We start from the raw sequence: 922,746 nt of genomic DNA on the forward strand, positions 1-922,746 counted from the left end.
TCTCTAGTATGGGCGGAATACAAGGAAGTATGAAGTTTCCAGGTCTTGCAGCTTATAGCTCAAGTAAGGGGGCGGTAATCACATGGAGTGAATTACTAGCAGAAGAATATAAAGAACAGGGAGTAGCATTTAATGTACTTGCTTTAGGAGCTGTACAAACAGAAATGCTAGAAGAAGCATTCCCTGGATACCAAGCGCCGTTGACGGCAATACAAATGGCAGATTATCTATCTAATTTTGCGTTAACAGGAAATCAATTTTACAACGGTAAAGTGTTGCAAGTTTCTGCTAGTACGCCGTAAGTAGCAAGTAATTTTAAAAACGATTTATAGTTGACGTGGTAGAAGTCCTCAAGAAATATATCCCAGAAAGAGCGGCTGCTCCAGTTTTTGCATTAATAAAGGAACATGCTGTTTATCTCAAGATTGTAAATGAGCGGGTAACAAGGCACGGAGATTATAGAATACTGGCAGATGGACAGCACCAAATCACCGTAAACGTAAGTCTCAATCAATACAGGTTTTTAGTCACTTTAGTGCATGAAATAGCGCACTTAGTTGCTTTTAAAAAGTATGGGAGAGCGATAAAACCTCATGGTAAAGAATGGAAACATACGTTTCAATTCTTGATGTTACCCTTTATAAGGCCAGAAATCTTTCCAGCAGATTTATTACCTTATCTAGCAAGGCATTTTAAAAATCCTAAAGCGAGTAGTGATACAGATGCTCATCTTTCTGTAGCGCTAAAGAACTATGACCCACCTAGTGATAAAAATTATATATTTGAATTACCCATGGGATCTACATTCCAGATTTATAATGGGAAGATATTTAAAAAGGGTAAAAAACGTGTAAAACGTTATGAATGCATAGAGGTAAGTACAGGTAGAACATATCTATTTCAGCCTAACGCAGAGGTAGACATCATAGATTAGAAATTATGGAAAATACTAAGAATTATTACGCATTGTTAATGGCTGGAGGTGTAGGCTCTAGATTTTGGCCCGTGAGTACTCAGGCTTTTCCAAAACAGTTTCATGATATGCTTGGCACCGGGGAAACCTTGTTGCAAAAGACATTCAATCGTCTAGCTAAGATTGTTCCAGAAGATCAAATTCTCATACTTACAAATACAGATTATAATGATCTCGTAAAGGAGCAGCTCCCTAATATCAAACAAAAAAATATTGTTCTTGAGCCTGCAATGCGTAACACGGCACCTTGTATCCTTCTTTCTGCATTAAAGGTGGAAAAAGAAAATCCTGATGCTGTGATGGTCGTAGCTCCTAGTGATGCGTGGATAGAAGATGAAGATGCCTTTGTAGAAGATCTTCAGAAGGCTTTTGATGCAGCTCAACAAGAAGAAACTATAGTCACTTTAGGTATACAGCCTAGCTTTCCAAATACTGGTTACGGTTATATAAATTATGATAAAAGTGATAACGCTTTCGCGAAAGCGGTAAAACGTTTTACAGAAAAACCAGACTATCCTACTGCCAAAGAATTTGTAGCAAGTGGAGAATATCTCTGGAATGCTGGTATGTTTATATGGAGTGTAAAAACGGTCGTAAACAGTTTTAAGTCTTTTTTGCCGGATATGTACAGTTTACTCAATGAGGGTAATGCGGTGTATAATCTGCCAGAAGAGCAAGATTTTATAAATGAAGCGTACCCCAAAGCAGAGAATATAAGTATTGATTTTGGAGTGATGGAGAAGCATCAAAACGTAAAAGTGGTTCCGGCAACTTTTGACTGGAATGACCTAGGTACTTGGGGATCTCTTTATGATAAAATGGAAGGGACTTCTGGAAAAGATGCCGTTGTAAATGCGCGCATAATCGCAACAAATACCTCAGGAAACATCATTAGAACTGCTAGTAATAAAGTGGTAGTAGTAGACGGACTTAAAGATTATATAATCGTCGAAAAAGAAGATGTTCTCGTTATTGTGCCTAAAAGCAAGGAGCAAGACATCAAAGAAATACGCAATGAGGTGCAGTCTAAATTTGGTAATAACTTAGGATAGTGGAAAACAAAGATAATATAGGGGCAAATCCAGATTCAAAGCCCAGCGAACTCAATATTGATCCTAACGAGGATATGAGAGATGAGGCAAAGGGTCTCTGGGAAAGTATAAAAGAATTTTTAAGTGATCTTCTTGATATTAGAGAAGATACAGATAGATCTACCACGGTAGAGGCTATTCGTAAAGACATACCTTTTAAAGGTCATAATGCGTGGATTCTTATTTTTTCCATTTTTGTTGCGAGTATTGGACTCAATGTAAGTAGTACCGCTGTAGTAATAGGGGCCATGCTTATAAGTCCGCTTATGGGACCTATAGTTGGTATAGGGCTTTCTATAGCTATAAATGACGCTATCATGATGAAGCGATCATTTGTAAACCTTGCAGTGATGATAGTGCTAAGTGTGCTTACGGCCACCTTATATTTTAGTTTATCACCGGTTAAAGAAGTAACGCCAGAATTAATGGCGCGTACTTGGCCTACTATATTAGATGTGTTTATTGCAATTTTTGGTGGTCTTGCGCTTATTGTTGCTAAGACAAAATCAGGTACTATTGCTAGTGTGATATTTGGTGTTGCAATTGCTACCGCCTTAATGCCACCACTATGTACTGTAGGTTATGGTCTTTCTCAATCCATTATAGGCAACAGTGAGGGGCTTTATTGGGCGTTAGGAGCATTATATCTTTTCTCCATTAATGCTGTGTTTATAGCACTTGCTACATTTACCGTATCAAAACTTCTCAAGTTTCCGCTGGTAAAATATGCAAACCAAAAGACTCGAAAGCGTACTACGCGTATGGCAACTCTTATTGCTGTATTAGTTTTAGTGCCTAGTGTATGGACATTTTTAAGATTACTTAATCAGCAAATCTTTATAACCAGAGCAAAAGCTTTTGTTACCAATACAATCAAGTACGAGGGAGCAGAGATTGTAAAAGAAACCGATGATGCAGAGAAGAGACGTATAGATATTTACCTGATAGGAAAGCTAGTGCCGCAAAATCTCATTACCCAATGGGAGGATGAGTTTAAAAAGACCGAAGATTGTGAGAATTGTACCTTAGTCGTACATCAAGGTGCAGATCAAAGTGGCGAACTCGCAGCAAGATTAAGTACAGAGGTACGCTCTGGTATTCTTGAAGATCTATATGTAAAAAATCAAGAAGCAATGACTTCTAAGGATGAGCAAATTCGTCTTCTGGAGAATGAGGTGACCCAGCTTCGAGGTACAGCTTTACCATTTGCGTCTATGCGCAATGAGGCAAAGATTAATTATGATGGGCTTAAACGATTTGGTTATGCTACAGAGATTACTACAGACTTTTCTGGAGGTATTGATACCTTAACGGTAGTTCGAGTAGAATGGGCAGATAGCTTGTCTCAAAGCGTAAGAAATAAACAGCAGCAAAAACTAGGGCAATGGATAAAAGAGCGTTTTAGTCTTGATACCGTAGTCGTAAATGGTAATGTTTGGAGAAAGAAATAAAATTACTGTTCTTTAGTGTATAGGACAGTTTCTTAAATACCTAGGTATAATATTAAAGCGCTATAATTCTTTATAATGGCGCTTTCGCGAAAGCGTAACAATTAAGAGTTTTGTGCTTCTCTTACCATTTTAAATAGGTTTGAGGAGTACACAAAATTTGTAACGTCTCTATTGTCTGTTTTAAAGATTTCATCTTTCGTTCCTTCCCAGGCTAGGTGGCCTTTCTGAAGGTATACAATATGATCCCCTATTTCCATCACAGAGTTCATATCATGTGTATTAATGATGGTTGTAATATCCTGTTCTATGGTAATCTCTCTAATAAGATTGTCAATTACGGTAGCAGTATTTGGATCTAGTCCAGAGTTAGGCTCATCACAAAATAAATATTTTGGATTGTTTACAATAGATCTAGCGATAGCTACACGCTTTTGCATTCCTCCAGATATTTCTGAAGGTAACTTATGGTTTGCATTCTCTAGATTAACGCGGTTGATGACCACATTTGCTCGTTCTATGCGTTCCTTCTTTTTCATCTTTGTAAACATCTTGAGCGGGAAAGCGATGTTTTCTTCTACAGTCATAGAATCAAACAAGGCGCTGCCTTGAAAAACCATCCCTATCTGCTCTCTAAGATCACGTTGATGCTCATCATCAAGTTCTGAGTATGGATTGCCATCGTAGATTATTTGTCCGCTGTCGGGCTTAAATAGGCCTAACATCGTTTTTAAGAATACCGTTTTACCAGATCCAGAAGTACCTATAATAAGATTAGTCTTACCAGATTCAAACTTGGTTGAGAATCCTTTTAAAACTTCGTTGTCACCAAATGACTTTCGTATTTCTTTTACTTCAATCATCTAGCTTAGTAATAATTGGGTGGTTATAAAATTCACTAGTATAATCGCCACACTTGTCCATACGAACGAAGTTGTACTCGCTTTTCCTACTTCGAGAGCTCCACCTCGCATAAAATACCCATGATAAGCTGGGATAGTTGCTAGTAAAAAAGCAAATAAGAACGTCTTGAAAAACGCATAGAACAGTTGGAAAGGTATAAAGTCTTGTTGAAGTCCAGATAAAAAGTCATTACTAGGAGCAAACCCTCCATATACTGCGGCTGTATAAGCACCTATAATTCCTAAAAACATCCCTATTGCAATAAGGAATGGATAGATTAACATCGCAACAATTTTAGGAAATACTAAGTAATTAAGAGAGTTGATTCCCATAACTTCTAGTGCATCTATTTGCTCTGTAACACGCATGGTACCTATGCTTGAAGTTATAAATGATCCTACCTTACCAGCCATAATAACAGATACAAATGTAGGAGCAAATTCAAGTATAATAGACTGTCTTGCAGCAAACCCTATTAACGATTTTGGCAATAGCGGGTTGTTTAAGTTGAGTGCCGTTTGTATAGCAACAACAGCACCTACAAAGAAGGATATAAATGCAACAATACCTAATGACCCAATGATTAGATCATCAATTTCTTTAAAAATAAGATCACGAAGTACCTTGCCCTTTGTAGGTTTTACAAAGGTATTTTTTATCATTAAGAAATATTCACCTATAGAGTGTAGGTACGACATTGACGATGTTTAAGTGGCTAATGTAGGTATTAATACGATTGTTAAAATAGTATTTAAGATAGGTTTATGACTACTGCTGTTTTAGTAATTTCTTCATTTTGGCATGAATAGCAGTATTCTCATAGATTCCCATGAACTCAGAAGCGCCAGGTCCGTAAGCAAAAACTGGTACCATAGTAGCACTGTGTCCACCTGTAGAAAATGATGGTTCTATCGTGTTATAATCTCCCGCTTTTGATGCAAGTGTAAATCCACCCGTCTCATGATCTGCAGTTACAATAACGAGTGTGTTTCCATCTTTCTCGGCATAATCAAGCACTTGACCTATCACTGTATCAAAGTCAATTAGTTCGCTTATTAAGTACTCACTATCATTATTATGCCCGCCCCAGTCTACTTGAGAACCTTCTACCATTAAGAAAAAACCTTTCTTATTTTGAGAAAGTTTCTTGATGCCAAGTTTAGTAGCGTCATACAAGAAAGAACCACGACCATCTAAAAATTTAGGCATCCCACTGTCTGCTAGTAAGAAACCATAGTTCTTATCTTTTTTTAATGAAAGCATAGGATCGAGTCTGTCTAAGTACATTTCATAGCCCTTAGATTCAAGTGTTGCTACGAGATTATTTCCGTCTTCTCTATTTTCAAAATATTTACGTCCTCCACCAGCAAAAAAGTCAACGCCAGAGTTGATGATATCTTCGGCAATTTCTAACTCCATCTTTCTAAACTTTTGATGAGCATAAAAACTTGCAGGAGTTGCATGAGTGATGGTTGAAGTTGCTATAACACCTGTAGCAAAACCTCTTTTTTCTAGATCTTCAAGAATAGTTGGTGCAGCGATGGTGTCTGTATTAACTCCAATAGCTCCATTATATGTTTTGAAACCTGTAGAAAAAGCCGTAGCTCCACTAGCCGAGTCTGTAATCAAATCACTTGCCGAAGAAGTTTTAATGAGTCCTATCGTTTTAAAACGATCATAATTAGACGGCTGCGTATTATAATATTGACTAGCAGAAATCTGGCTCAAACCAGTACCATCTGCTATCATAAGTATAATGTTCTTAGGTTTTTTATTTTGTGCTGTACTGCTTACAGATGCACAAGATATGGTCATACCTATTACACATAGCGATAGATATTTTGATATAGACTGTATATTCATTGTAGTAAAGATTTAAGCAAAAGTAATTAATGTCTCAGTGACAATTTTAAAGATTAGGTTAAGAATTAGACACCAAGCTTAGATCTTATTCCTTTCCATCGTAAGTTTCTTATAAATGTGCCTTCTTGTGTACTTACAAGGTGATCTTTATTAGATCGCTTTGCGCGAAAATATCCGCGCAAATAATCCTTAGTTAAAAGCAAGTTTCCTTTGCGATTTGCTAACTTGATTGATGCTATCAAAGTAAGCCAAAAGCCGTATCTCATTCCATAGAATGCTTCTCCTTGTTTGAATTGTGCTGCTTTGTTGTAGGTATTGCCTGTTGGTTTTAGGTGTTTTACATGCAGGGTGTCGTTTGTGATAACCTGCCAGTTATAATATTTTGCAAGAAGCTCATCGATGGTGTCCCATCCCATTGCTGGTTTTAGACCACCTATTTCTTTAAAACATTCTTTTCTATACGCTTTAAGTGCGCCGCGTATGTGGTCTTTGTTAGTTAGGTTTTCAAGAACCCAATTTCCATCTTTTTCAACATAACAAAAACCTCCAGCCATTCCGATGCGAGGATTTTTTTCAAATTCATCAGCAATAGTCTCTAGGTAATTCACCGGAAAAATAAGATCTGCATCAAATTTGCAAAAGATATCATAGTCTTCATCAAGCGTGTTTATACCTTTTTGAACGGCTTGTATTACTTTACTGCCAGGTAGATGTATATCGCTGCTGGTTGTATTGAGAAGTTCTATGAAAGAGTGCGCTTTCGCGAAAGCGTAAATTATCTGCTCACTATCATCTGTACTTTGGTCATTGATCACAACTACCTTTTTAGGAAGCAATGTTTGTGCAACTAAGGAGTCTAGTGTTTGTTTTATAAACTCGGCCTCATTGTGACAAGGTATGACGATGTAGAAATTCATTATGATTTGCGTTCGGCATAAATCAAGTAATAGCGGGGAGTAACCATTCTTAGTAGTGGTCTAATTCCTAATTTCTTAACGGGATTTGTAAACTTCTCACGTCTCTTAATTTCCCAACCAGCTTTTTCAAAAAGCCAGTCAAATTGCCAATCTTCAAATTCATGGTAATGTCTGTCCCACATATCGGTCTTAGAACGATAGGCAGGGGAGAACCATAGTTTTAATGGGATGCTCGCTACAATTTTATCTGCCTTTATATCTTGCAGTACATTAAAAGGGGCGATTAGGTGTTCAAAAATCTCAAATGCAGTAATCACTGTTGCATCTGTTTGTTGCACAGCGCTTGTATCTATATCCAGATCTTCTCCCGATGTATTTTGTACAGTGTATCCTTCAAGTTCCATAAAATCTACAAACGGGTTACGTACACCAAGATCAAGAATATGCTCATTTGTATCAGGAATTACTTCCTTGAGAAAATTGATGGTGTGCTTATACCGTTTGTTTGGAAAAGTGTTTTCGTACACGTTTAATAAAGATTTACAGTTAGTAACACTCAAAAAGGAGCTTATTTGCTCGTTTAATTAATAGCGATATACCATAGCATTGATATTCATACCAGCACCTACACTCGCAAAAATAACAACATCACCTTTATTGATCTCGTGATTTTCTAGAGCTCCTTGACGTACTAAGTCAAATACTGTAGGAACCGTAGCAACAGAGCTGTTACCTAGTGTGTTGATGCTCATAGGCATAATATGCTCAGGCATTTCTAAGTCGTGAAGTTTGTAAAAACGACTTACAATTGCCTCATCCATCTTCTCGTTTGCTTGATGGATAAATATTTTCTTAACGTCTGCTATTGTACAGCCACTATTTTCAAGGCATGTTTTCATGGCTTGAGGTACTTGTGTGAGCGCAAAATTATAAATCTTACGACCGTACATTTTTATGTACTTAGTTTGCTGTTCTGCTTCGGTGTTATAAGAAGATCCGTTAAATAGGAAATAAGCTTCATCATAGGTGAATGTAGCTGTCTCAAAAGATAAGATTCCAGTGTTGCTATCATCTTGCTCAATAATCGATGCTCCGGCACCATCACTGTAAATCATGCTATCTCTATCGTGATCATCTACCACGCGAGAAAGCATTTCAGTACCAATTACAAGACATTTTTTTGCCATTCCTGCCTTGATATATGCTTGCGCTTGAATGACACCTTCAATCCACCCTGGACATCCAAAGAGAATATCATAAGCAACGCACTTAGGGTTTTGGATACGTAAGTTGTGTTTAATACGTGATGCAAGACTAGGTACAATATCGCTAAAGTTTGATCCTTTTTGCACATCACCATAATTGTGAGCACAGATAATGTAGTCTAGTGTTTCAGGGTCTACTCCTGAGTCTTTAATAGCTTTTAGGGCTGCTTGCGTTCCCATATCTGAGGATTGCATACCAGCAGGTGCATAGCGTCGTTCTGAAATACCAGTGATGGCTTTGAACTTTTCTATAATGATACCATTTTCAGATTTAATGGCAGAGCCATCCATATTCAAAAATTGATGTTTTTGAAAGTTGTCATTTTTTGTTACGACTTCTGGAATGTAGCTGCCTAAACCTGTTATCTTAATTGCCATATAGGGTATTTTGTAAGGAGGTAAAGTTAATGAAACAGAATGGGATTGCCCGATGTCATAACTGTTCCTATTTATTTTGTGAAATCCATAATAATTAGCTGTTTTTAGCTACTTATCAGCGAGAACTTTACCGTTATTAAATTAATCTTGATGTATGTATAAAATAGCAAAGGTCAAAATGCTAGATTTTGACCTTTACTTATGAGATCATCTCAATTTTGACGATGTTTTTATCAAAATAATAGATGTTTCAATTATTGTGCATTTATGCTTCCATGTATTCCTCAATAGGAGCACAAGTACATATTAAATTACGATCACCATAAGCGTCATCTACACGACGCACAGTAGGCCAGAATTTATTTTCTGCAACATAGCTTAACGGGTAAGCTGCTTTCTCTCTAGAGTATGAGAACTCCCAAGTGTCTGCAGTGACCATTGCTAGTGTATGCGGTGCATTTTTCATAATGTGGTTAGGCTCATCAGAACTTGCCGTGTCAATTTCCTTTCTAATAGAAAGCATAGCTTCACAAAAACGATCTAGTTCTTCTTTGCTTTCACTTTCTGTAGGTTCTATCATCATAGTTCCTGCTACTGGGAAAGAAACCGTAGGAGCGTGGAAACCATAATCCATAAGACGCTTTGCGATATCTGTTACTTCGATACCATGAGCCTTAAATGGACGACAATCTATAATCATCTCGTGTGCAGCACGACCGCGTTCTCCTACATATAAACATTGGTAAGCGCCGTCAAGACGCTCTTTGATGTAGTTTGCATTAAGAATAGCATACTCAGTAGAGTGACGTAATCCTGGCTCACCTAGCATAGTGATGTATGCGTAAGATATAAGACATGCAAGTGCAGATCCCCATGGAGCTGCGCTTATTGCAGTAATGGCTTGCTCACCACCTGTAGTAATTACTGGGTTAGTAGGTAAGAAAGGGACTAGTTGTTTTGCAACACATATAGGTCCTACTCCTGGGCCACCTCCTCCGTGAGGAATAGCAAACGTTTTGTGTAGGTTTAAGTGACATACATCTGCGCCAATTGCTCCTGGGTTTGTAAGGGCAACTTGTGCGTTCATGTTTGCACCATCCATATATACTTGACCACCGTGCTCATGTATAAGTGATGTGATTTCTTTTACAGCACTTTCATATACTCCATGCGTAGATGGGTATGTGATCATAAGTGCAGCAAGGTTGTCTTTGTGCTTCTCTGCTTTTTCACGTAAATCATCTACATCGATGTTTCCGTTTTCAAGTGCTTTTGTAACTACTACTTTCATACCGGCCATTACCGCACTTGCAGGATTGGTTCCGTGTGCAGATGATGGGATAAGGCAGATGTTTCTGTGGCTATCTCCACGAGATTCGTGGTATGCACGTATTACCATCAGTCCGGCATACTCTCCTTGAGCGCCAGAGTTAGGTTGTAATGATGTACCTGCAAAACCTGTAATCTCCGTAAGTTGATCTTCTAGTTTTTTAAGCATAGTCTGGTATCCTTCTGCCTGATCTAATGGTGCAAATGGGTGCATATTCCCCCATTGCGGATCAGAAAGTGGTAACATCTCAGACGCTGCATTAAGCTTCATTGTGCAAGAACCTAGAGATATCATTGAGTGATTTAATGATAAATCTTTACGCTCTAGTTTTTTGATGTAACGCATCAATTCTGTTTCAGAATGATAGCTATTAAATACTGGAAGTTGTAAGAATGAAGTCTCACGAGCTACACTTGCAGGAATCGCGTTTCCTTCGGCAATTTCAGATATAACGATAGTTTCTTTTGAGTACGCTTTCGCGAAAGCGGAAACTATATCATTTACATCTTGTAAGGTGGTAGCTTCATGTATAGAGATGGCTACAGTCTCTGCGTCTGGGTAATGGAAGTTGATTTCCATTTCTTGTGCTACGGCAGCAACTTTGGCAGCATCTGCTTTTATTTGTATAGTGTCAAAATAACTCTCGTTAGTTTGATACAACCCTAGTTGTTCAAGTGCATCTGCAACAGTAGCTGCAGTGTTGTGAACCTTATTTGCTATATTTTTTAATCCCTCTGGGCCGTGATATACACCGTACATTCCCGCCATAACAGCAAGTAATACCTGAGCAGTACAGATGTTTGAAGTTGCCTTATCACGTTTGATGTGTTGCTCACGCGTTTGAAGCGCCATACGCAGGGCACGCTTACCATCAGTATCTTTTGTTACTCCAATGATACGCCCTGGGATGCTTCTTTTATATTCTTCCTTAGTAGCAAAGTATGCTGCGTGAGGACCTCCGTATCCTAGTGGAATACCAAAGCGTTGTGTAGTACCTACTACCACGTCTACTCCAAATTCTCCTGGAGCGCGCAGTTTTACAAGGCTCAGTATATCTGCTGCTACAGCTACTTTAATATCTGCTGCATTTGCATTTGCTACAAAACCTGCATAGTCAAATACTTTTCCAGATACACCTGGATATTGTAAGATGGCTCCAAAGAACTCTTTAGAAAAATCAAATTCCTCATGATTCCCTATTACTAGTTCAACACCTATTGGCGTTGCACGGGTTTGTAATAAAGAAAGCGTTTGAGGTAAGATTTCTTCAGATACAAAGAATTTGTTTACCTCTGCCTTTTTCTGATCACGGCTACGTACAGAAAATAGCAATGCCATTGCTTCTGCAGCTGCGGTAGACTCGTCAAGTAAAGATGCATTTGCAAGCTCCATACCCGTAAGATCTGTGATCATGGTCTGGTAGTTAAGCAATGCTTCTAGACGTCCTTGAGCAATCTCTGCTTGGTAAGGAGTGTAAGCCGTGTACCATCCCGGATTTTCTAGAATATTACGCTGTATTACCGCTGGTGTAATCGCTTGGTTGTATCCTAGACCTATAAAAGATCTAAAAATTTTGTTTTTATTAGACAGTGCTGTGATATGTGCAGCAAACTCATGCTCGCTTAGCGCAGGGTCTAGCGTAAGGTTGTTCTCAAGTCTAATGTTATCAGGAATAGTCTCAAATATGAGTTGCTCGATAGTTTCAGCGCCTACGGTTTTAAGCATCTCAGGAAGATCACTTCTACGCGGGCCTATATGGCGTAATGCAAACGAATCTGTATTCATCGTATTGAATATTTTTAGGTGTCACAAAAATAAGGCAACGAAATCGATTTTTACGACTTATTTGCCTCATAGCGAGCTAATGTTTTCAACGGAAATGCAACCTTATTAACAGTTGTAGTATTTTTGTCTAATGCAGTTGTTTAAACGTGTTTTTGACTTTTATATAAACAGTAGTATCCACGTGAGCTTAGCCGTGGTTGCATTAGGGTGGGTGACTTGCTTGTCTTTAGACATAAACGTTAATTACGAGTTGCTCGCATTTTTATTTTTTAGCACAGTGACTGGCTATAATTTTGTTAAATATGCCGAAATAGCTGGTTTACACCATCGAAGCCTAGCAAAATCATTAAAATCAATACAAGTTTTTTCTGTTTTTTGCGGAATTGGGATGATTGTAACGGCATTTTGGCTCCCACTAGAAGTGTGGGTGGCTTGTGGTATTTTGGGGTTAATCACGCTACTGTATGCAGTTCCATTTTTTCTTCCAGCAACAAGCGCAGATAATAATAAAGGAAATTTAAGAAGCATCTCTGGTGTAAAAATTTACATCATAGGTCTTGTATGGGCAGGAGTGACGGTGTTATTACCAGTTTTAGAGCATGGCCTCTCCATGTACTGGGATGTTTGGGTGTTATTTACACAGCATTTTCTTTTTGTAATCGCTCTCATGATTCCATTTGAGATAAGAGATACGAGTTATGACCTCGCCTCTTTACGTACGCTTCCTCAAGTAGTAGGCATAAAAAAAGCCAAAATCATTGGTGTGATTTGGCTTTTCTTATTTTTAATTCTAGACTTCTTAAAGGACGACCTATCTATGCCGATGTTAACTACACACTTAATAATTGTAGCAGTGGTTGTGGTTTGTATAACGCTTTCGCGAAAGCGTACTTCAGCTAAGAGTTATTTTACATCCTTTTGGGTAGAGGGAATCCCGCTACTTTGGTTAAGTCTAGCGTTGTTATTTAATTATTTACTTGATTAAGTTGCTCTTGAAGGCGTTGCTTCATGAGTTCTTTATCAGACATAGAAACTGTTTCTACCGATGGATTTTTTATTGCTTTACTAAGCTTTCCATTACGAGAAGAATATTTTCTACAAGCTCTACAATAGATAAGGTGAAAACTTAATTTTATTTTATCTATTAATGAAGCCTCGTTATACTGGTTCTTGTCGCAGATGTGGTTAGCCTCTTGACATTCAGTTTTTAATTTCATTTTTTTACTTTTAATTATTCTAGATACTTATAGCCAATTTTTCTCCATACAGCTTGCCATAGCTGTACGGGCTCTGTGGATAATTACCCAAAAGTTAGACGGAGTAATATCAAATTCATTACAAATTGCTTCAGTATCAAAGTCGTCTATTGTTTTCATCTTAAAAATGCGAGCTTGCTTTTCTGGTAATTTACCTAAGCAATTAAAAATAGCCTCGCCTAGTTCCTCATTTTCTATGCTATCCTCTGCAGTTTTATCAAAGGGATCTGCAACGCGCTCTTCTAGCCAGTCGCCCTCGCTCTCGTCATCTTTATAGTTAATATGTACTTCTGCCTTTCCTTTCTTAGAGTTTGTCTTGCGGTAGTGATCAATGATTTTACGCTTTAAAATGGAAATGAGCCACGTGCGTTCTGTAGCTTCTCCTTTAAAGTTTTTCATTGACTTAAGACCTGCGAGAAAAGTCTCAGAAATTAAGTCTCTTGCCATGTCGCGATCATTCACGCGGGCGATGGTGTAATTAAATAGGTAGTCCGAGTACTGGTCTACCCATTTTGTGGGGTCTATTTGGTTAGTGGACATAAGTAATCTGTCGTATATTTTTTCAAAAATAACATAAAACTGATTAGCATATTGATTTTTAGAGCAATCAAGACCAGATACTTCATTTGTGAATAGCGGTAATTGCCACTTATCTATTTAGATAAAACTATTTTTTATAGAATGATTACGTACTTTCAAAAAGCGAGTAAGGTGTCTTTTTATGAATAAGTAGTCAAAAATTTCTCCTATGAAACCAAAGGGAACTTTATATGAAAGTACATCTGTCATTACTGTAGTTTTACCTACTTCTTTAAAGTAATGTTCATGTTTAAAGTTCTTGAAATTGCCTGTAATCATTTCGTCCACAAAATAACTGGGCGACTTAAGCTCAGTGATGAGACTCTGATGAGTAAGCCATAATCCTAAGTGTTTACCTCGCCAAGTAACAGTTTCCCCTTTATTTATAAGTCCAGATGTTATGCCATCTATTACCTTTTCTTGCGTTTGTGACGCAGATTTTTTGTGAAAATCAATATCACGTGATCTATCAAAGACATTCTTTGTAGAGGCATTTATTTTAGTTGTGAGGCGTATAGTGGTCATATTAATAAATCTTTTAAAGCCTTGTCTAGTTGGTCGTGCTTAAATGTAAAACCCTCTTCTAGTAATCGTTCTGGGATTACATTTCGGCTTTTAAGTAATAATTCGGTTTCTGTTCTTATAACAAAGGCGCCCACTTCCAGCACTGGTTTAGGAGAAGGGATGCCAAAAGGTATTTTAAGAGTATCACGCATCAATGACATAAGATGTGCATTTGTGGTGGGCTTAGGTGCCACTATATTAATTGGTCCTTTTATATGGGAATGATTGATTAGAAAGTCAAGACTTCGTAAAAAGTCTTCTTCATGAATCCAGCTAAATTTCTGCTTCCCAGCACCTTGTTTTCCTCCTAGTCCTAGTTGGGTGATTTTTTTTATGGGTTGCAAGGCTCCGCCATTTTTGCCAAGCACAATAGATGTGCGCAACGCAATCTTACGCGTTTGAGGCGTCATGCTTGAGAAGAATGCATCTTCCCATGCTTTTGCCACACTTACCGAAAACCCAGTACCTATTTCTCCATTGCTTTCGGTCCTTTTCCTATCTAGCGAGTGACGATATATAGTTGCTGTAGATGAATTGAGCCATACAGATGGAGGATTTTTGCATTGTGCAATTGCCTTACCTATAATGGTGGTAGTATCTACACGTGAGTTCATGATGAGGTATTTATTTTTATTCGTATAGCGACAGTCTACAGAGCGCCCAGCCATATTAATAACTACATCTGCATCTTCAAATTCTAGCTCCCAGCCAGAGAATGTTTTTGCATCCCAAAGAACCGTTCTCACGTTGTCATGTTGTGGTTTTTGCTTTCGCGAAAGCAAAACAATCTCACCAAAGCTATCCCCAAAATAATCAGTTAAGAGCGACCCTAAAAAGCCGCTCCCACCTGATATGATTAATTTTCTCATGATGATGTAATGTTAAGCTTGTTGAGGTTGAATAGCTCTAGATTTTCTACGACCTCTGAAAAATAGCAATAAGTTAAGGAATAGCATAGCTCCTAAGTAGATTGAAAAACCACCTATTTTACTACTTAAAATTTCAATGAGACTCTGGTAAGTTTCATCAAAGCGATAATCACTAATCTTTAAGATAAGTAACCCAAACCCAAGATTAAGGAGGTAGAATCCTACTTCAAAAAGCTTGTTTGTAGCATTTGCAATCTCTTCTTTTCCTTTAAAAATGTCAAGCATAAATGTTTTTCCATTCTTAAAAAGCGTGCGCGAGACAAAAAATGTCAACAATAGAATAACAGGTAAGTAAATAAAATAGCCGATGATAATTTTTGAAGTTTCCATAATTTAAAATTTAGATAGTGATTGTTTATTAAAAAGTAATTGTAAGCCTGCGATGTTTATATAATGAAGCGCTGCAAGAAGCATAATTATTTGTCCAGCATGAGAAGCAATGTTTGATATAATATCATGAGGAGTGGTGATTGCAGTCCAAGTAGAAATCATATACACGGAGTATCCAAGATTTACGAGGTAATAACCTACTAGCAATACTTTATTGATATATGTACATAATTCGAGATTGTCTGGCATCAAGCTTGCCACAAACACATTGCCATTGCGATAGCAGATTGTACCTACTCTTATGATAACTACACTCATTAGAAGTCCATAAATACTGTATGCGATGATGTTATAGTTCATGACGAGTAGATTTTAATTCATCATTGAGACTAAGTGCTCTTGAGATATAAAGAGAGTAAAATGCAAGGAGTCCAGCTGAAATTAAACTGACTACAAAAACGAAGTCTTTTGCATAAACAAACTCTTCACCAAAGTATAGAAAAGACAATGTAGCCATAACTAGTAACCCATAAAGAATAAGATGTTTTTTAAATAGGGTAGGTATCTTTTTCCAATAGCATATGTGTATTAAATAAAGAATGATCTGAGTAGCGCCTGTAGCCATCATAAATATCAATCCAAAATATGGTACGATAAAGAGAATCAAATTAATGATTACAATGACTTTGTTGATTTTGTAGATAGTTCTCATAATATTATACTTTCAGAAAATAATGAAACATTTAATTCAATAAAAAGCACATATTTCAGTGCTTGTTATGTTGAGTTTGAGAAGTATTACTTCATCAACTTTAATATGGTCTTAGTAATCCAGTTCTCTTTGTAATCTGTGATTTTTTCAAGCATACTATCGGCTCTGGAGACAAATTCATAGAGCTCGGCTGTTTTTGCTTTAAAGTGAGCGGCTTCATTGGTGTCTGTGTTTTCTAGGTTAGTCACTTCTTCTAAGACACGTAATGTAGGTTTGATTTCTCGCTTGCTGCGCTCCTTTGCAATCTTCCTTGCAAGCTCGTCTATATTGCCTTCGGCTACAAAGTATTCTCTTCGCTCGCCGGCTTTGTATTCTTTAAAAATAATACCCCAGTCTATTAATGATCGTAAATTCATACTTGCATTACCACGTGAGATATGAAGCTCACTCATGATATCTTCCATGCTAAGTGCTTCTGGTGACACCATTAATAACGCATGGATTTGCGCCATGGTTTTATTAATTCCCCATTGAGATCCTAGGGCTCCCCAGGTTTGTATAAACTTATTTTTTGCTTGACTAAATTCCATGAGCCAAATATACGGATGTTATTGTAGTTTCAATAATAAATGAAAGATTATTTTTAATCAAAGCAATATTCTTATCTGTATTTTTGATTTTATGAACGTATTAGTGATCTCTACAGTATGGGTTGAGCCTACATCTTCAGCAGCGGGGAGCAGGATGTTGCAGTTATTAGATATAATGCTAGCAAAGGGCTGGAAGATTACTTATGCCAGCACGGCGGGAGTTTCAGAAAATGCTTTTGATCTAGAAACGCTAGGCATCACAACACAAGAGATACATGTAAATGATGAATCTTTTAACGCTTTCGCGAAAGCGTACCAACCCAACATCGTCCTTTTTGACCGATTTATGGCCGAAGAGCAATTTGGATGGCGCATCGCAGAACAATGTCCAGAAGCTATAAAAATACTAGACACCGAAGATTTGCACTGTCTGAGAAAAGCACGGCAGCAGGCAGTAAAAGAGGATAGAGATTTCAGCGAACAAGATCTTATCTCTGATGTAGCCAAAAGGGAAATTGCCTCCATATATAGATGTGACCTTACATTAATGATCTCTCAGATAGAGATTGCATTGTTGCAAGACTTTTTTAAAGTACCTAGCTCACTTTTACATTACGTACCTTTTTTATTGCCAAAAGCACCAGCCGATTGTAAACCTTTTAATGAGCGGCAACATTTTATTGCGATAGGTAATTTTATACATCTCCCTAACTGGGATGCTACGCTAGCGCTTAAAAAGAATATTTGGCCACTTATTAAAAAAGAAATTCCCACAGCAGAGTTGCATATTTACGGTGCTTATCCATCTGAGAAAGTGATGCAACTACACAATAAGAAGGATGGATTTATTGTAAAAGGAAGAGCAGAAGATGCGCATGAAGTGATATTAAATGCACGTGTATTACTTGCTCCGCTACGTTTTGGGGCAGGTTTGAAAGGAAAGTTTATTGATGCAATGCAGTGTGGGACGCCATCTGTGACCACAACAATAGGGGCAGAGGGAATGCAACACGGCTTGCCGTGGAGTGGAGCAGTCACAGATGATGATGTTACTTTTGCAAGAGAGGCGATTACCTTATACAATAACGAGGTCTTATGGAAAAAAGCTCAGGATCAAGGAAAAGAAATCATTAATAAAAATTTTCAAAAAGAAGATTTTGAAGAAGATTTCATAGCGAGAACCAATGCCATTAAGGCTAATCTAAAAGCCAGCCGACTCAATAATTTTACAGGGCAAATGTTATTGCATCACTCGATGCGTAGTACAAAATTTATGTCTAAATGGATTGAGGAGAAAAATAAAAAGGAGCCCATATAATGAGCTCCTTTTGTAATCTGATTAATGTTTGACCTTAAATAAGTCCTGCACGTCGTAATAATGCTTCTGGTTTAGGTTCTTGCCCACGGAAACGTTTATACAATGTCATAGGGTCCTCTGTTCCTCCTTTTGAGAGTACGTGATCCTTAAACTTCGCAGCTACTTCTTTATTAAAAATACCTTCCTCTTTAAAGTATTCAAACGCATCTGCATCTAGTACTTCTGCCCATTTGTAGCTGTAATATCCCGAAGAATATCCACCTTGAAAGATGTGTGCAAATGCTGTACTCATACACGTCTCTGGAGTGTCAGGATATAAAGAAGTATCTCCAAAAGCTTTTGTTTCAAATACTTTTACATCCTTAATGTCACTCGGATCTTGACCATGCCATGACATGTCTAATAAGCCAAAGCTTAATTGGCGCAGGGTTCCCATTCCTTCTTGGAAGGTAGCGGCATCTTTTATTTTTTGAACTAAATCCATTGGGATTACTTCACCGGTCTCATAGTGCGTAGCAAAAAGCTCTAAAGCTTCTTTCTCATAACACCAGTTCTCTAGTACTTGACTTGGTAACTCAACAAAATCCCAGTATACAGAAGTTCCTGAGAGGCTAGGGTAAGTAGTATTTGCAAGCATACCGTGTAGCCCGTGTCCAAACTCGTGAAAGAGCGTAGTCACTTCGTTAAATGTGAGTAAAGATGGCTTGCTAGGTGTAGAAGGAGTGAAGTTACATACATTAGATATATGCGGGCGATCATTTACACCATTCTCAATTTTCTGTCCTTTAAAAGAAGTCATCCATGCACCACCACGTTTTCCTTTACGTGGGTGGAAATCTGCATAAAATAAAGATACGTAGTTTCCATCTGCATCTGTCACACGATAGGTTTTCACCTCTTTGTGATAAACGTCCACGTCATATACTTGTTCAAACTGCAGTCCAAACAGTCTTGTCGCAATTTCAAAAACTCCGTCAATTACATTTTCTAACTTGAAATAAGGTTTGAGTTGCTCGTCATCTAGGCTAAAGAGTTTTTTCTTAAGCTTCTCAGAATAATACGAACCATCCCACTTTTCTAAGCGATCAATGTTATCAAGTTCTTTTGCAAATTTTTCTAGTTGTTTAAATTCTTTCTGGGCAGCAGGTTTTGCTTTTTCTAGCAATTCGTTTAAAAAGCTTGTTACTTTTTCTGGCGTTTTTGCCATGCGTTCTTCTAGCACAAAATGTGCGTGTGTAGCATACCCAAGTAACTGTGCGCGCTCATGACGTAGATTTGCAATCTCCAGCGTGTTCTTTTGATTATCGTGCTCGTTGTTTTTAAATGCTCTACTCCCAAATGCAAGTGATAGCTCCTTACGTAGCTCACGATTATCTGCATACTTCATAAACGGAATGTAGCTAGGGTAATCAAGTGTTACTACCCATCCATCTTTTTCTCTAGAAGTAGCTTCGGCAGCAAATGCTTCTTTTGCACTATCAGGTATTCCTGCTAGATCTTTTTCATCGGTGATATGTAGCTCGTAGCTGTTTGTTTCGGCTAAAATGTTTTCGCCAAAACTCAGTTTTAATTGTGCTAGCGCAGTATCAATTTCGCGTAAGCGGGATTTTTTATCCTTTGGTAGGTTGGCTCCGTTGCGAGAGAAACTCTTGTATTTTTTATCGAGAAGTGTTTTTTCTTCTACGGTAAGGTCTAAACTGTCTTTTTGAGCGTATATATCTTGAATTCTAGCAAATAACTGCCCGTTAAGAGTAACGTCATTACTAAAAGCTGTGAGCAGTGGAGAAACTTCTTGTGCTATTTTCTGAATAGCTTCTGAGGTTTCGGCGCTATTTAAGTTAAAAAAGACGCTCGAAATACGATCTAGTTGCTGTCCTGCGTAGTCTAAGGCTGCGATGGTATTTGTAAAAGTAGCAGGCTCGTCGCTAGTAGCGATATCGTCTATTTCTTTACGACTTAAACGTATTGCTTCTTCAAAGGCTGGCTTAAAATGCTCGTCTTTAATTGTAGAAAAAGGAGCTTCATTAAAAGCTTGTAATAGCGGATTGTTTGTAAGCGACATGGACTTTTTATTTTGTAATTTTTTGAAAACATGTACTTTGTCGAAAAAAGCAGTCATGTTGTCGATAAATAGAATGAATTTTTTAAGTTTGTTTACGTAGAAAAAAACTAGAGTACTTTCACTTTAGTTTAAAACGATATTTCCCCCATCAATGTGTAGAAAAGGTTTGGTTAATATTTAGAATGGTTAATAAATACGTTATCATTTCCCAGTATACTGCATTGTTAGAGACCACCTTTTAGGTGGTCTTTTCTATTTAATGCTTTTTGCACCTTCTATAACCTTCTGCTTAAGCCCTTCCTTATAAGCTATTATTTTATCTTGTACTGCGCCATCTCTAGCCCCTAGAATCTGAGCAGCAAGAATACCTGCATTTTTTGCTCCATCTAGCGCCACAGTTGCAACAGGTACACCTCCTGGCATTTGTAATATGGAAAGGACAGAATCCCATCCATCTATAGAGTTACGAGATTTTACAGGAACACCTATTACTGGTAGTGGTGATAATGAAGCTACCATTCCAGGTAAGTGTGCAGCACCTCCAGCCCCAGCTATAATCACATTAATACCGCGAGTATGGGCATTTTTACCATAATCAAAAAGCTTCTCTGGTGTGCGGTGTGCGCTCACAATATCTACTTCTGTATCAATATTCATTTCTTTTAAGAAGTCTATAGCTTCTTGCATTACTGGCAGGTCGCTAGTGCTTCCCATTATGATTCCTACTTTCATAATATCTAATTTTTTATTGTGCAATTACACGTATGTTTTCTTTAACCTCTTGAGCTACTTGTCTTGCCTTTACAAGATTGTGATTTACAATGGTAACGTGTCCCATCTTACGGAAAGGTCTTGTTTCCTTCTTGCCATAAATGTGTGGTGTTACACCATCCATTGCCATAATTTGTTCTATGTTCTTATATTTTACTGCGCCTGTATGTCCCTCATCACCTACTAGATTTACCATTACAGATGCTACTTTACTATCTGTGTTTCCTAACGGTAAGTCTAAAATAGCTCTAAGATGTTGCTCAAACTGATTTGTAAAACTTCCCTCTATACTATAATGACCACTATTGTGTGGTCTAGGAGCCACTTCATTTACAAGAATCTCATCATCTTCTGTTTGAAACATCTCAACAGCAAGCAGACCTACATGGCCAAATGCTTTTGAAACCTGCTCTGCTATTGCGCGAGCTTTATTTGCAACATTCTCATCTATACGAGCGGGGCAAATTACATACTCCACTTGGTTTGCTTCTGGGTGAAATTCCATTTCTACCACAGGGTATGTCTTTACTTCGCCAGATACACTACGAGCTACAATTACTGCAAGCTCATTTTTAAATGGGATCATTTTTTCGGCGATGCATGGTACTTGAGGTAGGTGGTCTAAATCTTCGGCGGTTCTTACAACAGAGACTCCTTTTCCATCATATCCTCCCGTGCATGATTTCCAGATAAATGGAAACTCGATATCACTTGATGCTGTGTCTAAGTTTTCTTTTACCGCTTTCGCGAAAGCGTACTTTGTATATCCCGCTGTTGGAATATCATGTTGTGCATAAAAGTCTTTCTGTATCCCTTTGTCTTGTATGTTGCGCAACACAGATGGCTGCGGAAACACTTTCACCCCCTCTTTTTCTAGTGCTTCAAGGGCCTCTATATTTACACTTTCTATCTCAAAAGTAAGTACATCTACTTTTTTGCCAAAAGCGACTACCGTATCATAATCCATAAGACTTCCTTGCTCAAAATGATCACAAGCAATCTTGCTAGGAGCATCATCACTAGGGTCAAGCACATATGTCTGAATATCATACTTTCTAGTGTCATAAAGCATCATCTTACCGAGCTGGCCACCGCCTAAAATTCCAAGTTTAAACTGTGAAGAGAAGTAGTTTGTCATAATATTAAATCCCTTTTTAGGGGTTTTATGTGCAGACCTATGAGATCTAATTAAAAGTTATTTCTTTGATCAAACACAGCAGACTAACCACCGAAGCTCGATTTTTTATAGCATCTAATTACTGTTTTCAAAAGTACAAATTTCCTTAGGATGGAGTTTGAGAAGTGGTTGAAAAAAGTCCTTTTGAGATTTGGGTTTTGGGTTTAAGGCAATTGTCATTTCCTCTTGGTATCTTTGCCCTTTGTTATTATGAAAAATACCATCACACTACACGACCTCTCTTTTGAGAAATTTATTACAAAAACAAATGTGCAACATGCCGTAAACGGTGTGGCTGTGCGTCTTAATGAAGATTACAGAGGCAAGTGTCCAGTATTTCTTACGGTGCTTAACGGTGCATTTCTCTTTAGCTCAGAGCTTATTAAAAAGTTTGATCATGATTGTGAATTGAGCTTTATCAAGGTAGCGAGTTATGAAGGAACGCAACAAAGTGATGAAATTCATACCGTAATGGGAGCAGAGCCATCACTTAAAGGACGCGATGTGATTGTAGTAGAAGATATAGTAGACTCTGGGAATACTGTAGAGACGATAATAAAAATACTTAAAGACGAAGAGGTTGCTTCCTTTACGATAGCAACGCTACTTTATAAGCCAGACGCTTATAAAAAGCCTTATAAAATAGATTATATAGGGCTAGAAGTACCTAATGATTTTGTAGTAGGATATGGTCTAGACTATAATGGTCTGGGACGTAATCTTACATCCATTTATAAACTTAAAGAATCTACGATGACTAATCTGGTTTTATTTGGCCCTCCAGGTGCCGGTAAAGGAACACAAGCCGAAGTTTTAAAAGAAAAGTATAACCTAGTACATATAAGTACTGGTGATGTTTTTAGATATAATATCAAAAATGCTACAGAGCTAGGAACACTAGCAAAGTCATATATTGATAAAGGACAGCTTGTCCCAGATAGCGTAACTATAAAAATGCTCAACGCAGAGGTAGAGAAAAATGCTGATGCCAAAGGATTTATTTTTGATGGTTTTCCTCGTACAGAGGCTCAGGCAGAAGCGCTAGCAGTATTACTAGCAAGTAAGAATACTGGAGTTTCTGGTATGGTAGCGCTAGAGGTAGATGATGAAGTACTTGTGCAACGTTTACTAGAACGTGGTAAGACTTCTGGTCGTGCAGATGATGCAGATGAGGCTGTAATACGCAACCGCATAAAAGTGTATTATGCAGAGACTGCTATCTTAAAAGGATTTTATGAGAAGCAAGATAAGTACCATGGTGTTGACGGCGTAGGTACGGTGAGTGAGATTACAGATAGATTAAGTAAGGTGATTGACACCTTATAATAGTACTTGTGTACTTATATACAATTAAAGAAATAAAAGGCTAGCTGAAAGATGACTGAAGGAAATTTTGTAGACTATGTAAAGATTCACACCACCTCTGGAAATGGAGGTTCTGGTTCTGCGCATTTACACCGTGAGAAGTTTATTGAGAAGGGTGGTCCAGATGGAGGAGATGGAGGTCGTGGAGGCCACATTATTATAAGAGGAAATACTAACCTATGGACCCTTATACATTTAAAATTTAAAAAACACTTGCGTGCTGGTCACGGAGGAAACGGTGCAAAATCAAGATCTACAGGTCATGATGGAGTAGATGAATATATAGAAGTGCCACTAGGGACTACTATAAAAGACACAGAGACCGATCAGGTGATTTTTGAAATCACAGAAGATGGTCAAGAATTTATTGCCGCTCGAGGTGGTATGGGAGGTCGTGGTAACTGGCACTTTAAGACGAGTACAAACCAAACTCCTAGGCACTCACAGCCAGGTATAGATGGTTATGAAGTACACCTTACTTTAGAGCTTAAAGTACTTGCAGATGTAGGTCTCGTAGGATTTCCAAACGTAGGTAAATCTACTTTGCTAGCGGCAATTACAGCGGCAAAGCCTAAAATTGCCAACTATGAGTTTACTACACTTAAGCCTAACTTAGGTATTGTAGCTTATAGGGATTTTAGATCTTTTGTAATGGCAGATATTCCTGGAATTATAGAAGGAGCTGCTGAGGGTAGAGGATTAGGACATCGTTTCTTACGTCACATAGAACGTAACTCTACACTACTGTTTATGATTCCTGCAGATGCAGATAGTATTGCAGAGCAGTATGAAATACTTCTTAACGAGCTTCAAAAGTACAATCCAGAATTACTAGATAAAAGTAGACTCATTGCAATCACAAAAAGTGATATGCTCGATGAAGAACTAAAAGCAGAAGTCTCAGAAGAACTAGATAGAGAACTTCCAATACCGTACTTGTTTATTTCTTCTATTGCACAACAAGGTCTTGTAGAGCTTAAAGATGCATTGTGGAAAATGATGAATGAGTAGATTTTCGCTTTCGCGAAAGCGTGATAATTAGTCATTTAGTTATTTATTTATAAGTGGTTTCTTACGTCAATAATAGTTATTTAACTATTTTCGGCGGAAGAAACCATTTTTTATGAAACGACTATTACTCACCTTTTTACTTTCTTTTTTAACATTACCCTTAATTGCTCAATGTCCATCTAGTGGGTTTATACAACTACTTTCACAAGAAGATGTAGACTCTTTTCTTGTGGAATATCCTAATTGCACGGAGATTTTTCAAGAGTTACAAATAAATGGACTAGATATTACTAATCTAGCGGGATTACAAAACTTAACAGCTGTAGAAAGTCTTTCTATAATTAATAATGACAACTTAGAAAGCCTTGATGGGTTACAGAATTTAGAAAGTGTAGTAGGTACTCATTTTCGTATTTCTAACAATCCAGCTCTACAAAATTTAGATGGATTATCTGGTTTAACTACTGTAGATGGATTGTCTTTTGATATATCATTTAATGCATCTCTTAGTCAGATTGATGGCCTTGCAAATGCTTCAATCATCACCTCTGAATTTACAGTTGCTCATAATGCCGTTTTAGAAAATCTCAATGGACTTGTAGGTATCTCAGAAATAATAGATGCTCCGCTATTTAATATCGTGTATAATGCATCATTAATTTCAATTAGTGGGCTCAGTAATGCTCAGATTACAGGTGCTGGTCAATTCTCAATATCCCATAACAATTCATTAACAAGTCTACAAGGATTGGATGGTGCTTATGGGTTTATTGATATTCTTGAGGTAAGTAATAATAATGCTTTACAGAACATAAGTGCTCTTTCGGGAATAAGTGTAGCGGGTATGATTGTTATACTTGATAATCCCGTACTTACTTCCCTTGATGGTCTAGACGGAATCGAAAGTGGTTATAATAACTTTTTATCTTTTGATATTATTAATAACAATCAACTTGTAAATATAAGTGCGTTAAATGGAATTGATCAGAATTTGATATCTGATTTTTCATTATTTAATAACCAAAACTTGTCAGAGTGTAGTTCTTTTTGGCTGTGTAACTTAATAGGCAATACGACCAACGCATTTTTGGATATTTATAATAATGCTCCTGGCTGTAATAGTATAGAAGAAGTAGAAGAAAACTGTGTTGCCTGTCCTTCTGGGGATCTTATATTAAACTCTCAAGATGATGTAAACGCTATATCCATTAATTATCCTGATTGTTCAATAATCAGCGGACTAGTTATAGAAGGAAGTGATATTACAGACTTAACTCCATTATCTAATATTTCTGAGGTTCTTGGAAATATCATTATACAAAACAATACGGTTTTAGAAAATCTTCAGGGACTTGAAAATCTTGTATCATACTCTGGTGAAGAACTTATCATATCAAATAATCCAGAGTTGACATCAATAGAAGGATTAAGTAATCTTGTTAATGCAGCGTCTGATATAAATACGTTTGTGAAGGTTGAGAACAATTCATCTCTAAATTCATTAGAGGGATTGCAAAGTGTTGATTTTTCGTCTATAGGAGAAGTCTATATAGTAAATAATGATGCGTTAGAAAACTTAATAGGTTTAGAGCATGTCAGTTTTGTTTTTAGTTTGATACTATCAGATAATGAGAATTTAACTTCTTTATCTGGATTAGACAATTATAATGAAGGAATGGATCTCACACTCAATAACAATCCAAATCTTACAACTGTTAACTTGCCTAGTTTTGAAACTATTCATTATTTGACAATTTCAAACAATACTTTATTAGAAAACATAAGTGGTTTGTCTTCTTTGCAAAATGTATTTGTGGGTATTTCTATTGTCAATAACGATAGCTTAATCAATCTTGAAGGATTGAATGGAGTTGATTTGAGTTCGGGAATAGATGATTTAAATATTACAGACAACGATATATTAAGTACTTGTACGGCAGATTTTGTTTGCTCCTATATCGCAAATGGAAGTCAGGCTATTATTGCAAACAATGATGAGGGATGTAATTCGGTTGAAGAGGTCGATATGCTTTGTAGACCTTGTGACTTTCCAATAGTTTTAAGTAGTCAAGAAGAGGTTGATAATTTCCCTACGCTATATTTAAATTGCCCTAATGGGATACTTAACGGATTAACTATAGAAGGTAATGATATCGTTGATTTAACACCGCTTAATGTAATTACAAGTGTAGAAAATGGATTGGTTATTTCTGGAAATCCTTTGCTAGAAAATCTTAGTGGCTTGGAAGAACTTGTAAGTGTAGACTTATTTGAAATTAATCAAAATGAACAATTGACTTCACTTGCAACATTTTCATCTGAACTTATTGTTGAACATTTAAGTTTATATGGAAACGCATCTTTAACGAATCTTTTAGGGTTTGATAATATTCAACGTATTGATATTTTAGGGATAATTGCGGCTACAGGGTTAACCTCTTTAAATGGATTTCCAAATGCACAGTCATCCATATTAGAAATTGATATTTACGGTACGAGCCAGCTTAGTGATATTAATGCTTTGTCAAATATTAATTCAGCAGCAATTATAAGTATAATATCAAATGAGATGCTTATCAATTTAAACGGATTTGATGGTCTTACGATAGTAGAGTCGGGTGTAATTATTAGTGAGAATGAGGTGTTAGAAAGTCTTCAAGGATTAAATAATTTGACTTCAGGTACAGAACAAATTGTAATCACAGCAAATCCTCTACTTACAGATATAGCTGCTTTAGGTAGCATGATGACAACCTCTCTTAACACACTGCAAATTACGGATAACAACATATTAGAAATTTGCAGTAACCTAGCCATTTGTAATTATCTCAATAGTGGTGGAGTTGCGACAATTAACAATAACAGCGAGGGCTGTAATTCTATTGAGGAGATACAAGATGCTTGTGAAGTTTATTTCAATACGATTTCGGGTACTTTAGCTTTTGATTTTAACAATGATGGTTGTGATACTTCTGATTATGATGCGAGTAATATCATAATCAGCACAACTAATGGAATAGATACATACACCTCAATCACAGATAGAGATGGTTATTATGAATTAAATGTGCCTACAGGAGTTTATACTTCATCAGTGGTTCAGTCCTCACTGCCCGATGATTTTATAGGTTCACCTGATACAATTGAGACTATTTTTGAAAACTTGGGAGAGAATGAAGAAATTCTTTTCTGCCTTATCGCAGAAAATGAGAGAATTGATGTGAGTATTTCACTGTTACCATTACAAGATCCAAGACCAGGAGTAATAGCTTCCTATGTAATTCAATATGAAAACCTAGGTACACTACCCGTGAGCGGGAACATTATATATGAATTTGATAATGAAATTATGTTTTATCAAAATTCATCACTGTCTACTACATCAATTAACGAAAACAGCATAGAGTGGGAATACGCCAACCTTGCTCCATTTGAGAGTAGGACTTTTGTTGTTAGTTTTGAATTATTTATACCGCCTACAGTACAAGGTGGAGAAGAGCTCAGTTCAGTAGTTCAAATTACACCTCTTAATGAAGATGTTAATACTAGAAATAACATTATAGCACTTAAAGAGATTGTTGTAAATTCTTATGATCCTAATGATAAAGCGGTAGTTCAGGGATCAGAAATTTTAGAGGAACAAGTGGGGGATTATCTCGATTACCTCGTTCGTTTTCAAAATACTGGAACTGCAGATGCACTTGAGGTTGTAGTGACAGACACTCTTAGTGAAAATTTAGATTGGAGTTCTTTTAGGATTTTAGATGCAAGTCATGACTATAGAGTTGAGATTACTAATGGTAATGAAATTGCTTTCATATTTGAAGATATCAACCTGCCTCCTGAGGAGGTTGACGCACCAGGGAGTAATGGATATATAGCTTTTGAGATTAAAACTAATGATAATCTTATAATTGGTGATTCAGTAGAAAACACAGCAAATATTTATTTTGATTTCAATGAGCCTATCATTACAAATACTGTTGTCACAACTGTTGTGGAACCACTTTCGATACAAAAGTTCACAAATAAAACAATACAGGTAATTCCAAATCCAAGCTCTAATTATTTTAAAATTGAATCAGAACATTCCTTAGAGATTAAAAACATAGAACTTTTCTCACTATATGGGCAAGTTGTTTTAAAAACTACATCAAAAGATGTTGATATTTCTTCATTATCTACAGGTCTTTACCTTTTAAAAGTAAATACAGATCAAGGGATATTTACTAAGAGAATAATTAAGAACTAGTATAACAACAATCTGCATAATCCTTTGTTATCTTTATACAAAACAAAGGATATGCGGATTTTTTTATGTCTTATCGCCTCATTAATGCTCACTAGCTGCGGGACGATGTATGTAGATTATGATTACGATACTAAGAAAGATATTGCTGGTTATAAAAATTACGATTACGACTTCTCTGAGCCATCAGGCTTATCAGAGTTTGACGAGCGTAGATTCTTAAAATATACAGATAGTATATTGCAATCTCGAGGTTTTGTAAAAACGCAGGAAAATGATATTTTCATCAAAATAAAAGCAGACGAATTTGAGACTAACTCTAGAAACACCATAGGCGTAGGTCTTGGTGGAGGTGGGGGTAATGTGGGAGTTGGCGTAAGTGGTGGGATTCCTATAGGAGGAGCCGAAAGGCACTTACAGCTTGTCTTTACCATTTATGAAGCTCAAAATGCGCAAGCTACCTTATGGGAGGCGACGAGTGAGAGCAATGTAAAGGTAAAAGCGTCTCCTGAAAAAAAGGAAGCTCATTTTAAGAAGCTGGCCGAAAAAATTTTAAGTAAATATCCACCTCAGAAGTAAATCAGTTTTGGCATCATATTGGTATATATTTGATAAAAATTTGAAAATGATAAAATGGATTCTCTTATTGTGTTTTCCTGTTTTTGTGGTAGCACAAAATGATACCGCTTTCGCGAAAGCGGAAACTCTTTTTAAGAAAGAACAATATCAACAAGCAAAACCATTTTTCAAAACATACTTATCTACGCATCCCACTCATGCAAAAACTATCGAATACTTAGGCGACATCGAAGGCTACGCCGAAAATTGGAATGATGCAATATCATATTATGAGCAGCTTGTAGAGCAATATCCTAACAGCGCAAACTATCATTATAAATATGGTGGTGTGATGGGTATGAAAGCGCTAGCAGTAAATAAGCTGAGAGCGGCGACGATGATAGGCGATATCAAGGAAGCTTTTGAAACTGCAGCTACATTAGACCCAAAACATATAGAAGCCAGATGGGCGCTTATTGAGTTTTATATTCAGTTACCAAGTATCATAGGTGGAAGTGAAGATAAAGCCATGAAATATGCAGATCAGCTTGCAAGCATATCACCAGTAGATGGGTATCTAGCTCATGGATATATTGCAGAGTATAATGATCGCCCTAATGACGCAGAGGTAAATTACAGAAAGGCAGTTCAAGTAGGTGGTTCTGTAACTTGTTACCAGAAATTACAAGAACATTACGAAAAAAACAATAAGCCGGAAGAGGCACTAGCTACGGTAAAGGCTGCTCAAACTAAGCATGAAGAAGATAATAGATTGCATTATCAGTTTGGGAAAATCGCTGGTCAATACGGAATAGGCCTAGATCAAGGAATATCTTGTTTACATAAATACATTGATAATTATACAGCCAAAGACGGAGTGCCAAAAGACTGGGCTTACTTGCGTCTAGCGCAGATTTACAAGCATAAAGGAGATAAAATAAAAGCAGAGCAATGGATAGGTAAAGCACTAGCCAGTCGTTCTGACTTTAAAGAAGCGCTACTAGAACGCAAGGAAATCCAGCTGCTTTAAGAGCGTAAGGCTGGATTAATATCCATCACATTATCTTGGAGATAGCGATCTATAAACGCCTCTGTAAAATTTTCACTTCCTAATAATTTAGCCGATTGTAACTTGCTTTTAATAGGCAATTCTTGGTACTTCTTAAGATAGTCAAGTGACAAACTTTTAAAGCTGTAATGCCACGGCTCGTAATTAAAACCCTTACGATTTTGGTCATCTGTGTAGACTAAGTAAAAGCCGTAAGTATTTGCATTCTTATCCATCCATTCTTTAAACTTGCAGAAGGGCCCATTACCATGAAATTTAGATGGTACGAGTAGTCCTCCAGATACTTTTGGAGTGCCGTCTACAATATCTATATCTGTACCCCAGTGATGTCTTGAAGTTCCAGGGATGGTGGAGTATTCAATTATTTTTTCAATTGCCGCAGTAGGGTTGAGTCCGCTTTCGCGAAAGCTTTTGTATTTGCGTTCCCAGATTCTATTTTGGTGGTTATAGTCTCTATAGCTAGATACTACTTGGAATTTGATACCTTCCTTAAGCGCTGCACTTTTCATCTCTTCATAAGCAACTGCAGCTTCCGGTCGAAGTCTGTATGTTGAGGTCTTAGTAAGAAGCGGAGCACCTTTGCCAAGTAATTCATCTTCAGAAATACCTTGAAAAAATGACGTCGTTGCGTGAAGTGGGAGGGAAGCAGCAACGGCTCCTAGCAATGTTAATTTTGAAAATGTGCGTCTGTTCATAATAAATCTTTTTTCATTCTAACATGTGGGCCTACTTGCGGAATATCAAATTCTTCCCCTATCATTTTATAGCCTAGGTTTTTATAAAAGTCTAGAGCAACAGTACGAGCGTTAAACCATAAGATGTTGCGTTTTCTTTCCTTTAAGATTTCTTCACCCTTATTAAGTATTTGTGCGGCTATTCCTTTATTGCGATATTCTGGTAATACAGCCATTCCTCGTAAACGTGTTTGGACGCCTGTAAATTCCTCGTAAGTATCTCCCATAAAACTGGCTACACCAACAATTTTGTTATGGTGGTACATACCTAGGTGAAAAGTAGTAGCTTTTTCATCTGCCTCCATATATACATCTTCAAGGGGTCTTCCAGCTCGTAAAACAGGATGTCTTACTGGCCACGTATCTTGAGCGTCAATTTCCCGAAGTGAGTAATCTTCATTATCTAGACGATACAAGATTGAAGGATTATTGTCGTAATTAATCTTTTCTATTTCATTCATACTACACTTCTCTAAAACCTTGCGAGATTGTAGATTATCAACATGTGCGTGAGCAATTATAAATGGTAATTGTAGATTTAAAAAAGCGTAAGCTATACAACCTCTGGTACTTTCTGTAGCATATCCTTGTTTCCAGTATTGCTTATAAAACCGAAACCCTATATCTACTGCTCCTTTATCTTTATGTAGTTTAAGCCCACACCATCCTAAAAATGCGTTATCTTCTTTTCTAATGACAGCATATCTCGCCAAAGATTCTTTTGATGAATCTTTGGTTGTTTTAATAGTGCGCAACCCAATATATTCACTTATGAAATCCTGAGCTTCTTTTAGATTTTTGAACGCGCTATCTCCGGTGTATTTAATAACATCTGGATTGTTATTCATTTCATAAAGATGCCTAGCATCTTCATAGATAAATGCTCTTAAATATAAACGTTCTGTTTCCAGAATGGTAGTCATTACGCTAGAACGTCTTTAAATTCTGGGTTACGATCAAATTGAACCTCTGCAAAAGGACATAGCGGATTAATCTTAAGATTATTTTCTCTTGCAAATGCTACAGCGTGAGCCATAAGCTTTGAAGCAAAGCCTTGACCTTCCTGTGGGATTTTAGTCTCTGTGTGGTCTATGGTGATGATAGAGTTATCATCTTTAGAATAGGTTAATTCTGATATAATACCATTTTCACCTTTTATATAAAAGACACCTCTGTCTTCTCTTTCTTTATGCTGTATGGTCATCACTTTTTTATTTAAAAATATAAATAAAGAGTAAAGCAGCCTAACAAAGTTCGTTTTTGGGAAATATTTAGCGATTTATGTAAAATGCACCTGCTAGATCCTTTTGATCTTTAAGTTTGAGTACATAAAAGTAAGTTCCTACTGGCAGTTTGTCGTCTTGAGACACAGTTGCCCTTCCCTGTGAGGTTCCATCAAAAGAGTTGTCGTAGTTTTTCATCGAGAAAACTTCTACACCCCATCTGTTAAAAATGAATAGTTCATTGTCTGGACTGGTAGCTAATCCTTCTATGACAAAAGTTTCATTGATGCCATCACCATTAGGGGAGAAGAAGGTATAAACATTTATGGAGCTGCCTCCTCTCAAAACAGACCCGAGCGTAAGCGCAGAAAAACCATTTGGCTCAAAGATGTCAGATGTAATCTGACCATTAGTTTCATTTCCTGTAATCTGTGTATTTCCTAAGTCAACCCACCTATTTAGAACTTCAGAGTAACCCACGACTCTCAGAGACTCTATGCCATCTGCAAGTACCGGTACTTGTGTTTCTTCATCCCAAGTAAGTCTAGCTTGTACTGGCAGTGTGCCATTTAAATCCCAATATTCATTAGGGTCAATAATAGATAATGTGTTTTGAAAAGAATCCCTGTCAAAAGATCCAGAAAGAGTACTTGGAGTATTAGGATCTTCAAAGAAATATGCTGCCTGATACAAGTCACCAGCAGGATCTAGAGGAACTACTGTGAGTTGGCGTATTTTAAAATCATCACCTATAGGGAAGTCAAACTCTAGATTACCTTGATTTGTAACATAACCGTCCACATGGTTGTCATCACTTTCTCCTAAGTAAATTGCATCGTTAGTAAAATCAAGATTAATTCCTAAGTCTTCTCGTGGGGTTGTGATTCTCCCGTTTATAAAATCTAAAAAGTTTGTAACACCCACAGACACCTCAAAGTTGAGGTCTTCTGGAACATCTACCTCCATATTGAAGAAAATAGGCTTGTTGTTACCTAAAATAAATAGTTCTTCGTCTTGATTGTAAAAACCTGCTAGACCTAAATTATTATCAAAGTCTCCGTCATTCACAAGATCACCATGAAAGCCTATTGATCCACTTTGATGAATCTGAACATTGCCAAAATTATGTGCGGTCTCTTGCGCTTTCGCGAAAGCGAAACCACAACAAGCCATGATTATTATTAATATATTTTTCATTGTATTACAATTTCGTTATTGACGCGTTTGTGAATACTGCATTGAGGCTAGATCCTCCAGCATTAATCACATATTGAAAATTTATACGATTTCCCGCATTGAGTGCGTATGAGATAGTCCCAGAAGCTCCCCAATAATCTCTGCTGGGTAAGGTTACAAAACCTCTTGATAAATACCCTATGAGAGTTCCATTGCGTCGTGCTGCCAAAATATATTTAGTATTACCCGCAGGCATATTACTGCTTGACAATGAAGCAGATAATGTGTAAAGACCATCTTGAGCAACTTCAATCTCTCCAGTACCTATTACAGTAAATAAACCTCCTTCGTTTGCTTGTATGTGAGATGCATTAATAGGCATGTCAAAGTAAGTGTTATTAGCAGTGGAAAGTATTCCAGACCCTCCATTTCTATTGAGGATTATACTTCCTCTAGATGGTGTACTCATTGCTTGCCATGTAGTGCCATCATAAATTTTTGCAACCTTTTGGTCACTGTCATAAGCCATAACACCGGCTTCAGCGCCAGTCGTATTGTTTATTTCTGCTGTTGTGCCATCATTCAATTTCAATAGCAACTGGGGATTTAATGTTTGCGCTTTCGCGAAAGCAAAAAATAAAAAAAAGCAAGCTGTAATATATAGGGATATTTGTTTCATACTTTATTTATATGCCGTAAAAATGACTAGTAATGCTTCGTTGTTAACATCTCCTGGTTGTATATCGACCAGAGCATTTGCGCTGTTTACTGTAATTACACCATCTGTATAATTTACATTTAGTGTAAAGCCATCAGTTGTAAACGCTCCAAATGCGGCTTCTATTTTACCAAGGCTACTTCCATTCTGGTCACCATAGCGTATACCAATGCAATTGCTGCTACTCGCATAGCGAGAAATATCGTTTATAGAGTTACCGTGACCTCCAGAATACATAGCTTGTTGTACTAAAGAGCCATTTATATTGCGAGCAAAACCATTCATCGTTCCATAAGCATTGTCAATACCTCTATCATTGTTACCTACGCCATTATCTGTATCTATATTGAGACTTTCAATATTTGCATTTGCAACAAAAGTTACTTGTGATGGCTCAAATGGAATTCCAGTTACCGTTACTGTTCCTTCTGCTGAGATAATGAACGTTCCTGTATAAACAGTCGGTCCTAAATAAGCACCACCATTAGTGCCTACTTGAATTTGATTGTTTGTATCATCACTTACCACTTGAGCCGTAAAAGGAACACCATCCTCGTCTGTGTATGTGATTTCTCCTGTTGCTGCTGGATTTACAGCAGTAGTAGTATCATCTTGCTCAAATGTAGTCACAGTTTCTAAGTTCTGTACAAGTGCAGTGAGATCTAATTGTGTGGTTGCACCATCCTCGGCTATGTAGTCTATATTAGCATTATCAGCATTGAGAGCGATACTTGTAAGTGTTTCGGCACTCATTATATCTATAGTTACTGGTGCTCCGTCATTATTATCAAATGTGAATGTTCCATCCACATTTTCGGTTAGGGTTGCTTTGTTTACTATATCTAAAGTTCCATCTGGATTAGAAAGGCTAAAAGAGCCATCACCATTATCTATAAGAGCTACGGTGTCTATATAGGCCTTGTTTGCGGCGTCACCACTATTTACTGGAGTAGCAATATTGAGAACACTGTTATTGCTCATGTTTAGATCACCTACCATTGTATCGCCTTGAACCTCTACATAACGGGGGTCATAAAGTACTGCATTAAATGGGTTTGTTAATATCCACGTGGTAGAGTCATTATCATAAACATAAGTTTTTCCTACTTCGCTTGCTGGTGTAGCTGAGTTGTTTACAATATAAATATCTCCCTCTACTGCGCCTGATGGCACCTCATTTGCCGAAATTAATGCAGGATCAACCGTGTCTCCAGTATAAACACTTCCTATTGTAACAGCTACATTTCCAGATGCATCTGGGCTACTTCCATTTACGGTAGCTACACGAGTACCATAGACCCAATCAGTGCCATTCCAATAAATTTCATCATTGGTTGCCGTTCCATTTGATAACATCGGTAATGTAATCTTATCAGTAAGGTCGACTAGGTTACTAGGAGTCGCTGGAGTTGTAAGTGATAATTCTGTACCCGTTAATTGGATATCTTGTAATTCATTTTCTACATCTGCATCTGCATCTTGGATATTGATATCTACACTACCTCCATCTTCTAGAGCTACATTAACCAATTCTAAAGGTGTTGTTACTGTTGAAGAAATAACTTGATTATCTGTGCTAACGCTAGAAATGTCTATTGTTTGGTTTCCAGCCGAGTCGGTAATTGTCAATTCTGTACCATTAAAAGCAATACCAGTATTAGTCTCATTTAAAGGGTTTGCATCGGCATCCTCTATATTGATAGTTGTGTTTGTTCCATCAGATATTTGAATTTCAACTTCTTGGTTGGGTGTTACTACATCATTTGATAGATTTTGAAATTCATTTAAAGGATCAGCATCTGCATCCTGAATGTTAATTGTAGCGTTTGTGCCATCTGTGATATTAACACGTGCCTCTTCATTAGGTATGGTGACTGTTGTGCTCAAATCTTGAAATTCATTTGTAGCATCAGCATCAGCATCATTAATACTAAAAGAAGTTACAGTACTATTTTCTGAGGTATATGTGAAGCCATTATTACCATCGTCAATAAGTGTCGTTATTGTTTCGTCGGCTTGTGTTAGGATGGCTAGAAACCCAGTTGGGGTATATTCAAATATTCGATTTATATCTGTGTTGTAAACGAGCATACCTATTTCTAGATCAGCTATGTTAAAAGCATCAATTTCTGCTTGAGATGCCTTTTGGATGTTTACTAATAGGGCAGGGTCTGTGGTTTGCGCTTTCGCGAAAGCGTAACTACATAATAGAATAATAAATAAAAACTTTTTCATTGTGTTGTTTTAAAATCCAGGGATGGTAATTACAGTAAACATAAATTCTGAGTCAAAATCTGCTCTATCAGTTCCGCCATTATCATTGTCTCCAATATTAACAGTAAATCCATCAGCAGTTTGATTGTAATAGCTTGAATCTGGGTCGTCATTACCAGCACCGTTTCGATCTAGAACCGTTAATTGAATCACATAATTAGCACTTGGCAGCGGTGATGCGAATGTTATTCTATAATCCCCATTTGTATTTCCTCCACTAGTGTTATTTGTAGTAACCTTAACTGCTGTAGCGTTAAAAATAGCGCCTCCCCCAGCTGGGGCAACTTTACCTGTAGCGTATATAGTTGGTGCAACAGCTAAATATGCACCGCCGTCTGTTCCCACCGAAAGTGCGTTATCTGCATCTGCGCTTACAACCTGAGCCGTAAAAGGATTACCAGCTTCATCTGTATAAGTGATTTCTCCAGTTGCTGTAGCATCTGTAATAGTAGGAGTGTCGTTTTGTACAAAAGTGGTTACTGTTTCATTTATAGCAAAAGGATCTCCTTCTTCATTATTGTAAGTTCCAATCAGGTTTGTACTTGCAGCAGCATTTAAGTCTGTAACATCTGTTACTGTTTCTTCTGCAGATACATCAACAAATAATGCTCCGTCAGTTCCTGCAGTAATGTTGTTATCTGCGTCTGCTGATATTAGGTTCACATTTGCGTTGGTAGCATCTTCATTTGCGTAGGTAAGTTCACCTGCTGTGATAGCTAGTGCTGTTACTGTTTCATTGATATCTACCGGAGTTGCTGCTGGATCTTCATTAGTGTACGTAGCAATAGTATTCCCTGTTGCTGCTGTTGCTGTAACAGTAGTGACTGTTTCATTGATAGTAAAAGGATCTCCCTCTTCATTGTTGTAGGTTCCAATCAGGTTTGTACTTGCAGCAGCATTTAAGTCTGTTAAATCAGTTACTGTTTCCTGTGCAGAGACATCAACAAATAAAGCTCCGTCAGTTCCTGCAGTAATGTTGTTATCAGCATCTGCCGAGATTAGGTTTACATTTGCATTAGTTGCATCTTCATTTGCGTAGGTAAGTTCACCTGCTGCGATTGCTAATGCTGTTACTGTTTCATTGATATTTACTGGAGTTGCTGCTGGATCTTCATTAGTGTATGTTGCGATAGTATTTCCTGTTGCTGCTGTTGCTGTAACAGTAGTTACTGTTTCATTGATAGCAAAAGGATCACCTTCTTCATTGTTGTAAGTTCCAATCAGGTTTGTGCTTGCAGCAGCATTTAAGTCTGTTACATCCGTTACTGTTTCTTCTGCAGATACATCTACAAATAATGCTCCGTCAGTTCCTGCAGTAATATTGTTATCTGGGTCTGCTGATATTAGGTTCACATTTGCATTAGTTGCATCTTCATTTGCATAGGTAAGTTCCCCGGCTGCGATAGCTATTGCTGTTACTGTCTCATTGATAGTAAAAGGATCTCCTTCTTCGTTATTGTAAGTTCCAATCAGGTTTGTACTTGCAGCAGCATTTATGTCTGTAACATCCGTTACTGTTTCTTCTGCAGATACATCAACAAATAGTGCTCCGTCAGTTCCTGCAGTAATGTTGTTATCTGCATCTGCTGAGATTAGGTTCACATTTGCATTGGTAGCATCTTCATTTGCGTATGTAAGTTCCCCTGCTGCGATAGCTATTGCTGTTACTGTTTCATTGATAGCAAAAGGATCACCTTCTTCATTGTTATATGTTCCAATAAGGTTTGTACTTGCAGCAGCATTTATGTCTGTTACATCCGTTACTGTTTCTTCTGCAGATACATCAACAAATAGTGCTCCGTCAGTTCCAGCAGTAATGTTGTTATCTGCATCTGCTGAGATTAAGTTCACATTAGCATTGGTAGCATCTTCATTTGCGTATGTAAGTTCCCCGGCTGCGATAGCTATTGCTGTTACTGTTTCATTGATATCTACTGGAGTTGCTGCTGGATCTTCATTAGTGTAGGTAGCAATGGTATTCCCTGTTGCTGCTGTTGCTGTAACAGTAGTTACAGTTTCATTGATAGCGAAAGGATCTCCTTCTTCGTTATTGTAAGTTCCAATCAGGTTTGTACTTGCAGCAGCATTTAAGTCTGTAACATCTGTTACTGTTTCCTCTGCAGATACATCTACAAATAGTGCTCCGTCAGTTCCTGCAGTGACGTTGTTATCAGCATCTGCTGAGATTAGGTTCACATTTGCATTAGTTGCATCTTCATTTGCGTAGGTAAGTTCACCGGCTGCGATAGCTATTGCTGTTACTGTTTCATTGATAGCAAAAGGGTCTCCTTCTTCATTATTGTAAGTTCCAATGAGGTTCGTACTTGCAGCAGCGTTTAAGTCTGTTACATCTGTTACTGTTTCCTCTGCAGATACATCAACAAATAGTGCTCCGTCAGTTCCTGCAGTAATATTGTTATCTGCGTCTGCTGATATTAGGTTCACATTTGCATTAGTTGCATCTTCATTTGCATAGGTAAGTTCCCCGGCTGCGATAGCTATTGCTGTTACTGTTTCATTGATATCTACTGGAGTTGCTGCTGGATCTTCATTAGTGTATGTAGCAATGGTATTTCCTGTTGTTGCTGTTGCTGTAACAGTAGTGACTGTTTCATTTATAGCAAAAGGATCTCCCTCTTCATTGTTGTAGGTTCCAATCAAGTTTGTACTTGCAGCAGCATTTAAGTCTGTTACATCCGTTACTGTTTCTTCTGCAGATACATCAACAAATAGTGCTCCGTCAGATCCTGCAGTGACGTTGTTGTCAGCATCTGCCGAGATTAGGTTCACATTTGCGTTGGTAGCATCTTCATTTGCGTAGGTAAGTTCACCTGCTGCGATAGCTATTGCTGTTACAGTTTCATTGATAGCAAAAGGATCTCCTTCTTCATTGTTGTAAGTTCCAATCAGGTTTGTACTTGCAGCAGCATTTAAGTCTGTAACATCTGTTACTGTTTCTTCTGCAGATACATCTACAAATAATGCTCCGTCAGTTCCTGCAGTTATATTGTTATCTGCGTCTGCTGATATTAGGTTCACATTTGCATTAGTTGCATCTTCATTTGCATAGGTAAGTTCACCTGCTGCGATAGCTATTGCTGTTACTGTTTCATTGATAGCAAAAGGATCTCCCTCTTCATTGTTGTAGGTTCCAATAAGGTTTGTACTTGCAGCAGCATTTAAGTCTGTAACATCTGTTACTGTTTCTTCTGCAGATACATCAACAAATAGTGCTCCGTCAGTTCCTGCAGCAATGTTGTTATCTGCATCTGCTGAGATTAGATTCACATTAGCGTTGGTAGCATCTTCATTTGCATAGGTAAGCTCACCTGCTGCGATAGCTATTGCTGTTACTGTTTCATTGATAGCAAAAGGATCACCTTCTTCATTGTTGTAAGTTCCAATCAGGTTTGTACTTGCAGCAGCATTTATGTCTGTTACATCTGTTACTGTTTCTTCTGCAGATACATCAACAAATAATGCTCCGTCAGTTCCAGCAGTAATGTTGTTATCTGCGTCTGCTGATATTAGGTTCACATTTGCATTAGTTGCATCTTCATTTGCGTAGGTAAGTTCACCTGCTGCGATAGCTATTGCTGTTACTGTTTCATTGATAGTAAAAGGATCTCCTTCTTCGTTATTGTAAGTTCCAATCAGGTTTGTACTTGCAGCAGCATTTAAGTCTGTAACATCTGTTACTGTTTCTTCTGCAGATACATCTACAAATAATGCTCCGTCAGTTCCAGCAGTAATGTTGTTATCTGCATCTGCTGATATTAGGTTCACATTTGCGTTGGTAGCATCTTCATTTGCGTATGTAAGTTCCCCTGCTGCGATAGCTATTGCTGTTACTGTTTCATTGATATTAAAAGGATCTCCTTCTTCGTTATTGTAAGTTCCAATCAGGTTTGTACTTGCAGCAGCATTTAAGTCTGTAACATCTGTTACTGTTTCCTCTGCAGATACATCTACAAATAGTGCTCCGTCAGTTCCTGCAGTGACGTTGTTATCAGCATCTGCTGAGATTAGGTTCACATTTGCATTAGTTGCATCTTCATTTGCGTAGGTAAGTTCACCGGCTGCGATAGCTATTGCTGTTACTGTTTCATTGATAGCAAAAGGGTCTCCTTCTTCATTATTGTAAGTTCCAATCAGGTTTGTACTTGCAGCAGCATTTAAGTCTGTTACATCCGTTACTGTTTCCTCTGCAGATACATCTACAAATAATGCTCCGTCAGTTCCAGCAGTAATGTTGTTATCTGTATCTGTAGAAATCAGGTTTACGTTTGCATTAGTTGCATCTTCATTTGCATAGGTAAGTTCTCCTGCTGTGATAGCTATTGCTGTTACTGTTTCTTCTATGTTAGTTAGTGTTCCGTCAGCTTCTGTGATCGTCGCAATAATCTTTCCGTCGTTAATATCTGCAACAACTATCCCGTTTGTGTTTATGACGACATCAGAACCATCGTTGTTAGTAAATGTATACGTTCCGTTTCCATTGTCTGTAATATCGGACTTAGCTACAGTTTGTGGATCTCCATTTTCATCTGTATAAGTAATTAAGCCATCCATTGCATCGGCAAATGTTGTTACAGTTTCATTAATATCTGTTGCATTTCCTGCCGCGTCAGTAACCGTTGCAATTGTATTACCTGCTACGGTATTTGTGATATTAAAGCCGTTGGTATCAATTACTGTGGTTATTCCAGTTTCATCGGTATAACCATAAGTTCCATTGCCATTGTCAACTAGCGTTGATACAGAAGTATCTGCGATAGTAGTTGTGGTTCCACTTGCGTCAGTGAAGTCGTATGTTCCGTCACCGTTATCCACGAGCGCTACTGTTCCTGCTGCTGCGTTGATTTCATCAATGGCGTCTTGTACGTTTGTAGCTGTTAGTCCAGATGTTGTATTGTCATATGGATTTGCAGAAGCGTTTGTATCAATTACTTGCGTTGCTCCAGTTTCATCAGTGTATGTATATGTTCCATCTGCGTTGTCAACGAGTGTCGAGATAGATGTATCTGCGATAGTCGTTGTAGTTCCGCTTGCGTCTGTAAAGTCATAAGTTCCGTCACCGTTATCTACGAGCGCTACTGTTCCTGCTGCAGCGTTGATTTCATCAACAGCGTCTTGCACGTTTGTTGCTGCTAGTCCAGACGTTGTATTGTCATATGGATTTGCAGAAGCGTTTGTGTCGATTACTTGTGTTGCGCCAGTTTCATCTGTGTACGTATATGTTCCATCTGTGTTGTCAACTAGTGTTGAGATAGAAGTATCTGCGATGGTAGTTGTGGTTCCACTTGCGTCAGTGAAGTCGTAAGTTCCGTCACCGTTATCTACTAGGGCAACTGTTCCTGCTGCTGCGTTGATTTCATCAATGGCGTCTTGTACGTTTGTAGCTGTTAGTCCAGATGTTATATTGTCATATGGATTTGCAGAAGCTTTTGTATCAATTACTTGCGTTGCTCCAGTTTCATCAGTGTACGTATATGTTCCGTCTGCGTTATCAACTAGTGTTGAGATAGACGTATCTGCGATAGTCGTTGTAGTTCCGCTTGCGTCTGTGAAATCGTATGTTCCGTCGCCATTATCTACAAGAGCTACTGTTCCTGCTGCAGCGTTGATTTCATCAATAGCGTCTTGAACGTTCGTTGCTGCTAGCCCTGAAGTTGTATTATCATAAGGATTTGCAGAAGCATTTGTGTCAATTACTTGTGTAGCTCCCGTTTCATCTGTGTAGGTATATGTTCCGTCTGCGTTGTCTACGAGTGTTGAGATAGAAGTATCTGCGATGGTAGTTGTGGTTCCACTTGCGTCTGTGAAGTCGTATGTTCCGTCACCGTTATCTACGAGCGCTACTGTTCCTGCTGCTGCGTTGATTTCGTCAATGGCGTCTTGAACGTTTGTTGCTGCTAGTCCTGACGTTGTATTGTCATATGGATTTGCAGAAGCGTTTGTGTCAATTACTTGCGTAGCTCCGGTTTCATCAGTGTAGGTGTATGTTCCGTCTGCGTTGTCTACGAGTGTTGAGATAGAAGTATCTGCGATGGTAGTTGTAGTTCCACTTGCGTCTGTGAAGTCGTATGTTCCGTCACCGTTATCTACGAGCGCTACTGTTCCTGCTGCTGCGTTGATTTCGTCAATGGCGTCTTGAACGTTTGTTGCTGCTAGTCCTGACGTTGTATTGTCATATGGATTTGCAGAAGCGTTTGTGTCAATTACTTGTGTAGCTCCCGTTTCATCAGTGTACGTATATGTTCCGTCTGCGTTGTCTACGAGTGTTGAGATAGAAGTATCTGCGATGGTAGTTGTGGTTCCACTTGCGTCTGTAAAGTCATAAGTTCCGTCACCGTTATCTACGAGCGCTACTGTTCCTGCTGCTGCGTTGATTTCGTCAATGGCGTCTTGCACGTTTGTTGCTGCTAGTCCAGACGTTGTATTGTCATATGGATTTGCAGAAGCGTTTGTGTCGATTACTTGTGTTGCGCCAGTTTCATCTGTGTACGTATATGTTCCATCTGTGTTGTCAACTAGCGTTGATACAGAAGTATCTGCGATGGTAGTTGTGGTTCCACTTGCGTCAGTGAAGTCGTAAGTTCCGTCACCGTTATCTACTAGGGCAACTGTTCCTGCTGCTGCGTTGATTTCATCAATGGCGTCTTGTACGTTTGTAGCTGTTAGTCCAGATGTTGTATTGTCATATGGATTTGCAGAAGCGTTTGTATCAATTACTTGCGTTGCTCCAGTTTCATCAGTGTACGTATATGTTCCGTCTGCGTTATCAACTAGTGTTGAGATAGAAGTATCTGCGATGGTAGTTGTAGTTCCGCTAGCATCTGTGAAGTCGTATGTTCCATCACCATTATCTACAAGAGCTACTGTTCCTGCTGCAGCGTTGATTTCATCAATAGCGTCTTGAACGTTCGTTGCTGCTAGCCCTGAAGTTGTATTATCATAAGGATTTGCAGAAGCATTTGTGTCAATTACTTGCGTAGCTCCGGTTTCATCAGTGTAGGTGTATGTTCCGTCTGCGTTGTCTACGAGTGTTGAGATAGAAGTATCTGCGATGGTAGTTGTGGTTCCACTTGCGTCTGTGAAGTCGTATGTTCCGTCACCGTTATCTACGAGCGCTACTGTTCCTGCTGCTGCGTTGATTTCGTCGATTGCATCTTGAACGTTTGTTGCTGCTAGTCCTGACGTTGTATTGTCATATGGATTTGCAGAAGCGTTTGTGTCAATTACTTGTGTAGCTCCCGTTTCATCTGTATAGGTGTATGTTCCGTCTGCGTTGTCAACTAGTGCTGAGATAGAAGTATCTGCGATGGTAGTTGTAGTTCCGCTTGCGTCAGTGAAGTCGTAAGTTCCGTCACCGTTATCTATGAGCGCTACTGTCCCTGCTGCTGAGTTGATTTCGTCAATAGCGTCTTGCACGTTCATTGCTGTTAGTCCTGACGTTGTATTGTCATATGGATTTGCAGAAGCATTTGTGTCGATTACTTGCGTAGCTCCAGTTTCATCAGTGTACGTATATGTTCCGTCTGCATTGTCAACTAGTGTTGATACAGATGTATCAGCAATCGTAGTTTCATTACCAAATACGTCAGTAAAAGTATATGTTCCATCCCCATTGTCTACTAAAGTTACGTTTACAGCACTTAAAGCTCCTGTAATTTCATCAATAGCGTCCTGCACATTTGTTGCTGCTAGTCCAGAAGTTGTGTTGTCATAAGGATTTGCAGAGGCGTTTGTGTCGATTATTTGAGTCGCTCCAGTTTCATCAGTGTAAGTGTAAGTTCCATTTCCGTTGTCAACTAATGTCGAAATAGAAGTGTCTGTAATTGTTGTAGTAGTCCCGCTAGCATCTGTAAAGTCGTAAGTTCCATTTCCGTTATCAACGAGTGCAACGGTTCCTACTGCGGCATTGATTTCTTCTATTGCTTCTTGTACGGTATCTGAGGAAAGTCCGGTGCCATTATTTTCAAAAATATTCCCAGATGCAGTAGTGTCAATTATTTGCGTTGCCCCAGTTTCATCTGTATACGTGTATGTTCCGTCTCCATTATCAACTAAAGTAGAAATTGAAGTATCTGCAATGGTAGTTGTGGTTCCGCTTGGGTCTGTAAAATTATAAGTTCCATCACCGTTGTCTACAATTGTAACATTACCTATTGCTGTATTAACTTCATCTATAGCATCTTGTACGTTTGTCCCTACAAGTCCTGAATTTGAGTTGTCATATGGGTTAGAAGAAGCTTGAGTATTGATAATTTGAGAGTTTCCATTGGCATCTGTATAAGTGTATGTGCCATCGTTATTATCAACAATCATTGAAGCTATCTGGCATAAGCTCTGCCAGTTTGATCCTGTGTATTGGAAAAAGCAATTTTCATCAGTATTGAATACTAAACCTCCAGAAAGTGGTGTGATTGCATTCATTTGACTTGTGCTTACTCTAGTGGCAACTAACACCTTGTTGGTGCTCTCAAGTTCTAGTAGAGAAGAGCCATTAATTGTATTTGGATTGTCACCTATCTTTACCTGACCAAAGGCAGATATCGATAATAATAAAAAGCACGAAAGGATTAGTAATTTTTTCATTTAAGATGTAATTAAATAGGGTAATTTTATTCTAAATCAGTTGTCTTTATAGATGTTTTTAGGTCAACATGTTTATGTCAAGAGCATCGGACTACTTCTAAAATAAACTTTTTTTTTATGTTGAATAATTGGTGTTTACAAGCCCTGTTGGCAATCAGTTGGTTGTGGATTAAGTGTTGTTTAGTATCGACGAAAGGCACTTTTTTAAAAAATGTTAGCTAGTAAATATTTTTTGTATTTTTCTTGCAAGTATCAAAAAAAAAACTATTTTTGCCACGCTTTAATATCAAACATGACTTGATGTTAATACCATTTGAAGTTAAACTTCAATAAATGCGGGAGTAGCTCAGTTGGTAGAGCGTCAGCCTTCCAAGCTGAATGTCGCCAGTTCGAACCTGGTCTCCCGCTCCAATAGAAAAGGCTCTACATTAATGTAGAGCCTTTTTTTATGGATTTAAATCACTACGCTATGTATATACGAGATTTAAACGTATTAAGATCTGCAGGTTATAAGAGGATGTTTTCGCGAAAGCGTAATTCTTAGAAAGTGAGAAGTGTATTTGTGTCTATCTCGTAGGGAGTTTTGTTTTGTTCAAATACTCTAGCCGAAAGAGCTCCTTCTAAAGTGATTTTTTTTCCTTCTACTCGAATCCAGCTTCCTTCTCTTATACCTATTACGGGAACCGTATTATAAGCGTGGTATTCCTTTATTCTAGTTTCTCTAGTCTCTCCCATATGGGTAGAGTTTGTGTCTGGATCTAAATAATGCGGATTGATATTAAAAGGAACCATCCCTAGTGTCTTAAAGCTAGGTGGGTAACTTATAGGCATGTCATTTGTAGTTTGCATCGTAAGTCCACAAATATTACTCCCCGCACTAGTTCCTAAGTATGGAATGCCATTAAGTAATACCTCTCTAAGTGGTTGCATCACCGCATTTTTATAGAGCTGGTTTACTAAAACAAATGTATTCCCACCACCTGTAAAAATTCCTTGGGCAACCTTTATAACTTCTGCAGCGTCTTTATAAGTATGAATCCCTATTACCTTTTTATTGATTTTTGAGAATGCTTTCTGAGCAATGGCTGTATAATCGTCATGAGTTATGCCTCCTGGTCGTGCGTATGGGATAAATAATATCTCATCGACACCGGTATATAGTTTTTTAAGGGTAGGGAGTAAATATTCTAGATAAGCACTGCCATGAATAGTGGAGGTGCTTGCTATGATAAGGTTTTTAGACATTGTAAAGCTTTGGGTAAAAATACAAACTAGTGATCATGTGATTGCCAATTAACAAAATTTTAGAGCTGTATTGATTGTTTTTTGGGGTAGTTACAGTTTTCTTTGAAAGGACTAACTGATTGTAAATGAGATTCTTTTTGCTGGTAATGTTTATGTATGGCACCATTTTAAATGGTCAAGAATCTCGTGAAATTACGGGGAAGTTACTTAATATAAATGATGATGTAGGGCAAGTGACAGTAGCCAATATCACAACAAAAAAAGGAACCATCACTAGTGCTAAGGGCACATTCAATATTGAGGTACACAAAGGAGATACACTAATAATTAAAGCACTGCAGTTTAAAACAGAACAACTTACGGTAACTAATAAGATATATAATAGTGGGTTTATTGAAGTGTTTATGACTCCTGATGTGAGCGAACTACAAACAGTTCAATTATCAAATAATGGGCTATCAGGTAATATTAAGAAAGATGCAAAGGAAGTAAAACTTGTAGTTAGACCTAAGGCGCTTGGTGTTAAGAGAAAGCCCATTGCCGTCGAATATCGCAGATTGCATACAGCAACATCAAGACCGCCAGATCAAGTAGGTAGGCAAAATCTTAGGTTAGATGTTTCATTAGATGGAATTATCAATAAGCTTTCTGGAAAGACTAAACGTCTTAAAAGGGCGGTTGAGATTATGGAATATCAAAAAAGGGTTGATCAACTGAGAAACTATTATGCAGATGCTGTTTTTACTAGTTCGCTACAAATACCAGAAGAATACATTGATGATTTTACATTTTGGGTACTTAAAGATGAGGAGCAGTTAAAAGATGTTGATTTAGGGAATAAGCTCAGTACGCTGGAGTATTTACTATCTAAGCAAAAAGAATATAAGATCTTGCTCCTAGCACAAGGTGCGCAACTTAAAGGGAATTAATGAAAAGACTATTACTACTTATAATATCTACTGTTGCCTTTTCGGGATTAGGTCAAGAAGTAACAACCCTTACCGGTACTGTTCTTAACGATACGATAGGAGTAAGTCAACTCAATATTGTCAATCTTACGCTTAAAAGAGGCGCTACCACAAATGCAAATGGAGTTTTTGAAATTCCGGTAAGAGTGCATGACACGATTAATATTAGTGCTGTGCAATATGAGAGTAGACAGATTGTTGTGACTCCAGTAATATATGGTAGAGGCAAGATTTCCTTTTACTTAGAGCCCAAGGTGAATGAACTTGACGAGGTTGTTGTAAGCAATATAACCTTAACTGGTGATTTGTCTAAAGATTTAAATGCTGTTCCTTTGCAAGTTTTTATAGATCCAAGAGACTTAGGTATTCCAGCAAATGCTAGACCTACAATGACTGCCGAAGAACGCAGGTTTTATGGAGCAACAGGAGGTGCAGGCCCACTAGGGTCGCTTATAAATGCGATAACTGGTCGCACAAAAATGCTCAAAAAACAGCTCGAAATTTCAAAATTCAGAGCGTTGGTGGAGGGTAATAGAGATAACTTTAATGACAGTATGTACATCAAGTCACTCAATATTCCTGATGAGCTTATTTTAGATTTTGTTTATTATGTTTTTGAAGATGAGCGAGCAGAGGCAATAGCAAACGAAGGTAATACTTTGGGCTTGCTAGACTTTATGCTCACAAAATCTCCCGTATATTTGAAACTAAAAGCCGCCGAAAGCGTCTTACCTAAAAATGATGAGAACAATGAATAAATATCTATTACTAGCACTATTATTTATGAGTGCGCTTACCGCGGTAAGTCAGGATACGATTATGCTAGAAGGACAGGTTCTTAATGACACTATAGATAAGGCAAATCTTACCATTGTAAACCTCAACATGCGACGCGGTACTATTACCTCCAGTAATGGACAGTTTTCTATAGAAACTCGTCTTAATGATACTATTAATATAAGCGCTGTGCAATATGAGCCAAGACAACTTGTTGTAAATGAGACAATGTATAATCGAGGTAAGATTACCTTATATCTTATTCCAAAAATCACAGAGTTAGATCAGGTAAACATAAGCAATACAGACCTCACAGGAGATATTACTAAAGATATAGGGAGTACAACTTATGAGCGCACAATTACACCCACAGACCTAGGTATTCCAGAAAACACCGCGCCACCGCGCACGGTAGAAGAACGTCGTTACCATACTGCGATCTCTAGTGGAGCAGGGATACCTCTAGATGGACTCATAAACTCCATTACCGGAAGGTTAAAAATGCTTAAGAAGCATATTGAAGTTTCTCGTTTTGAAAAGTTAGTTCAAGAAAGCAGGTACACATTTTCAGATAGTATATATATGAATGAGCTTAATATTGAGAAAGAATATATAGAGGACTTCGTGTATTACACTTTTGAAGATCCAAAAGCTAAGGAACTTGTAGACGCAAATAATGCATTAGGTTTACTCGATTTCATGATAAAAAAATCTGCTGCATATAAAGCCTTGATGAAAAAAGATTAAGCTGTGGCATATTTGTTGACAACGAATAAGTACGCTTTCGCGAAAGCGTAACACATCCATTAATTCCACTATGAAAAAAATCATTCTACTTCTAGTTGTTGCACCTTTAATTATGGCAGCATCAATACATAAGTACTATCTAAGTGTTACAGACCTTAATTATAATGAGGAGGCACAATCCATACAGATAATCACTCGATTGTTTTATGATGATCTAGAAGCTGTAATTCAAGAACGTTATGACACCGATGTTGTTGTAGATGCGGCATCAGATCAAGAAGAGCTTGATAAGTATCTCGTAAAATACTTTCAAAAAAAGATGCTTATTACTGTAAACGGAGAGCAACGCGAGATGAATTTTGTGGGTAAAAAATATGAGGACGACTACGTAGTTTGTTATCTAGAAGTGCTTGATGTTACGGCAATAAATACGTTTGAAATTGAGAGCACATTACTTATGGATGTATTTCCAGATCAGAAAAATATGGTTCACACAACTATAGCTGGAAAAAAGAAAAGCTTTCTTCTTACTGCGGCAAATGCTAAAGGCTTGTTAAATTTTACCAAATAAAGCCTTAACCCCTTCATTGTTTGGCTATTTTTAAGCGATAAAACAAATTCAACAAACTTATGATTCGTTACACGTATATGCTGCTCGCGGCATTTTTACTTCTAGGGACAAGCGCTTTTGCTCAAGAAGAACAAACACAAGAGCGTCCTATGGGACACGAAAACACAAACAGGTTTAGACAACTTTACAATGAGATGTCTACTCCTAATGAGTATAGAACTGCTTCTGGTGCGCCTGGTCACGCGTACTACCAGAACACTGCAGACTATAAAATGTCTATTAACCTTAACGATGATACACAGATTATCCAAGGTTCTGAAACTATTACTTATACAAACAACTCACCAGACGATCTTGAGTACTTATGGGTACAACTTGATCAGAATGTGAGAGAAAAAGACTCTCCGGCAAAGGAGAAAAACGGTGAAGGAGTTGGAGCTGTATCTCAGCCAGGTTCTTTTGTTGGTTCTTTCATGAAAAGTGAACCTTTTGACGGAGGTTTTAAAATCCAAGAAGTAAAAGCAAATGGTCGTGATTTAAAGCACACTATTAACTGGACAATGATGCGTATTGATATGCCACAACCACTTAAGGCAGGAGATACTTATACGTTTTCAATCAAATGGAATTACTTAGTTCCTGAGCACACGGTAGATCGTGCTCGTTCTGGTTATGAAACTTATGCAGATGGTAACAAGGGTTATATTATCGCTCAGTTCTTTCCAAGAATGGCGGTTTATAATGATGTAGAAGGATGGCAGAACTACCAGTTCTGGGGTAATGGAGAATTTGCATTACCATTTGGTAATTACGAAGTAGATATTACAGTTCCTAAAGATCACTTACTTGATGGTACTGGTGAGATTACAAACTTAAAAGACGTTTACAGTAAAGAAGAAATGAAGCGCTGGGAGCAGGCAAAGAAGTCTTACGACAAGCCTGTAATTATCCGTACACAAGCAGAGGCAGAGAAGCTTGCTGCAGGAAATGTAAAAGCAACACAAACATGGAAGCTTAAAGCAGAGAATGTACGTGATTTTGCATTTACATCATCTCGTCGTTATATTATGGATGCACAGGCAGTAAAATTCTCAGAACGTGATGTGATGGCAATTTCTATCTACCCTCCAGAAGGAAACCCATTATGGGAAGAGTATTCTACTAAAGCGATTGTACAAACACTTGATACATACTCAAAATATACATTTAACTATCCTTACCCTAAAGCGATCTCAGTACACGCAAAAGGACAAGGAATGGAGTACCCTATGATTTGCTGGAACTATGGACGTCCTAACGAGGATGGAACATATAGTGACAGAACAAAATTCGGGATGATCTCTGTAATTATACACGAGGTAGGTCATAACTACTTCCCTATGATTGTAAACAGTGATGAACGCCAGTGGGGATGGATGGATGAAGGTCTAGATACCTTTATGCAATTTCTTACAGAGCAAGAATTTGGACAGAATTTCCCTAATGCAATCAAAGGAAATGATGCATACCCGTCTAGACGTGGAGCTCCGTCTAAAATTGTAGGATACATGAAAGGAGATCAACAATATATTGCACCTATCATGTCTAACCCAGAAAATGCGTTTAACCTTGGTGCGAATGCATATGGTAAGCCAGCAACGGCATTAAACATACTTCGTGAGACAGTAATGGGTCATGAGCTTTTTGACCATGCATTTAAAACATATGCTCAACGATGGATGTTTAAACACCCAAGCCCAGAAGATTTCTTCCGTACTATGGAAGATGCATCTGCAGTAGATCTTGATTGGTTCTGGAGAGGATGGTTTTATAGCACAGAAGCTGTAGATATAGGTCTTAAAGAAGTAAAGCAATACTATATTACAGATAATGTAACTGCAGCTGGTAAAGAATTACTTGCTCGTTACGGTGTTACAGATCCTAGCGCTATTGACGCAATCTACGTAGTAGATGAGGATAGCCCAGAGTTTACAGAAGATATGAGAGGTAGAGATATTTTAGAATCTTCATCTACACTTAAAGAGTATCTTATGGATAACTTTACTCCAGAAGAGCGTGCAAAAATCAATACACCTAAGTTCTTATACAAAGTTGTTTTTGAAAAGCCAGGAGGAATCCCAATGCCTATTATCGTAGAGTATGAGTATGCAGATGGTTCTAAGAAAAAAGTAACGTATCCAGCTCAAGTATGGAGAAAGAATGATGCAGAAGTAAGTAAAGCAATCGCATCAGATAAGGAGATCGTAAAGATTACCGTAGATCCAGATCTTGAAACAGCAGATATTGATACTGACAACAACAGCTGGCCAAAAGCTAAAAAGCTAGGTGAGTTTGATAAGTTCAAAAATCAAAATAAAGGATAATACTAGTTTCGCTTTCGCGAAAAAGTGAAAAACTGCTTCTCCATCGAGAAGCAGTTTTTTTTTACTATTATTTTATTAATGGGAAATAATGAAATTTGGATTACTTAAAACCAAGCGTATCACTTGCCGAAATTAATTGCTCTAACGCATTAATTTTGTTTTGTAATTTTTTAAGGAACATATGCTGCTCACGCTCACCTGCAGTATTTATAAATTTACTCTGTTGTAATTGCTCGGTAATGTAAGCATGTGCTTGATTACAAGTTTGACCGTCATAAGTTTGAAAATAACTTAGAAATGTAAAGGGAACGTAAAAGGCCTTTTTATAAGGAGTATTTATTAATACCGTACATAGCATATCTAGAATCAAATAATCTATCGTTATATAACTAATAGAATCACTGTATACTACGCTGCAAATTAGTTAATCACGTTTCAATTCAATAAGTATGATGTTTACATCAAGAAGCGATTTAGTATACATCTGTTGTAGTTGTTCTACATATTTCTGAGCAGTTTCAATAGTTCCAGATATTGTTGCTTTTCCACGCTTTCGCGAAAGCGTGCCTATTAAAAGTTAATATAGAGAAGGAAAATATGTAGTTGTTATTGAAGAGTAAAATCAATTTTTAAAAAGATCTTATGCATCCATTCCTTCAATTTTCTCTACAGTTTCTCTAAAGAGACCTAGTAAGAATTTCAATTTTCCAGCATCACCTGAAGCGCTGAATCTTTGGTTCTCAATTTTCACACCGTACCAATCATCTTTACTGTTTTCATTGAGAATCCATGGGATGGTGATCATAGCTAAAGAGGTGTTTGAAACGTCAATCTCTAGCTCCCATCCAGGGTTATCTAATGTTGTGATCTGGATAACTTCTCCTTGTTCCCAGTCGCCATCACAATTTCCTTTGAACCAATCTTGTATCCAGTCTATTATCTCCATGTTGTTTTTTATAAGTGGTTATTGTTGTTGAGCTGTGCGGCGATAAGGGTGAGTAAATAGGTTTCTCTCACGATAGACATTCCCTGTTTGCCACTAGTTGCTATCGTATGTTGGTTGTGAGCAATCGCCTCTTCAATGTCTATCCAAACAGCCTTCATTCCATTGCCTTTCTCGTAATCTTCCAGGCTTGAATCTCCTAGCGTTTCATTAATCTCACAAGTGTAGCAATATGAAATCATGTGCTGCACATCATAATCTGCTTTGTACCAAGGTCTATATTCTTCATAAATCCCGAAGGGTTTTATGTTTTGTATTCCCGTTGCACCAGTTTCTTCGTTGAGTTCTCTCATCATCCCAACAATCATATCTTCTCCTTCATCAAGACCTCCACCGGGGAGACTGTAATCCTCATATCGCTCAGTATACATGAGTAAGATGCGGTTACCTTGTGTGGTAATACTTCTCGTGCTCAACCGCTGTAAAATTTTTTTATTATCTAGCGTGGTGATATCAGGGTGAAAGTGAGTTTTTAAATGTCGCACAAAATGTAATTCAATGAACTTGCAAAAATAAGAACTGAATCCTACGCAAAGCGGCTTTTATGAAGTAAAATGACTTAGCGCTAGGGAGTTTGAAAGAAAAGATTACCGACCCCTAATTAATATTAAATAAAAAGAGAGGTTCACTTAATCACAAGTAGACCTCTCTTTTCTTACTGTAATAAGTTTGTACTATAATGCTGCTTTCTTGTAATATTTTTTACGCAACCAGAAGGAAACCCGCACCAGTAATATCAACGCCGGCACTTCTACTAGCGGACCAATAACGCCTGTAAATGCTTGTCCAGAATTAAGCCCAAACACTGCAATAGCTACTGCAATTGCTAGCTCAAAGTTGTTTCCTGCTGCTGTAAACGCTACAGCTGTTGTTTTGTCATAATCAGCTCCAGTAGCTTTGGTCACAAAGAAACCTATGATAAACATCAATGTAAAGTATATGAGCATTGGGATAGCAATAATTACCACGTCCATAGGTATTTGAACAATGAGCTCCCCTTTAAGTGAAAACATCACAATAATGGTAAAAAGCAATGCAATTAACGTCAATGGTGATATGGTTGGGATAAAAGTATTTGTATACCAATGCTCTCCTTTTAGTTTGACTAAGATAAGTCGGCTCAAGATACCTAGTAAAAAGGGCAGTCCTAAATAAATGGCTACGCTCTCTGCTATGGTTGCAATAGAGATGTCAATAATGGCACCTTCAAAACCAAAGTAGGGTGGAAGCACCGTTATAAACAACCAGGCATAAAAGCTATATGCAAACACTTGAAACACGCTGTTAAGCGCGACAAGCCCTGCGCCATACTCGCTACTCCCTTCTGCAAGATCATTCCAGACTAGTACCATGGCGATACATCTCGCCAGACCTATTAAAATAAGCCCGACCATATATTCAGGATAATCTCTCAGGAATGTAATCGCTAGTATAAACATCAACATTGGACCTACAATCCAGTTAAGTAATAGGGAAATAGAAAGAATCTTTGTGTTTTTAAACACCTTAGGTAAGAGTGCATAATTGACTTTGGCAAGCGGCGGATACATCATTAATATTAATCCTATCGCGATAGGGATGTTGGTTGTTCCGCTGTTAAATGAGTTTATGACATCTGGAAATGAAGGAATAAAATATCCTAAACCAACGCCTATAGCCATCGCTACAAAAATCCAAAGCGTAAGATTTCTATCTAAAAAATTTAATTTCTTTGGTGCCATGTTATGCTTTTATTTGAGAGAATACAAATAGTAATTCGGTTGCGATTTGTAGACTTCGTTCTTGATATTTTTGTGCTTGTTGCGGAGTATTATCAAACGCTTTTGGGTCATCATATGTAATAGGAAAACGTTTTTCTGCACCTGGCACAAAAGGACAGCCTTCATCTGCTTGAGAGCAGGTCATGATTGCTCCAAACATACTACTAGGGTTGAAAGCATGATCCATTGTTTTTGAAAATCCGATTACTGGCTGCTCATTGCTTCCATATTTGATGCTGTACACTGGGTTGTCAGATGGTGAGATAACAGCTATTTGAAAACCGGCACCCTCAAGTGTTTGTGCTGCCATCGGGAAGAGCACCGTTGCTTCCGTACCACCAGAATAGCAAGACACGTTTGATATATCAAAATAGCCTGCCATTGCCTGCGCCCATACTTGCGACAGGTGACTCCTACGTGAGTTGTGAGTACAAATAAAATTAAGTCTAATGGCTTCTTTGTTGGAAGCCTTAGACTGTATATAATCTGCTAGTGGTTGCAAGACTGCTTTACGCTCCTCAGATATCGAAGCAGTTGATAATCCTTCTATTGTTGTTACTATTTCTGGAAATAGTTCCGTTCTATTTATAGCCATGATGACAATGTTTATAAGAGATTTACTAGCAACATCCGCTACCTGGTTCACAAGAACTTCCTGCTGGTATATCAGCAAATTGTAGCTTGGTCTTTTCCTCAGGAATACCGCAGTTATCTTTTGCAAGGCAATCTGTTTGCTTACTTGTGAGTAAAAATGAAGTGCCATCAAAGTCAAGCCCAAATTTCCCTATCGTTTCTGCTTGGTACTCTACCTCAATCTCAAGATCTCCTATGTGTAACATCTTTTCAGAAAGTTGGATGATATCTAGTAACTTTCCTGGGTGAAGTCTGTGATCATAATCATCTGCATTCCAAAGTTGGAAATTTGCAACCTCTTCATAACGTACGGTACCTCCACAGTCAATAAAGTTTTTAGTGACTTTTCCCACTTCTGTAACGTGAAAGTGATTAGGAACTAAAGATCCATTTGGCAACTGGAAAGAAATTGTTTTTAACTCTTGTAAAGCTGTTTTAATTTGTGATAGTTTCATAATGCTATTTGTTTATTGCGATAATACGATTAATAAAAGTAATTTTTTTTAGCAGCACTCTCCGCTACTCTTAAGATCTTGGTCAAGAAAAGCTGTCATTACATTTTTCATGGCGGTCCAGTTTTCTTTATCTATACAGTAGCACACACTCGTACCTTCTACATTTCCTTTAATGAGACCTAAAAGTTTAAGTTCCTTTAAATGCTGTGAGATGGTAGGTTGCGCAAGTCCTATTTCGGCAACTAGGTCTCCACATACACAAGAATCTATTTTAAATAAATGCTGTAGTATTGATACTCTAGCTGGATGACCAAAAGCTTTGGCAAAAAGAGAAATCTCATTTTGCTCATCTGTAAACATTTCAGTTTTTGCTAATCCCATGATTGACTTATTTGTTGATTGCAATATTACGATTAATTAATGAGGTGATATTTAATTGTGTGTTAATTTTTAATTATCTCTTTGCGAACATCTCCATTTATCCAAGTATAGATAAATGTTGTTTAGCTTCTCTTTGCGCGGACATCTCCCTAAATCCCTCTTCAAAGAGGGACTTTTTATTTGTTTTGTGGGTTGCATTTTGCTCTTGACAGAGCAAGGGTTCTTTGTTTTTATTTATGGTAAGTTGTTATTGAGTTTCTCTTTGCGGACATCTCCCTAAATCCCTCTTCGAAGAGGGACTTTGTTTTTTTTCTTGTGTGGGTTGCTTTTTGCTCTTGACAGAGCAAGGGTTCTTTGTTTTTATTTGTGGTAAGTTGTTATTGAGCTTCTCATTGCGGACATCTCCCTACATCCCTCTTCAAAGAGGGACCTTTTATTTGTTTTGTGGGTTGCTTTTTGCTCTTGACAAAGCAAGGGTTCTTTGTTTTTATTTATGGTAAGTTGTTATTGAGTTTCTCTTTGCGGACATCTCCCTAAATCCCTCTTCGAAGAGGGACTTTTTATTTGTTTTCTTATGAGTAGTAATTTTAGAGTTTACGCTTTCGCGAAAGCGTGTTACTTCAATGCTAACATCGAATTTACCATAACGATATTTTAATCCAACGTATCTGATGGGTTGCAGGTGAAGGATAGATGTTAGTACTTTGAGCTTTATAAACGTTTTAAATGTCAAAAGATAATCTCTCGGTAAAAGCTAAAAAACCATGGCCTACTAAAAAGGCGATGGAGCAGGTGTATGATTTGAAGCTGTGGGGAGCTGGAGCTTCTTCGTTTTACTCTGGTGAAGGATCGCACCATCCTGAGATTGTTGTTCCATATGTGGAGGCAGTTACGGCATTTCTTAGCTCTTTCGAAGAACCTCTTGCAGTGTGTGATCTAGGTTGTGGAGATTTTAATATAGGTAGCAAGCTAGTTCCTTACGCGCAGAAATATACAGGTGTAGATATTGTCGCGGCGCTTATTGATCACAATAAAGCTACGTTTAAAAATGAGCAGCTTAGTTTTGAATGTATCGACATTGCTACAGATGCACTTCCTGAGGGCGATTGTGTGATTTTGAGACAGGTATTACAACATTTATCTAATCGTGAGATAGCGAGTGTTGTACAAAAGTTGGCTTCCTTTAAATATATAATTCTCACAGAACATCTGCCTAATGGTGATTTTACACCTAATCAAGATATTATTTCTGGTCAGGGGACTAGATTAAAAAAGAATAGCGGTGTCCAGCTGCTCATGTCGCCTTTTAATATGAAGGCTGTGAGAGAGCGAGAGCTGAGTGTTACGCTTCCAACTGATGGTAAAGGACGAATTGTAACTACACTTTATACGATGTACTAATCTTTAGTTCTAAAGGATTTTCCGCGTGGGGCGTTGTTTTTTTCAAGTACTGTAGGAGAATGTAAATAAGCAGCTGCCTTTGAGGAATCGGTTACTTTTGAGGCGGTGCGTTCTAGCATGCTTTCTTCAAAAGTGTTGAGTACATTTTGTCGTAATCCTCTTTCTTGCCAGTTTGAGCAAGGCTTGCAGCCTGCTGAGATTGCTCTGGCTAGCGCCAAGGCATCAAGAAGTGCTTGGTTTGCTCCTTGTCCTTTAAAAGGGCTCATGGGGTGTGCAGCGTCGCCTAGCAAGGTGATTGCTCCAGCATTTTGTAAAGTTTCAGGTTTTAATAGTGCCCTGTCGTAAGCAGGATAGCCAGAAATTAAGGCTTCTGGAGTCATCGCCATGATTTGTGGGATAGGGTCATGCCATTGTGTTCTCTTGATAGCCTCTTTTTTAAGTACTGCGGGACCTGCAGTATTTAACGCCATTGCTTCTTGCTCTGAGATGGGGAAGCTAAGCTGCCACATGATGGCATCTTTATCATAAGGCATCATATAGATGCGCTCGTGACCATTTGCCGTTTGAAAAACTGTTGCTTGATCTAGTAGGGTACTTTCAATATCTCCTAGCTTTACAAGTGAACAAATACCAAGAATCACTATACAATCTAGGTATTGCAATGGTGACGTTTTCTCATCTATAACGGTATTGCGCACTGCGCTGCGTATGCCGTCTGCGCCTACAATGAGATGGGCGTTTGTGGTTTTAATATTTCCATCTACTTGAAATTTTATTTCTAAAGTTCCATTTTGAGCACTGCTATGCTCCACATATTGATGTCCCCATTGTACGTGTGGCGAGTCGCCCAGTTGTTCTAGCAACGCATGTCGCAATGATTGCCTAGCTATGTGAATGTTTGTGCGCTTCGGGCTTGCATCATCTTCTTCTTCCATCCATTTTCTCATGCCCCATTCTCCTACGACGGTTCCTTCTGGAGTATGAACGAGATGCCTAGTGGATACAATTCCCTCATCTAACTGAGTGATTCCAAAACCTTCGATTGCCTTGCTCGCTTGTTGCAAGGTAAGGCCGTAGCCTTGCGACCGTGCGTCAAAACTCTTATCACGTTCATATAGTGTAAACGGAATCCCACGATGTAAGCAAGCCACCGCTAGCGCTACACCACCTATGCCAGCACCTATAATTGCCACATGAGGATAGTGCTCTGTATCTGGTGATGGTGGAGATGGTGCTGGGATGATACCGGAGCCGTTACATGCAATGCATTTGCTTTGGTGTCTTTTTGGTCGAGTAGGAGCGATGCCTTTTTTATCTGATTCCTCATAAGCCGCAACCGCTCGCTGGTAGGCTAATCGTACTTTCTTGCGAAGTCGCTGACTTTTGCTTCCCTGGCCATTACACGCAGTACAGGCGGTCCAACTTGGATTTGTAGGTGATGAGGTGTTCACTCGTTTGGGGTAGTTATTTCTGTGCTATTTACTGCTTTGTTTTTTTCTTGACAGTCGTAGCCTTTGTATTTGTTCTTTGTTGCATCATTAATTTTCCGCCAGGGGTAACACCAGCTTTATGCTCTAGGCCAGGTTTCTTTACCATTGCCCTGTTCTTATGTCTCAAGCGCTCAGAAACTCTTCTGTAATAGTCCTGCTTTTGTAGGTTTTCTTCTAGATTATTGATGTAGTTGTTTAAAACAAAATCTGGATTATCAACATGCTCACCTTGATTAGCAGTTACTCCATGAAATGTGGTTTCAAATTCTTGTTGAAATTGAGCAACCCTTGCCGTTATCAGCGCAGCTTCTAGTGCATTTATTTGCGTTATAAGCGGATTGTTTTCCGCATTAGGTAAGGGTTTACTACTTGGGTTTCTGTTAGAGATAATTTCAACTCCGGTAGATGGATTGCTATCTTCCGTACGCATTTGTCTTATAGATCCTTCGTCTAGTGCTGCTTGAGCTTCTGCTACGCCATTACCAAGTTTTAACTTATTTGTTGTGTTGCCCACTTCCACAACGGGTGGGAATTTTACGATTTCCTCGATATATACGCCTGGTGTCTTAAAGCCGCGCAAGTGCTTGATGTAGCCATTAAAAACATCATCCTTTGTAGCGAAACTAGATACATCTTGTGATAAGAAAGAATCTTGAAGTTGCATTGCCTCCATATCTTTGAGATCGTTCTCTAGTGCGTTGATTTTAGCAATAAGCGGATTGTTCTCAGGGTTAGCAATAGGCTCAATACTTGACGTTCTATGCGCTATCTTTTTTAAATATACCGTATTACTTTCAGGCTTAGGCTTAGCATCTTGCTTATTTTGAGTAAATCCAACTGCAGTAACCATGAGTGCGAGTACTAACGATATTTTCTTCATAGTAGTGATGTATAATGACCCAACTATCAACATTGAGATAGTTTCAGGGTAGGTTTGACACGTGTCTAGTGATCGACTTTGGGTTAAAAGTATGGAAAATTAAATCGTGAGACGTTGTGATGTGGGGAATCACGCTTTCGCGAAAGCGTACTCATTCCCCATAAGCTCTTATGAAATCGATATGTAATGGTAGAAAACAGTTGGTTATGCTGTCGCTGAAGAGTCCCTGTTTTTCTGGTAATACCACACGATGAGGATAATTGTAATCACCTGAAAAATGATAGAAAATATGGATCCTTCAAAACCGAAAAGGCCGCCGTTGAGTAGGTTGTTTTCTGTGATGCTAATTTTAATAAGGTGATAAGAATCAATACCACTTACATTGAAACCAAATAAGGTCTGAAAAAGGTTCCAGCTCAAATGCAGCGCAATAGGAAACCATAAATTCTTAGTGTACACATAAGAAATTCCTAGCAAAATACCGGCTAGGAATAAGTTGGCTAGTGCAAACATATCTACGTTAGGATTTCCTGCGTGAAGCAATGAAAATAGCAGCGCCGAAACAATAAGAGCGATGTATTTATTAAAAGAAATCATCAGGTTGCGCAGTACGTAACCACGCAGCAGCGCCTCTTCCAATATCGCAATATTCACAAACGTGAGGATAGCATACAGCAGCTGTGTAGCGTCCCAATGGAAGCCCTTAAATTGAATTTGGCTTAGTGATAACATGATAAAATAACCCAGCGCCATGATTGCCGCGCCTATAAGTAGACCAGCGATGATGTCTTTCTTTCTGTTTTTTAGCGCAAAACCTAACTCAATAAATGGTTTTCTATCCACAAATTTTATAAAAATCCATATCACCATAAACGTCCCAATGAGGGAAAATATGGAGCCTACGTATAACTGGAAAGGAGATTTTTGGGTAGGAATCTCATTATAATCTATACCAATAACATAGTAGCCTATAAGTTGAATGATGGCAACAATAAATATATAGGGAAGGATAATGGCAAGTACTCGTATCCAGCCTACGTGCTTATTTATGGGTGGTTGAGGTGTGGTGTTTTGGGGCATTTAGTTATTGATTGATGATGTTGTATTTTAGTTTTTCGAAGGCATTGCTTTATCTATTTTTCCTTCAAGTCGGATAGTCTCTGCTTGAATCAATGGTTTTAAATCGAAGCTCTTAACCTTATTGATATACTCTTTTGCCTCATTATAATTCTTATTAGAAAATTCAATATCAGCGAGATTTAATAGCACGATAGATTGGTTGTTTTCTGTTCTTAAACCATTTTCTAATGCTTGAGTTAAATAATGATGGCTTTTGTCTAACTCTTGCTTGTCCAGAGAAATAATTCCTTTGGTAAAATAATAAAACCCTTTGTGCTCTTTTGAAAGGCGATCTGGGTTTTTAACTTTAGAAATTAATGCTTCAGCTTTTTTTAAATCATTCTTTTTCATTTGCTGAAATGCCGCATACACTGTCCCATATTTGAAATACCCGTAAATAAAAAGACCACTTGCTAATAGCATCATTGACATATTTACAAAATCATCTTTATAGTAAAAATAAATGGCTGCCATTAAACATGTTGCCGTTAATATAATCCGAACTAGAGGTGTGAACATTAATTATAAATTTATACAAACATATTACTTGATTAGAGTTTATGAAAAAATCTCCATCTAAATATAACATAGCATTAGTGCTTTAGATGGAGATTCATTAATGAAAATAAAAGTGCCCAGGTATCTGATTTTAATTGATAGAGGGTATTCTTGAAAATAATTTTAAAGTTTAGATAAGATATCTGCCTTTTTATTATCAAACTCTTGTTGACTAATTAAGTCCTGCTCTAGGAGTTGTTTTAATTTTTTGAGATTGGCAATTGGGTCATCACTATTGTTGTCATTTTGATTATTATCTGCACTTGGAGAGTTTACTATGATTCCACCGCCAGCCTTCGCTCTTGAATTTTCTAATTCTCTTTGTCTTCTGTACTCATCCATTTCTTCTTCCCTCTCTTGCGCATAACGATAAAGTAAACGGGCTTGTGATTTAGGTAAATAATCTAAAGAGAGAATACCTCCACCTTTCAGCTTTTTTACAGTAAATGTTGCACCAAGAATTCCTTCTTTCATATGGCAATCTGAAATTTCTTTCCACAATAAATCTTGAAAATTCATTGAAAGACCAAACGATTTAGGACGACAGAAAATGATTCTTTTATTTGTTAGTGCAATTGAGTCTGGTGATAAATTTACAGCCGGTTTTTTTTGAACTGCAACATATTCTACCGTTTCATCTTTAGTTAATAATTCACTGATTCTACCTAAAACTTTTTCAACAGTTTTTGGGTCTTGAGATTCGTTTAAAAATTTTTTTAAGTCCATTTGTTTTAAGTGAATTTTAAACTCCATTTCATTTCATCTTACTCTGATTCAAGTCAAAACTGTATCGTAGTAGATTCAAATTGTTGAAGTTGTAAGTTTATAAGGAACTAAATTAATAGCTTGATTTTGATTTGTTTTACGGTCAACCTCATTCTGCCTAAATTTTATAGTTTGTTTCTTTCAACTTCTATTTCAGCGCAACAAAAAAGCTATCCTTTTATGGATAGCTTTTTTGTCTGTTGAGTTATATGTTTTATAATTAGCGAGCCTCCGACTCAGAGTAAATAGTTAGCTAACAGTAGTAAGTCCTTTTATCTTCTCTTAAAGATTAAACTCCTTTAACTACCAACTACCAACTACCAACTACCAACTACCTCGGCATAAACCTAGATGGATCCTCCTTTTCTTTACGGATACGTTCTTTTTCAAGGGCGCGTAGGCGTTCTTCTTCTGGTGTGATTTCTGGAACTGGTGCGGCAGCTTTTTTCTTTGTGCTTGTTTTGATGCTTTTAGGAGCTGTTTTAGTGACCTGAGTTGGGTCCTTAAGTGTCTTTGTGCTTTTTATGGTAGCAATCAAGGAGATTAATAATATGATAGCGAGCACTCCCCAAACAATCCCAATGAGTAGTTCAGAAATAGAGCTGCCTTTTTCCTTTTCTGCCGCGATGGCTTCATACGGATCTGCAGCGATGATGCTAGGGTCATCGCTTAGGTAGTAGATGTTGAGTTTGCTAGTATTAGGTACAGCGTTGAGCGTGATTTTACCAGTGTAAGACTTGCCATTGAGATTAAACCTATAGTCAAACTTATAAAGCTTGACCACACTTGCCACCGTGGACTCTGTATATTCATTTGATAAGCTTGCAGTGACAACGGTGTTCTCACTAATCATTTGTTCTAGTTCGCTTATTTTATACTCATCACCACCATTTATATAGTCTGAAACGCATGTTTTGGCTAGTACAATAAACAAAATCATAAATACGATTCTGTATAAAAAGGATTTTGATTTTTCAAACATGAGGTGGTGGGTTTGGGGTTGTGAAGTATAGGAGGGTTTGTTTTATAACTCTGTCCTTTATTGGCAACTGGCTTTATTTATCATTCATAAAATTCCCAATTGTTTCCCAGTTTTTGTCTTTAATTAGTTCATAACTGAAAGAACGTTTTAAATTTTCTTTTTCGATTTCTCTTTTTAGCCACTTATCTATTTTATTTTTGTCTCGAACGTATAGATATATATCCAAATGATTACTGTTAAACAAATGTCCAACATTATGAACTGGTGAAATTTTAGATAAATTTTCAACTAATTCATTTTCAAGTTGATTAGCAAGTTCACTTTCATCATCTAAAGGAAGACCGTTTGGATTGCATTTTTCAATATTCAATTCCATATTTATTATCAAACTCCAAGGATAGAAAGACTTTTCTTCATAGTCTTTATAACCTCTATTAAAAGCTCCAATTGCAAGACTTCCATCAGAATATTTAGCTTTTATAACTCCTAAATTTTCTACAGGATAAGTCACTTTAAAATCCTCTTTTTTTGAATCCTTGCAATTCCAGAATAAACCAAAAATTCCCATTATTAATATTATAATTCTACTTTTCATTTATTGTCTTTTTTTTAATTCACGCCAACGGCTTGTGTATGAAACGTAGCACTAAAAATAAGCTCTTAAAACAAGCCTTTGCTATCGTAAAATCAGGAAGACCTTATGATGAAAATCATAGATCAGGATCAGCCTAAAAGCATGTGCTGAGCTCAGTTGAAGTAGGCTTGTTTTTTAACTCAGTTCTTTGTTACCAGCTGGCTATTTTATATGTTTATATCTTTCTGAACGCATATTAAAAGCTTTTTCACTTCCTTCCATAACGTCACAAATTTCTTTTTTAATTGTCGGTTCTTCAACTGTTCCAGAATATAGAACTTCTAGATTCTTACTTTCAGAATCCATTGATAAAATATATTCAGCATCTCCATTTACTGGAATATTTGCATTATGGGTAACTACTATGATTTGCCTATTTTCTTTAGCTTGTTTTAAGCGGTCAACAATTAATTCATATACTAATCTATTGTCTAAATCATCTTCTGGTTGGTCTAATAAAAGAGGTGTATTACCTTGAGAAAGAATAAAAGTCAAAATCGCTGTTGTTTTTTGACCTGCTGATGCTGTAGATAATGGCTTAAATGTAGACGAACCCGAAGGTTTGTATTGTACATCAATTTCATCTTCGGGAATTAGTAACTCAATTTCATCAATTTGAGATTCGGACATTCCCTTGACTAAATTCACAAAGTACCCACTAACATTTGTTACAGTTTCCTCTTTTTTAATTTTTAAAAAGATTTCGCGAACATCTTTAATTTTATGCTCAACATTACCATTAAAGCAAATGTTAACCAATGAATCGATATCAGTTTCGAAACCAGTCCATCTTTGGGTAATAGCTCTAATTTTATTTACAAAATCAGTTTTATTTCTAAATTGTCTAATTGAAACTTTTACTTTATCATCTTGCATTAAGTCAGCTACAAAATTTCTTCTCAAGACAGTAATGTCTTTAGTCTTTTGTAAGAATTGATTTTGTAGATTTCCTCTTTCAGCTATTTCAGTGATTAGACTTAGTTCAATAGTTATTATTTTTTCTAGCTCTAATTCTTTTGCTTTTTTAGCTTCTGAAAGTTTTTCATAATTAGAAATGTCATCAATTCCTTGAGTTTCTAATTCAATTTTTTTAGCGTTGAAATCAAGATTGTTTTGGTCGAAATCTTTTTTCCAGTTTGTTAAAGGTAATGAGGTGTTAAAGTCGGTTCTTAATTTCTCAGCTTTTTGTTTTAAAGCCTCTATTTCACGCTTGACTTCTTCATAACCTTCAACAACACCTTTACTTAATGGCGAAATTTCGTCAGAATACTTTGTGTCAAATTCTGTAAAATCAATTTCATCTATCTTAAGAGTATTGGAAAGATTTTCGATTTCATCTTCATTGTTTTTTGCTTCTAGAATAAATTCATCAATAGTCTTTTTTTGACTTGTGAATTTATTTTTTGAAGTTAGTAATGAAGCTATACCACTTTGTTGTAATAATTTAATCCGAGCGTCTAAATCTGTTATTTCAGTTTGTAGTTTTCCTTTTCCTGAAATTTGTTGTCTTATTGTTCTTATAGAGGCTGATTTCTCTAAAAACTCTTTTTTGATTATTTCTCTCTCATTTACAAGAGATTCCATTCCAGATATAGATTTATCAATTCTCTCTCTTAATGAATTAGGTTCTTGAGCTATTTCATAAATCTGTTTTTGAGAATATTGCTCATATTTAAAAAAGTCAATAAATGATTCAGCTTCCTCCAAAATCCAATCATCTGTTTCTGAATCGTATTTCTGAATAATGATTGTTTGATTAACTGAATTAGATATATCGCTTGCTATTATTTTATAAATAATACTATTTCTTATAAACTCTATTTCAATTGAAGAGTCTTCCTTGATAACACCTTTTTGAGTTCTAGTATCAAAACTTTTATAAAAGTGATTGTGGTCTTGAAGAATTTCTGTTAAATCGGCTAAATCATTTGTACGATTAAACAAGCCTCGAATAAATCTCAAAATACTTGATTTTCCACTACCACGACCTCCAATAATCGTAGTTAATTGTGGGTTGAAATCTATTTTTAGTGGAATGTTGTCTTTTGTTATTGTTGAATTAGAAACCGTAATAGATTTAATCCACAAGTCTGGAAGATTATAAGGAGAATTAGGCGAATTAAAATCATTCTTAATTCTGAAATCAGGTAATAAAAAGGCTTGTCTCAAACCTTCAAGTGAAGGCGTGTCACCCATTTTAATCCAAGTAAACCTAGTTCCAATTCCATCTAAGCCGTGTTTAGAGTTTTTTGGTGCGTGTGGGTTGTCGGAGAAAGTTACAATAGCTTTTTTAGATTCTAAGGCGTATTTTATAGAAGTGTACCATTCTTTAATCGTTGAATCTTCGACTGAAGGTGTTGGATAATTATAATAATCGTTCAACTTTACTTTCAAATCTACATTACCTGTCGTTTGTAAAGAAGGGTCTAAAAAATCCTTATGAACTACTTGAACCGCATTTATCTCATATTCGGCATATAGTTTTTTTAAATTCCCAACACTTACAGAGCCAAGTCCGTTGTATTCGTCAATATGTGCAGGAATTACTAAAGCACCATCTTTTATCGCTAATTCGGATATTTCAAAAATGCTAGAAATGGTTGCCGCCTCTTGTTTCCCAAAATCTTCTGCTTTGATATTCGCTCTAACAAGAAAATCTCTTATGTCCGCAGTAGTTTTAGTTATGTCAAAAATTATAAGCAAATGAACCTTACTTGCATCACAAGTTATTTCAACCCCTGGAAAGATTGTCAATGAAGTGTCTTTCGCAGCTTCTTTTATTTCATCAATACTTGCTCCTGTATTATGGTCAGTAACAGCAACACAATTCAAACCCTGATCAATAGCTCTGTCAACCCATTGTTGAGCGGTTACAGTTTGGTCTTCAAAACACTTACTTGCAGTTGTGTGTAGATGTAAATCACATTTAAACCATCTACTCCCTTTATAATTTAATTCTGTCATTTAGTTTGTGTTTTTTGCTTGCTGGTAACTAGCATATAACAGCAAGTTTACTATTTATGGCCTGTAAGCCTTGTAAAACTGTATACTAGTTAGTTGTTTTAGTTTATAGGTTATATCTCGTTATTAGCTATATACAATCAACTGTGTAATCAACTACTCTACAGCTCACTAAAATACACCACTATAACCTATCTCCTTTACGCATTTCCTCATTATGGTCAATTTTTTACAAGTTATTTTTATTGATGCCTTGGAAAGTGTTGTAGTTGCTCACATTTTCGCGAAAGCGTACCACAAAAAAAATCGGCTACCCTGTGAAGGATAACCGATTTTATGTGATTAATCAGAGATTAGTATGTGATTTTAATTTGTTTTGGTGACATCATCATAGCGAAGTTCGATTATCTTTTTGAAGTAATATGCTCCCGCAATTAGGATTAATTTAAGTTTATGATATTTAAATCTTTATCCATAGCTCCAATAAATGTTTTAAAAACCGAATAATTATTTTCGTCTATGATATAGCTTGAACTATAACCAGATGCAAAAAATATCTTGTTATCATTGAGAACTAAATTAGGTGTTGCTTTACCATTGAATTTTATGGATTTAATTAAGTTAGCATTAAGATCATATTTGTGCATATAATCCTTTGAAGAAATTATAAAACCTTCATTTTCTAGAGCCAGTAGACTCTGGACGCTACTTTGCGTAGGCAAATCTGACTTAATTAACTCATTACCTTGAGCATCGATGAGTCTAAATTCATTGTGGCTGTATAAAACATAATTATTAGTTGCAATTTTGGCTATGTTAAAGGACGCATTGAGATTATCATTGTCAATGGCAGCGATTGATGTATTTTCATATGTTACGTGACTTACATACTCGTAGTCATTATTTAAAAAGATAATTAGAGGTCTATAGTTTTCAAAAGTATTGAAGTCTATCGGGTCTGTTATACCTCCAAAGGCTATAAATCCATCATCTGTCTTTTCAAGGTTTCCAATAAATCCTTGCTCTATTTCATTGTACGTTTTTCTTTCTAAAATGATCCCCATATTATCACGAATATCAATTGAAGGACTCTTATATAAAGAAAAATCTGGGTCATTTGAACTGAAGTTTCTATAAGCACCGTAATATAAATAGTTGTCATTATCTTCAAGAACACCGTATAGCACTCTATAAGTGTTATTTTGAGTGCTTTGTGGTTGTAAACTAGAATTTAGTTTTACCTCTTTTAATCCTAATATAGATTGTAAAGACCTTGTTGAGTAAAACAACTTTTCATCATTACTGAGAGTACTTACAAAAGCATGACCAGAGTTATAACTTTTATTAGCTATATATGACTTATTAAAAGTATTATCGCTAAAATCAATTTTTACATAGTTAAATCTACCTGAGCTAGCTGCAAAAATGTTCCAGAAATTTTCAATATAGTAAAATGAATTATCTGAAAAACCAAAATTTATAGGGAAGATGTTGTCACCTTCAAGTACCGGTGCATAGAGATAATTTTCTTCAATGTCATTAACTCTTACGATTTGAGTTGTAATTTTTATTGCACCACTACTTGATGTTACTTTTAATTTAACTGTGTAAACACCGGACTCTTGATATGATACCAATGGTGCATCGTCAGTACTTGTAGTTCCATTTCCGAAATCAAATTCAAAAGAGCTGGCTCCAACTGAACAGTTTGTGATTTGAAATTCTTCCCCCACCTCTAGGGTGTCATTTGAAACATCGAAACAAGCGATTAATTGTTCTTCAGGCTGCTCACTTTCATCATTACTACATGATAAAAAAAGTAAAAAAATGGAAGCTAATAAAGTGATTTTTTTCATTCTTTAAATATTATAATTACTGATTTGAATTTGTTGATGTGACGCTGCTTTTAAAGAGAACAGCATAAAGCGATGGCTAAAATATATATTCTATTTGTTTTATGATTACGTATTTCCTCATTATAGCTTCATTTCTATAAGTTATTTTTAATGATGCCTTGGGGAGTAAGGTGGTTGCCATATTTTCGCGAAAGCGTAGTGCAAAAAAAAATCGGCTATCTTGTAAAGGATAGCCGATTTTGTGAGATTATAATTAATAAGCTTTTTCTTTAATCTTTTATACCGTCAAAGAACCAATATTCATTGCGATTTACTAATTCTACAACAAAGTCCTTTGCATCTTCCGTAGAGCTACTGTCAACTAAAGAGGTTAAAACAAAGGCCTTATTTTTTTCTATCCTTACATTTTTCACCTCAATGCTGGTATCCTTAGATTCAGCCATAAGTTCAGCAAATTTCCTATGGGCTTTTCTATTGGAAATCAAGTTTATTTCGGGGAAGTATGAAAACATCAGAAACAATGAATGTGCGTCACTATAATCTTTTAAATATGGATCGTTAAAATATTTTAAGTCAGAAAATTTTCCGCTTGTAACTGATTCAAAAAGGTAGAGAACGACATCCTTTGGCGATTTTTGTAAAGGATAAACATATGCTTTATTGCTTTCTGCCGATGCTACATAGTTTTGTACGTTTTTTTGCATTGTAACAAAAACCTCTCTATTACTTTTTGCCTCAATAATATCTTTTTCATTTTGTACGGAATCATACCTATAACTATATCTTGAGTTACCACTAAGCGCATTTTCTAATGCATTAGATGTTTTAGCGTCAGCTTTAGATAGTATATCTTCTAGTTCCTTATTTCTTTGATCAATGCCGTCTTGTAAAAAGTACTTTTCTAATTGATCAGTGATATCAATTTTTTTACCTAGACTTTTTTGAATTGAACCGCTAGAATCTTTATTAGCATTTGAGTTGATATCGCTTTTACAGCTTAAGTTTAAGGCTAAAAGAATGAGTAATAGTTTTTTCATAATTTATTGACGATTTTAAATATTATAATTAGTGATTTGAGTTTACTGTTGCTATGGTGCTTTTAAAAAACAGCATAAAACGAGGGCTAAAATATATATTCTGTTTGTTTTATGATTACGTATTTCCTCATTACAGCCATATTTATACAAGTTATTTTTAATGATGCCTTGGGAAGTGTTGTGGTTGCTCACATTTTCGCGAAAGCGTACCACAAAAAAAATCGGCTACCCTGTGAAGGATAACCGATTTTCTATAATTGACTAGTGTAAGTGTTTAATGACTTACAGCTATATAAGAATTAATCTCTCTTACGATCATCTCTTCTAGGTGGACGACGGTCAGAGCTGCTGCGCTCTCTAGGAGCTGGAGCTACATAACCTTCTGGTTTCTCAAGTAATGCTTTACGAGAAACTTTTTCCTTACGAGTACGCTTGTCTATACCGAAGTATTTTACGTCAAGCTCGTCACCCATAGAAACTACGTCAGAAGCATTTTCTGTACGTTCCCAAGCAAGCTCAGATACGTGAAGAAGTACTTCGTTACCTGGAGCGTCAAGATATTCTACTACTGCACCAAAATCTAGCATCTTGATTACTTTCACCTTGTACGTATTACCTACGACTGGCTTAAATGTAATTGAGTCTATCTTTGCAAGTACGGCGTTGATACCTTCTTGACCTGTACCTAAGATTTCTACAATACCTTCTTCTGTTACTGGATCTTCGTTTATAACGATAGTAGTTCCAGTTGCTTTTTGAAGTTCTTGTATTACTTTTCCTCCTGGGCCTATTAATGCACCAATGAATTCATTAGGGATACGTACACCTACCATCTTAGGAGCGTAGTCTTTTACATCCTCACGTGGAGTTGCAATAGTCTCTACAATCTTATCAAGTATGTGTAAACGACCATCTCTAGCTTGCTGTAATGCAGCTACAAGAATCTCGTATGATAATCCTTTTACTTTAATGTCCATCTGGCAAGCAGTAATACCGTCTGCCGTACCTGTTACTTTAAAGTCCATATCTCCTAAGTGATCTTCATCTCCAAGGATATCAGAAAGTACTGCATACTTTCCAGAAGCACCGTCAGATATAAGTCCCATTGCGATACCAGAAACTGGCTTCGTCATCTGGATACCTGCATCCATCATTGCCATAGTACCTGCACATACTGTTGCCATAGATGAAGAACCGTTTGATTCTAACACCTCAGACACCACACGTACTGTATAAGGACAATCTGCTGGGATCATTCCTTTAAGACCACGTTGCGCAAGGTTACCGTGACCTACCTCACGACGTGAAGTACCACGTATAGGTCTTGCCTCACCTGTACAGAAAGGAGGGAAGTTATAGTGAAGGTAGAAGTTTTCTTCTCCTTCATATGATGGCATATCTATTTTATTTGCATCTCTAGAAGTACCTAGTGTTACTGTAGCAAGTGCCTGAGTTTCTCCACGTGTGAAGATTGCAGATCCGTGTACAGACGGTAAGTAATCTATCTCACTCCAGATAGGGCGTATCTCTGTAGTCTTACGACCATCAAGACGAAGTCCTTCGTTAAGTGTAAGATCACGTATTGCAGCCTTTTCGGCAGCACGGTAATACTTAGATACAAGTCCACCAAAGTCTTCAAGTTCTTCCTCAGAAAAAGTTGCTTTGATTTCTTCTTTAATTTCTTTAAAAGCAGCGCTACGCTCATGCTTTGCAGATCCGGCTTGTGCGATTGCATATACCTTATCATACGCCATGTCGTGTACCTTTTGCTTAAGGTCTGCATCTTCTCTTTCGGCTGGGTACTCGCGTACTTCTTTTTTACCAAAAGCTTCTGCAAGACGAAGCTGTGCAGCACACTGTACTTTAATGTGGTCGTGAGCAAATTTAATTGCGTCTGCCATTTCTTCTTCAGAAATTTCATCCATCTCACCTTCTACCATCATCACAGAGTCTGCCGAAGCTCCAATCATCATATCGATGTCAGACTCTTCTAGCTGTGCTCTTGTAGGGTTAATGATAAACTCACCGTTTACACGTCCTACTCTAGCCTCAGAGATAGCACACTCAAATGGGAAGTCAGATAATTGGATGGCAGCACTTGCTGCAAGACCTGCCATTGCATCTGGCATAACGTCGTCATCATGAGACATTAACTGAATCATCACCTGAGTTTCAGAGTGGTAATCTTTTGGGAATAATGGACGTAATACACGATCCACAAGACGCATTGTTAATACTTCACCGTCAGATGGACGAGCTTCTCTCTTAAAGAAACCACCTGGGTAACGACCTGCCGCTGCAAACTTCTCACGGTAATCTACCGTAAGTGGTAAGAAGTCAAGATCTTTTTGTTCGTAGTTTGATACTACAGTACAAAGCAACATACACTTTCCAGACTGTACTACTACAGATCCGTGTGCTTGCTTTGCAAGTTTTCCTGTTTCGATAGAGATTTCTCTTCCATCACCAAGGTCGATGACCTCTTTGTAAACCTTTGGAATCATAAAATTTGTTTTTCACCTCGATCTATGTCGAGATATTCTCACGTGCAAAGGATTATTGTAATCCCGCTTTCGCGAAAATTGTTAATGGTAGAACACCCTTCGTGGGTATTCCATGTGTCGTTGCGTTGTGTAGTTGATGTATCTGTAAAAAGATACGGGATGATTAAAGGGTAGTTACTTCCCAAAAATCGGACACCAATGAAAAACTAGCTGTGAAAGCTTTCTTTGTCGTTCTATACATAATTACTTGTGTATAAAAGGACTTGGAGTATTATATGCCTTTCGGCGAAAATCTGCTTTGTATCAAATGAAGCTTTTATAAACTTACCTTTTAATACTGAGTAGATAATGATCCGTTCTCGTTTAAGATAAGATAGTCATGTTGTGACTATCAAAACTAGAGGAGAACATCTGTAATGTTTTATGCTTTTGCAAGAGTTGTACTTTATAGCGATGTACTCTTACGTGGTTTTCCTACTAAAAGGAATAAAAAAGGAGCTCCGTTAGGAACTCCTTTTTTAAAATATTATTTACGGATACCAAGCTCCTTAATAATAGCTCTGTAACGTAATACGTCTTTCTTGATTAAGTAATCAAGTAATGAACGACGCTTACCTACTAGCATTACTAGTGAACGCTCTGTAACATAATCTTTACGATTTGTTTTCAGGTGGTTAGATAAGTGTGAGATACGTTGTGTAAAGATTGCGATTTGACCTTCAGCAGATCCTGTATCGTTCTTACCTTTACCGTGCTTTGCAAAAAGCTCTTGTTTTTGTTCTTTTGTTAAATACATTCCAGTATTGTTTTAAATGAAATTCATGTATATGATAGCGATTCTATCAGCGTGCAAAGATACATTATTCTTTGTATTAACAAACTGTTGGGGCTTAATTTGCAGTCAATTCTCTAAATAATAGCTTCTAGCGTTAGTTTTTCAATGAAATTACAAGGTTATGAGTTGTTTGTAAAACACAAAAATCACGTTAAATGGCATGAGTAATACCTGTTAACGTGATTTTGTTATTATTGAGTTTGTGAGTTGCTCTTTATAATTAGCTATTTGCTTTAACCAACTCTTTGTTCTTACTTAATGTAATTGCTAGGTTACCTAATAATACACCATAGATAACTTTAGAACTTACATCTGCAATAGTGTATACTAGTTGTCTAGCCATCACGCCATCTTCACTATATAAAAATCCGTCTACTCCAGTAAGGTATGGCATTAAGTAAGCTCCTGGATATAAAGTCCATGATATTAAAAATAAGATCCAGATATTAGAAAGTATTTTTTGTCCTGCAGGAGAAATGCCTTCTTTTCCTTCTTTGATTACTTTTTTCATTACCCATAAAATATGGAAGAAAAATGCAGATGAAATAGCTCCCCATACTAAAAAGGCAGTCAAGTTACTTACTTCATAAAACTGACCAATGTATCCAGTAATAATCATCATTGCCCCAGAAAACCAGAACTGATTGCGTACAGAGCTAAATTTTGAAGAAGTTAAGCTTACCACAAATAGAATTTGGAATAAAAGCATAGGTACATCGATGAGCCAGTTGAGATAACGATATCCATTATTAAATAAATCTCCACTTGGATCTAGAAAATATCTTCCTACTTCTTCATTATAGGTGAAACTTGATGTCCAGTTTTGCGCCTGCGCATATAAAAGTAAAAATGCCGAAACCATCACCACAGCTGATAATATGTTCGACATTTGGAATTTTTTATCTACATTTTTGATGGTAAGGATAAAGTAGAGTAGCCCTGCGAGCATTACTGCATATCCTAATGTGAGAATATGTGATGTAAATTGATAAGCAATCTCAGAGAAGCCTTCTGTCGCGCCTATAAAGTTTTCAAAATTTGCATTTCCTAGTTCTTGTGTCATAGCAATTTTTTTATGGTTTTCTTTTTTCCATAAAATTACGACTAACGATTACTTTGTTTAAGTTATTTAATATTTAATTAAACAAAATTAAGAAAACAATAAGAGTGCTAGGTGTATATGCGACTTATAAGGTGCTTTTAGGAGGAGGTGAGTTCTGTAAATAATCCCTCTAGGCTTACGTTTTTCTGATTGAGTTGTAAGATTTTAAGGTCGTTATCATGTGCAAAGTCAAAGACTTTTGCTCTCATATCATCTTGAGTACTAAAGGTAATTTCATATGTGAATCCTGTAGTATTTTTTACAGAAGCTACTTTGTCTAGCCTACTCAATACAACTTCTTCTACGCGGTAATCAAATTCGGCAATGACTATTTGCTGCTGTCCATCGCGTAGCTCTGTCATTTTCTTATCGGCTACTATAGTTCCTTTATTAATAATAATCACACGATCACAAATGGCTTCTACCTCTTGCATGATGTGCGTACTCATTAATATCGTTTTTTCCTTACCTATATCTTTAATGAGATTCCTAATGTCTAATAGCTGATTAGGATCTAGCCCTGTAGTAGGCTCATCAAGAATCAATACTTCTGGGTCATGTAGCAAAGCAGTAGCAAGACCTACACGCTGTCTGTAACCTTTTGATAGTTGGCTTATTTTTTTATGTGCCTCAGAGGTTAGTCCTGTGAGGTTGATAACTTCATCTATGCGTTCTTTTGATACCTTATAAACTCCTGCATTAAACGCTAGATATTCTCGCACATACATTTCCACATAAAGCGGATTGTGCTCTGGTAAGTATCCCACAGCGCGACGCACTTCTTGTACATTGCTTTTTGTGTCGTGGTGATGTACTGTTGCTGTTCCAGAAGTAGGGGAGAGGTAGGTGGTGAGTATTTTCATTAATGTACTCTTACCAGCACCGTTAGGACCTAGAAAGCCTACAATCTCACCCTTTTGTAAGGAAAAGGAAATGTGATCAAGCGCTTTCTGAGTGCCGTACATTTTTGTGATGTCTGTTACTACAATGGACATAGAGGAGTATTTAATACTGTAAATGTAAGAATTGATAACGGGAGGATACATTTAAAAGTGTGACGATCATCTAAGCTAAAGAGATTTTAAAATAGGAATACCTATCATATTCTCATTTTCACTAGTTAATAGATGTTTGATTGATAATTCCTCAAAATCTATGCTCAATAAAAAATATTTCATAAAAGGATGTAAATAAATTGGCTCATTAGATATTTTTTCTACTTTAGCAGTCAAATAAGTCAACATGTTATCAAACGTTTATTATTGGAACAATTTTTTCTATTTCTTCTTTTACGGGAAGAGATCAGGATTGATATTGTGCTAATTTAATAACACTCAATATTTCAATAAGTCCTGATAAATTTTTATCAGGGCTTTTTTTTTGCACAATTATGAAAATAGCAATACAAGGCGTACAAGGATCATTTCATCACAAGGTGGCTCAAGAATTTTTTGGGGCAGACGCTGCTGTGGTGGAGTGCATGTCTTTTCCTAGGCTAGTAGACGCACTGGTAGAAGGCGAAGTACAAGATGCTGTTATGGCTATAGAAAATAGTATCGCAGGAGCAATACTCCCTAATTATGCATTACTAGATAAACATGATTTACACATAGAAGGAGAGTTCTACCTTGACATCCAGCATCAGTTAATGGCGCTACCAGGTCAAGGCATAGAGGATATAAAAGAAGTGTGGTCACACCCTATGGCAATCTTACAATGTCGTGAGTTTTTTAGAAACTACCCAGACATAAAACTTGTAGAAGATACAGATACCGCAGGTGTAGCACGTGAGATACAAGAAAAGCAATTACAAGGAGTAGCAGCCATAGCCAGTACAGCCGCAGCAAGTATTTACAAACTAGAAATCATAAGAGCGTCCATACAGACCATCAATGAGAATGCAACCCGATTCTTTATCTTAAATAAGGATAAGAAACAAGTAGAAGGTGTTATTGATAAGGCATCTCTAAGATTTTCGGCAGACCATAAGCGTGGCAGTCTAGCGGCAATATTAAATGTGCTGAGTGATTGCAAGATGAATCTCACAAAAATTCAGTCCATGCCTATTATCGAGAAGCCGTGGAAGTATGCATTTTTTGTAGATGTCACTTTTGAAAAAATAGAAAGCTTTAATAAGGCAGTACAATTACTAGAGATCATGGCAAATGATTTTAAAGTACTAGGAGCCTACAAAAACAGAAAGCAATGATGCAACCAGCAAATAGGTTACAGGAAACCAAGGAATACTACTTTTCGCGAAAGCTTAAGGAAGTTCGCGCGCTCATTGCAGACGGTCATCCTGTGATTAATATGGGAATAGGAAGTCCAGATATGCCGGCGCCTCCGGCAGCCGTTGCAGCTATGCTCAAAGGATTACATGATAGTGTGGCTCACCAGTACCAGAGTTACACCGGTATTCCTGAGTTGCGAGGAGCTATGGCAGATTTCTATAAAAAACAATATGGAGTAATCGCAAATCCAGACACTGAGATATTGCCGCTCATGGGTTCTAAGGAAGGGATTATGCACATCTCGATGGCATTTTTAAATCCTGGTGATAAAGTCCTTTTTCCTAATCCTGGATACCCTAGTTATGCTGCGGTGACAAGACTTGTGGAGGCAGAGGCAATTACATACGATCTTAATGAGGAGAACGGATGGTTGCCAGACTTAAAAGCACTGGCGGCTCAAGATCTTTCGGGTGTAAAGTTAATGTGGGTAAATTATCCTCATATGCCTACTGGGACTAAGGTGCCAGATGGTTTTTTTGAAGAATTAATCGCTTTCGCGAAAGCGCAACACATATTAGTAATCAACGATAATCCATATAGTTTTGTACTTAATGACAATCCGCAATCACTGCTGGCAGTTCCAGGAGCGTCTGAAGTAGCCTTAGAGCTTAACAGTCTTAGTAAGACCTTCAACATGTCCGGATGGCGTGTGGGAATGGTACTAGGAAGCGCCGAAAATATAGGACACGTATTGCGTGTAAAATCTAACATGGATAGCGGTATGTTTTACGGCATACAGAAAGGAGCTGTAGCAGCCTTAGGCTTAGGAGATGACTGGTTTGAACATATCAATACCATTTATGGGCGCCGCCGTAAACTAGTTTATGAGCTTGCCGAAAGGTTAGGTTGTACATACGACAGAGATGCTGTAGGATTATTTGTCTGGGCAAAACTGCCAGAAGGAATCGATGCCGAAGCCTTTATAGATAACATCTTGCTCGAGAAATTCATTTTTATCACACCAGGAACCATTTTTGGAACGATGGGGAAAGGATACATCAGGTTTAGCCTTTGTGTAAAAGAAGAAGAAATTAAAGAAGCAATAAGTAGATTTTAAGATAATTAATAGCTGGATATGAGGTGTTTTTATCAGTAAAACATTGAATTTGAGCGATTAGAGAGTAATATTTAGATAATGAAAGACATTTACATCATAGGGTTGGGGCTTATAGGAGGATCATTTGCGCGAGATTTGCGCGAGCAAGAACCTGCGGCAACTATTTATGGTATAGATGCAAGTGAAGCTCACGTAGCCGAAGCACTGTCATTAGGTTTTGTAGATAAAAGCGCCGTACTAGAAGATATTAAAACAGCAGACCTCGTAGTGCTAGCAATCCCAGTAGATGTTGCTATTCATGTACTACCAGACGTTCTTAATCATATAGGAGACGATACGATTGTGGTAGATATGGGATCTACAAAGCAAGCCATTTGTGAAGTAGTGGCATTACACCCTAGACGTCGCAACTTTCTTGCATGTCACCCTATTGCAGGAACAGAATTTTCTGGGCCTAGTGCAGCGATTACAGGCTTATATAATGGGAAGACTAATATTATATGCGAGGTAGAGAAAACAGCTTTTAAGCTGCAAGAAAAAGTGCTCGACCTCTTTAAAAATATGGGGATGCGCATACGCTACATGGATCCTGTGTCTCATGATAAACATATTGCATACGTAAGTCACCTCTCACACATAAGCGCGTTTATGCTAGGTAAGACGGTGATACAAAAAGAGAAAAATGAGCGTGATATTTTTGACATGGCGGGCAGCGGATTTGCATCTACCGTACGTTTGGCAAAAAGTAACCCAGTAACATGGACCTCAATTTTTAAACAGAATAAAGAGAATGTCTTAGAGACGTTAACTGAATATATTGCAAATCTCAGCGATTTTAAAATGCTTTTAGAAAATGACGATTTTCAAGGAGTACATGATGAGATGGAAAACACGAACCACATTAAGGAAATATTAAACGGAATTAAATAGTTTTGCGCTTTCGCGAAAGCGTAAATATCAAAAGCCCGAAGCGGCACAAATTAAATGTTATGGAAAATAAGAAAGAACTTAGAAATTGGTTAGACGCTTTTGGCCTTGATCACCCTCTTGTAATTGCAGGACCTTGTAGTGCAGAGACGGAAGCGCAGGTGCTTAAAATCGCTCACCAACTTAAAGACACAGATGCTACAGTACTACGTGCAGGGATCTGGAAGCCAAGAACGCGTCCAGGAAACTTTGAAGGAGTAGGAGCACTTGGACTTAAATGGTTACAAAAAGCCAAAGAAGAAACAGGAATGCTTACTACGACAGAGGTTGCAAATGCAAATCACGTAGATCTAGCTCTTGAAGCAGATATCGATATCTTATGGATAGGTGCTCGTACAACAGTATCTCCATTTATCGTTCAAGAAATTGCAGAAGCTCTTAAAGGAACAGAAAAAACGGTACTTATTAAAAACCCAGTAAACCCAGATCTAGCCCTATGGTTAGGAGCGGTAGAGCGTTTTTATACTCAGGATATTAAAAACTTAGGAGTAATACACAGAGGTTTCTCTACGTATGAAAAGACACGTTACAGAAATAATCCAGAATGGCAGATAGCGATTGATCTTCAAAATAAATTTCCAGATCTTCCATTAATTCTTGATCCATCACACATTGCTGGACGTCGTGATATCATTCATGATTTATGTCAGACAGGATTAGATCTTAACTATGATGGTATTATGGTAGAAACACACTATGATCCAGATAATGCATGGAGTGATGCTGCACAGCAAATCACACCAGCAGCTTTAGTACAGATGATGGTTGATCTTAAAATAAGAAAAGAAGTAGGTACAGAGCTTGAGTATACAAACAAGCTTAATACACTACGCACGCAGATTGATGTAATAGATCACCAGCTTATTGAAAGCTTAGGGAAGCGCATGAAAATCTCTGATGGTATTGGAGAGCTTAAGGCAGATAATAATGTTTCTATCTTACAAACTAAGCGTTGGAATGAAATTCTAGGTAAGATGATTCTAGAAGGAGAGCAAAACAATCTTAGTGAAGAGTTTATACTACGTGTATTTAAAGCAGTACACCAAGAGTCTATAAACCACCAGAAGAAGGTGGCGAGGTCGTAAGATTTTAGATAGCTACTTATAAAGTAAAAGGCTCAACATGATGTTGAGCCTTTTTTGTTTGTTGGAAAGTGAATTGATTAATCTTTCTTAGTGTAAGCAAGTCTTCTAGATGCTTTTCTCATTAAGACATTTACTAGGTCCTCAGGAGAGCTACCTAATCCACCACGTACTTTTTTGTTGTAGTTCCATAAAAGTTGGCCATCTGCTCCATTATTTACGTTCATGTTTACAATAGCACTATTTGTAGAACCACCAAAGCCTATTAATAAAGAAAGTGCAACGCTTGCTCCTTCACTCATAGGTTTGTTGGTCTCATAATCTCCAGATATGATTGCATCTACTTCAAGAATTTTTGCAAGTTCGTCAGATGTATATTCATAAATATTGTCATAGTCAATACCTTCCTTTTTTAGTAAAGCATTTGTTCTAGAAGGTTGTTGGATTTCTAGTGTTGTAAGTTTCCCTCTCTTCTTTCTCTTTAGAAACCAAGAAAACATACCAGTTTGTAATCCCTCACCTTCGGCTTTTTCAAGACGGCTTAGTTGCTCATCTGTCATGTCTTTCATCTGCCTAGGTCTAAGTTTTACCTGGGTTTTAAAGGGTACGATTGCGATAATTTCATGCTCCTTAGCAATTTCATCAAACGCTGGGTTTTCGTACAGACTTGTTTGGGCTGCAAGAAATGGTGTCATCAGAATAAAGGCTGCAATAAAAAGAATTGATTTTTTCATTAATATAATTTTTGATTGATTTATAGAGCTAAAATATTAAAATCTTGCTGTAAATTCCTACAATTCTTAAAATTATGGCAAGTAGTTTTTCTAATATTTCTAGTGAGTAACTAAAAAGAAGGTATTTTTGTAACTGACACAAACATATGACAGGAACTGTTTATAAATCTACTGGAAGTTGGTACACCGTAAAAGCGGATGACGGCCAGTGGTTTGAATGTAGAATAAAAGGAAAATTCCGTATTCAAGGAATTAAGAGTACAAACCCAGTTTCGGTGGGTGATGTTGTAGACTTTGATCTTGACACCAAAAGTGATGTAGAGACAGGAGTAATTACAAAAATTCACGATAGAGATAACTACATTGTACGTAAGTCTGTAAACCTTTCTAAACAAACGCACATCATTGCTAGTAACGTAGACACAGTGTTCTTATTAGTAACGCTTAACAATCCGCCTACTTTTACGGCTTTTATAGATCGTTTCCTGGTAACTGCAGAGGCCTATCATATTAAAGCTGTATTGCTTTTTAATAAGATTGATACTTATAATGAAGAGGAGATTATGGAGATAAAATATCTTGCGGCAATGTATCGTGAGATAGGGTATGAGTGTGTAGGGATTTCGGCAATTACAGGTAAAAATATCGATACTGTAAAGGAGATGATGATGGGGAAGACGTGTATGTTTACAGGTCATTCTGGAGTAGGAAAATCTACGCTGGTAAATGCTATCGAACCTACCTTAGATCTCAAAACAAAGCAAATTAGCGTACAGCACAGTCAAGGGCAGCACACGACTACTTTTGCAGAGATGTTTGATTTACATTTTGATGCACGTATTATCGATACTCCTGGAATTAAAGGGTTCGGAATAGTAGATATGGAGCGGGAAGAAATAGGAGACTATTTTCCTGAGTTCTTTGCTTTAAAAAGTGAGTGCAAATTCAACAACTGTTTGCATCTTGAAGAACCTAAATGTGCTGTAAAAGAAGCGCTAGATAATGATGAGCTACACTGGTCGCGTTATAAAAGTTATACACAGATGCTAGAAGGAGATGACGAGCAACATTACAGAAAAGACCACTACCCAGAAGAACAATAATAATGAAGGCAGTAATTCAGCGAGTAACAGAAGCCTCTGTCACTATAGATGGAGTTGTAAAATCTGAGATTAACCAAGGGTTACTTGTATTGCTGGGTGTTACTCATGATGACACGAAAGAAGATATTGAGTGGCTCGCAAATAAAATAATTGGCCTACGAATTTTTAGTGATAATGATGGCGCAATGAATCTTTCTGTAGGTGATGTAGATGGAGACATTTTGGTGATTAGCCAGTTTACGTTATATGCGAGTACCAAGAAGGGCAACCGTCCTTCATTTTTAGAAGCAGCACGACCAGATACAGCCATTCCCATGTATGAGGAGTTTGTGAGTACGCTTTCGCGAAAGCGCAACAAACCCACCTATACAGGAGAATTTGGTGCAGATATGAAAGTTCAATTACTTAATGATGGGCCTGTTACAATTGTAATTGATACAAAAAATAAAATATAATCATTTATGAACATTTCAGACTCACAACAAGCAGTAGACGATTGGATAAAAGCTCACGGAGTGCGCTATTTTAATGAACTAACTAATATGGCTCAGCTTACTGAAGAGGTAGGAGAAGTGGCGCGCATTATCGCACGTCGCTATGGGGAGCAGAGTGAGAAAGAAAGTGATAAAGGCAAAGATCTAGGGGAGGAGCTTGCAGATGTAATGTTTGTAGTATTATGTCTTGCAAATCAGACTGGAGTTAATCTTCAAGAAGCGTTTGATAAAAAGCTTGATATAAAGACTAAACGTGATCACGATCGTCATCACAATAATGAGAAATTGAAGTAATAGCCTATGCTCTTAAAAGTACAACATACTGCAGCCAGCACCAGTGGTGAGATACAAATCACAGGGTCAAAAAGTGAGACTAACAGACTACTTATTTTACAAGCGCTCTTTGATGGTATTGTAGTAAAGAATATTTCAAATAGTGATGATGCTGCGGTGATGCAAAAGGCACTAGCGTCTATAGAAAGTGAGGTAGATATTTACCATGCGGGTACGGCAATGCGTTTTCTTACCGCTTATTTTTCTATACAAGAAGGTAGAGAGACGTTGCTCACTGGTAGCGAGCGTATGCAGCAACGCCCTATGGCAATATTGGTAGAAGCGTTGCAGCAGTTAGGTGCTCAGGTTTCTTATGTAAAAAATGATGGGTATCCGCCGCTTCATATTAAAGGAAGCAAACTCACAAAAAGTGAGGTTACGCTCAAGGCAAATGTGAGCAGCCAGTATATCTCTGCACTTATGATGATGGGAGCAGCGCTAGAAAATGGACTTACCATTCATCTCGATGGTAAAATTACTTCGGTGCCATATATAAACATGACGCTAGCACTATTACACCAGCTAGACATTGAGGCTACATTTGTAGGTCAGATTATAACTATCAAACCAGGTAGAACGACTAGTGAGCATAGAGAAATTACAGTAGAGTCAGACTGGAGTAGTGCATCATACTTTTATAGTATTATTGCGCTTTCGCGAAAGCGTACTTTAGACACTTCCATAACCATAAGTAGTTATAAGAAAGATAGCTTACAGGGAGATGCAGTATTGCAAGAAATTTACAAGCAGCTAGGTGTAGTTTCTGTTTTTAATGGAGATACACTTACCTTGTCACTAGCCAAAGATTTTGAACTTCCTGAAACAATCACTTTGGATCTTGCAAATGCGCCAGACATTGCGCAGACTATAGCAGTTACTTGTTTAGGACTAGGAGTAGGATGTCATCTCACGGGATTGCATACACTCAAAATAAAAGAAACAGACAGGCTAGAAGCACTACGAGAAGAGATTACAAAGCTAGGCGGTGGGATTATGGTAACAGATACAGACCTTACGTTACTGCCACAAGAAGCAGCGCTTAACGAGAATATTACGATTGCGACATATCATGATCATCGTATGGCAATGGCATTTGCGCCACTAGCGCTATCAGTTCCATTGTTGATAGATGATGCGGGTGTGGTGTCTAAGTCATATCCAGATTTTTGGAAAGATTTAGAAACTTTAGGCTTTGGTCAAGAGATAATTGGCTAAACACTTGACAACGCCTATCTCAAGATTGTATCTTTGCGATCTTGCAAATGAGCGGTTCATACTGCTTTTGTGAGCACAAAAACTAAAATAAAAACCCTTTATGAAGTTATCACATTTTAACTTTGATTTGCCAGATGAATTACTAGCAGATCGCCCAGCCGAAAATCGTGACGAGTCACGCCTTATGGTACTTAACCGCAAAGAGCAGACTATCGAGCACAAAATGTTTAAAGACATTATTGATTATTTTGAGCCGGAAGATGTGATGGTGCTTAATAATACTAAGGTTTTTCCAGCGCGTTTATACGGTAATAAAGAAAAAACTGGAGCACGTATCGAGGTATTCTTACTTAGAGAACTTAACTCAGAAACACGCCTATGGGATGTTCTTGTAGATCCAGCACGTAAAATACGTATAGGTAACAAGCTTTACTTTGGTGACGATGAGAGTCTAGTAGCAGAAGTAATTGATAACACAACATCAAGAGGACGTACACTTCGTTTCTTGTATGATGGGTCTTACGAGGAGTTTAGAAAAAAGCTAACGTCACTAGGAGAGACGCCATTGCCTAAATATATTAATAGAGAGGTAGAGCCAGAAGATGAAGATCGCTACCAGACTATTTATGCAACAGAAGAAGGAGCTGTAGCAGCACCTACTGCAGGTTTACACTTCTCAAAGCACTTATTAAAGCGTCTTGAGATAAAAGGAGTAGACTTTGCTGAGGTTACACTGCACGTAGGTCTAGGAACTTTCAGCGCAGTTGAGGTGGAAGATCTATCTAAGCATAAAATGGATAGTGAAGAGGCATATATACATAAGCCAGCAACAGAGATTATCAATAAAGCGCTAAAGGAAAAACGTCGTATTTGTGCCGTGGGTACAACCTCGATGAGAGTGATGGAAAGTGCTGTTTCTAGTAACCATACACTTAATGAGTTTGGTGGATGGACTAACAAATTTATCTTCCCTCCATACGATTTTAGTATCGCAAACTGTATGATTACAAACTTTCATACACCTAAGTCTACTTTATTAATGATGGTTTCTGCATTTGCAGGTCATGATTTTATGAAGAGAGCTTATGATGAAGCAGTAAAAGAGAAATACAAATTCTACTCTTACGGAGACGCAATGTTGATTATCTAATTTCAGCAGATATAATTATAAAAACCCAAACAGCAATGTTTGGGTTTTTTGTTTTAGGAGCATCACCTTTTGGTATTTGTGGTATCTAGTTTCCCGCTTTCATTACAATTCCTCGCGCCGGCTTCGCCAGGCAGCTGCGGGATTTTCATTACAATCGGGGCTAGGGAGTTAAGCTCGTTTGCGTATGCTAGTGTTCTTAATGCTCATCATTAAGTTGCTTCACAATGGCTGCAATTTTTTTGTTTTTTGAAGTTCGGTCTAAAACCTTAGGTGGAGCTTGTCGCACTTCGCAATTTATAATAGCACAGCGCTCGCAAGTAACTCCTACGTTACGAGTAGGGATATTTGGATCCTTAAGGAATTTTATTTTGCGCTCGAGTTGTTTGTTTATGAGGAGACCTATGCTTATGCTTCTAAACTTGTTTTCTTTAAAGGGATCTTTTGTAGCGGTGGATAGTACCAAGTATCGTACGCCTTCATTTTCATAATTAGAAATTTGCAAGTCAAACTTACTATTCTCGCTACTCTTAGATAGATCTTTAAGCACTTGTAGTGAAACCCACCTTCTGCAGTAGTGTTCATCACTCTCATTTGCTCGTGGAGCATGCTGGTGTGCTAGGTGTAGCTCCTTTGTGAGGTGAAATTTAGTGTCGTTAAGCTTGTGCGTAAACCGCAAGAAAAACAAATTCTTGATATTAAATTCTTTAGGTAAGATATTTGTAAGTCGCTGATAGAAAGACTCAGGCGATGCATTGAACTCATTTGTAATGTGCTCAAAAGTATTTTTTTGAAAAGTATGCTCCTTAAAAATATCTTTAATTTTCGTCGTCAGATTTTTACTAGGAATGATCAATGCTCCTGCAAAGTAAGAGGCATAAAAATTATTAAGCACTTGGTCAAAAGTTTCAAAAAGAATCCATGGGAAGGTGTATAGCCTTTCTGTAATTTCCAGATAATTATAGGCTATTTCTTTTGCGTAGATAAATGTGCGTTGTGACTCATCTACATCACTTGCAACTAGTAGGGAGCGTGACTTTGGGATAAAAACAGATCGTAGGTTATCTAAATCCTCGTGTTTATCTAGTTCATCATTTTTTATAGTGTAGTTATACTCTTCTATGAGAATTTCTTCTAATTCATTTGATGAGATACCTTGTCCTTGATTTATTTGATAAGACTTTACAAAGTCGAGCACTTTTTGCTCTATGTTGTCAAAGTAGTTGTTGTTTGCCTCTTGAAATGATCGCACAGAGGCTAGAAAGAAGCTTTCTCTGCTAAAGTTGTAGTGTTGCGCAATCTCTATAATCGTGCTTATAAAAGCATTCACCTTAGCTGGAGCATTAGATACAATATCTATCAGGTCACTTTCCTTAATCCCAAAAAGCTCAAGAGGTATTTCTTTAAGAATCTTTGATTTTAAAATTTCACCTATAGGAGCAAGATTTTTATCAAGTTTCAAAGAGACCATTTGATCGTATGGAATGTCCAATTTTTCCGAAAGTGTGACAATCTTATCTGGTTTTGGATATTTTTTACCATTTTCAATTTCATTTAAATATGATTTTGAAAGACCTGTAAGTTTTGATAGCCCAAAAAGTGATAAATTCTTGTCAGTCCTTATCTGGCGTAGCTTTAAGCCAAATATAAGTTTAATATCTTCTTCTTCCATATACACAAATATACCACTTTCTGCGAATAGTCTATTTTAGTGAAAAATAATATTTAGCGAACGTTCGCTTTTTTAATCAAAGTATTTTTTTTAACATTGTGCCATAGAATTTTTAAAAAGATAATTATGGCTCCTGAAATAAACCAACATGCACTAAGCTTTAGCAACCAAGTAAAAAGCTATTATTCAGAAATACTAACTGATGATGCATTAGACTTCATTAAGGCACTTCATGAAAATTTTAATGCCAAACGTTTAGAATTATTACGTGCTAGAGAGCAACAGCAGCTATTGTTTGATCAAGGTCATAAGCCTGTCTTTCCTTTAGAAACACAAGAAATAAGAGAAGGCGAGTGGACTGCGGGAGAGATTCCTCAAGACTTGCAAGATAGAAGGGTGGAAATCACGGGACCTACAGATCGTAAGATGGTTATTAACGCACTTAACTCTGGTGCAAAAACCTTTATGGCAGACCTAGAAGACAGTACTGCGCCTACATGGAGAAATGTGATGGAAGGTCAGATTAACTTGCGAGATGCTGTAAATAAAACGATATCATATCATCACCCTACTAAGGATAAAAAATATACACTCAATGATGCTGTTGCTACATTACTGGTAAGGCCAAGAGGGTGGCACCTTAATGAAAAACATGTTCTTGTTGACGGCGTAGAAGTGTCTGGGTCTTTGTTAGATTTCGGTTTGTATTTCTTTACAAACGTGCACCAATTGCTAGAAAATGGTACAGCACCCTATTTCTACCTAGCAAAGCTTGAGTATTACAAGGAAGCGAGACTATGGAATGAGGTTTTTAAATTTTCTCAAGACTATTTAAATATTCCTCTAGGAGCTATTAAATGTACCGTACTAATTGAGACGATAACGGCAAGCCATCAGTTGGATGAAATTATTTATGAGTTAAAAGATCATATCGTAGGTCTTAATTGCGGTCGCTGGGATTATATATTCTCGTATATCAAGAAGTTTAGAAATGATCCTGATTTCTTAGTTCCTAACAGGGATCAAGTTGGAATGACGGCACCTTTTATGGACGCATATTCTAAGTTGGTAATACAAAGATGTCACAAACGCGGAATCTTAGCAATAGGAGGTATGGCAGCCCAAGTGCCTATTAAAAATGATCCTTCGGCAAATCAAGCGGCTTTAGAAAAAGTAAGAAAAGATAAAGAACGCGAGGTAATAAATGGACACGATGGTACATGGGTTGCTCATCCAGCACTTGTTCAAATTGCGATGGATGAGTTTGATAAACATATGCCTACAGCAAATCAACTGCACATTACAAGAGATGATGTTGTGGTAACAGCAGATGATCTAGTTGCAATTCCTGCGGGCACGGTCACAGAAGCTGGAGTGCGAAAAAATATTAACGTTGGGATACTCTATCTCAACGCATGGTTAAGTGGTCAAGGTGCAGTAGCGCTATATCACTTAATGGAAGACGCGGCAACTGCCGAAATATCAAGAACACAAATCTGGCATTGGATAAAAAACAAAGCAGTGCTGGAAGATGGAAAAGCATTTACAAAAGAATACTTCAATGAACTTTTTGATGAAGAAGTTGAAAAAATCATTACTGAAGTGGGCTCTATTGAAATAAAAGAAACTCAGTTTGAGAATGCATTTAACCTCTTTAAAGAACTGGTCTTAGCAGAAGACTTTGAAGAGTTTTTAACCACGCCAGCTTATAAATTTCTTTAGATAAATATCCATAAGCTATTTCTCAAATAAGTATAACAAAACGATCACCGCCTTTTCAGGTACACATTAAATAAATCTTTAAAACTTAGTATTATGTCAGACTACAATTCGGCTCTTGAAGTTGTTAGATCACTTAAAGCAAAGCATGGAAACTCTTGGAGTGCCATAAGTCCAGAAAATACAGCTCGTATGGCTGTTCAAAATAGATTTAAAACGGGCCTTGACATTGCCACATATACTGCGAGTATTATGCGCAAGGATATGGAAGAATATGATGCAAATCCTATGAATTATACGCAGTCTCTAGGGTGCTGGCACGGTTTTGTGGCACAGCAAAAAATGATTGCAGTAAAGAAACATCATGGTACTACAAATAAAAAGTACTTATACCTTTCTGGATGGATGGTTGCCGCTTTACGTTCAGAGCTAGGTCCTTTGCCAGATCAATCTATGCATGAAAAGACTGCTGTGCCAAAATTAATTGAAGAAATTTATACTTTCTTACGTCAGGCAGATGCCGTAGAACTTAATGATTTGTTTCGTCGTCTTGATGCCGGTGAGGATGTGCAAGATCAAATTGATAATTATGAAACGCATATAGTTCCAATTATCGCAGATATAGACGCAGGTTTTGGAAATGAAGAGGCTACTTATTTACTAGCAAAGAAAATGATAGAAGCTGGAGCATGCGCACTGCAGATAGAAAATCAAGTATCTGATGCAAAGCAGTGTGGTCACCAGGATGGTAAGGTAACCGTTCCTCATGAGGATTTTATAGCAAAACTTAACGCACTACGCTATGCCTTTTTAGAGCTAGGCGTAGATGAAGGAATTATTGTGGCAAGAACAGATTCTGAGGGTGCAGGTCTTACTCAGAAGTTGCCTGTAAGCCAAGAGCCAGGAGATCTCGCTTCTCAATACCTCGCTTTTGTAGAGGCAGAAGAAGTAGATATTAATAGCGCAAATGAAGATGACGTACTTCTTAAAAGAGATGGAAAACTCGTGCGCCCAGTGCGATTACCTAATGGTCTTTACAAGTTTAAGAACGGATCAAACATAGATAGAGTGGTGCTGGATTGTATTACAAGTTTGCAAAACGGCGCAGACCTATTATGGATAGAAACCCCTACGCCTAATGTAAAGCAAATCGCTCATATGGTAAATAGAGTGAGAGCGGTAGAGCCTAGTGCAAAGCTGGTATATAATAACTCTCCTTCTTTTAACTGGACACTTAACTTTAGAAATCAAGCGTATGATGAGATGGTAGAGGAAGGTGAAAATATGACTGCATATGATCGTAATAATTTAATGGATGCAGCTTATGATCAGACGGAATTGTCTCATAGAGCAGATGAAAAAATTAAATCATTTCAAAGAGACGGAGCACTTGAAGCGGGAATCTTCCACCACCTCATTACATTGCCTACCTATCATACTACTGCACTTCATATGAATAATCTTACAGAAGGTTATTTTGGAGAGCAAGGTATGCTGGCTTATGTAAAAGATGTGCAAAGACAAGAGATACGCAATGGAGTTTCTTGTGTAAAACACCAGAGAATGGCGGGTTCTGATCTAGGAGATGATCACAAAACGTTTTATGCGGGAGATAAAGCTCTAAAGGCTGGAGGAGCAAATAATACTAGTAATCAATTTCAAGAGAAGAAAACGGTGTTAAATAATAAACCTGTTTTGACGGCGTAGCCTCAAACTCATTGTTAATTATTTAGAAGGCGGTGTTCTGTACGCCGCCTTTTTTGTTCAGCAATAATAATTTCGGTGATAATGGTGTCTAGGTTAGGGTTTTTTTATCCTTACATTTTACTAGATTGCTTTTCTGATATATACTTATAGTGGATGATGTTCATTGAGTTGCGCTTTCGCGAAAGCGTTATTAAAACAAACATTTCACAAGGAAATATGAAAAGGAAGGCAAAAAAATATCATTAAAAATCTTAGGAAAAATATGAAAAGTAGAAAATTACTGATGATCCCTGGTCCTATAGAATTTGAGCCAGATGTGTTGCAAGCGATGGCAGTTCCTACTGCGAGTCATGTTGCACCAAATTTTATAGAGGTTTTTGGGAATAGTCTAGATATGATGCGTGAAGTGTGGAATGCTCCAAATGGACAGCCTTTTGTAGTGGCAGGGAGTGGTACGCTTGCGATGGATATGGCAGCTGCAAATCTAATAGAAAAAGGAGATGCTGCACTAGTTGTTTCTTCTGGTTATTTTGGAGAACGTTTTAAAGATATACTGGAAACCTATGGTGCAGATACGACCATATTAACTGCGCCTATAGGCGAGGTTGTGTCTTTAACGGAGATAGAAGCGGCTTTTAAAACAAAAAAATATAAGGTAGTTACCTTCACGCATGTTGATACATCTACAGGTGTCATGGTGGCGCCAGAGCCTCTATGTAAACTTGCAAAGAAATATAATGTGCTTACTATACTTGATGGAGTATGCTCTGTAGCTGGTCAAGAAATCTTGCAAGATGCCTGGGGTGTAGATGTGGTCCTTACAGGATCTCAAAAGGCAATAGGTGTGCCGCCAGGATTAGCATTGCTAGTAGCATCGCAAAAAGCAATAGAAGAGTGGAAAAACCGAAAAATACCTGTTCAAAATTATTATGCATCATGGAATAACTGGTTGCCCATCATGACAGCATATGAGGAAAGACGTCCATCTTATTTTGGCACGCCACCTGTTAACTTAATTCTAGCACTTGAAAAAAGTCTGGAATTAATTTGTAGTGAAGGAATGGTCGCAAGAGTACATAGGCATGAAAGCCTTGCTAGTGCTTTTAGGGCTGCAATCCGCTCTTTGAATTTAGATATATTACCAAAAACAGAGGAGATTGCTGCGAGTACGCTTACTGCAGTGTACTATCCAAAAGGTATAGACGGAGCTGTTTTGAGGGCAAATATGACGCAAGATGATGTGATTGTGGCTGGAGGCTTGCTTTCAGAAATCAAAGCCGATTACTTTAGGGTAGGACATATGGGCTCTGTGTCGGCAAATGATTTGCTTTGTGTTCTAGGTGCATTAGAGCGCTCGCTATCTGCCTTAAATTATTCTTTTGAATCTGGGGTGAGCTTAAAGGTTTTTCAAGATAGTCTGGATTAAAAGCGCAATTATTTTATGAGTTTATAACGCTAGTTTCTCCCTAAGAAGTCTGGCGTTTTTATTTGAAATAGGTTTGTATGTGATTGTTTTGATAGTATTGAAAAGCTTTTAATAGCAAGCTTGTATTCAAACGTGAAAACCAAAAAACAACTACGTACCTTTGCGTTGTGAAAACAGATAAGAGAGACATACGTAAATTAAGTAAGGAAGAACTTAGAGATTTTTTTGTATCTCAAGGAGATAAACCCTTCCGCGGAAATCAGGTATATGAATGGCTGTGGCAAAAAGGCGCACACGATTTTATAGATATGACAAACTTGTCTAAGGATACTCGTATACTTCTAGATGAGAACTTCGTGATTAATCACATACGCGTAGATCAAATGCAGCGCAGTAGTGATGGTACCATAAAAAATGGTGTTGAACTACATGACGGGCTTATGGTCGAGTCTGTATTGATTCCAACAAAAAATAGAACGACTGCTTGTGTTTCATCACAAGTAGGCTGTAGTCTTAACTGTAAGTTTTGTGCTACCGCGCGTTTAAAGCGTATGCGTAATCTCAATCCAGATGAGATTGTAGATCAAGTTGTTGTGATAGATAGACAAAGTAGACTATATCACGATAAGCCGTTGTCTAACATTGTCTTTATGGGAATGGGAGAGCCTTTAATGAATTATAATAATGTCATTAAAGCAATAGACAAAATCACAGATCCAGAAGGGCTAGGGATGTCTCCTAAGCGTATTACCGTATCTACCTCTGGAGTGCCTAAGATTATTAAGAAAATGGCAGATGATGACGTAAAGTTTAATCTTGCGGTTTCATTACATTCTGCTCTTGATGATGTGCGTACAGAGATTATGCCTTTTAATGAGCAAATGACACTTGCAGATCTTAAAGAGGCGCTTATTTATTGGTATGAAAAAACAGGAAAACGTATTACATACGAATACGTAGTGTGGGATGGTATAAATGATCGCCACATTGATATTATGGCACTATTAGATTTCTGTAAAGCTGTACCTAGCAAAGTTAATATTATAGAGTATAACCCCATTGACGATGGTCAGTTCCAGCAAGCAAATCCTGAAGCAATAGACCGCTATGTGTCGGTTCTAGAAGCAAATGGTGTGACAGTGACCGTGCGTAGATCAAGAGGAAAGGATATTGATGCAGCCTGCGGACAACTAGCTAATAAGCAATAGGATGCAAAGTAGCTGTTACTTATCTTTACTATAATGAAAATAGTAGCACAGATTAAAGAACCCATCGCTTATGAAATGGAGCTTTTTGAAGAAAAGTTTTCACTTTCTATGCGCTCTAAGGTGGCGCTTCTCAATCGTATCACACATTATATTGTAAACCGTAAGGGCAAGCAAATGCGCCCTATGTTTGTCTTTCTTACCGCAAAGATGATGAACAATGGTGAGGTAAACGATCGCACCTATCGTGGAGCATCGGTTATAGAGTTAATTCATACTGCTAGTCTCGTACATGATGATGTAGTAGATGACAGTAACATACGCAGAGGTTTCTTTTCGCTTAATGCATTATGGAAAAATAAGATTGCAGTACTTGTTGGAGATTTTTTATTCTCAAAGGGACTATTACTTTCCATAGATAATGGCGATACAGATTTATTGCAGATTATATCTGTAGCTGTAAGAGAAATCTCAGAAGGCGAATTACTTCAGATAGAAAAAGCCCGCAAGCTAGATATTACAGAAGATTTATACTACGAGATTATCCGTCAGAAAACAGCAACATTAATTGCTGCATGTTGTGCTATGGGAGCTTGTGCAGTCCATGCTAAGGATAAAGAAGTAAAACGCATGCATAAGTTTGGAGAGCTTATAGGTATGGCTTTTCAAATTAAAGATGACTTGTTTGATTATGGTACTGCCAAAATAGGGAAACCTACAGGTATTGATATCAAAGAGCAAAAGATGACCTTGCCGCTTATATATGTGCTGAATACGGTTTCTAAAAAAGATAAAAATTGGCTTATTAATAGCATCAAGAATAAGAATACAGACAAGAAGCGTGTAAATGAAGTAATTGCTTTTGTAAGAGATAACGGCGGCCTAGAGTATGCTGTTACAAAGATGAAGGCATTACAGCAAGAAGCGTTAGAAATCTTAATGACGTATCCTAAGTCGGTCTACAGGGACTCTCTTGAGTTGATGGTCAACTATGTGATTGATAGGAAGAAGTAATTCAATAATAGTACACATAAAAAAAAGGCTAAACATTACGTTTAGCCTTTTTTGGTATTATATCAGATTTAAGCTCTTACTGCTCGATTCATAACTAAATCTAAGTAGAGATTTACTTTATTTTTTAATTCTTGACGCGGAGTGATAAAGTCTAAGAAACCGTGTTCTTGTAAGAATTCTGCAGTTTGGAAACCATCTGGTAATTCTTTTCCTGTTGTATCACGTACAATACGTGGTCCTGCAAAGCCTATAAGTGCTCCAGGCTCAGAGATGTTAATGTCCCCTAGCATTGCAAATGATGCTGTAGTACCTCCAGTAGTAGGGTCAGTACAAAGCGATACATAAGGTATCCCTGCATCTGCAAGTTGAGCAAGCTTAGCACTTGTTTTTGCTAGTTGCATAAGAGATAATGCCGCCTCCATCATACGAGCACCTCCAGACTTAGAGATAATCATAAATGGAATATTGTTTTTAAGAGAATAATCTGCAGCACGTGCAATTTTTTCACCTACAACACTTCCCATAGACCCACCTATAAAGCTGAAGTCCATACAAGCTATTACAATATCTGCACCCTTAGACTTACCTACGGCAGTTCTAATGGCATCTTTAAGTCCTGTTTTTTCTTGAGCAGCAGCGAGACGGTCTACATACTTCTTCTTATCCTCAAACTTAAGAGGATCCTTAGAAGTAAGTTTTGGGTCTAGCTCTTCAAATTTATTATCATCAAAGAGGATTTCAAAATATTCATTACTACCTATTCGTACGTGGTATCCATCCTCAGGTGAGATGTAGAAGTTCTTTTCTAGCTCTTCTGTATCTACTATTTTTCCAGTAGGTGATTTGTACCACAGCCCCTTAGGAGTATCTTTTTTGTCCTCTGTAGCAGTGTGTATTCCTTTTTCTTTACGTTTGAACCAAGCCATATTGTGTTTGAATTTGGTTAATGGTATTTATTCCGCTTTCGCGAAAATGTTATAACTATAAATAATTCCTTTCTACTATTAGAAAGTAAATCCTAGCATTGTTAGGACTTATTAATTACTAATGCAAGCCGTAAAAATACGGAAAACGGATTACATCAAATCAATTTTGATGTAATCCGTTTTTACAAATTTTATAATGTGTTGATACTATAGTGTATCGATATTATTTAAATCTTCAAAAGCCTTTTTAAGACGAGCTCCCATAGTTTGCTCTGCCTTACGTAACCATACGCGAGGATCATAGAACTTCTTGTTTGGAGAGTCATCACCAGTAGGGTTACCTATCTGTGTTTTAAGATACTCAGCATTTTCTCCAAAATAATCACGGATACCTTCTGCAGTAGACCATTGTAAATCTGTGTCAATGTTCATTTTGATAACTCCGTAAGAGATTCCCTCACGTATTTCCTCTACTGTAGATCCACTTCCTCCGTGAAATACGAAATCAATGTGGTTGTGTTCCTTACCATACTTCTCAGAGATGTGCTCTTGAGAATTTTTAAGAATCTTCGGAGTAAGCTTTACGTTTCCTGGCTTATAAACTCCGTGTACATTTCCAAAAGCTGCAGCAATCGTAAATTGATCACTTACTTTACTTAGTTCCTCATAAGCATAAGCAACTTCTTCTGGTTGTGTGTATAATTTTGAATCATCTACATCACTATTATCTACACCATCTTCTTCACCACCAGTGATACCTAATTCTATCTCAAGTGTCATTTCCATCTTAGCCATGCGCTCAAGATATCCTTTGCAAATCTCAATATTCTCTTCAAGTGGTTCTTCACTTAAGTCAATCATGTGAGAGCTAAAGAGTGAGTGACCATGTTCTTTATAGTAAGCCTCATTTGCATCAAGCATCCCGTCCATCCAAGGAAGTAATTTTTTTGCACAGTGATCTGTGTGTAAAATTACGGTTGCTCCATATGCTTTTGCAAGTTCGTGTACGTGCTTTGCTCCAGCTACAGCTCCTAGTACGGCTGCTTTTTGGTTGTCATTATTTAATCCTTTTCCAGCATTAAACTGTGCTCCACCATTTGAAAACTGGATAATTACAGGAGCATTAAGCGCCGCTGCAGTCTCTAGAACCGTGTTGATACTGTTAGACCCAATTACATTAACCGCAGGGAGGGCAAAGCCTTTCTCTTTTGCATAGTTAAAAATTGCTTGTACTTCGTGGCCTGTGGCTACACCTGGTTTTATAGAATGCGACATTGTTGTTGTTTAAAATTAGTGAAGTAAAAATAACAAATATTACTCGGAAAGTAGGCCAGATATGGAGGTTACTACGACAACGTTTTAGCTAGGTTACGCTTTCGCGAAAGCGTGGTCGTTAGCTATAGTGCTCTTAGAAAGTATCAGAGCCTAGGGTGAATTATAGTATAGCAGTAGATGATTCAGGCAAGATAATTTTGTAGCTAGTAATATTGAGATGAGTTTAAGACCTTAGCCTTTTTAGAGGGTGGTTCGTAAATAAGTGTATATTTAAGCGAGTAATCAAGAATTAATGTCATGAATACTATTCAGTATAATGCTTTCTTTAATTATTAAAATCACTTGTAAACAAACGAAATAAATTATTGATGTTCTGGAATAAAAAGAAAAAATTACCCATTACGACAGAAGATAAAGTTTGGGTTGACTCAGAATTAAATTGGTTGCGTACAGAATTTGGAGAAGAACATTTTATGGATATAATAACTGTAACTCCAACCACAGACTTTTATAATCGGAAGTTTAAAGGGACTGAAGAAGATGCTGAATTTATCCTTGCGAGAACAATGGAGCTTATGAATATTCTAGATGTTGAAATTAAACTTAATTTTTTCTCAGACCAACCCGTTGAAATGGATGACGGGACTATCTTGACCTCTCCAGCAGATATAAGTGGAGGCTGGAAAAGCGCAAGTGGAATATATGAGCAAACAGAAAATGAAACTGTAATTTCAATCGAAAGAGGGCAGTTGAAAAATCCTATTTCATTAATAGCAACGATTTCCCATGAATTGTCGCATCAGATTTTACTCGGTGAAAGTAGGATAGAAGAAAATGATGAATTCTTGACTGATTTTACTTCTATAGTTTATGGCTTTGGAATTTTTATTGGCAATTCTCGATTTCAATTTACCTCTGAAGGGTTTGGATGGCAATCTAGTAGTCAGGGCTATTTACCTGAACAGATAATTGCTTATGCCATGGCTTGGCTTTCTAAAGAGAGAAATGAAAATGCTGTTTATGATAAATATCTAAACAAATCACTGCATAAGTATTTCAACCAAAGTTTAGAATATTTGAAAGATTGATATGAATAATTAACTGCATAAATGAAATTAACCTCCTTCTTGTTCAGTGTCAAAAGTTGTGTTGATTTCAATTATTAGTGCTAATTTTTTTTCATCACATTTTCGCGAAAGCGAAAAAAAATAAACAATAGAAACTCTCAATAAAATTCTAGAGTAAACAATAGGAAGATGGAGGGACTACTAGAAAGGATAATTTATCCCCACGTTATAAACTGCATTTGAGAAGTTATACTCCTTAAACCAGCGATCACCTTCTGGGAGTGCTGGGTTGTAAGATTTAAAGCCTACATCAAAGCGAAGGGCAAAAAAGTCAAAATCCCACCTTAATCCAAAACCAGAGCCTACCGCAAGATCTTTCAAACTAGCGATATTATTAAAGCGTGATCTAGGGTCTTCTACATTATCAAACACATTCCAGATATTTCCAGCGTCTGTAAATAGCGCTCCTTCTATAGGACCTATTAAATCAAAACGGTACTCAAGGTTAAAGGCAAGTTTCATGTTTGCTTCATTAAACTCATTTGGGCTACCGCTACTTCCTGGACCTAGATCATAAGCTCTCCATGCTCTGTTATCATTAGAACCTCCACCAAAAAAACTACGTATAAAAGGGATGCTCGTAGAGTTTCCGTAAGGAATTGCAATACCGCCAAAAGCTCTTGCTGCAATGATGTTATTACCTCCTAAATCCCAGTGACGTGAGTATTCTATTTCTGTTTTTACGTACTGAGAATATACAACGCCAAAAAGGCTTTTGTTTCCATCCTCGTTTTTCTCTGTGTTTGCAATTCCTCCAGCAAGTGCTAGCGCATTACCAGCAAGTTCCACACGAGTTCTTAGTCGGCTAAAGGTTTCATCAAACAGATTTTCCCTATTGTCATAGGTATGAGAAATATTTAAGGATACAATAAGATTGTCTTCTGTAAGTCGCTCTTGGCGCTCTCCTATCGCTCGTATATCATCTATGTCATCTTGAGCAAGATTGTCTACTTGGCTGCGGTTTACGTCATTTATAAACTGCTCTGCTCCTGTGGGTATAGAAAGATTTCTATCGCCATTTTCATCGGTTATAAAATATCCAGGGTTGATATTTGCTTCATTGTTGCGTGCGATGGTATTGAGGTCTTCATAACTATTTCTATAAATATTAAAATAGTTGTCTGGGTTAAGATTACGCACATATTGAGCATTGATGAGGTCTACACTAAAGCTGCGTTTCCACGATGGACTCCAGTTGTAGGTAAGTCCTGCGGTTACCGTTTGCTTATCAAGACCTATGTTTTGTTGTACGCCTATACCAAGATTAAAGCGTGTGTTAGGCTGCCATTCGGCTGGAATGAGAGCGCTTGTGCTCAAAGGGAAAAATATACGAGGGAATGTGAGTCTTACGTCTGCACCTATTTCTGAAATGTTAAAGAAGCTATCATCAGGATTTGCAGCATCGTCTGACGCTCCTATGCTACCACGAGCAGATATTTCTAAGGTTTCGGCACCTCGAAAAATGTTACGAATTAATAAAGATCCAAATCCAGCGATCCCAAAATCTTGAATGTTTGAGGTAGACACGTCAAAGTCTGCTCTCAATTTATATTTTTCAAGAGGGGAGAGTCTTATGCTCGCTATAAGATCAGACCTTGTGCTATCTGCAGGGTCTTCCGTGTATTGAATACTTGGGTATTTAAAAGTGCCAAGCCTACTTAGTCTGCTTAAACTCTGGATGCGATCTCTATCCTTGTAAATGTCGCCTGGTTTAAGAGGGATGATGTCTGTGAGGGCCTTAGGTCTATAATTGATTTTGTCATAAGCATAGATCTTAAATCCGTCCTTTACTAAGGAGTCATTAAAAGGCTTATCTCGATTAGCATAACTGTAATCTGTAATAATATTTACTTCAGAAACATTGTGAACTTTGAACGGTACTTCAAAAATAGAATCGTTTATGTTTTCCGTAGGGTTATCTATAATGTACTCTAAGTTGGCTTTGTGATTTGTGTTTACGGTATCTCCAACGAGGCGTATGTATTCTGACTCAAAATGGTACAAGCCATTGTTTCTAAAGAGTTCTGTAAGGCGCTGTGTTTCGGCATTAATGTTTCCAGTCGCATAACGATCTCCAGCCTTAAGTAAGGAAGCACTTTTGTGAACATTATAGATAGAGTCTGCAACTGGTGAAGCTATGATAGGTGTAATACTATCTAGAAAATAGGCTTTACGTTTATTAACCTTATAGTCTACGCTGGCGCGCTGGTTGCTGTCTTTTTTAATTTCATAGTCTACAGTAGCATTAAAGTAGCCATTGTTTACGTAGTAAGAATTGAGACGTTGTGCAGATTTTTGAGTGATTGCATCTGTAACAATAGCGGGAGCTTCACCGGTTTTTTTAATCCCTGTGTTGATGCTCTTTTTGAAGTTACGGGCAGCTTCTACTTGCTTGCGAGAAAGTACGCGTTCCCAGAAGGTGAATTTATTTTCGCTCGCCGCTCTTTGTGCATCGAGTATAGAATCTATGTTAGGTCTCGCAAGATTATAAATATAAAGTCGCAGCGGAATCCCTAATCCAGGTAATGTGGTATTGGGTTTTTGGTAAAGAAAATTATAAAGCCGGCTCTCACTTACTTTCTTATCACCATCATAAATGGTGTTCTCTGTGAGCAAATGTCCATCATCTGGTACGCGCTTTGTTGCGTCACAACCTAATAGAAACACCGCCACTAGCAGAATTAGTGATATTTTTGTAAAAGTCGTTTTCAAAAGGGCGTTTTCATCATCTCAAAAGTACATCTTAATCGTGGTAAGCAAAAATACAATCAAACGAATAACGAGTTTAGGTCAAAAAAAGTACAGACAGCGTGAGCGCGTCTTTGTGGCTGAGGGAATTAAGGTGGTACATGAGCTGCTCCATTCGGACTTAGAGCTTGTAGAATTGTATGCAGAAGATGTTTCTGCTTTCGCGAAAGCGTTACAAAACAAAAATCAAGCGATAGTAGAAGAAGTAAGCACTGCAGATTTGAAGAAAATCACGTTCTTAAAAACTGCACAAAAAGCAGTGGCAACTTTTAGGATGCCAGAAGCTGCACAGCTAGATAAATCTGGGCTTACATTACTGCTGGATGATGTGCGTGATCCTGGCAATCTAGGTACTATTATACGTTTGTGCGATTGGTTTGGAATAAAACAACTAGTATGTTCTATTGGAACCGTAGATTGTTACAATCCTAAGGTGGTGCAAGCAACCATGGGCTCATTAACAAGAGTAGATGTTTTCTACACGAACCTAGAGGAATACCTTGAAAATGACAGCAGAAAAGTCTTCGGTACATTTATGGACGGCACAAATATTTATACCACAAGTTTGCCTGCAGAAGGGATTATCATCATGGGTAATGAAGCAAACGGGATATCTCAAGAAATAGAATCTTTAGTGTCAGATCGTATTGCCATACCGAGATTTGGCGAAGTACAAGCGACCGAAAGTCTCAATGTAGCTACGGCAACAGCAATCTGCCTGAGCGAATTTAAAAGAGGGTAAGTGCTACTGGAAAGTAAAGTTTAAAAATACTCCTCGTGTTTGCATTTTGTTGATATTACCTGTCCACGGGCTGTTAGGTCTGTTATCCCTCACAAGCTCGTCAGAGGTTGCAAATACTCCTTTAATACTTGGAATAAACTTAAAGTAGTAGAGGTAAAGTTCCACGCCTATAGCCATCTCATAAAAGAAAGGACTTGAAGTAGTACGGAACTGTCCAGCAAAGTTATCATCTGGGTTTTTCTCGTTACTAGATAAGTTAGTGACCGCAGCGACCCCAAATTGAACGTAAGGACGCACATTATTAAGTCTTCTAGTATTAAATTTAAGGGCAAGCGGGAGATAGATGTAAGTAGATGGTACTTCTCTTAGCAAGTCATTTTCGCTATCAAAACGAGGATCTGGTGCGTACAGTAAATTACGCTGTGTGTAAACGAGTCCAGGTTCTGTACGCAAACTTATAAACTCAGAAAGTCTAAGGTCACCTACGATACCTACATTGAATCCCACAGAACGTTCTACTTGAATATCTTCTTGATCTGTCTGGTAGTCAAAATTATAATCCATGGAGTTTACACCAAAGTAGTAACCCCAAGAGATTGGCTTTTTATCAAAATTTTGATCATTTTGTACTCGAGCTCTAGAGAGCCATTGACCATGAACCGTTGAGAAACTTAAAACAAGTGCTATTATAGCAATGTATGTACGCATAAAATTATTTTGTAGCAGTATAAATTGTTGCAACTCCAAAGGTTTGAGGTTTATGTTGCACGTCTTTAAACCCAGTTTTGCGCAAAATATTGTTTAGCTTCTCGCCAAAAGGAAATGCATTTGCGCTTTCACTTAGGTAGCCGTAAGCATTTTTATCTTTAGAAAAGAGTTTTCCCACGGTAGGTAAGATTACTTTAGAGTGGAAATTATATCCTTGTTTAAATGGTGTTTTTGTAGGTACAGATGTTTCTAAAATCACAAAGATGCCACCTGGTTTAAGTACACGTAAAATTTCGGCAAGGCCTTTTTCAAGTGTTTCAAAATTGCGCACCCCAAAAGCGACAGTAATAGCGTCAAAGCTGCTATCTTCAAAAGGCATATTCTCACTATCTGCCTGCATCATCTCGATGCGGCTATCTAGTTTTTTTGCAGCTATTTTTTTTCTTCCTACAGAGAGCATCCCTTCAGAAATATCAAGACCTACTAGTCTGCTAGCATTTGTACTAGCCATATTAATGATGAGGTCTCCAGTTCCTGTTGCAATATCAAGAATGGACGTTGGGTTTGTATCTGCAACTAGTTGCACCACTTTTTTGCGCCACTTTACATCGATACCAAAAGAGATGACACGATTAAGTCCATCATATTCTCCAGAGATATTATCAAACATCTGCTCGACCTGATCTTTTTTTGATTGCTCAGAAGACTTATAGGGTGTTACTTTCTTAGACATTGCCTTTTTTTTACAAAGATAAGGCTTTCGCCAAAATGTGATTAACCTCACCTAAGGTCATTTTGATTGTGCACATTGAACTATAATTATGACCTTTTAAAGGGATTATGATTGGCTTCTTGGGAAATGCATTCAAATTTTCGCGAAAGCGAACTAATAAATAAAAGTCCATCAAAGGATTAACGGCTGCATTTTTTTAATCGGCTATCAAAGTATTATCTTTGTAGGCATTTTTGAGCACACCCATTTATGAAAATAATCATTGCAGGAGCAGGAGAAGTAGGCTTTCACTTAGCCAAATTACTTTCTTACGAATCTCAAGATATTACGTTAATTGATACCGATAAAGAAAGTCTTTCTTATGCAGATACACATCTGGATATTAGGACTATAAAAGGTGATGCTACCTCCATAGCAATATTACAAGATTCCCGTGTAGATGGTGTAGATCTTCTTATTGCCGTAACTGCGAGTGAAACGACTAATATTACTGTTTGTGTGCTTGCAAAGCAGCTAGGTGCAAAACGTACGATAGCTCGTATTTCTAATACCGAGTTTATAAAACATAAGGACTTAGCTGGCTTTCAAAAATTTGGTATCGATGAGTTGATATCACCAGAAAGTCTTGCAGCTAGCGAGATTGAGTTATTACTCAATCAAAGTGGTTTTTCTGATAGTTTTGAGTTTGATAATGGAGCGCTTACTATGGTAGGTACTACCTTGTCCCGTACAGCATCTTTTGTAGGGAAGAGCGTAAAAGAAGCCGCAAAGATTTTTCCTAAACTACACTTTATGCCCATTGCTATACAACGCGTGGGAACCCAATATACGCTCATACCTCGTGGAGATACCATCTTTAAGGAAGGTGATCATATTTATTTTGTTACAGTAAAAGGTGGTGTAGAAGAAATTTACAAGCTTACAGGCAAAGTACGCCAGAATATCAAGAATGTGATGATATTGGGAGGTAGTCAAATAGGGTCTAAAACCGCCAAATATCTGTGTAGTGATAAGTTTAATGTAAAGCTTGTTGAGAAAAACCGAGACAAAGCTATAGATCTTGCAGATTTGCTTCCTAAAGCTCTTATTATAAATGGTGATGGTCGTAATGTAGAGTTGCTAGATGAGGAGAATATACATGATATGGATGCATTTATTTCTGTAACAGGAGATAGTGAGACTAATATTATGTCGTGTTTAGTTGCTAAGTCAAAAGGCGTGCAAAAAACTATCGCACTAGTAGAAAATATGGATTACTTCCAGCTCTCGCAGAGTATTGGGATTGATACCTTGATTAATAAAAAATTACTAGCTGCAAATAATATCTTTAGATACATCCGTAAAGGTGATGTAGTGGCTATGACTAAGCTCAACAATATGAATGCTGAGCTACTTGAGTTTATTGTGAAAAACTCATCTGAGGTGCAAGGCAAGCGTATAAAGGATATAGACTTTCCTCGATCTGCTACCATTGCAGGAGTCGTGCGTAATGACCAAGGTTTAATTGCTCTAGGAGATTTTAGAATTGAAGTAGGAGATCGAGTGGTAGTATGCTGTTTACCACGATCGATTAAGAAAGTAGAAGAAATGTTTATCTAGCCCCCATGCCTAAACTTAATTACAAGATTATATTTCATTTAATGGGTGTGCTGCTGTTATTTAACGGTGGCTTTATGCTTATAGCAGCGCTAGTGAGTTTTATCACAAAGGATGGTGTGATGCTAGAAGTATCTGCTGCTGCTTTGATTACAGCGCTTGTGGGAACTTTACTCATGTATATCACTAGAGGGCATGAAAAAGAATTAAAGAAACGTGAGGGATATATCATTGTGACTTTTGGGTGGTTATTTATGTCACTCAGCGGTATGTTGCCTTACCTATTTTCTGGATCTATACCAGGTATTACAAATGCTTTTTTTGAAACGATAAGTGGTTATACGACTACTGGAGCCACAATTTTAAGTGAGATAGAAACGGTGCCTAAAGGTATCTTGTTCTGGCGTTCTATGACGCACTGGATAGGAGGAATGGGTATTATAGTACTTGCGATAGCAATACTACCGTTGCTGGGAATAGGAGGGATGCAGTTATTTGCTGCCGAAGCTCCAGGTCCTAGTGCAGATAAGCTTCACCCAAGAATTACAGATACGGCAAAGCGTCTTTGGTTGATTTACGTGAGTTTTACCGTAATAGAAACCATCTTGCTAAAGCTAGCGGGTATGTCATTTTTTGACGCAATTAATCATGCGTTGAGTACCCTGTCTACAGGTGGTTTTTCTACTAAAAATGCAAGTGTTGCATACTGGAATGATAAGCCGCTTATTCAGTATATCATAATCTTCTTTATGCTTCTTGCGGGAACCAACTTTGTACTTAGTTACTTTGCTTTCAAGGGTAGAATTCAGAAGATATTGAGGGATGAGGAGTTTCGTCTATATATGGCATTTGTATTTGGATTTGGGATTATCGCTTCGCTAGTGATTTACTTTAATGTAGATCTAGGAGTTTCAAGTATAGATCATCCTATGGTGTGGGGTAAAGCAGAAGCATCTGTGCGTCACGCTTTATTTCAAGTGCTAGCAGTAATTACAACTACAGGTTTTATCACAGCAGATTATACGATGTGGACGCCATTTCTTACTGTAATCTTTTTTGGGTTAATGTTTCTGGGAGGTTCTGCAGGTTCTACTTCTGGAGGTATCAAGGTGGTGAGGCACTTACTTACCATACGAAATGCGCTCGTAGAGTTTAAAAGAACATTACACCCTAACGCAATATTACCTGTACGTTACAATACAAAATCTGTAGATAGGTCTATCATTTTTAATATACTCGCCTTCTTCATACTCTATATGCTATCGTGGATCATAGGAGCTAGCGTGCTAGCGTCAATGGGACTAGATTTTAGAACCGCATTAGGAGGCGCAGCCTCTGCGCTAGGAAACGTAGGTCCTGCCTTTGGAGGTCTAGGTCCAGTAGATAATTATGGATGGCTACCATTAGCAGGGAAATGGTGGATGGCATTTTTAATGCTCATAGGGCGTTTAGAGTTATTTACAGTACTTATTTTATTAACCCCATTTTTCTGGAGAAATAGATAATGTTAGATAAGTCATCATACGATCTCGTCATCATAGGAGCTGGTCCCATAGGTCTTGCTTGTGGAATCGCTGCGCAAAAAAAGGGACTCAATTATATCATAGTTGAAAAAGGAGTGCTGGTAAATTCTTTATATAATTTCCCTGAAAACATGACTTTTTTTAGCACCTCAGAACTTCTAGAAATAGGAGAGGTGCCTTTTGTGTCAGATCGTGATAAACCTACTCGCAAAGAATCACTAGAGTACTACCGTAGAGTCTTAGAAACGTATAAGCTCAATGTGAGCTTATATACTGCTGTAGAAAAAATGACTCCAAGAGACGACGGTTATGAAATCGTTACGGGCAAGGGCGATGTTTTTACAAAAGCAGTCATTGTTTCAACTGGTTTTTATGACATACCTAGAGAGCTCAATGTGCCAGGTGCAGAGCTGCCTAAAGTCAAGTATTTTTATGATAGTCCGCACCCATATGTAGATCAGCATGTTGTGGTGATAGGTGCTGCAAACTCCGCTTGCGATGTCGCACTAGAAACCTATTATAAAGGAGCCAAGGTGACTATGGTAGTACGTGGATCAGAAATAAATAGCCGAACAAAATATTGGATCAAACCTAATATTGAGAACCGAATTAAGGAAGGTTCCATAAACGCGCACTTTAACTCAGAGGTCGTTGATATCACTGAGAGTGAAGTAGCGATTAAGACTCCAGAAGGCTTAGTAACTATAGAAAATGATTTTGTGCTTGCAATGATAGGTTATAAGCCTAACTACAAGCTTTTCGAAAATTTAAATTTACCAATAGGAAGTGATGATTTTAAAACTCCTATATATAACGAAGAAACCTTAGAGACTCCACTTAAAAACGTCTTTATTGCCGGTGTAGCTGCGGGAGGTCTCAAGACAAGTAGATTTTTTATAGAAAATACCCGAGTACACGCAGAGATGATTATGGATCATTTAGTGACTGAGCTTTAGAACTACTTTTGCCGTTGTTTCTTTCTTAAGTTTTTTGAAAAAAAAGTAAACCAAATCGCGCTACTTCATCAAGTTTCAAATTAACTTCGCAATCGATATAGAATTTCCTATTTCTAAGCGACTCATGCGCTAGCTATAATTTAAAGAATATACACTCATGGCATTACGACAAATTACCAATACGATCTTGATGATACGCCCTATCCAGTTTAGAATGAACGAGGAAACGGCAGTAAATAATTATTTTCAGGAAGAGCTCAATCTCAAAAATGAAGAGATTAATAAAAAAGCGCAACAGGAGTTTGATGATTTTGTAGCGAAACTGAGATTTGTAGGAGTAAATGTTATTGTTGAAAATGATGACAAGGAGGGTAATACTCCAGATTCTGTATTCCCTAATAATTGGGTTTCTTTTCATGAAAACGGTGATGTTGCATTGTACCCAATGTTTGCCGAAAATAGAAGGAGGGAGCGCAGAGAAGAAGTACTTGTGCGTCTTGAGAAAGAAGGTTTTCAGATTAATAATGTCATAGACTACACAGAGGCAGAGGAGGAAGATTTTTTCTTAGAAGGTACTGGAAGTATTTTAATGGATCGCCAGAATGAGCGCGCATACTGCGCACTATCTGCAAGAGCAGATGAGCAGCTTTTTATAGAATTCTGTGAAGATTTTGAATATACGCCTATTGTTTTTACCGCAAATCAAACTGTAAACGGAGAACGTCTACCTATTTATCATACAAATGTGATGATGTGCCTTGCAGAAGAGTTTTGTGTAATCTGTCTTGATACTATTGATGATAAGAAGGAACGTAAAAATGTGTTGAAGCATTTAAAGGCGACTAACAAGGAGATCATAGCTATCACAGAAGATCAAATGCATCACTTTGCTGGGAACATGCTTCAAGTATTAGGGGCAGATGATAAGAAGTATCTTGTGATGAGTGCAGATGCACATCAAAGTCTTACTTCAGATCAGGTAAAGAAGATAGAAAGACACAGTAAAATATTAAGTAGTGACTTAGGTACTATTGAGACTTGTGGAGGTGGTAGTGCCCGTTGCATGATGGCAGAAGTTTTTCTACCTAAGAAATAGTAATATCTCATAGCTGCTTCATGAAGGCGGCTAGTTGTAAAATCTATGGTTTATCTTATTTTATGAATGAAGATTGTGTCGTTCATCTAAAGCATTGATGAATCATTGGTTTTTAAAAAATAAGACGTTATATTTATCATATAGGCGTTCTGGATATAAGTTTTGAAAGTAGCAATTTTAAAAATGTTTGTAGTTTTCATTTTTATAATTTAACTGCGCAAGCAGTACAGGTAATTTTTTTTAGTAGGATTTAAAAAGGAACCATATAATCTTTCAATCATACTTTTTCTAGTGCGCCTTTTTTATATGCTACTTAAATCTTTTAGTAGCTATATTTCTAATCATACCTCCAAAAATAAAGTAGTGAAAAGGCAGCATGCTATACCAGTATAGCCGGCCAAACAATCCTTTAGGTCTAAAGGTTGCTGTTTGATGCAATACGTCGTTTTCATCTATAGTAAACTCTAGCCAGGCTTCGCCAGGCACTCTCATTTCGGCAAAGAGTAGCAATCTAGGTTCTTCTTTACTTGCGAGTAGTACTCTCCAGAAGTCAAGTACGTCACCTGTATAAATCTTGTTAGTATGTGTTCTTCCGCGGCGCAAGCCTACTCCACCTGCAAGTTTGTCTATATACCCGCGTATTTTCCAGAGCCAGTCTGCATAATACCAGCCTCTATCACCACCTATTGCCCAGATATTTTCCAGAGCGAGTTCTCTGTCTTTGAGCCGTATAGTCTGCCTGTCCTTAAGGCATCCATATGTGGGTACTTGTATGTATTCTTCAAGATTGGTTTTAAGTCGGCCACTTACGAGGCTATCTTTCCACGAGCTGGCTACTTGGTTTTGTTCAATTTTGGCGAAAGCCAAATTAATAGCCTCCTCATAAGAAATAGGTGTTATTTGTAGTAAATCTTGCAGCCTAGTATCTTTTGAGACTACTTCTATTTTCATACTATCTACAAGATTGAGCGCGAGCTTATAAGATGTTGAGGTTATGAAATACAACCAGTAAGAGGATATTTTTGGACTCATAACTGGTACGGTCAGTATGTATAATTTCAAGCCGCGCACTTTTGCATATCGCTGCATCATGTCGCGATATGTGAGCACATCTGGACCGCCTATGTCAAACTGGTCGTTATACGTTTGCTCGTTACCTAGTACGCCTGTGAGGTATTGCATCACGTTGCGTATGGCTATGGGCTGGCATTTGGTTTGCACCCATTTTGGGGTAATCATCACCGGTAACTTCTCACATAAATCTCTTATGATTTCAAAAGAGGAGCTTCCTGAACCTACTATAATTCCTGCTCTTAATACGGTAAGCGCAGCTTTACCTTTGCGTAACGTGGTCTCTACATTTTGTCTCGATTTTAAGTGCTTACTGAGTGTTTTGTCATTTGCGATACCGCCTAGATAAATGACTTGCTTGCAATTTGTGGGAGCGATGTACTTATTAAAATTTATTGCCGAAAGTTCTTCTTTCTCGTCAAAATCTGATGTGCTTGAGCTCATAGAGTGGAGCAAGTAATAAGCCGCATCTATGTCTACAGGTATTTTTGAAATGTCTGGCTCATCTAGAAAGTCAATTTCTACAACGGTGATTTGCTCTCTTATTTTTTTTGATACAGAAAGTCTGGCTTCATTGCGCACCGCGCAAATAACCTCGTGTTTTGCTTCTAGTAACATGGAGAGTAGGCGCATCCCGATATAGCCATTTGCTCCTGTGAGTAAGATTTTCATAAGGTTTAAAGATCGTCTATGTTAGTAGGAGCTTGTGCAGCTTTTTCTTGAAGAATACGTTTGATAAAGTTGTGTACTTTTTTATCCTTTGCTTTTGCCTCTATCTTAATAAAATAGTTGTCACGATAGATGCTATACTCCTCGGCGCGTCCTTTATATAAGTTTAATTTCCAGTACGGAATTATGAGTGCATAACTGTCTAGCAATGCTCTAAAGCCTACGATAACTCCTCGTGGTCGCAACTCTATGTTACACTTGTTGCGATATTTATCTAGCGCAAGAAAATTTTGAATCTGTACACTTGATTCTGTGATCACTAGGTGGCCTATTCCTATGCCGCCTTGTTTGATGCGCTCGCGTAGTCCAAAGGCTTCACCCACCTCGGCGTCTATTTTGCGTTTTACATCTGGGTTGTTGTAAGATACATTTAATAGCATTTTTTCTTTTAAAGATACGAGTTTCGCTATGGATTCTGTGCGCTAACTTTCAATTTTCACATATCTTTGTGCTTCACGTACTACCCGTAAATAGGGGTGTTTTACGTTTTAAAAATGTTTCTATTACGCTTTCGCGAAAGCGTAACAAACCCAACCAGTACCAATCATTAAGAATCTATGTCTTTACAATCTACCATTGAAACTCACGTAAAAACGGCAGTAAGCCAACTATTCAACGCAACGCTTCCAGAAGTGGAATTTCAAGCAACGCGGAAAGAATTTGAAGGAGATATTACGGTGGTAGTCTTCCCGATGCTTAGAGTGGTAAAAGGAAACCCTGTGCAAATAGGCACACAAATAGGGGAATACCTTGTGGAGAATGTGGCAGAGATCACTGCATTTAATGTGGTTAAAGGTTTCTTGAACCTTGTAATTGCAGATAGCTTTTATATGTCTTCATTTGCAGATATACAAGCAGCCGAAAATTTTGGAAGAACACCAGAGTCTGGAAAGGCAGTAATGGTGGAGTACTCATCACCTAACACAAATAAGCCACTTCACTTAGGTCATGTGCGTAATGTATTACTGGGATACTCTGTGTCTGAAATTATTAAAGCTGCAGGATCAAAAGTGTATAAAACGCAGATCATTAATGATCGTGGGATTCATATTTGTAAATCTATGCTTGCTTGGGAGCGTTTTGGTAATGGCGAGACGCCAGAATCTACAGGTCTTAAAGGAGATAAGTTGGTCGGGAATTATTATGTGAAGTTTGACCAAGAATATAAAAAGCAAATAGCAGATTTAATTGCTGCTGGAAAAACTGAAGAAGAAGCAAAGAAGGAAGCGCCGCTTATTCTTGAAGCACAGGAAATGCTACGCAAGTGGGAAGCAGGAGATGCTGAGGTTGTTGCCTTGTGGAAAAAGATGAACAAGTGGGTATATAGCGGATTTGAAGTTACCTATAAAAATATAGGAGTAGATTTTGATAGCTATTACTATGAGAGTAACACATACTTACTTGGAAAAGATAATATAGAGGAAGGTCTTGCAAAAGGTGTTTTTGAGCAAGATCCAGATGGTTCTGTATGGTGTGACCTTACAGAAGATGGTCTAGATAGAAAAATTGTATTGCGTGCAGATGGTACTGCAGTATATATGACGCAAGATATTGGTACTGCAATACAGCGTGTAAAAGACCATCCAGATGTAGGTGGTATGATTTATACCGTAGGTAACGAGCAGGATTATCACTTCCAAGTATTGTTCTTGATTCTTAAAAAACTAGGATACGACTGGGCAGAGAACCTGTTCCATCTAAGTTATGGTATGGTAGATCTTCCTTCTGGAAAAATGAAATCTCGTGAGGGAACTGTAGTAGATGCAGATGATCTCATAAACGAAGTTGCACAAACAGCAGGTGAAATCTCTGAAGAATTAGGGAAACTAGAAGGCTACTCTGATGAAGAGAAAAAAGCTCTTTATAAGACGATAGGTCTTGGAGCTCTTAAGTACTACATATTAAAAGTAGATCCTAAGAAGCGTATTTTATTTGACCCTAAGGAGTCTGTAGATTTTCAAGGGAATACAGGTCCTTTTATACAGTATACTTACGTACGTGTCCAGGCAATCTTGCGCAAGGCTAAGGAAATGAATGTTCCTGTCGCAATTGCTCAGGAGAGAACATTGCATCCTAAAGAAAAAGAATTGCTTAAGATTATTCAAGAATATCCTGCAACCATACAGCTTGCTGCAGCACAGAAGAGTCCTGCAATCATAGCCAACTATACCTATGATTTGGTAAAAGAATATAACTCATTCTTCCAGCAAGTACAGATTCTAGGTACAGATAATATAGAGGATCAAAGTTTCCGTGTAGCGCTAAGTAAAGAAGTAGGGCAGGTCATAGAAAGTGCCTTTAGCTTACTTGGGATTGACGTTCCAGAGCGTATGTAGGAGGATAATGATATAAAAAAAAGCGAGACTGAAAGTCTCGCTTTTTTTATGCCTATCTATTACGGATGATTACCGCAACACAATCTTCTTCACAACCTCTCTACCTAATTCTTCATTGATCATTTTGAGAATTTTTTCCTTTCCATAAGAGAGTTCTTCTCTAAAGACAGAAGAGCTTAGGTTTACAAATAAGGTTTCTCTTTCAAAGCGTATTGAAGTGGTGTAGGTCTCAAAAGCAGGGTTGAGTGCAAACCATGCGCCTGTAACATCCACTTTATCCATTCCTTTGTTGAGTTTATTCTTTTCAACAAATTCTCCCAAGGCTTGACTTATAGATATAGGGTCTGTGTTTCTTTTTGCCATTAATCGAGTGCTAGGGGTGTGTATTTTCTGTAAGTATATATGAGTCCATCTTCATTGATTAAGACAAGCTCATCTGTAGTTGCTTTCTTTACGGTTTCTTGCCAGGTGTCCATCGGAGTAGCATATTCTAGTAGTAATAAATCATCCTTGTAAATTACATTGATGTTCTCGCTAGACTGAGACGTTGTAAATTCTCCTACTACGTTAGGTTGTACTTTTTTACGAACACCCTTTCCGTCTGCATTTACCTCAAAGAAGTCAATATTCTGACTCATACTGAACTCTTTTACTTGTCCGCTGGGGTTTTCAATAGAAGCTATTTCCCAATAACCGCTTATGTGGCTTAGTTTTTCCTCATTAGACTGTGTGCAGCCTAGAGTGATGGCTAGAATGAGTAGTAGGTATAAATTTTTCACGAAAGTGTACTAAAAGTTGAAATGCAAAATACGATAAAAAGAATGTCTTATTGAGCGCGTTCCAGATGAAAAAGCTCATAACTCTGATGAATATTTTTGACCACACTTTCCGTGCGTTCCGGATGGGTGTCACTTATGAATAGTTGGCCAAAATCATTGGTGTTTACTAGTTCAATGATATGTTGCACGCGGCTTTCATCTAGCTTGTCAAAAATATCATCAAGTAACAGTAGCGGCGTGGTGCCACTTTCTTGCTTTATAAAATCAAACTGTGCTAGTTTTAAGGCAATGAGATATGATTTTTGCTGACCTTGACTTCCAAACTTTTTTACGGGATGACCATTAATTTCAAATTGGAGATCATCTTTATGAATACCTACGCTTGTGTATTGCAAGGAGCGATCTTTTGCTAGCGCATTAGTAAGGGAATGCTTAAGAGGCATGTCGCTTAGTGTACTGCTGTAGGTAAGTGTCACATGCTCAGTGCCGCCACTTATCGCTTTGTAGCGCTCGTTAAATATAGGAGCAAAGCGTTCTAAAAACTGTTTGCGCTTTTCAAAAATAGGAGTTCCAAAGCCTTCAAGTTGCTCATTGTAAACGGCGAGTGTATCTGCGTTAAAGGTGCTGTTTGCTGCAAAATATTTGAGCAAGGCATTTCTTTGAGCAAGTATTTTAGAATATCCTAGAAGGTTTGAGAGGTAGCTTTTGTCACTTTGTGAGATTACGCCATCTATAAATTTACGACGGGTGTCGCTTCCTTCGGTAATAAGATCTCTATCTGCAGGAGAAATAATGACAAGTGGTAAAAAACCTATGTGATCTGCAAAACGCTCGTATACCTTAGCATTACGTTTTATAACTTTCTTACTTCCTTTTTTTGCACTTACAACAACTTTCTCTTCGCGATTGTCTTTGTCGTAAACTCCATTTACCACAAAGAAATCTGCATCGTGATTTATGTTCTGACTAGTAACGGGATTAAAGTAGCTTTTACCAAAGGATAAATGGTAGATCGCATCGAGTATATTAGTCTTCCCCACGCCGTTATTTCCGACGAAACAATTTATTTTTGCATCAAAGGTAAAGTCCTTGGACTCAAAATTCTTGTAGTTGATAAGGGAGAGAGATTTCAGAATCATAGGGTGGTGTAGGTGTGCAACGCTTTTGCAAAAGCTTAGTACATCTAGTAATAGTGCTTTATTAGTCTTCAAAATTAAGCATTAATTTCCCTTTCATAATTCAATAAATATTATATTTTTGCCCGACTAATAAACGACGAAATATGGCAACATATAATAAAAGAGGATATAAATCGAAAACGAAGCCTGAAAAGGAAGAAGTTGAAGAGTTTATAGATGATAGCGAAAGCACAACGGCAGAGGTCTTTGGATCACTAGATGAAGGAGCGAATAAAGCAGAGGAGTGGTTTGAAAAAAACCAAAAACCTGTGATAGGAGTTATCATAGCTATCCTTGTGATTGCTTTATTGTACCTAGCATACAGTAAATTTGTTGCAGAACCTGCAAGAGCAGAAGCAGCAAATGAGCTTGTAGTTGCTCAAGAAAGCTTTACAACAGCACTAGAAGCAACAAATACTTCTGTTAAAGATTCACTTTACATGGTGGCACTTAATGGAAAGAACGGTAAATATGGTCTTCTAGACGTGGCAGATAACTATGGAGGTACTCCTTCTGGTAACCTTGCTCACTATTATGCTGGAATGTCTTACCTTGAGATTAAAGATTATCAAAACGCAATCACTCACTTGCAAGATTTTTCTAGTGATGATAAAATGCTAGCGCCACTTGCAAAAGGAGCAATAGGTGATGCATTCATGCAACTAGGTCAAGCAGATGAGGCTCTTGATTATTATGAGAAAGCAGCAGGGATGAACGCAAATGACTTTACAACACCACGTTTCTTATTTAAAGCAGGTGTAGCAGCAATCGATCTAGGAAAGATGGATGCAGCAGTAAAGCATCTTACTCGTATCAAAGAGGAGTATGCAACATCTGAGTATGCAAGTCAAGTAGACTTATACTTAGGTCGCGCGCAAGCAGCAAAATAACATAGTCAAGCGCATTTAAAGCGCTTTGTACTATAACATAAATTACTATTATGGCAACAGCAGGTAACAACCTCTCGGCCTATGATAAAGCAACCATCCCAAACTCGAAAGACTTCAAGTTTGGGATTGTTGTTTCTGAGTGGAACGATGAGATCACAGAAGGACTCTTTAAGGGCGCATTTGATGCTTTAAAGGATTGTGGGGCGATTAACGACAATATTGTGCGCTGGAATGTTCCAGGAGCATTTGAGCTCATCTATGGAGCTAAGAAGATGACACAAGCATATGACATGCTAGATGCTATCATCGTTATCGGTACCGTGATTCAAGGTGAGACTAAGCATTTTGATTTTGTATGTGAAGGAGTAACTCAAGGGATTAAAGACCTGAACTTACAACAAGATATTCCTGTGATTTTCTGTGTGCTTACAGATAATAACATAGAGCAGTCCAGAGCCCGTAGTGGCGGTATACATGGCAATAAAGGAACAGAAGCAGCGATTGCAGCTATAAAAATGGCGCAATTGAGAAAAGATGCAAAGTTCTAAATTTTGTAGGGTTACGCTTTCGCGAAAGCGTAATAAACAAACAACAATCTATTATATCTCATAGTAGTTGTCGTGCTATTTGTGGTTCCTTTTGATATGATTGTTCTTAATTCTCTAGGGAGAATCAATGGAACGGTACGCTTTTTGGATACGAAATTGTATCTTTGAAACAATAGTATTATGGGAATTATAAAACGCACAAATAAGAAGTATAGTTACGAGCCGCGCTATTATAATAGCGATAAGGAAGGGAGCCCTTTTAAGATAGAAGGACGCTTTGATGAGCACCGTAAAACGCTCGACTACAACGGTGGACTAAAGAAAAAAATTACTACTGCGTGGGACGAGCTCCAAGAAAGTCGTAAAGGTGGATATAACCGTACAATCGCCATTATATTCATTCTCATGGTATTATTATTTCTTTGGATTATAGACTTCGACTTATCCATATTTACAAATCCGCTATAACCGTAAGTCCTAATGGCAGACATTATTAAACTCTTACCCGATCACGTAGCAAACCAGATCGCTGCGGGAGAAGTTGTGCAGCGCCCAGCCTCTGTGGTTAAGGAATTACTTGAGAATGCTATAGATGCAGGAGCATCTACCATTAAACTTATAGTAAAAGATGCTGGTAAAACCTTGATCCAGATTATAGATGACGGAAAAGGAATGAGTGATACCGATGCTCGCATGAGTTTTGAACGTCACGCTACATCTAAGATTACTACAGCAGATGATTTATTCAATTTAAATACAAAAGGTTTTCGTGGGGAAGCACTCGCATCTATTGCGGCAGTTGCTCACGTAGAACTTAAGACGCGTCCAGAAGGAGCAGAGGTAGGAACGCGCATAGAGATCGAAGGGAGTAAGATTAATGCACAAGAGGTTTGTGCTACGCCTAAGGGAACTTCGCTTTCTGTAAAAAATCTATTTTTTAATATCCCAGCGAGACGTAATTTTTTAAAATCTAATAGTGTTGAGCTACGTCATGTAATTGACGAGTTTCAACGCGTTTCACTTGCCCATCCAGATATTGCTTTTGCAATGTATCACAATGAAGGTGAGTTGTTTCAATTGCCTCAAGGGAATCTCAAGCAACGTATTGTTAATATTTTTGGAGGAAAAACTAATGAGAAATTAGTTCCTGTTCAAGAAGAGACAGACATTCTTACCATAAACGGATTTGTAGTAAAACCTGAGTTTTCTAAGAAGACACGAGGAGAGCAGTTTTTCTTTGTAAACGACCGCTTTATAAAAAGCGCATATCTCAATCATGCTGTAACGGCAGCTTTTGATGGTCTCTTGCCAGAAAGAGCTAGAGCGAGCTACTTTTTATACCTTAAGGTAGATCCAAGTACGATTGATATCAATATACATCCTACTAAGACGGAGATAAAGTTTGATGACGAGCATGCATTATATGCAATGCTGCGCAGTACTATCAAGCATAGTTTAGGGCAATTTAGTATTGCGCCGGTGCTTGATTTTAATCGCGATAGCGAACTTGATACTCCTTACGATTATAAAAACAAGGGTATTGTAACGCCTAAGATAGAAGTAGACCGAACATTTAATCCTTTTGAAAATGTAGCACCACCAAAACGTGGAGCGCAACGTCCAGAATTTGAGAAGCCTAGTGCTGCTGGGTGGGAGAATATGTATGAAGGGATGGAATCTCAAGCAACAGCCGTAAGTACAATGACTTTTGAAAAAGAGGTAAGTACTCCAGATATGTTTGAGAGCGGACTTAACGGTACGATGCAAAATATATCGACTTCACCTTCTAAAGATGAATCATCTACGTACCAACTTAATAATAAATACATAGTTAGTACCATCAAGAGTGGGATGGTGATTATAGATCAGCATAGAGCGCATCAGCGTGTCCTTTATGAAGAGTTCTTGCGTAACATCACGGTAAAGGAGTCTGTAAGTCAGCAACTGTTATTTCCATTAACATTGGCTTATAGTACTACAGAACTAGCACTTATTGAAGAACTCAAAGCTGGACTAGAAAACACAGGTTTTATCTTTGGAACTATAAGTGGAGATATTCTTGAAATAAATGGAATTCCTACATCTATCACAGAGAGCCAAGTGCCGGTGGTGATAGACCAGTTACTAAGTGATCTTGAGAATGAGGTGCCAGATAGTGGCTTTAGTCAAACGGACACACTGGCAAAGAGTATGGCAAAAAGTCTAGCTGTAAAAGGAGGAGTGTCTTTAGATAATATGTCAAGAGAGCATCTTGTAAATAGTCTTTTTGCTTGTAAAGAACCGAGTATTTCACCTACTAATCGCAAGACGTTTGTGACCATGACAAGTGAAGACTTAGAAAGAAAATTTAAGTAGGTATGGGAAGAATAACTGAAACAGTAAAAATACTACTGATAGTTAATGTGATTTTCTATCTAGGATCTTTGTTTATTATAAAGCCAGATCCAGCAATGCAATTATTTGCATTGTGGTTTGTTGAAAATCCTAGCTGGCAAGTATGGCAGCCACTCACGCATATGTTTATGCATGATATGGGAAGCCCTATGCACATACTTTTTAACATGTATGCACTTTGGATGTTTGGAAGCCCTATAGAAAATGCACTTGGACAAAAGCGATTTATATTCTTTTATTTTTCGGCAGGTCTTGGAGCAGCTCTGATACATACACTGGTCAACTATTATCATTTTAATAGCGCAAGTGATGCTATAATGGCTTTAGGTTTTAATGCAAGCCAGATAAAAGAGATGACTACTAGTTTGTCGTCTCTCAATGGATATGTAAATGCAGGGAAAATACCACTCGAATTAGGGCAGGAGTTATATAACTCATTCTATGTTCCCGCAGTAGGAGCTTCAGGTGCAATAATGGGGCTTTTGGTAGCGTTTGGGATGTTGTTTCCTAATGCTTCATTGGGGTTGTTATTTATTCCTGTTCCTATCAAGGCCAAATACTTTATACCTATCATTGTAGGGATAGATTTATTTTCTGGTGTAACAGGCTTCTCAATTTTTGGGGCAAACATTGCACATTGGGCTCACTTTGGTGGTGCTTTATTTGGATTTGTAATGATGTTTTACTGGAAGAAAAAAGGATTAGGTCAATATTGATATTTACATATGGCAAATACATCACTAGCATATAAATATAGTACCGCAAACATTGCAATCAAATTGATTGTGATTAATGTAGCTGTGTACTTGCTTTTTAATATCGTTCCATGGATATCTGGTTTAGGATCAGATTTCTTTAGTAGATACTTTGTATTGCCATCAGACTTTGTGAGATTCTTACAGCAGCCGTGGAGTATACTTACGTATGCTTTTTTACATGCTGGTTTTGGGCATTTGTTCTGGAATATGGTCTGGCTATATGTATTCTCAAGGTTTGTGTTAAACATCTTTTCTGAAAAGAAATTTATTGCAATTTACCTTCTGGGTGCTATCGCTGGAGGTACACTTTTTGCTTTGTTATACAACGTGCTTCCAGCGTTTAGAGGTACAGGTGTGTTGCTAGGCGCAAGTGCAGCTGTAAATGCCATTGTCGTTTTCATAGGGACATACACACCTAATGCAGAGATAAGAATATTTACATTTAATATCAAGCTCTGGTGGATTGCCGTGTTTGTAGTGCTTAGAGATTTATTAATGTTAGATTCTGGAAACGCTGGCGGATTAATATCTCACTTAGGTGGTGCGGCTTTTGGGTTTGTATATGCAAAGCAATTACTTAAAGGTAATGACATTGGATTGTGGTTTGAAAAAATCATGGATTCAGTGACGGGCTGGTTTACTAAAACACCTAAAAAAGAAAAGAAATCTCCACTTCGTACTGTACATAGAACAGCAAAGAATGCGGGATCTAAAACAAGAAGTACTGCAACTGGATCAAAATCTGAGCAGCAACAACGCATAGATGCTATTCTAGATAAGATTAGTAAAAGCGGTTACGATAGTCTGTCTAAGGCTGAGAAGGACTTTTTATTTAAAGCCGGTAAGGAATAAGAGATGAAAAAGCTCGAATTCTTCGGTAAGATTATCTTCTTTGTAAATAGCATATTTGCCGTACTCCTACTAGCTAGTTATTTATTACCATTTATACCTCCACATATCTTTCCAGCACTTTCTGTGCTTAGCCTTGTGCTTCCTGTATTGCTTATTATCAACTTTTTGTTCTTGATGTATTGGCTTTTCAGAGGGAGGAAGCAATTGTTATTATCTGCTATTATTCTAGCCTTAGGGATTACACATATTTTCTCTCTTGTACGTTTAGGTGGAGGTGAAGATATAGATGATGGAACCACATTAAAAGTACTTACCTATAATGTGCGACAGTTTAATATTCATGGTTGGTCTGATGAGGTGAAAGTAGGTGAACGCACCATACAGCTAATCTCAGATAAAAACCCTGATGTTGTTTCTTTTCAAGAATATTACCCAGGATTTAAGCCTGATGAGAAGGTTTATCCTTATGAGTACAAAGTGATGAAATCACCTAGTAAATCTTTTGGTCAGGTGATTTTTTCAAAATATCCAATTATCAATAGTGGTTCATTGGATTTTAAAAATACTGGTAATAATGGAATTTACGCAGATATAGCGACTGCTACTGATACAGTAAGAGTGTATAATATGCATTTTCAATCTTTCAGTTTATCTCCTAATCTAGCAAACTTACAAAAGGAGAACTCAAAAAAATTACTGGGTAGATTGGGTCAAGCTTTTGAGAAGCAAGAAACTCAGGTTGCTAAGTTTTTAAATAACGAAGCTACATCTCCCTATCCGGTTATCGTAACTGGCGATTTTAATAATAGCGCTACTTCTTATATGTATCGCAAGGTGAAAGGTAATAAGGTTGACGCTTTCGCGAAAGCGGGATCAGGAACGGGAGCAACCTTCTGGTTTGACATCATTCCTTTACGCATAGACTTCATCTTAGTAGACGAGTCGTTGCCAGTCACAAACTTTGAAACCTACGATGTAGATTTAAGCGATCACAAGCCTTCTATGGCGACTCTTATGCTAGCTCGTTAATTAGATTAACCTTTGCTAGATAATCTTGTGCGCTAGGGCCTAAATTGAATAGTAAGTCAAGAATGGTTAGGTTAGATAAATACCCGTGATTCTCGTTAAAGAGTTGGTGATATTCTGGTAAAGGATAGCTCGGTTCTTTTTTTGCTTGAACGAGATCTCTATAGTCTAATTGTTCAGGATTTTTAAAAAACTCTTCCGTAAGAATAGGTGTGATTTCTAACTGTAAACACTCCATAATAACAGCATGACAAGCGTTGTTAAAGTCTATAAGGCTATCATAAGTGGTATGATATAAATGCTCAAAATCGTCCTCATAATACTCAAAGTATGGCGAGGTTTGATATGCAATTTTAAGAGATCTCCAGTGATCACGCTGCCAGTGAAATTTATTCTCAATCTTTACATCATAATACTGCTGGCGCTCTGTTTTATCCTTGCGGTGAAGAATAGGAACAATGAGTGTTAACTCACCAGTAGATGTAGCAATCTTCATACGCGTGCGGTACGATTGCTTTTGGAAATTTCCTTTGGCTTCAATGTGAAGTTGTTCGGTTTGATAAATTACTGCGTATTGTATAATAGGAGCACAGTAGCCTACGGTAATAAGAGCTGGTTTCATAAATTACTTCTTAGCCTGTTTTTTCTTTCTAAAGAAAGACCATCCTATGTATAATAATAAGGCTCCTAAAAACCAGTAGCGATAACTTACTAAAGGTCCATTACCACCTACGGTTGTAAATACACGATCCCATCGTATTCCGTTAAAACCAGGAACGTTTGCGTCTTTACTAAACCATACAAACACAGGCTTACCTACCACGTGATTAAAAGGAACGTAACCCCACGCTCTTGCATCTTGAGAGTTGTGACGGTTGTCACCCATTAACCAGTAATAATTTTGCTCAAAAGTATACTCGGTAAGAGGCTCGCCGTTCATTAATATCTGATTACCATTAACTGTGATTTCACGTTCTCTACCCATTTCATAACCTTCATACACTTCAATGATGCGCTGGTAATAAGGAAGACTCTCTGTATTTATAGCTACTGTTGTACCTTCTTCTGGAATGTAAATAGGTCCAAAGTTATCTACACTAGAAGCTCGGCCTGGCATAGCTCCAAAGATCCCTGTGTTGTTTTCTTGAGCATCATATCGTGTGCGTTCAATACTTATGATATTGGCATTGTTTTTTAATTTTTCAATGGCTGCTTCACTCGCGTGTGCCATGTGCTCATAAGGTCCGTTTGGTCCTTCTGCTCCAGATAAATAAATATCAGAAATCTCATAACGACCATTTACCAGATCTGTAGGTACTACATAATTCCCATTTGCATCTGTAGCCCGTTTTACGAGTAGCTCTTTAGACACAATCTTATAGCTAAACTGTATACGAGCACGATCTGGAAGATCGTTTTGCTCTCCATTGATATATACATAGCCATCGCGTACTTCGAGAGAATCTCCAGCTATTCCTACAGCTCTCTTAACATAGTTAGACTTCTTGTCAATAGGTTTACGCACACTACCACGCATGTGCCCAGGTGTAATATCTGTAAGCGTATCAACTGGCCAACTAAATACAACAATATCATTACGTTTGATATCTTGAAAACCAGGAAGTCTAAAATATGGTAATTGTGGTCGTGTTAAGTAACTCTTGGTTTTTGTACCGTAAATGGTGTCATGTAGCATAGGTGTTGCTACGGTAGTGATAGGTGTTCTCGCTCCGTAATGAAACTTACTTACGAATAACCAATCGCCTACAAGTAATGTTTTCTCTAGTGATGAAGACGGGATTACAAATGGCTGCATGAAATATGTATGCACTAATGTGGCTGCTACTATTGCAAACAGTAAAGAACTTGTCCATTCTCCGCTAGACGATTTAGGATTAATATCTCTATCGTGTTTGTATGGAGCATCTGTGGCGTAATTGATGTAATATAAATACAATCCTCCTGTGAGCACCGTAAGCGCTGTATCTTTAAACGTGTTAAAGCCAAATGATCTAGCAGTTTCTACCCATACTACAGGTATCATAATAAGGTTTACGATAGGTACAAATAACAAAATGGTCCACCATTTAGGACGATTTATAATACCCATGAGTACTACTGCATTGTAAACTGGTACTGCTGCTTCCCATGCTTTACGACCAGCGCGTACGTAGAGTTTCCAAGTTCCAGCAAAGTGTACTGCTTGAACAATTAGAAAAAATATAAACCATTGTATAAGTGTCATCTATAATATTTTGAATCTGTAAGTTGGTCTTACGTTATTAGATATTGTTACAAGTTAAAGACCTAAAACGTCCCTCATAGTGAAAACTCCTTGTTTTCCTTGTAACCATTCTGCCGCAACTACGGCTCCTAAAGCAAATCCTTGTCTAGAGTGTGCTTCGTGGCTTAGGGTGATCGTGTCTATCTCACTCTTGTAGTTGATAATATGTGTGCCGGGTACAGTGCCTTCCCTTTCGGCAGAAATTGGGAGGTGATTTTCTTGTATGTTCTGTCCTTCATTGAGATCCCAAGCTGTATAATCTGATGCTTCAATAATACCTTCTGCAAGTGTGATAGCGGTGCCGCTAGGTGCGTCTAGTTTTTGAGTGTGGTGTATCTCGGTCATATCGACTTCATAGTCTTTATGAGGCGCCATGATAGCTGCGAGTTTTCTATTAAACTCAAAAAATAAATTAACGCCTACGCTAAAGTTTGAAGCATAAATGAATCCACCTTTGTTCTTAGTACAAAGAGCAATCATATCTTGATAGTTGTCCAGCCAACCTGTTGTTCCAGAAACAACGGGTACTCCTGCTTCAAAACATTTTGTAAGATGGTCTACAGCACTATCAGGGATGCTAAAATCAATGGCAACATCTGCATCTGCTAGTGTAAAGCTCTCAGGAGAGTTTACTCTTGCTACAATCTCGTGACCTCTATCTGTGGCAATGCTTTCGATGGTTTTACCCATTTTTCCATAGCCTAGGAGTGCTATTTTCATATACTAAAACTTGTAATTAAAAGAGAGTCCATAATTCATGGTCTGCCCTAAGTCGTCAAAGTAGAGTGCTGGACCAAAGGTCAAGTCATCATCTACATCATATTGCGATAAGTGAGCATCTACATTTGCCTCTATAATCTGGAGAATATAAACCCCAGCAGAGACTAGGATAAAAAGGTCTCTTCTCTTTCTAAATTGTTCTTGACCATTAAGAAGTGCATCATCAGAAAAGATTTCTGTGGTGGTGCCATCTTCATTTATTGTGGTAAACTCGTCTATGCGACCAGCAAGTCTTTCTTTAAAAGCTGTTCTAAAACGCTCTGACTGATTACCATTAAAGGATACACCATATATCGTAGAGCCTAGAGCTCCGTATACTAATGGAAGTTTCCAGTAATCTTTATTATAAATTTGACCTAGACCTGGAAGTACGGCACCATAAAATGCGGCTTTAGCCGGTCTCAATGGGTCGTAAGGTTCTTTGCTAGATGGGCCTTCTACCTTATCTGCATCTATGATAGCTTCTGCAGGAGCGTCTTGTTGCGCTTTCGCGAAAGCGTAAAAACACAATAAAAAAACCAGTAAGAGGTATTTGTTACTTTGCACTATTGATTAATTTCTGTAAGCGATTAAAGTCCTCTTCTGAAGAAAAGGGAATAGAAATTTTTCCGCGACCATTTTTTGCTACTTTGATATCAACTTTAGCTCCAAAATACTCGGCAAAGTCTTTAGTTCCTTTTTTAATGAACTTAGGAGTTTCTTCCTTTTGCTCTGTAGGGGTTTCAATAGTAGAGGTAGCATGATAATTCTTTACCAGTGCCTCAGTCTGTCTTACCGAAAGCTTTTCTTGTAAGATTTTTTCGTAAATATCCAGTTGGTCACTAGTATCATCTACATTGATGAGTGCACGACCATGTCCCATAGACAAAAAGCCATCACGCATTCCCGTTTGTACAATAGGATCAAGCTTTAATAAGCGTAAGTAATTTGTGATTGTAGATCTATTTTTACCCACGCGGTCACTCATTTGCTCCTGCGTTAGGTTAATCTCATCTATTAATCGCTGGTATGAAAGTGCGATTTCTATAGGATCAAGATCTTGTCTCTGTATATTTTCAACAAGAGCCATCGTAAGACTCTCATTATCATTTGCGATACGTATGTATGCAGGAATGGTTGCGTTGCCTATTAACTTTGAAGCTCTATAACGACGCTCTCCAGAAACCAGCTGGTACTTACCAAAACTCATCTTACGCACAGTAATAGGCTGTATAACGCCTAGTTCACGTATAGATGAGGCAAGCTCTCTTAAAGTTTCCTCATTAAAACTTGTACGAGGTTGAAAAGGATTGACATCTATATCACCTAGGTCTAGCTCAATGATATTACCTACAACCTTGTCTGCATTTTTATCTTCGGCGCTCTTAATGTCGTTTTCTGGATCTTTCAGTAGTGCCGAAAGTCCGCGACCTAGCGCTTGTTTTTTTGTTGCTTTAGCCATTCTAGCTATTATTTTTTGTAATAAGTTCTTGAGCTAGGCTCAAGTAATTAGTTGCTCCTTTACTTGCTGCATCGTAGTTTATAATGCTTTCACCATAACTAGGTGCCTCACTTAAACGTACATTACGCTGTATGATTGTCTCAAAAACCATCTCGCTAAAATGTTTTTGAACTTCCTCTACCACTTGATTAGATAATCGTAGTCTAGAATCAAACATTGTGAGTAAGAGACCTTCGATATCTAAATCTGGGTTATGAATTTTTTGAACACTTTTTATGGTGTTTAATAATTTTCCTAATCCTTCTAGCGCAAAGTACTCACATTGAATAGGGATAATTACAGAATCTGCCGCAGTAAGGGCATTAAGTGTAAGTAGGCCTAATGATGGTGCACAATCTATAAGAATATAGTCATATTGCTCTCTCAAATGCCCTATAGCTTTCTTCATCATGTACTCACGAGATTCCTTATCTACAAGTTCTATTTCTATAGCAACAAGGTCAATGTGTGCAGGTATGATATCAAGATTAGGGGAAGACGTTTTTATAATCGCTTCCTCTGCATTGTTAGTATGTTCTAGCAGTTGGTAAGTTCCTATCTCTACACCTTCTACATCAATGCCTAGCCCAGAGCTCGCATTAGCCTGAGGATCTGCATCAATAAGGAGTACTTTTTTCTCTAGCACACCTAGAGAGGCAGCGAGATTAACAGAAGTAGTGGTCTTGCCCACACCACCTTTTTGGTTTGCAATAGCAATTATTTTACCCATAAAATTTGAGGACGATTAGGAGGTAAAAATACAATTTAAAATGGGTTATTGAAATGGAATAGAAATGAAAAAGCCGAGAAGAATATTCTCGGCTCATCGATATTTTAAAAAGTAGTGGCTTACAGTGATAAAACCAGGACTACTATTTCTAGTAATTATGAAATAAAATCTCCAATTTTTATTTTGAGATAGCTTTTACTTCCTCTTCAGTAATCATTTCTTTTTGAGTGTTTCCCCAGTTGTTCATGATATAATTCATCACATCTGCCACTTCATCCTCATAAAGTTCTAGGTTTGCCATCACACCATCATAGGCAACGCCGTTTACAGTAATTGGACCTTGCTGTCCATACTTTACAGCTTTTATTGCCTCTTTATAGCGATCTTCTGTGAGCCAGTCTGAGCCAGCAAGCGGCGGGAATGTTCCAGCGACTCCTTCACCTTTTCCTAAGTGGCACTGTATGCAAAAGTCTAGATATACCTCTGCACCACGCTCGATAGACTGAGCAAGTGGGTCTTGGGAGGTATAAATTTCTTTTTCCGCTTTCGCGAAAAATAAAAAAACACTAACTCCTGCCGTACATAAACTTATAAGTAGCTTCATTATTTCTTAACTAGTTTAAGGATTCCTTTTCCCTCTACACCTACATAGATAGTGCCATTGTGATTAATCACATTGCGCACACGACCTACATCTTCAAGCAACTTCTCACGAGAAACTACCTTGTCGTTTTCTAAAATGGCAAGTTCTAGGTATTCAAACTTAAGTGAACCAATTAACAAGTTACCGTCAAGTTTTGCATCACCAGTGTTAGTTGCAAAAGTCATCCCAGAAGGAGCGATAGAAGGAACCCAGTAATACACTGGCTGCTCCATTCCCTCTTTTTTTGAAATTTCTGTAAACGTAGTTCCGCTGTAATTAATACCGTAAGAGATTACTGGCCACCCAAAGTTTTTGCCAGCCTCAGGGATATTAATCTCATCCCCACCACGTGGTCCGTGCTCGTGTATCCATATCTTACTTGTCTCAGGATGTACAGTCATTCCTTGCGGATTACGATGTCCGTAAGAGAAAACAGCCTCTTTTGCTCCGTCTTGACCTACAAAAGGATTATCTGTAGGGATACTTCCATCTGCATTCAGTCTATAAATCTTACCTCCATCACGAGTAATATCCTGCGGATTTTGATCTCTTTCACCACGATCTCCTATAGAAAAGTAGAGGTATCCATCCTTATCAAAACGCACACGACTGCCAAAGTGATGTCCCTTTCTCGTATTTGGGCTTCCTTTATATAATACCTTCTTTTCGGTAAGCGCGCCGTCTTTTAATTTTGCTCTCATAAGTGCTGTCATCGCACCATCTTCTTCGCCTTCTGGTGATGAGTACGTGATGTATATCCAGCCATTACTCGCATAATCTGGATGCAAACGTATGTCAAGTAAACCACCTTGATTACGCGTTACCACCTCTGGAGCTCCAGTAATCATTGTCTTTACACCATCCTTAAAGTGTATGAGTTCTCCACTTTTTTCAGTGATAAGCATAGACTCATCTGGCAATACTACCAGTCCCCAAGGGTTAGTAAGTTCTGGAACAATAACCTCATAGGTATAATCTAGGTTTGAGGTTAGTGTGACATCATTTTCTCTAGTTTCCTGCGCGCAAGCCACACTTGCAACAAGTAATAATAAGATATAAGTAAAACGACTTTTCATAGTATCAGATTTTAATGGCAAATTACAGAATTATCATCACACTCTATGATGTATTAACAATTTGAAAACACGTGTAAGAGCTTAGAATCTTATCTTTAATCTATGCAAGAGTAAGCTCGTTGTCAGTTATATCACTTTTGGTGATAAAGCCATTCGTTTTCTTGATAACTTGATTGTAAGGTTTGGCTTGTAAAACCTACTTTTGTAAGGAAGATATAAATAAGAATTGTGCGATTGTAAAAGTGTTTATTACGCTTTCGCGAAAGCTTAAAAATAATACAGTATGTCAGTAGAAAAAGTAAAATGCCTTATCATAGGTTCAGGACCAGCGGGATATACCGCAGCAATTTATGCAGCACGCGCAAATATGGCACCAGTGTTATACCAAGGGCAACAGCCAGGTGGCCAACTTACAACTACAAATGAAGTAGAGAATTTCCCTGGGTATGTAGATGGTGTTACTGGACCAGAAATGATGGTGCAGTTAATGAAACAAGCACAACGTTTTGATACGGACGTGCGTGACGGATGGGTGACTAAAGTAGATTTTTCTGGAGACGTGCATAAAGCGTGGATCAACGGAGAAAAGGAAATACATGCAGAATCAATCATCATCTCTACAGGAGCAAGTGCAAAATATTTAGGATTACCTTCTGAGCAGAAGTATCTTAAAATGGGTGGAGGTGTATCTGCCTGTGCTGTTTGTGATGGATTCTTTTATAGAGGTCAAGAAGTAGTAATCGTAGGTGCTGGAGATAGCGCTTGTGAGGAAGCACACTACCTTTCTAAATTATGTAAAAAAGTAACGATGCTAGTGCGTCGTGATGAGTTCCGTGCTTCTAAGATTATGGCTGCTCGTGTTAAGAAAACAGAGAATATTGAAATCCTTTTCAACACAGAAACTGTTGAGGTATTAGGTGACGATGTAGGAGTGACAGGAGCAAGAGTAAAAAATAATGTCACTGGTGAAGAGCATGATATTTCAGCAACAGGATTTTTTGTAGCGATAGGGCACAAGCCTAACACAGATATATTTAAAGAATATTTAAAGTTAGATGAGACTGGATATATTATCAATACACCAGGAACTTCTAAAACGAACGTACCAGGCGTATTTGTATCTGGAGATGCAGCAGATCACGTGTACCGCCAAGCTATCACCGCTGCCGGAACAGGATGTATGGCTGCCCTAGATGCAGAACGCTACTTAGCGTCAAAAGACGAGCTTCCACAAGACGAGCCAGGAGTAGGTTCTACATATGTGGATGAGGTTCCTGCTGCACGTCAGTAAAGGACATACCTTATATAGAATTTAAAAACGACAGCGAGAGCTGTCGTTTTTTTGTTTGTGATTCTTTGCGGACATCTCTCGTCTTGTGACTTTACCTCCTCTTTGCGGACATCTCCCTGACTCCCTCTTCAAAGAGGGACACTGTTGTGGTTTGATACTTTTTAATTTGCTTTGTAAAATTAAAAAGTATCGTGAGTATTCCCCTCTTTGAAGAGGGGTTAGGGGAGATGTTTTTTTAATCATTTCTCCAACCCCTTCTCCAGCGCTTTTTTAATTCCTTCTAAATTCTCTGTAAATTCCATCATTTGAGAGAGCACTTGTGCCATCTCGTTCTTGTCACCAAAACCTTTGAGTTTATTATTTTTTACAAAGGTTTCTTTCATTGTGTTCCAGCGAGTGGCTTGTGTTTCGTCTAGCGAATTGATGAGTTCACGATATTTCAACAAGTTTGCCTCTGCGCTTGAGGTGAGTGTTTGTGACTCGCTTTCATAGTGGGATAGGAGCAATGTCGCAAGCTCAGTGTCGTTCATTATAGGAACCACTTTTGCCACGAGCTTATTCATATCACGGTATGATCCTTGAAGTTTAAAAGAAGGTTCTGTGCGGTAGGCATCTTCTTGCGCAGCACTACGTATATACTCTGCATTTACTTTGAGCACAGTGTTTCTTATAGTAATTACCTTCTCCAGTACTTTTGTATAATCGGCCACTTCTTGTGCAGTGTGATTACCTTTAAGTTGGGTGTCTTGTGTCCCATTTTCAATACGATCTATGAGTGTATAGATATCATCAAAATGCGTACTGCTCAATTGCTGCAGTAGCGGATTTGCAGTAAGCGAATTCTCAATGAGACTCAGCTTAAACAGATGCTCTGTATCTCCTATAATATCTCCTAGGTTGTAAATATCTGCCCTGTTTGCCAGCATATCTGGAATACGGAATTTATCACCACTCTCCGTATATGGGTTACCTGCCATAATCACGCAGAATTTCTTACTGCGCAGATCATAAGTTTTGGACTTACCATTATACACACCTTCAATCTTACGTGTACCATCAGAAAGGCTAATGAATTTTTGTAAAAACTCTGGATTACAGTGTTGGATATCGTCTAGATATAGCATCACATTATTACCCATTTCAAAAGCTACGTTCAGCTTTTTAAGTTCTTCACGAGCGGCGCTGTTTGTTGCGCTATCTGGATCTACAGAAGTCACTTCGTGACCTATGGCAGGGCCATTAATTTTTACAAAAACGAGACCTAGACGGTTTGCTATATATTCCATCAGGGTAGTTTTACCATACCCAGGAGGCGAGATAAGTAGCAACATGCCCATACGGTCGGTACGTTTATTATCGCCTACAGTTCCAAGTTGCTTGGCAAGATTATCACCAAACAATGGAAAATATACTTGGTCAATTAGCTTGTTACGCACAAAGGATGTAAGCACTCTTGGTTTAAATTCGTCGAGTTTTAAATTCTCTTTCAGCGTTTCAGTAACCTCGTGTTTTGCTTTCTTAAATGTTTCAAAAGCGGGTACTTGTTCGGTTACAAATAAGTTAAGTCTCGCCGTAAAGTCATGATAATTAAAAGCAAAAACACCGTCAGTAATTGAGCTGTGATCACCACTCAAGCTAGCGATTTTCTCATGAGGAGAAGCGGCTTTTGTTTTTAAAACCGACTCATCTTCAAAGAGTAGTAAACACACCACTTCATCTACATAGCGCAGGTCTGTAACACTTTCTTGAGTACGTGCAAATGCCGTTACCCATTGTTTTACAAGTTGAACTTTCCCCTTAAAGTTAGGTAGTGATTCATAACTTTTCTTAAACTTAAGATCTGCTTGTTGTTGCTTTAACGCTTTCGCGAAAGCGTCTTTCAATCGCACAGCAACGCTACTACGCACAAAATCTGTGTCTTCTTGTAATTCGTCAAAAATGTACTTTGCTATCGTTTGACTCAAATCTGGTGAGAAAAGGGATTCCGCTTTCGCGAAAGCGTGTATCTCCTCACTTAAAGTCTCAACGATAAATTGGTATTCCTTTGCATCTGGAAAAAACTGTAACACCTCTCCCGAAGCCTTGATCGTTTGATCTAGCGTTTTTTTAGTGCTATCTTCAATGCTGTTCCAGAAATACTGAGCGTACGCCCTAATTTCTGGTGCGTAGGTGAGTAGCCCTAGCTCGTTGTGTTTGTGTACGAGTACCTTTAAAATTTTTGAGGCATCTACATCGTGTACGCCTTTTATATAACCCTCTGCATAGTCATTGCGACTTTCTTCTTGCACAATCGTAAGCAGCGTATCATCGCCAGCTTCTAGAAGTGATTTTTTGTCAAGTTTGTTGAATAATTTATAAGCCAAGTACGCACTGCGATACACCTCGCTAGTTTCTGAAACAAACTCCTGATTCCAAATATGGCGAGAAGCGAGAAGCGTTTCATTTGAAAGTTCTTGGTAAAAATCTGTTCCCGTAAGGTGGTAATTAAGCGCACCATCTTTGAGCACAATAGTGAGGTCAAGTGGTTGCTTGTTTACACCAAATTTATGCTTACCAAGTCGTATCACCGTATCTCCATCTTCATAGAGATCTAGTTTGTCTTTGAGTTTGCGCAATGCATCTTCACGGGCTGTTTTAAGTCCAGTCTCAATCTCTTCTGCCTTGCCAGTGTCTTCTTGCTCCTTAAGTTGCTGTACGATATCGCGCACCTTATTGATCATAAGATCTGCGGCAAAATATCCGTTTATTTCCGAAGCCGTTTTAAAGCTTTCGGCTTTTTTACGTACGCCTTTCAAGATACGTTCTGAGGCATTTTTTAATGCCATCGCTTTCTTGTTGCGTTTTTCTACAAGGGCATTTTTACGAGCTTCAAAAGCTCCGTACACTTCCTCGCGCTTTTCAATAATAAGCGTGATAAACTCATCCCAATCTGCAAACTTCCCTTCTAGCTCTTCTAGTTGGATTGAGATTTTAGTCTGGAACTCATCACACTTTTCTGGCGTGGTGGCAATATCTAGGTAGTTTATGATACTCTGATCAATTAACTTAAGCTGCGCAGCAAAATCTGCTTGCGCCTCTGCGCTTCCTAGTGATTTTTTCTTATTCTTAATCCCAGCCTTCAACTGATTGATAGTCGCAAAAATGAGCGAGATATCATCAATAATTTTAGTAGAGTGGGAGGTGTCTTCTATATCAAGATTAGATACGATATCGATAAGCAATTCAAGATCTGTCGCAATCTGATTTACTTCCTCTTCAAGCTTTTTGGCTTCGATCACTTTCTTGATCTTTTCCATTGCGCCTTTCTTCTCAGCTACCGCTTCATGATAAGGTTTTAAAGCTTTGTCGTCTAGTAAGAACTGTACACACTTTTCTGAGATCTTTTGGGTCTGTACCGCGATTTCTTCCTCTAACGTTTTCACGAAAGTAGGATCTACATAGCGTATGTCATTAAGCGAGATGGTCTCGCCACGCAACGAGCGTAACTGTGTGAGCAGCGCCACAAAATCATTAATAGATTTAAAAGAAGTACTTTTTATTTTACCAAAAATCTCATCAGCCTTTTTCTGAATCTCTTGCGTTTGCTTGGCAGCATTACGCTTAAGTTGGACCACTTTTTCAAATTCATCGATTGCTGCATTTGCAGCTCCGTTTATCTCAGTAAGTGGTATGTTAAGCTGTTGCGTTTCTGGCTCTGGAAGCCAGTAATAGGCGTCAAGAATATCTTTAGAAAACTTGGCTAGATCACTATATAGTCCATCGTAATTATCCTCCTTGTTGAGTAGTGTGACAAGGCCGTTAACCTCTGCCATCGCTTTTACGATATCTTTATTTCCTATTTTATACAGTAGCGTGTCCTCGTGTTGAGAGGGCATATAATCGCCCTTTAAAAATGGGGTTTGCCAGATCTGTATGACGTGATGCTTGGTTTGCTCATTTTCGGTTTTAAAATAGCTGAGTTCGCCATTTTTTAATACGGTAAATCCATTACAGATAATAGGAGTTTTGATTTCTTGAGTAATCACATTGTATGACATCAAGTTGTAAAGTCCTGCCTCTGGGGAGTAAAAAACATACAAGAAATCTTCTCCGTTAGGCGAACTGATTTTTTCTTGAAATTTTACGTTTGGGATTGCATTATCAAAGATGTTATACTCTCCCGTTTGTAAGTAGTACCCTGTCGGGAAAATGATACCTTGATCATCTGGAAGTAGTACACAAGTGTCTTTTACACTCTGTATTTTTTGAACTTGCTTGAGCTTGTGATTATAGACAAAATAACGAGCTTCCTCTTGAAAAGGTTTGATCTCAAGTGCCAGTAAATTGCCAAGGTCTGCATAACGGTATTGCCCGTCATCAAGTGTCTGGTCGATGTGCTCCACAGGTTCATCAAGGATTCCTTTTCCTTCTTCTGTGTTGTCCTCTATTTTAATGGTAAGATCACCACCTATGGTTTCTACAAAAACCTTGTCAAGTATAGAAACGTGTGCGTGCACACCATAACGATGCATATCGCGCGTAGCTTCTTGCCACTTAAAATCATGTTGTTTTGGAAACTTGTATTCGTGTTCACTACGATTATCTACGTATTTTAAGGTGTCATCGCTTATAAGCCACTTAAATGTTTTAATATCTGTAACACTATCACTTAGCTGAAACACCATGTAGAGGTAATTCCCGATGATGGCAAACTTTGAGAAAATAGTATTACGGTAGTACTTGTATAGATTTGCAAAATCAAGAAGAAAAATATCATCTTCTAGTAATGCTAGTGGTCTTGGCTCAAAACGATTGTCTTTAAACTCATAAGCACTAAAAACATCACTCAAGTGAATGTCTGTGCGCAATCCAAAATGCACATTATATCCAAAAAGGCATAGATTATTGAGAGAAACGATGTCACGAGCAATACAGTTATTTTCTGTATTGATACGATCATTTGCAATGAGCTTTGTCTCAAGAGAGCCAAAGACATCTTTACGTTCCTCATTCAGTTTTTGAAGGCGCTCTTGGAGATCGATTTTCTGCTTTTGCAGTCTACCTTGTATGATCTCATAAGTACCGCCGTCTAGTGACTGTGATGCTTTAGGTTGTGTATCTGGAGTTTCGTTTGCCATAGTTTCTGAATTTGGGCGCAATGCATTGCGCCCTTGCTACGCTGCCCTAGCAGCTTCGCACTTTCCTTTACCTTGATGTGCTGTCAAGACAGCAATGTCTTTCTGATAGTCTCTTTAGGAGAGTTCAGTGTTACTTTTTGTCCCATTTTTTGGGATTATCTTTTACATATTGACTGATATTGTCATATGCTCTGTCATTTGGGATGATTATATCGTGATATCCCCTAACCCATATACTTTTAGATAAGTCTACTGACCCTAATACCTGATGATCTGGTTCTGGGACTAAAGGCTCAATATCTCTAGTGTCAAGTGAATGGATGAATTGCTTAACTTGATTGGTAATTGCGGCTTTATAACCTCTGATTACTGTGCTCACAGAGTGATGTTTGATCTTATGTTTTCCTTGCACAGCGCCGCTTATTCTTTCTAGCTCTTTTTGTAAAAAATTAGGTTGTTCTATTTTTTCTTCAATATGAAAGACAAGATGAATATGATCGGGCATTATAATATACTCACCAAGAGAAATATTTGTACGCATCTCAATGGTTTTAAGCCATTCTCTTCTTGCGATTTCTCCGAAGGCATTCAATTTCATTTGACCATTACTTATTTTTCCAAAAAGTCGTAATCGATTTTTAGTGACGATAGTAATAAAGTACCTGCCTTTATTACTATAATCATAGCCTTTAAGGCGTCTAGATTGTCGATTATATCTTTTTGGAGTCATATAAGTTTAATGACAATGGGGCGCAAAGTATTGCGCCCCTGTCAATTTATCTCAACTTCTTATCAGATAACCCAAGTCCCTTTGCAAGGTTAGATAGGTTGCTGAATAAGGTTTGCTCATCATTATCTGAAGACTTAGATTTTAAATCCATCAAAAGATTTGCGATGGTCACATTCTTAAGATCCTCAGAAGAGATGCCGTACTTATCTGCAAATTCTTTTACTTTTTCAAGTAAGTTTCCTTTTACATCATCACTACCTAAAATGGCATCTTTTACCTCATGCACGGTGTCAGAATGCTTCACTAATCTGTCGTATCCTTTGGCCTTTGTAATTTGCCCGATAATCTGGTCAAAGAACATGGTCTCACCACCTACAATATCAATGTTTGCAGCTTTAAGAGCATCACCAATAACTTGTGCTTGAGCATCTGCAATATCTTTCTGGATATTGATTTCAGCAAGGTCAACTTGAAGTTCTTTATCAAGACGTAGTTTAAACTCCTCGTGGTCTTTACCTACACCGTCAAGTTTCTTCATTGCATTTGCCTTCTCTTCGATTCCCGCAGCATCTGCAAGAGCTTTCTCTTTGATTACATCTGCCTCTGCAAGTCCGTCTTGGCGTTTTGCTTCTGCTTTTGCTTGAATTCCGGCTGCTTCTGCAAGTGCCTTCTTCTCAATGATAGTCGCTTCTACAATACCTTGACGCTCGTTTGCATCTGCCTTAGCGTGCATTACTTGCGCCTCAGACATACCTACGGTTGCTTCTTCCTTAGCTTGTGCTTCGGCAAGAATCTTACGTGCATCTGCTTCTTTCTCACTTGCTTCTTTATGTGCAAGCGCTTCGATATTGATTTCTTCTGCTTTTTGCTTAGCAGCTTCTTTAGATGCCTCAGCAGCTTTGATAGTTTTAATCAAATCTTCTTGAGCAGCACTCTCCGCATTTGTGATGGTAACTTGTTTGTTACGATCTGCAGTTTTGAAAGCCTCAATATCTTTCATATTCTCCTGCTCTTCAACCACTCCTTTTTCAAGAACTACGCGGTCTCTTATCACATCTTGAATGTTCTTTTTCTCAACCTCTACTACTTTCTCTTTTTCAATCTGAGCGAGTGTAACTACGCGTTCTCTTTCGGTTGCTTCTAGTAAACGGTCTTTTTCTACACGTTCTGTTTCTACAGCCTCGGTACGTTGCTTGTTCTTTTCGGCAACGATAATCTGGCGTTGCATATTTTCTTCGGCAACTTTTACCTTTTCTTCGGTTGCGATACGAGCTGTTTCAGATTTGAGACGCTCTTCTTCTGCTACCTTTAAAGTTTCGGCACCTTCACGAGATTTTATGTTGGCAATCTCACGGAGTTGTTGTTCTTCTTTTTCTGCTAGTTGTTTGTCTAGTTCAAGGATTGCTTCACGAGCTTCTACATCTTGCTTGCGGATGGTTTTTTCCTCATCACGCTTAATCAAGTTAGATTGCACGTTTTGTGCAGCAGTAAGATCTGTGATTTTCTTAATACCTTCTGCATCAAGAATATTATCTGCTTTTAAATAAGAAACAGACGTTTGCTCAAGATAATCGATTGCACAATCTTCTAGTGTATAGCCATTAAGATCTGTACCGATGATATCTACAATCTCATCACGAAACTCACGACGGGATTCATACAACTGTATAAAGTCAAATTTCTTACCTACGGTTTTAAGCGCTTCAGAGAATTTTGCTTCAAAAAGATCCTCAAGTGTTTCTTGACGTGAAGCTCTTTCTACACCAATCGTTTGTGCCACTTTTTTGATGTACTCCACTTCGTTATTTACACGAACGAAAAATGCCACTTTAATATCTGCACGCATGTTATCCTTACAGATAAGACCTTCGGTAGCGAGACGTTCAATTTGGATCTTTTTTACCGAAACGTCCATTACTTCTACACGGTGGAATACTGGAACTACATAAAGTCCCTTGTCTGTTGCGACTTTTGTTCCGCCAAATCCAGTACGGACCAAGGCTTGACCTTGATGTACTTTTTTGTAAAACATCGCAATGATGAGAAAGTAAATAACAATGAGTGCCACAATTCCCACAACAAGGGCGATAGCAATAGATGGGAGGTTTTCCATAGAATGATGATTTTGGTTTTGATTGATTATTGTTGCGCAATGTTGCGCCTAAATTAATATTTACTGACTAAAAAGTAATTCTTATCTGCTGATTGTTTGATGATAAGCACGCTTTCGCGAAAGCGTAATTCTGACCCATCCAGTGATTTCACATAGATATTCATTGGATTACCATCTGCGAGTACTTCTGCATTTCCCATTTTGTCTTCAGAAATGGTAGATAAAAGTATAGCATTACGGCCTAAAAAATCTGTCGCTTTATCTCCATCCTTGTTAAGATGCTTAAAAAAGGACTTGAATGGAGTGGTTAAAATTTTAGTAAAAAATAGCGCAGGAATCATACATATAAACATTAATATGTATCCAAAGCTATTTGCATAACTTCCAGTGATGCTAGTGCTCACAAGCGTAGAAAGCCACCATAAAAATACCCATGCAGTAAAAGTGAACATAAACGGTAGGCCTACAAAATTGAAATAAATCAAGAATACTTGCCACCATTTAAGAGGCTTTCGGCGTTTGTTTACTACGTGAGTCTTGTCTACTTCTGCACTTGAGATATCTTCAAAATCCATGCTCCCAGGGTCAACAGTGTTGATATCTAGGTCAAGATCTGCATCAATATCTACGTCAATGTCGATATCCAAGTCATAATCAAAATCAATACCTGTTAATGAGGTAAGGACCCAATAGATTACAAGAAGAATAAGCAACACACTTAGTATGATGTTGACTTCAGAAAATATAAGATTTATAAAGTTATCCAATGGTTGGTGGTTTTAATGGTTCATAATCCAAAGTGCTAGTAACGCAATGCGGTGCGTCCTTATGCTTTGTCCTTGTCGAGACCTAGTTGTTCCTTAAGCTTTGCTAGTTCGTCATCTACTTTTTCTTTGCTAGTATCTGCCGCGGCATCAATCTCGTCATCTATGCTTTTATTTGCATTTGCAATATCGCCATAAGCATCTGCAAGTGCTTCTTCTTGAGCTACTTTTTCCTTCATACGTTCTAGCATACTTACGGTTCCAGTGCTATCAAGAGCAGCCATTTGCTTGTTTACATTCTTAGTGGCAGAGCTTACTTTCACTCTTGCTTTAAGTGTTTTAAGCTCATTCTCCCAGTTGCCTATATTATCTTTTATGGTCTGAATGGTTGATTGCAATTGCGCTACATTTCCTTCAAATTTTGTGGTGTCTTCACCAGCGCGATCTGCATGAGCTTGTGCTTCTTCCTTTTTGGCAAGCGCTTCTTTTGCTAGACGGTCTGCATCTGTAGCTTCCATAGATTCTGCATGCGCTTTTTTAAGAATGGCAATTGCTTTGCTTTCATAATCTTTTGCTTTTTCCTGGTGCTCATCTCGCTCGTTTTTAGAACGGATAGCCATTGCTTTTACTTGAGCCATTGCTTCTACACTTTTGGCAAGATCTTCTTTCATATCTCTTATGCCTTGCTCGGTCATTTTAATAGGATCTTCCATGTTGTCAATAGAAGCATTTGCTTCTGCCTGGCCTATTTTAAAAAGTCTTTTAAATATGTTCATAATGTTGTGTTTTAGTATTTTGAAAATTCAATAATGTGATCTGAGTATTCACTCATTAATAAACTGAGCGAGTTTAAGCTTCCTTCTAGTTCGTTTAAGTCTAGATTTTCTATTTGTAAGGTATCTCTAAATATTACTTTCTTCCCTGTCTCATCTAGTACAAATGCGCCATGAATGATATCGCGGTTTTTTTGTAGCAGACTTTTGAAAATCTTTTCAGACTGGTTATTTATGGTAAAAATAAACTGCTCTATGATTAAGATAGGAGGAGCAACGCCTAGAATGAGGTTTTTAATTCCTGAGTTTTCTTTTTGTACTACCATAATACCATCTTCTGTATTTTCTGTGGTAATATTAAAGTTAAGTTCCAGTAAAAAATCTCGTGTTATATTAAAATGGTTCTTCATAAAGAGTGTTGATGTTGTATTCCAATGCGTTGGAAGGTTAATAATACGAAAACTTGTCTCTGTAAATACCCAATTGTTTATAACTGGCTCAGGATGTAAATAATTAAAGTGGTCATAATGATTGATTTTTGATTGATGAATGTCTGATAATGCTATTACGCTTTCGCGAAAAAGCTAAATAAATTAGCGAAAGTGAATTCTTTTTGCTAAAATTGTTAGGTAAATATACAGATAAATTTATAATTTGCAAATAAAATTAGCAAAATATGTCATTTTTTGGAAAAAACATACGAAAGATTAGAACTGTCAAGACATTAAGTCAGCAGTCGTTTGCAGAGCTGTTTGACCTGAAAAGAGGGACGTTAGGGGCTTATGAGGAAGGTAGGAGTGAACCCAAAATAGATACTATTATTAAAATTGCTAATTATTTTAGCATACCTATCGATGACTTGCTCACAAAAGAGCTTACGGTAAATAGTTTGCTCAAATTCAAAGCAAATCTTACAACAGATCATGAGATCATCACAAAGCAAGCCTTTGCAAGTATTCCTTGCATAACGTCAAAAAATGCAAAAGAATATCTTCTCTATAATGATAAAGAAGCTTTTGTAAGTGATATGCAAGTATTACAGTTACCTATCAATCCTGAAAAGGAATTCAGAGCATTTACGGTAGATAATCTAGAGATGAGTAGTAATGACAAAGGGCTTTTTCCTAAGGATATTGTAATAGGGGAGATGATCCCAAAAGATGTCTACAAGAAGCTAAATAATGGTCATCTAGTACTCGCTGTATTTGAAGATCAGCTCGTATTGAGGCGATGCTATCTTTCTGGAAATACCATAACACTACGTGCAGATCATAAGAATATAGATGATCTTGAATTCCCTATCAAGGAAGTGAAAGAGCTGTGGCGCATACGCTATGTGTTTTACCACAGAGTGCCGGAACTTGCAGATGGACTTGAGGAAAAAATGGCAATGCTTCAAGCACAATTTTTACAGATAAAAGGCGAGTTATAAGCTCAGCTTGTATTTATAAAATAACAAAGGCTCGATGATATCGAGCCTTTGTTGTGTATTGATTTGATTGATGAGGTAGTACTTAATCCTTTGAGCGTATGATACCACCAGAATAACTTTCCTTTGGTTTATCTACGTTTGCTGGCTTTCCATAATAATTTATGACACCACCTGATGATGCATCTGCTCGAAGATCTTGTGATGCATATACATCCATCACTCCTCCAGAAGAAGCATCTGCAATAGCAGATACAGACTTGAGCTTGCTTATTCTTGCTACGCCGCCACTAGAAACAGATGCATCTACGCGATTTGCTGTTCCTGAGATGCGCACTACGCCACCGCTACTCACGTTGGTCTCTACGTCATTTACGGTAACCTCAACACGTAAAGTTCCTCCAGATGATGCGTCAAGATCTATTTCATCTCCAGTGAGCGCTTCTTTTGTAGTAAGACTAGCACCACTGTTTACACTCACTTCGGTTAGGTTTTCTGAGTAGGTTACAAAAACCTTTTTTGAGGTAGCGCTACCTATACTCTTATCACTATAGATTTTGAGCTTACCGTCATTTACATAAATATCGGCAGCGTTTACTATGTTTTCATCTGCTTCTAGTATCACAGAATTTGAGTTCCCTTTTTCTAGAAAAACTTCCCATCCGTCGCCAGCTGAGACTTCGTTGAAGTCTTCTGTGATATTTAAATCTTCTGTAACTACATTTCCATTACCTTGTAATTGACCTAAGTTGAGGTCAAACTGACAAGAAGTTACGAGTGTAGCGACGAGAATTCCGATGATAAATTTGATAAGTGTTGTCATGATGGTTGGTTTTAGATTGATGAAATATTGATTGTTTTGATTGATGATGTAAAGATGTAGATAAGTCCGCTTTCGCGAAAGCGTAACTTACTCAACTGTAGTTTTTAACGGATGAGTTGCAAATAGATGACTAGTGTAGGCTTATTACTCGCGTTATTATCCATTTCTTATCTGTTTTTTTAAATATGGTGATAAACTTACTAGGTTCAGAATAGCTGTCTTCCATAAGGTTATGAAAACTGTGCTTCCCTAAAGCTATGGCTCCAAAATCCTTGATCTCATGCACCTCAAAAGTATCTGGAGTAAGTATTCTTTCTACCTTGCCACATATATTTGCCTTCATAGAGGTCATATACTCTTCCTTGCTTGTAGCCAGTCCTCCTTTATCATGGTAGAACTCTAAATCTTCTGATATGAGTGATGCATGAGTCTCGAGGTCACACGTATTGTAGGACTCAAAAAGTGCAGCATCTGTAGCTAGAATCTCCTTGTAAAGGCCACTGTCTTTAGAAACCTGTGCTACTCCTAATAATGGGATTAATAGTAGGATCCAGAATAAGTTTTTAAGTGCATTCATAACTAGTTTATTTTTTGAATTTCGGGAATGATAAAGGTGTTGAGTAGTTCGGCTGTTTGATTGTGTGCTTCTATACCTTTAGTAAAAAGCGAACTTGTGAGAACTACAACAAGGTCTAGTTCGTCAAATACGGCAATTTTGTTTCCCCCATTACCTAGCATAAAATATCCAGTCTCTTTTTTGTCTTTTCCAAACTCTCCTATCCACCATAAGTATCCGTATTCATAATCTGGACTTCCCATAGCGGCTTTTGGTTCTTTAGACGCTTTCGCGAAAGCGGAACTAATAATTTGCTCTCCTTTCCAGTTACCGTTGTTGAGATAAAGTTGTCCAATCTTAATGAAATCTTTACTCTTAAGACCTAGGCCACCGCCAGTCATAGGGATTCCTGTAGGAGTAAGCTGCCAGTGATAATCTGTAATGCCCAGCTTTGAGAAAAGTGCAGTTTCTGCATATGTTTCTAAGGAACCTGAAATTGTATTAATCACATCTCCTAAGGCAACGGTTCCAGCAGTACAGTAGCTAAAATCTCGACCGTAAGGACTATCTTCTGGTTTATTTTCCCACTCTGGATACCCCTTGACAGGTAAATCCCAATAGAATTTTACCCAATCTTCAAGGAGGTACATTTTTTCTTCTTGACCACGAGAAATATCATTCCAATCATCACATTCAAGTATAGATGACATTGTAAGTAGGCTCTCGATGGTAATTTTTTCTTTACGAGGATCTGGGTTTTGAAGATTTTTTACCTGAGCGTATTTCCAGGCTGGTTCTTGTGTAGATGATAATTTACCATCATTAATAAGTGCTCCTATTAAGGTGCCAGTAATTGATTTTGTTGCAGATCTAGTATTATGTAAGGTAGCGGCTGTTGCATCATTATAGTAATTCTCAAAGATGATTTTTCCTTTATGGGCTATGACAACACTTGACATTTCTTTAAAATGTCCGCTAGTGATGAGACTGTCCATTTTATTTAAATCCTCTTGAGCAATACCAGATATAGCTGTAGAAATTGCAAAAAGCGTAGCATAAAAAGTTTTCATAATATAGATGGATTGTACGTTGCAGAAATCTCAACAGATTGAATGTTGAGATTTTGCAAGCGCACTGATTGGTTGATTGGTAGTGTTTATGTGGCTTTCACTAAAGCCAGAACTAATTATCGTCTCCTACTGTACTAGGAGCTTTGGAGGAGTAGGAGCTATATTAGGATCTTTGCTTTTTGGAGCATCGGGAGTATCTGGAGCATCAGGAGCTTGATTATTTGTCTCCCATGCTGGTGTATCTTCACCTTCTCTATAACTACGTTCTTCCCAAGCGTCATTATCATCAGACTGTTGCCAAGAATTATCATCATCATTGTCACGATCTTCTGGGCAAGTGCTGCACATAAGTTTGCCATTACCTACGGTAAGAAATTTTTCTTCATCACCATTATCTAGAATATCACGAGACTGTCTATCGTTTTTATGATAGGAGTAGGTGTTCTCATCAGCAATAAGCGTAGCTCCTTCTGGTAAGTAAACAATGATTTCTACACTAGGCCTTACGTGTCTATATTGAGCTTCTCTTTCTCCAGTAAAAAAACCATCGATGGCTAGTTCGTTATCAGATAGATCATAGTTGAGTATCATGGCTTCTGCTTGTTCCTTTGCAACGTCATAAGATGAGCCTTTTGTTCTCTTCACTGTTTGCACATATGCAAGACTGTCACGAGTAGATCGTACTATAAGACGTACATTTCTATACACAGCTACATCTTCTGTATTGCTATTAATAAGCTGTACATACTGAGAAGACCTCCCGAAAGGGATGTCAAAACGCTCGCTTCCTCTCATTTTGATACGTAGCGTATCGTTCTTTGTTATAGCGAGTGTCTCTGTAGTAGTCACTTTTGATGACTCAAGGTTAGAATATTGTATAGCCTGTTTTACAGAGAATACTCCTATGGTAATTGATGCGATAAGCCATAGCCCTAGTAAACTCAGTTTGGCACTTAAAGGCATTGATTTTACGTTAGAAGAAAGAATTTTTAATCCTAGGTAAAACAAGAAGAAAAATGGAATACCTACTGCAAATAATACGAGGAGTAACATAAGCCAGATAGGTAAACCTGTATCATTAGAAATCCACGGCATGTCTGCTAAGTTAGGAGTAAAAATATCTACCACTCCTCCAGTAAGTAATGTGATTAATAGTGAAATCACCACTGTAGCACCCGTGATTATTAATAGTACGCCCACAATTTTTGCAATGATTTTAAAGAAGAACATGATGATCTTTCCTAAAGTCCCAAAAACTCCCTGAGCACCATTTTTAACCTTATTACCGTACTTATCGTAATCTACATTCTTAACCGTGTCTGCAACATTTTCAAATCCTTCTTTTACTTTTTCTGTGATATTGTCAATGTTAACAGCCTTTCCCCGCATTGCGAGTTTATCTGCCGTAGATTGTGCTTCAGGTACAAATACCCATAACGCAAGATATATAAGAGCCGTTCCACCTAGTGTAAACCAAGTAAGAGCGATAAGTAATACCCATCCTACACGTACCCACAAAGGATCAAGTCCCATGTAATGCGCCATACCGCTAGATACACCACCTATGTAAGCATTATCTGTGTCTCTAAAAAATCTGCGATCTGAGATGCGCTTAGCTTGTTGCGTTTTATTTGAAGAGCGGCTAGATGATTTTTGAGAAGATGCTGTGTCTTCAAAAATATCGTCATCTACCATATAATCTTCTGGTTGTCCCATAATAGCGATAACCTCGTCAAGCTCCTTAGTGCTTATGACCTGGCGTTCGTCTTTAATGCGTTCAGAAAAAAGCTCTGAGATACGCGCTTCTATGTCTGCTATGATTTCGTCTTCCCCTTGTACGCCTTCAAAAGAACGTTTGATGGCAGCAAGATATCTCTGTAATTTACCGTAAGCATCCTCATCTACGTGAAAGAAAACCCCTGCTAAATTTATGTTTACTGTCTTATTCATTTTGTTGCGGTTTTAGTGGCGGTTACTACCGTTACTGCGGTCTGTAACTCATCCCAAGTGGTTGAGAGTTCTTTTAAAAATATTTTACCTGTTTCGGTAAGTCCGTAATATTTACGTGGCGGCCCGCTGGTAGATTCTTCCCAGCGATAATTGAGCAAGCCAGCATTTTTGAGTCGTGTAAGTAGTGGGTATATCGTTCCTTCCACCACCAGCAACTTAGCGTCTTTAAGTGTGCCTAAGATCTCTGCTACGTAGGCATCCTCGTCTTTTAATACAGAGAGGATACAATACTCTAGCACGCCCTTACGCATCTGCGCTTTGGTGTTTTCAATCTTCATAGATTTTCATTTTTAAATGCATTAAACTGTTCGTTTTTGTCCCAATAACTAACGGGAGATTGATTGATTGATGATTTTTCTTTTTTTACGCTTTCGCGAAAGCGTAACTCATATATTAAACTACCGTTTTATCCTCAATAGGTGATGAAGTCTCTTGAGTCTCTCCAGAATCTGAAACCGAAGCCGCAGAAATAAAGTTGATAGTAAGCGGAAACTGATATATTTCTCCTTGTGATGCCTTAACTGCTGCCGAAATCACCGAAATAATTTCTACTAGAAAAATTCCTAATGCAAGAATGGCAACCACTATTGCGGTAATAAGAAATCCTCCTAAGTCTGCAAAATCACTCGGGTCATTTATATAACCATTTGTGAGTAAACTCTCGCTTCCACTACCTGCACTTATTGCGAAATAAATAAAGAATGGAATGCTAATGACCACTAAGGCAATGAGGTATAAGAGGATACTTAGTTGAAAATTGATGGCATCCCTACCATGCTTATCTATAAATGCGGCATTCCTTTTTTGAGCGCTCCATAAAATGAGAGGTGCAATAAAATTCCCAAAAGGAAATAAGTATTTAGAGAATGTAGATAGGTGTATTAAAGTACCTATATTTTTTTGATGTGTTGTAATGCTAGTTTCCATAGTCTATTAATGTCTTATGCAAATATATGTCTAAAAAAAGGTACTTTGTTACGCATAGTACTAAAAATTAACTTTTATTTAAGGTTTTACAATTTGCTTATTTTAGGTGAAATAAATAACTAATGTCTTGTAATTAGAGTGGCGTTGCGTATTACAGCTTGTAAAATTGTTCTTTTGTCTAAAGATTTTAGTTTGCGACTTTTTAAAATTTAACAATTATTAATGCTTGTTAAATTTGCACTACTAAAGCTACTTAAGGCTTTTTACAATCAAATAGTCATGCAAACGAGACATATCTTAAGAAACCCCTTATTTATTTTTGGCCTATTATTATCTCAAATAATATGGTCTCAAGTAGGAGTTAATACTGCAAATCCTACTACCATGTTAGATGTAAATGGTGATTTGCGAGTACGCGATGCAGTAGCTAGTTCATCTACAGATGATGTTCCTTTAGTAATAGATAATGATGGTAATGTGAAGAAGCAACTTAGTAGTTTGCTAGGTAACTTTAGAGGGAGGCTGCTTACAGATTTTGATTCTCGTCTGTCGATCAATACACCAAATGCTAATGGTATATATAAGATTAATACAATGACAGAACTTATAGATGCGGGGGGAGATTTTGATATTGCTACTAGTAGTTTTACTGCACCTATTACTGGAATTTATGAAGTTACGATTACGTTAACCATTTCAGGTTATTCTACAGCTAGCACTAATTATGTAGCAGGTTTAATGGATGATACAGGATCTTGGATAATGAGATTTTCAATGCCTAGGGAAGAGGTGAATGGAACTGGAGCCGTGGGAAGTGCAAAGACATATACAGGTATTGCAGAGCTAACAGCAGGTAAGGTTTATGATTTTGGATTTGCATCAGGTGATTTTGTACTTCTTGCTAATCCTGTAGGGTCCACAGGTACGGGTATAGGGAGTTACTTAAAAATACAGTTAATAGACAATTAAAAATTTATATATTCTTTCTTAAAAGGTTCTCATTTGGGAACCTTTTTTATTGCCTATTTTTGCCTCAAATAAGATATTATGTCATTCCCCTTACCTGGTAAATTCAACACGTTCACAATGTTTAAGCTTCCATCTGCGTGGCTTACTGGAGTACGTGTAAAAAAACTTTCTCCTAATTCTTGTACAACTTCTGTAAAACACAGATGGATTAATCAAAATCCTTTTAATAGTATGTTTTGGGCAGTACAAGGTATGGCTGCAGAGCTCGCTACGGGAGCTTTAGTGATTGCTCACATACAAGAAAGCGGTCAGAAAATATCAATGCTTGTTGCAAACAATAATGCAAGCTTTACAAAAAAAGCTACAGGAAGAATTCAATTTGTATGTGATGATGGCCTAGCTATAAAAGAAGCTATAGCACAAGCGGTAGTTACAGGAGAAGGACAAACTTGCTGGATGAAAGCTATAGGGACAAACAAAGATGGTGTGCAGGTTTCTGAGTTTAACTTTGAGTGGACACTTTTAGTAAAGAAGCCTCGTAAATAATAAGTAACTTCGTTTTCAATAAGTTTTATCTTTAAGTCTATCTGTCTCATGCGCTTTATGCAGAGACTAAAATCTAATCCATGAACTTTATCCTTTTTGACGGAAACGTACGCAATCAGCTTTTACCATTCACGTACACAAAACCTGTTGCAGATTTGCGCGTTGGTATTATGACTATACGTGAGAAGTGGGAATTTGTGCTAGGTTCAACTACCTCAACAGTAACAGAAGAATATCTTTCAGATAAGTGGCCTATGATAGAGCTTGAAGAAAATGTGATGATTAATGCATCATATCTTCCTTCAGACAACTTAGCTGAGATTATTAAAAATTTGTCATCAAAGCAAGTGTTGTTTGATGGGGAGGAAATAATCGCGTTTTCAGTACAAGAAGGTCAAGAAGTGGATTTTATTACTTATGAGAGTATTGACTATACTGCTTCAGATATTTTAAGGATCGAGCATACCTGGGATATTTTCGCCAAAAATGGAGAAGCAATCACTAGAGATTTTGAGATGCTTACCGAGGATAGAGATTCTGAAGAGATACCAGCACACGTAATAGCGGTAAATAAAGAACAGATATTTATAGAGGAAGGAGCTACGGTTCATTACTCACATCTCAATGCTACAGATGGACCTATCTATATAGGTAAAGATGCAGAGATTATGGAGGGCGCACTCATACGTGGCCCTTTTGCAATCTGTGATCATGGAGCTGTAAAAATGGGAGCCAAAATTTATAGCGGCACAACTATAGGTCCTCATTGTAAAGTAGGCGGAGAGGTAAATAACTCCGTACTTATGGGCTATTCAAGTAAAGGTCATGATGGTTTCTTAGGAAATAGTGTATTAGGAGAATGGTGCAATATGGGTGCAGATTCTAATAACTCTAATTTAAAAAATAACTACGCTCCTGTAAAGTTATGGGATTATGAAACAGGTCGGTTTGCAAATACAGGACTTCAGTTCTGCGGTTTAATGATGGGAGACCATTCTAAGTGTGGTATTAATACCATGTTTAACACCGGAACAATGGTTGGTGTAGCGACAAACATCTTTGGAAGCGGATTTCCTCGCAATTTTGTTCCTTCTTTTTCTTGGGGAGGCGCTAGCGGCTTTGTAACACACAAAACCAATAAGGCTTACGAAACTGCAAAAATTGCCATGGCGCGTCGTGATCTAGAACTCACAGAACAAGATGAAGCAATCCTCAATCATGTTTTTGAAGAGACAAAACAGTATCGTAGAGAGTAAGCTTGTCAATATTTTCAATGGCTATAAGGATTAAAAGTGTTTGCAAGTATTGAATCCCAAGGAATTAAAGCGAGTAGCAAGATCAGTATTACAAACCCCAAAACGGTGAGGAAAATGATTTTAAACAAACGCACTTTGTTTTCATGACGTATTCTTGTTCTTATTTCCATTAACTGATCAAACGTTGCTTTTTTAGGGTCTACCCATTTCTCATTGGTACTTGAGACAAAAGATAGGTTTCCTATACTTCTCTTATTTTTAAGTAGATTTCTATTATTACGTATTACCTGATTTGCTGCAAGAGCTGCTCCACCGAATCCCATATCATTTTCATTTTGGTTACATAGATATGTAGCATAATAAAAGTAAATGTTACAGGGTAATGTTCTGTAGAACTACTGATAGCGGCAGTTAAAAGCTGTCTTGTCTCAGAAAACAACAGTAAATTTATAGGGCGAGGATTTTTACGCTTTCGCGAAAGCGTACTTAAAAAAAAACAAAATTAATCAGAGATTTTTAATTCCTGAGGAGTTTTAAGACATAGAAACTAGCAAAATACTAATTACTGCTAAGCCAATTCCGATCCAGTTTTTTGGTAGTAATTTTTCTTTAAAAAGTAGAATTCCAATAAAAGTACTGACCATCACAATGGCAACATTATTTACAGTAAACAAGGTCGAACTCTCAAAAGCCGAATCTCGAAGTGCCATCACAAGCATAACAATAGAGAAGTAATTAGGAATCCCGAGGCAAATCCCTGCAATCACATTTTTAAACTCAAATTTAAATGTGCCTTTGATGACTTGGTACATGATGACCAAAAAACCAATACAAGCAGCTGCTCCAAAAATAGTTGCGCCAAAGATGGGCACATCACTCTCATTTACATAAGCACCTTCTATAAATTTTATACTGGTGTCTATGGCTCCGCTGCCTAAAAACACAAGGATAGGGAGGATGAGGTTTTCTTTCTTTATAGCAATCCCATCTTTTGCTTTTATAGAAGCTAGATACACAGCTACAAGTGCCGTTAGAATTCCTATAATCTTTAATATACCTAGAGATTCTCTGTAATATAGTACGCCAAAAAGTATTGGGATAACCACACTCATTTTAGTAGCTACAGAAACTACAGAGAGTCCGCTGCGTTGTGTGGTCGCTGCCATTAAATTAAAGACAAGAATAAATAATACCCCAAGCCCAGCCGAAGCATAAAACCAAGGTTGCTCAGGAATTACAGTGATAGTTGTGGGTCCATCATATAGCAATAAACCACAAGAACAGGCAATCACATAATTTACAATGATTGCGTGTAGGGTGTTTACATTAAACTTTGCAAAAAGTTTAAATACTACAAAGATGAAACTAGATGCAGCAATACTAAGAAGTAAGTAAATCAAATGCTTGAATTTTTATAGTAGTGTAGGGTATTGTCTAAAATAGTGTCCGTTTTTTCTAAGAGAAAATACTGCGAAAGTTGAGGTGCTTTTGTACCTTCAGAAAAGCTAGTGTTGCCTTTAAAAGCACGCGCTTCATCCCAGTGATTTGCATCAATAAAATATTGTAATGTCTGCGCGCCACCTTCTATAATTACAGATTGGATTCCTTTATCATAAAGTGTCTCACTTATGAGTTGAGGATCTGTAGATGGGATAACGAGTGTCTCAGCTTCTTGGTTAAAGACAGCAAGGTTTTTATCTAGATTTCCTTTAGTATCAATAACAACACGTAATGGGTTTTTACCTTCCCAGTCTCGCGTGGTTAAGCTAGGATTGTCTTCAAGTACGGTTTTTCCGCCTACGAGAATTGCCATTTCCTCGCTTCGCCATTTATGAACGAGTTGTCGCGAGTAGGAATTTGTAATCCATACAGGCTCTTGAGCATCTCGTGTTTTTGGAGCTATAAAACCATCTGCGGTTTCTGCCCATTTTAAGATGATGTAAGGTCTCTTTTTCTCATGATAAGTAAAGAAACGCTTGTTGATTTCTTGGCATTCTTTTTCTTGAACACCTACGGTAACATCAACTCCAGCTTGTATTAGTCTCTTAATACCAGCGCCGGCTACTTTGGCAAAAGGATCTATGGTTCCTATTACAACCTTTTTAATTCCAGACGCAACTACCAGATCTGCACAGGGCGGTGTTTTTCCCCAGTGCGAGCAAGGCTCTAGAGATACATATAAGGTCGATTTTGCTATAAGTTCTGGGGTATTCGCTTTCGCGAAAGCGATACAATTCACCTCTGCATGACTACCACCATATGCACTTGTATAACCCTCGGCTATAATCTTGTTGTTATACACGAGCACTGCTCCTACAGATGGATTAGGCATCGCTGCCGGAAGTCCATTTTTTGCTAGCGCAATACAGCGATTTATATAGGTGTTATGTATCTTCACGGCACAAAAATAACCCTTTGTAAGTGATGGACAAACCAATCATTAGACCGATTAAAAAAGAAGACAATGCTCAAGTAGCTGCAGTTGTGAGAAAGGTACTTGTAGATCTAGGTGTTCCTAAGGTAGGTACCGCTTATGCAGATGCTGCTTTAGACACCATGTATGAGCATTATAGCAGACCCAAAGCCGAATACTTTGTGGTTGAAGATAACGGCAAGGTTATAGGTTGTGCAGGTGTTGCGCAGCTGGATAATTATGATGGCAATGTGTGCGAGTTACAGAAAATGTATTTTCTAGAAGAAGCGAGAGGCCGCGGCTTAGGATCGCAAATGATGGATGCTTGTCTTAATCAAGCCCGTGATTTTGGTTTTGAGCAATGCTACCTCGAGACCATGCCTTATATGGAGGCTGCACAAAAATTATACAAGCGCACAGGTTTTAGATATATAGACGGTCCTATGGGTGATACTGGGCATTTTTCTTGCCCTGTACATATGATAATTGATTTATGAATATAGATGAGTTTCGCATTTATTTTAGGGAACAGCTCGTGGGCATGTATGAGCCAGAAGAGATAGAGAATCTATGCTTTCTTACGCTAGAGCATATTCTTAAGATGAATAGGGTAGAGGTCTCGCTTTCGCGAAAAATGGATATCTCCACATCTACTCTTTCACAATTAAACGAGGTTACTAGCAGATTGTCTCTTAGCGAACCTATCCAATATATTATAGGGACGACAGAGTTCTACGGGATGGAATTTCAAGTAAATCCCGCTACCTTAATACCTAGACCAGAAACCGAAGAATTGGTTGATTGGATTATTACAGATAAAGTTGAGAGCCTTGTCAAGAGTGAGACGAAAGAAAAATTGAAGGTTCTTGACATAGGAACTGGTTCTGGATGTATCGCTATTTCGATAGCAAAAAATCTATCAAGCGCTCATGTTGAGGCGATTGATATTTCTCAAGAAGCACTTGCCACAGCATATCAAAATGCAAAAATGAATGAGGCAGATGTTACTTTTTACAATCAAGATGTACTAGCCGTAGAGGAGCTAGAGCACAAATACGATGTTATTGTGAGCAATCCTCCGTATGTGCGCATGCTAGAGAAAAAGGAGATGAGGGATAATGTGCTTAGTAATGAGCCAGATAGCGCGCTCTTTGTCTCAGATGATGACCCATTGATTTTTTATAGAAAAATAGGGGAGCTAGCTTTTGAAAGTCTTTCTGTAAATGGATTCTTATATTTTGAGATTAATGAATACCTAGGAAAAGAAATGATTGATCTCTTAAAGGGAATAGGCTTTAGTGATATCGAGCTTAAAAGAGATATGTTTGGAAAAGATAGAATGATTAAAGCGAGTCCCTAGAGATTGATATAACCAATAAATAAGGGAAGCAGTTTATGCTTGCTCAAAACTAAATAGCTATTATGAAATTAACATCATTATGCGTGTACTGCGGAAGTAGCGCTGGTACAGATCCAGAGATTGTAGAGCAAGCTCAAATACTAGGTAAGACATTGGCTGAGCGAGATATTACGCTAGTTTATGGAGCTGCCAAAATTGGTATTATGGGCGCCGTAGCTCAAGGGGCTCTCGATCACAACGGTAAGGTAGTAGGTGTGATTCCTGAATTTTTAAAAATAAAGGAGGTTGTGCATACAGGCCTTACAGAACTTATCGTAAACGAAACGATGCACGAGCGCAAGATGGAATTGCAGGAGCGTTCTGATGGGTTTATTACATTGCCAGGAGGCTTTGGAACTATGGAAGAGCTTTTTGAAGTGCTTACATGGAGCCAACTAGCATTGCACCAAAAACCGGTGGGTATGCTTAATGTAAATGGCTTTTATGATGATCTTTTAAGTGCGCTTAGAAATATGGTCGATAAAGGATTTTTAAAGCAAGAAAATTATGATATCCTTCTTGTAGATACTACAGTAGAAGGACTTCTTGATCAGATGGAGAATTTTAAGCCTATGGCAATGCCTAAGTGGTTAAAAGCTTCGCTAGAGTCTAAGAAGTAGTAGGGAATCTTCATTTTTAGAGTAGAAAATCACTTGTATAAACTGTTTGTAAGTGGTTAATTAAACCTCCGATATTCTCTGAATATCGGAGGTTTAATTTTTAATTTTGTTATTATGACAATAGAAGAGCAAATCCTCGCTTTACGCAACGAATTACAAACACATAATCATAACTATTATGTGCTAGATACACCAACGATATCAGATTTTGACTTTGATCAAAAGCTGAAGCAACTGGAAGCGCTAGAAGCGGCTCATCCGGAATTTGATGACCCTAACTCGCCTACGCATCGTGTAGGTGGAGCGGTGACTAAAAATTTTGAGACTATTGTGCATGAGCATAGAATGTACTCTCTTGATAACTCATACTCAAAGGAAGATCTTGAGGATTGGGAAGCTCGTGTAAAGAAAATGGTGGATGGAGAGGTAAACTATACCTGCGAACTCAAATATGACGGAGCCTCGATAAGTCTTACTTATGAAAATGGTGAATTGCTCAAAGCAGTTACTCGAGGAGATGGTTTGCAAGGAGATGATGTGACTACAAATATTAAAACGATAAAGTCGGTTCCTTTAAAGCTCAAGGGTGATTATCCTGAAAAATTTGATATACGTGGGGAAATTGTATTGCCTTGGGAAGGTTTTCATGCTATGAATGCAGAGCGTGAAGAGCTAGGTTTTGAGCTCTATCGCAATCCAAGAAACACAGCCAGCGGATCTTTAAAATTACAAGATAGTGCTGAGGTTGCTAGAAGACCTCTACAATGTTTACTATATAATATTACAGGAAATAATCTAGGTATTGCTACCCAAATGGATAGCCTGCAGAAAGCTCGTGATTGGGGTTTCCGCGTTCCTGATGCTGCAAAACTTGCTAAAAATATAGATGAGGTATTAGAATTTATTAATCACTGGGATGTGGCAAGACATGACTTGCCTTATGAGACAGATGGTGTTGTGGTAAAAGTTAATGGATTACAACAGCAAGAAGAGCTGGGCTATACGGCAAAGGCGCCAAGATGGGCAATGGCTTATAAGTTCAAAGCAGAACAAGTTTCTACACGCTTGCGCGAAATAACATACCAAGTAGGTCGCACAGGAGCCATCACACCAGTCGCAAACCTTGAACCTGTTGAACTTGCAGGAACCACTGTAAAACGAGCGAGTTTACATAATGCAGACCAAATAGAGCGACTAGATATACGAGAAGGTGATGAGGTGTTTGTAGAAAAAGGAGGAGAAATCATCCCAAAAATCATTGCAGTAGATCTTACAAAGCGCCCTGCAGATTCTGAACCTACCAAGTATATTACAGAATGCCCAGAATGTAATACTCCGCTAGTGCGTAAAGAAGGAGAGGCGCAACACTATTGCCCGAACGATATGGGCTGTCCTACTCAAATTATAGGCAGAATACAGCATTACATCTCTAGAAAGGCAATGGATATTGATGGTCTAGGAGGAGAAACCGTGGCACTCTTAGTAAACGAGGGGTTGATAGTAAATTATGCAGATTTATATGAACTCACAGTGGAGCAATTATTACCACTAGAGCGTATGGCTCAAAAAAGTGCCGAAAACCTAGTAAGCGGAGTGCAAGCTTCGGTACAGATTCCTTTTGAGAAAGTGTTGTTTGGTTTAGGGATAAGATATGTAGGTGAGACTGTAGCAAAGAAACTAGCTAAACACTACAAATCTATTGATGCGATTATTTCGGCAACAGAGGAAGAGCTGGTTGCTGTAGACGAAATAGGAAGTAAGATTGCAGAGAGTGTAGTAGCATTTTTCGCGAAAGCGGAACATATAGCACTTATACAACGTTTAAAATCTTACGGGGTGCAGCTAGAAATATCTGCCGAGAAACTTGCTAATCAATCTGACACGCTGGCGGGTAAAACATTTGTAGTTTCCGGTGTTTTTGAAATGCCTCGTAACGATTTAAAAAAATTAATAGAAGACAACGGCGGTAAAGTGTCTAGTTCTATTTCTAGTAAAACAACCTACGTTGTGGCTGGAGATAAGATGGGTCCAAGTAAGTTACAGAAGGCAGAAAGCCTAGGAGTGACTATTATTTCTGAGGAAGAATTCTTAGATTTAGTTGTTGGATAAAACTAATATAGAAAACGGAAGAGCATATAGAACAGCTGGTTTAATAACTGGTCTGATGATTATGCTTGTGATGGGATTTTGGGACATATCGCTATCATTTTATTTGTACCCTATATTTTCTCTGTGTTTGTTCTTATATGAATACAAGGCGACGAATAAATTCAATCTTTTATTTTTCTTGTTTTTACTAAGTACTAACATTACTGAAATCTTATTTCTGTTCGATTTTCAAACTTATGTAACCATAGCTTCCATTTTTTCTGGAGTTTCATCTATTTGCTTACTGCTTTTGCTCAAGCCTGTCCTTAAAAAAAGGTCAAAGGTCTTCTCAAAACATTATGTATTGGAGCTTATAATTGGTTTTTTGGGGTTTGGATTTGTGCTGGGGTATCTTATTTACTCTATAGCTCCTCTAGTTCCAGATTTAAGCATATTTATTATTTCTGTAATCATATTTATTATCACTATAGGGGTGTATTTTCTAACTCCTAGTTATAATAAGCATACCGGTAATATTTCTCTTTTTGCTATTGGCGGTGCATATATGGGAGAAATGGTCTTTGCTTTTATTTATAAATACATTTATAGTGAAATTGGTTTTCTTCTTGTGGGAGCAATTATGACCATTTATTTAAAAGTTGTGCTGGCAACTTTCTTGACAAAAATAGATACTATTGCAGATTATGATGGTCATGGTACCGATGTATAGGATCTTTACGCTTTCGCGAAATTTTCTCTAAAGAATTCTAATAACAGTAAGACTTTGAGAGGTCTCTAAAGAGCTTACTTTCTCGTCTTTTATATTTAGTGCGTTGAAATACTTATTTCAATTTATAAAAGGGATTTACTGTGTAACTGTCATAATAACTGTGTGTTAGTTTTTTTTTAAAGTGGAATTATTTAGCTTTGATACATCGATAAAGCATATTACATACACGGGCGCAACTATAGACTTGCAGCAATTTCGACCACGATTTTAATCGTAATAGTAACGATGGCTTTAAGTCTTGAAGCCTCCTTTTACCTATATCCAGTATTTGGTGTTTTAATGTTTTTATACGTTTATAAGGCAACTGGACAATTTCACTTTCCATTCTTAATCACGCTTATCTCTGGAATGATTGCGGAAATATTCTTTTTAATTGATTTTGATAAATACACCTATTTAGTGTCTATCGCAATGATTTTCTGTTTTTTATCAATGCTTTATGCGTTGAGAGAAGTCATGCACTTTGAAATCAAAAATTTTCCTAAACACTTGTATGTTGAGATTCTACTAGGTGTCTTTTCAGTGACCACTTTTATAAGTTTTTTGGCTTACAATATCCTGCCGGAGATAGCTGACCTTCCAGTCTTTTTAGTCTCTTTTGTGGCATTACTTGTTTTTATTTCCTTGTTATATGCAATCCCTTTATTTAACAAGCACCCATCAAATCTCTTGTTGACATTTGTGGCTACAGCAGTGCTGGTAGAGTCTGCTTTTGCATTTATTTACACTTATATACTTGATATTCATTTTTTCCTTCTAGTGACGCTCTTTTGTGCAGGAATAGCCAAAGTTATTTTTGCAATGTTCTTAACGCGCTTAGAAAGCACTAAGAAAATAGATGAAGAGTATATTTAATACGATTCATCTATTTCTTCAGTTTTGTTGTTTAAGAGAAAATGATGCTACGAGGTTTACACGTCTAGTACTAAACTTGATGATTTGAGGTTGTTAGTTTCATCAAGATAGAAATCTATTCTACCTAAATTAATACCTCCCCAACCTACTTGATTAACAAGCACAAACTTTTCATTTTTATTCTGAACGATTGTTGGTTTTTCTAAAAATGTATGAGTGTGACCGCCTATAATTAAGTCAATTCCAGCGGTTTTTGCAGCTAGTGTGAGGTCAGAAATTTTATCTTCGTTCTTGTAAGAATATCCAAGATGCGATAAACAAATTACAATATCACATTGCTCTTTGTTTCTAAGCGCATCTACGGTATCTATGGTTAGCTCTATAGGGTCGAGATAGGTAGTCTCTTTGAACATCGTTTTATTTACAAGTCCGGTGAGCTGAATTCCTACTCCAAAAACGCCTATGCGTACGCCATCTTTTACAAAAACTTTATATGGCTTTGTAAGGCCATCCATAATGGTGTTTGAGAAGTCATAGTTAGAAGAAAGCAGTTCAAATGACGCATTAGGCATTTGGGCAGCAAGACCACCTATTCCATTGTCAAAATCATGATTACCTATTGTTGCTGCATCATATCCCATCATAGACATAAGCTTAAACTCAAGTTCTCCACCGTAAAAGTTGAAGTATGGAGTGCCTTGAAAGATATCTCCAGCATCCAGAAGAAGTGTGTTTGGGTTTTCTTTGCGCACATTCTGAATAATGTTCATTCTACGAGCGGCTCCTCCTAGATTTGCATATTTAGGATCATTAGATGGAAAAGGCTCTACATGACTGTGCACGTCATTAGTATGAAGTATGGTGATGTGCTTTTTACTTGGTTTTAGGAGTGAATTACTATTCATTCCCATGGTTAACCCTCCTAACCCTATAAGGCTACTAGCAGCTGCAGTTTGTTTTATAAATTTTCTACGTATCATTTGCTATCTCTTGTAAATCTATTATCTCTCACTGGTGCTATGGTGTCATATTTTTTGAAGTAATCTATGAGCACATTTCTAATTTTATAATCTAAAGGGAGCACACTTACAGGGTTTTCAAAAAAGGTCATATTATCTCCGCCATTCATGAGGTAATCATTTGTAGCAATAAAGTAAGTGTTATTGTCAGCAACCTCTTCTCCTTGAACTAGGGCCTTTTTTATTTCGCCATCATTAGATAGTTGAATTTCCATTCCAGAAATAGGGTGAGCAGTTCCATTTTTTAAGTATTGAAACATAGCCTTCATTTGCTTGCCACTTAACTCAACAACAACTACTTCATTTTCAAAAGGCATTAACTCATATGCTGTTCTTGTAGTAATAGGCCCTTGGTTAAGCGCAGAGCGTATCCCTCCATAATTTAAGAGAACAGCATTAAAAGGATAACCTGCCCTTTTTTCAAACACAGGGTTTGTCATTTCATAAACAGCATCTGCCATCATATTTCCTACTGCCGTATTAAACTTGCCATCTTTTTTTGTGTAAGATGCGGGTGCTACAGCAAGCACACTATCCATTTCTGCTTGTATGGCATTTTTGTAAGGATCTATAAATGATACAATTTCGGCGTTTTCTCCTGTGTTATTATTTACAGTAATGAGTTCGCTTTTTATACGTTCTGGTGCGTAGTGGAGTTCTTTTTTACATGAGACTACTGTTGTATATATAACAATAGAACTAATGATAGTTATAAGCGTTGTTCTCTTCATTTTTGTGTCATAAGTAGCAGTATATTTTGGCTACATTTGTATGAAAGTAAAGTTACATGTTTTTAAACGGATTAAAAGCAAAATCTATTCATAAGCAAATAGACAAGCAACTACGCAAACGCGATTATAAGCCTAGTGGGGCAAAGCCGGTTGTTGTGGCATTATTACAAGACAGTACAAAGCCTTTTGATCCTGCATCTCTCAAGAAGATTCTTAAGATTTTAAGTCTTTCAGAAAAAGACTTGGTCGTGCTAGAGTATGTGAAAACGATGACTAAAGATCAAAAGGAGCTTCTATCACTTTTCTCTGAAAAGCAATTAGGGTGGAAAGGTGTTTTTAAAACAGCACCTCTTGAAGATTTTAAAAAACAGCGTTTTGATATTTTAATAAGTTATTACCACTCAGATGCACTCGCTCTTAGGGCTATGACGGCTATGTCTAATGCTGTATTAAAAATAGGAGTATCTCCAGAAATGGAATCTGTAAATGATCTTACCATTCATGTGAATGATGGGCAAGAGTCAGTTTTTATAAAAGAGTTTGAAAAGTATTTAAAGATTTTAAAAGTTATACATTAATGAAAGAGTTGAGAGGGACGGGTGTTGCACTTGTAACGCCATTCCACAAGGATTTATCTGTAGATTTTGACGGGCTTACACGTCTTATAGAGCATTGCATTGCTGGAGGTATTAACTATCTAGTAGCACTAGGTACCACTGCCGAAACGGCTACGCTTACTATTAAAGAGAAGCAACAGATTGTTGCTCATATTATAAAAGTTACAAATAAGCGTTTACCTATAGTGCTAGGTGTGGGTGGTAATAATACTGCTGCAATAGTAGAGGAGCTTACCACTGGTAACTTTGATGGAATTACAGCAATTCTCTCAGTTTCTCCAGCATATAATAAGCCTACTCAGGAGGGAATATATCAACACTTTGCAGCTATTTCTGCGGCGAGTCCTTTACCTATCATTTTATACAATGTGCCAGGTAGAACTTCTAGTAATATGTTGCCAGTAACTTCGGCAAGACTGGCTGGTGATTTTGAGAACATTGTAGCTATTAAAGAAGCTGTAAATGATATGGCCCAAGTATTACACTTGATACACAAGGTGCCAGAAGATTTTGTAGTACTTTCTGGAGATGATGCACTTGCATTGCCGTTAGTTTCGGCAGGAGGAAGTGGCGTTATTTCTGTAATAGGTCAAGGATTACCTTCCTATTTTTCTCAGATTATGAATGATGGTTTGAATAACGCTTTCGCGAAAGCGTACCAAAAACACTTACCACTGCTATCAATGATAGATTTAATCTTTGAAGAAGGAAACCCTGCAGGAATCAAATCATTACTGTCTCATCAAGGGATTTGCGAGCCTTACGTAAGATTGCCATTAATGGCAGCAAGTGATGTGTTACATGAAAAAATAGGTAACGCGCTTTCTGTTATTCAAAAAAGTTAAACGTATCATAACAAAATAATTAGCAGGGTCAAAGCGTTTATTTTTGAGCACTATTAATTAAGTTATGTTATGTAATTGATTTTACGTAGTTTTGCCTGCTGTTTCAGACCCTTATGAAGAATATATTTTTCCTATTAGTTTCCGTAGTGTTATTGAGCTCTTGTTCAACATATCAAGATGTTCTCAAGAACGATGATATTAAAGCAAAATATGAATTTGCAGATTCCTTGTATAGTCAAGGGAAATACAAGAAAGCGTTAAGGCTCTGGGAGCAGATTGTTCCTTTGTATAGAGGAAGACCTCAAGCAGAACGTGTTACTTATTTATATGCAAATACGTATTATGAACTAGGAGACTATTATAGTGGTGGTTATCAGTTTGAACGTTTTGTGAAGTCATTTCCTCAGAGTACAAAAAGAGAGGAAGCTGCATTTAAGAGTGCAGAGAGTTATTATAAGCGTTCGCCTAGATTTAACTTAGATCAAGGAGACACGTATATAGCACTAGAAAAGCTGCAAGGGTTTATCAACGAGTATCCAGATTCTGAACAGGTGGACGATGCTAATGCTAAAGTGCAAGAACTAAACACTAAGCTAGAGCGCAAATCTTATGAGATTGCAAAAGGATATAACAAAATAGGAGCTAGTAGAGGAACGTTTCCAAATGCGATAAGTGCATTTGATAATTTCTTGCTTGATAATCCAGGTTCTATTTACAGAGAAGATGCTTTATACTGGAAGTTTAACTCTGCTTACCAACTAGCAATGGGAAGTGTAAAACGTCGCCAAGCAGAGCGTCTTGAAGCTGCAAAAACAGCTTACAACGCACTAGAGAAATATTATCCTCAAGGTAAATATGCTGATGAGGCAGCAAAGGAACTTGCAGAGATTAATGAAGCACTGCAAGCAAATGATCTATTAAATTAAAGATGAATACTATGAATATCAAGGACATTGATGCACCTTTGAGTACCACGACTATTGATAAAAATCTTGTAGATGCACCTACAAATAATATCTATGAGGCGATATCTATCATCGCAAAACGTGCTACACAAATCAACACTGAAATCAAGAAGGAATTATCAGAAAAGTTGGATGAATTTGCAACATTTAATGATAGTCTTGAAGAGATCTTTGAGAACAAAGAACAAATAGAGGTTTCTAAATTTTACGAGCGTCTTCCTAAGGCTCATGCACTTGCAGTGCAAGAGTGGTTAGAAGATCGTATCTACCATAGAGACACTACAGTTACTGAAGAAGGAAAAAGTAACGAGTAGATAGATGTCAGTTTTAAGCGGTAAAAAAATACTTTTAGGAGTTACCGCTGGCATTGCAGCATACAAAAGCGCCAGTCTTGTGAGAGCATTCATAAAGGCTGGCGCTTCTGTGCAAGTAGTAATGACAGAGGCAGCAAAGGAATTTGTAACTCCACTTACATTGAGTACACTCTCACGTAATCCAGTACACTCTTCATTTACAATTGAAGGAGATGAGAATGCGGTATGGACTAATCATGTAGAGCTAGGCCTATGGGCAGATCTTATGGTGATAGCTCCTGCTACGGCAAATACACTCTCAAAAATGGCAAATGGCGCCTCAGATAATTTGCTTCTTGCAACCTATCTTAGTGCAAAATGTCCAGTGTATTTTGCTCCAGCAATGGATTTAGATATGTACATCCATCCTTCATCAGAAAATTCTTTTCAGAAATTACAGTCCTATGGAAATGTGATGATAGAAGCCATAAGTGGCGAGCTAGCATCTGGTCTTGTGGGAAAAGGGAGAATGGCAGAGCCAGAGGATATCGTTTCATTTATAGAGAAAGATGTTCTTGATAAACTTCCATTTAAAGGGAAGCGAGTGATGATTACAGCCGGACCTACTTATGAAGCTATAGATCCTGTGCGTTTTATAGGTAATCATAGTAGCGGTAGAATGGGAGTAGAGCTAGCTCTTAGAGCGGCAAGCCTGGGTGCTCAAGTAGATTTAATTTTAGGGCCTAGTGCAATAAAAGTTACTAATAGTGCAGTCACAGTACATAATGTGGTCTCTGGAGAGCAAATGTATGATGCGGCACACGCTATTTTTAAAGATGTGGATGTTGCTATAGCATCTGCAGCTGTGGCAGATTATAAGCCTGCTACTGTTGCTACAGAAAAGATAAAAAAGAATGATAGCTCAATGAGTATCGACCTAGTGAAAACTAAGGATATTCTAGCTTCTCTAGGTGAGATTAAAACACATCAATACCTTCTTGGGTTTGCATTAGAAACTCAAAATGAAATTGAAAATGCACGAAAGAAACTAAAGAAAAAGAATCTTGATGGGATTGTTTTAAATTCGCTTAATGATAAAGGTGCTGGTTTTCAGACCAAAACTAATAAAATTACGTTTATTGATAAAGAAGGTACCGCAACACCATATGAGTTAAAGTCAAAGGCTGCAGTATCTATTGATATATTTGATAAAATAGCATCCCAAGTACTATGAGAATCTTTACATTATTAATAGTCTTATTGTTTTCTTTTAATTCAATAGCTCAAGAGCTTAATGCTGTTGTTGTTATTAATGCAGAGCAAACTAACAAAGCAGATCTTCAGGTTTTTAAAACACTAGAGAGATCACTTACAGAGTTTGTTAATAATACAAAGTGGACAGATCGCAGATTCAAACAGCAAGAGCGCATAGATTGTTCTTTTAATATTATAATCACTCAGCAAGAGGGGAATAATTTTAGAGCAACTGTGCAAGTAGGAGCATCAAGACCTGTGTACGGATCTAATTATGATACAGCTACTTTTAATTTTAATGACAAGCAGTTTGATTTTGACTATACGGAGTTTCAACCTCTAATTTATAACCCTAATACGTTTGATTCTAACTTGGTTTCTGTGATGGCTTTTTATGCCTATACAGTTATTGGAATGGATGCAAATACGTTTAAACTCAATGATGGGGATAAGTATTTTCAAGAAGCAAAGCAAATTGTTACTACAGCACAACCTAATAATCAGACGGGATGGAATCCACAAGATGGTTCTCAATCTAGATACAGATTAAACGAAGATTTATTGTCTCCTAACTTTAGGGAGTTTGCTGGAATCATGTATAGCTACCACCGTACGGGTTTAGATTTTATGGTTGATGATAAAAAACGCAGTAAGCAAACCATATCAACCACTTTATCTCAGTTTCAATCTTTATATAAGAAAAGGCCTAATAATTTTTTAACTCGTGTGTTCTTTGATACCAAGGCAGAAGAGATTGCATCTATATTCTCATCTGGACCCTCGGTTAATATAACATCACTTGTAGAAGTACTTAATCAAGTAGCGCCAACTAAATCTAATTTTTGGAGGCAGATTAAGTTTTAAAATTATTTTATCTAAAATAATCAGTGTTCAAAATTCCCGTCTTGCGGGAATTTTTCATTAGCTTTAATCGACATTTGTAAACGTATTAAAGCACTAAGATTAATTAAATATTTATAACTATTGCTTACATCATTATCTATAAAAAATTATGCACTTATCCAGTCTGTTCAACTCAGATTTGATAAAGGTTTTACGGTGATTACTGGTGAGACAGGTGCAGGTAAGTCTATACTTCTAGGAGCACTTGGTCTTATTACTGGTAAGCGGGCAGATATGTCAAGCGCTGGAGATGCAACACAGAAGTGCATTGTAGAAGGTGTCTTCCATATAGAGGGATATCAACTGAATCCTTTTTTTAAAGAGCATGATCTTGATTATGAAAATGCGACAATCGTAAGAAGGGAGATTCTACCTTCTGGAAAAAGCAGGGCTTTTATAAATGACACTCCTGTAACACTAGCACAACTTACTATTTTAGGAGCAAGACTAGTAGACATACATAGCCAGAATAAAACTTTACAGGTAGTGGAAAATGATTTTCAATTTGAGATGATTGATACATTTTCAGACAATCTTAAATTACTTGGACAGTACAAAGAATCTTTTAAAGCTTGGAAACTCTTACAGAGCGAACTAAAAGAATTACTAGAAAGAAAAAAACAAGCACAGCTAGAATATGATTACCAATCCTTCCTTTTTACAGAGCTAGATGAAGCCTCTTTAAAAGAAGGAGAGTATGTAGCGTTAGAAGAAGAGCTTAATACGTTGAGTAATGCAGATGAGATTATGCAGCAGCTTGCTACTGCTGTTCAAAATATTTCTCTAGATGAAAGTGGTGCAATAGATCAACTCACAAATGCAAGAGCAGCATTATCAAGATTAAATAGCTACGGTACTCAGTATACAGCAATTTATGAGCAGCTTAATAGTGCGCTTTTAGAACTAGAAGATATAGGAGCATCATTGAGTGAAATGTCTGATGCGGTAGATGCAGATCCTCTTACGCTAGAGCGACTTAATAACAGAATGCAATTGTTACATTCTCTACTCAAGAAACATCAAGTGGCCACAGTAGAGGAACTTATCGATATTAGAAATAATCTTGATAATGATTTACAAGATATCGCAGGAGTTGATGATAAGATTCAAGCACTAGAAGATAAAATTAAAACGCAACATAACAAAGCAAGTACACTAGCAGCAAAGCTGCATAAGGAGCGCGCAACGGCAGCGCCGCATTTAAAGTCGCTTGTTGAGAAATTACTGATAGAGTTAGGGATGCCTAATGCACAATTTCAAGTGTCTCTAGCTACGCAAGAAGATCTTCATGCTTCAGGTAATGATGTGTTAGAGTTTTTATTCTCGGCAAATAAAGGAAGTGAGCTCAAACCATTAGGAAAAGGTGCTTCTGGAGGAGAGCTTTCAAGAGTTATGCTAGCGCTCAAGTCTGTACTAAGTAAGCACAAGCAATTGCCTACGCTTATTTTTGATGAAATAGATACTGGAGTAAGTGGTGATATTGCAGTAAAAATGGGGGGTATACTTAAAAAAATGGGTCGTACTATGCAGCTTATAAGCATCACACACTTACCGCAAATAGCAGGACAAGGAGCTTCTCATTTTAAAGTGTATAAGAAAGATACAGATGAGCGCACACAAACCTTTATCGAGCAGCTAGATGAAGATGCTCGTATTGTTGAGATAGCGGCAATGCTAGGTGGTAATCAGCAAAGTCAAGCAGCAATAGACCACGCAAAAAATTTACTTAATTAGGATTGTTTACATAGAAACCACGATATTTACACTCTTCTAGCAACAACAAGCTAGAGAGCAAAACAAAACACATCAAACCATTAATAATATTATGAGTTATAATTTACTTAAAGGAAAGCGCGGAATTATTTTTGGAGCATTGGATCCTAATTCAATTGCTTGGAAAACCGCAGAGCGTGTGCACGAAGAAGGAGGAACTTTTGTTCTTACAAATGCACCTATCGCTATGCGTATGGGACAGATTAATGACCTTGCCGAAAAGACAGGTTCAGAAATCATACCTGCAGACGCAACATCTTTAGAAGATCTTGAAAACCTTGTAACTAAGGCACAAGAAATTCTAGGTGGTAAATTAGACTTCGTTTTACACTCGATTGGGATGTCTATAAACGTACGTAAAGGTCGTGCTTACACAGACCAAAAGTATGACTGGACACAAAAAGGAACAGATGTTTCTGCAATGTCTTTCCATAAAGTGATGCAAACGCTTTATAAGCAAGACGCAATGAATGAGTGGGGAAGTATCGTTGCTCTTACCTACATGGCAGCACAGCGTGTTTTTCCAGATTATAATGACATGGCAGATAATAAGGCATACTTAGAGTCTATCGCACGTAGCTTTGGTTACTTCTACGGTAAAGAAAAGAACGTACGTGTAAATACAATCTCTCAATCTCCTACACCTACTACGGCTGGACAGGGAGTAAAAGGATTTGACGGCTTTATAGCATATGCAGAAAAGATGAGCCCGCTTGGTAACGCAACTGCTCAAGATTGTGCAGATTATACTATTACATTATTTTCAGACCTTACAAAGCGTGTAACTATGCAAAACCTTTATAACGATGGAGGTTTTAGCAATACAGGTGTAAGTAACGAGGTGATGGAAGCCTTCATGAAAGCAGAAGGGCACGAATAGATTTTATTTTTTACGCTTTCGCGAAAGCGTACTAAAAACACACTAAAACCATCGACACATCCTCGGTGGTTTTTTGTTGCTTACCCTTTGTGTAACCGTTAGCTTTGTCTTCTATGCAATTATCCTATTCTTTTATTGTACCCGTTTTTAATCGTCCTGATGAAATTGCCGAATTACTAGCAAGTTTTAACGCACAAGAATCTACAATTCCTTACGAGGTAGTAATTATTGAAGACGGATCAACAATCTCTTGCGAGGATGAAATTGCAGCATTTCCTAATTTAAACATCACATATTTACCAAAACCGAATTCTGGGCCAGGAAGCTCTCGCAACTATGGAATGCAACGGGCAAGCGGTAATTACTTTATAATTTTAGATTCTGATTGCATATTGCCACCATCATATGTGGGCGTTATGAATGAGCAATTACAGAAAAAATATGTAGACTGTTTTGGGGGTCCAGACGCAGCGCATCCTGATTTCTCTAATTTACAAAAGGCAATAAGTTACAGTATGACCTCTCTTTTTACCACAGGTGGAATAAGAGGTGGAGGAGAAGATACAGGTAAATTCCAGCCCAGAAGTTTTAATATGGGTCTCTCTAAAAAAGCATTTGAAGCAAGTGGTGGTTTTGGGAATATTCACCCAGGAGAAGATCCAGATTTGGTGCTGAGATTATGGGAACTTAATTTTCAAACAGCACTTATTCCACAGGCATTTGTATATCACAAACGCCGTATTTCTTGGAAGAAGTTTTATACACAAGTGAATAAATTTGGACTTGTGAGACCAATCTTAAACAAATGGCATCCTACAACGGCCAAAATAACATACTGGTTTCCTACACTCTTTATATTAGGGCTCATTGTGAGCTTAGGATTACTTTTTGTGGGCTATTATTTTGCAATAAGCTTTTACGCACTTTACACCGCTATTATATTTTTACATGCTTCTATTATTAATAAAAGTATCACTATTGGATTGCTTAGTCTAATAGCCACATTCATACAGTTTTATGGGTATGGTAAAGGCTTTATGGCCTCTGTGATACATATTAAATGGTTAGGCAAGGAGCCTCGTAAACACTATCCGCACCTTTTTTTTAGTACATTAGAGGGGTAAAACGATTTGTAATTTATGTCTAAGGGAATTAAGATTAATAGTGTAACTGCGCGAGAATTCTTTTTCTTTCTCTTGCTTACTACTATCGTTGCTACTCTTATCAAGCTCTCAAAAACGTACAGTACAGAATATGAAGTAGCATTAAGTGTTACAGATGTACCTCTAGATAGAACTATCCAGACTATAATACCGGAGCTCGTTAAAATACAAGCAGAGGGTTCTGGCTTCTCTTTGCTTACTAATGCGCTAGATGCGCCAGAGGTAGCTATTCCCTATGAGCAGTTACAGCGAGTTTCTAATAGGGAGTTTACGTTTGATACAAATGAAAACCAGCAGGTAATTAAAAGCGTTATTAATGGAGAGCTATCTATTATTGCGATGACACCTTCTCAAATTACTATAACAATAGACTCTGTTGCCTCAAAAAAGGTCCCTGTAATATCTAAGGCGAGCCTTCTCTATAAAAGTGGGTATGGAGGTCGAAATAAAATGACTATAGTACCCGATAGTGTTACCGTCGTGGGGCCTAGTTCTTTGTTATTAAATATAGAAGCCATACCTACAGAGCAAAAGGAAATTACAAATATCAATACAGATCTTTCAAACAACGTATTGCTGTCACTTGATGCGCTACCAGATGAGCTTAAGGTTTCTCATAAATCAATAACGCTCCATCAAGAAATCGCCAAGTTTACGGAGGGCAAGATTACTGTACCTGTAACCGTATTAAACGACCCAGGGAGGCGTGTAAAGATCTTGCCTAAAACTGCCGAAATTATTTATCTAGTCGAGCTTGAAGATTTTGAAAGTATAACACCATCAGATTTTTTAGTTACTTGTGATTATGCCACTGCAAATAATGCCGATGCATATTTAACGCTTACAATCGCAAGAGAACCTAAGGGAGTTAAGTCTGTAAGACTTATTAATAAGCAAGTTAAATTTATTGTAGTAAACTAAGAGTATGATTATTGTAGGTCTCACGGGTGGAATAGGAAGTGGTAAAACAACAATAGGTTCGTTTTTTAACGAACTAGGTGTTCCCATCTATATTGCAGACGTGGAGGCTAAGAAGCTCATGAATACAGATAAGGTTTTAATAAAGCAAATTTCATTTTTACTAGGCGATCAGTCTTATATAGACGGCAAGTTAAATAGAGCTTATATCGCAAACGAAGTCTTTAGTAGTCCTAAATTATTAAAAAGACTTAATAGCATAGTTCATCCAGCAGTAAAAGCCCACTTTTTAAAATGGTCATCAGAGCAAAACGCTCCTTACGTTATTAAAGAAGTAGCTATACTTTTTGAAAACGGTGGTCACCTTGATTGTGATTATACTATTCTAGTTACTGCTCCAAAAAGCGATAGAATTAAACGTGTAATGAAAAGGGATCGAGCGTCAGAAAAAGACGTAATTAAACGCATGAATTCGCAATGGACGGATAATCGTAAGACCGCAATGGCAGATGTACTCATAGAAAACGAGTTTTTGGAGTTGTCTAAAAACGCTGTAAGTCGCATTCACACTCATATTATGACACGTATAGGTAAGGGCTGGAAGTAGTAAAATAGCTGCTTGTTAACATTTGGTTAAACCGAATCGGCTTCAAATGTTAAAATCTTACTTTTGGATAGTGAATAAAAAACTGTTTTACTTATTAATCATTCTTATGAGTCTTTCACTCATAGGAATCATCTTTGTTCAAGGCTACTGGATAACAAGTAGTGTTGAGACAAAGCGAGAGCAATTTAGCTTTAATGCTAGACAAGCATTATCTGCTGTTGTCGATAAAATTGAAAACAGAGAGTTAGAAGATTACTACTACCCAGTGCAGAATATGGTAGATAGTATAGGAGTGCCAGATGATCTTACGTTTGACGAGTATTTTTATCTAAATGAAGATCTAGTAAATAATGAACTTATTCTTTATACAAGCGGTATTCTTCAAGAAGATTTTAAGATAACAGCACCTGGTTTTATAGGTGAAAAAGGTGATAGTATTGCCTTTAAACGTTATGCAAACAGAAAGTCTACTCAAATTATAAGAAAGAATAATGTAGAAGGTGGAGAAGAAACCACTTCAAACAGAATTCAAGAGTTCTCAAGGCTTATTGACTATGAGAAATTTAGATTTTCTGATATAGTGAGTGAGATAGCGACTAAGATTCCTATTCATAAGAGACTTACTGCAGAAGAAATAGAAAGACTCTTAACAATAGAGCTTGTAGAGAGAAATCTAGAAACAGATTTTGATTTTGGAGTGTATAGTAATGATTTACTTACTAAAGTAAGGTCTGATAATTTTAAATTTAGAAAATCTGCTCCAGGATATAGCGAGCCAATATTTCTTTATAATCAAGATCTAAGTGACTACTCATTATATGTACAGTTTCCAGGAGAAAAGAAATTTGTAATTTCTTCTATTTTAGGAATGGCTGGCTTATCTATAATATTTACACTCATTATTGTTATAGCATATTCTAGTGCATTACATCAACTTAATAAACAGCGTCAAATCTCTCAAATAAAGACAGATTTTATAAATAACATGACGCATGAGTTTAAAACGCCTATAGCAACTATAAACCTTGCACTAGATGCTTTAAAGAACTCAAAAATATCTACTAATCCTGAGAAGGTTAGTTATTATCAAGGACTCATAAGAGAAGAAAATAAAAGGATGCATGGTCAAGTAGAAAACGTGTTGCGTATTTCTAAACTTGAAAAGAACGAACTAGATATTCAAAAAGAGCGTTTAGATATGCACGAACTAGTAGAGGATGCTAGTAATCACGTTCTTTTAATAGTAGAAGACCGTGGAGGATATATAGACCTTCATCTAGATGCAGATCGTACTCCGGTACTTGCAAACGAGTCACATTTTACTAATGTCTTAGTAAATATTATGGATAACGCTGTAAAGTATACTCCAGAGGATAGAGCGCCAGAGATTGATGTGTATACAGAAAACACAAAAGACTCAATTATCATCAAGATTCAAGATAAGGGTGATGGTATGACTAAGGCAGTACAGAAAAAAGTATTTGACAAATTTTATCGTGAGCACACAGGAGACATACATAACGTAAAAGGCCACGGATTGGGACTTGCCTACGCAAAAAGAATCGTAGACGACCACCAAGGAGAAATCTCCGTTGAAAGTGAAAAAGGAATGGGAAGTACATTCATAATCAAAATACCACTAATATCATATTAATATGGAAACTGAAAACAAAAAGATTTTACTAGTAGAGGATGATCCGAACTTCGGAACAGTTCTTAAAGATTACCTTATGATGAATGACTACAATGTCACTCATGCAAAAAACGGTATGGAAGGATTTGAGAAATTCAAGAAAGACGATTATGATCTTTGTATCCTTGATGTGATGATGCCATATAAAGATGGTTTTACACTAGCCAAAGAAATAAGAGAGAAGAATGAAGATATTCCTATCATCTTTTTAACAGCAAAAGCTCTTAAAGAAGATGTACTTAAAGGATATAAAGTAGGAGCAGATGACTATCTAAATAAGCCATTTGATAGTGAAGTGCTACTTATGAAAATAAAGGCAATCATACAGCGTAAGTCTGTTGATTCTGTTGCAGATTCTAAGCAGTTCGAATTTAATGTTGGTAACTTCCACTTAAATTCAAAACTACGTTTCTTAACGTATAAAGAAGAGGAGCCTATAAAATTATCTCCTAAGGAAAATGAGTTATTACGTATGCTTGCACTTCATGAAAATGATTTGATGCCACGTGAGCTAGCTCTAACAAAAATCTGGAGAGATGATAATTACTTTACATCTAGAAGTATGGATGTATATATTGCAAAACTACGTAAGTACCTTAAAAAGGATGACCTTGTAGAGATTTTAAACATACACGGAGAAGGATTCCGTCTAGTTGTAAAGAAAGACGACTAATAGCCAATATCGGTATAAACGATATTAGTGTACCTATTAAAACGTGCCACTCTAAGAGTGGTGCGTTTTTTTATTTATAAACGATGCTATTTCCTCAAAAGGTGTCTGGTAGTCAAACCAATTGATAGTCTCATCACGGCGATACCAGGTCATTTGTCTTTTTGCAAAACGACGGGTATTTGTTTTTATATTTTCAATAGCTCGTTCTAGAGTAACTGTTCCATCAAAGTATTCAAAAAGCTCTCTGTAGCCTACAGTTATAAGTGCGTTGTTATGCTTTCGCGAAAGCAAACTTTCTACCTCTTCAACCAGACCATTTTTAATCATAAGATCTACACGTAAATTAATGCGGTCGTACATGATTTTACGGTCTGCTTGTAATCCTATTTTGATGGTTTCAAAGTTGCGCTTAGGTTTAGGTCTATTTCTATAAAATGAAAAAGGCTCATCTGCCGAAAGACATACTTCTAAAGCTCTTATAACGCGTTGTGTGTTCTGTATATCAACTTGCTCGTAATAGGTTGGGTCTTTTTCTAGTAGAAGTTCCTGTAGCGCTTCAATACCTTCGCTCTCGTGTAAATCTTTTAGCTTTGCTCGTACACCGTCTTTTACTGCTGGAAACTCATCTAATCCATTAATAACGGCATCCACGTACATGCCTGAGCCACCTACCATCACTAGTGTGTCATGTTTTTTATGTAATGCGGTAATTTTCTGGATAGCGTCTTTTTCAAAGTGACCCACACTGTAGTCTTGATCTACAGAGAGGTGTTGTATAAAATGATGCGGGGCTGCAGCAAGCTCCTCAGGTTCTGGAACGGCTGTGCCTATATACATCTCTTTAAAAAACTGTCTTGAGTCTGCAGAGAGAATCTCTGTTTTGAGATGCTGTGCAACTTTAATGGAAAGAGCAGTTTTACCTATTGCTGTAGGTCCTACGATGGGTATAAGATATTTACTCATGTGAGACGTTAAGCGTGTGTCCGCATTTATGACAAAATTCGGCATCATCACGATGTTTCTTTGCATTACAGTTTACGCATGCTTGCGTGTTCATATGCACATAATCTTCACCATCTATTGTGATTTTTTCTGAGCTCATGTCTTTTGCATATTCTGCACTTACAATACCTGTAGGTACTGCGATAATTCCATACCCTAGAATCATGATGACAGCGGCAATAAGTTGTCCAAGTGGAGTAACGGGTGCAATATCGCCAAAACCTACCGTAGTGAGCGTTACAATACACCAGTAAACACTTACAGGTATGCTTGAGAAACCACTTTCTTCACCCTCAACCATGTACATGATAGTACCAGCAATTATACAAAGAATGAGTACTGCAAATAAGAAAATACTAATCTTGGCTCTACTATCTCGTAGTGCTTTTGATAACTTGTTAGACTCACCTACGTATCTCGTAATTTTTAAAATTCTGAATACTCGTAAGAGGCGGAGTGCTCTTACAGTAAGTAATGCATTTGAGCCAATAAAGAAAAAGGCTAGATATTGTGGTATTGTAGAGAAGAAATCGATGAGACCATAAAAGCTGAAAATATATTTTGTAGGCTTTTTTATCGTTATAATTCTCGCAAAGTACTCTAGCGTAAAGAAGATGGTGATAATCCATTCTCCTACTTCAAATACATCATGATATTTTGCATCTATACTTTTTACACTCTCCAGCATTACTAGTGCAATACTAGCAAGTATGAGAATGAGAAGTACCACATCAAACAATTTTCCGGCAGGCGTGTCTGCCTCGTAAATAATATCGTGCAGTTTTCTGCGCCAAAATGATGTGCCCTCTTTTGTCAAAATATATAGTTGTTATACAGAAGCTTAAAAATAGTATTTTCTGTGCTAGTTAGTGATCTGGTCTAGCGGAATAATCTTAAGTCGCTTTCTACTACGACAATAACTCTGGATAATGTGTCTAGCATCTCTATTATCTTCCATAGGAGTTATAATAGATTTAAGTGTTTCTAGATCGTTGAGTTGAAAATCAGGTTTGTAATAACCTATTCCCATAAAAACACCATCTTCTATAAGTACTACAGAGCGTTCAATTGAGGTACGACCACGCTCCACGATTACCATACTCTTGTTTTTGTAGCTATGCTTGTCTAGAAAAGCTTGCACACGCTGGTTGTATGATTCTGGAGATTCCTCACCTATACAAGCGCCATTGCATTTTTTAATAGTATAATTAAAGCAGTTACCATTCTTTTCATTGTACAGTGTCTTATTCTGGCATAAATCATACGAGTCGATAATGCGCTCTAGATTAGCCTTTGCACTCATAGAGTTGCTATAAGTTGTTATAGATTCTTTGCGGCCATCTGCTCTTTCGGTCTTGAGGTGTATATAGCCTTCACTGTCTGTGTAGTGAGTGAGCTGTACTTTAAATTTAGTTCTGCGCAAGGCTCTATTAAACTTTGGCTTATTGCGTTTTATTTCTTCATTTTCCTTCAGAAGTGCAATGAGCTCAGTGCCTGTAGTCTGGTAGGTAACCGTTTCTACCTGATCTTGTATTTGCTTACTCTTACGATTATCATTAGTAAAATGTTGCGTAAGACGTTTTTTCATGTTTTTACTTTTGCCTATGTAAATGATGGTTCCATTCACATTATGCATAAAGTACACACCAGTCTCAGAAGGTACACTTCTTATGAGGTCCTTGAGTTTGGTATCCATATGCTTTTTTGGAAAAGAGCGTATGGCTTTAGTTATAATTGTCTTTTCTGGGTCTTTCTCTAGGAGTAACTTAAAAAGCTTTACCGTAGCAATAGCATCACCATCTGCTCTATGTCTGTTAGACATCGCGATTCCTAGTGCCTTCGTTAACTTGCCTAGGCTATAACTATCATGACCTGGTAGCAATTCTTGAGACAGCTCTACAGAGCAGAGCGTTGTTCTTTCAAAAGGATATCCGAGCCTGTCAAATTCTAGACTTAAAATGCGATAGTCAAACTGGGCATTATGAGCAACAATAATACATCCCTCGGTGATTTCAATAATACGCTTTGCTATCTCATGAAACTTTGGAGCATCTTTTAACATCCCGTTATTAATGCCAGTAAGTCCTACTACAAATGCTTGTATAGGGCGTTCAGGATTAACGAGAGTTATAAACTGATCAACAACTTCATGTCCGTCAAATTTATAAATGGCGATTTCTGTGATACCTTCTTCGTTGTACTTACCGCCAGTGGTTTCTATGTCTAGTATTGCGTAAATATGCTATTTTTTAAAATTCCAGTTTTTAGGGAATCACGTTGTTTTAAATGTAACTCAGAGTAATTAAAGTTATCTAGCACCAAAAATACTGCTTCCTACTCTAATCATGGTGCTCCCTTTGTCAATTGCGAGTTTATAATCACCACTCATTCCTGAGGATAGTATGGTGAGATTTGCGCTTTCGCGAAATCGTAAAAATAATCCTTCTAGCAACTCAAACTCTGCCGCAATTTGATCTTGGTTATCTGTAAAAGTTGCCATTCCCATCAGTCCTACCACATTTACATGGGGATAGTTTTCTAATGTGTTTTCTTCAAAAAGCTTCACGGCATCTTGAACATTCATGCCAAATTTTGAATCTTCACGAGCAATCTTAATCTGAATGAGAATATCAATCACTCGGTTGTTTGCCTCTGCCTGTTTGTTTACTTCTTTTATAAGTTTTAAACGATCTACAGCATGTATAAGGCTCACGTATGGAGCCATAAATTTAACTTTGTTTGTTTGAACGTGGCCTATCATATGCCACTCTATATCCTTGGGCATTTCTTCCCACTTGTCTGTCATTTCTTGAATCTTATTCTCCCCAAAAATGCGTTGCCCAGTTTCATAAGCCTCCATGAGGTCTGAAACAGGTTTAGTTTTTGAAACAGCTACAAGAGTAACATGTGAAGGAATGTTTTCGCGAAAGCGTAAGATATTTTCTGCTATACTCATTAAAATTCGTAAATGGTTACGCCACTGCGTAGTTTAGGTTCAATATACGTACTTTTTGGTGGCATTTTTAATCCAGCGTCTGCTATTTCTTTTAACTCATTTATAGTGACTGGTAGCATACCAAAGCTTACCGCATATTCCTTATTGTCTATACGGTCTGTTAAGCTTGTAATATCGCGCCTGCCATCTACATATACTATACGGTCATCATTTCTCAAGTCTATGATTCCTAAAATAGGTTTAAGTACAGTTTCATACAGTATGTGAGTATCTAGTCTGTCTAGTGGAGTATCAAAACTACGTAAGCTATGTCTCAAGTAAAGGCTGTAATACTCGCCATCCAGATACATATTGAAGTGATGTTTCTTTGATGGTTTATAGGGAGTGGTGCCGCGATTCTCAATTCTAAACTTGCTGTCTAGCGCTATTAAAAATGCTTCTTTACTCAGGCCGTTAAGGTCCTTTATGAGTCTATTAAACTCATAAATGAGTAACTCTGATTCAGGTATGAGGAAACTCATAAATGAATGGTAGGTCTCTTGATTTTTTGTGTGATTTTTAGAAAGTAGGGCAGAGGAAGAAGATCTATGGTGACCATCTGCAATGTAAAGGCTATCCATGCTGGCAAAAGCATGTTGCAGCTTTTCTATGGTCGCTGTGTCTGTTACTGGCCATAAGTGATGCGTATCACGATAGGTAGTTGTAAACTCATACTCGGCGCGATTGCTCATTACATTGTTGAGTATGCTCTTAATCTCATCAGAATTTTTATAGGTAAGTAATACAGCTTCTGCATTAAATCCCACCGTATCTAGATATTCTGTAAAAAGAGTCTCGCGATCTTCCAGCGTGTCTTCGTGCTTTTTTATAACGTCATTCTCATAGTCTTCTACAGAAGCGCTAGCTACAATACCACAAAAGGTATTCTTTTCTCTATCTACTATTCTATATACATAAAATGCAGGTTGCTCTTCCTTAACAAAGACACCATCATCTTTAAATTCTTGATAGCGATTGCGCACTAGTTCAAAACGTTGTTTCCCAGTGATTTCTTTTTGAAATTTATATCCAGGATTGATAATGTGTAAAAATGAGAACGGATTTTGTGCCATTCTGTGGTCGCGTCCTACTTGATCATAAAATTGGTAAGCGCGTGTAGCAACCAGCCCTACTTTGTCTCTAGTAGGTCTTACCGCACGGAATGGGAGAATTTTTGCCATGTTATATGTACTTAAGGCGCAAAACAATGCGCCTTTATTGAGCTTTGAGTAGTGTGGAGATTATGAAGCAAACATTGCTGCGACTTTCTCTGCCTTGCGACTTTCTTTATAATCGTAAAAACCTTCACTAGACTTCACTCCTAATTTTCCAGCTCTTACCATGTTTACTAAAAGCGGGCAAGGTGCATATTTTGGATTTTTAAATCCGTCGTGCATTACTTCAAGAATAGATAAACAAACATCTAGACCTATAAAATCTGCAAGTTGCAAAGGACCCATAGGGTGCGCCATTCCTAGTTTCATAACTGTGTCTATTTCATAAACACCAGCCACACCGTTGTATAATGTTTCTATAGCCTCATTAATCATAGGCATAAGGATGCGATTTGCTACAAATCCTGGGTAATCGTTAACCTCCACTGGTACTTTACCTAGCTTTTCAGAAAGTTCCATGATGGTCTTTGTAGTAAGGTCACTCGTATTATAACCTCTTATGATTTCTACAAGTTTCATGATAGGCACAGGGTTCATAAAGTGCATTCCTATTACTTGGTCTGGACGTTCTGTAACAGCCGCAATCTGAGTAATTGAAATAGAAGATGTGTTTGTAGCAAGTATGCATGAGTCACTTGTAGCGGCATCTAGAGATTCAAAAATCTTTAGTTTTAAATCTACATTTTCGGTAGCAGCTTCCACTACAAGCTCAGCATTCTTAACACCTTCTGCAAGGTTTGTGTACGTGGTGATGTTGTCAAGAGTTTGCTGCTTTTCTATAGCGGTAATACGCTCTTTGGCAACCATTCTATCTAGGTTTTTTGAGATAGTACTAATCCCACGGTCTAGTGAATCTTGAGAGATATCTACTAGTTGTACTTGGTAACCACTTTGAGCAAAAGTGTGTGCAATACCGTTACCCATTGTTCCTGCTCCTATAACTGCTATGTTTTTCATAAATGAAGTGCTTTGTGTGCTCCCTTGTAAAAGAGATTGTGTGTTTGAATATGTGTTTTCTAAAAATCTGCAATAATCATTTTTGCTACTCGTAAAGCTTCTGTTCCAGCCTTCAATGATACGATTGGGGTTGTGTTTTCTTTTATTGCTTTCGCGAAAGCGTCTAGCTCATCAAGTATTGCGTTATTGCTAGGTACATCTGGATTGTCAAAATAAATTTGCTTCTTGATTCCTTCTGCATTCTGAAGAATCATCGCAAAATCATCTGGAGATTCTGGAGCGTCTTTCATCTTTACAACCTCTACTTTTTTCTCAAGAAAATCTACCGAAATGTATGCGTCTTTCTGAAAGAAACGTGCTTTACGCATGTTTTTCATAGAGATACGACTCGCGGTAAGGTTTGCAACACATCCGTTTTCAAACTCAATACGGGCATTTGCAATATCTGGAGTTTCTGATATAACAGATACACCACTCGCATTGACACTTTTTACAGGACTATTTACAACACTTAGTATTGCATCAATGTCATGTATCATAAGGTCTAAAACCACAGGAACATCGGTTCCTCTTGGATTAAATTCTGCAAGTCTATGTGCCTCTATAAACATAGGGCTTTTAATGGAATCGCTCACAGACATAAATGCCGGATTGAAGCGTTCTACATGACCTACTTGACCTAGAACATTGTGTTCTTTTGCAAGCGTGAGTAGTTTTTCTGCCTCTTCAACTGTGTTTGTTATTGGTTTCTCAATAAAGAGGTGCTTTCCAGCTTTGATTACCTTTTCTGCACTTGCATAGTGAAAGGTGGTAGGAGTTACTACATCTACCATATCACAGGCGTTGATTAAATCTTCTTCGGTCTCAAAAGCAGTGTAACCAAATTCTTGAGAGATGGCATCTCTAACCTCTTTTGAGGTGTCGTAAAAACCTACAAGGTTGTAGTGTTCAGAAAGGTTAAGAAGTTTTAAGTGTATTTTTCCCAAGTGTCCAGCACCGAGTACGCCAGCTTTAAGCATAGTGTTTGATTTTTATACAAAAATAAGGTTTTAGATACTTTTTAATAGGATACAGCTTTCTACAAAGGAGATTTTTTTAGAATGGTTGTAAAATCTTACAGATAGGTATATTGATTTTCCAACTTTTCTTCTAATTTAGTAATCCATGAAAGACACTACTCGCCACCAAGGAAAACGCCGCCAACTTGTTCAAATATTGAGAGATAAGGGAATCACAAATGATCTTGTTCTCAATGCTATTGGGAAGATTCCGCGTCATTTTTTTATGGATAGTAGTTTTGAGCATCACGCGTATCAAGATAAAGCGTTTCCTATCGCTGCAGATCAAACCATCTCACAACCATATACAGTTGCTTTTCAAAGTGAATTAATGGAGATTAAGAAAGGACATCAGGTCCTCGAGATAGGAACGGGAAGCGGCTACCAAACCGCCGTGCTTTGTGAGCTAGGAGCAAAAGTATATTCTATAGAACGCCAGCAAGAATTATATAAGAAAACAAAGTTGTTTCTTACTAAGCTAGGTTATAGGCCTCGTTTTTTGAGTTTTGGCGATGGGTATAAAGGATTACCGTCTTATGCGCCTTTTGATAGTATTATAGTGACGGCTGGAGCTCCGTTTGTTCCAAAACCGCTACTCGCTCAACTTAAAATAGGAGGTAGGCTTATTATACCTGTAGGTGATGACCCACAAATCATGCAGCGCTACATACGAACCTCTGCCACTTCTTTTGAAAAAAAGGAATATGGAGAGTTTAGATTTGTACCGTTACTAGAGGATAAGAATTAGTGCATCTATCAACTAAGTGATTTTTACATAACATCACTAAAGAGTTATCTTTACAACTATGGAATTCTCTTCAAAACTTCTTGAAAATGCAGTCTATGAAATGTCTCAACTCCCAGGAGTAGGCAAACGTACTGCATTACGATTAGTATTACATTTATTACGCCAGCCAGATACACAGACACACCACCTTGCGGAGGCATTAAATACGATGCGCGATACTATTAAATTCTGTAAAAAGTGTCATAATATCTCAGATGTAGCATTGTGCGAGATATGCTCAAATCCTAATAGAGATGAAAGTATAGTTTGCGTGGTAGAAGACGTAAGGGATGTAATGGCGATAGAAAATACAAGTCAGTATCGTGGGTTATACCATGTGCTGGGAGGTAAAATCAGTCCGCTGGACGGTATAGGGCCTCAGGATTTAAATATTTTTTCACTTATAGATAGAGCAAAAAGCGGAGTGGTAAAAGAAGTGATTTTTGCACTAAGTTCTACTATGGAAGGAGATACTACAAACTTCTATATTTATAGACAGCTAGAAGCTTACGATATCGCAACCTCTACTATTGCTAGAGGTATTGCCGTAGGTGACGAGCTGGAGTATGCAGATGAGGTAACGCTAGGTAGAAGTATTTTACATCGCATACCATTTGAGAATTCTTTAAAGAATTAAATTAATATATTGTGCTTTGTTAAAAATGTAACACAATAGGCAGTATATATTAAGTGTTACCAGAAATAATAAACTCTTTTAAGCTTTTTGCAACTCTCCATAATCATTGTAAGTTATAATGTGATGCACTACCTAGAGTTATGTCTAGACAGTGTGCAAGATGCAATAGCTTTTACAGATGCAGAGATTATAGTGGTAGATAACGCTTCTATAGATGGCAGTGTACAAATGGTGAAGGATAAGTTTCCTACCGTAAAGATTGTTGCCAATAAGAAAAACGCTGGTTTTTCGTCTGCAAATAATCAAGGGGTTGCCTTAGCAAAGGGAACGCATATCTGTATTCTTAATCCGGATACAGTGGTTCCATCGAGTGTGTTTAGGAGTTTGCTAAAAATAACTACCCAAGAACAATATACCGGAGCACAAGGAGTACGTCTTGTAAATGGGAGAGGTGCTTATTTACCAGAAAGTAAGCGCAATGTTCCTACTCTCAGAGTTGCATTAAGTAAGATGATGGGTTATGGATCCTCTTATTATGCCACTCATATAGCGAGTGATGCTAGGGGTGAAGTAGCTATTCTAGTGGGTGCATTTATGTTTATGTCTCGTAATCTTTATGAGGAAGTGGGAGGATTTGATGAGCGCTATTTTATGTTCGGAGAAGATATAGACTTGTCTTACACCATTACAAAGGCCGGCTATAGCAATCACTATATAGGCGATGAGACGATATTGCATTTTAAAGGAGAGAGCACTGTAAGGGATGAGCACTATAGAAAGTGTTTTTATGGAGCAATGCAATTGTTTTATGAAAAGCATTTTAATAATAATGTATTCAAAGGTTTTCTTGTGAATACTGGTGTAAACTTGGCTAAGTTCAAAGCTGCATTTTTTAAAAAGTATTTACAGTCTCACCTGGTTGATAGCGAGAGTAACGTAAAAGAATATGTGCTGCTTACAGATAATACATTTTTGAGTGACGCTTTCGCGAAAGCGGTAACAAAACCTGTAACAGTTATCAGTGATATGTGTGTTCCTAAGGAATGGCAAGAGCTTGTTTTTGATGCGGAATATGTGGCGTATAGTGACATAATTAAGGAAATTATAACATATCGAGGTAGTGGTGCTACCTATAAAATCATTCCTAAAAATGGTACTTTTGCAATAGGCAGTAATAGTAGTCTAGGGAAGGGCGATGTAATTGAGTTTAATAGAGATTAATAATTTATAATCACTATTGGATTGATTTAATTACTATTTTTGCAAAAACGAGTATTAAAAACAGCTACATTTTACGAATATGGCAAGATTTGAATTAAAGCTACCAAAAATGGGAGAAAGTGTTGCAGAAGCAACGCTTACAACTTGGTTAAAAGAAGTAGGAGATACTATAGAGGCAGATGAGCCTGTACTAGAGATTGCTACAGATAAGGTAGATAGTGAAGTTCCTAGTGAAGTAGACGGTATTTTAATAGAAAAACTGTTTGAGGTAGATGATGTTGTAGAGGTAGGGCAGACTATTGCTATTATAGAAACCGAAGGTGAAGGGGGCGGAGACGCTACGCCAGCGCCAGCTCAAAAAGAAACTAAAGAAGAAGAGGTTGCAGTTGCTGCAGTCGCTCAAACTGTAACTGCTGCAAAAGACGCAGTAGCTACTCCTGTAAGTTCTGGAGACCGTTTTTACTCACCACTGGTGCGTAACATGGCTAAGGAAGAAGGTATTGATCAAGCAGAGCTTGATGCAATCGCAGGTACGGGTAAAGATGGTAGAGTGACTAAGGATGATATGGTAACATATCTTTCTACACGTGGTACAGCTCCGGCTAAGCCAGCTGCACAGAAACAAGCACCTGCTGCTAAGGCTGCTCCTGCAGTAAAAGCTACACCAGTAAGTGTAAATGGTGAAGATGAGATCATAGAGATGACACGTATGGGGAAACTCATATCGCATCACATGGTAGCATCTGTACAAACAAGTGCACACGTTCAATCATTTATTGAGGCAGATGTAACAAACATCTGGAACTGGAGAAAGAAACACAAAGATAGCTTCAAGGCAAAAGAAGGTCAGAATTTAACCTTTACTCCTATATTTATGGAGGCTGTTGCAAAAGCTATACGTGATTTCCCTATGATTAACATTGCCGTAGATGGTGATAAGATCATAAAACGTAAAAATATAAACCTAGGTATGGCAGCAGCTTTACCAGACGGTAACCTTATAGTACCTGTAATAAAAAATGCAGACCAGCTTAATCTTGTAGGGATGGCAAAGTCTGTTAATGATCTTGCGGGACGTGCTAGAGATGGAAAATTAAAACCAGATGATACTGCTGGAGGAACGTATACGGTAACAAATGTAGGGACCTTTGGATCTATCATGGGAACTCCTATTATCAATCAGCCGCAAGTTGCAATTCTTGCGCTAGGAGCAATACGCAAAGTACCAGCAGTGATAGAAACTCCAGACGGAGATTTTATCGGGATACGTATGAAAATGTACCTTTCACACTCTTATGACCATCGTGTGGTAAATGGAGCACTAGGCGGGCAGTTTGTAAAACGTGTTGCTGAGTATCTGGAAGGATTTGATGTAAATCGCGAAGTATAAGTAAAGCGATTAAAATTATATAAGCCAAAGGCGCAACGTGAGTTGCGCCTTTCTTGTTTTATAGGAGTTATTAATATCTGAGTTGTCGGGATCAGTTCTTTTTTAATCCTTTCCAGTTGTACTCACGTATGAAGTTTTTAATATCTACAATGCTCCAGTGCTTTCTTCCTTCAAACATTACTACTGGTAAATCTATAATCCCTCCTTTATAGCTTGAGTTTTTGAGATGATCAAACATAAAGTCATTCACCTTGTTGTTAGTGCTTACATCCAGCACACGGTATTTGTAATGATTTTTATTTAAAAAATCTGTGAGCAACTTACATTTCTCACAATCTGGCTCTGTAAATACGGTGAGTTCATCATCCTTTAGGGGTCTTATGTTTACAAACTCCTCTCTGTCTGCTCCTTTTCTGGTTGAGATGTCTTGCAATTCGTTCTCGTAAGTAAAAATCTTAGTGTAGGTGGGCTCCACTCCTTTGAGAGGGATAAGTGTAATCATGAGGACTTTTGAGTTAGGAGGAAGTTTTTTTATCACAGGCCTATCTGCGCTTCTTCTAAAGCCTTCACCTTGCACAATTAAAAAAGCCTCTTGCTCCTCGTCTGTATTGTTTTGAGCATAAAGTAGCCATCTTTTTGGTTGTTTATCTTCTATCAATTCTACAGCAGGCGTGTTGTTTTGTTGCGCTTTCGCGAAAAATTGAAACCCTGACACCAAGGCTATAAAAAGTAACAGTTGTAATCTATTCATCTGTTTTAGGAAGTTTTAAATTCTTAGTTAGTGAGTAATCCGATTCGAAAAATCGAATGTACGTTGGCTGAATTTTAGGCGATTTACTTCGAGGTGACTTCTTGAAGAATCGTGCCTTTGTATTATTAAAATCAATTGTAAATTGATCGTTTATATCATCTTTGGTGGTTGTAAAAAAAATGACTTTGCCCTCAAGTCTCCAGTTGCCGCGTGCCCACCAGTGCTCTTCTTCTTGACCTTTGAGTTGTCTAAAATTGTGATACTCAAATCTGCCATTTGGAGATAGGGTAAGTGACCTTGTGAATTTTGTACTAGTATTAAATTTTGATGATTCTGATGTGGTTTCAAATCCTTTACTATAAACTCCAGAGACATCATCTGTGGTAAATGCTGAGGTTTGTGCATTTCCCATTTTCGCGAAAGCGAAAATTAAAAAGGTCAACAGTAAAAATTTGTTTTTCATAACTATCTTAAAATCAAAAGACGGACCAAGATACAGAATCTACCATTTTTAATGAAAGAGGGAGTTAATTTTGTAGATTGAAACAAGTATTTTTGTGCCATGCAATTAAAAATTACAAGACCGATTTGCTTTTTTGACCTTGAGACTACTGGAATTAACGTAGCCAAAGATAGAATCGTAGAGATTTCTATTTTAAAGGTATTTCCAGATGGAAGGGAAGAAGAGTTTACAGAACGTATAAATCCTACAGTGCCTATTCCTGCGGTAACAACTGCGGTGCATGGAATAAGTGATGCAGATGTGGCAGACAAGCCTACATTTGCTGCTCGTGCAAAGGATGTTTATGACATTATAAAAGATGCAGATCTTGCGGGATTTAATTCTAATAGATTTGATATTCCATTACTAGTAGAAGAACTACTGCGCTCTGGGATTGATTTTGATATGAAAAATCGTAATGCCATTGATGTGCAAAACATTTTTCACAAGATGGAGCAACGCACACTTGTTGCAGCTTATAAATTTTATTGCGGTAAAGACCTTACTAATGCGCACAGCGCCTCTGCCGATACATGGGCAACCTATGAGGTTTTGAAGTCACAGCTTGACAGATATGATGAGCTAGAGAATGATATGAAATTCTTAGGTGACTTTAGTACGCGTAAAAAACAAGCAGATTTTGCTGGTTTCATAGGCTACGATAAGGATGATGTAGAGATTTTTACCTTCGGAAAACATAAAGGTAAAAAAGTAGAAGAGGTGCTAGATAATGAGCCAGGATATTTTGGTTGGATTCAAAATGCAGATTTCCCTCTTTACACTAAGAAAGTGCTTACGGCTATAAAACTGCGTAAACTTAACACTAAAGCATAGCTTATGAAACTTATATGTATAGGTCGTAATTATGCAAAGCATATTGCAGAGCTTGAGAATGAGCGTCCAGAACATCCAGTGGTGTTTTTAAAGCCAGATTCTTCTATTTTATTAAGTAAACATCCATTTGTGATACCGCCATTTTCTAATGATGTTCATCATGAGGTGGAAATTCTTGTAAAAATTAAGAAGATAGGGAAGTATATAGATCAGAAATATGCTAGTACCTATTATGATGAGATAGGTCTAGGTATTGACTTTACAGCTCGTGACTTACAAGCACAACTTAAAGAAAAAGGATTGCCATGGGAAAAAGCAAAGGGCTTTGACGGTGCTGCCGTAATAAGTTCAAAGTGGTTACCTGTGTCAGACTTTGACACTGTAGATGATATTTCTTTTCGCCTAGAGAATAATGACGTTACAGTTCAAGAAGGATCTACTAGTGAAATGCTATGGAAAATTGATGCTTTAATAAGTTATGTGTCTCAGTATTTTACACTTAAGATAGGAGATGTTATATTTACGGGAACGCCTGCGGGAGTTTCGCGAGTACAAGAAAATGATAAATTAAAAGGGTATATAGGAGAAACAGAGATGTTCTCTATAAACGTAAAATAAGACATGTTGAGACATTATAATCTAGAAAAAGTAAGAGAGATCGCTGGTGGTGATGAGGATTTTGTAGGCATTATCGTGGCAACATTCTTACAAGAAATTCCGCCAGATTTAGAGTCTATGCAAAGTGCTATTGCAAATAATAACCACAAGATGGCATATCAATTTGCACATAAAATGAAACCTAATCTCGATATGTTTGGTATTGACTTGTTAGGTCAAATTAAAGCGATGGAGAAGTGGAGTGATAGTAATAAGCCTACGTCTGCAATACAGTCTAAGCTAGATGATATAACCTCTACCTTAGGAACTGTGATTGCTGAGCTTCAAGAAGATTTTTAAATGAAAGCAGAAATTATAACGATAGGTGATGAGATTCTCATAGGCCAGATTGTAGATACTAATAGTGCTTACATATCATCTGCCCTCAATAAAATAGGAGTTTCTATATATCAGATTACTTCTATTCAAGATGATGAAAGTCATATACTAGAAGCCTTTGCAGCTGCACAATCTAGAGCAGATCTTGTGATTGTTACAGGCGGTCTAGGTCCTACTAAAGACGATATTACAAAGCATACCATATGTAAGTACTTTAATGATGAGCTAGTGTTCAATCAAGGTGTACTAGATCATGTAGCGCATCTCTTTAAGGAGTATATTAAAAAGCCAATGCTTGATGCAAATAAAACGCAAGCTATGGTGCCTAGTAAGGCAGAAGTGCTAGTAAACGAATTTGGTACTGCTCCAGGAATGTGGATTGAGAATGATAATACTATCTTTGTCTCTATGCCGGGTGTTCCTTATGAAATGAAGGGGCTTATGGAGAACGAAGTGCTGCCTCGTTTACAAAAGCAGTTTAAACTTCCTTATATACTACACAAAACGTTTTTAACTTACGGAATGGGTGAAAGTGCCATCGCCGAAAGGATAGAGCGCTTTGAGAATGAACTTCCTGCCGAAATTAAACTAGCTTATCTTCCTTCATTAGGTAGAGTACGTTTACGTTTATCTACTTCAGGTCTTTACAAAGAGGTGGTAGAGGTTGCTATGCAAGAACAAGCAGATAAGCTTTTACCTTTTATAGACGACATTTTTGTTGGGTATGAAAGCGATGGAGAATTTGAGCAAGTTGTAGCAGGCTTATTTGTTGAAAAAGGTAAAACACTTGCAATAGCAGAGAGTTGTACTGGAGGGCAAATGGTAGAGCGATTTACGGCACACAGCGGTGCTTCGCAATTTTTAAAGGGAAGTCTAGTCACTTATGCTACACAGTCTAAGGTTGATATTTTAGGCGTAGATCCAGAAGTAATTAAAGAGCATTCTGTCGTAAGTGCACAAGTGGCAGAGCAAATGGCTGTAAATGCTAGAAAACTTTATAAATCTGATATAGGTATTTCTACTACCGGTAACGCAGGGCCTTTAAAAGGAGATAGTGATGCAGAGGTGGGAACGGTTTATATAGGTATTGCTACAGAGAACGGTGTAACAGCGCATCATTTTATGATGGGTAATCATAGAGAGCGAGTAATAGGTAAGGCTGTAAATAAAGCCTTAGAGTTACTTAAAGAAGAATTACTCTCTAAGTAAAAATTATTTTAAGAGTACGCTTTCGCGAAAAAGTCCCATTTCAGTGCTTGCGCGAGACGAAATAAAGAGTAAAAGTAAAGAAAAGTGAAAATCACTTGAAGAAACAGGAAAAAAACTACGAATAAGTTTTGTTGTGAGATATAAAATTACGTATTTTTGCAGCCTGTTTTGAAATAACTATTTAAAGTTTTAGGAATGTCTAGAGTTTGTGAGCTTACAGGTAAGAAAGCGATGGTCGGAAATAATGTTTCCCACGCGATGAATAAGACGAAGCGTAAATTTAACGTGAATCTTATGAAAAAACGTTTTTACCTTCCAGCAGAAGATAAGTGGATCACGTTGAAAGTATCAACGTCTGCGTTAAAGAATATCAATAAGAAAGGAATCGATGCGGTTGTTAAAGAGGCACGCGCAAACGGGTTCTTAACTAAATAATCCCATAAAGAAACACCGAGATGGCAAAGAAAGGGAATAGAGTACAGGTAATCTTAGAGTGCACTGAGCACAAAGCGACTGGTCAACCAGGTACGTCAAGATATATCACGACTAAAAATAAAAAGAACACTCCTGATCGTATGGAGTTGAAGAAATTCAACAACGTATTGAAGAAGATGACTGTTCATAAAGAAATCAAATAAGTTATGGCAAAGAAATCAGTAGCATCTTTACAGACAGGATCAAAGCGTTTAACTAAAGCGATAAAAATGGTAAAGTCTCCAAAATCTGGAGCTTATACATTTGTGGAAGCAGTAATGGCTCCAGACCAAGTAAGCGATTTCTTAGCTAAGAAATAAGTTATACTATACAATATTTGAAAACCCGCTTCTTTATAGAAGCGGGTTTTTTGTTGTTCAAAATGTTTGATTAAGAAATACGCTTTGTTAATAATACGAGCTTGCTGTGGTTACCTAAGAGGCAAAGTATGGCTCTTTTTGTAGCATAAAAGCGTTATCTACGCGGTGAATGAATAGATTTACTTAATAAATAGTCTGTAAAAGCAAAAACCCTCTGTATAGAGGGTTCTGTGTTAACTTAAGATACTGTTGGACTATATTAAAGAAGCTTCCATTCTACGCGATCTCCTACCTCAATAACCCACTCTTCAGATAGGCCGCCATTAATTTTTAAAACTAATTGAGAAGGTACTTGTGATGGTAAGAATGTCTTATCATCCAAAGGTGTAGTGTTTTCAGAAAAACTTACAATCTCATTACTAGCATTGATGTGTATAAGGTCTAGAGGAAACCTAATATCTGTCATATAATATCCTCTTAACTCTTCTTGTGGGTATAGAAAAAGAACTCCTTGGTGCGACTTAAGTCTATCTCTATTCTTGAGATCTACTTCCTGCTCGTACGCTGTGTCTGCTACTTCTATATCTATAGTGCGTATTACTTGTCCAGAAGCTTTTATGAGTGTAAGCTCTCCCTCTTTATTAAAAGCTGGTTTTTCGATAGATATAATACTATCAGTATTTGTGTTTTCTTTACAACTCACTCCGGCAATTAGAAGTGAGAAAAGCGAAATATAAGCAGCGTTACGAAGCTTCATAAGATGTTTTTTTAGTAAATGATGTTATTACAAAGTATAGGCCTATTATTATAAAAGGTATACTCAATACCTGACCTGTGTTTAGATTAAAAATCCAATCTTCACGATTCTCTACCTGTTCACGTTTAAAGTTTTCTACTATAAAACGTACGCCCATTAGAAGTAATAAGAATAGGCCGAATAAGAACCCTGACTTCTTGCGAGCATCTGTCTTCCAATACAGAATAAATAAGATTAGGAATACAAATACATAGCCAAAAGCCTCCATGAGCTGTCCAGGATATCTAAAGGGAATGGTGCTTATAACGTCTGCAAATTGAGGGTCGCTTGTAAGTGCTTGGTACGCTTGTGCTGGATTTGGGATGTTAGTAAGCGATACCGCTCGGCGTTCAGAAATTTCGTCTTGAACAAATTGAATTCCTAAGTTGCTATCTGTAACTTTTCCTACCATTTCTGAGTTCAAAAAGTTACCTATACGCACAAACACAGCTCCAGACGCACAAGTAATCACTACGCGATCTAAGATCCATAAAACCGATTTATGCAATACCTTCTTATTGTACAGGTATAATCCAAAAATAGTAGCAATCGCTGCTCCGTGACTTGCAAGTCCTCTAAACCCAGTAAACTCAAATTCTGGAACAAACCTAAAAGGTAATAATACAGACAGCGGATCTTCCCAAAGTAATTCAGTTTGATAAAAGAATACGTGACCTAGTCGTGCTCCTAAAAGAATAGAGACTACGGCATAAATAAATAGACTGTCTAATTTTTCAATAGCAACTCCTTCACGGATGAACATCTTCTTCATCAGGTAAAAACCTAATGAGAATGCAACTACAAACATTAAACTATAAAAATGGATGGTAATAAAGCCTAGGTCAAGTCCTGATATTGGATTCCATGTAAATTTTAATGCAAGCATATATTGGGATTGTTAGCTACTCAGATCATTAGTTAGTGTTTCCACTGTAGATCGAGTGTGTTGTTTATTTTCAATAAGCAATTTAAAACCTTAATAGCAGATACTAAAAGTCTTTATGTATTATTTAATTCTTCTTTTTCGGGAACTGGGTCATATCCTTCACCGCCCCATGGGTGGCAAGAAAATATTCTTTTGATAGATAACCAGCCTCCAGTGATAAGTCCGTGTCTTTCTAGTGCCGTTTTTGTGTAACTTGAGCAAGTAGGGCTATAGCGACACGAGCTTGGCGTCCATGAAGAGATGAATTTTTGATAAAACCAGATGATTCCTAAAAATGGAGCAATGGTTATTTTCTTGATAGAAGCCATTAGTTTACCGAAAAGCTTGTGCCTTCTCGGCTATCCTTAAGCTGTATTCCTAGTTCAATAAGTTCGTCGCGTATTTTGTCACTTAAGGCAAAATCTTTGTTTTCTCTAGCTTCTTTGCGCAGCTTTATTAGTAGTTCAACGGTTCCATTGAGTTTTGAATCGTCCGCTTTCGCGAAAGCGTTATTATCCTCAAGTCCTAAAACGTCAAAAACAAAAGCTTCAAGAGTTTCTAGTAGAAGTTTTAAATCTTCGGCTGTGATTGTCGCCTTGCCATCTTTTATTAAATGGATTTGCTTGACAGCTTCAAAAAGTTGTGCGATGAGAATAGGTGTATTAAAATCATCATTCATGGCATTGTAGCAAGATTGCTTCCATGCTGTCACATCAAAGCTACTTTCCTTAGAAACCGTAAGGTTTTTTGCTACTTTGAGTGCTTCCATGAGTCTATGAAATCCTTTCTCACTAGCAAGTAAAGCGTCATTAGAAAAATCCATGATGCTACGATAGCTTGTTTGAAGTATAAAAAATCTCGCAACACTAGGAGCAAATCCTTTAGAAAGATGCTCGCTATCTCCAGAGAATATCTCCCCAGGATTAATACTGTTCCCGGTGCTTTTGGCCATTTTTTGTCCGTTGAGAGTGAGCATATTTGCGTGAAGCCAGTAGCGCACAGGTTCGGTACCTAGGGCTGCCTCATTTTGTGCAATCTCACATTCATGGTGAGGGAACTTTAAATCCATACCTCCACCGTGTATGTCAAACTGGTCTCCTAAGTATTTTGTGCTCATAGCAGTACATTCCAAGTGCCATCCTGGAAAGCCATCTCCCCAAGGACTAGGCCAGCGCATGATGTGCTGTGGTTCTGCTTTCTTCCAGAGTGCAAAGTCTTGAGGGTTCTCTTTTTCATCTTGCGCGTTAAGAGCTCTAGTATTTGCAATCATATCTTCTAGCTTGCGGCCAGAAAGTTTACCGTACTCATGGTCTTTATTAAACTTTACAACATCAAAATATACAGAGCCATTTTTTTCATAAGCATAACCATTATCTATGATTTTCTTAATGATTTCCATTTGCTCGATAATATGACCTGTAGCTGTAGGTTCAATACTAGGAGGTAAGAAGTTGAATTTATTGAGAATATCATGAAAGTCTAGTGTGTATTTCTGCACAACTTCCATAGGTTCGATTTTTTCTAATCTCGCCTTTTTTGCAATCTTATCTTCTCCTTGATCTGCATCATCTGTAAGGTGACCAGCATCTGTGATGTTACGCACATATCGCACTTTATATCCAAGGTGCTTGAGATATCTAAAAATCATATCAAAACTCATAAAAGTACGTACGTTACCTAAGTGTACGTTGCTATATACGGTAGGTCCACAAACGTACATGCCTACATATCCTTCAAGAAGGGGTTTAAAAAGTTCCTTTTTTCCCGAAAGGGAATTGTAAACTGTAAGTTCTTGATCTTGGTATAATGGCATTTTATGTGCTATTTATGTGTGTGTGACGAAGGTAAATATCTTAATTGTAAAACTCAAAAAGCGGTAACTAAAAAGAAACCGCTTTTTTATAAGTATTGATAAGCAAGTTGTAGCTTCTTAAAAATCTGTATCTAGCTTGATGTAATCTAAAAACTCTCTGCGTGTAGCAGCATCTTTAAATTTACCGCCAAACTCGCTAGTAACCGTACTACTTTCGATGTCTCTTATTCCTCTACTATTTACGCAAAGGTGTTTTGCATCTATAACGCAGGCTACATCTTCTGTTCCCATTGCGCGTTGTAATTCTTGCACAATCTGCATAGTAAGGCGCTCTTGTACTTGAGGACGCTTTGCATAATAATCTACAATGCGATTCATTTTACTAAGACCTACAACAGTTCCGTTAGAAATGTAAGCCACGTGTGCACGACCTACAATAGGTAGTAAGTGATGCTCACAGGTAGAGTACACTGTAATATTTTTTTCTACAAGCATCTCTCCATACTTGTAGTTATTATCAAAAACGGAAACCTTAGGTTTATTATCTGGATGTAAACCTGAGAAGATCTCGTTTACAAACATTTTTGCCACACGCTTAGGAGTGCCTTTAAGGCTATCATCAGTCATATCAAGACCTAGTGTTTGCATAATATGTGCAACATCTTCTTGAATGCTCGCCATTTTATCTGCGTTACTCATCTCAAAAGCATCATCACGCAATGGTGTAATAGCACTTGTAGCAACGTGATTATCGCCTATTTCTTCATTGAGAAGACTAGCGTCGTCTACTTGTATTCCTCTATCTAAATCTGTTTTCATAGTAATCTGCAATCCTTTTAATGGAATTTATTACGCTTTCGCGAAAGCATAATAAGCACCTTTTTAATCTTTGTCGTAATGATTTTTTAAGGCTTGCAAAGGTACATAATAAACTACATTATTTTATGCGGTTTAATGTGCTAAGTACTTGGTCACGGTAGCTACGGCTGATAGGAATTGCTTTATTATTAATATTAATATGCTCGTTTGTAAAACTTTCAATACTACTTATTGCAACCACATATGATCTGTGGGTTCTCAAAAATAGGGTAGCGGGTAGTTTTGCTAGAGTGGCAAGTAGTGTTTCTCTAGTGACGATAACGTCATTTGTGGTGTGTATCTTCAAGTAATCACCTATGCTCTCTATGTATAGTATATGGTCGAAATCTACTTTTATCATTTTACGGTCAGAACGAAAAAAGGTAAAGGTCTCTTGATTGGTCCTTTCAATTTTTGGACTTGCTTCCTTATAAAATTTCTGTAGAGCTTTCATTAATCGCTCAAGAGATATAGGTTTGAGTAGGTAATCTACCGCTTGTAAATCAAAGCCTTCTACGGCATATTCTCGATAAGCAGTAGTGAAAATAATTTTTGTAGTTCCTTGGATTGCCTTGGCAAACATAAGTCCGGTAACCTCTGGCATATTTATATCTAGAAAGACGAGATTAACATCATGCTTACTTAGAGCGCTGAAGCCTTCGGTTGCATTTTTGCAAACAGCAACTACATTTACTTGAGTTATTTTAGCAAGATGATTTTCTAAAATCTCACGAGCCATGGGCTCGTCATCTATAATAATTGCTTGATAAGTTTCCATTAGTTTATGTTGATAATTAGCTCAAGGTAATACCATCCTTTTGAAGTGTGGGTGTTAAGAGCATAAGCGTTTGGATATAAGGTTTCTAACCTTTTAATACTATTTTGCATTCCTAGTCCGTGATTTTCCTTTGGAGAGGAATCTTCTTTGATTGTATTTTTTATAGAAAAATGTAGCTGTATGTCACTGACTTCAAGAGATATTTCAATGTGTAATATACTGTCATGCGGACTGCCATGTTTAAACGCATTTTCAATAAACGCAATAAATAACATTGGCGGGACTTGTATATCGCTATCTATCTTTTTTGAGAATGAAACTTTTAATGTGTCTCTAAAGCGCACTTGTTCAAGTCCTATGTAAGATGATATGTAGAGCACCTCCTCAGAGATTGCGACAGTTTTTTTCTCAATTTGATTAAGAGTATAGTCGAGCAGATTAGACAATTTTAAAATTAAGTCAGGAGTATCTTTAGACTCCGTTAGTGCAGCTCCATAAATGGTGTTGAGTGTGTTAAATAGAAAATGAGGATGAATTTGCTCTTTTAAGTAATAAAGTTCTTTCTCTTTAAGGGTGAGTTGGCCTTCTAGAAGTTTCTTTTCTAAAACTGTATTGCGATTAATCGCCTTGTAGTTGTATCGCAGTACTTGTACAAGTGATACTAGTCCAGCAATTATATAAACAAGTATAAATACAAATAGAAAATTACGGGTGAGTAATGGCATTTGCTTCATATCATAATTAGATAAAAATATGAAGTTGATAAAAGTGATAATGATAATAAGAAATAGCGAACCAACTATGGTGTAGAGTAAGTAGGTGCTAAACAGTAGATATCGCTTTTCAAGCAAGAATCTTGGAATTAAATAGTAAGCAATAATATAAGTGACGGTAATCGTTATTGGCAAAAGACTCGTTGCAAAGTATAATACAAATTCTTCATTTGCTGCTGCATAGCTAAAAAAGTAAATGTAAAATAGCCATACGATTATCCACAGTATAATATGTAATGGTATAAGCGCAAGATTTTTAAGCTTGAATTCATGCATTTTCCAAAGATGAGAAAAATATAAGAACGATTTGATTTTTTGAGGTGAACGACGAGATTCATCATGGGAATAACATTTTCACCAAGCTAGTAACCACTTAAAAGGCTTATTAAGTTATAATGTGTGTTATAATGGAAGTTGGTCGAGTATATTAATGAGCGTTGTAATTCATTTATATGTTTGCCTCGTAAACGTTTACGAATAACTTGCCCAGCATGTTATGTTCAATCATTTAATATCAAATAGTATTTTTAACCATTAACACTACAAATTATGTCACAATTAATTGACCGCATGAATGAAGGAGGGCCATTATTTATGTACCCTATTCTAATAGTAATTCTTGCTATACTTGCCTTGCTTGTAATTTCTCTCATGGGAAAAAGAGCTAAGAGAGCAACTTCAGAAATTATAGGTCACCTTAGTTTATTTGCAATGATGTGGGGCTTTCTAGGTTCTACCTTGGGCTTAATTACAGCTTTTGATGCCATAGAAGGAAGCGGTAATATATCGCAACCCATGATGGCAGGCGGACTTAAAGTAGCATTGCTTTGTACGCTATTTGGTCTCTTTACCTTTGTGATTGGTAGGTTGTCTATGTTGGTGCTTACTGTAAAAGCACAACAAGAAGAGCGAACTAAAGTATAATTTAGAAAGTACCTGATATCCCGGCACGACCTAGACCTACATTAAAATTCCAAGTGATTTTATTCTTCTTAGTTCCGTCGGGATAGACGTTACTTTTGTTCATATAGTTATCTATAGAATCTACAATAACGATACTTAATGCTGCACTAAGTGCAACATCTGTAAGCCAGTGCGCTCCTCCCCAAAGTCTTTGCAGAGGTGCAATAGATCCTAAGGCGTACACGCCCACTTTTACCCACGTGTTATCAAATTGCTTTGCAATTGCATGCGCCATCGTAACGGATAATATAGTGTGCCCAGAAGGGAATGATCTAAAACCTGGCATACCACTATAAGGGTTAAATGCAAATTTACCTTCGCCGTTCTTAGGTCTACTTCTACCTACTGAGGCTTTGAGAAGAGTTTGTAAAAGCCCAGCCGTCACTGCAGATGATGTCATTAAAGCTCCTGCTCTGCGTACCTTTTGATTCTTAGTAAATAACCCAAATAAATAAGTTCCAGCCGTCAGTCCATAGATCACCTGCGGACTACCGCCTCGTTCTCCAGCCTCGTCTAGTACTCCTGGTAAGTCATCACTTCTTTTTGTGAAAAAACTGTTCACATCATCATCTACAAAATAGAGTAATGCGGTTCCTCCAGCAATCGTACCAGCTACAATCCAGTCATCTTTTTTCCATCGTAGTGGTCCCGTATATGCGTGACCTATACCTTTAAGCATTACTTTAGTGTCATACACTGCAAGTTTTAAAATACTCAAGGTGTCTTGAGTTTGAGAAGGAATAGGGGTTTGTGCTTTGCAAAAAATAGAAAGGAAACAAACGAGTATGATGGTAAAGGTCGTTTTCAAGAGGATGATAATTTAGTGTGTGAGATTGACTAGAAAACTCACGCTATGGTTGGTTTAATGGTAAACTAGGTAAATAGTTTTTTCTTGCGTAGCTCAAAGTTTTGACCTAAATATACTTTACGTACCATCTCATCTGCTGCAAGTTCTTCTGGTTCTCCATGTTTAAGGATACTTCCTTCAAACATTAAGTAAGTACGATCTGTAATGGCAAGTGTTTCTTGGACATTATGATCGGTAATAAGTATTCCTATATTTTTATCTTTAAGCTGTGCTACGATGCGCTGTATATCTTCTACTGCAACAGGATCCACACCTGCAAAAGGCTCATCCAGTAATATAAAAGAGGGAGAGGTCGCTAGTGCTCTTGCAATTTCTGTACGGCGTCGTTCACCTCCAGAAAGTAAATCACCACGACTTTTACGTATATGCCCTAAGCTAAATTCTTCTATGAGTTCCTCCATTTTATGAAGTTGCTCTTTCTTTGAAAGCTTTGTGAGTTGTAGTACACTTAATATATTATCCTCGATGCTTAGTTTTCTAAAAACAGAAGCCTCTTGCGCGAGGTAACCTATCCCATTCTGGGCGCGTTTGTACATCGGGTACTTTGTGATATCCTGCTGCTCCAGGTAGATATTTCCACCATTAGGCTTTACAAGACCTACTATCATATAGAAGGAAGTAGTTTTTCCAGCTCCGTTAGGGCCTAGTAATCCTACTATTTCTCCTTGATTTACCTCTACAGAAATTCCTTTAACCACCTGTCGGCCTTTATAGGATTTCATTAAATTTTCAGCGCGTAGTTTCATAATAGGTAAATATACAAATTGTTTAATCCTCTGTTCTAGTCTTATTATAACGTGTAAAAGTAAAAGCCATTATAAGACCAAAAAATAAACCTTGAAATAAATTACCAAACCAGCTTATCTCTTGTTTACTAAAATATTCAAAAGCATTGAGTACAAGACTGTGTGTAATGAAGACGGTTACAAAATTTTTTTTTAAAAATCTCATCATTACACACAGCTTACATTATTTACCTGCTTTTCTCTCGTCTAGTGCTTCCCAAAATTCATAAGCACGGCGCAGGTGAGGTATTACAATAGTACCACCCACTAGGGTTCCTATGCCTAATGTTTCCATTACTTCTTCTTTTGTCACGCCTTCATCGTGACAGCTTTCCAAGTGATATTTTATACAATCATCACATCTTAAAACGGTAGAGGCTACAAGACCTAAAAGCTCTTTAGTCTTTTTATTTAATGCGCCTTCAGAAAAGGCATTGGTATCTAGGTTAAAAATACGCTTGACGATTTTATTATTATCGGCAAGGATTTTATCGTTCATTGTAGAACGGTAACTATTAAAGTCGTCTATTATATTGCTCATAATTGCGGGGAGTAGTGGTTATTACGCTTTCGCGAAAGCGTTAAAAATGAATATTAGTTAAGTGATGTTATGCAAGTCCTTCCTTCTTGAGTCGGCGTTTTTCTCTTCTGATAACACCTCTAGAAATAAAAATACTTACTTCATATAATATAATGATAGGTACGGCAACGATTACTTGCGTTGAAATATCTGGAGGCGTTATAATTGCCGCCAAAATTAATACAATAACTAATGCATACTTGCGATTCTTTTTAAGGAATTCTGGGGTGACAAGCCCTATTTTAGTAAGGAAGTACATAATGATAGGTAGTTCAAATATTAATCCAGATGCTAGCACTGAAGCCCTTACAAGACCTATAAATGAGTCGATATCAAATTCATTTTGAACTGCATCAGATATCTTAAAAGTTGCTAGGAAATTAATAGATAGTGGTGCTACCACAAAGTATCCAAATGCTGCTCCTAGAAAGAATAGAAAAGAGGCAACTACAATAAAGCCTTTACTAGATTTACGCTCATTTTCATAGAGTCCTGGAGATATAAATTTCCAAAATTCATACAATATATATGGAAAACCTATTACAACTCCTGCCATGATAGAAGTCCATATAGCTGCGCTAAACTGACCAGCTACTTTTCTACTCTGGATGATAAAGTCCATATCGCCATCTGCAATACATCCTTTTTCTGCTCCAAAAAATTGAGAGATTTTACAGAGTATGTCATAAGAAACGAAGTCTGGATTTTGAGGTCCAAAAACAATTTCAAAAAGCGTTCCTTTAAATATAAAAGCAACTGTAGCTATGATAACTACAGCAAGCGTAGCTCTTATTAAGTGCCATCTTAATTCTTCCAAGTGATCAAGGAAGGACATCTCATCTGGATGTTTTTTTACTTTCTTTGCCATTATGCGATTCCTTCTTTTATAAGATCGTGTATGTGCACCACGCCAGCATAGTTTCCGTCTTTTTCAACTAGTAACTGGGTGATGTTATGTGCTTCTAAAATTTCTTTTGCATCAATCGCCATGGCATCATGACGTACTGTTTTTGGTGTAGCACTCATGATTGCAGCAGCGGTAAGACCGTCAAGTGAATCATTTTTTGAGAGCATGCGACGCAAGTCGCCATCTGTTATAATTCCTTGGATAACTCCGTTGAGCACAACGGCGGTTACACCAAGCATTTTATTAGTAATCTCAATGATTACCTCCTTGATACTTGCATCTGGAGTTACTTGTGGATTTTCGTGAGTCGAGCAAATATCATTAACGGTAAGGTATAGTCTCTTGCCTAGTGCACCACCAGGGTGGTATCGTGCAAAGTCACTTTCTGTAAATCCTCTCAAATCTAGCAAGGCAACTGCTACAGCATCACCTAGCACTAGCTGTACAGTTGTGCTTGTAGTAGGTGCGAGGTTGTTAGGGCATGCTTCCTCTTCTGTGTTGGCATGTAAAATATAGTCTGCTTCTTTACCTAAAAAAGAATCTCTATTTGCAGTAATTGCAATCAGCGTGTTCTCCGTCTTTTTAATAAGAGGCACTAGAACCTTGATTTCTGGAGTGTTTCCGCTTTTTGAGATGCAGATAACGATGTCGTCTATTAATATGCTTCCTAAATCTCCATGAATAGCATCTGCTGCATGCATAAATAAAGCAGGAGTTCCTGTGCTATTTAAGGTTGCAACGATTTTTTGAGCAATAATTGCGCTCTTGCCTATGCCAGTAATGACCACTCTGCCCTTAGATTTATAGATGGCTTGTACTGCTTGTGCAAATTCTTCGTCTATTAATGAACTGAGATTTGCAATCGCAGTTTGCTCAATATGAATGGTTTTCTGTGCGCTAGCAATGATTTGCTGGAAGTTGTTCAAAACTGGGTTTTGTTATGATTTGTTTAACGTGCGGAAATTACTATCTTTAGAAAACACAAAGGTATGTAAAAATGTATTTGAATACATATGGGGACAAGGCAAATAGACTTACACGAAGAACTTAAAAGATATTTTGGCTTTAGTCAGTTCAAGGGTCTGCAGGAAGAAGTTATAAGAAGCATCGTAGGTGGTAATCACAGTTTTGTGATTATGCCCACAGGAGGTGGAAAATCATTATGTTATCAGTTACCTGCACTTATTGCAGAGGGAACTGCTATTGTGGTATCACCACTTATAGCATTAATGAAAAACCAAGTAGATGCACTTAGAGGTATATCTCAAGAAGAGGGCATAGCTCATGTACTTAATAGCTCGCTTACTAAAGGAGAGATAAAAAAAGTAAAAGAAGATATTACTAATGGAGTAACAAAACTCTTATACGTGGCTCCCGAGTCACTTACTAAAGAAGAAAACGTCGAGTTTTTAAGAGGAGTTACTGTTTCTTTTTTAGCTATAGATGAAGCACACTGTATCTCAGAGTGGGGACATGATTTTAGACCAGAATACCGTAACCTACGTAAGATTATAGGTAGGATAGGTGATAATATCCCAATTATAGCGGTTACCGCTACTGCTACTCCAAAAGTGCAAGAGGATATTCTTAAAAACTTAGGGATTACAGATGCAAACACTTTTAAGGCGTCATTTAATAGACCTAATCTATATTACGAGGTGCGACCTAAAACGGCACAAGTAGATGCAGATATTATTCGTTTTGTGAAGCAAAATGAAGGTAAGAGTGGTATTATATATTGCCTCGCACGTAAGCGTGTAGAGGAGTTAGCACAAACATTGCAAGTAAACGGACTTAAAGCGGTGCCATATCATGCAGGACTCGATGCAAAAACACGAGTGAGGCATCAAGATATGTTCTTGATGGAAGATGTGGATGTGGTGGTTGCTACCATAGCTTTTGGGATGGGAATTGATAAGCCAGATGTAAGATTTGTTATACATCATGACATTCCTAAAAGTATAGAGAGCTACTATCAAGAAACTGGTAGAGCGGGAAGAGATGGAGGAGAAGGACATTGTCTTGCTTTTTATGCATATAAGGACATAGAGAAGCTTGAGAAATTCATGAGTGGCAAGCCCGTTGCCGAACAGGAAATAGGTCATGCCTTACTTCAAGAAGTAGTAGCTTTTGCAGAGACGAGTATGTCTAGACGTAAATTTATACTTCACTATTTTGGAGAGGAGTTTGATAACGCCACTGGAGAAGGAGGGATGCTTGATGATAACATGCGTAATCCTAAAAAGCAACACGAGGCAAAAGAGGAACTTGTAAAAGTGTTATCTGTAATACGAGATACTAACGAGATCTATAAAAGTAAAGAGATTGTTCTTACGTTAAGAGGAAAGGAAAATGCTATTATCAGTTCGCATAAAACTCATGAGCAGCCATTTTTCGGTATAGGTCATGATCAGAAAAAAGAATACTGGTTTGCCCTTATACGTCAGGCTCTAGTTGCAGGATATATAAAGAAGGACATTGAGACTTATGGCGTTGTAAAAATGACACCACAAGGTCTAGATTATATAGAGAACCCTGTCTCATTTATGATGACAGATGATCATGTATTTGATGCAAATACTGATAATGCAATAGTATCTGCTCAAAAAGCAGGAGCTGGAGCCGATAAGAAGCTCCTAGAAATGCTTAAAGACTTGCGTAAAAAAGTAGCAAAGAAACTTGATGTGCCACCATTTGTGGTTTTTCAAGATCCTTCACTAGAAGATATGTCTATTAAATACCCTGTAAGTGTTGAAGAGCTGGGTAACGTACATGGAGTAGGTGATGGTAAGGCAAAGAAATACGGAAAAGAATTTGTAGCGCTTATTGATAGATATGTTTCTGATAATGAAATTTTAAGACCAGATGATCTTGTTGTAAAAAGTACAGGAGCGAATAGTGGATTAAAATTATACATTATCCAAAACGTAGATCGCAAATTACCACTGGATGACCTCGCCTCTGCAAAAGGTAAGGATATGGCAGACTTCATTAAAGAGATGGAGGCGATCGTTTTTAGCGGTACGCGTCTTAATATAGATTACTGGATTAACGATATACTTGACGAGGATCAGCAAGAGGAATTGCATGATTATTTTATGGAGGCAGAGACAGATAAAATCGAAGTTGCCATGGAAGAATTTGATGGGGACTATGAAGATGAGGAGCTGCGTTTGTATAGAATTAAATTCATGAGCGAGGTGGCAAATTAAATTGTAATTATATGAGATGTATTTGGTTTTAAGTACGCTTTCGCGAAAGCGTGATTAATTAAAAATCATTCCTAAGACTATTTCCGATTCGTTTATTATAGCATGGTACATCTAGCATTTATTACCTTCACAATATGTTGAAACTAGTATACGATATACGGCATTATTTTGAGAAACATGGGTTTTATGTTTCCTCTAGACTCGCAGACCGCCTAGGAATGCGAGCAAAAAATGTCAGACTTTTTTTTATATATGTGTCATTTGCAACCCTAGGGGTAGGCTTTGCATTATATCTTACAGTGGCGTTTTGGCTTAAGTTAAAAGATCTTATTTATACAAAGCGTACTTCTGTTTTTGACTTATGAATTTGTTTTCCTTTTTTAAGAATAAAATTTATCTAGCTATAGTGCTCCTAGTAACGACCTTGCTTTTAGGAGTTTTTGGCTATCGTTTTATAGCAGACTACAATTGGGTAGATGCTGTATATATGACGGTAATTACAATAACTACCGTGGGTTTTGGAGAAGTGATACCACTCACACCCGAAGCAAAAATTTTTACAGTAATACTTATTTTATTAAGTGTTGTGATTGTGGGTTATGCTTTGACAGTAATCTCGGAGTATATAATAAGTAAGAGTTCTTATAAAGATTTAATACATAAAAAGGTGCAGCAAGAAATCGATAAAATGACAGATCACATCATTGTTTGTGGTTATGGACGTAATGGACAAGAGGCGGTGCAAAAGCTCATGGCTTATAACAAGCAATTTGTGGTCATTGAGATGGATTTGGACGTTATAGAGCGCTATGAAATGGATAAGAATATTCATTTTGTGTATGGTAACGCAAATGAAGATGAGATACTAGAGAAAGCTGGAATCACAAAGGCCTCGGCACTATTGTGTGCACTTCCTGAAGATGCAGACAACCTTTTTATAGTATTGAGTGCACGCCAACTTAATAGTAAGCTCAAGATTATAAGTCGCGCCACTGCCGAGACTTCACAAAAGAAACTCAAGCTTGCTGGAGCAGATAATGTGATAATGCCTGATAAAATAGGTGGTGATCACATGGCGTCACTTGTCGTAGTTCCTGATCTTATCGAATTTTTAGACAATTTATCTGTAGTAGGAGAGGAGGATAGTATTAATGTAGAGGAAATAAGCTTTGATCAAATTTGTGCAGACGGAAAAGAAGCAAGTATTAAGGAAATTGATTTGCGTTATAAGACTGGCTGTACGATTATAGGTTACAGATCACCATCTGGTAAGTATATTGTTAACCCAGAAGCAGATATGAGACTAGAGAGAGGGTCAAAATTAATAGTGATAGGGCGGCCTGAACAAATCAAAAGACTACACGAGACCTTTGGTATTTAAATATTGTTAAGGATTTTAAGATAGTTTCCTTTGAATAAGGGGCATTTTTTTGGATATTGCTAGCTGAATTTACAATAACTTAATATATCTATACTAATGAAGAAATACCTTTTATTCATTCTTTCTGTTTTTATTCCGCTTCTTTCATTTGCACAAGAAACTCAAGAAGTAGGAATTGACCAGAAAATTGACCAAGCATTTCAACCAATTTCAGATTTCTTTTCGGCAATTGTATTTTTTGAAGTTGCAGGAACACCTTTTGTTCTTATTTTATTAGTGGCGAGTGCCGCTTTTTTTACGATTTATTTTGGATTTCCAAACATCCGTTTCTTCTGGAGAGCAATCCAAACTGTACGTGGTAAATATGAAGATATTGAAAAGCATGGAGCTGCAGAGCTTTATGGTGAAGATGGTATTGCACAAGGGCAAGATTTATCTAATGTTGATATAGAAGAGCATATAGAAAATCTTGATGTAGATGATAATCTAGCTATTGATGGAGACATCGTAGACACAATTAGAGATGAAAGTTCTGCAGGAGAAGTTTCTCACTTTCAAGCACTAGCTACTGCAGTTTCTGGAACTGTAGGTAATGGTAATATTGCTGGTGTTGCACTTGCTATCGCATTAGGTGGTCCGGGAGCTACATTCTGGATGATAGTTTGTGGTCTTTTAGGAATGTCTACAAAATTTGTAGAGTGTACCTTAGGTGTTCAGTACAGAGATGTAGGTGAAGACGGGACTGTTTATGGAGGTCCTATGTATTATTTAACTAAAGGTTTAAAAGCAAAAGGATTTGCAACTTTAGGAAAGATTGCAGCTGTAGTATTTGCTGTTTTCTGTATTGGTGGTTCTTTTGGTGGTGGTAACGCAGCTCAATCTAATCAAGCAACGATCGTTCTTAAAGAAATGTTTAACATGACCGGTGCAGCCTCAGGATTTATTGTAGGTATTGTACTAGCAATAATTGTTGGTATTATTATCATAGGTGGTATTAAGCGTATCGCCCAGGTAACCGAGAAAGTAGTGCCATTTATGGCAATCATGTACGTTGTTGCATGTCTATACATTATACTAAGTAATTTTAGTCTTATTGATGATGCTGTAGCACTTATCGTAAAAGAAGCATTTAACCCTACAGCTATAGGAGTAGGAGGATTTATAGGAGTATTATTAGTTGGTTTCAAAAGAGCAGCATTTTCAAATGAAGCTGGAGCAGGATCTGCATCTATTGCACACTCTGCAGTACGTACTAAATACTCTGCAAGTGAAGGTCTAGTGGCATTACTAGAGCCATTTATCGACACAGTACTTATCTGTACGATGACAGCACTTGTGATTATTATTTTCAACTTTGGAGGAGCTTTCCAATACGGAGGTGATGGACTAGGAGCTGTAATGATAGGTGGAGAATCTTTTGAAGGGGCTGGTATTACTGCCAAGGCTTTTGCAGAATATATTCCTTATTCTGATGTATTCTTAACGATCGCAGTGGTACTCTTTGCAGTATCAACGATGATCTCATGGTCTTATTACGGACTACAATCTTGGAAATTCCTTTTCGGGCGTGGTAAGGTTGCAGATTTAGTGTACAAACTATTATTCTTAACTTTTGTAGTTGTAGGAGCATCTGCAAGTATGAACTCAATATGGGCATTCTCTGATGCAATGATTTTTGCAATGGTTTTCCCTAACATGGTAGGATTATTCTTCCTATTCCCTGTTGTTAAAAAGCAATTAACTAGATACCTTAACGCTATAAAGCTTAAGGAGCAGGCTATAGAGTAATAGTAAATAGTATGAAAAGTTTAAAATCCCATTTCATTTACGATAGGCGTAAAAGAAATGGGATTTTCTTTTTTATAGCAATAATCATTGCGTGTACTGCTGTGGTCATTTTTTATTCCCCAGAAGCCGATGTGCAAATATCTCAAGAAGAAGATCTAGAGGTTTTGGCGTTTCAGAAGGAGATAGACTCTCTTAAGTTGGTAGAGATTGAGAAACGTAAGCCTAAGATTTTTCCTTTCAACCCTACACTACTTACAGACTTCAACGGTTACAAACTTGGTATGACCACAGAGGAGATAGATAGAGTGTTACGCTTTCGCGAAAGCGGGAAATGGTTTGATTCCACCGCTCAGTTTCAAAAAGTGTCAGGCGTCTCAGATTCCCTGCTTACAGTGATGGAACCTTATTTTAAATGGCCGAAATGGATTGAAGAGCAAAAGAAATCTCCTAAAAAGAAATCTAGTTTTAAAAAGAAATGGAAAACTGCCGAAGAAAAAGGTGATCTCAATAGTGTCTCTTATGAAATGTTGATAGCTATTGATGGTGTAGATGAAGATATAGCGACCAGAATACTTAGACATCGTGATAAAACTGGAGGATATCTAGTAGATTTTCAGCTTTACAGTGTGTTTGGGGTTGATAAAAATGTGAAACGTGCAATTCTTAACGAATACACGGTAAAAGAAAAGCCAGTAGTTGCATTAGTAAATGTGAATACGGCAACCGCATCAGATTTATCTACCGTTCCTTTACTTAATTTTGATCTTGCCAAAGAGATAGTAGATTATCGAATTCTCAGAGAAGGTATCAAATCGATAGAAGAATTGAAAAATTTGGAGGGTATGACAGACTTTAAATATGATATAATAAGTTTATATTTACATATTGATTGAAATTGCTATAAATAACCATCACATTCTTAGTAATTATTCTAATTTTAGAGAATTACTTATTAGAATGAAATTCCCAATTATAAGAGTTGTAAAAGGCTTACAATTGGATTGAAAAAGAATTTTAAATATGACAAACATGTATTTTACGGAGGAGCATAATCTCTTTCGCGAAAGCTTAAGAGACTTTCTTAAGAAAGAAGTAGTGCCGCACATTGATAAGTGGGAGGAAACAGGACAGATAGAACGTTTTATCTGGAAGAAATTTGGTGACATGGGATTCTTTGGGATTAGTTATCCTGAGGCATATGGAGGAATGAATCTTGACTTCTTCTATACTGTTATCTTATTAGAGGAGCTACAGCGTATTAATAGTGGTGGATTTGCTGCTGCTATATGGGCACATGCTTATCTTGCAATGACACACCTTAATGTAGAGGGTGATGAAAGAATAAAATCTGAATATCTTACAGCGAGTATTGCAGGAGATAAAATAGGTTGTTTATGTATCACAGAACCTTTTGGTGGAAGTGATGTTGCAGGAATGAGAACTACGGCTGTTAAGGATGGTGATCATTATGTAATAAATGGTTCTAAGACCTTTATCACAAATGGCGTGTATTCAGATTATTTAATCGTTGCTGCTAAGACGGCTCCTGAGCTAGGAGGTAAAGGGATGAGCATTTTCCTATTAGATAGGGATATGCCTGGTATAAGCGCTACAAAGCTTGATAAGCTAGGGTGGAGAGCATCAGATACAGGAGAGATTGCATTTGACAATGTGAAAGTGCCAGTAGCAAATCTTATGGGTGAAGAGAATGCAGGGTTTGGGTACATCATGCAGCATTTTGCTTCAGAGCGTCTTATTATGGGTATAAATGCTCATGCGAGAGCAGAGTATGCTATTGAGTATGCGCTAGATTACATGAAAGAGAGAATGGCGTTTGGTGTTACTATTGATAAATTTCAAGCATTACGACACAAACTTGCAGAGCGCCAGGCAGAGGTAGAGATGTCAAAAGCTTTTAATTATACAGTTGCATATCGCCTTAATAAGGGAGAGTATGTTGTAAAAGAAGCGACGATGTCAAAACTCACTGCAACAAAAATTGCAGACGAAGTGATTTATGACTGTTTACAGATGCTAGGTGGTTATGGCTATATGGAAGAGTATCCGCTTGCACGTATGTTGCGTGACAGTAGGCTAGGACCTATAGGTGGTGGTACCTCAGAAATACTGCGTGAAATCATTGCAAAAATGGTTATCGATAAGAAGACTTACAAAGCAAAGTCAGAAGAAATTTCAAAAAATTAAAGGATAGGGTTGCGGGGTTACTTTTAAAACGTATATTTGCAGCCTGAAAACCGAATAAGAACTTAAAGAAAGGAGGTCCCACTATGTTAATTATACCAGTAAAAGACGGAGAAAATATAGATAGAGCGCTTAAACGTTTTAAGCGTAAATTTGATCGCACAAAAACTATGCGTAATCTTAGAGAGCGCAAGCAGTTTACAAAGCCTTCTGTAGTAAGAAGACGTGAGATTCAAAAAGCATCGTACATCCAAGGGATGAGGGATGCAGAGAATATCTAGCATTTATTAATCCGTTGTCATGCGAAGCATGATCTGGATTAACAGGGAGATTAAACCTCTCTCAATCATATAAAACCGTTGTGTTGTAAAGTTTATCTTTGCAGTGCAACGGTTTTTTATTTTAGACATTTGTTGCAAAGAGTGTTTGTAGTAATTCTAATAATCTATCTTATTTATGTCATTGACCTCTTTTCTTGATTATCTCAGTCTTGAGAAAAATTACAGCAAGCATACGGTTGTGGCTTATGAGAAAGATGTGGTTGAATTTTTGGCTTTCGCCAAAATAATTTTTGATGAAAATAATTTAGCAGACATTCATTACGCGCAAATCCGATCTTGGATTGTAAGTCTTGTAGATAACGACGTTTCTAACCGAACGGTCAATAGGAAGATATCTTCGTTAAAGGCTTACTATAAATTCTTACTTAAAATAGGTGAGATAGAAGCTTCGCCACTTGCGAAGCATAAATCACTAAAAACTCCGAAACGACTACAAATTCCATTTTCTGAAGTAGAGGTGGGAGCTGTCTTTGATAGGCTAAAAGAAGCTGATGATTTTGCAACGCTGAGAGACTTATTCATAGTGGAGCTTCTGTATGCAACTGGAATGAGACGTACTGAGCTAGTGGATCTGACTGTGGGGAGTATTGATGTGGTTCAAAAAACCATAAAAATTATAGGTAAACGTAATAAGGAGCGCATCGTTCCTTTGCTTTCTAGTGTGGTTGTTACCTATGATAGGTATATAGCTGTTAGGTCTTCTGTAGCTAGTAGTGGTGAAGATGCTCTCTTGGTGACTAATAAAGGTGCTAAAATTTATAGCACCCTTGTATACAGGATAATTAATCGTTACTTTAGTGAGACGTCAGATAAGTTAAAAACGAGTCCGCATATATTGAGACACTCGTTTGCAACGCATTTACTTAATCAGGGTGCAGATTTGAATATTGTAAAAGAGTTTTTGGGTCACGCAAGTCTTGCATCTACGCAAGTTTATACGCATAATAGTGTCCAGGCGCTCAAAGATGTTTATTCTAAAGCGCATCCTCGCAATAAAAAGTAATTATCTGAGTAATTAAAGGAAGCACCTATTGTAAGGTGTTTGAGTTTTGAACTAAAAATATATAATCTTATGAAAGTAACTGTAGAAGCGCCAAAATTTGATGCAGATGTAAAGCTCATTGAATTCATTGAAAAAAAAGTAGGAAAGCTTGAGCATTTTTATGATAAGATAATTCACGCAGATGTGTTCTTGAAATTAGAGCCTAATGTGAAGCCGGATAATAAAATTGTGGAGCTATTAATCAGTGTTCCAGGGGATGAGTTTATCGTAAAGAAAATGGCAAAGTCTTTTGAGGAGGCTACAGACACGTGTGTACAGTCTATGGAGAGGATGCTTTTAAAGAGGAAGGATAAAATTAGATCTTAATTTTTTTGATTTTTTTTCAAAAAAAAATTGGATAAGTATAAAAATTAGTTATCTTCGCAGTCCGTTAGAAATAGCGGACTTTTTTATGCCTCTTTAGAGAGGTCTATGTAAGTAAAAAGCCGATGTAGCTCAGCTGGCTAGAGCAGCTGATTTGTAATCAGCAGGTCGTGGGTTCGAGTCCCTCCATCGGCTCTTTTTTAACTGAAATAAAAAGGTTAAAAAGTTCTTTAAAATATTGTTTTATTATTCAAAATTAATACGTAGTTTTGCGCACTGAATTTTGATAATACAATGGGGAGATACTCAAGCGGCCAACGAGGACTGACTGTAACTCAGTTGTTTTTAACTTCGCAGGTTCGAATCCTGCTCTCCCCACACCTTTAATTTCATTATCACTTTTGTTAGTGAGATTATAAACGCGGGAGTAGCTCAGTTGGTAGAGCGTCAGCCTTCCAAGCTGAATGTCGCCAGTTCGAACCTGGTCTCCCGCTCTAAATGCCTTTGAGGTGTTGAGCTTTCGCGAAAGCGTAAAAAAAAATCCGCCGACGTAGCTCAGGGGTAGAGCGTTTCCTTGGTAAGGAAGAGGCCACGGGTTCAATTCCCGTCGTTGGCTCAAAAAGAAATAATAACAATGAGTGCTGGTCGCACTCACTTTTCGTGTTTAAATGAGAAGGTATTCGATCAATAGTAAACTAGTACACTAATAATAACTAAGATTAAATAATTACATTATGGCAAAGGAAACATACGATCGTTCGAAACCCCATTTAAATGTTGGAACTATCGGACACGTAGATCACGGTAAAACAACTTTAACAGCTGCGATTACAAAAGTATTGGCAGATGCGGGTTATTCAGAAGCTTCTGCTTTTGATCAAATTGATAATGCTCCTGAGGAAAAAGAAAGAGGTATAACAATAAACTCTTCACACGTTGAGTATGCTACGGAAAACCGTCACTACGCACACGTTGATTGTCCAGGTCACGCCGATTATGTAAAGAATATGGTAACTGGTGCTGCTCAAATGGACGGTGCTATACTTGTTGTTGCTGCTACAGATGGTCCAATGCCACAAACACGTGAGCACATCCTTCTTGGTCGTCAGGTAGGTATTCCTCGTATCGTTGTATTCATGAATAAAGTGGATATGGTTGATGATGAAGAATTACTTGAGCTTGTAGAGATGGAGATCAGAGATCTTCTTTCTTTCTACGAGTATGATGGAGATAACGGTCCTGTAATTGCTGGTTCTGCTCTTGGAGCGTTAAACGGTGAGCAAAAATGGGTTGATACAGTATTAGAGCTTATGGCTGCTGTTGATGCTTGGATCGAAGAGCCACTACGTGAGACTGAAAAGCCTTTCCTTATGCCAATAGAAGATGTATTCTCTATTACAGGTCGTGGAACTGTTGCTACAGGTCGTATCGAAACTGGTATTGCAAACACGGGAGATCCTGTTGAGATTATTGGTATGGGTGCAGAGAAACTTACATCTACTATTACTGGTATTGAAATGTTCCGTCAGATCCTTGATAGAGGTGAGGCTGGAGATAACGCTGGTATCCTTTTAAGAGGTATTGAGAAATCAATGATTTCTAGAGGAATGGTAATTGTTAAGCCAGGATCAGTAACACCACACGCTAAGTTTAAAGCTGAGGTTTATATCCTTAAGAAAGAAGAAGGTGGACGTCACACTCCATTCCACAATAACTACCGTCCACAGTTTTATGTGCGTACAACTGATGTAACTGGTAACATCATGCTTCCTGATGGAGTTGAGATGGTTATGCCTGGAGATAACTTAACTATTACTGTTGAGCTTATCCAGCCTATCGCACTTAGCTTAGGTCTTCGTTTTGCTGTCCGTGAAGGTGGTAGAACTGTAGGAGCTGGTCAGGTAACTGAGATATTAGATTAATTCTAGTCTATAGATAAAAAGTAAAGGTGTCTTGTTTTTGCAAGACGCCTTGACTTTTGTTAAGAGGGGTTCTGTTTAGCTTTCGCGAAAGTGTTGCTTGTTGAAATCCTAAGTTTATGAATAATAACGATAATTTCTTTTGAAATTTGAGATTCAAAACTTAAAGTATACGGGATTAGCTCAGTTGGTAGAGCACTGGTCTCCAAAACCAGGTGTCGTGAGTTCGAGTCTCTCATCCCGTGCAACTTAAATTAGCTTTAAGATTAATTTTTAGAGCTAATTTATATTTTGAAAACATTAGAACATCCTAGCGCTTGTTAGATGTTTGTTTAGAAAGAAATAACTATTATGGCTGGATTAATTAATTACGTTCAAGAATCATATAATGAGCTTAGAAACCACGTAACGTGGACGCCGCTTCCAGAAGCGCAACGTCTAATGGTAGTGGTTGCTGTGTTTTCTATAATTTTTTCATTGGCTATTTGGGGTGTTGATACCGTTTTTAGTAATGTGATTAAGTTATATTTTGATAAAGTAGTTGGAACAAATTAATTCAAGCAAGATGGCTAAGACAAGTAACACGAAGCAGTGGTATGTGGTAAGGGCCGTTAGTGGTCAAGAGAATAAAGTAAAGGCGTATATCGAGCAAGAAATTTCTCGTTTAAATCTTGAGGATAGTATTGAAGAGGTGTTAGTGCCTACTGAAAAAGTTATCCAAATCCGTAATGGTAAAAAGGTTAATAAAGAGCGTGTTTATTTTCCTGGATATATAATGGTTAAAGCTAATCTTGGTGGAGAAATTCCTCACATTATTAAGTCTATTAATGGTGTAATTGGTTTTCTTGGTGAGGTTAAAGGAGGAGATCCTGTTCCTTTACGTAAGTCTGAGGTTAATCGTATGTTAGGTAAGGTGGATGAACTTGCTGTAAAGCAAGACAGTATATCTATACCATTCACTATAGGTGAGACAATCAAGGTGATTGATGGTCCATTTAATGGATTTAACGGTACGGTTGAGAAAGTGAATGAAGAAAAGCGTAAGCTTGAAGTGATGGTGAAGATATTCGGAAGAAAGACTCCGTTAGAGCTTAGCTATATGCAAGTGGAAAAAGTATAAGAGATTAATTGTTACATTAATATATTTTAGATTTTGTTCTATGCTTCCACATTATGAACAGGTCTGTTTAAATTTTTAGAAATGGCAAAAGAAGTAAGTAAGGTTGTTAAGTTACAAGTACGTGGAGGGGCTGCAAATCCTTCTCCACCAGTAGGACCTGCTTTAGGTGCAGCCGGTGTAAACATCATGGAGTTCTGTAAGCAGTTTAATGCTAGAACTCAAGATAAAGCTGGTAAAGTGCTTCCTGTTGCGATAACTGTTTATAAGGATAAGTCTTTTGATTTTGTAATCAAGACTCCTCCAGCAGCAGTTCAATTATTGGAAGCAGCTAAAGTTAAAAGTGGTTCTGGTGAGCCTAACCGTAAGAAGGTTGCAAAAGTTACTTGGGATCAAGTACGTGCAATTGCAGAGGACAAGATGCCTGATTTAAATGCATTTACAATTGATAGTGCAATGAAGATGGTGGCTGGTACAGCTCGTTCAATGGGAATAACGGTTAAAGGTGGAGATGCTCCAGCTTAACAGCTTAAAACAAAATTAAAATGGCAAAATTAACAAAAAAGCAAAAAGAAAATCAGACTAAGATTGAAGCGGGTCAAACCTACAATCTTGCTGATGCTTCTGCTTTAATTAAAGAAGTAAGTAACGTAAACTTTGATCCTTCTGTAGATATTGCTGTGCGTCTTAATGTTGATCCTCGTAAAGCTAACCAGATGGTTCGTGGAGTGGTTACATTACCTCACGGTACTGGTAAGGATGTAAAAGTGCTTGCGCTTGTTACTCCAGACAAGGCTGCTGAGGCTCAAGAGGCTGGTGCAGATTACGTAGGATTAGACGAGTACCTTGAGAAAATCAAAGGTGGTTGGACAGACGTAGATGTAATTATTACTATGCCTAGTGTAATGGGTAAATTAGGGCCTTTAGGACGTGTTTTAGGACCACGTGGTTTAATGCCTAACCCTAAGACTGGTACAGTTACTATGGATATTGCAAAAGCAGTATCTGATGTAAAAGCAGGTAAGATTGACTTTAAAGTTGATAAGACTGGTATCATTCACGCTTCTGTAGGTAAAGCATCTTTTGATGCTGAGAAAATTGCAGGAAACGCAAGAGAATTAATAACAACATTAGTAAAGCTTAAACCTACTACGGCAAAAGGTGTTTACATAAAGAGTATTTTTATGTCAAGTACAATGAGCCCATCTGTAGAGGTAGATGCTAAGCGATTCGCTACTGACTAGTTCAAATTTTAAATTATGACAAGAGAAGAAAAATCAATAGTAATTAAAGATTTAACTGCGCAGTTAGGGGATAATGTACATATTTATCTTGCAGATATATCTGGTTTAGATGCAGGTACGACTTCTAATTTACGTCGTGCATGTTTTAAAGCAGGAGTTAGTCTAGCAGTAGTTAAAAACACATTGCTTTCAAAGGCAATGGAGGCATCAGACAAGGATTTTGCAGAACTTCCAAGTGTATTAAAAGGAAACACTGCAATCATGTTTGCTGAGACGGGTAATGCACCTGCTAAGGTAATTAAGGAATTTCGTAAGAAATCTGATAAGCCTTTATTAAAAGGAGCATTTATTGAAGAAGCTATTTATGTTGGAGATGACCAACTAGATAGTCTGGTAAATATCAAATCTAGAGAAGAACTTATTGGAGACATCGTTGGATTGCTTCAATCACCTGCTAAGAACGTTGTTAGCGCTCTTAAGTCAAGTGGAGGTAAACTCGCTGGTATTATCAAAACCCTTTCTGAAAAGGAAGGATAAGCAGTACGCACTATTATTTATTATATAACAATTACAATTTTCAAAAACGATAGAAAATGGCAGATTTAAAAGATTTCGCAGAACAATTAGTTAACCTTACAGTAAAAGAAGTAAACGAGTTAGCTACTATTTTAAAAGATGAATACGGTATCGAGCCTGCTGCTGCTGCAGTAGTAGCTGGACCAGCTGGAGCTGGAGCTGAAGCTGCTGAGGAAAAGTCAGAATTTGACGTGATCCTTAAAGCTGCTGGTGGTTCTAAACTTGCTGTAGTTAAACTTGTAAAAGAATTAACTGGAGCTGGACTTAAAGATGCAAAAGAGCTTGTAGATAATGCACCATCTCCTATCAAGGAAGGTGTTTCTAAAGACGAAGCTGAAGCACTTAAAGCTCAATTAGAAGAAGCTGGTGCAGAGGTTGAGCTTAAGTAAGCTTACCATAATAACTAGATAAAGGTTTAGGTTAATTGTACTTCTTCGGAAGTACGATTATACCTAAACCATTTGTCGTATAAGATGGTTACCTTTTTTTGTAACTCGATGTTTACTTGATTTTAATCGTACATAATAAATCATATTTAAACTTGCTAAGGGGCAAGTTTAGTTCTAATCAAATTCCGTTCGTTGATGATGCAAGATGCAAAACAAGGAGAAAGAATCAGTTTCTCATCGGTAAAGAATAGACCTGATTATCCAGACTTTTTGGATATTCAAGTAAAGTCTTTCCAAGATTTTTTCCAACTGGAAACAAAGTCTGATGAGAGAGGTGATGAGGGTCTTTATAATACTTTTCTCGAGAACTTCCCAATTACAGATACTCGTAACAACTTTGTACTCGAGTTTTTAGATTATTTCGTTGATCCACCAAGATACTCTATTCAAGAGTGTATTGAGCGTGGTCTTACATATAGTGTGCCTTTAAAAGCACGTCTAAAATTATACTGTACTGACGAAGAGCACGAGGATTTTGAAACTATTGTACAAGATGTATATCTAGGTACAATTCCATACATGACTCCTAGCGGAACATTTGTGATCAATGGCGCAGAGCGTGTTGTTGTTTCTCAACTACACCGTTCACCTGGAGTTTTCTTTGGACAATCGTTCCACGCAAATGGAACAAAATTATATTCTGCCCGAGTAATTCCTTTTAAAGGATCTTGGATAGAATTTGCGACAGATATTAATAGCGTTATGTACGCATATATCGATCGTAAAAAGAAATTACCTGTTACTACACTTTTCCGTGCAATCGGTTTTGAAAGAGATAAAGATATCCTTGAAATCTTTGACCTTGCAGAAGAAGTAAAAGTTTCTAAAACAGGATTAAAAAAATATTTAGGTCGTAAGCTTGCTGCACGTGTTCTTAACACATGGCATGAAGACTTCGTAGATGAAGATACTGGTGAAGTTGTTTCTATCGAGCGTAACGAGATTGTGCTTGACCGTGATACTGTATTAGAAAAAGAGCACGTAGAAGAAATTCTTGAAGCTGGAGCTAAGACCGTATTACTTCACAAAGAAGATAATCAGCAGGCAGATTATGCGATTATCCATAATACACTACAAAAGGATCCAACAAACTCTGAAAAAGAGGCTGTTGAACACATCTATAGACAACTACGTAATGCTGAACCGCCAGATGAGGAAACAGCACGTGGTATTATTGATAAATTATTCTTCTCAGACCAACGTTACAACTTAGGTGAAGTAGGTCGTTACAGAATGAACAAAAAATTAGGTCTGGATATTGAGATGGATAAGCAAGTGCTTACTAAGCTTGATATTATTACCATTATTAAGTATTTAATTGAGTTAATCAATGCAAAAGCAGAGATTGACGATATTGATCACTTATCAAACCGTCGTGTACGTACAGTTGGTGAGCAATTATCTGCACAATTCGGTGTAGGTCTTGCACGTATGGCTCGTACTATTCGTGAGCGTATGAACGTTCGTGATAATGAAGTTTTTACTCCTATTGACTTGATTAATGCAAAGACATTGTCCTCTGTTATTAATTCTTTCTTTGGAACAAACCAGTTATCACAATTTATGGATCAAACCAATCCTCTTGCAGAGATAACGCACAAGCGTCGTCTTTCTGCTCTTGGACCTGGAGGTCTATCTCGTGAGCGTGCTGGATTTGAGGTACGTGATGTTCACTATACTCACTACGGAAGACTATGTCCAATTGAAACACCAGAGGGACCAAACATTGGTCTTATTTCATCTCTTGCAGTATATGCAAAGGTGAATAACATGGGATTCATTGAGACTCCATATAGAAAAGTAGAAAACGGTAAAATCGATCTAAAATCTGAACCACTTTATTTAAGTGCAGAGGAGGAAGAAGGGATGCTAATTGCACAAGCAAACAACCCTATGGATGATAACGGGGCAATTACTGAAGAAAAAGTAATTGCACGTATGGAAGGAGATTTTCCTGTTGTAGATCCTGATACCGTACACTATGCAGATGTCTCTCCTAACCAGATTGCATCTATATCTGCATCTCTTATTCCATTCTTGGAGCATGATGATGCAAACCGTGCACTGATGGGATCAAACATGATGCGCCAGGCAGTACCACTTATTATGGCAGATGCGCCTATCGTGGGAACAGGTCTGGAACGTCAAGTAGCTACAGATTCTAGAGTACTTATTAACGCAGAAGGTGCGGGTACTGTTGAGTATGTAGATGCAAACATGATTACTATCAAGTATGATCGTACTGAAGATGAGCGTTTAGTTAGCTTTGACGAAGATTCTAAATCATATAACCTTATTAAGTTCCGTAAAACGAACCAAGGAACAAATATCAACTTGAAACCTATTGTAAAAGTAGGTGATAGAGTAGAAAAGGGTCAAGTATTATGTCAAGGGTATGCTACCGAGAAAGGGGAGCTTGCACTAGGACGTAACATGAAGGTTGCCTTCATGCCTTGGAAAGGATATAACTTTGAGGATGCAATCGTAATATCTGAAAAGGTAGTACGTGATGATATCTTTACTTCTATTCACATTGATGAGTATTCTCTTGATGTGCGTGATACTAAGTTAGGAAACGAAGAGCTTACTAATGATATCCCTAACGTTTCTGAGGAAGCTACTAAGGATCTTGATGAGCACGGAATGATCCGTATAGGAGCAGAGGTAAAACCTGGAGATATATTAATAGGTAAGATTACTCCAAAAGGAGAATCTGATCCTACTCCAGAAGAAAAACTTTTACGTGCAATCTTTGGAGACAAAGCTGGTGATGTAAAAGATGCTTCTCTTAAAGCTTCTCCTTCTTTACATGGTGTGGTTATCAATAAGAAATTGTTTGCAAGAGCAATTAAAGATAAGCGCAAGCGTGCAAAGGATAAAGAAGACATCGCTGTTCTTGAAAATGAGTATGACGATAAGTTTGACGATTTACAAGCTGTAGTAATTGAAAAATTATTTAAGCTAGTAAACGGTAAAACTGCTCAAGGTGTTATGAACGATCTAGGTGAAGAAGTTCTTCCTAAAGGAAAGAAGTTTACACTTAAGATGCTTAACTCTGTAGAAGATTACACGCACCTTACACAAGGTACTTGGACTACAGATGACAAGACTAACACGCTTATAGCAGATTTATTACACAACTATAAGATTAAAGAAAACGATCTACAAGGAAACTTACGTCGTGAGAAATTTACAATTTCTGTAGGAGATGAATTACCAGCTGGTATCATCAAACTTGCAAAAGTGTACATTGCTAAAAAACGTAAGCTTAAAGTAGGTGATAAAATGGCAGGACGTCACGGTAACAAAGGTATTGTTGCTCGTATCGTTCGTCAAGAGGATATGCCATTCCTTGAGGATGGAACTCCAGTAGATATCGTTCTTAACCCACTTGGTGTACCATCTCGTATGAACATCGGGCAGATTTATGAAACGGTACTAGGATGGGCTGGTCAAAAATTAGGAAGAACGTATGCGACGCCTATTTTTGATGGAGCTACACTAGATCAGATTAATGCACTTACTGATGAGGCAGGTATTCCACGTTTTGGACATACTTACTTATATGACGGAGGTACGGGAGATCGTTTTGATCAACCAGCAACAGTAGGAGTTATCTACATGCTTAAACTAGGACATATGGTAGATGATAAGATGCACGCGCGTTCTATCGGACCATACTCTCTTATTACGCAACAACCTCTTGGAGGTAAGGCGCAGTTTGGAGGTCAGCGTTTTGGTGAGATGGAGGTTTGGGCTCTTGAGGCATATGGAGCTTCGGCAACATTGCGTGAGATCTTAACTGTAAAATCTGATGACGTGATTGGTCGTGCTAAGACGTATGAAAGTATTGTAAAAGGAGAGCCTATGCCAGAGCCGGGACTTCCTGAATCTTTCAACGTATTAATGCATGAGCTTAAAGGACTGGGACTAGACATTCGTCTAGAGAATAAGTAAATGGTTTTTGGAAAGCGGAGTCTTTTGAGGTTCCGCTTTCGCGAAAGCGTAACAATAACCATTCACAACAATAATTAATTCGACATATACAGAATTATGGCAAGAAATAATGATAATGTACAACAGCCGAAGTTTAATGCTATCTCGATCGGTCTTGCGTCTCCAGAATCTATTCTAGGGGCATCAAGAGGAGAAGTTTTAAAGCCGGAAACAATAAACTACCGTACGCACAAGCCAGAGCGTGACGGGTTGTTCTGTGAGCGTATTTTTGGTCCTGTAAAGGACTATGAGTGTGCTTGTGGTAAATATAAAAGAATACGCTACAAAGGGATCGTGTGTGATCGTTGTGGTGTTGAAGTAACAGAAAAGAAAGTACGTCGTGATCGCGTGGGGCACATTAATCTTGTGGTTCCTGTTGCACACATTTGGTACTTTAGATCGTTACCTAACAAAATAGGTTACTTACTTGGTCTTCCATCTAAGAAATTAGATATGATCATTTACTACGAGCGTTATGTGGTTATACAACCAGGTATTGCAAAGAGTGAAGAAGGTGAGGAGCTTAACAAAATGGATTTCTTAACAGAAGAGGAGTATTTAAATATACTTGATAGTCTTCCTCAAGAAAACCTATATCTTGATGACGAGGATCCAAACAAATTTATCGCCAAAATGGGTGCTGAATGTTTGATCGACCTTCTTAAAAGAATTGATCTTGATGAGCTTTCTTATGAGTTACGTCACAAGGCAAATAACGAGACGTCTAAACAACGTAAAACGGAGGCGCTTAAACGTCTTCAAGTTGTAGAAGCACTTCGTGATTCAAATAAGAATCGTGAGAATCAACCTGAGTGGATGATTATGAAGGTTGTACCTGTAATTCCACCAGAATTACGTCCACTAGTACCACTAGATGGAGGTCGCTTTGCAACATCAGATTTAAATGATCTTTACCGTCGTGTAATCATACGTAACAACCGTCTTAAGAGATTGATGGAAATCAAGGCTCCTGAGGTAATTTTACGTAATGAGAAGCGTATGCTACAGGAATCTGTAGATTCACTTTTTGATAACACACGTAAGTCATCTGCAGTAAAAACAGATTCTAACAGACCATTAAAGTCTCTTTCTGATTCTTTAAAAGGTAAGCAAGGGCGTTTTCGTCAAAACTTACTTGGTAAGCGTGTGGATTATTCAGCACGTTCTGTAATTGTTGTTGGACCTGAGCTTAAATTGTTTGAATGTGGTATTCCTAAAGGAATGGCTGCCGAACTTTATAAGCCATTTGTAATCCGTAAGCTTATTGAGCGTGGGATTGTAAAGACAGTAAAATCTGCAAAGAAAATAATAGACAAAAAAGAGCCAGTAGTTTGGGATATTTTAGAGAATGTTCTTAAAGGACATCCTATCCTCCTTAACCGTGCTCCTACGCTTCACCGTCTAGGTATACAGGCTTTCCAGCCTAAACTTATTGAAGGTAAAGCAATACAGTTACACCCATTAGTATGTACAGCATTTAACGCCGATTTTGACGGTGACCAGATGGCAGTACACTTACCATTGGGACCTGAAGCGATACTTGAGGCGCAGCTATTAATGCTTGCTTCTCATAATATCTTAAACCCTGCAAACGGTGCTCCAGTAGCAGTACCTTCTCAGGATATGGTATTAGGTCTTTACTATATGACAAAGGCCAGAAAATCGACTTCAGAATTTCACGTAAAAGGAGAAGGAATCACTTTCTACTCTGCAGAAGAGGTTAACATTGCCTACAATGAAAAGCGTGTAGATATTAATGCTATTATTAAGATCCGTGCTAAGGATTTTAATGAAAATAAAGAGCTTGTTTATAAAGTAATGGAGACGACTGTAGGTCGTGTGCTATTTAATGAAGCTGTGCCAGAAGCTGCTGGATATATTAACGAAGTATTGACTAAGAAGTCTCTTCGTGATATTATCGGTGGTATTCTTAAAGTGACTAGTGTACCTGTAACAGCAGATTTCCTTGACCGTATCAAAACGATGGGTTATGGATTTGCATTCCGCGGTGGACTATCATTCTCTCTTGGAGATATTATTATCCCGAAGGAGAAGCAGGAAATGATTGATGATGCAAACGAGCAAGTGGAAGGTATTACTGGATCTTATAACATGGGTCTTATTACTAACACAGAGCGTTATAACCAAGTTATTGATGTATGGACATCAACAAACGCGACTCTTACGGAGCTTTCTATGAAGCGTATCCGTGAGGATCAACAAGGGTTTAACTCGGTGTATATGATGCTTGACTCTGGGGCACGTGGATCTAAGGAGCAGATTCGTCAGCTTACTGGTATGCGTGGTCTTATGGCAAAACCAAAAAAATCTAACGATGGAGGTGGTGCTATTATTGAAAACCCTATTCTCTCTAACTTTAAAGAAGGTCTTTCAATTCTTGAGTACTTTATCTCTACGCACGGTGCACGTAAAGGTCTTGCAGATACCGCCCTTAAAACGGCAGATGCAGGTTACTTAACACGTCGTCTAGTAGATGTGTCACAAGATGTTATTATTAATAGCACAGATTGCGGTACGTTAAGAGGTGTAGAAGTAGGGGCTCTTAAGAAAAACGAAGAAATCATTGAGAAACTAAGCGCACGTATCGTGGGACGTACATCATTAAATGATGTAATTAATCCACTTACAAACGAGGTAATCGTTGAGGCTGGTGTTGAGATTGATGATGACATAGCAGATCTTATAGGTGCTGCACCAATAGAAACTGTAGAGGTTCGTTCTGCGCTTACTTGTGAGGCTAAGAAAGGAATTTGTGTGAAATGTTACGGTCGTAACCTAGCAACCAATAAAACGGTGCAAATGGGTGAAGCTGTAGGAGTAGTAGCAGCACAATCTATTGGAGAACCAGGTACACAGCTTACACTTCGTACGTTCCACGTAGGAGGGGTAGCAGGAGGTGTGTCTGAGGATTCTAGTGTAACAGCTAAATTCCCTGGACTACTTGAGATCGAAGATCTTAAAACTGTAACTGGACAAGATAACGAAGGAAACGATGTTCAAATCGTAATCTCTCGTACATCTGAAGCAAAAGTATCTGATCCTAAAACGGGTATCACATTAAGTACAAATACAATTCCTTACGGTTCACAAATATTTGCCAGCTCTGGTGATAAAGTGAAAGCTGGAGATGTAATCTGTAAGTGGGATCCATTTAACGGTGTAGTTATTTCAGAATTTGCTGGAAAAATTAAGTTTGAGTCTATTGAGCAAGGTATTACATACCGCGTAGAAACAGATGAGCAAACAGGTTTCCAAGAAAAAGTAATATCTGAATCTAGAGATAAAAAGAAGATACCAACATTGATTATTGAGGATAGCAAAGGAAACGCGCTACGTTCTTACAACTTACCAGTAGGTGCTCACCTTATGATTGATGATGGAGATAAAATTAAAGAAGGTAAGATTCTTGTAAAAATACCTCGTAGGTCTGCAAAGGCTGGCGATATTACAGGGGGTCTTCCACGTGTAACTGAGTTGTTTGAAGCACGTAACCCATCTAACCCAGCAGTAGTATCTGAGATAGACGGTGTGGTTTCATTCGGTAAAATCAAACGTGGTAACCGTGAGATAATCGTAGAGTCTAAACTTGGAGAAATCAAGAAGTACTTAGTGAAGTTATCTAATCAGATTCTAGTTCAAGAAAATGATTATGTACGCGCAGGTATGCCACTTTCTGATGGATCTGTGACACCTAATGATATTCTTAATATCAAAGGGCCGTCTGCAGTACAGCAGTACCTAGTAAACGAAGTACAAGAAGTATATCGTCTACAAGGGGTGAAGATTAACGATAAGCACTTTGAAGTTGTTGTGCGCCAGATGATGCGTAAAGTACGTATACAAGATCCAGGAGATACTATCTTCCTAGAGAATCAATTGGTACACAAAGCAGACTTCATTGAAGAAAATGATGCAATGTACGGTATGAAAGTCGTAGAAGATGCAGGGGAATCTGAGAGCCTTAAACCAGGTCAACTCGTTTCACCACGTGAGCTTCGCGATGAGAACTCTTTACTTAGAAGAGAAGATAAGAATCAAGTTACAGCTCGCGATGTAAGTCCAGCTACAGCTTCTCCTATCCTTCAGGGTATTACAAGAGCATCGTTACAGACTAAGTCATTTATCTCTGCAGCATCATTCCAAGAGACAACAAAAGTATTGAACGAAGCTGCTGTAAGCGGTAAGATTGATTACTTAGAAGGTCTTAAAGAGAATGTTATTGTAGGTCATAAGATTCCAGCAGGAACGGGAATGCGTCGTTACGATAATATACTCGTAGGAAGCAAAGAAGATCTTGAGAATATGATGACTGAAAAGCAAGAAGTGAATTACAACTAGTATGTAGTTTGAGTTTTTTAATTTTTTAAGAAACAAAAGCTTTAATAATTTTAAAACCCGTTCAGCAATGCTGAACGGGTTTTTTATTTTAACATGACTAATCATTGCTTAGATTATGTTCGTTTTTTCGTGTCAAGAGAAATGCGCATTAGACCATTTATGCTTTCGCGAAAGCGTAATTATTTTTATAATTTATAGTTGCATTAGAACGATTTCTATGATTTTTCACATCGTAAATGGTGATGAGTATTTACCACTATTTGAAGTAATGCTACTATTTTAATGTGAAAATCCTGTTATCAAATCACTCAACGAAAAGTTGAGAAGATCTGCAAGAATTTCAATGTGTAATGAGCAATATGAAGGAATTATTTACTTTTTAATCTAGGCGCTACTAGACGTATCTAGTGCTTTCATTGTTAGTTTGACTTTTAGCCTTTTCATTTATATAATTGGACTAGAACGTGCTGTATTGAATAAAAGTTGAACACTTTTAAGTGAAAATAAGAATCATCATCTCATTTTTTTTCTGACATAAACGAAATGTTAATTTTAAATCGTAAATTTCTTAAACAAAACTTAATTTGAGATATTTAATATATCTTCGATCATTTTTTTAGTACTTTTTTTTAGATTTAACCCCTACTTTTTTGGAAGACACACAAAATAAGAAGCATATAATTGTTGCTGTTGGAGCCAGTGCTGGTGGCCTAGAGGCTCTTAATGCCTTTTTTAATAATGTAGTTGAAAATTACGATTACAGTTATATAATCATACAACATTTATCGCCAGACCACAAAAGCCTCATGGCAGAATTGCTGTCTAAAAAAACAAATGTTCCTATTATTGCGGTTACTAATGACTCTGAAATAAAGCGGAGTCATATCTATGTGATACCTCCTTCAATGAATCTTATTATTGAAAATGGGCACCTCATATTATTAGACAAACCAGTAGCCAAAACGCTCAATCTTCCTATAGATTTATTCATGAGTTCCCTTGCAGAAGCTTATGGAAAGGAAGCCGTAGGCGTTATATTGAGTGGTACAGGTAGTGATGGTACAAAAGGCGTGCAATCTATCAAAGAACATGGAGGAGTTGTACTTGTACAACAACCAGATGAGGCTAGCTTTGATGGGATGCCTACAAGCGCTATAAATAGTGGTGATGTAGACTATATTGTGCCAGCAGGAGAAATGATAGATGAAATACATCGCTATTTTAATAATGAGGATGCGTTTAATTTTAAGGACGATATTTCTACAGAAGATAATGAACGTTTGCGTTCCATTTTAAATATACTCCATACTAATACTAATATAAATTTCAATTACTATAAGCGTCCTACGATTCTGAGACGAACAGAAAGGCGTATGCAAAACCTTAAAATGGGTAGTTTTGATCAATATATAGCATATCTCAAAATTCATCCAGAAGAGGTTTCTGTGTTATATAAAGAGTTTTTAATAGGAGTCACAAAATTTTTTAGAGATACAAACGCGTGGAATTTACTAGAAGCGGAGACCATACCAGGTATTGTAAGAAATAAAAGGGATGGAGACACTATAAAAATTTGGGATGTGGCTTGCTCTACAGGAGAAGAGGCATATTCAATGGCGATGCTTTTTCAAGAAGAAATAGATCGTCAGGAAAAGGATATAAAGCTTAAAATATTTGCTACAGATATTTCTGAAGAGCACATAGCACTTGCATCTCAAGGAGTTTTTAGTAATACCATTGTTCAAAGCGTTTCTCCTAGTAAATTACAGAAGTACTTTATTAAAGATGGAGAAGAATATAAGGTTGCTAAAGATCTTAGAAAGAAAATTATTTTCTCTAATCATGATATTTTAAAAGACCCTCCATTTAAAAATATGGATATGGTCTCATGCCGTAATCTTTTGATTTACTTAAAGCCAGAGGTGCAAACAGCGGTATTGCATACATTACACTACGCATTAAAACTTAATGGATTTTTGTTTTTAGGTTCAAGTGAGTCTATAACGGCATTGCGTAACTCCTTTGAGACAATCAACGGGAAGCTTAAAATTTTTAAGAATATACATCCTTCGGAGAGATTGCATAGTGAGTTACTTACTTCAAATGCAGATAAGAGTAACTTCATGCTTTCGCGAAAGCAGAAAAAAACGGTAATTCACAAGAAAGAAACATTTACCAATGATATTAAAATGAGTATAAGCAATGTGCTTTTATCTCAATTTGATACTGCTAGTGTATATGTAGATGCAGACTTTAAAGTACTAGATGCTTTAGGTTCTTTTTCTAAGTATGCACAGTTACCAGAAAGCGGTTTTTCTTTAGACTTACTAAAGATGCTTCCTGATAATTTGAAAACGGCAGTAAACTCGGCTGCGAGAAAAGCAAAACGTTCAAAAAAAGATTTTATTTACAACGACGTGATTACCCCAAAAGCAGGTGCCGATACCGTTGTTAATGTAATGGTAAAGCCTGTTTTTCAAAATAACACGAGTGACTGTAACTATGTAGTCACCTTTATTGAAAAGGAATTGAATCCAGATGCAGCTGTAGCTCGTGGTACAATGAATCTTGCAGTAGCTCCAGACGAGCGTATTAAAGACCTTATAGACGAGATAGAAGAAACAAGAGGAGAGCTTAAAAAAGCGCTTGAAGATGCAGAGACTAGTAATGAAGAATTACAAACGCTCAATGAAGAGTTACTTGCCTCAAATGAAGAATTGCAGAGCACAAACGAGGAGTTGCAGAGTGTAAATGAAGAGTTGCATACTGTAAATGTGGAGCATATTGAAAAAATGGATGATCTCGCATTGCTTAATGCAGATATGGACAATATTCTTAATAGTACTCAGATAGCCACGATCTTTCTAGATAGGCAACTTACAATTAGAAAATTCACACCTTCCATACAAGAACATTTCAAGTTAATGAAGCAAGATGTAGGGAGACCCATAGATCACTTCTTAACCCAGTTAGGGACAGGGAGAAAATCGTCACTTAGAAGTAAGATTGAAACTGTGATGAGCACAGGTGAGGTAAATGAAACACAAATTGATAAAAAAGGTGGACGCTCTTATATACGACGTATTTCTCCTTTTTATACAGGGACTAATAAAATAGAAGGATCTGTAATCACCTTTGTAGACATTACTAAAACGGTTGATTCACAAAAGAAATTAAAAGAAAGCCAGCAGAAGTTTAAAGATTTTTATGAAAATGATCCTGTGATGCACGTTAGTGTAGATCCTTCTACAGGGCGTATTGTAGAATGTAATAAAATTTTCATCGAGACGCTTGGCTTAAATTCTCGTAGCGAAGTTGTAGGCAGGCGTATATTTGATTTCTACACAGACGATTCTAAGGCTAAAGGCCTTGGTCTCTTGGATGAGATTCAAAAAACTGGAGTGATAGAAGGTGAGCAAATGACCCTTATAGATACAGAAGGTAACGAGATTCCTATTATTCTTAATTCTGAGCTGGTGATTCCAGAAGAAGGTAACTCGTACTCGCGTTCTACCTTAATAAATATATCAGATCTGCAGCGTGCACAGCAGTTAATGTATGATAAGAATGAAGAGTTACAACGCATTAATACAGACCTAGAACAGTTTGTATCTATATGTTCACATGATTTACAAGAACCTTTGGGTACGATACGCTTTAGTAGTGATGTTATTCTAAAGAAATTTGGAGATGATCTGGACCCTAAGGCTGCCGAATACTTAGGTTACATCTATGGTGCAGCAGGTAGAATGGCAAACCAAATCAAAGGACTTCTTGAGCATAGCCGCATAGGGCAAGAGCTAGAGCGTACGGAAGTAAATGTTCAAGAACTTCTAGAGATTGTAAAGTATGATCTCGGCAAAAGACTGAGAGAGTGCGGAGGTAAAATACACCTTAGTAAAATGCCTACTATCCAGGCGTATAATACGGAATTGAGATTATTGTTCCAGAACTTAATAGGTAACTCACTCAAATATTCAAAGCCAGATATAAGTCCTATAGTGCGTATTTCATCTTTTGAAGATGAAGGGTACTGGACCTTTGTGATAAACGACAATGGTATAGGTATAGCCGAAGAGGATCTTGACCATGTTTTTAAAATTTTTGGTCGAGCATCCACCCAGCATAAATATGAAGGTACTGGTGTCGGTCTTGCACACTGTGAGAAAATTGTAAAACTTCACGATGGCTCAATATGGGTAGACTCTCAGTTAAATGTAGGTAGTACATTTTATTTCAAAATTAAAAAATAAGTGAATTATGGGGAGTCCATCTGCTTTATATCCCAAAAAGATTGACCTAACTAATTGTGATAAAGAACCTATACATCTCATAGGTCGTATACAATCTCATGCGATGCTTTTTGTGATAGATAGCTCATCTTTTGAGATATCACACATATCTGAAAATGTGATTTCTACGCTTTCGCGAAAGCGTGAAGAGTTTTATTCTAAGCGTCTTGAAGATGTGTTGGGACAAAATGGTACACTTATAGAAACATATATAAAAAGTGAAGATAAGACCTCTCTAGAAGTAACTATTGATGATAAACGTTATGTAGTAGTCACTCACCACAACAATCAATTAGTATATATAGAATTAGAGCCCATACAACAGCAAGAAAGTGCTCAATACATGCAACGCCAGTTATCTGAAATTATATCAGATTTAAGTGAGGCTGTTTCTGTCTCTGCAATGTGCGATAAAACAGCAAGACTCATTAAGGGTTTTACTGCATATGATCGTGTAATGATATACAAATTTGACGAAAACTGGAACGGTAAGATTATATCTGAGGCTCGTGAAGAGCACCTTGATAGCTGGATAGGCATGCATTACCCAGCGACAGATATACCACAGCAAGCACGTAAACTGTTTTTAAAACAAGGCGTGCGTATCATTGCAGATGTTGCATCACAGACGGTTCCCGTTTATGCAAAGCCTAGTGCAGAAGATGAGCCAGTAGATTTAGGTCTTTGTGAGTCTCGAGCATCGTCTCCTATACATATAGAGTATTTGGAGAATATGAAAGTAGGAGCAACACTCACGGCAGCAATCGTGAGTGATGGAGAATTATGGGGTTTAATAGCGTGTCATCATTATAGTCCTAAGTTTGTAAACTATTATCAAAGACAAACGGTTAAGTTTTTAACTCAGGTATTTTCTACGCAGCTTACATTAAGAGCGTCAAATGAAGTGCTCAGCCGTATTAACGCAACCTCTGCTATACGAGCTAGCCTTGTAGAGCAAATGAGTGATGGATGGGACGTGGCAAATGGTTTGACACAGAAGTCTACATCAATGCTCACTATTACAGAAGCTACGGGTGGAGCAGTGTTTTTAGAAAATAATGTGTCCACTGTAGGAGAGACTCCTAGTAATGAAGAAATTACAGCCTTAATAGACTGGATTTATAACACCCAGATGGGCGATATATATACCACTCAAAATATTGCAGAAGAGTATGATAAGGGGGCGGCTTTCGCCAATATAGGCTCGGGATTACTTTGTGTTTTTATCGCAAAAGGAGAAAAGGATTGTCTTCTCTGGTTTAAACCAGAACTTAAACAAGTTATATCCTGGGGAGGAAATCCAGAAAAAGCGATGGAAGAAAAGGCGCAAAATCTAAGCCCTAGGAAATCTTTTGAAAAATGGAATAAAGAGCAAGTAAATACATCGCTTCCTTGGAAAGATTATGAAATAGCTTCTGCTCAAGCACTCAAAACAAGTATTTCAAATATTATTATAAGTAGGTATCAAGAGGTAAAACTTCTTAATGATAAACTTAAAGAAGCTTATAAAGAGTTAGAATCTTTTAGCTACAGTGTTTCTCATGATTTGAGATCTCCTTTGCGTGGTATAGATGGTTTTGCACAAATAATTAAAGAAGATTACTTTGAAACGCTGGATGAATACGGGCAAAAAGCCATTCAAACAATTATCGACTCTACAAGCAAAATGAATACGCTTATAGATGATATCCTTGCATTTTCTGGAATAGGTAAAAACCAGATAGCTATGGGAGTCTTTTCTATGAAAGATCTAGTAGAAGAGGTAGTTGCGTTTTTGCAAGTAGATATGAAGTACAAAGACGCAAAATTTGTTATTGACCCAGAATTACCTGACGCCTTTGGAGATCGAGGTATGATTTTTCAATTGCTTAATAATCTTATAGGCAATGCTCTTAAGTATTCTCAAATGGTAGAAAAGCCTATTATAGAAGTAGGTTTTGATAGTAGTGAGTCTCCTTCGGTGTACTATGTAAAGGATAATGGCATAGGTTTCAACAATAAGTATAACGAAAAAATTTTTGGAGTGTTTAATAGACTTGTAAAGGACGAGTTTGAAGGTTCGGGTATAGGTCTTGCTATCTCTCAACGAGTATTAGAAAAGCATCAAGGTCGAATCTGGGCAGAAGGTAAGATTGATGATGGAGCCACATTTTATTTTCAACTTCCCACTAGATAATGAAGGGACTTATAGTATCTGTAGAAGATAATGCCACAGACAGTGCATTAATGAGTCGTGTTTTTGATAAAGAAATGCCCCTTGTTGAAGTTCGCTTTATAGATGATTCCTTAGAAGCTCTATCATGGTTTAAGGCTTATGATGATGTGAGTCGCATACCAGATCTTATATTGTTAGATATAAAAATGCCTAGATTAAATGGCTTAGACTTATTAAAGGAAATAAGAAAAATAGAGCTATTTAAATATGCACCTATCGTTATGATGAGTTCATCAGATCAAATAAGTGATAAGGATAAGGCTTATCTCAATGGAGCGAATAGCTACCTAGAAAAGCCTAAAAATTATGCCGAGCTAAAGGAGCGAATTCCTATTGTCGCCAAATATTGGTTAACATTAAATAAATAACTATGTCAACAGAAGTACATATACTACTTGTAGAAGATACAGACTCAGATGCTGCCCTTATTACAAGGCAAATTCACAAGTTAGATAAAGCATATAAAGTGCAGGTTGTTGATAATCTAGCAGATTTAGAGGTTGCAATAAAGACTTTTAATCCGCAAATGATAATTTCAGATTATAATTTGCCTACGTGTTCTGGGATGGAAGTGCTAGAAGTTGCTAGAAGTAAATCTCCTACTGCCACCTTCTTGTTTGTTACGGGCACTCTTCAAGATGAAGAACTAGCAGCAGAGACTATTTTAAATGGTGCAGATGGCTTTATTTTAAAAAGACACATGGGTGTACTTGCTTCTAAGCTGGCTCTACATATAGATAAAATCAAAAACAGACCTGTTATTGTGCAAAACACTAGAAATCGTATTAAGCAGAGCACAGATCTTGTAAATGATATAAAGGAGTATATGGAAGATATTAATAGAGAAAATATCTCTCATCAAGATCGAATAGCTAAAATAAGAGAGCATCTAGAAAAAATAAAAAACTCATTATAATATTACGGGAATATCCTCCTAAGAAGCAAAGGGGTTCTCGTGAGTATGATGAATAAAAACAAAAACGTAAATTAAAACTAGTATATCAACTTCGTTTATTCGATAAGAAACAAATTTCTAAAAAAAAGTTCTAAAACCCATTCAGATAAGCTGAATGGGTTTTTCAATACTTGAAAGTCAATTTTTTGTAGAAATATTAAGTTTTAATTAACGAATATCTAACACTGTGATGCGGATTTCCGCTTTTGCGAAAGCAAGGCAATTCTTATCTTTCCAGACTGCCTTATAAAGGTAGAATTAAGATTAAATCAATCAATTAGAGAGTATTACTCTCATTATAATACACGCCCACATGGCTGAAGATAAAAAGACTCAAAACAACCAAAAACAAATAAATATAGAACTAGATGAGGCTGTCGCTCAAGGCACGTACTCAAATCTGGCAATAATAAATCATTCTGTTTCAGAATTTGTAGTAGACTTCGTAAATATTATGCCTGGCACGCCTAAGAGTAAGGTGAAGAGCCGCATCATATTAACTCCACAACATGCTAAAAGGCTTGCTAAGGCACTTGCAGAAAATGTAAAACGTTTTGAAAATGCCCATGGTGTTATAAAGGATTATGAGAGACAACCTGTTCCATTAAATTTTGGACCTACAGGTCAGGCTTAATTTTATTTAATTGGTATGGTTTATGATGAACTAGTTAATTCTCTATTAACTAGGTTATAAGCGTGGTTAAATTTAACATATGAATAGTTTACTTATAAAAACATCCCTATGATTTTAGAAGCACTTAAGAATGGAACAACATCAATTCATGACGAAATAGAAAGGAATAACTTAACTAATTTTATCATGGATGGTTCAATTGATCAAGATCAATATGAAACATTATTACGTCATAATTTTAAAGTATATAAAGCCGTCGAAGATTTTATAAATGGTCGCTACGAAATGTTGCCACTAGGATTAAAGTCATTTGCAGGTTATGAAAAGACAAATGCGTTAGCTAAAGATATTACGGCTTTTTCAAGTATGCCGCTGCCTGAGCCTATGAGCATATCGGGAGCTAGAGATCAAGCAACCTTAGTGGGTAAGCTTTACGTTATTGAAGGATCTATGATAGGAGGAATAATGATGAGTAAGAAGCTTCAATCTTGCAGTAATCTCTCTCACATAGAGAGTCATCATTTCTTTAATGGAGACGTAAACGAAGGCTTATTGAGGTGGAATGAATTTAAAGAGGCTGTAGATTCTTTAGACTTCAGCTATGAAGAAATTAAAACTGCTGTAAAAAGTGCAAAAGCTACTTTTAAACTGTTTAAGAAAGCCTACAAGAAAGAGCTTATCTAGCATTCACATATAATTATGCTTTCTGGTTAAAGCTGGGTTAAATGCAGTATGCTTTATTTTTTATAGGAATATATTTCAGACCTTCATGATTCACAAACAGAAATATGAAATCATATAAACTTAAAATAGAGCAAGTAGACGACTTTGTACCAGAAATTGCAGATGCTTTTGGGGTCAATTACACAAACAACTTTGGGGAGTTTGCGATGCAAATTCCTACTCATTTAGGTAAAGGTTTTATAAAGGGTATTAATTTTCCTAACGGTATCGGTCTTCACATCATTAATGGTGATATGATAGACGATACCGAATTTTATTTTGAGAATAATGGGATGAATTCCCTGCGTTTCATTTATTGCATGAAAGGGGAGGTAGGTCATAAATTTTCTAGAGATTCTGAAGAAATGGCCATTAGAAGAGCAGAGCATCTTATTGCAGCGCCTAGATATAATGAAGATCAAGTCTATATTATAAAAAAAGAAAAGCCGGCAATTGTTTGCTATTTGGAAATCAACAAGGCGAAATTTCAAGAGCAGCTTTCTTACGACTTATCAAAGGTGGATGAAGTGTATTATCCATTATTTGCAGATGTTAATGCGCTCACCCAAGTGTGCTACAAAGGATATTACAGTTTGCAAATTTCAGATATCATAGATGATATCTTGACTAACGATGATCAAGGCCTGGTAAGAACAAATTATCTTGGCGCAAAGGCATTAGAGTGTACCTCATTAATGCTCAAGTTATTTAAAGAAGATTCCCTTGAAGGCAAGAGGCATCCTACACTCAGATTGGCAGATCTAGACAATATTGCAGCTGCTGTTCAATACATAGAAAATCATATATCTGAGCTTGTAACCATTCCAGAAATCGCTGAAGTGGTTGGCATCGAGACCTACAGATTGCAAGATGGATTTAAGCGCAATTATGGTATGACCGTAAATGATTATATCAAGGAGTTTAGGCTTAAGAGAGCTTTGACTATGCTTACCTCAGAAGATAAAAATGTATCTGAAGTAGTGTACGCACTTGGCTTATCCAGTAGAAGTTACTTTTCAAAAATATTCAAAGAGAAATATGGCATTAGCCCTTCTTCTCTGCGTAGAAATCCAGAAATCTAAAGTAGTTTTTCTAGTGATGAAGTTGTCCAAGCTTCAGGCTTTGCACTAAACTTAGTTTTCGTCTCTGCCCAGATACCTTTAAAAAGTTCTGAGTTACGATAATTCTGCAGTGCTTCATCAGAGACCCAATGGCTGTGAGTAAAGAAAATACAGGGATCATCTTCCCCACGTAGTAGCTCTAGATATAAACACCCATTAGACGCTCTAATTTTTTCTTTTACCTTCTCAAAATTAGCTAGAAAAGCTGGAATCTCGCTTTCGCGAAAGCGTAATTTTACAAGTCTTACAATCATTTGTCTATAAAATTAATCATCACAGTATCTCTATAGTTGAGGCCAAATAGACTAGCAGCACTTCCTACCGTACTTGGATTACTTTTGTAAATGGCAAGTTCCACATATCCACCAGAGTTAAAGACAGCTAGCTTTTTACCTTCTTCCTCACGTTTAGATTTATCAATAGTAAAGTTAATGGCATCACTGTACTGATTGTGTATTTTTGAAATGTCGGCTCCTCTTGCTTGAAGTCTGTAATCTCTACCTTTCCCTACCTCATCAAATAGCTTTTTTGTGATATTGCTTATCACATTTCCATAGTTGTCTATGTAAATGACATTTCCAGAAATTTGATTTCGTGAGGTGTTTATTACTGGTGAGATTCCCGTAAGTTGTCTTATGGTCTCTATGTTTTTACCGATAACTCCTAAGGTTCCACCACGTGCAATATGACAAGCGGTTTTTACAAAGACGTCAAGAACAGTAAAGTTAGTTTGTGTGCGGTCGTGAATGTTTATTTCTACTTTTTCCTCAGGTACAATATCCTTAGTGAGAAGAGAAATAATACCATTATTTGCACATATAAAATAATGTCCGTCTAGCTTTACAGCGATATGATTTGTCTCTGGAGTGAGCTCACTATCTACTCCTATAACATGTATAGTTCCTTTAGGGAAATTTTGATAAGCATTCTGAATAATGTATGCTGCCTCCATAAGATGAAAGGGAGATACATTATGTGAGATATCTACAATGCGCACTTCTTCTAACTCTGAATAAATAGCACCCTTTACAGCGCCTGCAAAAGGATCTTTCTCTCCAAAATCTGTAGTAAGAGTGATTATTTTCATCGAGTTATGAGTGTGTGCTTACTAGAAAGTATATAAATCTAATATAGTTATAAACTAAAAATGTTCATTATTTCTTAACCTAGAAAAGCGTGTGCCTTGCAAATGATGGTCAAAAAAGACGTATTTTAGTAGTAAACAAAGCTAAAATATTTTACGGACGTATCTCACATAATCTCTCTGCCTTTTGAACGAATTAATCTTAGAACTCTCAGAAATCAACCCGCGCGAATTTTTCGGTCAGCGTAACTCAAATATCGAACTTTTAAAACAGTATTATCCAAAGCTTAAAATTGTTGCCAGAGGTAACAAAATCAAAGCTTATGGTGATGAGGATCTCCTCGAAGAGTTTGATAGGCGTATGACGATGCTTATGGAGCATTTTGGAAAATACAATAAGCTCGACGAGAATTCCATAGAGCGTGTACTCACTAGTGTAAGTAAAGCAGATTATGAAACCCCAGTAGAAAGTGGTGACACACTAGTACATGGTGTAAGTGGTAAACTTATAAAGCCGCAAACTGCAAACCAGCGTAAACTAGTAGAGCTCGCAAAGAAGAATGACTTAACATTTGCCATAGGCCCAGCGGGTACTGGAAAAACATACATAGGAGTTGCTCTTGCCGTACAAGCTCTCAAAGAAAAGAGAGTGAAAAAAATTATTCTCACACGTCCAGCGGTTGAAGCGGGTGAAAACCTAGGTTTTTTGCCAGGTGATCTTAAGGAAAAGCTAGATCCATACATGCAGCCGCTATATGATGCGCTACGTGATATGATTCCTCATGAGAAACTAGAAACATTTATAGAGAAAGGAGTCATACAGATTGCTCCTATGGCATTTATGCGCGGTCGTACTTTAGATAATGCCTTTGTAATACTTGACGAAGCACAAAACACGACCCATGCTCAAATGAAAATGTTCCTTACCCGTATGGGGCGTAATGCAAAGTTTATGATTACCGGAGATCCAGGACAGATAGATTTACCTAGGAGAGTTACTAGTGGTCTTAAAGAAGCGCTGCTTATACTCAAAACCGTTGAAGGAGTTGGTATGGTTTACCTAGATGATAAAGATGTTGTACGCCATCCTCTCGTAAAGAAAATGATTGCAGCATATAGAGAGATAGAAAATAGAAATGATTAATTTTTATTAAGCAGAGTGCTTGATTAAGCATTTAGAATTTTACTTTTGACACTACTAACCACGTTAATGTTTATCTAGAGATAGCAGACGTAAAGACAACTTGAAGTGAATACCATTACAGATACAAATTTCAATTTTCCAGGACAGCAATCTATTTACAAAGGGAAGGTCCGCGAGGTCTATACTTTAGAAAATGATTTATTATTAATGGTGGCTACAGATAGGCTTAGTGCCTTTGATGTGGTAATGCCTAAAGGAATTCCTTTTAAGGGACAAATCTTAAATCAGATTGCGACAAAAATGATGCGCGATACAGAGGATATTGTACCTAACTGGCTTGTGGCTACTCCAGATCCTAATGTTGCGGTAGGAAAGCGATGTGAGCCTTTTAAGGTGGAGATGGTGATACGTGGATACATGTCTGGTCATGCTGCACGTGAGTATAAGGCCGGACGCAGAGTTCTTTGTGGTGTTGCAATGCCAGAAGGGATGAAAGAAAATGATGCATTTCCAGCGCCTATTATTACACCAGCGACTAAGGCAGAGATGGGTGACCACGATGAGGATATCTCAAGAGAGGATATCATAAAAAAGAACATCGTTTCAGAAGAGGATTACTTAGTGCTAGAAGATTACACACGCAAGCTTTTTCAAAGAGGAAGTGAGATAGCAGCATCTAGAGGACTCATATTGGTAGATACCAAGTATGAATTTGGAAAAACAGCAGATGGTGAGATTGTACTCATAGATGAGATACATACACCAGACTCTTCTCGTTACTTCTATGCAGAAGGTTATGAAGATCGCCAGGCCAATGGAGAGGCACAGAAACAACTTTCAAAAGAATTTGTAAGACAGTGGCTTATCTCAAATAACTTTCAAGGTTTAGAAGGTCAGACGGTTCCAGAGATGACAGATGAGTACATAGAGACCGTATCAGAAAGATATATCGAATTATATGAGAATATTACAGGTGACGCTTTCGCGAAAGCGGATACTTCAAATATTCAAGAGCGTATCGAGAAGAACGTGCTCGCATACCTTGCAAAATAACAGCATAGCATTCTAAAAACTAAAAGCCCTTTCGTTACGAAGGGGCTTTTTTTGTGGTACGCTTTCGCGAAAGCGTACTTATATCACTTACTAAAGTCTAATTCAAACTTTGAAATCATTTGTAGTAATACCTCTTCAGTTTCTGTAAAAAATGGTCTTGCACCTTGATGAGCATCTACCTTTTTAAACTCAGCGACGATAGATCCAGACTCGTAGGCATCTACTATTTGAGGATGCACATAGTACTTGCGACATACATTGCGTGTATTGCCTAGAGCTTCTGCAGCTGCATCAAAACCTTTGAGTACGTTAGATTTATTTTCTTTTTCGTCTTCTGTGTAGCCTAGATCATGCACGGTTTCAAAAAAAGTTTTTGTAGCTCCCCAAGTTCTAAAATCTTTCGCCGAAAATAAGTCTCCACTCAGCTCGTGTATATAATCATTTATCATCGTGCTATCTACGCGGTGCTTTTCACCAGCGGCGTCATAAAATTGAAATAACTCCCAGCCAGGTATTTCTTCGCAACGGTTAACAAGCTTTGCGAGTTTCTTATTGCGTAGGGTGATATTGTGCTTTTTACCTTTTTTGCCAACAAACTCAAAGCGGATTTTTTCCTTAGTAGTCGTCACGTGTCGTGTGCGCAAGGTAGAGAGACCGTAGGTTTTATTACGCTTTGCGTAGTAATCGTTACCTATACGTATGTGGGTTTCTTCCATAAGTCTAAGCACGAGTGCAAGCACCTTGCGTTTAGACATATCTGGAGTATCTAGGTCTTGGTCTATGCGCTCTCGTAACTTTGGTAGTGCATTTCCAAAATTTGCCAGTTTATAAAACTTAGTTTGGTTTCTAATTTTTGACCACAGGTCGTGATAGCGGTATACTTTCCTGTTTTTAGCATCTCGCCCTACCACTTGTAAATGTCCATTAGGAGGATACGCAATACGCACTTTCTCCCAGTTAGGCGGTATTACAAGATTATTGATGCGATCTAGCTCCTTCGCGTCCTCAAGAGGTTTATCATTAAAGTAATAATGAAAGTTTTTCTTCTTCTTTTTCCTTCTTATGTTGAGGTCTGCATCAGAGACGTAAATGAGATTTGCTGCGGCTGCAGTTTCCTCTGGGTTTCTCAGGATGTTTTCAATTTGGTTGGCGGTGAGTGTCATAACAGTAAATTTAGTTATGAAAACAAATGACTGTTCAAAAATATATGTGAACGTTTTGGTAAACTGCTCTTAATTTTTGTTACTTCACCATATAAATAAACCTTACATGCAATCACAACCATCATTTTACGATCAGGCTAATGAACTTATAGCAGATTTTTCTAGCGCTATGTGGGGAATCCCGCTCGTATGCTTACTTATAGGTGGCGGTCTGTTTTTGCTCATCTACTCTCGGTTTTTACCGTTTAGATATCTAGGTCATGCTGTTGCAGTACTGCGAGGGAAATATGATGGAGAAAACGACGAAGGAGAGATTACACACTTTCAAGCACTCACTACAGCGCTTAGTGCAACCGTAGGCATGGGTAACATCGCCGGTGTTGCTGTTGCAATTGCAATAGGTGGTCCAGGTGCTGTATTCTGGATGTGGATGAGCGCAATAGTAGGGATGGGAACTAAATTTTTTACAGGCTCTCTAGCGGTAATGTATCGTGGTAAGGATAGTGAAGGCAAATTACAAGGTGGACCTATGTACTTTATTACAGAAGGAATGGGGAAGGCATGGAAACCACTTGCCGTAATCTTTAGTATCGCAGGATTAGTTGGTGCATTGCCGGTTTTTAATGTAAACCAACTCACACAGGCGGTAAATGATATATTACTTGTACCTCAGGGTGTTGAGGTAGGTTTTACTTCGAATTTAATTATTGGTCTTGTGCTTGTCGCAATTACCTCGATTGTAATAATAGGAGGTTTAGATCGTATTTCTAAAACAGCTGCCAAACTTGTTCCAGCCATGGTGCTCATCTATTTTGTAGCAGTAATGGCGATTTTATTTGTAAATATTGACGTGGTTCCTAAGTACTTTAGTTTAATTTTTACAGACGCCTTTTCTGCCGATTTTTATACGGGAGATAAACTGCTAGGAGGCGTTGTAGGTGGTCTCATATTACTGGGTATTAAACGTGGAGCGTTCTCAAACGAGGCAGGAGTAGGTACAGCACCAATGGCCCATGGAGCTGCAAAAACAGCAGAACCTATACGTGAAGGACTCGTAGCAATGCTCGGTCCAGCAATCGATACCATCGTCGTGTGTACTCTTACGGCGCTTGCAATCTTAGTGACAGATGTATGGCAAACCAGTGATGCAAATGGAGTTACGCTTACGGCATCCGCTTTCGCGAAAGCGTTATCACCCGCAGGTAAATACATATTATTATTGTGCATCGCCGTGTTTAGTATCTCATCGCTTTTCTCTTATAGTTATTATGGAACCAAGTGTTTGAGTTTCCTTTTTGGAGCGCACAACAAGAAGTACTATAACATAGCATATATCGCAAGTATCTTGATAGGAGCGACTACATCACTTAGTATGATGATTAATCTCATAGACGGATTTTTTGCCATCATGGCAATACCAACAATGATTGCAACCTTGTATCTCGCACCAAGGGTGATGAAGGAAGCGAGAAGGTATTTTAAAGCTTTAAAAGGATAGAAATATTGATCGTTATTTTTTAAAGTTGGCCAACTGATGAACTAATACTGTAAGACATAAAAAAAGCTAGGTCATTTATTAAATTAAATGACCTAGCTTTTTCTATCTAATATCGTTCTGTTCAATTACACTTGGATCACCCCAAGATTAAAAGGCTTCTCGATAGGAGCGTGGTCTGCGGCTTCGATACCCATAGAGATCCATTTACGAGTATCTCGTGGGTCTATGATGCCGTCTGTCCAGATTCTTGACGCTGCGTAGTATGGTGATACTTGATCATCATAACGAGACTTAATGCGGTCAAAAAGTTCTTTTTCTACCTCTGGTGTAATTTCTTTTCCTTGCTTTTTGAGCGAAGCAGTTTCTATCTGTAGTAATACTTTTGCAGCACTATTACCAGACATTACTGCAAGCTCTGCACTAGGCCATGCTACAATAAGCCTTGGGTCATAAGCCTTACCACACATTGCATAGTTTCCTGCTCCGTAAGAATTTCCTATAATAATAGTAAACTTAGGCACAACCGAGTTTGAAACGGCATTTACCATTTTTGCTCCGTCTTTAATAATACCACCGTGCTCACTTTTACTACCTACCATAAAGCCAGTAACATCTTGTAAGAATACAAGCGGTATTTTTTTCTGGTTACAGTTGGCTATAAAGCGTGTAGCCTTATCTGCACTGTCGGAATAAATTACTCCGCCAAACTGCATTTCACCTTTTTTAGTTTTTACAAGCTTGCGCTGATTTGCAACTATTCCTACTGCCCATCCATTAATGCGAGCATATCCTGTAAGGATTGTTTGCCCGTATCCTTCCTTATACTCATCAAACTCTGAGTTATCTACTAGTCTATCAATAATGTCACGCATGTCATATTGATCTGCACGAGAAGCAGGTAATAGTCCGAAAAGTTCTTCTGGGTCTTTTGCAGGTTTTGCAGATTCTATGCGGTTATAACCAGCCTTTGTATAATCGCCTATCTTACTCATTATTTTCTTAATGGTATCTAGTGCGTCTTTATCGTCTTTAGATTTATAATCTGTAACGCCAGAGATTTCACAATGCGTAGTTGCTCCGCCTAAAGTCTCATTGTCTATAGACTCACCTATTGCAGCTTTTACAAGGTAACTTCCAGCTAGAAAAATACTTCCAGTTTTATCTACTATAAGAGCTTCGTCACTCATAATAGGTAAGTATGCACCACCGGCAACACAACTTCCCATTACAGCAGAAATCTGTGTAATACCCATACTGCTCATCACCGCATTATTACGGAAGATGCGTCCAAAGTGCTCCTTATCCGGGAAAATCTCATCCTGCATAGGGAGATAAACACCTGCACTATCTACTAGGTAGATAATAGGTAGTTTATTTTCCATAGCGATTTCTTGCGCTCTTAGGTTTTTCTTTCCTGTGATAGGAAACCAAGCGCCCGCTTTTACAGTAGCATCGTTTGCAACAATGAGACACTGCTTTCCAGATACGTGACCTATTTTTACAACAACACCCCCAGAAGGACAACCGCCATGTTCTTCATACATACCATCACCTGCAAAGGCAGCAATCTCGATACATTTATCTGGATTATCTACAAGGTAATTAATACGCTCGCGCGCCGTCATTTTACCTTTTGCTTTATGCTTATCTATTCTTTTCTGGCCGCCACCTAGTTTTACTTGCCCTAGGCGTGTGCGCATTTCTGAAAGAAGTAGCTTATTATGATCTTCGTTTTTATTGAATTTTAAATCCATAAAATGTGTGTGTGCTTGAATGTTTTTCTGTCTATAAAGGTAAGTATTGTAGCACAAGCTTGAAATGAGAATTGTAAAAATTACCAGCTACCCAAATTCCAATAAATAACCGATATTTGTAGCTTGCCTTATTACAAAAGATTTTCCCTAAAAATAAAACTATGGGTATGAATAAAAATACCGTTCTGGCTTGGGCCACATTTATAATGATTTTAGTAGGCTTAGGACTTATTGCTCTAGGCGTTTTTAGATATACCGATGTAGCCGGCTGGGGTTTTGCATCTGTAGGTATTGGATTTTTTGCCATTGCCTGGGTATTTAATGCCCTTAAGGGTCGCGTATAATGTGTAAGGATGCTTGAGGATTTTAAGCACCATATCGCACAAGATTTACCATTTCTTCTTGATAGTAAAATACTCGTCACTGTAAGTGGTGGGCTCGATAGTATGCTCTTATTATTGCTATGTCGTCAGGCAGGGCTTGATGTGAGCGTAGCACACTGCAACTTTAATTTAAGAGCTGCAGAGAGTGATGGTGATCAAGCTTTTGTGGCGAGCTACTGCAAGCTCCATAACATTCCTATTTATATAAAAAGTTTTGAGACTACCGCTTACGCGAAAACATCCAAGACATCAACCCAGATAGCAGCAAGAGAACTTCGTTATCAGTGGTTCAAAGAACTTTCGGTTGCCGAAGGTTTTGACTACATTCTTACAGCCCATCATCTAAATGACGATTTGGAGACATTTCTCATTAATTTAGGTCGTGGTACAGGTATAAAAGGACTTACAGGAATCCCTGTGGTAAATGGAGAGATTGTGCGCCCTTTGCTCAAATTTTCGCGAAAGCAACTAAAAAATTATGCTTTAAAAGAAGATTTGCAATGGCGAGAAGATAGCAGTAATGCAACAGATAATTATGTGCGTAACCATTTACGCCACCATGCGATACCAAATCTAGAAGAAGCTCAACCCAATATTCTCAAAGGGTTACAGCACACGCAGGAGCACTTAAAACAAAGTGAACGATTACTGAAAGTTTATACAGCGCAGTTACGACAACAGTTTATGACTGTTTCTAACAGTGATGAAGTCATAGATCTAGTTGAACTAGCAAGTCATCCAGAACCAGAAGCCGTGTTGTATCAATTGTTATCCCCTTATGGATTTACCGCTTGGGATGATATTTATAAGTTGCCACAAGCGCAATCTGGAAAAGAGGTTACGTCGAGTACGCATCGCTTATTAAAAGATAGAGATAACTTGATTATTTCTGTAATTAAAGAGGAAGCAACACGTTCTTATCAATGGCAGCAAGGAAAGGAACTTATTAAAGGAGATTTTGGAATACTGTCTGTAGGAGAAGGAGCTGTTGTGACTAGTTTGTCTAAACAAGAGATTGTAGTAGATGCAGCGCATCTTATCTATCCACTCACCATTAGAAAATGGCAAGATGGTGATTACTTTTATCCTTACGGGATGAAGGGAAAGAAGAAGTTGAGTAAGTATTTCAAAGATGAAAAGTTATCTTTGATAGCAAAAGAAAAGGTCTGGCTTTTATGCAGTGATAATGCTGTGATATGGGTGATAGGCCACAGAGCAGACGACCGTTTTAAAGTAGTTGACACTACACAAAAAACAATAAAATTTTCAATCGTATGACGCGTAAAGCATTCATTATAGCAACTTCTCTACTATTATTTATAGTAAGTGGAGTGGCCGCACAAGGATTTGGCATCACTCAAGTAACACTTGATCCCGTAGCCTGGGAAGGATCTGTAGAGAAAGTATCAGACACGGAGTATGTCTTGCATTACCAAGCCACTGTAGAAGATGGATGGTATATATATGCTCAAGAAACTCCAGCTGGAATTCCTTTTAACTTTGAGTTTTTGCAAAAGGATGCAGGTGTTACTCGTGAGAAATTTGCACGAGAGAGCGAGACCAAAACCGCTTATGATGAGATTTTTGAAGAAGATGTAATTAAATATGCAGGACAGCGCCCTAAGCTATCTATGCCTATTACGCTAACAGATGAGAATATTACCATTGTCAAGTCTGTTATAAACTATCAGGTATGTAAAGAAGTGTGCATTCCACAAGACTTTTATATTGCTCATAACCTCAAAACGGGTAAAGTCAAAGCTTTTACAGACTATAATGAGTTTGAAAATTATGGAGCAACGCCTGCACAAAAAGATAAAGGAGAAGAAGACGAAGAGGAAGGTGTGATAGATGATAATGGTCCTACTAACAAAGGTTTGTGGGCTACATTTTTTCTTTCTTTTCTAGGAGGTCTAGCAGCACTTTTTACACCCTGTGTGTTCCCTATGATCCCTATGACGGTGAGCTACTTTACAAAACAAAGTAAGTCTAGAGCTGCCGGTATACGTAATGCTATCATTTACGGTATATCTATCATTATTATATATGTAGTACTAGGGCTTACAGTAACTGGTATTTTTGGAGCTACAGCAATTGTTGAGGTCTCTACTAGTGTTACTTTTAATCTAGTGTTCTTTATATTACTAGTAGTATTTGCCGTTTCATTTTTCGGAGCCTTTGAGATTATGCTTCCTCAAAAATGGGCAAATAAGATAGACAGCAAAGCAGATCGTGGAGGATTTGCAGGAATATTTTTTATGGCGCTTGCACTAGCTATCGTTTCCTTTAGCTGTACGGGTCCTATAGTAGGCGTTGCACTAGTACAATCTATTACAGAAGGCGGTATTACCCCAGTTATTAGTATGCTTGGTTTCTCTACTGCGATAGCGCTGCCATTTGCATTATTTGCAATGTTTCCAGGGTGGTTAAATAGTTTGCCAAAATCTGGCGGATGGCTTAACACAGTAAAAGTAGTTTTAGGATTTTTAGAGCTTGGACTAGCACTTAAGTTTTTATCAAATGCAGATTTGGTAATTGATGGTCATTACCTAGAGCGCGAGGTGTTTTTAGTATTGCTTATTGCAATCATGGTTGGGCTAGCATTGTATTTATTTGGTAAAATTCAACTATCACATGACACAGAAGTAAAGAATATCTCTGTGGGCAGATTACTACTTGGAATAATGACTACTGCTTTCATTTTATACCTAATTCCTGGATTATGGGGTGCGCCACTCAAACTTATAAGTGGTTTCCCACCGCCTATGAATTATAGCGAGTCGCCTTATGGAATAGGAGGACAGTCTACACTCTCTAATAGTACGGCAGAGTTTCCAGAAAATGCAGAGATAGGACCGCACGGATTATTATCTTTTACAGATTATGAAGCAGGTATGGAGTATGCCCGTAAAGAGAGCAAACCTGTACTGCTAGATTTTACTGGAAAAGCTTGTGTAAACTGTCGTCGTATGGAAGAGCTAGTGTGGTCTAAACCGGGCGTGTTAAATATCTTAAAGAATGATGTTGTTTTGATATCTTTATACGGAGACTCTCAAGAAGAGCTTCCAGAAGCAGAGCAGGGAGTAAGCGCTTCAGGACGTCGCATTAAAACAGTAGGTAATAAGTGGAGTAACTTCCAGATAGAACGTTATAATCTTGTCGCAGCACCATATTATGTAATGCTGGATCATGATGAAAAACCATTAAACAAGCCTATTGCTTACACTCCTGATGCAAAAAAGTATGAAAACTGGCTTAAAACCGCCATCACAACCTTTAATAATCAATAAATGAATTACACCTTTAAACTACTTTGTATAGTATGCTTTTTTGCTTTCGCGAAAGCGTCATCTGCACAATCACGAGAAACTATCTTAGATACCACCTATCAAGTTTCTGAGCATTATAATAAACAAGAAGTGCGCATCAAAATGAGAGATGGAGTACACCTTCATACTACCATTTACTCGCCAAAGGATACCTCAAAATCGTATCCTATTTTAATGCAGCGCACGCCATATAGTTCTAAACCTTATGGAGAAGGGCAAATGCGTACGGCGATAGCTCCTAATGCTTATTTAATGCAGGAGGGTAATATTATCGTATATCAAGATGTGCGTGGTCGCTGGATGAGTGAAGGTAAGTATGATAACATGCGAGCATTTATTCCTAATAAAACAGGAACTCAAATAGATGAAGCGAGTGATACCTATGATACGATAGAATGGTTAGTAAATAACGTAGAGAATAATAACGGAAACGTAGGTACATGGGGAATTTCTTACCCTGGGTTCTATGCAACTTATTCTTTGTTGAGTGGTCACCCAGCTTTAAAAGCAGCATCTCCACAAGCATGTATAGGCGATTTCTTTTTTGATGATTTTCATCATAACGGAGCTTATTTGTTAAGCTACTGGAGAGCAACTGCAGTTTTTGGTTACCAGAAAGATGCTCCTACTACAGAGTCTTGGTATGATTTTCCAGAGTTAAATAGCGATGACCAGTTTGACTTTTTCTTAAAAACGGGACCTTTATCAAACTTGGATAAGTATTACGATGAGACTAATGAGTTCTGGACGCAATTAAAGGAACATCCTAACTACGATGAGTTTTGGAAATCAAGAGGAATTATCCAGCACTTAGAAAATATTGAGCCTGCAGTGATGGTTGTAGGCGGACTTTACGATGCCGAAGATTTATATGGACCTTGGGAAACTTATAAAAATATAGAGAAGCGTAGTAATAACTATAATACTGTTGTTTTTGGACCTTGGAGTCATGGAGACTGGGCTCGTAATAAGCCGAGACAAGCAGTGGGTAATGTATATTTTGGTGATAATATTTCAGATTATTTTCAAAGAGATATTGAGACAAAATTCTTTAATCACTTCTTAAAAGGCGGTGATAAAGACGGAGTAACAGGATTGCCAGAAGCACATGTGTTTGATTCAGGAAGTAAAGAGTGGAACTCTTTTGAGCAATGGCCTCCTAAAAAGGCAATGCCGGCTTCATTCTTCTTAGGGAAAGATAATGCACTTACTGGAAGCGCTTCTAGTAAATACGATGCTGAGAAGTTTGTGAGTGATCCATCAAATCCTGTTCCGTATGCAGAGGGTAAAAAGATGGTATTTACACCACGTAAATATATGTCTGATGACCAACGTTTTGCTGCGCAAAGAGAAGATGTATTGGTATATGAAACACCGGTACTTGATGATGATTTGACGCTAGTAGGAGATATCATGGCAAAACTTAATGTAGCCACTACAGGAACTTCTGCAGATTGGATTGTAAAAATCATAGATGTATATCCAGACGATGTTTCTAATACTCAAGAAACAGAAGAAGGAGTAGAGATGGCAGGCTATCACCAGATGGTACGTAGTGAGGTAATGCGCGGTCGTTTTAGAAAAAGCTTTGAACGTCCTCAGCCATTTGTTGCAGGAGAGAAAGATGAGGTTTTTGTTAAGCTACAAGACGTGCTTCATACATTTAAAAAGGGACACAAATTGCAAGTACAAATACAAAGCACTTGGTTTCCTCTTATAGATTTAAATCCGCAAACGTATGTGGATAATATCTTTGAGGCAAAAGAAGAAGATTTTACTAAGCAAACACATAGTGTGTTCCACTCTTCAAAGATTGAATTTAATATTCTTACCAAGTAAGAGTACTAATCACAATAATCAAAAAAGCCTGAGAAATTCATTTCTCAGGCTTTTTTGTATAAGAATAGTTGTAAAAAGAAAAACACCCCTGCAAAGCAGGGATGCCTTTCACCCCTAAATTCATGATAGCTAAATGAATAGCTCACAGTCCCCTAATCTCTTAGGTGCGCCAAATATAGCCTACATTTTCTAGTTAGCGATAACTTTTCTCGGTAAAAAGTTAATTTTTAATGATTTAAAAAGAAAAGCACCTCTGCGAGTGCAGAGATGCCTTTCACCCCTAAATAATGTCTACTATATTATGATATTCTTAATATGACTTGTTGTGTATAGTTTTTTTTATAATGGATTAAGAATCCCATTATTTATTGTAAAAGTAGGATGATTTTGCAAGATGCTGTAGGGGTGTTTGCCCCTAATACAGCTTATTAAAATTGTAGGTGTTGATTACCAGAGTAATACCTATATTTATGCAAACAATTGATTAGATGCTAACTAAGGTTTATGGAAGTGCTGTTTTTGGGGTAGATGCTACTACAATTACAATAGAGGTAAATGTAGATAAGGGAGTAGGCTACCACTTAGTAGGGCTACCGGATAATGCAATTAAGGAAAGCAGTTATCGTATTGCAGCAGCATTACAAAACAATGGTTATAAAATACCAGGGAAGAAACTTATTCTTAATATGTCTCCGGCAGACTTACGCAAAGAAGGATCTGCATATGATTTACCTCTTGCTACAGGCATACTTATCGCCACCGAACAAATTAAAGGAGATGAGGTAGAGAAGTATATCCTTATGGGAGAACTTTCTCTCGATGGAGGTCTACAGCCTATTAAGGGAGCTTTGCCTATTGCAATAAAAGCACGCGAAGAAGGGTATAAAGGCTTTATTTTACCAGCCCAAAATGCAAAAGAAGCAGCAATTGTAGATGGACTTGATGTGTATGGTGTAGAAAACATAAGTGAAGTAATTGCTTTTTTTGATAAAGGAACACCTCTTGAAGCTACCGTTATAGATACTAGAGCAGAGTTTTATAAAAACCTAGAGCATCCGGAGTTTGACTTTGCAGATGTAAAAGGTCAAGAATCTATTAAGCGCTGTATGGAAATTGCGGCAGCAGGAGGTCATAATATCATACTTATAGGGCCACCAGGATCTGGTAAAACCATGCTTAGTAAAAGATTACCTAGTATTTTACCTCCTATGTCCCTTAGAGAAGCGCTTGAAACCACTAAAATTCATTCTGTAGTAGGACGAGTTAAGGAGCATCAAGGTCTTATGTCTGAGCGACCTTTTAGAAGTCCGCATCATACTATAAGTGATGTGGCACTTGTGGGTGGTGGTGCTTACCCTCAACCTGGTGAGATATCTTTATCTCATAATGGTGTTTTATTCCTAGATGAATTGCCAGAATTTAAGCGTTCGGTATTAGAAGTGATGAGACAGCCACTCGAAGATAGAGAAGTTACTATATCCAGAGCGCGATTTACGGTTACTTATCCTTCTAGTTTTATGCTCGTAGCGAGTATGAATCCTAGTCCTGGAGGCTATTTTAATGATCCTAACGCTCCGGTTACGAGCAGTCCAGCAGAGATGCAGCGCTATTTAAGTAAAATATCAGGGCCACTTTTAGATCGTATTGATATTCATATAGAAGTGACTCCTGTTCCTTTTGAAAAGCTTAGTGATGAGACGAAGGCAGAGTCAAGTGTTGATATACGCAAACGTGTTACAGCAGCGAGAGAATTGCAGGTAGAACGCTTTCGCGAAAGCGTAAAAACCAACTATAACGCTCAGATGAATGTGAAGCAAATAAGAAAATATTGTGCACTTGACGAAGCTTCAAAAGAGTTATTAAAAATTGCGATGGAACGTTTAAATCTATCTGCCAGGGCTTATGATCGTATTTTGAAAGTGTCAAGAACCATAGCAGATCTTGAAGGTGCTGAGATCGTGACAGGTACTCATATATCTGAGGCAATACAATATAGAAGCTTAGATCGAGATGGTTGGTTAGGTTAATATTTTCATAATTAGCCAAATTATAAATTGCGTATATTTGCACTTTATCGATTAAATAGCGTATTTAATCGATAATATATTCAAAAATTGTATTTTGTGATAACAGTAAGAGTGTCCGTTTTTTTTTAATAATATCTTTGAATAACATGATAGCACCCCCTTACTATGATATCACAAAAAAAATCTCTAGACCAGACCGCTCAAGATGCAGTAAGCCTCAATAGTTTAAAGAAATTCTTGGAACAAGTTGAAGGATTTTTCTTTAGAATCCAGTTTGATAAGATTTCTAAAACATATTCGTTTCCTTTTATCACACAAAATGCAGAATCACTATACGGACTTACCCTAGAATACCTTCAAGACAATGCACATGTAATATCTGATTTGATATATGTAGATGATAGAAAATTAGTTCTAGACGCTATTTATGAATCTATGCAAACCTCTAATCCTTGGATTCAGCAATTTAGATTTCTTTTACCATCAGGGGCTCACGGATGGGTAAAAATACATGCAACACCAGAAAAGCTTTCTGAGAATGTAATAAGCTGGCATGGCTATGCAACAGATATAACTGAGATGAAAAATACTCAGTTAGAACTGCTCAAAGTTAAAGATCGATTTGAGTTTGCTCTCGAAGGATCAGAAATAGGAGTTTGGGATTGGGATATTGAAAATGACGAAGTTTACTATTCAGATAAGTCATTAGAATTCTTAGAGATTCCTAGAGACAGACTTTTGCTTAGTGATAGTACATGGACAGATAAAGTTCACCCAGATGACAAGCAAATGTACTTTGATGATATGAATGCATACTTTGAGGGGCGTACAAAATACTACTCTGGACAGCACCGTATATTTTCTTCAAGTGGTACTTATAAATGGATTCAAGATAAAGGCAAAGCTGTTGAGTGGGATGAGAAAGGAAAACCATCTCGCATGATAGGAACTCATGTTGATATTACTGCGATGAAGGAGTTTGAAGAAGGTGTTGTAAGTAAAAACAAACTTATAGAAAGCCATAATGGACGTCTCAAAAACTTTGCACTCATAGTATCACATAATTTGAGAACACATGCAGGAAATCTCAAAAGTATTCTGCAGCTTATAGATGATGCCGAGAGTCCAGAAGAGAAGAAAGAGCTAGCTCCTTATCTTAATGATATCTCAGATGGTTTAAGTGGTACCATTAGTAATCTTAATGATATAGCTTCTTCAAATAGAAACTTGTCAGACAAGCCTAAACTTATTCTCTTGAGAGAATATATAGATAAAACAATCAATACACTTCAAGCTCAAATAACTGAGAAGGATGTTATTGTGTTATGTGATATTCCTAATGATATCCAGATTACTTACAATGCTGCATATTTAGAAAGTATTTTGTTTAACCTAATATCAAATGCGGTTAAGTATAGTGATAATAATAGGCAGTCTATCGTTACTATTAATGCAGAGATGATATCCATAAACGATCTATTATTATCTGTAGAGGATAATGGATTAGGTCTTGATCTCAATGCAAATGGAGGTAAACTATTTGGGCTTTATAAAACATTTCACCGCAATGAAGATGCAAAAGGCTTAGGCTTATTTATGACCAAAAACCAGATAGAAGACATGGGTGATGAGATAAGTGTTTCTAGTGTAAAAGGCGAGGGGTCTATCTTTAGCGTACTTTTTAAAAATAAATTACCGTAGGTTATTATATCAGGTGTTCTCCGTACTTTGTGGTTATCATATAGATAATCATAATATATTGAGTGCAATAGATGAATAATAAATTCAAATTATCAGGTCCTGGTGTACTAGTAGCTGCCGCCTTTATAGGTCCGGGAACAGTCACTGTATGTACAATTACAGGAGCTACCTATGGATTTACACTCCTATGGGCTATGGTATTATCCATTATAGCTACCATAGTGTTACAAGAAATGGCAGCTCGCATAGGTCTTGTATCTGGTAAAGGGCTATCTGGCGTTATAAGAGATTCATTAACTAATAAAATTACACGAACTTTTGCAGTTATCTTAATGCTTAGCGCTATAGCGATAGGCAATGCAGCATATGAGGCAGGTAATATAAGCGGAGGAGTTCTAGGTATAGAAGCACTCGGGTTTTCGAGCTCATTAAGCTTGGGTACTTTGGATATTAATAGTTGGTCTTTAGTGCTAGGAATCCTCGCTAGCATCATCCTATTTATTGGAAATTATAAAGTGCTAGAGCGCATACTGGTCACACTTGTTATTATCATGAGTATAGCTTTTGTAACGACGGCATTTGTGACAAAGCCAGATATACTAGCTGTTTTAAAAGGTAGTTTTATTCCATCTTTTCCAGATGGTAGCTTACTCACCATAGTTGCACTGGTAGGTACTACGGTAGTTCCTTATAATTTATTTTTACATGCTTCATTAGTTAGTGAGAAGTGGCGTAATGAATCAGATTTACCAGCGGCACGTCGTGACACTATTGTTGCAGTAATTTTAGGAGGTTTGGTTAGTATGGCCATCATTATTTGTGCAGCAGCCATACAAGGAAGCGAGATAAAAAACGCAGCAGATCTTGCTCAGAGTTTAGAACCACTTTTTGGAGATTATGCGCGGTATTTTATTGGGCTAGGATTAGGAGCGGCAGGCCTAACCTCTGCTATCACAGCACCTCTTGCAGCAGCTTATGTTGTGCAAGGTTGTTTAGGTTGGGAACGAGATCTTAAATCTGTGAAGTTTAGAGCAGTCTGGCTTACTATACTTATACTTGGTATCATTTTTTCATCTATAGGGTACAGCCCTGTAGAGATTATTCAGTTTGCACAAGTAGCAAATGGTGTGTTATTACCCATAATTGCAGGTTATTTAATCTGGATAGTAAATAAACGCGAAGTACTAGGTAATTATGTAAACTCATCACTCCAAAATGGAATTTCAATCGTTATTTGGTTAATCGTTTTTGTACTAGGTGCGCGCACTATCTTAAAAGTATTTGGACTATTATGATGCATATAGATCTCAACAGCGATGTAGGTGAAGGTGTAGGGAACGAGGCTCAGTTAATGCCATATTTGAGCTCTTGTAACATCGCTTGCGGTGGTCATGCAGGAGATATTGCAACGATGCTGGAAGTTCTCGCTTTCGCGAAAATATCTAATGTGAAAATTGGTGCTCATCCTAGTTACCCAGATCGCAAGAATTTTGGTCGTGAGGCAATGACTATTTCTCATGAACTTTTAAAAGAGTCAATAACTTCTCAAATTAAACTTCTTATTAGTTTAGCAGCAAAAAGTGGACAATACGTACATCACGTAAAACCACATGGTGCGTTATATAACGAAGCTGCCAAAAATGAAGAAATAGCTCATCTCATTATAGATACCATACTTGAGATAGATGACCGTCTTGTACTATATGTACCTCATAATTCTGTAATCGCATCGCTAGCTGTTTCAAAACTAGCTATAAACATAGAAGGTTTTGCAGATAGAAATTATAATGATGATTACTCACTAGTATCTCGTAGTTTACCAGATGCGGTATTAACATCTCATAACGCAATCTTACCTCACGTATTACGAATGGTAAAGCAGCGCCAACTAAAAACAATAAACAATCTTACACTTCCTTTTGACGTAGATACACTTTGCGTTCACGGCGATACAGAAAATGCATTACAGATTGTAAAAGAAATTCACCAGGCTTTTGCTCAAGAGAATATTTTAATAAAGTGATGCGCCAGTATGATTTTCATATAAGTAGGTTAGGAGACTATTCTTTGTTAGTTCAAATAGATAGTGCTCCGTCTAAAGATCTTTTGAATTGGTTGCTCATTAAAAAAGCAGATTTGTCAAAACTGCTTAATGCTGAGGTAGTGCACACATATAATGAGTTGCTAGTTAAAGATTGTATTTCTGCAAATACGCGCATACAATCTTTAATTAATAAAGTATCAGCAGCGCTTAATGTTCTAGTGTCTAACGATGATTATAATAGCGTCCTACATCAAATCCCTGTTTGTTATAGTAGCAAGTATGCTCCAGATCTAGAGGAATATGCATCCCAAGTAAAATGCACAATACCTGAGATTATAGAGATTCATACGAGTAGAGAGTATCCTATCTACTTTTTAGGATTTCTTCCGGGTTTCCCATATTTAGAAAATCTCGATGCTAGATTACATCTTGATAGAAAATCTGTTCCATCGCAGTCAATACCAAAGGGAAGTGTTGCCATTGGAGGAACTCAAACTGGTATTTATCCTCAAGATAGTCCTGGTGGCTGGCATGTCATTGGGAGAACTCCTATTTCGCTATTTGACGCTACAAAAGCAAAACCCAGCCTATTTAAGGCAGGTGATGTGATTAAATTTTATGCCATTAATGAGGCTGATTTTGAGAAGATAGCAATGTCTAATAATTTATGAAACCTTCTATTTCCATACTGCACCCAGGATTTTATACAACTGTCCAAGATCATGGTAGAGCAGGCTACGCACATCTAGGAGTTCCACAAAGTGGTGCTATGGATAAACATGCTTTTATGATTGCAAATGCTATTCTCAATAATACACCTGACGCAGCAATGCTAGAGTGTACTTTATTGGGACCTACTATAGTATTCAATCATGATGTCTACTTTGTAATTACTGGTAGCAATGCAGGAGCTACGCTAGATGGGGCTCAGGTAATGGAAGGCATTCCTGTTTTGGCGAAAGCCAAACAAGTATTAAAAATGTCTAAAATAAGCGGAGGATCTAGAAGCTATCTCGCATTTGCAGGAGGACTAGATTCTCAAAATATATTGGGTAGTAAAAGCTGGTATTACCCACTCACACCACAAGGAAAGCTCACCGTAGGGATGGAGCTACCTTTAGGTATCTCGAGATATGGTGCGTCAAAAAATGCACATCTCAAGATGCAATCACAATCTGGGGTAATAAATTCATCTATAGCTACTATTAATGTGTATACGGGTCCTGAGTTTTCAAAGCTCACTTATAACCAGCAACAACAATTAAGTAATCATGTATTTACGGTTTCAAATCTATGGAACAGGATGGCAATACAACTTGTTGAGATATTACCAAACGCGCTAAAAAGTATATATACAAGTCCCGTTATACCAGGAACAGTGCAGCTCACACCTTCTGGAAAATTAATTATTTTAATGAATGACTGTCAGACTACAGGAGGTTATCCTCGAGTGTTACAAGTAGTTGACAGTGATCTTAATAAACTGGCGCAAATGCAGCAGGGTAGTCAGTTTTTATTGAACGTTACTTGATTTTCTATGTTCCATGACAATATCACTTAGTAATTGCACCACGTCTCCTGTGCCTAACATTTCGTCAAGTTTTAAAGCATCTTTTTTAATAGCATCGTGCTTCATCATTGTTGTCCACAGGTTGTTGATATAATCTGCGTAGTCTTGATCTTCATTCCAGTGAGTAAGTTCAAGGCGACGACTGCGGGCATAGATTTTTTGTAAATTCAGTTTGCAAAAAATTAGGGTTGATTGCATAATAATTGGTCTGGCTTCTTTTAAACGTTCGGTTTTTGTTGGTCTTCCCATAAGAATATTATTGTGGGGGGAAAATTGAACATACGTAAAAGTACTAGGGAAGTGATTATTTTAGTAGGGGTAAATGCCCTTATTTTATTGTTATAGGTAAAATACTACAACCAGTTCATAAACTTCTTGAGTACACCTATTTTCCCTTTGTAAGGAGCATAACGCATGGGTATATCTATCCATGTTCCACGACTTACAATTGCCTTTGCATGACTAAAGGTGTAAAAGGATTTCTTGCCATGATAGCTTCCTATTCCTGAGTGACCTACTCCTCCAAATGGTAACTTATCATTTACAAAATGAACAAGCGTATCATTCATAGCACCTCCGCCAAAAGAGAAGTTGTTATTAAACCATTTTTTAAAAGATCGCTTTTCAGAAAAAACGTAAGCGCTCAGTGGTTTCTCCATAGAATTTATAATTCTTGAGATGTCCTCTTTGTTTTCATAAGTAAGTACAGGAAGAATTGGGCCAAAAATTTCATCCTGCATTGCTTTGTCTTTTACAGTAACATTATCAAGCACCGTAGGGGCAATGTAAAGTGCATCCTTATCAGTATTTCCGCCTTTAAATACCGTGGCGTTTTCAAGCATGCTTGAAAGTCTATCAAAGTTTTTCTCACTAATGATTCTTGCAAAATCTGGAGATATTGCAGGATCTGCACCATAAGCATTTGTGATTTCCACATCTAGTGCGGTGAGCAACTTATCTTTTATAGAAGTATGCGCGAGGATATAATCTGGAGCGATACACGTCTGTCCAGCATTTACAAATTTACCCCACACAATTCGCTTTGCTGCTAGTTGTATTTTAGCAGATTGATCAACGATGCAAGGGCTTTTTCCTCCCAGCTCAAGAGTTACTGGAGTAAGATGCTCTGCAGCTGCTTTGTAAACTATTTTCCCCACGGGGACACTTCCTGTAAAGAAGATATAATCCCATCGTTGTGCCAGTAATTCTTGCGCAACCTCCTTAGCTCCTTGGACAACTGCTACGTGTCCTTTTTCAAAAACTTCGGCAATGATCTTAGCTAATAGTTCTGATGTTTTAGGAGTGAGTTCGCTAGGTTTTAATACAATGGTATTACCAGCTGCTATTGCGCCCACTATTGGTCCTACGGCAAGCTGGAAAGGGTAATTCCACGGGGAAATTACGAGCGTAGTGCCATAAGGTTCATATATAATTTTATCACTGGACGGGAAATTTAAAAGCGAGGAAGAAACCTTTTTTGGCATCTGCCATTTCCAGATTTCTTTAATGGCTTTATTGAGTTCCATCATGACAATACTCACTTCTGTAGCAACACTTTCAAAAGCTGGTTTTTTAAAATCGGCAGTGAGGGCATTGATAATCTCTTGCTCGTGGTTTTTTATGCTTTCGCGAAAGCGTACCAAACAATCTTTTCTAAAAGCAATACTCTTAGTTTGTCCAGTTGCAAAATAATCTCTTTGTGTCTCTAGTAGTTGAGGAATAGTCACGGCAGTGTGTTTTTACCAAAAATAGGGACTTATTAAGGGAGCCTTGGTGATTTTCTGAAAGATTTAATATAAAGTATTGCCTAAGGATATTGCTATTAACTTAAAAGGTGAAGTATTGAGTTCTTTTTAATTTGTTAAGTATGAATTATATAACGCTGTTTCTCTATTAAATAAGTCGGTACATTCTTGTAGAAGTATGTTTTTAATTTAATTAAGTATTTGTAATTCAGCGCTTTAAGTGTATATATGCTAAGTTGGTTATCGGCAGCTTTATTATTATAAACTCCCTAGTTGATATTAGAATAATAATTTTATCAATTCCAAACACACTATACTTTTGAAGGAACTTAATAAATACAGCAAAGCGGTCACTCAAGACCCTACGCAGCCAGCAGCTCAGGCTATGCTTCACGCAATAGGCCTCACAGACGAAGATTTTAAAAAACCACTTGTAGGTATTGCTAGCACGGGTTACGAAGGTAACCCCTGTAATATGCATTTAAATAAGCTAGCTGTCGATATTAAAAAGGGTGTACAGACATCTGATTTAGTAGGTTTGATTTACAATACAATAGGTGTAAGTGATGGTATATCGATGGGAACTCCCGGTATGCGATACTCTCTACCTTCTCGTGACATCATAGCCGACTCCATGGAGACGGTGGTGCAAGCAATGTCTTATGACGCGCTTATTACAGTTGTGGGATGTGATAAAAATATGCCTGGAGCTTTAATGGCACAGCTACGCTTAGATAGACCATCCATACTTGTTTATGGAGGAACTATCGCACCAGGCTGTCATGAAGATAAGAAGCTAGATGTGGTATCTGCTTTTGAAGCATGGGGAGAGAAAGTAGCAGGAGCCATAAGCGAGAAAGAATTTAAGACAGTAGTAAAAAAAGCGTGTCCAGGAGCTGGAGCATGTGGCGGTATGTATACTGCAAATACAATGGCTTCTGCTATAGAAGCCTTAGGAATGAGCTTGCCATATACTAGTTCAAACCCAGCAGTTTCTCCAAATAAAACAGCAGAATGCGCTAGAGTAGGAGCTGCTTTGAGAAACTTGATAGAAAAAGATATTAAGCCCTCAGATATTGTGACGCGTAAGTCATTAGAAAACGCAGTAAAATTAGTAACTGTTTTAGGCGGATCTACAAATGCAGTATTGCATTTTCTTGCAATCGCGAAAGCAGCACAAATCGATTTTAAATTAGAAGATTTTCAAAAAATAAGCGATACGACTCCTTTTCTAGCAGATTTAAAGCCTTCTGGAAAATACTTAATGGAAGACCTTCACAACGTAGGTGGTGTTCCTGGAGTGTTAAAATATATGCTCGATCAAGGGATGCTTCATGGAGACTGCATGACGGTAACAGGTAAAACTATTGCAGAAAACCTAGCAGAGGTAGATCATCTAAAAGCACATCAAGATGTAATTCATACCGTAGAGAATCCTATAAAAGCTACAGGGCACATCCGTATACTGTATGGAAATATAGCAAGCGAAGGTTCGGTTGCAAAGATCACTGGGAAGGAAGGATTACATTTTCGCGGAAGCGCACGTGTATTTAATGGTGAGTATGAGGCAAACGCAGGGATAGGTGCAGGTAAGGTGAAGAAAGGAGATGTTGTAGTAATACGATATGAAGGGCCGCAAGGTGGTCCAGGAATGCCAGAAATGCTGAAACCTACAGCAGCAATCATGGGCGCAGGACTTGGTAAAGACGTAGCACTTATTACAGATGGACGATTTTCTGGTGGAACACATGGTTTTGTAGTGGGACATATTACTCCAGAAGCACAGACAGGTGGTGGTATTGCGCTCATAAATGATGGAGACATCATTGTTATTGACGCAGAAAAGAACACTATAAATATGGAAATAAGTGAGGAAGAACTTGCAAGCCGTAAAGCAAACTGGATTGCTCCTCCACTTAAAGTACAAAGAGGATCGCTCTACAAATATGCAAGAATGGTTTCCTCTGCAAGTGAGGGCTGTGTTACTGATGAGTTTTAAGACAATAACAAGGAATTACCTGCGAGTTTTTCCTTTTGTATTGTACAAAGGACACTGAAAGAGTTTACAGCTTAAAGAAGATAATAAACAAGGGCACGTTTAAAAATAATGCCACATAAATACCTGTATATGGAGACAAAAACCATACATAATCCAGCAAAGACAACTACCACGATGAGCGGTAGCGAGGCATTAATTCACTGTTTACTGGCAGAGGGAGCAGATTTAATTTATGGATATCCCGGAGGGGCGATCATGCCATTCTACGATCAGTTGCATATACATCAAGATAAGATACATCACGTACTCACACGTCATGAGCAAGGTGCGACGCATGCTGCACAAGGGTTTGCTAGGGCAACTGGAAAAGTTGGAGTTGCTATTGCGACTTCAGGACCAGGAGCCACAAACCTAATAACAGGTATTGCAGATGCCCAGATAGATAGCACACCTATGGTTTGTATTACTGGGCAAGTAGGCTCACACCTATTAGGTAGTGATGCTTTTCAAGAGACAGATATTATAGGGATTTCTACACCTGTTACAAAGTGGAATCATCAAATTACAAGTGCTAAGGAAATACCAGAAGTACTGGCAAAAGCTTTTTATATAGCGCGTTCTGGAAGACCAGGACCTGTATTAATTGATATAACAAAGGATGCCCAGTTTGAAGAATTTGAATTTTCTTATGAAAAATGCGAACACATACGCAGTTATGTGCCCGTACCAGAAGTAAAGGAAGAACAATTACAAGCAGCTGCAGAGGCTATTAATAATGCAAAACAACCCATGATTGTATGGGGGCAAGGCGTTATTCTTGGTGAGGCAGAAGAGGCCTTTAAAGCCTTTGTAGAAAAATCTGGAATCCCAGCTGCGTGGACAATCCTTGGAGTATCTGCAATTCCTACAGACCATCCGCTTAATGTGGGTATGGTGGGGATGCATGGTAATTATGGGCCTAATGTACTTACTAACCAATGTGATGTATTAATTGCAATTGGGATGCGTTTTGATGATCGAGTGACGGGCAACCTTGAAAGCTATGCAAAGCAAGCTAAGGTGATCCATTTTGAAATAGATCCAGCAGAGGTTAATAAAAATGTAAAAGCAGACATACCAGTATTAGGTAATTCTAAAGATACGCTTGAACGAATATTGCCGCTGATAGAAAAGAAAGAACATACTACGTGGCATCAAAAATTTAAAGATCATTACAACATAGAATTTGATAAAGTAATAAAGAACGACATTCACCCTACAAAGGAAGGATTAACCATGGGGGAGGTAATCGAGCTTATCAATACTAAAACAAATGGTGAGACCATTATTGTAAGCGATGTGGGACAACACCAGATGATTGCTTGTCGTTATGCAAACTTCAAAAAATCTAAGAGTAACATCACCTCTGGAGGTCTAGGGACGATGGGCTTTGCCCTTCCTGCAGCAATAGGAGCAAAGATGGGAGCGCCAGATCGCGAAGTAGTAGCGATTATAGGTGATGGTGGTTACCAGATGACCATACAAGAGCTGGGTACTATTTTTCAAACCGGAGCTGCAGTAAAGATTGTAGTGCTTAATAATGAATTTTTAGGAATGGTGCGCCAGTGGCAGCAACTGTTTTTTGATAAGCGTTATGCTAGCACAGAAATGAAGAACCCCAACTTCTGTAAGATAGCAGAGGCTTACGATATTGAAGCTCAGAAAGTCACCGACAGAAGCACACTAGAAGATGCTATTACACGCATGATTGCTTCAAAGAATAGTTTCTTTCTAGAAGTAATGGTAGAAAAAGAGGACAATGTATTCCCTATGATTCCTACAGGAGCATCAGTATCAGATATACGCTTAGCATAAGAATATCATTGATTATATAGAACAGCCTAAAAGGTTTTGCTACAATAAAATAATTAGTACTTAAACTCAACATCTATGAGTGAGCAAATAACAACATATACGGTAACAATTTACAGTGAGAATAACATTGGGTTACTCAATCGCATCTCTGCTATATTTCAACGTCGTAAGATTAATATTGAGAGTCTCTCTGCCTCAGAAAGTGAGATAGATGATGTTTTTAAATTTACACTAGTGGTAAATATTACAGAACATCAAATGGAGAAAATCAAAGGTCAGATAGAACGCCAGGTTGAGGTTATCAAAGCTTTTTATCATACCGATGAGGAGACCATTTTTACAGAAAGTGCACTTTTTAAAATCAAATCTGAGTTGCTTTTTGAAGAGCCTCAAATTCAGAATATTATTAAAGATAGCCATGCGCGCATTGTCACTGTAAACAGAGACTTCTTTGTGCTAGAAAAGTCAGGCCGCAGGTCTGAGATTGATTTGGTACACCGCGAGTTAAAACCCTTTGGTATTATGCAGTTTACTCGTTCGGGTAGAATTGCAGTTACTAAGACAGAGATGCCTATCTCTTCATTATTACAACAAATAAGGAATGAGCAGGAGGCCGCTTTCGCGAAAGCGTAACACCTCAAATACAGAGTCTAAAAAACAATAACTAATCATTGTAAAGACGTATTTCTAACCACCGTCTTTACCGAAAATTAATTAGAATGAACTACTTCAACACATTGCCACTTAGAGATCAACTGGCACAACTAGGGAAATGCCGTTTTATGGATGCTAGCGAATTTCAAGATGGAATAGCAGCTATAGAAGGCAAGAAGATTGTGATTGTAGGTTGCGGTGCGCAAGGTCTTAATCAAGGGCTTAACATGCGTGATAGCGGTTGTGATATTTCATACGCATTACGTGAAGGTGCAATTACAGAAAAGCGTCAGTCTTTTAAGAATGCAACAGATAATGGATTTACAGTAGGGACGTATGAAGAACTTATTCCTACTGCAGATTTAGTGTTGAATCTTACACCAGATAAGCAGCATACCTCGGTAGTAAAAGCAGTAATGCCATTAATGAAGAAGGGAGCTACGCTTGCTTATTCTCACGGTTTTAATATTGTAGAAGAGGGAATGGAAATACGTGAGGATCTTACGGTAATCATGGTGGCACCTAAGTGTCCAGGGTCTGAGGTGAGAGAAGAATATAAAAGAGGTTTTGGAGTACCTACCTTAATTGCAGTACACCCTAATAATGATCCAGAAGGGAAGGGGCTAGCGCAGGCAAAAGCCTATGCAGCAGCGACAGGAGGACACAGAGCAGGTGTTCTAGAGTCTTCTTTTGTAGCAGAAGTAAAGTCTGATCTTATGGGTGAGCAAACCATACTTTGTGGAGTGCTACAAACGGGCTCAATCCTTTGTTTTGATAAAATGGTAGAGAAAGGGATTGATCCTGCATATGCTGGAAAATTAATCCAGTATGGCTGGGAAACCATCACAGAAGCTTTAAAACACGGAGGAATTACAACGATGATGGATCGTCTTAATAATCCGTCTAAGATTAAAGCTTTCCAACTAGCCGAGGAATTAAAAGAGATTATGCGTCCGCTATTTGAAAAGCATATGGATGATATTATTTCTGGTCACTTTTCAAAAACTATGATGGAAGACTGGGCTGCAGATGATAAGAATCTTCACAAATGGAGAGCTGCCACTGGAGAAACTGCTTTTGAAAAACAAGAAATCACTACCGAAGAGATTACGGAACAAGAATATTTTGATCATGGAGTACTCATGGTGGCCATGGTGAAAGCAGGAGTAGAGCTCGCTTTTGAAACCATGACCGCTGCAGGAATTATAGAAGAAAGTGCGTATTATGAGTCACTACATGAAACGCCACTTATCGCAAATACGATTGCTAGAAAGAAGCTTTTTGAGATGAATCGTATCATTTCTGATACGGCAGAGTACGGTTGCTATCTTTTTGATCATGCTTGTAAGCCTTTGTTAACTGACTTTATGAAGACTGTGGATACCAATATTATAGGTTCCGCTTTCGCGAAAGAAAATGATGTAGATAATCAAGAATTAATCGCTGTAAATGATGCAATACGCAATCATCCTGTTGAGGAAATAGGAGCTACACTACGAAGAGCTATGGTTGCAATGAAGAAAGTGAAAACAGCCTAAACAGAAGAGGTGCATCATTAATCTGTAAAAGGTTAGGGTGTAATAAATTTCAAAATAACAAGTATGGATACTATGTGTAAATGGCAGTAGCAACAACAATATTTATTCCCACGTTAAAGTCAATTACTGATGCAGCAAATAGGGTAAAGAAGGTTGCCATAAAAACACCATTTATGCGCAGCTTTACATACTCAACCAAGTTTGATGCAGAAGTTTTTTTGAAGCGTGAAGACTTACAGCAAGTTCGCAGTTACAAAATACGAGGCGCTTACAATAAGATAAGCACGCTTACAGATAAACAAAAAGAAGTAGGCATCGTATGTGCTAGTGCTGGTAATCATGCGCAGGGCGTAGCTTTATCATGCTCACGTTTAAGTATTCATGGTACTATATTTATGCCTTCTACTACACCTAATCAAAAGGTGGAGCAAGTAGAAATGTTTGGTGGAGAGTGGATTACTGTAGTGTTAGAAGGTGACACCTTTGATGATGCCTTTGCACGAGCGAGTGATGTGTGCACCACAGAAGGGAAAACGTTTGTACATCCCTTTGATGACGAAAAAATAATAGAGGGCCAGGCAACTGTAGGCTTAGAGATTTTAACGCAGTCTGAGCAGCCGCTAGATTATGTTTTTGTTCCAGTAGGTGGGGGAGGATTGATAGCTGGATTGTCTAGTGTTTTTCATCACCTATCACCTAAAACGAAGATTATAGGAGTAGAACCTGCAGGAGCTCCTGCGATGCTCACTTCGCTCTCTCAAAAGGAAAATACTACGCTAGATGAGATTGATAAATTTGTTGATGGTGCAGCAGTACAACGAGTAGGCGATCGCAACTTTGCAATTGTTCAGCAGTTTGTGGATAGGGTAGTTACCGTTTCTGAAGGTAAGATATGCCAAACCATTCTCGATTTATATAATAGAGATGCTATAGTAGCAGAGCCTGCAGGCGCAATGACACTCGCCGTATTAGATCAATTTGCTGAAGAAATAAAAGGTAAAAATATCGCTTGTATCGTAAGCGGAAGTAATAACGATATCACCCGTACCGCCGAAATTAAGGAGCGTGCTTTGTTACATCAAGGATTAAAGCATTATTTTATTGTGAAGTTTCCGCAGCGAGCGGGAGCTTTAAAAGAGTTTGTGGCTGAGATACTCGGACCTACAGATGATATCACCTATTTTGAATATTCAAAAAAGACGAGTAGGGAACAAGGTCCCGCAATTGTAGGTCTTGAAATAAAATCTTCAAAAGATTTACAGCCGCTTCTCGATAGAATGCGTGCGCGTAAATTTTATGGTGAGTATCTCAATGATAAACCAGAGTTATTTCAACTGCTTGTTTGAGTGTGATCACATTTTCGCGAAAGCGTATGAAATCATATAAAAGCAAAAAGCTCAAATTCATATCACGAATTTGAGCTTTTCTTATGTATGTCGAGCGGTTATGCTACTTGTGGTAAACTACGTGTTAACCACCCACTTTTACCTGCTGTTGCGATGGCGTAAGGAGTGATCCAGAACAAGCCAAAGGTATAGAGTAAACTGTATGAGTATGCATAAAATGACTCGGCGATATTGTATTTTTTACCATAAAATAGGGCAGGGAACGTTGATAATATCAAAATACTTACTAGCGTAGATGTTAAGAATAATACCGGGTGAGTCGCTATGAAAAATAACATAAAAGCGAGGAAAGGATAGGTCATGATAATCTCTAGTGACTGACTAATAAATAGTAATCGTGTACCTGCTTTTGATTCTTTTCTAAAGTCTGTAAACACATATTTTGCCATTGCAATATTCTCACGCACGTTGCTTCGTCCCCATCTAATGAACATTTTATAAAGTCCTTTATAGTTTTCCGGTACATTAGTATATGCGTAAGCATTTTTTTGGAATAGTACGTGCTTACCTTGGCTAAGAATCATATTAGTCATCGCACGATCCTCACCTATGTCTGATGGTTTTCCCATAAAGGTTTGATCAATCCATTCTTCTAGACATGCAAAAACAGCATCTCTTCTATAGGCAGCTAGTGCGCCAGGAGTACATAATACAGAGTTAAGGTTACTCTCTGCAGATCGTACAAACTCAAAACTTAATACAAAACTTACGTCAAGCATTTTTGGTAATAATGCTTTCTCATTATTTAATACTCTTATGTTGCCTGCTACGGCACCACAATCTTCATTATTGACAAATGGACTTACTAGATTACGAAGCGTGTCTGGAGTAACGATAGAATCACTGTCTACGGTGATAAAAACTTCACCAGTTCCTTCGTGAAAACCACGATATAATGCGTGACGTTTACCCATGTTTTTAGGTTGTTGGCATATAGAAACACGGTTTCCTAATTCTTTTTTAGCCACTTGCATCCAGTGCCATGTGTCATCTTGACTTCCATCATCTATAGATAGTAGTTGGATTTTTTCTACGGGATAATCACTAGCAGCAAGACTTTGCAGTGTTGCATATACTTGTTTTCCTTCATTATAAGCAGGTACAATCACAGTTACTGTAGGCAACTCTGCATCTGTAACAGACGCTACAGGTTTGTAACGGAAATAATTATAGAGAGTATATAAAAAGAAGGCACTTTTATAGGCTAGAAAAACTGATGCAACCGTCATGAATGCATAGCCAAACACGGTGCTTTTACGTTCAAAATCAAGTTGTGAAAAATCATAACGGAGCATGTATGCGATATATGCAGATATCACCAGCAGTAAGAAAGTTGTAATGAGGACAGTGGTTCCCCAAGGGTTTACGGCTATTTTTTTTGCAATTGAATGTTTCTTGGTAGCAGTAGATGCTAATTCTTCTGGAAGGTTGTTGTTAGTGTCCATATGTTTTGAATCAAGGTTCTATATCAAGTTGAGGTAGTTTTACGGACGTGGAAGTGATTTGGATTTTTGATGGGGTTACTTTAACAAGAAGTTAGTTTTCTTAACAGTTATGAATTGGTTTTATGTTAAAGAAAAAAGCCAACTCGCAGTAACGAGTTGGCTTTAGTTATAAGTTCGCTTTCGCGAAAGCGTAAGTAATTATTCAATAATTGTTGCGCCTTCAGGAATGTCGAAGAAGCTTTTTTCAACCTCTGGATTAAAGCGGATGTTGTCTATCGTAATATTAGTAATATGCTCTCCAGCTTCTTCATCTTTTGTTAACCAGTGCGTGTGGAAACCTGTAGGGAGTTCAATACCGTTTACGATTGTTGTTCCTTGAACTTCCATAAGTTTTTCTGGAGCAGCGCCGCCATTAGGAAAATATTTAGGGTATGACACGATGTAACGTACAACAGCTACCTTATGATCTTCTTTGCCTACATAAATAATGTAGTAATCATCTGGAGCGTCTCCAGTACCTTCACTAAAGGTAATTTTAACGACGTCATAATTTTTATTCTTAAACTTTTTATCCTCTAGTTTTTCAAGGTTAACTCCTTCACCGTCTAAGATAAAAGGTGAGCCTGCAAGGTAATATGGAGTAAGTGCCCAGAAGCGCATGTCAAAAGGAAATGCTGTTGAGTCTGTTACTTGTTTCCAAGCTTTTTCTCCATCCCATCCAAAACGCTGCGTCGTATCTTTTGGATTCCAGTGTACTGCTTTATTATTCCACGTGTCTAGTGTCTCATCTGTATAGCGACGAGTACTTCCATCTAATGGGACATAATCAAAACGAAAGGAAAGTGGTCCGTTTTCAAAAAATCGTTGCAGTCCACCATGAGCCTCCATAGATTGCCAAACAATCTTTCCAGCCTCAGTACTATTTAGTCTTTTTTCAGTTTTGGCCACACGCTCGGTGATCCACGAAGTTTCAACCTTTGCGAGGTTCTCATTTACAGTAGCTACTTCTGGTACAGGCGTATCAGTTGTGTTTTCTTGTTTGCAAGATGTAATCGTAAGCAGTGCACTGGCTGCTATAGTAAGAAATGTATATTTCATAATTATGGTAGGTTATTAATCATTTAAAGTCATGCAAAGCTGACCAAACTTACAGCGAAGTATGTTAGTATTTTCTTAAAATTTAAAGTGTTGTAGTACGCTTTCGCGAAAGCGTATAAAAAACAAAAACCTCCTTAATGAAGGAGGTTTTGTCAACGTTGCGATTTGGGGCAATGTTAGTGAATAATTAATTTTTGAGTATGTGTAGTTTGTAATTTCTGGACTTTAATGATGTAAGCACCTGTACTTACACCTTGTACTGGCAACTCTATTCTTGAAGTTTCACTATCTGGTGTCCACTGTTTAATAAGTTGTCCTAGCATGGTGAATAGCTGTACTGACTTAACGTCATAATCTACTCTTTTGTTAATTACAATATTATTAGACTGGCTGTTGAAGTAAACACTTAAGTTATCTGACTCCTCAGTTTCATTAAGTATTTCTACTTCTACCACTTCGACATCTTGATTATTTTGTTCTTGTTCATCAGTTTCTTCTGTGGTATCCTCCGTCTCGTCTTCAGCTTCTGCTGTTCTTTCAAAAACGATATAAAATCTTTCTAAATAGGTGCCAGCCTCTAGCGTTAAGGTAAATTTCTCATCTGTAGTGATATCTGTGTAGGTATCTAGTAAAGCGTCAAAAACATAAACAGTAGTGTTTTCTGTATTTATATTTTCAAGAGCATCCACGCCAATAGAGATTTCACCATCCATAGGTAAACCGATGCGTAAAGGAAACTGTCTGTCATTCTCAATAGCAGGCACTCCTAAAATTATGGCTTTCTCATCATCTAGCATCCACATCATATCTTCTTGTGGATGGTTATCTATAACGGCATCATAAGCTCTATCATATCCAAAAGTCGTATTCTCATCGATAGTTAATAGTAATTGTCTGTGATACGCACTAGGAGAGTCAAAGCCTATTCTAAATTTTTCTCTTAGGTCCTCATGTTGTACAATATCATCCTCTGCGTTAAGGGCACTTTCTGATTGTGTTGTTTCACCATTAAAGAAAAACGAACCAGAAGATGCTTCTTTTGCAAACACACGCTGTGTATTATTAAAATTAGTAGTTCCAGTAGCTGCTGCTCTCACAAAGAATCCTTGACCTACGGCTACAAATTGAGTAGGAGTTTTAGTACCTACACCACTAGTATTTTGAGCAGGGTGACTTACTGCCGGTGTACCTCCACTTAAAGTATAGAGTGCATATCCAGCTTCATAGTCTGCTAAGAAGTGATTACCTCCACCCCAGTGCTCCCAGAATGATAATGTCCCAGTCAAGTGTGGATTATCATTAATAAATTTATTTGCATCAAGAGCAGAAGGGAAAGGGTTACCCATCATGAAGTCATTACCTGCATTTATTAATTTGTCAATAGATACTGCATCTGTACCATTGTTAGGCTTACCTATAAATACATAGTTTTGAGGATCTGTGATTCCGCCACTACCTGGTCCTTTCATAGTGAAGCCGTCACCTGTTTCTAACGATCCATAAGGTCCTATTTGTTCATAAGCACTGTAGGTGTCTGCAGGGTTATTTCTATAGGTAAATAGCCAATAAGCACTCACCGTCTTAGGTGAAGTATTTGCTCCATTAAATCCAGTACTGAAATTTAATGATTGTGGATTGTTTTCATCTGTGCCATCATTCATGATAGAGGCAACAGTGTGTGCTTGGTTTATATCTGTTATGTTAATAGGTCCTACAGGTGATGACCAGATATTATATGAATAGGTATCTGAAGTTCCTTGTTGGTCTCTTTCTAACCTCCCTGCACTGGTAGCTGCTAAGTCACTATTTTCTGTCTGAATTAATTGTGACTCTCCTACGAGATCCATCACGCCGTCTAATTTTAAATAGTGAGACACTTCTATCTTACTATCATTTCCTATAGTTAACTCGGCAGTATTTACATCAAGTGCTAGAACCGTGTTATTTGATGCCGTAGAAACATTGTGAGCTGTTTGAACAATATTCCAATCAATGGTTTGCGTTCCATCAACTAGTGATGGTGCTCCTGGTAGTGCTTGTGTAGCCCCATTAGTCCATGTATTTGTATTTGCCCAAACTCCATCTGCAGTAGAAACATAAGGTAGGGGAGCCGTTTGGAAATCTACAGTTTGCAGATTTTTTATGGCTGCTACATAATTATTGTCAGACTCGTCTTTTACGTTAGTAAATGTATACTTACTCATAGGTAAATACATCTCTAGGTCTGCCCAAGGGATGGTAGCTACTTCATTTTTAGAGATATTTTGAGGGATGATTTTACCATTTACAGAATCATCTGTAAATTTCTCTATTTCCTGATTCATGATGAATTGTAGTTGTTCTTGCGATAAAGCTTGACTCCATACCCTTACCTCATCAATAGTTCCATCAAAGAATCTTGTAGGACTTTCATGATTTGAGGCAGCAATAAGAAAGTGATTGTTTGAGCTTACAGGATTATTGCGTACGGCAGAGGTATCTTCTATGCCGTCAATGTAGAATGTAGCTCTATTTCCATCATATATTACAGCAATGTGATGCCACTCATCTTGTGGAAGTGCAATCGAAGCATTTAGAGCCTCAGTAGTTCCTGCTGCATTTTTCCATACGATGCGAGGTACCATTGCATTTGTAAGTCTAAGAGCATACCCTTCTGTATATGGGATGTTGCTTTTTGAAATAATGTCGCGATTATTTGCATTTGCACCAGCTTTTACCCAAGTTGACATGGTGAAAGGTCCCGTGAGATCTGCAACGTCATCTGCATCCATGTAATCAGCCACACCGTTGAAAGAAATCGAGCGCTCATAAATGTATTCTGGAGCGTAACCGAATGTGATGTATTTTTCTCCATCAAAATCATAAGTTGTTTCAAGGTTTACTCCACTTGGATACATGATTCGATACTCTGAGGTTGGACTAAATGAAGGAGTATCTGAAATGAACATTAAAAAGTTTCCTGGAGGTGTAATTGTGGCTGAAAGTGATGCTTCAGGGACTGATATTTTAACTACTCCAACAGATCCTTTTTCTACTACTTTCCAAGTGCGCTGTATTGAAGTAAAATCTACCACTGTGTTTAATCCGGTAACACCTGAACTTAAATCAACTTGTATAGGAGCTGAGGCAGCAAAAGACCCATTGTTATTTCCCCAGATTAAAAAGTTTTTATTACTAATTGTATTAGTATTGGTCGCTATATTTTCTGAGTTAGTGTTGTAAATTTCAGAAAGTCCCATAGTAACAATAGCTCCGGGATTACTTGAGGTAGATTGTTTTTGATTTAAGGTAGCAGCATTATCTCTACCTATACCAGCAATGTCATATGTAAATCCATTATTTATGGTTGTATCCCATATAGTTGTGCCATCGCTATCAACATAGTTTTCATCACCTTGTCTCGTGGCAGTAGTACTGTTCGTACGATGAAGTGTCACTCCATTTTTTAGAGCGAGATATGACTGTATCTTCTTTTGGTTAAGTAAAGAATTTGGAGCGTTGTAGCTAATGAATTCTGTTATCTTCCCATTAAACCAAGAGGATATATCTGTTCTGTTTAAGCCAGCAAAACTTACTCCTAAGGCATAAATAGAGTTGTTAATGTCATCATATGGTAACACATTACCAACTGTGTTTGTAGATTGGTCATATGCAAATGCACTAACATTATCTACTCGGATACCATTCTTATAAATTTCTGATCCATTCCCACTAGAATTTCTCTTAATATTTATAATAATTACTTCATCAGTATAACTATCTGAATTAGTTGAATAAGCACGTCCATATGTATTTGGTGTAGTTGCATTAGCGCTTGCTGGTGTAGAACCAATCATGTGACTCAACATATTATCATTACCGGAGAAGCGTATAGATATTTTACCAGTCCAAAATCCAGTTCCATCTTCGGAGAATTGTCTATTTGATGCTCTACCAGCTACAATACCTTCAAATGCGCCTGACGTTGTACCATCTATAGTGCCGTTTTGTTTTAATACTACCCAATAATCTTGAGAGTAGAATCCTCCTTTACCTTTAAGCTGAGTCTTGCCTGCTTCATTAAAACTAAGAACAGGATTATGATTTATATTTTCAATACTATTATTGAAATATATAGGTGTATCAAAACTGCTTACAGTGGCATCATTATCTTGTGCTTGGTCAGACCATACATTTACTTGATTTCCATCTGTAGCTGTTATTCCAGAATTACTTTTTAACCAAAGTTTTAAGTTTGAAGTTACATCTGCCGGGCCAGATGGTGGATTTCCAAATGGTATCTGTGGATTTCCAACAATTATAAAATTGTCAAAGTTTGCACCATCATCCCTTGTAGTATCACCGTCATCTGAAAACCTCACTCTAAAGCGAGCTTGAGGGTTATTAGTTAGAGATATTGGTAAATCTAGATATGATGTCATAAACTGCGACTTAGCAGCATTAAAATTGCTATCATTAATACCGCTCCATCCATTTACGTTAGTTCCTAGACCCAGAACGTTAGCATCGTTGTACCATTTATTATCAGCTCCTAGACCTGAAGTTCCTAACACCATCCAATTAGTCCCTCCATCTGTTGAATATTCTATATTCATTCCATCTTCTGGATCATTATTGAGGTTATATCTCACATCAATGTATAATCTAAGGTCTGTAAAACCAGTAAGATCTATAACAGGGCTTATAGCATAAGTATCACTGCCTGACGCGAAGTCGTTATAGTTGTTGGTGTAAAAATAATTTCCATCAGTTCCTGGCTCGGTGGTGTTTGCTCCATATGTCCAAATGGAAGCTCCTCCTGGGTTTGAAACAGTCCAGCCTTCTGCACTAACATCGAAATTATTATAATGGATGGTATAACTTGGTGAGGGGTCAATAGTAGATGAGCCTCGAACAGTAAAATCATAGGTAGCTTCATTAGTATCATTAGATCTTACTCTTACAATTTCAGTATGGGTACCTACACCCGTTGGAGTGTATGTTACTTGAAAAACACTAGAACTACCAGCTGCTATTGTGCCAGATGGTAAAGAAGTAATCGCAAAATCAGGGCTGCCTCCTACGATTTCAACAAAGGCACCATTGAGTACTAAATCTGCAGTACCTGTATTATTAATGGTAAAATCATTAGTGTCTGAAGATCCTAAAAAAACGTTACTAAAATCGGTATCATCTCCAGTAGTTGGTGTAGTATCTCCATCTGCAATTTCTACGCTATTTCCAAAAATATCTATCTCAGGAGCATTTATAAGTGTGCACTGTCCTTCAATAATAAATGTAAATGGGTTTTCGTCACTATCATTATTATTTATAGTAACTGTAGCAGTATGGTCACCAACAACAAGTGGGTTGTAAGTGATTTCAAAAGAAGTAGAACCACCTCCTGGTATAATTGTACTAGAAGGTATTGCCGTTACTGTAAAGTAAGGGCTTCCAGTTATTATGGCATAGGGAGAAGCACCTGTGAGGTTAAGGTCTGCACTTCCAGAATTTGCAATGGTATAAGTTCGGCTTATAGTACCATTTACTAGGCTGGCCCCAAAATTAGTTCCATTACTAACTAGTGTTGTGGTATCGCCATCGTTTATGATGTTACCCATACCATTTAACGATATTTCTGGTTGTGGCCCAGTAGCCGTTCCTGTAATACTAAAATTATAAGGGTTTTCATTACTATCATTATTTGTAACACTGAATGTAGCATTATGTACGCCTCCTAAAGTAGGATTGTATGTAATAGTAAAGTTTGCCGAAGCACCTGCAACAATGGTTGCTGGTGGAGGTGATGTGATAGAATAACTAGTAGGACTAGCTCCCCCTAATATACTTCCAGAAAGGTTGAGAGTTGCGGTACCAGTATTTGTAATAGTGTATGTGCGATTCAGTATTGAGCCAGCCGTGATGGTTCCAAAGTCCGTACCATCTCCAACGATTGGGGTTGTATCTCCATCTGTAATTTCTGTTCCTGATCCGAAAATTGCTATTTCTGGTTGTGGAGTAGCGGAAGTCACATTAATTGTATAATCTTCAACTTCACCATCAAAATTGGTGTCGCAAGCTGCTGGGAATACCCCAAACCTCATAGAAACTCTCATTCTCGTGGATCCTAGCGTTGCTCCAACAGGAACGCTTATAGCGAGGGGTGATAATGATGAAGGTTGTGATGCGGCGTTTACTAAAGTACCAGGCTCGTATTGCTCATCTGTAGTATTAAATGTTCCGTCTTGATTCCAGTCAATCCACATACGAGTTCCGTATGCAAAATTTCCATCAGAATTACCTTCTAGTATGAAGTTGTAATTGGATCCTAGAATTAGGTTTGTGGAAATTGCCGTATTGTTAGTGTAAGCATTATCCTCCACAGGACTTGAATTGTCTATGGTGTTAATAGCTACCCTCGTAATAACTGCGGTAAAACCATCAGTCCCATTTCCAAATGAATTACAATATTGGGCGCTAGAGAATTGAATTGTAACGAATTGCAGTATTACAAAAAACGCTAACGCGTTAACTGCTTTTAAGGGGCTAAGCTTTTTCATTTAATAGAATTTTTCGCTACAAAAACCGTTGGGTTAGATTTTATAGAGAGTTGGGATTACGAAATTATGAAAAAAACTAGATTTATCATAGGAAAACCCTTGAAAATGAGTAATTGAGCTGATTTTTGTGTATTTCATCGATATTTCTAGAAAAAAAGATGATGTCGTACTTATGATTCTTGTATTTGATTGTGTATCTCGTCGATGATTTGATTCTCTTGGTAGAGTGTAGTTTGCTCAATATTAGATTTTTAGTATAGAAAAAATATTATTGACTGACAGATTTTAAGTTGTTGAGGTCTGGGTATTTCTATTCAAATTTTCGCGAAAGCATAACCTTTAAAAACAAAAAGAGCATTCTAATAAGAATGCTCCTTTCGCCTTGAATTGACACTAAATAATTATTTTTCTGACTGTACGCGTTTCTTTAATCCTAAATATGCTCCTGCAGCAAGGCCTATTACTATAAATCCATCTATAGGTGCAGCCGGAGCTTCATCATCTACATCATCTGGAAATGTGATTTGTGCTTGGACTCCCACGCTCATCACTAAAAAAAGCAGCGTAGTAAGTATATGTTTTGTATATATAGTCATTTGAGTTTTATTATTGTATGACAATTTTATGAGATGCCTTGTTATTTTCACCTTTTATAGATAGTATATACATACCACTACTTAGTTGGTCTAGATCATGAAGTACCGTTTTATTGCCAATGAACGAAGCCCCCTTACTCATAACTATTTGCCCTAGTAAATTTGTGATTACCACATCTACATCACTTCCTGAAAATGTAGTAGACGTGATTGTTAACGTCCCATTAGTGATAGGGTTAGGATACATAGCAAAGTTAATCACCTCCTCATTTGACGTTGATAACACGTCGCGTTGATAAAGAATTTCAAAACGATTTGTATCTACACTAGTTTCAATATCATTGTCAACTGTAAAGGAGATAGTGTTTAATCCTTCTTCTAGTAAAGTAGTTTCACCAGTGTGGTTGTCCTTAAGATATGTTTCAACCTCATTTAATCCATAGATGTCAAGATCTAATGTGTAATTACTAGTGCGATACAGTGCATTGTAAAGCTGTATTTGATCATCTTCTGTAGGCATAGCTACTTTATCAATACTTAAGAGTCCGCCATCTTTTAAAACGCCCATATTCTCATCAATGTTAAAGAATTTTGAAACATCCTCAGAGGTAACATCGTTGCTGTAACCATCACTATAAAGGATTACAAAATTATCTTGTAAACCTATTTCTTCTCCATAGTGCTCGCTTCTATATAATCTACCTATGAGGTGTGGTGATGTTGCAATAGTATTTGATGTATTGCTATACAGAGGCACTTCATTACCAGGAACTTTATCTGTCTCGTTAAAGATTATCTCAGTACTATTATCTGCTACTGTAGCATCTGTTGCGGTAAAAATGGCTTGGCCAGGTTGTATGTAGTGGTAGTCTTTGGAATTTGCTCCATTACTTGAGCCACTTCCGTCTAGAAGAACCGTTACATATTGCCCTCTTGCTCCTAGTGTAGCATCCCATACCCATATCTCTCCAGTTCTCACATTTGTAGAAGCTGAAAGTACCGTGTTCATATTTAGGGAAGCTTGATATGGATTTCCTATAAAGTTAAAAGCCCCAGCGGTGTGGTTGAGTGCAGCGCCAGTTACACTTACAGGAGACGTTGCTATTGTTCCTGTCGCTCTTAATGTCGTAGCAGTGGGAGTGGCAGCATTACTTGTTACGTTTACACTACGATCACCTCTTACTAGAAGTCTGATAGGCTCACCAGCAGTTAAAGTATTTATATCTGTGTTTACAACACCTTGCCATGACTGTGATGCATTATCTAATTTAAAGATAGATCCATTTCCGGAAGCCGTAGCATCAAAACCATTTGCACCTGTTAAAGAACCTGAGATATGAGTACCATAACCAGGATTAGGATTTATATTATCTGTAGGGAAAGAGGTGCCTGTGTTATTAACACCTTCTTGCCAGTTTGCATTGATACTTGTGGTTGTGGTTACAGGACTAGAGAGTAATCTAAAAGCCCTTCTTGCTGGAATGTATCGTTCTGTAGTCACATTACCAGAGATAGTACCTCCTGTGATAACATCAATCATTGCAGTTCTTGTCGCATTACTCAATAGGGTAAGTGTATTTCCTGTATTAAGTGTACCATCAGTTAGCGTCAACAATTTGTTTACGGAAACTGCTGTGCTTAAGGTAACACCTTGGGTTGTGTCACTGTTATCTATAACTAAGTTGGCGATTTCAAGAGCATTACCTGCAATTTCTTGAGGAGAGCTTCCCGTTATTAAAAGTGTACCACTTGCTCCAGAGATAGCGCCAGAGTTTGTAATGTTACCATTTGCATCTAGGGTAGTAGCTGCTAGATCTAGTGTTGCTCCGGCAAGTATCGTTACATTATTTACTACTGTATTTGCAGACAGGATAGGAGCTCCAGAACGTACTTCGATATTATCATTACTTGTAGCTATACCACTTGGATCTTGAGGTGTCCAAGCTCCTGCATCGTATACGTAGTTTGCAGCTTGAATTGTAATAGTATAATCTTCTACTTCTCCAAAATCAAAATTAGCACACGACAATGGTGCTAAATTGTAGCGAAGTATTACGCGCATTCTAGTTTCTCCTATAGTTGCATCTATTGGAACAACAATGTTACTCACCGTGACTGGTGTAATTTGATTTGCAGGTTCTATAATTACTTGTTCGCCAGCATCCGTAAAATCACCATTTCTATTATAATCAATCCAAACACCGATAGCCTCATTATAATTTGTACCTGTCCAAACTTTAGATACTGAAAGGGAAAATGAACTTCCACGTGCTAATTCTGCACTTAAATTTGTAAAATCCTCATAACCTGAAGCATTTGCTCCAGATGTATTATTAATTAAATCACTGATGCCATCGTTTAGTGTTACATTTCCTATATATTCATCTGCTGTACTATCACCATTAGCGTCACAATATCCTATTTGCGTAGTAAAAGTAATAGTTTCGCTATATGGAGAATCACCACCTGCTGTGCAAGTAGCCTTTACTTGAGCTTCGTATGTTTTACCAACCTCTAGACCTGTTAGGTCAAGACTATTAGTTGTGGTATTTATACTAGTGTAAGTTGTTGTTCCGCTTTCGCGAAAGCGCACTGTATAAGAGTTGTTTGGTGTTGCTACCCAGTTAAGTGTAGCGGTTGTCGCTTGAATGTTACTTGCTTGTAAGTTTAGCGGAGCTTCATCATTCACTACGGTAACTGTAGCTGTACAAGTATCTATATTTCCTTTAAAATCTGTAACAGTAAGAGTAACAGTATTTGCTCCAACATTTGTACAGTCAAAAGTATCTACATCTAAACTATAAATTTCTATCCCAATATTATCTGTGGAGCCATCATTTATCTGTGATGGTTGTAATACTACGATGCCGTCGTATCCAAGGCTTACTGTGATGTTTTGACAAATTGCAATAGGGTCCGTTGTGTCTGTAGGGTCAATTCTAAGATTATCAATGGCAATATCACTAGACGCGCCATTTCCTGTGGTTATTATAAATCTTATTTGAAAAACCTCATTACTATATGCGTTTAAATTTATGGTTGCATTTTTCCAATCTGTTCCGTTTGTACTTTGTGCACCAGATCGAGTAAATATTTGTGTCCAAGCTGAACTATTACTCAATTTTACTTCAGCTACTAGAGATCCGACGTTTGTACCTAACATATGATAATCAAAATCAAATGTTCCAGTAAGACCACCACTCCAGTCTATACATGGACTAGTAATAATTACCTCTGCATTAGACCCTACTCCAATAGAGTTGCTTGATGCCTCAGTATAAAAATAATAAGTTCCTTGAGATGCAGCACTAGGCCCTGTACCTGTTGTTGCAGTACTCCCAGATCCATGAGTTAAATCACCGTCATCATTTAAATTTTGGGTCCAGTCACCAAGACCTATTTCAAAATCTTCATGATTTACGGGCGTAGTTCCAGAAATACAAGATCTATCTGTAGCTACATTTAAGACTCTAAATTCATCAAAGGAGAATCCTGCAAATGTAGTTGTATAACCGTCAGCATTATTTGATGAATCACTATCAAATACAAAACGTAGTTGTAGGTCTGATGCTCCTGCTAAGAAACTATTGGCTTCGGGGCTAATTTCTATCTCCTCAAGTACCCATTTATTACCTTTAAAGCCTTCAAATAACGGCAGATTGTCAGGTTGATTATCACGATCTGCTGTTGATTTTGCTATGCCACCAGACCCATTTGCTGGATTGTAGCGCATAGAGGCAAGCGTAGAGCCTGGTTTTGTGTACTTACCACTTAATGGAATCCATTGTCCTGAATTGCCATCTCGACCTTGTAATTGAGCATAATCAAAATTACGTTCTAAATCCCATTTAGCATAGAACTGTATAAGGGTAGTAGAAGATAAATTTGAGATGTCGAAACTTTGATTAAGTGTGAGTTGTACATTTCTATCATTGGCATATGGAGGTGTAGCATCAAAAGTAATACCTCTAGAATTTCCAAAACCACTTGTGGCAGATGTTACCCATTCCGTCCCGCTACCAGAGCTCGTCCAGTTAGAAATTGAGGTAGGATTTATATCATCAATAAAAAGTTCTGATGGTTGGTATGTTTTCTGTATCGTAGCTTGGTAAATAATATGAGTGTCATTACTAAGAGTAACCTCATATTCAATAGTGTCTCCAGGAGCTATGGTTCCCAATTGGTACGATGCTGTAACGTCAGTTTGTTGTTGTTTGGTGAGATTAATGGTAGGAATTGTCCCAATAGAAGTAATGTTTGAAGAAATAGGAGTTACGTTTAATGTTAGAGGGCTCAAAGTCATTCCTAAATATTCTACACCAAATTTTAGATCACCAGAGGGTGCTATAATATTAGAAGGAGTTTCGTCATGTAATTGAGCTAATTTTCCAGCAAAGAGAGCGTTTACAAGATTCATTCTTGTTGCTCTAGCCGCAATGATTACAATCTGGGAAGGTGAAGGCCAAAATCCAGAACTAAATTGCGGGTCTGCTTCTTCACCTAGAGCATTTCCATTTTCTGGCGCAAGAGCAAGGATACCTTTTCCTGATCCTACACTACCACCATTAAGTGGGTCTGGATCACCACCTAGCATCCAGTCACTCATGTCTCCATTTGCAACCGTAAGAACATTAGGGGCTTCTCCATAAACGTATCGGTTAAATCGTGTGAGATCGTGACAGAATTTCACATAGTCGTCTTCACGACCCGACGCAGGAGAACCTGGATACGCATTATATCCATGAGGCAGCAAGTTTGAGGTTGCATGATGGTTGAGAGCTGTTTTTGAATCGTGATTTGCAACAAATGCTTTTGTAATTCTCGTTTCTGGTTCAGAAAATGCTGTGGTGCCTCTGTAAACATCAGTTGTTGGGTCATTATTAGATCCTACTCCATTTCCAGTATAGGCAGTATTTGAGCCCCAGAAGTAATCGTAATTTCTATTTAAATCTACTCCACGACTATAATTGACACCGGTATTAGCAGAGGGATTTAAATTTTTACGTTGAAAGCCACCACCATTCGGGGCAAGCTGCTCGTTCCAAAGCAATCCGTCTGGATTGGCTACGGGAATGAAATACATCTCATGATTATCTACTAAGTTTTTAATATCTGCATCTGTTTCATAGTTTTCAAGTACATACCACATGTAATAGATGAGATTCATCATGCTACTTGCTTCACGAGCGTGACTCATTCCACTATAAAAAGATTCTGGTTCATTTGATTCATCCGTGTTTGGGTTATCAGAAATACGTACGTAATATATAGTTTGAGGATTCCAACTATCATACTGACCACCATTAGTAAATGAATTACCGTGGGTTTTGATTGGCGTACCTGAGCCGTCCTCAGCAAGGGATGCATCTTTACGCACAGATATTAAATTAGGATATAATTGTCTCATTCTATCTAATTCTGAAAGCATCTCCCCATAGGTTAGACAACCATTCATGCTTCCTAACTCAAAATTTTGTGGAGTCTGCCAGTTTATTTCAGTTTCCCCTTCGTATTGAATAATGTTAGAAATAGTAGTACCCGTTGTACTTAAGGATCTAGTTTCATTATTAGAATAACTTAAAGATTTTAAGGCATTAAGTTCCTGCTTTGCTTTTGGTAATTCAATCTCACTTTGTTCTTTGTAGAAGGCATATGTATCTTCTACTAAAGTAGTAAATGAAATATTTTGTTGTTGTATAATTTCAACTTGTGAATCAGTAAGTTCTAAAACAAGGTCATTGCCAAAAATCTCAGCACCACACTTAAGGTCTATACCCGAGGTAGCAATCAATGTGAGTTGGCTTGGTGTTGGATCGGAAATTTTAATACGTTTTCCATTTACGTGATTGTGTTGCCCTTGAACTGTAGCGATTGTACCAAAGACAAGTACAACGATAAGGATAACTACCTTTAAGTAGGTTTGCTTCATAGCAATAGTAGGTTTAAGTCAATTAAGGAATTTGGGATACCTTAATTTCTAGAGGGTTTATTTTTTGAAACTACTAAACTAAATAAAAATCAATAATAAATGTTAATAAAAATGTTAAATTGTGTATTTTGTAGATGATAAGTGTATTTAATCGATGATTTTTCTATAATATATTTTAAGTACTTGTATATTTGTCTATAGTTGCAGTTCGTTGATTATGAGTCTTTGAGTACTTTTGAATTATGTTAGTAATTGTAAAAAGTGTCGTATGAATTGTAATTATATTTTCATAAAAATAAATATTCATTATAAACCTATTAATAGTATTTTACAGGTAATTTTTTAATTGTTATCTCTTTATTAAACTACTTAAGTATTTCATTATGAGAATCCCACATATATATACGTTAGTACTAGGACTCCTTGTTGTAGTCCTATTTCAATCTTGTCAAGATGATGTAGATGATGTGGGTCTCAATCAAAACTTAGAAGTGTCTGATATTATTGATACTTCAATAATCGTTACAGACCCAGCCACACAGCTCATCACAGATTGGAATACACTATGGTTAGAAATAGACCGGTATGCTTATGGGATGAGACCTGTCGCAACTGCCAGATCTTTAGCTTATATACATCTCGCGGCTTATGAAGTAGCGGTTGCAGATGTAGGTGGCAACCAGTCTAACGTAAATAATCTTGATGGATTTGCTATTAATTTTAATGAGCGTCCAGATAATTTAGAAATCAAAGTAGCTTTGAATACTTGCTATGCACTAGTTTTTGATCATTTCATGTATAATGTGCAAGGTGATATAGATGTGAAAATTGGCCAACATAAAAATGCCCAAGAAATCAGACTTCAAGAAGGTTTAAGTGCAGATGTAATTACAAAATCTATAGCCTGGGGAACCTACGTTGCAGAACGAGTAATTGCATACAGTCAAACTGATACTGCTGCAGAATCTCAAATAATAGAACCACAACCCTATGCTTATGAACCTTCTGCAGGCGAAGGCTATTGGACGTACAGTGCAGATGAGGAGCGAGCTTGGTTTCCTTATTGGGGTACCGCAAGAACGTTTGTAATATCATCAGAAGAGACATCGAGTGTGCCGCCAGCAATTAATTATAGCACTAATGTAGATAGCGACTTTTATAACGAGATGATGGAAGTGTATACCATCAACAACGCAGCTAGAGAAGAAGATAATGATGACCTATGGGTAGCAGAGTTCTGGTCTGATGATGTAGAAGGTCTTATGATGAGTCCTCCTGGTCGCCAAGTATCAATTGCAAATCAGTTGATAGATCAAATGGATGTGAGTTATGAGCAATCACTTATGATGCTTTTAAAGTTAGGCTTTTCATTGAACGATGCTGCTGTTTCCACATGGGCAGATAAGTATGAGTATATGGTCATGCGCCCTAGTGTCTATATCCAGGCGCATATTGACCCATTATATCAAACCAATTTATATAGGTTTATTAATTGGCCTAATCCGTCATTTCCAGGGTATCCTTCGGGTCATTCTGCATTTTCTTCGGCGGCAGCTGGGGTATTTATCAATGAGTTTGGAAACACTATGATTTTTATAGACAAAACGCACGAAGGTAGAACCGAGTTTAGAGGAGCGCCTAGACAATATAATTCGCTTTCAGAAATGGCTCAAGAAAGTGCTTTCTCTAGACTTCCACTAGGAGTACATGTGAGAATGGATTGCACAGAAGGATTACGTCTGGGTTATGAAGTATCTGATGCTGTAAATGCTTATAACCTTACTGAGTAGTTGTTACGCTTTCGCGAAAGCGTGATATAATGATTGATTACTGTGATCTTCTTGAGATTGTGAGGTGCTACGGTGAATTTATTTAGAAACAAATCTAGATGTAGATTTTCGAAAGATTCCCTCTAAAACACGAGATACAAACACCACACACTAATTTAAACCCAGAAATTTGATATCTTGTAGTACGTATCTGTTATAGTATGTACACCTTAAATATATCTCGACCCTATTATGAAATATTTACTTCCTTTTGTCTTAGTATATCTATTACTTCTTTCATGTGAGGAGCCAAAGCCACTTAGTTCTGTAGATCCAGTAAATTGGGAGAAACGAACAGTGAAGGGGGCGATAAATGATTCACTAGAGTCGGGGAGTACTTTTTTATCTATTTACTCGCAAATTTACTTACGCACAGAAAATGATCAGGCAGATTTAACGGCGACCATAAGTTTGCATAATCCTAATCGAGAAGCGCAGGTGTTTGTTGACAAGGCAGTGTACTATAACACCTATGGCAAGCCAATACGTGTGTATTTTGACAAAACCATTTTTATCAAGCCTATGGAGACCGTTCAGATTGTTATAGACGGTGTGGATAAAGAAGGAGGAACAGGCGCAAACTTTATCTTCGACTGGAAAATACAGCCTGATACTAATGAGCCTATCATTGAGGCGATTATGATAAGTACCTACGGCCAGCAAGGAATTTCTTTTGTCACTACAGGTAAAAAGCTATTGCGTTCATAGAGATAGTAGCTACCTGTAAATAATTGAAATGTATTAAGTATGGCAACTACAGAAGACAAACTTAAAGAAAGGATTAAAGAGCTTACTTGCCTTTATGAAGTGTCCTCTATTATTGTACATGCAGATGTAGATCAAATGCAAGAAACGCTCAATGCTATTGCATTTAGCTTAAAGAAAGGCTTTCAATATCCTAGCAACACAGAGATTTCTATTGAGACCTCATTATGGTCCACAATTACAGAGCGTACGAATGAAGCTATCTGTTTAGAGGCGCCTATTCAAGTATTTAATAAGCCTAATGGGATGATTACTGCCTACTTGATAGGTAAGAGCTCTTTTTTAAAGGAAGAAAAACAATTACTGGATAGTGTCGCTCAGAAAATAGGAAACCTACTAGAACGTATAGAAATACAGCAAAATGAAACCTCTCTCAAAAGGCAGATGGAACGTGCAGATCGTCTGGGTATTCTAGGTGAGATTACTGCGGGAATTGCACATGAGCTCAACACACCACTAGCAAATATTTTAGGATTTGCAGAGCTTTTAAAAGAAGATATAGCGAGTAATGAAAGCGCAACAGAAGATCTAGATAAGATTATAAAGAATGCTATTTTCTCCCGTGAGGTTGTAAAAAAGTTAATGTTTTTTGCCTGTGAGATGCCGCAAGAAATGCAAGCGCTTAATATGGTGCCTAGTATTAAAGGTGCCGTAGCATTACTAGAAGCTTCGTTTAAAAAAGCAAAGGTTAATTATCTGATAGACATTGATGATCAAGAACTATGGCTCAAAGCAGATACGATTCAAATCACACAGATTATCTTTAATCTTATCATAAATGCTATTTATTTTTCACCAGAAAACGGACTTGTTACCATCACGGCATCGCAATCTGATCGATCTATTATTTTAAAAATCAAAGACGAAGGCGTAGGATTATCTAGTGAGGTGCTAGATAAAGTGTTCCAGCCTTTTTTTACCACAAAACCTACCGGTGATGGTTCTGGGTTAGGACTTAGTGTGGTACATGGTATTGTTGCGAGCCACAAAGGCACTATTACAGCTAGAAATAATAAAGACAAAGGCGCTACATTTACCGTAATGCTACCTAGATCTTAAGCCGCTATGCAACTCAATAAAGAGAACATATTAATAGTAGATGATGATATCAACATCTTAGAGCTCTTGCAGCGTCACTTGCAATCATGGAACTATCATACTTATAAGGCAGTGTCTGTAAAGGAGGCAGTTCAAATACTACGTGATACACATATTGATTTACTTATCACAGATCTCAAAATGCCTGAAATAGATGGCACAGAACTCATTAATTTTGTGTCTGAGCATTACCCGCAATTGCCTAAACTTATAGTGACTGGCTATCCTTCTGTGCAAGATTCCCTCGCTGCAATCAAGTCTGGAGTTGTAGACTACCTGACAAAGCCTTTTACTAAAATTGAATTAAAAGCGGCTATTAATAAGTCATTCGTAAATGATGACGGAAGTGCAGCTACTAACCGCAAAGAATCGCAGTCTAGTAGTAACACACAGCACAAACCCTATGGTGAGATTATAGGAAACTCTGATAAGATCAATAGTGTTATCCAGATTATAGAGCGTGTAAAGGATAATAAAGCAACCATATTTATAAAAGGTGAGAGTGGTACAGGTAAAGAGCTTGTAGCAAGAGCTATTCATTATCAAGGTAAATTTTCGCGAGCACCGTTTATTGCCGTAAACTGTGGCGGTATCCCAGAAAATCTATTAGAGTCAGAATTGTTTGGGTATACAAAAGGTGCATTTACAGGAGCCGATAAAAACCGGGATGGCTTTTTTCAAGCGGCAAATGGTGGGACTATTTTCCTCGATGAGATAGGTAACGCATCTACAGCGGTACAATCACGATTACTGCGCGTACTTCAAGAAAAGGAAGTGGTAAAAGTAGGCGCTCAAAAACCTGATAAAATAGACGTGCGCGTTATCGCAGCAACCAATAGTGATCTCAAGGAGATGATAAAAAAAGGAACTTTTAGAGAAGACCTCTATTACCGTCTTACCGTGGTTGAGGTTGATGTCGCTCCACTGCGAGAACGTAAGGAGGATATTCCTTTGCTTATTGAAAAGTTTCTTTTTAAGTATGGCGTAGAGTTCAAAGATCGTTTTATAAAAATCACACCAGAAGCAACAGCCATTTTACAACGTTATGACTGGCCTGGTAACATACGCGAACTTGAAAATATCATACAGAGAGCCGTTATTATGTGTGATAAAGTCGTTGAAGTTGCACACCTACCAGAAGCTCTTAAATATGCTATTGATTTTCCTGAGGATGGCTTACTTTCCCTCAAGGAAATGGAGAAAATTCATATAAGGAAAGTGCTGAGTGCTATGGAAAACAATAAAACCAAAGCAGCCCAAATTCTAGGCATAGACCGCAAGACTTTGCGTAGTAAGTTAGAAGATTAATAGGCTCTTTCAAAAGGTGATTTCATACCCATGCTACTGTATGAATATTGCATCCATTTTTCCATAAAATAATATTAATTAGCGATTCATTTTTCCTCAGCTGGGTAATTATTACTCGGCTGTGGTTTCTTGTTACGCTTTCGCGAAAGCGTGAAAACCCTTTTAAACATTGCGTTCTTCTATTTGTGCATCTTTCTGGCACGCGCACTGGCATATAGATTGCCATTATCTTATCAAAGTAAAAGAAGCTTATATCATCTATGTAGGTGACTAGGGCTTCAAATCTTTGTGAAACAATAACAAATAAGAAACAATTTAAAGAGTATTAAAGATGAATTTCAATTCAATGTTAAGCGCTATAGCTCCAAAAAAAGCGGGTAGCAAAAAACCAAAAAGTAAATATATCACAGAGAGATACAAGGAAAGAAGTATTTCAAATCGTCTTTTTAAATAATATATAAATAGCACTAGTGGCTTTGATTATGGAAGTAGTAACTTTAGATAAGAAGAGTAAAAAAGTACCTGTGAGAGGTATGATGGATAATGTGATGGAGCAGTTTAACAGTGCTGCAGATCATATTGAACTTCACCCTAGCATTAGAAAAATCTTGAGCATCACAAACAATGAGATTGTGGTTCATTTTCCAGTAAAAATGGATAATGGAGATGTTGAGATTTTTACAGGATATAGAGTGCAGCACAACAATGCCTTAGGACCTTACAAGGGTGGTTTACGCTATCACCCTACGGTAGATATTGATGCAGCGAGAGCTCTTGCTATGTGGATGACCTGGAAAACATCACTTGCAGGTCTTCCTTATGGTGGTGGTAAAGGTGGTATCCAGCTAGATCCTTCAAAATATTCACAAACAGAATTAGAACGTATTACGCGCAGATTTACGTTTGCTCTTGCAGATAATATAGGTCCAGAGCATGATATTCCTGCACCAGATGTAAATACAAATAGCCAGACCATGGCATGGATGGCAGATACGTATATGAGTACGCGTCCTCCAGCAGAGCGCACAGCAAACCAGCATGTAGTTACGGGAAAACCAGATGGCAGTGGAGGTCTAGAAGGTCGTGATCGTGCAACGGGTTACGGTGTATATCTCACAATAAAGTACTGGGCAGAGCGCAATGAGGAGTCTTTAGATAATAAAAAATTTATCGTTCAAGGTTTTGGTAACGTAGGTTACTGGGCTGCACATTTTCTAGAGCAAGAAGGAGCAAAGCTAGTAGCCGTTCAAGATGCTTTTGGCGCTATCGAGAATAAAGAAGGAATTAATGTAGAAGATCTCTTTAATTATAGCAAAGCAAATAATGGAAGTATTGTGGACTTTCCTGAGTCTGCTGTACTAGCACAATATGACTTTTATGCCACAGATTGTGATATCTGTATTCCTGCAGCTTTAGGAAATCAAATTACTAAGGAAAATGCGCCTACTATAAAAGCAAGACTCATTGCCGAAGGTGCAAACGGACCTACCAATGGTGACGGTGAGCGTATACTCTTAGATAGAGGAATCACTATCATTCCTGATATTCTATGTAATTCTGGAGGAGTAATAGGAAGTTATTTTGAGTGGTTACAAAACCGTAACGGAGAGTTATGGCAACTGGATGAGGTGATGGTTAAGCTAGAGAAAAAAATGAGAGAATCATTTAATAAGGTCCATGCTTTTGCTCAAAGTGAGTCTATGGATATGAGAACAGCGGCTTATTGTATTGCCATAAAGAGAATAGAAAAGGCTTACATACAACGAGGGATTTTCCCTTAATACTAAGTACATCTAATTATTATAATATGGATTGTGAAGGTTTAATATTAGAAAAGAGAGAGTACGTGTTTTTAAAACGCGTACTCAATATCTCGGGATATGTAGATGATTTTGAAACGCAAAAGTCATTGCAGCGGTTGAGTAATGAGCTTAAAAGTGCTCATATAGTAGATGACTGTGACATGCCTTTAAACGTAATACGTTTTAATAGCAAGGTAACAGTATCCTCAGATCGAGGTTGGGAGAAAACACTACAAGTGGTAGTGCCTGCAGATAAAGATGTGGCATTAAGTAAGGTCTCTGTGCTCACACCTATGGGATCCGCAATATTTGGTAATAAGGAAGGTGCTATTATAAGCTGGATGTTTCCTACTGGAATGCAGGAACTCACCATAACAAAGGTTATACAAGATGCACTAGAACACACTATGGAAGTTGTTCTCTAATAAAAAATATACATTATGAAAGGATTAAATATAGAAATATATGCTCACGACAGTGAGGTAGATGTTGCCCATAAAATCAACACGATGGAGCTTCATAACTGGATTAATCACCTTACCTACATACGTAAAGAGCTAGGCAATCTTATACAGTTTTATAATGCACAGCCGGCTCAAAAAAGATTAGAACAAGAATCTACCTCTCAGCGGTTTGAAATGAAGCAAGTAGAGAATGATGTAATCTTGGTAGAGCTTCAAAAATTTAAAGTTTCTAGAGATACTATTGCAGAGTGTGAGGATGTTCATTGTGATATGACGTTTATACAAGAACATGAAAAATGTAGAAGGATGTACCTCTTTCACATAGATAAGTACCGTAAACTTAAGGACACTTTTTTTAAAGAGCTTCAAGGAAAAATTTCTCAAGTAGCACAACCTGCATAATGCCAAAAAAACTTACTACTTGGATACCATATTATCACATAAAATCGACGCTTATAGAAGGTTGTTTATAGAAAAAGACCTCATTGAATTGAGCCAATGGATAGCCGCCATTGAAAGTATTAATCTTGAAATTAATTACCTGCAATTAATAGAGAAAAGACTTATTAAAAATAGCACCCTTTCTGCAATGCTACAGGGTTTTAGAAGGAAAAACACCCTCGTTATGGCTTCATTGTGCAAATATGAGCAAGAATTAAAACGTGAATATGAATACAGTGAAAGAACATATGATGTAGTAAGAGCAAAAGAACACGAGGGGAGAAGAGATTTATATAGCAATCTTATGATTGAATTTAAACAACTAAGGAAGGTTATTTACATAGCGCTCTCTAAATATAAACGCAGCTAAAAATAGAGATATGAAAAAGATATTAATACCTATTTATTTAAATCATCATAACTGTGATGCTATAGATTATGCTGTAAAGTTTTTTAAACGTGAAGTGTGTGAATTCTATTTTCTCAATACCTACAGTTATAATGTGCAAGGTCTCAATGCAATCCAACTACTACAAGCAGATGAGGATTGGTTTGAACGTCCTAAACAAGAGTCTCAAGAACGCCTAAGTCGTTTGATAAAAAAGTATTCTTATAATAATAGAAATAAGAATCACGGCTATAATGCAATCTCAGAGTGCACCGGACTTATCTCTGGTATTAAAAAAAACATCACCGAGCTAGCAATTGATATTGTGGTAGTTTCTTGTAAGGATAAATTAAATAGAGATGTTAATATGTACTGTAAAAACACCAGTCTCATCATCGATGAAATAAGAGCATGTCCTATTCTCATAATGCCTACGGCTACCAAACAAAAAAGAAACCCCGTCTTTGCATTAGTATCAGATTTTAAATCAGAAATATCTGAAGAGGAAATAGAGAGCTGGTATGAAATCGTAAAACTTTCAAATGGTTCGCTCAAGATTGTTGTGAGCAACAGTATGAACGAGATGACTAATCAACAGATAAGTAACCAGACGAAGGTGTGTTATTACTTGAGAACGCTTACTAATAGTTCAGTAGTAGTTGATTATCTAAACACGACATCAGACATCAAGGAGTTTGCAAATACTCATAGCAACCATATCATTAGCTTGATTGATAAAAAGCCAGATTTTCTCCGCAAGTATGGATTAGGTCATTCAACCATCACAAATTTAGGGCCCTTATCTTCAAGTCCTTTGATTGCATTACACCAATAACCATTGAGATGAGCAATCGTAAATTTTATATCATTATAATAATTCTTGGAGCGCTAGTAATTCTACTTCTAAGTAGTATTGTATCTGCACCTATATTTGATTAGAGCTTCATTATACGTAGTTATTTTTTGTCTACTCTTATTTTCCATCATTCGGCTAGTAATACCTTTGAGTGTGGAAATAAGTGATTACTTCCTTGTTTAATTATAATTCAATAAATAATTGTGTAAATAATTGTGAGTATCGTAATTATCTATATATTTGAGATTATAAATTGGTAAACCAGTTTGGATAACCAATTTACATTAAGCTCAAACTTTAAATTATTACACTCTTAAATAGCAATGTGGCGAGTGTTTGATTTTAGATAATTCTAATATAAGTGTATTGCTTTTTTGCTTTCGCGAAAGCGTACTCTTAGTACTCACAACATATTTATGACTCGATATCTTCTTCTCTTTTGTAGCCTTATCATCTTTGCATCATGCAAGGAGCCTATTACTTTAGTGTCACAGACAGTCACTACCCCAGAGGAATTAAAAGAAGCAATTAAAGAAGCAGAGCCAGGAGATGTAATAAGTCTTAAAGATGGGGTGTGGAAAGATCTAGCTATAAAATTTTACGGAGAAGGAACGGAGGCTAATCCTATTACTCTTAAGGCAGAAAATGCTGGGAAAGTAATTTTAGAAGGAAACTCTTCACTTAAACTAGGAGGGAAGCACCTTGTAGTAGAAGGACTTTATTTTAAAAATGGTTATACCACAGAGAATGCCATTATACGTTTTAAAATAGATGATGAGAAGATTGCATATCACTCGCAAGTAACAGATTGTGTAATAGAAGATTTTACAAACCCAGATCGCGATAGTAAAAACCACTGGATAGAATTATGGGGACAGCACAATACTTTTGATCATAATTATATTACTGGTAAAACAAACCAAGGGCCTACGCTTCGCGTGTTTTTAAAGGGTAATGAAAATGTAAATACCTATCATCAGATTAAGGATAATCACTTTGGACCACGTCCTAGAAAAGGTGGGCCTCGTGCTGAGACTATGCAGTTAGGCGATAGTTATACGTCTATGACACCGGGCTATGTAAATGTAGAACACAATTATTTTGAGAAGTGTAATGGAGAAGTAGAGATTATCTCAAGTAAGTCTAATTATAATACGTTTAAAAATAATGTCTTTTTTGAGTCAGAAGGTTCGCTAGTGCTTCGTCACGGTAATTATGCGACCATAGATGGTAATGTATTTATGGGCAATGATGCATCTGAGTTTATAGGAGGTATACGTGTTATAAATACGGGTCATCTTATTGTAAATAACTACTTCTATAACTTAAAAGGAAATGAATTTCGCGCACCGCTGGCAGTAATGAATGGTATTCCTAAGTCCCCACTTAATCGTTATAATCAGGTTACAGATGTTGTAGTCGCTCACAATTCATTTATAAAAACAAAGACGCCTTGGCATTTTGGAGTAGGAGCAAACCTAAGTCAGGCAGAAGTTCTTCCGGCTTCAGAAATACGTTCGGCACGCGCAGAACGTATGATTGTGGCAAATAACTTAGTCTACGGAGATATTGAAACTACAGAAATCATCAAAAATTACGATAGCATCACTGGGGTTACTTTTAAAAATAACATTCTTAACGTAGAAAATAAAAGCGCTTATCAAACAGATGGTTTGTTAACTAAAGAAGTGACATTATCATTACCTACAGAAATCTTCCAATCGCCAGAATCACTAGAGACTGAGATGTATAATGGGTTTGACTTTGATAAGATTGAGACTGATATTTTTGATAATAAAAGAGCGTCCACTAATAAGGTGGGGGCAATTGCAGGAGCGAGTACGGGAGCAATGGCATTGCTCGATGTAACTAATTACGGGACTTCATGGTTCAACCCACATCCAGAAAAGCAAGCAGGAAAAACGATAAAAGTGTCAACTACAGCAGAGCTTACAGAGGCTGTTGCGACAAGTAATGATGGAGATACTATAGAGCTTAGCGCTGGTAATTATGAGATTAATGAAAAGTACGCTTTCGCGAAAGCGGTAACTCTTCAATCCTCATCTTCAGAAAAACCGGTACTTACATTTAGTAACACCGCCAAAGGTTTTGAGCTACAACCAAGAGCAAAACTCAAGCTTAAAAACATTTCACTTAAAGGAACGTCAACTACAGATGCTTTTGCAACCCTTGACAAAAACATGGGACAGTCTTATGAATTATGGCTTGACAATGTAGAAATAGATGGATTTAAAAGTGTGTTAGAAACGAGTAAAGCATCTTTTGCAGATACCATCATGATTAAAAATAGTGTGATTAAAAACACACAACGTGGTATCCAGCTCAATAAAGAAGTAAATGACAAAGGAGATTATAATGCAGCCTTTGTTTTTATTCAAGATTCTCAGTTTGAAAATGTAGCTAGTGACGTGCTAGATTATTACCGTGGAGGTTATGATGAGTCTACTATAGGTGGAAGCCTTGTGGTTACGGGTAATACATTTACAAAATGTGGTGCTAGTGGTAGCGCTAATATCTTACTACAAACAAGAGGTATCGTAAATGTTACTCTAGCAAATAACACGTTTAAAAATAATCGTGTGAAGTATGTCGCGGTTCTTTGGGGAGAAAAAGGACAAGAGCCAGTAGACAATACAGTGTCTAACTCTGGTGAAATAAAAGTAGTTCAAAATCTGAAACTTAAACTGGTTTACTAATGCAAAAGCCACAACAGTTCCCTTTATTGAAGTGGTGTTTTTGTTTATTTTCACTTGCGCTTTGCTCTCAGCAATTACCATCAGGTAAGGTGATCGCTGTAGAAGACCTTGGTACTTATTTGAAAAAAGAGATTAAAGATGAACTTGGTGATGACTCACCAGAGAAGCTTGCTGCTCATTTTAGAACTGTTTTTCAAGAACGTTACTTTTACGACTGGACAGAGAATGATACTCGTTTTGAGGAGTATAAAACCTTGTATCCTACGATGGAGGTTTCTCATACTGCTCGTGCTCAAGATCACTTAGATAAATTTGACGCCAGTACGCACTGGAAGTTACCTTTTAATTACAAAAATGATACTCCTATCAATGCATATAGTCTTAGGCACCTAGCGAGACAGCATAAAATGGTGGATATTTCCTTTCTTTATCGCTACAAGGATAAAGATGCACAATACATTGATTACTTCACAGGCCAGCTGCAGTCACTCAATGACGCTTTAATCGCAGGTGAATATGAAACTATTCCCGATGGAAACGGAGTTTATGAAGCCTTTAGATCTGGTTACAGAGTTCTCAATTGGCTGCAAATTCATAATTCATTCCTAGGGGAGAAAGCATATTCAGATGAGGAGCAGCTTACTACGGTAGCAACATTGTTGCAACACGCTTCACATTTATATGAAAATAATGCCGAGTTTAAATCTGGTAATCACCAAACGAGAGGACTAAGTGCGCTGGCTATGCTTGCTATTATATTCAATGATTTTCAGGATGCAGATTTATGGTATGAAAGGGCGATGAGTATTCTCGAGCAGCACTTGCAGCGCGAGATCAATGAAGATGGTTTCCAGTTTGAACGTACCATTCACTATCATCAAAGCGATATTGACAACTATTTTTATATCTATCAACTCGCTCAAAAAAGTAATAAGAAAGTAAGCGCCATCTGGGAAGAACGTTTAAAATCTCTTTTTACTACACTTACTAAGATCGCATTTCCAGACGGATCTGCACCAGTATTATCTGATGATACAGATGCACCTTGGGCAGAGAAAAACGACATTTCTGGTACACTTACCTTGGGGTATCTTTTATTTGATGATCCGGAAATGGGATACTTTGCAAAAAGCACAGTAAAGCCTAAGTATTTATGGAATTTAAGTAAGGAACAACTAGGTGCTTTAAAAGAAATTAAAGCTACAGCGCCTCAAGTAGGATCTTATGCTTTTGAAAACACTGGGTATTATATCATGCGGGAAGGGTGGAATGACCAAGATAATATGCTTGTTATAGCTGCCGGACTTGATGCAGATAAACCTGACCATCAGCATGGAGATATGCTGGGTATTCAAGCGATGGCAAATGGAAAGGTAGTATTACCTAACTACCAAGTACGTTACTCGCTAGAAGATCTTGAGCTCTTCAAAAATAGTATGGTAAAAAATGTGGCACTTGTAGATAACGAGCTGCAAGGCAAGCAATACACTTCAAATAAAGGAGGAAGCGGTTTTGGGAAATTCAAAGAACTTCCTACGCCAAATGTCTTAGGGTGGAGCGCATATGCTACAGGAGATGTGTTTGTAGGTTCTCACAACGGATTTGAAAATGTAGGTGTCAGTTATACTAGACAAGTCATAAATGTTGAGAATGAATTCTGGATTGTAAAAGATAATTTTGAATCAAAAGCTCCACATACTTACAAGCAAGTATGGCAGGGTCATTATAGTAGTGAGCATAGCCCAGAGTTACTTAGAGCTACTTTTGATAATGGAAGCGGTCTAGATATTTTACAACTACAAGCCGTAGATAAAGTAGTTACAGACGGTAAACGTGGTAAAGAGTGGTCTGTGGTGCAAAAAGTAGCTACAGATAACTTCAGTTTTGTGACGGTGCTTTATCCATTTGACACTTACGATAAGAGGATACATGAAGATAGCATGGGTAACAAATTTGCCGGTTGGTCAATTATTATTACTAGCGATACTCAAAACAATAGTACCACCTTATCAAAGGATGATACTAACATATCATTTGCTACTTCCCAATTAACAATAGGTGATGTGATTATCGATTTTTTACAAGAGGCCGATGTGATGACGCAAGTAGAAAACGACCGTTTATACATTACACTCTTAAGTGATAAGCCTACCACTGTTACGATTACCCAAGGAAAACAAAACATATCTCAGCCGCTAGCTCCCGCAGCTCTGCTAGAATATAAATTTAAGTAAGACTTTATGAAATTAATTAGCAGAAATACGGCTCTTGTAGTTGGTATCACACTTTCGACTTTATTCGTTTCTTGTGATGAGCAGGGAACTAGTCAAGACACTTCGGTAGCTACTACAAGTGGCGCAAACCCAAATGTAGTACTTACCACAACTGAGGTTGAAGATATAAGAGCTAAGTTGGGAAGTGTTCCGTTGTTTGATAGTTCGCTAGCTGTAGCAAAACAAGAAGTAGATGCAGCTATGGAAAAAGGGATACAAGTACCTATACCAAAGGATATGGCAGGAGGTTATACCCACACACAGCATAAATTAAATTATACCATACTTCATAAGGCAGGGGTGATTTTTCAGCTCACGGGAGAAGAGAAATATGCACAGTATACGAGAGATGTATTAATGAAATATGCAGAGATGTATCCTTCATTACCACGTCACCCGCAAGAACGATCATATTCTCGTGGGAAGATATTCTGGCAATGTCTCAATGATGCAAACTGGTTAGTGCATATGAGCCAGGCGTATGACGCCATACGTAGTTGGATACCTGAAGAAGATCGTGAGACTCTTGATACAAAGTTATTTCGTCCGTTTGCAGATTTTCTGTCTGTAGAAACACCACAATTTTTTAACCGTATACATAATCACAGCACTTGGGGAACTGTTGCTGTAGGTATGATAGGTTTAGTGATGGATGATGATGAGCTTGTAGATCGAGCATTGTACGGCATTAAAAACGATAGTATTTCGTCAACCGCAATGGATAATGATGGCGGCCTCATAAAGGCGGAAGGGCAAAAAACAGGTTTTCTAGCAAATCTAGATGAACCTTTTTCACCAGATGGTTATTATACAGAAGGACCGTACTATCAGCGATATGCGATGTATCCTTTTTTAGCTTTCGCGAAAGCGTTAGAAACCAAAAAACCAGCACTTAAAATATTTGAATACAACGGCGGAGTTTTAATAAAAGCAGTAGATGCATTGCTTAACCTCACCGATCAAAATGGTGATTTTTTCCCTCTTAATGATGGTCAAAAAGGAATGTCTTACAACACAGCTTCCCTAGTGTCTGCAGTGGATATTGCCTATTACTATGGAAATCAAGATGCACGTTTACTTTCGGTAGCGCAGCAGCAAGGACAAGTAGAACTTGATATTACCGGTCTTGCAGTAGCTCAGGCAATTGAGGCGGGTAAAGCAATCCCATTCACAAAAGAATCTGTTTTACTACATGACGGCCCAAAGGGCAATCAAGGTGGTGTTGCCATTTTAAGAGCAAACTATGAGTCTGGCACTACCGCGCTCGTAATGAAGAACGCGAGTCACGGGCTTAGTCATGGGCATTTTGATAAACTCTCTTATTCTCTTTACGAGGATGGGGAGGAGATATTACAGGATTATGGTCTGGCACGTTTTGTAAATGTTGAACAAAAGAATGGTGGCGGTTATCTAAAAGAAAATACGACATGGGCAAAACAGACGATTGCTCATAATACGGTAGTGATTGATGAGACATCACATTTTAAAGGTAGTTTTAAGGAAAGCTCAAAACATCACCCAGAGATTATCACTTTTGATACCAATGATAAAAAACTGCAAGTAGTAAGCGCCACAGAAAATAACGCGTATCCTGGAACGGAGATTACACGCACTATGATGATGGTAACACCAGAAGGTGGTAGCAAGCCATACATTATAGACATTAATCAAATAAAGAGTGACCAAGCGCATCAAATAGACTTGCCATTTTACTATCATGGGCAGGTGATTTATACTGGTTTTGATGTAGAAGCATCGCGAGAATTGCGACCGCTAGGAACTGGAAATGGCTATCAACATATTTGGAAGGAAGCGACTGGTACTCCTAAAGACGCCAGTAGCCAGTTTACATGGCTTAATAATAACAAGTTTTATAGCGTTACCACACTTTCAGACAGTAAGGATACTTTTATTCTTGGACGTGTAGGTGCAAATGATCCCTCGTTTAATCTACGTAGAGACCCTATGTTTATCCATCGTAAAACGGGAGTAAAAAATGCAGTATACGCTCAAGTAATAGAGTCTCATGGTACATACAATGCGGTTACAGAAAAAGCGCAGGATGCATACGCATCTGTGGCATCTATAACTCAAGAAAAAGCACCAGAAGGATATGTGGCTATAAAAATCACTATGCAATCTGGGGAGGAGCAACTTGTGATGGTGGTAGATAACGCTTTCGCGAAAGCGCAACACTCCATCACCATATCAAATCAAACATACACCTGGAAGGGTAATTATACTTTAAAACAAATTAAAAACTAAGAATATGAAATCATTTGGAACAAGTAAAGAATTTATAGAAGGCAACGACATTGAGTGGGAAGTTGTAGGTGAAGGAGTAAAACGTAAAATAATGGGTTATGATGACAAGATCATGCTTGTAAAAGTACACTTTGAGAAGGGTGGAATAGGACCTATGCATGAGCACTACCACTCACAAGTTACTTATGTAGAAAGTGGATCTTTTGATGTGACTATCAATGGTAAGACTAAAACATTAAAAGGAGGTGATTCTTTTTACATACCACCACATGAATTACATGGAGCAATTTGTACTGAAGCAGGGGTGCTAATTGACGTATTCTCGCCAATAAGAGAAGATTTTATGGAATAGTTAATATTTTAACACATTAATTTTTGTATTAACAGAATATTATACCCATATTTGGTAAACCAATTTGGTTGACCAGTTTGGTAAACCAAAAAAAAGGACAGCTTCGACACCGTCCTCTTTACTATTACTTCTGGTACGAAGTATAAATAAGCTCAGCAAGCTTATCTGTTGTAAATGTATGAAATAGCATACAGAGTTTAGAGCAGTTAATATGTTTCTGAGGATTATTTAATAAAACAAATTAATTTAATCTAAATCATTAATTATGAATGTAAAAACTAAGTTTTCCTTAGTCCTTTTTCTTTTATGCGGTGTTTTACTGTATGGACAGGAGAGTTACTTATTAAAGGGTACAGTTGTTTCTGAAGAAGGGAATTCTCCTATTCCTGGAGTGAATGTATCAGTGCTTAATTCTCAAACGGGAGTTTCTACTGATTTTGATGGTAACTATGAGATTTCTGTTACCGCAAACGATATAGTGCAGTTTACATATGTAGGTTTTACTCCACAAGTAGTTACGATAACTGGACAGACTAGAGCAGATATAGTCTTAAAAATTGATGCAGGAACGCTAGATGAGGTTGTTGTAATTGGGTATGGGTCTCAATCTAGAACAAAAATTACAGGTGCTGTAGGAAAAGTAAAAAACGAAGATCTTGATCAAATAGCTGTAGGAACTGCAAATGAAGCCTTAGTAGGTCAAGTAGCAGGTCTTAATATACAAGCTACAGAAGGAGAGGCAGGATCAAATTCAACTATCAACATTAGAGGTATTGGGTCAATAGCAGGAGCTAGCGGACCTCTTCTTGTAGTAGATGGTGTTGTACTAGATGCCGAATTTTTAAACACAGTAGATGTAAATGATATTGAATCTGTAGAGGTTCTTAAAGATGCGGCTTCGGCGGCAATCTATGGTTCGCGAGCATCTGGTGGTGTAATAATCATTTCTACAAAACAAGGTAAGGAAGGTAAAACTCGTTTTAGTTACAATACTTTTACTGGTTTTAAAGAAGCTAGACAGAGTGATGATTATGACATAAGTGTAGCAAAGTCACATGCAGAAGAGCTTGCACAAACTGGCGAACTTTCTTTGCGTTCTCAGTATAGAGAGCTTTTAGGTATAGATCAGTCTTGGCAAGATCGCATTTTTGACGGTGGTATTATTGAGAGTCACTCTCTAAGTGCTAGAGGAGGTAGTGAGAAAACAAAATTTAATACATCACTTTCTTATTTACATGATGAAGGTGTACTTCTTACAGATGATTTTAAGAAATATAATTTTAGATTAAAAGTTGACACAGAAGTAAATGACAAATTTTCTTTTGGTGCAAATATAGCTCCGTCTTACACAAACAGAAGACGTTTTGATGGTTCTACACATGATATATTGAGACAACAACCTTGGTTGCCTACGTATCACGATGAAAATTCAATTCAGTATGTGGACAGAGAAAATTTTCCTAATGTACAAATAGGGGATTATGCTAAGGAGCGTCACTTTGACAACTATGATCTTTTTGGAGACGGAAGCGAGTTAGTAGATATAAGTACTACAAGTAATACCAATCCGGCAGCAAAAGTATTAGAAAGACATAGAACAGATGAGCAGTTTAGAATGTACGGTAACTTCTATGGAAAATACAAACTAGCCAAAGGTCTTAGCTTCAAAGCTACTTTAGGTGGGGATTACCAAAACAGAAAGCAAAGACGCTGGCAAGGTGTTGAAGCTAGTCGTAACGGAGCTTCTGCAGCGCAGTTGGATCTTGATACGTTTGATCAAATTCACATTTTAACAGAAGGATTATTATCTTATGATACTTCTTTTGGATCGCATAATATAAGTGCTATTCTTGGAGCATCGGCAGAGAAGTGGGATCGCGAGTATAGTGCTATTGGTGTAAATGGATTTGAAAACGATTTAATACAAACTCTAGGTGGAGGTACATCTGTAATAGAGAATATTTCATATAATACAGAGGAGCGTTTAGTTTCTTTCTTTGGACGTGTTAATTATTCTTTTGAAGATAAATATTTGGCTTCTGCAAGTTTAAGAACAGATGGACATTCATCTTTTGGTGTAAATAATAAGTACGGTTACTTTCCAGCTGTATCTCTTGGTTGGAACCTTGCTAGAGAAGATTTCTTAAGCGAGAGTGATGTAATAAGCGATTTGAAGTTAAGAGCAAGTTACGGTTTTACAGGAAACAAAGATATCAGTCTTGGTAGTGGTGTAATTTCAGATAATATCGAGTTATATCCTTCTTTACAATTATACGGACCTAATTCTGCAATTTTTGGAAACGAAGTTTCTAGTGGATTAGCTCCAATAAACGTTGCAAATCCAGATTTACAATGGGAACGTTCTAGTGAAACAAATGTAGCTGTAGATTTTGGTTTCTTTAATGGTAGAATATCTGGATCGATAGATGCCTACAATAAAGTATCTGATCAATTATTATTAAGTGTGCCTATCTCTACTACAACAGGTTTTAGAGAAGGACTTGCAAATCGTGGAGAGGTTGTTAATAAAGGTATTGAAGTAGAATTGAGAACTCGTAATATTACTAATGAGAAATTCACATGGAGAACTACGATACTAGCATCTACAAATGAAAATGAATTAACTGACTTTGCAGGAGCAAGCGGACTTATCACAAATGTTGATGATAAAAGAGCAGCAGAGTGGATTACACTAGAAGGACAACCTATATCTTCTTTTTACGGTTTTGTAGTAGATAGAGAAGTACCTGTAGAATTTGTAACAGATCCTTACGCAGTTGTAGGAGGAGAAGCTCAGGATGTATACGTTAGAGATTTAAATGGAGATGGATTAATTGATAATGATGATAAAACAATTATAGGAGATCCTTTTCCAGATCTTGTATGGAGTATAGCAAACGATTTCCAAATAGGAGATGTTGATTTTAGCTTCACCTTTCAAGGAAGTTGGGGAGCAGAAGTGCGTAACATAGCAGATCAATATATATTTAATCACTTTAGTAGTCGTGAGGGTACAAACCTTGACGTAGCTACAGATCAGAATTTCTTGCAACAAAAGATTTTTACAGATGCTATCATCTCAGATGCATCATACGTAGCGCTTCGTACACTAAATCTAGGTTACACATTAGACACAGACCTTATAAGTCAAGTAGGTCTTAGTAAAGCTAGGGTGTATGTTTCAGGACAAAACCTGTTATACTTCACAGCAGATGGTTATACAGGATGGAATCCAGAATCGTATCAAAATGAAGGTGCATTAAATGTAGGATACCAGCGTGGAGGAAACCCTATAGCTCGTACCATATCATTAGGATTAAACTTAGAATTTTAAAATTAAAAGACAGAACTATGAAAACATATAAATTTTTAATGATGTTATTAGTTGTTGTGAGCTTTGCATCTTGCGGTGACGATTTTTTAGAGCCTGTACCAACAGCCGTGTTGGTAGGTGATACTTTTCCAACAAATGAGAGTGATCTTGAATCTGTTCTTACTACAGTTTACGATGCGCTACAAGGAGTTAATAGTCTTGAGATTACAGATAATGACCTTAATCATGGGCAGCAAATAGAGTTTTACGTAACAGAAATGTTAAGTGATAACACAAGATCAAAAAGTGGAGAAGGAGAAGCAGGCCAGTTTGATAGCTTCACTGTACAACCTACAAATGGTTTTGTGTTTGATTACTACCGTAGTATGTACAGTGTCATTACAAGAGCAAATCTAGTTCTTGAAAATATTGACCTAGCAATTACAGATGGTGATCGTATGGAGGGAGAAGCTCGTTTTATGAGAGCATTAGCTTATTTTAATCTTGTGCGTTCTTTTGGAGATGTACCATTAATAGACAGACCTATATTAATAGAAGATGTAGAGACACAATTTACACGTGTGCCTTCTAGTGAAATCTATAGCTTTATTGTAGCAGATTTACAATCTGCGGCTTCTAAGTTAGGAAGTACGACTACGGCAAATAGAGCATCAAAAGCAGCTGCTCAAGGAATTTTAGCGAAAGTGTATTTAACACAAGGAAGCAACTATGGAGAAGCTCAAGTACTACTTGAAGAAATTATAGCTAGTGAAGAGTACGCTCTTGAATCTGATTTTAGAGATGTGTTTTATAACGAAGCAAATGGTGAAAACATCTTTACTGTTGGTTATGTAGCGAGTTCTTCTTTAGATAGTCAAAACTTTTCGGCAGAGATGCTCAACGGTGTAGGACGTACTAGTGGAGTAAATTATGTGACAGATGAGGCTATTGCAGCTTTAGATGAATTTGGAGGTGAGAGAGCACAATATTCAAAGCGCGTTGATCCTGGTCAAACTACACAAACTCAAGTTGTAAAATATTTACCTAATGGTGATGCAAACTTAGGAATTGAGCCTACAAGCTCAGATCCTACAAGTGCAGGTAATGATTGGATTATACTAAGATATTCTGATGTATTACTTATGCACGTCGAGGCTATTCTAGCTGGAGGTGCAGTAACACAATCATCAAATGCTTTAGAATCTTTTCAAGCAGTTAGAAATAGAGCTGGCTTGACTGATATTGTAGAAGAAGTTACATCAGAGCAATTACTAATAGAACGTCGTGTTGAATTAGCTTTTGAAAATCATAGAATCCATGATTTAAAAAGATTTGGAGCAGCACAACAAGTACTAACTGATTTTTCTAATGCCAACGGACATAGCTTTAGCGCTACAGATCTCTTATTACCACTTCCTCAGTTTGAGGTTAACTTGAGTAATGGTCAATTGACGCAAAATCCAGGCTACTAATAATAAAAATAATACTATGAGATATTTTATAACACCAAGAAAATTTGTTTTTCTTTTAATAGGTATGGTTATTTCAGTTTCTTGTGAAAACGAATTAGATCTTCCAGAGGCGGGAAGTCGCGCAGATACAATGCCTCCAGAAGCTAACTTTTCTGCTACAAGAGATGTAAATAACTTTGATATTTATACATTTTCAAACCTTTCAACAAGCGCAACAACATATGCTTGGGATTACGGAGATGGTAATACGTCAACGACAATTGATGGTCAAAATCAATATGCAGCAGAAGGAGTATATACGATTACATTGACAGCTTCAGATGCTTTAGGTATGACAAGTACATTTTCATCAGATATTGAGGTGATTGAGCCAGAAGAACCAGATGCGATTATTCCAGTAATACTAGAAGCTAGTTTTGAAGATAACTCTTTACCAGATGGTACTGGAGATGGACGTGATTCTTGGAGAAACTCTGATTTAGGAGGAGTTATCCAGATCAATACAAGTTCTTCTGTTCCTGATGGAGGGCAAGCAGCAAAATTTCCAAGTGACGGAAGCAGAATTGCATACCAAGAAATTGAGGTGACTCCTAACACAGATTATACTATTACGTACTCTTATAGATTAGAAGGAGCAGGAGGAGAAGCAACTGTTGCTATTTTACCAGGTGGAGGTTATACAGATCTTACCGTAGCACAAGGAGCTGCAATTGTAGAGTTTACAGGATCTGCAGAAGATTACACTCTTACTACACTTGATTTTAACTCAGGGGTAAGCAGCACAGTAAGCATTCTAATCTATAATGCAAGTGTTGAAGCGAGAGTAGATAATTTTACTGCAGCAGTACAATAGAACAATTATGTTGAAGACTTTTATAATATTATGCACACTATTACTTTCTGTAAGTTTGTCCTTTGGGCAAACTTCAGAAAATAGTGGTACTTCATCTCTTGAACAAGATGAAGTTAGTGCTAGTAAAATATCAAAAAGAAAGAAAAAACGTAAAAAATATAAGTTACCAAAGGTAGATCTATCTCACTGGAAAGTAACAATTCCGGTAGGTGAGCCTAAGATTATTGAAGTGGATCCTCCAGAGATTTTGGATTATGCCACAAATGAAGTTTTAAAGCCCTACATGTACAATGACTCTACAAAAGGAGCTCTTGTTTTTCATGCAGTACCTGCACAGACCACTACAAATACAAAATATTCTAGGTCAGAGCTCAGAGAGCAAATGGTGCCAGGTAATAATTCTGTAAACTGGACTTTTGCACAAGGCGGTAAACTTAAAGTGAAAATGGCCATGGATAAAATTTCTCGTGATGAGAATGGCAAGTATCACAAAACAATTATCACGCAGATACACGGTAGACTTACTAATGAGCAGCGTGATAAAATTGGACAGAAAGATAATAATGCGCCTCCTATATTAAAGATTTATTGGCAGAATGGCAAAATAAGAGTAAAAACAAAGAAGTTAAGAACGCCTGACTTAGGACCTGTAGAAATTTTAAAAAAAGAATCGTGGGTTGATGATGAAGGGTTTAATTTTGAACAAAATGTAGGTTTTAAAAAATTTACAATTGAGGTAGAAGTAGAAGAAGGTAAAATGGTAATTTCTCTCAATGGTCAAGAGTATAAAACCTATGAAGATATACACATGCAACGATGGGGAGTTTTTGAAAACTACTTCAAGGTTGGTAATTATCTTCAAACGAGAGATGAGAATGCTTATGCAGATATTAGAGTTTACGATATAGAAGTTAAGCATTAATTAAAAGTGGTAAATCACATTGTTATCTATTATAAATCAATAACTTTCTATAATTTCTCGACTGCTTTTTAAAGAAGCTTAGTTGAGCTGTTAAGAAATTAAATTGTTACGATATGAAACTGGAGACACGTACAAAGACGATTGAAAATAATGATTCTGGAAAGGCAATCATAGGTCAAATTAGAGATATTATAAATCTCAAAAATTTGGAACCAGGTGATAAGCTACCTTCAGAACGTATGTTATCTGAGCGTTTTGAGGTGACTCGTAGTAGTGTAAGAGAAGCCATTCAAAAACTAGAGTTTTATGGAATTCTAAAATCTATACCACAGAGTGGAACTTTTGTGGCAAATATTGGGGTCATTGCTCTTAATGGGATGATAGATGATATCCTTAAACTTGAAGATCCAGACTTCAAATCGTTAGTCGAAACTCGAATTTTATTAGAACTTAAAACTGCTAGACTAGCTGCATTGAGACGCACAGATTGTGATCTCAAAAAAATGAGAGAAGCACTAGATGCTTACACAGAAAAAGTAATTAATGGTGAAGACGCGGTGCAAGAAGATTTACTTTTTCACCTTGCTATTGCAAAGGCATCAGGTAATAGTACCATGAATAATTTCATGCTTATTATCACTCCAGAAATTATTACAAATTTTGAAAAATACCATGTTTGTGATTCAGGAATGTCACAATCGGCCATAGAAGAACATGAGAAAATTTATCTCGCAATCGAGCAACAAAATCCTCAGGAAGCAAAGGCAATGATGAAAAAACACTTTAAAGCTTTGTATCAATATTGCTATAATATTTAAGGTATAAAGTACGCTTTCGCGAAAGCGTAAAACTCAAAGAAAAGTTGAAAATATTAAAAGTCATGTACGCATGGCTAGGGTGATTTTTTGCCCTATTTAAAGTAACTAATTAGATTTAAAATTATAGTTTATGAAACTTAAAGGACTAAGATGGTGGGTTGTAGGACTTATAGCGCTAGCAACTGTTATTAATTATATAGACCGCCAAGCTCTAGTTGTTTTATGGCCTAGCATAGCAGAAGATTTATATCCAGATAAGACCACTACCGAAAGAAAAGAAATTTACGCTTTGATATCGGTGGTTTTTATGTTTTCATATGCTTTTGGACAATCCATCTTTGGAAAAATCTTTGACAAGATTGGAACTAGGTTTGGTTTTGTATTATCAATAGGGTTCTGGTCCATCGCGACAGCACTACATGCGCTAGCAAATGGAGTATTGAGTTTCTCAATCTTTAGATCAATTTTAGGAATCTCTGAAGCAGGAAACTGGCCTGGAGCAGCCAAAGGAAATGCCGAATGGTTCCCAGCCACAGAGAGAGCATTTGCACAAGGATTATTTAATTCTGGAGCCGCTATAGGTGGTATTGTTGCAATCCCCACGATTGCCTTTTTGACTGTTTATTTTAGCTGGCAAATGATATTTGTAATCATAGGACTTATTGGTCTATTGTGGTTAGTTCCTTGGTTAATTTTAGTAAAAGCACCACCTAAGAGCCACCCGTGGTTAACAGAATTAGAAAAGCAACATATTCTGAAGGGTCAAAAGATAAAAGAAGAAACAGAAGAAGGTGAGAAAATAACAGAATACAACCCTCCAGTAGGAGAGTTGCTATCAAAGAAGCAAAGCTGGGGTGTGATTATAGCCTCTGCAGCGATAGATCCAATATGGTGGTTATTTGTTTTTTGGATCCCTATATACCTTTCAGAAGTGTATGGTATGGATGTAAAAGCCATTGGTATCTACGGATGGGTTCCTTATGTAGGAGCTATGTTTGGAGCTTGGTTTGGTGGTTTATTAGCACAAAATAGATTAAAATCAGGATGGAATATTAACAAGACTCGTAAGATGGTAATAACACTAGGTTGTGTCATTATGCTTCCTGCGCTTCTTGCCTTATCAAATCCAGGATCGCCTATAGCAGCTGTTTTAATAATGGCAGTAGTGCTATTTGGGTTCCAAACGGCGATAGGAAATGTACAAACGCTACCAAGTGATTTGTATGGTAAAAAGACAGTAGGTACACTATCAGGTTTTGCAGGAACAGCGGCAAAACTTACAGGAGCAGGGCTCGTTGCATTAGTACCTAAATTAACAGTAGGTGGTAACTATACACCAGCATTTGTAATAGGTGCAGCATTAGCATTTATTGTAATCGCAAGTGTATGGATATTAATACCTAAAATTGAACTTCTTAAATCAAATAGATAATAATAAAAAGTAAAAATTAATATTATGAGTAATAAAGGAAAAGTAGCCGTTATAACTGGCGCCACAGGAGGAATAGGATTTGCAGTAGCAAAACGATTAGGTCACGATGGATATACCGTTGTAATTAACGGAATTCAAGATGAAGAAGGAGCAAAAAGACTTGAGGAGCTTAAGGCAGACGGTATCACTGCAGAGTATTATGGCTTTGACGTTACTAATGATGAAGCGGTAACAGAAAACATTAAAAAAATAGGGGAGAAGTACGGTAAGATTGATGTGCTTGTAAACAACGCTGGTGGACTAGGTGGTCGTTCAAGATTTGAAGAGATGACTACAGAGTTTTACAGATTTGTAATGGCGCTTAACTTAGACTCAGTATTCTTTGCGTCTAGAGCAGCAATACCATTCCTTAAGAAAGGAGATCACCCTACAATCATTAACTATACTTCTAACGCTGGATGGAATGCAGGTGGACCAGGAGCAGGTATTTATGGTACTTCAAAAGCTGGTGTTCATACAATCACGAGAGCACTAGCAAAGGATCTTGCAGAATATGGTATCCGTGTGAATGCAGTATCACCAGGAACTATTGATACACCTTTCCACAAGCAAATTAAAGAGACTAAGCCAGAAGTGTTTGCTTCATGGGCAAATAATATTATGTTAGGTCGTCTTGGTCAGCCAGATGATGTAGCGGGTGTAGTATCATTCCTTGCGAGTAAAGATGCAGCCTTCTTAACTGCTGAGACAATTCAAGTAGGTGGTGGTCAAGCATTAGGTATTTAAAAAAAATATATTCTTAGAATATGAGTAAAGTAGTCACTTTTGGTGAGATTATGTTACGGCTCTCTACAGAGCGATTCTTGAGATTTTCTCAAGCCAAAACCTTTGGGGTAACCTATGGTGGAGGCGAATTTAATGTAGCAGTCTCACTTAATAATCTAGGCGTCTCTGCAGACTTTGTTACTAGGCTTCCTAGTAATGAAATAGGCGATACAGCACTTCAAGAAATTAAAAAAATTGGAGTAGGCGATAAGTATATAACAAGAGGTGGAGATAGACTAGGGATTTACTTTCTAGAAACAGGAGCCGGAACAAGAGCTAGCAACGTGGTCTATGATCGCGCTGGTAGCTCTATGGCTACTATCACAAAAGGATGTTTTGATTGGGAAGCTATTTTTGAAGGTGCCACATGGTTTCACTGGAGTGGTATTACCCCAGCAATATCAGAAGCAGCAGCGCTAGAGTGTCTAGAGGCTGTAAAAGTAGCAAGTAAGATGGGACTCACCATCTCTACAGATTTAAATTACCGTTCAAAGCTCTGGAAATGGGGCAAGGAGCCTAAGGATGTAATGCCGGAACTTCTTAACTATAGTAATTTAATATTAGGAGATATAGACACTGCTTTTTTTATGCTAGGTGAGGACAGAGTAGGTCCTAACTATCAAGATGAAAAATCACTCCCCGTTTTGTATGATAAGCTTTTTAAACTATGCCCTAACCTCAAGCAGGTTGCGACCACATTAAGATACTCTGTGAGTGCATCTCACCAGCGCATAGGAGGATTATTATATGATGGAGAGCAAGTGTATAGAGCACACATACAAGAAGTAACGCCCGTGGTAGACCGCGTAGGTAGTGGAGATGCATTTATGGGTGGTCTAGCCTTTGGCCTCATAGATGACCCTATAAACAAGCAGCGTGCAGTAGATATTGCTGTAGCTTCTTGTTGTTTAAAACATACCATTTATGGAGATTACAACTTGGTCTCTTTACAAGATATAGAACGATTTATGGATGGAGATCAATCAGGAAAAGTTTCAAGATAATTATGGCAAGATTTACAAGATTAGAAGTAGCACAAGTAATGAAAGACACGGGAATTGTTCCTTTGTTTTATAATGAATCTGTTGAGGTAGGCAAGCATATATTACAGGCTTGTTATAACGGTGGTGCTCGAGTAATAGAGTTTACCAGCCGCGGTGATAATGCACATAAAGTGTTTGATGAGTTGTGCGCTTTCGCGAAAGCGGAATTACCTGAGTTAATACTTGGTGTAGGTAGTGTTACAGACGCAGCAGCAGCTTCTTTATACCTGCAGCTAGGAGCAAACTTTGTAGTAACTCCCGTATTGCGTGAAGATATCGCCATGGTGTGTAATAGAAGAAAAGTGCTATGGTCACCAGGCTGTGGATCACTAACAGAAATTGCTCGCGCCGAAGAACTAGGCTGTGAGATTGTAAAACTTTTTCCAGGAGGTATTTACGGAGCCCAGTTTGTAAAAGCTATAAAAGGACCATGTCCTTGGACTTCAGTGATGCCTACAGGCGGTGTTTCTCCTACAAAAGAAAGCTTAGAAGAATGGTTTAATGCAGGAGTAACCTGTGTAGGTCTAGGCTCAAAGCTCATAGCAGTAGATGAGAATGGTGCATGGGATTATAAAAAAATAGAAGAAAAGACAGCCTTAGCTATCGATTTAATCAAAGTTATAAGAGGATAAACCATCACAAGACTCACAATTATTTGAATTAGTTTGTTTATGTACACGTAGTTTGTGATTCAAAGGGTATCGAGAGATACCCTTTGTTAGTTTTAGGTGGTAAGGCGCTCTTATTTATTACTTTATGATAGCAGATAGGTTGGTCATAACGATTGTAATACCTTTCAACGCTTTTGCATGCAAATGGTATATCATCATATTAAAACGTGAAGTTATATCTATGATCAGAATTTATATTACTCCTCAAACAAAAACTCACCTTTGGTTTCGGCAGCGTGTAATCCCCAATCAACAATTAGGTTTAAAATAGGAACCAATGTTTGCCCAAACTCCGTAAGCGTATATTCTACTTTTAAAGGTGGTTTTTTAGTAAACACTTTTCTGTTGACCATACCATCTGCTTCTAATTGTTTTAACTGTAAACTCAACGTGCGCTCAGTAATACCAGGAATTTCCTTCCGTAATTCATTATAGCGTTTTTTATCGCCTATTAAATGGGTTAGTATAACACTTTTCCATTTTCCACCTATCAATTCCATTGCCGCGCTTGTTGGGCAATATGATATTTTATCGTTGATTTTAATTCTTGGTTTCTTTTCAAACAATTCCTTTCTATCCATTTTCATAACATTTAAAACGATGCAAAGATAATATGCTTTAAAATAGTATGTAACTATACTTTTTATAGTAATTTATTTTATGTTTAATCATCTGATATATAGTGTCTTATAATTTATTTTATATACTATACTTCTTGACCGTTATTGACGCGTATCAACTTCACGCATACATTTGCACTATAATTTTGATAGTATTAATAATCAATAAGTTAAATAAATTATAAAATGAATCTAACAGAAATATTAAACAACCGTTACTCTGCAAAAGAATTTGATGCAACTAAGAAAATATCAGATGCAGATTTTCAACAAATAAAAGATGTACTGCGTTTAAGTCCTTCTAGCGTAAACCTTCAACCTTGGCATTTTTTAATTGCAGATACCCAAGAAGGTAAAGAGCGAATTGCAAAAGGCACACAAGGTTTTTTCAAATTCAACACGCCAAAAGTTTTAGACGCATCTCACGTAATTGTTATCGCAGCTCGCACAGATGCAAATGAGGATTATATGAATAGCATTTTGGAGCAAGAAGACCAAGATGGTCGCTTTGCAGCACAAGAGTTTAAAGATCAAATGCACGGTGGTCGTATGCTATTTGCAAATATTCACCGCTACGACCTTAAAGATTTACCACACTGGATGGAAAAGCAAGTGTATTTAAATATGGGCGCACTTTTATTAGGTGCAGCTGCCTTAGGTATTGATGCTTGCCCAATGGAAGGTGTAGATGTAAAAGCCTTAGATGAAGAGTTTGGCTTACGCGAAAAAGGCTTCACCGCTCTAGCAGTTGTGTCTTTAGGTTATAGAAAAGACAGTGACTTTAATGCAAAATTACCAAAATCTAGATTTTCTGAAGAGACAGTGATTACTCAATTGTAAAAGTTTAAATCTATATATTATGAAAAGTACAATAGTAAAATTTACAGCAAAACCAGAACACAAAGATACGTTTGCAGCAACGCTTAAAGAAGCACAATCGGCAACACAAAAAGAGGCTGGTAATAAAGAGATTAGAGTATTTGTATCTAAAGCAGAAGACAATGTGTTTTTTGTTTACGAACGTTGGACAGATAAAGCTGCTATTACAGCTCACGATAATGAGCCACATACCAAAAAGTTAATGGAGGTAGGACAGACCGCCTTACAATCTGCTCCAGATTTCTACTTCTTAGGGGATACAAATCCACTTCCAGACCATTCCAAATCTGCAAATCCTGAAGATGAAGTATTTATAATTTTCTTCATTTTTAAACTAAAAACTGAATTTAGAGAAGCACTTCTTGAACAGTTTGAAGATCACATTACCCACACAAGAAAAGAGGAAGAAGGCAATATCCTTTTTGATTTATATACAGTAGACGGTCAAGAAGACACCCTAGCAGTTTATGAGCATTGGAGAAAAGAATCTGATGTTTGGGGCATTCACTTTAATCAACCTTATGCAGTAAAAACAGGCAAACTGATGGAAGAAGCTGTGATAGGTGATTTAAAGCAGTATATGAATTTCGTTACAGAAATTTAAGAGAAATCAATAATCAACTTAAAAGCACTCTTATGAAAAAAGTAATTCTATTAGTTTCCTTGGCAATTTTAGCAAGCTGTGGAAATCAGGACAAAAAAGAAGCAGTTTTAACTACAGAAATGCAGGATCACGAACATCCGCATCCACACAATGTAGATGAAAACGGATTAGCACCACATACGGAAAACACCATCCATCAATATGCGCCAACGGTTGCGTTGTTAAATAGTATATATGAAGGTGATTTTACGCCAGAACAAATGGTACAGCAAGGTAATATTGGTATTGGTACCGTAAATCACCTAGCAGGTGAACTGGTTGCTGTAGATGGTGTGGTATATACTATCGATGCTGAAGGCGGAATTAAAGAGGCACCAGAAGATTTAGAATCGCCTAATATGACGATGATAAATTTTCAACCCAAAAAAACGGTAACCGTTGAAAACATTACCTCTTACGAAGAACTAAACAAAGAACTTCAAAAATACTCTACTTCTAAAAACAGTTTTTACGCCTACAGAATTAAAGGGGAGTTTGGGTATCTAAAAATGGCATCTGCACATAAAGTAGAAAATGAAGATGTTTCTCTATTTGAATATTTAGATACAAGAGTAATGTATACTAGAGATAATATTAAAGGAACTTTAGTAGGCTTATTTACGCCAGATTATATTGGAAACGTGGTGATTCCGGGAATGCACTTTCACTTTTTATCTGAAGATATAACACTGGGAGGACATTTAGAAGATATCAAGTTTGATAAACTTCAAGTAGAAATTCAAGAAATAAACCAAGTAAACTTGCAGCTTCCTCAAACCGTAAAATTCAGAAACAAAACGTTAAAGCAAGGTGCCTCACCAAAAGCAACAGCAAAGCAAAACGGTAAATAAAATCTAACTGAAAAACGCACACTATGAAAGCAATAGTATTAGAAAAAGCAGGAGGACCAGAAAACCTTCATTTAGCAGAAGTAACAAAACCAAGCATAAAAGATAACGAAGTATTAGTAGCGGTAAAGGCTATTTCATTAAATCCGGCAGATGTAAAACCAAAGTATCAAGATAAGATGCTTAATATGATGTACGGTGAAAAACGACCTGTAATTTTAGGCTGGGACATAGCAGGAACCATAACAGAAGTTGGTACTGATGTTACCAATTTTAAAATAGGCGACAAAGTCTTTGGTATGGTAAACTTCCCTGGTGTTGGTAACGCTTACGCGGAATTTGTTGCTGCGCCAGAAGCACATTTAGCTACAATGCCAGAAAAGGTCTCTTTTGAAGAAGCTGCAGCTACAACTTTAGCTGCTCTAACTGCATTGCAGATCTTAGAAGGAAGGATTAATAAAGGTGATAAAGTGTTAATACAAGCTGGTTCTGGTGGTGTTGGGCATTTTGCTATCCAAATTGCAAAAGCAATGGGAGCTTTTGTGAATACTACTGCCTCGGCAAAAAATAGTGCATTTGTTACCTCTATTGGAGCAGATAATGCAATAGATTATCATACTCAGAAGTTTGAAGAAATTTTATCTGATATCGACTTTGTATTAGATACGCAAGGTGGTGACGTATTGGAAAATTCCGTAAAAGTATTGAAAAGTGGTGGTACAGCTTATACAACAGTAGGTATGGACTTAGATGACTTGAAAGCATCAGCCAAAAAGGAGAACAAAACCGTTGCAGACATTTTAGTACACTCTAGTGCTGAAGATATGAACACCTTAAAAGAAATGTTAGAAAACGGTAGCATTAAACCAAACATTTACAAAACGTTTGCTTTTGAAGATATGGCTGCTGCCCATACTGAAGTTGAAAAAGGAAGAACAGTGGGTAAAGTAATCGTGACACTTTAGTATCAACTATTAAAACACAATGAAAATGAAAACACAAGATAAATTACCTAATTATACAAGAAAAATATTTGTTGGTGGCGAATGGAAAGACGGAAAAGGACCAGCAATCAAGGATATTAACCCTTGGAACCAAGAGGAGTTATTCTCTTTAAATGGAGCTACTACAGATGATGTTAATGAAGCTTTTGAACAAGCAGCAGTTGCGCAGAAAAAATGGGCAGCAGTACTACCTCCTGAAAAGAGTAGAATGATGCTTAAACTAGCCGAAGTAGTTAGAAACCGAAAGCAAGAGTTTGCAGAATGGGCACGAAAAGAAGTAGGAGCTACCTTAGCAAAAGGGTATTTTGAAGCTGAGTTAGTAGCTAGTGTTTTTGAAAGTAGCGTACACTTACCATTATTAGTGGAAGGTAAAATATTACCACAAGATATTGATGGCAAAGAATCTATGGCTGTTAGAAAACCCTTAGGTGTTATCGGATTAATTTCTCCTTGGAATTTTCCGGGTCAATTAACCGCGCGTACTTTAGGCCCAGCATTGGCAGTTGGTAACGCTGTGGTCTTAAAACCGGCATCGACCTCTATAGTAACAGGTGGTTTAATATTCGCTTCTTTTTTAGAAGAGGCAGGTTTCCCGAAAGGGTTATTGAGCGTTTTGCCAGGTGGAGGAAGCACTATTGGTACGGCAATTACAAAACATCCTATTTCAAAACTAATTTCGTTTACAGGCTCAACACCAGTTGGTCGTCAAGTTGGTAAAAATGCTCTGGAAGCAGATATCATTAAAAACATCGAGTTAGAATTAGGTGGTAACAGTCCGTTTGTGGTGCTAGAAGATGCAGATATTGATCAAGCGGTTGAAGCTGCTGCTTGGGGTAAATTTATGAACCAAGGTCAAATCTGTATGGCTATCAACAGAATTATCGTTGAAGATAAAGTCTATGATGAATTTACAGAAAAGTTTATAGCAAAAGTTAAGACCTTAAAACGTTTGGATATGAATGATCCGGATACGTTTGTAGGTCCTATTATTGACCAAAACCAGTTTGATACTGTTAAAGGCTTAATAGACGATGCAAAAGAACAAGGTTACAAAATGGCATTAGGTGGTGAAGCTGAAGGTTTACATATGCCGCCACACGTTTTTGTAGATGTAGACGAAAACTGTCCGTTGTTTCAAAATGAGATTTTTGGACCAGCAGTGTCTATTGCTAGAGCAAAAGATACTGAAGATGCGTTACGATTAGCAAATGCTACAGACTACGGTTTATCTAGTTCTGTATTTACACAAGACGAAGCTAAAGGAATGGCATTTGCACAAGGTATTGAAGCTGGTATGACACATATTAATGACCAACCAGTTAATGATAGTGCTTATGCACCTTTTGGAGGGGTTAAAAACTCAGGTCTAGGTCGTTTTAATGGACAATGGGGGGTGAAATCTTTTACCGTAGCACATTGGATAACCATTCAAAAAACACCTAGGAAATATCCTTTTAAAGCAGCTGACTTCCAATAAGAGTAACTATTTGAGAATGTTCATACTGTGGGAATCATTAGAAAATATTAATCTCGTTATTTTTATGATATTTCTTAAATAGTCTATATTTAACACTAGATAATAACGGCGTTACAGCGTTTCTAAACCGTTTTAAACAAAATAACAATCAGAAACAACCTAGTGATTAATGGATAACCTACTTACGTTTGCAATTACTGTGTTTACAGGCTTTTTTGCTATAACAAATCCTATCTCAAACATGACCATCTTTTTGTCGCTCACAGAGGGAGCAGATAAAAAGACAAAGCAGAACATCAATAAAAGAGCAAACATAGTTGCCTTTATTATTGTAGCAGGTTTTGTCTTGTTAGGTAAATTTATCTTTGAGTTATTCCAAATAACAATCCCTGCTTTCAAGATATTTGGTGGCATCCTAGTGTTTCTTATTGGATTTGATATGTTACAGTCTAAAAAAGTTAATGTCAAACATTTAAAGGAAGTAGACATAGATGAAAATATTGCTATCTCACCCTTAGCTATACCGATTATTGCAGGTCCAGGAACCATTGTTACAGCCATGAATACTGTCTCAGATGCCACTTATATACAGATAGGCATGGTGATTGTAATTTTTGGAATTATGTGTTTGTTAATGTATGTTACTTTTAGCGCAAGTACACTTATCGTAAAGGTTTTAGGCAATAATGTAATTTCCGTAATAGGTAAAATTATGGGATTAATTATAGGTATCATAGGCACGGGAATGATTATAGAAGGAGTGAAAATTTCATTCAACTTGTTTCCATAAATTGTCAAGGCAGTATCATGGAACGGCATAAATGCTATACCTATAAATTTATGGTGAGTAAATTATGCTTCTTTTAAGAATGTATTGTTTTAATTAACAAGAGAATCTTTTTTTTATTTAAAAACCACCTCTACAATCGTAGCTTCTTCCTTTCTGGCTTCGTTAGAGATAAAAAGCTTTCCGTCAGGACTAAAAGTAATTCCCTCTGGCTGAGCAAAGTCGTCTTTATCAAGCTTGTATACTTTTTTAACTGTACCATCGCTATCTAGTATCGCTAGCTTTGGGTTTTTACCTTCGAGCACATAGTAGTCACCTGTTACTGGATGTATTGCCACGTCAGAGGGACTAAAGATGCGATATGCTTTCTTCTTTTTAAAATCCTTAAAAGCTTTATCATTCATATCTATGCGTAAAAGCGGCTTTTCATCCATCGTTTTTGCATCTAGCGTGATATAATACAAACCTTTAAAGTCATCAGATTGATCGCGATCTTTTGGTGTTACTACGAGGCTATTTTTTTCGGTGTCTAGCGTGAGTGTTTCTATATTATTACGAGCGGTAAATGCTGTTTGAAAAGTAGTTATTATTGGTTCGCTTTCGCGAAAGCGTAACACCTCATAAATCAATCCATCACTTCGCATCACATAAGCATCCTTGTCATTAATCGCGATACCCTCATAGTCCCCACCACCAGCAAATGCTATCTCTTGAATGACTTTTTCCTTTTTGAGATCATATATAAAAATGATACCGTCCTCATCCTCTACACAAGCTATGGTGTTTTCAGAAATCCACGAGATACCGCTTACCTCATTTAAAATTTCTGGCATTTTCCAAGTATTTATAATTGTATAGTCCTCCTTAGATTTTTTTTGAATCGTTGTTTTTTCTTTTTCATCGCTCTGGCCGTTGTAGCTATTTGCACAGCTTATAGTGAGAATGATTGCGAGAGTGACAATAAATAGGTGAGGTATATATTTTCTATAGTTCATTAGATTTCTTTTTAAAGATATTTTGAGTGTGTTTCTTTTTGCTTTCGCGAAAGCTTAAAACATATTTTTAGGTAGCTGGATCACGTTTAAAAATCTGAATTAAATCAAAAACAATCACACAAAATACTACCCAAACAAAGCCTGCAATAAATCCACCTGCAATATCTGAGGGATAGTGTACTCCTAAATAAATACGACTTATACCGATACTTAAAATCAGGATTAAGCACAAAGTGATAAATAGGACTTTATAGAATCTCTTAATTGGAAACTTACTGATTAAAAACAATAAGGTTCCGTAAAAAGCCATTGCCATCATAGCGTGCCCACTGGGGTAACTCAATGTCTCTACCGTAACGAGGTGCTCTACATCTGGTCGCGCTCTATTTATTATTTGTTTTAAGAGAAGATTAGAACTAAGTGCAAGCACCATTACAAATGCAAGCTGAGCAACGTATCTCCATTTTTTAAACGTAACGTAAAATATAATCGTACATAATACAAATGTGATTACATAGCCTAACGCATCACCTAGATCTGTGACAAAAACAAAATAACTAGTGAGGTAAGGTGTTCTGAAGCTAGCTACATAATTAGAGATTGCCGTATCAGACTCAGCTAGATAGGTGCTTTTTAAAGTTTCTGTAAGGGATATAAATAATTTAATACCGCCTATAAAGAGTGCTAAGGCTATGGTTGTGGTGATGATATAAGCCCATCTACCATCATATTTTTTAAATACCTTAATTAGTAAACTTTTAATCCAATAAATAAGTGATGCTAGTTTTTGCTTCATGCTTTATAATTACCATTCTGCACAAATTTAAGTATCAAAAATTAGTAAAGTCTAAAGAAGAATATAATGTTACGTTCTAAATTTATTTTTAAGCTACCGTGGATACATAGGATAGGGGCATAATTACAAACGTTGTTGAGTTTTATATCCTAATTATTTCTAGAGCAGTCAACTTTATTGTTAAATAAGAGAGTGCTAAAAATGTATGGTCTAAGACTTTTAAGTAGAATTTTGTACAAAAAAAAAGGCTTTACATTTCTGTAAAGCCTTTATAATTATGTAGCGAGAGGGGGGCACGATCCCCCGACCTCCGAGTTATGAATCCGACGCTCTAACCAGCTGAGCTACCTCGCCATAATTTAAAATTGCCAATAAATAATAAAAGCAATTCTGTATGCTCGCATAAGCAATGTGCCTAAGCGGGTGCAAATATAAAATATATTTGTGGTTGTGCAAACCTCTTTCTTAAATAAAATCAATTTAATTACTTTGTTCTACAAATTACTTTCAATATATTGTCGTTCCATTAATACCTTTCTATGAGCGATAAAATAAAATATGAGATTGAGTTTGTTGTAAGAGCTTCTCCTTCTTTATTATACCAATATATAGCTACTCCATCAGGAATGAGCGAGTGGTTTGCAGATAATGTAAATTTAAGAGGTGACCACTATACATTTATTTGGGACGGTAGTGAGGAAATAGCAAAACTTCTTACTAAAAAGAACGGTGACCGAATAAAATTCCAGTGGGAAGCAGACGAGGGAGAGGAGTATTATTTTGAATTACGCCTGCAAGTAGACGAAATCACAAAAGATGTATCTATCATGGTAACAGATTTTGCAGAGGAAGATGAGATTGATGAGGGTAAAATGTTTTGGGAAAACCAAATTTCAGAGTTGAAACAAGTAATAGGCTCTTCATAACTAAAGCCTAATTAATATCTTTGCACCGCCTCCCTAAGAGGCGGTTTTTTTATGGTAAATCACAACGGAACAATATTCTCACCAGAGGATGCGCAACTTAATCCATTTAATAGAGGTCTGCTTTATGGCGATGGACTTTTTGAAACAATTAAAGCAGTAAATGGGAAGCTCCTTTTCTGGGAAGACCACTACTTTAGACTTATGGCTTCTATGCGTATACTTCGCATGGAAATCCCTATGGAGTTTACACCAGAATTTCTTGAGGAAGAACTCTTAAAGACATTGACGGCGTCAGGTTTAATTGATCAAACAGCGCGTATACGTATCACAGTGTATAGATCTGGCGGTGGTACCTACTTGCCAGAGGAGCGCGGTGTGGGTTATTACGCTTTCGCGAAAGCGCACCCTAATCCTTTTTATCTCCTTAACGAAGAACCTTACGAGGTTGAGTTGTATAAAGACCACTATATAAATGCAGATTTAATATCTACGCTTAAAACAACTAATAAGATTGTACACGTTACAGGGAGTATCTATGCTCAAGATAACGGATACGATAATTGCCTGCTTGTCAATAATGAGAAAAATATAGCCGAAGCATTACAAGGTAATTTATTCCTTGTAAAAGGAACTCACATTAAAACGCCACCACTTTCTGATGGTTGCTTGCGTGGAGTTGTTAGAAAACAACTCATTAGTATTATAGGGTTGATGGATGACTATACTTTTGAAGAGGCTTCTATATCACCGTTTGAATTGCAAAAGGCAGATGAGCTCTTCATTACAAACACCATTATGGGAATACAGCCTATAACAAAATATAGAAAAAAGGAGTTTAAAATAGAGACAGCCGCAGCGTTACTTAAAAAGCTTAATGTAAAAGTACGTCTAGGCTAATTATACTGAGGATTTTCTGGAGCATTAGACCATAATGCATAATCACCGCCTATCTCAATAATTTTATCTCTCCACAGTGCTGTGTGGTTATCTTTGAGTAGCTCGTCATGTTGATCATTTTCAAGAATAACCCAACTGTTTTGAATAATTTCTTGGTTGAGCTGGTTACTCTCCCAGCCGCTATAGCCTAGAAAAAATTTAATTTTCTCACAGCATATCTCTTTATTCATGATTAGGTCTAGCGCTCTCTCAAAATTACCACCCCAGTAAATACCTGATGCTATCTCTAGGCTGCCTTCTATGAGGTCTGGAGCAGTGTGTATGAAATAGAGATTCTCTTGTTCTACAGGACCGCCATTATATATAGGCATCTCACATTCTTCTATACCTTCAATTAAATCTGATAGTGTGACATCCAGCGGTTTATTGAGAATAAACCCTACAGAGCCTCCATCATTATGATCTGCAAGAAGTATTACAGACCTAGTGAATGATGTATCACCTAGGATAGATGGTTCGGCTACTAATAAATGTCCCTTTGTAGGATATGCAATCATAATAGTGACGTTTATATATATAAAATTAGGTTTTTTTTATATCACAAAAAATATATTTCGAATATTTTTCACTAGTAAAAATTTAACTTAAGTAGCTGTAAATAAGAGGCTTATTGATTTTATGGTTTAGCAGGTATGTAAAAAAACATAGATGTAAGGCAATAAATAGAGGATGAAGCGCTTACTTTTTGAGGGAAATACGGGAAACTTGAGATCTTTAGAATATCTTTCTGTTAGTAATGTATGCATATGATTAAGTACTTTTACGAGACTAATACAATCCTATTGAAAGCACATTATAAAAAGCACATTTTAGAATTTAAGAGACCTAGTGGTACTTCTCGAGGGGTCTTGCGTACTAAAGAGACATGGTATATCATTATTCAAGATGCTGGTAAAACGGGCATAGGTGAGTGTGGTATTCTTAGAGGTCTTAGTTATGATGATGTGCCAGGCTATGAAGAAAAATTACAATGGGTATGCGCTCACATTTCAAAAGGACCTCAGGCGCTTTGGGATGAGCTAATGGAATATCCAAGTATACAGGCAGGTGTTGAGATGGCATTTTTATCGCTTGCATCTAGCGATCCCTTTGTTCTATTTCCATCTTCTTTTATAAAAGGAACATCTGCTATAGATATTAACGGACTTGTGTGGATGGGAGATGAGGATTTTATGAGAACCCAAGTAGCCGAAAAGCTTGAGCAAGGTTTTGATTGTATAAAAATGAAAATAGGTGCTATTGACTTTAAAGACGAAGTGGCGATTCTTTCCTCTATAAGAAAGAATTACAATAAAGAGCAACTTACCTTGAGGGTAGATGCAAATGGTGGTTTTGCTTTCGCGAAAGCTAAAGAAGTCCTAGCCCAACTAGCCGAGCTAGATATTCACTCGATAGAACAACCTATTGCTACAAAACAGTGGAAAGAAATGGCCGAATTATGTGCCAGTACACCTACGCCAATTGCGCTAGATGAAGAACTTATAGGAGTGACAGATCTCGCTTCAAAACGTGAGCTACTAGAAATTATACAACCGCAATATATTATTTTAAAGCCTAGTTTTATAGGAGGTTTTAAAGGAAGTCAAGAGTGGATTGACGTAGCAGATTCATTAGGAATCGAATGGTGGGTTACCTCTGCATTAGAAAGTAATGTTGGACTTAATGCTATCGCACAATGGACACAAAAAATAGGAGCAAAAGGTCCTCAAGGACTGGGTACTGGAAGCCTTTTTACAAACAATATACCTTCACCACTAGAAGTGGTGAATGGAACTTTAAGAACGGATAATAACAAGTATTGGGATTTTAAAATATAACATATGTATATAGAGCAGGCGTACAAGAGTTTACACGAGGGATGGAGATATATAATAGGTTTCATGATTATATTTTTTGTAGGCTGGCAAATTTTAGGAGCAATTCCATTAATGGCAGGCTCGTGGATGAGAGCTGGTGATATAAATACTTTTTTAGAAGCAGGTGAAGAGAACTTCTTTCCGCTTTTTGAGGGAGAAAGCAATCTCTACTTAATACTTGCACTTTGTACTTTTTTAGGAGGGCTACTTGGACTCGTTGTTGTGGTAAAGTATATCCATAAACAGCGATTTACAAAGCTAGTAACCGCTAGAAAAAACATAGATTGGTCGCGTTTTTTCTTTGCTTTTGGTATTTGGGGTGTCTTTTCTGTAGTATCGACATTAGTTACATACTATTTTGCTCCAGAAGATCTTGTGTGGAACTTTAATCTCATGCCTTTTCTTGGGCTTCTAGCCATCACATTAATTTTGTTACCCTTACAAACTTCTTTTGAAGAGTTTCTTTTTAGAGGATATTTAATGCAGGGAATAGGAGTTGCTGCAGGTAATAAGCTTGTTCCTCTTATTATTACATCGCTCATTTTTGGACTCATGCACGCGCTTAATCCTGAAATAGAAAAGCTAGGATATAGTATTTTATCGGTCTACATAGGTTTAGGTTTCTTTCTTGGCATTATAACGCTTATGGATGATGGAATGGAGCTTGCACTAGGATTTCATGCAGCAAATAATATGTTTATTGCACTATTAGTGACATCAGATTGGAGTGCGTTACAAACTAATTCTATCTTTCGTGATGTTGCAGAGCCTTCGGCTATAGGCCAGATTGTTCCTATCTTCATAATACTGCCTATTCTCATGTTTATTTTTGCCAGAAAATATAAATGGTCTAACTGGAAAGAGAAACTCACAGGTAGTGTAAAGCCTCCTGTTACTGCTTAAATAGTTGAGCAGACTTACATTTTACATTTGCTTAATATTAATCTTACAAGGAACCCGTATATTTAAATGATATGACGGAGCTTGCTGAAAGATATACGCGCTTACACCCTAAATTTAAACTTAACGGTGCTTCATTTACCATTGCTTCATTAAAGGAGCAAGCGCATACCTTTATTAAAGAAGGAGAACCTTATGAGGAATCTGTTGGTGAGTTTATTATAGAGTGGCTAGATGCTAAGAAGTATGTGACGGTACATACCTCTGGATCTACGGGAACACCTAAGCTTATTAAGATAAACAAGGAACATATGATCAATAGTGCAAAAGCAACTGCAAAGCACTTTGATGTATTTGAAAAAACAACGGCATTGCTTTGTCTTCCTGCGCATTACATTGCTGGAAAAATGATGCTTGTAAGAGCCATGACATTGGGATGGCGTATTGATATGGCGCAGCCAAAATCCAATCCGCTGGATGCTGTGTATAGAACGTATGATTTTTGTGCAATGACGCCTTTTCAGCTTGATAATTCGTTATCGCGATTACACTTACTTTCAAAGCTCATTGTAGGAGGAGGAGCAATATCACCAGCACTTTCTTTAAGGTTACAAGGACTTAAAACTAAGGTTTATGAAACCTATGGAATGACCGAAACCGTTACTCATATTGCAGCGAGGAGAGTTAATCCTAAAAAAAATAAAGAAGGAATTATCCCTTTTAAAGTGCTAGATAAAGTCACGGTAGAGACAGATAGCAGAGACTGCCTTGTTATAAAAGCTCCTAAAGTGAGCTCAGATCCGGTGATTACAAATGATCTTGTAAAGCTTATAACCTATAAAAAGTTTATCTGGCTAGGTCGTATTGATAATGTGATAAATAGTGGTGGAGTAAAATTGTTTCCAGAACAGATAGAAGCTAAGTTGGCGCCATATATCCACGTTCCATACTTTGTCGCTGGAGTTCCAGATGAACTGCTGGGCGAGCAATTAACGTTATTTGTAGAGCAAGAAGAACCTCTTTTTATAAAAGAGCATATTACTGATACATCAGCTTTTGATCCTTTTGAACTTCCTAAGCTGGCAGTTTCTTTAACTTCCTTTAAGCGCACAGCGACAGGGAAAATACAGCGAGGCCAAACCTTAAAAGAATATTTAAATAGTTTATAGAGTTGAGGTTACGCTTTCGCGAAAGCGTAATAAATACATTATACTACTTCGCTCATTGGTACTAGGCTTTTGCTCATTCTAACTGGAAATGACATCGTATAGAGTATAGGTTTACAACTCATTTAAAATGTATGACCTATGAAAAGTATCTTCACACTAGCCCTATTATTTATTGTATTACAACTATCTGCTCAAAACGAAAGTGAGATCAGATCTGCGGTTATAAAAGCAGAACATCTCATCACCTATGCTGCCGAAAACTTCCCAAGTGATGATGCTCAGCAACTCTATATCCTTGTAGAGACGGGAAAGGCAGGAATCTCTCCCGAAGATAAGTTTTATATAGAGCAAGGAATAAAGCTCCTCATTAAAAGGCTTGATGGTAATGATATGATAGCGATAGGAACCTATGGAGCGATAAGTGCAAATATTCTTCCCTTTACAGAAGTAAGTAAAGCAGTAGTATTGCAAGAGGCGGTAGAAAGTTTATTTAAGGGTGACTTTATTGCGATGACTTCCTCTGGAATTTCTATAGCTTATGATATGATGGAGGCACATTATGATGAGGGAAGAGTGAGTAGTGTGATTATGATAAGAGGTACGGGAATTGATCTTAGTGAAGACGCGCAAGAGGTAATCGCCAGCGCTAGCGGTGTAAAAAGTCCGGCTGCCACCACATCATTATACCAAGGAGCAGAAGTTTCTAGTCGTGATAAAAGAAAGCAAGAAAGAGAACAGCGCAAACAATCAAGAGCTGCAGATCATAAAAATCTAGGTGGCGCAATTGCTTTAACTGCACTAACCTTATTGCCAGAAATACTTGATGTAATTAAGGATTAATAATTTGGGCATCATTATTGAATATGAGTATTCACGAAATAATTATGCATATTTGCAAAAATAGAAAGTCTAGTTTATGAGATATTTTATAGTGATAGTAATGATGTTGTCCTTAGTGAGTGTAGAAGCTCAAGGATACGGAAATCCTTATGGGAATTCAGGAAGAAGAAGAAGCTCAGTACCTGCACCTCCACAAACAAATCAAGGAAGCCCAGAAAAACCAGACCCTAATATATTGAGTTTAGAGCGATCAAGCGTATATCAAGAAATGTTTGAACTAGACGTTTTTGGTAAAGAGGTGCTTAGAAGTTATTTAAAAGATTACTATACTGTCTTATTGGCAATCCAAGATGATAAGGATATGGTTATTGATGATAAGCGTAAAAAAGCCGAACTAGAGAAAAAGAAATTTGAATCTCAGTTAAGAGATATCCTGACCGAAGAACAAGTTGTAAAAATCATAGCAGAGGAGGAGTCTGGAAGAACTCAAAAGCTAGTTGCTAAAAAGCAAAAGAAAGAGCGCAAGAAAAAGCGCAAAAATAAAGGTGACAAATAAAATAGTCATACATCAATTTATAATTAAGAAAAGAGTATTCAGATGAATACTCTTTTTTGTTTTTAGTATTTTTAAGGACTAGCAACTTAACTATGAAAACATTACTATTACTTTTACTACTTCCGTTTACATGTATGTACGGTCAGATTTTAACAGAACGAGATAGAGCAGACGTAATCGATGAGGTCTTGGCAGATAGATTTGATAATTTGTTACCTACTTTAATGGATCGCGCAGATATCGATATGTGGGTTGTGATTTCTAGAGAATATAATGAAGATCCGGTTATAAAAACGATGCTTCCCTCTACTTGGCTCAATGCGAGAAGAAGAACCATATTAGTTTTTTATAGAAATAAAGAAAAAAACACAATTGAAAAGCTAGCAGTAGCTAGATATAACGTAGGGAAGAATATCATCTCTGCGTGGGATAAAGAAAAACAACCAGATCAATGGGCACGTCTCTTAGAGATTATCGAAGAGAGAAACCCTTCAAAAATTGGTCTTAATTATTCTGATGATTTTGGTCTTGCAGATGGAATTGTAAAGACAGATTATGAGGCATTTATATCAAAACTATCATCTGCTCAACAAGCAAAAGTAGTCTCTGCACAGAATCTAGCTGTAGGATGGCTAGAAACACGCACGGCACTTGAAATGAAATATTTTGAACAGCTAGTAGATGTGACGCATGATATTATTAAGGATGCCTTTAGCTATAAAGTGATTGTCCCAGGTGTTACAACTACAGATGATGTGGTGTGGTATTTACGCCAGCGAGTTACAGATATGGGATTAGAAACATGGTTTCACCCTACAGTTGATATCCAGCGTTCTGAAGAGAAGTTGGAAAGTCATATTGTTTCATTTTCTAATAGACCAGAAGGTAAAGTAATCCAGAAGGGTGACTTGCTACACTGTGATTTTGGAATAACCTACTTACGTCTCAATACAGATTGCCAGCAACACGCATATGTTTTGAAGGATGAAGAGAAAGAATTACCAGCATTCTTGAGTAAAGCATTTGCAGATGGTAACCGTGTGCAAGATGTGCTTGCGTCAAATTTTGAGACAGGTAAAACAGGAAATGAGATACTTTTAAAATCATTAAAAGAAACTAGGGCAGAAGGTCTTGTTCCTTCTATCTATACGCACCCACTCGGACTATACGGTCATGCCGCTGGCCCTACGATTGGGATGTGGGATTCTCAAGGTGGCGTTCCAGGAACAGGAGACTACAAGCTTTATGAGAACACCGCATACGCTATCGAACTCAATACTACCGTAACCATTCCAGAGTGGAATAAGGACATTAGAATTATGCTTGAGGAAGCAGGGTTCTGGGGTGAAGATGGCTTTAGATATGTTTCAGGAAGGCAGGAAGAAATACTTATAGTTAAGTAATACAAGTACGCTTTCGCGAAAAATTGAAAAAAAATCCTAAGAGTCCTTTCTAGGGTGGTATTGCTCCATCACGCGAGCGAGATCACTGCGGTCTACATGCATATAGATTTCGGTAGTTGTGATGCTCTCGTGACCTAACATTTGCTGAATACTTCTTAAATCGGCGCCATTTTGTAAAAGGTGTGTAGCAAAGCTGTGACGAAACGTATGCGGACTAATACTTTTCTTAATTCCAGCTTTTACTGCGAGATCTTTTATGATCGTAAAAATCATGGCGCGTGTGAGTTGGCGACCTCTTCTATTCAAAAATAAAATATCTACATGCTCTGGCTTGACGTCAATATGCGTTCGTATTTCATTACGGTAAATGTCGATGTATTTTTGAGTATGCTCACTTATAGGTACAAAGCGCTGTTTGTCTCCCTTACCTATTACATTTATAAACCCTTCCTCAAAATATAAGTCAGAAAGTTTTAAGCTTATTAATTCTGTTACACGTAGACCGCAGGAATAAAGTGTCTCTAGCATTGCGCGATTACGTTCTCCCTGAGGCGTAGAAAGATTAATGGCGGAAATAAGAGCGTCTATTTCTTCTTCGGCGAGTGTGTCTGGTAGTTTTCTTCCCAGGCGAGGTGATTCAATAAGGTCTAGAGGATTGTCTTTTCTATAATCTTCAAATATCAGGTAATTAAAAAAACCTTTTAGCCCAGAGATGATACGAGCTTGTGATCCCGCTTGTACTTCCTTTGCTATGGTATATATAAAATCTTGAATGTCATCTTTAGATATAGTAATAGGGTCTGGGGCACTATCTAATTGCTCCAGATGACGCGTTAGTTTTTTTAAGTCTCGAGCATAGTTGTCTATAGTGTTCTCAGAGAGACCACGTTCTATACGTAAGTAACTTTTGTAGTTTGATATGCCTGTTTCCCATTTCACGAAAGTGAAAATACAATTATTAAAGGGTTCTCAATTAACAAGAGTTTAGAAAGTGCCTAACACGCATTTAACACGATGATGGATAGCTTTGAATATCATTTAAAACAAACACAAACATGAAAAAAATAGTAGTAGTAGCAATCGCAGCCTTATTTGGGACTGTAGCAGTTCAAGCACAAGATGAGGTGTCTTTTGGAGCAAAAGGAGGAGTTAACTTTGCAACCGTAGGAGGAGACGATTTTGATGATCCAGATGCAAGAACAAGCTTCCATTTTGGAGGATTTGTAGAAGTGCCTATCACAGAGAAATTCTCAATACAACCAGAGGTTTATTATTCGGGGCAAGGCTATGATATCCAAAGTGTTAATAACGGAGATGATGTCGAGTTTCAGCTAGATTATATTAACGTGCCAGTACTTGCAAAGTACTACTTTGTAGATGGGTTTTATGGAGAAGTAGGGCCGCAAATAGGATTTAATGTAAATAGTGAGATTGATTCTAATCCTGATGGAGATTCTGGAGATATTGATTTTAACAACGACGCTATAAACACGGTAGACTTTGCTGTTGTAGGTGGTTTAGGATATAAACTTAACAATGGTTTATTCTTTAACGCACGTTATAATCTAGGACTTTCTGACGTTTTTAGTAGTGAAGATTTAGGAGGTTTTGACCTTGATGCTCGTAATAGAGTATTTATGATAGGAGCTGGATTTGCATTTTAAATCATAAGTAAAAAGAATTATCAAAAGCGCCTCAGTAGAGGCGCTTTTTTTACGCCTTGTAAATCTGTATTTTTATGCTTTCGCGAAAGCGTACTCAACAACTATAAACTATGAAATTACTTATAATAAATGGCCCTAATTTAAATATGCTAGGTAAGCGTGAACCAGAAATTTACGGGACTGAAACATTTGAGGATTACTTTACAAAACTTCAATTTGCATATAAAGATACAGAGCTTAGCTATTTTCAAAGTAATATAGAAGGAGAGCTTATTTCAAAATTGCACGAAGCAAACGATACCTTTGACGGAGTGATTTTAAACGGAGCAGCTTATTCTCATACCTCTGTAGGATTAGGAGACGCTGTAGCATCTATAAGTACGCCAGTTATAGAAGTCCATATTTCAAATACATTTGCGAGAGAAGAGTTTAGACATCATTCATACCTCTCTAAATACGTAAAAGGTGTAATAGTAGGCTTTGGTCTTAATAGCTATAATCTTGCTATTGAGAATTTCTTGATGAAGGATTGAAAGATATTTTAAGGCTATTCATTAAGGGGTTATTCTTGTAGCATACCTGTTAAGTAAGATAATTTACCATCTACATTAGTTGGCACAGCTAGCCCTAGAATTTTACATATCATAGGGTATACGTGAATGTTTTTTACAGAAGGTAAACTTCCTCCCACGTTTATTGCCGGACCTTTTGCATAAAGAATGCCGTGCATATCTTTTAAAGCAGGAGTATACCCATGCACACCAAATACTTCTTGGTTTCCAGCTTTTCTTCTTTCGATACTCTTACTTGAACTAAAGTAATATCCATCATCAGGAATTACTTGTATGGGGCCCCAGTTTTTATTCTTTGGGACATATTCAAAATGTGGTGTGTCTTTGGTTTTATAAACCGTGAATTTGTTTTCTAGTTTCTTTAGTTGGTTGAACATTTTGTCAGTTTCCTTACTATTATGAGGGTGTATATTGAGAATGACACCATTGTCAACCAAGTTGTAAAGAGTATCATTGATTAGTGGATCCGTACTAATGAGTTTTTCAATAGATTGCTCTGCCATACCATGGTCTGAGACAATGACAATATTAACTGGTAATCCCGTGTTATCAACGCGACTAAATAAATCTCCTAGTGCACTATCTAGTTTAAATAACGATTCCTTAAGTTTCTCTTTATTGTTGGGACCGTAACGATGTCCAGTATCATCCATATCAGAGAAGTATAAAGTGATAAGATGTGGTCTTGTTTCTTCGGGCATTTCTAACCACTTTATTGCTTGATCTACGCGTTCTTGATTGGTTACTTTTCCATCGTAATTATAATAGTAAGTAGGGTGTACACCTTGTATATCTGCTTCTGTGCCAACAAAAAAGTAACTAGCTGTTACCATACCTTCACTATTTGCATTTACCCATAATGGCGTTCCTTTGTAAAAAGACCCATCTACAACGGTCTCTCGATTACCTATGCTGTACGTTTTTTTCTTATCATAATCATAGTATGAGTTTGCAAGCAGCCCGTGGTTATCAGGATACATTCCTGTTGCGATCGTGTAATGATTAGGGAATGTTTTTGTGGGAAAAGATGGTATTAGAGAAGCGGCTTGAGATCCTTCTTCTATAAACGAACTTAGATAAGGAGGGTTATAAGTATTTACATAATCATGTCTAAAACCATCTAGTGATATTAATATAACATATGGTTTCTTTAAGGACTCCGCAGTATTTACCGTAGTAAGTGGTGAAAAGTTACTCACATTTGAAGTGGATCCACATGATGCCAGCGATAAGAAAATTACTAAAAAGAACAATGACTTATAGAGAGCGGAATGTTTCATAATACAACTGTTAAGTGCCGGTAGTAAAGCTAACTATTTTGAGAGGTTATAAAACAGAAAATCCTGCCAAAGGCAGGATTTTCTAATAACTTTATATGTATAAAGTGTAGCTCTTATAAGTGAATTACTTCTCCATAAGCATCTGCCACTGCTTCCATTACAGCCTCACTCATTGTAGGGTGTGGGTGAATAGTTTTTAATACTTCGTGACCTGTAGTTTCAAGTTTACGTCCTAAGACAGCTTCTGCAATCATATCTGTAACTCCTGCACCTATCATGTGACAACCTAGCCACTCACCGTATTTTGCATCAAAAATCACTTTTACAAAACCATCTTTTGCTCCAGAAGCACTTGCTTTACCAGATGCAGAAAAAGGGAATTTACCCACTTTTAATTCGTATCCAGCTTCTTTAGCTTGCTTTTCCGTCATTCCTACAGATGCAATCTCAGGAGAGGCATATGTACATCCTGGTATGTTGCCGTAGTCTATTTTTTCTACGTTCATACCTGCAATTTTCTCTACACAAGTAATTCCTTCTGCAGATGCTACGTGAGCAAGAGCAGGACCAGGAGTTACGTCACCTATTGCATAGTAACCTGGCATGTTAGTTTGGTAAAAATCGTTAACGATAATTTTATCCTTATCTGTAACGATACCTACATCTTCAAGGCCTATGTTTTCAATATTGGTTTTGATACCTACAGCACTTAGTACAATATCTGCTTCAAGAATTTCTTCTCCTTTTTTAGTTTTTACCGTAGCTTTTACGCCAGTCTTTGTTTTTTCTACCTTTTCTACAGAAGAGTTTGTCATCACTTTAATTCCAGCCTTCTTCATAGAACGCTCAAATTGTTTTGATACATCTTCATCCTCTACAGGAACAACGTTTGGTAAGTACTCTACAATAGTTACATCTGTACCCATTGTGTTATAAAAACTAGCAAACTCAACACCTATTGCTCCAGATCCCACTACGATCATAGATTTAGGTTGCTTCTCAAGTGTCATCGCTTTACGGTAACCTATTACTGTCTCACCATCTTGCTTAAGATTAGGTAACTCACGTGAGCGAGCTCCCGTTGCAATGATAATATGGTTTGCGCTATATTCTTTACCGTCTACATCTACCTTTTTACCAGGCTTGATTTTTCCGTAACCGTTTATAACGTCTATTTTATTTTTCTTCATTAAGAATTGAACACCTTTGCTCATTCCCTCAGCAACACCACGGCTACGTTTTACAACTGCAGTAAAGTCTTTTTCTACTCCTGTTGCTTTAAGACCGTAGTCTTCTGCGTGATTTAAGTATTCAAATACTTGAGCACTTTTAAGAAGGGCTTTTGTAGGGATACAACCCCAGTTCAAACAAACACCTCCTAGGCTTTCTTTTTCAATAACCGCTGTTTTTAAGCCTAACTGGCTTGCGCGTATTGCTGTTACATATCCGCCTGGACCACTTCCTAAAACGATTACATCATATTTGCTCATATCTAGATTTTTTTAAGTCTAATTATTGTAGTTCAAAAATACGGATTATCCCGTCATATATAAAACAGAAAAACCGAAGTGTTTGCTTCGGTTTTTAATGTTGTTTTTACGCTTTCGCGAAAGCGTTATTTCCAAATATCTTATTTTTCAAAGTCTATACTGAGCGAATTTACACAGTAACGTTGTCCGCTTGCAGTAGGGCCGTCATCAAAGACGTGTCCCAAGTGGGAACCACAATTAGAACATAGAATTTCTGTTCTTATCATCCCTAACGTTTTGTCACGTACATACTCCACAGTTCCCGGTATGGACTCGTCAAAACTAGGCCATCCACAACCACTGTCAAATTTTGATGCGCTTTCAAAAAGCTTTTGATCACAAGCACCACAATGATAAGCGCCTTCTTCATTGTGTAGATTATAAGTTCCAGTAAATGGGCGTTCTGTTCCTTTTTCTCTCAGTATGCGATAACGTTCTGGGCCCAGCTCCTCGAGCCACTCTGCCTCTGTTTTTTCTATTGGGTAGCTCATATTATTTTGATTCTGGCACAAATACGAGTGCGTCTCCATTAATACAATGTCTCTTTCCAGTAGTTTCTTTAGGTCCATCGTTAAAAACGTGTCCTAGATGTCCACCACAAGTAGCACAATGCTCTTCGGTTCTTGTATAACCAAGTTTACGATCAGAGCTATATGCTATATTTCCTTCTATACCTTTGTCAAAACTAGGCCAGCCAGTACCACTGTCAAATTTATCTTTTGTTTTAAATAGCGGCGTGTCACAAGCAGCACAGTGAAAAGTTCCTGCTTCTTTTACATTATTGAGCGGGCTAGAATTAGGTCGCTCTGTACCTTCTAAGCGCAATACATAATACTGCTCTTCTGTGAGTTGTGCTTTCCACTCGGCATCTGTTTTTGTAATCTCAAAACTTTCTTTTTTACTCTCCTGAGCAGACCCCTTGCAACTTGTAAAAATGCTTAACAAAGCAAATACTCCAATTATTCTTCTCATAACTATTTTCTTTTTAAGTAAAGTTAATTCATTAGTTCACACTTGGTCGTTAAAGCATTGTGAAAATGACGTGAGGTTGTATAAAATGATACTAATCATAAGGCTCTATTATTAATGATTAATTAGGTGTTGTTACTTAATCATTAATAATTTGTGAAATTAATTGTAGTAATTACCTATAAATCCTGCGAAAACATGCTTAGTTATTTGTGATTTAACCTATATTTAATAGCTCATAAAGCATCGTACTCTTAATAACGGTTACATTTAAGATGTTATCTAATTACCTGAAACTATGAATATTCTTCACGTAAGTGCCGAGTGTTATCCTGTTGCAAAAGTGGGTGGACTGGCAGATGTGGTAGGAGCTCTTCCTAAATATCAAAATCGCATAGGTCATACTGCTGCGGTTATTATGCCGTACTATAAAACAAGCTGGGTGGAACATGCAAATGGCACCATTGTTTTTTGTCATGACTTAGTGATTGAAGGTAAGACGTATTTCAGCGAAGTAATTGATGTAGATAATGAGCTCGGTTTTCCATTATTTGTGGTTAGGATTACAGAACTCACAGATAGAAAAAATGTATACGGGTATGAGGACGATTCTTTGCGTTTTATTGCTTTTCAGCGAGTAGTGCTGCAGTGGGTGCTGAGTTTAAAGAGAAAGTTAGACATTATTCATTGTCATGATCACCATACTGGTTTTATACCCTTTATGATGCAGCATTGCCCAGAGTTTGATAGTCTTATAAAGGTGCCTACGTTACTTTCGATCCACAACGCCCAGTATCAAGGTAATTTTCCTCACGATAAGGTAGGGATGTTACCACGCTTTCGCGAAAGCGATCTAGGACTCCTAGATTGGTACGGTGATATAAATCCACTTGCTGCTGCTATTAAATGTGCATGGCGAGTGAATACCGTTTCTCCATCATATATGGTGGAATTACAAGAAAAAGCAAATGGATTAGAAGGCTTGCTTAGAGAAGAGAAATTAAAGTGCGTGGGAATTCTAAACGGTATTGATGCCGAAACATGGAACCCTGCTACAGATGATTATCTTATTAAAAATTATACAATAAGAACGAGAGCTAAAGGCCGTGAGGCTAATAAAAAGGCTATTTGTGATGAGTTTGGACTAGACGCCTCAAAACCACTCTTTGGGTTTATAGGTAGACTTGTTTGGGAAAAAGGAGCAGATTTACTACCTGAGATTATTGATACTGCGTTAAAGCAACACGATATTAATATCATTTTACTAGGAAGCGGCTCGCCAGAAGTAGAACGCCAGCTAGAGGAACTTAAGACCACATATAAAGGAAGATACAATGCTCATATAGGTTATGAAGAAAGGATGTCACACCAAGTATATGCTGGAGCAGATTTTCTTTTAATGCCTAGTAGGGTGGAGCCTTGTGGTTTAAATCAGTTGTATAGCTTGAGATATGGTTGTATGCCTATTGTACGCCGTACGGGTGGTTTAAAAGATACAGTAGTAGACATAGGTGATGGCGGTAATGGTATTTGTCATGATCAAACTTCTGTATGGGATGTTGTATACAGTATAGAACGTGCTTCTCTTTTTTATAAGGATAAGAAAGCCTTTAGTGCAAATCAAAAGCAAATGATGGAGATAGACCACAGCTGGGAAAATGCAGCTGGAACTTACGCCTCGTTATATGAAGAAATGATACCAAAAAAAGTAACTATCAAAAAATAAAAATTCCAAACTCTAAAAGCAATAAATAATGAATAAGGAAGTACTAGCGATTATATTAGGAGGAGGTCAAGGCTCAAGATTATATCCACTCACAGCACAGAGATCAAAACCCGCTGTTCCTATTGCAGGTAAATATCGTCTAGTAGATATTCCTATTTCAAATTGTTTGAATTCAAATATCAAAAGGATGTTCGTGTTAACTCAGTTTAACTCGGCTTCACTTAATAAGCATATTAAGCATACCTACCAATTTTCTTATTTTTCTGATGCTTTTGTAGATATTCTTGCAGCAGAGCAAACTCCAGAAAACAAGGGTTGGTTTCAAGGTACTGCAGATGCTGTAAGACAGTGTTTACACCATTTTAAAGGTTATGAGTCTGATTATATTATGATACTCTCTGGAGATCAATTATATCAAATGGATTTTAATGAAATGCTTGATGCTCACAAGGCTTCGGGAGCAGAGATAAGTATTGCATCACTGCCTGTTAATGCAAAAGATGCTACGTCCTTTGGTATTCTTAAAACTAAGGAGGATAATATGATTGACTCTTTTATAGAAAAACCAGCTGCCGAACTTCTTCCAGAATGGGAATCTGAGGTTTCGCCAGCAATGAAGAGCGAGGGTAAACATTATCTCGCATCTATGGGGATTTATATTTTTAATAAAGACTTATTGATTAATCTGCTAGAGGGGACGGATACTATGGATTTTGGAAAAGAGATTATTCCGCAATCTATAGAAAACCATAAGGTGCTTAGTTATGCCTATGAAGGGTACTGGACAGACATAGGAAATATCGATTCTTTTTTTGAGGCAAACATAGACTTGACGTCAGATATGCCTAAATTTAATTTATTTAATAAAGGACAAACCATACTCACCAGACCACGTGTACTACCACCTACAAAGATTTCAGGAACAACACTTGAAAAATCTATAGTAGCAGAAGGTAGTATCATACACGGTAGTCGTATTGCAAATTCTGTGATAGGAATACGATCACGTATAGGTAAAGGAACGGTTATTGAAAACTGCTATGTAATGGGTAGCAATCGCTTCTTAGATCTTGAAGAGATTAATGCGGCTCGTGATAAAGGTATCCCACACGTAGGTATAGGAGATCGCTGTTTTATAACCAACTGTATTATTGATAAAAATGCAAAAATAGGAGACGATGTTCGTATTACTGGAGGAAAGCATCTAGACGATGTAGAAACAGATACTTATGTAGTGCGAGATGGCATCGTGGTTGTAAAGAATGGAGCCACTATAGTTTCAGGAACAACTATTTAATGGCAGAAGTAATAGCACATAGCTTATTTACAGCATTTGACATTGACCTTTTTAAGGGAGGAAAACACTACCGTCTTCATGATAAAATGGGTAGTCACCCCATAACTGTAGATGGTGTAGATGGAACTTATTTCTCCGTATGGGCACCTAGTGCAAAGCGAGTATCTGTTGTAGGTGATTTTAATTACTGGAATGAGGACGAGCATATTCTTAACGTACGATGGGATGGAAGCGGGATTTGGGAAGGTTTTATTCCTGAGATCGCTCATGGTGAAGTATACAAATACAAAATTCACTCCAACCACAATGGCGTTGTCACAGAAAAGGCAGACCCTTACGCGAGACGAGCAGAGCACCCACCTCAAACCGCTTCTGTAGTTTATAAAACAAATCATAACTGGAAGGATGCTGCATGGATGAAAAAACGCCATAAGCACAACAGTCTTAATGCGCCGTACTCTGTGTATGAAATGCACCTTGCAAGCTGGAGAAGAAAGCAAGATGAAGGAAATCGTAGCCTTAGCTATACAGAACTAGCCAGCGAACTCGTGGCTTATGTGAAAGAATTAAATTTTACACATGTGGAGTTTATGCCAGTGATGGAGCATCCTTATGATCCCAGCTGGGGATATCAAATTACAGGATATTTTGCGCCTACCTCTCGATTTGGATATCCTGAAGAGTTAATGACTTTGATAGATGCGTTGCACCAAAATGATATTGGGGTAATTTTAGACTGGGTACCTTCTCATTTTCCAGAAGATGCGCATGGTCTTGGTAACTTTGATGGAACAGCCTGTTACGAGCACCCAGATAGAAAGAAAGGATGGCATCCCGACTGGAAGTCACTTATTTTCAATTACGAACGTAATGAGGTTAGAAGCTTCTTGATTAGTAATGCGCTTTTTTGGTTAGAGCAATATCATATAGATGGCTTGAGAGTAGACGCTGTCGCTTCTATGCTATACCTCGATTATAGTAGGGAAGAAGGCGAGTGGGAGCCTAATGATCAAGGAGGAAGAGAAAACCTCGCTGTAATTTCGTTTCTAAAGGAACTTAATGCAGAGGTGTATGCTAGTTTTCCAGATGTTCAAACCATTGCAGAGGAGTCTACTAATTTTCCAGCAGTGAGTAGGCCAGTATTTTCAGGAGGTTTAGGTTTTGGGATGAAGTGGATGATGGGATGGATGCATGATACCCTTGCTTATTTTAAAAGAGATACTATCTATAGAAATCATCACCACAATGAGATTAGCTTCTCAATGACCTATGGTTTTACAGAGAACTTTATGCTACCATTATCTCATGATGAGGTGGTCTATGGTAAAAAATCTATTATAGGTAGAATGCCTGGAGATGAGTGGCAACGCTTTGCAAATCTCAGGCTTTTGTATACGTATATGTATACGCATCCTGGTAGTAAGTTACTGTTTATGGGAAGCGAATTTGGTCAAGGTACAGAGTGGAATTTTCAAGAGCAGCTAGATTGGTACGTGCTTGAATATGATATTCATAAAGCAGCACTAAGTGCTTTCAAGGATATTAATGGCCTGTATACATTGACACCTGCTTTGTACGAGAAGCAGTTTGAACCAGAAGGTTTCGAATGGATTGCACACGATGATAATACAAATGCCATACTAAGTTACATTAGAAAGGGCAATGATGAGAATAGCGTAGTTGTGTGTGTGTTTAATATGACACCTACACCGCAGCCTCAATATCGCATAGGGTTACCTTTTAAAGGAAGCTTACGCGAAATATTTAACAGCGACGCAAGTAAGTATGCTGGAACGGGTGATTATCACAACAAAACACTCGATGTTATCGAAACTTCATGGAATGGAAAAGACCACTCGGCGGAAGTGAAGATAGGGCCTTTGGCGGGAGTGATTTTTGAATTGAAAAAGTAGTTAGCGTACTAGGTTTCAATTCGGTAAACTGAGAAAATAATGAGGCTTATACAAATGCACACTTGCGGGGCTCTATAACCCCGATTGCAATGGAAATCCCGCAAGAGCAGATCAAAGTCGCGATGAGGAATTGTAGTGGAAAGCGGGATGAACATCTAGCAAAAGAGCTGTGATTGTGCGTTCCAAACACTCTAAAGGTGATATAAATACCATTTCTGAGCTTACGAAAACGTTAGCGTTAATAACTAATTACGAATTAACTTCATTTTTACACGATATAGTGTTTATTTGAAAGGAAATAACAATTACTATGATTGTAAATACAGAATTAGAGCAAAAAGGGAATCAATTTCCTAAAAACGTGGTAGATGTCAAACAAGAGACAGATATCTTATATTTTACTACCTCAAATGAGGTGATTTTAGAACTTACTGTGTTGCGAGATAGTGTGATACGTTTTCGCTTTGCAACAGGTGGCGTTTTTGAGCCAGACTTTTCTTATGCGATAGATGAAGATGCACCTCGTGGCTACAATCATCTGGAACTTACAGATGATGATAAATATTATCACGTAAATACTGCAAAGCTTCACATACGTATTGAGAAAGAGAGTTTACAGACAAGTATTTACGATACAAAAGGGAATCTTATTAATGAAGACGAATTAGGTTTTCACTACGAGGAGAGCTTCCAGTATGGAGGTAATATCGTTAAGATGAGTAAGAAAGCACAGCATGCAGAGTCCTATTATGGGCTAGGTGATAAGCCTATGCATTCTAATTTACGAGGAAAGCGAGTGCATAACTGGGCAACAGATCAATATGCATTTGCAAAGGATCAAGATCCAATATATAAAGCAGTTCCTTTTTACATAGGGCTACATCAAAAGAAGGCGTACGGTGTGTTTTTTGACAACACGTTTAAAACGTATTTTGATTTTGCTCATGAGCGTATGGGAGTTACAAGCTTCTGGGCGCAAGGAGGTGAGATGAATTACTACTTTATCTATGGTCCAGATATGTCTGAGGTTGTAGCAAGTTATACGAATCTTACAGGTGTTCCTGAGCTTCCGCCATTATGGGCGCTGGGATATCACCAGTGTAAATGGAGTTACTTTCCAGAAAGTAATGTAAAGGAGATTGCAAGTAAATTTCGCGAACTCAAAATTCCTTGTGATGGGATTTATCTAGACATTGATTATATGGATGGCTGGAGATGTTTTACATGGAATAAAGATCATTTCCCCGATCCTAAAAGAATGGTAAAGGAACTAGCAGATGATGGTTTTAAAACCATTGTTATCATAGATCCAGGAATCAAAATCGATAAAGATTATTGGGTTTATAATGAAGGCGTAGAGAATGATTACTTCTGTAAGCGCGCAGATGGTCCTGCTATGAAAGGTAAAGTGTGGCCTGGAGAATGCAATTTTCCAGATTATACAAACCCTAAAGTACGTGACTGGTGGGCAGGATTATTTAAAGAACTTATTCAAGATGTAGGTGTAAAAGGAGTTTGGAATGATATGAATGAGCCTGCAGTGATGGAGGTTCCAGGAAAAACATTTCCACCAGATGTGCGTCATAATTATGATGGACATCCTTGTAGCCACCTAAAAGCACATAACATTTACGGTACTCAAATGGCTCGCGCGACCTATGAAGGTGTGAAGAAATTTGCGTATCCTAAGCGACCGTTTGTAATTACAAGGTCTGCATACTCAGGAGCGCAACGTTACACAAGTTCTTGGACGGGTGATAACGTAGCCAGCTGGGAACATTTATGGGTAGCAAACATACAAGTGCAACGTATGTGTATCTCAGGGATGAGTTTTACAGGTACAGATATTGGTGGGTTTGCAGAGCAGCCTACTGGAGAGCTTTATGCAAGATGGATACAGCTAGGAGTATTTCATCCTTTCTGCCGTACACACTCTTCTGGGCATCATGGAGATCAAGAACCGTGGACCTTTGACGAAGGTGTGACAGATATTGCTCGTAAGTTTATCAACTTGCGTTATAGATTATTGCCTTATTTATATACTATGTTTTATGAGTATATCAAGAAAGGTACGCCATTATTAAAGCCGCTTGTATATTTTGATCAAGATGATGCACAAACGCATTACCGTACAGATGAGTTCATCTTTGGACATCATATTCTAGTATGCCCAATACTTGAACCTAATGCTAAAGGACGACGTATGTACGTGCCTAGAGGGCAGTGGTACAACTACTGGACAAAGCAAATTGTGCAAGGAGGAAAAGAACAATGGGTAGATGCAGATATTGATGAGATGCCATTATTTGTAAAAGAAGGAACCATACTTCCTAAATATCCTATACAACAATATGTAGGAGAGCTTGAGATAGAGCAAGTAGAACTTGAGGTGTACTACGGTCTTGGAAAAAATGCTTCAAAATTATATGAAGATGCTCAAGACGGTTATGATTATAAAAAAGATCGTTATAGCTATCGTACTTTTAAAATGGTAGGGCGTGAGAAAGACTGGATTATACAGCAGCACAAACGTGGTGACTTTATCACAACATATGACACTTTTAGAATACATTTAATAGGTCTACCGTTTGAAATCACGACTATAGAATTAGACAATCAGAAAGTGAGTCTAGAAGATGTGCAGTTTGACCCGATAACATGTGCTTTAATCATTAACAAAGATTTCACGGAGCTGCATCTGAGTGGTATTTAACATTTGCGTATTTTTATATCCTGATTTAAAACCATCATTATGAAACTTAAAAATACATTTGTTCTTATTATGACCGTACTTCTGGTATGTGCATGTAAGACGAGCCCATTTACAGGGAAGAAGACTCTTAACTTTGTAAGTAACGATCAGTTATTTCCAATGGCATTCCAACAGTATGACGCATTCCTATCTGAAAATAATGTGATTACTGGAACAGCAGATGCTAATATGGTAAAGCGCGTAGGTGAAAAAATAGCCGTAGCAGCAGAGCGTTACCTTACAGCACTAGGAGAGCCTGGTTATTTACAAGATTATCGCTGGGAGTACAATCTAGTTAAAGATGAAGCAGTAAACGCTTGGTGTATGCCAGGAGGGAAGATTGTAGTGTACACTGGAATTTTACCGATTACTCAATCAGAAACTGGACTAGCAATGGTAATGGGGCATGAGCTTGCTCACGCACTTGCAGATCACGGTGCTCAACGTATGAGTGCTGCACAATTACAACAATATGGTGGTGTTGCCACTGCTATTGCAGTAGGAGGTCAAGATCAAGCAAAGCAACAACAAATCATGCAACTTTATGGTATAGGTTCACAAGTAGGAGGAATGCTTCCTTTCTCTCGTAGTCATGAGACACAAGCAGACGAAATCGGAATCGTAATTGCAGCAATAGCTGGATACAACCCTGATGAAGCAGCAGAGTTATGGAAACGTATGAAAGCTGCAAGTGGAGGTGAAGCGCCACCACAGATTATGAGTACGCACCCATCATCAGATAGTCGTATTGCAAATCTTACTGCCAAAGCGCCAATGGCGAGAGCAGAAGCGGCAAAATTTGGAGTGACTTCTTTTAAATAGAACTTTACACGAAATATATAGTAAGAAAAGCTGTGCAATCGCACAGCTTTTCTATTTTAGTAATATGAATAACGAACTACAAAAAGGAGATAAAAAATTGTTAAATGCATGGGCATTTTATGATTGGGCAAACTCCACCTACAGTCTTGTAATAGCATCTGCTATATTTCCACTGTTTTATGGAGCCCTCTTTAGAGGTGCTGGTATAGAGGAGATTGAAGTTTTTGGGATGATGTTACGTCGCAGTCCGCTTATATTTTATACTACTGCGGTGGCGTTTTTAATAGTAGCAATCATTTCTCCTATTCTATCTGGAGTGGCAGATTATCTAGGTAATAAAAAGTACTTTCTTAAGTTTTTCTGTTACATGGGAGCGCTAGCGACCATAGGACTATACTGGTTCAGCTTAGAGCATATATATTTAAGTCTTTTGCTTTATGCATTAGGACTTATAGGTTTCTGGGGTAGTCTCGTATTTTACAACTCCTACTTACCAGATATTGCTTTTCCAGATCAGCACGATGCAATAAGTGCCAAAGGATATTCTTGGGGATATATAGGGAGTGTCATATTGCTTGGCTGGTGTTTATTTATGATTCTGGGGTATGAGATTTTTGGCTTTGAAGATGAAGGTTTTCCAACGAGGCTTTCTTTTGTGCTCACTGGAGTTTGGTGGATAGGTTTTAGTCAGTACACTTACAGGTATCTTCCTAAGGGTAATAAAGCAGACGGTAAACTTACTGGAGCTGTGCTCTTAAATGGTTTTAACGAGTTGAGAACCATCTGGAGATCCATGCAGTCACAGCTACGACTCAAAAAATATCTTATTGCATTCTTTGTATATAGTATGGCAGTACAGACGGTAATGCTTGCGGCAGCATACTTTGGAGAGCAAGAACTAGAATGGGGAAGTGACAGCGAGCGTACCACGGGACTTATAGGTAGTATTTTATTAATACAACTAGTCGCCGTTGCTGGAGCTTACTTGACCTCAAAATTATCGGCTAGAATAGGGAATCTTAAGGCACTTATTATCATTAATATTGTTTGGATTTTTATCTGCGCTTGGGCCTACTTCGTGTACACTCCTGTTCAGTTTTACATTACGGCGGCATTTGTAGGCTTAGTAATGGGAGGAATTCAGTCGCTATCAAGATCTACGTATGCTAAGTTTTTACCAGAAACAGAGGACACTACTTCATATTTCAGCTTTTATGATGTTGCTGAGAAAATAGGGATCATCATCGGTATGTTTTTATACGGTTTCATAGAAGAACTTACAGGAAGCATGCGCTATTCGATTGTGTTTTTAATTTTATTTTTTGCGGCAGGTGTCGTGTTATTACTTCGAGTGCCTAAAGACAGGACGGTAATTACGTAGGTTACGCTTTCGCGAAAGCGTAAATACTCAAACTCCCAATCTTATAAGTAGAGAGGGCTTTGCTAAAGTTTATTATTCAATAATTAAGTTGCTACGGCATACAATAGATAGTTATGGCTGGATTTATTCAAGAATTCAAAAATTTTGCGATCAAGGGTAACATGATCGATATGGCAGTAGGTATTATTATAGGTACTGCTTTCAATAATGTGGTAAACACGATTGTAAAAAAAGTCGTGATGCCACCGTTATCACTACTCACAGATGGTATTAATCTCGCAGATAGAAAGTACCTCTTGCGTGCAGCCGAAGGTGAAGAAAAGGAAATAGCAATTGGTTATGGAGAACTTATTGAGGTTTCAATAGATTTTTTGGTAATCGCAATTACCATTTTTGTAGTGATTAAAGGGATCAATAGATTTAAAGACAAGGCAGAAGATCCTAAAAATACAGAAGAAAAAACTCCGAAAAATATAGAACTGCTTGCAAACATTGAGCATCTTATGCAAGAGCAGAACAACCTGTTAAAGGCTCGCAAGGACTCATAGTCTAAGAGCAAAACAGTGCAATAAATTGATTATGTTTGTGTTTCAGATTTAGAAATTACTACTACGATGAAAAAACTACACGTTTTATTTTTATTTATAATGATGGTTGCAGTGACGGTTGTCTCTTGTGATGACGAACCTCTTGAAGGGGTTTTTAGCGTTACAGGTGATGGATCTGATCCAAGTGAACCGGATCCAGATAGTGAAACTTGCCAATTAGCTTTTGATACTCTCGTAGCAGCACAGGCGGCTTTTAGTAGTGCAACAGAGGCAAATTACTCACAAGCTTGTGGTGCATATGCAACTGCAATTCAAGCAACAATTCAACTTTGTGGTGATGCATCTGGAACATTACAAGCTACTCTTACAAGCTTAGGAGATTGCTCTACGCCAGATTCTTGTTTTCAAGCGGAGACTGCTGTAAATGCGGCATTAGGAGCTTTTAATAATGCAACTAGTGAGAATGAAGAACAATTATGCATTGCTTATAGCGCCGCTTTAATAACTCAAATAGAAGCTTGTGGTGATGCAAGCGGAAATATACAAGCTACCATTGACGCGTTGAACTGTGGTGGTGATTGTGCTGCAGCACAGGTTACTACATCAGAAGCGAGAGAGATATTTAATGCAGTAGATCCTCTTGATGAGGAAGCGTATACTGCAGCTTGTGCAGACTACTCGATGGCTTTACAGACGCAAATTGCTGCTTGTGGAGATACAGATGGAAGTCTTACTGCTATTGTACAAGATCTAGGAGATTGCTCTCCACCAGAACAAGATGGGCCAGTGCAAGTAACCGTGGGAGAAGTATTTACAAATTTTAATACAGCTACTGTTTCCATAAGCGGATCTTTACTGAGCGTGGTTGCAACAGATATCGATACGGGAGATACGTTTACTTTTGATATAGTATTACAGCAAACAGGAGATAATGTGATGCAAAATACGATTCTAACAGTAGGAGGTGTTGTGCACACACCATCTATAGAAGCGACGACTCCATTTGTAAATAATATCACTGCAAACGATGGTACTACAATCGTAGGAACTTTTTCTGGAACATTTACAAATCCAGATAGCGAAGAAGTACTTACCGCAGATGGAGTAATTAATATTATCTATTAATATCCATAAACGACATATTTTTAAAGAGCATCTGTAACCAGATGCTTTTTTTATGTGTTGTTATTAATGATGGCTCATTTATTGTACATTTAATTCTATGAAAAAAATATATATGAAAGGTATAGCTATTGCTGTGCTTATGTTTGTGACTACGGCTGTAAGCGCTCAAAGAGAGCGAGTAAAAGGAAGTAGAAATGTGAAAGATGTATCTGAGGTATTACGTCCATTTACAGATATTAAAGTAACAGATGGTCTAGAAGTTACACTTATTGCAGATTCTCAACCAGGCTACGAGCTTGAGATGGATGATAACCTTATTGAATTAATAAGCTTTGATGTACGTGATAGTGTATTGCTAGTTTCTGCGAGAAAGGATATCAGAAGTGCAAAACGTCTTGATATCACGGTGCGTTTTGTGACTCTTAATTCTGTAAGCTTAGATGCAAAGAGTAAGGTGAAAGCACAATCTGTTCTTAAATCAGATTTTTTTAGAGGAAGTTTTTTAGATGATAGTCAGTTTGAAGGAGAGGTAAAAGCAACACAAGCTTCCATAACTGCAAATTCAAATTCAAAAATTGAGATGGATTATATGGGTGATGATTTGACCATGAATGTTACAGATAACGCTTTCGCGAAAGCGGATATCAATACAAAAAAATTCACGCTATCTGCATCTGAAAGATCAGACCTAGAATTAATAGGAAATGCTCAAACTGTAACGCTGGATTTAAAAGACAATGCTGAGTGCAAAGCTCAAACATTTAATGCAGATGTGATCAACGTAATCGGAGCAGGAAATTCTACAACAATTGTAACTGCAGATCAGGAGATTGTTGTAGATCTTGCAGATAAAGCACAACTTCAAGTGTATGGTGAACCTAAATTAACGATAGAACGTTTTACAGGAACCTCAAAAATCTTAAAGAAGGAATAAAAATTACAACATGGAATTCTATAAAAAAATGCCCTCTTATGAGGGCATTTTTTATTCTTGTAAAGAAATGTTTTTAAGGATTATCCTCTTGTAATATCTCCAGAACCAGAAACCTTAGTGTCTTGTTTTGATGGGTTTCCTACGTACTCTATGTCACCAGAACCAGTTACACGAGCTCTTATGCTTTTTTCACAAGCTACGCGTATATCTCCAGAACCTGTAACTTGAGCATCTACCGTCTCTGCTTTAAAGCGTCCAGCTTCTATATCTCCAGAGCCTGTAACTTTTACAACGTGATCTCTGGTGGAACCTTTAAGTATCAGGTCACCAGATCCTGTCACTCGGCTCTCTGTACGGTTTGCTTCCACAATAAGAGCAACATCTCCAGATCCAGAGACAGAAACTTCAAAAGTATTTGCTTTTATTACATCATCACTCATAATCTCCCCAGATCCTGATAATGACACTCGATCTAAATCTCTAAAAGGAATTTTAATTTTAATATCCTTTCCGTAGCTCGTCTTTAGATTTTGCTTGTTTTGAACTTTGATAGTAAGTCTATCGCCGTTTACTTCTGTTTCAACATAATCTAGTAGGTTGCTTTCTCCTTGTAATGTGATTTCTCCTTCCTCTCCGGCTACTAGTGTTACGTCAAAGAATCCAGCGATGCTAATCTCATCATATTCTCCTACGTTGCGTGTCTCGGTTTCTAGCTGTCCATTACCTTTTATACTCTTACCCCACCATTGTGCGTGGATTTGTGTACTTGCTAAAAGAATGAGACTGAGTGTGATTAATTTTTTCATGAGTGTTGTTTTTTGATGATTGATTATTAGTTTTTGAATAAAGTGACGCCACCGTATTCTGAGTTGATGTTTACGTGATTATTAGTATTAGAATTTCCTCTGTATCCTTCGTAGTATTTGTCTGAAGATTCTATGCGCTCCTTATTAAAAGTGAGATCTTCTTTACCGCTCAAGCCTGCATACTCTAGTTTTATAGCAAACGTAAAGTTGTATTGAGGGTTATAGCCAACTTTAATACCCGTGTAGTCACTCTGTATAGAGATGTCTCCAGCATCGCTAGCCAGTTCTTCTATACGTATGCTCCCATAATCTGCATTGATATTAAGATCTCCATGTACTACACCAATTTTTGCAGATATGTAATCTCCTCGACCTATAATGTCTTTAGTATCTCCAGTAATTACAGAGCCATAGTCACAATTGTAGTTTAAGTTTTCAATACTCCCAAATTCAGACTTACTATAATCTGCATTAAGTTCAATATCTCCTCCTCTTTCTAAGAAAAAGCTTGAGTAGTCTGCATTAATACGTCCGCTCTTCATGTATCCTATGGTGCTATTCTTAGTGTAGTCAAAGTTGAGGTAGTTATTTTCTGCTAGTAGTTCGCCTATCGTGATTTTCCCATAGTCACAATTTATTTTTGCATTACCCTCTAGTCGGTCAATATTAATTCCTCCATAATCATTGCTTACATCTACCATACTAGTTGCTGGAAGTTTAATGGTGTAGTTGATTTCCATATTTACATTACTGTTTTTCCAGCTGTTCCACCACGATCTGCTACTGCTTTTTTCGAAGTTTGTTTTTGCGCTTACATAACTACTTGATCCTTCAAAATTGACATCAATCTCGTCTAGTTTTTCTTTTACGCGCTCCTCGTCGTTACCATTAGTTTTTACTAGAACTTCAATGACGATTCTGTTTTCGTTCCAGCTCACCATATTGACATTTCCATAGCTATTGTCAATCACCAGTTTTACATTTGGATTTACAGTATATTCTTTTTTGATTCTCTTTTCCTTAGTGTATTTCCCTTGAGGGTCTACACTCGCAGCCATCACCATAGAAGGGATAATGAGTGCTATAAGTAAGAGTTGCGTTATTTTCTTTTTCATAAGATTATTATTTGAGTAACTAGAGCGTTACGGCTTTTTCAATAGTATTTAATTCTTTGATGGCATCCATTTGTTCTACTACATGCTGTAGGAGGTCAATTCTATTCTGGAAGTTGTCTATCATTGCGTAGATCACACGCTTATCTTCTCCACTTTCAGAAAGGTCTTTCTTTAAACTATCATAATTCTTCTCTAAGATTTCAAGTTGCTTTATGGCATCCATTACCATGGCTTGGTTCTCAGGATTCATGTTCTCTTTAATATCAAAGAGCTCGCGTTCTATTGTTTTTGTAAAGAAATCTTGCGTGTTTTCCATTTCTGGAGAAACATCTGCGAGTTCCTTAGCTTTAGGCGTATTGTTAAACTGTGTAAGAATTAATCCTGCAAGAAGAATCACACTCGCTGCAATAAACAGCGGTCGCATCCATTGTATTGTTTTTGTTTCCTTTGCAGGAATATCCTCTGTAGCCTGCGCCTGTAATTTTGCTAGAAAATTAGCTTTGTGATCTGCACTAGGTGCAGCTGTATCCAGACGTCCTTCCAGTCGTTTAAATACTTGATCTATAGGTTCCTTTTTCATTGTTATTTAATAGTTTGCGTAAGCTGTCTTTTGCTCTTGACACCATGGTTCTGCAGTTTGCATAGCTTACATTCATTATCTCACTCATTTCCTCGTAGTCATAACCTTCTATAAGATGTAAAGACAGTGATTGTCTATAATTATCTTTAAGCATACTCATAGCATGAACGACTTCTTGTGCTCTCACACTTGTGAGGTCTACCTCACTCACACCCTCTGCATCATCTTCTATCTTATATAGATGATCTTCTAGCGGTGTTTCATCTAGTTTCTTTCCCTTGTTATAAGCATTGAGGCTATTATTTACCACAATACGTTTTAACCAACTTCCAAAGGATGCCTCACCCTTATAACTATCGAGCTTTGTAAAAGCACTCAAAAAGGACTCTTGCATAATATCTTCTGCCTCTGCCTCGTGTTTTACGATGCGTAGCGAAGTATTGTACATCGCATTGTAGTAGCGGTTATACACCTCCATTTGAGCACCCTGATTACCTTGCTGGCACAGTGTTATTAATTCAGTTATTTGATGGTTGGTAAAATTCACTTTTGGTTCATTCTATAGTAAAGATGCGTGTTTTATTTCTTTGTTACACTTTCGTGAAAATTTGACAACATTATTTTGAATCCTTTGAATATAAGGAGGTATTTACTTCATAGATAAAGAACGCGCATTTGTGTTGGTTCTTCAAATTTTCGCGAAAGCAAAATACTCCCTTGGCACAACAATTGAATTAAAGTTCATAGTGAGGGTAACCATTATCTTATGATGGGCTAAACTCACTATATTTAAAGAGAATACTAATAGTTATACATCCACAAGGCGCGTAGCAGTACACGACATTGTGGCACACATTATATATGGCAAAACCAAAATTTACAACATTAGACAGATTGTCACTGCAAGAGATAGATGGAGATGCAGAATTAATCCCCTTAATGACTCCAGAAGACGAGGAGGTAATTAATAACGAGGAGCTTCCAGAAAGCTTGCCTATTTTACCTTTGCGTAACACCGTACTTTTTCCAGGAGTAGTCATCCCTATTTCGGCAGGAAGAGACACTTCTATAAAGCTTATAGATGAAGCAAATAAAGGAGGGAAAGTAATAGGAGTAGTAGCTCAGAAAGATGAAGAGGTAGAAAATCCAGGTGAAGATGATATTCATAAGGTAGGCGTAGTAGCGCGTATTTTACGTGTGCTTAAAATGCCAGATGGTAACGTTACAGTTATCATACAAGGTAAAAAACGCTTTGAGGTAGATCAAGTAACGCAAGTAGAGCCTTACATGAAGGCTACTATTAAGGAATATGTTGAAGTTCGCCCAGAAGCAGGTGATCAAGGTTTTAAAGCAGTTATCGATTCTATAAAGGAATTATCGCTTAAGATTATCCAAGATTCGCCAAATATTCCTTCTGAGGCTTCCTTTGCAATTAAGAATATCCAGAGTGATTCTTTCTTAATCAACTTTGTGAGTTCAAACATGAACCTCTCTGTTGCAGAGAAGCAAGAGCTTCTTAACATAAACGACTTGCATATGCGAGCACTTGAGACGCTTAAGTTTATGGATATGGAGCGCCAGAAGTTGGAGCTTAAAAATGATATTCAGAACAAGGTTCAAAATGACATGAGCCAGCAGCAGCGTGAGTATTTCTTACACCAGCAGATGAAGACTATCCAAGAAGAACTGGGTGGAGCTAGCTCTGAGGATGATCTAGAAGAAATGCGTGCACGCGCAAAGAAAAAGAAATGGGATGCAAAAGTTGAGAAGCACTTTAATAAGGAGCTTTCAAAAATGCAACGCATGAATCCTCAGGTAGCTGAGTATAGCATACAGCGCAATTACCTTGATTTATTTTTAGACCTTCCTTGGAATGAGTTCTCTAAAGATAAATTTGATTTAAAACGTGCCATGAAGATTCTAGACCGCGATCATTACGGTCTTGATGATGTGAAGAAGCGTATTATAGAATACCTAGCGGTATTGAAATTACGTAACGACATGAAGTCGCCTATTTTATGTTTATACGGACCTCCAGGAGTAGGTAAAACTTCGCTAGGAAAATCTGTAGCAGAAGCACTAGGACGTGAGTACGTACGTATAAGTCTAGGTGGAATGCGTGATGAATCTGAAATACGCGGACATAGAAAAACATACATCGGAGCAATGCCTGGGCGTATTATCCAGAGCTTGCGTAAGGCAGGGACAAGTAATCCAGTTTTTGTACTTGATGAGATAGATAAACTAAGTACAGGAAGTCAGGGAGACCCTTCTTCTGCATTACTTGAAGTACTAGATCCAGAGCAGAATAGTGAGTTTCACGATAACTTCCTTGAGATGGGTTACGACCTTTCTAAAGTGATGTTTATTGCAACTTCAAATAGTTTAAATACTATACAGCCAGCACTGCTAGATCGTATGGAGATTATAAACGTTACTGGATACACGATAGAGGAGAAGACAGAGATTGCAAAGCGTCACCTACTACCTAAGCAGCTTAAAGAGCATGGTATGACAGATGACCAGCTTAAAATAGCAAAGCCACAACTAGAAAAAATTGTAGAAGGATATACAAGAGAATCTGGAGTGCGCGGACTAGAAAAGCAAGTTGCAAAAATGGTGCGTTACGGGGCAAAAAACCTCGCGATGGAAGAAGAGTATAATGTGAAAATATCTAATGAAGATGTTATCGAGATACTAGGCTCTCCAAAAATGGAACGTAACAAATATGAAAATAACGAAGTTGCCGGAGTAGTTACAGGGCTTGCGTGGACACGAGTAGGAGGAGATATCTTATTTATAGAATCTGCTTTATCAAAAGGTAAAGGAACACTATCTATCACAGGAAACTTAGGTAAAGTGATGAAAGAAAGTGCTACCATAGCGATGGAGTACATTAAAGCAAATGCAGAGATTTTAGGACTAGAGCCTACCATTTTTGATAATTATAATGTGCACATTCACGTACCAGAAGGAGCAACTCCTAAGGATGGTCCTAGTGCAGGTATTACCATGCTTACATCTTTAGTTTCTTTATTTACACAACGTAAAGTGAAGAAAAATCTAGCGATGACAGGTGAGATTACCCTAAGAGGAAAAGTACTGCCTGTAGGTGGTATTAAAGAAAAGATTCTTGCTGCCAAACGTGCAAGAATCAAGGAAATACTCTTATGTGAGCAAAACCGTCGTGATATAGAAGAGATCAAGCAAGACTACTTAAAAGGCTTAACATTCCACTACGTAAGTGATATGAGCGAGGTGTTAGAACTAGCACTTACTAAGCAAAAAGTAAAGAATGCAAAAACGCTAGCTTAAGGTTAGGTTATCAATTTTTCGCGAAAGCGTAAAAATCATAAAAGGGAAACTCATCACGAGTTTCCCTTTTTCTTTATCCTATAGTTCTAATTATTTCCCATCCCTCTCAAAATATACTATCATTGCAATCGTTATGTATCATGATGCAGTACTGATTAATGAAAAAGAGTCTCTTTTTATTGTTGTTTGCGTGTTCACTAACGGCTTATAGCCAGTTAGGAGGACGTGCTACCTATCAGTTTCTCAACTTGATGTCATCTCCTAGGCAAGCTGCTTTAGGAGGGAAAATCATTACAAACTACGACTACGACCCAGACTCTGCGCTTTATAATCCAGCCAATATTAATTATAGGATGGATAATCAGCTTTCTGTAAACTATGTAAATTATCTGGCAGACATCAATTATGGGACGGCATCTTATGCCTATTTATGGGATAGACGCACGCAGGTCTTGCATGCGGGAATCACTTATGTAAATTACGGAACTTTTGATGGTAGGGATGAGAATGGGAACTCGACTGGAGATTTTGGCGGTAGTGAGGCGTCGCTTTCTTTGGGCTATGCACTCAATATTCCGTACACAGATTTTCATGTAGGTGCAAATGTAAAATTAATCACCTCCACACTAGCTGAGTATTCATCGGCGGGAGGAGCCATAGATCTTGGGCTTACTTATAATTACGAAGATTGGGATCTCAACGCAGCATTAGTGGTACGCAATATAGGAACCCAGTTTACACCCTATGTAGATACATTTGAGAAGCTCCCACTAGAGATAGACGCTGGTATTTCTCAGATATTACCTAACGTGCCTATACGCTGGCATGTCACGCTAGAAAATCTTCAATTATGGAACATCGCCTTCGAAAATGAAGCTAGAGGAACCACAGATCTTGACGGCAACACCACTACAGAAAAAATAGGAATTCTCGATAATGTAATTCGTCACGCGATTGTGGGCGTAGAGTTGTTTCCTAAAGGTGGCTTCAACGTACGACTAGGCTACAACTTCCGCAGGAGTGAAGAGCTGCGTATTGTCAATCAGCGTAGTTTTGCGGGTATCAGTGCAGGCTTTGGAATCAAGATTAACAAGATGCGTTTCAATTATGCATATGCTCGTTATAACAGCGCCGCGGCAAGTAGTTTTTTTGGTCTAGGCATCGACTTACAATAATTCTTTTCAATTTTAGGAGCAGTCCATTTTGGGCATATTTGCAAGGTGGTTTCCCGCTTTTCATTACAATTCCTCGTTGCGCTATCGCTACACTGCGGGATTTTCATTGCAATCGGGGCTAGCGAGTCATGCAGTCGCTTTCTTCCAATTAAAGAAGCGAGTATGCTCATCTATACTAGTAGAAATAATCTTTAAATCTATATGGTAAGCACTAGCATACGTTTTCCTATTTTTGTGTAAAACACAGACTCTTGAAAATTACCATTGCCATAGACGGATATTCATCCACAGGAAAAAGTACAGTAGCCAAACAACTTGCAGACTGGCTAGAATACATTTATGTAGATACGGGTGCAATGTATCGCGCAGTAACTTTATATGCAATGGAAAACAGCCTTATCTCTGATGGTTTTTTTGACAAAGAAAGTTTAGTAAAAAGGCTTGATGATATCGAGATTTCATTTACAAGAGATACCGCTTCTGGAAAAGCAGAGGTTTGTCTTAATGGCAAGAGTGTAGAGAAGTACATCAGAACCCTAGAGGTTTCCTCCTTTGTGAGCCCTATAGCTACTATCTCAGAAGTGCGCGCTAAACTTGTAGAGCAGCAGCAGCGCATGGGAGAAGAAAAAGGAATCGTGATGGACGGTCGTGATATAGGTACCGTAGTATTTCCTAAAGCTGAGCTTAAAATTTTTATGACCGCCAGTGCAGAGGAGCGTGCAAAACGTCGTTACAATGAGCTTGTAGAAAGAGGAGATAAAGTGAGTTATGAGGCAGTACTTTCTAACGTAGTAGAGCGAGATCACATAGATACTACTCGTGAAGATTCTCCACTCGTAAAAGCAGCCGATGCTATTGAGATAGACAATACAGAAACTAATATTGAAGATCAGTTTCATACTATATTACAACTGGCAAAAGATCGTATTGCAAAACGTCTCGTTTAATCGATAATGTCTAGGCTCCCTAAAAATTTACAACTAGCACTATCTGCATGTATTGTGATAGCCATGTCATTTGTTTATGGAGCGCATCCCAGTGTTATACTGCCTTACATTTTTGGTTTTGAAGTTCAAGATCTAGAGCTCAAAAATATCTTTAGAGCGATTATGGGAATCTACATCGCCTTTGGTGGTTATTGGATTTATGGTATTATTAATAAAAACCACTGGAGATCTGCAACCATAGTAAACGTTTTATTCATGGGTGGTCTCGCAGGAGGAAGGCTAGTCAGCACCATTCTAGACGGCTGGTCACCACAATACGGCGCAGGAATGATAGCCGAAGCTGTCATGATGTGGTGGGGTTTATGGAATCTTAGGTTTTATAGTGTTGAAGATTAATATTTACCAATTGATACTTGACAATTAAGATATAATCCGAATAATCAACACGATCAATGTTTAAGTGATTGATAAGTTGCTGCTTATCTGTAAACTTCAAAATAATAAAAACGTCTACCGTGATAAGTATAAATCACAATAGACGCTTATTTTTACAGTTAGATTTATTCCTTAAAAATCACTCAACCCCAAGCCAGCTTTTCCATTAGGTCTTAAGATTCCTTTCTCTAGACTAAACAATACTTTAAAAGGATCATTCTCAAAATCTAGATGTCCATCAAGATCTGCATACACTGTATTAGGACGAGATAATGCAAAGTGTAGTCCAGAAGAAATGCCAAGTCTACACTCATCAATACAGCCTATCATTGCTTCTAGTCCTGCAGCTCTCGCTACAGAGTTGATATGCATTGCTTCCATAATACCACCTACTTTTTGAATCTTGATATTTACCATATTCATACGGCTGTTCTGAGCAAGTCTAAAGGCATCTTTCAGTGATTTTAAACTCTCATCTGCCATAACTGGGATGTGAACTTTTCTCGTTACTTCTCCTAGTTTTTCCTCGTCTGCGACTAGGGTAGGTTGTTCGAGTATTTCTATGCGAGACGCTCTTGTTTGTTCAACAAATGTCACAGCCTGCGCTACGGTGTAGCCTTGGTTTCCATCAAAGCGTAGGGTGAGGTGTGGATGATTTTTGCGCAAGCGGTGTATTTTTTCTACATCCTCCTCCAGCGATAATCCTCCTTTGAGCTTAATAATTGTAAATCCTTGGTCTACATATTCTTGAGCTTGCTTCAAAGTCTCTTCTACACTTAAAATACCTATGGTAATACTCGTTGCAATACTATCACGATAACCGCCTAAAAATTGATAAAGCGGCACATCCATCTTTTTTGAAGTAATGTCTAGCAACGCCATGTCCACCATCGCTAGCGCAGAGGAGATAACGCTGAGCAGTGGTTTTAACTCATCAAGAATGCGCGCATAGTTGAGTGCATTTTTACCTTTAAGATATGGAATGATCACAAGGTCTAGCGCTCTAGCTACATCATCACCAGTTTCCTTTGTTACCTCAAGATCTGGAGCAGCACAACCTAAACCTATGATGTTGCTGTCTGTCTCTATTTTGAGAATAAAATTAGTTGCCTGCGATACAGTCTCATAAGCAATCGTATAGGGTGCAGTGAGTGTAAGTTCTAGACGCTCGTAACTAACGTTTGTGATTTTCATGGATTATTTAATGTGTTTTTCAAGAACCTTTATTAAGCCTTCTACGCCATGTGCAAGTACATCAAAAGCAGGAAGGCCTGTCTCGTTCGTAATCGCTTTACAAGCTGGTTCAATTTGTTCTGGTGTCATATTCTCGTGGTTTACTGTCACCGCAATGACCTTCTTGCCAGAGATTACCTCGATGGCATTAATCTGCTCTTGTAATGAGTGCAATTTATAGCCAGGGAATCCATCATATTCCAGACGTGTAGGAGCGTGTTGTAAGATTACATAATCTGGTCTTCCAGCCGCAAGGATTTCAAAACCTCCAGGGTATGCTGGGTTCATAAGACTTCCTTGGCCTTCTATCACGATTACATTAGGTTGCTCATTATTGTATGCACTCACTACTGCGTGTTCTATTTCACCAGACACAAAGTCGTTAATGCAGCTATCCATTACCATGCTGTATTTTGCACCTTGCATCCACGCAGTTTGACCGGTACCAATCATCTCCGCTTTTTTTCCGCCGTTGCGTAGTCCGTGTACGATTAACCATGAGGTTGTGCGCTTACCAATAGCGCTATCTGTACCTAAAACAGCAATCTTAAGACAATTCACTTTTTCTATTTCGCCAGAGAAAAAATGCAGGGTATCGCGGTCCGGAGTTTTACGCACGTCACGTATTTGAATGTTGTGCTCCTTACTAAGCGCTACAAGATGCTCATCATTGGTAAGGAAATCATGTAAACCACTATCTACATTCCAGCCCTGCTTAATCGCTGTTGCAATGGTTGCTCTTGCCTCCTTAGGAAGACGTCCACCATCTGGTGCAAGACCGATAACAAGTGATTTTGGAAACTCTTTTCCACCTTGTAACGCTTTAATAGCAGTCTCGATGTTTTCAAAAATTCGTATTCCATTAGGTTTTCCGTCTAGCACTTCGCCAGCATCTTTACCTGCATACGTACTGTCTATAACTCCCACGACATTATAACGTTCTGTAAAGCGCACTAAGCCGTGAGCCGTTTTTCCGTTTGCAGTGTTAAAAGCGCCTTGACAGTATACAAGCGCATTTCCGTCTATTGATTTTTTCATATAAGTGTCCTGACTAAACAGGTATGTGTTAATGTTATATCCAGCGACTGCTGGTGGTAATTAATTTTTTGCAGTAAGTACCGCTACAAAACGATCTGGAGCGAGGTTCTCCTTTTCATCAAGTTCTAAGAGTGCAATAAGTCCAGCAGTAGAAGCAGGAAGAATGCGTAGTCCCTCTTTTTTAAGTAGGAGCGTACTCATCTCTCTCATTTTTTTATCACTAATGTTAAATGCTTTTCCATCAGATTGCTGGATAGCATACAGAGCTTCCTCTCCATCAAAGCTGTGCCAGTTTATAAGTGGCTCATTGTACTTAGTTTCTTTAATCTTATCTGGATCAAGATCACGACAGTGGTCTAGTCCTTCTTTATGAGATTGAATAATAGGATTTTTACCTGTAGAAGAAGCTGCAATCATTTTAGGAATGCGAGAGGTTTTGCCTCGTTTGTATAAACTTACAAAGCCTCTATAAATCCCAGCAAATAATGTCCCATTAGATACTGGTGCAGCGCAATACTGTGGAGCGTCACCGAGCTCATCTACAATCTCTACAGCAATTTGTGAGTATGCAGATATCTGTAGCGGTGTATTTGCACCTCCAGGATTTGCATCATACCATTCATGTTCTTGCGCTAGTTTACTACTAGCAGTAACTACGTCCTCATAACTACCTTCTAGTCTAAAAATCGTAGCTCCCAGACGTTCCATCTCTACAACACGATCTGTGTGATAAGATTCTGGAATGTATATGTTACAAGCAATTCCGCCTAACTTTGCAGCAAGTGCAACTGCGACACCGTAGTTACCGCAGGTGGCGAGTGACATGGTGTGAAAATCTCTGCGCAGCGCATCATATACTTGTGCAAAGGCAATTCTATCTTTTTGTGTTCCCGTAGGGTTATCACCTTCGTATTTGATGTATAACTGTCTAATGTCAAACTCACGTTCAAGAGATTTTGCTCTTGTGAGACCTGTATCACCTACTTCTAAGTTGATAATGTCTTCGTAAGATTCTAAGCGGTCTGTAAGTGATTTTGTGGTGTCTTTTACAAACAGACTAAGTGCCATCGCTTCTGAGGATACTTTATTATCTGATGATTTTACACCGTCTTTAAGATTCATAAATTTAAAACTTAAACTTGTGGAGTACTACTTGGTGTGGAGGGAATACCGCTTTCGCGAAAGCGTGAGTCAAATCCATAAAAATAGGGCAGAAGGTATTGCCAACTGCCCTATGGTTATAAAGTTATTGAGCTTATTTGATTAACTCAAGAGCAGTAATAGAAAGTACTTCATACTCCTCATCATCTTCATTAATCTCTGAAGCTGTAGTGTAAGTTACTTTAAACATTTTTCCTTGAAATGCCTCAGTAGTAAGATCAAATTGCTTTGCAGCAGCATCACTCATTGCATCAAAAGAATGTGTAAGCTCATCTGCATCTTCAAAATAGAAAGTACCTTCTGCATAGCCAGTAAAAGTAGCGGTAACGCTATCTGTAGTCTGTACATTAAGAACTAGTGTAACCACTGTAAAAAGGGCAATAAACATTGTTTTCATAATAGTGTAAATTAAAAAGTGTTGTTAATTTAAAATTGCCGCGTGTGCGACCACTATCAAATAGATTTCCCAATCTAGGATTTTACCCTATACCTTATACGTAGTGGGAGATAAGAATGTTACAAAAGGTGTTATAATTTTTTAAAATAATTGCAATTAATTTTAATCCTCTCGTTCTTCTTGATCTTCATCCTCTATATCGAGATCTAGATCGTCATCATCTGTATCATCATCGTCATACTCATCTTGGTCAAAGTCCTCCATCGCTACAACTAGGCGCTTACTTACTTTGACAAGGTATAAGGTGTCTTCTGTAGTTACTTCTACACAATCTACCATCTCACCTTGAGCATTTTTAAAAGAGATAATATGATGAGACTCGTATCCATCTGGATACTTTGCTACTAATAAATTTAATATATCATCATTGAGCTTTGCATAGTCTACAATGACGCGTCTTAGGTTACTCGGTTTTTTCATTATGCGTTTATTATTAAAGATGTGTTGAGACACCTTATTTACATATCTAAGAGGTAAGCAAAGATTAATGGCGCTACAATAGTCGCATCACTCTCAATGATAAATTTAGGAGTATCCATATCTAGTTTTCCCCAAGTGATTTTTTCATTAGGTACAGCTCCAGAATAAGATCCATAACTAGTAGTTGAGTCACTTATCTGGCAGAAATAGCTCCAGAAAGGAGTTTCTGTGCGCTCCATATCTTGATAAAGCATAGGCACTACACAAATAGGGAAATCACCAGCAATACCTCCACCTATCTGGAAGAAACCGATTCCTTTTTCTGAGTTTGCTGTATACCAGTCTGCAAGGAATGTCATGTACTCAATTCCAGACTTCATAGTCGTAGCTTTAAGTTCTCCTTTCATCACGTAGCTCGCAAAGATGTTACCCATAGTACTATCTTCCCAACCTGGGCAAATAATAGGTAGGTTTGCCTCTGCAGCTGCATACATCCAGCTATCCTTAATGTCTATCTCGTAGTACTGCTCTAATACTCCAGAAAGTAATAATTTGTACATGTACTCATGCGGTAAATAACGCTCACCAGCAGCCTCCGCATCTTGCCATATCTTTACGATATGCTCTTGAATACGACGAAAAGCTTCTTCTTCTGGAATACACGTATCTGTAACACGGTTAAGTCCTTTTTCTAGTAAATCCCACTCATCTTGAGGAGTAAGATCTCTATAGTTAGGCACACGCTTGTAGTGACTGTGAGCCACAAGATTCATGATATCCTCTTCAAGGTTTGCACCTGTACAAGAAATGATATGTACTTTTTTCTGGCGTATCATCTCTGCGAAGATTTTTCCTATCTCTGCAGTACTCATTGCTCCTGCAAGAGAAACAAGCATTTTTGACCCTTTTTCTAGTTGTGCTTCATACCCTTTGGCAGCATCTACTAACGCAGCTGAGTTAAAGTGTAGATAGTACTTCTCAATAAATTGTGATATTGCTCCTTTATTAGTCATTATAATCGTCTTCTTCTTGATTAACTTTTTTGCTTATTTCTTGTAATCCGCTTACTTCATACTCTTCTCCAGCATCTTCTTGCTCAAACTTATAGCTGAGCATTTTGTAGTATAATTTTGCCGCTGCAAACTCAGATGGTTTACTATTTCCATTAGGACAGAGCTCTACAATATCAAATCCTACAACATTCTTCTCTGCAAACACGCGACGTAAGAAGTCTAACGTTTCATACCAGAATAATCCTCCAGGTTCTGGAGTTCCAGTGGCAGAAAGTACAGATGGATCAAAGGCATCTAGATCAAATGTTACATATACATTTTCTGTCATTGCCTCAATCGCATTGTCCATCCAGTAATCGTCTGTTGCCATCTCGTGAGCAAAGAAAACATTCTCTTCATTCATCACTGTTTTTTCTATGGCATCCATACTACGTATTCCTACTTGTACAAGATTTGTAGTTTGGTTTGCTTCATACACAGCGCATGCGTGATTGCAAGTAGAGCCTTCATAAGACTCACGTAAATCTGCATGTGCATCTATTTGTAACACAGTAAGATTATCAAAAGTCTCATTAAATGCACGAATGGCACCTATGGATACAGAATGCTCTCCACCAAACATGGTAACAAACTTGTTACGTTTAATGTTTTTCTTTACAATCTTGTGTACAGCCTCTACCATTGCTTCTGGTGATGCGTTTTCTGTGATAGGATCTGCAAGGTGTATCCCTTGTTTGTAAACTTCGCTTCCTGTTTCAATGTCGTAAAGCTCCATATTTTCAGAAGCATGTAAAAATGCTTCAGGACCCTTGTCTGCTCCTTTGCCCCAAGTACTAGTTCCGTCATAAGGAACTGGAAGTAAAACAATTTTAGCTTTTTCAGCTCCTGCATATTCTTGTGGTATGCCTGCGTACGTTTTCATGGTGATACTAGATGTTAGATGTAAAGTGAGAATGTTGTTTTCTCGGTGTTGTTACTGTTAGTGGTTATATAATTGATTTAATATTTTTTTGTTTTGCTTTCGCGAAAGCGTATTTAATACCCTAAGATACCTAATAATTGCTCACTCGTTTGCTGCTCTGCAAACACTTCTGTGGTAATCTCTCCATCTTCATTGCGGTCAATAAGGATGTGCTTAGGAGAAGGCACGAGGCAGTGTTGCAATCCGCCAAAACCTCCTATAGACTCTTGGTATGCTCCTGTATTAAAGAAGCCTATGTAAAGTGGTTTGTCTTTCTTGTATTTAGGCATATAAATCGCGTTCATGTGCTGCTCGCTGTTATAGTAGTCATCACTATCGCAGGTAAGACCACCTAATAATACGCGCTCATATTCCTCATTCCAGCGGTTTACAGCTAGCATGATAAAACGTTTATTTATAGCCCAGGTATCTGGTAATGTTGTGATAAATGAAGAGTTGATCATGTTCCATTTCTCACGGTCGTTTTGTTGCTTCTGGTAAAGTACTTCATAAATAGCTCCACCGCTTTCACCAACAGTAAAGCTGCCAAACTCAGTAAAAATGTTAGGCACTTTTACGTCTGCATCATCACAAGCTTGTTTGATTTGTGCGATGATCTCATTAATCATGTATGCATAATCATACTCAAAGGCAAGCGAGTTTTTTATAGGGAAACCTCCACCTATGTTTAAGCTATCAAGTGACGGACAAATCTTTTTAAGATTAATGTACACTTTGATACACTTCATGAGCTCGTTCCAGTAATATGCGGTGTCGCGTATACCTGTATTTATAAAGAAGTGAAGCATTTTAAGCTCAACCTTCTCGTTATTTTTGATCTGGTTATTAAAGAATGGAACAATGTTTTTATATCCTATTCCAAGTCTTGAGGTGTAGAATTCAAACTTAGGCTCCTCCTCAGATGCGATACGAATACCTACTTTAAATTTACCATTAATCTGGTTGCTTAGTAGTTCTATCTCCTCATAATTGTCAATTACTGGAATTGCATTTTTATGACCATTGTTAATTAGGCGTGCGATGTTTTCTACGTATCTATCACGTTTAAAACCATTGCTTATTACATAAGTGTCGTCTGTTATTTTTCCAGCAGCCTTTAAGCTCTCTACGATATCTATGTCAAATGCAGACGAAGTCTCGATGTGAATATTATTAGACAACGCCTCGTTGAGTACATGCTTAAAGTGTGAGCTTTTTGTACAGTAGCAGTAGTTATAGCTTCCTTCATAACCATTTGTCTCGATAGCATCTGCAAACCATTTTTTTGCTCGTTGTATGTTATCAGAGATTTTAGGTAGATAAGTAAACTTAAGTGGTGCACCGTATTGCTCTACAAGTTTCATAAGGTCTATGCCATGAAACTCTAAGTGGTTTTTATTAAGGTTAAATTCCTCTTGTGGGAAATAATACGTCTGCTCGATGAGATCAATGTACTTGGTCTTCATTAATTAGTTTTAAAAGTGTAAGGTATAAAAGGTATAGAAATAGGGGAGATATCCCCTTTAAGAAAAGGTTAAGTCTATGAACCTCAGATGCGGAAAATAAAAACAGTAAATGGAGAGAATGCAAATTCCTCTAAACGCTTAATAGCGATATTGATGGTACAAGCCGGCCATAACATTCGGTTCCCAAATCTTTGGGCAGCTGTTGGATTAGACTTTGTAATCATCCTAAGCCCGAATATGAAATTGTTTTTCATTAAGAGTAGGCAATAAGCTCGATTGAACAAACTTATTTTGCGCGGCAAACATAAACTCAAATTTCAATTGGTGAAATAGCTTGTCAAGTAATTAACAAATATTTAACTTTTTAAAATTTGGACGCTATTTATTCAGATTTAAAATCGGCATGTAATTTTTTGATTATGAGAGAGTCATTTTCACAAAATTACTGTTAATAAATAAATTTTACGCTCGTTAAATGACAGCCAAATAGGTGTGCCAATCGTTAAACTGTGTTAATCTCAAATTTTTATGAAACCATGCAATCCTTTTTCAACGTACATATGCAAAACAATAATCAATTTAACTTTTAAAATTACGTTTATGAAATCAATAAAAATTTGTGGATTACTTTTAGGAGCAGCATTAGTAGCTGCTAGCTGTTCATCTGATGATGAAGGAGGATCAACTGTTGTAACTGCAGATTCACGTGCAGAACTTTATGCATCAAGTAATAGTGATGGTGATGTAACAGTATATGACGTCAAAGACACTTCAAATATCACAGCTGCTAGCTTTGGAACAGTTTCTACAGATGCAGAAGGTATCTATTATGATGGTTCTAGTGATGAGGTAACTCAGGCATCTAGATCAGGACTACAATTAAACGCTTACGGAAACGTACTTCTTTCTACTGCAGGAATTAATCTTACTGCAACAGTAAGTAGTAATGCAGTATTAGTTAGTCCACGTGACCTTGCTGTAAATGGAGATTTTTATGTAGTTGCAGATAATGCAGACGTAGATGGTGATCCAGCAACAGCAGATGGTAGAATTTTTATCTTCCAAAAATCTGGAGGAAACTTTACTTTAAGAAACACGGTAACTACTGATTTTGCTTTATGGGGAATCGAATTTGTAGGAAATACATTGTATGCAGTAGTTGACAAAACTTCTGATGTAGCAGTTTTTGCAGACTTTACAGCAACAAACACAGCAGATGCAACAATTACACCTACTAAGAGAATTACTATAGAAGGTATTGTAAGAACACATGGTATTGCAGAGAGTAATGGTACAATGATTCTTACAGATGTAGGAGATGCAGCATCAGATACAGACGGTGGTTTCCACGTGATTTCAAACTTTGAGTCCAAATTTGCTGCCGTAGCAAATGGAGAAACTCTTGCAGTAGCAGGAAACCAAGTGCGTGTAGCTGGAGCAGCTACCTTTTTAGGTAACCCAGTAGCAGCAGAGTATGATGCAGTAAACGATATCGTTTATATTGCAGAGAGAGCAAATGCTGGAGGTAGAGTGCTTGCATATGCAAACGTACAAGCAGGAGGAGATCTTGCTCCAACTGTAAACAATGAACTAGAAGGGGCTTCATCTTTGTATTTATACCAAGAGTAGTAGTCACATAATTCCATTAAAAAACCCTCAAGAAAAATCTTGAGGGTTTTTTTTATGCGTCAATTTCAGACTTATGAAAAGTCTACAGTAATGATTGGAGATAAGTAATTAAAGCTTTTAATTGAGTAGGAGGATTGCCATGGTCAAATTGAGATGAATTATACATCTCGCTCTTTGAAGGAGAGATTTGCAAACTGGCTATAGCACTTCTATCTGTATACGCGCCGGTACTAGGTCGCACTAGATCCTTTATTTGAGGTAAATCAATATCTCTAATAAGGGATGTTATTTGCGCTACTTCGTCTGTAGATAATGCACGTTGTTGCTTTACTATACTTTCCGAGCTATTTGTGTAAGTAAGTGTATGCTCGACAATAGAAATTTCATAATTGAAACCCCTTGTTTGCGCGGTGTAGTTGATTGTCATTTTATCATCAGTATGTTGACTACATGATTTTTGAACACTCATTATAATGAGGAAGGTATAGAGAAAGTATTTCATATGTAAATATAAAAATACAGCGCCATAAAGGCGCTGTATTGTAGTTTGAAAGAAAGTGTTTAGTTAGTTTATAAAACCACTACGTACTCCCCCAGCTTCAAATAATGCTCTCATTCTTTCCTTTTGACCATTTGAGAACATATACATACAATCATCATTTACATAATCCATATAGTTCATAGTCATATCTGTAGATCTACAGTGTGTAGTAGGGAATGAAGGGCAGCTATAGTTAGGTTGATCAGAAGAAGGAGTATCTGCTACAAAATCATCACGTTTGCAACGACCATCACCCCAGATGTGACGAAGATTTAACCAGTGTCCAACTTCATGAGTTGCCGTACGACCTCCATCAAAAGGAGCTTGAGCCGTTCCTGTGCTACCAAAGTACTGAGGAGAAATTACTACTCCATCAGTAGCTGCAGCACCACCAGGGAACTGCGCATAACCTAATATTCCACCACCTATGTTACAAACCCAGATATTGAGGTGTGTGCTAGGCGTTACCACGTTAGATCCTCCATTTGCAGAAGACTTCATCGCGTCATTAGTGCCCCAAGTTGCTGTAGAAGAAGCTTTTCTAATAGTTTGATCAAGTGTGAATGTTATCTCGCTATTTGCTACTCTATCTGCAAATAGTGCAGGTACTGATGAAGCATCACTATTTTGAAGTGTAAAATCTTCGTTAAGAACAGCGATTTGAGATGCGATTTGTGCATCACTAATATTTTCAGAATTGTTACTATAAAGTACGTGCACAACTACAGGGATATTAATAGTCCCTAAGTTATCTGTAGTGCCACCACCTGTATCACCACCACCAGTGTCACCACCGCCTGGCTTACCTCCTGGTTTACCTTTTGCATTTGAGCGTGAATTAATAATAGAACGTACGTTAGACTCTACATTATACATGCTTGCATATAACGACGGATCCTTATCTAATTTATCATTAAGAACTTTCATAGAGTGGCAATCTCTTCCGCCAGTTGAGCGGCCAGAATTATCGTCCTCTGTATATAAGTAGAAGTCACTCATATCAATTTGTTGTTCTTCTACTGCTGCTAGAGATTCATCCTGATCCTTCTCACATGATGTAAACATCATTGCTAATACTGCAGCGCTAAATAGTATTTTCTTCATAATTATCAAAAATTTAATAGGGTTACCATCACAATGTATTAAAATTTGTTAATTATTTTATGATTTAATTAACAAAATATTGAATTTTTTCAAGAGTAGATAGATGGTTGTTTTAATGTGCTAATTTTCAACAATATATAAAGGAGACTTAATAGATTAAGTCTGGATATTTTTATATTTCTAATCTTTTGAGCGTTAAGTGAGCCTATGATTATTTTTTCAAATCTCGTATTTCGGCATATTTAGTATTCGGGGAATTGTATTTTCGATGAAATACACAGTCATTAAAGCAAAAAAAAGCTTCAAGGTTTACCTTGAAGCTTTACATATATAAAACGTATAATTTTTACTCTTCTTCCTCTGCGTTTGCTTGCATCGTAGAGAATACATTTTGCACATCATCATCTTCATCAAGCTTATCGATAAGCTTGTTTACATCTGCCTCTTCCTCTGGAGTAAGTTGCTTAGTTACTTGTGGTATGCGGTCAAAACCAGATTCTAAGATCTCAATTCCTTTTTCTTCAAGGGCGCTTTGTATCGCTCCATAGCTTTCAAAAGGCGCATAGATATGTATCCCGTCTTCATCTTCAAAAACTTCTTCGGCACCAAAGTCTATAAACTCAAGTTCTATCTCTTCTACATCTTGTCCCTCTGCATTCACGCGGAAAGTACAAGTGTGGTCAAACATAAATACTACAGATCCCGAGGTACCTAGGTTACCGTCACATTTATTAAAAGCAGCTCTCACATTTGCCACCGTACGGGTATTGTTATCTGTAGCGGTTTCTACAAGTATGGCGATACCATGTTGTGCATATCCTTCAAAGATTACTTCCTTGTAGTCGCCTTGACTCTTATCTGATGCTCTTTTAATGGCACGTTCCACGTTATCCTTAGGCATGTTTACCGCCTTAGCATTCTGTATTACCGCACGTAGTCTCGAGTTTGAGTCTGGATCTGGACCACCTTCTTTAACGGCCATTACAATATCCTTACCTATGCGTGTAAATGCCTTAGACATTGCGCTCCAGCGCTTCATTTTACGTGCTTTTCTAAACTCAAATGCTCTTCCCATGTATATAAAGTAATAGATATTTTCGCGTAAGCAAAAATCTCCTTTTTAATAATAGTGTAATTAAAAACGCGATCAATACAAATAGTATTGACCGCGGTAAAAATATGAAATCGGTTGATTTCTTTAAAATTTATAGTCCTTTATGCGCCTAAAATATCATCTATAGCCGCTGCAAGGTCAAAATCCTTTTCTGTCACACCATCTGCATCGTGTGTGTTAAGAGAGATTTCTAGCTCATTATACGTATTTGTCCAGGTAGGGTGGTGATCCATTTTCTCACACTCAAAGGCAATACGCGTCATGGTTGCAAACACCTCGCGGAAGTTTTCAAACTCAATCGTGGTGTGTATCGCGTTATCGTCATACTCCCAGTCTGGAAAATCTTCTAGTCTATTGTTGATTTGATCGTCTGTAAGTTTCATATGCTTGTTTTTAAAGTGCTAGATAAAGATAGATAATTACGCTTTCGCGAAAATAGGATTTCGATTAAATCTTTGTTAATGCATTTTATAAAATTCTATTGCTTTGATCGCGCAAAGCCAAATGGGCAAACTCACAATATACCATTAAAAAAGCCTCACTATTTGATGAGGCTCTTTAATATTGTATGGATTATTTATTCGAGTCAGGCTTAGATTTCTCAAGACCTTTAATGACTCTCGTATTATTCTCAACATTTTCCTTTCCACGTCTTATCACGGCTTCAAGTTCGTTAAGTTTTCCCTCGGCTTTTGTTATCTTTCTTTGACGCTCTAAAACGTCTGGATTATTTGCACCTTTTTCTGCTTGTTCTTTGCTAACTCTATCTTTAGCCTCTTTTACCTTTTCTTTCCCTCGGCGCAGTAGCTCTTCGTTTTCTGTAAGGTTCTCATTTGTAAGTTGGATTTTTTCCTTTGCACCTGCTGCTCTAAGTTTTCCAAACTCCTTACCACTCATATCACCTTTCTCTCGGCCATAAGCATTTCCTTTGTTCTCCTTTTCTTTCTTTATTTTCTTCTCTTTTTTTTGCTCCTTTAAAGGTTTTGAGTCATAATCATCTGTTTCTTCATATGCTTCATCTTTAGGGCTTTTTAAATCTTTCTGTTCTTTGATTTCTTTTGCTTTACTCTTTCCTTTTTTCTGAAATTTTCTTGATTTCTCTTCCTTTATTTCAATCTCCTCATCTGCATCTTCTCTTACTTCTTGCACTTTTTCCTTAGAAGCTTTTACCTTAGCGTTACGTTTTTCTTGAGATTTACCTTGTGCAAAGCCAGAAGCTGTTGTTACTGTAAGCACTAGTAATACTAGTCCTAATATTCTATTTATATTTTTCATAATTCTTTTAATTAATTGTTTAATGAATCAAGCGCCATAAGAGCTTCTTCTGTCTCTTTTGATGTATTCATTAGCTCTTCGTTGGTTTGGTCAAGATTTTCTTCTACGTTATCAATAGTCTGTAACGTAGTTTCTACTTCGAGATTTTCAGGTTTATTCTCACGACAAGAGCTGACTGTAATAGCTAGCAAGATAACTAGGGTGTAGAGCGTTTTCTTCATATTATTCAGGTTAGGGTGTTAATTTGATGTAAAGTAGGTATTACTTTGGATATGTGATTTAATAATCATGTAACGCCTAAATATGGTGTTTTAACCCTTAAAACGGACCTGTTGTGGGTAGAATTATGTTCCATTTGCTATTTTGTAGTGAGATGTAATGGTTCACGTCTAAGCAATCTTCTTGAGGTAGGAATTTAGATTTCTATCATAACAAAGGTCTTACAGCAGTCTAAATTTCATTCTATCCATTAATCGCCAGTGGTCTTTTATTTTGATAGATTTTCTTAAAATAACTTCAAAGTCAACGTCATTGCTACTGCATACTAGAATGATATGTCCCTTCTCAATAGCAGCAATCTTATTATTATCTTGAGGTTCATAACGAACCGTCTGTAACTTAATGTCTTCCCATTGCACATTAAAGGCCGATCCCTTTCTCAGTACTTCTTTAAAATCCTTGGCTGCTTCTGTTTTAAAGTTGGCTATTATGGTTGCTACTTCAGGTATGTTTTCGCTAGAACTTGCTTGTATAATAGGGATGAGGTATAAGATGTCATCTTTGGTAGCCAGACTTTCTATGACCTTAGTATCATCTTGGTTTTTCAATGCAGAGAAGATGTTCTTGACGAGTGTTGTTTTTTGGAAATTTTCTTGTGCAACAGCAGTGTTATATACAAATAAGGTTAGTACAAGAAGTACTGTTTTTAGGGAGTTTTTCATTGATGAGATGAAGTGATTTATTGATTTGATAATTAGTTGTGCTTTCGCGAAAATAGGGGGTTTGGGGTTGATGATAATGGAATGTTTTTCTAGTTCCGTTGTTGTTCACCCACTATGTTATAGTCATAAATATCTTCGAGATTTTGTAATTCACATTCTTCAGAATTGAAAATATTTTTAAATTCTTTTAAAACTGTTGATGTTTTCTCCTCGGCTATTGCGATTTGTTTGTTTCGTGCACGTAGTTTTCTAGTCAACCTAGAGATATATAGCAAGAGAAATCCTATAAAGATTGAAAGAATTCCAAAACTAATAATTATCTCATGCACTTCATTTTCAATAGCTTTATTGAATCCGTATTCTAAACTTTCAAATATAGAATTGGGTGTTATTTCTGAATTACTAGTAGACAGATTAATTAAGGAATCTTTAAATGTTTCACCAGCTACATCTTTATAATATTTTTCAGTATCGGCTATTAAAAATTCATCAACATTTGTGTTTTCATATATCCAATCTGGATTGATATAAGTAACAAGTCCAGCAATTATTAAAAATAATGATGCTGTAATTAATATAAATCGTTTGATAATGAGGTATGTGGTGCTAAAAAAGCGTACAAATTTATTATATGACAGCTCTTCTTCGACTATTTGTAAGTAATTGATTTGAACATTTAAATGTTTATTTCTTTCTCTTTTTTGATCTATTACTGATTTGAGTTTTCTTCTGTCCATTTATTGATTAGTTGATGTTTAGTAATGTCTTAATTTAAACTTTCGCGAAAGCGTAAAACAACACAGTTATAATGATGTCTAATGTATTGTCATAGCTTCTCAAGACGAAACTACAAACTCTTTTTAGAATCTCGCTACGGATTTCCGCAAAGAGGTGGAAAAAGAGAAATATTCATTTAAAAACACGTAGTGCTCATAAACAATAAAAGCCATAGCTCGTACAATACGAGCTATGGCTTTGAGTGAATATGTATAGTTATTTAATTTCTTCCAGCCATTACTCCACCATCAGTGTCCCATATGGCACCTGTTACCCATGCTGCTTTGTCAGAAAGTAAGAATGTAATACTGTTTGCGATGTCTTGAGCCTCACCAAAACGTCCTATAGGGTGAAAAGCATTAAAACCTACAAGGGCTTTTTGAGCTTCTTCTTCACCGCCAAAAACGCTGTTGTATACCGGAGTATTTACAAGAGCAGGCGATACTGCATTTACACGTATATTATCTTCGGCAAGTTCCATTGCTAGGTGTTGCGTGAGGGAGTGTAATCCTGCTTTTTGCATAGAATATGCAGAAGATGGAGTTGCCTTTACTGCTTGCTTAGCCCACATAGATCCTACATTTACGATAGAACCACCTTGAGTAGCTTTCATTTTCTTTGCAGCACTCTGTGTGATAAAAAAGAAACCTCTATTAAGATCTTGGTATGAGTTGTAATCTTCCATCGTGTGATCTAAAAATGGCTTAGGGCCAAAGATTCCAGAAGCATTTACAAGATAATCTAAGTTTTCTAGCTCGCTGATTTTAGCAACTAAACCATCTACCTCTTGCGTGTTTGAGATATTCACGGTGTGTTTGATAAGGTTAGGAGCATCACTTATTTTATCTGTGTTTCTACCCACTACGTGTACCGTTGCACCACCTTCAAGCAATGTATTTGTAGTCGCATTACCGATACCGCTTGTTCCACCAATTACTAAGGCTACTTTGTTTTCAAATTCTTTCATAGTTTAATTATTTAATTATTTATTTTGAATTAAAGACAGACAAGTCTGTCTTTTTAGTTGCAAATTTTTTTAAGTGATAAGTCGTTCACAAATATTTTTTGACTCAAGAATAGGCCAGTCTTCTTGGTGTAGGTGACTTTCTCCTACAGCGCTTTCATAAAGTAAATAGATTTGTCTAGCGAGAGAGGCTGTTTGAGGTTTATTTATTCCTTCGATATTAGCCGCTACAAGTTTTGTGATAAGAGCAATGAAAGTGTTTTTCTGTAACTGGATTTCGTCTCTTATGATCTTGTTATCTTTTGGTATTTCTGACACGGTCTTAATGCACCAGCAACCATTAAAATCCTTCTGCTGATAGAAGAGTGTCAAGAAGTCAAAAATAGCAAGGAGTTGTTCTTTTCCTTGTTTTTTTGAAGTTGTAAATGCTTCAAAATCTTCAAGAAAGCTTACGTTTTTATGTTTGAGATATGCTAAGCAAATCTCTTCCTTAGATTTAAAATGATTGTAGAGGGTCGCCTTTGCAATACCAGCTTCAGCAATAATCTGATTGATACCAGTAGCATTATAACCGTTCTTATAAAATAAGTTTGAGGCGGTTTCTATAATTCTACTTTTTACTTCGGCGTGTTTCATTGAGCAAATGTAGCACAAAATATTCAAAAACAGACAGGTCTGTCTATTTTAGTTTTGAGTCACGCTTTCGCGAAAGCGTAACAATGGCAGCATCCATTTTTTGAAGGCTATAATTTATCAGATGACATTCTAATAATCTTTAATAGATTACATCATAAGGTTATATTTGTTGAGCTCTTGATTGTGTTTGAAAATAATAACAATCACATTTATTCACGATGAGTACTCACTTGTGCTAACTCATGAAATCAATATCCAGATTTTTGTTTATGATGACAATTTATAGAATACTAAAGCTATGTGGTTTTAGTGTGTGCTTACTGTTACTTCTGGCTGCCTGTACACAGGAAAATACGATTAGTCCAAGTATTGAAAAAAAACTGGCTGCTATGGATAGTCTGGTACAATTACAACCTGAGCAATCTATTGTGATACTAGATAGCTTGCTGAACGACCACGAAGATCTTAGTGTGCGAGAACGAGCATTACTTTTGTTTCAAAAAGGAGAAGCTCAATATGTGAGTTATCATTATGAGGAAGCATTTAATACGCAGTTGCAAAGCTATGAGCTATTTACAGCTTTAAATGACAGTTATAATGAAGGTCGCGCCTTAATCACGCTAAGTGGCGCTTCTTTACATATGGGAGATGTAGAAGGATCGCAGGCTTATGCTTTGAAAGCGTTGCACCTAGCCAAACTCATTGATAATAATCGTATAGAAGGTAAGGCGTACAATCAATTATTTAAATTGCATTACCAGTTAAAAGATTATGAGAAGGCGCTGTCTTACATAGAGGCAACAGATAGTTTATACTCCAAGCAAGCAGACACGCTTTCTATTATAGCGATAAAGAATAATAAAGCGAGTATATACTTAGAGTTAAAAGAATATAACAAGGCATTAAATAGCTACTCCGAAGCTATGAATCTGAGTCAGTCTAAGGGTGATCCCAAGATATTAGTAAGTGTGCTCAATAATATAGGATACACATATATAGAAGCAGGAAAATATGAGAATGCCGAACAGTTTCTGAGAGGAGCTATCAGGTTAAATAAGAATATTAATGTTATCAATGCAGCACCATATAAAGGGCTGGGTAATTTGTTTTTATTGACCTCAGAGATTGATTCTTCTCGCGTTAATTATGATAAGGCGCTTCATATTTATCAATCTAATAAGAATGCAAAGGAAGAGATTAATGTGAGAGACAGGCTGGTGGCGGTTTCGCTTTTTTATGGTGATTATGCACAAGCTTTAAATAATCAAATAATTAGAGATAGCCTGCAGCTAGATGTAAGTAGGTTAGAGCAGGACAATCTTTTAGAGTTTGCAAATGTCAATTATGAAGTAAAGAAAAAGGAAACAGAAATCGAGCATCAAAAGGAGATTAATGCTAGAAACAAATGGCTATTAATAAGTATCGTTTTGTTATTTCTTGCACTCTTAATTGCTATAGGTTTTTATGTGTATAGTGCAAAATTGAGAGCAGCAAATAAAGCCACGACACTAGAGCAAAGCTTACTGAGAGCACAGATGAATCCGCATTTTATTTTTAATACGCTAGCAGCAATTCAAAATATTACACTAGAGGGGAATGCTATAAAGTCATCTAATTATATTGCAAAATTCTCAAAGCTCATCAGGCAAAATTTTGATTACGTAAGGAAGGAGTCTATCACTTTAGATAAAGAGATAGCAATGATTTCTAATTATATAGAAACCCAGCAACTGCGTTTTAATAATGCATTTACCTATGTAATTCATCATGATCCAAACATCAATCCTAAAGAGATTAAAGTACCACCTATGATGTTGCAACCTTTTGTTGAAAATGCTATCGAATACGGCCTTAAAGAAAGAAAAGAAGGAGGAGCGCTAGAGATTAAGATAGAAAAAGAGACAAAGCAGCTACTGTTTGTTATTGTAGATAATGGAGTAGGAAGATCTGCAAAAGCGAAGCAAGAGAAAGTGACCGAAGAGTTACACGCAACCGCTATTTTTAAAGAACGTTTAAAAATGAGAAAAATGGGGGAGGAGAAATCATTTATAATTGAAGATCTCTTTGATGAACAGAAGAATCCCACAGGAACGAAGGTCTCATTTAAATTAAAGCAGTAATGATTAAAGCAGTTATTATAGAAGATGAGTTTAATGCCTTAAACACATTAGATAAACTCATACGGTACACGCAAAAGGACATTGATGTTATAGCCAAAATTGATAATGTCCCAGAAGCAATCTCATTTTTAAAAGCAGAAAGTCCTGATCTTGTTTTTCTAGATATAGAACTAATAGGAGGAAATGCTTTTCAAATACTAGAAGCACTTGATAGTATTGATTTTAAAATAATCTTTACAACGGCTTATGATGAATTTGCAATAAAAGCTATAAAATTTGACACCATAGATTATTTGTTGAAGCCTATTGATTCTGATGAGCTTTCAGAATGTATAGATAGATTTAGAGTCGCTTATAAAAAAGAGCAAGTCTATAAAAATGCGGTAGATAAAGTCTCAGAGATTAATCAAAAAGAGATTGAGAAGACCCTATTAATCAAAACAGCAGAGGCACAATATTTTTTACAAACTAAAGATATCGTACGATGCCAGTCTGATGGAGCGTATACGGTCTTTCATACAGTAGATAGAACCATAATGAGCGCTCGTAATCTTAAGTACTATGAAAATATACTAAGCGAGCACACCTTTGTACGCGTGCATCAGTCACACTTAGTAAACATAAAGTACATTAAGACTATTAATGCTAATAATACAGTACATCTTACAAACGGTGAGGAAATACCAGTAGCTACACGCAAAAAGTCGTACTTAAAACAAGTGCTAGATACACTTTAAACGCACTTATAAAACCAAAAATAGCGAATGTAAAACGCTTGCTAGAATACCCTTATCCCTGTCTTAGTTTTGAAGTAGATAACAACTTTAAAAACAAAATATCATGGGATTAAAAGAAAAAAGATTTACTAAAACATTTCAAGAAGAGCAGTTTCCACAACTACAAAAAGCGATCATTGAAGCAGCAGGTTTTGATGTTACTTTTAACATAGCATGGGATACATTATTTGAAGATCGCTTCTTACATCTTTATAGCGATTCTTACCCAAAAATTTACTTCTTACCACTTATAGAAGCTTTTAAGGCAATCACCGCAGATGAGATGGGTAAGGAAGCCCTAGCCGGGAGCTTAAAAGAAATACATATTATTAATACTAAAGATCACCACAATCCTGCAAATGGATTTACATTTTCTAATGGTGTGTTAACCTTGGATCACAGTCCAATAATAAACGCAGATAACGTGGAGAGCAGAACAAAAGTGCTCACTACTATATTAGAAAACAACTTGTAGTTGAAGGTGTCATTTAAGTAGAACTAGTAAGAAGTATTGGTATGTATAGATTTATTGTTTCATTAATTTTTATAGCAGTATTACTGCTCTTAGGAAGTTGCGGAGTTTCTAATGCTAACGCAAAAAAAGGATTTGACACATATTTAAACACGCATCATTACAACAAATATGATATCCTAACTTTTAAAAGGAATTTTAATACAGCAACAATGAATCCTAACCTCTACTGGGTAGAATTGAGCCTTAAAGAAAATCCAGAGATTGTCATTAATTTTAGATGGGATGCAAAAAATAATGATGTGTATGTTCCCGATTTTTATGAAGAAGACAGAAGTATTGAGGCGTTAACACAATATCAAAAAGAAGAAATTCTGTTAAGAGAAGAGATGTATCAAGTCTTAGATGATGATGTAGTAGCCATGGAGGTAAATGTCTTTAATCATGAAATTAACATCACACTAGATAAGGATCCTTCCTTTGATGATTTTCAATTCTTCTCAAATAAAATTTGCAGTGTAATTGATAAATATCCCAATACCTGGACGAGAGAGGCACGTGTTGATTTCAGGCTGAAAGCCGAGCGAAAAGGTTTTTATGAACTGATTGTAAAACCTAATAATTATGATGATAGTAGGGAGTCGTATAGATATCATCCTAACTCCATAATCATCAATAATTACGGATCAACAAAAGCAGATGCTATTGATCAAATGGTGCAACAAGAATTTTCAAAACCTAATGCGCCAGTTTTTTTAAACCGAATATGGGTACATCAATCAGATTTAAGTTCGATGTACTTGGCTATCGAGAAGCACAAGCCTCGTGAAGGAGCTCAAAATCCTAATAACTTGACAGAGGGTGCTGGTATGTTCTTAGTAAAAATGGATTATGATGATCTGGATTTAAAAATCATGTCATACTACGATTATAAAACGATTTCCCGAGATAACATATTCCTTGATCTCATGGAGCAATTGCCAGATGATTATAAATACCTCATAGAGGACTCATAAACCAGTTTACATCATGAATACATCACCATATTATAAAGCGTTTGTAGCCCAGACGTTAGAGGGAGTCCTACAGTCTATTTTTAAAAAAGAAGAAGACGTTTTAATAGCGATTTCGCTGACTAACGGAGTCTACCTAGAGGGGTTACTCATTGATCTAAAAAAAGATGATAATCACACTACAGCTATCTGTTTACGCACTCAAAACGAAGAAATATCCTATGTACACATGCATAGCATTGCAATGGTTACAGTAAAACAACCTAAAAAAATGGTCGTGGAGCTGTCACAAGGAGCGATAAGTAGACCATTGTCATCCACTTCAAATGAGTTGACAGTACTACAACTCAAAATCTGGTTAAAAAATGAAAAATTACAGTTAGGAAGTCAGATTAAACATATCAATGTAGAAGCACTAAATCTCAAAGAGGAAAACAATAGACTTAATGTTCAAGACCTATTTGTAGCATTTAAAAACTGTATAGAGTCAATTACAAAAGACAGCTTAGGAAAAGAAGCTTGGCTAGGTGTTGACAACATCGTCATACAACAAGCAGAAAAATTACAACTTACTATTGAGGCAAGCACACTAACTATATCAATTGCAATACACAAAGCCTTGCCTCAAAACCTTTCTTCATTATTAGAAGAAAAATTACTTCAATTATTATAAAAACAATTTTATCAATTATAAAAACACAACATTATGGGACTTAAAGAAAAAAGAATCATTCAAGCATTTCAAAAAGAAGTATTTCCACAATTAGAAACCGAAATCAACCGAGCAGCTGGTTATACAGTGCCTTTACAAATAGAGTGGAACACGTTAATGGAAGATCGTTTCTCTCACCTGTATAATGATACATTCCCTAAAATTTACTTTTTACCGTTAATAGAAGCCTTTAAGGTGATTTGCGAGGACGCTATGGGAGTAGAGCTTTTAAAGTCAGGTCTTAAGAGCGTAGTAATTGTCAATGAAAATGATGAGCATAATCTAGAACGCGCTATCACCTTTGAAGAAGGTGTTTTGAAAATTAATCACGGCCCAGTGGTAAACGCAGATAAAGTAGAAGAAAGAGCTGAACGCATTACGTCACTTCTAGAAGAAAAACTAGAAGAGTTTGCAGAGGGAACTACAGAAGCTGCCACAGCAAATACATCAGACACAGCTGCTACTGGTGGTCAGAAGGAGACTGGTGAATCTACAGTGACTATTGAAGAATTGTATAACCAGTCTATTGCATTATCACTTGAAAAGCAAGAAATATTTGATGAGTTGGTAAAAGATTTAGGATGGAGTTGTGACATGCTTGAGGGTAAAGTAACCTTTGGTGATGATAAGGTCTTTGACATTCAAGTACTAGGAACCTATTCAGAAAATGAGAAAAGCTGGTTATGGGCATGGGCAAATAATCAAAGCGGTATCCCAGAAAAGTTTTTACAAACATCACAGGCAGTACAAGCATTAGGAAAGGCGTGTAATATTGAGGATTTTATAGCGCCAAAATTAGAGATCGATTCAGACCCAGGAATTTATTTTGCGACCATTGCCTCAGTAATGGCAAAGGAAAGCTGTTACCTCGCGCTACCTTTTAAAGGCATCACTGTGTATGTGACCATTACATCAGAAGAGGTAGAGAGTAAGGTGAGAACCGCACCGGCTTTGTTATGCTCTCACTTCACATTTATTGCTGCAAACTATTCCTTCCCTCACAAATACAGTCTGTATTTCTACCTTAAAAAGAAAGGTTATGAGGTAGAGCTACCAGGCAATAACATCATCGCTCAAAAAGGCGAAGATCAAATTCTTGGAATCTTTGACCTCAAGGGAAGGCTCATGAAACTATCTAATTCAAAAATAACCGTTCAAGCTTAACAATATGTCATACACATCAGAAACACTTTCAGCATTAGAAAAAGAACATCAAACAGCGCTAGCTACTGCACAAGATAAAATGTTAAGCGAGCTAAGTGATGCACAAGCATCTGGAGATCATGAAAAACTGCAAGAAGCAAGTGTAGATTTTCAAAATATAACATCAGAGCTAGCGACTGCATATGCAAAACGTATTGAAGAAATAAATGCACTCAATCACAAAGCCACTGTAGAGCAAGAACCAGAAATTTATACAAATAAAAGAGCAGATGTAGATTTAAACCTACTTGTATATGATGGAGATAGAGACTATGTAATCGCTTTTCAAAAAGACGAGTTGATTCAAAAGACGCTAGAAAAAGTAAATAAAGGCAATAGCAAGTTTAAGTCTAGAAAACACCTATTAAAATCTAGTTTAAGACTTACAAAGACACTTGCGCCCATGCTCCATGAGATAGGAGAGCACTGCAAGCAAACCTTGAAGCTTAAGGCAGATATTGAGTTTTTTGTATATCAAAGTGATATGTTTAATGCCTCATGCTATCCACCAGATGATAATAAGTTATACATCATTCTCTCATCAGGAATACTAGAGCGTTTCTCAAAAGATGAGCTCACCTTTGTGGTAGGTCATGAGATAGGGCATGTGTTATTTGAACACTTTGACTACCCGGTGAGACAGATTCTTGATCACGGTGAGAATGATCTCGCACCTATACACGCGATGAAATTATTTGCGTGGAACAGAAATGCAGAGATAAGCGCAGATAGAGCAGGATTGCTATGTTGTCAAGATTTTGAAGCCGTTGGGCGTACCTTTTTCAAACTATCTTCTGGTGTAACTACAGATTCTCTAGACTTCCAGCTTAATGCATACATAGAGCAATTTAGTGATCTTGAGGAAGTGTTAAACGATTCAAATCACGATCCTTCAGATTGGTATAGCACGCATCCTTTTAGTCCGCTTAGGATTAAGGCACTCGAGCTTTTTAATAAGAGTGAGACCTATACAGCCTTTAACGATACCATTAAAGGGGAGATTACAGAAGAGGCGATGGAGCTAGAAATCAAGCGCATTATGTCATTAATGGAGCCAGAAAACCTAGAGGACGAAAGCGAGCATTCAGAAAAAATACAGTGTTTAATGTTCTTAGGAGGTTACCTCATTTCTAATGCAGATGGCGTGGTAGATGACTCAGAGATCCAAGCATTGAGCAGTATTGTAGCGCCTAAGGTTTTTGCAAACTGTATGATGACCATAAAAGGACTCACAGAAGATGAGATGATAAGCGAGGTGCAAGAGCTCACACGTGATTTACACATAGTGCTCTCGGTCATGCAAAAACTAAATTTACTACGTGACCTATCTATCATTTCCTATGCAGATGGCGAGATAGATGACAGCGAGATCATCGTGCTATACAACCTAGCAAGATTGCTACATATCAATACAGACTTTATAGACCGTGTCATAAGCAACGCACAAGGAGTAGACTAACAACGGTTTAAAGATTTCTACGCTTTCGCGAAAGCAGAGCTAGAATGGGGTTTAGGGGGCTCCAAAGAAGGAAAGGCAGCAATACTATATTGCTGCCTTTTTATTGATATAAGGAATTGATGCGCTACGATACGTGGTAAAAAAATAAGTGCGCTTTCGCGAAAATGAGAAGTGATCAAAAACTTTAGTAAATCAAAAAGAGGGTTAAACCTACGGAAATAAAGTAGAAATAATCTTGTTTTTATAGTTCCAATTCCTTTTTTGCCACATTAAACTTTATGTTGTTGGGTTGATAACATTGTACTATAATTCCGACTATGAAATGGCGCCGTGCAACTGCGATAGTCTATAAATATTAATTGCATTTCTTATAAGTTAGCTTTAATCAAGGATGCAAGCTCATTATCACTTGGTCTTGGTGCATTATCATCAATGATTTTTCCAAATTTGTCAAAAAGGAGGTACCTTGGAATTGTCTTAATATTGTAATTATTATAGAGTTTTGACTTCTTCCAATCTGCAATTATATAATTATTTTCTTCAGTTGATAGGTTTTCTAATTTACTAGCACGAACCCAAGCTGAGTATTCTTTGTCAATTGAAATTTCAATAATTTCAAATTCTGTCTCATTGAACGTTGCTTTTAAATCTTCTAGAAATGGCATTTCTTTTCTACAAGGTACACACCAACTTGCCCAAAAATCAACTAGCACTATTTTTCCTTTTTCTTTTAAGAGAATTTCTTCAAATGTCAATTGGTTGTCATTAACCAAATTGGATAAAATTCCAATAGTACGGTTGTTTATGTCTAATTTCTTAGCATTTTCTTGTTGGTTTTGAACGATTATCTGCCATTTGTTTTTAAACTTATTACTAGTGTTTATAGTGTGAAATTTTGCTAAGTAATTCTGAAATTTTGATTTCTCCAAAAAATAGATGCTTTTAAGATAAGCACTTAGTAACATTTCCTTTGTTGACTGATTAAATAGCTTTGTTTCTTTAGTAACAACATCAAATTGTACAGTGTTTGAAACTCTTTTATCGTTTTGAAAATATTTATATAACACCAAAGCTTTTAAAAAACTTACGTATTCATTGCGTTCAAATAATTCTTCACTATTTATTTTTATATCTAAACTATCAATATCCAATTGTAAATGCTGCTTTCTAGCTTCTCTTACTTTCGATGTTGCGTACTTAAGTTGCTGGTCAAGCTTTGTACTTCTGTAGAACTCATCTGAGATACTATTAATAGCTTTTAGACTATCCAATAGCAAGTTTGAGTTTTCATGTATTTGTTTTATTGAGAACTTATTGTTTTGAAATTTATCTTCGTCGATTACGATTGCCTCACTATTTAGATTTTGCTTGAACAGAAGGTAATCAAAGTTAGTTTCGCTCCATGATTTATCACTATTTAAGTGTGTAAAAACTGGATATTTAACTTGCTTAGAAGAATTAATTCTTGTGTTTTCGACATTAATTAAAATGCTGTCGCCTTTCTCAATTTCAAGTTTGTAAAACATTGAAATGAAAGGGTCTCCACCTATTATATAAACTGTAGTGTCTGTAGGAATTGTTATAGATGACTTATTCTCCTTTTTGCCTAGGTATAACATGTCAGGCATAGCCTGCATCTCATCCAGCGTTAAATTCGTAAAAAAAGAATCTATAGTGTCATTTACTTTTATAAATACCTCGTTTCTCTTTTTAGTTGTTACCTTATTGGTAACTAGAGGCTCGATAATAGTATTTATCTTTTTTTCGGTACAACTAAGTATCGAAAGAAGTAAAAGTATTGTGTATATATTTTTCATTTGTGAGCGGATAAAATGCAATCTTATACATCAACCAGAACTTAAATTATATAACGTTCCTTAAAAAAAAATGGCATCGTTGCAGAGATATATAATTGATTTTTAATTAATTGCTGGTCTAAATATACACTTATTTGTAGGTCTATATCTATGCGCAGCTTTACCATACTAGGTTCATAAAAGTTCATTTTCGCGAAAGCGAACTAAAAATATTGACCATTAAAAATATTTTTTACGAAAGTCTAAAGGCGTCATACCTGTTTTTAATTTAAAGAATTTTGAAAAATAGGCGTAGTCTGAGAATTCTAGTGTGTCGGCAATATTAGCTAAATTCTCGTGAGAATGTACAATCAATCTTTTTGCCTCTAGAATGATCCTTTCAGAAATTAATTGGCTTGTTGTTTTATTAATTGTTTGTTTTACTACTCTGTTCAAATGCTTGGTAGTAATACATAATTTATCAGCGTAAAATTTAGGGAGTTTTTCACTTTTAAATTGGTCATTTATTAAATGCTCCAAAGCTTCAAGTATATTAATATAGCCGGGCGAACTGAGTTTTTCTATATTGATATCAACGGTATATACTCTTGTTAATTCTATATAAATGTCGTTTAATGAGTTTACTATTTTTAACTCTCTTAAAAGATTGTTTTCTGAATATTCGGTATAAGCTTCTTTAAATTTGAGGTTTAATTTTTGAAGATTTTCTGGAGTGATATCTAAAAAAGGAGGGTTTTGATTCGAGTAAAAAAAAGGAAATGAATGTAGCTTGTGATCTAAGAACTTAAAATCATAAAATTCTTGAGAATGGAAAAAGATGTATCCTTGTGGTGGTGTCTCAAATTTCCAAAAATGAGTTTGCCCTGGTTTTAAAAAAAATACCCTTCCTGGATTTATACTGTAAGAATTAAAGTCGATCTCGTGGGTACCTGTACCTTCCTTAAATAGTACACATAGATAGAAGTTGTGACTATGTGGTTTATTAATTAAATCCTTGTTGCGCTGTATGTGGTCTGAAAAAGAATTGATATACACATCATTGAGAGGTGCAGATTCTTTAAATTGACTAATATTAAGAACTGGTATTTTCATATTAAATGTCCTAAAAGTACAAAAAAGTGCGAACATTCTACAAGGTTCCTAATTAGTTTCACTCTTAATTTTGCATCATAAAACATATTGTGATGAGTAGAATAATAGAAGCATTAAATTGTAAGTGTCCGAATTGTAAAAATGGAAAGATTTTTAAGAATGGTGGTAACGTTTTATTAGTGAAAATCCCAACAATGAATGAAAGATGTCCAGAATGTAATTATAAGTTTGAAAGAGAAACTGGTTTCTTTTTTGGTGCTATGTTTGTAAGCTATGCTCTTGCTGCGGCTCAAATGATAGCAAGCCTTGTGGTATTTTGGTATTTTATTGATTTATCACCTTTACTAGTTTTTGCCATTATTGCGATAATAGCATTTCTGACTAGCACTACCAATTTTAAATTATCAAGGTCTATCTGGATATATTTATTTTATTAAGATGATGTTTAAAGATTGTCGATAGTATTGTTCTTAAGAGGCTAGAGCGTAAAGCATGTCTATCTATTGTTAGTTATCTAGGTTGCCGAATAGCCCGTAAGTAATAATAGTAAATAGGTCATTTAACCAATCTATGGCACTTTAAAATAATCTTGACGATAGAAGGTTAAGAATTAATTATTATAGAAGTCATTATGATGATAAAAGCTGCTACTTTTTGATAGTAATTGATTGATAATAAACCTGTAATTAAAAGTAAGTCGTTTGTAGTAGTTGCCTTTATATATCCATCGCTTAAGCCTGATTTTTTGAACTCCATCAATTTCTTATTGTCCTCTAGTATACTCCATTTGTTATTCCAACAACTATCTGACTTCCATTCAAACTTTTCATTGTCCAACAATATTTGTGTCTTAGCATTCCAAGAATTAAATGTTATCCTACCGATTATATTTTTGGATTTCAAATCTATTATATCCATTCCAGAGTCAAACAGTCCCTTCTTCATGAATTTATAATGAGATTCGTTTATCATTCCATAGAAAGTGGTGCTAAATGCTTCTTTTTTGAGCTCTCCTATTTTTTTCTCACTCGAATATAATTCAGATGTTGATGAGAAAAATCCTTTAGTCCATTTGTAGTTTATCATATTTCTTATTGCTTCCCACAGGCGCAACATAAAGAAAGCAACGCACCTTGATACGTATTGCGATTGCTAGACGACCTGCAGTTGATTGTTTTTTGATTGATTGTCTAAATATACACTTATTTGTAAGTCTAGCGCAGCGTGTAACGCTACTAGAAATAGTGATAGTAAGAACATTTTCGCGAAAGCGTAGCTCAACTCATTTTAATCACAATATGCTGTAAGCTGCTAGTTTGATAAAGCTATTATGAACGCCATTTGTAATCATCAAGCATCGTAAAACTCGGCGGTTTTAATAGTAAATCCTAGTTTTTTAAGTTTGGTTTTGAGTTCAGATAACGGGACACTATTAGGAATGTCCCTATACGTTATGTTGTTTACAGTGATCTCTGTAGCTCCGGCTCCTTTTGCTGGTAGTACATTAGTAAAGACGAACTCGCTATCATAGTCAAATACCGTGAAGTCGTACATAGTGGCTAGTGCATATTGTTGAGTAGTGTCTAGAGATAAAAGCCGTAGCTGGTTGGGTTGCATTTGTTGTGCTAAATCCTTTGGGGTTCTATAAACCTTAGCGTGATACAAAGCGAGTTGTGCTGCGTGAATTTCATCTTCCTTATCTGCCAGTAAATCACTAGGTAGCTCATAAGATCTGCGGAGTGTTTTTAATTGGCCATAGCTGAGTGTAAAGGTTTCTATTGGGGTGAGCTGCTTGCTTATACGAGCTTCTCTATCATAATACTCATTGATGTATGGCTTGGCCATTGCTATCTCATTATACCAACCTATATAGAGTAGTGCCGCTGTTTTTCCTAATGACTCATTTCTAATACCTCCATAGACAGAGAGACCAATCCTAATATCGCCAAACCACCAGTGTGCAGCATAAATAACACTGCCGCTGCTATATACCTCGTTATACTTTTTACCATCCGGCAGCGGATTCTTATGAACGTTATGAGGTTCGCCTAGTATAGATGTGAGCTGCTTCATATAAGGCACTTGGTGCTGTTGAAACCATCCCTTTTTGATAGGTTTTAATCCAAATGAAATGGAGGAAATAGGTCTGTCATAAGAAGGCCCGTAGAATTCACATGAAACAGCTTCTAAGCCTAAAAACCCGTTTGAAGGTATTTTGTGAAGCTTCCAAGAACTAGTATTCTTGTTGAGGTTTTCACGCCCAAAGATTTTAAAGACATCATTAAATGTTTGTCCCCATTTAAATGGTTTATTGTCTATCTCAAAGCTGCTCCAATCCATGCTATTTTAATATCAATCATTGTTTGTGGCAGGCTATAAATATGTGCACCTACGATTGCTGGATTATTTATAATTAATTGTTGAGTTAATCAGTTGCATTGTTGACTTGGTTTCTTCTGTAAAATCTCCGTCTTTTGTCATGAGTTTTTCAAAACTCACGAACAATGTTTTTTTGGCTGAGTTTTTCACCTCTAGAATTAGTACCTCTTTACTATTATTTATGGTTGCTTTCTTTGCAGGCAGTGTTTCATTACCTAATTGAAAATCTAGACTATTTATCTCTGGAGTAGATGTATTCATATTATTAATGAACGCTCTTGCAAAATCTTCAAGTTTTAATTCTTGATCCATTTCATAAATCACGATAGTCGTGCTATCACCTTTTAGCGTGTTTACTTTTAAAGTCTCGTGTGCTTCATAAGAGGTCTTGAATGATGCGGGATAAGAGAAAGAAAGGAAGTCATTTACAAAACTACTACTATTTAATTTTTCTATTGCTGTACTTGTGTTCTCACTACTCTTATGGTCTTGTATGTGTTTGCTAGAGTCGCAGCTAGTAAAGGCTAGCATAATTGCGATTATATAGATTTTCCTTAACATTGATAAAAGAGTTTGAACAACGGTTTGCACTATCACTAGTTCTATTTTAAGAAATTGCTTTAAGAGCTTCAATGATGTCATTAGGCTCGGAGCGTGTTCTATAGTCAACATTTACATAACTCCATGTAACTATACCTTCTTTATTCAATACAAAAGTGGCAGGGATAGGTAATATGCTGCCTTTGCCATTGTTGATTTTATCCAGATCTAGTCCTCTATCTACCTTCATGTGGTCCATTAAAAATGCTGGCACCTCCCAGGATACGCCATATAAAGAAGCAACCTTTGCATCTTGATCAGATAGTACCGTAAATTCCATATTGCCAATCTCACTTTCTGTCATAGATCCATCTGGAACTTGTGGGCTTATGGCAACAAGTGTTGCACCTAGCGCGCGAATTTCCTCCAATTTTTTTTGACTGTAATGCTCGCAGTTGTAGGTTGCAATAAGGACACCAATCACCTCGATAAAATGTAACCACAACTGGACCTTGACTCAATAAAGTGGTGAGAGATATCTTCTGCTTTTTAGGATTAGGAAGTTCAAACTCTGGTGCTTTGTCACCTACTTGAAGCGCATCCTTTCCAGTAAGAAAAGCTTTAGCCTCCTCGATAACTTCATCCACGCCTTTCATGAAGTCAGGTTTTGCCTGTCTTCCAGCTTCAATTTTGGCGTCTGTTTGTTCTTTTAATGTTTTCATTATTGTTTGTCGGGGTTTTATGTCTAGTGGTAGCATTAGTTTTACTCAGGAATTTTAACTGTCAAATTTATATCCTCGATGGAATTAAGTTTGTATTTGGTTGAATTTCCTTTAGCTTCTAAAACGATAAAGTGTTTGGAAGGTTTGATTTTACTGAATAATTGATTCTCAAGAGCAGATAGCTTAAATATTGAGAAAAAATCTTCATCAGTTTCTTTAATCATAAACTTGTAATTAGCAATTTTTTTATCTCTGTCGTTGAGAATTTTAAAAGTGATTTCCTTATTTCCTTTACGCTCTTCTATTTTAGAGAATTCAAATTTATTTCCATTTACTTTTTTTGATAAGTTGTTTGTTTCAATAAAATTTAAAGAATTCGATTTATCAATGTGAAAGTAATGCTCCTCATTTTCTTTGGTATCAAAAATTCTAGAGACTAGAGAATCATTGCGTTTGTATATATGCATATGATATGAATCATCCTCAGAATTAAAAAAATGAGTCCATTCTTGATTGGGAAATGATTGTGTGGAAAAACTGCTCTTTACAATTTTATCAAAATTATAGTTTTGACCGTAGCTTGTACTCACTAATAATATAAAAATTATAGACAGTAGTATTTTTATTGTTTTCATAAGTTATTTATAACAGTCTACTTCGTAAAGCAAGAGTATAAAATAGATTTTTGATAGCCAATCTACAAATAGATACTCATGCTAATTTGTGGTTTTCCTTAATATATATATGTTATTTGTAAAATAAAATACATTATAGTATTAGCAGTTTTGGGGACTGTTGTTCTTCAATTACAGCTGCTGATGTATTAGTCACGCTAGGAAAAATATTTTTTGAAGTAGTCTACCTAATAAGAATATGTTGTACTGTAAAGTATCACTAGTTAATCCAGTCAAATGCTTTTATAGAAATACCGGTAAAACAATCATCTGCACAATTATTAGGTGTAAAACCGCATAATGTAAGTAAACCATTTACTTCAGTTTGTAAGTATATCATATTGTTCTCTTGATCTACTACGAGGTATTCGCTTGCGCAAGAATTGTATAACTCGTCTATTGTAAGCGGTGCAGCTCCTTCTTGGTTAGTTCCTAAAGCAGCTTCGTTTTCAGAATAGGTGTCTGTAATTGTTCTTTCTCCAGTCTCACCATTTATAGTAAAGGATTGGTATACTCTAGAGACCACACTGTTATCTAGAACTTTGATTTCTGTAGTGCTACCATCACCTGTAAAGGAGATAATGTCTGTTTGATAGATGTATGATCTACCATTGTCAGTTTTTAAATCTGTCCACTTGCTCAAACTTTCGTCATATGATAAACCAGTTTCACCATTCAAGTCTGTAAGTGTAGATAGGCTATCTGTATTTGTGGTATCGTCATCACTATCACAAGAGGTAAGTAAGAGTGTAGAAGCTAAAAGGAAGTTTAGAAAAAGTTTCATAGTTATGTTTTTATTTGATTTGTAATATCTTATCAAACGACCTACGCTTTCGCGAAAGCGAAAAAAGCTAGTTATAACCTCTCTGGTACGTAAATACAATTTGAAGGGTTAAATCTACGATTACAATTCTATAATATTTTACGGTTTTCCTTTAGGCTTGTTATTTTTATGTGAAATTTACGTTATAATGTTGTATGCAATAAGCTTAGGCACATGACTTTAATTCTTGTAAGTAGAGGGCTTAATAGCCTTTGAACAGTAAGTTAGTTATTCTAGGAATGTAGGATAATTATGGAGACGCTTTTTTATCTCACAACCCCTTTGTAAATCAAGATAAAGGATGTATTTTTGCACTCCTTTTTGGCCACCTTTAGAAAGCTGCCAGAGAGGTATTTAAAAATCAAAACAAACCCTTTTACGGTTTCTAGGTTTATTAAGCTTTCGCAGAAACGTAAAATACAAAACCCATCTATCTATAAAACGCTTGTTTTTAGGTGGATGCAAATTTTAGCAAATGGCTGAAGAAACAAAAAATCCTGAAGTTCAGGAAGACGCTGCAGTAGTAGCACCAAAAGTTGAGCTATCTCCAGCTCAAGAGAACCCAAAGAAATTTCTTGAAGATTTTAACTGGGAAAAGTACGAAGAAGGAATCGACACTGTAGATGACAAGCAACTTGAAGAGTTTGAAGCGCTAGTAGCTCAAAACTTTGTAGATACACTTGATGACGATGTAGTAGAAGGAACAGTAATTACAATTACTGATCGTGATGCAATCATTGACATTAACGCTAAGTCAGAAGGAGTGATTTCTCTTAATGAGTTCCGTTACAATCCAGATCTTAAAGTAGGTGATAAAGTAGAAGTACTTATTGACGTACGTGAAGATGCAACTGGTCAATTGATATTATCACACCGTAAGGCACGTGTTATCAAGGCTTGGGATCGCGTTAACGCAGCACATGATGAGGGAACTATCGTAAACGGATTTGTAAAAGCTCGTACTAAAGGAGGTATGATCGTAGATGTATTCGGTATCGAAGCATTCTTACCAGGATCACAAATTGATGTGAAGCCTATCCGTGATTACGATCAGTATGTAAACAAAACAATGGAATTCAAGGTTGTAAAAATCAACCACGAGTTTAAAAACGTTGTAGTATCTCACAAAGCGCTTATCGAAGCAGATATCGAAGAGCAAAAGAAGGAGATCATCGGGCAGCTTGAAAAAGGACAAGTACTTGAAGGTGTTGTTAAAAACATTACTTCTTACGGTGTATTTGTTGATCTTGGAGGTGTTGATGGATTGGTACACATTACAGACCTTTCTTGGTCACGTATCAACCACCCGAATGAAATCGTTGAGCTTGATCAGAAACTGAATGTTGTAATCCTTGACTTTGATGAGGATAAAACACGTATCCAGTTAGGTCTTAAGCAACTTTCTAAGCATCCATGGGAAGCTTTAGGAGAAGAGCTTAAAGTAGGTGATAACGTAAAAGGTAAAGTAGTTGTAATCGCAGATTACGGTGCATTTATCGAAGTAGAAGAAGGAGTAGAAGGTCTTATACACGTATCAGAAATGTCATGGTCTACGCACTTACGTAGCGCTCAAGACTTTGTAAAAGTAGGAGACGTAGTAGATGCTCAAATCCTTACTTTAGATCGTGAAGATCGCAAGATGAGCCTTGGTATCAAGCAATTAACGCAAGATCCATGGACAGATATTACTTCAAAATACCCTGTAGGTTCACGTCACGAAGGTATCGTACGTAACTTTACAAACTTCGGTGTGTTCTTAGAGCTAGAAGAAGGTATTGATGGATTAATTTACATCTCAGATCTTTCTTGGACTAAGAAAGTGAAGCATCCATCAGAATTCTGTGAGGTAGGAGATAAACTAGAAGTAGTGGTTCTTGAGCTTGACGTAGATGGACGTAAATTATCTTTAGGTCACAAACAAATCGAAGCAAATCCTTGGGATAAGTACGAGGATGAGTTCAAAATGGGTACTACTCACAAAGCTGCAATCACAGAGATTGTAGACAAAGGAGCTACTATCGATTTTAACGAGGATATTACTGCATTTGTTCCTACTCGTCACCTTGAAAAAGAAGACGGTACTAAATTAGGAAAAGGAGAAGAAGCAGAATTCCAAATTATTGAATTCAACAAAGACTTCAAGCGTGTAGTTGCTTCACATATGGTTATCCATAAAGAAGAAGAAGCTAAAATCGTTAAGCAACAAGCTAAGAAAGCTAAAACTCAATCTGATGAGTCTAAGCCTACTTTAGGTGATGCAAACGATGCTCTTGCAGCTCTTAAAAAGAAAATGGAAGGAGGAGAGTAATTCTCACCATCTAGTTTTTTATAATAAAAGCCTCTCAGGAAACTGAGAGGCTTTTTTTTTACTTTTTTATAAGGCTGTAGGCTTTTGTAGTCTTTTTTCTTACAAAATGATTGTATATATTCGCAATCCCATTTTTAAAAGTGTGGGTTTTTTATCAATCAAATAACAATCAATTTATTATGAAAAAAATTATTTTAACTGCAGTTATGGCTGTAGTATCAGTGACAGCTTTAGTAGCTCAAGAAAATGCAGTAAGTGCAAAAGCCGGTTACACATTAATAGGTGCGAAAATTTCTTCTGATGGTCAGGATTTCACAAGTTCTGCTAGCGGTTTTCACGTAGGTGTGGAGGCAAACTTTGAGCTTTCAGATAAACTTTATGCTGCACCAGAACTTCTTTTTACGATGGTCTTTGAAGAAGATGCAGATGTAAAGTTTTTGCAAGTACCACTTTTTTTAAAGTATTATGCTTCAGATAAATTCTACGTGAGCGGTGGTCCTCAGGTTACTTATACACTCGAAGAAATTGGAGATGATTTTACTAAATTTAATATTGGATTTGGAGCAGGTCTAGGTTATGAATTCACAGAACGATTCTATGGAAATTTTAGAACTGTTTATCAGCTCAATAATTATTACACTGGAGATCTTGATATCAAAAGCAGAAATACAATTTTTAATTTAGGTTTTGGTTTTAAATTCTAAATTTAACGAAGCTTATTAATGATAAATAGAAAAGCACCCTTGAGGGTGCTTTTTTTATTAGATTACGCTTTCGCGAAAGCTTACATTAAAAACCTTATAAGTAAACCTATGACTTTACTACTAACTGCTCATGACGCTAGCGCGCACGAATTCATCTTGCTTTTATTGACAAGTTTACTACTATTTAAATCTGCTTAAGTGTGTTGTTTAGATTTACTTTTGATCCATAGGATCGATAATAGTATCGTGTTGATATACCGGGCCGTGATATTGTAATCGCTTGCGCATCTTGTATTTCCTTATGAAGTTATAAGGCTTCTTTTTCAAGTGAGATTTATCACTGTGTAAAAATGCGATAGTGGCATCTATAACTCTGCGGCTAGATTGTCCATCACGATATGGGTGAGAAAATGCAGCAAATTCCTCTATATGCTTGATTAACTCTGGAGGATTAGTTAGTGCGCGAGTAATTTCTTTCTCAATGTCGTTTACTTCTGTTACATCTACAAGATATGGTCCAGGCATATTATTCCTAAAGGTAACGACCGGTTTGTGTTGTAATAAAAACTCTATAATAGCAGAAGTAGTATCTGCAAAAAGTATGTTTGCCTTCTTAAATAGCGGTATTAAATCTGTGGTGTCATGATACACAAAATTCTCATTTTGTAATGCTTTGATTTTTGCGTGTACAGCCGGGTCCAACTTAGGGTGGAGTACAATATTAAACTTCCACTTATCTAGCTTAGATAGACGTACCAGTTCTTCTATTACCTCGTCTTTTAAGGCAATACTATAATCTTTTGTAAATGTAGAGGCAATTAATATAGTAGGCTTTTCTGTCTCATTATTTTCAATAGGAAACAGTGGGTCAACCTTTGACCAGCCAGTTTCTACTACTTCAAAATGAGGATATTTTTTTTGCTGCTTTTTAAAAGGGATTGTGCTCGACGGTCCTTGCGTACAGTATAAATCAAAGAAACCTCGTATTCTAAACTGGTCTGTTCCTTTGCGTTTATTGGCAGGAAAACCATGAAAAATCTGCACTTTAATACCTGATAAAAAATGTGCTACACTGTCTGTAGCAGTGAGCACAATATGTGGTCTGTATGCAACCGCTTCATCTATAGTGTGTAGTGCACCTTGCTCAACAAGCAGTTTTTCTTTTCCCTCATCTTGATCTGCAAACCAGCGTACGCTGTGACCTAATCTTAGTAGTTCCTGTTCTAATGGTTTACCTATAGGAATAGAGTAGCTATATGAGATGTAAATGAGAAATTTGTAGTCCATGTTAAGATGTTAGTCTGGCAGAAATCCAGTCTTTAATATAAATAAGTAAAGCAGGATCTGCTTTTTCTAAACTCTGGAATGTGACAAATATCTTAGAAGGATCATCTATAAATTGAGCCAACTTCTTTTTTACACTCGAGGGTTTCTTGTAAGACCGAAAATAAGTTAATTGCGTGTCTTTTGTGTAGTGAAAGGTTCCTTTTTTAATTTCTAGATGCTCAGATAAGGAAGAAAGTAAAAACTGACTCTTATCGCGAAACCTAAATGAAATATTCTTTTTGAGCAAGTCCTCATGCTCGTTAAAATAATATACTAGCGTAGATTTTCTAACACTCATAGGAGTGTGATATCTTCTCACATATTTTTTAGTACCAGCAAGCATAGCGCTTTGCTGCTGTAGCCTTTTGAAACTTGTTCTGTTAGGGTCTGGTTCCTTTCCTATAAGCTTGAGTAGCTTTTGATAGTATACTCTAAGCGTTCTATCTTCATTAAACTTCTCCCAAGAGCCGCGTAGTATGGGCATGCCATTGATAAAAAAATCTTCTGGAGACGTAGCCCTCATTAAGAAGAAATCATCATTAAAAACCACAAAATGCTCAGATAGGTTTGGGATTCTGTAGAGCATTATTTCTATAGAAATAGAGTTGAAACTAGGTAGAGCCTCCTCATAATCTTTAAAAATCACTGTGTGATCTATAATTTCTAAGTTGACCCCTTGTTCTTGAGCCTTTGTAGATAAAGCATCAAAATCTTGTGGTACCTGGTTGTCAGTAACTAGATATATGTTTTTAATAAACGGAGCAAACTTGATGATGGATGCTATTGCAATCTGCACTTCGCCTATAGCATTGTAGCGAGTACTCTCTGCTTTTTTAGAGAAATCAATTTTAGTATCTAGATACGTATTGATTTTATGTTGCCATGTTAAGTCATCACCATTTACCCACGTGATAACCGCATCTATGTTAATGTCATTAGTTTGCTCCGTTGTCATATTATACTGCTACGTCGTACTCTCTTAAGGCATCATTAAGAGACGTCTTTTTGTTAGTGCTCTCTTTACGTTTACCTATAATTAGTGCACAAGGAACTTGGTACTCTCCTGCAGCAAATTTCTTAGTATAACTTCCAGGGATTACTACAGATCTTGCAGGTACGCGTCCTTTCATTTCTACAGGCTCATCACCAGTAACATCTATAATTTTTGTGCTCATTGTAAGTACTACGTTTGCGCCTAAAACAGCTTCTTTCTCAACGTGTACACCTTCTACAACAATACATCTAGATCCTATAAAAGCACCATCTTCTATAATTACTGGAGATGCTTGTAGTGGTTCTAGAACACCACCTATACCTACACCACCACTTAGGTGTACGTTTTTACCTATTTGTGCACAGCTACCTACGGTTGCCCATGTATCTACCATAGTACCCTCATCTACATAAGCTCCTATATTTACATAACTAGGCATTAAGATTACTCCTTTAGAGATATAAGCTCCGTGACGTGCAACAGCGTTAGGCACTACACGAATACCGCGATTTGCAAAGTCTCTCTTTAATGGAATTTTATCATGATATTCAAAGATTCCAGCTTCCAGAGTTTCCATTTTTTGGATAGGGAAATAAAGTACAACCGCCTTTTTTACCCACTCATTTACTTGCCATCCGTCTTCTGTAGGTTCTGCAACACGTAGCGTACCACGGTCTAGCATGTCTACTACCTCACGTATAGCATTTATTGTTACTGGATTAGTAAGGAGCGAGCGATCCTCCCAAGCCTCTTCGATGATGTTTCTAAGTTGTGTCATTTGATATTTTTAAGCGCTGAGTAAGGTATGTTAACTCTTCTCAGTAATCGTTAATGGATGTTCAAAGATAAAGTTTCAAATGCTTTTTGATGGTTTCTAGTGGGGCAAAACTCAAACAAGTTAAGGCTTTCTTGTTATATATAAAACAAGTGGTCCTTGGTTGTAATGTGCATTGTGAAGCTATGTCAGCACTTAGCTGGTAAAAGATAGGCTACGCTATAAATAGCTGCTTTTTGTGATTACAAGACCTTACTATTATGAAAGCTATTGCGATGCACGACCTTATAGCTTGTTTTTCCTTATTTTTGCACAAATTTTACAGATGGCACGCATCATTGCAATAGATTACGGAACAAAGCGCACTGGTATCGCAGTGACAGACGAGTTGCAGATGATCGCTTCAGGTCTTACAACGGTTGAAACTAAAGATATTTTCACTTTTTTAAAGAAGTATCTTTCAGAAGAGAAGGTGGAGGCTATGGTGATAGGAGAGCCTAAGCGCATGAATAATGAGGCGAGTGATGTGGAGGTAGATATTGTACGCTTTCGCGAAAGCGTAGAAAAAAAACATCCAGAGTTAACCATCATTAGACAAGATGAAAGGTTTACTTCAAAGATGGCTTTCCAGACCATGTTAGACAGTGGTATCGGTAAAAAGAAAAGACAAAATAAAGCACTTGTAGATCAAATAAGTGCAACGATTATCCTTCAGGATTACCTGTATAATAAGTAGATATGATTATACCAATTGTGGCGTACGGAGATCCCGTACTTAAGAAAAAAGCAAAAGATATTACTCCGGAGTATCCTAAATTTAGCGAGCTCATTGAGAATATGTATGATACGATGTATGAAGCTCACGGCGTAGGGCTCGCAGCACCTCAAATAGGTTTACCTATACGTGTGTTTCTAGTAGATACAACACCGTTTGCAGAAGATGAAAGCTATACTCCAGAAGAGCAAGAACAGCTTGCAAACTTCAAGAAAACCTTTGTAAATGCAGAGATTCTTGAAGAAGAAGGCGAGGAGTGGGCATTTTCTGAAGGTTGCTTGAGTATCCCAGGGATAAACGAAGACGTTTTTAGAAAACCTAAGGTAACTATCAGGTACCAAGATGAGAACTTTAAAGAGTACACAGAGACTTACGACGGACTTATTGCTAGAGTAATCCAGCATGAGTATGACCACATTGAAGGAGTGCTTTTTACAGATAAACTATCGAGCCTTAAAAAGCGTTTAATCAAAGGAAAGCTTGTAAATATTTCAAAAGGTAAGTGTAATGCAGAGTATCGCATGCGTTTTCCGGCGGCATCAAAAAAGCGCTAGTAGCGTTAAAGTGTTGTAAAGATTAACGAATCCTTGCAAACAAAATTTGTAAATATGTATGGCAAAGTGCATCTTTGCCACCCAATTTGAATAACATATGAGTTTAGATAAAGTAATTGCAATCGCTGGAAAGCCTGGAATATATGAGTTAAAGCAACAAACACGCAGTGGTTTTGTGGCAGAATCTCTAGTAGATGGTAAGAGAATTACCGTAGGTATACGCCATAACGTAAGTGTACTTTCTGAAATTGCTATTTACACCTTAAGTGAGGAGAAGCCACTTAGAGAGGTGTTACAAGCCATAAAAGACAAGGAAAATGGAGCGCCTACTATTAATCATAAAGTCTCAAAAGATGAACTTGAAGAGTTTTTCTTTAACGTGATTCCAGATTATGATGAGGATCGTGTATATGCTAGTGATATCAAAAAGGTAGTACAGTGGTACAACATTTTGCAAGCAAAAGATATGCTTAACTTTGAAGCGCCAGCAGCTCCCGCAGCAGCAAGCGAAGAAGAGGAATAGTGCATAACTTTTTATAATATTAAAAAGCCTTTACAGTTTATTTGTAAAGGCTTTTTTAGTTTTAATCATAGATACGCTTTTGCGAAAATGTGCCAAGCACCCACACCGTAAATAACATTAAATTAAGGTAATAGTAAATTATTGCTCTAATTACCACCACTGACTATGAATACAAGAGAGACGCAATTAAAAGCCTTTGATAGATTACTTACCATAATGGATGAGCTACGCGTGGGATGTCCTTGGGATAAAAAGCAAACCATGGAAAGCTTGCGTCACCTCACTATTGAGGAAACCTATGAGCTAGGTGATGCTATTCTTGATAATGATCTAGAAGAAGTAAAAAAGGAGCTTGGTGATCTCTTATTACACATTGTATTCTATGCCAAAATAGGAAGCGAGACCAAGGACTTTGATATCGCAGATGTGGCAAACAGTATTTCAGATAAACTTGTTTCTCGCCATCCTCACATTTATGGAGATATAGATGTTGCAGATGCAAAAGAGGTGGAGCGCAACTGGGAAAAACTTAAGCTTAAGGAGGGAAAAAAATCTGTACTAGAAGGTGTGCCAAAAGGATTACCCGCACTAGTAAAAGCCAGCCGAATTCAAGATAAAGTAGCAGGTGTAGGATTTGATTGGGAAGAGCCACAACAAGTATTTGAAAAAGTGCAAGAAGAACTTGAGGAGCTACAGCACGAAGTAAATGAAAACAATCAAGAGAAGATTGAAGCAGAATTTGGTGATGTGCTCTTCTCAATGATTAACTACGCACGCTTCTTGAAAGTAGATCCAGAAAGCGCACTAGAGCGCACCAATAAGAAATTTATAAAACGCTTTCAATACTTAGAAGGCAAAGCAAAGGAACTTGGAAAAGATCTTTCAGACATGACACTTGCCGAAATGGATGCTTTCTGGGAAGAGGCTAAGAAGTTGTAATCGGTTTCTAATGAAATATTTTGAGAAGTAATTAATATTCAACTTCAACTTCAACTTCAACTTCAACTTCAACTTCAACTTCAACTTCAACTTCAACTTCAACTTCAACTTCAACTTCAACTTCAACTTCAACTTCAACTTCAACTTCAACTTCAACTTCAACTTAAGGGTTATTTACCTCACTCAAAGATCCTGTTCCCTCAATCTAGGTTTTTAAAAGGTGGTGTCTACTATAATTTCACCTCATAATTAAAAACCAAAGGATATGAAAACACTTAGCACATTCATAACGCTGCTCCTATTTATACTAGGAGTACAAGCGCAAGAAATAACAATTTCAGGAACGGTATCAGATGATAGCGGCCCTCTTCCAGGAGCTAATATTCTTATAAAAAACAGTGTAGTAGGAACTCAGTCAGACTTTGATGGAAACTACGAGATTAAAGCGGCTGCCAGAGATACATTAGTTTTTACGTACGTTGGTTTTAAATCAAAAGAGATTCTTGTAAATGCTCAGACTACTATAAATGTCATTTTAGAATACAGTAGTGACTTAGATGAAGTAGTGGTTAGAGGTATGGGTTCAATAAGAGAGAAGAAAGCATTAGGATATGCTGTTTCTACCGTTTCTTCAAAACTTGAAGGGAAAGCAGCAGGAGCTCGCGTGTCTGAGGGAAAGCCTTCATCTGGAATTCTTGAGAATGATCCAGCTTATGGCCAACTAACAGCTGGTGAAATAAATGATGTAGAGAAATACGCTGAGTTTGTGAAAATTTATACTTCTGGAGAAGCAAGGGAAATCGCAAAGAAGTGGGAGTTTAATCATGATGGTAGAACTGATATCCAAGTAACCGATAATAGCGGACTGCCAGTAGCAAATGTAGGTGTTGCCCTTTATAAAAATAATAACCTCTTGATGAGAGGAATGACAGATACATCAGGAATGAGTATGCTATTTAAAGGGAAGAATAACCCAACAGATATTTATTTAGTGCAACTATATTATAGTGGAAATATAGAAGGAAAGAAAATCTCTAGAAATCAGAAACAAGTCTCTTTTACAATTAATGAGCATCAAGCTAGTAATGCTATCGACATATTATTTGCAGTAGATGCTACAGGTTCCATGGGTGATGAGATTGCATATCTCAAGTCAGAGCTCAAGAATATAATGAATAGAATAGATACGAGTGTTGAGCAAAAGAGAGTAGCGCTTACGGTATACAGAGATCATGGTGATGATTATGTAACTCGTGCAATAGATTTTAGTAGTGATGTAAATGAAGTAAAAGACTTCCTTTCGGTGCAGCACGCAGCAGGTGGTGGAGATTATGAAGAAGCAGTAGAGGAGGCACTTAAGGTATCATTGTCACAGTCATGGAACGAGAAAGCAAAAGCTAGAATACTCTTTTTAATGCTAGATGCTCCACCTCATTTTAACCAAGAAAACGTTGCGATGATTAAAAGTCAAATAGCAAAAGCAAGGGAGTTGGGTATAAAAATTATTCCAGTAGTTGCCAGTGGAGCAAATAAAGAAGTAGAGTTTTTAATGAGGTCTTTTAGTGTGTCAACTAGTGGAACTTATGTGTTCTTAACTGATGATAGTGGTATAGGAAATGATCATATAGAAGCCACTACAGAAAGTTTTAAAGTAGAAAAACTTAATGATTTAATGGTACGATTGATAGAGCAGTATGCAGGTGTGCAAACTGCTGTTTAAGAGTAGTGTTTTTTTTGTGGATGATTAATAGCGCACTGTGTGAAGCAGTGCGCTATTTCTTTATATAGACTGTAAGTATAAATACTCTACTTTCTCTCTTGCCCATGGAGTTCTTCTTAAAAACTTTAAGCTTGACTTTATGGAAGGATCTTTTTTAAAGCAATTAATATCTACCTGTAAGCTCATTTCCTTCCAGCCATATTTTTCAACTAGAAATTCAAGTATATCTGCAAGCTTTACACCGTGCAGCGGATTGTTAGGTTGTGCTTTTTTCTCTTCCATAGGCTGCAAAGATAAAAGAAACTATTGTCTAAAAAGATTTACCGTTACCGTAGCTGCTTCTGTATTTGGGAATTTTGCACTTAGTGTTTCATCTCTCTTCATTCCAATAGCGGATAGCGTATCATGAAAGACTGGCACTTCTACAATATATTGATCAGAATATCCGTGTGTAGCATCATAAGCCGTAACCGCAGTACGCCCTATATTACGAGCAGCTACTGCTGGAGGAATACTGTGTAATTCTATAAGTAATAAACCATGTTTCCCTACATAAGGTGACCACTTGCTAAAGTGAGCCGCAAGAGATGCCTCTACGTCATTGTTTGATAATCGTTTTCCTTCATAAGAAAATGCTCCCGTTGAGGTACTCGCATGCTCAAGCTTTTTTTCTGGTACTTTCCATACACGATTGTGGTCTAAGAAGGAGCGTACATTGAGAAGATCTCCTAGTGTTATATTATACTCCTCTTGTAAATCTGTCGCTAGTCTTTCTGGATCACCTATATCTCCCCACATTACTTTTGCCCAGATTTCAGACTGTATGACATTTTGCTTAGTAATATCTATGGCCGCTTGGTTGTAATCTGCTCCTACAAGGATGAGTGGGTATTCATCTAGATGTTTACCTCGTAGGGTATGACGCTCGATGAGGTTGTAAAGGTGAATTAAAAATGCACCATTACCACAGCCCATATCGAGAATTCCCTTAGGTTGTTCATCTAGTGGTTTATTAAATATGTCTAAGATGATGGTATCTACCACTTTAAAATAGGTGGCATGTGCTCCACCACTTCCCCAGACGTTCATAGCTCTATCTACATGGCCTTCTTGTTCGCCATCGCCATGGTTTTTTGCACTCAATGCATCGCCAAAAATAAGATTGTCAAGTTTGCGTAATGTTGGTATGTACGATACAGTCACTCCGTAAGAGCTTGCTCTTTTTGCAAAGAATAGTCCTTTGTCTGTAAATTGATACGTCTGTCCTTTTTTATTAAAAAGCTCAAAATACGAGAGTATGTCAAGAAGCTTTTTAAAGTTTTCTCCGTCTGCGTGAAACTCTTCAGGCTTAAAGCTGGCTTGCATAAAGTATTTATGAAAGGCACCATTCATCGATAGGTGCACAAGCGTAGGGCCTAGAATATTTCCTTCTATATGTGCAAGTATTTGTTCCTGCACTTCGCGTTCTTGAGTATTTGATGATAATTTAAGACCGTAGGCGTCTTTGTATTTTTCAAAAATGCTTTGAAGTTTCTTAAATGGAGCTGCTTCAAATTTTCTGAAATGGTAATTCTCAGAAAGCTGTTGCAGTGCAGTGACATCCTCATAAAGTGGAAACAGTGCAAATGCGATAGGCGATAATTCGTTTACCTTATAAACCACTTCATTGTGCTCATTATTTACAGTTTGCTCAATCCATCCCTGTGATGCAAGTACACGCAATGCCACATTTAAATAGCCTTCGTTTACGGTAAATGCGTTACTCAAAGCAGTTAGGCTCACTTCTTTTTCTTGCAAAATAAAGTCGGTTACTCCATTTTTATATAGTGAAAACGCAGATGGCGCTGTCACAATACCGTCTAGATGTCTAAAAAGGCGTTCTCTATAAGTGGTCTGTAGTGTTTTTGACACCATAATATCAGTGTGTTAGTAGTTAGATTTGTTATAAGCCTAGTAGGTCGCTAGGATTATGCGCAAATTACTTAATAATTGTTTTTTAACATCAATTTAATAGCGGCAGATTCTTATGTATTTTTACAGTAATGAATCGGACTTCAAAAATTATTTCTACTAGTGATATAGCAACGCTTAAGGAGCAGTTGTTATCGTGGTCTCAACAATATGAAGAGGTTGTCTGGCTTGATAGTAATAGCTATGAACGTCAGAATTATCCTGAGTATGAGGCAATTCTTGCAGTAGATGCTTTTACAAGTTTAAAGACTGATTATCAAGGTGCTTTTGATCAGCTGGAGGAATATCAAAGTACGATAAAGGATTGGATATTTGGCTATTTAAGTTATGACCTTAAGAATGATACAGAGCGTCTTAGTTCAAAAAATAGCGACAAGCTAGACTTTGCAGATCTTCATTTTTTCCAACCTAAAAAATTGTTCTTACTCAAAGGAGACACACTTGAGATGTTATATCTCGGGATGGTAGATGATGAGATGGAGGAGGATTATGAGGAGATACTGGCAACTCAATCTGCAGAAATCGAATTTAAAGCGCAACCATTATCCATAAAACTTAAGATTCATAAAGAAGCGTACAAGGAAAAAGTGCGCAGCATGTTAGAACATATTTATCGGGGAGATATTTATGAAGCAAATCTGTGCCAAGAATTTTATGCGATGGGAACTATAAACCCATTAGAAATATATAAACGCCTTAATGCAATTAGTTCGCCACCTTTTGGCACCTATCTCAAGCTTGAAGATCAGTTTTTACTTTCGGCATCTCCGGAGCGATATATTAAGAAAATAGGGAGTAAGATTGTCACACAACCCATAAAAGGAACAGCAAAACGTGGGGTGGATGAAAAGGAGGATACCGCTTTCGCGAAAGCGTTACAAGAAAACTCAAAAGAGCGTTCTGAAAATATCATGATTGTAGATTTGGTAAGAAATGACCTATCAAAAACCGCCCAAAGAGGATCTGTAATAGTAGAAGAGCTATGCGAAGTTTACCCTTTCAAACAAGTGCACCAAATGATCTCTACGGTAACCTCAACGCTTAGTATTGGTATTTCTCCGGTAGATGCGATTAGAAGTACGTTCCCAATGGGAAGTATGACTGGCGCTCCAAAGTTGAGAGCAATGCAAATTATTGAGTCACTAGAGGAGTCAAAACGTGGCTTGTATAGCGGCGCTGTAGGATACATCACCCCAGACGGGGATTTTGATTTTAATGTGGTGATACGTAGTATTCTCTACAATGCAGAAAATGAATATATATCATACTCCGTAGGTGGAGCCATCACCGCAGGATCAGATCCAGATAGTGAGTATGAAGAATGCTTGCTTAAAGCAAAAGCGATGCGTGCAGTTTTAGAAGGCAAATCGTAAGGAGATTTTGTATTTTTACATTCCGCTTTCGCGAAAGTGGACCAACAGTAAACCAACTAGCTTAAAGCATACAGCTTAGAGCCTAAAGCCAAATTATGAGCGACGATAAAAAAATAATATTTACAATGTCTGGGGTTACAAAAACCTTTCCAGGCGCACAAACACCAGTACTTAAGAAGATATATTTAAGCTTTTTTTATGGAGCTAAAATTGGAATTTTAGGTCTTAACGGTTCGGGTAAATCTACCTTGATGAAAATCATCGCAGGATTAGATACCAACTTTCAAGGAGACGTAACTTCAGATAAAGAATTTTCTGTAGGATACCTTGAGCAAGAGCCTCAACTTGATCCAGAAAAAACAGTACTTGAGATTGTAAAAGAAGGAGCTGCCGAAACGGTTGCTATTCTTGATGAGTACAATAAGATTAACGACTCTTTTGGCCTAGAAGAAGTATATTCTGATGCCGATAAGATGGATAGGCTTATGGCACGCCAGGCTGTCTTACAAGATGAGATAGATGCACGTGGAGCATGGGAACTAGATACAAAACTAGAGATCGCAATGGATGCACTACGTACGCCTCCAGCAGATCAAAAAGTGGGTGTACTTTCTGGTGGAGAGAAGCGTCGCGTTGCTTTATGTAGATTGTTATTACAAGAACCAGATGTATTGTTACTGGATGAGCCTACTAACCACCTTGATGCAGAGTCTGTACACTGGTTAGAGCATCACTTAGCGCAATACAAAGGAACGGTAATTGCTGTAACGCACGACCGTTACTTCCTTGATAACGTAGCAGGATGGATTCTTGAGCTAGATAGAGGTGAAGGAATTCCTTGGAAAGGGAATTACTCTTCTTGGTTAGATCAGAAGTCTAAGCGTATGGCTCAAGAAAGTAAAACAGCTTCAAAACGTCAAAAAACTTTAGAGCGTGAGCTTGACTGGGTACGTCAAGGAGCAAAAGGTCGCCAGACTAAGCAAAAAGCGCGTCTACAGAACTATGACAAAATGATGAGTCAAGACCAGAAGCAAGTAGATGAAAAAGTAGAAATCTACATCCCTAATGGACCACGTCTTGGTACGAATGTAATTGAGGCATCGGGAGTGAGTAAAGCCTTTGGTGATAAATTACTGTATGAAGATTTAAACTTCAATTTACCACAAGCTGGTATTGTAGGGGTGATAGGACCTAACGGAGCTGGTAAGACTACTATCTTTAAAATGATCATGGGTGAGGAAGCTCCAGATAAAGGAAACTTTACGGTAGGAGAGACTGCTCAAATTGCATATGTAGATCAGAGTCACAGTAACATAGATCCAGATAAAACCATCTGGCAAAACTTCTCAGACGAGCAAGAGCTTGTCATGATGGGAGGGAAGGAAGTAAATTCTAGAGCATATTTAAGTAGATTTAACTTCTCAGGAAGTGAGCAAAATAAGAAAGTAGCAACACTTTCTGGAGGTGAGCGTAACCGCTTACACCTTGCGATGACACTAAGAGAAGAAGGAAACGTACTGTTACTGGATGAGCCTACAAACGACCTTGATGTAAACACATTAAGAGCGCTTGAGGAAGGATTAGAGAACTTTGCAGGTTGCGCCGTAGTAATTAGTCACGACCGTTGGTTCTTAGATCGTATCTGTACACACATTCTTGCTTTTGAGGGAGATAGCCAAGTGTATTTCTTTGAAGGAGGATTCTCTGAATATGAAGAGAATAAGAAAAAGAGATTAGGTGGAGATCTAATGCCTAAGCGTATCAAGTATAAAAAACTAGTGAGATCATAAGTACTCACGGTTAGCAACAAAAAAGCCCAATACTCGAATGAGTATTGGGCTTTTTTATTTTAATTAGGTGGTTACTTTAAGTTCTTATAGAAAGAAGAAAAATAACGCACATAATGAGAGAACGATTACTGAAACAATGAGAATAGGTTTGTTTTTTATTTCTACTTGCATCTTGGGATAATGTTAGTTATAAACTATAGATGCAAATCTATGTAAAAGGTTGCGTTTGAGAATATTAATTTTCTGTAAGAGTAATCTTAACTAAACGTTTCTTGTAACACCTTATTGTGATTTTTAACATCCCGCTTTCGCGAAAGCATAAAAAAACATCTCATTAATAAACGTTGCGCTAGCAATTAATCAATGAGACTCCCAAAAAAGATTGCGTTTAAGAATAGCTTATTTGTTCCATACCAGCTTCCTCTAAAGTTAGGATTATCTGCAAACATCACTATGCGTCCTCGTCCTTTAGGAGAGACTACAATAGATGCACTCTTTTTCATAAAGATGTTGAGATTCTTCTCAGAAATATAGCCATCTATATGTGGCGTTGCCGAATATTGAGCAACAGTGTTGTACTCATTTTTACTAGGCTGCAACCAGACATTGTTGTTTTTATATACAGGTAGCTTGTCATATCTGTATCCAAACGCTAGTGGGTGGGTAAGGTCTAGGTCTACTTCAAAAATAGCTCCACCTAGGCGCTCTTTCCCGCGATTAGATCTTTGATTTACATAGGGCTCTCGCTCAATAGTTTTTGTAGAATCTTTCTTGACTTCTTTAGTAAGTTTTCCTGTAGCTATTTTGGATTTGATAGCCCAGTTGCTAGCAGTTCCAGAAGTAATCAATGTATTTCCTTGTGAAACCCATGAAGTGAGATTTTCTTGAAATCGCTTTGATAAATCCCCGTAGCTTCCAGAAACCATTACAACTGTGTTGTACTTACTTAAATCTACTCTGTTAAGGTTATTACTCATCACTTTTGTAATAGGCATGTGGACACGTGTATCAAGTAAGTGCCATATCTCACCAGCTTCGTATGAGCTTGTCCCATCTCCTATGATCATAAGCGCTTTAGGAGTATCCACTTTTTGAAAATTCTGACTACCTAAGTCAATTCCTTTAATGCTAAAGCCAGTATTTGCCGCATAGATTGGCACTTGGAATTGCTGTTGTCCAGATGTAATAATACGATACACTTCTTCTGGAGTTTTTTCTTGACGACTTACAGGCAGCATTAGTGTTCCGTAGTTGAAGTCACGATTACCGCTTGTTGTTTTTGCAGTAAAAGGTTTGAACGCCGTCGCCACCGTCAGACCTTCACGTTGCAAATAGGCAAGCAAAGCAGGCGCATTATAATCATCATAATCGATGAGGTATGCGTAATTTGTTTTGTTTACAGCTTGAACTTGAGTGAGATTATCTGTAGACGTAACTTCGCTACCTAAGTTCGGTGTGCTAGACAATCCCTTGTAACGCATATTATAGAAGTTACCCACAGACCATGCACTTGCATCATAATAGACACTGTCTCTATAAGTTTTATAGGTTTCAAAAAAGGACTGCACCATTCTTTTTTGTGCTTGTTGTGTAGGCACTACATAACGGCCATCACCTTTATCATATAACTTAATGCGATGCTTGAGTAGCTTATCTATAAAAGCCTTAGTTCTGTTTGCGTCATAAGGATCTCCAAATTCATAAGCGGCTGCTTGATCTGTTTTTGCTTTCGCGAAAGCGGACTTGAAAAAATCTTGCTGGTATTTGCGCAAAGTCCCTTTATTCTCTACTGCGGCCTTTACAGTAGCCATCCCAGAGGTGTACTGATTTCTAATGGTAAAAGGAAAACTTATAGTTCCGAAATCTGTGTCTTGAAGATGCCCGCGACTACTTGCTTGTTCAAAAAGAAGTGCCAGTGCTCCCTGAAGGTCTGGATATGACGATCCATAACCAGGGTAGGTGCCATCAAAAGATTCCTTTGTAAAATAAAAACTACCTATCTCATCAAGCGCACTTGAAAAGTAAGGAGCAAAAAGATTGTTGAGGTCTTCATAGTTTTCCTTGGGCATAATAGGATCCATACTCCCAATAGGTAACATAGGCTCAAAAAAGTGACTGCTGTTTGTTCCCATCTCGTGGAAATCTGTAACTACATTTGGATACCACTCGTGATACCAATCTAGTTTACCACGGCTTTCTGGATTTACCGCAAGTAGCCAGTCACGGTTTAAGTCAAACCAGTAGTGGTTAGTACGTCCTCGGGGCCACATCTCGGTATGCTCTGCGTCTATATTATCAGAAACCAGCGGAGTACCTTTATAGCTATTTGCCCACTGTGTATGGCGATCACGACCATCTGGATTTATGGTAGGATCTATAAATATGATACTGTTATTTCTATATTTTTCGATTTCTGGATGCTGTGATGCAACGAGCGTGTATGCGGTAAGTAACGCCGCCTCAGAGCTGGATGGCTCATTACCATGTACATTATACCCAAGTTGTATGAAAACAGGAATATCCTCATAATTAGTCGCGCGTTGCTTGGTATCTACAAAGGCGAGGTGTTGCCTTTTTAGGGCAGGTAAGTTCTCTTGATTTTTGATGTTTGAGACGGTAAGCATCACAAGTTTGCGGTTTTCGTGTGTTCTTCCGTACTCGCTTATGGTTACTCTAGGCGATAATTCGGCTAGTTTTTCAAAATAGGAGACTATTTGATCGTGGCGCGTGTGTTGCTCACCTATTTCATAACCAAGATATTGTGCTGGAGACGGGATTGCAGCGTCAAAAGGTGCGTACTTTCCTGTAAAGTACTCTTGTGCGTGTAGTTGAGGTGATAACGCTTTCGCGAAAGCGAATACTAAAACACTTACAACTAGAATTTTGTATTTCATTTGGATTGGTTTAATTCCTTAAAAATACAGAAATAAATTTTGCACAATCGGTGCCTGAAAAATATTGTTTTTGTGCTACCTTTATTTGTGCACGGTTTTTGATACCTGCTAGACTCATCAAAAAAACGCTATGCGATACTTTTACATATTCTTGTTTATTTCATCACTTGCAGTTGCACAATCAACACCTATAAAAGGGGTAGTTATCCCACAGGTAACTTTTGATAATGCAACAAATGATTATTCTTTGTTTTTACCAGCAAATTATACGGAAACAGCTACGTATCCTGTAGTTGTGATTTATGATGAACTAGGGCGAGGAGCTAGTGCTGTACAGCAGTTTTCTATAGGTGCAGGCTTAACTGAGAGTATTGTGGCTAGTCCTAACTACAGGTTAAATGATACCCTTTCTGTAGCTATTGATCAAAGTAAAGAATTTATAGAAAAGCTATCTCAAACGTATGCTGTTAATGAGGATAAAATTATCTTATCTGGATACGGGAGGGATGGTCTTATTGTTACATCACAAGCACAAGCCGATACATCTATTTATGGAGTCATCGCAATGGGGAATGCATTTTTAGATAAAAAAAGTCTTCGTAGTAATGAGAATCTTAAAATAGCATTGCTATCTCCGGATGAAGGTAGTCAATATTACAAGTTGAGGTCTTATAGTCGTAATTATGGACTGAGAAAGAATCTCGTAAGTTATCACACTTATGATGGTGTAGTCTGGCCTAGTGCAGGCTACATCGCAGAAGCGCTGACTGCTATTTTGATAGATGAAACTACAAGTGATGAGAAACTTCAATCGTATTATAATAGTGATATTGCTTTCGGTAAAACAATGTACCGAAAGCAAGAAGGTCTAGATGCTTATGATTTTGTATCCACGCTTAAAGACAAATATAAAAAGCGCCTTGACATCGACGAGCAAAAAGAGCTTTTGGATAACATCAAGCGACTTAAGAATTATAGATCAGATCGCGATATATATGCTATGTTCAGCTACGGAGAAGATCTCATGGCAGAGGAGTTTCAATATAATATCCGAGAGGATATGAGTAATAGTTACTTTAATAACTTAGGGTGGTGGAGTTACCAGATGGATGAACTTGATATACAAATAGACAGTACAGATAATGCAATGATAAAACGCAAGTCGGCTATGCGTTTGAAGAGATTTGTACAATCTGAGGTTGAATTGCAGTATAAAATATTACAGCGTAAGGATACTAAGATTGAGCAATTGTTATTTGCAAACGTATTGAGATCACTTGTAAATCCGAATAATCAGGATGCATTTATTCAATCAATATCCTTAAGTGCAAGGGAAGGTGACGTGAATGCTACATGGTTTTATCTAGAAGAACTTCTCAAAACTGGATATACAGATTATGAGGCGTTGTATAAAATTCCATACACAACCGCAGCTCGCATAAGTAAAGAGTGGAACGAAATTATAAAAGCTTACTTAGGAAAGTCTAAGTATTACTAGCGTTTTGAGCTTCTCTTAGAGCGGTTATGATTGATGGAGCATTGCTAGTGCTTACAAAAAACTCATTCATTTTATTTTTGGTTTTAATATGGAGATTGCCTCCAGTATGAGTATTATATAAAGTTCCCTCAGGAGTAAACCTGATACCTATGCCCCAATACCAAGGTGTCTTTACACCTCTCGCTGTGGTGATATCTAGGTCATTAATAGCGATCTTTTTATAAAGCAGCCCTACCCCAAAACTAGCAATAGCATACTGATTTGTAATGCTAATCTCTAGCTTGTAAAATAATAAGAGGATGACAATAAAAAGAAAACAGCAAGCAATTAGCGTATAGGGAACGGTATCATTATCAATCCATTGCTCGATTATGAACAAGGCCATAAAAGCAATAGATATTGCGCATATAATCGCAATTAGATAAAATGGCTGCGTCTCTTTGTAACGTAATTTTCTCATGATTGATAATGCTCGTTATTTGTAATATTGAAAATTACTGATTTTAAAACAATATGCGTAGAATGGTTAGCTAGTGGTAGTATTCTATATTACTAATTGATTTTCAGCGTTGTGACATACATTTTGTCACTTATTGTATTTGGCTCGGTTATTGGCTGTTCATTACTATGTTGACAACTAAGTCTTAGTTTTTCAACAGTACTCATAAGTATTATTACATTTATATAAAGTGTAATTCAAAAATGTCGTTTATGGATTTTGGACAAGAAGGAAATAGTATATCGCTTACGCGCTTTGAGTCTATGTTAAAGACTAATGATGTGATTTTCTTTGATGCTGAGGAGTTTGAGGATATTGCAAATCATTATATTGAAAGTGGTAAGATTGCGCTTGCGCGAAAAGCGGTCAAGTTAGGTCTAGACCAGCATCCTACGTCGTCAAATTTGAGACTCTTTAAAGCCGAACTGTTCATTTTTGAAAATAAATTTGATAAAGCAGATGCTATTCTTACAGAGCTGCACTTGCTAGACCCTCATAACGAAGAAGTTTATATTCAAAAAGCAAATATTTACAGTAAGCAGGATGACCATGAGAAGGCAATCCATCTGCTTGAACAAGCTATAGACCTTACTGACGACCCTGCAGATGTATACTCTCTCATAGGGATGGAATATTTATTTTTAGAAGACTTCCAGAATGCAAAGCTTAACTTCATGAAGTGCCTTGAAGTAGATGATCAAGATTACAGCGCATTATATAATGTGATTTATTGTTTTGATTTTCTAGAAGAGCATGAGGGAGCGATAGATTATCTAAATATGTTTTTAGATAATAATCCGTATTGTGAAGTAGCGTGGCATCAAATAGGGAAGCAATACTTTGGACTTAAGAATTATGAGAAGGCATTGTCGTCTTATGAGTTTGCAATCATCAGCGATGATCGTTTTGTAGGTGCTTATCTTGAAAAAGGAAAAGTATTAGAAAAGTTAGGGCGTTATAACGAAGCGCTCGAAAATTATCAAATCACACTAGAACTAGAAGATCCTACATCATTTGCGTTACTACGTATGGGTAAATGTTATGATAAGCTAGGAAGCGACGAGCTTGCGATAAAACACTTTGAACGTTGTGTACATGAAGATCCATTACTAGATAATGGGTGGATGGCAATTACAGACTTTTATCAAAAGAGACTAGATTATCAAAAGGCATTGTTTTTTATAAATAAGGCAATAAATATTGATAGCGATAATGTGTTGTACTGGAAACGCTATGCTACCATAAATCATAAACTTAAGTTTCTTGAAGCGGCAGAAGAAGGATATCGTCGCACCTTAGAACTTGGTAACTACGAGCTTGAGACATGGTTACAGAGAAGTGATATTCTTGTGCAATTAGGAGAGCCAGATGCCTCCATTACAAATCTCACCCAAGCAATGGAGTTTTATCCAGAAAGCGCAGAGATTGCTTTTAGACTTGCAGGTCTTAACTATAGTAATGGTAATGATATCCAAGGGCGTTATTTTTTAATTAACGGTTTAAATATAGAACCGGAATTCTCTATTATCTTAGGCGAACTATTCCCTTATGCTGCAAGTAAAAAAGAAGTGCTTGAGCTAGTACAGCAGTACTTAGGTTAATACTATTCTAAAATCTTGATTAAATGTAGGTGCTTATTGTGAAAGCTAGTATTTTAGCTTGACTCGAAAAACGAACCCTATGCCGAAACCATCAGCTTCCTATTTATTTGTAATACTAAAAGGTATGGCCATGGGAGCGGCAGATGTTGTTCCAGGAGTATCTGGAGGAACCATCGCATTTATATCTGGAATCTATCAAGAACTTATTGAAACGATTGATAAGTTAGATTTTGGTGTTCTTAAAGTTTGGAAGAAAGAAGGAATCACAGCAGCTATCGAGCAGTATAATCTTAAATTTCTAGGAAGCCTTTTTCTTGGTGTTGCTATCAGTATCTTATCTCTAGCACGCGTTTTTAAATACTTATTAGAAGTGTATCCTATAATGGTATGGTCATTCTTTTTTGGCTTAGTAGTCGCTAGTATTTTATACATAGGTAAACAAATCACTAAGTGGAATCCCACAGTAATTATAGCACTAATTCTAGGAGTAGCTGTAGCTTACTTCATAACCATTGCAGCACCTTCTGAAGCGCCAAACGTATGGTGGTTTTATTTCCTTTCTGGCTGTATTGCTATTATAGCAATGATACTTCCTGGAGTTTCTGGTTCATTTATATTAGTGCTGTTAGGTTCGTATGGAATGGTGCTAGGAACCATTACAGATGCTCAAGATGCTTTGTTAGCAAAGGATTGGGCACTACTTCGAGCTGCAATATTTAAAATATTTCTTTTTGGAATGGGCTGTATTGTTGGCCTCAAGTTATTTTCAAAAGTGCTTAAATGGATGTTTGAACACAAAAAGCAAATCACGCTAGCTGTACTTACTGGCTTTATGATTGGTTCGCTCAATAAAATATGGCCTTGGAAGGAAGTGCTATCTACTCGAATAGATAGACACGGAGAAGAGGTTCCTGTAGAGGCTGTAAGTATTTTACCATCTTCTTTTGATGGTGATCCTCAGGTGCTGTATGCGGTTGTATTTGCCGTAATTGGATTTGCACTAATCTTACTACTAGAAAGAGCTGCGGTTAAAAAAAACGTATATGCAGACTGAGACTAGATCACTTTCTGATAAAGTCTGGCTAGTCCTTAAAGGGCTGGCTATGGGTGCCGCAAATAAGGTGCCTGGAGTTTCTGGAGGTGTAGTCGCATATGTAGCAGGTTTTTATGAAGAGTTTATTTACTCACTTCAAAAAGTTAATGGTAAAGCATTGAAATTGCTTTTTAGTGGTAGGTTCAATAGTTTCTGGAGATATATAAATGGGAGATTCTTAGGACTACTCATACTAGGTATGCTCATTAGCTATTTTAGCGTATCGCTATTATTAGATATCGCCATTCGCAATTATCCTTTACTCGTTTGGAGTGCTTTTTTTGGGATGATTATAGGTTCTATTTACTACATCGCAAAGGATTTTGAAGAGTGGACTAGGCGTAACATCATGATGCTTGTTGCGGGAATTATATTTGGAGTTGCTATAAGTCTTATGGAGCCAGCTCAAGAAAATGATAACCTGTTTTTTGTGTTTATATGTGGGATTATTGGCGTTTCTGGTATGACATTGCCAGGACTCTCAGGCTCATTTATTCTTATACTTCTAGGTAATTATGTGCTACTTCTTGTAGATGCCGTAAATGCACTTTTTGTGACGATGACTAGCGTTTTTGGAGGTGATTTTTCATTCATTGATGATCCAGAGCACATGCGCTTACTTACGGTACTTATCGTTTTTTCGCTAGGCTCACTTACGGGTCTAGTGACTTTATCTCACTTTTTAAGTTACTTGCTTAAGAAATTTAGATGGGCGACTAATGCTGCGATTCTAGGATTTATTATAGGCTCTCTTGGCGTTGTTTGGCCCTGGAAACTAGAAGTTTTTAAAAGAAATGAAATAGAAGAGATAGCGATAGATAGAAACGGCAGCCCCATATTAGATAATTACGATCGCTACATGCCTACAGATATTAATATGGAAAATGTGCTCGCGGTATTTTTTATTCTCACCGGCATTTTTATGGTCGTGGCATTAGGTAAATATGGAACAAGAACAAGAGCTCGTGGATAAATACGGACTAATAGGAAAAGATATAGGATACTCATTTTCTAGAGGGTATTTTAAAAATAAGTTTGATAAGCTCGAGATAGCGGCAACATATGTGAATTTTGATGTTCCTGAGAAAGAGGCTTTAAAAGATCTTTTTTCTCCCGCTTACGCGAAAGGATATAATGTAACCATTCCATACAAACAGGATGTAATACCACTGGTGGATAATCTTAATGTAGATGCCGAAGCTATTGGAGCTGTAAACACCATAAAAGTTGAAAGCGACGGAACGTTAACTGGCTACAATACTGACTTTATCGGTTTTAGAGATACATTATTAGAGCACTTTGGAGACTCTCTTTTTGTAGATTTTGGCACGCCGAGCTTTAAAAGTAGAGATTTAAAATGCCTTATTTTAGGAACAGGAGGAGCATCAAAGGCGGTTCACTATGCAATGAAACAGCTAGGTGTTCAATGTGTTTTTGTTTCGCGAAAGCGTAAAGAATCAACAATAACCTACGAAGATCTAGATAGAGAACTCATCGAGAGCCAGACCTTTATAGTGAATACAACTCCGCTAGGCACCTATCCGGATGTAGAGGAATCTCCAGATATTCCATATTTATTTTTAAATGAAACACATGTTGCATTTGACTTGATTTATAATCCGGCAGAGTCTTCTTTTTTACGATATGCAGGCGAGCAAGGAGCGACCATAATTAATGGTTTGCGCATGCTAGAATTGCAAGCAGAGGCCTCATGGTCAATATGGAACAGCTAGAAAGCTGCATTATGCCCATATGTGCCAGCTAAATAGTATATTTACCTATATTCAAATAGAACCCTAACATTGAAAGAAATGTCTGAAGAGAAGAAACCCCAAGATCCAAGTATTGAAGAGCATCTAGAAGAAACGGCTCCTGCCGCAGATCGCACGATGAATGCAGAAATAGAAGCGCTCGCTGCCGAGGCTAACGATACTGAGCTATCTACAGAGGAAGTAAGTGAAAACGCTGCTACCACAACAGAAGCTGCACCTGCAGAAACTACAGCAGTTACTGAGGAGGTGCCTGTAGAAAAAAAGGAAGTACCAAAAAAAGATTATACCATTCTTTCAAAAGAGGAGTTAATTGCAGAGCTGCAATTACTGATCAAAAATGAAAGAGTTACAGATATAAAAGATCAGGTAGAAGAAATAAATACTTTGATTAATGCTCAGTTTGACGCAGCGCAAGAGGAGGCTAAACAAGCATTTCTTGCCGAAGGTGGAAATATTATTGATTTTAGATTTTTCTCTCCGCTTAAAAAGGAGTTTAATGAGGTGTATTACGAGTACCGTAATAAGCGTCAGGAATTTTATGAGCGCAAACGTAAAGATCAAAATGCAAACCTTAGAGAACGTCAAGACTTAATAGAAGAGGTAAAGGCATTGCGCAATGAACTAGGAGGTGCAGAGAGTGTAAACACTACGTTCAATAAATTTAAGGATATCCAAGAACGCTGGAATAATGCAGGTAATATCCCAAGAGATCGTTACAATCTTGTGTGGAACGATTACTACTTCCATATTGATGCATTTTATGAGTTGTTGCACTTAAATCGTGATTTCCGCGATAAGCACTTTAAAGAAAATCTTGATAAGAAATTACTTCTTATAGAAAGAGCAGAAGAGCTAGGAGCAGAGCCTAATATCAATAAAGCCTTTAAAGAATTACAATTACTACACCGCATGTGGAAAGAGGAGATAGGTCCTGTTGCACGTGAGTATAGTGATGAGATCTGGGACAAATTTAGCGTGGCAACAAAGAAAATTCATGATGCACGTGATGAGAAACAGAAAGAAGTAGAGGCTGTATGGGTTCAAAATCTTGAACAGAAAAATGAAATCATTGCAAAAATAAAAGAGGTAGCTCAAGATGATATTAAGGCGCACAAAACGGTGCAAGACAAAATCAAAAAAGTAGAAGCCTTACGTGATGAATTCTTTAAAGCTGGAAAAGTTCCTAAAGAAAATAACGAGGAGACATGGGCTTCTTTTAAAGAAGCAACAAAATTATTCAACCACAAGAAGAATGATTTTTACAAATCTCAAAAGAAAGAGCAATACGATAACCTTGCAAAGAAACAAGCACTTGTAAAAATAGCACAAGAGCACAAGGATAGTGATGACATTCCTGGAACATTAGATGTGATGAAACGCATCCAAGCAGACTGGAAAAAAGTAGGTCACGTACCACGTAAGGATAGCGATAAGATCTGGAAAGAATTTAAAGAAGCGTGTAATCACTTCTTTGATCGCATGAAGGATTCTAAGAAGCAAGCAAATGCTGGTGAGCAAGAAAACCTAGAGAAAAAGCAAGCTTTAATGAAAACTATTAAGGATGCAAAGATGACAGGTGATCGTACCGCAGATCTTGCAGCTATAAAAGATTTTATAGAAGATTGGAAAGCTATAGGTCGTGTTCCTTATGCAAAGAAGAATATAGATCAAGACTTTAATAAGGTTCTTGATGGTCTTTTCAAGCAATTGGATATAGATAAGAAAGAAGCAGAGCTTATCAAGTATGAAAACCGTATGAGTATTATGGTTGACGATGAAGCAGCTATTGAGAGAGAACGTTTCTTTATCCGTAAGAAGATTGATGAGGTAAAAGCAGAGATTAATCAGCTAGAGAATAACCTAGGCTTTTTCCAGCACGTAGCAGATGACAACCCTATGGTTGCAGAGGTTCATAAGAACATTGCACGTCATAAGGAAGATTTAAATATGTGGAAATCTAAGTTACGTAAACTCAGAATGGCAATTACAGAAAGCCAGAAAGTAGAGGAGGAAGAAACCACTACGACTGAGGATACAGAAGATACATCAGATTCATAATTGTAACATTTTGTGTATAGTGTCGTCTTTATAGTATCAATCAATCTTTAAAAATCGACATTATGAAAACTCAAGTACACACAACACAGTTACAAAATCCAAGGCAAGGAAGAAATTTAATTTTAGGAGTATATGTAATATTCTCCACATTCTTAATAGCTTCCTATACGCTAGTACAGTATTTCTCTATGTAGAGAAAATGAAAAAAAACACAACGCAAGTTGTGTTTTTTTTTGCGCACAACTCAACGTCTTGCCATACCTATAAATCACAAAATCCGCTCCCAATTATGGAAGCGGATTTTGCTTTTTCATAGCAGATTTTATCTATGCTACTTAAACTAAGTATCAAGACACTATATATGTCGGTTGTTTATAAGAGACCTTACAAAAATGTATCTTTGAGTATAAAATAAATTATTATGATGCGCATTCTATTATTTCTCTTTGTGGTTACTGCAACAACCTTAAGCTGTGATGGTCAGAAAAAGAAGGAATCACCTTCTAACACGATTACAACAAACTATTACTTTATTCGTCACGCAGAAAAAGATTTGAGTGATCCTAGTAATCGTAATCCAGACCTGACAATAGAAGGAGAAGAAAGAGCAGAGCGATGGAAGGCTTATTTCTCAGATAAGGATATTGATGCTGTGTACTCAACAGACTATATACGTACAATGCGCACTGCAGCACCTACTGCTGTGGCAAATAATGTTGAGATTCAATCCTATAACCCAGCAGATTTAAATTCAGAAGATTTTAAAATGGATACTGCAGGTAAAAATATTGTAGTGGTAGGGCATAGCAACACCACTCCTAATTTTGCAAATGCTGCATTAGGTGAGAACTCTTTTAAAGATATTGATGAGTCTGAGTATTTCCATCTATACCACGTACAACTTGTTGTAAATGATGAAACGGGAGAGGTAATCGATAAAAAAAATATCGCAACGGTAGTAGACTAGCAATTATCAGGACAGGTAGATACAGTGATATTCTCAAGCTCAATCTTACTTAAAAGATTGAGCTTGTTGTTTTCAAAGAGATTATCAAGCGTGGTAAGCGCAGGAAATTGCTCTTCTGGTTTGTAATTGCGATAATCTACAAAGCGTATTCCTTCTATGATACGTTCATTGTAAGCTTCTCTAAAACGAGTGCCACCTTCAGAAGTTTGATAATTATAAGCAAGATAATTTACGTTGTAATTCTCTTTGTGAATCCAGTACATGTACTCATCTTGAAAATCTTCACCACCACCTTCTTGTGCAAATGCTACTTTAATACGGTAATAAGACTCGCCTTTTACGGTAACTTCATCCACAAGATTTTTTCTTACTGCTGGATCATTTAACCCATATGGAAGTACAGAAAAGTAATGAACAGAGTTAACGCTATTTGCATAACGATTTTTCATACTATCTGCTACTGGGATAGGTGCGCTTTCGCGAAAGCGTACAAATTCTCCATTATCTTTTATAACGTCTTGTTGTACTTGGCATTCAGCATCCGTACAACGTTCTAAGGTGCGTAAACCTTCATTGCGAGTGGCTCTATAGTAGAAATCTCTAAACTTGAAATGAATACTAGCATGTTCAATTTGAGCACCACCAGAAGCTGCTATGGCCTTATCTACAATCTCTTGTGCAGTAGGTGTTTTTTGAGAACAACTTGTGATAATGAATAATAAGATAATCGCCGAAAGAAATCGAAACATATAGAGGTTTTTTCTGAGTGGTGTGGTCGTTAGAAATAATTACTTCTTACAATGGCTTGCGTTAAGGCTACAAAAATACAATCTCTTTGTTGTTAAAAATAAGACTAGGAGTCAAGAGATGATTTTTTTGATTTCAAGATTAATTTCAGGTTAGATTTCTTTTCAACTTTGTACATTTGTTATAATGTCAAATACGGTTAACATAAAGAATAGAAGGGCGCGCTTTGAGTATGAATTACTCGATAAGCTCGTTGCTGGAATCGTACTTGCGGGTACAGAGATTAAAGCAATACGAGAAGGTAAAGCCTCCATCGCAGAGAGTTTTTGTGAGTTTAATGATCATGGAGAAATGTTTGTGATTAATATGACGGTGCAAGAATATTCTCATGCTACCTATTTTAATCATCAGCCTAAGAATCAACGTAAATTATTACTCAACAAACGCGAACTCAAAAAATGGGAACGTGAGGTAAATAAATCAGGTCTTACTATTGTACCACTACGTTTATTTACAAACGAGAAAGGATTTGCAAAGCTTGAAATTGCACTTGCAAAAGGAAAGAAAACCTACGACAAACGAGAAACTATAAAAGATCGAGATAACAAGAAAAACTTAGATCGCATCAAGAAGTCTTTTAATAATTAAAACTCATTTTCTCAGTTTAACATTTTGTTAGGCAACTATTTATAATTTTATAACGTCTTTTATAGAGTACTATTCTCTATGCGTTTAAGATTACTTCTACTTTTATTATTTATCACCATCCAAGTTGTTGCACAGTTTCCTATGTCTATGCAAGGACAGGTTACTCTTGAAGATGAAGTTCTAGAGTCTGCTCACGTGACTAATCTCAACTCACAGGGGAGTACCACTACAGATAATAACGGAATATTCTGGCTACAAGTAGATGTGGGTGATGTATTACTTGTATCCCATGTTTCGGCCAAAGAGAAATTTGTTATCATACACAAGCAGCTTGCAAATGAACCTTTGTTATCTATTTCATTAGAAGAACAAAGAAATGAGCTAGATGAAGTGATCATAAAGGAACAGCCAGATATAACAGTACAAAGCGTAGGTATTATACAGGGAGAACGAAAAATTCCAACTGCAAATGAACGTAGGTTACATACAGCAGGAGATTTTAAACCTATTCATCTACTTAGTTTATTAGGAGGTAGTCTACAAGTAGACCCTATAATTAATGCTATTACTGGCCGTACTAAAAGGCTTAAACGTTATGTAGAAATAGATAAGAAAATCGCCGTTTATGAAAGTCTATATGAATATCATGCCTATTTTATAAAAGATAGGTTTGAGATAGACGATACGGAGGTTAAGCGATTTTTTAACGAGCTGGTGGACCACCCAAACATCACAGCATTACTTAAGAAAGATAATGAAGACCAGATTCGTATATGGCTTTGTGCTCAGTATCTTATCTTTAGTAATTCATAATTTTTCATTTTCTAAGACAATTACATGCGCACATACTTTACGTTAGTTATTATACTACTCTTTTCGTTTGTTACAGCTGCACAGATTACAGGTACTGTAGTAAGTAAAGAAGGTGAGGCGCTTCCATTTGTAAATGTGTTTATAGAAAATACTAACCGAGGTACTACCACAAATGGTGATGGGCAATACGCTCTAGAATTACTGGCAATAGATCAAGGAGAAACATTGAATGTCACCTTTCAGTTTCTAGGCTATGCAACGGTTATAAAGGAAGTGGAGGTAAATTCTAAAGAAATGACAGTTTCTGTTGTAATGGAAGAATCTTCTACATCCCTAGATGAAGTAATCGTGCAAGCTGGTATAAATCCCGCAGATCGCATTATACAAGGAGCAATAGCCTCAAGAAAAAAGAATTTACGCAATATAGGAGAATATACTGCTGCCTTTTACTCTAGAGGTCTGTGGCAGGTAAAAGATGCACCAGATAAAATTTTAGGGCAAGAAGTAGGAGATCTAGGCGGTGGTCTGGACTCTACACGTACAGGTATCATATATCTAAGTGAGACTATTTCAAATATTAAATATCAGCGTCCAGATAATTTTAGCGAGGTAATTGTAGCGAGTAAAGTAAGTGGAGATGATAACGGTTTTAGCTTTAATACTGCGAGCGATGCAAATTTCTCTTTTTATGAAAATACCCTAGATCTCAATACGCAGATCATTTCTCCTATCGCTAGTAATGCATTCTCTTACTACAAGTATAATCTTGAAGGAACGTTTTTTGAAAACGACCAACTCATTAATAAAATAACAGTTGCACCACGCAGAGAAAACGACCGCGTATTTACTGGAACCATCTATATTGTAGAAGATTCATGGCAACTTTATGGCGTAGATTTACAAACGGATGGTAGTGCGATTCAAGTGCCATTTATTGAAAATCTCAACTTTAAGCAGAATTTCAAATATGAGGAATCTCTTAGCCAGTGGGTGAAAATCTCACAAGTCATAGACTTTAGCTTTGGTTTTTTAGGACTTAAAGGTGATGGTAGATTTACAGCAGCTTATTCTGATTATGAATTTGCTCCTCAGTTTACGAAAGACTCTTTTTCGGCAGAGATTTTGTCTTTTGCAGATGAGGCAAATAAAAAAGATAGTGTGTTCTGGGAGCGTAGTCGTCCCGTGCCTTTAACGTCACTTGAAATAAATGATTATGTAAAGAAAGATAGCATACAGGTTATAAGAAAATCAAAGAAGTATCTAGATTCTATAGATGATCGAGGCAATCGATTTAAGATTACTTCACCCATCTTTGGATATTCTTATACAGATACTTATAATAAATGGCGATTTGGAATCACGCCACCTATCCAGAATATTCAGTTTAATACCGTTCAAGGTTGGAACGGAACCATGCAGGCAACTTATTCTAGTTGGAGTGATGAAGATTATAGTAAATCTCTTTCCGCTTTCGCGAAAGCGAACTATGGATTCTCAGAAGATCGTTTGCGTTACACATTAGGATTTACTAGGCGTTTTAATCGAACTAATAGAGCCACTATAAGCGCTACGGGAGGAGTTGATATTTTACAAGTAAATAATGCAGACCCTATACGCCCTATTATAAATTCATACCTCACATTAACTCAAGAAGAGAACTTTGCAAAATATTACGAAAAGGAATTTGCACAACTATACTATGGACAAGAAATAGTGAATGGCTTGCGGGCAAACGCCATTATTGCTTACGAGCAGCGTAATCCTGTTTTTAATACTACAGACCAAACATTCTTCCCGAAAGATGATCGTGAGTATACCAGTAATAATCCGCTCAATCCTTTTGATACTGAGAACGGAGCTTTTGAAGCGCACTCCATCGGGAAGTTGCTTCTAAGTACTACCGTAAATTTTGGACAGAAATACTACAGCTATCCTAGTGGGAAATTCAATGTTACTTCAGAAAAATATCCATCACTTACCTTAGTGTATGAAAAAGGATTTGGAGCTTCTATAGCAGATTATAACTTTGACCAACTACGCGTTGTCGCTCAACAAGAGTTTAATGTGAGTAACAAGGGTAGAATGTCTTATGATGTGCGCGCTGGGACCTTTTTAGGCACCGCAAAAGGTGTGAGCTTTATAGATAGACAGCATTTTAATGGTAATCGCTCGCTCTTTTTTGAGCCATCACGCCTCAATCGATTTAATGTCTTACCTTATTATGAACGTAGTACAAACCAAGGGTATGTAGAAGGACATGTTGAGCATAATTTTAGAGGTTGGGTACTAGGAAAGATACCGCTAGTAAATAAACTTAATTTTAATCTTATTGCGGGTGCACACGTGCTTAGCACAAATGAAAGCTCGTTTTATAGGGAGTTTACCGTAGGAATAGGAAATGTAGGTTGGGGTAAATTTAGGCTATTACGTTTTGACTATGTGTATGGACAAGGAGCACTAGGAGGGAGTGATGGTGCGTTTTTAATAGGGTTGAGTTTGTAACAAGTTACTCAGGAAACACAACACTTTCATACGCCCCAAAGTCTGAATTACTTGTGCGGCTCGTTCCTATAATATCTATCGGGAATTGGTTTGATGCACTTTGAAGTCCGAGGCCGTTGCTTGCTGTGTTTTCTCCTACTTGAAGCATGTTTTCTGTTGGCTCAAAGAAATCTGGATCTCCACCTCTTATAATGTCTTGATAGAAACTTACGTTTGTAAAATCAAATAGCGGATTTTCATTAAAATCTCCAAAATCATCATCAAAACGAATCTGAGTATTGGTAAACTTGAAGTTAAACGGAGCGCCGTCATCTTTATTAAAACCTAGCTCCTCATCCTGATTACCGTATATAATACAATTTGTAAAATTAGCTTGAGCAAGTTCGCCTACTAAAAGAGTGTCCCCACTTAGTAGGGTATTGTCTATAAATACTGCGGGCGTATTTCTAAAACTTTGCGTCCAGTAATTTGCAAAAGTGCTATGTGTGAAGTTGTAACTACCGCCTAGTTGTATAAGCATAGCAAATTGGCCACAGTTATTAATTACAGTATTAGAAGTCTCCACAGCCGAAAATCTATTGAGTAACCCCACAGCAGATGCATTGTAGATCTGAGTGTTACTAAGTGTTAAACCTGGAGTAGCTGAGTTGTTAGCACTAGATTCATTAAGAATTCCTACCGTGGCATTTTTAATAGTCGCATGATTAATGCTGTTATTTATACTACCATCTGTAAGTAATATAGTTCCCCATTGACCTGGAACATTAGAAAAAACAGTCTCAAGTCTATCGCTCTCAAAAATCACTTCATTTTCAAGAAGTACGCTATCTGTGCTTAATAATCCATTTACTTGTAGCGATGCATTATCTGCAATGAGTAATCCACTATCTGAGTGAAAGTGTATGCGTGCGCCAGCTTCTATGTTGAGCGTTTTAGCGTCAATTCCGCTAGGATCTCCTACAGCCATATATCCATAAATCACATAAGGCTTATCATTTGTAAAAGTAAGCTCATCATCCATGAGATAGCGTCCTTCTAGCGAAGTTTCTACATTATTTACGGTAAGTGTTTCTACTATTCCAGTAGCTCCATCACGTTCTGGAAAAAGAAATATAGCATCTTTAACCAAGGTTACAAGATCTACTTGCTGCGTTGTTCCTGTGCTATTAAACTCTATAATATCTGTATATAAAAACTCATTAGAACCATCGCCTACGCTATTTATATCAAGAGTAGTTTCTACAAAAACAAAGATGCTATCATTTGCAAGAATCTCTACATTTTCAAAAGTTCTACCAGGCATTCCATCTACGTTGAGTCTATAATTTGAAGATTCACCTAGTCCTAAACGCACACTAGGAATTGAAATATCCTCGTCACTGCGGTTATATACTTTAAGATTATAGGTGCTCGAGCCTATGTTTGTAAAAACAGTATCTAAAAAAATAGTATCTCTAGAGAACTCAAGATTACCCGTGCTTGCTGTCGTTTCAAAATCATTACGACAAGAGCTAAAGGTTATAATTCCAGCAAGGACGATGAGTAGGTATATACTGCGCATGTAATTGTAGTTTGTAACAAATATAACGCATTAAGTGTAGTGTTTTTAGTGTCCTTTTTCTTTCTTGAGACGCCTTTTTTCTCTTCTCTCTTCTTTCTTAATTTGTTTGTAATCGAGTATGAGAACTTCTCCTAAAAGCATGTTTTGATCCTCATCTTTAAAATTCACATTTATTTCAAGTTGTGAGCCTACGAGTATTGTACGTGGTTCGTAACCTAAGAAGCAATACTTAATCGTTTCTCCAGGATACACTTTGAGACTATAATTTCCTTCAAAATCTGTTTGATAAGCTCTTGAAGTTCCATGAACGGTTATGTTCACTCCAGGTAGCGGCCCAGCCATGTCGGTCACTTTACCTGTTATTGTTATTAGTTTTTTTGGAGTTTTATGCTTTCGCGAAAGTGAACCAATTCCTAAACTATCATAAGCATTAATAGGTAATTCAACGGGTGCAATATCACCCATAATTATAGTCTCAGTTGTGGTCTGTCCAGATGACTCTGCAACCGAAAGCATTGCCATAGGGACTAGTAGTGCCGCTGCCGCTTGAGCAAAGCTCCTACCTTTATCACGCGTTGCATATATGGGAGTATCCAACTGGTCTTTTCTAAAACGACCACAAATCGAATCTCCACTCACTATATGATTCCGTAATTGTGTTGTAGTGTGTGCTGTAAAATCAATGACCTCTTTACTACATACAGCACAGTGTTTTCCTTGCTCTGTAGGAGTCATTGAAGTCCAGTCTTCATGACATGGCTTTGGGATTGTAATGGCGATAGGCTTTTTCATAATGTCTTGATTAACTGATGTAAATCTAGTTAATCAAGCATCTTGCCAATAGTCATAATGAGTGAACTGCCTTTGTGAATGAGGGAACTTCCTACTTTTCTACAATCTCTATTTCAAATAAGGTGTTCCAGTGTTTTCCAGTTACAAATAGACGACCTTCATTTGCTTTATAAGCGATTCCATTAAGAACTTCGTTTGCTGGGTCTAGTCCCGATTGAACTTCTTTATTAAGTCCTTTCAAATTTATAAGAGCCTCTAATGCGCCAGTTTTTGGATCAATAATAGCTATCGACTCTCGCTGGTAGGTGTTTGCGTAAATTTTTCCATCAATAAATTCAAGTTCATTTAATTGAGACATAACTCCATTGTTGTGCGTAGGCTCAATATATGATTGCTCAGAAAGGTTAGCAGGGTCTAGCGTCCAGATTTTACTAGTTCCGTCAGACTTATAAATAACCGTACCATCATTTGTAAGTCCCCAGCCTTCTTTACTTTGATTGTAAGCAAATGTACCAGTCCTCTCGAAGGTATCTTTATTGTAGATAAAGCCTGTATTTTCCTGCCATGTGAGTTGGTAGATATTGTCTCCTATAATCGTCATTCCTTCTGCAAAATAAGAGTTGTCTAGCTTTACTTCTTTAAGTACTTCGCCAGTTTTATAGTCAAGTTTGCGCAGTGTAGATTCGCCATAGCTTCCATTACTTTCATAAAGAGTATCTCCTACAAATTCTAGTCCTTGTGTGTAAGCATCTATTTGATGTGGATATCTATTTATGATTTTATAACCATATACTTTAGGAGCTTTAGTGTGTAGTATATTTATTTTTTGAGTAGCAGTTGTCGTTCCATCTGGAGTAGAGATTGTTGCGGTTAAAGTTCTGCCGCCTAATTTTAGCGAAGTAAGCGTAGTGGTATATTTACCGCTGTCCTTATTACTACCTAAGCGCTGTCCATCTAGATCATAAACGACAGAGTCTATTGCGATATTTTTTTTCGCTTTAAGCGAAATAGCAATCTCTCCACCATTTTTTATAGAATTTTTGATGGCACTAGTCTCGATTGTGAAGTTTCCATCTAGTGATCCTTTATCACCACAGCCTATGATGAGAAGTGGTAAAAGTAATAGAATGAGGTGCTTAGCGTATGCTGTCATGTGATGTTGAATTTTAAGGCAATTTAAAACAAAAAATCGGGCAAAAAAACCTTGCGACTTCTCAAAGAAGCTATATCTTTGCAGCGGCAAGTCCTACACAACCAGCTCCTGTCGAATCCCCCAGGGTGGGAACGCAGCAAGGGTAGATGGTCGTAGCGGTGTGATGTAGGTAGCTTGCCATTTTTTGTGCGCACAAGTCAAGTAATTTGACACTATATATAAAGAATCCCAAATTTCATAAGCTAATGAAATTTGGGATTTTTTTTTACGCTTTCGCGAAAGCGTAATTACACCTCAAAAAAAAAGCCATCTCATTATGAGATGGCTTTTTTTTTGAGGTGTATGAGTGCTTAATAGCCTACACGTTCTACAATCTCAAGACCGTAGCCTACGATACCTATACGTTTAAGACCTTCGCTATTAGTCATTAGTTTTACTTTTGATATACGCAGATCATGCAAGATTTGTGCTCCTATGCCAAAATCTTTTGAGTCCATCACTACGTTAGGAGCTTTCATCTCTCCTTCTTTTTGTAGTGTTTTTAGTTCGCTCAATCTTCCTAAAAGATTTGCACTTGCATTCTCTTGATTTATAAAGACAATTGCTCCTTTACCAGCTTCATTAACCGCACGAAACATATCATCTAGTTTTGCATCTGGATTGTTTGTGAGCGTGCCTAGTAGGTCATTATTAATTTGAGTTGAGTTTACGCGTACAAGTACCGGCTCATCATCTTCCCAGCCACCTTTAGTAAGTGCTATGTGAACCGTATCATTTGTAGTTTGCTCATACGCACGAAGTCTAAAATCTCCAAAACGTGTTTTAATCTCAAAGTCCTCTTTTTTATCAATAAGGCTATCGTGATTCATACGATAAGCCACGAGGTCTTCAATAGAAACTATCTTAAGGTCAAAAGTTTTGGCAACTTCTAAAAGCTGTGGTAATCTAGCCATTGTCCCGTCTGCATTCATGATCTCTACAATAACTCCTGCAGGTTTAAAACCGGCGAGTCTTGCGAAATCAATCGCAGCTTCTGTGTGTCCCGTACGACGCAGTACACCTCCTTCTTTCGCTTTAAGCGGGAAGATATGTCCTGGTCTACTTAAATCGTAAGGTTTTGTATTTGGGTTTATTAGTGCCTGTACCGTTTTTGATCTGTCTGAGGCAGATATTCCAGTTGTAACTCCATTGCCTTTAAGATCTACTGATACGGTAAAAGCGGTCTCCATAGGATCTGTATTACTTGTTACCATCATGTTGAGATGTAACTCTTCACAACGATCTTCTGTAATAGGCGTGCATATAAGACCGCGACCATGAGTAGCCATAAAATTGATCATTTCTGGTGTCACTGCTTCTGCAGCAGCTAGAAAATCTCCTTCATTCTCACGATCCTCATCATCTACTACAATGATTACTTTACCATTTTTAATATCTTCAATGGCTTCTTCAATAGTATGTAGTTGGATGCTTGTAGATGCTGTCTTTTGCATAGGTAATATTTTGTACAAAGATACGGGAACACCTTTGTTTTGTGTGTAAGTTTTAAGCGCAAAAAGTTATTTGCTGTCTTGATAATATCCTTGAACTCTTAGGTGTTCTATAGTGATGCCTAATTGATCAAGTCTGTCTATGGCGGCTAAACGCATATCGTTAGAGTACCCTAGATCTTTGTAATTTTTTACTACGTCCTTAAGTTGATTAGAAGAAAAGGAGTCTAATAATTGTATCTCATCTTCCGTGAGAACGTATGATTTATCTACTGTAGGAGTGATGATGGTCTCTTCCTTCTTTTTAGCAAATAATCTTTTAATAGGCTTAGGAATAATATCTACGTCAAAAATTCCTTGGTCTGTAGTTGCTCTATAAGTAAGGTAAACACCTAGTGGTAATAAAATAAATGTACTGAGCCAACTAGCAAAAAATGGGCTTATAGAGTTGTTTTCTGAACTGTTTTTTGCAAAGATTCCTATAAAGTGGAATGTGAGAAATAGAACGACGCCGATTACAATAGGAAGTCCTAATCCTCCTTTACGAATGATTGCACCTAGAGGGGCACCTACAAAGAATAGCAAAATACAGCTAAACCCTAACACGTACTTTTCGTGCAGAGAGATTTCAAATTTACTCAGGCGCTTTACATCTACTTTGAGTTTGTTCTTTCGATTCTCAAGATCTGCAACAGTGTTGTTTAAATTAGACTTTGCAATTTCTAATATACGCACACGATCTTTTACTTCATAATTTTCTAGCAGCGTGTCTTTAACCACCTTATCTTGAGCAGTAACTCCAGAATATAGCGAATCTAGCGATGTTAAGTTTGCTTTGTGTATATACTTGTCGCTAAAGGTAGTTCTATCTTCCACATAACGCTTTGATAACTCTGTGATGCTAGAGTCTAGTAGAACGATATTCATCATCTGGTAGCTGTTATTGATATCCTTATCGTCTAGGTCCACAGCATCTAGCTCACTCAAGTCAATATTAAGTGTGTATGTCTCAAAATAACTCTTGGCAAAGGGTTCTTTCTTGCGCTCCTTATAATCTTTCTTTTGAACTTCGGTATAGTAATTACCGTCCGTAAGTTTTAAGGAAAGCGTAGGGGAGTCTATAGAACTTATGAGTTCACCTTCAGAAGCGATAATAACGGTATAGTTACCCAGTCTTCCTTTTTCGGCTTGATGAATTACAATGTCTCTCAGATATTGATCTCTATCGCCATATTTCTCAGCCACACGCATATTAAAATCTTCAGTAATCTCATTAAACTGCCCACTGCGTATAAGCATGGCAGGTTTAAGTTTTCCTATGTTTCTACGTAAATTTCTGAACTCAATTTGAGAGGCAGGGATTACATGATTTGCAAATAGAAAGGAAGATATCGCAAGAAAAATCACGAAGTAAATCACACTTTTCATCGCGCGTTGTAGTGAGATACCCGTAGATTTCATTGCTGCAAACTCATAGTTTTCGGCAAAGTTACCGAAGGTCATGATACTTGTAAGAAGAACCGATAGTGGAAGTACAAGCGTTACAAGACTAGGCATCGCAAAAAGTAAGAACTTTATAATGACATCAAAGTCAAGGTCTCTACCTGCTAGTTCTTGTATATATAACCAGACACTTTGTAAAACAAAAATGAACATCAAAATGGTGAAGATGCTCAGGAATGTTCTTACGAACGTAAAAAGAATATATCGGTCTAGTATTTTCATGTAAAAAGCTGAGGGCGCAAACAAAAATAAGAAGTCTGCGCCCTTGCTACTAGTATTATACTATTATAATTTATTGATGTAATAATCTGCGTACTTCGTCTTATCAAAAACAAATACATTTTTTGCCAAAGGTTGATTAGGCTTAAATGAATTTACAGTAATAGTCACTTTAGTACCATTCTTTTGTGTGATAATAAGCTTGTGAATATGCTTAGTCTGTGCATCTACACCAAGTAACGTATATTTTACGTCACTATTAGAGTCCATAGGAGTAAGCTTTACAAACTGTATTTCTCTACCGTTTACTTTTTGTACAATGTCCATCTTCTGAGTGTAACCTTCATTAAAGAAGGATAGCATTTTTGAAGGTGTGATTGCATTTTCATCTTGATCACTCATTGCACTAATGGTGATTTCTTCATCTTCAGGAACAATAGTATAAACGTTCTTTCCATCAAATAATTGCGTAGTCCCCATAAGAGAAAGCTTGTAGTTGTTACCAGCCATTACTACGTTTCCTTTAGTCTCTTGATTTACACCTTCGGCTTCATTGCTTAAGGCATATTTAAAATCAATAGCGATGTTGTCATAGCTTTTTACCTTGGTGTCTACCTCTTTAAGTAGAGTTTGTGCTGTTTGTGCTTTCGCGAAAGCGGTCATAAATAACAACAATACCACAGGCATTGCACGTTTTGCAAATTTGCGGTAACCTTTTACTGCGACAGGAACTAACACTTTCTTAAAAAGGATAGGAGCCAGCCAAAAAATAAGTTTCTTTTTCATTTCTATTTAGTCATTATTTAGGAGTTGATCCAGTCCAGCCATATCTTGAACTAGTACTTGACGTGCTTTACTTCCTTCAAAAGGACCTACCACACCTGCAGCTTCTAGTTGATCTATGATTCTTCCAGCTCTATTGTATCCTAGTTTTAATTTACGTTGTAATAGAGAAGCACTTCCTTGCTGTGCAATGACCAATACTTCGGCGGCATCGCGAAAGAGAGCATCCCTATCTGAAGCATCTATATCAAGACTTGTGCCACTCTCTTCACCTACATATTCTGGCAATAAGTGAGCGTCTGGATATGCTTTTTGATTTCCTATATAATCTACAATACGTTCTACTTCTGGAGTATCCACAAAGGCACACTGTATACGCACCACGTCATTACCTTGTGTGTACAACATGTCACCACGACCTATAAGTTGGTCTGCACCAGAGGTGTCAAGAATCGTGCGGCTATCTATTTTTGAAGTTACTCTAAAAGCGATACGAGCTGGGAAGTTAGCTTTAATAATACCCGTAATCACGTTCACAGAAGGACGTTGTGTTGCAATGATTAAGTGAATGCCAATGGCACGAGCAAGCTGTGCAAGCCTTGCTATTGGTGTTTCTACTTCCTTTCCAGAGGTCATAATAAGATCTGCAAACTCGTCTACTACTAGTATAATATAAGGTAAGAACTTATGTCCATTTTCTGGATTGAGCTTACGTGCCTTAAACTTGACGTTGTATTCCTTAATGTTACGACACATTGCATCCTTAAGCAGGTCATAACGGTTATCCATCTCTATACATAGAGAGTTAAGCGTGTTAATCACCTTAGAATTATCTGTGATAATGGCTTCGTCTGTATCTGGAAGTTTTGCGAGATAGTGACGTTCTATCTTGTTAAATAAAGTAAGCTCCACTTTTTTAGGATCTACCAGTACAAATTTCACTTCGGCAGGGTGTTTTTTGTACAGTAGCGAAGTTAGGATTGCGTTAAGACCAACAGATTTACCTTGTCCTGTTGCACCTGCCATGAGTAGGTGAGGCATTTTGGCAAGGTCTACCACAAAAGTTTCGTTTGAAATGGTTTTACCTAGTGTAAGTGGTAGCTCCATTTCTGCTTCTTGGAATTTCTTACTGGCCACTGCAGAGCGCATACTCACAATACGCGGATTCTTATTAGGTACCTCAATACCTATCGTACCACGTCCAGGGATAGGAGCAATAATACGAATGCCGAGTGCGCTGAGTGATAAAGCAATATCATCTTCAAGATTCTTGATTTTTGAAATACGAACCCCAGCCTCAGGAACAATCTCATATAATGTCACCGTAGGCCCTACGGTTGCTTTTATGTTTGAGATCCCTATTTTATAGTTGTTAAGCGTCTCAACAATTCGATTTTTATTTTCTTCAAGCTCTGCTTGGTTAATGGTGATACCTTGTCCGTTTGTATAATCTTTTAATAGATCAATAGGAGGGAACTTAAATTTTGCAAGTTCTAAGGTAGGGTCAAATTCGCCAAAATCTGCAACTAGTTTTGAGCTCAGGTTATCGGTGAGTTCTTCCTCTTCAATTGGTTTTTCTACCTCTACAGCAACTTCTTCCACAGGTACGACAACTTCTTCCTCTGGAGCTTTCGTTACTTGGAAGCTACTTGTAGGTTCCGCTTCTTTTTTGGTGAGTGTAGGTTGTAAATCTTGAACGTTTTGTTCAAATGTAGATGTCTTAGGAGGTGTTGCGGTTTCCGCTTTCGCGAAAGCGGTCTCATCCTCAACCTTAGTTCCTTTTAAAAATTCTTCGGCTTCGTAAGTAGAGGAGTTATCTACTATAATAGGTTCCTTTCCATCTTCTGAAAACTCACCAGCGAGATCACTACGTTGTTTGTTTATAAAAGTAGATATACGTTCAGGTGTAAGTTTTAAACGGACAACTAGATAGACAATAGCTAGAAAAGCCATCACGATGATTGCTCCCGCAAGACCCAAATAATCTTGCAAGAAGTCATTGATTTCATAACCAACGGTACCTCCAAGGATATCATTCTTTTTATGGAAAAATCCAAGAAATACAGCTAGCCAAAGCATGAGCAATATTCCCCAAAACCAAAATCTTTTTAATGACGTCTTTGCATAATCAAAAATGTAATGTACTCCAGTGAGCGAAGTAAGAATGCAAAGTGCGAGCGCTGGAACACCAAAACCTTTGTAAATAAAGAAATGGCTTATGCGTGCACCCACAAGAGAAAGCCAGTTTGAGGCTTCGTCTTCTCTCGTTCCTGTAGCAATAAGACTTTGATCTACCTTCCAGGTAAATAAGTATGAGATAAAAGAGAACAGCAAGCCAAGACCGAGTAAGAATAAAAAGCATCCTAAAATGATTTGCTGCTGGCGCGTCAATTTAAAGGAGATAGATTTTCTAGGAGTCTTAGTATTTGTTTTTTTAGCCGTGGATTTCTTTTTTGCCATAGAAGCGTTCAAGGTTGTTTTTTGGTGGGAGATAAAAGTACAATATTGAAACGGAAAAATAGGTGGTTTGGTGCGTTGTAGAAGTGATAATTGTAGAAGGAGATTTTCTGCAATTATTTTGAGTTGTAAATCAACAAGAAAGAATCACTAAGCGTAAGGTGAATTCTGTAGAAAAAATAACTTTATATAGTTGGTGTACATCTAGAAAGCAAGACGCTTAATTTCTACTAGAGCATTTAAAAAATGCGAGGTATATAGATAATCCCAGCCACAATCACAGACGCTAGCGCTGCGATACCTACGGCACCCGCAGCAATATCTTTGATGCGACCTATCTTCTCATGAAAGTCTGGATGTATAAAATCTGCAATTCCTTCTATGGCGGTATTGAGACCTTCGGCGGTCATTACGAGGCCTATGCATAATATTTGGGCAATCCACTCTGTGCGTGAGATGTTATAGTATAATCCAGCAATAGTAATCAAGATGGCAACGCCAAATTGTACTTGGATACTAGCCTCAGAGCGTATAAGTTGTATACCTCCTTGAAGAGAGTATTTCATTCCCTTAAGTCTTCCAGTAATAAATTTAATAGGCAATGGAGTGGAGGTGTATAGTTAAAAAAAATGCTGAGTATATCAGTCTGTGATATACTCAGCATTAAAGGTATGTATATTATTTAAGAGCGCTCATTGCACCTTCATAGTTAGGTTCTTGACCTACTTCTGGTACTTGCTCTGTATAGATTACTTTTCCAGCTTCATCGAGTACGACTACAGCTCTTGAGTGAAGACCTTCAAAGGCTCCACCTTCTATAGTTACCCCATAGTTTTTTCCGAAATCACCAGATTTAAAGTCAGAAAGAGTGTGTACATTATCTAGACCTTCGGCTGCACAAAAACGAGCTTGTGCAAATGGTAGGTCACGAGAAATACAAAGGACTTCTGTATTTTCTGCACCTGAAATTTTCTCATTAAACGTGCGTACAGATTGTGCACAAACACCAGTATCAACCGATGGGAATATATTTAATACAACACGTTTCCCTTTAAAGTCTGCAAGACTTGCAGTAGACATGTCATTTTTTGAAAGTGAAAAATCTGGAGCTGTTGTTCCTACTTTTGGAAGTTCTCCTATCGTTGTTGCAGCGTTTCCGCCTAAAGTTATATTTGCCATATTATTTTTTTTGGTTACGTAAAAGTACAGAAATGCGAGAGCAATTTTATTAAAAGTATGGTAAAGAAATTTTTAAGTAAATAGAGTGTATCTATAAGGATGCTTCTGGTATTTCCCCTTTTACAGGACCTACGATCTCATCAGTAATCCATCCTCCATAAAAACCTCCGGGTTGTGGGCGTACTTTCTCATCATCTATATAACAATCTAGAATCGCTGGGTAAAACGAGATACTATTACTTATGTCTATAAATTCTTCATAGGGATCTGGATAACTCCATGCTGCATTTTTAAAAGTGGTTGCTGGTAGTATGATATCCCAGTAAGCCGCAGCTCCTTTCCACTCGCAGTGCGAACTACCAACGACCTCCTCAAGCAATTCCATATCTATATCCTCCTGCGGAATATAATATGTGGGCGGGCTAGCAGTTTCAGTAATTCTAAAAGCTCTAGTAGTAGCAGCGATAACAGTGTCTTCGTGCTTTACAATAATCTGTCTTTGATCTATTGTAATTTTTGGTGGTCTTGGGTAATCCCATACAGATTCTTGTCCCTCGGAAGGGGTGATTGCAAATGGCGGTCTTTTTTGACCTCTATATTCCCAAGAGTCGCGGTGTTCTAGTATCCAGCTAGGTGCTTTTTTCATTTTTATTCTAAAGATAACTTTAAAAGAACGTATAAAAAAAATGCGATATCTGTAAGACATCGCATTTTAAAAATTATGTACGAGGTAGACTTAATTGTCTATAGATCCCATCACTCGTTGCATGAAGCCGTTGAGAGCTTCTTTCTTTGCTGTACCACTTTGTATGTCTTTGTGCACTTCAAGCGCACCATACATATTTGAAATTAGTTCGCCTATAACGTCTAGCTCTTCATCTTTAAGAGAAGGAACTTCTGTAAGGTTTTCTAAAGTCTCCACAGTCTCAATAAGAAAATCTTGATCATTTTCTTCTATAAAACTTACGAGGTGTTTAATTACTGGTAACTTCATTTACGAGATCTTTAAGTACGTCAAACTTGTTAGTTTGCACTTGATTTTTAAATGCTCCTTTTGTAAACGTTGCAAATGTAGGAAGGTTATCTACCGTTGCCATTTTACGTGACTCTGGATTCTTCTCTGCATCTACTATTACAAATTTCACATTTTCATTTTCTGAAGCTAGTTTCTTGAACTTAGGCTTCATAATACGACAGTTACCACACCATGTTGCACTGTATTGTACAATAACAGTATCATTATCTGCAACAATCTGGTTAAGGTTATCTTGATCTAATTCTTGAATCATAGCTTCTTTATTATTTAGTTAGAGTGTGCAGCAAGATAGCTAGCAACACCATCACGGTTTGCGCTCATTGCATCTTTTCCATCTTCCCAGTTTGCAGGACAAACTTCTCCTTTTTCTTGTACGTGTGTGTAAGCATCTACAAGTCTCAAGAACTCTGCTACATTACGACCAAGAGGCATGTGGTTTACGCCTTCGTGAAAAACAGTTCCTTCCTCATCAATAAGGTAAGTCGCTCTGTAAGTAACATTGTCACCATCTACCATAACAGTTCCAGTCTCTTCATCAAAACGCTCGTTTGTCACGTCAAGAATCCCAAGTTGGTTTGCAAGGTTACGGTTAGTATCTGCAAGAATAGGGTATGTTACACCTTCTATACCTCCATTATCTTTTGCAGTGTTTAACCACGCAAAGTGTACTTCTGGAGTATCACATGAAGCTCCAATTACAAGCGTATTACGATCTGCAAATGCTTGTTTTGCTGCCTCAAAAGCGTGAAGCTCAGTAGGACAAACAAATGTAAAATCTTTCGGGTACCAGAAAAGAATAATTTTCTTTCCTTCTTCCTTAGCTTTTTCTAAGATGTTTAATTTAAAAGTATCTCCCATTTCATCCATTGCGTCAACAGCAAGGTTTGGGAATTTTTTACCAACTAAAGTCATTGTTCTAGGTTTTTTTATTCGAGTGCAAAAATACCTAGAAAAGTGTTGTCATTTTATATAGTAAAATGGGATAATGTTATAGTAGTATTGATTTTACTTATGCCCACTCCTTAGGAGTTGTAAATGTAGTGGTTACGCTTTCGCGAAAGCGTAATTTTAAAATCATTAAGCCGCCGAACGAGCATCTTTAAGTTGTCTGATTTTAATATTAAAAGCAGCAAATAGTAAAGTCATAAATGGAGAAAGCCAGTTAAAGATGGCGTATAAGAAATACTCACCAACACCTACGCCTAAAACGCTACTTTGATAAGCTCCACAAGTATTCCAAGGGATAAGAACAGAGGTAACAGTTCCAGAATCTTCTAGCGTACGAGATAGGTTTTCTGGAGCAAGACCTTTGTCTTCATATGCTTTTTTAAACATCTTACCAGGGATAACCAAGGCAAGATATTGATCTGATGCAATAGCATTAAGACCAAGACAAGAAATTACAGTACTTGCAAAGAGTCCAAAAACAGTATCTGCCACACTTAATAATGCTTTAGTAATACGAGCTAATGCTCCTATACCATCCATAATTCCTCCAAAAACCATAGCGCAACATATAAGTAATATTGTCCATAGCATACCAAGTACCCCTCCTGAACTGAAAAGTTCGTTGAGTGTTTCGTTAGGCGTTTCGATAGCGGTATCTGTCCAGATAGCTGTGAGAATAGCATCTGTTTTTGAAGTAGATAGTATGTTTAAAATGTCTGGCTGGAAAATGTAGGCAAACACTGCAGCAAGAATAACTCCTACTCCTAGGGCAATTAATGGTTTTGTCTTCGTTACAATGAGTGCAATCACAACTCCTGGAACAATAAATAGTAGTGGAGTGATATTAAATGTGTCATCTATCACACTTAGGAGCGCAGTGATATCCGCCGTACCAGTAGTGTCTATACTCAAGCTGATGATGATAAAAACAATGAGTGTAATCACAATAGTAGGTACCGTTGTGAGTGTCATGTATTTTATGTGTGTAAACAAATCTGTTCCCGCCATAGCTGGAGCTAGGTTAGTCGTATCACTAAGTGGTGACATTTTATCGCCAAAGTATGCGCCAGAAATCACAGCTCCCGCTATCATTCCCGTGTCAATACCTAGTGCTTGTCCTATACCTATCAATGCAATACCTACGGTTGCAGAGGTGGTCCATGAGCTTCCAGTGGCAATTGAGATAATAGCAGCAATAATTACTGAGGCTGGTAAAAATATAGTAGGGTTGAGTACTTGAAGTCCATAATACACCATTGCTGGTATGATACCACTCACAAGCCAACTACCAGCTAGCGCTCCTACGAGAAACAAAATCATGATGGGTACAAAAACACTTTTGAGGTTTTCCCATACTTCGGCAAGCATTGTGCTCAGTGTGGATTTATTTAAGAAGCCTACAATAGCTGCTACCGCTCCACCCATTAAAAGGATATATTGATTTGAATATTCGCCTAGCCACTCACCATCCTTAAAGAAAATATTATAGGCTAATAAGCACATAAGAATCACCACTGGAATAAGTGCTTCCCATAAATTTAATTCGCGATTGTTAACAATATGATGGTTTTTTTGATCTTCCAGTTCTTTATTCATGAGAGTGTGCGGTTTCTATCCGTAATGTTACAATAATAGGAGGTATTCTGCAAGGTGTATGCTCAAAAACCAGCGATGTAACATCATATAGTATTTTAAATAAAAATAACTCAAAGCGCTATCTATTTGAGTTATCACAAATTACTTGTCTTTAAAGTGCCTAAAATAGATCGGTTCAAAAAAAAAGCGAGCACAAAGCGGTTATGCTTCATCCTCGCATATCAACAAAATTGAAAAAAGTTATGCCACTACAGATTGTAAAACTCCTATCTCTTCCATACAAGACTTCATCATCTCATAGGTGCGTTCTATATCTGCATCTAGACCTATTGAGAAGCGTATAAGACCATCCGTAAGTCCCATCGCTGCTTGCTCGTCTTCTGGAATTTCTGAAGAAGTCGAAGTTCCAGGAGCGCTAAAAAGTGTTTTGTAAAAACCTAAACTCACCGCTAGGTATCCAAGATTCTTTTCTTGCATTAATTCCATCAATGCATTTGCGTTGTCTAGAGAGCCCACATCTACTGTGAGCATTCCTCCGTAACCATATTTTTCGTTCATGTGTCTATTAAACACTTCGTGACTTGGGTGTGATATAAGACCAGGATAAACGGTTCTTAGCCCTAACTTTTCAAAACGCTCCGCAAGGAACATTGCGTTGTAGCTATGTTGCATCATGCGGATGTGCAAAGTGCGTAAGTTTTTGAGAACAGAAGCAGCTCTCAAGCTATCCATTGTAGGGCCTAGTAGCATACTTGCTCCGTCATTTACATTGCGTAGTGCATCGATAAACTCTTGAGTGCCGCAAACCACACCTCCTACAGTGTCTGAGGATCCATTTATAAATTTAGTAAGACTGTGTATCACCACATCTGCTCCGTGATTTACAGGAGATATAGAAAGTGGAGAGAATGTGTTATCCACCACAAGTTTCAAGTTATGCCTTTTTGCAATTGCCGAAAGTGCTGCAATATCTGCAATTTCTAAAAGCGGATTACTAACAGACTCACAGTACAGCACTTTTGTGTCTTCTGTAATAGCAGCCTCCACTACTTCAAGATTTGTGATATCTACAAAGCTCGTTGTAATATTAAGTCTTGGTGCAAAATTCTTTAAGAATGCATACGTTCCTCCGTAGATAGTACGGCTAGAGACGATGTGATCTCCAGCTTCACAGAGTTGTAGTAATACAGGTGTAATCGCTCCCATACCACTGGCGGCAACGTTTGCCGTTTCTGTTCCTTCCATTGCGGCAAGAGCTGCACCTAGATATAAGTTTGATGGAGTGCTGTGTCTAGAGTATAAATAACATCCATCTGCATTTCCTTCAAAGGTGTCGAACATTGTTTTTGCCGAAAGGAATGTATAAGTAGAGCTGTCTGATATAGAAGGGTTTACTCCTCCGAATTCTCCAAAATATTGTAAATCTTGAATCTCGTTTGCTGGTTTAAATTTCATGGTTGATATCGGTTTTTGTATTAGAGACCTGTTGAGGCTTTCTAGTACATTGGTTGTTAGTGTTACAGGATCAAAGTAATTGTCATCTAATTAGTCAATTGGGGAGCGTGTGATTATGTTTCGTAAATGTATGTGATTGTAGATTTATAGTCAACGTAAGGGGTTAATTATAGATTTTAAAACTGTATTTTTGATAGAAAATAGAATTTAGCTTTCGAGAAAGCGTAAAATAATAATCCTCACTGATAATTTTTCTACCATGAAACTAGACGAGATAGACAAAAAGATACTAGGTTACCTTCAACATGATGCCAAAATTACAAATAAAGAGCTCTCTGCAAAGTTGAACCTTTCTGTAACTGCTATTTATGAGCGTGTAAAAAAGATGGAGCGCTCTGGTGTTATCTCACAATATATCACACTCATTAATAAGGAGATAGTGGGACTTGGTTTTCAAGTGTTTTGTCATGTGAAACTAGAAAAACATGCGAAGGATGCTATAGATTCTTTTGAGAAAGAGGTGACCGCACTTGATGAGGTGCTAGAGTGTTTTCACGTAAGTGGTGACTATGATTATCTATTAAAGGTGCTTGTGAGAGATATGGAGCACTTTCGTAATTTTATGGTAACCAAGCTTACTACGCTTAAATATATAGGGAGTACGCAGAGTTCCTTTACGATAAGTGAGGTGAAGAATACCACAACAATCTCCGTGTAATGAATAGCAAACACTATGTGCTTTCGGAGTTTTTTGTGCTCTTTGTGTTATTGCCATTAAGCCTCTTGCTGCCTTATGATTTCAAAATAAAAGTAGCTAGTGTACTCATAGGTTTTACCTATTTACTTGTAATGCTTTTTAAGAGTGGTTCTGTAAGTTTCAAACTGGAGCGCTCTATAAATTGGCACTCTTTTATAAAGAAGACTACCGTGAAACTTATTGCTATAGCAATTATTACAACCATATATGTTTATGTGGTGCAGCCTTCAAGTTTATTCTGCGTGCCATTAAGCAATCCAGGATTGTGGGTGATGATATTACTGTTTTACACCTTTCTGTCAGTATGGCCACAAGAAGTGATTTATAGAACCTTTTTCTTTAATCGTTACGGAACTTTTTTTAAAGACAAGCGATTGCTTATTGTAGTAAATGCTATTGTGTTTGCAATGGCGCACTTGTTTTTACGCAACACCTTAGTGATTGTGCTTACATTTTTAGGAGGATTATTATTTGCTTATACCTTTAAGAAAACAAGATCGACTTCACTGGTATCTATAGAGCATGCTTTATACGGTAACTGGTTGTTTACAGTAGGGATGGGGCAGATGCTTGCATTCCCAGGCATGGAGGCTTGTTAAAAAAACACTTATTAAATATAAAAAAGCCAATCTCTCGATTGGCTTTTTTTTTTATTTAAAATTGATCCTTTTTAAAGCTCATCACTGGCTTCTTCTTGTCCCATCATCATCAGATATCCTTTTAAGAAAAGGTCGATGTTTCCATCTAGAACAGCATCTGTATTACCAGTTTCTACGCCGCTACGTACATCTTTTATGAGCTTGTAAGGATGTAATACGTAATTGCGTATTTGTGATCCCCACTCAATGGCTTTCTTATCTGCTTCTATCGCATTACGGGCTTCCATTTGCTTACGTAGTTCAAGTTCATATAACTGCGAGCGTAACATTTGTAATGCTTTTGCACGGTTGTCGTGTTGTGAGCGCGAGTCTGAACAAGAGATTTGTATACCCGTAGGGTGGTGGGTAAGTTGGACCTTAGTCTCAACCTTGTTTACATTTTGCCCTCCAGCACCAGAAGATCGAGCGGTTACAATATCATAGTCTGCTGGGTTAATTTCTATCTCGATACTATCATCTACAAGTGGGTATACATACACCGATGCAAATGAAGTATGGCGTTTTGCATTACTGTCAAAAGGGGAGATGCGCACCAGTCTGTGTACACCGTTTTCACCTTTAAGCCATCCAAAAGCAAAGTCTCCTTCTATCTCTAGCGATACGGTTTTTATACCCGCTACATCACCTTCTTGAAAGTTAAGCTCTTTTACTTTCCAGCCTTGTTTTTCTGCATACATTAAGTACATACGCATAAGCATAGATGCCCAGTCGCAACTCTCTGTACCACCGGCTCCGGCGGTAATCTGTAAGACACAGCTTAGCTCATCACCCTCTTCTGAGAGCATATTTCTAAACTCGATATCTTCTATAAAAGCAGCTGCCTTGTCGTAACGATCTTGCACATTCTCTTCGGGAGCTTCTCCTTCTTTTGCAAATTCATACAAGACTTCAAGGTCCTCTATAAAAGTTTGAGCATCCTCATAATCTGTCACCCATTTCTTTTTAGAACGTAAGGTTTTCATAAAGGCCTCAGCCTCTTTTGGGTCGTTCCAGAAATTTGGGTCAAAGGTTTTTTCTTCTTCGTTTTGTATCTCGATACGTTTGCGATCTACGTCAAAGATATCTCCTTAAGCCGTCTACGCGCTCTTGGAGTGATTTTATGTGATCTGTTGTAATCATATGTTTCCCAGAAAGTGGTGTGTTTAAATTGATAATGTATGTAGTAAGAAACCAAGTGATGTTAATTGTTGAGGTTACGCTTTCGCGAAAGCGTACTCATTACTCATCTAGTAAATCCGGTCTTCTTTCTTTTGTTCTTTGGTATGCTTGTTCTTCTCGCCATTCTTCAATTTTAGGAGTGTTACCACTCGTTAAAATCTCAGGAACTTTCCAGCCTTTATATTCTGCTGGGCGTGTGTAAATAGGTGGAGCGAGTAATCCATCTTGAAAACTATCTGTAAGCGCCGAAGTCTCATTACCTAGCACGCCAGGAATTAATCGTATCACCGCATCGCAGAGTATAAGAGCGCCAAGCTCTCCACCACTTAAAACGTAGTCTCCTATGGATATTTCTTTGGTTATAAAATGATCTCTCACTCGCTGATCTACTCCTTTATAATGACCGCACAAAATGATGATATTTCCTTTGAGAGAGATGGTATTTGCCATCCCTTGGTCTAAGGTCTCGCCATCTGGTGTCATATAGATCACCTCATCATAATCACGCTCAGATTTGAGCTTAGAGATACATTTATCTATAGGCTCAATCTGCATTACCATTCCCGCACCTCCACCAAACTGGTAGTCGTCTACTTGCTTATAATTTGTATCTGTGTAATCACGTAGATTATGAAACTGCACATCTACTAATCCTTTTGCAATAGAGCGCTGCATTATAGAAGCCTCAAAAGGGCTTTTGAGTAAATCTGGTACAACGGTAATGATATCTATTCTCATAATCTTAATAAGGTTGAGCTATTGTAATTGGGGTATTATACTAGCGAGCCCAAAAGTAATGTAAATCGGGGTCTTTATTAAATCCTAGGCGCTCATAAAGTTGTTGAGCAGGGTTTGTAGTCTCAGTTTGTAAAACGATGCCTTTTTGCAGTAACGATACGCATAGTTCTTTTGCGCTGTTTATGAGTAATGTACCTATACCTTTTCCACGGTGAGTTGGGGTTATATATAAATCATTAAGCAGCAGCATGCGCTCCATGCTCACAGATGAGAAAAGTGGGTAAAGCTGAGTAAATCCTACGGCCTCCGTTTCTTCCCTGTCATGAAAGGCTATAAAAATAGTACTCTCATTATGGGTAAGCCTTTCCGTTAGAAATGCGCCTGCCCCTTCAAGGTCTGATGCTTGTCTATAAAACTGTCTATACCCGTCAAACAGTGGTGTTATGATGTCTAGGTCTTGTAAGGTGCCTTTGCGTATATGCATAAAAAAAATCTGTACTACAAAGTACAGATTTTTTGATTTTCTTAAAAATAAGCAGACTATCCTTTTGCAGACTTGAGTGCTTTATTACGCTCGTCTTGAAGCTGGCGTCCTAGTTTTTGTTCTTTTTCTAGTGCTTTGCGACGGTACTCATCAAACTCAACTTCTGTTTCATCAAGTTTGTGTTGTGCTTCTTTAGTGAGTACGTTGCTGCTTCTAAATTTGAAAATAAAAAACACAAGTCCAAGTAATAGAAGTCCAATAATACTCCACATCATGGTCTGGTAACTTCCTTTGCTCATCTGGATTCCAAAGAAGTTTATAGAGTCTTTTTCCTCTTCAGTTTCTGTAAGTGTTAGTTGTATTTTTTCTAAGTCGGCGCTTACTTTTGAGGCAGCTGTTTGCTGCTTATTCATTTCAGACTTAAGATTTTCTATTTCTGACTGCAATACATCAATACGTGCTTTTGCATTTTGTTGTAAGCGCGTCATTTTTACTTTATCAATAACCTTAAATTGCTGGTAGTTATTAGAACCCTCGATGACTTCGGTAAATTGTTCGTCTATTGTTTTAGTAGCATCTTGAGCATGTGTCACAGAAAATGACAGGAGGAATATAAAAGCAATTGCTCTAGTAAAAAATCTCATATAGGTTGTTGTTTAAATATAATTGCGGCTAAAATATAGCTTTAATGCTTGCCTCGGTTTACAAAAATACGTCAAAATATAGCTTTTGGACTTTTTTATTAAAAATTAAGAACCATCTCAATCACTTTAACTTTTTGCAAGGCATTTTGGTGTTAGTTATTTTAATGATAAAGCCACCTGGTGAGGTGGCTTTATGTATATGCTTAAGATTACTGTGAAGCAATCTCTCTTGTGTTTAGATCACGCTTTCGCGAAAGCGTAACAACTACAAGTATAATCTTAGTAATATGTAAATCTGCGCACCTTTGCTATGTACTTAGCAAGGCGTATAACTTGATGGCTATATCCATACTCGTTATCATACCAAACGTAGAGCACAACGTTTTTGCCGTCCTTACGTACTATTGTAGCATTACTATCATAAATACTAGGAGCAGATGATCCTATGATGTCGCTAGATACGAGTTCGTTATCAATAGAATACTTGATTTGCTCTACAAGAGCTCCTTCAAGCGCATATTTTTTAAGAAGCGTGTTGATTCCCTTTATGCTTGTTTTCTTATTGAGTTCGAGGTTAAGTATCGCAAGTGAACCGTTAGGCACAGGAACACGTATCGCATTTGAAGTAAGTTTTCCTTCAAAATGAGGAAGCGCTTTACTTACTGCAGCTCCAGCACCAGTTTCTGTAATCACCATGTTAAGTGCAGCAGCGCGACCTCTACGGTACTTGCTGTGCATGTTATCAACTAGGTTTTGATCGTTAGTATAAGCGTGTATCGTTTCTAGGTGTCCTGTTTGTACACCTAAAGTATCATCAATCGCTTTAAGAATAGGAGTAATGGCATTAGTAGTACAAGAAGCTGCAGAGAAAATATTGATTTCATCTGGGTTATTCTCTAGGTGGTTTACACCGTGTACAATATTAGGAATCCCTTTTCCAGGAGCAGTAAGAAGTACTTTAGCAGCTCCTTTGCTTACTAAATGTCTACTTAACTGTTCTTTGTCACGGAAGGCTCCAGTATTATCAATAATCAACGCATCGTTTATTCCATAGGCAGTATAGTCGATATCTTCTGGTGCATTTGCACTGATGAAGTTTACCGTAGTACCATTAATGATAAGTGCTTTGTTTTCTGCATCTATAGACACAGTTCCAGTAAAGTCACCATGTACAGAGTCACTTTTAAGAAGACTTGCTCTTTTTTCAAGAACTGTTTGATCTACAACACCACGAGTAACTACAGCTCTAAGACGTAGCTGACTACCTTTACCAGTGCGAGTCATTAACTCTCTTGCAACAAGACGACCTATACGTCCAAAACCGTAAAGAACAACATCTTTAGGCTCAATAGGAGTTACATTTTCGGCAGGCTTTAAGCGCTGCGCTACAAAACTAGTTGCATTTGCATTATCCTCTAGATGATATTCATAGGTAAGTTTACCAATATCAAGCTTAGACGGAGGAAGGTTAAGTTGCTTGATTGCTTCTGCGATTTCTACACTATCAAAAATTGAGATAGGCTTCCCTACAAAGGCACCTGCATACTCGTGTAAATCTAGAATCTGGCTCACGTTGCGATCCATTACTTGATTTCTAAATACTACAAGTTCTATGGCGTTGTCGTACCATAAATCACTAGCAATTTTAATAAATTCTACAGTTGCTCTACGGCGATCTGCTTGAAAGGATAGTTCTTTTTCGTACGTTTCTGATTGACTCATTACGATGTAGTTAAAAGGTTTGTTTTGGTTTTACGAAAATGTAAATTCACTTAAATTTTCGGCAAAAGTATATATTTTAAGTGGGTACGCAAACGATTTCGTTGTTGAATTTGATGTAAAAAAATAACCCCTCCGGTATGGAAGGGTTATTTGCTTTACGTGTGTTATGCTTAATCGAAGATAAAGCGGTTGCGTTCTCCTTTTTGGTCTACAAAAACGATGCTTACTGGCTCGTTTGCACTTTTATTTTTAAAGATGTTTTTTACGTCTTCAATTGAGTTTACCATTACGTCATCTATCTCTGAGATTACAAGACCCTCGATTCTATAACGTTTCATAGCTTCTGTGAGCGTCTGGCTTATTACTACGCCATTTTTGGCTTTGTATTTTGCAAGGTCTTTTGGCGACGCATTTTTAACTTGTATCCCTAATCGCTCAATGTCAAAAGTGATTGACTTTATTAATTTGACAGGTAGTGTCATTTTAGTATCGTCTCTTAATATTTCAACTTGAACAACATCATCAGGTCGCTTTGAATTAATGTATCCAGTGAGATCAGAAAATTTTGTAATATTAATATTGTCTAATTTCTTAATAATATCTCCAGTCATTAATCCTGCTTGTTCTGCGCCACTTTCAAACTCTACACCAGCTACATAAAAGCCTTCGGCAGTTTTTAGGTTTTCGGCTTTTGCAATTTCGGCTGTAAGTGTACCACCACTTACTCCCAATATTCCTTTTTGTACAGAACCAAACTGCATGATGTCTTCCATAATCTTACGAGCATTATTTGATGGTACGGCAAATGCGTATCCTACGTAAGATCCAGTTTGTGAGGTGATGGCAGTGTTAATACCAATTAACTCACCAAAGATATTCACCAAAGCTCCACCGCTGTTTCCAGGGTTGATAGCTGCATCTGTTTGTATAAAGGACTGGTAGTTTGCATCGCGCTCATCTATATCACGAGCTTTTGCAGATACAATCCCTGCGGTTACTGTAGAGGTTAAATTAAATGGATTACCTACGGCAAGTACCCATTCTCCTACTTTTGTGCCGTCACTATCGCCAAATGGGATATAAGGAAGTTCCTCACCAGCATCTATTTTTAATATTGCGATGTCTGCCTTTGCGTCTTTACCTACCACTTCTGCCATGAAGGTTTTGTTGTTGTTTAAAGTGACTTCAACTTCTGTAGCGCCATCTATCACGTGATTGTTTGTGATTATAAAGCCGTCGCCAGAGATGATAACTCCACTTCCTGCACCTACAATGCCTTTATTTGCCTGGCCGCCTCCTCTCAGATATTCCATCATATTACGAGGCTGTCTATATTCTTGTACGTTTTTAACGTGTACAACTCCGTTTACCGTTCTTTCGGCGGCCTCTGTAAAGTCTACACCACTTGCAGCAGCAGTGAGTGCCTCATAATTGACCGGTTTATAGGTAGGTGTATTATCTATCTGAGTAGGGTAAGAAGCTACTTGTACTGGCTCCTCAATAAAAAGTTTATATGACCCTAGCGTTATTGCGCCTGCTAGTACGGCGATTAAAAGTGTTCCTGCGATTTTTTTCATAGTCCGTTGCATTTAATCAATAATCGTTAAAATTAAAAATTTAGTATTTCTACGGTTTCTATTTAACTGCCATTTAACACGAGAAACGAAATCGAGATTTGCTATTTTTGTCGTAATAAAGCATTAAAAATGACAATCCCATTTTCAAAATATCAAGGTACTGGCAATGATTTTGTAATCATAGATAACCGTACTCAGTACTTTCCCAAAGATGATACCAAACTCATCTCAAAGCTCTGTGACAGAAAGTTTGGCATAGGAGCAGATGGATTAATGCTGTTAGAAAATCATCCTTCGGCAGATTTTAGAATGGTGTACTATAATGCAGATGGTAATGAAAGTAGTATGTGTGGTAATGGTGGACGCTGTTTGGTAGCTTTCGCGAAAGCGTTATCTATTATAGAAAACAACGCAACCTTTGAAGCGATAGATGGTCTACACGAGGCAGGCATAGAAGGTGATATCGTGCAGCTGAAAATGCAGGATGTTTCTGAAATTAAGAAATATGCTGCTTACACATTTCTAGACACAGGCTCTCCACATCATATTGCAATGGTAGATGATGTAGAAAAAGTAAACGTAAAAGCTGAAGGTGCAGCATTGCGTTACGGTAGTTTATATGGTGAAGCGGGAAGTAATATCAACTTTGTACAGCAATTAGATAATGCTCATTTTGCAGTGCGCACCTATGAGCGCGGCGTAGAGGATGAAACGTTGAGCTGTGGGACAGGAGTGACAGCTGTTGCAATCGCAGCACATACAAATGGCTTAACCACTAGCAATAAAGTAGCGCTAGATGTACAAGGTGGGAAACTGTCCGTACAGTTTGAGAAAACTAATGATGGGTATTCTAATATCTATTTAATAGGTCCTGCAACATTTGTTTTTAAAGGAGAATGGCAATGAAGACATTGCAAGGCACCCACTGTTATTTAAGAGCACTAGAACCAGAAGATATTGATCACGTGTATCGTGTAGAAAATGATGAAGGTTTATGGAGTGTGGGAGAGACGCTTGTTCCGTTTTCTAAATATGTGCTCAAAGAATACTTAGCAAACAGCCACCATGATATCTTTGACGTACGTCAGCTGCGTTTAGTAATATGTGATAGTACTTCACATAGTTTTGTAGGTCTTATTGATGTATTTGACTTTGATCCACATAATTTAAGAGCAGGTATAGGTATTGTAATTGCTGGTGAAGAACATAAGAGAAAAGGTTATGCCACAGAGAGTATTAACCTTCTCAAAAATTACTGCAATACACATCTTAATTTACACCAACTGTATGCTAATATAGAAGAGGATAATAAGGCAAGTATCTCACTATTTGAAAAAGCAGGTTTTGAGTTAATAGGTATTAAAAAACAGTGGAGACGCAAACGCAGTCTCACTACAGGAAAAGAATCATATATAAACGAATTACTATACCAACACATATTCTAGATGTACATTAAAAAGATTTTATTACTTATAGTTGCCATAGGCATTGTTATAGGAGGTGTATTTGCTTATACAGTATACACTTCTATTTTTTCTGACAACACTGCGTTTAATAATGATCGTGCGCATTTATACATTGCAACAGGATCTGCTTTTAATGATGTGGTTGCAGATCTCTCGCCGCTTTTAAAAAACGAGGATTCCTTTATTACTGTAGCCGAAAAGAAAGGATATAATGAGAATGTAAGACCTGGTCATTACATTATAAAAAAGGGGATGAGTAATAATGAGATTATCAATACCATCCGTATTAAAAATACACCTGTAAAAGTGGCTTTTAATAACCAAGAGCGTTTACAAGATATGGCGGGTAGAGTAGCAACCCAAATAGAAGCAGATAGTACATCGCTTATTACAGCGATGCTAGATACAAACTTCTTGAGAGAGCATGACTTTAATAATGATACTGCACTCACCATGTATATTCCTAATAGCTACGAGTTTTTCTGGAACACGAGTGCAGAAGATTTTAGAGCAAGAATGCTTAGTGAGTACAAAAAATTCTGGAATGCCACGAGATTAGCCAAAGCTGAAGCGCTTAATCTAACTCCACAAGAAGTATACTCGATAGCAGCCATTGTGCAAAAGGAAACTGCCAAAACTGACGAAAGACCTAGAGTAGCCGGTGTGTATTTAAACAGACTTAGAGATGGTATAAAACTAGATGCAGATCCTACTGTTATTTATGCCGTAAAGAGAGAAAAGAATGATTGGGACATGGTAATAAAACGTGTGCTTTATAAAGATCTAGAAGTAGACTCTCCATATAACACTTATAGAAATAGAGGTATTCCTCCAGGGCCTATATTCATGCCAGATGTAACGGCTATCCAGGCCGTGCTCAATCCAGAAAAGCATAACTACTATTACTTTGTAGCAGATGTAGAAAACTTTGGATATCACAAGTTTGCTAAGACATTGTCACAACACAATGCAAATAGCGCTGCATACAGACGCTGGATCAACAATAAGGGTATCAATCGTTAAGTCCTTGTTAACTTTCATGTTAACAGGTATTAAATGATATTTCTAACACACTAAAGCTCCTTATATTGAAGTTGTTACCGTGATTCTCATAGAGACGCGGTTAACAGAAAATTCCTGTAACAGGAATATGTTCTTTTAATTACAATAGAATAATGGCAAGCCGCGCTTGCAAGCTCTTATGAGAATTACTAAAGATTAGATCACACTAAGTGGTCGGTAATTGTAAACTTTAATTCGATTCATTATATGAAGAGACGTTATTTACTATTAGTAGTATTGCTACCTGTGTTATTTATAATATCTACAGGTTTCATTGTAAAAGATGATAATGGCAATGCGATAGCCGCAATGTGGTTCAAAAACCAGGCAGATACTTTTGTAACTCCTACGCTTGAATCATTTGTACCCGATTTTCCAGGAGGATTTAATAGTCCAGTTCTGGGAACATCGTATATAGGCTTTAAGGAAGCTTTGGCTTTTAGTGAGTCCAGTGGTAATTATTTTGCAGTAAACAGACTTGGTTATAAAGGCAGATACCAGTTTGGTCAATCTACTCTTAAGTGGGTAGGTGTAGACAGTGCAAGAGATTTTATGAGCTCTCCAGCCATGCAAGAAAGTGCATTTGATGCGCTTGTTGCAAGGAATAAATATGTTTTACGTGAGTATATCAACGCCTTTGATGGTAAAACAATAGGAGGTCATAAAGTTACCGAAAGTGGTCTCATAGCTGCGGCACATTTATGCGGAGCTGGAAACGTTAAGAAATTTCTTGACTCTGGTGGTGAGGATGTATTTGCAGATGCAAATAATGTACCTCTCACATCTTATCTAAGTCGCTTTGGCAACTTTGATACATCAATTATCCCCGCAAATGCGTCGGCAAAAGCTACTTTATAATTACTAAAAACCCAGACACTAATAGGTCTGGGTTTTTTATAGCGCATTATTTAAGGATCTATATAGTTGAATGCCTTATGTTAAAGTAGTGTTATGTCTTGCTATTAAGGAAGTTTTCTGGTCTACTTTTGCGCTGTTATTGTATCGTCTAGTAGTGTAAATTGACGTTTTGAAGTGGGATTGATTGTAGAGAGGAGAGCGTTTTTAAGTCTGTTAGGTGTCGTAAGAGGTGTAAATAGCCTCGTAAATGCAAGTAAATGAGCACAGAACAGTGCTTTTGAGTGATTTGCCGATTAGGCTTGTCCATTACTTAAGATAGTTGTATTTTTGCGCGCCGAAATAGAGAGCACTTTAAGAAAGGTTTTAATTATGACCTTTTGGCGATCGAAAAGCAACCCTATGCTAAGAAACTTGACTAAAGTTACTGTATTACCTTTTATGTTAGGTATTCTGATGATTTCCCCAACATCTGACGAAACATATGATTTTACTCACTACGCTACAGATGGAACATCTCTAGATTATAGCGTTGCCCTTCCTAATGAAACTGAAGAAGTTCCATTTGTTTTTAACCCCACACCACTTACCGGAAAAAATTATACAGGTTTTAAAGAAGCACTTGCTTTTAAAGAATCGAGAGGTGATTACTTAACAATTAATCGTTTTGGTTACCTTGGGAAGTATCAATTTGGTGCATCCACTCTAGACCTTCTAGGTATTACAGATGGATCTGAGTTTTTAGAAGATCCGCTACTTCAAGAACAGGCTTTTTTATTAAATGCTTCCCGTAATAAATGGGTTCTTAGACGTGATATTAAGCGTTTTGAAGGACGATGGATTGCAGGAGTACGAGTGACGGAATCCGGTATACTTGCCGCAGCTCACCTTGCTGGACCTGGTAGTGTAAAGAAATTTTTAAGATCTGGTGGAGAAATAGGTTTTGCAGATGCCTTTGGGACTAACATACGTAGCTATATGAAGCGATTTTCTGGTTATGATGTGTCTAATGTAAAAGCAGTAAAATATCCATCTATTGACAAATTAACGGCTAGTCTATAAAGTATATAGCTTAGTGTAAGAATATATAAAACATCCAGTATCGTATAGATGCTGGATGTTTTTTTTTACGCTTTCGCGAAAGCGTAATTACTCACACTTAAAACTCTGTCATTGTAGGTGTATTACTAGACAGAAACAAGAAGCTACCATCTTTAAAAGGTTGTAAAATGTCAGTTTGTCACTTATGTCGTTGTGGTACTTTTTTCGCTTTAAGCGAGAAAGAATTATTACAAATCAAAACACATATAACATGTCAACAGGAAAAATTAATGTATCGGTAGAGAATATCTTTCCGCTTATTAAAAAGTTCTTATATAGTGATCACGAGATTTTTCTCCGTGAGCTCGTTTCAAATGCAACAGATGCAACACTTAAACTAAAGCACTTAACTTCAATAGGAGAGGCTAGTGTAGATTATGGAAATCCTAAAATTGAGATTAAGATTGATAAAGAAGGAAAGAAACTTCACATTATCGATCAAGGCCTTGGTATGACACAAGATGAGGTTGAAAAGTACATCAACCAACTAGCATTTTCTGGAGCAGAGGAGTTTTTAAATAAGTATGAAGAAGGAGCAAAAGACACTGGAATTATAGGTCATTTTGGTCTAGGTTTCTACTCTGCTTTTATGGTAGCATCTACCGTAGAGATTATCACAAAGTCTTATAAAGACGAGCCAGCAGCACACTGGACGTGTGACGGTAGCCCTAACTTTACACTTGAAGCGGCAGATAAAACAGATAGAGGAACAGAAATCATACTACACATTGCAGATGATAGCTTAGAGTTTCTTGAAGAAAACCGCATCTCTGGATTACTAGCAAAGTATAACAAGTTTATGCCAGTGCCAATTAAGTTTGGTATGAAGACAGAAACACTTCCTAAGCCAGAAGATGCAAAGGAAGAAGATCCAGCACCTACACAAGAGGTTGATAATATTATCAACAACCCAGAACCAGCATGGACTAAGCAACCTGCAGATCTAGAGGATGAGGATTACAAGAACTTCTACCAAGAATTATATCCATCACAATTTGATGAGCCATTATTCAACATTCACTTAAATGTAGATTATCCTTTTAACCTAACAGGAATTTTATACTTCCCTAAGTTAGGACAGGATATGAACATGCAAAAGGATCGCATACAGTTATATCAAAACCAAGTTTTTGTAACTGATAATGTAGAAGGTATTGTACCAGATTTCTTAACAATGTTACGCGGAGTGATAGACTCTCCAGATATTCCACTTAACGTATCACGTAGCTATTTACAAGCAGATGGTGCCGTAAAGAAAATCTCTGGTTACATCTCACGAAAAGTAGCAGATAAGCTTAAGTCATTATTTAATAGTGATCGAGCAGACTTTGAGAAGAAATGGAATGACATTAAACTTGTAATCGAGTACGGAATGTTATCTGAAGATAAATTCTTTGAAAAAGCAGATAAGTTTGCTTTATATCCTACAGTAGATGATTCTTACTTTACATGGGAAGAGCTTGAAGCAAAAATTAAAGACAACCAGACGGATAAGGATGGTAAAATGGTAGTGCTTTATGCAAGTGATAAAGATGCACAACACTCATACATAGAAAGTGCAAAGGCAAAAGGATATGAAGTTTTATTACTAGATACTCCTATCGTACCGCACTTAATCCAAAAGCTTGAAACAAGTAAAGAGAACGTGAGCTTTGTACGTGTAGATGGAGATCACATCAATAATCTTATCAAGAAAGACGAAGAAGAGATTTCTAAACTTTCTGACGAGGAGATGGAAACTGTAAAAACTACCATTACAGAAGCGATAGGGACTACTTCTTATACGGTTCAAGTAGAAGCGATGGACAGTAACGCTGCACCATTTATCATTACACAACCTGAGTTTATGCGTCGTATGAAAGAGATGCAGCAAACTGGCGGTGGCGGTGGTATGAACATGTTTGGTAATATGCCAGAGATGTACAACCTCGTAGTAAACGGTAACCATGCACTTGTGTCAGAAATTCTCAATGCAGATTCAGAAGACACTAAGAAGCGTTTAATCACGCAATCATTTGATCTAGCAAAGCTTTCTCAAAACCTCCTTAAAGGAGAGGAGCTTACTAGCTTTATCAAACGTTCTTACGAGATGATTAAATAATTTTACTCGATATTATTTATATCTAGTAAGAAGTAAATTTTATAAAAGCCACTTTTCATTTATGGAAAGTGGCTTTTTGATTTTATAAAAGCGTAACTTTTTAAGTAGCTTACCGTCCTATGAGATAGTAGCGCAATAACTTCACTTGTTATTTTGCAAACGACTACATTTAATAAATAAAAAACATCATGTCACTTACTCCTTCTACCATGCTCGATCTGGGTACAAAAGCTCCAGAATTTCAACTTATAGATACAGTTACAAATCAGCTGTGTAGTTACCACGACATAAAAGGAGAACGCGGTACCGTGGTGATGTTTATATGTAATCACTGTCCTTTTGTTGTTCATGTGATAGACGAGATTGTACGTATCGCAAATGATTACCGCGTGTTAGGTTTTGGGTTTGTTGCCATAAGCAGTAATGATATTCTTAAGTATCCGCAAGATGGGCCAGAGATGATGTGGCAAAATGCTCGTAAAAATAACTTCACATTTCCTTATCTACTTGATGAAACGCAAGAGGTAGCAAAAAACTATAAGGCGGCATGTACTCCAGATCTCTATGTCTTTGGACCTAATGACAAGTTAGTATATCGCGGTCAGCTAGATAATAGTCGTCCGGGTAATGGAATTCCTGTAAATGGACGTGACCTTAGAGAGGCGCTAGATAATATATTCAATAGTAAGCCCCAATCTACCCTCCAAGAGCCAAGTATGGGTTGTAACATCAAGTGGAAATCATAAATAGTGTAGTGGGATTAGTACGCTTTCGCGAAAGCATGACTCAATAAATTTATCTTTTAAAATTCTTAAATATCAGTAAACGTTAGGGTCGCAGTCTAGAAGTAAGCCGAAAGTAAAGATCGCAAAATCAAAGTGGTGCCACTTAAAATTAAGTTTTTAGGTGCTAGATTTTTTGCTCTCCCTTTTTCTGCTATTTTTACGTAAATCCTAGACTATTGGAAATTTTAGAAAATCTGCGCATCTTAGACGGTATCGACATTTTGCTCGTTGCTACCTTGATGTTTTACTTATACAGGCTCGTTAAGGGAACGGTAGCTATAAATATCTTTATAGGTATTGTGGTGATTTATCTTATCTGGCAACTCACAGTACTTCTCAAAATGGAAATGCTTAGTACTATACTAGGGCAGTTTATAGGAGTTGGTATGTTTGCGCTCATTGTAGTCTTCCAGCAAGAAATCAGGAAATTTTTATTACTCATAGGAAGCACAAACCTCACCAAGGGCGGACTATTTAAGAATTTTAATTTTTCAAAAAAAGAAGGTGTTCTTAATTTAGATATTCATGCAATTCTAGGAGCTTGTGAGAATATGAGTAACACCAAGACAGGTGCACTTATCATAATAAGGAGAGCAACGAGTCTAGAATTTGTAAAAGATACGGGTGACCGTATGGAGATTGAGGTAAACAGACCTATTATAGAAAGTGTTTTTTATAAGAACTCTACGTTACACGATGGTGCAATGATTATTGAGGATAATAAAATAACAGCAACTCGTGTAATTTTACCAGTAACTCAAGAACGCAATATTCCATTACGCTTTGGACTTAGGCATCGTGCTGCAGTAGGAATCACAGAAAAGACAGACGCACTTGCTCTAGTGGTAAGTGAAGAAAGTGGTGCTATAAACTATATAAAGGATGGTGAATTTGTGCTTTTTGATACCATAGATGAGCTGCGTGTTTTATTAGAACAAGAATTAATGTAACGCCATGTCTAAGAAACCATCAGATAATAGTAAGCTAGATAAAAAGAGTAGTAAGCTTGCTAAAAAAAGCAGAGATGTCCTCGTAGTTTCTGACCACTGTAAAAACTGCGGAACCCCAGTACAACTAGACCAGCGATTCTGTTCTCATTGTGGAGCAAAGCGCATGTATAATAGGCTCAACACCCGTAATCTTCTAGAGGACTTCACAGAGCGTTTTCTCAATATTGAGAATGTATTCTTAAAAACGTTTATCGTATTATTTACCGCACCAGAAGATGTAATCCATGGCTATGTAGAAGGTCTTAGAAAAAGATACATGTCTGCCTTTGGATATTTTGCTGTAGCACTTACAATAACGAGTGTCTATACCTTTTTCTTTAGAAATTGGTTTATTGATTCTGAGAGTTTCTCTGAGTTTTCAAATGGATTTGCTAGCGGATTCAAATCCCCTGATACTACAGTATTAAATGATTACTTGGACTTTGTGTTTGATTATCAAAGTCTCTTTAGTTTTCTATGTATTCCGCTGTATGCTGTGATTTCAAAATTGGTTTTTTGGAACTATAAGCAGTATAATTTTATAGAGCATGTTGTCATCTATTTATACACCTATTCTCAGGTTCAGATTTTGATGTCTGTGCTTGGTATGCTCTTCATCTGGTCAAATATGGCGCAAGTGATTTTAGGAGTAGTGACTAGTGTATTTCCAATAATTTATACGATTTATGTACTCTATAGAATATTTGACTTAACAATCGAAAAGGCTATACTTAAAACTATATTATTTCTTGCCATACTATTACCGCTATCATGCCTTTTCATGAGTGCCGTGGGCGGGATTATGTATGCTACAGGTATGCTTGACGAATTTGTAGCAGATGTAAAACAGCAATCTGAGTTAGCCAGAGCAGCTCGAGAAGCCGCTGTAAAAGCAAAGGACTCTATACGTGTAGATAGTGTCAAAGCAGCTGTGCAAATCGTAAAAGATACGCTCAACTAATCTCTTAAATATTAAAACCAACCTATGTCTAAGTTATCTCGCGCTGAGAAAAAATCTTTAAAAAAGAAACAGAACCAACTAGAAGTAAAGGATACCTGTGTAAACTGCGAGCAATTTATAGCACTAGATCAAAGGTTTTGCTCACACTGTGGTGGTAAGCGTATTTATAATAAACTCACGTGGCGTAACTTACTAGAAGACTTTGTAGATCGATTTTTTAATCTAGAGAATTCCTTTATCAAAACGTTTGTTGCAATGTTTCGCCAGCCAGAAGATGTGATAGGTGGTTACATAAATGGAATGCGCAAGAAGTACCTTCCTGCTTTTAGTTACTTTGCGATAGCGATAACCTTGAGTGGATTTTATTCATTTATATTAAAAGGTTGGTTTCTTGAGGAATTTATATCTGCTCAATCTAGCTTCTATGGAGTAGATATGGCAAGTGCTCAAGTGGAAATGACTGAGACCGTTACAAATACCATGATGGAATATCAGTCCATATATATGTTTCTTAGTATTCCTATTATGGCGCTTATATCTAAACTCGTATTTTGGAACTATAAGAATTACAATCTAGTTGAACACTTTGTAATATACTTGTATACATATTCTCATATATCAATAATATCCGTTACTCTTAACCTATTGGTTATTTGGAATACGACACTACTTTTTGCATTTAGTTTTGTAACTATATTCCTATTATTTGTATTTACCGTTTATGTGTTGAAACGACTATATCAATTAGATAGCGCCAGTGTGATTTTGAAGAGCTCCTTGTTTTTAGTCATTATACTAGCGTTCTCTTGCTTTTCAATTATTCCTCTTATGATATATGGAGCAGCGCAAGGTGTCAAGATTGCCAAAGGGGAGAAGTTAGACATTGATGAAAATTCATTTATGGGCAATATGATGAAGCCAGCTCTTGAGCAAGCAGAACGTAGAAAAATCAAAGACTCCATAAAAAAAGACAGTCTCAAACGTTTAGAGTATGAGCTAGAGATCACTCCAGATATGATTAAAAATAGACCTCAGTAGGTATACGCTTTCGCGAAAGCGTAACAACAATAAGTTTTCTCACAAATATCTCTTAAACGAGTAGTGATTGTTAGTATATATAAGGTACTTTGATAGACGCAGCATAAGATAATATATGAAACTATTTAAAAAAGAATTTACCAATAATGAGATTCTATTCTATGTAAGGCGTGCCTTGTGGATTCTCTTTGCGTGGATGCTGGTTGCAAATATTATTTTTCTTTATGACTACGCAACACTCGTATCTGCAGATGCACTTACATCAGATTTTGATTTTGAAGTTTCCTTTAAGGCAAACTTACTGGTGTCTATCATGGCAGGTTTAATAGGAGGTATTTTTACCGTTAATATTATGGAGCTGTGGTTACGTAAATATGCTTTTTGGAGAGCACTTATTTACATCACGTTGCTCTATGTCATTATAGCGTTTATTGTAGGTACGGTTGGTGCATATTACTATTATGCAGATTACCTAGGCTTACAACTTACTAGTGACTTACTTTATGACCGCGTGATTTCCTTTTATACCGAGCACATATTCATCAAGAATTTTGTGGTGTGGCTGTTTATTGTCATTCTAACGCTTATCATCCTTATGATTAATGATAAGTATGGTCCAGGCGTTTTTCCAGATTATTTGATGGGGCGTTATTTTCATCCTAAAACTGAGACGCGCATTTTCATGTTTGCAGATATAAGAGATGCCACCAGAATCGCCGAAAAACTAGGAGAACAAGAATATTTTAATTTCTTAAAAGACTTCTTTAACGATATTGCTCCAGCTATTATGCAAACTAAGGGCGAGGTTTACCAGTATGTAGGCGATGAGGTTGTGATTACCTGGAAGATGAAGAACGGTGTGAAAAATGCAAATGCCTTGCGCTGTTATTACCGTATGAAGAATATCATTTACAAGAAATCTATAAAATATTACAAGCGCTACAATGCCTTGCCAGATTTTAAAGTTGGCTTTCATTATGGCCAAGTTACAGTAGGGGAGCTGGGTAAAATAAAGAGAGATATTGCCTTTTCTGGAGACGTACTTAATACTACGGCACGTATCCAGAGCATGTGTAATGAGAAGGGTGTTGATATACTCGCGTCAAAAGCATTTGCAAGTATACTACCTAAGTTGCCAGGCACTACACGAGTAGTATCTATGGGTGAGGAGCTTCTTAAAGGTAAAAAGGAGGAAGTATCGCTAGTGACTTTTGAGCAAGGTAATGTGAATTAACTATTGCACACTATATAAGCTTTCGCGAAAATGTGCTCAACAGATTAATAGTCAGAACTAGCTAGCCTCTGCTTGTGTAAACTGTACTTCATACAGATTGCGGTAATGTCCATCTTCCTTAGCGAGAAGTTCTTTGTGTGTTCCTTGCTCGATGATTTTACCTTTTTCCATTACAATAATTTGATCTGCTTTTTTAATAGTAGCAAGACGGTGTGCAATCACAATGGAAGTTCTTCCTTTAGTAATTTTATTAATCGCTTTTTGGATTAACTGCTCGCTGTGTGAGTCTACAGATGAAGTAGCTTCATCAAGAACAAGAATTGAAGGATTGCTCACATATGCTCTTAAAAAAGCAATAAGCTGTCGCTGGCCGCTAGAAAGCATAGAGCCACGCTCTTTTACATTATAGTGATATCCGTCAGGAAGGCTAGAAATAAATTTATGAACGCCAATAGTTTTTGCACTTTCTATCACTGTTTCCTCAGAAATGTCAGGATTGTTAAGCGTGATATTGTTTAAGATAGTGTCGGCAAAAAGGAATACGTCTTGTAGCACGACAGCAATCTCATTTCTTAGATTGTTTAGTTTTATGTCTTTAATATCTGTTCCGTCTAGTAATATCTTACCGCTATCTATCTCATAAAATCTACTAAGTAAGTTGATAATAGTAGATTTTCCAGCTCCCGTAGATCCTACAATAGCAATGGTTTGTCCTGGTGCTGCGGTGAGTGATATTCCTTTGAGTACCTCTTCATTCTCTACATAAGAAAATCTAACATCTTCAAAGTCTATTTTACCTTGTACGTTATTAAGTTCTAGAGTTCCTATGTCTTGTATAGAAGACTGTGTGTCTAAAATGCCAAAAACACGATTTGCAGCAACCATTCCCATTTGTAAGGTGTTGAATTTATCTGCGATCTGTCTAAGTGGTGTAAAAAGCATCTGGATATAGCTTATAAATGCTGTTATTAATCCTATGGTGATGACATCACTTTGCGCAGCTTTAAGACCACCATACCATACAATAAGACCTATGGTGACAGAAGTACATATCTCTGCAATAGGGAAGAAGATAGAGTTGTACCATACCGTCTTATTCCACGCATCCATGTGTTTTTTATTAATGGCTTGGAATTTTTTATGCTCTATAGCTTCACGGTTAAAAATCTGTACGATTTTCATCCCAGTCACACGTTCTTGTACAAAAGTGTTGAGGTTTGCTACTTGCGTGCGTACTTCCTCAAAGGCAACTTTCATAGCTTTTTGAAATACACGTGTTGCATATAAAATTACTGGAAAAACAGCAAGTACAATAAGGGTAAGTCTCCAGCTCTCATAAAACATAAATGCCAGCACAACACTCATCTTCAATAAATCTGCAATAATCATAAAGAGACCTTGAGAGAAGATACTTGAGATGGTCTCAATATCACCTACGGCTCTAGTAACTAATCTTCCCACTGCCGACTTGTCAAAATATTGCATCTTGAACGTAAGCATGTGATCAAAGAGTTTTACTCTTATATCCTTAATTACTTGTTGCCCTATCCAGTTAGAAAAATAAATAAATAGCAGTTGAAATAAAACCTCACCAAAAAGTACAGCGGCCATGAGCCTCATATAAAAGAATAAGTCATCACTAGATCGTTGAGATATCCCTAAATCTATGGCGTTTTTAAGGAAATATGGGCGTAGTGCAGCACAAAGTGAGAGTACTACGGCAGCTATAGCAGCTATATATAATCTACTGCGATACGGTGTCGTAAAAGCGAGTAGACGTTTAAATAATTGCGTATCAAAAGCTTTTCCTTTAGTCTCTGCCATGATCTTTATAAATTGTTTCTGGGTATAAAATCTCTGTTAAGTATAAACCGCGTCCAGGAACTGATTTTCCTGCCTGTGATCTACTTTTACCAGTTATTACCTCGTGCATCCATTTAATGTCTCTCTTTCCTTCGCCTATTTCTAGTAAAGTACCTACAATGGCTCGTACCATATTACGTAAAAATCTATTTGCTGTAATATGAAAATGATACTCATCCTCGGTCTCTATCCACGTTGCACGTGTAATATCACAAAGATAGGTGTTCACGTCAGTATTTGATTTAGAAAAACACTCAAAATCACTATAGTCAAGCAGGATCGCTGCCGCCTTATTCATAGCTTCAATATGCACTTCATTCCGTACTGTTGGGGCGTGATCTGATGTAAATGGGTTTTTTTCTTTCCCTATGCGATACACATAAGACCTACTAGTGGCGTCAAAACGTGTATGTGCTTTGTCTGCCACTTGAAAAATGCGTTTAAAGGCTATATCTTTTGGTAAAAGACGATTGAATTTATGGGTAAGTTTTTCTATGCTTTCTTGAGTAGTAAACTGCTCGCCATCCCAATCAAAATGTGCATACATCTGTGTGGCATGCACACCAGCGTCAGTGCGTCCAGCACCCATGATTTGGACTGGTTTTCTCAAAATCATAGATAGTGCCTTCTCTATCGTTTCTTGCACGGTAACGGCATTAGGTTGACGCTGCCAGCCGTGGTAGTGTTTTCCAAAGTAAGAAAGCTCGATAAAATAACGCACTGTGTTGTATTTTTGTGGCAAATATACGCTTTCGCGAAAGCGCACTCAAATGAAAAAGATACTCCTACTAAGCGATACACATAGTTACATAGATAATCATATCTTGGGTCACGTCGATTGGGCAGATGAGGTCTGGCATGCGGGTGACATAGGTGACTTAAAAGTAACAGACGCTATATCAAAACGGAAACCGCTACGAGCTGTTTTTGGAAATATAGATGATACCGAGGCACGACAAGAATTCCCGCTCAATAATAGGTTTACTTGTGAAGGGGTAGATGTTTTGATTACTCACATAGGCGGTTATCCAGGAAGATATTCGCCAGCAATACGCGATGAGATATATAGTAACCCACCTAAGCTGTTTATTTGCGGGCATAGTCACATCTTAAAAGTGATGCCAGATAAAAAAAGAGGCCTCTTACATATGAACCCAGGAGCAATAGGAAAACATGGTTTTCATAAAGTGCGCACCATGCTTAGATTTACGGTTCATGCAGGCAAGATTGAGAATCTTGAGGTGATTGAGGTAGCGCGGTAGCTGTTGCTCTTAGCTATTGATAATCAATTTGTAAGACTTGCAAGTTAAGCCTTGTATTACTTGAAGCTGACAATGTGGAGGTTTGTAACATTTTCGCGCAAGCATATTTGCCTTCCCACTAGTAAATAGTATCTTTGCAGCTCATTAAAAATAAGGATAATGAAAGACGGAATTTACGCAAAGATACATACGCCAAAAGGCGAAATCATTTTAAAATTAGAGCACGAGAAGACACCAGGAACGGTAGGAAACTTTGTGGCGCTAGCAGAAGGAAATCTTGAGAACTCACAAAAGCCTCAAGGAACTCCATATTATGACGGATTAAAATTTCACCGTGTAATTCCTGATTTTATGGTTCAAGGTGGTTGCCCACTAGGAACAGGAACTGGTGATGGAGGATACAAATTTGATGACGAGATTCACCCAGACTTAAAGCATGATGCTCCAGGAAAACTTTCTATGGCAAATGCAGGTCCTGGAACAAACGGAACTCAGTTTTTTATTACACACATCCCTACAGATTGGTTAGACGGTAAGCACACTGTTTTTGGAAACGTTGTAGAAGGACAAGAAGTTGTAAATGCAGTGGCTCAAGGTGATGAGATGACAAAAATCGAAATCATTAGAGTAGGAGCAGAGGCAGAAGCATGGAACGCAGTTGAAGCTTTTAGAACTTTTGAAGGTTCAAGAACAAAACGTGTTGAAGAAGAAAAAGCTGCACAAGCTGCAGAAATTGAAGCGCTAGCAACTGGTTTTGAAACTACAGCTAGTGGACTACGCTACCAGATTATACAAAAAGGTACTGGTGCAAAAGCAGAAAAAGGTAAAACAGTTTCTGTACACTATAAAGGAGCACTTCCTGATGGGACTGTGTTTGACAGCTCATTTAAAAGAAACCAACCTATTGACTTTCAATTAGGAGTAGGGCAAGTAATTCCAGGATGGGATGAAGGTATTTCTTTATTAAACGTAGGAGATAAAGCACGCTTAGTAATTCCTTCAGATTTAGGATACGGAAGCGCTGGTGCAGGTGGAGTAATTCCTCCAAATGCAACGCTTGTGTTTGACGTAGAGCTTGTTGCTGTAAAGTAATTAGTTTTTGAAATATATTTAAAAAGGTCTGACGTGCGTCAGACCTTTTTTTATGGAATTGAGTCAATAATGCTTTGTATCGCAAAGCTTTGCTATTTTTGATGATATGGAAACACTACAATATCCTATAGGAAAATTTCAAGCACCTGCGCAAATTACTCAAGAGCATCTCACAGCGTGGATTGATACTTTAGACCAATTACCAGCTAGACTACGAGCCCTCACAAAGGATTTAAGTGATGAGCAATTAGATACTCCATACAGACCAGAAGGATGGACGGTAAGACAAGTGGTGCATCACCTAGCAGATAGCCACCACAATAGTTACATACGTTTTAAATGGGCACTTACAGAAGATAATCCTGTGATTAAGGCGTATGATGAGAAGGCATGGACATTGCTGCCAGATCTAGAAGCATCACCTATAGAATGGTCTTTGCGACATCTTGAGGTGATCCATCATAAACTGGTGCAATTACTAAAAGTAATGACAGAAGCACACTATAAAAGAACCTTCACGCACCCAGACGGAAATAAAGTAGTAACCTTAGAAGAAAACCTAGGACACTACGCATGGCATAGTAATCATCACTATGCGCATATTGAAAACTTAGTGAAAAGGAGCAATTGGTAGCGATATTTAGAACACATAAAAAAGTCCCACATAGAGAACTATGTGGGACTTTTCTTTGACAGCAATGTACTAGTTACAAGTAATTACCATTTTATGATGGAGCTGGCCCAAGTGAACCCACTTCCAAAGGCAGCAAGGACAACAGTGTCACCTTCTTTAATTTTTTCATTTTCCCAAGCTTCTGTGAGCGCAATAGGAATAGAAGCTGCGGTTGTGTTACCGTATTTCTGGATATTGTTGTAAACCTTATCATCACTCAGCTTAAATTTTTTCTGCACAAACTGCGAGATGCGTAAGTTGGCTTGATGAGGGATAAGCATGTCAATATCTTCTACTTGTAAGTTGTTTTTTTGTAATCCTTCCATAATAACTTCAGAGAAGCGTACTACGGCATTTTTAAATACAAATTGCCCGTTCATGTGTGGATAATATGGAATATCCTCTTGCGGATTGGTCTCTATAAGCTCTGGAACCCATTGCTCTGTGCTTGGCCCTTTAAGAGAAAGCTCAAGTGCATGCTCACCTTCACTATGTAAATGAGAAGAAAGAATACCTTTACTGTTATCCTCTTCACGAGAAAGTACTGCCGCACCTGCACCGTCACCAAATATGACAGAAACACTACGGCCACGAGTAGTAAAATCTAATCCTCCACTATGATTTTCTGACCCTATGACAAGTACATTCTTATACATGCCAGATTTTATAAACTGATCTGCTGTTGCAAGGGCATATATAAATCCAGAACACTGGTTACGCACATCTAGTGCAGGAACCGTTTCCATACCCATCAAGTGTTGTACTTGAACACCACATCCAGGGAAGTAATAGTCTGGACTAAGCGTTGCAAAAACAATCATGTCGATATCCTTGTTTGTCAAGCCTGCACGTTCTATTGCGATTTCGGCAGCTTTTACACCCATTTTGGCAGTAGAGTTGCCATCACCTTTTTTTATATGTCTTCTTTCTTTTATACCCGTACGTTCTTGGATCCATTCATCATTAGTATCCATCAGTTTTGATAGATCATCATTTGTTACGACGTTTTCGGGAACGTATTTACCAAGACCGGTAATTTTAGAATTATACATAGTGTGTGATGTGTGTTTGAAAGAGGGTTTTGTGAGTAGATACGCTTTCGCGAAAGCGTATTAATCAATTTCTCGGGTGTAAAGATACTTTTTTACACGGCGGAGATAAAGCGTAAATGTGTCAATTGCTATGCACGCATAGTTTAATGACATGAAGACATAAAAAAGAGCGCCCGACTAAAAGCGCTCTTTTAAAAAACAACCTAACCAATAAAGTACCGTAAAAGATTACGGTACACTTATTACCGTTTATGCTACAGAATCTGTAGCGATATAATTTTTAAAATTATTGACCTTAATTTGTGCCTTTAAGTCATGCATCAAATTATAAAGTCCAAAGAATGTTCTGTTTATATACAAGAAGTGCTTACTTCCTCTATTTCCATTCATTTTGCGTATTTCTGTATCCTTACTGTACTTCTCACTCAGCACTGCTATTTGATCAAAAAAGGTACTGTCTCTAAAATCAAAATCTTCTTGTTGCATGGGTTGTGTAAATAAACTCAACATCTCGTGGAAGAGTGCCGAAAAGAATGTTACAGTATCTGCATCATCATCTTTTCTCAGTATTTCTAGCTGATAAAGTTTCTCTTCAAAAACAGCAGGATTATTAATATTTGCAGGCTCTGCTAGTTCGAAATAAGGAATATAAAAGTCTTCTGGAACATGCTTAATACATCCAAAGTCTATTGCGATAAGATTATTATCATTATCTACCATAAAATTTCCAGGATGCGGATCTGCATGTATACGTTTGAGCACATGCATTTGATACATGTAGAAATCCCATAATGCTTGTCCTAATTTATTGGCAGCTTCTTGATTAGTATTATGTGCTACAAATTCGCTCAGGTGCTCGCCATCCATCCAGTCCATAGTAAGGATGCGCTCGCTTGATAACTTTTCGTAATACTTAGGAAAAGTAAGATTAGGTATTGCTGCACAGTCTTCTGTCATGGCGATACTTTGGGCAAGCTCAAGGTTATAATCTGTTTCCTCGAGAAGCTTGTCTTCTATCTCTTTAAAGAATTTTTCTTTTCCTTCACCTTGAAGATTAAACATCTTTTTTGCAATAGGTTTTACTAATGCCAGATCACTACTGATACTGTCTGCGACTCCTGGATATTGGATTTTCACAGCAAGTTTTTTCCCATTTAATGTCGCTTGGTGAACTTGGCCTATACTGGCCGCGTTCACACTTTGAGCCGCAAACGTATCAAATAGATCTTCTGGGTATTTAGCTAAATATTTTTTAAATGTCTTACGCACTAAGGGTGCAGAAAGTGGGGGAACTGAAAATTGTGATAAAGAAAATTTTTCTACATATGCTTTAGGCATAATGTTTTTCTCCATACTAAGCATTTGTGCTACCTTAAGTGCACTACCTTTTAAACTCTTTAAGCCGTCATAAATATCCTCAGCATTATCTTCATTGAGTTGATCCTTTGTTAAGGAAGGATTAACCACTTTCTTGCCGTAATACTTGGCATAATTAGCGCCTACTTTTACGCCAGTGGTAACGAGCTTAGAAGCTCTCTGGAGTTTATTAGTAGGTATGTGGTCTATTGTTTTCATATATAGAATCCCATGAGGGATGTGTATTAAAATTTATTATTTAAGAACTTAGTCTTTATGATTTTGAGCCAAAGTTTTCTTTGAACAAGAACTTGCCAAAATCAATAATACTTTCTAAAGGTGTAGTCTCAAAAATGTCAAAAATTGCATTGACAGATTTTTCAATTGCTACATCTGTTTTCTCAAATCCTGGAGAGTTATCACTCATCCAATATTTTAATAAGAATAAGAATTGTACCCATGCTCCTTCGCTAAATAAACGAACAGGATTTTTTGTAATCTTATAGTTCTTATCGTCATTGCCAGCTTCAATAAGGTTTGATGCATATGAAGTCAGATGTCCTCTCAACTCCTTGAGCTGACTCATATTCTTAAGCATGTTTTTATGCTTGTCTAGAGAAAATAAGACATAACTTCTATTTGCTGTGAGCAATTCAAACATCGTAAAGAAGTAAGAAAGCATCTTTTCCTTATTTGGATAGCTGTCATAATCACTGTCCATATGTAGCACAGCTACAGTATTGGTGTGAAAAGCATTCCAAATACCAGCTTTAAGGTTATCAAAAGATCCAAAGAATTGATAGAATTCTGATTCTTCAATTTTTAGGTCTTTGCAAAATTTATATATAGTCTTTGGCTCCTCTCCATGTTCTAATACATAATCCATATATGCAGAGATAATCATGGTAGAAGTAACTGCTTTCTTTTTGGCAGTTGTTTTTTTAGTCGGTGTCTTTGTAGTTGCCATAATACTTGTTGTTTTATGTAAAGATACATTATGTTTATCGTTGTTGCGATTTGATTAAACAAAAGTTAAGTTAAAATTATTTCAAATTATATGAAACTCTATGACTGTAATAGAGATGCATATTTGACGCTATAGATATATAGGAGAGTGTTAGAAGTACGCTTTCGCGAAAGCGTAACAACATTATACACGCATCTGTCTTATAATAGCTAGCTGCATATGCCTAGCTGTGACACCTTGTCATACTTTCTCTAGTGGCATACTCCTTGTCTATTTGTGTTTGTTGAAAATTAATAACACTTAAATACATATATAATGAGTAAAATAATAGGAATTGACTTGGGTACTACCAACTCGTGCGTTGCTGTAATGGAAGGTAACGAACCAACGGTAATCCCTAATGCAGAAGGTAAGAGAACTACACCATCTGTAATCGCTTTTGTAGAAGGCGGTGAGATTAAGGTGGGAGACCCTGCAAAAAGACAAGCTGTAACAAACCCTACAAAGACGGTTGCTTCTATCAAGCGTTTTATGGGAAACAAGTACAGCGATAGTACTAAAGAAGCAGATCGTAGTGCTTACAATGTTGTAAAAGGTGATAATGACACTCCACGTGTTGATATTGATGGACGTTTATACACGCCACAAGAGCTTAGTGCAATGGTTCTTCAAAAAATGAAGAAAACTGCCGAAGATTACTTAGGACAAGATGTAACTCGTGCGGTAATTACTGTACCTGCTTATTTTAATGATAGTCAGCGTCAAGCTACTAAAGAAGCTGGAGAAATCGCAGGTCTTAAAGTAGAGCGTATCATAAACGAGCCTACTGCGGCAGCACTAGCTTACGGACTTGATAAGAAAGATACAGATCAAAAAATCGTTGTATTTGACTTTGGAGGAGGAACGCATGATGTTTCTATCCTTGAGTTAGGTGACGGAGTTTTTGAAGTATTATCTACGGATGGTGATACGCACTTAGGTGGGGATGACGTAGATCAAAAAATTATCGATTGGCTTGCAGATGAGTTTAAAGCTGAGGAAGACATGGACCTTCGTAAAGATCCTATGGCACTACAGAGACTTAAGGAAGCAGCTGAGAAAGCAAAAATTGAGCTTTCATCATCTACATCTACAGAGGTAAACTTACCTTATGTTACTGCAACAGCATCTGGACCTAAGCACTTAGTACGTACATTAAGTCGTGCAAAGTTTGAGGCACTTATTGATGATTTAGTAAAAAGAACTATCGAGCCATGTCAAACAGCACTTAAGGCTGCTGGATTAAGCACAGGTGATATAGATGAAATTATATTAGTAGGAGGATCTACTCGTATACCTGCAGTACAGGCAGCGGTAGAAAAATTCTTTGGTAAAGCACCATCAAAAGGAGTAAATCCTGATGAGGTTGTAGCTGTAGGAGCTGCTATCCAAGGAGGTGTACTTACTGGAGATGTAAAAGATGTATTACTTCTTGATGTAACTCCACTTTCATTAGGTATTGAAACAATGGGTAATGTATTTACAAAGCTTATTGAATCTAACACTACCATCCCTACTAAAAAGTCACAAGTATTCTCTACTGCGGCAGATAACCAACCAAGTGTTGATATCCACGTACTACAAGGAGAAAGACCAATGGCTGCAGATAACAATACAATAGGACGCTTCCAACTTACAGATATTCCACCAGCACAGCGTGGCGTACCTCAAATTGAAGTTGTTTTTGATATTGATGCAAATGGAATCATTAAAGTTTCTGCAATAGATAAGGCTACTGGAAAATCTCAAGATATTCGTATCGAGGCATCTTCTGGACTTTCTGAAGAGGAAATTGCAAAGATGAAAGCAGAAGCAGAAGCAAATGCAGAGTCTGATGCAAAAGCAAAAGAAACTGCAGACAAAATCAACGAAGCAGATGGTATGATTTTCCAAACGGAAAAGCAACTAACTGAATTTGGCGATAAATTATCTGATGATAAGAAGAAGCCTATCGAGGATGCACTTGCAGAATTGAAAGCAGCTTATGAAACTAAATCTGTAGATGCTATTACTCCAGCACTTGATAAAATCAATGAAGCTTGGAAAGTAGCCTCTGAAGAAATGTATAAAGCACAAGCAGAAGGAGCTGGACAACCAGGACCTGATGCACAAGCTGGAGGAGATGCAGGAGCAGATACCGCTAGTGATGTGGAAGACGTAGACTTCGAAGAAGTTAAGTAGCCTGTGCTGAGCGAAGTCGAAGTATAGATTTTGAGGAAGTGAAGTAATCATTTTCGCGAAACTGGAATTATTTGAGACGTATGATTTAATATCCCATACAACTTCAAATCAATAATAGAAAAGTCTCACAACGTATGTTGTGAGACTTTTTTTATGTCTTTTTTTCTAATTGTATTTATACAACAACTTGGAGTTTATCTAATTCTTATGTTCTTACAATTAAATCTGAAGTGATATTTTAGATGTTTTTCATATGGTAATGTCCATATTTACAGTGAATTACTGTAAGTTTTTTCTATGTTTTTGATATTAGAAGAAAATATTAAGATTTGTAATTAATTGATAATCAATAATAGCGAAGTGGTATAGCGGGAAAATTGTGTATTTCGTCGATATTAATTAACATAAAATTAGGTTTGTATAAGCGGTCTGATTTATCTTCGTTGCACCTTAATCCAACTTAACTATGGGGAAATTATACCTTTTTCTTACTTTATTGTTATGCTCTACGGTAACGGCTTTTAGTCAGTGTGCCCAGGTAGAGACATTTACTGTGTGCGACATGACTGTTGTAGATGGTAACGGTGATTCAATTCCAGATGGAATCATAAATCTCTATGAAGAGTTTTCTGCAATTACCGGAACAACAATCACTCCTGCAGATGGGATGTGGTTTGATCCTAACTTTAACTTTGCGCTTGATGTGGTAACTGGAGATCTGTATCTATGGGATCTTGATAGCTCATCTGAAGATATTGCAGACTATCAGTTCGAGTTTCTTAATGGAGCTACAGGTTGTCCAGATGATGTGCAGTTTTTATTCAATGTAGTTTTAGGACCTTACTCAGGAACCGCAGCAAGTACTACTGCAGGTGGAGTGAATCTTCAAGTGTGTCAAGGAGCTCCGCCTTTTGAGTGTGACAGTACTACAAATATTGATTTATTTCAAACTTTATTATCTAACCCTAGTCCGCATGGAAATGGAGAGTGGTTTTATGTAGGTTCAAGTCCTAATTACGTTGGAATCTCAGGAAATAGATTTCTTAACGTTAATATACCATATCAAGCTGGTCCACCACTTGTAGACGAAGAGACTTTTGAGTTAGAATATCGTGTGCCTGGAATTACTCCTTGTTCAATAGAAGAAATTACTTCTGTTTTGGTATCTGTTACTAAAGAGCCATTTGCAGGATTTGCAAATTCATTTGTGATATGTGAGACAGAGTTGTTAGCAGGTAACTTTGATATGGATATTAATTTACGTGATGATGAATATCTAGTAAATGAAAATATAGAAGGAATTTGGTTAACAGATCCTACTGGTCAAATATCTGGCCCTGGTGATTCCATTATCAATCTTAGAGAAATCTATGACGATCTTGTGGCTACTACTCCAGAATTTGGATGTATAACTTATGACTTTACTTATTTTGTAGAAAGTAGATCATCAATTTGTTCTGACCAACAAAGTACAATCAGATTTACATTTTATGAATATATACGACCTTTTGGACAAAATGATATTCCAGAATTATGTGTAGGAGATGAAACTCTGACTACATTAAATTTATACGATTATATAGACTTTGCGCAAGAAGGAGCTACATTATTTGATTACCCAAACAATAGTTGTACAAATTGGAGGTTGGTCTCTGGGCCTTCTAACCTGGGGCTTGTTTCTAATTTAGATGAAATATGTTCGCTTGTAGGTGATGTTGATTATACGAGTGCCGGCACAATTGATGTATCAACACTTACAGACAATACTTCTGCAGGAACTTATGTGTTTGAATTTATTGTAAATGAAAGTTACCATTGTGGTCCAGGTATCACGCAAACATTTATAGGTCCCGATGGCTGTGAAGTAGTCGTGTCTGGAGATCAGCCGTGTGAATCTCAATCTACACTAGTTACCTTAATAGTTAACCCAGCAAACTACGCAGGAGAAGACACTGCAGATCTTGAGATTTGTGAAACAGAGAGTCCTCTAGTACTTACGGACTTATTAGAAGTAAATACTGATGAAGCTCCTATTTATGTAGGTCCAAACGGAGTATGGACTAATACTGCAAATGGAGACGTAGTTGATAATAACTTTGAAATACCTACTATTACAGACTCTCAATTATTCAACTTTGAATATAATACTGTAACAGAAAACGGATGTGAAGACAGTGCTACACTAAGCTTTACTGTATATGAGCAATACGATCCAGGAGAAAGTGGACCGCTCGCAGTTTGTAGTGATGCAGCTGAGGTTGATCTCTTTACTCTTTTAGGGGGAACTCCGGATACTAACGGTACTTGGTCTGGCCCTGATGGTTTTACAACCACAGATAACGTTGCTCTATTTACACCTGGGACAAGTGTTGAGGGTGAATATATTTATACCGTACCAGCAAATGGAACGTGTCTAGAAGCATCTACAACGGTAGATGTGACTTTAGGAGATGCAATATATGCAGGGGAAGATACTACGGGTGTTGAGTTATGTAATACAACGACAACTGTAGATTTAATTACACTTCTAGAAGATAACGGCACAGACACTATAGATACTAATGGTGATTGGACTGATAGCTCTGGAGCAGTTATAGTAAATCCATTTGCAATACCATCAATTACAGATTCTCAAACTTTTGAGTTTGTTTATACTACTGGAGGTGGTGGTTGTGAAGATACAGCGACTTTATCTTTTACAGTTTTTGAGCAAGGTGATGCTGGTATAGATGCAGCTTATGAAACTTGTGAAGATGGAACCACTATAAATCTCTTTATATTATTAGGAGGTACACCAGATATAAATGGAACTTGGTCTGGCCCTAATGGATATACCACTACGGATAATGAAGCTAACTTTGACCCATCTGTAAATGCAGAAGGCGCTTATATTTATACTATAGCAGCAAATGGTGCATGTGAAGTGGTAACTGCTACGGTGACGGTTTCATTCTTTGCAACAAATTATGCTGGAGAAGATACTACGGGAGTGGAGCTTTGTGATAATAGTTTTACAAATCCTATTGATCTAATTTCATTATTAGAAACTAACGGTACAGATGCAGTATATGTAGGAGCCCAAGGTGTATGGTCGGATACTGCCACTGGCGATGTAGTTAGTAATCCATTTACTGTCCCTGCGGTAGATGAGCAGCAAGTATTTAATCTTACATATACGACAACAACTGATGATGGTTGTGAAGACACAGCAACATTATCTTTTACAGTATTTGAACAAGGTGATGCTGGTATAGATGCAGCTTATGAAACTTGTGAAGATGGAACCACTGTAAATCTCTTTACATTATTAGGAGGGACGCCAGATACTAATGGTACTTGGTCTGGACCTAGCAGTTTTACAACAACAGATAATAATGCGGTTTTTGACCCATCTGTAAACTCAGAAGGTGCTTATGTTTACACTATAGCCGCAAACGGAGCATGTGAAGCAGTAATAGCGACAGTTACGGTTTCATTTTTTGCAACTAATTATGCTGGAGAAGATACTACGGGAGTGGAGCTTTGTGACGATAGTTTTACAAATCCTATTGATCTAATTTCATTACTAGAAACTAACGGTACAGATACAATTTACGTTGGAACACAAGGAGTTTGGACAGACACAGCTACCGGTGCAGTAATTTCTAATCCGATTACAGTTCCTGCGGTAAATGAGCAGCAAGTGTTTGATTTTACCTATACAACAACTACAGATGATGGTTGTGGAGATGTAGCTACATTATCTTTTATTGTTTTTGAAAGTAGTAATGCTGGAACTGGAGGTACTTTTCAGGCTTGTGAGGATGGCGCTATTGTAGATTTATTTACAATTTTAGGAGGAAGTCCTGATAGTAACGGTAGCTGGTCTGGTCCAGAAGGATATGCTACAGCAGATAATAATGGTTCTATTGACCCAATGACTGCAGTGAGCGGTGACTACGTGTATAGTATTGCAGCAAACGGAGCATGTGATGCGGTGAGTGCAACGATATCAGTAAGTATTGTACCTGTCTCAAACGCAGGAGACGATATAGATACGTTTGTTTGTGCAGGAGATTACACAACTTCTTTATTTGGATTATTATCTAATGATGCTCAGCTTACAGGAGAGTTTATAAATATCGATACATCAGAAACTGTAATAGATGGATTAATTGATGTGGGAGCCTTAGGTGAAGGTACTTTCTCATATCTATACATAGTTTTTACAGATGCTTGTGGTCAAGATGATGCAACTATTACATTTACTATTACACCGGTTATGGCGCCTACAGTAGTATTAAATGAGCCATTTATCTGTATTAATGATGGAGTTACCTTAGGGAATCTTGTTGTTAGTGTAGAAGACTTTGTTTGGTACGCTTCCGCGGAAGGTGGAGATCCATTACCATTATCTACTTTATTAGTAGATGAGACAACTTATTATGTAAGTGCGGTAGATGACAACGGATGTGAATCACCTAGAGTACCATATCTAGCAGATGTTTTACCACTAAGCGACGGAAGATGTCAAATTCAAATCTCTGATGGAGTGTCAGACAATGATGATGGTCAGAATGACTTCTTAGAATTAGGAACTTTACCAAATATCTTCCCGAATTTTGATATTCAAATTTTTAATAGATACGGAACTATTGTTTACAGAGGAAATAGAAACACTCCACTTTTTGATGGAAGTTCTAATACAGGATCTGGATTAGGTGATCAACTACCTACAGGTGTATATTTTTACATCTTCTATCCTAATGATTCAAACTCAGAACCGATAGACGGATCTTTTTACTTAAGTAGATAAAAAAACAACCTCAAGATGAAATTTAAAATATTCATACTAGCGGCATTTTGTAGTTTATCTACGTTTGCTCAACAAGAACCACAGTACACTCAGTACATGTACAATCAAGGTGTGGTAAATCCAGCCTATATGATTAATGAACCAGGACTTATAAGAGTAGGTAGTTTGTACCGCTCTCAGTGGGTAGGTCTAGATGGTGCGCCAAAAACTGCAAATGTTTTTGCAAATATTCCTCTTAACGAGCGTGTAGAAATAGGCGTAAACTATGTGAATGATCAAATAGGAGACGTACTCACTACAAATAATTTTAATGTAAATTTTGCTTACAGAATTAATGTAGCAGAAAGTACAAACCTATCTTTTGGATTAAAGTTAGGTGTAGATAATCAGAGTCTTGATTTTACAGGTCAAAATGTAGGAGGAGATTTAGCTTTTCAAAATGGAGAAACCACCTCGCTAGATGTTGGTGTAGGAGCTTTTCTTTTTAAAGATAATTACTACATTGGGTTAAGTTCGCCAAGCGTGATACCGTATAAAATTGAAAATTTAGGCAATGGTGATTCCTCTATTCTATATAAGAAGGATCCTACTGCATATTTAATGGCAGGTTACGTGTATGATGTGAGTGATGTGCTTAAAATAAAGCCTTCTGCTGTTGCAAAATGGATAAGCGGGGCACCATTAACCTACGACCTTTCATTAAATGCCTTGTATGACGAGAAATTTGAACTCGGGGTTTCATACAGACATCAAGATGCTATCGCAGCACTAGCAGGATTTAATATTACAAATGATTTAAAAATAGGATACAGCTATGACTTTAATGTGAGCGATCTTAATCGTTTTAACAATGGAAGTCACGAGGTAGTACTATTATACACATTTGATTTGCTAGGCTTACAAAAACGTTACATCTCACCAAGATTTTACTAAGATGAAAAATATATACACATTACTTATTATACTCTGTGTAAGTGCAGGTGCATTTGGGCAAGTACAAAAGGGAGATCGTTTTTTTAATAAAGGAGACTACGCTAGTGCTGCAAAGTATTATGAAGTGGCTTTAAGAAAAAATAACTCTAAAGAAATACTAGGGAAACTTATTGACGCTTACTATTTAGATCAAGATTATAGAAGCGCATCTATATATCTTAATCAGCTAGTAGGACAGCGATTTAATGACGAGGATAGAACATATGATAATGAGTTTAATTTCAAAATGTTTCACGTACTTAATACTACTTTAGATTCTGATAAGGGTATTGACTACCTTGATATTTATTACAAAAACAAAGGTGAAGACTTTGATAAAGTCGCTGGTATTAAATTATTGGAAGATTTAATGAAGAAAAATCCAAAATTTGACGCTACCAAGAGTAATATAAGCTCAGAAGCAGACGACTTTGGACCCGTAAGAGTAGGAGATAGTGTTTTCTTTACATCAGATAGATTAAATGACGATGTGCTTAGAACCTTATTTGCAAGGCGTTTTAAGACTACACAAAGACCATTCTTAGATATTTACGGAGTACGAGTAAATGACAAAAATGAACTCGCAGGTGAAGCTGTAAGACTTAAGCAAGGAGTAAACTCACCACTTCATGATGGTAATCTGTGTTTTAACACAGCAGGAGATGAGATGTACCTATCTCGTAGTGCTTATAAAAATGGAGATAGCGGGAAGATGTTTGATGAAGAACAAACTAATAGGGTTCATCTTTATAAAAGTGTTCGTATTGATGGAATATGGAGAGATGCAGAACGTCTGTCATTTGTAAATGAAAATTATTCTTACATGCATCCTACACTTACTAGAGATGGAAAGCGTTTGTACTTTGCCTCAGATATGGAAGGAGGTCTTGGCGGGTTTGATATCTACTATGTAACCGTACAGCTAGATGGGACGTATAGTACTCCGGTAAATTTAGGGCCTACAATTAATACTATTCATAGAGAGCAATTTCCATTTGTTTCAAACACAGGGGATTTATATTTTGCTACAGATGGACGTTTAGGTTTAGGTTTGCTTGATATTTTTGTAGCACCACTCACAGTAAAAGGGTTCACAGAGCCTATTAACCTAGGAGCACCTATTAATTCTAAATATGATGATTTTAGTCTAAGTTACTATTCTGATAATAATGGACTGTATGCCACTAATCGTAGCGGAAAAGATGACGATATTTATAGTTTTGTACAAACTGGAGAAATCATAACTCGCGAATTTAAAACGCAGTTTGAAGTGCGTGATGCAGATACTGATGAACTTATCTCAGATGCAGCAATACAGATCCTAGGATATCAAGGTAAGGAAGTTTATTCAGATCGTAAAGAGGATGCTGCGCCTTTCCAAGTGCCACTTACTGTAGATGATTATACTTTTATAGCCTCCGGAGATAATCATGAAGAAGGGCGTATGGATATTCAAATACGAGGCGTACAGACTGCACCTTATGTAATCAAAGTAAAGAGAATATTTACAGACAGTGAGCTCGCTCTTATGAAAGAAAAGAATCTTTCTAAAGATCTTAAAGTGAAAGATCCAAGTCGTTTTGAGTTGCTTACAGATGTAAATGCGCCGCAAGTAGTAGAGAGGGAAGGCAAGCTGTTTATGGATGTAGCACCTATTTATTTTGATTTTGATTTACATGTAGTACGTGAAGACTCAAGAGCTGTACTTGATAGACTGGCAGCTAAGCTTGTCAAATACGAGCGTATTAAAATAAAAGTAAGTTCTCACACAGATAGTCGTGGTCCAGCAGCATATAATATGCCGCTATCAGAAAAAAGAGCAAAAAGTACCTTTGACTATCTAGTTAGTAAAGGAATTGATGCTTCTAGAATACAATACCAAGGATATGGCGATACAGAGCCTGTGATTAACTGTCCTGTAGGTAAATGCACAGAAGATGATCATCAGCTTAACAGGCGTAGTGAATTTGAAATCACTGGTTATTAATAAGCATTTCTTTAAATAACAAAATCGGCAATTCAATAGAGTTGCCGATTTTTTTTTGTTTTACGCTTTCGCGAAAGCGTAACCTATACCTTTAATTTACTCTTCCAGTGCAGTTAATATCTTTGGAAAGAATGCTGTGTGAACCTCATGAATACCAGGAAACACAACGACTTCTAGACGATTGCCAAAAAGAGCAGAACCGTTGAGATGCTGTTCTGTAACACGAGCTTCTGTGATATATTCGTCTTTATCTCCATAAATATATGTGACTGGAGTGGTGGTAGAAAGATGCTCAAAATCCGTCGGATTTAACTCGGCTGGTATGGCGCCAGAATGTAGTAAAAGATAGGAACAATCTATTTTTCTAGAAGCAATCCATCTGGTGGCGATAGAAACACCTTGAGAATACCCCATCATGATCACGTTTACGGCACTTTTATCGATAGATGCTAGTTCTGTAGTCCATAGCTCATCAAGGTAATTAAAAACATTGTCCTTCTCTGTTTCTGTATTTTCTTTAGTGAGCCAGCTAGCGCCTACATATTTAAAACGCTTGTCTTGGTAATATTTACTAGGTGCCTGTGGGGCTATGATGTAATTCTCTTCTGGTGGAAGCTCCTTGAAGTAATTGATAAAATACCTTGACAAGTAGCCCATGCCGTGAAAAACGAACCAAACATTCTTAGTTTTTTCTGATAGCTCGTTAAGGGTGGAGTACGTATTAGTATGTGTGTAGGGTATATTTTTTTCTATCATAAATAGTATAAAATTTTATAGGATATATGTTTCAAGGTAATCTCGCAATATTGCATAAAAAAAAACCACTCATGGAGTGGTTTTTAAATAGAATAGGATCACCTATATGTTAATTCCTACAGGTAGTAATTTTTTGTATTTACGTCTGTTAGAACGCATGAATTTTGCAATTTCAGGACTCGTAGGTACGAGGCTTATTTCTCTCTCTGCAACTTCATTAAATACTGCTATAATAAATTCATTCATGTGCTCCTCTGTGCCTTCTGGCATGAAGATTTTTGTCAGGAAGATTTTACGCTCTTGTAACGAGTATTCCATTTTTGCCATTTTCCCTGCAAATGTTGCTTCAAACTGTCTTTGGAACTCATTATCTGTCAATTCAACTGCTGTCGTCGCTTCCATAAATTTTGAAAAATATTTAAAGTATTTGTAAAATTATTAACGGGGTTATTAGAAATCTCTCCTTAATTTTGACCCCTAAGAGGCAAGAAATAATAAGATAATCAAATCTTAATAATTTCTTTTTGAGAAAGTCTTGCAAATGTATAAAAAATTCCCGAAATAGAGCGCTTCTCTTATGTTAAACCCTTACTTATAAGTTAGATGACGCACGTGTATTTAATGCCAGGTATGGCGGCCAATCCTTCTATTTTTGAGAATATAAAGTTACCCGAGGATTCTTATCAAATTCATTTGCTAGAATGGTTCATTCCAGAGGTAGATGAGTCACTACAAGACTATGCTTTGAGAATGACAACTCATATTAAGCATGACAATGTCGTATTGCTAGGCGTTAGTTTTGGCGGGATACTCGTACAAGAAATGGCAAAGCATATTAAGGTGGCAAAGCTTATCATTGTGAGTAGTGTTAAGACTAAGCATGAGTTACCACGTAGAATGAAGCTTTCGCGAAAGCTAAAGTTGTACAACATATTGCCTACGAGATTAGTAGAAGATATAGATACACTTGCAAAATATGCCTTTGGCGAGACTATAAAAAATAGAGTGGCACTATATAAAAAGTACCTATCTATGAATGATAGAAGATACTTGAGTTGGGCAGTAAAAGAAATGGTCTGTTGGGATCAAGAAACTGCGCCGCCAGGAATTATTCACGTACACGGAAGTGCAGATAAGGTCTTCCCATTGAAGTATATAGATAACTGTATAAATATTGACGGAGGGACTCACATTATGGTGATAACTCGAGCAAAATGGTTTAATAAAAACTTAATCGAACTGATTGAAAATGATTACATTGATTTAAAATAGAAAAGATGATGATAATGATAAAGAAAGTTGTTGCAGGTATTGCAGTAGTAGCTATTGCAGGCCTAGTTATAAACTCTGCACAAGCACCACAAGAAGAAGTGGTAGAAGAAAAAGGAGAGCTGCAGAATGAAAAAATGACATCAAAGAGGTTGCTCAATGACTATAACGTGTATGCCATCCCAATGCCAGATGGATTAAACTTTGCAGGTGAGGCAGTTCCTGTTGAAAATCCGGATATACTGGAACGTATGGATCGTGAGCTCCTTGTGAACACGTACTGGCAGTCTAATGCGTTACTTATTTTTAAAAGAGCAAATAAATATTTTCCAACGATAGAAAAGATTCTAGCAGAAGAAGGTGTACCAGATGATCTTAAATATCTGGCAGTAATAGAAAGCGGACTGACACAAGCAGTTTCTCCTGCTAGAGCGACTGGTTTCTGGCAAATTCTAAAAGAAACTGGAAGAGAATACGGTCTAGAAGTAAACGATAATGTAGATGAGAGATATCATGTAGAAAAATCTACACGAGCTGCTTGTAAATATTTAAAGCAGTCTAAGGAGAAATTTGGAAGCTGGACAGCTGCAGCAGCTGCTTATAATGCCGGTAATTATGGAGTTTCTCGTCGTTTTAAAGAGCAAAATGTACAAGACTATTATGATTTACTTTTAGGAGAGGAAACTGGTCGTTACGTATTTAGAATTATTGCTCTTAAGGAGATTTTAAGCAATCCAAAGAAGTATGGTTTTAACTTTAGAGCAGAGGATCTATATGCAGAGGTACCTACATATAAGGTTGAAGTAGATACGGCAGTGACAGATTTTGTAAAATTTGCAGAGCGTTTTGACATTAACTATAAGCTTCTTAAACTTCACAACCCTTGGTTACGTGAGACTAAACTCAATAATAGTTCAGGAAAGAAATATTATATAGAGATACCAGAAAAAGGTGCTTACACACTAGGTAGATAATACTCATAAATAATCAATTAATAAATAGGCATCTCATTTTATAAAATGAGATGCCTATTTATATTTATAACACTCTCTAATATGGTATTTTTATTGAAACAAAATTTAATAAAATGAATGCATCAGTTATTATAGCGCTTATAGCCATAGGTCTTATTGCCGGAGTGTTGAGTGGTGTTATGGGAGTAGGTGGAGGTGTTATTATGATACCTCTTATGATTATGTTACTGCACTTTAATCAGCATGAAGCTCAAGGTACGAGTCTTGCTGTGCTTGCAGTTCCGGTAACATTCCTTGCTGCTTATAATTACTATAACGAAGGCTATGTAAACTGGAAATATGCTGCGGTTATCGCTGTGTTTTTTGTGGTAGGCGGATTTTTAGGATCAAAACTAGCTGTAAATCTTGATCAAAAAACGCTTAAAAGAATCTTTGGAGCGGTGCTTCTCGTTCTTTCTATAAAAATGCTGTGGGGTAAATAACTACTAATTGATAACTATAGGATCATCACTTAGTAGTTGCTGGTTGTACAGTAACTCTGTAAGCATACCTTTATATAGTTCAAAATTATTGGTAGTAGATAATGCTTCATCTTGAGACAGCTTGTTAGATAGGCGTCTTTTAATATCTATAATTTCCTTATCTGAAGTAATTGTGTAAGCAAGAGGGAGCCCTAAAGAATGCTTAAGGTTCTTGATAACCAAAGAGTAATTATTCTCAGAATCATCAACATAAAGTATGTCTATATTGCGATCATAGTCTTTGCTTAATTTTTTTACTTGCTTAACATCTCCCCAAAATAGAAGTACAATCGCTACATCATCACCATATTGATTTGCCAGCTCGTTAAGAGCAGCTTGCTCTCCTTTGCTGCTTATTCTCCAGCTAGAATAGGTGAGTAACATTACAGGTTTATTATAATCTGCTAAAGATTTACTTTTCTTTGAAGTGGTTTTAACCTTAAAATTATTCATCAAAGATCCTACAAGTTTGTCCTCTACAAGATTATCAAAAAGCACTTTGACTTTGTCTTGTTCAAGATTTCTAATGGCTTCTTCGGCTTGTAATAAATAAGAGGGAAGGTGAGCGTCTAGCGCTTCAGAAAAGAACATCTGAGAGTTCTGTGCTGATAGGTTAGAAATTGCTGTAAATACGAGTAAAAGTAATAATTTTCTCATAGTCTAATGATTTGGGACTATAAAGATAGGAGGGAAGAAAGGTGTAGAAAAATATTTTCGTTAACTGACTTATAAATTGGGTTAAAACGCAATAATCTGTACTATATTGATTCTTTTAGATGCGTAAAAACTTGATATTTAGTACTTTTTGTAAGAATGTCATATTCTTGTTAGTTTTCCTTAGGAGAATTTCACTTCAAATATTGCCTGTTAATTCCCGTCTTTTTTAACGGATTTTAATAGTCTTGGTGTGTTCATCAAGGTTGGATTTTGAGTGCGTTGTGTAGAGGTGTTTTGGTTACGCTCTAATAAAGCTTCTTTCTCAAGTTTGCTCTTTTCATCTAGATTTTCTTGTCCATATTTTGGCTTATTTTCTTCTCGATTTTCTAGAGTTCCTTCTTTTATATCTGAGCTTTCAGATAGCGGTTTGATTGTTGGGTCATCAGTAGTTGAAAAGAAACCAGCATCAATTTCGGGTAGGGGTATTCCTTGAATTTTAGTAAGCTCAAACGGAGCTTCTCCTTTAAATATATCCTCCTTGCTCAACAACTCTTCATCACCTCTCCAGTTAAAGCCCTCAAAGGTTTGTGGTTCATTTTTAAATTGTGATTCGGGAAAAATGGTTCCTCCAGGACTTTTAAGTTTATTAATCTCGTCTATGGTATTTTCAAAAAATGTAATTTCTATACGAGCAGAGGTTCCTCTGTCTATGCCTGTAAGGTCACCGTTTTCTTCACGCATATACATTATTGTCTCTGCGTTGTTTATAATATCTACTTGCTTAAGCTGATTTTCATCATCAAAAAAGCCATATAGTTTTTGTCCTTTGACTTGGTTAAATCCAGAAATCGTGTCTTTCTGAGCGATAAACGCATTGTCAAAAACCTTAAGAGAATCTATTTTTTCTGTTTCTAGATTATTGAGAAGGTGAATGCTATCTCCTGTGATTTGGCTTTTCTCACTCCATAATATAGGTTTTCCTATCATTTGAGTAAGTCCTGTGCGCTGGTTACTATGCAGGGAGTCGCTTTTACCACTCATGTTACTCTTATAAAGTTTTACGTTCTTAAAAGCTCTTATAATTCGGTTCTCCGGCTTTCCAGTAAGTAAAAGTCTGTCGCCATGTACGTACACAGAGTCATTATCTTCTACTGTGATAGCAACTGCTCGTTGTGTGATTAAAACAGAATCCTTTGCTCTGTAAACTTCTGCATAATGTCCTTTTACAAGGCTTCTGTTTAAGGTGTCAAGAACTTTGATATTGTTAGTCGCACTTGCAAAGTTTCTATTTCTGTCAAAATAGAGGCTATCTCCATATACCTGCCTATTGTCATAATCTATTCTCGAGTTCTTTACAAAATAACCATAATCATTTGCAGTATCATAAAACCCGCGCTCACAATATACCTTAGATGTTGAACTCGTAATTGTAGTAGGTCCATACAAATAAGCATGTTCTGGGACGCTATAAAAGTCTAGTTGCTCACTGTTAATTACGTACTCAGTATTTGTAACCACAACATCATTAATAAAAGAGATTTTATCCTGCTCTATATAGTAGCGACCTACGCGGCTAGTTATTTTGCTGTTTGGTGATGTGACAACTCCTCCTGTGCGATAGTACGCTTGCTGGCTTATGCGATTAAAGTACATGGTGTCTGTGGTTACTGTTGTAGTGTCTTTCTTTAAGAAGACATCACCTGCTGCATAAGCAAACTTCGTATCACCATTATATTCTATATATCTACCACGCATCGAGATAGAGTCACCTTGCTTTAAGCGTACGTTTCTGTATGCTTTTACAAAGTTCTCGTCTTTATAATAAAAAGCAAGATCGCACCACATTTCGGCACCTTCGTGTTGTATGTATACTTGCTTATTTGACTTCTGAAAAATAATTGCGCCAGGAAATTCTTCTTCATTGATGCGTTCAATGTCAGATTCTATGAGGATTTCTTTAGGTTGGTTTTGTTGCGCTTTCGCGAAAGCAGAACATAAAAACATCCCAGTAAGTAAAATGTAAAAGTAATTTTTCATCAGTGTCAAAAATAATCAAATTGCCTGCCGAAATCGATAACAGTTTATCAAAAAGGAGGTGATACCGCTTTGTATCTACATTAGGGTATTCTTTTAACGTAATTTATTTGAGATAAGTGTATATAAAAAGCCTCCAGATATGAATCTGAAGGCTTTTTTATAATTTAAATTTTTGTAAGCTTATCTAAGTATCGTTTGTGTACGATCTGGTCCTACAGAAACTATTTTAATAGGTGTCTCAAGTTCTTTCTCAAGATAATCTATGTAATCATTAAGAGCCTTAGGAAGTTGGTCTGCAGTAGTCATGCCTGTTAGATCTTCAGACCATCCAGCCATTTCTTTATAAACTACTTCAACGTTTTCTGGCTCAATATTATAAGGAAGGTGCTCGATAGTCTCTCCTTTATATTTATATGCAGTACATACTTTCAAGGTTTTAAATCCAGAAAGTACATCACCTTTCATCATCATAAGTTGAGTAACTCCGTTTACACGCACGGCATATTTAAGAGCTACAAGGTCTAACCATCCACAACGACGTGCACGTCCAGTAGTAGCGCCAAATTCATTACCTACGCGTCCCATAGTCTCACCATCTTCGTCAAAAAGCTCTGTAGGGAATGGTCCAGAACCTACACGAGTGGTGTAAGCTTTGAAGATTCCAAATACTTCGCCTATTTGATTAGGAGCAACACCAAGACCTGTACAAGCTCCTGCTGCTGTCGTGTTTGAAGAAGTTACATAAGGATAAGTACCAAAGTCAATATCAAGTAGTGATCCTTGAGCACCCTCTGCAAGTATAGACTTGCCAGATTTTTGTGCTTGATATAAATACTCTTCTGAGTCTATAAACTTAAGCGTCTTAAGTGTTTTTATAGCAGCAAAGAATTCTGTTTCTAGTTCGTCTAGATCGTAATCAATCTTTGCGTCATAAAAATCAATCATTGAGATATGCTTGTCTCTTAACGTAGCATAACGCTCTTTCCAGTCTGCAAGTTCTAGATCTCCTACACGTATACCGTTACGACCAGTTTTATCCATATAAGTAGGACCTATTCCCTTAAGAGTAGAACCTATTTTTGCCTTTCCTTTTGAAGCTTCAGAAGCTGCATCTAGTAAGCGGTGTGTAGGAAGTATAAGATGTGCTTTACGAGAGATCACCATTTTTGCTTTATAATCTAGTCCTTCAAACTTATCAAGATTTTGAAGTTCTTTCTTAAAAATCACAGGATCTATCACAACGCCATTACCTATGACATTCATAGCATTGTCATGAAAAATTCCAGAAGGAATCGTATGTAATACGTGCTTTATACCGTCAAATTCAAGAGTGTGACCTGCATTAGGTCCTCCTTGAAAACGTGCAATAATATCGTAGTCCTTCGTAAGAACGTCTACAATTTTTCCTTTTCCTTCGTCGCCCCATTGGAGGCCCAGTAGTAAATCTACAGCCATTGTTATGTTAATTAGTCGTGTTTTTCTTTCCGTAAAAATAAAGTGAATGCTTGTCTATAGTAATATCAAAAACCTCTTCTATGGTTTTTTTAATAGACTGTATACGAGGATCGCAAAATTCTATTACTTCTCCTGTATCTGTAAGTATAACGTGATCGTGTTGCTTATCAAAGTATGACTTTTCATACTGCGCTTGATTATTGCCAAACTGATGTTTGCGTACGAGCCCGCATTCTAGTAAAAGTTCTATGGTGTTGTATAATGTCGCACGGCTCACCCTATAGTTCTTGTTTTTCATACTAATGTAGAGCGTCTCGATATCAAAGTGCTCTTCATTGCTGTATATCTCTTGCAAGATTGCAAAACGTTCAGGTGTTTTGCGGTGACCTTTTTCTTCTAGATAGGCTGTAAAAACGCCTTTTACAACGTCTTGATCCTTATTAATAGTAGCTTTTAGTGGCATCGTTTTTAGTAAAGGACGAATTTACGGATTTATACTCGAGTCACTTGGTCGATACCGTCTATTTTTTTAAGATTTTCTATCAAGGTTTTCAACAATTCATTGTTTCTCACTAGTACCGTTATTTTTCCTTTAAAAACACCTCCTTGCGTGGTAAAGTTTATACCCTTTATTTCTACATGCTGGTGCTTCGAAATCTCTGCCGTTACTGTATTTACAAGTCCTAAGTTATCAATACCTGTAAGTATAATGTCTGTTTGATAACCAGTGTCTGATGAGTCAACCCACTTTGCCTTAATAATTCTATAGGCATAATTACTTCTCATCGAGATTGCATTAGGGCAATTATTTTTATGCACTTTAATGCCGTCGTTTATGGTGGTAAACCCAAAAACTGGATCGCCAGGTATAGGGCTACAACATTTTGCAAATGAATAATCGAGTTTTTGATCTTCTGGGCCAAAAACTAATGAGTCATAATTATTGGTGATCTCATCTTTATGAACATCTGGCGGACTATTAGGCTTACGTATTTTACTTTTTATAAATGACATTAAAGCATTGCTGCGTTGTGCGGCAAACTCTTTTATCATTTTGTTGTCTATGGTTCCGTTACCTATACGATAAAATAAGTCAAGACTAGTGTTTAGCTTGAAGTACGAGACTAGTTCGTTTATAGTTTTCTCGTTAAGAGGTATTTTCTGAGATTTAAGTTTACGATTCAAGATAGCCTTACCATCATCTGCAAGTTCTTTCTTTTCATCTTTGAGAGATGATTTTATCTTTGCACGTGCTCTTGCTGTTGTGGCATAGTCAAGCCAGTTATTTGTAGGATGCGCAGATTCTGATGTGATGATTTCTACCTGGTCGCCACTTTTAAGTTCATGACTTAGCGGCACAAGTCTGCCATTAACTCTTGATCCGCGAGTATGTAACCCTACTTCTGTATGCACACTAAAGGCAAAATCTAGCGGAGTTGCCCCTTTAGGAAGAGACTTGAGTTCTCCTTGAGGGGTAAATACAAAGATTTCCTTATTGTATAGATTGAGTTTGAAATTTTCAACAAAATCCACAGCGTTTTGATCAGGATTTTCTAGCGCTTCTTGCAGTTTATTAATCCAGTCGTCTAGTGTAGAATCTCCGTCGTTTCCTTGTTTATACTTGAAGTGCGCTGCATATCCCTTTTCGGCGATTTCATTCATTCGTTCAGAACGTATCTGTACTTCTACCCATCGTCCTTTAAGTCCCATTACGGTAATGTGCAGAGCTTCATAACCCGTAGTCTTAGGAGAAGAAATCCAGTCTCGCAAACGGGTAGGGTTAGGTCTGAAGTGATCTGTAACGATAGAATATATTTTCCAGGCTAAGAATTTTTCATTAGCCTTATCGCTCTTATAGATGATGCGTATCGCAAATTTGTCATACACCTCTTCAAAAGTGACTCCTTGCGCAAGAATCTTACGCCTTATACTGTATATCGATTTTGGGCGTCCTTTGATTTGATAATTAAGTCCTTCTTCGTCTAGAGAGTCTTCTATAACTTTTTTAAATTCCTTAATGTAATCGTCTTGCTGTGCTTTGCTCTCTGTGATTTTACCAGAAAGATCTTTGTAAACTTCTGGTTCGGTATATTTTAAACTTAAATCTTCAAGTTCTGTCTTTATATTATATAACCCCATTCTATGAGCCAGAGGTGCATATATATAAAGAGTCTCACTTGCGATTTTTGATTGCTTATCTGGACGCATGGAATCCATGGTCTGCATATTATGGAGGCGGTCTGCTATTTTTATTATGATTACCCGTGGATCATCATTAATAGTAAGCAGCATTTTTCTAAAATTCTCTGCTTGTAAAGACACATCTCTATCCTTTTTTAAGCTGGATATTTTAGTAAGGCCATCTACAATACGAGCGACAGTCTCTCCAAACATTTGCTCAAGATCAGATAAAGTGTAATCTGTATCCTCTACCACATCATGAAGCAATGCACTAGCAATTGATGTAGCGTCAAGGCCTATCTCGCTAGCAACAATCTGTGCCACGGCAACTGGATGAAAGATGTATGCTTCACCAGATTTTCGACGTTGTGATTTGTGAGCATCTACAGCTACGTCAAATGCTTTACGTATCATTTTTTTATCATCCTCAGATAAGGTTTGATAGCTTATGCGCAACAGTTTTTTGTACTGTCTTGTCAGCTCCTTATTCTCTGCCTCTATAAATTCTGTCGTTAATTCCATATGATATCTTAAATGTACCATTTTCTCATAAATGAACAATATATAATAACAACATCTTGTGAGGATTTATGTAACGATGTCTTTTTAAGATATATGGAGTTTATTTTTTTATAACGCTTTCGCGAAAGCGTACTAACATTACCACTATCGCCTCTTGTTTATTCTCAGTACACATGATTGTTAATTCTTATCTTCGCCTTTAAAATTAGAATTTATGAGTATTTTTTATATCCTAGTGGGCTTAGTATTACTAGTAGTAGGAGGTGAGTTCTTAGTAAGGGCATCTGTAGGATTGTCATTTAAACTCAATCTTTCTAAGATGGTGATAGGTCTCACAGTTGTATCATTTGCAACGTCTGCACCGGAGTTGTTAGTGAGTGTTCAAGCAGCATTAGACGGTAGTTCTGATATTGCGCTAGGTAATGTAATTGGGTCTAATATTGCAAACATAGGTCTCGTTTTAGGTATCACTGCAGTGATTTCGGCACTTGCGATAGATCGTGATTTTTACCGTTTTAACTGGCCAGTGATGATGTTCTTTTCTGTAGCCTTGTTTTTCTTACTCTCAAATGATGGAAAACTCACCGCTACCGAAGGTGGAGGACTACTTGCAGCACTTGGTGTTTATTTATATTTCTTATTGCGTAGAGCTAGAAAAAGTGCAGCGCTAGAAGAAAGTAATGGCGTAGACGAGGGTTTAGGACAAGCATCTTATTTTAAAATAATTCTCTGGCTTATTATAGGTGGAGCGGCGTTATATTTTGGTTCTGAGTGGCTTGTCTCTGGAGCAAAAGATCTTGCAACGGCTGTTGGTATAAGCGAGTATGCTATTTCTGTTACCGTTATCGCAATAGGTACTAGTGTTCCAGAACTTGCGGCATCTGTAATTGCGGCATTAAAGAAAGAAAAAGCTATTTCTTTAGGAAACTTGATAGGGTCTAATATTTTTAATATTGCCTCAGTACTTGGGATAACATCGCTTATTAAGGATATTAACGTTGTAGATGATGCTATTTTAGGCACTAATATTTACTGGATGATAGGTTTTGCAGCCATCTTATTGCCACTTGCATTTATACCTGCAAAACTACAGATAGGGAGAATTAAAGGCTTAGTGCTTGTAGGAGCTTATATATTGTTTATAGCGCTTGCATTTGCAGCATAGCTAATGCCTTTTTTAGAATACGATTAGGTTCTCAATATTCTAGTCGTCTATCTAGATGTTTATATATGATTTTAAGTATGCTTTCGCGAAAGCGTAATACAAAAAAAATGCTCAACCTAAGTTGAGCATTTTTACATTTATATATAAATCAGAATTAAACCTTTGCAGTTTTTACAGTCTCGATGATACGACCTGCTACGCGATATGGATCTGCGTTTGAAGCTGGACGACGATCTTCTAACCATCCTTTCCATCCTTGCTCTACAGTGATAATAGGAATACGTAATGATGCTCCACGATCTGATACTCCATAAGAGAAATCTGTAATAGAAGCAGTCTCGTGATCTCCTGTAAGGCGCTCTTCATTGTGAGCTCCATATGCTTTAATGTGTTCTTTTGTTACTGGGCGGAACGCTTCACAAATCTTATTGTAAGTTTCCTCAGATCCACAAGTTCTCAATACTTCATTTGAGAAGTTTGCGTGCATGCCAGATCCATTCCAATCTCCTTTTACTGGTTTAGGGTGATACTCAATGTACCATCCGTACTGCTCAGTAAGACGATCTAGAAGGTAACGTGATACCCAGATCTCATCTCCAGCTTTTTTTGCGCCTTTTGCAAATAGTTGGTATTCCCATTGTCCAGAAGCAACCTCTTGGTTAATTCCTTCAAAGTTAAGACCAGCCTCGATACAAAGATCTGCGTGCTCTTCTACAAAATCACGACCGTGTGTATGGCGACCTCCTACAGAACAGTAATACATTCCTTGTGGTCCTGGGTATCCACCTATTGGGAAGCCTAAAGGCAGTTGAGTTTCTCTGTCCATGATAAAGTATTCTTGCTCAAAACCGAACCAGAAATCATTATCATCATCATCTATTTTTGCTCTGTGGTTTGATGCATGTGGTGTACCATCTGCACTTAGCACTTCTGTCATTACTAAGAATCCATCAGTACGTTGTGGATCTGGGTAGATAGCTACTGGCTTTAGAAGACAGTCTGAAGCTCCTCCAGATGCTTGCTTAGTAGAAGACCCATCAAAAGACCATATAGGGCAGTCTTCTAATTTTCCGCTAAAGTCGTTTACAACTTTAGTCTTGCTTCTCATATTTTGTGTGGGTGTGTACCCGTCTAACCAAATGTATTCTAGTTTTGACTTACTCATAATAGCATTTAATGTTTTAGTTAACGAAGACAAATATAAAATAATTTTAAAAGGCAATTAGTATTTTAGGGCTTAGTTATTAAAAAATATTGATTTTTATGAACAACCCCTCAAATTTTAGGGGGTCTATAATATTTGGCTATAATTTTTATATTTCCCTTATATTTGTGCCCTAGTTTAGGGGTGTTATTGGGTTTTTAGCAAGAGCTATGAATGAACATCTTATAAAATATTAATAATCATTACGTTATAATAGTTCGTCTCTAGTTTGGTAGAAAATATTGTAACCGTAATAATGTAAGATCAATTATGTCAAAAATTCGTTTTAAAGCTTTGCATGATGTGCAGCATAGACCAGCCGTAACTTTTGAATCCTTAGGAAGACCGTCTTCATTATTTAAGTCTAACGTATTTGGAGAGCAAGCTATGCGTCAATTCTTGTCTAAATCTACCATAGACAGTGTGCAGACAGCGATACGAAAAGGAGATAATATAGATCGCATCACCGCAGATGCCATTGCTACAGGAATGAAATCTTGGGCACTTGATAAAGGAGCTACTCATTACACGCATTGGTTTCAACCGCTCACAGGTGCCACGGCAGAGAAGCATGATGCTTTTTTCGAAATTACAACAGATGGTCATGTTATTGATAAATTTGACGGTGGGCAGCTAGCGCAGCAAGAGCCAGATGCAAGTAGTTTTCCTAATGGAGGAATACGCAACACTTTTGAAGCAAGAGGATATACCGCTTGGGATCCTACTTCTCCAGCATTTATATATGACAATACTTTATGTATTCCAACGGTTTTTGTGGCATACACAGGAGAAGCACTTGATTATAAGACGCCTTTATTAAAAGCCCTTAATACTATTGATCAAGCTGCCACAGCAGTAGCTCAGTATTTTAATAAAAATGTAAATAAAGTAACAGCTACCTTAGGGTGGGAGCAAGAATTTTTCCTCATAGATGCATCGCTAGCAGCTGCGAGACCGGACTTGATGCTTACAGGAAGAACGCTTCTAGGTCATGCAGCTGCAAAAGGACAGCAATTAGATGACCATTACTTTGGATCTATTCCTATCAGAGTGCTGGCATATTTAAAGGAGTTAGAGCAAGAATGCTTGTTACTAGGTATCCCTTTAAAGACAAGACACAATGAAGTAGCGCCTAATCAGTTTGAGATGGCTCCTATTTTTGAAGAAGCAAATCTAGCGGTAGATCATAATGCATTACTCATGGATGTAATGCAAAAAGTAGCGCAACGTCATCACTTTAAGGTACTCTTTCATGAGAAACCATTTGAGAATATAAATGGTAGCGGAAAACATAATAACTGGTCACTAGCTACAGATACTGGAGTAAACCTACTAAGCCCAGGAAGTACTCCGATGAAAAATTTACAATTTCTTACCTTCTTTGTAAATACTATTAAAGCGGTTCATGAACATGAAGCTTTGCTTAGAGCTTCTATTGCTAGTGCGGGTAATGATTACCGTCTTGGTGCAAATGAAGCACCACCAGCCATTATATCTGTCTTTATAGGTTCACAACTCACACAAGTGCTAGATGAGTTAGAAAAAGTAACAGATGGGAAATTATCTCCACAAGAAAAAACTGATCTTAAACTCAATGTAATAGGTAAGATTCCAGAGATTTTACTTGATAATACAGATCGCAATCGTACCTCACCTTTTGCATTTACAGGTAATAAATTTGAGTTTAGAGCCGTAGGTGCTACTGCAAACTGTGCAAACCCTATGACGGTTCTTAACGCAATCGTGGCGCAGCAGCTTATTGCTTTTAAGAAGGAGGTAGATGCTCTTATAGATAATAAGGACATGAAAAAGGACGATGCTATCTTTAATATCCTTAGAGAGTATATAAAGGACAGCAAGAAAATAAGATTTGAAGGAGATGGCTATGGAGCTTCTTGGGAAAAAGAAGCAAAAAAGCGCAAGCTTAGTAATAATAAGACCACAGTTTCTGCTCTTGAAGCTCGTATAAGTAAAAGTACGGTAGCATTATTTGAGTCTTTAGGTATTATGAACAATGTTGAGATTCAAGCGCGTTACGAGATCGAACTAGAAGAGTATGTAAAACGCATACAGATAGAAAGCCGTGTGCTAGGTGATGTAGCTCGTAATCACATTATCCCAACAGCTTTAAGATATCAAAATGTATTGATAGACAATGTAAGAGGCTTGAAAGAAATATATGGTGAAGATTTTACCGCTTTCGCGAAAGCGCAAACAACCATTATAAAATCAATCTCAGATTATACCGCTAGTATTAATAGTCTCATAACAGAAATGATAAATGCTCGTAAGGAAGCAAATGCACTTGACCTTAAAGACAAGGCAGGTAATTATGCCGCGAAAGTGAAGCCATTTTTTGAACAGATAAGAAGAGATTGTGATAAATTAGAACTTTTAGTAGAAGATGAGTTATGGCCGTTACCAAAATATAGAGAATTACTCTTTGTAAATTAAGTTATGTTTTTTGATTAAAGCCACAAGGCTTTATAATGTACAAGTAAAAGACAGCTATAAGTTTCTTATAGTCAGCGTACTTGTGAGAAAAATCTGATTCTAATATAGCCGCACCTATAAAGGGGTGTTTACCCCTGCGTGCTTAGCCACTGTAAACACTAGTGCTAACGGAAAAATGTTAAAAATGCCATAACGTTTCATCGAAAACAGCTGGTAACTTCTTGAAAGAGAGGTAGATTTCCCTAATTTAGTACTCGTATTACAACCATTATCTCCCCCTCGTAATACTTACTCCCCCGTAATAATAGATTAAAAGACGCAATTGCGATGACAATGACGATGATTTGTTGTGTCTTACAAATATGTATTTATTAACCATTTATATATTATTAACTTAAACTCAATTATTATGAAAAAAGTAATTTTTAGTGCCGCGGCACTTATGATCGGAGCAGTTGCTTTGGGGCAGACAACCACAGAGGCGACTGAGGCAAATTTCCAGGACACTCCAGTACTAGTAACGGCAGGTTTTCCATTAACTAGTTCGGCAACTATTGAAACTGCCGACGCATTACCACAAGCTTTTGGAATAGGACCTAATACTGGTTATTCTACACAAAACGGCAATAATAACTTGGTACGAGCTCGTCAGGCTGGTGATTTAAACTCTATGTATGCAACTCAAGACGGTGATGGAAACCTTGTTTCTATGCGTCAAACAGGTAACACTAACAACGGAGGTTTCTTCATAAGCGCCATTGATAATGATGCACAAGCAAATCAAGTGGGTGATCAGAATGATACCCGCATTGAGCAACAAGGAGATTTTAATGATGCTCAAGTATATCAAGAAAACTCGGTAGCAGGAACAACAGGAAACTCTGCAGATATTCAACAAGGTACTGCTCAAAATGCAGAAAACAATTATGCAGGTGTAGATCAAAGAGGTAATGATAACTCTGCTAGAATTTTACAAACTTGGGATAACAGTGATGCATTAGCGCTACAAAGTGGTACAAACAATGCGGTTGAAATTAAGCAACAAGCAGATCCAGAAAACAGCTTAGGTCAAGAAGCGCTTTCTGAGCAAGTAGGTGTGGATAATCAAGGAACTATTAATCAACTTTCTGACGGTACTTCTGGACGTAATTATGCAAGACTTTTCCAAGAAGGTAATAACAACATGTCAAATCAAACTCAGACTACGGATGATAACGTTTTAGGAAATGAGGCATTAGTTAATCAAGGTAGTAATATCCTTTTAGATGATGCTAACACTGCAGCTCAGTTTACTGCTGTAAACGGTGTAGACGATATCTCTAACGGTATTGAAAGTCAAGTTTCAAGTTGGAGTAAAGCTATCCAAGTACAAGAAGGAAATAGCAATTTAGCTGAGACTCATCAATTTGGGGATGGTACTAGTGATACTAACGGAGATTATTCTGAGCAAAATCAAGACGGTGTAGGGAACGAAGCTTATGTATTTCAAAACATTTTTGGATCACCAACAGGTCGTGGTAACTCTGTAGTTCAAAACCAAACTGGAGACGATAACTATGTAGCGACTGGTCAAAATGGCCGTCGTAACGATATCACAATCGATCAGCAAGGAACAAACAACTACGCTATTTCTACTCAAAGAGGAAAAGATCACGTTGTTGATGCACTTCAAACAGGAGATTTTAACGCTTTAGAAACTGCACAAAGAGGAGATATGAACACTATCGTTGTTCGTCAAGATGGAGACATAGGACAAAGCTGGAAAGCTGAGCAAAATGTACCAGGAGGACTTCCTGATGGAGGAAATACACTTGATGTTTTCCAAACTACAGGTTTCTCAGGAATCTTACCTGCTATAGGAACTTCTCAAACTGCTAATATGGTTACAAGAGCTGCTATGGCTGCTCCAGCAAGAGCTAGATCTGGTTCAGGTCTATAAATCAATTGATTGAATTTTAGATTGGGTCATTTTTATTACAAAATAATGATTTACATCTAAATTAATAAAAACTTGGACATACTTGATATCAAGTATGTCCACTGTTTTTTTAAATATTTTATCTGAATTAACTTAATATGATAGTATTATGAAATTATATATAATGTGTTTTGTGTTTTTTTTTACGATGATTTCTGTAAATGCACAAACCTATAATGAGGATATTAAAGGAACTACTAAACTCACAAACGTAGAACTTGTAGAGAAAGATATTGTAACAAAAGCTGCTCTTGGTGATTTTGGAATAGGTACTGCAAAGAATACTAGGAATGCTACAATTCAGGGAAATAGTGTTTTTATTACGCAAATAGGAGACTTTAATGCTGCGTTGTTAAATGTAAAAAGTAGAGCAAGTGAAGTAAATATAGAGCAAAATGGAGACTTTAACTTTACGGGTTTGAATTATAATGTTGAAACTGTAATCACAGATATTAAACAGGAGGGTAATAGAAATGTAGTATTTGATATTGTTCAAGACAGAACAGCAAATATTTCATTAGATCTAGAGCAACAAGGAAATAATCTCAATTTTCAAAGATTAGGTTCTAATAGCCTTACAGAATCATTACAATTTATTCAAACAGCAGCATCACCATCATTAATAATTAGGAGTAGTACTAACGGAACACCAGATAATTAAAATTTTAAATACAGAGATAATTTTGAAGTTGTTTAAGAAGCTTATGTTACTGTTTTTCTTTTCATCCTTAGGGATGCAGGCGCAATATTATAATAAAGAAGTAGCTGCATCAGTAAGAATAGAAAGAAATAGCGAGTTTTTGAAGTTTTATGCATTAGCAGAAAATAAAACACCTGTCGAGTTACCTCTTGAATATGAATTTTTGATTTTCAAAACACAAGATGATGGTACTATACAAAAGGATAGTGATAAACAACGTTTTGTTTTAAAGCCGTATGAGAAAAAGGTATTGCAAACGTTGGTTTTGGGAAATGCGGTTACAAATAAAACAGTACTCGCATTACTCATTTTTGATAAAGATGGTAAACCTTTAGGTAAAGATCGAATAGTTCTAGAAAATGGGAGTCTTTCGGAAATTGATATCCAACTACCTAAGATGGATCTTTTTAGATCGAATGATCAAGCAAAACCGCAAGATGGCTTTGTCATAGAGGGGTTAGTAATCCAAAAAACAATTACAAAAGCGGGGAGAGATTTTTTTAAATATTTCTACTCGTTATACTTTAATAAATCTATCAAGTCACCTAAAGATATTATCATCGAAGAAGTGCCTGGTAAATCAAGAACAACATTAATAATAGTTAAGATTAACAATCAGATTGTATGGAAATTTTTCTCTCAACCTCAGCGTAAATTTTTGGAAGAGCAGGCACAGATTACAATTAGTAGAGTAGGTAAGTTATTGCAAGTTTTAGAACAACAAAAGGATCAAAAAATACAATATTGATATGAGAATACTACTTTTTTTATTCATGGCAGTAGGAGTTTCTGCTTTCGCTAAAGCACAACAATTTTCTTATAAACCTATAAGCCCTTTTTTTGGAGGAGATACTTTTAATTATCAGCAGATTATAACTTCTGTAACATTACAAAATAGCCTTTCGGAACCTGTTGATGAGCAAGAGGAGTTGTCAGAGTTACAACAATTTGGTAGAGAGCTTAATAGGAATTTATTAAATGCTATTGAGAGTCAGCTAAGCCAGGCACAACTAAACGCTTTAAATATTACTGAAGAGGGAACTTTTACATTTGGATCGCTCAATGTAGAGGTGTTTGAAACCTTTGAGGGATTAGTTATAAATATTTTGGACACCAATAATGGTGAAGAAACGCAAATAGTAGTACCTAACTAGAATTAACTGAATGTTTATGAGAATTTTACAAAAGTTGACACTTGTGACTGGCTTCTTTTTATTGTCTTCGTGTGGAGCTTATTTTAATCAGAAATTTGACCAGCAGCCTGCTCGAGTGGGGGAGTTTTCTAAAACTACAAAAAAGTTGTTAGATCTTCCAGAAGCATCATTGCCTGTAGAAGTAGCAGTTTATAATTTCAGTGATCAAACAGGCCAGTTCAAAGCTATTGAAACAGGAAGTACTTTTAGCACAGCCGTTACTCAAGGTGGAACAACTATTTTGATAAAAGCACTTGAGGATTCTGGATGGTTTAGACCTATTGAAAGAGAGAACTTAAGTAATCTATCTACAGAACGTAATATTATACGTAACACAAAACAGGAGTATATAAAAAACTCAGACCCCAATGAACCTCCTTTACCACCTTTGTTGTATGCAGGATTACTTCTAGAAGGAGGTATAGTTTCTTATGATACTAATATAGTTACAGGAGGTCTTGGCGTTAGATATTTTGGGTTAGGCGGATCTGCTAAATACAGACAAGATAGAATTACTGTTTATCTAAGAGCTGTATCAACAAGTAATGGTGAGATCTTAAAAACAATTTATGTTTCAAAAACAATATTATCACAGGCATTAGACGCAAGCTTTTTTAGATTTGTTAAGTTTCAACGATTGCTAGAGGCAGAAACGGGAATTACTCAAAATGAACCTGTTCAGATTGCTGTAAAAGATGCAATAGAACGGGCAGTACACGATTTAATAATGGAGGGGCTCATTGATCAATATTGGAGTGCAAAAGATGGTCGTGAAGTAAACGAAGAGCTCATTGAAAATTATTTGAAGGAAAAGGAGTTAGAAGAAAGTTCAGGTCTTTATGATAGAATGTTTGTAAATGATGAGTATGATACTCATGTTACACTTCAAGGTGGTGTGAACCTAATAGATGGTGATTTAACTCCAAATAAACCTGGTTTTATGTCAAAACTCACCATAGAGCAAGATGTTACAGATAAATTTAGTGTTGGTCTTTCTGGGAGTGTTTTTGAATTAAATAATGGTGACGCATACTCAAATATTATGGGTAGTGTAGATTTAAATGCAAGAATATTTTTATTGCCGAAAGATGATTTTGGTCCATATATATTTGGAGGACCTGGTCTGGTAGTTGATTTAATAGACTCTGCACAAGATGGATTAGGTCTTGGTAAAACTTTTCCAAAATTACAATACGGAGCAGGTTTACAATACAAGTTTTCACCTAGATTGAGCTTCACTGCTTTTGCCGAACATAATGTATTACTTAATGATGATATTGATTTCATTGATCAAGGTAAGCGCAATGATTTCTACTATAATTTTGGTTTTGGGTTGAGATACGGGCTAAATTTTAAAAGTCAAAAGAAGAAAGATAATGAGTCATTAGTAATTGAAAATTGAAGAATTTAAAGATGTCAATAATGAATAAGTACTTTTTAGTAATAGTCGCATTTGCAGTTTTATTATTCTTAGGTTGTTCTGAAGATACCATAGAGGCAGATGTATTCGGGTCAATCTCAGGAGTTGTTACAGCAGAAGACACAAACGAGCCATTAAATAATGTAAAGGTTTCTACTAGTCCTGCTAGTAATACCGTTTTCACAAATGAAGAAGGGAAATTTAGTATTTCTAATGTACTTGTTAATTCATATTCAGTGGAAGCCGAATTAGATAACTATAATACGGAGTTTGAGGGAGTAGAAGTTTTAGAAGGACTAAATTCTGAAGTTGCTATAGAATTAGTGCTCTCAAATACAGGAAATGGAGCTCCTAGTACACCTATTCTTCTAAGTCCTCTTGATGGGGCTATAGATGAGTTACTAGAAATTGAGTTTGCATGGAATTCAATAGATCCTGAGGACGATGAACTTACTTATACAATTCAATTAAGAAATGGATCTACAAATGAGATGGAAGAATTTCAAGTAGTGGGAGATACTACTTATACAGTAAATAATTTGAGTCTTGAGACCAATTATTTTTGGCAAGTTTCTGCAAAAGATGAACTTAATGAATCAGTAAGTTCAGGAATAAGTTCTTTTACTACATTTTCTGCTCAAAATAATCCTTTCTTATTTATAAAAAGAATAGACGGAAATAGTGTTATATTTTCTGGAGCAAATTCTGATGAGGTTAATGAAACCACTGATGCAAATGTTCTACAGCTTACAGACGAATCTAAAAATAGTTTTCGACCTAAGCGAAATAACAACGTCGCTAAAATTGCTTTTCTAAGAACTATAGGAGGAGAAAATCAAATTTTTACAATGAGTCTTGCTGGAGCAAATGAACAACAAATCACCTCTTCTGTCCCTGTTGCTGGATTTAGACAAGAAAGTATACAATTTACTTGGGCTGAAAATGGTCAACAGTTTTATTATCCAAACTTTGACAAACTATATGCTATTAATAATGATGGAAGCGGGTTATCTCAAATATATCAAACGAATGATGGGTCATTAATATCTGATGTAGCTGTTTCGTCATTCAATCCCGATACTATTATTTTAAAAACCAATGATGTTGACGGTTACAATGTTAGAGTATTTGCTATTTCTCAGAGCTCAGGTCAACTATTATACACAGTTTTAGAAAATCAACTCGGTGCAGTTTCGGGAATAGATGTAACTGCAAATATGGATAAAGTCCTCTATGCGCGTGATGTTTCAGGCTCAGAAAATGGAGATTATAGAATTTTCACAAGTCGAATTTTTGAATATAATGTAAATACTCAAGAGACCTCAGTGGTAGAGACAGAGGTAATAGCAGGGGAGAATGATCTTTTTCCTAGTTACTCTCCTGACGAAGGGAGAATTATATTGACAAGAGTTTTAAATAACCAAGGAGCAATACCTTCAATATATCTCGCCTTTCTGAATGATTCTGATGACAATGATGAACTATTTACAAACTCTCTTATGCCAGATTGGGAATAATAACGGTGATCAATGGTAAGTTGTTTATTAATATATAAACTCACAGGAATTTTATACGAAAGAGCGCATTTATTTAAGTGCGCTCTTCTTATTTACTTAATATTCTTTCTATCTATTTCGCTCGCATTGCTTTCTTAAAAACGCTTCTTGTAGTTTTATTTAATGCATAATCAAGTGGTTTCTTGCCTTTGTGATTCATTTGACTTAAGTCTGCACCATTAGTTATCAAAAGTTCAATTACAGGTAGCGCATATTCTTTTTGACTTGCTAGAATATGTAATGCTGTATTACCAGATGGATCTTGAATGTTTATGCGAGTGCCAAGTTCAATAAGCATCTGCATAATTAATTTACTGTCTTCAGTTAATGATCTACTTAGGGTATGTATTGGGTAATTACCATTATCAAAAGCAGTATTCAATTCTATCTCTGGCTGCTTCACAAGTAGTAGTACACCTTCAGTAAAATGATAATCTATAGCTATTCTTAAATGCTCTTGACTGCATAGCGCCCCACTTTTAATAAGTTCTTTAAGCGAACTTATCATTTTATAACGAATAGCATCTTCAATAGCTAGGGAAGGATTTGCTCCATTAGATAGTAATCTTTTTAGAACTCTCACGTTTCCTTTGCGTGCTGCACTTCGAGTAAAATCGTTATTTGGTAGACTAGATGAATGGTCCATCAGTAATAAAATGAGAGGTTCATTTTTAGTTTCCATTGCATTAGCTAGTGACTCATCAGCTTTAGCACCACTATTTAGTAAGGAGGTTACAATTTCTATATTTTCTGTTTCTGTTGCGTCAAGTATTGCTTGGTTGAGGTTAACTTCTCCTTGATTTACAAGTAACTCAACAAGACTTAGGTTTTCATTTGTAATTGCCGACTCAATGAGAAGTGGGTCTGTAGTGTCTGCTCCCATAGAGATTAAGTACTGACTTATTGTTTGGTTTTCTATAGTTATTGCTTTATTAATCCCTTTACTAGGATTACTATTATTAGAAACCAACAGTTTTACCATTTCCACATTCTCACCAGCTACAGCAAGCGGTAATAAATTATCAACATTTACTCCTTCTTTTTTTGTAGCAATCACAGACTCTGCAAATGGGAGGTTATTTTCTTTAATTGCTGCTGTCATGGCTACATCTGGATTTCCTTCATAAACGTGGAGCAAATCATTAAATAATTGAGCATCATCTTTTTGAGCAGCATAAAATAGGGCGCTGTCTGGAACAGCCTTATTTTGAAGAGCAATATTGATAGCTCTGACATTATCTTTTGTGATACCATACTCTAAAGACTCAGAAGCATTTCCACCATTTTTTAGTGAGATATCTAGGATTTCAAAATTATTGTTGTCTGTTGCTATATTGGAGATTTTATTACTGCTTACACGTGCATTCTTATTGATAAAGTAATTGAATAACTCTGTGTTATTAAGTATTGATGTGACTTCAAGAGTATTTTCATTTGCTTCAGTTACTGGTATGATGATGTTTTTAAGCACTTCATTACCATTTCTTAGAGCGCTATCTAAAAGAGATGCATCTGCGGTTGCACCTAGTATTGTAAATTTTTCAGCGAGCTCAGCATCATTGTTTTCCACGGCTAGAGATAGTTCTTTTTTACCTGCTTCAAATGCATCAAACTCAACACTCATTAAAGCTTTGACAGATGGATAGTGATAGGTGTCTAGTGCAAATGATAAATCATTGTTTACAGGAGTAGCTCCTTCCCTCAGTAGCGCATAAATAATAGGTTCACTTTGAAAAGCAACTGCTTTATAAATCATATTATTTTTAAAAGGAGCACCTCTTTCTAAAAGGATTAATACTTTTTGTTCATCAAAATACTCTTTGAGGAACAGCAAGTCGAGATCCTCACTATTTGGTATTACTCCTTTATCTAGTACAAAATTTAGTATTTGTGAAGATTGTTTTGAAGTAATAATAGCAGCGATTAAACCCGGGATTCTCCTAGTTGCATTTTGTGCCAATAAAGTTTTCATGCGAGCTAGATCGCCTATGTTTGCAGCTCTTACAATTTCTGTTTGTAATGCAGTATTGTAATGTTGTGCGCTATTTTCTAATAATTTTTTTTCCTTTTCTAGAGACAATACGTAAGCCACTTCATAAATATCGCCGTCTATAGTCGTTATCTCCACATCTTTATGAATATCCCTTACGAGTGCTTCTTTATAAAAAGTTTTTGCTTCTTCCGGACCAGAAACTCGTAAGCGCTTGCGTTCTCTGCTTTTGACTAGTTTTTTTGTGTCATCCCATACACTTACATATCCTTTTTCTAAGTCCTCAGGTTTTGCTGTAATGATGACTTGTTTATTGAGTTTTATTTCTTCGTCAGTGATTAAGGTTTCTAGCCGTACACCGCCACGGTCTATAAGTGGTGCTGTGCGTAACATGGCTTCATCTTTTGAAAATCCTCCAAAAAATAAATCACCCGTATAGGCATCTACATCGCTTGAGGTAACACCAGCACTTTTTTTAATTAGTCTGTCGATAGATTGTTTGAAACGCAAGGAATATTTAGTAAAATAAGCAGAAGGTTGCGGGGCATATAATTGATTTTTAGAAGTACGTATAGCTATGTTAATAACACTATCTAGTAATTGTATTTTCCTTTCTTTATCCTGTATATCTGCTGTAGTGAGGTTTCTTAATGCCTTGGTCCAGGGTTGTAATGTGACATCTATGGCTGCAGCATTATTTTTTAAAGTAGTTTGCCAGTCTGTAAACCAGGTCGCGTTTGTATCACCTCCCTTTGTAAATGAGCTGCTAGATCCAGCGGTAATGTATGGGTCTGTATCCTCTTTATTTTGGTGTGATGCACTAATGTCTTCTATTACTTTTTCCTTAAATAAGTCACGATCATACGGAGAGTATATGAAATCGTCATTTTTTATTAAGTTTCTCTTTAAGAAAAGACCTCCATAAATGACTTCATGAGCATAATGTGTGCCGTAACGATATATAAATCCTTCTGGAGTGATATCGCGTCCTAGTCTTTTAAAATCTTCAACCATTGCACTATCTAGTACGTTAGAAGAAACAGCTACAAGTATATCTTTTGATAATGGTATTTGTTTTTTAGTATAGACTAAGAGGGTTTTATTTGACTCATCGTTATTAAAGCCTTTGTAATGTGCTTCACTATTTAACGCATGATAGGGTTTTGAAAGCGTATCGGCATTTAAAATTTGTTTTTCAAAATCGTAGGGAGACGTTATAAAATGAAAACTCTCCACTGGGCTAGTATCAAGAGAAGTACTATGTATGGATCCATAGATAAGTTGCTTTCCTTTTGAAGATCCTAGCCAGTCTAAGGCATCAACATAACGTATGTCAAAACCCTGCCCAATGAGATTAGGATTTTGTGGTTGCTGGCAGAATAAAGGGTTATTTAAAATTAATAGGAATAGGGGGAGCATAAAGTATTCCTTTCGGAAAAAGCGTGTAGTCTCCAAAGGCAAAGGTGTTAGTTAAATAAAATGGTCAATAAGTATCTAAAATACTTATAAAAAAGCTAAGAAAAAATTCAATTAGATTAAGGTGTAAATAACTGGATTAAAGAGGGTTTGAAGTAAAATGTTTGTAAGAAACGACTGATTTTTAATGGTTTTTATCACGCTTTCGCGAAAGCGTAATTATAAAATACACCATAGAAATAATTATTTTAGAAACTTGGTCAAACTGTTTGTAAATCAATTTTAAAGCCCATTATATAATCCCTATTTTTGCGATGTAAAATTTATAGATGAGCCAAGAAATTTCTAAACGATACGCACAACGCGGAGTCTCTGCAGGTAAGGAAGATGTGCACAATGCCATTAAAAATGTAGACAAGGGATTATTTCCTAAAGCATTTTGTAAGATTGTACCAGACGCACTTACGGGAGACGAGGATTACTGTCTTGTAATGCATGCAGATGGGGCAGGAACAAAATCTGCTCTTGCATACATGTACTGGAAAGAAACTGGTGATATCTCTGTATGGAAAGGCATCGCTCAAGATGCTCTTATCATGAATATAGATGATCTATTATGTGTGGGTGCAACAGACCATATCATGCTATCATCAACAATAGGGCGTAACAAGAATGTAATTCCGGGTGAAGTTATTTCGGCCATTATTAATGGATCTGAAGAACTTTTGGCAGAGTTAAAATCTTACGGTGTTACAATTCACTCTACAGGTGGAGAAACAGCAGATGTAGGTGATCTTGTGCGCACAATCATTGTAGACTCTACTGTTACGGCACGTATGAAGCGCAGCGATGTTATTGATAATGCTAACATACGTCCCGGAGATGTTATTGTAGGTCTTTCATCAAGCGGTCAAGCGACTTACGAAAAAGAATATAATGGAGGTATGGGGAGTAACGGACTTACTTCTGCACGTCACGATGTATTTGATAAGTACCTTGCACAAAAATATCCAGAGAGTTTTGACGCAGCAGTACCAGAAGACTTGGTATATAGCGGTTCAAAAAAACTTACAGATTCAGTAACTGGGAGTCCTCTAGACGCTGGTAAGCTAGTGCTTTCTCCTACGAGAACCTATGCGCCCATTATTAAAGATATTTTATCTAAATATAACTCAGACAGTATACACGGTATGGTACACTGTAGTGGTGGTGCTCAAACAAAAATTTTACATTTTGTAGAGGACTTACATATTATCAAGGATAATCTATTTGAAACTCCGCCACTTTTTAAACTTATACAAGAAGAGAGTGGTACAGACTGGAAAGAGATGTACCAAGTGTTTAATATGGGACATCGTATGGAGATCTACTGCCCGCAAGAGATAGCTCAAGAGCTTATAAAGATCTCAACATCTTATAATGTTGATGCACAAATAGTAGGTAGAGTAGAGGCTTCTCAAAGTGGAAAGAGGCTTACCATAACTAGTGATAAAGGAACTTTTACTTATTAATATATAGTCTATAAAGTACCTTTTAAAAGAGGGATGTTGTTATAACACAGAAGGCCTGTATTCTTTGCAGGCCTTTTTTTATGCACAAGAAATAGGGTGCTAAGTTTTGTTTCACACATGGTAATAATTTGCTTTTAGGAAAGTTAGCTGTTTGTTTTAGGATTTTTTTATGATTTCAGAAATCTGCTGACTATCATTTTTTCGTATATTTTCTATTCCAAGTCAAACGATTATTTAACTACCCCTAATTAGTCAAATAACTATCCGTATGGAGAAAATTACATCCGCTATAAAATGTAGGAGATTACCATTAATCATCGGTTTTGTAATCTTGATTAATATAGTAGCTGTATTTACCTCAGATTTAGAGATTATGAGGATAATACGCTTACTTACAATTGGAGTATATGTAGCCTACTATCTTTTAAGCGTATCTCAAAGAAGTCTTATAGTCCTTGTAATATTATTTAGTTTGCTAGCTAGAGATATAGCGGTGCTATTTTATGAGACTAATGTAGGACATACATTATACCTTATATTAGGTATTGCGGCATATGCAACTATCTGTTTAGAAAGAGGAGATATACTTAAAGTGATAAGTAGAGATAAAAGTGCTTTGATTTTTACACTTGCATTTGTTGTTCTCAATACATTTGCCCTAAGTGAAATTGCTAGTTTTATTAATGTAGGGTTCCAAGGTCCATTTGACCCTTTTTTATTTTATGTGTATGGTGTGTTTATGATTGTTTTTGGAGCAACAGCAATCATTTATAATCAAGTGTATAATAGTAATAGATCTCTTGCTTATATATTATTTATGATTAGTTTTCTTACCAGTGATGTCACCTCGTTATTTGCATATTACTTTGGATATGAGATGCTTTTTTACGTAGACCGTGTTGCTTATGCAGTAGGATTAGGTCTTTTTTCTTATACAGTTATTGAAACTAGTAGTCAGCTTGAAGAAGCAGAGCAATATGATATGTTATCTTAATGAGCTGGGGTGCTTTTTTTAATTACCAACTTCTCTATAATTATTTCTTTACTGTGACCGCATCGCTTTATTAATGCAATGTACGACACGTGTGATTGTATTAATTTGGGTTGTAAATATCTTTATTTAAGCTGTTTATCATTATTTAGTTTTGTTAAAGTCTATCTGAGGCGGTATTTATATTTTTACTTTTACTTACTTTTATTAACAAGTAAAATGCTTTTAGTGTTCCCCCAACCAATAATTGACTAATGCAATTTTTATTACGTAAAGCAGGTAAATATTTACCATTAATAACTCTAGGTCTTATAGTATTAAACATACTGTCTGTTTATTTAGGGCGTCATGTTTATCTCTTAAGATACATGCAACTTTTTACAGTACTAGTCTTTCTCATTTACTACGTAATCAAAGCACCTCGTGTTAGGTTTATAGTGATTGCAATTTTAGTAATGCTATCGCTGCGAGAATTTTCCGTTTTCTACTACTATAAAAACTTTGGGCAGATAGCTTATATCCTTCTTGGCTGTGTGACTTATAGCCTTATTATTATAAAGCGGCTAGATATGTTTAATGCATTTTTAAAAGATAGAGCTGCGATACTACTTACTTTAGTCTTTATTGGTCTCAATATGCTTATACTTAATGAACTAATATCTCAGGTAAAGGAAGGTTACGAAGGGTCTTTTCAGTCTGGTCTCGTGTTCCTTTTTGGAATTATCATAAGTTTATTAGGAGCAATAGCAGTGTTATATAACCAGGTTATTAATAGTGATAGATCATTAGCTTTTCTGTTTTTTGTGTTTTGTTTTATCTTTTCGGACGTGGCATCTCTTATTGGGTACTATTTTGGAATTAGTTTCTTCTATTATATTGATTTTGTTAGTGCCGCATTAGGATTGGCCTTTTTTATATACACGGTTTTGGATGTAGATAATAAAGAAGAAGAGAAGAATCAACTTACTCAATCGTATTAATCACTATTTCTTTTTTGCTTTCGCGAAAGCGTATATAGACCTCCATTTAGCTTTCATTCCTTGTTTAAATTATCGTAAATTCGCTACTTATTATAGAAAGTAGATGTTAGAAAAATTACAGATAGTAAAGCAACGTTTTGATGAGATAAGTGATCTCATCATACAACCAGATATTATAACAGATCAAAAGCGCTATGTCCAGCTCAATAAGGAATATAGCGATCTTAAGGCACTCATGGAAGTGCGTGAGGTATATATAGAGCTTAGTGAAAACCTCAAAGAAGCCGAAGAAATCATAGCCGATGGTAGTGATGCAGAAATGGTTGAAATGGCCAAGATGCAATACGATGAGGCAAAAACTGGTATTCCTGAACTTGAGGAAAAAATCAGAATGATGCTTATTCCTAAGGATCCAGAAGATGCAAAGAACGTCGTTGTAGAAATACGCGCTGGAACTGGTGGTGATGAAGCAAGTATTTTTGCGGGAGACTTATACAGAATGTATACGAAGTATGTAGATTCTGTCCCAGGATGGAAACATAGCACGGTAGATTATTCTGAAGGTACTTCTGGAGGATTTAAAGAAATCCAATTTGAAATTACAGGGCAAGATGTATACGGTACTATGAAGTTTGAAGCTGGAGTACACCGTGTACAGCGAGTACCGCAAACAGAAACTCAAGGTCGTGTGCATACCAGTGCTGCAACAGTAATGGTACTTCCAGAAGCAGAGGAGTTTGATGTTCAAATAGAGCCTAAAGATGTACGTGTAGATTTTTTCTGTTCTTCTGGACCAGGTGGGCAGTCTGTAAACACAACATACTCTGCAGTACGATTAACACACATCCCTACAGGACTTGTAGCGCAGTGTCAAGACCAAAAATCTCAACATAAAAACAAGGAGAAGGCTTTTAAAGTACTACGCTCACGTTTATATGATATGGAACTTGCTAAGAAGCAAGAAGAAGATGCGGCAAAACGTAACTCACAAGTAAGTAGTGGTGACCGTAGTGCAAAGATTCGTACGTATAACTATCCTCAAGGACGTGTAACGGATCACCGTATTGGATTAACATTATACGATTTACAGAATATCGTAAATGGTGATATTCAAAAAATTCTTGAAGAGTTAAGACTTGTTGAGAATACAGAGAAACTCAAATTTACTGAAGGAGAATTATAGCATAATAAAGCTGACTATTATCTAGATCTGAAATAAACGACAATGAAAACAGCTGATTTAATTACCCAAATTAAAAAGAAGCAATCTTTTTTAATAGTTGGTCTAGATACAGATCTTGATAAGATTCCTGCGCATTTATTGAAAGAGGAAGATCCTATTTTTGCTTTTAACAAAGCGATTATAGATGCCACACACGATTTATGTGTTGGTTATAAACCTAATACTGCATTTTATGAAGCTTATGGTATCAAAGGATGGCAGGCGCTAGAGAAAACAATTAACTATATAAACGAAAAGTATCCAGAGCAATTCACGATTGCAGATGCAAAACGTGGAGATATAGGGAATACATCTACTCGATATGCTAAGGCATTTTTTGAGGACTTGAGCTTTGACTCTGTAACGGTTGCTCCATACATGGGTAAAGATTCTGTAGAGCCATTTCTGGAATTTAATGACAAGCACACTATATTGCTTGCGCTTACTTCAAATAAGGGAGCCTTCGATTTTCAAACAAAGGAGATTGACGGTAAAGAAGTGTACAAGCACGTACTTGAAACCTCTAAGTCATATACCAATAGTGAGCAGCTTATGTATGTAGTAGGTGCTACAAAAGCTGAGTACCTCACAGATATACGTGCTATTATTCCTGAGGCATTCTTACTCGTACCAGGAGTAGGAGCGCAGGGAGGTAGCCTGCGTGAAGTTTGTAAATACGGAATGACTAAAGATATAGGGCTTCTTGTTAATTCTTCTCGAGGTATTATTTACAATTCTCAAGGAGAAGACTTCGCCATCGCCGCGCGTAATGTTGCACAGCAAATGCAAGAAGAAATGAGAGAGCTCATTATAGAACATATCTAATATGAACATTACAGATCAAATAGGCACTCGTCTAGAGTTTGATCATACACCACTGCGCATTGTTTCTTTAGTACCTAGCCAGACAGAACTTCTAGTTCACCTGGGGTTAGAAGAGTGCATTGTGGGTGTTACAAAATTTTGTGTTCATCCATTGCATCTGCGTGGTGATAAAGAAGTAGTGGGAGGCACGAAGCAAGTAGATATTGCAAAAATCTCCGCGCTACAGCCAGATATTATTCTTTGCAATAAAGAAGAAAACACAAAAGAGATTGTAGAAAGTTTGCGGGCTATTGCTCCGGTACACACATCAGATATTATAAGCGTACAAGAGTCTCTAGATCTCATACTACAATACGGAGTAATTTTTAAAAAAGAGGAAGAAGCTCAACAGCTAGTTACCGCTATTACAAATGAGCGCAATCAATTTTTAAAGGAGCTAAAGACATCTACTCAAGGTCATGTAGGCTACTTTATCTGGAAAGAACCAATGATGGTTGCCGGTGCACATACTTTTATAAACACACTATTAGAAGAAGCAGGTTTTAAAAATGCTTTTACTTCTTTAGAAGGTAGATACCCAGAGGTCCAAACAGAACAGTTAGCAAATCTTGATTACATCTTCTTATCATCAGAGCCTTTTCCATTTAAGGAAGAACATATCGCATTATTCAAAAAAAATACCACTGCTAGAGTGGTATTAGTAGACGGTGAGTATTTCTCATGGTATGGGAGTAGGCTTCTTAAGGCATACTCATACTTTAGAAATTTACGATCACAACTAGAATTGCAAGAACTTTAATTTTGAATCAAGTTGAAGTGCTTCAAAGGTAAGTACATCGCTTTGCTCGTGATCTGTGTATTTTAAATTATAGGCCTCTTCTACAAGTTTTTTGTGCTTGCGCTCCATGTAGGTCTTGATGCGCTGGTGTTTATACTGGGAATTCATAATACAAGTAGGTTAATTTGGGGTTAAACTTATTTTCTCTACTTAAATGTATTAAAAAAAAACCAATCTGAAATACTATAACTGCATAAAAATCAAGTGATTAATGTAAGAATAATCTTATTAATCTTGAAGTGCAAATACACGCTGTAAAAGATCTGTAGTCCTACTTTGTGTTTTTGTACGGATTTCCTTTTCTTCTACCGCAATCATTTTATAAACTCCTTCAAGAGCTTGTTGCGTTACATAATCTGTAAGGTCAGGGTTTACATCATTAGTAAGTGGTAACTCGTTATACTTTGTAATTAGGTTAGTCCATATTTGATCTGCACCTACTTTTGCAAAGCTATTTTTTATCACAGGATTAAACTTTCCATAAAGTGCTGTTTGTGTTTTTCCTTCTAAGTATGAGGTAGCAGCATTATCAGATCCTAATAAAATGTTACGCACATCTATAAATGTTATTTCTTTTACAGCATTTACAAAGATAGGCGTTGCTTCACTCACTGCATCTTCGGCAGCGCGGTTTAGGGCTTTGATACCTTCATCTGCAAGACTTCCTAAGCCTATTGCTCTTAGTGTTTTATCTACTTTTTGTAACTCTTCTGGAAGTAATATTTTTACCAATTCGTTTTTATAAAACCCATCTGTAGACGTAAGTTTTGTTACCTGTTTATCAATTCCAAAGTCTAACGCTTGCTTGAGACCGTTACCTATCATTTGGTTACTAATTCCAGAAGTTCCAGATTCTGTAGGTAAACTATCTATTACGCCTTGCAATTCGGCACAAGAGATTAGTGAAAACAAAACAAATACAGCGATAATCTTTTTCATGATACTATGGGTTTTTAATGTGTGGTAAAGATAGTTTTTAATTGCGCTTTCGCGAAAGCGCAACTCAGCTTATTCATATGTTAAGTAAAAATCACCGTCTTATTACCGTAAACAAAACACTTGTGCTGTGCGTGTAATTTTATGGCTCTTGAGAGTACAATCTTCTCCAGGTCTCTACCTTTTGCAATAAGGTCTGGAATGGTGTGGCTGTGAGTTACACGTATGGTGTCTTGCTCGATAATAGGGCCCGCGTCTAGTTCTTCTGTCACATAGTGACTTGTGGTCCCTATAATTTTTACACCACGAGCAAATGCTGCATGATAAGGCTTTGCGCCTACAAAGGCAGGTAAAAAGGAGTGATGTATGTTTATAATGCGATGCGTGTATTCACTTATAATAGTAGGCGTCACAATCTGCATATAGCGAGCAAGAACTATAAAATCAACCTTAAATTCTCGCAGTAAGTCTAGCTGGCGTTGCTCTGCGAGTGCCTTCGTATCTTTTGTAACGGGAATATGGTAAAATGGGATATCAAAATTTGCTGCAATATGAGCTAGATCCTTGTGATTACTCACAATAAACGGGATGTTTACTTGGAGTTCTCCGGCATTATAACGACCCAGAATATCATAGAGGCAGTGGTCGTATTTTGAAACAAAAATTGCCATTTGCAGTTTTTGCGTAGCAGGATATAACTGCCATTGCATCTCAAATGGATTTCCTATGTCTTGAGCGAAAGTTTTTGTAAAAAGCTCCACATTAAAATCTGCTTGTTCAAAAAAGCACTCTAATCGCATGAAGAACACATTTTCTTGCGCATCTACATGTTGATCTATGTAGGTGGTGTTTCCGCCATGATCAAGTATGAAATTAGTCACAGAAGCGATGATTCCCTTTTGATCTTTGCAATGTATAAGCAGTGTAAGATGTGCCATAAATCAGATTTTTATTACCTCTAAATTGCAATTATTATTACGCAATTCAGCTATAAACAATCCTTTTTGTGTTATTCATATTCAAGCGTCGTTTTTACTGATTATTACGTAAATTTACATCATCAAACACACCAATAATTACAGATGGAACAAGCTACTCCTTACACACCAAAATATAAAGTTAGAATAGTTACTGCAGCTGCACTCTTTGATGGTCACGATGCCGCTATAAATATTATGCGTCGTATCATTCAGAGCACAGGCGTTGAGGTGATCCATTTGGGTCACGATCGCTCGGTAGAAGAAGTGGTAAATACCGCAATACAAGAAGATGCAAATGCAATTGCGATAACCTCTTATCAAGGTGGCCACAATGAGTATTTTAAATATATGTATGATCTTCTTAAAGAGAAGGGAGCATCACATATTAAAATCTTCGGAGGTGGAGGTGGTGTGATCTTGCCAGAAGAGATTCAAGAACTCATGGACTATGGGATTACCCGTATCTACGCTCCAGATGATGGACGTGCCATGGGATTACAAGGGATGATTAATGATCTTGTACAAAAATCTGACTATGCCATAGGAGATAAGCTTGATGTAACTGTAGATAGCTTACGCGAAAAAGTGCCTACGGCAATCGCTAGAGTAATTTCTGCTGCCGAAAACTTTCCAGAGGTTGCAAAGGATACGCTTGACGCAATTCATAAAAAGAATGAAAACTCGCTTACACCCGTACTTGGTATTACAGGTACAGGAGGTGCAGGAAAGTCATCTCTTGTAGACGAACTAGTACGTAGATTTCTAATTGACTTCCCAGAGAAGCAAATAGGATTGATTTCTGTAGATCCTTCTAAGCGTAAAACTGGAGGAGCTCTACTAGGAGATCGTATCCGTATGAATGCGATTAATAGTGACCGTGTTTACATGCGCTCACTAGCAACTCGCCAGAGTAATCTTGCACTTTCTAAGTATGTAGGAGAGGCTATTGAGGTATTAAAAGCAGCCGAGTATGACTTAATCATTCTTGAGACTTCGGGAATAGGACAGTCTGATACAGAGATTATAGAACACAGTGATGTTTCTTTATATGTGATGACACCAGAATTTGGTGCAGCAACACAGCTAGAGAAAATCGATATGCTTGACTTTGCAGATCTAGTAGCTATCAACAAGTTTGATAAGCGTGGATCACTAGATGCATTACGTGATGTAAAGAAGCAGTACATGCGCAATAATAATTTGTGGGATGTACATCAAGATGATTTGCCAGTATTTGGTACCATTGCGAGCCAGTTTAATGATCCAGGAATGAACACGCTTTATAAGCGTATCATGGAGAAAGTAAACGCAGTAAACGAGTCTGATCTTACGAGTACGTTTGAGATCAGCCAAGAGATGAGTGAGAAAATCTTTGTGATTCCTCCATCTCGCACGCGTTACCTAAGTGAGATTGCAGAGAGCAACCGTGCATATGACGCTTTCGCGAAAGCGCAACAAGAAACAGCACAACGTCTCTACGGAATTTATAAGACCATAGAAACTATTGCCGGTACAGCTCCAGCACTAGACAAAGCAGGAGTACAGTTAGCCGACTTTACAACTGAAAACACAGAAGAAGATAAAGACCTTATTAAATTGTTGCTAGCACAGTTTGACCGAGTAAAAATGGATCTTGATCCGTATAACTGGGAAGTTATCACTGGTTGGGAAGAAAAAGTAAATAGATACAAAGCACCTGTGTATACCTTTAAGGTAAGAGATAAGGAGATTAAAATCCCTACGCACAGCGCATCGCTATCACATACAGAAATCCCTAAAATAGCATTACCTAAGTACCAAGCCTGGGGAGACATTTTAATCTGGTGTTTACAAGAAAACGTACCAGGAGAATTCCCATACACAGCAGGGCTATATCCTTTTAAACGTACGGGAGAAGATCCTACACGAATGTTTGCAGGAGAAGGAGGACCAGAGCGTACTAACAGACGTTTTCACTATGTAAGTGCTGGATTACCAGCTAAGCGTTTGAGTACGGCTTTTGACTCTGTGACGTTATACGGTAATGATCCAGGAATGCGTCCAGATATCTATGGAAAAATAGGAAATGCAGGAGTAAGTATTTGCTGTCTTGATGATGCAAAGAAGCTCTATTCTGGTTTTGACTTAAGTCATGCAATGACATCGGTAAGTATGACCATAAACGGGCCAGCACCTATGTTACTTGGTTTCTTTATGAATGCCGCTATCGATCAAAACTGTGAGAAGTACATTAAAGAAAACGAACTAGAAGCAGAGGTAGAAGCAAAAATCGCAGCTATCTACAAAGGAAAAACACGTCCAGCATACCAAGGCGATCTTCCAGAAGGAAATGATGGTCTAGGTTTAATGCTACTGGGAGTAACGGGTGATCAAGTATTACCAGCAGATGTGTACAGCCGCATAAAAGTAGAGACACTCACACAAGTGCGTGGTACGGTACAAGCAGATATTCTCAAAGAAGATCAGGCGCAAAATACCTGTATCTTCTCTACAGAGTTTGCACTGCGCTTAATGGGAGATGTACAAGAGTACTTTATCGAGCAAAAGGTGCGTAACTTCTATAGTGTGTCTATCTCTGGATATCACATTGCAGAGGCAGGAGCAAACCCTATCACACAACTAGCACTTACATTGTCTAACGGATTTACCTATGTAGAGTACTACCTAAGCCGTGGGATGGATATCAATAAATTTGGTCCTAACTTATCGTTCTTTTTCTCAAACGGAATCGATCCAGAATATGCGGTAATAGGTCGTGTTGCTCGTAAGATTTGGGCAAAGGCAATGAAGGAAAAGTACAAAGCAAACTCACGTGCACAGATGCTTAAGTACCACATCCAGACATCTGGACGTAGCTTACACGCACAAGAGATTGACTTTAACGACATCCGTACTACTCTGCAAGCATTATATGCGATTTATGATAACTGTAACTCGTTACACACAAATGCATATGATGAGGCGATTACAACGCCTACAGAAGAGAGTGTACGTCGTGCAATGGCAATACAGCTTATTATCAATAAAGAGCTAGGACTTACTAAAAATGAAAACCCAATACAGGGATCATTCATTATAGAAGAGCTTACAGAGCTTGTAGAAGAAGCAGTCTTACTAGAATTTGACCGAATCACAGAGCGTGGAGGAGTTTTAGGAGCAATGGAAACTATGTACCAGCGTTCTAAAATTCAAGAAGAAAGCTTGTATTATGAAACGCTTAAGCACAACGGTGAGTTCCCAATAATAGGAGTAAATACTTTCTTGAGTTCAAAAGGAAGTCCTACCGTGCGCCCTGCAGAAGTAATTAGAGCTACCGAAGAGGAGAAGCAATATCAAATCGATATGCTTAATCACCTCCACAAGGAGAAAGCAGATAAGATAGAAGCACAACTTGAGACGATACAAGATGCAGCGATTAATAACCGTAACATTTTTGAAGAACTTATGGAGGCGACTAAGGTTTGTTCTCTAGGGCAAATCACAAGTGCCCTCTTTGAAGTAGGAGGACAGTACAGACGTAATATGTAAGACTAGATGATAGTTATTAAAAAAAGGCGACCCAGAGGGTCGCCTTTTTTATTGATTTTTTTCAAGCTTAATCCTTCCAAGGTCCGCTCTCGGTAACATGTATAAAGCGATTATCTTTTAATCTTGAGAGGCCAAGATATCCTCCTAGCCATATGGTTCCAGATGCATCCTCATAAATGCTTTGTATAGCATTGCTCTGCACACCATCTGCCTCTGTGAAGTTGGTGAATTTCTTTCCATCATAACGATACACACCCGCATTCTCGGCAGGAAACCAGATGTTCCCTTTTGAATCTTGAAAGAGTGACCAAACTTCTTCACCCGTAATGATGCCATCTGTGGTAAAATTTGTAAATGAAGTTCCGTCATAGCGGCTCACGCCTTTATGGTGTGTTGCAAACCAGATATTTCCTGCGCGATCTTCTAGCATATCATTTACATTATTTCCCGCAAGTCCGTCTTTTGTAGATAAGGTTTCTAGCGTATCTCCATTCCAGATAAAGGCACCAGCGTTTGAAGCAAACCATAAGCGGCCTCGCGTGTCTTCCATAATACTATGCACAATTTTAGTACTAGAAACACCTCTAGAATTATCTGCTACCGTTTCTGGAAGAGCGAACGGTTTAAAAGTAGTCCCATCAAAGCTATTAACGCCATTTAAAGCTCCTATCCACAACGTTCCTTCAGCGTCCAGCAACATACTCCATACATTACTTTCTTTAAGTCCTTGCGCTTCTGTGTAGTTTATAAAAGAAGGTTTTCCCGTTGTTGTAGATATAGTCAAGTCAAGCGATGTAATTCCTCTATTAGTGCCAAACCAGATCTTACCATTTTTATCTTCTAGAATCGCACGCACGGCCTCACCATTAAAACCTTCGTCTATAGAAAAGTAGTCTACGCTCGTTCCATTATATCGTATCACGCCGTCACCATTAGTTCCCATCCACATCGTTCCTTGCGAATCTTGAAAGATTCTTCGTATGAATTGGCTTAATGGAGGAGGAGCCAAATCAATGACAGTAGGCCCCATTGTTGTTTTAGTAGCTGAGGTCGTATCGCTCAAGGTGAGATGAGAAGCTTCATCTATAACAGGCGTTTGTATCGCTTCTTTGCAAGAAATGCTAAGCAGTAGCACTATAGAAAATACAATCAAAGTAATTCTGCCGAAGGTCATAGCTATAATTTTAAGTGTGGATACTTAAAAGTAAACTATTCAAATCAATTAGTAAGTGAGGTGACTACTGATTGTCTTTTGTCCAGATAGTCTTAAAAGTCTCACACACAATGAGCATACTATTTATGGTTTTAATCAATTTTGGTTTTATTGGATTTTATAAATCCAAAGTGATTCACCTAAAGGCTCTGCTGGACTTAGACCACACTCTTCAGCTCTTTCTATACTTTCTGGATCATCGATGTTAATTATTAATTGGTCAGGACAATTGTCATCACTCGAGCAACCTATTGCTACGGTTATGCTCAACATTATTAACAAGTATTCAAAAGCTTTTTTTATCATATTATTTTTTATTAAATGCTGTATTATAAGTCACGACGTAAAGCAGAAACACTGCTCTCTATATACTGCTGCGTCTGTAGTTCTTCCAGCGAGGCCGTAGGTTTTGGAGTGGTAGCCTCATTTTTGCAACCTATAGAAACCAATAAAAGAACTGTGATTGCAATTTTCATAGTCGTGTATATTTTAAAAATCGCTTTCGCGAAAATGGCTATTGTGTTTTTTGATTTTGTAACTAAAACATATTGTAAACAACTAGTAATTGAATAACATAGTTCTTGGTTGGTTGTAGTTATTTGATCAAAGCATCAAACACAGTCTTATGCATTTCATCTACCGGGATGTATTTTGTATTCTTGTGAGGGTAGCCCGGAAATAAATAGGTGACAAAACCACGATCATCCAAAATCAAAAACGTTGGTATATAATAATTCTTAAAATTATCATCCAACCATTGAGAAGAATTCAATAATAATGGAAATTTGATTTTCCTTAATTGTGATTGTTTTATTCTCTCGTCTTTAATGAAGCCGATGACATTAAATTTATTGTTGAAGTATAATGAATTCAACGCTTTGATTCTTTTCATGCTAGGAATTGATCTGGAACTTAGTATACAAACTAGTGTGGGTTTATCAATCACCGATGAATTAGTATACGTTATATTATTCGAGTCTTTAAGGTTAAAATCAGGAAATGGTTTGTTCAATAAATAAAAAAATCCTCGAGAGTGCTCTGATTTATTCATGTACACCGAAATGTGGGCATTTTTGATAAGTGAGTCATTCTTGGTGACTTCTTCAAAATAATTGAGTTCTGTTTCTTTTGGAAAGTAGTATTGTTTTATCGTTTTATAATGAGATTGAAAATCAACCTCGGACAAAATACTATCACCAATTTTTACGAAGTTCTGTGAATTACAATAATTCGAGATTAGTAAAAAAAATATCAATGTTCTCTTCATAATTATGGTTGACAGACCACTGCCAAAAGCGAGTGCGGCTCCCGATAGCTATATGGATTGCTGATTTGCTTTAATTTGCGGTCTTGTTTGTTTGAACTAAATATACAATGAATTTCGGGGTTATGCACCACGCATAGCGGTTTCAAAGTTGCATTTGACGAGTGAGAAACGGACGACTGCGGAGATTTTCTAGAACGCAACTGCGTTGGACGTGGCTTATCTTAATATGAAAAATAGGTCCTTTGGAAATTAGCCGCCACAATTAAGTTAAGGGTAGTGGAGGGACAAGGGAATTTTTATTTCTATCTGCGTACTTGGCTAAGGCTTATTGTTTTGAGTTATTCTAGAGCTAAACTCATAAGATTTTGCAACATCACAGATATACTCAGACCTTTCGATGTAGCCCTAAAGTCACCATTATGTTTAGGTTTTGTTGTCTTTAGAATTGGCACACAACAATAAGAGCATTTCTCCTTGCTAGCTATATCCGTCTAAACAAATAATGTAAAAGCTCAATAATAAAATTAAACTAGGTAACAGTTTACTTTTATTCAAGTTCCTTAATAGATTCACACATTTTATTGAAAAACTTTTGTGGTTCGTCTACATGAAATGAGATTGTTGTAAAATTATTTTTTATGCCATATAGACTATAAAGAATTCCAATCTTTTTTAGAGTTAGGGTCACATTATGATTCTCATGTTTACCAAAAATGGAGAGTCTACTCCCTTTTTGGTATTTATTTTTTGAAGAAAGTACAATACTTTTAATGTTGCTTAACTCAATAGAAGTTTCCTTTATTATGCCATATCTTAAATGAAGAATATCTTCTTCAAAAGAGATTGGTCTTTTAATAATAGATTTCAGGAAACCTAGAATTTGTAGTAATGAATAGATACTTAAAAAGGTGATTAGCCATGCTTTTGGATTGCCTTCTTGCTCTAAGATATAATGAAAGACCGTAGTTTCTACGCCGATGATTAGCATAATGCCCAATAATATTGAAATAGAAGTGCTTTTTTTATGGATCGAAAATTCTCCATTTTTAAGCGGGCGGCGTTTCCACTTTATAATACCATAGTACACTACTGTAATTTCTGTCGCAATTATTCTCGCCATAAAATTAGGAAGAAGGTCTTGAGAAATTGTTTTTACAACCGTATAAAAATCTATATAATTGCCCCTATTTTTGTTATAGTTCAGTCGTGCCTTTCGAAGGTTTATTAGAATATAAGCGATAATTCCAATTTCTAAAATAGGCAACAGCCAGGTGCCTAAAAATGGCAATACGGTTTGATTTTCTGTGGGTATTATTTTGTAACAGATAAAAAGACAAATAATTACAACTAGAACAACTGTTTGCTTTGGAATTTCCTTTTTTCTAATTAAAAAGAAATAAATCAATGGAACGGTTAGCATTAAGTCTATAGTTATCCCTACAGAAATCAAACTAGGATTTGCTAAAAACTGAGTTGATTTCGAAAAAAGGATTAACACGCTTACAAGTGCAAGCGGAATTAAGAAAGGTATAACTTGATTCTTAAAATCGATGTTTCTAATATCCATAGAGATATATTAAAATTATATTATTCTTCTGATTTTGTCCTACCATCAGGCCACTGCATAAGTCACACACGATTTCCCATAGCTATCAGGATTGCTGATTTATTATGATTTGCAATCTTATTTGTGTGATCTAAATATACAATGAATTTTGGAGTTGCTGCTGTAAGTAGCACTTTCAAAGTTGATTGCAAGAAGCACGCTTTCGCGAAAGCACAACGAGAGTTGAGTAGGAATAAAATAGCCATCATTACAGTGGCAAATAAGCTATTAAAGCAAGTCTTTGTCATCATAAAATAAAGAAGACCCTACGATGAAAACTATGGATTAAAATTAGTTTAAAAGCTTGTGCTGAGCGTAACCGAAGTAGGTTTGTTTTTTAACTCAGGTCTTTGTTGGCAATAGTTTTTTTCGCTCAGTTAGTTACCATTGCTTTTCAGCGTTTCTATTTTCGGTATTTTTTTAACATCGGCATTACCATCAAGAGAGAAAAATTCAAGTTCAGTTGGCATTTCTTCAGTTCCGAAAATTGATATTCCAATCGGATTTCCATTATCATCTTCAGCGTAATAATCAATCCATAATTTTTTATTGGATTGAACTTCTAAATTTATTGAATTTCCCAGTAATATTGTCGGACAAATTCCGCAACCACATCTTGCGATGACTTTCAAACCTTTAATTTGGGTTAACCATTCTTTTTTTTCTTTTTCGCACAAATATGTTAAAAACTCAATTTCATATTTTGTCAATTCGCGTTTTTCTGGAATACTGTATTTCACTTCGCAACTATTTGGTCAATCGATTTTTCGTCCACTTTTAGAGCTTTCAAAATTTCTCTTGCTTTGATTTTATCCTTTTTCATTGCTTTATCAAACTCATTTAAAAGTCCAGAAATGTATAATCTTTCATTTACAGTTGCGCCGTTTAAATTAGTACTTTCGGCTTTGCGGTATATTTCCTCGATGTTCGCTTAATATTATTGCTAGCAGGCCACTGCATAAAGCGAGTGCGGCATACTTGGACAAGCTCAGTACAAGCTTTGCTGGTTTGCTTTAATTTCGGTCTTGTTTTTTTGGACTAAATATACAATGAATTATAATGTTACCTGATTTACATATAGACTTCACATCTGTAAATGACAATCACATTTTCGCGAAAGCGTAAAAACCAACAATGATAATTTCCTCTATGTGAAAAGAAAACTGTTGAAATTTTTTAGTGCGAAATCTATTTGAAACCTATACTAAAAGTATGATGGTTCCTTTGTTTACTTTTTATGCTAGAACTAACTTAATTCAGAATTTAAAATAATGCGATAGCCTATGATGTTTTCTGGTAAGTCATTACGATCATCATTTTCTATATGCATCATAAAGTAATTACTTTTTGCTTTCACAGGTCCTTGTACTGTCCAGAATTGGCCTAATTTATTAGCTTTTAATAGTATTTCATAGACCGCAGTTTTATAGTCTCTAGCTTTATATGAAAAGTTGATTGCAAAAGACTTTGTACCATTAGCTTCGGGAAACTGAGTAGTATAATCATCACTATTGAGATCTACCTCCTTTGAGGTGTCAAAAAATTGGACGATTTTTTGAATTAGCACATCAGGTTTGTCGTTCTGATATCTTATGGAAATAATAAGCTGTTGCGGCATTTTGGCGTAATTGCTCTTGTGGTTTTCATTAAAAGTAATGAATAAATTGAGATCGCTATGCTAGGCCAAAGTAAAAACTTAAAATACCTAGTGTGTTGAAAATGCCATGTATCATAATCATAAACCACAAGTCGTATTTGCGCTTGTAGAATATGATAGATAAGAGTGCTCCTATAATTACTACAACAAGTTGCCCCGTGATTCCTTGCTGCATGTGCATATATCCGAAAAAACCACAAATGACTAGAATATTAATAGCAAGACTGATGTTACTATCTCCAAAGAACTTGACGAACTGTCGCATAAGATAACCTCGAAAAATAATTTCTTCTCCAAATCCCGCAGTAACCCACACTAACAATAACCAGACGATTGTGGTTTGAAGATCTCCTTCCAACTGGCTCATGCTGGAATAATCAATAGGAACTCCTGTGAGCATCTCGATTCCCGGAACCACAGCAAAGACATAAAAAATAAAGAGTGCCAGTGCAACTAACGGAGCATGTACAAGGAGATTTTTTGCATTGAAATTTGTACGTTTAAATCCAAGCGCCGTAAATGGTTTTCCCTTGTATTCTATATAATTTGCTATAATGATGATCATAGAGATAATTATATTTTCAAAAGGTGTTCTGGTAATTGGTCCAAAGTACATGAAACAAATAATTGCAAGGGTAACTAATGGAATTACTATTTGTCGTACGGTAAGTTTGTTCATTTTCTTGATTTTAAATTCAATACGAAATAATGAACTTAATCTCTTAAAAACCCTTTAAACACTTATGTTTTTACCGAATGGTCGCAAATTAATAACTGAATAGCAGACTGTATCGTTGCATGTTATTGAAACCAATTCATAAATGCTTCTCGCTTATAACGGCTAATGGTGATATTATGGATTGCTTTGTTTTCAATAGCAGTTTTTAACTGGACACGCAACTTGCTATTTTCAATCTTTTCAATGTGGTCCACAGCATCTTTATGGAGGATGATTTGCCTGTTTGCTCTAAAAAATAATTGATCATTTATCTTTTCCTCAAGTGCATTTAATGTGAAATCTGAGGTAATTGTTTTACCATTTTTTTGAACAGCATAAACAATTTTATTTTCGCTGTAAAAGCAGGCAATATTATCATACGAAAGCTTCGTTATTGTTGCGCCACTTTCAATAGTGATTTCGGCATCTTTTATGGACAGCTTATATAAATTATAGATATCTAGGGAATATGCAAACCCTATGAGAATGAAACTTACCAACAAGGTAACTAGCAGTCCAGTTAGTAAGTAATAAAATTCAGTTTCTCCTCCCGCAATTTTATTTAGAAGTATACCTAACGGGATATACATGATGGTAATATATCCAAGCGTAGTGACCATATACCAAGAGATAGATTTGATTTCTACCTTTTTTGAAAAATACTTTCTCTCGTAAAATTTAAAATTAAGATACGCTATAATCCCAATGAACGTACACAAGGCAAGAGACGATAGAAAACCTTCCAGGGGAAATCGATATGACTCACCGTCTGGGAAACTCTCTCGCGTTGCCAGATGATTCACCACTAAAGAGAAAATCACGAATAGGATTACTTTTTTAAACAAATTCCATGCAGCTCTACGGGTAGTTGAGTGGTCACGCGTGTTGGGAGTATCCTTGGCTGGTTGTTTAGTACTCATGAATGAGAAGCTCTCTGATAAATTGAATGCAGGGTGATGCGATTGCTGTATTGGTAGCTTGTTGTATCTATATAATAATCAATGTTTGGAGAAAGATACTAGCTTTAGGAATTACAAAGGCTGAATTATTAATTATTCTGAATCTCGTTACTCTTTAATTTCTCTATTTTGGGTAATACTTTTAAATAATTTATAAGCATACAAGACTGCAATTAAGGTTAAGAGGCAACAAATTAAATACTTCTCTTCTGCGTAATAACTTAATGCACCAACGACTCCAAAGGAAGTCCATAAGAGGTTTGTCAAGGTGTCGCTTTTGAGTAGGTTTTTCATAGGTTTTTTAGGTTGGTTCTTTGTTGTGTGTAGTTGTTATTCTGTTTGTAATTTATAATCAATAAATGAAATCAAATTCCATAACCCTTCTGTTGGTAGTTGAGTACATTCAATAGTTTTGGTATATAGATTTGTTTTTATATTTAATTCATATTTTGCTCCATCAAAACTAGCAAATTCATACTTGTCTTCGTATTTGTCAAGCTGCAAAATTTCCAAGTATTTCTCTAGTTGATTAAAAGTTGAATCAGAAAATGTGACTGTTTTCAATTCATATTTGTTTTCTGCTCTTCTATATTCTATTTTTTTGTCTTGAGTAATGGTCAAATCTCTTAAACCTGAAGAGGAAAGAAAGAAGGGTCTTATTTTTAATTTTAGCTCTAATATTTCTAGGCCACTTTTTTTAATTGAATCTTTTTTAAATAAAGTTATATTATTAAGGTATTTATCTAAGGGTATAAATTCTAGTTTTTCTTTTAGTTCACTTTTTAGATAGTATTTCTTAATTTTATCAAAATCGTCGATAAACAGTAGTTCAATATCATCATGTAATTTCAATTTGCCAACTTCGTCAAGATTTGATTCTTTTTCAAATAAGCGTTTTTTTATAAATGTAGAATCTTTGAAATGAAATTCATTACATAGCGAATCAATCCAAACAGTATTTTTTAAATTATTAAATGTGCTCAGCTTATCTGATTTCCCATTGCAATTTGAAAACAGAACACATATAAATAAAATAATAATTATTCTCATAGATATGGATTGGGATAAAAGCCCACTGCATAAAGCGAGTGGGGCTCCTGATATTTAGCGGGATTGCCTGTTTTCTTTAATTTGTGGTCTTGTTTGTTTGGACTAAATATACAATGAATTTTAGAGTTGTGCGCCGCGCGTAGCGGTTTCAAAGTTGATTGAAAGAAGTACGCTTTCGCGAAAGCGTAACCCAAGAATAAGAAGTGAAGAGCATTTGTTATATTAGCAAACAAGGACTTAAAGCAAGTCTTAACCATCATAAAATCAAGAAGATACTTTGACGTCAATTACCGATGAATATTAGTTTAAAAGCATGTACTGGGCGAAGCCGAAGTAGACTTGTTTTTTAACTCAGTTCTTGGGCGGCAATAGTTCTATGCTACTTTTCTGTTTTAATCGGATTAGTTCTAAAAATGTAAGTAAAAAGTATTGCAAAAAGTACATACATTATGGTAAGCGAAATAAAAATTTCTGAATGTTCTTGGATATGAGAAACAACATTAACAAGCGCAATTGCCCCAACTCCAAAATGCATGAGATTTCCAACAGCAATTGGTTTATTATAAATCCCTCCGATTAGCGTTCCTCTTCCCATCCAATTTAAAATTCCAAAACCCATGTAAAACGCACTCATTATTTTCAAAAAGAGTATTGTAATAATGTTTGGCTCTATATTCAGATAATCTGCTATTTCATTGGGTAAAAAAGAAAGAAGGATTCCAGTAATTGCCAAAAATAAGGCGCTTGAGGTCATTACTATTTTAGTGATCATTTTTTTGATTTAGTGATAATGTATGTTAGACGCTCTACATTAAAATTGTTACAAATTATTCCATACAGGTCAATACATAAATTGAGTGCATCTCCCGATAGCTATCGGGATTGCTGGTTAGCTTTTATTTATGGTCTTGTTAGTTTGATCTAAATGTAGAATGAATTTTGGAGTTGTGCACTGCGCTTAGCGATTTCAAAGTTGATTGTAAGAAGTACGCTTTCGCTAAAGAATAATTAGTATGAGTGTAGAGAAAAACTAGCTCTCATCGCAGTGGTAAATAAGCTCTTAAAACAAGCTTTTGCCATCATAAAATCAGGAAGATACTATGACGTAAATTATAGATCAAAATTAGCTTAAAAGCTTGTGCTGAGCGTGGTCGAAGTAGACTTGTTTTTTAACTCAGTTCTTTGTTGGTGGCAGTTTTTATTTCTACCTCACAAAGTTTAATAAAATCTTCAATTATTTTCCAGTTTTTTTCAAGATATTTAGTTCTATATTCTTTATTGACCAATTTTAAAGTAGTTTCTTGATTAAAAAGTTCAAAATTAATTTTTGGTTCTAAATATTTTACTCCTAACCAATTTATATTATTCCATTCAACTGATTTACTTAAAGCTAACGATATTTTTTTATGAATGGTATTTGAATTTTCTACCCTTTCCTTATTTTCATTTAAAATTAATAAACCAAAATAAACGTTGTCATTACCTCTTTCTATAAAAATACAATAGTCTAAATTTTCAATTTTATAAATTTTAAATAGAATTCCGTACCAAGGATTTTTCCCTCTACTTTTATGTATGACTGAACTAAGATTATTTTCTGAAAATTTTTGAATTTCAGTTATTTCGTATTTAGAATTTCTTTTTATTATTTCTTCTAAATCATTCCAAAAATCAAATTCTGTGTGCCATTTAATATGCACCCAATTTTCAGCAATTTTAGAAGCTGGTATAATATTATTGTTTTTACCAAGTAATTCTATTAATTCTAATCTTTCTTCCATTAGTGATGTTTCTCCTGTTAATTCATTAATTAGCTGCAAATACTGCGTAAGCGTTTCTCTAATTTTCGGTTTAATCGAAGTTTTCTCAATACACAACTTTATCCAGTCTCTAATTTCTAAAGTATATGAAATACAAATAATTTCACTCAAATTTAGTGTACCTAAAGAAAATTGAGATGGTTCATTACCTTTCAATGTTAAATAATAAATTTCAGCATTTTTATTAAAGTTTTTGTAACGTAATAACTGATTTTCTTGGTCTCCTGCGTGTATTTTATTTTCGATTATTATTGAATTTCCTTTTTGGTTTTCAATTAAAATATCTATTTGTCCTCCTTTGGTTTTGTTTTCGTTAATTGGACCAATATTTTTTTCATTGTGTACTTTTGTTTTCTCAGAAATAGAAATCGTTTTGTTCTTTATTATTTCAATGAATAATCTTAAAAATAAATCATTAAAGCCGTGTGAACCTTTTGGATTAAGAAGTTCACAGATGAATTTTGAATGTAAATTAACTTCATCATTATATTTTCTTAAAATCTTGAAAACATTGAAATTGTCATTTGTTTTCAGTGTTTCATATTTATAATTAAGAATCTTAATTTTTTCAAGAAGACTTTTCATTAATTTCTCATCTTTTGACGTTGCTGTTAAATTGCTACCAACAGGCCACTGCATAAAGCGAGTGCGGCTCCCGATAGCTATCGGGATTACTGATTTGTTTTAATTTATGGTCAGGTTTGTTTGGACTAAATATACAATGAATTTTGGAGTTGTGCGCCGCGCGTGGAGCTTTCAAACTTGCCTCTCTCATCATCGACGAAGGAGCTAGCGACTGAGAGAATGATGCTGGATAAGATTAATATTAAGGCACAACATTCGCTTTATGCTGTAGTTCTTGCATCCGGCGAGTGAGGAACGAGCGAGAGGAATGCACAGGCGCAACAACGTTTGAGCTTTCTATAATTATGATGTACAAATAAAGACATTTTTCAGCCCTGCCTCCGACGAGCACAGCGAGAGGAAGGCATCAAATAACCGCTTAGTCACCATATCACCGTTTATCAATAGAAAGACACAAAGAGCTTCAAAATCCTAGCGGATTTCCTCTAACTTGATTTATACTCATCTCTTCGATATTTCAACGACTTTTGAGGTGTTCTGATTTTGAAGTGGAACCATACGATGGCGGGAATTTGCAAGTATGCTACTGCCTTGGATGTGACTTAACTTGAGATGAAAAACATGTCCTTTCGCAATCATCCGTCCACGTCTCGTATAAGAAACGTAGGGCAGGTGATAAGCGATACGTTTCGGATTGGTACTAAGCCAAATATAAATATTTTGCTTTTATCTTTTTTCTCTTAAACGCCAAATTTTATATTTGGCGACTTGCAAATAAACACAGATCTTTCGATTAAGCACTAAATCCCTATGTTTTCTTATACATTGTTGGCAACCGTTTTTATTAATTCATTTTCGTTATCATATAATTCAAGTGAATATTTTAAATTAAAGGAGATGATTAACTTTTCTAATTCATCAAAGTGCTCTAAGTCAACTTCTCCGTTTAGAAGTATTTCATTTTCTCCGTCAATATTTAGTTCGGCCCATTCTGATGTTATTTCATAGCTGTAGAATCCACTTTTTCTAATATCCCAACCAATTTGTTTGAATTTTTTGGCAAGAGATTGTTTAGAGATTTCATCAAATATTAATCCATATAAACTATTCATAATTTTAAGAGTTAAAGAACTTTTTGATCTTACTCAATAGCGAAGATTTAGTTAAAGTATCTTTAATTTCGGTCAATTTAAATTCGGTTTCGGATGTCCATTGCACCTTATAAACGCCTCCGCCCTCATCTATTTCAGTTGCTTTAAAGTCAAATGATTTTAGAAACATAGTTAAACCTGTAATTCCGCCATAAGGATATCCGCAAGCATAGAATTCAAGTCTTGCTTTTCCATTTCCGTTGTTTTTACATTCCAAAAACTCGATATCAATATTTTCAACAAGATGTTCTGTCATTGAATAAAAATTCCAAGTTCCTGCGTCCGCATTACTCGTCTCAAATTTGGGTTTTAAGTCAGAGTCAGCAAAATAATAATGTTTCAGTGCATAATCTGGAAATTTATCAAACCAATATTTGTCAGATTTATAGTCACCACTTTTTTTAGATGTTGAAATGAGGTCAAGTAGTTTAGTCAAATCATTAAACTTGTCTTCATTGTTCATTTCAAACTCTATGTATTCATTCTTTTCCAATATATTTTCTCAAATGGTAGCCAACGGTCTTGTGTATGAAACGTAGCATGTAAAAAGACGCTAATTTTTCGGATTAACACATAGCCGAATTTTTATGTTTTGTTTTTATTTTTTTGTTTAAAAGCCAAATTTAAAAATTTGGCGGTCTTCGCAAATAAGCACTAACCTTTGAGTTTAGCTCTTACTAGCTATGTTTTATACACGTTGTTGCCACACGTTTTTTATTCAATTACTTTATAGAATCCAAATTGATTAATTCCGTCATCAGAGAATTTTAGTATTTCTGTTGTTATTGGATACCCAGATTTTTTGAATTCGTCGACGACAACAGGTCCAATTCTTTTAGAGAAAAACTTAAAATCTTCTTCCGAAAATAAATAGCAAAAATCTCGGACAGGAATAACAGCATAAAACGGATAACCAAAATCAGCTTTAACCTTTTCTTTCATTGTGGGTGCTAATAAAAGAGCACTTTTTAAATTGGTATATTCTGATTCAAGCATTCCAAGTTTTCTGTTTTCTATAGTGTCAAACTTTATTTCTGATTCCTCCAATATTCGGTCAGCATTTTTTAGAGCTTGATTTTCCAAATCAGATTCGGTAATATTCCATTTCTCAAGGTCAACTATAGAAATCCAAGTAAACCTATCATTTTCACTATGAAGATAAATTTTATTGGTTTTGTCTGTAACTTTAGCATTGACGAAGTCTTTAAAATCAAAATCATTTGGATAGAGAGAAATAAAAATATTTTCTTTTGCATCATTCCAATTAGTTGGAACATCAATTGAATAGTCAACCAAAGTTTTTACTAAATCAGAAATATGAGTTTTGTCTTTATCTCGTTCGTAATTTTTTCTTAGGTTGTCTAAACTAACCTCTAAAGTTACTTCTCCTTTTAAAATATAAATCAAGTCCGTTTCGTCGATCGAGTCGATTTTCATTCCTTCTTTTTCAATTTGGGTTTTAAATTCGTCAAACACAAAATCTTTATTCGGGTTGTTACAGCCAAAAAATCCGCTTAAAATTGTCAAAATTATCGTGTATTTACAATGTCTCATTAAATGTGTGGCAACAGGCCACTGCATAAAGCGAGTGCGGCATTTTGCTGGATAGCCTGTATTTATATGTTTATTAATTGATTGTCTAAATATACAGTTATTTGTGGTTCTGTCGCCGTGCATAGAGCTTTCAAACTTGCCTCCGACGAGCACAGCGAGAGGAAGGCACAACATTCGCGTTATGTAATAGTTGTGGCTGGTTGCAACAACGTTTTGAGCTTTCTGTAATTATGATGTACAAATAAAGACGTTTTTGAGCCCTGCCTCCGACGAGCATAGCGAGAGGAAGGCATCAAAGAACGGCCTAGCCACCTCATAACCGATATCAATAGAGAGACACCAAGAGCTTTAAAATCCTAGCGGATTTGCTATAACGCGATCTATACCCAACTCTTCGATATTTCAACGACTTTTGAGGTATTCTGATTTTGAAGCGGAGCCATACGATGGCGGGAATTTGCAAGTATGCTACTGCCTGGGATGTGGCTTATCTTGAGATGAAAAACATGTCCTTTGGCAATCAGCCGTCCACGTTCTTGTATACGAACAGTGCGAGGGAGAATGGCATTAGCCATTCGGTTGAGCACGAGCCGATTTTTACAAATTCCGATTATTAATTTTTTCTGTAATAAGTCGGATTTGCAAAAATTCGGCGGCGTAAAAAAGTGCCTTCATTTTTAATTTAGCAACTGCTCTCGCATTGTTTGTATACGTTGTTAGCAATAGTATTTATTCACGATTATTTTTCAATTCATACTCGTCATATTCTTCTTTACTTACTTTTTTGTCATAAACAAAGTATAAATCTCCTTCATCCATAAACCAACATTTACCGTGTTTTTTTCCATTCACATTATGAATCTTCCAAATTATATCTCCCGACTTTTTTTTAAAAACTGCGTATCCATTTTGCATTCCATCCTTGAACTCTGTAGTTCCAATCAGAATTTCATCTTCATAAAATTCAGATGTTCCTATTACTATTCCATCTTCAAAATTGACTAATGTAAACACATTTTTACGTTTACCATCAAGCATCTTATATTTTCCCGAAAGCAGTTCATCATTTTGTTTTGTAAGTACGAAAGTTGTGTCAGCGTTGGGTTCAAAAGTTAGTTCAGAGAAATTTACTTCTTTATATTCCTGGCTAAGGGACTTCAACGAAAATAGGATTAGAATAAGGAATATTTGTTTTTTCATATTATTGCTAACAGGCCACTGCATAAAGCGAGTGCGGCATTTTGCTGATTTGCTTTAATTTATGGTCTAGTTTGTTTGGACTAAATATACAATGAATTTTGAAGTTGTGCGCCGCGCATAGAGCTTTCAAAAATGTCGTATTCGCGTTATGTAATAGTTGTGGCTGGTTGCAACCACGTCTCGAGCTTTCTATAATTTAGATGCAAGCCCTAGGCATTTTTGAGTAGTGGCCTGTGGACGGCTGATTGGTAGGGTGGGAGCTTTAAAATTCTAGCGGATGTACTCTAATTTGATCTATACTCAACTCTTCGATATTTCAACGACTTTTGAGGTGTTTTGATTTTGAAGCGGAGCCATACGATGGCGGAAATTTGCAAGTATGCAACTGCCTTGGATGTGGCTTATTTTGAGATGAAAAACATGTCCTTTGGCAATCAGCCGTCCACGTTAAATATATGGCAAGTTGGGCAGAAAATAAGCGATTATTCTCGGTTTAGCCACAAGCCAAATCTTTTTATTTTGTTTTAATTTTTCTCATTTAATACCAAATCAAAAGATTTGGCGACTTTGCAAATAGACAAGGCCCTTTCGTTTAAACACTAATCGCCCAATTTGCTATATATAGTGTTAGGTTTTCGTTTTTCTCTCTCCGATCCAGTTTGTATTCAATTCAATCAGTTGATCTTTATCATTCAGTTTGAATATTCGTCCTTGTTTAAATTTCTTGGGGTCATCACATAACTCCTTAAGGTCATTTCTTTCAGGATTATAAATTCCAAATTCTAAATAATTGAATCTAGCTACAGTTAAATCAGCTACTTCATTTGGTCCAATGCCATATTTATCAACAACATTGTTGTCTGAACCATCATCTTCCCACCAACAAACCATACAGATATCAAAGTCATTTCTTTTCTCCAAAGTTTTAAATCCACAGCAAGGGCAAGATTCTAAATCGTCAGGAGTTCCAGTTGTTATTTCAATCCCAGTCTGTTTTGATAAATACTCATTGATTATTCCCTTAAAGTCATCTCTTAATTTGAATCTAAGTATTCCATCATATTTTTGGTCACTAAAATGGAGTAATAATTCTTCACTTTCGAATTCTTTCTGAATTTCTCGAGATAAAGCTGTCCATCCGTTCGTATCAGACCAGTTTCCTAAAAGTAACGAAGTTAATGCTTCCTCTCTTTCATCTTCAGAGTAATTAGCGATTACTGTAGTTATATATTTTTCGAGGACTTCTTTTCTATCCATTTTTTAATGAAACCTAACGGCCACTGCATAAAGCGAGTGCGGCATACTTCGACAGGCTCAGTACAAGCTTTGCTGATTTGCTTTAGTTTGTGGTCTTGTTTGTTTGATCTAAATATACAATGAATTTTGGAGTTGTGCGCCGCGCATAGAGCTTTCAAAAATGTCTCATTCGCTTTATGCTGCAGTTGTGGCTGGTTGCAACAACGTTTCGATCTTTCTGTAATTATGATGTACAAATAAAGACGTTTTTGAGCAGTGGCCTGTGGACGGCTGATTGGTAGGGCGGGAGCTTTAAAATCCAAGCGGATTTACTCTATCTCGATCTATACCCAACTCTTCGATATTTCAATGGCTTTTGAGGTGTTTTGATTTTGAAGCGGAGCCATACGACGGCGGGAATTTGCAAGTATACAACTGCCTTGGACGTGGCTTATCTTGAGACGAAAAACATGTCCTTTGGCAATCAGCCGTCCACGTCTCCGTATATGAAACGTAGCGTGTAAAAAGACGCTAACTTTTCGGATTATGCACGAGCCGAATTTTTAAATTTTCCTTTTTTTCTTACATTTCTCAAAAAGCTAAATTTAAAAATTTGGCGGACTTTGCAAATACACACAAACCTCTCGGAAAGCCTGTAATAGCTGTGTTTTATATACATTGTTGCCCACAGTACTTATATTAAGCAACTTTTTTAATTTATTTTTTCACCATATAAAAGCTAGCTACTTTACCTTTAAGCGAAGTTCCGTGGTCTGTTGAACGTATTACACTTCCAACTAATGCATCTTTTTGGTTTATACCATATTGCCAATCAGGTATTGTATAGCCATTATAGTCATAAACCCAACCTTGTGTTGAAGTATTAGGAATTCCATTACCAGATAACTCAAAATTTGTTGAGGAATTAAATTTACCCGTCATTTTTAATTTTCCCCATTGTCCCATATCTAATTCTCCATTAATAATTCCGTTTTTTGAATTTAATCGCATAATCGCAGTTGCAAATTCAAGATTATTCTTGCAATCCGTAGAATCTTGTTCACAAAATGGAATTTTTTCATCTGCAATATTATGCATACTACGATATACCCATTCTCCAGAAATAAAATTATTATCAACTTTATCTTTCTCGGTGTTACAGCTAAAAGTTCCGAAAAGTAACAGTATTATATAAATGTTCTTCATAATTGGTAAATGTGTGTTTATTAATTTTTAATACATTTCTTGAGCCTTTCATTTTTCGATTAGAACCAAGTCATAGGTTTTGTTTTATCAAGTGCTCTTTCTCCTCCTTTTAAAATCCCTTGTTTCTTCGGGAATAATATTTCCGATACTTTTTCCATAGTTTTTATATCGTGGTGTGCGTGTGGCGAAGGTGCAGACCAAGGATTATCAATCTCAACCCATTTGGTAGATTTGTACCAAGTAATTCCGTTAATTTTAATCTTCTGTATTTCTCCTTTATGATTTGTTTCGTGTGCTTTATACCATTCATCGATAATATTATCAACCCACTTATGTAATCTCCAGAAAATTGGATGTACTTGTGAAGAATATGTTTCTCCTATAAAGTCATATTTTACTGAATCCCATTTTGAATCAATATCAGTTTCACCTCTTCCCATTGGTGTTGCATCTCCTGTTATTGGGTCGTATGGTTGACTTGCCCATCGCATATGCATATCATTATGTACAGATGTTTCAATTAACGAACCTAATTGCCCAAGAGTTAAAGTTCTTAAATAACCGTGGTCGTGAAATTGTCTATCCCACCATCTTATTCTCGACCAATAAAAATCATCTGTTTTAACCGAGGCAAATCGTCTCTGAAGCCATTTTAGTTCTTCTGGTAATTCCCAAACTGGCGGAACTTCAAATTCAGGATATAAACCTGGTTCAGGAATTAAAATCCATCCAATATCTGAATCCTCTCCTTCTTTTTGCATTGCATTATCAAATTCAAGAATCATTTCTCTATGCATAAACAAAAAATCAATACCTGAACCATTTAAAGTCAATGGTGTCCAACCACCTCTATGCCATTCTAGAGCAGGACGAGGTGGATTCCAACTTAATTTTGTAATCTCTTCTTTAGCCAATTCTGAAACTTTATCAGGTCTATTCCAAAAGTCTCTTAATCCGTGCCATAAAGAGTGATGCAGTCTATGATTTCTTGAACTAAAAAGTTCTGCAACTTTAAGAGGTAAGGCAATGGAAGTTGCTTCAATAATTTTTGATGATTTTTCGCTTACTTTATTTTCATTATTAGATTCTTCTTCTTTACAAGAAGATAAACTTGAAATTAAAGATAAACTTCCCAATCCTAAAGCGGTATTTTTAATAAAGTCTTTTCTGTCCATAATTGATTAGTTTTTATTGGTTAGTATTGATTTTTTCGTATTGTGGGCAACAGGCCACTGCATAAAGCGAGTGCGGCATTTTGCTGATTTGCTTTAATTTATGGTCTGGTTTGTTTGGACTAAATATACAATGAATTTTGGAGTTGTGCGCCGCGCATAGAGCTTTCAAAAATGTCGTATTCGCGTTATGTAATAGTTGTGGCTGGTTGCAACCACGTCTCGAGCTTTCTATAATTTAGATGCAAGCCCTAGGCATTTTTGAGTAGTGGCCTGTGGCGGCTGATTGGTAGGGTGGGAGCTTTAAAATCCTAGCGGATTTACTCTAACTTGATCTATACCCAACTCTTCGATATTTCAACGACTTTAGATGTATTCTGATTTTGAAGTGGAGCCATACGATGGCGGGAATTTTCAAGTATGCTACTGCCTTGGATGTGGCTTATCTTGAGATGAAAAACATGTCCTTTGGCAATCAGCCGCCACGTTTGTATAAACGCAAGTTATTACATATTAGTCATATATCATACCCATACTAGGTGTATAAACGAATGTTTTTACTTAATCCTAGCAATCTCGATTTTCAGCGTATAAACGCATGTTTTTCAATTGTACACGTTTGTAAACGGCTATTTGAATACTTGTTACAAGTCGTAATAATCTACCACGAGACTTGGTCGTGTGATATCACATTTTCGCGAAAGCGTAATGAAGAAACTAATTGGTTATTTTGGTAAGGGACTTGATGCTCACTGCTTCTTTACAGTTATCTAGTTCCATCATGAGATCGTTTCCTGCTTCGTCTTGTCCTGTGATTACAAAATAACCACATGGCTCGCGGCGAGGTACACTCTCTCCAAAATCTACATCCCCTAGTTTTAATAAACGGTTTATAGTGACCGTATCTAGTTGCATACTAGCAAGTGACTGTGTTGCTTCTGGGGTGAGATTATAAGGTTTTACACGCAGGTTTTTAAGTACACGCTCTTGTGGAAAGTAAGCACAGCTGGTTTTTTTACCGCTAAAAAAGAAAGCAAGTAAAATAAGCCCAATGGAAAAGCCACCGAGGTAATATCCTATACGTTTAAGAATGTGCATTGCGTTGCTAGAAGATCAAAAGGTTGATGTCTCGGTAAGAAAGGTCAAACCAATCTGCTACCGATTTTTTGGTTAAAATACCGTGGTAAAAATACAATCCATTTTTTAATCCGCGGTCGTAGCGTAGCTTATTTTCTATACCACCTTCCTCTGCAATGTCAAGTAGGTAAGGGGTAAAAATATTACTGAGAGATACAGATGCCGTACGGGCAAATCTTGCAGGAATATTAGGCACACAATAGTGCGTTACGCCGTGTTTTTTATACGTAGGCTTATCATGCGTAGTAACTTCTGAGGTTTCAAAACAACCTCCCATATCGATACTTACATCTATAATGACAGCACCATTTTTCATCCCTTCTACCATGCGCTCGCTCACAATGACCGGTGCGCGATTTGCACCTCGCACAGCACCTATGACCACGTCACAACGCTTGAGGGCTTTTACAAGATTCTTAGGCTGTAGGGTAGAGGTATATAATGGTCTACCTACATTAGTCTGTATGCAGCGTAGTTTTGTGATTGAGTTATCAAAAATCTTCACATTTGCTCCTAGGCCTATGGCAGATCGCGCGGCAAACTCGCCTACGGTGCCTGCTCCTATAATCACAATTTCTGCTGGTGGCACGCCGCTTATGTTACCTAGCAGCATACCTGTGCCCGTTTCTGGGCTAGACATAATTTCTGCCGCCATTTGTACGGCTGCGGTACCTGCAATTTCAGAGAGTGTGCGCACGGCAGGATACGTGCCGTCCTCGTCTTTTATAAACTCAAAAGCGAGTGCAGTGATACGCTTGCTAGCAAGTTTTTCAAAATATTGTTTCTTCTGGGTTTTGATCTGTAAGGCAGAGATAAGCACCGTTTGTGGGTTCATCATCTCTATTTCTTCTAGAGAAGGTGGTTCTACCTTAAGAATCATAGGGCAAGAAAACACTTTGGCAGTGTCTTGGGTAATTTCTGCACCGTTTTCTGAGTAGTCCTTATCTGTGTAGCGAGCTCCTTTTCCAGCTTTAGACTCCACCATCACGCGGTGTCCATTTGCCGTAAGCGCTCCCACAGCATCGGGCGTTAAGCACACCCTGCGTTCTTGAAAGTGTGTCTCTCGCGGAATCCCAATAAAGAGCTCTCCTCGTTTCTTTTCGACCTCAAGACATTCCTCTTGAGGAAGCAACATTTCTCTAGTAAAAGGTGAGCTATTGGTTTCCATGTGTGTTTGTATGCGATTACCCAAAAGTAAGGAATAATTTAAAATATAGACTAGATATAAATCAAGACGCAGCTGTAGCGTGAATTGCAGTATTGAAGGAATATGCTGTTGTATTATAATTGTCTATGCTTCCATGTTTTAATAGTAAATAAATAATAACATAGTTATGCTTCTTAAAGTAAATGGGAGACAGCTTTCGCGAAAGCGTAAAAAACCACATTGCCAATAATCTGTAAAGGCATTCTCGCATCTGTCTTGTAAAAAGTATCTTTGCACCCACTAAAGAAGATTATGAAATACGCTGAAAATATATTAGGAACGATAGGAGACACTCCTATGGTAAAAATGAACGCACTTGTAAAAGACCTTCCTTGTCTTGTGCTAGCAAAATATGAAACTTTTAATCCTGGAAATTCTGTAAAAGACCGTATGGCGTTACAGATGGTAGAAGATGCAGAGGCTGCAGGGATTCTTAAACCTGGAGGGACTATTATAGAAGGTACTTCTGGTAATACGGGAATGGGTCTTGCCCTTGCTGCTATTATTAAAGGGTATAAAATGATCTGTGTAATATCAGACAAGCAGTCTAAAGAGAAGATGGATATCTTGCGTGCCGTAGGTAGTGAGGTGGTAGTATGTCCTACAAATGTAGAGCCAGATGATCCAAGATCTTATTACTCTACATCAAAAAGACTTGCCGAAGAAACACCAAATAGCTGGTATGTAAACCAGTATGATAATCCTTCTAACTGTAAGGCACACTTTAATAGCACAGGACCAGAAATCTGGGATCAAACAGATGGAAAGGTAACGCACTTTGTGGTAGGTGTAGGAACAGGAGGTACCATCTCTGGGGTAGGAAGCTATCTTAAAATGAAAAACCCAAATGTAAAAGTATGGGGAATTGATACGTATGGATCTGTATTTAAAAAATATAAGGAGACAGGTATTTTTGACGAGAATGAGATTTACCCGTATATCACAGAGGGAATTGGGGAAGATATATTACCACTTAATGTAAACTTTAGCATCATCGATGGTTTTACAAAGGTGACAGATAAGGATGCTGCAGTATACACAAGACGCCTTGCCAAAGAGGAAGGGATGTTCTTAGGGAATTCGGCTGGATCTGCTATCAAAGGGTTGTTACAGCTTAATGAGGAAGGAAAATTTGGTCCAGATGATGTCGTTGTAGTACTCTTCCACGATCATGGAAGCCGTTACGTAGGTAAGATGTTTAATGACGACTGGATGCGTGAGCGCGGTTTCTTAGACCAAGAATATAAAGTAGCAAGCGATTTGATCCAGAATCATATAGATAAACCACTTGTGACTGTAAAGACAGAGGAGCTTGTATCACACGCGATAGAGCGCATGCGTGATTATAAAATCTCACAAATCCCTGTAGAAGATGTGACAGGTATTGTAGGTTCTGTAGATGAGGGAGACCTTTTTAGAGCATATATGGAGAATAACGATGTGGCAGATTTACCTATCAAGGATGTAATGGGAGCAGCATATCCTATTGTGCAGAAAAATGCTACCGTAGCAGAGGTGTCAAAACTTATCTCAAAAGAGAATAATGCCGTCTTAGTAGATCTAGGAGAGGGTAAACATCATATTATTACAAAGCATGATATTATTAATGCGATGTAATTAAATAGTACTTTTTAGAAAAAAACGCGGGACGTAGTCTCGCGTTTTTTTTGTGCGCTATTGTAATGTTATTCTTATTTGTAAGCAGCGTATTTTGTTAGTAATCAGAAAGATGTATTTTAGCTTTGAGAAATAAGCTCTTATGCAAGAAGACTTTTTACATTACTTATGGAAATTTAAGAAGTACGCTTTCGCGAAAGCAGAAACAACCACAGGATTACCCATTACATTAATCAACGTAGGACAACATAATCATCTCGCCGGTCCAGACTTTTTTAATACTACACTTATAATAGGTGATCAAAAGTGGGCTGGAAACGTAGAAATACACTTAAAATCTTCAGATTGGTATGCGCATAATCATGAGGTAGATGCTGCTTATGACAATGTGATTCTCCATGTAGTGTGGGAGCATGATGTAGAGATTTACAGAAAAGACAACACTGCCATCCCAACCTTAGTACTCAAAGATCTAGTTGCCGAAAAATCATTGCATAATTATAAGGAGCTCTTTAATAATCAGTCACAACAATGGATTAATTGTGAGAATAGCATAAGAGAGGTGCCAGAGATGATACAAAGCAACTGGCTGGAACGTCTCTATTTTGAACGCTTAACGCGAAAAACGGAGCACATCACACCTATTCTTAACAAGGTAGATGGTGACTGGGAAGCGGCACTTTTTGTGTTGCTCATGCGCAGTTTTGGCACTAAGGTAAATGCAAATGCCTTTCAATCCATCGCCGAAAAACTTGACTTTTCTATCGTGCGTAAATGCGCTCAAGAACCCTTTAGGCTAGAAGCATTATTATTAGGCATGGGCGGGTTATTACCAGAAAACACCATAGACTCATACCCGATGCAATTACAAGGAGAGTTTGAGTTTATTTCTCATAAATCTCAGATAGTTAGCGATGGTTTATTGCCGGTACAATTTTATAAACTAAGGCCAGATAATTTTCCAACAATACGACTGTCACAAGTGGCGCAGCTCTATCATAAACACCTGAATTTGTTCCAAAAACTGATGTCTACATCTACTGTTGCTGAGTTATACGCCCTGCTTGATGTTAAAGCTTCTCAGTTTTGGGATACACACTATTCTTTTGGGAAAGACCAGAAAAAACGTGCTAAGAAGCTATCGTCTTCATTTATAGATATTATCATCATAAATGCAATTATACCATTACGGTTTTCTTATAATCAATACCTAGGGAAAGATGAGAGTGAGGTGCTGCTGTCTATGATGCACGCCATCAAACCCGAAAGTAATAGTATTATCAATAAATATAACAGCATAAGAGATCGAGCAAAGAATGCTCAAGAAACCCAAGCGTTATTAGAATTAAAAGCCAACTACTGTGATCTCAATAAATGCCTGTCATGTGCCGTTGGTAATTATTTAATTAAGCATTAAGATGTAAATTTCGTTTAAGAAACCTAAAAAGGTGTGCTCATTAAAATGAACACACCTTTTTTTAAAATAACTATACTCTGCTAGAGATTATGAGTATTTGAAATGTCTATGCAAAAGTTATTTCTAATAGATTTAGCTAATTAATATTGGCTTAAAATAAGCTTATTTTAAGCTGTTATTTAAAATTTGTGATGCAACTAGCTGTCTTTTGTTGCAAAATGCTTTTAAACGTCTTTAAATTAGTTTTTGCTAAAAATCCAGTTTTAAAACCCTTAGTCTTTAAATTCACTTACATAGTGCATTTTTACAGATGGATACTTCTGTTGCGTCATCTGTAATGTAAAAGGAGAATCTGCTAGAAAAACGAGTTGGCCTCTTTTGTCTTTTGCCATAAAACGTTGCTTTACTCGTAAGAATTCTTTGAACTCTTCGCTTTTTGGATCTTCTGGGTCTACCCAGCAAGCTTTTGATACACTCAAAGGTTCGTAGGTACACTTAGCCCCATATTCATGTTCAAGACGGTATTGTATTACTTCATATTGTAATGCTCCTACAGTACCTATTACTTTACGACCGTTAAGTTCTAGCGTGAATAATTGAGCTACACCTTCGTCCATAAGTTGGTCAATACCTTTTGCAAGCTGTTTAGATTTCATCGGGTCTGCATTATTGATGTATCTAAAGTGCTCAGGAGAGAACGCAGGTATACCTTTATAATGCAGCTCCTCACCAGAAGTAAGTGTATCGCCTATTTTAAAGTTACCTGTATCGTGTAGTCCCACAATATCACCTGGATATGAGATATCTACAATCTCCTTGCGCTCTGCAAAAAATGCGTTAGGACTAGAAAACTTAAGGTTTTTCTTGTGTCTTACGTGTAAATATGGCTTGTTACGCTCAAAAACACCAGAGACTATTTTTATAAATGCAAGCCTGTCTCTGTGCTTAGGATCCATGTTCGCGTGAATCTTAAATACAAAACCAGAAAAGTCTTTTTCGTCAGGTTGTACTAGTCGTTCTTCACTCTTTTTTGGTCGTGGTGGTGGAGCAATTTTTACAAAACAATCTAGTAATTCTCTTACTCCAAAATTATTTAAGGCAGAACCAAAAAATACAGGTTGTTGCTTTCCATCAAGATAATCCTGCTGATTAAAAGCTGGATACACTCCTTGTACTAGCTCTATCTCTTCTCTAAGATTATCGGCAGCTTTAGGGCCTACGAGCTTATCAAGTACTTCATCTTGAAGGTTTGAGATTTTGATAGTTTCCTCGATATTTTTTCTACTATCTCCACTAAAGAGGTTAACATTTTTCTCCCAAAGGTTGTAAATTCCTTTAAAGTCATATCCCATACCAATAGGGAAACTTAAAGGAGTAACAGATAGGTGTAATTTTTCTTCAATTTCATCTAGTAATTCAAAAGCGTCTTTACCCTCACGATCCAGTTTGTTTACAAAAACAATCATTGGGATGTTGCGCATTCTACATACTTCCACGAGTTTTTCTGTCTGTGGCTCCACGCCTTTTGCAACATCTACTACCACGATAACACTATCTACAGCAGTTAATGTTCTAAACGTATCTTCGGCAAAATCCTTGTGACCAGGAGTATCAAGGATGTTTATTTTAATGCCATTATATTCAAAAGCAAGAACAGAAGTGGCTACAGAAATACCACGCTGACGTTCTATTTCCATAAAGTCACTTGTTGCTCCTTTTTTAATTTTATTAGATTTTACAGCCCCAGCTTCTTGAATTGCTCCTCCAAAAAGGAGTAATTTTTCAGTAAGTGTTGTCTTTCCTGCATCTGGGTGAGATACAATTCCAAACGTTCGGCGACGGGCTATTTCTTTTTTAAAACTCATAGAATTCACTAATATTTTAGAATGTAAAGATACTATATAGTGTTAAAGAAAAAGAAGTATATTTGAAAGCTACTTTAAGGGGTATTTTGGCTGTGTTTAGGTCGGTTTTATGCACTTTCGCGAAAGCGGACTTGATTTTATATTAGTCGTTTTTTTAATGATAATAGTTAGAACATATTACGTAGAAGATTGATTTTTGTGTAGTTTGTCGATGATAATAAGTAGCATAACTAATACATTGAAAAGTAAAAATGTAGATGTAATATTCGCTTTATATTTGAATACCCAACTTATTGATATAGTATAAATTGCATTGTAATGATTTACAACTGTGCTTTATACCTTTGTTTATTGTATTTGGGTTTTTCTGAGGTTTCCTTGTCTGGAGCCTAGTTCTCAAATATTTTAATAATTAAGTTGCATCATCCTGTTAAGAGGTGTTGGGTTTTGGGTTTTTAATTTTAGAATTAAAGTTATTAGTCGTGTTGAGTTAGTGGACGTCTTTTAAAGAGGCAGAAGTTAGTTTTATAATAAATGATAATATGGTAAAAAAATTACAAATAACTAGTGTTACTAAAAATACGGTAAGAGTCTTTGCTCTTGCAGGTAGCTTTGTGAAAACTAGGTTTGATCTAGGTGCAAAGATGGTTTTAGCCATTGTATGTGTCTTTGGTTTTAATTTTACTGCACTTTCTCAAAATGGAGGAATGCCTGCAAATTTTGAGATTGATGGTGGGGTGTATTCTGGAACTATAGGTGCTGGAATTGATGATTGGTTCCAAGGTTCTTCAGGATTTGGTTTGATAGATACAAGTGACGCAGCTGCCTACTTAAATATTACACAGGGTAACTTAAATCAGCCATTTGTAGTAGGATCCAACTTCAATCAATATGAAGTTATAAATGGTTCTCTTTTGTATGAAGCTATATTTATAAGAGATTATGTTAACCTAAACAGTATAGGTGGTGGTCTTGATCGTACAACATTTGGTGGAGGTCAAAAAAATGCTGATAACCCTGTAACTGCTTGGTCTTTTAATAGTTCATCAGTAGGGGAGAAAAATGACATTGTTGATTCATATATTCACTTGAGAAGAGGTGGTAATAGCATAGATAGCAGTTTATGGATTGATCTTGGAGTGAGTTGTATGTCTAGTTCTGGAAATCACTTTATAGATTTTGAATTATTTAAATCCCAAATTGAAGTTGCAGGAAATGGCTTTGTAAACTCTGGTCCGGATCAAGGGCATACTTCTTGGGTGTTTGATGCCGCCGGTAATGTTATAAGTACTGGGGATATAGTCATAGGTTTTAGTTATACTAGCGAGACCGTTAATGAAGTTCTTGCTAGAATTTGGGTAAAGAGAACAGATTTTTCAAATATTAATCCTGTTAATTTTGACTGGGGTGTAAATTTTGATGGTGACTGGAATGGTTATGGCTATGCAGAGGTTGTTATACCAGATGGTTTAACAATTTTTGAAGATTTAAGTGGAGCTTCAACACCTGCGCCACCGTGGGGTACCTTTAATGATAATACAAATAGTCCTTTTTCTACAGTATATACTAGTGGGAATCTCGCAGAACTAGGAGTTGATCTTACCGCTTTAGGTGTTGATCCTAGGCTTGCTAAGGGAGGAGATGCTTGTGAGTCGCCATGGACAAAAGTTATAGTTAAATCTAGAACATCAACCTCTTTTACTTCACAATTAAAAGATTTTTCTGGTCCTTATGATTTCTTAGAGCCTCCTGTTTTTGATACATCTATCAAAGATCCGGGTATTTTTAATTGTAAGGCATCATTAGAGCTATCTCCAGAAAATCCAAATGATAGTGCTTATTTTACTTGGACTACTACCGATGGTGAGTTCATAGACGGTACTATGTCTGCATCTGGTGCTATTGTTGAAATCGTGAAACCAGGTTTTTATACATTAAGTGCTTCTCCTTTTCCAGGTTGTGAGGCTACAAGTACTACTATCTATGTAGATGGCGGCCCTTGTGCAGAAGATGATACGAGAACAGTTTTCTTTGATTTGCCTTTAAATATAGATGTTGTTGCAAATGATGACTATGGAAATAATGGTCCTTCATTAACTGAGCCAATTATTATTACTCAAAACCCATCTAATGGTGTTGTTGAGATTAATGATAACAATACTCCGGATGATCTCTCTGATGATACTATTATCTATACACCTAATCCAGGTTACACAGGTTTTGATCAGTTTAATTATAAGATTATAGATGCTAATGGCCACGAAAGTGAGACTACAGTATATCTTTCAGTATCTGATGTATTTATCGTTCCTCCAGGAGAAAGAGGGTGTGATTGTGCTCCTTTTTATGAAAACTCAAACTTTGCAAATCCTACGTTAATAGGGGGAGCTGCTTTGTCAGAAGGTGCCAAATATAGATTTCCAAATATTTTTCCAAATAACGTTCATGGAACAAGTATAGATGCAATTGTTGAGATTGTTGCGTTTATAAATGGTGCGACTTTATTAGATATAGATGTTGCAAATGAAGGTCTCCCAAGAGCCTTTCAGCCGAAAATAAATAGTACAAATAATGGTGATCAGAGTGTGAAATTTGATATTTCATTTGTTGCTTCTGGAACAATGACGCCCGTAGATATTTCTTTCTTCGGAAGTCCTTTTGATATTGACGGTGATAGCAGGGTTACAAGAGAGTATGCAGAATTAAGTCTTCCTGATTCATATTATACATCTGGTAATACCTTAATAGAGATTATAGATACAGGAGAATCAATAAGGGGTACAGCTATAAATCCTATAACTGCACCAGGAGGCGCTATTTCTCAAGATCCTAGGTTTACATTTAGTAACTATTGGGAAGGGAAAAATAAGCTTTCATATACTATAGGTAAGCAAAACGGAAATTTTGATAGATTCTATGCTCTCGTGTTGGATAATGCAGAGTATGTAAATCCAGAGTCTACTATACTCTCTGCTCCAGTTATTTGTGGAAATGTGTCAGATGAAGGAGGGGATCCTCTAACTAACGTAGAAGTAGATATTATTGGTTCAGACGGTAGTACAGGAACTGTAGCTACAGATATTAATGGTGATTATAGATATGCAACATCGATACCTTCTGCAATGGTAGATGTTACATATGTGGTTATAGAAAATGATAATTCGGGATATGTTTCAATATCTGATGTTGATGGGGCGAATGACAATAGAATAACTCGTGTTATAAACTTGATGTCCACATGTGGAAATGATTTTGTAGATGATGGAAGACCGGACGCAGTTGATGACTCAACTTCAGTACTCCCATTAGAAACAGTTACTATAGATGTGCTGTTAAATGATACTTTTGGACCAGATTTAGCAGCTACGGGTGCAATTATAATTACAACGCAGCCTTCACAGGGTACAGCAGTAGTTAATACTAATGGAACTCCAAATGATCCAACAGATGATTTTATAGAGTTTACCGCGCCATTAATTGATGCTACTGATCTCCAGTTTGCTTATCAAATTTGTGACAGCGATAATGATTGTGATGTTGCAACCGTAACTGTTACAGTTAATCCTCTAATTGATACAATAGCTGTTGATGATATTGAAAATACCTTTATCAACACTACTGTAGTTGGTAATGTATTAACAAATGATTTTGATGCTCAAGGTGATATTCAAAGTGTAAGCTCACTAGTTGTTACAACAGTACAAGGTATAACTGTAAATATTGATGCAAGTGGTTCTTATTCGTATACACCACCTGCTGACTTTATTGGAGAGGATAGCTTCATGTATACGGTGTGTGATAACGGCAATCCTCAAGCTTGTGATACAGCTACAGTTTTTATAGAAGTACTTCCTATTCCTACAAGTAAGAATGATCCACCAGTAGCAAATGCTGATACTGGAGTAACAGAAATCAACACGCCTGTTGAAGGAAGTGTACTTTCTAACGATTTTGATCCAGACGGAGATCCAATTACGGTGACTGCAAATACAGATCCATCCAATGGAGTTTTAGTAATGAATCCTGATGGAACTTATGAGTACACACCAAACACTGATTTTGTAGGAGAGGATACTTTTACATACACAATTTGTGATAATGGTAATCCAGCTGCTTGTGATACAGCAACAGTTACTATTCAAGTAATCCCTGACTTTGCAAACATTACAGTAGCAAATGATGATGCTTACCTTGGAACTATCGATACAGATATCTTAGGAAATGTATTAGATAACGATACGGATCCAGAAGGGGATGCTCAAACAGCATCTTTAGCAACAGACCCATCAAATGGAAGTGTTGTTTTAAATGCAGATGGTACGTTCACTTATACACCTGATTCAGGTTATACAGGGCCAGATGAGTTTACTTACACAGTAACTGATGCTCAAGGAGCGAAAGATACTGCTACGGTTTCATTAGTGATAGCACCTGTTAGTAATACAACAACAGCTATTGATGATATCAATAATACATATGTAAATACTGCTGTAACTGGTAATGTATTAACGAATGATGATGATGCAGAAGGAGATATACAGACAGTAAGTTCAAATACAGATCCATCTAATGGAGTATTAGTAATGAATACTGATGGAACTTACGAGTATACACCAAACACTGATTTTGTTGGAGAAGATACCTTCACATACACAGTTTGTGATGATGGTAACCCTCAAGCTTGTGATACAGCTATTGTTTACTTAGAAGTATTACCAGAGCCTACAAGTAAGAATGATCCACCAGTAGCAAATGCTGATACTGGAGTAACAGAAATCAACACACCTGTAGAAGGAAGTGTGCTTTCTAATGATTTTGATCCAGACGGAGATCCAATTACGGTGACTGCAAATACAGATCCATCTAATGGAGTATTAGTAATGAATCCTGATGGAACTTACGAGTACACACCAAACACTGATTTTGTAGGAGAGGATACTTTCACATATACTATATGTGATAACGGTAGTCCAGCTGCTTGTGATACTGCAACGGTTACTATTCAAGTAATCCCTGATACTGCAAACATTACAGTAGCAAATGATGATGCTTACCTTGGAACTATCGATACAGATATCTTAGGAAATGTATTAGATAACGATACGGATCCAGAAGGAGATGCTCAAACAGCATCTTTAGCAACAGCACCATCAAACGGAAGTGTTGTTTTAAATGCAGATGGTACTTTTACTTACACACCTGATTCAGGTTATACTGGACCAGATGAGTTTACTTACACAGTAACTGATGCTCAAGGAGCGACAGATACTGCTACGGTTTCATTAGTGATAGCACCTGTTAGTAATACAACAACAGCTATTGATGATATCAACGATACGTTCGTAAATACTACTGTAACTGGTAATGTATTAACGAATGATGATGATGCAGAAGGAGATATACAGACAGTAAGTTCAAATACAGATCCATCTAATGGAGTATTAGTAATGAATCCTGATGGAACTTACGAGTATACACCAAATACTGATTTTGTAGGAGAGGATACCTTTACGTACACAGTTTGTGATGATGGTAACCCTCAAGCTTGTGATACAGCTATTGTTTACTTAGAAGTATTACCAGAGCCTACAAGTAAGAATGATCCACCAGTAGCAAATGCTGATACTGGAGTAACAGAAATCAACACACCTGTTGAAGGAAGTGTACTTTCTAATGACTTTGATCCAGACGGAGATCCAATTACGGTGACTGCAAATACAGATCCATCTAATGGAGTATTAGTAATGAATCCTGATGGAACTTACGAGTACACACCAAACACTGATTTTGTAGGAGAGGATACTTTCACATATACTATATGTGATAACGGTAGTCCAGCTGCTTGTGATACTGCAACGGTTACTATTCAAGTAATCCCTGATACTGCAAACATTACAGTAGCAAATGATGATGCTTACCTTGGAACTATCGATACAGATATCTTAGGAAATGTATTAGATAACGATACGGATCCAGAAGGAGATGCTCAAACAGCATCTTTAGCAACAGCACCATCAAACGGAAGTGTTATTTTAAATGCAGATGGTACGTTCACTTATACACCTGATTCAGGTTATACTGGACCAGATGAGTTTACTTACACAGTAACTGATGCTCAAGGAGCGACAGATACTGCTACGGTTTCATTAGTGATAGCACCTGTTAGTAATACAACAACAGCTATTGATGATATCAACGATACGTTCGTAAATACTGCTGTAACTGGTAATGTATTAACGAATGATGATGATGCAGAAGGAGATATACAGACAGTAAGTTCAAATACAGATCCATCTAATGGAGTATTAGTAATGAATCCTGATGGAACTTACGAGTATACACCAAATACTGATTTTGTAGGAGAAGATACCTTTACATACACAGTTTGTGATGATGGTAACCCTCAAGCTTGTGATACAGCTATTGTTTACTTAGAAGTATTACCAGAGCCTACAAGTAAGAATGATCCACCAGTAGCAAATGCTGATACTGGAGTAACAGAAATCAACACACCTGTTGAGGGAAGTGTACTTTCTAATGACTTTGATCCAGACGGAGATCCAATTACGGTGACTGCAAATACAGATCCATCTAATGGAGTATTAGTAATGAATCCTGATGGAACTTACGAGTACACACCAAACACTGATTTTGTAGGAGAGGATACTTTCACATATACTATATGTGATAACGGTAGTCCAGCTGCTTGTGATACTGCAACGGTTACTATTCAAGTAATCCCTGATACTGCAAACATTACAGTAGCAAATGATGATGCTTACCTTGGAACTATCGATACAGATATCTTAGGAAATGTATTAGATAACGATACGGATCCAGAAGGAGATGCTCAAACAGCATCTTTAGCAACAGCACCATCAAACGGAAGTGTTGTTTTAAATGCAGATGGTACTTTTACTTATACACCTGATTCAGGTTATACTGGACCAGATGAGTTTACTTACACAGTAACTGATGCTCAAGGAGCGACAGATACTGCTACGGTTTCATTAGTGATAGCACCTGTTAGTAATACAACAACAGCTATTGATGATATCAACGATACGTTCGTAAATACTGCTGTAACTGGTAATGTATTAACGAATGATGATGATGCAGAAGGAGATATACAGACAGTAAGTTCAAATACAGATCCATCTAATGGAGTATTAGTAATGAATCCTGATGGAACTTACGAGTATACACCAAATACTGATTTTGTAGGAGAAGATACCTTTACATACACAGTTTGTGATGATGGTAACCCTCAAGCTTGTGATACAGCTATTGTTTACTTAGAAGTATTACCAGAGCCTACAAGTAAGAATGATCCACCAGTAGCAAATGCTGATACTGGAGTAACAGAAATCAACACACCTGTAGAAGGAAGTGTGCTTTCTAATGATTTTGATCCAGACGGAGATCCAATTACGGTGACTGCAAATACAGATCCATCTAATGGAGTATTAGTAATGAATCCTGATGGAACTTACGAGTACACACCAAACACTGATTTTGTAGGAGAGGATACTTTCACATATACTATATGTGATAACGGTAGTCCAGCTGCTTGTGATACTGCAACGGTTACTATTCAAGTAATCCCTGATACTGCAAACATTACAGTAGCAAATGATGATGCTTACCTTGGAACTATCGATACAGATATCTTAGGAAATGTATTAGATAACGATACGGATCCAGAAGGAGATGCTCAAACAGCATCTTTAGCAACAGCACCATCAAACGGAAGTGTTGTTTTAAATGCAGATGGTACGTTCACTTATACACCTGATTCAGGTTATACTGGACCAGATGAGTTTACTTACACAGTAACTGATGCTCAAGGAGCGACAGATACTGCTACGGTTTCATTAGTGATAGCACCTGTTAGTAATACAACAACAGCTATTGATGATATCAACGATACGTTCGTAAATACTGCTGTAACTGGTAATGTATTAACGAATGATGATGATGCAGAAGGAGATATACAGACAGTAAGTTCAAATACAGATCCATCTAATGGAGTATTAGTAATGAATCCTGATGGAACTTACGAGTATACACCAAATACTGATTTTGTAGGAGAAGATACCTTTACATACACAGTTTGTGATGATGGTAACCCTCAAGCTTGTGATACAGCTATTGTTTACTTAGAAGTATTACCAGAGCCTACAAGTAAGAATGATCCACCAGTAGCAAATGCTGATACTGGAGTAACAGAAATCAACACACCTGTTGAGGGAAGTGTACTTTCTAATGACTTTGATCCAGACGGAGATCCAATTACGGTGACTGCAAATACAGATCCATCTAATGGAGTATTAGTAATGAATCCTGATGGAACTTACGAGTACACACCAAACACTGATTTTGTAGGAGAGGATACTTTCACATATACTATATGTGATAACGGTAGTCCAGCTGCTTGTGATACTGCAACGGTTACTATTCAAGTAATCCCTGATACTGCAAACATTACAGTAGCAAATGATGATGCTTACCTTGGAACTATCGATACAGATATCTTAGGAAATGTATTAGATAACGATACGGATCCAGAAGGAGATGCTCAAACAGCATCTTTAGCAACAGCACCATCAAACGGAAGTGTTATTTTAAATGCAGATGGTACGTTCACTTATACACCTGATTCAGGTTATACTGGACCAGATGAGTTTACTTACACAGTAACTGATGCTCAAGGAGCGACAGATACTGCTACGGTTTCATTAGTGATAGCACCTGTAAGTAATACAACCACAGCGATTGATGACATTAATAATACGTTTGTAAATACTGCTGTAACTGGTAATGTATTAACGAATGATGATGATGCAGAAGGAGATACACAAACAGTAAGTTCAAATACAGATCCATCTAATGGAGTATTAGTAATGAATCCTGATGGAACTTACCAGTACACACCAAATACTGATTTTGTAGGAGAGGATACCTTTACATACACAGTTTGTGATGATGGTAACCCTCAAGCTTGTGATACAGCTAATGTTTACTTAGAAGTATTACCAATAAGTGGACCTAATAACGAGGCTCCTGTTGCGAATGCTGATTCAGGTATTACAGAAGTAAATACACCGTTAACAGGTAATGTTTTACCTAATGATTTTGATCCAGATGGAGATCCACTTATAGTTACTGGAAATACAAATCCATCTAATGGATTGGTATTATTACTGCCTAACGGGTCTTTTATTTATACTCCAAACGCTGATTTTGTTGGAGAGGATACTTTCACATATACTATATGTGATAATTCTAGTCCAGCTGCGTGTGACACAGCAACGGTTACTATTCAAGTAATTCCTGATGTTGCAAATATTACCGTAGCAAATGATGATGCTTATAATGGTATTTCAAATGCTGATATTTTAGGAAATGTATTAGATAATGATACGGACCCTGAGGGAGATGCTCAGACAACATTGTTAATATCTGATCCTGCAAATGGGACAGTAGTTTTAAATGACGATGGTACTTTCACATATACGTCTAATTTAGATTATGTAGGTCCAGATTCCTTTGTATATCAGGTGACGGACACTCAAGGTGCAACTGATACTGCAACTGTGTATCTTACAGTAGGTATGCAATTAATTCCAGATTATGGGCCAACATTGTTTACTGGAGTTACTACTATTGTAGGTAATACTGGAGTTATTGATTTCAGAGTGCTAGTGGCTGAATTTGCAGGTCAGAATTCTAATGGTGTTACACCAGTAGAACTTAGGATAGTCAAAAGTGATGACTTATTAATAACATTTGATCCTGCGAGTGTGTTGGTTAACGGCTTTCCTGTGTCAAACACCGATTGGCTGTTTGATAATTCTAGTCCTACGCTTTATAAATTCATATATATTGGGAATAACGGTATCTTTCCAGCAAATAGCGCGTCAATGATCGGTTTAAATGCTGTTTATTTACCACTTATTAGCACAGAAGGAGAGTTTCCTTTACAAGTTACAGTCAAATTTAACTCTGGAGGTGAAACCAATAATTCTAATAATAATGATGTTGACTTTATCGAATTCGATAATGACATACTCGATGATAACGATTAATATAAGATTTTCAAGAATTTACAATCTCAACAACCTTAAATACCTACAATGAAAAAAATTCTACTTTCACTCATTTTTACCGTCCTATGTACGTTAGTTGCGTATGGTCAGACCGTAACAGTAACTGGAGCAAATATTACTCCAGATCCTCTTGATGGTATATCCTTAAATGGAGAGGGTATAGGTACATTTACTTTCACAGAAAATGATGGTGTAGCAGCTCCTGCTTCAGCATTTGGAATGCCTAATGTTACAATTAGTATTAGTTTACAATATGTAGAATTAACTGATGCTAATGTGGCGGGGATAACAGGAACTGTGCTTTCTTATTTTACAGTTAGTTATGACGCTGGGAATAATGTTCTAGTTTTTCAACAATCATCTGAAATTCCTGCTAGTTTTTCAGGAAATATTTCTATGCCATTAACTGTCACTCAAAACTCAACTGAGAATCAGAGTTTTAATGGATTTAACGTGAATATAGCAGCAATTGATGGTCCAACTGATGCTCCTGGAAGTACAGCATTCTTTACACATACTAGAGGTGTTTTAGCAGATGTAGATATAACTGATACTTCTTTTCCTGGGGACACTTTGGATCTATCTGTGTCAGATGCTGATTTGAATGAAGATCCTTCAGTTGCAGAAACTGTCAACGTGATTGTGAAAAATGATATTACAGGTGAATCAGAGGTGATTATACTAACAGAGACAGGTCCAAATACAGGTGTATTTACAGGAACTGTCGATACTATATATGGAGTATCTGCAGGTGCGAATAATGATGGGATAATTAATACTCAAGTTGGTGATACAGTTACTGTTTTCTATAATGATCAATTAGATGAGAATGGAACTCTAACTGTATTGACCGATATCGATAATGTATTGGGTGGAGTAACTGGAATTGTCAATATAACTGATACTTCAGTTCCTGGTGATACTTTGGATGTGGTTGTTACAGATGGAGATCTTAATGAAAATCCTGCTGTAGCTGAAACTTTGAATGTAGTCGTTGTAAATGACGAGACTGGTGAATCTGAAGTTGTAACTTTAACTGAAACTGGACCTGATACAGGTGTTTTTGCAGGTACGGTTGATACCGTTTATGGAACAGTTGCTGGAGCTGATAATGATGGGACTTTTAACACACAAGCAGGAGATTCGGTAACTGTTACTTATGATGATGAGCTTGATGATGTCGGTAGCAATCCAGGGCCAATCACAGACACAGATCTAGTTCTTGGTGGGGTTACTGGTGAAATTACTATAACAGATACTTCAATACCTGGGGATACTTTAGAAGTTGTTGTAACTGATAATGATTTGAATCTAGATGTCAATAGTATAGATACAATTGATGTGGTTGTTATAAATGATCAAACTGGTGAAACTGAAATAATTACTCTTACAGAGTCTGGTGTTGATACTGGAATATTTGAAGGTACAGTGGATACTGTGTTTGGTGATATTGCTGGTGCAAACGGTGATGGAATATTGAATACTCAAGCTGGAAATACTGTAACCGTAATCTACGATGATGAGCTTGATAATACAGGTAATAATCCTACTCCGATAACAGATACTGATGATGTAATTGGTGGAGTTACTGGTGAAGTAACTATTACTGAAACATCAATACCAGGAGATACGCTGAATATCGTTGTAACTGATAATGATTTAAATCAGGATATTAATAATATAGAAACGATTGAGGTAATTGTCGTGAACGATGAAACTGGCGAATCTGAATTAGTTACTCTAACAGAAACAGGTGCTGATACGGGAATATTTGAAGGTACTGTTGATACCGTATTTGGTGATAATGCTGGTACAGATAACGATGGGGTTTTCAACACTCAAGCTGGAGATACTGTAATGGTAACTTATGATGATGAGTTAGATACTTTAGGTAATGATCCAACAGCTCTTTCAGATACAGACACCGTAATCGGAGGAGTAACAGGTAAGGTTGAAATAACAGAAACGTCAATACCAGGAGATACATTAAATATTATTGTAACTGATAATGATTTGAATCTAGACATTACTAGTGTAGACTCAATTGATGTCGTTGTTATAAACGATCAAACTGGTGAAACAGAAACAATCACTTTGACAGAGACAGGAGTTGATACAGGTGTGTTTGAAGGAACTGTTAATACCGTATTTGGTGATATTGCTGGTACAGATAACGATGGGATTTTCAACACTCAAGCTGGTGATACCGTAACTGTAACTTATGATGATGAATTAGATAGCAATGGTAATAATCCAGATCCAATTACTGATACCGATAATGTACTAGGAGGGGTTACTGGAGTTGTAGATATTACTGATACATCAGTTCCAGGGGATACACTGGATATATCTGTTACTGATAATGATTTGAATGAAGATATTACTGCAATCGAAACTATAGAAGTTATTGTTATTAATGATAATACTGGAGAGTCTGAAATAATTACTTTGACTGAAACAGGTGCTGACACAGGTGTATTTGAAGGTACTGTAGAAACAGTGTCAGGTATAATTGCTGGAACAGATAATGATGGAGTATTTAATACACAAGCTGGTGATACAATAACTGTAACTTATGATGATGTATTAGATGTAACTGGAAGTAATCCTTCTCCTGTTTCAGATGTTGATACTGTCCTTGGTGGGGTGACTGGTACTGTAGATATAACAAATCTTTCAATTCCAGGAGATACATTAGATATTGTAGTTACAGATAATGATTTAAATGAAGATCCACTTACAATAGAAACTATTGAGGTTGTTATTGTAAATGATGTCACAGGTGAGTCTGAAACTATTACATTAACCGAAACTGGGATTGATACAGGAGTCTTTACAGGGGCTGTGGATACAGAGTACGGTGTAACAGCCGGTACGGACAATGATGGTATATTCAATACTCAGTCTGGAGATACTGTTACTGTAACTTATGATGATGAATTTGATGCAATAGGTTCAGATCCAGACGCAATAACGGATACAAATACCGTGGGTAATTTGCCAGATTTTGGTCCAGTGATTTTCACCGGGACGACAACTGTCGCGGGTGATTCTGGTAATGTTGACTTTAGAGTTTTTGTAGCTGAATATAATGATAGACAATCTAATGGTACTGATGCTGTAGAGTTGAGAATACCTAAAAACTCTGCATTTATTCTTACCTATGATTCAAGCCTCACGACAATAAATGGAGCGCCGGTTAGTAATGCTGATTGGATATTTGATGACTCTAGTCCAGTATTGTATAAATTCACATATGTTGGTAATGGAGGTGTTTTTGAAGGTTTGACGGCATCTATAGTTGGTATTAATGCTGTCTATAATCCATCACCAAATACGAACGGTATATTCCCGATTCAGGCAACTGTGCGCTATTTTTCAGGCGGAGAGGTTAATAACTCAAATAATGATGATTTTGACTACATAGAGTATAACAATAACTAGTAGTTGAAAATATCCTTATTATTTACGTAGAAAATTCATAAGATGAAGAAAATTTTAATAATAGTAATCATTTTTACTTTAAGCTTTACAAGCTTTGGTCAATCTGTTTCAATTCCGGAAGCAAATATAAATCCGGCACCATTAGAGACCCTTGAGTTGAACGGTACGGGTACTGGTAGCTTTATATTGGCAGAGTCGTCTGGTTTAGAGGTTCCTGCATTGGATCCAGATACAGGATCTCCTAATGTTGTAATTGAAGTTATATTTCAATTGGTTGAATTAACTGACGGAGATACTAGTGCAATTACTGGAACGCTATTAAATTATTTCATTCCGTCTTATGATGCTATTAGTAATGTGTTGACTTTAAGTCAATATGCAACTATTGCAGGTGATGATTTTGGGTCTTTGACTTTTCCAATAACCGTTATTGAAAATTCGAGTCAAGAAGATGCTAATAATGGTTTTCAAACTATCATATCTGCATCGGATAATAATACATTTGCGGGAGGTAGTGCAAGCATATTTACGTACACAGCAGATAATAATTTAAGTCTTATAAAAAGTCAAACAAGTGCTTCTGGTGTTTTAAATGACATTATTACTTATGATATTGTTGTTACAAATTCAGGTAATACAAATCTTACTGATATTGTTGTTACAGATGATAATGCCACTATTATTTCTGGAAATCCTATTGCTGAGTTGGCGCCAGGTGATAGTGTTACCGTTGTAGCAGAACATCAGATTACCCAAGCTGATGTCGATTTAGGGTATATTGAGAATAGTGCTTCTGCCATTGGAAGTAGTCCAATTGGTGTTAATGATGTAATTGATATTTCAGATGCTGGAACAGATGTGAATGGACTAGAAATATTAAATCCAGAAACTATTGAAACTCCAAACGGAGATGGTAGTATAAATAGTGATTTAACAGATGATCCTACGGTTACTGCTATAGAAAGATCAGCTTTAATTGCATTGATTAAAGAAGGAACATTCAACGACGTAAACGGAGATGGTTTCGCGCAAGCGGGAGAAACAGTAACGTATAATTTCACAGTAACAAACATTGGAAACGTAACAATTACAAATATTGTAATTACAGATCCAATGGTAGCTATAACTGGAGGACCTATTGATTTATTAGTAGGTGGTGTTGATACAGATACATTTAGTGCTATCTATACTATTACACAAGCAGACGTTGATGGAGGCGGAGTGACGAATCAAGCACTTGCTACAGGACAGAATCCTGATGGTGTTGATGTAACAGATACTTCAGATGATGATAGTAATCTTGAGGATGATGAAACAATCACAACTTTCCCAACAGATGGTGGAGCGATTGCATTAATCAAGACTGGAACATTTAATGATGTAAACGGAGATGGTTTCGCTCAAGCGGGAGAGACTGTAACGTATAACTTCACAGTAACCAATACTGGAAACGTAACGATTACAAATATTGTAATTACAGATCCAATGGTAGCTGTAACTGGCGGACCTATTGATTTAGTTGCTGGTGCTTCAGATGCTACGACCTTCAGTGCTGTGTATACTATTACACAAGCAGACGTTGATGGAGGCGGAGTAACGAATCAAGCACTTGCTACAGGACAGAATCCTGATGGTGTTGATGTAACAGATACTTCAGATGATGATAGTAATCTTGAGGATGATGAAACAATCACAACTTTCCCAACAGATGGTGGAGCGATTGCATTAATCAAGACTGGAACATTTAATGATGTAAACGGAGATGGTTTCGCTCAAGCGGGAGAGACTGTAACGTATAACTTCACAGTAACAAACACTGGAAATGTAACGATTACAAATATTGTAATTACAGATCCAATGGTAGCTGTAACTGGCGGACCTATTGATTTAGTTGCCGGTGCTTCAGATGCTACGACCTTCAGTGCTGTGTATACTATTACACAAGCAGACGTTGATGGAGGCGGAGTAACGAATCAAGCACTTGCTACAGGACAGAATCCTGATGGCGTTGATGTAACAGATACTTCAGATGATAATAGTAATCTTGAGGATGATGAAACAATCACAACTTTCCCAACAGATGGTGGAGCGATTGCATTAATCAAGACTGGAACATTTAATGATGTAAACGGAGATGGTTTCGCTCAAGCGGGAGAGACTGTAACGTATAACTTCACAGTAACAAACACTGGAAATGTAACGATTACAAATATTGTAATTACAGATCCAATGGTAGCTGTAACTGGCGGACCTATTGATTTAGTTGCTGGTGCTTCAGATGCTACGACCTTCAGTGCTGTGTATACTATTACACAAGCAGACGTTGATGGAGGCGGAGTAACGAATCAAGCACTTGCTACAGGACAGAATCCTGATGGCGTTGATGTAACAGATACTTCTGATGATGATAGTAACCTCGAGGATGATGAAACAATCACAACCTTCCCAACAGATGGTGGAGCGATTGCATTAATCAAGACTGGATCATTCAATGATGTAAACGGAGATGGTTTCGCTCAAGCAGGAGAAACGGTAACGTATAACTTTACAGTAACAAACACTGGAAACGTAACAATTACAAATATTGTAATTACAGATCCAATGGTAGCTGTAACTGGCGGACCTATTGATTTAGTTGCTGGTGCTTCAGATGCTACGACCTTCAGTGCTGTGTATACTATTACACAAGCAGATGTTGATGGAGGTGGAGTAACGAATCAAGCACTTGCTACAGGACAGAATCCTGATGGCGTTGATGTAACAGATACTTCTGATGATGATAGTAACCTCGAGGATGATGAAACAATCACAACCTTCCCAACAGATGGTGGAGCGATTGGATTAATCAAGACTGGATCATTCAATGATGTAAACGGAGATGGTTTCGCTCAAGCAGGAGAAACGGTAACGTATAACTTCACAGTAACAAACACTGGAAACGTAACGATTACAAATATTGTAATTACAGATCCAATGGTAACTGTAATTGGAGGACCTATTGATTTAGTTGCTGGTGCTTTAGATGCTACGACCTTCAGTGCTGTGTACACTATCACACAGGCAGATATTGATGGAGGTGGAGTAACGAATCAAGCACTTGCTACAGGACAGAATCCTGATGGCGTTGATGTAACAGATACTTCAGATGACGATAGTAATCTTGAGGATGATGAAACAATCACAACTTTCCCAACAGATGGTGGAGCGATTGCATTAATCAAGACTGGAACATTTAATGATGTAAACGGAGATGGTTTCGCTCAAGCGGGAGAGACTGTAACGTATAACTTCACAGTAACAAACACTGGAAATGTAACGATTACAAATATTGTAATTACAGATCCAATGGTAGCTGTAACTGGCGGACCTATTGATTTAGTTGCTGGTGCTTCAGATGCTACGACCTTCAGTGCTGTGTATACTATTACACAAGCAGACGTTGATGGAGGTGGAGTAACGAATCAAGCACTTGCTACAGGACAGAATCCTGATGGCGTTGATGTAACAGATACTTCAGATGACAATAGTAATCTTGAGGATGATGAAACAATCACAACCTTCCCAACAGATGGTGGAGCGATTGCATTAATCAAGACCGGAACATTCAATGATGTAAACGGAGATGGTTTCGCACAAGCAGGAGAAACAGTAACGTATAACTTTACAGTAACGAACACTGGAAATGTAACAATTACAAATATTGTGATTACTGATCCAATTGTAGCTGTAATAGGCGGACCTATTGATTTAGTTGCTGGTGCTTCAGATGCTACGACCTTCAGTGCTGTGTATACTATTACACAAGCAGATGTTGATGGAGGTGGAGTAACGAATCAAGCACTTGCTACAGGACAGAATCCTGATGGCGTTGATGTAACAGATACTTCTGATGATGATAGTAACCTCGAGGATGATGAAACAATCACAACCTTCCCAACAGATGGTGGAGCGATTGCATTAATCAAGACTGGATCATTCAATGATGTAAACGGAGATGGTTTCGCTCAAGCAGGAGAAACGGTAACGTATAACTTTACAGTAACAAACACTGGAAACGTAACAATTACAAATATTGTAATTACAGATCCAATGGTAGCTGTAACTGGCGGACCTATTGATTTAGTTGCTGGTGCTTCAGATGCTACGACCTTCAGTGCTGTGTATACTATTACACAAGCAGATGTTGATGGAGGTGGAGTAACGAATCAAGCACTTGCTACAGGACAGAATCCTGATGGCGTTGATGTAACAGATACTTCTGATGATGATAGTAACCTCGAGGATGATGAAACAATCACAACCTTCCCAACAGATGGTGGAGCGATTGGATTAATCAAGACTGGATCATTCAATGATGTAAACGGAGATGGTTTCGCTCAAGCAGGAGAAACGGTAACGTATAACTTCACAGTAACAAACACTGGAAACGTAACGATTACAAATATTGTAATTACAGATCCAATGGTAACTGTAATTGGAGGACCTATTGATTTAGTTGCTGGTGCTTTAGATGCTACGACCTTCAGTGCTGTGTACACTATCACACAGGCAGATATTGATAACGGAGGTGTAACAAACCAAGCACTTGCGACAGGACAGAATCCTGATGGTGTAGATGTGACAGATACTTCTGATGACGATAGTAATCTTGAGGATGATGAAACAATCACAACTTTCCCAACAGATGGTGGAGCGATTGCATTAATCAAGACTGGAACATTTAATGATGTAAACGGAGATGGTTTCGCTCAAGCGGGAGAGACTGTAACGTATAACTTCACAGTAACCAATACTGGAAATGTAACGATTACAAATATTGTAATTACAGATCCAATAGTAGCTGTAACTGGCGGACCAATTGATTTAGTTGCTGGTGCTTTAGATGCTACGACCTTCAGTGCTGTGTACACTATCACACAGGCAGATATTGATAACGGAGGTGTAACAAACCAAGCACTTGCGACAGGACAGAATCCTGATGGTGTTGATGTGACAGATACTTCTGATGATGATAGTAATCTTGAGGATGATGAAACAATCACAACCTTCCCAACAGATGGTGGAGCGATTGCATTAATCAAGACTGGAACATTTAATGATGTAAACGGAGATGGTTTCGCTCAAGCGGGAGAGACTGTAACGTATAACTTCACAGTAACCAATACTGGAAATGTAACGATTACAAATATTGTAATTACAGATCCAATAGTAGCTGTAATAGGCGGACCTATTGATTTAGTTGCTGGTGCTTCAGATGCTACGACCTTCAGTGCTGTGTATACTATTACACAAGCAGACGTTGATGGAGGCGGAGTAACGAATCAAGCACTTGCGACAGGACAGAATCCTGATGGCGTTGATGTAACAGATACTTCAGATGATGATAGTAACCTTGAGGATGATGAAACAATCACAACCTTCCCAACAGATGGTGGAGCGATTGCATTAATCAAGACTGGAACATTTAATGATGTAAACGGAGATGGTTTCGCTCAAGCGGGAGAGACTGTAACGTATAACTTCACAGTAACCAATACTGGAAACGTAACGATTACAAATATTGTAATTACAGATCCAATGGTAACTGTAATTGGCGGACCAATTGATTTAGTTGCCGGTGCTTCAGATGCTACGACCTTCAGTGCTGTGTATACTATTACACAAGCAGACGTTGATGGAGGCGGAGTAACGAATCAAGCACTTGCTACAGGACAGAATCCTGATGGCGTTGATGTAACAGATACTTCAGATGATAATAGTAATCTTGAGGATGATGAAACAATCACAACTTTCCCAACAGATGCTGGATCAATTGCATTGATAAAGACTGGATTTTTTAATGACGAAAGTGGGGATGGATTTGCACAAGTAGGAGAAACGGTAACATATAACTTCACAGTAACAAACACTGGAAATGTAACGATTACAAATATTGTGATTACGGATCCAATGGTAGCTGTAACTGGCGGACCAATTGATTTAGTTGCTGGTGCTTCAGATGCTACAACCTTCAGTGCTGTGTATACTATTACGCAAGCAGACGTTGATGGAGGCGGAGTAACGAATCAAGCACTTGCTACAGGACAGAATCCTGATGGCGTTGATGTAACAGATACTTCAGATGATGATAGTAATCTTGAGGACGACATTACTGTAACAGACTTACCACAAGGAGCTAGCATAAGTTTAATCAAAACAGCTGTATTTAATGATATAGACGGTGACGGATTTGCACAAGTAGGCGAAACAATTACATATAACTTCACTGTGACAAATACAGGAAATGTGACAGTTACAAACATTATCATTGAAGATCCATTAGTGATTGTATCTGGCGGACCTATTGATTTGGAACCAGGTGAAACAGATAGTACTACATTTGTAGCTGTTTATACTATAGTTCAAAGTGATATAGATGAAGGTTTTGTAACTAATCAAGCGATTGCAACAGGACAAGATCCTGATGGTGTTGATGTTGTTGATATTTCTGATGACAATAACAGTGTAGAAGATGATGAAACAGTTACTAATCTTCCGATAGAAAGTTCAATAGCACTTGAAAAGGTAGGAGAGACACTTGATATCAATGGAGATAGTAATATTCAAGATGGCGAAGTGATTCTATATACTTTTACGGTAACTAATACAGGGTTGGTACCGTTAGAAAATATCATTGTAACTGATCCATTAGTAACTGTAGATGGAGGTCCTATATCATTATTACCTGGGGAATCAGACAGTACAACATTTACGGCGACTTATATACTTACTGCTTTTGATATAACAAATGGATTTGTAATAAATCAGGCTATAGTAGATGCGACAGATTCAAATGGAATCGACGTAACAGATTTATCTGATGATCCTAATAACGATGAAAATGTTGATCCTAATATGGATGGTAATCCAGATGATCCAACACGTACTGAGTTTACAGGAGTACTTAATATCTTTGATGTCGAAGTATTTAACGGAGTTTCACCAGACGGTGATGGAGTAAATGACTTCTTTATTATAGAAGGTATAAATGCTTTCCCAGATAATAATGTTCAAATATTTAATAGATGGGGTGTTCAAGTATTTGAGCAAGATGGGTATACTGAGGATGAGGCTACAGGTTTTAAAGGTATCTCAGAAGGAAGAGCTACATTGAATGCAAAAGAGACATTACCGGAAGGAACGTATTATTACCTTATAACTTACCAGACACCAGATGGTCTGAAGAGAAAGAGTGGATATTTATACATTAATCGTTAATATAAATTTATGCTTTCGCGAAAGCGTAATAACAACTAACATAAATAATATTTGAGTTTTTGAAGTTTTAATGCGATTAGGATAAAATAATCAAATTTCTAGATGAAGTGCATCAAGATAATGTGAATCAACTGTGAAATTATAAATTATTCAAATTGAGCTATTTTTACCAAAAAGTCACTTATTGTAGGTGCAACAAATAAAGTTAGAATGAAACAATTACATCTTATAGTCCTATTAGTTATTACGGGTTTGAGTCTTACAGAGGTAAGTGCGCAGCAAGACCCACAGTATACACAATACATGTATAATACTGTAGCTATAAATCCAGCATATGCAGGTAACAGAGGTGTTACTAGCATTGTGGGATTACATAGAAGTCAATGGGTAGGCCTTGAAGGAGCTCCACGTACACAAAGTTTAAGCATTCACTCTCCTATAGGTGAAGGTAAAGTAGGGCTTGGCTTGTCTATTGTAAACGACGCATTAGGACCTGCACAAGAAACTTACATAGGAGCAGATTTTAGTTATACGATTAATACCTCAAATAGTGGTAAACTGAGTTTTGGATTAAAGGCAGGGGGACATGTCCTCGATGTTGATTTCTCAAAGCTTACACTTTTTGATGTTTCTGATCCTCGTTTTTCTCAAAATATAGATAATAAGATTTCACCAGTTATAGGAGCAGGGTTATATTATCACACTGATAAATTTTATGCTGGTTTGAGTGCGCCTAACCTAGTACAAACTGAGCACTTTGATGAAAGTAATAATAGTAACTCTGCTAGTTTTATCTCAAAAGAACGCATACATTATTATGGGATAATGGGATATACCTTTGATATTAATGACCAACTTAAATTTAAGCCTAGTACATTAGTGAAGGTTGTAGCAGGTGCACCATTACAAGTAGATTTAACAGCAAATTTTTTAGTAATGGAAAAATTGCATTTAGGTGCGGCTTACAGGTGGAGCGCTGCATTAAGTGGTCTCGTAGGTTTCCAAGTGTCTGATAGTATGCTTATAGGTCTTGCTTATGATAGAGAGAGTACTGATCTAGGAAATACAGTTTATAACGATGGAAGTTTTGAAGTATTCTTACGTTTTGAACTCTTCAATGAGTATGACAGAATGTTAACCCCAAGATTCTTTTAATAAAACTCTACTATGAAACATATTACTATTATACTCCTTTTGTTTGCTACAATAGTAGGAAACGCACAGGAAGGAAAAATAGAGCGTGGAACTAAGAAATTTAATCAATATGACTTCGTTGATGCACAAGAGATTTACCAAAAAGTAGCAGATAAGGGTTATGAATCTGCAGATTTATACAAAAGATTAGGAGATTCTTATTATCTAAATGCACACTATGATAAGTCTGCGATATATTTTGGCAAGTTAATCCAGAAGTTCCCTGAAGCCGCAGAATCGGAAGCTTACTTTAGATACGCATTGTCCTTAAGGGCTATAAAGGATTACGCATTATCAGACAGAATGATGTCTAGATTCTTTGATCTTAAAGAGGATGATAAACGAGCTGGTCTATTTAAGGAATCACCGGATTACCTTAGAGAGATTGATTATCAAAAAGGGTCTTATGAAGTTTCAAAAACTACGATTAACTCCGGTTATTCAGATTTTGGTCCTATGTTATATAAGGACAAACTTATTTTTGCTTCAAACAGAGATACTGGGTCTTTTATAAAGCGCATTCATAAGTGGAATGGACAGCCTTTCTTAAGCTTATATGAAGTTGACCTAGACAAAGTTGATGTTGCTAATGGAAACAATTATGTAAGTAAATTTAGCCCTTATTTGAATACACAATATCACGAAAGTTCTCCTGTATTTTCTCAAGATGGTAAAACAGTTTACTTTACTCGTAATAACTATAATAATGGGAAGTACAGAGAAGGTAATGATGGTACAAACAAGCTTAAACTTTACAAAGCGTCACTAGTTGACGGTAAATGGACAGATTCGCAGGAGCTTCCATTTAATAGTAATCAATATACAGTTGCTCACCCTGCTTTAAGTTCAGATGGTAAACGTTTATACTTCTCTTCCGACATGCCAGGTACATTTGGATTATCAGATTTATGGTATGTATCAATTAATGAAGATGGAACTTACGGGACACCTGTAAACTTAGGGGGGAACATTAATACAGAGGGTAGAGAGTCATTTCCATTTATTAGTGCTGAAAGTGATCTTTATTTTGCCTCTAATGGCCATCCTGGATTAGGAGGGTTAGACTTATTTGTAACTGCTTTAGGTAAAAATGGAGAAATTGCAGAAATCCTTAATTTAGGAGAACCTGCAAATACTTCAAAAGATGACTTTGGATTTGTAATTAATAGTGAATCTAATATGGGTTTTCTATCATCTAATCGTGGTAATGCGGGTACTAATGATGACATCTACATGCTCAAGCAGATAAGTAAACCTAAGGTCGCCTGTGATATTTTACTTTCTGGAGTGGTTACAGACAAAGACACTGGAGATTATCTTGAAGGTACTACAGTTAGTCTTTATGATACAAATAATAACTTATTTAAATCTGTTGTTACTAGTTCTTCAGCAGCATTTGCATTTATTCCGGATTGTGATAAAATTTTCTTGATAAGAGCAGAGAAAGATGGGTATAACACATCAGAAAAGATGATTACTATACCTAATGAGTCTGGAGAAATTGAAGAGTTATTAGAACTTGAAAAAACTTTGAAACCAGTGGTTCCTGGAGATGATATTGCAAAAATATTAGATCTTAATCCAATTTATTTCAACTTTGATAAGTATGATATACGACCAGACGCAGAGGTAGAGCTTGCTAAGGTGTTGGTGTATATGGAAACTTACCCATCTGTGCGCATAGACGTAAGATCTCACACAGATAGTAGAGGTAGAGATGCATACAACCTTAATTTATCACAAAATAGGAATGTTTCTACTAGAGACTGGCTTATTTCAAAAGGAATAAGTGCCTCAAGATTGACTGGTCAGGGCTACGGAGAGACACGACTTGTTAATGACTGTGGTAATGGTGTACGTTGTAGTAAGGAGCAACATCAATTAAATAGACGTAGTGAATTTATAGTGGTAAGCAATTAGTACTAGAATCTCATATATTAATAATAAGAGCGCCTCAATTGAGGCGCTTTTTTTATGAGTTATTTGTATTTTTACAAAGCTTATGAAAGAAGAATTAGTCATCCTTGTTGATGAAAATGACAATCAAATAGGGCTTATGCCCAAAATGGAAGCTCATGAAAAAGCTGTGTTACACAGAGCTTTTTCAGTGTTTGTTTTTAACAGTAAGAACGAACTTATGTTACAGCAACGAGCATTACATAAATACCACAGTCCCGGACTGTGGACAAATACCTGCTGTAGTCACCAGCGTGAAGGTGAAAGTAATATAGAAGCTGGTATGCGACGTCTACAAGAAGAAATGGGCTTCTCTGTACCTTTAGAAGAGACGATCTCATTTATTTACAAAGCTCCTTTTGATAACGGTCTTACAGAACATGAGCTAGATCATATTCTAATAGGTCATTCTGAACAATCGCCGGCTATCAATGAAGACGAAGTTGCAGCTTGGAAATGGATGGATTTAGAAGATGTGAAAACTGATATCACAAATCATCCAGAACTATATACAGAGTGGTTTAAAATCATTTTTGACAAATTTTATACACACATTAAGCGATGAGAATAACTGCACACAGAAAAGCGCATTTTAATGCCGCTCACAGATTGTATAGAGCAGACTGGGACGACGCAAAGAATATGCAAATATTTGGGAAGTGTAGTAACCCAAATTTTCATGGTCATAATTATGACCTTACGGTTAGTGTAAGTGGAGAAATTGATCCCGAAACAGGATTTCTCATTGACCTTAAGATTTTAAAGGATATTATAAAAGCAGAGGTAGAGGATTATTTAGACCACAAAAACCTTAATCTTGAGGTTCCAGAGTTTAAAACGCTTAATCCTACTGCAGAAAATATTGCTGTTGTTATTCATAAAAAGATTAAAGCGGTTTTAGACCCTAAATTTGATCTAGAGATCACCTTATATGAGACGCCTCGTAACTTTGTAACCTATAAAGGCGAGTAGTTATGGCATTAAAGATAGGAGATAGAGCACCTGGTTTTACACTTAATAATCAGGATAACGTAGCAGTATTAGTAGACGAATTGATAGGGAAAGTGTCTATGGTAATTTATTTCTACCCTAAAAACTTTACACCTGGATGTACAGCTCAGGCTTGTAGCTTTAGAGATCAATACCAAGATTTTACAGATGCAGGAGCAAAAGTATTTGGTATAAGTGCAGATAGTGTAGAAAGCCATAAACGTTTTAAAGCAAAGCATAATTTGCCATTTGACACACTCTCAGATACAAGTAACAAAGTGCGTAAAAAATATGGTGTTAAGAATGAATTATTGGGTCTACTACCTGGTAGAGAAACATTCGTAGTAGATGCAAGTGGAATTATAAGGATGCGTTTCAACAGCATGATGGCTGCAAAACATATACCTAAAGCGCTTGCAGTTATTAAAGGATTGTAAGGAAAAGTATATTTTCGCGAAAGCGTAACCATTACATACCACCACAAAAATAAAAGGGAGATGCTTAGCATCTCCCTTTTTATGTTATATAGATTTTACAAAATCTAGAAATACCTTTTTATGTAAATCCAGATCTAAATCTGGTGAGAGAGAAGCTCTCACGATATAGTCTTTATCGCCCTCCTTAGTAGTTCCTTGCGTAGAGGTTGCAGGAATAGTCCAATAACATCCTTTAAGCTGGCCGTAGCTCACACAAAATTTACTTTCATTAGGAATCTCTGTAATCATTAAATTAATGAGCTTAAGATTGAGAGCTCTTTTGTATTGCTCTCTTTCTAAGTCATTAGCTCCTTTAGTAGGTAAGTCCAGAGAAAATACAGAAGGAGTAAATCCTTGTGCTGCTAGCTCTTCAGACACAAAATTAATTTTTGCACCTGGAAGTTCTTTTTCTATAAAGGTTACAAACTCACGCGTGTTTACATAAGCTGCTGCAATACGATCGTTCATAGAAGGTAACTGTGCGGCTAGTATCTCATATTGTAAATCTGTAGCCTCGTTATCACAAAGCTCAAGGTGAAAAGCGATACTTTTAATGAGGTCTTCTGCTTTATTGTTTACCACGCAATAGCCTGCAGTACATTTACCACCACTTGGAAATTTTGATCCGCTGGCATAAGAAATGGTGCGTACCGTAGATAGTATCTTATCTTCTCCTAAGAAGTGAACATTAGGGCAAAATGTTTGGTCAAGAATAAAAACAGGGTCTATTGCCGTTGCTCCAGTAGGCGTAGTGCGTTTTTTACTAAGCGCCTCTTTTAGTTGTAAAAGATCTGGAACTTCTACTCTTGGGTTCGTTGGTATTTCTGCAATAATATAGGGTACTGCGTCCTCTGCAGCAATTTTTGTGAGTACAGTGTCTATGCTCTGCACCATATCATTATCACCATCTACAGGAAGATCTACTACTTCTATATTATCAAGGCAAGCAGCAACGCGTCTAGCTTGATTATTTGTCCCACCATAACAGTTAGGAGGAACAATAAATTTAATCGCCTTACCAGGATGTGTATTGATAGCATCGTCTACTAATCCCATCATGATAGCATATTGTATAGAAAGTCCGCTAGAAGCTACGAGAGGCTCTGTGTTGGTTCCATTTACTTCTTTGATGAGTTCGTGTACACGTGCTTTATCTTTTGCAACATCACCAGCCGTGTAATCTATAGGAGCATTGTTTACCAATGATTTTAATGCTACCAAAGAATTTGAAGGCGTCATGGCGATAGTTTCCCTTCTGCGCACATGTTGGATATCTGAAACATAGTGCGCGTTCTTCTCCCCATTTATAACGAGCAGACTACCAATATTTTTGTAAACACTTACGTGAAAATCAACGTTGTTTGCTAGAGGTTCTGCCTTTATTTGGTTCTCTTGCGAGAGATAAACAGTACTCCCGTCAAAAGCCGAAATATCTTGTGGGCTGGTCACTTGATTAAGTTCGAAGTGATATCCGTAAACACGTTTTAAGGCTTCTGCATCGAAAATAGCAGGAAGTTTTCCCGTGTAGTTGATTTGTGTTTTTTTACCGTCTAATAAATTCTTTCTCAGCACGGCAAGTACTGGAACGGTAATAGAGTCAAAGCTAATAACACTATCTGCTTCAAGGTCTAGTAATCTCGCAACGCTCCATTCTAGAATACTAGAAAGTGGGTGGCCTAACCTTATGTAATCATAAGCTGTAGGAAGATTTGCTAGCGCAGCAGTAGTTGCATTTTTCTCATTATATAAAGCTTCAAATTCATCTAAAAACTCAGATTTTGCAAGCTTTTCATTATAAATATCCAATCGGTGGGTGGTGAGACCTATCCAGTCGTTGGGCATATTATCGAGTACTTCTTTGATGTAGTGTAACATTTATAAATTTTAAAAGTGTGTCTTCATCACATAAAGACACCTTGAATATTAATTTTTTAAAGGATAATTTTAGACGCTATTATCGGCTATTCCTAACAGTAAATACTCTCAAATAGTACTTATTTCAATTAGTGTAAATGTGGCTAATTACAAGTAATGTAAACCATTAATTTACTTAAAAAATCAAGTAAAGCATGAGCAGATAAAACGATTTTACAAAAGTATGCGAGTCATTTGCAATAGCAAAGACTCGCACTGTGAATTATTATTTTTTAATGAAGGTTTAACAATGAAATGACTCAGCTAGTAAATAGCCAAGCTATTATACATTGAAAACTTACAATGATGGTTGTTATCTAATCTTTGATAATTGGTAGCTCGATAGATGATCCGTGCACCGCCGAATGATGCACGCTATTATGCGCTACAATACCTTCTTTTTCATCATAATTATTTCCTCCTGTATTGAGATTGCGAGCAAAACGTGGGAAGTTACTGCTTGAGATTTCTACACGAATACGATGTCCTTTTTTGAAATAGTTACTAGTAGACATCGGTGTGAGGTCTAGTTTGTAAACTTCGCCCTCCTCCATAAATACCTCTTTGTCATAACCTTCTCGGTATCTTGCGCGCTGTATCGTTTCATCCAGATTGTAAGCTGTACCGTCTGGATAAACATCAATCAGCTTGATAGTAAAGTCGGTGTCTTTCACATCAGATGATACGTATAAGGTGCTATTTATAAAACCAGATACTTCTACGCCTTCCTCTAGCGGATCTGTGGTATACACTAAGATATCGTTTCTGGTTTCCATTTGTTGTTGATCAAAAGCGCCACCTTGAACGGCGTTACCTGTACAACATACATTACCACCATAAGAAGGAACCGGTTGCATTGGGTCATAAGTAAAGCCGTCTACATTATCTGCAGTAGCTTTGTTGGTGGATAATGTTCCGTCTCCAAAACGGCTATTAGCATTTCCATTACTATTTAAATAATAGGTGGTAGGTTCAGCTTTTTTAGGTGGCCAAGTTTCCGCAGCTTGCCATTTATTGCTACCCATGGTGTAGTACTGAACCCTAGGTGTTTTTTCTTTAAAATCATTTTTCTCTCCCTTGAGCCATAAATCAAACCAACCATAAATCTGCTCTTCATAATTGAGTGTTGCATCACCTACGCTGCGCTCACCCACAATAGTATTTTCAGTTGCTCTTGTGTATGCACAGTGTAGGGTAGGAGCGATTACGAGATATTGATTATCTCTTATGCTCTCATCCTTAGTATTATTTCTTACGTGGTTAAATAAGGCTAGGTTAGGAGTAATGGAAACATCATACCAAGAGGCAAACCAGAAACTAGGAACACCAATATCTTTGTTGTCATGATAAATGCCACCTTCAAACCATGCCTTGTCGTTAGGTTTACGACGTATCATTTTGTCAAAAATCTCATTCTTACCGTTGATGTTTTTCAAAATATCTTGAATAGGCAAGTGCTTCAAAGCCTCTGCCATATCAACTGGCGGATTTTCTGGTGCTAAATCATAAAATCGTGAAATTCTTATTAAATCCTCTTGTGTCGCTCCCGCAGGAATACGAGGTTTAAATTTATCATGCTCTACGCCATACAACCAGGAGAAAAAGAGCATTTGCTCAACACCACCACGATACCAGTTTCCTTGTTCTTGAATATCGCCTATTCTTCCTACGCCAGCTCCATAGCCTTGCGGTACCATAGCTGCATGAGATGGATGATCTAAAGCTGCAACTGCCATCTGCCACTCTGCAGTAGAGGAGCAGCCAAGTGTGCCAATTTTCCCGTTAGACCATGATTGATTTTTCATCCATGTAAATGCGTCATATCCATCTGTGAGCGGTACGCCTAGAATATCCCATTCACCTTCAGAGTAGTATCTTCCTCGTTCGTTTTGAACTACGTAGGCATATCCTCTTTTTACAGCTTCTAGCGCTCTTTCGGCTGTTCTTGTTCTTTGTTTTCCGTCACCCCAAGAATTAAAATTATAGGGAGTTCGCGAGAAAATTATAGGAACCTTACCACTCGTCTTTGGTCTATAAATATCAGTAGCGAGGCGTATGCCATCACGCATAGGCATCATGACCTTTTGATCTACAATAGCTATTTGTTCAAGTTCGGCGAGTACATCGTTTTGTGCGTAAAGAGTGTCGCTCGATATCATAGACATCGCAAGCGATAGAAACAAAAGAAACGTAATTTTCTTCATCGTATAGGGATATTAGATTGTAATATGTATTACAATAATTAATCAATAAATATGATTCTAAATATACAATGAATTTATTGGTGCTTATAATTTTTGTGGTAACAAGCAGCTAATATTGAGATATATAGGTGTTGGGCGTTAATTGCAATTACGCATATAGTGACATCAAACAACCTTGGGATTGCGTGCAAAGTCTAGTGGCACTGTAAGGTGAACTCTATCTTTCCAGAAGATTCATCATAAAAAACATAAATCAGCCCTACATCTCCCCACATCAATCCGGCATTATCTTCGGAGTCTATCTGGAATAGAAACTTCATTGGGTTTCCATCGCCGTCAGTAGGTGTTTCTTCACCTTGTACCCAATTAGGATAACCTCCCAGCTGACTCAAATAATCTTGTTCTCCTATCAGCTTTTCAACAACTTGATCATAACTATTCCAAGGCTCATTTTCGTCAAGAACACAAGATAGTTTAGAAGCCGCTGGACTGTGAAGATCTATACCTTCCCAGTCAGGGAGAGATTTTGTAGAGCTAAAATTTATCAAGCAATACTTAGACGTTTCTAAGGTGCTGGGTGTCGCAATAAATTCTAGTTTATCTTGGTTCACTTTTTTATAGATTTTGACTAACCAGCCGTCACTTGATGTTTCCCAAGGAAACTCTTCCCAATCGTAATAGAATTGAATTAATGCAATATTTTCTGGAAGTTCCAATTCTGGAGTGTTGAAAATTTGGAAGATAAAGGCTAGATGATCTCCTTTGTTAGTTTTTGGCCATGATTCTCCCTTTTTAAAATATGGGTGTCCCCCAAAATGTGAGAGCATTTGAGAGTTTTCTGGTGGTCTAGAAGCTGGTAAAACCTCTAGCTTAGTAGCCGTTCTAATTAAAGGCTTTACAAGGTTTTCTAAATCAGTAAATGTTTTTAAGTCAAGATTATTGAGATACTCGCGATACTTATCAAAATGTGACATAGCTTTGGGTTTGTTCTCTTTGCTTTTAAATAGTTTTTTCCAGAAATTCATAATGTCTTCTCAATGTAGAAAATGTGTATAATAAAATCAGATAGTTAAATGAATAATGAGAATTAATCATGGATGAGTATCAAAATCTGCGCGGTTATCATTTACAAAATCGACCAATAAACGTTCTAAGTCATCTTCACATTTGTAAAATTGCTGGTCGCAATCTTCCCAGATATGTTCTGCTTTACCTTCTATAATAGATAATATTGCCTGCCTTTCTTTTTGCTCAAATGGCACCTTGTTTTCTGGCCATTCAAGATTGGCTTTTTTTACTAAACATGCAGTCTTGATTGCTTTGATTTTTCTTAAATAATCAGAAGTGATTTGAGCATATGCACCACTCGAGTTAAAGTAGAATTGGTTGAAACCACCATTGTTAATTTCTCGAACTAGATTCCCAATTATTAAGACAAGTTGTTGAGAAGAATTCAATCTGGATAAATCTCTGCCATAGTTGGAGATTTTATTGAGGTGCTCATCAATTTCCATAATAATTTCAAACGGTTCTTTGACTTGAATCTCATTTTGAACAATTATTGTTTTGTTCTTTTTCTTAAAGAAATTGAAAATACCCATAGTTTTATCGCTACAATTTTTTTCTGACTAGCTATTTGACTAAAAGAACTGGCAAGATGTAAGCAGAGTAGGAGTACTAAAATATGTTTCATGAAGATTTTAATTGTTACAGGTTCGCTTTCGCGAAAGCGTAATTACTCAAACAGCACTGAGTTAATGGGTAGACATTTTTCTATTCATTGTAATTTCTGAGAACATCACCTTTTTTTAATGTACTTGCATCTACTGCATTATCAAATGTATACTCGGTAGATATGAGGCCATTAGTTGCAGATGGAATTTTAACGTTAAAATGTAAATGCTCAACGGTGGTAAAACCCGTCATTCCACTAATTGCGATGGGTTGTCCTTTCTCCACATAATCTCCAAGCTCAACGATTGCTCCATCATGGTTTAAGTGTACATATTGAGAGTACAAACCACTGTCAGGATGGTAAACGGTTAGGTAATTACTTTTATCATTATCCCTCCATTGCTGGCTTGTACCATGATCTTTGTATTCCTCAATCAAGCCTACCACATATCCATCATCAACACTTACGATGGTATCTCCTATGCTTAGATCAAAATCAATTGCATATCTACTAAAAACTGTGTTATGAGAAAACCTTGATTTAAATCCCTGAATGATGTTGTACTGCTTACCTTTTGGAAAAGGTAAGCCTATGCTGCTTTTGTTGACTTCACGCTGCAAATCCCCATATCTAATGCTGTATTTTGGTTTTATAGTAGATTGTACATCTGGATAATGAATCTTAATGATGGTGTCTTGCAGTTTACTTAGGGTTACCTGCCCGAAAAGAGTTGCTAGGTCAGGATTCGCAGGATCTTCAACAAGTCTGACGTTCATGGGACACATAAGAGAATTCTTTAATTGAAAGGATATAGTATCATTCTCATATACGTTATTAAAGTTATATTGAAACGCATAGTATTTTTCCTTTGGGAAATTATTAAGGCTTTTACAAGCTGCAAGGCAAACGATAGATAGTAAAAGGATAAGTTTTTTCAATGTTGATTTTTTAATTAATATCTCAATCATAAGCTTACATAGAGGATGTATACTGTTTTTAATGTTGGCTTGTATCAAAGCTTCAAGCACGCTTTCGCGAAAGCGTAAAAAACCTAAAGTCTAAGCTTTAAGATCCTAGTGTTTTTTCCTTTTTTACCTGGAAGTATGACTGTTTGATTATCAAGATTGACGTTACCATTATTTACAATGTAATACACTTTTGACTCTTTGTCATCAATAAGCTTTTTGAAGTCAAAATCTCCATCTTGATTAATTTTAATCATGTAAAGGTTTGATTTTTTAGCCTTTGTTTGTCTGAAGGAAATTCTATCTGCACTCAATTTTTTAATATTATCAGAGCAATTTATAAAGAAGTAAGAATCCTGAGCGACGGGGATTGAGGTAAAAGAACTCGTTCCAAAACCTGTTTGCCTTTTATTAATATTTCGTGCCCATTTTAAATTTCCATCCTTATCTAGTTTTACACTCATAATATCGTCAAAGTGATAGACAATGCGCGTTCTCATACTACCGTTAGTACCCATTGAGGTGTGTACGGTAGTATAAAACTCCTCTGCATTTAGAACAATGTCACCGTTGCCCATGATGTAAACACCTTTAAAATCAATATTCTTTATTCCCTTTTCTTTTTTCCTTTTCTTCTTGCCTTCTTTATTTCCGTACTTATCATTCAGAAATTCTTCAGAAAAAGGTGTGAATTTTTTCTTCTCGATCTTAAGCGTTTCGGGATTTAAATTAAAGAGGGTTACACCATTAATTCGGTTTGCGTTCTTTTGACCATAAAAGCCTATGCAGGATAATCCGTCTTTAGATTTTACAAGCTCTAGGGAGGAGATAAACTTGTCGTTATCTTTTAAATTAGTCTCGGTTTGTCCCTTTGCGTCAACTTTGTAAAGCTCATAATGATAACTGATTTCTCCCTTCTTCTTAGATTCTTTGGATTGTTTTTCATGAACCTTTCCTAAAAAATATACCGTTCCATTAGTGTCATCTATGTCTACATTTTCATAAGTAAAGTCCTTATCTCTCACATCTTTTTGAATCAATTGATCATACACCTTATTGAAATTGCTGTCAAAAACAAAAATTTTATGGGTTTCCTGTTCCTTGTTATTGATGTCAAAGTTGATTACAAAGTAGTTGTTGTTTTTAGACATGACTACTTCACCTGTGTGGTCACTATCTAACTGAGATAAATTGCTTATCACAATTGGAAATATTGCAATACCAAAATACTTTTTTTGATTCTCTTCAGAGAAGGAAAGTATTTCCTTAGTACTGAACTTAAGATCTTTTAAATCTGCCGAAACTGCGTTAAAAGCAATCTTATCAGATTTTTTATTTATGGTGTATTCTATTAAATGGAGCTGATTGTCTTTAATGAATGCATTTTTTATAGTGTTATCCTTCACCTCATAAGTTACCTCATTAAGTAGTTTTAAATCGGTGTCAAAGTGCTGTATGTAATATCCTTTAAGTGTTTGTAGGAGACCTCCATAATATGCTCTTATAGTTACTAGTTCGCCATTGTCACTTTCTAAAGAAAATTTAAGGGAGCTACGTTTTTTAGAGTCTTTAAAAATCTCACTTTTAGTAATAGCAACATCTTGTGCATAACTATTAAAGCTTATTAAGAGTAAGAGGAGTACTGTAATGTTTTTTATCATGGTTGTTAGTTATTCAAAGTGGGTAAAGATGGTTGTAATATAAGAAGCTTTAATGTTATTGTTTGTTAGCCTTTCGGCGAAAATTTTAGGTTGAAGTTATATGGTTAACTTGGTAGTAGAAGTCTTGTTTCTAACTCAGTTCTCAATTTTAAAAGGTTATTTTTTTACACCTCTAATTCCGCTAGCGCAACCGAAAAAATATTCAATATACTCAACTTCAAAATTGGCTTTATTAAAAATATCAAATACATTTTTAGAGTTCCCGAATTCTTGAGTGTAAATACCTAGCATCTTGTAGGTCTCAGGACTTCCTAAAAATACTTTCCCTAAAATCGGAATAATATTCTTTAAGTAAAACATATAAAAAGGTTTTAAAATTCTGATTTTCGGCACAGAAACATCAATCAATGAGAACTTTCCGTTTGGCTTTAGAATCCGGTCAATTTCATTGGCAAGTTGTACAAGTTGCTCATCATTAAATGTTTTTAATCCAAACCCAGAAATCACGCAATCTGCAGAACCACTTTCTATAGAGTTATTAAATACATTTTCCTTTAGCAATGTTATGTTAGAATCGCTGAATTTAAGCTTTCTTCGTTCAGCGCGATTAATCATTCCAGATGAAAAGTCAAGACCAATTAGTTGAGAGTTACTATCTGAGTTTTTTAAAATATGTTTCCAGCATTCTCCCATTCCAGTCATTAGATCAACCACAACTTTCCCTCCTTCAATGTCAATTTCCTCCACACATTGTCTTCTCCATCTTTCGCTGAACCCAAATGATGTGATGTAATTCATTTTTGTATAAGAACTTGACATGTTATCAAATAGCCTTTCTACAAATTTCGGTTCGTAAATTTCCTTCATCTGCCGTAGTTGGTTAGTGTTATTTGCGATTTGCGTAGACGTAAGAAGAGTGTTTTTAAAGAATTTGCCATCTTAAAAGCAATATACTAATCACAACTACTCCTTCCTTTCAAAAGTTTGCACAACGTTCTTTATGTCTGATATTGCTTGACTACTTCCAGGGACGTAGGTTCCTACAAATAAATAATACCCTCCATTTTCATCAAATAAAATCACTTGATACATCTCTTCGAGATTGTCGTCATTATTTGTGGCAAAGAGCTCAAAACCATCTAGTCCGTCAATTGTTATATCGTTGATTCCCTTGCTTGGGATTACCGAGTAGTCATCAGGGTATTTTTTTAATCGCGAGATACAAAACAATTTTTTATCTGGGATATTTACTTTTGCAAAAGATTTATCGGTGAGTAAGCTTGCTTTATCAATACTTTCTGTTGGTGTTTTTAGATCTCTATTAAAGAGCATTCCATTACCTATTACTGCTAGATATTTTAAAGAGCCTACATCTTCATTTAGTGAGTAATTAAGTGCCTCTCTAGGGTTGTTTTCTACCGTAGCGTCCACAAAAGTGCTTAGCACACTTTGTTTTATTTTTTCACCTAATTCAAGAGAATCCTTTACATACACACCATTTAGTAAGGTGCTAGATTTTTCGTCACCATAAATAAGAATGTGTTTTGAAAACATCATCCCGTTTGCGGGTTGTTCTATTTCTAGAAGTATTCCACTATAGTTACCTACTTTAATTTCCTTTCTGGTTTTCATTTCCATGCCTTGTGTCTTGAGCATGTCTGCATTAAACCCTTTTGATACTTCACTGTAAGGCCCTGGGATTTCAAAAGCCATAATCATGGAAGATGGGTCTTGTGGATTTTGAAAACCCTTAAAATTGCTTGAAGCTGCAAACGATGCTGGAGGAATCATAAAAATATTCGTTCCCTTAATTTGAAGGTGACGCTCCGTTTTTTGTGATGGTAATTCTTGCCCAACAACAATACTTGAAATGGATAATAGAAGTAGGGTGATTATTAATGAATGTTGCATGGTTATTGTTTGTTAGCCTTTCGGCGAAAATTTTAGGTTCAAGTTATATGTAGGACGTGGTATTTGAAGGCTTGTTTTTTAATTCAGTTCTTTTAGCCACCGTACTTTTCTTTCAGTTCCAGCTTTTTAATTCTTGACCTTATTGCTCCTCCATTTCGTCCAAAAGTCAAGCTCAATTCCGCTGTCGTTTTTCCCTCGCAAAATAGTTTCTCTAATTGCTCGTCACTTTCTGTTGTCCATCTTTCATAAGCATTTTTATTCTTTGCTTGCTTTAAAGCTTTTGAGTATGCTTTTACAGCTCCACGTTTTCCTTTCAGGCTATATTTTGGATTCAACTTTGCATAAAGTCTTTCTTCCAATTCCTTTCGTCCTAAATCAACTAAGATATAAGATAAAGTCAGGTGTTTTTGAATTCTATCATTAAGCATCAATTCGATTTCGTCCGTAAAGCTCTTTTTTGAGGTTGCTTTTTCATAGTTCGGATAATCTGAATAATAACTATTACCTAAATTTCGTCTAACTGTATGATTCTTGGTGTTAAGAATATCGTTCATTCTGCCACGAATACTTCCAGTTTCTCCAACGTAACATATTTCTCCATCTTCTCTAAATAAATAGACCGCTGATTGATTCGGAAATGAATTTGCCCAATCTCGTGTCAATTCGATTGTTTTTCTTTCAGATTCAATTATGAGTTTGTGCTCAAGCTTCAGCAAATATTCTTCTATTTCAGTTTTTGTCATTTAGATTACTGGTTTTATTTGGTGCCTAACGTCTCCGTATATGAAATGTAGCGTGTAAAAAGAAATTATCGTTTCGGATTATCCACGAGCCAATTTTTTATTTTTTTTTATTATCTAATAGAAAGGACTTTGCAGATTTTCTTTGGATATATACCAGTGATAATCCTCTTTACATTATCGTGTTCTGATATATAATCACCAGAATAGTCCAAATCAAAATTTAAGTACAGATTGACATTGTTTTGCTTTTCTTGAAGCTCCAGATGTTTTATAAATTGTGAAAACAATCTTTTTCTTGCGGTTGTACTTTTAATAATTGGTGGAATTTTTAAAAAGAAGTACAGGGTGTGATATAATCTTACTTTTTTTCTCAAGCAATTAATAGATTTCTTTTCAATAGCGTTTAGATAAGTATTGTCTTCATGCATTGTGATAAAATATTGCGTTATTCCATAATTTGAATAATCAAGTCGTGTGTATTCAATATTAATATCATCAAATTTGAAAGTCAGAACTTCCTTCTTCTGAGAGTATGTAAGAGTAGCGATAAAGGAGAATAAAACTAAAAAGAGTGATTTCATAGATTATAGCATGATTTTTTTAACAGTCAAATGTATTGACTAATTTAATTACAAGGTGTTGTGAATAGCGTTCTTAGCTTGCATATATTATTCATGATTTAACTGAACTAGTTTCCTCTTTTTTATTTTTCTTAGATCTTCTCAATCTTTTTCTTTCGGTACGCTTTCTTACTCTACTTTCCTTTTTATCTTTTAGAAATGCAACGTTGGTTTTCTGGTCAATAACACCAGTGATATCAACGTCATAATCAAGGTCTTTTAATTTAGATTGTAATGAGGTTAATTCTTCTGTGGTAAGCTTGGTAAGTCTACAACTTACCTCTTTATAATCTTTGGTCAAATCTTCATTTACAACATAACAATAACATTTTTTTGAAAATGTTCTTTCTTTCTTATAAGTGCTTTGAGACTTCACCTGATAAGAGAAAATTAATAGTAAAGTAAGGAGTATAATATTTTTCATGTGTTTACTTTTCAATGATTAGAATAACGTTTCTAGCTCAAAATAAGCTTGAAAGTATGAACAGAGTAATACCCAGTAGTCTATATTTTAATTTAGTTAATTCTAAATGGTACACCATCAAACATCCTAGATGTATCACTACAAGCTCAATCTTGGGGAATTTGTGATTTTAAGGATTTCACCCTTTTTTGGATGCTGAATTTTCTTAGCTAAAAAGTAAATACAGAGTCCAATTAAACTTACTCCAATAATAAGAGTTCCGGTAGTTCCTAGTAATTCTCCAGTAGATGCAATTATTTTCTTTAACCAGGCTCTTCTGCCTGTTGTTCTTACAGTTCCTCCACTTTCCGCTTCTACTGCAGCGGCATAGGATGCTACAGTGAAAATTGAAATAATACCTAGAATAACTAGCTGAGGTATGATTTGTTTGAAAACAGAATAATTTTTCAACTCCGTTCCTTTCAAGTTGGCCTTTAAATAGTCACGAATTTCTGAATAGACATCTTTATCAAGTTGGAATTCTTCGTCGGTGGTTTTGTCATCCTTGAAATTTAATTCTATGGTAACATCTGTATCAATAAATACAATTTCTTTTAAATCTTCATAACGGATACTTTGTACCGTACCCAGATTTTTTGAGGCGATAAGGTCATCTATATTTGAACCCTTTGTTAAATCAGTTATCCAAATAGCCTTTTCGTTTGCTATTAAATATTTGTCTAATAATTCGGTTTGTGAGATAATCCAATATTTCATTTATAGTTATTTTTTTTATAATTAGTTATACTATTCTCTAGTTTGTAATTCTGCTTTTATGTTCTTGTATTTTTTATCCAAGAAAATAATCGCTAAAACCATTGCGATAGTAATTAGTGAGAAGGTAGAATCAATTCCATCATCATTCATGATCCAATTGTAAACAAAAAATACAGCTGTTATTATGGTAACTGTTGATAGCACTTGTATGATTTTTTTGGTGCTATTAAGTTTAGTTTTTATCTAATTCTAAGTAATAGAGTTTTGCTGCTTCTTGAATTTCATTATCTAAGTTATCATCAAGAGCGTATGAATATAATACCCATTTGTCATTTGGTTTGTAAAATTTGAATATAAACCTAAGGGGCTGTCTATCGTATTTTACTAGGTATGAATATAATTCAAAGCTCTCAGCAAATTTCTTTGTAGTTATGATTTCATATCCATAGTACTTACCCATGTAGCTTTCAGAAAACCCATTCACAGTACCAATAATTTTATCGATATCATCTTTTATTCTATCAGTCCATTTGTTTGTCTCATATAATTCCTTTACAGCTTTACCAGCGTCTTTTTCATATGTTTCAAAAAAGGTGTCAATTAAATCTTGTGGACTAGATTGAGCATATGAGTTTCCAGATATTGTGATTAGTAATAGGAGTAATAATTTTTTCATTTATTTAGTTTTTAATTGTTATTAAGAGTGCTCTACATCAAGGTTGACTTATAAAAAGACCAAACCGTTTCATGTTAAACACAAGTCATATTTTTAAGTTCATTGATTTAAAAGTTATCCTCCTTAAAACAACCCAAAAAGCTTTTTTCTTTTGGCAGTATTAGGCCTGTTTAATTCTAATATATCTGTCACGGCGTGCTTGTCAAAGCCGTCAAAAAGCGCTTCTACGCCTTTTTTAATCTTTACATTAACTTCTTCGCTATAGAGAGGGATTAATGTGTAAAAGTCAATGGTTTTATTTGCCAACTTTAGAGAATGGAAATCTTCCTTAAAAACAATAGTTGGTAAGAGTACCATGGTGTTAAGCTGTGTGTTTGGAGCAAAAGGCTCGGCGGGGTTGCCATTGGGTATGGTGTGTCCGTAACCGACCCAAGTGTTGTATTCGTGAGGGAATCTAGCTATTTGTTTTAACCATCGAATAGGCCAGTAGTTGTTTTCATCCTTAAAGTCTTCTTCAGAGATTTTCCAGGATGCCGGTAGACAAATACTAATTTCTGCATAATCGCAATCTATTACATCTTCTGGTGTATTCATTGCCTTATCACTCATGCCAGAAGTAACGAGTGTATGAAATGGTCTTTCTTCTGTAGGCTTTACCCAGTGTACATCAATGTGAACTTGATCTGATATAAGCTCATGAAACACCATATGAATCTCTCCAATATGTTTTTCAATATGATCTGATATATCATCTATATGATCTCCTCCAGTAGCTAACTCAAAATCATTTCTACTGGATTCTGTGTAACGATAAATAGGCGCACCTGATTCAGATTTTTCCATGTTGTGTGAGGTTGTTTTTTAACTCAGTTTTGCTGCCATTGGTTGCTTATCAGCATTTATTTACACTGGAAAATAACTTAAAGAATTACCAACTAGATAAATCACAGTATAAATTATCTAGTTTATGTGAGTCTAGAATATATTGACTTGCTGTTTTTGGTAAATTAAATTCATCAATTGTTTCTGAAATAGCTTTTGTATTCCAAGAACAAGGTTTATCGTGTTCAATTAATTTTCCACCTAAGTCTTCAATTGAATTAAGAATTTTTAAACCTAGTTGTTTTGTGGTGACATTTTCTGCCTTTTTATTCTTTCTCAGCCACAAGATAAGTTCGTCTGCACCTATTTTTATTTCCATATTTTAAATTATTAGTCTTTAGAATAATTGGTTTTGAATTTGTGAGTAATTAAATAACAGAAAAAATTGCCATAACAACACTTAATATTATTCCAATTGCGATAACCCAGACAATTGTAGAGGTATTTGCTCTAGTTTTTTCTGAGGATATTCTTATTTGCCAGCTGGTGTAAAGTAGTTCCATTTGAATGTCACGATCAGTATAATCAGCTCTGTCGGCATTGAATTTTTGCTGCATTTTTGACTTTTCTGCCATTGTACTGGTTTTTGGATTGATGAATGAGCTTTAGTAAAATTGTCTTGTTAGCTAAGCTAGATAGGTACTTTAATGCAATTAACTACCAATCATCATTAGACTTTAGATTCACACTTTTTTCTATAGAAAGTATTGTTGCTTTCATACTTTCTGAAGTTCCTTTAATCATCTCTTCATAAATTGATACGGTAAGTTCTTTTGCTTTGGCTCTTTTCTTTTTACCGATTAATGCTTTTCTATACCAGTCTTCGATAAATAAATTATACTCATTTACTTTTGCTTGTTTTAGACCAGTAAAATCAATCATGTCAAAAATTATATTGTATTGATTATCTATGTTATAGCCTGCTAACTCTTGTGGTTTAATGATATTAGTCAAGGTGTAAGTAACCCTGTATTTGTCATCTTTTACATTAATCTCTAAGGTGTGATTAAAATCTAAAGTGTTGTAATTTGGAAGGTATTTATTACTAGGATATAAATCCTTCATAATGTTTCTATAAGTAGCCTTATTAATCCCTTTTACAATTATATCACCTGATTCCTTATCATTCATTTGAATGACATTTTGTGCAGAATTATAATTAATTGCAATCCATTTGTTTACTAATGCAAATATGTCTGACTTAGTTTTTCCTTCTGCCTTTAATATACCTACAATGCTTTTTTCTTGAGCGGTAAATTCTTGTCCATAAGTATACAGACTTGTGATTGAAAATAGTAAAATAAGTAATATAGATTTTTTCATATATTATTTTTTAAGAGAGAGGATTTACCTTTAGAAGCTTTGGAAAATACCTTAATATTTATGTTTGCAATAACTGATGTTATTTTTTAAATTACTGTTAGATAGAAGATTTTATTGGAGGTTCAACCTACCTTGATTTTCTATTTTCGATGAATGCTTTAATACCTTATCAATTGTGTAACTACTTTGGTCTATAATATATGTTTGTAAATCTTCATCAAAATTCCGTCTTCTTGATAATATTACTTTTAATAAATCGCCTTTTCTAAAGGCTTCGTTATTTAATTTTTCAAAAAAGGTAGAATCCTTTATAGAAGCTTTTATTGGATAGCCTCTATAAATAAATGCCCACTTTGCCTGGCCTTCAAAATGTATTGTCCTGATTATTAAAGTTGCCTCGTCAGTCAAAATATCAGATTCCTGAATTTTGTGTAATTCCGTAATTGACTGGGATTTGATTATTTTTACAAATTCTGAATTATCAATATTTAGAAATTCTTTTTCATTTCGTTCGATTTTTAAGTCAGTAATGTTTTCATCATTATTAACTATAATAAAAGTTTGTTGAATCTTTTGTCTAGCTGCTGTATTTCGATAAACATTTGTAACGATTTTTGGTACTTCTTTATTCATTAATTCCCGTTTCTCAAGAAGGTCATTTACTCTTTCGATTGTAATGTTATCATTGTTTATATTAGCAGAAATTATAGCGATTAAGCCTAATAGAACTCCAACACTCAAATCTCCAATTTTGTCTAAAATCAAGTCTTTGTATTTAGACTTGATTTTTATTTTGAAACTACCATTTTCAGGTGGAGAGACTTCAACAATCATATCTTCAGCCTTATATCCTAATTCGCTATTTATTAAGTATAAAACTTGCTTATAGTGGTCGAGAAAGTCTGTCAGAGTTTCTATTCTAATATTTCCTTCTCCTCCAAATTTTATAGTTAGTTGATTGTTCTCCGTCATAATTTTTTCAGATTGTGCCTTAGGGTCTCGTCTATTAGTATTTGCTTGGCTTATCACTTAAGTTTGGAAATACATTACGAGTAGGGATTTTCAAAGTAAGCGAGACAAAGCAATTAGATATAGCCATTGTTAGTGGTAGTTTTTTATTACTTTTTTTAATTGTGTTTCTGACAGCATTTTTAAACTTAGAAATTCCTCATTTAATTTGATATCCATATCTTTATGGTATTCACGATTCAAATAGTATTTCCCATCAATAATATCTAAATCATACCCAGCGCTCATTTCAGAATCCCAAAGAATAGTATGTAACCTATCTTCATGTTCCCATTCTTCAATTTCAAAACCTAAAACTTTTACTAAGAAATCAACATAATTCATATCAGTGAAATCTGTATCTGGAATTTTAGTGACTTTTTTCGAATCAAAATTTTCAATCTCATAAAATTTAAGAACATTGTTCAAAAATCTTTGAGCTTTAATTTCATCATCTAAGTTAGATATAACTTCAGTTGCTTTGGCCTCGTCTATCTTTTTATAAATATTTTCAATTAGCTCCTCTGTTTTTTTATTTGCTAGTGAAATGTTTTCTAAAAGAGTTTTTGTTTTTAATTGATTTTTTAACTTGTTACGCTCATTTAAAAAGTCGTACATCATTCCTGACCATTGCTTGCCTAATAATTCTATTATGTCTTTTGCGTAGTCAAAAGAGAAAAAACCATTGTTGACTTTACTGAGTCTAACATCATTAATAAATTCAAAAATATATTTAGCATGCTGGTCTTTTTCGATTGAAGGAAAATCTATTTCATCAATTATTTTTTTGCTCTTATTTCTTTGATATAACCTGTGGTCGTCATAGACGTTTTGTTTAACAAAAGTAAAAACAGGTTTTTCCAATCTTTTGGCAGCTTCATATTCAGCGTTCACTATAGATTTCGTGATGTCTGACACATATGAACCACCATGTCTGCCTCCTATAATCAAAATAAAGAGATCACAATTTTCAATTTCATTTATGCAACTCTCATGAGTATGGAAATCGGGATGGTAAAAAATATCTCCCTTTTCACTTACAACAGGCTCATAATACAAAGACTTTATAAATGAATATAAAGAGTCTCTAACCTCTCCAAGGTCATAACATGTTGAACTTATAAATACCTTCGGAAATGCCATATTTTATCTGTTATTTTAATGTACAACAAACTAGATTATATAAATAGGTTTGCCATTCAAACCACCCCAACCCCAGCAAAAACTAGAATCAAGATGACCTATATTATTATAGTTTTTAATTTCTAAAAAGCTAATCTACAACCTCCCATCCACACTTCTTTACGACTTTCCTCATTTTGGGCAAAAAAATGTAAAATAGTTAGTTTCAGCATTATAAATCTTGGTGCTACGCATCGTCATTTACTTCTATCCAGTAGCCATCTGGATCTTGGAAATACACTTGCTGTATCCCATCATTGCGCACATAATCTTTAGTGGGTGTTCCTCGCCAGTCGGCATAATCTATGTTTAGACTTTTAAGGTGCGTGATAAAGGAAGCAAGGTCTGCGGTGGCAAGTGCGAGGTGTACTGCTTTGTTAGTGATTACGGTTTCGCCTGGTCTTGGGATGAGGTGCAGTTGCTTGTTATCACCTAGGGCGAGCCAGCGAGTAGGGGAGACAGAGGCGGTATTTTCTATTTCGGTAAATCCAAATACCTTTTGGTAGAAAGCAATGGAAACGGCTACGTCTTGTACAGAAATAGCTACATGATTTATAAAGAATGTGCTCATGGTGATTGTTTTTGGAGGCTAAATATCTTCATTTTTAATGAAATACGCTGCTCCTCACTAGCAATAGTTATCATGGAACGCGGTAGGTGCGAGGTGTCATATTTTCGCGAAAGCGTAGCTATTGTTATTGTTTACAAAAGAGCTATAAAATCATGGATTGTGGTTTTAATTCTTGTGATCAATCCGTACTTTGTACCCCTGCTATGGATTCAAAATTAGAAGTATATATTGAGGGCTTAAACGAGGCCCAACGCGCTCCCACACTACATAAAGAGGGAGCATTAATTGTAATTGCAGGTGCGGGATCTGGTAAAACGCGAGTGCTTACCTTACGTATTGCTTACCTCATGTCACAGGGAGTAGACGCCTTTAACATCTTATCACTCACCTTTACAAATAAGGCGGCACGTGAGATGAAAAAGCGTATCTCTGATATTGTGGGTAGCTCTGAGGCAAAGAATTTATGGATGGGAACCTTTCACTCCATTTTTGCCAAAATCTTGCGTATTGAGGCAGATAAGCTAGGGTACCCGTCTAACTTTACCATTTATGATACCCAAGACTCCCAGCGTTTAATAAGCGCGATTATCAAGGAGCTGCAGCTGGATAAGGATATCTATAAGTACAAGCAGATACAAAACCGTATTTCTTCTTTTAAAAACAGCTTGATTACGGTACGTGCGTATCAAAATGATCCTGAGCTGGTAGAGGCAGATGCGATGGCAAAACGCCCGCGCATGGGGGAGATTTATGCAGAGTATGTAGATCGCTGTTTTAAGGCAGGGGCGATGGACTTTGATGATTTACTACTACGCACAAACGAGTTGCTTAACCGTTTTCCAGAGGTGCTTAATAAATACCAGAATCGTTTTAAATACATACTGGTAGATGAGTACCAAGATACTAACCATAGCCAGTACCTTATTGTAAAGGCGCTGTCTGATAAGTTTCAGAATATCTGTGTGGTGGGAGATGACTCGCAGAGTATCTACGCCTTCCGTGGGGCAAACATTAATAACATTTTGAACTTCCAGAAGGATTATGAGAATGTAGCAATGTACCGCCTGGAACAGAATTATCGCTCTTCAAAAGTGATTGTAGAGGCGGCAAACAGTGTGATAGAAAAAAACAAAACCAGACTGGATAAAACGGTCTGGACTGCAAACCCAGATGGTGGTGAGATTATCGTGCACCGCTCTCCTACAGATGGTGAGGAGGGACGCTATGTGGCGAGTTCTATTTTTGAAAATAGAATGAATCACCAACTCATGAATGGGGATTTTGCGATTTTATATAGAACAAACGCACAGTCACGTGCGATGGAGGATGCCTTGCGTAAGCGAGATATCCCATACCGTATTTATGGAGGGTTATCCTTCTATCAACGTAAGGAGATTAAGGATGTGCTGGGTTACCTGCGCGTGCTTATTAACCCAAAAGATGAGGAAGCACTTAAACGTGTGATTAACTATCCTGCAAGAGGAATAGGCGGTACGACCATAGATAAGCTTACGGTGGCGGCAAAGCACTACGGACGTTCTATGTTTGAGGTGATGGATAAAATAGAACAGCTAGGTCCCTCGATGAATATAAATCGCGGTACACAGACTAAGCTTAAGAATTTTGTCACGATGATTAAGAGTTTCCAGATTCTTAATGAGCAAAGTGATGCCTTTACCGTGGCAGAAACTGTTGCAAAGAAAACGGGACTCTTACAAGAACTTAAAAAGGATGGAACTCCAGAGGGTGTTGCTCGTATAGAAAATATAGAGGAGCTGCTCAATGGTATGCGCGACTTTGTAGAGGAGCAAAGGGAGCTGGCAGATACTACAGGATCGCTGGCAGAGTTTCTAGAAGATGTGGCACTTGCCACAAGTATGGATAATGATACGGGAGATGATGACCGCGTCGCGTTAATGACCATCCACCTAGCAAAGGGACTTGAGTTTCCATTTGTATACATTGTGGGTATGGAGGAAGATCTCTTTCCTTCTGGTATGAGTATGAGCACGCGTAGTGAGCTAGAGGAGGAGCGCCGCTTGTTTTATGTGGCACTTACAAGGGCAGAGAAGCAGGCATACCTTACCTATACAGAGTCTAGATATCGCTGGGGTAAACTGGTAGATGCAGAGCCTAGTCGTTTTATAGAGGAAATAGATGATAAGTATCTGGACTACCAGACGCCTATGATGAGAAACCGCTATAAGTCACTCATGGATATAGATGAGTATGGCGAGGTAGATAAAAGTAAATTACGATTAAAGAAGCCAGTGAGCGGTACGCCACCTAGAGTGGGTAATCCATCACAAGACCAGCTACGCAAGTTGCGCAAGATAAGACCTACTAGCGGTGATGAGCCTGTCTCTTCACTCGCAGGAGCGCTAGAAGCGGGTACGGTGGTAAAGCATATCCGTTTTGGGAAAGGGATTGTGGTAGGACTAGAAGGGAAAGGCCAAGATCAAAAAGCAGAAATTAATTTTGAAAATGGCGGTCTCAAAAAGTTGTTACTACGATTTGCTAAGCTTGAGATTGTAAGCTAGTACGCACACAAGCTGTTATAAAATACAAATGCTGACGTCCATTAGATGTCAGCATTTTTTTATGGTAATACCTACGCTTTCGCGAAAGCTATACAGGAACACCTTCTATCTCATCATATTGTTTAGCAATATGTATTTAATCTTCTATAGGTAAGTAGAGGTCGATGTAAGCGCCTATTTTTTGTTGTACATCGAGGTAGCTCGTTGCATCCCAATCTCCATGACCACCTTCATAAATAGTAAATATATGCGGAACACCAACATTAGAAAGCGCGGTATCTAGTCGCTGACCATTAGTAAGTGGCACCAGCGGATCTTGATCTCCGTAAAACTGTAGGGTAGGGCTAGCGCTTGCAGTCACAACTTTGGCAGGGCTTAATAGTTCGCTATAATTTGCATCCTCAGGATAGGCAGTTTCATCAGTAAGTGCGGCTATGTAGATTTCAAAACCTGGGCCGTCTGCATAAAAAGGATCTGTAAAATCTGCAGGACCTACAATGTTGGCTACAAATTTTACTTGGTCATCCACATCATACGTATAGTCATACATCATCGCAATATGTGCACCAGCACTAAGCCCTATAAAAGCATACTCGTTATTAAATTGCAACTCGCTACCAGTATCATTAAGCTGATTGATCACCGCCTGCACATCCAGAAACTGATTAGGAAATGCCGGTATCGCTGGCGGATCTGCCAATATGTAATTCATATTTACCACGCCATAATCTGGATGTTGTGATTGTACCAGATTTATAAAAGCAGATACATTTTCCTTATCTCCTTCTGTCCAGCCACCACCGTGTATGAGGATAATCATCTTTGTTTTGGCAGCACTACGTCCTGCAGGTAGATAAATGTCATACACCTGCGCAGGATCATTACCGTAGGGAACATCTAGTAGGGTAAGCGCCTCAAGAGCAACAGCTTCTTCCATCTCCGTATCAGGAGTAATGACATCTGTGCTAGTCTCGTCACTATCTGAGCAGCTCCAGCTCATTGCAGCCAGTAAGCAGAGGATATATAGTAGTTTCATTAAGATAATTTTAAGGTATAACGCACAGATTTTACTTTTATGTTAAGGTTGCGTTACTTTCTGCGAGATATTTTAAGCTTATAAGTAACTTTAAATAAAAAAGTTATGATTAAGGAAGGAACAAAAGTACAGTGGAAATGGGGTAACGGTACCGCAGAAGGAAAAGTAACCGAAACTTTTACAGAGAAAGTGACCCGTACCATCAAAGGCAATGAAGTCACTCGTAATGGTGAGTCTGGTAACAAGGCGTTATACATCGAGCAAGAAGATGGTGATAAAGTACTCAAACTTGAAGACGAAGTAGAGCGCGTAGATTAGGGAAGTTACGCTTTCGCGAAAGCGTGACTCTCATATTAATTGTTACTCGTACATTCACAAAAAATTACAGCCATGTCAAAGTTTATAAAACTCTACGAAGAAAATCCAAACCCCAGAGACTTACAGGAAATCGTAAAAATCCTAAAAAATGGCGGACTTATCATTTACCCAAGTGATACCGTGTATGCGCTGGGCTGCGACATTACAAATACCAAAGCACTAGAACGCGTAGCACAGATAAAAGGAGTAAAGCTAGCTAAGGCAAACTTCTCCTTTGTATGTGAAGATCTAAGTAATCTCTCAGATTATGTGAAGCAAATAGATACGCAGACGTTTAAAATACTTAAAAGAGCACTACCGGGACCTTATACGTTTATATTGCCAGGTAATAATAACTTGCCTAGTGTTTTTAAAAAGAAAAAGGAAGTAGGAATACGTGTACCAGATAACGAGATTACAAGAGCCATCGTAAGAGCACTAGGTAATCCTATTATCTCTACGTCAATCTATGATGAAGATGAGGTGATAGAATATACCACAGATCCAGAACTCATCTTTGAGAAATGGCAGAACCGTGTTGATGTAATAGTTGATGGTGGTTATGGAGGTAATATTCCTTCTACCGTAATCGATCTTACGGGTGATGAGCCTATTCTTATAAGAGAAGGAAAAGGAAGTCCAGAATTATAAAACAGATGCATATTAAAAAACCTCTCCAAAGGGAGAGGCTCTTAACTAAATCTAATTAAAGATTTGGGGTACTTACTAATCTAACCTAAAGACTAGTAAATTATTCGCCAGCCGCAAGTAGGGTAGCCGTTTCTGTAAAGTTGTTGTTATTGTACGTAAGCTCATCTAAGTTAAGAGCATTAAGCTTTGTAGGAAACTCACCTGTGAAGTTATTGTCAAAAAGGTTAAGCTTCTTTAATTGTGGTAACGCTGCAAGACCGTTAGGTAGTTTACCAGTAAAGTTATTACTACTTAATTGTAAGTCTGTAAGTTTTTCTAATGAAGTGATTGCTACAGGAAGCTTTCCTCTAAAGTCATTATTTGCAAGACTTAATCTTTTCAAGTTTCTTAATCCAGCTACATCGTTCTGCAATTCTCCACTTAAGTTATTAAAGAAAAGATCTAGATACTCTAGACTTCCCATCGCAAGAATCTCGCTAGGAATGTTCCCTTCAAGTTTGTTTAAAGCTAAGTTGATTGTTTTAAGACCTTTTATTGCACCTAAAGAAGCAGGTATAGCTCCTTGAAGATTATTTTTCTGAAGATTTAATATTTTAAGCCCTGTAAGGTCACTTATACTTGCTGGAATAGTACCAGTAAGATTGTTGTCCTCAAGACTTACCGCAAATACTTTATCTCTAATGATAGTAACACCCATCCAGTTTTCTGGAGTTTGTGCAAGATCCCAAGAGTTTGTCCACTCATTTCCGTTAGTGCTATTGTATAAGTCTACAAGAGCTTGCTTTTCCTTTGGAGAGATTCCTGCAACAAGTAATGATGAGCAGAAAAGAGCTAAGATAACAAGAGTAAAATTCTTCATGATGGGACGGTTTTAATTTACTATACATACGAAAGTATTGTGAAAACCTCTATGAACCGCACAATTAAGACGATAATCGACTAAGTACACTAAATTTTAACATTTAAACGTTTAAATTGTGTCTTTGAGCGATGATTTTGACGTTCGAGTACGCTTTTTGAAATCTCATTTGTGTTGTTAAACGAAAAAAGCGACTATCTTGCCGATAGTCGCTTTTCTCTGTAAGAGTTATCTAATGAGATTCTTAGTTCCCTTCTTCTACTTGTACATCTTCTCCAGACATGTTCTTCATTTCTTGCTCAATCATATCATAAAATTGATCAATCTTAGGAAGTACATATATCTTCGTTCTACGGTTTGTAGATCTGTTTTCTGCAGTGCTGTTATCTACTAGCGGTACAAACTCGCTACGTCCAGCAGCAATAAGCTGTGCAGGATTTGCCCCTAAGTCTACTAACTTTCTCACGATAGCTGTAGCTCTTTTTGCACTTAAATCCCAGTTGTCTATAAGAACGCCTCCTTTATTATAAGGAACGTTATCTGTGTGACCTTCTACAAGTGCTTCAAAGTTAGGTTTACCATTAATTACAGTAGCAACTTTACCTAAGATTTCTTCTGCTCTTGAAGTAATGTTATAGCTTCCGCTCTTAAATAATACCTTGTCAGAAAGTGATATGAATACCACACCTTTCTCAACATTGATTTCAATATCAGTATCATTGATACCTACTTCTTTCTTAAGGCTAGTAACTAGTGCAAGTGTAACACTGTCCTTTTTAGTAAGGGCATCTTGAAGACGGTTAATCTTAAGATCTTTTTCTTTTAAGCTTTCTAGTGACTTTTCTAGGTTAGACGCTCCTTGCTTTGTGAGCATAGTAAGGTCTTTAGAACTTTGGATAAGGTCATTTCTGTCTTTTCTCATTTCTGCAATGCGCTCTTCTAGTGACTTCACACGAGTAGTAGCACTTGCTTTCTCTTCTAGACAAGAATTTAACTTTACCGTAGCAGAGTTCAATAGGTCTTGAGTTTCTTGTTGTCTTGCCTCAAGCGCAGCATATTCTTTCTTAGAAACGCAAGAAGTAAGCAGTAGGGCGCTGGTAATACCAGCAATCAATAATCGTTTCATAGTTTGTGTAACTTTTAAAATGAATGTTAAATGTACTAAAACCGTAGGGTCATAGGTGATTGTTAACAGTAATTTATGGTTTTCTACTTAAGTCTCTATAGGTGCCTTTCTTTTGTATGAAATAGCTCCATATAATAGAAGTTGTTTCGGCATAACGTCTAGAAGATACTAGACGTAAGCGTCTTTCTAATAGCGCAGGTATGTGTAAATAGAAACTTAAATGAGCTTTCAATATAGCCAAAAGATGCTTAGGCTGCCCAGAAAATAGAAACTTTAGTGCCGCAATGCCATCAAGCACAAGTCTTGAAAATATGATAAATAGCGCTTTAAACCCCTTAATATTCTTTACAACATTAAAGAGCGTATTTCTAAAATTATAAAATGTCTTCTTTGGGTTTGCAGAGGGTAGTGTAGCTCCGCCTAGATGATATACCTCGCTATCACCACAAGCGAGTACACGATATCCCTTGTTTTTAATTCGCCAGCATAAATCTATTTCTTCTTGATGAGCAAAGAATATTTCGTCTAGCGCTCCCACTTCCCAGAAGGTAGATGATCTTACAAAGAGACAAGCGCCACTTGCCCATTGTACCTCTACGGTAGTATCGTATTGTCCTGTATCTTCCTCACAAGTATCAAATAGTCTACCTCTACAATACGGATAGCCTAACTTGTCTAGAAAACCTCCAGCTGCGCCTGCATACTCGAAGTGCGTAGGTTTTTTTAAATCTTTTATTTTAGGTTGCGCCGCAGATACTCTAGGATCGTCAAAAAGAGCAATCATAGGTGCTAGCCAGCCCTTCGTCACTTGTACATCACTATTAATGAGTACATAGATATCTGCCTTTATAGTTTTTAGTGCATCATTATAACCCTTTGCATAACCACCATTTTCAGCATTCTTTATAATGTGAACGCTTGGGAAGTGTTCTTGCACGTAACCTACAGAGCTATCTGTACTTGCGTTATCGGCTACATAAATAGTTGCGAGGTCTTCACTATGCTCAATAATAGTGGGAAGGAATCGTTCAAGTAGTTCTTTTCCGTTCCAGTTTAAGATGACGATGGCTGTTTTCACGCTGCAAATAAAAGGTTTTTATGGGATTCCGCTTTCGCGAAAGCGTACTTATTTTACTTCTCGCTCATAATCTGGGAGCGATCGCAAGAAGTCATAACGCTCTGCTACTGTGTCTACTTGGCAATAATAATGTGAAAGTCCGTTGCTCACCATCAAGTAATCTGCTTGTAATTGCAAATTATAACGGGCTATCTGATCAAAGGTTTCTTGGGTGATTTTTATAGCAGGAGCTTTACACTCTACAATAAGTAGGAGGGAGCCATCTTTATTAAAAATGACAATATCATAACGCTTGCGCGTATTACCTACTTTTATTTCTTTCTCAACATTAATAAGGCTTAGCGGATATCCTTTTTCAGTCAGGAGCCATTGTAATATGTGTTGTCGCACCCATTCTTCGGGAGTGAGTACCAAGAACTTTTTACGAATGACGTCAAAAATATACCGTTTGTTTTCGCTACTTTTGAGTCTGAAAGAGTATGCAGGAAAAGAGAGTTGTTGCATACCACAATAGTACGAGTTCTGCAGGAAAACCCAAAGGTGAAGCACGCAAAAAACATAGTTGAAGACATTAAAAAAGGAATCATAAAACCCATTTACTTTTTAAGTGGGGAAGAACCTTATTTTATAGATCAAATCTCAGATTATATAGAGCATAATCTACTCGATGAAGCTGAAAAAGGCTTCAATCAAGTGGTGCTTTATGGTCGTGACGTGACCATAGAAGATATTGTGAGCAATGCAAAGCGCTACCCTATGATGGCAGAACGCCAGGTGGTGATTGTAAAAGAAGCGCAAGATCTGTCACGCCAGATTGAGAAGCTAGCCGCTTATGTAAAAAACCCGCAGCCTACAACAGTGCTGGTGGTGGCATATAAATATAAGAAGCTAGACAAACGTAAAGCACTCGCAAAAGCCTTAAAGGAATACGGAGTTCATTATGAAAGTAAGAAACTCTATGAAAACCAAGTAGGCGACTGGTTACGTCGTGTGCTTATAGATGAGGGATATCATATCCAACCTAAAGCGGCACAAATTCTAGTAGACTATCTAGGGAATGACTTAGGGAAAGTAATTAATGAGCTCAATAAGTTGATGCTTATTTTACCTAAAGGGAGTGAGATAACACCACAAGCCATCGAGGAGAATATCGGGATAAGTAAGGACTTCAATATTTTTGAGTTACGCAAAGCAATCTCAGAGAAAGATATTGTGAAGGCACAGCGCATTGCACAATACTTTACACAGAATCCTAAGGATAATCCGCTGGTCTTAACAGTGAGCCAGTTGTTTAGTTTGTTTGCGAGTATTCTCAAATATCACGGACTTCCTCAAAAGGATAAGACTACGGTCGCCAGAGCACTGGGTGTCTCGCCATTTTTTGTAGATGAATATATTACTGCAGGTCGCAATTACCCTATGAAAAAAGTAAGTGCTTGTATCTCCTTGATAAGAGAAGTAGATGTAAAGAGTAAAGGGGTAGGAGCGAGTGCTTTTGCAAGTAACGACTTACTAAAAGAGCTGCTTGTAAAAATCATGAATTAAGATTTTACAAGCAGCTCTCAGAATTATTTGAAGTGTAGGTTAGCTTATTCTGCAGCGATAACACTTATTTCTACATTTACATATTTAGGAAGATTTGCCACCTCTACCGTTTCTCTTGCAGGGGCTGTAGCTTCATCAAAGTACTTTCCATACACGCTATTAATCTTTCCGAAGTTTTCCATATCGCTAATGAAGATGGAAGTCTTGACCACGTTTTCAAAAGTCATTCCAGCTTCTGTAAGAATCGCTTTGACGCTTTGCATAACAAGTTCAGTTTCTTCTTCTATACTTCCTTTAAAAAGCTCACCAGTTGCCGGTATGATAGCAATCTGTCCGCTAGTGTATAGCATTCCATTTACTAATGTTGCCTGGTTGTAAGGGCCTATTGGAGCCGGAGCATTTAATGTTGTGATTATTTTTTTCATGAGTAATGGTATTTGTTACGCTTTCGCGAAAGCGTGATTATACATTTCGTACTTATAATTGTTGATCTGGAGTACGGCGTTTATCGTATTTAATATCACTAAGTAAGTTACCAGTAATCCCGATAAAGAAATTCCAAGAAGTTCTACTAGGATCTGAATTTACAGGAGGAACCCAACTGAAACGCATGTTCCAACTCTCAAGATCACGCGCAAAATTAAGTGAAGTAAAAGTGATGCCTGGGTTTGCAAGATCATATCCAGTAGATCCGCCCACAGTCCATCTATTTCCTAATTTTACATCTCCGCTTATTACGATAGAGTGAGAGCTTACATCGTTTTGACGTGCATTGTTTGCGTATCCTACTTGATACCCAAAGCGTAAATTCCACGGAATTTTAAACCTATAAAATTCAATCTCTTTTTCTTCTTCGTCTTCTGGCTCTCGATTTCCCGCGTTTGTGTTTCCAGTAATGTCAACGCCTTTTCCTAATAAATCATCTGGGCGTCCACCACCTGCAAAGGTTTCGTTTTCTGTGCGATCTTTATTTACACCCGCCTTAGCATCTTTGTCAAAATCTCTACTAGAAAAACTGTAACCAAAACTCGCCTGTCCGCTGGTAAGTCTAAAGAGACTACCACCATTATTTATGTTAAGTGTGTTTATTCGCTGGTTTGCACTATTAAGTGCGTAGAGATCTAAGTTTGCACTAAAGTTCACGTCAAGCTTCTCTTGTAAAATAGGAACAGATCCGTTTACAGAGATAGGTGATAACTTAAGGTCATCTGCAGCAAAGTTATAAGAGGTCCTAATGTTGAGGTTATTGATAAGCTTTATCTTCTTGGGCTCTGTATCTGTGCTATCCTTACTCCGTACTTTTGCTTCTAGTGTGTTTGCAAGACTAAATGAGAGCGAATTAGAAACGCGATTACTAGGAGCACCAAAGAATCCTCCGTCAAATCTTGAATACTCTACTTCTACATTTTGAGGATCTGTCACATCATTAGGATCAGGTCGTGTGTAGGTCTCGTAAAACTGATCAAAAGCCGGAGTATATGACCAACTTAATGATGGTCGTACTACGTGACGTATGGTTTGAATCTTGCTAGTTTCCTTAAAATTAAAAGTTCCGTAAACGGTCGTTCCTAAGCTCAATCCACCTCTGTAGGTTCTATAGGCATCAAAACCGTTTACTGTATCTCGTACTACAGCATTGGTTTCTTCATCAAAACGTTGATCTATCGTTTTAAATACCCAACTTTCCTCAAGACTACCGCTTACCGAAGCACTGATGTAGTTAAAGAGTTTAAAGTTGGTTGCAATAGGAATACTATGTCTTATCCCAGTTTCTGCACCTTCAAACATGGCAGCGGTAAAAAACTCGTCGTCGTTTGTTCTAAAGCGGTTATCGGCGCGCAGCGCATAACTCAGGTTTACATTCTTAATAAGCCCTTTCTTAGACCCAGACTTACCAGCAAAAGGATAAATCCTATCTACGTTAAGTTGGGTAGTAGGAAGTGACATTGTGATTTCTTCCGTTCGTGAGTTTTGACTGTGAGTCGCAGCAACCGTTAGATTCACAGGGACTGTACCAGGGAACGTGCGTGAGTACGAAACAGAAGAGCTAAAGTTGTTATTTAAGAAGTTACCTGTGTTGGCCTGGTTAAGTGATTGTCTATAAAAGTTACTACTACCTAAGTTTACAGAGGCCGAAAATCTACTGTTAGGGCTAGACTTCGTATCCTGACTGTGATTCCAGCGTATGTTATACGTATTAGTCTCAGAAAAGTCTGGAAGACCACGCTCACTAAACAAGATACGCTCAGAACTGAAACTAAACCTACCGTTGTACTTGTAACGCACCTTATAATCAGTGTCTGCTCTAAAGGCATAACTACCGTTTGTATAATAATCACCTGTAAGTGCTAGATTAAAATACTCACTAAGTGCAAAATAATATCCACCATTTGTTAGTGAGTATCCACGCTCTCTACTTTCTCCTGGTCCAGGTAATATAAAGCCAGATACGCTAGTTTCCTTTTCCATAGGGAAAAAAGCAAAAGGTAAACCTATAGGAGTAGGAACATCTGCGATGTACATATTAGTAAGTCCAGCAACAAGTTTTTTGCCAGGTACAAATTTTACTTTACGAGCGAGAAAGTAATATTCTGGATTATCAAGATCTTCAGAGGTAGATATCTTTACATTACTCATAAAGATTACAGAGTCATTTACTCTTTTACTACGCTCTGCTTTTAAATTTATTTGCTGTCCGCCAGCTTTTTCAACGCGCGAACCATAAATAAGAGCTCGTTGCGTATCAAAATTAAACTTTATGGAATCTGGCTTTACTTGGTTAGGACCTTGAACAAAAAAGGGAATTTGAGAGTAATTTCCAGCAGAATCTTTTATTCCTCGAGCAAATACGGTGTTAGTTTCATAATCGAGAATGATTTCACCGGCATTTATTTTCATGTCTTCATACACAATCTCTGCCTCATTATAAAGGTAGATTTTCTTTTTACGTTGTGATATGCGCTGGTAGTCTGTAGCCTTGTAAACAACCTTGTCTGTAAGGGTTTCGGGCTTTTGTTTTATAGAATCTTGTATTGTTTTGGTAGTGTCTTCTATAGCAACTACGGTAGGAGTGATGGAATCAAGCCTAGCAAAACCTTCAGTTGCAGATTGAATCAACGTAGTGTCCCTTGCAGGTACGCGTCTGGCATCATTCTTGGATGGGAGTTCCTGTGCACTTGCCGTAAGCAATGGTAGCAAGCAAAGAGAGAGTACAATAAGAAAGTGTGCAGTTTTTGTTTGCAATGCGATTAGCCTATTTTTGTGCAAATAATTATCAATTAAAGTGTCAAAATTACGTATATTTTTTTCGGCTACAGCCCTAGAATTACAATTTTGAAAATAACAAGCGTGTAATGCACGTTACCTTATTTACAGAGATCAATTTAATACCTAACGTTCAAAAGAGTCATATTTGATATAAATGATGCGTAAAAAAAACATATTTAATATTTATTTAACAACTATACTGCTTGTAGTGAGTTGTTTTTCAGGCGCTTTCGCGAAAGCGCAATCCAGTAATTCTTCTAAAAAATTCAAGGTTGTTCTCGATGCTGGACACGGTGGAGGTGATAGTGGTAACCGTGGAAACGGATATTACGAAAAAAATATAGCTCTCAATGTAGTCTTGGCTCTAGGAAAAGAATTAGAAAAGCAATCTGATGTAGAAGTGATTTATACTAGAAAGACAGATGTTTTCTTAGAATTATGGGAACGAGCAGATATTGCAAACAATGCAAATGCAGATCTTTTTATAAGTGTACATTGTAATTCCCACTCCTCACAAGCTAAAGGAACGGAGACTTTTGTGCTTGGTATAGACGGTAACGCAAAGAATATGGCTATTGCCAAAAAAGAAAACTCAGTAATCTTACTTGAGGAAAATTATGAAAAGCGATATGCAGGTTTTGATCCTAATAGTCCAGAGACGAGTATAGGCCTTGAGCTTATGCAAGAGGAATATCTTGATCAAAGTATCAACCTAGCAAGCTTTGTAGAAAATGAATTTACAGGTAGCGTGAAGCGCAGCAGTCGCGGTGTAAAGCAAGCTATTTTCTGGGTATTACACAGATCTGTAATGCCTAGTGTACTTATAGAAACAGGTTTTCTTACTAATAATGAAGAGGGAAAATTCTTAAACTCTACTGCTGGTCAAGATAAAATGGCAAAGGCAATTAGTAAAGCTGTTACTAATTATAAGAAGAGTATACAGATGAACGAGCGTGTTGAGATTGCAAATCCTGTGATTGAAAAAACTACAACTCCTATTGCGACACCTAAGTCTAAGGTAGTAGAGGGTGTGACCTTTAAAGTACAACTGGCAGCGAGTAAACGTAAACTAGAAACTAAATCTTATAATTTTAAGGGTCTTAAGTCTGTAAGTCGTTCTAAAGATGGCCGTTTGTATAAGTATTATTATGGCGCAACCTCAGACTATAACTTAGCTCGTACACAATTACATGAAGCAAAAAATAAAGGGTACAAAGAGGCTTTTATCGTATCATTTAATAAGGATAATATCAAAGTGCCACTCAATCAAGTGTTAAATTAGTCTTATACGTTAGGACTGCCTTTAACAATTGACCTACATTTGTTTTAACCAATAAGCATCTTATTTAATGTCTAAAGAAATAAAAACCGCCATTCTAGTTATCGCAGCACTGCTGCTTGTAATATTTGGCTACAACTACCTCAAAGGCAATAATCTTTTAGATAAGAGTAAAATACTTTATGCAAAGTATGATAACGTAGAAGGTCTTGCACCATCATCTCAAGTAACTATTAATGGATTGCCAGTAGGTAGAGTAATGTCTATAGACTTTGCAGACAGTAGCGGTAAGCTAGTAGTTAAGTTTGTAGTGGAAAAGGATTTTGAGTTTTCAAACAATAGTCTTGCTAGAGTATATGGAGGAGGACTCATAGGCGGTAAATCGCTTGCCATTGTCCCTTCTTACGAAAAAGGAAGAAATGCTAAGTCTGGAGATACCTTACCTGGTGAAATGGGTGAAGGAATCATGGAACTTGTAAATGAACGCCTTACGCCACTTCAAAACCAAGTAGAAAAAGTTATAGGAGATACAGATTCACTATTAGTCAATGTGAATTCAGTATTAGATAGAGATACAAGAGCAAACTTGAGAGATGCCATCGCAAACTTTACAGCAGCTTCTCGTGAGATGAAAGGGATATCTAAATCTGTAAATGGATTGCTAGCTTCTAATCAAGATAAATTAGATCGTACGATTACTAATCTAGATAAAATGAGTGGCAACTTTGCTACATTATCAGATTCGCTCTCTAAAATTCAAATGGGTACAATGGTTGCAGATTTAGAGAAAACCATTGCAGATTTCCAAGAATTGTCTAATAAGTTAAATTCTCCTGAAGGAACCGTAGGTAAACTTTTGAATGATGATCAACTTTACTTAAATTTGGATCGTACAGCAAACCAGATGGGAGATCTTCTTCAAGATATGAAGCTTAACCCAAAACGTTATGTACATTTTTCACTCTTCGGGAAAAAGCCAGGAGAGTATACTCCGCCTAAAGATTCGTTACAGTAGGCGCGAGCTTAACTAACGAATTTATATGCAATACGTACAAAACATTATTTTTCTCATTGTTCTAGTTTTAGGAGTTGGTTTTTTTATTAAAAACATCAAGAAACTTCTACGTAATATTAATCTAGGAAAGGACGTAGATCGATCCGATAACAAGCCAAAACGCTGGCGAAACATGGCAAAAATTGCCTTGGGTCAGTATAAAATGGTAAAGAGACCAGTTTCTGGGATTTTACACGTAGTTGTTTACGTAGGTTTTATCATTATCAATATTGAAGTCCTTGAGATTATCATAGATGGACTTTTTGGTACTCACAGAATTTTTAGTTTTCTAGGCGGACTTTATGACTTCTTAATTGGAAGTTTTGAAATTCTTGCATTTCTAGTACTTGTTGCCGTAATTGTTTTCTGGCTACGTCGTAATGTGATGAACATAAAACGATTCTTAAGTCCAGAACTTAAAGGATGGCCTAAGTCTGACGGTAACATCATCTTATATTTTGAGGTGGTATTAATGGGTTTATTTCTTACAATGAACGCCGCAGATTTACAATTGCAAATGATGGGAGCAGATCATTATGCTTCGGCAGATGGTAGTATTACAGGTGCATTCCCAATAAGTAGTTTTATTGCTCCACTTTTTGACGGAATGTCAATAAGCGCACTTGTGATTGTAGAGCGTGCTGCATGGTGGATACATATTGTAGGTATCTTGATTTTCTTAAATTACCTATATTATTCAAAGCACTTACACATTCTTCTAGCATTCCCAAATACTTGGTATGCTAAGCTTAAACCACAAGGAGAGTTTGATAACCTTAAAGCGGTAACAGATGAGGTAATGCTTATGATGGACCCGGATGCAGATCCTTTTGCAGCCCCAGCCGAAGGTGCTGAAGAAGCTGAGGTTGGAAAATTTGGAGCAAGTGATGTGACAGATCTTAACTGGGTGCAACTTATGAACTCATATAGTTGTACAGAATGTGGTCGTTGTACAAGTGAATGTCCTGCAAACCAAACCGGGAAAAAATTAAGCCCTCGTAAAATCATGATGGATACACGTGATCGTCTTGAGGAAGTAGGTAAAAATATAGATGAAAATAATGGAGTATTTGTGATGGATAACAAGCAGTTGCTTGATGATTATATCACAAAAGAAGAGCTTTGGGCTTGTACTACATGTAATGCATGTGTAGAAGCTTGTCCTATAGGTATCGACCCATTAAGTATTATTGTTGATATGCGTCGTTACATGGTAATGGAAGAAAGTGCAGCGCCTACAGATTTAAACAACGCGATGACAAACATTGAGAATAATGGAGCGCCATGGCCGTTTAACCAGATGGATAGAGGTAACTGGATTAATGAAGCATAGATATTTTATAGTTGTAGGGTTATTGTTGAGTTTCGCTTTCGCGAAAGCGCAATCTCCTACAAAGAATTATAAAATTGATAGCTTACAATTTAAAATGTACACGCGTCTTTTTGTAAACGAACAGTTACAAGTAGATAGTGTCACCGTAAAAAAGATTTTTTGTGATTATTGTAGTGACTCTCAAATGGGTGTGCTACGTGAAGAAGCAATGAGGCAATCCCTTATAGAGCGCTATAATCCAAAGTATAATAAACCAGGAGAACACAGACTGGCACTTTATGTGAGATTTAGTAAAGAAGATTTTAAGAATTTAAACGACAACCATGAATAAAGAAGACGTAGACAAGATGTTAAGTGAGAAACTAGAGGATGGTGAACACGTAAGTCCGGTGCTTCCAGAGGGAGTCAAAAATTACTTAATTGATATAGATGGTACCATTACAGAAGATGTTCCTAATGAGGAGCCAGAACGTATGGGTACATGTGAGCCATTTCCAGATGCGCTTAAAACATTAAATAAATGGCATGATGAAGGTCATATTATTTGCTTCTTTACCTCTAGAACAGAAGAGCACAGAGCAGTTACTACAGAATGGCTTAACCGTCATGGGTTTAAGTTCCATAGCTTACTTATGGGGAAACCTAGAGGAGGTAACTATCACTGGGTAGATAATCACTTAGTAAAAGCAACTCGTTACAAAGGGAAGTTTACAGACCTTATCGAGAAGAAAGTAACTATTGAAGTTTTTGAAGATTAATTAAATACCGTTTTTTACACGGAATACAAGAATATGAGCGAGACACTTAAAGTACCCACTATGGCCGAGTATGTGGCGCTAGGAAAACAACCAGAAGTATTATTTTGGGTAGGTTGTGCAGGAAGTTTTGATGATAGAGCAAAGAAGATAACAAAGGCTTTTGCACGTATCTTAAATAAAGCAAATGTAGATTTTGCAGTATTAGGAGCAGAAGAAAGCTGTACTGGAGATCCAGCAAAACGTGCTGGGAACGAATTTTTATTCCAGATGCAAGCTGTGACCAACATTGAAGTGCTTAACGGATATGAAGTTAAGAAAATAGTAACGGCTTGTCCGCACTGTTTTAATACTCTCAAAAATGAGTACCCATCATTAGGTGGAAATTATGAAGTAGTACACCACACGCAATTTTTAAAGTCATTATTAGACGATGGCCGCCTTACGGTAGAAGGAGGTAAGTTTAAAGGAAAGCGTATCACTTTTCATGATCCTTGTTATTTAGGTCGTGCAAATGGAGTATACGAAGCCCCAAGGGATTTACTACGTAAGCTTGACGTAGAACTTGTTGAAATGCGTAAGTGCAAGACTAACGGACTCTGTTGTGGAGCTGGTGGAGCTCAAATGTTTAAAGAGCCAGAACCAGGAAATAAAGACGTAAACATAGAGCGCACAGAGCAAGCACTCGAAGTAAAGCCTGATATTATTGCTGCTGGATGTCCTTTCTGTAATACAATGATGACAGACGGAATAAAAGGTAAAGAAAAAGAAGGTAGCATCGAGGTAATGGACGTTGCCGAAATGATAGCATCTGCCGAAGAATTATAGAGGCTATGAATGATAAGGATAAACCTAGTCAGAAGCCGGATTTGTTCGATAAGGTCGTTCATGTTATAGCTACTCCTGGCAGTATTGTACTCCTTATAATTATTGTAAGACTCACATATCGATACTTGAAGTACGATAGTTTTAGTTTATTTTAAAGCGGATTAATTTCCGCTTTTATTTTTAAAAAAAAATATAAAAATGCTTGTAGATTTTAATTCACTTTCTGACTCATCAAGAATCTGGTTATATCAATCTGATCAAAAATTTACAGAAGAACAAGTAGCTCAACTAGAGAAAGATATGGCTACTTTTTTAACAAGTTGGACAGCTCACGGAGCAAGTCTCAAAGCTGGTTTTGAGATTAAATATGACCGCTTTATTGTAATAGGTCTTGACCAGTCTGAAGCTGCTGCAACAGGATGCTCAATTGATAGTCAAGTGCGTTTTATCATAGCGCAGCAAGAGGAGCTAGGTGTAGACTTACTAGATAAAATGAATGTGACCTATTATCAGAATGATCGTATTCATTATAAAACACTGCTTGAGTTTAAGAAGATGGTTAAAGATGGTGCGGTAAGTAAAAACACTATAGTTTTCAATAACCTTGTTGCAAATGTAGGTGAGTATAAAACTAATTGGGAAATTCCGGCAATAGATAGCTGGCATTCTCGTTTTCTCAAGAAGGGTAAATAGAAGTGACTTGAAGGTCTTAAGATGTTGTTAAGATTTGCACGCTTTCGCGAAAGCGTACCTCAAACCCTTTACTTTTATATTAGAATGTAATAAGCGCTATCTGGCGTCGTTATTGCAGTCGTTTCTACAACTTAAAATATTGCATTTATGGCGCCTAGACGCATTATCACCATATTATTCTTCTTATTTGTTTCCGTAATTTCTTATGCTCAAGAGCGATACCCGCTCTATGCAAATGACATTATTGCGCAGCGTAAATGGGTAGATTCTGTTTATATGCAAATGACGCCAAAGGAACGCGTGGGGCAGTTATTTATGGTCGATGTTTTTTCTAGTGACCCTAAGGCTAAAATTGATAAGATTAAAAAGCTTATCAAAGAAGAACATATAGGCGGACTTATATTTTCAAAGGGTGGTCCTATGCGACAGGCAAAACTCAATAATGAGTTTCAAGACCTTGCAAAAACGAAGCTTCTCATAGGGATGGATGCAGAGTGGGGGCTTGCGATGAGATTAGATAGTACCTACGCCTTTCCTTGGAATATGACCCTAGGAGCTATACAAGATAATAATATCGTAAGGAAAGTAGGAAAGCGTATAGGAGAGCATTCTAAGCGATTAGGAGTACACATTAATTTTGCTCCAGTGGTTGATATCAATATCAATCCAGCAAATCCTATTATAGGGAACAGATCTTTTGGAGAAGATAAAATCAATGTTACAGAAAAAGCAATTGCCTTCATGGAAGGAATGCAAGAAGCTGGAGTCTTAGGAAGTGCAAAACACTTCCCAGGTCACGGTGATACAGATAAAGACAGTCATAAAACACTACCTACACTTAATTTTACCAAGGAACGCCTTCAGAGCGTAGAGATGTATCCATATAAGCCTATTATTGAGAATGGTATTGCGAGTATTATGGTTGCACACCTTAATGTGCCAGCTCTCGTACCAGAAGTGGGAGTGCCTACAAGTATCTCACCTACTATCGTGACAAAAATGCTTAAGGAAGATTACCGCTTTCACGGTCTGATATTTACAGATGCTTTGAATATGAAAGGCGCTGCAAATTTTAAAGAACCTGGAGATATTGATCTTGCAGCTTTTGAGGCAGGAAATGATATTTTGTTGATAAGTGAAGATGTACCTTCTGCATCTGCCAAAATTATTAAGGCTCTTGAGTCTGGTAAGATTACAGAAGAGAGACTAGCGCACTCGGTAAAGAAAATTTTATATGCTAAGTATAAAGTGGGCTTAAACAAATACAAACCCGTAGTCACAAAATACCTTCTTGATGATCTTAATGCGCGTATAGATGACGTGGTTTATAGTGAAGCTATAGAAAATGCAATAACCGTTACTAAGAATAACAATAATGTGCTTCCTGTAGTAAATATTGACCAAAAGAAGATTGCTTATTTAGGCTTAGGTGATGATGACGGATCTGCATTTAAATTTCAACTACGTAAGTATGCACAGGTAGATGAGATAAAATCAAAAACTCTTGAAGCTGCTCAGAAGGCATTAGAAGATTTTAATTATGTCATTATAGGTTTTCACAGATCTAACGCAAACCCTTGGAAATCCTATAAATTTTCGGCAGAAGAAATTAGATGGATTACAGAGATAGCAAAAACTAAAACTGTTGTTTTGGACCTTTTTGTAAGGCCTTATGCAATGCTAGATTTGCAAAATAGCGCAGATATTGAGGCTATAATTCACAGTTATCAAAATAGCCAGCTAGCCCAAGAAAAAAGCGCCCAACTTATTTTTGGAGCCATACCTAGTAAGGGAAGGTTGCCAGTGTCTCTAGGTAAAACGCCTATAAGAACCGGTTTACAATCCGGAACATTAAGAAGACTTTCATATGGAATCCCAGAAGAGGTTGGTCTAAATGCAGACACGCTTAACATTAAAATTGATTCCCTTGTAAATCTAGGGATCAAAAGAGCTATGATGCCAGGTGCTCAGGTACTAGTGGCCCGTCGTGGTAAGGTGATTTACGATAAAAGCTTTGGATATCACACCTACAATAAAAAGCGCGCTGTACGTCCAGAAGACATGTATGACATCGCTTCTATGACAAAAATACTCGCTTCTTTACCCTTATTGATGGAGCTTGAGAGCGAAGGATCTATTGCTTTAGAGGATAAATTAGGCAACCTGATACCTGCGCTAAAGGGGAGTAATAAGGCAAATATCACGCTCAAAGATGCGCTATCACACTATGGTCGTTTCAAGGCATGGATCCCTTTTTATATAAGTACGCTAGATTCTGTTACAAAAAAGCCACTTGATGATTATTATAGCACGGCATACTCAGAAAATTATAATATCAAAGTTGCCGAAAAAATGTATCTACGTACAGGGTACGGTGATACACTAGTTAAGAAAATAGCAGATAGTGACCTTCGTTCTAGACTATCCTATAAGTACAGTGACCTTCCTTATTATTTGATGAAAAAATTTCTAGAAGATCACTACAATGATAATCTTGATGAAATTACACGATCACATTTTTATAATGCATTAGGAGCAAACTTTACAGGCTACCGACCATTGCGCAAGTATGCCAAAGATATGGTTGTACCATCAGAAAACGACTCTTACTGGCGCAACCAGAAAGTACAAGGTTATGTACATGACATGGGAGCAGCCATGCAGAGTAATATGGGTGGTCATGCTGGTTTATTTTCAAACTCAAATGACGTTGCCAAAATGATGCAAATGTATCTTCAAAACGGATACTACGGTGGTAAGCGCTACTTTTCAAAAGAGACCATGGATCGCTTTAATACTTGTTATTACTGTGATAATAATGTGAGACGAGGTGTGGGTTTTGATAAGCCACAATTGAGCGGTGGTGGTCCTACTTGTGGTTGTGTGCCTATGACGAGTTTTGGGCACAGCGGTTTTACAGGTACATACACTTGGGCAGATCCAGAAAACGAACTTGTCTATGTGTTTCTATCAAATAGAACATTCCCCACAATGGATAACCGTGCACTCATAAAATCTGGTTTGAGAACCAAGATTCAAGAAGTCATTTATAATGCTTTAATTGATTAAATTTGAAGTGCTATTTATATACTCGTATTGTAAGTGATATGATGTGAGTAAGCTTTCGCGAAAGCAAAAAAGAAATCTACCAAAAATCCTGTTATGAAAATTGCAATTGTCTGTTACCCAACCTTCGGAGGAAGTGGAGTAGTAGCAACAGAACTAGGAATCGCTCTGTCTAAAAGAGGTCACGAAGTACACTTTGTAACGTACAAGCAACCTGTGCGCCTAGCTTTATTAAATGACAATATTCATTTTCACGAGGTAAACGTTCCAGATTATCCGCTTTTTCATTATCAGCCATATGAGCTAGCACTTTCTAGCAAGCTGGTAAAAATTATCAAGAAAGAAAAAATTGATATTTTACACGTACACTACGCGATTCCTCACGCATATGCAGGATACATGGCAAAGGAAATGCTTAAGCAAGAAGGAATTCATGTGCCTATGGTGACGACGCTACATGGTACAGATATTACCCTTGTAGGTAGTCACCCATTTTACCGTCCGGCAGTAAGTTTTAGTATCAATAATAGTGATGTGGTAACTTCAGTTTCAGAAAGTTTAAAGCAAGACACACTGAGACTCTTTGAAATAACAAGAGAAATAGATGTGGTACCTAATTTTATAGATTTTGGTGCAGTAACAGACACTTTTACAGAGTGTCAGCGTGATTTAATGGCAAATGAAGGGGAGCGTATTGTTACGCATGTGAGTAATTTTAGAAAGGTAAAACGCATCTCAGACGTGATTGAGGTGTTTTATCGTTTACAACTAGAAATTCCTTCTAAGCTACTTATGGTAGGTGAAGGCCCAGAAAGAGAAGCTGCAGAAGAGCGCGTAAAGGAACTTGGTATAGAAGATAAAGTACGTTTCTTAGGAAACAGTAATGAAGTAGATAAAATCTTATGTTTTTCTGATTTATTCCTACTGCCATCTGAAGCAGAAAGCTTCGGACTTGCGGCGCTAGAAGCTATGGTAAATCGTGTCCCTGTGATTTCAAGTAATGCAGGCGGTATTCCAGAAGTAAATGTAGATGGAGTGACCGGTTACTTATCTAACGTAGGTAACATTGCAGATATGGCTCAAAATGCTATCAGAATTTTAGAAGATGATGATACGCTTGAGAAGTTTAAAACAAACGCAAGAAAAGAAGCGGCCAAGTTTGATATACAAAACATTGTGCCGCTTTATGAATCTCTTTATAAGAGAGCTTTAGAGAAAGTCTCTTAATTAAAATAGGTAACGTATCCCTAACGCTACGTCAAATTCAAGACTATCGTCAAAGTCATTTAATATCCCTACTTCTGGTCTAAAATCTAGAGATAATAGTAATGGGATATCAAAACGATACTCAATACCTATATCTCCAGCCGCGTTTACAAAAAACTCATTGTCATCATCGTCAAAAAATGGAGCGTCGTTATCCACATCAAAAGCGCCTACAGATGCACCTACACCTGCATACCAGTTAAAACCGCCATCAATGTTCCATACCCACTGGTAAATTCCAGTTCCTTTTACTGCATCAAAGTTGTTTCCAGATCTCCAAGCTAGTCCTAACTCTAGTCTGTTGTTTTCACTTAAAGCTCTTTGGTAATTTACTTCTGTGCTAAATCCGTCGTTGTCTCCAATTCTCAATCCTATTGCATTAGGAGAGATTTCTTGAGCATAAACTATCCCACTTAATCCTAGAAAAAGTAGGGCAATAACTAGTGTTTTTTTCATTGTAATTGTTTGTTTGAATTGGCAAAACTATTGGTAATTATATAGTCATAACGTTAAGGGCTACATAAAATTTTAGTTACTTTTATCTTAATGAAAATGGGCCTAAAAAATTTAGAAAATCAGTTAGAAGGAGAATTACATGTAGATCAACTACATAGAGTTATCTATGCAACAGATGCATCTGTTTATCGCAAGATTCCGCTTGCTGTTGCCTTTCCTAAGACCGTAAATGATATTAAGGAGTTATGCGATTTCGCGAAAGCGCAACAGATCACCCTTATCCCAAGAACGGCAGGAACTTCGCTTGCTGGACAATGTGTGGGAGATGGTATTGTGGTAGATGTGTCTAAGCATTTTACAGAGATTATTCATTTTGATAAAGAAAAGCAGCAGGTAACAGTACAACCTGGTGTTATAAGAGACGAACTCAATTTATTTTTAAAGCCCCATGGTCTGTTTTTTGGACCTAATACGTCTACTGCAAACAGATGTATGATAGGTGGAATGGTGGGAAATAACTCCTCTGGAACCACCAGTATCAAGTACGGTGTTACAAGGGATAAAGTCATTCGATTAAAGACGGTATTATCAGATGGTAGTGAAGCTATTTTTGAAGAACTAGATGTAACTGGCTTTCGCCAAAAATTGAACCTTGACAACTTGGAAGGTTCCTTTTATAAGATAGCAAATGATTACTTTTCTCAAAGTGCCGTTCGCAATGAGATCAAAGAGCAGTTTCCCAAACCCGAAATCCATCGCCGTAATACAGGTTACGCACTTGATGAAATTGCTAATGCTGCGCCATTTGAAGAGCACGGAAAGCCTTTTAATTTCTGTAAACTATTATCTGGGAGTGAAGGCACACTTGCATTTACCACAGAGATCACCTTGCAGTTAGATGTGCTACCGCCTGCTTTTGGTGTTATGGTTGCAGGGCATTACAAGGATTTAGATTCATGTTTACAGGCTGTGGTACCCGCCATGAAGCATGATCTTTATACTTGTGAGATGATGGACAAGGTGATTCTAGATTGTACAAAGAACAATCGTGAGCAAGAGAAAAATAGATTTTTTATAGAAGGTGATCCGGTAGCAATTCTAATGTTTGAACTCAGAGATCAAACCATAGAAGGCGCTCGAGAACAGGCGAATAAACTTATTGAACAATTAAAGCTAGAAAGCGATGGGTATGCGTACCCTATCCTAGAAGGTCATGAAATTGCTCAAGCACTTGAATTACGCAAAGCAGGCTTAGGTCTTTTAGGTAATATGATAGGTGATAGAAAGGCCGTTGCATGTATAGAAGATACAGCGGTAGCGCTAGATGATCTTGCGCCATATATAAGTGAATTTACTGCGCTCATGAAAAGACATGAGCAAGATGCCGTGTACTACGCCCACGCTGGTGCGGGAGAGATACATTTACGTCCTATTCTTGATCTCAAAACTTCGCAGGATGTAGCGCTTTTTAGACAGATAACTACAGATGTAGCGCATCTGGTTAAAAAATACAATGGCTCAATGAGCGGCGAGCATGGAGATGGTATCGTGCGCGCAGAGTTTATCTCTATGATGGTAGGTGATGAAAATTATGAGGTAATGAAAGCTTTAAAAAAAGCTTTTGATCCCCATCAAGTATTTAATGCGGGAAAAGTGATTGACGCCTTCCCTATGGACGAAAGCTTGAGGTATGAAGTAGATCGCAAGGAGCCAGCGGTAGAGACGCTCATGAATTTTGAGGATAACCAGGGAATTCTAAGACTTGCCGAAAAGTGTAATGGAAGCGGCGATTGTAGAAAATTACCAAGTGCAGGAGGGGCGATGTGTCCTAGTTACAGAGCAACAAGAGACGATAAAGATACTACTAGAGCAAGAGCAAATGCGCTAAGAGAGTTTCTAACTACATCAGATAAGTCTAATAAATACGACCATACAGAATTAAAGGAGGTCTTTGACCTTTGCTTAAGCTGTAAAGCCTGTGCTAGTGAGTGCCCTAGTAATGTGGATGTAGCTACATTAAAAGCTGAGTTTGAGTATCAATATAAAAAAACACATGGCAGTAGCTTGCGTACAAAGCTGTTTGCAAACACGACCAAAATCAATAAACTAGGAGCATTTTCTCCTAAAATATATAATACGCTACTTAGGATAACTGCAGGGATAGCAAAAGCTAGCTTGGGCATAGCACAAGAGCGAAGTCTACCTTTATTAAATGTATTTTCAGAACCTGTAGATGTATCTGGGATAGTTAATGCTCGTGTCAATCAGAAATTGAAAAGTGAAACTAAAGTCATTTTATATATTGATGAGTTCACTCAGTATCTGGATGGAAACATTGGTCAGGATGCTTTAACGCTGTTACGTCGCCTTGGTTATGAGGTGGAAGTTGTGACTAACCATGATAGTGGGCGCTCTTACATTTCAAAAGGATTTCTTGAGGAGGCTAAGACACTGGCAAATAAGAATATTGAACTATTCAAGGATTTAGCTGAAGACAGTGTAATTCTAGGCATTGAACCTTCGGCTATTTTGTCATTTAGAGATGAGTATCTTAGGCTTGCAGATGATGTGGAGGTTGCTCAAAAGCTTTCGGCACAATCATTTTTAATTGAAGAGTTTTTACATAGTGAAATCAAACGAGGGGTTATTACCTCCGAGCAATTTTCGGCGAAAGCCAAAAAACTAAAAATACATGGTCACTGTCACCAGAAAGCACTTTCCTCAGTGTCACATACTTTTGCAATTCTTAACCTTCCTTTAAATTACACTCCTACTATTATTCCTTCGGGTTGTTGTGGTATGGCTGGTAGCTTTGGGTATGAAAAAGAACATTACGCGGTGAGTATGAAAGTGGGTGAGCAAACGCTATTTCCTGCTGTAAGAAAGGCTAGTAATGATACCATTATTGTTGCAAACGGTACAAGCTGTAGACATCAAATAAAGGATGGTACTGCACGTGTAGCTTTACATCCTATAACGGTATTAAATGATGCGCTTTTAATGTAATTTTCAATTAAGCTCTGACTGAAATTTATTAGTTAAAAATATCTGGTTGGAACATGCTAGGCTCAAGGAGAACTTTTGAGGTATTGTTACGTTTATTATTTTGGTTTTCTCTATAGTAATTGAGACTCCATTTGCTATTATTATATTCTAGGTAGCTCAAATTTTCTATCCAGTCACCACTATTTAAGTAGAGTGTACTTCCTTTTTGATTATGTACTAATCGCTTTGCGGGTTGATGTATATGACCGCAAATAACGTAATCAAATTTGTTTTCTATAGCGAGATCTGTTGCTGTTGTTTCAAAATCATTGATAAACTTCACTGCTCCTTTTACACTATTCTTAATCTTTTTTGAGAGAGAGTATTTCTCTCTTCCCATACTTATAAGCCATTTGTTAAGAAGCCTATTAAATAGAATCAAGAAGTCATAACCCCAACCGCCTAGTTTTGCAATCCATTTAGTGTGCTGTATAGAAACATCAAAAACGTCACCATGAAAAAACCAAGCTTTTTTACCATCTAGATTAAGCACAAGCTTATCGATAAGGTGTATATTTCCCATAGTAGCATCACTAAATTTTCTAAGCATCTCATCATGATTACCTGTGATGTAGTACACGTGAGTTCCTTTTGAAGCAAGTGTGATTATTTTTTTAATGACTTTGAGATGCTCTTTAGGGAAGAAACGTTTTCTAAACTGCCAGATGTCAATGATATCACCGTTTAAGATGAGTATTTCTGGTGTGATAGAATTTAAATATTGACAGACTTCTGCAGCGTGGCAGCCATAAGTGCCTAGATGTATGTCTGATAGTACAGCAATTTCTACGGGTCTTTTCACCGAGATTGTTTTGCTTGTAAGGTCTTTAGAATTTTAGATAGGGTGGTAAATTAGACGTTAAGAATTATAAAAGTTATAGTTATTTAATAGAGACCAAGTTAATTAATCATTAAGTGAGTTTTTAGCTTTTGATTATGGCCTTTTCAATTTACATTTGTTAAAAACACATACGATGGCAGGTAATACGTACGGAACTATATTTAAGGTCACAACTTTTGGAGAATCACATGGTAAGGCTATAGGTGGAATTATAGACGGATGTCCTGCCGGTTTGAGCATTGACTTTGATGCGATTCAGCACGATTTAGATCGTCGTAAGCCTGGTCAATCTAAGATTGTAACACAACGTAAGGAACCAGATACCGTAGATTTCTTATCAGGAATATTTGAGGATAAAACAACGGGAACACCTATTGGTTTTCAGATTGTAAATACAAACCAAAAATCTAAGGATTACGGTCATATTAAAGATACCTACAGACCTAGTCACGCAGATTACACCTATGATAAAAAGTATGGTAACCGTGACTACCGTGGCGGAGGAAGATCTTCGGCAAGAGAGACGGCAAGTCGCGTTGTAGCTGGAGCCATTGCAAAACAATTTTTGAAAGGGATATCATTTCACGCATTTACAAGTGCTGTGGGGGATTTATCTATGGATACACCATATCAAGATCTTGACTTTAGCGAGATTGAAAAAAATGATGTGAGGTGTGCAGATCCCGCTTTCGCGAAAGCGTGTGAAGAAAAAATTAAAGAAATAAAAAAACAAGGAGACACTATAGGAGGTGTGATTACTTGTGTAATACAAAATGTGCCTGTAGGTCTTGGAGAGCCAGTTTTTGATAAACTTCATGCAGAGCTAGGGAAAGCAATGCTATCTATAAATGCTGTAAAGGGATTTGAATACGGAAGCGGTTTTGAAGGAGCAACTATGAAAGGAAGTGATCATAACGATCATTTTAATACAGATGGAACTACTAAAACTAACCTGAGTGGCGGTGTTCAAGGAGGTATTTCTAACGGGATGGATATTTACTTTAAGGTAGCATTCAAGCCAGTTGCAACTGTAATGCAAAAACAAGAAACTATAAATGCAGCCGGAGAAGTGGTAGAAATGCAAGGAAAGGGAAGGCACGATCCGTGTGTGGTACCTCGTGCAGTGCCTATTGTAGAGGCGATGGCAGCACTTGTAATAGCAGATTTTGTACTACGAGATAAATCTATTAGATTGTAGAAATAAAATTGCGAGGAATGGTAAGTAGTAAAGCTGTTTGCCTCCGAGGGATTTATAGTATTTTGAAATAAATTTAAACATCACATTTTCAACTCACTAGTTGGGTTTTCAATCAAGAAGGAACTACTACCTATGAAAAAATTAGCACTACACTGGAAGATTATTATTGGATTAATTTTAGGTGTAGTTTGGGCACTTGTGTCTTCTTCGGTAGGATTAAGTGATTTTACGATTAATTGGATTGCACCTTTTGGGACTATTTTTATTAATCTTTTAAAGCTTATTGCAGTTCCTTTAGTTCTGTTCTCTATCATCGCTGGAGTTGCTGGTATAGGTGACCCTTCTAGTTTAGGTAGAATGGGTGGAAAAACATTACTAGCATATCTCATCACTACATTACTAGCGGTAGGACTAGGATTAACACTTGTAAATATTGTTAAGCCTGGAGCGCTTGTAGATCAAGAAAGCCGTATAGATAATAGAATAAGTTATGAGCTGTGGGCTCAAGAACAAGGTTTAGAGATTAAAGATGGCGTAAATTATTTACAAGATCCTCAGTTTATGGAACGCGCTGGACGTGTAAACGAATTGGTAAAAACAAAAGGAGAGGACGCTACCGTTGCAGAAAAAATGAAAACTGCAAATGCCACTAAAGACGCAGGTCCTCTGCAACCTCTTATAGATCTCGTACCTCAAAACTTCTTCAAAGCGCTTACAGATAATGGATTAATGTTGCAAATTATCTTCTTTGCCATATTTTTTGGGATTAGCTTGCTGTTTATTCCTAAAGAAAAGTCTGGACCAGTCATTAAACTAGTAGATAGTGTCATGGAGGTCTTTTTAAAGATGGTAGATTTTGTGATGCAAGCTTCTCCATTTTTTGTATTTGCATTACTTGCTGGTGTCATAAGTAAGATGGCAGGTGACGACATAGGAAAAGTGGTAGAAATATTTAAAGGACTCTCATGGTACTCACTTACAGTGTTCTTAGGCTTAATGCTTATGATATTTGTAATGTATCCGCTTATTATTAAAATCTTTGTACGTACCATTCCTTATAAAGGTTTTTTTAAAGCAATGGGTCTTGCGCAAACTACAGCTTTCTCTACCTCAAGTAGCGCTGCGACACTTCCTGTAACGATGGAGTGTGTAGAGGATAACTTAGGAGTAGATAAGAAAATAACAAGTTTTGTGCTTCCAATAGGCGCTACTGTAAATATGGATGGTACAGTTTTATATCAAGCTGTAGCAGTTGTTTTTCTTGCACAACTTCACATGATTGACCTTACGATAGGGCAACAACTTACTATTGTACTTACGGCGACACTAGCCTCTATAGGATCTGCAGCGGTACCTAGTGCAGGACTTGTGATGCTAATTATTGTCCTAGGTTCTGTAGATTTAAATCCAGCTTGGATTGCGATTATCTTTCCTGTAGACCGTATTCTTGATATGTGTAGAACGGTGGTAAATGTTACTGGAGATGCAACGGTTTCTTCCATTATTGCAAAAACGGAAGGAATGCTAAATTATGATGATACTGTAAATCCAGACGACGCCTTTAATCCTGAAAAATAGGTGGTTAGCCGAAAATTACATGTAATTGTATTTTGTAAGATAAATCTTCATTACTTTCATAATCCCAAACTACTACATTGTAAATTAATTGCTTAGCTATGATGTTTAAAATCATAGTTATGAAAGTCTTTATGTTTTCTTTGTTGCTACTAGCAACTTCATTTTCGTATGCCCAAGTTGGTATAGGAACCACTACACCCTCTGATGCTGCTATGCTCGAAATAAGTGGTGTTACTACAGCTGGTGCTTATAAAGGGTTTATACCTCCTAGAGTAGCAACTACGGCAAATCAAGCAAGTATCGCACCTACTACTACAGATATAGGTCTAATGGTTTTTGTAGAAGAAACTGGCTGTTTAGACTTTTGGACAGGCACAGCATGGGAAAGTATTTATTGCTCTGGAGGACCCTCAGACATTTGGATCAATGAATTTCATTATACAAACAGTGGGACAGATGTAAATCAGTTCATAGAAATTGCAGGGTCTGCAGGTTTAGATATCTCGGGTTATTACTTGGTGAGATATCGTGCGGATACTGGACAACCCTATGGTGTTATTCTAACGCTCTCAGGCACTATAGATGATGAAGAAAATGGCTTCGGAGCTGTTTCTGTAGATGCCAATTTAAGAAATGATACAAGCGGTTTCGCACTTGTAGGGCCTGACGGTAAGGTGATACAGTTTTTGAGTTATGAAGGAACTATCACAGCTACTGGTGGACCAGCAAACGGACTTACATCAATTAATGTAGGTGTAGTAGAGAATACAAGTACAATAGCAACACAATCTATACATCTTACAGGAACAGGCAATTCTTTTATGGATTTTTCTTGGAGTACAAGTGCTACAGGTCAAAGTACAGCTGATTTGAAGAATATAGGACAAACTTTTAATTAGAAGATTATGAGTTTTTCAAAACAGTGTTTGTGTCTAATTGGAGTGATTTTCTATTCATTTGTTGTAGTAGGCCAAGTAGGAGTAGGTACAAGAAACCCCTCAGAAAAGTCGATGCTTGAAGTAAGTAGTCAGGTAGATGGTGCTGGAGCTTATTTAGGTTTTATGCCACCACGAATTCCATCTGATGCGGCTAGAGATGGTATACCAACAACTATCGCAGATAAAGGTATGATGGTCTATGTAGAAGCTACTGGATGTATTGATATTTTTAATGGAGAATTTTGGGGACATATAAAATGTGCTTCAGAAATTCCTGTGAGAACAGATATTTGGATAAATGAAATTCATTATGATAATGCGGGAGTAGATGCAGGCGAATTTATAGAAGTCGCTGGTGTTGCGGGACTGGATATAAATGGATATTCTGTGGTGTTATATAATGGGAACAATACCTCTCCATATAATACTACATTTCTTTCCGGTCTTATAGGTAACGACACTGGTAATGGTTTTGGCTTTACACTTATTAACTATCCACCTGGTGGAATTCAAAACGGAGGACCATCTCCTGATGGTATCGCACTTGTAAATCCTGCAGGTAAACTCATTCAGTTTTTAAGTTATGAAGGTGCGTTTACTGCTACGGCTGGAGTGGCAGCGGGAATAACTTCTATAGATATAGGAGTAGAAGAAGAAGGTACAAACCCCGCAGGCGAATCTCTACAACTTACCGGTGGGCCAGGTAATATGTATGCTAATTTTAGCTGGACAACTTCTGCGACTAGTACTCCTGGAGCATCAAATAATAGTCAAAGTTTCAATTAGGAGTTATTAGGTGTTTACACCTATAAACTATCAAATTCTATGTATTCAAATTCTGGAGAGGCTTCATAAAGATGTCTAAGTATCGATGCATGACCATTACCTATTATTACCAAAACCCTATCATTATTATCATTAGTGATTTTCTGGATGTTGTTAAAGATTCTAAGATTACGATCATACCACCAAGTAGCAAGGTGATCTGCTCCTTGACCATCGCCAGTTTCAAAAGAACCTGTTAAGTACAAACCATAATTAAAATTATGAGCGGCTCTCGTATTCATTCTTTTAAAATAATCGAGGAGTGGTAGCTCCTTGGTGAGTTTATCATCTTGCTCAAAAGATTTTTCTGCCATCTCCCAGTATGGATCAGATACTTCCCAATCTACCTTTCCAAAAAGCTCTTTAAAAGTAATAGAATCTCTTTCCCATAGTTCGCTTCGCATATTTCCAGCATCCACGGGATATAAAGAGTCTATAGATAACTCTCGCGCGATACGCATGCCAAGCTGGTAGCGCTCATCGCGCTCATTATTTTTGAGTCCATTTTTGTAGTCTTTAAATTTCTCGTTCGTGTTCCACTGAGGAAAAGCTTCTATAGCAATTTTAGTAGGATTAAAGCGCTTTATATAGTTGACTAGCGCTGTTACTTCAGATTTTTTAGGCTCTGTAAGAATATCTATTTTATCACTTTCTGCAGTTTTGACTTCATCGAGGCCAGGATAATCAAAATGAAATGTACCCACTACAAGTACCTTAGCCCTTTCTTGGTTATAGAAAGAGTCATAGCTAGCAACAGACGGATTTTCAGAGAATTTTGGCTCGACTTGTACACAAGAAGCCATTAAAATTGTACTTAATAGAATAACGTATTTCATGGTGTGGTTGTTTACTCATATTGACCCATTTCATTTATGATTGTTACAGTTATATTGTATTTTTAAACTTTATAAATTCACACCCTATTATCATGAAAAATAGCATCCTTCTAATATTTATTTTTACAGCTATTGTGAGCTGTAAGGAACTAAATCAAAACAACAATGACTTAGAGAGTAATGTTGAACAAGTAGAATCATCTTCTCAAGAAGCAACAGAAACTAAAAAGTTAAAGTGGAGCGAAGAGTTTAACGGTACAACTGTAGATACCTCGCAGTGGAATTACAAAACAGGTGCTACTGGGTGGGGAAATGACGAATTACAAAATTATACAGATGGGAATAATGTTGAGGTGGCAGATGGATCTCTCAAAATTATTGTAAAGAAAGAGGGCGAAGGTCAAAAAGTAGGTGATTATACTTCTGCTAGAATCACAAGTACTCAGAAAGTGCAATATGGTCACGTAGCCATCAGAGCAAAGATGCCTGATTATAAAGGAAAAGGTATCTGGCCTGCATTATGGATGCTTGGTGCAGATATTACAGAGATAGGATGGCCACAATGTGGGGAGATTGATGTGATGGAGTACGTAAGTAAGAATCCAGATCAAGTATTACAAACCATACATAGCGTTGCAAATAACCATTCTAATGGAACTCAAATTTCAACAGATTTTATTGCGCTTCCTACTATTGAAGAGGAGTTTCACATTTATGGATTGCTATGGAAAGAAGACCAACTTCAATTTTATATAGATAGCCCGGATAACATAACTCTTACCATTGATCGTCCAGAAGATTATAATAATGAAAACTGGCCTTTTATGAAGGAATACTATTTTATACTCAATATTGCCGTAGGAGGTAATCTTGGAGGTGAGGTAGACGACCTTATTTTCCCAGCAGCAATGGAGGTAGATTATGTACGTGTGTACGAATTGGATTAAAGGGACTATTACGCTTTCGCGAAAGCGTGCTTAAAACAATACCATGAACAACATTCATACGATTGCCTTTGATGCAGATGATACCTTATGGGTCAATGAAACATTCTTCCGTGATGCCGAAGATGAGGTGTGTAAATTACTGAGTCCTTATATTGACTATGAGTCGTGCCAAAAACGACTTTTTGAAATGGAAATGCGCAATCTCTCTCTTTACGGATACGGGATAAAGCCTTTTACATTATCATTAATTGAATGTGCGCAAGAAGTTTCTGAAGGGAATGTCACTAATGAGATTATTGCAAGCATTATAGATATAGGTAAGGAGATGCTTAACGCTCCTGTAGATCTTATTGATGGTATTGAAGAGGTGCTGGACCAGCTTTCTGATAAGTATAAACTCGTAGTAGCTACTAAGGGAGATCTTCTCGACCAAGAGCGTAAACTAGAAAAATCTGGACTTTCAAAATATTTTCATCATATAGAAGTAATGTCAGACAAGCAGCCGGTAAATTATCTTAAGCTTGTAAAACACCTAGATATCAGCCCAGACACCTTTCTTATGATTGGTAATTCATTAAAGTCTGATGTGCTGCCAGTCTTAGAAATAGGAGGTCATGCATTTCATATTCCTTTCCACACTACATGGGCGCATGAGCAGGTAGATATAGAGATTACTCACGAGCGTTTTAAATCTTTTGGAACGTCTAGCGAGATTCTCAAACACCTATAATTTTTATTTAATATCACTCATTTCATAAATTGATAAGCCTTTCTATGGAGCTTATTGATGATGTGATAAAATGAATTATTTAATTACGCTTTCGTGAAAGCTTGAGACATCTTTTTGCTAACTTTAAATAAATCTCAACCTAGATATTATGAATTTTCACACACGTAAATGGATAAAACCTGAAGACTTAAATCCTAATGGAACACTCTTTGGCGGAAGGCTCTTAGAATGGATTGATGAAGAAGCGGCGCTTTATGCCATCATCCAACTAGAAAATCCTAGGACGGTTACAAAGTACATGAGTGAGATAGACTTTCGCTCTAGTGCCAAAATAGGTGATATTATTGAGATAGGGATTGAAGCTACTGCTTTTGGTACAGCATCACTCACATTGAGATGCGAGGTGCGCAATAAGATGACTAGAGAGATTATTATCAGTATTGAACGTATTGTAATGGTAGGTCTAGATGAAGATGGAAAGGCGCAGGCACATGGTAAAACGCAAATAGAATTTGTAAAAGATAGACTGGACAAATAGCGAGTGATAAACACTAATGTTAATACGTCCGTATTCTGTTAATGTTATCTAAAATTAATCTTGCTCGTTGCAGTCAATTCTTATTTTCGGAGTACTTTAAACAAACTCCATGAAAAGAATACTACTTCTCTGTCTCATTGCTACCTTTTTTAATGTTCAAGATTCTTTTGCACAACGCAAAGAATTAAGAAAGCGTAAGTCAAAAAATAAAAAAGAGCAGGTTGCAACTCCTAAAAAAGCTGATAAGGGCGCAATCAAATCATATACTGATGTAATTACAAAAGAAGCAGTTACAGATTCTGGCTTATTTCAAGTACACAAAATCAAAAATAATTTTTATTACGAAATCCCATTTACTGCGCTTGAAAAAGACATGCTATGGGTGACTCGTATTGCTCAAATTCCTAACGGACTAGGAGGTGGTTATATGAATGCTGGTTCAAAAACTAACGAGCAAGTTGTACACTGGCAGCGTTTTCAAGATAAGGTCTTACTTAAGATAAAGTCATACACCAACATTGCAGATAGCAGTAAGGCGATAAGCAACTCTGTACGAGTAAACAATTATGAACCTACATTATATGCTTTTAATGTAGAAACGTTCAATCAAGACTCTACTGCCGTAGTCATTGATGTTACAAAATTATTCTCTACAGACGTAAAAGCGATTAGTCCGCTATCTGGTCGTTTACGTAAAGAATACAAAGTAAAAAAACTTGATGGTAGCCGTAGCTTTATCAACAGTGTTAAGAGTTTTCCAGAAAACATTGAAGTAAAGCAAGACTTTACGTATGATGCCTCAGAGCCACCTACAGAACGTTCTGCAGAGAGTATCAGTTTGCAAGTAAATCAATCTATGATTTTACTTCCAGAGGTGGCAATGCAACCTAGATTGTATGACCCACGTGTTGGTTTTTTTACTGTAAATCAGTTTGATTATGGAAGCGATGCTTTAAAAGCAGATGAGAAAACATACATACGTCGCTGGAGACTAGAGCCTAGTGATCCAGAAGCGTATAAAAGAGGTGAGCTGGTAGATCCAGTAAAGCCTATTGTCTACTACTTAGACCCAGGAACGCCAGAAAGCCTAAAAGAGTACATTAAACAAGGAATAGAAGACTGGCAAAAGCCTTTTGAAACTGCAGGCTTTAAAAATGCAATCATTGCAAAGGATGCTCCTACACCAGAAGAAGATCCAGATTTTAGCCCAGAAGATATAAGATATTCTGTTGTAAGATATGTGGCGAGTACTACGCGTAATGCGGTAGGACCAAGTGTTTCAGATCCACGTAGTGGTGAGATTATAGAAAGTGATATTATCTGGTATCACAATCACCTGCGCAGTTATAGAAATAGATACCTCCTTGAAACAGGAGCAGCAAATCCAAGCGCGAGAACCCTAGATACTCCAGAAGAAGAGATTGGAGAGATGATGCGTATGGTAATTGCTCATGAGGTTGGTCATGCATTAGGTTTTCCACACAACATGGCAGCAAGTTATGCATATGATGTAGAATCTTACAGAGACGGAGCTTTTACACAAGAAAATGGTATTGCAGCTAGTCTTATGGATTATGCTAGATATAATTATATAGCACAACCAGGAGATACAAACATCCGTTTTGTACGCCAGATGGGACCTTATGATCATTATGCGACTAACTGGGGTTACCGCTGGTTACCAGAAGCTTCTTCACCGTTAATGGAAAAAGCAACTCTTAATAAGTGGATTAAAGAAAAAGCTGGAGATCCTCGTTTTAAATTTGGACGACAGTCTAGTAGTTTTGATCCGCAGTCACAGACGGAATCTATAGGTAATGATCCTGTAAAAGCAAGTACTTACGGAATTAAGAACTTGCGTTATGTAGCACAAAATCTTCCTAGCTGGACGTCAGATAAAACAAACGACTATGGAGATCTACAAGAGCTTTATGGAGAGCTTTTAGGTGTTTATAGCAGATTTGTAGGTCATGTAGTTACAAATATAGGAGGAGTGTTTGAAGATATTAAAATGCCTTCACAATCAGGAGTAGTGTACACGCATCTAGATAAAGCTGCACAGAAGGAATCAATGAGTTGGTTACAGAACAATCTTTTTGAAACTCCTACATGGCTTGTAGATCCAGCGATCATGCAAAACATAGATCACGCAGGTTATGCAGAAAAGGTGAGAAGAACACAATCACGCTATTTAAATAGAATCTTAAGTTTTGATAGGATAGGTCGTCTTATAGACGCAGAGACTACGCAAACAGATTACTATAGCGCTCTTGATATGCTTTCAGATCTTAGAAATGGTATCTGGTCAGAAACTATCAGAGGCACTTCGGTAGATCTTTATCGTCGTAATTTGCAGCGTTCTTACTTAGATAGAATGGAGTTTTTAATGACGGACCAAGGTCCAAAAGCTAGATCTGGAAGATCTGGTTTTGAAGGAACTCTATATTACGATGTGAGTGTATCAGATGTGCGACCGCTAGTAAGAGGTGAACTAGGAAAACTGCGTAGTAAACTACGCTCAGCGCGTAATAGCAATGTGAATACGGTTACAAAATATCACTATGAAGATGCCATTGCACGCATAGAGCAATTGCTAGATCCTAAATAAAATTACTCACAGTCAAAATCGATGTCAAGTACTTTAAGACCATAGTTCTTTGCATTATAATTAAAATGCCACCACTCTGTACGAATAGGTGAGAAGCCAAATTTTTTCATAACAGACCATAATTGCTTTCTATTTGCAGTTATGGTCTCATTATGTGGGTGATCAATATGAGCAGCTTTACCAAAAAAGTCATAGTCACTCCCCATATCTAGCGGAGTGCCATCTAACTTAACAATAGTCATATCTATAGCAGCTCCACGATTATGTATAGAGCCACTACCATATGGATTTCCTACATAACCTGGATTAGGATATATCTCCCACATTTTTTTCTGTACAGATAATGGTCTGTAGCAATCATACAGCTTTACCATGTAGCCTAACTCACAGAAATAATTATTTGCATCTACAAGCGCCTCTGCCACCTCGGGTATGAGTAAACATTGCACGCAGTCATAAACCGTTTGTTTTAAAAAATTATCATCTGTCGCATAACGCACATCATATGCAAAAGTTGAGTCAAACTGGTCTATATTTACCAGCGGACTTTCATCATCACTTTGAAAGGTTAGAAAAAAAAAGGCCGATACTACTAAAAAAAGCGTGCGATACATTCTCATACTGGAAAATTACGATTAATTTGGTTTTTTTCACGCTTTCGCGAAAGCGTAATTTCATAATACTACATCTTACATGATTGATTTACCTCAAATAAAGACAAAGAGACTTGCAGTACACCTCACAACAAATGCCGAAAAGCTTGTAAAACAAGGGCACCCGTGGATTTTTGAAAATAGTATAGCAAAGCTTAATAAAGCTGGAAGCTCTGGCGATATTGCCATTCTTTTTGATAATCGATCTGATAAAGTGTTTGGAATAGGATTGTATGATCCAGATTCTCCTATAAAAATAAAGGTTCTCAGTAATGTGCCTGCAACAATAAATGAGGAGTTTTTTAAAACTAGAATAAAGGAAGCATTCTCCTTGAGAAAACAGCTATTGAGAACACATACCAATAGTTATCGTCTCATTTTTGGAGAAAATGATGGTTTCCCAGGACTCATTGCAGATGTTTATAATGATGTCATTGTTGTAAAAATTTACAGCGCTATCTGGTTTCCATATCTGGAAGAAATATTACCTGAGCTTATTGAAACCTCAAAAGCAAATACAATGGTATTGCGCTTAAGTCGCAATGTTGCAAAAGGTAAATCACATGGATTTACAGATGGACAAGTGATCTTTGGAACCCTCAAAAAGGAAGTAGTTCGTTTTGTGGAACACGGAGTGAAATTTTCGGCAAACGTGATTCATGGGCATAAAACAGGATACTTTTTAGACCACCGCAACAATAGAAAAAGAGTAGGAGACATGGCAAAAGGTAAGACGGTGCTAGATGTCTTTAGTTATGCAGGAGGATTCTCTGTACATGCACTTGCTGGAGGAGCAACAGAGGTGTTGAGTCTTGATATAAGTGCTCAGGCGTTACAAGTTGCGCTAGAAAATGGTAAGCTCAATCAGCACACAGGAAAGCACAAAATACTTGCTGTAGATGCATTTGTAGGCTTACAGCAACTTATAGATGAAGGGGAGAAGTATGATATCGTTGTGATAGATCCACCAAGTTTTGCAAAAAGTGCAAAGGAAGTAAACACAGCTAGAAATAGCTACGCTAGACTTGCTCAATTAGGAACCAAACTAACAGCCAAAAGAGGGATGCTTGTACTAGCATCTTGTTCATCTAGAGTAGAAGCAGAGGCGTTTTTTGACATCTGTGAACTCAATATTAAAAAGGCAGATCGTAAGTTTACAGTAGAAGGTAAGACGTATCACGACAGTGATCACCCTATTAGTTTTCCAGAAGGAGCATATCTCAAGTGTGGTTATTATAGATTAAACTAGTGTAGAATTATGGCTTTTAGATTCTTAGTGCTTGTTATTTGCATCTCATTTTTTTCTTGTAAAAAGGAAAAACCTTTAGTACCTACAAGTATTGAAAAGCTCGTTCTTATCCCAATTCCAGATCAGATAGTTGCAGAGGATTATGGCTTTTTATTTGATCAGGAAACTAGAGTGATGAGTGATACATTGCCAGAAGTGCAAGCAATTGCCACGCAGTTTAAAAATCTTTTAAAACAAACACCTTCTCCATTAACACTAGATAATGAAGTAGATGAAAATGTAGTTTCATTTAATATTGTGTCTAGTGATAGTATACCTTCCCCAGAGGGATATGTACTTGCTATAAATAATAAGAGATTGTCGCTTGCTGGGTCTACACCTATTGGTGTTTTTAGAGGTATGCAAACGCTATTACAAGTTTTACCAGATGCTCTTATCGCAGGAAAGCAGATTGATAGTCTAGTCATCCCAGGACTAAAAATTGTTGATGAACCGCAGTACGAGTACAGAGGTATGATGCTAGACGTTGCACGTCACTTCTTTACCGTAGATGAAGTAAAGCGTCTCATTGATCAAATGGCATTGTATAAACTCAATAAATTGCACTTACACTTAACGGATGATCAAGGGTGGCGTATAGAAATCAAATCTTGGCCTAAGCTCACTGAAATAGGAGGTAGCTCTTCTGTGCGTAATGAACGTCCTGGATTTTATACGCAAGAGGATTATAAATCTATCCTAGCCTATGCTCAGTCAAAATATATTACTGTTATACCAGAGATTGACATGCCTGGACATACTAATGCAGCACTGGCATCTTATCCAGAACTTAACTGCAATGGTAAGGCCACAAAGTTATATAAGGGAATGCGTGTAGGCTTCAGCACCTTGTGTGTGGATAAAGATATCACATACACATTTGTAGAAGATGTGATAAAGGAAATAGCAGCAATGACCCCTGGGCCATATATACACCTAGGAGGTGATGAATCCCATGTCACTTCAAAAAAGGATTATAATATTTTTCTCAATAAAGTATTTTCAATAGTAAAGAAATATAAAAAACAAGTGATAGGCTGGGAAGAGATAGAAAGTGCCGGTGTAGATAGTACTTACATAGTACAACACTGGCAAAGAACCACTACCGCATCACGAGGACTTGCTCAAGGTGCAAAAGTTATTTTATCTCCTGCAAAGCGCATGTACTTGGATATGAAATATACTAAGAAGTCACCTATAGGTCTTACTTGGGCTGGAACGGTTGAGGTGGATAGTGCTTATATCTGGAAACCATCACAAATTTTTGAGGATGTGCCGCCTTCACAAGTGTTGGGAATTGAATCACCTTTGTGGTCTGAGACCATAAAATCGTCTGATGATATTGAATATCTCGCTTTTCCTAGGCTTATAGGTCATGCAGAGTTGGGCTGGAGTAAGCCCGAAAATTATAATTGGGATTCTTATAAGAGGCGATTATATAAGCATTATAAGAGAATGGATATTTTAAAGATTAACTATTACAAATCTCCAGAACTTGAAACTAAAATTAAGCCGTAGTTTTCTTTATGATGTATTCTTTTTGCTGCTCTTTAGCCCAATCTACTGCATCATTTAAATCAAAGAATTTTTTGATTTTAGATTTAAAGAAAAGGCGTTCTATAAGTATATCAGACTTTTCTTTCTCGTTATATGAAACCACAGCAAATGCACTTATAGAATTACGAGCCTTAAAAAATTTAAGCCAGTCTTGAGGCACTAAAGAATAAGAGTGAACACGATTTGATATGTAAGCTATCTTATTTTCTGTTCCATAATGGTTTTCGGCTAGATGAAGGAGTTCTTGCGCCATCTGCCAGTCAAAGAGCATTCCTTCATTAATTTCTGAGATAATAAAATCTTCAAAAAAATAGTAAGTTCCTGTTTCTAAGATGTAAACATCTTCTAATACATTGTTAAGGTTTGATTCTGATACTAGCATAATACAAAGATATACTATTGTGAAAATTGTTACTTGACAATAGTATCTTGCAATCGTACCAATCTGTAAAGCTGTATTTTATGCCGATTAACTACTCAAATTGATTAGTTAAAAAAGCTATTCACAGCCACTAGTGAATCCTGTTGCGTCAAAAGAGGTTTGCACTAGTCCATCTTGATTCCCATTAATTACTTGAATCACAAGGTTATTCAAACCACTTCCATCACGTTTTGGGCTGCAGTATTCAAACAAGTAAAAACTATTTGCTTGTCCTGCTACGCCGTTTGAGATGTCATTAAAGACAGACTCTAGCTCTGCCGCATTAGATGCAAATACACTTTCTGTTTGTCCTATTTTAGAAAGTATACCTTCATCTATTTCTGAGCCTAGGCCAATAGTAAAGAAGCTTATATCATCATCTGCATCAGAAACAGCATCTACTGCCTCTTGTTCTGTATATCTAGCTGCCTGATCTGTTCCGTCTGTAAAAATTACTACAGAGGCTGCTGCAAATAGTTCTTCATTTTCAGAAACATCAATAATATCATCTGCAATTTCGGTAGCTTTAATTACGGCGCCATATAAATCTGTTGAGGGGTCATTACTGATATCCTCTGTAATTCCATCTATAGCTTCTTGTAGTACAGCTGCACTGGTGGTAAGTGGTTGTAATTCATGAAGAATATCTTCTCCATCAAACCAGTAAATAGCCATTTTGAAAGAATCTGTAGGTATTGCCGGCATCACATTAGCTATGAAACTGCTTGACGCTTGCTTAAGTTCTTGCAAGCTTGTGCTCAAGACACTGTTACTTAAATCTAACACTAGTAGTGTGTTATTTGAAAAAATCTGAGCATTTGGAGATATCGCGCCAGATGCCTCAGAATTTGAAATTTCATTATAACAATCGTCATTACGGCCTTGCTCAAAAATTGTAAAATTAGAAGGTGTTAATCCTGCTACGGGACTACCGTCACTGCCATTTACTTTAAAGAAAACAGATACCTTAGAAGGTAGTGTGGTAAAAGATTCTTGTATGGTAATATCAAGCTCTTGGGTTCCTAAGTTGAGACAGTCTATATCTGTTGCGCTATTTCCATCGTCGTCTCTTGAACTACAAGAAAAAGATAGAGAGGCTAGGACAAAAAGAGCAAGTAATGCAAGTAGTTTCATAAGTATTCATTTGTTTGATGTGGTTAGAACGCATTACATTTCAATTTATTTCTTAATACATTGTAATGATCAATAAATTTTGCCAACTGATATATTGACCTATAAATTTCAAATATTTTATCTTTGAATACGTTAGGTTGCTGTTGCGCTTTCGCGAAAGCGTAATTTTAATCAACAATGGCATACTTTATGGTAAATATGCATGGAAGCCATAACTCTAAAATGTTACATCGACTCACTTACTATTTGAAAACTACTTTCCCCATATCAATTAAAGCTCTTCCATTATTAGCCTTACTCTTAGTATCTCTAAGTGCACAAGCTCAAATAGATGCACCTAGTGCTTCTATAGAAATTAAGGGAAAGCAGCCTAATGATGTGCCAGCGCCTGTGTTTATAGCGCCTATGGCAAGAGAAAAGAGCAGTGATGTACAATCTGGCTCCCTTGTTTTTAAGAGTAAGGTAAAGCTTAAGGATCCTTTTAAATCAAATGAGAAAAGAGAGATCAACTTTATGGAAGGCACCGACTTTGCAGAAAAAACGTACACTGCTCTCGAAAATAAGATGAATAATTCTCAAGAAAAAGATAGAGAAAAACTCCGTCCAGAATATTTTAGAGATCAATACTTAGGCGACTTCAAAAGCGGATCAAAATTTGTAAACTTTACTTACAGAGATCACGGCGCAGTAGATGGAGATCTAGTGAGCGTGAGTGTAAATGATACCATTGTGCATCCTAGAATATTTCTTGAAGGTCAGTTTCAAGGATTTTATCTCGATCTTAAAAAAGGGTTTAATAAAATAGAAATTAAGGCACTTAATCAAGGCTCAGTAGGAGCAAATACTGCACAGTTTGTGATGTATGATGATATGAAAAAAGTAATTTCTTCAAACACTTGGTTTCTAGCATCTGGCTATACAGCAACCGTTGTCATTGTAAAAGAAAACGACTAGTCTAAGCCTCTTCAAAAGATTGCATCGATACTAGTTTGTGATACATTCCCTTCTTATCAATAAGCTCTTGATGTTTTCCTTGCTCTACAATTTCTCCTTTTTGCATGACCACAATCTCATCTGCGTTTTGAATAGTAGAAAGTCTGTGAGCAATTACAATTGAAGTTCTGTTCTTCATCATATTTTCTAGCGCTTTCTGCACGAGACGCTCACTCTCCGTATCTAGCGCTGATGTAGCTTCATCTAGAATCATTATAGGCGGATTCTTAAGAACCGCTCTAGCTATTGAGAGACGCTGTTTTTGTCCTCCACTTAATTTATTACCACTATCACCTATATTAGTATCAAGCCCCTTAGGGAGGTCTTGTACAAACTCCCAAGCATTGGCAATTTTTAATGCATCAATGATTTCTTCATCTGTGGCATTCTCTTTACCTAGATTAATATTATTGCGTATAGTGTCATTAAAGAGAATGGCATCTTGAGTCACTAACCCCATAAGGTTACGTAGAGATTTTTTAGAAATATCTCTTATATCTATATTGTCTATTTTTATGTTTCCTTCATTAACGTCATAAAAACGAGTAACTAGATTTGCAATCGTACTTTTTCCAGAACCAGATTGACCTACAAGTGCTACAGTATGTCCTTTCTTTACATTAAGTGTAAAGTTCTTTAGCACACTTTCCTCATCATACTTGAAAGAGATACCCTCTAAACCTATACGACTGTCAAATGTATCTTTAATAATGGCTTTGGGGTTGTCTTTGATAGTTGTTTCAGTCTCTAAAACTTCTAGAATACGAGCGGCAGCAGCGTCTCCTTTTTTAACTGAGTAACTTGCTTTTGCAATAGATTTTGCAGGAGTTAGAATTTGATAAGCTAATCCCATGTATACAATGAATTGAGCTCCATCTAAACCTCCAGAACCATCTAACACCATATTACCACCGTACCATAATAAGATTCCGATTACCGTAATTCCTAAGAACTCACTTACAGGAGAAGCTAAGTTTTGCCTATGTGTAAGAGTATTACTGTATTTTTCAAATTTACTAGTAGAGGTTTGAAACTTAGTTTCCATTCTATCTTCGGCTGCAAATCCTTTTATAATTTTAAGATTGGCTAGTGTTTCCTCTACTAGAGACAAGAAATATCCCTGCTCTGTCTGTACTTGACCTGATTTCTTTTTGAGACTTTTTCCAATTTTTGAAATTATAAATCCAGCCACAGGTATGAAAATAAATACAAAAAGAGTCAGTTGTGCACTCATAAACAACATAGTGCCTATTGCAAAAAGAATAGTAAGAGGTTCTCTTATAAAAAGCTCTAGTATCGATAAGAAAGAATGTTGCACTTCAAGAACATCAGACGTGATTCTTGCAATAGTATCTCCTTTTCTTTTTTCTGAGTAGAAACTTAAATTAAGATTGACGATACGGTTGTACATCTTATTACGGATGTCTTTAAGAACTCCATTCCTTAGATAGGTGATGAAGTAGTTTGCTAAGTATCCAAAGACGTTTTTTAATAAAAAGGTCACAATGACAAGCCCAACCATGAGACCTAATACATACACATCTCCGTGAAGATCAGTCTGCGTATTGATAAAGTAGTTAAGAGAGTCATCTAAAAAGCTTTTTAAACTGCTAGAAGATTCAAGAGTAGGTTTTATTCTAACAGGGTCTACTTGTTTTAATAACACTGTAAGCATGGGTATAAGGGACACGAAAGCTAGCGTACCAAAAAGAGCATATAAAACATTAAACAAAATATTTAAAAATCCGTATTTCTTATAAGGAATGGCAAACTTGAGAATCTTCTTAAAATATTCCATAGAGTGTTTCCGCTTGCGCGAAATTTTGAATTATTTAAACGCCTAATGCATTTTTTATACCAGCAAGACGTTTATCTAGTGTTGCAGAAATTGTGTCATACTCACTCAACGAAGCCAGTGGAGCATTGACGCTTATATAAAACTTTACTTTAGGCTCTGTGCCACTTGGTCGTGCAGCAACTTTACTGCCATCTTCTGTATAAAAAATAAGCACATTAGATTTTGGGACATCAATGGTAGTGGTCTCTCCCGTAAGCAGGTCACGACTTGTAGATGATTGGTAATCTTCTACACGTATCACTTTACTTCCATTAATTTCTTTCATAGGCTCTAGACGAAGGTCTTTGAGCATTTGCTTGATTTCCTCTGCGCCGGATTGTCCTTTTTTTACAAGGGCAATGAGTGTTTCTTTGTAAAAACCATGTTTTACATACAAGGTCTTTAATTTTTCAAAAAGTGTCTGTCCTTGCTCTTTTGCTTGTGCTGCCATGGTGCAAGCGAGTAGGGTGGCGGTCACGGCATCTTTATCTCTTACAAAATCACCTACCATATAGCCAAAGCTTTCTTCACCACCACCTACAAAGTGCTGGTTAGGATAATCCACAATCATTTTGGCAATCCATTTAAAACCTGTAAGTCCTGTTTTGCATTCTACATCATATGCATCTGCAAGTACATCCATCATAGGTGTAGACACAATGGTACTTCCTATAAATGGTGCTGGGTGTTGATTTGCGCTTTCGCGAAAGCGTTCTAATAAATAATCTGTCATTAAGATCATAGTTTGATTACCATTTAAAATGGTAAGCTTGCCATCATCTCCTCTCACAGCAATCCCTAGTCGATCGCAGTCTGGGTCTGTACCTATGACGATATCTGCACTTTTTTCTTCACCAAGTTCTAGCGCCATTTTTAGAGCTGCAGTTTCTTCTGGATTAGGAGAAACAACGGTAGGGAAATTACCGTCTGGAACTTCTTGTTCTTTTACAATATGAAGGTTTGTAAATCCTGCTTGTCTCAACGTATCTGGAACGAGTGTGATTGAGGTACCGTGTAACGAGGTGAAAACGATATTTAGCTCCTTCTTTGTTTCAGTAGTAAGGCCAAATGATACATTTCCAACACTAGCATCTACAAAAGCTTTATCTACTTCTTTATCTACAAGTTCAATAAGAGAGTCATCTCCATTGAATTTTATAGCACTAAAGTCAAGCGCATCTATTGTGGCTATGACTTCGTTATCTTGTGGTGGTACGAGCTGTCCACCATCTTCCCAGTACACTTTGTAACCGTTATATTCTGGAGGGTTGTGACTCGCAGTGAGTACAATACCGCACTGGCAATCTAGGTGACGCACAGCAAAACTCAATTCTGGTGTAGGTCTAAGATCAGAAAATAGGAATACTTTAATCCCATTTGCCGAAAATACATTTGCAACCACTTGAGCAAGTTCTTTACTGTTATGACGGCAATCATAAGCAATAGCGACCTTTATTTTTTTGTCAGGAAACTGTTTGTGCAAGTAGTCAGATAGACCTTGGGTATTTTTTCCTAAGGTATATTTATTAATTCTGTTAGTTCCAGCTCCCATGATACCGCGCATTCCGCCAGTACCAAATTCTAGATTCTTATAGAAACTATCTGCAAGCTCATCTGGATTGTGAGCGATATTTTCTTTAATGGCTTGTTGAGTTTCCTCATCAAAGGTTGCTGTAAGCCATGCATTTGCTTTTTCTAAAATAGCGGGATCGTGGTATACCATAAGAATGTGTGTTGTTTACTAACAAAAATACGATTTTGTTATAATTTATAAAGCTCACTACGAGGGATGTCTACGTGTTGAGCTGTATGTTATAAAGTCTCTTTAATATTGTATCTCTTTTTATCACGTTTTGATCTTAGTACGAGTTCGCCTAAGAAGCCAGCAATAAATAGTTGAATACCCATAAGCATCGCAACAAGTGAAATATAAAATTGTGGTCTCTCTGTAATCAGTCTGCCCGCTCTATGAAAGAAAACTTTATCTATACCTAAGTATCCAGCAAAGCCAAAACCTATTACAAACATAAGAACACCTAACGCACCAAAAAGGTGCATAGGTCGCTTTCCAAAACTTCCTAAAAACCAAATCGTGAGTAAATCTAAGAAGCCATTTAAAAAGCGTTCCATACCAAATTTAGTCTCACCATACTTACGAGCTTGATGCTGTACTACTTTCTCACCTATGTTTGAAAATCCTGCATTCTTAGCAAGTACTGGTATGTAGCGGTGCATCTCGCCATATACATCAACGGTTTTGATTACTTCTTTTTTATAAGCTTTTAAGCCACAGTTAAAGTCGTGTAGTTTTAGTCCGCTAGTTTTTCGTGCTGCTGCGTTAAAGAGTTTGCTAGGTAGGTTTTTTGCAATTACAGAGTCGTAGCGCTTCTTTTTCCATCCTGAGACTAAGTCATACTTATCTTCCGTAATCATTCGGTATAAGTCTGGAATCTCCTCTGGATTGTCTTGCAAATCTGCATCCATAGTGATAATCACATCACCTTCGGCAGCCTCAAAACCCGCGTGTAGGGCTTGAGATTTACCGTAGTTACGATTAAAGCGAATTCCTTTGATGTTATCACGCTTTCGCGAAAGCGTTTCAATCACCTCCCAAGAAGCATCTGTGCTTCCATCATCTATAAATAGGATTTCATAAGAAAAACCATTGGTTTCCAGGGTTTCTGAAATCCAATGGTGTAGTTCTTTAAGTGATTCTTCCTCATTAAGTAGAGGTATGACAACAGATATTTGCATAAATAATTTTTAAGCGTCTGCGTATGGGTTTTCTTTTTTCATTATTAATCCTCCTATTAAAGAGATAATGAAGCCGAAAAATAATGACAACATGATAGCAATAGGAATCATGAAGCCAATCTTAGTAAAAGGTTCTTGAAAAGAAATTGTCTGATCAATTTGTGAGTCTGTCATATCTGGGTACATCTCAATCATTTGAGTACGTAGCGCGTCAAGCGCTAACTCTGAGTAGTTAGGCTCTAGAACTTGTGTAAGAATAAGAACCCATAGAGCACCTATAAGCGCTGCTATAAGTGATACTCCAAGGCCAATTTTAATCGCTTGTCCAAGTTTTAAAAAGCCACCGTTACTTTCTTTAAATGCTTTAAAAGCTAGAATAATAACTACGACTGTCATTACAAAATTGAGAATCCCTAATGACCAGTGAGGTGCAAGGTAGTTGTCTGTCACGTATAATATTACATTAAAGAGAATGGCTAGTATACCTAGTACTAGACCAAATTTGAGCATTACATCTTTTGCAGATGTTGGTTTGTCTTCTAATATCATAATAATGGTTGTTTTGGTTATGGTCAGTTAGTAGACAAATATACAATATCGTTACGCCGAGCGTAGAAAAATCGTAACTTCGTGAAATAGGTAATATTTATTTTAAAAAATAGTTGCTCATTTTTAAAATTTATGTAAATTTGCACCTCGAAAAATAGAATAATTTTTAAGTACGATTATAATGAAAGCAGATATACACCCAGAAAATTTTAGAGTAGTAGCATTTAAAGACATGTCTAATGATGAGGTGTTCTTAACGAAGTCTGCTGCAGATACTAAAGAAACTATTGAGATCGAAGGAACTGAGTATCCTTTAATAAAATTAGAAATCTCTAGAACTTCACATCCATTCTATACAGGTAAAGCTAAGCTTGTAGATACAGCTGGACGTATTGATAAGTTCAAAAACAAATACGCTAAGTTCAAGAAGTAATTTCTTGTTCTTATCAAGTACAAAGCCTCCTTTTATAGGAGGCTTTTTTTGTTTGTTACAACTCATGTTTAAAAGCTGTTTGGTTTTATTATTAGAGTTGGTGCTGAGCCTATTAGTTCTTCATGTAAATAGCAGTTCCTTGCTTACTATTTCATCTTATAAGAAGTTAAGCGCAAGCATGAATCAATTGTACTAGTGGCGCTCATTGCATTGCTTCTAGTTATTAAGTAGTTTTCTACACATTTTTATAGAATCTGTAATTATTAAAGGAGTGATAAACCACTACAAATCCTTAAATTTGCAACCTTTACAATAGCAGATAACTATGTTTGATAATTTAAGTGATAAGTTAGATAAAGCCCTACACGTACTCAAAGGTCACGGTAGCATTACGGAAGTAAACGTTGCAGAGACACTTAAGGAAGTGCGTCGTGCTCTTATAGATGCAGATGTTAACTTTAAGACTGCAAAGGAATTTACAAACCGTGTTAAAGAAAAAGCTTTAGGATCTGATGTATTAACGACCCTACAACCTGGGCAGTTAATGGTGAAGCTTGTAAAAGATGAGCTTACAGAGTTAATGGGAGGTGATGCAGAAGGAATTAATCTTTCTGGTACTCCGTCTATTATCTTAATGTCAGGCTTACAAGGTTCTGGTAAGACAACCTTTTCAGGTAAGCTTGCAAACTTCCTTAAAACCAAGAAAACAAAGAAGCCTTTATTAGTAGCCTGTGATGTATATCGTCCAGCGGCTATTGATCAGTTACACGTAGTAGGAGATCAGATTAAGATAGATGTATATTCTGATCGTGATGAGAAGAATCCAGTAAAGATTGCTCAAGATGGTATCGCTTTCGCGAAAGCAAACGGTCACAACGTAGTAATCATTGATACAGCAGGTCGTCTTGCTGTAGATGAGGTGATGATGAAAGAAATTGCAGACGTTCATGCTGCAATACAACCACAAGAGACACTTTTTGTAGTAGACTCGATGACTGGTCAAGATGCTGTAAATACAGCAAAAGCCTTTAATGACATTCTTAACTTTGACGGTGTTATCCTTACAAAGCTTGATGGTGATACTAGAGGTGGAGCAGCAATCTCTATTAAATCTGTAGTAGATAAGCCTATTAAGTTTATAGGTACTGGTGAAAAAATGGAAGCGATAGATGTATTTTATCCTTCACGTATGGCAGATCGTATTCTTGGAATGGGAGATGTTGTGTCACTAGTAGAGAGAGCACAAGAGCAATTTGACGAAGAAGAGGCTAGAAAACTACAAAAGAAGATTGCAAAAAACCAATTTGGTTTTGATGACTTCTTAAAGCAAATACAGCAGGTAAAGAAAATGGGTAATATGAAGGACCTAATGGGAATGATCCCAGGTGCCGGAAAGATGCTCAAAGATGTAGACATTGATGATGATGCTTTTAAGCATATAGAAGCAATCATTCACTCCATGACGCCTAGTGAGCGTGAAAATCCTACTACGATTAACGCAAGTCGTAAAAAGCGCATAGGGAAAGGATCTGGTACTTCGGTACAACAAGTAAATCAGTTACTCAAGCAATTTAATCAAATGAGTAAGATGATGAAAATGATGCAAGGAGGCGGAGGCCGCAAGATGATGCAGATGATGAATCAAATGAAATAACAATATCCTTAAAAGGCACCCATAACGGGTGTCTTTTTAATTTATATGAATACAAACTAAACCATAACGCTATTACCTATGACTATTCTTGACGGGAAGAAAACTTCAAACGACATTAAAAACGAAATCAAAGCCGAAGTTGACAAAATGAAAGCAAACGGTGAGAAGGTGCCTCATCTTGCTGCAGTGATTGTAGGTAATGATGGAGCTTCTCTTACATATGTAGGAAGTAAAGTACGCGCCTGTGAGCGTGTAGGTTTTGAGTCTACCATGGTGCGCATGACAAACATGACTAGCGAAATTGAATTGCTAGACAAAATTGAGGAACTTAACCAGAACGAAGATATCGATGGTTTTATAGTGCAGTTACCATTACCTCCTCAAATTGATACTCAAAAAGTATTACTAGCGGTAGATCCAGATAAGGATGTAGATGGTTTTCACCCTACAAACTTTGGAAAGATGTCTCTTGATATGAGTACATTTATCCCTGCAACGCCATTTGGTATCCTTGAGCTTATGGATCGCTACGGTGTAGAGACTAAGGGAAAACATACCGTGGTTATAGGACGTAGCCACATTGTAGGTAGACCTATGAGTATATTAATGGGGCGTAAAGGCTTCCCAGGAAACTCTACTGTTACCTTAACACACAGTCATACTAAGAATATAACGCAAATTACATCGCAAGCAGATATCATTATTACTGCACTAGGAGTTCCTGGATTCCTTAAAGCCGAAATGGTAAAAGATGGAGCTGTAATTGTAGATGTGGGAATCACTCGTGTACCAGATGAAACTCGTGAGAGAGGATATTATATTACTGGAGATGTAGACTTTGAGCCTGTAAGTAAAAAGGCAAGTTTTATCACGCCAGTACCAGGAGGAGTAGGGCCTATGACAATAGCCATGCTGCTTAAGAATACTTTACTAGCTCGCGAGCGTCACAGAGCGATGTCTAAGAATAAATAATTAAGCATGCTTTGCGGCTCCAAAGAAAATAGGAATCGCGATCATGAGCATGCTCATAATACCTAGGATAGTGATAATCCAGTTATATCGTTTACCAATTAATCTTGATAAAACATATAGCAAAGCTGTTGCAACTCCTAAAATAAGTGGAATTCCAGCAACCGAAGCTGCGTTCTTGCTTAAAGTACCATAATCGCCATAGTAGAGCATTGCGGTGCAGATAATAATAAAACAGCCCAAAGTGATTAAGTTCCACTTTGGGCTGTTCTTTTTTTGTTTAAAACTCATATTATTTGATGACGTTTACATCTGTAAAGTATAGTCTAAAGCTACCATCTTCACTCTTGTGATCTGTAGCTATAGAAAGCCCTTCGATATTTTTGTATCCTTCAAAAGTTGTAACCATAGAAGGTTCGGTAGCATTTCCTTTTCTAAAAACCCATTCGGTAATTACATAGTCATCGCCATAGTAGAAGTCGTAGGCGTCTCCTGGTGTGTAACCTCCTTCATTTCCGTAGAGAAGGGTAAGTTTTTTAGTTTGCTTTCGCGAAAGCGGACTCATAACACTATCGGTTACTTTTATTGAAGTTCCTTCATCCCAAACAAGTTGATAAGGAGCAAGAAGCCAGTATTTATCATTTATAAACCCTTGGTCTGCTTGCATAGAGGTGCTGTCTACGGTAGCACGATTATAAGAAATGGTATCTCCAGCGGCAATCATAGTCACATCATTTGTTACTGGTTTCCATGACCATGAACGACTTGCTACAGTAGCGCCGTTGCGATCTACATTAAATGTAAAGTCAAGTTGCTTTACATCTTTCCAGTTTGCAAGACCGTTTGCATAAGCAACTTTTTCTGCCTCTGTAGTAGGTGTGAATGTAGCTTCAGCTTCTAAATTATTGGTGTCTCCTGTAGTTGTGGTGTTTTCCTCTTTACAGCTTAATATAACTAGAGAAGATGCAAGAAGCATTGAGTATAATTTCATAGTGTTATTTTTGAGGTACAAAAATAACTAAAAAAAGCCCTGTATAAGATTATACAGGGCTTTGCTATATTTTAATATAGCTTACTGTACTACAAGAACGTTGTCTGTAGATGTCTTGTTAAGTGGGCAGAAGTAAACATACTCACCTTTAGTAAGTTTTGTAACGTTTGAAGTTCCTGTCGTATTATTAGGTACTACTGCAGTTACATAGGCAGTTTTGATGTGATTTTCTGGATTAGAAATATCTTTTCCTTTAGGTACTAAAACAAAACCTACATCTGTACCTACATTGTTATTTGCAATTGAAAACGTGTAAGTTCCTTCACTTACTACGATTTGCTTTTGAGTAAACTCTCCTTTAGTTTGCTCTAATGCGATTACTTTGTTTGAGCTCTCCTTCATCATTTTATCTTGCGCTTGTGCAGAAAAAGAAACCGTTAAGATAAGTACGAAAATTGAAATTATTTTTTTCATTGTATTGGATTTTGAACGTAAATGTTTTTTTAAAAATCAGTTTAGTAATTTCATGGTGGTTATAGTGATCACTAAAGCTTTACCATTTGAAATTCTTATGCTGGGTTGGACGGAGCTTTATGGGAACGCTTACATCTCAGTAGAGATAATTTTGTAATTAAGTAGTAACTAGTTGTAAGTCAATTATAAATAGCACTTTTTTTTATGCTGAGTAATCCAAATACAATCTTTCTAGCGTATATCACATTATATAATGGTTCTTAAATGTGTTGAGTCATTTAAGATTGATAAATAGCTTACCGCAAGTTCCCCCAAATAAATCCCTCATTCTGAAATGCGTTTTGCAGAGCAATTCTTCAAAACGCATTTTTTCTTGATAACATGAGAAACAAAAAAAAGCCTTTCCGTTTTGGAAAGGCTTTTCTGTTAAAAATTTTGATGCGATTAATCTACTGCATCTTCTACGTCATCTACTGCATTTTCTACTGCGTTTCCTACTTTTTCGCCAGTAGTTTTTTCTCTACAGCTTGAAAATGAAAGTGTGAAAATTGCGATTGCTGCTAGTGTTAAAAATTTCTTAGTCATTGTTTTATGGTTTATTGATTAATTTGTTTTTATAACTTTTTTCCGGTTGCTAGCCTGTAGAGAATTCCTACTACGGCCAATACAAGTAAGATGTGAATTAAACTTCCTACTGCATCTCCAAAGCCAAAATAGCCTACGAGCCAGCCTATAATTAATAGTACTACAATAAGCGATACAATATCTCTCATAACAATTGGTTTTATAGTTGTTCAATGTTAAAAGTAGGTGGATTGCTGAAATCCAGATATTTGCTTAACGATATTTAACAAGGCATTCTTAATATATTGACAATTTCCCTGGAGACGTTGGGGAAATTTATCTTGCTAGTTTTGACTTGTCAACTGTAACGACCACTTTTTAAATCCTGCCTCAAGCTTATGAGCTTTATGTGCTAGTTGTTGTACACTATGACAGCGATTGCGGTAAAGGACTTCGAGCTTTTTACAGAGTTTAGAAAGTTGGCTTACTCGCTCCTCTATATGCTTTTGAAAATAAAGCTTTTTTGAATAGTCGGCAGTTATCGCGGCTTCGGCAATAGACATAGGTAGTGATAGCGCTGTGTGCGAAATAAATTCAGATAGATTTGTGGCAAGTTCTTTTTCTGAAGGACAGTTTAAAATATTGTGTTGCAAATTTCCATTAGACAGCTTTCGCGAAAGCGTAAAAAGATCCATAGCCTCATTGTATAAAGCGTGGCGCTTTATATCAAAAGATTGCTTAAACTGTGGCTCTTGAACTATTTTCATCGTAAAGTAAAAATACAATCAGAATACTTATTGTAAATTTGGTTTATTAAGCAGAATGCTATTTTTGCTTTAAGAATATTGTATTATTAACCTTGAAGTTTAAATTATATGGTAGATGCACTTAATAATCGTATTTTAAAATGTTTGCAAGAAAATGCGAGACAGTCTAATACTGCAATTGCTACACAAGTAGGAATAAGTTCGCCAGCCGTAGGAGAGCGCATAAGAAAGATGGAAGATGCAGGGATAATACTAGGTTATAAGGCAGAAGTCTCTGAGGAGGCTTTGGGGTATCAACTCAAAGCAATTATTACGATAAGAGCTTTTATGGGGAAGTTGAAACCTTTTTTAGAAAACGTAAAAGGATGGGAAGAGGTTGTGAATTGCTATCGTATTACAGGTAATGAAAATATTGTGATGGAAGTCGTGTTGCGCAATCAAAAACACCTAGAGCAATTTATAGATAGAGTGATATCGTACGGGGAGTCAAAAACGCAAATAGTACTTTCTCACGTAGTTGCTCAAAATCCTATTCTTAAATAGCAAAGAAGCTTAATTTTTTAAGCCTTCGTCCTCACTATCCTCCCAGTCATCATCTTCATCTAGATTATTTAAAAATGTGTTTGGGTCTATGTTCTTTAGTTGGGCGGGATCATCAAAATTTACACCTGGGGGATTAAAGAGACCCCATCTATCAATGATATATTGAGTGGCATCAAAGGTCTGAACCCAGCGAGCAAAAATAGGTCTAAGCATCTCAATAGCATCTCCTAATAAATCGAGATACTCAACATCTTTATAGCCAGAGGCTAGTAAACCTTTTGAATCCTGAATGATTTCTCTAGCCGCCTTTCTTACTACGGTAGCATTCTCCATTTTGAGGTCATACAGATCTACTCCGTGAGCAGTGGCTATGGCAGATGGAATAAGAATCGCATTATCCATCATTTGTTGTGTATATCTTTGGTAGAGCGCTTTTTTATATTGAGAGTTAGGATTGTTGTCCTCTAGCTTAATACCTTCTATGATATGCTCTACAAGATGAAGAATCACAACGCCTTGTCTAAAAACAGGAAGCGTACGCCATTCATCTATTCCGCTTTCATAGTGATTGTTTTCATCTTCGGTCATAAGGATTTATAAGAAGTTGTTTATGTGGTCGTTACTTACTATTAAATATAGTTAGAGATACATAATTGCATGTAAAACTAAATATTTTATAATAGTTTAAAATTAGTAATTAATGTACTTCACTACTTCTCGTTGAGTAGGTAGAAATCACCGTTTATAGGTTACTAATTTCTGAAATATAACTGCTGTTGCATTCTTCATGCAACGGATTAATAAAAGTCATTATAACCTTTAACTTAGTAGCTATTATAGACTGCAATTTTAAATAAGTTTAAGTGGTTACATGGGATGTCCTCTAATGGTAAAAGCGCTGTAGAAAAAAATCCAAATATTTCTGCTTTTGTCTTTATAGGAACTCTATCAAATTATGCTATTTTTGTCTATGCAAAATAACGTCCTCATATTAGACTTCGGGTCTCAATACACGCAGTTAATAGCACGTAGAGTGCGAGAATTAAATATATACTGCGAGATAAAACCATTTAATAATCCACCTAAAGATCTTTCTTCTTATAAGGCTGTAATCCTTTCGGGATCACCGCATTCTGTAAGAGGAGAAGATGCACCGCATCCAGATCTTTCAGAAATAAAAGGTAAAAAACCTCTTCTGGGAGTTTGTTACGGAGCTCAATACCTTGCTCACTTTTATGATGGTGAGGTAGGACAATCTAATACTCGTGAGTATGGACGAGCAAAACTTTCTGTAGTAGACGAAGGAGAGCTTTTCTTAGAAGGTGTTTCTGTAGGAAGTCAGGTGTGGATGAGTCATAGTGATACCATCAAGAAACTACCAGCAGGAGCAAAGCGTATTGCATCGACACATGATGTGGAAAACGCTGGATATAAACTAGAAGGAGAAGAAACTTATGGAATACAGTTTCACCCAGAAGTATATCACTCTACAGACGGGAAGCAGATTTTAGAAAACTTCTTAGTAAAAATAGCAGGAGTAGCTCAAACATGGACGCCAGATGCCTTTGTAGATACTACGGTTGCAGATCTAAAAGCAAAGCTTAATGACGATCGTGTAATTTTAGGACTCTCTGGAGGTGTAGATAGTACTGTTGCAGCAACTTTACTACATAAAGCAATAGGCAAGAATCTATATTGCATCTTTGTAAATAATGGATTGCTACGTAAAGACGAATACACTCAAGTACTTAAGCAATACGAAGGTATGGGTCTTAATGTAAAAGGTGTAGATGCTTCGGCACGTTTCTTGGAAGCGCTAGAAGGAGAGAGCGATCCAGAGACTAAGCGTAAAGCTATAGGACGCGTTTTTGTAGAAGTATTTGATGACGAAAGTAAACTGGTAGAAAATGCAAAGTGGCTTGGTCAAGGTACTATTTATCCAGACGTTATTGAGTCTGTAAGTGCAACGGGAGGACCTAGCGCAACTATAAAATCTCACCACAACGTGGGAGGATTACCAGATTATATGACACTTCAAGTAGTAGAGCCTTTAAGAATGTTATTTAAAGACGAGGTGCGTAGAGTAGGAGCGAGCATGGGGTTGTCACAAGAACTTTTAGGAAGACACCCTTTTCCAGGACCTGGTCTTGCGATTAGAATTCTAGGTGACATTACTGCCGAGAAAGTACGCATCTTACAAGAAGTAGATCATATATTTATCAGTGGTCTTCGTGAGTGGGGATTATATGATAAAGTATGGCAAGCAGGAGCAATGTTATTACCAGTAAACTCTGTAGGAGTGATGGGTGATGAGCGCACATATGAAAAATGCGTTGCACTTAGGGCTGTAGAGAGTACAGATGGAATGACGGCAGACTGGGTAAATCTTCCTTATGAATTTTTACAAAAAGTGTCTAACGATATAATTAATAAGGTAAAAGGCGTTAATAGAGTAGTCTATGACATAAGCTCTAAGCCACCTGCTACAATTGAGTGGGAATAAATCTTAACTATGAAAAAATATATTACTGTAATTGCGATAGTTGTTTTTAGCGCTTTCGCGAAAGCGTGCTCAACACCAGCAGCTACAATATCTAGCAATACTGCTACTGTTCAAAAGTTTGTTTCTCATCAAGTGAAAGCTGGAGAAACACTAAAAGACATAGCCGATAAGTATGGTATTACTACAAAAGAAATCACTAAGCTCAATCCAGATGCTCGTAAAGAAGTTTACGAAGGTTTGGTATTGATATTGCCATCTACAGCAACTGCTGTTAGAAAGGTAGATAATGTTACTCAAGATAATGTAAAGTTTAAAACGCACAAGGTAAAACGCAAGGAGACACTTTATAGCATTTCTAAAAAGTATGGTGTTTCTCAAGAGACGATAAAGCGTTTTAATAAGTCTTTATATAGCGAAGTGCTACGCAAAGGTGACAAGCTGCGCATACCTGTAAATTATTCTGAAAGTGCGGTGACAGATACCACAGTAAACTTACCAGATTCTCAAGGAGCTTATATAACTCATGATGTTATAGCAAAAGAGACTAAATACGGGATCGCTAGAAAGTATGGAATTACCATAGCAGAGCTTGAAAGTACAAATCCGTCGCTTAGAGAAGGTCTTAAAATAGGTGATAAACTAAGAGTTCCTAAAGCAAATTTTGCAAAGAGTACCATCATAGATAATGATGAGTATGCCTTTTATGAAGTGCAGAAAGGAAATACACTATATAGTTTGTTACGTATTTTTAAGCTAGAAGCAGATGAGTTAATCGCATTAAACCCAGCACTAGACGAAGGTCTTAAGGAAGGAATGATCCTCAAAGTGCCTAAGGGAAGTCCAGGTTCTGGTACATCAACGCAAGCCGTTGCAGGAAACCCTGATGTTACTATTTTAGAGGGTGAAAAAGGATCTTTAGTTAATCAATTAACTGATTTCTCACCAAAACGTGTTGCTATAATGCTTCCTTTTGGAGTAGGGCGTGTAAATACGGGTAATGCAGAGGTAAATGAAAATTTACTTAGAGATGATCGTATTCTTAGACTATCATTAGACTTATACAGTGGTATGCTTATGGCAGTTCAAGATGCTAAAAAAGCTGGTATTACCACCGTTGTAGATACCTATGATACCTCATACAATCGTAAAGATGGCGCGGCAACAAATGCACGCAAAGTAGAAACTATTATACAGTCAAATGATTTTTCTGCGGTTAATGCTGTAATAGGACCGCTTTTAGGTAATAATATAGATAGAGTGTCATCACTACTCAATGCACGCAACATACCTGTAATATCACCTATGTCTAATAAGGTGGCTGGAAGAAATAATATTTTTGTATCAAGACCAGAGGATGATTTGTTAAGTAAAAAGATGCTTTCTTACTTAAAGGCTAATGGGTCAGGTAAAAATATTGTGGTAATAGCAGATAAGAAAAATAGCGTTACATTATCAAAGATAAGAGCTATTTTCCCTAATCTAAAGACGGTAACACCTCGCTCTAACGATAAAGGATACTTCTTATATCCAGGTGATATTCCAGCACAGCTTTCTAGCGAACTAGAAAATTGGGTGATTGTAGAGACTAATGATGTTCCTTTAATTAGTAGTGTTACTACAAGTCTTAATGGGCAATTGGGTACTATGAAAGTAGTGATGTTTACTACTGATAGGAGTAATGCTTATGATAGTGATGAGATACAGCATGATCATTTAAAGAATCTTGCTTTCCATTTTCCATCTGTAGAAAAAGAATATAAGTACAATAAAGCAAAAGCTTTTATTGATAGTTACGAGACTATGTATGGTGTAAGTCCTAGTGAGGCAGCAATAAGAGGATATGATGTAATGTATGATACATTGTTGCGTCTAGCTTACTCATCAGATTTATATGCTGCGGCAGCGACAGGTGTCGAGACAGATTATGTAGAAAACAAGTTTAAGTATAGCTCAAGAGCAAAAGGCGGCTTTTCAAATAACGCTGTGTATCTTATGAAATATACAGATACATTAGAACTTGAAGAAGTGCCATTTGTAGAGGAATAACTTGATTAAATTAAATTGTATTAAAAAAGGGATTGACGTAAGTCAATCCCTTTTTTAGTTGTTGTAATAAACTTTTATAACCCTCCGTTTGCTTGTAAATCTTGAATACATAAAGCATCAAAATTAGGAAGTGAAGCGGTATTACTAGTATTAAAGATGGTAGTTACGGTTTGAAAATACATTAAGCAATCTTCTACGCTACAGTGTCTACCATTTTCCTCATCATGGTGATCAGACGTAAGTGGTGTTCCACCATTTACAAGTCCAAAAATATGACCAAACTCATGACGGATAGTACCTGTTTCAATTGCTGTTCTGTTACCAGGAGTTATAGCATTCTCACTTATATCTATTAAAGTTTTTTCATAGATAACCATCGATGTGTTTCTGTAGGCAGTACCTAATACTACAGAAGTGTCAGTATCTGTTGGGTTGCTTTCGTCAGAAAAGAATAGCCACACGCCCATTTCATCCCCATTATTAAAAACAGATCTATTCGCATCTTCTATGGCCACGATATCATTTATATCATATGGACCTTCTGTATTTGTTATTACTGTAGATTCTACAAGTGTAATACCGTCTGGTTTGTTAAGTCGTTCTTCAAGAAATGGAATTAATAATTCTATAGTGCTATCCGTTGGTCTAAAACCTTCTGGATATGCTATTTCTACTCGTAAGCTAGTAAACTCATCACTAGATAGTAATTCGTTTGCAGAGGTTCCTAGTGGTTGTTTATTTGCAGCATTCTCTGTTGGGTCAGATGATAGTGTAGTAGGATCATCATCGTCACAACTTATAATAAAAAGGAGTGATAGTATTAAAAATGCAAGCTGTTTCAATGATTTCATGTGTATAATGTTCTATATTTATGCCCTTATTAGAACAACAAAAATGATGAAAAAATTATTTATAGCCGTATTTCTCTTTACTTCTTTAGCTGGATACTCGCAGGAGAAAACGTATCACGAGCAAGTTTTGAAATATTTTCAAGTGAATGGTACTGCAGATCAGTATAGTAACGCAACTAATGGCCTCTTTGATTTATTAAAAAATCAATACGCTAGCAAGAATGTTCCAGACGCTGTGTGGAACGAATTAAAGACAGAAACACCTAAACAAGTAGATCGCATCTTAAATATGCTGGTTTCTGCTTATAGAGGAAGCTATAATCAAGAGGACATTCAGAATATGCTTGCCTTTTATGAAACGGGTGCAGGACGTCAAATGCTTACAGATAAAACGGCATTAGATTACGAACAACAGAAAGAAGTAACGGTATTTTATAATACACCTACAGGACAAAAAATCTTAACTGTGGAGCCAGATATTGCTCAGAACATAGGAGAAATATCAGAAATCTGGAGTAGAGATTTATACAGAATGATGGTAGATAAACTTGCCGAAAAGGGATATACTATGTAAGCGTAAGTTTCGCTAGATATTCATAATGATCACCTTCTAAAATGAGCTCACAATTGAGCTCATTTTTTTGTGCATACCATGCAAGTCTTTCATAGTCTAGATAAAGCCAGTCAAAGCTAGAGCTCTGCTCACCTTTATAGCTCATCGAGTACGTCACCTCTCCATAGTAGTCACGATGTGTATCCATCCAGAATCCGCCATCCTCGTCCTCAAACATAAATGCGATATCTGATCCGTCTATAAGAATCTGACCATCTTTATTGAGTAACGTTTTAAGGTGCTTTAAGTAATCGTCAATTTTTGATATTCGCTCAAAAATTCCTGTGCCATTCATGAGTAGTAAAAGTGTGTCGTAGGTGTCTTTATGTTCTAGAATGTTAGAGTGCACAGCTTTTTTTAAACCACGCTTTCGTGAAAGCGTAACAGCTCCCTCACTAATATCTATTCCAGTAACATCAAGTCCTTGCTCTTGTAACCATAAACTATGACTGCCCGCGCCACTACCTATGTCGAGTATAGTTCCCTTAGAAAGTGATAATGCTCGTTGCTCTATCACTGGCATTTCTTCAAATGGCCTGAATAAATATGGAATAGGGATTACATCATCTTCTGCAATAGAGGAGTGCACCACGATATCTTCTGTGTACTTGTTATCAATAAAATCTTGGAGTGCTGCCCCAAAAATATCTACCTCTTTTGCCATAGCTTTATGATTACCTTTGCGCCATGGAAGATTTTATTAAAGCCCTCCCGCAGCTGGCCAAAGATAAGCAGAATGAGAATAAAAAGTTCTTTGCAAAGCTGCGCAGTAAACCTCCAAAAAACTTGGACTACATCATGCAAGAACTGCATGAAGATGAGTTTGAAAGAACAGATTGCCTTACGTGTGCAAACTGTTGTAAGACAACAGGGCCGCTCTTTACAGATAAGGATATCCAGCGTATTTCAAAACACTTCCGCATGAAGGAATTTGACTTTATTAAGACGTATTTACGTATTGATGAAGAGAAGGATTATGTGCTACAAGAAACACCGTGCACTTTTCTAGGAGCAGATAACTATTGCTCTATCTATGATGTGAGACCTAAGGCTTGTAGAGAGTTTCCACATACAGATAGAAAGAAATTTCAGCAAATTTCTAAGCTCACTATGGAAAACGTAAAGATGTGTCCAGCTGCTTTTAATATCGTAGAGGAGATGAAAAAGAGAATCAAAGTATAATTAACCTACTTAAAAGTGAAAGGCTGCGATATTTTAAAAACTCTTTGCCAGTTCAATTCCGCCAAACACTGCAAGAATACCAAGAGCGAAACTTGCAATGGCATACAATGCAAATGTCATAAAATCTCCAGATTTTAGAAGTACGTGATTCTCATATGCAAAAGTGGAGAAAGTGGTAAAACCTCCACAAAAACCTGTTGCTAGTAATAATGTAGTGTTACTGTTAAGTGTGTTGTTTTTAAGTGCCCATCCTAGTATAATACCTATCAGCAAGCTACCTATAATGTTTGCCGCAAAAGTGCCGTAAGGTATACCAGAACTAGGATCATTTATAAACTTCCCTAGAAGGTATCTTGCAATACTTCCAGTACCACCACCTATAAAAACGAGTATAAGAGTTTTCAAAGGAGCTTATTTTAAATCTTCAATTGGCACATAAATTTCTGTAATCCAATCTGCCGGGTTAGGATGATCTTGAGGGTCTGTTACATAAACCTCAAAAGGCTTTTCATTGGAAAGTGTATATCCTTTGTCCTGCACATGTTTCATAGCAGTGCTCCATGCCTCTCCCAGATTTATATAATTACCAACTAGTGTAACTTTTACCGCAGTTACTGTAGGCATATATCCGCTAAAAACGTTTGTATCTCCAGCTACAATAATCTTTTCACGCACAGGTAAAGCATTTGTCATAATAACATCACCATTAGGGAATGTCTCATTGTAAATAGTAAAAGGCATCCCAGTTACTGCAATATTATTTTCTGACATAAATGTAGAGATGCCGTTATAGTTTTGGGACATGATAGTAGGTACAGAAGGAGCTTTGGCAGAAGTAGTTCTGTATAAATAGAAACCTCCACTGTATTGCGTGATTCCATCTATATTAACGTTGTATTTTCCTATTTCTTCACGAGCAGCTGCTTCAAGACCAGTAAGCCCTTGCTCATACATTTCTTGCATATCGGCTTCAAAGTCCATTCCTGTAAAGGCAAAATATACTTTATCCATGAGCGTATGCTCACCTTTGATTCCCCATGTTGCTATGGTTGCAAGTTGTTCTGTAGTTTCAAATGTCCAGTACACCTCAGGTTTGCGTTCACCTCCTGGTGTTTGCAGCGTCATATCTTGTTTTAGTGAAATGCCAGGAACAGCTTCTGTAGTAGTCATGCTTCCGTCCACTTCACCTTGCCAGCTGTACGAAGCTCCTTCTCCAGATGTTTTATCAGCATAATTAAAAACCATAGTAGGCTCTTCCTTCTTCCAAGGACCCCATTCTTCCCATGTTTTGTACTCGTTTACAATATCGTAAACCACCTCTCTTGGCGCATTAATCTCTCTAGAGGCTTCTATTTGATAAGTGCCATCTTGAGTGCCAAAGTATATTGCTCCAGCAATAACAACAATAAGAATAACGAAGAGTAAAAATTTTAAAAATTTCATTGGTGATGGTTTGGTTTGCAGTAAAGATAACAAAATTCATCGTGTGGAATTTTGCTATATTTACGAGCACAAATTATTAAATAACTTATGAGTCACAAAGGATTATACGCGCTAGCAATTGCAGCGATTCTCGCAGTAGGATGTGGAGAAGAAAATAAGGATGATAACGCTTTCGCGAAAGCGGAAACAACAACCGCAGATTTTGATTTTACAGTTGGCCAGTTTGCCGATATTAAGATATTACGTTACCAAATTCCAGGTTTTGAAGACCTAACACTTAAGGAGCAAAAGCTGGTGTATTACATGACACAGGCAGGACTTGCAGGACGTGATATCATGTGGGCACAGAATTACCGTCATAATCTTGAGATAAGAAACGCGCTAGAGACGATTTATACATCTGATAAGGTTGCAAAAACAGGAGAAGAGTGGGAGCAGTTTGAAACATTCATGAAGCGAGTATGGTTTGCAAATGGTATACACCACCATTACAGTAATGCTAAGATGAAGCCAGATTTTTCTCAAGACTACCTAAAGCAATTACTTGCTGAAAGTGGAGCAACACTAGAAGGTGAAGCTTTTGAAGTACTCTTTAATGATAAGGACAGCAAGAAAGTAAACCTAGCCAAAGATGTTGATATCGTTCTAGAAAGCGCGATTAACTTTTATGGACCAGATGTAACTACAGCAGAGGCAGAAGCATTTTATGATGCAATTAAAGTAGATGAAAATGAGCCTATAGAAAAAGGACTCAACACCCGCCTTGTAAAAGAAAACGGTAAACTTGTAGAACAAGTTTACAAGAGTGGAGGATTATATGGCGAGGCTATAGATAATATAATCGGTTGGTTAGAAAAAGCACAAACCGTTGCCGAAAATGAGCAGCAAGGAAAAGCTTTAGGACTGCTTATTGAATATTACAAGACGGGAAGCCTTGATACTTGGGATGATTACTGCATCGCATGGGCAACTTCTACAGAAGGAAATATAGATTGGATTAACGGATTTATAGAAGTCTACAATGACCCTAAAGGTTATAAAGGTTCTTATGAGACAGTAGTTCAAATTAAAGATTTTGACATGTCAAAAAAGATGGCAGCACTATCTGTAGATGCACAATGGTTTGAGGATAACTCACCATTAATGCCAGAGCATAAGAAGAAGGAAGTAAAAGGAGTTTCTTATAAAACAGTGATTGTAGCAGGAGAAGCAGGAGATGCCTCACCATCTACGCCTATAGGTGTAAACTTGCCTAACAATAACTGGATACGCCAGACGCATGGTAGTAAATCGGTTTCTCTAGGTAACATAATCAATGCTTACAACAATGCTGGTGGATCTGGACGTCTTAAAGAATTTGCACATGATGCAGAGGAAGTTGAGCTAGAAGAAGCATATGGACAATTAGGAGATAAGCTTCACACAGCTTTACATGAAGTAGTAGGTCATGCCTCTGGACAGATTAACAAAGGAGTGGGTACACCTAAGGAAACTCTTAAACGTTATAAGTCTACTATAGAAGAAGGTCGCGCAGATCTTTTTGGGCTGTATTACCTTATGGATCCAAAACTTCAAGAAATAGGATTAGTAGAAGACTGGGAAAAAACTGGGATGGCTGCTTACGATGGTTACATCCGTAATGGATTGATGACACAGCTTATACGTCTTGAATTAGGTGACAACGTAGAAGAAGCACACATGGTAAATCGTCAGTGGGTAAGTGCATGGGCTTTTGAGCGTGGTGCAAAAGAAAATGTTATTGAGAAAGTAACTCGTGATGGTAAGACCTACTTTAACATCACAGATTATACGAAGCTTCGTGCAATCTTTGGAGAATTATTAAGAGAGACGCAGCGTATTACTTCAGAAGGAGATTATGAAGCTGCAAAAGCACTTGTTGAAAATTATGGGGTGATTGCAGATCAGGACATACATAAGGAAGTGCTGGCTCGTAATAGCCAATTCAAAAGCGCACCTTACAGTGGTTTTGTAAACCCTGTAATCGTTCCGCAAATGGAAGGTGAGGAAATTACTGGCTTTACTGTAGAGCAACCAGAAAGCTTTGAAAATCAAATGCTTGATTATTCTAGCAAATACGGTCATTTAGATTAAATATAATAAGTGCTCTTTCGCGAAAGCGTAACACTTAAAACCTCCCATCTTACTTTAAGATGGGAGGTTTTTTTGTAATGTAAGATCAAAAAAAATCTCCACTACAATAAATTGCAGGGGAGATTTTAAATAGTTGGGTAAGAATCTTTTTTATAAGTCCCTTATCACTCTACTTACAGCATGTATTACACCATTTCTAGCTTGTACATTTGTAGCGACAATTGGGTTTGCATCGCCATCTGGGTCAATGATTGCTGTAGGATCTGCTTGTATAGTTACATCTGCTCCTCCTAGTGGAGTAACTGCAGTACCATCAAGATCTGCAAGATCTTCTGCTCTTACATTTGAATTAGGAATCACGTGCAATTCTAAAGTCGCAGCAAGTGTCTCTGTAGGAATATCTGATAACATCTCTAATTCTAGGTCTGCTAGTAAATCTCCAAAAGCATCATTAGTAGGTGCAAATACAGTGAACGGTGCTGGTGATGTTCCAAAAGGAGTTTGCAATGCAGCTACATATCCAAAAGATTCATCTGCAGTTAATGCTGCAACAAGTGTAGAAAAATTAGGATCTGCAGTGGCAAATGTCGTGATATCTGGAAGTCCTATTACGGTGTCAACTACATGAATCACACCATTTACAGTTACAATATCTGCTATAACTACATTTGAAGTTCCGTTGAGTGTTACCCCATCATCTGTATTTACATAAAGACTTATAGGTGCATCTTCGTTTCCTTCAAAAGTAGCAGCTGTATTTACATATCCATTACTTAATGTAGTAGAAATCGCAACAGCTCCCGGTACCACGTGGTTTGATAATACTTGTGCAAGCACGCCATTATCTACATCTGCAAGGGTGTTATCACCTAAAAATGTTGCAAAGGCGTCGTTAGTAGGCGCAAATACAGTAAAGTCTGCATCTGTATCACTTAATAGATTTGTAAACGTTGTATTACCTTCATCTGTAAGAGCGGCAACTAGTGATGTTAATGCAGGATTTGTAGTTGCAAATGTTATAATGGTTGGTAAATCAATTACGGTGTCTACGGCATGTATTACGCCATTATCTGTTACAATATCTGCAGTTGTTACTGTAGATTGTCCATTAAGTACAACACCATCTGTTGTGTCTACATATAGACTTATATTTGCGTTAGAAGAAGGCTCAGTAGCTAAGTTGCTTACGTATCCAGTTGACAGTTCGCTAGAAGTTACAGTCGAGTTAAGAACATGGTTTAATAGTACTTGAGTTAATACCGCATCATCTACATCTTCTAAAGCAGCTCCATCTAAAAATGTTTCAAAAGCTGCGTTATCAGGTGCAAATACAGTAAATGTTCCGCTTCCTGCTAGTGTGGCGTCGAGATTGGTGCGTTGTAAAGCGGCTAGTAAAGAACTATAGTTTTCATTACCTGCTACAAAGTCTGCAATGGTGTTGCTTTCTCCTTCTATAATGTTTCCATTATCGTCGTCATCGTTACAAGAAATTGTAACTAATAGCGTTAATGCAATAAACGCTAGTTTTGTAATACTCATTAGATTTTTCATAAAAATGTAGTTTTTGATTTGTTTAATGTAAAATTAAAATGACTAAACAAGATAAACTCCTAATTAATAGTTAAAATGTCAAGATTAACAATTGTTTTAATAATTCTAATGGCTCAATATCAGCAGTTGAGCGTAGCACAAAGCTATAATCAATTTGATGAAGATGGTAAGCGCCACGGCCTATGGCAGAAAACTTTTGATAATGAAAATCAATTGCGATATACTGGAGCTTTTAGTCATGGTCAAGAAGTAGGCACCTTTAATTTTTATGATAGTAAAGGAGGTCATCCCACTGCTGTAAAAGTATATACGCCAGATTCACCTTATATAGATGTAACCTTTTTTACAACCGATGGAAAGATGGTAAGTAAAGGAAAGATGAATGAGAGAGAACACATAGGAGAGTGGTTGTCATATCATCAAGATGGAAGATCAGTAATGATAAAAGAGAATTATGAAAACGGCAAATTAGAAGGAGAACGATCTGTTTACTTCATAAATGGCGTCCTTGCGCAACAAGAATTTTATAAGAAAGGTTTAAAAGAAGGGAAAGCCACTTATTACTCAGAAGAAAAGAAAGTACTTAAAGAATTACAATATGTAAATGACAAACTAGAAGGGGCAGTACGATTATACAATGGTTTTGGACAACTAGAAGTAGAGGGCTTTTACAAGAATAATCGTAAGCACGGTCTCTGGAAGTATTATAAAGGTGATAGGGTAGATAAAGAAATTAAATACCCTCGTAACAAGATAGGAGTTCAGTAATCTTAGTGTAAGTTTTCTCTATAAATATCAACTACTTCTTATGTGAAAAAATGCACTCTTATTGTGTAAATTTGCATCCTCAATTATGAGCAAGAATAATAGCTCTTAAAATAGCAAAGTGAAGCTATAATTAGCCGATGTTTTGCAAACATATATCAGAAAATGAAAACGGTAGTAGTAGGTCTTAGTGGTGGAGTAGATAGTAGTGTTACGGCTCACTTATTAAAGGAGCAAGGATATAACGTGATAGGTCTTTTTATGAAGAACTGGCACGATGATTCTGTGACAATATCTGACGAGTGTCCATGGCTAGATGATAGCAATGACGCAATGCTCGTTGCCGAAAAATTAGGAATTCCTTTTCAGACTGTAGATTTAAGCGAGCAATACAGAGAGCGTATTGTTAATTACATGTTTAAAGAATATGAGATGGGACGCACTCCTAATCCAGATGTGCTTTGTAATCGTGAGATAAAGTTTGACGTGTTCATGAAAATAGCACTTTCTCTCGGAGCAGATTTTGTAGCTACGGGACATTATTGTCAAAAGGCTTCAATTGAAGTAGACGGTAAGACAATGTATCAGCTTAAAGCTGGAGCAGACGATAATAAAGATCAATCATATTTTTTATGCCAGCTATCGCAAGAGCAATTGGCAAAGACATTATTTCCTATCGGTCATTTACAAAAGCCTAAGGTGCGCGAGATTGCTTTAGAGCAAGACCTCGTAACTGCAGGAAAGAAAGATTCTCAAGGACTTTGTTTTATAGGGAAAGTACGATTACCAGACTTTTTACAACAGCAATTAAAACCTAAGGAAGGTGTGATTGTTGAGGTTATGGAAGATACTATTCCTGAGGTTGCAGGTGGTATGGAGGCTAGTAACGCTTTCGCGAAAGCGGACTTAGAAAACCTTGTAAAAAAACCAACTTATAGCGTTGCCGAAGGAAAGGTGGTAGGAAAGCACCAAGGAGCACATTACTTTACAATTGGCCAGCGCAAGGGACTCGCAGTAGGAGGTACCGTAGAGCCACTTTTTGTAATAGATACCGACGTAAATGAAAATGTGATTTACACAGGTCAAGGTAAAAATCACAGAGGATTGTACCGCAAAGGTCTCTTTGTAAAAGAGGAAGAAATACACTGGATACGTGAAGACCTTACGCTTGCTATAGATGAAACTATGGAAGTAGAAGCAAGAATACGCTATAGACAACCACTAGAAAAAGCTACTCTTTATAGAGTGGAAGGTGGAATGTATGTGATTTTTGACAATCCTCAAACCGCAATCGCCGAAGGTCAGTTTGTGGCATGGCATCATGGAGAAGAGTGCTTAGGTTCTGGAGTTATTTCGTAACTTACATACTCACCTTATGGAGCTTAGCTCAACTTCTTGCTTATGAATATAAAATTACTCCTATTACTGCTACTTATGACGGCTTATGGAAACGCCCAGCAGGATGCTTGGGTATTTTTTGTAGATAAAGAAAACGTTGCGGCCAGCCTTGATAATCCTATTTCTATTCTTTCTCAAGAAGCATTAGACCGTAAAGAGCTACACGGTGTAGCTATAGATGAAAGAGATGTGCCCGTAAATGAGGATTATATTACTCAAATTAAATCTGAATCTGGAATTACTGTACTAGCAAAGTCTAAATGGATGAACTGCATCCACGTAATAGGGACAGAAGCAGAGATTGCAGCATTAGAAGCACTGCAAATTGTAGATTATATAGAGTATGCAGATCGAAGTATAACAAGGCAATCTACTCCTTTTGAGTTTTTAAAAGATGATCCTTTACCTCCACAATCACGAGTTACATTTAATTATGGAGCAACAGATAATCAAGTGACTATGCTCTCTGTAGATGAGTTGCATGAGCAAGATTTTACGGGCGCAGGAATGGTAATTGCAATTATGGATTCTGGTTTCCCAGGAGTTAATAATAATGAAGGATTCTCACGATTGAGAAATGCAGGAAACTTGCTAGATGGTTATGATTTTGTGGGGAGAAATAACGATGAGTTTGAATTTTCAAACAGTAGCCACGGCACTAGAGTAGCAAGTGACATTGTAGGTTTTATAGAAAATCAATTTGTAGGCACAGCTCCAGATGCAGCCATCTACTGTTTTAGAACAGAAGATGTGGCAAGTGAGAATCCAGTAGAAGAATCTTACTGGGTGGAAGCCGCAGAAAGAGCAGATAGTCTAGGGGTAGATGTTATAAATACATCACTAGGATATAGAACCTTTGATAATCCTAATTATGACTACAGCTACGATGATATGGATGGAGAGACTACGTTCATTTCCAGAGGAGCAACACTTGCATTTGAAAAAGGAATGCTAGTAGTAACTAGTGCAGGAAATAGTGGCACAGGAATGATAAGTGCACCAGCAGATGCTGTAGGTTCCTTTACTGTAGGAGCTGTAAATGCCAGTGGTAATTATGCTAGTTTTAGTAGTATAGGACCGTCAAGTGACGGCAGGATAAAGCCAGACGTAGTAGCAAAGGGAGCGGGTAGTGCAGTTATAGATCAAAATAATAACATTACTACAAATAATGGTACAAGCTTTAGTTCGCCAATAATGGCTGGAGCAATAGCGAGCTTTTGGCAGGCAAATCCAGAGCTTACAAATGCTCGTATAATGCAGCTCGTTCGGGAGAGTGCTAGTATATATGAAAATCCTACTGCGCAGTTAGGGTATGGTATACCAGATTTTGGTGCAGCATTAGAAGAGGTTTTAAACACTGCAACGTTTAATGAAGCTCAAGAGTTTAAAGACTATCAAATTTTACCTAATCCAGCATCTGAGATGGCAGTATTAGTATTGCCTAAGGAAGTAACTCAAGTTGAAGTGACCATTTTTGATATTTTAGGTAAGAAGATCACAACCAAACGTATGTCACAACAAGTAAATGCACTTCCTATCTCAACACTTAGAAAAGGAGTTTATCTCATTCAAATAAACGATGGAACTTCAATCGTTACTCAAAAATTTATAAAAGCATAATGAATAGAATCACATCCCTATTTAACGTTAAGTATCCACTAGTACAAGGTGGAATGATATGGAACTCTGGCTGGCGTCTCGCAAGTGCTGTGAGTAATGCTGGAGGTCTAGGATTAATAGGAGCAGCGTCTATGTATCCAGATGTTTTAGTGGAGCATGTAGAGAAGTGTAAAAAAGCAACCAATAAACCTTTTGGGGTAAATATACCTATGTTATATCCCAACATAGAAGAGCATATGAAAACGGTAGTAGACTATAAAGTCCCTATTGTCTTCACAAGCGCTGGTAATCCAAAACTATGGACTAAAGAATTAAAGAAGCACGGAATAAAAGTGGTGCACGTAGTAAGTAGTGTGAAGTTTGCCTTAAAATCACAAGAAGCAGGAGTAGACGCAGTAGTAGCCGAAGGTTTTGAAGCTGGAGGTCACAATGGAAGAGAGGAGACTACAACATTCACGCTAATACCAATGGTGAAAGAAAAGTTAGATATCCCTCTTATTGCAGCGGGTGGTATTGCAACAGGTAGAGGTATGCTTGCAGCAATGACATTAGGTGCAGACGGTGTGCAAGTAGGAAGTCGTTTTGCCGCAAGTGAAGAATCTAGTGCGCATCAATTATTTAAACAAGCAATAGTCGATACTCAGGAAGGAGATACTGTATTAACACTTAAGGAACTTGCGCCTGTAAGACTCATAAAAAACAAATTTTATGAGCAGGTAGCAGAATTATATACTACGGCACCATCAAAGGAGCAGCTGTCACAATTATTAGGACGTGCACGTGCAAAGCGCGGTATGTTTGAGGGAGATCTTGAGGATGGCGAACTAGAAATAGGTCAGATTTCTGGACTTATACATGATATAAAGCCAGCAGGGCAAATAGTCTCAGATATGATAACAGAATACACGCAAGCAAAGAATGCTTTAATCAATTTTGATAACTGGTAGCTTTGTTTAAACGAACTAAAAAAAACGCTCTGGTTTACCAGAGCGTTTTTTGATTTATAGTAAAATAGAGTAGAGTCTAGCTACTCTTTTTTACATATTGAGTAACAATGACAACTTGTTGGCCTTGTATACGCCCTTCTATGTGTTCAGGATTATCATGTACAAGATTTATATTACGCATAAACTCTCCGCGTTTTGCAGTAAAGTTGGCTCCTTTTACGTCTAGATCTTTAATTAAAACTACACTATCACCGTTAGCCAGTCTCGTTCCATTAGAATCTTTATGAATGATGGTGTTTTCATCTTCTTCTATATGCTCTCCAGTAACCTTTGCCCACTCAAGCGTTTCTTCTTCTAAGTACATCATGTCAAGAAGATCTTGTGGCCAGCCTTCTTTACGTAATCTCGTAAGCATACGCCATGCGACAACTTGTACTGCAGGTTCTGTGCTCCACATACTATCATTGAGACATCTCCAGTGATTTGGATCTACCTCTTCTGGATTGTTAATCTGGTTGATACATGTTTTGCAGGCAAGAATATCATCTTCTCTTGGTTCCACGATAAATGGAGAAAGATCGTATTCGTTACTACATAGTTCACAAATGGTGGTGCGTTTATTAAGTTCTCTTAAGCTCACAGTACTCGATTTATAGGTTGTAAAAGCAAATTAATTTGCTGTCAATTTAAGGCATTGCCTTGATAGTGCTGCGAAGTAACAAAATTTCCATCTAAGGTGCTTTATTCCCTACGCTCTTTTTCTTGTTTGTAGATCTCACGGCCTAGTTGCGCGAGAAAAGGGATACCTATATTTTCATACTCATAGGTATCATCATTAAAAATTGCATTCTCATTTACTAAAATAGTTGCAGAGAGTATAAAGCGAATGTCATTCTCTGTGTCAACAATATATGCAGTCTCTGTAAGCGTTCCATATGCATATCCCACTTTATTGTAAATTTTGATATTGGTAGGTATATCATCCTTTGAGTCTCCATACATGAAAAACTTAACGTAACTATCATAATACTCTGGCGAGGTATATTTTGCCTCCCTAGGTAGTGCTTTCATTGCAGATAGTAAGCGAGTTCTACTTTCTTCGGAGAGGTCAAATCGTTCTGCTGCGGGAAAGACTTCTGGGGCTATAAGCTTTTTGATTAGTACATGTTGCTCTTCTAGTGGGAAGTAGTTTTTCTCGCTAAAGTCCATTGGAGATTCTTTTAGCACTCCATCTTCTATATATCCTTTGCCTTTGTTAATTCCTTGTATAGTAACTGGAGTGATATCGCTATCTCTTTGATTTTTTAATTCAATCACGTCTTCTGTATATCCTGGAAAAAATCGAATATTGCTCCTGCTAGCTTTATCAGCATTTGGCGTAGATAATCTGTGGACGACACGGGTGTTGTTTAGTCCTTTTTCGCGTAAGCGGTTATTAATATAATCTCTACCTAAAATCTCATAAAGCCTGTTGTAGGATTCATTATCACTTACTGCAAAAATCTGTCTAATATCGTCAGACACTGTGTGGAGGTTGTCGTCATTACCTATAATATATGGTGTGTCAAGGTTGAGGTTCTCATTTGCATCCATAAACTCTGCTGCTAGTAGGGCTACAGGTAGTTTTATAGTGTTTGCTGGATAGAAATATTGATCAGTATTTACGTTATACTCGTAATCTGTAAATATCATTTCGCCACTATCTGACGTGTCGATTTGTGTAAATAATATTTGTACTTCGTGTTTTTTGATATCGCTCACAACGGTATTTATAAGCTCGTTTTTTGAGCTTAATGCTGTCTCGATAGGATTGCTGCAACTTGCAAATATTACTACTATAAATACCCAATATTTCATAGTATAAATGTACTGAGTATTCATAAAAAAGACCAGCTGTTTGCTGGTCTTTATGATAGTTTTATGTGTGATTATTCTTTGAGAATAACTTGGTTACTTATGAGGTCTTCAAAGGTTTCTCGTTTACGTATTAAATGCGCTTCGCCGTTTTTGATCAACACCTCTGCAGGTCTGTAGCGACTGTTATAATTGCTTGCCATCGTAAAGCAATACGCACCTGCATTATCAAATGCTAGAATGTCACCTTCAGAAATTTCTGAGATACGACGGTTATTTGCAAAAGTATCTGTCTCACAGATGTATCCCACAACACTATAAAAACGTTCTCTCCCTTTTGGGTTACTTATATTTCGTATTTCATGCTGGCTTCCGTAAAGCATAGGTCGTATTAAGTGGTTAAACCCACTATCCACTTGAGCAAACACTGTTGAGGTCGTTTGTTTTACCACATTTACTTGTACAAGAAATTTACCTGCTTCGCTCACAAGGAATTTACCAGGTTCAAAGGTAAGAGTGAGGGGTTTTCCGTACGCTTTCGCGAAAGCGTTAAAACGTTTACCTAATTTCTCTCCTAGTTCCTCTATGTTAGTCTCAATGTCTCCTGCTTTATAAGGTACTTTAAAACCGCTACCAAAATCAATAAAAGTAAGGTCGCTGAATTTTTGTGCAGCATCAAATAATATTTCTGTAGCATATACAAATACATCAATATCGAGAATGTCACTTCCAGTGTGCATGTGAATTCCATTGATATTCATCCCTGTATTTTCCACAATACGGAGTACATGTGGTAGCTGGTGAATACTAATCCCAAATTTACTATCGATGTGTCCTACAGAAATGTTAGTGTTTCCACCAGCCATCACGTGAGGATTCACACGGATACACACGGGTATTTGAGGATGCTTTGTCCCAAATTGTTCTAGTATAGAAAGGTTATCTATATTAATTTGTACACCCATTTGTGCCACTTCCTCTATCTCTGCAAGCGATACGCCATTAGGTGTAAAGATGATGCGATCTGGAGTAAAGCCAGCAAGAAGGCCTAGTTGTACTTCTTGAATAGAAACAGTGTCTAGTCCAGAACCCAAGCTCTTTAAATGCTGTAATATAGAAATGTTGCTTAAAGCTTTTACGGCATAGTTAAGTCTTAACTGTTTTACATCCTTAAATGCATTAGTAAGTCTATTATATTGTGTCGTAATAGTCTCTGTATCGTATACATAAACTGGACTTCCGTGGGTGTTGACCACGTTTAAAAGATCTCTGTTTTTCATCTTGACGTATTTAAAGCAAAATTAGAAGAGTTTTGGAAATTGATAAGATACAATGTCAATAAATGTTGAACAATAAGGTTAAAAATTGTTCATTATATAACAGTGAGCAGAAGCTTTCGTATTTTTCGTAGATAAAACTGAGTTATGACTACAGCGATTTTACCTATGTTCCCTTTAGAAATGGTTGCCTTTCCTGGCGAGCCGCTCAATTTACATGTGTTTGAAGATAGATACCAGCAATTATTACAAGATTGTGAATCTGGAGGTATCACCTTTGGTATTCCCACCTATATAAATAATAGTCTTGCCTATGGTACAGAAATGGAAGTTACACAGGTAGTAAAACGATATCCTTCTGGAGCTGCAGATATTATCTGTAAGGGCTTGAGGGTTTTTAAACTTATGAACTTTTATAATACGCTAGGAGAACGACTATATGCTGGAGGTGAGGTTACATTTACAGAGGAACGTCAAGAGCCATCTTCTTCTCGTAAAATAAGACTTATCACATTACTTTCTGATTTTTATGATGAGCTCGATATGAAAACGCCAGAAATTAATGTCAATACCATACGAAGTTTCACACTTGCTCATAAAATGGGATTGACCTTAGAGCAAGAATATGAGTTGCTACAAATTCCTTCTGAAGATAGACGATTACAATATCTCATAGAACATCTAGAGATAGCATTACCTACGCTTAAATCTGTAAATAGGACTAAAAGACTAATAGCTCTTAATGGGCATTTCAAAAACTTTGATCCTCTAGACTTTGAGGATTATAACATACAGTAATTAAGTCAAAATATAGAATATCTCATAATTGACCATATAATTGCGAAATCCTTAATAGTTGTAAAATTATTAAGGATTTTACATATAATATTATGATTTTATTTGCCATTTTTACAAGTAAATACTGAATATTTACTGGATTTTTTAAAACTCTAGTAGTTTTATGGGTTTTCAATCTGCTGCTTTTCAAGTGGTTGATTCCCAAAAAAGGATTCCCTTTATTGCTTTGCGAATAATTATGCTATTTAAATGATTATTTGATAAAAATATTAGCGAAAACGTTATAGTGGTATGATTACTATATTTTAATTGTTAAAAAGAGTTAAATTTGGATCAAATGTTAACCCTTATAAACAATCCAAATGAAAAATCAATTCAAATTTAGTGCAATGGCTATCGCGATGATGGCTATTACATTCACATCATGTGAGAAAGAAACAGAAGAAGCAATCGAGAATGATCTTGTAACTGAAGAGCTTGTAGCAGAAACTAGAGAAGCTGTGACTGATGCAGGAATTTTAGGTAAAATTAGAGAGGACCTTAAACTTGATGCAGGTGCAGTAACAAAAGGAGATTTCCACCTTCCTGATGGAACTGTACAAGAACGTATCTATATAGGTGAAGATATTGTTGTGACAGCAAAGGAGCTAGAAGAAATGACAGTGAATCAAGACACAAGACAGTTTAGAACAAACAACCTTGTAACTGGAGCAAACAGAACAGTAGATATCATAGGTTATACTGGTAATGATAACTTCGGACTTTCTTCAAAAGGCCGTACTGCATTAGAGTGGGCTGTAAATAACTACAACCGTATCTCTGGATCTGCATTACGTTTCCGTCTTACATTTGGAACTAACTTCAATAACAGTGATATGGTAGTGTATGACAACACTGCAAATAATCCTGGTCAAAGTGGAGGTGTAGCTGGTTTTCCAAGTGCACAAGGACTTCCTAATAAGTTTGTACAGATTTATGGTCTTGAGGGATCATCTACAAACGTAAATGAGCACGTGATCACACACGAGATAGGTCACTCTATAGGTTTCCGTCACTCAGATTACTATGATCGCGCGAGCTGTGGAAGCGGTGGTGGTGAGTCTGCTGGATCTACAGGAGCAATACAATTACCTGGAACTCCAACAAGAGATTTTGACTCTATCATGCAAGCTTGTTTCTCAAACAATGAGGATGGTGAATTCAGCTCAAATGATGTTACTGCATTAAGAGCTATGTATTAAGAGCTATAGTTTACCCACACTATAGGTTAAAAATTAAGCACCTCGTCTGTAAAAGGCGAGGTGTTTTTTTTGTGTGACGCTTTCGCGAAAATGTGATAAATCTTACTTAATCTCTTCGCGACCATCTGCATGCAGTGCAAAACGCCCGCGTTCCTTAGGGTGCGTATGATCATAAGAACTCCAAGGCCAGCCACCAAAAGCCGTCTTTCTAAATTCGGTGATGGCTTCATGAATTTCTTGAGGGCTGTTCATTACAAAAGGTCCTTGTTGAGCTACTGGCTCATTTATAGGTTTACCTTGTAAGAGTAGAAAACTTGCAGTGGTGCTGCTGTTATTTATCTCGAGCTCTTGATCACTTAAAAGATCAATACTGTGATTAACTGGTATCTGATTACCTTCTATAGTTACTTTTTCTCCGCTATAAAAATATAGAGATCTATTTAGTTGAGCAGCTGCTGAGGGTGTCTTCCACACAGCGTTTGATTCCATAGTAATGAGCCAGATGGCCACGTGATTACTAGTATCCATAGCCCAAGAATCTGGAGCAGCATCGGGAGCTTTTGTATCATTGTAATCTCCAGATATGAGTTTTATGCTTGTACTTTTTCCATCGTCGTCTTGTAAGTTATGAATAGGAATGTCTTCATTCCACAACATTTTAAAATGCGGATCAACCAGCTTATTCTTTTTAGGAAGGTTGAGCCAAAGTTGAAATAATAACAGCGGATTTTCTTTATCATCATTCAGTAGCGGAAACATCTCGCTGTGTTGTACACCTTTACCAGCGGTCATCCACTGTACATCTCCATTTCCAAAACGCCCAGCAGCTCCTAGAGAATCACTATGGTCTGCGAGACCTCGCTCTACAATAGTTACAGTCTCAAAACCGCGGTGTGGATGCGCAGGAAATCCCGGTACTGTAGTGCCGTGATACATATTCCATCCATCTGGATGGGGCTCAAAATCCATTCCTAGATTACGTCCTTGTAGTGATGCAGCGGGACCTAGCTGCTCATTACATTTTGGGTAATTATCTAGATGATATGCACAAAAAAGAAATGGATCTTGTGTTTCCCATTGAAAGCCTAGTTGTTTGATTTTTATAATTGCTGTCATAGATGTTTCCTTTTGCTCTTAGTATTACAAAGGTATGGAGGAATGTTGTGTATTGTTAGGTGTTGTACGATGTCAAAATTAAAATAGAATACAGTCTAATCTTATTTCAGGTGGCTAATTTACTTAGAAGCAAGAGGTTCGATTTTAATTGTTTTGCTTTTTGAAGTAATCTTTTAGACTGTTAAAATCCTTTTCACAACTTGATATAATTAACAAAGATTTCTGACGTTATCCTTAAGGAAGAAAGCTAACTTTGGTGAGGTGTAAATGATGCGTTTTGCTTTCGCGAAAGCGTACTTATATTATACTTTTTTAGTCTATTCCTGATAATGATCAGAACACATAAAACAACTCTTAACTATGCATAAAATCAAGTACGTACTTGTTGCATTATTTTTATATTCAACTATTGCTGTAGCGCAACAATCGGCAATATATACGAATGATCTTGTACAATTTAATAAGGCACTCTCCTTATATAATAGTAAGCAATATCTAGCATCGCAAACTCTTTTTGAGGAAGTAAAGGGAGATACAGATGATACCACCGTAAAAGGTGATTGTGCTTATTACATTGCAAACGCGGCAGTGCGTCTTAATCAGCAAGGGGCAGATGATCTTATGACCACTTTTGTGACAGAATACCCTACAAGTACAAAGCGCAACAGTGCATTTCTAGATGTAGCTCAGTATTACTTTGATAATGGCAAATTTGCTTATGCTCGTAAATGGTATGATCGCGTAGATGAAAGTACGCTTACAGCTGGAGAAAAGGAGACTTTTTACTTTAATAACGGTTATGCTTATTTTAAAAGTAATCGTTTTGATGAAGCAAAGAAGTACTTAAACCGTGTACGTGATTCAAAAAAATATGGAGCGCAGGCTAAGTATTACATAGGTTTTATGGCTTATGAGGGTGATGAATATGAAGAGGCAAATGAGCTTTTTGAGGAAGTAGAAGCAGAGACAGGAGGAGCATATAATGAGGATCTTGCATACTTTAAAGCAGACCTTAATTTTAAGTTAGGGAAATTTGATGAAGCAATTTCTGAGGGAAAGTCACAGCTAGCAAAAGCAAACCCAACAGAAAAGTCTGAGCTTAATAAAATTATAGGAGAAAGCTATTTTAATCAAAAGAAGTATGCAGAGGCATTACCATATTTACAAGCCTACAAAGGAAAACGTGGTAAGTGGAATAATACAGATTACTACCAGCTAGGATATACTTATTATAAGCAAGGAGATTATGCAAATGCTATCAATGAATTTAATAAAATTATTGATGGGGATAATAGTGTAGCACAAAATGGATATTACCACTTAGCAGAATCTTACCTAAAATTAGATAAAAAGCAAGAAGCACTCAATGCATTTAAAAATGCAAGTGAGATGGATTTTAATGCACAAATTAAAGAAGATAGTGGTCTTAATTATGCAAAGTTGAGCTATGAAATAGGTAATGCATACAAGTCTACACCTGCTGTGATTACAGATTATATAGACGCATATCCAAAATCTCCAGCTAAGACAGAACTAGAAGCATTACTTATAGATTCTTATATCACCTCAAAAAATTATAAAGAGGCAATGCGCTTGCTAGAAAGCAACAGCAATTTTGATAATAAGGTAGCTTATCAAAAAGTAGCATTTCTTTATGGTCTTGATCTTTATAATGAGGGCAATTATCCAGAGGCTGCTGCTGCATTTAAGAAATCTCTTAAAGAGCCACGCGATCCATTATATGTGACACGTGCAACTTACTGGAAAGCAGAAAGTGATTATGTTGCAAATGATTTTAAAGAAGCAATTATAGGGTACAAGCAGTTTTTAAATAACAGTAATGCTGCAAGTACTCCAGAATATCAAGACATCAATTATAATCTTGCTTACGCATATTTTTCTGATAAGCAGTATGAGCAAGCAGCGACAGTTTTTGAGTCGTATGCTGCAAGTAGTGTGCAAGATCAAACTAAACTTAATGATGCGTACTTACGTCTAGGTGATAGCCGTTTTATAAGTAGTAAGTACTGGCCTGCACTTGAAGCCTATAATAAGTCTATAGCGCTTAATATGACAGATCAAGATTATGCGACTTTTCAAAAATCGATGAGTTACGGTTTTATAAAAAAGGATGAGGACAAAATAAACGGACTTCAAACTTTTTCGACCAAGTTTCCAAATTCTACTTATCGCGATGATGCGCTTTACGAATTAGGGAATATCTATGTTTCTCAAAACAAAAATGATCAAGCAATTACAGCTTATGATAAACTAGTAAGAGATTTACCTGGTAGCTCTTACGTGTCAAAAGCAATGCTTAAAAAAGCGTTAATACTTGATAATAAAAACAAGTCTGACGAGGCACTCGCATTATTGCGCAAGGTAGCTGGCGATTATCCTGGGACTCCGGAGGCATTGCAAGCAGTGACTACAGCAAAACTTATTTATATAGACCTAGGTCGTGTAGATGAGTATGGACAATGGGTGAGTACACTAGATTTTATCGATGTGGAGGATGCAGAGCTTGATGATGCTGCATACGCTTCGGCAGAGAAGCAATATGTGGAGAATAATGTAGGTCAAGCAGAACGACTTTTTGAGTCATATTTGAGTGACTATCCTAATGGGCAGCATGCATTACAGGCGCATTTTTATTTAGGACAGCTCGCTTTCGCGAAAGCGGAATACAAAAAAACAATTCCGCATTACCAATTTGTTATTGCAAAGGAGCGCAGTGAATTTACAGAGCAAGCACTTGCACGTTTAGGACAAGTATATCTTACAGATAAGAACTACACAGCTGCAATTCCGGTGTTAAAGCGACTAGAAACAGAAGCAGACTTCCCACAGAATATTGTTTTTGCTCAGTCTAATCTCATGAAATCTTTTTATGAAGGTGAAGACTTGATAAAAGCAGTAAGCTATGCCGAAAAGGTACTTGGAAATGCAAAAATTGATAATGCAGTAAAAAGTGATGCGCAAATAATAATTGCTCGCTCTTCTATAAAAACAGGGGATAAGGCAAGAGCTAAAACAGCATACGCCGAGGTTCAAAAAATTGCTACAGGTGCACTAGCAGCAGAGGCTTTGTATTATGATGCCTACTTTAAAAATGAGGCTCAAAACTTTGAAGCATCTAATGTGGCAGTGCAAAAACTTGCTAAAGATTACAGTGGTTTTAAAGAGTATGGAGCAAAAGGACTTGTGCTTATGGCAAAGAACTTTTATGCATTAGGAGATGCATATCAAGCAACATACATTCTAGAAAGTGTAATTACAAACTTTGCAGATTATCCAGAAACTGTAGAAAAAGCACGTGGCGAACTAGCAATTATTAAACAAGCAGAAGGAAAAACAAATGCCTCTGTAGAAAAAGGGTAGTTGTTGATTAATACATCAACATATCACTTGCTTTATAAATAAGACAAACGTCTAACGAATTAAGACAATACATTATATGAATCGTTCATTCAATACATTATATAACTTAGGACTTGTTGCATTTGCAATGCTTTTTGTTCAAGTAGTTACTGCACAAGAAGAAGAGTCTACCATAGGTACAGAAGTGGTAAACGTTGTAAAAGCGTATACTCCTACCATAAGTGATGCTTTTAAAGTAAAAGCGACTCCTGCGCTTAATGACTCTATCACTACAGCAAAAAAGAAGGTGACTTATAGCATCTTTTCTGTGCCTGTAGCGAGTACGTTTACTCCAGCCAAAGGCAAAGCTGCCGTAGTAAAGAAAACTAAAAAAGAGAAGTTGTATGATAACTATGCAACTGTTGGTTTTGGTAGCTATACATCTGTTTTAGCAGAGCTTTATAGTAATTTTCAAATAAGCCGTACAGAGGATTTTGGTGTCTTTTTAAACCATAATTCTTCTCAGGGCGGAATAGACGGTACTGTAGTTGACGATTATTTTTATGATAGCAGACTTAATTTAAGTTACGGAGCGCGTGAGCGTGATATGACATGGAGAGCAGATCTTGATGCAAAACATCAAGTATATAATTGGTATGGAATTCCTGAGGAACTTAAGACAATTAACGGAGCAGGTAACACGCCTTTATTTAATGAAGATTTTGACGTGTCTCATTCTTTTCTCACAGCAGGATTAAATGGTAGTGTGAGTTTGCAAGATTCTTTCTTTAAGAAAGCAAATGCTACGTTGAGATACTTTGGTGATGATCAAGATAGCGGCGAACTTAGAGCAGTAGTTGCTCCTACATTTGAGTTTCCTATTGCGGGAGAGCTTATTACTACTAAAGTAACAGCAGATTATGTAAGTGGTTCTTTTGACAACGCATTTGGTACCGTAGATACAGAAATCAACTATAGCTTTCTTAATGCGGGGATTAATCCAAGTCTTGTAATTTTAAGAGATGATCTTGAGGTGACTTTAGGAGTAGAGGCTATGGTGTCGCTTGATACTGAGGCCAGTGAAACAAACTTTTTTGTGTATCCAAAAATTACAGCTTCTTACCGAGTGGCTGGAGATTATTTCATTGCGTATGCAGGACTTGAAGGTGGATTACAGCAAAATAACTACCATGACTTTGCTCAAGAAAATCCATTTATCTCACCTACACTTACTATCAAGCCAACAGATAAACAGTATGACGGTTATTTAGGAATGAAGGGTAAATTATCTGAAGCTTTGAGTTATAACCTACGTGCAAGTTATACGGCAGAGAGTGATAAGGCTTTATTCATTCACAATCCATACTCGCAAAGCGGTAATGGCTTTGGTGCAAATGGATATGCAAACGGAAACTCTTTCTCAATTGCTTATGATGATATCAATACGGTAGGAGTATTTGCAGAGCTTAATTTTGATGTGAATGCAAACTTTAAAATGAAAGTAAACGGTCAATATTATACTTATAACACAGATAGCCAGCAAGAAGCTTGGAACCTTCCAGACTTGCAGGCATCTGTTTTTGCAGATTACCAGATTACAGAAAAATGGTTTGCCGGAGTAAACTTATTCTTCATGGGAGAACGCAGTGATTTAGTATCTAGTAACGACCCTGCAGATCTTTTGATTACAAATACAGTGGAAACCCTAGATAGCTATTTTGATGCAAATGCTCATGTGGGCTATCGCTTTAATAATCGTCTGTCTGCATTTGCTCGTGTAAACAATATTCTAGACAGTAATTACGAGAAATGGCTTAACTATGAAGTGCAAGGTCTTCAAGGAATGGTGGGAGCTACTTATAAATTTGACTTTTAAAAGCAACCTTTCTACAAAGAGTGCATCTTCCATATAAACCCCTAAGGTTATGAAGAGATTAATAGGTGCGCTAGCATTCATTATTATGCTGAGTTCTTGTAGTAGTGATTTAGACAGCGCTCTAGCAGATTGCAGTGCAGTATCTTGTGCGTCAGGTAATATTATTATACAATTCTTAGACTCCGAAACTGGAGAGGATGTATTCTTTAACGATACATATTCTTTTGATGAACTAGTAGTTACAGATGTGTCGAATAATGCAGACTTCCCTTTTTTTACGGGTATATCTGATGAGTCACAAATGGCTCAAGTAGCACTTAATGCTTTTTCTGAAAGTCGCTCTAATGTAGTGTTGCGTATAACAGTTCCTGATGGTTTTGATACAGATTTGTCTTTTGACGTGGAGTTTCAAGAGGGAGAGTGTTGTAATGTAAACAACTACTCAGATGTACAGTTTTCAAATGTTGAAAATGTGGTGCAGAGTCAGGGTGGTTTTTTCTATAATGTATATCTTTAAGCCAGTCTGTTATTAAGATAGTAGCAGTTATTTAAGATATTAGAGACTATTGAACAATAATTGGCACTGCGAACTTTGTAATCACCAGCGTAAAAACTTACGTGAGGGTTCAATTTGTAATCTCACAAAATGCAAACCAGACTTTAACCGTACGTGCTCAAAAAAGCTATTTTCTACAAAATTCAAAAACAGGCTAAGAGAGGTTAATGTTCTTTTTGAGTATGCTAAAATTGAAAGGAGATCAAAGTTTAAAAGTGTATTTGTCTTTGGTCTATTAGGTTTGTTCTTAATAGGCGTGGGAGTTTATTTTCTACATTACATGTATACGATACTTGAATCCATGAAACCCCCTGGATATTATCTGATTTTTAAATTGTATGGATTACCTTTCTTCATTTTTATTTTCGCTTACAAATTTCTGACACATTCTGTGAAGATGTACAATATGTACATCTTGAAAACTCGAGAGGCAAAACTCAGAAAAGATAGAATAGATGCAGTTCTGGAGATGTATAATATTACTTATGATTTAGAAATTGATCTTCACCCCAATTATAGGTCACCACAAGATGCAAAAGTTAATCTTGAGGTTCATAATCTTAGATAAAAACTATCAACGTACTAGGAGTCTTTTGTATTTTTAAACAAAAAACCAACGATGCGTAAAATTCTATATTCTTTAGCAATTCTTCCTTTATTATTCTCTTGCGAGACTAAGCAATCTGTAGACCTTATTGTCACAAATGCAAATGTGTATACGGTAGATAACGCTTTCGCGAAAGCGGAATCTTTTGCAATCAAAGATGGGAAATTTATAGCAGTAGGTACGTCTAACGACATTACCGAAAAGTATGAAGCTGCTGAAACAATAGATGCTACAGGAAAAACTGTGTTGCCAGGACTTATAGATGGTCACTGTCACTTTTATGGACTTGGTCAAAACCTCCAAATAGCAGATCTCGTTGGTACTGAAAGTTATGATGAGGTAATTGCAAAAGTATCTGCCTTTGCAAAGGCAAATCCTGATGCAACTGTGTTGAGAGGAAGAGGATGGGATCAGAACGATTGGGCTGTAAAAGAATTTCCTACTAAGGAGAAGCTTGATGCTTTATTTCCAGATGTTCCTGTTGTTTTAGAGCGTGTGGACGGTCACGCATATTTAGTAAATCAAAAAGCGTTAGATCTTGCTAGTATAGATGCTTCTACAAAGGTAAGTGGAGGAGAAGTCGTACTTGTAGACGGCAAAGTAACGGGTGTTCTTATTGACACACCGCAAACATTAGTTGACGCAGTATTACCACAACCTAGCACTGCCGAAAGTGCTCAAGTGTTACTAGAAGCACAGGAGCTTTGTTTTTCTTACGGTCTTACTACAGTAAATGATGCAGGTCTTAATAAAAACATTGTAGAACTTATAGATAGTCTTCAGCAAGCTGGAAGTTTGCAAATGAGAGTATATGCAATGTTATCTAATAATGAAGAAAATCTAGATCACTACCTAACTACAGGAAAAGTAAAAACAGATCGTCTTAATGTACGTTCTATAAAAGTATATGGTGATGGAGCTCTTGGTTCTCGTGGAGCGACAATGCGTGAGGCTTATAGTGATAAGGATGGACATTTTGGAGCGATGATCACACCATCTGAAGAGATGAATGATCTTGCAAAGCGTATCGCCGCAGCAGATTTCCAAATGAATACACATGCCATAGGTGATAGTGCAAACGTAGTCGTACTAAGAGCTTATGAAAAAGTGCTAGCTTCAAAAACAGATCCAAGATGGAAAGTAGAACATGCACAAATAGTATCAAGAGAAGATTTTGATGTTTTTAGTGATAAGATTTTACCTTCTGTACAGCCTACACACGCGACTAGCGATATGTACTGGGCAGAAGATAGAGTAGGAGCAGAGCGTATCAAAGGAGCTTATGCATACAAAGACTTATTAAATCAGTCAGGAATTGTAATCCTAGGAACAGATTTTCCTGTAGAGCAGGTAAGTCCGTTTTATACATTTTATGCATCTGTTGCTCGTAAAGATTTAAAACAATATCCAGAAGGTGGATATCAAATGGAGAATGCACTTACTAGAGAAGAAACTTTAAAAGGAATGACAATCTGGGCTGCCTATTCAAATTTTGAAGAAGACGAGAAAGGAAGTATTGAAACTGGAAAGTTTGCAGATTTCATCATCATGGATGAAGATATCATGACGGTGGAAGAGGATAAGATTCCTAACTTAAAAGTCGCTGCTACGTATGTAGATGGTGTAAAAGTGTATCAGCAGTAGGCGATCCTACTTTACAGTCTAGGTGAGACTCGCACTACTTTACATTAATTACTATCACACTATAATTCTATGAGCTTCCTTACCGCAGTATGGCGCCAGCTTGCTTTTATAAATTATGAGGTAGATCCAGCTCTTTTAGAGCCATATGTCCCTTATGGAACAGAGTTAGATTTTTATGAAGGTAAATGTTATGTGAGTGTCATTGCCTTTATGTTTATGGATACGCGTATTAAGGGTATTAAAATTCCGTTTCACGTAAATTTTGAGGAAGTGAATCTGCGTTTTTACGTGCGTAGAAAAGATGGTGGTATTTGGAAACGTGGAGCAGTGTTTATAAAAGAAGTAGTTCCTAAGCCTGCAATTTCTTTTGTTGCAAATGCACTTTATAATGAGAGCTATGAAACCTTACCCATGCGACATGAGTGGGAGATTACAAGTGAACATCGCAAGATCTCATATGGATGGAAAAAGGATGGCACGTGGCAGTCTATTAATATAGAGGCCGCTGTAGCTTCACAACCTATTGAGAAGAATAGTGAGATGGAGTTCATATCAGAACATTATTGGGGATATGCGAGTCCTTCTAAGTTTAAAACTAATGAGTACGAGGTAACGCACCCGCGATGGAATTATCATCCTATAAAGAAAGCAACGTTTGATATTGACTTTGAGGCGATGTACGGTGCTAAATTTAGCTTCCTACAAACACAGAAGCCTACTTCTATATATTTGATAGAAGGTTCGGCAATAACGATTGAGGGTAAAACGGTGATTAAGAAATAACAAGCATGGCAGATATACATAAAGAAGCACAGGATCACCTCATCGAGATGGCTTATTATAGAATGCCTTTTGGTAAATATAAAGGTTGGTACTTAGTAGATCTGCCAGAATCTTATTTTGTGTGGTTTAGACAACAAGGTTTTCCAGAAGGTAAGCTGGGAAGGTTACTTCAAGAAATGATGGAAATTAAAGTAAATGGTCTAGAACCTATGATCAAAAAAATCCAACAAAAATATCCTAGGCCAGCTAATTTGAGGCGCTAACTTAATATGACTTGTGAATTATAAAAATTGCAGGTCTTTTGTGTAAGTCTGGTGCATTAGTTTTCCAGAAAGAAGCACTTTTTGTAACTATATATTCTGTAGGAAGCGTGATATCGCAAGCAATACAAACTTGTGTTTCAGGATGAACAGTATTGCAAATGTCTTCTAGCATCTTATTATTGCGATACGGAGTCTCAATGAATAATTGCGTTTGTCCCTGCTCAGAAGATAATCGTTCTAATCGTTTCAACTCTTGCTTACGCTGTTGTGCGTCAATAGGTAGATATCCATTAAAAGCAAAATTTTGACCATTCATACCGCTGCTCATCATTGCCATGAGTATAGAAGATGGACCTACAAGTGGTACCACCTGAATGCCTTTTTGATGGGCAATTTTTACAACTTCTGCTCCAGGATCTGCAACACCTGGAACTCCAGCCTCAGATAGTAACCCTACAGATTCCCCTTGTAAACATGGCTCTAAATACGATGGGAGCTCAGCAATATCTGTGTATTTATTTAATGGGAATAATTTTAATGAGGGTTGTGATTTGCCAGGAGATATCGCTTTAATGGAGCGACGTGCTGTTTTTTCGTTTTCTACGATATACGTATCTATAAATTCTACCACCTTTTTTACTGAGATAGGCATTACTTCTAGAGCGCTTGTGTCACCTAGAGTCGTAGGTATCAGATATAATTTTCCAGTTGCGGTAAATGAACTCATAGGTAAGTAGTTTATAGGTTGGGGTTATCGTATGGGTTGCAATATAAATACATCGTCTCATATGAGCAATATTTACTTTTGCAATGTCTATAATTTCTAATAAGATGTATGATGTAATAAATTACGCTAGTTCCTTTGCGATATGATCGCATGCGGTATCCAGCATTTCATATACTCTCTCAAAGTCTTCTGCACTTCCATGATATGGATCTGGAACATCTACTTTTTCTCCATGAAACACTACATCGAGAATCATCACTACTTTACGGCGCTGCTCATCTGAAGTTGCTTTGGCTAGCACATCTTCCAGATTGTTTTGATCCATCACATAAATATGATCAAAATCATTAAAATCACTTTCAGATAACTGTCTCCCTCTAAGTCCTGAGATATCCACACCATGAGATAATCCTACTTTTACGCTCCTAGGATCTGGCGGATTACCAACGTGCCAATCTCCTGTACCTACGGAGTCTACAGTAAAAAGAGTTTCGTCTAGCTTAGATCTTAAAATACCTTCGGCTAGCGGAGAGCGGCATATGTTTCCTAGGCAAACCATTAAGATCTTTGTAGTGGTGGGAGCTTGTTCGTTCATTACTCTAAGGTACTTAATTTATATACGCTTTCGCGAAAGCGTAATAAAATACCGATAATAAAAAACCCTGACCATCTGGTCAGGGTTTTAAAATTAAAGTAAAATATGCGAATTGAGGTTGATATTTAATTACTCACCTCTATCTCTTTTTCCTGGGTAAGCTATGGTACCGTGTTCTGCCATATCAAGACCTAATTCTTCTATTTCTTTACTTACACGTAGTCCAATAGTCTTCTTAAGTGCAAATAAAATGATGAATGATAAGCCAATAGACCATGCTGCATACGCCAAAGCACCTAATGCTTGAACGCCTAGTTGACTAGCGCCACCACCATTAAGTAGGCCTATTCCTGCATCTCCATCAATTCCCCAAAGTCCAATTACTATGGTTCCCCAAACACCTACAACTCCGTGTACTGAAACTGCACCTACTGCATCGTCAATTTTAAGTTTCTTCTCGATAAACTCTATTGAAAATACGACTAGGATACCTCCTATTAATCCAGCTAAAACCGCTCCTCCAGCGCTCATATTACCACAACCCGCAGTAATACTTACTAAACCGGCAAGGGCTCCATTTAAGGTTTGTGCTAGGTGTGGTTTTCCATACCAGATCCACGTTGTTATTAATGCACCTAGTCCTCCTCCAGCAGCAGATAGATTTGTGATTAATACAACGTTTGAAGCTCCTATAGCATCTGCTCCACCCCAAGCGAGTTGAGATCCACCATTAAAACCAAACCATCCTAACCAAAGAATAAATACACCTAGAGTGGCTAGTACTTGGTTGTGTCCTGGGATTTCAAATACTTTTCCATCGACAAATTTTCCAATGCGTGGTCCTACTAATATAGCAGCAACTAATGCAGCCCATCCACCTACAGAGTGTACAATAGATGATCCAGCAAAATCAATGAAGCCTAGGTTAGATAACCAGCCTTCTCCTTGCCATTGCCATCCTCCTGAAATAGGATAAATAACGGCTGTCATTATTAGAGAGAATATAATGTATGTTGAGTATTTTGTTCTACCTGCAATTGCTCCAGACACGATGGTTGCAGCTGTTGCAGCAAACATGGTTTGGAAGAAAAGATCTGCGCCTTCTCCTTGAAAAAGACCACTCCAGAAAAACCAACCGTTAGAAGTGTCTCCATACATCAGAGAGTATCCTACAATCCAGTATGTTAAAGAACCTACGCAAATGTCTAGTAGGTTTTTCATTGCAATATTTACGGCATTTTTAGAACGTGTCATTCCAGATTCTACTAATGTGAATCCGGCTTGCATAAAGAATACTAGAATACCAGATAGTAGCATCCAAAGCATTCCTATGTCTCCATTTATCGCAGTGATTGCATTTTCTAAATCTTCAGGACTTACAGTGTCTTGTATAAACATGAGATTAGGCATAATTGAGTTTAATAGTTGTATCATAATTAGAGATTAGTTTTATTAGAATTTATAGATACCTGCAATTAGAAATGAAGATAATGAGCTGTTAGGTTCAAGGTCAGTATCAAGGAATGTGTCTTCACTAGCACTGTCTAAGCGAAATTCTGGTTTGATGGTAAGGTCACCTACGGTATAACTTCCAGTAAGAGTAACTGCAAGTACAGATGCATCTCCTTCATCATCATAACCTCCTATGGCTCCAGCACCACCTTCTGCTTCTGCAAAGTATTCTCCTCTCAGTCCTAGTGTAAAAGATTCTGATGTTTTGTATTGTGGATATAGCGCAACACCATAAAATGAAGCTCCGTCTGTGTCATTGTATGTTGCGTTAAGACCTAGGTAAAAGTCATCTGATAGATCGTGACCAGTAGTAAGATCTACTTGGAATGTACTTTCTGTACTTCCTCCTTGCTTTCCATACAAGAAATTAAGATACGTGGATTTATAACCTAGCTGAGCGCCTAGTGTGTAATCGTTATCAAAATTAAATTCTGTAGCATCTGTCTGGTTAAGTACACCTACCATAGCGCTCCAATCTTCAGATAAAGTAAAGTCTGCTTTTATACCCGTATGAGAAAATGGTCCATATGAAAACATATAAGACGTTGAGTAGTTAAAGTTGAGAGTAGGAGAGATTACTTCATAACCTAAGAAGGTATTAAAGTTTCCTAAAGTAAGTTTTACTTTTTCCGAAACATTCCAGTATACGTAAAGTTGGTTTACAATATTTGAAGAAGGTCCAGATAAGAAAACAGCTTCTTCACCTCTAGGGCCAAAAACTAAATCTGCGACAGCACCTACTTTTCCATTTTCACTTTCAAAAGAACCTATCACATTTGCCATACCAATTGCAAAACCATTGCGATTTGCAAAGGAGGTATTTGGAGCGATAGCATCCTCGCCATTAGGTCCAGAAAGATTTTGTCTAAAGTATGTGTCAACACTTCCTTCTACAGTAAATTTTTTCTTTGTTGATTCTTCCTGAGCAAATAAGGAAGTGGTTGTAATGGCTAGTACTAAGAACGTAATAATGGACTTCATAAGAGTGTGGTTTTATTGTTGATTAGTTCCCAAATGTATCTTAAAATTTAGTTAAGGCTATAAATTGTGGTGTTGTTTTGTAAATTTTTATGTTTTTTTTAAAATCACCCCTAAAAAATTAGGGGTGTGGTAAATAATTTGTGATTTTGTTGTGATATGTGTTTTTGGGTTGTTGGGTTTTTAGTGCTAAATGAGTTAAATTATTAAGGATATTTTGGTCTTAGGCGGTATTCGTTGCAATGGCGATAACGTTTTCGTGGTTTTTGAGCAATTTTATTAATTTGAATATGATAAAATAACCTATGTTTTAATGAGGTTATATGAATTAAGTGGTGTCTATAATTTATTAATCGCAATAATGTGTGGTGGTTTTTGAGACTTAGATAAGTAGGATTATCTTGTGAATAAGTAATGATGGTTTCACCATAAAAATGTAGACAATGCTTAAGGATCAGGGATTATATTTAAAAGAATTTGAACACGATGCTTGTGGAGCGGGATTCATTTGTAGTTTAAAAGGAATAAAGTCAAATGACATTATTCATAAAGCACTAGAAATTCTAGAAAAACTAGAGCATCGAGGAGCTGTAAGTGCAGATGGAAGAACGGGAGATGGCGCAGGAATCCTTATAGATATACCTCACGATTATTTTCAAGCGAGCTGTGATTTTGAGTTGCCACAAGAAGGAAGTTATGCTGTGAGTAATGTGTTCCTTCCTCGTAAACAAAACCAACGAGATTACTGTATTTCGGTGTTTGAAAAGAACCTTACGGATCAAGGTATACATATTATAGGATGGAGAGATGTACCGGTAGATAAATCTATTTTGGGTGAGATTGCTCAGGTTTCAGAACCCTTTGTAAAGCAAATCTTTGTTTCGTATGACGGTGGTGATAAGAATCCCGCTTTCGCGAAAGCGCAACAAAAACCAACTCCAGAATTTGCATTTAATTTAAAATTATTTACTGCACGTAAAATTGCAGAACACACCATATATGATTCTAAGCTATCTGAAAGTTCATTCTTTTATGTGCCTAGTTTTTCTACCAAAACAATCATTTATAAGGGGCTACTAATGCCTCAAGATATTAAGGTCTATTATAAGGACTTGATGGATCCTAGGGTTGTGACACGTCTGGCACTTGTGCATCAGCGTTTTTCAACAAATACATTCCCTACATGGGATCTTGCACAGCCTTTTAGATACATGTGCCATAATGGAGAGATTAATACGTTGCGAGGGAATGTAACTCGTATGTATTCGCGAGAAGAGCTTATGGAGAGTCCGCTTTTTGGGGAGGATATCAAAGCTGTGTTACCAGTGGTAATCCCAGGTAAATCTGATAGTGCGTCTATGGATATGGTGGTAGAGCTGTTATTAATGACCGGCCGCTCACTTCCAGAGGTAATGATGATGCTCGTGCCAGAAGCGTGGGAAAAAAATAAGGAGATGTCTCCTGCAAAACGTGCTTTTTATGAATTTAACTCCTGCCTTATGGAGCCTTGGGATGGTCCAGCGTCTATTCCGTTTACAGATGGTAATTATATAGGAGCGGTACTTGATCGTAATGGATTGCGTCCATCGCGTTATTCTGTTACAAAGGATGGCTACGTGATTATGGCTTCAGAAATTGGTGTGGTAGATATTGAGCCTAGCAATGTGCAGTTCCACGGTCGTTTAGAACCAGGTAAGATGTTTCTAGTAGATATGGCGCAAGGTCGTATCATTAACGATGAGGAAATAAAAGAGGAGATTGCAACGCGTCACCCGTATCAAGAATGGCTTGATGAAAATTTAATTCACTTAAGGGACATTCCTTATAATGAGTGTCCGCTATTTTTAAATGAAGCGCCCCTCAAGGAGCGTTTGATCACCTTTGGGTACACACAAGAAGATATAAATACAATTATACTACCCATGGCAGCAAATGCTAAGGAGCCTATAGGTTCTATGGGTAATGATGCTCCTATTGCTGCGCTTTCAGAAAGATCGCAACTCATTTATAACTACTTCAAACAATTATTTGCTCAGGTTACAAACCCACCACTAGATGGTATTAGAGAAGAGTTGATTACAGATATTTCTCTAACCTTGGGAGCCGATTATAATATTTTTGACATAAATCCCGAGCATTGTAGAAAACTTAAAATTCAAAATCCAGTTATATCAAAACAAGATTTAGATAAGATAAAAAGTCTAGATGATAAAAACTTCAAAGTGGTTTCTGTGCCGATGCTATATCAGGTAGAGAGAGGTCATAACGGTCTTGAAGAAGCGCTAGAAAAACTGTTGCAAAATGTAAGCAAGCAGCTTGATGAGGGGGCAAATATTGTTATTCTATCAGATAGAAATACGTCACTTACAGAGGCACCTATACCAGCATTGCTTGCCTGCTCTTATATAAACAACGGACTAGCAACTCATAAGAAGAGATCTCAATTAAGTTTAATTATTGAATCTGCAGAGCCTAGAGAGGTGCATCATTTTGCGTTATTGTTTGGTTATGGTGCGAGTGCGATTAATCCTTATATGGTTAATGAGATTATAGAAAATCATCCAGAAGATCTTGAGCTTGCTAGTGTAGATGTAGAGGAGGCTATTCAAAATTTCAATAAAGCTGTAGGTAAGGGTGTGCTTAAGGTGATGAACAAGATTGGAATTTCTACACTTAATTCATATCGCAGTTCGCAACTATTTGAATGTATAGGTATTAGTAAAAAAGTAGTTTCAAAATATTTTCCGCGCACGGTGACTAGAATTGAGGGTGTTGGATTACACCAATTAGAAGGAGAAATAAGTAAGCGTCATACAGCTGCTTACGATAAAAAGGAAATTGCTGCAGACTTACCACTAGAAATAGGTGGTGAGTACAGATGGCGAAGAGACGGGGAGGCTCATTTATTTAATCCGCTTACGATTGCAAAACTTCAAGAATCTGTACGAAGCAATAAGCCAGTAATTTATAAGGAATATGCAGATCGTGTAAATAATCAAGCTAAACAACTAATGACTATTAGGGGCTTGTTTGAGTTTACAAACTATGATCCTATAGACATTGACGAAGTAGAGCCCTGGACGGATATTGTAAAGCGTTTTAAAACGGGAGCAATGTCTTATGGATCTATTAGTAAAGAGGCGCATGAAACACTAGCTGTAGCGATGAATCGTATAGATGGTAAATCAAATTCTGGCGAAGGAGGGGAAAATCAAGAGCGTTTTTATAAAGATGTAAACGGTGATTGGAAAAACAGTGCAATCAAGCAGGTAGCTTCTGGGCGATTTGGGGTGACCTCAAATTACCTTACAAATGCTGCAGAGATTCAAATTAAAATGGCACAAGGAGCTAAGCCTGGTGAAGGAGGACAGCTACCTGGACCTAAAGTAAATCCAGAAATTGCAAAAACACGTAATTCTACTCCTTATGTAGGATTGATTTCTCCGCCACCGCACCATGATATTTACTCGATTGAAGATCTATCACAACTTATTTATGACCTTAAATCTGCAAATAGAGAGGCACGCATTAATGTGAAGTTAGTGTCAGAAGTAGGTGTGGGAACTGTAGCCGCTGGTGTTGCAAAGGCAAAGGCAGATGTTATTTTAATATCTGGTCATGATGGCGGGACTGGTGCAACGCCACTTACTTCATTAAAACATACTGGACTTCCATGGGAGCTAGGACTCGCCGAAGCGCAGCAAACACTCGTTATGAATGATTTGCGTGGTCGTGTGAGATTAGAATGTGATGGCCAACTCAAAACAGGTAGAGACGTGGCAATTGCATGTCTTTTGGGAGCAGAGGAGTTTGGTTTTGCAACTGCACCGCTAGTGGCTTCTGGATGTATTATGATGCGTGTATGTCATTTAAATACTTGTCCTGTGGGAATTGCTACGCAAAACCCAGAGTTACGTAAGCGTTTCAAAGGAAAGCCAGAACATGTAGTTAACTTCATGTATTTCGTGGCGCAAGAGCTTCGTGAGATTATGGCAAAGCTTGGCTTCAAGACCGTAGATGAAATGGTTGGGCAAGTGCAAAAACTAGAGCGAAACACCGCTATAGATCAGTATAAAGCATTAGGTCTAGACTTGTCTCCTATATTACACAAGATTGCTGTTAAAGAAGGACAGTCCTTACGAAATACAGAGAAGCAAGATCACGATTTAGAAAAAGCATTAGATTTCAAAATTATATCTCAGGCGCACCCTGCATTATTCAGAAAAGAGAAAACCACGCTTGATCTTAAGATTACAAATGAAGACAGAGCAGTAGGAGCCATTTTAAGTAATGAGATCTCAAAAATTTATGGAGTTAATGGGCTGCCAGAAAATACATTAAAAATCAACTTTGAAGGTTCGGCTGGGCAGAGTTTTGCAGCATTTGCAACGCATGGACTAACACTTTCGGTTACTGGAAATACAAATGACTATATAGGTAAAGGACTTTCTGGAGCAAAAGTGATTGTAAAAGTACCTGTAGAGGCAACCATAATTCCTGAAGATAATGTCATTATTGGAAACGTAGCATTTTATGGTGCTACCGCTGGAGAGGCTTACATCAATGGAAAGGCTGGAGAGCGTTTTTGTGTACGTAACTCGGGAGCTAGAGCTGTTGTAGAAGGTATAGGTGATCATGGTTGTGAGTATATGACAGGAGGAGTAGCAGTGATTTTAGGAGCAGTGGGAAGAAACTTCGGAGCTGGAATGAGTGGAGGAATTGCTTATGTGTATGATGTTGATAGTTCGCTTTCGCGAAAAGCAAACTCAGAGGGCTTAAACTTCTTAAAAGTAGAAGAAACACAAGATCGTGAGGAGCTTAGACAATTGGTTGAAAACCATTACAACGCCACACAATCTCCACTAGCACAACGTTTCCTAGAAAATTGGGATGTGGAAATAGGTAATTTCACGAAAGTGTTACCAGAAGAATACCGCCAGGCTTTAATAAGACTAGAGGAAGAACAAAAATTAGCAAACTAAGAGATGGGAAAAGTAACAGGATTTTTAGAATATAAGCGCAAAGATGAGAGCTATGTAGCTCCGGAGGAACGCTTAAAAAATTACAAAGAATTTACCGTTCCACTTGAAGAGTCAGATCTTAAAAAGCAGGGAGGAAGGTGTATGGATTGCGGGATTCCATTTTGTCATTCTGGATGCCCGTTGGGTAATCTTATACCAGATTTTAATGATGCAGTGTATAAAGGTCGCTGGAAAGAGGCTGCAGGGATATTACATGCAACTAATAATTTTCCAGAATTTACAGGAAGACTTTGTCCTGCCCCATGTGAGGAGGCTTGTGTTCTTGGTATTAACGAAGACCCTGTAAGTATTGAAAATATAGAAAAAAATATAGTAGAGCGTGCTTTTGAAGAAGGATGGATTACTGCGCAACCACCTGTGAAACGTACAGGGAAATCTGTTGCTGTTATTGGTTCTGGACCTTCTGGACTTGCTACGGCACAACAGCTTAACAGAGCTGGACATGCGGTGACTGTTTTTGAAAGGGATGCAAAAGTGGGCGGATTACTACGTTATGGAATTCCAGATTTTAAGATGGAAAAAAATGTAATAGATCGTCGTCTTGAGGTCCTTGAAGAAGAAGGAATCACCTTTAAAACAAATGCGCATGTGGGTAATAACATAAGTGTAGAGGCGCTCCAAGATGAGTACGATGCTATTGTACTGTGCGGAGGAGCAACCATAAGAAGATCCATACCAATTAAGGGTGCACATCTTAAAGGAGTGTATCAAGCAATGGATTTTTTAAAGCAAAATAACGAGCGTCAAGATGGTCTAAATGATTGGGAAGAAGAAATTGTAGCAACCGGTAAAAACGTTGTTGTAATAGGAGGTGGAGATACAGGTTCTGATTGTATAGGCACGAGTAATAGGCAAGGAGCAAGTAGTGTGACTAACTTTGAGATTCTTAATAAGCCTACTGTAGGGCGACCTACAGAACAGCCTTGGCCATATTATCCTATGCGACTACGCACAAGTTCTTCGCATAAAGAAGGAGTTGATCGTGTGTTTAGTATATCAACCAAAGAATTTGTGGGTGACGCTGCAGGAAATCTTACGGGATTAATTACCGCAGAAGTGGAGTGGATTACTCATGAAAGTGGAAGACGAGAGTTAAAAGAAGTTCCTAATTCAGAAAAAGAATGGGAATGTGATATGGCATTTCTAGCATTAGGTTTCACCGGTCCAGAAAAAACATTAATTGACCAATTACATCTCGATACAGATTTGAGAGGTAACATTAAGGCAACTGATTATAGTACTAATGTCTCGGGTGTATTTGCAGCAGGTGATATGCGTAGGGGGCAATCCCTTATCGTCTGGGCAATTTCTGAAGGACGTCAAGCAGCACATCACGTAGATAAGTTTTTAATGGGAAGTTCTGAGCTTCCATTAAAAGATGAGGATAGCGATTTGCCTAGACGTTAACTATTTGTGATGTTAATTGTATATTGACATTTCTAACAATAGAAGTAGTATCATGAAAATTCAAAAAAGTTCAAAAGGAGAATGGGTATCAACTTTTGGAGGAGTGCTTGTTGTAATAGGAATCATGTGTATGGTTTTTGAGGCCAGTAGTTATTTTATTTTTGGATTTCTCATAGCGGGTATTCTTGTTACGAGTGTTGGAGTGGTCAATTCACTTAAGAGTGGTGTCGCAAAAAAGAAAATAGAAAAAGAGAATTAAATTTGACTATAACAGTAAAAATAACAAAGCCTCTACATGAAAATGTAGAGGCTTTGTTATTATAATCAATTCAAGATAGAAGTTACACAGATAGCTTCTTTCCTAAATCTTCTACGTATTTTCTAAACTGCTTGTCTGTGCTGGCAAGGTTATCTACCGTTTTACAAGCGTGTAATACGGTTGCGTGATCGCGTTGTCCTATTTGAGAACCTATACTTGCAAGTGATGCCTTTGTAAGCTTCTTTGCAAAGAACATAGCGAGCTGTCTCGCTTGTACAATGTGACGTTTACGAGTTTTAGACTGTAGTGTCTCTACATCCATCTGGAAGTAATCTGATACAATCTTTTGTATGTAATCTATAGATACTTCGCGCTTCGTATGCTTCACGTAGTTGTCTACAATCTTCTTAGCTAAATCTAATGTGATTTCTTTCTTATTGAAAGAAGAGTGAGCAATAAGTGATATAATAGCACCTTCTAGCTCTCTTACATTTGTCTTGATGTTATTTGCAAGAAATTCTACAATCTCTTCTGGCATCTCAACACCATCTTGATATAGCTTTTGCTTTATGATGGCTATACGCGTTTCAAAGCTTGGGTGTTGTAGCTCTGCACTTAATCCCCATTTAAAACGAGAAAGAAGGCGTTGCTCGATGTCTTGCATATCAACCGGCGCCTTATCTGAGGTAAGAATTACTTGCTTACCATTCTGATGTAGGTGATTAAAGATATGGAAGAACACATCTTGAGTTCCTGCTTTACCACTTAGTAATTGAATATCATCTACAATAAGAACATCAATAACTTGATAGAAATGTATAAAGTCATTTCTGTTGTTCTTTTTTACAGACTCAATATACTGTTGTGTAAACTTCTCAGCAGATATGTATAAAACAGTCTTTGCTGGATATTTATCTTTTATTTGAACACCTATAGCGTGTGCAAGGTGAGTTTTTCCTAAACCTACACCGCCAAAAACGAGTAGTGGATTAAATGATGTTCCTCCAGGTTTATTTGCAACTGCCATTCCTGCAGAACGTGCAAGACGGTTAGAGTCGCCTTCAAGGAAGTTATCAAAGTTATAATTAGGATTGAGCTGTGATTCAATTTGTAAATTTCTGATACCAGGAATTACAAAAGGATTTTTAAGCTCTGGGTTCTTGTTTTTAAATGGAGCATCAACATCTTGAGATTTCATAGTGCTACGATTTGCACTAGGAATCTTTTCAGTAAACGGTTGATTGTTTCCGTAAGTGTTTTCCATTCTGATTACATAAACCAGTTTGGCATTTTCACCTAGTACTTTGTTAAGCGCAACTTTAAGAAGTTTAACATAGTGCTCTTCTAGCCATTCATAAAAGAACTTACTAGGCACTTGTATGCTTAATGCGTTATCTGTGAGCTTGACCGCTTTAATCGGTTCAAACCACGTCTTGTATGCCTGGGGTGTAATATTGTCTTTAATAAAAGAGAGACAATTATCCCATACAGATTGCGCAGTTAGAGTCATTCGTTGAGTTAAATTATTGGTTGTTTTTTAGTACAGAATGCCTTTTAAAAGGATTATCGTATTGTTGATAAGGCCCCCTTTAAAAGCTAAGCAAATATGTGAACAAAAAAAGTAATAAAAAAACTAGTAGAGGGTTGTTTTTTTGCAAATTTTGTTGCATCATATATCAGATTTAAAATTACAAAAAATTAGACCTCTCTACTGTGAAAAACCATATTACTTTTGTTAAAGTTCGCTACTCAGAAACCGACCAGATGGGCTTTGTGCACCATAGTAACTACGCTCAATATCTTGAAATTGCGAGACTTGAATGGCTAGAACAGCTTGGAATTTCATATAAATGGATGGAAGAAAATGGAGTTATGCTACCGGTATATAATTTAAATACGACCTTTAAAAAATCTGCACTTTTCGATGATCGCCTTAAAATAGAAACTTCACTTAGGAATATTCCTACGGTGCGTATTATGTTCGATTATAAAGTTTATAACCAAAAGGAAGAGTTATTAACAGTGGCAAGTACAGAATTGATCTTTATGAATACTAAAACTGGGAGACCTATGAGGTGCCCAAAATACATTTTAGAGAAGCTCTAATTAATCTTCTTTTAGAAGGTTAATTCCATAGACTTCATTAAAAGCCTCAATCACCTTTTCAGACTCTTTTCTGCGTATGGCGAGATGGAAGACGCAGTCCATTTCCATTTTTTGCTCGATAATGGTCACCTTATGATCATTTATTAAGCGCATTGCTTTGTTGAGTAGGGGATATTCAAATTGTACTGAGAAAGGAATATCAATTGTTTTCTTTACAATACGAGCATTCTCAAGTGCGAGTTGTGCACCCGTTCTATAAGCATTGATTAGACCACCTACACCTAATTTTGTTCCACCAAAATATCTTACAACCACCACAAGTACATTTGTAACATCAAAAGATTGTAGCTGTCCATAAATAGGAGCACCCGCACTATTAGAAGGCTCGCCATCGTCATTTGCACGGTATTGTTCGTATTCCTTACCTAACACATAAGCATAGCACCAGTGTCTGGCTTGGTAGTGCTGTTTTTTTAAGGCGTCTATATGCTCCTTGACTTCTTCCTCTGTGGTAACGGGGAATGCATAGCCAAAGAATTTGCTATTACGATCCTTGAAGAGTGTCTCCTCAGAAGGTGATAAAATGGTGTTATAAGTGTCTTTGTTTTCGATATTATAATTTTTTTAGGTACGCTTTCGCGAAAGCGTAATCACACTACTCTTTACTCTTTTTTACATATTTCAACACTAAGAAGTTCTGAGCATTGGGTTCAAAACCTGAAATGGTCTTCTGTGTAAATCGCACTACTTCGTCATAATAAAGCGGAATGATAGGGGATTGCTCTATAATAAGAGAGTCCATTTTTATGTAGTACTGTTTGCGTTCATTAATATCTGTAATACTTAAGCTTTTCTCGTAAAGACTGTCAAATGTGGCACTTTTAAAGTGTGTGTAGTTAGGTCCGTTAGGAGTGAAGTTTTTACTGTAAAATAGACTCAAGTAATTTTCGGCATCTGGATAATCTGCTATCCAACTAGCACGGAAAGCGTCTAGCTCACCACTACTTTTCATCTGACGTAAGGTAGATGGAGGCATCACATCAATTTGTACATCCAGTCCTACTTTTTGTAGCTCCCGTTGAATGTACTCACATATATCAAGATACTGACTATTTGTACCGATAGTGAGTTGTGGTGACTGGTCTCCAGTTTGTGCGGTGTACTGAGCTACAAGTTCTTTAGCAAGTGTAGGATTGTAATTATAACCTTCTATCTCATTAAAACCTGGAAGCCCCTTGGGGATAAAACCGTTTACAGCAGGCTTTCCTATCCCATTGCGCAGATAGGTGATCATTTTCTCACGATCAAAACCGTAGTTCACTGCCTTGCGTAATAAAGTAGATTGCACTTCTGGAGTGTTACTATCTAGATAGAAACCTATATACTCAGTGTTGAGCCATGGCACTTTTTCAAAATTTACTTGATCTTCATACTTCTCGCGTAGCGTTCCAGAGGCAGTGAGTATCTCGTCTTTATAAGAAGGATCAAGACTATTTAAAAAATCAATATTACCTTGAGCAAACTGTAAAAATTCGCTTTGCTTGTCTGGCAAAAATGTAATGGCAACCGCCTCTAAGTAAGGAAGACTATTTCCAGCAGCATCTTTCTCATAATATAATTCGTTTTTACGAAGTACGAGTTTCACGCCTTCTTCCCAACGTTTAAATTTAAACGGACCAGTACCTATAGGGTTTGACCTAAATTCGTTTCCATAAAAAGTAGTCACTTCCTTAGGTACAACAGAGCAGTATCTCATGCTAAGCAATCCTAAATAGGCTGGAAAAGGCTGCTTTAATTTTACTGTAAAAGTACTGTCATTTTCTGCCTTATAATGTTCCACATTACTAAGTACCCAACTTCCAGGTGATGCGATAGCTGGATCTGTAAGTCTATCAAAGGAATATACAAAGTCACTTGCAACCACATTCCTTGTGCTATCTACAGTATTAAAAGCTTCATGTTTGTGAAACTTTACATCATCACGTAGCGTGAAAGAGTAGTAGAGGGCATCTTCAGAAATTATCCAAGACTTAGCAATATCTGGCTGCACATTAAGATCATTGTCTAATTGTACAAGTCCATTAAATAATTGATTCACCGGCCAGATAATAGGCGGATTACGAGCAAAAGCAGGATCTAATGTTGAAATCTGGTATTGCTCGTTGTATCTAAAAACCTCATGATCTCGATCAGTGTTTGTAGTGTTTGAACAACCTATTACAAATAGACTTAAAAGCACGACAACAAGCCATGCAGCTGCTGTCCATGTGCTAGATTTTCTTAAAAAGATATTGTTATGATACAATAGGGAAGTGCTTCAATGGTGATATTAATTATTGCGTTCTTATTTCTCCCATTCTGTGTGGAAGATTCCCTCGCGGTCTAATCTTTCGTAGGTGTGAGATCCAAAATAATCTCGTTGTGCCTGGATAAGATTAAGTGGTAATCTCGTAGAAGTATATGCGTCAAAATACGTTAACGAGTTTGATACTCCAGGAAGCGGGATTCCATTAACAGCTCCATAAGCAACAAGTTCTCTAGCCGAGTCCACAGTGCTTTGTATTTTTTTAATAAACGATGGAGATAACAATAGATTAGGTAGCTCTGTATCTTCTGTAAATGCATCTGTGATATCTGCAAGGAGCTTTGCTCTTATGATACATCCAGCTCTCCATATTTTTGCAATTACTGCAATATCGAGGTCATATCCATATTCCTTAGATGCGTCTGCTAGCTGATGCAAACCTTGAGCATAAGTAATAATGTAAGAGAAGTAAAGCGCTTCTTCTGTAAGCTTAGTCAGCTTTGCTTTATCCATCGCTGCCACTTCTGGGCGATCGTATAGAGAATCTGCAATGGTGCGCTCATCTTTAAGTGCAGAGATTTCTCTCATACTCACAGCAATATCAATAGAGGGTACGGGAATACCAAGATCCATCGCATTTTGCGAAGTCCATTTTCCTGTGCCTTTCTGTTTTGCTTTATCAAGAATCTGGTCTACAAGGTCACCACTAGTAAGAGTGTCCTTTTCGGCAAAAATTTCTGATGTAATTTCCACTAAGAAAGACTGTAAACGTCCTTCATTCCATGATTTATAGGTTTCGTGAAGTTCTTGATTAGATAAGTTTCCTGCCTTTTTAAGCACGTCGTATATCTCAGAAGTGAGTTGCATGAGTCCGTATTCAATACCATTGTGCACCATTTTTACATAGTTTCCAGCAGATTTAGGTCCTAAGTAAGCAACACAAGGTTCTCCATTATATTTGGCAGATACTGCTTCAAAGATGGGTTGAACCGCTGCATATCCTGGCTTTGATCCTCCGGGCATGATACTAGGTCCTATACGTGCGCCTTTTGCTCCTCCAGAAACTCCTGCTCCAAAAAAGTGAATTCCTTTTTCAGATAAGTAAGCTTCTCTTCGGTCGGTATCGGTAAAGAAAGAGTTTCCTCCGTCTATGATGATATCTCCTTTATCTAAGTGTGGTAGTAAACTTTCTATGACGATGTCTACTACTTTACCTGCGGGTACTAGTAGCATGATTTTACGTGGGGATGATAACGCTTTCGCGAAAGCGGATACATCTACCGTCGCATCTACGCGTTTTGGGTCACCGCCTTCTTCTATAAGTGCTTGCACTTTTTCTGGGTCAAGGTCATTGCCCATCGCGCTAAAGCCATTATCGGCTACATTTAATATAAAGTTGCGTCCCATTACGCCCAGTCCAACCAAGCCAAAATCGTAAGAATTTTTCATAAGTAAAGTTTCATTCCCCACAAATATGCTCAGAAAAGCAGCTCAAAATTATCAGTGGGCATTGCTCTTCAAAAATAGTGGAAAAATAATTGTTTTTGTGAGTAAGTGGTAGGTAAGTCGGTTGGGAATGGACGAAAGTTTCAATACTTTTGAAGCACCTTAAATAAGTTATTCATATGCGCAAGACAGAGAATCAGTTATTAGTCATTTTTGGCGCCTCGGGTGACCTCACTGCTCGAAAATTAGTTCCTGCTCTATATAAATTATATAAAGATAAACACCTACCTAAGCATTTTGCTGTGCTTGGTGTGGCGCGTAGTTTTATGACCGATGAGGAGTTTAGAAAACGCGTAGCGCTAGAAAGCAAATATCTAGACGATAGTGAGGAGTTTATAGCCGCATTTTCTGAGAAGTTATTTTATGAAGATCTCCATAAAAAATATGATGTAGATTACCGTGAGCTTAATGAGCGCATACAAGATATCAACACGACATACCAGTGTGATAATAATATCATCTTTTATTTATCTACACCGCCTAGTTTATTTGAAGCCATTGCAAAGAATCTTACAGCAAAAGGACTTAATGATGAGCGTCTAGGTTGGAAACGACTTATAGTAGAAAAACCTTTTGGCTACAGTCTTGAGACTGCAAAGTCACTTAACGAGGGATTACACAGATATTTTAAAGAATCGCAGATTTATAGAATAGACCATTACTTAGGTAAAGAGACTGTTCAAAACATACTTGTCACTCGATTTGCAAATAGCATTTTTGAACCTTTATGGAATCGTGATTACATAGACCACGTTGAGATCACAAATGCAGAGAGTGGAGGCGTAGAGTCTCGTGGTGGTTATTATGATAAGTCTGGAGCATTGCGAGATATGTTTCAAAGTCACTTATTACAGCTTGTTGCATTAATAGTAATGGAACCGCCATTAAGTGCAGATCCAGAAGAAATACGTAACGAAAAATTAAAAGCACTCAAGTCATTGCGATTAATGACAGACCCAGAGGTGCTTGATAAAAATACCATACGCGGGCAATATTTAAGCAGTGAGATAGATGGCGAGCGTGTAAATAGCTATCGCGAGGAAGAAGATGTAGACCCAGATAGTATTACAGAAACCTATGCTGCGGTTAAGTTTTTTGTAGACAACTGGCGCTGGGCAGATGTTCCTTTTTATGTGCGTACGGCAAAACGTATGCCTACTAAGGTTACAGAAGTTGTGATACACTTCAAGTCACCGCACCACCAGATCTTTAAAAACTCAGACATTAATAAGGATAATAAACTCATCATACGTATTCAACCTGATGAGGGTATCTTAGTAAAGTTTGGTGTGAAAGTTCCAGGACAAGGGTTTAAGGTAGAACGTGGTAATCTTGATTTTTACTACTCTAGCTTAGGTGATACAGATATTATGGAGGCTTACGAACGTCTATTGCTTGATGCAATGCAAGGTGATGCTACTTTATATTCTCGTGCAGACGAGGTAGAAGCAGCATGGAGATTTACAGATCCTATACTTGAATATTGGACAAGTCGTGATGTAAAGATGTATGGTTATGCAGCAGGAGTCTGGGGACCAGAATTTGCAGATGATCTTATAGAAGGTCGTGGCGGCTGGCGTAATCCAGGAGCACATCTAGCAGATGATCCAGGATACTGTGTGATAGAATAACAATATTGAGTTTTACCCATATTAACTAGCTTCTGCAGTTGCAGTTATAGAATAGAAAACAATGACACTACATATATCAAAAACAAAGCAAGAAGTAGCTCAAGATTTTGCTACTTATTTAATGGAAGCTGCAAGCGGTAAAGAACGTTTTACTGTAGCACTATCTGGAGGAAGCACTCCTAAGATTGTTTTTGACCTACTTGCAGAGAAGCATAAAGATACAGACTGGTCTAAGTTTCAGTTTTACTGGGGAGATGAGCGTTGTGTTGCTCCTACAGATGAGCAAAGCAATTACAAAATGACAGTCGATCATCTGTTTTCAAAAATTAATATCCCTGCGGAAAATATACATCGCATCCTTGGCGAAAATAATCCAGAAGCAGAAGCTATACGCTATGCAGAGGTTTTAGAAAGTACGCTCGCTTCAGAAAATGAGGTGCCTCAATTTGATTTAGTCATATTAGGTATGGGAGATGATGGTCACACTGCATCTATATTTCCTCATGAGATAGAGTTGTGGGACTCATCAAACTGGTGCGAAGTCGCTACACATCCAGAATCTGGACAACAACGCGTGAGTATTACGGGCGATATCATCAATAATGCGCAAGCCGTAGCTTTTTTAGTTACTGGAGCTTCAAAAGAAGAAAAGGTAGTCACTATCATTAATCAAGAAGAAGATTTTAGAGATTATCCAGCAAGTCTTGTTTCACCACTCTCTGGAGAACTTCATTGGTTTATGGACGAAGATGCAGCAAGTGGTTTAGATCAATAAATTTACTCTTAAAAAATAATATGTTGTCGTAATTTATATCTTATGAAAGTAGCTAGTTGTATTGTCTTTTTTCTTTTTGCGATAACAATACACGCTCAAGATGTAATTACAGGAACACTACTAGCTACACAAGACGGTCTTGCCATCGAGAATGCCTCTGTCTATTTTAATAATACCACAATTGGCGCTATATCTAATGCGCAAGGAGATTTCAAAATCACTAGAGATAATGCGATACAAACCGAACTTATTATAAGTGTTTTAGGTTTTGAGACGCTTATTATCCCCCACAATCAACTAGGCTCTTTAGGAACGCTTTACCTCAAGGAAAGTATCGATTCACTAGATGAGGTAATATTAGATGATGATACATGGTCAAGAGAACGTAAAATGAGGGCTTTTAAAAAGCACTTTATAGGTTCTGTATTAAATACAAAGGATGTCAAGATTCTTAATGAGAAAGATATCCGGTTGAGATATAGTGCTACTAACGGAATGCTATATGCAGACAGCAATGTGCCTATTAGGATTAGAAATAAAAACTTAGGGTATCTCGTATCTTATGATCTCATGGACTTTGAGGTTACTTATGAGAAAAGTCTCAACGGATTTAATATGGCGAGCAAGTCCTATTTTGTGGGTACTGTGTTTTTTGAAAATATTAAAGAAAAAACGAGACGTAAGATTTTAAAAAATAGAACTGCAGAATATAAGGGCTCACTACTTCACTTTTTAAGAGCGCTACGCGATCATAAATTAGTAGAAGAAAAGTATAGAGTTTTTCTAGGCAGTTATGAGACTGCTCCGTATGCGCCTTTTAAAATAATTGCTATAGATAAAGGGCATGAAGTAACCCTTCTTGAAGAAGATATCCAGATTCTTTATAACCAAGACGAGCAATCAAAACTTGAAGCTACAGCTTCATTTTTTATTGATTCATTCGGAAATCACAGTCCTGTTGATGTATTGTATACAGGAGGTGCGATGGCAGCACGTAAGGTAGGAGCAATGCTACCTCTCACGTTTGAACTAGCAGAAGAATAGTATGCTAATTTTTCATCTTTTCGCTTAGATTTATATTTAAAAATTACGCTTTCGCGAAAGCGTACTAATCTTCACACAGCACCACTTAATATAGTATTTTTGCAATCTTAAATTTATATTATGATTGCAGTAGATAACCTTGCCGTTGAGTTTAGCGGAGACACACTTTTTGCAGATGTTTCTTTCTCTATTAATGAGAATGATAAAATTGCCCTCATGGGTAAAAACGGAGCTGGTAAGTCTACCATGATGAAAATTATCGCAGGAGCGCTAAAACCTACTCGCGGTAATGTTCGAACTCCAAAGGATGCAGTCATAGCATATTTACCACAGCACTTACTTACAGATGATGATTGTACGGTAATGGAGGAGGCTTCTAAGGCGTTTTCTACTGTTTTTACAATGAAGGAGGAGATGGCTCGTCTTAACAAGGAGCTTGAAACTCGCACAGATTATGAGTCTAAGGAATATATGGACATCATCACTAAGGTGACAGATCTTGGCGAGAAGTTTTATGCGATTGAGGAGGTAAATTATGAAGAGGAAGTTGAAAAAGCATTAAAAGGTCTTGGTTTTAAACGCGAAGATTTTACAAGACCTACTAGCGAATTTTCTGGAGGATGGCGCATGCGTATTGAGCTAGCCAAAATCTTACTACAAAAACCAGATCTTATCTTACTGGATGAGCCTACAAACCACGTAGATATTGAGTCTGTGATATGGTTAGAGGATTTCTTGTTGAATAAGGCAAAGGCAGTGGTTGTGATCTCTCACGATAAGGCGTTTATTGATAATATTACAAATCGTACGATAGAGGTGACGATGGGACGCATTTACGATTACAAAGCAAATTACTCGCACTATCTTGAGCTACGTGCAGATCGTCGTACGCATCAAATCAAAGCCTACCAAGAGCAGCAAAAGTTTATTGCAGATAACCAAGCCTTTATAGATCGTTTTAAAGGAACATATAGTAAAACAAATCAAGTCTCTTCTCGTGAGCGTATGCTAGAAAAGCTTACCATCATTGAGATTGATGAGGTAGATAACTCGGCACTAGCATTGAGATTTCCACCGGCGCCTAGGTCTGGAGATTTTCCTGTAAAAGTGAAAGATCTTACTAAGAAGTATGACAATCATACGGTCTTTAGTAGTGCAAATATGGATATCGCTCGAGGCGAAAAAGTGAGCTTTGTAGGTAGAAATGGCGAGGGAAAATCGACGATGATTAAAGCCATTCTTGGCGAAATCGAGGTAGAAGGTGCTTGCGAACTAGGACATAACGTAAAAGTGGGTTATTTCGCCCAAAATCAGGCTGCTTTATTAGATCCAGATCTTACCGTTTTCCAAACGGTAGATGAGGTTGCCAAAGGCGATATGCGCACGCAGATTAAAAATATATTAGGTCGCTTTATGTTTTCTGGAGATAATCTAGATAAAAAGGTAAGTGTACTTTCTGGAGGAGAAAAAACACGACTAGCAATGGTGAAGTTGCTTCTTGATCCAGTAAACTTATTAATACTGGATGAGCCTACAAACCACCTAGATATTAAGTCTAAAGATGTTTTAAAAGAAGCACTACAAACCTTTGATGGAACACTTATCCTTGTTTCTCACGATCGTGATTTTTTACAAGGACTATCTAAAAAGGTATTCGAATTTAAGGAGAAGCGAGTTATTGAACACTTTGAAAGCATTGACGATTTCTTAAAAAGAAACCGTATTGAAAATCTTAAGGAAATAGATTTAATAAAGTCTTAAGTCACTCTAGGCAACGAGCGACTTAAGACCTGATTTTAATACATCGTATTTGGGTTTGCAGATGTTTTTGGAATTTGCTGGATAGCATCCCAGTGTTCTACGATTTTTCCGTTGGTGTCAAATCTAAAAAAGTCCATCGTGATGTATTGATCATCGTCTGGCCATATTTGATGCGTGTGTAAGGAAACAAGGTCACCCTCGGCAATGGCGCGTACAAAGTTAATTGACTTTTCTGGATACTCAGCCTGCATTCTTTCAAAGTAGGAAATGAATCCTTCGGTTCCATTTTCGACGTCGGGATTGTGCTGTATATATTCATCACCTACGTATAAAGAAACCGCCTCTCGCGGATTTCCCTCATATGCCATTTTGTAAAAAGCGATGGCATTTTCTTTCATGGTTTCGGTTTTAGACATGATGTGGTTTTTAAAGATTAAACTGATTACCGTCATTTACTTCCACCCAATATCCATCTGGATCTTGGAAGTAGAGTTGGCGTACCTTATCAGGACGTGTTGAAATTTGGCTAGCACTTCCTGGCCAGTCATAGTAGTTGAGGTTTCTTTTTTCTATGCTTTCGCGAAAGCGGTCAAAATCACCTACAGCAAGTGCAATGTGAACTCCTTTAGGTATTTTCTTATCAAGGCTATCTACTTCAATGATATGTAATTCTTGCGATGATCCTAGTCTAAACCATCTTATATGCGGCTGCTCTGTACCATCCTTAATTTCCTTCAAACCAAAGACCTCTTGATAAAAAGCGACACTTTGATCTAAATCTGCAACATTTATGGCATAATGATCTATCGCAACTTGAAATCCTGACGCTGAGTCTAGATTAGTGGGTGTTGTTCTTGTTTTTTCTACACAAGAGTAAAAGCATAACGCAGTAACTACAATAGCTACTGCGTTTGTAAATAATTTGTTAGCCATCATTATTTCCCTTGGTTTACTGGAGGTGGCCCTGCTGGTACAATCGCTTCGTACACGGCATCGCCTTTACGTTCTTTATATTCTGCTTTGACTTCTTTTACAAGCGTAGGATCTTCAAAAAGATCAAGCATCGTCATACTCATTGCTTTACTGGCATATGTCATTCCTTTGTGACCAATAGACATCCCGCCACAAGCAACGACAGCCCATGAGTGCCACGGTGTATCCTTAGGAGCAGTGGTAACGCCAAGGTTAATGTTTGCAACATTCCAGCTCACATCACCTACGTCTGTACTACCGCCACCTGGATTTTCTCTAGTCGCTTCAAGTGGTTTGATAGCACTATCCATTCCTACTTGAGGCTTTCCAGTTACTTCTTGAATTTTTTTACCAAAGGCAATTTCTTCTGGCGTATAATTTATAGGCCCTAGAAGCTCAAGATTGTTTTGCATTACTGCTCCACCAGTTCTATTGACGAGTACTTCATAAATCCCAGAAATAAGAGACACTTTATAATCTACATCGGCAAGGATGGCTGCGCCTTCTACCATTTCTTGTAAGCGTTCATACACGGGCATCATACCTTTGCGTTCTGTGTCGCGCACGCGCATCCAGAGACGCGAGTAATCTGGTACTACATTTACTACTTGACCACCATCTTGTATGTGGTAGTGCATTCGTACGGTAGGTTTTACGTGCTCACGATAATAGTTTACACCTGTTGTATAAATTTCAAGTGCATCAGAGGCAGAGCGTCCATTCCATGGATCTGCACTTGCATGTGCTGCTTGACCAAAGAATTCTATTTTAAAATCTACAAGCGCAAGAGAGCTTTGTACATCTGCTTTCATTTCTGCTGCTGGATGCCAAGAAATATTTACATCTACATCATCCCAAAGACCTTCACGCACCATCCATATTTTCCCAAAGAACTTTTCTTCAGATGGTGTTCCCATAAATTTTACGGTTCCTTTGATTTTTCCGGCTTCTATTTGTTCTTTTATGGCAATGGCAGCACCTAAACTCGCTGCGCCAAACATATTATGACCACAGCCATGACCAGGCTCGCCTTCGTTAAGCGGATTCTTTGTTGGCTCTGTCTTTTGAGAAAGTCCTGGCAGTGCATCAAACTCTCCCAAAACACTAATTACAGGGCTTCCAGATCCATACGTAGCAACAAAAGCTGTAGGCATTCCTGCAACGCCACGATCTACTTTAAATCCATTTTTCTCAGCATAACTGGCTAGAATTTCAGCCGACTGGGTTTCTTCAAAAGCAGTCTCGGCGATAGACCATATTTCATCAGAAATGCGGATGAGTTCTTTTTCATGTTTTTCAACAGAGGCAATTACTGCTTGTTTGTTTTTTGATAGTTTTTGAGCAGAGACGCTTAGCGTGATCATACTCAAAACGTAGAGGAGTGTCAATTTTTTCATTAAAGTCTAACATTTTGGTTGGTAGCTTCTAAGATACACAAAATCAAAACTCCAGAAAATGATATCGTTACGACAGGTTAGTGTTTATCACTCCATACCATAATACTGCAGCCCACGCCCAACATATAAGAGTGTATATCACTCTCAGAATATGTACAGAATGTAGTTTGCTGCGTAGAAAGTGCCAAGCAAGTCCAGCCCAGATAAAGCCAAAAGACCAAAACATCCCAACACCTATAGTTGCTGGCCATACCCAATCGCCTGTCCAGTCATTGAGAGTAGGATAGGAGGTAAAAAAGAATGAAACGGGATAATAGAGCAATGCACCTAGAATTCCCATACTAAAGAGTCCCATAGGAAGTATTGCTACAAAAGCTATAATAGAGAATCTAGTAGTGTATGATAAGGACTTCCAGAAGGCGAGTATGGATGCTAGCATGGTTGATTGTTAGCTACTAATATATGAAAAGTAGGCTTTCGCGAAAGAATAATGAAAGAAGGTTACGGTAACATGCTAGAATTATTTGCAGTTATGTTTAATCCTTTTAAGGAAGCCATTACTTGTTATAAGGGTAAACCTAAATTATTTAAAGTTTGAAATTAGCTTAGCTCTAGCAGGGTTGGAGTACGGATATTTAGTCTAACGGATGTTTTATTTCAAAGTACTTTCAAAAACTCCTATATATTCTAAAATCTCAGTTGATTTTAATTTAGATTTTTGACTATTTATTCCCTTTTCAAATATTAAAACAAGTACTTTCTTGTCTAGTTCTGTTTTTAAATGTTTTATGCTTTCTGGGTTTTGTATCACTCCATATAGATATTCAAATTTGTTACCCTCAGTAATTGTTTCAATAAAATCTCCATCCAAATAACAGTTTAAATCAGATTTCATTTTCCATTTTGGATTACTATTTTCCCATATTTCGTAATCTCTATCAGATACAGATTCATCAGGTTCAGGTTCCCAATATGATTCAGTATAAGATGTCGCGTCTTTTCTAGTTTTAAACTCTCCTAAAAAAACGTGTACTTTCATATTTTTGATATTTTTCTCAAATTTATGTACAATAGCCCATGATATAAAAGAAATACAATTCCTAATAGCTAAAGGAATTCCTGATTCTCTTCAACGTCTAGTCTCGTTTATTCGATCAAAATATACAATGAATTGGCATAGAGAGCGTAGCGTTCAAAAAGGTGTTTGCAACAAGCACATTTTCGCGAAAGCGAAAAGAATGCTATACGATACCACCATTTGTGTATAGCACTTGGCTAGACACCCATTTTGAGTCATCGCTTACCATAAAGAGAACCGCTTTTGCAATATCTTCTGGTTGTGCAAGTCTGTTAAATGGGGATTTACTTTTAAGTTGCTCTATAAAGTCGGCAGATTTGCCTTCTAGAAATAAATCGGTTTCTGTTGGGCCAGGAGCAATACAGTTTACAGAAATTCCGCGTCCTATCTCTTGACTTACCACTCGCGTCATTTGCTCAACAGCTGCTTTGGTTGCTGAGTAAATAGCGTAGCTAGGAAGCATCATTTTTGTAGTACTGGATGAAAAATTAAGGATAGTTCCGTTGTCAGAAAGGTCGTGGTATGCGCGTTGCATTGTGTTAAATACACCTCTCACATTTACATCAAATTGTGATGTAAAATCATCTTGCTCAATAAGTTGAAAAGGCTTGTTTTTCATGATACCTGCACAGTTGATAAGCACATCTACTTTGCCGTAATGAGCAATGGTTTTATCAAATAACACCTGTACATCTTCTGGATTACTTACATCTGCTTTTATAGCAATCGCATCACCGCCGTTCTCTTTGATAGTTTCTAATGTTTTAGAAGCCTCTTTGTCGCTTGATGCATAATTAATGACCACTTTTGCGCCATGTGCTGCAAGTAGTTTTGCTGTCGCGCTGCCTATACCTTTTGACGAACCTGTGATGAGTATTACTTTATTTAGTGAATTAGTCATGGTTTTCGGTTTTAAGTGTGTAGGTATTAAGAAGTTGGTACACAGCAATTATAAGCAAAGCTATGGCAATATATACGAGCATCATTTTAGGCTCGGGACGTATTAAATATTCTGTGAGTAGTCCACCTAGCATTGTTCCCGTTAGTAGTAAATATCCTAAAATATGAGTAACCTCTCTTTTTCTTGTAAGCGTAAGCGAGAGAATAAGTAGTATAGCCGTTATTAACTCTACAAACCCCGTCACGTATCGCGCGATGTTGTTTGGGATTCCTATTACCTCATTAAAATTAGAAAAACCTTTAACGCTTTGCTCAAGGCTTATCAGTTTTGGTAATGCAAAATAACCGATGGCTAGTATGGTTATAATCGTGAGTATATTTGCTATGGTTGTTGTTTTCATAATAATTTTTGAAACAAATCTCTAGTAAGTACGAGACGCGTCAAAAGTAATTATGTGTTCTTTATGAAAATTTTAGCAGCGTTGTTAAACCTATATTCTTTTTGTAAGGTTTTTTGAAATTTGCTGTTTGTGTCGTTACGCTTTCGCGAAAGCATACTAAGCCACCGCCTCCTTATACGTCTTTAAACAACGCTCTCTAGCTTCTTTATGATCTACCATTTTCTCAGGATACTTATCTGTGTCATGCTCTGGAATCCACTTTGAGATGTATTCTTTTTGCTTGTCAAATTTATCCACCTGCGTCATAGGATTAAATATGCGGAAGTAAGGTGCTGCATCCACACCAGAACCTGCTGCCCATTGCCAGTTTCCTACGTTTGAACTCATGTCGTAATCCAGTAGTTTTTCGGCAAAATAAGTTTCTCCCCACCTCCAGTCAATAAGTAAGTGCTTACATAAAAAGCTCGCCACCAGCATACGCACTCTATTGTGCATGTATCCCGTAGTGTTTAGCTCGCGCATACCTGCATCTACTAGTAGATAACCAGTCTCGCCATTTTTCCACTTCTCAAATTCTTCTTCGTTATTACGCCAGTCTATACGGTCATATTTTGATCTGAAGGCTTTATCCTTTGTATGTGGGAAGTGATACAGAATTTGCATAAAAAACTCCCTCCATATGAGTTCGCTCCAGAAAATCTCATTAGTTTCTGCGATGGCTTTTTTCATCATTTTACGCACACTCATCGTCCCAAAACGCAAGTGCGGCCCTAAATGTGAGGTGCCATCTTGTGCAGGAAAGTTGCGTGTATCTTCATAATTCTGGATAAGAGTAGGAGTGACGTCATACTCAGGAACCTCAATAGATGATTTTTCAAACCCCATGTCTGATAAACTTAGATTAGGCAGGCGACTGTGTTCTATAAGATTGTTGAGATGTTGGGAAGTGTAGTGTATGGTAAGATCTTTAACAGCATCAAAGCGTTCTTTCCATTTGTTCTTAAACGGTGTGTAGACTACGTATGGATCGCCATCGCCTTTAACCACCTCGTCTTTTTCAAAAATCACTTGATCTTTAAAGGTTTTGAATTCAATATCATTTTCTTCTAGCAATGATGTAATCGCCTCATCTCTTTCCTTTGCATACGGCTCATAATCGCGATTTGTAAAAACCGTAGCAATCTCATAATCTTTACTGAGCTGTGTAAATACCTTTTCTGGCGTATCGTAATACATGGCTAGCGAACTACCATGCTCATCTTGCAAGGTGCTGCGCATTTTTTGTAGCGTTTCAAAAATGAACGTAACACGAGCATCATCTTTTGGTAATTTGTCAAGAATTTCTTTGTCAAATATAAAGATAGGTAGCACCGGGAAGTCACCTTTTAGTGCTTCAAGAAATCCTACATTATCATCTAATCGTAAATCACGACGAAACCAAAAAATATTTACTTTATTACTGCTCATAGTTGTTGCATAAGAAAGCTCAAAGATACTAATCGCATCTTTGAGCCTTGTGATAATGAGTTGCACGCTCTTGCGAAAGCGTACTACCCATAATTAATAAATGTAGGGGTTTAATTTACGTTAAGCGTACTCATTCCTCCATCCACGCCTATCACTTGCCCAGTGATCCAAGAGCTCTCATCGCCTAATAAAAAGGCTGCGATGTTTGCAATGTCTTGGCTAGTACCTACGCGTTTAAGCGGGTGACGAGCGTCCATCATTTCTTTTTTCTTGTCATTGCTCAATAATCTTTTGGCAAGAGGAGTATCTGTAAGCGATGGAGCAATCACGTTTACTCTAAGCTTAGGAGCATACTCGGCTGCTAGTGCTTTTGCAAAACCTTCAATAGCGCCTTTTGCAGCGGCTACACTCGTGTGGAAAGGCATACCTACCTTAACCGCTACGGTACTGAAGAATACTAGACTCGCTTGCTCAGACTTCTTTAAATGTTCCATAACCTGATGCACCACTTTAATCATGCTCAAAAAGTTAATCTCTAGGTCTTCTCTAAAAGTATCCACACCTAGCATTTTAAAAGGCTTAAGGTTGATAGTCCCTGGGCAGAATACAAAACCATCGATATGATCCGGCAGCTGGCTCAAATCTAGTTCGTCTTTTTCTGTGTCATACTCGATGTAATTTACATCAAGATTTCCAAGATTTTCATTAGTACGCGATGCTACGTATACTGTGTGATCGTGGTGCAGTTTGCTGGCTATTTCAAAACCAATCCCGTGACTTCCTCCTATTAATAGTATGTTTTTGCCCATAGTGTTATATGTTATTGTGGTGATGCAGTTATGCGATTATATCTTGTTTTAAAGTTGTTGTTGTTTCTGTGGGAGCTTTATAAACTCCAAATTTTTCTTCAAGGGCTTTCTTTCTATATTCAAAAATCTCATCAAGCTTAGGTTGTACTAGATAGGGATGTGCTAGTCTACCTAAGAATCCTGCGGGTACTGCATAGTCTACAATATCTTCCATCTCTACACCACCCGGTATTGCTTTGATAAAGTGCTTGTGGTGCCATAATGCATATGGACCATATTTTTGCTCATCTACAAAGTACTCTCCTTCCTTTACACTTATAATTTCTGTCACCCATTTCATTTTAATGTTAGAAATAGGAGTCACCGTATATTGTATAAGCTGTCCTGCATACACAGGTCTATCTGCACCAGATAAGATATTAAAGTTCATATACGATGGCGTGATGGTACCTAGGTTACGAGCGTTTGATAAGAAATTCCAAGCTTCCTCCACCGTGATGGGAACATTTTGCTTGGTATGTATTTGATAGATTTTCATAGTCGCTTTATTGAGAGTTTAAAAATACAATCAAAATGTTTAATTACAAGTACTAAAAGGTTAAACAAAAATTAAATTAAAATAATATATCATTTTGACGCATTATTATATGAGTACCTTATTTAAAGAGTAAAGCAGACAGAAGCATCAAGAGTAGCGGCACACACTAAATACATATATGGAAAGAAACGGTTTTAAGCCATTTAAGAGAATGCGCTGATATTAAGATTTTGTTAACACTTACCCCTTTATAACGCCTTATTTTTGTGAGAGACTTTTTCGCGAAAGCGTTAAAAATCACATTAACTAAAAAAACAACAACAATGAAAAAATTACTTTTTGTAGCTTTCTTAGGTCTTATGACTGCGGGCGTTACTGCACAAATTGACACTCCAGCACCTAGCCCAGCGGCCAAAGTGATGCAAGTAGTAGGTCTTACAGATGTTACATTAGAATACTCACGCCCAGCAATGAAAGGACGTACCATTATGGGAGATCTAGTGCCTTATGGTGCAATGTGGCGTACGGGAGCAAATGCAAATACTACGGTAAGTTTTTCTACTCCAGTAACCGTAGGAGGGAAGGAACTTAAAGCAGGTTCTTATGCTGTATTTACTAAGCCTACGCAAGATGCATGGGAAGTTTATTTTTATAATGATACAAGCAACTGGGGAACTCCAGCTACTTGGGATGATAGTAAAGTAGCAGCTACGTTTACAGCAAAAGTACAAATGAGTAACATGGTTGCAGAGTCATTTACTATGGGAATCAACCACATTACTAACGAGGGTGCACACTTAACAATGCAGTGGGATAAAACGTTTGTTGCAGTACCTTTTAATGTACCAGCAAACGAGACGGTAATGGCTCAGATTGATAAAATCATGGCTGGACCAGGAGTAAATGATTATTATGCTGCAGCAGTATATCTTTCAAGCACTGGTCAATCTCTAGAAAAGGCAAATACGTACATGGAGAAAGCAATGTCTATGACTAAGGAGCCAAAATTCTGGCAACTACGCCAGCAGTCTTTATTACTTGCAAAAGTAGGTAACAAGAAAGGTGCTATCAAAGCTGCACAAGCATCTCTAGAAGGAGCAAAGGAAGCAAAGAATCAAGATTATGTAAAAATGAACATGGACTCTCTTAAAGAATGGGGAGCAATGTAAGTTGTACTTTTTCGCTTTCGCGAAAACAGGAAAGCCCTCACTAGAGGGCTTTTTTTATGGAAAATTAATACTTGTCGTTATGATGAGTTTATACAAAAAAAGGAGTCTTGTTTATGTTTTAAACTACTGCTCATATTTGTATCTTTGAATAACTTTTAAAAATAAATTATGAGTTCATACGATGTAGCCATTATAGGCTCTGGTCCTGGAGGATATGTTGCAGCAATACGCTGTGCACAACTAGGAATGAAAACTGCAATTATAGAAAAATATAGTACACTAGGAGGAACTTGCTTAAACGTAGGTTGTATTCCTTCTAAGGCACTTTTAGACTCTTCTCACCACTACGAAGACGCCATAAAACATTTTGAAGATCACGGAATAGATGTAGGCGAAGTAAGCCTTAATCTTGAGAAAATGATCTCGCGTAAGCAAGGCGTTGTAGATACTACTACAAAGGGTATCGAGTTCTTGATGGGTAAAAATAACATAGACGTTTATCAAGGTGTAGGATCTTTTAAAGATGCTACGCACATCAATATTGCTGGTGAAAAGAACGAAACTATTGAGGCAAAAAACACCATTATTGCCACAGGTTCTAAGCCTAGTACATTACCTTTTATCACATTAGATAAAGAGCGTATCATTACTTCTACAGAGGCGTTAAAACTTCCAGAAGTACCTAAGCACTTAGTTGTAATAGGTGGAGGAGTAATAGGTCTTGAACTTGGTCAAGTATACAAGCGTCTAGGCGCAGAGGTAACCGTAGTAGAGTATATGGATCGCATCATCCCTACTATGGATGGCGCGCAAAGTAAAGAATTACTTAAAGTCTTCAAGAAGCAAAAAATGAAATTTGCTCTTTCTCATGGTGTTACTGCTGTAGAGAGAAATGGAGATGAGGTAACTGTAAAAGCGACAGATAAGAAAGGTCAAGAAGTTGAGTTTAAGGCAGACTACGTGCTTGTAGCTGTAGGACGTCATGCTTATACAGATGGTCTTAATCTTGATGCTGTAGGTATCAAGACAGATGAGAGAGGAAAAGTTGAGGTAAACGAGCACTTGCAAACTAATGTATCAAACATTTATGCAATAGGTGATGTGATTAAAGGAGCAATGCTTGCTCACAAAGCTGAGGAAGAAGGAACACTTGTTGCCGAAATTATGGCAGGTCAAAAACCTCACATTGATTATAACTTAATTCCAGGTGTTGTGTACACATGGCCAGAAGTTGCTTCTGTAGGTAAAACTGAGGAGCAACTTAAAGAAGCTGGTGTAGCATACAAGTCTGGACAGTTCCCTATGCGTGCATTAGGACGTAGCCGCGCAAGTGGTGATACCGATGGATTTGTAAAAATCCTTGCAGATAAAACTACAGATGAGGTACTAGGAGTACATATGGTAGGAGCTCGTGTAGCAGATCTTATTGCTGAAGGTGTAACCGCAATGGAATTCCGTGCAAGTGCAGAAGATATTGCACGCATGAGCCACGCACACCCTACATATGCAGAAGCTGTAAAAGAAGCAGCACTAGCTGCTACGGAAGACAGAGCGTTGCACGTGTAATCACAATATCAAATTATAGAGTACCAAAAAACCTGCTAGTGATAGCAGGTTTTTTTCGTTTGTGGGGTACTTCTCTATATAAGAAAGTACTTATAAGTTATTCAACTTATTTATGTCATAATCATACTTTCTACATTTTTCATAAATCCAAATTTGAGACTGCTCTATTATTGAGTCAACCGTTTTATTCATCCAAATTGAAGACCCCAATTTTTCTTTATCTGGAATATTATTGTCGTGAAAGCCTATTGAAAAGTTAAGGTTTTGATTTTCATTTTTATTAATTTGATAAGAAGAGTAAAAATGAGCCTTTTCTAAATGTATAAATGAATTTCCTGCTTTGTAAATACTAGATACCCATTCCATATTTTGTACTTTAGAGAGTTCTGAGTATAGAAAAGCGTCACTCAATTTTTGATTAGTACCATTAAATTTCATCTTATTTATTTGTTCACCTTCCATCACTTTTGAAGCATAAGTATTTCTATCATATTCTGAGATTATTGATGCGTAAATTCTTAATAAAGTGTCAATATTTATTCTTATTAAAGGAGCTGCAGATATGAAATTATTTTCCCTCATTAAAGTAGTGTAGCCTTTAGAAATGTTAACTGTTCGATTTAGGGCTACTATTAAAAAAATATCAAACGCTTCAACCTTCGAGCTTATAGCTGCTAATTGTTTGCCCATATTGATTAAAGCTTTTGATTTGTTGTCAATTTCAGTGAGTAATTGATTTTTAGTGAGATTAAGGTAATTCATTTGAATAGTTTTTTTAAATCAAAAGTGTTTCTAGTCTAATTATTCATTTTCTGATAATTCATAACCACTTACTTTGTAAGGCTTGTACTCCCTTCTCTATTCCCACGTAATAGTCACCTCGTCTAAATTCTGGAATGATTGTGGAGTCAATAATTTCTTTACAGATTTTATCTGTTAGAATTTTTTCAGTTCCATAACCTGTTGTAATCCTTATTTTTTTCAAGTTTTTACTCATCACTATGAGTAATCCATTGTTAGATTTCGCTTTTCCGATTCGCCATTCATTCCCTAAATCTGTCGAAAAATCTTTTAGATTATTATAAGGTGTAATTGAATCGATAGTAACAATTATAATTTCTCGTGAAGTAGTTTTTTCGTAATCATTTAAAATCTTAGTTAAACTTAAGTTTTGCTCTTCACTGAAGATACCTTCATAGTCTGATAGCACACCTAAAGGTGCCGGAAAACGAAGTAAGTTTTCTCTGCTAGGTGTACTTACTTTCTTGCTTGAACTCTCATTGCTTTCATTCCATACTCGATATGAATTATAGGCTGCTAGTGGTGCGCCTATAAGATTAGGAAGAATGTACGACGCAAAGAAAAATAGGAAACCAATGATTCCAATTACAGTTATGGCCTTTCTCATTTTTGATTTTATAATGATTTAAACTAACAAAGACATTAAGTCTTATTATGCTCAATTTTAAGTTATTGTTTAAATATACAGGCTATCAGAGTTTGAAATCACTATGTTTTTACTTTAGTTTTTATGGTTTATTAACATTGTAGTTTCTCTTACTATATCTTCCCAATTTTCAACTATTTTGAACACCAAACGAGATTTAAAATAAGGTCGTTTTGTATTTTTGCACCTCTTAAAAATGAACACTTATGTGGTACAGACGCCTTCTTAAAATATCCATTATATTTTTATACTTAATTATCATTGCTGGAGCAGTGGTACGTATGACGGGAAGTGGTATGGGGTGTCCAGACTGGCCGCAGTGTTTTGGGTATCTGGTGCCGCCTACAGAGGAGAGTGAGCTGCGATGGGAGCCTAACCATCTGTATGAAGATGGACAAGTAATCATACTAGAGGAATCATTGCGTATTGCTCCTACAGATTTTACTTCTGGAGATTCTTATAACGAAGCAAACTGGGAGACGTATGAGAAGCATGATTATGCTAGTTTTAATGTGTGGCATACGTGGATAGAGTATATAAACAGGCTTGTAACTGCACTTGCAGGAATCCCTATGTTACTCATGGTTATCCTGGCTTTCTGGTATTGGAAAGGTAATAAATGGCTCATTTTTGCCACGTTCATGGTGTTACCTCTCATGCTTTTTCAAGCGTGGCTTGGTAAGCAAGTGGTAGATTCAAATTTACTTCCCGTGAAGATTACCATTCACATGATAGCGGCGTTATTTATTGTAGCCTTATTGTTATTCTTATGGTGGAAATCTCAGATAAAGGAAGGTGTACAGGATACGCTTTCGCGAAAGCGTATTTATGACCCACGTTTTAAAAACTTAATAGTCATAGCAAGTTTACTCACACTTGTGCAGATAGCACTGGGAACGCAAGTGAGACAATATGTAGATGAGCGCGTTGCCGAAGTAGGCTATGAGGCTAAGAGTTTGTGGCTGGATCCTGCAACTATATGGTTTTATGTGCATAGATCTTTTTCTATCCTTGTGACGCTATTGAATCTTTATATTTTTTGGCGTAATAGAAGCTTATTTTTAGGTCATACTAAGTTGCTTAACTGGGTGCTTATTTTTATAGGTCTTGAGGTAGTAACTGGGATTGCTATGTACTACATAGATTTTCCATTTGGTACGCAACCTTTACACCTTGTAGTGTCGTCATTATTGTTTGGCGCACAATTCTACGTATTGTTAGAAAGTTTCCCAAAAAGGGAAGCCCTCTCTCCTGCGTAGTTGTTTAAAACCAATTATCTTTACCATCTTAAAATTTTTACAATGATTTACCGTTTTAGAGCAATTCTAGACACAGAAGAAGACGTTTTTCGCGATCTTGAAATTGAAGCAACAGATACTTTAGAAGATTTACATAATGCTATAAATCAGTCTTTTGGATTTGATGGAGCAGAGGTTGCCGCTTTTTACTTAAGTGATGAAACCTGGATGCAAGGAGAGGAGTTTGCACAATTTGATATGGGAGAAGGTGAGAGCCAGCTACGTATTATGAATGAGACTTCGCTAGATGGTCTTTTAGGAGAACATCAGACGCGTCTTATCTATGTGTATGACTTTTTAAATATGTGGCGTTTTCTAGTAGAACTGGCTGAAATTACAGAGCCAGAAGATGGCATGACGTATCCTAACTTGATGTATGTACAAGGCCAAGTGCCAGATCAAGCGCCAGAGTTTGAGATAGAAGATCAGGAGCTAGGAGCAGAGGACGACGATGATGATGAGTTTAATGACGACTATAACATCGACGATTTTGACGATCTTAGTTTTGATGAAAACTGGAACTAGTTTGCTTTAAATTTTACGTAGTACCTTGAGCCTGCTATTGCAAGCTCATAATTAACAACCTATACCTACAAATGATAAACTTATACAGCGCCCAGATAGAATCACTTTCCATTCACCGTATTGGAAATAAAGGTAAAGCAGAAGGGCTTTTTGTATCTCAAGATCCATATCCATTAAGTGATGAACTTACACCACTTATTAAGGAGTTTTTCTTTAAGCCTTTTCGTGAGAAAGAGGAGAATTATTATAAATTCTTCCATGAGCAAGATATAGAGTTTAACACGCTTTTTAGTCTAGCCAAGAAAATATTTGATAATCCAAGTGGTACACACTTACTTTCTGAAGATATCGCAAAGCATCTTTATGCACAAAGTGATCACCCGCATATCAAACCAGGAGAGTTATACATTGTACACTTAGATGGTGTGCAGATTGATAATATTAAAACAGATGCGATAGGGATCTTTAAGAGCGAACTTAAACAGGATTTCTTACAGTTTCGCGAAAGCGGGACAAATCTAGAGATGATTCTTGAGCAAGGGATTAATCTTAACAAACTAGACAAAGGATGTTTGATTTTTAATCATAAAGAAGAGGAGGGGTATAAAGTACTCTCTGTAGATTCTAACCGCTATGATACGAAGTACTGGCTAGAGAACTTCTTAGGCGTAGAGATTTTTGAAGATGAGACTTTCTACACTAAAAAGTACTTGAAGTTCTGTCAAGACTTTGCAAAAGACGTTGTATTACCTGCAGAGGACAAGAAGGAAGAAGTTCTTTTTATGAACCGTGCGGTAAATCACTTTGCAAAGAACGATACCTTTGACGAGTCTGCTTTTATGAATGAGGTGATTGAAAATCCAGATTTAATACCTGAGTTTAGAAACTATAAAACAGAGCAATCTCCAAAATATAAAATAGAGGATCTTACCGATTTTTCTATAAGCAACAAAGCAGTAACAGCACAGCGTAAGAAGATAAAGAGTGTTATTAATCTTGATACTAATATCCAGATAAAACTAGATTTTATCAATGGAGAAAGCGCAGAGAAGTTTGTTGAAAAAGGATGGGATGAAGAAAAACAGATGTACTATTACTTAGTGTACTTTAATAAAGAACAGAAATAGTAATAACCAGTTCTGATATAAAAAAAGCGTAGCACACAGTGCTACGCTTTTTTTATGTCGCTAGTTTTTGAAGCGTTATATATCTTTTATAATTCTCTTTAAACTGATGTCTTCATAGTTACGTTTTACAAATTCTAAGGCTGCTCTCAGTATAGCTCCCATATTTGCTGCACGTCTAAATTTCATATCGTTTGTAAAGTCATAAATATCTGCTCTCAATTGCTTGACATGGTCGCGTGGTGAGATATTATCAGTTGCCATTACTCTAAGTAATCTTGTGAGGCGTTTTTTACCATTTATGATTCGCTTTGCTAGTAAAGCTCTTTCTTCATTGCGATATTGCTCGATAGAGCGGTTGTCTAAGCGCTTTGCAACAAGCCTTACAAGTTTTATATTTTCTTTAAAAATTGCTGGTTGGTAGACTTTAAAATTACCTTCATAACACTGCTGGTCAAAATCTATCGCGCGTATTTTATAACGCACTAGATCAAAATCGTGTGTAGGTATAATTACAAAATTATACGATCTCATGTCTCCTAAGAGCGTAATCATGCAACGTTCATTAAACTTTACAAACTCCTTTGCTATTTGGGCAAGCCCTAGGTCATCACACTCCTTAAGATGCTCATTTATAAATTCGTCACCAGGAATACCGGCAATATGTTCTTCAATAAGAGTGTTTTTATAAACTAAGAAATTAATCCTATTAGGAGAAAGTATATGCTCTAGTTCTAGCCCATAAATTCTACTTGCATCTGCCTGTTTTACATAAAAGTATACATAGTTATTATTGTACACATTTAATACTTTGATGCGAAAAGGCTTAGAGTTTCCAAAGGTGCAGTAGTCTATGCCGGCTATTTTTAAATAGTCAAAAATATTCTCATTACCATCAGAGTGGAGTTGGGTATATATACTTTTGAGATTATATTCAATTTCATTTTGTTCAAACTCGGGATAGTACACGCGTATCCATAGTGTGTCATTATCTTCCTTGTCATAAACAGTTATACCACCAGAAAAGCGTAAAAGATCTTCATAAGAAATAGAAACCTTAGTAGTCCTTCCGTAATTGTCTAAATAAGCAAGGAGCTTCTCATTTACAGGGAAAGAAGGCTTCTTCTTTGACATTAACTTTTTCTCCATAGGGGTGTATGCTTTTTAGTAAAGATACTAAAGGCTTGTAACAAATACCGGAGACAGACGTCTTGTAAACACTAGCAATCAAAAAACAACCAAGATATTGGAAACTATTTTAACAATTAACAATCTCACGAAGCATTACGGCCATGTGAAGGCGGTAAATGATCTCTCGTTTACGATAGAAAAAGGAAACGTGTACGGAATTCTAGGACCTAACGGAAGTGGTAAATCTACGACCTTAGGAATGGTTCTCAATGTGGTAAATCCCACGGCAGGAACTTTTCACTGGTTTGACGGAACAGACACTACACACAATGCCTTAAAGAAAGTAGGAGCAATTATAGAGCGTCCTAACTTTTACCCATACATGACAGCAGCACAAAATCTTGCTTTAGTTTGTAAGATTAAAGATGTTTCACCAGATAAAATTCAAGAAAAACTTACTATCGTAGGTCTGCTAGATCGTATGCACAGCAAGTTCAGTACGTATTCTCTTGGGATGAAACAGCGTCTTGCTATTGCTTCTGCATTGCTTAATGATCCAGAGATTTTAATTCTTGACGAACCTACTAATGGTTTAGATCCTCAAGGAATACACCAGATAAGAGAGATTATAAAAAACATTGCAGCAGGGGGAACTACCATTCTCTTAGCTTCTCACTTACTAGACGAGGTAGAAAAAGTGTGTACGCATGTCGTGATCTTACGTAAAGGAGTAAAACTATATGCTGGACGTGTAGATGCCATGAATGCAAGTCACGGATTCTTTGAGCTACGTTCTGACAATCTTGCGCTATTGAAAACGTACTTAGAGAGTCATTCAGACTTTGAAGAAGTGAGTATAAAAGATGATCTTCTCACGGGGTTCTTAACGAATCCGCTTGACGCGAAAACGTTAAATACTCAACTACACCAGCAAGGAATTGTACTTACGCATCTTGTGAAGCGTAAAGAAAGCCTTGAAGAGCAATTCCTTGAATTAACTAAAAACTAACCAACCAGATGTTACGACTACTTACCATAGAATATCATAAACTCAAGCACAGTAAAACGTCGCGAGTACTCATAATTGGCTATTTCATTTTACTCTCGGCAATAGCATTGCTCGCTTCTATAAAGTTTAATCTTTTTGGAGCCGAGTTCCGCCTGGCAGATCAGGGTATATTTAATTTTCCTTACATCTGGCATTTTAATACCTATGTTGCGGCAATACTTAAGTTCTTTCTTGCCGTGGTGATTGTATCCATGACGGCAAATGAATATAGTAATAGAACACTCAAGCAAAACCTCATAGATGGATTAAGCAAGAAGGAGTTTATACTCTCTAAGTTTCTTACAGTTGTTGTGTTTTCGGCAGTGTCTACCATATTTGTAGCAGTAATGAGTCTTATTTTAGGCTTTGCATTTTCAGATTTTACAGAGGCATCTATCGTTTTCTCTGATATGGAGTACTTACTAGCATTTTTCATCAAGCTAGTTGCATTCTTTTCATTTTGTCTCTTTTTAGGGATACTTATAAAGCGTTCGGCTTTTGCATTAGGATTTTTATTGATGTGGTATTTCTTTGAAGGCGTAGTGCAATTAGTGTGCTTGTTCTTTCAAGAGAAGTATGACATGGAAGGTTTACGCAGTAATGTAACGCAGTTCTTACCGCTAGAGTCTATGAGTAATCTTATAGAACAACCTATTACAAGATTAAACGTAGTACAGTCTGCAGCAAATCAGATTCAGGCAGATGTACTTTCAGATTACACGGTATATTTCCACGAGATTGCCATTGTATCTGTATGGATATTCATATTTATTTATGCAAGTCTTGCCTTACTTAAGAAGAGGGATTTATAAGATTTCGCTTTCGCGAAAGCGTACATACATTAAAGCGCTCACATCATCGTGAGTGCTTATTTTATGTGTTATAGTTTCATTATTGAGACTTAGTATAGTTCTGAAAATTCTATCCCAAAAGAAGATTGCTGATTATTTATTGTGTGACCAAATTCTAAAACGAGGTAATACCCACAAATGATATACTTTTAAGCCGATAATACGCTCTAAAGTACTGTCAATCTTTAAAAAAGAGGTATTTTCGCGTTTATAGCTATGACTTTTAAAGACCTCAATCTCGATAAATTTTTGTGGAATGCCCTAGACGATATGGGATTCACTCAACCTACTCCTATACAGGTGGATGCACTCGCTCCAGTTATGTCTGGTGGAGATGTGGTTGGGATTGCACAAACAGGTACGGGTAAAACCTACGCGTACTTACTTCCTATACTTAGAACACTACCATATTCTCGTCAAGAGAATCCGCGTGTACTTATCCTTGTCCCTACAAGAGAATTAGTGCTGCAAGTGGTAAGTGAGCTAGAAAAGCTTACAACGTACATTGATGTGCGCGTTGCTGGTGTATATGGAGGTGCAAATATTAATACTCAAAAAGCACTTATTGCTCAAGGACAAGATATTGTGGTTGCTACTCCAGGAAGGCTTTATGACCTTGCGGTGAGTAGAGTATTACAACTCAAGAGTATCCAGAAAGTGGTGATTGATGAGGTAGATGTGATGCTTGATCTAGGTTTTAGACCGCAGCTCATGAATATTTTTGATATTCTACCTAAGCGTCGCCAGCATATCATGTTTAGTGCAACGATGACAGAAGATGTAGATGCACTTATAAAAGATTACTTTAGCGCGCCTCAATTTATTAAGGTTGCAAAAAGTGGTACACCGCTAGAAAACATTACACAGATAGGTTATAAAATGCCTAACTTTTATACGAAAGTGAACTTCTTGTTAGAAGAACTTGCATTTTCAAATAAGTATCCTAAGGTGCTGTTATTTGTGCGTGACAAACGTATGGCAGACAGGCTTTATTCAAAATTAGAAGAGGCTTTTCCGGGTGATGTAGATCTTATACACTCAAATAAAACGCAAAACTACCGTATCAATAGTATTAAATCCTTTGCAAAAGGGAAGGTACGTATGATGGTAGCTACAGATGTAATGGCACGTGGTCTTGATATTGATGATATTACACATGTAATCAACATCAACACGCCACGTTTTCCAGAAAATTACCTGCACAGAATAGGTCGTACAGGTCGTGCTCAAAAAGAAGGAGTTTCTATTGTTTTTAGTACTCCAGAAGAGGATGAATACCTAGCAGAAATAGAAGCATTAATGGGAGTGAAGGTTGCTATTCAACCACTGCCAGAAGATGTTGCGATTTCTAAAGAACTAACTCCAGAGGAACGCCCAGAAGCAAAAGAAATTTTTAATCCGCATCGATGGAATAAAAATGATGACGATGCTCCAGGGCCTGCTTTTCATGATAAAAGTGAAAAGAACTCTAAGGTCAATTTAGGAGGTGCTTATAGAAGGGAAATAGCCCAAAAATATAAGAAACCTAAGACTAGGGGAGATAAGAACTACAACAAAAGAAACAAACGTAAATAAGTAAAGAAATGTGTCGACTACTACAGATGTTAGGGATCTGTCTAGCCGTACTACTATTAAACTCCTGTTTTGATAATAGTAAGTATGATCCAGAACCATATGTAAGATCTTTGGAGATCATAAAATTATCAGAACAAGATTACATACATGTATCTTATCTTAAAGATAGTTATGGTGGTTTTATTCCTTGTAATGGTTACATACGTGTAGAAGGAAGCGAAGCTTTTATTTTTGACACACCACTTTACGATACGCTTTCTGAGCAGCTTATCACATTTGTACAAGAAGACTTAAAGGCAACTATAAAAGGGGTGCAAGTGAGTCACTCCCATAAAGATGGTGCTGGTGGTATTAACGCTTTCGCGAAAGCAAAAATCCCCACCTACGCTTCTGCCAAAACAGCAGCATTGCTAGCCAAAGATTCTATAGCTATTAGCAATCCTTTCTCACAAAAAGACAGCATACAGCTAGCTGAAAGTTATGTTGTGATGGAGTATCTAGGACCTGCTCACAGTGATGATAATTCTATTGCATACATACGAGCATCAAATATTTTATTAGGTGGTTGTATGATCAAGCCGCTAGATGGAACAAAAGGAAATCTCGCAGATGCAAATCTTGATGAGTGGTCAAATACGGTAACAAGGTTACAAAGCCATTATCCAAAAGTAGAGCAAGTGATTCCAGGGCATGGTGGTAGAGGAGATAAAGAGTTACTTGACTATACAATTGGTATGTTCCAGAAGAGTAGTGAAGTAATAGGCGATAACGAAGAGACAGTTGAAGTCGCTACAAATTAAAAATATAAATCATCACCACTCTTTGAGGTGATTATCTAATAAATTATGGAAGACAATAAAAAAGTAGCAGGTATTGCACCAATAGCAGTAGAGCTAGAAGAAGGAAAGAAATATTCATGGTGTACTTGTGGTCACTCTGAGAAGCAACCTTTTTGCGACGGAGGACATAAAGCAGCAGAAAGTACGCCTAGCTTACGTTTTGAAGCAGAAAAGACAGGAACAGCATACTTATGTAACTGTAAGATGACAAAGAACCCTCCATACTGTGATGGAAGTCACAAGACGTGTGAAATAGGATAAATTTAACTCATTGTCATTAAAAAGCCCTTAGTATATCTACGATATGCTAAGGGCTTTTTAGTTGGATGAAGACATTCTCTATTTAATGAGTTTTATATCTTTTGCTTTTTTGATCATAAAAGCAAGGGCAGCTTCCTTTTCGTTAGGGATTTCACCTTCTAAGATTGCCTCTTTAATTGCTTCCTTAAGTATCCCTATCTCACGACCTGGCTTAAGATTAAAAGCTTCCATGATTTCCTCTCCAGAAACTGGCGGCTGAAAGTTGCGCACGTGGTCACGCTCTTCAACTTCTTTCATTTTCTCACGTACTACTTTAAAATTGTTGTGGTACCTCTTAAAGCGTTTTGGGTTCTTTGTGGTGATGTCTGCCTCACATAGCGTCATGAGATCTTCAATGTGATCTCCCGCATCAAATATGAGTCTTCGTACAGCGCTATCTGTCACATGATCTTCTGAGATAACAATAGGTCGTGAACTCATAAGTACCATTTTTTGAACAAATTTCATTTTGTCATTTAATGGCATTTTGAGACGTTTAAATAATTTGTAGACCATTTTTGAGCCTACAAACTCGTGCCCATGAAAGGTCCAGCCTACTTTTTTTGAAAACTTCTTCGTTGGCGCCTTTCCTATATCATGTAGCAATGCAGCCCAGCGTAGCCAGAGATCATCGGTGTGTTCTGAGATGTTATCTACTACTTCAAGGGTGTGGTAAAAGTTGTCTTTATGTTTTTGTCCCTCTATCTCATCTATACCTTTCAAGGCCATAAGCTCAGGTAAGATATATGGGAGTAGTCCTGTTTTTTCCAGCAGTAAAAAACCTTTAGAAGGAGTAGGGCTCAACATTATTTTATTAAGCTCATCTACAATGCGCTCGTTTGTGATAATCTTAATGCGCTCTGCATTTCTAGTGATAGATTCTAGCGACGTGCGCTCAATCATGAAGTCTAGCTGTGAAGCAAAACGGATTGCACGCATCATACGAAGTGGGTCGTCACTGTATGTGATATCTGGATCTAAGGGCGTTCTTATAATCTTACGCTCAAGATCGCTTATTCCATCAAAGGGATCAATCACATCGCCATAACCGTTATCATTGAGTTTAATAGCAAGTGCATTTATAGTAAAGTCACGACGGTTTTGGTCATCTTCTAGTGTACCATCTTCTACTACGGGATTACGACTGTCTGTAGCATAAGATTCTTTACGAGCACCTACAAACTCAATATCCATATTACCAGAGCGTAACATAGCAGTACCGTATGTTTTAAATACTTGTACTTTAGGTTTGTTTGGTAAAATTTGCGATACTTTACGAGCAAGTGCAATACCACTACCTACAGCTACAACGTCAATATCTTTTACTTCTTTATTACGCTTTAAAAGGTAATCGCGTACAAATCCACCTATAACGTAGGTTTCTAGTTCGAGTGCATCTGCGGCGTTAGAAATATTGTTAAAGATAGGAAGGGAGAGTGCGTTCTTTAGATTCATTACTAGAATTTAAATAGAGGTAAAGGTGTGGATTTGGCACATTTTCGCGAAAGCGAGATCATGCCAAGCAATTTTTATAAAAATAGAGATAGGCTTACTTAATTAAAAGTAGGTACTTAAATGAATTATTCTCTAATGATGGTTACTTTACCATCTTCTGTAAGTTTTATAATTGCGCTAGGTTTAGTTGATGTGCGATCACGATCTAAATTCACTACATAATCTACACCGTCTATAATTTCTTGAGAAATCTCACTAAAACTTTGAGGAGTAGGCTTTCCAGTTACATTTGCGCTTGTAGAAACGATAGGTTTTCTAAACTTTTTAAGTAAAAAGTTACAAAACTGATTACGACATACTCTAAAGGCAGTGCTGTTATCTGGTGCAATCACGTTAGTAGCCACGCGTATAGGGTCATCATAGATGATTGTGGTAGGCTTTGCGGCATATTTAAGTATGTCATATGCTACCTCAGGAATATTTTCAATATACTGGTTAAGCATTTTAAAATCACTTACAAGACAGATAAGAGATTTACTCTCTGCGCGCTTTTTAAGTGCATATACTTTATCTACGGCATCTGGGTTTGTAGCATCACAACCTATTCCCCATACAGTATCTGTAGGGTAAAGAATAAGGCCACCTCTTTTTAAAACGGCTAGTGCTGCGTCGTGTTCTTGTTTCATCAAATAAATTTAACTGCAAAAATAACCTATTCTTTTTTTATTAGTATACTCTAAGGCACTTTGTAAAGGGAAGGATAGCAATTTTATATATTTGCGGGATATAATGTATTGATGTTTTATAGTAAACGACTGTAATCGTAAGATCGACTTCTTATGAATTTCTAACGCAACGAGATTAAATGCCATCTTAACTAACTCATATCTGTGAACATAGTTTTCTCAAAAAAATTTAAGGGTGATACAGAAGCAATCAAGCAGTGTATTACAGATTTTGATACTTCGGGTAAGAAGTTTGATGAGCGCAAGCGCAATTCTTTAAAGCTTTTTGAAGTAGGAGGAAGGGTGATTAATGTGAAGTCTTTTAAGGTTCCTAATCTTGTTAATAGAATAGCTTACAAATATCTACGTAGCTCAAAAGCAGCGAGATCTTTTGAGTATGCTCATAAGCTTTTAGAAAACGGAATTCTTACACCACAACCCATTGCTTATTTTGAAGAAGAAGGAGTGTTATTTGGGCAAAGTTTTTATGTGAGTAATCATCTCAACTATGATCTTACGTATAGAGAGCTATGTGAAGCATCTCCTTACTTAGGGAATAAAGATATACTAAGAGCTTTTGCAAGGTTTACGTATAGTTTGCATGAAAAGGGAATACACTTTCTTGATCACTCTCTAGGTAATACGCTCATTGTTATCACAGATAAAGGCTATGATTTTTACTTGGTAGATCTTAATAGGATGAAATTTGGCCCTATGGATTTTGAGACGCGTATGAATAATTTTGCACGTTTATCTCCACGTCCAGAGGATATTGCAGTAATGGCTGGTGCTTATGCAGCAGAGAGTGGTGATAATGAGAAAAAAGTATTTGATGCCATGCTAGCAGCGGTACAAAACTTCCAAGAAGCATTTTACAAAAAGAAACGACTTAAAAAGCGTTTAAAATTTTGGAAACGCTAGTGATTCTCAGATTCTCCTGTCTATAGGATGTCCATAATCACAACACTTTACTAATAGCGGAGTAAGTAACTAAATAAGCCCTACCTTCGCGCCCTTAAGGAAGTGACTACATATAGGTCATTTCACAAAACCTTTATATGTCATTTAAATCTTTAGGGCTCTCTGATGCCCTGCTCAAAGCTGTGAGCGAAAAAGGCTATACAACGCCATCACCTATTCAACAAAAAGCAATCCCAGTAGTACTTCAAGGCAAAGATGTTCTTGCAAGTGCACAAACAGGAACAGGAAAAACTGCAGGATTCACATTGCCTATGATCCATAGGCTCATAAATAACCCAAGACAAGGACGCCGTAAGATAAGGGCACTTGTGCTTACGCCTACAAGAGAACTTGCTGCACAAATACAAGAGAATGTATTAGAGTACAGTAAGTATGTAGATATTAAATCTATGGTCATCTTTGGAGGAGTGAACCAAAACCCACAAGTACGCACCTTACGTCAAGGCGTAGATATTCTAGTTGCCACTCCTGGTAGATTATTAGATTTACAAAACCAAGGTTTATTAAGCCTTTCTGATGTAGAGTTTCTAGTACTTGATGAAGCAGACCGTATGCTTGATATGGGCTTTATACACGATATTAAAAAAGTACTAAAAATGGTTCCGGCGAAAAGGCAGAACCTCCTTTTTAGTGCAACCTTTAATACAGACATTAAGAAGTTTGCTAGTAGCATTCTTACTAATCCTGTATTAGTAGAAGCAACACCAGAAAACACTACTGCAGAGAAAGTAGATCAAAAATCTTATAGAGTAGATAAGTCTCGTAAAACAGAAATGCTTATCAAATTTATAAGAGAAGGAAACTGGGATCAAGTACTTGTATTTACAAGAACAAAGCACGGTGCAAATAGACTTTCTGAAAAACTTGAAAAAGACGGAATCTCATCTGCAGCAATACACGGTAATAAAACTCAAAACGCGAGAGTGAAAGCACTTGCTGGTTTTAAGAGTGGGAAAGTACGCGTACTTGTAGCAACAGATATCGCAGCTCGTGGTCTTGATATCCCTTTATTACCTTATGTAATTAACTATGAGCTTCCTAATGTGCCAGAAGATTATGTACACCGTATAGGTCGTACAGGTAGAGCAGGAGCAAGTGGTCAAGCAATATCACTAGTAGGTGTAGATGAGGTAGAATACGTAAGAGGAATAGAAAAACTCTTAGGAGAAAAGCTACATAGCGAAGTATTAGAAGGTTTTCAGCCAACAGATACACTAGCGCAGATCAAAAAAGAAGCTGCCGAAAATAAAGCAAGACACCAGCAAGGACGTCGTAACTCACGTAATGGTGGAGCACGAGGAAAAAGTACTGGAGGAAGTAAAAGTTCTGATAGCAGAAATAAAAATTCAAGAAGACGTTAATAGTTTTCTTTAATAAATATGAAACCTCTTATCTGTATGGATAAGGGGTTTTTTTATGCTTTCGCGAAAGCGTATGTTAAGAAAACTTTATTATCCTTAAACTTATTTAGAATAATTAAAGATAAGGTTGTCTCTTTTTCAATTACGTATTATTTTTGCTGCATAATACAAACAACCATATTATGAAGATTCTTCGATATTTTTTGATCATTGCACTTATAGCGCTTGTAGTTATTCAATTTATTAGACCAGATAAGCAAGAAGGTAATTATCTCGCTATAGATGCATTTGAAACAGAAACTAATATGCCTGCAGAGGTGAGAGCGATATTCAGCAACAATTGTTATGATTGTCATAGTGGTGTAACCACATATCCTTGGTATGCAGATATAGCGCCTTTATCTTATTGGGTTAACGATCACATTGAAGATGGTAAAAGACATTTTGATGTGGAAGAGTGGAATAACTATTCCCTTAAGAAAAAAGACCATAAACTAGATGAGCTTATAGAAGAAGTAGAAGAGGGAGAAATGCCTTTAAAATCATATACATTGCTTCATGGAGACTTATCTGACGAAGAAAAAGAGCTTTTAGAAAATTGGGCAAAAGAAGCTCGAACCCAGATACAGAGGGAGATGGTGGTACAGTAAAACTAGCAAAAATCAATTTTAACACATTCTTATTCTTATTTATTCTAAATAAGCTTGCGAGAACGAGAAATGACTATTATTTTTGCCGTCGTAAACAAATTAACTATTTATATTAAGTCTAAATAAAAATGAAAAACTTCTTACCAATAGCATTAGCAATTACGACAATCGCCTTTACATCATGTGAAGATGACGATAGCCCAGTAATCGAACAAGAAATTGAAGTAATTGCACCAGCAACTTATTCTTTTGAAAGAAATGGAGAAAGCACAGTAAGCTTCTCAGGACAAACAACACGCATCGCAATGGCACAAGAAATTGTGAGCGAGATGAGCGACTTTGATAATGCTTCTATAGCATCATTAACAGACATGTTTGCAAATGAGAACAACCCTTTTGAGGATGCAGATTTAAATGCGTCTGACAAGAGTGTAAAAAGCAAAGTAGCTGCATCTACAGATTACTTTTCTACAAATGCAGCAGCCTCTGCTGAAATCAAAGCATATATAGAGTCACACTTCACAACACAAATAAATGAAGTATTTCCAGCTCAAAATACACAAGCTTCTATAGGTGTTGCTGGTCAAATAGCAGATGGAGAAAGCACTCGCTACGTTGCAGCAAATGGTTTTGAATATAACCAAGTAGTTGCAAAGAGTCTTATAGGGTCACTTATGGTAGATCAAATGCTTAACAATTATTTAGGTACAAACGTACTAGACGCTGGTACTAATGTAGCAGATAATGATACAGATGTACTTGTAGAAGGAGCAGTTTATACAGACATGGAGCACAAGTGGGATGAGGCTTTTGGTTACCTTTTTGGTAACAGTGCAGATCCAGCAAATGCAAATGCTACTATAGGTACAGATGATTTCTTTTTAAACAGATATTTAGGTCGTGTAGAAGGAGATGAAGACTTTGCAGGTATTGCTCAAGATGTGTTTGATGCTTTTAAACTAGGTCGTGCAGCAATTGTTGCAAAGGATTACGAATTAAGAGATGAGCAAGCAGAAATCTTAAGAACAAAAATCTCTGAGGTAGTAGGGATTCGTGCAGTTTATTACTTACAACAAGGTAAAAATGCGATAGAGGCAGGTAATTTTGGAACTGCATTTCATGATCTATCAGAAGGTTTTGGATTTGTATATAGCTTACAATTTACACGTAACCCTGATACAGATGCACCATACTTATCTAGAGAAGAAGTACAGGGAATCGTAAGCCAACTTACAGCTGGTAACGGACTTTGGGAAGTTACACCAGCAACCCTTGATTTGATATCAACTACGATAACAGATCGTTTTGACTTCACATTAGAGCAGGCAGGAAGCTAATAAGAAATAACACCTATTAACAGGGAGCCCATTGGCTCCCTTTTGGTGGTAAAAAGAAGAATTAACTATGAAAAAGATTTTTGGAATTATAGCAATTGCTTTGTTCTTTTATGCATGTGGTAGTGATGATACAACCATTACAACAGACGATAGTGGAACAGATAACACAGGTAACTTTGATCGTAGCGCGATGCTTACTAACTGGGCAGATAATATTATTGTGCCAGGTTATGTAGACTTTAGTGCAAAGGTAAATACGTTAGAAAGCGCAACAGCAGCATTTACTGCAGATGCTAGTGATCTTACCGCAGTGCGTGCCGCATGGTTAGACGCTTACAAAACATGGCAACGAGTTTCTATGTTTGAAATAGGCCCAGCCGAAACGGTTAACCTACGCCTTAATGTAAATATTTACCCAGCAAATGTAACAACCATAGAGAGTAACATTGATAACGGTTCTTATGATTTCGGACTTTCATCAAACCGCTCTGCCAAAGGTTTTCCAGCAATCGATTACTTATTATACGGTCTAGGAGTAGACGAGACTGCGATTCTTGCAGTTTATAATGGAGCAGAAGGAGCTGCTTACAAGCAATATCTTAATGATGTAGTTGCAGATATGAAGCAACTTACAGCATCAGTATTAAGCGAGTGGCAAGGTTCTTACAGAGCTGCATTTATAGAAAACGATGGAGCTTCGGCGACGGCGTCTACAGATCGTTTTGTAAATGATTACATATTCTATTACGAGAAGTTCTTACGTGCTGGTAAAATGGGAATTCCTGGAGGCGTATTTTCTGGTAATGTAGAAGTTGGCAATCTAGAAGCACTGTATGCAGGCAATCTTTCTAAAGAATTATTCTTAGCAGGTCTAGATGCAACTCAAGATTTCTTTAATGGAATAGCTTATAACACGAGCGCTCAAGGCGAAAGCTTATCATCATACCTAGATGAGCTTAACGCTATAGAAGGTGATATATTTTTAAGTTCGATTATTAATAATCAGTTTGATGTTGCACGTGCTTCTGTAACGGCTTTAGGTAGTTTTGAAAGCGAACTTTCTCAAAATCCTCCTTCTACATTCTTAGAGTCTTATAATGAAGTACAACGTCTTGTACCACTTCTTAAAGTAGATATGGTAAGCGCGATGAGCATTAGTATTGATTTTGCAGATGCAGACGGAGATTAGATCTTAGATGATACAACAAGTCAAAAGATATTTAAATACACAAAGAGAGGCCGCACCACTAGCGGTCTTTCGTGTGTCTTTTGGGTTGCTCATGTTTGCCAGTCTCATCAGATTTTGGAGTTACGGGTGGATTGAAAAATTTTACATTACGCCATCCTTCCATTTTACATTTTATGGTTTTGAGTGGGTGCGTCCTTTTGGGAATTATACCTATTTATTATTTGGGATATGTGTGTTGAGTACGATCATGATAACCTTCGGTTATAAATACCGTTTGGCAATCATTGTCTTCTTTTTAAGCTTTACTTACATAGAGCTCATGGATAAAACCATGTATCTCAATCACTACTACTTCATCAGCATGCTTAGTTTCCTGATGATTTTCATACCAGCTGGCTCTTATTTTTCGATCGATGCATTACAGCTTTCGCGAAAGCGTACAGCTACACCCATCCAGTTTGTGCCTCGTTGGACAATTGATAGTATCAAACTGCTGCTGGGGATAGTGTATGTTTATGCTGGCCTAGCAAAACTTAATAGCGACTGGCTTGTAAAGGCTATGCCGCTTAAAATCTGGTTACCTTCTAAATTTGATATTCCGTTTATAGGCGATTTGTTGGGTCAAGAATGGGTGCATTATGCTTTTAGTTGGTTTGGAGCAGGTTATGATTTATTTATTCCATTTTTTCTGCTCTGGCGCAAGTCGAGACCTTACGCATTTGTCATGGTTATTATTTTCCATGTGCTCACACGAGTGCTATTTCCTATCGGGATGTTTCCGTATGTGATGATAGTGAGCGCGTTGATTTTCTTTGACGCAGGTTTTCATAAAAAGATTATTTACGCTTTCGCGAAAGCGGTAAAATACCCACAACAGTTATTAGAAACTACAGAGCGTTTTACACCTAAAAATCCTAATCTAGCAAAGACTTCTGTAGTCATTGTTGTAGTATTTTTTGTAATCCAACTACTTTTGCCATGGCGCTATCTAGCATATCCTGGGGAGTTATTCTGGACAGAAGAGGGTTACAGATTCTCATGGAGAGTGATGCTTATGGAGAAATCTGGCTATGCACAATTCAAAATAGTAGACGGTGTGAGCGGAAAGCGATTTTATGTAGATAACACAGATTTCTTAACGCCACTGCAAGAAAAGCAAATGAGTTTCCAACCAGACTTTATTTTAGAATATGCTCACTATCTTCGCGACCATTTTGAGGGGCAAGGTCATCAAGAGGTAGAAGTCTACGTTGAGTCTTATGTTGCTCTCAATGGAAGGTTAAGTACCGCTTATGTTGATCCCAAAATGGATCTCGCGCAAATAGAAGATTCATTTGCTCATAAAAATTGGATTATACCATTTACAGATGAAATTAAAGGTTTATAGTACGTTATTATTGATTTTATGTGCTCTTTCTACGAGTGCACAATTTACATTTTCAGGTAAAGTAACAGACGCCACAGGTGCTGGTATTCCTGAGGTTGAGGTCTATGTGCGCCAGGCAAATATGGTAGTTACCACAAATGCTTCTGGGGCTTTTTCATTTGAGAATGTGCCATCTGGAAACTATGCCGTAGTTGTTTTTGGCTTTGCTTATGAGCTTGTGGAAGACCAGGTTTCTATTACAAGCAATGTGACTAAGAATTATACACTTCAAGAGCTAGGGGAATCACTTTCTGAAGTGGTGCTTACAAGTCGTCGCGAGAAGATTTTCGCTTTACGCTCACTTAAAAAAGTAGAGGGAACAGCAATTTATGCTGGTAAAAAGAGTGAAGTGGTGCTTGTAGACCAACTTACAGCAAACCTTGCAGCAAATGCACCTAGACAGATCTATAGTCAGGTAGTAGGGCTCAACATTTACGAGAATGGAGATGCTGGATTGCAACTCAATATAGGTGGAAGAGGGTTAGATCCTAACCGCTCTGCCAACTTTAATATTAGACAGAATAACTACGATATAAGTGCAGACGTTCTTGGATATCCAGAGAGTTACTACACGCCACCGGCAGAGGCTCTTAAAGAAATTCAAGTAGTGCGTGGTGCTGCATCATTGCAATATGGAACACAGTTTGGCGGATTGATAAATTTTAAATTCAGAGAGCCAGTAAAAGACAAGAAAATCGAATTGATATCGAGACAGACTGCGGGTTCTTACGGGTTACTTACTTCCTTTAATAGTCTAAGTGGTACGGTGGGGAAATTCAGTTATTACACCTACTTCAATTACAAAGAAGGAGATGGTTGGAGACCTAACTCTCAGTTTAATAGCCGTAATTACTTTGCGCACGCAGCATACCAGCTTAGTGAGAATACTAAAATAACTGGAGAATTAACCTTGTTTAATTATCTAGCCAAACAGGCTGGAGGTCTCACAGACGCTCAATTTATAGAGGATCCTAACTTTAGTAACCGTGATCGCAATTGGTTTGATGTAGACTGGAAAGTATATTCTTTACGCCTAGATCACGCCTTTAGTAATAAAACAGATTTTAGTTTAAATGTGTTTGGACTAGACGCACAACGTAGTGCAGTAGGTTTTAGAACCAATAGAGTATCACAGCCAGATGATCTAGAAGAACCTAGAGAACTTCTTGTAGATAGCTTTACAAATTGGGGTGCAGAAGCACGCTTGCTTACGAGATATAAGATAGGAGAGAAGGATGCCGTTTTCTTGATAGGAAGTAAATATTATGATGCAAGTAACAGTCAGCAGCAAGGGCCTGGAACTACGGCTGCAGATGCAGATTTTAGTTTTGCTACAGAGCAGTTTCCTAATTATGATCGTCAATCTGAATTTGATTTTCCTAATAGAAACCTAGCTATTTTTGGGGAAAACATTTTTAATGTTACAGACAGACTTTCTATAACTCCAGGTTTTAGATATGAGCAAATCAAAACGGAGAGTGCAGGCTCTTTTAATAATGTAGTTGTTGACCTAGCGGGTAATTTACTTGTAAATGAGGATATAGCAGATAATAGAGTTTTTGACCGTGATTTTTTACTGTTAGGTGCAGGCGTAACATATGATCTATCTCCAGCAGTTGAATTGTACGGGAACTTTAGCCAGAATTATCGTTCTGTTACATTTAATGATATTAGAATTACAAATCCATCATTTGTAGTTGATGAAAATATAACTGATGAGGAGGGATTTACCGTTGACTTAGGGGCTAGGGGTCGTATAGACAACAAGTTTGCTTATGACTTTAGTTTGTTTGGTGTGCGATATGATGACCGCTTAGGGGAAGTGCTTTTTGAAGATACAGATAATAGTATAAAGAGACGTCGTGGCAACATAGGAGATGCATTTATTTACGGCCTAGAATTTTTTACAGATTGGAATATAAAAAACACATTTTTTGAAGACCAATCAAATTATAAACTTAAGCTCTTTACAAACCTAGCGCTTACAAGCTCAGAATATTTAAGCTCTGATGCAAATGGTGTAGAGGGTAATGAAGTAGAGTTTATTCCAGGTGTAAACTTTAAAACTGGGGTAAATTTTGGATATAAAAACTTCACAGGAAGTGTGCAGTACACATATCTTACAGAGCAATTTACAGATGCGTCAAATGCACCACAAGATGTAAATGACAATCAGCGTGGTATAGAGGGAACAATACCTTCATACGGTGTACTAGATATTTCGGCGGCATATACTTGGAAGCGTTTTAAACTAGAGGCTGGATTAAATAACGCACTAGATGAGTCTTACTTCACGAGACGTGCTACAGGATATCCTGGCCCTGGGATTATACCAGCAGAACCGGTTACTTTTTATACGACGTTACAGATTAAGTTGTAATTATTCGTTAAGTAGTCTTAACGGGGGGTTGTGAACTTTAAATAAGGGACTATTTTTTGGCTTCAGCTAGAGGGTGCTCATTGTATAATATAGGTTGCAGTTCTTAAATATGATTTTTGACTCGCAAGGTTTACATATTATCTGTATTTTTGCACGCAATTAATTGTTAGCGTGGATTTATAGTTTATTCGCTTTCGCGAAAGCGTAATAATCCACTCTCACTTCTTAAAACAATAATTGCGATGACTGCACACGAGAATAAAATCTTAGGAGAAGGACTTACGTACGATGACGTACTATTAGTACCAGCATTTTCTGAAGTACTTCCAAGAGAGGTTAGTATACAATCAAAATTTACCCGAAACATCACACTTAATGTGCCTATTGTCTCTGCGGCAATGGACACAGTGACAGAAAGTCGTATGGCAATTGCAATAGCGCAAGAGGGTGGAATAGGCGTGTTGCATAAAAATATGACTATCGAGGAGCAAGCGATTAAAGTGCGCAAAGTAAAGCGTGCCGAAAGTGGAATGATTATCGATCCAGTTACATTACCTCTTGAATCAAATGTAGGCGATGCAAAAGCAGCTATGAAGGAGCATAGCATCGGAGGTATTCCTATTGTAGATGACGCCGGGAAATTGATAGGTATCGTGACCAACAGAGATTTACGTTTTGAGAAAAATAATGATCGTCCGGTAAGCGAAGTAATGACTTCAGAAAACCTTGTTACAGCTGCCGAAGGAACGTCACTACAACAAGCAGAAGAAATTCTGCAAAATCACAAAATTGAAAAGCTACCTGTAGTTACAGATAGTAATACACTTATAGGTCTCATCACTTTTAGAGACATCACAAAACTTACCTTAAAGCCTAACGCAAATAAAGACATCTATGGTAGACTGCGTGTTGCAGCTGCGATAGGTGTAACTGGAGATGCTGTTGAGCGTGCAGGTGCATTAGTAAAAGCGGGAGTAGATGCTATTGTTATAGATACTGCTCACGGTCATACTAAAGGGGTGGTGGAAGTGCTTAAGGCAGTCAAAAAAGAATATCCTACACTAGATTGTGTAGTAGGGAACATTGCTACTGGAGCTGCTGCAAAGTACTTAGTAGAAGCTGGAGCAGATGCAGTTAAAGTTGGTATTGGTCCAGGATCTATATGTACTACGCGTGTAGTGGCAGGTGTTGGTTTTCCACAATTTAGCGCAGTACTTGAATGTGCAGCCGCTATCAAAGGATCTGGAGTTCCAGTAATTGCAGATGGTGGTATACGTTACACAGGTGATATCCCTAAAGCAATTGCTGCAGGAGCAGATTGTGTGATGCTAGGATCATTACTTGCAGGTACTAAAGAATCTCCAGGAGAGACTATCATCTATGAAGGGCGTAAGTTTAAATCATACCGTGGTATGGGTTCTGTAGAAGCAATGAAACAAGGATCTAAAGATCGTTACTTCCAGGATGTAGAGGATGATATTAAAAAACTAGTCCCAGAAGGGATTGTAGGTCGTGTACCATATAAAGGCGAACTTAATGAGAGTATCCACCAGTTTGTAGGTGGTCTTAGAGCTGGAATGGGGTATTGTGGAGCTGGAAGTGTAGATGCACTAAAGGAAAATGGACAATTTGTAAAAATCACGGCTAGTGGTATTAATGAAAGCCATCCACATGATGTAACAATCACAAAAGAAGCACCTAATTACTCTAGATAAATAGGCCGCTTTCTACAAAGCAAAACTTAAATTACAAAAGGCAATCCAGCTTAGGATTGCCTTTTGTTTTGATTAAATAAACGGGTCAAGTGTCTTAAAGTCTCCTTAAAATCTTGTACTTTTACACCCCGTAAACGAACTACAGAAAAACCTTCAATGGCATCTACAAAATACATCTTCGTAACGGGCGGAGTTTCTTCTTCTCTAGGTAAAGGTATCATCGCTGCATCGCTAGCTAAATTACTTCAAGCCAGAGGCTATAGAGTTACTATCCAAAAATTAGATCCTTATATAAATATTGATCCAGGTACTTTAAATCCTTACGAGCACGGTGAGTGTTATGTAACAGATGACGGTGCAGAGACAGATCTTGACCTAGGTCACTATGAACGTTTTCTCAATGTTCCTACATCACAAGCAAATAATGTCACTACAGGTCGTATCTACCAAAGCGTTATCGATAAAGAGCGTCGAGGAGAATTCCTTGGTAAAACGGTTCAAGTAATTCCTCACATTACAAATGAAATCAAGGAGCGTATCCAGATTTTAGGTAAAAGTGGAGATTATGATATTGTTATTACAGAAATAGGTGGAACCGTAGGTGATATTGAATCACTTCCATATATAGAAAGTATAAGACAACTTAAGTGGGAGCTAGGAAAGCAAAATTCGCTAGTGATTCACTTAACACTTATTCCATTCCTTGCAGCAGCAGGAGAGCTTAAGACTAAGCCTACGCAACATAGTGTAAAAACACTTATGGAAAGTGGTATCATGGCAGACATCTTAGTATGTCGTACAGAGCATGAACTAGGGTATGAGCTTAAAGCAAAACTTGCTCGTTTCTGTAATGTAGAGCAAGAAGCAGTTATAGAGTCTATAGATGCAAGTACTATTTATGATGTACCTAATCTTATGTTAGAAGAAGGACTTGATGTTATCTCACTTAAGAAACTAGACCTTCCTGATACAACACAACCAGAGCTTACTGGATGGAATGAATTTCTTGCAAAACATAAGAACCCAAAATCTACAGTTACTATTGGATTAATAGGAAAGTATGTAGAGTTACAAGATTCTTATAAATCTATACTTGAATCGTTCATTCATGCAGGTGCAGAAAATGAGGTGAAAGTAAAGATAGAAAGTATACATAGTGAGCATATTACTCCAGACGTCATCAAAAATAAAATAGCAAAACTAGATGGTGTTCTTGTGGCGCCAGGTTTTGGAGAACGTGGTATTGAGGGTAAAATCAAAGCGGTACAGTATGCTAGAGAACATAAAATTCCATTTTTAGGAATTTGTCTTGGTATGCAAATGGCAGTGATAGAATATGGTAGAAACGTTTGTGGTCTTGAAAAAGCAAACTCTACAGAGATGGATGCAAATACTCCGCATCCAGTAATTGGTTTAATGGACGAGCAAAAAAACATCACAGAGATGGGAGGTACCATGCGTTTGGGAGCTTGGGCTTGTAAACTTGAGCCTAACAGTATTGTGAGTGATGTTTACGGTGAAGAAGTTATTATGGAGCGTCACCGTCATAGATATGAATTTAACGATGTATACCGCGAGCAGCTTGAAAAAGCTGGCATGAAAATCACAGGGACAAATCCAGACACTGGACTTGTAGAAATTATAGAATTAGAAGACCATCCATGGTTTGTGGGAGTGCAATATCACCCAGAATATAAGAGTACTGTATCAAATCCACATCCATTATTTGTGGCATTTGTAAGAGCAGCTGTAAGTTATGCTCAAGATAGTACGCGTGCCACTATGTCATAAATTATAATAATGGAGGCAGAATTGCTTTGAGAAAATCACGCTTTCGCGAAAGCGTAATAAAAAACACTACCTAAATACAATTGATGAAAAAGAACTTCGACACAAATTCTCTTATCGGAATGCTCCTAATGGGAGGGATTCTAGTATGGATTATCTATTTTAATAAGCCTACTCCTGAAGAAATAGAAGCACAAAAAGCAGCACAAACAGAACAACTTCAAGAAACCGAAGAAGATGTTGCTTCACTACCAGTAATGGATGCTACGCCTGCAATTGCGACCGACTCTTTAAGTAATGTAGCATTACAAAATAGATTAGGAACATTTGCTTACTCTGGTTCGCTCCCATCTGCAAAGGAAGGAGCAACCACTACAATTGCAAATGATGTATTGGAGCTTAAAGTAAGTAATAAAGGAGGTTATATTACACAAGTAAAACTGCTTAAACACAGTACTTTTGACTCAATTCCGGTATACCTTATTAAGGATGGTAATAGCCAATTTAATGTAAGCTTTAGTACGGCAGATAATCGTAATCTTAATACAAAGGATTTATTTTTTGAGCCTACCTTATCAAAAAATGGTGGGAATGATGTCCTGTCTATGAAGCTTAAGGTGTCTCCAAGTGAATACTTAGAGTATCGTTATGAGCTTAAAGAAGGAGATTATATGATGGATTTTGGGATGAAGTCTCAAGGACTTTCTTCTCGTTTAAATACGTCTAACCCTATGCGCATGCAGTGGGACTTTAAAGGAATGCGTCACGCACGTAGCCAGTCTTACGAAAACAGATACACACGTCTTACTTATAAATATGAAGAAGATAAGACAGATAAGTTATCTCCAGCAGGAGATGACGATGAGATAGAAGAAGATCTTGTGTGGATGAATTACCGCCAGCACTTCTTTAGCTCAATGCTTATTTCTGAGACTCCATTTAAAGAAGCAAGATTATCATCTACCGATTTATATAAGGAGGCAGATGACAGAGATGAGGCAACTATTTTTACAAAAGAATACAAGTCTGATGTATTGCTAGAAGCAAAAAATGGAGAGATAGACTACGCCATGCAGATGTACTATGGTCCTACAGATTATACTATTCTAAAGTCTTATGATCAGGGCCTAGATGAAGCAATGCCATTAGGATGGGGAATCTTTGGGTTCTTGAACAAATACTTAGTAATTCCGTTTTTTGCATTCTTAACTGGATTTTTACCAGCGGGAATCGCAATTATCGTAATGACTATTTCAATCAAGTTATTGTTGTCTCCAGTACAGTACAAGCAATATACTTCTCAGGCTAAGATGAAAATCTTAAAACCAGAGATTGCAGCAATTTCAGAGAAGCATAAGGACAATGCAATGAAGAAGCAGCAGGAAACAATGGCGCTTTATAGCAAAGCAGGGGCAAGTCCCGCCGCAGGTTGTTTACCGGCTTTATTACAGATTCCTGTGTTTTATGCATTATTTACGTTCTTCCCATCTGCTTTTGATTTAAGAGGAAAGAGCTTCTTATGGGCAGATGATTTATCTAGCTATGATGAGATTGCAAAGCTTCCGTTTGAAATTCCTTTTTATGGAGATCACGTGAGTTTATTCCCAATACTTGCAGCAGTTACTATTTTCTTCTCAATGAGATTAACCACAGGTAACCAGCAAATGCAACAGCCTACGCAAGAAGGAATGCCAGATATGAGTAAGATGATGAAGTACATGATGTATTTCTCTCCACTACTTATGCTTGTTTTCTTTAACCAGTATGCAAGTGGATTGAGTTTGTATTACTTCATATCAAACCTTCTTACGATTGGTATTATTTTGGTAATCAAAAACTTCATTATCGATGAAGAGAAGATTAAAGCAAAAATTGAAGTGAAGAAAGCTAAGCCTAAAAAGCAAGGTAAATTTGCTAAGAAAATGCAACAGATGATGGAGCAGGCAGAGCAACAACAAAAAGGAAAGAAATAATACACCTTAGTATTACTACTTCATAATTACTTAGAAATCCCGTCTTTATTGAGACGGGATTTCTTGTTTTTATAGATTAGTTGTTTGTGTTTGTATCACGTTTTCGCGAAAGCATAAAGAAAATTCTTATTCTCATTGTAACAAAAGTAATACTGCTTCGTCTTCCTTATAACTAACCAATTAATCGATGGACCAACATACGTTCATAAAACTTGTAACTCCTTTTAAGGATAAAGTGTACCGCGTTGCAAAGCGGTTACTCGTATCTGACGATGAAGCTCAAGATGCTACGCAGGAAGTACTACTGCGTTTATGGACAAAGAGGTCCGACATAAAAAAATATCGAAGTGTTGAAGCATTTGCGATGACGATGACAAAAAATTATTGCTATGATAAGCTTAAAGCAAAAGGAAGCAATAATCTTAAAATCGTTCATAACAATTATGAAGATCACTCAGGAAATACGAGTAAGCATATAGAAGTTGCAGATGAGGTAGCTTGGGTTTTTAAACTCATGGAAGATTTACCAGAGCAACAACGACTTATTGTACAAATGAGAGATGTAGAGCAAATGGATAACGCAGAGATTGCTGTGATACTCGAGATGAATGAAACTGCTGTAAGAGTAGCTTTATCTAGAGCTCGCAAAAAACTAAGAGAAGAATTGATTAAAAAACGAAACTATGGAATCTCATAATATAGAGAAGCTACTAGATGGTTACTTTGAAGGAGCAACTACGCTTAAGGAAGAGCAGGAGTTGAGAGCTTATTTTACAAGTGATCATGTGGCGCCACACTTAGAAGAATATACTAGCATGTTTACGGCATTTAGTGTTGCCTCAAAGGAAACATATGATGCACCAATAGTGCTACCTCAAAAACAACGGTCAACATCTATTTACAGATTTGCAGCCAGTGCTGCAGCAGCAGTTATTGTGGGGTTAGTATTATGGACGCAAAGTACTCAAGTAGATGCTAGTATTTCTACTAACTATGAGAATGAAGAACTAGCCATCTTAAAAACAAAACAAGCACTTGGGATGATGTCCCAAATGATTAATCAAAGTACGACACAGCTGGAGGTGGTACAAGAATTTGATAAGGCATCCAGCACTTTATTTAAATAAAAATTCAAATTAAAAATATTATGAAAAAGTCAATAATGTTAGTGGCATTTGCCCTCGTAACCTTAGTAAGTTACGCACAGAGTCCTTTTGATAAATACGAGGATGTAAAAGGAGTTACCTCTATTGTAATGAATCAAAAGATGTTCAAGCTGCTTAGTAAAGTAGATCTCAACTCATCTGACCCAGAAATGCAAAAGTATATCAACCTTGTAGATAATCTTGAGAATGTAAAGATGTACACAAGTGCAAATACAGGAGTAATGGATCAGATGAGCGGTACGATGAAGAGCTATATTATAAGTAGCAATCTTCAAGAGTTAATGAGAGTAAAGGACGATGGTAAAAATGTAAAATTTTACTACAAAGAAGGAAGTAGTGAAGATTATGTAAAAGAATTTGTAATGTTCTTAAGCGGAGATATGGAAGGTGAGAAACGTGCTGTATTCTTTCAAGTAACAGGAAACATTGATCTCAAGCAAATCTCAAAACTTGCACAAGATTTAGACTTTAAAGGTAGTGATGCTCTTAAAGAAGTAGGTAACGCAAAAAAATCGTAAGATGAACACATTTATAAAAGTAACCATCACTGCAGTGCTAGCTGTTGTTACACTAGCCAGTTGTAGTAATAAGCAGTCTTTGCAAGAATATTATGTAGACAATCAAGAGAATGGTGATTTCATTCTTGTAGATGTACCTACAAGCCTACTTGGTAAGAATGTAGAAGCATTAACAGAAGAGCAACAAAAGGTTTTTAAGACCGTGCGTAAGATCAATCTTATGGCATATCAAACAAAATCTGGAGACACTGCAGCCATGCAGATAGAGCGTGATAAAGTAAAAGATATCCTTACCTCAGATGATTATGAAGAGCTTATGAAAGCTTCTGGAGATATGGGCCAAATGCGCCTTTATTTTAAGGGAGAAGAAGAGGCTATCGACGAAGTAATTTTCTTTGGTGCAGATGACAACAAGGGATTCGTTCTAGCTCGTCTGTTAGGTAATGACATGAATATAGGAGATATGATGCGTATGGCAGAGTCACTTAACAAAAGTGATATAGACGTATCTCAGTTTGGTAGTATTATGGAAGTTTTTGAAAATCAGTAATGATCAAAAAATGTTGAACGCATGAGTCCTATTTGGCGATAGGCTTTCCATATATAAAGAGCATCCCTTGGGGTGCTCTTTTTTGTTTGGAGCATGTGGTCATTGTGTAACCGCACACTAAGTTTCCCGCTTTCTGTTGCAATTCCTCGCGCCGGCTGCGCCAGGCAGCTGTGGGATTTACACGGCAATCGGGGCTAGCTTGGAGTGTATTGTGTGTCTCTACTATATTCAGCCCGATGATATTAGCTATTTTGATATTTGGATTTAATTTTTTGAGCTAAACACGTATCTTAGACAACCTTAACAGCAATCCATGAAAAAATATCTAATTCTCACCGTTACCTTGCTTGTCGCAAGCTCTGCGTTCGCACAATTTTTAGAAACAAAAAAAGACCTCGTTACAGAAAAGGGTTTCTTTACCCTTCACTATGACGAAAGCGAGGATAAAGTATATGTAGAGGTAGATAAGCTGGATGAGGAGTTTTTATATGTTCACTCTCTTCGCACAGGTTTAGGAAGTAATGATATCGGGATAGATAGAGGTCAACTAGGAGGAACTGCGGTTGTAAAGTTTCAAAAGGCGGGTAATAAATTAATATTAGTCCAGCCTAATTTAAAGTACCGAGCAAATACGGATAATGCCTTAGAGCGTAAATCTATAGAGGAAGCATTTGCAAAGTCGGTGCTATTTGGGTTTCCTATTAAGGAAACAAAAGGAGGGAAGTACCTCATTGATTTCACACCATTTTTACTAGAAGACACTCATGGAGTAGTAGCTAGACTAAAACGAAGCAAGGAAGGAACCTATAAACTAGATAAAACTAGAAGTGCTATGTATATGGAGCGCACAAAAGCATTTCCAGAAAATACAGAGTTTGAAGCGCTGCTTACGTTTAAGGGAACTCCTACTGGTAGAAACATAAGAAGTGTAGCTCCAGATGCGAGTGCACTCACAGTGGTACAACATTACTCTTTTGTAAAATTACCAGATGATAATTATACACCTAGACGTTTTGATCCAAGAGCTGGAAATATCTCGACTACATATCTAGATTATGCAACACCTATACAAGAGCCTATTGTAAAACGTTATGCAAATCGTCACCGTTTAGAAAAGAAAAACCCAACGGCAGCAGTAAGTGAGGCGGTGGAGCCTATCATATATTATCTAGACCCAGGTACTCCAGAACCTGTTCGTTCTGCACTATTAGAAGGAGCTAGCTGGTGGAATCAGGCATATGAAGCTGCTGGTTTTAAAGATGCTTTTCAAGTAAAAATGTTACCCGAAAATGCAGATCCTATGGACGTGCGATATAACGTGATACAGTGGGTACATCGCAGTACAAGAGGGTGGAGTTATGGAGCAAGTGTTACAGATCCTCGTACAGGTGAGATTATCAAAGGTCATGTAAGTTTGGGTAGTCTGCGTATTCGTCAAGATTTCCTTATTGCTCAAGCGCTTATGAATAAACCTTTTGCCGAAAGAGATGATAATTATAAGCCAATGCTAGAAATGGCACTAGCTAGAATACGCCAACTAAGCGCTCACGAGGTGGGACATACCATAGGTTTTGCTCATAATTTTGCTGCCAGCACAGAAAATAGAGCAAGTGTGATGGATTATCCTCATCCTACGCTTACATGGGCTGGTGATGAAGTAGACTTTTCTAATGCCTATGCCACTGGAATAGGAGCTTGGGATAAAGTAACTGTTAACTATAGCTACGGAGTGGCACCTCAAGGAACATCAGAAGAGGTCTTTCTTGATAATATACTTACTACCGCAGAAAAGGCCGGATTACGATATATTACAGATAGCGATGCAAGAGCTCAAGGAGGAGCACATTATAAGGCACACCTATGGGACAATGGAACAGATGCGGCAGATGAGTTAGAGAAAATGCTCGTTCTTAGAAAAGGTGCAATTTCAAACTTTTCTATAGATAATATCCGTACAAACGAGCCATACTCAATGCTTGAAGATGTTTTTGTCCCTTTATATTTCTATCACAGATATCAAACCGAAGGGGCAGTAAAGATGATAGGAGGTCTTGATTATAATTATGCTGTAAAAGGAGATAGTAATCTCAAAGTAACAGAAACACTTGCTCCTAAAGAGCAGGAGAGAGCTTTAAAAAGTGTTTTAAAAACACTTACTGCTAGCGAACTAGCAATTCCCAAAGATAAATTGGCTTTATTTCCACCTAGAGCGCAGGGGTATTATCGCTCTAGAGAAAGTTTCAAAAGTAATGATGGAGTAGCATTTGATGCACTAGGCGCAGCGGCAACAGCTAGTGATATGACATTAAGCTTGCTATTACATCCAGAACGAGCAAACAGGCTAGTACAACAGAAGGCTTTAGATAATAAGCAAACGGGGTTAGAAGGTATGCTAGATACTTTGGTTGAGACTACACTTTTTTCAAAAGAATCAGATAGTTACCGCAAGGAGGTACAGCAAACTATAAATTACAATGTATTGAAGCACCTAATGAACCTTGCAAATCATACAAAGGCAATACCTCAAACTAAGGCTTTTGCAAAAGCACAGTTAAAAGAGGTGATGGCAAATCTTGGTTCTAAAACTTCTGATGCTAATGCAGCATTTATGGTCGATGAGATTAAAGACTTTTTAAAATCACCAGAGAAGTTTAAAGTACTTCCATCACCTAAGATTCCTGATGGATCCCCGATAGGGTGTTTTGAGTAACATTTTCGCGAAAGCGTATACATTTTTAAACCAATCATAGTGGAGATAAACCAATGGTCTCCATAATTAATACTTATATTTTTGATGAAAATAGATTTACGTTCTGATACAATTACAAAGCCTACGCCTGAAATGCTTGATTATATGATGCGTGCAGAAGTAGGTGATGATGTTTATAAGGAGGATCCTACTGTAAATGAGCTTGAACAGCGCATTGCAGAGATGTTTGGGATGGATAGTGCACTTTATTTTCCTACAGGAAGTATGACTAATCAAGCTGCCATAAAAATTCACACCCAACCTGGTGAACAACTCATCGCAGATAAGTATGCACACGTTTATAATTATGAGGGTGGAGGTGTATCTTTTAATAGTGGAGTGTCATGTAAACTTATAGATGGTAATCGTGGTTTAATAACTGCAGCGCAGGTAGAAGAATCAATAAATCCACCAGATTTTTATCATAGTCCGCTCTCAACCTTGGTATGTCTAGAAAACACTACAAATAAAGGAGGAGGTGCTTGTTATGATCTAGATGAGATTGTGAAAATAAAAGAGGTTTGTGATACACATGGATTAGGGTTACACCTAGATGGTGCACGTTTATGGAATGCACTTGTAGCAACTGGTCAAACAGCTAGTTCTTATGGTGAATTGTTTGATACCATCTCTGTATGTTTATCAAAGGGACTGGGAGCTCCTATGGGTTCTGTTTTAGTAGGTAAGCAGCAGTTTATGAACAAGGCAATGCGCGTGCGTAAAGTGCTAGGGGGAGGAATGAGGCAAGTGGGCTTTATGGCAGCTGCTGGATTGTATGGACTAGATCATAATATTGAAAGAATGAGTGATGATCACGCTAAGGCAAAAGAAATTGCAGGGTTACTTGAATCGCTTTCATATGTTAAATCTGTAGAGAAAACAGAGACCAATATTTTAATTTTCAATCTAAAAGAAACGACCGATGAAGCTGCTTTTGTTAGTTATCTTTTTGATAATGATGTAATTATAAGTGACATGGGGCAGGGTAAGTTGAGGATTGTAACTCATTATGACTACAGTAATGCGTCTCACAAGCTTGTTTTAGACGTTTTGAAGAAATTTGAGAGTGTCTAGTTTTTGAGGATTTATGCATTAATATCATAACAATTACTAAGTTTCATTTTATTCATGTATTTCATCGATAAAAGATGTGATTTCGTCAGAAATAAAAATTCTTAAAAAAAAGTTAATGCATTTGTTAAGGAAAGCTCTTATTTTTGTACTTTGAAATTGAAATTCACAACAATTACTTTTAAAATCAACATTATGAAGAAAATTTTATTTTTATGTGCCTTTGTAGGTTTTGCATTTGCAAATGTGCAAGCACAAGATTTACCAACAAACCCTGAGCCAGGAAAGTGTTACGTACGTTGTACTACTCCTGATATCTATGAGACTCAAAGTGTTCAAATCCAAAAGACTCCTGCTTACAAGGTTCTTAAGGTAGTACCTGCTCAATACGATACAGTAACTGAGCGTGTTATGGTAAAAGAAGCTTCTAAGCGTCTTCGAGTAATTCCAGCTACTTACAAAACTGAAACAGTAACTTATGTAAAAAGTACTTCAGGTTCTTCTTTAAGAATTGTTCCTGCATCTTTTTCTAACGATACTGAAACTATTGAAGTAAAATCTGCATATGCGCAGTGGGAATTAGGTGCTCCAGCTCCTGATTGTGCTTCTTCTAACCCTGACGATTGTCGTTACTGGTGTTACAAAGGATACCCAGCAGAATATACTACGGTATCTAAGCGTACTTTAGCTTCTGACGCTGCTGTTCAATCTACTCCAGGAGGTTCTGCAAACGGAACTTATACTGTAAGAGTAATTGATCAACCAGCACGTGTTGTTGATGAAGAAATCCCAGCTGAATTTGCAACTATTACTAAAACTGTAATGGTTAAAGATGCAACTACAACAGAAGATGTTGTTGCTGCTACTTTCTCTACTGTTTCTAAAGAAGTTCTTAAGCAAAAAGGTGGTCTTACTACTTGGAGAGAAGTTGAGTGTGCTCTTGTTGAGTACCAAGCACTTCCTATCAACTGGAATACTAACTCTGCTACATTAACTCCTGCTGCTAAAAGCATCATTGACACACGTCTTATGCCATTATTAGCTCAAAACCCAGGTGTAAAATTAGAGATTGCTTCACATACTGATTCTAGAGGAGCTTCTGCTTCTAACCAAGATCTTTCTGAGCGTCGTGCACAATCTGTTGCAAACTACCTTATTTCTAAAGGAGTAAACAACAGCTTACTTGTTGCAAACGGTTTCGGAGAAAACAAACTTAAGAATCGTTGTGCAGATGGTGTTTCTTGTACTGAGCGTCAGCATGCTGACAACCGTCGTACTGAATTCCGTCTTATCAATAACTAAGACTCTATAAAACATTAGCTAACCAGCCCAATGTTAAAGCGCCTTCGAAAGAAGGCGCTTTTTTTTGTTTATCATTTTTCTTTTGTGGCATTTCTATTAAGTTTACAGTTATGAATGATTACTACCTCAATTCTTTATTAATAGCGCTATTGTTTGTAATGCCGTTTAGTGCTCAGGCACAATTTTTTCAATCAACACAACAGAATGTATTTATACCGTTACAAAATTCTCAATCATCCGTAGGAGACTACGATAGGGACGGGGATATGGATATTGTAGTTATGGGAATTGATAACTCAGCTGGAAGTCAATATCGAATTATATTATATAATAATGATGGTCAAGGGATTTTTCAAGAATTTGAAATTATATTTACTGAGCAGTTTACTAATGGAGATATAGCATTTGTTAATATAGATAGAGATGATGATCTTGATATATTTATAACAGGTTTATCAAATAATGGAGAAGCTAAGACATTATTTTTCGTTAATGACGGAGCTACTTTTATCCAAGATGATTATTTATTTAATAATACAATAACTAACGGACAATTTGCTTGGGGTGATCTCAATAATGATAAATATGCAGATCTATTATTATTTGGAGAGGTAGATGCAGTAATTGAAGAAGCTTATTTATTCAAGGGTTCACGAGATGGCACCTTTGAGAGTATTACACATGATTTTTTACCATCATTTCAGGGAGTTACAGCTTTTGCTGATTTTGACCGTGATGGAGACCTTGATGTTGCTACGTCTGGAGCGTCAGTTGATGCAGCAAACTATCCATTATATGTCTACGAAAATTTAGGTGATTTTAACTTTCAAATCGCAGCGCAACTTGAAGGCTTCTCTAACGGCTCAATGAAATTAAGGGATATTAACGAAGATAGTTTTGTAGATATCATTAAGACAGGGTCCCTGAATACTAATAGTGAGTCAAGTTCTAAGGTCTATTTAAATAATGCCAATTTTGATTTTATATTAGCAGAGAATATTAATCTTACGGGAGTAGGAGATGAGTCCAACTTATTAGTAGCAGATTTCACAGGAAATGGTAGCTTAGATTTGTTAAATATAGGTAGAGTTCCTCCATTTACACAGGTTTTATTTTATAATGAATTATTAGAAAATGACGGCGACTTTACATTTGTTGAAAACACAAATACGGGATTACCATTAACATCTTATAATGAAATGGAAGTTGCAGATTTTGACTTAGATGGTGATTTAGACCTATTTGTAGTTAATTCTCAAGAAAGTGATATTTACTTTAATACACAGGCAACTCCGAACGAGATGCCTAGTTCGCCACCGGTTTTAGAAAGTGCTGTAGCTGGAAGTACAGTGTTATTATCATGGGAAGCTGGAACAGATACGAAAACAGCCGTTGATAATTTAAGCTATAATCTTTATATAGGCACTGAGCCCAATACAAGTAATATACTAAGTCCTAATGCGAATATTGAAACGGGTTTAAGATATACCGTAGAATTAGGGAATAATCAGTATAACACAAGTTATAATCTAGTTGATTTTGAGATAGGAACATATTATTGGGCTGTGCAGACTATTGATAATCAATACATCGGTTCGCCATTTTCACAAGAACAATCTTTTGAGATTAAAACTCTAGGTTTAAATGACGATACAACATCGCTAGTTATGGTCGCAAATGATTCTGGTAATAGTCAATGGAAAGTAAACGCTTCATCACATATTGAGATAATCTCGCTGTATACTTTGAGTGGACAATCCATAAATCAATACAGACCTAACGCCATTGATTTTACAATAGACTATTCAGAATTATCTAGTGGTATTTACATCTTAAGCTTGAAAACCGAAAACGGTTTCCAAGCTTTTAAGGTAATAAAGAATTAATTTACTTAAACATATCCATACCAGGTATGTTAGGCATACCTTCTTTGGCAACTGCTGCCATTTCTGTATCGTGGATGTTTTGTGCTTTCTCTAGCGCTTTATTAAGCGTTAAGATTAAATAATCTTCTAGTTGCTCTTTATCTTCAAGTAGACTATCATCAAGGGAAATTTCCTTTAAGCGCCCGCTTGCAGTTACTGTAAGTTTTAATAAATTATCAGATGACGACTCATCTACAAGTACTGTTTTAAGACGTTCTTTTGTTTCTTCTGCTTTTACTTTTGCTTCCTGGAGTTTACCCATTAAGCCCATCATATCTCCAAACATAGTTTTGTGTTTTGTATTAAGAAGACAAAGTTATTAAATGATTATGAAGCTATTTACAAGAACGGAAAATAGTTAAGCCTGTGCGTTGTATTTTTGTGAGCATTTTATAAAATAAATTACTTTGACAAAGCACATATTACCTCCAGTAGCCAAAAAGATTTCAGTACAATTAGAGAAGCATGGAGATATCCGTACTGATGACTATTTCTGGATGAAAGAGCGCGATGCTCCTGAGGTTCTTGATTATTTAAATCAAGAGAATGAATATTATCATAAACTGACAGCGCATACAAAGGATTTTCAGAAATCACTTTTCGAAGAAATGAAAGGTCGTATTAAGGAAGATGATTCCTCAGTACCTTATAAGCATAATGGTTTCTGGTATTATCGTCGTTTTGAGACTGGAAAAGACTATCCGCTATATTGTAGAAAAGAAGCTACCTTAGATAGTGAAGAAATTATAGTTTTTGACAATAATAAAATGGCAGAGGGGCATACTTATTTTAGTCAGGCTAGTTATGCCGTATCTGAGGATAATATGATTGCTGCTTTTGGAATTGATACCGTAAGTAGGAGGCAATATACAATAAGGTTTAAAAATCTCAAGACTGGAGAAATTTACCCAGCTGAAATCAAAAATACTACTGGTGGTGCCGTTTGGTCTAACGATAATAAAACAGTTTATTACTCTCGAAAAGACGAAGAAACCCTACGATCTAATCAAATATTTAAACACACCCTAGGAACAGATCCAAGTCAAGACGAACTTGTTTATCAAGAAAATGATGAGACATTCTATACCTATGTTTTCAAGTCAAAGTCTAAGGACTACATCATGATAGGTTCTGACAGCACGATGACGAGCGAATTTCGTTTTGCATCTGCTGCAAAGGGTACTACAGATTTTAAAGTTTTTCAAGAACGTACAAGAGGGCTGGAGTATGCAGTATCTCATTATGACGATTCTTTTTATATACAGACTAATAAAGATAAGGCGACCAACTTTAAACTCATGAAAACGCCAGTATCTGCTACTGGAATGGAAAATTGGGTAGATATTATCCCTCATCGAGATGATACCTTGCTAGAAGATGTAGAGATTTTTAAGGATTTTCTTGTGGTAAGTGAGCGTAGCAATGGGTTGAATAAAATACACATCAAGCGATGGGATAATTCAGAAAGCTATTATTTGCCGTTTGATAATGAAACATACGACGCTTATCCTACCACAAATATCGATTTTGACACTCAGATTTTACGATATGCTTATAATGCTCTAAATACGCCAGCATCTGTCATAGATTTTGATATGGTCACCCAGGAAAAAGTGGTCCTTAAAGAGCAAGAAGTATTAGGCGGAAACTTTTATAAAGATAATTATAACATGGAGCGCATCTGGGCAACTGCTCAAGATGGAGTTAAGGTTCCAGTATCTATAATCTACCACAAAGACACACAACTAGATGGTACAGCTCCTTTGTTACAGTATGCCTATGGAAGTTACGGTAGTACTACAGATCCTTCTTTCTCAACAATAAGATTATCTCTTTTAGATCGTGGTTTTATTTATGCCATCGCACACGTAAGAGGAGGTGAGTATTTAGGAAGAAAGTGGTATGAGGATGGAAAGTTGCTCAAGAAAAGAAATACGTTCACAGATTTTATTGATGTTTCAAAACATTTGATAAGTAACTCTTACACTTCGGCTAGTCATTTATATGCTTACGGAGGTTCGGCAGGAGGATTATTGATGGGTGCAATTGTAAACATGGCGCCAGAGCTTTATAGTGGAATTATTGCGGCCGTACCTTTTGTAGACGTGGTGACAACCATGCTTGACGACACCATTCCGCTTACCACAGGTGAGTATGATGAGTGGGGCAACCCTAATGAAAAGGAGTCCTATGAGTATATGAAGAGCTACAGTCCTTATGATAACGCTTTCGCGAAAGCGTACCCAAATATATTTGTTACCACAGGATACCATGATAGTCAAGTGCAATATTGGGAACCTGCAAAATGGGTAGCAAGACTAAGAGAAATGAATCAAGCTGATACAAAAATCATGTTTCATTGCAACATGGATGCAGGCCATGGTGGTGCTTCTGGACGTTTTGAAGCATTAAAAGAAATCGCCGAAGATTATGCGTTCTTACTTGATTTAGAGTCTATTAATCGGTAAACGGGTAAAACGCTGTTTATAACTGCATGATATTGAACTAGGGTAGAGGAAACACGTTCCATATTTTTGTGTTACTTTTGCTCTGTTTTGCATGTCTCTTTTTTAGGATTGTGCAGCGCTTTAACCAAGATATATGAATAAGGATTTAAACGTGTATGATAACGTGTTACAACTAGTAGGTAACACACCACTCATCAAGTTAAATAAAATTACAGAAGGTTTTGAAGGTCAGTTTTACGCAAAGGTAGAGGCTTTTAATCCGGGACACTCATCAAAAGATCGTATCGCTCTTCACATTATAGAAGAGGCAGAACGTACAGGAGTTCTTAAACCTGGTGATACTATTATTGAAACTACATCTGGAAACACTGGATTTAGTATCGCAATGGTAAGTATCATTAAGGGGTATGAATGTATTCTTGCAGTAAGCTCAAAATCATCACCAGATAAGATTGATGCTTTAAAAGCGATGGGAGCAAAGGTGTATGTATGCCCTGCAAATGTAAAGGCAGATGACCCTAGATCTTATTATAGTGTTGCAAAGCGTTTACATGAGGAAACTAAGGGCTCTGTATACATCAATCAGTATTTTAATGAGTTAAATATAGATGCTCATTTTAATACGACAGGACCAGAAATCTGGAATCAAACAGAAGGTAACATTACTCACTTAATTGCTTGTAGTGGAACTGGAGGTACTATATCTGGTACTGCACGTTTTTTAAAGCAACAAAACCCAGAAATAAAAATTATAGGTATAGATGCTTATGGATCTGTGATTCAAAAGTATCATCAAACCCGTGAGTTTGACGCAGCAGAAATCTATCCATATCGTATAGAAGGACTAGGGAAAAACTTAATACCCTCTGCAACAGATTTTGATGCAATAGATAAGTTTGAAAAAGTAAGTGATCAAGAGAGTGCTCACAGTGCGAGAGAGATTGCTACTACAGAAGGTCTTTTTGTAGGATATACAAGTGGTGCTGCTATTCAAGGAGTAAAACAACTTGCTGCGCAAGGAGAGTTTGATGAGAATAGTAAGGTGGTGGTTATTTTTCCAGATCACGGAAGTCGCTATATGAGTAAAGTATTTTCTGATAAGTGGATGAATGATCAAGGTTTTTTTGATAGTCAAAACGAAGAGACTGTAGCAACTATAGAATACATCAAATAAACGTCTAAAATATTACGTATATTTAAGCTCCTACCTATGTAGGAGCTTTTTGATTTTTGGCATCATATTACAATTGTTTTTGTATTTGTTCAAAATATCAAAAATGTGTACTTTTGCACCTGTTTTCAAAACAAGTATATGAGAGATTTATTTGATAAAATTTACAAGGATAAGGGGCCATTAGGTAAATGGGCTTCAGTGGCAGAGGGATACTTTGTTTTTCCTAAACTAGAAGGACCTATTTCTAACCGAATGAAGTTCCAAGGAAAGGAAGTAATTACATGGAGTGTAAATGATTATTTAGGTCTTGCAAATCGTCCAGAAATACGTGAGGTAGATGCGCAAGCAGCAGCAGATTATGGTGCGGCTTACCCTATGGGTGCTCGTATGATGTCTGGTCATACTTCATTGCATGAACAATTACAAAATGAGTGTGCGGAGTTTGTACAAAAAGAAGCTGCCTATCTTTTAAACTTTGGATACCAAGGTATCATGTCTACTATTGATGCACTAGTAGGTAAAGATGATATTATCGTATATGACGTAGATACTCACGCTTGTATTATAGATGGTGTTCGTTTGCATATGGGTAAACGTTTTACCTACAAGCATAACGATATGGCAAGTATCGAAAAGAATCTTGAGCGTGCTACCAAAATGGCAGAGCAAACAGGAGGAGGAATCCTCGTGATTTCTGAAGGTGTTTTTGGAATGCGCGGAGAACAAGGGAAGCTTAAAGAAATAGTAGCTCTTAAGAAAAAATTTAACTTCCGTTTACTTGTTGATGATGCACATGGTTTTGGAACTTTAGGAGCAACGGGAGCAGGAGCAGGAGAAGAACAAGGAGTACAAGATGACATTGATGTGTATTTTGCAACATTTGCAAAGTCTATGGCATCTACAGGAGCTTTTATTGCGGGAGATCAAGAAATCATTGATTACTTAAAATATAACCTAAGATCACAAATGTTTGCAAAGTCATTGCAAATGCAACTTGTGGTGGGAGCACTTAAACGTCTTGATATGTTACGCACAATGCCAGAACTTCGTGAGAAGTTATGGGAGAATGTAAATGCACTTCAAGGAGGATTAAAAGATAGAGGTTTTGATATAGGGACTACACAGTCATGTGTAACTCCTGTATACCTCAAAGGAAGCGTACCAGAAGCAATGGCGCTTGTAAAAGATCTACGTGAGAACCATGGTGTATTTTGTTCTATCGTAGTGTATCCAGTGATTCCTAAAGGACTTATTTTACTTAGAATGATACCTACAGCGTCACATACACTTACAGATGTAGAAGAGACTCTAAATGCCTTTGAAGCAATTCGTGAGCGATTAGATAATGGAACTTATAAAAGACTTTCTGCTAAAGTAGCAGAAGCTTTTGGAGCATAAAACTCCACTATATACTTTAAAAAATAAGCCGTTACTTTTAAAAAGTAACGGCTTATTTTTTACACTATTTAAAATCTATTCTTGACTATCATTAGATGAAGCCATTTGCAATTGATTATCAAATTGTAATGTTCTAATAGGGAATGGAATATTAACATCATTGGCATCAAAAGCTTTCTTTATAGCTAGCATTCCTTGATGCTTGGCAGTTAGTTTTTGCTTGCCATTTATACAATCTACCCAGTATCTACATATAAAGTCAATTGAACTTCCTCCAAAGGCAGTGTAGAAAAATTCTACCTCCTCCTTATCACCTTCTTGAGGAAATTTACTTGAGATGGTATCCTTAGTTAGTTTTTCTACCATTTCCAAGTCAGACTCATAACCTACACCACATTCTATAATGATACGCATACGATCTGTAACCGAATAATTTTTCATCGGGTTATCAGTAATGGTTTTATTTGGTATTACAACAATATTATTATCTGGCTCTCTTATACTAAAGTTGTTAAGCTTAATATCCTCTATAAAACCTACATATCCACTAGTTTCTATCCAGTCTCCTATATTAACTCTTTTTCTAAAAGATAATATGATACCTGCAATTCCATTTGCTAGGGCACCCTGTAAGGCCAGACCTATAACAAGACCAGAAACTCCTGCTCCAGCAATTAAGGTATTTAATGTTTTGTCTAAATTTAATACACCTAAGGCGAGAAATATACCTACAAGTACTACAAATACAGCTAGTGCTCTACCTATGAGTTTTGTGATAGATTGTTGTGGTACGTATCGCTTTACAATCTTTTGAGAGTATTTATTTACAAATCTGGATACGAAGTAAGCAATTAGTAAAACTAGAAGAGCGACTCCTAAGTTTGGTAAGTTTCTTATAAAAGCTTCAACCCATCCCCAGAGTTTTTCTGAGAGATTATTTAATGATTCAGTAATCTTATCCATGTCTTTTTTTTAGTTGGATTTCAATTTACTTCTGCTTGTTGGCGTTCACAAGGGCTTTAACCATCATTAACGCCTGTAGTAAGGTATTTTGAGTAAATATTAAGAAGTAATGTGGGAATGTTACGCTTTCGCGAAAGCGTGAAAAAATAATAATCCTCCGCTTAATGATTTTGTGAAGCTCTAGCCGAAAGAATCCCATCGCCTATTATCTCCTGAATATTTTCCTTGTCCTCTGTAGTGATTTTAGGATTTGCAACATCAATATTTACCATAGGAAATGCTATGTTATAGTACATAGCAAAATGATCTGAACCAAAATATGCCAGTCTTTTCATGTTTGTTACATGAAGATCTTTTGAATAAAATAAATGGTCAAGAGGGAATCTGAGTAACCAGTAATTTGCATGAAAGGATGGATAGAGACCACGACCTACGCGCGGATCTAGATACCCTGTGATTTTGCTAAAAAGTCTAGAAGTCTTAGACCACACCACATCATTGAGATCGCCGCAAACTACGGTTGCGTCCTTAGACTCTCTACATTGCTTACCTACGAGCATCAACTCGGCATCACGTTCTTTTGAAGTTTCGTTTTCTGATGGACTAGGAGGAGCAGGGTGTATTGCTATAAGATTAAAAGGCTGGTCTGCATATGTTATCTCACAATGTATGGATGGAATGTCCTTTTCTACAAGATATTTTATCTCTGATGATTGAAACGGAATTTTTGAGTACACATGCATTCCATAAAAATTATCCAGTGTAGCTTTTACGGTGTGAGTATACTCTGGAAAAGCTTGAGATATTGCTTTATCCCACTTTTGATCAGACTCCATGGTGATAAATATATGAGGATTGCTTTCCTTTATGATAGTTATAAATTTATCGTAGTTCGTGTTAGTCTGCAATACATTTGCGGTAACGAGTGTGAGCTGTTCTTTATGGAACTCTGCCTTAGGCTTGCGTCTGTGATAAAAAGGTGTGTAAGGTCTAATGAGCCATAATTGAAATAAAAGTACCGCTATCATCACAGCGATAAATACTATGTGTGTCACAGTGAAGACCTCCCAAGATATAAATGCAACTCCTAATAAAAGTAGCTGAATAACTACTGTTTGAATTCTCACAAAATCAAAAAAGCGTATGCTCCAGTGTGTCGCCGGAAGCAAGGGGAGTAGTGGCCCTATGATAAATATTGAGAATAGTATTAGTAACATTATAGTAAATGTAAAAAAGCATCGCGATAGGAGCGATGCTTTTTAGAATTGTTTGTGAAGAATAAACCTAAATTTCTCCTAGGAGCTCTTTCATTTTCGCTCCTAGTGCAGGACCTCTTAGATCTTTTGCTATAATAACGCCATTTTCATCTAGTAAAAATGTCGCAGGTATTGCTCGTACTCCATAACTTCTAGGGATAGGATCTTGCCAAAACTGTAAGTTTGAAACATGATACCAGTCCATTTTATCTTTTTCTATGGCTTGTAGCCATCTTTCTTTTTGGTCTGGTCTATCAAGAGATACACTTATAATATTAAGACCTTTATCATGATATTGATTATACACATTTACAACATTAGGATTTTCCATACGGCAAGGGCGACACCATGAAGCCCAAAAGTCAATGATGGTGTATTTACCTAAAGTCTCTGAAAGTGAAAGTTCTTTACCTTCTGGAGTTTTTGCGGTAAACTCAGGAGCTTTATTTCCTATACTGGCAAGTCCGCTAGCGATACGTTGTGACTTGAGTTGTGCGATATAGTTTTCTACACTTTCTCCCACAGTAGAGTTTTGAATATCCTCAGAAAGACTATTATAATATGCTTCGGACTCTTCAATTTTCAAGACTTTCTCATTTATTAAGTCAGATAGTGCAATTACGGAGACCATTTTGTCAGTATTTTTCTCAACTACTGCTTTTTTATCGGTAATAAATTGCGTGTCCATGGCTGCTATTTGGTCACGGATAATGTTTACCTTAATTCCATCTGTTTCTCTCTGTGCCTTTTGCATCTCTTGAATGAGCTTTTGTCTCTTTTTATTAGTCTGCATAGCAGTCCTACGGTAATTATTAAACAACTCATTTTCTATACTACCTGTGACTAAAGAGCTAGATAAGCTATCTTTGTACAGAGTTAGATTAAGTGGTTGCTCATCTTTTACTAGCAAAAGTTGGCTAGTAGCTGTAGCTTCACTTAGTATTAATAAACCAGTACCTTCTGTTATAGCTTTTGTAAAAGTAAATTTACCAGCATTTACAACGGCAGTGTCTAAGGGAATACGTTTATTATTAGGCCCTAATTCCTCTAAGATAAGTGACGTACCATCAGCCATACCAGCAGCGGTACCTTTTATAGGAGTACTATTATTATCTCCACAGGAGAATAAAGAGAATAAAATTACAAGAATTAGTAATTGTTTCATGAGATCATATTTTTATTATAACAAAAATAAGGTTTACAGTTATTAATAAAGAAGAGAAGAGGAGTTTTGAAGACCCATTTTATGAAAAGCGGAGTACATTTTAAAGATCAAGAGTTTCCACTAGAATTACATTTTAGTGTAGGGAAATTAGTGAGTCATTATAAAAACAATCTTACTTCAGATAATTTAAGATTAAAAAGACGTGCAACAGAAATAATGGAAATTATTTCTGACTATCCAGAATTAGAATCAGGAATAAATAATCTAGATACTATAGGGAGCTATAAGAATCAAATTGATGATCTTCTTAGTGAGCTATTTCCAGAAGTACTGCAGCAAAATGAAATAAAAATTGCATCTATGCCTTTTCAAGAGGCTGTGCTACAATCTACGCAGAGGTATGATAACATACTTCTCAATGCAGGTGATAATTTTATTCCAGAAATAAAGAATTTTAATGCAGACCATTACTACCTCATGGGATGTAGCATTATCCTAATGCAGTATTATGGTTTTAAAATAGACTTTAGACGTCCATTTTATTATGAAATTCCTGACGGTTTGGGAATGACACGTTTTTATAGAATGCTCTATAATGGGGATTATATAGATATAGAACGTAAGGAAGGAACACCTCAAATAACAGAAGAAGAAGTAAACGTACTGCTAGATAATTTTGATAATATAGAGATGTGGAAAGAAAAATTTCCTCCGCACAGTTATATTTTCAAAGGCTTTGTGATAGCAAATTTATATGATGCCACTACCGAAGTTTCAATATCAGATTTTAAGTCTGGCTTACTTCGTTATGAAGATGAGGACATAAACTTTACACATGACTTCCATAGAATTTTTCAAGCCATATTTGACCTTCCAGAATTACAAATAGGTTTTTCTAATTATAATAAGGAAGACGAGGCCTTTGAGCTTGTGCCATTTAAGGATATAAGTAGTTATCTCTTATATGGTGATACAGAAGCTTCTTGTAATACGATACTTTGTAAAGGATCTTATGACGCGGTATTTAATACTGGAGACTACTTTGCGGTTTCAGATATTGCAAAACATCATAAAAGCGATAAGAGTATAAAGATGTATCAAAATCTTTATGACCAGGGGATAAAGAGTGTTATTCTAGCCCCAATACGTCACAAAGGTGTTTTATTAGGTATTCTAGAGCTAGCCTCTCCTAATAAAGGAGCGCTTAATAGTATAAATGCAAATAAGCTTGCAGACATAATGCCATATCTTATTGATGCTGTATTACGTAACAAGGAGCAACAAGAAAATGAAATAGACCTAATTATTCAAAATGAATGTACATCTATTCATAAAAGTGTGTACTGGAAATTTGAAAAGGAAGCAAAACGATATTTAAGATTACAGATAGAAGGGGATAATAACGTTCAATATAGGGATGTTGTATTTAAAGATGTTTATCCATTATTTGGACAGATTGATATTAAAGGATCTTCAGAGTCTCGTAATGCTGCGACTCAAAAAGATATCTTATTACAGTTACATAATGCCATTGCGATATTAGAAGCGGCCAAGACTAATGAAAGTCTACCTATCTATGAGCAACTTATTTTCAATCTTAATATATTTTTAGAAAAAACAGAAGAGAAGCTAGAGGTAGATAGTGAGCGTAAGATTTTAAATTTCTTGAGTGAGAATATCAGGCCATTATTTACGCACTTGCTTAAAAAAAGTGACGAACTCAATGAGTTGATTACAGCATACAGAAGCCAGATAGAAGATAGTCTGGGTCTCGTATATCGCCATCGTAAGTTTTATGATGAATCTGTAATGCTATTAAATAAGCGTCTAGCGTCTGTACTACAGCGCAAGCAAAAAGAGGCGCAGATGATGTATCCCCACTTTTTTGAACTTTTTAAAACAGACGGAGTAGAGCATAATATGTATGTAGGTGAGTCTATAACAAAGCATAATAGCTTTAATAAGATTTATCTCTACAACTTAAGGTTGTGGCAACTACAAGTAATGTGCGAGATGGAAAACGAGCATTTCTCGCTTGCGCAAAAAATGGATCATCCACTTGAGGTAGCCTCTATGATTCTAGTGTTTAATACATCATTATCTGTACGATACCGTATGGATGAGAAAAGATTTGATGTAGATGGAACTTATAACGCTCGCTATGAAGTTGTAAAGAAGCGTGTAGATAAGGCTTTCATAAAAGGAACTACAGAACGTATAACACAAGCTGGAAAAATCACTATAGTCTACTCACAAGAAGCAGATGAGCAAGAGTATCTCAGATACATTAACTTCTTACAGTTAAAGAATCACTTAGGTAATGAAGTAGAAATTCTTGAGCTAGAAGACTTACAAGCTGTTACCGGATTAAAGGCTATTCGTGTGAATGTATTATATAAAAAAGTAATAGGTAAAGAGACAAAAGAATTTTACACCTATGAAGATCTCATTGAGGAAATAAAAAATTAAGAAAGCATAAAAAAACGGGTTCTGTAAAGAACCCGTTTTGCTTTTTATAATAGTGTTGTCACCATATTAGTGAGGCTCTCTACATCCTCCATGACTTCTACTGCTTGATCTCTGTAAGCAAAGAACACAGCAAACGTTAGTACAGATATAATGATACCCACCATAAAAATATTATAGGTTATTCTTAAGAGCTTATATTTTCTGTCGAGTACAACTCCTAGAAAATATAAATCTTTAGTAAGGGCAGAGTAGATATAATCTTTGTCTTGAAGCATTTCTCCTATTGCCCATTCATAATCTTCAAGTTTCATTTTATGAAAATTACCAAAAAACAATAGGTTCACCTTTTTCAATTTTACATCCTCTCTATCAAACTCACCTCTCGTTACATTAGGTCGTGTAGCAATGATTGACATAATCATCGATATCATGGCAAAAAGTACAAATACCGCCGTTGGATAGATAAGGTGAGCATTACTAGGAGACTCTAGTTTTGGAATCAGGTTTGCAAGAGCAAGAGAAATCACAATCGCATTTACAGAAAGCAATATGTTTGCCTTAGTATCTGCAATATCACTTAATTTAATATGGTTGCGTAGCGCGATGCGATACATAGACTGGATCCCTTTTTCTGGGCTAGCATCTTTGAGTTGTACTTTTAGTTTTTCCTTTTTACGTGCCTTTTTAGCTTTCTTTCTTGCTTTGGTAAGATCGTTTAGATTATTATCTTTTTTTGGTTTCCAGTTTTCTTGGGCATAGTGCGTGTAATAGCGATGCTTTATCGTAAACATCTCAATATTTGCCTTATTCCACTCCTCCGTGGTAAACTCTTTAATACCTTTTATTTTTAATTCTTGACGTAGATACTCACTAGCCTCAGGAAAATAATCCTTAGCAAAATGTGAGGCATCTGCGTCTCTTAAAACTTGTTCTAGGTATGTTTGTGGTTCTACACGCATATCTGTAGCGAGAATCACTTTTTTCACCTCTTCTATAATAGAAGCCTCAACGCCCTGTTCTTTCAAAAACGTTTCAGCCATTTCTGCACTGCGTGCTTCGTGATTATCGGTTCCATCTACATATCCTATGTCATGTAGTAGTGCGCTAAGCTGTAAGATGAGCTTTTCTTCATCTTTAAGACTTTCTTCACTATTATCAATTATTTCTTGGGTACTTTTAAGTACTCGTTTGGTATGGACATAGTTATGATATATACATGTCTTAGGTAGTTCATTATCAAATAGTTCAGAAATAAATCTATCTGTCTTTTCTAGTAGTTCAGTCATAGTTACTATAAGCCTGTTAGACCTCTAATGTACATTAAAAACAAGGACATGAACAAATATTACCGTTTTCTTAACTTCTCAGTGGCCATTTTGCTTAGTAGTTGTGCGACTTATTCTCCTAAATATGCAGATGAGTCAAGCGAGCCTTCTCGTTTTGATAATAGTTCGCTTTCGCGAAAGCGTATACATAAAACCTTCTACCTCATAGGCGATGCAGGAGGAGATAAAGATGGTGGTAGCACCTATGCTCTTGACGCATTTAAGAAAGTGATAGACACGGCACAGACAGACAATGACTATGCAATCTTTTTAGGTGACAATATTTATGATGCGGGACTTCCATCAAAAAAACATCCAGAAAGAGCCGAAGCTGAGCGCAGATTAGACATACAGGTAGCAGCAGTCGAAAATTTTAAGGGTAAAACTATTTTTATTCCTGGGAACCATGATTGGTATGCAGATGGCGTAGAAGGTGTAAAGCGTCAAGAGAAGTATATAGAAGATGCGCTAGATGATAAGGAGGCATTTCAACCTGAAAACGGATGTCCTATTGAAATGAAAAGCATAAGCGACTCTGTAGAATTGATGATCATTGACACGCAGTGGTATCTAGAAGACTGGGACAAGCATCCTACAATAAATGATAATTGCGATATTAGAAATAGAACTGATTTATTTTTAGAAATAGAAAATGAGTTCAAAAAGAATAACGAAAAGACAATACTTGTAGCAATGCACCACCCTATGTATACAAATGGGATTCATGGTGGTAAATATGGTATAAGAAAGCAGTTATATCCTACACAAAGCAATCTGCCGCTTCCAGTACTTGCCTCTCTAGTTACCCAAGTAAGATCACAAGGTGGAGTGTCAATTCAAGATCGCTATAACAAGCAATATAATGAGTTAATGCAACGCATCTCTGTACTTGCGAGAGATACAGATAAAGTGATTTTTGCATCAGGTCACGAGCACAGTATACAGTATATAGAGCATGATGGTATAAAACAGATTGTGAGTGGAGCAGGAGCAAAGAACTCTGCAGCAGCTTTAGGAGACGATGGTTTGTTTTCTTACGGAGGTCAAGGATTTGCTATTCTGGACGTATATGAAGATGAGTCTTCATCTGTAAGATTTTATGCAGCAAATCAAGGAGAACCTACTTTACTTTATACAAAGGAAATTTTTGCTCCTCGAAAAGAAGTAAATTTAGACTCGCTACCAGAGATATATCCAGAGACTGTAATGGCTACGGTGTATGCTCAGAATAATACAGATGTGTCAGATGTACATGAGTCACTATGGGGAGATCATTATAGAGCTGTTTACGGAACTCCAGTAACGGCTAAAGTTGCTACGCTAGATACACTCATGGGCGGATTTACAGTTGACCGTAAGGGTGGTGGTCACCAGACAAGATCATTACGATTAAAAGATAAAGACGGAAGAGCTTATAATTTAAGAGCAGTGAGAAAAAGCGCCGTGCAGTTCTTGCAAAGTGTTGCTTTTAAAGAGGTTTTTGTTCAAGAAGAATTCAGAGATACATTTACAGAGGATTTAATCTTAGATTTCTATACATCTGCACATCCATATGCTTCTCTTGCTGTGGCAGAGCTGTCTGATGCGGTGGGTATTTATCACACAAACCCTAGCTTAATTTATGTTCCAAAACATGATGCATTAGGTAAGTATAATGCAGATTACGGGAATGAATTATATATTATAGAAGAACGCCCAGACGAAGATTTTCTAGATGTTCCTTCTTTTGGAAATCCTGATAGTATTGATAGTACAGATGATCTTTATGAAAACTTACGTAAGGATGAGAAGTATCAAGTAGATGAAGACTCCTATTTACGAGCACGTATTTTTGATATGCTTATAGGTGACTGGGATCGTCATGCAGACCAGTGGAGATGGGCACGTTTTGATAGTGATGGAAAGAAAATATACAAGCCTATTCCAAGAGATAGAGATCAGGTTTTTTCAAAATTTGATGGTGCTATTTTAGGATTACTCAAAACATTAATTCCAGCGTCTAGACAGTTTCAAAATTATGATGGAGATCTAGAAAATGTAAAGTGGATTAACGAGGCAGGTATAAAAATGGATAGAGCGCTTACCAAGAATTCTGTAAAGAAGGACTGGATAGCACAAGCTCAATACATTCAAGATAATCTTAGTGATGAAGATATCGCTAGAGCATTTACAAAACTACCTCTCGAAGTGCAAGACGTAGGTGTAGATGAGATTAAGAAAAGCCTTAAAGAACGAAGAGGTAATATCGTTGACATCGCAGGTGAATATTATGATTATCTGGCTTCGCTAGTAGTACTTACTGGAACAGATAAGGATGATCATTTTGAAATTACTCGTAATGATAAGGAGACTAGAGTCCAGATATCGAGGATTAAAGATGGCGATGTTCAAACTCCTTTTGTAGATCGTATTATAAACTCAGATGAGACTGGCGAGATATGGATTTACGGTCTTGATGATGATGATAGCTTTAAAGTAAGTGGAGAAGGAAAGTCGCCTATTAGAATGAAAATTGTAGGAGGACAAAACAACGATATCTATGAGATAAAAGACGGTCGTCGCCTCAAGGTTTATGAGCATAAGACGCTTCCTAATACGATAAAAGAAAAAGGAGGAGCAAGTTTTAAAATGTCAAATATCTATTCCTTTAACACTTATGATCCTTTAAAGAAAAAGAGTTACGCAAATAATATTTTACCAGCCATAGGTTTTAATCCTGATGATGGTTTCTTGATAGGAATAAATGATGTGTTTACTACTAACGGTTTTAAGAATGATCCTTTTAGCAGCAAGCATGTTCTTAATGGTACCTACTCATTTGCAACAGAATCACTCAGCTTAAAATATGAAGGAAATTTTGCAAACGCCTTTGGACAGTGGAATTTATTGATAGGAGGGAAGTTTACAAATGAAGCATTTTCTCGTAACTTCTTTGGTTTTGGTAACGAGACTGTAAATAACGATGATGATTTAGGGCTTGACTTTAATAGAGTTCGTAATGGAGAAGTAGGCGCTCATATAGGAGTAGAGAGTGATAATACCTTTGGTAGTAGATTGCGATTTGTATTTAATTATGAGCGTATTGAAATTGAACCTACAGGTGGCCGAGTGATTGATGACGCTAGCTTATTTACACCAGATCGCAGTAATTTCTTTGGAGGGCAATCTTTTATAGGTGTAGAGGGAGCTTATACTTATGTAAGTGCAGATAACCAAGCTAACCCTACGAGAGGGATGGATTTTGCAACAGTAATAGGTGCAAAGCGCAACATAAGCGATGGTAGTAGAATGTATGCATATGTAAATCCTAAATTAGGTTTCTACAATGCACTATCTAAAAACAGAAAACTAGTCCTCAAAACACTTGTGCAAGCTCAAGTGCTTATAGGTGATGACTATGAGTTCTACCAAGCCGCATCTTTAGGTGCAAATTCTGGTTTGAGAGGATATAGATTCAATAGATTTACAGGAGAATCAGCCCTAGCTGGTTCGGCAGATTTGAGATATAGTTTCAATAGATTTTCTACAGGATTGATTCCTATCCAGATAGGTGTTTTTGGAGGAGGAGATGTAGGTCGTGTATGGCTTGATGGAGAGGATAGTGAGAAATGGCACAATGACTTTGGTGGAGGTTTCTGGTTAAATATGATAGATACTGTATCTGGTCAAATAGGTGCATTTTCTGGTGAAGATGGTATGAGAATCGATTTTAGATTTGGTGTAAGACTGTAATGATCTTTTATAGAGACTTAAAATCTCGCATTAATTCATAAAAAAAGCTCCTTATTTGGGAGCTTTTTTTATGAGTAATATTTCCCAACTTGTGTAAGTTGTAAAATACTAAGACTTGATTCTTTTTTAGGGGGTAAATTTCTTTTTCACGCTTTCGCGAAAGCGTAACTCTAAAACTAGTAGTCTATTATAATCCGAGTGATATTCCGAAGCCTAGTCTTCCACCTTCAGGACCTTCGAAATAGCTTATATTTCCTTTAAGAGCGCTAGCGGTAGAAAGATTAACACCACCACCATAACTATAATGTAGTGTGTTACTTTCTGTGAAATCACTCCAGACTCTTCCAGTATCATAACCAGCATACATATCTATTCTCAACGGGAAAAAAGCAGTTCTAATAGGTTTCAATTGGAAAGCCAGATCTGCCGAAGCTGCAAGCGCTTGTTTGCCTATAAAACGATCTTGCCTATAAGATCTCAACCCTGTATTTGCTCCTAACGAAGCTGCTTTATAGAACGGTATATCATTTCCAAAGCGCAACTGTCCCGCTAGACTAGTTTTAAGTACAAGATCACGAGATCTATCTATTGCATTCCAAAGCGTAAGACGAGGATCTAGCACTCCTACAGTATTTGTACTGGTTACTTCATCAAGAAAACTTCCTCTTATAGCCACATCCATCCCGCGAGTAGGGAATCGCTCATCATCGATACTATGATAATTATAGAGCCCTGTTACTACAAAATAACGAGCATCTACTATGCTAGTATTATTTTGAGGTCCCACATTTATATCTTCATAAGATATGTCAATCTCAGAAGTAGTTCCATATTCTCCATTGTAGTACATCCCTATACCACCTGTGAGATACTGCATATTAATGCGGTTTGCGTCAAAAGAGTTGCTAGTGTTGAACAGTGAACTATTACCTTCTCCGAAAAAGTTTTCTGTAAAATTTGCAGTAGTTGCTCGTCCAAAAACTTTGAAATTCCAGTCATGAAAAAGGTGCGCTTTATGCCATGATAGTTTAACATCACCTGCTTGGGTAAGGGAAATATAGCGAGCATCTAGCTCAAATTTTGTAGTAAAAGGATTTCTTTCAAATCCTAAAGTAGATTTTCCAAATTGTATTCTAGGAGAGAAACCTTCATCTGGATTATAGACAGCCTCGAGACCAAAGCTACCTCCTTTTTTAGGTGTTCTCTCTGAATCGTAAATGCGGTTTTCATAAATGTCATCTATGTGCCTTGTCGCATTCCCTTTATCTACAATCTTATTTTTAGTAGATTTTTGATCGTATATGGTAACATTATTTCCACCAATAATTTCATAAGTATCATTGTCTAATCCTCCAGATAGCACAATGTTAATCGCACTTTTATGTTCACCTTGCACATCAAATACATCTTTGTCATCAAGTCCATAAATCCAGATATCTTTAGTGTCAACAGGATTAAAAGTACGATCAAATAATACGTTTCCTTTTTCACCATCTTTAATTCTATAGCCCGTTACACGTACCTCACCATTAGCAAGATTCTGGATATCAAAATGATCGTCTTTATCGGTTCCCTTGAGCACTTGAAACTCTAGAAAGTGCTTGTAGTACCTCTGTACAATGTCTTCTAGGTTGTTTTTACGTGAGAGAAGATCAGTTTGAATACCTTTCCATATCTCATCTTGAATTTCAATTGGAGCCTCACTAAAAGCCTTTTTTACCACTTCAGGTGTGATATTTTGCTGGATATACTTCATCTCTTCTAACCACACAGACTTATCTGAATGCATGACTAAGGCACGGTCGAGATTAATAGCGCTCTGGCTAAATTGTTCTATGTATGGAATATCTGGGCCGTAATTACCAAACTGTCTCAAACCACTCATCACTTTTTGCATGGAGGTAAGGAATGAACCATCAAATTTTGCAAACACTTGATCCCGATCTCTAGGGACAGCGGTGTATATGGTAGTTCCTTCTTTCTCATCTACTTGACTTTGAGCCCAGCGCCATTGATCTTCATGTCTATCCCAATCACCTATGAGCATATCAAAAATGCGAGCTCGTATATAAGTTCTTTCATCAAGTTGATTTTGATCATCTTCGCGTAGTTCTTTAAAAAGATCCTGAGTGCTTTCTACCTCCTTACTAAATTTGAACATATGTGAATCGTCAAAATCACCATCAGGTTTTTCGACTATCATATATAATTGGTCACCATGTGTTTTATTAAAATCTCCTAGTAGATTTTGCTTAGGTACATAGAATAATTTAGGATGCGTATGTGGTAATTTTATCGCACCTGCTAGCCTAGGGATAGCAAAAGCACCATAAGGATGTGCAGCCGTGTAAAAATCTTTAATAACACTCGCCGGCACTGTTCCTTTAAAATAACTCTCTCCATCGAGATCATTATATCCAGCAGATTTAAGAAAGGCGATTGGGTCTTTTGCAATGGCTCGCATGTTATACTCTTTATCGTCTTTTGTTACTAGACGCAAACCGTTAGTCTGGTTTCCGCCACCTGCTCTTTCTACAGTAAGTCCTCCATATAGGGTATCGAGTAGTACAACGGGTGCTTCTACATCAACTCCGTATACGTATCGATAATGCTTACCCCAGAATTTTTCATACTTCTCAGATTTCTTTACAGCCTCTGCAGGATACACAGAAGCCTTCACCGTTTTAGGAAAAACCGTAGGAAGTGAATCAAGATTGTAAGGTTCTGGTTGTTTAAAAGCTCTCTGGCTAAAGGCTTCTTTAAACGTGCCGTTTTGTAATGTAAAGAAGTGCACAGATGATGAGTTGTCTTCATAAATCCTTACTTCTGTATATCCAAGTTTTGTTGAGGTAAATAGTCCTCTCTTACTCAAACGCGCAGGTTTTACACTACTTCCCGTTCCTGATATTACTTGCTTTATAGCTCCGTGATCTATATACTGTAATGAGCGTTCATGACCAGAAACTATAATTACCTTTGGAACATCAAATGCAGCCAGTTCTATGGTAGACATTAACTCGTTCATAAGAGGGTTATAGCGGTCTTGCTTAGATAGACCTCCTTGTGATCTTAAAAATGATAACGATGCTCCTGCGAGTGGTATGTATGCATTTTCAGAAGTAGGTTTATATACAACTGTAGACGGGATTTCTCCACCGTAAATACCATTTGAGTACAAAGGGTGGTGCATAGCAATAAGCACTGTTTTGTGACGAGCTTTACGCATCTCACTAGCGAGAAGAGTATTAAACTGTACTCTTGTCTTCAACTCGCATTTATCATTAATACCGTCCGTTTTACTCCAGTCTTCTATATACCATTGTGAGTTTATGAGTATAAGCTCTATTTCATCATTCACGCTTATCACCTCTAGCGGACAACCATTTTTAGGTAAAAAGTGATCTTCTTCCTTATAAAAGTCTTCAATGTAAGTTTCAATATCTTCAAGACCTTTTACACCTCTCTCGTTCCATTCTTGCTCTCCAGTAAGAAACAATGAAGTTCCTTTGAAGGAATTAGATAATGATAATTGAGCATCAAGTTGAGATGAAACTTGGCTATCCTCTAGATTGCTATTATGTAGATTATCTCCTAGAAATAGGAGGTAATCATCTTCTTTTGATAACGAAGCAAAATCTTTTTCTAATGCGACAATTAGTTGGTTATTTGGACCTTTCAAGTCTGCACCAGCATTGGCTATAGAAAATATACTCGTGTATTCTCTAGAATTGGAGTTAAAAAAAGTACTATTATCTTTATCTCTATAATTATCGCGATGCACAGCACACGCTATAAATAGCAGAGATACAATAGATAAGCCAAACATTTTATTAAAGAAGAGTAGTCTTTTATTCACAAGAAATATTTTTTTCAATGTACATTTCTTTTTTCCTAAATAGTTGCCATAGTACTATTAAAATATGTTAATAAAAAAGGGTCCTGCTTATATAAGCAAGACCCTTTAGGTGATTGTACTGTATTGAAATTTATATGCGAATGAAATCCTTATTGAGATTAGTATCTGCAATCATATCTCTTGTAAAGCTTAAATGTCCTTTGGTTGTTATGATTCTAAAGCGATAATCTTTCATTCTAGTTAAGGTGTCTAGAAGTAACCACTTAGATTTTAATAGTTTTGGTTTCGAACTTTTTAAACTCACTTCAAAAAAGTATTTGATACCACGTTTTTCGGCTACGATATCTGGAGTAAGAGAATTTCCTGTTTCTTGTCTTTTAAAGGAAATAGGAGTCTCATAACCTTCGGCATCTGCCTTGATATTTTCGAATCCCTTGTTTTCTAGATATTCGATAGTTTCTGTTAAAAAAGCGTTGTTCTTGTTTTCTGTTTTATCTGAGTATATCATAATCAGTAAGATACAAGATAGACGAGCCTTTAAGTATTAAGCTCGGGTTAAAATAGTTACAATTAATGTTAAAGCCAGTATTGAGGATAGGTACGCTTTCGCGAAAGCGTAACACCAAACAACTAATATAATCGAGAAATTATAATGCTATTGATAAGACATACCTACATAAGCTACCCAGTGCGTGCTATCTGCCTGTGCGGTGTGCCCCATACGTAAATCGTCAACCTTAATATGAGTATTGTGTATACTAGATCGCCAGTCTATAAACGTACCAGTGAGGTGCGGAAGTTTTCCATCTTTATTAGACGCTCCCGTAAGTTGCTCTATGCGATTTGCAAGCAGTAAGCCGAAAGGAGTGGAGTATCTACCACACCAAGTCCATTTATAAGACTTATAATCGTCAGCCATAATGGTTATATCATTGAACTTTTTAATCCTTTTTGTGGTGAGCTCTCCCTGCAACGTCTCCTTTACAATATCAAGGTCCTTCTGCCTAGCCTGAGCTGTCCCTGTACTGTCTGTGCCAAAGGGAGCGAGATTACCGCTTCCCCAGCCCTCAGAACCGTAATGTATAGCATCATTAGAAATTACGACAGCAATATCTTTACCATATATTAGATTCTCTTCCTTCATAAGTGCAGCAATACCACTTCCTATATCATCAGAAAATAACTGCATGTTTTGGAATGTGTTGTAAGGAACGAGCATGGGTATGATTTCTAGAGCAGGGTTTTTACGTTTCAAAAAAGGGGTTATAGCTTCTAGAGAATGTTCTAACTGCATCATAGAATCATGCACGGCGTATGTTTTTTTATTGAGTTTAGTGAGGAGTTTATCTCTAAGGCTGCTTACGGGAATAATGCCATCGGGAGATTGCCAACTATCATAACTCCCAAAAATGATACGATCTTGTAAATCAAAATTTCTTGCTCTGTGAGCTACGCCCACAAGGATAATTGTTTTGGCTTTTATTCCAGAGAGGGTTTTGTAATCCAATCCTCCGGCATATCCATAATCATCATGTGGGCATATTACAGCTTTGTAGGTTTCAGAATTTGGCAGTTTATCCGCGTCATCCATTCTACTGATTATACTATCCATTTGCCATGAATATTGAGTAAAACCGATAGTATCCTCTTGATGCCTAATATGATTTTGAAGTAGTGCAGCCTTTGCTTGAGAATTTTTATCGCAAGCAACGACACAAATACAGCATACAAATAGTAATAGAATAAAACGCATGAACAGTGAGTTAGACTATAAATATAGATAAACTTTAATCACTAGAAATTGTAGGCATTTCCATATTAAGAAGATGCTGTTCTTTTAATTGGGATTGTGCTCTATCGAGAATTTCTTTAGAAGGTTTTTCGGCCTTTTGTTCTTTTGCTTTCCCCGGCTCAAAGGTTAGTTCTGTATACATCGGGAAGTGATCAGATTTGATATCTTTTGTGCGGTTTAAAGTCTTTACACGAAACTCTTCCGAAATAAATAAATGATCAAGTGGCCAGCGCATAAGCACATTTTTTGCATTAAATGTGTTGTAAAACCCGCGACCTATTCGAGGATCAAGTAGTGTACTTGTCTTTCTAAAAAGCGAAGTAGTATTAGACCAAGCAACATCATTAAAATCTCCTAATACGATTACCGGCATTTCTCTTTTGTAAACACGAAGTGCCGTAGTCATCATCTCTGTATCTCTGTCTGAGCTCATAGGATTATGTTGTGGCATAGGTGGAGTAGGGTGGATGGCAAATAATTGAAATTGATTACCGCTCTCCAAGGTAACAATCGCCTCCATAGATGGAATCTCTTTATCTACAAGATGATTAATTTTGTTTTGAGACATAGGTAAGCGAGAGTATAGCAACATCCCGTAGGTGTTATCTAGAGGTTCTAGCATACTATAAGGGTAAGTTGCAGATAATGTTTTGTGTACGGCATTTTGCCACAGTTGGTCAGTCTCCATGAGCAGTACAATGTCAGGATTTTTTTCGGCTACTTGGTCGAGTAAGAGTTGGTACTTTTCATTCTTCTGTAAAACATTGGCTGTGTAAATTTTCAATGTATTTGAAGCGTCTGTAATCGTACTTTCTTTTGCCTCATAAGAAGAAAAAGGCGTGTAGGCATAAATCTTACCTAGTTGAAATGTAAAGCATGCAATAAGAATAATTACAAAGAGGTAGTCTTTGTAATATTTTATATCAAACCGTATAAAGTAGGTAAGAATAGCAATAAATGTAAGCCCCGTAAGCTGCGCATGCGGAAAATCAAAAACGCGTATCCACCAGTAATCTACGGCAATAAGAGGTAATAATGTTAAAATGACAGCAATAATGCCGAAACCTTGCAAAAAGTTTTTGAGAGTGAAATTCATTTTATTGGATTGGTTGGTTATGCAAAACTATCCTTAAAAATGCTTAACTCTCTTAAAGCCATATTAAATGGGAAAGATTTAAGATTTTAGAATGTCAGATACTTCTAAACTATCAATCAAGAAAATCGCGAATCTTACTGTGCTCTATATGTATCCTTATCTCAATACAACAGCAGTTCCCATTGCTGAAATTCCCAATTTTGAGTTCTCAATAATTACCTCAACATCCATAGTAATTCCTACAATCGCGTGAGCTCCCATTTCTTTAGCTTTGGCTTCCAGTTTCTTGAGTACTTCTTGTTTAGCAGCATCTATTCCTTCCTCACTTCGCTCATAAATCTTATCTCTATTGAGTGAATCTCGAAAACTAAGCCCTTTAGTATCGTAAATCTTTGCATAGATGAAGTCTGTAATCACACCTAAGTATTGTGTGATCTCTCTGCCTTGTATACTATTTGTAGTCGTTATAATCATTTATATAAGTTTGTATGTAAGTAGCTTTTAAGATGGTTTTGTTACGCTTTCGCGAAAGCAATAAATATAACATTGATAGTTTTATGAAGACAACCAATCTTTTCTAAATTAAACCTTATTGCATCCTCAATGCATTTTCTATTGCCTGTTCGACCGCAACGGAGGGTTCTTGAATATTGGCATTTATAATCTTACCATCTTTCCCAATGAGCATGTATTTAGGAATAAAGTTGATATTGTATTGTTGACCGTATTCTTCACTTCTTCCATCTTCAATAAATAAATTATAACCAATTTCAGAGTTTTCTTTGTTTAGAAAGTTTAACCATTTCTCTTTAGAACTATCTACAGACATGAGCAAAATCTCTACATCGCTATTATTTTTATACTTATCAGCAAGTTCTAAAACACTAGGTCTGTGATTAAGGCAAGCTCTGCACCATGTGGCCCAATTGTCTATAAAAATTACTTTTCCTAGGTGATCTTCAAGTTTGTACTGATTTCCAGATGCATCTTCTGCTGTAAATAAGTAAGCTTTTTCCCCACTTTGAGAAACATAAAAAGAGCTGGATGATTTTTCAAGTAAGTAATTGTATGGATTTTCTTTTTCTGAAATGAGGGCTTGAGTAAGTACCTCAGTGTTAAATAATCTCTCATGTTTTTCCCAGTAAGTAGGTGCTTCTATCAAACCTTTGATATAGCTCGCTCTTAGGTAATCAGCAAGCTCCTTGTTATTCGTCTTTTGATCTATGAACGCTAAAAAATCAGTAATACTTTCTATTGCATCATTTTCTCTTAAATATTCAATTTCATATTTGTAGAGATAAATATCAGGAAGAGATTTTGATGATAGCGTAAGCTTCGGAATTTTATTAACGAAATCAAAATAGGTGTTATCTGGTTCTAATTCTTTTATCATTCTGCCATAATAGAATAGAAATGAATAGATTCTTGCATCATTCTGATAGTGTAACAATTCCAAAATATCAGTACCTATTTCGTCCTTATATAAGTCAATGTTATTAGCTCTTTCCTGTCTGAATGTTTCAAAAACAAGCGGAATTGTATCTATGTTATTGGAACCAAAAAGTAAACTACTGTTATCACTTATAAACTTGTTGTTGCTGTGCCAGAGATTGTTGAGTAGTGAATCTGCTTTATCATGGGTGTTTATAATACCATCTTGATTAAGAAAAATGTTTAAACTTTTATTATTGGCTAGAATAGCCAGATAAGGATCATCATTATTTTTGTGATTTATAGTTACTGCAGTAGGATGTACTAAGTTTACAGCTTGTAGCCGATTACTATCTGAGATTTTTGCAACCAGTCTTTCAGTATTAAATTCTGAAATATAGATAGTGTCTAAGGCAGTCTCAGTTTGTAAACTTATTTGTGCAGGGTTGTTTTCTTTTTGGCAGCCAACTAATGAACATATAATTACAGCTAGTAAAAGATTTTTTAGATTCATGCTTATGCAACTTTTATAACCACTTAGTTATTAAAGTACTAAATATACTCCGTGCTAATTCGTTTCACGACTAATTGTATATAAAATACAGTGTACATATGTTTTTTTCGCGAAAGCGAAATTAATAATTATCAATTTTATTAATCTCATCTTTCTCAATCTGAAGACGCTGTTTGGCTAGATATCCCCCGTTATTAAGTGAAGCTACAAACTGCACTAGTTGTTCCCTAAGTTTACAGTGTAAATCCCATGTTGTAGAAGCATCTTTTGCACTACATAGCGCTCGTATTTCAATAGACTTTTCTGTCACACCTGTAACTTGTACAGTAGGCTCATGCTCTTCATCCCAGTCCTCAGAGTCTATTAGCAATTGCGCAAACTTCTCTCTTACTTTTTGCACATCAATATGATAATCTGCATAAATGGTTATCGGTCTTACTTGTTTTGGGTTTGTCATTGACCAATTTTCAAAAGGTTTTGATATGACATCTTTCAATGGAATTATAAGTCGCCTCGAGTCCCAAGTGCGTACTACCATATAAGTAAATCGAATATCTTCTACATAACCCCACTCGGATTGAATATTAATGGTATCACCTATACTTGCTGGTTGCGTAAGTGCTATTTGTATACCTGCTATGATGTTACCTAAAGTATTCTGTGCTGCCACACCTAATATTATAGTAATAAGTCCCGCAGATGCTAGGAGGGAAATTCCTAATTTTTCAAGAGATCTAAATTGTGAAAAAATCACTGTGATAGCTACTATAATTATAATGATTGTCAAGACCCTTCTTGCAACTGATATATAAGTCATCATCATACGAGCATGCTTGTTCTCCTCTAAAGAAGAATCACCCACACGATTTTCTGTAACATAAGCAAAAATGTAGTCAATAAAGCTCATTAGAAACCAAGCAATAGAGGCAATGACAATGATTAATAAAATAGCGTAAAGTGTACTTGCCATACTCCCAGAAAACGAAATAAGATATGTTAGAGTAAGGTAAAAGAAAAGTACACCAATGACTATGCCTGCTGGTTTAGCCATTTTTGTTGCGATGGACTTGAGTAATGGTTTTTTTGATTTGAGGAATAGTTTCCTGGTAAAAAAAGAAAAAAATTGCCCTAGCAGATAACCAAGAAATCCTAAGAGTATAGTCCCTATAATTTTCCAGATGGGAATTCCTAAGACCCCTACCTTAGACCAGCCTGGCATTACTCTATCTAACTTTCGAGGGCCATAGATTGCATATAGTGGTTCAATATTTTCAACAGTATTAGCACTTATTATCCAAAATGCACCCCATTCCTTTAGCTTGACTCTCTGTAAGCGTAAGACTGCATCTCTATTTTCCAATGCGACTTCTCCAAAAACAACACTTCGTCTTGGTTTACCGGAGATATTCTTGTTTGTAGATGTAGTGATATCAACTTGTCCATCAAGTCTATCAGAAATTCCTTCCCAATCGATGGCTATTCTTTGATTGATAACAAAGTAAAATTTTTCTGCTAGGATTGCTGCTTCTTTCCTCGTAACACTTTTTGGAAAAAGGTTAAGATTTAATGCGTAGGCCGCATCTTCAAATTTACCCTCACGACAGCTTATTATAAAATGTTCAAGTGTAGCCTGGGGTGTTGTAAAATTAAACTCTTTTGGAGGTAGTCCTATATTATCATTAAGTCTTTCTAACTGGTAATATGCGTCATTATATTCTCCTATAGGATTACTATTATATATTCCTTCTGACGGTATAGTATCACTAAGCTTAGGAAATTCTTTTGTTTCATTTTTTTGAGCAAGTGTAGATAAATTGAAAAGATAAATAAAACAACAAATGATAATTGAAATGGGTTTACTACTCATAGGTTTGAACGTTTGATTTATTAAAACTGCATAGGCACCTCGATAAGTAATATTTTAGAGTCAGATTGTGCGGTAATTTCTAGCTCGGCAATGTCATAAACTCCTATAGCATCACGTCTATCTAGTAGTTCGCCAGCGGCGTGGGCGCTACCTTCAAGTACAAAAATAAAAAGGCCATTTCCTTTTTTATGTAGTTTGTGTACAAGCGTTTGCTCTTGTGTAAACTCCCCCATATGAAACCAAGCGTCTTGATAAATCCATACGCCCTCATCATCTTGATTTGGTGAGAGTATTTGTACAAATTCATTTTTGAGATGATGCTCATTTATTTTAATCTGGTCATAACGAGGCGTTACTGGGCGCTGGTTAGGCATAATCCAGATTTGTAAAAACTGAACCTCGCGATCACTATTTTTATTATACTCACTGTGATCTATTCCAGTCCCAGCACTCATTACCTGGATGTCACCTTGCTGTATCACCGTCTGATTACCCATACTATCTTTATGCTCTAGATCACCAGAAAGCGGGATGGATACAATTTCCATATTGAGATGCCTGTGCATATCAAAACCTCTACCAGCTGCTACGGTGTCATCATTGAGCACACGCATCGCTCCAAAGTTCATTCTATTGGGGTTATGGTAACTCGCAAAGCTAAAGGTGTGAAAACTCTGTAACCAGCCGTGGTTTGCGTTTCCTCGACTGTTTGCTTTATATAGAATCGTTTGCATAGTTGATAAATTAGGACTTGAGTAGCTCTATTTTTAGTGATAAAGTTACGATATGTAAACTTGTTTTTAAATGTGTTTTTACGCTTTCGCGAAAGCGTAAACCTCATACTACTCTACGTAGGCTATATTTTTAATAGTGAGTTTCTTCTCCTCATTACCTAGCTGAAATGTAGTTGTTTCATCCACCTTTTTGCCAATAAGTGCTCTAGCAATAGGAGCGGTGAAGGCAATTTTTTTGTCTTTTACACTAGCCTCATCTACGCCCACAATCTGGATAGTAATAGGCTTAGACATACCAGCGATGGTATATGTGACTGTGGCGCCAAAACGTATTTCTCCCTCATCCTTAATATGATCAAGTAGTCTTGCGCTCTGTATGCGTTCCAGTAGTAAGTTACGCTTCCCATTAAGTACGGCGAGTGCGCGCCTGCGCTCGCGCTCATCTGTCTCATCTAGGGTGGAGATTTTATTATCTAGCGTACTAAGCTCTTCCTTAAGCTGCGTTAATCCGTGATTAGTGACGTAGTTTGTCACACCATCTGGTAGTGCTGCCCTAGGCGGAATTATAGGAGTTTCTTCTTGGTCATCTTCTTTTACAAATCCTCTGCTCATCTTCTTTATTTTTCGTTCTTCATTAAGGCTATACTGCGCTCAGACCAGCTTATAGTGCGCGGTCCAAAACATTCTAAAATTGCATCTACACCTATCACACTTCCCTTAGATAGTCTACCTAATACCGCTAGTGGCACAAAACTTTTACCCTCTGGTACTTCTACATAACCATAATCGTCTGTGCGTATGCCTAGATCTGTATGTTTAGGCTCAATCATTTCATAGCTAAGCAAGTTTTTAATGATAGGTGTATTTACCGTAACAAGCTGTGGAGAGTCTAGTACAGCGTTAAGCATCACGTCTACCGTAACCTTATAACCATTAGATTCAAGTTGCCAGCCTCCGTCTACACAAGTGATTTCTGGATTATTTACAAAACCAAGATCTAACAATCCTGCTTTTGCAAGCGCGATAAGTTGTTGTGTGCTTTCAACGGGTGGTCCGTAAGAATATCTTTTTGATGCTTCATCTAGCGCAATAACTTCGGCAACCACATCATCTGCGATTGCTGGATATGAGAACTCTCTGTAGATTGTAGGCTGGCAGTGTCGCCATACTTGACCTATAAAATAGTCGATGCTAACAGGTGCTTCTCCTACTGCCATTTCCACCTGCAGTTGCATCATTTCTAAAACGGGCGTCTGGTGTGATAGGAGTAGGGGATGCGAAAGTGATTTATTGTTGAGGTAATTTATCGTCAAGAAATAAACTTCTTCCTCAGTAAGATCGTGTTGTATGGCTTTGTCTCCTAATTTTAAAAACAAGGGAGCAACAACAGCTGCCATTGCTTCTAGTAGAAAGTATTGATCTTTTGCGGGGTGATTGCCGCAGGCACCTTTATGTATCGCTTTCGCAAAAGCGTTTATAGCATCATCACTTGGCATAAACCACTTATCTACCGCTTTATTTATAGGTTTTGGCACCATAGGAAGCCCGTCTAAGGTAAAAGGTACAAACCGCTGCGGATGGTTTTCTCCAGCGTGAAAAGCTACTTCTTTGGTATCATTATCAAGCATCTCAAAATGTGCGCCGCGTTGCAAGGTGAGCGCACGTATCTGATCAATCATTGCAAGTCCAAAACCTCTAAAAGCAACTACGCTCTCTGAGTTAATGTTTGTATTTATCATTTTTTCTACAGGATAGGCTTCTGTAAATAGGAGGGCTTTATCAGTTTGTGCAATGTGATCTTTCCATTCTTGCAGCTGCTCTGAAAGCTCTGTATCCTGATGTCCTATTGTGATGACTACTTCATCTATTGCAGTGACTGATGTGTTTTCTGTAATTGCTGTGAATTCCGGTGCAATATAGGTGAGTTTAGTGACCGTTTCCTCAACAATATTTAATAAGTCAAACCCCTTAAGAGCACTTGCAATAGTCTCAAAACGGGCATTAAGGTAGGTTCCCATCTTTGCCCGTGGAGGAAACTGATCTGGATGCGTCGCTGGAGGATTTTGTTGTTCTTCTGGTAACCACTCCGTATATGAGGGAAATGTAGGGATGATATCATCACCTAGTTTTATTTCTGGTCTGCCAGGTAAGTCTTGTAAGGCACGCTCAGTAATATTAAGCCAGTTGCTCGCTACTTGCTCAGGATTCCACACCCAGCCTGAACCTGGATATTTAAAAGGTTCAAATAAAGTGACTTTTATTTGAGCTTTTGGAGCGTTATTGTAGAGGGCAGTAAAAAGGCTTTCAAGAGCAAAAAGTCCTCTGGGACCTCCTCCTATTATGGCGTAGTGTTTCATAGGTTGGTTGTTATACTCACCCTTTATAAAAGGGCAAGTGTAACAAAGCTATGGCATTACTACGCTAGGCGGTAGTTGTTTAAGATTGTGTTAGGAGTTATTTAAGACCCCATACTGATAGTGACATCATTTGCAAAGCGTTCGTTATTCACCACAAACCTTGTGTACATTTCTTTAAATAAATCCATAATTGGAAGCAGAGGACTGTTCCAATTATCAAATTCTAGATGATATTTTGCTATCAACAGATAATGATCATCCTCGTTTGTACCCGTAATTATAGGCTGGAAGCTATCTTCTTGAGCAATTTCTTTTAAGATTGCAATATGTCTGTTGTTTCTTAAAAACTCAGTCATTTGAGAGCTGTCGCTATTGATATTAAAGCGCTTTGATTTGCCTATAAAAAGTGATTTAATATGCGAGTTTGTAGTTAGTTCAAAAGTGTTACTCTCTGGCTGTTTTGGTAACTTCATAGAGATATGACCAGAAAATTCTTTTCCAGTGATATTGATGATATTCATCTCAGTATCCCCTACAGGTATTTTTAATAAATACTGAACCTTAGGAAGGCGTATGCCGCCACCTATACTAGTATCTTGATCTTGGTATAAAAAAGTACCTCCTTGCTCTGTCGCTATATTTTGAAAAAATGATTTATACATACCCTATATGTAGGAAAGTATTTCACTTTGTTACATTAACTGCGTTTTTTTAATCTGTTAAAGTCTAAAAACCAACGCATACGTAAACTCAAGGTTTCTAAACCAGTAGCCTCACTAAGTGTATGTATTCCGTCTAAGTAATCTCCATCTACATTATCTGCAAAGGCAGTTTTACCTACACGATACCCTAGTGATAGCTCACTTGCGGGAGCAAACTGCCAGCGCGCGACAAAGTCGAGGTTAAAAACCCTTGGTAATAGCAAAACTTTAGAAACGATATTGCGAGTGCTCACGTTCTATAAGACCGGCTTCTTCAGGAGTTGATAGATAACAAGTTGATAAGAAATGAGGATCAAGAAGTAGTTATAGAAATAAACGGACTCTCTGTGGTTATAAATGGCAAAAAGCTAACATAAAGCGTAGTGATTCGGTGGAATGATTTTTTACATATCAACGACTTGATTCCAGTTCTAGGCAAGTTTATAGTTATAAGTAGAGATTTTACAAGTATAGGTTACTCAAAAAGAAAAAACACTTTAGAGAACTGGATGAGTAGGGAGTAAAGTAGTTTACTTCTGACTTTATAGTAAATATCCTATGGATTATGTTATTGGTCGGGCATTAAAGTGTTTTTGTCGAAAATTTTGTAATTATTCAATATTAGAGCTTTCTGTTATAAAGCGAAATTGTAAAATTGTATTCCCAAATCACAGATTATGAAGCTTTTAAAATTTTTTATTGCTGTAGTTTTTTTAACTACGACTATAAACGCCCAAGTAGGTATCAATACAACGTCTCCAGATAGTTCAAGCTCTTTAGATATAGCAGGAATAGACAAAGGACTATTAATTCCAAGAGTAGAATTACAGAGCTTAACAGATGTAGTAACTATAGCAAATCCTGCAAATAGTTTATTAGTATTTAATAAGGTTGCTGTAAACAATGTCCAAGTTGGTTTTTATTATTGGAGTGCACCTTACTCAAGATGGATAAAATTTCTTGATGAATTTGATAAGCAGGGCGTTCTTTTTGCTACTTTTTTAGATAGCAAGACTACCGTTCGCACATTGCAGTCGACTAGCGATAAATCTTTCAATTTTGGTAAGATTAGTTTTAACTCTATCATAGGAGCTTCTATTTCCGGTAGTTCACTTACCCTACCACCGGGAAGTTATATGATTGATTCTGAAGTAAACATTGGCCGTGATAATTTCGATTATTTACTTAGAATAAACGGAACTCCCGAAGGAATAATGGGTACGATGGCGACAGTAAAGACACAAGCAGAAATAGTTCCAAAAGGACAACGAGCAGTGTTTACGATAACAACTACATCAACAATTGATTTCTATCCAAATAGCACAAATGGAGGAGCAACTATTCCAGTGGATCCAACTTTATCTTATTTAAAGGTGGTCAAGTTCTAAGTATTTTGGTTACTTAAATTTTTCAGTAAACTCTTTTAGATTCTTTAAATCTGTTTCATTTTTAATATATGCCTGAGCATCTTCTAGAATAAGATGAGCCTGTGTGTCGATTACTTTCTTATAATCATCATCTATAGTTTCTACATTTTTGAGGTAATATAGGGAGGTCAACATTTTTGTCATCATTATAAAATCAGATTTACAGTACTGACGTAAGCTAGCGAAAATGAAATAGATAAGCTCTTCAAAATCAACAGTATCTAAGGAAACGACAGCTTTGTCTTCATTATTTACTACGTAGCTATTATCTTTCTTGAGCATTCTTAAAGCAAAGAGTTCTGTGAGATAGTCAATACAGGTTATAGCAGTTCCTGGGTCGTTAATTCCCGGACTCATTGCTTTTACTGCAATTTCTGTGAGCTGTTTAAAACCGAGTACATAATTGAGTTTTACTATCTCACTGCGAGAAAATCCAAAGCATGACTGTAGCATTTCTTGATTTTCTTCGTCTAGTTCTTTACTCACTTTTACAATAGGGACATCTACTAGTACAAACTCTCCTTTAGAAACCAGCATTTTTATGGAGATGTCACAGTCTTTGGCGAGTTTAGATAGGGAATCAAATGCAATATCATTGAGATATCCAGATGAGGTACTTTTATATCCATGCCACTCAGAAATATCCTCAAAAATATCTAATCCTTGAACCTCACTCTCTTTATCAATGAGGCCTTGTAACCTCTTGTGAGCTGCAACAAAAATGCGATCTGTAATATTGTTAATCTGTATTGCTTGTGAGATAGAGTGAATAAAATAGATAAAAGCCGCAAGTACATGAATACTTAAAACAATACCCACAAGTACTGCAAATCCAGGTAGCTGATTCTTATCATCTGTAGGAACAATACTTAATAATATGATGATGCAATAAATGATTACAGCAATATAAAAACCTAATACATACTGGTGTTTTTTATTTGATATAAGACCTGGAAGAATACGAGGAGAGTAATTACTCGAAGCTTGGTTGAGCAATAGCATCACCATAGAGAAGCTAAAAACCATAAGAGAGATAATCCCTCCTATAAACGTGCTCAATAAGGAGCGAGCAGTATCTGCATTATTAATAACGAGCCACGGGAAGTTGTCAATAAAGTATTTGGAAACCCCTTGTTCCTCTATGTAGAGCATTAAAAAAGCAAAAGCAAGTCCCATTAATGCTATAATACTTGGGAAGAAGCCTATGTTTCCAGTAACTTGACTATATAGTAATCTGAGTTTTGTGTAGATTTTATTCATTACTGCAATTTCCGTAAAATAGTTTGAGTAGGTTTCTTTTTTAATATTAGTTAACAGTGATAGCAGCGTGTGTTGAGGTGTTACGCTTTCGCGAAAGCGTAAAAATGAAAGTTCAATACTTGTAACGCTTAATTATTCTATACTGAATAATACTAATAACCGAACCTCTCAGCCGCTATATGTAAATTAGGAATTTCAAAATTAATGGTAGTGCGGGTATAAGCAGACTAATGTTTAAGAATCTCATCTCCTACAATCTAAGCCTTGAATATATTTTAACATTTTTTAAAAGTTGGCGTTAATTGTATGGTAAAAAGAATATTTTCGCTAAAGCGTTTATAATAAAATCCAATTCTTTGCATTAAACGTATAACCATTAAAACAACTATTAAATTATGGATAACGAAAAAAGTGGAAACGGGATTAAGATTATTGCAGGAATCCTTGCAGTACTTCTTGTCGTAGCCGGTGCCTTTGCTGTAAAATTGTATAATCAAGAGAAGGATACAAAGAGCCAACTCACAAAGGAAAAGAACGTAGTACTCTCAGATCTTAAAGAAATGGTGAGTAAATACGATGTAGTCATTGAAGAGAATAATCTTAAGGATACAGAACTTAATGATGCGCGTGATAGAATCCAGAAGCTCATAGGTGATATTGAGGAAAAGGATGCAACTATTGCAAGTTTAGGAAAGTATAGAGCAGAAGTATTTAAATTACGTAATGAGCGTGATTTCTTATTTGCTCAAAACGATTCACTACGCGGTAGTAACCAGATGCTGGCTATGCGTATAGATAGCACAACTTATGAACTTGAAGTACAGCGTGGAGTAGGGGACTCCCTAACGTTAGAAAACTCTGCACTAGCAGAAAGAGTAACCTTAGGATCTGCGCTTGCAGCAAACAAGCTTAGAGCAGTAGGAGTTATAGAGCGCTCTTCTGGAAAACTCGTAGAAAACGCAAATAATAAGCGAGTAGATAAGTTAAGAGCTTGCTATACAGTACCACAAAACAGACTTGCCGAAGCTGGTGACCGTGTGTTATATGTACAAATCATTGATCCTTCTGGAGCAACACTAGGAGAAAATAAGCAAGTGGCCTTTGATGGTAAGGTTGTAAATTATAGTGCAATTTCTAAATTTTACTATGAGAACACTGCACTTGATATCTGTGAGAATATAGGTAAAACAACAAAGGATTTTCTTGAAGGAAAGTACGAAGTAAACGTTTTTGATAAAGGAGTACTTATTGCTCAAACATCATTTAGTTTAAAATAGAAGATACTTAAGTAGGTTAAGTAAGAAGCCGCAATGCGACCTAGGTCCATTGCGGCTTTCTTTTGTTATAAACGCTGGTATTAAAATGTATATTTAGTCACGATTAGGATACCAGTCTAGCTGTACAACCTCAATAGCATCACTTCCATTATTCACAATAGATTTGAATGTAGCGACATCACTCAGACCGTCAGACCCTCTGTAATGAAATGGATATACTTGTGTAGGTTTAAAATCTAAAACTGCACTAGCAGCACTCTCTACCGTCATAGTGTAAGGTAAGTTCATACATACAAAGGCAATATCAATATCTTGTAGGCTGCGCATCTCTGGAATATCTTCTGTATCTCCAGAAAAGTAAACTCTCTTACCATCTTTCTCTAGTACATAACCATTACCCCATCCTTTTTTGTGACGGCGTTCCTCTACTGGACCTAGATTATACATGGGTACAGCTTTTGTCGTGATACCTAAAGTTTCTATTTTTTCTCCGTTATTTAAGATTTCTAGCTTTGAGCTAAATGCTTCTGGCATTTTTTCTGCTACAGATTGTGGCACAACGATTCTTGCGGTTGAGGTGTCTAGACCTTCGAGCGTTTTTACATTGAGGTGATCTCCATGTAGGTGTGTAATTACAATAAGATCTGGCTTTTTATAACCTTTATAAAGCTCAGGTTTTCCCACTGGATCTACATAAACGGTTCTACCATCCCAGTTAAGAATAGTAGATGCATGCTCAATAGGGATAATTTCAAACTCTTCTACTTCTGAATCTGTTGTGGTAGTTATTTCTTCCACTTCTTCTACCGTGGTAACGGTTACTGTTTCCTTTGCAGTTTCTTTACAGCTGCTCATCGTACAAGCGATAAGAAAGAGGGTACATAAATATTTCATAACATTGTTTTAATGGATTACATTAACAAAGTTATCGTCTTGTAGGTTACATTATGACAAAAATTAGTTAAAAGCGAGTTCCATTTTAATGTTTGCGCGCTTGTAGACAACATCCTCTTCTAGTGGAATTTCCTTAAAATCCCATTTCTTATAGATATGAATGGCATTTTCTAGCTTACGGTGTGAGTATAGAATGAGTTTGTTGAGGTGTTGCGCTTTCGCGAAAGCGATACAATGTGCAATCAATTGCTGTCCAATACCCATCCCTCTAGCCGAAGGTGAAACTGCCATTTTTGTAAGTTCTAACACACCAGTATTTCCAGTAGGCATAAGCGCTACCGTACCTAGAATTTGATCATCTTTTGATGCAAAGAAGATAAAACCTCCTTTGTTAATGATATATTCTTCGGGATTACTCAACACTTTGAGATCATAAGGCTCTACGTAGAAAAAGGCCTCGAGCCATTCTATATTAAGAGTTTTAAAATCTGCAGCAAATTGAGAGTTATATGGAATGATGTTCACGGTAGTTTCTTATAAAATCTGTTACTAAATAGGTGAGTGCTTTTCCTATCTGTTTTTTATTCTTTTTTGATGGTGAAGCTTCACAAATATGAAGGTAAGTAGCCTGCGATAACTGAGCAAGCTCATTTAGGTAATAGCGTGTTATTTCAAGGCTAAAACCAGTAGGAGATTGCGCACTACTTGAAAAGTTTGCAATACTATCACAATCTACTTCAATACCAAGATTATTTTTTGAAAGTGTACTTTTTGCTTTTGTAAATTGGATTACTTGAGCAGCTTCTAAGAGCATATCTTCCATAAGGAAGAGACTTACTTTATTTTTATACGAACCTGTCTCTATAGCTTCAAGAATATATTGTGGCGTATAATTTTTATGAAGTCCAAATACGGTATAGTGATTCAAATAAGCATATTTTTCTTGCATAAAAGCGTAGGAGAAACCATTACCGCTATTTCTATAATCTGTGCTTCTTAAATCTGTGTGCGCATCAAAATTAATCACGTCAATTGGCTTCTTTAAAGCACCAACCGCACCTTTAATAATTCCGTAAGCATTATTATGACCACCACCTATGATTACAGGGATTTTGCCAGACTCAATAATGCGTTGTACTACAGCAGCTACCTTGCTATCAATTCTATTTACAATAGTTTCAAGAGAATCGGCAGGCTCCTGCGCGATGTCTTTAATATCTGGAGATACAGAGATATGACCTAAGAGAATAATATCTGCTCCTTTATTAAATGTATTTTCTTGTACGTTTACAAATGAGGTCAAAAAGCTATCCCAAGCTTTTCTTGCTCCGGCCTTACCATAATTTGCTTGAACCCCTATATCCTCACAAATACCAAAGACTACAAATGTTCCTAGAGTTGTGGCCATATCATCTAGGCTATCACATATTTGTACAGTCTCACCTAGTTTAGTCTCGCCTTCTCTTACAAAAGTGCGAGTACGTATATGGTCTCGTGTGGCTATGTGAAGTTGAATCATGGTGCTATAATATTTTTACGCTAGCTAGCTCTTCAATGCATTGCTCGCGTATGTTCCAGATGTCATCTAGTGAATATGCTAGCTCGTCTCTTTTTATCCAGTCCTCCAGAACAGATTTGTGATACTCCATCTTAAAATCTTCTATTTGATCTGTATCGATAGTAGTTTGCATGAGCACAGCCTCCCTCCAGCTCATATTATGAGTACCTGCAAAGGTGTAATCATACACCTCATCATCGTATGCTAAGACAGTGTGTGCCTCTAGCATGTACGGTAAATTATACTTTTCGAGTATATTTCCTATGCCAGGAGTATTTTTATTATCCATCGCATAAATTACTAGTTCTAGCTGTAAGCCATAGATTGCGTGCTCATCTGTTAGTGTCTTAAGCGTTGCATGCTTGGTACTGCAAGTACCTCGCCCCTCAGTAATGATGTTTCCAAAATCAAGTGGGTTATCAATACGTCCATAAGGCAATTTATGTACAGCGCGTATGGCGTCATAAAATGTGTATATTCCATTTTCTATAAAAATATCGCTTACGGTGTTTCCTGCTGTGATGTTAAAGTTAGGTATGATCATAAAATGCCTCCATTTACGATAATAGTATCTATCTGGCTTTCGCCAAAATGATAAGGTATCGCATTATAAGAAGGTAGGGGTTTTGTGATGATTAAATTAGCTTTTTTTCCTTTGGTAATACTTCCAGTTTCTGCTGCTACATCCATAGCAAAAGCGCCATTAATGGTGGCTGCTACAATAGCCTCTGCTGGTGTCATTCTTAAATTTATACAAGCTTGAGAGACTATAAAATTCATAGATGAACTAGGGGATGATCCCGGATTATAATCTGTTGCAATCGCAAGTGGTAATCCAGCATCTATAATACTACGTGCTGGAGTATATGGTATATTCAAAAAGAAAGAACAGCCAGGCAATGCAACGGGTATGGTACTTGAACCCTGTAAGACTGATATATCAGCTTTTGTTAATTCTTCTAGATGATCTACAGAAAGTGCATTTAGCGCTACTGCTTTTTGGATTCCGCCTATACTATTAAATTGATTGACGTGAACTTTAGCCTTAAGACCATGAGCAGCTCCTGCCGTTACAATAGTATCCATTTCCTCAACCGTAAAATAACCCGTCTCACAGAAAATATCTATAAAATCACATAAGTCTGCTTTCGCGAAAGCAGGAATCATTTCCTCTACAATTTCTTTAATATATCCTTCTCTATTGGTTTTATAATTTTCAGGAATAGCATGTGCAGCAAGTAATGTAGCCTTTACAGGTATATTTACTTTTTTACGCAATCGTTGTATGACCTTGAGCATTTTAAGCTCTGCATCTTTTGTAAGACCATAACCGGTTTTAATTTCAATAGCACCTGTACCGCTTGCAATAGCAGTATTAAGTCTTACTAGTGCATCTTCATAAAGATCATCTTCACTCATCTCACGTAAGGTTCTTGCGCTATTCATTATTCCGCCGCCTTTGGCAGCAATTTCTTGATAAGTAAGACCTTTAATACGATCTACAAACTCATCTTCACGAGTTGCTGCATACACAAGATGCGTGTGAGAGTCACACCACATAGGGAGCACTATTTGTCCGGTGGCATCTATTACCTCTTCTACAGCAATAGGGTGAAGGTCTTCCATAAGACCATATTCGTAAATAAGATCTTCATCAATAACGAGGTATGCATTCTCGAGATAAGGCATTGCCTCCATATTTTTTCCAGAGAGGGGAGCTGTAAAATCTCCTGTTACTAGAAGCTGGTGGATATTTGTGATTAATTTCATTGTCTTAAAGGTAGCTACTTTAACTGATAGTTTATCTAAGTTTAGACCGAGAATTTTATATTAAAATGTAAAATATTGAACGTTAGTGGTGTAAGAATTTTCTTGGTAAGTACCCTCGTAAACTATAATAAATTGGCTGATTTACTGTAACCCTTTTTTGTATTTTTAGATTTGAAAAAAAACATACACTATGAGTAAATCACATAAAGGCCTTAATACCATTTGTACGCATACAGGAGAAATTAAAGACGAGCAGTTTCAAGGAGCTGTATCTCCTATCTACTTATCATCTTCTTATGCCTTTATGGATGTAGATGTAAAGCGCTACCCTCGCTACTTTAATACTCCTAATCAAGAAGGATTAAGCAAGAAAATTGCTGCCCTTGAGAAGACAGAGGCTGGGATGATCTTTGGTAGTGGTATGGCGGCAGTAAGTACTGCATTGCTGGCTTTTTTGAGAAGTGGCGACCATGTTGTGCTTCAAGAAACATTATATGGAGGTACATATAACCTCGTAGTTGAGGAATTTGAGAAGTACGGTATCACATATTCATTTACTGAGGATTTGAGTGAGGCCGCTTTCGCGAAAGCGATAACTCCACAAACTAAAGTGATTTACATTGAGACACCTTCTAATCCACTTATGAAAGTGACAGATATGAAGATGGTTGCTACACTTGCCAAAAAACACGGCATTGTGACCATGATAGATAATACATTTGCCTCTCCAGTAAATCAGAATCCAGCAGATTTTGGGATTGATATTATACTTCACTCTGCAACAAAATATATGGGAGGGCACAGTGACATCTGTGCAGGAGCAATTGCTGCGAGCCAAGAACATATGGATCGCATCTGGAATCTAGCAAAAAATCTAGGAGGAAGTCTAAGTGACCTTACCGTATGGATGCTTGAGCGTAGCATGAAAACCATGGCACTACGTGTAAAAGCTCAAAATAGAAATGCAAAGAAAATAGCCAAATGGCTTGATAAGAAAGACGAGATAAGTCGGGTGTACTATCCAGGATTAAAGTCTCATCCAGATTATAAACTGGCCAAAGAGCAGATGAGCGGTTTTGGAGGGATGATGTCCTTCGAGTTAGTATCACACATTGATGCCGAAGATTTTCAGAAAGCCTTACAACTTATCAAACCTTCTATGAGTCTTGCAGGTGTAGAGAGTACGATGTTATGTCCAGCACAAACTTCGCACTCATTACTAGGAGAAGAAGAGCGAGCAAAACAGGGTATCGCAGATGGCTTAATTCGTTTTTCTGTAGGAATAGAGGAGAAGGCAGACTTGATGGAAGATATAGACCAAGCACTTAAAGCTGTTTTGAAAAAAACAGTATTAGTCGCAGATTAAAACTCGATTGCGCTTAACTTTTTATTTGTTCTTAAAAGTCGGTAATTAAATAAAGGGAAATGTCATTCACACGTAAGTTTGATGACTATATAACAATAATCCAAAAGATACTCGCACAGCGAGCATACATATGAAATTAGATATACTTGCCATAGGAGCACACCCAGATGATGTAGAATTAGGCTGTGGTGCAACCATAGCAAAGGAGATAGCAAATGGAAAGAAAGTAGGAATACTTGATCTCACAAGAGGCGAACTAGGAACTCGAGGTAGTGCAGAGATACGTGATGAGGAAGCTGCAGCTGCAGCAAAGATTCTAGGTGTAGCTGTACGTGAGAATATTGCACTTGCAGATGGTTTCTTTGTAAATGATAAAGAGAGCCAACTCAAAATCATAGAAGTAATAAGAAAGTATCAACCAGAAATGGTGCTCTGTAACGCTATAACAGATAGGCATATAGACCACGGAAAGGGAAGTAAACTTGCCAGTGATGCTTGCTTTTTGAGCGGGCTGAAAAAGATTGAAACCATTGTAGACGGAAAGTCACAAGAAAAATGGCGCCCTAAGACTGTGTATCACTATATACAATGGCAGCACATCGAGCCAGATGTAGTGGTAGATGTAAGTGGGTTTATAGATAAAAAATGTGATGCCGTCTTTGCATACAGCTCACAGTTTCACGATCCAAATAATAAAGATGGTGATACACCAATTTCTAGCGAAACCTTCAAGGAGAGTATTAATTATCGCTCTAGAGACCTAGGACGTCTCATAGGTACAGAATATGGAGAAGGTTTTACCGTAGAGCGCTATCCAGCGGTAGATAGTTTATTTGATTTAAAATAATTAGTGATGATACAGCGGGTATTGATTGTTGGCTTTGTAATGTTTGGAGTTGTAGCCATAGGGCAGACGTCTTCGTTTCATTTAGATAGTATACCTACCTCGATACCTTTCAAACACGTGCCAAATGTATCTAGCTTAGATGCTCTTGAGAAGTTACCTTCTCAACTGCTTAAGAGATATGATATGTCAGGAAATCTCATTGTTGATGAAAAGTTTGCGTCTAGTAAGCAGAAAGCCTATACCATGAGGGTTTATCCTATTAAATCAAATGATGAGATGAGAGTTGTTATCCCAGATACCACAACAACGCAATACTTAAGAATATATGGAATAGATAAGACTACATTAAACAACTAGGGAATAAATATTCTGAGTTATTAAAAAGCCACCTACGGGTGGCTTTTTAATGTCTAGTATGTAAAGAATGGAATAGGCGCTACTTATTTACATAACAAAAAAAAGTCTTCAGATTTCTCTGAAGACTTGAATAAGGGTGGAAGACCGGGTTCGAACCGGCGACCTCTGGTACCACAAACCAGCGCTCTAACCAACTGAGCTACAACCACCATTTTAATTGCGAGTGCAAAGATAATTAATATTAGAAGATGTGCAACTTTTTCTAATAAAAAAAGGAGTGAAATTTTTCACTCCTTTTTCAAAGTGTTGATTATTAGGTGAATTTACTTAAATAAAACACATAATAATTTTTAAAATAATTTATTCTTCTTTCTCCGCTTTGTCTACTACAGGTCTATCCTTACGATTTGCAAGTTCCCAAGCAGTTGCAAAAACTAGTTTTGTGCGCTTTTCAAGTAAAGGGTAGTTAATCTTATCTGGTGTATCACCTATCTTGTGATAATCTTCATGTGTTCCATTAAAGTAAAAAATGATAGGCACATTCTTCTTTGCAAAGTTGTAGTGATCTGAGCGGTAGTAAAAACGGTTAGGCTCATTTTCTACGTTATAGCGATAATCAAGATTAATATCAAAATACTTTGCATTTACTGCAGATGATACATTATGTAAATCTGTACTTAATTTATCTGACCCTATTAAATAAACGTAGTTATTGTCTTCTAAGTGGGCATCATCATTACGACCTATCATATCGATGTTAAGGTCTGCGATTGTATTTGCTAGTGGGTATACTGGATTTTCAGAGTAGAATCTAGACCCGTATAAGCCTTTCTCTTCTCCTGTAACATGTAAAAAGAGGATAGAGCGCTTAGGTCCTTTTCCGTCTTTTACAGCTTGTTTAAAAGCTTCTGCAATCTCAAGTAAAGCTACAGTACCAGATCCATCATCATCTGCCCCATTAAAGACATTACCTTTTGAGTCCATTCCTACGTGGTCCAGGTGTGCAGAGAGTACAAGCACTTCCCCAGGCTTTTCTGATCCTTCTATAAATGCTAGTATGTTTTCTGAGTCGTTTAGATCACTTCCTTTCCTAAAAAAGGTGTTAGGTACAATCTGGTAATAATCTCCATTATTTCCTGGAGCCACTTCTAGTTGCTTGTAATAGTTTACAAGGTATGCAGCCGCTTTCTTTTGCCCTGGATCTCCGGTGTTACGACCTTCAAAATCATCACCTGCAAATACGTAAAGCATGTCTTGTAGCTCATTTGCAGTAATAGTATTAGTGTATTTACGCACATCATTCTCATTGCTTTCAAGAGAAGTGACATCTATAAGTACAGGTTCTGAAGGAGCAGCAGGTGCTACTACTTTTTTTGATTCGTTACAGGAAAGGGCAATGAGTCCCAATCCCATGAGCGCAATATATTTTTTCATTTATGAGGTGTTGTTTATTATGCTAAAAGTACTGATTTCAGTTGAATAAAATATGAGATAGCGTAGTGTGTTTTTTTGCTTTCGCGAAAGCGTAACTACCTAATATATCTTATACAACTTTAAAAAACGAGCATAAAAAAAGGTCACTCTATTGCTAGAGTGACCTCATTATTATAAGGATATTAAATATCTTAGTTGTTAAGCATTACTGGCATTACAAGCATTGTTACCTGCTCTCCTTCATCTAGTCCATCTACTGGAGTAAGGATACCTGCTCTATTAGGTAGTGACATTTCTAGTGAAACATCATTTGCATTCATATTATTAAGCATCTCTGTTAAGAAACGAGAGTTGAAGCCTATTTGCATATCATCACCTTGATAATCACAAGTAAGACGCTCTTCTGCTTTGTTACTGTAATCGATATCTTCTGCAGAAATATTAAGCTCTGCTCCAGCTATTTTTAAACGAATCTGGTGCGTAGTTTTATTTGAGAAAATAGAAACACGACGTACAGAGTTTAAAAACTGATTACGATCTATAGTAAGTCTATTTGGATTCTCTTTTGGGATTACCGCTTCATAATTAGGGTATTTACCATCAATAAGACGACATACAAGCTCCACATTATCAAATGTAAACTTTGCATTACTCTCATTATACTCTACAGCGATTTCATCGTCAGAAGTAGAAAGTATTCCCTTAAGTAAGTTAAGTGGTTTCTTAGGCATGATAAATTCTGCCGCTTGAGAAGCCACAACGTCTGTGCGACCATACTTTACAAGCTTGTGAGCATCTGTTGCTACAAACGTAAGTCCATCTGTACCAAACTGAAAAAATACACCACTCATTACTGGACGTAAATCATCATTTCCTGTAGCAAAAATAGTATTGCTTATTGCGGTAGCTAGTACACTTCCAGGTATTTTTACAACACTAGGATCTTCTAGTGATACTGCATTAGGAAACTCTGCTCCATCTGCATATGCTAGTGCATATTTACCATGGTTAGAGCTTATCTCTACCGTATTATTCTCGTGCTGTGTAAACGTAAGTGGTTGCTCTGGAAACGTCTTAAGCGTGTCAAGAAGTAAACGAGCTGGTAACGCAATCGCACCATTATCACTAGACTCCACATCTAATTTTGATGTCATCGTAGTTTCTAGATCTGATGCAGAAACTGTAAGTGTATTTCCGTCTAGTTCAAAAAGGAAATTATCGAGTATAGGTAAGGTGTTGCTGTTGTTTATCACACCACCCAATACTTGTAATTGTTTAAGGAGGTATGTACTAGAGACTATAAATTTCATAGAAAGTTAGGTTTTGCAATACAATAAAATGGTACTGAAAGTGACGCAATTTATGCTTCACTCACTACTTACAAATATATTTTAAATGCGACGGCTTTTATAATTAACTTATCAACATCTAGCGTGCGTAACGACGTTTCCTAATTGCGTTGTAGATGAGTCCAAAGATAAGCAAAATAGCCAGCGGAAGCCCAATAGTCAAGACTTGCCACGTGGTCATACTTTGTGCTGTCTTTTTCATATCAAGAAAAGGAAGCGCAATTTCTTTACTGCGTATGTTAATAAGCCCAGTGTCATCAAGGAGATAGTTAATCGCATTGAGCAAAAACTCTTTATTCCCATAGCTGGTTCTTGTATAATAATCAAATCCTAATTCTAGTGGTTGCCCGCGTGCATCAAGATTATTTGAGATTATATCACCATCGGCTATGAGAATAAGCTTAGGATTTTTTTGTGCGCTTTCGCGAAAATTACTTTTATCACTTTCATCTGGTAATACTCTATTAGTAAAAGCCGAATTAAGCGAACCTTCTAGTAGAACGGCGAGTGGTTGCTGTCCGCTTTGAAAATCACTTTCTAAAGGTTCAATATCTACCTGGCCGAGAGAGATTTCTCGTGGCGTACTTTCTAATTTAGTATAAATACTAGACTGCAATAAGACTGTTTTATTTACGCCTCTATTGTTGTCTAATAAAGTGATCGAGTTTGCATAATTGAAAAGAACAGGTTTTTCAATATTAGTATTAATGGGATGCGTATTCATACTAGGTACTTGTGGTCTATACAACCATGGTAGCTGTATGTACTGAGCATCACTGCCATCACCAGATGCAACACTAAGTGGGGCAGAGTAGAGGTCTACTACTAAGGATGGGTCTACTCTAATCCCATATTTGAATAGTTGGTCATCTAGATTAATATCTCTAGGGAAAGCAATAGTTTTACCTTGATCATTGCGCAGGCTATCATCTTCCATGGCTACAGCATCTAGCATCCAAAGGCTGTTACCACCATTCATAATATATTGATCAATCACATACTTCTGCTTGTCTGTAAAAGGTTTTGTAGGCTTTGCAATGACAATTAGGTCGAAGGTGTTTTGTAAAGCTTTGAGCGCTTTATCTGGATCTTGATTTGCAAATTCCATCGGGAAAGGTGCAATATTGTAGGTATCACCTAGCTTACGAAACATATCTGCAATATTTGCATCTGGTAGCTCGCCATTATCTCTCAATACAGCAATACGCTTAGACTTAGCATTAAGAGTGCTGTGTAAACTTTCTGCAAAGACGTATTCAAGATTTTGGATGGAGGCATATACGAGTTGCTCTGGAGAAGCGCCTACTACATTCTTTACAAGTCCTACCGGTACTGCCTTGTCATTGAAATTTATAGTAGCCCAAGGAAAAATAGTTTGCGTGGTTTCTTTTCCGTTCTCTTTTACTTTGAGAGGGATGGTAGTCATCCCAAATTCATTGAATTGTCCCGCAACTTCAGCTACATTTTCTCCATCTTCTACTGGGTTTGAAAATTCGAACCTAATGTTATCATTATAGGCTTGCATTTCCTCTAGCAGGTAACGCGTCTCGTTTTGAAGTTTTTTAAACTCCGCTGGAAAATTTCCTTCTAGAAAAACATCAATAATAAGCGGACTGTCTATTTGATCTAATAAATCAAGCGTAGGATCACTTAAACTGTAGCGTTGATCTTGTGTTAGGTCATAGCGCTTGTGAACTAGCGAACCTATAATGTTAATTATAAATAGGCCGATAATTACAAGAAGAAGTGATAGTATGTATTTTAAATTTTTCACGAAAGTGTACTCCTTTTATGCAGTTTCATCATCGTAATAATGATAAAGAATGCGGTTACACTAATAAAGTAAATGAGATCTCTAGTATCTACCACACCGCGGCTTATGCTGGTATAATGCGATTGTATACCCATTGAATTAATGAAATCTCTCACGCTGCTTGTTGTACTAAATGCTGCTATGCCTTCAAGTCCAAAATATAAAAAGAAGCTTAAGAACACGGCGATTATAAAAGCTATGATTTGATTATCTGTAAGGCTTGAGGCAAATATGCCTATTGCCGTAAATGTTGCAGCTAGAAGCATTAGTCCTATATAACTGCCTATGGTTACTCCTACATCAAGGTTTCCCACGGGATTACCCAGTTGGTAAATTGCAACTACATAAATAAGTGTGGGTATGAGAGCAAGTATGATAAGAGCAAATGCTCCTAAAAATTTTCCTAGTGTTAACTGGAGTTTAGAGATAGGTTTTGTGAGTAACAGTTCTAAGGTGCCTACTTTTTGTTCTTCACTAAAACTGCGCATGGTAATCGCAGGAATAAGAAATATAAAAATCCAAGGTGCAATCTGGAAGAACGGTGCGAGATCTGCAAATCCAGTCTCTGTGATATTAAAAGGCCCTTGAAAAACCCATAGAAATAAACCGGTAACTACGAGAAATAACCCAATAACCAGATACCCAATTGCCGAGGAAAAAAATGAGGATATTTCTTTTTTAAGTATAGCGAACAAAGTGGTTTGTTTTAAAAAGTAAATGTACTGTAGTTTTTAATTTTTTAGAAATTATTTATTGAGGATAGCTTGACTGTGGTGGTCCATCAATTGGGATTTTTGCACCTAAGTACGTAGGTTCTTTATTTATAGTCAACTCCAGAAAAGCTTTTACATTTGCTAGTAATTCTCTGCGCTTATTTGCGCTTTCTCTCTGGTAGGTGCGTTTATCACCCACAAATCCATAGTACGTAAGGCCTAATTTATTTGCGATATATAATGCTCGTGGCAAGTGAAATTCTTGAGTAACCACGATAGCTTCTTTTACATTAAATACAGAACTTGCTCTATACATACTATCATAGGTATCAAAGCCGGCATAATCTAGAAAGATATCATCCTCTGGAACACCCTTGTCCATAAGGTATGCTTTCATTGCCTTAGGCTCATTATAAGAAGCAGTGCCGTTGTCTCCAGAAAGTAGAAAACGTTTTACTTTGCCTTCATTATATAATTTGAGAGCACTTGCTACACGGTCTTCTAGCATCGTTGATAGATTGCCATTTGCTCTCACACTAGCACCTAGTACTATTGCTGTGTAGGCTTCTGGCACTTTTGAGCTACGAGTAAAAGTTTGATTCTTTGTACTTGATTCAATATGGTGAGAAAGTCCGAGCACTCCACAAATAAGGAGGATAATCCCAATGAGAGCGACGGCAATAAATTTCTTTAGATGTTTGAGCACTAAGCGTTATCTATTATTTTAATAGGTTTCTTTTCATCATTGATAGCAACAAAGGTAAAGGTTCCAGCTACTGCAAGTTCACGGTCATAATTGTACATATCTTCTTTATAAATCTCAACGCGTACTACGCAGCTTGTATTGCCTACTTTTTCAATACGAGCAATTAATTCTACGATAGTTCCTTGCGGAATGGCTTTAGTAAAGTCTATTTGGCTAGTAGATATGGTAACTACTTTCTTTCGGCTAAAGCGTGTGGCGCATATAAAAGCTGCTTCGTCCATCATATGCATTGCAGTCCCGCCAAAAAGGGTGTCGTAATGATTTGTAGTATTTGGGAATACCGCTTTAAAGATGCGGGTTTCAGAATTTACAATGCGTTCTTTGAGAGTAATCATAATTGTTTAATAATTTTACATATTTAATAAACAAAAAATATACAGAGCTTACTTCTAAGTGTATCTTTGCAAGGTCTTAAAATAGAACAGATGCCACAAGTAATAGATGCTTTAAAATGGAGATATGCTACTAAAAAGTTTGATAGCCAGCGCATACTCTCAGATTCAAAAATTGCAATAGTAAAAAACGCTTTTAATCTTACTGCCACTAGCTTTGGGTTACAGCCAGTACGATTAGTTGTAGTAAGTAATAAAGAGAAACAAGAAGCTCTCGTTCCTTTGTCAATGAACCAGCGACAAGTAGCAGATGCTTCACATGTGCTAATTTTCTGTATTGAAAAGCAGGTGGATGAAAATTATGTAGAAAACTATTTTGATAACGTAAAAGAAATCAGAAACACGCCAGAGGAAATTATAAAGCCATTTAAGAATTATCTTCTTGATCATTTTAGAAGTGCTACAAATGCAGAAAATGACTTGTGGGCTTCGAAACAAGCATATCTTGCTATGGGTAATTTGCTCACCGTTTGTGCGATTGAAGAAATAGATGCGTGCCCTATGGAAGGTTTTTCTCCAGGAGGATATGATGAGTTTTTTGATCTTGCTAACAAAGGATTGCAGTCTGTTTTAGTAATGCCTATAGGCTATAGAGCAGAAGATGATATGTTTTCTACTATGAAAAAAGTGCGCAAAACCTTGGACAATGCGGTCCTTGATTTGTAACTTTCCACAGAATATAGGGCTGTAACACAATATTGTGGCAGGATTCTTGTTATTTTCTAAAAGTTTATAACTTTGCAGTAGCCCTAATTTTAGTACAATGAAACATATAGCATTTTTATTATTCTTTATTTCGACAGTAACATTACAAGCTCAGGAAGCTAAATGGCATACTGATTTTGACAAAGCAAAAAAGGTAGCGCAGCGCCAGGGAAAGCCTATTATCATGTATTTTACAGGTAGTGATTGGTGTGGACCTTGCAAAATGCTTAAGAAAGATCTTTGGGAGACGGATGAGTTTATACAACAAGCAGACAATTTTGTGTTGCTTGAGGTAGATATCCCTTTTAGAGAAGATATCATTTCTCCAGAACAAAAGAAGAAGAATATGAAGCTTCAGGACAAATACAATAAGGATAAATCTTTTCCTACTGTACTCTTACTAGACTCAAATGGTAGAAGAAAGGATGAAGTTTCTGGATATAGTATGCTTAGAGATACAGCACCTTACTACGCTTTTTTTAATAAGGCAAGGCGTTCGAGATAGTGCAAGCATTTACAATCGTATATAAAACGTTCGGCATATGCTGAGCGTTTTTTTTATGCTTTCGCGAAAGCGTAACCCTCAAATCCTCCATTAAAAAGATACTACTAACAAAATCTCGCTTGTTCTAATTAACAATAAGCGAACTTCTTATCTTTGACCACCTTTAAATAGATTTATGTCAAAAGTAGTTTTAATCACTGGGGCTTCCTCAGGAATAGGTTTAGCCATTGCTCAGTATCTTGTAAACCAGTCGTATACTGTATATGGAACGAGCCGTAACCCAAAAAATAATATAGAAAAAGGAGTGCATATGGTTGCGCTAGATGTTACAAAACCAGCGACTATTGCGGCTGCTGTAACGTCTGTATTAGAAAAGGAAGGGAGATTAGACTACCTGATTAACAATGCTGGAATGGGTATTACGGGTCCTCTAGAGGAAACACCAGATGCCGAAATTAAAAGAGTCTTTGAGACTAATTATTTTGGCGCTCTAGAAGTAATAAAAGCTGTCTTGCCTACGATGCGTAAACAGCGCAGCGGTATGGTAATTAATATTACCTCAATAGCAGGATATATGGGATTACCATATAGAGGTATTTACTCTGCGACCAAGGGTGCCTTAGGAATTACTACAGAGGCGTACCGTATGGAGCTTAAAGAATTTAATGTAAAGATGACTACGGTAGCTCCAGGTGACTTTGCAACTAATATTGCTGCAGGCCGTTACCACGCACCAGTACTTGAAAACTCCCCATACAAAGAGAATTATAAGAATACACTTTCATTAATGGATGCGCATGTAGATGAAGGAATGGATACGATAATCATGGCAAAAGTGGTGAAACGTGTGATGGAGTCTAAAAACCCTAAAGTGCATTATCGCGTAGGATTCTTTATGCAGCGTTTTAGTATTGCGCTCAAGCGCATACTGCCAGATACTTGGTATGAAAAGCTACTTCTTAATCATTATAAACTTTAGTTAACAAACAATTAAACACGCTCTTAGCTTCTGCACATCACTTTTAGCTACATTTGTGTATAATCATAAAAAGAAAAGACTATGAAATTTTTTATAGATACAGCAAACCTTGACCAAATTAAAGAAGCACAAGATCTAGGAGTTCTTGATGGTGTTACCACAAATCCATCATTAATGGCCAAAGAAGGCATTACTGGACGTGAAAATATATTACAACATTACGTAGATATCTGTGAGATTGTAACAGGAGATGTAAGTGCAGAGGTAATTGCTACCACTTATGACGAGATGGTAAAAGAAGGGGAGGAGCTTGCTGCGTTACACGAGCAAATCGTAGTAAAAGTACCTATGATTAAGGATGGTATTAAGGCTATAAAATATTTTTCTGATAAAGGAATACGTACAAACTGTACACTAGTATTCTCATGTGGACAAGCTTTACTAGCGGCTAAGGCTGGTGCAACATATGTTTCTCCATTTATAGGAAGATTAGATGATATCTCAACAGATGGATTAAATCTTATTGCAGAGATTCGTCATATTTATGACAACTATATGTTTGAAACTCAAATTCTAGCAGCATCCGTACGCCACACTATGCACGTAATAGATTGTGCAAAAATAGGAGCAGATGTAATGACGGGACCTTTATCATCTATAGAAGGGTTATTAAAGCACCCACTTACAGATAGCGGTCTTGCAAAATTCTTAGCAGACTACGAGAAGGGTAATAACTAATCCTTGTTTCCCACCAATAAAAAACCCCATTTACTGAAAAGTAAAAGGGGTTTTTTATTTCTATAAGTGGGTGGCTATTGATTTAAATAAGCCAGTAATTCGTTTTCAAATTTAGAGTTGTGCAAGTTTGCGTGACTGTTTAAGATCTTCCCGTCTTTATCAAGAACGATGGTCTTGTTAATATCATTGAGCACAAGTTGTTTTCTAGCTTGCTCTGGTTTTGAAAGTCTATATTCTTTAGACTCATCAAAGTCATTTTTCTTTAAGTGAAGCATCCATTTATTATGCTCTGTATTCACATTAATGGCTATAAAATTAAACTCAGGATACTTTACTTGCAACTCGCGAGCTTTTGCATGAGAGTTGTCCATATGAGCCATTCTTAAATAAGACCAGAAAAATAGTACCGTAGGTTTTGTGATGCGACTAGAGAGAGTATTCATACCAGAATCTGCACCTACAATCATGACATCAGGAATCATATTTCCGGCTTGCATAGATTTGTTATTGTCATATAACGCATCGACTAGTGCAACAGTTTCATCAGAAGTAGAGACTTCTTTTATTTCGTCAAAAAGCCTATCTACTTCGTCTAGATTATTGCTGTTTGCTATAAAAATACGTGACAATTGAGATAAAAGTCGCTCCTTAAGGTCTTTGTTTTTGATAAGGCTATCTATAACTGCTATCTGGTGATGATTGTGTATATATGAAGTGCGATTATAATCGTTCTCCTTTCCATAACGAAGGTAGGTTAAGTTATTAATGTAAGAAGCAAGATATCTTCTAAAACTATATAATTCTTCAAGATTGGGATTGTTTACATCTATGCTTTCGCGAAAGCTATAAAAATCATTAGGTAAGCTATCAATGAAGGATAACTTGTCTTTCCCATAATGAGCAAATGGATACCATTCTTTACGCTGGTAATTATCAAATTCTGTTACAGATGTTGCTATTTCAATAAATTCATCCGAATAATCCTTATCAAGCAAAAACTTATCTAGTTCCTCTTTATGAGTAATCGCCATAGAATCTAGCGTCTTCTGAAAGTTCTTTGGATTTTTTTGATATTTTTTCTTGATGCTTTCATTTTCACTCTCCCAATGCAAATACATGTCTAGTAAAAAAGTACTCTTTTCTGCCCCATATCCAGAAAAACTAAGTGACTCATCAAAATCTTTAGTGTTTACTCTTAATAATATACTGTCTCCTTCTTCTATATGAACAAGTTGATGTTCTCCATGTTCTAGTCTGTAAAGTCCTGGTTGAAAATTGTCAAATTTATATAGAAACCTATTTCTTCTGTCTAGTGGAATACTATCAGTAACAACTTCTCCCTTACGTAGCAGCACATAACTCTGTACAGGGTTAATAATCTGCCCACCTAGATATGTCCCTTGAGATTTGTCATCTTCGCCAAAAACGCAGCTAGTAAGGGTGGTGGATAGAATAACTAAGAGTAGGAGGTACTTCATAAAGGTCAATTTACACTAAAAAGGTAGCTTATATGGCTATTTCCAAAAGTAACTTTAATGACTTTTGCATGTTGTTAACATATCGTTAAAAGCATTTTGTGTTTGTTATGATTAAACTTTCTTTAATTATAGGTATTTTTGCACGCTCAAAATAGAAGTTTTTTATGTTATCAGTCTCTAATCTTTCAGTTCAATTTGGTAAGCGCGTTTTATTTGATGAAGTTAATACTTCATTTCTTAACGGTAACTGTTACGGCATCATAGGTGCAAACGGTGCAGGAAAGTCTACCTTTTTAAAAATACTTACAGGTCAACAAGATCCTACCTCTGGTCACGTGCATCTAGAGGCTGGAAAGCGTATGTCTGTACTAGAGCAAAACCACTATGCTTATGATGAGTATAATGTCCTTGAGACAGTGGTGATGGGTAACAAGCCTCTTTATGAAATCAAAGCAGAAATCGATGCACTGTATGCAGACTATACGGATGAAAATGCAGATCGTATCGGAGAGCTTCAAGTTAAGTTTGAAGAAATGAATGGTTGGAATGCAGATAGTAATGCTGCAACCATGCTTTCTAACCTTGGTATCAAAGAAGAGCATCATTATACAATGATGGCAGATCTTGATGGTAAGCAACGTGTACGTGTGCTTATTGCACAAGCGCTTTTTGGAAATCCAGATGTGCTTATCATGGATGAGCCTACAAACGACCTGGATTATGAGACAATCTCGTGGTTAGAGAATTTCCTTGCAAACTATGACAACTGTGTGATTGTTGTATCGCATGACCGTCACTTCCTTGATGCTGTGTGTACACACATTTCAGATATTGATCACAATAAAATTACGCACTACAGTGGTAACTATACTTTCTGGTATGAGTCTTCTCAACTAGCAGCAAGACAACGTGCACAACAGAATAAAAAGTCTGAGGAGAAGAAAAAGGAACTTCAAGAATTTATTGCTCGTTTCTCTGCAAACGTTGCAAAATCTAAGCAAGCAACATCTCGTAAGAAGATGATTGATAAGCTAGATATAGAAGAGATAAGACCTTCTAGTCGTCGTTATCCTGGAATTATTTTCGATAGAGATCGTGAGGCTGGAGATCAGATTTTTAACTGTGCTGGTCTAACCGCTACTTTAGATGGTGAAGTCCTATTTAAGGGAGTAGATATGAACTTAAATAAAGGAGATAAGGCAGTGTTATTCTCAAGAGATAGCCGTGCAACATCTGCTTTTTATGAGATTATCAATGGTAACCAGCAAGCAGATAGTGGGACTTTTGATTTTGGAGTGACTACTACACAATCTTACTTGCCACTAGATAATGCATCTTACTTTCAAGATGGAACGCTTAATCTTGTGGACTGGTTACGTCAGTACGCGCAAACAGAAGAAGAAAGAGAAGAAGTTTTCTTAAGAGGTTTTCTTGGTAAAATGATTTTCTCTGGAGAAGAGGCGCTTAAAATGTCTAATGTCCTTTCAGGAGGGGAGAAGGTACGTTGCATGATTTCAAAAATGATGATGAAGCGTGCAAATATCCTTATGGTAGATGAACCTACTAACCACTTGGATCTAGAATCAATTACAGCGTTTAACAATGCACTTAAAAACTTTAAGGGCACTGTGATGCTTACAACGCATGATCATGAGTTTGCTAGCACGGTAGGTAACCGTGTGATAGAATTAACGCCTAAGGGTGTTATAGATCGCTACATGAACTTTGATGAGTACATGAGCGACAAGAGCATAAAAGAACAACGTATGGCAATGTATGAGTAAGGCTAAGCCTTACTCTTGTTCATAAAGTGTGTAATGAGCATATAGCTACAAAAAACAATGAGGCCTCCACTTAGCACAATGCGCAAAGTAGGAAGCTCTTCACCCTGAAGTAACGGTGAGAGTCTCCAGATAGAGAGTCCTAAGAAAAATACATATAAGAGAAGACGGCCAGAAGATAATTCTGGCTTTTTCTTTTCTGGTGCTGGTCTTGTGATTCTATTGATTGTTACATTCGGCGCTTCTTGTTGCGATAGATTGTTTAATTCCTCGTCAGATAGTGCGTTGTTTGAAAAGTCTTCAAGAGCAATTTCTACAATATGTTTTGCTTTTACCAGATACTCTTTGTCAACAAGCAATCTAGATTGATCAGGAGAGCCTAGCGCATAGCCTGCCAGCTTTGCACTTTCGTTATCATCTCTCACTATACTAGGAATGTCTTTTTCCTCTAGAATGGCCTGTAATCTTTTTATTTCTATGATGGACCCAGTGTGGATTTTTTCATAACGAGAGTCTGGAAGTATGCTCATATATTATATTGGTAAGTTTATCTTGTTTTGTCGTATTTACTATTCCATATCGCTTTGTTGAAGTTCTTACCTAATGCAAATGCATAAAATAGAACTACTGCTCCGATGGACTTAAACATAAAGAAAAATACCATAATATCTTGACCAAAATCTTGATTCTTTGTGAAAAGACCGTCTGGTGTTAAAAGCGTGGCGATTAAACTAATAAGTACAGTCGTGACTATTAGGTTCTCAACAGACTTAAATGACCATGCCCATTGCTTTCTAAAAGGATTGAGGTCATTACCCCACTGGTGTATTAGATAGTAATAACCATTACCCATAGGAGCAAATAATAATGGGTCGTCTGCTTTTTCTAGCACAAACATTTTTGAAGGTGCAATGATTTTAAAACCATCAAGCTCCGTGTGATGCGTATTTTCTAGGTACTTAATATTATCTAATACTTCTTGAGGATATTTTCCTTTAAAGTATTTGGTATCGAGAAAACGCAGTCTATAGTCTACGCATATTTTCTCTATTTGTTTAATGTGGAAGATTTTTGAGGTTTCGAGTAAGTCAAAGTCAAACTCGTTATAACCTGCCTCAGAAGCTCCTTTTAGGGTTTTGAGGATTCCGCTTTCGCGAAAGCGGTCTTGATCAAAAACCTGTTGTACTTGTGCTAGGATATCTTGTTCTTGCTCACTTTTACTGCGCTCACGAAGTAACTTTTCGTGAATGTTGGTTCTGGATAATAGCATCTTTTTTTCTTTTAAAGGTACAATACAAATGCGATAATGTCAATGGGAATAATTGATACTAGGTGATTTATGTATTAATTAAACAAAACAGTTAAGGAAATATGAGCCAAAAAAAAAGCTCTTAGATACATCAAGTATCTAAGAGCTTCAAAATAGTACAGCTACCTTACTATCGAAGTGTAGCTCCTAGTTCTTTTTCAAATCGCTGTTGCAGTTTATTCATCGTTTTGTCTATCTGCTTATCGGTAAGTGTCTTGTTTTCGTCTTGTAACAAGAAGCTTACTGCATAACTTTTCTTGCCTTCAGGAAGATTTTTACCTTCATAAACGTCAAAAAGATTTACATCTTTAAGTAGTTGCTTCTCGGTTTGCTTTGCAATGGTTGCAATATCTTCAAACTGAACATTAGCATCCAGTAAAAGTGCAAAGTCACGACGTACAGAAGGATATTTTGGAATGTCCTTAAATTTGACATTATTACGAGCAGCAATCTCTAAAATAGCATCCCAGTTAAAATCTGCATAATACACATCTTGTGATAAGTCAAATTTCTTAAGGATACTTTTCTTAACGATACCGTAGCTTACTACTTGTTGCTTTCCTAGAGAAAGTCCTACGGCCTCAGAAAAAATATCATTCTTCACTGCAGAAGATCGAACTTTATTAATCCCTAACTTTTCTAGTACAGCGCTTACTACACCTTTTAGGTAATAGAAGTTAGTAGGAGTGGTAGGGTTAGTCCATGATTCTTCGGTGCGACTTCCAGTAACAAAAAGGGCAAGGTGCTTATCTTCCTGGCGCTCCTCTGTATAGTTATGGTACGTTTTGCCAAACTCAAAGAGTTTGATGTTTCCTCTACGACGGTTTACGTTGTATGAGATAGCTTCTAGTCCAGAAAATAACATAGACTGTCGCATCACACTCAATTCTTTCCCTAGTGGATTAAGCATCTCAACTTGATGCTCCTCCTTTAGATTTTCAGAAAGTGCTGTATATGCAGGTGTAGTAAGACTATTTGCCATCATCTCATAAAAACCTTGAGCGGCAAGTTGGTTTCCTATCACGTCGCTTACTTTATGATCGTCAAATTTTGAACTTGAAGACACCGTAGCATTAAGCTTTTTACCAAAGGTGATACTGTTATAGCCGTACACTCTTAGAATTTCTTCTATAACATCTGCCTCTCGAGTTACATCGTTTCTAAAAGCAGGTATGGTCATCCCGATACCGCTTTCTGTAACGTTATTGATTTTGATATCTAGTGACATCAAGATTCCTTTAATAACTTCCTTAGGGAGTTCTTCTCCTATAAGTTTTGTAGCATTATCAAAGTTTAAGAACACCTGCTGGTCTTCTATTTTCTTTGGGTAAATATCTACAATCTCGCTAGTAATTTCTCCACCAGCAATTTCCATAATAAGAAGCGCAGCTCTAGTAAGAGCATACTCTGCAATATTAGGATCGATACCTCTCTCAAAACGGAAAGATGCATCTGTATTTAAACCATGACGTTTAGCCGTTTTACGTACAGCAACAGGATTAAAATAGGCGCTTTCTAAAAATATAGCAGAGGTGTTTTCTGTAACTCCGCTGTGGGCTCCACCAAAAACTCCTGCAATACACATAGGTTTCTCTGCGTCACAAATCATTAAGTCATCTTCATGTAACTCACGCTCTACACCGTCTAGTGTAGTAAACTTAGTACCTGCTTCTACAGTGCGCACTTCGATTTTATCTCCTGCAATCTTGTTTAAATCAAAAGCGTGTAGCGGTTGTCCTAGATCATGCAATACATAATTAGTCGCATCTACAATATTGTTAATAGGAGAGAGGCCTATTGCTTTAAGTCTGTGCTTTAACCACTCTGGAGATTCACTCACTTTTAAGTCGCTTATTACGACTCCTGCATAACGAGGTGCTTTTTCTGCATCTAGAACTTGAACATCAATTTTATGCAAGCGCTTCTCAATTTTAAAAGAAGACGTTGATGGAGTGATAAGGCCTTTATTAACCTCATGTTGTAATAAACCTGCTTTAAGATCACGGGCAACACCCCAGTGGCTCATTGCATCTGCACGGTTAGGTGTGAGTCCTATTTCAAAAACTTGATCATTTTCTATATCAAAAACGTCGGCAGCTGGAGTTCCGGGGATAAGATCCTCATTAAGAATCATAATTCCATCGTGGCTCTTTCCTAATCCTAGCTCATCTTCTGCACAGATCATTCCGTGAGATTCTTCACCGCGTATTTTGCCTTTCTTTATTTTCCAGGCTTCACCTTCTTCTGTATAAAGTGTAGTTCCTATAGTCGCTACTGGCACTTTCTGTCCTGCTGCTACATTAGGAGCCCCACATACTATTTGTACAGGTTTATCTGCACCTATATCTACGGTGGTAACCTTCAGTTTGTCTGCATTTTCATGTTGCACACAAGTAAGTACGTGACCTATTACAATTCCTTCTAGACCACCTTTTACACTTTGGTAGGTGTCTATTCCTTCAATTTCTAGACCTAGGTCTGTAAGGAGGTTTCCGGTTTTTTCGGCACTCCAATCTATATCGATAAACTGCTTAAGCCAGTTGTAAGAAATCTTCATAAAACGTTGCGATTTTAAGACGTCAAAGATAGAATAACCTAGCTAGTGAGCAAAGCAGATGAGCGAGTATCTCAGCAGTTTTTTTAAGCTTCCCGAAGTGAATTAGGAACTAGTTTCGCCAAAGCGTGTTTTAGCAACACGTCATCTCGATAATTGGTGACTATAAACGCTGTTTTGTAGGTGTTTGGCATTTTCTAATTACTAGGCGGTGAGACTTTATGCGTAGCTTACTATTTAAAACTTCTGTAAGGCGCTTTAAAAGAATGAGACTGTGTTGGTATATCTTTGATTTATGAAACAGATACTTATTCTCATCTCATTTATTAGCATTATTTCTTGTAATCAAGACAAGGCGGTAATCACTCCTCAAACGTTGAATTCAGGCTTTTGGAGAGCTACACTAGCTGTTCAAGATCATGAAGAACTTCCCTTTATATTTGAGGCAAATGATGATGGAACTATTACCATTTATAACGCAGAGGAGCGCATAGAGGTGGACGAGATTGTGATTAATGGCGATAGTATACGTATCCAAACTCCTGTTTTTGAAGGGTATTTTGCGGGACGCTTTCGCGAAAGCGGAAATCAAATAACGGGCTCTTTTATAAAGCCAAGTCTTGATCGAGTGGTGCCGTTTACAATGACTCACGGAGTAAAAGAACGTTTTGTTTCCTCAGCCGAAGTATTAAGCGAGAATACAGCGAATGTTAATGTAGATGGTAGTTGGGAGACTGTTTTTAGTCCAGATAATCCCGACGATCGATATATCGCCAAAGGTACTTTTAAGTCAGATGGTGATATTGTTACGGGTACTTTTAGAACTACAACGGGTGATTACCGTTATCTCGAGGGAAAGTTAGATGGCGACAAGCTTCGACTATCAACCTTTGATGGAGCGCATGCGTTTCTCTTTGTGGCAACTGTAACAGATAGTACAATGCAGGGGCATTTTTATAGTGGTGATCACTGGAAAGAGCCGTTTGTAGCAACTAAGAATGACAACTACGAACTTCCAGATGCAAACACCTTGACTTATTTAAAAGAGGGGTATGATAGACTTGCATTTTCTTTCCCGGATAGCAGTGGGGAAGTGGTGTCACTAGAAGACAAGCGATTTAAAAATAAGGTAGTACTCGTTAAGCTTATGGGTACGTGGTGTCCTAATTGCTTGGAAGAATCAAAATTTATAAAACAATATTTGAAAGAATTTCCATCAGATGATCTTGAGGTAGTTTCTTTGGCTTTTGAATATGCGCCCACTAAGGAGAAGGCGTTTGCGAGCATTAAGCGTATGCAAGAACGATTAGACATTCCGTATCCGATACTTCTAGCGCAATGGGGAGATTCTGATAAGAAAAAGGCTGCCGAAAAGCTACCTATGCTTAATCATGTGCTTTCATATCCTACACTCATTTTTGTAGATAAGAAAGGAACTGTGAGACGCATCCACACAGGATATAACGGTACTGCAACAGGGGAGAAGCACCTCGAGTTTAAAAAGGGGTTTGAGGAATTTGTAGCGCAGCTGCTGGCTGAGTGATTACGATATATAACTCCAGATATTTTTAAACTTCATCATCTGGGCATACATGAATCGCACAATTTGATTTTCTTCCTTTTTGAATGTAGGGTCATCCTTAACCACAGCCCACGCATAGCTTCGGGCTACTTTAAGAATATCATTATCTCTTATAATATCGGCTATCTTGAGGTTTAAGGCACCACTTTGTTGAGTTCCGGTAATATCACCTGGACCACGTAGCTTGAGATCAACCTCTGCAATCTCAAAACCATCATTAGTGCGTGTCATCGTCTCTAAGCGCACTTTACTGTCGCTTGATAACTTATGACTCGTCATTAAGATGCAATAACTCTGCTCTGCTCCACGACCTACACGACCACGTAATTGGTGTAGCTGACTTAAACCAAAACGTTCTGCGCTTTCTATAATCATCACTGAGGCGTTGGGAACATTTACGCCAACTTCAATAACGGTAGTGGCGACCATGATTTGTGTTTCGCCTTTGATAAAACGATTCATTTCAATCTCCTTATCGGCTGGTTTCATTTGTCCGTGGACGATAGAAATTTGATATTTTGGCATGGGGAATTCTCGCGAAATACTCTCATATCCATCCATCAAATCTTTGTAGTCCATTGCCTCAGATTCTTGGATTAATGGGTATACAATATAGACCTGTCTTCCTAGTGCAATTTCGTCTCTAATAAACTTGAAAACTTTGAGCCTATTTGAGTCATATCTATGCACTGTTTTTATGGACTTTCTACCCGGTGGAAGTTCGTCTATAACACTCACATCTAGATCACCGTAAACGGTCATGGCGAGGGTGCGCGGAATAGGGGTGGCGGTCATCACAAGTACATGTGGAGGGTACTCGTTTTTATGCCATAATTTACTTCGTTGTTTTACCCCAAAACGGTGTTGCTCATCTATCACAGCAAGCCCAAGATTTTTAAATTTCACCTTGTCTTCTAGCAGTGCATGAGTCCCGATAAGGATGTTTAACTCGCCATTTTCAAGCTGTTCGTGTATGATTTTACGTTCTGAAGTTTTGGTTGAACCTTGTAATAGTAAAATACTGGTATTCAGCTCTTTAAACAATTCTTTTAAACCGTTATAGTGCTGCACTGCCAGGATGGCAGTAGGAGCCATCAAACAAGCTTGAAAACCGTTGTCAAGTGCCATAAGCATTGACATGAGCGCCACAATAGTTTTTCCAGAACCTACATCTCCCTGTAAAAGACGATTCATCTGTGCATTTGTACCTAGATCATGACGTATTTCTTTGAGCACTCGTTTTTGTGCACCTGTCAATTCAAAGGGTAAATGGTCGTTATAAAAGGTGGTGAAATTAGGGCCTATTTTTTCAAATGGATACCCTTTTATTTTAGTTTTATGGTTAACATTTTTGAATGCTAATTGTAGCTGAATGTAAAAAAATTCTTCAAATTTTAAGCGGTATTGTGCCCTTGCTAAATGCTCTTGAGATTGCGGGAAATGAACGTTCAAAAGCGCCTCTCTTTTTGGCATCAATTTAAGTTCAGTTAAGATGGGTTTTGAGAGGCTCTCAAAGAGGTGATTTTTACACTCTAAAAAGAGGGTTTGCATCACACCATTTACCACCTTATTTGTGACTCCTCGATTGCTCAATTTTTCGGTAGATGGATAGACCGGTTGCATAGCAGATTTGATACTTTTTTCATGATCTGCAAGTAGCTCCATTTCTGGATGAGGCATGGAAAAATTACCGTTGTAATAATTACATTTTCCAAAAATTACATAAGGAGTATTGAGCTTTATACTCTCCCTAATCCATTTATGTCCTCTAAACCACACAAGCTCCATTTGCCCAGTGTCATCTTTAAAAGTAGCAACGAGTCGTCGCCCTTTTCCCTCTATCATTTTGAGTCCTGAAAACTTACCTATTATTTGCACATCGGCATTATTACGCTCTAGTTCGTCTATTTTGTAATACTGCGTTTTATCGATATATCGATTAGGAAACAAGTGCATCAGGTCTTGAAAGGTATGAATACCCAGCTCAGAACGGAGCAAATCTGCTCTGTTAGGACCTACGCCTTTGAGGTAATCTATGGGAGTTTGTAAAAAAGTGGGATTCATTAAAGTAAAAATAAGGTCTTTAATTCAGATTTTCGAATTGATATTTAAAAGATAGTGGCTTAAAAGTTGTTATTTTTAAAATATGAAATACCTATTCCTGTTTATAATCACTTGTTGCGCTTTCGCGAAAGCGTATTCTCAAGAGATATCTGCACAAACCGCTACTGTTGATTTTAAGACCATCAATGCATCCTTGTCTTTAGATTTTGACAGTAAATCCATTTTAGGATCCGTTGAAACTACATTTACGATATTACAAAATGTAGATCAAGTAGTCATGGATGGCGTCGCAATGAAGGTTGTAGATAAAACACCGTCAATCACTGTCACTGCTACAGATAGTACCATTGTGCTCACTGGGGAATTTAAGGTAGGTACAACCTACAAAGCCCAATTTGATTATCAAGTGAAACCATTAAAAGCGGCTTACTTTGTAAATAATAACGGTAAAGAAGAATTCTGGACGCAAGGACAAGGGAAGTATACATCGCACTGGTTACCGAGTATAGATGATATGAACGATAAGATTGTTTTTGACTTAAAAGTAGCTGGACATAACAGCAAGACGATTATTGCAAATGGAGAAGGCAATAGGGTTTTAAAGGATTATGGAGCTCAGTTTTCTTCTTTTGATATGCAACAACCTATTTCTAGCTATCTCGTTGCGCTCGTAGCAGGCGATTACGCCATGAAGAGCGGGACTGCTAGTTCTGGAGTTCCATTAGAATATTATTATCGCCCTGAGGATTCGCTCAAAGTCGCGACTACTTACAAGCACTCTAAAGAGATTTTCGACTTCTTAGAAACCACGATTGGTGTGCCGTTTCCTTTTCAAGATTATAAGCAAGTTCCCGTAAAGGATTTTCTGTATGCAGGCATGGAAAACGCAAGCCTCACTGTGTTTTCAGATAGTTTTATGGTAGATGAGATAGGCTTTACAGATCGCAATTATGTAAATGTAAACGCTCACGAGTTGGCGCATCAATGGTTTGGAGATTTAGTGACAGAAACTAGTAGTGAGCATCACTGGCTGCATGAAGGATTTGCTACGTACTACGCATTGCTAGCAGAGCGTGAGATTTTTGGAGATGATTATTTTTATTTCAAGCTTTTTGAAACCGCAGAGCAGCTACGTGAACTCAGCGATATGGGCGAAGGGCAGAGACTCGTAGCTGCTGGAGGGAGTAGCCTCACGTATTACCAGAAAGGCGCGTGGGCAGTGCATATACTACGAGAACAAGTAGGAGCCGAAGCTTTTGATACCGCAGTAAGAAACTACCTGACTAAATACGCTTATAAAAACGTCACAACGGACCTATTTATGGCAGAAGTGGCCGCAGTAACAAACGTTGATCTCACTGCATTTAAGAAAAACTGGTTGTATCAGACCGCTTTTCAAGCTGAGGAAGCGCTTGCGTCTCTCAAGGAAAACGCATTCATGCAGCAGTATTTCCAATTGCAGTCGGGTAGAGCAGTGGCGCTTTCTTCGAAGTTTACAGCGCTTATGAATGCCATGGCTACAAATAACGATTATCTAGGCGCTGAGGCAATCTACCAACTCTCACAAGAATCAATAAACGCTACGCTTCCGGCATATAAAAGCGCCATGGAAACAGAGAATGTGTTTATAAGACAAGCTATCGCTAGTTCGCTTGAGCAAGTTCCAGAAGCACTGGTACTTGAGTTTTATGAGTTGCTTAGTGATAAGAGTTATATCACACGTGAGCAAGCCATGATTAAGTTATGGGTATATCATCAGCAGCGTAACGACCCTACGTCACAACGTAAGGTATTAGATCTCATGGACAATCAGCTGGGGTTTGCAGATGGCAATATAAGAACGCTGTGGCTTGCGTTATCGCTCGCGACGCCACAATATAAGCCTGCAGCATCTTTAGCTCGTTATAAAGAGCTTATAGGTTATACAGCGCCATCTCAACCGTATCAGCTGCGGGAGAATGCATTTAACTATTTAAGACAGCTAGAATCTTATGAGGAGGAGAGCCTGCATAATCTTATAGAAGCTAGTGTACATAACGTTTGGCGTTTTCGCGAAAGCGCAAGAAAGTTACTTATTAATGCCCTTAAAAATCCAAAAATAGCCGCTCTGCTTGTAACTATAAAAAGCGACCTCTCAGAACAAGAAATCGCTTATTTGCAAGGTATAAAGGCGTTATAGCTAGATAATCTCGCTCACCTCTTGCTTGATAAATTGTAAAGCCGTGTCGCTAGGAGCCGCCGTATCCATAAGATCACGTAAGATCGTCTCACGCAGTTTGTCACTCGTATCTACTTTATCACTCATATTAGTCTTACGAATGAGGGCTGCAGTTGCACTTTTGGCAGTGCGCACCACGTTCCAGCACTCTTGAGTAATATAGATTTGCTGTGATAAATTATGCTCAAATTCTTCTGTAATTGTGCGTAATAAAAGCGCTTCATATTCATTAGAATCATCACTGTAAGGCTTTACACGTGATACTAGATTGCCTGGGGAGATGCGCTCGAGAAATAGCGTTATACGTTCATAGGCTTGTAATTTTTGCGGTAACGCATTTGCCTGATTGGCTTTATGAAGTTGATATCTGCGTTGTCCCTCTTGCTCCTTTATGTACTGGCTAAAAAAGTAATATGCCAGCAACGCAACAATCACTGCAGGTAGAAGGTTAAAAGCGAGATTAGTAAGGTCTTGTGTCATATTAAGTAGGTTATAATTGCTATGTTCTGGATGAATAACAAACTTACTTGCTTTTTAGTATGCAACCAAATGTGATGTGATTATTCGCTTTCGCGAACATTGGATTTGCATCAACCCATGCCATTAGATTTGAGATGAGAACTCAGTAATAAGTTGGCTCATAATTACCCGTTCTCTTTTTCGACATTAGGTAAGCGGTAGCTTTTTATGGCGCCCCAAAAGCCTAAAATAGATAGTACAATGATAACAACCTCTACGGATATCAAGGATAGCGCAGCACTCAATCCTCCTGTAAAAAGTAAAATGATCCCTATGATGGTGTTACTTACAGAGACATAATTTGTTCTTTCATTACCCTTTGCCATATCTAAAACATATGTTTTTCTACCTTGACGCACGCCACTGTGCGCAATACCGAGGATAAAGAAAGCCAAGGGATATAACCATAATTGTGTTTTTAAACTAGATGAAAAGCTTACAAGAATGACTAGTACAATACCGCAAAGCGAGGCTATAGTAACTGCATATGCCATCGTATTTTTACTAAATTTATCTGCTAGTTTACCCCAGGATGGCGAACTTACAATAGAGGCAAGTCCATTTGAGATAATGAGTAACCCTAATAGATAACTAGTTCCCTCAACGTTATTTTGTGCTAATGTGACGTAAAACGGTGCAGATAGGGCAGAACAGAGTAATAACGATCTTGCGATCACGAAGTTTCTTAGGTGGCTATCTTCTTTAAGTAGTTTAATATTATCTAGAATACTGTTTTGCTCACTCTCGTCTGTTGTAATGTCTGTTGGAAATTCTTTTATAAAAGCATAAATCACCGCTGCAATGATCCACATCGAAGCCGCAAAAAATATGAGGTTTGTATAAAACTGTATATCCTCATTAGTTTTAGATTTATAGGTAATGTACAAGCCTGCAGCAAGAACTAAAACACCAGCAAAAGAGGAAGTATACCCTCCTAGTTTTCCCCTCCTCGTTTTTGGGATAGTCTTTCCTTTTACATCCTTAGAACTCACAGAAGCTAGAGCACGCGCAAGGCTAAAAATGATTAAACATATAATTATTAACCATCCCGCAGTTTGTTTTTCAAATTGTAATGCCACAATCCCTATTGCAGCAATAGCAAGACCTTGAATAATAGCACCTATAACCCAGATGTACTTACGTATGGGTTTTCTTTTTACATAGTTTGAGATAGCAACTTGCGGGATAAGGGCGCCAGACTCACGTATAGGAACAATGAGACTTATGAGAAAAACAGGAGCTCCCACATAATTCATGAGCCATGTGAGCACTGTTTTAGGATTACTTAGTGTATCACCTAGTTTTGTAAAAGTGTGTGTAAAGAGAATGCTAAAGTAATTTGTAGCAACATGTTTACAGGCCTCATCTGTAATGCCTTTACACACACGCTCATCGCCTTCATTATTTAAGTACTTGTAGAGTTTATTGAGGGAAGATGATGGCATAAAGCGATTAAGATATTTACATAATAACAAGGCAATAAATATACATCTATTATGCCTATCAATCTTTATTGGAAGTTATTGATGGGTTAGTGCGCTTTCGCGAAAGCGTACTACTAGTGAAATAATGGTATTTGAATACGAGTATGCTAGTAACTTAATAGAGGTGTATATTATTGCTGGATTATAATTTATGACTGTGTAACATCAATCTGTAATTGTCTATGATATTCCTTTAACCTTTCATTTGCGTTACTATCTATAAGTAATATTACAAGCATCATTGCGATAGTTGTAATGCAACTAGCCCTCCAGTTGTTTTTGTCAATGAATACGATAAGTAAAGCTGCAGCAACTATAATAATAGGAATTACTTTAAAAACTATTAATTTGTACTCGTTCATAGACTTTTCTGTACGCTTAATTTCGGATGCTATAAATGCTGTAGTATTGGTGTTATAGTCCGTTTCAAAACTTGTAATTCTTTTATTATTAGCATAGAGTATACCAGTACCTACAACCAAGAGTAATGCTCCGGCTACTGCAGTTGGGATAATATATGCTTTTGCAATTTCTGTTTTTCCTAGGTGCCAAAATCCCACGCTCCCAGCTATAAACAGTATGGCAAAAAGGATAAAAAATTTTGAAGAAAAGACTTCAGCTTTTGCCCACTCAATGGCAATTTTTAAAATTTCCATATTAATTCATTTGGTGTTTTTGTCTATATGTACTCGGACTCATTCCTTCTTTCTTTTTGAATAATCTAGAGAAGTAAGCTGGATACTCAAACCCAAGATCATAAGCTACTTGCGAGATGGTCTTATGCGGATCTAATAAAACATTCTTGGCTTCGTCTATTAGGTAAAGTTGTATATGCTCTGTAGAGGTTTTACCTGTTTCCTTTTTAAGCGTATCACTTAGGTAGCGCTTTGATACAGATAGATGGGTCGCAATATCATCTATACTAGGGATTCCTTTTTCTTGTAGCTGGCCAGATTCAAAATATTGATTTAAGTAATTATTAAATAATTTAAGAAGATCATTAGATAGTTTTTTTCGGTTTATGAACTGTCTTTCATAAAAGCGGTTTGCATATTTAAGGAGCGTGCTTAGTTGTGATATGATAATATCTTTACTAAATGCATCTTGATTATTGTTGTATTCAAGCGCTATGTTATCTACAATGGATATCATCTGCTTTTCTTCCTTAGGAGATAGGTGTAAAGCTTCATTTACAGAATAAGAGAAGAAACCATACAATTTGATTTGCTTTGCTAGCTCTGTACCGTTTAAAAAATCTTGATGAAAATTAATAGAAAATCCCTTTTGATCATATACTACGCTATTATCCCATTGTAATACCTGCCGCGGAGCGATACATATAAGTGCACCATTTGTAAAATCATAGGTAGTGCGACCATAATTGAGCTCGCCTTTCATTATTTTTTTGAGACTTATGCTATAACAGTCATTTGTGATTGGAGGAGAACTATCTTTTGGGCAAGGTAAAAACCCATCTCCATGTGTAGTAAAAACGCTTAACATAGGGTGCTCTGGCATTGGTAGTTCTATATATTCTAAATACGCAGATAGTGTTTTAAAATGTTGCATGATGAGTCGTGAAATTAATGATACATCCGAAAGTCAATAAACCTTCTATAATTTAAGTAATTAAAGTAATCATTTTAAAGATATGGTATCGCAGAAAATAACACCTTCTTTAAAAGAATGTATTGATTATTATGATTTTAGATCCCATTTGAAATTGGTGGCTTTCTCTGATACCTGCCATAATTGTTTCATTACTGCTTTATCTTGAGCATGTGATTCTAGAGTACATTCACCCACAGGTCCCGTCCATTGCATTCTCCCTGTAGGACCATAATATCCTTTAAGATTTAGTAGTCTTTCCTCCTCTGTAGCACACATCACTTCTGGATATGCACCCTTTCGTGCAGATTGTACTAGTGGAGTAAGTGACATTAAGCCAAAAATGATCCTATCTTTAAGGCCACCGCTGTTTTTAATTAGTGTTGTGGCAGATGCTCCAGGATGGCATACATACACATTTACATTTTTTTTCGCAGCTTTAATTTTGTCTTGAAGCTCATATGCAAACATCATTTGAGCTAGTTTACTGTGACAGTACGTTTTATTAGGATGATAATTCTTATTCCAATTCATATCTTCAAACTGAATTGTTTTAATCCCCATTTTATAGCCTTCACTTGCTACAACTACAATACGCCCCTTTGAACTCTCAATTTTATCAAACAATAAACCACATAGTAAAAAATGTCCATAGTGATTGATACCTAAATGACTCTCAAAACCATCTGCTGTAAATGTTTGTTTAGGAAGCTGTGCGACAGCTGCATTACATAGAAGCGCGTCAATTTTAGAAATCTTATTATTTATAGTTAAGGCAGCTTTCCTTACAGATTCAAGATTTGCCAGATCCATTTTGATAAAAGAAACATCTACCTGAGCACCGAACTCATCTTTTAGAATAGTAATAGCATCTTCAGATTTTTTACTGTTCCGATTGAGCATAACGACTTTTGCATTTTTTTCTAACAATAGTCTAGCTGCTTCAAAACCTGCACCAGTATTTGCGCCAGTAATTAAAAACGTTTGATTAGTTAAGTCACCTATTCGCTCCGGTGTCCATCCTTCTTTACCAAATATAGTTGCACTCATAATTATTACTTTTTAGCTTAAGATTTATGAGGGCAAAATTAGTTGTAGCTATCCTTACTTCTTGTATACACATTTTCATAATACGTATACTTTTTGGTTTAATTGTTTATAATCAGTGCTTAAAGAGGTTCTTACCTAAGATAATGCGCTCGCCTCTATCTACAGATGTTACTTGATCCATATACTTCATATCAAGTTTTTCTAATACTCTTCTAGATGCTAGGTTGTGCGGACTTACAGTGGCTATAATATTATCTAGTTGTAGGGTTTCCGCTGCATATGAAATCCAGTGGTGACCTATCTCTGTGGCAAAACCTTGACCCCAGTGCCTATCATTTAATATAAAGCCAAACTCACAATACTCTTTATCTTGATAATTGATTTTATGGATACCAGAGACTCCTATAAAACGATTGCTTTCCTTTAATATGACGCACCAGAAGCCAAATACAGGTTCTTGTTCATTTATAAAATCTGTATGAAGTAAGGAATCAAATTCGCTTCTAGTAAAAACGCTGCCTTTTAGTGTAGATGCCATAACCCGATTATTAGTGCAAAACATATCTGCAGCATCTTCTAGATGTTTTGGAGATATTGGCTCAAACCTTAGTCTGATAGTTTCTAGCATAAATAATAATCAAAGATTAGGGAGTGGAACTTTATGGATTCTAACCTGCCAATAGTGATTAGCAGTTTATCTTACATTAAATATACAAGAATTTATGGTGAAGTATACGCTTTCGCGAAAGCGCAACAGCCATTGAAATATCTGTAAAAAAACAAGCTCTTAATACAATCATGAGCTACAACTTATAGCGCGAGCCAAAGGTTTATAATGGCATAGATTGAATTAAAAGCTTGTAGTAATGGACTAGAATGCTAACTGCTTAGTGCAGCTTTTTTATTCTAATGTCTTATTCCTCATCTTCATCTTCTTGAAACTTGAATTGGTGCGCTTGCTCTAATTTGGCTAGCTGTGTTAATTCGTTCAAGTAATTCTGCTCTTGAATAGAAAATGTAGTCATCATTTTTGAAGAGCCTCCAGATAAGATAAATGCGATTATTTCATCAATAAGGTTTATAATTTTATCCAACCATTTAGGCAGTTTGATACCTATCATATCAAGAATAGCGTAGATAATCTTTTTAATTTCTTTGATAATTCTATCAATTCCAAGTTTTCCTACGAGGGATCCTATGCTAGGGAACATCCCTTTTGCATTTTTGGCAAGTGATACACCTGAGCTTATTTTTAAAACTTCAAGTACATCGCGCTCTTGTTGTTTTGAAGATTTTTTTGAACCTTCTCTAATGAACTGATTGAGTTCAAAAATTTGATTATTAAGTGATGGTGCAAATGATTGTATCACCGCCTTTTCATCTTCGTCCTCTGCATTTTTTAATGCGTGCTCGGTAATTCCGGAAACTAAGGTTTCAAATTCGCTTAAAAATTGTTCAAGAACGTTGTCTGATTTTTTTGTTTCTGTAGGCATGTCAAAAGTTTTATGATTTATATTGACACAAAACTATCTTTAGAGTATTGATATGTAGTTAGTTAATTGCTCATCTTCATTGAGCGTAATCTCCCTTTATACAGCGTGAAACAACTATTGGTTTAATAGGTTTTGTGATTAGATGGTAGTTTTGAGGTATGGCAAAGTGTTAGATTTTACAACTTCAATTTCAACTTCAACGAACCCTACCCACCAATCAATTCATAAATATTACCGTCGTTAATTTCCGAAATAGGCAAGAGCTTCTTATCTAAATTCGTTGTTTTCTTCTTACCAATAGTCGACACTCTTTTGCCTTCTATAAAGTTGGAGCTTATGTTACCGGCGCTATCTTTTGCGGCGTTCCCGTAGTTGTTATATTCAGAGCCTATGAGCATATAGTCGTTGTATGTTTTATCATATTTGATTTGTAACTCATAGTCATGTCTCATCGATTCGTGCTTCACACTGATCACATTTGCTCTGGCAACTTTTATCCTACGCTTAGGGTTTACATGTAAAAAGGCCGAAGTCAAATTACCGGTTTGGCTCTTGAGTACGAAAGAACCATCTGCTTGTCCTTCAAAAATCGCAAGTCGCACGTCTTTTGTGTTTGCGTAATCTCTGTCGTTTTTTCCGCTGGCTAGTAATACCGCGTAATCAGAAACGCCGTCTTTATTAAAATCTGACATTACTTTATTGAGTTCATTTCTAGAAATCACAAGTTCGTAATCGCTCGGGATGAAATCATTAAAACGTTTGATTTTGCTTTTAACTTCTTCTATGGATTTTATTGTGGGTTGTACAACTTCCTTTTTCTCTGGAAGCTGCTCTTTCTTTTCGGTGTTGTTGCAAGAAATTAATACGATTGAAAGGAGTAGAAGTGTTAGTCTGTTCATTGGTGTGGTAATCTAAGGTTGTAAATGCTGTTACTGGGTTATTTTAAATACTAGGCGTTGCTGGTTGATTTGCTACTTTGAAATTGCTTTTTTCACTTCAAGTGGTCTATCGGTTGCAAAGACGTCTATGCCAAGCTTTGTCCATTGTTTATAGAGTACATCGCCTCTTGCCTTTGCTTTTTTATCAAGGTTACCTAGAGTTCCTAGCATACACATCACTCCCTTTTCATGCAATTTGGCATACAGTGATGGATCTGATTCTATGGTTCCCGTAAAAGCGACCATATTTTTCCATGGAATGCCAGAGCTAGCAGCTGTATCAAACTCTTTCATATTTCTAATGCTAACAGAAAGTACAACCTCAGGATTTAATTTGTACAGTTGCTGTGCCGTTTCCATAGAGTAAGTAATAATCACCGATTGTTCTAAGGCATCATTTTCCTCTATGAAACGGAGTACAAGTTCTGGATCAACGCTGCGCTTGATGTCAACCGTGAGTATGGCGTTTTCCTTTTTTGCCCAATCTAACGCATCCTTAAATAATGGAATTTTATAATTAGTGATGGAGTCAAAATCATCTTTTAAGTGGAGATGTGAGAGTGTTTCCCAATCTTTTTGATCAACTCTTCCAGAGCCAGTTGTTGTTCTTTCTAGCGAACTGTCATGCATAAGAATTAAAACGCCGTCCTCACTACTTGCCACGTCAATTTCAAACAACGCGTTTGGAATAGACTCTTTAATGTATTTCATGGTTTCTAAGCAGTTCTCAGGGTAGCCTGCATAACTTTTACCACCGCGATGCGCACTGATTAATGTTTCGCCATTCTCAGTATAACTAAAGAACTCTTGTAGCGTATTTGTTTTCTTAGTTGACGGATTGCATCCTGCAATAAGAATTCCAACTAGGAGCAGGGGAAGTAGTAGTTTTTTCATTGGTGTGGTAGAATTGGTATTCTGGTTTTGTGAACTTAAAAATAAGAAATTGTAGAGGTTGTTAATCAGGGTTCGGTATTATTGTTAGCTATTCTTAATAAAATCTTCTTTTTGGGATTATCTAGTTTTCGATTGATCAATTCCTTTTTTTAATCTCCAGATGCCAATTCCAATCAATAATAGTGGTATTATACCGATAAGAGCTCCTGAATTTAATAAGAGTAAACCAAAGATCAATGGTAGTATGATCATTGCAATTCCTATAGCAATATTCTCTTTACCTTTTACTAGAAGACTAATATGAATCAATTGAGCATATTCAGGACTAATACCATAGTCCTCTTTTAATTTTATATCAATTTCATCTTCTGACATTAATGATTTTCGATAGCTTAAAATAGTATCAAATAAAGCATCATCTGAAATATGATATTTAATAGAAATTAAATATTTGGTTATATCTAAAGCTCCATGTATTTCATTTCTATCAATAAGCTCTTCTTGCAGTAAAGGAATATATTCAGGCTTTATAGACTTAAGCTCTAGCACTAGTTTTAATAGTTCTTCCGTAGTAAAATTTTTATAATTTTCCTTTATTGAATTGCTTTCCATTTCTTTTCAAGAAGTATTATTGGTGTGTTATTAGGCTTTGTATTCATCTTAAATTTCCTAGTTCTGATGGATATTCGTTTAATTAACACAAATTTATACTGTTAACAACGACTTACTTGATATTCACATCTTGTTCATGTAGTTATTACCGCAGCATATCGATTTTGGCTACTTCCTCCCAATTAGAATCATTATTTAAAAATAACCTTCTTGCTGTCCTTCCATTCTTTTCTTTAAATATAAAATCAAGCAATGGCTTTAATTCTTTCTCTCTTTTGTAATAATCTTCTTTCCAATCAAAAATTCCACGTAGTGGTTTGGATAGATATATTTTAGTTTGCTCTGCTAAACTCGCAACCATAGTGTCTATTTTTTGAGATAGACCATCTTTCTCATCAAATTTAATTTTCAATCTACTATAAAACCCTTTTCTGTCTAAAATGTCAGCATAGGTATCCACTTTGTATTCAAAATCTTGTCCCTTTTCAGCAAAGTGAAATTTCAACGTAATTTGATCAAACCTTACAAAATGTAATTCACAGAATTCATTTTCCAGAGTCGGACTTGACTTATTAGTGAATTGCAACTGGTGCTCCTCGATGATTTCACCAAAATGTAATTTGATGATTTTTTCTAAATCAAGCGTAAATAAATCAGTCATTATTTTTTACATATTGTTGCTCATAGACAAGAAGAACACCGATACAATAACAAAGAGGATTCTCAAGAGGATGGTTTTAAGTTTGTTTAATAATAGTTTTTAAAAGCTGTATAGAAAAAACAACCCTTTACTCAATCTTCAATGACAATAACACTCTTTGGTTCTCTATGTCTACATCTATTTCGTAGGCATATTTCCCATTTTCTAAAAGTCTTTCTCCTACATAATCTATAGGCTGATATGTAAAAGTTTCTCCATCAATTTGAAACTCAACAAAACCATATCTGTAAGCCGACTCAAAAACAATATACTCAGAGCTAGTGCCAGCAGCTAAATCCCCAAAATCAACTAAGTCGCCAGTGGTGCTAACTTGTATATTGTCATAATCAAAAGTGCTTACGTTTGTAATTCGTAGTTGTAAATTGTCTGGACTTGCATCATCATCTGATGAACATGCTAATAAAGTGAAGCTGATGAGTACTAAAAACAATAATTTTTTCATGATTATTTTTTGATTGTGATGAACGGTTTGTTAGTTGTTTGGTGATAGTAAAGTCTCGTATAAGTCTTACCGAGTGCAAATTATAAAATTATGGCTACTCCAAAAGCTTATTAATCTCTTTTTCAATGGTGTTTGTGCCTTCAGTAAAGCCTATGAACGATTTGACGATAATACCTTCTTGATTAATTAAAAAGCTATTAGGAATAGCGGTTACGGCATATTTTGAGACATTATCACCTTTCATTCCTTGTAAATCGGAAATATTAAGCCAATTGATATTATCCTTTTCGCTTGATTGTTTCCAGCTCTTTTTATCAGTGTCAAGGGAATAACTTATGAGAACAAAATCGTCTTTGCTATATTTTTTAACCAACTCAGGAAACTCCTTTTTGTTTTGTAAACGGCAAGGACGACAACCAGCTGCCCAGAAATCTAATAAAATTACTTTTCCAGCATAGTCAGAGAGTTTGTGTTGTTTGCCTTCTAGATCTGTCCCTTTGATGTCTCTAAATCTATCTCCAGCTTTGATATCAATCGCTTTTGCATAGTTCAGTAACTCCTGACCCTTTATTGAGTTTGTATTGATTGTATCTAATTTCTCATAAAAGAGTAACAAGCTATCTTTTGAGATTTGTTTTTTCATGTATAGTAGTTCCGTCAAGGCCATTTGGCTATTGGCATTAGCGTAGAGGAAGTCTACTTCTTTCTGAAACCTATTTGATGTATCGTTGTCTTGGGATATAGCGTTATATACGGTATATAGATCTGTTTGCTCAGAGCCTGTTACTTTTGCATTAAGGAAGTCTGAGTACTCTCCTGTAACGGACATATTGGTATTTTCTAAAAAGAAATAAGTATAAGGTTCTAGGGACTTACCGTTTTTATCATAAAAGTTCAAATAAGAAAGCGATGCTAGCGCTACTGTTCCAGAAAACTCAAAGCGTTCATTAACCACAAAAGCTGAGTCTATATCCTTATCAATATCTCTATTGTAAAGAACAACTTTAGTGCTGTCAGGAAAATTTTTGGCTTGTACTAATAGGTTAAAACTATCAACTTTTGTTGTAGTCTTTTCATTCTTACAAGAAACAGACACCAAGAACACCAATAAAATAATAAAGAAGATTCTCATGAGGATGGATTTGAGGTTATTAGTTATGGTTTTGTTAAGGAGTGGAAGGGAAGGAGTGGAAGGGAAGGAGTGGGCTGTTTTTTAACTCAGCTTTTCGTTAGGTTTTTGCACTTTGTTGCTTTATGCTGATAGCGTTGGTAAAGACATACTCTCTTGCAATTTTATGATGGCTGAAGCTAATTGCAAATGTGTACGACTTAGGCGCTAGCTATTTATTCTTCCCCATAAAATAACCAAATTCTTCATCAACTAACACTCTTCTATCCAACCCCAAGTTCATTTCTTCACAAGCTGTTTCTGAAACTAATGAACAGGAAAAGCAAGAAGCTAAATTTAAATCAAAAATACCTTGACCTTCGGACTCCCAACATAAAGGGTCAGAAGAACAGTTTTCCATTCTTTCTAAGCCTTTTTTTATGATTATAGATATCCTTTCAGGTTCCCCTTGTGAAACTAAACCTCCCATACTTCCTTCAGAACCTTCTGCTGTATATATTAAAACACCTGACATTTGTTTTTCAGAATTATTTGATATGTATAAACGTTCTTTTAAACTTGCAGTTGGGTATCCGCAAGAGAATTCAAGTTCACGCATAATCATATGAGAAAAACTATGAATTAAAAAATGTTTAATGCCATTATTATATATTTTCCGCATTGTTGCTGCCCCCTGAATATCAATATTTGGTTCTTGCATAAAGCGTTTAAATCTTTCAGATAATATCTTCTCATTTGAATTTATCCAATTATCCATTTTTTCTTGATTGAATTGAAAAAATAAACCTTCACCTAAAGATTCATTAGCAGGTAATATAAAGAGTTTATCAGCTTCTTCTGAAAAAATATTTTTAGCCTCTTTGGAATACTCAACTGTGCCGTTTCTCACTATCCTATCTCTCGGTTGAACTCTAGTGAAGTCAAGTTGAACTTGTGTAACTTTTAATTCTTCAATTTGTTGAACTTTGGAAAAGTAAGAGCTTAACTCCTTTGACAATTCAATGTCTGTGAATTTCAACCCTTCATCTTCATTTGATGGGTTTTGTGTAAAACAATGATATTCTTGCCATCTGTAGTTTTCGAAATTATCTATATTATTATCTGTACAATCATTATTAAACTCAATTCCCAATTTTGAAATAAGTTCATCAATTGAAAATGATAAATTTGAGATATTTATGCCACAGTCTATTTCTAAAAACTCTTCATCAACATTTTTATTAAACCATTGTTCTTTTGTTTTCTCAAATTTTGTACCTAATGTTCTATTAAATTTATCATTACATACAATTAAAGCATCAATCAATTCTTTTGATTTATTCTCTGCTAGATGCATTGGAATATATAGGCTTGAAAAACCACTGGCATAATAAACATTATTTGCAGTTACAAGAGCAGTACGCATTACTTCTTCTGGCTTAAGATTACAGATTTCATTTGGAATTGAACAACTGTCTAATTCTTGTTCCCAAGGCTTTTCACCTTTACATTTTGGTTTAATACTATTAATTCCTTCTAAATTAACTTTAAAAGCTTTGTCTTTACCAGAACCACAATTGTTGCAATGAATGTAAATACTGCCATACCCTTCAGATTTATTCTTGCTTTCAGTCCAAATTAATTCTGGTTTTGTACAACAACCATCATAACTTAATAAATCTTTAGCTTCTGGATCTTCATTTCTGTGATTGAGTTTCCAATTTAAGTATTTAGACCAAGGTATATCAGATAAATGACCATTCGGACAAATTAACAATATGTTTGTTTGATTTAAAGTTTGATATACTTTGTTTTTAACAAGGGTTCCTTCAATATTTTTTGCATAAAATTCACTTCTAAAATCATTTCCATCTCTTGGAGGAGAAAAATGAAAATCCTTTAAAATGCCACCTTGTTTTTGACATTCTTTTTTCCAAATATCTTTCCATTCATTTATTTTTTTAAGATGACCTTTCCTGTTCGTAAACCATTTAGGAAAATGAGTTGCATTAATCATATAATCAGAAGACTTACCCTCTTCTTCATTTCTATCAAGTGCAGTTTTTATTGGGTGATTTTTCCAATTAGGAGTATTAAAACTTTCATTTAATGACATATGAGGAATGTCAATCAAACAAACTAAAGATTCTAACTCTTTTTCTATTTTCAAGAATTCTACAAATCTCTTATCATCTACTATTAGAAGACCTCTATTGTTTATTTCTTTTTGTGCTTGGTTATAGATTTTTTGATTATCCGATTCATTTTCTCTAATGAGGGAAATCTTTCTATTAGCCCATTCTATAAACTTCCATTTATTAATGTCTAATATTAAAGCATATGAGCCTAATTTAGTAGTAATAATAGAACCAACACCTGCATTTGATGATAGAAGTTTGAACTTGCCAATTCCTTGATTATATTGTGCTTGATTTAGTATTTTCATTTTGAATTAATTTTTATGGCTGCTTCAGATTCTATTACTCTTAATGACATAGGGATTTGCCACTTTTCACTATGAATATCATCTACATAAGCATCTAATTCAACATATAATTGTTCTTGATTAGCATTTGTTCTTTTTGATTTATTACTGAAAACAAATGTTTTCCCATCTGCAATTTCTTTTGATGCTAATTCTTTCCATTCGTCAAAAGCATTTTTAATCCAAGATTTAATAAACTCAAGATTTTGTGGCTTAAGAAGATTCTGAATTTCCTTATCATAAACATTATTTTTGATAATACGAGTATCAAAATTAGCTGTTAATTGACTTATAATATTTGATATTTCGGAATCAGTTATGTTACAAATATTAGATGCAGATGCTCTTTCTACAAAATCAGTTGTGTGACGCAACATTGTAGCTAAGTATAATCCTAAATATCTGCTAACAGACTTTGATGTAAATGGAGTTATCGATATTGGTTCGACATAACTATACATTTTTTCGTGAAACTCAATAAATTTCTCATAATGTGAAATATCTCTTGCTCTAAAAGGATGGTGTACTGTAAGTACTAAGCCGTAAGAGTCTCTTGCCACACGGCTACTTGCTTGAATGTATTCTGCCGTATTTCTAGGCATAGAATTCATAATAATTAAATTAAAGCGAGAAACATCTATTCCTACAGAAATCATATTTGTAGCGACCAAAAACTCAGGAGGAACATTCCCTCTTTTTATTTCATCATTTTTTATGTGAGCAAATCTTAATGAAGCGTCCCATTTTTCCTCTACTTTTTTAAGCTCATTTTTAACCTCCTCACCAGAGAGTCTTCCTGTCAACTCGGACTCTTCTATTGGACCATAAGTGTATAAAGAATGAAGTAGTTTTTGCGATCTAATTACTCTATTGAAAACCCTACGAACTTCTTTTAAAATGTAAGATTGTACTTGTGACTGAGTTTTACCAACTTCTTTTAGACTATTAAAATAGGAAATAATAGTATGAAAATAATCCATAGATTTTTCAAATGAATCATATTTTTCAAAATCTATACTTTCATTATTCCCCAATTGTTGCAATTCAAACAAAGCTCTATGGGTCATTGTTATAGCAGCTAACCTCATTTGCATCCAAATTTGAGTTCTTCCTGTTGGCAATATGCCTATATACCTTCTCTTAGATTCGTAAATAAAATCTTCTTTATGATTACTAGAGAACGATCTTTTGTAAAATGAAAAGAAAGAATCATCACATTCTACGCCTTGTTTTGGGAACAGATTCACTTTTCTATCAAATAATGCTGCAATTTGAAGACCAGTATTTCTAGTTGTTGCGGTAGATGATATTACTTTTGGTCTTGTGCCATCTGTTCTTGTACATAATTGATCAACTGCCGATTCAAATAAAGCTACTGATGAACCTAAAGGACCATTTAATAAATGTAATTCATCTTGGATAATAATATCTGGTGGGAAATATCCATTTGTTGGTTTTCCACTTTCCCAATTTCCTCTACCGAACAATCTTCTAGAATCTTTATTTCTTGCTTTATCTGAATTCGAAACCTTATGAGCTAATTGAGCAAATTTATCGACCGTTCCAAAAAGCAAACTAGGAGGGTGTTGGTAAATTGTTTCGTCACAAAGATTAACAGGAATAGGTCCTAAATCGTTTCTATTTCTATTTCGTCTACTAAAATAAAATGAACATTTTTTATTTGAACATTTTAAATGAAGTTTACCATTATTGAATATATTTTCATTGTTATCAGGGTTGTCTTCTCCTTTTATATCGGATGAACACCAAGGACATTCATTAAAAGGTATTTTATTCTCTTTACCATTAACATCATTTAGTTTTTCAAATTCATATTGCAAAGAGTCTTTGTTTCTATCATTAGCTCTGTATGTCAGTTTATTTGGAATTGAATTATTTCCTACCCATAATCCAATATTTATTGGTTCTATTCCTAAAACAGATACATCCCAACGTCTAATTAATTCAAGTGCCATTATCATCAAAGTAGCTCTTTGGAACTGCTGTAATGTTAATAGTCTTAAGGTGTACCTCATAATTGCCGCAGTTCCTCCACCTCTTTCTTTGTGTAGCTTTCTACGGTTTATTATAGTTAAAGCTATTAACCCAAGATATGCCTCAGTTTTACCACCACCAGTTGGAAACCAAACTAAGTCAACATAATCATTTCTTTTTTCCCAATTAATATCATCTTCATTTTTAAAAATGCCATCTAAATTCAATAGAATAAAGGCTAATTGAAAGGCTCTCCAAGAAGTTGATTCTGTTTCTGAGAATAATTTATCACTAGCTTTTTTATAAAAATCGGCATTGAAGTTTGAAAAATTAACATCTTCCATTAAAGGAAGTACTTTATTTTTTTTAGTATATACAGAGTGCCATATCTGCATAAACATAGCAGAATTCATTAATCTAAAGGATTCTATATTTATTTCATTTGAAAGAAGATTATTAATATTTTCTTTCATTCTCTGATAATCAAGTGAGCATTTTTTAAGTTCTTGATTAGCTATGTTTTTTTCTTGGTCATTTACTTGTTTTCTCTTGTCTTTTATCCAATTTCCATAGGCGTCAACAAAAGCATTTAATCCACTAATGACTTCTTCATTTTTTGCGTCTGAAAAAGTTGAGAGCCATTTGAACTGTTGTGCCTTCGAATTTTCTAAAAACAAAGGATTTTTGTAATTCCCTTTATTGTCTTTAATTAAATCTTTCGATTTGTTTCTTGGAGTAGGGTCAACATCTGGAGTGTCACAAATAGGTATATATTCCGACTCAATGGTATTGAGCTTTTTGTCCCACTTTACCGAACAACCGTGACCTATACCAAAATCTTCGAATTGTCTATAAATATAATCAGTAGTTTCATCTTCTGAATACTCCTTTTTAGAAGTATCTAAACTTAATTCGTTATAGGGAATAAGATGTTTATTAGTAATTGATAGTTTAACACCAAAAAAGCATTTTTCATTTACTTTTTCATTGAAAGTGGAATAATATCTAGAGCTATCTTTTGCCTGTGTAAATGGAGTACTTGTATTAATTAATTGAACTTTTACAAAAATCTTTTTTGAGTTTTTTGAGTTTCTTGTATCTCTACTAAGTTGTAGGTTTAATGATAGTGAAGCTTTGCCATCTTCTTTACTTATTTCATTCTGATAAACATCTGTTAAGTCATTACTAATAATATTCCCATCTATATCAGAAACAGTAAAATCTTCATTTAAATCTTTATATAGAAAGGATATTTTATTTCTGTCTTTTGGAAAAGAAACCTTATTTAAGGAAATTCTTCTCTCGATTAATTCTGACTGCCATAATCCAAAACCACCACCATTTACATTTAATAAATTTTCAAAATGACTTATGATGTTCTCTCCTTCTTCTATTTTCTGAGAAATATCATAATAAGATTTTCTTTGTTTTAGATCTGTAATATTATATTTTAAATCATTATAAATTGTTGATTTGAGATTACTTAAATAACTTCTTTTTTGAGTAATATTTTTTGAGATGAAATACTGTTTATTAAGTAAAAATATTTCTTCTGCAACTTCTTTTTGAATGGTGCGTAGACTAGTTTTTAGTTGAGAAATATCTTCAGAATTAAGATACTTCATAAATAAAAATAAATTTCCATTTACTTCTTTTAAATGAAAGTTTTTTAATTGATGTTTTTCAATGAATTGATTAATTATTTCAAAAGGTAATTCACAATTTACTCCATATCTATTATTATAAATATTATCATTCTTTCTTTTTATCTTACTATAATATCTAGCATTAAGTTTAATCTCTAAATTTTCGTTCTCCAAAAAGCTATTATCTAGACAGCAAGTAATTCCCATTGTTTTAGGAAACATTTGATCAAGTGCTATCGTATCTGTTTCTTCTATATTATCGGTACTTGTATTTTGAGTACTTGATTCTTCTGATTCATTTTCTTCATCTTCATTACCTTCGTTATTATCAAGAGTAATTCCTTCATTACAGGTTTTGCTATTATCTTGCGGAAATAATATGCCTGTACTATATACTGCAGCAGGAACAATGTCTATTATTTCATTAGTATAATCGATAGGTTTTAATTTGTCTATTTTTGTTTTTTGAAAATCTTCATTTTCAACATCAATAAACCTAAAACCATTTATTCCAGGACCTAAAGTTTGCTCTTTTATAAATCGTTCAAGAGATTCTCTTTTTTCGTTTATTATACTCATAAATTGATGCTTTCAATTGAATCCACTTTTTGCAAGCTTATTTCAGGGTTAATTAATTCTACTAAAGCCACCAAGTTTTCAAGCAAATGATTTTCATCAATACCCAACTCTTCTAAAGAATGGTTTTTTTGATAATACTCTTTTTTGGTAATTAGTATTTCTCTTGTCTTTGAAATATCATCAAAACAACCATCATCAAATAAATCTTTAAATAAAAGATTCATTTTTCTTGTGTTATTTCTGGTAGTTTGCTTTGTTTTATTTTTAATTCGACTTATCAGAATAATATAAGCTTTAGGAAGATTTAGGTAATTACAAATTGATAAAAACACTTTTTTAACTATAGGTGCTAAAGATTTACTTTCAGGGTTTATCCAGTGATTTTCAAAATGTTGAAAGGAAACCATCTTAAGGTTCTGTTGGCCTAATAATTCTTGAATTTCAGAATACAAAGACTCTTTCCCTAAGTCTTCTGATTTACGTTTTAATAGAACTTTCCATAGACGTCCAGCATCTTCTCCGTCTTCAATGTTGAATTTTTTACGGATAACATCTAATTCTTCTTCTTGTTTGTTTATGTCTGCTAGTTTATCATATATTGGAAGTGCATTTGTTATATAATCTAAGCTCTGTATTTCAGTTGGATTTAGAGCCAATAAGTCTATTGCTCTCACAACTTTATTTGTATAATTAGACTTATAGATAAATAAGTCTGAGGTGTGATAATTATGAGGCTTTTTTTCAGATAAAAGCTTAATTCTTATTACCTCTTTATTACCATTATTAACATATGTGCTTTCTATATCCCAAGAAGTTTTTTCTTTAACTTTAGGTCTTAAGCTATTTACTTTGTTTTTAACAGCAATCCAATCAAAATAGTCAGATCTTACTTGATGATTAAGTAGTTTGTAATAATCATTGTTATTATTGAAATTTGCCCATTGAAATTTGTTTTTAAACAATAGATTGAGGAAAATTCCTTTAGAATTGATAGTAGGTATTTCAATAATATTTGGGTAAAAATAATAAGGGTAATGCCCAGGGTCCAAGTAATTTAGAATTAATAAGTTTTCAGGGGTCATTGAGTTTAATTCTTCCCAATTGATTAATTTTTTAGAATGTGAAAGTCCTAGTTCTTTCTGCAATTCTTTTTTTAATAAATTATTTTCTAAGAATTCATTTGAAATAACTATTGTTGTGTTTTCGTGAATAAGTTTTTTAATTTCATCTTTCCAAGCTGAGTTAATAATGTAATCTAATGTGTTGGATAGGTTTTCTTTTAATTCATTTTTGAGTTCATCAGGAAATTCCTGTTGTGTAGTTTCTGAAATAAGAGCTGTTCCTTCGTTACCACCAAAGACACTTTCGAGTACAATTTCTTTTATCTTTTCATTAATAACTAACGAATATATATTTCTCATTTTTATTGAGATTAATTCGTATAAGTTTTCGTGTATTTGTGTTTCTAATAGAAAGCTATCCCAAAAGGTATTACTTTCAATACCGTAAAAATTTGTTTTTAGTTGCTTTTGATTATCTATTTTCATAAGGTTATTGACTTCACCATTTGTGATAACATAGGGTTTTAATAACTCATTTTTTTCTGTATTAAATTTAAAGTCAACTTGATTTAATTTATTTTTTAAGTTGTTTATATTTACTTTCTTTTTGCCAAAAGTGATAATTAATAAGTTTTTGAATGTTGTTCCATCTTCATTCCATTCAAGAAGTTCTTTTAGGTTGAAGTTGATGAAATTTGACTTGCTTTCACTATCAAAAAGGATAATGTTTTCCAAGCTATCTACTAATTGCTCGTTTTGGTCTATTTGGTCTAATGTTTTTTCTTTATTGAAGGCAACATATGATTTGCTTACGGTTACATCTTCAATTTTAATTCCATACTGTTTTGATTTAAACTTATCAATACATTCAGTGAAATACCTAGTTAAAGTGTTTACTAGTGTATTCACTTGTAGTTTATTAGAATTAAGAATTTTGTTATTAAAATCTAACTCAGCTCTCTTTTCATCCTTTTTATTTTTCCATTTTTTGTAAATTCGATTTCCTCCATTTTTTCCACTTGCGTTGGCTGGTATTTGGTTGTTTTTTATCTCTCTTTTTATGCGTGAAATATTATCCTGAATTAACTCATTTGTTAATTCAGTTTTATCATTATCTAAAGAATATAAAAAGTGTTTTAATACTAGAAACTCTAGAATTATTGTTCTATCGTTAAAATCAAAATCTTTTTCAAAATGAAGATGTAAGTAGTTTATTTTTGACTTATTAGAAGTAGTAGTAATGTTCAGTATTCTATCAACATAGATTAATAGATTTTTTAATCTTTCTTTTTCACTATTAATTATTTCAGAAAAGATTTCTTCAAACCCATCAGTTGGGTCTTCTACAAATGGAGCTATATGTTTATTTATATGTTGATTAATTACTTCCATCAGTAAATTATATTTATTTCAACGTTATTTATTGCTCTAGTTATTCCAATAAAGAACTCATATTTATTATAGTCAGAAGGTTCTGTTACAACTAAGAATACATTTTTACTCTCAAGACCCTTATATTTTAATATAGATGTATATCTTAATTTATTTGCAGTATCGGTAATATTTTTTTCGCTTAACTCTTCAATGTCTTTAATAGCTAATTCGTAATGCATATCTGGATTACCTAAATATTCTCCTTTTAATAGTTTAGATTCTATAAGTATTATACAATCTGAACCTTTAAGTGATGAATTTTCCTGTCTAATTGAATTTAAAACATTGTTAACTAAATGTTTTTTTACTTTAGATAGGGAAGAGTGCTTTTTAATTACGATGTTGCTATATATTTCATTAAAGTTTTCAATCAAAATTTCTTTCGGATTTTCTAAAATGATTGAAGATAATAATCGAATATCAGGGTTTTGAGCACTACGCTTAATTTCATTCAATTTAAAATGAGTGAAATATTCTGTTAAAAGGTCCGCAAGTTCACCTATTGATCTGCCACCTAATGAATAGCTTTGATCAATATCGTATAATACCAATGAGTTACCATTTGTTAATCCATTTTCATTGTACCCACATAATTTATTTATAAATAAGTCCAATCCTCTGTCAAAAATATCTTGCCCTTCATCAATAACAATAAAGTCATAATATTTTGTTTTCTTAAGATTGGAAAGAGTGTCTTTTAACAACAGATAGAACTGTTCTTCCGAAAGTAATGTGATTTCAGAATATGTTTTTTGTGGGTTATGTTTTTGAATGAATCTAAAAAAAGTAGTTACTTCAATATCTTTTGCGTTATCTCGTATTTTTAATATGTTTTTGGTATAATGCATTAACAAATTATTCCAGCAAATATAAATTCCTTTTTTTCCAATTTGCTTATCTATAAATGCTTTGGCGATAGTTGTTTTTCCGCTACCTGGGGGGCCTTCAATCATAATCCTTGGGTTTTTCTTCAACCCTTCTAGAATTTCAATATTCTGTATTCCAAGCCATTTTAATGTGTCAATTGAATCATACTCATTTTTGTCATTTACTATTGGACTTAGAATGTTTTTTATTGCATTAATTTCTTGATGTGATATGTTTGTGTACGAGCGAAAGTGTTTTTTATGTCTTTTTTTAGTGTGAGAGAAAGTGTGTTTAATGAACTTTTCTATTGAATTATTATATTCTTTTGCGGTAAACTCAGTCCATAATAAGTTGGTGTCAACAAGTTTAGATTTGAACTCATAATTAACGTGAGGTAAAGCAACAGCATCACAAAAAAAACAATTTTTAAAATTATTTAATAAGTTGTCCTTTAGTGTAAATTTATAACCTTCGACTTGTTTAAAAGGATTCTGCTTCATTTTTTGCTGAAACATTTTACCATAAAAAAAGTCGTTATTTTTAGTTGATATGGGACCACCTTTAACTTCAAGAACCAGCAGCCCTTCTTTACATAAGATTAGAAAATCAATTTGAGCACTTGTCTTTTTGTAATAATTATAACTGTCTGAATGTGATGGTAATTTTAAATCGTGCCACACATACCAATCATCCTCACTATTAGTTAAATCCGAATATAATTTTTTATAAACATCAATTTCTCCTTGTAAAGGAGACCCATCTTCTTTGGTTATAATTTTATCTAATGCAGAAATCGGATTGTATGGCAGGAAAGTTACAGGCATTATTTAGTTTGAGTTGGCAATAGTGGTTATCTTGTTAATTGCATATAGAGCAAAAACCTGGCTCATAGGGACTATATCTTTGTTTTCAAAAACAATAGTTTCGCTTTGAATGTAGTCTGCTTTATTAAATTTAATTTGAGATATTATTTCATTTACCTTTTCAATCAATGCAGTTGGTTCTAGTAAATTTTCAAAAGCAACCTGTTCTTCGTACATTCTTTGTAAATCTGATGATGAACCAACTTTTTCTGAAAAACCATTATTTATAATTTTAACAAATTTGGGTCCAGTTTTCTCTTCTAGTATGATGGGTTCTATTTTTTTGTAAAACCCATCTTTTACCTTTTGGTTTTTATAGTCTATTCCTGTTCCATATTGGATGGAAGTATACCATTTATTTGTTGCTTTAGTATTCTTTTCTATGTCATAGTTGGATAATGTTACGGTTAAGTTTCCCGCTTTTATAGGATGTCTTCTAAACCTTGAATTTTTAGTTCTTTTTGGTTGTCTGTCAAATGCCTTTTCTTTGAAATCGTTGAGATTTGGTACATCAATTAGATTAGGTTCTTTAACTAATTCTAAATTTATTGGATTTGGTAAGTTATATTGTTTTAACACTTCATTTGCCAGAACTCTACTTACAGATGGACAAACTGCATTACCAACTAATCTCCATTTTGTGTGAGATGTACCGAGAAACTGATAAGTAAAAGGGAAGCCCATTATACTTGCAGCTTCTCTAACGGTTGGACTACGATATTCACCATTTCCTTTACGAGAGTATTCAGATTTATATATTAAAGCTTCTCTAGAAGTTCCACTTTTTGTGGCAGTTATAGTACGGCTTGGCTTATCTTTATTTTCAGGGAAGGACATTTTTCCCATACAATAATGATTGATTTTATGTTCTCTTGATTGTCTCCACTCACTTTTATAAAGTCCACTATCATAAAAGTGGTCAGTCAATTGGTTCAAATCGATAGCAATGGAATTATATACTGGATCTTTTATTTTTTTCGTAGATTTTTTTAAAAGTGGACTAGGAAAATAATACATAAGCTCACTAAGTGTGTTCCATTTTCGTTTATGGTGTTCTCCCTTATTGAAATGTGTAGTTTTTGGTATTACTAGTTTGTTGGCTTTTGTTATTTCTCCAGAAATAGCCCTTTTTCTAGCTTGATAAGAACCGTAATCTGCTGAGTTTATTATCGTTGTATTATCTAAGAGATTCAACGCCTCATTTTGAGGATTTATGTTATTATCTAAAGCCCATTCAGTAAGGTCTAAATCCTCAAAAGAATATACTTGATTTATGTATTTTTTAGAATTGACAACATTCTCCATATACCAGGCTTTAAGTATAGAATCTTTTCGATGTTTTTTTACAGCTACTATCCTTAAAAAACATTTTGTTAATTCTAAACCTAGTGACTTGTCTGCTTTCCCAGAATTGTTAGAGCTAGAAAATGAAACACAAGGGGGTGAGCCAATTATAATATCTGTTTCGGGTAGAAGGTTTATTTCTTCAATAGAGTCTTTGAAGTCTAAAAGGTTTTTTACTGTTGAATTAGTACCAAAATTATGATTATAAGTGTCAATAGCTGGCTGCCAATTATCATAACCCTTTACAATTTCAAAACCTTTTTGCCTAAAACCCTCGGAAAATCCTCCAGCGCCACAAAAAAAATCAATTACTGTTAGTTTCTTCATATTAAAATCAAATCTACGATTTTTCTGTTTTTTGTATTTTGAAAAAGAATTTTTGTTATCATTTTATATTGAGTTAATAACTATGAAAAATTTTTATAGGCATGAATTGTAATTTTTTTTCAAAATATCTTCATGATTGCAAATGGTTGTTTAGGTTATAGTTTGTTTGACCCAGTAATTACCACTAATCTACCACCTCAAATCCAAACTGCCATACGGTAATCCTCATTTGGAGCCAAATAATTGAAAATAAGTAGTTTTTCTTGCAAATAGGGAGAGAGTGGGCTGTGCTATCTAGCGCTTGCGGGGATCACTTTCTAAGATGGCATATTCATAGTTATCTGCCCAGCCAGTGCTTAGAGGTAATATCTGTCTGCATCTGCCTTCTCTGGTCATGCCTACTTTTTCTAGTACCTTATAAGAGGCCGTATTTTCTACTGCGCAGCCAGCTGCTACACGGTGCAGATGTAGGCTGTCAAAACAAAAATCGAGAATGCATTGTGTTGCTTCGGTGGCATAGCCATTGTTCCAATAGTCGCGGTGTATTTTATACCATATTTCGGCTCTTTGGTATTTTGGGCTTCCTATTTTAAGTCCGTAGAGTCCTATAAACTTTTGGTCTTCGCTGCGCACCATGGCAAGGGTGTAATTTGTGATGTTTTCTTGCTGGTTATCTGCTATCCAGGGAGTGATAATCGCCTTGGTTATTGCGATGTTCTCTGGAATGCCAAGTGCGTTATACGCATCTGTTTCTGGTAGCGAGTGCAGGTTGTGTATCACATCAAGATCTGCTATTGTGATAGGGCGTAGGGTGATCCGTTCGGTGGTGAGTGGGAAGTGATTCATGGGTATTAAAGATACTATTTCGGCAGGAGTCACTCTGTAAAAACCACCCACTAACCACATTACTCATAAAAGCATATGGATATAATGCGAGACATTTTCGCGAAAGCGTACAACACTCACAATGCTATAAACGCCTACTGGCTGTAAGGTTACAGAGGAGTTGCCGACAGATGTGTAATAATTAAATCCTACACGCGCTATGTCAAAAATCTGGTTTCTTGAAGATGTAAATGTTTTTAGCGTGTTGTGTCCCCATAAAACAAAGCAGTATAGAAAGCGGCATAACTTCTCACAATACGGGAAGCAAGACTTTATTTACTTTGAGGAGGATGCGGCAAATAAGGTGTACTTGATAGAGAAGGGTAAGGTGAAGCTGGGCTACTATGCAGAGGATGGTAAGGAGGTGGTGCGGGCGATACTTACTAAGGGCGAACTCTTTGGCGAGAAGGCAATACTAGGGGAGGAGTCGCGCAGTGAGTTTGCACAGTCTATAGATGCAAAAACCTCGGTTTGCCCCGTGCCGGTGTGCCAGATGCAGGAGTTAATGCGCAATAATCACAGCTTTAGTCTTAAGGTGTATAAATTTCTCGGGATTAGGTTTAAAAAGTTAGAACGCCGTCTAGACTTGCTACTCTTTAAAGATGCAACCACACGTGTAAAGGAATTTATGACAGAACTAGCCGAAGATTATGGCTACTGCTGTCCAAATACGGGAGATACGGTAATCAAACATCCATACACTCAAAAAGATATTGCGAGTCTCATAGGCACCTCGCGACCTACGCTTAATGCGATTATGAACGAGCTAAAGGCGACGCAGTTTTTAGAGTTTTCTCGCAATGAAATTCGCATAAAAGTGGCATAAAATCACCAAATGTAAGCTAGCTTACATTTAAGCAATCTTGATGGTTTTAGATTTACCATATAAATCAAAAAAAACTATCAATAATGAAAAAGCAACTATTAATGGGATGCTTCGCTCTAGGAGCTATCCTTGTATCATGTGACTCTGACGACGATACCACCACAAACGCAATCACACCAGAAGCTGGCACACTAGCAGGAGGTCCTTTTACCTTCTTTGTAGATGGAGCACCAGATATGGTAACGGGCGTGACACTCACTGGCGAACTAGCGGGAGATGTGACTACTTTTGTAGTGACAGATGACTCAAAAAACATCTTAGGAATACCACCTACGCTGGAGGCGCTGGAGGGTGTAAACTTTGACGATGCTGGCGTAGGATCTTGTTATATCTATCACCTTGCGTATCAAGATGGCTTGAGCGGACTAGCAACGGGTGAAAATCTTGATGACTTTGCAGGAGATTTTGAGCTCTCTAACTTTCTAGTAGTAAACCGCAACGCGGGACCACTTGCTGCCGAAATCGTGGGAGGACCTTTTGAGTTTTGTGTAGACGGTACACCAGATATGGTGAGCGGTTTATCACTCATGGGAGATTCTGTAGGATCTGAGAATAGTTGGGTGATTACCACAGACACTGGCGAAATTTTAGGATTACCACCTACGCTTGATGCAGTGCAGGGTGTAAACTTTGACGATGCAGGAGCAGGAATCTGCCTTATCTGGTACCTACGCTATGAGCCAGGACTAGAAGGGCTAGAAGTTGGCGCAAATGCAAATGACCTTACGGGAGTTTTTGATCTTTCTGAACCTGTAGAAGTAGTACGTAACGAGGCTATCGCTGCCGAAATTACTGGAGGTCCTTTTACCTTTACCGTAGACGGCACACCAGATATGGTAAGCGGGCTAGGTCTTACGGGAGAGAGCGTAGGCGCTTTAAATAGCTGGGTGATCACTACAGATACTGGAGAGATTCTGGGATTACCACCTACACTGGCTGCGGTAGAGGGCGTAAACTTTGACGATGCTGGAACGGGCGTTTGCCTTATCTGGTACCTGCGTTATGAGGAAGGACTTACCGGTCTTATGGTGGGTGCAAATGCAAATGACCTAAGCGGTTGTTTTGACTTATCAGAACCTGTGACGGTTACTCGTAATTAAGTATAAAAAAACGTAAGTTTAATGCGTGTGTACGACTCATCGTGCACACGCATTTTTTTATTCCCTATGGCTCAGAAAAAAAGATTTAGTTGGCAAAATATAGTGTTCATCATTGTGATTCTCTTGCTTATTATCCCGCAGACGAGGACTCCTATCCAGGTGGCAATAAATAAGGTGAAGGTGGCGATCTTTTCTCCGTCCGCTTTCGCGAAAAAGGACCAAACTCAACTCCAGTCTTTTGATTATAAAGTAAGCTCACTAGAAGGAATCCCAGCCGAAGTAGGCATAGGGAAGGGAAAAGTGACATTTATAAGTTACTGGGCAACCTGGTGCCCACCGTGTATTGCCGAACTACCATCTATAGCCGAACTGCATGCAGATTATGGAGATAAAATAACGTTCTTGCTCATCACAAACGAAGATCCTGAGGTAGTCAAAAAGTTTATGACCAAAAGAGAACTAGACCTCCCAGCAGTATTACCTGCCATGGAAACACCGGAGTTACTTTTTGAACGCTCGATACCTACGAGTTATATTATAGATCAAGAAGGAAATATAGTGGTAAAAGAAACAGGCGCCTCAGACTGGAATAGCGATAGCATAAGAACCATCATAGACAACCTACTCGCCGAAGATTAATCTTCTACCCGCCAGAATATAAACGGAATTTCCATTTCCTCTGAAGAAATTGTTGCCGTAAGCACATCATCAAAGTAAGAATACCTAATCACCTTAGGAAACTCATTTTCAGGATTTACTGCTGTAAATGACTTGCCGTCATTCTCGGTGATTTTAAAAATAGTTGGCGTTTCATTTGGCCCACTTATTTGCAGTTGCCACTCGTTTTTCTTTTGTACAAGGCGTATGCGCTCGTTAAAAACGGTGTCCTTGTCTTCTAAGGTGTAACCATGACCACGTAGCTCTGTAGCCGTAACTGTTTTCCAGTGTTCAAAGGTCTCACTACCGCCTTTACTATTAGTTCGCTCCCAGTCTCCTAGTAGATAATCAAAAGGTGTGGTTGGTTTTTGCACAACAGCTTTCTCCTTACAAGCGATACAGCTCATTACTAAACAAGAAATGATAAGAAAACGTGTGCGCATATAAGCTTGTGTTTAGGTGAGAAAATTAGTAGTGCTTTTATCCGTGTATGGTTTCTGTAACACTTAGATCCTTCATCACTTGCTTTTCAAAATCTAGTAGCTCTTGCCACTTCGCATCTACTTTTGCTCTGTCTCCGTACTGGCGCGCAAAGTTTAAGAACATCGTGTAATGTCCAGCCTCGCTTATCATGAGTTTGCGGTAAAACTTAGCAAGTTTTTTATCTTCAAGCTCCTCAGACAGTAAGCGGAAACGCTCACAGCTTCTACCTTCAATAAGCGCCGCAACTAGCAAGCGATTTACTAAACTCTCTACTCTTGATCCTCCTTTTGGGAAAAAGAAGCGTAGCTTATGTACGTATGCATCTTTACGCTCACGACCTAAGTGTAATCCTCTTTCTATCATGATATCATGCACCATTTTAAAGTGGCTCATTTCTTCCATGGCAAGATCACTCATCGCAGTCACAAGTTCTGAGTATTCTGGAAAACCTATGATAAAGGAAATCGCACTTGAAGCAGCTTTCTGCTCGCAATATGCGTGATCTGTAAGTATTTCTTCTATGTTTTTTTCTACAATATTTACCCAGCGAGGATCTGTAGGTAATTTAAGGTGGAGCATCTGGATAGCTTCTTTATTTTCCATAGCGTGTTTTTTTATAAGTCGAGATCAAACGTTTTCCTGAGGATATCTAGCGCAGGATTATGTTCTCGTAGTTTATCATATCGTTCTTGAGCAGTATACGCATACTTGCGCTGTACTTCTTCATTTACCGTAATTCCTAAAGTAATATCATAATTGTTAAGACTACGTTTTAAAAATTCAAGTAGTGGCCCTTGAGCGCGTTCTACCTCAATTTTCATCGTTTCGTTAGGATATTCTAGTTCAATCGTAGTCCCATTTAACGTAGGCTGATCTGCTTCTAGGTTAGAGGCAATAATACGTTCTCCTTTGGCAAGAAGGCGCTTTACATACTCTGCCCAAGCAGCTTGCATTGCGATTTCGGTAAATGGCTCTGTAGGTAGATTTTCTACATCTACTTTTTTGTTTGCTTTCTTTAGCTCTAGCTCCTTTTTACGCTGTAATCCTTTAAGTGATAACCCAGACACACGATCCTTGCGCAATGATAATTCGGGTACGCTAGGAGTTGTTGGTGAAGCTTGTGGTGTTACGGGAGCAGGTTGTTGCGCCGCTGCTGTGTTCTGTGTAGGAGCTGCATTTTGCGTTTGAGCTTGCGTTGCTTGTGGAGCGACTGCATTTGGTGCAACAGTATTTACTTGTACAGGAACATTTTGCTGTACAGTAGGCGGCGGAGTAGGAGTACTCTGCGTTTGCGCAGCAGGTGCTGCTACTGGAGCAGCATTTGTACCACTTGGTGCTTGTGTAGCTGCAGTATTATTTGGAGTGACTGCCGTTTGCGTCTGTGGTGCAGCGCCAGTCTGTGTGTGATCTACTTTATAATAAGAGGGAGGTACTAAGAATGGACCGTCATTTTTTTTTTCTCCATCAAAAGTGATAGAGGCAAGTTGCATGAGACAAAGTTCTACAAGAAGTCGCTGGTTACGGCTGGTTCTAAATTTGAGATCACAGTCATTTGCAATATTGATAGCTTCCATTAAGAAAGCCATATCTGTCTTTTGTGATTGCTCGTAGTACTTTTTCTTAGTGGTATCACCAACTTCCAGTAAATGAATCGTCGGCGGATTTTTACAAACCATTAAGTCTCTAAAGTGAGATGCAAGACCAGCTATGTAGTGATGTCCATCAAAACCACGAGACAAGATATCATTATACTGTACGAGTACCTGTGGGATATCGTTTGTAAGTAGATAATCTGTGGTGGTGAAATAGGTATCGTAGTCTAGAACGTTTAAGTTCTCTGTCACTGCCTTTCGCGAAAGCGTTTTACCACTAAAACTTACTACGCGGTCAAAAATGGATAATGCATCACGCATCGCTCCATCTGCCTTTTGAGCAATGATATGTAGTGCTTCTTCATCTGCTTCAATACCTTCTTCTATCGCAATCTGTACAAGATGCTTGCGAGCATCTGTAACTGTAATACGCTTGAAGTCAAAAATCTGACAACGAGAAAGTATCGTAGGGATGATTTTATGTTTTTCTGTAGTCGCTAGTATAAAGATAGCGTGCTTAGGAGGTTCTTCTAGTGTTTTAAGAAACGCATTAAAGGCCGCAGCAGAGAGCATGTGCACCTCATCAATAATATACACTTTGTATTTTCCTACCTGTGGCGGGATGCGTACTTGATCTATAAGACTACGTATATCATCTACAGAGTTGTTTGACGCTGCATCAAGCTCAAATACGTTAAAAGCAAAGTCCTCATCTGGACTTGTATTCTCGTCGGTATTAATTTGCTTTGCAAGAATACGTGCACAAGACGTCTTACCCACACCACGAGGACCACAAAAAAGTAGCGCCTGAGCAAGGTGGTTGTTGCGTATTGCGTTTTCTAAAGTGTTAGTAATAGCCTGTTGCCCAACAACATCTTTAAAAGTGGTGGGACGGTATTTTCGGGCAGATACTATAAAAGGTTCCATACTCACAAATATAAAGGGGTACGTATTATTATGCTAGTGAGTATGGACTCTTTATTGCTTATTTATTAACAGTAAGTGCAGAGAGCTTCTGGTCAATTACATGCACCATAATCTGGTAGCTGTGACTAGCCATTTCATCTTTATTGCTCCATTTTTTTGCGTTGCACATCGCTTTTTTACGATATGCCATTAACCGCCTCAGTTTTGGCGATGTGTTGAATAGGGATTTCATACTAGAGTGTTTTTGTTTGCAGTTGTAAAATATAATTTTTTTTACAAATAGTTAACGATATGGTAACAATTTGTGCAGAAAATTACGAATGCTGTGATATTTGCTTCTCAATCTCTGCAGCTTCTGCATATAAACTATCACTTGCACTTCTATCACTCTTAGATAGTTGGAACGCCCTTTCTAAAACCTTTTTGTGTTTTTCCTGAAGTTTTTCTACTTCGCTTTTCTTTTTAAATAATCCGAACATAACTTTTTTTTACATAAAGATACGGTTTATAAGAAGTGATGTCAACGAGTTTATGACAGTTTTACAATTCAGTAATGAATTTCTACACTTCGGTAAGTACTACTTTAAAAAAGGAAGGTTTGATATGATATTTACACCATCAAACAAAAAACAAACATCATGAACACACCAAACGAAAACACAAAGTACGATAGAGCAAGAGCAAGAGTAAGCGAGCTTAAAGAGTTTTATACACACCTCGGGACATACCTCATCTTTGTATGCTTTTTCTTAGCATTAAACTTTTATACCACAGGCTTTTTCTGGGCTATATTTCCTATCGCAGGTTGGGGAATCGGGATACTAAGTCATGCTGCAAAGACCTTTGGCTGGAATCCTTTCTTCTCAAAAGATTGGGAAAAACGTAAGATAGATGAGTACATTCGTAACGAGGACTTTAAATAAGATAACATGGAAACGCAACAAGAAAAGTATCAAAGAGCCACAGCGCATGTTCAAAAGGTTAAGAAATTCTATAGTAGATTAATTAACTCCCTTATTTTTATTGCTATTGTAGCAGTCATAAATTACTTCGTTAACGAGTTTCGTAATCCGTGGGTATTGTGGGTCATAGGCTTTTCATTGTTAGGGATTATTATAGATGCTATAAAACTCTTCGGGTTGAACTTCTTTTTAGGCAAAGGCTGGGAACAACGTAAGATAGAGGAGCATTTAAAAAAAGAAGAACAAGAATCACAGTCTAATACACTATTTAAAAAATAATGGAATCAACTACGAGCAAATACGAACGCGCAAAAAAACGTGTAGAAGAAGAGAAAGGGTTTTACAGGCATCTCACCGTCTATCTGATTATAAATACGCTCTTGCAGCTATTCTATTCGGGGATGTTTTTTAACTTCGATGTGCTGGGCAATGCACCTTGGTGGGTACGTTATACAACACCATTTTTCTGGGGATTATCGCTGCTAGTGCATTGGATATATGTCTTTAAGGGCTTCCGCTTCTTTAAAGGATTAAAGAAATGGGAAGATCGCAAGATTCAAGAATTTATGGATCAAGAGGAAGAAGAGTTTTCAAACCGCTTTCGCGAAAACAGGAAATCATGAGACACACGTTAGTTATCTTACTATTAGTGAGCTTTTACTCCGTGCGCGCGCAGCAAAGTTTTGTAGTAGAAAATGTAACCTTATTTAATGGCACCGAAATCTTAACAAATCAATTTGTAAAAGTAGACAACGGAATCATAAGCGAGGTGTCCTCAAACCCACTTACTGCACAAGCTACCATAGACGGCACTGGGAAGTTCTTAATGCCAGCTCTTACTAATGCTCATGTACATACATGGGCGGCTCCACAACTACAAGAAGCAGCACAAGCAGGTGTTCTCAATTTGCTAGACATGCACGGCATGGAACCTATGCAAGAGGTAATGATTAATCTGCGAGATACTTCTGGGAATGCTCGACTATATCGCGCAGGATATGCAGCCACTACAGAAGGTGGTCACGGTACACAATACGGTTTTCCTATTCCCACACTTTCGGTGCCAGAAGATGCGCAACAATGGGTAGCAGATCGTGTAGCCGCTGGAGTTGATTACATAAAAATCATTGTAGAACCTTGGAAAGCTACACTTGATAAAGAAACAGTAGCGGCTATTATTAAAGAAGCTCATAAAGCAGATAAAATTGCGGTTGTACATGTGTCACGAGCACAAGATGCTTTTGATGCACTCTCAAGCGGTGCAGATGGTCTCGTGCATATTTATAATGATGAGCCTCTCACAGCAGCACAGCTCGATCAACTTAATGAAGATGCAAACTTCTTTGTGATACCTACCATACTTACCACAGTATTGATTCAGCCATTGTACTACAACAAAACAGCCCAAGAAACAGCCGAAATAGAAGCGCGTCTCCTCAAGGAAGTTAAGCGCTTATATGATGCAGGTATTCCAATTCTAGCAGGTACAGATCCACCTAATGCCAATATTAATATAGGCAGCGATTTGTATAAGGAATTGGTTTTTTTCGCGAAAGCGGGATTACCCATCGAAGCAGTGCTAGCAAGTGCCACCTCATTACCGGCAGATAAGTTTTCTCTAGAGAACGTAGGTTATATAAAAGAAGGCTTTAAAGCAGATATGTTATTGCTTGATAAATCTCCCGTAGAAGATGTGAAGCACATGAACTCGATAGCCAAAATCTGGAAAGAGGGCGTGCTTATCACGCAAGAATAAAGAATTAGTATTTTTACGTACATCAAAAAAATCATCAAACAACCAATCCATGAACGTACTCATTATAGAAGACGAAAAACCATCTGCAAGACGCCTAAATAGAATGCTTGCCGAAGTAGGAGTTACTGTAAATGAAATGCTGCATTCTGTAGAGGAAGCAGTGGCTTGGTTTAAAACAAATACACACCCAGATTTGATTTTTCTTGATATCCAACTTTCAGATGGATTGTCTTTTGAGATTTTTGATCAAGTAGAGGTGAAGAGTGCCATTATTTTCACAACAGCGTTTGATGAGTACGCGCTACAGGCTTTTAAACTCAATAGCGTAGATTATTTATTAAAACCCATAGACGACGAAGACCTTGAAAAGGCAGTAAATAAGTACAAAGAGCGCATGCCTAAGGCACAGGATGTGTCACTTAACTTTGAAGACATCCGTAAGCTACTTGGCGCTACGGCTGTAGAGCGTGAATATAAAAAGCGATTTACGACAAAAATAGGGCAGCATATAAAAATGATTCCTATAGATGAGATTGAGTGTTTTTATAGTGAAAACAAAGGAACGTATGCTGGTACAATTGACGGACGTAATTATTTACTAGATACTACACTAGAACTGCTAGAGAATGATTTAGAGCCTGAAACCTTCTTCCGCGTGAGTAGAAAATTTTATGTAAACATCAATGCGATAGCAGATATCATTGCGTACACCAACTCAAGACTAAAAATAAAGTTGAACACCTGGAGCGAGCAAGAGATTATTGTAAGCAGGGAGCGTGTAAAAGATTTTAAAACGTGGATTGCTTAATCCTCAAGATTTTCATTAAAAGCACTAGGTAACATTGTCGGGATTAACCGCACAAGAATAGGTAGTAATAACCCTCCGCCTGGAAGTAAGAATACGGCGAGTGACGGTATGCTCTTGCAAATGTCAAGTAATTGTTTTTTTACCACTTTGCGCTCTTCTTTAGATAAATCACGTGTAGTAGACTGACCTAGTAAAATCATTAAGTCACGGCTCTCTCTTATTTCTCTCACAAGACGATTGCTATTGCGTGAGATAAGATTACCCACAGAAGAAGTCGTCTGACTATAAAAGTGCTTTATAGGATTACTGTATTTAAGATACGATATCTCTGTGCCGTGTTCCGTCAAAAAAGTTTTTACGGCAAGTACTGCATCAAGGTATCCCTTTTCATCAAGACCCATAATCGTACAGAACTGCATGATAAATTCGCGTTCGTGCTTATCGATCTTCTCGTCATCCCATAGCGATAGACTACATAAATCTAGAAGATATTGTTGCTCCAGGGGTTCTGTGATAATCCCGAGATTAATCTCAGAGACCTTGGTATGCGTGTGCTTTATGAGTTCGTTATAGCGTACAGAGCTTTCAAATAGCTTTATAAGGAGCTTGTTATATTCATCCTTACTTTCCTTTTGTTGCAATGCCAGCCATATAGATTCTGTAAGAACAGCCTCTAGGTTTTTTGCATACTCGTAGGGATCACCTTGGGTAATGAGGTAGTGATCAAAACTTAGAATATCTATAAACACTAAAGCATTAGTGATAAGATGACTAAAACTCTTCTGCAAGGCAGACTCATTAGTCTGCACCCGCTGGTGGATAATTTTCTCCACCTTAGCAGCAGCAGATTCATTACCCAAAGGAATTTTAATAAAGTATTGTTCCTTTTTATCTAGCTGCCTGTAAAATGAAACGATAGCTTCTAGGCAATCTTCTTGCCTAGCATTTGCAATCGTATCGTAATACGTAAAAGCAAGTGCGTCAAAGAGGTTAATCTTTGTTTTCTCCTGTACCGTCCACTTAAGTTGTGAGGACTCACTATCCAGCAAGGTATCTAGAGAGTGTCCATAGATAAAACCCTTGGCTCGTAGCGAATCATAAAATGCACGCTCATCCATAGGGTTCTTAACTAGATAGTCAAGAAGCTTTGGGAAGTGTTTATTTATCCAGCCAGTGGCAGAAGGATTCATAAGTGAGCTTATTTATAAAACGATAGTTATTCGAAATTCGCTAATTGTAATTGTTATGTTAAACGTTCTTTTGTGCTGTGATTTCTGTAATTCTTACAATAACCTCAACGGCTTTCATCATACTCTCTACAGGTACATATTCATATCGCCCATGGAAGTTATGACCACCTGCAAAAATGTTAGGACACGGTAATCCCATAAACGAGAGCTGTGATCCATCTGTACCACCACGTATAGGTTTAATAAGTGGTTCTATGTCTAGCGATTTCATTGCTTCCTCTGCAATATCTACAATGTGCATTACAGGCTCTACTTTCTCACGCATGTTAAAGTATTGATCTTTGATCTCTACAGTCACTACTTCTTTTTCTAGCTGTGCATTAAGCTCATCTGCTAGTTGGATCATCATTTCCTTGCGAGCTTCAAAATGTCCTTTGTCGTGATCTCTTATGATATATTCTAGCGTTGTATTGTCAACGCTTCCGTTAATATCATATAAGTGAAAGAACCCCTCACGATCAGAAGTGTGCTCCGGAGTTTCTAGCCTTGGTAAGCTATTTATGTAGTCTGTAGCGATGTACATACTATTTACCATTTTGCCTTTTGCATAGCCTGGGTGTACAATTTTACCTTCTATGGTAACGACCGCCCCAGCAGCATTAAAGTTTTCATATTCTAGTTCGCCTATCTGGCTACCATCCATAGTATACGCCCATTCGGCACCAAATTTTGCTACATCAAATTTATGTGCGCCACGACCAATTTCCTCATCAGGAGTGAAGCCTACGCGTATTTTACCGTGTTTTACTTGAGGATTTTCAAGCAAGTATTTCATTGCTTCCATAATCTCGGTAATACCCGCCTTGTCATCTGCACCTAGTAGGGTGGTGCCATCTGTTGTGATGATGGTTTGCCCTTTGTATTGCTTTAAATCATCAAAGTATTCTGGCGATAACACGATATTCTGTTCCTTATTAAGAACAAGATCTCCACCGTCATAATTCTCCCAAATCTGTGGTTTTACGTCTTTCCCCGTAAAATCTGGAGTTGTATCAAAGTGTGATATGAAACCAATAACTGGTACCTCATGATCTACATTGCTAGGGAGTGTTGCCATCACATACGCATGCTCATCTATCGTTACCTCACTCATTCCCATTGCTTCCAGTTCATCCTTGAGCTGTCTTGCAAGATCCCACTGGCACTCAGTACTTGGCGTGGTGTCGCTGTTAGGGTCACTTTCCGTATAGGTAGTTACGTAGCTTATAAATCTTTTAAGAAGTGCGTCTTTATCAATCATAATGGGTTGTTGTGAGTACGCTTTCGCGAAAGCGTAAAAATCATCATTCAATTCTGCTTCAAAAATACCTCTTTTTGGACTATTTTTGCACCACAGAAACGACCGAAATGTACAAACTCCTCATACGCCCAATTCTCTTTTCTTTTGATCCAGAAAAAGTGCATTATTTTACTTTTAGATGGATAAAGCGATTACATAAATTAGGACTCTCCGGACTTCTTAATCGTATGGGAAAGGTGGAAGACAAGCGGCTAGAGCGCAATGTCCTGGGACTTACTTTTAAAAACCCCGTAGGACTAGCAGCCGGTTTTGATAAAGATGCAAAGCTTTTTAATGAACTAGGAGATTTAGGCTTTGGTTTTATTGAGATAGGTACCGTTACTCCAAAAGCACAAGTAGGAAATCCAAAGCAGCGTCTGTTTCGATTAAAAGAAGATCAAGGGCTCATAAACAGAATGGGCTTCAATAATGGAGGAGTAGCCGAAGCGGTAACTCGATTAAAATCTCGTAAAAACAACAACATTATCATAGGTGGAAACATCGGTAAAAACACCGATACTAAGCCGGAAGATTATACAGCAGACTATCTAACGTGTTTTCACGAATTACATCCTGTAATAGATTATTTTGTGCTTAATGTAAGTTGCCCGAATGTTTCTAGTCATGCAAAATTGAATGACAAAGATTATCTAGAAGAACTTATAGGAGCTGTACAGCAAGCAAACAAGACGTATGCGGTGCAACGTCCCATTGTACTTAAAATAGCTCCAGATCTTAATAATCAGCAACTAGATGAAATAGTATCGCTTGTAAAAGAAACAGGGCTAGATGGTGTGATTGCAAGTAATACCTCTGTAAATAGAGAAGGTTTGATAACCACGGACGCTCGCCTTGCAGAAATAGGTAATGGCGGACTAAGCGGTAAGCCGGTTACCGATCGTTCTACACGTGTGATCAAATACCTATCAGATAAGAGTAATAACTCATTTCCAATCATAGGTGTAGGAGGAATTCACTCTGCGCAAGATGCTCTCGATAAACTTGAAGCAGGAGCATCGCTTATCCAGTTATATACAGGTTTTGTATATGAAGGTCCAGGATTGATTAAAGAAATAAATAACGCCATCTTAGCGAAAGGATAGTAAGTTGCCATCGTCTAGTAACTTTACGTTAATCAATTCATGCCATGAGGAATTCTCATAAACTTATTTTTGCCTCTATTGCCGTCATGCTTTTTGCGATGAAACCTGATATCGCAACCTTTATCCCGCAATGGGCAAAGCTTGCTGCAGCAGGTCTTTTATTATTGCTAGGCTTTTACTCGATGTGGAAGGAACGACAGTGGTAGTGTTGTAAGCATCTTGTTTTTTCTTATTTTGCAATGACTAACTAACTAGTATTCCTTTGATAGAATCCATCATTGCTTTTCTAGCAGCAACTGCTTTACTTGCGTTTTCGCCAGGGCCAGATAACATCTATGTACTCACGCAGAGTGTTGCAAATGGCAGTAAATCTGGACTTGCAACCACCGCAGGGTTAATTTCTGGATGTATTGCACATACTACACTTGTTGCTTTTGGGCTATCGGCAGTGATTGCTGCTTCGCCTTTTCTGTTTTTTGCAATTAAAACGGTAGGAGCAATGTACTTGCTTTATCTAGCCTTTAAAGTATACCGTAGCGATGCGTCAATTAACCTCGCAGATGGTGCTCCAAAAAAGTCATACACAGCCCTTTTTAAACAAGGTGTGATTATGAATATCCTTAATCCTAAGGTGACGATATTCTTCTTAGCATTTTTTCCAGGATTCTTATGGGATCCAGAAGGAAACACGGTGTATCAATTTTATGTGTTAGGATTGCTATTTATGCTAGAATCCTTTGTCATCTTTGGAAGTATTGCACTAGTCGCAGGAAAAATCTCTCATGTACTTCGCACTAATAAGAATGCGGGTATTGTCTTAAAGTGGCTACAAATTATCGTTTTTATAGGGATTGCTGTTTACATTTTTATAGACGGCTAGTTTTCTAATCGATACACAATCGCTTGCCATGGGCGGATTGTAAATTCTTTAAAGGTCTTATCATCTATTATTTTATCATTAGAAATGACTTTGATCTTCCTATTATAGCTTACAGAAAGCGGTAACGAGAAGTGTGCTGTATCTTCAGAGAAATTTAATAGCACTAAGAAACGCTCACTTTCAAGCGTTCGCGTATAGCAATATACTTGCTCATCTTCGGGTTTGATACACTCATAAGCGCCATACACGAGCGCTGGGTACTTTTTACGGACAGCAACAATCTGTTTGAAGTAGGAGAGTACCGAATCCTTTTTATCGAGTTGGTCTTTTGTATTGACACCTATTTTGTAGTCTTCATTGAGCTTTATCCACGGAGTGCCACTTGTAAAGCCAGCGTTTTCTGTGTGATCCCATTGCATAGGCGTGCGTGCATTTTCTCTAGCAGCATGTTGCTCACTGTCCATAAAATCATCAAGATCTCCACCTCTGTTTTTTACAGTCTCATATCTGTTAATCGTATTAATGTCGCGATAATCTTCTATATCTGTAAAACGTACGTTAGTCATTCCAATTTCATCACCTTGATAAAAATAAGGAGTACCGCGCATGGTTAATAGAAATGTTTGAAGTAGGGTAGCGCTGTTTCTCCAGTGTTCTGGAGTGTCATTTCCCCAGCGGCTCACAGTTCTGGGGAAATCATGGTTTGCTAGAAACAACGATCCCCAGCCAGCTTTTGCAAATACCGCATCCCAGTCAGTAAATACTTTTTTAAATTCAGGTAAGGAGTAGCCGCCCTCACGCATTTTAAAAACCTCTCCAGGAGCACGGTCTAAACTCATGAGGTCAAAATGGAAGAACATATCCATCTCCTTACGTTCTTCATGAACAAAATCCAGCGCATCATCAATGCTTATACCTGGACCTTCACCTACAGTAAACGCATCGTATTTTGAGATTACTTCATTATTAAGTTCGTTGAGATATTCATGCACTTTTGGGCCATTTGCATAATACGCAATGTATTCATGAGGTTCTTTTGCGTCAATTTCTGGGTAGTTGATATCTTTACTTATAAAAGGAATCACATCCATACGGAAACCATCGACACCTTTTTTAAACCAGAAGTGCATCATATCATATATTTCGGCTCTCACTTTTGGGTTTTCCCATTTGAGGTCGGGCTGCTTTACAGCAAAGTAGTGTAAGTAATAGGCATTTGTTTGCTTATCGTATTGCCATGCATTTTCTTCTACATCAAAGTAACTCCATCTTTTTGGAGGTGTACCTTTTTCCGCAGGCCACCAGTGGAAGTAGTCTCGGTAAGGATTATCACGAGAAGTCCTACTTTCTTTAAACCATTCATGCTCGTCACTACAGTGATTTACCACAAGATCCATCACTAGACGCAGTCCTCTAGCTTTCATGCCTGAAAGTAACTCATCAAAATCTTCCGTAGTGCCAAACTCTGCCATAATCTTTCGGTAATCACGTATGTCATAACCATTATCATCATTAGGCGAATCATAAATAGGGTTAAGCCAGATAATGTCTACCCCTAGACTAGCGATGTAGTCTAGTTTTTCTATGATTCCACGCAAGTCACCTATGCCGTTACCCGTGGAGTCACGATAGGATCTAGGGTAAATCTGGTATACAATTCCTTCTTTCCACCATGTTTGAGTTTGTAGCATCTTTTTCAGCGTTTAGGTTGTAACGAAGTTAGTAATAGATACGCTTTCGCGAAAGCGTAACAAACACTACCATCAATCCTTAGAATTATGTAACTTTGACCCCCGAACAGATTTCGGAAAATTCTATGAGCCAAAAAGTACTTCTTACTGCGACAGAGATTAACATCATTCTCAATCGTCTGGCTTGTCAACTTATTGAAAATCATACTGATTTTAAAAATACCGTTCTCATTGGGATACAGCCTCGCGGCGTGTATCTAGCAGAACGTATTAAGAAGTTGCTCACCACAGACTATGGCATTGAGGCTATCAAGTTAGGTTATCTAGATATCACGTTTTATCGTGATGATTTTCGCCGTAGCGAGAAAACACTAGAAGCAAATAAAACCAAAATAGACTTTGTAGTAGAGGATAAGAAAGTGGTCTTTATAGACGATGTCTTGTATACAGGACGCAGTATAAACGCTGCTCTTACTGCGGTACAGAGTTTTGGGAGACCAGAAGAAGTAGAGTTATTATGTCTTATAGACAGACGTTTCTCTCGTCATTTACCTATCCAACCAGATTACAAAGGGCGTCAGGTAGATGCTATAAATGATGAACAAGTGAAGGTGTGCTGGGAAGAAAATGATGGAGAAGACACCGTATATCTAGTAAAAAGCTAATTATTATGAGCGAGTTGAGTGTCAATCATCTGCTAGGAATCAAGTATATCAATGAGGCAGATATTGAACTTATTTTTAAAACGGCAGATCATTTTAAGGAAGTGATCAATCGCCCTATTAAAAAGGTACCATCATTACGTGATATTACTATTGCAAATCTCTTTTTTGAAAATAGTACACGTACAAAATTGTCTTTTGAGCTTGCAGAAAAACGTCTAAGTGCAGATGTAATTAACTTTTCGGCTGCAGCATCATCTGTAAAGAAAGGAGAAACGCTCATTGATACCGTAAATAATATTCTATCCATGAAGGTAGATATGGTAGTTATGCGACACCCTAACCCTGGAGCTGGCGTATTTCTATCAAAACATATCAAGGCAAGTATTGTAAATGCTGGAGATGGTGCTCATGAGCACCCTACACAAGCATTGCTAGATAGTTATTCTATAAGAGAACGTCTAGGTGATGTTGCTGGTAAAAACGTGGTGATTGTAGGTGATATCCTTCACAGCCGTGTTGCGCTATCAAATATATATGCGCTTAAGTTACAAGGAGCAAACGTAAAAGTATGTGGTCCAAAAACGCTATTGCCTAAATACATAGAATCACTAGGAGTAGAAGTAGAGCTAGATTTACGCAAAGCACTTGAATGGTGCGACGTAGCAAATATGCTTCGCGTGCAAAATGAGCGGATGGATATTAGTTACTTTCCAAGCACAAGAGAATACACGCAGCAATACGGAGTGAATAAGAAGTTACTAGATTCTCTAGATAAGCAAATTGTAATCATGCACCCAGGACCTATAAATCGCGGTGTAGAGATTACGAGTGACGTAGCAGACTCAGAACATGCAATTATCTTAGATCAAGTACAGAACGGAGTTGCAGTGAGAATGGCAGTAATGTATCTTCTAGCTTCAAAAATCAAACAATAATGACGGTTACAGAAAAGCCTACCTATACCATACTTACAGACGACCGCACAGATGTGCGCGATTTTGCATTATACTTAGAGAATATAGTACCAGATCACTACGATCAAAAGAATCTAGTGATAGACCTTCTTAAGTATGATGAGCTCACACTTGAAGATCTTGTGCAGTTTTTAAAGCTTTCAAACTACCAGCGTGCAGATAAGAAATCGTTTGTATTTGTAAATACAGGGATTAACTATGATGTTGTACCTGATGAGATGATTGTTGTTCCTACGATTGAGGAAGCTGGAGACGTAATTGAAATGGAAGAAATAGAGCGCGATCTCGGATTTTAAAATATTTTATGTCTAGCAATCTACATCTTACTATTTTAGGTTGTTATGCGGCAGCGCCCAGCTCTTTTAAAAATCCCACCTCACAAGTTTTAGACATACGAAATCACTTATTTCTTATAGATTGTGGAGAGGGCACACAGGTTGCACTGCGCCGTAACAAGATTAAGTTTTCTCGTATAAAGCACATATTCATATCGCATTTACACGGAGATCACTTTTTTGGACTAATGGGAGTGATTACCACCTTTAGTCTTCTTAAAAGAACAGCACCGCTCACTATTTATGGTCCTAAAGGGCTTAAAGAAATTATACTCTTACAATTAAAAATCACGCAAGGATTTACAAGTTATCCTCTGCGATTTGTAGAGATCACTAGTAAGGAACCTACGGTTATTTATGAGGATAATGAGGTGACCGTAACTACAATACCGCTTAAACATCGCATTTATACAAATGGCTTTTACTTTCAAGAAAAGCCAGGAGAGCGTAAACTAGACATAAATGCCTGCCTTAATTATGAGATTGATAAGGCTTATTACTCAAAAATTAAGCAAGGTGGTGATATTACCTTAGATGATGGAACGCTTATCCCTAATGATAAGCTTACCTTTGACCCATCTAAGCCTAAGAGCTATGCATATTGTAGTGATACAGCTTATAAAGAAGCAGTCGCTACACAAATTAAAGGAGCTACCGTGTTATATCATGAGGCGACTTTTTTAGAAAGTCACGCACATTTGTGTAAATCTACTGGTCATAGTACAGCGGCACAAGCAGCGCAGATTGCAACAAAGGCAGAGGTGGGAAGTTTAGTGTTAGGTCATTATTCCATTAGATATGGAGATTTGAATCTATTTATAGAAGAAGCTAGACCTCATTTTGAGAATGTCTTATTAGGAGACGATGGTAAAGAATTTACATTTTAAAGCGTTATGATGGAAGAAGAAATTAAGAAAATAGCAAAACCAGTACTAGCAAAGTTGCAAGAGCATTTTGATATTTTGATACCTCGTAACCTGTTTTTAGTAAGCCCAGACACGCAGCTTAAAAAGATAAATACCATCTATGGATCTACTTCTGTAAAGGGAAACATAAGCATTACTTTTAAGATGTTCATGTTAGAAGATCAGTATATGTGTGAGTATTTCTTACAAGCAGATGGATTTACAGAGCACCGTCGTTATAATATCTATACAGATCGTGTGGAGATGCTAGAGAACTTTGAAGGTCAGTTTGCTGCATCAGGAGTAGATGATGAGGACATGGATTATGAAGAGTTTACACGTATTAGAAAGCATAATGATAAAGTGAGAAAACTTTTAATTAAAAAAAGATTCATGAGGAAGTAGAAGTACGCTTTCGCGAAAGCGTGCACCTCAAAAATTTTATCTTTTGAAGAGTATATTTTAGTTCATTTTTACGAATTCTGAACTAATTCTAACTTTTATCTTCACCTCGGTCTTCGTACATTTACTGCAATGAACAGAGACTTACACGACTACAGAAAATCATACGAGAAAGGCGAGTTGCTATTAGAAAACTCGGCTTTAAACCCTATGGACCAATTTAAAAATTGGTTTAAGGAAGTTGAAGACGCCGGCGGCGTTGCCGAACCGAATGCGATGACTGTTGCCACTTTGGGAACAGACGGTTTTCCAAAATCAAGAATTGTTCTTCTCAAAGAACTAGATGCAGATGGTTTTGTTTTTTACACAAACTACACAAGCGAGAAAGGTGAAAGTATTGCTCACCACAATAAGGTGGGAATTTCTTTTTTCTGGCCTAATCTAGAGCGTCAAGTGATTATCAAAGGTGATATAGAAAAAGTAAGTACGGAGCGATCTGATACTTATTTTAACGCGAGACCTAAGGATAGCCAGTTAGGCGCGTGGGTATCTGATCAAAGTAGTGTAATTGCTGGGAGAGAAGTGCTAGAGGATAAGATGAAAGCACTTAAAGCCACTTATGAGGGTAAAGATATACCACGTCCAGCGCACTGGGGTGGTTATATTGTAAAACCTATATCTATTGAATTCTGGCAAGGAAGACCTAGCCGTTTGCATGATAGAATACGCTACAGACTAGAAAATAACCAGTGGATTAAAGAAAGACTAGCTTCATAATATGAAAACACTCTACCTCGTAAGACACGCCAAATCAAGTTGGAAATTTGATGTTATAGATCATGAGCGACCGCTCAATGAGAGGGGTCTAGAAGATGCACCTGCTATGGCAGCCCATATTTCGGCAACAATGCCTAAGCCAGATCTTATGATGAGTAGTGATGCGTTAAGAGCAAAAACTACTGCGGTATTTTTTGCCCAAGCATATGGAATTGATGATAAGAACATAGTACTCGATTATAAAATGTATGACTTTGCGGGCGAAGATCTGGTTGAGGTGATACGTAATGTGAGTAATGAGGTTGATTGTTTAATGGTTTTTGGACATAATAATGCTATGACTAATGTGGTTAATACGTATGGAAATGAAACTGTAGATAATGTTTCTACAGCTGCATTTACAGCAATAACTTTTGATATTGATAGCTGGAAAGACCTCAAAAAAGGAAAGACGATTTATTACAAAGCTCCTAAAGAATTATAGTAATGACACAAACAGACGAAAATAGATATATAAACCGTGAGTTGAGTTGGTTGCAATTTAACGCTAGGGTATTACAAGAAGCTGCAGATGAAAATGTACCACTTATTGAGCGCTTTCGTTTTTTAGGTATTTTTTCAAACAACCTAGACGAGTTTTTTAGAGTACGATATGCTACCGTACGTAGAATTGTAGATGCAGGAAAGACGGGAAGAAAGGCGTTAGGAGTTTACTCTGCCGAGGAACTACTAGGTAAAATTACGGAGGTAGTTATAGAGCAACAAACAGAAAGTCTCAAGATTCTTGAGGATATCTACAAGAAGCTAGAAGGAGAAAATATTTACATGCTCACGGAAAATGAGATTACACTTCCGGAGCATAAAACATTTATTAAAGACTTCTTTACAGATCAAGTATCTCTCGCTGTAGAGACCATTATACTGCGAGAAGATGTAGAGCTACCACGTATACAAGACCTTGATGCCTATCTAATGGTCAAAATGGTGCTTACAGATACAAAAAAGCCACTCTATGCACTTTTAGAGATACCAAGTACAATAGATCGTTTTGTAGTATTGCCTCAGGTGGATGGTAAGGATTACATCATGATGCTAGATGATTTGATTAGGTACAATCTTGATACCATCTTCAGTATTTTTGATTATGACAGTATCACTGCTCATATGATTAAAATTACACGTGATGCAGAGCTTGACATAGAGTCTGATTTAGGTAAAAGTTTCTTAGAGAAGCTCACGAGAAGTGTAAAAGGGCGAGAAGATGGAGAGCCTGTGCGCTTTGTATTTGATAAAACTATAGAAAAAGAAACGCTGCAGTTTCTACTTGATAAATTAGGGATTAAACGTAAAGATAGTATCATACCTGGAGGTCGTTACCACAACCGAAAGGATTACATGAACTTCCCTTCGTTTAATAGACAAGAATTGTATTATCCAAGCGTAAAGCCCTTACCTATACCTGGAATAAGTTTAGAGGATAGTCTTTTTTCTGTCGTGGCTAAAAAAGATTTTTTACAATACACACCTTACCAAAGTTTCTCTTATACCATCAAGTTTTTGAGAGAAGCAGCCTTAGACCCAAAGGTGAGATCTATTAAAATAACCATTTATAGACTTGCAAAATTATCAAGTATTGCAAGTGCTCTTATAAATGCTGCTCAAAATGGTAAAGAAGTAACGGTACAGATAGAACTTCGAGCACGTTTTGACGAAGAATCAAATATGCGTTATGCCAAGAAAATGCAAGACGAAGGGGTACGCCTCATCTTTGGCGTTCCTGGCTTAAAAGTGCATAGTAAAGTCTGCGTGATTGATAGAGAAGAAGAAGGGAAGATCGTAAGATATGGCTTTATAAGTACTGGAAACTTTAACCATGCTACAGCACGTATTTATACAGATTATACGCTCTTTACGGCAAACAAGGAAATACTAAAGGATTTAAGCAAGCTCTTTAATTTCTTTGATACTAATTATATTGTAAATAAATATAAGCACCTCGTTGTAGCGCCACACTACTCGAGAAATAAGATGTACAGGCTCATTGAAGAGCAAATCGAGGTTGTCAAAAATGGCGGTAATGGTTTAATACGATTAAAGCTCAACAGTATTTCTAATTATGAAATTATCGATAAGCTTTACGAGGCAAGTAATGCTGGTGTAAAGATAAAGATGATTGTACGTGGTGTATGCTGTCTTATTCCAGGTGTACCTGGTATGAGTGAAAACATCGAAATAATTAGCGTTATCGATAAATTCTTAGAACATACAAGAGTATACATTTTTGGAGAGCCGGGATGGGAGAAGGTTTTTATCTCTTCATCAGACTGGATGAGCCGCAATCTTGATAATAGAGTAGAGGTAACTGTGCCTATTTATGATGAGGATGTTAAGAAAGAAATAATAGAAACACATGAAATTGCGTGGAGTGACAACGTAAAAGCACGTGTACTCAATAAAGAGATGGATAACAGATACAAAAAGGATGATAAGCCAGTAATAAGATCACAATTTGCTACTTATGATTATTATGTAAATAAACTCTCTCAATTATAGTGCTTACCATAAAAAAATATGCTGCAATAGATATAGGTTCTAATGCAATACGTCTACTTATAGCAAATATTATTGAGCAGGAGGATGGTCCTACGCTATTTAGAAAAAATGCTTTAGTTCGTGTGCCTATTAGGCTTGGGGAAGACGTTTTTATTAACGGTGAGATTTCCCCAAAGAATCAAGAGCGCATGGAGGATGCCATGAAAGCTTTTAGATTACTGATGAATGCTCATCAAGTGCTAGAATATAGAGCTTGTGCTACAAGTGCGATGAGAGATGCTCGTAATGGTTTTGCTTTCGCGAAAGCGTTAAAGAAAAAAACAAATATTACTATAGATATCATAGACGGCGAGGAAGAGGCAAAAATTATAGCAGCTACAGATCTTAATAGTTTTATTAAGGAAGACCGAACGTATATCTATGTAGATGTAGGAGGAGGGAGCACAGAGATAACCATCTATCACATGGGTAGCATGATTGCATCTAGATCGTTTAAAATAGGAACTGTACGATTGTTAAATGATCTCGTCTCGCAAGAAGATTGGGATATTATGCAAAAATGGATTGCTTTAAAATGCGCAAACTATGATCATATAGATCTTATAGGATCTGGAGGAAACATAAATAAGGTATTTAAGTTAAGTGCAAAAAAGCCAGGTAAAACCTTATCATACCTATTTCTAACGCAATTATATAAAGAACTTAAGAATTTGAGTTATGATGAGCGTATAATTAAGCTAGAACTCAATCCTGACCGCGCAGACGTAATATTTCCTGCATTGCGTATCTATTTACAAGCAATGAAATCATCAAAAGCAAAACAGATTATTGTGCCGAAAATTGGACTTGCAGATGGTATCATCAAGAGTTTGTATCATTCTAACAATTCATAATGAGGATTTTAAATTTAACGTATATTTGCTTGTAAAACGTAGAATTAGAAAACATTAGCTCATGAAAAAATCACTATTTTTTATTACAGGATTGTTTCTTTTATCTTTTTTTTCCATCAACGCTCAAGTTACTTCTGGATTTAAAGCAGGTGTGAATTTTGCAGATGTAAATGGATTATCTTTTGATAATGATGGTAGCTCTGCGGCAGATAGAATTGAAAACCAACTTGACGGTAAGCGCACAAGTTATTTTGTAGGTTTTCTAGTGGATATTCCTATCTCAGAGAAGTTGAGCTTTATGCCAGAATTTATCTTCTCACAACAGGGTAAAAATTTAGAAAGTTTTCGCCTAGATTACTTAAACCTTCCTTTAGGATTAAAGCTTAATCTAAGTAATCTGTATATTAATGCTGGGCCACAAGTAGGTGTAAAAGTCTGGGATCCTAATAAGTCTGGAATATTTTCAAACTTTGAAGCTTCTGCATTTGGAGGTTTAGGATATATCTTTGAATCTAATATTTTTATTGAAGCAAGATATACTTACGGTCTCACAGATATCTTTCAAGACAACAACAATTTTACTTTTGATAACGCTGATGAGACTCGATTTTCTGGCTTAGAAGGTAAAAATGCTGTGATTCAATTGGGAATAGGCTATAGACTTTAGAGCAAATCGTGTTCGTTATCGGGTGTAATTTGTTTTTTACAGTTTATTTACTTGGTTTTGTTGTTTTACTATAGAAAACTGATTTATACAATTTATCTTTATACTCTGAGGTTCCCAACGTTATCTCTATTTACTAATGACGAATATCTTTTAATTATGAAAAAAATAGTACTATCTATCATCTTTTTTGCATTTTTATGTAGCACACAGCTTTTTGCACAAGGCGTACGTTTTGGGTTCAAAGCAGGTTTGAGTGTGAGTGAAATAAGCAATCTTGAGTACACTATCGTAAATACAGGTTTAGATGGTGACCCGGCTATTGCGCCTTTTAATTCAATAGATGAAGGCCGCTACGGATTTGCAGTTGCATTTCTTGCAGAAATTCCAGTAACTAACAAATTAAGCTTTCAGCCAGAATTTGCTTTTGCATCACAAGGAAACAAGTATGAAGGTGTTCGTTATGATTTTTTACAAATCCCTTTAGGATTACGTCTTAACCTTAATAGACTTTTTCTTATTGCAGGACCACAAGCAGGACTTAAGATTTCATTTTATGAGCAATCAGAAAATTACAAATCATTTGACTTTTCTGCATTTGGCGGTATAGGATATCACTTTAACGAGAGCATCTTTGTAGAAGCTCGCTTTACAAAAGGATTCTTAGAGGTTTTTGAGGACGATGCAGCGGTACGTTTACCATATACTCCTGGAGAAGGAGATCCACAAGCAGATAATAATAGCCTTGTGAATGGAGATAACTTCCTTGTAAATGGATCAGGAACTAATCAATACATTACATTGAGTATAGGGTACCGTTTATAACCTACCTTATTATTTAATTAAAAAGCCCAGCTATAATAAATAGCTGGGCTTTTTGATTTATAGAACTTGGTGTTACTTTTCTTTTGTAACGGTCATTCTAGTAACTATTAGAATAGGGATCATAATAGAATATGCTATAAAAAAAGGAATGATATAGTCTGCAAGCCCAACCACAAGAAACAATGCAATTAATAATAATTGAAAACCTAGACCAAAAGTAGAAACTATTGTCATGAGCCAGTTAGGTGTAATAGACCCTTTCTCTGCCTTAGGGTCCAGCTTATAAATAAGAGCGTCAAATGCGCCATACAACACTCTGTATGTTTTATATAAAAATGTAACAGTACTTTGCTGCTCTCCTGGCAACGCCTTAGGAATTCCTATTTCTATAACACGACTTGTGGTGTCGCCATCAAGCTTGCTGCGCAATATCACATAATAGTAATTATATAATGTTCCTTGCAGCTGGATGCAAAAAAAAGCAAGTACCGTCCAGTATAAACTAGTGTCAGTTATGAATCCTATAGTGTAAAGGATAGCGGCGTTTAAGAGAATATCAGATATAGAATCTAGGTATCTTCCTGTGTATGAAGGAGTATTTTTAATTCTCGCGAGTTCGCCATCTGCTGCATCAAGAATTGATTTTAAAATCAGGAAAAATGCAGCCCAAAAGTAATATCCTTTGGTAATACAAATAATAGCAATAATACCACTTACTACAAAAGAGTACGTTAATTGTACAGGCGTAGCAGCCGTGTGTTTTAGAGAAAGAGCGATACGGCGAGCTATGCTTCGGCCATAATCAGAAAGGTCAACAAATTTGTGGGCTTTGGGTAATTTTGACATAAACTTCTAGGTAGTAGCATTTTTAAAAACCTAGAAGGTGCATTTAAAACAGCAATTTATTTTGGGTGCAAAGATACGGGTTAAGTAGGTTTATTTTGCTTTCGCGAAAGCGTAAATCAACCATTAATTTCGCGTTTTACAAAAGGGTATATAGACAGCATTAAAAAGAAAATTATGCTCACTACAACTGTTATAGATATAAAACCGAAAACTACATGTAATCCGAAAAGAAGTGTAATGGTAGGTTGTATTACTCCAAATATAACGAGCAATACAATTAGTATATATGCAACCGTGATAACTTTGGGAACCTTGCGCACAGACTGCGATGTAAGGCTTAGTAATTGAGGTAATACCTCCTCAGATAAGTGCATCCCAAGTTTTGAAATAAGTTCTTCACTAAATCCCATTCCTCTATATCTTATGGGGTCTAGCTGTATTGCATACTTTAAAATTCTTTCTTGATGACGTTCATACACACGATGTATATCCAGTTCTTCTTTAAACTGATTATATTTAAATCCAAAGTAATGGTTCCAGCCCATTCCCACCTTATGCTCAGTCCATTTTTTGAGCATACGCACATCATATTCTTTAGGATTCATGTAGCCTTTTACACTGCTCTTACTAGGGTCATTGAGAAGTAATGCTTTGGTTTCTAGGTAAAGTATTTCTGTTTCTCCGTAGCGATCTTTCTCTTCAATATATTCTAAAGCTAGTTTAGATCTTCCTTTGTAGAACTCTTTGACTAAAAAGTAATTGAGACTTGAGAATTCCTCGTCAATGTATTCTTTAAGCCCTGGTGCCCACACGGATGATCTTAAAAGAATATCTGCAATATCTCTAAAATAGTGAACTTGCTGTGTCATTTTTTGTATCTCTTGAGATAATGAATCTCCAGAAAACTTAAGACGGGCGGTTTTTGAGAGAATAAAACCTAGAAGAACGACAACAAGAATAGAACTCAAAAATAAGAGTAACAGAAGTATGTTTTTGAGCTCAGGTAGGTGGTCATTTGTAAAAAATAACTCTAAACTTATCATCATAGTAATCCCTCCGCAAACGCTCATAAGCGCCGGGATAAAGGGTACAACCGTCTTGACAAAATTGCGCAATTTTATCTAATCTTTTGATTAATAATAGGTTGGGCCTTTATCTCTTGTGGAGACGCAGGAAGCAAATAAACCATTAATATTTGAATTTACAAAATCTGGGTTTTGCTCTAGTGTTTTGAGAGTAAATGCAAGTGATTACTCATTTACAAAAGCGACGCTGTGACAAGCAACTACAGCTGCTGTTTCTGTACGCAAACGACTATTACCAAGAGACACAGGAGTAATACCTTGCTTGAGAGCAAGTTCAATTTCGGCAGTAGAAAAATCGCCTTCTGGGCCTATGAGTATAGTGTATGAATTATGAGGTTTGAGATAATCTTTAAGTGACTCTTTTTTAAGATCTTCACAGTGGGCAATAAACGTGTTTTCTATACTGCGATGCTCCACAAACTCTGAAAATGACGTGAGCGGATGCAAGATAGGAAGATGATAGTGCAGTGATTGCTTCATAGCACTCTGAATAATCTTCATGAAACGCTCTTCTTTTATAACCTTGCGTTCACTATGATCACAAAGTAGTGGAGTAATCTCTGTAATACCTATCTCTGTAGCTTTCTCTAAAAACCACTCAAAGCGATCATTAAGTTTTGTGGGTGCAACAGCTAGATGAAGTTTATAATCTCTAGGCTTTTGATAACTATAACTTTCTATTTGCAATCTACATTTGTTAGGATTTTCTTCTGCCACAATTGCATTAAAAAGATACCCCTGTCCGTTAGTGAGGTGAATGGCATCACCAGTTTTTTTACGTAATACACGTATTACGTGCTTACTTTCATCTTTAGGTAGGGTATAAGTATCGCTATCTGTTGTTAATGTCTCACTATAAAATAACTGCATTCTTATATTTTTAATCGTGATTGAGCACTAATACCAAGGTCTTGATATGCGTTTTTCTCAGATAGCTCATTATATTTCAAATAACCCACAATTCCTATCATTGCTGCGTTATCTGTGGTGTATTGAAATTTTGGTAAATAGGTTGTCCATCCATATTTTGACTCAGATGCTTTTAGAGCAGTACGTATTCCACTATTTGCTGAGACGCCACCACCTATGGCAATTTGAGTGATGCCAGTTTCTTTTACAGCTTTTTTAATTTTGTCCATTAAGATATTGACAATAGTATATTGGATGGAAGCACAAACATCATCACGACGATTATCTATAAAACTTGGATCTGCTAGCTGTTGCTTCTGTACAAAATACATGATTTGCGTTTTAAGACCACTAAAGCTGAAGTCCAGTCCGCCTACTTTAGGTTTTGTGAAAGGAAAGGCCTTTGGGTCCCCTAGTTGTGCATATTTATCAATTAATGGTCCTCCAGGGTAGGGTAGGCCTAAGATTTTTGCACTTTTATCAAAAGCTTCGCCTACGGCGTCGTCTATAGTTTGCCCTATAACCTCCATGGTGAAGTAATCATCTACACGTACAATCTGTGTGTGACCTCCAGAGATAGTAACTCCTAGAAAGGGAAATGTAGGTTTACTATAGCCTTCTTCATCAATAAAATGAGCTAGAATGTGTGCTTGCATATGATTAACATCAATAAGAGGTATATCCAGACCCATAGCAAACGACTTAGCAAAAGAGGTACCTACAAGTAAAGATCCTAATAAGCCTGGACCGCTTGTAAAAGCTATAGCGCTTAGCTGATTTTTATCGATATTTGCCTTGCGTAAAGCAGCCGTTACAACGGGAACAATATTTTGTTGATGTGCACGTGAAGCAAGCTCTGGAACTACCCCTCCATATTCTTGATGAATGTCTTGGTTTGCAACAACATTTGAGAGTACCTTGTCGTTGTGTAAAACAGCTGCAGCAGTGTCATCACAAGATGATTCTATTGCAAGAATATAAGTAGAAGTAATCGTATTATTCATAAGGCACGTATGTTGCAGTAAGTGTACAAAGTTAAAACAATAAGCCCTATCAAGAAATTTAAAAAAATAGCACTTCGCACACTTCTAGTGTTATTCTTGCTTTTTGGGCTCATTCTATTGTTGTTTTCTCTTCCCAGCGTTCAAACTCGAATTGCTAAGAGCGTTACAGAGCGCATAAATAATACCTACGGTACCAGTATACAAGTAGAACGTGTAGGTCTAAAATGGAATGGAGATGTCCTTGTAAAAGGAACATTAATTAAAGACCATAAGCAAGATACAATGATCTACGTGAGAGAGCTTGCTACAAGTCTCTATAGCGTCCAGAAGGTGCTAGATAATAATATGGAGCTGGGCGATATTTCACTTGAAGGTGTAAACTTTTACCTCACAAAGTATAAAGGTGAGGCCTCAGATAACTTAACGCTATTCTCTCGCCAGTTTGCTACAAATACTCCTAAATCTGGAAAGGCTTTTATTATGTCTTCAGATAATATGGCAATATCTGAAGGTAGATTCATGTATATAAATGGAGATTTAGAAAACTCTTTAGTACTCGATTATCAAGACCTTTCAACTAATTGGGAAGACTTTTATCTCAATAGTAGTTCTGTAGATGCTCATATTGAGTCACTGTCATTTGACGCCATTAGAGGCTACCAGATAAGATCCCTAGATGGAACTTTTCACTATGATCCAGATTTAATAACGCTCAAAGATTTTTCACTTACAACAGATTTTTCTGCTATTGAAGGTGATATCAAATTAGATACCTCAGATGGAGCGCTAGATGATTTTAATACGCTAGTGGAGGTTGAGGCCGCTTTCGCGAAAGCTAAAATATCTACTAATGATATACGTCCATTTTATAGAGAGATTGCTCCAGACATTGATTTAGATATATCTGGGAATGTAACTGGACATCTTAACGACTTTAGAGTACCGAATCTTAAAGTAACAGGATTAGGAAATTCTGTGATAGAAGGTGATGTTTATTTTGACGGAGTAGTAAGCGGTGATGACTTTAGAATTTCTGGAACGTACAATAATCTTGAGACGAATTATTTTGACTTAAAAAGATTACTACCAGACGTGCTTTCTTCTTTACCACCAGAAATGTCAAAATTAGGCCAAGTTTCTTTTCGTGGTGCAAATACGGTTACATTATCTACAGTGGTTACAGATGGTAATATTACTACAAACCTAGGAGATGTTTCCCTAGATCTCGTACTCAAAGGATTAAGAGATGCAGATAATGCAGGCTATGAGGGTAATGTAAAGTTTGACAACTTTAACTTAGGTAAACTGCTAGACGATAATCGGCTTGGGGAGGCCACATTTGACATGGACGTTGAAGGAAAGGGCTTTATACAAGAAAATATAAATACGAAGCTCTCTGGAAGTATTAAAAGTATAGGTTATAATAATTACGTTTATAAAAATATTACGGTCTTTGGAAATCTTAAAGCACCAGTTTTTGATGGAGAGTTATTGCTCAATGATCCTAATGCAAAAGCAAAGCTTAACGGATTAATAGATATCTCAAAAGAGTTTAATAGCTACGATCTAGAAGCTCAAATTGACTACGCAGATCTCAAAAAGCTCAATTTTATTAATGATAGCATCTCTATCCTTAAGGGTAATGTAATCATTGATATGAAGGGTACTAATGTAGAAGATGTATATGGTAGAATATCCTTTGCAGATGCTAGTTATCAAAATAAGAATAATACCTACAGCTTTAAAGATTTTGAAATTACATCGAAGTTTGACGCAAAAAAAATTCGCACCATTGATATCAACTCTACAGAGATAATAAGTGGTGAGGTACGTGGTGTTTTTAAATTTAATGAAGTTGTTCCCTTATTTAAAAATGCAATAGGAAGTTTATATACAAACTACCAGCCAGAGGTCTTGACTGAAGATCAGTTTATGGATTTTGAGTTTACTATCTATAATAAGATAGTTGCCATATTTGTTCCCGAGCTAGATTTTGAGCCAGAAACAATCATACGAGGTAGTGTGGTAGCAAATGATTCTGAATTCAAACTTACGTTCAAGTCGCCTAAGATAGATGCCTTTGGTTATATGGCAGAGGCTATAGAGGTACGTGTAGATAATAAGAACCCTTTATTTAATACCTACGTAGCTGCAGATAGTATAAACGCTGGTTTCTATGCGGTGTCAGATTTTAACCTCATTAATGTAACCCTTAAGGATACATTATTCATGAGGTCAGAATTTACGGGTGGTAAACGTAATGACGATTCTTTTGATTTATCACTATATCATACGATAAATGCAGAAGGGAACTCTGTATTAGGATTTAAAAAATCAAAGATTATTTTTAAAGAAAAGCCTTGGTTTATCAATGAGCAAAATGATAGAAAGAACAGCGTAGTCTTTGATAATAATTTTAAAGATATCGATATTAATACATTAGTGCTGAGCCACAATGATGAACGTATTGATCTCAAAGGACAGCTTAGAGATAGCACCTACAAGGATATCAAAGCAAATTTTAAAAATGTTGACCTTGCTAAGGTAACGCCAGATCTTGATAGTCTTGATTTAGGAGGGCGTATCAATGGTAAACTAGATATCTTACAAAAGAATGGCGCTTATTTTCCTAATACATCTTTAGCCATTAAAGACTTCTCGGTAAACGGTACAAATCTTGGTCAGTTGGACTTAAATGTCACAGGTAACGCAACATTATCAAAGTATAATATAAAGTCTAAGTTAGAGCGTGACGGTCTCCGTTCTTTAACTGCAGATGGTAGTATAGATGCATCTGGAAAAGTGCCATATATTGATATGGATGTAGGTCTCAAAGAATTAGATCTTAGTCCATTTAACCCCATGGGTAAAGGAGTCATAGATCAAATAAGAGGGCTGGCAAGTGGAGAGGCAAAAGTAATAGGCGATTATAGAAATCCTGACATCAATGGGAATCTCACGCTAGAGAATGCAGGAATTGCCATTCCTTATTTAAATGTAAACTACGACTTCAAAGGCATTTCAAATGTTAAGTTAAATAAGCAACAATTCATTTTTGAGGCAATACAGCTAGAAGATGTAAAGTATAAAACGCTAGGCGCACTCAATGGTTCTATAAGTCATAAGTCTTTTAGTGATTGGAAACTTGATCTTGGAATTTCGGCAACTAGAATTGCAGTGCTAGATACCGAAGAGGATCTAGAGTCACTTTATTATGGTACAGCATTTCTAGAAGGAGAGGCCTTTATAAAAGGACCTACAGATAACTTGGTTATTGATGTTTTTGGAGAAACTGCAAGAGGTACTACTTTTAAAATACCGATAGATGACTCTGAAGCATTAGGAGATAACTCTTATATTAAATTTTTAAGTCCAGAAGAAAAAGAAGCTCGAATTAACGGTGTACAAGTAATTACAGAGGCTGTAAAAGGACTTTCTGTAAACTTTGATCTAGATATTGATCCAGATGCAGAAGTGGAGGTTGTAGTTGATAAAGCAAACGGAAGTACCTTGAGAGGTAGAGGTGTAGGTACACTGCTGATACAACTCGATACTAACGGTAAATTTATAATGAACGGGGATTTCATTGCTACCGAAGGAGTCTTTAATTTTAGATATGGTGGCTTTATTACAAAAGACTTTGTATTGCAGCAAGATGCAAACATACGCTGGGATGGCGATCCAGCAAAAGCACTCTTAGATGTAAGCGCAATCTATAGAACGCAAGCAAACCCAGGAACGTTACTGCAAACTTCTACGGTAAATAGAAAGATTCCTGTAAACGTAGTTATCAATTTAGATGGTGAGCTACTCAAGCCAGATATTACTTTTGATATAGAATTTCCTGGAGCAGGTAGTACGGTGGTTTCAGAATTAGAGTTTTTACTTCAAGATAGAAATGCTAAGGAGCTTAATGCGATTTCCCTAGTATCTCAAGGAGCCTTTTTAAGTTCGGCAGATATTAATACGGCTTCGGCGGCGGTAAATAACTTACTTGAGACTACGTCATCTATTCTATCGGGAATACTCTTTAATGATGATGACAGTATTTTTGACGTAGGTATTGATCTTGTGCAAGCAGATCGTGACCCTACACTCGATGTCCAGTCTGCAGGTAGAGTGGGAGTGACGCTCTCTACACAGATTACAAACCGTGTACTCATTAATGGTAAGGTAGGAGTTCCTACGGGTGGAGTCAGTGAGAGCGTGATTGTAGGAGATGTGGAGATAGATTTTCTTTTAAACGAAGATGGTACACTTCGCGCCAAAGTTTTCAACCGCCAGACAGATATTCAATTTATAGGTGAGACAGAAGGATACACGCAAGGAGTGGGATTATCGTATGCGGTAGATTTTAATACCTTTAAAGAATTGCTTCGTAAGATCTTTAAAGGCAAAATTAAAGAAGCTGTTGAGCAAGCCAAAGGTGAAAAGGACGTGCCTAAAAAGATAGCTCCAGATGGAGTACAGTTTAATCGCTAATTAGACTTTTTTTACGCTTTCGCGAAAGCGTATTTCCAATATTACCCTTCTATTTTCTTCATTTTTTCTTCCAAATTCTCAGAATCTGAAAAAACTTTTCAAACGAAAACGTTTGAAATTGACAATCTCGCAAAATACCCTCTAATTCCTTGATATTTCTAGGGTAAGTTTCCTAAATTTAATTTTTATTGGCTCTTATATGACAAAAAAAATAAACAAAATCGCAGTTATGACCTCTGGAGGAGATGCTCCAGGGATGAATGCTGCTGTACGTTCTGTAGTGCGTACTTGTGCCTACCATAATATAGATTGTGTAGGTATCTACAGAGGTTATGATGGAATGATTGAAGGTGACTTTATTCCTCTTGACGCTAGAAGCGTGCGAGGGATTATTAATAAAGGAGGAACCTTTTTAAAATCTGCAAGGTGTCAACGCTTCAGAACAAAAGATGGTAGACAGATTGCACACAACGAGATGGTGAAGGGTGGTATAGATGCGCTTGTTGTTATAGGCGGTGATGGAACTTTTACAGGAGCACTTCATTTTAGTGAAGAGTTTGATTTTCCAGTAATAGGTATTCCAGGAACTATAGATAATGATATTACAGGTACAGATCGTACTCTTGGATATGATACAGCACTTAATACAGCAGTAGAAGCAATAGATAAAATACGAGATACTGCACACTCGCATGACAGACTTTTCTTTGTAGAAGTGATGGGACGTGATGTAGGTCACATCGCTCTTAACGCAGGAGTAGGAGCAGGAGCAGAAGAAATTCTTATTCCTGAAGAAAACATGGGAATAGAAAGACTGGTAGAATCGTTACAACGTTCTAAAATATCAGGAAAATCTTCAAGTATTGTTGTAGTAGCCGAAGGTGATAAAATAGGTAAATCTGTTTTTGAACTTAAAGACTATGTAGATGAGAATATGGAGGGGTATGATGTACGAGTATCTGTACTAGGACATATGCAACGTGGAGGCTCTCCTACGTGTTATGATCGTGTTCTTGCAAGTAGGATGGGAGTAAAGGCTGTAGAGTCACTTCTAGAGGGTAAAAGTAATTTTATGGTGGGTACTATTCATGATATGATGGAGCTTACACCACTAGATGAAGCAATAAAAGGTAAAACTAAAATTAATAAAGAATTAATCCGTGTGTCAGAGATAATGACCACATAATTGTAAATAAGATAAGATGGCAAATTTGAAATTAGGAATAAACGGTTTTGGACGAATAGGACGTATTGTTTTTAGAGCAACTGTAAAGCGAGATAATGTAGATGTGGTTGCAATAAATGACCTTCTAGATGTAGAGCACCTTGCATATCTTTTAAAGTATGATTCTGTGCACGGTCGTTTTGATGGAACCATTGAAGTAAAAGATGGGAACCTAGTAGTAAATGGTAAAACAATACGTATTACTGCAGAGCGTGATCCTAAAAACCTTAAGTGGGATGAAGTGGATACAGATGTTGTAGCAGAGTGTACAGGTATTTTTACTACACTTGATACTGCAGATTATCATATTCAAGCAGGAGCAAAAAAGGTAGTGATATCTGCACCTTCTAAAGATGCACCTATGTTTGTAATGGGTGTAAACGACGAGAAATTAACAGCAGATCATAAGATTGTTTCTAACGCGTCTTGTACAACTAACTGTCTTGCACCACTTGCAAAAGTAGTAGAGGATAACTGGGGTCTTGAAGAAGGTCTTATGACTACAATCCACGCAACTACAGCGACACAACTTACAGTAGATGGTCCTTCTAAAAAGGATTACCGTGGAGGTCGTAGTGCACTTGTAAATATTGTGCCAGCTTCTACAGGAGCAGCAAAAGCAGTAGGAAAAGTATTTCCTGCGGTAGATGGTAAACTTACTGGTATGGCGTTTAGAGTTCCTACAGTAGATGTATCTGTAGTAGATCTTACAGTACGTACTAAAAAGGAAACTAGTCTAGAAGAAATTAAAGCAGCTTTCAAAAAAGCATCTGAAGGTTCAATGAAAGGAATCTTAGGATATACAGAAGAAGGAGTTGTATCTCAAGATTTTGTAAGCGATGATCGCACAAGTATTTTTGATGCAGACGCTTCTATTGAGCTTAACTCAAAATTCTTTAAGCTAGTATCATGGTATGATAACGAGTTTGGTTACTCAAACAAACTAGTAGACCTAGCAGAAAAGATTAACGGACTATAAGAACGTTTTTTATAATCTAATAGCTATTAATGATCAATGCATTAGTAGCTATTAGAATTATATTTATGCTATTATAAATGCGCTCTAGAGGCGCATTATTTTCTCTTTACACACAAATTTACACACTTCTATATGATCTTAGTAGTAGATAGCGGATCCACAAAAACGGATTGGATCGCACTTTCTGATGATGGTAAACACCTCTTCCAGACTCAAACTTTGGGCTTAAATCCGCAGGTATTATCACAAGAAATTTTACGTGAACGTATCGTAAATAACTTTGAACTATATAAGGATCGAAAAAAAGTAAAAGGACTTTACTTTTATGGAGCAGGTTGTGGAACAACAAAGCCTCGCGAACTCATAAGAGAGGTATTTGATGAGATATTTAAAGAGGCAAAAGAGATTGTAATTCAAGAAGACACCTATGCGGCACTATATGCAACCGCTACAGAAGGTGAGAAGAGCGTTGTTTGTATATTAGGTACAGGTTCTAACTGTAGTTATTATGACGGTAAAGATATTATCCAAAAAGTAGTGTCCCTAGGTTATATACTCATGGATGACGCTAGTGGTAATTATTATGGAGCAGAACTTATAAGAGATTATAAATTCGGCAAAATACCTAAACATCTTGCAGAGAAGTTTGAGTCAGAATATGATCTTACTTCAGAAAATATAAAGAATCACTTGTATAAAAATCCTAATCCTAACACCTACTTAGCAACTTTTGCTCGTTTTCTTATAGAGAATAAAGATGAAGATTATTGCCAAGAGGTTATCAAAAAGGGACTTTCTCTATTTATAGAACACCAAGTTGTTTTACAGTTTCCAGATGCTAAGGAAATACCAATTCACTTTGTAGGTTCTATAGGTTTTTATCTTCAAGCAGAGTTAAAAGAAGTGCTTAAAGGTTTTAGACTTACACCTGGTAAAATTTTAAAAAGACCTATTGATGGTTTAGTTGCTCATCACAAGCAACACATTTTACAAGCATAATAGACCTTGTAAAAATCTTTATAGTATTAAGCTAGATAGTTTTGAAATAGGCCTAGCAGCAGGATTAAAATCCAAAGTATTACTCGTATCCAATTATGATGTACAAGCTTTTGTAGATCCTTATTGGTATGTTCACTTTTTCCAATCCGATTGTGAATAGGCACAAATTGTATTGCTGTAGCTATCCAAGTGGCTAGAACTAAAATCAGGTGAATTCCACCTAGCAAATACTGTTGGTTTACAAATACTACGTAAATGGACAAAAGTAATTGTGCAAGCATCAATGGGCCAACAACCATAGCAATAGCTCCTGTGTATTTCTGATGCCAGCGCACTAAATCTTCAGTTTTGTAATACAGAAAACTGGGATAAATTGTAAGCTGTACCATAAGGATTAACACTACGAGACCAAAATCAATAAGAAGTTGAAAAAGGCTTAGAGCATCTATCATCATAGGTAGTTGTTATTTGCTTTTGAGAACGTGTAAAGCCTTATTAAAAATCTTTTCTATACGTTCTTCTTCGTTTGTGGAGTATATGCTCATAATTTTTCCACAGTTGCTGTATGGCTTTATTTTCTTCCAGCTCAGGATTCGTCTCAACTTGAGTAATACCTCGCTTATTAAAAAGCTCTTGCATTTTTTGGAAGATTACTGCAGTAACTCCTTTATTCTGATATTCTGGATCAATACCTATGAGATAGAACGCAGCAGTATCATTTCGCTTTTTCGCTTTAAGCAAGTGATAAAAACCAAAAGGAAATAAACTACCATTAGCTTTTTTGAGTGCTTCGTTAAAAGAGGGCATCGTAATCGCAAATGCAACTAGTTTCCCATCTTTATCTTGTACACACTTAATGAAATCCGGATGTATGTACTTGATATACTTTTCCTTGTAATGATCAATCTGGTACTGCTGTATGGGTACAAACGTACTCAGCTTGTCATACGTTTTGTTAAGTAAGCCAAACATTTCATTTACATATGGCTTTACATCTGCAGAGGTTTTAAACTCTAGCGGACTAAGCTCATAGCGTTTGGCAATAATATCTGCAAACTTCTTAATTTTTGGGTTTTGCTTTTCTGGCGGATCGATCTGTATTTTAAACTCTACCCATTCGGCAGCTTTTTCAAAGCCTAGTTGCTCAAAATGATCTTTATAATAAGGAAAGTTATACCAGGTAATCATGGTATTCATATACTCATAACCTTCTACAAGTAATCCTGCTTTTTCCATGTTTGAAAACCCTACAGGTCCCTCAATAAAATCGAGGTTATTTTCTTTCCCAATCTCAGTAACCTTGGCAAGAAGTGCCTTTGTAACTTCTATATCGTCAATGGCGTCAAACCAACCAAAACGCATTTTAGGTTTTCCTTGTTCTTTAATTTCAATGGCATTAATGATTGCGCATATTCTTCCCACTACTTTCTCTTTTCCATTTTCCGCTTTCGCGAAAGCAAGAAAATAACGAGCTGTAGCATTTTTGAAAACTGGATTTTTTGCTGGATCCATACTATCTAGCTCATCTGCCACGATAGGAGGTACCCATTTAGGTTCATTTTTATATAGGGAAAATGGGAACTTTACAAATTGTTTAAGTTCTCTAGGGGTTGACATTTCCTTAAGAGTAATCATCGATTGCATTTAGGGGAGTTAGTTTGTATCGTTGCTTTGACCATCTGGATCTACAGCATCTTTACGTTTCTTTTTATTTATGCGCTTTGCTTGCCTTTTAGATGAACTGTTCTTATCATCAGTCGCATTTTTATCTTCTATAATTTCGTCTTTCTCGTGTAGGTCTAGTCGGTATGATAACCCTGCCGAAACGTTCCATCGAGTTGGTGTGTCCTTAAAATTTACAAGACCGCCTAAGTCCACTTGTAAATCCTTTGTAATTAAATATGCCGCACCAGCTCTCACAATATAATCGGCATATAAATCGCCATTTATAAGTTGATACTCTCCAAATCCAGCAAATTTCTCATTAAATGAATGCGTTAGAGTAGTAATCCATGAGTTTGTAGGAAATTCAGTGCCTACTCTGTCTAAGATTATGTTATTTACCCATACCCAGCGACCCCAGTTATTTTGTAACACTAAAGCAATGTTAGGACTAATCCCGTCTTCGCGTACGGTGTTAAATTGACTATTTGTAAAGTCAAAAACACCGGCGGCATAAACACTTACTGCTGGAATTAATGTTTTCCACTTGAAGCGGTTATTAGCATGGTAACTGTATAGATTTACCTCGTCTTTAGCGTATTTATAAGGATCATAGACTAAATATTTTGCTCCTATTTGTACCGTTTCAAGTCCAGAAATAGGATCTAATGGTGCAGAGCCAGAAGTAAAGGAAACCTCGTTACGTTGATAACGCATAAGTCCATTTAGTTCTAGATTTTCAAAAAACAAACCATATCTTAAATTAAGATTATAGCCTATTATATCTGTATCTGTTTGTAATAATGAGTGGGTGTCGTTACCTACATCAAAGCCTGTCTCTACCTGTAAAACTCGAGTACCTACACTAAAAGCACCTTGGGATTCTCCAGGTCTGTTTGAATTAATTGTCTCAGTATATTGAGCAGTAGCCGTAGCCACGAGTGCGAAGTATATAAAGACTGAGGTTAAAAAACGCAACGTATGCATAGGTTTGTAGGTTAGTATATCAAATATAGGAGAATTTATCTTTTTTTTAAGCTTATACGGGCTATTGTTGCGATTCATAATTACTAATTTTGTCTAAAAGCTATATTTATGCTCTTAGTTGCAGAAATTCCTAGTTTCCTAAAAACATTAGCCATCATATTGATGGTTTATTTTGGGTTGCGATTCTTAGGTAAATTACTTTGGCCTTATCTCGTAAAATACATTACTAAAAAGGCGGGACAAAAAATGGAAAACGTTTTTAAAGGTTTCCAGCAGCAAACTCAACAAACACAAAGACCTACAGCTCAAACTAAAGATGTGCCTAAAAAAGCGTCAAAAGTGGTAGGTGAGTATGTAGACTATGAAGAAATAGACTAATCTTCTTTTTGTCTACGATTCCTAAAAATTACGTTTCAATTTTTAGATTCTAGTTCGGTTTCAAGATTGTAACGACTTATCTTCGCGCTATGTCTACACTTGTTCAAATAAACGTACTTCCACACCAAGCAGAAGATGATGATTACATCGCAGAAGTTGCCTTTAAAAAAGCGCGACTAAGAGCAGATGATGTAAGAGAATGGGATATACGCAAGCGATCTATAGATGCTCGCAAATCACCAGTGAAAGTCTCACTACAGATTGAATTCTGGAAAAATGGAGAAGAGCGTCCCCAGATTCCTCCTTTTGTACCCCAAGATGTTTCAAATGCAAAGGAAATAGCGATTATAGGTGCTGGTCCTGCGGGATTATATGCCGCACTGCGCGCTGTAGAAGGCGGATTAAAACCTATTGTTTTTGAAAGAGGAAAAGATGTACGTGCGCGAAGACGCGATCTTGCAGCTATTAATAAAGAAAATATCGTAAATCCAGATTCTAACTACTGTTTTGGAGAAGGAGGAGCAGGGACATACTCTGACGGGAAGTTATATACGCGTTCAAAAAAACGTGGTAACGTACTTAAAGCACTTGAGTGGTTTGTACACTTTGGAGCGGTAGAAGATATCTTAGTAGATGCTCATCCACATATAGGTACCAATAAATTGCCTAAAATCATTACAGCGATGCGTGAAGCCATCATTCAGTATGGTGGAGAGGTGAGATTTGATACAAAACTTACAGACCTCAAAATAGAAGATAGTGCCATTACAGCAATACAGGTAAATGATACCGATTGGCTTGATTTTGATAACGTGATACTTGCAACGGGTCATTCTGCTCGTGATATATTTTACTTACTTCATAAACGTAATATTAAGATAGAGGCAAAGCCTTTTGCAATAGGCGTGCGTATTGAGCATCAGCAAGAATTAATAGACGACATACAATACCATTTAGATGGTGATAATCCGTACTTACCACCAGCTTCTTATAGTCTGGTGCAGCAGGTGGACGGACTAGGAGTATACTCTTTCTGTATGTGTCCTGGCGGAATTATAGCACCTTGTGCTACAGATCAAGAAGAGATTGTAACTAACGGTTGGAGTCCTTCTAAGCGTGATAACCCGTATGCAAATTCTGGTATTGTAGTTAGTGTGACACCAGAAGATTTACCTAATTACAAAGAAGGGGATCCTTTTGTGTGTTTAGATTTTCAAAAGTCTGTAGAGCGTGCATGTTGGGAAGCTGCAGGTAAAACTCAAGCAGCACCCGCACAGCGCATGCGTGATTTTATAGACGGTTGTGTGTCTAAGGATTTTCCTAAAACCTCTTACCAACCAGGAATTGTGTCGGTAGATCTTAATAAGGTATTGCCAGATATGATAGCCAAAAGATTGAAGAAGGCGTTCTTAGGTTTTGGACGAAAGATGCAAGGTTATCTCACTAATGATGCTGTAATACACGCTCCAGAAAGTCGTACATCATCTCCAGTTTCTATTCCTCGCGATTGGGAAACACTTGAGCATGTAGAGATTAAAGGATTATATCCGTGTGGTGAAGGTGCTGGGTATGCTGGCGGAATTATTTCTGCGGCTATAGATGGTATCAACTGCGTAGATAAAATTGTTGCAAAACAAGAAGCACAGCAGTAGATGCTGTTGAATATTGTTGACAATTAAATTATAAAATCGTCACTTAATTGTCGCTTCTAGTTGTGATACAACAATTGAAACTCCTATTTTTACGTAGTGAATGAGAATGTAAAAATTATTGAGTGTCCTCGTGACGCGATGCAAGGTATAAAAGACTGGATTCCTACAGAATCTAAGGTGCAATACATACAATCGCTACTGCGTTGTGGTTTTGATACCATAGACGTAGGGAGTTTTGTGTCGCCTAAGGCGATTCCTCAAATGAAGGATTCTGCAGAGGTTTTGCACAGTCTTGACCTCTCAAAGACAGATAGTAAGTTACTTTCTATTGTGGCAAACTTGCGTGGTGCTCAAGATGCCGTGCAGCATGAAATGGTAGATTATCTTGGTTATCCATTTTCTATCTCAGAGAACTTCCAGATGCGTAATACGCATAAAACTATCGCTCAATCTGTAGATTTATTGAAAGATATTATAGAGCTCGCTTCTTCTAAGGATAAAGAGCTCGTTGTTTATATATCCATGGGATTTGGTAATCCATACGGTGATCCATGGAATGTTGATATCGTAGGGGAGTGGGCAGAGAAGCTCAGCAGTATGGGAGTAAAAATACTTTCATTATCAGATACCGTTGGTACCTCAGATGCAGAGACGATAGATTATCTATTCTCTAATCTTATTAAGCGTTATCCAAAAGTAGAATTTGGAGCACATTTACACACAACGCCAACAACTTGGCATGAGAAGGTAGATGCAGCTTACAAAGCTGGTTGCCGTAGGTTTGACGGAGCGATTCAAGGTTTTGGAGGTTGCCCTATGGCAGCAGATGATCTTACAGGCAACATGCCTACAGAAAAGCTCATTTCTTATTTTGCTTCGGTAAAGGCAAATGATAATGTGAACGCAATGAGTTTTGAGAGTAGCTATAATGAAGCTTTAAAGGTTTTTCAGAAATATCACTAGTAGTATTTTTCTTGTTACGCTTTCGCGAAAGCGTACCTCAATAATCTATTATTTTATATAACCAGTAGTCCTGCTTCTCGCAAACTGAGCATAGCCTTAGAATACCAGAATAACTCAAAATTTTCTTGCGTTTCCTCATACGAAGATTTGAGTGCTGCGTAAGTTGGTAATTTATCTTGATGTGGACTCGCTGTTTCTAGCATGTCAATTAGCCAAAGTGCATCTTGAGTATCTACGGTAATTTGTGTAGTTCCCGTTTGATCTTGAAATGTAAGCTCTGTTAATTCGCGCTTTTTCTTTTTAAATGTCTTTTGCATAGGAGCAAAGCCAAGCCACAAAATTCTAGAGGTAGATTTTGTATTAAACTGTAATTCGTCTTGAAGGCTATCTTCTATCACATGCGGATGTATGGTTGTGCGAGGAACCTCAAAGTCAAACCACTCTTGCAAGCCCTCATCAAATCCAATACCGTGCATGTAGTTGAATAGTGATTTCTTAAGTCCGTAGCTGAATTTGCTATGGTCTATTCCTGTCTTATCACTGAAATCTACATCATTATTTGCAAAGGTAATCTCGTTATAATGTGGAGTTACTCCGTAGCTCTCCGGGTCTTTGCCTACAGGGCTGTGCGTGGTAAGGGCAAATTGATGCCAGAATCCAGATTGTATAATGCCCAGCTCAAAAAGCTGGCGTACCATCTCAAGGCTATCTATCGTTTCTTGCTCCGTTTGAGTAGGATATCCATACATCAAGTAGGAGTGCACCATAATATCTGCTTCGGTAAAATTGAGTGTAACTTGAGCAACTTGTGCAACAGTCACTCCTTTATCAATAAGCTTCAATAGTCTATCTGAAGCGACTTCTAGTCCGCCAGAAACGGCAATACAGCCAGAGGCTTTGAGAAGTCTACATAAATCTTTAGTAAAGTTTTTCTCAAACCTGATGTTTGTCCACCAAGTGACTACAAGTTTACGTTTAATGATTTCTAGCGCTAGCGCTTTCATGAGCGCAGGTGGCGCGGCTTCATCTACAAAGTGGAAACCAGTTTCTCCTGTTTGTGCCACAAGCCCTTCCATACGATCTACGAGAATACTCGCAGCGATGGGCTCGTAAATTTTTATATAATCTAACGAAATATCACAAAAGGTACATTTTCCCCAATAGCAACCATGCGCCATTGTAAGCTTATTCCAGCGACCATCACTCCACAAACTGTGCATAGGGTTTGCAATCTCAATCACAGAGACATACTGATCAAGTAATAAATCTGAATAATCTGGAGTACCTAAGTACGCCTGTTTATAGTCTTGACGGAGCGTATTATTTTTATAAGTAACCTCACCATTTTCAAGAATGAATGTGCGCTTATAGGTAGGGTTTTCAACGTTTTGCACAACATCTTCTACGAGAAGTTCTACTGGGAGTTCGCCATCATCTAGCGTAATATAATCTATAAATTCAAAGACTCTCGTATCTGTTAATTCTCGTAATTCTGTATTAGGAAAACCACCTCCCATAGCCACTTTGACTGATGGATAGTGTTCTTTAATCCACTGTCCACATCTAAAAGCGCTGTATAAATTTCCTGGAAATGGAACCGAGAGTAACACTAGTTTTGGTACGCTTTCGCGAAAGCGTGCTTCTAAAATCTCTATAGTAATCTCATCTATAATAGTAAGATCATCTTGTAGCGAGGTGTATAACTCATCAAAAGAGTTTGCACTCTGCCCCAATCGCTCTGCATAGCGACTAAACCCAAAATTAGGATCAATACACTCCACAATAAAATCTGAGAGATCTTCTAGAAAAAGAGTGGCAAGGTGTTTTGCTTTGTCTTGCATTCCCATCTCACCAAAAGCCCACTCCATATCATCTAGCTGATCAAAACGAGAAGCACGTGGTAAGAAGTTGCCGGTGCATATTTGTCTAGCGATGGTTTGATTATTTCCTTGTAAGAACGAAATTACGTCATCAAGTAGCTTTACATAGGTATCTCGCATTGCGTAAATACGCCTGCAATTATCTGAAACAATGGTATCATGCTCGTGAGCAATCTCAAAAAGCCTTGTAAACTCCTTAGATGAAAATAGTTGCAAAATAACCTCTATACCAAGATCCATCTGGAATGACGAAATATCCTTAGTATTTAAAAACCCTTTAATATATGCCGTAGCAGGATAAGGGGTATTGAGTTGCGTAAATGGCGGAGTGATGAGTAAAATATCTTTCAAAAAGAATGCTTTTTCTAACGGGGCATAAAGATACTTGAATTACTCCACACTATTGATATGAGCATCGTGACACTTTAGAAGTAAGACGTCTTATTGCGGATTTCTTTCCATGTATTTTTTAAGCATCCCGTTGGTCTTTTTTTGAATCGAGTTACGCATAAAACCTGACCATCCTAATAAAGCTCCTGGCAACCCAAGTGCTTGTTTGGTCCAGCTATACATGTCGAAAGTATCGTGATGTTCTATGATTTTGCCATCCTTAAATGTAAAGTTTGCAGTCACATGATTTACTACGGGACGTTTTTGTGGTCCGTATGGATAGCGGGCCGTCCACTGCGCGCTTCCAGTGATGGCGGTGGTTTCAATGTTACTATAACTCACTTTATTGGCTCCTTTACCACGCTCGATAAGCATGTGCCACATGGCTTTTGCTTCTTTGCCATGTAAGGTTCCAAACGCAGGATCAGAAAAAATTATATCATCGTGATAGCAAGCGGTCATTCCTGCTGCATCTCCGTTAGTAAACGCCTTGTAAAATGTTTCAATAAGAGTATTGTGGTTCATAAAGACTAGGCCTTGAGATATGTATTAAAAAATGTTATCGTTCTATCCCAAGCGAGCGTAGCGGCTTTCTCGTCAAATCGGGGAGTCGTGTTATTATGAAATCCATGATTGACACCTTCATAAAAGTGAGCCGTATGCGGAATATTATTTGCAGTAAGCACTTTTTCAAAAGCGGGCCATCCGGCATTTACTCGCTCGTCGAGTCCTCCATATTGTAGTAGGAGCGGAGCTTTGATTTCGGCGGCTTGCTCATCATCCGGTTGTCTTCCATAGAACGGCACAGCTCCTGCAAGATCAGGTAGTAATACTGCCATCATATTTGAAACCCATCCTCCAAAACAAAATCCTACCACAGCAACTTTGCCATTACAGTCTTCATGGTTTTTAAGATAGTGATAGGCAGCTATAAAATCTTCTAGCATTTCTAGACGGTCGCGTTTGCGTTGCATTGCTCTACCATCATCATCATTACCAGGATAACCACCCAGCGGACTTAAAGCATCTGGTGCTAGGGATAAAAATCCAGCTTTGGCAGTGCGTCTTCCTACATCTTCTATGTACGGATTGAGACCTCTGTTTTCATGCACAACAATGACTCCAGGTAATTTGCCTGTTGCATTTGCAGGTTTTGAGTATAATCCTTTAATGCTTCCGCCACCTTTGGGAGAATCGTACTGAATGTAGTCGCTATCGATAGTAGGATCATCTTGCGCCACGGTTTGCGTTGTTTCATAATCTGGTGTCATAAAACTAAGCAGCGCAGGTAGCGTTACCGCACCCACAGCAAACACAGATAAGCGTTCGATAAAGATTCTTCGGTCTATTTTATTATGTGCATAGTCGTCATAAAGATGAAAAACTCCTTGAGCAATATCTTCTCTTTTTAATGGTTTCATAGGCTTTTGGTATTTTTAATAGGTAACGATGATTTAAAAAAGAGATGGGTACACTTTCGCGAAAGCGTACCCATTATTTTAATTAATCCATTCCTCCTTTACGAGTAGGAGATCTAGGAGTAGGCCATTCTCTAGGCTCTCCAGAACGACGATCTATAGGTAGTACCGCTCGCTCACGAGAAGTAAACTCTGGATCTTCACTAGCCATGTACGTTAATATTGCTGTAAGAATTACGTTGTTACGTATATCGTCAAAAACGATTTTATCATAGGTGTCACGGTTGGTGTGCCATGTATAGTTCCAGTATGACCAGTTAAGGCTGCTCAGGCTAAATCCTGGTGCACCAGCTGCTTGAAAGGATGCATAATCAGATCCTCCGCGTGCAGGAGCTCCTGGAAATGTAGTCTCAATCTCATCTGTAATTTCATTTGGCACTGCATTAAGCCATCTACTAAGATAGTCGTAGCTTCTTAAAAATCCGCCACCATTAAGGCGTACTACACGTCCAGTACCGTTATCTTGATTAAAAGATGCTTGCACCTTTGCTACAATCTCCGGATGATCTTCTACAAATGCTCTTGATCCGTTAAGACCTTGCTCTTCACTTCCCCAGTGACCTACAAGAATAGTGCGCTTTGGGTTAGGATAAATTTTCTTTAAAATACGCATAGCTTCCATCATAACTAGCGTTCCCGTACCGTTATCTGTTGCTCCTGTACCACCATCCCAAGAATCAAAATGCGCCGAAAGTATTACATACTCTTCTGGTTTTTCGGTTCCTTTTATTTCTGCAATAGTGTTGAAAGCAGGTACCGCTCCAAGTTCTTTTGAAATGGCTGTGATGTTGATTTTAGGTGTATGTCCAGACTCAGCAAGTCGGTATAGCATCCCATAATCTTCTAGTTCTAAATCTACGGTTGGGATTTTCTTTGTGCGTGCACTAAAGATTTTATTCACGCCAAAACCTCTTGACCAGTTTGAAGTAACAATCCCAACAGCTCCAGCATTTTCTAGTGCTTCCGGGAGACCTCTACTCGTAAATCCTGTTCGTTGTATGTTATCATTCCATAGGTTAGAAAGTGAGTCGCGTTGTCTTTTCATTTTAGCAAAAGACTTTTCGGTTGCAAACTCTTCCCAGTTATAATCTGGTCGTCCTGTGATTTGTGGCATGGAAAGGAGTACAATTTTTCCTTTTACATTTTTAAGCCATCTTTCAAAATCCTTAGCATCTTTTACAGTAGGTAAAGTGATTACTTCTGCAGTAACTCCTTCTTTTGATGTGCTAGGATTCCATGCGAGTTGTGTACCGCGTAAACTTTGTACACGTGGTTCCAGCATGTCTATGTGTGAGATACCACGTTCCCAGCCGCGCCATTCTCCGTATTTTTCATTTCTTGCTTCAATTCCCCAAGATTTGTATTGCGCTACTGCCCAATCATTGGCAGCCTGCATTTGTGGCGTTCCTACGAGTCTAGGTCCTAATACGTCTGTAATTTCATGTGCTAGTGTTTCTAGTTGCGAGTTGGTGGTTGCTTCTTTAATAAGCGCCTGAACGGTTGGGTTGTCCTTTTGGGCAAATAGCGAAGTACTTAATACAAGTCCTAGCGCTAGTGTGCTGTATTTTAATTTCATTTGGATTGGTTTTTAAGATGGTAAAAGTTACGAATGCATTTTAAATTAAGAGCAACATCATTCACAATAAAGCAATTACACGCTTGTTAATTAAAATTATGCAGAGTTTTATGATTAATTAGCTATTAGCAATGACCGTTTCTATACCATTTAAAACATGAGTAACTGTAAATGAATAGTCAGCGAGATTTGCTTTTAAGGTGGCTGTATCATCGTTCTGTTTCCAGCTGATTTCCAACTGGCTAACATCTTCACTTTTTATGGACATCGTTCCAGAAAAAGCCGCAGCAGTGTTACGTAAACGGAGTAAGTCCAGTTGTTTTAAGACCACAGCTTTTTCTAGTCCGCGATCAATATCTTCTTGTGTTAATGTAGTTCGGTTGATTTCTTTATGACCTCCTGTTCCAGCAGCGTCTGCCGCCTCATAATCATTCTTTCCTGCAAAGAGGTCTAAGTACCAAACCTGCGGTATTCCTGGCATAAATACTTGTAGTGCACGAGCGAGTAGGAGCTTGCGGTCATCTTCTCCTAAGGCGCTGTAAAACGTTGCGTTTACTTGATAGTAGGAGATTTTGTTTCCTTCGGGATCATATATATTCTTGACACGCCCACCACGATTTAAAATAGTTTCAATAATGTGTTCAATTTCGGCGTCCTTTAGAAGTCCTGGATGGTTGTTTCCTTGTGCATCTGTGATTCCTTTAAGGTCGAGCACGGGAATCCCATCGTGGCAACCTAGCATATTTACGGTTTTGTAACCTTTAGCAATAACTTCTTGCGCCCAATGTATAAAGGCTGTTGTATTTTCAGTTTCAATGGTGTGAATAACAAGCCCTGGGAAGAAAAAATCATAGATTTGATATCCTTCAGAAGCTACTTCGTCGTGTAGACCTAATCCGTATTCTGAGTGAATCTCAGGAAGTAAGGTAAGACCATATTTTTGAGCAATTTGATTAATTCGCTCTAGGTATGTCCACGTTCCTGGTTTGTTGAAAAAGTTAGTTTGCCCCACTTCCTTATGCAAGTATGCAAAGGCATCTAGGCGTAATATTTTACACCCAAAATCGGCTACTTTTTTTAGTGTTTCATCATAAAAGTCCCACACCATTTCTGAGGTGCCGTTTACATCCATTTGCCCTAGGTAAGAACGTCTTTGCTCTATAATCATTACAAGCTCTGGAATGTGAGGTGTTACGCTTTCGCGAAAGCGTACTTCAGAAATATCATATCCACCAGCAATCGCATTATTTACAAGTGCTACCGTATCCTTTTTATCTTCTTCTGACAGTTCGTTTAAAGTTTCTAAATCTTCAATCGTTATCGCGTGATACGTAATTTGCTGATAAAAAGTGTTCCAGTATGCACGTTCTGTACCATCGGGAAATAACACCTTAAGCACAGGCAGGCCTGGCTTGCGCATGAAGAGTTTATCGAGATATTCCTTTTTTGGAACTGCTACGCCGTTTTTATAAGAAGCTGTGTTGTTCTCCCAAAAGGTATTCCAGTCAATAAAAAAGTCTTTGTAGATAGAGTTGTCACCGTTTTCTAGCATGTCTTTAAACTGTGGTGAGCCTACAGAAAGATGGTTAAGCACAATGTCAAACTTAAGCATGACATCTAGCTTTTTAAGAGCATCAAGATCATCTTGCGAGACAAGATCCGTATTGATGTTATAATCAACTATCGAAAATCCGCGGTCTAGGTCGCTATTAAAAAATGTAGGCAAGACGTAAAATAAGGAGAATACATCCTGTAATTCTGGACGTTGCAGTAAAGCTACGGTATCGCTTAGTTTGTTACCTATACTATCTGGGTATGCATTAAGCATTACCCCGTTGGGAATCTTAGACTTCATAGACGCAAATTAATTATGAAATCTAAAAATAGCGAAATTGATAGAAGAAAACGCTTTTATCAACCGCTTAGCGTAAAATTATTGGGCTCTACGCTGCGCTGCGATAATCTCGCCAACGGCTTGCCTATATTTTACAGGATTTCCTGCCTTTTTAATTGCCTTATACACCTTTTGCGGATTGTGAGTAGACTGAGAGAAAAACTCCCAGAAGCCTAGCATCTTCATCTTGATAGGCGTAGGGCCAGACAATGCAGCATCATACTGCTCGTAAATTGTATCGTGAAAAGCTCTAAAAGTTTCCCAGCGTTTTGCAGGATACTCCGTCGTATCTGCTTTGATCATGCTTGGTAAAAACGGATCTGCAATGAGACCTCTACCTATCATAAAATGCTCGATAGAAGGAAATAACTCTCGCATTTTTCTAAACTGCTCGACGCTTGTAATATCACCGTTGTAGTATAGAGTGTGTTTTGCAACGTCTATACATTTCTGGAAACTTTCAAGATCAACACCACCTTTATACAGCTGTTTACCAAGCCGTGCATGAATAGCCACATTTTTAAGCGGATATTTATCTAGCACTTTAAAAGATTCTAAAATCTCATTTGGGCTCTCATAACCTAGGCGCATTTTCATAGAGATGGTCACATTAGACTCGCTATGTGCGCGATCAAGAATATGATCAATTTTTTCTGTGTTACAGATAAGCCCAGAACCCATTCCGCTTTTTGTAACCATCGGGTAGGGGCAACCTAAGTTCCAGTTTAGCTCTGTGTAGCCTAGCGATTCTATATATTTAATCACAAACATAAACTCATCTGCGCTTGCCGTCATCACCTGTGGGATTACCTCAAGTGTCGTGTTTGCCGCAGGATCAAGGTCGCGTTGATAAGAACCCTTTATCGCCATCTTCCCGTTGAGACGTATGTAAGGCGCATAGTAGGTATCTATACCACCAAAAAATTGCTGTTGCGCATTACGGAATCTAAAGTCTGTAAAGCCTTGTAGCGGTGAGGAAAGAAGGGTATAGGGCATTGTTTGTATTTGGTAGCAAAGATAAATTTAAAAAGGATGGTATAACTTATGTTTTTTACGCTTTCGCGAAATGAATTCGGGACGAGTTTTGCGAGAGCGTACCTTTCTAAAACAAATCCTCTTTGTATCCTCCATATATTATGACTAGCTTCGGATGGTGATTCTAGCACCTTCCATCCCAGAAATTCAAAAGCATATTGATCATTATTGGATACTCAATGATGCAGGAATTTTATCACTTGGAAGTCCGTTTATGTATGCCTATCCTGGCATTACGCCAGATATGATTATTGTATTAGAAGGGCATTACACGATGACTTACATGGGAAAAACGTATCATTCTGATGCGAGTAGGCTTTTTAGCTTCATTCACGATCAGGTTTACCTTGATTTATCTGCTCTTAAGCGATGTATTATTGTGAAGTTTAAGTCACGTGGTCTCTCATCCTTACGTCCATTTTTACGGGCAGATGCGCAAACAATTATGCGTGACTCTGTGGCGTGTCTAGATGATGTTTTTGGCGTTGCAATTAACAACTTCATTAGCTACTTAGACACACTTCAAGCTCCCCAAGTCGTTACTGCATTAGATGAATGGTTCCTCGAGCAGTATAATAAACAAGCAGAAGGTTTCGTGGTAGCAATGGCGCAAGAAATAAGCACCACTTTTGACATGAAAACCATCATGGATGCTACGGGATATTCATATAGCACTATGGAGCGTCATTTTAAAAAAGACACAGGGCTTACTCCTAAGCGGTTTCAGTCGTTGCAACGTTATAAACTTGCCTTACGAGAGTTGTACATCACTCGTAATAGCGACTGGCAGCATTATGTAGTCAAATATGGGTATTACGATCAGTCGCATTTTATCAAAGATATTAAGCGCTATACCTACCTCACTCCGGGGCAATTGTTAAAAACCGCTGCTTTTATAAAAGTGCGACCTATGTAATTGTGACGAATTTTTACAATGGACGTTTTCGCGAAAGCGTCATCTTTACCAAAAATAAAAACCAATGAAATTCAGATACTTTTATATTGCTCTTTGTGCTTTGCTTACAAGCTGCGGAACTTCTCAAAAAGCTGTTGATTATGATGCAAATCCAGCTATTAATCTTCAGCGTATTTTAGATGAAGAGACAGGGGAGAAATTGGCTCACTCTACGGGCTTATCACTCACCGTAATTTCGCCTAAACTTGATATTGACTTTACAGGTGCAGCGGGCTTTGATAGTTTAGAAAAGGATAGAAAACTTGATGCGGCACAACCTTTTAGGATTGCAAGTCTTACAAAAGTATTTGTAGCAGTAGCTATAATGCGCTTGCGCGAAAATGGCCAACTTGCATTAGACGATGCTATTACACAATACATTAGTCAAGAGCATATTGAGATACTAAGAAAAGGCGGTTATCATCCAGATGCAATTACGATACGTCAATGTTTAAATCACTCTAGTGGCTTTTATGATTATGCCGAAGGTGGTCCAGAATATATAGAGTTAGCTTCAAAAACGCCCTCAAGACGATGGACGAGAACAGAACAAATCCAGTTTGCGATGGATTATGGCAAGCCACATGCTGCAGCAGGAATAGAGCAGCATTATAGCGATACAGGATATATATTACTAGGGGAGATTATTGAAAAAACTACTAACACAGGACTAGCCGAAGGCTTACGAAGTCTTTTAAAGTTTGATGAAATAGGGATGAATGCCACCTGGCTTGAAACCTTAGAACCTAAGCCAGAAGGATTACTACCGTCTGTAAAAAGATACGTGGGAACGCTAGATGCGTCAGACTGGGATGCCTCTGTAGATTTATATGGTGGTGGCGGTCTAGTTTCTACCACAAGAGATTTAGCGATGTTTCTTCAAGCGCTTTTTGACGGGCAAATTTTTGAGCATGAAGACAGTCTTGCAGTAATGCTTTTACAAAAGGATTATGATGCTTCGGGAAAGCAACTACCTGAACAGCGACTAGGTTTTGGCAGTATACAAGGAAAGAAAAATGATATTGTAGCCTATACTCATTCTGGTTTTTGGGGTACACTTTTTATTCATTTCCCTAAGTATCAATGTAGCATCGCAATTAATGACACTAACGATGCAGATAGCGAAGCTTTGCAACGTGTTATTAATTATGTGCTCTGGTTAGGTAAGCAGTCATAAGTTGTAATATATACTAAAAGTTCCCTGCTTTTTTACGCTTCCCGAAGTGAATTCGGGACAAGTTTCGCGAAAGCTTATTTCCTTAAAGATGAGGCTTTATCATTACGTAGCGAAAATCGATAAAACAACATAGAAGCCACAAGTCCTACCGCAGAAAACGCAGCGAGTAACCATAACACAGCCTCGTGACCCGCACGACCAGGCATGCCGTCTAAAAAGTAGCCAATCATAGGGCCAGCAAAAATATCTGGTGTGTAGCCTATAAATGAAATAACGCCCACAGCAGTACCCGTCAGATATAACGGAATATTACCTTCCTTCATGACTGCAAAATACAGCACACGCGCAGCATACACACCTACGGCTGTGATGATTATAGATAGAAAAAATAGTAGCGTAGTTCCTTCATGAAGCACTCCCGAAGCAAATAGTATGGCGCCAAAAACTGACAGCACAAAACCTATCATCAAGTATATAGAAGCTCTAGATCTATCTGCTAGAAAACCAATAACAACGCCTACCACAGGGCGAATAAAAAGTAAGAAAGTACCCGTTTTGGCAGCGTCCACCTCATTGTATCCCATGACTACATTTGCGTATAGCGAGAAGATATCTGTGATTTTATAGCCTACATATGCGCATAAAATAATAATCATTAATAAGGGCATAGAGGGAAGTTTGAGTACCGTTTTTATGGTATTCAAAGTAATTTTTTCCTTATTTATTTCTTGTGCTTCTACATCACTTTTAAGAAAGAAGAATACAAGAACTCCAATAATTGCTACAATGGCAGAGGAGTAATAAACCACAGAAGTAAACGCCTCCGCTTGCTGTTCTGGTGATAGTTCACTTCCATTATCAGGAGCAAACAGCGAAAAAATAAATACTCCCAACGCTCCAAATAGCGCACCTACAAGGCCGCGACCACCATCTAGAAAGCCGAAGGCTTTCCCTTGGCTTTTCTCACCACCCCAAACACGTGTGGCTTTTATCATTGCCGCCCAAAACAAGAAAATCGTCGTAAAACCCCAAAAGCCATACAGCACTTGCAAGGTAACTAGCGACGGATTATTGGCATATACCAGTCCGCCTAGGGCGGTGAGTACAAGTGCCACCCCCATTAACTTACGAGGAGGAAACCTATCTGCCAGCGGACCGCCAAAAAGATACGACACCAGCGCTACCAGACCATAAATAGAAAAGCAAAATCCAAGCTCTGTGTTGTTTATCTCAAATACATCAAGCACCGTCGCCCTAAAAACCCTAGCTAGCACAAATGGCAATATAAAAACCGCCTCACCCGCTAGTATAAGCAATAGGATGTAGGTGACGGAATGTTTTTGCGGTTTGGCGTCCATAGGTTGAGTGGTGGAAGTGTTTTACTCAAAGATATGGTTTTGGTGGGGATGGATAGATTATTGTAAATATTTCAATTTTGCTTTAATCTAATTTATAGAAAATGTGATTCTTAATAAAGTAATAGATCTAGATTTCTTTTAAACCAACTTCTTTCAAATAATTAAATGTTTTATCATAAAATTCATTTGGTCTTGTATGATCAATTTTGTAACCTTCTGGAATAAACAAAACCATACCTTGCCTCGCTCTGGTTAAAAGTACTCTATATGTATTTTTAAGATATTCTTTATCAATATCCTTATTGATATTTTGCCATTTAGTTCCTTTAAAATTCTGGTATTTCCAACCATTTTCTGTCATATGAAAATTTCCACCCCAAGCAACACAGGCATAGTCAATTTCAAGGCCTTGAATATCAAACTCCGTAGCTACTTCTTCCAAAAAAAATGACGATCTAATATCTTCTTTACTATTTAAAAACCAGTAAGGTGCGGATATTTCATTTTTTACGTCAACCCCCAAAGGTTTTAATCTTCTTGCTCCAGATGAACTTATTAAGCCAATTCTTTCACTCCCTTTTGCTTTATTCCTTAACCATTTTTTCGCTGTTTTTAAACATCTTGTTACTAAAATTGGGTAAAGCTCTTGAATTTCGGAATAAAGAGATTGAGTCCTTGCCAACTTTATATCGAGTAATTCATGAATAAAATTGGATAGTTTTTCAGATCTAAAAGATCTTAAGGAAACCGCAAGATGTAAATCATTTTTACTTACACCATTACTTTTGAGCCATTTGCGTGATGCGTCTAATTTCAAATAATTGTTATTCTCCAGAATTGTGTTTGAATAAAATATATTCCAATTAGAGAAATGGCTTTCTAGCGATTGTATCCATTCACCTAACCCAGCTTCCCCTGTATTAATTTCTTGTCCACCTCCAATTAAGCAAACAATTGTGCACCAATCAGAGTGCCTGTTCATTACATCTATTAAAAGCTCAGGTTCGGATTTATTGAAATTTTCGTAGCCTTTTTTTCTCTTCATAAATGAACTTAATTGTTCATTGGTCCAGGCTCTTTGCGCTTCATCAAAAACTACAACCTTTTCAATTGGAGCTTTGTCAGATAATAAATTATCATCTCTGAAGTGATGGATATTTTGAATGAAAGCATTGGCATCTATTGAAGCTGTTTTTTTTGTCAGTTTTTCTCCATTTTCTTTAGCAGTTAAGACTTTATCTCTTGTTAATGCCTCTCTTAAAACATCGACAAGTGGTCCGTTTCCTGATAAGAATACTGCATGTTCATTTTCATCAGTTTTTTTTCTTTGGACAGCAATGTTCAAACCAGCTAAAGTTTTGCCCGCACCAGGAACACCCGTAACAAAGCAAATAGATTTTGATTTAGTTATTTTGGATTGTTCAATAATTGAATTTAAACTATTTGAGGTTTTAGAAAGGTTGATGGCTCCAGAATCTGACCTTGAGATTTCCTCGATATTGTGATTTTTATATAAAGCCCTAGCAGCCTCAACGATCGTTGGTGTTGGTTTATAAATAGAGTTTTCCCAATATTTAATATCAATCGGAGGATTATGTACGTTTACATAATATCTAATTGTATCAGATATGAAATATTGATTTGATTTTGCGGCATCTTTATGAGAATAGATACTCTTTAGTTATTGAAGCATTAGTAGCAACTAATAATGGTACGAGACTTAAATGATGACTCCCTTCGTGAAAGTTCTTGAGGTCAATAGTATAATCAATTACCTGTTCAATGGCATGTTTCTCATATCCTCCGTCTCCAACTTTAAACTCAACAACGAATACTATATCATTTATAATAATAATATTATCCACTCGCTTACCCATTCTCGGAATTGCAAATTCAAAATAGACTTTACCTGTAAAACTTTCGAGTTGAGTCTTTAAAATTTGAATTTGTTTAATCCATGCATTAATCTGTAGCTCTTCTAGCTTTCTGTTGCTATGATTAGTAGTTAGATGACCTAGTATGCTCACTTCTGTTTCTAATAAAAATTGCTGTATAGAATTTGAGTAGTAGGCTCTTTTCATAAATGATAATGCTTAGGAATAATGAATTTTGTTTGAAAAAAAAATAAGAATTTAATCTTCCGTTTTGAGTTTGTATTTTTTTAATAAACTTGTAGCATTATCGAATTTGAGAAGTTGATCTATAGTTAATTCAAATACCTTTGCGAAAATTGCCATGTTAGTGAGAGAAATATTTCTTTCACCTCTCTCTATCATTCCTATATAAGTTCGATGGAATCCCGTTTTGAAAGAAAGTTCTTCTTGACTTAACTTTTCTTGAATTCTCAAGTGGCGTATCCTATTACCAAATTCTTGAAGAAGAAATTTATTTATCATTAGTCAAAACTATACTGATTGTATACTTTTATCAACCGACAATATGTATCATTTTATTAAGTTAAGATTGATAATTTTATAATACCTAAAAAGACGATTTAAGCTTTTTATCCTTGTAATATGAACGATATCAACCAAATTGACATTACTTATTTAACTTCAAGTCGGACTATAGAAACATTATTAATTGGACAAAAGTGCAAAAGTGTTTACGTCTATAATTACGAAGGATATCATTTTAGATTATTTCTTGAGCTAAGAGAATTAATTCAATTTGTTCAGCTCGGAAAAGAACCACAATTAGAGTTCTCAAATGATGAGGATTTGGATGATTATTTACTCAACACAAAGTTTTAAGACTCGTAAATTTTTAAAAATTGGTCTCTTCGATTTTTCAATTTTTAATAGGATAGCGTCAATGATAAAAATATCACCCACAAAAAAACCACCCAATTCCTCGGGTGGTTTTTAGTTTGTTACACTTTCGCGAAAGCGTACTTATAAGAAATTAATTGAGCAGCGTACTACTCAATGGTGAGGATAAGGTCATTTTGTGAGACCATATTGCCGTCGCTTACGGTAATGGATGCTACGCGGCCGTCTTTTGAGGCGACTACGGTGGTTTCCATCTTCATGGCTTCAATGATAAATAGTGGTTCGTTTTCTTTTACCTCTTGTCCTTTTTTGACTAGCACTTTATAAAGGGATCCTTGTAGGGGAGCGCCTATCTGGTTGCTGTCTTCTGGGTCTACTTTAAGATTTTCTACTTTCTTAATGTTGAGCGAGGTGTCGTGCACTTCTACAAAGCGGTTTTCACCATTTACTTTAAAGAACACGGTGCGCATTCCTTCATCACTAGGTATCCCAATGGAAAGTAACTTGATGATAACAGTTTTACCAGGCTCTAGCTCAATGAGAATCTCTTCTCCTAATGCCATACCGTAAAAGAAATTCTTAGTAGGTACGAGGGCTAGGTTACCATACTTCTTGTAATTTTCATGCGCTTGCTCAAAAACCTTAGGGTAGAGCATGTATGATAAGAAGTCTTCCATCTCTAGAGGACGTGTAAACCCTTTTTGGAATTTGGCCGTAAAGGTTTCATATTCCTTGTCAAAATCTACAGGAGCCAGATGCGCGTTAGGGCGATCTGTATAGGCGTCTTTATTCTTTAAGATGATAGCCTGTAATTTTTTAGGGAATCCGCCTACTGGCTGCCCTAAATCGCCTTTAAAGAAATTAATCACAGATTCTGGGAAGGAAATCGTGTCGCCACGCTCCATCACATCTTCTGGCGTAAGGTTATTAGTTACCATAAATATCGCCATATCACCTACTACTTTTGAGCTAGGTGTTACTTTAACTAGGTTTCCAAACATACTATTTACAGCAGCATACATCTTTTTTACTTCGGCAAAGCGATCACCAAGACCTAAAGCAGTTGCTTGTGGTCTAAGGTTAGAATACTGCCCTCCAGGAATCTCATGTTCAAAAACCTCTGCGGTTCCTGCCTTGAGTCCAGACTCAAAAGGGTAGTAGAGTTCGCGCGTGTCTTCCCAGAAATTTGAAAACTGATTGAGTTTTTCCATTTCAAAAGGATGCTCACGTTCTTGATATTTCATCATCTCCACCACCGCATTAAAGTTAGGTTGAGAGGTAAGTCCTGATAGTCCGCCTAGGGCTACATCTACCACATCTACATTTGCCTCAATGGCTTTGAGATAGGTAGCCGTCTGTAGTGATGATGTATCATGCGTGTGTAAGTGGATAGGTAAGTTTACGGTGTCTTTAAGCGCTGTTACCAGTTCTGTTGCGGCATACGGTTTTAAGAGTCCTGCCATGTCTTTTATGGCAATCATGTGTGCTCCTGCGTTTTCAAGATCTTTTGCTAGCTGGGTATAATACTTAAGATCATACTTAGTTTGCTTTACGTCAAGAATATCTCCGGTGTAGCTTATCGCACCTTCGGCAATTCCTCCTGTAAGGTTGCGCACGTACTGGATGCTAGGTTCCATGGCTTTTACCCAGTTAAGCGAATCGAAAATTCTAAAAATATCTACACCATTCTCCCAAGATTTTTCGACAAATTTCTCTATCAAGTTATCTGGATACGCCTTGTATCCCACGCCGTTTGATCCTCTCAAGAGCATCTGGAAAAGAATATTAGGCACCGCTTTACGCAGTTCGCGCAGGCGTGTCCACGGACTTTCATGTAAGAAACGCAGGCAAACATCAAAGGTTGCACCTCCCCAAACTTCCATACTAAAGGTGTTAGGGTGATTCTTTGCAAAACTAGAAGCTACCTTAAGCATGTCATACGAACGCATGCGTGTAGCCAGTAGGGACTGGTGAGCATCACGCATGGTCGTATCTGTAAAATGTATCTTTTTTTCTGCCATGAGCCATTTACAGAACTCCTCTGGACCTAACTCTGTGAGTAAGTCCTTGGTCCCTTTCGGGAAAGGGTCTGAGAGGCTGTATAATGGGGTTTCTGGTGTTCTAAAAATCTTAGAGTCGTCCTTTTTCTTTACGTCAGAATTTCCATTCACACTAACTTCTGCAAGAAACTGAACCACTTTTGAAGTTCTGTCTTGCGATAGTTTGATGTCAAATAGGGAAGGAGTGTTCTGTATAAAGTTTACGGTAGTTTTTCCGTTTTTAAAGGTATCTGTCTGGATGACATTTTGCAGAAAGTGAATGTTAGTCTCAACACCACGTATTCTAAATTCTTTTAATGCTCTAACCATCTTACGAATGGAGCCATCAAGCGTTCTACCATGTGCAGAAATTTTGACAAGCATAGAGTCAAAAAACGGACTTACTTTATACCCTTGGTAAATACTTCCCGCATCAAGACGGATTCCCATACCAGAAGCACTGCGGTAGGTAGTAATCTTCCCATAATCTGGCGTAAAGTTATTTACAGGATCTTCTGTTGTAAGGCGGCACTGTATTGCAAAACCATAAGTACCTATAGATTCTTGACCGTAAATTTTAATCTGCTTGTCTGATAGGTCGTAACCTCCAGCTACAAAAATCTGAGTTTTTACAAGATCAATACCTGTCACCATCTCGGTAACCGTATGCTCCACTTGAATACGCGGATTTACTTCAATGAAGTAAATATTATCATCTGCATCTACCAAAAACTCAACAGTACCAATATTGTTGTAGTTTACTTCGGTAGCAATGGCAACGGCATATTTGTATAGATTATCGCGTAGTGTTTGTGATAGCCCATAAGAAGGAGCCATCTCTACCACCTTCTGGTGTCTACGTTGTACAGAGCAGTCACGCTCATACAGATGTCTGATGTTACCGTGAGAATCTGCTACAATCTGTACTTCTATATGCTTAGGATCTTCTACATATTTCTCAAGAAACATGGTGTCATCACCAAAGGAGTTAAGTGCTTCATTACGAGCGGAGTCAAAGCTAAGCTGTAAATCTTCTTCTTTACGGATGATGCGCATCCCACGACCACCACCACCTGAGGCAGCTTTAAGCATCACTGGGTAGCCAATTTTTGTAGCTTCGCTAAGAGCGATATCTAGTGTATCTAGCGCAATTTTATTACTTTCTATTATGGGCACATTACACTTTTGTGCTACTTTTTTTGCAGTGATTTTATCACCTAGTGCGTCCATCACCTCAGGTTTAGGACCTATAAAAATGATACCGTTTTCGGCACATTTTCTAGCAAAGGTGGAGTTTTCAGACAAGAAACCGTATCCAGGGTGAATGGCATCTACATTTTTTGATTTGGCTAGATCAATAATCTGATCCATATCAAGGTAGGGCTTGAGTGGCTCATTATTCTTGCCTATTTGGTAAGACTCATCTGCTTTATTGCGATGTTGTGAGTATCTGTCTTCGTAGGTATAAATCGCAACTGTAGCGATATTAAGTTCGGTACAGGCACGCAGTACTCTAATAGCAATTTCCCCGCGATTGGCGACAAGGACTTTTTTAATTTTCATTGTATAAGATAGGTTGTTGTGTTACGAAATCGTTGTAGTAGTAGGGTACAAAAAAAGCCACTTCAATGGGAGAAGTGGCTTTGATAAAATTAAATTTTCGCGCAAGCGAACATAAACACTTTTAAGTCATTTTCAATACGTAATCTATTACACATAGTTTTAGTGACTTATTAAGATATATTATGCGTCAAAGCGATATTTTCCATGTTGCTCCACATCTGCAGCAATCTGGTTACGTAAGCCTATTACGTTAGGCTGGTTTGTGTACTTTGTAAAACGCTTAAGACCCATAAGCATCATACGTTGCTCATCACCTTCGGCAAAAGAGATAATAGCTTCTTTAGCCTTGGTCTGGATAATATCTACTGCGTTAAATAAGTATAGTTGAGTCATTGCAAGTTGCGTTGCTTGGCTCTCAAGACCTGTACGTTTGATATTCTTCTCTGTACGTAAGATTGCACTCTCAGACATATAGATTTCAATCAAGATATCTGCAGCAGCCATTAGTAATTGCTGGTGTTTCTCTAGCTCTGTTCCATATTTCTTTGCAGCAGATCCTGCTACCATTAAGAATACTTTCTTAAGACGCTTAAGAAGATCTTTCTCTTCAGATAATGTTTCAGAAAAATCTGGTGTATCAAAAGAAGGAATACCCATAAGTTCTTCACCTACAGCAGTAGCAGGCCCCATAAAGTCTACATGACCTTTCATTGCCTTCTTCACCATCATTCCTACCGCTAGCATACGGTTAATCTCGTTTGTACCTTCATAGATACGAGCGATACGAGCATCTCTCCAAGCAGATTCCATAGGAGCATCTGCACTAAAGCCCATTCCTCCAAAAACTTGGATACCTTCATCTGTTGTATTCTGTACATCTTCAGATACAGCAACTTTAAGGATAGAACACTCAATAGCATATTCCTCAACACCTTTAAGCTCTGCTTCTTGGTGTGTGTTTCCTTCTGCATGACGCATAGCGATACGATCCTCTATGTTTTTTGCAGCTCTGTATGATGCAGACTCATCTACATATACGTTTGTTGCCATGGTAGCAATCTTTTGCTTGATAGCTCCAAAGTTTATGATAGGAGTTTTAAACTGTACACGCTCCTTAGCATACGTTACTGCTTCGTTTACTACACGACGTTGTGCATCAAGACAAGCAGCTGCAAGTTTAATACGACCTACGTTAAGTGCATTCATTGCAATTTTAAATCCGTTACCACGCTCAGAAAGCATATTCTCTGCAGATACTACAGTATCGTTAAAGAATACCTGACGTGTAGAAGAAGAGTGGATACCTAATTTCTTCTCTTCGTCACCTAGTGTGATTCCGTTAGAAGGATCATTTTCTACGATAAATCCTGTAATGTTTTTATCGTCTTCTATTCTTGCGAATACGATAAAAAGGTTACAGAAACCTGCGTTTGAAATCCACATTTTCTGTCCAGAAATCTTGTAAGATTTTCCATCTTCAGAAAGTACTGCTTTTGTTTTTCCTGAGTTTGCATCAGATCCAGCACCTGGCTCTGTAAGACAGTAAGCTCCAAACCACTCACCAGTAGCAAGTTTAGGTACATATTTTTGTTTTTGCGCTTCGTTACCATACAAAGTAATTGGCATGGTACCAATTCCTGTATGTGCTCCAAAGGCAGTACTAAAAGATCCAGTTGCACCAGAGATGTAATCACAAACAAGCATTGTAGATACAAAGCCCATTCCTAATCCACCATACTCTTCTGGTACTGCAACACCTAGTAAACCAAGTTCACCAGCCGTACGCATTGTTTCCTCTGTGTATGCATAATCTTTCTTTTCAAAACGCTCCCAGTGTGCCCATAGATCACGATCTACAAACTCCTTAGTACTATCGCGCATCATTCTTTGCTCTTCGTCAAGATCTTCCATTGTGAATACATCTTCACAAGCTGTTTCTTTTACGATAAATTGTCCACCGCGTAGGATATCTTTTTTTGTTTCTTCTGTTGCCATAATTTGATATTAGATTCGAGATTTTAGACGTTAGATAGGGGGTAATCATCCTTCTAAAATCTGATCTCTATGTTTAAATTGTGTTATTCTTTATTTAATTTTTCTTTTCCCGCTTTCGCGAAAGCGAACTTTAAATAGATGAGATGCTCCTTTTAACAGAAGATCTCATCCATAATATTATTTAAGGAATTCGTAAATTCCTGCTGCTCCTTGTCCAGTACCTACACACATAGTTACCATTCCGTATTTACCTGACATATCACGCTTACGCATCTCGTCAAATAACTGTACCGAAAGTTTTCCTCCTGTACATCCTAGTGGGTGACCTAAAGCGATAGCTCCACCGTTTACGTTTATGATATTTGGATCAAGACCGAGTTCACGAATTACTGCAAGTGATTGTGATGCAAATGCCTCGTTAAGCTCGATAAGCTCAATATCATTTTGCTTAAGACCTGCTTGCTTCAATGCCTTAGGAATCGCAGCTACAGGACCTATTCCCATAATACGTGGTGGTACACCAGCCGCAGCATAGTTTACCATACGTGCGATAGGCTCGATGTTTAACTCCTTAACCATTTCCTCACTCATTACCATTACAAAGGCAGCACCATCACTCATTTGTGAAGAGTTACCTGCAGTAACACTTCCTCCAGCAGCAAATACTGCTCTAAGCTTTGCAAGCGCCTCTTTACTAGTTCCAGCACGTGGTCCTTCGTCTTTATTTACTGTGTAAGATCTAGTAGCTTTCTTACCATTTGCGTCGATATACGTTTGCTCCACATCAATAGGAACAATCTGATCTTGGAAACGATCTTCTGCCAGTGCACGTAGTGCTTTCATGTGAGAGTTGTATGCAAACTCATCTTGATCTTCACGAGATACCTTGAATTCATTTGCAACAGCCTCTGCCGTGTTACCCATTCCCCAGTAGTAATCTTCGTGCCCTGTTTTTACAATGGCATCGTAGTTTAATTCTGGTTTAAATCCTGTCATAGGTACAGAAGACATAGACTCTGCACCACCAGCGATAATACAATCGCCCATTCCTGCTTGAATCTTTGCTACTGCCATCCCGATAGTTTCTATTCCAGAAGAACAAAAACGGTTTACAGTTACACCAGGTACATCAATTACGTCAAGTCCCATTAATGAGATAAGACGTGCCATGTTAAGACCTTGCGATCCTTCTGGCATTGCATTTCCTACGATTACGTCATCTATGCGTTTTTTGTCAAATTCTGGCAGCTCCTTCATCATATACTGGATGGTTTCTGCAGCAAGCTCATCTGCTCGCTTGAATCTGAAGACACCTTTGGGAGCTTTCCCAACGGCTGTTCTATATGCTTTTACTATATATGCTGTTTTCATAATTTTTAAGATTATAGAATATGGAGAATAGAGTATAGACTTAATTATTTAGTCTATCAATAAATGCTCCTATCATTCTTTGCAATTGCTGTATACTATCTTTTAATTCTTTATAATCAGTTTCAGAAACATAGTTTTCGATTTTAGCAATCTCTAATTGTGTTTCCCATTCATAAGCAGATCCAAGACTTGTTTCTAAGTAAGACTTAAAATGCTTATCAGTAGATTTTGCAGAGCCTTCTGCGATATTTGATGGAATAGATACTGAACATCTATTCATTTGACTTGTAAGATTATAGATTTCAGACTTTGGAAAGGTTTTAGTCAACTTATAATTCTGACTAGCAAAGGTTACACCATATTGCCAAATCTTCAAGTTTCTAAAATTATGCCTAGCCATTATCTCTACAATCTTTTGTCCATTTCACAAGAGTAAGAAGTCTATATTCTATACTCTATAATCCGTATTCAGAAAAACTAGTTTCTCAACGGTTTCCCTTTCTGTAACATATGCTGGATACGCTCTAACGATTTTCTCTCTGTCGCTAGTGATAAGAACGCCTCACGCTCTAGGTCTAATAAGTACTGCTCAGAAACTCTTGTAGGTTCAGAAAGATCTCCTCCTGCCATTACATAAGCGAGTTTATTTGCGATTTTCTTATCATGCTCAGAGATGTAGTGAGAAGCTTCCATAGAATCTGTTCCTACTAAGAACATTCCTAATGCTTGCTTACCTAATACAAGTACATCATTACGTTTTACCGGTTGTGTATATCCTTGATCTGCCATCTGGCGTGCTACAGCCTTAGCTGTTGCAATCTGACGATCACGGTTTACCACTACGATATCTTTACCGTGCTTAAGAATGTTAAGGTCATACGCTTCATGAGCAGAGGTAGAGACTTTTGCCATACCAATAGTAAGGAAGTGCTCTTGTAGTACATTTAATTGTACATCACCTTTGTCAAACTTATCTGATGCTCTTAAGGCCATTTCCTTAGATCCACCACCACCAGGTATTACACCTACACCAAACTCAACGAGTCCAATATAAGATTCGGCAGCAGCTACAACGCGGTCTGCGTGAAGTGTCATCTCACATCCACCACCTAAAGTCATACCGTGAGGTGCAACAACAGTTGGAATTGCAGAGTAACGTAAACGCATACACGTATCTTGGAAATATTTTATAGCAGCGTTAAGCTCATCATATTCTTGCTCTACTGCATACATGAAAATCATTCCAATGTTTGCACCTACAGAGAAGTTAGTACCTTGATTTCCTATTACTAGTCCGTCGTAGTTTGTTTCGGCCATATCAATAGCCTTATTTAATCCTGCAAGAACATCACCACCTATAGAGTTCATCTTAGAGCGGAATTCTACATTTAAGATTCCGTTTCCTAGATCTTGTACAGATACTCCAGAGTTTGAGAATACTTCAGTTTGTTTTCTAATGTTATCAAGAATGATAAATGAATCTTGACCAGGTTTTTTTACATGCGCTTTCGCGGAAGCGGAATATACATGCGTAGCACCATCTTTTACAGAATAGAAAGTCTCGATTCCAGCAGCAGTCATATCTGTTACCCAAGAGGCAACCTCAAGACCTTCTGCTTTCATTAGTTCGATACCTTTTTCTACACCTACAGCATCCCAAATTTGGAATGGTCCGTGCTCCCAGCCGAAACCAGCTTTCATAGCATCATCTATCTTATAAAGCTCATCTGTAATTTCTGGAATACGATTTTGTACATATGCAAATAAGTGAGCAAAAGACTTGCGGTAAAATTCACCAGCCTTGTCTTTACCACCCACAAGCACTTTAAAACGATCGTATACATTATCGATAGTTTTAGTAAGCTCTAAGGTTGCAAATTTTGCTCTTTTTGCAGAGCGGTAATCCATAGTATCTAGGTCAAGCGTAAGGATTTCTTTTTGTCCTGTCGCATCAACATTCTTTTTATAGAATCCTTGACCAGTTTTTGAACCTAACCATTTATTTTCCATCATAGTGCTGATGAAACCTGGTAAGGCAAATAATTCTTTTCTTTCGTCCTTAGGGCAGTTCTCTGCAATACCGTTTGCAACATGTACAAGCGTATCAAGACCTACAACATCTACCGTACGGAAAGTAGCCGACTTAGGACGACCTATTACTGGTCCCGTAAGTTTATCTACTTCCTCAACCGTCATTCCCATTTCCTTAACGGTATGGAATAATGACATGATAGAGAAGATACCGATACGGTTACCTATAAACGCTGGAGTATCTTTTGCTACTACAGATGTTTTTCCTAAAAATTGCTCACCGTAGTTATTTAAGAAATCAAGTACACTCTGGTCTGTTTTTGGTCCAGGGATGATTTCAAATAATTTCAGGTAACGCGCAGGATTAAAGAAGTGTGTCCCACAGAAGTGCTTCTGGAAGTCTTCACTACGACCTTCAGACATAAACTGGATAGGAATACCAGATGTGTTTGAAGTAATAAGTGTACCAGGAGTTCTGTGTTTTTCTAAGTTTTCAAAAACTTGCTTTTTAATGTCAAGTCTTTCTACAACTACTTCTATAATCCAGTCTACATCCTTCACTTTTGCAATATCATCCTCAAGGTTTCCTGTGGTGATTCTACTTGCAAAAGACTGGTTGTAAATAGGAGAAGGCTTACTTTTTAAAGCAGTAGTAAGTGCATCGTTTACCATGCGGTTACGAACTACTTTATCTTCAAGTGTAAGACCTTTTGCTTGCTCTTTAGCATTGAGTTCTCTAGGTACGATGTCTAGTAAGAGTACATCTACACCGATATTTGCAAAATGACAAGCGATACCGCTTCCCATAATTCCGCTACCGATGACGGCTACTTTCTTTATTCTACGTTTTGCCATTATTTTACTAAGGTTTCTTTTTGGTTAAAAACTTTTCTATTTTGAATCAAATCATTGATGGTATCAATAACTTCATAAAAGTTGTTGATTTTTTCTTCACTTATAGTATTTCTCACAGCACCATTAAAGGTCTTTACTTTTGTTTTTGAGAAATCTCTTTTTTCTTTTCCAAATGGAGTAAGATGTATAAGAACACCGCGTCCGTCTGCTGGATTAGGTTTGCGTTCTATCAAGCCTTTTTCTTCCATAGTCTTAAGTGTACGAGATAGGGAAGTAGCTTCCATACCCATACGAGGACCTAATGCTGTAGATGGTGTTCCTTGGTCTGGATCTATACTTAATAGGGCAAAACCAACGGCCATCGTTACATCAAACTCTGCTGCTTGTTCATTATACATTTTCATTACTGCTTGCCAAGTGGCTCTCAAACAGTAGTCTATTGTTTTATCATTCATAGGGTTTTATTCCGAAATCGTTGTAAATATACAATAATTTACTATGCACGCACAGTAGTTTTTGCGAATTTTATTGATTTCTACTATTTATTTTACTTGAGTAGTTGCTAATACATTGACTGTAATATACCTCAAGTTCGTAGAATTTTTGTAAATTCTATGTTATTATATCGTCTCATGCTATTCAATACAGTCAAAATGATATTGTATAAACGCTATAACGTTAAAAGTAAGCCATTATCTTTGTCCCTTGAGCCGAACTGTTCAACACCCTAAAACGGCTCTTAAAATGTATCGCCAGTATGATAGTACCAGCAACACCAGTAAATGAGTTTAAGCGCATGAAAGCTTTGCATGGTCTAGAACTTCTAGACACAGCTCAAGAACCAGACTTTGATTACATTACTAAACTTGCTGCTTATATATGCAATACGCCTGTAGCCCTCGTCACTCTAGTAGATGAAGACAGACAGTGGTTTAAGTCTAAAGTAGGGTTTGCACCTTGTGAAACCTCACGAGATAGCTCATTCTGCGCACACGCGATTTTAACACCTAATGAGATTTTTGAGATTCCAGACGCTACAAAGGATTTGAGGTTTGTAAACAACCCACTTACTAAGGGCGACGCGCCAGTTATATTCTATGCTGGAATTCCATTGCGTACTAAGAACAAGATGGCTGTAGGATCATTATGTGTGATTGATCATAAGCCTAATAAACTTAATCAAGAACAACGAGAAGCACTCATTACCTTAGGTAAGCAGGTAGAACGTCTTTTTGAATTACGATCTGTAAATGCTAAGCTAAGAGCTGCCAAGGAGAACCTCACTAAGCATAATTCTTTACTACAAGATTTTGCAGGGACCGTATCTCACGATCTTAAAATGCCACTAGCAAATCTCATATTGACATCAGATATTTTAAAGAAAAAATATAATGACGAGATAGATGAAAAAGGTAAAAACTATTTAAGTTATCTTAAAAAGTCATCTATGTCTATGAGTAAGTATATCACTAACATTCTTACGCATTATGAGAGTACCGCTTATGATAAGGATGATGTGCATGAGTTTATGCTTAATGATATGCTTGAGGATCTTGTAGATCTTCTCAATATCAATTATGAGTGCGACGTTCATTTCCCAGAAAATAATATAGAGTTGCATTGCAATAGGTCTGCACTTGACCAGATTTTCTTAAACCTTATAGGGAACAGTCTTAAGTATAATGATAAGAAGCATACGGTAATAGATATCAAGGCCACCCAAACGTCCAAGCATTTTGAATTTTCTATAAGAGACAATGGTCGTGGTATAGAAGAGGATAAGGTAGATAGTATTTTTACATTATTTAGTACCGTAGGACATTTAGACAAAAATGGAGAACGCGGTCATGGAATTGGACTTTCTACTGTGCAGAAACTTGTAAATAACCTTGGCGGTACAATAAAAGTAAAGTCGGAGCTTGGGAAATTTACAGAGTTTATTTTTACAATAGCGAGATAGCTAAGTACGCTTTCGCGAAAGCGTAACACTTCATATCATTGGTAATTCAAGCCTATAAATTTACCGTAGGTGTCTGGCTACCAAATAGGCTTGCTGTAGGCTATAATCGTTATTATTAAGTTAATTATCACTTAGATTTACGTTAATCTCTAGTCAATCAAATTTGGACTAACCTATATTAGTCCAAACAATCAAATCAAACATTACTACATGTTGAAAATTACCCAGTTATTGCTTACAATTCTTACTATTTGTATAGCAAGTGCAATGTATGCGCAGGACCTTCCTGTTGCATCTATAAAAAAGAGTATTGAAACATTTAAAGAAAATGCTCGTGGTCCTTACAAAAAGATTGAATGGTTTTGCAAAGATGGTACACGGCGCGAAGCACGTGACCCTTGTCCAGATGACATAGGTGGTGGAGTACAACATGCTAGTTACAGTGATGATCTTATCGCACTAGGTAAAAAGCACCATATATATGTAGCAGACATTCTTGCAAATACAGATAAAGAACTTTTTTGGGATGTGGCAAACGACCATAGCCGCATTAAACAATATCAACTTGCTCGCTACTTAGGGAGTGTAGATGATGGATGGGTGCAGCGCAAATCTCAATTTTATAGAGGAGCTGTACAATCTGAAGATGAAGAAGCATGGGGTATCGACTTTTATGAGTGGCTACTGCGTAGCGATACGAGACTAAGACAGAATTACTATTTACTGCGTCAAACATTGCGAGATATACCACACGATGGTGATAGTAACATTGCACAACGTATGCGTAGCGAATCAAAAATCCTAGCCGAAGATTATCCTAAGTTTATGGATGCTCGTATTAAGATACATGGTAAACCTAGCGTGAGTGATATCCAGATGGTACAAGAATTTAGAGCAAAGCATAAAGGCAATCTTTCTGATAAATTGAAATCTCAGTTTGATGATTTAGAAAAAACAATGGCTGCTTTTTATGCACCTATTAACTTTAAGGAATTACAAGCACAAGTAAATCGTGTTTCTGTAAAAAATGAGCTCACGGAACGTATAACAAGCTTTCTTGCAAACAGCGAGCGTGACGCCTCTCCTGAGATATTAGTGCCAGAAATTGCAGACATTTTGTGCTTAATTCGCCAAGAGATAGAAACTTTAGATATAGGGAGTGATAAGCTCACTATGCTTGATCTCTCTAACGAACTTGAAGATATACTTTTAATAAAAACACAAGAATGGAAACCAGAGACACTCAAGAGTTTACTATATAAGATTCAGACGTTGGGTTATGCCGCAACGGGAACAGGACTTATAGAAATGAATGAGTGGGCAGCGGTAGAGCCTTATCTAATTGCCGATAGTTATCATAACGATAAAAGCGTAGCCCAACTGAACGATTTTCTTGCCACATCAAGAGGACTTGTAGAGTGGAGCGCCTCTCAGGTAAAAGCAAACTATCAAGAAATTGTTGATACCTATGCGCAGTTTGAACCTAAGGCATATGGCTTCATAGATGATCGTGTACGCTCGTCTGTTGCTCTTGACTTAGGAGAGAGTGTAAGTACGTTAGGAGCTTTTATAGCAAAGCATTCAGGACTTGAAAACAAGGTGATGGATATAGATGGACAATCTTCTGTACGAGGATTAAACCCAGGTTATGCATACGGTGAGCTTGTGGTTATAGAAGGATCTCCAGAAGGTGTGGAGGTTGATACGGAGAAAATTTACGTTTTTGAAAAACCACCATCAGACTTAAAGCCAGTAGCTGGTATTATGACCGTGTCAGAAGGTAATCTTGTTTCTCACGTACAATTACTAGCTAGAAATTTAGGTATTCCTAATGCTGCATTATCACAAGAAAATCTACAAGATTTGAGTAAGTATAGTGGTAAGAACGTGTTTTATGCCGTTTCAAACAAGGGAAGCGTTATCATAAAAGGCGAGGACGATATTACAGATGAGGAACGTGAGTTATTTACAAAGAAGCAACGTTCTACTAGCCAAGTGACCGTTCCTGTAGAAAAAATTCAGCTTGATAAAAAAGATATTATAAACATGCGAGATCTTGATGCAAGTGCATCTGGAAAACTTGTAGGTCCTAAGGCGGCAAATCTTGGTCAGCTTAAAAAGATGTTTCCAGAGCAGGTGGTAGAAGGTCTTGTGATTCCTTTTGGAATATTTAAAGATCACATGGACCAAAAAATGACCGATTATGATGGTTCTTACTGGGATTTTTTAAATAACGCTTTCGCGAAAGCGGAAGACATGAAAACCTCTGGCGCATCGTCAAAAGAGATAGAGACCTTCCAACTGGAAGAGTTGAAGAGGTTGCGTGATGCTATCAATTTAATGACACTTAAGCCATCATTTGTGAATAGTTTGCGAGCAGATTTCCAGAAAGTATTTAAATCACCTATCGGTAAAACGCCTGTGTTCTTACGTAGTGATACAAATATGGAAGACCTTGAAGAGTTTACAGGCGCAGGATTGAACCTGACGCTCTTTAATATCTTAGATGAGGACAAAATCTTAAAAGGAATTAAAGACGTTTGGGCTTCTCCATACACAGAGCGTAGCTTTAAATGGCGCCAGCAATATCTGAGTAATCCAGAAAATGTATTTCCATCCATTTTAATTATACCATCTGTAGATGTGGATTATAGTGGAGTGATGATTACCAAAGGAATTAATCAAGGGACAGATGAGGATCTTACAATCGCCTTTAGCCGTGGTGCAGGAGGAGCAGTAGATGGCCAAGCTGCCGAAACTAGACTTGTAACAGCAACAGGCAGCAGGTTACTTTCTCCTGCACGTCAAGCAGATTATATACGCTTACCGGCAACGGGAGGTGTGAAGAAGAACATAGCCACCTTTGATAGGCAAATACTCAACGAGAAAAACATAAATGATATACGTGCAATAGCTCAGTCTATAAGAACGCGCCTTCCAGAAATGACAGGATCTACTTATGATGGAGCTTATGATGTTGAGTTAGGATTTGAGAATGACAAATTGTGGTTATTCCAGATTAGACCTTTTGTAGAGAATAAAACGGCAAAGACTTCTGAATATTTAGAATCTATATCGCCAGTAATTAATGAAGACTTTTTAATAACCTTAGACGCACCAATAAACTAATGAAGACATTTATCACATTTACATTTATTGCATTATCCACACTTGTTGCCACGATGATTTATCCAATAGATGGATATGACAGCACTGGAATCAAAAGATTGTATCGTCTTCAAAAAATGGAGAAAGATAGCATTACTAATAAGCGTATTCCTAATGGAGCTTATTTAAAATTAAATGATATTAAGTTGAATTTGCTTTCGCGAAAGCAAGATTCTCTTGGTGCACTTCTCGTTGAAGATCCAGAATTTGCGCGCGCTATTGCAAGAATCACTCCAGGCGGAAACTACTCCCTTGCAGTTCTTGATATGAGCAATCCAGAAAACTTGAAATATGCAGCCCATAGAGAGAATGCTGGTTACCAGCCAGGAAGTGTGGGTAAAATTGCCGTACTAAACGGTTTTTTTAATGAGCTTGCAGAGACCTATCCAGATGATTTTGCACTACGTACAGGACTTATGTGTAATAAACGAGTGAAAGCACGTTACTGGGGTACAGGAGATCACCACACCATTCCAATTTATGATATTGAAAAGGATAAGCTTACAAAACGCCAAGTAGTGGCAAGTGATGAGTTTTCATTATACGAGTGGGCAGATCATATGGTGTCTGTAAGTAACAACGGAGCTGCAAGTGTATTATATAGAGAAACGATGTTACTAGACGCTTTTGGAAGAGATTATGCAGAATTAACAGAAGAAGAGTCTGAAAATTACTTTATAGAGACAGATAGAGACTCTCTTACCAGCCAAGCAAACAGAGTTGTAAATCAGCCACTAAGAGAGCTGGGGATAACAGAAGATGACTGGAGACTAGGAGGGATGTTTACAAGACCTGCTGGAAAGTATGTAGGTCGTGAAGGTGGAAGTATAGGAACTCCTAAAGGACTCATGAAGTTTCTAGTAGCCTTAGAGCAAGGAAACGTAATAGATGAAGAAAGCTCACTAGAGATGAAGCGTTTATTATATATGACAGATAGAAGAATACGTTATGCACAATCTAATAGACTTGATGATGCCGCTGTGTTTTTTAAATCTGGATCATTTTATAAATGTGATCGCAGTAAAGACCCAGGATGTAAGGATTATGCCGGAAATGTATATAACTATATGAACTCTGTAATCATTGTAGAGCAACCTAATGGAAAGAAGTACATAGTTTGCTTAATGACCAATGTGCTTAATAAAAACTCTGCTGGAGCTCACATGTATCTAGCAAGTAGTATTGATGAGGTGGTGAATCCATCCTAGTCATCACAATTAATTAATACCTTTAAAAATGCCCATTAGAACTCATCTAATGGGCATTTTTTATATTATTTGTTAGCTTTCTGAGAGCTTTTAAGACCTTGTAGAACTCTCGTTGCTAGCTTGCTTATGCCTTTGTTTCTATGTTTAGTAAAAGATTGTGTGATGGGAATGTATCTCGCATCCTCTAAGATTTCTATAAGATGTAGCATGGCGATATTCATTTGCCTGCTTCGGTTTCTTATTAAATTACGAATAGTTTGAAATTCTGACTGATCTTCTATTTCAAAGTGTGCTGTATCTGCTCCTTCTGTTTCAATAATATTGTACTCTAGCAGCGGTAAGATCTTATTCTTAAGTTTAATGTGAAGTAGGTTATCTAAAAATTCGATAGCGTTCACTTTTGCATTATCATCATCACTTTTTAAGCCTAGAAAAGCAGCTGTAATGTCGTCTTGGTTATAGCGTATGCTCAGTAAAGTAAAAATACTATTCAGACTCAAATCTACTTGTTCTCTTAAAATCATTACAATTGCCTCGCGTGCGAGTAAGATTTCTGTTTCCTTTCCGTTTATGTCTTCGCTTAGGGAAGTCGTATTTACAAGCTTTATAAAGGTTGAAAGGGCATTTATGGTGCTTTGATAATAGTTGCTTTCCGTTAGGATGTATCTTGTTATGCGTCGCTTATCTATTATTAGAGAAGGATTTTGCGTGCTTAATTTCAACAATGATTTTGAGGCATTCTTGCGTACGATAAGATTATTACTAGCTAGAAATTTATATAAAATGCGTACTGCATTCTGAGAATTAAAAGTTGCAATGACCTTAGGTAGATTTCTTTTTATGTCAAGGCTAAAAGCATCCTCACTTTCTAACTGAAGCAGGGTTTTGGTAATTTCTGGTCCGTACTGAGTTAAACTTTTTATAGCAGTCTTACGTAAGTCTTTATCCTCTAAGTATTGCAGTAGGTGTCCTACAAATAATGGATCTGTAGTGATACCTGCAGCTTGAATGGCTTTTCTAGCAACAGAACGTTGCTTGTTACTAAAATGAATAGAGATGAAATAATAAAATTCTTTCATCCCAGAGTATGCAATCGTTAGCAGTAATTCTGATGTTTCTTTTTGATTTTCTAATCCTTCGGGAGTTCCTAATCTCTCGATTTCTTTGGCAATACGATTTCTTAAGTCAAATCGCGTTGCAAGGCGATCATTAGTGCGCGCATCTTGTGCAAGACAAAGTAATGCAGCTTTTGATATTCTTTGATTAGGGTGGTTGAGGTATTCGTTAAAGACGCTGTCGTCTTCTAATTGGGTATGATGCAATAAGTATTGTAATACAGCAAGTGTGAGCGCATCATCTTCGTTAGAGAGCAGTGTTTTTACCTTAGCTAGCGCTGTTCCTTCTTTGTATATATATAATTCTTCTAAAGCTGCTTTTTTTACAGCGTTAGAAGGGTGATCGAGAAGTTTTACAATATGTGACTTAAGAGGATTGAGTTTTGTAGTAGATAACCTCGTAAGGAGCGTAAGTATTTCTTGTTCTTCACCAGTTTGTAAAATACGTCTCGCGGTAGAGATTGTTCTATCTTCTTGGAATGTCTTTTTAGAACTCTCCTTGTTGAGAAGTAAGCTCTTTAAGTTAGTTCTGAAAGAGTCAAAATAAGCATCCCTTAGTTTGTAAATTAAAATGAGCCAAACAAATAGAAAAAAGAGTGTGAGTACTGTCACAAACTTAGTATCCAGCTCCATTCCTTTTATAACAAAAATGAGCAAAAATCCTGCAAGACCTGTAGCAACACTGTCTACTACGATGTCTATAAATGATTTAGCTTGATTTTTTATTGCGTAGGGTATGGGTAAAATAGAAAGCTCGGCAGCTGCTTTGTTTATTGATTGTTTGAAGCTACCATCTAATCCTTTGATAATGATAAGTACCCAAAGCTCAGGTACCGTAAGAAATAGGAGTGATCCCAAAGCAATCCCTAATGGAAGGATGAGCATGGTTGAGGTTACCCCAAGATAACTGAGCACTCTGTTTGTGATAAACAGCTGAATTAATAGTGCAACGACATTAAATGAAGAGAACCAAAAACCCAAAAACGAAGCTAACTCATCTGAATCTGGCAATGCTCTATGCGCAAAATCACTGAATTGAAAATCTACGAGCTTAGCAACAACGACACTTACACCAATTATAGACGCGAGGTATAGTAAATGCTTTGATTTTGATATGAGTTGGTACGCATTGCGGTCTGGCGAAGTTGCTTGATGAACCTCTTTCTTTCTAGAATATACGGTAAGCGTACGAAGCCTTAAATTCCATATGTGGTGTAAAATGGGAACACATGAGAGAATAAGAATACCTGCTATGAGAATAGAAACCTTATTCCCGAACATTGCAGAAATAAGCGTTGTCAAGTATCCTCCAAAAATACCTCCAGCAATAGCACCAGCACCTATAAAACCAAATAAGCGCTTTGCTTCTCTAGCATTGTACACCATGTTTGCCAGTATCCAGAACTGTGACGTTACTACAACTGCAAAAAGCGATATGAGAACATAATAGAGATAAAGCACCCAAACTTCAAGAAATTTGAAGTGTAGCGCTATAGAGAGAATAATGAAAAATAGACAAAAAGCAGAGAGTGTGATTGTCGCAACCCTCTTAAAAGAATATTGTTTAAGCGCTTTGTTATAAAAAAACGAACTAATGATGGCTACCACGGCAACCATGAGATACCCATAGGGTAATTTTTCTGCACCTAGGGCAGAGAGGAAAAGTGCATTTACTGTAGGCTTAACAATGAGCAATACTGTAATCACCAAAAAGATGTACAGTTGCATAAAAAAAGAGATGGTGATTTCACCATCTCTTATATCAAAGGCTTTTTTATAAAGTCTTTTTATCATTAATTATGTTTGGATTGTGAGACACTCTAGTTGAATGCTAAAGCTCGTGATTTTTTCATTGCTTTTTCTAAAGGAATTACTAAATCTCTAACAATCTGCTCTCCTTGAGAATCATCTATAAGAGCAACCAAAATATATTTACGCTCAGGTCCCCATACTAACACAGAATCTGAGTGCCAGTTTTTCCATGATCCGGACTTTCTATAGATGTCAGCTTTTGGAGCAATTTTATCCAGTGTATTTACAAACTTGTGGTGTAATGCAGGATCTTTCATGATTTTAAGCATTTCTAAAGATCTTGCTGGGTTGATAAGATTTCCCATCGCAAGTTGGTAATAGAAGCTACATACTTGTCTTGCAGTCGCAGCATGGCTAAGACCTTTCATAGGTTCTGGATGGCGTCTCCCGCCTGCAGCATATCTTTTTCCTACCCATAAACCACCACCTACTTCTTCATCATAAAGTTTAAGCTGATCGCTACGTAGTACTTGTTCTATTTTTTCATAACCTACACGGTCTATCATACGTGTAGATGCAGCATTATTTGATTTACTAATCATAAGATGCATATCCTTGCGCACTTCTTTAGAATCTTTAAGCTCGCCATTTTCTATAGCATCCATAGCTGCAAGTAAAATTGCAATTTTAGGTAGACTAGCTGCATACATCATAAACTCATCGTTTAATCCTGCATATTCTATTCTATCTACATTACTCATATCTACAATACCTATAGACATTTTATTTGCTTTGACCATGCTCTTCCATTTAGGATTCTTTGCTATTTCTTGAGAAAGTAGTTCTTGAAGAATAGGACTAGAGTGTGTCTCTAGTGGAGCGACATCACTTACCGCTAGTGGAAGATTTTGTGCCGTCATCACTGAGGCAAGGAAGGAGCACATAAAAAGCGCAATGTATTTCATAAATATATGTTTTTTTAAAGGTTTCTTATAGTATACAAAAAGGCTGCCAAAGATAGCAACCTTTACTGTTAAAACGATGATAACGTTCTATAATCAACTATAGTATTTACTGTATTCTTAAAGTTATTATAAAATTGGGTGTTATACTCGTGAAGCTATTTAGAACCCTACCGCAGTATCATCTCCACGTCTATCTGCGCCACCTTCTAATGTGCCGTCAGGAAGCACTAAAATACCGTCTACTTTTCCGATAACTGGAGATTGTTCTTCATTTGTGTTGTATCCTTTTTCTTGTAATCCTTTTATAGTTTCAGCATCAAAACTATTTGGTTCAAATAATACAACATCTGGTAACCACTGATGGTGAAAGCGTGGTGCATTTACCGCTTCTTGCATAGTCATTCCATATTCATGAACGTTAAGAACCGTTTGTAATACAGAAGTAATTATTGTTGATCCTCCCGGAGTTCCTACGGTCATCCAGAATTCTCCATCTTTTTCTACTAGTGTAGGAGTCATACTTGATAGCATACGCTTCCCTGGTTCAATCTTATTTGCCTCGGCACCTATGAGGCCAAACATATTAGGAACTCCAGGTTTGCTAGAAAAATCATCCATTTCATTATTTAAAAAGAAACCTATCTCGTCTACATATAATTTTGATCCATAAGCACCGTTAAGCGTGGTTGTCACAGCAATTGCATTACCGTACTGATCTATAGCACTGTAGTGCGTGGTTTCCATACTTTCATAGCCTGGTAACTTCCCATGGCTCATGTCACTTGACTTTGTGGCAATATCCCAAGAAAAAGTATCCATTCTATTTTTTGCATACTCGTCAGACAGTAATGTTTCCAGCGGAATTTCAACAAAGTCTGGATCTCCTAGATAAAAGCTACGATCTGCATAGGCTCGTCGCTCGGCTTCGGTAAGTAGCTGTATGCTCTCTAACGTATTATGTCCATATTGTGAGATGTCATATGGTTCAATCATTTGCATGATTTCAGATAAGCATACACCACCAGAACTGGGAGGACTCATGGAGATAATTCTTAAGTTATCATATTCAAAAGTTACGGGAGTACGCCATTTTGCTTCGTAAGCAGCAAGATCTTCCATCGTTATAATTCCACCTTTTGATTGTAGGTAGTTCACTAGCTTCTGTCCAGTTTCTCCTTTGTAAAATTCATCTTTACCATTTGCGACAATACGCTCTAGTGTTTTTGCAAGAGCTTCATTTTTGAGAGTAGACATTTTCGCGAAAGCGTTTGCATATAAAATACTATCTCCATTAAGCTCGATAAACTTCTCGCGCAATGCGTCAAATCGTTTTGCTTGACTCTCAGTTACCACATATCCATTACGAGCAAGATCAATGACCGGTTGTAAAATTTGAGACATAGGTAAAGAACCAAACTTCTCGTGTACGGCAAACATACCCGCAAGACCTCCAGGAACACCCACAGCAAGGCTTCCCTCTGTGCTTAGGTTAGGAATTACATTACCATCTTCATCAAGGTACATATCGTGCGTAGCGGCTGCGGGAGCCATCTCTCTATAATCAAGTGCGCCTATCTCGCCATCCTTAGTACGATATACTAGAAAACCACCACCACCTAGACTTCCTGCAAAAGGATATGCCACGTTAAGCGCCATATCTGTTGCAATCATGGCGTCAAAAACATTACCGCCTTGCTCCATAATTTCTGATCCTATGCGTGAGGCTTCTTCTCGAGCAGAAACTACCATTGCTTTTTGTGCAATTAATCCATGTATGGGCTCAGGAGTAGACGTTTCTGTCTTGCACGTTATAAATAAGATAGGAGAGAGGAGTAATAGTATTTTTTTCATGTGGTTGTATTTTCTAACGTAAATATATCAAACTTATAGTTCTTTGAGTTTTAATGCAACAAATGCCTGTAGCTCCTCAAAAAACCGTGTAAATTCATCTTCAAAGGCCTCATAATGTTCTGCTAGGTCTTCTATAGCCTTATCCATCGCTACGCGGCGTTTTGTGCGTATATTCATATTATAGAGCACTGTGCCTATTCCTTCCATAGTCGCATAACTAAGTAACCAGTTTTGTTCCATCATCGGAATCATCATTTTCTGAATTCGGCTCGTGAGCAGATGGTGATTATCCTCAAGTAATTGATAAAAATCTGCGATGTATATGTCTAAAGGCGTGTCGTGATAGTTCTTCCAGTTTTTGGCAAGAAAGTGATCGTATAGAATATCTACTATCACACCAGAGTAATGTCCATATTTCTCATGAAGCCGCTTTGTACTTTGTTTTACAATAGGGTGACTGTCTGTATAACTATCTATCCAGCGGTGTATTAAAATCCCTTTCTGGATATCATCTGAGTATTTGAGGTACTTTTTACCCTTAATACCATCTGCCATAAAGTTTCCTATGGTTTCTTGTGGTAATCCGTCTGTAAGGTAAATGTGTGCAAGGAAGTTCATATAGAGAACAAGATAGTCGTTGCAAGTTGTATTATCAATGGTAATGGGGCAAATAATACTTAAAAAATCAATGTTGCGATAGTTACGCTTTCGCGAAAGCAAAAAAACTTAAACATAATTTAAATTGCGTCATAAGTGCTATCGAGTTCAATTCTTTACTTTTGCGTCATCAATCAACTAACACCTAATCTCAGAATATCATAATTTATGACACTAATAAAATCCATTTCAGGAATACGCGGAACCATAGGAGGACGCACAGGAGATAACTTAACACCAGTAGATGCGGTTAAATTTGCTGCAGCATATGGGGCCTGGCTCAAGAATGACCGTAACAAAGAAACCTATAGAGTAGTAGTAGGGCGTGATGCTCGTATCTCTGGATCAATGATACAAGAACTTGTGATGAACACCTTAATAGGTATGGGGATTCATATTATAGATTTAGGACTTTCTACCACGCCTACCGTAGAAATCGCCGTACCTATGGAACATGCAGACGGTGGAATCATACTCACGGCTTCTCACAATCCAAAACAGTGGAATGCTTTAAAGTTATTAAATAGCAAAGGAGAATTCTTAAACGGAGTAGAGGGAGAGAAGATCCTTAAGTATGCAGAAAATGAAGACTTCACTTTTGCTGAAGTAGATGATCTAGGTGCTATCACAAAAAATGATGCTTACATCGATTTGCATATTGAAGAAGTAAAGGCGCTAGAACTTGTAGATGTAGATGCTATTAAGGCTGCCAAATTTAAAGTCGTAGTAGATGGTGTAAACTCTACCGGAGGTATCGCAATACCAAGACTTCTAGAAGAATTAGGAGTAGAGGCAGTAAAATTATATTGTACACCTAATGGAGAATTCCCTCACAACCCTGAGCCACTAAAAGAACACCTAGGTGATATCTGTAAAATGGTAGTAGATGAGCGTGCAGATTTTGGTGTCGTAGTAGATCCAGATGTAGACCGTCTTGCTTTTATAGATGAGAAGGGTGAAATGTTTGGAGAAGAGTATACGCTTGTTGCTTGTGCAGATTACGTGCTAGGAGAGACTAAAGGAAATACGGTTTCAAATTTATCTTCTTCTCGTGCATTACGTGATATTACAAGAAAACATGGCGGAGAATACTTTGCAAGTGCTGTAGGAGAGGTAAACGTAGTGCAAACTATGAAAGACCAACACGCTGTAATAGGAGGAGAAGGAAACGGCGGAATCATCTATCCAGCATCGCATTACGGTCGTGATAGCTTAGTGGGAACTGCATTGTTTTTAACACACCTTGCGAAGCTTAAAATTACCGTGAGCGAACTTAAAGCTAGTTATCCTCCATATTTTATGAGTAAGCAAAAAATCCAGCTTACTCCAGAGCTTGATGTAGATGCTTTACTAGAAAAAATGGCTGCAAAATATGCAAATGAAGATGTATCAACGGTAGACGGTGTAAAAGTAGATTTTGAAAACCACTGGGTACATTTACGTAAATCAAATACAGAACCTATTATCCGTATCTATACAGAAGCAAGCACACAAGAAAACGCAGATCAAATCGCAAATGATATGATTGCTACTATAAAGGAGGTTGCAGGTATTTAATTGTTTATAATAACAATATTATAAAATTGTATTCGTCTCCACAAAATTCTTATTATTATGATTAATTATCGCATATTATTTTATCTAGTATTTTTTTTAAGTGCTGTAAATGTTTATTCACAAAGTACTATTCCACCTAAAGGAGAAAGAAGACAAGCGATTAGGCTCATTACTAAGGAGGACTTGTCAAAATTTAGAATAGATACTGAGGAATCTGAAAACGAAGTATTAGATTTTAAATTACGAGTAGACAAGCGTCCATCAATTCTTGTAAAAGGGAATAAAATCGATGGAAGAGGTTTGTCTCTTATTCAAAAAACATCTCGTGGATCAAAGATCATCGTATATGATATAAGACGAAAAATTGTCGACTCATTAAAAGTTGGAACCTATGAATTTGTTGTAAGAGAATAAAATTTATGTTCATACAATTTTAAAAAGGAGCGCCACGGCGCTCCTTTTTTGTAGACTTTTTTAATAAATTTACATCCTAAAGTTTTGATTATGAAAACATTAAATCCTATTAAGTCTAGTGGTAAACTAGAGAATTACTTTTCACGCTTTCGCGAAAACATTGTAGGTGTGGATCAATACTTTACTTCACCTTATGGCACGCAGCGATTACTATATACAGATTGGACAGCCTCTGGGAGACTGTATGGACCTATAGAAGATAAAATGACACGTGATTTTGGTCCCTATGTGGCAAATACACATACGGAGACAACCGTTTCAGGGACTGCCATGACAATGAGTTACCATAAAGCTAAGGATATCATTAAAGAGCATGTACATGCAGATCAAGATGATGTTCTCATAGTAGGAGGTAACGGGATGACGGGAATGATCAATAAATTCCAACGAATACTAGGATTAAAAGTTCCTGAGAATATAAAAAAGTTTGTAACCGTACCAGAGGAGATAAAACCTATTGTTTTTATCTCTCATATGGAGCATCATAGTAATCAAACTACGTGGCTAGAAACTACAGCAAAGGTTGTAGTAGTGCCCGCAAAGGAGGATGGGCTTTTTTGTATAGAGATGTTTGAAAACGAACTTCTCAAATATGAGAATCACCCGTTTAAAATAGCATCTATAACAGCGTGTAGCAATGTAACAGGTATCCAAACTCCGTATCATGATGTAGCAAGATTAATGCACGCACATGGCGGATTGTGTTTTGTAGATTTTGCTTGCAGCGCGCCCTATGTTAACATAGATATGCATCCAGCAAATCCCGAAGAACGCCTAGATGCGATTTTCTTTTCGCCACACAAATTTTTAGGAGGCCCAGGATCTTCAGGTGTATTGATTTTTAATAAAGGATTATATAAAAACGTGGTACCAGATAACCCAGGCGGAGGTACCGTTTCTTGGACAAATCCTTGGGGAGAGCACAAGTATATTGATAATATAGAAGAGCGTGAAGATGGAGGTACTCCAGGGTTTTTACAAACCATACGCACCGCATTATCCATAAAACTTAAAGAAGAGATGGGCGTTGGTAATATTATAAATCGTGAGCACGAGCTCATAGATATTATCTGGAAAGAACTCAATGAGGTACCAGACATTAATATTCTAGCGAGTAACCATACAGATAGGTTAGGGGTGATTTCATTTTATATTGATGATTTACACTTTAACCTTGCCGTAAAAATGCTTAATGATCGTTTTGGAGTACAAACGCGCGGTGGTTGTAGCTGTGCAGGCACCTATGGTCATTATTTACTCAACGTAGATCAAAAAACGTCTAACTCACTTACCTGCGAGATCGACGCTGGTAATTTAATTCACAAACCAGGTTGGATTAGAATGTCTATACATCCTACACTCACTAACGAAGAGGTTTTATATGCTTGTAGTGCCATTAAAGAACTAGCATTAAAGCATAAAGAATGGTCAGAAGATTATCGTTATCAGACGCACTCTAATGAATATTTACATAAGGATGATGCTGCTACGTCAAAGAGTAGGAGCGAAGCGATAGACCAGTGGTTTGAGTTTTAAGAAACTTAGGCCTTCTTTATTTTTGAAAGTATTTCTTCCTTTTTACCTAGAAGTTTAAAACGCTTATGTGTCCATAAGTAGTATTCTGGACGTGCAAGAATTTGTTTTTCTAGCGCTTTCGCGAAAGCGTTAGTAACCTCACCATCATCAGTTGTTGAAGCATCTGGAGATAGTAACTCAAATGTGCCTCTATAGTGACCTCTGCTTATTTTTTCTGTCCCAAAATATATCACGGGTAGAGAAAATTCTTTGGCAATACGTTCAACACCAGTAAAAAAAGGAAGCTCATGACCTAAAAATTGAGTCCAATAATGTGCTTTATGATACCTAGGTGTTTGATCTGCGACAAAACCATAAGTGCCTACCTTATTATCATTTTCTAGTCGTTGTATGTAGCGCACAGTTTCTTTTGAGTCAATCATAAAGGTATTCCATCGTCCTCTTATTTTTCTAATAAGGTCGTCAAATTGCTTATGCTTAATTTTTTTATACACAGCATAACCAGGATTCTCCATAGAAAGTTGTAGCGCAAAAATCCACTCATAACTAGCATAATGTCCCATCATGAGGCAAGTACTCAAACCATCTTTATCATATTGAGTAATGAGTTCCTTGTTTGTAAACTGGTAACGCTTTAAGAGATCGTCTTTCTTAATATTCATAGACTTGATCATTTCTAGAAACATGTCGCAAAAATGGCTGTAAAACTCTTTTTCAATAGTCTTAAGCTCATCACTAGACTTGTTTGGGAAAGTAAGTCTTAAGTTATATCTCACCGTTTTCTTACGGTAACCTATGACATGATAAACAAGAAAGTAACAACAATCTGAAACGATGTATAAAGCTCTAAAAGGAAGTACAGAGAGTAACCATAAAAGGGGATAGAATAACCAGAAAACGACTACTTTCATTCAGATTTTGTTAAGAAATTGATAGCACAAATATAGCTATCTTTACAAGTAAAACTTAGTATTTATGGCGGATTTACATCCAGTTACAATTGCAATTATCTTAGCAAATGTTTTATTCTCTATGAGTGGTTTTAATAACTACTCTATGTTTGAAAAATACAAATTTAATATAGGTGCTATACGAAGAGGAGAGCAGGTGCGTATGGTATCTTCTGCCTTTTTACATGCAAACACGCAGCACTTATTATTTAATATGCTCACGTTATATTTCTTTGCAAATGCTGTGATCTATACCATAGGTGTACCTAAGTTTTTAATGGTATATCTATCCAGTTTACTCTTAGGTAATATTCTGTCTTATTTTCTACATAAAGATGAATATCATTACTCGGCAGTAGGAGCTAGTGGAGCAGTAATGGGTGTTGTGTACGCTGGTATTCTACTTAACCCAGGACTAGAAATTTACTTTTTACCGGGTTGGGTATTCGGAGTAGGGTATATGATTTATTCCATTTATGGTATGGTAAAGCGCAATGATAATATAGGGCATGATGCCCATTTTGGTGGTGCTATTGCGGGTTATGCAATCGCGCTCATTTCGGTTCCAGAGCTCCTAGAAGTAAGATTACCTATTGTGCTTGCGCTTGCAGCACCCATTCTTGTTTTCTTTGTCTTATTTAAAATGGGAAAGATTTAAGAAACTATGGTATCAACTTTGTTATCTTAATTGTCTTAAACAAACAAATATGAAATATCTAACAGCAATATTATTATTTATGGTAATGAGTCTAACTGCACAAACTGATACTATGGAACCACTTGTAAATGTCACAGGAGAAGGAATAGTAAAAGTAATTCCAGACGGCGTGGCGATAAAAGTTCGCGTAGAAACTCAAGGAAAGGAAGCGCAACAAGTAAAGGCAGAAAATGATCAATCTATAGACAAGGTGATTAAGTTTTTACGTTCTCAAGGAATTGACAATAAGTATGTACAAACAGAATACATTAATCTTAATAAAAATTACGATTATAACAGCAAGACGTATAATTACAACGCAAACCAAACGCTCACTATACAGCTCAAAGAATTAAGAATGTATGAGGGTGTAATGACTGGACTTCTTAATTCTGGTATTAATCGTATTGATAATGTACGATTCACATCGTCTAGGATGGATGCTTTAAAGGCAGACGCTCGTATAGCAGCGATAAAGGATGCAAAAGAAAAAGCAACAGCATATGCAGAAGCGCTCGGACAGACTATAGGTAAGGCGGTACAAATAAGTGAGCAAGGCACTTCTTCACCACAGCCACCTATGTATAAAGCAAGAATGATGTCTATGGAAATGGACAACTCAGGAGGAGAAACAATTGCACCTGGTGAGCTTATTATCACAACTAAAATAGCGGTGAGCTTTAAATTAAACTAAGCTTAACTATTCTTAACGACGTGTTAACCATATCATCTAGGGTAGCTCAGTATCTTTAGTATATGAAAAAGTTAGATGAAAACAAAAATAAGTCAGAGCGAGAAAAAGAAATAGAAGCACGCATCGTTAGAGATAATCCCAACCCTATATCCATAGGAAATGGTGTACATCGAGAAGAATCAGATTTAGCTAAGAAAGAGGCTAATGATGAGGCGATATTACGAGCTAAGAACGAACAATAGTAAAAGGTATTTATAGAAAAAGGCAAAGAATGTATATTCTTTGCCTTTTTTATTTTCTAGATTTTAAGATAACGCTTTCGCGAAAGCGTAACTAAAATATTATCTATTTCTAGAACTTCTTAAATCTTTAAATTTTGGTTCGGCATCTTTTTCTGCCTGTGTTTTCTCAGAATCTGCTACAAGTACATAGATTTCTTTCATTTCTTCTTCTGTTATATAGCGCCATTTTCCCTCCTCCACGTCTAGTGAAACATTCATAATCCTGTTACGCTTTAAACGTGTAACTTCGTAATCAAGTGCTTCACACATGCGGCGTATCTGGCGATTGAGCCCTTGAGTAAGAATGATTTTAAAAGAAAATCTACTTAACTGTTCTACGTGACAGGTACGTGTTACGGTATCAAGTATAGGAACGCCATTCCCCATTTGTTGAATAAAAGAAGGTGTAATAGGTCTATCTACCCACACTTCGTATTCTTTCTCGTGATTGTTACGAGCGCGTAAAATTTTATTTACAATATCTCCGTCATTAGTTAAAAAGATAAGACCTTCAGAAGGTTTATCTAGTCTTCCTATAGGAAATATACGACTAGGATAATTAATGTAATCAATGATATTATCCTTTTCTACACGTGTATCTGTCGTGCAAACGATACCTACAGGCTTGTTAAAGGCGATATAAACAGGCTTTTCTGTAGGAGCAGAGATAAGTTCGCCATTTACATGGACCTCGTCACCTTGCGAGATCTTTGTTCCCATCTCTGGAATTCTACCATTTATGGTTACTCTTCCTTGCTCAATCAATTTATCTGCAGCACGGCGGGAGCAGTAGCCCACTTCACTTAAATATTTATTTATGCGTGTTTGTTTTCTTTCTTCCATAGAGCTACAAAAGTACTATATAATTGGACAAAAAAAATGCCAGTCGTAAGACTGGCATTGCAAGTTCATAAAAGTGAACTAAAAAGTTATATGTGCTTAGTCAATTACTCTGACGTTTACTGCATTTAATCCTTTTTTACCTTCTTTTAATTCAAACTCAACAGCGTCACCTTCTCTTACCTCGTCGATAAGTCCTGTTACGTGTACGAAGTGCTCTTGGTTTGCTTCTTCTTCATTGATAAATCCAAAACCTTTAGTGTCGTTGAAGAATTTTACTGTTCCTTTGTGCATTGTAATAATTTAAATATGTTAAGTTGCAAATTTACAGTTATTTAATACAGAAACTATTAATTGTAGTTAATTGTTTTAAAATAGTTTTTTATACGCTTTCGCGAAAGCTAAAACCCTTGTAATCGCCATTATATAGCGCTTTGACTAACTAAAAGTTGTATGAAAAAAGTCGCTATTTACTGAAATTAGGTCTCGTATATGATAAAGATTGTCTGTCTAATCTCGTAACTTGCGCTCAAAACCGACAAGTATGGCTCTTACAAACAACGATATCTTTAAAAAATTACGAGTAGCACTTCAATTGCGTGATGATGAAATCATTGAAATCTGTAAACTCGTAGAATTTCAAGTATCTAAGAGCGAACTAGGAGCTATTTTTAGAAATCCTGACCATCCTAAGTTTATGGAGTGTGGCGATCAGTTTTTACGTAATTTCTTAAATGGTCTTGTGATTCATAAGCGTGGACCGATGCCGCCTAAGAAGAAGTAATTATTCTTCATTCTAGCTATGTAAAACGTTTACCTATTATAGCTCTAGCATTTGTCTAAAGTGTTTTTTATAAGTTCTTAGAGCATTATTTGAGAATGTTAAGTGCTATAGTAAAGCGGCATAAATTTGTTTTTTTACCAAATGCTTTAAAATTTAAAAGCACCAATGGCTACAAGGTTGTAGAACAACGAATTATATAGTCGCTCGTCGAAATTTTAACATTAATAGCATTGCAATTACTAACTTGGCTCTATAATGAGTTAGTTTATGCGTTTACTGTTTTATATTGCTTTTTGCCTTTTAGGTAATACGGTACTTTCACAAGTTGGAATAGGTACCGCAGACCCTCAAAATGACTTACACATTAATGGAGGTTTGCGCATAGATGATAGCCCGTTGGGATCAGATGATGATGCTAGGAGTAGATTGCTAGCTAGAGATGCAAACGGAGATATCGTAACTGTACAATCAAGTCAGATAGTTGAGAGTGTTGCAGTCCCTCAACTTGCTTATCAAGCAAAATTTGGGGTTACCACTTCTAGTATTTTTGAAACATGTTCTCCATGTAATTCAAATGACAGTCGTAGGATTGAATTTGTTGATCCAGTAGTAAACATTAATAACACTTCACTAGTAACTTTAATAGATCCAAGTGCAACAGACGGCGATGAATATTTTCAAATAGAAGCCGACGGATTCTATAGATTTGAGATTAACACTAACATTACTTTAAGTGGCTCGACAGACTTTTTAATAAATTTACAGCTTGATAACGATAAAGCGACACTACCTGATGAAACAGATAGTTTTAGAGTTTTTGGAGGAGTACCCAGAGGAAACGTGACTGCTGCTCTTTCTTTGCCAATTTATGCTACAGATGTGCGATTTTATAACGCTGGAGATCGTATTACATTAAGTCTATCTATGGCCTATGTAAGCACATCAGGGGGACGAGAGGTGTCTAGTTTAAAACCTATAGGGACTTCATATATAGGTCAGGTGATTATAACAAAATACTAGAATTAAATTTTACTTGTTTTTATAACAACGAGATCACTGTTTTCAAGCGTTGTAAAAAATAAGTAAACGTCACCTCCATCTTTAATCTTAAGCTTCTTGCGTATATCTTCTACCTTCATAGGGAAATTACGGGTGGTGATATTTGCCTTATTGATTTGCAGCTCTTTTGCAACTTTCTTTGAGTAGGGCAGTACCTCTAATATTTCAAAGCGTCTTCCAGCAAATTCTTTTAACTCTGCCGATGTGTAGAGATGTGAGTGCTCATGAAGTTTATCTACTTTAAAATGATCACAAATCCAATGAAAAGCTCCGCTTTTCATAAGTGCAGCATTGGGCTCATATAGATATGTTTGAGGCGCTGCATATGTGGGAGTAGACTCAAAAATTGCAGTATAATCAAATTCAAGTATAGGATCTTCTGAGTCTAAATTAACAACGGTAACTTGAGGAATACTCATTTTTTTAGACGATAGCTTCCACAGTATTTCTTTTACCTCGTTTTTAAGTGCAACAATATGAATTTCGGCAACATGTTGTAGTTCTTCTAGTCCTGCAGATATATCTAATAATGGCGCAGTTTTAATCCATAAGCTATCACACTTAGATAGTAATAGATTTTTATATAAAGGAACATTAGGTAGGCAGTCTTTAAGCATAAATACTTTTCCCTTTGCGTCTGTACGTCTTCCAGGGTCTAAGAAAATGGTATCGAACTTCTGCTCAGTTTTAGAAAAGAATTCTATGGAATCACCTACTATAAAATCAATATTAGATTGCTGTAGTGTTTGCGCATTATTTTTCGCGAAAGCGGAAAGCTCACCATTCATTTCAATATGCGTAACATGCTTTACTATTTGAGCAAAGTAAAATGCATCAATACCAAACCCACCAGTTCCATCAACAATATGGTTACCTTCCATAAGACTCGCTTTGTAACGAGCTGTAGCTTGTGAAGAGGTTTGCTCTAGGTTAAGTTTAGGTGGAAATAAAATCCCATCTGTTTCATGCCACAGCGGTAATTTACCCTTTGCTTTACGTTTGCCTTCTAGCTGTTGCGCTAGTTCTTGAACGCTTATTTCTTTGAACGGACTACCTTTGAGAATGAATGAGTGTAGTGGTGTTTGCTCATGAAGCTTCAAATAATCAAGCACTTCTGGCTTTAAAAGCATAGTGTTCATTACAAATCTTGTGTAAGTTTTTGAACAATTTTGTATTCACTTAAAAATTCCTTAGAAATCACTTTAAGTGCAGTATATACAGGTACGGCAAGAATCATCCCGAATACCCCAAATAGTAATCCTGCAATAATGATTGCAAGAAATATCTCTAGGGGATGTGATTTTACACTATTTCCAAAAACGAATGGTTGTATGATAAAATTATCTACCATTTGTGCAGCTCCATAGCATATAAAAATCCAAAACAACTTAGGTAATATCACAGTTCTAAAATCCATATTGATATTACTGGATGTCACAAGTAATAACATGACACCTCCACCTACCAGCGGACCGATATAAGGAACTAGGTTCAATACCGCACAAAATAATGCAATTGCAAGTGCATTGTCTATCCCAAAGGAAAGCAAGATAATCGCATAAAGTACAAACATGGTAAACACCTGTATGATGAGTCCTATGAAATAGCGAGATAGCAAGTACTTTATCTTTTCAAAAACACGTAAAAATTTACCCTCATTACCTCTCCTGGCAAATACTAACAAGCTGTTTACAAGAAGTCTATTGTCTTTTAAGAAGAAGAATGTGATAAAAATAATAGCAAAAATCCCTATTCCTGCAGCTCCTAGATTTCCTATAATACTATTTAAAAACGTTGGTATAATCCCAAAATCAAAGTTCTTTACAAAGTCGGCTTGTTGTACACCTTGTATGATGGTCATTTTATTAATACCAAAGTAGGCGGCAATCTCTCCGTACAATCGATTAATATTCACCTTGACATCATCAAAATTAATCTGACTAAGATGCTGACTCTGATCAATCACCACTGGTATAAACAAGGCGAGCACTCCCATAATAATCATGATGAGTAGGAGAATAGTTACTACGGATGCCCAAGTGGGGCTAAATTTAAGTGAATACCGTAAAAACTTCACAATAGGTCTTCCTACTAGTGACAACACCGCAGCTACGGCAAGATAAACGATTACACTTTGAATGGTATAGAGCAACCATAGTACCATGAGAACGCCTACTACAACGCCTATTGCTCGTAATATACCTATGCTTATTATTTTTGCTTTGAGTGGTTTCATTTGAGGCTGCAAGATACTATAATTATGACCTTGTAAGTTCATAAAGTGCAATACCTGTAGCTTGTGCTACATTCATACTACTATTAATACCATACATCGTAATATGCGCTATGTTATTGCATTGCTCCAGTGTTTCGTCCGTAATTCCTATGCTTTCTGCACCTATTATTAGAGCAACTTTATCTAATCTAGAAAAATCTATTGTGCTCATAGGTTTACTATTTGATGTGATTTCTAGGGCAATACTAGTAAAGGAAAGGTCATGTAGTTCTTGTAATGTATTTTTTATAGTATCGCTTGCGCGAAAAGGTATTGTCTTTTCTGTATTTCTAGCTGTTTTACGTAAACGGCTACTTCTTGTATCTGGTTGATTTCCGCAGAAAATAATTTCTTTTACACCAAAGGCATCTGCTAGCCTAAAAATACTTCCAGCATTAGCAGGACTTGTCATATGCTCACAGACGAGGATAATCTCTTTATTGTGAGTGGACGGTTTATGATGATTATGGGCGAGTTGCACAGTATAGGGAATTAGGATTGTAGCCGACTATTTATCGTCTACCATTACTTTATTAAAATTATTCGCTTGTTGACTAGCATATGAAAATGCAAGAATAGGAATACTAAATGTTAGGGTTGCTATCCAGCCAAGATTCCATAAAAATATAGTCGATATTATACCTAATAATAAACCTATTGAAACTATTTTTATATCGGGTTTTGCGTGAACTCGATTAACTCTTCTTTTAACTTGGGTTCCACAATGATTACATCTGTCATTTATATGATTGCCGCGTTCTTCTTGTAATTCAAAACGATTGCTAGCTTTAGTATTAAAGCTATTTTCTTTTTTACATGAACTACAGTAATAGTATAATTTCAAAGGTCTAGATTTTTAAAAGGAATATAAATTAGTTCTCAAAAGCATACTTAACAATATTGGCACCCATTTGTAGTGCCTTCTCGCGTACGCTTTCTGGGTCTCCATGTACTTCTGGATCTTCCCAGCCGTCACCCAAGTCTGATTCTGTAGTGAAAAGCACAACGAGTCTATCTTCATAAAAAAGTCCTAGCGCCTGTGGTCGTTTGCCATCATGCTCGTGGATTTTAGGTAGCCCTTTAGGGAATCTATATGCGCTAGAAAATATAGGATGAGTAGCGGCAAGTTCTGTAAGTTCTTGCTCTGGGAATATTTTTTTAAGTTCCTTAGGCAAGTACTCAGCCATTCCATAGTTATCATCGATGTGCAAGAAACCACCACTTATAAGGTAATTGCGCATGTTTTCTACATCATTATCTGTAAAAAGAACATTTCCATGTCCAGTCATATGCAATAGCGGATATTGGAATATGTCTGTACTACCAGCATCTACAGATACAGGAGTAGAATTCATCTTCGTATTGATGTTTTTATTACAAAAAGTAATGAGATTAGGTAAAGCTGTTGGGTTACTATACCAGTCTCCACCTCCTTTATACTTGAGCACTGCTAGATTTTGCGCTTTCGCGAAAGCGAACATAAATAACATGATAACAAGTGCGAGAATACTACGCTTCATAGAGTTTTTCATAAAAAATAAAAATAGTGAATACCAAAATGATGGAAGTCCTAATTAACAAGAAAGTTAAACAAGAAAGCTAAAGTCCTCTTAATTAGTGTTATTCAAATGATTTTGTAGGAATTTAAGCACAAATACCTTGTAATTCGTCAAATGAGTATATAAATTTACTCCTGTAAAGTTGTAACAATTTTATCTTGCTGCGACTTACATACTAACAATAACTTTAAAATCTAATATGAAAAAGAAAATGTATGCTTTAGCAGCTCTTTTGTTAAGTGGCGTTGCCCTTAATGCTCAAGAGGTTAGCTTTGAAGAGTATGATCTTGACAATGGAATGCACGTTATTCTTCACCAGGATAATGGCGCTCCAGTAGTAACAACATCTGTAATGTATCACGTAGGTGCAAAAGATGAAGATCCAAGTAAAACTGGTTTTGCTCACTTTTTTGAACACTTACTTTTTGAGGGTACAGAAAATATTGAACGTGGCGAGTGGTTTAAGGTAGTTTCTTCAAATGGAGGACAAAACAATGCAAACACGACACAAGACAGAACGTATTATTACGAAGTGTTTCCTTCTAACAACCTAGAATTAGGTCTATGGATGGAATCTGAGCGTTTATTACACCCAATCATCAATCAAATAGGCGTAGATACTCAAAAGGAAGTAGTGCAAGAAGAAAAACGTTTACGAGTGGACAATCAGCCATACGGACGTTTTCAAGAAGTAATAGGGAAGATGCTTTTTAAGAAGCACCCATACCGCTGGACAACAATAGGATCTCTTGATCACCTTGCTAGTGCAACACTAGAAGATTTTCAAAAATTTAGCGATACCTATTATGTGCCAAATAACGCAGTCTTAGTTGTAGCTGGAGATATTGATCTTGCAGAGACTAAAGAGATGATTAATAGATACTTTGCGCCTATCCCAAGAGGTAAGGACATTGCACGTAGCACTTTTAAAGAAGATCCTGTGGTACCTGTAAGAGAGAAGTTTTATGATCCTAATATCCAGATTCCTGCGATATTCTTAGCTTACAGAACTCCTGCTCAAACAGAAAAAGATGCTTATGTGTTAGACATGGTATCATCTGTATTAAGTGATGGTAAAAGCTCTAGACTTTACAAGAAACTTGTAGATGACCAGAAGAAAGCATTACAAGTATTTGCTTTTAGCGGTGCTCAAGAAGATTACGGTTCTTACTTAATAGGAGCGTTACCTCTAGGCGAAAACTCTCTAGAAGATTTAATAACAGAAATGGATGAGGAGATTGTAAAACTTCAAACAACGCTAATATCTGAAAGAGATTATCAAAAACTTCAAAATAAATTTGAAAACCGTTTTGTAAATTCTAACAGTAGTGTAGAAGGTATTGCAAATTCACTTGCTCGTAACTACATGTTATATGATGATACTAATCTTATTAATACAGAGATTGATATTTACAGATCTATAACAAGAGAGGACATTAAAGCAGCTGCTATAAAGTACCTCAAAGAAAATGAGCGTGTAATATTAGAGTACTTACCAGAATCTCAAAAAGAAAATTAATGAAAAAGCATATTATATTAGGTGCACTATTAATGCTAGCAACTGCTGGTTATGCACAAGTAGACAGAAGCATACAACCTAAGCCAGGTCCGGCTCCTGAGATTAATTTAAAAGATCCAATATCTTTTGAGCTCAAGAATGGCCTCAAAGTAATGGTTGTTGAAAATAAAAAATTACCTAGAGTATCTATTCAACTTACGATGAATAATCCTCTTATTGTAGAAGGAGATAAGGCAGGCGTTGCTTCCCTTACGTCATCTATGCTGGGTAAAGGTTCTAAAAACATTGAAAAAGATGTTTATGAGGAAGAAGTAGATTACTTAGGAGCAAACATAGGTTTTGGTTCTCAAAGTGCATTTGCTAGCGGATTATCAAAGTATTTTGAGCGTCTTATAGAACTTACAGCAGATGCTGGTATCAATCCTAACTTTACACAAGTAGAGTTTGATAAGGAAAAGGAGCGTCTCATAGAAGGTTTAAAATCTAATGAGAAAAGTGTAAGTGCAATTGCAGGTCGTGTACAAAGCGTTCTTGCTTACGGTGCAGATCACCCTTATGGAGAATTTACTACAGAAGAGACGGTAAATAATGTAACTCTTGCAGATGTAAATAAGTTTCACTCAGATTACTTCAGACCTAATAATGGATATTTAATCATTATAGGTGATGTAGATTTTGATAATGTAAAGAAGATTGTAACTAAGAACTTCAAGAGCTGGAAAAAAGGAAACATTCCTGAAACGCCATTCTCAGAGCAAGGAAATGCATCTACTACAGAAATCAATTTCATAAACATGGATAACGCTGTACAGTCAGAAATTGCTGTTCAGAACACTGTAGAATTAAAAATGACTGATGCAGATTATTTTCCTGCATTGATTGCAAACAACATCTTAGGTGGTGGTGGAGAAGCTCGTCTTTTTAACAACTTACGTGAAGATAAAGGGTATACTTACGGTTCTTATTCTAGAATAGGATCTAACGAAAAAACGGTAACACGTTTTAGCGCTACAGCAAGTGTACGTAACGTAGTTACAGATAGCTCTGTGGTTGAGATTGTAAAAGAGATTAATCGCATGGGATCTGAGCCAGTATCTGCCGAAGAGCTTGCAAATGCAAAAGCAAAGTATACTGGTAATTTTGTACTAGCGTTAGAGCGTCCACAAACTATTGCAAACTATGCTTATAATATTGAGAGCAAAGGACTTCCAAAGGATTTCTACAAAAATTACCTTTCTAATATTGATAAAGTATCTCAACAAGACGTGCAGAATGCTGCAAGTAAATTGTTTAAAGGAGATAATGCTAGAATCGTAGTTACTGGAAAAGGTAGCGAGGTAATTGATAATCTTAATAAAGTTGTTATTAATGGTAAAGCTGTACCTGTAAAGTATTTTGATGTGTACGGTAAAGCAATTGCAAAGCCAGAATTCAAGAAAGAACTTCCTGCAGATTTAACGGTAAATAAAGTGCTTGAATCTTACATTGCTGCCATAGGTGGTAAGGATAAGATTGCTGCAGTAAACTCTGTGTATATCAAGGCACAAGGTACTGTGCAAGGTATGACGTTAGATTTTGAGCTTAAAAAGACTACTAAAGAGCAATTTGTACAGAACATCATGATGGGAGGTAATTCTCTTTCTAAGCAAGTGCTAGATGGTGAGACCGCTTATATGGTAGCACAAGGACAGCGTAAAGACCTAGAAGGTGATGATATTGCCAAAGTAAAAGCAGAATCTTCTCCTTTTCCAGAAGTAAACTGGTTAAGTGGTGGAGCTACTCTAGAAGGCATGGAGAAAGTAGATGGTGAAGATGCTTATGTTGTAAAGGTTGATGGAGGTAAAATGGCTTATTACAGTGCAAAAACTGGACTTAAACTTCAAGAAGTTTCTGTACAAGAAGCACAAGGTCAAACTTTCAAGACTACGATCGTTTATAGCAAGTACCAAGATGTAGGAGGAATCATGTTTCCATTTACATTGAGCCAGTCTTTAGGCCCACAAGCTATAGAGTTTAATGTTACAGAGATCAAAGTAAATGAAGGAGTTTCAGATGCAGATTTTGAGTAATCATTAATCACATAATTTTAAAAAGGTCAGCGGTTGCTGGCCTTTTTTTATGCTCTTAATTTCCCTTGCACATTGTTATAAACTCCTTATTGCTACTTTACTTCTCAGAATATTCAAAAAAAGCTGGAAGTATATGGTTTTACGCTTTCGCGAAAGCGTAATAATAACCCATCAAAAAAGAGAAATTATAAATTTTACGATGTATTAATTGGCTATTTGCTAATGAGGTTGACTCATAAACGAGTGTAATTATGAGATTCTGAAATTTAACAACCCTATATAGTAAGTGAAAAGTGATATGTACTTTTAATAAAAATAATACCCATGTCTAGAGAACCAAAAATTGAGAGATTTAATACAAATGTAAAGTCAAAATATGAAGTGTACAACGCTATATTTATGACACTTCCCTTTGACGGTATTTCAAATACGGGAGTACTTCTACCGCTTTTTCATTCTATTTGTAAAGCAGGATATGAAGACAATAAAAATCCTTCTGAAATCATTGAGTACTTTTTTGAAAGATACATGAGAGATGCTTCGGCAAAGGAAAGGGAAGATTTGCTGTTTAAATTTATACAATATATAGAGCGTCAAGTGGTACTTTTTGATGCGATAGAGGATGCTTCATATCGTATTGTAAACAATATGGACGGCCGTGGAACACTGCGTAACATAAAAGAAGAAGCAGAGGCAACTGGTAAAAAAGAAGAGCTTATTGCTTACTTAAATACTTTTAAAATAAGACCAGTGCTTACTGCACACCCTACGCAGTTTTATCCAGGAGTGGTGCTAGGTATTATTAATGATCTTAGTGAAGCAATACGAGAAGACCGTCTAGAAGACATAAAATCATTACTGGCTCAACTAGGAAAAACACCCTTCTTTAAGAAAGAAAAACCAACGCCTTATGATGAGGCAGTAAGTTTAATATGGTACCTAGAAAATGTGTTTTACCATAGTGCAGGTGCTATTTATGATTACTTACATAAACACTTAATACAAGACGAAGCTTTTAGTAACTCACTAGTAGACCTAGGATTTTGGCCAGGTGGAGATCGCGATGGTAATCCATTTGTGACTACAGCAATCACGCTTAAAGTTGCACGTAAATTACGCAGCACCGTACTAAGAAATTATTATCGCGAACTAAGACAACTGCGTCGTCGTATAACTTTTCAAGGTACAGAGGAACTTCTGGGATCATTAGAGGCTGCGTTGTATAAAGCGATTTTTATAGAAGGTAAGCCAGAGATTGATCAAAAGCATATTCTTACCGTTCTTAAAGAGGTGCGTGATGTAGTAAGAGATAAGCATCAAAGTTTATACTTAGACCATATAGATAGCTTAATTCACAAAGTAGAACTGTTTGGGTTGCATTTTGCCTCCCTAGATATAAGACAAGATAGTAGCATCCATAAAATTGTGTTTGAAGAAATAGTAGCACATGCTCAGATAGATGGTAAAGCTATATTTCCAGAGAACTACTTGAGTCTAGATGACGAAGCGCAGATTGCATTTTTAAATGATGTTTCTGGCTCCTTAGATCCAGAGAGTTTTAGTGAAGAAGTTGTCACGAAAACACTAGGTTCTATTTATGCAATGAAAACCATTCAAGAAGAAAATGGAGAAAAAGGTTCCAACCGTTATATAATAAGTAATTCACAAAGTGCATTGCATGTAATGCAGGCGTTTACTTTTTTAAGACTATGTGATTGGGATATGCCTACTGCAGATGTTTCCCCACTTTTTGAGACCGTTCCAGATTTAATTGCTGCTCCAGAAGTGATGGAGGCGTTATATACAAACCCAACATACAGTGCGCATTTAAAGCGTCGTGGCATGCGACAGACTATCATGCTAGGCTTCTCTGATGGAACCAAGGATGGTGGATATCTCATGGCAAACTGGAGTATCTTTAAAGCTAAAGAAGCGATGACTGCCATGTCTAGAGAATATGGGGTTACTGTAATCTTCTTTGACGGTAGAGGAGGACCACCTGCACGTGGAGGCGGAAAGACACATCAATTTTATGCATCTTTAGGGCCAAAAATTGAAGCCCAAGAAATACAACTTACAGTACAAGGACAAACCATCAGTTCAAATTTTGGGACATTGGATTCATGTCAATATAACCTGGAGCAATTATTAAGTAGTGGTGTTGCAAATGAAGTTTTTGCTTCTGCAAATAATGACATTACAGATACTGATAGAGCCACACTAGAAGCACTAGCTCAAAAGAGTTATGAAGCTTATACAGCTTTTAAACAGCACGATAAATTCTTGCCGTACCTAGAGCGTATGAGTACGCTTAAGTATTATGCAAAAACAAATATTGGTAGTAGGCCAAGTAAGCGTTCTCAGAAGTCTACGCTAGATTTTGGGGATTTAAGAGCAATTCCTTTTGTGGGCAGTTGGAGCCAACTTAAACAAAACGTTCCAGGTTTTTATGGCGTAGGTACTGCGCTGGCTTCTTTTGAAGAAAAAGGAACACTTGACGAGGTAAAAGAGCTTTATAAGAACAGTCCATTCTTCCGTACGCTGCTTGAAAATAGTATGATGAGCCTTACCAAGTCTTTCTTTGGCTTAACCGCTTACATGGCAGATGACGAGGAGTTTGGTGCTTTCTGGAAAATTCTATTTGATGAATATGAGCGTAGCAAGCGATTAATGCTTGAAGTGTCAGGACTCAAAGAATTAATGGAGAATGAGCAAGCTGGTAAAGCTTCCATACAAGAAAGGGAGCGCATTGTATTACCACTTCTTACCATCCAGCAATATGCATTGAGAGCTATACAAGAAATGCAAAAATCTGGAGAACAATCAGATAAGCTTGCTGTGTATGAGCAGATGGTGACGAGATCATTATTTGGTAATATTAATGCGAGTAGAAACTCGGCATAAAAAAGCATCATAAGGGAGTAATGCGTTGCTCCCTTATAATAGTTAGAGTACCTTTGCGCCAGCAGGCCGCCTTATTGATCCAGCAATGGATAGGAAAGTCCGGACACCATAGGATAGCATAGCGGCTAACGGCCGTCACGCTAAATTTATTTTTAGTGGAGGACAAGTGCAACAGAAAGAATGTACAGGTAATGCTGTAGCGAACCCAGGTAAACTCTATGCGGTGCAATGTCAAGTATACTCACAGTTAAGTGCGATCCGCGCGTTGTGGGAGGGTAGGCAGATAGAGGTTACTAGTAATGGTAATCCCAGATAAATAATAAGGAATCTCTAGAATCATCTAGAGTGAACAGAATCCGGCTTATAGGCCTGCTTTTTTTAAGATTTTACAAGCTTTTTATAACAAATAAATCCCGCTAGTGGCGGGATTTATTTGTTATACTATATGTTGTTACGCTTCCCGAAGTTAATTCGGGACGAGTCTTGTGAAAGCGTGCTTATATAAATTGTTATTCTTCTTCGTCGCTTTCTGGCATTTCAAAAAAGCTGAAGGCATTGCCACCATAATTACGTGTTTGTACATAATTAGGAAACGAGTCCATTTTAGTATATTTTCCGTGTTCTATGATCAAGGTGCCATCTTGATCTAGCAAATTTTGTTTAAAAACAAGCGTTGCTATTTTTTCAAAATCCTTAATGTTGATGTCGTAAGGTGGATCTGCAAAAATAATATCATAAGTACCTCTTGCACGCTCTAGATACTTAAATACGTCACTTTTTATGGTTTGAATTGAAAATTCAAACTCCTCTGCCGTTTTATTTATAAACTGCACACAACCATAATTTGCATCTACGGCTGTAATCTGGTCTGAGCCGCGTGAGGCAAACTCATAACTTATATTTCCTGTACCAGCAAAAAGGTCTAAAACCCTAAGCTGGCTCATATGGTAATTGCTTCTCAGAATATTAAACAATGCTTCCTTTGCCATATCTGTGGTAGGACGTACGGGTAATTTTTTTGGAGCAGCGATGCGGCGTCCTTTATATTTTCCTGAGATTATTCTTGTCATAGTAGTGTTGCGAGTAGGGATTGAGATCTTGTGAGGCTGGTAGACGGACTATCTTTAATAATAAGATGTCTGATGTACGTATGTGCTATACTATAAAATTCGTCATCCTTTTCTATAGTACCTGTAAGTGTTACAGGTGTATTTTCTGGATTAAGTTCTAGTTGTTCTAGTGTGAAAAGTAGGTAATATATAAAATCTTCTTTGGCGCGTATTTCAAACCTATTAATAAAAAGTAGTTTTTTATTCTTTACAACGCCCATCTCAAAATACGAGCTTTGTAAATTTATTAATACTTGAGCTTCTTCATTATTAGAATACTCCGTAAGAAGATGTTTTGCAAATATTGTCGTACTGTGATAATATTCAAACGATCCGAAAGTGTCAAAGAAGAAGTTGTTTATGTTTGAATAGGGCACATAGACATTGATAAGATCATAAAAATCAATGGTGTCGTGAGCTATATAATCAGTACTTAAAATCTTTGTATTAAACTTAAGATAGTCTGCTGCCTTCTCACTATCAAATAGCGCCTGTGGGACAAGCGTAAACAATTCGTTAGCATATACCACAGTAACCTTAGAAAATGGTTGTGCAAGCGCCTCTATCTCTTTGAAAGCCTTTTCTATCTCAACAAGTAGGGTTGTAGGATTCACGTTTTCGCGAAAGCGTACTACCTCTGCATCCTTTACGTCCTTAGAATGGATATGTTGAGTAAAAAAAGAAAGTCCATCCAAATGTATTTGGATGGACAGACTATATAATGAATTTGCATGCTTGCTATTAGTCATTAGCACCGTAACTCTTAGGCCAGTTACCATTTGTATTAATAGAAACCATTGACCCTACTGTCAAGGCATCACCATTTACACCGTCTACAGATACAATTTGTTTTTCTTTTTGAAGATAGTCTCTATCTTGATCTGCAAGTAAAATTTCCTTTTTTATAGATATTTCAAAAACAGGATACATGGTGTTACTTTTCTCAATTTCTCCAGCGTCCATAGTATACTTTGCATCAATCCCTTCAATAGGAACATTTATCATTGTCTTATAGCGATCTGAACCTTTAAATAAAGAGTCCTTGATAGATTTAGTACCTAATGTATCTGTAACAACAATTTCTTTGAAAGTATCTACACGGAAACGCTTAGTTTTTTCTACATCAAGTATAGTTGTATCTCTACGTTGAGTTATTGTGAACTCAGCTGTGTCTATAAAACGAACTAGTTTGTCAAAGTCTTTTTCATATTTACCTGTTACAGTTTTATGAGCTAATTGAGCCTGACGTAAGTCTCTCATATTGGTAATAGCGGCCTTATATCGCTTTTCTTTTATTTCATTAAATTCTACCTCTCCCCAAACTGCGTTAAAAAGAAGGTAACCTAAAGCGGCAATTACTACCCAAAGTACAAGCTGTATTACTAGTTTCATGTAATGATGTTTAAAATTAGTTATGGTTAGGAACAAATCTACAATTTTTTTTTACACACAAAAATTTATTATCTCATTTTTCATTATGTAATTTGCGAGCATTCTCAACCTCCTATGATTAAAGAACCCAGAGCATTTTACAAGCAGCTAGTTAAAGACTTTGTGCACACACCTACTTTAAAGCAAGACAGGCTGTTAGAGCAATTGTCTACTTTTCTATTTGACACCTCTAAGGATAAAGTGTTTGTTCTTAAAGGGTTTGCAGGTACAGGTAAAACAACAGTAATTGGGACTGTAGTTAAAAATTTATGGCAAGCTGGCATGACATCTGTGCTCATGGCACCTACAGGAAGAGCGGCAAAGGTGGCGAGTAATTACAGTAAAAAACAAGCCTATACCATCCATAGAAAAATTTATTTCCCAAAAAAAGAGCGTGGAGGGGGCGTTTCTTTTAGTCTGCAACCCAATAAGCATAGAAACTGCATTTTTATAGTTGATGAAGCATCTATGATTTCTGATAGGGCTGCAGAGTCTAAGTTTTTTGATAATGGATCACTACTAGATGATATGATGCAATACATTTATAGCGGTCATAATTGTAAGCTCATTCTGGTAGGTGATGAGGCGCAGTTACCACCAGTAAAGCTTGATATGTCTCCTGCACTTGACATTAATCTGCTTTCCATGCAGTATAATAAAAATGTTGAGACCATACAGCTTGATGAAGTAATGAGGCAAGCAGAGGATAGTGGTATCCTTATGAACGCAACCGCTTTAAGGGAGCAACTCTCTGAAGAGTTTTATGAAGATTTTAAATTTGACATCGCAGGATTTACAGACGTGGTGCGACTTATAGATGGTCATGAGATTATGGATGCCATCAATGACTGTTACAGTAGCGTAGGTACAGAAGAGACAGCCATCATCGTACGATCGAACAAACGAGCAAACTTATATAATCAGCAAATAAGAAACAGAATTCTATTTCAAGAAGAGGAAATTTCGGCTGGAGATCACTTAATGGTGGTAAAGAATAACTACTTCTGGATTGATGCAAAAAGTGATGCTGGATTTATTGCAAACGGCGATATTGTAAAAGTGCTAGAAATTCTAGCAATTAAGGAACTCTACGGTTTCCGTTTTGCAGAGGTAAAAGTGCAAATGGTAGATTATCCACAGATGCAACCTTTTGAAACTGTTGTCATGCTTGACGTACTTACCCTTGAGACGCCAGCACTTCCTTATGAGCAAGGTGACACCTTATACAAGGAAGTTCAAAAAGATTATGCAGATGAAACTTCTAACTACAAACGTTTCCAAAAAATAAAGAATAATAAATTCTTTAATGCCCTACAGGTTAAATTCTCCTATGCAATCACCTGTCACAAATCACAAGGTGGACAGTGGGATAATGTTTTTATAGAGCAACCCTATCTTCCTGACGGGATGAATAAAGATTATTTGAGATGGTTATATACAGCTATCACACGATCTAAAAGTAAGCTGTACTTAATAGGCTTTAAAGATGATATGTTTGTAGAAGAGGCTTAAGTTGTAGGTCTTTTGGAGCTATTTCCCGCTTTACGTTACAATTCCTCATCGCGGTTGCGCCAGCTCTTGCGGGATTTTCACTGCAATCGGGGCTAGGGGATAGGTTAGTACGTTGGCACTTTTCTTTTTCATTATTACCTTGTGCACATTATTAGTTAAGTTTACCATTATGAGTTTTGAATTAATTGTAAGTATCATTCTAGGATTTTCTCTGGCGGCATCTGCAGGCTTTAGAGTATTTGTCCCTTTATTAGTATTAAGTCTATCGGCTCATTTTGGCTGGTTTCCTGTAAACAATTCATGGGAATGGGTGGGAAGTGTTCCCGCATTAGTGTTACTAGGAGTAGCCACAATTTTTGAAATAGGAGCTTATTTTATTCCTTGGGTAGATAATATCTTAGACACTATATCGGTACCACTAGCTGCAGTAGCAGGTACATTATTAATGGTAGCAACGATGGGAGATATGGATCCTACTATCACTTGGGCACTTGCCATTATTGCTGGAGGTGGAGCAGCGGCAGCAGTTTCTGGCACTACAAGTGCTACAAGATTAGGAAGTACTGCAACCACTGGTGGACTCGCAAACCCGGTAATCGCTGGTACAGAAACAATTGCTGCGACTACAGTCTCTGTGGCAAGTATATTTTCTCCTATTTTGGCACTTATTCTCGTATTGTTATTAGTGGGCTTAGTTTGGAAGGTAATTCGTCGTCTTAGAAGAGCATAGCTTTTGTACTCTTTTCACTAACTTCGCTACTTGTTTTGAGGTGATGTATCACGCTGTCGAGAAACTCGTCCCGAATTTACTTCGGGAAGCGTAAACACATCCTTTGTAATTTTCTAAAAATATCTTTTTTGAGTAAACAACTTAAAATTATAGCCATGATTCCTGCTCGCTATGCAGCCTCACGTTTCCCAGGCAAAATGATGAAGGATTTGGCTGGTAAGCCAGTAATTGTGCGCACTTACGAGAGTACTGTGGCAACGGGACTTTTTTATGAAGTATTTGTAGTTACTGATAGTGAGGTTATTTACAAAGCGGTAGAAGATGCTGGAGGTAAAGCAATCATGAGCATAAAGGAACATGAGTGTGGTAGCGATCGTATTGCAGAAGCTGTTGCAAGTCTTGATGTAGATATTGTGGTAAATGTACAAGGTGATGAGCCTTTTACTACACGAGAAGATCTTGCACCGGTACTAGATGTATTCTATGATGAAGATGCAGATCAAATAGATCTTGCAAGTGTAATGATGCCCATGACAGATGTATCTGAAATTGAAAATCCTAACAATGTTAAGGTAATAGTAGATAACGCAGATTTTGCTCTGTATTTTTCTAGATCTCCTTTGCCTTACGTGAGAGATACTACAGCTGGTATAACTACCTACAAGCATAAGGGAATATATGCTTTTAGAAAGCAAGCTATTTTAGACTTTGCTTCTATGAACATGACACCATTAGAAAAAGCAGAAAAGATAGAATGCATCCGCTTTTTAGAATATGGTAAAAAGATAAAAATGGTACGTTCTTCCAAGCTAGCAATAGGAATTGATACTCCAGAAGATCTTGAGAAGGCAATAAAAATTTATAAAGATTTATAAAAGTTATGGGATTTTTTAAATGGATATATAACGATGTTATAGGCTGGAAAGCAATAGGTGATTTTTCTCAAGATACTGTAAAAAAAGCAGTGGTAATCGCTGTGCCGCATACCAGTTGGCATGATTTCTATATGGGGATTTTATTACGAAGCGCACTTGATGTGAAAATAGGCTTTATAGGAAAGAAAGAACTGTTTAAGTGGCCTATGGGTCTTCTTTTTAAGGCAATGGGAGGCGCACCTATAGACAGAACTCCAGGTCAAGATAAAGTACAGTCTATCGCAGATGTCTTTAAGGATAAAGAAGAATTTAGACTTACAATCGCTCCAGAAGGAACGCGTAAGAAAGTTGACAAACTAAAAACCGGCTTTTATTACATAGCCCTAGCAGCAGAAGTACCTATCATTATGGTAGCTTTTGATTTTGGTAAGAAAGAGCATCGTATTTCTCAACCATTATATCCATCTGGAAATATTGAGGAAGATATGAAAACTATCTATGCATTTTTTAAAGGAGCAGTAGGGAAGGTACCTGAGTATAGTTTTACTCCAGAGGAATAAAAGAATTGTTACAGACGTAAAAAAGGCTCAATTACAAAATAGTAATTGAGCCTTTTTAGTAACATATGTGTTAAACTTATGCTTCAGTGTATGTTCCTGCTGTTTTCTTTCTCCATGCATCCAGCATCCAGCTTGTTTTTTCTAATTCACGTATATATGCTCCAATGAGGTCAATAGTTCCCTCGTCACCAGCCTCATCTGCTTTCTTCACAACAGCACTTAGTTGTTTTAAAATAATTCCATGATCTTCAAGAATGTTATCGACCATATCTCTATCTGATAAATCTGATTTTGCCTCTTTGATGCTTGATTTTTCTAAGTAGTCAGAAAGATTACTAGTAGGTGCAAATCTTAGTGTAAGAATACGCTCTGCGATTTCGTCAATTTTTAATTTTGCATCATCGTATAATTCTTCAAATTTAATATGTAAATCAAAGAAATTTACTCCTGAAATGTTCCAGTGAAAGTTACGGAGCTTTTGGTAGTACACGTGGTAATCTGCAAGCAGCGTGTTGAGTTCATTTACTGTATGTTTACTCTTTTCTGTATCTAAGTTCAAATAATTCATAGTTTTATTTTTTTATTTAAATAAAGTTACAAATGTGTTTAGGATTAATATCAAATATACATTTGGTTTAGTATAAGTTTAACCACAAATGCTAAGGATATGGTAAAACAAACAATCTTCTTTAGACAGTCAAAATACTTTATATTTGCTCAAAATTTTTTTTATGATTGATAGTGTATATTCTCAAGTCGAGGGAAAGAAGGTGTTAGTAACTGGCGGAGCTGGATTTATAGGTTCAAATATTTGCGAGGTATTGATTGAGAATGGAGCAATTGTTACTTGTTTAGATAATTTGGCTACAGGCCATAAACATAACCTTGATGCTATTATATCAAATCCTAACTTCACATTTATAAATGGTGATATTAGAGATATTAAAGTGTGTGAGAACGCTGTTTCTAATAGTGACTATGTACTTCATCAAGCAGCATTAGGCTCAGTTCCAAGGTCTATTCAAGATCCAGCAACAAGTAACGAAGTAAATGTAGGAGGTTTCTTGAATATGCTTATAGCATCTAAAGACAAAGGCATAAAACGTTTTGTATATGCTGCCAGTTCTTCTACTTATGGTGATTCCCAGGGGTTACCTAAGAAAGAAGATATTATTGGTAAACCATTATCACCATATGCCATCACAAAATATGTGAATGAGCTTTATGCAGATGTATTTCATAAGACATATGGATTAGATTGTATAGGACTTCGATATTTTAATGTTTTTGGTCGTAAGCAAGATCCTAATGGAGCGTATGCAGCTGTTATTCCTAAATTTACAAAGTTATTAATGGACCATGAATCACCAGTTATGAACGGTGATGGTACTTTTTCTCGTGATTTCACGTATATTGACAACGTAATTCAAATGAATATCAGAGCAATGCTCACTGAGAATGAGGAGGCAATTAATACAGTTTACAATGTTGCTTACGGAGAAAGAACTGATTTAAACGAACTTGTTAAGATTCTAAAAACTGAATTAAGTCAATTTGACAGTGGAATTGCAGATGTTGAAATAAAATTTGGACCCAAAAGAGCTGGTGATGTTCCGCATAGCCTAGCAAGTATTGATCGTGCAAAAATGAGAGTAGGATATGATCCTAAGTATAGTATTAAGGATGGTCTCAAGGAAGCGATGGCTTGGTATTGGAAAAATTTAAAATAAAAGTAAAGGTCTTTACAATAAAAGCATATAAAGAAAATTAATATGACAAAAATTAAAGTAGGAGTTATTGGATTAGGTTATGTTGGATTACCATTGGCTAGGTTATTTGGAACTAAATATAACACGGTAGGATTTGATATAAATGAAAAACGTATTGCAGAACTTCAATCAGGTACAGATAGCACATTAGAGGTTTCTGATGAGGTGTTACAAGGCGTACTTAAGACTGAAAATAATGACTTAAATGGATTGTTATGTAGTGCAGATAGTAAGGATATTGAAGATTGTAATTATTATATTGTAACCGTGCCGACTCCGGTTGATAAAAATAACAGACCTGTTCTTACTCCTTTATATAAAAGTAGTGAGACTGTAGGTAAAGTTTTAAAGAAAGGTGATATCGTTGTTTATGAAAGTACTGTTTATCCTGGTGTAACAGAAGATGAGTGTGTGCCAGTTTTGGAACGCGTAAGCGGACTTAAGTTTAATGTAGACTTTTTTGTAGGGTATTCTCCAGAACGTATTAATCCAGGAGATAAAGAACATACTGTAGAGAAAATACTAAAAGTGACCTCTGGAAGCACTCCTGAAATAGGGAAGAAAGTAGATGATTTGTACAGCTCTATAATTACTGCAGGAACGCATCTAGCTCCAACTATAAAAGTAGCAGAAGCTTCTAAAGTAATCGAGAACTCTCAACGTGACATCAATATTGCTTTTGTAAACGAACTAGCTAAGATTTTTAATTTGATGGGTATCAATACACATGATGTTCTAGAAGCAGCAGGTACAAAGTGGAATTTTTTACCATTTAAACCTGGCCTAGTAGGAGGTCACTGTATAGGTGTAGATCCATATTACCTAGCACAGAAAGCACAAGAATTAGGATATCATCCAGAAATTATTTTAGCAGGACGTCGACTTAACGATAGTATGGGAGCATATGTAGCCTCTGAGGTGGTAAAGCTTATGCTTAAAAACGATATCAAAGTAAAAGGTTCTGAGTTATTGATTCTAGGTATCACTTTTAAAGAAAACTGTCCAGATGTACGTAACACGAAAGTTACAGATGTTATAAGACACTTGAAAGAATTTGGGGTTAATGTAACTATCTTTGATCCATGGGTAAATGCAGCCGAGGTACACCATGAATACGGTCTAGATGCTCTTACAGAAGTTCCAAACCAAAAATATGACGCCATCGTGCAAGCCGTGGCGCATAAAGAATTTGCTTCTTTAGATTTAAATTCTCTTAAGAATGATAAATCTGTAGTTTATGATGTAAAAGGGGTGTTAGG

The 922,746-nt window shown here is 37.1% G+C and carries 804 protein-coding genes, 8 tRNA genes, 2 other RNA genes and 2 pseudogenes (2 of these 816 running past the window's edge); 412 read left to right on the forward strand and 404 right to left on the reverse strand.

Translation table 11 applies throughout. From position 1 onward, the window contains the following. The 4 genes in view from SJY37_RS08015 to SJY37_RS08030 are tightly spaced (at most 35 nt apart) and all read left to right on the forward strand, a layout consistent with a single transcriptional unit that may run on beyond the window. Window positions 1-302, forward strand: partial view of an SDR family oxidoreductase gene (locus tag SJY37_RS08015; protein WP_298326885.1) — the final stretch only. It extends 379 nt beyond the left edge of the window; only the last 302 of its 681 coding nucleotides appear in the window; its start codon lies off the left edge, out of view; the stop codon is at window positions 300-302. Window positions 303-337: 35 nt separating this feature from the next. Continuing rightward, window positions 338-934 (forward strand): SprT-like domain-containing protein, encoded by a 597-nt coding sequence (locus tag SJY37_RS08020; RefSeq protein ID WP_298326882.1) that lies wholly within the window; start codon window positions 338-340, stop codon window positions 932-934. Between the two features lie 5 nt (window positions 935-939). Beyond that, on the forward strand, window positions 940-2,025 hold the full coding sequence (locus tag SJY37_RS08025; protein ID WP_144783105.1) for a mannose-1-phosphate guanylyltransferase: 1,086 nt from the start codon (window positions 940-942) through the stop codon (window positions 2,023-2,025). Further along, window positions 2,025-3,515, forward strand: coding sequence for a DUF389 domain-containing protein (locus SJY37_RS08030; protein ID WP_298326878.1), 1,491 nt, complete (start codon window positions 2,025-2,027; stop codon window positions 3,513-3,515). Before SJY37_RS08025 ends, SJY37_RS08030 begins: the two co-directional genes overlap by 1 nt. A 101-nt stretch (window positions 3,516-3,616) precedes the next feature. Here the strand turns inward: SJY37_RS08030 and SJY37_RS08035 are convergent, their stop codons facing one another. The 7 genes from SJY37_RS08035 to gcvP form a co-directional block, all read right to left on the reverse strand. Then, entirely contained in the window at window positions 3,617-4,375 is a 759-nt protein-coding gene (locus SJY37_RS08035; protein WP_298326876.1) for an ABC transporter ATP-binding protein, read from the reverse strand. Beyond that, window positions 4,376-5,113 (reverse strand): ABC transporter permease, encoded by a 738-nt coding sequence (locus tag SJY37_RS08040; protein WP_298326873.1) that lies wholly within the window; start codon window positions 5,111-5,113, stop codon window positions 4,376-4,378. 70 nt (window positions 5,114-5,183) lie between these two features. Then, window positions 5,184-6,278, reverse strand: a complete 1,095-nt coding sequence (locus SJY37_RS08045) for an alkaline phosphatase (protein WP_298326869.1) — start codon at window positions 6,276-6,278, stop codon at window positions 5,184-5,186. A gap of 65 nt (window positions 6,279-6,343) precedes the next feature. Next, window positions 6,344-7,195, reverse strand: coding sequence for a glycosyltransferase family A protein (locus tag SJY37_RS08050; protein WP_298326866.1), 852 nt, complete (start codon window positions 7,193-7,195; stop codon window positions 6,344-6,346). Next, window positions 7,195-7,722, reverse strand: a complete 528-nt coding sequence (locus SJY37_RS08055) for a methyltransferase (protein WP_298326863.1) — start codon at window positions 7,720-7,722, stop codon at window positions 7,195-7,197. The genes SJY37_RS08050 and SJY37_RS08055 overlap by 1 nt, the downstream gene beginning before the upstream one ends. Before the next feature lie 57 nt (window positions 7,723-7,779). Next, window positions 7,780-8,838: a 3-oxoacyl-ACP synthase III family protein gene (locus SJY37_RS08060; RefSeq protein ID WP_298326860.1), complete on the reverse strand. Its 1,059-nt coding sequence runs from the start codon at window positions 8,836-8,838 to the stop codon at window positions 7,780-7,782. A gap of 265 nt (window positions 8,839-9,103) precedes the next feature. After that, on the reverse strand, window positions 9,104-11,953 hold the full coding sequence (gene gcvP / locus SJY37_RS08065; protein WP_298326857.1) for an aminomethyl-transferring glycine dehydrogenase: 2,850 nt from the start codon (window positions 11,951-11,953) through the stop codon (window positions 9,104-9,106). Between the two features lie 130 nt (window positions 11,954-12,083). Here gcvP and SJY37_RS08070 point away from each other — a divergent pair, with 130 nt between their 5' ends. Next, on the forward strand, window positions 12,084-12,938 hold the full coding sequence (locus SJY37_RS08070; RefSeq protein WP_379952961.1) for a hypothetical protein: 855 nt from the start codon (window positions 12,084-12,086) through the stop codon (window positions 12,936-12,938). Here SJY37_RS08070 and SJY37_RS08075 read toward each other — a convergent pair. From SJY37_RS08075 to SJY37_RS08110, 8 genes are all read right to left on the reverse strand, one after another. Then, entirely contained in the window at window positions 12,919-13,170 is a 252-nt protein-coding gene (locus tag SJY37_RS08075; RefSeq protein ID WP_013750054.1) for a hypothetical protein, read from the reverse strand. The genes SJY37_RS08070 and SJY37_RS08075 overlap by 20 nt on opposite strands. Window positions 13,171-13,197: 27 nt before the next feature. Further along, window positions 13,198-13,749 (reverse strand): sigma-70 family RNA polymerase sigma factor, encoded by a 552-nt coding sequence (locus tag SJY37_RS08080; protein WP_035334470.1) that lies wholly within the window; start codon window positions 13,747-13,749, stop codon window positions 13,198-13,200. Window positions 13,750-13,866: 117 nt separating this feature from the next. After that, window positions 13,867-14,313 (reverse strand): SRPBCC family protein, encoded by a 447-nt coding sequence (locus SJY37_RS08085; RefSeq protein WP_379952962.1) that lies wholly within the window; start codon window positions 14,311-14,313, stop codon window positions 13,867-13,869. Beyond that, window positions 14,310-15,221 carry a TIGR01777 family oxidoreductase gene (locus SJY37_RS08090; RefSeq protein WP_379952963.1) on the reverse strand — a complete coding sequence of 304 codons (912 nt, stop codon included), beginning with the start codon at window positions 15,219-15,221 and terminating at the stop codon, window positions 14,310-14,312. The genes SJY37_RS08085 and SJY37_RS08090 overlap by 4 nt, the downstream gene beginning before the upstream one ends. A gap of 12 nt (window positions 15,222-15,233) precedes the next feature. Then, window positions 15,234-15,611 carry a hypothetical protein gene (locus SJY37_RS08095; protein ID WP_379952964.1) on the reverse strand — a complete coding sequence of 126 codons (378 nt, stop codon included), beginning with the start codon at window positions 15,609-15,611 and terminating at the stop codon, window positions 15,234-15,236. 3 nt (window positions 15,612-15,614) lie between these two features. Beyond that, window positions 15,615-15,971: a hypothetical protein gene (locus SJY37_RS08100; RefSeq protein WP_379952965.1), complete on the reverse strand. Its 357-nt coding sequence runs from the start codon at window positions 15,969-15,971 to the stop codon at window positions 15,615-15,617. Continuing rightward, window positions 15,961-16,323, reverse strand: coding sequence for a hypothetical protein (locus tag SJY37_RS08105; RefSeq protein ID WP_298326835.1), 363 nt, complete (start codon window positions 16,321-16,323; stop codon window positions 15,961-15,963). The genes SJY37_RS08100 and SJY37_RS08105 overlap by 11 nt, the downstream gene beginning before the upstream one ends. Window positions 16,324-16,409: 86 nt before the next feature. Next, window positions 16,410-16,913, reverse strand: a complete 504-nt coding sequence (locus SJY37_RS08110; protein ID WP_298326832.1) for a GbsR/MarR family transcriptional regulator — start codon at window positions 16,911-16,913, stop codon at window positions 16,410-16,412. Window positions 16,914-17,004: 91 nt separating this feature from the next. Here SJY37_RS08110 and SJY37_RS08115 point away from each other — a divergent pair, with 91 nt between their 5' ends. Further along, window positions 17,005-18,231 carry a glycosyltransferase family 4 protein gene (locus SJY37_RS08115; RefSeq protein WP_298326829.1) on the forward strand — a complete coding sequence of 409 codons (1,227 nt, stop codon included), beginning with the start codon at window positions 17,005-17,007 and terminating at the stop codon, window positions 18,229-18,231. A gap of 34 nt (window positions 18,232-18,265) precedes the next feature. On the opposite strand, the gene SJY37_RS08120 is transcribed toward SJY37_RS08115, so the two are convergent. From SJY37_RS08120 to purK, 3 genes are all read right to left on the reverse strand, one after another. Continuing rightward, window positions 18,266-20,293: a M3 family metallopeptidase gene (locus SJY37_RS08120; RefSeq protein ID WP_298326824.1), complete on the reverse strand. Its 2,028-nt coding sequence runs from the start codon at window positions 20,291-20,293 to the stop codon at window positions 18,266-18,268. Window positions 20,294-20,545: 252 nt separating this feature from the next. Beyond that, window positions 20,546-21,028: a 5-(carboxyamino)imidazole ribonucleotide mutase gene (gene purE, locus SJY37_RS08125; RefSeq protein ID WP_298326973.1), complete on the reverse strand. Its 483-nt coding sequence runs from the start codon at window positions 21,026-21,028 to the stop codon at window positions 20,546-20,548. 10 nt (window positions 21,029-21,038) lie between these two features. Next, on the reverse strand, window positions 21,039-22,202 hold the full coding sequence (purK, locus tag SJY37_RS08130) for a 5-(carboxyamino)imidazole ribonucleotide synthase (protein ID WP_298326821.1): 1,164 nt from the start codon (window positions 22,200-22,202) through the stop codon (window positions 21,039-21,041). 249 nt (window positions 22,203-22,451) lie between these two features. On the opposite strand from purK, the gene SJY37_RS08135 reads away from it, so the two are divergent. The 5 genes from SJY37_RS08135 (at window position 22,452) to SJY37_RS08155 (ending at window position 30,454) form a co-directional block, all read left to right on the forward strand. Continuing rightward, the gene (locus tag SJY37_RS08135; protein WP_298326818.1) at window positions 22,452-23,567 is read left to right on the forward strand and encodes an adenylate kinase; all 1,116 of its coding nucleotides are present in this window, start codon (window positions 22,452-22,454) and stop codon (window positions 23,565-23,567) included. 51 nt (window positions 23,568-23,618) lie between these two features. Next, a complete protein-coding gene (obgE, locus tag SJY37_RS08140; protein WP_298326815.1) occupies window positions 23,619-24,617 on the forward strand; it encodes a GTPase ObgE in 999 nt (332 codons plus the stop codon). A gap of 112 nt (window positions 24,618-24,729) precedes the next feature. Further along, window positions 24,730-28,869: a T9SS type A sorting domain-containing protein gene (locus SJY37_RS08145; RefSeq protein WP_379952966.1), complete on the forward strand. Its 4,140-nt coding sequence runs from the start codon at window positions 24,730-24,732 to the stop codon at window positions 28,867-28,869. A gap of 51 nt (window positions 28,870-28,920) precedes the next feature. Next, window positions 28,921-29,445 (forward strand): DUF4136 domain-containing protein, encoded by a 525-nt coding sequence (locus SJY37_RS08150; RefSeq protein WP_298326810.1) that lies wholly within the window; start codon window positions 28,921-28,923, stop codon window positions 29,443-29,445. A gap of 46 nt (window positions 29,446-29,491) precedes the next feature. Next, window positions 29,492-30,454, forward strand: a complete 963-nt coding sequence (locus SJY37_RS08155) for a lipopolysaccharide assembly protein LapB (protein WP_298326807.1) — start codon at window positions 29,492-29,494, stop codon at window positions 30,452-30,454. On the opposite strand, the gene SJY37_RS08160 is transcribed toward SJY37_RS08155, so the two are convergent. From SJY37_RS08160 to SJY37_RS08190, 7 genes are all read right to left on the reverse strand, one after another. Then, the gene (locus SJY37_RS08160) at window positions 30,451-31,188 is read right to left on the reverse strand and encodes a M15 family metallopeptidase (protein ID WP_298326804.1); all 738 of its coding nucleotides are present in this window, start codon (window positions 31,186-31,188) and stop codon (window positions 30,451-30,453) included. The genes SJY37_RS08155 and SJY37_RS08160 overlap by 4 nt on opposite strands. Then, window positions 31,185-32,150 carry a GNAT family N-acetyltransferase gene (locus tag SJY37_RS08165; RefSeq protein WP_298326802.1) on the reverse strand — a complete coding sequence of 322 codons (966 nt, stop codon included), beginning with the start codon at window positions 32,148-32,150 and terminating at the stop codon, window positions 31,185-31,187. Before SJY37_RS08165 ends, SJY37_RS08160 begins: the two co-directional genes overlap by 4 nt. Further along, a complete protein-coding gene (locus tag SJY37_RS08170) occupies window positions 32,150-32,431 on the reverse strand; it encodes a GNAT family N-acetyltransferase (RefSeq protein ID WP_298326970.1) in 282 nt (93 codons plus the stop codon). Before SJY37_RS08170 ends, SJY37_RS08165 begins: the two co-directional genes overlap by 1 nt. 67 nt (window positions 32,432-32,498) lie before the next feature. After that, window positions 32,499-33,647: a gliding motility-associated C-terminal domain-containing protein gene (locus SJY37_RS08175; RefSeq protein WP_298326799.1), complete on the reverse strand. Its 1,149-nt coding sequence runs from the start codon at window positions 33,645-33,647 to the stop codon at window positions 32,499-32,501. 4 nt (window positions 33,648-33,651) lie between these two features. Next, the gene (locus tag SJY37_RS08180) at window positions 33,652-34,305 is read right to left on the reverse strand and encodes a hypothetical protein (protein WP_379952967.1); all 654 of its coding nucleotides are present in this window, start codon (window positions 34,303-34,305) and stop codon (window positions 33,652-33,654) included. A gap of 3 nt (window positions 34,306-34,308) precedes the next feature. Continuing rightward, entirely contained in the window at window positions 34,309-36,579 is a 2,271-nt protein-coding gene (locus tag SJY37_RS08185) for a hypothetical protein (protein WP_298326792.1), read from the reverse strand. Between the two features lie 9 nt (window positions 36,580-36,588). Beyond that, on the reverse strand, window positions 36,589-45,219 hold the full coding sequence (locus tag SJY37_RS08190; protein WP_379952969.1) for a beta strand repeat-containing protein: 8,631 nt from the start codon (window positions 45,217-45,219) through the stop codon (window positions 36,589-36,591). 335 nt (window positions 45,220-45,554) lie between these two features. On the opposite strand from SJY37_RS08190, the gene SJY37_RS08195 reads away from it, so the two are divergent. Further along, window positions 45,555-45,630 (forward strand) — tRNA-Gly (locus tag SJY37_RS08195). 129 nt (window positions 45,631-45,759) lie between these two features. On the opposite strand, the gene pepE is transcribed toward SJY37_RS08195, so the two are convergent. Further along, entirely contained in the window at window positions 45,760-46,464 is a 705-nt protein-coding gene (gene pepE / locus SJY37_RS08200) for a dipeptidase PepE (RefSeq protein ID WP_379952970.1), read from the reverse strand. A gap of 125 nt (window positions 46,465-46,589) precedes the next feature. Between pepE and SJY37_RS08205 the strand changes: the two genes are divergently transcribed. The 5 genes from SJY37_RS08205 (at window position 46,590) to SJY37_RS08225 (ending at window position 51,890) form a co-directional block, all read left to right on the forward strand. After that, entirely contained in the window at window positions 46,590-47,393 is an 804-nt protein-coding gene (locus tag SJY37_RS08205; RefSeq protein WP_379952971.1) for a hypothetical protein, read from the forward strand. Continuing rightward, a complete protein-coding gene (locus SJY37_RS08210) occupies window positions 47,393-48,190 on the forward strand; it encodes a carboxypeptidase-like regulatory domain-containing protein (protein WP_379952972.1) in 798 nt (265 codons plus the stop codon). Before SJY37_RS08205 ends, SJY37_RS08210 begins: the two co-directional genes overlap by 1 nt. Next, window positions 48,183-48,956: a hypothetical protein gene (locus tag SJY37_RS08215; protein ID WP_379952973.1), complete on the forward strand. Its 774-nt coding sequence runs from the start codon at window positions 48,183-48,185 to the stop codon at window positions 48,954-48,956. The genes SJY37_RS08210 and SJY37_RS08215 overlap by 8 nt, the downstream gene beginning before the upstream one ends. A 70-nt stretch (window positions 48,957-49,026) precedes the next feature. Next, window positions 49,027-49,527: a DUF6702 family protein gene (locus SJY37_RS08220; RefSeq protein ID WP_379952974.1), complete on the forward strand. Its 501-nt coding sequence runs from the start codon at window positions 49,027-49,029 to the stop codon at window positions 49,525-49,527. A gap of 59 nt (window positions 49,528-49,586) precedes the next feature. After that, window positions 49,587-51,890 carry a M1 family metallopeptidase gene (locus SJY37_RS08225; protein ID WP_379952975.1) on the forward strand — a complete coding sequence of 768 codons (2,304 nt, stop codon included), beginning with the start codon at window positions 49,587-49,589 and terminating at the stop codon, window positions 51,888-51,890. 100 nt (window positions 51,891-51,990) lie between these two features. On the opposite strand, the gene SJY37_RS08230 is transcribed toward SJY37_RS08225, so the two are convergent. From SJY37_RS08230 to SJY37_RS08260, 7 genes are all read right to left on the reverse strand, one after another. Next, window positions 51,991-52,260 (reverse strand): hypothetical protein, encoded by a 270-nt coding sequence (locus SJY37_RS08230; RefSeq protein WP_379952976.1) that lies wholly within the window; start codon window positions 52,258-52,260, stop codon window positions 51,991-51,993. 270 nt (window positions 52,261-52,530) lie between these two features. Continuing rightward, entirely contained in the window at window positions 52,531-52,836 is a 306-nt protein-coding gene (locus SJY37_RS08235) for an immunity 53 family protein (RefSeq protein ID WP_379952977.1), read from the reverse strand. Between the two features lie 8 nt (window positions 52,837-52,844). Next, the gene (locus SJY37_RS08240) at window positions 52,845-53,309 is read right to left on the reverse strand and encodes an NUDIX hydrolase (RefSeq protein ID WP_379952978.1); all 465 of its coding nucleotides are present in this window, start codon (window positions 53,307-53,309) and stop codon (window positions 52,845-52,847) included. Between the two features lie 258 nt (window positions 53,310-53,567). Then, the gene (gene arsB / locus SJY37_RS08245; protein WP_379952979.1) at window positions 53,568-54,614 is read right to left on the reverse strand and encodes an ACR3 family arsenite efflux transporter; all 1,047 of its coding nucleotides are present in this window, start codon (window positions 54,612-54,614) and stop codon (window positions 53,568-53,570) included. 1 nt (window position 54,615) lies between these two features. Continuing rightward, window positions 54,616-55,248: a low molecular weight phosphatase family protein gene (locus tag SJY37_RS08250; protein WP_379952980.1), complete on the reverse strand. Its 633-nt coding sequence runs from the start codon at window positions 55,246-55,248 to the stop codon at window positions 54,616-54,618. A 25-nt stretch (window positions 55,249-55,273) separates the two neighbouring features. After that, on the reverse strand, window positions 55,274-55,741 hold the full coding sequence (locus SJY37_RS08255; protein WP_379952981.1) for a DUF6428 family protein: 468 nt from the start codon (window positions 55,739-55,741) through the stop codon (window positions 55,274-55,276). 48 nt (window positions 55,742-55,789) lie between these two features. Further along, window positions 55,790-56,122 (reverse strand): metalloregulator ArsR/SmtB family transcription factor, encoded by a 333-nt coding sequence (locus SJY37_RS08260; protein ID WP_339848068.1) that lies wholly within the window; start codon window positions 56,120-56,122, stop codon window positions 55,790-55,792. Window positions 56,123-56,848: 726 nt separating this feature from the next. Here SJY37_RS08260 and SJY37_RS08265 point away from each other — a divergent pair. Further along, on the forward strand, window positions 56,849-57,523 hold the full coding sequence (locus SJY37_RS08265; protein ID WP_379952982.1) for a class I SAM-dependent methyltransferase: 675 nt from the start codon (window positions 56,849-56,851) through the stop codon (window positions 57,521-57,523). On the opposite strand, the gene SJY37_RS08270 is transcribed toward SJY37_RS08265, so the two are convergent. The 14 genes from SJY37_RS08270 to gldA all read right to left on the reverse strand — a co-directional run bounded on the left by SJY37_RS08270 (window position 57,520) and on the right by gldA (window position 75,241). After that, a complete protein-coding gene (locus tag SJY37_RS08270; protein ID WP_379952983.1) occupies window positions 57,520-58,974 on the reverse strand; it encodes an FAD-dependent oxidoreductase in 1,455 nt (484 codons plus the stop codon). The two genes, SJY37_RS08265 and SJY37_RS08270, sit on opposite strands and share 4 nt — an antisense overlap. Before the next feature lie 28 nt (window positions 58,975-59,002). Further along, on the reverse strand, window positions 59,003-59,893 hold the full coding sequence (locus SJY37_RS08275) for a hypothetical protein (protein ID WP_379952984.1): 891 nt from the start codon (window positions 59,891-59,893) through the stop codon (window positions 59,003-59,005). Between the two features lie 204 nt (window positions 59,894-60,097). Then, window positions 60,098-60,973 carry a CPBP family intramembrane glutamic endopeptidase gene (locus SJY37_RS08280; protein ID WP_379952985.1) on the reverse strand — a complete coding sequence of 292 codons (876 nt, stop codon included), beginning with the start codon at window positions 60,971-60,973 and terminating at the stop codon, window positions 60,098-60,100. Window positions 60,974-61,000: 27 nt separating this feature from the next. Next, entirely contained in the window at window positions 61,001-61,486 is a 486-nt protein-coding gene (locus SJY37_RS08285) for a hypothetical protein (RefSeq protein WP_379952986.1), read from the reverse strand. A 207-nt stretch (window positions 61,487-61,693) separates the two neighbouring features. Further along, on the reverse strand, window positions 61,694-62,323 hold the full coding sequence (locus SJY37_RS08290) for a PH domain-containing protein (protein WP_379952987.1): 630 nt from the start codon (window positions 62,321-62,323) through the stop codon (window positions 61,694-61,696). 343 nt (window positions 62,324-62,666) lie between these two features. Then, window positions 62,667-63,275: a hypothetical protein gene (locus SJY37_RS08295; RefSeq protein WP_379952988.1), complete on the reverse strand. Its 609-nt coding sequence runs from the start codon at window positions 63,273-63,275 to the stop codon at window positions 62,667-62,669. 115 nt (window positions 63,276-63,390) lie between these two features. Continuing rightward, on the reverse strand, window positions 63,391-63,912 hold the full coding sequence (locus SJY37_RS08300) for a DUF695 domain-containing protein (protein WP_379952989.1): 522 nt from the start codon (window positions 63,910-63,912) through the stop codon (window positions 63,391-63,393). A gap of 201 nt (window positions 63,913-64,113) precedes the next feature. Next, window positions 64,114-66,915, reverse strand: coding sequence for a TrlF family AAA-like ATPase (locus SJY37_RS08305; RefSeq protein ID WP_379952990.1), 2,802 nt, complete (start codon window positions 66,913-66,915; stop codon window positions 64,114-64,116). Between the two features lie 437 nt (window positions 66,916-67,352). Continuing rightward, the gene (locus SJY37_RS08310; protein ID WP_379952991.1) at window positions 67,353-68,768 is read right to left on the reverse strand and encodes a PKD domain-containing protein; all 1,416 of its coding nucleotides are present in this window, start codon (window positions 68,766-68,768) and stop codon (window positions 67,353-67,355) included. Window positions 68,769-69,037: 269 nt separating this feature from the next. Next, complete coding sequence (locus SJY37_RS08315; RefSeq protein WP_379952992.1) at window positions 69,038-69,805, reverse strand: hypothetical protein; 768 nt, start codon at window positions 69,803-69,805, stop codon at window positions 69,038-69,040. A 299-nt stretch (window positions 69,806-70,104) separates the two neighbouring features. Next, a complete protein-coding gene (locus tag SJY37_RS08320) occupies window positions 70,105-72,309 on the reverse strand; it encodes a polyribonucleotide nucleotidyltransferase (RefSeq protein WP_379952993.1) in 2,205 nt (734 codons plus the stop codon). A gap of 526 nt (window positions 72,310-72,835) precedes the next feature. Next, window positions 72,836-73,105, reverse strand: coding sequence for a 30S ribosomal protein S15 (gene rpsO, locus SJY37_RS08325; protein ID WP_298326707.1), 270 nt, complete (start codon window positions 73,103-73,105; stop codon window positions 72,836-72,838). 259 nt (window positions 73,106-73,364) lie between these two features. Then, a complete protein-coding gene (locus tag SJY37_RS08330; protein ID WP_298326704.1) occupies window positions 73,365-74,207 on the reverse strand; it encodes a bacteriorhodopsin in 843 nt (280 codons plus the stop codon). A 137-nt stretch (window positions 74,208-74,344) separates the two neighbouring features. Further along, window positions 74,345-75,241 (reverse strand): gliding motility-associated ABC transporter ATP-binding subunit GldA, encoded by an 897-nt coding sequence (gldA, locus tag SJY37_RS08335; RefSeq protein WP_379952994.1) that lies wholly within the window; start codon window positions 75,239-75,241, stop codon window positions 74,345-74,347. Window positions 75,242-75,636: 395 nt separating this feature from the next. On the opposite strand from gldA, the gene SJY37_RS08340 reads away from it, so the two are divergent. The 4 genes from SJY37_RS08340 to SJY37_RS08355 all read left to right on the forward strand — a co-directional run bounded on the left by SJY37_RS08340 (window position 75,637) and on the right by SJY37_RS08355 (window position 79,666). After that, on the forward strand, window positions 75,637-76,455 hold the full coding sequence (locus tag SJY37_RS08340; RefSeq protein WP_379952995.1) for a prephenate dehydratase: 819 nt from the start codon (window positions 75,637-75,639) through the stop codon (window positions 76,453-76,455). After that, window positions 76,452-77,594 carry a pyridoxal phosphate-dependent aminotransferase gene (locus SJY37_RS08345; RefSeq protein WP_379952996.1) on the forward strand — a complete coding sequence of 381 codons (1,143 nt, stop codon included), beginning with the start codon at window positions 76,452-76,454 and terminating at the stop codon, window positions 77,592-77,594. Before SJY37_RS08340 ends, SJY37_RS08345 begins: the two co-directional genes overlap by 4 nt. Before the next feature lie 78 nt (window positions 77,595-77,672). After that, window positions 77,673-78,524 carry a prephenate dehydrogenase gene (locus SJY37_RS08350; RefSeq protein WP_379952997.1) on the forward strand — a complete coding sequence of 284 codons (852 nt, stop codon included), beginning with the start codon at window positions 77,673-77,675 and terminating at the stop codon, window positions 78,522-78,524. 59 nt (window positions 78,525-78,583) lie between these two features. Then, complete coding sequence (locus tag SJY37_RS08355; RefSeq protein ID WP_298326689.1) at window positions 78,584-79,666, forward strand: bifunctional 3-deoxy-7-phosphoheptulonate synthase/chorismate mutase type II; 1,083 nt, start codon at window positions 78,584-78,586, stop codon at window positions 79,664-79,666. A 77-nt stretch (window positions 79,667-79,743) separates the two neighbouring features. On the opposite strand, the gene SJY37_RS08360 is transcribed toward SJY37_RS08355, so the two are convergent. Then, on the reverse strand, window positions 79,744-80,397 hold the full coding sequence (locus SJY37_RS08360) for a hypothetical protein (RefSeq protein WP_379952998.1): 654 nt from the start codon (window positions 80,395-80,397) through the stop codon (window positions 79,744-79,746). A 146-nt stretch (window positions 80,398-80,543) separates the two neighbouring features. Between SJY37_RS08360 and rsgA the strand changes: the two genes are divergently transcribed. From rsgA to queA, 5 genes are all read left to right on the forward strand, one after another. Further along, window positions 80,544-81,500 carry a ribosome small subunit-dependent GTPase A gene (rsgA, locus tag SJY37_RS08365; RefSeq protein WP_013749995.1) on the forward strand — a complete coding sequence of 319 codons (957 nt, stop codon included), beginning with the start codon at window positions 80,544-80,546 and terminating at the stop codon, window positions 81,498-81,500. Between the two features lie 2 nt (window positions 81,501-81,502). Beyond that, the gene (gene dtd / locus SJY37_RS08370; protein WP_379952999.1) at window positions 81,503-81,955 is read left to right on the forward strand and encodes a D-aminoacyl-tRNA deacylase; all 453 of its coding nucleotides are present in this window, start codon (window positions 81,503-81,505) and stop codon (window positions 81,953-81,955) included. 6 nt (window positions 81,956-81,961) lie between these two features. Next, window positions 81,962-82,288, forward strand: a complete 327-nt coding sequence (locus tag SJY37_RS08375; RefSeq protein WP_013749990.1) for a nucleotide pyrophosphohydrolase — start codon at window positions 81,962-81,964, stop codon at window positions 82,286-82,288. A 6-nt stretch (window positions 82,289-82,294) separates the two neighbouring features. Continuing rightward, window positions 82,295-83,542, forward strand: coding sequence for a 3-phosphoshikimate 1-carboxyvinyltransferase (locus tag SJY37_RS08380; protein WP_379953000.1), 1,248 nt, complete (start codon window positions 82,295-82,297; stop codon window positions 83,540-83,542). 100 nt (window positions 83,543-83,642) lie between these two features. Beyond that, window positions 83,643-84,692 carry a tRNA preQ1(34) S-adenosylmethionine ribosyltransferase-isomerase QueA gene (queA, locus tag SJY37_RS08385; protein ID WP_298326666.1) on the forward strand — a complete coding sequence of 350 codons (1,050 nt, stop codon included), beginning with the start codon at window positions 83,643-83,645 and terminating at the stop codon, window positions 84,690-84,692. Between the two features lie 196 nt (window positions 84,693-84,888). On the opposite strand, the gene SJY37_RS08390 is transcribed toward queA, so the two are convergent. Further along, window positions 84,889-86,361, reverse strand: a complete 1,473-nt coding sequence (locus SJY37_RS08390; RefSeq protein ID WP_379953001.1) for a helix-turn-helix domain-containing protein — start codon at window positions 86,359-86,361, stop codon at window positions 84,889-84,891. Between the two features lie 126 nt (window positions 86,362-86,487). Between SJY37_RS08390 and aceB the strand changes: the two genes are divergently transcribed. The 5 genes from aceB to SJY37_RS08415 all read left to right on the forward strand — a co-directional run bounded on the left by aceB (window position 86,488) and on the right by SJY37_RS08415 (window position 93,432). Beyond that, a complete protein-coding gene (aceB, locus tag SJY37_RS08395) occupies window positions 86,488-88,083 on the forward strand; it encodes a malate synthase A (RefSeq protein WP_379953002.1) in 1,596 nt (531 codons plus the stop codon). Window positions 88,084-88,176: 93 nt separating this feature from the next. Continuing rightward, entirely contained in the window at window positions 88,177-89,787 is a 1,611-nt protein-coding gene (locus tag SJY37_RS08400) for an isocitrate lyase (protein ID WP_379953003.1), read from the forward strand. Window positions 89,788-90,049: 262 nt separating this feature from the next. Then, on the forward strand, window positions 90,050-91,213 hold the full coding sequence (locus SJY37_RS08405) for a pyridoxal-phosphate-dependent aminotransferase family protein (RefSeq protein ID WP_379953005.1): 1,164 nt from the start codon (window positions 90,050-90,052) through the stop codon (window positions 91,211-91,213). A gap of 167 nt (window positions 91,214-91,380) precedes the next feature. Next, window positions 91,381-92,421 (forward strand): 23S rRNA (adenine(2503)-C(2))-methyltransferase RlmN, encoded by a 1,041-nt coding sequence (gene rlmN, locus SJY37_RS08410; protein ID WP_379953006.1) that lies wholly within the window; start codon window positions 91,381-91,383, stop codon window positions 92,419-92,421. A gap of 33 nt (window positions 92,422-92,454) precedes the next feature. Further along, window positions 92,455-93,432, forward strand: coding sequence for a polyprenyl synthetase family protein (locus tag SJY37_RS08415; protein ID WP_013749982.1), 978 nt, complete (start codon window positions 92,455-92,457; stop codon window positions 93,430-93,432). A 68-nt stretch (window positions 93,433-93,500) separates the two neighbouring features. Here the strand turns inward: SJY37_RS08415 and accD are convergent, their stop codons facing one another. After that, window positions 93,501-94,358, reverse strand: a complete 858-nt coding sequence (gene accD / locus SJY37_RS08420) for an acetyl-CoA carboxylase, carboxyltransferase subunit beta (protein ID WP_298326644.1) — start codon at window positions 94,356-94,358, stop codon at window positions 93,501-93,503. A gap of 207 nt (window positions 94,359-94,565) precedes the next feature. Further along, window positions 94,566-95,633, reverse strand: a complete 1,068-nt coding sequence (gene fbaA, locus SJY37_RS08425) for a class II fructose-bisphosphate aldolase (protein WP_144783219.1) — start codon at window positions 95,631-95,633, stop codon at window positions 94,566-94,568. Between the two features lie 368 nt (window positions 95,634-96,001). Here fbaA and SJY37_RS08430 point away from each other — a divergent pair, with 368 nt between their 5' ends. Continuing rightward, window positions 96,002-96,721 (forward strand): hypothetical protein, encoded by a 720-nt coding sequence (locus SJY37_RS08430; RefSeq protein ID WP_298326638.1) that lies wholly within the window; start codon window positions 96,002-96,004, stop codon window positions 96,719-96,721. Between the two features lie 180 nt (window positions 96,722-96,901). On the opposite strand, the gene SJY37_RS08435 is transcribed toward SJY37_RS08430, so the two are convergent. Next, a complete protein-coding gene (locus SJY37_RS08435; RefSeq protein ID WP_298326635.1) occupies window positions 96,902-99,472 on the reverse strand; it encodes a BamA/TamA family outer membrane protein in 2,571 nt (856 codons plus the stop codon). Between the two features lie 37 nt (window positions 99,473-99,509). On the opposite strand from SJY37_RS08435, the gene SJY37_RS08440 reads away from it, so the two are divergent. Beyond that, window positions 99,510-100,250, forward strand: coding sequence for an RNA methyltransferase (locus tag SJY37_RS08440; RefSeq protein ID WP_298326633.1), 741 nt, complete (start codon window positions 99,510-99,512; stop codon window positions 100,248-100,250). A 3-nt stretch (window positions 100,251-100,253) separates the two neighbouring features. On the opposite strand, the gene SJY37_RS08445 is transcribed toward SJY37_RS08440, so the two are convergent. Both SJY37_RS08445 and ubiE read right to left on the reverse strand, forming a co-directional pair. Further along, complete coding sequence (locus SJY37_RS08445; RefSeq protein WP_298326630.1) at window positions 100,254-100,958, reverse strand: porin family protein; 705 nt, start codon at window positions 100,956-100,958, stop codon at window positions 100,254-100,256. A gap of 4 nt (window positions 100,959-100,962) precedes the next feature. Beyond that, a complete protein-coding gene (ubiE, locus tag SJY37_RS08450; RefSeq protein WP_108878081.1) occupies window positions 100,963-101,691 on the reverse strand; it encodes a bifunctional demethylmenaquinone methyltransferase/2-methoxy-6-polyprenyl-1,4-benzoquinol methylase UbiE in 729 nt (242 codons plus the stop codon). Window positions 101,692-101,940: 249 nt separating this feature from the next. On the opposite strand from ubiE, the gene trkA reads away from it, so the two are divergent. From trkA to ctlX, 4 genes are all read left to right on the forward strand, one after another. Then, on the forward strand, window positions 101,941-103,290 hold the full coding sequence (gene trkA, locus SJY37_RS08455) for a Trk system potassium transporter TrkA (RefSeq protein WP_298326623.1): 1,350 nt from the start codon (window positions 101,941-101,943) through the stop codon (window positions 103,288-103,290). A 5-nt stretch (window positions 103,291-103,295) separates the two neighbouring features. Beyond that, complete coding sequence (locus tag SJY37_RS08460; protein WP_298326621.1) at window positions 103,296-104,792, forward strand: TrkH family potassium uptake protein; 1,497 nt, start codon at window positions 103,296-103,298, stop codon at window positions 104,790-104,792. Next, window positions 104,792-105,766, forward strand: a complete 975-nt coding sequence (locus SJY37_RS08465) for a YpdA family putative bacillithiol disulfide reductase (RefSeq protein ID WP_298326619.1) — start codon at window positions 104,792-104,794, stop codon at window positions 105,764-105,766. The genes SJY37_RS08460 and SJY37_RS08465 overlap by 1 nt, the downstream gene beginning before the upstream one ends. Window positions 105,767-105,923: 157 nt before the next feature. After that, on the forward strand, window positions 105,924-106,862 hold the full coding sequence (ctlX, locus tag SJY37_RS08470) for a citrulline utilization hydrolase CtlX (protein WP_298326617.1): 939 nt from the start codon (window positions 105,924-105,926) through the stop codon (window positions 106,860-106,862). Window positions 106,863-107,171: 309 nt separating this feature from the next. Here ctlX and SJY37_RS08475 read toward each other — a convergent pair whose 3' ends face one another. Both SJY37_RS08475 and SJY37_RS08480 read right to left on the reverse strand, forming a co-directional pair. After that, window positions 107,172-108,605, reverse strand: coding sequence for an SDR family oxidoreductase (locus SJY37_RS08475; protein WP_298326614.1), 1,434 nt, complete (start codon window positions 108,603-108,605; stop codon window positions 107,172-107,174). Window positions 108,606-108,610: 5 nt separating this feature from the next. Then, the gene (locus tag SJY37_RS08480) at window positions 108,611-109,042 is read right to left on the reverse strand and encodes a hypothetical protein (RefSeq protein WP_298326611.1); all 432 of its coding nucleotides are present in this window, start codon (window positions 109,040-109,042) and stop codon (window positions 108,611-108,613) included. Window positions 109,043-109,219: 177 nt separating this feature from the next. Between SJY37_RS08480 and argS the strand changes: the two genes are divergently transcribed. Next, window positions 109,220-110,998: an arginine--tRNA ligase gene (gene argS / locus SJY37_RS08485; protein WP_298326608.1), complete on the forward strand. Its 1,779-nt coding sequence runs from the start codon at window positions 109,220-109,222 to the stop codon at window positions 110,996-110,998. Window positions 110,999-111,067: 69 nt separating this feature from the next. On the opposite strand, the gene SJY37_RS08490 is transcribed toward argS, so the two are convergent. From SJY37_RS08490 to recF, 3 genes are read right to left on the reverse strand one after another with little or no spacing between them, the layout of a single operon-like run. After that, window positions 111,068-111,361 (reverse strand): DUF721 domain-containing protein, encoded by a 294-nt coding sequence (locus SJY37_RS08490; protein ID WP_013749967.1) that lies wholly within the window; start codon window positions 111,359-111,361, stop codon window positions 111,068-111,070. Next, complete coding sequence (locus SJY37_RS08495) at window positions 111,361-111,777, reverse strand: hypothetical protein (RefSeq protein WP_298326604.1); 417 nt, start codon at window positions 111,775-111,777, stop codon at window positions 111,361-111,363. Before SJY37_RS08495 ends, SJY37_RS08490 begins: the two co-directional genes overlap by 1 nt. A 47-nt stretch (window positions 111,778-111,824) precedes the next feature. Then, window positions 111,825-112,916: a DNA replication/repair protein RecF gene (gene recF / locus SJY37_RS08500; protein ID WP_298326967.1), complete on the reverse strand. Its 1,092-nt coding sequence runs from the start codon at window positions 112,914-112,916 to the stop codon at window positions 111,825-111,827. 143 nt (window positions 112,917-113,059) lie between these two features. On the opposite strand from recF, the gene SJY37_RS08505 reads away from it, so the two are divergent. The 7 genes from SJY37_RS08505 to SJY37_RS08535 all read left to right on the forward strand — a co-directional run bounded on the left by SJY37_RS08505 (window position 113,060) and on the right by SJY37_RS08535 (window position 119,426). Continuing rightward, a complete protein-coding gene (locus SJY37_RS08505) occupies window positions 113,060-113,845 on the forward strand; it encodes a tetratricopeptide repeat protein (RefSeq protein ID WP_108878090.1) in 786 nt (261 codons plus the stop codon). 50 nt (window positions 113,846-113,895) lie between these two features. After that, a complete protein-coding gene (ribH, locus tag SJY37_RS08510) occupies window positions 113,896-114,393 on the forward strand; it encodes a 6,7-dimethyl-8-ribityllumazine synthase (protein ID WP_298326600.1) in 498 nt (165 codons plus the stop codon). 180 nt (window positions 114,394-114,573) lie between these two features. Next, complete coding sequence (locus tag SJY37_RS08515) at window positions 114,574-114,861, forward strand: hypothetical protein (protein WP_035334344.1); 288 nt, start codon at window positions 114,574-114,576, stop codon at window positions 114,859-114,861. 12 nt (window positions 114,862-114,873) lie between these two features. Beyond that, window positions 114,874-116,748: a DNA mismatch repair endonuclease MutL gene (gene mutL / locus SJY37_RS08520; RefSeq protein ID WP_298326593.1), complete on the forward strand. Its 1,875-nt coding sequence runs from the start codon at window positions 114,874-114,876 to the stop codon at window positions 116,746-116,748. A 2-nt stretch (window positions 116,749-116,750) separates the two neighbouring features. After that, window positions 116,751-117,503, forward strand: coding sequence for a rhomboid family intramembrane serine protease (locus SJY37_RS08525; protein ID WP_298326590.1), 753 nt, complete (start codon window positions 116,751-116,753; stop codon window positions 117,501-117,503). Between the two features lie 9 nt (window positions 117,504-117,512). Then, complete coding sequence (locus tag SJY37_RS08530; protein WP_298326587.1) at window positions 117,513-118,397, forward strand: rhomboid family intramembrane serine protease; 885 nt, start codon at window positions 117,513-117,515, stop codon at window positions 118,395-118,397. A gap of 3 nt (window positions 118,398-118,400) precedes the next feature. Continuing rightward, window positions 118,401-119,426, forward strand: coding sequence for an endonuclease/exonuclease/phosphatase family protein (locus SJY37_RS08535; protein ID WP_298326584.1), 1,026 nt, complete (start codon window positions 118,401-118,403; stop codon window positions 119,424-119,426). Here the strand turns inward: SJY37_RS08535 and SJY37_RS08540 are convergent. From SJY37_RS08540 to SJY37_RS08575, 8 genes are all read right to left on the reverse strand, one after another. Then, window positions 119,410-120,045: a WbqC family protein gene (locus SJY37_RS08540; RefSeq protein ID WP_298326581.1), complete on the reverse strand. Its 636-nt coding sequence runs from the start codon at window positions 120,043-120,045 to the stop codon at window positions 119,410-119,412. The genes SJY37_RS08535 and SJY37_RS08540 overlap by 17 nt on opposite strands. A 3-nt stretch (window positions 120,046-120,048) precedes the next feature. Then, on the reverse strand, window positions 120,049-121,668 hold the full coding sequence (gene lepB / locus SJY37_RS08545; RefSeq protein WP_298326578.1) for a signal peptidase I: 1,620 nt from the start codon (window positions 121,666-121,668) through the stop codon (window positions 120,049-120,051). Between the two features lie 54 nt (window positions 121,669-121,722). Beyond that, the gene (dapB, locus tag SJY37_RS08550; protein ID WP_298326576.1) at window positions 121,723-122,427 is read right to left on the reverse strand and encodes a 4-hydroxy-tetrahydrodipicolinate reductase; all 705 of its coding nucleotides are present in this window, start codon (window positions 122,425-122,427) and stop codon (window positions 121,723-121,725) included. A 3-nt stretch (window positions 122,428-122,430) separates the two neighbouring features. Beyond that, window positions 122,431-123,033 (reverse strand): DUF5683 domain-containing protein, encoded by a 603-nt coding sequence (locus tag SJY37_RS08555; RefSeq protein ID WP_298326573.1) that lies wholly within the window; start codon window positions 123,031-123,033, stop codon window positions 122,431-122,433. Then, on the reverse strand, window positions 123,023-123,928 hold the full coding sequence (locus SJY37_RS08560) for a ParB/RepB/Spo0J family partition protein (protein WP_298326571.1): 906 nt from the start codon (window positions 123,926-123,928) through the stop codon (window positions 123,023-123,025). Before SJY37_RS08560 ends, SJY37_RS08555 begins: the two co-directional genes overlap by 11 nt. Before the next feature lies 1 nt (window position 123,929). Continuing rightward, window positions 123,930-124,697 (reverse strand): ParA family protein, encoded by a 768-nt coding sequence (locus SJY37_RS08565; RefSeq protein ID WP_298326568.1) that lies wholly within the window; start codon window positions 124,695-124,697, stop codon window positions 123,930-123,932. 178 nt (window positions 124,698-124,875) lie between these two features. Then, on the reverse strand, window positions 124,876-125,301 hold the full coding sequence (locus SJY37_RS08570) for a cytochrome c (protein WP_298326565.1): 426 nt from the start codon (window positions 125,299-125,301) through the stop codon (window positions 124,876-124,878). After that, complete coding sequence (locus tag SJY37_RS08575) at window positions 125,301-126,416, reverse strand: PQQ-dependent sugar dehydrogenase (RefSeq protein ID WP_379953010.1); 1,116 nt, start codon at window positions 126,414-126,416, stop codon at window positions 125,301-125,303. Before SJY37_RS08575 ends, SJY37_RS08570 begins: the two co-directional genes overlap by 1 nt. Window positions 126,417-126,699: 283 nt before the next feature. Between SJY37_RS08575 and trxB the strand changes: the two genes are divergently transcribed. Next, window positions 126,700-127,707: a thioredoxin-disulfide reductase gene (gene trxB / locus SJY37_RS08580; RefSeq protein WP_298326558.1), complete on the forward strand. Its 1,008-nt coding sequence runs from the start codon at window positions 126,700-126,702 to the stop codon at window positions 127,705-127,707. Between the two features lie 239 nt (window positions 127,708-127,946). Here the strand turns inward: trxB and SJY37_RS08585 are convergent, their stop codons facing one another. The 6 genes from SJY37_RS08585 to SJY37_RS08610 all read right to left on the reverse strand — a co-directional run bounded on the left by SJY37_RS08585 (window position 127,947) and on the right by SJY37_RS08610 (window position 137,614). Continuing rightward, window positions 127,947-132,824, reverse strand: a complete 4,878-nt coding sequence (locus tag SJY37_RS08585) for a DNA repair ATPase (protein ID WP_379953011.1) — start codon at window positions 132,822-132,824, stop codon at window positions 127,947-127,949. Between the two features lie 130 nt (window positions 132,825-132,954). Beyond that, window positions 132,955-133,554: a transposase gene (locus tag SJY37_RS08590; protein ID WP_298326548.1), complete on the reverse strand. Its 600-nt coding sequence runs from the start codon at window positions 133,552-133,554 to the stop codon at window positions 132,955-132,957. Between the two features lie 46 nt (window positions 133,555-133,600). Then, window positions 133,601-135,667, reverse strand: coding sequence for an SPFH domain-containing protein (locus SJY37_RS08595; protein ID WP_298326546.1), 2,067 nt, complete (start codon window positions 135,665-135,667; stop codon window positions 133,601-133,603). Between the two features lie 53 nt (window positions 135,668-135,720). Beyond that, window positions 135,721-136,434, reverse strand: a complete 714-nt coding sequence (locus SJY37_RS08600; protein ID WP_298326543.1) for an OB-fold-containig protein — start codon at window positions 136,432-136,434, stop codon at window positions 135,721-135,723. A gap of 59 nt (window positions 136,435-136,493) precedes the next feature. Further along, window positions 136,494-137,207 (reverse strand): PspA/IM30 family protein, encoded by a 714-nt coding sequence (locus SJY37_RS08605; protein ID WP_298326540.1) that lies wholly within the window; start codon window positions 137,205-137,207, stop codon window positions 136,494-136,496. 11 nt (window positions 137,208-137,218) lie between these two features. Continuing rightward, window positions 137,219-137,614, reverse strand: coding sequence for a molecular chaperone Tir (locus tag SJY37_RS08610; protein ID WP_013749943.1), 396 nt, complete (start codon window positions 137,612-137,614; stop codon window positions 137,219-137,221). A 266-nt stretch (window positions 137,615-137,880) separates the two neighbouring features. Between SJY37_RS08610 and SJY37_RS08615 the strand changes: the two genes are divergently transcribed. Continuing rightward, a complete protein-coding gene (locus tag SJY37_RS08615) occupies window positions 137,881-138,636 on the forward strand; it encodes a helix-turn-helix domain-containing protein (protein WP_298326531.1) in 756 nt (251 codons plus the stop codon). Window positions 138,637-138,718: 82 nt separating this feature from the next. Here SJY37_RS08615 and SJY37_RS08620 read toward each other — a convergent pair whose 3' ends face one another. The 6 genes from SJY37_RS08620 to SJY37_RS08645 form a co-directional block, all read right to left on the reverse strand. Beyond that, entirely contained in the window at window positions 138,719-139,456 is a 738-nt protein-coding gene (locus SJY37_RS08620; RefSeq protein ID WP_298326529.1) for a head GIN domain-containing protein, read from the reverse strand. Window positions 139,457-139,586: 130 nt separating this feature from the next. Continuing rightward, window positions 139,587-140,033, reverse strand: a complete 447-nt coding sequence (locus SJY37_RS08625; RefSeq protein WP_298326527.1) for a nuclear transport factor 2 family protein — start codon at window positions 140,031-140,033, stop codon at window positions 139,587-139,589. A gap of 2 nt (window positions 140,034-140,035) precedes the next feature. Continuing rightward, a complete protein-coding gene (locus SJY37_RS08630) occupies window positions 140,036-141,082 on the reverse strand; it encodes a serine hydrolase (protein ID WP_298326522.1) in 1,047 nt (348 codons plus the stop codon). A gap of 126 nt (window positions 141,083-141,208) precedes the next feature. After that, window positions 141,209-143,032, reverse strand: a complete 1,824-nt coding sequence (locus SJY37_RS08635; RefSeq protein ID WP_298326519.1) for a PspC domain-containing protein — start codon at window positions 143,030-143,032, stop codon at window positions 141,209-141,211. Next, window positions 143,029-143,370 carry a PadR family transcriptional regulator gene (locus SJY37_RS08640; RefSeq protein WP_108878113.1) on the reverse strand — a complete coding sequence of 114 codons (342 nt, stop codon included), beginning with the start codon at window positions 143,368-143,370 and terminating at the stop codon, window positions 143,029-143,031. The genes SJY37_RS08635 and SJY37_RS08640 overlap by 4 nt, the downstream gene beginning before the upstream one ends. A 115-nt stretch (window positions 143,371-143,485) precedes the next feature. Further along, complete coding sequence (locus SJY37_RS08645) at window positions 143,486-144,019, reverse strand: DUF4870 domain-containing protein (protein ID WP_298326514.1); 534 nt, start codon at window positions 144,017-144,019, stop codon at window positions 143,486-143,488. 222 nt (window positions 144,020-144,241) lie between these two features. Here SJY37_RS08645 and SJY37_RS08650 point away from each other — a divergent pair, with 222 nt between their 5' ends. The 3 genes from SJY37_RS08650 (at window position 144,242) to SJY37_RS08660 (ending at window position 146,790) form a co-directional block, all read left to right on the forward strand. After that, the gene (locus tag SJY37_RS08650; RefSeq protein WP_298326512.1) at window positions 144,242-144,988 is read left to right on the forward strand and encodes a hypothetical protein; all 747 of its coding nucleotides are present in this window, start codon (window positions 144,242-144,244) and stop codon (window positions 144,986-144,988) included. Between the two features lie 78 nt (window positions 144,989-145,066). After that, the gene (locus SJY37_RS08655; protein WP_298326510.1) at window positions 145,067-145,534 is read left to right on the forward strand and encodes a DUF4442 domain-containing protein; all 468 of its coding nucleotides are present in this window, start codon (window positions 145,067-145,069) and stop codon (window positions 145,532-145,534) included. A gap of 80 nt (window positions 145,535-145,614) precedes the next feature. Further along, the gene (locus tag SJY37_RS08660; RefSeq protein WP_298326508.1) at window positions 145,615-146,790 is read left to right on the forward strand and encodes a GlmU family protein; all 1,176 of its coding nucleotides are present in this window, start codon (window positions 145,615-145,617) and stop codon (window positions 146,788-146,790) included. 14 nt (window positions 146,791-146,804) lie between these two features. Here the strand turns inward: SJY37_RS08660 and SJY37_RS08665 are convergent, their stop codons facing one another. From SJY37_RS08665 to ribD, 3 genes are all read right to left on the reverse strand, one after another. Next, on the reverse strand, window positions 146,805-147,113 hold the full coding sequence (locus tag SJY37_RS08665) for a hypothetical protein (RefSeq protein ID WP_298326505.1): 309 nt from the start codon (window positions 147,111-147,113) through the stop codon (window positions 146,805-146,807). Between the two features lie 210 nt (window positions 147,114-147,323). Beyond that, the gene (locus SJY37_RS08670; protein WP_298326502.1) at window positions 147,324-148,190 is read right to left on the reverse strand and encodes a DMT family transporter; all 867 of its coding nucleotides are present in this window, start codon (window positions 148,188-148,190) and stop codon (window positions 147,324-147,326) included. Beyond that, entirely contained in the window at window positions 148,187-149,188 is a 1,002-nt protein-coding gene (ribD, locus tag SJY37_RS08675; RefSeq protein ID WP_298326499.1) for a bifunctional diaminohydroxyphosphoribosylaminopyrimidine deaminase/5-amino-6-(5-phosphoribosylamino)uracil reductase RibD, read from the reverse strand. The genes SJY37_RS08670 and ribD overlap by 4 nt, the downstream gene beginning before the upstream one ends. 26 nt (window positions 149,189-149,214) lie before the next feature. Between ribD and SJY37_RS08680 the strand changes: the two genes are divergently transcribed. The 6 genes from SJY37_RS08680 (at window position 149,215) to SJY37_RS08705 (ending at window position 154,955) form a co-directional block, all read left to right on the forward strand. Continuing rightward, window positions 149,215-149,700, forward strand: a complete 486-nt coding sequence (locus SJY37_RS08680) for a GNAT family N-acetyltransferase (protein ID WP_298326497.1) — start codon at window positions 149,215-149,217, stop codon at window positions 149,698-149,700. Beyond that, a complete protein-coding gene (prmC, locus tag SJY37_RS08685; protein ID WP_298326494.1) occupies window positions 149,697-150,563 on the forward strand; it encodes a peptide chain release factor N(5)-glutamine methyltransferase in 867 nt (288 codons plus the stop codon). The genes SJY37_RS08680 and prmC overlap by 4 nt, the downstream gene beginning before the upstream one ends. A 62-nt stretch (window positions 150,564-150,625) precedes the next feature. Then, window positions 150,626-151,222, forward strand: coding sequence for a TIGR00730 family Rossman fold protein (locus tag SJY37_RS08690; protein WP_298326492.1), 597 nt, complete (start codon window positions 150,626-150,628; stop codon window positions 151,220-151,222). 114 nt (window positions 151,223-151,336) lie between these two features. After that, window positions 151,337-153,331 carry an NAD-dependent DNA ligase LigA gene (ligA, locus tag SJY37_RS08695; protein ID WP_298326489.1) on the forward strand — a complete coding sequence of 665 codons (1,995 nt, stop codon included), beginning with the start codon at window positions 151,337-151,339 and terminating at the stop codon, window positions 153,329-153,331. Next, on the forward strand, window positions 153,324-154,040 hold the full coding sequence (locus SJY37_RS08700; protein ID WP_298326486.1) for a hypothetical protein: 717 nt from the start codon (window positions 153,324-153,326) through the stop codon (window positions 154,038-154,040). The genes ligA and SJY37_RS08700 overlap by 8 nt, the downstream gene beginning before the upstream one ends. Window positions 154,041-154,448: 408 nt before the next feature. Next, on the forward strand, window positions 154,449-154,955 hold the full coding sequence (locus tag SJY37_RS08705; RefSeq protein WP_379953013.1) for a hypothetical protein: 507 nt from the start codon (window positions 154,449-154,451) through the stop codon (window positions 154,953-154,955). A 56-nt stretch (window positions 154,956-155,011) separates the two neighbouring features. On the opposite strand, the gene SJY37_RS08710 is transcribed toward SJY37_RS08705, so the two are convergent. After that, window positions 155,012-155,935, reverse strand: coding sequence for a bifunctional UDP-sugar hydrolase/5'-nucleotidase (locus tag SJY37_RS08710; protein WP_298326479.1), 924 nt, complete (start codon window positions 155,933-155,935; stop codon window positions 155,012-155,014). Beyond that, window positions 155,932-156,705: a 5'-nucleotidase C-terminal domain-containing protein gene (locus tag SJY37_RS08715; protein ID WP_298326476.1), complete on the reverse strand. Its 774-nt coding sequence runs from the start codon at window positions 156,703-156,705 to the stop codon at window positions 155,932-155,934. Before SJY37_RS08715 ends, SJY37_RS08710 begins: the two co-directional genes overlap by 4 nt. A gap of 56 nt (window positions 156,706-156,761) precedes the next feature. Here SJY37_RS08715 and SJY37_RS08720 point away from each other — a divergent pair, with 56 nt between their 5' ends. The 13 genes from SJY37_RS08720 (at window position 156,762) to SJY37_RS08780 (ending at window position 169,289) form a co-directional block, all read left to right on the forward strand. Continuing rightward, window positions 156,762-157,283 carry a DUF6913 domain-containing protein gene (locus tag SJY37_RS08720; RefSeq protein ID WP_298326473.1) on the forward strand — a complete coding sequence of 174 codons (522 nt, stop codon included), beginning with the start codon at window positions 156,762-156,764 and terminating at the stop codon, window positions 157,281-157,283. Continuing rightward, a complete protein-coding gene (gene dapA, locus SJY37_RS08725; RefSeq protein ID WP_298326470.1) occupies window positions 157,283-158,167 on the forward strand; it encodes a 4-hydroxy-tetrahydrodipicolinate synthase in 885 nt (294 codons plus the stop codon). Before SJY37_RS08720 ends, dapA begins: the two co-directional genes overlap by 1 nt. 113 nt (window positions 158,168-158,280) lie before the next feature. Next, entirely contained in the window at window positions 158,281-159,093 is an 813-nt protein-coding gene (locus SJY37_RS08730; RefSeq protein ID WP_298326465.1) for an outer membrane protein assembly factor BamD, read from the forward strand. An 11-nt stretch (window positions 159,094-159,104) separates the two neighbouring features. Further along, window positions 159,105-159,446 (forward strand): DNA-directed RNA polymerase subunit omega, encoded by a 342-nt coding sequence (locus tag SJY37_RS08735; RefSeq protein WP_144783265.1) that lies wholly within the window; start codon window positions 159,105-159,107, stop codon window positions 159,444-159,446. A 4-nt stretch (window positions 159,447-159,450) separates the two neighbouring features. Next, a complete protein-coding gene (gene coaBC, locus SJY37_RS08740) occupies window positions 159,451-160,659 on the forward strand; it encodes a bifunctional phosphopantothenoylcysteine decarboxylase/phosphopantothenate--cysteine ligase CoaBC (RefSeq protein WP_298326461.1) in 1,209 nt (402 codons plus the stop codon). Then, window positions 160,656-161,543: a DUF4835 family protein gene (locus SJY37_RS08745; protein WP_298326458.1), complete on the forward strand. Its 888-nt coding sequence runs from the start codon at window positions 160,656-160,658 to the stop codon at window positions 161,541-161,543. Before coaBC ends, SJY37_RS08745 begins: the two co-directional genes overlap by 4 nt. 120 nt (window positions 161,544-161,663) lie before the next feature. After that, window positions 161,664-163,316 (forward strand): DNA repair protein RecN, encoded by a 1,653-nt coding sequence (gene recN / locus SJY37_RS08750; protein WP_298326456.1) that lies wholly within the window; start codon window positions 161,664-161,666, stop codon window positions 163,314-163,316. A 91-nt stretch (window positions 163,317-163,407) separates the two neighbouring features. Continuing rightward, window positions 163,408-164,235 (forward strand): enoyl-ACP reductase, encoded by an 828-nt coding sequence (locus tag SJY37_RS08755; protein WP_298326453.1) that lies wholly within the window; start codon window positions 163,408-163,410, stop codon window positions 164,233-164,235. Window positions 164,236-164,348: 113 nt separating this feature from the next. Further along, window positions 164,349-165,359 carry a glycosyltransferase family 2 protein gene (locus SJY37_RS08760; RefSeq protein WP_298326448.1) on the forward strand — a complete coding sequence of 337 codons (1,011 nt, stop codon included), beginning with the start codon at window positions 164,349-164,351 and terminating at the stop codon, window positions 165,357-165,359. A gap of 15 nt (window positions 165,360-165,374) precedes the next feature. Next, window positions 165,375-166,319 carry a hypothetical protein gene (locus tag SJY37_RS08765; protein WP_298326445.1) on the forward strand — a complete coding sequence of 315 codons (945 nt, stop codon included), beginning with the start codon at window positions 165,375-165,377 and terminating at the stop codon, window positions 166,317-166,319. Window positions 166,320-166,323: 4 nt separating this feature from the next. Then, window positions 166,324-166,923, forward strand: coding sequence for a dephospho-CoA kinase (gene coaE, locus SJY37_RS08770; protein ID WP_298326442.1), 600 nt, complete (start codon window positions 166,324-166,326; stop codon window positions 166,921-166,923). 106 nt (window positions 166,924-167,029) lie between these two features. Continuing rightward, window positions 167,030-168,577, forward strand: a complete 1,548-nt coding sequence (locus tag SJY37_RS08775; protein ID WP_298326439.1) for a HAMP domain-containing sensor histidine kinase — start codon at window positions 167,030-167,032, stop codon at window positions 168,575-168,577. 1 nt (window position 168,578) lies between these two features. Next, complete coding sequence (locus SJY37_RS08780; protein ID WP_013749909.1) at window positions 168,579-169,289, forward strand: response regulator transcription factor; 711 nt, start codon at window positions 168,579-168,581, stop codon at window positions 169,287-169,289. A gap of 51 nt (window positions 169,290-169,340) precedes the next feature. Here SJY37_RS08780 and miaA read toward each other — a convergent pair whose 3' ends face one another. The 7 genes from miaA to SJY37_RS08815 all read right to left on the reverse strand — a co-directional run bounded on the left by miaA (window position 169,341) and on the right by SJY37_RS08815 (window position 176,437). After that, complete coding sequence (gene miaA, locus SJY37_RS08785) at window positions 169,341-170,252, reverse strand: tRNA (adenosine(37)-N6)-dimethylallyltransferase MiaA (RefSeq protein ID WP_298326434.1); 912 nt, start codon at window positions 170,250-170,252, stop codon at window positions 169,341-169,343. Then, complete coding sequence (locus SJY37_RS08790; protein WP_298326428.1) at window positions 170,245-171,108, reverse strand: ion transporter; 864 nt, start codon at window positions 171,106-171,108, stop codon at window positions 170,245-170,247. Before SJY37_RS08790 ends, miaA begins: the two co-directional genes overlap by 8 nt. A 45-nt stretch (window positions 171,109-171,153) precedes the next feature. Beyond that, the gene (locus SJY37_RS08795) at window positions 171,154-172,530 is read right to left on the reverse strand and encodes an exonuclease domain-containing protein (protein WP_298326964.1); all 1,377 of its coding nucleotides are present in this window, start codon (window positions 172,528-172,530) and stop codon (window positions 171,154-171,156) included. Between the two features lie 69 nt (window positions 172,531-172,599). After that, complete coding sequence (locus SJY37_RS08800; protein ID WP_298326426.1) at window positions 172,600-173,247, reverse strand: YggS family pyridoxal phosphate-dependent enzyme; 648 nt, start codon at window positions 173,245-173,247, stop codon at window positions 172,600-172,602. After that, the gene (locus SJY37_RS08805; protein ID WP_298326423.1) at window positions 173,247-174,467 is read right to left on the reverse strand and encodes a DUF1015 domain-containing protein; all 1,221 of its coding nucleotides are present in this window, start codon (window positions 174,465-174,467) and stop codon (window positions 173,247-173,249) included. The genes SJY37_RS08800 and SJY37_RS08805 overlap by 1 nt, the downstream gene beginning before the upstream one ends. A 60-nt stretch (window positions 174,468-174,527) precedes the next feature. Next, window positions 174,528-175,418 (reverse strand): 3-hydroxyacyl-CoA dehydrogenase family protein, encoded by an 891-nt coding sequence (locus tag SJY37_RS08810; protein ID WP_013749903.1) that lies wholly within the window; start codon window positions 175,416-175,418, stop codon window positions 174,528-174,530. A 59-nt stretch (window positions 175,419-175,477) separates the two neighbouring features. Then, a complete protein-coding gene (locus SJY37_RS08815) occupies window positions 175,478-176,437 on the reverse strand; it encodes a Gfo/Idh/MocA family protein (RefSeq protein ID WP_298326419.1) in 960 nt (319 codons plus the stop codon). A 145-nt stretch (window positions 176,438-176,582) separates the two neighbouring features. Between SJY37_RS08815 and SJY37_RS08820 the strand changes: the two genes are divergently transcribed. From SJY37_RS08820 to SJY37_RS08835, 4 genes are all read left to right on the forward strand, one after another. Next, on the forward strand, window positions 176,583-177,224 hold the full coding sequence (locus SJY37_RS08820) for a protein-L-isoaspartate(D-aspartate) O-methyltransferase (protein ID WP_108878144.1): 642 nt from the start codon (window positions 176,583-176,585) through the stop codon (window positions 177,222-177,224). Between the two features lie 58 nt (window positions 177,225-177,282). Further along, a complete protein-coding gene (gene recR, locus SJY37_RS08825) occupies window positions 177,283-177,900 on the forward strand; it encodes a recombination mediator RecR (protein ID WP_379953014.1) in 618 nt (205 codons plus the stop codon). A gap of 87 nt (window positions 177,901-177,987) precedes the next feature. Continuing rightward, window positions 177,988-179,121, forward strand: a complete 1,134-nt coding sequence (locus tag SJY37_RS08830; protein ID WP_298326412.1) for a glycosyltransferase family 2 protein — start codon at window positions 177,988-177,990, stop codon at window positions 179,119-179,121. Window positions 179,122-179,200: 79 nt separating this feature from the next. Continuing rightward, a complete protein-coding gene (locus tag SJY37_RS08835) occupies window positions 179,201-180,511 on the forward strand; it encodes a dihydrolipoamide acetyltransferase family protein (protein ID WP_298326410.1) in 1,311 nt (436 codons plus the stop codon). A 91-nt stretch (window positions 180,512-180,602) separates the two neighbouring features. Here the strand turns inward: SJY37_RS08835 and SJY37_RS08840 are convergent, their stop codons facing one another. Together SJY37_RS08840 and SJY37_RS08845 are read right to left on the reverse strand one after the other, a co-directional pair. Beyond that, window positions 180,603-181,262: a hypothetical protein gene (locus tag SJY37_RS08840; RefSeq protein WP_298326407.1), complete on the reverse strand. Its 660-nt coding sequence runs from the start codon at window positions 181,260-181,262 to the stop codon at window positions 180,603-180,605. After that, window positions 181,255-181,725: a hypothetical protein gene (locus tag SJY37_RS08845; RefSeq protein ID WP_298326402.1), complete on the reverse strand. Its 471-nt coding sequence runs from the start codon at window positions 181,723-181,725 to the stop codon at window positions 181,255-181,257. The genes SJY37_RS08840 and SJY37_RS08845 overlap by 8 nt, the downstream gene beginning before the upstream one ends. A gap of 99 nt (window positions 181,726-181,824) precedes the next feature. On the opposite strand from SJY37_RS08845, the gene SJY37_RS08850 reads away from it, so the two are divergent. From SJY37_RS08850 to SJY37_RS08880, 7 genes are all read left to right on the forward strand, one after another. Beyond that, on the forward strand, window positions 181,825-182,598 hold the full coding sequence (locus SJY37_RS08850; protein ID WP_298326399.1) for a 3'-5' exonuclease: 774 nt from the start codon (window positions 181,825-181,827) through the stop codon (window positions 182,596-182,598). Window positions 182,599-182,601: 3 nt separating this feature from the next. After that, window positions 182,602-183,216: a fumarylacetoacetate hydrolase family protein gene (locus SJY37_RS08855; RefSeq protein WP_298326396.1), complete on the forward strand. Its 615-nt coding sequence runs from the start codon at window positions 182,602-182,604 to the stop codon at window positions 183,214-183,216. A 3-nt stretch (window positions 183,217-183,219) separates the two neighbouring features. Continuing rightward, complete coding sequence (locus SJY37_RS08860) at window positions 183,220-183,555, forward strand: Hpt domain-containing protein (RefSeq protein WP_298326393.1); 336 nt, start codon at window positions 183,220-183,222, stop codon at window positions 183,553-183,555. Then, a complete protein-coding gene (locus tag SJY37_RS08865) occupies window positions 183,556-184,803 on the forward strand; it encodes a competence/damage-inducible protein A (RefSeq protein ID WP_298326391.1) in 1,248 nt (415 codons plus the stop codon). A 195-nt stretch (window positions 184,804-184,998) separates the two neighbouring features. Next, complete coding sequence (gene rpmB, locus SJY37_RS08870; protein ID WP_013749891.1) at window positions 184,999-185,238, forward strand: 50S ribosomal protein L28; 240 nt, start codon at window positions 184,999-185,001, stop codon at window positions 185,236-185,238. Window positions 185,239-185,258: 20 nt separating this feature from the next. Next, window positions 185,259-185,441: a 50S ribosomal protein L33 gene (gene rpmG, locus SJY37_RS08875; protein ID WP_013749890.1), complete on the forward strand. Its 183-nt coding sequence runs from the start codon at window positions 185,259-185,261 to the stop codon at window positions 185,439-185,441. Between the two features lie 3 nt (window positions 185,442-185,444). Continuing rightward, window positions 185,445-185,597 carry a DUF4295 domain-containing protein gene (locus SJY37_RS08880; RefSeq protein ID WP_013749889.1) on the forward strand — a complete coding sequence of 51 codons (153 nt, stop codon included), beginning with the start codon at window positions 185,445-185,447 and terminating at the stop codon, window positions 185,595-185,597. Between the two features lie 259 nt (window positions 185,598-185,856). Here SJY37_RS08880 and SJY37_RS08885 read toward each other — a convergent pair whose 3' ends face one another. From SJY37_RS08885 to SJY37_RS08915, 7 genes are all read right to left on the reverse strand, one after another. Then, window positions 185,857-186,354 carry a DUF192 domain-containing protein gene (locus SJY37_RS08885; protein WP_108878154.1) on the reverse strand — a complete coding sequence of 166 codons (498 nt, stop codon included), beginning with the start codon at window positions 186,352-186,354 and terminating at the stop codon, window positions 185,857-185,859. After that, on the reverse strand, window positions 186,341-187,279 hold the full coding sequence (gene lgt / locus SJY37_RS08890; protein WP_298326380.1) for a prolipoprotein diacylglyceryl transferase: 939 nt from the start codon (window positions 187,277-187,279) through the stop codon (window positions 186,341-186,343). The genes SJY37_RS08885 and lgt overlap by 14 nt, the downstream gene beginning before the upstream one ends. 113 nt (window positions 187,280-187,392) lie before the next feature. Beyond that, on the reverse strand, window positions 187,393-187,647 hold the full coding sequence (yidD, locus tag SJY37_RS08895; protein WP_298326377.1) for a membrane protein insertion efficiency factor YidD: 255 nt from the start codon (window positions 187,645-187,647) through the stop codon (window positions 187,393-187,395). Beyond that, entirely contained in the window at window positions 187,647-189,131 is a 1,485-nt protein-coding gene (gene cysS, locus SJY37_RS08900) for a cysteine--tRNA ligase (RefSeq protein WP_298326374.1), read from the reverse strand. The genes yidD and cysS overlap by 1 nt, the downstream gene beginning before the upstream one ends. A gap of 117 nt (window positions 189,132-189,248) precedes the next feature. Next, window positions 189,249-189,950, reverse strand: a complete 702-nt coding sequence (gene folE, locus SJY37_RS08905; RefSeq protein WP_298326372.1) for a GTP cyclohydrolase I FolE — start codon at window positions 189,948-189,950, stop codon at window positions 189,249-189,251. Between the two features lie 118 nt (window positions 189,951-190,068). Next, a complete protein-coding gene (locus tag SJY37_RS08910) occupies window positions 190,069-190,767 on the reverse strand; it encodes a LytTR family DNA-binding domain-containing protein (RefSeq protein ID WP_298326369.1) in 699 nt (232 codons plus the stop codon). Beyond that, window positions 190,767-191,816: a sensor histidine kinase gene (locus tag SJY37_RS08915; RefSeq protein ID WP_298326366.1), complete on the reverse strand. Its 1,050-nt coding sequence runs from the start codon at window positions 191,814-191,816 to the stop codon at window positions 190,767-190,769. The genes SJY37_RS08910 and SJY37_RS08915 overlap by 1 nt, the downstream gene beginning before the upstream one ends. A gap of 273 nt (window positions 191,817-192,089) precedes the next feature. On the opposite strand from SJY37_RS08915, the gene SJY37_RS08920 reads away from it, so the two are divergent. After that, window positions 192,090-192,464 (forward strand): MotA/TolQ/ExbB proton channel family protein, encoded by a 375-nt coding sequence (locus SJY37_RS08920; RefSeq protein WP_298326363.1) that lies wholly within the window; start codon window positions 192,090-192,092, stop codon window positions 192,462-192,464. Between the two features lies 1 nt (window position 192,465). Here SJY37_RS08920 and SJY37_RS08925 read toward each other — a convergent pair whose 3' ends face one another. The 6 genes from SJY37_RS08925 to SJY37_RS08950 all read right to left on the reverse strand — a co-directional run bounded on the left by SJY37_RS08925 (window position 192,466) and on the right by SJY37_RS08950 (window position 196,569). After that, on the reverse strand, window positions 192,466-193,311 hold the full coding sequence (locus tag SJY37_RS08925; RefSeq protein ID WP_298326357.1) for a phosphatase PAP2 family protein: 846 nt from the start codon (window positions 193,309-193,311) through the stop codon (window positions 192,466-192,468). A 65-nt stretch (window positions 193,312-193,376) separates the two neighbouring features. Further along, the gene (gene lptB / locus SJY37_RS08930; protein ID WP_035334263.1) at window positions 193,377-194,117 is read right to left on the reverse strand and encodes an LPS export ABC transporter ATP-binding protein; all 741 of its coding nucleotides are present in this window, start codon (window positions 194,115-194,117) and stop codon (window positions 193,377-193,379) included. A gap of 22 nt (window positions 194,118-194,139) precedes the next feature. Continuing rightward, on the reverse strand, window positions 194,140-194,325 hold the full coding sequence (locus tag SJY37_RS08935) for a hypothetical protein (protein ID WP_298326350.1): 186 nt from the start codon (window positions 194,323-194,325) through the stop codon (window positions 194,140-194,142). A 15-nt stretch (window positions 194,326-194,340) separates the two neighbouring features. Further along, entirely contained in the window at window positions 194,341-194,697 is a 357-nt protein-coding gene (locus tag SJY37_RS08940) for a carboxymuconolactone decarboxylase family protein (protein ID WP_298326347.1), read from the reverse strand. A gap of 67 nt (window positions 194,698-194,764) precedes the next feature. Beyond that, a complete protein-coding gene (tatC, locus tag SJY37_RS08945) occupies window positions 194,765-195,604 on the reverse strand; it encodes a twin-arginine translocase subunit TatC (protein WP_298326344.1) in 840 nt (279 codons plus the stop codon). After that, complete coding sequence (locus SJY37_RS08950; RefSeq protein ID WP_298326341.1) at window positions 195,604-196,569, reverse strand: SIS domain-containing protein; 966 nt, start codon at window positions 196,567-196,569, stop codon at window positions 195,604-195,606. The genes tatC and SJY37_RS08950 overlap by 1 nt, the downstream gene beginning before the upstream one ends. An 87-nt stretch (window positions 196,570-196,656) precedes the next feature. On the opposite strand from SJY37_RS08950, the gene SJY37_RS08955 reads away from it, so the two are divergent. The 30 genes from SJY37_RS08955 to SJY37_RS09100 all read left to right on the forward strand — a co-directional run bounded on the left by SJY37_RS08955 (window position 196,657) and on the right by SJY37_RS09100 (window position 229,494). Beyond that, a complete protein-coding gene (locus SJY37_RS08955; protein ID WP_298326337.1) occupies window positions 196,657-198,855 on the forward strand; it encodes an ATP-dependent DNA helicase RecQ in 2,199 nt (732 codons plus the stop codon). A 134-nt stretch (window positions 198,856-198,989) separates the two neighbouring features. Next, window positions 198,990-199,220 (forward strand): PspC family transcriptional regulator, encoded by a 231-nt coding sequence (locus SJY37_RS08960; protein WP_108878167.1) that lies wholly within the window; start codon window positions 198,990-198,992, stop codon window positions 199,218-199,220. Next, window positions 199,217-200,236: a TrkA family potassium uptake protein gene (locus tag SJY37_RS08965; protein ID WP_298326329.1), complete on the forward strand. Its 1,020-nt coding sequence runs from the start codon at window positions 199,217-199,219 to the stop codon at window positions 200,234-200,236. The genes SJY37_RS08960 and SJY37_RS08965 overlap by 4 nt, the downstream gene beginning before the upstream one ends. 96 nt (window positions 200,237-200,332) lie before the next feature. Next, window positions 200,333-202,024, forward strand: coding sequence for a sodium:alanine symporter family protein (locus tag SJY37_RS08970; protein WP_298326326.1), 1,692 nt, complete (start codon window positions 200,333-200,335; stop codon window positions 202,022-202,024). Between the two features lie 11 nt (window positions 202,025-202,035). Then, entirely contained in the window at window positions 202,036-202,917 is an 882-nt protein-coding gene (locus SJY37_RS08975; RefSeq protein ID WP_298326324.1) for a helix-hairpin-helix domain-containing protein, read from the forward strand. A 127-nt stretch (window positions 202,918-203,044) separates the two neighbouring features. Then, entirely contained in the window at window positions 203,045-204,229 is a 1,185-nt protein-coding gene (locus SJY37_RS08980) for an acyl-CoA dehydrogenase family protein (RefSeq protein ID WP_298326321.1), read from the forward strand. A gap of 83 nt (window positions 204,230-204,312) precedes the next feature. Next, entirely contained in the window at window positions 204,313-204,507 is a 195-nt protein-coding gene (gene rpsU / locus SJY37_RS08985; protein WP_013749868.1) for a 30S ribosomal protein S21, read from the forward strand. A 175-nt stretch (window positions 204,508-204,682) separates the two neighbouring features. After that, window positions 204,683-205,570, forward strand: coding sequence for a tyrosine-type recombinase/integrase (locus SJY37_RS08990; RefSeq protein WP_298326316.1), 888 nt, complete (start codon window positions 204,683-204,685; stop codon window positions 205,568-205,570). Between the two features lie 69 nt (window positions 205,571-205,639). Further along, complete coding sequence (locus SJY37_RS08995; RefSeq protein ID WP_108878173.1) at window positions 205,640-205,936, forward strand: HPF/RaiA family ribosome-associated protein; 297 nt, start codon at window positions 205,640-205,642, stop codon at window positions 205,934-205,936. A 118-nt stretch (window positions 205,937-206,054) separates the two neighbouring features. Next, window positions 206,055-206,128: transfer RNA gene (locus SJY37_RS09000), tRNA-Thr, on the forward strand. Window positions 206,129-206,229: 101 nt separating this feature from the next. Beyond that, window positions 206,230-206,311: transfer RNA gene (locus SJY37_RS09005), tRNA-Tyr, on the forward strand. A 43-nt stretch (window positions 206,312-206,354) separates the two neighbouring features. Next, window positions 206,355-206,427: transfer RNA gene (locus SJY37_RS09010), tRNA-Gly, on the forward strand. A 50-nt stretch (window positions 206,428-206,477) separates the two neighbouring features. Further along, window positions 206,478-206,549, forward strand: a tRNA-Thr gene (locus tag SJY37_RS09015). Between the two features lie 118 nt (window positions 206,550-206,667). Then, window positions 206,668-207,855, forward strand: coding sequence for an elongation factor Tu (tuf, locus tag SJY37_RS09020; RefSeq protein ID WP_108878174.1), 1,188 nt, complete (start codon window positions 206,668-206,670; stop codon window positions 207,853-207,855). Between the two features lie 169 nt (window positions 207,856-208,024). After that, a tRNA-Trp gene (locus SJY37_RS09025) sits at window positions 208,025-208,097 on the forward strand. Between the two features lie 106 nt (window positions 208,098-208,203). Next, complete coding sequence (gene secE, locus SJY37_RS09030) at window positions 208,204-208,407, forward strand: preprotein translocase subunit SecE (protein WP_013749864.1); 204 nt, start codon at window positions 208,204-208,206, stop codon at window positions 208,405-208,407. Window positions 208,408-208,417: 10 nt separating this feature from the next. Beyond that, window positions 208,418-208,972, forward strand: a complete 555-nt coding sequence (gene nusG / locus SJY37_RS09035) for a transcription termination/antitermination protein NusG (RefSeq protein WP_013749863.1) — start codon at window positions 208,418-208,420, stop codon at window positions 208,970-208,972. Between the two features lie 81 nt (window positions 208,973-209,053). Further along, a complete protein-coding gene (gene rplK / locus SJY37_RS09040; protein WP_013749862.1) occupies window positions 209,054-209,494 on the forward strand; it encodes a 50S ribosomal protein L11 in 441 nt (146 codons plus the stop codon). 20 nt (window positions 209,495-209,514) lie between these two features. Then, complete coding sequence (gene rplA, locus SJY37_RS09045) at window positions 209,515-210,213, forward strand: 50S ribosomal protein L1 (RefSeq protein ID WP_013749861.1); 699 nt, start codon at window positions 209,515-209,517, stop codon at window positions 210,211-210,213. A gap of 15 nt (window positions 210,214-210,228) precedes the next feature. After that, a complete protein-coding gene (gene rplJ, locus SJY37_RS09050) occupies window positions 210,229-210,750 on the forward strand; it encodes a 50S ribosomal protein L10 (RefSeq protein ID WP_108878175.1) in 522 nt (173 codons plus the stop codon). A gap of 56 nt (window positions 210,751-210,806) precedes the next feature. Continuing rightward, on the forward strand, window positions 210,807-211,178 hold the full coding sequence (rplL, locus tag SJY37_RS09055; protein ID WP_035334247.1) for a 50S ribosomal protein L7/L12: 372 nt from the start codon (window positions 210,807-210,809) through the stop codon (window positions 211,176-211,178). Between the two features lie 195 nt (window positions 211,179-211,373). Then, a complete protein-coding gene (gene rpoB / locus SJY37_RS09060) occupies window positions 211,374-215,195 on the forward strand; it encodes a DNA-directed RNA polymerase subunit beta (protein WP_298326288.1) in 3,822 nt (1,273 codons plus the stop codon). A 96-nt stretch (window positions 215,196-215,291) separates the two neighbouring features. Beyond that, window positions 215,292-219,593, forward strand: coding sequence for a DNA-directed RNA polymerase subunit beta' (gene rpoC / locus SJY37_RS09065; RefSeq protein ID WP_298326283.1), 4,302 nt, complete (start codon window positions 215,292-215,294; stop codon window positions 219,591-219,593). Between the two features lie 650 nt (window positions 219,594-220,243). Beyond that, entirely contained in the window at window positions 220,244-223,846 is a 3,603-nt protein-coding gene (locus tag SJY37_RS09070; RefSeq protein ID WP_298326280.1) for a CheR family methyltransferase, read from the forward strand. 7 nt (window positions 223,847-223,853) lie between these two features. After that, the gene (locus SJY37_RS09075) at window positions 223,854-226,061 is read left to right on the forward strand and encodes an ATP-binding protein (RefSeq protein ID WP_298326277.1); all 2,208 of its coding nucleotides are present in this window, start codon (window positions 223,854-223,856) and stop codon (window positions 226,059-226,061) included. Beyond that, window positions 226,061-226,468 carry a response regulator gene (locus tag SJY37_RS09080; protein ID WP_298326274.1) on the forward strand — a complete coding sequence of 136 codons (408 nt, stop codon included), beginning with the start codon at window positions 226,061-226,063 and terminating at the stop codon, window positions 226,466-226,468. The genes SJY37_RS09075 and SJY37_RS09080 overlap by 1 nt, the downstream gene beginning before the upstream one ends. A 2-nt stretch (window positions 226,469-226,470) precedes the next feature. Further along, complete coding sequence (locus SJY37_RS09085; protein ID WP_298326269.1) at window positions 226,471-227,016, forward strand: response regulator; 546 nt, start codon at window positions 226,471-226,473, stop codon at window positions 227,014-227,016. 352 nt (window positions 227,017-227,368) lie between these two features. After that, window positions 227,369-227,689: a DUF3467 domain-containing protein gene (locus SJY37_RS09090; protein ID WP_298326265.1), complete on the forward strand. Its 321-nt coding sequence runs from the start codon at window positions 227,369-227,371 to the stop codon at window positions 227,687-227,689. Window positions 227,690-227,797: 108 nt separating this feature from the next. Next, window positions 227,798-228,373 carry a biliverdin-producing heme oxygenase gene (locus SJY37_RS09095; protein WP_298326262.1) on the forward strand — a complete coding sequence of 192 codons (576 nt, stop codon included), beginning with the start codon at window positions 227,798-227,800 and terminating at the stop codon, window positions 228,371-228,373. 104 nt (window positions 228,374-228,477) lie between these two features. After that, window positions 228,478-229,494: an AraC family transcriptional regulator gene (locus SJY37_RS09100; protein WP_298326259.1), complete on the forward strand. Its 1,017-nt coding sequence runs from the start codon at window positions 228,478-228,480 to the stop codon at window positions 229,492-229,494. Here the strand turns inward: SJY37_RS09100 and SJY37_RS09105 are convergent. After that, on the reverse strand, window positions 229,491-229,787 hold the full coding sequence (locus SJY37_RS09105; RefSeq protein WP_298326256.1) for a putative quinol monooxygenase: 297 nt from the start codon (window positions 229,785-229,787) through the stop codon (window positions 229,491-229,493). The genes SJY37_RS09100 and SJY37_RS09105 overlap by 4 nt on opposite strands. Beyond that, window positions 229,784-230,620: an S-adenosyl-l-methionine hydroxide adenosyltransferase family protein gene (locus tag SJY37_RS09110; RefSeq protein WP_298326252.1), complete on the reverse strand. Its 837-nt coding sequence runs from the start codon at window positions 230,618-230,620 to the stop codon at window positions 229,784-229,786. The genes SJY37_RS09105 and SJY37_RS09110 overlap by 4 nt, the downstream gene beginning before the upstream one ends. A 184-nt stretch (window positions 230,621-230,804) precedes the next feature. Here SJY37_RS09110 and SJY37_RS09115 point away from each other — a divergent pair, with 184 nt between their 5' ends. Together SJY37_RS09115 and SJY37_RS09120 are read left to right on the forward strand one after the other, a co-directional pair. Beyond that, window positions 230,805-231,761 (forward strand): PhoH family protein, encoded by a 957-nt coding sequence (locus tag SJY37_RS09115; protein WP_108878186.1) that lies wholly within the window; start codon window positions 230,805-230,807, stop codon window positions 231,759-231,761. A gap of 105 nt (window positions 231,762-231,866) precedes the next feature. Further along, the gene (locus SJY37_RS09120) at window positions 231,867-232,814 is read left to right on the forward strand and encodes a phosphoribosylaminoimidazolesuccinocarboxamide synthase (protein ID WP_298326247.1); all 948 of its coding nucleotides are present in this window, start codon (window positions 231,867-231,869) and stop codon (window positions 232,812-232,814) included. 83 nt (window positions 232,815-232,897) lie between these two features. Here SJY37_RS09120 and SJY37_RS09125 read toward each other — a convergent pair whose 3' ends face one another. After that, window positions 232,898-233,977: a DNA topoisomerase IB gene (locus SJY37_RS09125; RefSeq protein ID WP_298326245.1), complete on the reverse strand. Its 1,080-nt coding sequence runs from the start codon at window positions 233,975-233,977 to the stop codon at window positions 232,898-232,900. 106 nt (window positions 233,978-234,083) lie between these two features. On the opposite strand from SJY37_RS09125, the gene SJY37_RS09130 reads away from it, so the two are divergent. Beyond that, window positions 234,084-235,475, forward strand: coding sequence for a sodium:alanine symporter family protein (locus SJY37_RS09130; RefSeq protein ID WP_298326242.1), 1,392 nt, complete (start codon window positions 234,084-234,086; stop codon window positions 235,473-235,475). Window positions 235,476-235,600: 125 nt separating this feature from the next. On the opposite strand, the gene SJY37_RS09135 is transcribed toward SJY37_RS09130, so the two are convergent. Next, window positions 235,601-237,229, reverse strand: a complete 1,629-nt coding sequence (locus SJY37_RS09135) for an acyl-CoA carboxylase subunit beta (RefSeq protein ID WP_298326239.1) — start codon at window positions 237,227-237,229, stop codon at window positions 235,601-235,603. A gap of 161 nt (window positions 237,230-237,390) precedes the next feature. On the opposite strand from SJY37_RS09135, the gene SJY37_RS09140 reads away from it, so the two are divergent. From SJY37_RS09140 to SJY37_RS09185, 10 genes are all read left to right on the forward strand, one after another. Further along, the gene (locus tag SJY37_RS09140) at window positions 237,391-237,573 is read left to right on the forward strand and encodes a CAL67264 family membrane protein (RefSeq protein ID WP_013749842.1); all 183 of its coding nucleotides are present in this window, start codon (window positions 237,391-237,393) and stop codon (window positions 237,571-237,573) included. 9 nt (window positions 237,574-237,582) lie between these two features. Further along, a complete protein-coding gene (gene tilS, locus SJY37_RS09145; RefSeq protein ID WP_379953016.1) occupies window positions 237,583-238,890 on the forward strand; it encodes a tRNA lysidine(34) synthetase TilS in 1,308 nt (435 codons plus the stop codon). Then, entirely contained in the window at window positions 238,887-240,902 is a 2,016-nt protein-coding gene (locus SJY37_RS09150) for a thioredoxin family protein (protein WP_298326229.1), read from the forward strand. Before tilS ends, SJY37_RS09150 begins: the two co-directional genes overlap by 4 nt. Next, window positions 240,903-242,780, forward strand: coding sequence for a CocE/NonD family hydrolase (locus tag SJY37_RS09155; RefSeq protein WP_298326226.1), 1,878 nt, complete (start codon window positions 240,903-240,905; stop codon window positions 242,778-242,780). A gap of 488 nt (window positions 242,781-243,268) precedes the next feature. Beyond that, window positions 243,269-244,807, forward strand: coding sequence for a YifB family Mg chelatase-like AAA ATPase (locus tag SJY37_RS09160; RefSeq protein WP_339847093.1), 1,539 nt, complete (start codon window positions 243,269-243,271; stop codon window positions 244,805-244,807). A gap of 165 nt (window positions 244,808-244,972) precedes the next feature. Continuing rightward, window positions 244,973-246,508: a PAS domain-containing sensor histidine kinase gene (locus SJY37_RS09165; protein ID WP_298326186.1), complete on the forward strand. Its 1,536-nt coding sequence runs from the start codon at window positions 244,973-244,975 to the stop codon at window positions 246,506-246,508. Window positions 246,509-246,579: 71 nt separating this feature from the next. Further along, complete coding sequence (locus tag SJY37_RS09170) at window positions 246,580-247,803, forward strand: Nramp family divalent metal transporter (RefSeq protein WP_298326182.1); 1,224 nt, start codon at window positions 246,580-246,582, stop codon at window positions 247,801-247,803. Continuing rightward, on the forward strand, window positions 247,800-248,531 hold the full coding sequence (gene pxpA / locus SJY37_RS09175) for a 5-oxoprolinase subunit PxpA (RefSeq protein WP_298326177.1): 732 nt from the start codon (window positions 247,800-247,802) through the stop codon (window positions 248,529-248,531). The genes SJY37_RS09170 and pxpA overlap by 4 nt, the downstream gene beginning before the upstream one ends. Then, window positions 248,531-249,223 carry a 5-oxoprolinase subunit PxpB gene (gene pxpB / locus SJY37_RS09180; RefSeq protein WP_298326174.1) on the forward strand — a complete coding sequence of 231 codons (693 nt, stop codon included), beginning with the start codon at window positions 248,531-248,533 and terminating at the stop codon, window positions 249,221-249,223. The genes pxpA and pxpB overlap by 1 nt, the downstream gene beginning before the upstream one ends. Continuing rightward, window positions 249,220-250,083 carry a biotin-dependent carboxyltransferase family protein gene (locus SJY37_RS09185; RefSeq protein WP_379953017.1) on the forward strand — a complete coding sequence of 288 codons (864 nt, stop codon included), beginning with the start codon at window positions 249,220-249,222 and terminating at the stop codon, window positions 250,081-250,083. The genes pxpB and SJY37_RS09185 overlap by 4 nt, the downstream gene beginning before the upstream one ends. Here the strand turns inward: SJY37_RS09185 and SJY37_RS09190 are convergent. Next, window positions 250,066-250,320 carry a hypothetical protein gene (locus SJY37_RS09190; protein ID WP_298326168.1) on the reverse strand — a complete coding sequence of 85 codons (255 nt, stop codon included), beginning with the start codon at window positions 250,318-250,320 and terminating at the stop codon, window positions 250,066-250,068. The two genes, SJY37_RS09185 and SJY37_RS09190, sit on opposite strands and share 18 nt — an antisense overlap. Before the next feature lie 155 nt (window positions 250,321-250,475). Then, window positions 250,476-251,849 carry an aldehyde dehydrogenase gene (locus SJY37_RS09195; RefSeq protein WP_298326165.1) on the reverse strand — a complete coding sequence of 458 codons (1,374 nt, stop codon included), beginning with the start codon at window positions 251,847-251,849 and terminating at the stop codon, window positions 250,476-250,478. A 337-nt stretch (window positions 251,850-252,186) separates the two neighbouring features. Between SJY37_RS09195 and ilvD the strand changes: the two genes are divergently transcribed. The 5 genes from ilvD to ilvA all read left to right on the forward strand — a co-directional run bounded on the left by ilvD (window position 252,187) and on the right by ilvA (window position 259,258). Next, on the forward strand, window positions 252,187-253,866 hold the full coding sequence (gene ilvD / locus SJY37_RS09200) for a dihydroxy-acid dehydratase (RefSeq protein WP_298326163.1): 1,680 nt from the start codon (window positions 252,187-252,189) through the stop codon (window positions 253,864-253,866). 129 nt (window positions 253,867-253,995) lie between these two features. Beyond that, window positions 253,996-255,720: a biosynthetic-type acetolactate synthase large subunit gene (ilvB, locus tag SJY37_RS09205; RefSeq protein ID WP_298326160.1), complete on the forward strand. Its 1,725-nt coding sequence runs from the start codon at window positions 253,996-253,998 to the stop codon at window positions 255,718-255,720. Between the two features lie 75 nt (window positions 255,721-255,795). Then, window positions 255,796-256,353 (forward strand): acetolactate synthase small subunit, encoded by a 558-nt coding sequence (gene ilvN, locus SJY37_RS09210; protein WP_108878204.1) that lies wholly within the window; start codon window positions 255,796-255,798, stop codon window positions 256,351-256,353. Window positions 256,354-256,439: 86 nt separating this feature from the next. Beyond that, entirely contained in the window at window positions 256,440-257,912 is a 1,473-nt protein-coding gene (gene ilvC, locus SJY37_RS09215) for a ketol-acid reductoisomerase (RefSeq protein ID WP_298326154.1), read from the forward strand. 80 nt (window positions 257,913-257,992) lie between these two features. Beyond that, window positions 257,993-259,258 (forward strand): threonine ammonia-lyase, encoded by a 1,266-nt coding sequence (gene ilvA / locus SJY37_RS09220; RefSeq protein WP_298326149.1) that lies wholly within the window; start codon window positions 257,993-257,995, stop codon window positions 259,256-259,258. Between the two features lie 98 nt (window positions 259,259-259,356). On the opposite strand, the gene SJY37_RS09225 is transcribed toward ilvA, so the two are convergent. From SJY37_RS09225 to SJY37_RS09245, 5 genes are all read right to left on the reverse strand, one after another. Continuing rightward, on the reverse strand, window positions 259,357-260,763 hold the full coding sequence (locus SJY37_RS09225) for a glycosyltransferase family 2 protein (RefSeq protein ID WP_298326146.1): 1,407 nt from the start codon (window positions 260,761-260,763) through the stop codon (window positions 259,357-259,359). A 198-nt stretch (window positions 260,764-260,961) separates the two neighbouring features. Further along, window positions 260,962-261,861 carry a DUF6503 family protein gene (locus SJY37_RS09230; RefSeq protein WP_298326143.1) on the reverse strand — a complete coding sequence of 300 codons (900 nt, stop codon included), beginning with the start codon at window positions 261,859-261,861 and terminating at the stop codon, window positions 260,962-260,964. Between the two features lie 176 nt (window positions 261,862-262,037). After that, on the reverse strand, window positions 262,038-268,400 hold the full coding sequence (locus SJY37_RS09235) for a choice-of-anchor D domain-containing protein (protein WP_298326140.1): 6,363 nt from the start codon (window positions 268,398-268,400) through the stop codon (window positions 262,038-262,040). 401 nt (window positions 268,401-268,801) lie between these two features. Next, window positions 268,802-268,996, reverse strand: coding sequence for a PID-CTERM protein-sorting domain-containing protein (locus SJY37_RS09240; RefSeq protein ID WP_298326137.1), 195 nt, complete (start codon window positions 268,994-268,996; stop codon window positions 268,802-268,804). A gap of 10 nt (window positions 268,997-269,006) precedes the next feature. Then, window positions 269,007-274,925: a M14 family zinc carboxypeptidase gene (locus SJY37_RS09245; RefSeq protein ID WP_298326134.1), complete on the reverse strand. Its 5,919-nt coding sequence runs from the start codon at window positions 274,923-274,925 to the stop codon at window positions 269,007-269,009. 383 nt (window positions 274,926-275,308) lie between these two features. On the opposite strand from SJY37_RS09245, the gene SJY37_RS09250 reads away from it, so the two are divergent. From SJY37_RS09250 to SJY37_RS09355, 22 genes are all read left to right on the forward strand, one after another. After that, on the forward strand, window positions 275,309-276,715 hold the full coding sequence (locus SJY37_RS09250; RefSeq protein ID WP_298326129.1) for a vanadium-dependent haloperoxidase: 1,407 nt from the start codon (window positions 275,309-275,311) through the stop codon (window positions 276,713-276,715). 231 nt (window positions 276,716-276,946) lie between these two features. Then, on the forward strand, window positions 276,947-277,462 hold the full coding sequence (locus SJY37_RS09255) for a DUF3124 domain-containing protein (protein ID WP_298326127.1): 516 nt from the start codon (window positions 276,947-276,949) through the stop codon (window positions 277,460-277,462). A 39-nt stretch (window positions 277,463-277,501) separates the two neighbouring features. After that, window positions 277,502-278,578, forward strand: a complete 1,077-nt coding sequence (locus SJY37_RS09260; RefSeq protein WP_298326124.1) for a sensor histidine kinase — start codon at window positions 277,502-277,504, stop codon at window positions 278,576-278,578. Window positions 278,579-278,584: 6 nt separating this feature from the next. Beyond that, window positions 278,585-279,925, forward strand: a complete 1,341-nt coding sequence (locus SJY37_RS09265; protein ID WP_298326121.1) for a sigma-54 dependent transcriptional regulator — start codon at window positions 278,585-278,587, stop codon at window positions 279,923-279,925. A gap of 482 nt (window positions 279,926-280,407) precedes the next feature. Continuing rightward, the gene (locus tag SJY37_RS09270) at window positions 280,408-281,706 is read left to right on the forward strand and encodes a Glu/Leu/Phe/Val dehydrogenase (protein WP_298326118.1); all 1,299 of its coding nucleotides are present in this window, start codon (window positions 280,408-280,410) and stop codon (window positions 281,704-281,706) included. A gap of 26 nt (window positions 281,707-281,732) precedes the next feature. Beyond that, window positions 281,733-282,152, forward strand: a complete 420-nt coding sequence (locus SJY37_RS09275; RefSeq protein ID WP_298326114.1) for a GreA/GreB family elongation factor — start codon at window positions 281,733-281,735, stop codon at window positions 282,150-282,152. Between the two features lie 15 nt (window positions 282,153-282,167). Continuing rightward, window positions 282,168-282,593 carry a hypothetical protein gene (locus SJY37_RS09280; RefSeq protein WP_298326110.1) on the forward strand — a complete coding sequence of 142 codons (426 nt, stop codon included), beginning with the start codon at window positions 282,168-282,170 and terminating at the stop codon, window positions 282,591-282,593. A 19-nt stretch (window positions 282,594-282,612) separates the two neighbouring features. After that, on the forward strand, window positions 282,613-283,002 hold the full coding sequence (locus SJY37_RS09285) for a hypothetical protein (RefSeq protein WP_298326107.1): 390 nt from the start codon (window positions 282,613-282,615) through the stop codon (window positions 283,000-283,002). 10 nt (window positions 283,003-283,012) lie between these two features. Beyond that, window positions 283,013-283,855 (forward strand): hypothetical protein, encoded by an 843-nt coding sequence (locus SJY37_RS09290; protein ID WP_298326104.1) that lies wholly within the window; start codon window positions 283,013-283,015, stop codon window positions 283,853-283,855. A 437-nt stretch (window positions 283,856-284,292) separates the two neighbouring features. After that, window positions 284,293-286,593: a chondroitinase-B domain-containing protein gene (locus SJY37_RS09295; protein WP_298326101.1), complete on the forward strand. Its 2,301-nt coding sequence runs from the start codon at window positions 284,293-284,295 to the stop codon at window positions 286,591-286,593. Continuing rightward, window positions 286,593-288,827, forward strand: coding sequence for a heparinase II/III family protein (locus SJY37_RS09300; protein ID WP_298326098.1), 2,235 nt, complete (start codon window positions 286,593-286,595; stop codon window positions 288,825-288,827). The genes SJY37_RS09295 and SJY37_RS09300 overlap by 1 nt, the downstream gene beginning before the upstream one ends. Window positions 288,828-288,833: 6 nt before the next feature. Then, the gene (locus SJY37_RS09305; RefSeq protein ID WP_298326095.1) at window positions 288,834-291,131 is read left to right on the forward strand and encodes an alginate lyase family protein; all 2,298 of its coding nucleotides are present in this window, start codon (window positions 288,834-288,836) and stop codon (window positions 291,129-291,131) included. A gap of 4 nt (window positions 291,132-291,135) precedes the next feature. Beyond that, the gene (locus SJY37_RS09310; RefSeq protein ID WP_298326092.1) at window positions 291,136-291,483 is read left to right on the forward strand and encodes a cupin domain-containing protein; all 348 of its coding nucleotides are present in this window, start codon (window positions 291,136-291,138) and stop codon (window positions 291,481-291,483) included. A 265-nt stretch (window positions 291,484-291,748) separates the two neighbouring features. Continuing rightward, window positions 291,749-294,817 carry a TonB-dependent receptor gene (locus tag SJY37_RS09315; protein WP_298326089.1) on the forward strand — a complete coding sequence of 1,023 codons (3,069 nt, stop codon included), beginning with the start codon at window positions 291,749-291,751 and terminating at the stop codon, window positions 294,815-294,817. 17 nt (window positions 294,818-294,834) lie between these two features. Next, window positions 294,835-296,268, forward strand: coding sequence for a RagB/SusD family nutrient uptake outer membrane protein (locus SJY37_RS09320; RefSeq protein WP_298326086.1), 1,434 nt, complete (start codon window positions 294,835-294,837; stop codon window positions 296,266-296,268). Between the two features lie 16 nt (window positions 296,269-296,284). Then, on the forward strand, window positions 296,285-297,121 hold the full coding sequence (locus SJY37_RS09325) for a PKD domain-containing protein (RefSeq protein ID WP_298326083.1): 837 nt from the start codon (window positions 296,285-296,287) through the stop codon (window positions 297,119-297,121). Between the two features lie 7 nt (window positions 297,122-297,128). Beyond that, a complete protein-coding gene (locus SJY37_RS09330) occupies window positions 297,129-298,043 on the forward strand; it encodes a polysaccharide lyase family 7 protein (RefSeq protein WP_298326080.1) in 915 nt (304 codons plus the stop codon). 113 nt (window positions 298,044-298,156) lie between these two features. Beyond that, complete coding sequence (locus tag SJY37_RS09335; RefSeq protein WP_298326078.1) at window positions 298,157-298,861, forward strand: FadR/GntR family transcriptional regulator; 705 nt, start codon at window positions 298,157-298,159, stop codon at window positions 298,859-298,861. Window positions 298,862-298,991: 130 nt separating this feature from the next. Next, window positions 298,992-300,293 carry an MFS transporter gene (locus tag SJY37_RS09340; RefSeq protein WP_298326075.1) on the forward strand — a complete coding sequence of 434 codons (1,302 nt, stop codon included), beginning with the start codon at window positions 298,992-298,994 and terminating at the stop codon, window positions 300,291-300,293. Between the two features lie 24 nt (window positions 300,294-300,317). Beyond that, the gene (locus tag SJY37_RS09345; protein ID WP_298326072.1) at window positions 300,318-301,079 is read left to right on the forward strand and encodes an SDR family NAD(P)-dependent oxidoreductase; all 762 of its coding nucleotides are present in this window, start codon (window positions 300,318-300,320) and stop codon (window positions 301,077-301,079) included. Window positions 301,080-301,099: 20 nt separating this feature from the next. Then, entirely contained in the window at window positions 301,100-302,122 is a 1,023-nt protein-coding gene (locus tag SJY37_RS09350; protein WP_298326068.1) for a sugar kinase, read from the forward strand. Between the two features lie 2 nt (window positions 302,123-302,124). Beyond that, entirely contained in the window at window positions 302,125-302,793 is a 669-nt protein-coding gene (locus SJY37_RS09355; RefSeq protein ID WP_298326066.1) for a bifunctional 4-hydroxy-2-oxoglutarate aldolase/2-dehydro-3-deoxy-phosphogluconate aldolase, read from the forward strand. Between the two features lie 236 nt (window positions 302,794-303,029). Here the strand turns inward: SJY37_RS09355 and SJY37_RS09360 are convergent, their stop codons facing one another. Further along, complete coding sequence (locus tag SJY37_RS09360) at window positions 303,030-303,413, reverse strand: helix-turn-helix domain-containing protein (protein WP_298326063.1); 384 nt, start codon at window positions 303,411-303,413, stop codon at window positions 303,030-303,032. Between the two features lie 225 nt (window positions 303,414-303,638). Here SJY37_RS09360 and nfsB point away from each other — a divergent pair, with 225 nt between their 5' ends. The 6 genes from nfsB (at window position 303,639) to SJY37_RS09390 (ending at window position 309,093) form a co-directional block, all read left to right on the forward strand. Continuing rightward, a complete protein-coding gene (gene nfsB / locus SJY37_RS09365; protein WP_298326060.1) occupies window positions 303,639-304,292 on the forward strand; it encodes an oxygen-insensitive NAD(P)H nitroreductase in 654 nt (217 codons plus the stop codon). Between the two features lie 19 nt (window positions 304,293-304,311). Further along, a complete protein-coding gene (locus SJY37_RS09370; protein WP_298326057.1) occupies window positions 304,312-304,935 on the forward strand; it encodes a putative quinol monooxygenase in 624 nt (207 codons plus the stop codon). Between the two features lie 32 nt (window positions 304,936-304,967). Then, window positions 304,968-305,825 (forward strand): acetolactate decarboxylase, encoded by an 858-nt coding sequence (gene budA, locus SJY37_RS09375; protein WP_298326055.1) that lies wholly within the window; start codon window positions 304,968-304,970, stop codon window positions 305,823-305,825. A gap of 23 nt (window positions 305,826-305,848) precedes the next feature. Beyond that, complete coding sequence (locus tag SJY37_RS09380) at window positions 305,849-306,787, forward strand: NADP-dependent oxidoreductase (protein WP_379953018.1); 939 nt, start codon at window positions 305,849-305,851, stop codon at window positions 306,785-306,787. Between the two features lie 25 nt (window positions 306,788-306,812). Then, the gene (locus tag SJY37_RS09385; protein ID WP_379953019.1) at window positions 306,813-308,303 is read left to right on the forward strand and encodes an aldehyde dehydrogenase family protein; all 1,491 of its coding nucleotides are present in this window, start codon (window positions 306,813-306,815) and stop codon (window positions 308,301-308,303) included. A 169-nt stretch (window positions 308,304-308,472) separates the two neighbouring features. Continuing rightward, entirely contained in the window at window positions 308,473-309,093 is a 621-nt protein-coding gene (locus SJY37_RS09390; RefSeq protein ID WP_298326049.1) for a MarC family protein, read from the forward strand. A 113-nt stretch (window positions 309,094-309,206) separates the two neighbouring features. Here SJY37_RS09390 and SJY37_RS09395 read toward each other — a convergent pair whose 3' ends face one another. The 3 genes from SJY37_RS09395 to SJY37_RS09405 form a co-directional block, all read right to left on the reverse strand. Continuing rightward, window positions 309,207-310,085 carry an SdiA-regulated domain-containing protein gene (locus tag SJY37_RS09395; protein WP_379953020.1) on the reverse strand — a complete coding sequence of 293 codons (879 nt, stop codon included), beginning with the start codon at window positions 310,083-310,085 and terminating at the stop codon, window positions 309,207-309,209. Window positions 310,086-310,152: 67 nt separating this feature from the next. Then, the gene (locus SJY37_RS09400) at window positions 310,153-310,881 is read right to left on the reverse strand and encodes a phosphatase PAP2 family protein (RefSeq protein ID WP_298326043.1); all 729 of its coding nucleotides are present in this window, start codon (window positions 310,879-310,881) and stop codon (window positions 310,153-310,155) included. Window positions 310,882-311,161: 280 nt separating this feature from the next. Next, window positions 311,162-311,235 (reverse strand) — tRNA-Met (locus SJY37_RS09405). 185 nt (window positions 311,236-311,420) lie between these two features. On the opposite strand from SJY37_RS09405, the gene SJY37_RS09410 reads away from it, so the two are divergent. Together SJY37_RS09410 and SJY37_RS09415 are read left to right on the forward strand one after the other, a co-directional pair. Continuing rightward, window positions 311,421-311,807 (forward strand): START-like domain-containing protein, encoded by a 387-nt coding sequence (locus SJY37_RS09410; RefSeq protein WP_298326040.1) that lies wholly within the window; start codon window positions 311,421-311,423, stop codon window positions 311,805-311,807. Between the two features lie 51 nt (window positions 311,808-311,858). Beyond that, entirely contained in the window at window positions 311,859-312,704 is an 846-nt protein-coding gene (locus SJY37_RS09415) for an aminotransferase class IV (RefSeq protein WP_298326037.1), read from the forward strand. Here SJY37_RS09415 and SJY37_RS09420 read toward each other — a convergent pair. Continuing rightward, on the reverse strand, window positions 312,701-313,261 hold the full coding sequence (locus SJY37_RS09420; protein ID WP_379953021.1) for a YqgE/AlgH family protein: 561 nt from the start codon (window positions 313,259-313,261) through the stop codon (window positions 312,701-312,703). The genes SJY37_RS09415 and SJY37_RS09420 overlap by 4 nt on opposite strands. Window positions 313,262-313,546: 285 nt before the next feature. Here SJY37_RS09420 and menC point away from each other — a divergent pair, with 285 nt between their 5' ends. From menC to SJY37_RS09450, 6 genes are all read left to right on the forward strand, one after another. Continuing rightward, window positions 313,547-314,581, forward strand: a complete 1,035-nt coding sequence (gene menC / locus SJY37_RS09425) for an o-succinylbenzoate synthase (RefSeq protein ID WP_379953360.1) — start codon at window positions 313,547-313,549, stop codon at window positions 314,579-314,581. Window positions 314,582-314,584: 3 nt separating this feature from the next. Beyond that, window positions 314,585-315,523 carry a CPBP family intramembrane glutamic endopeptidase gene (locus tag SJY37_RS09430; RefSeq protein WP_298326030.1) on the forward strand — a complete coding sequence of 313 codons (939 nt, stop codon included), beginning with the start codon at window positions 314,585-314,587 and terminating at the stop codon, window positions 315,521-315,523. Between the two features lie 71 nt (window positions 315,524-315,594). Continuing rightward, a complete protein-coding gene (locus SJY37_RS09435; protein WP_379953022.1) occupies window positions 315,595-316,689 on the forward strand; it encodes an AMP-binding protein in 1,095 nt (364 codons plus the stop codon). Between the two features lie 138 nt (window positions 316,690-316,827). Beyond that, window positions 316,828-317,529, forward strand: coding sequence for a hypothetical protein (locus SJY37_RS09440; protein WP_379953023.1), 702 nt, complete (start codon window positions 316,828-316,830; stop codon window positions 317,527-317,529). Window positions 317,530-317,605: 76 nt separating this feature from the next. Further along, a complete protein-coding gene (locus tag SJY37_RS09445; RefSeq protein WP_298326020.1) occupies window positions 317,606-318,085 on the forward strand; it encodes a hypothetical protein in 480 nt (159 codons plus the stop codon). Between the two features lie 92 nt (window positions 318,086-318,177). Then, complete coding sequence (locus SJY37_RS09450) at window positions 318,178-319,488, forward strand: M24 family metallopeptidase (RefSeq protein WP_379953024.1); 1,311 nt, start codon at window positions 318,178-318,180, stop codon at window positions 319,486-319,488. Between the two features lie 36 nt (window positions 319,489-319,524). On the opposite strand, the gene xerD is transcribed toward SJY37_RS09450, so the two are convergent. Beyond that, window positions 319,525-320,427, reverse strand: coding sequence for a site-specific tyrosine recombinase XerD (xerD, locus tag SJY37_RS09455; protein ID WP_379953025.1), 903 nt, complete (start codon window positions 320,425-320,427; stop codon window positions 319,525-319,527). A gap of 116 nt (window positions 320,428-320,543) precedes the next feature. Between xerD and SJY37_RS09460 the strand changes: the two genes are divergently transcribed. Then, window positions 320,544-321,152 carry a porin family protein gene (locus SJY37_RS09460; RefSeq protein WP_298326011.1) on the forward strand — a complete coding sequence of 203 codons (609 nt, stop codon included), beginning with the start codon at window positions 320,544-320,546 and terminating at the stop codon, window positions 321,150-321,152. Between the two features lie 110 nt (window positions 321,153-321,262). After that, entirely contained in the window at window positions 321,263-321,685 is a 423-nt protein-coding gene (gene aroQ / locus SJY37_RS09465) for a type II 3-dehydroquinate dehydratase (RefSeq protein ID WP_298326009.1), read from the forward strand. A gap of 29 nt (window positions 321,686-321,714) precedes the next feature. Here aroQ and SJY37_RS09470 read toward each other — a convergent pair whose 3' ends face one another. The 4 genes from SJY37_RS09470 to msrB (SJY37_RS09485) all read right to left on the reverse strand — a co-directional run bounded on the left by SJY37_RS09470 (window position 321,715) and on the right by msrB (SJY37_RS09485) (window position 325,505). Next, complete coding sequence (locus tag SJY37_RS09470) at window positions 321,715-323,004, reverse strand: ectonucleotide pyrophosphatase/phosphodiesterase (RefSeq protein WP_379953026.1); 1,290 nt, start codon at window positions 323,002-323,004, stop codon at window positions 321,715-321,717. A gap of 113 nt (window positions 323,005-323,117) precedes the next feature. Beyond that, complete coding sequence (gene lpdA, locus SJY37_RS09475; RefSeq protein ID WP_379953027.1) at window positions 323,118-324,494, reverse strand: dihydrolipoyl dehydrogenase; 1,377 nt, start codon at window positions 324,492-324,494, stop codon at window positions 323,118-323,120. 140 nt (window positions 324,495-324,634) lie between these two features. Beyond that, entirely contained in the window at window positions 324,635-325,024 is a 390-nt protein-coding gene (msrB, locus tag SJY37_RS09480; protein WP_144783364.1) for a peptide-methionine (R)-S-oxide reductase MsrB, read from the reverse strand. Window position 325,025: 1 nt separating this feature from the next. After that, on the reverse strand, window positions 325,026-325,505 hold the full coding sequence (gene msrB / locus SJY37_RS09485) for a peptide-methionine (R)-S-oxide reductase MsrB (protein WP_298325994.1): 480 nt from the start codon (window positions 325,503-325,505) through the stop codon (window positions 325,026-325,028). Between the two features lie 295 nt (window positions 325,506-325,800). On the opposite strand from msrB (SJY37_RS09485), the gene SJY37_RS09490 reads away from it, so the two are divergent. The 9 genes from SJY37_RS09490 (at window position 325,801) to SJY37_RS09530 (ending at window position 338,000) form a co-directional block, all read left to right on the forward strand. Next, window positions 325,801-327,228, forward strand: coding sequence for a glycogen synthase (locus SJY37_RS09490; RefSeq protein ID WP_298325991.1), 1,428 nt, complete (start codon window positions 325,801-325,803; stop codon window positions 327,226-327,228). A 25-nt stretch (window positions 327,229-327,253) separates the two neighbouring features. Continuing rightward, window positions 327,254-328,525, forward strand: a complete 1,272-nt coding sequence (locus SJY37_RS09495; protein ID WP_041295587.1) for a glucose-1-phosphate adenylyltransferase — start codon at window positions 327,254-327,256, stop codon at window positions 328,523-328,525. Further along, the gene (glgB, locus tag SJY37_RS09500; protein ID WP_298325989.1) at window positions 328,525-330,438 is read left to right on the forward strand and encodes a 1,4-alpha-glucan branching protein GlgB; all 1,914 of its coding nucleotides are present in this window, start codon (window positions 328,525-328,527) and stop codon (window positions 330,436-330,438) included. The genes SJY37_RS09495 and glgB overlap by 1 nt, the downstream gene beginning before the upstream one ends. Window positions 330,439-330,748: 310 nt before the next feature. Beyond that, window positions 330,749-333,151 (forward strand): glycoside hydrolase family 31 protein, encoded by a 2,403-nt coding sequence (locus SJY37_RS09505; RefSeq protein WP_298325986.1) that lies wholly within the window; start codon window positions 330,749-330,751, stop codon window positions 333,149-333,151. A 39-nt stretch (window positions 333,152-333,190) separates the two neighbouring features. After that, complete coding sequence (locus SJY37_RS09510) at window positions 333,191-334,012, forward strand: M48 family metallopeptidase (protein WP_298325984.1); 822 nt, start codon at window positions 333,191-333,193, stop codon at window positions 334,010-334,012. Window positions 334,013-334,076: 64 nt separating this feature from the next. Further along, complete coding sequence (locus SJY37_RS09515) at window positions 334,077-335,393, forward strand: MFS transporter (RefSeq protein ID WP_379953029.1); 1,317 nt, start codon at window positions 334,077-334,079, stop codon at window positions 335,391-335,393. Between the two features lie 113 nt (window positions 335,394-335,506). Next, entirely contained in the window at window positions 335,507-335,941 is a 435-nt protein-coding gene (gene mscL, locus SJY37_RS09520) for a large-conductance mechanosensitive channel protein MscL (protein WP_108878271.1), read from the forward strand. A 66-nt stretch (window positions 335,942-336,007) separates the two neighbouring features. Next, complete coding sequence (locus SJY37_RS09525; protein ID WP_298325973.1) at window positions 336,008-337,066, forward strand: hypothetical protein; 1,059 nt, start codon at window positions 336,008-336,010, stop codon at window positions 337,064-337,066. A 97-nt stretch (window positions 337,067-337,163) separates the two neighbouring features. Beyond that, complete coding sequence (locus SJY37_RS09530) at window positions 337,164-338,000, forward strand: GIN domain-containing protein (protein ID WP_298325970.1); 837 nt, start codon at window positions 337,164-337,166, stop codon at window positions 337,998-338,000. An 80-nt stretch (window positions 338,001-338,080) separates the two neighbouring features. Here SJY37_RS09530 and SJY37_RS09535 read toward each other — a convergent pair whose 3' ends face one another. From SJY37_RS09535 to SJY37_RS09550, 4 genes are read right to left on the reverse strand one after another with little or no spacing between them, the layout of a single operon-like run. After that, the gene (locus SJY37_RS09535; protein ID WP_298325968.1) at window positions 338,081-338,806 is read right to left on the reverse strand and encodes a head GIN domain-containing protein; all 726 of its coding nucleotides are present in this window, start codon (window positions 338,804-338,806) and stop codon (window positions 338,081-338,083) included. A 26-nt stretch (window positions 338,807-338,832) separates the two neighbouring features. Next, window positions 338,833-339,921, reverse strand: coding sequence for a hypothetical protein (locus tag SJY37_RS09540; protein WP_298325965.1), 1,089 nt, complete (start codon window positions 339,919-339,921; stop codon window positions 338,833-338,835). 19 nt (window positions 339,922-339,940) lie between these two features. Beyond that, window positions 339,941-340,501, reverse strand: coding sequence for a hypothetical protein (locus SJY37_RS09545; RefSeq protein ID WP_298325962.1), 561 nt, complete (start codon window positions 340,499-340,501; stop codon window positions 339,941-339,943). After that, window positions 340,470-340,979: an RNA polymerase sigma factor gene (locus SJY37_RS09550; protein WP_379953361.1), complete on the reverse strand. Its 510-nt coding sequence runs from the start codon at window positions 340,977-340,979 to the stop codon at window positions 340,470-340,472. The genes SJY37_RS09545 and SJY37_RS09550 overlap by 32 nt, the downstream gene beginning before the upstream one ends. A gap of 383 nt (window positions 340,980-341,362) precedes the next feature. Here SJY37_RS09550 and lon point away from each other — a divergent pair, with 383 nt between their 5' ends. From lon to SJY37_RS09570, 4 genes are all read left to right on the forward strand, one after another. Beyond that, window positions 341,363-343,816, forward strand: a complete 2,454-nt coding sequence (lon, locus tag SJY37_RS09555; protein ID WP_379953030.1) for an endopeptidase La — start codon at window positions 341,363-341,365, stop codon at window positions 343,814-343,816. Window positions 343,817-343,974: 158 nt separating this feature from the next. Continuing rightward, the gene (porQ, locus tag SJY37_RS09560) at window positions 343,975-344,991 is read left to right on the forward strand and encodes a type IX secretion system protein PorQ (RefSeq protein WP_379953031.1); all 1,017 of its coding nucleotides are present in this window, start codon (window positions 343,975-343,977) and stop codon (window positions 344,989-344,991) included. A 251-nt stretch (window positions 344,992-345,242) separates the two neighbouring features. Further along, window positions 345,243-345,938 carry a (d)CMP kinase gene (gene cmk / locus SJY37_RS09565; protein ID WP_298325949.1) on the forward strand — a complete coding sequence of 232 codons (696 nt, stop codon included), beginning with the start codon at window positions 345,243-345,245 and terminating at the stop codon, window positions 345,936-345,938. A gap of 6 nt (window positions 345,939-345,944) precedes the next feature. Then, window positions 345,945-346,334 carry a DUF4345 domain-containing protein gene (locus SJY37_RS09570; RefSeq protein ID WP_298325946.1) on the forward strand — a complete coding sequence of 130 codons (390 nt, stop codon included), beginning with the start codon at window positions 345,945-345,947 and terminating at the stop codon, window positions 346,332-346,334. A gap of 171 nt (window positions 346,335-346,505) precedes the next feature. On the opposite strand, the gene SJY37_RS09575 is transcribed toward SJY37_RS09570, so the two are convergent. The 8 genes from SJY37_RS09575 to SJY37_RS09610 all read right to left on the reverse strand — a co-directional run bounded on the left by SJY37_RS09575 (window position 346,506) and on the right by SJY37_RS09610 (window position 354,122). Beyond that, window positions 346,506-347,567 carry a mandelate racemase/muconate lactonizing enzyme family protein gene (locus SJY37_RS09575; protein WP_298325943.1) on the reverse strand — a complete coding sequence of 354 codons (1,062 nt, stop codon included), beginning with the start codon at window positions 347,565-347,567 and terminating at the stop codon, window positions 346,506-346,508. Window positions 347,568-347,570: 3 nt separating this feature from the next. Continuing rightward, window positions 347,571-348,644 (reverse strand): DUF1611 domain-containing protein, encoded by a 1,074-nt coding sequence (locus tag SJY37_RS09580; RefSeq protein ID WP_298325940.1) that lies wholly within the window; start codon window positions 348,642-348,644, stop codon window positions 347,571-347,573. A 60-nt stretch (window positions 348,645-348,704) separates the two neighbouring features. Continuing rightward, a complete protein-coding gene (locus tag SJY37_RS09585) occupies window positions 348,705-349,766 on the reverse strand; it encodes a pyridoxal-phosphate dependent enzyme (protein ID WP_298325937.1) in 1,062 nt (353 codons plus the stop codon). 133 nt (window positions 349,767-349,899) lie between these two features. Next, window positions 349,900-350,202 carry a hypothetical protein gene (locus SJY37_RS09590; RefSeq protein ID WP_298325935.1) on the reverse strand — a complete coding sequence of 101 codons (303 nt, stop codon included), beginning with the start codon at window positions 350,200-350,202 and terminating at the stop codon, window positions 349,900-349,902. Between the two features lie 162 nt (window positions 350,203-350,364). After that, window positions 350,365-350,682 (reverse strand): hypothetical protein, encoded by a 318-nt coding sequence (locus tag SJY37_RS09595; protein WP_013749756.1) that lies wholly within the window; start codon window positions 350,680-350,682, stop codon window positions 350,365-350,367. A 38-nt stretch (window positions 350,683-350,720) separates the two neighbouring features. Beyond that, entirely contained in the window at window positions 350,721-351,695 is a 975-nt protein-coding gene (locus SJY37_RS09600) for a deoxyhypusine synthase family protein (RefSeq protein ID WP_013749755.1), read from the reverse strand. Beyond that, window positions 351,688-352,617 (reverse strand): agmatinase, encoded by a 930-nt coding sequence (gene speB / locus SJY37_RS09605; RefSeq protein WP_298325932.1) that lies wholly within the window; start codon window positions 352,615-352,617, stop codon window positions 351,688-351,690. The genes SJY37_RS09600 and speB overlap by 8 nt, the downstream gene beginning before the upstream one ends. Window positions 352,618-352,730: 113 nt before the next feature. Continuing rightward, window positions 352,731-354,122 (reverse strand): arginine decarboxylase, encoded by a 1,392-nt coding sequence (locus tag SJY37_RS09610; RefSeq protein WP_298325929.1) that lies wholly within the window; start codon window positions 354,120-354,122, stop codon window positions 352,731-352,733. A gap of 600 nt (window positions 354,123-354,722) precedes the next feature. Here SJY37_RS09610 and SJY37_RS09615 point away from each other — a divergent pair. Further along, the gene (locus tag SJY37_RS09615) at window positions 354,723-355,751 is read left to right on the forward strand and encodes a hypothetical protein (RefSeq protein WP_298325925.1); all 1,029 of its coding nucleotides are present in this window, start codon (window positions 354,723-354,725) and stop codon (window positions 355,749-355,751) included. A gap of 82 nt (window positions 355,752-355,833) precedes the next feature. On the opposite strand, the gene SJY37_RS09620 is transcribed toward SJY37_RS09615, so the two are convergent. The 10 genes from SJY37_RS09620 to SJY37_RS09665 all read right to left on the reverse strand — a co-directional run bounded on the left by SJY37_RS09620 (window position 355,834) and on the right by SJY37_RS09665 (window position 363,103). Beyond that, window positions 355,834-356,253, reverse strand: coding sequence for a hypothetical protein (locus tag SJY37_RS09620; RefSeq protein ID WP_298325922.1), 420 nt, complete (start codon window positions 356,251-356,253; stop codon window positions 355,834-355,836). Between the two features lie 63 nt (window positions 356,254-356,316). Continuing rightward, window positions 356,317-357,396: a zinc metalloprotease gene (locus tag SJY37_RS09625; protein WP_298325919.1), complete on the reverse strand. Its 1,080-nt coding sequence runs from the start codon at window positions 357,394-357,396 to the stop codon at window positions 356,317-356,319. 346 nt (window positions 357,397-357,742) lie between these two features. Next, window positions 357,743-358,471, reverse strand: coding sequence for a YebC/PmpR family DNA-binding transcriptional regulator (locus SJY37_RS09630; protein WP_013749751.1), 729 nt, complete (start codon window positions 358,469-358,471; stop codon window positions 357,743-357,745). A gap of 140 nt (window positions 358,472-358,611) precedes the next feature. Further along, window positions 358,612-358,893: a 4a-hydroxytetrahydrobiopterin dehydratase gene (locus tag SJY37_RS09635; RefSeq protein ID WP_013749750.1), complete on the reverse strand. Its 282-nt coding sequence runs from the start codon at window positions 358,891-358,893 to the stop codon at window positions 358,612-358,614. A gap of 190 nt (window positions 358,894-359,083) precedes the next feature. Beyond that, on the reverse strand, window positions 359,084-359,785 hold the full coding sequence (locus SJY37_RS09640; RefSeq protein WP_298325911.1) for a hypothetical protein: 702 nt from the start codon (window positions 359,783-359,785) through the stop codon (window positions 359,084-359,086). A gap of 11 nt (window positions 359,786-359,796) precedes the next feature. Further along, window positions 359,797-360,006, reverse strand: coding sequence for a hypothetical protein (locus SJY37_RS09645; RefSeq protein WP_298325908.1), 210 nt, complete (start codon window positions 360,004-360,006; stop codon window positions 359,797-359,799). Between the two features lie 219 nt (window positions 360,007-360,225). Next, window positions 360,226-360,726 (reverse strand): hypothetical protein, encoded by a 501-nt coding sequence (locus SJY37_RS09650; protein WP_298325905.1) that lies wholly within the window; start codon window positions 360,724-360,726, stop codon window positions 360,226-360,228. An 89-nt stretch (window positions 360,727-360,815) separates the two neighbouring features. Further along, on the reverse strand, window positions 360,816-361,463 hold the full coding sequence (locus SJY37_RS09655) for a hypothetical protein (protein WP_298325903.1): 648 nt from the start codon (window positions 361,461-361,463) through the stop codon (window positions 360,816-360,818). 260 nt (window positions 361,464-361,723) lie between these two features. Further along, complete coding sequence (locus SJY37_RS09660; protein WP_298325901.1) at window positions 361,724-362,470, reverse strand: SDR family NAD(P)-dependent oxidoreductase; 747 nt, start codon at window positions 362,468-362,470, stop codon at window positions 361,724-361,726. A gap of 69 nt (window positions 362,471-362,539) precedes the next feature. Continuing rightward, window positions 362,540-363,103, reverse strand: a complete 564-nt coding sequence (locus SJY37_RS09665; protein WP_298325898.1) for a TetR/AcrR family transcriptional regulator — start codon at window positions 363,101-363,103, stop codon at window positions 362,540-362,542. A gap of 389 nt (window positions 363,104-363,492) precedes the next feature. On the opposite strand from SJY37_RS09665, the gene SJY37_RS09670 reads away from it, so the two are divergent. From SJY37_RS09670 to SJY37_RS09700, 7 genes are all read left to right on the forward strand, one after another. Continuing rightward, the gene (locus SJY37_RS09670; RefSeq protein WP_298325896.1) at window positions 363,493-365,223 is read left to right on the forward strand and encodes a histidine kinase; all 1,731 of its coding nucleotides are present in this window, start codon (window positions 363,493-363,495) and stop codon (window positions 365,221-365,223) included. Next, entirely contained in the window at window positions 365,223-365,960 is a 738-nt protein-coding gene (locus SJY37_RS09675) for a LytTR family DNA-binding domain-containing protein (RefSeq protein WP_298325893.1), read from the forward strand. Before SJY37_RS09670 ends, SJY37_RS09675 begins: the two co-directional genes overlap by 1 nt. Window positions 365,961-366,063: 103 nt before the next feature. Then, window positions 366,064-366,474 carry a hypothetical protein gene (locus SJY37_RS09680; protein WP_298325890.1) on the forward strand — a complete coding sequence of 137 codons (411 nt, stop codon included), beginning with the start codon at window positions 366,064-366,066 and terminating at the stop codon, window positions 366,472-366,474. A gap of 41 nt (window positions 366,475-366,515) precedes the next feature. Next, window positions 366,516-367,487: a hypothetical protein gene (locus SJY37_RS09685; RefSeq protein WP_298325887.1), complete on the forward strand. Its 972-nt coding sequence runs from the start codon at window positions 366,516-366,518 to the stop codon at window positions 367,485-367,487. A gap of 13 nt (window positions 367,488-367,500) precedes the next feature. Then, window positions 367,501-368,157, forward strand: coding sequence for a hypothetical protein (locus SJY37_RS09690; protein ID WP_298325885.1), 657 nt, complete (start codon window positions 367,501-367,503; stop codon window positions 368,155-368,157). Window positions 368,158-368,190: 33 nt separating this feature from the next. Next, window positions 368,191-369,360, forward strand: a complete 1,170-nt coding sequence (locus SJY37_RS09695) for a DUF6882 domain-containing protein (protein WP_298325882.1) — start codon at window positions 368,191-368,193, stop codon at window positions 369,358-369,360. 4 nt (window positions 369,361-369,364) lie between these two features. Continuing rightward, window positions 369,365-370,858 (forward strand): M48 family metallopeptidase, encoded by a 1,494-nt coding sequence (locus SJY37_RS09700; RefSeq protein ID WP_298325879.1) that lies wholly within the window; start codon window positions 369,365-369,367, stop codon window positions 370,856-370,858. Between the two features lie 368 nt (window positions 370,859-371,226). Here the strand turns inward: SJY37_RS09700 and SJY37_RS09705 are convergent, their stop codons facing one another. Then, window positions 371,227-372,675: a TlpA disulfide reductase family protein gene (locus tag SJY37_RS09705; protein ID WP_298325876.1), complete on the reverse strand. Its 1,449-nt coding sequence runs from the start codon at window positions 372,673-372,675 to the stop codon at window positions 371,227-371,229. A gap of 219 nt (window positions 372,676-372,894) precedes the next feature. After that, window positions 372,895-373,767, reverse strand: a complete 873-nt coding sequence (locus tag SJY37_RS09710; protein ID WP_298325873.1) for an AraC family transcriptional regulator — start codon at window positions 373,765-373,767, stop codon at window positions 372,895-372,897. Window positions 373,768-373,859: 92 nt separating this feature from the next. Between SJY37_RS09710 and SJY37_RS09715 the strand changes: the two genes are divergently transcribed. Beyond that, window positions 373,860-374,204: a DUF983 domain-containing protein gene (locus tag SJY37_RS09715; RefSeq protein WP_298325870.1), complete on the forward strand. Its 345-nt coding sequence runs from the start codon at window positions 373,860-373,862 to the stop codon at window positions 374,202-374,204. Between the two features lie 166 nt (window positions 374,205-374,370). On the opposite strand, the gene SJY37_RS09720 is transcribed toward SJY37_RS09715, so the two are convergent. The 7 genes from SJY37_RS09720 to SJY37_RS09750 form a co-directional block, all read right to left on the reverse strand. Further along, window positions 374,371-374,853, reverse strand: coding sequence for a hypothetical protein (locus tag SJY37_RS09720; protein ID WP_298325867.1), 483 nt, complete (start codon window positions 374,851-374,853; stop codon window positions 374,371-374,373). Window positions 374,854-375,117: 264 nt separating this feature from the next. Beyond that, window positions 375,118-376,107: a hypothetical protein gene (locus SJY37_RS09725; protein ID WP_298325864.1), complete on the reverse strand. Its 990-nt coding sequence runs from the start codon at window positions 376,105-376,107 to the stop codon at window positions 375,118-375,120. Window positions 376,108-376,170: 63 nt separating this feature from the next. Further along, a complete protein-coding gene (locus SJY37_RS09730; protein WP_298325861.1) occupies window positions 376,171-376,707 on the reverse strand; it encodes a hypothetical protein in 537 nt (178 codons plus the stop codon). 46 nt (window positions 376,708-376,753) lie between these two features. Beyond that, the gene (locus SJY37_RS09735; protein ID WP_298325858.1) at window positions 376,754-377,116 is read right to left on the reverse strand and encodes a redoxin domain-containing protein; all 363 of its coding nucleotides are present in this window, start codon (window positions 377,114-377,116) and stop codon (window positions 376,754-376,756) included. After that, window positions 377,037-377,444, reverse strand: a complete 408-nt coding sequence (locus SJY37_RS09740; RefSeq protein ID WP_379953032.1) for a redoxin domain-containing protein — start codon at window positions 377,442-377,444, stop codon at window positions 377,037-377,039. The genes SJY37_RS09735 and SJY37_RS09740 overlap by 80 nt, the downstream gene beginning before the upstream one ends. A 5-nt stretch (window positions 377,445-377,449) precedes the next feature. Further along, entirely contained in the window at window positions 377,450-378,043 is a 594-nt protein-coding gene (locus tag SJY37_RS09745; RefSeq protein ID WP_298325855.1) for a hypothetical protein, read from the reverse strand. Between the two features lie 259 nt (window positions 378,044-378,302). After that, a complete protein-coding gene (locus tag SJY37_RS09750; RefSeq protein ID WP_298325852.1) occupies window positions 378,303-378,866 on the reverse strand; it encodes a hypothetical protein in 564 nt (187 codons plus the stop codon). A 514-nt stretch (window positions 378,867-379,380) separates the two neighbouring features. On the opposite strand from SJY37_RS09750, the gene rpsA reads away from it, so the two are divergent. Beyond that, complete coding sequence (rpsA, locus tag SJY37_RS09755) at window positions 379,381-381,213, forward strand: 30S ribosomal protein S1 (protein ID WP_108878307.1); 1,833 nt, start codon at window positions 379,381-379,383, stop codon at window positions 381,211-381,213. 179 nt (window positions 381,214-381,392) lie between these two features. After that, the gene (locus SJY37_RS09760) at window positions 381,393-381,917 is read left to right on the forward strand and encodes an outer membrane beta-barrel protein (RefSeq protein WP_298325846.1); all 525 of its coding nucleotides are present in this window, start codon (window positions 381,393-381,395) and stop codon (window positions 381,915-381,917) included. 213 nt (window positions 381,918-382,130) lie between these two features. On the opposite strand, the gene SJY37_RS09765 is transcribed toward SJY37_RS09760, so the two are convergent. Genes SJY37_RS09765 through SJY37_RS09775 form a run of 3 tightly spaced genes read right to left on the reverse strand, consistent with a single transcriptional unit; the run spans window position 382,131 to window position 385,015 of the window. Then, window positions 382,131-383,204, reverse strand: a complete 1,074-nt coding sequence (locus SJY37_RS09765) for a CDP-glycerol glycerophosphotransferase family protein (protein WP_298325843.1) — start codon at window positions 383,202-383,204, stop codon at window positions 382,131-382,133. A 1-nt stretch (window position 383,205) separates the two neighbouring features. After that, complete coding sequence (locus tag SJY37_RS09770) at window positions 383,206-384,198, reverse strand: Stealth CR1 domain-containing protein (protein ID WP_298325840.1); 993 nt, start codon at window positions 384,196-384,198, stop codon at window positions 383,206-383,208. Between the two features lies 1 nt (window position 384,199). After that, complete coding sequence (locus SJY37_RS09775; RefSeq protein ID WP_013749738.1) at window positions 384,200-385,015, reverse strand: 2,3,4,5-tetrahydropyridine-2,6-dicarboxylate N-succinyltransferase; 816 nt, start codon at window positions 385,013-385,015, stop codon at window positions 384,200-384,202. A gap of 322 nt (window positions 385,016-385,337) precedes the next feature. On the opposite strand from SJY37_RS09775, the gene ruvX reads away from it, so the two are divergent. The 5 genes from ruvX (at window position 385,338) to SJY37_RS09800 (ending at window position 389,523) form a co-directional block, all read left to right on the forward strand. Beyond that, entirely contained in the window at window positions 385,338-385,748 is a 411-nt protein-coding gene (gene ruvX, locus SJY37_RS09780) for a Holliday junction resolvase RuvX (RefSeq protein WP_013749737.1), read from the forward strand. A gap of 2 nt (window positions 385,749-385,750) precedes the next feature. Further along, entirely contained in the window at window positions 385,751-386,341 is a 591-nt protein-coding gene (gene def / locus SJY37_RS09785) for a peptide deformylase (protein WP_108878311.1), read from the forward strand. A 97-nt stretch (window positions 386,342-386,438) separates the two neighbouring features. Then, entirely contained in the window at window positions 386,439-386,864 is a 426-nt protein-coding gene (locus SJY37_RS09790; RefSeq protein WP_298325831.1) for a DUF5606 domain-containing protein, read from the forward strand. Window positions 386,865-387,029: 165 nt separating this feature from the next. Next, window positions 387,030-387,803, forward strand: coding sequence for a nucleoside triphosphate pyrophosphohydrolase (gene mazG, locus SJY37_RS09795; protein ID WP_298325829.1), 774 nt, complete (start codon window positions 387,030-387,032; stop codon window positions 387,801-387,803). A 265-nt stretch (window positions 387,804-388,068) separates the two neighbouring features. Continuing rightward, entirely contained in the window at window positions 388,069-389,523 is a 1,455-nt protein-coding gene (locus tag SJY37_RS09800; RefSeq protein ID WP_298325826.1) for a carboxypeptidase-like regulatory domain-containing protein, read from the forward strand. Window positions 389,524-389,583: 60 nt separating this feature from the next. Here SJY37_RS09800 and SJY37_RS09805 read toward each other — a convergent pair whose 3' ends face one another. Continuing rightward, on the reverse strand, window positions 389,584-389,805 hold the full coding sequence (locus SJY37_RS09805) for a VF530 family DNA-binding protein (RefSeq protein ID WP_035334080.1): 222 nt from the start codon (window positions 389,803-389,805) through the stop codon (window positions 389,584-389,586). Between the two features lie 21 nt (window positions 389,806-389,826). Continuing rightward, on the reverse strand, window positions 389,827-391,437 hold the full coding sequence (locus SJY37_RS09810) for a class I SAM-dependent methyltransferase (protein ID WP_298325821.1): 1,611 nt from the start codon (window positions 391,435-391,437) through the stop codon (window positions 389,827-389,829). Between the two features lie 128 nt (window positions 391,438-391,565). On the opposite strand from SJY37_RS09810, the gene pabB reads away from it, so the two are divergent. After that, window positions 391,566-392,867 (forward strand): aminodeoxychorismate synthase component I, encoded by a 1,302-nt coding sequence (gene pabB, locus SJY37_RS09815; RefSeq protein ID WP_379953033.1) that lies wholly within the window; start codon window positions 391,566-391,568, stop codon window positions 392,865-392,867. A gap of 95 nt (window positions 392,868-392,962) precedes the next feature. After that, complete coding sequence (gene ettA, locus SJY37_RS09820; protein ID WP_298325815.1) at window positions 392,963-394,657, forward strand: energy-dependent translational throttle protein EttA; 1,695 nt, start codon at window positions 392,963-392,965, stop codon at window positions 394,655-394,657. 356 nt (window positions 394,658-395,013) lie between these two features. Here ettA and SJY37_RS09825 read toward each other — a convergent pair whose 3' ends face one another. Next, window positions 395,014-397,551: a M14 family zinc carboxypeptidase gene (locus SJY37_RS09825; RefSeq protein ID WP_298325812.1), complete on the reverse strand. Its 2,538-nt coding sequence runs from the start codon at window positions 397,549-397,551 to the stop codon at window positions 395,014-395,016. Between the two features lie 130 nt (window positions 397,552-397,681). Here SJY37_RS09825 and SJY37_RS09830 point away from each other — a divergent pair, with 130 nt between their 5' ends. Beyond that, a complete protein-coding gene (locus SJY37_RS09830; RefSeq protein WP_298325809.1) occupies window positions 397,682-399,049 on the forward strand; it encodes a hypothetical protein in 1,368 nt (455 codons plus the stop codon). On the opposite strand, the gene SJY37_RS09835 is transcribed toward SJY37_RS09830, so the two are convergent. After that, a complete protein-coding gene (locus tag SJY37_RS09835; protein WP_298325807.1) occupies window positions 399,036-399,509 on the reverse strand; it encodes a hypothetical protein in 474 nt (157 codons plus the stop codon). The genes SJY37_RS09830 and SJY37_RS09835 overlap by 14 nt on opposite strands. 251 nt (window positions 399,510-399,760) lie before the next feature. Between SJY37_RS09835 and SJY37_RS09840 the strand changes: the two genes are divergently transcribed. The 6 genes from SJY37_RS09840 (at window position 399,761) to SJY37_RS09865 (ending at window position 407,039) form a co-directional block, all read left to right on the forward strand. Then, window positions 399,761-401,149 carry a tetratricopeptide repeat protein gene (locus SJY37_RS09840; protein WP_379953034.1) on the forward strand — a complete coding sequence of 463 codons (1,389 nt, stop codon included), beginning with the start codon at window positions 399,761-399,763 and terminating at the stop codon, window positions 401,147-401,149. A gap of 79 nt (window positions 401,150-401,228) precedes the next feature. After that, the gene (locus tag SJY37_RS09845; protein ID WP_379953035.1) at window positions 401,229-402,203 is read left to right on the forward strand and encodes a DUF368 domain-containing protein; all 975 of its coding nucleotides are present in this window, start codon (window positions 401,229-401,231) and stop codon (window positions 402,201-402,203) included. Continuing rightward, a complete protein-coding gene (locus tag SJY37_RS09850; protein WP_379953036.1) occupies window positions 402,193-403,215 on the forward strand; it encodes a DUF368 domain-containing protein in 1,023 nt (340 codons plus the stop codon). Before SJY37_RS09845 ends, SJY37_RS09850 begins: the two co-directional genes overlap by 11 nt. Then, window positions 403,187-403,975: a shikimate dehydrogenase family protein gene (locus SJY37_RS09855; RefSeq protein ID WP_379953037.1), complete on the forward strand. Its 789-nt coding sequence runs from the start codon at window positions 403,187-403,189 to the stop codon at window positions 403,973-403,975. Before SJY37_RS09850 ends, SJY37_RS09855 begins: the two co-directional genes overlap by 29 nt. Window positions 403,976-404,053: 78 nt before the next feature. Beyond that, window positions 404,054-406,072, forward strand: coding sequence for a DUF349 domain-containing protein (locus tag SJY37_RS09860; protein WP_379953362.1), 2,019 nt, complete (start codon window positions 404,054-404,056; stop codon window positions 406,070-406,072). A 421-nt stretch (window positions 406,073-406,493) separates the two neighbouring features. Continuing rightward, entirely contained in the window at window positions 406,494-407,039 is a 546-nt protein-coding gene (locus tag SJY37_RS09865; protein WP_298325791.1) for a histidine phosphatase family protein, read from the forward strand. Here the strand turns inward: SJY37_RS09865 and SJY37_RS09870 are convergent. Then, window positions 407,036-407,788, reverse strand: coding sequence for a DUF6503 family protein (locus SJY37_RS09870; protein WP_298325788.1), 753 nt, complete (start codon window positions 407,786-407,788; stop codon window positions 407,036-407,038). The genes SJY37_RS09865 and SJY37_RS09870 overlap by 4 nt on opposite strands. 184 nt (window positions 407,789-407,972) lie before the next feature. Here SJY37_RS09870 and smpB point away from each other — a divergent pair, with 184 nt between their 5' ends. From smpB to SJY37_RS09885, 3 genes are all read left to right on the forward strand, one after another. Further along, window positions 407,973-408,434 carry an SsrA-binding protein SmpB gene (gene smpB / locus SJY37_RS09875; protein ID WP_013749716.1) on the forward strand — a complete coding sequence of 154 codons (462 nt, stop codon included), beginning with the start codon at window positions 407,973-407,975 and terminating at the stop codon, window positions 408,432-408,434. Window positions 408,435-408,512: 78 nt separating this feature from the next. Continuing rightward, complete coding sequence (locus tag SJY37_RS09880; protein WP_298325783.1) at window positions 408,513-409,247, forward strand: hypothetical protein; 735 nt, start codon at window positions 408,513-408,515, stop codon at window positions 409,245-409,247. Between the two features lie 24 nt (window positions 409,248-409,271). Further along, the gene (locus tag SJY37_RS09885; RefSeq protein WP_298325778.1) at window positions 409,272-411,749 is read left to right on the forward strand and encodes a DUF5686 and carboxypeptidase regulatory-like domain-containing protein; all 2,478 of its coding nucleotides are present in this window, start codon (window positions 409,272-409,274) and stop codon (window positions 411,747-411,749) included. 4 nt (window positions 411,750-411,753) lie between these two features. Here the strand turns inward: SJY37_RS09885 and SJY37_RS09890 are convergent, their stop codons facing one another. The 3 genes from SJY37_RS09890 to SJY37_RS09900 all read right to left on the reverse strand — a co-directional run bounded on the left by SJY37_RS09890 (window position 411,754) and on the right by SJY37_RS09900 (window position 415,255). Continuing rightward, window positions 411,754-413,310: a hypothetical protein gene (locus SJY37_RS09890; protein ID WP_298325776.1), complete on the reverse strand. Its 1,557-nt coding sequence runs from the start codon at window positions 413,308-413,310 to the stop codon at window positions 411,754-411,756. A gap of 45 nt (window positions 413,311-413,355) precedes the next feature. After that, window positions 413,356-414,102, reverse strand: coding sequence for a carboxypeptidase-like regulatory domain-containing protein (locus SJY37_RS09895; RefSeq protein WP_298325771.1), 747 nt, complete (start codon window positions 414,100-414,102; stop codon window positions 413,356-413,358). A 91-nt stretch (window positions 414,103-414,193) separates the two neighbouring features. Beyond that, the gene (locus tag SJY37_RS09900) at window positions 414,194-415,255 is read right to left on the reverse strand and encodes a glutaminyl-peptide cyclotransferase (protein WP_298325768.1); all 1,062 of its coding nucleotides are present in this window, start codon (window positions 415,253-415,255) and stop codon (window positions 414,194-414,196) included. Between the two features lie 84 nt (window positions 415,256-415,339). Here SJY37_RS09900 and ffs point away from each other — a divergent pair. Continuing rightward, an RNA gene (gene ffs, locus SJY37_RS09905) (signal recognition particle sRNA small type) lies at window positions 415,340-415,438 on the forward strand. Window positions 415,439-415,605: 167 nt separating this feature from the next. On the opposite strand, the gene ribB is transcribed toward ffs, so the two are convergent. The 12 genes from ribB to SJY37_RS09965 all read right to left on the reverse strand — a co-directional run bounded on the left by ribB (window position 415,606) and on the right by SJY37_RS09965 (window position 427,921). Next, the gene (ribB, locus tag SJY37_RS09910; protein ID WP_013749709.1) at window positions 415,606-416,748 is read right to left on the reverse strand and encodes a 3,4-dihydroxy-2-butanone-4-phosphate synthase; all 1,143 of its coding nucleotides are present in this window, start codon (window positions 416,746-416,748) and stop codon (window positions 415,606-415,608) included. A 66-nt stretch (window positions 416,749-416,814) separates the two neighbouring features. Beyond that, window positions 416,815-418,470 (reverse strand): LptF/LptG family permease, encoded by a 1,656-nt coding sequence (locus SJY37_RS09915; protein WP_298325761.1) that lies wholly within the window; start codon window positions 418,468-418,470, stop codon window positions 416,815-416,817. A 63-nt stretch (window positions 418,471-418,533) separates the two neighbouring features. Further along, window positions 418,534-419,253 (reverse strand): outer membrane lipoprotein carrier protein LolA, encoded by a 720-nt coding sequence (locus SJY37_RS09920; protein ID WP_013749707.1) that lies wholly within the window; start codon window positions 419,251-419,253, stop codon window positions 418,534-418,536. Between the two features lie 6 nt (window positions 419,254-419,259). Continuing rightward, window positions 419,260-421,710 carry a DNA translocase FtsK gene (locus SJY37_RS09925; protein WP_298325758.1) on the reverse strand — a complete coding sequence of 817 codons (2,451 nt, stop codon included), beginning with the start codon at window positions 421,708-421,710 and terminating at the stop codon, window positions 419,260-419,262. Window positions 421,711-421,946: 236 nt separating this feature from the next. Further along, entirely contained in the window at window positions 421,947-422,273 is a 327-nt protein-coding gene (locus tag SJY37_RS09930; protein WP_051583939.1) for a diacylglycerol kinase, read from the reverse strand. A gap of 112 nt (window positions 422,274-422,385) precedes the next feature. Then, window positions 422,386-422,886 carry a thiol peroxidase gene (tpx, locus tag SJY37_RS09935; protein ID WP_298325750.1) on the reverse strand — a complete coding sequence of 167 codons (501 nt, stop codon included), beginning with the start codon at window positions 422,884-422,886 and terminating at the stop codon, window positions 422,386-422,388. 91 nt (window positions 422,887-422,977) lie between these two features. Beyond that, window positions 422,978-423,532: a DUF427 domain-containing protein gene (locus tag SJY37_RS09940; RefSeq protein ID WP_298325747.1), complete on the reverse strand. Its 555-nt coding sequence runs from the start codon at window positions 423,530-423,532 to the stop codon at window positions 422,978-422,980. 90 nt (window positions 423,533-423,622) lie between these two features. Beyond that, entirely contained in the window at window positions 423,623-423,880 is a 258-nt protein-coding gene (locus SJY37_RS09945; protein WP_013749699.1) for a DUF6952 family protein, read from the reverse strand. After that, window positions 423,861-424,175 carry a co-chaperone YbbN gene (locus SJY37_RS09950; RefSeq protein WP_108878340.1) on the reverse strand — a complete coding sequence of 105 codons (315 nt, stop codon included), beginning with the start codon at window positions 424,173-424,175 and terminating at the stop codon, window positions 423,861-423,863. The genes SJY37_RS09945 and SJY37_RS09950 overlap by 20 nt, the downstream gene beginning before the upstream one ends. 14 nt (window positions 424,176-424,189) lie before the next feature. Then, the gene (locus tag SJY37_RS09955) at window positions 424,190-424,834 is read right to left on the reverse strand and encodes a peroxiredoxin (protein WP_298325741.1); all 645 of its coding nucleotides are present in this window, start codon (window positions 424,832-424,834) and stop codon (window positions 424,190-424,192) included. Between the two features lie 165 nt (window positions 424,835-424,999). After that, window positions 425,000-426,466, reverse strand: coding sequence for a Na+/H+ antiporter NhaC family protein (locus SJY37_RS09960; protein WP_298325738.1), 1,467 nt, complete (start codon window positions 426,464-426,466; stop codon window positions 425,000-425,002). A 240-nt stretch (window positions 426,467-426,706) separates the two neighbouring features. Continuing rightward, the gene (locus SJY37_RS09965) at window positions 426,707-427,921 is read right to left on the reverse strand and encodes an aminotransferase class I/II-fold pyridoxal phosphate-dependent enzyme (RefSeq protein WP_298325735.1); all 1,215 of its coding nucleotides are present in this window, start codon (window positions 427,919-427,921) and stop codon (window positions 426,707-426,709) included. 259 nt (window positions 427,922-428,180) lie between these two features. Between SJY37_RS09965 and SJY37_RS09970 the strand changes: the two genes are divergently transcribed. Both SJY37_RS09970 and SJY37_RS09975 read left to right on the forward strand, forming a co-directional pair. Then, window positions 428,181-428,639 (forward strand): Lrp/AsnC family transcriptional regulator, encoded by a 459-nt coding sequence (locus tag SJY37_RS09970; protein ID WP_298325732.1) that lies wholly within the window; start codon window positions 428,181-428,183, stop codon window positions 428,637-428,639. Next, complete coding sequence (locus SJY37_RS09975) at window positions 428,639-429,277, forward strand: CPBP family intramembrane glutamic endopeptidase (RefSeq protein WP_298325729.1); 639 nt, start codon at window positions 428,639-428,641, stop codon at window positions 429,275-429,277. Before SJY37_RS09970 ends, SJY37_RS09975 begins: the two co-directional genes overlap by 1 nt. 71 nt (window positions 429,278-429,348) lie before the next feature. Here the strand turns inward: SJY37_RS09975 and prfB are convergent. The 6 genes from prfB to SJY37_RS10005 all read right to left on the reverse strand — a co-directional run bounded on the left by prfB (window position 429,349) and on the right by SJY37_RS10005 (window position 435,660). Further along, window positions 429,349-430,456, reverse strand: a protein-coding gene (gene prfB / locus SJY37_RS09980; protein WP_298325726.1) for a peptide chain release factor 2 whose coding sequence is annotated in 2 segments (ribosomal slippage) — window positions 429,349-430,392 and window positions 430,394-430,456 — 1,107 coding nt in all. Because the reading frame shifts where the segments join, the coding sequence is not laid out codon by codon here. A gap of 99 nt (window positions 430,457-430,555) precedes the next feature. After that, a complete protein-coding gene (gene trmD, locus SJY37_RS09985) occupies window positions 430,556-431,233 on the reverse strand; it encodes a tRNA (guanosine(37)-N1)-methyltransferase TrmD (RefSeq protein WP_298325723.1) in 678 nt (225 codons plus the stop codon). Window positions 431,234-431,273: 40 nt separating this feature from the next. Beyond that, window positions 431,274-431,717, reverse strand: coding sequence for a GNAT family N-acetyltransferase (locus SJY37_RS09990; protein WP_298325719.1), 444 nt, complete (start codon window positions 431,715-431,717; stop codon window positions 431,274-431,276). 56 nt (window positions 431,718-431,773) lie between these two features. Beyond that, on the reverse strand, window positions 431,774-432,361 hold the full coding sequence (locus SJY37_RS09995) for a hypothetical protein (protein ID WP_298325716.1): 588 nt from the start codon (window positions 432,359-432,361) through the stop codon (window positions 431,774-431,776). 279 nt (window positions 432,362-432,640) lie between these two features. Next, the gene (locus tag SJY37_RS10000) at window positions 432,641-434,083 is read right to left on the reverse strand and encodes a glyceraldehyde-3-phosphate dehydrogenase (RefSeq protein ID WP_298325714.1); all 1,443 of its coding nucleotides are present in this window, start codon (window positions 434,081-434,083) and stop codon (window positions 432,641-432,643) included. A 170-nt stretch (window positions 434,084-434,253) separates the two neighbouring features. After that, the gene (locus SJY37_RS10005; protein WP_298325711.1) at window positions 434,254-435,660 is read right to left on the reverse strand and encodes a trypsin-like peptidase domain-containing protein; all 1,407 of its coding nucleotides are present in this window, start codon (window positions 435,658-435,660) and stop codon (window positions 434,254-434,256) included. A gap of 129 nt (window positions 435,661-435,789) precedes the next feature. Here SJY37_RS10005 and dapF point away from each other — a divergent pair, with 129 nt between their 5' ends. From dapF to SJY37_RS10060, 11 genes are all read left to right on the forward strand, one after another. Then, window positions 435,790-436,566, forward strand: coding sequence for a diaminopimelate epimerase (dapF, locus tag SJY37_RS10010; protein WP_298325708.1), 777 nt, complete (start codon window positions 435,790-435,792; stop codon window positions 436,564-436,566). Beyond that, window positions 436,563-437,105 carry a GNAT family N-acetyltransferase gene (locus tag SJY37_RS10015; protein ID WP_298325704.1) on the forward strand — a complete coding sequence of 181 codons (543 nt, stop codon included), beginning with the start codon at window positions 436,563-436,565 and terminating at the stop codon, window positions 437,103-437,105. The genes dapF and SJY37_RS10015 overlap by 4 nt, the downstream gene beginning before the upstream one ends. Then, window positions 437,106-438,149 carry an endolytic transglycosylase MltG gene (mltG, locus tag SJY37_RS10020; RefSeq protein ID WP_298325701.1) on the forward strand — a complete coding sequence of 348 codons (1,044 nt, stop codon included), beginning with the start codon at window positions 437,106-437,108 and terminating at the stop codon, window positions 438,147-438,149. A gap of 246 nt (window positions 438,150-438,395) precedes the next feature. Next, on the forward strand, window positions 438,396-439,046 hold the full coding sequence (locus SJY37_RS10025) for a hypothetical protein (RefSeq protein WP_013749677.1): 651 nt from the start codon (window positions 438,396-438,398) through the stop codon (window positions 439,044-439,046). Between the two features lie 399 nt (window positions 439,047-439,445). Next, entirely contained in the window at window positions 439,446-440,105 is a 660-nt protein-coding gene (locus SJY37_RS10030; RefSeq protein ID WP_013749676.1) for a hypothetical protein, read from the forward strand. 250 nt (window positions 440,106-440,355) lie between these two features. Next, window positions 440,356-442,245: a molecular chaperone HtpG gene (gene htpG, locus SJY37_RS10035; RefSeq protein ID WP_298325693.1), complete on the forward strand. Its 1,890-nt coding sequence runs from the start codon at window positions 440,356-440,358 to the stop codon at window positions 442,243-442,245. A gap of 188 nt (window positions 442,246-442,433) precedes the next feature. Further along, the gene (locus SJY37_RS10040; RefSeq protein ID WP_298325689.1) at window positions 442,434-442,991 is read left to right on the forward strand and encodes a thioredoxin family protein; all 558 of its coding nucleotides are present in this window, start codon (window positions 442,434-442,436) and stop codon (window positions 442,989-442,991) included. 215 nt (window positions 442,992-443,206) lie between these two features. Beyond that, the gene (locus tag SJY37_RS10045) at window positions 443,207-443,980 is read left to right on the forward strand and encodes a diadenylate cyclase (RefSeq protein WP_298325686.1); all 774 of its coding nucleotides are present in this window, start codon (window positions 443,207-443,209) and stop codon (window positions 443,978-443,980) included. A gap of 4 nt (window positions 443,981-443,984) precedes the next feature. Continuing rightward, complete coding sequence (locus SJY37_RS10050; RefSeq protein WP_298325683.1) at window positions 443,985-444,980, forward strand: DUF3667 domain-containing protein; 996 nt, start codon at window positions 443,985-443,987, stop codon at window positions 444,978-444,980. Between the two features lie 24 nt (window positions 444,981-445,004). Then, window positions 445,005-446,018, forward strand: a complete 1,014-nt coding sequence (locus SJY37_RS10055; protein WP_298325680.1) for a DUF3667 domain-containing protein — start codon at window positions 445,005-445,007, stop codon at window positions 446,016-446,018. 115 nt (window positions 446,019-446,133) lie between these two features. Then, a complete protein-coding gene (locus SJY37_RS10060; RefSeq protein WP_298325677.1) occupies window positions 446,134-447,252 on the forward strand; it encodes an adenylate/guanylate cyclase domain-containing protein in 1,119 nt (372 codons plus the stop codon). A gap of 57 nt (window positions 447,253-447,309) precedes the next feature. Here SJY37_RS10060 and SJY37_RS10065 read toward each other — a convergent pair whose 3' ends face one another. Further along, window positions 447,310-449,076 carry an ABC transporter ATP-binding protein gene (locus SJY37_RS10065; RefSeq protein WP_298325674.1) on the reverse strand — a complete coding sequence of 589 codons (1,767 nt, stop codon included), beginning with the start codon at window positions 449,074-449,076 and terminating at the stop codon, window positions 447,310-447,312. Then, window positions 449,063-449,836: a tRNA pseudouridine(38-40) synthase TruA gene (gene truA / locus SJY37_RS10070; protein WP_298325672.1), complete on the reverse strand. Its 774-nt coding sequence runs from the start codon at window positions 449,834-449,836 to the stop codon at window positions 449,063-449,065. Before truA ends, SJY37_RS10065 begins: the two co-directional genes overlap by 14 nt. Before the next feature lie 49 nt (window positions 449,837-449,885). Between truA and SJY37_RS10075 the strand changes: the two genes are divergently transcribed. The 3 genes from SJY37_RS10075 to SJY37_RS10085 all read left to right on the forward strand — a co-directional run bounded on the left by SJY37_RS10075 (window position 449,886) and on the right by SJY37_RS10085 (window position 452,103). After that, window positions 449,886-450,377, forward strand: coding sequence for a metallophosphoesterase (locus SJY37_RS10075; protein WP_298325670.1), 492 nt, complete (start codon window positions 449,886-449,888; stop codon window positions 450,375-450,377). Window positions 450,378-450,536: 159 nt separating this feature from the next. Continuing rightward, window positions 450,537-451,469, forward strand: coding sequence for a peptidylprolyl isomerase (locus SJY37_RS10080; RefSeq protein ID WP_298325667.1), 933 nt, complete (start codon window positions 450,537-450,539; stop codon window positions 451,467-451,469). Between the two features lie 106 nt (window positions 451,470-451,575). Next, window positions 451,576-452,103, forward strand: a complete 528-nt coding sequence (locus tag SJY37_RS10085) for a YfiT family bacillithiol transferase (RefSeq protein WP_298325664.1) — start codon at window positions 451,576-451,578, stop codon at window positions 452,101-452,103. Between the two features lie 83 nt (window positions 452,104-452,186). Here SJY37_RS10085 and SJY37_RS10090 read toward each other — a convergent pair whose 3' ends face one another. The 3 genes from SJY37_RS10090 to SJY37_RS10100 all read right to left on the reverse strand — a co-directional run bounded on the left by SJY37_RS10090 (window position 452,187) and on the right by SJY37_RS10100 (window position 455,517). Then, window positions 452,187-453,194, reverse strand: a complete 1,008-nt coding sequence (locus SJY37_RS10090) for a 3-oxoacyl-ACP synthase III family protein (RefSeq protein WP_298325661.1) — start codon at window positions 453,192-453,194, stop codon at window positions 452,187-452,189. Window positions 453,195-453,443: 249 nt separating this feature from the next. After that, a complete protein-coding gene (locus SJY37_RS10095) occupies window positions 453,444-454,769 on the reverse strand; it encodes an AarF/ABC1/UbiB kinase family protein (RefSeq protein ID WP_298325658.1) in 1,326 nt (441 codons plus the stop codon). A gap of 55 nt (window positions 454,770-454,824) precedes the next feature. Then, window positions 454,825-455,517: a TetR family transcriptional regulator C-terminal domain-containing protein gene (locus tag SJY37_RS10100; protein ID WP_379953042.1), complete on the reverse strand. Its 693-nt coding sequence runs from the start codon at window positions 455,515-455,517 to the stop codon at window positions 454,825-454,827. Window positions 455,518-455,832: 315 nt separating this feature from the next. Between SJY37_RS10100 and dnaK the strand changes: the two genes are divergently transcribed. The 4 genes and pseudogenes from dnaK (at window position 455,833) to SJY37_RS10120 (ending at window position 465,491) form a co-directional block, all read left to right on the forward strand. Continuing rightward, on the forward strand, window positions 455,833-457,737 hold the full coding sequence (dnaK, locus tag SJY37_RS10105) for a molecular chaperone DnaK (RefSeq protein ID WP_298325653.1): 1,905 nt from the start codon (window positions 455,833-455,835) through the stop codon (window positions 457,735-457,737). A gap of 466 nt (window positions 457,738-458,203) precedes the next feature. Then, window positions 458,204-462,532 (forward strand): gliding motility-associated C-terminal domain-containing protein, encoded by a 4,329-nt coding sequence (locus SJY37_RS10110; RefSeq protein WP_298325651.1) that lies wholly within the window; start codon window positions 458,204-458,206, stop codon window positions 462,530-462,532. A gap of 15 nt (window positions 462,533-462,547) precedes the next feature. Beyond that, window positions 462,548-463,405 (forward strand): annotated as a pseudogene (locus SJY37_RS10115) (type IX secretion system membrane protein PorP/SprF); the annotation flags it as partial. A gap of 61 nt (window positions 463,406-463,466) precedes the next feature. Then, window positions 463,467-465,491, forward strand: a complete 2,025-nt coding sequence (locus tag SJY37_RS10120) for an OmpA family protein (RefSeq protein ID WP_298325645.1) — start codon at window positions 463,467-463,469, stop codon at window positions 465,489-465,491. A gap of 96 nt (window positions 465,492-465,587) precedes the next feature. Here SJY37_RS10120 and SJY37_RS10125 read toward each other — a convergent pair whose 3' ends face one another. After that, window positions 465,588-466,247 carry an alpha/beta hydrolase gene (locus SJY37_RS10125; protein WP_298325643.1) on the reverse strand — a complete coding sequence of 220 codons (660 nt, stop codon included), beginning with the start codon at window positions 466,245-466,247 and terminating at the stop codon, window positions 465,588-465,590. 102 nt (window positions 466,248-466,349) lie between these two features. Continuing rightward, window positions 466,350-466,649: a hypothetical protein gene (locus SJY37_RS10130; protein WP_013749656.1), complete on the reverse strand. Its 300-nt coding sequence runs from the start codon at window positions 466,647-466,649 to the stop codon at window positions 466,350-466,352. A gap of 201 nt (window positions 466,650-466,850) precedes the next feature. On the opposite strand from SJY37_RS10130, the gene SJY37_RS10135 reads away from it, so the two are divergent. The 3 genes from SJY37_RS10135 (at window position 466,851) to SJY37_RS10145 (ending at window position 468,972) form a co-directional block, all read left to right on the forward strand. Next, the gene (locus SJY37_RS10135; RefSeq protein ID WP_298325640.1) at window positions 466,851-467,519 is read left to right on the forward strand and encodes an alpha/beta fold hydrolase; all 669 of its coding nucleotides are present in this window, start codon (window positions 466,851-466,853) and stop codon (window positions 467,517-467,519) included. A gap of 8 nt (window positions 467,520-467,527) precedes the next feature. Continuing rightward, the gene (locus tag SJY37_RS10140) at window positions 467,528-468,490 is read left to right on the forward strand and encodes a lytic transglycosylase domain-containing protein (RefSeq protein WP_298326947.1); all 963 of its coding nucleotides are present in this window, start codon (window positions 467,528-467,530) and stop codon (window positions 468,488-468,490) included. A 113-nt stretch (window positions 468,491-468,603) separates the two neighbouring features. Beyond that, a complete protein-coding gene (locus SJY37_RS10145; protein WP_298325638.1) occupies window positions 468,604-468,972 on the forward strand; it encodes a sulfite exporter TauE/SafE family protein in 369 nt (122 codons plus the stop codon). Between the two features lie 3 nt (window positions 468,973-468,975). On the opposite strand, the gene SJY37_RS10150 is transcribed toward SJY37_RS10145, so the two are convergent. The 5 genes from SJY37_RS10150 to SJY37_RS10170 all read right to left on the reverse strand — a co-directional run bounded on the left by SJY37_RS10150 (window position 468,976) and on the right by SJY37_RS10170 (window position 475,863). Continuing rightward, window positions 468,976-469,668: a redoxin domain-containing protein gene (locus SJY37_RS10150; RefSeq protein WP_339848485.1), complete on the reverse strand. Its 693-nt coding sequence runs from the start codon at window positions 469,666-469,668 to the stop codon at window positions 468,976-468,978. Window positions 469,669-469,878: 210 nt separating this feature from the next. Further along, entirely contained in the window at window positions 469,879-471,705 is a 1,827-nt protein-coding gene (locus tag SJY37_RS10155) for an OstA-like protein (protein ID WP_298325634.1), read from the reverse strand. Window positions 471,706-471,885: 180 nt separating this feature from the next. Next, the gene (locus SJY37_RS10160) at window positions 471,886-473,160 is read right to left on the reverse strand and encodes an adenylosuccinate synthase (RefSeq protein ID WP_013749650.1); all 1,275 of its coding nucleotides are present in this window, start codon (window positions 473,158-473,160) and stop codon (window positions 471,886-471,888) included. A gap of 7 nt (window positions 473,161-473,167) precedes the next feature. Beyond that, complete coding sequence (locus SJY37_RS10165; protein ID WP_035333992.1) at window positions 473,168-473,623, reverse strand: Fur family transcriptional regulator; 456 nt, start codon at window positions 473,621-473,623, stop codon at window positions 473,168-473,170. 29 nt (window positions 473,624-473,652) lie between these two features. Beyond that, window positions 473,653-475,863, reverse strand: a complete 2,211-nt coding sequence (locus SJY37_RS10170) for a bifunctional (p)ppGpp synthetase/guanosine-3',5'-bis(diphosphate) 3'-pyrophosphohydrolase (protein WP_298325629.1) — start codon at window positions 475,861-475,863, stop codon at window positions 473,653-473,655. Between the two features lie 214 nt (window positions 475,864-476,077). Here SJY37_RS10170 and SJY37_RS10175 point away from each other — a divergent pair, with 214 nt between their 5' ends. Beyond that, the gene (locus SJY37_RS10175) at window positions 476,078-477,028 is read left to right on the forward strand and encodes a calcium/sodium antiporter (protein WP_298325626.1); all 951 of its coding nucleotides are present in this window, start codon (window positions 476,078-476,080) and stop codon (window positions 477,026-477,028) included. A gap of 154 nt (window positions 477,029-477,182) precedes the next feature. On the opposite strand, the gene SJY37_RS10180 is transcribed toward SJY37_RS10175, so the two are convergent. Continuing rightward, on the reverse strand, window positions 477,183-478,193 hold the full coding sequence (locus SJY37_RS10180; RefSeq protein WP_339848491.1) for a glutamine synthetase beta-grasp domain-containing protein: 1,011 nt from the start codon (window positions 478,191-478,193) through the stop codon (window positions 477,183-477,185). Window positions 478,194-478,502: 309 nt separating this feature from the next. Here SJY37_RS10180 and SJY37_RS10185 point away from each other — a divergent pair, with 309 nt between their 5' ends. The 7 genes from SJY37_RS10185 to SJY37_RS10215 all read left to right on the forward strand — a co-directional run bounded on the left by SJY37_RS10185 (window position 478,503) and on the right by SJY37_RS10215 (window position 487,494). Beyond that, a complete protein-coding gene (locus SJY37_RS10185; protein WP_298325623.1) occupies window positions 478,503-480,686 on the forward strand; it encodes a glutamine synthetase III in 2,184 nt (727 codons plus the stop codon). Between the two features lie 409 nt (window positions 480,687-481,095). Beyond that, window positions 481,096-482,625: a hypothetical protein gene (locus tag SJY37_RS10190; RefSeq protein ID WP_298325619.1), complete on the forward strand. Its 1,530-nt coding sequence runs from the start codon at window positions 481,096-481,098 to the stop codon at window positions 482,623-482,625. Window positions 482,626-482,773: 148 nt separating this feature from the next. Next, window positions 482,774-483,325 (forward strand): hypothetical protein, encoded by a 552-nt coding sequence (locus tag SJY37_RS10195; protein ID WP_298325616.1) that lies wholly within the window; start codon window positions 482,774-482,776, stop codon window positions 483,323-483,325. Window positions 483,326-483,368: 43 nt separating this feature from the next. Continuing rightward, complete coding sequence (locus SJY37_RS10200; RefSeq protein WP_379953043.1) at window positions 483,369-484,112, forward strand: CsgE family curli-type amyloid fiber assembly protein; 744 nt, start codon at window positions 483,369-483,371, stop codon at window positions 484,110-484,112. Window position 484,113: 1 nt separating this feature from the next. Further along, entirely contained in the window at window positions 484,114-484,518 is a 405-nt protein-coding gene (locus SJY37_RS10205; RefSeq protein WP_298325611.1) for a curli assembly protein CsgF, read from the forward strand. Window positions 484,519-484,534: 16 nt separating this feature from the next. Beyond that, window positions 484,535-485,959 (forward strand): CsgG/HfaB family protein, encoded by a 1,425-nt coding sequence (locus SJY37_RS10210; protein WP_298325608.1) that lies wholly within the window; start codon window positions 484,535-484,537, stop codon window positions 485,957-485,959. Window positions 485,960-485,979: 20 nt separating this feature from the next. Further along, window positions 485,980-487,494 (forward strand): carboxypeptidase regulatory-like domain-containing protein, encoded by a 1,515-nt coding sequence (locus SJY37_RS10215; RefSeq protein ID WP_298325605.1) that lies wholly within the window; start codon window positions 485,980-485,982, stop codon window positions 487,492-487,494. A 112-nt stretch (window positions 487,495-487,606) separates the two neighbouring features. Here the strand turns inward: SJY37_RS10215 and SJY37_RS10220 are convergent, their stop codons facing one another. Next, entirely contained in the window at window positions 487,607-490,942 is a 3,336-nt protein-coding gene (locus SJY37_RS10220; RefSeq protein WP_298325599.1) for an MAC/perforin domain-containing protein, read from the reverse strand. Window positions 490,943-491,268: 326 nt separating this feature from the next. On the opposite strand from SJY37_RS10220, the gene SJY37_RS10225 reads away from it, so the two are divergent. The 6 genes from SJY37_RS10225 (at window position 491,269) to SJY37_RS10250 (ending at window position 497,267) form a co-directional block, all read left to right on the forward strand. Continuing rightward, window positions 491,269-492,450 (forward strand): AIR synthase related protein, encoded by a 1,182-nt coding sequence (locus tag SJY37_RS10225; RefSeq protein WP_298325597.1) that lies wholly within the window; start codon window positions 491,269-491,271, stop codon window positions 492,448-492,450. A gap of 268 nt (window positions 492,451-492,718) precedes the next feature. Continuing rightward, on the forward strand, window positions 492,719-493,444 hold the full coding sequence (locus SJY37_RS10230) for a hypothetical protein (protein ID WP_298325595.1): 726 nt from the start codon (window positions 492,719-492,721) through the stop codon (window positions 493,442-493,444). A gap of 251 nt (window positions 493,445-493,695) precedes the next feature. Next, window positions 493,696-494,421 (forward strand): hypothetical protein, encoded by a 726-nt coding sequence (locus tag SJY37_RS10235; protein ID WP_298325593.1) that lies wholly within the window; start codon window positions 493,696-493,698, stop codon window positions 494,419-494,421. Between the two features lie 103 nt (window positions 494,422-494,524). Beyond that, the gene (prfA, locus tag SJY37_RS10240; RefSeq protein WP_298325592.1) at window positions 494,525-495,604 is read left to right on the forward strand and encodes a peptide chain release factor 1; all 1,080 of its coding nucleotides are present in this window, start codon (window positions 494,525-494,527) and stop codon (window positions 495,602-495,604) included. A gap of 42 nt (window positions 495,605-495,646) precedes the next feature. Next, window positions 495,647-496,468 carry an orotidine-5'-phosphate decarboxylase gene (pyrF, locus tag SJY37_RS10245; RefSeq protein ID WP_298325590.1) on the forward strand — a complete coding sequence of 274 codons (822 nt, stop codon included), beginning with the start codon at window positions 495,647-495,649 and terminating at the stop codon, window positions 496,466-496,468. A gap of 1 nt (window position 496,469) precedes the next feature. Further along, window positions 496,470-497,267: an ABC transporter substrate-binding protein gene (locus SJY37_RS10250; protein ID WP_298325585.1), complete on the forward strand. Its 798-nt coding sequence runs from the start codon at window positions 496,470-496,472 to the stop codon at window positions 497,265-497,267. On the opposite strand, the gene SJY37_RS10255 is transcribed toward SJY37_RS10250, so the two are convergent. The 3 genes from SJY37_RS10255 to purU form a co-directional block, all read right to left on the reverse strand. Beyond that, window positions 497,247-497,414, reverse strand: a complete 168-nt coding sequence (locus SJY37_RS10255) for a Lacal_2735 family protein (protein WP_013749631.1) — start codon at window positions 497,412-497,414, stop codon at window positions 497,247-497,249. The genes SJY37_RS10250 and SJY37_RS10255 overlap by 21 nt on opposite strands. Before the next feature lie 120 nt (window positions 497,415-497,534). Next, a complete protein-coding gene (locus SJY37_RS10260; protein WP_298325581.1) occupies window positions 497,535-498,245 on the reverse strand; it encodes a DUF4197 domain-containing protein in 711 nt (236 codons plus the stop codon). Between the two features lie 80 nt (window positions 498,246-498,325). Next, window positions 498,326-499,180 carry a formyltetrahydrofolate deformylase gene (purU, locus tag SJY37_RS10265; RefSeq protein WP_298325579.1) on the reverse strand — a complete coding sequence of 285 codons (855 nt, stop codon included), beginning with the start codon at window positions 499,178-499,180 and terminating at the stop codon, window positions 498,326-498,328. A gap of 144 nt (window positions 499,181-499,324) precedes the next feature. Between purU and SJY37_RS10270 the strand changes: the two genes are divergently transcribed. Next, on the forward strand, window positions 499,325-502,750 hold the full coding sequence (locus tag SJY37_RS10270) for a methylmalonyl-CoA mutase family protein (RefSeq protein ID WP_298325576.1): 3,426 nt from the start codon (window positions 499,325-499,327) through the stop codon (window positions 502,748-502,750). Between the two features lie 67 nt (window positions 502,751-502,817). Here the strand turns inward: SJY37_RS10270 and SJY37_RS10275 are convergent, their stop codons facing one another. From SJY37_RS10275 to SJY37_RS10295, 5 genes are all read right to left on the reverse strand, one after another. After that, window positions 502,818-503,924 (reverse strand): two-component regulator propeller domain-containing protein, encoded by a 1,107-nt coding sequence (locus tag SJY37_RS10275; protein WP_298325573.1) that lies wholly within the window; start codon window positions 503,922-503,924, stop codon window positions 502,818-502,820. 147 nt (window positions 503,925-504,071) lie between these two features. After that, complete coding sequence (locus SJY37_RS10280) at window positions 504,072-504,236, reverse strand: hypothetical protein (protein WP_298325570.1); 165 nt, start codon at window positions 504,234-504,236, stop codon at window positions 504,072-504,074. A 56-nt stretch (window positions 504,237-504,292) separates the two neighbouring features. Then, the gene (locus tag SJY37_RS10285; protein ID WP_298325568.1) at window positions 504,293-504,439 is read right to left on the reverse strand and encodes a hypothetical protein; all 147 of its coding nucleotides are present in this window, start codon (window positions 504,437-504,439) and stop codon (window positions 504,293-504,295) included. Window positions 504,440-504,558: 119 nt separating this feature from the next. Then, complete coding sequence (locus tag SJY37_RS10290) at window positions 504,559-505,230, reverse strand: TlpA family protein disulfide reductase (protein ID WP_379953045.1); 672 nt, start codon at window positions 505,228-505,230, stop codon at window positions 504,559-504,561. A 547-nt stretch (window positions 505,231-505,777) separates the two neighbouring features. Beyond that, entirely contained in the window at window positions 505,778-506,797 is a 1,020-nt protein-coding gene (locus SJY37_RS10295; protein WP_298325566.1) for a hypothetical protein, read from the reverse strand. 141 nt (window positions 506,798-506,938) lie between these two features. Between SJY37_RS10295 and SJY37_RS10300 the strand changes: the two genes are divergently transcribed. Next, the gene (locus SJY37_RS10300) at window positions 506,939-507,094 is read left to right on the forward strand and encodes a hypothetical protein (RefSeq protein ID WP_298325563.1); all 156 of its coding nucleotides are present in this window, start codon (window positions 506,939-506,941) and stop codon (window positions 507,092-507,094) included. A gap of 119 nt (window positions 507,095-507,213) precedes the next feature. Here SJY37_RS10300 and SJY37_RS10305 read toward each other — a convergent pair whose 3' ends face one another. The 7 genes from SJY37_RS10305 to SJY37_RS10335 form a co-directional block, all read right to left on the reverse strand. Further along, window positions 507,214-507,576, reverse strand: coding sequence for a hypothetical protein (locus SJY37_RS10305; RefSeq protein ID WP_298325559.1), 363 nt, complete (start codon window positions 507,574-507,576; stop codon window positions 507,214-507,216). A gap of 506 nt (window positions 507,577-508,082) precedes the next feature. Then, window positions 508,083-508,454: a hypothetical protein gene (locus tag SJY37_RS10310; RefSeq protein WP_298325557.1), complete on the reverse strand. Its 372-nt coding sequence runs from the start codon at window positions 508,452-508,454 to the stop codon at window positions 508,083-508,085. A gap of 55 nt (window positions 508,455-508,509) precedes the next feature. Further along, window positions 508,510-509,172: a CPBP family intramembrane glutamic endopeptidase gene (locus SJY37_RS10315; RefSeq protein WP_298325555.1), complete on the reverse strand. Its 663-nt coding sequence runs from the start codon at window positions 509,170-509,172 to the stop codon at window positions 508,510-508,512. Between the two features lie 122 nt (window positions 509,173-509,294). After that, entirely contained in the window at window positions 509,295-510,131 is an 837-nt protein-coding gene (locus SJY37_RS10320) for a LytR/AlgR family response regulator transcription factor (RefSeq protein WP_379953046.1), read from the reverse strand. 147 nt (window positions 510,132-510,278) lie between these two features. Beyond that, the gene (locus SJY37_RS10325) at window positions 510,279-510,464 is read right to left on the reverse strand and encodes a hypothetical protein (RefSeq protein ID WP_298325549.1); all 186 of its coding nucleotides are present in this window, start codon (window positions 510,462-510,464) and stop codon (window positions 510,279-510,281) included. A 36-nt stretch (window positions 510,465-510,500) separates the two neighbouring features. Further along, window positions 510,501-511,220 carry a hypothetical protein gene (locus SJY37_RS10330; RefSeq protein WP_298325546.1) on the reverse strand — a complete coding sequence of 240 codons (720 nt, stop codon included), beginning with the start codon at window positions 511,218-511,220 and terminating at the stop codon, window positions 510,501-510,503. 379 nt (window positions 511,221-511,599) lie between these two features. Continuing rightward, the gene (locus SJY37_RS10335) at window positions 511,600-511,992 is read right to left on the reverse strand and encodes a hypothetical protein (protein ID WP_298325544.1); all 393 of its coding nucleotides are present in this window, start codon (window positions 511,990-511,992) and stop codon (window positions 511,600-511,602) included. 252 nt (window positions 511,993-512,244) lie between these two features. On the opposite strand from SJY37_RS10335, the pseudogene SJY37_RS10340 reads away from it, so the two are divergent. Then, window positions 512,245-512,352, forward strand: a pseudogene (locus SJY37_RS10340) (IS110 family transposase); the annotation flags it as partial. Between the two features lie 37 nt (window positions 512,353-512,389). Here the strand turns inward: SJY37_RS10340 and SJY37_RS10345 are convergent. From SJY37_RS10345 to SJY37_RS10390, 10 genes are all read right to left on the reverse strand, one after another. Next, complete coding sequence (locus SJY37_RS10345; protein ID WP_298325541.1) at window positions 512,390-513,679, reverse strand: PD-(D/E)XK nuclease family protein; 1,290 nt, start codon at window positions 513,677-513,679, stop codon at window positions 512,390-512,392. A 764-nt stretch (window positions 513,680-514,443) separates the two neighbouring features. Continuing rightward, entirely contained in the window at window positions 514,444-514,737 is a 294-nt protein-coding gene (locus SJY37_RS10350; RefSeq protein WP_298325539.1) for a hypothetical protein, read from the reverse strand. A 4-nt stretch (window positions 514,738-514,741) separates the two neighbouring features. Next, entirely contained in the window at window positions 514,742-515,269 is a 528-nt protein-coding gene (locus SJY37_RS10355; RefSeq protein WP_298325536.1) for a hypothetical protein, read from the reverse strand. 221 nt (window positions 515,270-515,490) lie between these two features. Continuing rightward, window positions 515,491-516,357 carry a hypothetical protein gene (locus SJY37_RS10360; RefSeq protein WP_298325533.1) on the reverse strand — a complete coding sequence of 289 codons (867 nt, stop codon included), beginning with the start codon at window positions 516,355-516,357 and terminating at the stop codon, window positions 515,491-515,493. Between the two features lie 702 nt (window positions 516,358-517,059). After that, window positions 517,060-517,530 (reverse strand): hypothetical protein, encoded by a 471-nt coding sequence (locus SJY37_RS10365; protein WP_298325530.1) that lies wholly within the window; start codon window positions 517,528-517,530, stop codon window positions 517,060-517,062. Between the two features lie 627 nt (window positions 517,531-518,157). Further along, on the reverse strand, window positions 518,158-518,787 hold the full coding sequence (locus tag SJY37_RS10370) for a CPCC family cysteine-rich protein (RefSeq protein WP_298325528.1): 630 nt from the start codon (window positions 518,785-518,787) through the stop codon (window positions 518,158-518,160). 696 nt (window positions 518,788-519,483) lie between these two features. Next, window positions 519,484-519,972, reverse strand: coding sequence for a hypothetical protein (locus tag SJY37_RS10375; RefSeq protein ID WP_298325525.1), 489 nt, complete (start codon window positions 519,970-519,972; stop codon window positions 519,484-519,486). Window positions 519,973-520,031: 59 nt separating this feature from the next. Continuing rightward, window positions 520,032-521,147 carry a hypothetical protein gene (locus SJY37_RS10380; protein ID WP_298325522.1) on the reverse strand — a complete coding sequence of 372 codons (1,116 nt, stop codon included), beginning with the start codon at window positions 521,145-521,147 and terminating at the stop codon, window positions 520,032-520,034. A 714-nt stretch (window positions 521,148-521,861) separates the two neighbouring features. Continuing rightward, complete coding sequence (locus SJY37_RS10385) at window positions 521,862-522,242, reverse strand: hypothetical protein (RefSeq protein ID WP_298325520.1); 381 nt, start codon at window positions 522,240-522,242, stop codon at window positions 521,862-521,864. A gap of 7 nt (window positions 522,243-522,249) precedes the next feature. Next, window positions 522,250-523,449, reverse strand: a complete 1,200-nt coding sequence (locus SJY37_RS10390) for an alanine dehydrogenase (RefSeq protein WP_013749615.1) — start codon at window positions 523,447-523,449, stop codon at window positions 522,250-522,252. A gap of 291 nt (window positions 523,450-523,740) precedes the next feature. On the opposite strand from SJY37_RS10390, the gene SJY37_RS10395 reads away from it, so the two are divergent. Both SJY37_RS10395 and SJY37_RS10400 read left to right on the forward strand, forming a co-directional pair. Continuing rightward, window positions 523,741-525,105: a pyridoxal-phosphate dependent enzyme gene (locus SJY37_RS10395; RefSeq protein ID WP_298325516.1), complete on the forward strand. Its 1,365-nt coding sequence runs from the start codon at window positions 523,741-523,743 to the stop codon at window positions 525,103-525,105. Between the two features lie 142 nt (window positions 525,106-525,247). Then, complete coding sequence (locus SJY37_RS10400; RefSeq protein WP_298325513.1) at window positions 525,248-526,522, forward strand: DUF2851 family protein; 1,275 nt, start codon at window positions 525,248-525,250, stop codon at window positions 526,520-526,522. 272 nt (window positions 526,523-526,794) lie between these two features. Here the strand turns inward: SJY37_RS10400 and SJY37_RS10405 are convergent, their stop codons facing one another. Next, window positions 526,795-528,387, reverse strand: a complete 1,593-nt coding sequence (locus SJY37_RS10405) for a peptide chain release factor 3 (protein ID WP_298325510.1) — start codon at window positions 528,385-528,387, stop codon at window positions 526,795-526,797. A 542-nt stretch (window positions 528,388-528,929) separates the two neighbouring features. Here SJY37_RS10405 and SJY37_RS10410 point away from each other — a divergent pair. The 8 genes from SJY37_RS10410 (at window position 528,930) to SJY37_RS10445 (ending at window position 553,774) form a co-directional block, all read left to right on the forward strand. Further along, complete coding sequence (locus SJY37_RS10410; RefSeq protein WP_379953047.1) at window positions 528,930-538,475, forward strand: Ig-like domain-containing protein; 9,546 nt, start codon at window positions 528,930-528,932, stop codon at window positions 538,473-538,475. A 48-nt stretch (window positions 538,476-538,523) separates the two neighbouring features. Next, entirely contained in the window at window positions 538,524-541,940 is a 3,417-nt protein-coding gene (locus SJY37_RS10415; RefSeq protein WP_298323881.1) for a hypothetical protein, read from the forward strand. A gap of 42 nt (window positions 541,941-541,982) precedes the next feature. Beyond that, window positions 541,983-549,197 (forward strand): gliding motility-associated C-terminal domain-containing protein, encoded by a 7,215-nt coding sequence (locus SJY37_RS10420; RefSeq protein WP_379953048.1) that lies wholly within the window; start codon window positions 541,983-541,985, stop codon window positions 549,195-549,197. A 210-nt stretch (window positions 549,198-549,407) separates the two neighbouring features. Beyond that, window positions 549,408-550,352, forward strand: coding sequence for a type IX secretion system membrane protein PorP/SprF (locus SJY37_RS10425; protein WP_298323886.1), 945 nt, complete (start codon window positions 549,408-549,410; stop codon window positions 550,350-550,352). Window positions 550,353-550,364: 12 nt separating this feature from the next. Further along, window positions 550,365-552,311, forward strand: coding sequence for an OmpA family protein (locus SJY37_RS10430; protein ID WP_298323888.1), 1,947 nt, complete (start codon window positions 550,365-550,367; stop codon window positions 552,309-552,311). Between the two features lie 82 nt (window positions 552,312-552,393). Then, on the forward strand, window positions 552,394-552,912 hold the full coding sequence (gene idi, locus SJY37_RS10435; RefSeq protein WP_298323890.1) for an isopentenyl-diphosphate Delta-isomerase: 519 nt from the start codon (window positions 552,394-552,396) through the stop codon (window positions 552,910-552,912). Next, complete coding sequence (locus SJY37_RS10440; protein ID WP_013749607.1) at window positions 552,909-553,319, forward strand: 6-carboxytetrahydropterin synthase; 411 nt, start codon at window positions 552,909-552,911, stop codon at window positions 553,317-553,319. Before idi ends, SJY37_RS10440 begins: the two co-directional genes overlap by 4 nt. Window positions 553,320-553,321: 2 nt before the next feature. Further along, complete coding sequence (locus SJY37_RS10445; RefSeq protein ID WP_298323899.1) at window positions 553,322-553,774, forward strand: peroxiredoxin; 453 nt, start codon at window positions 553,322-553,324, stop codon at window positions 553,772-553,774. 84 nt (window positions 553,775-553,858) lie between these two features. Here SJY37_RS10445 and SJY37_RS10450 read toward each other — a convergent pair whose 3' ends face one another. The 20 genes from SJY37_RS10450 to SJY37_RS10545 form a co-directional block, all read right to left on the reverse strand. Next, complete coding sequence (locus tag SJY37_RS10450) at window positions 553,859-555,688, reverse strand: PLP-dependent transferase (protein ID WP_298323901.1); 1,830 nt, start codon at window positions 555,686-555,688, stop codon at window positions 553,859-553,861. Between the two features lie 356 nt (window positions 555,689-556,044). Further along, window positions 556,045-557,931 (reverse strand): CocE/NonD family hydrolase, encoded by a 1,887-nt coding sequence (locus SJY37_RS10455; protein WP_298323903.1) that lies wholly within the window; start codon window positions 557,929-557,931, stop codon window positions 556,045-556,047. Between the two features lie 194 nt (window positions 557,932-558,125). Then, the gene (locus tag SJY37_RS10460) at window positions 558,126-558,905 is read right to left on the reverse strand and encodes a YwqG family protein (protein WP_298323905.1); all 780 of its coding nucleotides are present in this window, start codon (window positions 558,903-558,905) and stop codon (window positions 558,126-558,128) included. Window positions 558,906-559,022: 117 nt separating this feature from the next. Next, a complete protein-coding gene (locus tag SJY37_RS10465) occupies window positions 559,023-559,532 on the reverse strand; it encodes a DMP19 family protein (RefSeq protein WP_298323907.1) in 510 nt (169 codons plus the stop codon). Between the two features lie 172 nt (window positions 559,533-559,704). Then, window positions 559,705-560,544, reverse strand: coding sequence for a M23 family metallopeptidase (locus SJY37_RS10470; protein ID WP_298323909.1), 840 nt, complete (start codon window positions 560,542-560,544; stop codon window positions 559,705-559,707). Between the two features lie 113 nt (window positions 560,545-560,657). Continuing rightward, entirely contained in the window at window positions 560,658-562,232 is a 1,575-nt protein-coding gene (locus tag SJY37_RS10475; RefSeq protein ID WP_298323911.1) for a hypothetical protein, read from the reverse strand. Window positions 562,233-562,388: 156 nt separating this feature from the next. Next, window positions 562,389-563,099, reverse strand: coding sequence for a class I SAM-dependent methyltransferase (locus SJY37_RS10480; protein ID WP_379953049.1), 711 nt, complete (start codon window positions 563,097-563,099; stop codon window positions 562,389-562,391). A gap of 96 nt (window positions 563,100-563,195) precedes the next feature. Beyond that, window positions 563,196-564,143, reverse strand: coding sequence for a hypothetical protein (locus tag SJY37_RS10485; RefSeq protein ID WP_379953050.1), 948 nt, complete (start codon window positions 564,141-564,143; stop codon window positions 563,196-563,198). Window positions 564,144-564,235: 92 nt separating this feature from the next. After that, window positions 564,236-564,886: a GIY-YIG nuclease family protein gene (locus SJY37_RS10490; protein WP_298323917.1), complete on the reverse strand. Its 651-nt coding sequence runs from the start codon at window positions 564,884-564,886 to the stop codon at window positions 564,236-564,238. Between the two features lie 110 nt (window positions 564,887-564,996). Then, window positions 564,997-565,467, reverse strand: a complete 471-nt coding sequence (locus tag SJY37_RS10495; protein WP_298323919.1) for a hypothetical protein — start codon at window positions 565,465-565,467, stop codon at window positions 564,997-564,999. Window positions 565,468-565,558: 91 nt separating this feature from the next. Next, on the reverse strand, window positions 565,559-565,930 hold the full coding sequence (locus SJY37_RS10500; RefSeq protein ID WP_379953051.1) for a hypothetical protein: 372 nt from the start codon (window positions 565,928-565,930) through the stop codon (window positions 565,559-565,561). 138 nt (window positions 565,931-566,068) lie between these two features. After that, window positions 566,069-566,686, reverse strand: coding sequence for a hypothetical protein (locus SJY37_RS10505; RefSeq protein ID WP_379953052.1), 618 nt, complete (start codon window positions 566,684-566,686; stop codon window positions 566,069-566,071). A gap of 232 nt (window positions 566,687-566,918) precedes the next feature. Continuing rightward, window positions 566,919-567,362 carry a hypothetical protein gene (locus tag SJY37_RS10510; protein WP_013749594.1) on the reverse strand — a complete coding sequence of 148 codons (444 nt, stop codon included), beginning with the start codon at window positions 567,360-567,362 and terminating at the stop codon, window positions 566,919-566,921. A gap of 123 nt (window positions 567,363-567,485) precedes the next feature. Further along, a complete protein-coding gene (locus tag SJY37_RS10515) occupies window positions 567,486-568,205 on the reverse strand; it encodes a suppressor of fused domain protein (protein ID WP_379953053.1) in 720 nt (239 codons plus the stop codon). Window positions 568,206-568,290: 85 nt separating this feature from the next. Continuing rightward, window positions 568,291-568,563: a hypothetical protein gene (locus SJY37_RS10520; RefSeq protein WP_379953054.1), complete on the reverse strand. Its 273-nt coding sequence runs from the start codon at window positions 568,561-568,563 to the stop codon at window positions 568,291-568,293. Between the two features lie 49 nt (window positions 568,564-568,612). Then, window positions 568,613-568,819, reverse strand: coding sequence for a hypothetical protein (locus tag SJY37_RS10525; RefSeq protein WP_379953055.1), 207 nt, complete (start codon window positions 568,817-568,819; stop codon window positions 568,613-568,615). 82 nt (window positions 568,820-568,901) lie between these two features. Further along, window positions 568,902-569,567, reverse strand: coding sequence for a DUF4468 domain-containing protein (locus SJY37_RS10530; protein WP_379953056.1), 666 nt, complete (start codon window positions 569,565-569,567; stop codon window positions 568,902-568,904). A gap of 111 nt (window positions 569,568-569,678) precedes the next feature. After that, window positions 569,679-570,539: a hypothetical protein gene (locus tag SJY37_RS10535; RefSeq protein WP_379953057.1), complete on the reverse strand. Its 861-nt coding sequence runs from the start codon at window positions 570,537-570,539 to the stop codon at window positions 569,679-569,681. Window positions 570,540-570,668: 129 nt separating this feature from the next. Then, complete coding sequence (locus tag SJY37_RS10540; RefSeq protein WP_379953058.1) at window positions 570,669-571,718, reverse strand: DUF4062 domain-containing protein; 1,050 nt, start codon at window positions 571,716-571,718, stop codon at window positions 570,669-570,671. A 226-nt stretch (window positions 571,719-571,944) separates the two neighbouring features. After that, window positions 571,945-572,328 (reverse strand): VOC family protein, encoded by a 384-nt coding sequence (locus SJY37_RS10545; RefSeq protein WP_379953059.1) that lies wholly within the window; start codon window positions 572,326-572,328, stop codon window positions 571,945-571,947. 203 nt (window positions 572,329-572,531) lie between these two features. On the opposite strand from SJY37_RS10545, the gene SJY37_RS10550 reads away from it, so the two are divergent. After that, a complete protein-coding gene (locus SJY37_RS10550) occupies window positions 572,532-574,868 on the forward strand; it encodes an ATP-dependent helicase (RefSeq protein WP_298323940.1) in 2,337 nt (778 codons plus the stop codon). 136 nt (window positions 574,869-575,004) lie between these two features. Here SJY37_RS10550 and SJY37_RS10555 read toward each other — a convergent pair whose 3' ends face one another. After that, complete coding sequence (locus SJY37_RS10555; RefSeq protein ID WP_298323943.1) at window positions 575,005-575,904, reverse strand: alpha/beta hydrolase; 900 nt, start codon at window positions 575,902-575,904, stop codon at window positions 575,005-575,007. A gap of 105 nt (window positions 575,905-576,009) precedes the next feature. On the opposite strand from SJY37_RS10555, the gene SJY37_RS10560 reads away from it, so the two are divergent. Both SJY37_RS10560 and SJY37_RS10565 read left to right on the forward strand, forming a co-directional pair. Then, window positions 576,010-576,222 (forward strand): DUF2945 domain-containing protein, encoded by a 213-nt coding sequence (locus SJY37_RS10560; protein WP_298323946.1) that lies wholly within the window; start codon window positions 576,010-576,012, stop codon window positions 576,220-576,222. A gap of 72 nt (window positions 576,223-576,294) precedes the next feature. Beyond that, complete coding sequence (locus SJY37_RS10565; RefSeq protein WP_013749585.1) at window positions 576,295-576,912, forward strand: L-threonylcarbamoyladenylate synthase; 618 nt, start codon at window positions 576,295-576,297, stop codon at window positions 576,910-576,912. Between the two features lie 100 nt (window positions 576,913-577,012). Here SJY37_RS10565 and SJY37_RS10570 read toward each other — a convergent pair whose 3' ends face one another. The 4 genes from SJY37_RS10570 to SJY37_RS10585 all read right to left on the reverse strand — a co-directional run bounded on the left by SJY37_RS10570 (window position 577,013) and on the right by SJY37_RS10585 (window position 580,479). Further along, a complete protein-coding gene (locus SJY37_RS10570; protein ID WP_298323954.1) occupies window positions 577,013-577,771 on the reverse strand; it encodes a Two component regulator three Y domain protein in 759 nt (252 codons plus the stop codon). 244 nt (window positions 577,772-578,015) lie between these two features. Beyond that, complete coding sequence (locus tag SJY37_RS10575) at window positions 578,016-578,897, reverse strand: OmpA family protein (RefSeq protein WP_108878476.1); 882 nt, start codon at window positions 578,895-578,897, stop codon at window positions 578,016-578,018. A gap of 73 nt (window positions 578,898-578,970) precedes the next feature. After that, window positions 578,971-579,975 carry a glycosyltransferase family 2 protein gene (locus tag SJY37_RS10580; protein WP_298323967.1) on the reverse strand — a complete coding sequence of 335 codons (1,005 nt, stop codon included), beginning with the start codon at window positions 579,973-579,975 and terminating at the stop codon, window positions 578,971-578,973. A gap of 48 nt (window positions 579,976-580,023) precedes the next feature. Next, the gene (locus tag SJY37_RS10585; protein WP_013749581.1) at window positions 580,024-580,479 is read right to left on the reverse strand and encodes a type I restriction enzyme HsdR N-terminal domain-containing protein; all 456 of its coding nucleotides are present in this window, start codon (window positions 580,477-580,479) and stop codon (window positions 580,024-580,026) included. Between the two features lie 36 nt (window positions 580,480-580,515). Here SJY37_RS10585 and holA point away from each other — a divergent pair, with 36 nt between their 5' ends. Continuing rightward, window positions 580,516-581,520 carry a DNA polymerase III subunit delta gene (gene holA / locus SJY37_RS10590; protein WP_298323973.1) on the forward strand — a complete coding sequence of 335 codons (1,005 nt, stop codon included), beginning with the start codon at window positions 580,516-580,518 and terminating at the stop codon, window positions 581,518-581,520. Window positions 581,521-581,564: 44 nt separating this feature from the next. Here the strand turns inward: holA and SJY37_RS10595 are convergent, their stop codons facing one another. Both SJY37_RS10595 and SJY37_RS10600 read right to left on the reverse strand, forming a co-directional pair. Beyond that, window positions 581,565-581,945: a Rid family detoxifying hydrolase gene (locus SJY37_RS10595; protein ID WP_298323975.1), complete on the reverse strand. Its 381-nt coding sequence runs from the start codon at window positions 581,943-581,945 to the stop codon at window positions 581,565-581,567. 52 nt (window positions 581,946-581,997) lie between these two features. Next, on the reverse strand, window positions 581,998-584,763 hold the full coding sequence (locus SJY37_RS10600; RefSeq protein ID WP_298323977.1) for a putative LPS assembly protein LptD: 2,766 nt from the start codon (window positions 584,761-584,763) through the stop codon (window positions 581,998-582,000). Window positions 584,764-584,941: 178 nt separating this feature from the next. On the opposite strand from SJY37_RS10600, the gene SJY37_RS10605 reads away from it, so the two are divergent. The 9 genes from SJY37_RS10605 to bshA all read left to right on the forward strand — a co-directional run bounded on the left by SJY37_RS10605 (window position 584,942) and on the right by bshA (window position 595,022). Further along, entirely contained in the window at window positions 584,942-586,069 is a 1,128-nt protein-coding gene (locus SJY37_RS10605) for an N-acetylmuramoyl-L-alanine amidase (protein ID WP_379953060.1), read from the forward strand. Window positions 586,070-586,136: 67 nt separating this feature from the next. Next, complete coding sequence (locus SJY37_RS10610; protein WP_298323982.1) at window positions 586,137-587,081, forward strand: MlaD family protein; 945 nt, start codon at window positions 586,137-586,139, stop codon at window positions 587,079-587,081. Window positions 587,082-587,106: 25 nt separating this feature from the next. Continuing rightward, window positions 587,107-588,453, forward strand: coding sequence for a (Fe-S)-binding protein (locus tag SJY37_RS10615; protein WP_298323984.1), 1,347 nt, complete (start codon window positions 587,107-587,109; stop codon window positions 588,451-588,453). Further along, window positions 588,443-588,784, forward strand: a complete 342-nt coding sequence (locus SJY37_RS10620) for a hypothetical protein (RefSeq protein ID WP_298323987.1) — start codon at window positions 588,443-588,445, stop codon at window positions 588,782-588,784. Before SJY37_RS10615 ends, SJY37_RS10620 begins: the two co-directional genes overlap by 11 nt. Beyond that, a complete protein-coding gene (locus tag SJY37_RS10625; RefSeq protein ID WP_013749573.1) occupies window positions 588,777-589,211 on the forward strand; it encodes a phosphoheptose isomerase in 435 nt (144 codons plus the stop codon). Before SJY37_RS10620 ends, SJY37_RS10625 begins: the two co-directional genes overlap by 8 nt. A gap of 33 nt (window positions 589,212-589,244) precedes the next feature. Further along, window positions 589,245-590,036: a (Fe-S)-binding protein gene (locus tag SJY37_RS10630; RefSeq protein ID WP_298323992.1), complete on the forward strand. Its 792-nt coding sequence runs from the start codon at window positions 589,245-589,247 to the stop codon at window positions 590,034-590,036. A 198-nt stretch (window positions 590,037-590,234) separates the two neighbouring features. After that, window positions 590,235-590,729: an ABC transporter ATPase gene (locus tag SJY37_RS10635; RefSeq protein ID WP_298323995.1), complete on the forward strand. Its 495-nt coding sequence runs from the start codon at window positions 590,235-590,237 to the stop codon at window positions 590,727-590,729. 147 nt (window positions 590,730-590,876) lie between these two features. Beyond that, window positions 590,877-593,798: a glycoside hydrolase family 3 N-terminal domain-containing protein gene (locus SJY37_RS10640; RefSeq protein ID WP_298323998.1), complete on the forward strand. Its 2,922-nt coding sequence runs from the start codon at window positions 590,877-590,879 to the stop codon at window positions 593,796-593,798. A 93-nt stretch (window positions 593,799-593,891) separates the two neighbouring features. Beyond that, a complete protein-coding gene (bshA, locus tag SJY37_RS10645) occupies window positions 593,892-595,022 on the forward strand; it encodes an N-acetyl-alpha-D-glucosaminyl L-malate synthase BshA (protein ID WP_298324001.1) in 1,131 nt (376 codons plus the stop codon). On the opposite strand, the gene SJY37_RS10650 is transcribed toward bshA, so the two are convergent. After that, window positions 595,023-595,517 (reverse strand): hypothetical protein, encoded by a 495-nt coding sequence (locus tag SJY37_RS10650; RefSeq protein ID WP_298324004.1) that lies wholly within the window; start codon window positions 595,515-595,517, stop codon window positions 595,023-595,025. 90 nt (window positions 595,518-595,607) lie between these two features. On the opposite strand from SJY37_RS10650, the gene SJY37_RS10655 reads away from it, so the two are divergent. After that, window positions 595,608-598,523, forward strand: coding sequence for an FAD-binding and (Fe-S)-binding domain-containing protein (locus SJY37_RS10655; RefSeq protein WP_379953061.1), 2,916 nt, complete (start codon window positions 595,608-595,610; stop codon window positions 598,521-598,523). A 28-nt stretch (window positions 598,524-598,551) separates the two neighbouring features. Here SJY37_RS10655 and SJY37_RS10660 read toward each other — a convergent pair whose 3' ends face one another. After that, window positions 598,552-599,364 carry a UDP-2,3-diacylglucosamine diphosphatase gene (locus SJY37_RS10660; protein ID WP_298324009.1) on the reverse strand — a complete coding sequence of 271 codons (813 nt, stop codon included), beginning with the start codon at window positions 599,362-599,364 and terminating at the stop codon, window positions 598,552-598,554. A 172-nt stretch (window positions 599,365-599,536) separates the two neighbouring features. On the opposite strand from SJY37_RS10660, the gene aroC reads away from it, so the two are divergent. The 4 genes from aroC to SJY37_RS10680 all read left to right on the forward strand — a co-directional run bounded on the left by aroC (window position 599,537) and on the right by SJY37_RS10680 (window position 603,903). Beyond that, window positions 599,537-600,601 carry a chorismate synthase gene (gene aroC, locus SJY37_RS10665; RefSeq protein ID WP_298324012.1) on the forward strand — a complete coding sequence of 355 codons (1,065 nt, stop codon included), beginning with the start codon at window positions 599,537-599,539 and terminating at the stop codon, window positions 600,599-600,601. Window positions 600,602-600,733: 132 nt separating this feature from the next. After that, window positions 600,734-602,179 carry a dicarboxylate/amino acid:cation symporter gene (locus tag SJY37_RS10670; protein WP_298324015.1) on the forward strand — a complete coding sequence of 482 codons (1,446 nt, stop codon included), beginning with the start codon at window positions 600,734-600,736 and terminating at the stop codon, window positions 602,177-602,179. A gap of 119 nt (window positions 602,180-602,298) precedes the next feature. Then, a complete protein-coding gene (locus tag SJY37_RS10675; protein ID WP_298324017.1) occupies window positions 602,299-603,078 on the forward strand; it encodes a hypothetical protein in 780 nt (259 codons plus the stop codon). 6 nt (window positions 603,079-603,084) lie between these two features. Further along, a complete protein-coding gene (locus SJY37_RS10680; protein WP_298324019.1) occupies window positions 603,085-603,903 on the forward strand; it encodes a hypothetical protein in 819 nt (272 codons plus the stop codon). Between the two features lie 20 nt (window positions 603,904-603,923). Here the strand turns inward: SJY37_RS10680 and SJY37_RS10685 are convergent, their stop codons facing one another. Beyond that, complete coding sequence (locus SJY37_RS10685) at window positions 603,924-604,778, reverse strand: DUF5694 domain-containing protein (RefSeq protein WP_298324021.1); 855 nt, start codon at window positions 604,776-604,778, stop codon at window positions 603,924-603,926. Window positions 604,779-604,870: 92 nt separating this feature from the next. On the opposite strand from SJY37_RS10685, the gene SJY37_RS10690 reads away from it, so the two are divergent. The 4 genes from SJY37_RS10690 to SJY37_RS10705 all read left to right on the forward strand — a co-directional run bounded on the left by SJY37_RS10690 (window position 604,871) and on the right by SJY37_RS10705 (window position 609,601). After that, on the forward strand, window positions 604,871-605,725 hold the full coding sequence (locus SJY37_RS10690; protein ID WP_298324024.1) for a glycoside hydrolase family 16 protein: 855 nt from the start codon (window positions 604,871-604,873) through the stop codon (window positions 605,723-605,725). A gap of 43 nt (window positions 605,726-605,768) precedes the next feature. After that, on the forward strand, window positions 605,769-606,455 hold the full coding sequence (locus SJY37_RS10695) for an HAD family hydrolase (RefSeq protein ID WP_298324027.1): 687 nt from the start codon (window positions 605,769-605,771) through the stop codon (window positions 606,453-606,455). Window positions 606,456-606,603: 148 nt separating this feature from the next. After that, entirely contained in the window at window positions 606,604-606,993 is a 390-nt protein-coding gene (locus SJY37_RS10700) for an acyl-CoA thioesterase (protein ID WP_298324030.1), read from the forward strand. Window positions 606,994-607,102: 109 nt separating this feature from the next. Further along, window positions 607,103-609,601: a zinc-dependent metalloprotease gene (locus SJY37_RS10705; RefSeq protein WP_298324034.1), complete on the forward strand. Its 2,499-nt coding sequence runs from the start codon at window positions 607,103-607,105 to the stop codon at window positions 609,599-609,601. 2 nt (window positions 609,602-609,603) lie between these two features. Here the strand turns inward: SJY37_RS10705 and SJY37_RS10710 are convergent, their stop codons facing one another. Further along, window positions 609,604-610,221, reverse strand: coding sequence for a M15 family metallopeptidase (locus tag SJY37_RS10710; protein ID WP_298324037.1), 618 nt, complete (start codon window positions 610,219-610,221; stop codon window positions 609,604-609,606). Between the two features lie 73 nt (window positions 610,222-610,294). Between SJY37_RS10710 and SJY37_RS10715 the strand changes: the two genes are divergently transcribed. Together SJY37_RS10715 and SJY37_RS10720 are read left to right on the forward strand one after the other, a co-directional pair. Then, on the forward strand, window positions 610,295-611,503 hold the full coding sequence (locus SJY37_RS10715) for a class I SAM-dependent rRNA methyltransferase (RefSeq protein WP_298324040.1): 1,209 nt from the start codon (window positions 610,295-610,297) through the stop codon (window positions 611,501-611,503). 9 nt (window positions 611,504-611,512) lie between these two features. Next, window positions 611,513-613,060, forward strand: a complete 1,548-nt coding sequence (locus SJY37_RS10720) for a family 20 glycosylhydrolase (RefSeq protein WP_298324043.1) — start codon at window positions 611,513-611,515, stop codon at window positions 613,058-613,060. Here the strand turns inward: SJY37_RS10720 and SJY37_RS10725 are convergent. Together SJY37_RS10725 and SJY37_RS10730 are read right to left on the reverse strand one after the other, a co-directional pair. Next, window positions 613,050-613,481, reverse strand: a complete 432-nt coding sequence (locus SJY37_RS10725) for a hypothetical protein (protein ID WP_298324046.1) — start codon at window positions 613,479-613,481, stop codon at window positions 613,050-613,052. The two genes, SJY37_RS10720 and SJY37_RS10725, sit on opposite strands and share 11 nt — an antisense overlap. A gap of 117 nt (window positions 613,482-613,598) precedes the next feature. After that, window positions 613,599-614,654, reverse strand: coding sequence for a VWA domain-containing protein (locus SJY37_RS10730; RefSeq protein WP_298324048.1), 1,056 nt, complete (start codon window positions 614,652-614,654; stop codon window positions 613,599-613,601). Between the two features lie 246 nt (window positions 614,655-614,900). Between SJY37_RS10730 and SJY37_RS10735 the strand changes: the two genes are divergently transcribed. Beyond that, window positions 614,901-615,608 (forward strand): hypothetical protein, encoded by a 708-nt coding sequence (locus SJY37_RS10735; protein ID WP_298324050.1) that lies wholly within the window; start codon window positions 614,901-614,903, stop codon window positions 615,606-615,608. Window position 615,609: 1 nt separating this feature from the next. Here SJY37_RS10735 and SJY37_RS10740 read toward each other — a convergent pair whose 3' ends face one another. The 4 genes from SJY37_RS10740 to SJY37_RS10755 all read right to left on the reverse strand — a co-directional run bounded on the left by SJY37_RS10740 (window position 615,610) and on the right by SJY37_RS10755 (window position 620,787). Further along, complete coding sequence (locus tag SJY37_RS10740; protein ID WP_298324053.1) at window positions 615,610-617,445, reverse strand: ABC transporter ATP-binding protein; 1,836 nt, start codon at window positions 617,443-617,445, stop codon at window positions 615,610-615,612. 34 nt (window positions 617,446-617,479) lie between these two features. Then, complete coding sequence (locus tag SJY37_RS10745) at window positions 617,480-619,207, reverse strand: phospho-sugar mutase (protein ID WP_298324056.1); 1,728 nt, start codon at window positions 619,205-619,207, stop codon at window positions 617,480-617,482. A gap of 89 nt (window positions 619,208-619,296) precedes the next feature. Next, the gene (locus tag SJY37_RS10750) at window positions 619,297-620,238 is read right to left on the reverse strand and encodes a glycosyltransferase family 2 protein (protein WP_013749548.1); all 942 of its coding nucleotides are present in this window, start codon (window positions 620,236-620,238) and stop codon (window positions 619,297-619,299) included. Window positions 620,239-620,247: 9 nt separating this feature from the next. Beyond that, window positions 620,248-620,787: a DUF4199 domain-containing protein gene (locus tag SJY37_RS10755; protein ID WP_298324064.1), complete on the reverse strand. Its 540-nt coding sequence runs from the start codon at window positions 620,785-620,787 to the stop codon at window positions 620,248-620,250. Window positions 620,788-620,968: 181 nt separating this feature from the next. Between SJY37_RS10755 and SJY37_RS10760 the strand changes: the two genes are divergently transcribed. From SJY37_RS10760 to SJY37_RS10770, 3 genes are all read left to right on the forward strand, one after another. After that, on the forward strand, window positions 620,969-621,220 hold the full coding sequence (locus tag SJY37_RS10760) for a type B 50S ribosomal protein L31 (RefSeq protein WP_035337593.1): 252 nt from the start codon (window positions 620,969-620,971) through the stop codon (window positions 621,218-621,220). Between the two features lie 325 nt (window positions 621,221-621,545). After that, entirely contained in the window at window positions 621,546-622,874 is a 1,329-nt protein-coding gene (gene ffh / locus SJY37_RS10765) for a signal recognition particle protein (protein WP_298324070.1), read from the forward strand. Window positions 622,875-622,952: 78 nt separating this feature from the next. Continuing rightward, window positions 622,953-623,846: a bifunctional 5,10-methylenetetrahydrofolate dehydrogenase/5,10-methenyltetrahydrofolate cyclohydrolase gene (locus SJY37_RS10770; RefSeq protein ID WP_298324074.1), complete on the forward strand. Its 894-nt coding sequence runs from the start codon at window positions 622,953-622,955 to the stop codon at window positions 623,844-623,846. On the opposite strand, the gene SJY37_RS10775 is transcribed toward SJY37_RS10770, so the two are convergent. The 6 genes from SJY37_RS10775 to SJY37_RS10800 all read right to left on the reverse strand — a co-directional run bounded on the left by SJY37_RS10775 (window position 623,847) and on the right by SJY37_RS10800 (window position 626,639). Further along, a complete protein-coding gene (locus SJY37_RS10775) occupies window positions 623,847-624,134 on the reverse strand; it encodes a hypothetical protein (RefSeq protein ID WP_298324078.1) in 288 nt (95 codons plus the stop codon). 1 nt (window position 624,135) lies between these two features. Then, window positions 624,136-624,834: a hypothetical protein gene (locus SJY37_RS10780; RefSeq protein ID WP_298324081.1), complete on the reverse strand. Its 699-nt coding sequence runs from the start codon at window positions 624,832-624,834 to the stop codon at window positions 624,136-624,138. 81 nt (window positions 624,835-624,915) lie between these two features. Continuing rightward, window positions 624,916-625,308: a cupredoxin domain-containing protein gene (locus SJY37_RS10785; protein ID WP_298324083.1), complete on the reverse strand. Its 393-nt coding sequence runs from the start codon at window positions 625,306-625,308 to the stop codon at window positions 624,916-624,918. A 444-nt stretch (window positions 625,309-625,752) separates the two neighbouring features. Then, window positions 625,753-625,893 carry a hypothetical protein gene (locus tag SJY37_RS10790; RefSeq protein WP_013749540.1) on the reverse strand — a complete coding sequence of 47 codons (141 nt, stop codon included), beginning with the start codon at window positions 625,891-625,893 and terminating at the stop codon, window positions 625,753-625,755. A gap of 29 nt (window positions 625,894-625,922) precedes the next feature. Beyond that, window positions 625,923-626,081: a lmo0937 family membrane protein gene (locus SJY37_RS10795; RefSeq protein ID WP_298324086.1), complete on the reverse strand. Its 159-nt coding sequence runs from the start codon at window positions 626,079-626,081 to the stop codon at window positions 625,923-625,925. Window positions 626,082-626,216: 135 nt separating this feature from the next. Continuing rightward, window positions 626,217-626,639 carry a hypothetical protein gene (locus SJY37_RS10800; protein WP_298324089.1) on the reverse strand — a complete coding sequence of 141 codons (423 nt, stop codon included), beginning with the start codon at window positions 626,637-626,639 and terminating at the stop codon, window positions 626,217-626,219. A 108-nt stretch (window positions 626,640-626,747) separates the two neighbouring features. Here SJY37_RS10800 and SJY37_RS10805 point away from each other — a divergent pair, with 108 nt between their 5' ends. Then, on the forward strand, window positions 626,748-627,182 hold the full coding sequence (locus SJY37_RS10805) for an Lrp/AsnC family transcriptional regulator (RefSeq protein WP_013749537.1): 435 nt from the start codon (window positions 626,748-626,750) through the stop codon (window positions 627,180-627,182). Between the two features lie 9 nt (window positions 627,183-627,191). Here SJY37_RS10805 and SJY37_RS10810 read toward each other — a convergent pair whose 3' ends face one another. Continuing rightward, window positions 627,192-627,770 carry a hypothetical protein gene (locus tag SJY37_RS10810; protein ID WP_298324095.1) on the reverse strand — a complete coding sequence of 193 codons (579 nt, stop codon included), beginning with the start codon at window positions 627,768-627,770 and terminating at the stop codon, window positions 627,192-627,194. Window positions 627,771-628,152: 382 nt separating this feature from the next. On the opposite strand from SJY37_RS10810, the gene guaA reads away from it, so the two are divergent. Together guaA and SJY37_RS10820 are read left to right on the forward strand one after the other, a co-directional pair. After that, a complete protein-coding gene (guaA, locus tag SJY37_RS10815) occupies window positions 628,153-629,685 on the forward strand; it encodes a glutamine-hydrolyzing GMP synthase (protein ID WP_298324098.1) in 1,533 nt (510 codons plus the stop codon). Between the two features lie 9 nt (window positions 629,686-629,694). Beyond that, on the forward strand, window positions 629,695-631,731 hold the full coding sequence (locus tag SJY37_RS10820; RefSeq protein WP_298324101.1) for a LysM peptidoglycan-binding domain-containing protein: 2,037 nt from the start codon (window positions 629,695-629,697) through the stop codon (window positions 631,729-631,731). A gap of 74 nt (window positions 631,732-631,805) precedes the next feature. Here the strand turns inward: SJY37_RS10820 and SJY37_RS10825 are convergent, their stop codons facing one another. After that, window positions 631,806-632,582, reverse strand: a complete 777-nt coding sequence (locus tag SJY37_RS10825) for a membrane metalloprotease (protein ID WP_298324104.1) — start codon at window positions 632,580-632,582, stop codon at window positions 631,806-631,808. Window positions 632,583-632,625: 43 nt separating this feature from the next. Between SJY37_RS10825 and SJY37_RS10830 the strand changes: the two genes are divergently transcribed. Further along, entirely contained in the window at window positions 632,626-633,156 is a 531-nt protein-coding gene (locus SJY37_RS10830) for a DUF2059 domain-containing protein (RefSeq protein WP_298324107.1), read from the forward strand. Here SJY37_RS10830 and SJY37_RS10835 read toward each other — a convergent pair. Beyond that, on the reverse strand, window positions 633,149-633,859 hold the full coding sequence (locus SJY37_RS10835) for a bifunctional 2-polyprenyl-6-hydroxyphenol methylase/3-demethylubiquinol 3-O-methyltransferase UbiG (protein WP_298324109.1): 711 nt from the start codon (window positions 633,857-633,859) through the stop codon (window positions 633,149-633,151). The two genes, SJY37_RS10830 and SJY37_RS10835, sit on opposite strands and share 8 nt — an antisense overlap. Window positions 633,860-633,882: 23 nt before the next feature. On the opposite strand from SJY37_RS10835, the gene SJY37_RS10840 reads away from it, so the two are divergent. Next, window positions 633,883-634,377 carry a YkgJ family cysteine cluster protein gene (locus SJY37_RS10840; RefSeq protein WP_013749530.1) on the forward strand — a complete coding sequence of 165 codons (495 nt, stop codon included), beginning with the start codon at window positions 633,883-633,885 and terminating at the stop codon, window positions 634,375-634,377. Between the two features lie 33 nt (window positions 634,378-634,410). Here the strand turns inward: SJY37_RS10840 and crcB are convergent, their stop codons facing one another. Further along, window positions 634,411-634,782 (reverse strand): fluoride efflux transporter CrcB, encoded by a 372-nt coding sequence (gene crcB, locus SJY37_RS10845; RefSeq protein WP_013749529.1) that lies wholly within the window; start codon window positions 634,780-634,782, stop codon window positions 634,411-634,413. 6 nt (window positions 634,783-634,788) lie between these two features. Continuing rightward, entirely contained in the window at window positions 634,789-635,820 is a 1,032-nt protein-coding gene (locus SJY37_RS10850; protein WP_013749528.1) for a GyrI-like domain-containing protein, read from the reverse strand. A gap of 87 nt (window positions 635,821-635,907) precedes the next feature. On the opposite strand from SJY37_RS10850, the gene SJY37_RS10855 reads away from it, so the two are divergent. Further along, on the forward strand, window positions 635,908-637,932 hold the full coding sequence (locus SJY37_RS10855; RefSeq protein ID WP_298324121.1) for a dihydrofolate reductase: 2,025 nt from the start codon (window positions 635,908-635,910) through the stop codon (window positions 637,930-637,932). A gap of 150 nt (window positions 637,933-638,082) precedes the next feature. On the opposite strand, the gene SJY37_RS10860 is transcribed toward SJY37_RS10855, so the two are convergent. Further along, window positions 638,083-639,483 (reverse strand): fasciclin domain-containing protein, encoded by a 1,401-nt coding sequence (locus SJY37_RS10860; RefSeq protein WP_298324124.1) that lies wholly within the window; start codon window positions 639,481-639,483, stop codon window positions 638,083-638,085. A 75-nt stretch (window positions 639,484-639,558) separates the two neighbouring features. Between SJY37_RS10860 and SJY37_RS10865 the strand changes: the two genes are divergently transcribed. The 4 genes from SJY37_RS10865 to SJY37_RS10880 all read left to right on the forward strand — a co-directional run bounded on the left by SJY37_RS10865 (window position 639,559) and on the right by SJY37_RS10880 (window position 644,213). Next, window positions 639,559-640,251, forward strand: a complete 693-nt coding sequence (locus tag SJY37_RS10865; RefSeq protein WP_298324127.1) for a toxin-antitoxin system YwqK family antitoxin — start codon at window positions 639,559-639,561, stop codon at window positions 640,249-640,251. A gap of 162 nt (window positions 640,252-640,413) precedes the next feature. Further along, window positions 640,414-641,607, forward strand: coding sequence for a tRNA 2-thiouridine(34) synthase MnmA (mnmA, locus tag SJY37_RS10870; RefSeq protein ID WP_298324130.1), 1,194 nt, complete (start codon window positions 640,414-640,416; stop codon window positions 641,605-641,607). Window positions 641,608-641,649: 42 nt separating this feature from the next. Further along, a complete protein-coding gene (locus SJY37_RS10875; protein ID WP_298324132.1) occupies window positions 641,650-643,266 on the forward strand; it encodes a S8 family serine peptidase in 1,617 nt (538 codons plus the stop codon). Next, a complete protein-coding gene (locus SJY37_RS10880; RefSeq protein WP_298324135.1) occupies window positions 643,266-644,213 on the forward strand; it encodes a nitronate monooxygenase family protein in 948 nt (315 codons plus the stop codon). The genes SJY37_RS10875 and SJY37_RS10880 overlap by 1 nt, the downstream gene beginning before the upstream one ends. A gap of 76 nt (window positions 644,214-644,289) precedes the next feature. Here SJY37_RS10880 and SJY37_RS10885 read toward each other — a convergent pair whose 3' ends face one another. The 3 genes from SJY37_RS10885 to lysA form a co-directional block, all read right to left on the reverse strand. Further along, a complete protein-coding gene (locus SJY37_RS10885; RefSeq protein ID WP_298324137.1) occupies window positions 644,290-644,853 on the reverse strand; it encodes an alkylphosphonate utilization protein in 564 nt (187 codons plus the stop codon). A 101-nt stretch (window positions 644,854-644,954) separates the two neighbouring features. After that, on the reverse strand, window positions 644,955-646,070 hold the full coding sequence (locus SJY37_RS10890; RefSeq protein ID WP_298324141.1) for a serine hydrolase: 1,116 nt from the start codon (window positions 646,068-646,070) through the stop codon (window positions 644,955-644,957). Between the two features lie 71 nt (window positions 646,071-646,141). Further along, complete coding sequence (gene lysA, locus SJY37_RS10895) at window positions 646,142-647,347, reverse strand: diaminopimelate decarboxylase (protein ID WP_298324144.1); 1,206 nt, start codon at window positions 647,345-647,347, stop codon at window positions 646,142-646,144. Window positions 647,348-647,491: 144 nt separating this feature from the next. Between lysA and SJY37_RS10900 the strand changes: the two genes are divergently transcribed. Continuing rightward, entirely contained in the window at window positions 647,492-648,142 is a 651-nt protein-coding gene (locus SJY37_RS10900; protein ID WP_298324147.1) for an LON peptidase substrate-binding domain-containing protein, read from the forward strand. 362 nt (window positions 648,143-648,504) lie between these two features. After that, a complete protein-coding gene (locus tag SJY37_RS10905) occupies window positions 648,505-649,383 on the forward strand; it encodes a zinc-dependent metalloprotease (protein ID WP_298324152.1) in 879 nt (292 codons plus the stop codon). A 102-nt stretch (window positions 649,384-649,485) separates the two neighbouring features. On the opposite strand, the gene SJY37_RS10910 is transcribed toward SJY37_RS10905, so the two are convergent. Next, window positions 649,486-650,499 carry a pirin family protein gene (locus tag SJY37_RS10910; RefSeq protein WP_379953062.1) on the reverse strand — a complete coding sequence of 338 codons (1,014 nt, stop codon included), beginning with the start codon at window positions 650,497-650,499 and terminating at the stop codon, window positions 649,486-649,488. Window positions 650,500-650,859: 360 nt separating this feature from the next. On the opposite strand from SJY37_RS10910, the gene SJY37_RS10915 reads away from it, so the two are divergent. The 7 genes from SJY37_RS10915 (at window position 650,860) to SJY37_RS10945 (ending at window position 659,588) form a co-directional block, all read left to right on the forward strand. Then, window positions 650,860-653,880 (forward strand): tetratricopeptide repeat protein, encoded by a 3,021-nt coding sequence (locus SJY37_RS10915; protein ID WP_379953063.1) that lies wholly within the window; start codon window positions 650,860-650,862, stop codon window positions 653,878-653,880. Window positions 653,881-653,956: 76 nt separating this feature from the next. Continuing rightward, window positions 653,957-655,735, forward strand: a complete 1,779-nt coding sequence (locus SJY37_RS10920) for a TonB-dependent receptor (RefSeq protein ID WP_379953064.1) — start codon at window positions 653,957-653,959, stop codon at window positions 655,733-655,735. A 49-nt stretch (window positions 655,736-655,784) separates the two neighbouring features. Beyond that, window positions 655,785-656,252 carry a hypothetical protein gene (locus tag SJY37_RS10925; RefSeq protein ID WP_379953065.1) on the forward strand — a complete coding sequence of 156 codons (468 nt, stop codon included), beginning with the start codon at window positions 655,785-655,787 and terminating at the stop codon, window positions 656,250-656,252. A 445-nt stretch (window positions 656,253-656,697) separates the two neighbouring features. Beyond that, entirely contained in the window at window positions 656,698-656,859 is a 162-nt protein-coding gene (locus SJY37_RS10930) for a hypothetical protein (RefSeq protein WP_298324167.1), read from the forward strand. A 51-nt stretch (window positions 656,860-656,910) separates the two neighbouring features. Beyond that, the gene (locus SJY37_RS10935) at window positions 656,911-658,542 is read left to right on the forward strand and encodes an amidohydrolase (RefSeq protein WP_298324173.1); all 1,632 of its coding nucleotides are present in this window, start codon (window positions 656,911-656,913) and stop codon (window positions 658,540-658,542) included. Window positions 658,543-658,611: 69 nt separating this feature from the next. Continuing rightward, on the forward strand, window positions 658,612-659,325 hold the full coding sequence (locus tag SJY37_RS10940) for a YqjF family protein (RefSeq protein ID WP_298324176.1): 714 nt from the start codon (window positions 658,612-658,614) through the stop codon (window positions 659,323-659,325). Between the two features lie 5 nt (window positions 659,326-659,330). Beyond that, entirely contained in the window at window positions 659,331-659,588 is a 258-nt protein-coding gene (locus SJY37_RS10945; protein WP_013749509.1) for a DUF3820 family protein, read from the forward strand. 1 nt (window position 659,589) lies between these two features. On the opposite strand, the gene SJY37_RS10950 is transcribed toward SJY37_RS10945, so the two are convergent. The 4 genes from SJY37_RS10950 to SJY37_RS10965 form a co-directional block, all read right to left on the reverse strand. Next, window positions 659,590-660,315 (reverse strand): SAM-dependent methyltransferase, encoded by a 726-nt coding sequence (locus tag SJY37_RS10950; RefSeq protein ID WP_298324182.1) that lies wholly within the window; start codon window positions 660,313-660,315, stop codon window positions 659,590-659,592. 121 nt (window positions 660,316-660,436) lie between these two features. Continuing rightward, a complete protein-coding gene (locus SJY37_RS10955; RefSeq protein ID WP_298324185.1) occupies window positions 660,437-660,910 on the reverse strand; it encodes a low molecular weight protein-tyrosine-phosphatase in 474 nt (157 codons plus the stop codon). A 129-nt stretch (window positions 660,911-661,039) separates the two neighbouring features. Next, entirely contained in the window at window positions 661,040-662,308 is a 1,269-nt protein-coding gene (locus SJY37_RS10960; RefSeq protein WP_298325449.1) for an ammonium transporter, read from the reverse strand. Window positions 662,309-662,362: 54 nt separating this feature from the next. Beyond that, the gene (locus tag SJY37_RS10965) at window positions 662,363-663,403 is read right to left on the reverse strand and encodes a porin (protein WP_298324188.1); all 1,041 of its coding nucleotides are present in this window, start codon (window positions 663,401-663,403) and stop codon (window positions 662,363-662,365) included. A gap of 440 nt (window positions 663,404-663,843) precedes the next feature. On the opposite strand from SJY37_RS10965, the gene gltB reads away from it, so the two are divergent. From gltB to SJY37_RS10980, 3 genes are read left to right on the forward strand one after another with little or no spacing between them, the layout of a single operon-like run. Continuing rightward, window positions 663,844-668,382: a glutamate synthase large subunit gene (gltB, locus tag SJY37_RS10970; RefSeq protein WP_298324191.1), complete on the forward strand. Its 4,539-nt coding sequence runs from the start codon at window positions 663,844-663,846 to the stop codon at window positions 668,380-668,382. Window positions 668,383-668,385: 3 nt separating this feature from the next. After that, on the forward strand, window positions 668,386-669,849 hold the full coding sequence (locus tag SJY37_RS10975; RefSeq protein WP_298324194.1) for a glutamate synthase subunit beta: 1,464 nt from the start codon (window positions 668,386-668,388) through the stop codon (window positions 669,847-669,849). A gap of 52 nt (window positions 669,850-669,901) precedes the next feature. Further along, window positions 669,902-670,108, forward strand: a complete 207-nt coding sequence (locus tag SJY37_RS10980; RefSeq protein WP_298324198.1) for a hypothetical protein — start codon at window positions 669,902-669,904, stop codon at window positions 670,106-670,108. An 82-nt stretch (window positions 670,109-670,190) separates the two neighbouring features. Here the strand turns inward: SJY37_RS10980 and dnaA are convergent, their stop codons facing one another. Next, a complete protein-coding gene (dnaA, locus tag SJY37_RS10985) occupies window positions 670,191-671,618 on the reverse strand; it encodes a chromosomal replication initiator protein DnaA (RefSeq protein ID WP_013749500.1) in 1,428 nt (475 codons plus the stop codon). Between the two features lie 203 nt (window positions 671,619-671,821). On the opposite strand from dnaA, the gene SJY37_RS10990 reads away from it, so the two are divergent. Next, window positions 671,822-672,214, forward strand: a complete 393-nt coding sequence (locus SJY37_RS10990; RefSeq protein ID WP_144783688.1) for a thioesterase family protein — start codon at window positions 671,822-671,824, stop codon at window positions 672,212-672,214. Here SJY37_RS10990 and SJY37_RS10995 read toward each other — a convergent pair whose 3' ends face one another. The 3 genes from SJY37_RS10995 to gndA are packed head-to-tail and all read right to left on the reverse strand — an operon-like array spanning window position 672,215 to window position 675,968. Beyond that, the gene (locus SJY37_RS10995; protein ID WP_298325452.1) at window positions 672,215-672,826 is read right to left on the reverse strand and encodes a YigZ family protein; all 612 of its coding nucleotides are present in this window, start codon (window positions 672,824-672,826) and stop codon (window positions 672,215-672,217) included. A gap of 43 nt (window positions 672,827-672,869) precedes the next feature. Continuing rightward, a complete protein-coding gene (locus SJY37_RS11000; protein ID WP_379953066.1) occupies window positions 672,870-674,519 on the reverse strand; it encodes an ABC transporter substrate-binding protein in 1,650 nt (549 codons plus the stop codon). Window positions 674,520-674,558: 39 nt separating this feature from the next. Beyond that, window positions 674,559-675,968, reverse strand: a complete 1,410-nt coding sequence (gene gndA, locus SJY37_RS11005) for an NADP-dependent phosphogluconate dehydrogenase (RefSeq protein ID WP_298324205.1) — start codon at window positions 675,966-675,968, stop codon at window positions 674,559-674,561. Window positions 675,969-676,144: 176 nt separating this feature from the next. Between gndA and zwf the strand changes: the two genes are divergently transcribed. From zwf to SJY37_RS11025, 4 genes are all read left to right on the forward strand, one after another. After that, on the forward strand, window positions 676,145-677,656 hold the full coding sequence (gene zwf / locus SJY37_RS11010; protein WP_144783694.1) for a glucose-6-phosphate dehydrogenase: 1,512 nt from the start codon (window positions 676,145-676,147) through the stop codon (window positions 677,654-677,656). Between the two features lie 61 nt (window positions 677,657-677,717). Beyond that, a complete protein-coding gene (gene pgl / locus SJY37_RS11015; RefSeq protein WP_298324210.1) occupies window positions 677,718-678,431 on the forward strand; it encodes a 6-phosphogluconolactonase in 714 nt (237 codons plus the stop codon). Window positions 678,432-678,473: 42 nt separating this feature from the next. Beyond that, window positions 678,474-679,475: a carboxypeptidase-like regulatory domain-containing protein gene (locus tag SJY37_RS11020; protein ID WP_298324213.1), complete on the forward strand. Its 1,002-nt coding sequence runs from the start codon at window positions 678,474-678,476 to the stop codon at window positions 679,473-679,475. Between the two features lie 120 nt (window positions 679,476-679,595). Beyond that, complete coding sequence (locus SJY37_RS11025; protein ID WP_298324217.1) at window positions 679,596-681,236, forward strand: ABC-F family ATP-binding cassette domain-containing protein; 1,641 nt, start codon at window positions 679,596-679,598, stop codon at window positions 681,234-681,236. Window positions 681,237-681,271: 35 nt separating this feature from the next. On the opposite strand, the gene SJY37_RS11030 is transcribed toward SJY37_RS11025, so the two are convergent. The 10 genes from SJY37_RS11030 to SJY37_RS11075 form a co-directional block, all read right to left on the reverse strand. After that, window positions 681,272-681,652: a nuclear transport factor 2 family protein gene (locus SJY37_RS11030; RefSeq protein WP_298324220.1), complete on the reverse strand. Its 381-nt coding sequence runs from the start codon at window positions 681,650-681,652 to the stop codon at window positions 681,272-681,274. Window positions 681,653-681,662: 10 nt separating this feature from the next. Continuing rightward, window positions 681,663-682,172 carry a VOC family protein gene (locus tag SJY37_RS11035; protein WP_298324223.1) on the reverse strand — a complete coding sequence of 170 codons (510 nt, stop codon included), beginning with the start codon at window positions 682,170-682,172 and terminating at the stop codon, window positions 681,663-681,665. Beyond that, the gene (locus SJY37_RS11040) at window positions 682,172-683,605 is read right to left on the reverse strand and encodes an amidohydrolase (RefSeq protein WP_298324225.1); all 1,434 of its coding nucleotides are present in this window, start codon (window positions 683,603-683,605) and stop codon (window positions 682,172-682,174) included. Before SJY37_RS11040 ends, SJY37_RS11035 begins: the two co-directional genes overlap by 1 nt. A 67-nt stretch (window positions 683,606-683,672) precedes the next feature. Then, window positions 683,673-684,044, reverse strand: a complete 372-nt coding sequence (locus SJY37_RS11045) for a hypothetical protein (protein ID WP_298324228.1) — start codon at window positions 684,042-684,044, stop codon at window positions 683,673-683,675. 213 nt (window positions 684,045-684,257) lie between these two features. Beyond that, window positions 684,258-684,644: a hypothetical protein gene (locus SJY37_RS11050; protein ID WP_298324231.1), complete on the reverse strand. Its 387-nt coding sequence runs from the start codon at window positions 684,642-684,644 to the stop codon at window positions 684,258-684,260. 202 nt (window positions 684,645-684,846) lie between these two features. Further along, complete coding sequence (locus tag SJY37_RS11055) at window positions 684,847-685,584, reverse strand: SDR family oxidoreductase (protein WP_298324234.1); 738 nt, start codon at window positions 685,582-685,584, stop codon at window positions 684,847-684,849. After that, the gene (locus tag SJY37_RS11060; protein ID WP_298324237.1) at window positions 685,577-685,984 is read right to left on the reverse strand and encodes a DoxX family protein; all 408 of its coding nucleotides are present in this window, start codon (window positions 685,982-685,984) and stop codon (window positions 685,577-685,579) included. Before SJY37_RS11060 ends, SJY37_RS11055 begins: the two co-directional genes overlap by 8 nt. 156 nt (window positions 685,985-686,140) lie before the next feature. Continuing rightward, entirely contained in the window at window positions 686,141-687,451 is a 1,311-nt protein-coding gene (locus SJY37_RS11065) for a deoxyribodipyrimidine photo-lyase (protein WP_298324239.1), read from the reverse strand. 110 nt (window positions 687,452-687,561) lie between these two features. After that, on the reverse strand, window positions 687,562-688,260 hold the full coding sequence (locus tag SJY37_RS11070) for an SDR family NAD(P)-dependent oxidoreductase (protein ID WP_379953067.1): 699 nt from the start codon (window positions 688,258-688,260) through the stop codon (window positions 687,562-687,564). A 28-nt stretch (window positions 688,261-688,288) separates the two neighbouring features. Then, entirely contained in the window at window positions 688,289-688,798 is a 510-nt protein-coding gene (locus SJY37_RS11075; protein WP_298324243.1) for an SRPBCC family protein, read from the reverse strand. A 323-nt stretch (window positions 688,799-689,121) separates the two neighbouring features. Between SJY37_RS11075 and SJY37_RS11080 the strand changes: the two genes are divergently transcribed. Both SJY37_RS11080 and lpdA (SJY37_RS11085) read left to right on the forward strand, forming a co-directional pair. Continuing rightward, window positions 689,122-689,967 carry a DUF2911 domain-containing protein gene (locus SJY37_RS11080; RefSeq protein ID WP_298324245.1) on the forward strand — a complete coding sequence of 282 codons (846 nt, stop codon included), beginning with the start codon at window positions 689,122-689,124 and terminating at the stop codon, window positions 689,965-689,967. A 168-nt stretch (window positions 689,968-690,135) separates the two neighbouring features. Continuing rightward, a complete protein-coding gene (lpdA, locus tag SJY37_RS11085) occupies window positions 690,136-691,533 on the forward strand; it encodes a dihydrolipoyl dehydrogenase (RefSeq protein WP_144783724.1) in 1,398 nt (465 codons plus the stop codon). 90 nt (window positions 691,534-691,623) lie between these two features. On the opposite strand, the gene SJY37_RS11090 is transcribed toward lpdA (SJY37_RS11085), so the two are convergent. Together SJY37_RS11090 and SJY37_RS11095 are read right to left on the reverse strand one after the other, a co-directional pair. After that, the gene (locus SJY37_RS11090) at window positions 691,624-692,295 is read right to left on the reverse strand and encodes a hypothetical protein (protein ID WP_298324249.1); all 672 of its coding nucleotides are present in this window, start codon (window positions 692,293-692,295) and stop codon (window positions 691,624-691,626) included. A gap of 58 nt (window positions 692,296-692,353) precedes the next feature. Beyond that, on the reverse strand, window positions 692,354-692,941 hold the full coding sequence (locus tag SJY37_RS11095) for a YgcG family protein (RefSeq protein ID WP_298324251.1): 588 nt from the start codon (window positions 692,939-692,941) through the stop codon (window positions 692,354-692,356). Window positions 692,942-693,186: 245 nt separating this feature from the next. Between SJY37_RS11095 and SJY37_RS11100 the strand changes: the two genes are divergently transcribed. The 3 genes from SJY37_RS11100 (at window position 693,187) to SJY37_RS11110 (ending at window position 695,930) form a co-directional block, all read left to right on the forward strand. Next, entirely contained in the window at window positions 693,187-694,239 is a 1,053-nt protein-coding gene (locus SJY37_RS11100) for a heme A synthase (RefSeq protein WP_298324253.1), read from the forward strand. A gap of 42 nt (window positions 694,240-694,281) precedes the next feature. Continuing rightward, complete coding sequence (locus SJY37_RS11105; protein WP_298324255.1) at window positions 694,282-694,803, forward strand: hypothetical protein; 522 nt, start codon at window positions 694,282-694,284, stop codon at window positions 694,801-694,803. A 71-nt stretch (window positions 694,804-694,874) separates the two neighbouring features. After that, complete coding sequence (locus SJY37_RS11110) at window positions 694,875-695,930, forward strand: nucleoid-associated protein (RefSeq protein WP_298324257.1); 1,056 nt, start codon at window positions 694,875-694,877, stop codon at window positions 695,928-695,930. Window positions 695,931-696,005: 75 nt separating this feature from the next. Here SJY37_RS11110 and SJY37_RS11115 read toward each other — a convergent pair whose 3' ends face one another. Further along, complete coding sequence (locus tag SJY37_RS11115) at window positions 696,006-697,076, reverse strand: hypothetical protein (RefSeq protein ID WP_298324259.1); 1,071 nt, start codon at window positions 697,074-697,076, stop codon at window positions 696,006-696,008. Window positions 697,077-697,173: 97 nt separating this feature from the next. Between SJY37_RS11115 and SJY37_RS11120 the strand changes: the two genes are divergently transcribed. The 5 genes from SJY37_RS11120 to SJY37_RS11140 all read left to right on the forward strand — a co-directional run bounded on the left by SJY37_RS11120 (window position 697,174) and on the right by SJY37_RS11140 (window position 701,632). Next, the gene (locus SJY37_RS11120; protein ID WP_298324261.1) at window positions 697,174-698,067 is read left to right on the forward strand and encodes an ABC transporter ATP-binding protein; all 894 of its coding nucleotides are present in this window, start codon (window positions 697,174-697,176) and stop codon (window positions 698,065-698,067) included. Between the two features lie 8 nt (window positions 698,068-698,075). Beyond that, window positions 698,076-698,918, forward strand: a complete 843-nt coding sequence (locus SJY37_RS11125) for an ABC transporter permease (RefSeq protein WP_298324263.1) — start codon at window positions 698,076-698,078, stop codon at window positions 698,916-698,918. 255 nt (window positions 698,919-699,173) lie between these two features. Continuing rightward, window positions 699,174-700,532, forward strand: a complete 1,359-nt coding sequence (locus tag SJY37_RS11130; RefSeq protein WP_298324264.1) for a DEAD/DEAH box helicase — start codon at window positions 699,174-699,176, stop codon at window positions 700,530-700,532. A gap of 8 nt (window positions 700,533-700,540) precedes the next feature. Continuing rightward, window positions 700,541-701,332: a subclass B1 metallo-beta-lactamase gene (gene bla, locus SJY37_RS11135; RefSeq protein WP_298324266.1), complete on the forward strand. Its 792-nt coding sequence runs from the start codon at window positions 700,541-700,543 to the stop codon at window positions 701,330-701,332. A gap of 45 nt (window positions 701,333-701,377) precedes the next feature. Beyond that, window positions 701,378-701,632, forward strand: a complete 255-nt coding sequence (locus tag SJY37_RS11140; RefSeq protein WP_013752448.1) for a CDGSH iron-sulfur domain-containing protein — start codon at window positions 701,378-701,380, stop codon at window positions 701,630-701,632. A 78-nt stretch (window positions 701,633-701,710) separates the two neighbouring features. Here the strand turns inward: SJY37_RS11140 and SJY37_RS11145 are convergent, their stop codons facing one another. Next, on the reverse strand, window positions 701,711-703,126 hold the full coding sequence (locus SJY37_RS11145; protein ID WP_298324274.1) for a CCA tRNA nucleotidyltransferase: 1,416 nt from the start codon (window positions 703,124-703,126) through the stop codon (window positions 701,711-701,713). A gap of 125 nt (window positions 703,127-703,251) precedes the next feature. Next, complete coding sequence (locus SJY37_RS11150) at window positions 703,252-703,812, reverse strand: L-threonylcarbamoyladenylate synthase (protein ID WP_298324276.1); 561 nt, start codon at window positions 703,810-703,812, stop codon at window positions 703,252-703,254. 204 nt (window positions 703,813-704,016) lie between these two features. Between SJY37_RS11150 and SJY37_RS11155 the strand changes: the two genes are divergently transcribed. The 18 genes from SJY37_RS11155 (at window position 704,017) to SJY37_RS11240 (ending at window position 727,893) form a co-directional block, all read left to right on the forward strand. After that, on the forward strand, window positions 704,017-704,772 hold the full coding sequence (locus SJY37_RS11155) for a Kdo domain containing protein (RefSeq protein ID WP_298324279.1): 756 nt from the start codon (window positions 704,017-704,019) through the stop codon (window positions 704,770-704,772). A gap of 137 nt (window positions 704,773-704,909) precedes the next feature. Next, window positions 704,910-706,193, forward strand: coding sequence for a DEAD/DEAH box helicase (locus SJY37_RS11160; protein ID WP_298324281.1), 1,284 nt, complete (start codon window positions 704,910-704,912; stop codon window positions 706,191-706,193). 182 nt (window positions 706,194-706,375) lie between these two features. Beyond that, window positions 706,376-706,843 (forward strand): heme-binding domain-containing protein, encoded by a 468-nt coding sequence (locus SJY37_RS11165; protein WP_298324284.1) that lies wholly within the window; start codon window positions 706,376-706,378, stop codon window positions 706,841-706,843. A gap of 128 nt (window positions 706,844-706,971) precedes the next feature. Continuing rightward, a complete protein-coding gene (locus tag SJY37_RS11170; RefSeq protein WP_298324286.1) occupies window positions 706,972-708,180 on the forward strand; it encodes a DUF4856 domain-containing protein in 1,209 nt (402 codons plus the stop codon). 67 nt (window positions 708,181-708,247) lie between these two features. Further along, window positions 708,248-709,369 (forward strand): imelysin family protein, encoded by a 1,122-nt coding sequence (locus SJY37_RS11175; protein ID WP_298324288.1) that lies wholly within the window; start codon window positions 708,248-708,250, stop codon window positions 709,367-709,369. A gap of 7 nt (window positions 709,370-709,376) precedes the next feature. After that, window positions 709,377-710,756 (forward strand): HTTM domain-containing protein, encoded by a 1,380-nt coding sequence (locus SJY37_RS11180; protein ID WP_298324291.1) that lies wholly within the window; start codon window positions 709,377-709,379, stop codon window positions 710,754-710,756. Next, window positions 710,737-713,175 carry a TonB-dependent receptor domain-containing protein gene (locus SJY37_RS11185; RefSeq protein WP_298324293.1) on the forward strand — a complete coding sequence of 813 codons (2,439 nt, stop codon included), beginning with the start codon at window positions 710,737-710,739 and terminating at the stop codon, window positions 713,173-713,175. The genes SJY37_RS11180 and SJY37_RS11185 overlap by 20 nt, the downstream gene beginning before the upstream one ends. 242 nt (window positions 713,176-713,417) lie before the next feature. Beyond that, the gene (gene guaB, locus SJY37_RS11190) at window positions 713,418-714,890 is read left to right on the forward strand and encodes an IMP dehydrogenase (RefSeq protein ID WP_298324296.1); all 1,473 of its coding nucleotides are present in this window, start codon (window positions 713,418-713,420) and stop codon (window positions 714,888-714,890) included. Window positions 714,891-715,046: 156 nt separating this feature from the next. Further along, on the forward strand, window positions 715,047-716,681 hold the full coding sequence (locus SJY37_RS11195) for a CTP synthase (protein ID WP_298324299.1): 1,635 nt from the start codon (window positions 715,047-715,049) through the stop codon (window positions 716,679-716,681). An 83-nt stretch (window positions 716,682-716,764) separates the two neighbouring features. Further along, a complete protein-coding gene (gene yidC / locus SJY37_RS11200) occupies window positions 716,765-718,651 on the forward strand; it encodes a membrane protein insertase YidC (protein WP_298324302.1) in 1,887 nt (628 codons plus the stop codon). Window positions 718,652-718,838: 187 nt separating this feature from the next. Beyond that, complete coding sequence (locus SJY37_RS11205) at window positions 718,839-719,348, forward strand: RNA polymerase sigma factor (RefSeq protein ID WP_035337394.1); 510 nt, start codon at window positions 718,839-718,841, stop codon at window positions 719,346-719,348. Continuing rightward, window positions 719,335-719,778, forward strand: coding sequence for a hypothetical protein (locus tag SJY37_RS11210; protein ID WP_298324308.1), 444 nt, complete (start codon window positions 719,335-719,337; stop codon window positions 719,776-719,778). Before SJY37_RS11205 ends, SJY37_RS11210 begins: the two co-directional genes overlap by 14 nt. 20 nt (window positions 719,779-719,798) lie before the next feature. Next, window positions 719,799-720,335, forward strand: a complete 537-nt coding sequence (locus SJY37_RS11215) for a DUF4252 domain-containing protein (protein ID WP_298324311.1) — start codon at window positions 719,799-719,801, stop codon at window positions 720,333-720,335. Window position 720,336: 1 nt separating this feature from the next. Beyond that, window positions 720,337-720,885 carry a DUF4252 domain-containing protein gene (locus SJY37_RS11220; protein ID WP_013752431.1) on the forward strand — a complete coding sequence of 183 codons (549 nt, stop codon included), beginning with the start codon at window positions 720,337-720,339 and terminating at the stop codon, window positions 720,883-720,885. 313 nt (window positions 720,886-721,198) lie between these two features. Beyond that, window positions 721,199-723,595 carry a zinc-dependent metalloprotease gene (locus SJY37_RS11225; protein ID WP_298324316.1) on the forward strand — a complete coding sequence of 799 codons (2,397 nt, stop codon included), beginning with the start codon at window positions 721,199-721,201 and terminating at the stop codon, window positions 723,593-723,595. An 84-nt stretch (window positions 723,596-723,679) separates the two neighbouring features. Beyond that, the gene (locus SJY37_RS11230; protein WP_298324319.1) at window positions 723,680-724,708 is read left to right on the forward strand and encodes a low specificity L-threonine aldolase; all 1,029 of its coding nucleotides are present in this window, start codon (window positions 723,680-723,682) and stop codon (window positions 724,706-724,708) included. A 192-nt stretch (window positions 724,709-724,900) separates the two neighbouring features. Beyond that, window positions 724,901-726,007 (forward strand): OmpA family protein, encoded by a 1,107-nt coding sequence (locus SJY37_RS11235; RefSeq protein WP_298324322.1) that lies wholly within the window; start codon window positions 724,901-724,903, stop codon window positions 726,005-726,007. A gap of 110 nt (window positions 726,008-726,117) precedes the next feature. Further along, entirely contained in the window at window positions 726,118-727,893 is a 1,776-nt protein-coding gene (locus SJY37_RS11240; protein WP_298324325.1) for a T9SS type A sorting domain-containing protein, read from the forward strand. A gap of 1 nt (window position 727,894) precedes the next feature. On the opposite strand, the gene SJY37_RS11245 is transcribed toward SJY37_RS11240, so the two are convergent. Then, window positions 727,895-728,218, reverse strand: coding sequence for a YbaB/EbfC family nucleoid-associated protein (locus SJY37_RS11245; protein WP_108878597.1), 324 nt, complete (start codon window positions 728,216-728,218; stop codon window positions 727,895-727,897). Between the two features lie 121 nt (window positions 728,219-728,339). Here SJY37_RS11245 and SJY37_RS11250 point away from each other — a divergent pair, with 121 nt between their 5' ends. The 3 genes from SJY37_RS11250 to SJY37_RS11260 all read left to right on the forward strand — a co-directional run bounded on the left by SJY37_RS11250 (window position 728,340) and on the right by SJY37_RS11260 (window position 732,972). Beyond that, the gene (locus SJY37_RS11250) at window positions 728,340-730,400 is read left to right on the forward strand and encodes a S9 family peptidase (protein WP_298324330.1); all 2,061 of its coding nucleotides are present in this window, start codon (window positions 728,340-728,342) and stop codon (window positions 730,398-730,400) included. A 133-nt stretch (window positions 730,401-730,533) separates the two neighbouring features. After that, entirely contained in the window at window positions 730,534-731,574 is a 1,041-nt protein-coding gene (locus SJY37_RS11255; RefSeq protein WP_298324332.1) for a PLP-dependent cysteine synthase family protein, read from the forward strand. A gap of 138 nt (window positions 731,575-731,712) precedes the next feature. Beyond that, a complete protein-coding gene (locus SJY37_RS11260) occupies window positions 731,713-732,972 on the forward strand; it encodes an aminotransferase class I/II-fold pyridoxal phosphate-dependent enzyme (protein ID WP_013752424.1) in 1,260 nt (419 codons plus the stop codon). A 75-nt stretch (window positions 732,973-733,047) separates the two neighbouring features. Here the strand turns inward: SJY37_RS11260 and SJY37_RS11265 are convergent, their stop codons facing one another. From SJY37_RS11265 to SJY37_RS11275, 3 genes are all read right to left on the reverse strand, one after another. Continuing rightward, complete coding sequence (locus SJY37_RS11265; protein WP_298324337.1) at window positions 733,048-733,935, reverse strand: mechanosensitive ion channel family protein; 888 nt, start codon at window positions 733,933-733,935, stop codon at window positions 733,048-733,050. Between the two features lie 161 nt (window positions 733,936-734,096). Next, window positions 734,097-735,152: an endonuclease/exonuclease/phosphatase family protein gene (locus SJY37_RS11270; protein WP_298324339.1), complete on the reverse strand. Its 1,056-nt coding sequence runs from the start codon at window positions 735,150-735,152 to the stop codon at window positions 734,097-734,099. 67 nt (window positions 735,153-735,219) lie between these two features. Next, the gene (locus tag SJY37_RS11275) at window positions 735,220-736,356 is read right to left on the reverse strand and encodes a TlpA disulfide reductase family protein (RefSeq protein ID WP_298324342.1); all 1,137 of its coding nucleotides are present in this window, start codon (window positions 736,354-736,356) and stop codon (window positions 735,220-735,222) included. 81 nt (window positions 736,357-736,437) lie between these two features. Between SJY37_RS11275 and SJY37_RS11280 the strand changes: the two genes are divergently transcribed. Continuing rightward, window positions 736,438-738,825 (forward strand): GAF domain-containing protein, encoded by a 2,388-nt coding sequence (locus SJY37_RS11280; protein ID WP_298324345.1) that lies wholly within the window; start codon window positions 736,438-736,440, stop codon window positions 738,823-738,825. 44 nt (window positions 738,826-738,869) lie between these two features. Here SJY37_RS11280 and SJY37_RS11285 read toward each other — a convergent pair whose 3' ends face one another. Beyond that, window positions 738,870-740,111, reverse strand: coding sequence for a Pycsar system effector family protein (locus SJY37_RS11285; RefSeq protein ID WP_298324348.1), 1,242 nt, complete (start codon window positions 740,109-740,111; stop codon window positions 738,870-738,872). A gap of 48 nt (window positions 740,112-740,159) precedes the next feature. On the opposite strand from SJY37_RS11285, the gene SJY37_RS11290 reads away from it, so the two are divergent. Then, window positions 740,160-743,882: a metallophosphoesterase gene (locus SJY37_RS11290; protein ID WP_379953068.1), complete on the forward strand. Its 3,723-nt coding sequence runs from the start codon at window positions 740,160-740,162 to the stop codon at window positions 743,880-743,882. Window positions 743,883-744,069: 187 nt separating this feature from the next. Here the strand turns inward: SJY37_RS11290 and SJY37_RS11295 are convergent, their stop codons facing one another. The 12 genes from SJY37_RS11295 to SJY37_RS11350 all read right to left on the reverse strand — a co-directional run bounded on the left by SJY37_RS11295 (window position 744,070) and on the right by SJY37_RS11350 (window position 758,454). Next, window positions 744,070-747,738 (reverse strand): hypothetical protein, encoded by a 3,669-nt coding sequence (locus tag SJY37_RS11295; RefSeq protein ID WP_379953069.1) that lies wholly within the window; start codon window positions 747,736-747,738, stop codon window positions 744,070-744,072. Window positions 747,739-747,868: 130 nt separating this feature from the next. Beyond that, window positions 747,869-748,246, reverse strand: coding sequence for a hypothetical protein (locus SJY37_RS11300; RefSeq protein ID WP_108878608.1), 378 nt, complete (start codon window positions 748,244-748,246; stop codon window positions 747,869-747,871). Window positions 748,247-748,393: 147 nt separating this feature from the next. Continuing rightward, a complete protein-coding gene (gene amrB, locus SJY37_RS11305; protein ID WP_379953070.1) occupies window positions 748,394-749,491 on the reverse strand; it encodes an AmmeMemoRadiSam system protein B in 1,098 nt (365 codons plus the stop codon). A 34-nt stretch (window positions 749,492-749,525) separates the two neighbouring features. Continuing rightward, window positions 749,526-750,626 carry an endonuclease/exonuclease/phosphatase family protein gene (locus SJY37_RS11310; RefSeq protein ID WP_298324366.1) on the reverse strand — a complete coding sequence of 367 codons (1,101 nt, stop codon included), beginning with the start codon at window positions 750,624-750,626 and terminating at the stop codon, window positions 749,526-749,528. 156 nt (window positions 750,627-750,782) lie between these two features. Beyond that, window positions 750,783-751,100 carry a YbjQ family protein gene (locus SJY37_RS11315; protein WP_298324369.1) on the reverse strand — a complete coding sequence of 106 codons (318 nt, stop codon included), beginning with the start codon at window positions 751,098-751,100 and terminating at the stop codon, window positions 750,783-750,785. 115 nt (window positions 751,101-751,215) lie between these two features. Beyond that, a complete protein-coding gene (locus SJY37_RS11320; protein WP_379953071.1) occupies window positions 751,216-752,571 on the reverse strand; it encodes a TlpA family protein disulfide reductase in 1,356 nt (451 codons plus the stop codon). Between the two features lie 121 nt (window positions 752,572-752,692). Further along, complete coding sequence (locus SJY37_RS11325; RefSeq protein WP_379953072.1) at window positions 752,693-754,438, reverse strand: mechanosensitive ion channel family protein; 1,746 nt, start codon at window positions 754,436-754,438, stop codon at window positions 752,693-752,695. 20 nt (window positions 754,439-754,458) lie between these two features. Next, window positions 754,459-755,172, reverse strand: coding sequence for a pirin family protein (locus tag SJY37_RS11330; RefSeq protein WP_379953073.1), 714 nt, complete (start codon window positions 755,170-755,172; stop codon window positions 754,459-754,461). 108 nt (window positions 755,173-755,280) lie between these two features. After that, complete coding sequence (locus SJY37_RS11335; RefSeq protein ID WP_379953074.1) at window positions 755,281-755,784, reverse strand: GreA/GreB family elongation factor; 504 nt, start codon at window positions 755,782-755,784, stop codon at window positions 755,281-755,283. A gap of 5 nt (window positions 755,785-755,789) precedes the next feature. Further along, window positions 755,790-757,529 carry an FAD/NAD(P)-binding protein gene (locus tag SJY37_RS11340; protein WP_379953075.1) on the reverse strand — a complete coding sequence of 580 codons (1,740 nt, stop codon included), beginning with the start codon at window positions 757,527-757,529 and terminating at the stop codon, window positions 755,790-755,792. Window positions 757,530-757,630: 101 nt separating this feature from the next. Continuing rightward, window positions 757,631-758,191 carry a hypothetical protein gene (locus tag SJY37_RS11345; RefSeq protein WP_379953076.1) on the reverse strand — a complete coding sequence of 187 codons (561 nt, stop codon included), beginning with the start codon at window positions 758,189-758,191 and terminating at the stop codon, window positions 757,631-757,633. 35 nt (window positions 758,192-758,226) lie between these two features. Beyond that, the gene (locus SJY37_RS11350) at window positions 758,227-758,454 is read right to left on the reverse strand and encodes a DUF5916 domain-containing protein (protein WP_379953077.1); all 228 of its coding nucleotides are present in this window, start codon (window positions 758,452-758,454) and stop codon (window positions 758,227-758,229) included. A gap of 453 nt (window positions 758,455-758,907) precedes the next feature. On the opposite strand from SJY37_RS11350, the gene SJY37_RS11355 reads away from it, so the two are divergent. Beyond that, window positions 758,908-759,618: a hypothetical protein gene (locus SJY37_RS11355; protein WP_379953078.1), complete on the forward strand. Its 711-nt coding sequence runs from the start codon at window positions 758,908-758,910 to the stop codon at window positions 759,616-759,618. Between the two features lie 9 nt (window positions 759,619-759,627). On the opposite strand, the gene SJY37_RS11360 is transcribed toward SJY37_RS11355, so the two are convergent. Next, complete coding sequence (locus SJY37_RS11360) at window positions 759,628-760,917, reverse strand: DUF2254 domain-containing protein (RefSeq protein ID WP_379953079.1); 1,290 nt, start codon at window positions 760,915-760,917, stop codon at window positions 759,628-759,630. Between the two features lie 395 nt (window positions 760,918-761,312). On the opposite strand from SJY37_RS11360, the gene SJY37_RS11365 reads away from it, so the two are divergent. Beyond that, entirely contained in the window at window positions 761,313-762,194 is an 882-nt protein-coding gene (locus SJY37_RS11365) for a hypothetical protein (RefSeq protein ID WP_298324393.1), read from the forward strand. A gap of 93 nt (window positions 762,195-762,287) precedes the next feature. Here the strand turns inward: SJY37_RS11365 and SJY37_RS11370 are convergent, their stop codons facing one another. The 5 genes from SJY37_RS11370 to hutI all read right to left on the reverse strand — a co-directional run bounded on the left by SJY37_RS11370 (window position 762,288) and on the right by hutI (window position 766,416). After that, entirely contained in the window at window positions 762,288-763,088 is an 801-nt protein-coding gene (locus SJY37_RS11370; RefSeq protein ID WP_379953080.1) for an MBL fold metallo-hydrolase, read from the reverse strand. A 63-nt stretch (window positions 763,089-763,151) separates the two neighbouring features. Then, window positions 763,152-763,613, reverse strand: a complete 462-nt coding sequence (locus SJY37_RS11375; protein ID WP_298324400.1) for a GNAT family N-acetyltransferase — start codon at window positions 763,611-763,613, stop codon at window positions 763,152-763,154. Beyond that, a complete protein-coding gene (locus SJY37_RS11380; protein ID WP_379953081.1) occupies window positions 763,594-764,607 on the reverse strand; it encodes a formimidoylglutamase in 1,014 nt (337 codons plus the stop codon). Before SJY37_RS11380 ends, SJY37_RS11375 begins: the two co-directional genes overlap by 20 nt. Window positions 764,608-764,611: 4 nt before the next feature. Beyond that, the gene (locus SJY37_RS11385) at window positions 764,612-765,190 is read right to left on the reverse strand and encodes a hypothetical protein (RefSeq protein WP_298324406.1); all 579 of its coding nucleotides are present in this window, start codon (window positions 765,188-765,190) and stop codon (window positions 764,612-764,614) included. Continuing rightward, a complete protein-coding gene (gene hutI / locus SJY37_RS11390) occupies window positions 765,187-766,416 on the reverse strand; it encodes an imidazolonepropionase (RefSeq protein WP_379953082.1) in 1,230 nt (409 codons plus the stop codon). Before hutI ends, SJY37_RS11385 begins: the two co-directional genes overlap by 4 nt. 190 nt (window positions 766,417-766,606) lie before the next feature. Between hutI and SJY37_RS11395 the strand changes: the two genes are divergently transcribed. From SJY37_RS11395 to SJY37_RS11405, 3 genes are all read left to right on the forward strand, one after another. Beyond that, a complete protein-coding gene (locus SJY37_RS11395) occupies window positions 766,607-767,782 on the forward strand; it encodes a PLP-dependent aspartate aminotransferase family protein (RefSeq protein WP_298324411.1) in 1,176 nt (391 codons plus the stop codon). Between the two features lie 130 nt (window positions 767,783-767,912). Next, a complete protein-coding gene (gene bshB1, locus SJY37_RS11400; RefSeq protein ID WP_298324414.1) occupies window positions 767,913-768,629 on the forward strand; it encodes a bacillithiol biosynthesis deacetylase BshB1 in 717 nt (238 codons plus the stop codon). Window positions 768,630-768,635: 6 nt separating this feature from the next. Further along, window positions 768,636-768,986 (forward strand): hypothetical protein, encoded by a 351-nt coding sequence (locus SJY37_RS11405; RefSeq protein ID WP_298324417.1) that lies wholly within the window; start codon window positions 768,636-768,638, stop codon window positions 768,984-768,986. A gap of 134 nt (window positions 768,987-769,120) precedes the next feature. Here SJY37_RS11405 and SJY37_RS11410 read toward each other — a convergent pair. The 7 genes from SJY37_RS11410 to SJY37_RS11440 all read right to left on the reverse strand — a co-directional run bounded on the left by SJY37_RS11410 (window position 769,121) and on the right by SJY37_RS11440 (window position 775,396). Next, window positions 769,121-769,196 (reverse strand) — tRNA-His (locus SJY37_RS11410). Between the two features lie 150 nt (window positions 769,197-769,346). After that, complete coding sequence (locus SJY37_RS11415) at window positions 769,347-770,420, reverse strand: M28 family metallopeptidase (RefSeq protein WP_298324420.1); 1,074 nt, start codon at window positions 770,418-770,420, stop codon at window positions 769,347-769,349. A gap of 191 nt (window positions 770,421-770,611) precedes the next feature. Beyond that, window positions 770,612-771,730, reverse strand: a complete 1,119-nt coding sequence (dnaN, locus tag SJY37_RS11420) for a DNA polymerase III subunit beta (protein ID WP_108878628.1) — start codon at window positions 771,728-771,730, stop codon at window positions 770,612-770,614. A gap of 118 nt (window positions 771,731-771,848) precedes the next feature. Then, window positions 771,849-773,543: a gliding motility-associated ABC transporter substrate-binding protein GldG gene (gldG, locus tag SJY37_RS11425; protein WP_298324430.1), complete on the reverse strand. Its 1,695-nt coding sequence runs from the start codon at window positions 773,541-773,543 to the stop codon at window positions 771,849-771,851. Then, on the reverse strand, window positions 773,540-774,277 hold the full coding sequence (gene gldF / locus SJY37_RS11430; RefSeq protein ID WP_298324433.1) for a gliding motility-associated ABC transporter permease subunit GldF: 738 nt from the start codon (window positions 774,275-774,277) through the stop codon (window positions 773,540-773,542). Before gldF ends, gldG begins: the two co-directional genes overlap by 4 nt. A 55-nt stretch (window positions 774,278-774,332) precedes the next feature. Further along, window positions 774,333-775,001 (reverse strand): vancomycin high temperature exclusion protein, encoded by a 669-nt coding sequence (locus SJY37_RS11435; RefSeq protein ID WP_298324436.1) that lies wholly within the window; start codon window positions 774,999-775,001, stop codon window positions 774,333-774,335. Next, a complete protein-coding gene (locus SJY37_RS11440) occupies window positions 775,001-775,396 on the reverse strand; it encodes an acyl-CoA thioesterase (protein WP_298324439.1) in 396 nt (131 codons plus the stop codon). Before SJY37_RS11440 ends, SJY37_RS11435 begins: the two co-directional genes overlap by 1 nt. Before the next feature lie 90 nt (window positions 775,397-775,486). Between SJY37_RS11440 and SJY37_RS11445 the strand changes: the two genes are divergently transcribed. The 4 genes from SJY37_RS11445 (at window position 775,487) to fsa (ending at window position 778,380) form a co-directional block, all read left to right on the forward strand. Beyond that, on the forward strand, window positions 775,487-776,119 hold the full coding sequence (locus SJY37_RS11445; protein ID WP_298324442.1) for an NAD(P)H-dependent oxidoreductase: 633 nt from the start codon (window positions 775,487-775,489) through the stop codon (window positions 776,117-776,119). A 97-nt stretch (window positions 776,120-776,216) separates the two neighbouring features. Then, window positions 776,217-776,663, forward strand: coding sequence for a thioredoxin family protein (locus tag SJY37_RS11450; protein WP_298324444.1), 447 nt, complete (start codon window positions 776,217-776,219; stop codon window positions 776,661-776,663). A 175-nt stretch (window positions 776,664-776,838) separates the two neighbouring features. Further along, the gene (locus tag SJY37_RS11455; RefSeq protein WP_339844910.1) at window positions 776,839-777,642 is read left to right on the forward strand and encodes an SDR family oxidoreductase; all 804 of its coding nucleotides are present in this window, start codon (window positions 776,839-776,841) and stop codon (window positions 777,640-777,642) included. A gap of 81 nt (window positions 777,643-777,723) precedes the next feature. Next, a complete protein-coding gene (fsa, locus tag SJY37_RS11460; protein ID WP_108878635.1) occupies window positions 777,724-778,380 on the forward strand; it encodes a fructose-6-phosphate aldolase in 657 nt (218 codons plus the stop codon). Between the two features lie 74 nt (window positions 778,381-778,454). Here the strand turns inward: fsa and SJY37_RS11465 are convergent, their stop codons facing one another. Then, entirely contained in the window at window positions 778,455-779,858 is a 1,404-nt protein-coding gene (locus SJY37_RS11465; protein WP_379953083.1) for a TlpA family protein disulfide reductase, read from the reverse strand. Between the two features lie 164 nt (window positions 779,859-780,022). Here SJY37_RS11465 and SJY37_RS11470 point away from each other — a divergent pair, with 164 nt between their 5' ends. Further along, on the forward strand, window positions 780,023-781,642 hold the full coding sequence (locus SJY37_RS11470; RefSeq protein ID WP_108878637.1) for an ABC-F family ATP-binding cassette domain-containing protein: 1,620 nt from the start codon (window positions 780,023-780,025) through the stop codon (window positions 781,640-781,642). Between the two features lie 2 nt (window positions 781,643-781,644). Here the strand turns inward: SJY37_RS11470 and SJY37_RS11475 are convergent, their stop codons facing one another. The 3 genes from SJY37_RS11475 to pheT form a co-directional block, all read right to left on the reverse strand. Beyond that, the gene (locus tag SJY37_RS11475; RefSeq protein ID WP_379953084.1) at window positions 781,645-782,169 is read right to left on the reverse strand and encodes a putative signal transducing protein; all 525 of its coding nucleotides are present in this window, start codon (window positions 782,167-782,169) and stop codon (window positions 781,645-781,647) included. A gap of 17 nt (window positions 782,170-782,186) precedes the next feature. Continuing rightward, window positions 782,187-782,909, reverse strand: a complete 723-nt coding sequence (locus tag SJY37_RS11480; RefSeq protein WP_379953085.1) for a hypothetical protein — start codon at window positions 782,907-782,909, stop codon at window positions 782,187-782,189. A 169-nt stretch (window positions 782,910-783,078) separates the two neighbouring features. Further along, the gene (gene pheT / locus SJY37_RS11485; protein ID WP_379953086.1) at window positions 783,079-785,505 is read right to left on the reverse strand and encodes a phenylalanine--tRNA ligase subunit beta; all 2,427 of its coding nucleotides are present in this window, start codon (window positions 785,503-785,505) and stop codon (window positions 783,079-783,081) included. A 292-nt stretch (window positions 785,506-785,797) separates the two neighbouring features. Between pheT and SJY37_RS11490 the strand changes: the two genes are divergently transcribed. Further along, a complete protein-coding gene (locus SJY37_RS11490; protein WP_379953087.1) occupies window positions 785,798-787,045 on the forward strand; it encodes a TlpA family protein disulfide reductase in 1,248 nt (415 codons plus the stop codon). On the opposite strand, the gene recG is transcribed toward SJY37_RS11490, so the two are convergent. Next, window positions 787,046-789,148, reverse strand: coding sequence for an ATP-dependent DNA helicase RecG (recG, locus tag SJY37_RS11495; protein WP_379953088.1), 2,103 nt, complete (start codon window positions 789,146-789,148; stop codon window positions 787,046-787,048). A gap of 82 nt (window positions 789,149-789,230) precedes the next feature. On the opposite strand from recG, the gene SJY37_RS11500 reads away from it, so the two are divergent. Next, a complete protein-coding gene (locus SJY37_RS11500; protein ID WP_379953089.1) occupies window positions 789,231-791,327 on the forward strand; it encodes a M1 family metallopeptidase in 2,097 nt (698 codons plus the stop codon). Here the strand turns inward: SJY37_RS11500 and SJY37_RS11505 are convergent, their stop codons facing one another. From SJY37_RS11505 to SJY37_RS11595, 19 genes are all read right to left on the reverse strand, one after another. Further along, on the reverse strand, window positions 791,328-791,846 hold the full coding sequence (locus SJY37_RS11505; RefSeq protein WP_379953090.1) for a hypothetical protein: 519 nt from the start codon (window positions 791,844-791,846) through the stop codon (window positions 791,328-791,330). A 164-nt stretch (window positions 791,847-792,010) separates the two neighbouring features. Beyond that, window positions 792,011-793,330 carry an MFS transporter gene (locus tag SJY37_RS11510; protein WP_379953091.1) on the reverse strand — a complete coding sequence of 440 codons (1,320 nt, stop codon included), beginning with the start codon at window positions 793,328-793,330 and terminating at the stop codon, window positions 792,011-792,013. Between the two features lie 188 nt (window positions 793,331-793,518). After that, a complete protein-coding gene (locus SJY37_RS11515; RefSeq protein ID WP_379953092.1) occupies window positions 793,519-794,025 on the reverse strand; it encodes a hypothetical protein in 507 nt (168 codons plus the stop codon). A gap of 1 nt (window position 794,026) precedes the next feature. Beyond that, on the reverse strand, window positions 794,027-794,938 hold the full coding sequence (locus SJY37_RS11520) for a helix-turn-helix domain-containing protein (RefSeq protein WP_379953093.1): 912 nt from the start codon (window positions 794,936-794,938) through the stop codon (window positions 794,027-794,029). Window positions 794,939-795,067: 129 nt separating this feature from the next. Beyond that, the gene (locus SJY37_RS11525; RefSeq protein WP_379953094.1) at window positions 795,068-796,027 is read right to left on the reverse strand and encodes an SDR family oxidoreductase; all 960 of its coding nucleotides are present in this window, start codon (window positions 796,025-796,027) and stop codon (window positions 795,068-795,070) included. 112 nt (window positions 796,028-796,139) lie between these two features. Next, window positions 796,140-796,655 carry a GNAT family N-acetyltransferase gene (locus SJY37_RS11530; RefSeq protein ID WP_379953095.1) on the reverse strand — a complete coding sequence of 172 codons (516 nt, stop codon included), beginning with the start codon at window positions 796,653-796,655 and terminating at the stop codon, window positions 796,140-796,142. A 286-nt stretch (window positions 796,656-796,941) separates the two neighbouring features. Further along, complete coding sequence (locus SJY37_RS11535) at window positions 796,942-797,520, reverse strand: hypothetical protein (protein ID WP_339844881.1); 579 nt, start codon at window positions 797,518-797,520, stop codon at window positions 796,942-796,944. Between the two features lie 206 nt (window positions 797,521-797,726). Then, window positions 797,727-798,419, reverse strand: a complete 693-nt coding sequence (locus tag SJY37_RS11540) for a hypothetical protein (RefSeq protein WP_379953096.1) — start codon at window positions 798,417-798,419, stop codon at window positions 797,727-797,729. A 72-nt stretch (window positions 798,420-798,491) separates the two neighbouring features. After that, window positions 798,492-799,352, reverse strand: a complete 861-nt coding sequence (locus SJY37_RS11545; protein WP_379953097.1) for a glycerophosphodiester phosphodiesterase family protein — start codon at window positions 799,350-799,352, stop codon at window positions 798,492-798,494. A 117-nt stretch (window positions 799,353-799,469) separates the two neighbouring features. Further along, a complete protein-coding gene (locus SJY37_RS11550; RefSeq protein ID WP_379953098.1) occupies window positions 799,470-799,964 on the reverse strand; it encodes a hypothetical protein in 495 nt (164 codons plus the stop codon). 145 nt (window positions 799,965-800,109) lie between these two features. Next, a complete protein-coding gene (locus tag SJY37_RS11555; protein WP_379953099.1) occupies window positions 800,110-800,625 on the reverse strand; it encodes a hypothetical protein in 516 nt (171 codons plus the stop codon). Between the two features lie 127 nt (window positions 800,626-800,752). After that, the gene (locus SJY37_RS11560) at window positions 800,753-801,127 is read right to left on the reverse strand and encodes a hypothetical protein (RefSeq protein WP_144783768.1); all 375 of its coding nucleotides are present in this window, start codon (window positions 801,125-801,127) and stop codon (window positions 800,753-800,755) included. A gap of 94 nt (window positions 801,128-801,221) precedes the next feature. Then, window positions 801,222-802,259, reverse strand: coding sequence for a redoxin family protein (locus SJY37_RS11565; RefSeq protein WP_379953100.1), 1,038 nt, complete (start codon window positions 802,257-802,259; stop codon window positions 801,222-801,224). Window positions 802,260-802,467: 208 nt separating this feature from the next. After that, entirely contained in the window at window positions 802,468-804,681 is a 2,214-nt protein-coding gene (gene drmB, locus SJY37_RS11570; protein WP_379953101.1) for a DrmB family protein, read from the reverse strand. Beyond that, window positions 804,678-808,940: a helicase-related protein gene (locus SJY37_RS11575; RefSeq protein ID WP_379953102.1), complete on the reverse strand. Its 4,263-nt coding sequence runs from the start codon at window positions 808,938-808,940 to the stop codon at window positions 804,678-804,680. Before SJY37_RS11575 ends, drmB begins: the two co-directional genes overlap by 4 nt. After that, the gene (locus SJY37_RS11580; RefSeq protein WP_379953103.1) at window positions 808,937-811,393 is read right to left on the reverse strand and encodes a hypothetical protein; all 2,457 of its coding nucleotides are present in this window, start codon (window positions 811,391-811,393) and stop codon (window positions 808,937-808,939) included. The genes SJY37_RS11575 and SJY37_RS11580 overlap by 4 nt, the downstream gene beginning before the upstream one ends. Further along, complete coding sequence (locus tag SJY37_RS11585; RefSeq protein WP_379953104.1) at window positions 811,393-813,126, reverse strand: NERD domain-containing protein; 1,734 nt, start codon at window positions 813,124-813,126, stop codon at window positions 811,393-811,395. The genes SJY37_RS11580 and SJY37_RS11585 overlap by 1 nt, the downstream gene beginning before the upstream one ends. A 3-nt stretch (window positions 813,127-813,129) precedes the next feature. Then, window positions 813,130-814,836 (reverse strand): DNA cytosine methyltransferase, encoded by a 1,707-nt coding sequence (locus SJY37_RS11590; protein WP_379953105.1) that lies wholly within the window; start codon window positions 814,834-814,836, stop codon window positions 813,130-813,132. Window positions 814,837-815,130: 294 nt separating this feature from the next. After that, on the reverse strand, window positions 815,131-815,682 hold the full coding sequence (locus SJY37_RS11595; protein WP_379953106.1) for a GNAT family N-acetyltransferase: 552 nt from the start codon (window positions 815,680-815,682) through the stop codon (window positions 815,131-815,133). Window positions 815,683-815,881: 199 nt separating this feature from the next. On the opposite strand from SJY37_RS11595, the gene SJY37_RS11600 reads away from it, so the two are divergent. From SJY37_RS11600 to SJY37_RS11610, 3 genes are all read left to right on the forward strand, one after another. After that, window positions 815,882-816,547 (forward strand): Crp/Fnr family transcriptional regulator, encoded by a 666-nt coding sequence (locus SJY37_RS11600; protein ID WP_108878658.1) that lies wholly within the window; start codon window positions 815,882-815,884, stop codon window positions 816,545-816,547. An 83-nt stretch (window positions 816,548-816,630) separates the two neighbouring features. Next, the gene (locus tag SJY37_RS11605) at window positions 816,631-817,707 is read left to right on the forward strand and encodes a hypothetical protein (RefSeq protein ID WP_144783778.1); all 1,077 of its coding nucleotides are present in this window, start codon (window positions 816,631-816,633) and stop codon (window positions 817,705-817,707) included. A 66-nt stretch (window positions 817,708-817,773) separates the two neighbouring features. Next, window positions 817,774-818,346, forward strand: a complete 573-nt coding sequence (locus SJY37_RS11610; protein WP_379953107.1) for a TlpA family protein disulfide reductase — start codon at window positions 817,774-817,776, stop codon at window positions 818,344-818,346. Here SJY37_RS11610 and SJY37_RS11615 read toward each other — a convergent pair. The 5 genes from SJY37_RS11615 to SJY37_RS11635 all read right to left on the reverse strand — a co-directional run bounded on the left by SJY37_RS11615 (window position 818,343) and on the right by SJY37_RS11635 (window position 821,845). After that, on the reverse strand, window positions 818,343-818,807 hold the full coding sequence (locus SJY37_RS11615; protein ID WP_144783782.1) for a DUF6265 family protein: 465 nt from the start codon (window positions 818,805-818,807) through the stop codon (window positions 818,343-818,345). The genes SJY37_RS11610 and SJY37_RS11615 overlap by 4 nt on opposite strands. Before the next feature lie 37 nt (window positions 818,808-818,844). Beyond that, a complete protein-coding gene (locus tag SJY37_RS11620; RefSeq protein ID WP_144785167.1) occupies window positions 818,845-819,426 on the reverse strand; it encodes a tRNA-(ms[2]io[6]A)-hydroxylase in 582 nt (193 codons plus the stop codon). 35 nt (window positions 819,427-819,461) lie between these two features. Beyond that, window positions 819,462-821,366, reverse strand: a complete 1,905-nt coding sequence (locus tag SJY37_RS11625; RefSeq protein ID WP_379953108.1) for a DNA polymerase III subunit gamma/tau — start codon at window positions 821,364-821,366, stop codon at window positions 819,462-819,464. Window positions 821,367-821,424: 58 nt separating this feature from the next. Continuing rightward, complete coding sequence (locus SJY37_RS11630; protein WP_379953109.1) at window positions 821,425-821,598, reverse strand: hypothetical protein; 174 nt, start codon at window positions 821,596-821,598, stop codon at window positions 821,425-821,427. An 82-nt stretch (window positions 821,599-821,680) separates the two neighbouring features. After that, a complete protein-coding gene (locus SJY37_RS11635) occupies window positions 821,681-821,845 on the reverse strand; it encodes a Lacal_2735 family protein (protein WP_144783786.1) in 165 nt (54 codons plus the stop codon). Between the two features lie 159 nt (window positions 821,846-822,004). On the opposite strand from SJY37_RS11635, the gene SJY37_RS11640 reads away from it, so the two are divergent. The 5 genes from SJY37_RS11640 to SJY37_RS11660 are packed head-to-tail and all read left to right on the forward strand — an operon-like array spanning window position 822,005 to window position 824,892. Continuing rightward, window positions 822,005-822,289 carry a 2TM domain-containing protein gene (locus SJY37_RS11640; protein ID WP_379953110.1) on the forward strand — a complete coding sequence of 95 codons (285 nt, stop codon included), beginning with the start codon at window positions 822,005-822,007 and terminating at the stop codon, window positions 822,287-822,289. Window positions 822,290-822,295: 6 nt separating this feature from the next. Then, on the forward strand, window positions 822,296-822,607 hold the full coding sequence (locus SJY37_RS11645) for a 2TM domain-containing protein (protein ID WP_298324540.1): 312 nt from the start codon (window positions 822,296-822,298) through the stop codon (window positions 822,605-822,607). Further along, complete coding sequence (locus SJY37_RS11650) at window positions 822,607-822,951, forward strand: 2TM domain-containing protein (protein ID WP_298324543.1); 345 nt, start codon at window positions 822,607-822,609, stop codon at window positions 822,949-822,951. Before SJY37_RS11645 ends, SJY37_RS11650 begins: the two co-directional genes overlap by 1 nt. Next, window positions 822,948-824,084: an amidohydrolase family protein gene (locus tag SJY37_RS11655; RefSeq protein ID WP_379953111.1), complete on the forward strand. Its 1,137-nt coding sequence runs from the start codon at window positions 822,948-822,950 to the stop codon at window positions 824,082-824,084. The genes SJY37_RS11650 and SJY37_RS11655 overlap by 4 nt, the downstream gene beginning before the upstream one ends. A gap of 49 nt (window positions 824,085-824,133) precedes the next feature. Next, window positions 824,134-824,892, forward strand: coding sequence for a LytTR family DNA-binding domain-containing protein (locus SJY37_RS11660; protein WP_013752352.1), 759 nt, complete (start codon window positions 824,134-824,136; stop codon window positions 824,890-824,892). On the opposite strand, the gene SJY37_RS11665 is transcribed toward SJY37_RS11660, so the two are convergent. Continuing rightward, a complete protein-coding gene (locus SJY37_RS11665) occupies window positions 824,889-826,082 on the reverse strand; it encodes an LETM1-related biofilm-associated protein (protein WP_379953112.1) in 1,194 nt (397 codons plus the stop codon). The genes SJY37_RS11660 and SJY37_RS11665 overlap by 4 nt on opposite strands. Window positions 826,083-826,140: 58 nt before the next feature. Beyond that, entirely contained in the window at window positions 826,141-827,382 is a 1,242-nt protein-coding gene (pepT, locus tag SJY37_RS11670) for a peptidase T (protein WP_379953113.1), read from the reverse strand. A 107-nt stretch (window positions 827,383-827,489) separates the two neighbouring features. Here pepT and SJY37_RS11675 point away from each other — a divergent pair, with 107 nt between their 5' ends. Genes SJY37_RS11675 through SJY37_RS11685 form a run of 3 tightly spaced genes read left to right on the forward strand, consistent with a single transcriptional unit; the run spans window position 827,490 to window position 829,404 of the window. Continuing rightward, window positions 827,490-828,524 (forward strand): quinone-dependent dihydroorotate dehydrogenase, encoded by a 1,035-nt coding sequence (locus tag SJY37_RS11675; RefSeq protein ID WP_298324557.1) that lies wholly within the window; start codon window positions 827,490-827,492, stop codon window positions 828,522-828,524. Between the two features lie 44 nt (window positions 828,525-828,568). Continuing rightward, window positions 828,569-828,730, forward strand: coding sequence for a hypothetical protein (locus SJY37_RS11680; RefSeq protein WP_013752348.1), 162 nt, complete (start codon window positions 828,569-828,571; stop codon window positions 828,728-828,730). A gap of 56 nt (window positions 828,731-828,786) precedes the next feature. Then, on the forward strand, window positions 828,787-829,404 hold the full coding sequence (locus tag SJY37_RS11685; protein WP_379953114.1) for a LysE family translocator: 618 nt from the start codon (window positions 828,787-828,789) through the stop codon (window positions 829,402-829,404). On the opposite strand, the gene SJY37_RS11690 is transcribed toward SJY37_RS11685, so the two are convergent. Further along, window positions 829,401-831,095 (reverse strand): alpha-glucosidase, encoded by a 1,695-nt coding sequence (locus SJY37_RS11690; protein ID WP_298324565.1) that lies wholly within the window; start codon window positions 831,093-831,095, stop codon window positions 829,401-829,403. The genes SJY37_RS11685 and SJY37_RS11690 overlap by 4 nt on opposite strands. 125 nt (window positions 831,096-831,220) lie before the next feature. Between SJY37_RS11690 and pyrR the strand changes: the two genes are divergently transcribed. From pyrR to SJY37_RS11745, 11 genes are all read left to right on the forward strand, one after another. After that, window positions 831,221-831,760: a bifunctional pyr operon transcriptional regulator/uracil phosphoribosyltransferase PyrR gene (gene pyrR, locus SJY37_RS11695; RefSeq protein ID WP_013752345.1), complete on the forward strand. Its 540-nt coding sequence runs from the start codon at window positions 831,221-831,223 to the stop codon at window positions 831,758-831,760. A 5-nt stretch (window positions 831,761-831,765) separates the two neighbouring features. After that, window positions 831,766-832,695 (forward strand): aspartate carbamoyltransferase catalytic subunit, encoded by a 930-nt coding sequence (locus tag SJY37_RS11700; RefSeq protein ID WP_298324571.1) that lies wholly within the window; start codon window positions 831,766-831,768, stop codon window positions 832,693-832,695. Continuing rightward, on the forward strand, window positions 832,695-833,030 hold the full coding sequence (locus SJY37_RS11705; RefSeq protein ID WP_013752343.1) for a hypothetical protein: 336 nt from the start codon (window positions 832,695-832,697) through the stop codon (window positions 833,028-833,030). The genes SJY37_RS11700 and SJY37_RS11705 overlap by 1 nt, the downstream gene beginning before the upstream one ends. A gap of 8 nt (window positions 833,031-833,038) precedes the next feature. Beyond that, entirely contained in the window at window positions 833,039-833,956 is a 918-nt protein-coding gene (locus SJY37_RS11710; protein WP_298324576.1) for a ribonuclease Z, read from the forward strand. Between the two features lie 6 nt (window positions 833,957-833,962). Further along, entirely contained in the window at window positions 833,963-834,379 is a 417-nt protein-coding gene (locus tag SJY37_RS11715; RefSeq protein ID WP_298324579.1) for a hypothetical protein, read from the forward strand. Between the two features lie 129 nt (window positions 834,380-834,508). Further along, a complete protein-coding gene (gene pdxH, locus SJY37_RS11720; protein ID WP_298324582.1) occupies window positions 834,509-835,153 on the forward strand; it encodes a pyridoxamine 5'-phosphate oxidase in 645 nt (214 codons plus the stop codon). Between the two features lies 1 nt (window position 835,154). Next, complete coding sequence (locus SJY37_RS11725; RefSeq protein WP_298324584.1) at window positions 835,155-835,637, forward strand: histidine phosphatase family protein; 483 nt, start codon at window positions 835,155-835,157, stop codon at window positions 835,635-835,637. 2 nt (window positions 835,638-835,639) lie between these two features. After that, complete coding sequence (ppk1, locus tag SJY37_RS11730; RefSeq protein ID WP_298324586.1) at window positions 835,640-837,706, forward strand: polyphosphate kinase 1; 2,067 nt, start codon at window positions 835,640-835,642, stop codon at window positions 837,704-837,706. Beyond that, entirely contained in the window at window positions 837,706-838,599 is an 894-nt protein-coding gene (locus tag SJY37_RS11735) for a Ppx/GppA phosphatase family protein (protein WP_298324589.1), read from the forward strand. Before ppk1 ends, SJY37_RS11735 begins: the two co-directional genes overlap by 1 nt. A gap of 61 nt (window positions 838,600-838,660) precedes the next feature. Further along, window positions 838,661-839,266, forward strand: coding sequence for a porin family protein (locus tag SJY37_RS11740; protein ID WP_298324592.1), 606 nt, complete (start codon window positions 838,661-838,663; stop codon window positions 839,264-839,266). Between the two features lie 156 nt (window positions 839,267-839,422). Continuing rightward, complete coding sequence (locus tag SJY37_RS11745; protein WP_298324594.1) at window positions 839,423-840,088, forward strand: outer membrane beta-barrel protein; 666 nt, start codon at window positions 839,423-839,425, stop codon at window positions 840,086-840,088. 72 nt (window positions 840,089-840,160) lie between these two features. Here SJY37_RS11745 and SJY37_RS11750 read toward each other — a convergent pair whose 3' ends face one another. From SJY37_RS11750 to tsaD, 4 genes are all read right to left on the reverse strand, one after another. Beyond that, window positions 840,161-840,934, reverse strand: a complete 774-nt coding sequence (locus SJY37_RS11750) for a CDP-alcohol phosphatidyltransferase family protein (protein WP_298324596.1) — start codon at window positions 840,932-840,934, stop codon at window positions 840,161-840,163. A gap of 116 nt (window positions 840,935-841,050) precedes the next feature. Further along, window positions 841,051-842,004 carry a hypothetical protein gene (locus SJY37_RS11755; protein ID WP_298324598.1) on the reverse strand — a complete coding sequence of 318 codons (954 nt, stop codon included), beginning with the start codon at window positions 842,002-842,004 and terminating at the stop codon, window positions 841,051-841,053. A 180-nt stretch (window positions 842,005-842,184) separates the two neighbouring features. After that, window positions 842,185-842,889 (reverse strand): 16S rRNA (uracil(1498)-N(3))-methyltransferase, encoded by a 705-nt coding sequence (locus tag SJY37_RS11760; protein ID WP_298324600.1) that lies wholly within the window; start codon window positions 842,887-842,889, stop codon window positions 842,185-842,187. A 2-nt stretch (window positions 842,890-842,891) separates the two neighbouring features. After that, window positions 842,892-843,932 carry a tRNA (adenosine(37)-N6)-threonylcarbamoyltransferase complex transferase subunit TsaD gene (gene tsaD, locus SJY37_RS11765; protein ID WP_298324602.1) on the reverse strand — a complete coding sequence of 347 codons (1,041 nt, stop codon included), beginning with the start codon at window positions 843,930-843,932 and terminating at the stop codon, window positions 842,892-842,894. Between the two features lie 21 nt (window positions 843,933-843,953). Between tsaD and SJY37_RS11770 the strand changes: the two genes are divergently transcribed. The 4 genes from SJY37_RS11770 (at window position 843,954) to SJY37_RS11785 (ending at window position 851,617) form a co-directional block, all read left to right on the forward strand. After that, the gene (locus tag SJY37_RS11770) at window positions 843,954-848,414 is read left to right on the forward strand and encodes a translocation/assembly module TamB (protein ID WP_298324605.1); all 4,461 of its coding nucleotides are present in this window, start codon (window positions 843,954-843,956) and stop codon (window positions 848,412-848,414) included. Window positions 848,415-848,613: 199 nt separating this feature from the next. Next, on the forward strand, window positions 848,614-849,600 hold the full coding sequence (gene pfkA / locus SJY37_RS11775) for a 6-phosphofructokinase (protein WP_298324608.1): 987 nt from the start codon (window positions 848,614-848,616) through the stop codon (window positions 849,598-849,600). Between the two features lie 16 nt (window positions 849,601-849,616). Continuing rightward, complete coding sequence (gene gap, locus SJY37_RS11780) at window positions 849,617-850,618, forward strand: type I glyceraldehyde-3-phosphate dehydrogenase (protein WP_298324610.1); 1,002 nt, start codon at window positions 849,617-849,619, stop codon at window positions 850,616-850,618. A 132-nt stretch (window positions 850,619-850,750) separates the two neighbouring features. Continuing rightward, the gene (locus SJY37_RS11785; RefSeq protein WP_298324613.1) at window positions 850,751-851,617 is read left to right on the forward strand and encodes an N-acetylglucosamine kinase; all 867 of its coding nucleotides are present in this window, start codon (window positions 850,751-850,753) and stop codon (window positions 851,615-851,617) included. Window positions 851,618-851,643: 26 nt separating this feature from the next. Here SJY37_RS11785 and SJY37_RS11790 read toward each other — a convergent pair whose 3' ends face one another. The 3 genes from SJY37_RS11790 to SJY37_RS11800 are packed head-to-tail and all read right to left on the reverse strand — an operon-like array spanning window position 851,644 to window position 854,218. Continuing rightward, window positions 851,644-852,072, reverse strand: a complete 429-nt coding sequence (locus SJY37_RS11790) for a hypothetical protein (RefSeq protein WP_298324616.1) — start codon at window positions 852,070-852,072, stop codon at window positions 851,644-851,646. A gap of 40 nt (window positions 852,073-852,112) precedes the next feature. Further along, entirely contained in the window at window positions 852,113-853,252 is a 1,140-nt protein-coding gene (locus tag SJY37_RS11795) for a GNAT family N-acetyltransferase (protein ID WP_298325459.1), read from the reverse strand. Between the two features lie 18 nt (window positions 853,253-853,270). Further along, window positions 853,271-854,218, reverse strand: a complete 948-nt coding sequence (locus SJY37_RS11800) for a transporter (RefSeq protein WP_298324618.1) — start codon at window positions 854,216-854,218, stop codon at window positions 853,271-853,273. 156 nt (window positions 854,219-854,374) lie between these two features. Between SJY37_RS11800 and SJY37_RS11805 the strand changes: the two genes are divergently transcribed. The 3 genes from SJY37_RS11805 (at window position 854,375) to SJY37_RS11815 (ending at window position 857,259) form a co-directional block, all read left to right on the forward strand. Next, window positions 854,375-854,644 carry a DUF4834 domain-containing protein gene (locus tag SJY37_RS11805; RefSeq protein ID WP_298324621.1) on the forward strand — a complete coding sequence of 90 codons (270 nt, stop codon included), beginning with the start codon at window positions 854,375-854,377 and terminating at the stop codon, window positions 854,642-854,644. Between the two features lie 89 nt (window positions 854,645-854,733). Further along, a complete protein-coding gene (locus SJY37_RS11810; RefSeq protein ID WP_298324624.1) occupies window positions 854,734-856,296 on the forward strand; it encodes an NAD(P)/FAD-dependent oxidoreductase in 1,563 nt (520 codons plus the stop codon). Between the two features lie 96 nt (window positions 856,297-856,392). Next, window positions 856,393-857,259: a hydroxymethylglutaryl-CoA lyase gene (locus SJY37_RS11815; RefSeq protein ID WP_298324626.1), complete on the forward strand. Its 867-nt coding sequence runs from the start codon at window positions 856,393-856,395 to the stop codon at window positions 857,257-857,259. 53 nt (window positions 857,260-857,312) lie between these two features. Here SJY37_RS11815 and SJY37_RS11820 read toward each other — a convergent pair whose 3' ends face one another. The 6 genes from SJY37_RS11820 to SJY37_RS11845 all read right to left on the reverse strand — a co-directional run bounded on the left by SJY37_RS11820 (window position 857,313) and on the right by SJY37_RS11845 (window position 865,473). Next, the gene (locus SJY37_RS11820) at window positions 857,313-859,490 is read right to left on the reverse strand and encodes a radical SAM protein (protein ID WP_298324629.1); all 2,178 of its coding nucleotides are present in this window, start codon (window positions 859,488-859,490) and stop codon (window positions 857,313-857,315) included. A gap of 90 nt (window positions 859,491-859,580) precedes the next feature. Further along, window positions 859,581-860,054 (reverse strand): nuclear transport factor 2 family protein, encoded by a 474-nt coding sequence (locus SJY37_RS11825; RefSeq protein WP_298324631.1) that lies wholly within the window; start codon window positions 860,052-860,054, stop codon window positions 859,581-859,583. A gap of 5 nt (window positions 860,055-860,059) precedes the next feature. Beyond that, window positions 860,060-860,950, reverse strand: coding sequence for a dienelactone hydrolase family protein (locus SJY37_RS11830; RefSeq protein ID WP_379953115.1), 891 nt, complete (start codon window positions 860,948-860,950; stop codon window positions 860,060-860,062). A gap of 82 nt (window positions 860,951-861,032) precedes the next feature. Further along, the gene (locus SJY37_RS11835) at window positions 861,033-862,583 is read right to left on the reverse strand and encodes a M20/M25/M40 family metallo-hydrolase (protein WP_379953116.1); all 1,551 of its coding nucleotides are present in this window, start codon (window positions 862,581-862,583) and stop codon (window positions 861,033-861,035) included. Between the two features lie 118 nt (window positions 862,584-862,701). Further along, window positions 862,702-864,438: an alpha-amylase family glycosyl hydrolase gene (locus SJY37_RS11840; protein ID WP_379953117.1), complete on the reverse strand. Its 1,737-nt coding sequence runs from the start codon at window positions 864,436-864,438 to the stop codon at window positions 862,702-862,704. Window positions 864,439-864,516: 78 nt separating this feature from the next. Beyond that, entirely contained in the window at window positions 864,517-865,473 is a 957-nt protein-coding gene (locus tag SJY37_RS11845) for a tRNA dihydrouridine synthase (protein ID WP_379953118.1), read from the reverse strand. Between the two features lie 154 nt (window positions 865,474-865,627). Here SJY37_RS11845 and SJY37_RS11850 point away from each other — a divergent pair, with 154 nt between their 5' ends. Next, window positions 865,628-866,428, forward strand: coding sequence for a helix-turn-helix domain-containing protein (locus SJY37_RS11850; protein WP_379953119.1), 801 nt, complete (start codon window positions 865,628-865,630; stop codon window positions 866,426-866,428). Window positions 866,429-866,492: 64 nt separating this feature from the next. Next, window positions 866,493-867,644, forward strand: coding sequence for a serine hydrolase domain-containing protein (locus SJY37_RS11855; RefSeq protein ID WP_379953120.1), 1,152 nt, complete (start codon window positions 866,493-866,495; stop codon window positions 867,642-867,644). A 74-nt stretch (window positions 867,645-867,718) separates the two neighbouring features. Here SJY37_RS11855 and SJY37_RS11860 read toward each other — a convergent pair whose 3' ends face one another. The 10 genes from SJY37_RS11860 to SJY37_RS11905 form a co-directional block, all read right to left on the reverse strand. Then, window positions 867,719-869,002 (reverse strand): MFS transporter, encoded by a 1,284-nt coding sequence (locus SJY37_RS11860; RefSeq protein ID WP_379953121.1) that lies wholly within the window; start codon window positions 869,000-869,002, stop codon window positions 867,719-867,721. Between the two features lie 127 nt (window positions 869,003-869,129). After that, window positions 869,130-870,674 (reverse strand): DUF2075 domain-containing protein, encoded by a 1,545-nt coding sequence (locus tag SJY37_RS11865; protein ID WP_379953363.1) that lies wholly within the window; start codon window positions 870,672-870,674, stop codon window positions 869,130-869,132. Continuing rightward, window positions 870,661-871,083, reverse strand: a complete 423-nt coding sequence (locus SJY37_RS11870; protein ID WP_379953122.1) for a hypothetical protein — start codon at window positions 871,081-871,083, stop codon at window positions 870,661-870,663. The genes SJY37_RS11865 and SJY37_RS11870 overlap by 14 nt, the downstream gene beginning before the upstream one ends. Window positions 871,084-871,134: 51 nt before the next feature. Continuing rightward, window positions 871,135-871,398 carry a helix-turn-helix domain-containing protein gene (locus SJY37_RS11875; protein ID WP_379953123.1) on the reverse strand — a complete coding sequence of 88 codons (264 nt, stop codon included), beginning with the start codon at window positions 871,396-871,398 and terminating at the stop codon, window positions 871,135-871,137. Between the two features lie 524 nt (window positions 871,399-871,922). Continuing rightward, on the reverse strand, window positions 871,923-875,375 hold the full coding sequence (locus SJY37_RS11880; RefSeq protein ID WP_379953124.1) for a pyruvate carboxylase: 3,453 nt from the start codon (window positions 875,373-875,375) through the stop codon (window positions 871,923-871,925). Window positions 875,376-875,555: 180 nt separating this feature from the next. Next, window positions 875,556-877,370 carry an acyl-CoA dehydrogenase family protein gene (locus tag SJY37_RS11885; RefSeq protein WP_144783846.1) on the reverse strand — a complete coding sequence of 605 codons (1,815 nt, stop codon included), beginning with the start codon at window positions 877,368-877,370 and terminating at the stop codon, window positions 875,556-875,558. 177 nt (window positions 877,371-877,547) lie between these two features. Further along, window positions 877,548-878,741, reverse strand: a complete 1,194-nt coding sequence (locus SJY37_RS11890) for an acetyl-CoA C-acyltransferase (protein WP_298324660.1) — start codon at window positions 878,739-878,741, stop codon at window positions 877,548-877,550. Window positions 878,742-878,781: 40 nt separating this feature from the next. Further along, window positions 878,782-879,141, reverse strand: a complete 360-nt coding sequence (locus tag SJY37_RS11895) for a four helix bundle protein (RefSeq protein WP_013752308.1) — start codon at window positions 879,139-879,141, stop codon at window positions 878,782-878,784. Between the two features lie 77 nt (window positions 879,142-879,218). Further along, the gene (locus SJY37_RS11900; RefSeq protein WP_298324665.1) at window positions 879,219-881,627 is read right to left on the reverse strand and encodes a 3-hydroxyacyl-CoA dehydrogenase/enoyl-CoA hydratase family protein; all 2,409 of its coding nucleotides are present in this window, start codon (window positions 881,625-881,627) and stop codon (window positions 879,219-879,221) included. After that, the gene (locus tag SJY37_RS11905) at window positions 881,627-882,082 is read right to left on the reverse strand and encodes a MarR family winged helix-turn-helix transcriptional regulator (protein WP_013752306.1); all 456 of its coding nucleotides are present in this window, start codon (window positions 882,080-882,082) and stop codon (window positions 881,627-881,629) included. Before SJY37_RS11905 ends, SJY37_RS11900 begins: the two co-directional genes overlap by 1 nt. 302 nt (window positions 882,083-882,384) lie before the next feature. Here SJY37_RS11905 and SJY37_RS11910 point away from each other — a divergent pair, with 302 nt between their 5' ends. From SJY37_RS11910 to SJY37_RS11920, 3 genes are all read left to right on the forward strand, one after another. Continuing rightward, entirely contained in the window at window positions 882,385-883,587 is a 1,203-nt protein-coding gene (locus SJY37_RS11910; protein ID WP_298324672.1) for a GAF domain-containing sensor histidine kinase, read from the forward strand. A 210-nt stretch (window positions 883,588-883,797) separates the two neighbouring features. Beyond that, window positions 883,798-886,716 carry a PEP/pyruvate-binding domain-containing protein gene (locus tag SJY37_RS11915; protein WP_298324675.1) on the forward strand — a complete coding sequence of 973 codons (2,919 nt, stop codon included), beginning with the start codon at window positions 883,798-883,800 and terminating at the stop codon, window positions 886,714-886,716. Next, window positions 886,716-887,963: a serine hydrolase gene (locus SJY37_RS11920; RefSeq protein ID WP_298324679.1), complete on the forward strand. Its 1,248-nt coding sequence runs from the start codon at window positions 886,716-886,718 to the stop codon at window positions 887,961-887,963. The genes SJY37_RS11915 and SJY37_RS11920 overlap by 1 nt, the downstream gene beginning before the upstream one ends. Before the next feature lie 65 nt (window positions 887,964-888,028). On the opposite strand, the gene SJY37_RS11925 is transcribed toward SJY37_RS11920, so the two are convergent. From SJY37_RS11925 to SJY37_RS11940, 4 genes are all read right to left on the reverse strand, one after another. Continuing rightward, window positions 888,029-890,872, reverse strand: a complete 2,844-nt coding sequence (locus SJY37_RS11925; RefSeq protein WP_298324682.1) for an Npt1/Npt2 family nucleotide transporter — start codon at window positions 890,870-890,872, stop codon at window positions 888,029-888,031. 26 nt (window positions 890,873-890,898) lie between these two features. Then, window positions 890,899-891,795, reverse strand: coding sequence for a serine hydrolase (locus tag SJY37_RS11930; RefSeq protein ID WP_298324686.1), 897 nt, complete (start codon window positions 891,793-891,795; stop codon window positions 890,899-890,901). Between the two features lie 159 nt (window positions 891,796-891,954). After that, window positions 891,955-893,646 carry a gamma-glutamyltransferase gene (ggt, locus tag SJY37_RS11935; RefSeq protein WP_298324690.1) on the reverse strand — a complete coding sequence of 564 codons (1,692 nt, stop codon included), beginning with the start codon at window positions 893,644-893,646 and terminating at the stop codon, window positions 891,955-891,957. 33 nt (window positions 893,647-893,679) lie between these two features. Next, entirely contained in the window at window positions 893,680-894,264 is a 585-nt protein-coding gene (locus tag SJY37_RS11940) for an acyl carrier protein phosphodiesterase (RefSeq protein ID WP_298324693.1), read from the reverse strand. 207 nt (window positions 894,265-894,471) lie between these two features. Here SJY37_RS11940 and glmM point away from each other — a divergent pair, with 207 nt between their 5' ends. The 3 genes from glmM (at window position 894,472) to SJY37_RS11955 (ending at window position 897,870) form a co-directional block, all read left to right on the forward strand. After that, window positions 894,472-895,860 carry a phosphoglucosamine mutase gene (gene glmM, locus SJY37_RS11945; RefSeq protein ID WP_298324696.1) on the forward strand — a complete coding sequence of 463 codons (1,389 nt, stop codon included), beginning with the start codon at window positions 894,472-894,474 and terminating at the stop codon, window positions 895,858-895,860. A gap of 57 nt (window positions 895,861-895,917) precedes the next feature. Next, the gene (locus tag SJY37_RS11950; protein WP_298324699.1) at window positions 895,918-896,274 is read left to right on the forward strand and encodes a hypothetical protein; all 357 of its coding nucleotides are present in this window, start codon (window positions 895,918-895,920) and stop codon (window positions 896,272-896,274) included. Between the two features lie 90 nt (window positions 896,275-896,364). Continuing rightward, the gene (locus SJY37_RS11955) at window positions 896,365-897,870 is read left to right on the forward strand and encodes an aminotransferase class V-fold PLP-dependent enzyme (RefSeq protein ID WP_298324702.1); all 1,506 of its coding nucleotides are present in this window, start codon (window positions 896,365-896,367) and stop codon (window positions 897,868-897,870) included. Window positions 897,871-897,875: 5 nt separating this feature from the next. Here the strand turns inward: SJY37_RS11955 and SJY37_RS11960 are convergent, their stop codons facing one another. Then, window positions 897,876-898,781: a lysophospholipid acyltransferase family protein gene (locus SJY37_RS11960; RefSeq protein WP_298324705.1), complete on the reverse strand. Its 906-nt coding sequence runs from the start codon at window positions 898,779-898,781 to the stop codon at window positions 897,876-897,878. 64 nt (window positions 898,782-898,845) lie between these two features. On the opposite strand from SJY37_RS11960, the gene SJY37_RS11965 reads away from it, so the two are divergent. From SJY37_RS11965 to SJY37_RS11975, 3 genes are all read left to right on the forward strand, one after another. After that, complete coding sequence (locus SJY37_RS11965) at window positions 898,846-899,478, forward strand: rhomboid family intramembrane serine protease (protein ID WP_144783869.1); 633 nt, start codon at window positions 898,846-898,848, stop codon at window positions 899,476-899,478. A 49-nt stretch (window positions 899,479-899,527) separates the two neighbouring features. Next, window positions 899,528-900,211 carry an SIMPL domain-containing protein gene (locus tag SJY37_RS11970; RefSeq protein WP_379953125.1) on the forward strand — a complete coding sequence of 228 codons (684 nt, stop codon included), beginning with the start codon at window positions 899,528-899,530 and terminating at the stop codon, window positions 900,209-900,211. Window positions 900,212-900,273: 62 nt separating this feature from the next. After that, on the forward strand, window positions 900,274-900,453 hold the full coding sequence (locus SJY37_RS11975) for a hypothetical protein (RefSeq protein WP_379953126.1): 180 nt from the start codon (window positions 900,274-900,276) through the stop codon (window positions 900,451-900,453). Between the two features lie 99 nt (window positions 900,454-900,552). Here SJY37_RS11975 and rluF read toward each other — a convergent pair whose 3' ends face one another. Continuing rightward, window positions 900,553-901,335, reverse strand: coding sequence for a 23S rRNA pseudouridine(2604) synthase RluF (rluF, locus tag SJY37_RS11980; protein ID WP_013752292.1), 783 nt, complete (start codon window positions 901,333-901,335; stop codon window positions 900,553-900,555). Window positions 901,336-901,431: 96 nt separating this feature from the next. Continuing rightward, window positions 901,432-901,626 (reverse strand): cold-shock protein, encoded by a 195-nt coding sequence (locus SJY37_RS11985; protein WP_013752291.1) that lies wholly within the window; start codon window positions 901,624-901,626, stop codon window positions 901,432-901,434. Between the two features lie 250 nt (window positions 901,627-901,876). Here SJY37_RS11985 and SJY37_RS11990 point away from each other — a divergent pair, with 250 nt between their 5' ends. Beyond that, on the forward strand, window positions 901,877-902,116 hold the full coding sequence (locus SJY37_RS11990) for a DUF1456 family protein (RefSeq protein WP_013752290.1): 240 nt from the start codon (window positions 901,877-901,879) through the stop codon (window positions 902,114-902,116). Window positions 902,117-902,383: 267 nt separating this feature from the next. After that, the gene (locus tag SJY37_RS11995; protein WP_379953127.1) at window positions 902,384-903,136 is read left to right on the forward strand and encodes a hypothetical protein; all 753 of its coding nucleotides are present in this window, start codon (window positions 902,384-902,386) and stop codon (window positions 903,134-903,136) included. A gap of 2 nt (window positions 903,137-903,138) precedes the next feature. On the opposite strand, the gene SJY37_RS12000 is transcribed toward SJY37_RS11995, so the two are convergent. The 5 genes from SJY37_RS12000 to SJY37_RS12020 all read right to left on the reverse strand — a co-directional run bounded on the left by SJY37_RS12000 (window position 903,139) and on the right by SJY37_RS12020 (window position 906,970). Further along, window positions 903,139-904,314: a class I SAM-dependent methyltransferase gene (locus SJY37_RS12000; protein ID WP_379953128.1), complete on the reverse strand. Its 1,176-nt coding sequence runs from the start codon at window positions 904,312-904,314 to the stop codon at window positions 903,139-903,141. Next, entirely contained in the window at window positions 904,314-905,411 is a 1,098-nt protein-coding gene (locus SJY37_RS12005) for an AI-2E family transporter (protein WP_298324722.1), read from the reverse strand. Before SJY37_RS12005 ends, SJY37_RS12000 begins: the two co-directional genes overlap by 1 nt. A 22-nt stretch (window positions 905,412-905,433) precedes the next feature. Further along, window positions 905,434-905,862, reverse strand: a complete 429-nt coding sequence (locus tag SJY37_RS12010) for a TrmH family RNA methyltransferase (protein ID WP_298324723.1) — start codon at window positions 905,860-905,862, stop codon at window positions 905,434-905,436. Between the two features lie 96 nt (window positions 905,863-905,958). Next, entirely contained in the window at window positions 905,959-906,294 is a 336-nt protein-coding gene (locus SJY37_RS12015; RefSeq protein ID WP_298324725.1) for a hypothetical protein, read from the reverse strand. 28 nt (window positions 906,295-906,322) lie between these two features. Further along, the gene (locus SJY37_RS12020) at window positions 906,323-906,970 is read right to left on the reverse strand and encodes a DUF4159 domain-containing protein (protein ID WP_298324727.1); all 648 of its coding nucleotides are present in this window, start codon (window positions 906,968-906,970) and stop codon (window positions 906,323-906,325) included. Window positions 906,971-907,208: 238 nt separating this feature from the next. Between SJY37_RS12020 and SJY37_RS12025 the strand changes: the two genes are divergently transcribed. The 4 genes from SJY37_RS12025 to rnpB all read left to right on the forward strand — a co-directional run bounded on the left by SJY37_RS12025 (window position 907,209) and on the right by rnpB (window position 913,881). Then, complete coding sequence (locus SJY37_RS12025) at window positions 907,209-908,528, forward strand: pitrilysin family protein (protein WP_298324731.1); 1,320 nt, start codon at window positions 907,209-907,211, stop codon at window positions 908,526-908,528. Then, the gene (locus SJY37_RS12030) at window positions 908,528-910,597 is read left to right on the forward strand and encodes a pitrilysin family protein (protein WP_298324735.1); all 2,070 of its coding nucleotides are present in this window, start codon (window positions 908,528-908,530) and stop codon (window positions 910,595-910,597) included. Before SJY37_RS12025 ends, SJY37_RS12030 begins: the two co-directional genes overlap by 1 nt. A gap of 324 nt (window positions 910,598-910,921) precedes the next feature. After that, window positions 910,922-913,501: a phosphoenolpyruvate carboxylase gene (locus SJY37_RS12035; RefSeq protein ID WP_379953129.1), complete on the forward strand. Its 2,580-nt coding sequence runs from the start codon at window positions 910,922-910,924 to the stop codon at window positions 913,499-913,501. Between the two features lie 58 nt (window positions 913,502-913,559). Further along, window positions 913,560-913,881, forward strand: an RNA gene (rnpB, locus tag SJY37_RS12040) — RNase P RNA component class A. A gap of 129 nt (window positions 913,882-914,010) precedes the next feature. Here the strand turns inward: rnpB and SJY37_RS12045 are convergent. From SJY37_RS12045 to SJY37_RS12055, 3 genes are read right to left on the reverse strand one after another with little or no spacing between them, the layout of a single operon-like run. Continuing rightward, window positions 914,011-914,571, reverse strand: coding sequence for an RsmD family RNA methyltransferase (locus SJY37_RS12045; protein WP_298324741.1), 561 nt, complete (start codon window positions 914,569-914,571; stop codon window positions 914,011-914,013). After that, window positions 914,568-915,359: a DUF3822 family protein gene (locus SJY37_RS12050; RefSeq protein WP_379953130.1), complete on the reverse strand. Its 792-nt coding sequence runs from the start codon at window positions 915,357-915,359 to the stop codon at window positions 914,568-914,570. Before SJY37_RS12050 ends, SJY37_RS12045 begins: the two co-directional genes overlap by 4 nt. After that, the gene (locus tag SJY37_RS12055; protein ID WP_298324747.1) at window positions 915,352-916,002 is read right to left on the reverse strand and encodes a hypothetical protein; all 651 of its coding nucleotides are present in this window, start codon (window positions 916,000-916,002) and stop codon (window positions 915,352-915,354) included. Before SJY37_RS12055 ends, SJY37_RS12050 begins: the two co-directional genes overlap by 8 nt. Window positions 916,003-916,116: 114 nt before the next feature. On the opposite strand from SJY37_RS12055, the gene SJY37_RS12060 reads away from it, so the two are divergent. The 4 genes from SJY37_RS12060 (at window position 916,117) to SJY37_RS12075 (ending at window position 919,718) form a co-directional block, all read left to right on the forward strand. Further along, on the forward strand, window positions 916,117-917,553 hold the full coding sequence (locus SJY37_RS12060) for an ATP-dependent RecD-like DNA helicase (RefSeq protein ID WP_298324750.1): 1,437 nt from the start codon (window positions 916,117-916,119) through the stop codon (window positions 917,551-917,553). A 169-nt stretch (window positions 917,554-917,722) separates the two neighbouring features. Further along, on the forward strand, window positions 917,723-918,283 hold the full coding sequence (locus SJY37_RS12065; RefSeq protein ID WP_298324753.1) for a DUF4126 domain-containing protein: 561 nt from the start codon (window positions 917,723-917,725) through the stop codon (window positions 918,281-918,283). A gap of 155 nt (window positions 918,284-918,438) precedes the next feature. Then, window positions 918,439-919,158, forward strand: a complete 720-nt coding sequence (kdsB, locus tag SJY37_RS12070; protein WP_298325464.1) for a 3-deoxy-manno-octulosonate cytidylyltransferase — start codon at window positions 918,439-918,441, stop codon at window positions 919,156-919,158. A 5-nt stretch (window positions 919,159-919,163) separates the two neighbouring features. Then, window positions 919,164-919,718, forward strand: coding sequence for a 1-acyl-sn-glycerol-3-phosphate acyltransferase (locus tag SJY37_RS12075; RefSeq protein ID WP_298324758.1), 555 nt, complete (start codon window positions 919,164-919,166; stop codon window positions 919,716-919,718). A 76-nt stretch (window positions 919,719-919,794) separates the two neighbouring features. Here SJY37_RS12075 and SJY37_RS12080 read toward each other — a convergent pair whose 3' ends face one another. Beyond that, a complete protein-coding gene (locus tag SJY37_RS12080; protein WP_298324761.1) occupies window positions 919,795-920,286 on the reverse strand; it encodes a Dps family protein in 492 nt (163 codons plus the stop codon). A 163-nt stretch (window positions 920,287-920,449) separates the two neighbouring features. Between SJY37_RS12080 and SJY37_RS12085 the strand changes: the two genes are divergently transcribed. Next, entirely contained in the window at window positions 920,450-921,448 is a 999-nt protein-coding gene (locus SJY37_RS12085) for an SDR family oxidoreductase (protein WP_298324764.1), read from the forward strand. 42 nt (window positions 921,449-921,490) lie between these two features. Continuing rightward, on the forward strand, window positions 921,491-922,746 hold the 5' portion of the coding sequence (locus SJY37_RS12090) for a nucleotide sugar dehydrogenase (RefSeq protein WP_298324767.1). It continues 25 nt past the right edge of the window; the window shows 1,256 of its 1,281 coding nt (coding positions 1-1,256); its start codon is at window positions 921,491-921,493; the stop codon falls past the right edge of the window.

It is taken from the genome of Dokdonia sp. R78006 (assembly GCF_042466145.1).
Classification (GTDB): domain Bacteria; phylum Bacteroidota; class Bacteroidia; order Flavobacteriales; family Flavobacteriaceae; genus Dokdonia.

Coding starts and splice junctions, on each gene's coding strand:
- SJY37_RS08025 (WP_144783105.1), top strand. CDS start 940: ATGGAAAATACTAAGAATTATTACGCATTGTTAATGGCTGGAGGTGTA.
- SJY37_RS08035 (WP_298326876.1), bottom strand. CDS start 4,375: ATGATTGAAGTAAAAGAAATACGAAAGTCATTTGGTGACAACGAAGTT.
- SJY37_RS08040 (WP_298326873.1), bottom strand. CDS start 5,113: ATGTCGTACCTACACTCTATAGGTGAATATTTCTTAATGATAAAAAAT.
- SJY37_RS08045 (WP_298326869.1), bottom strand. CDS start 6,278: ATGAATATACAGTCTATATCAAAATATCTATCGCTATGTGTAATAGGT.
- SJY37_RS08050 (WP_298326866.1), bottom strand. CDS start 7,195: ATGAATTTCTACATCGTCATACCTTGTCACAATGAGGCCGAGTTTATA.
- SJY37_RS08060 (WP_298326860.1), bottom strand. CDS start 8,838: ATGGCAATTAAGATAACAGGTTTAGGCAGCTACATTCCAGAAGTCGTA.
- gcvP (WP_298326857.1), bottom strand. CDS start 11,953: ATGAATACAGATTCGTTTGCATTACGCCATATAGGCCCGCGTAGAAGT.
- SJY37_RS08070 (WP_379952961.1), top strand. CDS start 12,084: ATGCAGTTGTTTAAACGTGTTTTTGACTTTTATATAAACAGTAGTATC.
- SJY37_RS08075 (WP_013750054.1), bottom strand. CDS start 13,170: ATGAAATTAAAAACTGAATGTCAAGAGGCTAACCACATCTGCGACAAG.
- SJY37_RS08080 (WP_035334470.1), bottom strand. CDS start 13,749: ATGTCCACTAACCAAATAGACCCCACAAAATGGGTAGACCAGTACTCG.
- SJY37_RS08085 (WP_379952962.1), bottom strand. CDS start 14,313: ATGACCACTATACGCCTCACAACTAAAATAAATGCCTCTACAAAGAAT.
- SJY37_RS08090 (WP_379952963.1), bottom strand. CDS start 15,221: ATGAGAAAATTAATCATATCAGGTGGGAGCGGCTTTTTAGGGTCGCTC.
- SJY37_RS08095 (WP_379952964.1), bottom strand. CDS start 15,611: ATGGAAACTTCAAAAATTATCATCGGCTATTTTATTTACTTACCTGTT.
- SJY37_RS08100 (WP_379952965.1), bottom strand. CDS start 15,971: ATGAACTATAACATCATCGCATACAGTATTTATGGACTTCTAATGAGT.
- SJY37_RS08105 (WP_298326835.1), bottom strand. CDS start 16,323: ATGAGAACTATCTACAAAATCAACAAAGTCATTGTAATCATTAATTTG.
- SJY37_RS08110 (WP_298326832.1), bottom strand. CDS start 16,913: ATGGAATTTAGTCAAGCAAAAAATAAGTTTATACAAACCTGGGGAGCC.
- SJY37_RS08115 (WP_298326829.1), top strand. CDS start 17,005: ATGAACGTATTAGTGATCTCTACAGTATGGGTTGAGCCTACATCTTCA.
- SJY37_RS08120 (WP_298326824.1), bottom strand. CDS start 20,293: ATGTCGCTTACAAACAATCCGCTATTACAAGCTTTTAATGAAGCTCCT.
- purK (WP_298326821.1), bottom strand. CDS start 22,202: ATGACAAACTACTTCTCTTCACAGTTTAAACTTGGAATTTTAGGCGGT.
- SJY37_RS08135 (WP_298326818.1), top strand. CDS start 22,452: ATGAAAAATACCATCACACTACACGACCTCTCTTTTGAGAAATTTATT.
- obgE (WP_298326815.1), top strand. CDS start 23,619: ATGACTGAAGGAAATTTTGTAGACTATGTAAAGATTCACACCACCTCT.
- SJY37_RS08145 (WP_379952966.1), top strand. CDS start 24,730: ATGAAACGACTATTACTCACCTTTTTACTTTCTTTTTTAACATTACCC.
- SJY37_RS08150 (WP_298326810.1), top strand. CDS start 28,921: ATGCGGATTTTTTTATGTCTTATCGCCTCATTAATGCTCACTAGCTGC.
- SJY37_RS08155 (WP_298326807.1), top strand. CDS start 29,492: ATGATAAAATGGATTCTCTTATTGTGTTTTCCTGTTTTTGTGGTAGCA.
- SJY37_RS08160 (WP_298326804.1), bottom strand. CDS start 31,188: ATGAACAGACGCACATTTTCAAAATTAACATTGCTAGGAGCCGTTGCT.
- SJY37_RS08165 (WP_298326802.1), bottom strand. CDS start 32,150: ATGACTACCATTCTGGAAACAGAACGTTTATATTTAAGAGCATTTATC.
- SJY37_RS08170 (WP_298326970.1), bottom strand. CDS start 32,431: ATGACCATACAGCATAAAGAAAGAGAAGACAGAGGTGTCTTTTATATA.
- SJY37_RS08175 (WP_298326799.1), bottom strand. CDS start 33,647: ATGAAAAATATATTAATAATAATCATGGCTTGTTGTGGTTTCGCTTTC.
- SJY37_RS08180 (WP_379952967.1), bottom strand. CDS start 34,305: ATGAAACAAATATCCCTATATATTACAGCTTGCTTTTTTTTATTTTTT.
- SJY37_RS08185 (WP_298326792.1), bottom strand. CDS start 36,579: ATGAAAAAGTTTTTATTTATTATTCTATTATGTAGTTACGCTTTCGCG.
- SJY37_RS08190 (WP_379952969.1), bottom strand. CDS start 45,219: ATGAAAAAATTACTAATCCTTTCGTGCTTTTTATTATTATCGATATCT.
- pepE (WP_379952970.1), bottom strand. CDS start 46,464: ATGTCTAAAAACCTTATCATAGCAAGCACCTCCACTATTCATGGCAGT.
- SJY37_RS08205 (WP_379952971.1), top strand. CDS start 46,590: ATGAGATTCTTTTTGCTGGTAATGTTTATGTATGGCACCATTTTAAAT.
- SJY37_RS08210 (WP_379952972.1), top strand. CDS start 47,393: ATGAAAAGACTATTACTACTTATAATATCTACTGTTGCCTTTTCGGGA.
- SJY37_RS08215 (WP_379952973.1), top strand. CDS start 48,183: ATGAATAAATATCTATTACTAGCACTATTATTTATGAGTGCGCTTACC.
- SJY37_RS08220 (WP_379952974.1), top strand. CDS start 49,027: ATGAAAAAAATCATTCTACTTCTAGTTGTTGCACCTTTAATTATGGCA.
- SJY37_RS08225 (WP_379952975.1), top strand. CDS start 49,587: ATGATTCGTTACACGTATATGCTGCTCGCGGCATTTTTACTTCTAGGG.
- SJY37_RS08235 (WP_379952977.1), bottom strand. CDS start 52,836: ATGGAGATAATAGACTGGATACAAGATTGGTTCAAAGGAAATTGTGAT.
- arsB (WP_379952979.1), bottom strand. CDS start 54,614: ATGGCACCAAAGAAATTAAATTTTTTAGATAGAAATCTTACGCTTTGG.
- SJY37_RS08250 (WP_379952980.1), bottom strand. CDS start 55,248: ATGGCTATAAATAGAACGGAACTATTTCCAGAAATAGTAACAACAATA.
- SJY37_RS08255 (WP_379952981.1), bottom strand. CDS start 55,741: ATGAAACTATCACAAATTAAAACAGCTTTACAAGAGTTAAAAACAATT.
- SJY37_RS08260 (WP_339848068.1), bottom strand. CDS start 56,122: ATGGGATTAGCAAAAACTGAAATGTTTACAGATGAGCAAAATGAGATT.
- SJY37_RS08265 (WP_379952982.1), top strand. CDS start 56,849: ATGTCAAAAGATAATCTCTCGGTAAAAGCTAAAAAACCATGGCCTACT.
- SJY37_RS08275 (WP_379952984.1), bottom strand. CDS start 59,893: ATGAAGAAAATATCGTTAGTACTCGCACTCATGGTTACTGCAGTTGGA.
- SJY37_RS08280 (WP_379952985.1), bottom strand. CDS start 60,973: ATGCCCCAAAACACCACACCTCAACCACCCATAAATAAGCACGTAGGC.
- SJY37_RS08285 (WP_379952986.1), bottom strand. CDS start 61,486: ATGGCAGCCATTTATTTTTACTATAAAGATGATTTTGTAAATATGTCA.
- SJY37_RS08290 (WP_379952987.1), bottom strand. CDS start 62,323: ATGGAGTTTAAAATTCACTTAAAACAAATGGACTTAAAAAAATTTTTA.
- SJY37_RS08295 (WP_379952988.1), bottom strand. CDS start 63,275: ATGATTTTGTTTATTGTACTAGCCAAAACATGCGTTTCAGACTATATA.
- SJY37_RS08300 (WP_379952989.1), bottom strand. CDS start 63,912: ATGAAAAGTAGAATTATAATATTAATAATGGGAATTTTTGGTTTATTC.
- SJY37_RS08305 (WP_379952990.1), bottom strand. CDS start 66,915: ATGACAGAATTAAATTATAAAGGGAGTAGATGGTTTAAATGTGATTTA.
- SJY37_RS08310 (WP_379952991.1), bottom strand. CDS start 68,768: ATGAAAAAAATCACTTTATTAGCTTCCATTTTTTTACTTTTTTTATCA.
- SJY37_RS08315 (WP_379952992.1), bottom strand. CDS start 69,805: ATGAAAAAACTATTACTCATTCTTTTAGCCTTAAACTTAAGCTGTAAA.
- SJY37_RS08320 (WP_379952993.1), bottom strand. CDS start 72,309: ATGATTCCAAAGGTTTACAAAGAGGTCATCGACCTTGGTGATGGAAGA.
- rpsO (WP_298326707.1), bottom strand. CDS start 73,105: ATGTATTTAACAAAAGAACAAAAACAAGAGCTTTTTGCAAAGCACGGT.
- SJY37_RS08330 (WP_298326704.1), bottom strand. CDS start 74,207: ATGACACAAGAACTAGGAAATGCAAATTTTGAAAACTTTATAGGCGCG.
- gldA (WP_379952994.1), bottom strand. CDS start 75,241: ATGTCCATTGTAGTAACAGACATCACAAAAATGTACGGCACTCAGAAA.
- SJY37_RS08340 (WP_379952995.1), top strand. CDS start 75,637: ATGAAAATAGCAATACAAGGCGTACAAGGATCATTTCATCACAAGGTG.
- SJY37_RS08345 (WP_379952996.1), top strand. CDS start 76,452: ATGATGCAACCAGCAAATAGGTTACAGGAAACCAAGGAATACTACTTT.
- SJY37_RS08350 (WP_379952997.1), top strand. CDS start 77,673: ATGAAAGACATTTACATCATAGGGTTGGGGCTTATAGGAGGATCATTT.
- SJY37_RS08355 (WP_298326689.1), top strand. CDS start 78,584: ATGGAAAATAAGAAAGAACTTAGAAATTGGTTAGACGCTTTTGGCCTT.
- SJY37_RS08360 (WP_379952998.1), bottom strand. CDS start 80,397: ATGAAAAAATCAATTCTTTTTATTGCAGCCTTTATTCTGATGACACCA.
- rsgA (WP_013749995.1), top strand. CDS start 80,544: ATGACAGGAACTGTTTATAAATCTACTGGAAGTTGGTACACCGTAAAA.
- dtd (WP_379952999.1), top strand. CDS start 81,503: ATGAAGGCAGTAATTCAGCGAGTAACAGAAGCCTCTGTCACTATAGAT.
- SJY37_RS08375 (WP_013749990.1), top strand. CDS start 81,962: ATGAACATTTCAGACTCACAACAAGCAGTAGACGATTGGATAAAAGCT.
- SJY37_RS08380 (WP_379953000.1), top strand. CDS start 82,295: ATGCTCTTAAAAGTACAACATACTGCAGCCAGCACCAGTGGTGAGATA.
- queA (WP_298326666.1), top strand. CDS start 83,643: ATGAAGTTATCACATTTTAACTTTGATTTGCCAGATGAATTACTAGCA.
- SJY37_RS08390 (WP_379953001.1), bottom strand. CDS start 86,361: ATGGAAGAAGAAGATATTAAACTTATATTTGGCTTAAAGCTACGCCAG.
- aceB (WP_379953002.1), top strand. CDS start 86,488: ATGGCTCCTGAAATAAACCAACATGCACTAAGCTTTAGCAACCAAGTA.
- SJY37_RS08400 (WP_379953003.1), top strand. CDS start 88,177: ATGTCAGACTACAATTCGGCTCTTGAAGTTGTTAGATCACTTAAAGCA.
- SJY37_RS08405 (WP_379953005.1), top strand. CDS start 90,050: ATGAAAAGTAGAAAATTACTGATGATCCCTGGTCCTATAGAATTTGAG.
- SJY37_RS08415 (WP_013749982.1), top strand. CDS start 92,455: ATGAAAATAGTAGCACAGATTAAAGAACCCATCGCTTATGAAATGGAG.
- accD (WP_298326644.1), bottom strand. CDS start 94,358: ATGGCTTGGTTCAAACGTAAAGAAAAAGGAATACACACTGCTACAGAG.
- fbaA (WP_144783219.1), bottom strand. CDS start 95,633: ATGTCGCATTCTATAAAACCAGGTGTAGCCACAGGCCACGAAGTACAA.
- SJY37_RS08430 (WP_298326638.1), top strand. CDS start 96,002: ATGTTCTGGAATAAAAAGAAAAAATTACCCATTACGACAGAAGATAAA.
- SJY37_RS08445 (WP_298326630.1), bottom strand. CDS start 100,958: ATGCGTACATACATTGCTATAATAGCACTTGTTTTAAGTTTCTCAACG.
- ubiE (WP_108878081.1), bottom strand. CDS start 101,691: ATGTCTAAGAAAGTAACACCCTATAAGTCTTCTGAGCAATCAAAAAAA.
- trkA (WP_298326623.1), top strand. CDS start 101,941: ATGAAAATAATCATTGCAGGAGCAGGAGAAGTAGGCTTTCACTTAGCC.
- SJY37_RS08460 (WP_298326621.1), top strand. CDS start 103,296: ATGCCTAAACTTAATTACAAGATTATATTTCATTTAATGGGTGTGCTG.
- SJY37_RS08465 (WP_298326619.1), top strand. CDS start 104,792: ATGTTAGATAAGTCATCATACGATCTCGTCATCATAGGAGCTGGTCCC.
- ctlX (WP_298326617.1), top strand. CDS start 105,924: ATGGCATTACGACAAATTACCAATACGATCTTGATGATACGCCCTATC.
- SJY37_RS08475 (WP_298326614.1), bottom strand. CDS start 108,605: ATGAAAATCTTACTCACAGGAGCAAATGGCTATATCGGGATGCGCCTA.
- SJY37_RS08480 (WP_298326611.1), bottom strand. CDS start 109,042: ATGCTATTAAATGTATCTTACAACAACCCAGATGTAAAACGCAAAATA.
- argS (WP_298326608.1), top strand. CDS start 109,220: ATGTCTTTACAATCTACCATTGAAACTCACGTAAAAACGGCAGTAAGC.
- SJY37_RS08490 (WP_013749967.1), bottom strand. CDS start 111,361: ATGGCAAAAAGAAACACAGACCCTATATCTATAAGTCAAGCCTTGGGA.
- recF (WP_298326967.1), bottom strand. CDS start 112,916: ATGATTCTGAAATCTCTCTCCCTTATCAACTACAAGAATTTTGAGTCC.
- SJY37_RS08505 (WP_108878090.1), top strand. CDS start 113,060: ATGGCAACATATAATAAAAGAGGATATAAATCGAAAACGAAGCCTGAA.
- ribH (WP_298326600.1), top strand. CDS start 113,896: ATGGCAACAGCAGGTAACAACCTCTCGGCCTATGATAAAGCAACCATC.
- SJY37_RS08515 (WP_035334344.1), top strand. CDS start 114,574: ATGGGAATTATAAAACGCACAAATAAGAAGTATAGTTACGAGCCGCGC.
- mutL (WP_298326593.1), top strand. CDS start 114,874: ATGGCAGACATTATTAAACTCTTACCCGATCACGTAGCAAACCAGATC.
- SJY37_RS08525 (WP_298326590.1), top strand. CDS start 116,751: ATGGGAAGAATAACTGAAACAGTAAAAATACTACTGATAGTTAATGTG.
- SJY37_RS08530 (WP_298326587.1), top strand. CDS start 117,513: ATGGCAAATACATCACTAGCATATAAATATAGTACCGCAAACATTGCA.
- SJY37_RS08535 (WP_298326584.1), top strand. CDS start 118,401: ATGAAAAAGCTCGAATTCTTCGGTAAGATTATCTTCTTTGTAAATAGC.
- SJY37_RS08540 (WP_298326581.1), bottom strand. CDS start 120,045: ATGAAACCAGCTCTTATTACCGTAGGCTACTGTGCTCCTATTATACAA.
- lepB (WP_298326578.1), bottom strand. CDS start 121,668: ATGACACTTATACAATGGTTTATATTTTTTCTAATTGTTCAAGCAGTA.
- dapB (WP_298326576.1), bottom strand. CDS start 122,427: ATGAAAATAGCACTCCTAGGCTATGGAAAAATGGGTAAAACCATCGAA.
- SJY37_RS08560 (WP_298326571.1), bottom strand. CDS start 123,928: ATGGCTAAAGCAACAAAAAAACAAGCGCTAGGTCGCGGACTTTCGGCA.
- SJY37_RS08565 (WP_298326568.1), bottom strand. CDS start 124,697: ATGGGTAAAATAATTGCTATTGCAAACCAAAAAGGTGGTGTGGGCAAG.
- SJY37_RS08570 (WP_298326565.1), bottom strand. CDS start 125,301: ATGAAGCTACTTATAAGTTTATGTACGGCAGGAGTTAGTGTTTTTTTA.
- SJY37_RS08575 (WP_379953010.1), bottom strand. CDS start 126,416: ATGAAAAGTCGTTTTACTTATATCTTATTATTACTTGTTGCAAGTGTG.
- trxB (WP_298326558.1), top strand. CDS start 126,700: ATGTCAGTAGAAAAAGTAAAATGCCTTATCATAGGTTCAGGACCAGCG.
- SJY37_RS08585 (WP_379953011.1), bottom strand. CDS start 132,824: ATGGCAAACGAAACTCCAGATACACAACCTAAAGCATCACAGTCACTA.
- SJY37_RS08590 (WP_298326548.1), bottom strand. CDS start 133,554: ATGACTCCAAAAAGATATAATCGACAATCTAGACGCCTTAAAGGCTAT.
- SJY37_RS08595 (WP_298326546.1), bottom strand. CDS start 135,667: ATGGAAAACCTCCCATCTATTGCTATCGCCCTTGTTGTGGGAATTGTG.
- SJY37_RS08605 (WP_298326540.1), bottom strand. CDS start 137,207: ATGAACATATTTAAAAGACTTTTTAAAATAGGCCAGGCAGAAGCAAAT.
- SJY37_RS08610 (WP_013749943.1), bottom strand. CDS start 137,614: ATGAAGAACCATTTTAATATAACACGAGATTTTTTACTGGAACTTAAC.
- SJY37_RS08615 (WP_298326531.1), top strand. CDS start 137,881: ATGTCATTTTTTGGAAAAAACATACGAAAGATTAGAACTGTCAAGACA.
- SJY37_RS08620 (WP_298326529.1), bottom strand. CDS start 139,456: ATGACAACACTTATCAAATTTATCATCGGAATTCTCGTCGCTACACTC.
- SJY37_RS08625 (WP_298326527.1), bottom strand. CDS start 140,033: ATGAATGCACTTAAAAACTTATTCTGGATCCTACTATTAATCCCATTA.
- SJY37_RS08630 (WP_298326522.1), bottom strand. CDS start 141,082: ATGAAAACTTTTTATGCTACGCTTTTTGCAATTTCTACAGCTATATCT.
- SJY37_RS08635 (WP_298326519.1), bottom strand. CDS start 143,032: ATGAATAAGACAGTAAACATAAATTTAGCAGGGGTTTTCTTTCACGTA.
- SJY37_RS08640 (WP_108878113.1), bottom strand. CDS start 143,370: ATGAAGATTGAAAACACCAAAGCGCAGATGCGTAAGGGCGTGCTAGAG.
- SJY37_RS08645 (WP_298326514.1), bottom strand. CDS start 144,019: ATGGAAACTAGCATTACAACACATCAAAAAAATATAGGTACTTTAATA.
- SJY37_RS08650 (WP_298326512.1), top strand. CDS start 144,242: ATGCTTGTTAAATTTGCACTACTAAAGCTACTTAAGGCTTTTTACAAT.
- SJY37_RS08655 (WP_298326510.1), top strand. CDS start 145,067: ATGTCATTCCCCTTACCTGGTAAATTCAACACGTTCACAATGTTTAAG.
- SJY37_RS08660 (WP_298326508.1), top strand. CDS start 145,615: ATGAACTTTATCCTTTTTGACGGAAACGTACGCAATCAGCTTTTACCA.
- SJY37_RS08665 (WP_298326505.1), bottom strand. CDS start 147,113: ATGGGATTCGGTGGAGCAGCTCTTGCAGCAAATCAGGTAATACGTAAT.
- SJY37_RS08680 (WP_298326497.1), top strand. CDS start 149,215: ATGGACAAACCAATCATTAGACCGATTAAAAAAGAAGACAATGCTCAA.
- prmC (WP_298326494.1), top strand. CDS start 149,697: ATGAATATAGATGAGTTTCGCATTTATTTTAGGGAACAGCTCGTGGGC.
- SJY37_RS08690 (WP_298326492.1), top strand. CDS start 150,626: ATGAAATTAACATCATTATGCGTGTACTGCGGAAGTAGCGCTGGTACA.
- ligA (WP_298326489.1), top strand. CDS start 151,337: ATGACAATAGAAGAGCAAATCCTCGCTTTACGCAACGAATTACAAACA.
- SJY37_RS08705 (WP_379953013.1), top strand. CDS start 154,449: ATGATTGCGGAAATATTCTTTTTAATTGATTTTGATAAATACACCTAT.
- SJY37_RS08710 (WP_298326479.1), bottom strand. CDS start 155,935: ATGATACGTAGAAAATTTATAAAACAAACTGCAGCTGCTAGTAGCCTT.
- SJY37_RS08715 (WP_298326476.1), bottom strand. CDS start 156,705: ATGAAGAGAACAACGCTTATAACTATCATTAGTTCTATTGTTATATAT.
- SJY37_RS08720 (WP_298326473.1), top strand. CDS start 156,762: ATGTTTTTAAACGGATTAAAAGCAAAATCTATTCATAAGCAAATAGAC.
- dapA (WP_298326470.1), top strand. CDS start 157,283: ATGAAAGAGTTGAGAGGGACGGGTGTTGCACTTGTAACGCCATTCCAC.
- SJY37_RS08730 (WP_298326465.1), top strand. CDS start 158,281: ATGAAGAATATATTTTTCCTATTAGTTTCCGTAGTGTTATTGAGCTCT.
- SJY37_RS08735 (WP_144783265.1), top strand. CDS start 159,105: ATGAATATCAAGGACATTGATGCACCTTTGAGTACCACGACTATTGAT.
- coaBC (WP_298326461.1), top strand. CDS start 159,451: ATGTCAGTTTTAAGCGGTAAAAAAATACTTTTAGGAGTTACCGCTGGC.
- SJY37_RS08745 (WP_298326458.1), top strand. CDS start 160,656: ATGAGAATCTTTACATTATTAATAGTCTTATTGTTTTCTTTTAATTCA.
- SJY37_RS08755 (WP_298326453.1), top strand. CDS start 163,408: ATGAGTTATAATTTACTTAAAGGAAAGCGCGGAATTATTTTTGGAGCA.
- SJY37_RS08760 (WP_298326448.1), top strand. CDS start 164,349: ATGCAATTATCCTATTCTTTTATTGTACCCGTTTTTAATCGTCCTGAT.
- SJY37_RS08765 (WP_298326445.1), top strand. CDS start 165,375: ATGTCTAAGGGAATTAAGATTAATAGTGTAACTGCGCGAGAATTCTTT.
- coaE (WP_298326442.1), top strand. CDS start 166,324: ATGATTATTGTAGGTCTCACGGGTGGAATAGGAAGTGGTAAAACAACA.
- SJY37_RS08775 (WP_298326439.1), top strand. CDS start 167,030: ATGAGTCTTTCACTCATAGGAATCATCTTTGTTCAAGGCTACTGGATA.
- SJY37_RS08780 (WP_013749909.1), top strand. CDS start 168,579: ATGGAAACTGAAAACAAAAAGATTTTACTAGTAGAGGATGATCCGAAC.
- miaA (WP_298326434.1), bottom strand. CDS start 170,252: ATGAGTAAATATCTTATACCCATCGTAGGACCTACAGCAATAGGTAAA.
- SJY37_RS08800 (WP_298326426.1), bottom strand. CDS start 173,247: ATGAGTATAGCAGAAAATATCTTACGCTTTCGCGAAAACATTCCTTCA.
- SJY37_RS08805 (WP_298326423.1), bottom strand. CDS start 174,467: ATGGCAAAAATTCTCCCATTCCGTGCGGTAAGACCTACTAGAGACAAA.
- SJY37_RS08810 (WP_013749903.1), bottom strand. CDS start 175,418: ATGAAAAACATAGCAGTTATAGGAGCAGGAACAATGGGTAACGGTATT.
- SJY37_RS08815 (WP_298326419.1), bottom strand. CDS start 176,437: ATGCTTAAAGCTGGCGTACTCGGTGCTGGACACTTGGGAAAAATACAC.
- SJY37_RS08820 (WP_108878144.1), top strand. CDS start 176,583: ATGAAAGACACTACTCGCCACCAAGGAAAACGCCGCCAACTTGTTCAA.
- recR (WP_379953014.1), top strand. CDS start 177,283: ATGGAATTCTCTTCAAAACTTCTTGAAAATGCAGTCTATGAAATGTCT.
- SJY37_RS08835 (WP_298326410.1), top strand. CDS start 179,201: ATGGCAAGATTTGAATTAAAGCTACCAAAAATGGGAGAAAGTGTTGCA.
- SJY37_RS08840 (WP_298326407.1), bottom strand. CDS start 181,262: ATGAATAGATTACAACTGTTACTTTTTATAGCCTTGGTGTCAGGGTTT.
- SJY37_RS08845 (WP_298326402.1), bottom strand. CDS start 181,725: ATGAAAAACAAATTTTTACTGTTGACCTTTTTAATTTTCGCTTTCGCG.
- SJY37_RS08850 (WP_298326399.1), top strand. CDS start 181,825: ATGCAATTAAAAATTACAAGACCGATTTGCTTTTTTGACCTTGAGACT.
- SJY37_RS08855 (WP_298326396.1), top strand. CDS start 182,602: ATGAAACTTATATGTATAGGTCGTAATTATGCAAAGCATATTGCAGAG.
- SJY37_RS08860 (WP_298326393.1), top strand. CDS start 183,220: ATGTTGAGACATTATAATCTAGAAAAAGTAAGAGAGATCGCTGGTGGT.
- SJY37_RS08865 (WP_298326391.1), top strand. CDS start 183,556: ATGAAAGCAGAAATTATAACGATAGGTGATGAGATTCTCATAGGCCAG.
- rpmB (WP_013749891.1), top strand. CDS start 184,999: ATGTCTAGAGTTTGTGAGCTTACAGGTAAGAAAGCGATGGTCGGAAAT.
- rpmG (WP_013749890.1), top strand. CDS start 185,259: ATGGCAAAGAAAGGGAATAGAGTACAGGTAATCTTAGAGTGCACTGAG.
- SJY37_RS08880 (WP_013749889.1), top strand. CDS start 185,445: ATGGCAAAGAAATCAGTAGCATCTTTACAGACAGGATCAAAGCGTTTA.
- SJY37_RS08885 (WP_108878154.1), bottom strand. CDS start 186,354: ATGAAGCTTCGTAACGCTGCTTATATTTCGCTTTTCTCACTTCTAATT.
- lgt (WP_298326380.1), bottom strand. CDS start 187,279: ATGCTTGCATTAAAATTTACATGGAATCCAATATCAGGACTTGACCTA.
- yidD (WP_298326377.1), bottom strand. CDS start 187,647: ATGGCTTCTATCAAGAAAATAACCATTGCTCCATTTTTAGGAATCATC.
- cysS (WP_298326374.1), bottom strand. CDS start 189,131: ATGCCATTATACCAAGATCAAGAACTTACAGTTTACAATTCCCTTTCG.
- folE (WP_298326372.1), bottom strand. CDS start 189,950: ATGAAAACAGATTTAGATAGAGGAATACAAGTAGACGACGCTAGTCTT.
- SJY37_RS08910 (WP_298326369.1), bottom strand. CDS start 190,767: ATGGAAACTTATCAAGCAATTATTATAGATGACGAGCCCATGGCTCGT.
- SJY37_RS08915 (WP_298326366.1), bottom strand. CDS start 191,816: ATGCATGAATTCAAGCTTAAAAATCTTGCGCTTATACCATTACATATT.
- SJY37_RS08920 (WP_298326363.1), top strand. CDS start 192,090: ATGTCACAATTAATTGACCGCATGAATGAAGGAGGGCCATTATTTATG.
- lptB (WP_035334263.1), bottom strand. CDS start 194,117: ATGAAACTACGCGCTGAAAATTTAATGAAATCCTATAAAGGCCGACAG.
- SJY37_RS08935 (WP_298326350.1), bottom strand. CDS start 194,325: ATGATGAGATTTTTAAAAAAAAATTTTGTAACCGTCTTCATTACACAC.
- SJY37_RS08940 (WP_298326347.1), bottom strand. CDS start 194,697: ATGAGCAATATAATAGACGACTTTAATAGTTACCGTTCTACAATGAAC.
- tatC (WP_298326344.1), bottom strand. CDS start 195,604: ATGGCAAAGAAAGTAAAAAAACATCCAGATGAGATGTCCTTCCTTGAT.
- SJY37_RS08955 (WP_298326337.1), top strand. CDS start 196,657: ATGGGGACAAGGCAAATAGACTTACACGAAGAACTTAAAAGATATTTT.
- SJY37_RS08960 (WP_108878167.1), top strand. CDS start 198,990: ATGTTGAAACTAGTATACGATATACGGCATTATTTTGAGAAACATGGG.
- SJY37_RS08965 (WP_298326329.1), top strand. CDS start 199,217: ATGAATTTGTTTTCCTTTTTTAAGAATAAAATTTATCTAGCTATAGTG.
- SJY37_RS08970 (WP_298326326.1), top strand. CDS start 200,333: ATGAAGAAATACCTTTTATTCATTCTTTCTGTTTTTATTCCGCTTCTT.
- SJY37_RS08975 (WP_298326324.1), top strand. CDS start 202,036: ATGAAAAGTTTAAAATCCCATTTCATTTACGATAGGCGTAAAAGAAAT.
- SJY37_RS08980 (WP_298326321.1), top strand. CDS start 203,045: ATGACAAACATGTATTTTACGGAGGAGCATAATCTCTTTCGCGAAAGC.
- rpsU (WP_013749868.1), top strand. CDS start 204,313: ATGTTAATTATACCAGTAAAAGACGGAGAAAATATAGATAGAGCGCTT.
- SJY37_RS08990 (WP_298326316.1), top strand. CDS start 204,683: ATGTCATTGACCTCTTTTCTTGATTATCTCAGTCTTGAGAAAAATTAC.
- SJY37_RS08995 (WP_108878173.1), top strand. CDS start 205,640: ATGAAAGTAACTGTAGAAGCGCCAAAATTTGATGCAGATGTAAAGCTC.
- tuf (WP_108878174.1), top strand. CDS start 206,668: ATGGCAAAGGAAACATACGATCGTTCGAAACCCCATTTAAATGTTGGA.
- secE (WP_013749864.1), top strand. CDS start 208,204: ATGGCTGGATTAATTAATTACGTTCAAGAATCATATAATGAGCTTAGA.
- nusG (WP_013749863.1), top strand. CDS start 208,418: ATGGCTAAGACAAGTAACACGAAGCAGTGGTATGTGGTAAGGGCCGTT.
- rplK (WP_013749862.1), top strand. CDS start 209,054: ATGGCAAAAGAAGTAAGTAAGGTTGTTAAGTTACAAGTACGTGGAGGG.
- rplA (WP_013749861.1), top strand. CDS start 209,515: ATGGCAAAATTAACAAAAAAGCAAAAAGAAAATCAGACTAAGATTGAA.
- rplJ (WP_108878175.1), top strand. CDS start 210,229: ATGACAAGAGAAGAAAAATCAATAGTAATTAAAGATTTAACTGCGCAG.
- rplL (WP_035334247.1), top strand. CDS start 210,807: ATGGCAGATTTAAAAGATTTCGCAGAACAATTAGTTAACCTTACAGTA.
- rpoB (WP_298326288.1), top strand. CDS start 211,374: ATGATGCAAGATGCAAAACAAGGAGAAAGAATCAGTTTCTCATCGGTA.
- rpoC (WP_298326283.1), top strand. CDS start 215,292: ATGGCAAGAAATAATGATAATGTACAACAGCCGAAGTTTAATGCTATC.
- SJY37_RS09075 (WP_298326277.1), top strand. CDS start 223,854: ATGGGGAGTCCATCTGCTTTATATCCCAAAAAGATTGACCTAACTAAT.
- SJY37_RS09080 (WP_298326274.1), top strand. CDS start 226,061: ATGAAGGGACTTATAGTATCTGTAGAAGATAATGCCACAGACAGTGCA.
- SJY37_RS09085 (WP_298326269.1), top strand. CDS start 226,471: ATGTCAACAGAAGTACATATACTACTTGTAGAAGATACAGACTCAGAT.
- SJY37_RS09090 (WP_298326265.1), top strand. CDS start 227,369: ATGGCTGAAGATAAAAAGACTCAAAACAACCAAAAACAAATAAATATA.
- SJY37_RS09095 (WP_298326262.1), top strand. CDS start 227,798: ATGATTTTAGAAGCACTTAAGAATGGAACAACATCAATTCATGACGAA.
- SJY37_RS09100 (WP_298326259.1), top strand. CDS start 228,478: ATGAAATCATATAAACTTAAAATAGAGCAAGTAGACGACTTTGTACCA.
- SJY37_RS09105 (WP_298326256.1), bottom strand. CDS start 229,787: ATGATTGTAAGACTTGTAAAATTACGCTTTCGCGAAAGCGAGATTCCA.
- SJY37_RS09110 (WP_298326252.1), bottom strand. CDS start 230,620: ATGAAAATAATCACTCTTACTACAGATTTTGGAGAGAAAGATCCTTTT.
- SJY37_RS09125 (WP_298326245.1), bottom strand. CDS start 233,977: ATGACACTCACCGCCAACCAAATTGAAAACATCCTGAGAAACCCAGAG.
- SJY37_RS09130 (WP_298326242.1), top strand. CDS start 234,084: ATGCAATCACAACCATCATTTTACGATCAGGCTAATGAACTTATAGCA.
- SJY37_RS09135 (WP_298326239.1), bottom strand. CDS start 237,229: ATGGATTTAAAATTCAATAAAAACGAAGATCATAATAAGCTACTTCTT.
- SJY37_RS09140 (WP_013749842.1), top strand. CDS start 237,391: ATGGGTATGAATAAAAATACCGTTCTGGCTTGGGCCACATTTATAATG.
- tilS (WP_379953016.1), top strand. CDS start 237,583: ATGCTTGAGGATTTTAAGCACCATATCGCACAAGATTTACCATTTCTT.
- SJY37_RS09150 (WP_298326229.1), top strand. CDS start 238,887: ATGACGCGTAAAGCATTCATTATAGCAACTTCTCTACTATTATTTATA.
- SJY37_RS09155 (WP_298326226.1), top strand. CDS start 240,903: ATGAATTACACCTTTAAACTACTTTGTATAGTATGCTTTTTTGCTTTC.
- SJY37_RS09160 (WP_339847093.1), top strand. CDS start 243,269: ATGCTAACTAAGGTTTATGGAAGTGCTGTTTTTGGGGTAGATGCTACT.
- SJY37_RS09165 (WP_298326186.1), top strand. CDS start 244,973: ATGATATCACAAAAAAAATCTCTAGACCAGACCGCTCAAGATGCAGTA.
- SJY37_RS09170 (WP_298326182.1), top strand. CDS start 246,580: ATGAATAATAAATTCAAATTATCAGGTCCTGGTGTACTAGTAGCTGCC.
- pxpA (WP_298326177.1), top strand. CDS start 247,800: ATGATGCATATAGATCTCAACAGCGATGTAGGTGAAGGTGTAGGGAAC.
- pxpB (WP_298326174.1), top strand. CDS start 248,531: ATGCGCCAGTATGATTTTCATATAAGTAGGTTAGGAGACTATTCTTTG.
- SJY37_RS09185 (WP_379953017.1), top strand. CDS start 249,220: ATGAAACCTTCTATTTCCATACTGCACCCAGGATTTTATACAACTGTC.
- SJY37_RS09190 (WP_298326168.1), bottom strand. CDS start 250,320: ATGCAATCAACCCTAATTTTTTGCAAACTGAATTTACAAAAAATCTAT.
- ilvB (WP_298326160.1), top strand. CDS start 253,996: ATGGAGACAAAAACCATACATAATCCAGCAAAGACAACTACCACGATG.
- ilvN (WP_108878204.1), top strand. CDS start 255,796: ATGAGTGAGCAAATAACAACATATACGGTAACAATTTACAGTGAGAAT.
- ilvC (WP_298326154.1), top strand. CDS start 256,440: ATGAACTACTTCAACACATTGCCACTTAGAGATCAACTGGCACAACTA.
- ilvA (WP_298326149.1), top strand. CDS start 257,993: ATGGCAGTAGCAACAACAATATTTATTCCCACGTTAAAGTCAATTACT.
- SJY37_RS09225 (WP_298326146.1), bottom strand. CDS start 260,763: ATGGACACTAACAACAACCTTCCAGAAGAATTAGCATCTACTGCTACC.
- SJY37_RS09230 (WP_298326143.1), bottom strand. CDS start 261,861: ATGAAATATACATTTCTTACTATAGCAGCCAGTGCACTGCTTACGATT.
- SJY37_RS09235 (WP_298326140.1), bottom strand. CDS start 268,400: ATGAAAAAGCTTAGCCCCTTAAAAGCAGTTAACGCGTTAGCGTTTTTT.
- SJY37_RS09240 (WP_298326137.1), bottom strand. CDS start 268,996: ATGACTATATATACAAAACATATACTTACTACGCTGCTTTTTTTAGTG.
- SJY37_RS09245 (WP_298326134.1), bottom strand. CDS start 274,925: ATGAAGCAAACCTACTTAAAGGTAGTTATCCTTATCGTTGTACTTGTC.
- SJY37_RS09250 (WP_298326129.1), top strand. CDS start 275,309: ATGAGAATCCCACATATATATACGTTAGTACTAGGACTCCTTGTTGTA.
- SJY37_RS09255 (WP_298326127.1), top strand. CDS start 276,947: ATGAAATATTTACTTCCTTTTGTCTTAGTATATCTATTACTTCTTTCA.
- SJY37_RS09260 (WP_298326124.1), top strand. CDS start 277,502: ATGGCAACTACAGAAGACAAACTTAAAGAAAGGATTAAAGAGCTTACT.
- SJY37_RS09265 (WP_298326121.1), top strand. CDS start 278,585: ATGCAACTCAATAAAGAGAACATATTAATAGTAGATGATGATATCAAC.
- SJY37_RS09270 (WP_298326118.1), top strand. CDS start 280,408: ATGGAAGTAGTAACTTTAGATAAGAAGAGTAAAAAAGTACCTGTGAGA.
- SJY37_RS09275 (WP_298326114.1), top strand. CDS start 281,733: ATGGATTGTGAAGGTTTAATATTAGAAAAGAGAGAGTACGTGTTTTTA.
- SJY37_RS09280 (WP_298326110.1), top strand. CDS start 282,168: ATGAAAGGATTAAATATAGAAATATATGCTCACGACAGTGAGGTAGAT.
- SJY37_RS09290 (WP_298326104.1), top strand. CDS start 283,013: ATGAAAAAGATATTAATACCTATTTATTTAAATCATCATAACTGTGAT.
- SJY37_RS09295 (WP_298326101.1), top strand. CDS start 284,293: ATGACTCGATATCTTCTTCTCTTTTGTAGCCTTATCATCTTTGCATCA.
- SJY37_RS09300 (WP_298326098.1), top strand. CDS start 286,593: ATGCAAAAGCCACAACAGTTCCCTTTATTGAAGTGGTGTTTTTGTTTA.
- SJY37_RS09305 (WP_298326095.1), top strand. CDS start 288,834: ATGAAATTAATTAGCAGAAATACGGCTCTTGTAGTTGGTATCACACTT.
- SJY37_RS09310 (WP_298326092.1), top strand. CDS start 291,136: ATGAAATCATTTGGAACAAGTAAAGAATTTATAGAAGGCAACGACATT.
- SJY37_RS09315 (WP_298326089.1), top strand. CDS start 291,749: ATGAATGTAAAAACTAAGTTTTCCTTAGTCCTTTTTCTTTTATGCGGT.
- SJY37_RS09320 (WP_298326086.1), top strand. CDS start 294,835: ATGAAAACATATAAATTTTTAATGATGTTATTAGTTGTTGTGAGCTTT.
- SJY37_RS09325 (WP_298326083.1), top strand. CDS start 296,285: ATGAGATATTTTATAACACCAAGAAAATTTGTTTTTCTTTTAATAGGT.
- SJY37_RS09330 (WP_298326080.1), top strand. CDS start 297,129: ATGTTGAAGACTTTTATAATATTATGCACACTATTACTTTCTGTAAGT.
- SJY37_RS09335 (WP_298326078.1), top strand. CDS start 298,157: ATGAAACTGGAGACACGTACAAAGACGATTGAAAATAATGATTCTGGA.
- SJY37_RS09340 (WP_298326075.1), top strand. CDS start 298,992: ATGAAACTTAAAGGACTAAGATGGTGGGTTGTAGGACTTATAGCGCTA.
- SJY37_RS09345 (WP_298326072.1), top strand. CDS start 300,318: ATGAGTAATAAAGGAAAAGTAGCCGTTATAACTGGCGCCACAGGAGGA.
- SJY37_RS09350 (WP_298326068.1), top strand. CDS start 301,100: ATGAGTAAAGTAGTCACTTTTGGTGAGATTATGTTACGGCTCTCTACA.
- SJY37_RS09355 (WP_298326066.1), top strand. CDS start 302,125: ATGGCAAGATTTACAAGATTAGAAGTAGCACAAGTAATGAAAGACACG.
- SJY37_RS09360 (WP_298326063.1), bottom strand. CDS start 303,413: ATGGATAGAAAGGAATTGTTTGAAAAGAAACCAAGAATTAAAATCAAC.
- nfsB (WP_298326060.1), top strand. CDS start 303,639: ATGAATCTAACAGAAATATTAAACAACCGTTACTCTGCAAAAGAATTT.
- SJY37_RS09370 (WP_298326057.1), top strand. CDS start 304,312: ATGAAAAGTACAATAGTAAAATTTACAGCAAAACCAGAACACAAAGAT.
- budA (WP_298326055.1), top strand. CDS start 304,968: ATGAAAAAAGTAATTCTATTAGTTTCCTTGGCAATTTTAGCAAGCTGT.
- SJY37_RS09380 (WP_379953018.1), top strand. CDS start 305,849: ATGAAAGCAATAGTATTAGAAAAAGCAGGAGGACCAGAAAACCTTCAT.
- SJY37_RS09385 (WP_379953019.1), top strand. CDS start 306,813: ATGAAAACACAAGATAAATTACCTAATTATACAAGAAAAATATTTGTT.
- SJY37_RS09390 (WP_298326049.1), top strand. CDS start 308,473: ATGGATAACCTACTTACGTTTGCAATTACTGTGTTTACAGGCTTTTTT.
- SJY37_RS09395 (WP_379953020.1), bottom strand. CDS start 310,085: ATGAACTATAGAAAATATATACCTCACCTATTTATTGTCACTCTCGCA.
- SJY37_RS09400 (WP_298326043.1), bottom strand. CDS start 310,881: ATGAAGCAAAAACTAGCATCACTTATTTATTGGATTAAAAGTTTACTA.
- SJY37_RS09410 (WP_298326040.1), top strand. CDS start 311,421: ATGAGCGATAAAATAAAATATGAGATTGAGTTTGTTGTAAGAGCTTCT.
- SJY37_RS09415 (WP_298326037.1), top strand. CDS start 311,859: ATGGTAAATCACAACGGAACAATATTCTCACCAGAGGATGCGCAACTT.
- SJY37_RS09420 (WP_379953021.1), bottom strand. CDS start 313,261: ATGATTGCATATCCTACAAAGGGACATTTATTAGTAGCCGAACCATCT.
- SJY37_RS09430 (WP_298326030.1), top strand. CDS start 314,585: ATGTATATAGAGCAGGCGTACAAGAGTTTACACGAGGGATGGAGATAT.
- SJY37_RS09435 (WP_379953022.1), top strand. CDS start 315,595: ATGACGGAGCTTGCTGAAAGATATACGCGCTTACACCCTAAATTTAAA.
- SJY37_RS09440 (WP_379953023.1), top strand. CDS start 316,828: ATGAAAAGTATCTTCACACTAGCCCTATTATTTATTGTATTACAACTA.
- SJY37_RS09445 (WP_298326020.1), top strand. CDS start 317,606: ATGAGATATTTTATAGTGATAGTAATGATGTTGTCCTTAGTGAGTGTA.
- SJY37_RS09450 (WP_379953024.1), top strand. CDS start 318,178: ATGAAAACATTACTATTACTTTTACTACTTCCGTTTACATGTATGTAC.
- SJY37_RS09460 (WP_298326011.1), top strand. CDS start 320,544: ATGAAAAAAATAGTAGTAGTAGCAATCGCAGCCTTATTTGGGACTGTA.
- aroQ (WP_298326009.1), top strand. CDS start 321,263: ATGAAATTACTTATAATAAATGGCCCTAATTTAAATATGCTAGGTAAG.
- SJY37_RS09470 (WP_379953026.1), bottom strand. CDS start 323,004: ATGAAACATTCCGCTCTCTATAAGTCATTGTTCTTTTTAGTAATTTTC.
- lpdA (WP_379953027.1), bottom strand. CDS start 324,494: ATGAGCAAATATGATGTAATCGTTTTAGGAAGTGGTCCAGGCGGATAT.
- msrB (WP_144783364.1), bottom strand. CDS start 325,024: ATGAGCTACCCAATAGAAAAAACAGAGGCAGAGTGGCTCGAGGAGCTG.
- msrB (WP_298325994.1), bottom strand. CDS start 325,505: ATGAGAAGAATAATTGGAGTATTTGCTTTGTTAAGCATTTTTACAAGT.
- SJY37_RS09490 (WP_298325991.1), top strand. CDS start 325,801: ATGAATATTCTTCACGTAAGTGCCGAGTGTTATCCTGTTGCAAAAGTG.
- glgB (WP_298325989.1), top strand. CDS start 328,525: ATGGCAGAAGTAATAGCACATAGCTTATTTACAGCATTTGACATTGAC.
- SJY37_RS09505 (WP_298325986.1), top strand. CDS start 330,749: ATGATTGTAAATACAGAATTAGAGCAAAAAGGGAATCAATTTCCTAAA.
- SJY37_RS09510 (WP_298325984.1), top strand. CDS start 333,191: ATGAAACTTAAAAATACATTTGTTCTTATTATGACCGTACTTCTGGTA.
- SJY37_RS09515 (WP_379953029.1), top strand. CDS start 334,077: ATGAATAACGAACTACAAAAAGGAGATAAAAAATTGTTAAATGCATGG.
- mscL (WP_108878271.1), top strand. CDS start 335,507: ATGGCTGGATTTATTCAAGAATTCAAAAATTTTGCGATCAAGGGTAAC.
- SJY37_RS09525 (WP_298325973.1), top strand. CDS start 336,008: ATGAAAAAACTACACGTTTTATTTTTATTTATAATGATGGTTGCAGTG.
- SJY37_RS09530 (WP_298325970.1), top strand. CDS start 337,164: ATGAAAAAAATATATATGAAAGGTATAGCTATTGCTGTGCTTATGTTT.
- SJY37_RS09535 (WP_298325968.1), bottom strand. CDS start 338,806: ATGAAAAAATTAATCACACTCAGTCTCATTCTTTTAGCAAGTACACAA.
- SJY37_RS09540 (WP_298325965.1), bottom strand. CDS start 339,921: ATGAAAAAGAAAATAACGCAACTCTTACTTATAGCACTCATTATCCCT.
- SJY37_RS09545 (WP_298325962.1), bottom strand. CDS start 340,501: ATGAAAAAGGAACCTATAGATCAAGTATTTAAACGACTGGAAGGACGT.
- SJY37_RS09550 (WP_379953361.1), bottom strand. CDS start 340,979: ATGGAGGTGTATAACCGCTACTACAATGCGATGTACAATACTTCGCTA.
- lon (WP_379953030.1), top strand. CDS start 341,363: ATGGCAAAACCAAAATTTACAACATTAGACAGATTGTCACTGCAAGAG.
- porQ (WP_379953031.1), top strand. CDS start 343,975: ATGAAAAAGAGTCTCTTTTTATTGTTGTTTGCGTGTTCACTAACGGCT.
- SJY37_RS09570 (WP_298325946.1), top strand. CDS start 345,945: ATGTCTAGGCTCCCTAAAAATTTACAACTAGCACTATCTGCATGTATT.
- SJY37_RS09575 (WP_298325943.1), bottom strand. CDS start 347,567: ATGAAAATCACAAACGTTAGTTACGAGCGTCTAGAACTTACACTCACT.
- SJY37_RS09580 (WP_298325940.1), bottom strand. CDS start 348,644: ATGAAAAAATCAATAGACGGAAATGCGCTTGTATACTGTCAAGGCGCT.
- SJY37_RS09585 (WP_298325937.1), bottom strand. CDS start 349,766: ATGAATCTTAAAGACGGTGTAAAATCATCAGATAATAAAGTATCCTCA.
- SJY37_RS09590 (WP_298325935.1), bottom strand. CDS start 350,202: ATGAAAACAATGTTTATTGCCCTTTTTACAGTGGTTACACTAGTTCTT.
- SJY37_RS09595 (WP_013749756.1), bottom strand. CDS start 350,682: ATGAAAAAACCGAGTAACCTAAGACGCGTCATTGTAGACTATGCAAAG.
- SJY37_RS09600 (WP_013749755.1), bottom strand. CDS start 351,695: ATGACTAATAAAGGAGCAATATCACAATTTATTGAGAAGTACTATCTA.
- speB (WP_298325932.1), bottom strand. CDS start 352,617: ATGAAAACGTACGCAGGCATACCACAAGAATATGCAGGAGCTGAAAAA.
- SJY37_RS09610 (WP_298325929.1), bottom strand. CDS start 354,122: ATGAAGACCAAGTACATTGATCTCATCGAGCAGACGTATTATTTCCCA.
- SJY37_RS09615 (WP_298325925.1), top strand. CDS start 354,723: ATGAAATCAATAAAAATTTGTGGATTACTTTTAGGAGCAGCATTAGTA.
- SJY37_RS09620 (WP_298325922.1), bottom strand. CDS start 356,253: ATGAAATACTTTCTCTATACCTTCCTCATTATAATGAGTGTTCAAAAA.
- SJY37_RS09625 (WP_298325919.1), bottom strand. CDS start 357,396: ATGAAGAAAATACTATTTAGCGCTGCAGTATTAGCAATGATGTTTACA.
- SJY37_RS09630 (WP_013749751.1), bottom strand. CDS start 358,471: ATGGGAAGAGCATTTGAGTTTAGAAAAGCACGTAAAATGAAGCGCTGG.
- SJY37_RS09635 (WP_013749750.1), bottom strand. CDS start 358,893: ATGAAACTTACAGACGATCAAATCAACAATAGACTAGAAGATTTTCCA.
- SJY37_RS09640 (WP_298325911.1), bottom strand. CDS start 359,785: ATGAAAAATATAAATAGAATATTAGGACTAGTATTACTAGTGCTTACA.
- SJY37_RS09645 (WP_298325908.1), bottom strand. CDS start 360,006: ATGAAGAAAACGCTCTACACCCTAGTTATCTTGCTAGCTATTACAGTC.
- SJY37_RS09650 (WP_298325905.1), bottom strand. CDS start 360,726: ATGAAAAACTCCCTAAAAACAGTACTTCTTGTACTAACCTTATTTGTA.
- SJY37_RS09655 (WP_298325903.1), bottom strand. CDS start 361,463: ATGGACAGAAGAAAACTCAAATCAGTAATAGATCAAAAAAGAGAAAGA.
- SJY37_RS09660 (WP_298325901.1), bottom strand. CDS start 362,470: ATGAAAGAATTTGAAAACAAAGTAGCCTTAGTAATTGGTGGAACAAGC.
- SJY37_RS09665 (WP_298325898.1), bottom strand. CDS start 363,103: ATGAAACACGCCGAAGTAAAAAGTAGAATTATAGAAACCGCCTCAAAC.
- SJY37_RS09670 (WP_298325896.1), top strand. CDS start 363,493: ATGGATAGTCTGGTACAATTACAACCTGAGCAATCTATTGTGATACTA.
- SJY37_RS09675 (WP_298325893.1), top strand. CDS start 365,223: ATGATTAAAGCAGTTATTATAGAAGATGAGTTTAATGCCTTAAACACA.
- SJY37_RS09680 (WP_298325890.1), top strand. CDS start 366,064: ATGGGATTAAAAGAAAAAAGATTTACTAAAACATTTCAAGAAGAGCAG.
- SJY37_RS09685 (WP_298325887.1), top strand. CDS start 366,516: ATGTATAGATTTATTGTTTCATTAATTTTTATAGCAGTATTACTGCTC.
- SJY37_RS09690 (WP_298325885.1), top strand. CDS start 367,501: ATGAATACATCACCATATTATAAAGCGTTTGTAGCCCAGACGTTAGAG.
- SJY37_RS09695 (WP_298325882.1), top strand. CDS start 368,191: ATGGGACTTAAAGAAAAAAGAATCATTCAAGCATTTCAAAAAGAAGTA.
- SJY37_RS09700 (WP_298325879.1), top strand. CDS start 369,365: ATGTCATACACATCAGAAACACTTTCAGCATTAGAAAAAGAACATCAA.
- SJY37_RS09705 (WP_298325876.1), bottom strand. CDS start 372,675: ATGAAAAATATATACACAATACTTTTACTTCTTTCGATACTTAGTTGT.
- SJY37_RS09710 (WP_298325873.1), bottom strand. CDS start 373,767: ATGAAAATACCAGTTCTTAATATTAGTCAATTTAAAGAATCTGCACCT.
- SJY37_RS09715 (WP_298325870.1), top strand. CDS start 373,860: ATGAGTAGAATAATAGAAGCATTAAATTGTAAGTGTCCGAATTGTAAA.
- SJY37_RS09720 (WP_298325867.1), bottom strand. CDS start 374,853: ATGATAAACTACAAATGGACTAAAGGATTTTTCTCATCAACATCTGAA.
- SJY37_RS09725 (WP_298325864.1), bottom strand. CDS start 376,107: ATGGATTGGAGCAGCTTTGAGATAGACAATAAACCATTTAAATGGGGA.
- SJY37_RS09730 (WP_298325861.1), bottom strand. CDS start 376,707: ATGTTAAGGAAAATCTATATAATCGCAATTATGCTAGCCTTTACTAGC.
- SJY37_RS09740 (WP_379953032.1), bottom strand. CDS start 377,444: ATGCTACCACTAGACATAAAACCCCGACAAACAATAATGAAAACATTA.
- SJY37_RS09745 (WP_298325855.1), bottom strand. CDS start 378,043: ATGAAAACAATAAAAATACTACTGTCTATAATTTTTATATTATTAGTG.
- SJY37_RS09750 (WP_298325852.1), bottom strand. CDS start 378,866: ATGAAACTTTTTCTAAACTTCCTTTTAGCTTCTACACTCTTACTTACC.
- rpsA (WP_108878307.1), top strand. CDS start 379,381: ATGGCTGAAGAAACAAAAAATCCTGAAGTTCAGGAAGACGCTGCAGTA.
- SJY37_RS09760 (WP_298325846.1), top strand. CDS start 381,393: ATGAAAAAAATTATTTTAACTGCAGTTATGGCTGTAGTATCAGTGACA.
- SJY37_RS09765 (WP_298325843.1), bottom strand. CDS start 383,204: ATGGACTACAAATTTCTCATTTACATCTCATATAGCTACTCTATTCCT.
- SJY37_RS09770 (WP_298325840.1), bottom strand. CDS start 384,198: ATGACAACGGAGCAAACTAATGACATTAACATAGATGCGGTTATCACG.
- SJY37_RS09775 (WP_013749738.1), bottom strand. CDS start 385,015: ATGACACAACTTAGAAACATCATCGAAGAGGCTTGGGAGGATCGCTCG.
- ruvX (WP_013749737.1), top strand. CDS start 385,338: ATGGCACGCATCATTGCAATAGATTACGGAACAAAGCGCACTGGTATC.
- def (WP_108878311.1), top strand. CDS start 385,751: ATGATTATACCAATTGTGGCGTACGGAGATCCCGTACTTAAGAAAAAA.
- SJY37_RS09790 (WP_298325831.1), top strand. CDS start 386,439: ATGAGTTTAGATAAAGTAATTGCAATCGCTGGAAAGCCTGGAATATAT.
- mazG (WP_298325829.1), top strand. CDS start 387,030: ATGAATACAAGAGAGACGCAATTAAAAGCCTTTGATAGATTACTTACC.
- SJY37_RS09800 (WP_298325826.1), top strand. CDS start 388,069: ATGAAAACACTTAGCACATTCATAACGCTGCTCCTATTTATACTAGGA.
- SJY37_RS09805 (WP_035334080.1), bottom strand. CDS start 389,805: ATGGAAGAGAAAAAAGCACAACCTAACAATCCGCTGCACGGTGTAAAG.
- SJY37_RS09810 (WP_298325821.1), bottom strand. CDS start 391,437: ATGGTGTCAAAAACACTACAGACCACTTATAGAGAACGCCTTTTTAGA.
- pabB (WP_379953033.1), top strand. CDS start 391,566: ATGAATCGGACTTCAAAAATTATTTCTACTAGTGATATAGCAACGCTT.
- ettA (WP_298325815.1), top strand. CDS start 392,963: ATGAGCGACGATAAAAAAATAATATTTACAATGTCTGGGGTTACAAAA.
- SJY37_RS09825 (WP_298325812.1), bottom strand. CDS start 397,551: ATGAAATACAAAATTCTAGTTGTAAGTGTTTTAGTATTCGCTTTCGCG.
- SJY37_RS09830 (WP_298325809.1), top strand. CDS start 397,682: ATGCGATACTTTTACATATTCTTGTTTATTTCATCACTTGCAGTTGCA.
- SJY37_RS09835 (WP_298325807.1), bottom strand. CDS start 399,509: ATGAGAAAATTACGTTACAAAGAGACGCAGCCATTTTATCTAATTGCG.
- SJY37_RS09840 (WP_379953034.1), top strand. CDS start 399,761: ATGGATTTTGGACAAGAAGGAAATAGTATATCGCTTACGCGCTTTGAG.
- SJY37_RS09845 (WP_379953035.1), top strand. CDS start 401,229: ATGCCGAAACCATCAGCTTCCTATTTATTTGTAATACTAAAAGGTATG.
- SJY37_RS09850 (WP_379953036.1), top strand. CDS start 402,193: ATGCAGACTGAGACTAGATCACTTTCTGATAAAGTCTGGCTAGTCCTT.
- SJY37_RS09855 (WP_379953037.1), top strand. CDS start 403,187: ATGGAACAAGAACAAGAGCTCGTGGATAAATACGGACTAATAGGAAAA.
- SJY37_RS09860 (WP_379953362.1), top strand. CDS start 404,054: ATGTCTGAAGAGAAGAAACCCCAAGATCCAAGTATTGAAGAGCATCTA.
- SJY37_RS09865 (WP_298325791.1), top strand. CDS start 406,494: ATGATGCGCATTCTATTATTTCTCTTTGTGGTTACTGCAACAACCTTA.
- SJY37_RS09870 (WP_298325788.1), bottom strand. CDS start 407,788: ATGTTTCGATTTCTTTCGGCGATTATCTTATTATTCATTATCACAAGT.
- smpB (WP_013749716.1), top strand. CDS start 407,973: ATGTCAAATACGGTTAACATAAAGAATAGAAGGGCGCGCTTTGAGTAT.
- SJY37_RS09880 (WP_298325783.1), top strand. CDS start 408,513: ATGCGTTTAAGATTACTTCTACTTTTATTATTTATCACCATCCAAGTT.
- SJY37_RS09885 (WP_298325778.1), top strand. CDS start 409,272: ATGCGCACATACTTTACGTTAGTTATTATACTACTCTTTTCGTTTGTT.
- SJY37_RS09890 (WP_298325776.1), bottom strand. CDS start 413,310: ATGCGCAGTATATACCTACTCATCGTCCTTGCTGGAATTATAACCTTT.
- SJY37_RS09895 (WP_298325771.1), bottom strand. CDS start 414,102: ATGAAAAAGCCTATCGCCATTACAATCCCAAAGCCATGTCATGAAGAC.
- SJY37_RS09900 (WP_298325768.1), bottom strand. CDS start 415,255: ATGACAGCATACGCTAAGCACCTCATTCTATTACTTTTACCACTTCTC.
- ribB (WP_013749709.1), bottom strand. CDS start 416,748: ATGCAAAAGACAGCATCTACAAGCATCCAACTACATACTATTGAAGAA.
- SJY37_RS09915 (WP_298325761.1), bottom strand. CDS start 418,470: ATGAAAATACTAGACCGATATATTCTTTTTACGTTCGTAAGAACATTC.
- SJY37_RS09920 (WP_013749707.1), bottom strand. CDS start 419,253: ATGAAAAAGAAACTTATTTTTTGGCTGGCTCCTATCCTTTTTAAGAAA.
- SJY37_RS09925 (WP_298325758.1), bottom strand. CDS start 421,710: ATGGCAAAAAAGAAATCCACGGCTAAAAAAACAAATACTAAGACTCCT.
- SJY37_RS09930 (WP_051583939.1), bottom strand. CDS start 422,273: ATGAAATACTCTCTTCAAGGAGGTATACAACTTATACGCTCTGAGGCT.
- tpx (WP_298325750.1), bottom strand. CDS start 422,886: ATGGCAAATATAACTTTAGGCGGAAACGCTGCAACAACGATAGGAGAA.
- SJY37_RS09940 (WP_298325747.1), bottom strand. CDS start 423,532: ATGAAAAAAGCACCTAGCTGGATACTAGAACACCGCGACTCTTGGGAA.
- SJY37_RS09945 (WP_013749699.1), bottom strand. CDS start 423,880: ATGAAGTTACCAGTAATTAAACACCTCGTAAGTTTTATAGAAGAAAAT.
- SJY37_RS09950 (WP_108878340.1), bottom strand. CDS start 424,175: ATGATTCAAGAATTAGATCAAGATAACCTTAACCAGATTGTTGCAGAT.
- SJY37_RS09955 (WP_298325741.1), bottom strand. CDS start 424,834: ATGACTTTAGTTGGTAAAAAATTCCCAAACCTTGCTGTTGACGCAATG.
- SJY37_RS09960 (WP_298325738.1), bottom strand. CDS start 426,466: ATGAATAAAGAACTGGAAGATCAAAAAAACCATCATATTGTTAACAAT.
- SJY37_RS09965 (WP_298325735.1), bottom strand. CDS start 427,921: ATGAAATTTAAACCAGCAAACGAGATTCAAGATTTACAATATTTTGGA.
- SJY37_RS09970 (WP_298325732.1), top strand. CDS start 428,181: ATGAAACTAGACGAGATAGACAAAAAGATACTAGGTTACCTTCAACAT.
- SJY37_RS09975 (WP_298325729.1), top strand. CDS start 428,639: ATGAATAGCAAACACTATGTGCTTTCGGAGTTTTTTGTGCTCTTTGTG.
- trmD (WP_298325723.1), bottom strand. CDS start 431,233: ATGAGAATAGATATCATTACCGTTGTACCAGATTTACTCAAAAGCCCT.
- SJY37_RS09990 (WP_298325719.1), bottom strand. CDS start 431,717: ATGCATATACGCAAAGGCACCTTACAAGACCTAGACATCATAACACCA.
- SJY37_RS09995 (WP_298325716.1), bottom strand. CDS start 432,361: ATGAGATTTTTTACTAGAGCAATTGCTTTTATATTCCTCCTGTCATTT.
- SJY37_RS10000 (WP_298325714.1), bottom strand. CDS start 434,083: ATGAGTCAATCAGAAACGTACGAAAAAGAACTATCCTTTCAAGCAGAT.
- SJY37_RS10005 (WP_298325711.1), bottom strand. CDS start 435,660: ATGAAAAAAATCGCAGGAACACTTTTAATCGCCGTACTAGCAGGCGCA.
- dapF (WP_298325708.1), top strand. CDS start 435,790: ATGACAATCCCATTTTCAAAATATCAAGGTACTGGCAATGATTTTGTA.
- SJY37_RS10015 (WP_298325704.1), top strand. CDS start 436,563: ATGAAGACATTGCAAGGCACCCACTGTTATTTAAGAGCACTAGAACCA.
- mltG (WP_298325701.1), top strand. CDS start 437,106: ATGTACATTAAAAAGATTTTATTACTTATAGTTGCCATAGGCATTGTT.
- SJY37_RS10025 (WP_013749677.1), top strand. CDS start 438,396: ATGAAGAGACGTTATTTACTATTAGTAGTATTGCTACCTGTGTTATTT.
- SJY37_RS10030 (WP_013749676.1), top strand. CDS start 439,446: ATGCTAAGAAACTTGACTAAAGTTACTGTATTACCTTTTATGTTAGGT.
- htpG (WP_298325693.1), top strand. CDS start 440,356: ATGTCAACAGGAAAAATTAATGTATCGGTAGAGAATATCTTTCCGCTT.
- SJY37_RS10040 (WP_298325689.1), top strand. CDS start 442,434: ATGTCACTTACTCCTTCTACCATGCTCGATCTGGGTACAAAAGCTCCA.
- SJY37_RS10050 (WP_298325683.1), top strand. CDS start 443,985: ATGTCTAAGAAACCATCAGATAATAGTAAGCTAGATAAAAAGAGTAGT.
- SJY37_RS10055 (WP_298325680.1), top strand. CDS start 445,005: ATGTCTAAGTTATCTCGCGCTGAGAAAAAATCTTTAAAAAAGAAACAG.
- SJY37_RS10060 (WP_298325677.1), top strand. CDS start 446,134: ATGAAACTATTTAAAAAAGAATTTACCAATAATGAGATTCTATTCTAT.
- SJY37_RS10065 (WP_298325674.1), bottom strand. CDS start 449,076: ATGGCAGAGACTAAAGGAAAAGCTTTTGATACGCAATTATTTAAACGT.
- SJY37_RS10075 (WP_298325670.1), top strand. CDS start 449,886: ATGAAAAAGATACTCCTACTAAGCGATACACATAGTTACATAGATAAT.
- SJY37_RS10080 (WP_298325667.1), top strand. CDS start 450,537: ATGAAAGACGGAATTTACGCAAAGATACATACGCCAAAAGGCGAAATC.
- SJY37_RS10085 (WP_298325664.1), top strand. CDS start 451,576: ATGGAAACACTACAATATCCTATAGGAAAATTTCAAGCACCTGCGCAA.
- SJY37_RS10090 (WP_298325661.1), bottom strand. CDS start 453,194: ATGTATAATTCTAAAATTACCGGTCTTGGTAAATACGTTCCCGAAAAC.
- SJY37_RS10095 (WP_298325658.1), bottom strand. CDS start 454,769: ATGAAAACAATAGACCACATACCTACTAATAAACTCCAGAGAGCTTCT.
- SJY37_RS10100 (WP_379953042.1), bottom strand. CDS start 455,517: ATGGCAACTACAAAGACACCGACTAAAAAAACAACTGCCAAAAAGAAA.
- dnaK (WP_298325653.1), top strand. CDS start 455,833: ATGAGTAAAATAATAGGAATTGACTTGGGTACTACCAACTCGTGCGTT.
- SJY37_RS10110 (WP_298325651.1), top strand. CDS start 458,204: ATGGGGAAATTATACCTTTTTCTTACTTTATTGTTATGCTCTACGGTA.
- SJY37_RS10120 (WP_298325645.1), top strand. CDS start 463,467: ATGAAAAATATATACACATTACTTATTATACTCTGTGTAAGTGCAGGT.
- SJY37_RS10125 (WP_298325643.1), bottom strand. CDS start 466,247: ATGATAGAAAAAAATATACCCTACACACATACTAATACGTACTCCACC.
- SJY37_RS10130 (WP_013749656.1), bottom strand. CDS start 466,649: ATGGAAGCGACGACAGCAGTTGAATTGACAGATAATGAGTTCCAAAGA.
- SJY37_RS10135 (WP_298325640.1), top strand. CDS start 466,851: ATGACGCACGTGTATTTAATGCCAGGTATGGCGGCCAATCCTTCTATT.
- SJY37_RS10140 (WP_298326947.1), top strand. CDS start 467,528: ATGATAATGATAAAGAAAGTTGTTGCAGGTATTGCAGTAGTAGCTATT.
- SJY37_RS10145 (WP_298325638.1), top strand. CDS start 468,604: ATGAATGCATCAGTTATTATAGCGCTTATAGCCATAGGTCTTATTGCC.
- SJY37_RS10150 (WP_339848485.1), bottom strand. CDS start 469,668: ATGAGAAAATTATTACTTTTACTCGTATTTACAGCAATTTCTAACCTA.
- SJY37_RS10155 (WP_298325634.1), bottom strand. CDS start 471,705: ATGAAAAATTACTTTTACATTTTACTTACTGGGATGTTTTTATGTTCT.
- SJY37_RS10160 (WP_013749650.1), bottom strand. CDS start 473,160: ATGGCTGTAGATTTACTACTGGGCCTCCAATGGGGCGACGAAGGAAAA.
- SJY37_RS10165 (WP_035333992.1), bottom strand. CDS start 473,623: ATGCCACTAAAAGCTACTATTAATAAGGATCAAGACGTTGTAAAAGGC.
- SJY37_RS10170 (WP_298325629.1), bottom strand. CDS start 475,863: ATGGAATTAACGACAGAATTTATAGAGGCAGAGAATAAGGAGCTGACA.
- SJY37_RS10175 (WP_298325626.1), top strand. CDS start 476,078: ATGAGTATTTTTTATATCCTAGTGGGCTTAGTATTACTAGTAGTAGGA.
- SJY37_RS10180 (WP_339848491.1), bottom strand. CDS start 478,193: ATGAGTAAGTCAAAACTAGAATACATTTGGTTAGACGGGTACACACCC.
- SJY37_RS10185 (WP_298325623.1), top strand. CDS start 478,503: ATGTCAAAAATTCGTTTTAAAGCTTTGCATGATGTGCAGCATAGACCA.
- SJY37_RS10190 (WP_298325619.1), top strand. CDS start 481,096: ATGAAAAAAGTAATTTTTAGTGCCGCGGCACTTATGATCGGAGCAGTT.
- SJY37_RS10195 (WP_298325616.1), top strand. CDS start 482,774: ATGAAATTATATATAATGTGTTTTGTGTTTTTTTTTACGATGATTTCT.
- SJY37_RS10200 (WP_379953043.1), top strand. CDS start 483,369: ATGTTACTGTTTTTCTTTTCATCCTTAGGGATGCAGGCGCAATATTAT.
- SJY37_RS10205 (WP_298325611.1), top strand. CDS start 484,114: ATGAGAATACTACTTTTTTTATTCATGGCAGTAGGAGTTTCTGCTTTC.
- SJY37_RS10210 (WP_298325608.1), top strand. CDS start 484,535: ATGAGAATTTTACAAAAGTTGACACTTGTGACTGGCTTCTTTTTATTG.
- SJY37_RS10215 (WP_298325605.1), top strand. CDS start 485,980: ATGAATAAGTACTTTTTAGTAATAGTCGCATTTGCAGTTTTATTATTC.
- SJY37_RS10220 (WP_298325599.1), bottom strand. CDS start 490,942: ATGCTCCCCCTATTCCTATTAATTTTAAATAACCCTTTATTCTGCCAG.
- SJY37_RS10225 (WP_298325597.1), top strand. CDS start 491,269: ATGAGCCAAGAAATTTCTAAACGATACGCACAACGCGGAGTCTCTGCA.
- SJY37_RS10230 (WP_298325595.1), top strand. CDS start 492,719: ATGGAGAAAATTACATCCGCTATAAAATGTAGGAGATTACCATTAATC.
- SJY37_RS10235 (WP_298325593.1), top strand. CDS start 493,696: ATGCAATTTTTATTACGTAAAGCAGGTAAATATTTACCATTAATAACT.
- prfA (WP_298325592.1), top strand. CDS start 494,525: ATGTTAGAAAAATTACAGATAGTAAAGCAACGTTTTGATGAGATAAGT.
- pyrF (WP_298325590.1), top strand. CDS start 495,647: ATGAAAACAGCTGATTTAATTACCCAAATTAAAAAGAAGCAATCTTTT.
- SJY37_RS10250 (WP_298325585.1), top strand. CDS start 496,470: ATGAACATTACAGATCAAATAGGCACTCGTCTAGAGTTTGATCATACA.
- SJY37_RS10255 (WP_013749631.1), bottom strand. CDS start 497,414: ATGAATTCCCAGTATAAACACCAGCGCATCAAGACCTACATGGAGCGC.
- SJY37_RS10260 (WP_298325581.1), bottom strand. CDS start 498,245: ATGAAAAAGATTATCGCTGTATTTGTTTTGTTTTCACTAATCTCTTGT.
- purU (WP_298325579.1), bottom strand. CDS start 499,180: ATGGCACATCTTACACTGCTTATACATTGCAAAGATCAAAAGGGAATC.
- SJY37_RS10270 (WP_298325576.1), top strand. CDS start 499,325: ATGGAACAAGCTACTCCTTACACACCAAAATATAAAGTTAGAATAGTT.
- SJY37_RS10275 (WP_298325573.1), bottom strand. CDS start 503,924: ATGACCTTCGGCAGAATTACTTTGATTGTATTTTCTATAGTGCTACTG.
- SJY37_RS10280 (WP_298325570.1), bottom strand. CDS start 504,236: ATGTTGAGCATAACCGTAGCAATAGGTTGCTCGAGTGATGACAATTGT.
- SJY37_RS10285 (WP_298325568.1), bottom strand. CDS start 504,439: ATGAAAATTGCAATCACAGTTCTTTTATTGGTTTCTATAGGTTGCAAA.
- SJY37_RS10290 (WP_379953045.1), bottom strand. CDS start 505,230: ATGAAGAGAACATTGATATTTTTTTTACTAATCTCGAATTATTGTAAT.
- SJY37_RS10295 (WP_298325566.1), bottom strand. CDS start 506,797: ATGGATATTAGAAACATCGATTTTAAGAATCAAGTTATACCTTTCTTA.
- SJY37_RS10300 (WP_298325563.1), top strand. CDS start 506,939: ATGAATTTTGGAGTTGCTGCTGTAAGTAGCACTTTCAAAGTTGATTGC.
- SJY37_RS10310 (WP_298325557.1), bottom strand. CDS start 508,454: ATGCCGCAACAGCTTATTATTTCCATAAGATATCAGAACGACAAACCT.
- SJY37_RS10315 (WP_298325555.1), bottom strand. CDS start 509,172: ATGAACAAACTTACCGTACGACAAATAGTAATTCCATTAGTTACCCTT.
- SJY37_RS10320 (WP_379953046.1), bottom strand. CDS start 510,131: ATGAGTACTAAACAACCAGCCAAGGATACTCCCAACACGCGTGACCAC.
- SJY37_RS10325 (WP_298325549.1), bottom strand. CDS start 510,464: ATGAAAAACCTACTCAAAAGCGACACCTTGACAAACCTCTTATGGACT.
- SJY37_RS10330 (WP_298325546.1), bottom strand. CDS start 511,220: ATGAGAATAATTATTATTTTATTTATATGTGTTCTGTTTTCAAATTGC.
- SJY37_RS10335 (WP_298325544.1), bottom strand. CDS start 511,992: ATGATCACTAAAATAGTAATGACCTCAAGCGCCTTATTTTTGGCAATT.
- SJY37_RS10345 (WP_298325541.1), bottom strand. CDS start 513,679: ATGCAGTGGCCTGTTGGTAGCAATTTAACAGCAACGTCAAAAGATGAG.
- SJY37_RS10350 (WP_298325539.1), bottom strand. CDS start 514,737: ATGAATAGTTTATATGGATTAATATTTGATGAAATCTCTAAACAATCT.
- SJY37_RS10360 (WP_298325533.1), bottom strand. CDS start 516,357: ATGCAGTGGCCTGTTGCCACACATTTAATGAGACATTGTAAATACACG.
- SJY37_RS10365 (WP_298325530.1), bottom strand. CDS start 517,530: ATGAAAAAACAAATATTCCTTATTCTAATCCTATTTTCGTTGAAGTCC.
- SJY37_RS10370 (WP_298325528.1), bottom strand. CDS start 518,787: ATGGATAGAAAAGAAGTCCTCGAAAAATATATAACTACAGTAATCGCT.
- SJY37_RS10375 (WP_298325525.1), bottom strand. CDS start 519,972: ATGAAGAACATTTATATAATACTGTTACTTTTCGGAACTTTTAGCTGT.
- SJY37_RS10380 (WP_298325522.1), bottom strand. CDS start 521,147: ATGGACAGAAAAGACTTTATTAAAAATACCGCTTTAGGATTGGGAAGT.
- SJY37_RS10385 (WP_298325520.1), bottom strand. CDS start 522,242: ATGCACATTCTTAAACGTATAGGATATTACCTCGGTGGCTTTTCCATT.
- SJY37_RS10390 (WP_013749615.1), bottom strand. CDS start 523,449: ATGGAAACCAATAGCTCACCTTTTACTAGAGAAATGTTGCTTCCTCAA.
- SJY37_RS10395 (WP_298325516.1), top strand. CDS start 523,741: ATGAAATACGCTGAAAATATATTAGGAACGATAGGAGACACTCCTATG.
- SJY37_RS10400 (WP_298325513.1), top strand. CDS start 525,248: ATGCAAGAAGACTTTTTACATTACTTATGGAAATTTAAGAAGTACGCT.
- SJY37_RS10405 (WP_298325510.1), bottom strand. CDS start 528,387: ATGAGTTTTAAAAAAGAAATAGCCCGTCGCCGAACGTTTGGAATTGTA.
- SJY37_RS10410 (WP_379953047.1), top strand. CDS start 528,930: ATGGTAAAAAAATTACAAATAACTAGTGTTACTAAAAATACGGTAAGA.
- SJY37_RS10415 (WP_298323881.1), top strand. CDS start 538,524: ATGAAAAAAATTCTACTTTCACTCATTTTTACCGTCCTATGTACGTTA.
- SJY37_RS10420 (WP_379953048.1), top strand. CDS start 541,983: ATGAAGAAAATTTTAATAATAGTAATCATTTTTACTTTAAGCTTTACA.
- SJY37_RS10425 (WP_298323886.1), top strand. CDS start 549,408: ATGAAACAATTACATCTTATAGTCCTATTAGTTATTACGGGTTTGAGT.
- SJY37_RS10430 (WP_298323888.1), top strand. CDS start 550,365: ATGAAACATATTACTATTATACTCCTTTTGTTTGCTACAATAGTAGGA.
- idi (WP_298323890.1), top strand. CDS start 552,394: ATGAAAGAAGAATTAGTCATCCTTGTTGATGAAAATGACAATCAAATA.
- SJY37_RS10440 (WP_013749607.1), top strand. CDS start 552,909: ATGAGAATAACTGCACACAGAAAAGCGCATTTTAATGCCGCTCACAGA.
- SJY37_RS10445 (WP_298323899.1), top strand. CDS start 553,322: ATGGCATTAAAGATAGGAGATAGAGCACCTGGTTTTACACTTAATAAT.
- SJY37_RS10450 (WP_298323901.1), bottom strand. CDS start 555,688: ATGTTACACTACATCAAAGAAGTACTCGATAATATGCCCAACGACTGG.
- SJY37_RS10455 (WP_298323903.1), bottom strand. CDS start 557,931: ATGAAGAAAATTACGTTTCTTTTGTTTCTATCGCTTGCGATGTCTATG.
- SJY37_RS10460 (WP_298323905.1), bottom strand. CDS start 558,905: ATGTCACATTTTGATAAGTATCGCGAGTATCTCAATAATCTTGACTTA.
- SJY37_RS10465 (WP_298323907.1), bottom strand. CDS start 559,532: ATGGGTATTTTCAATTTCTTTAAGAAAAAGAACAAAACAATAATTGTT.
- SJY37_RS10475 (WP_298323911.1), bottom strand. CDS start 562,232: ATGATAAAAAACATTACAGTACTCCTCTTACTCTTAATAAGCTTTAAT.
- SJY37_RS10480 (WP_379953049.1), bottom strand. CDS start 563,099: ATGAAGGAAATTTACGAACCGAAATTTGTAGAAAGGCTATTTGATAAC.
- SJY37_RS10485 (WP_379953050.1), bottom strand. CDS start 564,143: ATGCAACATTCATTAATAATCACCCTACTTCTATTATCCATTTCAAGT.
- SJY37_RS10490 (WP_298323917.1), bottom strand. CDS start 564,886: ATGACAAAAACTGAAATAGAAGAATATTTGCTGAAGCTTGAGCACAAA.
- SJY37_RS10495 (WP_298323919.1), bottom strand. CDS start 565,467: ATGAAATCACTCTTTTTAGTTTTATTCTCCTTTATCGCTACTCTTACA.
- SJY37_RS10500 (WP_379953051.1), bottom strand. CDS start 565,930: ATGAAAAATATTATACTCCTTACTTTACTATTAATTTTCTCTTATCAG.
- SJY37_RS10505 (WP_379953052.1), bottom strand. CDS start 566,686: ATGAAATATTGGATTATCTCACAAACCGAATTATTAGACAAATATTTA.
- SJY37_RS10510 (WP_013749594.1), bottom strand. CDS start 567,362: ATGAAAAAATTATTACTCCTATTACTAATCACAATATCTGGAAACTCA.
- SJY37_RS10515 (WP_379953053.1), bottom strand. CDS start 568,205: ATGGAAAAATCTGAATCAGGTGCGCCTATTTATCGTTACACAGAATCC.
- SJY37_RS10520 (WP_379953054.1), bottom strand. CDS start 568,563: ATGGAAATAAAAATAGGTGCAGACGAACTTATCTTGTGGCTGAGAAAG.
- SJY37_RS10525 (WP_379953055.1), bottom strand. CDS start 568,819: ATGGCAGAAAAGTCAAAAATGCAGCAAAAATTCAATGCCGACAGAGCT.
- SJY37_RS10530 (WP_379953056.1), bottom strand. CDS start 569,567: ATGAAAAAATCTATATTACTTATTTTACTATTTTCAATCACAAGTCTG.
- SJY37_RS10535 (WP_379953057.1), bottom strand. CDS start 570,539: ATGACGGAGAACAATCAACTAACTATAAAATTTGGAGGAGAAGGAAAT.
- SJY37_RS10540 (WP_379953058.1), bottom strand. CDS start 571,718: ATGGCATTTCCGAAGGTATTTATAAGTTCAACATGTTATGACCTTGGA.
- SJY37_RS10545 (WP_379953059.1), bottom strand. CDS start 572,328: ATGAGCACATTCTTTATAAATCATGTAGCTATTTCTGTACAAGACGTA.
- SJY37_RS10550 (WP_298323940.1), top strand. CDS start 572,532: ATGGATTCAAAATTAGAAGTATATATTGAGGGCTTAAACGAGGCCCAA.
- SJY37_RS10555 (WP_298323943.1), bottom strand. CDS start 575,904: ATGAAACTACTATATATCCTCTGCTTACTGGCTGCAATGAGCTGGAGC.
- SJY37_RS10560 (WP_298323946.1), top strand. CDS start 576,010: ATGATTAAGGAAGGAACAAAAGTACAGTGGAAATGGGGTAACGGTACC.
- SJY37_RS10565 (WP_013749585.1), top strand. CDS start 576,295: ATGTCAAAGTTTATAAAACTCTACGAAGAAAATCCAAACCCCAGAGAC.
- SJY37_RS10570 (WP_298323954.1), bottom strand. CDS start 577,771: ATGAAGAATTTTACTCTTGTTATCTTAGCTCTTTTCTGCTCATCATTA.
- SJY37_RS10575 (WP_108878476.1), bottom strand. CDS start 578,897: ATGAAACGATTATTGATTGCTGGTATTACCAGCGCCCTACTGCTTACT.
- SJY37_RS10585 (WP_013749581.1), bottom strand. CDS start 580,479: ATGCAACAACTCTCTTTTCCTGCATACTCTTTCAGACTCAAAAGTAGC.
- SJY37_RS10595 (WP_298323975.1), bottom strand. CDS start 581,945: ATGAAAAAAATAATCACAACATTAAATGCTCCGGCTCCAATAGGCCCT.
- SJY37_RS10605 (WP_379953060.1), top strand. CDS start 584,942: ATGATGCGTAAAAAAAACATATTTAATATTTATTTAACAACTATACTG.
- SJY37_RS10610 (WP_298323982.1), top strand. CDS start 586,137: ATGTCTAAAGAAATAAAAACCGCCATTCTAGTTATCGCAGCACTGCTG.
- SJY37_RS10615 (WP_298323984.1), top strand. CDS start 587,107: ATGCAATACGTACAAAACATTATTTTTCTCATTGTTCTAGTTTTAGGA.
- SJY37_RS10620 (WP_298323987.1), top strand. CDS start 588,443: ATGAAGCATAGATATTTTATAGTTGTAGGGTTATTGTTGAGTTTCGCT.
- SJY37_RS10625 (WP_013749573.1), top strand. CDS start 588,777: ATGAATAAAGAAGACGTAGACAAGATGTTAAGTGAGAAACTAGAGGAT.
- SJY37_RS10630 (WP_298323992.1), top strand. CDS start 589,245: ATGAGCGAGACACTTAAAGTACCCACTATGGCCGAGTATGTGGCGCTA.
- SJY37_RS10635 (WP_298323995.1), top strand. CDS start 590,235: ATGCTTGTAGATTTTAATTCACTTTCTGACTCATCAAGAATCTGGTTA.
- SJY37_RS10640 (WP_298323998.1), top strand. CDS start 590,877: ATGGCGCCTAGACGCATTATCACCATATTATTCTTCTTATTTGTTTCC.
- bshA (WP_298324001.1), top strand. CDS start 593,892: ATGAAAATTGCAATTGTCTGTTACCCAACCTTCGGAGGAAGTGGAGTA.
- SJY37_RS10650 (WP_298324004.1), bottom strand. CDS start 595,517: ATGAAAAAAACACTAGTTATTGCCCTACTTTTTCTAGGATTAAGTGGG.
- SJY37_RS10655 (WP_379953061.1), top strand. CDS start 595,608: ATGAAAATGGGCCTAAAAAATTTAGAAAATCAGTTAGAAGGAGAATTA.
- aroC (WP_298324012.1), top strand. CDS start 599,537: ATGGCAGGTAATACGTACGGAACTATATTTAAGGTCACAACTTTTGGA.
- SJY37_RS10670 (WP_298324015.1), top strand. CDS start 600,734: ATGAAAAAATTAGCACTACACTGGAAGATTATTATTGGATTAATTTTA.
- SJY37_RS10675 (WP_298324017.1), top strand. CDS start 602,299: ATGAAAGTCTTTATGTTTTCTTTGTTGCTACTAGCAACTTCATTTTCG.
- SJY37_RS10680 (WP_298324019.1), top strand. CDS start 603,085: ATGAGTTTTTCAAAACAGTGTTTGTGTCTAATTGGAGTGATTTTCTAT.
- SJY37_RS10685 (WP_298324021.1), bottom strand. CDS start 604,778: ATGAAATACGTTATTCTATTAAGTACAATTTTAATGGCTTCTTGTGTA.
- SJY37_RS10690 (WP_298324024.1), top strand. CDS start 604,871: ATGAAAAATAGCATCCTTCTAATATTTATTTTTACAGCTATTGTGAGC.
- SJY37_RS10695 (WP_298324027.1), top strand. CDS start 605,769: ATGAACAACATTCATACGATTGCCTTTGATGCAGATGATACCTTATGG.
- SJY37_RS10700 (WP_298324030.1), top strand. CDS start 606,604: ATGAATTTTCACACACGTAAATGGATAAAACCTGAAGACTTAAATCCT.
- SJY37_RS10705 (WP_298324034.1), top strand. CDS start 607,103: ATGAAAAGAATACTACTTCTCTGTCTCATTGCTACCTTTTTTAATGTT.
- SJY37_RS10710 (WP_298324037.1), bottom strand. CDS start 610,221: ATGAGAATGTATCGCACGCTTTTTTTAGTAGTATCGGCCTTTTTTTTT.
- SJY37_RS10715 (WP_298324040.1), top strand. CDS start 610,295: ATGATTGATTTACCTCAAATAAAGACAAAGAGACTTGCAGTACACCTC.
- SJY37_RS10720 (WP_298324043.1), top strand. CDS start 611,513: ATGGCTTTTAGATTCTTAGTGCTTGTTATTTGCATCTCATTTTTTTCT.
- SJY37_RS10725 (WP_298324046.1), bottom strand. CDS start 613,481: ATGCTAGTATCAGAATCAAACCTTAACAATGTATTAGAAGATGTTTAC.
- SJY37_RS10730 (WP_298324048.1), bottom strand. CDS start 614,654: ATGAAACTACTTGCATTACTTGCTCTTTTTGTCCTAGCCTCTCTATCT.
- SJY37_RS10740 (WP_298324053.1), bottom strand. CDS start 617,445: ATGGAATATTTTAAGAAGATTCTCAAGTTTGCCATTCCTTATAAGAAA.
- SJY37_RS10745 (WP_298324056.1), bottom strand. CDS start 619,207: ATGGTATACCACGATCCCGCTATTTTAGAAAAAGCAAATGCATGGCTT.
- SJY37_RS10750 (WP_013749548.1), bottom strand. CDS start 620,238: ATGCAAATATCTGTTGTCATACCTCTACTTAATGAGGAAGAATCACTT.
- SJY37_RS10755 (WP_298324064.1), bottom strand. CDS start 620,787: ATGATATTAGAAGACAAACCAACATCTGCAAAAGATGTAATGCTCAAA.
- SJY37_RS10760 (WP_035337593.1), top strand. CDS start 620,969: ATGAAAGCAGATATACACCCAGAAAATTTTAGAGTAGTAGCATTTAAA.
- ffh (WP_298324070.1), top strand. CDS start 621,546: ATGTTTGATAATTTAAGTGATAAGTTAGATAAAGCCCTACACGTACTC.
- SJY37_RS10770 (WP_298324074.1), top strand. CDS start 622,953: ATGACTATTCTTGACGGGAAGAAAACTTCAAACGACATTAAAAACGAA.
- SJY37_RS10775 (WP_298324078.1), bottom strand. CDS start 624,134: ATGAGTTTTAAACAAAAAAAGAACAGCCCAAAGTGGAACTTAATCACT.
- SJY37_RS10780 (WP_298324081.1), bottom strand. CDS start 624,834: ATGAAATTATACTCAATGCTTCTTGCATCTTCTCTAGTTATATTAAGC.
- SJY37_RS10785 (WP_298324083.1), bottom strand. CDS start 625,308: ATGAAAAAAATAATTTCAATTTTCGTACTTATCTTAACGGTTTCTTTT.
- SJY37_RS10790 (WP_013749540.1), bottom strand. CDS start 625,893: ATGACTAAGAAATTTTTAACACTAGCAGCAATCGCAATTTTCACACTT.
- SJY37_RS10795 (WP_298324086.1), bottom strand. CDS start 626,081: ATGAGAGATATTGTATCGCTTATTGTAGTACTATTAATTATAGGCTGG.
- SJY37_RS10800 (WP_298324089.1), bottom strand. CDS start 626,639: ATGAAAATAGTTCAAGAGCCACAGTTTAAGCAATCTTTTGATATAAAG.
- SJY37_RS10805 (WP_013749537.1), top strand. CDS start 626,748: ATGGTAGATGCACTTAATAATCGTATTTTAAAATGTTTGCAAGAAAAT.
- SJY37_RS10810 (WP_298324095.1), bottom strand. CDS start 627,770: ATGACCGAAGATGAAAACAATCACTATGAAAGCGGAATAGATGAATGG.
- guaA (WP_298324098.1), top strand. CDS start 628,153: ATGCAAAATAACGTCCTCATATTAGACTTCGGGTCTCAATACACGCAG.
- SJY37_RS10820 (WP_298324101.1), top strand. CDS start 629,695: ATGAAAAAATATATTACTGTAATTGCGATAGTTGTTTTTAGCGCTTTC.
- SJY37_RS10825 (WP_298324104.1), bottom strand. CDS start 632,582: ATGAAATCATTGAAACAGCTTGCATTTTTAATACTATCACTCCTTTTT.
- SJY37_RS10830 (WP_298324107.1), top strand. CDS start 632,626: ATGATGAAAAAATTATTTATAGCCGTATTTCTCTTTACTTCTTTAGCT.
- SJY37_RS10835 (WP_298324109.1), bottom strand. CDS start 633,859: ATGGCAAAAGAGGTAGATATTTTTGGGGCAGCACTCCAAGATTTTATT.
- SJY37_RS10840 (WP_013749530.1), top strand. CDS start 633,883: ATGGAAGATTTTATTAAAGCCCTCCCGCAGCTGGCCAAAGATAAGCAG.
- SJY37_RS10850 (WP_013749528.1), bottom strand. CDS start 635,820: ATGAAATTTTTAAAATTTTTACTCTTCGTTATTCTTATTGTTGTTATT.
- SJY37_RS10855 (WP_298324121.1), top strand. CDS start 635,908: ATGAGTCACAAAGGATTATACGCGCTAGCAATTGCAGCGATTCTCGCA.
- SJY37_RS10860 (WP_298324124.1), bottom strand. CDS start 639,483: ATGAAAAATCTAATGAGTATTACAAAACTAGCGTTTATTGCATTAACG.
- SJY37_RS10865 (WP_298324127.1), top strand. CDS start 639,559: ATGTCAAGATTAACAATTGTTTTAATAATTCTAATGGCTCAATATCAG.
- mnmA (WP_298324130.1), top strand. CDS start 640,414: ATGAAAACGGTAGTAGTAGGTCTTAGTGGTGGAGTAGATAGTAGTGTT.
- SJY37_RS10875 (WP_298324132.1), top strand. CDS start 641,650: ATGAATATAAAATTACTCCTATTACTGCTACTTATGACGGCTTATGGA.
- SJY37_RS10880 (WP_298324135.1), top strand. CDS start 643,266: ATGAATAGAATCACATCCCTATTTAACGTTAAGTATCCACTAGTACAA.
- SJY37_RS10890 (WP_298324141.1), bottom strand. CDS start 646,070: ATGAAATATTGGGTATTTATAGTAGTAATATTTGCAAGTTGCAGCAAT.
- lysA (WP_298324144.1), bottom strand. CDS start 647,347: ATGAAAAACAGAGATCTTTTAAACGTGGTCAACACCCACGGAAGTCCA.
- SJY37_RS10900 (WP_298324147.1), top strand. CDS start 647,492: ATGACTACAGCGATTTTACCTATGTTCCCTTTAGAAATGGTTGCCTTT.
- SJY37_RS10905 (WP_298324152.1), top strand. CDS start 648,505: ATGAAAAATCAATTCAAATTTAGTGCAATGGCTATCGCGATGATGGCT.
- SJY37_RS10910 (WP_379953062.1), bottom strand. CDS start 650,499: ATGACAGCAATTATAAAAATCAAACAACTAGGCTTTCAATGGGAAACA.
- SJY37_RS10915 (WP_379953063.1), top strand. CDS start 650,860: ATGCATAAAATCAAGTACGTACTTGTTGCATTATTTTTATATTCAACT.
- SJY37_RS10920 (WP_379953064.1), top strand. CDS start 653,957: ATGAATCGTTCATTCAATACATTATATAACTTAGGACTTGTTGCATTT.
- SJY37_RS10925 (WP_379953065.1), top strand. CDS start 655,785: ATGAAGAGATTAATAGGTGCGCTAGCATTCATTATTATGCTGAGTTCT.
- SJY37_RS10930 (WP_298324167.1), top strand. CDS start 656,698: ATGTACATCTTGAAAACTCGAGAGGCAAAACTCAGAAAAGATAGAATA.
- SJY37_RS10935 (WP_298324173.1), top strand. CDS start 656,911: ATGCGTAAAATTCTATATTCTTTAGCAATTCTTCCTTTATTATTCTCT.
- SJY37_RS10940 (WP_298324176.1), top strand. CDS start 658,612: ATGAGCTTCCTTACCGCAGTATGGCGCCAGCTTGCTTTTATAAATTAT.
- SJY37_RS10945 (WP_013749509.1), top strand. CDS start 659,331: ATGGCAGATATACATAAAGAAGCACAGGATCACCTCATCGAGATGGCT.
- SJY37_RS10950 (WP_298324182.1), bottom strand. CDS start 660,315: ATGAGTTCATTTACCGCAACTGGAAAATTATATCTGATACCTACGACT.
- SJY37_RS10955 (WP_298324185.1), bottom strand. CDS start 660,910: ATGAACGAACAAGCTCCCACCACTACAAAGATCTTAATGGTTTGCCTA.
- SJY37_RS10960 (WP_298325449.1), bottom strand. CDS start 662,308: ATGTTTATACAAGACACTGTAAGTCCTGAAGATTTAGAAAATGCAATC.
- SJY37_RS10965 (WP_298324188.1), bottom strand. CDS start 663,403: ATGAAGTCCATTATTACGTTCTTAGTACTAGCCATTACAACCACTTCC.
- gltB (WP_298324191.1), top strand. CDS start 663,844: ATGCTTAAGGATCAGGGATTATATTTAAAAGAATTTGAACACGATGCT.
- SJY37_RS10975 (WP_298324194.1), top strand. CDS start 668,386: ATGGGAAAAGTAACAGGATTTTTAGAATATAAGCGCAAAGATGAGAGC.
- SJY37_RS10980 (WP_298324198.1), top strand. CDS start 669,902: ATGAAAATTCAAAAAAGTTCAAAAGGAGAATGGGTATCAACTTTTGGA.
- dnaA (WP_013749500.1), bottom strand. CDS start 671,618: ATGACTCTAACTGCGCAATCTGTATGGGATAATTGTCTCTCTTTTATT.
- gndA (WP_298324205.1), bottom strand. CDS start 675,968: ATGAAAAATTCTTACGATTTTGGCTTGGTTGGACTGGGCGTAATGGGA.
- zwf (WP_144783694.1), top strand. CDS start 676,145: ATGCGCAAGACAGAGAATCAGTTATTAGTCATTTTTGGCGCCTCGGGT.
- pgl (WP_298324210.1), top strand. CDS start 677,718: ATGACACTACATATATCAAAAACAAAGCAAGAAGTAGCTCAAGATTTT.
- SJY37_RS11020 (WP_298324213.1), top strand. CDS start 678,474: ATGAAAGTAGCTAGTTGTATTGTCTTTTTTCTTTTTGCGATAACAATA.
- SJY37_RS11025 (WP_298324217.1), top strand. CDS start 679,596: ATGATTGCAGTAGATAACCTTGCCGTTGAGTTTAGCGGAGACACACTT.
- SJY37_RS11030 (WP_298324220.1), bottom strand. CDS start 681,652: ATGTCTAAAACCGAAACCATGAAAGAAAATGCCATCGCTTTTTACAAA.
- SJY37_RS11035 (WP_298324223.1), bottom strand. CDS start 682,172: ATGATGGCTAACAAATTATTTACAAACGCAGTAGCTATTGTAGTTACT.
- SJY37_RS11040 (WP_298324225.1), bottom strand. CDS start 683,605: ATGAAAAAATTGACACTCCTCTACGTTTTGAGTATGATCACGCTAAGC.
- SJY37_RS11045 (WP_298324228.1), bottom strand. CDS start 684,044: ATGCTAGCATCCATACTCGCCTTCTGGAAGTCCTTATCATACACTACT.
- SJY37_RS11050 (WP_298324231.1), bottom strand. CDS start 684,644: ATGAAAGTACACGTTTTTTTAGGAGAGTTTAAAACTAGAAAAGACGCG.
- SJY37_RS11055 (WP_298324234.1), bottom strand. CDS start 685,584: ATGACTAATTCACTAAATAAAGTAATACTCATCACAGGTTCGTCAAAA.
- SJY37_RS11060 (WP_298324237.1), bottom strand. CDS start 685,984: ATGAAAACAACAACCATAGCAAATATACTCACGATTATAACCATACTA.
- SJY37_RS11065 (WP_298324239.1), bottom strand. CDS start 687,451: ATGAGCAGTAATAAAGTAAATATTTTTTGGTTTCGTCGTGATTTACGA.
- SJY37_RS11070 (WP_379953067.1), bottom strand. CDS start 688,260: ATGGGCAAAAACATACTATTAATAGGAGGAAGTCACGGGATTGGTTTT.
- SJY37_RS11075 (WP_298324243.1), bottom strand. CDS start 688,798: ATGAAAATCTATCAAATACATACCAAGCAAAATGTTCCCATCACGGTG.
- SJY37_RS11080 (WP_298324245.1), top strand. CDS start 689,122: ATGAAAAAATTACTTTTTGTAGCTTTCTTAGGTCTTATGACTGCGGGC.
- lpdA (WP_144783724.1), top strand. CDS start 690,136: ATGAGTTCATACGATGTAGCCATTATAGGCTCTGGTCCTGGAGGATAT.
- SJY37_RS11090 (WP_298324249.1), bottom strand. CDS start 692,295: ATGAATTACCTTAATCTCACTAAAAATCAATTACTCACTGAAATTGAC.
- SJY37_RS11095 (WP_298324251.1), bottom strand. CDS start 692,941: ATGAGAAAGGCCATAACTGTAATTGGAATCATTGGTTTCCTATTTTTC.
- SJY37_RS11100 (WP_298324253.1), top strand. CDS start 693,187: ATGTGGTACAGACGCCTTCTTAAAATATCCATTATATTTTTATACTTA.
- SJY37_RS11105 (WP_298324255.1), top strand. CDS start 694,282: ATGATTTACCGTTTTAGAGCAATTCTAGACACAGAAGAAGACGTTTTT.
- SJY37_RS11110 (WP_298324257.1), top strand. CDS start 694,875: ATGATAAACTTATACAGCGCCCAGATAGAATCACTTTCCATTCACCGT.
- SJY37_RS11115 (WP_298324259.1), bottom strand. CDS start 697,076: ATGGAGAAAAAGTTAATGTCAAAGAAGAAGCCTTCTTTCCCTGTAAAT.
- SJY37_RS11125 (WP_298324263.1), top strand. CDS start 698,076: ATGTTACGACTACTTACCATAGAATATCATAAACTCAAGCACAGTAAA.
- SJY37_RS11130 (WP_298324264.1), top strand. CDS start 699,174: ATGACTTTTAAAGACCTCAATCTCGATAAATTTTTGTGGAATGCCCTA.
- bla (WP_298324266.1), top strand. CDS start 700,541: ATGTGTCGACTACTACAGATGTTAGGGATCTGTCTAGCCGTACTACTA.
- SJY37_RS11140 (WP_013752448.1), top strand. CDS start 701,378: ATGGAAGACAATAAAAAAGTAGCAGGTATTGCACCAATAGCAGTAGAG.
- SJY37_RS11145 (WP_298324274.1), bottom strand. CDS start 703,126: ATGAATCTAAAGAACGCACTCTCCCTTCCTATCTTTAACAATATTTCT.
- SJY37_RS11150 (WP_298324276.1), bottom strand. CDS start 703,812: ATGAAACAAGAACACGACGCAGCACTAGCCGTTTTAAAAAGAGGTGGC.
- SJY37_RS11160 (WP_298324281.1), top strand. CDS start 704,910: ATGTCATTTAAATCTTTAGGGCTCTCTGATGCCCTGCTCAAAGCTGTG.
- SJY37_RS11165 (WP_298324284.1), top strand. CDS start 706,376: ATGAAGATTCTTCGATATTTTTTGATCATTGCACTTATAGCGCTTGTA.
- SJY37_RS11170 (WP_298324286.1), top strand. CDS start 706,972: ATGAAAAACTTCTTACCAATAGCATTAGCAATTACGACAATCGCCTTT.
- SJY37_RS11175 (WP_298324288.1), top strand. CDS start 708,248: ATGAAAAAGATTTTTGGAATTATAGCAATTGCTTTGTTCTTTTATGCA.
- SJY37_RS11180 (WP_298324291.1), top strand. CDS start 709,377: ATGATACAACAAGTCAAAAGATATTTAAATACACAAAGAGAGGCCGCA.
- SJY37_RS11185 (WP_298324293.1), top strand. CDS start 710,737: ATGAAATTAAAGGTTTATAGTACGTTATTATTGATTTTATGTGCTCTT.
- guaB (WP_298324296.1), top strand. CDS start 713,418: ATGACTGCACACGAGAATAAAATCTTAGGAGAAGGACTTACGTACGAT.
- SJY37_RS11195 (WP_298324299.1), top strand. CDS start 715,047: ATGGCATCTACAAAATACATCTTCGTAACGGGCGGAGTTTCTTCTTCT.
- yidC (WP_298324302.1), top strand. CDS start 716,765: ATGAAAAAGAACTTCGACACAAATTCTCTTATCGGAATGCTCCTAATG.
- SJY37_RS11205 (WP_035337394.1), top strand. CDS start 718,839: ATGGACCAACATACGTTCATAAAACTTGTAACTCCTTTTAAGGATAAA.
- SJY37_RS11210 (WP_298324308.1), top strand. CDS start 719,335: ATGGAATCTCATAATATAGAGAAGCTACTAGATGGTTACTTTGAAGGA.
- SJY37_RS11215 (WP_298324311.1), top strand. CDS start 719,799: ATGAAAAAGTCAATAATGTTAGTGGCATTTGCCCTCGTAACCTTAGTA.
- SJY37_RS11220 (WP_013752431.1), top strand. CDS start 720,337: ATGAACACATTTATAAAAGTAACCATCACTGCAGTGCTAGCTGTTGTT.
- SJY37_RS11225 (WP_298324316.1), top strand. CDS start 721,199: ATGAAAAAATATCTAATTCTCACCGTTACCTTGCTTGTCGCAAGCTCT.
- SJY37_RS11230 (WP_298324319.1), top strand. CDS start 723,680: ATGAAAATAGATTTACGTTCTGATACAATTACAAAGCCTACGCCTGAA.
- SJY37_RS11235 (WP_298324322.1), top strand. CDS start 724,901: ATGAAGAAAATTTTATTTTTATGTGCCTTTGTAGGTTTTGCATTTGCA.
- SJY37_RS11240 (WP_298324325.1), top strand. CDS start 726,118: ATGAATGATTACTACCTCAATTCTTTATTAATAGCGCTATTGTTTGTA.
- SJY37_RS11245 (WP_108878597.1), bottom strand. CDS start 728,218: ATGTTTGGAGATATGATGGGCTTAATGGGTAAACTCCAGGAAGCAAAA.
- SJY37_RS11255 (WP_298324332.1), top strand. CDS start 730,534: ATGAATAAGGATTTAAACGTGTATGATAACGTGTTACAACTAGTAGGT.
- SJY37_RS11260 (WP_013752424.1), top strand. CDS start 731,713: ATGAGAGATTTATTTGATAAAATTTACAAGGATAAGGGGCCATTAGGT.
- SJY37_RS11265 (WP_298324337.1), bottom strand. CDS start 733,935: ATGGATAAGATTACTGAATCATTAAATAATCTCTCAGAAAAACTCTGG.
- SJY37_RS11270 (WP_298324339.1), bottom strand. CDS start 735,152: ATGTTACTAATACTATTCTCAATATTTATCATAGGGCCACTACTCCCC.
- SJY37_RS11275 (WP_298324342.1), bottom strand. CDS start 736,356: ATGAAACAATTACTAATTCTTGTAATTTTATTCTCTTTATTCTCCTGT.
- SJY37_RS11280 (WP_298324345.1), top strand. CDS start 736,438: ATGAAAAGCGGAGTACATTTTAAAGATCAAGAGTTTCCACTAGAATTA.
- SJY37_RS11285 (WP_298324348.1), bottom strand. CDS start 740,111: ATGACTGAACTACTAGAAAAGACAGATAGATTTATTTCTGAACTATTT.
- SJY37_RS11290 (WP_379953068.1), top strand. CDS start 740,160: ATGAACAAATATTACCGTTTTCTTAACTTCTCAGTGGCCATTTTGCTT.
- SJY37_RS11300 (WP_108878608.1), bottom strand. CDS start 748,246: ATGATATACTCAGATAAAACAGAAAACAAGAACAACGCTTTTTTAACA.
- amrB (WP_379953070.1), bottom strand. CDS start 749,491: ATGCGTTTTATTCTATTACTATTTGTATGCTGTATTTGTGTCGTTGCT.
- SJY37_RS11310 (WP_298324366.1), bottom strand. CDS start 750,626: ATGAATTTCACTCTCAAAAACTTTTTGCAAGGTTTCGGCATTATTGCT.
- SJY37_RS11315 (WP_298324369.1), bottom strand. CDS start 751,100: ATGATTATAACGACTACAAATAGTATACAAGGCAGAGAGATCACACAA.
- SJY37_RS11320 (WP_379953071.1), bottom strand. CDS start 752,571: ATGAATCTAAAAAATCTTTTACTAGCTGTAATTATATGTTCATTAGTT.
- SJY37_RS11325 (WP_379953072.1), bottom strand. CDS start 754,438: ATGAGTAGTAAACCCATTTCAATTATCATTTGTTGTTTTATTTATCTT.
- SJY37_RS11330 (WP_379953073.1), bottom strand. CDS start 755,172: ATGCAAACGATTCTATATAAAGCAAACAGTCGAGGAAACGCAAACCAC.
- SJY37_RS11335 (WP_379953074.1), bottom strand. CDS start 755,784: ATGAGCAGAGGATTTGTAAAAGAAGATGACCAAGAAGAAACTCCTATA.
- SJY37_RS11340 (WP_379953075.1), bottom strand. CDS start 757,529: ATGAAACACTACGCCATAATAGGAGGAGGTCCCAGAGGACTTTTTGCT.
- SJY37_RS11345 (WP_379953076.1), bottom strand. CDS start 758,191: ATGTATAAATCATTTTTTCAAAATATAGCGACAGAGCAAGGAGGTACT.
- SJY37_RS11355 (WP_379953078.1), top strand. CDS start 758,908: ATGAAGCTTTTAAAATTTTTTATTGCTGTAGTTTTTTTAACTACGACT.
- SJY37_RS11360 (WP_379953079.1), bottom strand. CDS start 760,917: ATGAATAAAATCTACACAAAACTCAGATTACTATATAGTCAAGTTACT.
- SJY37_RS11365 (WP_298324393.1), top strand. CDS start 761,313: ATGGATAACGAAAAAAGTGGAAACGGGATTAAGATTATTGCAGGAATC.
- SJY37_RS11370 (WP_379953080.1), bottom strand. CDS start 763,088: ATGAAATATTTATGTACCCTCTTTCTTATCGCTTGTACGATGAGCAGC.
- SJY37_RS11380 (WP_379953081.1), bottom strand. CDS start 764,607: ATGATTCAACTTCACATAGCCACACGAGACCATATACGTACTCGCACT.
- SJY37_RS11385 (WP_298324406.1), bottom strand. CDS start 765,190: ATGATCATACCTAACTTTAACATCACAGCAGGAAACACCGTAAGCGAT.
- hutI (WP_379953082.1), bottom strand. CDS start 766,416: ATGAAATTAATCACAAATATCCACCAGCTTCTAGTAACAGGAGATTTT.
- SJY37_RS11395 (WP_298324411.1), top strand. CDS start 766,607: ATGAGTAAATCACATAAAGGCCTTAATACCATTTGTACGCATACAGGA.
- bshB1 (WP_298324414.1), top strand. CDS start 767,913: ATGAAATTAGATATACTTGCCATAGGAGCACACCCAGATGATGTAGAA.
- SJY37_RS11405 (WP_298324417.1), top strand. CDS start 768,636: ATGATACAGCGGGTATTGATTGTTGGCTTTGTAATGTTTGGAGTTGTA.
- SJY37_RS11415 (WP_298324420.1), bottom strand. CDS start 770,420: ATGAAAAAATATATTGCGCTCATGGGATTGGGACTCATTGCCCTTTCC.
- dnaN (WP_108878628.1), bottom strand. CDS start 771,730: ATGAAATTTATAGTCTCTAGTACATACCTCCTTAAACAATTACAAGTA.
- SJY37_RS11440 (WP_298324439.1), bottom strand. CDS start 775,396: ATGATTACTCTCAAAGAACGCATTGTAAATTCTGAAACCCGCATCTTT.
- SJY37_RS11445 (WP_298324442.1), top strand. CDS start 775,487: ATGCCACAAGTAATAGATGCTTTAAAATGGAGATATGCTACTAAAAAG.
- SJY37_RS11450 (WP_298324444.1), top strand. CDS start 776,217: ATGAAACATATAGCATTTTTATTATTCTTTATTTCGACAGTAACATTA.
- SJY37_RS11455 (WP_339844910.1), top strand. CDS start 776,839: ATGTCAAAAGTAGTTTTAATCACTGGGGCTTCCTCAGGAATAGGTTTA.
- fsa (WP_108878635.1), top strand. CDS start 777,724: ATGAAATTTTTTATAGATACAGCAAACCTTGACCAAATTAAAGAAGCA.
- SJY37_RS11465 (WP_379953083.1), bottom strand. CDS start 779,858: ATGAAGTACCTCCTACTCTTAGTTATTCTATCCACCACCCTTACTAGC.
- SJY37_RS11470 (WP_108878637.1), top strand. CDS start 780,023: ATGTTATCAGTCTCTAATCTTTCAGTTCAATTTGGTAAGCGCGTTTTA.
- SJY37_RS11475 (WP_379953084.1), bottom strand. CDS start 782,169: ATGAGCATACTTCCAGACTCTCGTTATGAAAAAATCCACACTGGGTCC.
- SJY37_RS11480 (WP_379953085.1), bottom strand. CDS start 782,909: ATGCTATTATCCAGAACCAACATTCACGAAAAGTTACTTCGTGAGCGC.
- pheT (WP_379953086.1), bottom strand. CDS start 785,505: ATGAAGATTTCTTACAACTGGCTTAAGCAGTTTATCGATATAGATTGG.
- SJY37_RS11490 (WP_379953087.1), top strand. CDS start 785,798: ATGAAACAGATACTTATTCTCATCTCATTTATTAGCATTATTTCTTGT.
- recG (WP_379953088.1), bottom strand. CDS start 789,148: ATGAATCCCACTTTTTTACAAACTCCCATAGATTACCTCAAAGGCGTA.
- SJY37_RS11500 (WP_379953089.1), top strand. CDS start 789,231: ATGAAATACCTATTCCTGTTTATAATCACTTGTTGCGCTTTCGCGAAA.
- SJY37_RS11505 (WP_379953090.1), bottom strand. CDS start 791,846: ATGACACAAGACCTTACTAATCTCGCTTTTAACCTTCTACCTGCAGTG.
- SJY37_RS11510 (WP_379953091.1), bottom strand. CDS start 793,330: ATGCCATCATCTTCCCTCAATAAACTCTACAAGTACTTAAATAATGAA.
- SJY37_RS11515 (WP_379953092.1), bottom strand. CDS start 794,025: ATGGAAATTTTAAAAATTGCCATTGAGTGGGCAAAAGCTGAAGTCTTT.
- SJY37_RS11520 (WP_379953093.1), bottom strand. CDS start 794,938: ATGCAACATTTTAAAACACTATCTGCGTATTTAGAATATATAGAACTA.
- SJY37_RS11525 (WP_379953094.1), bottom strand. CDS start 796,027: ATGAGTGCAACTATATTTGGTAAAGAAGGATGGACACCGGAGCGAATA.
- SJY37_RS11530 (WP_379953095.1), bottom strand. CDS start 796,655: ATGCTAGAAACTATCAGACTAAGGTTTGAGCCAATATCTCCAAAACAT.
- SJY37_RS11535 (WP_339844881.1), bottom strand. CDS start 797,520: ATGCCTACAGAAACAAAAAAATCAGACAACGTTCTTGAACAATTTTTA.
- SJY37_RS11540 (WP_379953096.1), bottom strand. CDS start 798,419: ATGAACAGACTAACACTTCTACTCCTTTCAATCGTATTAATTTCTTGC.
- SJY37_RS11545 (WP_379953097.1), bottom strand. CDS start 799,352: ATGAAAAAACTACTACTTCCCCTGCTCCTAGTTGGAATTCTTATTGCA.
- SJY37_RS11550 (WP_379953098.1), bottom strand. CDS start 799,964: ATGGAAAGCAATTCAATAAAGGAAAATTATAAAAATTTTACTACGGAA.
- SJY37_RS11555 (WP_379953099.1), bottom strand. CDS start 800,625: ATGACTGATTTATTTACGCTTGATTTAGAAAAAATCATCAAATTACAT.
- SJY37_RS11560 (WP_144783768.1), bottom strand. CDS start 801,127: ATGAAAAAATTATTGTTTTTAGTACTCATCAGCTTCACTTTATTAGCA.
- SJY37_RS11565 (WP_379953100.1), bottom strand. CDS start 802,259: ATGAGAATCTTCTTTATTATTTTATTGGTGTTCTTGGTGTCTGTTTCT.
- drmB (WP_379953101.1), bottom strand. CDS start 804,681: ATGAAAATACTAAATCAAGCACAATATAATCAAGGAATTGGCAAGTTC.
- SJY37_RS11575 (WP_379953102.1), bottom strand. CDS start 808,940: ATGAGTATAATAAACGAAAAAAGAGAATCTCTTGAACGATTTATAAAA.
- SJY37_RS11580 (WP_379953103.1), bottom strand. CDS start 811,393: ATGGAAGTAATTAATCAACATATAAATAAACATATAGCTCCATTTGTA.
- SJY37_RS11585 (WP_379953104.1), bottom strand. CDS start 813,126: ATGCCTGTAACTTTCCTGCCATACAATCCGATTTCTGCATTAGATAAA.
- SJY37_RS11590 (WP_379953105.1), bottom strand. CDS start 814,836: ATGAAGAAACTAACAGTAATTGATTTTTTTTGTGGCGCTGGAGGATTT.
- SJY37_RS11595 (WP_379953106.1), bottom strand. CDS start 815,682: ATGAATCACTTCCCACTCACCACCGAACGGATCACCCTACGCCCTATC.
- SJY37_RS11600 (WP_108878658.1), top strand. CDS start 815,882: ATGTCAAAAATCTGGTTTCTTGAAGATGTAAATGTTTTTAGCGTGTTG.
- SJY37_RS11605 (WP_144783778.1), top strand. CDS start 816,631: ATGAAAAAGCAACTATTAATGGGATGCTTCGCTCTAGGAGCTATCCTT.
- SJY37_RS11610 (WP_379953107.1), top strand. CDS start 817,774: ATGGCTCAGAAAAAAAGATTTAGTTGGCAAAATATAGTGTTCATCATT.
- SJY37_RS11615 (WP_144783782.1), bottom strand. CDS start 818,807: ATGCGCACACGTTTTCTTATCATTTCTTGTTTAGTAATGAGCTGTATC.
- SJY37_RS11620 (WP_144785167.1), bottom strand. CDS start 819,426: ATGCTCCACCTTAAATTACCTACAGATCCTCGCTGGGTAAATATTGTA.
- SJY37_RS11625 (WP_379953108.1), bottom strand. CDS start 821,366: ATGGAACCTTTTATAGTATCTGCCCGAAAATACCGTCCCACCACTTTT.
- SJY37_RS11630 (WP_379953109.1), bottom strand. CDS start 821,598: ATGAAATCCCTATTCAACACATCGCCAAAACTGAGGCGGTTAATGGCA.
- SJY37_RS11635 (WP_144783786.1), bottom strand. CDS start 821,845: ATGTTCGGATTATTTAAAAAGAAAAGCGAAGTAGAAAAACTTCAGGAA.
- SJY37_RS11640 (WP_379953110.1), top strand. CDS start 822,005: ATGAACACACCAAACGAAAACACAAAGTACGATAGAGCAAGAGCAAGA.
- SJY37_RS11645 (WP_298324540.1), top strand. CDS start 822,296: ATGGAAACGCAACAAGAAAAGTATCAAAGAGCCACAGCGCATGTTCAA.
- SJY37_RS11650 (WP_298324543.1), top strand. CDS start 822,607: ATGGAATCAACTACGAGCAAATACGAACGCGCAAAAAAACGTGTAGAA.
- SJY37_RS11655 (WP_379953111.1), top strand. CDS start 822,948: ATGAGACACACGTTAGTTATCTTACTATTAGTGAGCTTTTACTCCGTG.
- SJY37_RS11660 (WP_013752352.1), top strand. CDS start 824,134: ATGAACGTACTCATTATAGAAGACGAAAAACCATCTGCAAGACGCCTA.
- SJY37_RS11665 (WP_379953112.1), bottom strand. CDS start 826,082: ATGAATCCTTCTGCCACTGGCTGGATAAATAAACACTTCCCAAAGCTT.
- pepT (WP_379953113.1), bottom strand. CDS start 827,382: ATGATTGATAAAGACGCACTTCTTAAAAGATTTATAAGCTACGTAACT.
- SJY37_RS11675 (WP_298324557.1), top strand. CDS start 827,490: ATGTACAAACTCCTCATACGCCCAATTCTCTTTTCTTTTGATCCAGAA.
- SJY37_RS11680 (WP_013752348.1), top strand. CDS start 828,569: ATGAGGAATTCTCATAAACTTATTTTTGCCTCTATTGCCGTCATGCTT.
- SJY37_RS11690 (WP_298324565.1), bottom strand. CDS start 831,095: ATGCTACAAACTCAAACATGGTGGAAAGAAGGAATTGTATACCAGATT.
- pyrR (WP_013752345.1), top strand. CDS start 831,221: ATGAGCCAAAAAGTACTTCTTACTGCGACAGAGATTAACATCATTCTC.
- SJY37_RS11700 (WP_298324571.1), top strand. CDS start 831,766: ATGAGCGAGTTGAGTGTCAATCATCTGCTAGGAATCAAGTATATCAAT.
- SJY37_RS11705 (WP_013752343.1), top strand. CDS start 832,695: ATGACGGTTACAGAAAAGCCTACCTATACCATACTTACAGACGACCGC.
- SJY37_RS11710 (WP_298324576.1), top strand. CDS start 833,039: ATGTCTAGCAATCTACATCTTACTATTTTAGGTTGTTATGCGGCAGCG.
- SJY37_RS11715 (WP_298324579.1), top strand. CDS start 833,963: ATGATGGAAGAAGAAATTAAGAAAATAGCAAAACCAGTACTAGCAAAG.
- pdxH (WP_298324582.1), top strand. CDS start 834,509: ATGAACAGAGACTTACACGACTACAGAAAATCATACGAGAAAGGCGAG.
- SJY37_RS11725 (WP_298324584.1), top strand. CDS start 835,155: ATGAAAACACTCTACCTCGTAAGACACGCCAAATCAAGTTGGAAATTT.
- ppk1 (WP_298324586.1), top strand. CDS start 835,640: ATGACACAAACAGACGAAAATAGATATATAAACCGTGAGTTGAGTTGG.
- SJY37_RS11740 (WP_298324592.1), top strand. CDS start 838,661: ATGAAAAAATCACTATTTTTTATTACAGGATTGTTTCTTTTATCTTTT.
- SJY37_RS11745 (WP_298324594.1), top strand. CDS start 839,423: ATGAAAAAAATAGTACTATCTATCATCTTTTTTGCATTTTTATGTAGC.
- SJY37_RS11750 (WP_298324596.1), bottom strand. CDS start 840,934: ATGTCAAAATTACCCAAAGCCCACAAATTTGTTGACCTTTCTGATTAT.
- SJY37_RS11755 (WP_298324598.1), bottom strand. CDS start 842,004: ATGAGCGTTTGCGGAGGGATTACTATGATGATAAGTTTAGAGTTATTT.
- SJY37_RS11760 (WP_298324600.1), bottom strand. CDS start 842,889: ATGCAGTTATTTTATAGTGAGACATTAACAACAGATAGCGATACTTAT.
- tsaD (WP_298324602.1), bottom strand. CDS start 843,932: ATGAATAATACGATTACTTCTACTTATATTCTTGCAATAGAATCATCT.
- pfkA (WP_298324608.1), top strand. CDS start 848,614: ATGACAAAAAAAATAAACAAAATCGCAGTTATGACCTCTGGAGGAGAT.
- gap (WP_298324610.1), top strand. CDS start 849,617: ATGGCAAATTTGAAATTAGGAATAAACGGTTTTGGACGAATAGGACGT.
- SJY37_RS11785 (WP_298324613.1), top strand. CDS start 850,751: ATGATCTTAGTAGTAGATAGCGGATCCACAAAAACGGATTGGATCGCA.
- SJY37_RS11790 (WP_298324616.1), bottom strand. CDS start 852,072: ATGATGATAGATGCTCTAAGCCTTTTTCAACTTCTTATTGATTTTGGT.
- SJY37_RS11795 (WP_298325459.1), bottom strand. CDS start 853,252: ATGATTACTCTTAAGGAAATGTCAACCCCTAGAGAACTTAAACAATTT.
- SJY37_RS11805 (WP_298324621.1), top strand. CDS start 854,375: ATGCTCTTAGTTGCAGAAATTCCTAGTTTCCTAAAAACATTAGCCATC.
- SJY37_RS11810 (WP_298324624.1), top strand. CDS start 854,734: ATGTCTACACTTGTTCAAATAAACGTACTTCCACACCAAGCAGAAGAT.
- SJY37_RS11825 (WP_298324631.1), bottom strand. CDS start 860,054: ATGAACCACAATACTCTTATTGAAACATTTTACAAGGCGTTTACTAAC.
- SJY37_RS11830 (WP_379953115.1), bottom strand. CDS start 860,950: ATGAAACCATTAAAAAGAGAAGATATTGCTCAAGGAGTTTTTCATCTT.
- SJY37_RS11835 (WP_379953116.1), bottom strand. CDS start 862,583: ATGAAATTAAAATACAGCACACTAGCGCTAGGACTTGTATTAAGTACT.
- SJY37_RS11840 (WP_379953117.1), bottom strand. CDS start 864,438: ATGAAGTCTAAGATTCCCAACGGGGTAATGCTTAATGCATACCCAGAT.
- SJY37_RS11845 (WP_379953118.1), bottom strand. CDS start 865,473: ATGCCCTATACCCTTCTTTCCTCACCGCTACAAGGCTTTACAGACTTT.
- SJY37_RS11850 (WP_379953119.1), top strand. CDS start 865,628: ATGGTGATTCTAGCACCTTCCATCCCAGAAATTCAAAAGCATATTGAT.
- SJY37_RS11855 (WP_379953120.1), top strand. CDS start 866,493: ATGAAATTCAGATACTTTTATATTGCTCTTTGTGCTTTGCTTACAAGC.
- SJY37_RS11860 (WP_379953121.1), bottom strand. CDS start 869,002: ATGGACGCCAAACCGCAAAAACATTCCGTCACCTACATCCTATTGCTT.
- SJY37_RS11870 (WP_379953122.1), bottom strand. CDS start 871,083: ATGAAAAGAGCCTACTACTCAAATTCTATACAGCAATTTTTATTAGAA.
- SJY37_RS11875 (WP_379953123.1), bottom strand. CDS start 871,398: ATGATAAATAAATTTCTTCTTCAAGAATTTGGTAATAGGATACGCCAC.
- SJY37_RS11880 (WP_379953124.1), bottom strand. CDS start 875,375: ATGAAAATTAAAAAAGTCCTTGTCGCCAATCGCGGGGAAATTGCTATT.
- SJY37_RS11885 (WP_144783846.1), bottom strand. CDS start 877,370: ATGGCAACAGAAGAAACAAAAAAAGATATCCTACGCGGTGGACAATTT.
- SJY37_RS11890 (WP_298324660.1), bottom strand. CDS start 878,741: ATGAAAACAGCATATATAGTAAAAGCATATAGAACAGCCGTTGGGAAA.
- SJY37_RS11895 (WP_013752308.1), bottom strand. CDS start 879,141: ATGGCTAGGCATAATTTTAGAAACTTGAAGATTTGGCAATATGGTGTA.
- SJY37_RS11900 (WP_298324665.1), bottom strand. CDS start 881,627: ATGGCAAAACGTAGAATAAAGAAAGTAGCCGTCATCGGTAGCGGAATT.
- SJY37_RS11905 (WP_013752306.1), bottom strand. CDS start 882,082: ATGAATGATAAAACAATAGACTACTGTTTGAGAGCCACTTGGCAAGCA.
- SJY37_RS11910 (WP_298324672.1), top strand. CDS start 882,385: ATGATAGTACCAGCAACACCAGTAAATGAGTTTAAGCGCATGAAAGCT.
- SJY37_RS11915 (WP_298324675.1), top strand. CDS start 883,798: ATGTTGAAAATTACCCAGTTATTGCTTACAATTCTTACTATTTGTATA.
- SJY37_RS11920 (WP_298324679.1), top strand. CDS start 886,716: ATGAAGACATTTATCACATTTACATTTATTGCATTATCCACACTTGTT.
- SJY37_RS11925 (WP_298324682.1), bottom strand. CDS start 890,872: ATGATAAAAAGACTTTATAAAAAAGCCTTTGATATAAGAGATGGTGAA.
- SJY37_RS11930 (WP_298324686.1), bottom strand. CDS start 891,795: ATGAAATACATTGCGCTTTTTATGTGCTCCTTCCTTGCCTCAGTGATG.
- ggt (WP_298324690.1), bottom strand. CDS start 893,646: ATGAAAAAAATACTATTACTCCTCTCTCCTATCTTATTTATAACGTGC.
- SJY37_RS11940 (WP_298324693.1), bottom strand. CDS start 894,264: ATGAACTTCCTTGCACACATTTACCTTACAGACGGATTACCACAAGAA.
- glmM (WP_298324696.1), top strand. CDS start 894,472: ATGACACTAATAAAATCCATTTCAGGAATACGCGGAACCATAGGAGGA.
- SJY37_RS11950 (WP_298324699.1), top strand. CDS start 895,918: ATGATTAATTATCGCATATTATTTTATCTAGTATTTTTTTTAAGTGCT.
- SJY37_RS11955 (WP_298324702.1), top strand. CDS start 896,365: ATGAAAACATTAAATCCTATTAAGTCTAGTGGTAAACTAGAGAATTAC.
- SJY37_RS11960 (WP_298324705.1), bottom strand. CDS start 898,781: ATGAAAGTAGTCGTTTTCTGGTTATTCTATCCCCTTTTATGGTTACTC.
- SJY37_RS11965 (WP_144783869.1), top strand. CDS start 898,846: ATGGCGGATTTACATCCAGTTACAATTGCAATTATCTTAGCAAATGTT.
- SJY37_RS11970 (WP_379953125.1), top strand. CDS start 899,528: ATGAAATATCTAACAGCAATATTATTATTTATGGTAATGAGTCTAACT.
- SJY37_RS11975 (WP_379953126.1), top strand. CDS start 900,274: ATGAAAAAGTTAGATGAAAACAAAAATAAGTCAGAGCGAGAAAAAGAA.
- rluF (WP_013752292.1), bottom strand. CDS start 901,335: ATGGAAGAAAGAAAACAAACACGCATAAATAAATATTTAAGTGAAGTG.
- SJY37_RS11985 (WP_013752291.1), bottom strand. CDS start 901,626: ATGCACAAAGGAACAGTAAAATTCTTCAACGACACTAAAGGTTTTGGA.
- SJY37_RS11990 (WP_013752290.1), top strand. CDS start 901,877: ATGGCTCTTACAAACAACGATATCTTTAAAAAATTACGAGTAGCACTT.
- SJY37_RS11995 (WP_379953127.1), top strand. CDS start 902,384: ATGCGTTTACTGTTTTATATTGCTTTTTGCCTTTTAGGTAATACGGTA.
- SJY37_RS12000 (WP_379953128.1), bottom strand. CDS start 904,314: ATGAACACTATGCTTTTAAAGCCAGAAGTGCTTGATTATTTGAAGCTT.
- SJY37_RS12005 (WP_298324722.1), bottom strand. CDS start 905,411: ATGAAACCACTCAAAGCAAAAATAATAAGCATAGGTATATTACGAGCA.
- SJY37_RS12010 (WP_298324723.1), bottom strand. CDS start 905,862: ATGACAAGTCCTGCTAATGCTGGAAGTATTTTTAGGCTAGCAGATGCC.
- SJY37_RS12020 (WP_298324727.1), bottom strand. CDS start 906,970: ATGAAGCGTAGTATTCTCGCACTTGTTATCATGTTATTTATGTTCGCT.
- SJY37_RS12025 (WP_298324731.1), top strand. CDS start 907,209: ATGAAAAAGAAAATGTATGCTTTAGCAGCTCTTTTGTTAAGTGGCGTT.
- SJY37_RS12030 (WP_298324735.1), top strand. CDS start 908,528: ATGAAAAAGCATATTATATTAGGTGCACTATTAATGCTAGCAACTGCT.
- SJY37_RS12035 (WP_379953129.1), top strand. CDS start 910,922: ATGTCTAGAGAACCAAAAATTGAGAGATTTAATACAAATGTAAAGTCA.
- SJY37_RS12045 (WP_298324741.1), bottom strand. CDS start 914,571: ATGACAAGAATAATCTCAGGAAAATATAAAGGACGCCGCATCGCTGCT.
- SJY37_RS12050 (WP_379953130.1), bottom strand. CDS start 915,359: ATGACTAATAGCAAGCATGCAAATTCATTATATAGTCTGTCCATCCAA.
- SJY37_RS12055 (WP_298324747.1), bottom strand. CDS start 916,002: ATGAAACTAGTAATACAGCTTGTACTTTGGGTAGTAATTGCCGCTTTA.
- SJY37_RS12060 (WP_298324750.1), top strand. CDS start 916,117: ATGATTAAAGAACCCAGAGCATTTTACAAGCAGCTAGTTAAAGACTTT.
- SJY37_RS12065 (WP_298324753.1), top strand. CDS start 917,723: ATGAGTTTTGAATTAATTGTAAGTATCATTCTAGGATTTTCTCTGGCG.
- kdsB (WP_298325464.1), top strand. CDS start 918,439: ATGATTCCTGCTCGCTATGCAGCCTCACGTTTCCCAGGCAAAATGATG.
- SJY37_RS12075 (WP_298324758.1), top strand. CDS start 919,164: ATGGGATTTTTTAAATGGATATATAACGATGTTATAGGCTGGAAAGCA.
- SJY37_RS12080 (WP_298324761.1), bottom strand. CDS start 920,286: ATGAATTATTTGAACTTAGATACAGAAAAGAGTAAACATACAGTAAAT.
- SJY37_RS12085 (WP_298324764.1), top strand. CDS start 920,450: ATGATTGATAGTGTATATTCTCAAGTCGAGGGAAAGAAGGTGTTAGTA.